We start from the raw sequence: 922,746 nt of genomic DNA, 5'->3' as shown, positions 1-922,746 counted from the left end.
GGTGCGGCGGATTTCCTCGTCACGGCCAATCACGGGGTCCAGTTTGCCGTCACGGGCCAGGGCCGTGAAATCACGGGTGTATTTCTTCAGGGCCTCGAAGTTGCTCTCAGCGGAGGCTGAATCCACCTTGCGCCCCTTGCGCATTTTGGTGATGGCCGCTTCAAGCGCCTGTGGCGTAGCGTTGCCTTCGCGCAATGCCTGGCCTGCAGGGGTCTGGGACGCAGCCAGTGCAACCAGCAGCTGATCCTGCGCCACGTAGCTGTCACCAGCCTTCTTGGCCATGGCTTCAGCTGCATCAAGCACGCGGATGAAATCAGGTGTGGCCTGGGGCTGGCCACTGCCAGCGCCCTGCACCTTCGGCAGCTTGGCCAGGGCCTCGTCATTCAGGCGCACCACAACTTCCGGGTGGCCGCCGGCAGCTTTGATCAACGCGGTGGCCGCGCCCTGCTCATCATCCAACATGGCTTTGAGCAACGCCATGGGGGTCAGTTGCTGGTTGTGGTCGCGCAGGGCGATGGTCTGGGCCGCCTGGATGAACCCCTGGCAGCGTTCAGTAAACTTCTGGATGTCCATGATTTCCCTTCCTGCCCTTTGGGGCGTGCCGGCCAAACAGTGGTGCTGGCTGTTTCCTCATTTCCAGAGGAAAGCAAACCTGCACGCCTGTCACGTTCTTTCGACACTATTTGGCATTATGAGGCCTAATTTCAAGTGTTTAGGCCGCTTCCTGATTTGTTGGGCGCTTCCCAAACATCTCTCCAAGCAGAGTTGGTCCTGCCAATCCCTCCTCAGGGCGCGATCAGGCCTCCCCTACCTGCGCGGTGAGGGCAGCGGCATCTAACCCCGCCATGGCCAGGGCGCTGGACCATTTGCGCCCTTGGTTGGGACTGAAGACCAGCTCTTCAGTGGCAGGGATCACATACCAGGCATTGCCATGGAGGATCTCCTCCTCCAGCTGGCCAGGTTCCCAGGCAGCATGGCCCAGGAACATCACCGCTTTGCGGGGGCCATTGCCATTGGCAAGGTCACGCAGGATGTCCAGGTTAGCGCTCAATTCCGCCACAGGCGCCAACGCTTCCCCCAGCGCTGGGGAAGCAGTGGGGCCAGCTGAAGAAGATGGATTTGAAGGTGAGCCTTCCTCTGGCCCCACAGCAGGCAGGCTGATGGTGCCACCCCGTGCGCCAGGCGCCCAGCCAGGGCTGTGAAGCACAAAGCCCTGGCCAAGCTCGACCGGCCCCCCCGCTCCCATAAGGAATGGCGTCAAAGGTGGGTTGGGGGTGATGTCGAGCTGCTTCAGCAGTTCTGGCGCAGTCGGGTGGTGAAGGGGCCTGTTGACCACCAGCCCCATGGCGCCTGCCTCTGGGGCGTGCAGACACATGTAGATTATGGTTTGGGCAAAAGGCGTTTCAGCCAAGACAGGACTGGCAACTAACAAGCGCCCTTGCAGGTTTCCCAGGGAAGGGGCAGGCGAAAGCAGTGATGAGGGTATGCTGAGCTTTTCCATTGCCTTTGAGATGGCAACAGCCCCACCCCTATGACAAGGGTAGGGCTGCGCTTTTCTTCATGATGCTACCCTAAGTGCCCTGGCCTAGGCTGCAACCAAGGCCAGGATCCTGAACCAGCGCTCAGGAACGCCCACGGAAGGGGCTGCCACCAAAGGAGCGGCGCGGGCCACGGTTGTCACGCTTGCCAAAGCGCCCACCACCCTGGCCGCCAAAGGGGCGGCGCGCGCCACCATCCTTGGGGGCGGTGGCGGGGGTAATGGCAGGAACGTCTGCATCCTGGTTGGCTGCACGGGCCGCATCGAAGCGGTCTGCCTTGTCAGCGGCGATTTGGAACAAGGTGTGGTCAGGCGCAATGCGGATGCTGCCGATATCACGCTTCTGCAATCCGCCAACACGGCACAACATGGGCAAAAGCCATTTGGGGTCGGCGCGACCTTCACGGCCTACCGCCAAACGGTACCAGCGGCCATCCTTCATGCCACGTTCCTGGCCGCGCCCACTGTCAGCTGGAACAGCCTTCACATCCTCAGGGGTGGGCAGGCGGGAGGCATAAAGCTTCGCCAGGGCCTCAGCCAATTGCAAAGCGCTGTAACGCCCAGCAAGCTCTGCCGCCAGGGGGGAGGGCGCTGGAGCAGGCTTAGCAGCTGGCGAAGCCTTCACAGGTGTGGTGGCTTCAGAGCCGGCCGCAGCAGCTGGCGCTTCATCAGCAGTCGGGCTGGCGTCAGTGGCTGCGGGCTCACTCTCAGCAGCGGCCTCAACGGCAGGCGCTTCAAGGGTGGCGTCAGCAGCTGGAGCACTTTCCTGCGCACCGTCCGCTTCAGGGGCAGTGCCTGCAGCATCCTCTAGCGTGGTCTCTGCAGGGGCTGGGGAAGCGGCCTCAGCAGCTGCCACCTCCAAGCGCGCTGTCTCGTCCTCAACCTCAGCCTTGGGTGCGTTCAGTTCCTTGAACAGCTCGCTTTCCAGAAGGTGAATGGCATCTTGGGCGGCGATTTCAGCTGGGCTTGGCACATTCGTCCAAGCTGCCTTGATGTGCGCTTGGGCAAGCAGGCGCTCAGCGCGGCGGCGCTGGTTGAAGGGCACCAGAAGGGCGCAGACGCCCTTGCGGCCAGCACGCCCCGTGCGGCCAGAACGGTGGAGGAGGGCCTCAGTGGAGGTCGGCAGGCTGGCATGGACCACCAACCCCAGCGAGGGGATGTCAATGCCGCGCGCCGCCACATCCGTGGCCACGCAAACGCGCGCCGCACCACTGCGCAGACTGGCCAAGGCACGGCTGCGCTCGCTCTGGCTCATTTCGCCAGAGATGGCGACTGAAGAGAAGCCGCGCTCCTGAAGGGCCTGCTGGGTCTCCGTCACCAAGGCACGCGTGTTGCAGAACACAATGGCCGTGGGAGCGTCATAATAGCGCAGCACGTTGACCAATGCCGCTGTCAGGTCATGGGGTGGCATGACAACGGCGCTGTAGGTGATGTCAGCGTGTTGGGGGCCTGAGGAAGCGATGTCGATGCGCTCAGCATCTTTTTGGAATTGGCGCGCCAATTGGGCGATGCCGCGTGAAACCGTGGCGGAAAACAGAAGCGTGCGGCGTTCGGCAGGGCAGGCGTTGAGGATGCGCTCCAGCTCCTCACGGAAGCCCATATCCAGCATTTCGTCAGCTTCATCAAGCACAACGACCTTAACGCGGGACAGGTCAAGCTGGCCACGCTCTATGTGGTCGCAAAGGCGCCCAGGGGTGCCGGCCACAATGTGCGCACCCCGCTGCAGGGTGCGTGCCTCGCGGCGGGCGTCCGTGCCACCAATGCACAGGGCGACCACAGCGCCTGCCTCAGCATAGAGCCATTCGAGCTCAACCTTGATTTGCTGAGCAAGCTCACGCGTGGGGGCAATCACCAGGACGCTTGGCGCGCCTGGTGCAGGAAGGCGGCTGTCTTCAACGCCTTCAAGAAGGGTAGCGGCGGCAGCCAGGCCGAAGGCCACGGTCTTGCCAGAGCCCGTGCGGGCGGAAACCAGCAGGTCCTTGCCCTCAAGGCCAGGCTTGAGGACAGCCTGCTGGACGGCTGTGGGTTCATTGTAACCCTTGGCCGTCAAGGCGCGGGTCAGAACGGGATAGGTATCAGGAAACGGCATGTCGGATTCGACTTTCGGCTCTTGGAAGGGCCGTTATTCGGGTGTCTCAACATGACGAACGGCCTTAATTAGTGAATGGCCTTTCTACCTTTCCCAGCCGTCAAAATCCAGAAAAAACCACTGTTAGGGCACTTTACCCCCTCAACAGCGTGGCGCGCGCCCGATAATGGCATGGACCCTGTCCTGCCAGCCAGGCAGATCCTCAGGGGGGTTGACCTCGCCTTTATCAATGTCAACCAGGCCAGCTTGCGCCATGGCCCCCTTGGTCAAGGCTACACGGCCAGCAGGTTCCAGGGCCTGCCAAATGGCCACCGCCTTCTGGGGGAAAAAACGGTCCGTAAACGTCACGATGAACGGCGCGCCTGGCTTGAGGACACGCTGCACTTCCTCCATGACCTCAACTGGCTTGGTCAGGTAAGGCAGGCCATTGCACAGCAGGACGCCATCCTGGCTGTCATCATCGAAAGGCAGTTTCCAATTCGTGTTCAGGTCCTGCGTGAAACCTTCATCAAGGGCCTGATTTCGCTTCAACAGCTCCGGGCAAGCATCCAACCCACTGAAACGCTGGAAGCTGGCATCCTCTGGCAAGTGACTGTCAGCGCCGCACATCAGGTCAAGCGTGTTACCGCCGCATGGCATGGAGGTGCGGTAAAGGGCCGTGATGGCCGTGCGCGCACCCAAGTCCAGCAACTGCGCTGGATCGTGGCTTGCGAAGAAGGCGCTGTCAGGTTCAGCGCTGGCTTGGGTGAAGGCCTTGGCAGGCAAGTTGAGCTGGCCGCCAGGCTGGGAGGTGCCGTCATCAGCGGTGGGTGGGGCTGATGCTGACCCCGTGGTGGCAGTGTTCTTTTCCATAGCGCTGACCTCCTTGGTGGCATGGGCGCGGTTCAGGGGTGAACCAACATGAAGATTTCATTCACGTGTGGCAGCCTTTATAACGCGCTTATGCCCCAAGTCTTCCCAATGTCATCCCAACCACCCCTGGCATTCACCAAAATGCACGGCCTTGGCAATGATTTCGTTATCATTGACCTGCGCCAGTCCTCTGTTCCACCTCAAGGGGGCAGGCTGCCCCCCCACCTCATCAAGGCCTTAGGCGACCGCCATCAAGGCGTGGGGTGCGACCAGCTGGTGATGCTTAACCACCCCACCCTTGAGGGCGCCGATGTTCTGGTGCGCTTTTACAACCCTGATGGGTCAGAGGCAGGTGCCTGCGGTAACGCTTCACGCTGCGTGGCCAAAATGGAATGTGCACGCCTGGGGCGCGATGCCGTCACATTGCAAACGGCCCGTGGCCTGCTGCCAGCGCGCAGGTTGGAGGGCGGTTTGGTGGAAGTGGCCATGGGCAGGCCTTTGCTGGCTGGCAGTGACGTGCCCTTGGCACCTGACAAGCAGGGACAGGCCACCGACTTCATGACGGTAGAAGCACTGGGCCAACAGCTGGAAGGGGGGGCGTGCTCCATGGGCAATCCCCATTTCACCGTTTTCAGCCCGCTCAACCTTGATGAAGGGCAGCTTGCGGCGTTGGGGGCAGCCCTTGAACACCATCCCCTGTTTCCAGAGCGCGCCAATATTGGCTTTGCCAAGGTCATTGGCCCCCATCGCCTGCAGCTGAAAGTGTGGGAGCGCGGAACCGGCTTCACACCCGCCTGCGGCTCTGGCGCCTGCGCTGCTGCTGTCAACGCCATCAGGCGCGGGGTTGTGGCACGCGACCAGCCCTGCGAAGTGGCCATGGAGCACGGCGCGTTGTTGGTTGACTGGCCTTCAGACAGCGCGCCCGTGCTGATGACAGGGCCAGCTGTGACGGTGTTCGAAGGGGTGCTTTCCCCAGCCGGGCTTGCCCAACAGACAGGCGCTGCGAAGGGGCGCAGCCACCATGACTGAAAGGACTGAAAGTCCCATCCCCCCCACCCTCTCAGAGGGGACAGATGGGTCCATTTCACTCATTACCTTTGGCTGCAGGCTCAATGCCCATGAAAGCGATGCCATGGCGCATTATGCCAGCCAAGCGCAGCGCCAAAAGGGGGATGAGGTCCAGGGCAAGCAAACTATCATCGTCAATACCTGCGCCGTGACAGGCGAAGCCGAACGCCAAGCGCGCCAGGCCGTGCGGCGCGCCCACCGGGAACACCCGCAGGCGCGCATCATCATCACCGGCTGCGCTTCCGAACGCGACAAGCAGCGTTGGATGGCCATGGCAGGTGTGGACCAGGTACTGGACAACGCCACCAAGGCCACCCCTGCAGCATGGGGCTTGGCGGAAAGCGCCACAACAGACGCCCCTCCTTCGCGCTACACCCGCGCGTTGCTGCAAATCCAGCAAGGTTGCGACCATGACTGCACGTTCTGCGTCATACCGCAGGGGCGTGGGCGTGCGCATTCCATCACCCCAGATGTCATCCTGCGCCGCGCCCGTGCCCTGACAGAAGCTGGGCACGAGGAAATCGTCCTCACTGGGGTGGACATCGCCTCCTGGAAGGGGGGTGAAGGAGGGCAAGCTATAACAGGGCTGGGCAGCCTGTGCCGCCACCTCCTTGATGCTGTTCCTGCTATCAAGCGGCTGCGCCTCTCCTCCCTTGACCCTGCGCTGCTGCAATCGTCACGTCTGGCCATGGCTGGGGCGCCCCAACAGGTGGATGGAGCGCTGTGGGACCTCATCGCTGGTGAAGAGCGCTTCATGCCGCACCTCCACCTTTCCCTGCAGGCGGGCAGCGACCTCATCCTCAAACGCATGAAGCGCCGCCACTTGGTGGAGGATGCTCTCGCCCTTGTGAACCGCGCCCGCGCGCTACGCCCCGGCATGGGGTTTGGTGCTGACCTCATTGCGGGCTTCCCAACGGAAACAGAGGAACTGTTCGCCGAAACGCTGGCCTTCGTGCAGGAAAGCCAGCTGCCGTTCCTGCATGTGTTCCCTTACAGCCCACGCCCTGGCACAGCGGCGGCGCGCATCCAGCCCCTACCGCGCAACGTGCGCCAGGAACGCGCTGCACGGCTGCGCCAAGCGGGCGCTGCAAACCGCGCTGTTTTTCTGGCCAATTTGGTGGGCCAAACCTGCCCGGTGCTGATGGAAACCCCCACCACAGGCCACACGCCTGAATTCGCGCCCATTGCAGTGCCCGCCACAACACAGCTGCAGCCAGGACAGACAATCATGTTGCACGTCACGTCCAGCGATGGTGAGAAACTCCAAGGCGCACCCGCTTAATACAAAACAAGGGCTCCACCCCGCCCAGGCCCTTGGCAGGGCAGGGGGAGGGGCACATGTTTCAAAGCACACTTCATTTTCATTCCACCACGATGCAGGGCCATGGCAGGATTTTTCTCACGTCTTAAAAAAGGGCTTTCACGCTCCAACGCACGCATCAACGCCGTTTTCTCCAAACGCATCCTTGATGAAGAAACATTGGAGGAGCTGGAGGATGAGCTGATCGCCGCCGACCTGGGGCCAGCCCTGGCTGAGCGTGTCGTGGGCAGCTTGCGCGACAAAAGCTTCGGCAAACAGGTAAGTGGCCCTGAAATCCGCGAAGCTTTGAGCGCCGAAATCGCTAAGGTATTAGCGCCTGTGGCAGTGCCCTTCACCCCAGACCCAAGCAAAAAGCCCCATGTGGTGCTGGTTGTGGGGGTCAATGGCGTGGGCAAAACCACCACCATTGGCAAATTGGCCCACCAATATCAGGGGGAGGGCAAAAAGGTTGTCCTGGTGGCTGGCGATACTTTTCGCGCCGCTGCAGTGGAACAGCTGCAAATCTGGGGCCACCGTGCCGGCGTGCCCGTCATTGCTGGCAAACAGAACGCAGACGCAGCCGGGCTTGCTTATGATGGCCTCAAGAAAGCCACTGAGGAAGGCGCGGACATCGTCCTGATCGACACGGCTGGGCGTTTGCACAATAAAAACGCCTTGATGGAGGAACTGGCGAAGATCGTTCGCGTCATCAAGAAGTTTGATCCAACGGCGCCCCACAGCACATTGCTGGTGCTAGACGCCACCACTGGCCAGAACGCGCTGGAACAGGTGCGGGTTTTCCAGGAATTGGTGCAGGTGACTGGCTTAGCCGTGACCAAACTGGATGGCTCGGCACGCGGCGGTATTGTGGTGGCGCTGGCAGAGCGCTTCAAATTGCCCGTCCACATGGTGGGTGTGGGGGAGCAGGCTGAGGACCTTCGCCCCTTCGCCCCCCTCGACTACGCTCGTGGCCTGGTGGGTGAGGAAGCTGGGGAGAAAGAAGCAACCAGCTAAACCTACCTTCCCAGTCCCCAAGCGGCCCCAGCTGGTGTCCACCAGCAGCGTTGGGGAAGGCTTTGGGGTTTGGGGTTCAGCCTTCGAAGGGATCGTGCATCAGGATGGTGTCATCGCGTTCTGGGCTGGTGGAAAGCAGCGTCACCGGAGCGCCTGTCAATTCCTCAATGCGGCGCACATACTTGATGGCCTGGGCTGGGAGTTCTGCCCAGGAACGGGCGCCAGCCGTGTTTTCCTTCCAGCCTGGCATGAACTCCAAAATGGGCTTCACCCGCGCCTGCGCCCCAGGGGCGGAGGGGAAGGCGTCAATGCGCTTGCCGTCAAGCTCATAACCTGTGCAGATGGCCACTTCATCAAAGCCGTCCAGCACATCCAGCTTGGTGAGAGCAAGGCCGTTCACCCCGCCAACCCGCACAGCGCGGCGCGCCAAAACAGCGTCAAACCACCCACAACGGCGCGGGCGCCCCGTCACGGTGCCGAACTCGTGGCCACGTTCACCCAAGCGGCGGCCAGTCTCATCTGAAAGTTCGGTGGGGAAAGGGCCAGCGCCCACGCGCGTGACGTAAGCCTTGGCAATGCCTAGAACAAACCCTGTGCTGCGTGGGCCCATGCCGCTGCCCGTGCCAGCCTGCGCCGCCACCGTGTTGGAGCTTGTGACGAACGGATAGGTGCCGTGGTCAACATCAAGCATCACGGCCTGCGCCCCCTCAAACAGGATACGCCTGCCCTGGCGCGCTACAGCGTCCAGCCTGTCCCAGGCATGGCAGGCATAAGGCAGGACCTTGGGGGCGACTTCATTGAGGTGACTCAACACCTCCTCACGGGTGAAGGTTTTCTGCCCCAAGGAAGCCAACAAGGGATTGTGGTGGCGCAGAAGCTCATCCACTTTCCATTCAAGCGTCTCTGGCTCACGCAGGTCGCACAAGCGGATGGCGCGGCGGCCCACCTTATCCTCATAGGCTGGGCCAATGCCACGGCCAGTGGTGCCAATCTGGTGTTCACCACGCGCAGCTTCCCGTGCGCGGTCAAGCGCACCATGCAGCGGCAGGATGAGGGGAACGGTGTCTGCCACCCAGAGGTTTTCAGGCGTGACGTTGAGGCCCTGCTGCCCAACACGTTCAATTTCAGCCAGAAGGGCTGTTGGATCGACTACAACGCCATTGCCAATGACGCCTGTTTTGCCGCTCACCACCCCTGAAGGTAGCAGGGAGAGCTTGTAGACCTTGCCATCCACAACCAAGGTGTGGCCTGCATTGTGCCCCCCTTGGAAACGCACCACCACATCAGCGCGGCTGGCCAGCCAGTCCACAATCTTGCCTTTACCCTCATCACCCCATTGGGTGCCAATCACCGTCACATTGGCCATTCCAGCCTCCTTCTCACCTTGCCTACAGGGTGGCTTCCAAGGGCACTTGGCACCTTGAACCCAGCCATTCCAAGCCAACAGCCCAGCCGGGCTGGTCGGCTCTAAACCTTACACGTCAAAAACAGGGCCCAGCCCGTGGGAGCCTACTTCAAACAGCCTGAACAGCTTTGCCCTCCATCCAGGCATTTTTGCAGCGGTGCCGCGCTGCAAGCGCTTTCACCCCCTCCTGGGTGGCAGGCCAGGGAGCGTGGGGGGCGATGGTGACGTAACCCTGCCCGTGCAGGGTGTGCAGCGCGCCGTCATCGAGGGTGTCAGGCACTAGGCAACGTGGCGCCTTCTCCTGCGGGCGTGCTGCGCGCAAAAGGGCCTGGGGCCGCAAGGTCAGGCCGCAAGCTGGCTCCTGTCCAGCCATATAGCGCCCACCCAAGCCCAGCTCCTCATGGGAACGGCGGGAATAAACGGCCATGCAAAGCCCTGTGTGGTAACGCCAGCCCCTGCACTCGATGGGGTCTATGGTCAGGGAAAGGCCAGGAACACGCGCCATGATGGCACGGGCAGAAGCAACCAGCCGCTCCACATCAGCACGCAGCCCTGAAGGTACGTCCAGTTTCGTCAAAGCCGCTAGCGCGTGGTTGGCGGGGCCGCTGGCTTCAGCCAAGCCCACAAGCAAGGCGCTGTCAGCACCACCATGCTTGGCGATGGCAGCGCTGTCGCGGCGTTCCAGCGCTTCCGCCAAGGCGGGGCGGCGCTCTGGCGGGCAGACTTCCAAAATGCGCCAAACAAGCGTTGGCATGGAAATGTCAAAGGATACCTCGCTCAAATCAATGCCAACGCGTTCCAAAGCAGCCACGCTGACAGCCACCACCTCCGCATCGGCAGCGGGGCTGTCTGGACCGATGAGTTCCAAGCCTGCCTGCAGCATCTGGCGTGCGCTGTCACGCCCTTGGCTGCCAATCACCACGCATTCACCACTGTAGGAAAGGCGCAGGGGGCGGGCGCGTTCACCAAGACGCACTTGGCTCATGCGGGCAATTTGCGTGGTCATGTCTGGGCGCAGCGCCATCATGCGGTGCGATGTTGGATCCATGATCCTGAACGCCTGTTCAGAAAGGGCCGCACCCCCTGCCGACAACAGCGATTCCTCAAATTCAAGCAAGGGCGGGCGCACGCGCTCATAACCATAAGCGGCCAAAACATCCATGATGGAACGCAGGCCCCGTGCCTCAGCGGTGGCTTCACCAGGCAGCAGGTCAAAGAAACCGGCTGGGAGGAGGGCGGGATTGTTTTCAGAGGATTTCATGATGAAGCGTCCTGACTGTTCTGCCCATGGCGAAGGGTGGCTGCTACTTCAGCAAAAGCCCAATCCAACCACGGCAGAAGCGCCTCGATGTCGGGCTGGTCCACTGTAGCACCACACCAAATCCGCAACCCCGGGGGTGAATCACGGTGGGCTGCCACGTCGTAACCAGCTTTTTCAGTTGCCAAAAGGGCTGTCATAGCCTTGATGGCCTTGGTTTGGGCCTCTTTGCAAAGGTCCTTGAACCACGGCGCCGTCACCTCTAGGCAGACTGAGGTACAGGAGCGTTCCTGTGGGTTCTTGACCAGGAACTCCACCCAATCACGCTGCGCCACCCAATCTTGAATGGTTTTGAAATTATTTTGAACGCGCTGTTTAAGCGCACGCAAGCCACCGATGGCTTCAGCCCATTTCAACCCGTCAAGCGCATCTTCCACGCACAGCATGGAAGGGGTGTTGATGGTGTCCCCTTTGAAGATAGCTTCATTAAGCTGAGCAGGTCGGCCTGGGGTGGGGTTGGCAGCAGGCTTGGTCAAACGAAAGATTTTGGGCAGGGGACGCGGCGCCCCTTCCTCCAGGCGCGCCACAGCACGCGGGCTGAGGGCCACCATGCCATGGGCGGCCTCCCCCCCCAACGCCTTTTGCCACGACCACGTCACAGCATCGAGCCGCTCCCAAGGTAAATCCATGGCAAAAGCCGCTGACGTGGCATCGCACAGAACCAGGCCATCATGGCGGGGCGGCACAGAGTCAAGCCCAGGCAGGCACACACCAGACGTGGTGCCGTTCCATGTCAGCACAACGTCACGCGACCAATCGATGGCGGCAAGGTTGGGGAGTTGGCCTTGGGGGGCGGAGAAAACGCGCACATCCTCAAGGGCAAGCTCATTTTCAAGATCTTTGGCCCACGTGGCTGAGAAGGTCTCAAACGCTAGGACGTCAACACCATGGCCAGCCTGCCCGCCCAAACTCCAGAGGAGGAGCTCCACAGCGCCTGTGTCGGAAGCGGGCACGATGCCCACCTTCCAGCCTTCTGGCACGCCAAGCAGCTTGGCAGAGCGGTCTATCACCTCGCCCAACCGGGCGCGGCCTTCCTGGGAACGGTGCGAACGGCCCAACAAAGCATTTTGAAGCGCTTCGAGGGACCATCCAGGCCGCTTGGCACAAGGCCCTGAAGAAAACCAAGGACGGGCGGGGCGATGGACAGGTTTAGTGATGCCTTGGGCAGTCATGGGGCAGGTAGCCTCAATGCGGGCACCTTTGAAAAAAGATGCCCACAGCTTCATGGCCAAGGGCGCCAGCTGCTGCAGGCACAGTGGCGCCCCTTTGGGCAAGGTTTAAGGAAACGGCGTTACTGGTTGTTCTCAGCCGATTTGAGCTTGGCCAGGTCAGCGTCAACCTCACCCTTGAGCTTAGCGATGAAGCCCTGGAGCTTCACCAGGCCGTCAGCCACGGCTTTTTCCAAAGGACCTTTGCGCAGGGCGGCCTCAGCCATTTCAAGCTTGTTGATAGCAGCGTCCAGCACTTCGCTTTCAGTCTCATACCAGGCAGCACGGTCTGCGCCGATGGCGTGGCTCTTTTCCATCGCCTTGTTGCGGAGATGGTTGAAGTTTTTGGAAAGGGTGGAGAGCTGGTCCTGCATGTGGCGCAGGTGTTTCTCATCAAAATTGATGTTGTCGGTGGCCGTCATCGTCTGTCCTCAGCGGTGGGGCGTCTTGGATGAGGCCCCGTTGGCGCCCGCCACCCAACCAGCGTTTTGGCGGCGGCTTGCACTGTTGCAATGGACGGGACTTTAGGCAGAGGCTGGCGGGGCGTCAAGAAACAGCTTTGCGCAAACCTGCGCCCTGCATCACGCTTTGTGTTAATGGTGCGAGCGGGGGGACTTGAACCCCCATGGAGTTGCCTCCGGCGGATTTTGAGTCCGCTGCGTCTACCATTCCGCCACGCTCGCTACGCAGTGATGGGGCATAGCGCACCCTTTTCAAGACGGCAAGAGCCGTTTTCAGATCATCTTAGAGTTTTCAAGGCCAGCCATCAGCATGATGTTACGGCAAGCCGCGCCAGATGCACCCTTGCCGAGGTTGTCCAAGCGCGCCGTCAACACTACACCCTTGGCCTCTGGCACGCTGTGCACGGCAAGCTCCATGTCATCACGCCCAGCCAGGCCTTCAGCCACCATGGTGGGCTGAGGCTGATCCAGAACATGCACGCCATGGGTGGTGAATTGGTTGTAGAAACGTGCCAGGGCATCGCGGACTTCAGCGCCACCTAGGCCTGGCGCCAACTGTACCCCCTGGTGAAGGGGAATGGAGACGACCATGCCTTGTGGGAAATGCCCCACTGAGGGCACGAATAGGGGCGGGTGCGCCAAACCTGCGCGAAGGCTGATTTCCGGCAGGTGTTTGTGCGCTTTGCCCAAAGCGTAAAGCATGAAGGCTGGCCCCCCTTCACGGGCGTGGCTTTCCATCATTTTGCGCCCACCACCGCTGTAACCTGAAACGGCGTTGATACTGAGGGGGGCGTCCGCTTTGACCAGCCCCTGGCTGACCAGGGGGTGCAGAAGGGCGATGGCGCCTGTGGCGTAACAGCCAGGGTTGGCCACCCTGCGCGCCTGCGCAATCAGCTTTTCCTGCCCAGGCGCCAGCTCAGGGAAGCCATAGACCCAGCCAGGCTGGGTGCGATGGGCGGTGCTGGCGTCCAGCACTTTGGTAGCGTGGCTCGTGTGCTCGAGCTCATCAGCCAAGGCAACGGCCTCACGGGCGGCGTCATCAGGCAAGCAAAGTACAGTAATATCAGCTTCTGCCATCAAGGCTTGTCGCGCCGCCGGTTCCTTGCGCTTGGCAGGGTCAATGGCCAGAAGGCGCAGCCGCCCCGCCTGCTCCAGCGGCGCCAGGCGCTTGCGAATGCCCAGCCCAGTGGTACCTGCCTCACCATCAATGAAGATCTTGGGGGCTTGAGCCGTCATGGGCAATCCTGTTGGTTGGGGTGGGGAAGTGTGAAGGGGGGCTGGTTGCCCCAGGCCTTTTCAGTCCAGAGGACGAAGGCTTTCATATACCACCATTTCCGTGCCATTGCGCAGGAAGCGTTCACACTCCACCATGCCAATGGCCCCCAGTACAACACGCGAAGCGATGTTGTCTTCGCGCGCCACCGCCACAACGCGCTCTATGTCGGGCTTATCTAGTGTGTAACACAGGGCAGCGCTGGCAGCTTCCCTGGCCACCCCCCGCCCTGACGCCCATGGGAACAGCGCCATGCGCAACGCAAGACCCCTATCATCAGGGCGTTCATGAACGCCCGTCATGCCCAGGAAGCGCCCTTGTTCCCTTATGGCGAACAACCCCACACCACGCTTGCCCCAGAAAGCAACGTCAGCGGCCATTTCAGCTTCAGCCTGGGCGCGGTTGCGCACGCCCCCCAACATCCCCCCAAAAGCGCCGCCATCAGCTTTCAGGCGCGCCATGGGCTCCATGTCCTGCCAACCGAGGGGGGAGAGGATAAGGCGCGCCGTGTGCAGGTAAAAGCTCACAGAACGTCACTCCCGCCCAAGCCAACGGCGTGTTTCAGGGGCGCTTTGGAATCAGCGGCTCACAGGGCGGTACTTGATGCGCCCAGGCTCCGTGGCGTCTGGCCCCAGGCGGCGGCGCTTGTCGGCTTCATAAGCTTCGAAGTTGCCTTCAAACCACTCAACGTGACTGTCGCCCTCAAAAGCCAGGATATGGGTGGCCAAACGGTCCAGGAACCAGCGGTCATGGGTGATGACCACGGCGCAGCCAGCGAACTTCTCCAGTGCCTCCTCAAGGGCGCGCAGGGTGTCCACGTCCAGGTCGTTGGTCGGTTCGTCCAAGAGGATGACGTTGTTGTCCTCCTTGAGCATCTTGGCAAGGTGGACACGGTTGCGCTCACCGCCGGAAAGGACCCCAACGCGCTTCTGCTGATCAGACCCCTTGAAGTTGAACGCCCCCACATAGGCGCGTGAAGGCACAGCGCGCTTGCCAAGGTAGATGACGTCCGTGCCGCCTGAGATCTCTTCCCAGACGGTTTTGTTGTCATCAAGCTCATGGCGGGACTGGTCAACGTAACCGAGCTTGACGGTCTCGCCAATGCGCAGCTCGCCGCCATCGGGCTTCTCAAGGCCTGTGATCATCTTGAAGAGCGTGGATTTGCCAGCGCCATTGGCCCCGATGACCCCGACAATGCCACCTGGCGGCAGTTTGAAATCAAGGCCGTCAATCAATTGGCGCTCACCAAAACCTTTGGAGAGCCCCTCGGCCTCAATCACCGTAGTGCCCAGGCGTGGGCCTGGGGTGATGACGATTTCAGCTGTGCCTGACGTGTCGTTCTGGCCTTCAGCCAGCATTTCCTCATAGCGCTGAATGCGGGCCTTGCTTTTGGCTTGGCGCGCCTTGGGGGAACTGGCCATCCACTGCTGCTCCGCCGCCAGGGAGCGTTGACGGGCGCTCTCCTCCTTCTCCTCCTGGGCAAGGCGCTTGCGCTTCTGCTCCAGCCAGGAGGAGTAGTTGCCCTCAAACGGTAGGCCACGACCGCGTTCGATTTCCAGGATCCAGTTGGTGACATTATCCAGGAAGTAACGGTCATGGGTGATGACCATGACCGTGCCTGGGTAATCACGCAGGGTTTTCTCCAGCCAGGCCACGCTTTCCGCGTCCAGGTGGTTGGTGGGCTCATCCAGCAGGAGGAGGTCTGGTTTCTCCAGCAAAAGGCGGCACAAGGCCACGCGGCGCTTCTCCCCGCCTGACAGGTGGGTGACGGGGCTGTCAGCAGGGGGGCAGCGCAAGGCGTCCAAGGCGATGTCAAGCTTGCGGTCCAGCTCCCATCCATCGCCAGCGTCTATCTTTTCCTGCAGTTCGGCCTGTTCAGCCAGCAGGGCGGTCATTTCATCGTCATCCATGGGTTCAGCGAACTTCATGGAGATCTCATTGAAGCGATCAACTGCCTTCTTGAGGTCACCAAAACCTTGCGCCACATTCTCCCCCACGGTCAGGTTGGGGTCGAGCTGAGGCTCCTGCTCCAGGTAGCCAATGCGCGCGCCTTCAGCAGCCCATGCCTCCCCGCCGAACTCCTTGTCCTTGCCTGCCATGATCTTAAGCAAGGTGGACTTGCCAGCGCCATTGACGCCAAGAACGCCAATCTTAGCGCCTGGCATGAAGGAAAGGGTAATGCCTTTGAAGACCTCACGCCCGCCCTGGTAGGACTTGGTGAGGTCTTTCATGACATAGACGTACTGTGTGGCGGCCATGGACAACTTCCGGTTGGGGCCGCGCTGGCTGAAGCGGCCGGTGTGATTCTGGCCCGGCTGCGTGGCGCATGTCTGCCGGCGCCCAGGAACGTAGGGTGGCAAGGCCAAGCCCTGCCTGTGTTTTCTGAAATGAAGGCCCTGCGCCCGGCAGGACTCGAACCCGCAACCAAGCCGTTATGAGCGGCCAGCTCTAACCAATTGAGCTACAGGCGCGCAGGGCTGCTGTGCACATGGCCTGAAGAGCGGAATTTTTCAACCCCCGCATAGCCAATTTCCTGCCAAGCGCCATTCAGCCCTCCACATGGACGCCCGTGCGGCGGTAATGTTATGGCATGCCAGGCCCCCAGCCGGATTGGCTGGTGGAGGCCATTTTTGCAACCCCACTGACGGATGCACCCCACCATGGACGTGACCAAACTCTCCCCCGGCAAGAACGTGCCTGAAGACATCAATGTCGTGATTGAGATCCCCCAGGGCTCACCAGTTAAATACGAGCTGGACAAGAAAAGCGGCGCCCTTTTCGTTGACCGTTTCCTGTTCACCCCCATGGCTTACCCGGCAGCCTATGGCTTCATGCCCAACACGCTGGCCGCTGATGGCGACCCGCTTGACGTCCTAGTGCTGACGCCAGACGCTGTGGTGCCAGGCTGCGTGATTCGCGCACGCCCCATCGGCATGTTGAAAATGTCCGATGAAGGCGGCGAGGACGAGAAGGTCATCTGCGTACCAGTCGACAAGATTCACCCACTTTTCCACAATGTGCAGTCCATCGATGACCTGCCGGCCATCACCCGTGACCAAATCAAGCACTTCTTTGAACACTACAAAGACCTGGAGCCCGGCAAATGGGTGAAGGTCAACGGCTGGGCCAGCAAAGCTGACGCTGAAAAAGCCATTATGGCTTCCCTGGAGGCTGCCAAGAAGGAACAGGGCGCAGCTAGCCACTGACCCCAAGAAGGCCACGGCCGGGCGAGCTGGGGCCAAACTCAAAGCCTGTGCTGAAATTCAGCCCAGGGCCTTGGCCACGTCCTGCCTCAAAACAGGCAGGACCTCCTCAGCGAACCACGGGTTGCGCTTGAGCCACGCATTGTTGCGCCATGAGGGGTGCGGCAGCACAAAACGCCGCACGCCGTGGGGGCCTTCAAGGTAGTCCCGCCATGAAGCCACCACCTCATTGACGCCACGCTTGGCCACCGCTGGCCCCAAATGCCAGCGCTGAGCATGGCCGCCCAGAATGACCATCAGCTTGAGGTGGGGCATTTGGGCGAAGATCCGCTCGCGCCATACTGTGCATTCCACCCTGGGGGGCAGGTCGCTTTTGCTAGCGCTGTAGCCTGGGAAGCAAAAACCCATGGGCACTAGTGCCACACGGGCTGGATCGTAAAACGTTGCTTCATCCATGTTGAGCCATGAACGCAGCCGCATCCCCGAAGGGTCTGTGAAGGGGCGCCCACTGTGATGGACACGCAGCCCAGGGGCCTGACCAACAATGCAAATGCTGGCGCTTGGCGAAGCCTGCAGGACAGGCCGCGGTGCATGGGGCAGTGGCTTGCCGTTGCGTGGGCATTCCACGCAAAGTCGGCACTGCTTTATGGCCTTCAGCAAATCCTGGAACGCTTCAGGGGCGGGCGCCACCTGACTTGTTAACAGGGTGTGAGAAGCGGCCACGATCATGATCCCCCTTGAAAACCTCTGCTCCAGGCCTTTACTACCCCAAAGCGCCAGCGCCCTTAATCAGCGCCTTTTACGCGTGCAGGGCTGTTGGCTGCCCCAGCAGAACGTCACGCAACACCACAGCCTCATTATGGGTTGTGTCACGGGCACCGTAAACCAACGTCACTGGGCCTTCCAGGGCCATGGCGCGCACATGGCGCAAGGCCTCGCGCTGCTCTGGCCCTTCCAGCTCCTGGCGGTAGCGTTCCACGAAGCCAGGCCACAGGGCCCTGTCATGGTGGAACCATTCGCGCAACGCGGTACTGGGGGCGAGAGCCTTTAGCCATCCCCCGGTCAGATCGGCCTTTTCCTTGCTGATGCCACGTGGCCATAGCCTATCCACCAGAACACGCTTGCCGTCAGCGGGGCTGGCTGCTTCGTAAGCGCGTTTGAGCATCACCCTTGCAGGGGGAAGGGGCGCTTCCCCCGCGCCAGTCTGCGCTCTGGCCTTAGCGTTAAAGCTCATAGGATTTGGCCCCTGTCCCTTTCAGCCCACCGCCCTGCACGATGACGTAATCAGGGTCAATTGGGCGCCCTTCCAGGAAATCCTGCAGGATTTCAAGCGTGCCTGCCGCATAGCGCGCCTGGGCGGAAAGGGTAGTGCCTGAAATGTGAGGCGTCATCCCGTTAAAAGGCATGGTACGCCAGGGATGGTCCATGGGGGCTGGTTCCGGGTACCAGACATCGCCAGCATAGGCGGCGACATGGCCAGATTTCTGCGCGCGTTCCAAGGCAGCCATGTCCACCAGTTCCCCCCTCGCGCAATTGACGATGTAAGTGCCTTTCTTCATCAGGCTGAAGGTCCGGTCATTAAGCATGTTGCGGGTTTCTGGGTAAAGCGGCACCTGAAGGTTGACGATGTCCACAGCCGCCACAAGCGATTCAACCGTTGGATGGTAGGTCAAGCCCAGTTCACGCTCCACCTCGGGGGCCAAGCGATGGCGCTGCATGTAATGCAGCACGCAGCCAAAGGCCTTCATGCGCTTGAGGATGGCCAGCCCTATGCGCCCAGCACCAATCGTGCCAAACGCCATCCCTTCTATGTCATAGCCGCGCGCAACGCAGTCAGCGATGTTCCACACGCCATTACGCGCCAGGGCATGGGCAGGCAGGTAGTTGCGCACCAGGGACAGGGCCATCATCACGGCATGTTCAGCCACGCTGATGGAATTGGAACCTGTCACCTCCGCCACTGTGACGCCAAGCTTGGCGGCAGCGGCCAGGTCCACATTGTCCGAGCCCACGCCAGCAGTCAGGGCCAGCTTGAGGTTCTTCGCCTTTTTGAGGCGTTCTTCCGTCAGGTAGGCTGGCCAGAATGGCTGTGAGATAACCACGTCAGCGTCAGGCAAGTGCTGCTCGAACAGCGAATCGGGGCTGTCCTTGTCACTGGTGACGTAAAGTTCATGGCCATTCGCCTCCAGCCATGGGCGCAATCCCAGCTCCCCTGAAACGCAGCCGACCAGCTCCCCAGGCGTGAACCCAAGGGGGGGTTGAGGATGGGGGGCTGGATGGCCATCCTCATAAACCTTGATGTCAGGGATGCTGTCACGGATGTAGGGTGGTGGGTAGCCAGCCTGGGGGTCAGGATAGAGAATGCAGAGGATCTTGGCCATAAACTGGGCTCCATCACACGTAATTGCAGCCGGACTGGCTGAACTAATTGTAAGGAAGCATACACGAAGCCAGGGGCGGGTAAGCAACCCAAGGCTCTTCGGGGGCAACCTCTAAGCGTTGCCGCCATGGCCAAGGTTCTGGGCACCAATAAAAAACCGCTTTCCCAATAAAGCGGGAAAGCGGCCCTGCAAATTATGATTTTCTTGAACCGGCCTGGAGCGGGCGAAGGGATTCGAACCCTCGACCCCAACCTTGGCAAGGTTGTGCTCTACCCCTGAGCTACGCCCGCATTCCTTGGCCGGTGGCGACTATATGCCTGACTTTGCTGGGCGGTGCAAGTGAAAAATTCACCACTCCTAATCTTTCTTCCTGAAGCCCACTCTCCTTAAAGCGCGCCGCCCTGCCTTCATCTGATGGCTGGGACCTTCATGGTAACTTCCTTCCTTGTGTTGGCGCTACGTCATACCAATCTTGAACGGACAGGAAGGTTTTCCCCTTAATTCATTCCGCACTTTTGACATCAAGCAAAGGCAGGCTCATGGCTCTTTCACCCAAAACAGGCGCAGCGCTTCCTCCCATGCCAGGCTCTGACGGCGCAGGGCTTTCCCTTGGCCAGCAGCCCACAGGTACTGCCCCCAAGGCCTCAACAACAAACAGCCATGAGCCGCCTATCAAAACCACCAACGAGGCCTCCTTCGTCAAGGACGTTATCGAGGCCAGCGTCCACACGCCCATCATCGTTGACTTCCGCGACCCTGCCCAGCCGGCAAGCCTGGAAGTTGGCCAACAGCTTGAAACCATCATCAAGCCAGCTGGGGGGCGCATCCGCTTGGTGAGTGTGGATCTGGCTGCCAACAAGGCCCTTGCCAACGATTTGCGCCAAATGGGCCTACCCCTTCACGCGCTGCCTTTGGTGGGCGCTTTCTGGCAAGGGCGCATGGTGGACCTGCTGCGCGGCAAGCAAACGCCTAGGGCGTTGCGTAGCTTTGTGGAAGCCATCCTCAAAGCCAGTGGTCAAACCATGCCAGCTGCTGAAACCATCAAAAGCGCCAGCAAGGCCCTTGATGAAGGCAAACCTGCTGAAGCCGCCTCCCTAGCCAGCCAAATCCTGGAGGAAGAGCCCGACAACGCCCAGGCATGGGGACTGCTGGTGCGCGCCCTCTTGGCGCTGGATGATGTTGAAAGCGCTGAGGAAGCCCTGACCCAAGTGCCTGAAGCCCAGGCTGGCGCGGAGCCGGTCAAAAGCGCCGCCAAAGCCTTGGCGCTGCACAAAGAGAGTGCCCAAGCAGCCAGCGACCTTGAAGGCATTGAAAGCCTGGCCGCCCAGAAACCGGATGATTTTGAACTGCACTTAAAACTGGCCAGCGCCCTCAATGGGGCAGGAGAACGTGAGAAGGCGGCTGATACCCTTCTGGCCTTGATTAAAAAAGGCCCTGCTGAACAAGCCGCTACCGCCAAAGCCGAGCTGCTGCGCTTTTTTGAAGGTTGGGGCATGACTGACCCTGCCACCATGGCAGCACGGCAGAAACTTTCAGCCCTGTTATTCGCTTGAAACCAGGTTCTATGGCGCTTCGCAAGTGCCATTCCAGGAAGGAAACCCCATGACTGCCCTTCATGACAGTTCCACCATGGCCCCCACCAGTGAGCAGGGCACAGCCCATGTCCTGCCCCCTGATGAGCGGTTGCTGAAATTGCTCGTGTGCCCTGTAACAGGAGGGCCAGTGCATTTTGACGCTGATTTTGACAATGGCAGCGACAGCCAAGGCAACCCCCTGCCGCGCGGTGCCATCATTAGTCCCCAGGCGCGCTTGGCTTTCCGGGTGGAAGAGACCATCCCCATCATGCTGGCTGATGAAGCACGCCCTTTCTAATCGTACTGCACAGAGCTGCCACACAAGGCAGATTGTCTGCGTTTGGTGAGGGTGGGACGGGTGATGGTTCCTTAGGGGCTTTCAGGGGTGCTGCGCACGCCACCATGGGGCCCGTAGCTGACTTGGGCCTCAGGTGTTGGGGGTGCCACATCCTCACCATTGACGCGCATGGCCGGGCCAGTGCTGGCGCCATTTTCAAGCCCTGTCGGGGCCCTAGGGCCCTGTTGGGGCACAGCATCACCTATTGGCCTGTTGAGGCCAGCTGGCCCAGGGGTTTTCAGGGCTGGAACTGTCATGCCGTTCATCTGGAAATGCGTGGCTGGGTAAGGCACCACCAAATCAGCCTTGGGGAGGGATGGCTTGGCCATGTTGCTGAGGGCCTGCATGCCACTGCAGCCCCCCAGCACCACAAGCCCCCCTACCCCCAACAGCACCAAGGCTGGGCGGCATGCTTGCTGAAGCAGTGAAGAATCCTGCATGGTCGGACGCCCTGTAGATTGGAAAGGGAAAGGACAGTTCATGGTCGCCATGCTATCACCCCTTTATCGCCCCACGTCCAGAGCGACCTGCGCAGGGGCGCCAGCAACTCCGCACAGGGGAAAACCCCTCAAGCCTGACCAAAGGGGCAGCTCATGTTCAAGGGCACCGTGAAAACCCGGCAGGGGCGCCTTCAGGCCTGGACAGATAGCCTGCTTCAGGATCATGCAGTGTTCCGCCTGTTTTGGCATAACCTTGCCGAGGTCATACCTGGCAAGGTCTGGCGTTCCAACCATCCTACACCAGGGCGGTTACGGCGTTGGCGGCAGCATTATGGCTTTCAAAGTGTCATCAATTTGCGTGGCCAACGCCAATGCGGATCAGATGTCTTGGGGCGGGATGCGGCAAAGCAAATGGGGTTGCCTTACCATGACATGGCTTTTGAAAGCCGCAACGCTCCCCACAAGGACCGCATTTTGCGCTTCCATGCCCTTTACCTGCGCCTGAAGCAGGAAGGGGCCTTCCCCCTACTGCTTCATTGCAAATCAGGGGCGGACCGCGCTGCCCTGGGCAGTGGCCTGGTCATTTTGTTTGAAGGGGGCAGCCCAGCACAGGCTTTGGCGCAGCTGCACTGGAAGCACCTTCATTTCAAAAGCTCACGCACAGGCATATTGGACAGTTTCTTCAAACTGTACGCCCAGGAGGCCGCCCAACATGCTGATTTCATGAGCTGGCTTCAGGGAGCTTATGACGAACAGCGCCTCCGTGACCTGCACCAGGCGGGTGCTTTGCGCATCTGAGCTTAGGTTTCAGGTGTGCCCGCCATGCTGCAGGCGTGGCCAAGGCCATAGCGCCACCAGGCACGCCAGCAATGCCAGGGCCAATGGCAAAAGCCGCCCACCCCAGCTGAATAGGGTTGGTGACAGCGGTTGGGGAATGGCCTTCACCATGACACCGTCATGGCCCCAAGGCAGCCAACCCACCAGCGCTCCTGTGGCACTGTAAAGCGCTGAAGGACCACGGTTGTTGGCGAACGCCACCGCCAACCCCTCCTCCACAGCGCGCATGCGCCCCGTGGCAAGGTGCTGGCGCGGGCCGGCACTGTTGCCGTACCAGGCATCATTGGAAATGGTCAGAAGCCAATCAGGCCTGTGCCCAGGTTCAGTGACGGAACCAGAGAATATGACCTCATAGCAAACCATGGGACCAAGCTTGCCTGCCTCAGGCAGGTTCCATGTTTGCAGGCCTGGCCCCGGCGTCAACACAGCAGGCGTCAGGTTGAAGGGTATGATCCAAGGCTGGTATTCACCAAAAGGCACCAGGCGGCTTTTGTCATAAAGGGCTTCAAGCGTCCCGCCTTGCCCCACGGCCTCCAGGCTGTTGAACCAATGCCCTTTGTCATCGCGCCGCAGTGATCCAGCCAGCACAGGGTGACCCATGGCTGCTTGGCTCATGAGGGAGCGGGCCTCAGGCTCCTCATCAAGCAGGCCTGGGAACGCTGATTCAGGCCAAACCACCACCAGATTACCGCCCCTGCCACCCTGGTGAGGGCCCGGCACAGCCACTCCTTGCTGAACACCCTGGCGCGTCAAGTCCAGGTAGCGCTCAAACTGGCGCGCACGCTCCAATTGGCGCGCTGAACGATTGAGGACCTCTTCCTCAGGCACATCGCCTTGAACCAGCACAAGGTGGGGCTGGACCACTGCCAAGCTGACCGTGTGGCTACAGCGCCACCACCCCCAGCCAACCCACAGCAGCGCCAGCGCCAGCAACGCAAGGCGCCAACGCCATCCACACCAAAACAGCAAAGCGAACGCCACCAGCATGAAGGTCAGCCCATCCACCCCCACAAGGCTGGCAGGCTGAATCAGGATGGTACCCACCCTGCCTGGCACTTCAAAAGCGCTGCCCAGGGGATTCCAAGGGAAACCACTAAAAATGAATGTGCGCGCCATATCCTGCAGGGTCCAGCCAGCTGCGAAAAGCAGCGCTGAACGCCAAGGGGGACACGGGGCGTCACCACGCTGCTGGCTTTCCCAGGCTGGCCAACGGGCCATGATGGCAGGCACAGCTACCAGGGGAGCAATCAGCACAGCCACCCCTGGGCTTGCAAAAGGCAGCACCCACCAGAAATCATGAAGACGCGTCATGATGGCGTTGGTCAACCAGTACAAACTGGTTGTGTAGAACCCCATGCCAAAGCAAAAGCCAAACCAGCCTGCTTGACGCCAGCTAGGTGCCTGGCAAGCGGCCCGCCACAATAAGGGCAACATCAAAAAGGCCACTGGCCATAAGCACAAAGGAGGCATGGCCAAGGCCAACACGGCGCCGCACAGAACCATGCGCCATGACGTGGCCCCCAGACCATTGTTTTTCAGCAGCCAGCTGAAAGCACCAAACCATGGGTTGGAACGGCCAAGGCCAGCCATGCCCAGCGGTGGTTCAGTCAAGGGCGTCGCGCAAGCGGCGCTCGTAATGGCGGTAGTATTTATCTGCTAGTAATTCGCTTTTCACCAGCACAGCAACATCTGTGGTGTTAAACTGTTCATCAACCACGGCACCGTCACCAATGTAACCACCTAAACGCAAATAACCTTTGATGAGCGGCGGCAAACCTGCCAGGCAACGCCGGCGGTCCAGCTGGGCTGGGTTGGAGCGCTGCATGGAAACGTAACGGTCAGGCTGGGCACGCACACGCAAAGCAGGGGGTGCCAAGTGATTGTGGTAAAGCCAGGTCAGCTCGTCATTAAGGGCGTCAGGATTGGTTCCAGGCAAGCTGGCGCAACCAAACAGCACATCAATACGGTGCAGGAAGATGTAGGAGGCAATGCCGCGCCACAGCAGCTGCATGGCTGTGCGCCCCCTGTAAGGCAACGCTACGCATGAACGGCCCACCTCCAGCAGGTGACCTGGAAAATCCGTCAAGCAGGAAATGTCGTATTCAGCTGCTGAATAAAATCCACCTGCCCGTTGGGCCGCCTCAGAACGAAGCAGCCTGTAAGTGCCGACCACGCGTTCAGGGCCTTGGCGGTCGTAATCGATGACCAGCAAATGGTCTGCGAAGGTGTCGTAAGCATCCACATCACGGCGGGTGCGCTTGGCAAGGGCGGTGGGGTGAGCGCCCATTTCCTCAAAAAACACTTTGTAGCGCAACGCCTGGGCAGCATCGCGCTCCTCCTCATTGAGGGCGAGGCGGACGCCTAAAGAACCACCACGCAATTCTTGGAACCCCCCTTCCCGGTTGAGGGACAGGGTAGCCAGGGTCTCCATTTGGCGGCGCGCTTCAGCGCTGCTGCGGTTGCCCTGTTCATCATCATCCAGAAAGGCCCCTTCAGAGGCGCCCAAAGGCTTGTTAACGGCGTCCGTCACGCTGCTCTCCCGTTAGGGTGGACTGTCCAACCCCACTTTTACTGGCGCGGCGGCCAAACAGCTCAATTTCATAGGATGTCAGCTCATAGCCCAGACGCGCTGCCAGGGCCCGCAGCAAACGCGCAGGCTCATCATCCTCGAACTCCACCACTTCGCCAGTGTCAATGTCAATGAGGTGGTCATGGTGGCCATGTTCGCGCACCTCGTAGCGGGCGCGCCCACCACCAAAATCCCGGCGCTCCAGAATACCTTTTTCTTCCAGGAGGCGCACAGTGCGGTACACTGTAGCCACAGAAATGCGGCCATCCAGCGCCAAAGCGCGCCTGTGAAGTTCCTCAACATCTGGGTGATCGTCAGCGTCTGATAGGACACGGGCAATGATCCGGCGTTGGCCGGTCATCTTAAGGCCCTTTTCCATGCAAAGCCGCGCAATGGGCGAATCCCCTGGCGCGCCTGCCTTGCCGCTTTGGGAACTGGGACGTGAATTGCCAGGGCCTGGGCCCGTCATGTTCGCACTCGACACCATCTGCTAGGGCCTAGCCCATCCCTGCAATCCTGTCCAACCCTGACCTACCAGCAACGACAGCAGGCCCCAAGCACAGGCGCCGCCAGCCCCCAGGCAACCTTGCTGGCGCTCAGTCAGCGCTGGGCTGGTCCTTGTCCTTGCGGCGCCCCAGGCCAATGCGGCGTGCCAGCGAGGAACGGTGCGTGGCGTAGTTGGGCGCCACCATAGGATATTCAGGCGGCAGACCCCAGCGTTCCCGGTATTGCTGGGGGGTCATGTTGTAAGCCGTTTTAAGGTGGCGGCGCAGCAGCTTGAGCTTTTTGCCGTCCTCCAAGCAAATGATATAATCAGGGAACACGGATTTGCGCGGTGGAACAGCTGGCACCGGCTTTTCCTCAGGCGCTGTGGGCGCCTGGTCCACATTGGCCAGGGCGCTATACACTGTGCGAACGAGTTCAGCCAGGTTAGAGCCTTCAATATCATGACGTCCCACATAGGCTGTCACAATGCGGGCAGTTAGCTCACGGAGGTCAATGGAAGCTTCAGGAGCATTTGGCATAAACGTTTTCCTTTTAAGTCCTTAACAAAACAATAAATAATGTTTGCAATAAACATCAAGATTGAAAATGGACCTTTGCAAGTTTTTTCTGCTTCTCGCTCTCTTCAACCAGCATGGGGATGGAGGGGCAGGTAATGTCCTTTATCCCTCAATTCTCCAAACCCGTTGACTAAAAGCTTCACTTATGCCCCATACCCCCACCCTTTCTCAGCCGTGCCGCACTGTCGATGTGCGCGCGCTTTATTGCCCCATGACGAGTGTCCATGTTCGCGCCCAGCTAGATGCCATGGCTGTGGGAACCGTGCTGGCTGTGTTGGTGCGTGACACTGTGACAGCTGGCAATGTCAGCGCCATGGTGCGCTTGTTGCGCCATGAACTGTTGCCCAGCGCTGATCCATGCCGCCTTCTGGTGCGTAAATGTTAGACTCCGGCCCCTTCAAGTTCCTGGTTGGCAAGCCATGAGGAGCGCATCCCGGCCCTGTCCGTAATAGCCAGGGCGCAGCGCCACTTCCCGAAAGCCCATATGGTGGTAGAGGGTTTTAGCTGGCAGATTGTCCGCCTCCACTTCTAGCAGGATCCTCTCGCGCCGGCGCATGGGCTCTTTCAAGGCATGGGCAAGCAGTTTGCCGCCATGGCCCCGACTGCGCCAGGCAGGCACGATGCCCAGCGTCAGGATTTCGCATTCCCCTGGTTCTGAACCAAAACCTGGCTGGCTGCGTACCAAGCACAAGCCGATTGGTTCCCCCTCCCTTGCAGGGCCGGGTACCAATCCCACCCATCCTTGAGTGCCTGGAAGGGCAAGCTGGCCTTTGAAAAATGCGGCGCTCCAAGCTTCCTTGGGGGGGAAGCACGCCTGGTGGAGTGCTTCCAGAATAGCGACATGGGCTGGGTTGGCTGATTGAAAATCCATTGCCTTGGGCTGCTTTGGTAACATTTTAACATTTGCCCTGGTCAGGCATGGGGCTGGGGGCGCAACCCCGCTGCTGGCAGCTTGGCTTCTGGTGCGTCAACATAAAATGGTTCTAAAGGTGCAAAGCTGCCTGCTGAAGCAGCTAAAAAGGCCCCTGCCAACAGGATAGCTTTGGGGCTTGGCGTTTGGCAGGGCAACGCCATTGGACCTTTCCCCCCCTGAAGTGCTGCACGCACCCTCAAGGCAGTTAGCAATTCTGGTAACGCTGTTGGCCCCGCAACGGCATCGCCAGCCACAAAGCCAGCCAATTTGCCCCCTTTAGTTGGGGTTCCTTCAATAGATTGATCCTTTAAGGCGAGAGCATAGGCTTTGCCCACAGCTGGCACCACGAACACCCTGCCCCGCCGTGCATGGCACAGGACATCCACCCCTTGGTCAACAGCGCGCCCATAACCTTGAAGCGCCACATCACAGCGCACAGCGTCTGCCAGGGGGACGGGCCAAACAGGGCACATCCAACCAGCGCCCAAACCAGCGGCCAAAGCCATGCTGGCCCGCAATCCCGTAAAGGATCCAGGGCCAGTCACCACCACCACGCGTTCAGGCGCTGGGCTGGCCACCTGGCCCTGCATCCAGCCAGCCTGTTCCATCATGGCGCGCAGCAAAGGGGCCCAGGCACTGGCAGCGGCAGGACCAGAAACCACATTTTGAAGGCCAGAATGCGTCCCCTCCATCAACGCTATGGTGCTTGGCGCCCCCAGACGCACCCCAGCCCCATTCAGAACGATGGAGCGCCCGCTGACCAGCAAGCTTTCAAGGTCAACAGGCCTTTTCATAAACATAGGCACGCCTCCTCAAAAAGTAGGCGTGGCAGCCGGGGACCCGGCCCACTTGAGGTATCTTCTGAAGGCCACCCCATGGCGATGAGGAAATTGGCTTGCCACCCTTGCTCCCGCAAAAACATGTCCTCCACCAAAGGGGCGTCAAAACCAGACAGAGGCAAAGTGGCCAAGCCCAGCGCCCGGGCCGCCATCAGCATGTAAGCCCCCTGGAGGGTGCTGTTGCGGAAAGCGGTTTCCTCACTCAGCCCCACATCAGAGGCAAACCAGTCACGCAAAGGTTGTTGCGGGTTAAGCTTGGGCAAGTGGTCGAAAAACAAGGGATCTTGCCCAACCACCACCATAAGGGGTGCTTGCGCCACCTTGTCCCTGTTGCCAGGAGAGAGGGCTTCCAGCATGCGTTGGCGAGCTGAAGCGCTGGTGATGAAAGCAAAGCGCGCTGGCGCGCAATTGCCTGAAGTCGGCCCAAGGCGCGCCAGGTCATAAAGCCGCCTGATGGTGCCAGCCTCCACTGGCTTAGAGGAAAAGCCACTGGCTGTGCGGTGAGCGGTGAAGAGGCTCGTCAGGTCTGCTGCATTCTGGCGTTCACGCTGCCCGGCTGCCCCCCCACCCCCAGCGCCACTCTGGGGGGGGCTGGCCAGGTGGGCCAGGCCCGGAATGGCGCTGAGATTGCCCTTTTCGGCTTCCCCAGGGAGGGCTAGCGTGGAAGAATGCTCATTATCGTGTTGGCTGACTGGAGTTTGTTCATACGTCATGACTGATTGTCGCCTTCCTCCACTGCCACCACAGTGCTGATGGTGGGCAGGTGCTGTTTCAAAATCCGCTCCACACCGCCCTTCAGTGTCAATTGGGCAGAGGGGCAATCCGTGCAGGCGCCCATCAAGGTCAAGTAAACGGTGCCTTGGTCATACCCCCTGAAGGCGACATCGCCACCATCGCGCGCCACCATAGGGCGCACATGGTGGGCCAAAACCAGTTCAAGGGCCGCCACCAAAGCCTTGTCGCTGGGATTAAGGGGCCTGACCAAAGGCAGCACAGGGCCACTGGTCAAAGCTGGCTGACCTGTAGCGAAGAAATCAGTCATCACTGTCATGACAAAGGGCAGCACATCATCCCACGCGGTTGTGGGGCTTTTGGTCACAGCCACCAGGTCCGCACCCAGGAATACCCGCTGCACCCCTGGAACACTGAACAGTTCCACCGCTAAGGGGGAGCGACCTTCAGCGGAACCGGGATGGACGAAATCAGCGCTTCCAGAAAGCGCCACCCTGACGCCTGGCCTGAATTTCAGGCTTTCTGGATTGGGTGTCTCCTCCACCTCAATCAGCATGTGTTCCCTCCCGCGTCAGGTCATGGAATGTGGCAGGGTTCAACCAGCCCTATAAGCGTCCCCGCTTCAGGGCGAACCCCAGAGCAAAACAACACCTGCCAACATGCCAACAACAACTCCACTGCCAAACCGCAGCCAGTTAAACCGCACAGCCCTATAACTAGAGCCAGCGCCAGAGCCGCTCCCCATGCTCAGGAGCGTTTTTCCAGATGGCCATCGAGAAGAGCGTTCATTTCCTGCCATTCACGCTTACTCAGACCTGAGCTTTCCTGGCACACTTCTTCCCCAGCCAGGGCAGCGCGCAACACTTTGAGCATGGTGGCTGAGAAGGTGCGCGCGCCCAGGCGGTATTCTTCAAAAGCGGCGGCTGTTAGCGGCACCCAAGCTTTAAGGATGTCCATCATGGCTTCAGCGTAGACGCGGATCTCCCTCTGGGCATGGGGGTCGGCCCGTAAACGCAGGAAATGCATGAAGTTATGCAGGTTCACCTTCCAGTACCATTGCGTGTACATTCCCAACGTCAGGTTGATGCGCGCCAGCTCACGCGCAACGCCCAATCCTTCCGGGTCCAGCATGGTTTCGTAATCGCCATAGCAGGAGGCAGCGTCACGGCGTAGGATCTCCTGAACGCGCAAAGCCGTTTCCAGGGAAACCGGTTCCTGGGCGCGCCCCTGATGGTTCTGGCGGCTTTGGGGTGCGATGTCGCCCACGTCTGGAACGTAGAATTCCTTATCTAGGATGGAGTAGCGCGCTGAATATTCATTCACACTGGCTGTCCGGTGGCGAATCCACTGCCGTGCCACGAAAATGGGCAATTTGACGTGCAGTTTAATGTCGCACATCTCAAAAGGGGATGAATGGTGGTGCCGCATAAGGTAGCGAATCAGCCCTGCATCCTCTGACACACGCTTAGTGCCTGTGCCATAGGAAACCCTGGCTGCCTGCACAATAGCGCTGTCATCGCCCATGTAATCCACAACGCGCACAAAGCCGTGATCCAAACGCGCCATAGGGGTGTAGAGCAACTCCTCCATGGCAGCGACTGTAGGGCGCCTGGTGCGGTGCCAAATCCCACGCCTTTGCTCAATATCTGCACGCTGTTCTGCCGTCAGAACCATGGCGCCTCTCCAGGTTAATCGTTTTCCTATTGTTCCGGCCTTTCTAGCCGGAAGGCCGCACAGCCTCCAAGGCTTGGATGGGCCACAGCCACAGAAAGAATCCTGACTGTTGAATGTTCCTTGGAAAAGCTTGCATTCAGAATGGGGAAATGTTATAAGATTTGTGTTGGCTCTAGCTAACTATGACAATAAACGATGGATGGAATAAGTGTAGCGGACCCGGGGGCAGTACCCGGCGCCTCCACCAATACCAAAGCGGCCTTTAAAAGGTTTGGCTTTCCATGGGGGCGAAACAGGCTCGACGCGCACGGTAAAGATTCATTTTTTGTTCGGCATTGTACCGCCGTTATCGGGCTAAATCGATAAGTGCCAATGATAACTCTGAGGTGCTCGCTGTCGCTGCGTAAGCGATAAGCGCGGTTTGGGAAGGCACCGGGCAACAGAAGCCTTCCCACCTTGTTTTTATTAAATTCGTTTGTTTTATAGGGTGCGTTTGCACCATGGGCTGAAACGCTCATCCTGCTTGGGATGGGCGCTTTTTTTGCCCTTCTTGAACCTCAACCTTGGTGCGGCCGCTCCTGTTTGAGGCGGTTGCGTAGCCAAATATTGCTGAATACGGCCACCACCAGGCACAACCCCCCAAAGCCCACAAGCAGTTGCTGCCCCAAAGGTGTGAAACCAGCCAGCATAGTCAGCCCAGGCAAACAGACCAGCGCCATGCCCAAGCAAAAATCAGCGCCTGCTAACACAAGCAATTGGACCGCACGGGGCCCTTTACCCAAAAAACCATAAAAGGCCGCCACCATGGCCAGAATGATGAACAACGCCCCCATAATGTACAGCGCTGTGGAAACAATTGGTGCCAGCATGGGACCTCAAAACATATTGATGGGGATGACCAAGCACTTTCCACTGGCACCCTTGGGGCTGGTTAGCAACCCCACATTTGATTGTCACAACAATGCCAATCCTCTGGCAGCCCCATAAATATGGTAAAGGCTGCTTGCTGGCATAAAGGCCGCTGGCTGCTCCAGGCGGTCTATCCAACCCCCCTTGAGCTTATCTGGCAAAAACGCTGCGCGCACAGCCCTGGCCTGGTAGCTGTAGGTGTCCTTCAAGGGAAACGCCACAGGGAAGGGATCCTCCGCCAGCACCGTCCCTAGCAAGCGCAGTTTTTCCGTTTGTGGCCACAGCCGTTGCCCCGCTTCCATGACGGCCCCAGTGGGCGTGACGGCATCTGGCAGAAAGTGGGCTTGTTCAAGCCAAGGCAGCGCCAGTCTCTTAGCACTCACCAAGGCTTGGTGCCTCAGAGTGCTTTCCCCACCTCCGCCCCTGACAGGGTTCAGGCGCAGCCATTTAAGAAGAAGCCACGCCCACTCCACCTGATGGCCCGGCTCCACGCGCCAGGATATGGATGGCCGCCAAGGGCTGTTGAAGTTGCACCCCACAAAGTCTTCAGGCAGCACCAGCCACCCTGTGTTCCGGGCTTGGTTAGATGTTCCATGGGAAGAGACGTTTCGCACCATCTGATCTAGGCATTTAGCCACGATGCGTCCTGCCCAATGGGTGAAGAACCTGCTCCCTGTTACACTAGGAGATTCCCAACTCTCCTGGCAGGCAAGAAGGGCTTCCAGAAAATGCATCAGCGGGTTCTGGGGCTGTGGGCGTAGCGCGGCGGCTGTGGCACCCCTTCCTGGGGGAGGGGCCAGAAAAAGCTGGTTTATGTCCTCCACAAGGGTTTGAGCCTGCAGCCGCAACGCTTCCTGCAAGCTGCCTTGGCTGACGCGCCCTGCCATGGCATGGGCGTAGAGGATGAAGGCATGGGCGTAGAAATCGCGCCTGCCATCAAACGCCCCTTGGCGCTGGCCGGCCACGGTTCGGGAAAAAATCCAACCCCGTTGGCCATCAGGCGCGTGATAAAGCGCGCGGACACGCCCAAATGCTGCCAACGCTTGCTTGGCCACAGCAGGGGGCATGAGGCCATCCAACACGGCATGGCAATAGGTGGCGATTTGGCGTGCCTGCACCATCAGCCGCCTTGGCGCCTGCTCATCAGGCTGTCCATTTTGAAACAGGCGCTCATGGTAGAGCCCGTTCACAGGGTCCCAACCAGCGCCATGCCAAAGGGGCAGGGCCTTCTCAAGCAGCCACTGGCGCCAGAAGGCCCCTTCAGCCAGCAGGCTGCTCAGGCCTGAGGCCTTGCCCTCCATGGCCCCTCAACCTTGGGTTGAGCCAGCACGGCTGGCCAGGTTGGATGTGGACTGACCAGGCAGAACGGGCACGCGCACCACTAAGCCCCCCTGGCTTTTCACGAAATCCGCCCCAACGATGTCCTCTTCACGGTAGTCGTCACCCTTCACGAGGACATCAGGCTTCAAGGCTCTGATAAGGCCTTCCGGCGTGTCCTCGCCAAACACCACCACCATGTCCACGCCACGCATGGCTGCCAGCATAGCGGCGCGCGCCTTCTCATCCTGGATGGGCCTCCCCTTCCCTTTGAGCCGCGCCACGGAATCATTGCTGTTCAAACCCACCACCAACCTGTCACCCACAGTGGCAGCTTCTGCAAGCAGCTTGAGGTGGCCTGGGTGGAGCAAGTCAAAGCAACCATTGGTGAACACGATGCGCTCCCCCGCCTGACGCCACAGGGCCAGACGGTGGCGGGCGCGCTCATCCAGGCCATGGCAGATGACAGGCCCCAGGGCTGGGACGCGCCCCATGCCCACCCGCTGCCCCTGGCTGAAAGCGGCCATGATCTCCGCCAAGGAAACGCTAGCGGTGCCAAGCTTACCCACCACCAGGCCGGCTGCGATGTTGGCCAGCTGCATGGCGTCATCCATAGCCAACCCCCCTGAAAGAAAAGCCGCCATGGAGGCAATGACAGTATCACCAGCGCCTGAGACGTCGTAAACCTCTGAAGGGACGCTGTGGGCATGGCGCAACGTGCCGTCACGCCGCCACAGGCTCATGCCGGCGCCTGAGCGGGTCAGAAGTACATCACCACCAAATTGCAGGGAGGCCTGAAGGGCGGCTTCAGCGATGTCGCTGTCGCTTTCAAGCGAATCCATTCCTACAGCCTGCCTTAACTCAGCCTGGTTGGGGGTAAGGAGGGCAGCGCCCGCATAGGCTGAAAGGTTGGCGCGCTTCGGGTCAGCAATCACAGGCACACGGGCCTGCTGGGCCTCCTTCATGACCAGCGCCAGGATGTCATCGCCCAACACACCCTTAGCGTAGTCAGAGCACACGATGACGTCAGCCCCACGCAACGCTTGGCGCACGGCTTCATGAAGGGCTGAGGAGCGGGGCGCACCAAAAGGCGGTGGCGGGTTTTCCTCATCGATGCGCACAATTTGCTGGCGCCCTGCCAAAACGCGGGTTTTGACCACCGTACGGTAGCTACCCTCCACCACCAGGCCTGCGCACGACACCGTGCCAGGCAAACGGGCGCCAGCAAGCAGCGCTGCCAACTGCCGCCCAGGTGTGTCATCGCCCACCAGGCCCACCAATCTGACTTGGCACCCCAGGGCAGCGGCGTTCAAAGCCACATTGGCCGCCCCACCTGGGCGCGCCCGCTCGCGCCCTTCAGAAAGCACTGGAACGGGGGCCTCTGGCGAAAGCCTGTTGACCTCACCTTCCAGGTAACGGTCCAAGATTACATCGCCTACAACGGCAATAGTGCCAAAGCGCATGTGACGAAGGGCGGCAGGCAGGGACAGAGTGTTCATCGTCTCACCTTAAGAATAATGGCCCTGCCCTAGGTGGTGGGGGAAGGCAGCCATGTGCCCAGGGCTTTAACATGCCTCTGCAGCGGCCTCCACCCAACAATGGCACCTTTGGAGGGGGGTAGGAATCGCCCCAACCCCTTGCCATTCCAGCTGGAGGAGGGCAGACCAAGGGGAGCAGCTGTGCTCGCGCACGCTCATTCCCTGCCGCCTGACCAGGTTGGCAAGGTGTTTCGGCAGCATACCCCTGGACCGAGCGGACAGAACCAATGAGTGACGACCCCAACCAGCCAGACAACCCTGCAGGCGACATGCCACAACAGCCAGAAAGCCTCCTGCCTTATGAAAGCTGGCTGGCAGAGGCCTACCGTGGCGTCATGATCAAGGCGCTTGAGCATGTGCAGAGAGAGGGCCTGCCTGGTGAACACCATTTTTACCTGACCTTCCGCACCCAGGCGCCAGGCTGCACCGTGCCGCCCTTTCTGAAGGCGCGCTACCCTGATGACGTCACCATTGTTTTGCAGCACCAGTTTAGCAACCTGAACGTTGATCCATTCAAGAAAACGGTTTCCGTCCAGCTGACATTCGGTGGTGCGCCTGCCACACTCACCATCCCCTTCAGCGCCATCACGCAGTTCAGCGACCCTGCCATTGGCCTGGTGCTGCAGTTTCCCCAGCCCACGGCAGCTGAGCCATCCAGTTCAAACACCACGGAAGCTGAAATCAAAACCGCTGACTTCAACCGTGCTGAAAAGCAGCCTGGCCAAACCCCAATAACCCCCGCTGACACGACCCCAGAACAACCAGGCCCTGCGGCAGCGGAGGTCGTCAGCCTCGATGCGTTCCGCCGCAAACCTGACAGCAGCCAGAGCTGACCGGGGCCCTATCCTTAACTGTGGCTAGGCTGAGGCAGGCATGTTCCAACGCCCCTGCCACCAAAGCGGGTTTTGTGCTAGGGCAAGGCAGCATTCATTACGCAAACTGATGGCGGACTCCCCCCCTGAAGGACGCCATCAACGCTTGAAAGACCCGACCCTGCTTGCCTGCTTGACCTTTCCCGCACCACCTTGCCCTGGTCGGGTGCCTGACTGCGCCCCCATGGCCTGGCTTCCACACCAGGACACCTTGAAGCCTGCGCCATGAAAAACACCCAGCCAAACCCGCGCCAATGCAGCCCCAAAGGGCAGGCCATTAAGCAATGGGGATTGCTGCTGCTGCTCTCAGCGGCATTGGTTGGCGTGTTCGCGCTGCTTCACTTGGCGGCCGGGTTCATGCTTGGCCCCATGATCGCAGCCATTTACATGGCCCTTCACGGTAAGCCCATGCATGTTGGCCGAACATGGTTTGCCGGCGCGCAAGCCGTTTTGGGCGCCCTTGTCGTTAGCAGCCTGAGCTGGCCTCTTTTCAAAGGGATCCTGGACCATGGCGCGCTCATGGGCTTCACGGTGCTTTCAGTTATCGTGGTGAGCTTTGGCACAGGGGCGCTTCTGGCCTGGCTGGGCATTATGCCTGGCACGACAGCCCTATGGGGCGCATCACCAGGGGGGGCGTCCACCATGGTGATGATATGCGGCGCTTTTGGCGCTGACCCACGCCTGGCGGCGTTCATGCTTTATTTTAGGGTCATTCTGGTCGCCGTTAGTACGTCTCTAGTGGCGTGGTGGGTAACAGGGGGGCTGAAGTCACCACCCCTCCCCCCCATGCACATGGAAGCGCTGTGGCCCACGCTTGCCCTGGTAATTGGCTGCACGTTCATCGGCACCAGAATGAAATTCCCAGCCGCCACTCTGTTCCTGACCATGGTGGTGGGTGGCTTTGGTCAGCTAACCGGGCTTTTCCACATTTGCCCGCCGCAATGGCTGCGCGTGCCTGCCTACCTCATCATCGGCTGGTGTATTGGGCTGCGTTTCAACCGCGCTGTTCTAGGCCACGCTCTGCGCGCCCTGCCAGCCATCATGATGTCAGCTGCCATCACCGTGGGGGCTTGCGCCTTACTGGCGTGGCCCGTTGCCAAATTGGCCCACATCGACCTCCTCAGCGCTTACTTGGCCACAAGCCCAGGGGGGCTGGACACCATCATTATCATCAGCGCCACTGTGCCTGTGGCACTCCCCTTCATCATCTCCATGCAAACAGCGCGTATGGTGGCCGTCATTGTTCTGGGCCCCCTCATCGCCAAACCATTGGGCACTTGGCTGGAGCGCCACGGCCGGCGCCTACATGTCCAGCCCATTTCCGGCCAGGAAAACTAAAAACCCCTCACCATGGTGGCGAGGGGCAGGCTTGGTTACCTTAAAGCTGCCCTAGCCAGCAAGGCCAAGGCTGGGCTGACATTTACCCAATCACCAATTGTTGGAAAGCAGCCAGAACTCCTCTGATGTCATGGTGATTTCTTTGCTGGGGCTTTGGGCGGCGGCATTGGCCAAGGCTCCAATGCGCTCAATCATGATGGTTTTGCGCTGGTGGGTCTCGTTCTTCTCGCCTGTGTGGGCAGCCAGGGTGGTGAGGGCTGACTTGGCGGCGGCGGCAACGCGTTCCGCATTGAGGCTGGCATAAGCCATGGTGGTTCTCCTTCAAGGGCTGGTCGGCGCGCCTTGATGAGGCGTCACCATCTTCCCTTGTTGTAGGCCCATGGCCTGCAGCCGGCAAGCAACCGTGCCAAAAGCCCACGCCCCCTTGGTGAGGCGAATAGGTCAGCGCAACCGCGTTTTTCCACTGCCTATGGCTGGCCGTGGGGGCTTCCACCGTCCTATAGTGCCAGCAGCCTGGCGCCAGCCCGACCAACCGTTGCCCAGGCTGCCCAGATAGGTAGAAACAATGAGTCACACCGCCATGGCAGGACAGCAGCCCCGTTCAGATTCAATCAGGCCTTCCCCTGCCCCGGCCGTGACGTCCCTGCCCTGCCTGCTGGCCTTGGCGCTGCTAGCAGCCCTGATGGGCCTTGGCGGGTGCAGCAGTAATTATGACGGTGGCCAGCCCCTGCTGGATGAACAGGCCCAGTATCAAGCCCGGGCCCACCATTACTATGCGGCCCCTGGTTCCTCATCAGACCCGTGGGGTCCTTACATCAGGGAGGCCTCCCAGCGCTTTGACGTGCCTGAAGCCTGGATCCGCGCTGTTATCCACCAGGAATCAGGCGGCCATGTTTTTGACCGCAACGGCAATTTCATCACCTCCGCGCCAGGCGCTATGGGGCTGATGCAGCTCATGCCGCCCTCTTATGAGGAGCTGCGCAACGAATACAACCTGGGTGACGATGCCTACGACCCCCATGACAACATCATGGCAGGCACAGCCTACATCAGGCAGATGTACGACATCTACGGCTCACCTGGGTTTTTGGCGGCCTACAATGACGGCCCTGGCAATGTTGACCGCTACCTGCGCAACAACAAGCCGCTACCACGCGAAACCAGGCGTTACGTGGCCATCATCGGGCGCCAGATCGCTGGTATATCCCCCGTTCACGTCTCTGACGCCGACTTGAAGGTGGCGCGCCATGATGGCCGGGCCAGGACGGGGTCCGACAATGACAGCGACAGCTCCTATGCCGCCTATGACGGCCCAACCCCCAGCACAAGCAGTTCGGCTGCGGCCGTGCGGGCTGCTTGGGCCGCGCGCGAACAAGGGGGGGGCGCAGCCCCCGCCTACAGTTCCACTTATGCTGACAACAGCGCTTACAATGATTCCTACAACGGTGGTTCCAGCAGTGGCGCCTACACGCCAACGCCCACCTACACGCCACCAACCTATGGCCACAGGGCATTCAGGCAGCCCCTTTACAGGCATGCCGTCACCACCCGTGCAACCCGCATTGGCCACCAAACGGTGCGCATGCCGGCAACAGCTTGGAAGCCGCCACCCCAGAAAACCGCCAGTGGCAATTGGAGCGTGCAGGTGGGCAGCTACCTCAAGCGCGCCCAGGCCCAGCAGGCTGTGGCTGGCGCGCGCAGGTACGGTGTACCAGGCCAGGCCTCCATCACCAGCGTCCGCGTGAAGGGCAAAACCTACTGGCGTGCCAGGATTGGGGGCCTTTCAGGCCAGCAGGCGGCGCGCAGCTGCCGGCAGATGGCAGGGCACCAAACCTGCCTGGCCGTGCCGCCATCAGCCCATTTCTAAGTGTCAGCAGTTCGGCAGGACAACACCATGACCACGGAAGCCCCCAGCACCCTTCAAAAGCCTGGTCACAATGTTGGCACGGCCCGCCCCCTCAACCTTACTGGCGATGTCACCAGCACGGCGCTTTACGGGCCAGCAGGCGGCGGGGTCAGCACCAATCAGGGTGATTGCTACCGCTACACCCTCAAACGCGTTTGGGACCCCAAAAAGCCCCTCCTGATGTGGTTGATGATGAACCCTTCCGTAGCCACGGAAGATGGTGATGACCGCACTGTCGCCAAATGCCAGCGCTACGCGCGCCAATGGGGTTATGGCGGCATTTTGGTGGGCAATTCATGCGCTTACCGCTGCACAGACCAAAAACGCCTGCTTGAGACGCCAGACCCCGTAGGCCCTGAGAACCACCACCATTTATTGGAGATGGCCAAACAGGCCGACAAAGTTATTCTGGCTTACGGCACCCCCAAAGCCCCTGAACTTCACAGCCACGGCCCCCAAGCCGCTGCGATGCTAGCGCGGAATGGCGTGGCGCTTCACGCCCTTGAGGTCAGCAAGAATGGGCGCCCCAAGCACCCGCTTTACCTTTCATCCAAGCTCACCCCCAAGCCTTACCAGCTGCCCTGAACGTTCCATACCATAACCATGGGGGTGCGCCTGGCGCCAAGCCCAGGCCGTGCGCACGATATCATCAAGCGCTGCCTGGCCTGTGTGGAGCGGGCGCCAACCCGTTGCGGCCTGCAGGCGCCTGGCGTCCGCCACCAGGGAAGGGGGATCGCCAGCGCGGCGGGGCGCCCGTTCCCAGGGAACCTCACGCCCCGTCACACGTTTGATGGTGCTCAGGACTTGCAGGTTGCTGAACCCATGGCCAGACCCCACATGGCATGTCAGCGAGCGCTCTTCCAAGAAATCCAGAGCGGCCAGGTGCGCTGCGGCCAAATCATTAACGTGAATGTAATCGCGCACGCAGCTACCATCTGGCGTTGGGTAGTCCAAACCATGGAGGCGCAGCCTCCTACCACCCATCACGGCCTCAAGTGCGCGAGGGATAAGGTGGGTTTCAGGGCGATGGTCCTCGCCAGCGCGCCCCTGGCGGTCAGCGCCAGCAGCATTGAAATAGCGTAGAATGGCATGGCGCATACCATGCAAGCGCTCTGCCCATTTCAGGCTGCGCTCAATGAAGAGCTTACTTTCGCCGTAAGGGGAGTGGGGGGCTGGGGTGGCGCCCTCCCCTACCACGCCCCCAGGGAACAAAGCTGCGGTTGAAGACAGCACAAAGCGTTTTACCCCCACTTCTGCGCACGCTTCCAGCAGGTTGAGGGCCATGAGGCCATTGGCCCGCAGGTAGTGGTAAGGGCGCTTCATGGAAGTGCCAACCTCTGACAGGCCTGCGAAATGCAGCACAGCATCCCAAGGGCCTGTGGCCAGAACAGTGCGCGTGGCGGCAAGATCTTGTAGGTCGGCACGGTGGAATGCTGCCTGGGCTGGCACAGCCCTAAGGTGGCCTGTGCTCAAATCATCCAGCACCGTGACGTCATGACCAGCATCCAGCAGCGCCAGCACAGTGTGACTGCCGACATAGCCCGCCCCCCCTGTCACTAGGCATCTCATGGCGTTTTCCCCTGCTGCGCCTTTACCGACTTGCTGGCGCACCTTAGCATGACCGCAACCGCCCCCTGCAGGGGCATGGCAGACCAGCGGCCTGCCCACGCAATCCCAGCCAACAACCCCAGGAACCATCATGACAGCGACTTCACCCCACCTATACCGTTCACTTGGTGCCAGCGCGCTTGAGGTTTCCACCCTTTGCCTGGGCAGCATGATGTTTGGCGGCCCCTGTGATGAGGCCACAGCGCTGCGCATCATGGATGATGCCCATGCCCGTGGCTTCAACTTCCTCGACACAGCGGACGTTTACCAGCAAGGCCGCACAGAGGAGGTGGTTGGCAAAGGCATTGCCAAGCACCGCGATGACTGGATCGTGGCGACCAAGTTCGGCTTCAGCGGCGCTTCCATGGGTTTTGCTGGCGCCCAGCGCCCCAACAGGGAAGGGCAGTCACGCAAATGGATCCTGCAGACTTTTGAACGCTCCTTGAAGCGCATGGCCACTGATTACGTGGACATCCTGTATTTCCACCGCGCCCTGCCAGGCGTGACCTTGGAGGAGGGGCTGCGCACGGTGAATGACCTGATGGCGCAAGGCAAAGTCCTTTACTATGGCCTGTCCAATTTTAGGGGGTGGGAAATCGCTGATGTCGTCCGCCTGGCTGACCGCATGAACATGACGCGCCCCATCGTCAGCCAGCCACTTTACAACATCACAGACCGTACAGCTGAACAGGAGATCCTGCCAGCTGGCGCCCATTACGGCCTTGGCGCGGTTCCCTACAGCCCCTTGGCGCGTGGCGTGTTGACTGGCAAATACGCCCCCAACCAGCAACCGGCACCAGGAAGCCGTGCTGGGCGCGCTGACAAACGCATGATGGAAACGGAATGGCGCGCTGAATCACTTGAATTGGCCCAGAAAATCAAAGCCCACGCTGAAAGCCGTGGCACAACAGCCGTTGGGTTTGCGCTGGCCTGGATCCTGGCCAACCCTGCCGTTTCATCCGTGTTGGCTGGTCCGCGCACCTTTGAGCAGTGGCAGGGTTACCAGGCTGGTTTGGATTACACCATCACCCCTGATGACGAGGTCTTCATCAACAGCCTGGTCTCACCTGGGCACAGTTCACGCCCAGGTTACAGCGACCCTGGCTACCCTGTGCGCGGGCGCGCCATGACTATAGCCCGCCCCCTCTGAAGACTGGGCTTCATCAAGGTTTGGCAGGGGTGGTTTGGGCCCCTTTGCCGCCAATGACGGACGTGTTGGCTGGCACTGTGAAGTCCAGCCCGCTTTTCCTGACCAAGGCAGCTAAGGTGGCCTCAGCGCTGCCATGGCTGATTTTCTGGCTTTGTTCCTGGTAAGCGACCTGCAAGGCGCCATCCATCAAGGGCTGCAGGCGCGCCTGAGATGTGTGGGTACGGCGTGCCCACCCTGCCAAGGCGACGTTGTCGCACATGGCTTCGTAAACATATTCCTGCTTAGAACCACCATAAAGCGCGCCGCACTGGTGCTTTTCCCAAGCCAGGAGGCTGTTGGGCACAATGGCGGGGTTGCTGGGGTAGGTGACGGGGGTCTGGGCGACAGCCTGCTCCATGGCCAGCTGGAAAGTCAGTTGCGCTTGGAGCGGCGTGCGCTGCCCCTTCTGGACAGCTGCGCCTTGCGCGGTGTTGGCTGCCGTCACGGTCTGGATGGCTTGGCTGCTCATCCCGCCTTTGGATGCCCAAGCGGCAAAAGCGCTGTTCTGGCAGCTGGCCAGGGCTTCAGCGTGGTGTGGGGTGCTGTAGCGGTCTGCGCAGTCATTCATAGCTTGGCGCGTGCTGAAAACCGGGTCCGCCTGATCGGGCGGAGCGCTTTGGGGCATCATGGTGTAGGCTTCAATCATGGGGCAGAATGGCAGCAGAACGGCACAGCCAAGCGGATGGTTGCTCATGAAGTCACCCGCTTGGCGTGAATTCTGCGTTCCAGCCTGCCCACAAGCCCCCAAACCGAAGAGAAGGGTCAGTGCCAAGGCGCCCGCCGCACCCATGTCACTGGTTGAACGCTTGCTTTCCACCCCTTTTCGCCAGGCCATCGTGCATCCCCTCTTCATTCCATGGTGCTGAAAAAGCTGCCCGTTCCTTACACCCCAGGAACGCTTATGGAAACTCAATGCCATGGCCAGCCAACAAAATGACCATGCCTTCCACCCTGTGGCGGGCTGGGACGACACCTATTGGGAAGCCCTGAGCATCACGCACGATGCCTTGGTCGCTGACATAGCCCAAGTGGCTGTGACGGTAGCTCATAACGCGCCCTGTCGCGTCCATGGTAGCGAGGACGTAGCGCTCAGGGTCGGTCACACGTCCATCCGGCCAGAGATGGCCCAGATACTGCCCTTCACGGCCAGCAATGGTCCCGTCAGGCCTGATGCGGGCTATCATCATGTCATGGGCGTTGAGCACCCACCCTTGCTCCGTCACATGCGCTAAATGGGCGTCAGGCCGTTCAGGCAAAGTGGCTGTAGGGGCAGGCGCCATCACAGTACCTGTCTCCTGGCCCAATCCCCCCGATGCTGTCTGGGCCAAGGCTTGTGGTGGCAAAGCCAGCCCTAGCAACAGCGCCACCAGCCCCCTGCCTTTTAAAAAGCCACTTTTCATGCGTGTTTTCCATCCAATCAGGCCAAACTGTTCTACAACATAACGGTTGCAACGCTGCGGTAATGGACATGCCATGACACACACACCATCCCCCCCCATGCCCGATTCAGGCAAGACCTCCTCAAGCGCTCTTTACCAAACCCCTGCCTGGTCGCAGGCGCCCAATGGCCAACCAGCCACCACGCTTGAGCAGGACAGGCGCTTTCAGCGCCTTGTGAAGAAACTTCTGCTTCAACTCTGCCCAAGCGTTGAGCGAACACGTTCTTTCCTGGCACGGCTTGAAGCCAAAATGGAAGACCGTGCCTCCCCCCTGAATGAGCAGGACAAACAGGCAGCCCTCCTCATGCGCTTGGTACGCCATAGCAGCCACCGCTTGACAGCCACCGCTGCTGTGACAGCGGCACTTGGCGCTGTGCCAGCGCTGGGGACGTGGTGGGTGGCTACGGGTGGTTCAGTAAGTGACTTTATTTTGGGGTTGCGCACAGAGCTGACGTTGGCTTTGGGCATGGCCATTTTAAAAGCGCCCGGAAAAACCGATGAACAGCTGCGCGATGCAGCCGTAAGCGCGGTGCTGGCCCACCTGCATGAGGGCAACGGCCTTCTTGGCGTAGGCATGCGGGCCTTCAGTCAGTTTTTTGACCAACATGATGAACGTCAAGCCCTTACCGCCCCTGATGACGGCGCACTATCAACAAGCCTCCCCGCCCTCCAACCAAGCCATGGTGATGTGGCTGAGACGTTGCCAGGGATAGAACACCATCCCTTACACAAAATGGCTGATTTCGCAGGAACAGGGCTGCAGCTCTGGCGCCAGTTCCGCCAAGTGGGCCAGAAACTGAGCAAGCTCCGCGGCATCGCCAAAGCGGCCCCAGAACTGAAAAAAGCCCTTCCACATACCTTCAAGGGGCGCATGAAACGGGCTTTGCCTTTGGGGCTTGGGGTTGCTTGCACAGTGGTCAGCGCCCATGGGGAAGCCAGGCGTACAGCACAGGCCCTGCACAGCCACGTTGAAGCCGCCCTCAAGGCGCAACCAGACTTGGCTGCACCCCCAACCCCTTGAGCGATCAGGGAAGGGGCAAGGGCTGGCTCAACATTACTATTAAGGAACGGCCAGCCCCTGCCGCCTTCAGTGTGGCAGGGTGGCTGGAACGCCCTTGGCGCGGATGGCTTTGCGGTGCTCCACAATCTGCTTTTCAAAAGCTGGCGTCATTTTGCTACGAAAAGGGTCAAAGGCTGGCAGCGCCAAAGCGGCGCGCCAGTCATCAGAAGCGGCAATCTTGAGCTGCTCTGGTGAAAGGGCAGGCTCCTGGAGCTCATAACGGCTGCCATCGGTGCGCTGGCCGCGCAAATACTCCAGAAGCAAGGCCAACATGTAGGCCACGCGGTTGGTTTCGGTTTTGCCAGCAAGTGCGTTCAGCACGGTTTCCGTCCAGAACACCTGCGCCTTGGAGGTGGCGTCTGACGCGATGCGTGCCAGGCTGTCCATCATGGCCTTGTTGGAGAAACGTTCCAAAATGGTGTTCATGTAATCAACCAGGTTGACACCTGGTGGCGCCTTCAGCGTGGGCAGCACGTCACATTCCTGGACAGCCTTGACGAACGCCAGCAACGCCTTCTGGCGCATGGCCTCGTCAACGTAGGTCAGCCCCATCAGCATACCTGCAGTGGCCAGCATTAGGTGGCTTTCATTGAGAACACGGATTTTGGCATGTTCAAAAGCAGGCACGTCATCAGAGAACTGCGCGCCTACAGCCGCAAAGTCAGGGCGCCCCGCCGCAAAACGGTCCTCAACCACCCATTGGGTGAAAGCTTCCGTCAAAACAGGCTGGCGATCCTCAAGGCCACTGGCCTTGTTGAGGGCCGCTGCGCGTTCTGCGGTCACTGTCGGCGCGATACGGTCAACCATGGCGTTAGGGAACGTCACATGGCTTTCCATCCAATCTGCCAGGCCAGCATCACGGGCGCGGGCGTAACTTGTGAAGGCGGTGTGGGAAACCTTGCCATTCTGGCGCAAATTGTCACAGGACATGATGGTAAGGCCACCAAGGCCCTTGGCGCGCCGGCGCGCTAAGCCCTCCACAACATAGCCAAACACGGTTTCAGGTTCGGTCGGATGGGCCAGGTCGCGCGCCACAGCGGGGTTATCCAGCTTGAAGCGGCCTGAAGCTTCATCGATGTTGTAGCCACCTTCTGTGATGGTGAGGGAGACGATCTTGGTCTCCGGCGCAGCCAGCAAGTCCAGAATGTGTTCACGCTGGGCGCCTGGGGCAGCGTGGATGTAATCAACCATGGGGCCCATGGCGCGCACGCTGCGGGCTTCGTCAGGGGCGATGGCCGTCAGGGAGTATAGGCCTTGCTGGGCAGCGAAATCCGTAGCCTTCTTACGTCCAGAGGCACTGTCGCGCAGGCCGACCCCAACAATGCCCCAAGCATCATGGCCACCCTTGTTCAGCAACGCGTCCACGTAGTGGGCCAAATGTGCCCTAAAAAAATTGCCAACCCCAAAATGAACAATGCCAGGGCGCACCTGGGCGCGGTCATAAGCAGGGGCGGCGACGCCAGAGGGTAGGTGGTCCAATTGGGCGTTGTTGAAGGTGGTCATGGGGACTCTCCAGGGGATCTGGTATTGTTTACAGCGTGTGGCGGCAACAGGGCTGCCTCCCAAGGGGGCGCTGTGGCAGGCTAAAGGCCCTGGCCACAGCGCACAGCAGCCCAAACTACCCCGTCAGTGGGCGCAGCCGCAGCCTTCGCCGCACTGACCTTCACCCTCTTTCTGGGGTGCTTGTTCGGCGCCCTGGGCGGCACGCGCCTTCTGGGCAGCTTCCGCTGAGCCATGGGTCAGGATGTCACGGGTGGCATGAACGAAGGGTTCCAGTGCCTCACGCGGGGCGCCCCCCATGGATTGGGCCAGCGCAAACCCCATAAGGGCAAAATGCGCGCCAATGCCTTTTTGTTGGTCATCAAGGCCTTGCCCAGCTTCGTTGACCATCCTGCCGATGTTCTGGGCGAGGAATTCAGGGGTCAAGGATTGGGGGGCACCATGATCATGGTCGCCGCAACCGCCCTGGCCATCGCAGCCTGGCTTGCCATGGTTCTCGCAACCGCAGCCCTCATGGCCCTCAGGCTTATCGTGGTTTTCAGCAGGGCCCTGGGCGCCGGCTGGCTCATGCTCGTGGTGGGTGGCTTTGTGGTGGTCGCCATGATGATGGTGATTGGTCATGATGATAAACTTTCTAGATGCGTGATGATGGTTCAAAACAGGCCAGCAGGTTTCAGGCTGCAGAGCAAGAACCGTCCTTGATATGGTCCTGCATCGCAGGCTTGTAAGGGGCGGGGTGGGAAAGCGCTCAGGAAGCTGCTTAAGGTGGGGTGACTGTCCCCCATTTCCCGCCATTCTCCAGCAGGTGAAGCTGTGAACACCCCCCCCACCAGCCCACACACCTCTATCCCCACCAATGCCCAGCAGGATAATGGCCTGCGCGTGGGGTGGGATGGCTGGCACTGGGGATTTGATGAAGCAACAGATCAACCTGTGCGCTTTGCAAGCAAATCCGCTTTGCAAGCGTGGATCGCCACAGCCCCCAAGGGGCGGCGCTGGCGTATGCGCAGCGCCACAGCGCGTGATTGGCGCCACAACAACCCTGGACGCACCATTGCCGCAGGAGATGCAGGAGAGGAGGCCGCCCACCCCTCCCCATGGCCTTGAGGTACCAAAGGAGGCGGTCAAGGGCCATGCAGGTGGCACTGCACTGGCCAGACTACGAACACGTCCCTGGACCTATTTATGCCTCAGCTGGCCTTGGTGGTTTCATGGGCTTTCTGTTCAGCCATGATCTTCTTGAGGAGCGGCACAAACTGGTCCAGGTGCGAAATGCGCAGCAGGCCTGGCCATTCAGGCGCTGGCTCATCAAGGGGGCGCAGAAGGACGCAGGCCATGCCGGCTTTGCGGGCAGCCTCAGCGCCTGGGTCTGAATCCTCCAGCACAATGCAGTTTTCAGGCTTCACGCCTTCGTTGGCAGCTGCGTGCAGGTAAACATCAGGGCGCGGCTTAGGCACGTTGAGGTCACGGGCGGAATGGATGGCGTCAGCTGGAATGATTTCATCAAGACCTGTGCTGGAGAATTTGGCTTCCATTTCCTCCCCTGAGGAATTGGACCCAACAGCGATGGGCAAGCCTAGGTTCTTGACGTCCTGAAGCATTTTCTCAGCGCCATCGATGGTTTCGGCTTCTGTTTTCATCATGGTGGCAATGCGCTTCTGCATCATTAGCCCCCAATCAGCTGGCAGTTTCTTGCCTGTGTGTTCAGCGATGCGTTCGCCGATCTTCGCTAGCTCACCGCCAGAGAAAATGCGCGCCGCCTCCTCATCGCTCAATGGCCAGCCATATTTGCGCGCTTCCTCTGCCATCAAGGCATTGGAGAGGTGCTCGCCCCCAACCAGGACGCCATCACAGTCAAAAATAACCATTTTCAGCGCACCATCTGGGCTGACGGCTGTCGGGGCGTTGGTGGGGATGGGGAAATTCTTGTGGGTCATTGAAGATCCTCACTCGTTGTTCAAGGGTCAAAACGCTCAAGGCAAGGTGCTGGCTCAAAAGCCGTTTCACGCCAGCCTGCAGGCGGAACCAACGCACCCAAATCCAATAAATTCCAGCATGCCACACCCTGCGGCAAGGGGGGGCTCGTCAAGCATAGCCTGGGGGCTTGGGCATCATTGTGGCAGCTGTGGCGGACGCCCAGCCGCTGTGCTGGGTCCGGTTCCTGCCAAGTGGCAGGCAAGCCAGATCTTGCAACCAACATCACCTGGTAGGTTAGTCAATGTTGGGCCAAAAGCACCTTGTGGTTGTTTGTTCACCATAAAAGACTGGCCTTGGATTTTCAAATCACAGCCTTTTCCAGTCCGTGCTTCACGTTGCCCCCCAAGGTTGGCATGGAGGGCTCATGCGCCCTCAGCCAGCGGTAGCTTGGCGGATGGCAGCTGCCATGGCTTCCAACCACGCCTGGTGCATCATCACCATAGCATTAGGGTGCGTGTTGGCCAGCTCCACAGCGGCGCGGCCAATCTGGGTTTCCTGGGTGAGGATGCTCAGCCGCCCGCCCTCCAAGTTCTGCATGAGCCATATATGGTGAACCTCGAAGCGCTCTGGCGTGTTCTCTTCGCCGCGCCAGCTGTGCCATGCCAAGCGCGCAGGGCGCGTTGGATCACTTGGCAGGGGTGGCACGCATTCAAGAATCCGGTTGTGCATGGGGTAGGCCTTGCCCCCAACCTTAACGGTAAAGTCAAAGCACACCCCCTCTGTCAGCAAGGGCCCGTCATTGCGCCAGAAAGCGATGGCGGAAAGACTTGGGAAGTAGCCAGGCCAGCGTTCAGGCGTAGCCAGCCAAGGCCAAGCCTGGTCAGCCGTCATGGTTTTCATGACGATCTCATTGGAGGCAAAATTGTCGGCAAAACCTGGGACAAAGCCAGCAGGCCAGTAGATTCTGGGCATGATAGGTTCCTTGTAAAGCTGTGGTGGGGCCATTCAAAACGACAGGCGAAATGAACAGCTGCGGCACTTTGCAGTCCAGCTTCAAGGCAGCCAGGAAAACAGCCATTCCCAGAAACTTGGCTTGAGGGAATCGGCGCAGCGATCGTACTGGGTTTTGTAACGTTGGGCACGGCTGCCCACTTTGCTGGCCACACGCCCCAGCCACGGTTTGCCCTGGTAAGTGCCGCGCCTGTACCCACCCCAGCCTTCATGGTAGGCCAGATACTGGTTGCGGGCATCAGCCAAAGGAACCCCAGCCAAGCGGTGGGTGCGCGTCATGTACCAATCCATAAAATCGAGAGCATCAGCATAGTTTGTGCGGTCGCCATCGTGACCTATGGAGCGTTGGTAATCATGCCAAACGCCATTCTCTGCCTGGGCATAGCCATAAGCACTGGTAATGTGGCCCCAGGGGATGATCCACAAAATGTACGTGCGGCGGGTCTGGATGTCGCTGTGGAAGCCTGATTCCTGGTACATCATGGCCATGGGCACAGTGTTGGGCACATGCCATTTCTCTTGGGCCTTCATGGCGGCAAAATACCAAGAGCGCTTCTCCCGGTAGATGGAGCAGATGTCATTGGGATTTTGCGGCGGGGCTGTGGCGCATCCCACCAAGCCCACGCTAAAAGCCCCCAACACCACATTGATGGTGAAGCGCCTGAAATCAAGGCAAGGGACATGTGGCTTGAGGGCAGGTGCTTTCATGAAAAGGGACTATCACCGTGAACGCTTGCCTACGCAAGCCAGGATAGGCCCAGCCAGGCCTTTGAAGGGTCAAGCAGACACTTATGACCACACGCCCCCACCAAGCGCAGGCCTTCTGGGTTCAGGGGGCAGCTTGTCAGTCCAAAGCAGTCTCTGCCCGCTTGCTGCCATGAACCGCCTTTACCAACATCCAGCTTGAGGGCCCTTAACAACCAATTGGAGAACACCATGTGTTGCCATCCCAACAAGGCTTCCTCACGTGCAGGGGGGGCGCGGCGTAGAAACCGCCTTGTTCACATCGCTTGGGGACAGGGTGCGGTGCTGCTGGGCATGGTACTGGCAGGCTGCGAAACGGCGCCCCCGACAGCCCCCATTGTGCCGCCAACGCCAGTGGGCAGCGCAGTGCCAGCCTACCAGCAGCCCAACCCCAGTTTAATGGCTGCCTCAGCGCAGGCAGCGCAGAACAACAAGGCGTTGGGGCTACCAGCGCCACCACCACTGCCAACCTTCACTAACCGTCCCCAAAAAGCCAGTACCACATCGACCTCAACTACGACCAAGCAAGATGATTCTGGCAGCAGTGACGGCTGGGGCGTGTTCTCCCTGCTGGCCGATGGGCTGGAAGGCTTGGGAGATGTCGGGAGTTTTGGGGGTTACTACGGTGGTTGGGGCTGGGGCGGTCCTGGCTGGGGATGGGATTATGGCCCAGGCTGGGGGTGGGGACCAGGCTGGGGTGGCGGCTGGGGCTACCCAGGTTTCTGGTGAAGGGGCAGGCCTGAACAGGCCTCAAGCATAGCCACCCCCGCACCGCCCTAGTCAGGGCGGCCAGCCCTGAGAATCAGAAGGGCTTAAGGGTTAGAAGGGGATCTCGTCATCCAGGTCTTGGTCAGCCTGGGCATGGCCTGCATCCCAGCCCTGGTTGCCGCCTTGGGCCTGTGGCCGGCTTTGGCTTTGACCACCAAAGGAAGAACCCTGGGCGCGTGGCTTCTGGTAGCCACCACCCTGGCTGGCCTGGCCTGCGCCATAGCCACCACCGCTCTGACTGTCCCCATCGCGGTTGTTGTCTAGAATCTGCAAATCCCCGCGGAAGCGGTCAATCACCACCTCAGTGGTGTATTTGTCCTGGCCGCTCTGATCAGTCCATTTGCGGGTGCGCAACTCGCCTTCAACGTAAACTTTGCGGCCTTTGCGCAGGAAACGTTCAGCCACATCAGCCAGACGCTCGTTGAAAAGCACAACACGGTGCCATTCCGTGCGTTCCTGGCGTTCGCCCGTGTTGCGGTCATTCCAGCTTTGCGATGTGGCCAGGCGCAGATTGGCAATCTTGCTGCCACTCTGGGTATTGCGGATCTCAGGGTCCGCCCCCAGATTCCCAACCAGGATTACTTTGTTGACTGAACCGGCCATGCGCCTGTCACCTCACTTTGCTGTTTGGGCCAAGCACGCTTGAAGCGCACCAGGTGCCATGTTTGCCGCCCCTGGCCACCATGGGGCTTGCCAGGGGTGGGGTTATTTTAACCTGTACAACCGCCCAGAGCCACCATTTCCAGCCATTTTCCAGCTTAAAGCCCAGATTAAAGCGTCTCAACCAGGATTGACCATGACGACACAGCCCACCCCGGCCGCTGCCATCCAGCAGCCTGAAGGCCCCGCCATCACTGTGCGGGGGGCGCGCACGCACAACCTTAAAAACATTGACATTACCATTCCCCGCCATGCCTTGACGGTCATGACGGGCCTTTCAGGCAGTGGCAAGTCCAGCCTGGCTTTCGACACCATCTATGCTGAAGGCCAGCGGCGTTACGTGGAAAGCCTTTCAGCCTACGCCAGGCAATTTCTGGAGCTGATGGGCAAACCTGACGTTGACAGCATTGAGGGCCTTTCGCCCGCCATATCGATCGAGCAGAAAACAACCAGCAAAAACCCGCGTTCCACAGTGGGCACTGTTACGGAGATCCATGATTACATGCGCTTGCTCTGGGCGCGGGCGGGCACACCTTATTCGCCCGCCACAGGCCTGCCGATCGAAGCGCAGAGCATCAGTCAAATGGTGGACAGGGTCATGGCGTTGCCTGAAGGCACGCGGCTGCTGCTACTGGCGCCCATCGTGCGCGACCGCAAAGGCGACCAGGCCAAGGAACTGGCCGAACTGACCAGGCGCGGTTTCACGCGCGTGCGCGTTGACGGCACCCTTTATGAACTTTCAGAGGTGCCCAAACTCAACAGGCGCACGCGCCACACAGTTGAGGCCGTGGTCGACCGCGTCATCGTCAAGCCTGGTTTGGAGAACCGCCTGGCTGACAGCTTCGAGACTGCCCTTGGCCTGTCAGATGGCCTGGCCAGCGTGGAGGAGGTGCAGCGCCCCCAGGACCAAGAGGGCGCGAAGGGTGGGGAGACGCTCTCCATCGCTTTCTCATCGCGTTGGTCATGCCCGGTTTCAGGCTTCATGATTGAGAACCTGGAACCACGCCTGTTTTCCTTCAACGCCCCCACAGGTGCATGCCCCACCTGCGATGGGCTTGGCAGCGAAATGCACTTTGACGCAGCCCTGGTGGTGCCTGATGAAAGCTTGACGCTGCGCCAAGGCGCCATCGCACCATGGCTGAATGAGAAGGACCCACTTTTCGAACAGACCTTAGCTGGGCTGGCGCGCCATTGTGGTGAGGACATCGACACCCCGTGGTCGGCGTTGAAGCCTTCAACGCGCGCTTTCCTGCTTGAGGGAAGCGGTGATGAGGTGGTGCCCATCACATACCAGGATGGTGGGCGCGTTCACACCTTGGAAAAGCCCTTTGACGGCGTCTTGGCTTTTCTGGAACGGCGCCTGCGGCAGTCATCAAACCCTTTGATGCGCGAACGCCTGATGCGCTACCAATCCCCCCAGCCCTGCCGCGTGTGCCATGGCGCACGCCTACGTCCAGAGGCTCTGTGCGTCAAGATTGATGGTACCGACATCGCCCAGGCCTCCGCCATGACCATTCAAGAGGCCTTGGCGTGGTTCCAGAAGGTGGGGAAAAGCCTGCCCCCCCAAAAGGCTGAGATCGCCAGCCGCATTCTGCGTGAAATCACCGAGCGCCTGCACTTCCTCGACCGCGTTGGGCTGGACTACCTGACGCTGGGCCGGGGGGCCGGCACCCTTTCGGGGGGGGAGGCGCAGCGCATTCGCCTGGCTTCCCAGATTGGCTCTGGCCTGACTGGCGTCCTCTACGTTCTGGACGAACCTTCCATCGGGCTGCACCAGCGCGACAATGAGCGCCTTCTAGCCATGCTGCGGCGCCTACGCGACCTGGGCAATTCCGTTGTGGTGGTAGAGCATGACGAAGACGCCATCAGAGCTGCTGACTGGCTTGTCGATATGGGGCCAGGCGCAGGCCGTCTGGGTGGAGAGGTGATGGCCTCTGGCACGCCAACGCATGTGGCGGGGGTGGAAGGGAGCGTCACCGGGCAGTGGCTGGCTGGCAAAACCGGCATCGCTGTCCCAGCCAAACGCCGGCGTGCCAAAAAATTTCTGACGCTGCACAAGGCCAGCGGGCACAATTTAAAGAACGTGAACGTGAAAATCCCCCTTGGCACCTTCACGGCCGTGACGGGCGTTTCAGGCAGTGGCAAATCCAGCCTCATCATCGACACGCTCTACAAAAGCCTTTCGCGCCAAATGAACAGCAGTGGGCTTGTGCCACTGCCCCATGGCCGCATTGAGGGGGTGGAGCACATCGACAAGATCATTGAGATCGACCAATCCCCCATCGGCCGCACGCCGCGTTCCAACCCCGCCACCTACACCGACCTTTTCGCACCTGTGCGCGACTGGTTCGCTGGCCTGCCTGAAGCCAAGGTGCGGGGCTACAAACCGGGGCGCTTCTCCTTCAACGTCAAAGGTGGGCGCTGCGAAGCCTGCGAAGGTGACGGGGTGCTCAAAATTGAGATGCACTTCCTGCCCGATGTCTTCGTGACATGCGACACGTGCAAAGGGGCGCGTTACAACCGCGAGACCCTTGAAGTGCGCTACCGTGGCAAGTCCATCGCCGATGTACTGGCCATGACCATTGATGAGGCCGTGGAGTTCTTTGCCCCCGTGCCACGCATCGCTGAGAAGCTCGCTGTGCTGCAGCAGGTGGGGCTTGGCTATGTTTCTCTGGGCCAAAGCGCCACCACCCTTTCAGGGGGGGAGGCGCAGCGCATCAAGCTAGCCAAGGAACTTTCCCGCCGCGCCACCGGTAACACGCTCTACATCCTTGATGAACCCACAACAGGGCTCCACACGGAGGATGTCCGCAAGCTGCTTGAAGTCCTCCACACCTTGGTGGAGCAAGGCAACACCGTTTTGGTGATTGAGCACAATCTCGACCTCATCAAGACCGCTGACCATATCATTGACGTTGGGCCTGAAGGGGGCGCTGGGGGAGGTACCATCGTGGCCAGCGGTACCCCTGAAGACATTGCTACCAACGTGGATAGCCACACAGGGCGCTTTTTGGCCCCCATGCTGACCAAGGCCCAAGGGGGGGCCTTGTCCAAGAAAACCGACAAAAGGAAAGCAGCCCCCAAGGCCAAGGGCCGCGCAAAGGCGGGCGGTTGATGCAGGGCTGGTTGTGGCTTTTTCTGGCCATCGCCCTTGAGGGCACAGGCACATCCTGCCTGAAGAACGCCAATGGCTTCCAAAAACCCCTGTGGGGGCTGCTTGCGCTTGGGCTTATGGGGGGATCGTTTTTCTGCTTCTCGCGCGTGTTGACCATGCTGCCCATGGGGGTGGCCTATGCTGTGTGGTGCGGTGTTGGCATCGTCATCACGGCAACGGCTGGCCTAGTGTTGTTTCACCAGAACCTCCCTTGGCCCAACTGGTGCGGCATTGGCCTCATCCTGGCAGGGTGTGTTCTAGCTTCCCTCCCCTCCAGCCCCTGAAAGGCCTTAGGCGGCGGCGTTGTAAACGCTGGCTGCGTGAATCATGCGCAGCACAGTACCTTCATCAACAGCGCGGGCGAAGTAATACCCCTGCACTTCCGTGCAACCCAGTGAGACCAGCGTTTCAAGCTGTTCGCGTGTCTCCACCCCTTCTGCCGTCACTGCCACGCCTAAATCAATGGCGATGCCAATGGCTGCGCGCACGATGATGGCCGCTTTGCTTTCATAAAGCATGTCGGAGACGAACGACTTGTCGAGCTTGATTTTGGTGAAAGGGAAATTGTGCAGGTAACTCAGGCATGAATAGCCTTTGCCAAAATCATCCAGCGCAATGCCGATGCCTTGTTCACGTAGCTGGCTCAAGCGGCTGACCATGATGCTGGAATTAGCCATGAAAATGGTCTCAGTTACTTCTGCCTGGAGTCTGTGGGGGGGCAGGCCAGTTTCCTTGAGGATCCTCATCCACTCTTCACTAAAGCCCTCTGCCGTCAGTTGATTGACGGAAAGATTGACTGACAGTTCCAGCGGCAAGGGCCATTGGGCTGCAAAAGCGCTGGCGCGCCTGAGGACTTGCATGCCCAGAATGTTGATGAGGCCGCCTTCCTCCGCCAGCCGGATAATCTCCTCAGCCGGGATGGGGCCAACCTGGGGGTGGGTCCATGCAATCAGGGCCTCAAAGCCACGCAGGGCCTGTGTCTGGGCGTCAAAGAAGGGCTGGTAATTAATCTGGAGCGTTTCTTGCGCTAAGGCGATCCCCAAGTCACGCATCAGGATGCGTTCACGCTCAGCCAGGTCCTTCAAGGCCGCTTGGTAGAAACTGTAGGTCCCCCCACCGTGCTGCTTTGAATCGTAAAGGGCCAGGTCGCTGGCCTCGAGCATCTTCTCTATGCCTTCACCTGGCTGGTCGCCACCCATGACGATGCCAACGCTCAGCCCCACAGGGCACGAGATGCCACCAGCCACTGTGAGAGGCGCCCCAGAAACAGCAGCGATGAGCTGCCGTGCGAGCAACGCGGCTTCCTTAGGGTTGGTGTCATGCGCCAGAATCACGAACTCATCCCCGCCAAGGCGGTAAAGGTCGTGGCCAGCTGCGGCATGGTGCAGCAGGTTGGCCACCGTTTCCAGCATTTGGTCACCTGCGGCATGGCCATGACGGTCATTGACCTGCTTAAAGCCATCCAGATCTAGGCTGAAAAGGGCGAAAGGCCTGCTGTCACGCACGGCAGAGACAAGGAACAGGGCCATGTCATCAAAAAAGGCCGTCCGGTTAGGCAGTCTAGTCAAAGGGTCATGGGTGGCGCGGAAACGGATGTCCTGCTGGGTTTTGCAATCAGACGTCACGTCCATGCCAAGGCCGCGGTAGCCCTTGAAAAAGTGGTTTTCCACCACAGGGCGCCCGCTGATGGCCCAAAAGCGTTCCCCCTTGCCATCATGGCGCTGACCATGCACCACCAAGTCCCGAAAGAAGATCCGCTTGTCGATGCAGCCAGCCAGGCGTTCAAAAGCGCGCTTCTGCTGGCTGTCGCCCTTGAACTGCTTGCCGCGCAAAGCAACAGGCGGCCGCACTGTCACACCAGGCTGGGGGCGCAAGGGGATGCTGCGCTCCAGGCCAAGGCTTTCGCCCAGGACATCCAGGAAATGCTGCCCCTGCAACGTGCGCGCAGGCCGCCCCAGGGAACGCGCCAACCCATGCCCCACCGTTTGAAGGCGTCCTTCAGCGTCCGTAGTCCACAGCCAACTACCATCCGGATCATTGTTGGTGAGCAGAAGGGAGAGGACATGTTCACGTTCAGCCAGGTCATCGCGGTTGGCCAACATGGCAATGAACAGTACCCGCAATGTGATGGCCGCTAGGAGGACAAACATCGTCCCCAACAAAATGGCCAGGAAGCAAGCGCAATAAAACAGGTTGTAATTGGCCTCGCGCCAGACCTTCAGCACCACTGCCAAGCTCATAACGCTCAACACGCCGATGTAGAGGCATGATGTGTAGGCGCCTGGCAGGAGGAACAACCCAGACCCCAGCAGAACCAACAACCCCACGCAGGCCAAAGCCTGGCTTTGAGGGGCCAGGAGGGGGAAAAGCACTGTCGCCACCCCTCCCCAATAGGCTGCCAACCCCATACCGATGATGGTGAACGCCCAACTCAACACCAAGTGGTTGAAACGCCTGGAATTAAGGGGGCCGTAAACCAGTGCCGCCATCAGGAGAAGGAGCCCCGCACCCAGATTCAAGCATCCCATCCCGATGCGCGCTGATACTTTCCAAAGGCAATCAGCACTGAGGATCATCAACGCCCCTTGCAGCGCCAGGAAAAGGGGCAGCATGATTTGAATGGCGATGCGCCTTCCCTTACGGGTTACCACCCCCTCCGCACCCTGGTGGTAGGCTGCGTGAATGACCTGGGCAATGCTGCGCAGGAGCGCCCCCAAGCCACGCTCATTCCCCTGGGCGTTGAGTTCAGCAAAGCGCTGAACACTGAACGGCAATGAAATGTGTTTAGGCATGGAGGGCTCAGCATTCCTCAGAAGCAGGAAGAATTCAGGTTACTCCCTCTGTGGTTGGGTTGACAGCTTCCCAACGGCTTATCACCGCCCCTCGTCAAGGGCTGCTTAGCGCGCGCAGCATGTGCGGCACCGTCAGCAAAGCTGGCAGCACCACTTCCGCACCCTTAAGGTGTTGGGGGCTGGGGGTTGGGAACCAGACATCGTAAGGCACGGCCAAATGGTGCTGCCCTTCCAGCCATGCCGTCAGTACTGGGTCATGACGGGTCCAGTCCGCATGCATCAAAACAGCATGGTGTTGGACCAAAGCTTCTTGAACCGCGGCACTGTCAAGCACCAGGTGCTCATTGAGAAGGCATGTCACGCACCAGGCAGCGCCTACATCCAGCAAAACAGGGCGCCCTTGCTGGCGCAGCTGTTCCAAGGTCTGGGGCGTGAAGGCCATGCGTTCAACCCCTTTGCCACCTTGGGCAGGGGTAACTGTTGTGCCAACACTGGTTTGGCGCCACCCCACCACCAGACACCCCACCCACAAGGTCAGTGCAGCACAGCGCAGCACCTTGGCCCGTCCCAAGCCATGCCCAGGTCCAGCCATGGCTTGCCAGCGCCCCAAGTCCCACAGCCAAGCGCCCAAGGCCATGGCAACGGCCCCACCAGCGCCAACCAGTACAAACCCCGCCCCAACTTGGCAGGTACCCACCCACAGCAACCACACGCAGCTCCCTAGCAAGGGCCAGCACAAACAGGTGCGCAGCACATTCATCCAGCTGCCAGGGCGGGGCATGAAGCGCGTCAAAACGGGGCAGAACGCCAGCAGCAAAAAAGGGAAAGCCAAGCCTACCCCCATCACAGCGAACAGCAACACCCCTCCCAGGCCGCCCAACGCTAAAGCCGCCCCCAAGGCAATGCCCAGGAACGGCGCTGTGCACGGTGTGGCAGCGGCGACCGTCACCACACCCCCAAGCATGTCACGCCCCCAAGCGGCCACACTACCCCAGAACCCTGTTCCCCCTGGCGGGGCTGCAGGTTGGCCCTTGAAGTGAAAACCAGGCCCCACTTGCCAAAAGCCTGCCAAGTCCAACGCCATAAGCAGGAACAGCCAGCCCAGCGCCAGCACAAAGAACGGCGACTGGAACTGTACCCCCCAGCCCCAATGCCGCCCCAGAGCACGCCCTAATGTAATGACCAGCCCCAAAGCTGTGACAGCACCCACCACCCCAGCCGCATAAGCCAGCCCTTCACGCTGGCTGTTCCAACGCCTGGCCCTGTGTTCCAGGCCAGCGCTTGTTTGCTGGCGCAGCAACGCCATGGCTTTCAAGGCCAGGACAGGGAACACGCACGGCATGAAATTGAGCACCACTCCACCCAGAAAAGCCGCAGCCAACAGCAGGCCCCAGCTTTGCCGTCCTTTCCGCACCGCGCTGTAGTGCGCCACAGACCCAAGAGGGGGCTGGGTGGCTTGGCTGGTTGCAAGCCCCGTCCCCAACCCTGCGCCAGGGCGCGCCACTACGCTGTAACCATGCCCCCCCACCAAAAGAAGCCCTGACAAGGATTCTATGCCCAGCGCATTTTCCCCCGTACCCTTAACGCCTGCTGACGTTGGCCCAGGCGTTTGCCAGCTGGGCTGCGCTTTAAGGTGAAGTTCCAAAGCTTGACCATGCCAATGGGCATCCTGCGCTGAGGAAGCCTCGACCAAGCCAGCCTCATCGGGCAGGAAACGCACCTCTGCCAGAGGCACATTCCGTAGAACCTGGGGGGAAAGGCCCGTCAGGCGCAGCACAGCGCCCCCCTTAGCGGGCTGCAGCGTGGCGTGGCCATGAAACTGCTGGGGCAGCTTGGCGCGCGCATCCTCAAAAACCGCCTTTGCCGCCCCCACGGCCGCAACGTCTTGGGGCAACGTCATGGTGAGGTGCGCTGATTGGGGCTTGCAGATGTCTTTGCAAGCCAACCAATGCGCTGTGGTGGCTAGGGTGACAGGCCCCTTCTGGCCCCGCTTTAGCGCCACATTAACTGCCCGCATGAGGAGGACGTCCCCCTCAAGCACATGCACCGTCAAAGTTTCAGGCGGTGCGCCTTCCGTGGTGACGCGCGGCACAGGCCATTGAATGGGGGCGCTTTCCACATTCGCTTGGTCACTGGTGAGTTCGTAGGAAGGGGGCTCGCCTGAATCGCCGCCATTGCGCCAATAGCCATGCCACCCTTCAGGAAAGACCAGGCGCAACCCCACAAGCCAACGTTGCTGGCCTGGATTGGCTTCGGATGGTCGCGCTCCCCCAGCAGGCACAGCCAGCAACGTGGCGTTGACAGGCCCTGGGGCTGCCAAAACACTACCACTAACCATCCCCAGAACTACCCAAAACAAGGGCACGAGCCCAAGCCAAACCCACTTCCCACAAAAGGCTGCCCGTTCCGGCCAAGACCATTTCACGCTAAAGGGTTTGTTCATGATGTTTCCTTTTGCCCCTTCAGGCCCTGAATCAGTTGATTCTGCAGCCCACCTCATCCAGCTAGCTTTGACACCTGTGTTCATGCTTTCTGGCATTGGCACACTCATCAACATTTTCAACACCCGCCTGGCACGTGTTTCAGACCATCTGGAGGATGTGAACAAACGCCTGGCCAGCCCGCCAGACGCAGCAAACCCTGAATTGGCTGCCTATTACTCGCATTCAAGACTTGAAGCCTCACAGCGCAGGCTGCGCAGGCGCATGTTCGTTCTCGACATCGCTATTATTTTCAACGGCCTCGGTGGGGCCTTCACCTGTGGTGCGGCCCTCGCACTTTTCTTAGGCACATTGCGCCCATCCACAACATCGTTTTGGATGCTGGTGCTGTTTGGCAGCGCTTTAGCGTGCACTGTCCTGGCATTGCTGGCCTTCCTGGCTGACACCATCTTGGGTTGGCATGGCTCTGGCAAAGATGGCAAGGCCTCGCTGCTCATCAGCTTGAAGATGCATTCCCCCAAGGCCGCCAAACCCGCAGGCGCTGCTGGGGGGGCCACCCGTCCTGAAGGGGAGGCGGGGGACGCGCCTGACCGGCCTGAAGGTAGCGAGCCCGCAGCAAGCATCCCTGGCCAGGATTGAGGGTACAGCCCCCTTAAGTTAAGCTTAGGGGGCTGGTTGGATGGCTGGCCAAGCTTGCATGATATGGGCGCGCTCCCCCACGGGCAGGCTGACATAGCCAAGCTGGCGCGCGAGGGGGGCACCATGGTCAAAGCCCCACTGGAAAAACCGCTTGACCCCTTGCGCATGCTGGGCAACGCGTGGGTCGGTGGCCACAAGGCCGTAAGTCACCCCCATTAAGGGCCAGCTTTGCGCTCCCCCCACATTGATGAGGTCAACCTCGTTCGTGCCGTCAGTGCCATGGGCCTTGAAATCTGCTGCAGCGACAGCACTGTCAAATGTCTGCAGTGACGGGGCCACATACTGCCCCGCTGCGTTCAAAAGCTGCGCTGTGGGCAGGTGGTTGAGGTTGGCATAGGCATATTCAACATAGCCCAGGCTGTAATCGACCATCTTGACCAGCGCCGCCATGCCATCATTACCACGCGCTCCACAGCCCCCCGCCCACGCCACAAGCGTGCCAGCGCCGCGGCTTTGGCGCCATGCCCGGGAAACACGCGAAAGGTACGTTGTGAACACCCATGTGGTGCCAGATCCATCAGCGCGGTGCACAGCGCCAATGGAACGGTCAGGCAGGGCCATGCCAGGGTTCAGGGCCTGCAGGCGCTTGTCGTTCCAACGCGTGATGGTGCCAGCGTAAATGTCAGCTAACACAGGGCCATCCAGTTTCAACGCGCCAGGTTTCACCCCTGGGATGTTGTACACCACCGCCAAACCACTGATGACGGAGGGGAATTGGTAAAGTCTGGCGGCCTTGAGCGCCCCTAGGCCCAAGGGCTTGTCAGAGGCGCCGAAATTGATGGTGCGTCTGCGCATTTGGTCAACGCCCGCCCCAGAGCCAACAGACTGGTAATTAACACGCACGTGCGCCCCAGCGGCGGCAGGCACGCTCCAACCCAGGTAAACAGGCGCGGCAAAGCTGGAACCGGCCCCTGTGATGGCGGCAGGCGCCTGCCCTGCTGCCAGGGCAGGCCCCGCCACAGCCAGACTGGCACCCCACAGCGCCAGCACAGCTGCCCCTATTTTTTCAATAGCTGAGCGGCAGGGGGAAGGGGAGGCAGATAGCATCACGTCTCAATTCCACTCGATGGCTGCACGGTCTGCTCAGGCCACGCCTGGTGCCCATTCCAGCAAGCGCCCAGCCTGAAACCCCAACGTTACCACCCCCCTTCTACACAGGGAAGGCAAGGCGCAGGCCACTGTTGCCTTCCTGAAACACTGCAGCTGGCCATCACGAAAACAGGCGATTTCAACCATGACCGCACGCGGCTGAAAAGCTAGCTTCATGCCCAGCGCCACCCAAGCGCGCCACTGCAGCAGGACAAGGGCAGCCTTCATGACTACCCCACCGCCATGTTGTTCTGGTTCCCAGCCAGACTGGTATTCTTCCCCTCACCGCCCATGCAAGCTGGCGCCGCTTGGCGCCTTGGGTCGCGCTAGGCTCAGTTGGGGCTTGCTCCCCTTGGCGCTGTGCGTCGTTGCCCCCCAGCCAGCCTGGGCCAACGACCCCATCGCCGCCATGGAACGGCAGATTAAGGCCATGCAGGAGCAGCTCCACGCTATGAAGGCCCGCCAAGCGGCAGAGAACGCCCGCGTCCGTGCGGAGCTCAAAGCCCAGCGCGAGCTTTTCGAAGCTGACCCTTACGTCCCCCGCACACGCGCGCTCTCCCCCCACATGGCGCGCATGATGGGCGTGGCGCCAACAGGGGGCGCGCCCCCACAGGATTTGTTCGGGCTGCGCTACCAGCGCGCCACCAGCCCAGGCTATGGCCCTGGCAAACCAACCACACTGGCAGAACAGTGGAACCACCTCCTGCCTTCACGCAGTGCCTCCACCCCTTATGGTTTGGTGGATGCCACGCCACCAGCTCACCCCGACCTCTACCAGCCCCTCAGGCGGGGGCAGCTGCAAATTGGCGGCATCCGCATTACGCTTGGCGGCTATTTGGAAGCGGCAGGGTTCTGGCGCAGCCGCACCATGGGCTCTGACATCTCCAGCGCTTGGCAGAACATCCCCTGGGCCAATCAGCCCGCCTACCATATGTCCTCCTTCAACCAGAGTGAGCGCCAAAGCCGCGTAAGTGTGCTGGTTGAAGGCATGCTGACGAAGAAGATCGAGGCTGACGGCTATTTCGAAACTGATTTCCAGGCTGCAGGCTCCAGCTCCAATTCTCGCCAGTCCAGTTCCTACGTCAACCGCGTTCGCCAGATCTATGGCGAACTCAAAGACCATGAAGACGGCCTCTACCTGCTTGGCGGCCAGGCCTGGTCGCTGCTGACCATGTTCAACAAGGGCATGTTCGCGCGTGACGAGCAGGCGCCAGTGGTCATTGAAGCCAACTACCTGCCTGGCTTCATGTGGACGCGCGCGCCTCAAATCCGCCTTCTCAAAACATTTGGTGCTGAGGAACGCTATGGCCTCGCCTTCTCAGTGGAAAACCCAAGTGCTATTCCTGCTGATTCAGCCCAGCACCCCGCTTCCATGAACATTACTGACCGCGTATCAGGGACGGGCATCAACAACCCCAGCACATGGTACGCTACAGACCCCGCCCCCGACCTGGTGGCCAAGGCGGCAGCCGACCCTGGTTGGGGCCATTACGAGCTGACAGGCGTCATGCGGTTCATGCGCGACCGCACCAGCCACCAAGGGGGTGGTTCCAACCACACCATTATCGCTGGCGGGGGTGGTGGAGGGATGATCCTGCCCCTCATGCCTGAGCGTAAATTCTACATTCAGCTTTCAGGCATGGTGGGGCGCGGCATTGGGCGCTATGGCAGTGCCCAGCTGCCTGATTACACCTGGAACAGGGCTGGTGGTCCCTTGGCCTTGCCTGAGGCCTCAGCACTGGTTGGGATTTATGGCTCCCCCCTCAAGAACCTGATGTTCTATGGCTACGCTGGCGCAGAGCGCGTCCTATCGCGGGAAGGTTGGGAAAGTGGCGGCAACCCTTACGGTTACGGCAACCGCGCCTACAGCATGGGGGGATGCATGGTGGAGCTGGGCAAGAACTGCATGGCCGGGGCCAATGTCCACCAGGTTTCACAGGCAACCGGCGGGTGGTGGTGGTCAGCTGCCCATGGCGATTACGGCAAGCTTTTGGTGGGGGCGCAATATTCCCACACATGGGTCAACGCCTTCTCAGGCCGGGGGGGGAAGCCACGCACGGATGAAAACATGGTTTTCTTCTCTCTGCGCTACATGCCATTCAACTAACAGCCGTCTGTCATGTAAAGGATGGGAGGTAAGGGCCACTTACCCCCTGCCCAACTGGAGCCTGCCCATGCCACCATTGCCCCCCGTACCCCCACACCCCCTTGAGGTCATCATGGTAGGGGCAGGCTATGTAGGGCTGGTTTCGGGCGCCGCCATGGCGCGGCTTGGGGCCACGGTGACGGTGGTTGAAAGCAATCCAGGGCGCCTGACTGCTTTGCGTTCAGGTACCATACCCCTTCATGAGCCTGGGTTGGGGGAACTAGTGGCGTCTGAACGTGCAGCCAACCGGCTGCATTTCGCTGCCAACCTGGCTGAAACGGCCTTGTCTGCACCCGCTGGCACCTTTAAAGCGCCCAGACTGGTGTTCCTGGCTGTGGGTACGCCAGAAAACACCAAGCCAGGCCAGCAAGGTGCAGCTGACCTATCGGCTGTGCAGGCAGCCCTTGATGAGCTGGCCAGCCTCCTGCCACCCAACCCCTCTTTGACGATCCTGGCCACCAAATCCACCGTGCCAGTTGGTACAGGCGCAGCCCTAGCCAGGCGTTTCCAGGCACTGCGCCCTGATGCGCCCCTTGTTGTTACATCCAATCCAGAATTCCTGGCTGAGGGCCAGGCGGTGCACAATTTCCTCAACCCCGACCGCATCCTTGTAGGGCTGCCAGGGGGGGACACCCCCCCAAGCTACGTCCAGGCGGCGCGCCAAGCTTACAGCCAGCTTTACGCGCCCTTGGTGATAAAGGGCGTGCCGCTTCTGTTCACAAAGCGCGAAAGCGCCGAACTGGCCAAATACGCCGCCAACGCCTTTTTGGCGGTCAAAATCGCCTTCATGGGTGAAATCGCTGATTTTTGCGAGCACTCAGGCGCTTCCGTGGATGAAGTCGCCCATGCCATGGGGTTGGATCCACGCATCGGGCCAGAATTCCTGGAGGCAGGGCCAGGCTATGGCGGTTCCTGCCTGCCTAAGGATGTGCCAGCCCTTGTGGCCAGCGCAGCCCAAAGCAACATCACCCTTACCGTGCCCCAAGCTGCCCACCTGGCCAACAAAGCCCGCAAAGCGGGGCTGGGGGGGCGCATGGCGCGTGTCATGCACTTGGCTGGCAAACGCATTGCCCTGCTGGGGCTGGCGTTCAAGGCAGGTACAGATGACGTGCGCGCAAGCCCTGCCTTGGACTTGGCCACAGACCTGCTCAGCCAGGGGGCCAGCCTAGCCTTGCATGACCCGGAGGCGCTGGCCAATGCCCGTGCCGCCATGCAGGCCCTGGACCTGCCCCCTCAACAGAGCGAACGCCTGCACTGGGCCCCCACCCTCGAAGCGGCGCTGACTGGGGCTGACGCCGCCGTCCTTCTGGCAGCCTGGCCGTGCTACAAGGACATTGCGCCCGACCACATGGCCCAGCTCATGAAAGGGCGCCACCTGTTCGACTTCAGGCGTGCTTGGCAGCCCCAACCCTTGCGGGCGGCTGGTTTCACGCTCCATGCTGTTGGCATGGCTGAAGAAACCATTCCGTCCCACTGCGATTCCGAATTATAAAGGCCTGTCGCCCCAGTGCCCTGAACCACGGAAACCCCCCTGTGAAACCAGCCCCTTTTCCAAGGCCAGCAGCCCCCCCCTTGAAGAGACACCTGTTTGGGGTGGTGGCTTTGCTGTCATGGGCAGCGATGGTCACCTGGCCAACAGATGGCCGCGCTGCCGACAAACACCGCCTGGGCGCAGGCACCCACCTCTCCGCCGAGGCGCTCGACATCACAGCGCCGTGCACCCAAGTGCGCATTAAAGTGGATGCCGCCTTGGGGCCTGGGGGGCAGAATGCCATCACAGCTGACGACATCCATGGGGCGGGCGCGCTTTACAGCCTAGTGGTGGTGGGAGACGCCACCAGGCTTGACGTCTCAGTGCCAGCTTGCGCACCTGACAACCGCCTGGTGCTGCGCATTGGCCCCAGCGTGACACTAAGCTTGCATGAAAGCCCCCATGGCATGGTCACGGTCACAGGGCCTCTGTCCTCCCTTGAGGGCCGGTTCGACACCTCCTCTTTTAACGTGGCGCGCACTGCTGCCATGGAAGTGGTCATGGGGGGACAGGGCACAGGTCATGTGGGGGAATTGGGGCGCGCTGCACAAATCGACCTCACAGGCCAAGCTCAGCTGGACATCAGCCACACCCAGGCGGCCGTGGTTTCAGCGCAGGTGGGGCAGAATGCCACTCTCAACATCGGTTCAGGCCACATTGGCGCTTTGACGTTAAACGCCACTGGCCATGCGCAGGCCAGCGTGGCAGCCCAAAGCGGCACTGCCAATGCCCAGGCCCATGACCAAGCCACTGTGCGGCTGGGCCCTTCAGGCAACCTCACCAGTTCTGGCGACAGGCCCATCCTGCCTTGGCAGCCCCCCCAACCGGCAATACCTGCTGCCAACGCCTCGCAGCCGCAGCAAGCGCAAACCCTCCCTAAACCCACAGCACCACAACCACCCCTTGCCCAGGGCCAGCCTACAGGACAACAGCTTGTACCAACCAACCCTGCGCCAACCCCCACCACCTTGACTGACAAGGCCCAAAGCGCGCCCGCCCCCGGCAAGGCTGGCCAGAATGCTGGCCAGGATGGCGCGCAAGCAGCCCCTGCCCAGCCAATTACAACCGCTGTGCCCCCTGCGCCCCACAAAACTCCTTCCCCAATGCCTGCTCCTGGAATATCTGCAGATAGACCCCAAACTGCACCTGCGCAGCCTGAAGCATCAGCGGCCCCCTCCACACCAACCGCCAGCCAGCCCCAACTACCCCCCACAGCACCTTGAAAACGCCCTGCCCCTTTCATTGCCAAGCGCCATCAGGCACTATGGGGGCCTATCAAACCCAGCGCTTGGCCGGGTGAGCACAGACCGGGGTGAGCATGTCCCATCATTCAGTCCTTGCAGCCCCCTTCCTCTTCATGGGCCGCGTTGTTCTGGGCGTTATGCGCCAGGTGGGCTCTGTCACGCTGTTTGCCCTCAAAGGGCTGGCGGGGATCTTCACCCGCCCCGTCTACCCCATGCTTTACTGGCGGGCCTTCATCAATATGGGGTTCCTGTCATTGCCAGTGGTGGCGCTGACGGCTGTGTTCGCAGGGGGCGTCATCGCGCTGCAATCCTACACAGGTTTTGCGCAGTACCATGCCCAAAGCGCCATCGCCCATATCGTCCTGCTGGCCATCACGCGTGAGCTTGGGCCGGTTCTGGCCGGGCTCATGATCGCTGGGCGCGTTGGCGCGGCCCTTTCCGCCCAGCTGGGCACCATGCGCGTCACCAACCAGATAGACGCGCTCTACACGCTTTCTACCAACCCCATTAAATTCCTCGTCACGCCGCGGCTTTACGCAGCTTTGGCCGCTGTGCCGCTCCTGGTCATTGTGGCTGACATCCTCGGCGTGTTCGGCGGCTTTGGCGTGTGCGTGGCCAAGCTGGGCTTCACGCCTGAGAACTACATCAAAGCCACCTGGGCTGCCTTGAAGTGGAAGGACATCTCCGTTGGCCTGACCAAGGCTGCGGTGTTTGGGTTCCTCATCGCGCTGCTGGGGTGCTATTTCGGCTACAACAGCAAGGGCGGGGCAGAGGGCGTGGGCAGGGCTGCCACGGCAACGGTGGTCACCGCCTCTATCCTCATCCTGGTGTTTGACTACCTCCTGACCGACCTTTTCTTCGCCAGCTGACCAGGGAACCAAACCGTGCCAGCCACCACCGCTACCCAGCCAGCGCCAGACTACCTCCCTCACACTGCCGATGGCGTGCCGATCCGCATCCGCATTCGCGGGCTGAAGAAATCATTTGGCAAGCATGTTGTCCTCAATGGCGTGGACCTTGATGTTCCCGATGGCGCGTCCCTCGTCATCCTCGGAGGATCAGGCACAGGCAAATCCGTTCTGCTGCGCTGCATCCTTGGCCTCATCCTGCCTGATGAAGGCACCATTGAGATTGATGGCGAGAATGTCCTCACCGCCACCCCTGAACGCCGGAGCGAAATCCTCAAGAAAATCGGCATGTTGTTTCAAAACGCGGCGCTTTTCGATTCAATGAGCGTTCTAGACAACGTCTTGTTCGGCCTGCGCGCCAAAGCGCCTGAAACCTGGAATCAACCCCACCAGCAGCAAACAGCTGAAGCCACCAATCTCCTAGCCCAGGTAGGGCTGGGGGCTGCTGTGGGGGGGTTAATGCCAGCTGAGCTTTCAGGGGGCATGCAGAAGCGCGTTGGGTTGGCGCGTTCCATCGCAGGCCGCCCCCCCATCCAGTTCTTTGATGAGCCAACCACGGGCCTCGACCCCATCATGAGTGCCGTCATTAACCGCTTGATTGTTGATTGCGTGAAAAGGCTGGGGGCCACCGCTATCACCATCACCCATGACATGACGTCCGCCCAGACCATCGGCACCATCGCGGCCATGCTTTATGAAGGCAAAATCATTTGGCATGGCAAAGCCAGCGACCTGATGCATTCTGGCAATGCAGTGGTGAACCAATTCGTGCATGGCTGGTTGGAAGGCCCCATCAAAATCGCTTACCCCCTTCCTGAAGCCAGCCAGCAAGCTGGCTGAGAGCAAAGCGCCCTGTCCCTGGTTTGAAGAGGTTGGCAGGGCCATATAGTCCTTATGGCGAAAAAACCGACAACACGTTTCATCTGCAGCAACTGCCAGGCCATATCACTCAAATGGGCTGGGCGTTGCGAAACTTGCGGTGACTGGAACACCCTTACAGAGCATGTCAGCCAGGCCAGCCCACGCAAAACCGCCTCTGTGCTGCCAGGCTCAGCCCACAGCCACAAAGGCCGCCTGGCCACGACAAGGCTTGATGGCGCCACCAAACCCCCGCCACGCGTCAACACGGGCCTTGATGAGCTCAACCGCGTTCTGGGCAGTGGTTTGGTGCCTGGCTCGGCGGTGTTGGTGGGGGGTGACCCCGGCATTGGCAAATCCACCCTCATGCTGCAAACGACCTGCGCCCTGGCCCAGGCTGGCCATGACGTCCTCTACGTCTCAGGTGAGGAGGCGATAGACCAGATCCGCCTACGCGCCCAGCGCCTTGATCTGACCAAGAACAAGAAAGCCCTCGACAAGCTGGAACTGGCTGCCTCCATCAATGTGGCTGACATCGTGGCAACGCTGGAGGAACGCGTTCAATCAGCCGCTGTGGCCAGCCAGCCAGAGGGGGTGGAGGCCCCAGCCGTGCCAGCTGTGGTCGTGATCGATTCCATCCAAACCATGTGGCTTGATGGGGTGGACAGCGCGCCTGGCTCCGTCAGCCAAGTGCGCGCCTGCGCTTTTGAACTCATTCGCCTTGCCAAGACCCTGGGCTTCGCGCTGGTGTTGATTGGCCACGTCACCAAGGAGGGGGCTTTGGCGGGGCCACGCGTCCTCGAGCACATGGTGGATGCTGTGCTTTATTTTGAAGGCGACCGCGGCCACCAGTTCCGTATTTTGCGCGCAGCTAAAAACCGCTTTGGCGCCACAGACGAGATTGGCGTTTTCGCCATGACCGACACAGGGCTTGAGGAAGTCCCTAACCCGTCTGCCCTGTTCCTGGCTGAAAGGCGCGGTAATGTCGCTGGTTCGGCTGTGTTCGCCGGGCTGGAGGGGACGCGCCCTGTCCTGCTTGAAATCCAGGTCCTCCTGGCACCCAAAGCTGGTGACGGCAGCGCGCGGCGCTCTGTGCTGGGGTGGGAGGGGTCGCGCCTCAACATGGTTTTGGCGGTGCTTGAAAGCCGCTGCGGACTGAAGCTTTCCAACATGGACGTCTACCTCAATGTCACTGGCGGGCTGCGCATCAGTGAAACCGCAGCAGACCTGGCTGTGGCGGCGGCCTTGATTTCAGCAGCGACAGGCCGCCCCACCGCCCCGTCAGAGGCGTATTTCGGCGAAATCGGCCTTTCAGGGGAAATACGCCCCGTTCCCCAAACAGGGCTGCGCTTGAAGGAAATCGCCAAGCTTGGCTTCAGCCGCGCGCGTTTGCCGCGCCAGCTCAACAGCGCTAGCGGTAAAGCCAAACCACCCGCCACATTAACGGTGGAGGACATTGGCCATTTGAGCGACCTGGTGGCCCGCTTCGCCCCTGAAGGGGAGGGGGGCTGAATAACTAGCCCACCCAACCGTCTTTGGGCCCTCCCCGGGCCTATGGTACTTAGCCCTGCCTCACAAATTGCTTAAACCGGAATGGTCATGACCACCCCCACCACGCCTCAGGCAGCCTGTGAAGACGCCCTCTACCCTGGTTTGCCGCCAGGGCCGCGCATGGCCGCCATGGCAGCGCTGCTGTTGGCCGTCACGCTTTCCGTGCTGGACTACGCCATTGCCAATGTGGCGCTGCCTGCCATCGCCCAGGACATGCACGCGACTGACGCCCAGTCGGTCTGGGTGGTGAATGCCTACCAGCTCGCCAACCTTTCCTGCCTGCTGCCTTGCGCGTTGGTTGGGGCGCGCATCGGGTTCAAGCGCATGTCCCAGCTGGGGCTGGTGGTTTTCCTCATCGCGGCTTCATTCTGCGCGCTTTCCCACTCCATGGCTGAGCTAGCCTGGTGGCGTACCATGCAAGGGGTGGGCGGTGCCTGCATCATGAGCGTCAACATGGCTTTGGTGCGTTTTATCTACCCCGGCGCCATCGTTGGGCGGGGCATCGCCATGATTTCAGTGGCCACCAGCGTTGGCGCCATGGCTGGCCCATCGCTGGGTGCTTTGATCCTGACATTCCTACCGTGGCCATGGCTGTTCTGGTTCAACCTGCCAGTCGGCTTGGTGGCGCTGCTGTTGAGCTGGCGTTTCCTGCCCCACATCCCCCTGCGCCCCCAGCACCAATCCATTGTTCTTGGGCTGGGACTGACGGTGGCGGCCTTCGCCACGCTGGGCATAGCGCTGGACGGGCTTGTGCGGGCGGAATGGCCCATGGCGCTGGGCTTTGGCGTGGCGGCACTGGCTTGCTGGCGTGGACTTGTATGGTGGCAGCGGCGCAAGCGGTTCTTCATTATGCCATTCGACCTCCTGGGCAAGCGCGCCTTCCTGGTGCCCTGCCTTGTGGGCTTCTTGGCCTTTGTGGCTTCCAACCTCTACATCGTGGCCATGCCCTTCACCTTAGTGAATGTGTTCCACCGTTCAGCAGGGATGGTGGGGCTTCTGGTTTCGCCTTGGGCGGGCGGTTCAGCCGTGATGGCCCTGCTGGTGCGCAAATACACAGACAGCATTCAACCCAGGCGCCTGACCACCATGGGTCTTGTGGTGGTGGTCGGAGGCCTACTGGGGCTGGCTTTGCTGCCGCCCACGGCCACCAACTGGGCCATCGTGCTGCCCACTTTTTGCGCTGGGCTGGGCTTTGGGGTCATTCAGGCCTCCAACAACCGCACCATCATGGTAGCTGCCCCCCCTGGCAAGGAAGGTGAGGCCAGCGGCATGATCTCCGTTTGCCGCCTTGGTGGGCAGACCATGGGCGCCCTCCTGGTGGCTGGCGTGTTCACGCTGCTGCCGCAGCCCTTGGCGGCTGGGCAAGCCTGCCTGTACAGCGCCAGCTTTATGGGGGCGGTGGCCACGTTGCTGTGCCTCAGCAACAGGGTGCGCCCCAGCCTGGCCTGATGCTAGACTGCACTCCAACCACTTGACCGTTCAACCTACCCACTCCACAGGAGCACACCATGACCGCCAACGCATCTGGCAAGGTTCAAGACAGGAAAGTCATTGAGTTCCTTAATGCGCAGCTCACCAATGAGCTGACTGTCATCAACCAGTTCTTCCTTCATTCACGCACGCTTGACCATTGGGGCGTCACCCTTCTGGGCAAAAAGGAATATGAAGAATCCATTGAGGAGATGCGCCACGCTGACTGGCTCACCAAGCGCATTCTGTTCCTGGGGGGCTTGCCCAACCTGCAGCGCCTCAACCCGCTGATGATTGGCGAAAGCGTTCAGGAGATCCTTGAATGCGACCTCAAAGCCGAAGTCAGCGCTTGCCAGTGCTTGCGTGATGGCATCGCTTACTGCGAAAGCGTGCGCGACTACGTCTCACGCGACTTGATGAACAAAATCCTGGTTGCAGAAGAAGCGCACCAGGATTTCATCGATTCACAGCTTGACCTCATCAGCCGCATTGGCATCCAGAACTACATCCAGCTCAATGCTGGCCCCGCCACTGAAGCGTAAACAACCCCCACAGTCCTGAAGGCCTTGGCCCAACGGTGCTGGAACATGAAAAGGGGGTGCTTGGGCACCCCCTTTGCTTTTCAAGTAGCCCTGTGTGCGGGGCTTTGAGCGTTTTCGCGCGCTTTGAGCAACTTGCAGATATGGCTGGCGCAGCGTCCGCACTGGGCGCTGCACTGGCTATGGGCGTAAACCTGCGTGGGGCGACTGGCACCAGCTTTGATGGCTGATTTCACATCGCGTTCAGACAAAGCGTTGCAGGAACAAACAATCATGACGGTCAACCTGTTTGAGGGGACTTGCGCCTTGAACGTGGCGTTTCCCTCTGAGAATGAATGTGATAATCATTCGCATTTAACACAGTCCTTCGTCAAGGAAAAAGGAAAATCAGAACGCGGTTGTCGCCGTCACCTGCCATAGCCGTGGTAGCCCCGCCATGGCTGTGGAAGCAGCCTTGGGTGCGCCAGCTGTACCAGCAGGGTAGATGGAGGCCCAGTAACGCTGATTGGTAACGTTATTAACGCCAAAACGCACCGTCACGGGGTGGTGCGCGACCATCTCCATGTGCCGCACGCCTAGATCCAACGTATAGTAACCAGGAGCAAAGCTTGTGTTGGTGACATTGGCAGCCCTTGTGCCAACATAATGGAAATCTGCGTTGAGCGCCGTCACGCCAGGCAAGGAAAAACCTTTTCCCAAGGCGACCGTGGGCAACGTGTAATCAAGCAGAACATTAGCTGTGACGGGGGGCACCCCCACCACCCCTTTGTGGGAGGTTAGAGGGCTGGCAGTTTTGAGAAGCTGGGCATCAAGCCATGTCACACCTGCCATGATGGCCAGGCGTTTGGTCAAGTGGCCAGTGGCCATGAACTCAACGCCATAGTTGCGCTGCATGCCGAAATTGCCAAACACGCCTGTGGCGGGATCCAGGAAGGCATAAGGCCTGTTCATCCTGAAAGCTGCTGCTGAAAGCAGCAGGTCTTTGTTTACCTGCCATTTGGCACCGACTTCATATTCCTCCGAACGGACAGCGCGCTGTGTCTGGCCCACATTGACTGAGCCTGACGGCGCCAAAGCCCCTGGCTGGATGGACCGCCCCCAGGTGAAATAAGTGGTGACGGTCGGCAACGGCTTGTAAAGGGCTGCCACCGTGGGGGTAAAGGCGGCGCCATGGGTGTCATGGCCATTGGGGGCGCCGCTTTTCTGCCAATTATGTACGGAAAGCCAACTCCACCCCATCATGCCCATAATGGACACACCATGGCCAAGGTGGAGCGTATCGCCAGCAATCAAGGCCTGCACGCTTTGATTGGATGAACGCCACCTGCCCCCTTTGCGGGGCTGAGGGCCGTCCACACGGCGTGGATCATTGAGGGAAGCGGGCCCCAAGTCGTATTTCTGGGCATGGGTGGGGTCATAAAGCGTGATGTTGTAGCCCGTGCTGCCCAGCACCAGGTCATGCCGCACAAAGCCTGTCCGCGCCTTGCCATTGAGCCAGGCGAAGTTGCTCCACACCTTAGCGTCATCCATGGCGGTGGAGGCAGCGACGACCTGGTTGTAATCACCACGATTGTTAAGAAGCGTATTGGTGACCGTGAACGTGTTGCGCGCGGCATTTTGGTAAAGCCCACCCAGGCGCACTTGCCAGTCTTTGTTGAAGCGGTGCTCCAGTCGCGCAAGCCCTGTGCTGGTTGACGTTGTGTAGCCACCCTGTTTCTGACCATAGCCGGCACGCGCTGTGTCAGGGGCTTTGCGCGGCAGGGCGATGCCTGGTTTAAGGGCAAAAGTACCAGGCAGCCCCCAAGCGCCTGTGCTGTATTGCGAACCATCCAGGTGAAGCACTGTCTGCTCATCAAGGTGGATGTCAAAATCACCACTGACGAGGTTACGCCGCATGCGGGAGCCATGGCTGTAACTGGCGCCGTTTTGGTTCAACAAATTGAGGCGCCCTGCAAACGGCCCCCATCGCTGGGAAGAATCCAGGCTTTCAAGGGGGGCGCCGCGCCCGTCAGCGCCAACGTTCAAGGTGGTGCTGTTGCCTTGCAAAGGGCGCTTGGTGATGTAGTCAAACGTGCCAGAAGGGTTCTGAGGACCGTAGAGAGCACCAGCCAGGCCGTTGAGGACATCAACGCGGTCCATCTGTTCAGCTGGGTAAGGCATGGTGCCAAGGGCATTCAAGCCATCCATGCGGGTGTTGGCGACAATGTCCCCTTCAAAACCGCGTGTCTGGGGGCGGCTCAGGCCAGGGTCGCCACGTTCCTCCAGCTGGACGGAAGGCAGGTATTTGGCGGTATCGGTAATGGCGCGCAGCTGTTCGTTCAACAAGACATCACGCCGTACCTCCCCCACGGAAAAGGGCGTGTCCAACACTTTGACGTCCCCCAAAGGGCCCAAAGAAATGGTGCGGGCTTCATAATGGGGGCTCATGCCTGGTGGCAGGCGCCTGCCCACAACGCGCAGCTTTTCTGCGCCTTTGCTGGTGGTAGCGGTGGTGGTGGCAACAGGTGCAGCCTGCGCGCTTGCGCACGGCCATAACAGCGCAGCTCCGCCAACACAGAGCGCCCCCAAACACAACAAGCTGTAGGGACACACCCACCCCCAAAGTGGGGGACACACCAAGGGGCGGGGGACCTGGCCCCCCTCCTTTTCGGGTGCCCAAGGCGCTGCTGGGGGGTTGGGGGGGCTGATCGAAAGGTGACTAGGCATGGAAAACGCTCAATCCAACTCGTAATGATGAGCCGTGGTTGAACGCAGGTGGCGAAGGCCCACCTTGCAAAAGCGTTACGCTATATGCAACTGATTCTCATTAACAAAATAAAGCGTTGTCAACAGATGTGGCCTCAGCGCCACAATGGAGGCAGGCCACCACACCCTTTGGATGCCCCCTTTAGAAGCTCAATGGGGGGCGTGCGCCAAGGCTAGCTGGGCTGCAAAAAGCAGGAAGACCACGCCTGTCAGGATGTCGAACCAGCGCACCACCACAGGGCGTGCCAGCAAACGCCCCAGTGGCAGCCCAACGGCCGCCAACAAGCCAAACCAGGCTGCCGCAATGGCCACCTGAACACAGGTCAGCACCATCATGCTGTGCGCTACAGGCGCATGGGCTGGAACGAACTGCGGAAACAAGGTCAACACAACCAGGCCGAAACCAGGGTTGAGAAGGTTGGACATGAACCCAACACGCCAGGAGCGCCACAGGCCTGCGGCAGGCTGGCGCCCTTTCCCAGGGGGGGTGACACCGCCCAGCAGGTCGCCAGGTTGTGCCAAGGCGCGGCAAGACTTGCCAATCAACTGCAGCCCCAGCCACACCAGGTAAAGCGCCCCGGCCACTTTAAGGATGTTGAAAGCAAGAGGGGAGGCAGCCACCAGGGCGGTGAAGCCAAAAGCCGCAGCCAACCCCCAGACCAGAACGCCACAGCAAATACCACCAACAACGCCCATGGCAGCACGCCCGCCTTCCGCTGTGGCAGTGCGGATGACCAGGACAGTATCCAGGCCAGGTGCCATCATGAGGAGCCCAGCGGTGAAGGTGAAGGCGATGAGGTTGATCAGTTGGTCATGCACCGCGCCTATGTGGCCCAAGGCCCCTTTAAAGGCAACTCCGCTCAAAGCAATTCTGCGCCAAGGCCTTGGGGTGGCCAATCATGCTTCCCCCACTTTCCATTCATTCGTTCAGGGGGTGCAGCGCATGTTGGCCCCTGGTCAAATCGCGCAGCCAAACGCTGAGGTTATCCAAGGCGCTGTCAGGCACAGCCAGGATGAAATCAGCGCCGTCAGCGCCATAATCACACTGCAGCGCATCCACACCCTGGCTGCCCAGATGGGCCTGTACCTGCGCCAAATGGGTGAAAGGGCAATGAAACCGGCAAGGGGTGCGCGCGATGAGCGGCACTTTCGGGGCTTCATGAAGGCAGGCAGAGGCCGTGCCGCCATAAGCGCGCACCAATCCACCTGCCCCCAGCTTCACACCACCAAACCAGCGCGCCACCAGAACGCACACGCCATCCATGCACTGCCCCTCTATGGCGGCCAGGATGGGCCTGCCCGCTGTGCCGCCAGGCTCGCCAGCGTCATGGGTGCGGAAAACGTCCCCAGCCTTGAACGCCCAGCAATTGTGGCTGGCATCAGGCACCGCATGGGCCTTGATGAAGGCCAGGGCCTCCTCAGCATCCCTGATGGGGGCGGCGTAAGCGCGAAAAACACTGTTCTTGATGACGCGCTCATGCTCCACCGCCCCAGCCAGGGACCATGTTTGCACAGCGCTTTCAAGGTTGCTTGCCTTGGCCAACTCAGCCCCTCTTTGTCGGCGGGGTTTGGCGTGGCGACACAGAATTGGGGGAAAACGTGCTGGTCATCATGAAAGCCCAACATAGCAGAGCAACCGTGCCCTTGCAGGAGTAGGCAAAACGCTTTCTTCAGGCTAAGCAGAATTATGCTTTCAGCCCTGACCGACCGCATCAACGCTTTTTCCGCCAAGCACGCCAAGCTTGTCCTGGCCCTGGCTGCCCTCCTGATCGTGCTGTCATGCGTTGTCAGCGCCCACCGGTTGGGCATCATAACCGACACAGACAAGCTCTTTGCCGAAGACCTGCCCTGGCGCCAGGAATCGATGAAGATCGAGCGCCTCTTTCCAGGCCAGAAGGACAGCCTGGTTGCGGTCATCAGCGGCGACATCCCCGAAGAGCGCATTGAAGCGGCACGCCAGCTCACCGCCGTCCTCTCCCATGAGCCAAAATACTTCCTCAGCGCCACGGCGCCTGGAGACAATCCCTTCTACAACACCCACGGACTGCTGTTCCTGGAGCCAAAGCAGCTTGACGACCTGCTGAACTCCATCATCGCAGCGCAGCCCTTCCTGGGGACCATGGCAGCTAACCCCTCAGCGGTCGGGCTGTTCCAGACCTTTGACCTCATCGCCCTGGGCCTCAGCCAGAACCAGCCTATACCAAGCGGCTTCACCCCCGCACTTGAAGGCTTCGCCAAAGCCCTGGACGCTGACGTCAGCGGCCATCCGCAGCCTTTGTCATGGCAAAATCTCTTAGCTGGCAACCTGGCCAAAATGGGAGGTGACTACAGCTTTGTCCTGACGCACCCGCGCCAGAACTTCGCTTCGCTGGAACCTTCTGAAGATGCCGTCAAAGCCATGCGGGCAGCTTTCAACAACCTTCCCCTAGCCAAGGCGGGCGCCGTTCACTGCCTTATTACAGGTGATGACAAGCTCAATGACGAGGAGCTCTCCACCGTTGCGGACGGCATGGGGGTGGGGCTTGCGCTCTCCTTCGCGCTTGTCGCGCTGTGGCTTAGCCTGGCGGTGCGCTCCTGGCGCATCGTGGTGGCCATCCTGGGCACGCTGCTGTGCGGCTTGGTCCTTACCACTGGTTTCGCAGCCTTGCTTGTGGGCACGCTGAACTTGATCTCCATCGCGTTTGCCATCCTGTTCGTGGGCATTGCGGTGGACTTCGCCATTCAATACTCAGTGCGTTTCCGCAGCCAGGATGAACCGAACGGCCAGCCGTTGGCCACATTGCCTGCCCTCATCAGCACAGGGCGTGAATGCAGCATCCAAATCCTGGTGGCAGCGTTGGCGACCGCTGCAGGCTTCATGGCCTTCATCCCCACCAGCTTTGTTGGCGTGGCCCAGCTGGGCAAGATCGCTGGCGGTGGCATGCTGATCGCCTTTGCCTGCACGTTGACCGTACTGCCTGCGTTGCTGATGGTGCTGCGCGCCAAGCCCGCTTATGAAGGGCGCGGTTTTGAGCAGCTGGCCCCGGTGGATGGTTTCCTGCGCCGCCACCGCTGGCCTGTCCTGGGGGTGTTCGGCCTGCTTGCTGTCTTGGCACTGGCGCTTTCACCCAGGCTGGAATTCGATTCAGACCCCCTCCATACCAAAAATCCCCACACGGAGGGGATGGAGGCGCTCAAGCTCCTTGAGCAGAACCCCATCACGACGCCTTACTTCGCATCAGCCTTGGCGCCTGATTACGCAACGGCCCAAAAATGGGCTGCCGCCTTCAGTAAGCTGCCCAGCGTTGACAACGTCATGTGGCTTGGCGCCCTGGTGCCTGACAACCAACAGCACAAGTTGGAAGCCATTTCAGATGCTGCTGACCTTGTGCTGCCCACCTTGGCGCCCAGCGCTACCACCGCTGCCCCCACCGCGGCGGAAATCAGGGCTGCGGCCACCAAAGCAGCCAAGGCCTTGGGCGCCATCCCCCCCCAGAAGCTGGGCAAGCCACTGGAGGACATCCTCCATGACCTGGACAAGCTGGAGAAGGCGCCTGACAACGTGCTTCTTGGCACCAGCCATGCCCTGACCGTCTACCTGCCTGACGAGCTAGCTCAGCTTCGTGACGTCCTCACGCCCAAACCCATCACACTTAGCAACATCCCTGCCGATGTCAGGCGTGATTACGTGGCACCTGATGGGGAATACCTCATCAACATCTACCCCAAGGGCGACATGACGAACCCCAAGGTGCTGCACAATTTCGTAAAGCAGCTTGAAACCGTGACGCCCGTCATCAGTGGGCCAGCGATGGAAATCGCCGGGGCTGCTCAGACCATCACCCACGCTTTCGCGGTGGCTGCCGCCTGCGCCATTATCGCCATCGCTATCATCCTGTTCGCCGTTCTGCGCCATTTCAAGGAAATGATGCTTGTTATGGCAACCTTGCTGCTTTCAGCTTTGTTGACGCTGCTGATTGTGGTTGTGGTGCCGCTGCCTTTGAACTTCGCCAATATCATCGCGCTGCCGCTGCTTTTGGGCGTTGGTGTTTCCTTCAACGTCTACTTCGTTATGAACTGGGCTGTGGGGGCCAAGGACCCGCTAACCTCCCCCACAGCGCGGGCTGTGATGTTCTCAGCCCTCACCACGGCTTCAGCTTTTGGCACCCTGGCCTTTTCAGCCCACCCAGGCACAGCCAGCATGGGTATGCTGCTGCTGATCTCGCTGGGGTGCACTTTGCTGTGCACGTTCCTGTTCCTGCCAGCCCTGCTGCCAAGCACCCCCCCTGCCCATTTCCTGCGCAGCCAAGCTGGCAAGAAAACGGGCTGAGGCCAGGCCCCTTCTTCAAAACTGACCGCTTGCACAGAAAAACCCCAGCCCTTCAAAAGGCTGGGGTTTTCTCAAGGCAGTGCTAATATAAAACGCCAAAGCCTGCAGGTGACTGCAGGATTGGTGTCTTCTCAGCTTTTGTAGGCGACCTGCACAGGGCCCTTCATTTTCAGCGTCATGGGGCGGCCCCTGCGGTCAAGGGAACGGCCGGCTGGCACGCGGATCCACTGCTCTGAAACGCAGTACTCCTCAACGCCAGTTTTCTCCTTGCCATTGAAAATGATCTCAATGCCGCGGCTCAGCGCCTGTTCATTGAAATGGGGGCTGTCTGGCCAAATACACATGCGGTCTGGCGGTGTGTCGCCAGCTGTGTTCCCAGCGGGCTGGGTGGCGGTTTTGGTCTGCTCTGTCATGGCTTACTCCTGCAAAGCCGCCCCACGCCTGCATAAGCTTGGCTGGGGCGTCTCTAAAACGATGCTGTGGAGAAGGGCTTAACGAATCTCAAAAAGCGCTTCAACTTCCACAGGAGCGTTCAAAGGCAGGCTGGCCACGCCAACGGTGGAACGCGTGTGCTGGCCATGGGGGGCGAACACGGCAGCCGCCAGGTCTGAAGCGCCGTTCATAACAGTGGCCTGTTCTGTGAAATCAGGGGTGGAGGCAATGAATCCCCCCAAACGCACCACCTGCTTGACGCGGCTCCAGTCATTGTCGAGGTAGTTTTGAAGCTGCGCCAGAATGTTGATGAAGCAGGCGCGCGCCGCCGCCACACCAGCATGGGTGGAAACCTCGTCACCAAGCTTGCCGGTCAGCAGAAGCTTGCCATCAACCAAAGGCAGTTGGCCAGAAACATACAGCATGGAACCAGCCTGCAGCACAGGCACGTAATTGGCCACAGGCGCTGCGGCGGCTGGCAGAGTGATCTCAAGGCGTTCAAGGCGGTTTTCAACAGTGTCCATGGTCAGGTCCTTAAGGTGGGTGTGGAAACAAACAACACGTCATCAGGCATGGAGGCTGGGGGGCCTCCACCCCATGCACCACAGCTGACTTTAGAACGCCTAGCTTGAAACAGAACCAGCTATGAGGGAACACCTACCTTGCGTTTCAGGGGACGGGGCTTAAAAGATGCAGCTTCAAAACATCTTCATTGGGGTCACGTGCTTTGAAAATCCTGTCTGCAACCGCCCTCGCCCTCATGGGTACTTTCCTGGCCAGCCAGCCAGCCAGCCCATGCCCAACTGGCTGCTTTGCAGAGAATTGGCCTTGATGCCCGTGGCGGTGACTGGGCCGCTTTGCACCATGTGACTGATGATGGACTTTCCAAGGATGTGTGCATAGCAGCCGACCCAATAGGAGGGCTTTCATTGAGGGCTGATTCAGATGTTCTGGAAATCCGCGCCATAGATCGCTCGTGGCACCTCCACCCTGGTGTCAGAGGCAACATGAAAATCAGCATTGGCTCTTACGAGCATGTTTTTCCCATGCAGTACGGTGATAAGCACATGTTGGCAGCCGCGGTGCCAGCTGAAAGCATGAAAGACCTGTTGGAGGCCATGGGAAAGGGCCAGAAAGCCGTTCTGACCTTCATGGGCAAGAACACCCAGAAAACCGTGTCCCTCAAAGACACTCAAAAGGTTCTGAACGCTTTCCGAAACTGTGTGGAAAGCAGTGGCATGGCCAACCTTGGCTCAGCCCCTGATAGCAATTCACCTTTCTGAACTAAGGCGGTTTGCGCCCACAACAAGTACACCCTTCTTAAAGGGTAGCTACTCAAAGCGCAGGCCAAAGGGGTCGCCAACGAGGTTTGAGGAGGCTTGTTGCTAGGCCCTAGCACCTCAAGCAGCCCTGTTCCAAAGTCACTGTTCTGACCAACAGCAAGGAACAGGACCATGAACCAGGTTTTCATCATTGGCGCGGCAGGTGGTGTAGGCCGCAGGCTAGTTGGCAAGCTCACCGCTCAAGGTGATGGCGTTGTGGCCCTCCACCGCCAAGCTGAACAAGCTCCCTTGCTACGTCAAGCAGGCGCCAAGCCCCTTTTAGGCGACATCACGCACTTAAGCGCGCCAGAACTGGCAACCCTCATGAAAGGCTGCCAAACCGTGGTGTTCAGCGCTGGGGCTGGTGGCAAGGGCGGTACAGAACGCACCAGCGCAGTGGACGGCCAAGGCCTGGAAAAGGCCGTGGCGGCGGCGCAGCTGGCAGGGGTGGGGCGTTTCCTGTTGGTCTCGGTCTTCCCGGAGGCCTGGCGTGACAGGCCCCGCCATGAGGAATTCGAGCATTACATGCGCGTGAAGAAGCTAGCAGACGTCTGCCTGGCTGAAAGCCCGCTGGACTGGGTCATCCTGCGCCCTGGGACGTTGACGGATGAACCGGCCAAAGGGGTGCGCCTTGGTCTGGCGCTGCCTTATGGCACGGTCAGCCGGGATGGCGTTGCAGGGGTTCTGGCCGCCCTGGTCGCCCAACCCAGGGTGTCACAGCGCATTCTGGAAGTGACTGACGGCACCCTAACCCCTTGGCAAGCCGTCATGCATTGCCTGGAAAACGCCACTTAACCGCCTGGCTAGGCTTGCAGGCCAGGGCTTTGTGAAGCGCCAAAACAAAAAGCGCCCTGGCAGAACCAGCGCGCTTGAAGAACATGGTGGAGCTGAGGGGAATCGAACCCCTGACCTCATCATTGCGAACGATGCGCTCTACCAACTGAGCTACAGCCCCATGAACGGCTTTCATAGAACACAGCCACCCCATGCACGTCAAGCAGGCAGGGTCTTTTTCCAGACCTGGCGCCTGCCCGACCAGCTCTGCTTAAAGCTGCGGTCGGTTGGGGCGCACATGGTCCGCCACCTGTCCTCCAAAGGCCATCCTATTGACTTTGCTAAGGCCTAAAGGCCTGTTTCAGCTTTGCCCCCATTTGATGAGGATGCCTGTGAGCTTTCTTGCGCTTTACATTCAGCTGCTGCCGATCATTCTCGACATCCTGCAGGTCTACGCCTGGATCGTCATCCTATACTGCCTGCTTTCCATGGCCATTGGCTACCAGGTGCTGGGGCCGCTGACACGGCTGGGCATTGCCCTTTACAATGTTCTGGGTTGGCTGGTTGAACCAGCCCTGCGCCCGATCCAGGCCTTGCTGCCCAATACGGGAGCGTTTGATTTTTCCCCCGTCATCCTGCTTCTAGTGGTGGACATGGTCATTCCATGGCTGTTGCGCGTGGGGCTTCAAGCCCTCTACGCCAGCTGAGGCAACTTTCAAGGGCCTTCAGAAGTCATCATAACCCATGCGTGCAATGCATAATGACCATGCCTCACACGCATGTATGACTTCCCTTTCCTTCCTGATTGAAAGCCTTGGCGAACTGACCACATCCAGTGTTCACTGAGGCTTAACCAACAATGCAGAAAAGCGCTGGAAACAGTAAGGGGCAATTACCATTGCACCATAATTCCCCCTGAACGGCAAGGGCCTTTACAGGCTTCCCACCAGCAAGCCCTAGCGCCCGCCAAGCCCCCTCGACACCCACCCCATACTGGCCTACTCCCCACCGAAGCCACTTCGGTGCCTGACCCGCTGCTATCTTCATCTTCAAGGTTTGCAAGTAGATGCCCGGCAAAACTGCTCCCAACGCACCCAGCACCACCCCCGCCCCCTCCCAGGAGGCGGTGAACAAAGTGTTCGACATGATTCAGGAAAATGGCGTCGAGTACGTTGACCTGCGTTTCACAGACCCCAAGGGCAAGTGGCACCACACCACCCAGACGGTCTCCACCTTCGGCCCTGAGGCCTTTGAAGATGGCTTCATGTTTGATGGCTCCTCCATCCCTGGCTGGCGCCCCATCAACAAGTCAGACATGGTCCTGATGCCAGACCCCACAACGGCCGTCATGGACCCTTTCGCCGCCCGCCCGCAGCTGATCGTCACCTGCGACATCGTTGATCCTGAGACGGGCAGCCTCTACAGCCGCGATCCGCGCGCTGTGGCCAAAAAGGCCCAGGATTACCTGAAAAGCTCTGGCATTGGCGATGAAGCCTTCTTCGGGCCTGAGGCAGAGTTCTTCATTTTCGACAATGTGCGCTATGGCGTTGGCGAAAACTACAGCATCTACCGCCTCGACAGCGTTGAGGGGCCAGATGCGGGTCTGAAGGAATTCGCTGAAGGCAATATGGGCCACCGCCCTGGCCAGAAGGGAGGCTATTTCCCTGTTGCCCCTGTGGACAGCGAAACCGACCTGCGTGCTGAAATGCTCAGCACCATGGCTGAAATGGGCCTGCCGGTGGAAAAGCACCACCATGAGGTGGCGCGCAGCCAGCATGAGTTGGGCATCAAGTTCGGCGGCCTGGTCCAGGCAGCGGACTTCATCCAAATCTACAAATACTGCGTCCAGAACGTTGCCCATTCCTATGGGAAAACAGCAACCTTCATGCCTAAGCCCATTTTGGGGGACAATGGCTCAGGTATGCATGTGCACCAGTCCATCTGGAAAAACGGCAAGCCGCTTTTCGCAGGCGACAAATACGCTGGCCTCTCCCAGGAGGCCCTCTGGTACATTGGCGGCATCATCAAACATGCCAAAGCGCTGAACGCCTTCACCAACCCTTCCACCAACTCTTACAAACGCCTTGTACCAGGTTTTGAAGCGCCCGTTCTGCTGGCCTACTCAGCCGCTAACCGTTCCGCTTCCTGCCGTATCCCCTATGGCAAAAGCCCCAAGGCAAAGCGTGTGGAAGTGCGCTTCCCTGACTGCACAGCCAACCCTTACCTGGCTTTCACAGCCATGCTGATGGCTGGCCTGGACGGCATCCGCAACAAGATTGATCCAGGCCCCGCTATGGATGAGGACCTTTACGAGCTTCCCAAGGATCAGCTTGCCAAAATCCCAACCGTGTGCGGTTCCCTACGCGAAGCCCTGACAGCGCTTGAAGCCGACCATGACTTCCTTCTGGCTGGGGATGTCTTCACCAAGGACCAGATTGAAAGCTACGCCAACCTGAAATGGCAGGACGTGCAGCGTTTCGAGCAAGCCCCCCACCCGGTCGAGTTTGAAATGTACTATTCCGTCTAAGCCCTGAATGGCGGGCCTCAACCACCCGCCAACTTAGGCGCCTGACACACAGCAAAAAGGCCCTTCCCGCCCTATGGCTGGAAGGGCCTTTGCTTTATGGAGCGCTGGTCAAACGCGTGATGGCCTCGTCATAAAGCTTAATCAGGCTGGCACGAGGGAGGCCAAACGCATGATCTCCACCTTGGCCTTCATAGCTTCAAGCGTTTTCAGCAGGGCCTGGAAATGCGGGGAGGCCTCATGGGCCTTCAGGCCAGCCTCGTCACGCCAGGCCTCGCTGGCCACAAAGCGCTCCGGGTCACCCATGTCTTGCCCAAAATCATAAAACAGGCACGCCGGCTCACGGCGGGAGGCCAGCACGCAGGTTTGGAAAGCCTTTGTGGCTTCCCCCAAGCTGTCCCCTGGCACGGTGACAATGGCGACGATGTTGATTTGGCTGGCTGCACTCATGAATTAACGCTTTCAGTCTGGCCGCTCCAAGGCGGCATGGCACAAGGGCCCCTATAATGGCGCCCTTTGCGGAAGTCATCAGCCCTGTGATGTGACCACGGCCGGGTCAACATGGGTGGTGTTGGCTTCCGCCGGGAAGGAACCAGTTTCCACTTCATGCCTGTAAGCTTCAAGGGCTGCCTGCGTTACCGACCCCACATCAGCGTAGCATTTGGCATGTTTGAACGGCTTGGTGCCGTACACGCCCAACAGGTCATGCCATACCTGAACCTGCCCATCACACCCAGAGCCGGCACCAATGCCTATAGTCACAGGGCTGAAACGGCGGGTGACCTCCTGGGCGACCTCAGCTGGTATGCATTCCAACAATAAACCAAAAGCGCCTGCAGCTTCATGGGCGCGCGCATCCGCCATCAAGGCCTTGATGCCAGCTTCATCGCGCGCTTGAACACGCAGCCCCATCTGATGCTGCGATTGCGGGCGCAAGCCGATGTGGGCCATGACGGGAATGCCGTTGTCAGTCAACCGCCGGACAAGCGGGGCCATTTCAGCGCCACCTTCCATCTTGATGGCCTGCGCACCGCCTTCAGCCATAAGCCTGTGGGCGTTTCTCAACCCCTCCTCCATGTTGGCGTAGGCCATGAAGGGCAGGTCGGCGATGACCATAGCGCGCCCAGCACCACGCGCCACCATGCGGGTGTGGTAGACCATTTCATCCACCGTAACAGGCAAAGTGCTGTCATGGCCCTGCACCACCATGCCTACTGAATCCCCAACCAGCACCAGTGGCAAACCTGCACGGTCTGCCAGCACAGCTGAAGGATAATCGTAGGTGGTCACCATGGTGATTTTACGCCCTTCAGCTTTCATTTTGCGCAAAGCTGCCAAGGTCGTTCGCTTGGGCGTTTCAAGGTAGCTGCTCATGATTTGGCCTTCTTCTTGCTTTTGTGGGCTTTGGTGCCAGCTTTTGAAGCCTTCCCTCTCTCCTTTTTACTGCCTTTGGATTCAGTCCCTGCCCCTTCTGGCTGCAGCACGATCAGGGCTTGGGATGGGGGCAGGGGCTGCGTTCCTTGCTTGGTTTGGCGTGCCAGGACAGAACGCAGCGCAGCGCCTGTGTGCTCCTGCAGGCTGTGTTCATCCCTGCGCCGGGCGGCATTCATCTTAATGCCGCCAGACTGGTTCTCCACCATGAAGTCACGCACGAAGGTGCCGTCCTGAATGGCGTCCAGCACTTCCCCCATGCGTTTCTTCACATTGGCGCCAACCACTTTGGGACCTTTGCTAATGGCCCCATACTCTGCCGTGTTGGAAATGGACCGGCTGACATGGCCCAAGCCCCCCTTGTAAAGCAGGTCCACAACCAGCTTCAGCTCATGAACACATTCAAGGTAGGCAATCTCAGGCGCGTAACCCCGCTCAACCAAGGTTTCAAAACCTGCTTTGACAAGCTCCATCATGCCGCCGCACAAAACCGCCTGCTCGCCGAAAAGGTCTGTCTCCATCTCCTCGCCAAAGCTGGTGGCCAGCATCCCAGCACGCCCGCAGCCCAAGGCAGCCCCATAAGCGTAGGCCAGTTCCCAGGCCTGCCCGCTGGCATCCTGGGCAACGCCAGCCAGACCCAGAACACCGGAACCTTTCTGGTATTCAGCCCGCACCGCCCAACCAGCCCCCTTGGGTGCCAGCAGGAACACGTCCAGGTCAGCACGCGGCCTGACCAGCCCTGCATGAACGGAAAGGCCATGCGCGAACCCCAACGCCGCCCCTTTCCTCAAATGGGGTTCCAAGGTCTTGTAAAGCGCGCCGTGGCCTTCATCAGGGGTGAGGATGAACAGAACGTCTGCCCATGCGGCAGCCTCCTCAGGGGTCATGACCGTAAAGCCTGCCTCCGCTGCTTGCTGGCGCGCTGGGGACTGGGGGCGGGCAGCCACCACCAAATCGCGCACGCCACTGTCACGCAGGTTGGCTGCATGGGCACGGCCTTGGTTGCCATAGCCCACCACTGCCACGCGGCGCCCTTGAATCAATCCAACGTCACAATCGCGGTCGTAACGTACATCCATGTTCATCGCTCCTCATCACGGCGGGGGCGAGGGAACCCCATGCCGCTGTGTGACTTCACCCTCAAGCCTTAACGCGCACTGGGTGGAAGTCCACTTCAAAACCCCGCTCATTTGCTCCTCACCGCACCATGAAGGGACTTTAACCCTTACGGTAACGTTTCCATGTCATATAAACAGACCGTCACAAAGCGTGAGACCATGACACAGCCCCACCCCACCCCCACCAAACCCCGCAAGCATAGACGCATCAGGCGCCGGCGCCGCGGCAAGGTGCTGTTCTGCACCGCCATGGTGCTGGCTTGCCTCCTGTGGTGCGCCATGGGCCTCGTTACCTTGTTTGACCTGACCTTCAACGGTGTGCCGCAATTCGTCAGCGCGCGCCCCTTGCTGGCCACGTTCATGGTTGGGGCACTTCTCACCAACTCCATCACCTACATCATTATTGTCCGCACTCTGTTGCGCTCGATCAAACAACCTGAACTCTATTCAGGACGTAAAGCAGCGGTGATGCTTGTGGTGGCACTGCTTTACGGTCTTTCAGCGCTGCCTGGCGAACGCATCCTGGGCTTGACGACCCTTTATCTGCTTAATGCTGGACCATTCGACACAACCATCTACGTGGGCAACTGCCTGTTCGCCTTGGCGTTCATGGCCATCATGGTTTCACCAGCCTTGTTGCTGGGACGTTTGTTCCGGGAAATTTTCAGGCGCCCGCCCACGCCGCGCGTTCAGCGTTTCAAGCCACTTTCAAAGCGCATCCCCAGGCGCGCCTGAAGGAAATCCGCCACTTGGCGCCATACACCCTCCATCTCTGCTGATGGGGCATGGGGGTTCTCAAAACGCGCCTGCAGGACCAGACGGTCGCTCACCGCCCCTAAGGGATGGTGTCTGAACCACGTGGCCTGGCGCTTTGTGTAGCGCACGGTCGCCCTAGTTGCCGCATCAGCTGCCTCCTCAAGGGTCATGGCGCCAGCCAGCACGGCACGCAGCTCCGGCACGCCGTGGGCCCGCAGCAATGGCAACTCATCCTCCAAGCGCCCTGCAGCAGCCAGCTCGTTTTCAAGCGCCCGCACCTCCTCCAACGCGCCATGGCGCACCATGGCGCCAAAACGCTTCCTGATGGCCGCGCGCAACGCATCACGGGGTGGGTCAAGCAAAATAAAAATATAGCGCGCTCTAAAGGCGCGGCTTTCCGCTTCGCGCCACCACCAGGCCAGCCCATGGCCTGTACTGCGCCAAACCTCCCATGCCCTGATGACGCGCTGCGGGTCCTGGGGGCGCAGCCTCAAGGCTGTTTCAGGGTCTGCCAAACTCAGTTTGGCATGAAGCCCGCCACTGCCCAGCTGCTTGCAGAGGGTGCGGGCTTCAGCGCGGGCTTCAGCGGTCGGGGAGGGCACGTCAGCCAGGCCATGGGCCAGGGCATTGAGGTACATCCCCGTTCCCCCACACAACACAGGCAACTGCTCTTGGCTGCGTGCAGCGCTTATCTCCCCCACGGCTAGCGCACACCAACCAGCCACTGTGCCTTTGCGCCAAGGCGGCAAAATGCCATAAAGCCGGTGTGGCACTGCTGCAGCCTCCAGAGCATCCGGTCTGGCCGTCAGCACACGTAGCCCCCTGTAAAGCTGCATGGCATCAGCATTGATGACGCAGCCCCCAAAGGCCTGCGCCAGGCGCATGGCCAGGGCAGACTTGCCGGAGCAGGTGGGACCCGCCACAACGAGAAGCGGCTCAGAAGCTTTCGCCCCTGCCGCTTCTGCCTTATCAACCGGAACGGAACCGAGGCTCTTCAGCATGTCTTTACCCAGCATCCTTACGCTCGTTGCCAACCGCCGCGACAACACCCTGTCCAAAGAAGCCATTGAACTTGGGCGCGACATCGTCAAGGGCGCAGCCCCCGTCACCCTCTCTGAGGGCGAGGCCGTTGAGATCCCCTTCACCACCAAGGACCGTGTTGCCGCTGTTGAAGCAGCGCGCAAAGCCCTGGGCACTGAGCAATACCGCGTTGACACCATCGTGACGGGCACAGAGTGGCGCCGCAAAATGGTCCTCATCAGCGACATGGACAGCACCACCGTTGATGGCGAAACCATGGACGATCTCGCCAAGCTCAACGGCACTGGCGAAAAATGCGCTGAAATCACCCATGAAGCCATGAACGGCAAAATGGATTTCGCCCAGAGCATCCGCGCCCGCGCCATGCTCCTGCGCGGCCTGACGGTGCAGGACCTGGAAAAAACCCTTCAAGGTTTCAAGCTCGCAGACGACATCGAAGAGCTTGTGCGCACCATGAACGCCAACCATGCCCTGACCGCGCTGGTTTCAGGCGGCTTCACTTGGTTCACCAGTCGCATTGCCAAAGTTGTGGGCTTTGACTTCAACTATGGCAACTTCCTTGAAATCAAAGATGGTGTCGTCACAGGCAAGCTGCTTGGACCGATCCTGGGTCCGCTTCAGAAGCGCGAGCACCTCATTGACCTGTGCAAGCGCCGTGGTGTGACCATCAAGGACTCCATCACCACCGGCGATGGCGCCAATGACATTCCCATGCTGACGGCCGCTGGGCTTGGCGTTGCCTACCATGCCAAACCTTCCGTGCGCAAAAAGGTCCATGAGCAAGTGAATTTCTGCGGCATGCGCGCCCTTCTGTTCGCCCAGGGCTACCACGCCAGCCAGATCATCAAATAAGCTCCCCAGCGCTGCATCCTGGTTAAGGGCAGCGCGGAACTCCTCCAAAGCCACCCATGCCGCGCCCTGGCTCGATACCTAGGGCGCGGTTTTGTGTTTTTCGGGCTACCCCCTTCAGGGGTTGAGGTGGCGCCCCAACCGCAACAAGGCTGCGCGCAAGCGCCCTTCAGCCATCTGTTCCACTTCCAGGCCAGCCTGCCCACCCAAGCGCCTGACAGCTGGCTCCGGACGCAGATGGGGTCTAGGGCGGGCGAACTGCCCCGCTTCCTGCCTAATGCGCATCCGCTGAATCCCTTCACCCCCATGCCAACCGCAACTCAAATTAATGCGCTTGATGAGCTGGGGTGCACCATATTGAATGTCCATCATCACTTCAGGCGCGCAGCCCACAATCAGGTCACCATCGCGGTACTGGCGCGGTGCGCTGTAACGCGCCAAGTATGGGCCCATGATGGATGGCCACTCCACCATGAGCCTGATCAGCACGTTAGGCCTTTTGTGACAGGCCGTTTTACCCAGGCGCGTCACCAACAAGCCAATGTGCAAAGTCGTAAAGGCCCTTCCCTGCTCCTCCCCGCCAGTTTTCCCACTTCCGCGTTGAGGCTGCTTCCTCGGTTTTTTTTCCGCTTGCGCCCAACGCGTTTTGGCTTTCTGTCTGGGTGCCATGACACTCTCCCTCCCTTCCGCCCAAGCTTTGTTGAACTGGTATGGGCGCCACCGCCGTTCCATGCCGTGGCGGGCTTATGGGCAACTCATGGCCCCTTACCATGTCCATGTCAGCGAAATCATGCTGCAGCAAACCACCGTGGCGACAGTGCGGCCTTATTATGGGCGCTTCCTGGAACGTTTCCCAACTGTCACGGCGTTGGCTGAGGCGCCATTGGACGCTGTGCTGAAAAACTGGGAAGGCCTTGGCTATTACCGCCGCGCCCGTGGGTTGCACAAGGCTGCGCAGGCGGTCTTGGCCCATGGCGGCTACCCCACCACCGTGGCAGGGCTGGCCCAACTGCCAGGCATTGGAGCCTATACGTCACGCGCCATTGCCAGTCTGGCTTTTGGCGTGCCCACCATCCCGGTGGATGGCAATGTGGAGCGCATCATGGCGCGCCTTTACGCTGTCTCCACCCCCCTGCCTGCCGCCCGGCGGGAATTGGCGTCCTTGGCAGCTCGTTTTGAGCAGGACAAGACCGTTCAAGCCCACCCCTCTGATTTCACCCAAGCCTTGTTTGACCTGGGTGCCACCCTGTGCACACCGCGCCAGCCAGCCTGCGCTCTCTGCCCCTGGCGTGACGCCTGCCACGCGCGCCAGGAAGGGGTGGCTGAAATGCTCCCCAAGCGCACGCCTCCCAAAGCTCGGCCTGTACGCTACGGCATGGCTTTTCTGGTGGAAAATGGCCAAGGCTACGTTTTGATGCGCCGGCGACCTGAAAAAGGCATTTTAGGTGGTTTCCATGAACTGCCTTCAAGCGCGTGGGTGGAGGCCTGTCCAAACCTTGAACAGGCGCTGCCCCAGGCTGGGCTGGAGCAACTAGCCCTGCAACCTTGGCAGCTGGCGGGGCAGATTAAGCATGTATTCACCCACCTGGAACTGCACCTTACCATCCAGAAGCTCCCTGGCCCCCTTCTGGAAAGGTCACTGCCACCCCAAGCAGGGCTGGCCTGGACAGCGCCTGGGGAAGTCCCTTGCTCCACGCTGCTGCGCAAATGCCTCAAGCTGGCAAGCTCTTCATGAAGCTAGCCAGCAGGCTGCTGCCCACGCTCAGCGGCGCGCTGGGGCTTTGCTGTTGGCTTGGCACACTTTGTGGGTCACGTTGCTGAACTTACCCACCAAATAAGCCTCCACCTCCTGGATGGCGCCAATCACGCGCATGGCTTCATCACCCTGCGTGCCCCATGTGCAGGCTGGGCCAGACATGGGGCCGTAATGCACACGCAGCTCCTGGCCCTGGCGTTCCGTGTTGGCAGCAACCAACGGCGCTTTGGCAGGCGTGAACAAGCCCGCCCCACCCTTGCGGACCTCCTCAGCGGCCTGCGCAAGGCTGGCAGGCTTGGCCGGCAGCAGCCCTGCCCAATCCTTGACCAGCACAACCTCATAGTCTGGCTCCCCCTTGGTGGTGCCAGCTTTAGGCAGCGCCACAATCAGCCAGTGCCCAAACTCAGCAGCCTTGGCTGAAGCGACAGGGAAAAACACAGCGAAGGCGCCATCTTCGCATTCAAAAGGGCGGACGGTCGACATGGTGCAATCTCCTTGAAATCCAACTTCATGCTGGCGCAGTCCAAGCCTAAACCTGCCATGGACATCGCCTGCACGGTGCAGTCTAGCCCCTCACAAGAGGGGCCGCACCAGGGTGGCGGCTGCCATGCGTGCAGCAATGCGCGCGCGTATGGGCAGATGGCCACCAGTGTGGGTGGACGCCTGGGCAAAAACAGTCCAGGTTCCGGCAAGGTTCATCCATGGAGGATCTCATGACATTCACAGTTGGCGAGTATCTTGCCGAACGCCTGGTCCAGATCGGGCTTAAAGACCATTTCGCCGTTGCTGGCGACTACAACCTCGTTCTTCTCGACCAGCTGCTGAAGAACAAGCACTGGAACCAGATCTACGACTGCAACGAGCTGAACTGCGGCTTCGCTGCCGAAGGCTACGCCCGCTCCCATGGCGCTGCCATGTGCGTGGTGACCTACAGCGTTGGCGCCATTTCCGCCATGAACTCTGCCCTTGGCGGCAGCTATGCTGAGCACCTGCCAGTTCTGCTGGTTTCTGGCTGCCCCAACAGCAACGATTATGGCACAGGCCACATCCTGCACCACACGATCGGCACCACCGAGTACGCCTATCAGCAGGAAATGTGCAAGCAGATCTGCGTTGCGACCGAATCCATCACGCAGCCTTTCGAGGCGCCTGAGAAGATCGACCGCGTCATCCGTGAGATGATGCTGCACCAGCGCCCTGCCTACCTCGAAATTTCCTGCAACGTGTCAGGCCTCGAGTGCGATCGCCCCGGCCCGCTGAGCGAGCTGCTGCCTGAGCTGGTCACCGACCGCAAATCCCTGGACGCCGCCGTTGAAGCCGCTGCCAAGTTCATTGGCAAATCCGACAACGTCGTGATGCTGGTTGGCTCCAAGGTCCGCCCTGCTAAAGCTGAGAAAGCCACCGTTGAGCTGGCCGACAAGCTGGGCTGCGCCGTGACCATCATGGCCGCTGCCAAGAGCTGCTTCCCTGAGCAGCACAGTGGTTTCCGCGGCGCTTATTGGGGCATCGTCTCCACCGGTGACGCTGAGAAGCTGGTTGAAGACGCCAATAAGAGCGGCGTTCTGATCCAGGTCGGTCCGAACTGGAACGATTACGCCACCGTTGGCTGGCATGCCTGGCCCCGTGGCAAGAACGTCCTTCTGATTCAGCCTAACCGCGTGCAGGTCGATGGCCGCAACTATGGCGGCTTCACCATGAAGGAGTTCCTGAAGGAACTGGCCAAGAAGGTTTCTGCCGCTCCCAAAAGCGCCCAGGGCACCAAGGCCCCCGTTCTGGACATCAAGGCGTCTGCGCCAGCTGACAAGCTGACCTGCGATGAGATGACGCGCCAGATCAACAACCTTCTGACGCCCACCACGACGCTGTTTGCTGAGACCGGTGACTCCTGGTTCAACGCCCTGCGCATGAACATGCCAAACGGCTGCCGCGTTGAGACCGAAATGCAGTGGGGCCACATTGGCTGGTCTATCCCCTCTGGCTTCGGTTCTGCCATTGGTGCGCGCGACCGCCAGCACCTCATCATGTGCGGTGACGGCTCCTTCCAGCTCACCTGCCAGGAAGTGGGCCAGATGGTCCGCTACCAGCTGCCGGTCATCATCTTCCTGATCGACAACCACGGCTACGGCATTGAGATCGCCATTCATGACGGTCCCTACAACTACATCCAGAACTGGAACTACGCTGCCCTGATGCCCGCCTTCAACGGCGAGACAGGTCACGGTCTGGGTCTGATGGCCAAAACCGCTGGCGAGCTTGAGGACGCCATCAAGAAGGGCCTTGCCAACCGCAAGGGCCCGACCTTGATCCAGTGCGTCATCGCGCAGGACGACTGCACGAAGGACCTGCTGACGTGGGGCAAGGAAGTCGCTTCCACCAATGCACGTCCTCCCGTCATCAACGACTTTAAGTAAGTCGCTGACGGTCAGGCGCCTTTGCTAAGCCCCTGTTCCCCCCTGGCCACCATGGCCAGTTGGGTGGGGAGGGCACAAGTCAAAGGCGCTTAAAGCCAGAATGATACCAGCACCTTGCTGGTACTTATTCCAGGCACGCAGGGCATATATGTGCCCTGCATCAGGGGGAATGCTTGATAAAGCCTTTCCCCCGCCCAAAATCACTTTCAGACAATCTAGTCATGATGTTCTGCAGCTTTTGCGGGTGCAGGCGTCACTAGGGAGAAAATCATGAAAGCTGTTGTTTGCGCACCTGGCAAAACCATTGCCATTGAAGACGTCACCCTGCGCCCCCTGCGCCCTACTGAAGCGCTGGTGAAGGTTGAATGCTGCGGCGTTTGCCATACCGACCTGCACGTGGCCGCTGGTGATTTCGGCGACCACACTGGCCGCATCCTGGGCCATGAAGGCGTTGGCCGCATCACCAAACTTGGTTCAGACGCCACTTCCATGGGCCCGCAGCCTGCCAAAATTGGCGACCGCGTTTCCATTGCCTGGTTCTACGAAGGCTGCGGCCGTTGCGAATACTGCACCACGGGCCGTGAGACCCTGTGCCGTTACGTCTTGAACGCTGGCTTCACCGTCAATGGCGCCATGGCCCAGGAATGCATCGTTGTTCCCAGCTATGCCGTTCCTGTGCCTGAGGGCCTTGATTCAGCCACCGCCAGCTCCATCACGTGCGCTGGCGTGACAACCTACAAGGCTGTCAAGGTTTCCAAGATCAAGCCTGGCGAGTGGATTGTCATCTTCGGTGTTGGCGGTCTGGGCAACCTGGCGCTGCAGTGGGCCAAGAACGTGTTCAACGCGAAGGTCATCGCTGTTGACGCCAACCCTGCCGCCCTGGATTTCGCCAAGGAGCTGGGCGCTGAAGTAGTGATCAACCCCATCCATGAAGATGTGGTGAAGATCATCCGCGAGCACACCGGTGGCAACAAGCCCCTCGAAAATGGCACCATCCCTGGTGGCGCCTGGGCTGCTGTGGTGACCGCCACTGCCAAGGCCGCCTTCAACGCCGCTGTTGACTGCGTGCGTGCTGGTGGTGTCGTTGTAGCCGTTGGCCTGCCGCCAGACAAAATGGACCTGTCCATCCCCCGCCTGGTTCTGGATGGCATTGAAGTCATCGGTTCGCTGGTTGGTACCCGTCAGGACCTGCGTGAGTCTTTCCAGTTCGCTGCTGAAGGCAAAGTGAAGTGCAAAACTGAGCTTCGCCCCCTGGAAGACGTCAAGAAGATCTTTAAGGAAATGGAAGAAGGCAAAATCCGTGGCCGCATGGTCATTGATTTCTCCAAATCCTAAGCTCTTCAAGCTGAGCTGACCACTTGGTTTGAATAAAACCTTGGGTCATGAAAGCTGGTTGAGGGGTATACCCCCTCAGTCTGACTAGGAAAGCCCGGTTCGCAAGAGCCGGGCTTTCCTTATGGGGTCACAGCCTCCATGCTTCATGAAACCACCAGGGACACATTCTATTGCTAGCCCTGACTAGCCCTCCCAACACTGCCTGAGAACCATTTTTGATGAGACTAGCTAGCTATCACCGTACTGAAACCAGCTCTCCCCACGCCCCTGCCGTGCTTTTGCTCCATGGTGTTTTGGGGCGGGGACGCAATATGGGGCAGCTTCAACGTGCTTTGGCGCCCCATTGCCGAACGTGGGCGTTGGATCTGCGTTCCCACGGTGAAAGTCCCGCTGGCCCTTTAAGCTACCAAGCCATGGCCACTGATGTGCTGGAGACCATGGACAGCCTTGGATTGAACCAGGCTTACATCATTGGCCATTCCATGGGCGGCAAAACAGCTATGGCCATCGCCCTGACGGCCCCAGAGCGCGTTCAAGGCCTGGTTGTGGGCGACATTGCCCCCCTGCCTATCAGCAATGGCCATGCAGCCTTGGCCCAAACCTTAGCGCAAAGCCCCCTGCCCCCTTTGGCAGACCACAAAGCGGTGCAAGATTATTTTAAAAGCTTTACTAATTCAGAAGCTTTGGTGGCGTTGTTGGGGCAGAATGTGCGCCCTGACCGAACGGGCAAGCCAGCGCAATGGCAATGCAGCATCACGGATATCGCCGCAGGATTTAAGAATGTGGAAGATTGGCCTGCCCAACTGACCATCCCCCATGTGAAGCCTTACGAAGGCCCCACCTTGTTTGTGCGCGGTGCGCACTCAAACTACATTGATGGCGCTGGCGTTCAGGCCCTTAAAGACCTTTTTCCCCAAGCCCATCTTGAAACCATCCCCCAGGCAGGCCATTGGCTGCATGTTGAACAGCCCGACCTTTTCCAAAAAATTGTGTTGAACTTCCTCGCCTCCCAAAGCCCGCACCCCTAACAGCACCAGTCCGGTTTTCCACCCCATAAAAATACAGCCAGTCCTTTGGAGGCTGGCTGTGTTGGGGAAAGTGAAAGGTCAGCGCTTGGTCGCGAACGTTCAGGCTTTGGGTTTCTGCCCTTGTTCAGCCAGGGCCTTCAAACGCGCTGCCATGCTCAAACCATGGGCATCCAGCCCTTCTTCACGCGCCAAGGTTACGCCAGCTGGCCCAACGGCTTTCAGCCCTTCACCATCTGTCTCAATGGAGGTGGTGCGCTTGAGGAAATCATGCACTGCAAGCCCTGAGGAGAAACGGGCGGTACGGCTGGTGGGCAGCACATGGTTGGGACCACCCACATAATCCCCTACAGCTTCCGGACAAAAACGGCCCATGAAAATGGCTCCAGCATGGCGGATCGCCTGGGCGAACTGGCGTGGTTCATCCAGCATCACCTCCAGGTGCTCTGGCGCGAATTCATTGGCCACTTCAGCGGCTTCATCCCAATTGCGTACCACTACGATGACGCCATGGTCACGCCAACTTTTTTCAGCGATGGCACGGCGTGTGAGGGTTTCAAGCTCCCGCTCAACTGCTTTTTCCACTTGGTGGGCAAAATCCACGTCATTCGTGATGAGAACGGCCTGGGCCTGCTCGTCATGTTCTGCCTGGGCAAGCAGGTCAATGGCCACCAAGCGTGGATCATTGTTGGCATCAGCCACTACAACCACCTCAGAGGGGCCCGCCACGCTATCGATGCCCACATGACCGAAAACCTGGCGCTTGGCTTCCGCCACATAGGCGTTGCCTGGGCCAACGATGCGGTCAACTGGCTTCATGCTCTCCGTGCCGTATGCCATGGCCCCCACAGCCTGGGCCCCACCCACGCGGTAGACTTCATCCACACCGCACAGAAGGGCTGCGGCCATCACCAACGGGTTAAGCTGCCCACCAGGAGTTGGAACGCACATGGCCAAGCGCTTGACCCCAGCCACCCGCGCAGGAAGAGCGTTCATGAGGACAGAGGTGGGATAGGCCGCCTTGCCCCCTGGCACGTACAACCCTACAGCATCAAGCGGGATCCAGCGCATACCCAGGCGTAAGCCAGCCGCATCAGTGTAATCGATATCTTCAGGCAGCTGCGCTTCATGGAAAGCCGTGATGCGGGCAGCAGCTAAACGCAGGGCGTCCATGGTGGCGGGCGCTACGAGGGAAGCGGCCTTTTCCATTTCAGCACGGCTAACGCGAAGCTGGACCGGGGTGATGTCCATATGGTCAAAGCGGTTGGTGTAGGCGCACAGCGCTTCATCACCACGCTTGCGCACATCCTGCAGGATGTCGCGCACTGGCCCAGCCACGCTTTGGGTGTCTGAACCGCGCTGGGCCATAACGGCAGCCAGCTGCTGGTCAAAATCAGGGTTGGTGGTCTGAAGGAACTTCATGAGGTTTTCCAGTCCATTCAATGCCAGCCTGCCTGATGGAGGGTGGCCAGCTACAGCTTAAGGTCAGAGGCCGCCCTGGAGCGCCTCCCGAAAACGGTTAATCAAGTCACGCACCGCTTCAGGGTGCGTTTTCATGGCCACGCGGTTGACGACCAGCCTACTGCTGATGGGGGCGATGTCTTCCATTTCCACCAGCCCATTGGCGCGCAATGTGGCGCCTGTGTCCACCAGGTCAACGATCACATCGGCCATGTTCAGCACAGGGGCCAGTTCCATGGCGCCGTGCAGATGTAGGATTTCCGCGTTGATGGAACGCGCGGCGTAAAAGCGCCTGGCGGTTGCGGGGTATTTGGTGGCCACACGCAACCTTGAGAGTGAAGCCAGCTCCTCAGGGTCGCGGCTTTCAAGGCGCGCCACCGCCAAGCGGCAGCCCCCTATCCCAAGGTCCAGTGGGGCGCAGATGTCAGGGTAGTCAAACTCGCTAAGGACATCAGAGCCGCAAACGCCCAAGGCGGCACCGCCATAAGCCACAAATGTCGCCACATCGAACGAGCGCACGCGCACAATGTCCAGCCCTGGATCTGACGTTTTGAACCGCAAGTGGCGGCTGCTTTCGCTGATGCAGTCCTCAGGAAGGTTTAGGCCTGTGCGGGCCAAAACAGGGCGTAATGCTTTAAGGATGCGCCCCTTGGGAAGCGCCAGCACCATGGGGATGGGGGGGGGAGTCTGGTTCGTCACAGCGACCTCTTATCACGTCTGGCGCTCTTCATCAGCGCCCTTATCAGCAACCCTGACCTGGCCTTTCAGGATGGCAGCCCTGTGGCAGCCGCCCCTGAAGCGAAACTGTTGACCAATGCAGCCACATCAGGACGGCGGCCAACGGCCTGACGCGCCGCCACCAGGATGGCCTGGGCCTTGGCGATGGCGTGGTCGAGGTCATCATTGACGATGACGTGGCCGAACTCCCGCCAATGGGAGATCTCCGCCAAGGCTTTGCCCATGCGCTTTTCTATGGTGGCCATGCTGTCAGTATTGCGCCCCACCAGGCGGCGCCTCAGCTCCTCCAGGGAGGGGGGGAGGATGAACACGGAAACGACATCCCCAGGAAGGGCTTTGCTGACATGCCTGAAGCCTTGCCAATCAATGTCCAGAATGACGTCATGGCCTTCTGACAGGGCTTTCAAAACAGGCGCGCGCGGCGTGCCATAGCCATTGCCAAACACAGTGGCCCATTCCAGCAGTTCACCATCAGCGGCCATTTTCTCAAAGGTCGCCATGTCCCTGAAAAAATAGTCCCTGCCCTCTACCTCCCCTGGGCGCGGCTTGCGTGTCGTGACAGAAACGGAGGTGAAGATGTCCGCTGGATCCTTGGCGCGCAGGGCAGCGGCAATGGTGGATTTGCCAGCGCCTGAAGGGGCGGAAATCACATAAACCACACCACGGCGCGTCAACGACCTTGCCGCCTCAACATGCCCCCCCTCAGATGATCCCCCTTGGGTGGGGTGGAGGGAAAGGGTGGTGAGAGGCGCGGCAAAGGCTGTTGGCGTCATGGTAGGGGACTTTCAAGCAGGGGCTCAGTCGTGGTCAGGGTTTGACGGTCCGCATGAAGGAGACCGATTCAGCGCAGGCCGCTGCAGCCTCGCGACCTTTGTTGTGCACGTCATCCTGGGAGCGAACCAGCGCCTGGTCCTCGTCATAAACAGTCAGAATGCCAAATGAAACCGGTGTTTCAGCGGCAAGCTGCGCTTGCATGATGCCAAGCGTGGCCCCAAGGGAGATGAACTCGAAATGGGCCGTTTCCCCCTTGATGACACAACCAAGGCAAATAATGCCTTCATGGCGCCCCACCCTGATGAGGCGCTTAGCCATGAGGGGCATTTCAAAAGCGCCAGGCGCTTCATAGATATCCACGTGCTCAGCGCTGATGCCATGTTCAGCTAACCAGGCCAAGGCGCCATCACGCAGGCCTGACGTCACGCCCTCATTGAAGCGGCTGACGATGATGGCCATGCGCGGCGGTGGGGTCAGGGCTAGGCCTGTGGCGGCTGAATTGAGATGAATGCTCATGGTGCTTTTCCTTCTCCTTCGGCAGGGGAGTGTGAGGGGGGAGGAGCCGCAACCGCGCCCCCCGGCGCAGGCGCTTTCAGCAAGTGGCCCATCCGTACACGTTTCGTTTCAAGATAGCGACCATTGTAAGGACCCGCCCCAACTTGCAGGGGCTCTAAACCCGCAACAGTCATGCCTGCGTCCTCCAGCCCCTGGGCTTTACCAGGGTTGTTGGTCATCAAGCGCACTTGGTGTACGCCGAGCCCTTTCAACATGGTGGCCGCCACATGCCATTGGCGCCCATCCACAGGCAGGCCAAGGGCCACGTTGGCCTCCACAGTGTCCAATCCCTTGTCCTGGAGGCCATAAGCGCAGATTTTGTTGAACAGCCCAACGCCGCGTCCTTCATGGCCACGCATGTAAAGCAGAATGCCGCGCCCCTCTTCCCTGATGCGCGCCAACGCCGCCTGAAGCTGGGGGCCGCAGTCGCAACGTTTTGAGCCCAGTGCGTCACCTGTCACGCATTCTGAATGAACGCGTATCAAAGGGGCAGCCCCCTGGCCGCTGACATCGCCCAAAACCAGCGCCAGGTGCTCCTGACCTTTGCTGTCGCGGTAGGCATGTACGCGCATATCGTCATTGCACAGCGCTGTGGGAAGCTTGGCCTGCGCCCAGGCGCCCATAGCTGGCGCAGGTCCTGCGCTGGCAGGGGTGGCTTCTTTTTGGGATTGGGGGGTTGGGGCCAAAGGCTGCAGCCCATGAACCGCTATCCAGGAGCGTAGTTCCGCTATGGAAATCATGGGCAAGTTATGGGTGGCGGCAAAGTCTTCCAAAGCAGCGCCCCGCAGCATTTCACCATCAGGGCCCATGACTTCGACTATAGCTGCTGAAGGCTCCAAACCTGCGAGCTTCATCAAGTCCAGCGACCCTTCCGTGTGGCCTTGGCGTTGCAGAACGCCCCCAGGGGCTGCCCGCAAAGGGAAGATGTGCCCTGGGGAGACGAAATCCCCCCGCTGACTTTGGCTGCTGCCCACCAGTTTGATGGTATGCGCGCGGTCCGAAGCTGAAATGCCTGTGGTCACGCCATGGGCCGCCTCTACTGAGACCGTGAAGGCCGTGCCGCGTGGATCCTGGTTGTTCTGCACCATGGGCGCCAAGCCCAGCCTGTCCACATGGTCTGGCGTCAAGCATAGGCAAATCAGGCCGCAACCTTCACGCGCCATGAAAGTCAGGGCCTTTGGGGTGGCGAATTGCGCTGCCAAAACGAGATCGCCCTCATTCTCACGGTCCACATCATCTGTCATCAGGACCATGCGCCCTTGCCGCACGGCCTCCACAGCTTTGCGCAGGCGTTCAGGGACCACAGCCTGCTTATGCACGGCGGTCATGATTGCCCCCCTTCGCTACTCACCATGCTGGCTGGATGGCTTGGGGCCGCGCCACCTTGGCCAAAGCGCATCATGTTTTCAGCGTATTTGGCCAGGACATCAACCTCCACGTTGATTTTGTCCCCTACCTTCATCGTGCCCAACGCTGTGTGGGCCCATGTGTGGGGAATTATGGCCAGACCAATGGTGAACATGGCTTCTCCCCCTTGCTCTGTGGCGTCCGGCGTGTCGCTGAGGGTGTTGACGGTCAAGCTGACGCCATCAAGAGCAACGGAGCCCTTCTCCACCACATAGCGCCGCAGCCCCCACGGCACCGCCACCTGCAGGCGCCATGAATCACCTTCCTTCCGCACCGCTTCCAAGCGCCCGCAGCCATCCACATGACCTTGCACCATGTGACCGGAGAGCCTGGTTTGAAGGGCCACAGCGCGTTCCAGGTTGACCTTCCCCCCTTTTTGCAAGCGCCCCAAGGCTGTGCGTTGCAGCGTTTCGCCGCTGACATGGAAGCGCACTGGATCGTCTGAATTGGCTGGTTGGTTTTCCACCGTCAGGCACACGCCATTAACGGCGATGCTGTCACCGGCTTTCACGGTGTTTTTCTGGAAAGAGGCCTGCAACACCAACCCCATGCCATGGGGGGAGAGGCGCGCATCAAGCACTGTGCCCACCTGTTCTATAATTCCTGAAAACATGATTCAGTCCTGTCCTGCCTGGTTATGAAGGTATGAAGGTGAGAAGAGGGCAAGGCGTGCTGCGACCAAGGCAGCAGGCCCTTGTCCATAGCGTGTGCCATGGGCAGCGTTGACTTTGGCCGTCACGCGTTCTGCCAAACCTTGGGGCGCTGGGGTCTGCTCCACACTCAGCCAATCATCCCAGGCGTTTTCCCGTTTCAGCATGGCTAAAAGGGCTGGTCCGCCTTCAACAAGGGCATGATTGGCATGGTGCTTGGCCAAAATGGCCTGCATTTCAGCCACGCTGGTGCAGCGTTCCACCACAAAGCCCTCAGCCTGGCGTGCTTGCCGCCAATGCTCCGGAAGGCGGCCTTGGCGGTCAAAAACCAGCAAGGGCCGATTGGGCCTCGGGGAAACATCATCAACATGGCGCACCGTGAAGGTAGGATTGTCAGCCAGCACAGTGCCAATGCCAGTCACCACTGCATCCGTGGTGCGGCGCAGAACGTGGGCTAATTTCAGGGCTTCAGGCGATGTGAAGGTTTTCTGCCCAGGCGGGGGCAGCATACTGCCTTGGGCGTTCAAGGCCTGCTTAACAGTGAGCCACGCCTTGCCCGTGCGCTGCCGGTGGCAAAAAGGGGCAGCCAGCGCCCGGCAGGCGGCAGCTTCCCTTTCAAAATCTGGCATGGCGCCGAGGAAATGAACCGCCACCCCTCCATCACGCAGCTTGAGAGCGCCACCGCTGGCCTGAGCGTTGGGGTCAGCCTGCCCTAACCAAAGGTCTTTAAGGTGCAGTGACGCGAGCAAGTCAGCGCAAGGCGGCGTGCGCCCAAAGTGCGCGCAAGGCTCCAGGGTGACAAAGGCACTGTGGACGCGTTCCAGAACATGGCGCGCCCGCGCTTGCTGCACCGCCATGACCTCCGCATGGGGGGCGCCTGCTTTTTTATGGGCACCCACGGCCAGGACGGTGCCGTCCTCATCAAAAAGCGCACAGCCAACAGCAGGGTTGGGCGAAACAGCCCCCATGTGCAGACAAGCAGCATCCAGGGCTTTGGTAATGCCAGTCCGCAAAGCCTGTTCAGGCAGTTTGTCAGGAAAGATTTTTCTAGAAGTCACACATTCATCCTTTCCTGCCCGCCCACCAATCTGGAGAGGTTGGTGGGGAGCAGCTCAGGATGACTTTCACAAGGACGTCATGCAGCACCAGCACCATTCGCCACCTACGCGCAAAGCCACACCCAAAGCTCGGCAACGTGCCAAGCGTTCAAAGCGGGCCTGCCCGCGCAGCGGAAACAGAACTAGCCTGCGTTCTCTCACATCCGGACTGTGACCGTCGGCTCCGGATTTGCACCGGTATCTGCTTGACCCCACCGCTTTGTGAGCAGCAGGCGCTCGCGGGCTTCGCAACAGGAATATCTTGCCCCTTGTTTAAGGGTAGCCAGTTATTCAAGCAGCGTTACCGCCGGTGGGGAATTCCACCCCGCCCCGAGAACGTCATCATTACAACGCCCTAAATTATGGGCAAGAAAACGGCCTTTTACAAGCACCAAAGGCGCAACCACTCTACCCCCGCCCTAACCTGAACGCTGGCCATAAAAAAGCCTTCCCGCCCTCTGGTGACCAGAGTTTGGGAAGGCTTTGGCCCCACCCCGCAGCAAGGGTAGGGCAAGGCGCCCCAGAACCTGGGAACGCCCGCTTATCGTGAAGCTTGGGCTTACTGGCCGAACAAGGCGCCAGCGGCGTTCTTCAAGCCCTGAACGTCCTGCTTGGTCTGGTTCTTCAAGTTCTGCACAGCCTGCTGGGTCTGCTGCACGGCCTGGGCGCGCTGAGCCTGCTGCGCTTGAAGCTGCGCCTGCTGGGCCTGCAGCTTGGCCTGCTGCTGCTGCAGGGGCTGGGTCAGGTTATTCATTTTCTGCTGCAGGGCGTTCTGGACCTTAGCTTTTTCCTCAGCCGGCAGGTTCTGAACCTTCTGCTGCATGTCGGTCAGCTTGGCTTTCTGGTCATCATAACGCTTCTGAAGGCGTTCAATGTGCTTCTGCATACGCTCACGAGCACGGCCCTGAAGGTTCTGCAGTTTGTTCTGCTCTTCAGTGAGGCGGTTCTGCATGGCAGCCTGGCGCTGGGTCAAACGATTAAGCGTGTTGGTCATGTTGTTGAGGGCCTGCGTGCCAGGCAGGGGCTGCACCTGCGCCATGGCGGCTGGGGCGACAGACGTGGCAAAAGTGGCGCCGAAAAGAGCAGTGGCAATAAGACGTGCAGCTTTCATGGTAAGCTCCTGTTAGCTGGATCCACCCTTGCGTCCTGCCCTTCCAAGCCTGCTTTTCAGGCCTGCCAAAGGGCAGCATGCTGCCTGTGGCGGGGTGTTGAAGTTGTTACCCTATTTCCCAATCATGATGAAATCATGACAAAAACATCTAAAAAATGAAAAAATTGTTTTGATGAAAACCAGTTAAGCTCCCTGCGGCAGCAGTCATCATTTAGCCACTTTTGGTTTTTCCAGCTTTTTACATGCATTAATTCTTCCATCTGCCCTGAGCCAGCGAGCACGAACGTTGAGTTGAGCCCGAGTGCATCAGACTTTTACTGGTGGCCGGTGGCCAGTTCCATCAACTGGCGTGGCTGCAGAAACGTGACCCGGCACGCCCCCTGCAAACTAATAAGCCCTTCTTGCCTGAAAGCGCTGAAGGTGCGGCTGACCGTCTCCACCGTCAGGCCTAGATAATCTGCAATATCTGTGCGCGGCATCCACAAAGTCACCATCAGCCCAGCCAAATTGTCCACTGGGCGCATGGACCATTCCCTCACAGGGTGCATGGGCGAGGGGCAGGTCCTGTCCTGGGCATGAAGGCATTCAAGCAAGAAGGTGCTCACACGTTCACGTGCCGTCTTGCGTCCCAAAAGCACCAGCCTGTCCTGACTGTGCGCCAATTCACGACAGGCCTCCTGCCGCAGGCGCCGCGCCAGGAGAGGAATAGCCTGCGCAAGGCATTCCATGTCACCACGTCCCAAACGGCAAAGGCTAACTGGCCCCAGGGCTTCAGCGTTGAAATTGTAGTTTTCGCCAGCAGACAGACCTATGAAATCCCCGGCCCCCAGCAAAGCCGTGATTTGGCGGCGCCCATCTGGCAGCGACCGGTAAAGCTTCACACGGCCACTAGCCACAACATGGTAGTGCCGTGCTTTTTCTGAAGCTTCAATGAAGCATTGACCTGCTGCAACCTGAACATGCTCCGTAATATGGTGTGCCTCTTGAAGAAGCCTGGTCTGCCCAACCGCTTGCTGACTGGGCAACTCCGTAAGGTTGGCCTGCCTCTGCAAACCATGCCACAGGCACCGCAGGCGCCCAGCGCAACAATCAAACCCCACCTTCCCCAAACATGGCGTGGGGGGCTGGCCTTGGTCAGGTGAAGGCAAAGGGGGTGGGGGCTCTTCTAAAGATGGTGCCACTGTCGCCATGGGCTTTCCAAAAATCAGACATAGCAAGGGCTGTGACAAGGCCGCTTGAATGCCCCTATGTCCTGAAGAAGTGCTTGGCCTAGATGCCCCAGGGAACAGAATGTTGCGTTCCTGCCCAAGCAACTGATGCAGCCCTGCAACAGTCATGCCGCAGAGCAACCTCGCCCGCTCATAAAGCAATGGTTAATTGACTTATATCAAGGCTGGCGCCAGGCGCTCTCTGGTTGGATAGCGTCATTGATTTCAATTCATCTTGCCACTGTCTGCCGCCTCTGTCACTGCCCTTAGAAGGCTGGCAGTTCAAAGCGGCTTTTCCCCGCGATGCAGTGGCGGTGCCGATTGCAGGAATGCCCCATGTCCGTCACCCCTACCCGCCGCGCTGCCAAAGGCGCCACGCTTGGCCTGCTTTCCATGGCTGCCACTGCCGCCCTAGCCCTGCCAGCCATGGCAGCCGCTGCCCCTGTCACTACTGTGGCAACTACCAGCACTGGTGTGGCCCCCATGCCCAAAGGCATGCAGGCAGCCCCTGACGTCAACGTCAATGTGGCGGCCCCCGCTGATGACGACAGCGGCTGCGGTTTGTGGAAAACTTGCAAGAACACCCGCATTGGCTTTGGCGCGGGCGACATCGTTTTGGGCCTTTCAGCCATTGGTGTCATCACCAACAACACCTCCAGCGGCGTAACCATCAACGGCGTCAATGGCGGTGCTATGCTGGGCGGCAAGGGGGCGGCCCTCAACGGCAAGGGTACTAACTACATCCCTGGCACCAAGGGCGCCTACAGCAATGGCACGCACGGTAAGCACAGCTCGCTCACCAGCACTGACAACGCCATGCCTGAGATGACAATCCGTTATTTCATCACGGACAACATCTCCCTGGAGGCCATCGCCTCCATGGTGCACCTGCACTACTATGCGCATAACACGGCAGCCAGCACCCTCAACGCTGTCACCCACAACCAGCAATGGAACAAGCTGGATGTGGGCCACACTTGGGTGCTGCCCCCAACGCTGACAGCCGCCTGGCATTTCCGCCCTCACAAGCGTTTCAACCCTTATGTGGGCGTGGGCTTCATGCTGGCTTTCTTCCCCGACAACAGCCCTGGCAAGAACGACCAGGCCACTTTGGCTAAGCTGGGCGTGGGTGGGCACAACCGCCAGCTGTTCCAACGCTTGAAGATTCAAACCACCCCTGCTGTGGCGTTTGACTTCGGCTTTGACTACCAGGTGTTGGGCAATTGGTTCTGGAATTTTGACGTCAAGCAGGCCTTGATGCACACAAGCGTCTTCCTGAACCACAAACACGCCCAGCTGACCAACGGCCAGGTTCACGCCCACTCCTCCATCAACCCCACCATCCTGGGCACGGGCATCGCCTACCGTTTCTAAATGCCACGGCTTGGAAAACAGGCGGCTTGACGGGGCCGCCACCCTTCTTTAGCCCTTGAACTTTCGCCACCGACCGCCTTCACGCGCCAGCCGCCAGGCTTTGCCCGCTTGTCAACACAGGCAACCTGGTTTTTCTGCCCGCATGAAACTGACGGTAACGACTGACGAAGTTCCTTGCATGATCCTTCCTTGCCCCCCTCTGCGCGCTTTTCATCCAGTTCAGGCTGCTTCACCCTTGAATCAGCAGGACGAGGCGCCCCATGCTTGAAGCGGAGAACAGGCCCCCCCTATTGGGCGCCATGCTGGCACGCCACCCATGTTTGAAATGGCTTGGTATTGCTTTGCTGGCTTTGCTGGTCCTTGGGGGGCTGTGGTATTACCGCACCCGCCCCATGGTTGCGTCCACCCAAGCCCCCATGGCCGTTGTGGGCAAGGACGGCGCCATCCACGTGCGCCGGGGCAGCACGCTGGCCAAAGCCCTTAAAATCGTTCCTGTGCCTGTTTTGAAGTTGCCGCGCCATGTGGTGCTACCAGCGCAAATGATGGCCGACCCCGCCTTGGCGGTCAGGGTTTTTCCCCCTGTCACGGGGCAGGTGGCGGCGCTTTACGTTCAGCCAGGCGCGCGGGTCAAGAAGGGCGCCCCCTTGCTGGCCATCATCTCCGGTGATTATGCCCAGGCGCGTTCTGAATGGCTCAAGGCGCGCTCAGCGTTAGCGGTGGCGCAGAAGAACAGCCTGCGCGCTGCTGAGGTGGCGCGCATCGGCGGTGCTTCCCTCAAGGAAGCCCAGCAGGCCCGCGACACCATGCTGCAAGCCCAGGCAGAGGAGGAACGCGCCGCCTCCCACGTGCGGGCGCTCAATGCTGGCGGGATCCTCACCAGCAACGGGCTTTACGTCATCACCGCGCCTGATGACGGCTACGTGACTGACATCACCGTGGGGCAGGGGCAGAACATCACGGACCTAACCGTGCCGGCCATGACGGTGGTGGGGCTGAAGGATGTATGGCTTTCAGCTGCAGCCGCCCAGGATGACATCGGGCTGTTCCGCCCAGGCATGACGCTGGCAGCCACTTTAGATGGCGAGACGTGCGCTGGCCCCACCATGGGCCGCGATCCCGTCATGCGTGACAACACAGGCCGTATGAACCTCTACATCAAATGCCCCAACCCCCATGAGACCTTCTACCCTGGCGCTTACGTCAACGCTGACCTCAGCGTGCCAGAACGGCCAGCCGTCATGCTTCCCAAAAGCGCTTTGCTCATGAACAACGACCAGGTGATGACGTATGTGGAGACGTCCCCTTACGTGTTCGTTCGCCGCCCCCTCAACATCATTTACGGCGAAGGCAATCTGGTGCGGGTCAAAGCTGGTGTGAGGAAAGGCGAGCGGGTTGTTTCAGTGGGAGGCATTCTGCTCAATGACTATTAAGGGGAACAGCACCAAGGTGGTGCCATGATCGCGCGCTTCATAGCGCTGTGCTTCCGTCACTGGCGCTTGGTCATGGGCTTCACAGCTGTGCTGTTCATGGCTGGGGCCTGGGCTTGGATGGGGCTGCCTGTGGAGGCGTACCCAGATTTAGGCCCTGTCAGCGTCAGCATCACAACGCAAATCCCTGGTGAAGCCGCTGAGGAAATGGAGCAGCAGGTCACCGTTCCGGTGGAGCGCGCCCTGGCTGCCGTGCCTGATGTGGTTGAAAGCCGCTCCAGCAGTACGTTCGGGCTATCGCTCATCACGCTGGTGTTCAAGGACGGCACGAACGTGTTCTTCGCGCGCCAGCAGGTCCTGTCACAGTTGGCAACGCTTGACCTGCCAGATGGCATCCACCCTGAACTTGGGCCGATATCAGGCCCCAGCGGGGAGATCTACCGTTACACGATTGCAAGCGATGTCCAGAACCTCATGCAGCTTTCCGACCTCAACCAGTGGGTTGTTATCCCGCGGCTGCAGCGGGTGGCTGGCATCGTCAGCGTGGACAATTTCGGGGGGCTGACGAAAGAGTACCAGCTAACCCTCAACCCCTCCATGCTGACAGCTTATGGCATTTCCCTCGAAACGGTCATGGGGGCCATCAAGAACGCCAACACGGACGCTGGCGGCGGGCGCGTCAGCAGGGGGGAGCAATCCTACATCATCAGGGGGGCTGGCAAGATCAACTCCCTGCAAGACATGGCCAACATCGTTGTGGGCCAGCAGAACGGCAACCCCGTTTTCCTCAGTGACTTGGGCACCATATCCTTCGGCCACCAGGTGCGTGAAGGCATTGTGGGCAAAAACAGCAATCCGGACACGGTTGAGGGCATCGTGACCATGCTGCGCGGCGCCAACCCTTCTGTGGTGCTCAAAGGCCTTCATGACGCTGTTGACGAACTGCAAGAACGCCTGAAGCCTTTCCATGCGCGCATCGTCCCCTACATTGACCGTGACCAGCTGGTGCACGCCACGGTGGACAAAGTGGGGGAGACCATGACGGCAGGCGTTATCCTGGTCATGGTCATCCTGACGTTTTTCCTAGGCTCCTGGCGCTGCGCAGCCGTCACGGCGCTGACCATCCCCTTCGCGCTTTCTATCGCCTTCGTTCTCATGCGGCTGTTGGGGATGCCCGCCAACCTGTTCAGCCTTGGCGCCATTGACTTCGGCGTCATTGTTGATGGCGCCATCGTGGTGGCTGAGGTCATCCTGCGCCTGCGCGAGGAGCAGCCTGAAGGCGTCCTCAGCGCTGAGCATGTCCTCAACGCCACCCAGAAGGCCGGCAAGGCCATTTTCACCGCAACATGCATCATCATCATCGCCTATAGCCCCCTCTTCGCTTTCGAAAGCATTGAGGGCAAGCTGCTGCGCCCCATGGCCTGGACGGTCTCCTTCGCGCTGTTCGGGGCGTTGCTGTGCGCGCTGGCCGTCACGCCGGCCCTGACTTACGCGGCTGTCAGGAAGCCATGCCATATATGGGACAATCCCCTCATCACTGCTTTGCAGAAAGGCTATGAAAAGCTCCTTGCGCGCCTGATAGCCCACCCTTGGCCGGTCTATGGGGGCAGCCTTGCCGCCCTGGCTGCTGTGGTTATCATCGGTTCGCACACAGGCAAGGAGTTCATGCCGGACATCGATGAAGGCGCCCTGTGGCTGCAAATCGAGATGCCGTCAGGCATCGCGCTTGAACAGGCGCAGAACATGGCCAACACCATCAGGCGCACCATCACGTCCTTTCCGGAGGTCACTTACGCCCTTTCCCAGCTGGGGCGCTCTGACGAAGGGACGGACCCCTGGACGCCATCCCACGTTGAGATGCCCGTGGGGCTGCACGATTACAGCGAATGGCCCGCAGGGGAGAGCAAAGAGATGCTTGTGGCCCGCATGCATGAGAAGCTGGCGCAGATCCCTGGCATCACCTTTGAAATCACCCAGCCCATCCGCGACTCCATCGATGATATGATGGCTGGCGCCCACAGCCCCCTGGTGCTGCGCCTCTACGGCGATGACTTCACTGGCCTGCGTAAGGTTGGCCAGCAGATCGTCAATGCCCTTTGGAAAGTGCCTGGCTGCACGGAAGCCAACATTTACCAAGAGCCGCGCATACCCCAGATCAAAATTACCCCCGACCGGCGCAAAGCGGCACGCTACGGCCTTGACATCAGCACTATTTCAGACGTCATCACCTATGCGGTGGGTGGCGGCCCCATCACCCAGATCTATGACGGCAACCGCATTTACAACGCCACTTTGCGCCTGCCTGAAGAAGACCGTGCCAATTTGGTGCGTTTGCGCGCCTTCCCCATCCTGACTGCGCCTGACCGGGCCATTCCCCTGGGACGCGTGGCTGATGTGCGCCTGGGCATGGGCGAAAGCGTCATCGCCCATGAGAATGGGGAGCGCCAAATCACCATTCAAGTGGCCAGTTCAACGCCCATGTCCCAGTTCGTGGAGGCGGCACGCGCTGAAATCGCCAAGGAAGTCCACTACAACCCCAAAACCTACCACCTTGAGTGGGCAGGCACTTTCCAACAGGAGGAACACGCCCAAAAAACCCTCGTCATGGCGTTAGCGGTAGTTTTTGCCGTGATGTTCGGCATGCTTTGGATGGAGTTCCGGTCAGCGGCCAATGCGTTGCTCATCCTGGGGTGCGTGCCCTTGGCGGCGCTGGGTGGCCTCATAGCCCTCCATTTCCGTGCTGAGACCCTCAACATCGCCACTGTGGTGGGGTTTGTCGCCCTTTTTGGGGTGGCCATCCAAAACGGCATCATCATGCTTTCCAGCATTGGCAAGCACCGTTTGGCGGGGCATGCGCTGGAACGCGCCACTTTGCTAGGGGCCACTGAGCGCCTTAGACCTGTGCTGACCACCGCCACCGTGGCCACGGTAGGCATGCTGCCGGCTGCCATGGCAACAGGCATTGGCACCAATGTGCAGCGGGGCCTGGCTACTGTGGTGGTAGGGGGATTGGGTATTGCAACCCTCCTCACCCTGTTCATCCTGCCTGTCCTTTCATGCCATCTGGACAATTGGCTGGAAAAACGTGCACAGCGCAAAGGCCCGCCACACCATGACCCCATGGGAGGAGGGGAGGCTGACCAGCTCCCCACGCCTGCCTCTGGAAATGAGGTTTAACGAGGTTTGATGAAAACCGTTCAGAGCCCCCTGCCCCCAGCCAAATCCCTGAAGACACCCGCTTCAACAAGCGCGCGCCGTTCCCTGGCCCTCGCCATTCTGTGCGCGGGGCTTGGAGGGTGCATGCTTGGCCCTGACGACAAACCGCCACCCCTGCCCAAGGGGTCTGCTTACGCTGCCCATCTTCAAAAAACCATTCCAGGCTTGAAGGTGGCTGAAACCAACGCCCCCCCAGGCACCCCCCAAGCCCAGGCTGAAGCTGCCAACAGCGTTTTGCGCGTGCAGCGCCTAGTGGAGGAAATGGACATTCCAGGGCGCTGGTGGGAAATGTACCGCTGCCCCAAGCTCAACCAGCTTGTGAGCGAGGCGCTGGTCAACTCCCCCAACCTCAGGGCCATGCAGCACAGCCTGCAGCAGGCCTGGGAACAGCGGCGCGTTGAGGGGGCGTCCCTCTACCCCACCATCAGCGGGCAGTTCATCCCCACCTGGAACCAGGTGTCACATGCCTACTCCAACGTGCCCATGCAGAACTATTGGGTTTACGGCATGCATACCCTGCAAACCCAGGTTGGTTACGTGCCCGACCTTTGGGGCGGGGCGACCTCAGCCATTGTGGAAGCGGCAGCGCAAGCTGACGTGCAGCGCTTCCAGGTGGAAGCCACAGCCATGACCTTGATCACCAATGTGGTCAATGCGGCTTTCAATGATGGTTCGCTGCGTGCCCAGGTCGCGACACAAAACCAGCTCATCCATGAGGCTGACGCTATTTTGACCATCATGGATGGCCAGCAGATGCTGGGTGATGTGGCCCAGACGACCGTTTACTTGCAGCATGACGTCGTTGCCACTCAGAAGGCTGCCCTGGCCCCCCTTAAAAAGCAGTTTGAACAGAACCGTGACCAAATGGCCCTTCTGGCAGGCCAGCCGCCCAACGCGCCCATGCCTGAATTCCAGATGTCCGATTTCACGCTGCCAGCCAAGCTGCCCCTTTCACTGCCAGCACGCCTGCTGGAGCAGCGCCCTGACGTCCAGGCAGCACGGGCGCAAATTACAGCTGCAGCAGCCCAGGTGGGGGTGGCCATTGCCCAGCGCCTTCCCAACCTGCAGCTTTCAGCCTCCCCTGGCTATGCGGCTGAATCCTTGCACAAGTTTTTCACGCCAAGCATGGGACAGTTCGCGCTGATGTCCACCATTACGCAGCCTTTGTTCCAGGGTGGTAGCCTCATCCATGCCCAGCGCGCTGCCAAGCAGCAGTTCCTGCAATCACTTGAATACTACAAGCACGCCACTTTGACGGGCCTCAATGATGTCGCCCAAACCCTGCACGCGCTCAACAATGACAGCGAGGGGGTGTTGGCCACCTATGAACAGCTGGACAACGCACGCCATTCACTGGCCCTGGTGGAACGCCAGCACAGGCTGGGCGACAACAGCCAGATAGATGTTCTGGCTGTGCGCTTTCTGGTCACCCAGAAGGAATTGGCCATGGAGCAGGCCAGCTTGCAGCGCTTCTCTGATTCAGTGGCTTTGATCCAGGCGCTTGGCGGGGGGTGGTGGAACCGCAACGACCTGGGCCTTAACCCTGAAGACGTCAAAACGCGCTCATCATCCCTTCTGCCTTGGTGAGGGCAGCGCTGACCAACACCTTGATAGGAATACTTGGAACCCCTTGTGAAACGCCCTGTGGAAAACTGTGGATGAAAAGCCACTTCCCCAGTCCTGTTTCAGGGAATGATTGAGGGGGCCAATCCTAGACATAAATTCAAAAAGGGCGCTTTACGGCCATTTTTGGGGCGATTTTCCGCGCGCGCCTTAAAGCGGCGCCTTCACCAAACTTTAAAACAGGGCTGTGGATAACTCTGTGGATAACTTTCAGCCAACCACAGGCCAGGCGTTGCGTCACGCAAGTTCCCCACAGCTTTTCAGGGGCGGGTATTGTCCTCAAACCCCTTGGGAAACGTCAACGCTTTCATCATGCCAGGATTTCCAACCAGCACCCTCATCATCAGCACTGCCAGGCTGAACAGGTGAAAGGTGCCAGGGGTCGGCATTGGCCAAGCGCACGTTGATTTCCATGCCCATGGAGGCCCGCAATCCCCTGAACAAAGCGCCATGGGCCACAATCAAGGGCACGTCGTCATTATGGCCAGGCCCCACCTGGTGGGCACGGTTGAGCGCCGCGGTGGAACGGGCCTGCAATTCATGAAAACCCTCTCCCTCAGGGGGCACGTAACCGTCCTCAATCCACTGCTTGTACCAATCTTGAAGCTCTTTGCCTTCAAGGGTGCCGAAGCAGACTTCCAGAAAACCATCATCTGTGGTGATGGGCAACGCTGGCCCGCCAGCCTTCAACACGGCATCCCGCACAGCTTCCGCTGTTTCACGGGCACGCGATAAAGGCGAGGAGACAATGTGCGTGAACGGCCGCTGGCCATTAGCAAACAAAGCCGCTAAACGCGCCCCAGCTTCACGGGCCTGTTCACGTCCACGCTCATTAAGGGGGATGTCCGTCCTGCCCTGGGCAAGGTGGCGCACATTCCAAGCCGTTTCACCATGGCGCACATACCAAAAAGGCCGCCTGACCAGCGCAGGGATGGCTGGCTTGGCTTGAGCGGGGGTGGATGTCGTGCTTGGGGGCATCATGGGCTGGCCTGTTGTGCTTGAGGGTCAAGGTCTGGTGTTTTTCAGGAATCACTCAAACAGGGCTGAGACCGAGCTTTCGTCAGCCACAGCTCTAATAGCCCTTGAAAGTAGGTTGGCTGTGCTGATGCGCCTGATGTTGGGCGCTGCCGCCTGGGAGGGGGTTTCAGGGATGCTATCTGTCAAGGTCAGCATGGCAATGGGGCTGTTGGTCACCTTCTCCACCGCGTTGCCGGTCATGACGCCATGGGTGACGTAAGCCTCCACACTGGCAGCGCCACGGTTCATCAAAGCCTGCGCAGCATTGCAGAGGGAACCGCCACTGTCGATGATGTCATCAACCAGGATGCAGTGGCGGCCCTTGACTTCGCCAATGACGTTCATGACTTCAGACACGCCAGCGCGTTCACGGCGCTTGTCGATGATGGCCAGGTCAGCATGTACACGTCCCGCTAATTGGCGGGCACGCACAACGCCGCCTACATCTGGCGAGACGATCATGAATTCCTTGCCTTTCATGCGTTCGGTGATGTCACGCGCGAAAAGCGGCGCCGCGTAAAGGTTGTCTGTGGGAATGTCAAAAAAGCCCTGAATCTGCATGGCATGCAGATCCATCGTGAGGACCCGGCTAGCACCGGCCTCCGTCAGGAGGTTGGCCACAAGTTTGGCGCTGATGGGGGTGCGGGGGCCCGATTTGCGGTCCTGCCGGGCATAGCCGAAGTAGGGGATGACTGCAGTGATGCGGCGTGCTGAACCGCGCCTCAGCGCGTCCAGCGTGACCAGAAGCTCCATGAGGTTGTCATTGGTGGGGGTGCAGGTGCTTTGCACAACGAACATGTCCTGGCCACGGACATTTTCTTGGATCTCCACAAAAACCTCACCATCAGCAAAACGCCTGATGGAGGCCTTGCACAAAGCCATGCCGAGCTCATGCCCCACAGCTTCAGCAAGGGGAATGTTACTGTTGCCCGCAACGATTTTCATGACTTGATGGCTCCTCACATCCACTTCAGCGCGGCAGCGCCTGCTTGGTGGGCGCCTTTCTAACAGGCATGCCCTGGCCTGTCATGGTGAGTGTTCACATGGCTGCCCCGGCCCTGGCTCAGTCGGGCCATGCTGAGACAGCCTGCAGGGGCAGCAAAGCACTATGACCAGCCCTTGGCCCCTGTTTTCCGATTAATGGTCCCAATCCTCTGAAAGCGCCCCGAGCGATGCCACAGGGGGCGTCGTGACGCGCACTGGTGGCGCTGGCGCCACAGCTGCCCTGCGCACTGGCGGTCGGGGGGAAGGCGCCACTTCCGGCAAGGGGTTTTCGGCGCTTGGCTCCTCCTCAGAAGGGGTGGGAGGCTGAACGGGCTGGGCAGCAAGCGCAGCTTGGCTTTGGGTGGGCTGCACGGTAACCGCGGCTGGCGCCTGGGGGGCCACAGGTTGAGGCATGACTTGTGGCGGGGTTGGCAAAGGCAATGGTTCCGCCCTCACAGGGGCTGGATTGGGCACCGCCACCGACTGGGTCACAGTCTGGAATCGGGGCTGACTGGGTTGGCTGGACTGCGCTTGCACTACTGGGGGAGCTGGCCTTAGTGACTGGGAAACACTTTGCTGGGAAACATTTAGGGTGACATTCTGATTGTCCCTTTCATGAATGTCTTCCTCCACTTCCTCGCGTGCTGTCTCAGGGACGCTTGGATGACCAACTGAATGGCCAACAGGCTGCCATTGGGGGGATGGGGTTGGCTGGGCAGGGATGGTTTCTGCAGCGCGCAGGACTGTTTGAGGCTCTGATGCCTGCAAGGAGGCGCTTGAAGGTGGGGTGGCCTGTGGCGCCTCCACAGGTGTCTGCACAGGCGCAGACACGGGCAAAGGTGTTTCGGCCCTTGGCGCTTCCACAGGCGCTGGCGTGGCAGCAATGGTTTGGGGTGGCGCAACCACTGCCGCTGCAGGTGCTGGCACCTTATTCTGGGTCTCTTCGGGGGGAGGTACAGGCGCAGTGGCTTCCAGGGCGGGGCGTTCAACCGTTTGGGCAGGGGCGGGCTCATCATGCTGGGTGATGTGGACAGGCACAGCAGGCCTTGTGCGGTCACGCCCTGAATAGTTGGAGATGATGGTCTTGACCGCCCCGACGGCTTCACTCGTGAACACAGGTGCCAACCCAGCCCATGTGCCTTTGAGGGCCTCAGCGGGTTCATCGTGGATCTCAGTGGCAGCCCCAGCCTCCTGGCCTGAAATCGTCTGAACATGCCACTGAACGATCACCTGATCCTGGGCGGGGCGGCCAGCCTTGGACGCCAGAGGAGCAAGCGTCACCTTGGCATGGAGCATGTAGTCAGCGTCTTCAGGGTCGCTTTGCAGCTTGTTCTGCTTGTCGTTGAATGACTTGCGGAAAGAGTTTGCCAGCGCCTTGTCACCCTTGCCTGGCGCACCTTCCACGCCAGCAAACCAAATGCGCGCCGCCCTATGCATGAGACTGTGGGGGTCGTCAACCATCCGTGTGGTCTGCAGCGCTGTCAAGCGGTCCGCAACGGCAGGGGCCATGTAGGCCGCCGCCTCCTTCAAAGCCTGTTGGGTGTTCGGGGTGGCGGCACGCCATGTGTCGGCAGCTATGTCAGGCGCTGTCCCTTCCCCCAGTACCTCACCTGTTGGTCCAATGAGCGTCCATTGCGGTTTCATGGCCCCTGCTGGGCTTTTGGGGTCTTTGGTGGCGTCCAGGCGCAGCCACCAGTCGTGAGTGCCTGGTTGGTGGGCGGAAGCGGGCAGTGACTGCGCCTCCAGAGCCGCCACCATGTCCTTCTCCCAGGCCAGGCCCGCTGCTTTGCTGGGGGCGTGCCAGGGGGCTGGCACGGCAAGCTGCGCCTGCTGGACCTGCAGCGCTGGCGTGGTGGCCTGGCAGCCAGCCAGCCACAGCAAGGCGCCCACGGCACAGCCCATCCGGGCCTTGGTGGTGAAGGGGCCCCCAAATGCAGCCAAGGCGCGTTTTGAAACCATTTGACGCTTTGGTTTTGAAAAGCGTGGCTGGACCATGGCGGCTCTCCCGTCTAAGGCCTGGCAACAGGCGGGATTGTACAAGGGCATAAAGATGGCTGGGCTGCGCCATGCGGGCGGGTGCTGGCCTGCCAGGCTGCCCTCCCCAGGTCTTCCCACACGCTTATGGGAAGGATCAGTTACGCACAAGGATGTAATTTATCGTCACGTCAAGGTCAAAATGGTTGCCGGCCATGGTGTCTGGCACTGGCGGCAATTTGGCGCCGTTGAACATGCCTGTCGTGGCGTCATCAAGCGCATGGGCGCCGGATCCATCAACAAGCCGCACACTGCTGACGCGCCCGGTGCGGTCTATGACCACATGCACTGAAACGGGTCCCTCCTCACCATTTTCGGCCGCGTCCTCAGGGTAAAACATGTGGGCTCGAATCCAGCGGTCTATCTCAGCACCATAATCGGACGTCACCCCTTTCACGCGGCTGCTTGAACGGTAAGGCGCGTTGATGGCCCCATTCAGGCTGAGGGGGCCCAGTGACATGTCTATGGGACCACCACCCCACCGCCTGCGCCTGCCGGGCCTGCGCCCTGGGCTTTGGGTGGGCGTGTTGAAAGTGTACTCTTGGGGGTGGGCAAAAGCCCTGCGGACACGCTCATCGGCCTTCGATTGCCGCCTGTGCTTGGGGGCGGCCCTGCGCGTGGCCACTTTACCCGCGCGGTCTTCAGGCACGGTGGGGGCTTCCTCCCGCACGGGGCTGCGCCGGCCAGCAGGCGCTGTAGCAGCGGGCGGGGGGCTGCCAGCGTCTTCCTGACCATCCACGCGTGGGCCGGTTTCGCTATGGCGCACGGGGGGGGTGTCAAACACCATTTCCACTTGGGGCTGGTCCACCCCTTTAGGGGTGCCGTGAATGGTGGGCTGCTGCAGAAGCATCACCACCAAGGCCCCTAGCTGCACCCCAAGCGACAAGCACCATGGCAGCATGAGGCCAGGGAAATCATCTTCAGGGCGCAGAAGGGAATGGCGCGTTTCGCTTTCGCGCCCAAAGGTGTCGCCAGCCAGCGCCTGTTCATAAGCGCCCAGCGGCCTGCGCCGCATGGGGGAAATGCCCGCCGCATTGGTCCCAGCCCCTTCAGGGCGGGTTTGAGGCGGTGTCAGTGAAAAAAAAGGATCTTTCACGACGGCCATTCGCTCATGGGGCCTCACTGTCACACCTGAGGGCAGGGGGCGGAAACGGAATGCGGGAACGCGGAAACAGGGCAACTGAACTTTGGGAAAACAATGGCCAAGGCGACCATGGCCGTGCAAGGCCCATGCCAGGAAAGCATAGGTGAATGGTGCGGCTTTTTGAACCATGCTTGCCCAGGTTCGGGCAAGGCGCTTTCGAAGGCGCCAGTCCCACCACCCCCAGCTTGCCATGCAGGGCTTGTCATGGCTTGGTGAAGGGTCATTGACCAGCCACTCTTGACGCCTGCAGTCCCTGGTCGCATTTTGCCAACGTTTGGCCCCTGCCCAAGGTGACCGCACTCGGCTCGAGGCCGCTTACATGTCCAAGCACGCTGCGGTCATGGCCAAAAGCACACAGCCTGCCCAGTTTCCCCCGCTTCACAGCCCTAGTCCAGCCAGCACCCCATCAGGAGCATCCATGCCCAAAGAAGACCTCATTGAATTCACCGGCACTGTTATCGAACTGCTTCCCAATGCCATGTTCAAAGTCAAACTGGACAACGACCATGTCATCCTAGGCCACACAAGTGGCAAAATGCGCAAGAACCGCATCCGCGTTCTGGCAGGTGACCGCGTGAATGTTGAGATGACACCGTACGATCTTTCCAAGGGGCGCATCACATTCCGCTTCAAGTAAAAGATCCTTTGCCCCCCCTGACGGACGCTGCGCGCAGCACGCCCCCGGGCGTAGTGCGGCCGCAGCTGGTGCTTGCCTCCGCCTCCCCCCGGAGGCTGGCGCTGCTGCGGCAGATTGGCCTGGTGCCTGACCACGTTCAGCCAGCCAATGTGGATGAGCGCCCCTTGCCAGGCGAACTGCCCCGCAACCTGGCCACACGCCTGGCCACCAGCAAAGCCCTGGCCAGCGCTGGCCAATTCGCCCAGGCGCACCCAGACGTCCCAGCGGCCATTCTGGGCAGTGACACGGTGGTGGCCTGCGGGCGGCGCATTCTGGGCAAAGCCGCTGATGAAGAGGAGGCCCGCCAAAGCCTGGAACTGCTTTCAGGACGGCGTCACAAAGTGATCACGGCTGTTCATCTAAAACCCGTCAACTGGCCAGGCGCCAAAGCTTCCACGCGCACAGTGGCGACCCACGTCACTTTTGCCCGCTTCAGCAAACAGCAGCTGGAGGCGCTCCTTAAGCAAGGGGACTGGCGCGACAAGGCAGGGGCCTATGCCCTCCAGGGGGCGGCAGCGGCCTTCATCAAGGATGTGGGTGGCAGTCCCTCTGGCGTGATTGGTCTCCCCTTGTTTGAAACCGCACAGTTACTGCGCGGGCTGCCTTTCGGCCATTTGCCTGGTTCCCCCCCAAGCTGGCTTTGAAGCGCCATGCTTCAACCTGGAACGCTTCATGTCCACGCGAGCCCAGGGGAGCTTAGGGCCCTTCTGACAAATCCTGCAGGCGTGGTGACTGAAACAGCACTTTGGCGTCCAGCCAGCCCTGAACGCTGGGGGGAAGTCCACGATGTGCGCCTTGTCAAACTGGTCCCTGAATGGGGTGGGGGCTTCGTACGGCTGGTTGACGGGGCGGAAGGCTTCCTGACACTACCGCGCAGTGCGCTCAGGCCAAACACCCCGTCCCTGACTGAAGGCCAATGCATCAGGGCAGAAATCATCCGCAGTCCCCAACAGGGCAAAGGGCTGCGCCTCAAACCACAGGGGGGCAAAGCCGGAGCCACCACGGCCGTGCAGCCAGCTCTGGTCAGCAAACCACCCAACCCCATTGCCGCTTTGGCGCTCCATGCCCCTCAAGCCCCCCTTCGCATTGACGCAGCCTGGGCTGGCGCGCTGTTGCGGGAGCAGCTTCCCAGCACGGCCCTCCCCCCTGGACGCCTGGCCCTGGTTGGCGATGCGTTCGGCGCCGAGGGCAGGCAGTTTTGGCAGAACCTCCTCAGCCCCACCATCCAGGTGGGCCCCTTGACAGCGCACATAACCCTTACCCCGGCCCTATTGGCCGTTGACCTGGATGGGCCCAAGCCAGATTTCAACAGCAACCGTGAGGCGTTCGCCCCTTTGCTGCGCCAACTGCGGCTACGCCACCTGGCAGGCGTCATCATGGTGGATCCAGCTGGGCTGCCTTTGCGCAAACGTTTTGCCTTGGCGCCTTTCCTTCAATCCTTGGTGCTTGAGGAGAACGCCATCACCTTGGGGCCAGAGCGCTTCACGGGTCTGTCAGTCACCAAAGGTGGATTGATTGAGCTGGCGCGCACGCGCACGCAAACTCCCCTCCAGGAATTGGCAGCCACAGACCATGGGCAGGCCCTTGCCATTCTGGACCACATCCTGCGCGCCAACCTTCCTGGCAACGTGCTGATTTTGGCCGCGCCCCTTCATGATGCCCTGCTGAAAGACCAGGCAGCCTTGGAGACCTTCCACCGCCAGCGTGCTCCAGAATGGTCGGCCAAACCCTTGACGCTGCAGCGCTCTGAAAGCCTGGCCCAGGGGGGGGGCCCGACCTGGCAACTTGGTGACGGATGACGACCACACCGTTTACACCATCACCCAACCGCTTAAGTTTGAAGAGAGCGAAGGCAACCAACCATGAAATGCCCCATCTGCAAGAAAACCGTGGAAGCTCCAACCTACCGCCCCTTCTGTTCGCGCCACTGCGCTGACGTGGATCTGGAGCGCTGGCTTGGCGATGGCTACAGCCTGCCTGACGTCCCCATGACCAACCTTCTGCTGGAGCAGGCTGAGCACCAAGCGCGCCAAAAACGCGCCGCACCAAGGGGGAGCTGTGCACCACCCCGTGGGCCCTTGCCTGGGGAATGACGCTTTGCAGGCAAAAACTTCTCCAACGGCCCTTGCAGTGCCTCCAGCCTTGGTTTACATCGTTGTTCCAACACAGGCGCAAGCCTTTGTTCCCGGTGCCTGAGTAGCTCAGTTGGTAGAGCATGCGACTGAAAATCGCAGTGTCGGTGGTTCGATCCCGCCCTCAGGCACCACGTCAACGCCATTGCTCAAAACCCTGCCCCCTCAAGGGAGCAGGGTTTTTTCATGGTGGCTCCAGCAACCTGCCCTTATCTGTGGTCTGCCAGCACCACGGCTTCAAAGCGGCTGTCTGGATTGCTGGAGGGGAAAGGCATCACAGCCAGCCCCACATGTGCAGGCCCAGCATTCACTGTCGTGGCCAAATCCGCATTGACCGTGATGGGGGCCTGGATTTTGATGTCGTCATGATCTTCAGAGACAGGGCGGCCGTTGAATCCCGTCACCAAGCTGCCATTGAGCAGGATATTGATTTTCTGCCCTGAAGGGGTGGTGTCGCCTTCACGGCTCCAGCTCATGTGGAGGATGGATTCAGCATGGCCTGTGCGTGTGCGCACATCATCACCCTGCACGGTAGCGGCCATGATGTAAGGGCTGCGGCTCACGTCCTGCACAGGCTGGGGAACACCCTTGAGATTGGAAGTGTGAAAGGCATGGACCATGTAAGCCCGTACATCATGGCTAGATGCCCATGAGGACACCGTCTGGTCACCGTTCAGGAGGCCACGCCCTTCGCTGTGCAAGGCACTGACAGCATAAGCTAATTTATCTGGGCTACCTTTAAGAACGAACATCACACCACGCGCAGGGTAAACCCCCTGGGGCTGGGTTGGGGTTGGTACCGGCAAGGCCGCGGCAGGCGCTGTGCTGGCCGCAGTGGCGGCACCCCCTGAAAGGTCCTCCATTTCCTGGTCCAGGCTGGGCGCAGGCTTGGGCAGCGCCAAGGGGCGGTTGGCACGGATGGCTTCCAGGGCCAGGCTGCGCAAATGGGGGTCATGGGTTGTTGCCGCCTCAAGCTGCGCCACAAGGGCTGCCGTGTGCTGGGCGTTGTCATCAGGGCCGTTTGCGGCCCAGGCCTGAGGGGTGGCCACCACAGCCACCATGAGGGCGCTGACGCCCATCCGCCAAGCTGGGACTTTCAAAAGGTCCCTTCCAACTGGAAGAAACGCAAAGGCGCACAACTTCATGATTATCTTCCTCCTCCAGCCCCTGCAGTAATGCGGAAGCCCTGCTCAGCCCCAATCACATAAATGGCCTACCTGGTGACAACCATAAGCCTTCTCCACCCCTTGGCCAAACCAGCCAAGGTCCCAGGGCAGGGGCAAGGACTTTGACCTGTGGCTTTTGGCTGAACGCACAGCAGCCATCGTCCCACAGCCACAGGACCCTGTTGCAGCTTCACCCACAAGCATGCAGGCTTCCCAAAGCGAGCTGGAGAGCTCCAGCAAAAAGCCATGCTCCCTTATTCCACCAACACGCCTGAGGATAACCACCATGCCCCCTTCCTCCCAACAGCATGACCACACCGTGACGTTCCCCAACGGCGCCACAGTGCCTGCGCTTGGCATGGGCACATGGGCCATGGGGGATGCGCCAGCCAAGCGCCCCCAGGAAATCGCCGCCCTGCGCTATGGGTTGGAGCACGGCCTGCACGTCATCGACACAGCAGAGATGTACGGCAATGGCCGTTCAGAAACCCTGGTGGGGGAGGCCATCGCGCCCTTTGCGCGTGACCGGGTGTTCCTGGTCAGCAAAGTCCTGCCATCCCACGCAGCCCATGACGATGTGTTGAAGGCTTGCCGCCAATCCCTGGCGCGCCTGGGCACAGACCACCTTGACCTATACCTGCTCCATTGGCGTTCATCAGTGCCTTTGGCGGAGACGGTGGGCGCTTTTGAAGCCTTGATGGCTGATGGGCTTATCCGTTCATGGGGGGTTTCCAACTTTGATGTGGACGACATGGAGGAGCTGGCAGCCGTTCCAGGGGCCCAAGCAGCTAATGGCGTCCAGGCCAACCAGATCCTCTACGCGCTGGAATACCGCGGCACGGAGTGGGACCTGCTTGAGGCAGACCGTGCGCAAGGCGTGGTGACCATGGCCTATTCCCCCCTTGGCCAAGCCAAGAGGATCCTCACCAGCCCCGCCCTTAAAGCCATTGCTGCCAAGCACCACACCAGTTTAGGCCCAGCAACCCCAGCCCAGATCGCCTTGGCATGGGTGCTGCGCCAGCCAGGCGTTCTGGCCATCCCCAAGGCAGGCACTGTGGCGCATGAGCGCGAAAACATCGCAGCCCTTGAAATCACCTTGTCGGCAGCCGACCTGCTAGCGCTGGACAGGGCATTCCCCCCGCCCCTGCGTAAAAGGCCCTTGGCCTGCATTTAAGGCCCAGGACAGATAAGGCCCAGAACAGAAGGCGCAACCCCTTCAGCCACGATTGGCGGCCATGGTGGGGCGCAGGGGCCAGACACGCGCCTCATGCACAGTCACCTGCGCGTTCTCCGCCCGAAGCTCCAACCCATTAAGTGGATTGGCAGGAAACACCAGTGCTGTTCCAACGCACATCCCTCTTTGGGCGTAGACCTCCAGGGTGCTTGCATCCAGAATAATGCGCAGCTCAACGCGCTCCAGACCGGCCGGCAGCGCCTCAGAAAATTGCCCTGTGAAAAAAGGCTGGCTGTAGCCGCGCAAGCCACTGCGGTCCAGCCACAGCTGGTTTGTCTGGAGGTCAACCCCCACCGTCAACTCCTCCCCCGGCATGGTGGCTGTTCCTCGGTTGACAAAGGCGATGACGAAGCGCCCTGGCTGGCTGCCCGGCCCTTGCTCCAAACGCACAGTCACTTCAATTTCCACAGCCAGGTTAGCGGGAAGGGGGGTGTGGGCGCGCTCCATGGGCCCCAACCTGTGCGCACGAAAGGGCAGCGGTGCCTCACGCAGCCTCTCAAGCTGCCAAGGCTGCTGCACCAAGCGCAGCCACCCCTCCCCATCACGCCGCAAGCGCATTTCACGGGGCAGTGTCATAGCGCCGCGCCAGCCCTGCGTTGGCAGTTCGTTGCAATACTGCCAGTTGCTCAGCCAGGCTAGGTAAACGGCCGCACCGCCAGGCACGTCATTGCTTGGCATGTCATTGTAGGTCTGCATGGCGTAGCAGTCCTTGGCGAAGTCCAGCAGTCCCAAAAGGGTGTTTTCAGGCGTGAAGCGCTCACCGTCAAAATCACCCACAAAATACTGCGTGCCACTTCCCCCCAGCGGCGCGCCGGGGTTGATGGAAACAAACAGCACCCAACGCGTCTGGCTTTCTCCGGGCGTGCCTTCCCCCGCCACAGGCAGCTCCACCAGGCAAGGGCATTCATAATCGACCCCTCTCAGCCCGGCGGGGCCAAAATCGCTAAGATGGCGCCAATGCAGCAGATCGGCTGAACCGTAAAAGGAGACTTTGCGTGCACGCGCTTGCACCAAGGCCATAACCCATTTTTGGCTGGCCTCATGCCAGAATACTTTGGGGTCGCGGTAGGAATCGGAAGCAATATCCAACACCGGATCGCCTGGCCAATCCAGGTATGTAGTGCCTTGATTGGGGCTCCATGCCACGAATTGGGTCTGGCTGTGGGGCCTGGAACGGGTGTAGATGGCCACAAGGCCCCCTTCACCATCCTGGCTTGCCTTATTCTGGGCGAACGCGCTGGCAGCGCCTGGCCCGCTGATGGCGGCAATGGCTGCTTTAAGGTCTGCTGCCTCCTGGTGGGCAAGGGGAAGTTGTGGGAACAGGCCTGAACGGTTGTGGCGGTCAAGCACCACAGATCCACTAAAAGCCTGGCCTGCTTCGCTTACACTGATGGCCACAGGCTGGTCATGCCAATTGTAGAGGTCAGGGCTAGTGGCATGGCCCCAATGCACATAGCCAGCATGAGTGCCATGGGGGTTGTATTGGTAATAAAGGTGAAACACCTTGCCATCCCAAATCAGGCCGTTGGGATCGTTCATGAAGCCATGCGGCGGGGTGAAATGGATGGCGGGGCGGTAAGAAGCCAGGGCAACAGGCCTTGGGCGCCCTGCCTGCGCGGCGTCTGCGCCAGGCCGCGCTGAAGAGGTATTTGCTGGTGTTGATGCCATGAGCGTTCCCCTGGTCGTGACAAAAGCAGCCACACCGCTTGATAGCAAGCCAATAGCCTGGCGCCGCCCCAAGCAGGCCATGGGGCCACATGGCGGGCTGAGCCGTTGTTTGGACATATCGCTGCTTCCCCCGGACGGTGCTGGACCAGCATGGCCCATACGCCCCTCAAACTGAAACCCCATCCCCAGCCAACGAACGCACCTTGGAAAGCCATGAAACGTCCTGACCCCTTTCTCAGCGCCTTAATCGGCGCCGTTCTTTTGGCAACTTTCCTGCCATGCCCCCACGCCTACCAAGGGGCGCTCAATCACCTGACGTCACTGCTGATTATGTTCATGTTCTTTTTCCAAGGCGCCAAGCTGCAGCGCAGCGCCCTTTGGGAAAGCCTGCGCGACTGGAAGGTGCAAGGGTGTGCCCTGCTAGCCACCTTTGTGGTGTTCCCCCTCATTGGGGTGGCACTTTACGGTCTGTGCCATGTGGCTGGGATGCTGCCTTACCTTACCCCCAAGCTTTGGACAGGCCTTCTGTTTGTGTGCTGCCTGCCCTCCACCGTGCAGTCCTCCATCGCGCTGACATCGATTGCGCGCGGCAATGTCCCGGCCGCCATTTGCGCCGCCACGGTTTCCAACATCGTGGGCATTTTCGCCACCCCCCTCCTGGTAGCGTTGCTGCTGCCAGCAGGTGCGCAAGCCGGCGGCAGTGCTGGCGGGCTGCAAACCATCATCGATATCGCCCGTGAACTGCTGCTGCCTTTTGTAGCGGGGCAGGCCGTTCAGCCCTGGTTGGGGCCAATCGTGCGCAAGCACAAGATCCTGCTGAAATTCACCGACCAAGGCTCCATCATCGTCATGGTCTATGCAGCCTTCAGCACCGCCGTTCTAGAGGGGCTCTGGCACCGTGTGCCCTGGCAAGACTTCGTTTTGGTAGCGTTGTTTTGCACGGTTTTGCTGGCCATCATGTTGACCCTGACAGACCTAGCTGGCCGCGCCATGGGGCTGCCACGCGGCGACATCATCGCTCTGCAGTTCTGCGGCTCCAAAAAATCCCTCTCCACGGGTATTCCCATGGCCAGCGTGATTTTCCCCCATGGCGCAGGCGTGGTGGAGCTGCCTTTGCTAATCTACCATCAAATTCAGCTTTATGTTGGCGCCACGCTAGCACGCCATTACGCACGCAAACTGGCCAGGAAAGAAGGCGCCCAGGCCAAACCCCAACCATGACAACCAAGCCCCGCAACGCCATAATGAACTGATGACGTCATTCCGTTTCATCCATGCTGCTGACATCCATCTTGATAGTCCACTGCGGGGTCTGGCCCGCCATGATGGGCTGCCGGCCGAGGCCATGCGCCTTGCTACGCGCCAGGCTTTGGCCAAACTTGTGGATAGCGCCATCAAGCATCAGGTGGCCTTCATGGTGCTGGCTGGCGACCTTTACGATGGCCATTGGAAGGACCTTTCAACAGCCCTTTTCATGAGCGACCAGCTGCGCAGGCTTTCTGAGCGCGGCATCAGCGCCTTCATCGCCCATGGCAACCATGACGCAGGGTCTGTCATCAACCACCGCTTGCCCAGCATCAAGAATGTTCACCGTTTTCCAGCAGACAAGCCCGCCACCTTCACCCTAGATAGCCTGCGCGTGGCCTTGCATGGCCAGAGCTTCAAGGAACGCCACGTCACTGACAACCTGGCAGCCCATTACCCGCCAGCCCAACTGGGGTGGTTGAACATAGGCGTTCTGCACACCGCCATGGTGGGGCGGGAAAACGGCCATGAACCTTACGCCCCTTGCACCCTCAGTGACCTTGCAAGCCATGGTTACGACTATTGGGCGCTGGGCCATGTCCACAAAGCCCAAATCGTCAACCATCCTGACCCATGGGTAGTTTACGCTGGCGTCCTCCAGGGGCGCCACGCACGCGAAACAGGCGATGAGTGGACAGGCGGCAATGGTGGTTGGCTTGTCAGCGTGGAAAGTGGCCAAATCAGCGCTTGTGAGCGCCTTTATTGCGATGTGCTGCGTTGGCGTTCGCTTGAATGTGACTTAACAGGCTGTGCCTCTATGGAAGAGCTCTATGAGCGCGCCACCATAGCGCTGGAAAGCGTCCTCTCTAAAGCCCAGGGGCGCCATGTGGTTGCACGCCTGAACTTCACAGGGACTACCACCCTGCACAACCAGCTGCACGCTGACCAGGATTGGCAGCAGGAGCTGCGCTTGCAGGCCAGGCAATGCAGCTATGAGGGGCAATGGCTGGCACTTGAGAAAATCACCCTTCACACGCACCTGCCCTCCTCCAACACAGCAAAAGCCCTTCAGCCAGGGCTGGCTATGGCCCTTGGGCGCCTTGCCCAAGACCCAGGCCAGCTGGAACAATGTTGGGAACTGCTGCGTCCTTTGAGCAAAAAATTGCAAAGCGCTGGTGACGCCATACCCCAGCTGGCAGGGCTACCCACTGGCACGCCTGGGGAAATGGACACCATCATGCTGGAGGGAGATTTCAAGCGCCTCGTTCATGAAGCCACTGAGGAACTTCTGGCGCAGTTGGCCATGGCAGGGGGAACTGCTGAGACATGACGCGCCTGCGCCTTCAATCGCTCGATTTGCTGCGTTATGGGCATTTTGAGAACCGCACCCTGGAATTTCACCAGCATTTAGGGAGAAATGGCCAAAAACGCGACTTCCAAGTCATCTACGGCCCAAATGAAGCTGGTAAATCCACCACCAGGCGCGCCCTTGAAGAATGGATGTTTGGTTTCAATCATCACATTGATGAACGCGCCACGTTCAATTTCGAGGCCGGGCAATTGCGGGTGGGCGCGCATGCCGCCTTGAACGGTGGCGCTGCGCTGGGCTCTATCAGGCGGCGTTCCAACAGGGCCACCCTCTACCAACCAGACGATGCCACCCAACAGGATGAAGGCTTCCTCCTTCAAGCCTTAAACGGACTGGACCGTGAACACTACCGTCAAATATGGTCACTGACGGGGCGCCGTTTGCGCGCGGGAGGGGAGCTTCTGGCCAAGCTGGCTGACCATGGCACGGGGCAGCTTCTGGCCATGCGCTTGGGTGGATTGGATGTCCCTGGAATTCTGGAAAGCATTAACCGTAAACGCCTAGCCCTTTGGAAAGAGCGGGGTCAGAACCAACCCATCGCCCAGCATCTCAAAGACTTGGCCATAGTCAAGAAAGAAGTCAGGCAATTACTGCTGAGCGAGGAAAAGCTCGCTAGCGCTGAGGAGGCGGTCGCCACGACAGAAGAGCGCCGCGAAGCCTTACAAGCGCAGCAGCGTGACTTGGCCTCCAAACGCCAAGCCTTTCAAGAGCGCTTGACCCTGTACCCTAAAGCGCTGGCATGCCGTGCAGCGCAGCAAAAAGTCCGTTCACTGCCCGTTCCCCTGTTGACGGCAGAACAGGTTGGCACACTCAACACCCACCTTCAGCATTGGGACTCAATGCGCCAAAAGGAAACGGAAGCGCTGGAGAACCTGCAAAAGCAGCAATTGCTTTGCAACGCTTTGCCAGCTGTGGATAACGTGGTTGAAAGCGCCCCCCTCCTGCAAGACCTGTTGCGTGAAGCCAAATCAGCCCCTGCCGAGCAAGAGGGCCTGGAGGCTTTGCAACAGGAGGCCGCCGGGCTAGAGCACCGCCAAGCCATTGTGGCACGGCAGCTGGGTTTGGCTCCCCCTTTTCCCTTGCCTAATCCTGATGCTTTTGAAGGGCTGGAAGGGCAGGCGCAGGCCATTGTGGACAATCAGCGCAACATGGCGCGCCTGGAAACCATGCTGGACAACCCTGGAGTGGTTCAAGCTACCGTTCAGCCCCAGTCTGAACCAACAAGCCAGGAGGAACTGTTGCAGCAGAAAGCCTTGGCGGAGCAATGGCTTTCTAAGGCGGATAGTTTAAGTGAGGATCTTCAACAAGCAACCTTGGCTGAACTCAACCAACAGTGGGAAAGCCTGAAACGGAAATTGGCGCCACTGCCCTTGGGGCCTTTGAGCAACGCGGCTTCCCTCAGAGCATCACTTCAATCACTGACCCTGCCTGGGGCTGATGAATGCGAAATGCTCCGCACCCAACAGCGCCAACAACACGCTGACCTAGCACGCGCCCAGGAAAGCCTGCAGCAAACCCAGCACCAACTGGAACAGCTGCACCATGAACAGCAAGCTGTGTTGCAAGGGGCAGTGCCCATTACGCCTGAACGCATTGCTAAGGCCCGCACAGCGCGCAACCAAATCTTGGCCCGCTTCCTCCACCAGCCCAGCGCGGCCACGGCAGCTGACCTCATGCAGGCTGTGAATAACTGTGACAGCTTGGTGGACGGCGCTTTAATGCAGAACCAGCACCAAGGCCAACTTCAGGACCTTTCACGCCGCATCAAGCAAAGTGAGTTGGCACGCCGTCAAGCGCAGGAAAAATTGACCCTGCTGCAAAAGAGTATGCAGCATTACCAAAACCAATGGGCGGAGAGACTGCAGGAAGGGGGCTTAGGTGCATGGGCCAATGTTTCCAACAGCCTGGAACAAATACCTGCTTGGCGTTTGGCGCTTCAGGAAGCGCTGACTTTCTTAGCCAATGTGATTGAATGGCAGCATGTGCTTGAGCAAGGGCAGGCTTTTTTGGTTCACTTGGGCGCTTCCTCTGTGGCCCCCGTGCCGCTGGAAGCCACCCCACCCTTGCTGGCCATGCGCAGTGCTGTCGCAGCGCGCACCCACGCAGTGGCAAACGCGCTTGAACACAAGCGCGAACTGGCTTTAGAACAACGCACCCAACGCCAACTGAACCAGCAACATAGAAAAGAATGGTCGGTCAGCAAAAGCCTTGGGCACCAGCTGAACCAGGCCTGGCTGAAATCTTGCGCCCAACGTGGCCTGCCTGCCCAGATGCAGGCGCAGGATTATCAATCATGGCTTAACCTGGCACGCCTTACCACAGCCTTAGAACGCAATAAAGAAGCCCAGAAAGCTAAGCGGAAACGCTTGAACCACTTTCACGCCCTGCGCCAAGACATGCTGAAACAGTATCAAGCCGCTGATTTGGCCACGTTGCAGCAACGCCTGGAAAAAGCCCAGGACCAAAGCCGCGACCGCCATGCCGCGCTGGGAGCTTTGGAAAACCTCCGTGGCCTTCATGGCCTTCACGTTCAGAAAAGCCAACAAGCAGCCAACATGTTGCGCCAAGCCCTGAAGCCCTTGGCTGCAACCTTGCCAGACGCACCGCAATGGACTGAACACCAACTGCGCGCAGCCCTTGCTGACAGCAGCCTTCATCACCAAGCCCAATCATTACGTGAGGGGGCCTACCGCGAACTTGCAGCTGCCTGTCCACCTTCATGGTCATGCCCCCAAGCAGACAGCCAGGCGTTCCTATCATGGCTTGATGACATTCTGGCGCAACCAGCTGACGTGCTGACTGTTGAACAAGCCAACCTTGATGAAGACATCCGCGCCCTCAACATCCCTTTAGAAGAAGCGAGACGCGCTGTTTGGGAAAGCCAGCAAAAACTCAAAGAACTACGCCAAGCGCCAGGCACTGCTGAGCTTGAGCAGAAACGCGTGAACCTGCAGGCCCTCCTTGTGGAGGAGACAAGGGAATGGGCCAAACTCACCGTGCAGCACCATTTGCTGCAGGAACTAATGCGCCAGGAACGTGAAGCCAGCCATCGGCCCTTCCTGGATTCGGCTTCACATTATTTTGCACAATTGACCAAACAAGGTGGAAAAAGCAGCTACACCCATGTGGAAATGGATGAAGTGGCAGGCAGCCTCAAAGCCTGTCCTGGCCAGGGGCGCCCAGTGGCCATCGACCATCTCAGCACAGGCACACGCGACCAGCTTTTCCTGGCGCTGCGGCTGGCTGACCTCAAAGTGAATCACATTGACAAAGGCCAGGCACTGCCTTTTGTGGCTGATGACCTTTTTGTACAGTTTGACGCTGAAAGAACCCAAGCCGCCTTTGAGGTGCTGGCAGCGTTCTCCAGCCAAACGCAAGTGCTGCTGTTCACCCACCACCAACCGCCCTGTGACGTGGAAGCGCTGGGTGGGAACCTCATCACACTTTGAACACAGATTGTCCAAACACACTGCCTGACAAGCGAACACCCTGCCTGTGGCCAGGCAGGGTGGTGCAGAAGGCATGTTGGGAATGAAAGGTGGGAAGCTTTACAGCATCCCCACGTCACCATCCATCATGGCTGTGGCGTCAGTAGCGGCCTCAGCCTCTTCCTCCGTCACAGCGGCGTTTTCAGCCACTTCATTCTGGAAGGCGCTTTCGGCGTCTTTCTGGTCAACCGCTTTTTGGGTGGCGTCTGGCTGGGGGGTGGTGTTTTTGGGCTGGGTGGTCATGGCTTTATCCTCTGGCGTGAAGGTTGAGGCACGGTTAAACCGGCCCCCTAGGGCACAAGCTTACACCTAAGCACGCTTGCTGACACAGCGCTTGCGAAGCAGTGCTGCTTTTAGTTCCAGCCACTGCCACCGCTGAAACGGCGTTCATATTGAAACAACCCCATTAAGGCCTGCTTGATGGAACTGGCTGAAGGGCGGTAACCCAAGGGCCGTGATAACGAACGCGTTACTGCGCTTTGCTCCCACCCTGAACCTGGGCGCGCAGGCCAGTAGCTGCGGCCTTTGCGCTGCCATTCCACCATGACGCTGATCCCCTCAGCCGGGAACAGCGAGCGGCTTATGCCTGTGCCATGAATGCGTACGCTTGAACGCCCATTCTGGCGGAACTGCTTAGGGTCTGGTCGGGGCAGGTCGGGCATTTCTATCAGGATGGGCATCCAACGGCGGCGGTTGCTGTCCTCCACCCAAAAAAGGCGGCAGGCCACAGGGGCGCCCTGGGCCAGTTTCATGCCTTTATCGGCAATGATGGTCAGGACCTCACCATAGGCGCCACGCGCTTCTAGGTGGGGTGTGGAACGGCGCTGGCGCTCTTCAGCCTCAGCGGCTGCGCCAGCCTGCAACACCATGGAAGCCAGGCCTGTGTTTTGCGTTGCATGGGCAGGCGTACCACCGCTATCGGCGCCTGGTATCTTGGCATTTTCAACAGCTTTGGAAGGGGTGCCCCCAGCAGCTTTTGCTGCAGCTTTTTGGGAAGCCGCCAGCAGCGCTTCCGCCATGGACAAGCCGGCCATCTCGTCATTCTCCCTGCAGGTCATGGGAATGACACACCACATTCCCTGGCGTTGGTTATACACACCAAAGAACAGGTAACCCAAACCAGCTTTGCAAAAACGCCATGGCAACCTAAAGGCTGCCATGGCGTTTCCATTGCTGACAGGCAAAAGGCCTTATGCCTGCTGCCTGGATCGCTTAACTGCTTTGATTACTGGGCAGTGGCCTGGGCAGCTTCATTCAGTTTGTTGTGAACGGCCCTTTTGGCGTTGTGCCAATGGCGTGCAGCACCTTTGCGGGCCTTGTGCCAATCCTTGCGCATGTGGCGGCGCATGGCATGGCCACGCTTTTTCAGGTCGTTTTTAGCGTCAGCAGCGGCGTCCTTGGTTTTGTCGGCTGCGTTGCTGGCTTCTTCCTTGGCGTCAGCGGCAGCTGCTTTGGTCTTGTCAGAGGCCTTGCTGGCTTCGTCCTTGGCATCCGCCGTCCACTCATGGGCCTTTTCAGACACTTTCTTGGTGGTGGCATCATAACCATCTGAAATGGCGTTGGCGCTGTTGGTAACCATTTTGCCCGTTTCGTGGGCAGCATTGTTCACAGCCCCCACAGCGCTGTCCACCACGCTTGGGGAAGCGTCATCAGCTTGGGCAGCCAGGGGGGCGCCAACCAGCACAGCACCGGCCATCAGGCCCAGGGCCATGTGGCGGCCAGCACGACTGAAAAAAGAAACTGTCTTATCCATGGAATACATCCTTCACCCTGAATATTAGGGGATGTGAATGAATGCTGCATCTATTGCGGATGCGCCAACCATGCAAGGATCATGGCCAGCACTTGTTAGGGCACAGAAAAAGCGAAAAAGAAACTCCCCGCGCCCGAAACGCCATCACCCTGCTGTGTTTTTTCCTGCAGTGTTATCAATTCCCTGAGCCAAAAGCGCCGTTAACAAACGCGCGAAACCGGCAGGATCAGGCAAAGGATCACCCTCCTGGACGTAAGCCAGGTCAAGCAGGGCCTTAGCGTAGTCATCCACATCTGCGCCACTTTCCACCTTTTTGGCCAAAGCCTGGATGAGGGGATGGCGTGGATTGATTTCCAAAACAGGGCTTGTGGCATGAACATTTTGGCCTGAACGGCGCAACAGGCGCTGCATGGCCAAATCAGGTGTGCCTTCATGGTTCAACACCACAGCGCTGTCAGTCAAACGGTCTGTGTCGCGAATGGCGCTGACCTTCCCACACAGTGCTTTGGTGAGAGCTGGCAGCAACTTGCCTAGGGGGGCGGCATCGCCGGTTGGCTTAGGGGCTTCGAATCTCTCCAAATCAGCATGGGCGTGGGCAATGCTGCGGAAGGGCTTGCTATCGTAACTGCCCATGCGCTCTGGCCAGAAGCTGTCCACAGGGTCAGTCAGTAGCAGGACCTCCACACCGCGCGCCTTGAATCCTTCCAGCTGAGGGCTGGCGCGCAAAGCGTCCTGGTTGTCGCCCACCAGGTAATAGATGGCATCCTGCCCTGACTTCATGCGCTGAACGTAGCCAGCAAGCGTTGTCCACCCCTCAAGCCCTTCAGATGTGCTGTGGGTGGAGCGGAACAAGGCAAATTCAGCGATGTCAGCACGGTGGAGGGCATCTTCCCAAAGCCCTTCCTTGATGACCAGGCCGAAATTTTCCCAGAATTCCAGCCATGCCTCTGCACCCTCATTCTTGCCGCCATTTGCCAGGGCATTGCGGCCAAGTTTTTTAAGCTCGTTGACCACACGGCGGGTCACAGCTTTGCGGATGCGCGCCAGAACAGGGGTGGCCTGCAACATTTCACGTGAAACGTTCAAGGGCAGGTCGTCTGTGTCCACCACGCCCTGCACAAAGCGCAGCCAAGCAGGCAACAGCTGGGCATCCGCTGTGATGAACATGCGCCGCACGTAAAGCTGGCTCTGGCTTTCGCGGCTCTGGCGGTCCAGGAAGTCAAACGGGCGCATGCTGGGCAGGAACAGCAGCGCTGTGAAGGCCGTTGTGCCTTCCGCCTGCCAATGGAGTATGTCGTAGGGGGTGTCGAACTGCTTTGAGATGTGACGGTAGAACTCGGCGTATTCCTCAGGCGTGACATCCTCTTTAGGGCGGGCCCAAAGGGCTGTCCCCTCATTAAGGGGGCGTGTCTGGCGCTTGCCGTCCACATCCTCCACCAGTTCCACCGGCCATGAAATGTGATCAGCCCATTTCTTAACGATGTCGCCCACACGGGCAGGATTGAGGAAGTCGGTGGCGTCAGCCTTCATGTGCAAGGTAATGGTGGTACCTGGCTGGCTGCGCTTAGCTGGCGCTATGCTGTAAGTGCCTTTACCGTCAGATGTCCAGGAGAAGGCCTGCTCAGAACCAGTGCGGCGCGACACAACCTCTACCCGGTCAGCCACCATGAAAGCAGCGTAGAACCCGACACCAAACTGCCCGACAAGGTTGGGGCTGTCTGCCGTGGCATTCCCCTTTTGATCATCAGCAAGCTTGGCGCTGAAGGCGCGCGTGCCTGAACGAGCTATGGTGCCAAGGTGGCTGGCTAGTTCTTCAGCACTCATGCCTAGGCCATCATCGGCGATGGTCAGCGTTTTGGCTTTTTCATCAGGGGTCAAGGTGATGGCGGCCTTGGCAGGCAGCGCCAAGGCTTTGTCGGTCAAGCTTTCGAAACGGCGCTTGTCCATGGCGTCTGCAGCATTGGCCACCAGCTCACGCAGGAAAATCTCGCGGTCTGAGTACAGCGAATGCACTACAAGGTCGAGCAGCCGCCCAACCTCGGCTGAAAACGCATGGGTGCCCTTGGTGGCTGCTTGCGTGCTGGTTTCAGCGCCAGGGGCTGGGGCGTTGTCCTGTGCCATGACTGTCTCTCTTGCTATAGTTGTAGACTTTAAAACTGGAAAATCCGCCGCACAGCCAAAGCCACTGACCAGCTTTGGCGCTTTGTGGGCAACACATTCATCCTGAGTGCGAATATTGGAAGCCCAGAACCCTTTTTCAACAAAGCCAGCCGTCACATCAGCTTCCCCAAGCTCCACACCTCCTTCAAAGGCGCTCTCACCAGTGGTGACGGGCAGCCTTCTGCTGGGCAGTGCGGCACTGGCGGTGCTGTGCGCCAGCGTACCCATGTTGGCGGCCCCTTATCATGCCGCCATGGGATGGATGGTGCCTTGGCACGCAGGTGGCTTACCCCCCCATGACGTCCAATGGTGGATCACGTCAGGCCTGTTAGGGCTGTTTTTTGTCCTCATGGCGCTGGAAATCCGTTCAGAGGCACAGCCAGGGGGCACATTGGCAAGCAAGCGCGCCGCGTTTTTGCCCTTGGTGGGAGCGCTGGGCGGCATGGTGGTGCCTGGGGGGATGGCATGGTGCCTAGGGGCTTTCTGGCCAGGATCCCCAGGAACGGCTGGCTGGGCTGTGCCCACAGCCACAGATGCCGCCTTCACAGTGCCTGTCCTGGCCCTCTGTACTTACAGGGCACCAACTGGCGCGCGTTTCTCCCTGCCTTTGGGGTTGCGGTCGTTCATTATGGCGCTGGCTGTTTTTGATGATTTGGGGGCCATTATCGAAATCGCCCTTTTCTACGGCCACCACCCAAGCTTGCCTTGGTTGGGCGCATCCTTAGTGCTCATAACGCTTATGGTCGTTCTGGGACGTTGGGGCAGCGCCCTGCCCCCTAAGGGAAGCACAGCCATAGCTGCCCTGTGTTGGGCTTTAAGTGGGCTTCTCTGGCTCTTATTGGAAAAAAGCGGCGTTGAACCAACCATGGCCGGTGTGGCGCTTGGTTTCTGCTTGCCCTGGGGCAATGCCATCCGCGCTGAACGCTGGCTCAGGCCTGTGTGCCTTCTTTTGGTAGTGCCTCTGTTTGCGCTCGCCAGCACAGCCATCGACATGGGGCAGTTGCGCTTGCCTTGGCTTTGCAGCGCCCCGTTCCTGGGGGCTGCTTTGGGGCTTTGGCTTGGCAAACCTTTGGGGATCACAGGCGCTGTCAGCTTGGCGCGCCTGTTCATGGGCCGTGGGGGGGATTGGCCCCGCGCCTTGCAGGGCTGGTGGCTGTGGGGCGGGGCCATGGTGTGCGGCATTGGCTTCACCATGAGTTTGCTGGTCGCTACCCTTGCCTACCACGGCACCAACCTGGAAGCGGCACGCTGTGGCATCTTGGTGGGTTCCCTCCTTTCAGGGGGCATTGGCTTTAGGGTGCTGAAGCATGGCTTGCGCGTCAGTGCCCACACCCCACTTCACAAGGACACCCTGTGAAACCACAAGTCAGAACCAGGTGCGCAACCCAAAAGTGAAGCGCAGGTTTTTGCCAAGGCCTGTGTCAATGCGCCGTGCTTTGCCGTAATGGCGGCGCAACCATGCCGCATGGCCAACGGGCCCTTCATAGGTCACGCCAATGTAAGGGGCGAACTTGCGCCAGAATTCATAGCGCAGCCGCAAGCCACCATCGATGTCTGACAGGCCGCGCCCATAACCACGTTTGATGTTGTCCTGGCTGTAGAAGTTCAATTCCACCTCAGGCTGCAGGAACAACCTTTTGGTTATGAGGATGTCATAGGAAGCTTCAAGCCGTGCTGCCACGCCAGTGGCATTGAAATAGCCCGTTGCCTGCAACTCGAATTCGTAGAGCGAAAGCCCCTGGACGCCAACAGCGCCCCAAATGTCAGCAGGGCCTGAATCCAGGTCAGCGCGGATACCTGTCTGAAAATCCCAGTAAGGGCTGATGGCACGGCTGTAGAGAAACTGCTGAATGCCGCCATCAACCACGCCCTTGGCCCAGGTCCCTTCAGACTTGACCATAAATTTGTTGATGTCGGTGCCGTACCACATCTGCCCTTCCCAGCGGAAATCAGTGTTGCGGCCCGGCAGGTAACGCCCTTCCAGCTGCTCCAGCAAAGCGTGGAACCACCGTCCCCTGTCTAGAACGGGCTGAACGCCATCAATCAAGGGGATGGGTGCCTTGGCATCAGCAGCACGGTGGACAACACGCGGTGGCTTGCGTGGCGTCCATGCCCGCAGTAAGCGGCGCTGCCTTTGCAGGGCAGGGCCGTGCAAAGGTGGTGCAGGCATAATGGGCCAGCCAGCCATGGCTTCCTGGTTTTGCTGACGCATTTGCGCCATGGACAAAGCATGGGCCTTCATGTGCGCTGTGACGTAATGGTGGGGTGGCTTTAACGTGGCTTCAACCACGCTTGCTGCAGCTTTCGCTGCTCCAGCCTTGGCAGCTTGCGGGGCAGGCTGCGCACTGGCTAGGGGTGCCATGGCCAAGCTTCCACCCAGAAACCAGGCCAGTCCACGCTTGGACTGGCTGGCCTTCCCACGCCCCGCCCACAAGGATTTGAAAACGCCAGCCGGTGCCCTGGGGCCTGGCATCCCTTCCAGGGAGGGCGTGAAGGGCTGCCTTTTGAATTCAGCTTGGCTCACTCACTTCACCTCAATGGCGCGGAACATGCCCATCAAGCCCCTGTAAATCAGCTGGCACTGCAAAGCCCACAGACCTGGATTGTCCGCCTGCACCACAAAGCGCGCTACGGCGCCTGGCTGCACAATGATGGTATGTTTGAGGGGCCGGTAAGGTCCTTGGCCATTTTCCAGCTGCATCCAAAGCCCGTGTAAATGCAAAGGTTGTTCCATGATGGTGTCGTTAATGACCTTGAAGCGCACCACCTCACCTTGTTTGAGCTTGATTGGCCCTGAATCAGAAAATTTCCTGCTGTTAAAGCCCCAAATATAGCGTTCCAAATTGCCCGTAAGGTGCAGCACGATTTCACGCGTGGGGGGCTTTTGACCTGGAGCGGGGAAGCGTGCCTTCAGCATGGTGTAGTTGAGGATGCGCCGCTCTGGAACGTGGCGCAGCCCATCACCAGGATCGTCTGTGCGGTCAGTAGGGTGGGGGGCGACATACTGGTTGTCAGCGTTGAGGGGTGGGGGGCCTGGGTCGTCTATTTCCGCCAACGCGCTGTCATCCACGGGGGGCAGGGGGGCACGTTCCCCAGGGGGTAGGCGGCCCAAATCCACCAAAGTGCGGGTTGGGCGCTCATCAAGAGGTGGCACAGGCGCACGCCACGTGGCCCGTGGGGTCAAGGAGCCGATGGCGTAGCCTGAACGGTCCTCAGGTTGGATGAAAACAGGGTAGGGGCGCTCCTCAGGGGGGGTGACGTCCACCACGTAGGTTTCCCCAGGGGCAATGCGAAACTCATCCACCGTCACAGGTTGAATGGGGCGCCCGTCCGCCTCAATCAAGGTCATGGCGCAACCTGGAATGCGTACATCGAAAAGCGACATGCCACCTGCATTGACGAAATGCAGGCGCACACGTTCCCCTTTACTGAAGATCCCCGTCCAGCCATCAGCGCCAGCTTTGCTGCCATGGGCGATGCCATTGATGATATAGCTATAGACTTCCCCCGTGACGTCTGCGATGTCCGTTGCCGTCATCCGCAGGCGCGACCACAGCAAACGCGACTGAAGGGCGTTCCAAAATCCGCCCTCAGTTTTGATTTCTTCAGGGATGGTGGTGAAGCTGCGTTGGTCAAAATCGTAGTAATCATCATACATCTTGACGTTGGAGATCAGCTCACGCGGGATGACGTCTGTCCAGCCAGAAAGGACCAGCACGTAATCACGCTGGGCCTTGGGGTAGGGGGAGGGCCCCTTGGGATCAACGATAATGGGCCCATACATGCCGCGCGCCATCTCAGCGCCGGTTTGGCTGTGGTACCAATACGTGCCTGCTTGAGGAACCTTGAAATGGTAAGTGAAGCTCTCCCCTGGCTTAATACCGGCAAAGCTCAATCCAGGTGTGCCATCCTGGTTGCTGGGAATGTCCTGCAGGCCGTGCCAGTGGATGGAGGTTGGCATGGGCATGTCGTCATGGCAGTTCACGGTGATGGTGACATCATCCCCCTCCCGCCACCGCAACAAGGGTGCTGGCATACGCCCATTGATAAGCAACGCAACGCGGGTCTTGCCATCCAGGGTGAATTTCTGCGCGGTCACGTCAAGAACAGTGGGGCTGCGATAAGGCATGGTGAGGTCGTAGCGGGTGGCGTCAGGCAGGTAGGGGCCTTTGATGCCTCCCGTGCGCAGCAAATGGCGGCCATGCCCTGTTACTTTGAAGCCTGAGGCGCCTAAGCTTGCGCGGCGTTGGCCATGGCTCATCCTATGGCTACCTGTATCAGTGGCGCCCTGGGCTGGTGTAGTGGCCAGCACGGCCCCACACACCACAAGGGTGGCGGCAACCGCCCGCCACAGTACGCTGGAAGGGGTAGGATTCTTCAGAGCGCTGACGAACGCCAACGGCTGAAGGCCCGTTTCAAGCATACGCCCTTCAATCACGTTGCCTCCTTTCCAAGTCTTTCCGCCCCTGCCCTGTTTTAAAGGGGGCCTGCATGATGACAACGTCAGCCCCGCCAGCAAAGGCGGAGGGAAACGTCATCATGGCCGCAGCACCGTCAGCAAGACATAATGTAGCTGTTCCCGTGGTGTGGGTGGCCGCATTTAAGCTTTGGGTGGCCACAGCGCCTGCTTCATGATGATGGAACACGCTGCCAACGGCCAAGTGGCGCGCTTCAGCGCTTGTGGCCAGCAAAGCCTGGTTCAATGATCGCCCACCATCTCTTTCATGGCCTTTTGCGGCTAAACGCCAAGCAAGCACCTGCTGGTTGCCGCAATTGCCCAAAGCGCGCGCTGTGACTTCAGCCCCTGCGATGCGTCCAGCCCCCAAGCTGTGGCGGGGCAGCTGGGCGGTGAAACGCCATACGTCAAAAGGCTGGGCGGCTGTGGGGGGGGAACGGCTTTCCAAACGCACCAAGGGCCGGTGCTCCTGGGGGAGCAAGGCATCCATGGCATGGGCCACTGTGCCAGCAGGCGCAAAGAGGGCAGCACTGGCTGCTGGCGTGTCCAGCATCAGGGGGGGGATGATGTCCATGTGGATGTGGGGCTGCGCTGAAGGGGCAAGCGTGAGAGAGCCCCCCCCAGGCCTAAAGCCTGGCACGGACCCACCACGTTCACGGGTGGGCAGGTGCCTGACATGGGCAAGTCCTATGGAGAACACATAGCGCGCATCCTCAATCCAGCCAAAATGCCCAAAGGGCACCATGGCGCGTGTTCCACGCCCTGCAGGCAGGCACACGTCACGGTGAAGGGTGCGGCTGGGCTGCTCATCACTCTCAGCAGGGGCTACAACGGTGCCACCTGCCAAATGAAGGGGCGCTGGTTCACCATCATCGTCTGTTTCAGCCACCCGGGCATCCTGCACCGTCAAGGTAACATGCGCTGGCACAGCATCACCTTGGCAAGCCGGGAGGGAAGGGCCCATGGTGGTGATGTCAAAGGCGATGCGGCTTGGACGCGTGTCCTGCGCGCGTTGTTCAGTGAAAACCAGGGCTGGCTGCCCTGGTGGCAACAAGCCACTGTCCAGCAAGGGGCGCACGCGCCAAACCGGCACCAAGCCATGGCCAATGTCATGTGATATGACGACATCATAAAGATGGGAGGTTGGTTTGGGTGCTGGGGCCGCGCCCACGCACCCTGCCAACGGCACCAGCCACACAGCCAAAATCGTGCTGCGCCAAAGCCCCGCCCAAACTTTTCGCTTAGGCGGGGGGCCGTTCCGGTAGGCAACGTGTTGTTGTCGAGGCTTCGTCTTCAGAATCAGCGCGGGCACTGGGCGTTGGGCTGAACGCGCGCCTGGCTGCCAGCACCGATCAATTGGGCGTTGAGGCCAACCTGCCAGTTGCAAGGCTTGCCCACTTCTGTAACGAACTGCACAGGTCCGCTGCCAATGCGGTAACCAATGGTGGTGCCTGGCACTGTGGCGGTGCCGCCAGCAATTTCATGCCCAGCCAACGCGCCAAGCGCAGCGCCACCCAGGCCGCCACCCAAGCCCCCAGCCCAGCCGCCAAAAGCCGTGCCCAGGCCAGCACCCAAAGCGCCCAGCCCCAGCGAGCTGGCTTCCGTGGCGGTGGTTTGATTGGAGCCATTGGGCAAGCGCACCCGCACAGCCTGCACAGATGTGATGGTCACCACCGCGCCAGATTGCGGCGTGTTGAGCTGGCCTGCGTTATACGTATTGGGGGCATAGGGGGCGGCTGGGTCAGCACAGGCATTCAATGTGGCCAGCACACCCAACGCGCCAACGGCAGCGCCAAATTTCTTGAGGCCATTGCGAACTGAGGGGAAAGTACGTTTTGAAAAGGTCATCACATCGCCTTTGCAACAAGACAGTGGGAAAAGGGCGGTGCGCGCATTGCTGCCTGGCACCAATCCAGGGGTGGAAGCCTGATCGTTGGTTCAGGTGACATGGACCAGAAATCAGAGCTGACATCCATAGCCTGACAGATGATAGCCATGAAGTCATTCTTGGGAAACAGATGGACCCTTCCATTCCTGCACCCTTCCCTCACTTAGGAAAGGCAGTTGTGGTTTTGGTGCCATAGACAAGACCTTGCGCCGCCAACATAAGGACAACCACCCTATGGCGATCACCCTGCACCATGAGGGGGATTTTCCTGGATTGTTGCCTTATGCTGCCCCAGCCATGCGCTTTGTCATCCCCTTAGTTTAAGGTGAAACTATGCCCAAAGACTTCAGGCCAGAAACGGCCACCATGGGCTTCACTGTGCCGGCGGCGGCTTTGCTGACCATGGCAACCGTCTATGAACAGGTGGCCCCACCAAGGCCCCAGCGCACGGCTAATGAGCTTTTGCCCTTCCTGCTGGAGCCTGCGCGGAGTGGCCGGGGGCGGCGCGTTTCCCACACAACTAGCCAAGGAGCTAGCCATGGCTGCCTGGTGGCGACATGCCGTGGCCTGACGCTGGCTGCCCACCGTCCAGGCGCCCCTAGTGGCACAGACCACAAGCACGCCATGAAAGTCACTGTGCAGGCACATGAAGCACCCCAGCCCCCTGGCACTAGCACCAAGCTGCAGCACCACAAACACCCTGCGGCCTGGTCACCAGTCTTGCTAGGCATTCGGCGCGCTGCCCTTGTAATGCTGGAAAACCTGCCCCCCTCTGAAATGGTAACGTTGCGTTTCAATGTTGAAGACAGAAGCCCCCCTCCCAGGGAAGGTGACATCGACTGGCGCCCCCTTTGGGGAATGCGCAGCGCTGTGGCCCTGACCTTTGAAGGTTTCGCTTTTCCTGCTGGCGTGGTCCGCCCTGCGGACAGCCGGCCTATGGCCACCCCTTACGTCTCCCTCACCACCCAGTGGCGCAGCACGCTTCTGGCCAGGGGCAGCTACGGCAACCCCCACCAATGTGGCTTGATGAATGCTGACCTGCTAGGGCGCATGGCTTTGGCGGCGTGGCGACACGGCAATGCCGTACTCAGCTATGCTGCGGCGCCTGGCCGCCAAAATGACAAGGCGCTTGTACCTTCCACCATGATCACGTTCCGCCCTACCACCCCCCAGCTTTATGGATTGCATGGCTACGTCATGGGGCGGCGCAACACTTCCCAAGGCCTGACATGGGATGGGCAACCTTGACCATGACACCCTCCACCACCCCACCACGCCCTGACAGAACGCGCTTCCTGCAAGGCTCCATCATGCGCCATGTCTGCATCATGGCGGGCACAGGGGCCGTGGGGCTCATGGCTGTTTTCGGCGTCGACCTGCTGAACTACTTCTACATTTCCCATCTCAACCAACCAGCCCTCACAGCGGCCATCGCTTTCGCCACCTCCCTCTCCTATGTGCAGAACTCCGTGGCGCTGGGGCTCTCCATTGGCCTTGGAGCAGCAACGGGGCGCCTCATAGGGGCGCGCAAATTCACCAAGGCCCGCAACCAGGCCTCCGCCTTCCTTGTGCTCATGGTGACCATCACATTGACGCTGGGTGTCACCACAGCTTTGTGCGCCCATTGGCTCCTCAGCCTTTTGGGGGCACGTGGGGAGGCGCTTCACCAGGCCACGAGCTTTTTGCATGTTACCTCCCCAGCGCTACCGCTGATTTGCCTGGGCATGACTCTCTCATCCCTGTTGCGCGCTGTTGGGGCGGCAGGGCGCGCCATGCGTGTGACGCTGACGGGGGCGGCTGTCACCATCATCCTTGATCCAGTGCTGATTTTCGGCCTCCACCTGGGTTTGGAGGGGGCAGCCGTCAGCACCGTCCTGGCACGTGCGGCCATCGTCAGCAGTGGCTTCCTCAATTTACGGGGTTACGATCTGCTGGCGTGGCCACGGCGGCAGCTCATCATGCCAGCGGCGCAAGCTGTGGGACGCATAGCGTTGCCTGCCATCGCTACCAACCTGGCAACCCCTGTGGGGGGGTTGTTCGTGACGCGCGCCATGGCGCGTTTCGGCCTTGATGCCGTTTCAGGCCTGGCTGTTATTGACCGCATGATGCCTGTGGCTTTTTCGTTCGTGTTCGCCCTCACAGGCTCCGTTGGCCCCATCATCTCTCAAAATCTGGGTGCTGAGCAGCATGGCCGCATCAAGGACGCTTTCCTGTGCGCGCTCATGCTCATGGGTCTTTGCGTTGGTGTGGCGTGGGTGTTTTTCTTCACCATGCAAAACCTTATCCTGCACTTGTTCCATGTGCAGGGTATCGGCGTCATGCTGGTGCGGATGTTCTGTGACTGGGTAGTGGCGAGCTATTTCTTCGTGGGGCTTTTGTTCGTTTCCAACACAGCCTTCAACAACCTTGACTGCCCGCTTTACTCAACAGGGTTCAATTGGGGGCGCGCCACCCTGGGCACCATCCCCTTCGTGATGGTGGGCGCCCATTACGGGCCTGCTGGCGTGTTGACGGGCCAGGCTTTGGGCGCGGTGATGAGTGGCAGCTTGGCCATGATGGCTGCCCTTGGGGTCATCAGGAAATTAACCAGCACTGACCTTCAAAGCAGCGAACGGTAGAATTCGCTTTCACGCTGCATGGAATCGGCCACAACCCAAGGGGTGCGGAAGCCATGCCCCTCACCAGGGTAGACATGCATCGGGCCTGAACCTAAGGCTTTGCGCATGGTTTCAGTCTGCGCCAAGGGCACAACCTGGTCAGCGTCACCATGCAGGAACAGAACAGGCGCCTTGATGCGTTCAGGCCAGGAGAGGGGCGAACGGGCCTGGTAAAGCGCCCGTCCCGCTGGCCAAGGGGCCACAAGGCCATCCAGGTAGCGTGCCTCAAAACGGTGTGTGTCCTGGGCGAGGGCGCTCATATCCGTCACGCCGTAAAGGGACGTTCCGCCCTTAAAAAGGTTGGAGCGCGCCAACGCTGCCAGCACAGTCAAGCCACCAGCGCTGCTGCCCCTGATGAACAAACCATCTGCCGCAGCTAAGCCTTGCGTCACGCACCAGCGCGCAGCTTGAATGCAGTCCTCAACATCCAATTCCCCCCAACGGCCCTCAAGGGCTTGGTGGTAAGCGCGCCCAAAACCTGTCGATCCCCTGTAATTGACATCCAGCACAGCAAAACCACGGCATGTCCACCATTGCACTTTGGGGGAGAAGGCCCCGCTTGCCTGGGCGGTTGGGCCACCATGCACCCGCACAACCATGGGCGGGGTTGCGCCATGGTCACGCGCCTTCACGCAATGGGGTCCTGTGGCGGGTGGCCAGTAAAGGGCCCCGATGAAACTGCCCTGCCCATCTGGAACACGTAGCCAACGCGGCGTAGCGACATCATCAGCCGTCAAACCTGCTGGCAGTTCCCCAGCAGTGGCTAGGATGTGTGGCGCAGCTAAGGGCCCTCTAAGCAATGTGACTGGCTGATTGGTGCCCTCATTCAGCCAAGCCCATTGGGCCTGACGCTGCCCAGCGGCGCCGGCCAGCAATGTGGGGGCTTGGGCAGGCGTGAAGCCAGGCGCCTCCAGGGGGCGCCAAACTTTACCAGCTTCTAAAAGCCAGCAAGAGGGCTGGCCTTCATTGAGAACACGCGCCACCACATTGCCGCGCCCCAAAGGCAGGTAGGAAACATAGCCCAGCACCCATGGCGGCATACCAACCTCGCCAGGGGCTGCTGGCAGTGACCTTTGCTGCCACAGGCCTTCCTGAATGTGATGGCATTCGGGGGTCCAATACCCACAACGGTCACTGAGAACGTAAAGAGTGTTCTCATCTGGCGCGAAGCGGGGTTCAATCAAGCTGTGGCGCTGACGGTGGCCCCCTTCCTGCCCATCATCAAGGATTGTTTTCTCCCCAGCACCAGGGCCGCAAAGCGCCATGGCGCACAGGCGTGTCGCCGTCCAGGGCATGTTGGGGGCGTCCCATTCCACCCACGCCAGCCATTGGCCATCATAGGAAAGGGTAGGGGTTAAATGGAAATCGGCCCCGCCTTGGTGTGTTGGCTTAGTGCGTTGGACAAGGCGTCCCTTACCTGGCCCTTCCAAAGAGATTTCAACCAGTGATGAATCATCAGCCAAACGTGCATGGGGGTGGGGGGTTTCCATCACGCAGAACAGGCGTTTGGCATCTGGCGCCAAGCAAATTCCACCAAAACGCCCCTGGGCGGCCATGGCTGCTTCAAGAAGGGGAGTGGGGGCCGGCAGATCCTTATCTGCGCCTGCAGCAATGTGCAGGGCAAAAAGCCCCCCTTGGCGGCGGTCTGCGAAAACCACAGTGATGATGGCTGAGGCTGCATCATTATTCTGCAAAGTGGTTCTATTGACCGCTGGGACCACCTGCACGTCCCACCCAGCACCACCATAATGTAGGCTGCCTCCCACATCGTGTTCAGGTGGGGTCAGGGCTCTGATGGCCCCTGATGGGCTTTGCGCCATCACGCAGCCATTTTGGCCAGGGTTCTTCTGATGCCAAAACACCCACTCCCCCCGCGAGCGGACTTCACTAAGCTGCTTCTGGGGGGCGGTCAAATAAGCGCCATCCACCCAAGGGGTGGCAGCTTTGTGAGGCTTGTTGGTGAAGGATGCTGGGGGAATGAGGGGCATGGACAAGGCACCGTCGTGCTTCACGTGAAATCAATTGCCGCCAGCAGCCACTTTGGCTGAACTGGAAAAATGAATGGTTCAAATATGCCCAACAAGGGTTAATCTGGCACCCTGCCCGGGCGAGGCGCCATGTGATGCCCGGTTGCCGGCAGGGGGAACCATGCACCCATTCAGCTTCATTCATCACCTTATAGACCAGCTGTTTGTGTGGCTGGAACATCTGCCGCCCCTTGACGCTTATTTGATGATTGGCGTCATCGTCACTTTAGAGAGCATGGGCCTGCCCTTGCCTGCCGAAAGCTTGCTGGTGGTCAGTGCCCTTTACGCTGCCCAGACCCACCACCTGCATATTGAATGGATTGTGTTGGCTGCCACACTGGGCGCCATGACCGGTGACAATATCGGTTACCTCATCGGGCATTTTTGGGGCCACTCCCTGCTGGAACGCCATGGGCACAAAGTTGGCATCACCGACAAGCGCCTTTTGTTGGGCAAGTACCTCGCCAAGCGCTATGGAGGCTGGGCTGTTCTGTGCGGGCGTTTTGTGGCCTTGCTGCGCATTTTTATCGCCCTCCTGGCTGGGGCGTCCCACATGCCGTGGCATGATTTCCTTTTCTTCAACGCAGCTGGGGCGGTTCTGTGGGCTTGCGTGTATGGTTTTGGTAGCTATGGCCTTGGACAGGAAATCACAGCGATATCAGGGCCTGCTGGCGTAGTTCTGGCTGTTTTAGCAGTTTTGCTATTCATCACAGGCATTGTGGCGTTGCGCCGCCATGAGCAGCACTTCATGGCTTTGGCTGAGGCGGACGCGCAGAAAACCCTTAAAGTGCGCCAGCAGAGGCAATCACGTAAACGCACCAAGGCCTGATGGCCTTCAAGCTGCCCCTCTTGTGAGGGAGCGCTTAGAGAGAGAGTGATGGCCGCACCACAATCATAATGACCAGGACCATCATAAGGATGGTCGGTACTTCATTGATGATGCGGTAAAAACGTTCCTGATGATAATTGCGCTGCTGGGCGAAACCACGCTGCCACACTCCGCAGGCCAGCTGAAACACCACAAGGCCAACCACACAGGCCAACTTGATCCACCACCAAGGGGCAGACCAGTCAATAACACCTGGCACTGAAGCCATCAGAGCCCCTGTGATGATGGTCACAACCATGGCTGGGCGCATGATTTGGCGCAGAAGGCGCCGTTCCATCAAGCAGAAGCGAATATATTCAGCACTGCCAGGAACGGCCTGGGTGTTGTAGACAAACAGCCGCGGCAAATAGAAAATGCCAGCCATCCAGGAAATAAACGCCATGACGTGGAAAGCCAGGATCCACTGCACCCAAGGCGCCAGAAAATCCATGTGGTACCTCCTAGCAAGCTAATCAGGCGCTCAGGCTGCGCACAGCTTCAACCAATTCAGCTACATGCTCCACTGGGGTGAACTGAGAGACGCCATGACCCAGGTTGAAGACATGGGACCGCCCGCGCAATGTTTCAGCCAAAGCCTGGGCAGCCTTCACCATGGGCGCGCCGCCATTGAGAAGCAATTGTGGATCAAGGTTGCCCTGCACCCCTTGGTGAGGGCTGAGCAAGGGCAGGATTTTCAAGGGGTCTGTGCTGGTGTCCAGGCTGACGGTATCCACACCCGTGTTTTGGGCGTATTCGCCTGTCATCACCCCCCCAAGCCGCGGAAAGCCAATGACAGGCACAGTGGGGTGACGCTGCTTCAACAAGGCACGGATGCGGCGGGTTGGTTCTATAACCCAACGCCTGAAATCATTAGGCGGTAAAATGCCAGCCCATGAATCAAATAGCATGACCGCCTGGGCGCCAGCGTTGATCTGCTCTGAGAGCATGTCAGCGGTTGCATTTATCAGCATTTCTATCAGCTGCGCATAAAGGTCAGGGCGCTTGATCATCATGCGCCTGACAGCAGCGAAATCACGCGATCCCCCCCCTTCGATCATGTAGCAACTAACCGTAAAGGGAGCGCCAGCAAAACCAAGCAGCGTAGTGGTGGTGGTGGCCAATTCACGCGCCAATCGCGTGATGGCCTCCCGTACGGGGGCTGTGCGCTCAGCCACGCGTGCTGGGTCAAGGGCCCTGAAATCCTCCTCATGGCGTAGAGGCGGCAAGACTGGTCCACGCCCTTCCTCAAAATGAAGATCCTGCCCCAAAGCCCAAGGTAGGATGAGGATGTCTGAAAACAGGATGGCTCCATCCATGCCGTAGCGCTTGATGGGTTGGAGCGTTAGCTCCACAGCCATATCAGGGGTGAGGCAGCGCGTCATGAAATCGGCTTTTGCCCTGATGGCCTTGAATTCTGGCAAGTAACGCCCTGCTTGGCGCATCAGCCACAGGGGTGGTGGCCAATGGGCTTTTCCCTGCAGCGTGGCCAGAAGTTTTTTGTTAGCTGGATCTGCACAGGGGGGGGAGGGCGCCTTCATGAACAAACCTTGGGAAAAACTGTGGGGAAGCCTGTTTGTCAGAAACAGGCTTGGGGTCATGGCCACTGAAGCGCTTTCACAACGATCCCCTCCTAACCCAATTACCGTGGCCCTGCCAAGCGAGGGGAAAACGTCGCTCAACCAAATCTAAAAAGATTCTATTTTTTTATAGTAGTAGGGAGGCGCTCAGCCTGTGGATAACTTTTGCCATTGAAAAGTTATCCACAGAGTTATCCACAGAAAGGACATAATTTAAACGGCGGTTAAAAGCCATTTTTGCAATGTTATCCACATTATCCACAGACCGATGAAAAGTTATCCACAGCCTGTGGATAACTCTGTGGATAACTTGCCGAGTTATCCACAGGCGCCTGAATGGGAAAAAGTTATCCACAGAGTTATCCACAGCAAAAACGGAGTTATCCACAGGATAGGGTGAGTTATCCACAGGGTTATCCACAGGCTGAGCTCTCTTTGAGGGGTAAAAATATTTTTCAAACCGCCTGAATCACAGGGTGTGTCAGGTGCTGTAGGGCGAGTCGGAAATGAGTGAACCGAATCGATTCGGTCTGGGATGGTGAGGGTGGGTAAAACTGCGTTTCAGCTGTTCGTGCTCTCTATCTCTAATGGGCGTTATCAGTCGTGTTGGCACAGTTCGTTCTAAAAAGCAGATTCAAGGTATAACGATGGCATCAGATAAGGCGAGCGAAGCTCAGACTGAAGTTTTCCTAACAATGAACATTCCCCTGGTCCTGGCCAGTGGTTCTGCTGCACGCCGCATGATCCTGCGCCGGGCAGGTGTGCCTTTCCAGCTTTGTAGGGTGGAGGTGGATGAAGAGACCTTGCGCCAGCGTTACGCTGCTAACGGCATGACTGTGTCCCAGATGGCTACTGCTTTGGCTGAAGCAAAAGCACGTGCTGCCCTTGCCAGCCTTCAGGAGGGGGCCAGCCAAACGGGGCGCGCTCTGGGCAGCTGCATCATCTTAGGGGCTGATCAGATTTTGGAAGCGAACGGGCGCATCTATAATAAGCCAGCTACCCTTGGTGAAGCGCGCCAACAGCTTGCCGCTTTGCGGGGGCAGATCCAGCATCTGCGCACAGCTATGGTTTGCTTGCACTATGAGCAAGCCTCAACTGACCATGGTGGCGTAACCCAGCTGTGGCATCATGTGGACTCCCCCCGTCTGCACATGCGCTCTTTCTCTGATGAGGTGCTTGAACGTTACCTGGCCGTTGAAGGCCAGGAGCTGCTTTACTGTGTTGGTGCTTGCAAAGTGGAAGGGGTGGGGCAGCAGCTTTTCAGTTCCATTGAAGGCAACCAGGACAGCATTATGGGATTGCCCCTGCTGCCCTTGCTGGAGCATTTGCGGGCGACAAAGGCACTGCCTTCATAAGGAATTGCCGTGAGGGGTTAAAATGCGGGCTCTGTGTCAGGTTTGCCTGCTTTAATGGGGGTTCTTTCACTTTGGGGTAGGGCCTGACCTTATTTTAGTGGCAGCAGGTTGCTTGGAAGTTGCGGTCAAATTTGAACAAAACGCTTTTTCCCCCTTGGCAGGGCCTGAAAAGCATTCTATAGGATTGCTCACACCTCGCGGGCTAGCAAAGTTCGCAGGGTGTCGGTGGGGCCATAGCTCAGTTGGTAGAGCGCTTGAGTGGCACTCAAGAGGTCGTCGGTTCGATCCCGATTGGCTCCACCAGTTTTATAGAATATTTAAGCGGCAAAGCTTAGGCTTTGCCGTTTTTTTGTTTTAAACTGGGCTTTTGGAAATCCCAGTGGATCTTGGATAACAGCAACCATGGATAAGGGCAGTCTGGTGGTGAAGTCTGCTTCATGTGTGGTGATAGCCAATCCAGCCTCAGGGCATTTTAACCGCTATCGGCTTGAGCGCCTCTTGAGTGCTTGCCGGCGCCAAGGGCTTTCAGTGCAGTTGCGCTTGACTGAAAAGCCAGGCCATGGGGCCCAGCTGGCTTTGGAAGCCGCCCAACGGCATGTGACTGTTATTATTGCTGCTGGTGGTGATGGCACCATGGCTGAGGTCGCTTCAGGCATCATGGCCTGTTCAGCAGTACAGCGGCCTATCATGGCCTTATTCCCCATGGGTACAGTCAATTTGCTCGTGCGTGAATGGGGCTTGCCCAGCCATGCGGAAGCTTGTGCTGCGCGCGTAGCTGGCGCCCTGCGTTCGGGGAACGTGGGCCGGATCTATCCTGGGTGGTTGCATAGGGTGGGCAGCCCCCCGCAACTGTTTTTGCAAATGCTAGGGGCGGGTTTTGATGGCGCTGTGGTGCAGGGTGTCAATCCTTGGCTTAAACAGTGGGTAGGGCGTGGCGCTTATGGCTGGGCAATCATGAAAACAGGTCTGCGCCTGGCCTGGTGTGGGTTGAAAGGGCGTTTTAGCAAGGCGCACCGCGCAGCACCGTTGATCGTTACCCTTGACCCAGGCACAGCAGGTGCCAAAACGCTCTCAGCTGTGGCTGTGATTGTGGCGCGTGGGAAGCTTTACGCGGGGCCATGGCCCTTGGTGCCCACAGGGCATGTTGACCATGCCGCCAAGGCGCACCCGTGCTTCAGCGTCATCACGCTGCACAGCCAAAGCTTGAATGTGTTCCTGAGCGCCGGCTTGGCCTTAGTGCAGGGGCGTTTTCCGCAATGGGTGATGCGGCCTGAAACGCCAGTTTCTCTAACCACGGCCACAGAGGTCGCCCTGACACCGCTACCGTCAGCAAAGCCTTTTCAAACAGCTTTACAAGCAGATGGTGATGGGGCCGGCCATGCCCCTTGCAAGATCACGGGCTGTAGCCCTGGTCCTAGGAGCTGCATTGCCCAGGCACAAGATTCTGGGCAGCGAAATGATTATCTGCGCATCGTGATTTGAAATCATGTCAGGCCAGCACAGTGCAGCGCTGCATTTTGCGCTGCTCAATGGTGTGATATTATAACGTGGCGCAACTGGGATTGATAACAAGCATCCCGTGGCCTTGAATTGCCCTAAGCGGCGGGAGCTTCAGACGTGACGTTGACTGCACAGATTTTGCCCAGGGCCGCTTCCCCTCATGACAAGGCGAGGGGTGGAAAAACCCTGGCTTTTTTAAGGAAAGCTGTTGCCAACGTCATGGGGTTTGGGCTTGGCGTGGTGGTGTTGGGCGTGGGAGGTCCAGCCCAGGCTGAAGTTATTCCAGCCCAGGCCACACCACCAAGCCCCCAATATGCCACACGCAACATCGCTTGTGTGGAGCGTGTCTGGTGCACGGTGGCCCAGGCGGTCGGGGGGGAGATGGTGGCCAGTACGGCCTTGATTCAAACGCCCGGCATCGACCCCCATGATTTCCGTGCAAGCCCCATGCAGGCACGTGAGATAGCCCAGGCTGACACTGTCCTCCTCAATGGCGCGGGCATGGATGATTGGGCCTTGCCCATGACGCATCACGGCCAGGGGGTATTTGTCGCAGCCACGCTGGGGGGGTGGCGCCGTGGCCAGGATCCCCATCTGTTCTTCGACCCTGAAACGGTAGCCAGGGTGGCCAAGGCCTTTGCTGGTTGGCTGGAGGCGCAGCTGCCAGCACGCCGCCAACAGATTGCAGGCCAGCTGGATGATTTCCTTCACCAGGTTGATGAAGCCAAGGAAGGCGTAGAGAAACTGCGCAAGCGTTTCCGTGGCGCGCCTGTGGCTGAAATCGAACCTGTCGCCCAGCGCCTTCTTGATGGCGCAGGCCTGGTGACTGTTGACCGGCCATGGGCCATGGGCATCATGACAGGTAGCGGGGTGACGCCACGTGAAACAGCAGCCTTGATGAACGCCATCAACCACCGCCGCATCAGGTTGCTGGTCAACAACCCCGCAGATAGTTCCGCCCAGACTGTCGCTGTGGCAGCACGGGCCCGCGCCATGGCCATCCCTTTGGTGGTCATTGGGGAAAACCCGCCTGCTGGCGTGGGTTGGGGGGAATGGCTTGAGGTGACGACGGCTTCGCTGGACCAGGCTTTGCGTGATTCAGCTGAGCTCCGGAGCCTTGACCTGCAGATTCCAGACACAGACACAGGGATGGGCCACCATTGAAAAGGTGCCTTAAACCATGGTGGTGAAGCCCTCTCCAGGGGTGGTTCTGGCTGACCAAAGCGCCTGCCCACCTGCTTTTCAACTGCAGGATGTGACGTTGCGCGTGGGGCGCAAAACTGTTCTGGACAATGTCAGCTACAGCCTGAGCGCCCATGGGGCCCTTTTGTTGCGTGGGCCTAATGGGGCTGGGAAATCAACCTTGATGAAGGCCTTGGTGGGGCTTCTGCAGCCGGCGCAGGGCAGTGTCAGGGTTTTGGGGCGTACGCCTGACCAGGCACGGGGCCATGTTGGTTACATGGTACAGAAAGCGGAGGCGGGAGCGCCCATGCTGCCAGCGCTTTCACATGTGGCAGCCACCATTGGGGGGCAATTCTGGGGCTTGGCGTGGCCGGGGCGGCGCAAACGTGCAGCCTTAGCGTTGCTTGGCCTCACAGGGGCGCAAAGCATGGCAGGGGTGGCCACAGGTTATTTATCAGGAGGGGAGATGCAGCGCGTGGCTTTGGCATCAGCTTTGAGTGGCGCCCCCCGCCTGCTGCTGCTGGACGAGCCCCTGGCGGCCCTTGACCCCCAGGCGCGCCATGAAATCCTGAGCCTTCTCAAGCGCCTGCGTGAAAAGCTGGGCTTCGCTTTGGTGATGACCGCCCATGAATCCCTGCAGGCCAGCTCCCTTGGCCCTGACACGCGCGAGGCATGGCTGTGCGGAGGGCGCTTGAGCTCAGAACCGCTTGGTGAGGGGGGATAAGCCATGGGCATGTTTGATTACGACTTCATGCGTTTGGCTTTTGCAGGCACAACCCTGGTGGCGTTGATGGCAGGTCCTGTTGGATGGTTTCTGTTGCTCAGGCGGCAGGCCTTTGCCGCCCATGCTCTGCCCCATGCAGGGTTCGCTGGGGCAGGGGCCGCCGTCTGGTTGGGGTGCGCCCCTTTGCTGGGCATGGTCAGCGCCACTGTGCTGGCCGGTTTGGCCATGGCTTGTGAAAGCCCTGAACCGCACAACCCTTTTGCTCCCATCAGGCGTGACGCCATGACGGGGCTAGTGCTGACGGCGTCACTGGGCATTGGCCTTTGGTGCCTGCACAGGGCCAATGGCATGGCCTCCCAAGCCACCAACTTGCTTTTTGGCGATGTTCTTGGGCTGACTCTGGGCAGTTTGGAACTTCTAGCAGGGGTGCTGGTAGCCAGCTTCGCCTTGATGGGCTTCCTGTGGCGCCCGCTGCTGTTCGCCTCCATCAGCCCTGTTCAGGCAGCTGCCCGTGGGGTGCCGATGCGGTTGGTGGGTTTGCTGTTCATGCTTGCAGCCAGTTTGACGGCCGCTGCCTCCTCCGTGGTGGCAGGGGCTTTGCTTTCATTCAGTCTCATGATAGGGCCCGCTGCAGCAGCGCTACGCTTGCAGTTGGCCCCTGTGCCTGGCGTGCTGTTTGCCACTATGAGCGCGTTGCTGCTTTCCTGGGGTGGCTTGGCCTTGTCTTGGCAAGATGATGCGCCAGTGGCTTTTTGGATTGCGCTGGGGGCTGTGGGGCTTTACGCCGGGTCGTGCCTCTTCATGCGGTTGACCAGCCATAAGCGCGGTGTGGCGGTGCGCGGTGAAGCGCCATGAATGTTGTTTGCCCCTGCTGGCGCTCGAAGGCGCCCTTGAAATGGGTGGCTGGAATTGGCGCTGGCAGGAGGCATGGTTTATGTCAGAACCCGCCTGGGGCCAGGGCCGCGCGCCACCTGGGCACTTCTCCGACTGTGAAGGCCATGGCCGCATGATTCAAACCCCCAGCCCAGTTGAACACGACCCCCAGGCCAGTTTTCTGGATGGGCCTGGCTTGCCTTCAGGTGTCACGCGTTTTTGGCTTGTGCGTCATGGTGTGGTGACGGCGCAAGCGCGCCAAACCATGTATGGCAGTTTGGATGTGCCGTTGTGCCAGGACAGCTTGCGTGACCATGAACCCGCGTTCAGGGATTTGGCGCAACGCGTGCCAGAAGGCGCCCTCTGGTTTTCTTCCCCCCTTCAACGGGCCCATTTGACGGCCAGGGCCATCATGAAACACCGTCCTGGCGCGGAGGCGGACAAGGAACCTGCTCTCGTGCCAGGCGTGATTGAGCAATCCATCGGGGCGTGGAACGGTCTGCCCCATGAAGACTTCGCTGAGGCCATCAAGGGCCGCAGCACCCACCCTTTTTGGGGTTTGGGACCTCTGGAACGTCCACCAGGTGGCGAAAGTATGGCAGACGTGGAACAGAGGGTGGGGCTGGCGTTGTCAGAACTGGCTGATGCCCACCCAGGGCGTGACATGGTGGTTGTCAGCCATGGCGGGGCCATTCGCATGGCGCTGGCCTTTGCGCTTGGAATTGGCACTGAGCCAGCGTTGCGCTTCACCATCCAAAACCTCTCCATCTCCATTGTGGAACGCATTGGGGGGCAATGGCGTGTGGTGGGGGTGAACATCATGCCCGCTTTTGAAGTCCCCCAATGGGCCAACCTGGCCATGCAGGCTGAAACCGTGGCAGCCCAGGGGCCAGCTGCTGAATGAAGGGACTTTTGTCAGACAGCCTATTCAAGGTCATTTTTCGCAACACGGCTTTCCTGGCTTCAGGGAAGCTTATAGCGGGCGTGGCTGGCTGGGGCATGCTGCTGTGCGAAACCCACGGCCTGTCTTCAGGGGCATTTGGCGTTTTAATCCTGATAACCTCTTACATTGAGGTGTTCAGGGCCCTGGGACGTTTCCAGGGCTGGCAGATTATCCTGCACTACGCTGCCATACCTTGGAAGAACGGCGACCGCCGCAGCGTTGTGGACACCATACGCTTCGCCATTGGCCTTGACCTGGTCTCAGGCCTGGCCACCATGGTGGTGGCCATGGCAGTGGTCATGCTGTTTGGCAATCTTCTGGGGGTGCGGCCTGAACACCGCTCCCTTGTCATGCTGTGCTGCACATTGCTGCCAGGATTGTGCGGGTCAAGCAATGTGGGCATTCTGCGCCTGTTTGACCGTGTGGGCATCATGGCGCGCCAAAACGCTATTTGCGCCCTTCTGCGCCTGGCCACTGCTTTTATCGCCTGGTGCCTGGATGGCAACATCGTCACCTTTGTGCTGGCTTGGTACGCAGGGCGCCTTCTGGGGCAGCTTTACTGCGCTTGGCAAGGGTGGCGTGTACTCAAAAGCTTCAACATGCAGGAGGCTTTCAGCTTTACCTGGCCTTGGAAATACGCCCATATGCCAGCCAACATCTGGAGCTTCGCTTGGATGGCCAGCCTCAATGTGCTTCTGTTCTCCTCCTGGAAGCCATTGAGCAACCTTTTGGTTGGCAGCATGTTTGGCAATGTTCTGGCTGGCGACTACGCTTTGGCCTTGAAGGTGACGGACGCCGTGGCCAGCCCAGCCAAGCTGCTGGAGAAGAATTATTACCCAGAGATCGTCAAGCTGGACCCGCGCACCTTGCGGCCTTGGAAGTTCACTATGCGCTTCTGCCTGCTTTCAGGTTTGCTGGCGCTGGTTGGCATGGGAGTGGTGTATGGTTTTGGGCCATGGCTGATTAGGCTTTTTGGTCACCATTACGGTTTGAGCGCCCAATTGCTGGTGTGGATGGCGCCTGCCATTTTCTTCTGTTCCCTGCCAGGGCCGCTGGACGGGATCCTCTACACCTCTGGCCGCGAGAAGGCCTTGATGATGATTGAGGCAAGCGGCGTGGTGAGCTATCTGGCGCTGCTTTATGGCCTTAGTCAGTTTTGGGGGACCTTTGGCATTGGCCTCGCTTACACCTTGGGCCGTGCCTTGACGGCCTTGTTGATGGTGGCGCTGGCGCTGATGGTATTCTGGAACCGGCGTAACATCATCCTGCCCCATGAACGGCGCAAAAGCTGAAATCCCTCTGGTTGCTTAGGGGGAGGGTGGGTTGATAAGTGGCTTCAGCCCTGGGCGCAAGCGCCAGATGATGAGGTCGTAAAGGTCTGTGGCGCTGAGGTGCGCATGAGAGCGTGAGCGAGGATGGGCGTAAACGCGCACATAGTCGCGCTTGACTGTGTCCAGGAACAGCTTGTCGGCAGCGCCCATGGTGGGGCGTGCGTCCGCATTGCCCACTTTGCTTTTGTCCACCAGATATTGGGGGCGCAGGGCCAGGATACGGGCGAGCTCCTGGAGGGTGTCACGGGGGAGAGCGCCTTGCTCCTCCTCGTCAGCAAGGTGGTTGGGGAAAGGCAGGTTGGTGACATGGCAGCGCGCGGCCTGTGGTGTTGCCTCCAGTACAAGGCCTTGGCTGAGATACTGGAACACGCAGCCAGCTGGGTTGGAGAGGGCCGTCTGCATGGCCTGCCAATCCCCCATTGTGCGGTCGCGCGCCAAAGTGCCCACAGTGTACTCCCCCCAGAGAGTGGTCACGGCCAGCCCAACCAGCAGAAGCGCTTTGCCAGCCTTGGCGCGCCAAAGCGGCGCCCACAGAACAGCGAAAGGCGCCATCAACGGCAAAGCGTAATAGCTTTGTATGCCAGGCACGATGATGACGGCGAGCAGGGCTATCAGCGCCCAACCACTGATGAACAGCCAGGGACCCCTCTCAGCACCCCTGAAGCGCAGACCCAGCAACCAACCCAAAGGCCACGCCAAAGCCAAGACTCCTCCTGCACAAGTCAGTTTGAGCTGTTGGCGGAGCTCCGGTTGGCCATGGCGCAAGAAGAGGGAGTCGACATTAGCGAACCACCAGTCATGGCCATGGCCGCTTGCGGCATAAGCCAGCGCCACAGCCAAAGTGGGCAGGAACGCCAGCCCAGCCCACAGAAGGCCGCAGCCACACCATGGCAGCAGCTTGAGCAGCAGCCTGCGCCAAAGCGGCGCAGTGGCTGGAAGGACCCTGGCGCGCCAAGCTAATGCCAGGAGGATTAATCCCAGGTAACAGCCCTCAAACACGGTTGTTGGCTTGAACTGCATAGCCAGCCCCACCAAGGCCATGGCGCACGCTCCATGCCCCAGCAACGTGGAAGGCTTGAGATCCCCCTTGCCTCTCCCCAGCACTAGGGCAGCGACCATCCAAACGGCCCAGACCATCAGGAGGTTGTAGAAAACCGGCGTCTCAATCCCGTAGCCGCGGCGCAGGTTGAGGCAAGCTACGTAAAGGAACGCGGCAACCCACGCGCCTGTTGCAGGTGCTATGGTCCTGGCCAGGCGGACAATCCCAAGGCCCGTGCCCCACACAGCCAGAACGGCGGCACAATGTGCAGCCCAAAAGCGCCAAGGGCCAAATTGGTCAAACAAGCCGTAGAAGGCGAACATCCCCCAAGGCTTCCTGTCCCAGACATCAGCGTAGATGACGTCCCCAGCCCAAAGGCGCCCGCCTGCGTAGAGGTAGAAATTGTCGTCATTGTCGACCAAGGGGTTGCCCAGCAGCGCCCAGCGCAGAGCAACCACCCACAAAAGCAGAACCACACCCCACAACCAGGGGGGCAGCCCTCGTTGAAAACGGCTTGGGACGCTTTGGGGCAAGGGAGCTTTCATGGGGAACCTATGGGGCCAACTGGAAGGGGAGGCCTGGTTCATAACATGGCTTTTGGTAACTAAGGCAGGTGGAGGCAGACAGTCCTGCCCTTCAAGGGCATGGTTTGAAGCCTTCATGGTTCAGGCGGGTTGATGAGTGGTTTCAGCCCTGGGCGCAAGCGCCAGATGATGAGGTCGTAAAGGTCTGTGGCGCTGAGGTGCGCATGAGAGCGTGAGCGAGGATGGGCGTAAACGCGCACATAGTCGCGCTTGACTGTATCCAGGAACAGCTTGTCGGCAGCGCCCATGGTGGGCCGTTCATGGCTGTCCCCCAGTTCGCTGGAAGCCACCAGATATTGGGGGCGCAGGGCCAGGATACGGGCGAGCTCCTGGAGGGTGTCACGGGGGAGAGCGCCTTGCTCCTCCTCGTCAGCAAGGTGGTTGGGGAAAGGCAGGTTGGTGACATGGCAGCGCGCGGCCTGTGGTGTTGCCTCCAGCACAAGACCTTGGCTGAGATACTGGAACACGCAGCCAGCTGGGTTGGAGAGGGCCGTCTGCATGGCCTGCCAATCCCCCATTGTGCGGTTGCGCGCTATGTGGAGGACGTCCTTCTCACCCCCCAGGACAGCCAGAACCAGAAAAGCCATGAAGCAGAGACGCCCCAAGGATTTTCGCCAAAGCGGCGCCCACAGAACAGCGAAAGGCGCCATCAACGGCAAAGCGTAATAGTTCAAGGCACCAGGCACGATGATGACGGCGAGCAGGGCTATCAGCGCCCAACCACTGATGAACAGCCAGGGACCCCTCTCAGCACCCCTGAAGCGCAGACCCAGCAACCAACCCAAAGGCCACGCCAAAGCCAGAAGGGCTGCTATGACCGCCAATTTCACATCATGGTGGCTATCAAGGACCTTGTGGCGCAAGAAGAGGGAGTCGACATTAGCGAACCACCAGTCATGGCCATGGCCGCTTGCGGCATAAGCCAGCGCCACAGCCAAAGTGGGCAGGAACGCCAGCCCAGCCCACAGAAGGCCGCAGCCACACCATGGCAGCAGCTTGAGCAGCAGCCTGCGCCAAAGCGGCGCAGTGGCTGGAAGGACCCTGGCGCGCCAAGCCAATGCCAGGAGAATTAATCCCAGGTAACAGCCCTCAAACACGGTTGTTGGCTTGAACTGCATAGCCAGCCCCACCAAGGCCATGGCGCACGCTCCATGCCCCAGCAACGTGGAAGGCTTGAGATCCCCCTTGCCTCTCCCCAGCACTAGGGCAGCGACCATCCAAACGGCCCAGACCATCAGGAGGTTGTAGAAAACCGGCGTCTCAATCCCGTAGCCGCGGCGCAGGTTGAGGCAAGCTACGTAAAGGAACGCGGCAACCCACGCGCCTGTTGCAGGCGCTATGGTCCTGGCCAGGCGAACAATCCCAAGGCCTGTGCCCCACACAGCCAGAACGGCGGCACAATGTGCAGCCCAAAAGCGCCAAGGGCCAAATTGGTCAAACAAGCCGTAAAAGGCGAACATCCCCCAAGGCTTCCTATCCCAGACATCAGCGTAGATGACGTCCCCAGCCCAAAGGCGCCCGCCTGCATAAAGGTAGAAGTTGTCGTCATTGTCGACCAAGGGGTTGCCCAGCAGCGCCCAGCGCAGAGCAACCACCCACAAAAGCAGAACCACACCCCACAACCAGGGGGGGCAACGCGCATTTGTAAGGAGAAATGCCAAGCGTTTTGCCAGGGTGGATCTTTGTTTTGAATGCATTGTGAAAGTCATCAGGTTTTTTGTTCTGCACTGCAAGGGCAGAAAGCCGCTTTTGCCCTCCGACATCGTTTTCATGTAAAAAGTTTTATGGGTTAACTTGCGGCAGTCAGAAAGAACGTCATGTAATCAAATTTTATAGATAAATTAATTTAGACATTTTATGTAAGAGTGAACATTAAAAGTAGGTTTGGTTCATGGTTGACTTGGACTTGTTGAATAGGAAAAACAAACACGTTCACAGTCAATTGTCTGAGGCAACCTACCCAACCTGCGCCATGGTGGTAGGGCTGCTGTTAGCGGCTTTGCTGGCCCAGGTTGGTGCTTATGGCAACCCTTTCCCTTTTATTGACCAGCAATTCTACCTTTACGGTGGGGGGCAAATCCTCCAAGGAAGCGTGCCTTATGTAGATTTCTGGGACCGCAAGCCTGTTGGGTTGTTCCTGTTTTATGGTTTGATTCGCCTGACAGGCAGTTGGCGCTTTTGGGTGCTGCCTTTAGTGGCAGCGCTTTCCTTGTGGGTGGGTGCCTGGGGCCTTACTCTAACAGCTTATCGCCTCCGCCCCTCACCTAGCGCCATGGTGGCAGGGTTGCTGTTCATTGAGGCCTCAGCCAGCAGCATCATGAAAATTGGTGGCCAGGCGGAGAATTTTTATCTTCCCTTGGTTATTTGGGCCATGGCGCTGCCTTTGAGCAGCTGGCAGCGTATAGCGATCAACTTGAAGAGCCTTTTCCTGGTTGGCTGTGCCAGCATGGCGCTTTTCGGTTTTGCCTTGCAAATCAAGCCTTCCTGCGTTCTGGAAGGGATTCTGCTGGGACTGGCGTTGCTCATTATGCTGACCAAGCAAGCCCTCCCCACAATGTCCAAAGTGAAGGCGCTGTTTTTCTGTGGGGCTGTTTGGGTGGCCTTGGCGGCTGCCCCCACCATGGCTGTGGCGTTTTGGTATTGGCTGCATGGTTTTGGACCAGAATGGCTTTACGCGAACCTGGGCAATTTGCAGTACAGGGACCCTTCTGCCCAGTACCACCATGTTCTGCATTTTCTGGAGAATATCGCCACCGCAACGATGTTCTACATGCCCGTGCTTGTATACACGCTTTGGCAGTGGCCCAGACTGAAACGCCAAAAAGCGCAAATCCTGTTCATTCTCCTGTGGGGGTTGGTGGCGTTTGGAATGGGGGTGAAACTGCGCAGTGGCTATGGTTCAACCCATTATTTGCTGCCTGCTGTTCCAGCCCTGGCGCTGCTGGCGGTTTACTGGGCTGGGGAGGGTGGATGGCGCAAAGCCATCCCTTGGCTGCTTGGGGCTGGCTTCCTGCCTGGCCTGTTGTGGGCCAATTTCTTCGTGTCGCCGTTTTCGCTCCATGGCCAGCGCGACAGGGTGTTCTATCATTACAGCCAACTAATTCTGCGCCAGCAGCCTGGGTGCCTGCTGGGCCTTGGGGGGGAATGGATGATGCAGGACTTGTCAGCTGCCACGGCCAGTTGCCATGTCACTAAGTTCACGTTTCCAGATCATTTGCTGGATCCACAGGAATGGCGCGCTTTAGGGGTAGGGCAGCAACAGGAAGTCATGCGTTCCTTGGCGTTGCGCCCGCTTTATGTGGTGTACCAACTGCACCCCACAGCAGAATCCTGCCAAACAAACCCTTCCTGCCGTTACACCAGGGGGCGGCAGGTTTTTTGGCGCCACACCCCTTACCGGGACTTGGAAACCCAGATCCAAAAGGTGCTTGCGCAGGATTATGTGCCTGTCATCATCAATCCAGAGATTTACGATGACCCCCCTTTCACCTTGTACAAGCTCAAACCAGGGCTTTTGCCGCACATCGTTCCCAAGGGCTTTTCGCCAAGCCCCTCAAACACGGTGGCTGTTCCTTGGTTGAGAATCCCTAGTCCCTCAACGCCATGAAGTGAATCACAGCTGGCTTGGTGTTCTTAGGGATGGAAATGCCAAGCAACTTGGCTACAGCAAGATTTGGTGCCCATTCAAGGCGTTTAAATGCTTTTTCAGGGATGATCCGTGAGGTTCTCATAATCATCGGCCTGCTCCATGCGCCATATGCGGTCATGTTCCCTGTCACGCTCGATAGCTTTGGGGTCAACTTCATAACCCATTATTTTGGATAGAAGGTATTTGTTCATATTGGTGGAATAGAAACCATTTTGTTGACGCAGTTTTTCAGCTTCTTGGCACCACTGGCGTGATTGTGGGCCGTAAATGACAACAGGGGCCCAATATTGTTGATGGCCATACAGCATGGCATGGGCATGAAGCTTGAGGTCCTCGCCATGGTCAGAACTGTAAAATAGGACATAGTCATCTCCCCACGCCTTGTGGGCAGCCTGGTTGATCCTCTCCAGCAAGGCATCTGTGTGGTGGAGTGAGCGTTCGTAGTCTGTAGCATGAGGCAACGCCACACGGTCTGCGGCTTGGTAACGGTGGGCATAGGGGAAGTGGGAACCTTCCAAGTGGAACACGTAAAGCTGTGCATGCCCAGACCATTGCCCCTGTAGGTGCAGGTAGGGGGCTAACAAGGTGTCATCATCAAAGGTGGATGTGTCCACCTTGCCGAAATCCTGCCTGGTTGCTGGGTGCTGCACATTGGCCAGAACATGGTCGGGATCGTGGTAAAGGTTGTCACCCAAGTCAAAAAGCACATCAGCATGGTTGGCCACGTAACCAATCATGCCGCTATAGACCCCTGTTTCCTGCTGAACGGTCAAAAAGGCTGTTTTCATCCCCTGATTGTGGGCGAGTTCCACCAAATTGCGTTTTTCCATGACATTTGCCTGCATGTCAGGGCGCCAGAAGGACAGTGAAGGTAAAACAGCCCAACGCGTGGCTGGCGCGACAGCATGGGTGTTGCTGACAAGGCATGCCTGGCCGTGGCTGATGTCAGCGCTCAGCGCTGGTGTGGTTGGTACAGTCCAGCCATACGCCCCCATGCGGTCACGCATGGCACTTTCACCAATGACGATGATGAGGTGATGAACAGGCAGGACGCTATGGCCAGTGATTTCCTCTGGTATGGCGTGGTGGCCGAGTGGCGCGGAATTACGCCCTGGATCCAAAGTCATGAGGGCAACGCCCAGACCATCCCCCAAGGGGTTTGCTAGGAGGTCGTGCACAGCGCGACCGAATTTCCAATAGGTGTCTGGTTCGTTCAGGCTGTGGCATGGTGGCTGGGGGATGCCGTTCAAAGCCACGCATACATGCCCAGAACTCCAGGAGCGTCTTAAGCGTGGCAGCCAGTCATTGTCCGTGCTGGTGCCTTGGACTAGGAGACTGACGCCCAAAGCGCTTAGTAACAATCCAACCACCACCAGCGACCAAGAGCGCGCCAGCCTGCGCCTGCCAAGCCACGCCAAGGCACCCATAATGGTGAAGGCCCCAACCAGCCACCACCTGTAATGGTGGGCTTCGCCGCTGCCAGCGATGGCCTCCAAAACTGGGTAGTCAATGACGCCTGTCAAATGAATGATGTAGAGGTCCACCAAGGCCAGTGAAAACCATAACTCAAGCCCTAGAAGACCAAACAACCCCCCCACCCCCGCCAGGATCGCCGTTGGCGCGGCAACCAGTAGCCAGCTTGCCAAGAGGGGGCAGGCCCCTTGGGGTGGGAACTGTTCATGCAGCATGACCCACAGCCATAAGCCACCCATGGCGATTTCCAGCCAAAGCAGGATGCGCCACGGTGGGGGAACTTGCTTGGAGTGCGCCCCGTGATTGGATGGTTCTGAAGGTTTTTGCAAAGACATGGTGTAGATGTGGCCGTGCTACCCAACAATATGTGGCCTTGTTGGCGCTTAGGGATGGGTGTGCGGTTGCAGGCCAGATTTCAAACGCCAGATGATGACGTTATAGCGGTCTTTAAGCCTGTGGCCATAAGCGAATTCATAATCGCGATTGATGACATCAAGAAGGTGCCTGTCTTGGGGCATGATGGGTTGATTGTCTGCACCCATTTCCGTGAAATCGTCCGTTACGATGTAGCGTGGGTGTTGGGAAAGCACCCTCACAACCTCCCTGTATTCATTGGGCGTAACGCCTAAGGCGCCTTGTTCGCGGGGCAATCCCAAATGCGCTGGAAAGGGCCAGCGCGTTAGCTGGCAATTGGCAGCGGTCGGGGTGGCATCCAGCAGGATGGGATTGGCGTCATATTCGAACACGCATCCTTCAGGCTGCGAAAGGACTTTCACCATGGCGTCATAATCATGGCGGTTGGCAAAGCGGTCCTGGCGGATCACCTTGGCTTCCCCAGCCACGGTCATGTAAATGCCCAGCACGGCGACACTCAGGGTGGTGATGCGATTGTCAAAAAGCACTGGCAGCAAAACACAGAAAGGCAGCAAAAGGGGCAGGTTGTAGTGGTTGTAGAACCCTCCCACCACCACCACAGCCACCACAGCCGCCAAAGCCCAGCCAGAGATGAGCGCAAACCGGGATTTTTGAATAGCGGTGAAACGGATGTGGAATGCCCATGCCAAAGGCCAGACCGCCGCCATGATCAATACCAGGCGCAGGAAGCGCTTCAGGTTGTGGGGCTCGAGTTCAGCGTGGCGTTGAAAAATGGATTCCACATTAGCAAACCACCATTCATGCCCATGCCCTGAAAGAGCGTAGCCCCCGATGATAAGCAAAGTGGGCATCAAGGCGCAGAGTACCCAAATGACGCTGTCTGACAAAAGGGTGCGCCATTTCAAATGGTTGTGCAGTCCCAGAAGGATGAAACCAAGCCCCAGATAAACCCCTTCAAAGACCACAGTTGGCTTCAGTGTCAGGGCCAACCCCACCAAGCCCATGCTGGCCATGCCCATTTGGCGCAGCTTTCCCTTGGTGGCGGGGGCGTCTGGCCATTGCCTCACTAAAAGCCAGAATGCCAACGCCATGAGGAAATTGTAGTAAACAGGCGCCTGGCCCCCGTAACCCACATACATGTTGAGGGCCGCCACATAGAGGAAGCCGCCAAAAGCCGCCCCCCAAACATGTTTTGTCAACGACTGGGCCATGTTCTTGATGAGGAGCGCCGTTCCCCAAACTGCCATGACAGCGCCAAGCTGATAGGCCCAGAAACGCCAGCTGCCAAACAAATGGAAAAAGGCGTAGAGAGCGAAAAGCCCAAAGGGTTTTCTGTCCCAGACGCTCACATAAGGCAGGTGCCCTTTAAGCAGCTGCCCGCCGATATACAGGTAGAAATCCTCATCATTGTAAATGAGGGGGTTGCCCAATAGCCGCCAACGCAACGCCACTGTCCAGAGCAGAAGCAAGGCCGGTATAAGCCAGTGAGCTTGCTTGAAACCGTTTTGGGGAAAATGTCCAACTTTCCCTGAAATGCTTTGCCACTGCTGGGAAAGCTGGTTTTTAAGCGGCGCATTTTCCATGTCGGGCTATTGTTTTTTCTGTTGCAGGCGTTTGAAAAGCAAAAGGCTGAGCTGAACTAGGGCTTCTAGGAACACGCGCGGCCCAAGCTTGCTTTCCCCATGAAGGCGGTTGCGGAAAACCAGCGGCACTTCCACCAGCTGCGTGCTGCGTGGTACGCGCGCCAGGATGTCCACCAAAACCTTGAACCCACGCCCGCGCAGCGCTGTTGCCGCTTGTTCAGCCAAGGGGCGCCTGATGGCGAAGAAGCCGCTCATGGGGTCGGATGTCTTCACGTTCAGGACGATGACGGTCATTTTCGTGCCCAGCGCTGAAAGCGCCTGGCGCAAGCCATTGGAAAGCCCTGCTGCTGAGCCACCCTTCACGTAGCGGCTGGCCACCACGGCGTCAGCGCCGTTCTCCAGCCTCTCCAGCATGGTGGGCAACAAAGCCTCGTCATGCTGCCCATCGCCGTCCATCACAGCCACGTAGGGTGCAGAGGAGGAAAGGAAGCCCTCCATCACAGCAGAGGAGAGGCCGCGCCTGCCTATGCGCTTGATGACCCGCAGCTGCCGGTTGGTGGCTGCTATGGCACGCGCCACTTCAGCTGTGCCATCAGGGGAGTTGTCATCAACGATGATCATCTCCCACGCTTGTCCTTGCCCAGCCTTGTTGAAGGCGGCCTCCACACCCTGAACCAACGCTGGCACATTGGCGGCCTCGTTGTACACAGGCACAACCAGGCTCAGGCGTGGCATGGGTGCAGTCATCAAGGCAAACCAATCAGCTTGGGGTTCAGGCGTGAGGGCTGGCATCTACCCTCTTTGCCCCATTCTAGCCTAAAAGATGACTGTGTAACAATCTGAAGGGCCACCTGATGGCGTTGCCACCAGCTTGATAGCGCGTCAGCCTTGGCGTGTGGCCTTCAAGAAGGTGCAGATGGTGCTGGCGCCGCGTTCAGAAGCACCCAGCAGGGGCCATGGCCCGAATGTCTCCTGAAGCATCTCTTCCTGCTGTGCTTTGTAAAGGTGGTGGCGCGCAGGCGCTGCGTTGATGGCGTCCATGATGGCGTCTGGGTCCTCAACCACGTCCCCCAGCGTCCAGTTGCGGAAATAAGGGTTGTCGCGCCAGGGAAGGCGGTTGAGGTTGAGGAAAACGCAGGGCTTTGGCGTGTGTAGGAACTCATAAAACTGGCTGCTGACATCCCCCACATATATGTCAGCCTGGGCGGCGTTGGTCATGTCCAGGGCGGCCACGCTGCCCGTGTCCACATGGACATGATCGGAGGCTAGCTTTTGGAAGCGGCGTTTCAATAACCCCCAGCTTTCATCAAACATTTTGACGTGGGGTGCGATCAGCAGTTCTTGCCCATCCCGCCGTGTGGCCATGAAGGCGCTGTGAAGTGCTTTGAGGGCCCTTGGCCAAGCGCTGAGCTTCTTTTTGTAATGGGGGTTGTAGAGGATGTTCTGGGGAGCCCTCGCGCGTGCTGGCGTTTTGAGCTGGGCATTTTGAAGGTGGGGGCCGGCCAGGTCGAATTTGGGCAGCCCAATGTCCTTGATTTGCCCAGCTTTGCAGATTCCTTCACGCAAGAAATAGTTCACTGTTTTGGGCCCACTGACTAAGGCCAGGTCAAAGTGCTTCAACAAATGCTCATCGCCCACCCGGCGTTCGCCACTGCCATGGGTCAAGTAGATGAGCTTGGGATGGCGAAGACCAGCCTGGCGCAACAGGGCTGCAGGATATTCCGTCGTCACAATGGCGTCATAAGGCTCCAGGGTGCTGACATTGGCCCGCAGGATGGCTTCACGCTGCTTGTCTAGCAGGCGTGTGGCCTCCAGCAGGCGTGCGGCCATGGGGCGGCGCAGGGGGGCGCGGGGCAGTTCAGGCTGGCGCAGCTTCGCCCTAATACGCTGGATATGAGGCAAGCAGGCATCGAAATTGACAAATTCCGTCACCGTGCAATCCGCCCGGGCTGCCAGCGCGCTGGCCAATGGGGCGAGGTGGTAGCAATGGTAGGGTTCAGCAATGTAGAGCACCGCGATGCGCCAAGGCTTGGCGGGGCGGCTGAATGACTGGGTAGTGTCACTTTTCATGGGGCCAGTTTCTCCTTCAAGCGCGCAACCTGTTCTGCAAAGCTTGAAGCACGTTTTGGGCGTGTTTTTGGAAAGCTTCAGGTCCGAACTGGCTGAGGGTGTTTTTCTGGGCAATCAGGGCCATGTCGCGCAGCGCGCTTTGGTTGGCCATGGCATGAGCCAGAATGGCGGCGATGGACTGTGCAGGGTTGGCAGGGTCAATCACGAAGCCACAGCGCCCTCCATCAAGGCTTTCCCTCATTTGGCCGAAAGGCGTTGCAGCGCAGGGCACGCCAGCTGCCATAGCTTCATGAAGCGCCAGGCACATGCCCTCATAGCGTGAAGGCTGCAGGTAAAGGTGCAGGCTTTCCAGGAAAGAGGGCACGTCATCGCTGAAGCCAGGCAGAGTAACGTTGCTTTCCAAACCATGCTGGCGCACGAGGGCCTCAAGTTTGGCGCGTTCAGGACCTTCCCCCAGGATGGTCAGGTGCACTTGCTGGGCTGCCTGGGGGTTCTGGCGCTTGAACAAGGCCAGGCCTTCAATCAGGGCTGGGTAGTTCTTGACCTCGTGAAGGCGTCCTGAACTGCCAATGTGAAAACGCCCAACACCATCCCACTGCAAAGGGGGGGTAGATGGGGGCTGGGCCTGGTAAAGGGGCCATTGGGCAACGCGGTCAGCGTCCAGGGGCCCTTCATCGCGCATGAAGCGCGCAACATCTGGGGAGTCAGCCACCCACAGGGTGGAGAAGTTCCTCATTCGCCGTGTGTGGGGGCGCAGACTGGCGCTGTGCTTCCAACTGACCACGGGAATGTTCAACAATTTGCCCACCAATTGCCCTGCCGCCGTGGCGCGGCTCAGCGATGTCCAGATGACGTCTGGCCGCTTATGCAACATCAGCCGGGCAAAGGCCCAGACGCTGGCATGGAAAGGGGGGCGGGCGTCATGCAGCAATTGCCAGCGAATGCCCGCCTTGTCCAAACGTGGGATGGTTGCGCCATTGCTGCGATTGCAGGCCACCAGCTGCACGTCATGACCCTCGGCTTCAAGCGCCTTGACGATGGCGGGCAGGGCGAATTCGGCGCCACCATCTTCAAAGGTGGAAATAAGGTAGCTGATTTTCATGATGGAGAAACCTTCTGCCAGCAGGCGCTTGGGAAACCCCGCTGTTTCTCCAGGCTTTCCGTGCAAGGGATGTTAAAACACTGTGAATGGATGCAACCAGCCCTGTTGTTCTGGTATGGCTGGGCCTGACGCGATGGTGCGCTGCCTGCCATTGTGCCCTTGGTTGGTTGCAGCACCCCTATCTTAAAGATGAGTTTCCATGCCCGTTGCCCCCCCATCCGTCAAACTTGATTGGCCGCGTTTCAAAAAAGCCATTTTGGACAAGCTTAATGGCTACATTTTGATTGACGATGAACCCCACCCCGATGCTGTCTTGCCAGACAATGTCATGCCACGCTGCACGGCGGCGGAGATCCAGGCTGGCTATGCGTTGTGCTGGCAACTGCTTGACCGTGGCGCGGACATGAAGGCCTTCAGGCGGCTGGTGTGGCGTATAGCGCGCCAAGGGAGCGCCACACCAGAAGATCAGCTTGCCTTCAAGGATGTACGCGGCCGCTGCAAACATTTGCGTTTTGGCTTCGTCAATTTCGACAGGCGCCACATATACCCTGTGTTGCTGCAAAGCGCCATTGTGCTCATGGGGAACATGCAGGATGCCTTCAAGAATGGGCGCCGTTACACCACCCTTTATTACGGTTTGTGGCTGTTGCTGACTACATCGCCGCTTTTTTGGTGGTTGGCCAAGCTTGAACTGCGCCACTTCAGGCCAGACACCCCAGAGGGGGTTTTGGCATGGCAGCGCAAGGAAAATGACAATCTGGCCCAAGCCACCCAATCAGCCTTGAAAGGCAACGGCATGAGTGCGCATGCGTTCCACTGCATGCGCAAGGTCATCAGCCGCCGCACGTCATTCAACGACACGTTGCGCGTCATCAGGCCCAGTACATGGTTGGATGACCTGGCCAAATCCCTGGCCACTATGAACGGCATGATGGGTGAATTGCATGATGTGCTTATAGAGCGTGCCATGGATGGACAGCAGGATTACCGGCACGACCAATTCATGCCCCCCAAGGCAATTTTGGAAAGCCTGGGCGATTTTGTGAACCAAGCCCGTGGGAGCGGAAACGTCCCACCTGATAAACACGTACCACCCCTGGCCATGCCAGAAGGGGAGCGGCGTTAAGGTTTGGGCTTGATGGCTTTCTGAATCATGGCCAGCACGTTTTGGGCGCGTTTTTGGAAAGCTTCAGGTCCGAACTGGCTGAGGGTGTTTTTCTGGGCAATCAGGGCCATGTCGCGCAGCGCGCTTTGGTTGGCCATGGCATGAGCCAGAATGGCGGCGATGGACTGTGCAGGGTTGGCAGGGTCAATCACGAAGCCACAGCGCCCTCCATCAAGGCTTTCCCTCATTTGGCCGAAAGGCGTTGCAGCGCAGGGCACGCCAGCTGCCATAGCTTCATGAAGCGCCAGGCACATGCCCTCATAGCGTGAAGGCTGCAGGTAAAGGTGCAGGCTTTCCAGGAAAGAGGGCACGTCATCGCTGAAGCCAGGCAGAGTAACGTTGCTTTCCAAACCATGCTGGCGCACGAGGGCCTCAAGTTTGGCGCGTTCAGGACCTTCCCCCAGGATGGTCAGGTGCACTTGCTGGGCTGCCTGGGGGTTCTGGCGCTTGAACAAGGCCAGGCCTTCAATCAGGGCTGGGTAGTTCTTGACCTCGTGAAGGCGTCCTGAACTGCCAATGTGAAAACGCCCAACACCATCCCACTGCAAAGGGGGCACTGCTGAAGTTTGCGCTTTGTAGATGGGCCATTCAACAACCCGTTTTGCAGGCACTTTGCCTTCATCACGCATGTAATGCGCCACGACAGAGGAATCAGCGACCCACAATTTGGAAAGGCCGGTCATGATGCGCGTGTAGCTGCGCAAGCTGGTGCTGTTCTGCCAGCTGACCACAGGGATTTTCAGAAGCCAGCCAGCTATCTGGGCTATGGCTGTGGCGCGGCTCAATGATGTCCAGATGACGTCTGGCCTGTCTTGTGAAAGCAACTTGAGGCAGTTCCAAAGCGTTGTGAAAAAATAGAAGGGCACTGGAACGTTGTCTTGATTGAGCAGGCGCCAAACTATGCCAGCCCGTTTGAGGTTAGGCATAGCTCGCCCGTCACTGGGCTGGCATGCCACCAGCCGCACCTCGTTCCCCTCTGCTTCAAGGGCTTTGATGATGGCGGGGACCGGGCTTTGGGCCCCGCCGCCCTTCAAGGTGGAGATGATGTAGGTGATCTTCATGGAGTGCGTGCCTCAATTGCGTTTGTGGCACGCTACATCCAAAGGCAAAGGGCTTGAAACGGAAAAATTCAAAGCTTTTTGATGAGGCCGCGCGCCATCAATGCCTCCAGAGCGGCTTTGCGCACTTCAGAGAGGGGCTTGCGGGCATCCAGAACCACCCGTGCCGCCCCCCTGAACCGCAGCTGCGGCATGATAGCTGCCTTGGTGCGTAAGGCTTCAAGGTCATGGTCTGGCTTGCGGGCCACGGCGCGTTCAGCGTCCACATCCAGGAAAATGACCAGATCAGGCTTGAAGGACGTCATGTAGCCGTACCAAGCGCGCTCCAAGGCTGCCAATCCCCGGACAAAAGGGTTGCGGCTATAGCCAGCTGAAAGCCCTGGCCCATCGCAATGGCCTGGAACTTCCTGCTGGGGGTAACGGTCTGTGATGACGAAATCGCCTTTCTCAACCTGCTGCCGTACTTTCAGAAAGCGCTTGAAGCGCAACAGTGAAAAGGCGAACACTACCAAGGCAGTGGGAAAACCAGGGATTTTGGCGCCTTTTGTGCGTGCTTTCTTAGCTCGTGTGGCGATGCGTTTTTCAAGGAACCCACCCACGCCAGGCAAAGCCGCTATTTTCCGCCCCAGGTCGCCAGAACCTTGGCCAAGGTAGCCATAGCGTACAGGATGTCTGACTGGCACCAACCCCCCACCTTCCTGGGAGGGGTGGTTAAGGATCTGAATGAGCTGACGACTGAGGGTGGATTTGCCTGAGCCATCACACCCCACCAAGGCCACCAAGACCCCGCGCCGCCCTGTGGTGCTGGAAGCCGTCAGGGGTGCAGCGACCATGGTTTGTTCAGCTTCAGCAGCATGGGGTTGGAGGGCATGTGGTGAAGGGGCGGTTTGGGAGGGGCTAAAGGTCAAGGGTGACGGTTCCTGCAAGGCGCTGCCGGGGAAAGGCCATAGCTGGCAAGGGCTGCATCAAGCACTTTAAGTGCGCTTGCCTGTACTGATTCTAAAGGAAGGGTTCCATCTATAGCCACAATGGGGACGCTACCACCCCCCAGGGCCGCAGGGCGTTGCAATTTGATGTGCGGCAAGTCTGCAATTTTACACGCCAGACGTTCGCCGTCATGGTCTGGTTTGCGGGCCAAGGCTGTTTCCAAGTCAATATCTAGCCTGATGATGATGTCAGGCGGCGTGTTGAGCATGAATTTGTAAAGGTGTTCCTCAAACCGTTTCAGGCTACGCAACGCTAAGTTGTCGCCTGTGAATTTGGGGAAGGTCGGCCCATCCATGGGGCCAGGGCGGTTTAGTTGCGGGAAGCGGTCCGTGATGATGCATTCCCCCTTTGCAAGGTGCGTTTTCATTTTGGAAAAACGCGCGAAACGCCTCAGCAGCAATCCCAAAGTCACGAGAAGAACAGATGCAGAGGCCGTAGCACCCTTTTTGCGCTTAGCACGTTCAGTATGGGATTTCTTTTTAATCAAAGGCCCCAGAATAGGCCACGCCATGACTTGCCGCCCAAGATTGCCCCCTTGCTTACCCAAATGGCACAGGGCGGTGGGGTAGCGTTGCGCAGCCTGTTCATAAAGCCACTCAGTCAAGGTGGATTTACCAGAACCGTCACAACCGATCACGGCAATGATGGGGGCTTTGCGGCCTGGCAAAGGGCGTAGGGAAAAAACCTGCCCCTTGTCAGCCCCTGTTGTGGGGGGCTTTGTCTGATGGGGGGAATCTAGGGTGGGATTAGGAGCAGTCATAGGAACACTATTGTGAATAACCAGCTGGATTAAGGCTGAGAATACTACCTGCCGGACAGGCAAACTGCAAAACCTCCCACCCAGATGCTTTTTAAGGGGCGATGTTTCTGTAAGCTGCGCACTGCTGAGTACAGATGATTTTTGTTTGTCTTCATAAGGAGCGCAAAAAAATAGCCTTCACACAACCGATGAAAGCACCAGGTTGAGCGAAGGCCAAAATAAGGAACCGGCATGAAATGGTGGGCACACAAGGGCTCGAACCTTGGACCCGCTGATTAAGAGTCAGCTGCTCTACCAACTGAGCTATGTGCCCACTTCCGTTGCCGGTGAGCATGTTCATAGCAGCCCTTCCAACGACCTGCAAGCCCCCAGCCCTGTTTTTGCAGTCTGTTTCAAGTTGTGGGGGAATGTGGATTGGCCAGCAGCGTTTCAAGCTTTTCAAGCATGGTGGCGAGGTTTTGTGGGGTATCGGCTTGCAGCGCTAGTGAAGCCGTTGTGCCGTTGGCGCTGCAACGCAATTGTGCTTGGCCGCCTAAGTGTCGGGAGAAACGTTTGCTTGTTTCCTGAAGGCGCTGTTGAGGCCATGGCGTGCTCCTGGATGATTTGCCAGCCATATCCCCTTTAAGGCTGCCCATTTGGCTGGCGCGGGCCAAGGCTTCAGTTTGGCGGACATTCAGCCCGTGGCTGACAACGCGTTCTAAGCCCTTAAGCGGATCAGCATGGCCCAGCAGGGCACGACCGTGGCCTGCGGTAATCGCTCCACACCGCAAAGCTTCCAGCACGGGGGCGGGCAGGTTGAGGAGCCTTGTCATATTCACCACATGCGAACGCGACTTACCGATGGCCTCTGCCAAGCGTTCGGGCCCCACAGTGCAGCTTGCCATCAGGCGTTGGAGGGCCTCGGCCTCCTCCAGTGGGTTGAGGTCAGCGCGCTGTAGGTTTTCCACCAAAGCCGCTGCCAAGGCCTCTTGCTCACTCAAGGTGACAATGTGGACTGGCACGCTTTCAAGCTTGGCGCGGCACGCCGCACGCCAACGCCGCTCACCAGCAACAATGTGGTAATGCCCTGGTTTTTTTGGATTGGTCCTGACCAAAAGGGGCTGCAGGACGCCTTGGCGCGCCACGCTGGCCGTCAGTTCTGCCAGGTCGTCTTCAGCCATGGTTTGTCGTGGTTGGTAGGGCCCAGGCTCCAGGCGTGCGCAGGGCACTGTCGGTGTCGCAGGGAGGGGGGGGGATTCCAGCGCAGCTGAACCTGCTGGCGCCATAGTCGCTGGAGGGGTGCTTTGCGGGGGCTGCTGCACCCTTTCCCCCAAAAGGGCGGCCAATCCCCGCCCCAGCCCACGGCCTTTGCGTGCTGTGCCTGTGGTCATGCGAGGGCGCTTTCAGGCTGGGCGTGGTGTGGTTCAGTTCCTGGCGCCCCTTGATTCAACCGTTCCAGTAGTTCTGCCGCAAGGGCCTGGTAAGCCAACGCGCCCGCGGAGCGTGAATCATAATCCATGACGGAACGACCGTGGCTCTGCGCTTCTGGTATGCGGACGTTGCGCGGCACCTGCGTGGTGTAGACCAGGCTGCCGAAATGCGCGCGCGCATCCTCCGCCACTTGGGTGGAAAGGTTGTTGCGGCGGTCGAACATCGTCAGCACGATGCCCTCAATCTGCAGGGCGGGATTGAAGTTCTGCTGCACGCGCGCCACTGTCTCCGCCAGCTGGGCCACCCCTTCAAGGGCAAAGAATTCGCACTGCAGCGGCACCAGGACCTTGTTGGCCGCCACCAGGGCATTGAGGGGCAGCAGCCCCAGCCCTGGGGGGCAGTCAATCAAGATGATGTCATAAGCGCCACTAACGCGCCCAAGCGCCCCTTTGAGGCGGCTGGTGCGTTCGGGGTCGGCCATCATTTCAAGCTCGGCGCCAGCCAGATCGGGGCTGGCTGGCATAACGTCAAGCCCAGCGATGGCCGATGGCAGGATCCGGGCGCGTTCCCCTGCGGCCTGGTCGCCCGTCAACGCCATATAGGTGCCATCGCCACGCTGGTCGTAACCAATGCCAAGCCCTGTGGAGGCATTGCCCTGGGGGTCCAGGTCAACCAGCAGCACCTTGCAGGCCGCCTCCCGCCCCGCAGGGCGCGCCAAACCGGCAGCTAGGTTAAGGCTGGTGGTGGTTTTGCCCACCCCACCTTTTTGGTTCACCACGGCGATGATGGCTGTTGGCAGCGGTTTGGGGCGGTTCATGCTGTTGGTGCTGCTGGGCGTGGCCATGGATGTTCCCTGCGCTTTCCGTCTCGGACAAGGGTGATTGGGGCGCCCCAGAGCCTGTTTTTGACCAAGAGTGGCGTTCAGAGCGGATGGGGAGCGCTGATTTCAACAATGTAGCCGTCACTGGCGCTGTCGTCACGCGCCCTTTCAGCCGTGGTGGCGGCAGGTAGTAGTGGCTGAAGAAGGTTGGCATCCATCGCCCAGATTTTGCGGGCCTCTGCCAGTTCATCTGGCGCGCGCCGCCCCTTGATGAACAAGCAGCGCCCACCTGGCGCCAGAAGAGGGGCTGCCAATTCAAGCAGGCGTGGCAAAGGGGCCAGAGCGCGTGCCGTCACCACAGGGGCAGGTGCCACGATGCCATGGGCGGCTTTTTCAATGCGTTCATTGACGACCTGAACATGGGGTAGTTCACAAACACGTGCCGCCTCGCGCAGGAAAGCCGCTTTGCGTTGGTCAGCTTCCACAAGCGTGACGTCGCCACCTGTCATGACGGCTGTCATGATGCCTGGGAAACCACCGCCGGAACCAAGGTCAACCACACGTTCGCCAGCGGGGATCAAGTGGGCAAGGCGCAATGAATCACCGATATGCCTTGTCCACAGCTGGGGCAGGTCACGCGGGCTGATGAGGTTGATGCGGCTGTTCCATTTGGTCAGCAACGCTGCGAACGCTTCCAGTTGGGCATTCTGCCTGCTGGTCAGTGAAGGTAGGAGGGCTGGGTCTGTCATGACTGTTGTCCAGATGGTGTGGGGGAAGGGGGCGTTTGCTTGCGCACATGGGCCAGAAGCGCCGTGAGGGCCGCAGGTGTCACGCCTTGGATGCGTGAGGCAGCACCCAGGGTGGTGGGGCGCACCCGTTCCAGGCGTTCGCGCATTTCCATGCTCAGCCCACCCACGGTGCCGTAATCAAGGTTGGCTGGCAGTTTCAAAGAATTGTCCGCCGCCAGGGCCCTGATGTCGCGTTCCTGCCGCTGCAGGTAGCCATCGTAGCGTGCTTCGCAGGCAATGTGAGCCTGCACGCGCGCTGGCAAAGCCAGGAACCAGGGCGCCAGTGCCGCAATCGCTCCCTTGTCTGCCCCCATGGCGATGGCGCGCACCAAGCTGCGCCGCTTGCCATCGCGCGAGGCCTCAAGCCCCTGTGCGGCCAGTTGCCCAGCCGTGAAGGTCTCTTCCTGGGCACGTTTCATGGCACCTTCCAGGCAAGCTTTATAGTCTAGAAAAGCTGCCTGCCGTTCAGGCCCAACACATCCTGCCGCCATGGCCAGTGGGGTCAAGCGCAGGTCAGCGTTGTCAGCGCGCAGGAGCAACCTGTGCTCCGCCCGTGACGTGAACATGCGGTAAGGTTCCTCCACACCCTGCAATGTCAGGTCATCAACCATTACGCCCAAATAGGCCTGGTGGCGCCCAAGTGTGACGGGTTCCCGCCCTAGGGCTGCGAGGGCCGCGTTCAGCCCAGCCAGCAGCCCCTGCGCTGCCGCCTCCTCATAACCTGTGGTGCCGTTGATTTGGCCTGCCAGGTAAAGGCCGGACACAGCCTTGGTGGCTAAGGTGGGGCCAAGGGCGCGTGGGTCGATGAAATCATATTCAACCGCGTAGCCTGGCTGGAGGATGCGTGCCCCCTCCAGCCCTGGCAAGCTGCGGATCATGGCCAGCTGCACATCAGCTGGCAGCGATGTGCTGATGCCGTTGGGGTAGACGACGTTGCCGCCAGCTGTGCCAGGCAACCCCTCCGGCTCAAGGAAGACTTGGTGGCTGTCACGGTCAGGGAAGCGCACCACTTTATCTTCAATGGAAGGGCAGTAGCGTGGCCCACGTCCACTGATGGCACCACCATAAAGCGCTGAACGCTCCAAATTGGCACGGATGATGGCGTGGGTGGCAGCTGTGGTGTGGGTGATGCGGCAAACCACCTGCGGCTGCTGGGGCGGTGGGCTGAGGGGGCTGAAGGTGATTGGTTCATCATCGCCAGGGTCGGGCTGCAAGCTTTCCCACTGAATGCTGTCCAGCGCCAGGCGCGCTGGCGTTCCTGTTTTGAGGCGCCCAAGCGTGAAGCCCAACCCCTCAAGCGCCGCTGAAAGGCTTTGGGCGGCTGGCGCACCAAGCCGCCCTCCCTGCCAGCTTTCATGGCCTGTGTGCAACGTGCCGCGCAGGAACGTTCCCGTTGTGATCACAACCTGTTCTGCCCGGAAGGGCAGCAAATCCTCGGCCCCCTTGCCAGGCCTGACGGTGACGCCCCGCACCTTGGGGTGTTTGCCAGCTTCCCTATCAACTAAAAGACCTTCGACTGAGCCTTCAAGCAAATCCAGGCCAGGTTGGCTTTTCAACATGGCCTGAATGGCCTGTTTGTAGAGTTGCCTGTCCATTTGGGCCCGCGGCCCATGAACAGCCGGCCCTTTGGAACGATTGAGAAGCTTGAAGTGGATCCCAGCCTGGTCGGCGGCACGGCCCATCAATCCATCGAAGGCGTCCACCTCCCGCACGAGGTGGCCTTTGCCAATGCCGCCGATAGCTGGGTTGCAGGACATCTCCCCCAGGGCCGCAAGGCTGTGGGTGACAAGCAGCGTGCGCGCGCCCGCACGTGCCGCCACTGCCGCCGCCTCCACCCCTGCATGGCCACCCCCCACCACGATCACGTCATGGGTTGGCGGCAACGCTGGCTCTGCGCCAATGCCCCCCTGGGAAGAGGCCCCTGCTGTGCCCTGCATCATGGCTATTTTGGTGCGCTCAGTGTTCATGACAGGGGAATAGCGTCATGGCCCATCACTTGCCAATGCAGAAACTGCTGAAGACGCTGTCCAGCACATCCTCAACACCCACGCGCCCTGTCACACGCCCGATGGCCTCCATACCCATACGCAATTCCTCAGCGCGCAGTTCAGGCAAAGGGGCGCTAGCCGCCTGGAGAAGGTGGGTTTTGGCAGCTTGGATGCCAGCTTGGTGGCGGGCGCGCGTTAGCAACGCGGAAGCCTGGTGCTGCGCCCCTAAGGCACGCACGCGCTGGGCCAAGCATTGTTTAAGGCCCTCCAGGCCGCCAGGTGTTACAGTGCTGATGGACAGGGCGTGTGGAGGGGGTGGGGGAGCAGCAGGCCTTAAATCGCTTTTACTCATCACCATGATAGTGCGCTCTGGTGGGAAGTGATTGTCTCCATCCTCCGCGGCCTCTACCTGGCTGCCCTTGTGCTGGGCAGCTTGGGGCGGCACCAAGCGCAGGACAAGGTCTGCCCCTTCCAAGGCGTGTTTGGCGCGTTTCACCCCCTCAGCCTCCACCATGTCAGTGGTGGTGCGCAGGCCTGCGGTGTCAGTCAAGCGCACCTTCATGCCCTCAATGACGATGTCAGCATGGAGGAGGTCGCGCGTGGTACCAGGCACGGCCGTCACTATGGCTGTGTCATCGCCTGTGAGGGCATTGAGGAGGCTGGATTTGCCCGCGTTGGGGGGGCCTGCCAACACAACATGTAACCCTTCCCTGGTCAGGCGCCCCAAGGGATTGCTGAGATGGGCATCCATTTCGCTCGCCAGGGCGTGCAGGGCCTGTTGGAGGCGTTGCTCCGTTTCAGGGGGCAGTTCCTCATCAGCGAAGTCAATCAAGGCCTCCTGGCTGGCCAGAAGGCTTTTGATCTGTTCAGTCCAACGTTCGTAGAGCTGCCCCAGCACGCCCTCTTTTTGGCGCAGGGCCTGCTGGCGCTGACTTTCGGTCTCTGCTGCTACCAAGTCAGCGATGGCTTCAGCCTGCAATATGTCCATGCGCCCCGCCATGACGGCACGGCGTGTGAACTCCCCTGCCTCTGCTTGGCGTGCGCCCAAACCTTCCAGTGCCTCCGCCACACGGGCCATGATGGCGGGACTGGCATGGAGGTGCAGTTCGAAGCTGTCTTCACCTGTGTAGGAGCGTGGGCTGGGAAACCACAGCACCAAGGCCTCATCAAGTAGTTCCCCCCGCCAACGCACCGAACGCAGGCTGGCCATGCGCGCTGGGGGAAGTGCGCCGCATAAATGGCGCAGCATGTCGCCGCACCCTTGGCCACTGACCCGCAGCACCGCAATGGCGCCTGCCACAGGCCCTGTCGCTAAGGCGTAGATCACGCCATCACCTTCAGTTGTGGTAGCGGCGGCAGGTTGCTGCGTGGTGGGTAGGGGCATGGTGTTTTAAACAGCCTGTTAGGGGACCTGGCCAGGCTGGGACATTGTCCAGCAGCTGGGATGATGTGAAATTGGTTGCCAAGGTTGAATGCCCTTAACATGACATTGGAAGTTAAAACCATGCCCCAGCTTTCCTGCCACACCCCTGTGGGTGACCTGACCTTGAGCGAGGAGGAGGGTGCCCTGGTGGCCGTTGATGAAGGCTGGGGGCGTGACCAAACGCCAACCCCCCTGCTTTTAAAGGCCTGTCAGGCCCTTGAGGATTATTTTGACGGCAAGGCGGTCGATCTATCTGCCTTCCCCATCAAGCCACCTTACGGAACAGCTTACCAAAAAAAGGTGTGGGACGTTGTTCGTTCCATCCCCCATGGGCAGACCCGTACCTACGGGCAGGTTGCTGCCCGTGCCGGCGGCAGCGCGCAAAGCGTGGGGCAAGCCATGGGTGCTAACCCGTTGCTGATGTTCGTGCCCTGCCACCGCGTTGTGGGCGCGCGCGGCGTTGGGGGTTACCGCGCTTTTGAGGGTGAGCGCACCAAGGCTTGGTTGATAGCGCTGGAGGGGGATTGAGCGCCGCAGCCAAGATTTGGACTGGGGTTATCATCACAGTTTAAACACAATTCACTATTGCGGTGCGGGGCGCTGGGCGGCATTCTGACAGGGCATAACCTTAACACATGCTGCCCCCGGCTGCCCCGTAGCGCCCATGGCATGGCCTTGCCAGACTTGAAATTCCCGTCCCAGACAGCCTTGCGGCCATCATGGTGACGTATCAAGCCCGAGGGGCGCACAGCCGGGCAGCGACAGCCGGAGTGTCCCCGTGCCATCTGCTTTCTGGCGCATCAAACCGCCCCAGCCAGCCGCCACGCAAAGTGGCATCAACCGTGTCCTTGGCCCATGGCAGCTCATTGCCCTTGGCATCGGCGTATCCTTGGGGTTTGGTCTTTTTGCCGTCACTGGCATTGCGGCTGGGCAGTATGCGGGGCCTGCTGTGGGGCTCAGTTTTCTGTTTGCAGCCATCGTGGCTGCCTTCGTTGCCCTGTCTTACGCTGAACTGGCAAGCATGTTCCCCAATGCCGCTGGCAGCGCTTATTCCTATGCCTATGCTGGCCTGGGTGAAGGCATCGCCTGGGGCATTGGGTGGTGCCTGTTCCTGGCCTATTTGGTGACGCTGGGCGCCATCGCGGGCAGTTGGGCAAGTTACTTGGCCAGTTTCCTAGCTGAATGGCACGTTTACCTGGACCCGCGCCTGGTGGCTTCCACAGGCACGCCAGTCCACATGGCTGATGGCACCACGGCCAAGGCCTTCATGAGTGTTCCAGCTGTTGTGGCCATTTTCGCCATGGTGGGCCTCTTGATGGGGGGTGTGCAGGAATCAAGCCGCATCAACAGCATCATCGTGCTTCTGAAAGTGGCTGTGGTGACCATTTTCATTTTGGCCTGCCTGCCCCACGGCCAGCTGGCCAACTACCACCCCTTCTTGCCAGCCAACACGGGTGCGTGGGGGCATTATGGCTGGTCTGGCGTCATCAGCGGCGCTTCGCTGGTTTTCGCAGCTTATCTGGGGTTTGACCTAGTCTCATCAGCAGCGCGTGACACGCGCAACCCCAAGAAAAACCTTCCTTTGGGCATTTTAGGCACCCTTGGCATCTGCACCCTGCTTTACGTCCTGTTCTCATTCGTTCTGGTGGGGGTGGTGAACTTCCACAACCTGGCCCATGACGCAAGCCCGGCTGCCACCGCTATGGACGCCATCCACATGCCCATCGTGGCGCAGGTGGTCAAAGGGGGCATTCTCATTGGCTTTTTCGCTGGCATTTACGGCATCCTTTTTGGGATGAGCCGCTCCATCATGACCATGGCTGAAGATGGCCTCCTGCCCCCCATTTTCGCCCGCACTAACGCCAAGGGAGTGCCTGTCGCGGCTGTGCTGACCCTGGCCAGTTTGGCTTCCATTCTGGCCGCCTTCTTTTCAGTCGGAGCTTTGGGCAACATGGTGTCGCTTGGCACGCTTCTGGCCTTTATGGTGGTGAGCGTGGCCGTGATCGTACTGCGTTACCGTAGGCCAACAGTCGAGCGCCCCTTCAAGGTGGCAGGCGGTGCGTGGCTCATCCCCATGCTGGCGCTGATTTCATGTAGCGTTGTTCTGGTGGGTATGGATGGCGCCACCTGGTTGCGTTTCGGCATTGGATTGGCCATCGGCGGGGCGATCTACGTCTTCTATGGCCAGCATCACAGCAAGTTGGTCAAGGAGAACAAGCCCATCCCCACCATGCCTCTTTGAAGGGCTGTGGGTTGAATGAGGGCGCGCCAGTGGGGCTTCACAAGTCTGTCCGGCCCTTTCTTTTCCATGATTGTTTGATTTGTGGGGCGCTCCATGACGAACTCAAATGAAAAGTCTCTTAGTGCCAAAGCTGATCATGCTGCCCCCCCTGGGGGGCTGAAGGGGCTTGCAGCCGTCAAGGCGCAGTGTGATGCCTTGGAGGAAGCTGCGCCAGCCATGGCAGGCGGATTTCACGCCATGGTTTTGGCCACCCATGCGGACAAGGCGCTTGATGGGCGCACGCGTTCACTCATCGCCTTGGCTGTGGCGGCAAGTTTGGGGCAAGAGGATGTCATGGCCATTCATGCTGAAGAAGCCCGCAAAGCTGGCGTGAGCGTTGATGAAGTGGCAGCGGCCGTGAGCTTGTCTGTTAGCGTGAAGGCGGGAGTTGCTTTCACCCAAGCGGCGCAGGTCTTGGCAGCTTATAGCAAGGGTGGTTGAAGCGGGCCGCGTTGCAGGCGGGCATAAGGCGTGGCTGGGGGTTTTGGTGTTCAGGCGCCAGCGCTAGGTGGCCAGAAAGCGCCACAAAGATAGCCCAGCGCCAAGGCTGTGATGAACAAACCGCACAGCAAGTCCAACATGATGAAAAAAGATGTCGCCCCTAGCCCAAGCAATAATCCCAGCAGGCAGACAGCCAGCAGGGCCACGCTGCACAGCGCCAAGCCGTTGCGCGTGCGCAGGATGAGGATGTCCATGGTGGCGTTCTGGGCCTTGACCAACCCCATTGGTCCTGGTTTGCGCCGCACAGGCCAGGTCAGCCCCCATGCCACCAGGCCTGTCGCGCACAAAACTAGCGCGGCCGCCGTCATCCACACCACAAATGTTATGGTGACGCCACCGATGTTGAGGTTCTGCATGGAATAGAAGCTGGGCAGATCTGCCCAGAATTCCCCCAGAAGTGTGTGTTCAGCCATGAAATTCCCATCCCTGTTACGGCAAGGTGGCGCAGGGCTTGGCGGCCCGCACCCTGCAAGGCCTGGAAAGAGCGCCCTCCTGGTAACATGGCGCCCAACCATGAAATGCATGACGTGGTGGCGCCCAGCCCCTTAAGGTGGAAAAAGGCACTTCATGCCAAACCCCAGCAAAAAGCAAGGACACCCACACTATGCCACACCCGTTTGCTTTCATTGCCGTCAAGCCTGGACTTTACGTCAACCCCATATCCATCGTCAGCATGGGCACATTCGCCCTTCCCGCAGGCACCACCCCTGATGTCCAGCAAGAGATGGTCGCAGGTGTGGAGGTTATCACTCCAGAAGGGCATTTCCGCATTTCAGGTGTTCCAACAGCCCAAAAAGCGCTTGATGCTGTTCTGGAAGGGCTGAAGAAAGCCGGCCTTAAATTGTTGCAGTTCAAAGACATCAATGGTTTTTCACAGCTTTACGTGAACCCAGCCCACCTGGTGGCCATCACGGCCTACCCAGGACAGAATGGGCTTGATGGGCAAACAGAAGCCTATTTGATGGGCCAGCGCCTGGGACCAGATCTGGATACCAACGTGATGGCCCAGGTGCAGGCGCAGCTCAAAGCTGGGGGCGATTTCGTGCAGTTGCCCTTGGCTGACCACGGCCACAGGCAGAATGGCACTGTCTTGGTGCGGCGCACAGCTGTTCTCTCCTTGGAGGCAGCCCACCACCCAGGCGAAACTATCCTGGGGTTGGCGCGTTGCGTGCCATTGTGGCATGGGCTGCATGTCAGCCAGCCCTTGGCTGAGGTCGTAAAGGCCTTCAGCAACCAGGCCTGACACAGCAACTGAACCGCCAGCCAAGGAGGAAGGACGTGCAACCTTCCCCGCCAAACCCATGGCGGGGTGGCCCTCCTTCCGCTTCCGTGCAGCTTTCAACCACCAACCCTGGTGGTAGAAAGCTGGGATGGGTGAAGGTGCTTGAACCCAGGTTCCTCAGGTGTTCATGGCGTCAAAGAAATCCTGGTTGGACTTGCTGTAGCGCAGCTTGTCGATAAGGAAGTCCATGGCGTCATTAGTGCCCATGGGCGCCAGGATGCGGCGCAGAACCCACATCTTGGAAAGCTCGTTGCGGTCAACCAGCATTTCCTCTTTGCGGGTGCCTGACTTGGCGATGTCAATGGCTGGGAAGGTGCGCTTGTCAGCCAGTTTGCGGTCCAGGATGAGCTCAGAATTGCCTGTGCCCTTGAACTCCTCGAAAATGACCTCGTCCATGCGTGAGCCTGTGTCGATCAAGGCTGTGGCGATGATGGTCAGGGAGCCGCCTTCCTCCACATTGCGCGCAGCACCAAAGAAACGCTTGGGCCGCTGGAGGGCATTGGCGTCCACGCCGCCTGTCAGCACTTTGCCTGAAGACGGCACAACCGTGTTGTAGGCACGCGCCAGGCGGGTGATGGAATCCAGTAGGATGACGACATCCTTGCCGTGCTCCACCAAGCGCTTGGCCTTTTCAAGCACCATTTCCGTGACCTGCACATGGCGTGTGGCTGGCTCATCAAAGGTGGAGGAAACCACCTCCCCCCGCACTGTGCGCGCCATGTCCGTCACTTCCTCAGGACGTTCGTCAATCAGAAGCACAATCAGGTAGACGTCAGGATTGTTGGCCGTGATGGAGGAGGCGATGCTTTGCAGCATCACGGTTTTGCCAGTGCGCGGCGGCGCCACGATGAGGGCGCGCTGCCCCATGCCTATGGGGGAGACCAGGTCGATCACGCGTGGGGTGAAGTCGCGGGTGTCTTTCTTGCTTTTGCCTTTAGCGCGCACGTTGGGGGCAGGGGGTGCCTCCTCAGTGGCGTTTTCCACTTCCATTTTCAGGCGGCGTTCTGGGTAGAGGGGGGTCAGGTTGTCGAAATTAACGCGTGAACGTGCTGCCTCAGGGGGCTGGAAATTAATAGCATTGGCCTTGAGGAGCGAGAAATAGCGTTCCCCCTCACCTGGTGCCTGGATCTCCCCCTCAACGGTGTCCCCAGGGCGCAGGCCAAGTTTGCGAACCTGCTGGGGGGACACGTAGATGTCATCAGGGCCTGGAAGGTAGTTGGCTTCCGGGCTGCGCAGGAACCCAAAACCATCTGGAAGGATTTCCAGCGTCCCCACGCCATAAACGGGCTGGCCACGCTCAGCCAGCGTTTTGAGAACCGCAAACATGATGTCTTGCTTGCGCAGAGCGGAGGCGTTCTCAATGCCGAGTTCCTCAGCACAGGAAAGCAAGTCCGCTGGGGATTTCTTCTTCAGTTCAGCTAGATGCATGGAAGTTACGCGCCTTGGTAAGCCCCGGACGGGGCATGGCAATGGAAATCAACGTGCACGGCCTGCGGGGAGATGGCCTGGTGAAGGCTTGCTAGGCAGGCCTGGCCGCGGGTGCCTCCAAAAGGTGCCCAGTCTGGCGGATTTCATGACCATAGTGTGGGGCTGGAACACAGCTGGAACACAAATACATGCGAAGCCAGAAATTGTTTCCCACACTCACATTTCAGCGCCCGTGTTGGCAAAACCGACATGGCGTGAAAATGTCCTTGCCACCCTAATGGGCAGGCTGGCCAGGTTAGGAAATGAAAAGGTGACCAAGAAACGAAGGGCGCACCCAGGATGGAGGCGGCCAAAGGCCCTGCCTACAGCCGCAAAACAGCTGTGCTGGGCGTCCTTAGGGATTACGGAACAGCAGAAGGCGTGTCAAGCAAGCCCATCAAAGCCGTGATCGTGGCTAAGGGGCACCAGCCTTGTGGGCGCCTACACCAGTAGGAGCGCGCTGGCAGTTGGGTTATGGTGGATTAACGCATGGCAATGGCGCCCAACCAGCCACATTGGCTGACTTTTGGAAGGGGTTAGGCATTGTTCCCCGCAGCTGAGGATGAACGGAAAAGCGATGAGTGTGGAAATCAAGGTTCCGGTTTTGGGAGAAAGCCTGAATGTGGCCACAGTGGCGCAGTGGTTGCGCAAGCCGGGGGACTGGGTGGAGCGTGGCGAGACCGTGTTGGAGATTGAAACCGACAAGGTCAGCATGGATGTGAGCGCCCCTGCTAGCGGCCGTTTGGGGCCTGAACACGTGCCAGCTGGAACGGAAGTACCCGAAGGGGCAGTGCTGGGCTCTGTGGTCACGGTTGATGATGGCGCTGAACCCCCCCCTGCCCAAGCCGGTGCTGATGAAGGGGCTGCGCGCGAGCAAGCCCCCCCTGTGGCGGCAGAGGGGGCTGAGGCCGAAAGCCCTGCTTCCACCTCTCAATCCCCCTCTGACCAGGACAACCCGTTGGCTGCTGTGGACATGTTGGTCCATAGCGCGCGTGCTGCCGTGCGTGAGGTTCAGGAAGCTTATGGCCAGAAGGAGGCTGGAAGCGACCAAGGGGAGGAAAGTCCAGCTGGCGTGCGCATGGTCTTTCAGGATCAGCCTGTGGCAAACCAGGCTTCGCAGCCCATGCAGTCTACACAGCCCACGCAACCTTCTGGCCGGGCGCCTGGGGCGCCGACCTCAGCCTCCGCCCCCCCAATCACGCCGCTGGCTGGAGGCGAGCGCCGCCGCCCTATGAGCCGCCTACGGCAAACCATTGCCAGTAATTTGAAGCAGGCCCAAAACACAGCCGCCATTTTGACCACCTTCAATGAGGTTGACATGGGCGCTGTGAAGGAACTGCGAACGAAATACAAGGAGAAGTTTGAGAAGAGGCATGATGTCCGCTTGGGCTTCATGTCCTTCTTCGCCCGTGCGGTCACCGTGGCTTTGGAGGAGTTCCCTGCCCTCAATGCGCGCATTGATGAAAAAGGAACCAATGGCCAAGGGCCAGAAATCGTTGAAAACGCGCACGTTAACCTGGGCATTGCTGTTGGCACGCCCCGTGGCCTGGTCGTGCCTGTCATCCGCCAAGCGGAAAAAATGGATTTTGCCCAATTGGAAAAAGCCGTGGGGCTTTACGGCCGCAAAGCCAAGGACAACGCCTTGGCTTTGTCAGACCTGACAGGCGGCACGTTCACCATCACCAATGGTGGTGTGTTTGGTTCGCTGCTTTCCACCCCTATCCTCAATGCCCCGCAATCAGGCGTTCTGGGCATGCACAGCATTCAGGAACGCCCTGTGGCACGTAATGGCCAGGTCGTGATCAGGCCCATGATGTATGTGGCGCTTTCCTATGACCACCGCTTGGTTGATGGCCGGGAGGCCGTCAGTTTCCTGGTGCGCGTTAAGGAGATGATTGAGGATCCCGCGCGCCTCCTCCTGGGTTTGTGAGGGTGGTCGTCAGGGGAAAGTTGTATGCTCCCCTGACGCTAGGATGGGTGTGAGGGATGGCGTGATAGCACCCCATTGAAAACGCCGCTTCCTGCACGGTGGCGGGAAGCGGCGTTTTCAGAAAGGGCCGATCGTCAAGCTTGCCTGCCCAAACAAGGCAGGCAAGTTGCCATAGGCTCTTACTTGCCTTCTGGCCAGTTGGCGGGTAGGTGGCCACCATTCTGGGCCAGGGCAGCATAAACCTGCTTGATGAGCCAGGTGTTCATGGCTGCGGTGTCTTCAGTGCTGCCAGTGTAGCCCAGCTCTTTAGCCAGCTCACGGCGCGCCTCAAGAGAGCTGTCCATGCCCAGCAGGGTCAGCAGATCCACGATGGAGGTGGCGTAGTTGAGCTTCTCGCCCTTTTCCGCAGCCATTTTGGCCAGCACGGCAGCCACGTCAACGCTCTGGGGCGCTGTGGCGGCACCAGCAGCCGGCGCCTTGGTGGCATCCTGGCCAGCAGGGCCCTTGGCGGGTGTGGCAGCTTCAGCATGACCGAAGATTTTGCCCATGATGTTGGAAAGAATACCCATGTCACATCCTCCTTGAGGGTTGGTGCTTCCATGACGTTAGCACAGTTAAGGCAGCCACAAAGTATTTTATGGTGTGCTGGCGTACATTTCCTGTTTTTCATTTTTACTGCAGCTACTGTGGCCTGCGCCGCAACACTGCAAGAAACGTTGAAGAATGGGTAAGGGAAAAGGAAAGGGGCTGGGCCATCGCCCAACCCCTTGCTCCTGATTTGAACGCTGCACAAAGGATGACCTGGCCCGCTTAGCAAGGGTGCCAAGGTTGCCTAAGGCTTCGTTGTGCTGCCACTACCAGGCCCGGCCTAGGAATGACCTGCGCCTTTGTGAAGGCACCAGAAACCCCAGGCCAGTTTGCAGGCCAACTTGCTAACAAGCGTCCCTTAGTAACGGTATTCCTCATGTTTGAAGGGGCCGTTAACGGGAACGCCGATATAATCAGCCTGTTTTTGGCTCAATTTGGAAAGTTTGGCGCCCACCTTGTCAAGGTGAAGGGCGGCCACCTTCTCATCCAGCTTCTTGGGCAAGGTGTAGACTTTGTTCTCATACTGCCCAGGCTGGGCGTTCCAAAGCTCGATCTGCGCCAGGGTCTGGTTGGTGAAGGAAGCTGACATCACGAAGGAGGGATGGCCCGTGGCGTTGCCAAGGTTAACCAGGCGCCCTTCTGACAGCAGGATGATGCGGCGCCCTGGTGCCAGCTCGACCTCATCCACCTGAGGCTTGATGTTCGTCCAAGGGAAATCCTTCAGGCGCGCCACTTGGATTTCACTGTCGAAGTGGCCGATGTTGCACACGATGGCGCGGTCGCGCATGGCCTTCACGTGCTCAAGGGTGATGATGTCTTCATTGCCAGTGCATGTCACGAAGATGTCACCACGTGGGGCGGCCTCCTCCATGGTAACGACCTCGTAACCTTCCATGGCTGCCTGCAAGGCGCAGATGGGGTCGATTTCCGTCACTAGAACGCGGCAGCCGGCGTTGCGCAGGCTGGCGGCGGATCCTTTGCCCACATCGCCATAGCCAGCCACCACGGCAACCTTGCCAGCCATCATGACGTCCGTGCCACGGCGGATGGCATCCACCAAGCTTTCACGGCAGCCATAGAGGTTGTCAAATTTGGATTTGGTTACGCTGTCATTGACATTGATGGCTGGGACTTTGAGCTCGCCTTTGCGCGCCATTTCCCAAAGGCGGTGCACGCCTGTTGTGGTCTCTTCTGAAAGACCGCGTACATTTTTGAGCAGCTCTGGGTATTTTTCGTGCATCAGCAGCGTGAGGTCGCCGCCATCATCCAGGATCATGTTGGGCACCCAGCCATCAGGGCCATGAATGGATTTTTCAATGCAATCCCAGAACTCTTCCTCATTGAGGCCCTTCCAGGCGAACACGGGGATGCCAGCTGCCGCGATGGCTGCCGCCGCCTGGTCCTGGGTGGAGAAAATGTTGCAGGACGCCCAACGCACCTCTGCCCCCAAAGCCACCAGCGTCTCAATCAAGACAGCGGTTTGAATGGTCATGTGGAGGCAGCCAGCAATGCGCGCCCCTTTGAGGGGCTGCTTGTCGGCATATTCACGGCGCAGGGCCATCAGGCCAGGCATTTCGCCTTCAGCGATGTCAATTTCTTTGCGACCCCAGTCTGCCAGGCCGATGTCGCGGACCTTGTAGTCGTGCTGCGTGTTGTCGTGGTGATCGTGTTTGTGACTCATGGGATTTCCTGCAAAATTTCCTGGGGTTCAAGGACAACCAACCTGTGAAGCGCCGCCCCCACCCAGCCAGGAAAACGGCCCAGGTGGTTGGTGGGGAACTGGTTATGGTTGGGATAGCTTATGGCCTGCTGCCCCCGCAAGTTTCGGGCCCGCACGCCTCTCCATCCCATAAGGAACGTTTCTGCAATGACATGCCGTTGCAGTGTGGTAGCTGGACTGTTAGATTTCCGTTTGAAAAACTGGGGACTTACAGCTTGCTCCGGCTTAGGCGCCGTCCCCCATGCTGGATTAGCGACTGTGTAAGCACGCTTGACGCCTGCAATTCGGTGCAGCGCTGAGGGTGCAAGGCATGGTGCAAGCTTGGCACCATGTGGAACGCCTTGCTGGCCCCTAGCTGGCTTGTGCCTGCAAACCAACAATCCCATTCTATGCCACCTGCAAGGCCGGAGGCCAACTCCCGTGAGCGCATCTGCCGACCCTGCCACAGCGCGTTCAGTGCCAAAAACCCCCCTTAAAACCTCACGCGGCGCTGCCATGGCCCCTGGCCAGGCCACAGCGGCTGGGCTGAAGGCGCTCCATCCAGCCGTGGCAGCCAGTGCTGATGCTGTCCAGGGGTTGCTGTGGGCTATCAGGGCCACGCATGAAGGGGACATCGTCCCCCTCACCCCTGACGAGGTGCGGATGGTTCTGGCCCACCCTTCAGAGCCCAAGGTGATTGAGGGCATCCTCAACAAGGCTTCTTGGATGTGGCTGCACTTCAATGCGGTCAATCCCATGGCGCGCTCTGTGCTGGCGGACCTGCCAGGCTTCCCTGAGGAAGCCGGCGAAGCCTTGACGGAAACGGAATACAATGTCGACCTCGATACAGCCGATGAAGTGGTTTGGGGGTCGCTGCCTGCTTTCGGTGAAGGCATGGTTGAGGATGACCAGGAGATCTGCGCCTGGCATTTTGCCATGCGTGAGCGCCTCCTTCTGACGTCACGCCGTTTGCCAGTGCCCCTTCTGGGCATTGTCTACAGGGCCCTGAACCGCAACAACATTCCCCGGGACGCCGCAGGTGTGGTGGACCTGGCTTTGCGTGACTTCACAGTTGCCGTGCGCAAGCAGTTGGCCAGCCTGGATGACCAGCTGGACGCCGCTGAGGATGGCCTGCTGGTGACAACCCGCAGCCCTGACCTGGGGCACCTTGGCTCCATCGTTGGCAAGGTGCGCCGCCGCGCCACGGAACTGCGGCGTGTGGTCGTCCCCATTGACCGCGCCCTGCATGAGGAAGACTTGGACATGCCTGAATGGGCTGATGACGAGCTTCTGGACCCAGGCAGGCAACAGGTGCACGCGGTGCTTGATGATTTGTTCGCGCTGCAGGACCGGGCGCGTTCGCTGCAGGATGAGCTCAGCGCTAACCAGGGGGAGGAAACCAACCGCCGCCTTTATATCGTTTCCGTTGCCACCACCCTTATGCTGCCGGCCACGTTCGTGACCGGTTTCTTCGGCATGAACACAGGTGGCATGTTCTTGTCTCAAGGGGCCTGGGGCACGGTGGATGCTGGGCTCATCTGCTGCATTATTATGGCCATTACCTTCCTGTTCATGAAATATGCCCGCCTGCTTTGAGACCGGCGCGTGCAGGGTTTGGGCTTGGCTTTGACGTGTTTTCAGAGCTCCTGCGTGGGGCTGGGAGCGTCAGCGTGAATGCCGCCCAAGCCAGCTGGCCCTTGGACGCTTGCTGATTGGGGGCGCTTGACCAGCAGCTCCCGGCAGAAGACCAGTGCGCTCAGCCCCAGGATGACCGCTGAGGCGATGATGACGCCTTGGCAGCCAAAATGATCCAGCATGTCACCACCGATGAAAGCACCACTCAGGATGGCGCCTTGAATGCAGGCGTTCATCAACCCTCCTGCCGCTTCTGGCGCATCAGCGATGTCATCAGCCACCCATAGGCTGGCTGTGATGGGAATGATGCTTTGCACCAGGCCCCAAAACAGCATGAGGATAGTGGCACTCCCCACATGGCGCCCGGCTGCCAGAAATAGAAGTGTGATCAATGCTAAGACGGCTGGCAGGATGGTGCGTGTGGCGTAAAGCGACCAGGCGCGCACCATTCTGTTGGCCAGCGCCGCCCCGAAGAACGCTGAAACCCCCAGCGCGAAGAAAGCGATGGAGATGTCGTCAGGCGTGGCTTTGGCCATGGTGCTCAAAAGGGGGCGCCAATAGGTAAAAATCTCGAATATGCCGCAAAATGCCAGCACAAATCCGCCAATGCCCCACAGCACCACGGGGCGCCGCAGAATGGCCGTGATGGAAGTGGCGGCTGAACGCTTCACAGGCGGCAGCGCTGGCACAGCCATGCCCAGCCACACGGTTGCAGCGACTAAGGGCAGCGCAAAAAGGGCGAACACGGCCCGCCATCCAATAATACCCCCTAGGAAGGACGCCATGGCGGGCAGCAGGGAAACAGCAAAAGCATTGCCTGTGTAAATGAAGGAAAGAGCCCGCCCCACCTCATCGCGCGGGAACATCCGCATGACCAGTGAGGTAGCCAAGCTCCAGAAAGCCCCCACAGAAAGCCCCAAAAGTGCGCGTGACCCCATGATGAGGTAAAGGTCGTTGGCCACAGCCCCCACACCCAAGGAGAGCACCAGCAACAGCGCCAATGTCACTAAAAGCCGGCGCATGTTCATCATGCCGGCGAACAGAGGTGCCCCCAGCGATGCCAGGATGGCGAATATGGATGAAACGCTGACAGATTGCCCACATGTTCCAGGGCTAATGTGCAGCGAAGCCGCCATGGGTGTTAGCAAGGGAATGGGCAGAAATTCAGCCCCCACCATCAAGCCTGCGGTCAAGGACAAGGCCAGAATGGCTGAGAGGTTCTTCATGGCGGGGCCTCGTCATGGCTGGACGTTAAAGGCGACTGCCCAGCGAGGGTGATAAGGGTGGACTTGGAACGTGGGCACGGCATGGCGGCTGCCTGTCTGGCTTCGTCAGTCATGCACCGTGTTGGGCATTGTGTCCAAAGGAGCCAGCCTTGTCACCAACTTGGTGGTCAAAGGGTGCAAAGGCGTAAGGGATCTGGTCAAGGTTGGGGGGGCGCTGCTGGCGCCCCAGCCTGGTTGGCGGGCGCCAAGGTGATGAGGGAAAGCTGAAGCCAACGTCCTTTGGAGTAGTTGAGCCCCCGCACATGCCCCATGATGTGGGGCTTCCAGGTGCCCTCGGACGTGCTGGTTGTTAAAGCGTGTAGGAAAGCAAGCATGTCCTTTTCCCCTACAAGCGCAACCCGGCATTCTGGCCTGGCGGCCAATTCATAGGCAGCATGGGTGGGGGTAGTCAGCACGGTGTCGGGGCCAGTCAGGAACACCAGGCTGGGCTCATGGTCTGTGGCGGATATCAATTGGATGTGCTGACAGCGCGCTGAAGCGCCCTGGGCGGAAATTGAAGTTGTTCTCTCATGCTGTGCCAATATAGCTGCCACATGACCTGAGATGTTGAGGTTGGAAAGCAACGGTACAACAGCCATGAAGAACCCTGCTTCCATGATCAAGGCGCAGCCCACAACGCATTCAAGGGCTTGCGTAGCTCTATGACGGGTGAGGAAAAGGACCCCAAGCCCCAGGAGGGGCACAGCGCCGGCATAAGCCAGAGTCTCCCGCACGGAGATCACATGTTCGAAATAGGCTAGCGCCACCCCGCCCAGGCAGCAGAAAGCAATCCCCAGTCCTATCCAAAGAACGGTGTAGGATTTAAACAGGAAGTGAACCACAGCTGTGACCACAGGGTGCTTTGTGATGGGCAGTCGCTGCCAACCTTGCAGGGCGCAGCCTGCCGTCAGCAAGGCAAGGGCTGGGTAAAGCGGCAAAGCGTAATGGGGCAGCTTGGTGACGAGAAGCTCAAAGCACAGCCAGTAAGGCACTACCCAGCACAACAGGTAGCGCACCCAACCCACCCTGCGCTCGCGCCAGAGGAAAGGCACCCCACGTACCAAAAACCAAGCGCCAGGCCAAAAGCACAGTGAAAACAGCAACACATAGTAACCAGGCGGAAAGCCATGGCTTTCCTGGCTGTGGGTGATTTTTCCCAAAAGATTGTGGCCGATAGCATTGGTGAAGAATCCACCATGGTGCTGGCACAGCATGGCAACGCACCATGGCGCGCAGGGGGTCAGCATAACAACCCACCCCCAGCTGGGGCGCAGCGCCCGCCATAAAGTGAAACTGCGTGTGCTGGCGCACCAGGCCAGAACAGGCACAAGGGTGGCGAGCCACACCAACGGCCCCTTGACCATCATCCCGCACCCAAGGGCAAACCAAAACCCACACGCTTCCCACCGGGTCGCTGATTGGATGGGGCGTGCTCCCCCAGCCCGTTCCCCTGCTGGGTGACTTTCCCCCAAAACACCAGAGCGCGCCAAAATCCCCACCACGATGGCCTGGGCGCAGAGAATAGCCATGAGCAAAACGCTGTCTGGCGTGGCCATGCGCCATTCAAGGGCGAAAAGTGGGGCAGCCATAAGAGTGAACGCAGCCAGCACGCCACCAAAGCGCCCAAAAAACAGTGCTCCCATCCAGCCTGTCAAAGCAATGGAAAAGCAGCCTGCCAACAAGGAAGGTAAACGGTAAGGCCACGGTTGGCGCACAACGTCATCACCGCCGAGGGCCCTGCTTAAGCGTGTACTGGCTGCTTCAAGCCAGTACAGTCCAGCAGGTTGTTGGTGACGTTCCGTGTTGAGGTAATGGATGTCCACGAAGTCTTCAGTAAGCAGCATTTGCTCTGAAGCTTCCATGTAGCGCGCTTCGTCACGGTCCAACGGTGGCAAAACGGCCCTTCCAGGCAAGCCAGCCAGAAAGGCGGCAAGGAACAGCAGCAAGAACCACCGCACGCCGAGATGTTGAGGGGAATGGCTCTGCTGCATCGTCAATTTCAAGACTGCTTGCCAAGGGGAGGAGGGCGTTTTGTGCCTGGAGGCTGCTGGTTCTTGTGTAATTGCAGGAGTTGGCGCAGCAACGAAGGGGCAAAAGCGCCCGGCACACGCAAACGCCGCTGCAGCCACCATACCCCAGCTAAATCTGCCACCCCCACTTTGGCCCGGCCCAGGTTGGTGTATTTGGAAAACCCATGCAGGCGTGGCCTGTGACGCCCTTCAATACAACCCACATGCGCACCATGGCTTTTGGCGAGGGCGGGTAGGAAACGGTGCTGCCCCTCGAATTGAGGAAACATCAGGAACAATTGACGCGGGAAAAGCTTCAAAGGCGCTGCGGTGTCAGGGCAGTCGTCCTGAAGTAATGACTGGCGCAGCTTGTTGGCCAAACGGCTGGCCAGCAGGCGCCATAACCCATCGCGGCGTTTGGTACGCACCGCCACCACCAGAGGAAGCTGCCCTTGGGCCATCATGGCTGTTGCTTTGGCCCAAAGGGCAGGAATGGCAGATGGGTCATCCTGGCCATCACCATCAAGGGTGATGATCCAAGGGGTGCGAGCCGTTTTGATAGCCGTGTGCAGCGCTGCTGATTTACCCAGGCATTTTTCATGACGCAGAACCGTCATGAGGGCGCCAGTGGCTTGGGTGAAGTGGGCAGCGGCATCGTGAAGGCGCGCCAAGGTGTCGTCAGTGCTGCCGTCATCTACCGCCACAATGTTGAAGGCCAGCGGGTTTGCGGCAGTGTAGCGTTTGGCCAATTCAGCGCAGACAGGACCCACATTGGCGCTTTCATCATGACAAGGCATGACGATGGTCAGCAAAGGTGACTGTGGTGGCGTGCGCTTAGTCATGGCCTAAGGTGGTGTGATTGTTGCAGGGAAAAATGCCCAAAGATTGAAAAGGCCGGCGGAATGCGCCGGCCCCTTGCCTGTACTGTAGACTGAATGCAAAGGATGTTTAACCCCCATCAGTCCTACCCACCATACCGTGGTGGGCAGCGGTGTTTTGTCAGGCTGCGTGCTGATCAGCTGCCGTGGTGCCATTGGCGGCGTCACGGTTGGCTTGGTTGTTGTCCTGAAGGGCGCTTTTCAAGTTCCCCAGGCTGTGCTCAATGAGCTGGTCACGCAAGGCTGGCTGGCTGGAAAGCTGTTCCGCCACAAGGCCGCGCGTTGCCTCAAAAGCGATCTTCATGGCCTGATCACGAATTTCCTTGAGGGCTGCTTGCTCAGCAGCCTGAATGCGGTCCTGGGCCATTTGCTCATGAAGCTTGGTGGCTTGGGCTGCTTCCTTGGCCGCACTGGCACGCAGGGCTTCAGCGTCAGCTTTAGAGGCCTCAATCAAGTGGGCGGCGTCATCCTTAGCTTTTTCGCGCTCGCGGGTGGCGTCTTCAAGCATTTGCTCTGCTTCGCGCCGCAAACGTGTGGCTTCATCAAGGTTGGCCCTGATGCCATCAGCGCGCGCATCCAGCGCCTTAGCCACGGCAGCCCAGATCTTGGGGCCAAGCAGAATGCAGAAGATAACGAACGCCAGCGCCACCCAGGCGTGCGGATCATGAATGAGTTCTGAAAACATAGTCGGTCCTTCCCAACATCCCTTCAGCCTTGATGCTGAATCAAACCTGCCTGGCCAGGGCGCCAGACAAGAACAAATTCAGCTAGGCCCCACCCCACAACCCAGTAATGGGAAGTGTGGGGTGGCGTTGTGCTGATTTCAGTGCTGGGCCTGGGCCACAGCTTTCTGAATGTCCTCAGGGTTGGCTGAACCAATGAGGCGCTTCGTCATGGCTGCTGCCGCTTCAGAAGCGATCTGCCCAACATGGCTGAGCGCCGCCTGGCGGCTGGCATCAATGTTCTTCTCAGCATCCTTGATGTGCCCTTCAAGGCGGGCGTTGGTCTCAGCGGCCTGGCGGCGCGAGTCTTCCAAGGCCTGCTCACGGATTTGCTGAATGTGAGAACGCGCTTTGAGGGCTGCCTCTTCCTGGGCGGCCTTCAAATCGTCATGGGCCGCGTCAGCGTCATCCTTGGCCTTGTGGGCAAGCTTGAGATCGCTCTCAATGCGCTCGTCACGGCTTTTGAGGATGTGCGCCATGCGCGGCAGGATGAGGTAAGCCGCGATGAGGTAGAAAATGAAGAATACAATGGCACCCCAGAAGACCTGGCCCCAGATGAGGGGGTTACCAAGTTCGAACTGCGGCATGCCTTCCGCCACCGCCTGACCCGGCAAGGCCAAGGCTGTCGCAGCGGACAGAACAAAACGGGGCGAAAGGCGCATGGTTCTGATCCTCAGCCGAAGAGGATGAGGAAGGCCATCAGCAGGGCGAAGAGGCCCGTGGCTTCTGACAGGGCGAAGCCCAGCATGCCAATGCCGAAGACGTGTGAGCGTGAGGCAGGGTTGCGGGCGATGGAGGAAACCAGGGCGGCGAACACGCTGCCGATGCCAACACCAGCGCCGGCTACGCCGATGGCTGCAAGACCGGCACCAATTTCACGAGCTGACTGAAGATCCATGGTCATGTTCTTTCTCTTTGTAAGCCAGGTCTGGCCTTGTCAGGCCAACTGGCATTCGGGAGGGATTGAAAGCACGCGTCAGTACAAGCATGCAGCGGGAGCACGCTTAATCAATGGGTGGCGCAGGCTTCCTGGATGTACATGCAGGTGAGGATCGCAAACACATAAGCCTGCAAAGCGCCCACGAGCAATTCAAGGCCGAACAGCAGGACGTTGACCACGATGGGGAAAACACCCAGCACGACGCCAATCGCGCCCAAGCCAGCCAGCATGAGGGTGAAGCTTGCAAACACCGTCATGAGGACGTGCCCCGCCACCATGTTGGCAAACAAACGGATGGAGAGGCTGATGGGGCGTGAGAGGTAAGAGAGGATTTCGATGGGGATCAGGAGCGGGGCCAGCGCTTTGGGGGCGCCTTCAGGCATGAAGTGCTTGAAATACCCGATGCCCTGATAATACAGCGCCGTCAGCAAGGCGATGAAGAACACCGCCAGCGCCATGGCAACCGTAATCACGATGTGGCTGGTGAATGTGTAGGAGAAAGGCAGCAGGCCTAGGTAATTGCCCACGAGAATGAAGAAGAACAGCGCGAACACAAAGGGGAAGAAGGCAGTGCCTTTTGGCCCAATTGTGCTGATGGCCAGTTCCCGCACGAACTCGTAGCCCATTTCTGCCGCTGCCTGCAGCCTTCCTGGCACCACAGAACCTGAACGCATCCCCATGAAGAAGAAAGCGCAAATGATGATGACCGAAACCACCATGTAAAGGACGGATTGCGGCATGCGCAGAACCTCGCCCACATGGCCGAGGACCGGGTGAAGTTCAAATTGCCCTAGGGCATCAATCTTTCCGCTGGCCACGCTTGCCACTCCCGTTTCTGTCATCTGCGCCCTCCTCCCTTGGAGGGGCACTCACGATCCGCCAGACATTCATCATGCCGGCACCAAAACCCAACAGGGTGAAGGCTATCAGGAACGCAGGCTTGGTGCCTGCAAACCAGTCCAGCCCATACCCAATGCCGGCGCCTGTCAGGATCCCACCAAGGAGATCACTGGCCACGCGCATCGCCATTCCAAAACCATTGCTGGAATGGTGGTTCTTTTCGGCACGTGCAGGTTCAGGAGGTTTGTGCCGCCGCTCCGCAGCGGCAAGCCTGGCTTCGAATGAGAGACTGTTTGGGTCTTTCCCGCTCTCGGCCATCTGTGCCTCCGGACCCCGCGTTCGGAACGTGACAAGCAATGCACCAGTCGCGTTCCCGACGTTGCTAGTTAGGGCCGCTCGTTTGGCTGTGTCAACGAAACCGCCCCCTGCGCCGCGCATGGCTGCGCCGCGTCCACCGGCAAGGACGTTGCGGCATGCAGGTGGGCGGTTTTTGCACTGAACCGCTGGCGTGGTAGATGTGGTTTGTGCTGGCCTGTGCTGATAGGGCGCCAACAGCTGGCGTTTGAAGCAGCCGGTTCAGTGACACCCCACACCCCAACTTGCACAAGACAGCCACACCGGCAGTCGTCAGGTGGGCCAGCGAGGAGACGGAAGCGGGATGGGCAGTGCAGCCACGACAGAAGCGGGCAAAAGGGACAGTCGCCACCAACTTGAAGCCGAAGCCAACGCAGCTATAGCGGCCAGCCCCTATTACAGCACCATGCAGCGTGAAACGCGCCTGGAACTGCTGGCTGGCCTGGTCGTGGCGGGGTTGCTGGTGGTGATGATGGTGCTTGCTGTTGCAGGGCGCCAGCATAAACATAGTGATGGCTACCCGCTTAACGCCACCTTCAGCAGTGTTGATGGATTGGACATTGGCTCAGATGTCGACTTGGCGGGCATTGTGGTGGGGCACGTCACGAAGATGAGCATCGACCCACGCACCTACCAGGCCCAGGTCACGTTCACTGTGGCTCCGGATGTGAAGCTCCCTGTGGACAGTGCTGCCCTCATTACCTCCACCTCCCTTCTAGGCAGCAAATACATTGCCCTCTCCCCTGGTGGTGCCGATGCCATGCTAAAGCCTGGTGCCATGATCGCCCAAACCCAAGGCGCCATCAGCCTTGAGCAACTGCTGAGCAAGTTCATTTTCTCCCTCACAAGTTCCCTTTCTTCAGAGGAGGCGGCTTTGAAGAAAGCTCTGGCGCCCTCCTGCGGCAAGCAGGCACAGCCCCAGGATGGCCAACACCCAGCCCAGGCACAGGTTCCATGAAGGGCCCTTGGCTTGACAAGGAGGGCAACGCGCTGAGCTGTGCTGAAAAAGTGCGCGTTCTGACTGAAAATGAAGCTGAACTTGCCGGCATGTTGCGTGAATACTGGGAAGATGCCTTGACGCTGGATGTTGGGGAAGATTTCATGCGCCGCCGCTTGCAAGCTTTAGTGGCGGAATGCACAGGTGACCCCAACCGGCAGGCTGGGGAGAACTCAACATGAGCACCCTCAGCTTTGGTCCCATGCTGCCCCACATTAAAGGGAGACTGACAATGCCTTTTCACAAGGGCATGGCCCTGCCAACTGGCCCTTTTCCTCCCAAAGCTTTGTGTCTGGGGCTGGCACTCTCAGGGCTGGCCTTTTCCTTACTGGCCGTAGGGCCTGTTTGGGCTGAGGACGGGGCATTGCCACCACCCACGCCTCTTCTGGGTGAGGGGGCGCCAGAGGGGAACGCAGCAACTGCGCCTGAGCGAACCGGCCCCGCCCCCTCAGCGCGGCCCCATGGGCGCGTCTATGGTGTCGCCCCCCCCTCAACCTACCCCGCTGACACGTGGCAAGGCCGAACGGTTGCCTTGGTCCGTGTTCTCGACAGGCTTGATTCAAGCACTCATGTTCTGCAAATTCCGGTCGGCAGCGATGCGCAGTTCCGCACATTGACCCTACATGTGGCTGCCTGCCTGGAACGTCCACCGACACTGCCAGCTGACAACGCTGTGCGCCTCCACCTTGAGGAGACTGCCCTTGATGCCGCTACGGCCCAGAAAAGCCCCCCCGTTGGTGGCAAGGAGGCCAGCGAGACCCCTGCGCGCATCACCCCACCTTATGATGGCTGGATGTTCAGCGCTGAACCCGCTGTGGGCCTTTATGGCAGCCCCCTTTACGCTGTGCGCCTGATTACCTGCCAGGGTGGCGCTGTGGCGCCACGCCTTGCACCTTTGGCCCCCGCTGAGGCCCCGCGCCTGAGTGCCATGGGCCGTGGCGGTTATTCAGGTGGTGCTGGAGGTGAGGGAGGCGCACGTGGTGCCCAGGATGACGATGGCGCCACATCGCTCCTGCCTGAAAATACTCCGCCAGATGCAGCGGCAACACCTATGGCTCCACCCGTGCCGGTTTCTCCAGCCATCACCCAGCCTGATACCTCAGCGCCCCTTTCCTTGACGCCTTGATAGGCTAACAGCAGCCCTGTGAGCGCTGCTGTTAACAAGCTTTAACGCCTAACTGCCCGGGGAGCTGGTAGGGTTTTAGCCCTCAACCATTCGAGCCTGGCGACAGCTTGCAGTCTGCTAAGGCACCCCAACGTCAAGGAAATGTGACGCGTGACCAAGGACCATCCCCTTCTCTCATCACTTCAAAACTTGGGCAGCTGGCGCCTGTGCGGTTTCCTGGCTTTGATGGCAGCCATATTCGCATTGGGTTTTGCCTGGTACGCTGAACATATTCTGAATTTGGTACCTTGTGAGCTGTGCTTGCTAGCACGCTGGCCCTGGCGCGCGGTTCTGGTTTTGGGTGGGCTGGCGTGGCTGGGTCCAGCTTTCACAGCGCGTTTAATGTGGTTTCTCATGTTGCTGTGCTTGACAGTGGGGCTGGGCATAGGGGTGACGCATTTCGGTGTTGAGCATGGCTGGTGGGAGAGCCCCTTCGCCGCCTGCCATGGTGGCCTTTTAAGCCAGGGCGCTGACTTTACCCAATGGTTCAACAGCCCCTTGCAAGCCGTCAAACCCTGCGACCGGCCTGATTATGTCTGGGGGCTGCCGCTGTCACTTACAACGCTTTCATTGCTTTATAATGCTGGCGTTCTGATGGTGTTGCTGCTTTTGCCTTGCTGGCTGCAGCGTGAGGAAATCCTTTGATTCCCTCAATTAAGTACGTTGGTTACGTATAGCTTTGACCAGTCGCGGGCGCTCCAGATAAGCTGATTAGGTGCCAGACGCCCTGAAAGGGCGTGTGGGCATTGACCTGCTTCTTTGCCTGAACTGGCCCGCACCAGCCCTCCAACGCAGGATAGCCTTGATGACAGACCAGGCCCTCCAAGCTACGCGCCCTTTGCCTTCTACGCACGATGGGGCAGGTACGCCTGCAAACGTGGATCCCGCCTTCAGGTGCCTTTACAGCCAAGGTTTTGCCAGGGTGGTGGCCAGTAGTCCCCCTGTGGTGCTTAGCGATCCTGAGGCCAACGCCGCAACGGCTCTTAAGGTCATGAAGCAAGCCCATGCAGATGGTGCTGCTGCTGTGATTTTCCCTGAATTGGGGCTGACTGGCTACAGCTTGGATGATCTTCATCTGCAGGCTGACCTGGGTGGGCGCGTGGAGAAGGCGCTTGCGCACTTGCTTGAAGGCAGCCAAAACTTGATGAGCGTTGGTATTGTTGGTCTTCCTGTGCGTTGGCGGCAAGGGCTTTACAATGCCGCAGCTGTTTTCCACCGTGGCAAATTGCTAGGGGTGGTGCCGAAAACGCACTTGCCACGCTATGGTGAGTTCTACGAGACCAGGCATTTTCTGTCAGGCGCTGGAACGGCTGGTACTATTAAGCTGGCTGGTCAGGAGGCGCCTTTTGGCACTGACCTGATTTTCCGTGCTTCTGACGTGCCTAATCTGGTACTCGGTGTGGAGCTTTGCGAGGATCTGTGGGCGCTCCAGCCCCCTTCAACTGAGCTGGCGTTGGCTGGGGCGACCGTTATAGGCAACCTCTCGGCCTCCCCTGTGACGGTGGGGCGCAGCGCCACACGGGCTGCCCTCTGCGCTTCGCAGTCGCACCGCATTCAGGCTGCTTATGTCTACGCTTCAGCTGGGGCGGGGGAATCCACCACCGATTTGGCTTGGGACGGACAGACGTCCATTCATGAACGCGGTGCCCTCCTTGCCATGGGGCCGCGCTTTAATCCCCAAGGGGGCTTGGCTGTGGCGGATGTGGACCTGGCTGCCATCGCCCAGGAGCGGCTGCGACAAGGCTACCACACCCCCAGCCACCAGGTGCGCGCTGATGGGCAGCCCCGTTGGCGCGAGGTGACGTTTGCGCTTGCGCCAGGCACCAAGGACCGTGGCTTGCTGCGCGATGTGCCACGCTTCCCCTGGTATGAGGACATGACGGGGCGTGGCGGTGATGAGATCGCCATGGTGCAACGTGCAGATGGCACCGACGCTGGCCGTGCGGAGGCCACAGCCGCTTTTGGTATTATTGACCGTGCTTGCCGGGAAATATTTGACATTCAAAGCCAAGCCCTGGCCCATAGGCTGCGTTCAGCACAGGCCAAAAGCATGGTGCTGGGCGTTTCAGGCGGTTTGGACAGCGCCTTGGCGTTAGCGGTCGCTTGTGAAGCGGCCGATCTGTTGGGGTGGGAGCGCAGCCAGGTCATCGCGCGTTCCATGCCAGGGTTTGGCACGGGTGCAGAAAGCCGCAGCTGGGCTGATGCCTTGATGGCAGGCTGGGGTGTGCAGGGCGACGTGCTGGATATTAGGCCAGCTGCAAAGGCCATGCTGGAAACCCTGGGCCACCCTTACGGACGTGGCGAGGCTGTTCATGACGTGACGTTTGAAAATGTGCAGGCAGGTTTGCGAACGGATTTCCTGTTTCGCCTGGCCAACCAGGAAAAGGGCCTGGTGGTAGGCACTGGCGACATGTCAGAGTTGGCGCTTGGTTGGTGCACTTATGGCGTTGGTGACCAAATGGCCCATTACAATGTGAATGCCGGCCTACCCAAAACAGTGGTGCAGCGCATGGTGGCCTGGCTGGGGCGGCCTTCGGCGCATCATCAAGCAAGCGTTGAGGTGCAGGCTGCCATGGCCGCCATCAGCGAGGCGGAGATCTCCCCAGAGCTGATCCCAGGCACAGATGCTGGCAGCCAAAGCACGGAAGCGGCCATAGGGCCTTACATGCTGCAGGATTTTACACTTCACCAGGTGCTGGCCCATGGCTTTGGCCCCAGGCGCATCGCTTTCATGGCGGAAAAGGCCTGGAGCGCAGGCCCCCATGGCCAGGCGAGCAGCTGGCCAGTGGATTGGCCCCAGGCCCGGCAGGGTTTTTATGAACTGCCGGCGCTGCTGGCATGGCTGCGTGTTTTTGGGCAGCGTTTCATGGCGTCATCACAGTTCAAACGTTCTGCCATGCCGAATGGCCCCAAGGTGATGGGTGCTGGCGCCTTGTCGCCGCGTGGCAATTGGCGCGCCCCTAGTGATGGCAACGCCGCCCTGTGGCAGCGCGAATTGGATAGCATCACCTCTGGCCAAGCGGGCTGCTGAGGCTAGCCTAGCCTCCTTCACCAAAGGGCGCGCGCAGCCTGTAGGTCCCCAGCCAGCTTGGCTGCACGGCGTTTGCTGCGCCGCTCCCTGAACTCCTCCTGCAAGGCTGGCGTGACGCGCACGACGTGAAGGTCATATTGCGTGCGCGAACAGCCAACATACATCAGGCGGCGGCGGTCACGGCCCAAATCGGCTATGTTGTAGCTGTCCACAAAAACATGAGGGATGGAACGGCCCTGGGCGCTGTGAATAGTTTGAGAGAACGGCGATTTGAGGTTGGCCAACTGTTTGAGACGGTTAACCTCGTCACGCAGTTCCTCATAAGCTTCCATGCGCTTTTCACTGAACAGGCGGCTGCATTCCTGGTACATTTCCTCAAGCAAGTCCAGAAAGCGCTCCTGCTCCTCAGGCGCCACGCATTTAATGACGCCAGACACTTTCATGTCGATGTTGTAAACCTCAAGCTTCCAAATCTCAGTGGTGAAATTGCGCGTGATTGCCCGCTGTTCATGGCCGATGATCTGGCGAACCTGCAGGATGTTGCCGCGGTGGCCCAAATGGGGATTGCCGTTCTGGCCTGGGATGTGCCGCCCCAGACGCAAAAACTCCCCAACGCAATAGACGGCATCGCCGTAAAGGGCATGGTGGGCCAACCGCTTGACGCGTTCCACAGCGAGGTTGGTGAAGGCAAGGTAGGTGCTTTCCCAGGGGGTGGGTGAATTTTTAAGGTGGATGAGGAAGGATTCAATCATCTCATCGCGCGATTCATGAACAATGATTTGCGAAACGTCACCAAACTCATTGACGGCGCGCACGGTTTTCTGAGGGTAGACCAGCTTGCGGCGCAGTTCCTCACACAGCTTCAGCACAGGGCCTGAATTGCGCATTTGCTCAGTTAGGGTGATGGTTTCCATACCATGGAAAAAATGTGCTGAAGCACGTTTCATGACAGGCAGAAGCTGGTTGGCGTCCCCTAAATAGACAACGGGGATATCTTTGGAGGCTTTGGAGATCTCCCCAAGTTCATATTCGCCAATCATGGAGACTTCATCAACGAACACAATGCCCACACCCTCCACCGTGCGGAAGGCGCCCTTGGGAAAGTGGTCGCGCCCCGTCACCTTGTCGGCTTGGGGCCCTGACCCCAGGAAGGCAGAGACGGTGCGCAGCTCAACAGGGGGGTTCTGCCCTTCTAGCCACGCTGTGGGCAAACGCAAGGTGAACTGCAACTTGGCGATATGGGTGGGGCACAGGATGAGGATGCGTCCCTTACGGCGCTTTTTGCGCATCAGCATGGCAATGGCTGTGCAGGCTGTGAAACTTTTGCCTGTGCCTGCTGGGCCGTTGAGGTAAAACTGGCCCTTTTTCATGTGCAGAATGTGCTCAACAGCCTCTTTTTGAAGGGTGTTGAGACTTTTATAGGCATCCGCTGAAATAGGGTTGGGCTTGCCACGCAGATGAATGGGGGGTGGTAAGGGGCCATCGCCCTCATTCAGCATGGCTTCTGAGGGGTCATCCCCAACGTTGGGCCTATCTTCCAGCAGAGCATTAGATGTCGGCGCCCCTTCACGTTCTAGAAGGTCCGTCTGGTCATGGTGGTGGCGTTCATGGTCTGCTGTCATGGCGCTGTCCTCTCAAAGCTGGTGAGTGAGGGCGCCTTGTTAGGGGGCCATTTGCCAAACCCACCTGGGAGGGCTGATTGCCGCTCCATCAGGCCGCCTTACCAGAAACGCTTTGTGGTTGACGCGTTTCTGGGCCAAGAACCACCCTAGCACGATAAGACTTGCCAATCAGCCCTGCAGCGCAGGGCTGGTCAAGGACCATTGCAGGCTGCTTGGCAGCACTGCCAAGGCCCGCAAAAAGCAATTGATTTTAGAAAATGAAATGGCTGGGGCGGGAGGATTCGAACCTCCGCATGGCGGAATCAAAATCCGCTGCCTTACCGCTTGGCTACGCCCCAAAGCGCTTCTGCTTTCTAGCCTGCAGACAGCGCAAGGTAAAGTACTTTATTTGTAAGACGTGAAAACCCTGGCGTGCCTTCGACCCCATGAAGGCACCCTAGCAAAAGCGCCTTCAAAGGTCTGGGGGCAGCTCATCTGGCCAGCTATCGTCACCATCCTGGCCTTTAGGGCTGCTGGCTGCGCCACCAGTGATGATGAGGTGGTCAGGAACGCCTGGCTCAGCAGGCTCGGCAATTGGCTGTGCGGCCTTCAGGAATCCCCTGCGCTCTAGGCGCTCTAGGCCCTCGTCCAGCGTTTTCATGGTTTGGGCCATGTCAGGCCCCTTATCACGTTCCCACGTGCGCAACGTCATCATCCAAGCCATACCAAGGGCCTGCAGGCGCACCAAGCCAAGGAGGCCACGCCTGTCTAATCCAGCGCGGTCAGCCAACCAACGCAGGCTGCCCAGGCCGGAAACCAGGCCTGTTATCGCCAGGGCCGGGTCCAGAGGGGTTACCCGCAGCGCCGCCACAACACCTGGGCGGTAATCCTGGAAAACGTCCAGGCGTGCCATGAGCTGCTCAAACAGTTTCTCACGTACAGTGCCTGAAGCGGGGTTGGAAAGGGCGCGGCTGTCTGCCATGGCTTCAAGCCAGCCCATCAGCACTGGTTTGAAGGGGCACAACACCCGTGCCTGCGCTAAGGGAATGGCTGCCTGTTCAGCGGCCTGCACTAAGGTGAAGCCATGCCAACCCCGCTCCCCAGCCAAGGCCATAGCTGACTGCAGCAAGCGTTTTTCCTGGGGGGTGGGTGTCGTGGCATTTGCTTGTGAAGCCATGGTGATGTCCTGGGGTGGCGAATGTTAAGGGGGTGCAGTTCACAAAGGAGCTTGGAGGGGGTTGCAGCTCACTGGCTGAGCTCATCAGCGCGGTGCGCGGCAGCCTCCGTGGCGCGCTCGACTGTGGCTGGCCAGGCATCTGGCGCCATAAATACTTTGAGCGCAGCTTCAGTAGTGCCGCCTGGGCTGGTGACATTGCGGCGCAGCTGTTCAGCGCTCAAAGGGTCCTCATGCAGCATCTCGCCAGCGCCATAAACCGTGTTGCGCGCCAGCAGCTTGGCTGTTTCCGCATTCAGCCCCAAATGTTGGCCAGCTTTCTCAAGCAGTTCCGCCAACAGGAACACATAAGCTGGACCAGAGCCAGAGATGGCCGTGACGGCAGCCAGGTCGTTTTCATGCGGCACCTCCACCACGGCGCCAACGGCCTTCATAAGCTGGGCAGCCAAGGCGGCACGCGCAGGCGGCACGTCAGGGGCGCTGTAAAGGCCTGTAGTGCCAGCGCCGATGGCAGCTGGGGTGTTGGGCATGGCGCGTACCACCGCCATCCCACCTGAAGCCTTGGCCAAATTGGCGCAGCTGCGCCCTGCGGCAACGGAAAGGAGGGTAGCGTGGCTGAGGCCACGGCCTAACCGTTCATGGAGTGCTTCCAGGAAAGCGTCAGCACCTTTGGGTTTGACGGCCAGAACAACCATGTCTGGCCTGAAATCCTCTGGGATGTCCGCAAGGGTGCGCCACACTGTCACAGGGGCGCCTGCCGGGGGCTGGTAATGCCTGTCTAGAACATAAAGGCGCAGGGGCAGTTTTGACTTGAGCCAGCCATGAAGCAGCGCTGAACCCATATGGCCACAGCCAGCCAGCAGAATGGTGTTGGGGGAAGATGTCATGATGGCAGCGCGACCTTTCAGGGGCAGGCAAGTCGTGGTGGCAAGCTACGGGAAACAGGGCCAGGGTTGGCGCTCCGTTTTCAGAGCCCGGCTGTTTCAGTCGCGGAAAGGGCGCTCACCTGGTCGGAGAGGCTCTGCACCTGTTTTTCCAACTGGGCCACGCGGGCGGTCAGCTCCTCTTCTGAACGGCGGCAGCGAGCGGCCATCTCAGCTAAAGCGTCAAACTCATCGCGGCGCACCAAATCAAGTCGGTTGACGATTTCCTCAAGGCGACCTTTGCCCAGTGATTCCAATTCCTCCTTGGCACCTTGGAAGGCGGAAAGGGCTGTGCCGGCCAAGCCGGTGATGTCATCAAAAAGGCGTGGACGTTCTGCCATGGTGGATCTCCTTAACATAAAGTTGGGATAGTGGGTTTGGTCTGGCCGGCGTTCAGGGGTGGCGCTTTGGTAGGACGTTATTGTTGCCAAGCTGACGTGACCGCAAGGTGACATGAAGATGTAGCTGTAGTGAATAACAGATTTTGCCCCTGTCATGTTTACAGAGTTAGGCAATCCGTTTCACATGCCAGCCAGGAACTGTGGGGAGCGCGAAAATAAGCGATGCAAGGGCCATGATACTGATTACTGGTGGTGCTGGATTCATCGGCTCCTGCCTGCAGGAGAGGTTGTTTGCGCAAAACCGCCAAACCATTGTTGCTGACTGGCTTGGTGGCGGGGCATCCAGCGCTTTGAGCACAGGACAGGCGCAGCCTGGGCGCTGGCGCAACCTCGCTGCCCACCCCCCCCTGGAGGTGGTGGCGCCTGAAGCTCTCTCAACATGGCTGGAGCGCGCCCCGGCTTTGCGTGCTGTTGTGCACTTGGGCGCCATCAGCGAGACCACGGCCAAGGATGGCGACCTGGTGTGGCGCACCAATGTGGCGCTGCCCCAGCAGCTTTGGCGGTGGTGCGCGCGAGCACGCGTGCCGTTCATCTACGCTTCCTCCGCAGCCACCTATGGCAGTGCTGTTAATGACTTTAGGGATGGTTTGGAGGGTTTGGAACGGCTGCGCCCCACGAGCCTTTATGGATGGAGCAAGCAGGCGTTTGACCTGTGGGTGTGCCAAGCCCTGGAAAGGGGCCATCCCTCCCCCCCTCAGTGGGCTGGCCTGAAGTTTTTCAATGTCTATGGCCCCAATGAATACCACAAGGGCGCCATGATGTCGGTCATCAAGGTCAAGTATGATGAGCTTGCAGCGGGCCGCCCCCTGACACTTTTCAAGTCTGACGACCCCAGCGTGGCCGATGGCCAGCAGAAGCGTGACTTCATTTGGGTGGGAGACTGCGTTGACGTGGTGCTGTGGCTGCTACGGAATCCCCACGTCTGCGGGCTTTTCAACTGCGGCACTGGCCAGGCGCGCAGTTACAGTGATCTGGCACGCGCCGTTTGCCAGGCAGCAGATAGGCCAGAGGCCATCACCTACGTTCCCATGCCACAGCGGCTGCAGGGGCAGTACCAATACTACACCCAGGCTAACATGGATGCGTTGCGGGAAGCTGGTTATCAGGCCCCCTTCACCCCACTTGAGGAGGGGGTGCGGCGTTATGTGCAATCCTACCTTATGCAGGCAGGGCCTGCTGGGCCGCGCACACTTTGAGCCCTAGTTTAAGCCCTGCCGCGTTGGGGCGCCTTGGGCCGCATGTTTTGAAATCTGCCCAGACTGCAGGCAAACAGGTGGTTCACGCCACCACAGCAAGGAACTGGGCATGAGCGCACCGTTGGTTTTCCCACACTTTAATCCCGTGGCCTTCACGCTCGGCCCGCTCAGCGTGCGCTGGTACGCACTGGCTTATATCACCGCTTTCTTAATAGCGCTGCCTTTGGCCAAGTGGCTTTGCAGCTTGAAGCCGCGCGTAGCCACTTCGGCGGAAGTGGATGATTTCATGCTTTACGCCGTGCTGGGCGTACTGCTGGGGGGGCGCTTGGGCTATGTGCTGTTTTACAGGCCTGATTTTTACTTCACCCACCCCCTGGCCATTCTGGAGACCTGGAAAGGCGGCATGTCCTTCCATGGCGGGGCATTGGGTGTGGTGCTGGCGCTGGCGCTATTTTGTTGGCGGCGCAAATTGTCTTTCCTGGCTTTCTCTGACCGCATTGTCGTGGTGGTGCCCATTGGATTGTTCCTGGGGCGGTGCGCCAATTTCATTAATGGTGAGCTTTGGGGGCGGGTGGCGGCGCCAGGTTGGCCTGGCGCGATGATTTTCCCTCAGGCAGGCCCTCTGCCCCGTTATCCTTCAGAACTTTACGAAGCCTGTGCTGAAGGCCTTCTGCTGTTTGCCCTGCTGTTCAGTGCCGTGCTGCGCCCAGCCTTACGCGCCAGGCCAGGGCTGATTTCAGGTCTGTTTCTGCTGGGTTACGCTGTGGCGCGTGCTGGGTGCGAGTTCTTCAGGCAGCCTGATGCCAACATTGGCTTCCTGGCAGGACACGCCACGATGGGCCAATTGTTGTGCATCCCCATGGCGCTTGCTGGGTTAGGGCTGATTGTGCATGCCCTCCGCAGGCCGCCAGTCCTGGCTGAGGCCGTGGGAGCTGGCGCCACGCCACGTTTGCTTGATTCCCCAGCAGAGCAAAGCCTAGAACCTCAAGGGAAGGTTGATTGATCATGGACACCACCCCTCACCTTGATCCCCTGCAAGATGACACCTGGAAAGCGCAGGGGCTGTGGCATGGTTTCTTCAATCGCTTTGGGGGCGTGTCGCACAGTCCTTATGAAAGCCTCAACACAGGCCTTCTGACTGATGACGCAGCCAGCAATGTCGCAACCAACAGGGGGCGGGTAGCCAGTTGGCTGGGTGTCACGCCTGAGCACCTCCTAGGGGCGGAGCAAGTTCATGGGGCGCGTGTGCTCACAGTGCGGGGCGCCTTAGCCACGGAAAGTTGGAGGGAAACGGTGGCCAAGGAAAAAGCGGATGCCTTGGTGAGCGATGACCCAGCCTTTGTGTTGTCAGTGGTGACGGCTGATTGCGTTCCTGTCCTCCTGGCCACAGAGGGTGGTGCTGTGGTGGGCGCTGCCCATGCTGGTTGGCGGGGCGCTGTGGGAGGTGTTCTGGAGAATACAGTGGCCGCCATGGTGGATCTTGGCGCTGTGCCAGCCACTGTGCAGGCTGTTGTAGGGCCTGCCATCGGCCCTGCCAGCTATGAAACGGGCGCTGACATGCGCAGCGCTGTGCTGGATGGCACCCCAGGGGTGGCTCAGCAGGCGGCGGCTCACCTTTTCACCCCTGCCGTACGGTCAGGGCACTTCATGTTCAATTTGCCAGCCTATGTTGCGTTACGGCTGCGCCTGGCTGGCGTGGACGCTGTGCGGGTCATGGCGGTGGACACGGTGCGTGATGGGCGCTTTTTCAGTTACCGCCGCACCCACCTAACAGGTGGCGGCCCAACGGGGCGTCAACTTTCAGCTATTCGTGCGCGACCAGCCTAAAGGGGGCTGGATTGTAATTGGGCTTAAAATCAGCTAGGGCAGGCAACCAGCCAGGCACCCCTGGAGGCTTGGCTGGCCCAGATTATTGAGAGCGCTCACTAATCATTCAGGCTATTCGATTATTTAAGGAGCCCCATTGTGGCAAAAATGACATCCCTTGAAGTCTCTGGACGCGCAGATGCAGGTAAGGGGGCAGCGCGCGCCACGAGGCGCGCCGGCCAAGTGCCGGGCGTGGTTTACGGTGGCAAGCAGGCCCCTACGCTGGTGCAGCTTGACCCACGCCAGATCATGAAGGAACTGCACCGTGGCGGCTGGCAGTCACGCGTCTATAACTTTGATGTGGACGGCACCCCAGTACATGCCTTGATCCGCGCTATTCAGTTCCACCCGGTTTCAGATGCGCCCATCTCCATTGATTTCCTGCGCTTGGTGCCTGGCCATAAAATCACTGTGCCGGTCAGCGTGGTCTTCAAGGGTGAGGAGGAGAGCCCTGGTATCAAGCGTGGTGGCGTCCTGAACATCGCCCGCCACAATGTTGACGTCCAAACGGACGTTGAGCATCTGCCAGAGCACTTCGTTGCTGATTTGAGCAAGCTCGACATCAACGACAATATCCGTTGGGAAGACCTGGAGGGCACGGCCAACGTGGTGCCGCTGGTCCACGAGGAGAACTTCGTGGTGGCTTCCATCTCCGCACCGCAGGTGGAGGCTGAACCTGAAGAGGAGAGCGCTGCCTCTGAGGTGGAGACCGCCAACCCCGCTCCTGAGCCTGAGAAGAAATAACTCAGCAGGGGGAAACCAACCTGGGGTGCCGCACAGGGTGCGCTGTGGCGTGCTGGTAGGCTTGAACGGTGCCCTGCCGCTGCCATGCGTGCCACCACGCTAGGTGCGGCGCCCCACCAAGGCGCAGCTTGAAGGGGGCATGGTGGCATGGGCATGAAATTGTGGGTGGGACTGGGCAACCCTGGTTCTGCTATGCGTGGCAACCGCCACAATATCGGTTTCATGGCTGTGGATGCTATTCAGGCGTTGGAGCCTTCCTTCACACCCTGGCGTGCGCGCTTCAGGGGGCTGGCCAGTGAAGGCCGTTTTGGGGGGGTGCGCATTCTCCTTCTCAAACCTGCAACTTACATGAACCTTTCAGGTGAAAGTGTTCAGCAAGGGGCTGCCTTTTACAAAATCCCCGTGGAGGACATCACGGTCTTCCATGATGAGCTTGACCTTGATTTTGGCCGCATGAAGGTCAAAACAGGCGGTGGCGCCGCAGGCCATAATGGCTTGCGTTCCATGGATAAAATGCTAGGCGTGCAGAATTATCAACGTGTCCGCATGGGCATTGGCCACCCTGGTGCGCGTGAACGCGTGACTGGCCATGTGCTGGGGGATTTTAACAGCGCTGAGCGTCCCCCATTGGAAGCATGGCTGGACGCTGTTGCGCGTGCCGCACCACTTTTGGCCGCAGGCGATGGCAGTGCTTTCATGAGCAAGGTGAGCTTGCTGCGCAGCTGATGGGCCTGCCAAGGGCATGGTCCTTGTTGTTGACACATCTATTATATTTGAGATCAGGACAGGAGCAGGCAGGCAATGGGATTCAACAATGGCATCGTTGGTCTGCCCAATGTGGGCAAGTCCACCCTGTTCAACGCCTTGACGCAGACTGCAGCTGCGCAGGCGGCCAATTACCCCTTCTGCACCATCGAGCCCAACACAGGCCGTGTGGCTGTGCCCGACCAGCGTTTGGATGTTTTGGCCAAAGCGGGCAAATCGCAGAAAATCGTTCCCACTAGCCTGGAGTTTGTCGACATCGCAGGCCTGGTGCGCGGCGCTTCCAAGGGGGAAGGGTTAGGCAACCAATTCCTGGCCAACATCCGTGAGGTGGATGCCATCATCCACGTTCTGCGTTGCTTTGAGGACGATGACGTCACCCATGTGGAGGGCGGCGTTGATCCTGTGCGTGATGCTGACATTATCGAGACGGAGCTCATGCTGTCTGACTTGGAGAGCCTGGAGCGGCGCATGGCTGGCTGGGAGAAACGCGCCCGTGGTGGTGACCGCGACTCAAAGGCGAGCCTTGAGCTCGCTGCCCCCTTAGTGGAGGCGCTGCGCGCTGGCAAGCCTGCCCGCACTGCTGTCCAGCCTGGGCAGGAGGAGGCCGTGGCCCGGCTGCAGCTCCTGACCACTAAGCCAGTGCTTTATGTGTGCAATGTTGACGAGGAATCAGCAGCCACTGGCAATGCCCATTCAGAGGCTGTGCGCAAGAAGGCCGCTGCCGAGGGCGCCGGCGTGGTTGTGGTCTCCGCTGCCATTGAGGCGGAGGTGAGCCAACTTCCCGAAGGGGAAAGGGCCGAGTTCCTGGAGGGGCTGGGCCTGGCTGACAGTGGCCTGGACCGTGTCATCAAGGCTGGCTACGACCTGCTGGGGCTGCGCACCTACTTTACAGTGGGCCCCAAGGAGACCCGCGCCTGGACCATCACGGCTGGCACCAAGGCTCCCCAGGCGGCCGCTGTGATTCACAATGATTTCGAGCGTGGCTTCATTGCTTGCGAGACGGTTGCTTACGATGATTACGTCACCCACGGGGGGGAGGCAGGAGCGCGTGAGCAAGGGCGTTTGCGCATTGAGGGCAAGGAATATGTGGTTCAGGATGGCGATGTCCTTCTGTTCCGTTTCAATGTGTGAAGGTCATAAGCTGATAAAGTGAGGGAGTAGGGAATGGCTGCGATGACGCATGAGGAAGCCACCCGCATTGTGCAGGCCATGGGTGAGAAGGCGCGCCATGGCGCAGATGCCTTGGCTGGCAGCACTGACGGTGCACGCGCTGGTGCCATCCGTGCCATGGCTGGTGCCATCCGCCGCCATGGTCCGGCGCTGTTGGCAGCCAATGACCGTGACTTGACAAACCTCCCTGCGGATTACAGCCCTGCTTTCCGCGATCGCCTGACCATGACCCCTGAACGCCTGGAGGGTGTCGCTGCGGGGCTGGAGCGCATCGCAGACCTTCCAGACCCTGTGGGGCGTGTGCTGGAGGCTTGGAAACAGCCCAATGGGTTGTCGTTCAAGCGTGTTTCAGCCCCCATAGGCGTTGTGGGCATGATTTATGAAAGCCGCCCCAATGTGGGGCCTGAAGCAGCAGCCCTTTGCCTGCGTGCTGGCAATGCCGTTCTGCTGCGTGGTGGCAGCGACAGCCACCATACGGCACGCGCCTTCCACGAAGCCATGGTAGAGGGGCTGAAGGAAGCGGGGCTGAGCGCTGACATGGTTCAGGTCATGCCCACAACAGACCGCGCTTTGGTGGGGGCGTTACTGCAAGCTTCCGGATTGGTGGATTTAATCATCCCGCGGGGCGGCAAAAAGCTGGTGGAACGTGTCCTGCAGGAGGCACGCGTGCCTGTTCTCGCCCACGCCGAAGGGTTGTGCCACACTTATGTGCACAAGGACGCTGACCATGACATGGCGCGTTCAGTGCTTCTCAATGCCAAAATGCGCAGGCCTGGGATTTGCGGTGCCACTGAAACGCTCTTGATTGATGAAGCCATCGCGCCTGCGCTGCTGCCGCTGCTGGTGGCTGACCTTGAAAAAGCCGGCTGCACCTTCAAGGCTGATGAAAAGGCGCGCGACTTAGTGCCCACCCTGCCAGCTGCTAGGGAGGGTGACTTTGCAACTGAATGGCTTGGCCCTGTGCTGTCAGTGCGTGTGGTTGGCGGCCTTGATGAAGCCCTGGACCACATTCACCGTTATGGCAGTGGCCACACGGAAGCCATCATCACGGAAAATGAGCGGGCGGCAGAAAAATTCATCAATGGCACCAACAGTGCTGTTGTGATGGTTAATGCCTCCACCCAGTTCTGCGATGGGGGGGAATTTGGATTTGGGGCTGAGATTGGCATTGCCACAGGCAAGATCCACGCCCGCGGCCCTGTGGGCGCTGAACAGTTGACCTGCTACCGTTACGAGGTGCGCGGCAGCGGCCAGGTGCGTGGCTGAAACCTACCCTGGCAAGGCAGCCCTGGCCATGCCGGCCTTGGCGTTAGGTGGCAGTGGGCGCGCTCAGCGCATAGGCTTGTTGGGGGGGTCCTTCAACCCTGCCCATGGGGGCCATGTTCAACTGGCCCATGAGGCCTTGAAGGCTTTGCGCCTTGATGAAGTATGGCTGATGGTTTCCCCAGGGAACCCCCTCAAGGTGGGCCATGGTGACATGGCCCCTTTCAAGCAGCGTCTGGCTTGGGCGCAGGAAGTGGCTTCACCCCCGCGCATCCGCGCTACAGACATAGAATGGAAGCTTGGCGTACGCCACACCATCCGCACGTTGAAGCGTCTGAAGAAACTTTACCCCCGAACGCAGTTCATCTGGTTGATGGGCGCAGATGGGCTGGCCAATTTCCATAAATGGAAGAGTTGGCGCCAAATTGCTGACACTGTTCCTATTGCTGTGTTCAACCGCCCTGGCGCTGATCGGCGTGCGCTGCAAGGGCGTGCAGCTACAGCGCTGCGGCACCGCCGTTGCCAGCCAGCTTCCTTAGCCATGCAGCCAAGGCAAGAAAAGCCAGGCTGGACATTTATTTCCATGCAGCCCAACCCTATATCAGCCACAGCATTGCGCAGGCGGCAACAGCCAGAGTAAGGCCCTTGGTCTGCGCCTTCATTGGAGAATTGACCATTTCGACATCAAGCATGACAGCCCTGAACACTTTTCCCACCCCCCATCCTGAAGACACCTGGCAGGGTTCAAACAAAGCAGAGCAAGCTGTTGAACGGCGCCTTGACGTCATCCTGTCCACCCTTGATGGTGCCAAAGCTGACAACATCGCCATTATTGATTTGCGTGGCCGCGCAAGCTTCGCTGAAACCATGGTGATCGCCACGGCCCTTTCAGGGCGCCATATGGGGGCTTTGGCACGCCATCTGGAACGGGCCCTGAAGGAGGAATGCGCCCTGAGCGCTTCAGCTGAAGGAAGCGACAGCAGTGATTGGACATTGCTGGACACTGGCGACATCGTCATTCACCTTTTCAGTCCTGAAGGGCGGACCACCTATGGGCTGGAGCGCATGTGGAACAGCGCGCTTGACGTGGCGGATGCTGAGGAAGTGGTCATTCCTAAAGCTGGGCGCTGACCATGCGTTTGCTTGCTGTGGGCAAAATGCGCCGTGGTCCTGAACAGGAACTGTTTGAGCGCTACAGAACGCGGCTCTCCCCCAAGTTGACTGTGACTGAACTTCCCCAGGGCAGGGGCAGTGCTGGTGAAATCAAGCGCCGCGAAGGTGAAGCCCTGCTGGCAGCCTGCCCTGATGACGCCTTGCTGGTGGCGTTGGACATGGGTGGCCCTGTGCGCAGCAGCGAAAAGCTGGCCGTGGATTTGGAGCGCTGGCGCGCTTCTGGGCGGCCTTTATGTTTTGCTATTGGCGGGGCGGAGGGCTTTGACCAGCCAGTTTTAAGCCGTGCTGATGCGGTCTTGACCTTGGGGCCTTTGACATGGCCACACATGTTGGTGCGTATTTTATTGGCAGAACAGATCTACAGGGCGCAGGCTATTGCCACAGGCCACCCTTACCACCGCAGTGGGCGGCCTGGTTAAAGGCACTCTCCCTGGCCTGGATTCCAAACCTTAGGGGTCTAGGGTGTTGCTGTCGTCAACCAGGCTGTTGTCTGTTTGGGCTGCGTTACTGTGCCAGGCTGTGTTGGCAGTCGGGTGGTAGCGGACAGGCGTGCGGTCATGGCCGTGCTTGCCGCTGCGCAGTGTGTCCAAGTACGCTGCCCTGGCGCGCCAATAGGCAGCGATATTCTGCCGCCGTGCCTTGTAAGGGTTGACCAGGGCTGTGTTTGTTGTGGAGATGGGCATGGCCGTCTGGTGCGCAGCTGGGGTGTAAGGGGCTGCTGTGGAGCCAGTGGCGAAGCGTTCGTAAATGAAGCCGTGTGTGGGGTAGACACTGCCCAGTCTGGCGCTGTTGCCGTTAAGCGCCACACGGACAGCCGTCCAGTCATTGTTGGGGGAGACGTCAACCACACGCACATTGTGCGCAATGCCAGGGGAGGCCCAATGGGCCTGGTCAATCAGAATGGTGCGGTCGTCAAGTTGGCTGCGTACAACAGCCACATGGCCAAGGGGGATGCGCGCTGTTGGGCGGAAGGCCAGAACGGCACCAGGTTCTGGGGTTTGCCCACGCTCATAACGGCCAGCGGCCCGTGGCCACCAGTCACGCGCGTTGCCATGAATTTGGAAAGAAGTGGCCTGGTGAACATAGGCCACACATTGAATGACATGGTGCCAACGGTGTGGGCGCCCCCAGTGAACAAGGCTGTTGCTGCTGTGCCAGCGCCAAACATGGTGGTGGGCATGGGCTGTGCCACGGTGGTGACGCCCATGGGAGGAGGCCTGGGCCGCTGGCGCGTTGAGAAGCCCCAAAAGCCCAAGCCCCCCTAAGGCGCTTGCCAGGGCGGTTTTCCTCATTTTTTGCCTGCGGGTTTTTTTGATTGTGATTTTCACCCTGGATCTTCTTTTTTGATTTTTCACGACAACTCCCTGCAGGCAGCTGATGCTTGTGCTTGGCAAGCATGGGGCATTTTGCGGCTTTTGGTAAGGGCGCGTCAATGTTTTCCGTCAAAAAGCTGCCCAAAGGGCCATTGCGGCATTAATGGCCGGTGGGGTGGAGCATGTCACCCCAAAGCCTTCTCCCACAACGTGCCCCATCTGCCCCGCCACAACGCCCCTTGCGGCTTTATCCTTGCCCAGAAGGGAAAATGCCCCTTAGCCTGCCTTCCAGATAAACCGGGCAGGCCCCACTTGACGCTTTGTTGGAGACGACCATGACAGGCCAAACCACGACCCCTCCCCCCCTGGACATGCGCATCATGCCAGTGACGCCTTTGCGCCAGAACTGTACCATCATCAGCGATCATACGGGTGATGCTGTTATTGTTGATCCTGGTGGTGATGTCCCAGCCCTTTTAAAGGCTTTGGAGGGGCTGCGGGTGAAGGCCATCCTCCTTACCCACGGCCATATGGACCATGCTGGCGGTGCACGCGCGTTGGCTGCGGCGTTGGCTAAGCGTCAGGGTGGTCCCGTCCCCATTCTTGGCCCCCTGAAGGCTGAAGCTCCCCTGCTGGCCAGCGTGGAACAGCAGGCGGCAAGTTGTGGCCTTGAGGACATGGAGAATGTTGCCCCAGACCGTTACCTGACAGATGGTGAAACCCTGAATCTGCTAGCTCACCCGCTGCATGTGCACCATGTGCCAGGCCACACCCCAGGCCATGTCGTGCTGCATGATGCCCATGGGCGGAAAGTCATCACAGGTGACACCCTCTTCAAAGGCACAGTGGGGCGGAGTGACTTTGCTTATGGTGATGGTAGGCAATTGTTGCAGGCCATCCGCGACAAACTCTTCACGCTGCCTGATGAGACAATGGTGCTACCAGGCCATGGCATGCCCAGCACCATTGGCTATGAAAAGCGTCACAATCCGTTTTTCAGCCGCCCACAGGGCCACTGATGGCCACCACAGTTCCCAAATTTTGGCTTTATGTAAGGTGGGATTACCCAGCAGGAGGGATGAAATGAGCGTTATGCGAACAGCTATGGCCTTAGGGGTAGGCTTGATAGCCATGGGACTGTTGGGGCAGGGGCCAGCGCTGGCGGCAGGCGCTGCTGCCAGCGCTGGCCATATGGTTTCCAGCGGTGTGCCTGATGGGCAGGATGATTCAGCTGTGCCGTCCACTGTGCCTTCCATGACTGACACAGGCCCTGCCGATGACACCATCACGGCAGCTCAGCCCGTCCTGCCCATGGCACCGCTTACCATCACAAGTTCAGCCCCTGCCAACCGCCACGGCAGGACGGCGGCTCAGATGCACCATTTCAAGGTGGAGCTGGCCTTGACAGAGCGCCAGCAGGAAGTGGGGGAAATGTGGCGCCGCTCCATCCCCCCTCAGGGTGGTATGCTGTTTATTTGGAAAAAACCCCAGCACACCGCCATGTGGATGCGCAACACCCTTGTGCCGTTGGACATCCTGTTCATCGGCCGCGACCGCCGCATCAAGGGCATTGAGGAAAAAGCCGTCCCGATGAGCCAGGCCATCATCTCTAACCCAGGCGAATCCATGGCTGTGCTGGAACTGCCAGCGGGGACGGCAGCGCGCGCCAACCTGCGCGTGGGGGACCTGGTTGATTGCAACGCTTTGCCGCCAGCCCAAAACCCCGTGCCAGCTGGCATGGAGCTTTCAGGGCAATAATCAGTCCTCCCGTGGGCTGGCTGGGCCCAGTCTGCAAAATTCAGCTTGTGAAAAGGACTTCATGAAGGCGGCTGGCTTCCTGCGCCACCACTTTGGGTGTGATGGCTTCATAGGCAGGAATGTCCATAAGGACGCGGCACGAACCAAACTGCTCAATCAAAGTGCGGTTCTCCTGGCGCTCACGCTCTTCCCCAGGGCCATTCATGATGACGCCAGCTACCTCAAGGCCTTTTTGGCGCAACGCCGTGAGGCTGAGAAGCGTGTGGTTGAGTGTGCCAAGGCTGGCCCGCGCCACAAGCAGAACCGGCAAGCGCAGCCGTCCCATCCAGTCCAGCATGGTGATGCCTGAACACAGCGGTACCATCAGGCCGCCTGCGCCCTCCACCACCACAGGGGCAAGGCGATGCAACTGACGCACCTCTTGATTGACCATCATCAGGGCTTCCTGGGTGATGGGTGGCTGCGCGTCAGACGCGCCAGAGGGCGTGCGTTGCTCCGCCGCCATGGGGCACAAGGGGGCCTGGTGGCGCCAGCGCGGCACAACGACTTGTTGGCTGTCCAGGCTGGCCAAGCTTTGCACGGTTGGGGTGTCGCCCTCCTCCAAGGCCAGGCCTGTTTGAAAAACCTTCCAATAGCGTACCTGGCTATAGTGGCGCAGCCAACAACGCGCCAACAAAGCGCTGATGAATGTTTTGCCCACCCCTGTGTCCGTGCCTGTGACAAACCAGGCTGGAAAAGGGGTTGAGGTTTCAAGTGGGGTCATTGTGATGGGGTCCTTACATGGCTTGGGGTGTGGCGTGGCTAGGGCGCTTTCCTGAACACGCCTAGGGCCAACTGATGGGTGATGGTGCAGGTAGTGCGGTCAAACATGGCCAAGGCACGTTTAAGGCTGGCTGGGCTGGCTGGGCTGTGATGTCCTGCCGGAACATGGGCCCCTAAGGCACGCAGGCTTTTGAGGAAGTCCAGGCCGCTGGTGAACTGCTCCTTGAAGGTCATGGGGCACCAGACCCCTTCACCACCTAGGGGCCAACTGCCCTGCAAGGCTGCAAGCGTGGGGTAAGGGGCAACGCCACAGGGCGTGCCTGACAGACGGCAGGCTTGGCGCCATTCATCGAACGTCCCTTCAACCAACATGCTGAAAGCCATGACGCCGCCCGGGGCCAGAAGCCCTGCCAGGACTTCAAGGCTTCCTGGCCAATCTTCGAACCACTGCCCACATAAATTGGCGGCTATCAGGTTCCATTGCGTGGCCTCAACAGGCAGGGGAGGTGAAGCGCGGTGGGCTAGGGCTTTGGGGGTTTGGGGGTTTTCCCCATCCATGACGGCATACACCATGTCCAAGTCAACGGGCGCTTGGTGGGCAAAGCGCTGGCGCGTGCGTGCCAGCATGGCTGGCGCTAGGTCAGTGCAGGCCATAAGAGGGTGCCCCGCCCTGGGCAAGCGCAGGAGGTGTTCCGTGAACAGGCCCGTGCCGCAGCCCAGCTCTAGCACCGCTCCTTCAAGCTTGGCGCCCATGGCTGCCAGTTGTTGGGCCAGTTCATGGCCTGCGAAACGCTGGGCGCGCGCGTGCTTGTCATAGCTGGCCGCTTGGCTGAAAGCGTGGCTGATATGGCTCTTGCGTTGCGACTGGGCAGTTGAATGAAGGGAAGCGCTGTTCATGACGCCTGGTCGCGCCAATTCATGATGGCCTGCACAATGAAGCGCGCGCAAAGTTGGGGATGGGTCAGTGGCAGCAAATGGCCACCGTCCTCAAAGCGTTCCTCTGGCGTGCCAAGGCCAGCCAAGCTGTGGGCGGGGGGCAAAGGGTCTTGGGCACCTGTCAGCACAGCCAGGCGCCGCGCCTGAACCCATGGCGCCAATGCGGGGCGCCTGTCCTCTTCAAGGAGCATGGTCAGACCATGCGCCAGCTCAGATTGGGAAGGGTGGGGGACTGCTGGAGAGGTAGGATCCTGCACGCTGGCGCGGAAATCACGCACAGTAATTGCTGGGTCGCGTTGCAGTGCCTTGGCCATGCGCTGCAGCACGCGCTGCTTGAAGCCTTGGGGGAAGTCCCCTCCCTCCACAAAACGCGCGAAGCTGTTGATGGCCACCAAACCGAGGCAGGATTGGCTAAAAACTGGTGAAGGCTTGCTGAGAAGGTCCATGAGACCAGCAGAATGGCCAATGGCCACGCAAGGATTCCTGGCTGCACGCTTTTGCGCCAGCGCTGCAACATATGGAATCAGCAGCAGCTTGCGGCCATCAGGCAAAGCTGGTGGCAGGCATTGGAAAGTCCGTTGCCAAAAAAGGGGGGTGTAACTCCAGCCCTGGTGGAAAAACAGGGTGAGGGTGGTTTGCTGGTCAGCCATGGCGGCCTTGCCTCCCTGTTGGGCGACAGTGCATTCTTAAAACCGTACAGAGCTTTTCCAGGTCTTTATCCTCCAATGCTGCATTGAGGGAAAGGCGCAGGCGAGCCTGCCCTTGGGGCACAGTTGGTGGGCGGATGGCCACTGTGAAAAAGCCGTGGTCGCGCAGAAGCACTGCCATCTCCAACGCTTGTTCAGCACTGCCAGCCATAACAGGCACGATGTGCGTGCTGGAGGCGCCTGTTTCAAAGCCAGCACTGTGCAGTTGCTGGCGCAGCAGTTCCGCATTGCGGCCCAAGGCGGCCCGTGCCTGGGCCAGTTTTGCAGTCGGCAGCAGGTCAAGGGCGCCCTCAAGCGCGCCCAGCGCCGCTGGTGGGGGGGCTGTACTGTAAACATAGCCTGAAGCGCTGTTGACCAGCCATTCACGTAAGGCCTTGCTGCCAGTGATGAAGGCCCCAGCCCCGCCAAGGGCTTTGCTGGCCGTGCTTAAGGTAATGTCGACCTTGACGGGCGCGTTTGTGGTTTTCACCCCCCCCTCAAGCGCGCTGGCGCAGGTCAGCCCAGTGCCATTTGGCCCCAAAACACCTGTCGCGTGGGCTTCATCCACCAGTAGCAACGCTCCCCAACGGTCAGCCAAGGCACGCAGGGCGTGCAGTGGGGCACGGTCACCATCCATGGAGAACACGCTTTCGGTCGCGATGATTTTCAATCCCCCCCGTTCCCCAGCTGGCAGGCTGGCTTGGTGGTGTTCCAGAAGGGTTGCCAAATGGGCCACATCATTATGGCGGAAGCGCTTTTGCCGCACCCCTGCTGCAGCGCACCCATGGTGAAGACTGGCATGGTTGAGGCGGTCGTTGAACACCGCCAAGCCTTGGCCCGTTTGCAGCCGCGAAAGTTGGTCTAACGCTGGCAACAGGCAAGCATTGGCTTGCCAGCCACTGTTGAATAGCAGCGCTCCCTCTGCCTGCTTGAGATGGGCCAGGCGTTGCTCAAGGCGTGCCGCACCCTCATGCCAGCCACATACAAGGGGGGAAGCTCCAGCCCCAGCCCCCCAGCGTTCCAGCCACTGTTGGGCTGTTTGGCGGACATGGGGGTGGAAGGACAAAGCAAGGTAATCGTTAGAGGCAAGGTCGACCAGCCATGGGCCGTTTTGGTCAGAGGCTGGCCTGCACCGGCCTGGGCGGCGCTGCCAGGCCATGGTTTGGCGTTGGAGGTTGGCCGCTTTTCGTCTTGCCAAAGCGTCTGCCACCATGGCGTCAAGGGTGGCCCCCTTCACGGCGCCCCACCAGAGAGCACGTTCCAGACGGCATTGGTGAGCGTTCGCAACTCCTCATCGCCAATTGTGAAAGCGGGGGTAAGGGCAATGACGTTGCGGAAGGGGCGCAGCCACACGCCCTCAGCAATGAAAGCCTGACGCAGCTTGTCCGTGCTGGTCCGGGCCAGCCATGTTTCATTCAGCTCCACCACGCCAATGGCGCCCAATGTGCGCACGTCACGCACGTTTTCAAGGCTGCGGCAGCGTTCAAGCTGCTGGGCCATGGCGGCGCCCACAGCACGCGCCTGCTCTAGGCGCGGCTGGTCCTCAAACAGGTCCAGGGAGGCGTTGGCAGCGGCGCAGGCCAGCGGATTGCCCATGAAGGTTGGACCGTGCATCAAGGCTTTTTCAGGGTCATCGCCCAAAAAGCCCTCAAACACGCTATCGCGCGCCAAAGCGGCCCCAAGCCCAATGGCGCCGCCCGTCAGGGCTTTGGAAAGGGCCATGATGTCGGGCACGATGGCGGCCTGTTCGCAAGCGAAGAAGGTGCCTGTGCGCCCAAAGCCTGTGAATACCTCATCAGCGATCAGAAGGACGCCATGGCTGTCGCAAAGGCGGCGCAGGTGCCGCAGCACTTCGGGGTGGTGGAACACCATGCCGCCTGCGCCTTGCACTAAGGGCTCCACCACCATAGCGGCGATGTCGTGGCCTTGGTTATCAAGAATGGCTTCAAGGCGCTCCAGCGAAGCCTGGTCAACAGGCAGGGGCGCCATGACCTGCTGCTGCAGCATGTTGGAGAACAGGTGGTGCATGCCTTCCGTGGGGTCGCACAGGGCCATCATGCCCATGGTGTCGCCATGGTAGGCGCCTTCAAAGAACAGAACTTTGTGGCGGCGCTTCTGGGTGTCACCATCAGAACGGTTGATGTGGTACTGCAAAGCCATTTTTACGGCTGCTTCCATGGCGACTGAACCTGAATCACACAGGAAAACCCTATTGAGGTCCCCTGGTGCCAAGGCAGCTAGGCGCGCGGCCAGGCGCTGAGCCTGAGTGTGGACAAGGCCACCCATCATGATGTGAGGCATCGCCAAGGCCTGCTCAGCAAGGGCTTTGGTGATGTGGGGATGGCTGCTGCCGTGGCTGGCTGTCCACCAGCTGGCCACACCGTCCACCAGTTGGCGCCCATCTTGAAGTGTGATGAGCGAACCTTGGGCAGAGGCCACGGCCATGGGAGCTGGCGCGGTGTGCATTTGGCTGTAGGGCAGCCAGAGATGTCGCTCTGCTTGGGCTGCATTGAACGGGGTGGAGGCTTGAAAAGGCATGGAACGTTTTTCAACCATTTTCCCCGCCAGCCGCAAGCCTGGGCTTGAAAGGCGCAGCTTTGCGCCTGTGGCCTTGATGCACCTTTTGAGTATGGAATGGTCCTGGACTTAAAAGCTGTAGGGCGGCAGGCTTGTTAAAGGCCCCCAGCGCACGCTAAGGCTCACTGAACGGCCCGATGCCCACCTGGAAACACGGGATGCTGCCTTATGGCCACTGCCACTCCATCCACCCCGCCACCCAAACGTTCCGCCTTAACGTCAGGCCCTGGTCTGGCTGGCTGGATTGAAAATGGCTTCAGGGGGGGCGTTACAAGCTGTGCTTTGCTGGTGGCGGCGCTTCTGGGCGCGCTGGCCCTCATGCTGGCCATGGGGGGTTGGAACGCCTTCAGAACATTCGGCCCCGCCTTTTTGGTTGATGGCGCCTGGGATCCTGTCGCAGGCCATTATGGTGCCTTGGCGCCCCTTCTTGGCACTGTGCTTAGCAGTGTTCTGGCCTTGCTCATTGCTGTTCCGTTGGCTTTCGGCACAGCCTTTTGGCTGACCACTATAGCCCCCCGGCGCCTCAGTAAACCCATCGCCATGGCTGTGCAGCTTTTGGCGGCGGTGCCGTCTATTATTTTCGGCATGTGGGGCTTTTTCATGATTGTGCCCTTCATGGCGCGCCATGTGCAGCCATGGTTGGACATCCACTTAGCCCATGTGCCGCTGTTAGGGGCGTTGACGGGTGGTGCAGCCTTTGGCCTGGGGCTGATGACAACAGCCCTTGTCCTGGCCTTGATGGTGGCACCCTTCGTCACGGCCGTGATGTGCGATGTGTTCAACGCCGTCCCCCCCATGATGGTTGAAAGCGCCTATGGCCTTGGCGCCACGCGTTGGGAAGTCATCCGGTTTATTATCCTGCCTTGGTGCCGCAACGGGTTGATTGGCGCCTTGGTGTTGGGCATGGGGCGTGCCTTGGGTGAAACCATTGCGGTGACCTTCGTCATTGGCAATGTCACGGCTGTGGGTTGGTCGCTTTTTGCGCCGCGCAGCACGGCGGCGTCCCTCATTGCATTGCAATTCCCTGAAAGCCCAGCAGGTTCGCTGGGCCTTTCAGCGCTTTTGGCGCTGGGCTTCATCCTCATGGCGCTGTCCTGTGGCAGCCTGGTGATGGCGCGGCTGCTGACTAAGGAGGCAAAGTGATGACCGCCAGCGCGCCCCAATCTGCCCCACCCCCTGCTGGAACTGAAGCAGCCCTTGTGCGCCAGGAATTGCTGACCCCTTCAGACCGCTGGCAGCCTGGCGGCCGGGCAGCGTGGCGGCGCTTCAAAAACAGGTTAGCCACCTTTTTAGCGACCATGGCGGCGGTGGTTCTGGTGCTGGTTTTGGCCTCCATTCTATGGACTTTGTTCATCAAAGGCTTGCCTGGCCTCAGTGTGGCGGTTTTCCTGCGCCCCATGGCGCCCCCAGGCGTAGTGGGGGGGCTTGGCAACGCTATTTTGGGAAGCGTCATCCAAACGGCCCTCGCTATGGCCATTGCCACGCCCATAGGCTTGGGGTGTGGCGTCTACCTGGCTGAATACGCCCTGCCCCACAGGCCTTTCACCAAGGTGGCGCGCTTTGCCGCTGACTTGCTGATGAGTGTGCCATCGATTTTGGCTGGGTTGTTTGTATACCAACTTTGCGTGGTGCCTTTTGGCCATTTTTCAGGGTGGGCCGGGGCGCTGGCGTTGGCGGTGTTGGCTATCCCCCTGGTGGTACGCACCACAGAGGACATGCTGGGCCTTGTGCCCAAAGCCATGATGGAGGCAGGCGCCGCCTTAGGCGCGCCACGGTGGATCGTCATCACGCGTTTGTGCATGCGCGCAGCGCGGGAAGGGATTGCCACAGGGCTTCTGCTGGCTTTGGCGCGCACAGGGGGGGAGACGGCGCCCCTTTTGTTCACAGCGTTGGGCAACCAGGATTGGTCGCTTGACCCTTCGCGCCCCATGGCCAGCTTGCCCTTGGCGATCTACCAATATGCCGGCGCCGCCTACGCTGATTGGGTGGGGCTGGCCTGGACAGGCGCTTTGTTGGTGACGTTGGCTGTGCTGGGCATCAACATTGCCACGCGCGCCTTCATGCGCAAAAGCTGAAAAGCGGGCACGCCACCAGCCCCATGCAGGAGCAGCCAGAGATCATGAAGCAGGACAACACCATGGCCCCCCACCAGGCAAAGCCCGCTGCGTTGAGCGCGCGCCAGCTTAATTTCTATTACGGTGATTTCCATGCCTTGCATGACATTACGATTGATTATCCTGACCGCACGGTGACGGCCATGATCGGCCCTTCAGGCTGCGGCAAATCAACGCTGCTGCGCGTCTTCAACCGCATTTATGAGCTTTACCCCAACCAGCGCGCCACGGGGGAGGTGTTCTTTGACGGTCTGAACATTCTGGAAAGCGACATCAACCTGGATGTGCTGCGGGCACGCATCGGCATGGTGTTTCAGAAACCCACCCCCTTCCCCATGTCGATCTACGACAACATCGCCTTTGGCGTGCGCCTGCATGAAAAAGTCAGCAAAGCTGACATGGACGAACGCGTTGAAAACGTTCTGACCAAGGTTGCCTTGTGGAATGAGGTACGCGACCGCCTCAAGGCGCCTGCCACGGGCCTTTCAGGAGGGCAGCAGCAGCGCTTGTGCATTGCCCGCTCCATCGCCACCCAGCCTGAGGTGTTGCTGCTGGATGAGCCGACCTCAGCGCTTGACCCTATCTCCACAGCCCGCATTGAAGAGCTTCTCGATGAGCTCAAGCATGATTACACGATCGCCATCGTGACCCATTCCATGCAACAGGCCGCCCGCTGTGCGGACAGGGTGGCGTTTTTTTACATGGGGCGCCTTGTGGAAGTGGATACAGCAGACAAGATCTTCACCAACCCTAAGCAACGCCAAACCCAGGATTACATCACTGGCCGCTTTGGTTGAGGCGCGCCCCCAGGGCGCCAGCAACCACCAAGCCTTCCCAACAGGAGAGCCATCCCATGGCTGACAACACCCACACCGTGACCAGTTTTGAGACTGAGTTGCACAAACTGCGTGCCATGATGGCTGAGATGGGCGAGATTACCCAGCAGCAGGTGACCCTAGCCCTTGATGCCATCACGGAGCATGAGCCAGAGGCAGCCCAGAAAGCCATCACCCTTGATCCGCGCGTTGATGCACTGGAGCGTGACGTGGAGGCCCTGGCCATCAGGATGCTGGCTTTGCGTAGCCCCATGGGCGCTGACCTGCGTGAAATCGTGGCGGCCTTGAAAATCACGGGCGACCTTGAGCGTATAGGTGATTACGCCGCCTCCATCGCCAAGCGCGCCGCCATTGTTTCAGAGGAGAGCGGCAACATTCCCCTTGGGGGGTTGCGCAACATGGGGCGCCTGGTGATTGAGAACATCGCCTTGATGGTCAAAGCGCTGGTGGGCCAGAACCCCACCCTGGCGCTTGAGGTCTGGCATGCCGACCGTGCGATTGACGAACAGTACACAACGCTTTTCCGTGAGCTTGTGACTTACATGATGGAGGATGCCCGCAATATCCGCCCCTGCACGGAGCTGCTTTTCGTGGCGCGCAACCTTGAACGCATCGGCGACCATGCCACTAACATCGCAGAGCGTGTTTTCTATGCTGTGACGGGGGAAAACATGCCAGCTTCACGCCCTAAAGGCCGGAAGGTGACCACGGCTTCCATCACGGGGGAAGTCCTGGCAGCCCACCAGGACGGGCAGAGCGCGAAGGCCGATGACGCGGAAGGAGAACAGCCACCTGCCCCTCGTCCTTCCGCACCCTAAAGGGCCCGCTCAGCTAGGTGCCTGCCCTTGTTTAGGGGCAGGGCTGGTGGTCGCGCTGCCAGGCATTTTAGGCTTGTGAATATGGTGGTGGGGTGATTTTACGGCTTTGGGGGGCAGTGTGGTGAAGGTGCCTTCATCATCGTCATCCTCCTCCTCTTCAGTCTCATCATCGTCATCATCACTAAAATGATTGAGGATTTTCCAACCAACCCAGAAAATCACGGCCAGCAGCGGAATGGCGCAGATGGTGAAGGTTCCGGCGGGGAAATCAAACGCCATCATGCCAAGCACCAGGACCAGGAAAGCCAATGTTAAGTAACCTGAATAAGGCGCCCAGGGCATGGCGAAGCCCGTGGGGGGAATGTGGCCTTTCTTGATTTCATGGTGCAAGCGCAGCTGGCACAGGATGATGCAGGCCCATGTGCCCAAAATGCCCAGTGAGGATAGGCTGAGGACAATTTCAAACACTTGGGAGGGGATGAAATAATTTAACACCACGCCAATCACGTAAATGGCTAGCGTGGCCAAAATGGCCACATAAGGCACCGCGTTGCGGTTCAGCCGCGCGAAAGCGTGGGGGGCGGAACCCCCAATGGCCAGGGCCCGCAAAACGCGCCCTGTTGAATAAAGACCTGAATTCAGGCTGGAGAGGGCGGCCGTCAGCACAACGAAGTTCATGACGCTGTCAGCGTAAGGCACCCCCAACTTGCCAAAGAACGTGACAAATGGGCTGGTGCCAGCCTGGTAAGCAGACCATGGCAGCACCAGCACCAGCAGGATGATCGACCCGACATAGAAGAACAGGATGCGCCACACGACGGAGTTGACCGCACGCGGCACCACTTCTTGCGGGTTTTCACATTCACCTGCAGCGATGCCGATAAGCTCAGTGGCGGCGTAAGCGAACACTACGCCTTGCAGCAGCCACAGGGCTGGCCCCACGCCATGGGGGAAAAAACCCCCGTAATCAGCGATCATGTGCAGGCCTGGCGCGTGCCCGTCAATGTGGTGGCCTGATCCGAAAATCCAGCTCGCCACCCCCAAGAAAGTGACAATGGCCAGTACCTTGATAAGTGCCAGCCAAAACTCGATTTCGCCAAAATAGCGCACGCCAGCCATATTGATGGCACCCACCAGCACCATGGCCCCCAGTGCCAAGGCCCATTGGGGAATATCGATGAAGGCAGGCCAAAAATGGATGTAGAGCGCCACAGCCGTGATGTCGACAATGCCCGTCATGGCCCAGTTAAGGAAGAACAGCCACCCCACGGTGTAAGCTGCCCCCTCCCCTAGGAATTCACGCGCATAGGTCACAAAGCTGCCGCTGCTGGGGCGGTACATGACAAGCTGCCCCATGGCGCGCAGGATCATAAACGCTGCCAACCCGCACAGGGCGTAGATGATAGCCAGCGAAGGCCCCGCTTGCTGCAAGCGTGACGCACTGGCCAGGAAAAGTCCTGTGCCAATGGCACCGCCAATCGCAATCATTTGGACATGGCGCGGCGAAAGGCCTTTGTGGTAGCCCTCAGCAGTTTTGCGATGTTTGCCCTTAGTTGGGGGCGGGCTTTCAGCGTCCAGCGCTTCAACCAAGGGGCCCTCGTAAAGGGGGACGGAGGATTGAACTGGCGGTGCGCCTGCCTGAGGGGGGGAGCTGGCCACGCCAGCATTGTCCGTTTCAGCAGGCATTTTGCCAGTCATATTGGCGCCACTCCTTGGTTTGAAGCATCATAAGCGCCACACGCCTCATTGGATATGGGTGTGACAAGCATTGTTTAACTAAATCGCATTTCATGTCAATGTTAGGTTAATTCTACAATAAAACATAACATGAAAAGCCCTGATTGCAAATGCAAATGATTTTTCTAATATTGAATTAATTTTCATAAGTTATTTTTAGGTAAAAATCAAAACTCCTCCAATCATGAATAACCTCATGGAGAAGAACATTCATGGATTAAGTATCATTTAAGAAGCCATCATTATACATGGTGGTATGATGGCGGTATGAAAGACCATTTGCAGATGAAGCCCTCATGAAATTGTTTCAACCTCCTCTCAAGGCCATGTGCCTGTGAAGTGGTTGACGGGTGTGTGAAAAAACGCTTTGGTGCCAAATCATGCTGACCGGGTGGTCACCTTCCTGCCAGAACATCTCCAGGTCTTACCTAAGGCCTACAAGCAAGCGTGAGAGGCAAGGTGGTTGCCGTCCGGCGAAAGTTCTGTTAGGTGAGTTTTGACTCATTCAATCCTGCTGAACTTTCCCAGTGGTTTTTTGAGGTTCCCCGGCCACAGGCCCCTGATTGTGGATTGTCAGGCCCTCCTACGCGCCAGTCTGCATCTTCCCCCATTACGTTGAAGTGAGCGCCCCTGAATGAGTTTCAGGCTATCCCGCCAACCTGTCCGCCCCTTTTTTCACCCTGACGTGGCGTTCAAGCTGGGCAATAGTCACGTCCCCTGGGGGCGCTGTGTGGTAGCGCTGCTGCTTTTGGCAGGGGTGGGGGGCTGCAAGCGCCATGGCGGGGCGGCTATCCCGCCGCAACCAGTTATGGTCAGTGTTGTCCAGCAGCAAGCTGTTCCTGTGGACATCGCTTTGCCTGGCCGCACAGATGCCTATGAACAGGCCATGATCCGCCCCCAGGTCAGCGGTGTGGTAACGGCCATGACGTTCCAACAGGGTGGGGATGTTCACAAGGGCCAGCAACTTTACCAGATTTACCCAGTTCCCTATCAAGCTGCCCTTAAAGAGGCGCAGGGCCAGCTGATCAAGGCACAGGCCGCCGCCCGCCAGGCGGATTTACTTTTGGCACGCTACGGGCGGCTTTTGGGGCCGCACGCCGTCAGCACGCAAGAATATGACAATGCCCTGGCCAGCGCGCGTGAAGCCCACGGTGCCTTGGAGGCAGCGCAGGGCCAGGTGACGTCAGCGCAGGTGAACCTTAATTACAGCCACGTCAGCTCCCCCATTGATGGGCGCATTGGCCGCACCATCTACACGGTTGGCACCTTGGTGACGGCAGGTCAGCAGGATGCCATCGCGGTGGTGACGCGTCTTGACCCCATCTATGTTGATGTGAACCTGCCCGCTGACGAGATGCTACGCCTGCGCGCTGATTGGGCGTCAGGCAAGTTGGAACGCAAGAATGGCGGCGCTGCCGTGCGCCTGCAGTTTGGCAATGGCCTGCCTTATGACCAGGTTGGCACGGTGGCGCTTTCTGAAGTGACCGTCAGCCCTGGCACGGGCACCCAAGTGGTGCGTGCCGTCATGCCTAACCCGCAGAAGCTCCTGCTGCCTGGCATGTATGTGGTGGCGCACATGCGTGAAGGTGTGAATGCCCACGCCCTCCTAGTGCCGCAGGTGGCGGTGGAGCGGACACCGAAGGGCGATGCTTACGTCATGGTGGCCACGCCAGACACCACCAAGGAAGGCCAGCTCCACCACAGGGGCAAAGTGGCCATGCAGATGGTAAAGCTGGGCAACGCCATAGGTGACAGCTGGGTGGTGGAAGCCGGGCTGCAGCCAGGTGACCTTGTGGTGACGGAAGGACTGCAGAAAATCCAGCCTGGTAAAGCTGTGACCATTATGCCCCACCCTGTGGCCAAGCCAGCCGTGCCGCCAGCGGCGCCAGTGCCAGCCAACCAGTCTGTGCAGGCGCCCAACCCCACCCCTGACCTGGGCGCCCACCACGCCCACACGCACGCTAAGGCGCCAGCACGCAAACACATTCAGAAAAGCGCTGGTAGAAAGCCGTGAACATTTCGCGTTTTTTCATCGACAGGCCCGTCCTGGCCTGGGTCATTGGCATTATCATCATGCTTGTTGGGCTGGTGGCTGTGTTCCGGCTGCCCATTGCGCAGTACCCAGCCATTGCGCCGCCCATGATCTCCATTACGGTGACGGATCCTGGCGCTTCTGCCGAGACTGTGGACAACACCGTGGTGCGGCCCATCCTGCAGCAGATGTTCGGGCTTGACCACTTGGAGTACCTGTCGGCCTCCTCCTACGGCGCCGGCAATATGGAAATCGACCTGACGTTCGAACAGGGCACCAATCCCGACATCGCCCAGATGCAGGTGCAAAACAAGCTGCAGCTTGCCCAGCCCTTCCTGCCGCCTGAAGTGACGGCGCAAGGGGTGAGCGTGACCAAGGCCGTCAAGAACTTCATGATGGTTATCGCCTTCATCTCCACTGATGGGAGTATGAGCGGCGCTGACGTAGGCGATTATGTGGCCTCCGAGGTGGTGGACCCGGTCGCGCGCGTCACCGGTGTGGGCGACCATCAGCTGTTTGGTTCTGAATACGCTATGCGGGTATGGATGAACCCAGGCAAGCTGTTCAGCTATGGCCTGACGGTGGCTGATGTTCAGCAGGCTATTCAGAACCAGAACATCCAAGTGGCCTCTGGCGAGCTTGGAGGCCTGCCGGCACGCAAGAACATCGCCTTTGACGCCAATATCATAGGCCCAACCCGCCTGACGGATGTGGAGGAGTTCAAGAACATCCTCCTTAAGGTGCAGCCTGACGGCAGCCAGGTGCGGATGCGCGACATTGGCGAAGTTGGCCTGGGCGCTCAGAACTACAACCTGACGTCAACCTACAACAACCAGCCTGCCGCCGAGATCGCGCTCAAGCTCGCCCCAGGCGCCAACCAGCTCAAAACGGAGGCAGCGGTGCGCGCCCAGTTGGCGCAACTCAAACCCTTCTTCCCGCCTGGCCTGGCCATCCGCTACCCCCTCGACACTGAGCCCTTCATCACCCACTCCATTGAAGAGGTGGTGGAGACCCTCATCATCGCCATCCTGCTGGTGTTCCTGGTGATGCTGGTGTTCCTGCAGAACTTGCGCGCCACCCTCATCCCCGCCATTGCAGTGCCGGTGGTGCTGCTGGGCACGTTCGGCATCCTGGCTGCGCTTGGTTACTCCATCAATACGCTGACCATGCTGGCCATGGTCCTGGCCGTTGGCCTGCTGGTGGATGACGCCATCGTGGTGGTGGAGAACGTCGAGCGCGTCATGGTGGAGGACGGCCTGCCGCCCCTAGAGGCCACACGGCGCTCCATGGATGAGATCACGGGCGCTTTGGTGGGCATCGTGCTGGTGCTGACGGCCGTGTTCCTGCCCATGGCGGCTTTCCAAGGCTCAACGGGCGTTATCTACAGGCAGTTCTCCATCACCATTGTCGCTGCCATGTGGCTTTCAGTGCTGGTGGCCCTGGTGTTGACGCCAGCACTTTGCGGCACGCTCCTCAAGCCAGGCGCGCAGGAATCGAAACTGTGGGTCGCGCGCAAGTTCGATGAGGGTTTCGAACGCCTCACCCAAGGCTACGTGAATGGCGTCAAGCTGCTGATTAACCACCGCCGCATCAGCATGGTAATCTACGCCGTGCTGACGTCCCTGACCGTGTGGCTGTTCTTCCAATTGCCAGGCGGCTTCCTGCCTGATGAGGACCAGGGCCTCATCTTTGGCCAGGTCTCCTTGCGGCCAGGCGCCACAGAGGCGCAGACCGCTGCCGTCAACCGCAGGGTGACGGCTTACATCCTCAAGCATTATGGCAAGTGGGTTGAATCGGTCTGCTCCATGAATGGCTTCAGCTTCGCTGGCCAGGGGCAGAGCCAAGGCGCCTTCTTCATTCGTTTGACGCCATGGGACAAGCGCCCTGGGCAGAAACACACCTCCATGGCCATCGCTAATGAGTTGATGGCGCATTTTTGGCAGGATCCGGAAGCGCAGATCTACGCCATCAATCCGCCAGCGGTGCTTGAGCTGGGCAATGCCACTGGCTTTGACCTGGAGCTGGAGAACCGCTCCAACATGAGCCACGAGGACTTCCTGAAGGCGCGCAACATGTTGATCTATGCGGCAGCCCAGGTGCCGGCGCTGCAGGCTGTCCGCCCACTAGGCATGGAGGACGCGCCCCAGTACAAGCTCCTCATCAACAGGGCGCAGGCCAATGCGCAGGGCGTTGATAACGCCCAGATCAACAGCACCATCAATGGTGCGTTCGGTTCCATTTACGTCAACCAGTTCCTACGCGCTGGCCGCGTGAAGCAAGTCTACATCCAAGGTGGCGAGGCTTCGCGTATGCTGCCTCAGGATTTGGGGCAGTGGTACCTGCGCAACCTCAGCGGGGACATGGTGCCTTTCAACACCTTCGCGCGTGGCAACTGGATTGTGGGCCCACAGAAGGTGGAGAACTACAATGGCTACGCCTCCTTCGAAATTCAGGGCCAGCCTGCGCCAGGCGTGAGCTCAGGCACGGCTATGGCCATCATGAAGCGCCTCCTGGCCCAGATGCCGCACGGCATTGGCTACCAGTGGACGGGCCTCTCCTATGAGGAGGTGGCCTCCAGCGGGTCCATTGGGCCACTTTACATGCTCTCAGCCATCGTCATTTTGCTGTGTCTTGCTGGCCTTTACGAAAACTGGGCCATTCCTTTCGCGGTCATTCTGGTGCTGCCGCTTGGCGTTGTCGGCGCCATTTTGGCGACCTTACTGCGCGGCTACGCCAACGATGTCTATTTCCAGGTCGGGCTGCTGACCACGGTGGGGCTGTCCGTCAAGAACGCCATTCTCATTGTGGAGTTCGCCCAGGCTTTCTATGAACAAGGCGACACGTTGGAGGTAGCCGTTCTGAAAGCCGCCCACCAGCGCCTGCGCCCCATTTTGATGACGTCCATCGCTTTTGTTCTGGGTGTGTTGCCGTTGGCTGTGGCCACGGGTGCTGGCTCCGCCGCCCGCCGTGCCATTGGCACATGCGTGACGGGCGGCATGTTGTCGGCCACCTCACTGGCCATTTACTTCATCCCTGTCTTCTATGTGGTCGTGCTGCGCTTGTTTAAAGTCAAACGCCTTGCAGACGTGCGCGCTGCCCAGCAGGCGGAGCTTGATAAGGCCTTGGCCGCTGACAAGGCATCCAAGGCAAACCCCAACCCCGGGAGCGCAGCATGAACCGTTTTCGCACCATCAGGGGAAGGCGTTTGCCACGCCCAGGCGCCACTCACCAAGGCTTTTCGGGAAAAGGCCAGAGGCTCGCCCTGTTGCTGGCTGCTTTCACGGTGGCGCCATGGGGGCTTGCTGGATGTGACATGGCGCCTGATTACAAGCGTCCCGCGCCAGCTGTGCCCATGGTCTGGCCTGAGGACAGCGGCGTGAAGGGGGACGCCAAAACAGCCGCTCAGCAGGCGGCCCATCCTCACCCTATTGCCGCCAACCTGGGGTGGGAGGATTTCTTCAAGGACCCGCGCCTGCAAAAGCTCATTGAGCTGACGCTCCACAACAACCGCAGCTTGGCCGCCCAGATGCAGGCCGTGACGAGCGCGCGCGGACAGTACCGGGTGCAGAACGCCGCCCTGTTGCCACTTATCAGCGTAGGGGCCAACGCTGAATACATGGACCCTTCCAACACGGCTGGTTTCTCCTTTGCGCCTGGCAGCGACAAGGCCCAGAATGGCCGCCAGGCCATCCCCCTCCTGCATTATTACCAGGAATCCATTGGCTTCTCGAGCTATGAGGTGGACGTCTGGGGGCGCATCCGCAACCTCTCCGCCTATCAGCGTGAACAGGCCCTGAGCCAGCTGGAGAACCTCCGCACGCTGTGGCTCACCACTGTTTCGGAGTTGGCCAGCGATTACATCCGCTGGTTGATGGACCGGGAACAACTCAAGCTTTCCAGAGCCACAGCCGCCAGCACACTTGAAACCCTTAAGCTGACCAAAGCACGCTTTGACCAGGGGCAGGAGAACAATCTGGCCCTTTCAGAGGCCGCCAGCTCCTATGAGGAGGCAGCCGCTAGCGTGCCAAGTTTGGAAAGCGCCGTTGCGCAGGATGAGCACGCCATCCAGCTCATCGTAGGCATGCCGTTGCCCAAGGATTTGCCGCCACCGCTGCCTTATGGCCAGCAAATCACAGACAGCGATCTGCCAGCTGGCTTCCCATCAGACCTTCTGGTGCAGCGCCCAGACATCAGGGCTGCTGAGCATACCTTGATGGGCGCCAACGCCATGGTGGGGGCGGCGCGCGCCGCCTTTTTCCCCAAATTCACCCTGACGGCCAATGAGGGCACCTCATCGTTGAAATTCCACCAGCTGTTCACCAACATGGCAGAGACCTGGGGCATTTCCCCTGGCGTGAACATCCCGTTGCTGACATGGGGCGTGAATGAGGGCAATCTTGAAAGCGCCAAGGCTGAAAAGCGCCAAGCCATCGCCAATTACCAGAAAGCGGTTCAGACGGCTTTCAGGGAGGTTTCAGACAGCTTAACCTCCCGTGGGGCTTACAAGCGTGAGGAAGCGCGGGTAGAAGCCATGGCCGGTCACACTGATGACGCTTACAAGCTTTCCGTTATGCGTTACAAAGCGGGCATTGACAGTTTCCTGCCCACTTTGGTCAATCAGCGCAGCGCCTTCCAGTCCAGGGAATATGTGATCTACATCAAGGGGGCGCGACTGCAGAACAGCATCACGCTTTACCGCGCCCTTGGAGGCGGCTGGACGAAGAAGTCCCTGCCTTGGGAACCGCAGCCGCCTGCTGATAGTGCCCCCAAGCAGAGCAGGGTGGAGCAAAACCAGCCTTCTGCCGCCCTGCCTGATAAAGTATCAGGTAGTGAGATGCCTGGCAGCCTGCACCAGGCAGCACGCCAATCACGCCACCTGCCATCCCCAACACCCTGAAGCGGCGTGGCAGGCTGCTACCTTGGCCTGCCTTGGCTGCTATCACCATTCCCACCCGAAGCAGACATGAGGATGTGCTTTCATGACCACCCGGATGAAACTGTTTTCCGCCCTTGCGGCTGTCATGGCCATGACAGCGCTTGCCCCTGCGGCCCAGGCTGATTCACTGTTTGCGGATCCTTCCAAAGGCCCAACCCTGAACCAGCTGTACAAGCATTCCAAGCTGCCGCACCATTATGTGGATTTCAGCATGTTCCACTATGTGCCGCGTGGGGACCGCATCACTGTTCAGCCAGAGCGCGACCGCCTGGTGTTCAATAAGAAAACGGGCGAGCCTGATGGTTATGCTGAACGCCGCGGCGATGCCGTGATTTATTACAACCCTGCTGGCAAGGCCATTCGCGTCCAACGCTTGACGCCAGAGGAAATGGACCGCCTGACCTCTGGTCAGTGAAAGGGACCAGCTCTTTTAACGCAGCGCTGACACTGGGCCCATGGTGGGTGATGTCCCTTCAAGGGGCAGTGTCCCTGGGCGCTTCATGCCACAGCGCCCAGCCATAGGCGGCCATGGCCACATAGGCCAAATGCAGGGCAGCCGTGACGTAAAGCCCGCGCAGCACGAAAAGGCCAGCGTCAAAACAGTCGATCACAGCCCAAAGGATCCAACTGGCACGGTAACGCCGCGCTGTCCAAAGTTGTGCCAAAAGGGCAGCGGCTGAAAGGCTGCCATCCATCCAGGGGTTGGGGTCGTTGGTCCAATTCTGCAGTGACCAAGCCCACAGCAACCCCACAGCTAGGGCGACCAGTGCCATGGGCATGGCCCCGCGCCATGAAAAACGTGCTGGCGCGCACAGCCTCATCCAGCCAGCTTCGCCGTAGCTGGCTTCAGCGCCGCTTTCAACCAAGGGGGCGTTGGCGCCCAATCCTTGCTCCACACGTGCCCCAACGCCAGTTACGGGTGTTGTTTTCATGGCTTGCCGCACACGCCTGGCCTCCAGGGCCCAGGCCCACCAGCCATAAAGCGTGGCCACCACGTAAACCACGTGGCGCAGAGCATCACCGTAAAGCCGCGCTTTGAGGAAAACGCAGCCGTAAAGAACAGTGGCCAATAGCGAAACCGGCCATGCCCATGAGGAACGCCAGGCCAGCCCCATCACGCTTGCCGCAGCCAGGACAGCGGCTGTGTCCTCCAGGGGGTTGAGGGTCCACACATGGTGCAGCAGCGTGAAGCTAATGGGGTGAAGGAATGAAAACATACTGCTCAACGCTTTTGTGAGGGGGTTAGGGGGCAGTGCCGGGCTGCGGCTGCGTGGCGTTCGGCGCTTTGCTGGAGTGTGCTGAGGAAACGCTGCCCTTCTTCTGCCAGGAACCATTGCATGTGCCCCACAAGGTAACCTTCAAGGGCGATGTCAGCGCTGGCGCCATCCTGCAGCAGGCGCCTGTAATAGTCATCTTCAGAAAGGGCGAAGGGCACATGGCACAAGGGAAGCCAGCTGGCGCACCGCTTGAGGGCAGCGCTGAAACCCGTGCTGGCATAACCTGCCAGGAAAGCGTCAAGCAGGGCTTGGCTGAAGGGGGCAGGGCCGCCAGGATTCAGCCACGCAATGGCGCTGCGCTCCAAAGCGACCGCCAGATCAAACGCTGCTGAGGTGGCGTCACTCATGCCAAAATCGAACACCTCCTCAATCTTGTCTGCATCATCTTGGCGCCAGGTCAGGTTGACCCCGTGCCAATCACCATGGCCCCAGAGAAAAACCTCTTGGCTGGGCGCTTGGCGCAGGCGTTGGTGAAAATGGTGCAGCAGCCCTGGCAGATCCCCAGCCAGAAGGGCCCTTTGTTCAGGCAAGCCGCGCTGTGCCATGGCAGCCAAGAAGCGGTTTGCGCCGTCAGCACCCTCCAGCGGGGCCATGCCAGACAACAACAGCGCTTCCTGGGACCGCGGTTGGGGGGGCGTACGCCATGTGGCGCTGGCACGGTGAAGCCTGCCAAGGAGGGCACCAGCCGCGTACGCTTGGGCCTGGTTGTGCCATGATTGGCCCCAGGTGACGTCATGGCGATAAGTGTCGCGCCCTTTCAGGCCAGGGAAAAGCTCATAAATCTGTGGGGCGCCCTGCTGGCTGGGCAAGCTGATGAAGCTCTGCCCCTGGGGCGTTTTCAAGGGTTGGATAACTGGCAACCCCTGACTGTGAAGGTGGTGGATGAAATCATGTTCTTTTTGCTGGGCGCCAGCAGTGCGCAGGCGCCCGTCATGGCGCTTAATGAACAGCTCCTCCCCATGGGGCAGGGTCACTAAAGCTGCGGCTGAATAAGGCCTGATGCTGGTCTCAAGAATGCGTGGTTGTCGGTGGTGGGCGTGCCCATGGCTTGCTAGAACCGCCTTGATTTCCGCTTGCGTCAGGGCAGGCCAATCTGAATGCTGAATAGTTTCATCCACCCCCATGGGTATAGCGGGGCATGGCTTATCCTGGCTTGGTGGGGGGCTGGTTGCCATAACGCGCTCTCAGGAAAGGGATTTCAACGTGGGTGGCGGTTCAGAAGGCGGTCTGCACCGTGCCCATGGCAGTGAAGCCGCCGTCAACATAGTATTTGGGCGCGTGCCCTTTCACCAAAACGCCATTGGTGGCACGCGCGCTGTGCGCGTTGAGCTGAGGGCTGCCCACCCCTGAGAGGTAGTTCTGGTTGGACAGGTTGATGATGTTGAGCATGATGGTGGGGCGCTTCAGCCCACTGTCACGGAACAGCTTCACGTCATCGAAGCGGTAACCCAGGCTGAGGTCGGCTGTGGCGTAACCTGGCATGTGCTGGTCGTTCAGGAAGGTGGAATATTGCCGCCCAACGTAACGCGCCGTGATCATGCCAAACAGGTGTCCGTCATCATAGCGCAGCCCCAACGCGCCGATGAAGTGGGGGCTACGGATGGCGGACTTGCCCTTTGTCGGCAGCCATGCGGTGCATTTGCCGCCCGCATAGGCAGCGCACATGTTGTTGTCTGTGGTGGCGTTCAGATACTCAGCTGAGGCAAAGGGGCTCAAATGGTGCCAAGGCTTGGTGCCGATCTCGAAGTCAAGCCCGCGTGAGGTCTGCCCGCCAGCATTCATGCTGGTGGCGATGGTGGAGGCTGCGTTCTCATAGGTGGTGATTTGGCGGTTGGTGAAGTTGTAGTTGAAGAACGTCAGCGAGCCCGCCAGCCATTCGCCATCATGGCGGTAACCGATGGCTTCAGAAATAGAGTACTCAGGCTTCATGCCATGGCTGCTGTCAGCATTGTAGTAAGCGGTGACGGCAGGAAGGCGGAAATTCGTGGTGGCGTTGAGGAAGATCTGGTCGTGCTTGGTGATTTTCCACCGCATCCCAAAACGCGGCAAAGGTTCGCTGACGCTTTGGCCAACATGATAGGGGTAGCCAGCCCCCGCTTGGGAGGGGCTGCCGTCCGTCCCTTGGCGCGTCATCATCACTTCCTTGAAGCCAGCATCAATCAGCAGCCTGTTGCCCAGCAGCGAGAGATGGTCGCCAATGAAAATGGCGTTGGTCTGGGTGATGGTGTGGTAGTTCGCCCCTAAAATGACCTGGCCCATGTCGTCACGCATGTGGTGGTGGTTGTTCAGGCTCCAGGGATTAGGAGTGCGGCCTTGGCTGTCCACAGCAGTGTAGGGCATTTTCTCGCTGTCATCGACGTAGTCGTACCAGTAACCGATGAAGGCGTCGTTGTGGCCGCCTTGGAAACGGTTTTGGTAATGGGCGCTGGTGGTGACGCCAGAACGCCATGTTTTCTGCGTCCAGTCCTCCCGCACGACAGGGCTTTGATGGGGGCCTGATGGCAGGCCGGCGTCTTCAAGGGTGTCAGCACTGGGCCAGTTGCCCATGGCGCCCTGGGCATAAGGTTTTATGTCAAGCGAAAAGCCACTGCCCAACTCAACATGAGCTGGCGCCCCCAAATAGAGCGTTTGCTCGGGGTCACGCCACAGCTTCCAGTACTGGGCGCCTTTCTCTGGGTTGGCAGCATCGTAATGGCGTGCCAGCTCGCCTGAATGGATGCCATCCTCCCGCCAGCCGGCAAGGGTGGTTTTGGGCAGGTAGGCTGTATCAGTCTTGTTCCACGACCCTAGGAAGGAGACCCGCGACTGCCCCCATTCCTTCAGGAATTTGAAATCAACATGCTGGCGGCTGTTGGTGCCGGGGCCGCGCCAATTGTCTGAATGCGTGTTGGAGTAGGAAACGAACCCCCTAATGCCTGTTGAGCCAATCTCGCCAGTTTCCAGGCGGATGAAGCCACGGCTGCCGTTCCAGGACCCATAGGAGAAGGAGGCCATCCCCCCCCGTTTAAAGGAAGGGTCAAGGTAGGTCATGCTCATCAGCCCGCCAGCTGAATCCACAACAGGGCTGTCCAGGTCGCTGGCGCCTTGCTGAATAGCCACCTGGGCGTAGTTCTCAGCGTCAGCGAACTGGTCTGGGGTGCCACCGTAGTTGGCAGCATCCCCCATAGGTATGCCTTCAAGGACATAGCCGATCTCATCACCACCAAGGCCATGGATAGATATCGTGGTCTGGGGCGACATGCCGTAAGGGTCTGAACTGGCCACATTGGCCCCTGGCAGGTTCTGCACCAGTTGGAAGGCGTTGGCAGTGGGCGCCTGGATGGAAATGTAAGGCTGGCCGACAGCTGATTTTTCCTGAACGCCATTCTGTGGGGCTAGCAAGCCACCGCCAATGATGTTCCGCAGTAGGTGGGAACGGGTGACGATCGTCTCAGCCCCGCCCTGTTGCTGCACAGCATGGGATTTGGCTGCAGGGGCAGCTTTCGCAGCGCGGATGGTGGCTAAGGTGACGCCTGCCATGATAGCCAAGGGAACCACAAGCACCAACGATGGGCGTGGCCTTGAAGATGGGGAACGCTGGAGTGGCGGCAAGAATCTTCTCTCCCTGGGCGAGTGAAAAGATCCGGTTGCAAAGCGAAAAATTCAGGTGCCTGGCGTCATGGCGGCAAAGGCTGGGCCATGGGCGATCATTCCTGTCCCTTCGCCGGTATGAGCCGGATCAGGTTCAAAGGGTTTCGGCGCCATGCCGTCTCAGCCCCGTTTTTGGGACGCCCCTGGGAACGGCTTTTTATAATGTTTGCCTCCTGGGGGCGGCAAGCGGCACGGGGGCAAAATAAAGCCCAGAACATCCATCAATCTTGCCTTGTTGCCTAAAAACCCTGCTACAAAGGAATCATGACACAGCCCACCACACAGAAAGCGCACCGCAGTCCCTTCCCAGCCTGGGCTAAGGCGCCAGCAACCGCACCGGTCATTGTCGCCCCCAGCCTTTTAGCTGCGGATTTCGCCAATTTGCAATCTGAGCTGGCCAGCATTGAAACAGCCCCTTGGGTGCATTTGGACGTCATGGATGGCCGGTTTGTGCCGAACATCTCCTTCGGGATGCCTGTCATCAAAGCGCTGCGCCCTCACAGCAAGGCCTTTTTCGATGCCCATCTGATGGTGGAGGATGCTGATCCCCACCTCAAGGCTGTGGCTGATGCCGGCGCTGATCAAATCACGGTTCATGTTGAAGGCAATTGGCACCTCAACCGCACGCTTCAGGTCATTAAGGAATTGGGCTGCCGTGCTGGTGTGGCCTTGTGCCCAGCCACCCCTGTGGAAGCGTTGAGCGAAATCATGGGCATGGTGGACAGCATTCTGGTCATGACCGTGAACCCAGGCTTTGGTGGGCAGAAGTTCATGCCGGCCCAACTGCCTAAGATTCGCCGCATCGCCCGCATGGCGGCCCAGCAAAAGGCGGCTGATGGCCATGAGGTAATCGTGGGGGTTGATGGTGGCGTCAATCCAGCAACCACAGCCTTGGTGACGGACGCTGGCGCACGCATGTTGGTGGCGGGTTCAGCCGTTTTTGGCCACCCTGACCGCGCAGCGGCCATCAACGCCCTTGAGGGGGCGGCGATGCCGCCTGTGCTGGACTGAAGGACAACCCCGCCCTGTGCCTATAATCAAAGGATGGCGTTGGTTGAAGCTGGCTGTGGCCCGCATGCCGCGTGGCTGGAAAGGGGGTGCGCCCCATTACATTTACCAGGACATCATCACAGGTGATGCTGAGCGTGGCGCGCGCTTGGTGATGGGCAAAGCCGCCACAAGCCTTGGCCTGTACAAGCTGCCCAGGTTGGATGGCCTCCAACCTTGGCGCGAACAAGCCCCAGAGGCCATCAAGCCCTGGTTGTACAGTTTCGAGTGGTTGCGGGACTTGCGCGCCCTGGGCAACAATGATGCCCGCCTGTTGGCGCGCCGCTTGATGGAATGCTGGCTGAAGGAACCGCCAGCGGACCCCTTGGCCAGTGAACCCACCATCATGGGGCAGCGTTTGGCCAATTGGCATGGCCATTATGAGTTCTGCTTGGGTAGTGGCGCGCGTGGTCTGCAAGTGCAGGCTGGTGAAGCCATGGTGCGTGATGGGCGCATGTTGGCTGCCATGGTTCCTTTGCCGCCCCGTGGTTGGGAAGGCCTAGCCGTGCTGCGCGGCTTGCTGGCCGCCTTTATGGTACGTCCAGACCACCAGGGCTTCCTGGCACGTTTTGAACGTTACCTGCCTGCTGAGATGAAACGGGTTTTCTTGCCGGATGGCACAGTGGCTGAACGCAGCCCGGAAGCCCAATTCAGCGCCTTGGTTGAGTTAGCATCCATACTGGCCATGTATGGCGCCATGGGAACGTACCCGCCCCCGGGCGTGCGGGAGAATTTAGCGCGTGCCACGCCTGTGCTGCGTTCGCTATGCCATGGCGATGGCGGGTTAGCGTGTTTCAATGGCAGTAGTGAAGGCAACAGGAACAGCCTTGCCACGCTGTTCGAACGCATCGAACGCACCAGGCTGCTGGCCCCCAACCTGCCTGATGGGCGTTTTGTGCGTGTGGTGGCTGGGGGGGCGCTGCTGTTGGTAGATGCGGGCGTGCCCCCTAAACACGGCTTTGACCGCCGCGCCCATGCAGGTACGCTCTCTTTCGAATTTTCCTGGCAATCACAGCGTTTGCTTGTGAATTGCGGCAGTTTTGCTGATCCGGCTTGGCGAGAAGCATTGCGTGCCAGCGCAGCACACAACATGATTCTGGTCGGTGGCGAGTCATCCTGTGATTTCGCCAAGAATGGCACGATTGCACGCCGTCCCCACCATGTGCGCCTGGAAAAGTTCATGTCTGGGGGGGAACACCATTTGGAAATGGAACAGGATGGCTACCGCGCATCCCATGGCGCTTTATGGAAGCGCGCCCTGACCTTGGATGAGGCCGGCCACAATTTGCGCGGCTTTGAAATCATTGAAGGTGAACGCCCCCAGAATGTGGAAGTGCGTTTTCACGTCCACCCTGACGTCAGGGTCATCCAAGAGGAGGAGGAGGTCATCCTCAAGGCATCAGGCAGCATATGGCGTTTCAGCCAGCAAGGTGGCCGCTTGAAGGTGGAGGGGGATGTTTATTGCGGCCGCATGCAGCCAGAGCGTTCAAGGCAAATTGTGCTTGTGCTGCCCAAGGAACGCGGCAGCGCCAGTGGCAATGGTTGCATCCAAACAGTGAGTTGGCACCTGGAATGGTTGCCAGGCTGACCTGGCACTTTTGACCTTAGCCCGCTATCAAGCTTTTGAAAGCACCTCACGCACCTCACTGTGCCAATTGAACGCTGATGTGCTTCTTCTTGCCAATGGATAGGCGCAGTTCTGGCTTGCCGCCATGGGGTGGTGGGGCGAAGTCCGCTTGGCTGATGGGTTGATTCTCATCCTTGATAGGCGCGCCATTGATGCGCGCGCCACCCCCCCTGATGAGTCTGCGGGCCTCCCCCCCCGTTTTGGCTTGCCCAGTTTCAACCAACAACTTGAAGGCAGGCACCCCTTCACCAGCGATTGCGGCATTTTTCAGCACCACAGTTGGCAAGGGCGCTTCCTGGCCAGCGCCTGCAAACACACCCTCAGCGGCACGTTGGGCCTCCTCCGCAGCGGCCCTGCCATGGCAGATAGCCGTGGCTTCCGTGGCTAAGATGGCTTTGGCCTCATTGATGGCTACGCCTTCCAAGGCGCCAAGGCGTTCGCATTCCTCAACAGGCAGGTCAGTGAACATTTTGAGGAAGCGTCCCACATCAGCGTCTTCCGTGTTGCGCCAGAACTGCCAGTAATCGAACACAGGCAACTTTTCAGCCCGCACCCAACGCGCCCCTTGAGCTGATTTGCCCATTTTGGCGCCAGAGGCCGTGGTGACCAGTGGGGTCGTCAAACCAAACAGCTTGGCCCCATCAGTGCGGCGGGCCAGTTCAATGCCCGAAACGATGTTGCCCCATTGGTCAGAGCCACCCATTTGCAGCACGGCGCCATGGCGGCGGTGCAGTTCACGGAAATCATAGGCCTGCAAAATGGAGTAGTTGAATTCCAGGAACGTCAATCCCTGCTCACGTTCCAGGCGCTGCTTGACGCTTTCAAATGACAACATGCGACTGATGGAAAAATGCGCGCCCACATCCTGCAGAAGGTCAAGCCAGGAGAGTTTCCCAAGCCAGTCAGCGTTATTGGCTAAAAGGGGGGCGTTCTTGCCTTCCTCAACCTCAAAGTTCAGGAACTGGCGCAGTGACGCTTGAATGCCCGCCAGGTTGCGGGCGATGGTTTCCTCCTTCATGAGGCTGCGTGCCTCATCACGGAAGGAAGGGTCGCCAATGCGTGCCGTTCCTCCCCCCGCCAAAGCTATGGGACGGTGTCCATGACGTTGCAGCAGGCGCAGCATCATGATGGAAAGGGCATTGCCCACATGAAGGGAATCCGCTGTGGGGTCAAACCCCACATAGGCTGTCACAGGCCCTTCCATCATGCGTTGATCGAGCGCCGCCAGATCCGTGCATTGGAACATCATGCCGCGTGCCTGCGCTTCACGCAGGAAGGGGCTTTGGGGCCTGTAGTCAGTCATGGGCTAAGTCACCGAAAGGGATTGGAGGGGAAGGTGGCTTGAAGCCAAGCCTTGCTGGAACAGTTGTCAATCATGCTCCAGGGGGAGGAAATCAGCCTGCTTGGTGTTTACATGGTCTGTGATGGCGTCTGAGATGGCACGCACCTGACGACTGAAAATATGGTCTGCCGCGTCAAAAACACGGTAATCCACCGTGACGTTGCGCTGCGTGTTCAGTTTCTCCACCAGGCGGCGGATGCTGGGCTCTGGCGCAAGCTGGTCACGGCCGCCTGCGATCATTAGCCCGCCGCATGGGCACGGGGCCAGGAAACCGAAATCGTAATCATCAGCTGGGGGCGCAACGCTGATCCAGCCCTTCACCTCAGGGCGGCGCATCAAAAGCTGCATGCCGACAAAAGCGCCGAAGGAATAGCCCGCAATCCAGATCTCGCTGGAATGGGGGTTGATCTCCTGAAGCCAATCGAGGGCATAAGCGGCATCCGATATTTCTCCAATGCCGCCGTCATAGCGCCCTTCTGAACGACCCACCCCCCGTGAATTGTAACGAAGAACTGAAAAGCCCATGTCCTGGAATGTGCGCGCCATGGTAAAGGTGACACGGTTTTTTAGGCTGCCGCCATGAAGGGGGTGGGGGTGCAGGACAAGGGCCAGGGGCGCATTGCGTTTGGTGGATTGGTGGTAAACCCCTTCCAGTTGCCCTACAGGCCCGATGAACATTTCCTCATGACGGCCCGGTCTCATATCTGCCATAGATGACTCATTCCATTTAGCGTTGGGCTGGCGGCGCCGGCAGCAGGCATGGACGGTGGCATGCTGTGCTGAAAGCCGGCGTCAGGCAGGCCGTAAGGCATGGCTGTTGGGCAACCAGGCACCATCGGTTTCAAGCCTAAGCCTGACAGGCCGCATTTCCTGCTCTGTGAGCGTGGAAATTAAATATCGCACTTGTCCTATATCGGTTCTGCCTTGGGAATAGCTACTAAAATCGGCTTTCACAATGCAGATTATCCCAGCATCCAGTCAGAACCAGGGCCCTGGCCAGTAGCAGGGGGCGGGATGGTTCAACCTTCCGCCCCCCTCCTGTCAGAACGTGTAGAAAACAGCTGCCTGGGGGCTGATGTTGGCTGACATGTTGTGCCCCATCACAGGCAAGTCAACGCCCATGATGGCGCCCCAGGCTGGCGTCCAGTTGTATTCAATGGCGGGCGCCACACGGAACTGCGTGCCCCAGGGTGTGTGGCGTGAATGGATGTGCTGACCGTGGTAATTGGCAAAGCCCGCTGCAATCCCCGCCGCGCGGCTGGTGTAATGGCCTGTGTAGCGGGTGCCAGCACTCCAAACATGGTAAAGGTCAAGCGCCAACAGCCATTCACGGGTCAACCCACCTTCCCAAGAGACACCTTCATTGCCGAAAGCCGCGGCATGGCCTGTCCCTTCAAAGCCATTCTGGGTTCCATAGACCGACATGCCCTTGACGGAGGTGCTAGTGAAGGGTTCACGCGCCATGGCCCAGCCACGGATGCGCTGCATGTGGTTGAAGAAGGGGAACACCAGCTGCGTTTCAACGCCGAAGCGCGCAATCCAGGCGCCAGTGCCCACCCCTTCCTGGGAATTGTGGAGCTTTTGGTACTTGCCCACAGGGGCGTTCGCACCGATGGAGATCGTCAATGAGGGCGAGTAATGCTCCCCAATGCGGTACTTGAACTCCATCGGCAAGTCATTGATGCGCAGCCCAGAGGAATGATGGGTGCCGTTGCCCCAGCTGTAGCTGTAGGTGGGCAGCATGTAGAAGGTCAGGTGATTGGTGATGGAGTATTCAGACAGCGTGAACTGTGAGAACCCATTGGGGCCGCCTTTGCCTTTTTTGGTCACGCGCTTGCCGGTATCGGCAAACTGCCCCAAAGGCACCGTGCCTGAGAAGTAAGGCTCAAACCCCCACAACCCTGGCGCAGGCAACGCTGGGGAAGGGGACGCCAAGGAGCCTGTGTACCATTGTTCAGGTTCAGCAGGCGGTGGCGCAGCTGGCGTTTGGCGGGCCGGCACCAGCGTGGCACCCTTTTCCGGGGCAGCCGTGCCATGGTGGCCTAAGCGGATAACAGGGCCTGTGTTGGCCGTTCGGCCAGCGCCCGCAACCACATGGCTTGTGGTAGCTTGGGGCAGCACCGTGGCTGTGGTGCCGGCAGCTGCAGGAAGAATGCCGCTTGCATTGGCAGGGGTTGGAATGCCATAGAGGCCCCCCAACCCTGTGCCCGTCAAACAGGCCAGGAGGGTAGGTAAGCGGTTCCTGACCTTGCGGGCTTTGAGGGCGCTCAAGGTGGAAAGTGTTGCGCTTGCGGAACGGAGTGGGCGGAAAGTCGTTGAGGGCGTCTTCATGATGTGGGCTGCAACTCAAACTGGGCTGTGGAAGCGGAAACGGGGCGCATGAAGGCACCTGGCATGAGCTTGCACATCATGAGGCGCTGACAGGCTTGTGAAGCGGCCTGAAATAGTTGAAAGCGCCTGCCAGCTTGAAGTTGCAGGTACGCAAAATGCCATGCCACCACAATCAGTGCGTACAGAACAGTTACAATGCGAATGGCGAGGGCAATTCGGTGAGACTGAGCTGTGCGGGTCATGGCGGTCATGGTCGGTCATCCTGCATGGCTGCTGTGAGCAACCAGGCCATGCCGCGTGCGCAGCCTAGTTGCTTACAAATAGTTACTAATGAAAACCTTACAGAGCTGCCTTGCATCGGGCCACCCTGATTCAGCTGTGCAAAGGGCACTTCTGGGTATGGCTGATACTTGAGCCATGTTTGTGTTGCATGGCTGCATCATCCACTACTCTGTACGCTGAGGACAGCGTCAGTCCAATCGGGCTTGTGATTGGCCAAGCGGTGGTCTGTGGTGCATTTTGTGGAATGCACAGGAAACAGCCCCCCTGACCAGTGGACTGTGCCCAGCTTTTCCTCCATCACGGGGTCGCAATGATGAGCATGTCTGAAGCTTGCGCAGGCGATGAACTTTATTTTGACGCCAATGCCAGTGAACCCCTGCGCCCTGAAGCGCACCAAGCAGCCTTGGAAGGTTTGGCGCTGACCGGCAACCCTTCATCTGTCCATAGCCAAGGGCGGCAGGCCAGGCAGGCGCTTGATAAAGCGCGCCGCCAAGTAGCTGAGCTTTTCCAGCGCCCTGAGGATGCTTGCATTTTCACGTCTGGCGCTACGGAAGCCAATGCCGCCGCTATTTATGGCTTCAGGGAATTGGCACGCCTTGAGGGGCGCAGTGACCACGTGCTTGTGGGCGCCACTGAGCATCAGGCCGTGCGCCAGGCCGCGCCTGATGCTGATTTGGTGCCGGTTGGGCCTGATGGCCGCCATGACCTGGCGGCGCTGGAGAATCTGTTGGTTGGGGAAAACGGCAGCCCTCCAGCTTTGCTGTGCGTCATGGCAGCCAATAATGAGACTGGCGTGGTGTCTGACCTTCCAGCCATCGCTGCCCTGTGCGTGCGCTGCCAAGTGCCCCTCCACGTTGATGCCGCCCAAGCTGCTGGGCGCATGAAACTGCCCCTTGCCGCTTTGGAGAACGCCAGCCTGGCCCTTTCAGGCCACAAGGCTGGTGGCTTGGCTGGTGCTGGGGCGCTGCTTCTGCCAGCGGCCATGGCCTCCTCCCCCTTCCCCCCCTTCATGAAAGGGGGCGGGCAGGAACAGGGGCGGCGTGGTGGCACTCCTCCCTTGGTGGCAATCATGGCCATGGCCGCCGCCCTTGAAGCTGCCTCCCAACAGGATTGGCAGAAGGTGCGCACGCTGCGCCAAACCATGGCCAAGGCCATGCGCCGGGTTGGGGCCATCATCCAGGGCCCTGCGCAGGGTGGTGAGGGCACCATGCTGCCTAACACCCTTTCCGTCACGGTGCCGGGGCTTTCAGCGCAGGCCCAGCTCATGGCGCTTGACCTGGCTGGCATTTGCGTTTCCTCAGGGTCAGCTTGTTCTAGTGGGAAAGTTGGCAGTTCCCCAGTGTTGGCTGCTATGGGCCTTGGTCCTGCCGCACGCCAGACCCTGCGCATTTCATTGCCTTGGAATGTGCAGCCCAAGCAGGTGGAACGCTTCATGGAAGTCTGGCACGCCATGGTGGCGCGCCATCAAAGCCAGCAGGCCCCAAGGTGCCAGCCATGACTGCACCCCACGAACCATCCCTCCCTGCTGTGGCTGAGCCTGAACAGCCCTCTGGGGGCATTTACCTGGATTACATGGCCACAACCCCTTGTGACCCTGCTGTGGTAGAAGCCATGCTGCCGTGGTTTGGGGCTGGTTTTGGCAATGCTTCAAGCCAGCATGAATGGGGGCGCCAAGCGCGTGACGCTGTTGAAGGCGCCCGTGCTGAGGTGGCGGCCCTGATTGGCGCTGAACCACGTGAAATCATTTTCACCTCTGGCGCCACAGAGGCTAACAACCTGGCCATCAAAGGGGGGGCGCGCTACCGCCTCCATAAGGAGGGCGGTGCCCACCCCTTGGCGGTGGTGACGCAAGCCACCGAGCATAAATGCGTTTTGGAATCAGTACGTTCCCTGGGGGCGGAAGGTTTCACCACGTGCCAAGTTGGGGTGGACCTTAAAGGTTTGGTGCTGGAGGGTGAATTCGCCAAAGCCCTTGCTGGGGAAGCGCGCCCAGCGGTGGTTTCCATCATGGCAGCCAACAATGAAACTGGCGTGCTGCAAAACATCAAGGCGCTGTCAGCGCAAGCGCGCGACCAGGGGGCCTTGTTCCACAGTGATTTGGCTCAGGCTGCTGGCAAAGTGGACATCCCCCTTGAAAGCCTCGACCTCGCCTCCCTCTCCGCCCACAAGCTCTATGGTCCCAAAGGTATTGGGGCCCTTTATGTGCGCCGCAGGCCGCGTGCACGCCTGGAAGGGCTATTCTCAGGCGGGGGGCAGGAGCGGGGCCTGCGTTCTGGAACGCTGCCTGTGCCGCTCATTGTCGGTTTTGGCGTTGCGGCGCGCCTCATGCTGGAACGCAAGCGCGCTGAAAGCCAGCGCCTGGCCTGCTTGCGCCAGCAGTTGTGGGATGGGCTCTCAGCCTTGTGGCCCGGTCTGCGCTGGACAGGCCATGGCGCGCCCATGCTGCCCCAGGTGTTGAATGCTTGCTTGCCTGCCCAGGTGTTGGGGGGGCACAGCACTGAAGCGCTGCTGGCCACCGTGCCCTTGGTTGGCGCTTCCACTGGTTCAGCTTGCCAGGCAGGCTCTGGGGCGCCATCTTACGTGCTTTGCGCCATGGGCCTCACGCCTGGTGACGCCCAGCGGAGCTTGCGCCTGTCGGTGGGACGCTTTACGCGGGAGGCAGAGATTGACCAGGCTGTCGGCTTGCTGGCACAGGGTGCGGCACAGCTCAGGGCCGCCTCATCGCCCCCGACAGCACAACAGGAGTAATGTTATGCCCCGGATGACTTTCGTTGAGCCAGATGGCACCCGTCATGAAGTGGATGCCAAAAAGGGCCTTTCCGTTCTGGAAATCGCCCAGGAACATGACATTGACCTGGAAGGTGCCTGTGAAGGCTCGCTTGCCTGTGCCACGTGCCATGTGATCGTTGATCCTGAATGGGCAGACCGCATTCCAGGCGCGACTGAGGACGAGGAAGACATGCTTGACCTGGCCTTTGACCTTCAGCCCACCTCCCGGCTGGGATGTCAAATCATCATGAACGATGATTTGGACGGCCTTGTGGTGCAGATTCCCAAGCAGGCCTAAGGCTGGACCACCAATCATAGGGGAAACTGAGAGAGTGCGTATTTTGGCCGCCATGTCAGGTGGGGTGGACAGTTCCGTTGCCGCTGTCATGCTCAAGCGCCAAGGCCATGAGGTCATTGGCGCCACCTTGCAGCTTTATGACCACCGCGGCCCCGCCAAGGCTGGGTCATGTTGTGCTGGACGCGACATCAGGGATGCGCGCCAAGTGGCTGAGAGCGCCGGTTTCCCCCACTACGTGATTGACGCTGAAGACCGCTTCAAGCAAAGCGTCATGGAAAGCTTTGCTGACGCCTACGCGCGCGGCGAAACCCCTGTGCCGTGCGTGGCTTGTAACCAAGGAGTCAAGTTCACTGACCTTTTGGGCCTGGCGCGTGAATTGGGCTGTGACGCCATGGCGACTGGCCATTATGTGCGCCGCCTTGAAGGGCCTTCAGGGCCGGAACTGCACAGGCCGCGCGACCAGGGACGTGACCAGTCGTGGTTTCTGTTCGCCACAACGCGTGACCAGCTGGATTACCTGCGTTTCCCTTTGGGCGACATGACATCCAAGGATGAGGTACGCGCCCTGGCAGCAGCTTATGGCCTGGAAATCGCCGCTAAGCCAGACAGCCAAGACATCTGCTTTGTAACGGATGGTTCCTATGCTGGGCTGGTAGAGGCCATGCGGCCTGAGATCGCTGGCCCAGGCGATATTGTGGACGGTGCGGGCCATGTTCTTGGGCGCCATGAAGGCATAGCCCGCTACACGGTGGGTCAAAGCAAGCGCCTGGGCAACTTGCACACTCAAACGGGGCAGCGCCAAGTAGTGACGCGCATTGACGGCGCCACGCGCCGCATTATCGTGGCCCCGCGTGACGAGGCCCGTTCAGGCAGTGCCCACGTGCGCCTGCGCGGCATGAACTGGCTTTTGGACGTGCCAAGCGAAGGGTTGCGCTGCACGGTGCAGCTGCGGGCGCGTGAGGAACCGCGTACGGCCTTGGTCAAACCATCTTGGCGTGGCCCAGATGAAGCAGACGTGCTGCTGGATGCACCGGCTTTCGCAGCACCTGGCCAGGCCTGCGTGTTTTATGAAGGCAGCCGAATCCTTGGTGGCGGCTTCATCATGGCCTAAAACCGCTCAGCCTTGGCTGGGCTGGCTAGGGGTGGGGGTTCATATCACTTATCGTCCACACTGTTTCTCCCTATGGTTCTAATAGGTAAAACCATTTAAAGATCGGTTCGTCCGCGCCAGCGCCAGGGCATGGTTTTCATCCCTGTTGGTCCAGTGCCAGGCAGCCATCAGGCACGTGGGCACGCAGCCGTTTAGCCAGTTCAAGGAACAACTTGTGGCGTGGGTCTGTTGGGCGCCAGGCCAAACAGATGAGGCGGTGGGCTTCGCTTTCATCAAGGCGGCGCACCCGTACAAGGTCAGCGAAGTCGGTTCTGTTGCGCAAAGCCAAGGCTGGGATAAGTGAGAACCCCTCCCCCACGCCGATCATGTGCCATAGCATTTCCAGGCTGGGGGCAAGGCGTTGGGGGTGGCGGCGCACCCCTGGGCACAGGGAAAGGGCCTGGTCACGCAGGCAATGGCCCTTTTCCAGCAATAAAAGGTCGGCACGATTAAAATCGGCCAGCTTGATTTCCGCTTTGGTGGCCAGTTCATGGTTGGCTGGGAAAACACCCCAAAAAGGCTCTGTAAACAGGGGCTCTGTGTGCAGGCCGTTCAGCCCTGGAACTTTGACCAGCACACCCATGTCCAGCTCACCCTGGCGCAGGGCGGCAGCTAGGGTGGGGGTGATGCATTCTTCCAAACGAAGTTTCAGCCCTGGCCAGCGCCCACGCAAAAGCGGCAGCAGGTCTGGTAGGTAGTAAGGCCCCAAAGTAGGGATGAGGCCCAGATGGAGCGTGCCGGTCAGTTCAGCGCGGTCATGGTGGGCTGCCTCCAGAAAAGCGCGCGCCGTTGCCAATAATTCACGGGCGTGGCGCAGGATGTGTTCGCTTTCAGGGGTGGGGGTGACGGTGCGCCTGGATCGTTCGAACAGCTTGACGCCAAGCACGTTTTCCAACTTGCGCACCTGTTCGGAAAGGCCAGCTTGGCTCACACCGCACCGTTCAGCAGCGCGGGAGAAATTGCGCAAATCGTCAACAGCGACAGCATATTCAACATCGCGCAACGAAAGGCCTGAAAGAGGAACATAGGACATGCTGGAACGATAATCCCTCAAGAGATGCCCTGCAAAACCTGCCCATCCCCTCATGACCATGGCGTGCAGCCTGGAAAGGGCGGCAATGCTGCCTAAAAGGATATCTTTGTTTCAAAGTCGAAACAAACTGGCTTTGTGGCGCTTTTTGCAGGCCTCCAAGCGTTGCCTACCCCCGCCAAGCCGTGATTGTGCTTGACGCTGGCACGGCCCTGGGTCTCTGATGGTGTCAGAAGTTCAGCGCACCCGGCCGCAATGCGGCGCATGCGACTGAACAATGGTTCAACCGTCACTTCAAACGCGAAAGGACATTTCCCATGCCGAAAATCGGTTCAACAATCAAACCGTTCCTAGCCCATGCCTACGACCCCAAAAAGGACGCCTTCATTGAGGTCTCTGAAAAGGATCTGATTGGCCCCAAGAAATGGTCTGTGATTTTCTTCTACCCTGCCGACTTCACCTTCGTGTGCCCGACAGAGCTTGAAGACCTGGCTGAGAACTACGCCGCTTTTGAGAAACTGGGCGTGCAGATCTACTCCGTCTCCACTGACAAGGAGTTCAGCCACAAGGCCTGGCACGACACGTCAGACGCCATCCGCAAGGTGCAGTTCCCCATGCTGGGCGACCCTGCCGGCGTTCTGGCCACCAATTTCGATGTCCTGATGGACAGCCCCAAGGGCGACACCTTCTGGGCTGACCGCGGCACCTTCCTGATCGATCCTGAAGGCCGCATTCAGTATGTCGAAATCACCTCCCCAGGTGTGGGCCGCAGCGCCAAGGAGCTGCTGGGTAAAATCGAGGCCGCGCAGTATGTCGCCAGCCACCCTGGCGAAGTCTGCCCCGCCCATTGGAAGGAAGGCGGCAAGGTGCTGACCCCCGGCATCAACCTGGTTGGCAAAATCTGAGGCCACGGTTCTTCCTGAACCAGGTTGAAAGCCACCCCAACCACACCGCTCTTGGTTCAAGGGCGCTGTGTGGCGGGCTGGTTGAGGGCGCAGCGCGAACATGTCGCGTTGCGCCTTTTTCATGCGCGCTCCGTGGCCTGCAGGCGCGCTTGCGTGAACACGGCAACATAATCTCATCATAGCTTTTGGAGGACAGGACATGGACGTTAACCAGTCCCTCACACCAGAGCTGCGCGAGCAGCTCAAAGCCCTCATCAACCAGTATGTCAAAGATCAGGTGGTGCTTGTCGCCACCCTTGACGACAGCGACAACGCCAAGGCGATGAAGGACTTCCTGACTGATGTCGGCAGCCTTTCTCCCAAGGTCACTTTTGACGCCAGCGCCCAGGGCGATAGCGCTTTCAAGCCTTCTTTCAGCATTGTGCGCCCCGGCACGGACATCAAGCTTACCTTCGCTGGCATTCCCTTGGGCCATGAGTTCGATTCATTTGTTCTGGCGCTGCTGTGGGTTGGTGGTCATCCCCCCAAGGTCGACCCGGCCTTGGTGGCGCAGATCGAGGGCCTTGCAGGGCCTTACAAATTTGAAGTCGTCTACTCCCTGACCTGCAACAACTGTCCTGAGGTGGTGCAGGCCATCAACGCCATGGCGGTCATCAACCCCAAGGCCGTCAGCTCCATCAATATTGATGGCGCCTTCTTCCCAGCACTGGTCAAGAAGTACGATATTCGCTCCGTGCCGCAAGTGTTGCTTGATGGCAAGCTGTTCAGCGTGGGCCGGCAGGAGATGAGCGACATCCTCGCCAAGCTGGACTCAGCAGGCAGCGCCAAAGCAGCCAAGGCAGAGGCTGCGCGCATCGATGCTGAAGCCCCCTTTGACGTGTTGATTGTCGGCATGGGGCCCGCTGGCTGTTCGGCTGCTGTCTACGCTGCCCGCAAGGGCCTGCGCACAGCGCTGGTGGGGGAGCTTTTTGGCGGGCAGGTGCTGGACACTGGCGAGATCGACAACCTCATCCCCATCCCCAAAATTCAGGGCAGTGGCCTGGCTGCTCAACTGAAGCAGGATGTGGAGCTCTACCCTGTCCATGTCATGGCTAACCAGCGCGCGGCGCAGCTGGTGCCTGGTGGAAAGCCAGGCGCCCTCCACGCCGTGAAGCTGGAAAGCGGCGCAACGGTCAAGGCGCGCACTGTTATCGCCGCCACGGGCGCACGCTGGCGCAAGCTGGGCTGCAAGGGGGAGGAAACCTACCTGACCCATGGCGTGGCCTATTGCCCCCATTGTGATGGCCCCTTCTTTAAAGGGCGCCCTGTGGCGGTGGCTGGTGGCGGTAACAGCGGTGTGGAGGCGGCCATCGACCTGGCTAACATCTGTTCCCACGTCACGCTGCTGCAGCGCGGTCCTGAACTGAAGGCAGACCAGGTTCTCCAGGATGCGCTGTATAAACTGCCCAACGTCAAAGTCCTGACCAACGCCACCCCTGAGGAAGTCAAGGGCGATGGCACCAACATGACAGGCCTTGACTGGACTGACCGCACAGATGGCAGCGTTAAGCACCTCGATGTGGATGCGCTGTTCGTTCAGATTGGCCTTCTGCCCAACAGCGCTTGGGTCAAGGATGCGGTTGAGCTGAACAAAATGGGTGAGATCGTCATCAATGAATGTGGCGCTACATCCATTCCTGGGGTGTTTGGCGCAGGCGATGTGGCCAGCACGCCTTACAAGCAGATCATCATCTCCATGGGCAGTGGCGCCACAGCGGCGCTGGCCGCCTTTGACTACATGATCCGCACCCCAACGCCCTGAAGGGGCAAGCGCCCGTTGCACAGGCGCGTGCCGTGCCATGGGGTGTGGTCAGCCCCATGGCCGCAGGGCAGGCAGCTGCGCATGGTGCAGAAGCAGTACCCCCGTGCCCGCCGCCAACTCGCGGGCGCTGCGCGTGTAACGGGCGTTGCTGGCCACAACGGCCATTTGAGCTTGATGGAATTGGCGCGCCGCCACCACTTCCTGAACGGCCTTGTTGCCCACAGGCTTGCTGTAAAGCTTGCATTGCACCACCAGCTTCACCCCGTTGCAGCTGGCAATGACATCTGCCCCCTGGTCCCCCGAAAGGGGGGTCATTTCCACCTGCCAACCTTCATGGGCCAGCAGGGCGGCGCAGTAATCCTCATAGGCCAAAGGATCCATGTCTGGGCTGTAGGTAAGCAGGGGCTGTTGGGGGGAAGGGTTGGCAAGGGCGCCTTTCTGGAAGGCACGGCTGGCCCTTTTCAAGGTTTGTGCGCTCCAGGCCCATGCGCGCGGCTGCCATTCAGCCAGGCCAGCCGAACATAGGGCCTCCCTGATTTGGTAGCTGAGGTCAGCCAGCGCGTCCTGGCTCAGGAAGTCATGGTGTTGGCGTGCCTGCCCAGCACGCGCTGCCACCCAGCGCTGCCCACAGGCGCGTGCCGTGCGCCGCGCCTGCCAAAACCGCCGCGCACGTTGGCCATAGCGCCACCCCAGCCAGCCTGGCGGAACCAGTAAGGGCAGGTCTGGAGGCAACGCAGCCAAATGAGGCCATGTGCCGTGCAGCAAAAAAGACGGCAATAAAAACATGGGGGAATAGGGGCACCCAAAGCTGGCAACGCCAAGCCCACAGCACATCGGCTGCATGAAGCCATGAGGGTTGGCAGATTTTGGGGAATGGCCAAGGGAAGACGCTGGTGCCGGCGCTCGGAATTGAACCGAGGGCCTACTGATTACGAATCAGTTGCTCTACCCCTGAGCTACGCCGGCAATCACGCTGCACAGCCATATAGCCCAGCCACCGCCACAGGGCAACTGTTTGGGCGCCCCTCTTTTGAAAAGTGTTGGGCAGGGGGCAAGGGCGCGGCTTAGGCTGTGTGGGGGCATGGTGGCAGTGCTGCGCAGCTGGGCAGACGCAAGCAGCTGTTGACCCCCCGCCTGACTGCGGGCATGAACAGACCATGCTGCGTTGGTTGGCCTCTTTTCTTGCGAAAATACCTTTTTTTCGCAGCCATCACTTTCACACGGGACTGTGGAGCCTGGGCCATCACCGCTGTGTGGACAACCCGCACCATAGCAGTGAACTGCGCATCGTTACAGGTATTATGGAATGCAGGACATGTGGGCTTTTCCAGCGCCTGCCTGCTGTGCTCCCAGGAGAGGTTGCCGAATGCTGCCGCTGCGGTAGCCAGCTGGAACGCCGCCGCCGCACCGCCACCTTGGGGGGGCCTTGGGCTTTCTGCATTGCAGCGCTGGCTTTTTATGGGGCCCTGCTGGTCAGCAGCGTCATGATGCTAAATGTGTACGGCCATGTGAACGTCATTGTGATGATGAGCGGCCCCCATCAGCTGGTCAGCCAGGGCATGGGCATCATCGCTGTTCTGGTGGCGCTGACCAGCGTCATCCTGCCAGGCGTTGTCCTGTTGATGATGTGTGCCATCCTTTACGGGGCGGGCAAGGACGACCTGCCAACATGGTGCCGTCCTCTTTTGGCTTGGTATGAACGACTGCGGCCTTGGTCCATGGTGGAGGTCTACGTCATTGGCCTGTTGGTGGCCTACACCAAGCTGATTGACCTTGCGTTGGTCATCCTGCTGCCAGGCACCTTCCTGTTAGGCGCACTGATGCTTTCCATGGCAGCGCTTGATTCCACCTTCGATGCCGAAATGATCTGGGAACACCGTTCGGTCCGCGCTGAGAAGGGCCACCCCCCTTATGATGGCGCCACCAACCCTATGCCTCCGCCACGCCACATGCTCTCCTGCGGCACATGTGAGCTGGTGCTCCTAGCCCCCCATGCTATTCCCAACACAGCGGACATGGGCGACTGTCCACGCTGCGGGCAAATTCTGCACAGGCGCAAACCCAATGCGGTCCAAGGGGCCATCTGCTTCCTCATTGCGGCCTTCGTGTTCTACATCCCTGCCAACTGTCTGCCCGTCATGACCTATGCACGGTTGGGGAAGGGTTACCCCAATACCATCATAGGGGGCGTCCATGAACTGTGGCAGGCAGACCTCTGGGTGCTGGCGCTCATTGTCCTTTTCGCTTCCATCACCCTGCCTGTGCTCAAGATTGTTTCACTGGCCTTGATGCTCTATTGTGAGCTCACCCGCCGCGCTTGGCATCTCATTGGGCTGTCTAAACTTTATCACATCGTCATGCTGATTGGCCGTTGGTCAATGATTGACGTATTCATGATTTCAATACTTGTGGCGGTGGTCCGGTTCTCGTTTTTTGCCCATGTCACCGCGGATCCGGGCATTGTTTTCTTCGCGATGGTGGTTGTGCTGACAATTTTTGCTGCTGATATGTACGATCCGCGCGGCGTATGGGACGCTGCCGGCCGCAACGAGCGCCATCCAGGTTTCCTGCCCCATCAGCACAGGCACCCTTTGAAGCGCCGCCACAGGGGCCATGGTTGCCCGAAAGGTCCACCTGTTGTCACAACCACCCCTGAACCCCTCGCTAGTTTAGGGGCGGAGGGTCAGCCGTGAAGGGGGTGGAACAGTTCGACATGCAGCCAGAGCCGCCCTCACAGGCCACGCCAGCCAACACCGCCCAGGGGGAGGCCGTGGCTTACGTGCGCCCAACGCGCTTTTCCATCCTCTGGATCATCCCCGTGGTTGCCATCCTGATTTCAGGTTGGCTGGCATGGCGGCATTTCACCACGCAGGGGCCGCTTGTCACCATTGATTTCGACACAGCCGATGGCATCGTCCCTGGTCAGACGCAGGTCAAGAATAAGGCCGTGACGCTGGGTATCGTCAAGGATGTGACGCTCAGCCCTGATATGAGCCACGTGATCGTAGCAGTGCAGATGAACGAGGCTAGCGCGCCTTACATGACCAACCACGCTCGTTTCTGGGTGGTGCGCGCCACCATCAACGGTGCTTCCATCACTGGCCTCAGCACGTTGCTCAGCGGTGCTTACATCGCGTTTGACCCTGGCGTACCTGATGGCGTTTATACTACCCATTTCAAAGGGCTGGAAAACCCGCCTGGCATTCGTTCAGACCAGCCAGGCGCCACCTATTGGCTGGTGACGCCCAACCTGGATTCACTGGGGCCAGGGGCGCCTGTGTTTTACCGCGACCTGCCCGTGGGCGAAGTTCTGGGCTACACCCTGCCCCCAGGTGGGGTGGGGCCAGTCCTGCTGCAGATTTTCGTCAAAGCCCCGTACGACCGTTACCTGCGGACAGACAGCAAGTTCTGGAATGTCTCTGGGCTAAGCGTCAATTTCAGCCCCACAGGGTTGCGCGTGCGCCTGCAGTCGCTCCAAGCCCTGTTCTCAGGTGGCGTGGCTTTTGGCCAGCCGCCCCAATTGGTGGGGGACCACATGCCCCCAGCCCTGCCTGACACGGTGTTCAGGCTCTATGGCAATGAGGTGGAGGCCGACAACACCTATTACCATGAGCGTCTCCATGTGGCGACATACCTCAACAGCTCTGTGGCTGGGCTGGGGCGTGGTAGCAAAGTGGTGATGTTTGGGGTGCAGGTGGGCATCGTGACGGGCGTTCGCCTTGAACTGGCCAACCCACACCATCCGCCCCGCGTGCGTGTGGACATGGTGCTGGAACCGGGGCGCATTGCTGGCACGGCGCCCAACCAAACCCAGCGCCAAGGCTACCAGGCCCTTTCTGGTTTCGTGTCTGACGGCATGCGGGCCTCTGTTGGCAGTTCCAGCTTCCTGATGGGTGCAGCGGAAATCGACTTGCTCTACACCCCCAACACCAAGCCAGCCGCCCTGACATGGGAAGGCAACATCGCCATCCTCCCCAGCGAAGCTGGTGGCCTTAGCGGCGCCATGCAATCGCTGAGCGTCATCGCCAATAAAATAGCCGCCATGCCCCTGACTCAGGTTGGCGACCACCTGAACGACCTGCTTGTCCACAGTGACCAGCGGGTGCGCAGCCCGCAGCTCACCCAGGCCATGGTGGCGCTGCGTGAATCGCTGCAGTCGCTCAACAGCCTGCTGACGCACACTGACCAGAACCTGCCTGCCTTGATGAACAACCTGAAAGGCACTTTGTACAATGCCCGCCTGCTTCTGGCTTCCTATGGCGGCAACACTGATTTCCACCGTGACCTCCAGGCTCTTGTCGTGCAGCTGACCCAGCTGGCGCGGTCAGCCCACTTTGCCACTCAGTACCTGGACTACCACCCGTCAGCGCTGCTCACAGGGCGTCAGCATTAAAGGTGTCCTTGGGCTAACCTTTGGCTTCAACGCCCACCGCAACAGGGAGAATCACCATGAAACCCATCCAACAAAACGTGAACGGCCTTTTGGCAGCCGGTGCGCTGGGTTTTCTGGGGCTGGTGGGGGGGTGTTCAAGCGCCAGCCCCACTTTTTACCAGCTCACCCCCCTCAACCCGCCCACCGTGCCTGCAGTGGCACCTGAACAGGCGGTGGAAGTTCACAACACCATCCTTGCCCCTTCGCTGGAGCGGGACGTCATGGTGATGTCACTTGCTTTCCCCCAGGTGCACGTGGATGAAAGCGCCGCTTGGAGCGCGCCCCCTGGCATTTTGGTGACAGACACTATGGCTGCCGACCTTCAGCGCACGTTCCCGCGCGCTGTGGTCTTCACCCAGAACGCCGCTGTGGCGGTTCCACCCCAAGCTTTTGTTGATCTCACCCTCACGCGTTTTGACCGTAACGCAGCTGGCCAGGCCATTATAGAAGGGGTGCTTTCCGTCAAGCGTGCTGGTTGGGGGGCTGAGCCCACATGCGCCAGCACCATTGACTGGCTTTCCCCAGCAGCCATCCCCAACACGCCAGGAGATTTGGCCGCCGCTTTGAGTGTGGGCGTGGAAGCTGTCAGCCAACGTGCCGCTTTGATGCTGGAAACTCTTGACCAATGCCCCACGCCAGCCGACCCCTTGGCCATGCCAGTAACCACCCCCCCTAAGGTCAACGCTTATTAAACCGCTTTTGCCTTCCCAGGCCCCAGGGGATAGCGCTTCTTTTCCTCCTTGGGGGGAAGTGGTGCCTTGCCTGCGCTTCTCAAGCCATGATGGTGTCTTGTTGCCCATGGCTGAAGAAAAAGAGCGGGCGATTGCTGGTGAAGTGCCCATCAGCATTGTTTACAATGGTGTTCACCCTTATGCGGTCATGATGGCCACACCCGCTGACTTGGCTGATTATGCCGTTGGCTTCACCTGTGCTGAGGGCATAGCCCAGGACGAGCATGACATTGTGGGGTGTTCATGGCAGGTGGAAAGCCCACCCACCCAAAGGGAAGCGCAAGGGGTGCGGTTGGATGTGCAACTTGCGCCAGAAGCATTCAGCAGGCTGCTTCAGCGCCAGCAGGGCAGGGCCTTGGTGGGTGGATCTGCTTGTGGGGTTTGCGGTCAGGAAGACAGCAGCTTCATGACGTGTCCAGTTGAAAGGTCTGTTCTCCCGCCCACTCAGCGCCCTTCGCCAAACGCCTTGCTGAAAGCGGTTGAAGGGCTGCGTGAGCATCAACCCTTCAACAAGCGGCTGCGTATGCTTCATGCTGCTGCCTGGGCTGACCCGGCTGGCAATATCCTGTTGGCGCGTGAGGACATAGGCCGTCACAATGCCCTGGACAAATTGGTTGGGGCGCTTAGGCGCTCAGGATACGATCGTGGCCAAGGGTTCGTGGTGTTGAGCAGCCGTTGTTCGTTTGAAATGGCGCAAAAAGCGGTTTTGGCTGGCATGAGGGTGTTGGTGGCTGTCTCAGCACCCAGCAGGCAGGCAGTCGCCCTTGCACGGCAAGGGGGGTTGGCGCTTGCCAGCTGCCAACGGGGGGTGTTGGATGTATTCACCCATCCAGGTTACTTGGCACTACCCAACGAAAGGGCCCAAGTTCCGGGCTTGAGGTGAGATTGAAGGATGCCTTCATGACAGGACAAGTTTTTGAATTTGAACATGGCTATGCCCATGATTTGCGCGGCATGCCCATGGCAGTGCGGGAAAAGCTGGACCGAACAGGGATTCGCGCCAGCCGCAAGCAATGGCAGGCGCTCCCTTTGCCAGAACGCCAAGCTCTCTTGGAAATGCCTTGCGCCACCCATGCTGAAAGCCAGCTGTGGCGTGGTAAACTTGTTGAGTTGCTGAAGGCGTTTTCTGATGTTCCGGTGGAGGAGACGACACCTGTGGATCCAACCTTATGGGTGATGCCACATCATTGCCCATCTGAAATCGCTGCTCAATGCGCCCTTAAAAAGGTGCCTGTCCCAAGCCAAGCCCAATGGGGCACTCTGACCCCCTTGCAGCGTTTTAGTCTTCTTAAGCTTTCACGCTCAGAACGTCAAAACAGGGATTTTCTACCCGCCATGAAGGAATTCGGTCTGGCTTGAACGCAAGATTTCAAGATTTGTTATGGAAAAGCCGCCTTCCCCTTGGGTAAAGGCGGCTTCTCCAATTGCGTCAGCATCCCTCACAAGGGTCCAAGCTTGGGAAACCAAACCTTGCTTCAGGAAAGTTTCTCAACCTGGGTGTATTCAAGTTCTACGGGGGTGGCACGGCCAAAAATGGAAACGCTTACTTTCAAGCGCTGATGTTCAGCATCCACATCCTCAACACTGCCATTGAAGGAAGTGAAGGGCCCATCAGAAACGCGCACTTGCTCCCCAATGACGAAAGTGAGACTGGAGCGGGGCGTTTCCAGGCCTTCCTGGGCCTGCTTGAGAATGCGCTGGGCTTCAGCGCTGGTAATGGGGACAGGGCGGTTCTTGGCGCCCAGGAAACCCGTGACCTTGGGGGTGTCCATGACCAAGTGCCATGCCTGGTCCGTCATTTCCATTTTCGCCAGCACATAGCCTGGGAAGAATTTCTGCTCTGTGCTGACGGGGCGCCCACCACGGCGTGGCTCCATCACTTCCTGCACAGGGACCAGGATTTCCTCAAACGCATCGCTGAGGCCCTTCTTCTCCGCCTGGGTGCGGATGTGCTCAGCGATTTTCTTTTCAAAACCGGAATAGACGTGAATGACGTACCAGCGTTTGGCCATGAGATGGATCAGCCTCCGATGCCGAAGAGGGCGCGGATGCCAAGTCCGATGACTTCATCCACGCCTAAGAAGAACAAACAGGTGAGCGTCACCATGGCCAACACAGCAAGTGTGGTGCGAAACGTCATCTGGGGAGTGGGCCAGGTGATGCGCTTCAGTTCCTCCATCACACCAACAAGATAGCCGCGCAGGCTGAATCGGTGGCTTGGTGTTGTAGCGCCGTTGCTGGTGGTTTCCTGTGCCGTGGCCATAACAGCTTCCCCATCCTGGGTTGGCCCTGGTGGCCTGCCCGCTTCTGTCAAAGATTGGTTGTATGGTCCCATGAACGAAAACCGGCGCTACGTCCATGCGCAGCGCCGGTCTGAGTCATGGCAGGGGCGGAGGGTCTCGAACCCGCAACCTCCGGTTTTGGAGACCGGCGCTCTAGCCAATTGAGCTACGCCCCTAGTGACAGCCTCCATGGCCTGCTCCCTATGCTAGTAAAGGCAAAGACAGGTGCCCATAGGCGGACTGTTGGGGAAAGATAAAGTCTTTTTGACACCATAAGTCAAGCCTGTTTGTGGGCTAAGCCAGGGTTTTACAAGTTTGGCGTTACGTGTTGCCCTGGTCCAGGGCGCCCAAGGCACGGTTGGGCCATGGTCAGAAGAAATTTGGAGCAGGGGACGGCATTGAAACGACTTGTTGGACTTGTCACTGCGACCGGCAACAGTTACAAACCAGTCTTGTACTGAGGCGGGCGTAGCATAGTGGTAATGCAGTAGCCTTCCAAGCTTCTGAGGAGGGTTCGATTCCCTTCGCCCGCTCCAGCGCTTGTCACACAATTTAGCTTTGGCTCAGCTTTGGCCTCCGGTCACCTCACAGCCGTTGGGTGGCGCATGTGCTTTGGGTGGCGTCTTCGGATGCCTTCAAAAAGCACCGTGCCACACATGTTGGTGTTTTGGCAGCAGGAGATCGCGCACTTGGTGCCACTTAGGAGTACTGCCCAGGGCTTGCTTCCTGCCCTCTCCTGCCTGTTGCTGTCTATCTATGAAACCCTTGGAAACTCAAACTACGCTGTCCTCCCAGGGCTGGCCCATCAGGCTGGCGCATGTTGCCTGTAGGCAATGAGTAATTAAGCAATTGCGCCTGTGCTGACCAGGGCTGCCCTAAGGCACGTTTAACGCCAGCAACCGCAGTGTTACCGTAATGCGTAGTGTTCGTGCAGTACGTACCACTTCTTCCCCCACTCTAACTTCATAAAGCTGTGGTGCGAGGGTTCATCCTTGCAAACACTTCATGGCAGACCGTTACGCTGGCAGTCCATCCACACATGGCAGCCCGGCGCTGGATTTATTGCCGCTTTTCCGGCGCCCATGGTAGGGGTTGGAACCGAGCGCTGGCAGGGCCGGGCGTCTTTCCGATACTGAACTGCTGATTCAGCGGTGGCTTGTTCCTTTTCCAAACATGGACTGGGCACAGGCCGCGCACTGAATTGGGGCTAGCTTGGAAAGCTGAGCCGGTCCGGGTGCGGAGAGGCTGGCCTGGCTGGCTTCTGGCCTCGAAACCATGAGACGGAACATGCCCGTGACCTTAGCACAGGAACAGCAAATCAGGGCGCCGGGGGAACTGGCGCAGCGTTATGCCCGGGCCTTTTGCGACTATCTGCCGGCAAAGGGCGACAACAGTGAAACCATGCAGCAGGTCCGGGCCCTGCGTGACGCCATCCAGGGTGACCCTGCCTTCCAGGCATGGCTCAATGATCCGCGCCTCAATGACGACAGCGCACGGCGCATTGCTGAAGAGCTTGCCAACGCTCTTCACCTTGACGACGCCTTGCTGCGGCTCATTGGGGTTGTGGGGGAAAATGGCCGTCTGCCCGAATTAGGGGAGATCCTGGAGGCTGTGCTACTGCTTGACGCCAAGCGCCGTGGCATCGTGCCTGTCGAGGTGGCCACAGCCACCCCGTTGACTGACCACCAGCGCCAGCAGATCCAAAACACGCTTACAGACGCCGGGTACCAGCACATTGTCATGACGGAACGCCAGGATTCATCCCTTATCGGCGGGATGACGGTGCGTGTGGGTTCCGTTTTGTTTGATTCATCAATTGCCGGGCGTCTGACACGCCTGCAGAACGCCATGAAGGGAGCCGCGTGATGGTGGACATCCGTCCCGCCGAGATTTCGGACATTCTCAAGAAGCAGATCGCGAGCTTCGATCAGCCGGAAACCGTTTCTGAAACGGGCACCGTGCTGTCCATTGGCGATGGCATCGCCCGCGTTTACGGCCTCGATAACGTGATGGCTGGTGAGCTGGTTGAGTTCGAACGCACAGGTGAGCGCGGCATGGCGTTGAACCTGGAGCCTGACAGTGTGGGCGTTGTGGTGTTCGGCACTGGCAACGACATCAGCGAAGGCGACACCGTCACCCGCACGCGCAAAATCGTGCAGGTGCCAGTTGGCAAGGAACTACTTGGCCGTGTTGTGGACGCGCTGGGCAACCCCATTGACGGCCGTGGCCCCATTAACGCCACTGAGCACCGCGATGCGGAAGTCATGGCGCCAGGCATCATGGCGCGCCAGTCTGTTTCCCAGCCCATGCAGACGGGCATCAAGGCCATTGACGCCCTGGTGCCAATCGGGCGTGGCCAGCGTGAGCTGCTGATTGGTGACCGCCAGACCGGCAAGACCACCATCCTGGTGGATTCCATGCTGGCCCAGAAGGAAGCCAACGCCAAAGCCGGCGATGACAAGGACAAGATGTTCTGCATCTATGTGGCTGTGGGGCAGAAACGCTCCACTGTGGCCAACCTTGTGCGCACGCTGACTGAAAACGGCGCCATGGACTATTCCATCGTTGTGGCCGCTACTGCGTCTGACTCCGCCTCCATGCAGTACCTGGCGCCTTACTCCGCCAGCTCCATGGGCGAGTATTTCCGCGACAACGGCATGAACGCCCTCATCTGCTACGATGACCTCTCCAAGCAGGCGGTGGCTTACCGCCAGATGTCCCTGCTGCTGCGCCGCCCACCAGGGCGTGAAGCTTACCCAGGGGATGTGTTCTACCTCCACTCCCGCCTGCTGGAACGCGCTGCGCGCCTTTCCAAGGAACTGGGTGGCGGCACCATGACGGCCCTGCCCGTTATTGAGACCCAGGCTGGCGACATCTCGGCCTACATCCCCACCAACGTGATCTCCATCACGGACGGTCAGATCTTCCTGGAAACGGACCTGTTCTACAAAGGCGTGCGCCCTGCTGTGAACGTGGGCTTTTCCGTTTCCCGCGTGGGCTCTGCCGCTCAGACCAAAATGATGAAGCAGGTCGCTGGTAAAATGAAGCTTGACTTGGCGCAGTACCGCGAAATGGCGGCTTTTGCGCAGTTCGCTTCTGACCTGGACCCGGCCACCAAGCGCTTGCTTGACCGTGGTGCGCGCATGGTGGAGCTGTTGAAGCAGCCTGCGCACACCCCGCTTTCCGTTGAAGAGCAGGTGGTCATCCTTTATGCCGGCACGCGTGGTTTCGTGGACAATGTCCCCGTCAACCAGGTGGTCTCCTATGAGAATGCCTTGATTGCCTCACTGCGCCATGGTGACGCGAAGGACATCATGGATTCCCTGAAAACAGAGCAGAAGCTCACGCCTGAAACCGAAGAGAAGCTCAAGGCTTTTCTTGACGGGTTCGGTCGGCGCTTCCAGGGCTGAGGACTGAACCATGGCTTCATTGAAGGAACTGCGCGGTCGCATTACTAGTGTTAAATCCACTGGCAAGATCACGAACGCGATGAAAATGGTGGCGGCCTCCAAGCTGCGCCATGCCCAGACCAAAACCGAAGCCGCCCAGCCTTACGCCCAGACCATGCGCACCATGATGGGCGAGCTGGCCAACGGCATGGCGGGGGCAGACCCTGCCACCCTGCCACGCTTGCTGGTGGGCACTGGCAATGACAATGTGCACCTGCTTATTGTCATCACCTCAGACCGTGGTCTGGTGGGCGGGTTCAATGCCAACCTCATGCGTATGGTGCATGCCCATGTGAATGCGCTGACCGCTGCTGGCAAAACCGTTAAGTTCGTGCCGGTTGGCCGCAAGGGCGCTGCTGTGTTCGAGCGTGAATTCCCAGGTGCTGTCGTCAAAACCTACGATAGCAGCGGCGGCAAGGAAGGCATCACGTTCGACCTGGCCAAGCGCATTGCGCACCATGTTACGGACATGCTGAACAAAGGCGAGATTGACGCGGCCACGCTCTTCTCAAGCCAGTTCGTCAACGCCATGACGCAGACGCCCACTGAAACCCCCCTAGTCCCCTTGCCGCGCGCTGAGAACGACAACCGCAACAGCGCGGCATCAGGCAATGAGGGCGAAGGCGAAAGCTTTTACGACTTCGAGCCGGGCGAACAGGAGCTGCTGTCGGAACTGCTGCCGCGCAACCTGGAGGTGCAGATTTACTCTGCCCTTCTCGACAGCGCTGCCGGCGAGCAGGGCGCGCGCATGACCGCCATGGACAACGCCAGCCGCAACGCCAACAAGTTCATTGACGACCTGTCGCTGACTTACAACCGCACCCGTCAGGCCAACATCACCAGGGAGCTGATCGAAATCATTTCGGGCGCCCAGGTCGTGGGTAGCTGAGCATCAGGACTGGAGAGAATAACGATGTCACAGACAACAGAAGCACCCGCCGCCGACAAGACGGCCAATATCGGTCACGTCACCCAGGTGCGCGGCCCTGTTGTGGACGTGCAGTTTGAAGGCAAGCTGCCCCACATCAACAACGCCCTTAAGGTCAAGAATGGCGACCAGGAACTGACCCTGGAGGTTGCCCAGGAAATCGGTGAACGCCAGGTGCGCTGCATCGCCATGGAAACCACTGACGGCCTGGTGCGCGGTGGCGAGGTCATCGACACGGGCCGTGAAATCATGGCCCCTGTCGGCCCTGGCACGCTTGGGCGCATCCTCAACGTCATTGGACAGCCTGTCGACCAGATGGGCCCGGTCAAGACGGACACCTACATGCCCATCCACCGTGAGGCCCCCTCCTTTGAGGAGCAGGCAGCCGCCACGGAGATCCTGGTGACGGGCATTAAGGTTATCGACCTTCTCTGCCCGTACCTCAAAGGTGGTAAGACGGGCCTGTTCGGTGGCGCTGGCGTGGGCAAGACCGTCATCATTCAGGAGCTCATCAACAACATCGCCAAGGCTCATGGCGGCGTTTCCGTGTTCGCAGGCGTTGGCGAGCGCACCCGTGAAGGCAACGACCTTTACCACGAAATGCAGGAAGCTGGCGTCATCAAGATCAACGGCGACAGCACGGAAGGTTCCAAAGTCGCGCTGGTCTATGGCCAGATGAACGAGCCGCCAGGTGCGCGCTTCCGCGTGGCGCTCACCGGGTTGACGGTGGCGGAATATTTCCGTGACGCTGAAGGCCAGGACGTGCTGTTCTTCGTGGATAACATCTTCCGCTTCTCCCAGGCTGGTTCCGAAGTGTCCGCCCTGCTGGGCCGTATTCCCTCCGCTGTGGGTTACCAGCCCACCCTGGCTAGTGAGATGGGCGCCCTTCAGGAGCGCATCACCTCTACCAAAAAGGGCTCCATCACATCAGTGCAGGCCGTTTATGTCCCTGCTGATGACCTTACCGACCCGGCGCCTGCCGCGACCTTCGCCCACTTGGATGCCACGACCGTGCTGAACCGCTCTATTGCAGAATTGGGCATCTACCCGGCCGTGGATCCGCTGGACTCCACCTCACGCTCGCTGACGCCAGCTATCGTGGGTGAGGAGCACTACCAGGTGGCACGCCAGGTGCAGAGCATCCTGCAGAACTACAAGGATTTGCAGGACATCATCGCTATTCTCGGCATGGATGAGCTGTCAGACGAAGACAAGCAAATCGTTGCCCGCGCCCGCCGCATTCAGCGCTTCCTCTCCCAGCCCTTCGCTGTGGCTGAGGTGTTCACCGGTATGCCTGGCAAGCTGGTCCCTGTGAAGGACACGGTGCGTTCCTTCAAGGCTCTGCTTTCAGGCGAATATGACGATCTGCCTGAGAATGCCTTCTACATGGTTGGCGACATTGACGAAGCCATCGCCAAAGCCAAGAAAATGAAAGAGGAGGGCTGAGCTCATGGCCCTGCGCGCTGAGATTGTCAGCCCGGAGAAACGCTGTGTCAGCCGTGAGGCGGACATGGTGGTTGTCCCGGGCAGTGAAGGGGACATCGCCGCGATGCCCGGCATGGCGCCAGTCATGCTTTATCTGCGCGGGGGTGTAATTGACATCTATGAAGGCGACAAGATCGTTGACCGCTTTTTTGTGAGCGGCGGTTTTGTGGACATGGCGCCTGACCATTGCATCATCTTGGCTGATTCAGTGCGCAAGCTTGAAGAGCTTGACGCTGATGACGCCCAGAAGCGCCTTGATAATCTTGAACTGGCCTGGAGCCAGCTAGGCCCTGACGCCGCCCCTGTGGAGCGCAACGACCTGACCCACCAGATCCAAGTTGCCCAGGCGGAGATTGACACGGCCCGCACGCTTAACGCGCACTGAAGTCCTTTGGTCTTTCCCAACCGGTTTTGGGCGGGGAAGGCCAGTTTGAGGGCTTTGGGTTGTGGTGATGTGTTTGAGAATGACAAAAGGCCTTGCCCCTGGGGGCAAGGCCTTTTGTCATTCTGCAATGATCTTGCAATGGTCGTGTTGCAAGAAATGTATGGTACCTGATCCCTGCAGGCCTAGCCGCTGAACGGCGCCTTTGCCAGGCCAAGCTGGGTTGGTTGGTGAAAGGTCAGGCTGCCTCATCAAACAGTTTGGTGGAAAGGTAACGCTCTGCGAAAGAGGGGATGATGGCCACCAAGGTCTTGCCAGCCCATTCAGGCTTACGGGCTACCTCCATGGCGGCGTAAAGGGCTGCACCCCCTGAAATACCTATGGGAATGCCTTCAGTGCGGGCGCTCATCCTGGCGGTTGCAAGAGCCTCCTGTTCGGAGACCGTCATCACCTCGTCAACGTAATCAAGGTCCAGCGTGTCTGGCTTGAAACCCGCACCCAGGCCCTGGATGCCGTGTGGGCCTGGGGCATCCCCATGCAGGACAGCGCTTTCGCGTGGCTCAATGCCAATGATTTTGATGTTGGGGTTGTGTTTCTTCAATCCACGGCCAATGCCCGTTAAGGTGCCACCTGTGCCAATGCCCCCAATGACGCCATCAACCGTGCCGTGGGTGTCCACCCAGATTTCCTGGGCTGTGGTGGCTTCATGAATGGCAGGGTTGGCTTGATTGACGAATTGTCCAGCGCTCCAGGCGCCTGGGGTTTGGCTGACGATTTCATCAGCTTTGGCAATAGCGCCAGCCATGCCTTTAGCAGCTGGGGTCAGCACCAGCTTGGCCCCCATAAGGGCCATCATTTTGCGCCGTTCAATGGAGGCGCTTTCAGGCATGACCACAATAACAGGGTAACCCATGGCCACACCAGCGAATGTCAAGCCAATGCCCGTGTTGCCTGACGTTGGCTCCACAATGGTGGTTTTGCCTGGGGTGATAAGGCCCTTGGCTTCAGCATCCTTGAGCATGGCCACGCCAATACGGTCCTTGACAGACGCCAACGGGTTGAAAAATTCCAGTTTCAGCAGCAAGCGCGCTTTCAGGCCCTCTTTCTTGGAAAGGTGTGGCACGGCCACCAATGGTGTGCCGCCAACCGTTTCCAGAATGGAATCGTAAACCCGCCCGCGTGGTTTGGCGAAGGTGGCACTGGCAGGTTGGGGGGAGGCCGTGTTGGTGGATGGGGATGAAGGGGTCATGGCAGCTCTCCTGGCTGGATGAAGCGGGATTGAAAAACGGTGGCTTGAGAAACAGGGGTTCATCTCATAATACGTGAATCAATCGTGGGATGTGGCCATCCCCCGCTGTCGCGTGCATAATAGGAACGCCAACTTGGCGTTCACGTCAACATTCATTGCTCGTTATTGATGGGATCTGGCAGCTATGCTCATAAAAAATGAACGCGTGCTCACGGCGCTGGCCATCATGCTTGACATCGCTTTCCATGGTGGGCGTGAGGGGGTAGTCAGTGGTTCCGACATTGCTGCGCGTGGGGGACTGCAACGGCGCGGCATAGAACCCATTCTGCAAAGCCTGGCCCGCTGTGGCTTGCTTTCAAGTGTGCGTGGTCCCAGGGGTGGTTACCGCCTAGCGCGTTCAGCCAGGCTCATCACCCTTGAGAACATCGCTGACTGCGTCAGCACCCAAACGCCGTTGAGCAGGCCACGCCAAGACAGCTTGTTCCAGGTGGTTATGGTGCCTGTGTGGGAGGGACTGAATGACAGCGTGAAGAAGCTCCTAGCCACCACCACATTGGATGACATGGTGATCAAGGCGCGCAAAGCTGGCCTCAAGCCAGCCACGGAGGAACCCATAGCCTTTGTGATCTGACCGTTGGCCGTGAAGGGGTTAACCTCAGTTTTTGGGCAGTTCCGCTGATGTGGGCGAAGGGGGGGCTGAACGTGCCAGCCTGCGCACCTTGGCTTCACTGACGGTATGGCCATGGTTGCCCCAGCTTTTTCTGATGTAGGTCAACACAGCGGCGATCTCCTCATAGCTCAGCCGTTCACCATAAGCGGGCATGGCAAAGCCTGAGGGGCTCTCTGGCAGTTGTTGGGTGGCAGCGCCTGACTGCACGATGTGGACAAGGGAAATGGGGTTGCGTGAGAGCACCACGGGGTTACCGGCTAAAGGCGGGAACACGCTCATGCCGTCTGTTGTGAAGCCGCGCCCATCCGTGCCATGGCAAGCGGCGCAGCGGTCCTGGTAAATCTGGGCGCCTTTGCTGGTCAGGCGCCCTTGCTGGACCGCTATCAGCGCCTGGGGGTCATAGTGCCATGGCTTGTGGTGGTGGGCGGCAGGCAGTGTTTTCAGGAAAACCGCCATGGCCTTCAGATCTTCAGGGTGGATGGCATGGGTGCTGTGGGTGATGACGGGCGTCATGCTGCCAAAAGCGGCCCCTGGCGCGGCGCGTCCAGTGCGCAGGAACGTCACGATGTCATCAACGCTCCAGCGCCCCAGACCAGTGCGGTTGCCGCCGCGCAAGGAGGGGGCCAGCCAGCCATCAATGACCTGTCCCCCTGAGAGGTAACTGTCCCCCCCCTGGGGGGTCAGCGCCTTTTCCGCCAGAAACAAGCTGCGTGGCGTGTGGCAGGCGCCACAATGGCCAGGGCCTTCCACAAGATAGGCGCCGCGTTTGAGCTGGGGCGTTCCCATGCCGGCTGCCGTGGCGCGTGCTGCCTGGCGGGGGGTCGGCGCGAACAGCCAGCGCCATATGGTCAAGGGCCAGCGCATGGAAAGCGGCCATGGCAGCGTGTTGGCAGGCGTGGCCTGCGCCACAGGCTTCACGCCGTCATGGAAATAAACATAAAGCGCATGGATGTCGTGGTCTGTCATCCGCGCGTAGGAGGGGTAGGGCATGGCGGGGTAGAGCGTGACCCCATTGGGCAGGATGCCCTCACGCACGGCACGGGCGAAGTCACGCTCGTTGTAAGTGCCGATTCCGTAGCGTGGGTCAGGCGTTATGTTGGGGGCATAGATGGTGCCTATGGGCAGGGGGAATCCTACCCCGCCGCTGTAAGGGGCATGGCCTGCCAAGGTGTGACACGCTGAGCAGTCGCTGGCGGTGGCAACATAGGCCCCTTCCGCCACCAGGGCTTCATGGTTTGGCTGGACTTGGCGTGTGGTTGGGGGTGGTGGCGGAGTTTTGCGGTTTTGCGCCTGCGCAGGCCCCGCAAGCGCTGCTACCAGGGCTGGCAACATCCACAATGACTGCCCCAATTTAATGGTGCGGAGCTTTTCCATGCGCGCCTTCATGAGGAAACGCCCCTACCGCACAGGGGGCGTGGATTTTTGAGGTAGTCCGTCACGATGTGGTGGGCGCTCCAGTAAGCCAGCGCCGCGACAAGGCCAGTGGGGTTGTAGCCCATGCCTTGCGGAAAGGCGTTTGAACCCACCACGAAAACATTGGGCACATCCCAACACTGCAGGTAACGGTTGAGGGCGCTTGTGCGTGGGTCTGTTCCCATGACGGCGCCACCCGCCAAATGGGTGGTCTTGTACTGGGTGACGTCAAATGGTTCCCCTGGTTTGAGGGAGCCCACCTCAACACGCACTGCGCCCATGGCTTCGGCGATGCGTGGGATGTGGCTGGTGACGAAGCGGTTCATGCGGATGTCGTTGTCATGCCATGTGAAGGTCATGCGCATCAAAGGCTGGCCCCAGTCGTTTTTCCAGGTGGGGTCAAGGTCCAGCCAAACATCGCGGTAAGCCATGTTGCTGCCATGGGCATCCATGCCAATGGAGTGGCGGTAGGTCTCAAGCGCTTGGTGTTTGAAGTCACTTCCCCAACGGGGCTGCCCATGGCCGCCAGCGCCCGTCATGGCCTCTATGGGTTTGAGGCCTGATTGATTGACCCAAATGGGGCTGCCACCGATGAAGCCAAGCGGGCCATGGTCGAAATTGGTGCAATTGAAGTCGTCAATCGCAACACCGCCGCCGCCTGCGCCGATGAACTGGTTGGTGTGCTGGTCTGGCCGCAGCCACACGCGTGAGGACGTAATGGTTTGGTAAACGAAGTTGCGCCCAACAACACCTGTGTTGCGCACAGGGTCATAAGGTTGGCCAATGCCTGAAAGCAGCATGAGGTGGACGTTGCTCAGCTGGAACCCGGCCAAGATGACCATGCCTGCCTCTGTGCGCTGATGGGTGCCTGTCTCCCCGTCATACCATTCAACGGCCTTGGCTTCCTTCAAGCCTTGGCCAGCTGGAGAGCGAGCCAAATCCACCTTCAGGACATGGGCGTCCGTGCGCAGGGTGAAGTTCTTTTTTCCCCAAAGGGCAGGCCAAATGCAGATGTTGGGGGAGGCCTTGGAGTAGAGGAAGCAATCATAGCCACTGCAATAGCCACAGAAGTTGCATGGCCCCAGCTGGCAGCCATAGCTGTTGGTGTACGGTCTGGAGGCATTGGCCGCTGGGATAACATAAGGGTGGTAGCCACAGGCGGCTGCACCTTTGCGGAACAGGGCGGCTGAATAGACTTCCCGCAGGGGGGGAAGGGGGAAAGGCTTGGAACGGTCTGGCGCGAAAGGGTCGCCATTGCCTGCACGCTTGCCGCGCACTGTCCAGGCTTCACCTGAAGCGCCGAACACATATTCAGCTTGGTTGAAAAAGGGCTCCAGCTCATCATAGGTGACGCCGTAATCCTGCAGGTTCATGTCCTTAGGGATGAATTTGCGGCCATAGCGCTCAATGATGGCGCTGCGCAGGCGCAGGTCATCTGGCATGGCACGGAACATGCAACCAGCCCAGTGCAACCCGCCCCCGCCAAGGCCTGTTCCAGGCAGGAACGCTCCCAATTGCCTGTAAGGCAACGCCTGCTGGTGGGGGGTGTTACGGATGGTGACGGTCTGGGGGGCCAGGTTTTCAAAAAGGCGCTTGCGCACATTGGCGCGCAGTTCATCAATTGAATAGGGGTAGGCCCCGTCAATGGCTGTTTTACGCATGGGGCCCCGTTCAAGCACCACAACGGACAGGCCAGCCCTGTGCAACTGATGCGCCATGATGGAACCTGCCCATCCACTGCCTACAATGACCACGTCCGCTTTGCGCGGCATGGCGGCAAGGGGCTGGTTATCTTCAGGAAGGGGCAGGCTCATGGGGTGTTCCCCGGGTTGTCAGCGTCATATTCCTCAAGGTCTGATGTGAGGACGGGCATGTCGATCACCATGGTTCCCTCATGTAGGCCGTGAACATGCTGGTAAGGCGGAATAGCGACAGGACCGAAGGGGTAGGGGGCGCCATTTTGGTTGACCCAAAGCATGAAATCAGCTCGCGCTCCTGGGAAGCCGCACATTTTCCACCCTGCCATGTGGCGGTTACCGCCATAGAGGGGGTCAGCGAAAGCGCCTTCAAGGGTATTGCCGCGCACAAGTTCGAAAAAGACCTTGCCAGGTACGCCATCCAACATGAGTGCCCCTGCTTCAAGGAGAGTGATGACGGCGTCCTGACGTTCTGGGGGCAGGCGCGCAAAAACCACCCCTTCTTGGGCAAGGCAATGCCTGTCAAGCGCACCGCAGGCCAGCCGGTAAAGCTGGCGTGGCGTCCAGGGAAGCTGGTAGCCCAGCTGGGGCGGACCTGAAACGAAGGGACCTTTCATGTACCAGCGCGCCGCAAACCCCCAGGGGGAGAAGAGCTGGCCATCGATGAAGGGCCCAACGCCAAGTTGCTTGGCGCCGGGTCCATCAGCGTTTTCAGGAAAAATACGTTCGGCCATGGCTTCAACCAAAGCCAGTTCTGCTGGAATGAAGTAGCGCGGCACGTAGGGCGCTGCTTTCACAGGGGCCAAGCTGTTGGGCATGGATTGGCCATCGGCTGCCATGCGTTCATCGGCCCAATGTGCAAGGCGCCAGGTCACCTCGCCGCCAGCCAGGGCCGCCGCCAGGCCAACGCCTGTTGTCACAGCTGCCCCAAGCAGGCTGAAGCTGCGCCTGTTAAGCGCGCTTTCCTGTTCAGCAGGCGCGCCACTATCACCACGCCCAGCTTCTTCAAGAGAATCCCCAAGCGCGTCTACCCTCTGAGCTGCCTGGGATGGGGCTCCATCAGACACTGCATTGGGATCGTGGGGTGGTGTTGGGGATGGGCGCTGTGATGAAGCCATGACCATCTACCCTAACCTCAGCTGGCCCCTGCACGCCAGCTTGCGCTGCCATGCAAGGCACTGGGGGTTGTCAGTGCGTTTTTTTGTCAACAGGGTTGGGGGCGTCTTGGCTAGCTTTGTTGGCTGTGCCTGTCACGGTGTTGCGGTCGAAACGGTATTTGGTGTTGCAGAAGCCGCAATCCATGGTGATGACCCCATTGTCGGCCATTTCGTCAAGTTCCTGGGCTTCAAAGCGTTCCAGCATCAATTTCAGGCGTTCACGCGAGCAACGGCAGGCGAAGGAGAGAGGCCGTGGCTGACCGTCCGCCACCCCCAATGTGCCAAACAGCCTGTGGAGGATTTGACTGCTGCTTAAGGCATCATCAAACATCTCCCCCTGCTTGAGAGAGCGTGCGAAAGTGACGGCCGTTTCCCAGCCATCTTGGGCGCGCGCTTGCAGCTCATCTGATGAGAGGGCGTCAGTTGGCGTTGTGGTGCCTGGCGCCGCTTGGTGCGCTTCAAGGGGGGTGCGCTCCATGAAAAGGCCAGCCCCCTGCCAGCCGTGGCCTTCGTCATGGCATTGGTAAAGCTGGATGCAGCAGGGATGCTGTTCGCTGCTGGAAAAGTAGCCTTCAGCCATGGCAGCCAGGCTTTCGCCTTTCAGTTCCACAATGCCTTGGTGGCGTTCCGTGTCGGGGCCCTGGTCGATGGTGAAGGCCAGGTAGCCTTTGCCCAGCAATTCATTGGCTTTATCGGAGAGGGGGGTTGGGTTGGCCTGCCACGCTTCATCCATGCGCGCTGTGAAGCGCATGCCCCCTTCAGAGGTGCAGTCAGCCACCAACAGTGACACAGGCCCATCCCCCTTGACTTGTAGGGAAAAGGAACCAGCGAATTTCAGCGTACTGGCCATGCCGGCCACCAGCGCCAGGGCCTCCGCCCCCAAGCCCAGGACAGGTGCAGGCAGATTGTGGCGCCCCAGAATAGCCTGGGCTAATGGCCCCAGCCGCACGACGCGCCCCCGGGCAGGCGCTGCTGCCAAATGGAATGGCAGCACACCGTCCGCAACGGTCAAGTCGATGGTTTCATCAGCGTGGGCACCGTGATGATGGGTGCTGCAGGCAGGGTCGTGATGGGCCATGGCTGTGTTTTCCTTGAAAAGTTTATCAGGCGTTGTCTGAAGCTGGGCTGAAGGCAGGAAATGCCCTGGCAGCCCGCAGGCTGGGTGCGTTTGACCTCAGGGCTGCTGCTCAAGGCACCAGAGCAAAAGTCCCTTTTGACTGTGGAGGCGGTTTTCAGCCTCGTCAAACACAACACTGGCGGGGCTGTCGAAGACCTCTTGCGTGACTTCTTCACCAGCATGGGCAGGCAAGCAGTGCATGAACAGCGCACCTGGGGCCGCCAGCGCCATGAGGTCACTGTTGACCTGGTAGGGGGAGAGGGCCTTGATGCGTTCATCGCGATTTTCATCACCCATACTGACCCATGTGTCGGTGATGACGGCATCAGCGCCTTTCACCGCTTCGCGCGGGTCGTGGGTGGTGGTCACATCGCCCCCATGGGCGCGCGCCCAGGCCAGGGCTGCTGGTGAGGGTTCATGGCTAGCTGGCGTGGCCAAGCGCAGCTTGAAGCCCAGCAGGGCTGCCATTTCAATGAGGGACGTGGCGACATTGTTGCCATCCCCCACCCAAGCGAGGGTTTTGCCTTCGATGGGACCGCGGTGCTCCTCAAACGTCATGACGTCAGCCAGAATCTGGATGGGGTGTGAAACGGGTGTCAGGCCATTGATGACGGGCACTTCGCTCCAGCGGGCCAGTTCGCGCAAGTCTTCATCCTTGACGGTGCGCAGGACCAGAACATCCAGGAAACGTGACAGGACGCGCGCTGTGTCAGCGATGCTCTCCCCGCGCCCTAATTGCATGTCGCCGGGCGCCAGAACGGAGACGGCACCCCCAAGCTGCTTCATCCCAACTTCGAAGGAGACGCGCGTGCGTGTGGAAGGCTGGGCCATCATCAGGCCCAGCGTGCGCCCAGCCAGCGGTGTGTTGGGGTGGAGTGGCTTCCTGCGGCCTTCTTGGAGCTTCTTGACGTGGGCTGCACGAGCCAGGATGTCGCGCACGTCAGCTTTGGTCAGGTCCTTGAGGTCCAGGAAATGGCGCGGAGGGGTCTTGGCGCCAGCGGTGGCCGCTTTCTGGGAGGGGGCGGAAGCAGCATGGACGGGACGGGAAACGGGGGCGGTTTTGGTCATGCAGGAATGCTCCTGTTGAATCAGGCGTTCTGGGGTTGGGTGGCTGTGGCCATGTGCCTCTCAAGCACGTTTGCGGCCTGGGCCAAGCGTCTGGTGGCTTCGCGGCAGTCCTCCTCCGTCACGATGAGGGGGGGGACAAGGCGCAGGACGTTGTTGCCGGCACCCACCGCCAAAAGCCCTTCATCCATGACGGCCTTCAGCACCTCGGCAACGGGCGGGATGCATTTCAAGCCACGCATCAAGCCTTGGCCGCGCACCTCTGTGAAGACCTGGGGATGGCTTGCCACCAGTTTCTCCAGCATGGCGCCAAAAGCCGTGCCCACCTTAGTAATGCGTTCAAGCTCGCCAGGGGCCAGAATGGTTTCCAGCACGGCACTGCCAGCGCGGCAGGCCATGGGGTTGCCGCCAAAGGTGTTGCCATGGGTGCCGGGGGTCAGGTGGCGCGCCAATGCCTGGCGCGCCAGAACAGCCCCCACAGGGAACCCTCCACCCAGCCCTTTGGCGCAGCTGAGGATGTCTGGCTTGATGCCGGCATGTTCATGGGCGAACAGCTTGCCAGTGCGCCCAATGCCAGTCTGCACTTCGTCTATGCCCAGGTAAATCCCGTTTTCATCACAAAGTTGGCGTAACCCTTGCAGGAAAGCCGTGGTGGCTGGGGTGATGCCGCTTTCCCCCTGGATGGGTTCCAACAGGATGCCTGCCGTCTGGGGGGTGATGGCGCCCTTGACGGCCTCCAGGTCATTGAACGGCACATGGATGAAGCCTGCAACGGGTTCGCCGAAGCCTTCCTGGTAATGGGGGTTGCCTGTGGCCGTGATCATGCCAAGGGTGCGGCCATGGAAAGCCCCTTTGAAGCAGATGATGTCAGTGCGTTCTGGGTGGCCTTCACAATATTGGGCGCGGCGCATGACTTTCACCAGCCCTTCATTAGCCTCAGCGCCTGAATTGCAGAACAGGACGGCATCGGCAAAGGAATTATCTGTGAGGGTTTTGGCCAGCGCTTCCCCTTCCGGAATGCGGTAGAGGTTGGAGACATGCATGACACGCTCCATCTGGTCCTGAAGTGCTTTTTTCAAGGCTGGGTGGCCATGGCCAAGGCTGGCAACAGCCACGCCTGCTCCGAAATCAAGGTATCGTCGCCCTTCTTCAGTGATGAGCCAAGCTCGCTCGCCCCGCGCGAATGCGAGGTCAAAACGGTTGTAATTGGGCATCAGCTTTGAAGACATGTCCTGGAAAGACCTTGTAGTCCCGCATGAGCTGGCGTTGGCGGTTGTGGTTGGCAACGCACTAGCGGGGGGAATGAAAAAGTGGCGCCCCATGGCCCGCTTAGGGCAGGGCCTTTAAGGGAACCACCAGGGGAGGTTCTGACGCGCTCTTCACCAAGGGACCTGTCCATTGCAGGGGGCTTGGCTGGGCAAATCAGGAGGTGAGTTTGCGTTAAGGCGCACTTTGCCGTCAAATATTCATTTGTAAGTCAGCGTTGAGCGTTCAAGCCGTGCCTCGTCTGGGCTGCCAAGGTAAGGTGGTGCCAAAGTTAGGTGCGGACAGTGGCAGGTTTCAAACCATGACGGCACCTTTAAGGCCAGAAAACTCTCCCCTCCCTCCAGTTGGTGGGAAAACGCCAACCAACGGCTCTGAGGGAATCCGTGGGAAATCCCAACTGGAGCGCGGCGAGAGACCCCAGCCAAGACGGACCAAAATTCCCCGCGTACCTGATGAGAATCGCCTGCGTGAGCAGGCTTTGCGCCATGTGGAACGTTTCGCCGCCACCCGCGCCAGCTTGGAGGGGATGCTGGAGCGTTACCTGGCACGCTGGGCAGTGCGTGCTACCCGTGCTGGCATGGAAGCGGACCTGGCCCAAGCCCATGCAGCCCGTCTAGCGCCCTTGGCCGCCACTGTGGCTGAAAGCCTGGAAAAAGCCGGTGTGGTGGATGACGCAGCCTTTTCACGCTCCAGGGCGCGCAGCCTGACGCGCTCTGGCCGTTCGCGCTTGGCGGTGAAAGCGCACCTCAAAGGGCGGGGCGTCAGCACGGAAACTATGGAAAACGCCTTGGAGGAAAGCCTGGGTGAAGTCGCAGGGCCAGGCCAGCAAAGCGAACTGGCCGCGGCATTGGTTTTGGCGCGCAAGCGCAAACTGGGCCCTTTCGCGCTGCGTGCACCCCCCGAGATGGAGGGAGAGGGGGCTGAGGACCCTGAGGAGGGCCTGGTGGATGACGGCCAGCCAGCGCATTTGAAAGCCTTGAAAGAGCAGCGGCGCGTCACGGGGGTGTTTGCGCGTGCAGGCTTTGCCATGGATGTCGCCCAACGAGTACTGGACATGGATTTGGAAGAGGCAGAAGAGCGTATCCTGCAATTTCGTTCTGGAACTTTCTCATGACAGTGCAATCATGGCGTTTCTGCGCTGGGGCTTTGGGCAAAGGTGCCATGGCCTTGAAGACCCAACTGGCGCGGTTCGTTGGTGTGGGTTGCGCCAGCGCCCTACTGGCCTTGGGTGGTTGTGCAGGCAGCACAGGTGGCTATGCTAACAATATGCAGTGCGCGCCTTATGTGCGCGCCCGCACAGGGGTTGACCTGCACGGCGCTGCTGCCAGCTGGTGGTGGCAGGCCCGGGGGCGCTACCAGCGCACAAACCGCCCTGTGCCCGGTTCCATCCTGGTGCTGCGCTCAAGCCCTTCCATGCCTTATGGTCATGTAGCCCTGGTGCGGTCGGTGGAAGGGCGCACCCTGTATATTGACCACGCCCACTGGGAACCTGGCCGCATTGACATCAATGTGCCGGTGGCTGACGTTTCCCCCCACCATGACTGGTCGCGCGTCAGGGTCTGGTGGGCCCCTTCAGGGCGCATGGGGCGGCGTAGCAACCCTGTCGCTGGTTTTATTGTGCCTTGAACGGCCCAGATGTAAATCAAGGGTGACTTGTGAAAACTGGCTGTTCTGCTTTTGCAGGGGTTGCATGGAACGCCTGAGCTTGTCACATGGTCAAATGCGTTTGAACGGAGGCCCCATGCCATGGGAAGTTTGAGTCCCAGCCATTTGATCATTCTGGCTGTCATTGTTCTGGTGCTTTTCGGCACAGGCAAAATCAGTGGTTTCATGGGTGAGTTTGCCAAGGGCATCAAGTCATTTAAGAAAACCATGGCTGAGGTGGAGGAACCCACCACCCAGGCTGGCCAGGGAAACCAAGTGCCACCTGTCGGGCCAGTTAGTACCCAGGTCCCGCCTGCCCAACTTCACCCTGGTCAAACAGCGGAAAACCGCCCCCAGGAAGTTGACGCCCGCATGAGCGACCCCACACACCCACCCGCGGCCTAAACGGCTTTAAGGTTGCCTACCCCATGAGACAACCATCCAGGCCGTTTTTTGCCACAGGCAGGGGGTGAGCGCGTGTCTCCTGATAAAACATGTGACTCTGCCCCGGCCATCATGGCGGCAGTGCCCGCTCCTGCTGTGCAGGTGCATGACCTGGTTGTGGACCAGCACGGCAACCTGGTGCGGCCTGTGCCCGAGGCCGCGCAAGGGTGCGCAGTGGCGCTGGGCAACTTTGATGGTGTCCACAAAGGTCATGCGCATTTGCTCCACGCGCTGGCCCATGCGGCGCCACGCCGGAAATTAGGCGTGGTGACCTTTGATCCCCACCCCCGTTCGCACTTCAGGCCACAGGACGCGCCTTTCAGGCTGAGCGGGCCTGCTGTTCAAAACAGGTTGCTGGGGGCGTTGGGAGTTCACCATGTGTTTCGGTTCCGCTTTGACACTGCCTTGGCGCGCTGCAGCCCTGATTGGTTTGTGAATAGGTTGCTGCTGCAGGGGTTGGCGGTTGGCCATGTGGCGTGCGGGGCAGATTTCGCTTTTGGCCACCGCAGGGCTGGCACTGTGGGGGAACTTACAGACCTCCTCAGCGCTTCAGGCGTGGGGCTGTGTGTGCCGCCTGCCCTGATGGAAGGGGGGGCGCCTGTGTCTTCAAGCCGTATCAGGCGCCTTTTGCAGGAAGGCTACCCAGACCGTGCAGCGGTCATGCTGGGCAGGCCCTGGCTGATTGAAGGCATGGTTGTCCACGGTGACCAGCGTGGGCGCACGTTGGGTTTCCCAACAGCTAATGTGCCTTTGGGGCTGCATGTGGAGCCAGCACGTGGTGTTTACGTAGCAAGAGTCCGGTTGATGGACGGCCGCACCCTGGGGGGGGTGGCCAATGTGGGCAGCCGTCCCACCGTTGCGCGTGATGGCGAAAGCCGCCTTGAGGTTCATTTGTTCGACTTTGATGAGGACATTTACGGCCAAGCCTTGGAGGTGGAGCTGCTCGCCTTGCTGCGCTCTGAGCGGCGCTTTGCCTCCCTGGAGGCTTTGAAAGCCCAAATCACCCAGGACGCTGGGGCAGCGCGCGCCTGGCTGGCCTCCCATCCCGCACCAACCGCGTTGCCCTTGGGGCAGGCTTGACCAGATGGCCCCAACCTTCCCATATGAAGGGTGATTCTATGTTAAGGAAAGGCGGTCGCCGCCCATGACCTCATCCAAGTCCACTGCCAGCAGCCCCGACAAGGACCGTTACCGCGAAACGGTTTTCCTGCCGCGCACCTCTTTTCCCATGCGGGGCAATCTGCCCAAGCGCGAGCCGGAAATTTTGGCTTCCTGGGAGGCCATGGCACTGGATGAGAAGATTGCCCAGCAAGGGCGGAGCCGCAAAAGCCGCTTTACCCTCCATGATGGCCCCCCCTACGCCAATGGCCACATCCATATCGGTCATGCCTTGAACAAGGTCTTAAAGGACGTCATCAACCGGGCCCAACGCATGAGTGGCCATGAGGTACGCTACCAGCCAGGATGGGACTGCCATGGCCTGCCTATCGAATGGAAGGTTGAAGAAGAGTACCGCAAAAAGGGCAAGGACAAGGATGCTGTCCCTGTCCTGCAGTTCCGTGACGAATGCCGCCAATATGCTTGGCACTGGCTTGAAGTGCAGAAAGAAGGCTTCAAGCGCCTTGGTGTACAGGCTGAATGGCAGAACCGTTACGCCACGGCCGATTTCTCCAGCGAGGCGGCCATTGTTGAGGAAATCGGCAAGTTCCTGATGAATGGGCGGCTTTACCGCGGCCTGCGCCCTGTTATGTGGAGCCCGGTTGAGAAAACCGCCTTGGCGGAGGCGGAGATTGAGTATCACGACGTTACCTCAACCACCATTCATGTCGCTTTCCCTAATGTGAAGGATAGCACCAACGGTAAGTTGGAGGGCGTGTCGGCGGTCATTTGGACCACCACCCCTTGGACCATGCCAGCCAACCGCGCCATCGCAGCGGGGCCTGATATTGACTACGTGGTGGTTGAAGCCACTGCCACCACAGAGGGTGCGCAGGTGAAGCCAGGCATGCGTTTGCTCGTTGCTGCTGCGCGCCTAGACGATTTCCTCAAGGCTACGGGCATTTCAGCCCACAAGGAGCTGAGCCGCCTGAAAGGCGCTGAGCTGGAGGGGAGCGTTTTCGCCCACCCCTGGCGCGGACGCGGCTACGATCATGATGTACCTGTGCTGTTGGGAGACTGGGTCACAACGGACGCAGGCACAGGATTGGTGCATATGGCGCCAGCCCATGGCCAGGATGACTTCACCCTTTGCACAGCCCACGGCATTAAGGTTGATGAACTGGTTGAGGATGGCGGCACGTACGCCTCTTGGGTCCCAGAACTGGCTGGGGTGCATATTTTCAAGGCTACAGCCCCTGTCCGCGCCATGCTTGAGGAGGCCCGGGAGGACGCTTGGAACCAGCCTGCCAAGGCGCGCCGCGCTGCAGGCCTTTTGGCGGCCAGCGACATCACGCATTCCTACCCGCATTCTTGGCGCTCCCGCAAACCGGTAATTTTCAGGGCAACGCCCCAATGGTTCATTTCATTGGACGCCCCTGCTGAAGGCCCTGATGGCGATGGCACCCAGTTGCGTGAACGTGCTTTGGAAGGCTTGGCGAAGGTGGATTTCGTGCCAGCTGCTGGCCGCACGCGCTTGACCACCATGGTGGCGCAGCGCCCTGACTGGTGCGTATCGCGCCAGCGCGTGTGGGGTGTGCCCATTGCTGTGTTCGTTGAAAAGCGCACTGGCGAGGTCTTGCGTGACAGCGCAGTGATGGAGCGCATCGTGAAGGCTTTCCGCGAAAAGGGCGCTGATGCCTGGTACCAGGCCGATCCAGCCGTTTTTCTGGGACCTGGGCGCGACCCAGCTGATTATGAGCAAGTCTTTGATGTAGTGGACGTCTGGTTTGAGAGCGGCTGTACCCACCGCTTCGTCCTGCACCAGCCTGGCATGAACTTTCCGGCCGACCTTTACGCTGAAGGCTCAGACCAACATCGCGGCTGGTTCCAGTCTTCTTTGCTGGAAAGCGTGGGGGCAGGGGAAGGGGTGCCTTATAAGGCCATCATCACCCATGGCTTTGTGTTGGATGGGGAAGGGCGGAAAATGTCCAAGTCCCTGGGCAACGTCATCGCCCCCTCTGAGGTGGCCGACAGCTTGGGCGCTGACGTGTTGCGCCTTTGGGTGATGAATTCCGATGTCAATGATGATTTGCGCATCAGCAAGGACATTCTGCGCCAGCAGGGGGAGCTCTACCGCCGTTTGCGCAACACCCTGCGCTGGACCCTCGGTGCCCTTGATGGCTTCACAGCTGGGGAAAGGGTGGTCTATGACGCCCTTCCCCCGTTGGAGAAGTACATCCTCCACCGTTTGGCGGAGCTGCACCAGGTTGTGGCAGAAGCGATCAAAACCCACCGCTGGAGCGGCGTCTATCCCTTGGTTCACGCCTTCTGCAACAATGACCTCTCAGCGTTCTACTTCGACGTCCGCAAAGACGCCATCTACTGTGACGCCTCCAACAATCACAAGCGGCGCAGCGCGCGCACGGTGCTGGACATCCTCCACCGCGCTTTGTGCACATGGCTTGCACCTGTTTTGGTCTTCACTGCTGAGGAAGCCTGGCAAGCACGCTTTGGCCATGAGGAAAGCGTGCACATGCAACGTCTTTTCCAGCCAGAGGCAGCTTGGCTGCAGCCAGAGATTGGCAAGCGTTGGGACAAGCTGCGTGCCGCGCGCCGCCGCGTGACCACCGCCCTTGAAGGTGCGCGCCGCGAAGGGTTGGTGCGTTCCTCCCTGGAAGCCTCCGTGACGGTTCCCCTGACGGAGGAGGAACGCCAAGCTGGCCAGGATATTGACTGGGCTGATTTCTGCATTGCCTCTGCCGTGTTGCCCTTGGCAGGCGGCGAAGCCCCAGCAGAACCGGTGGTCAGCGTGGCGGAAGGCAGCAAATGTGAACGCTGCTGGCGCAATTTGCCTGATGTTGGCCAGCACAGCGCTCATCCTGGGTTGTGCCTGCGCTGTGTGGACGTGATGACCAGCCAGGAGAGCACCCCTGCCTGACGCCGCAACCTCCACACCCAATGCACCTACGCCCGTAACGCCTGGTTGGGCTGAGCGTTATGGCCATGGCGCTGCCCTGATTTTGGCAGTGCTGGTTTTCATTCTGGACCAAGCATCCAAATGGTGGGTACTGAATGGCCTGGAACTAGCCCACAAACCCCGTGGCAGCGTGGCTGTGATGCCCACCGTGAATTTCACGCTGGTGTGGAATCATGCCGTGACGTTCGGCATGTTTGGTGGCCATGCGCCTGAGTTGTTCATGGTGGTGTCGCTTTTGGCATGTCTTGTTTTATTGGTGCTGCTGTGGCGCAGCCGCAGCGTGCTGGTGTCGCTGGCCTGTGGGGCCATCATGGGGGGTGCCTTGGGCAATGTGGTGGACCGTTGGCGCTATGGGGCGGTGGAGGATTTCATTCATTTTCACGTTGGCCACTGGTCATGGTATGTGTTCAATGTGGCTGACGCCTTCATCGTTGGTGGTGTGGGTGTTTGGATTCTGGCTTCGCTCCTGGCGGAGAGGCAACATCGTGCCTGAATGTGAACAACACTTGGAACAAGGTGAGCAACAGGTGGCCGACAGCATGACACCAACAGGCGCTCCGACCCGCCCTGCCTCCAAAGGTTTGACACGTCCTTTGGCCGGTGCCTTGGCGCTTTTTATGGGTGCGTGGAGCCTCGCAGGCTGTTCAGGTGAGGATGCGATGCGTGCTTTCGGCATCAAGCGCACTTTGCCTGACGAATACACAGTATTAACGCGCGCCCCCCTCGCCATGCCCCCATCCGAAAAGCTGGTGCTGCCTGGCGCCGCCAACGCCAACCGCCCCGATGAAAGTCCACGTGTGCAAGCGCTGCAGACGCTGGCACCGGAAACGGCCCTCCACACCGAGACAGGCGAGGGCAGCAAAGGCCAAAGTGAACTGGTCCTGCAAGCCCAGCATAACGCCAAAGCGCCCCACAACGCTGAATTGGGCGATGCCGACAAGGGCTTTGTGGACAGCCTGATGTTTTGGCAAGGCGGTGGTGCCGGCGATGTGGTGGACAGCAAGGCTGAGAATGCACGCATCAAGCGCGACTCAGCCTTGGGGCGCTCCTTCAGTGAAGGTGCCACCCCCACAACGCGCAAACACTGAAAGCCCCTTGTGAGCAGCCGCAGCCTGCCTGCCATTCGTCCTGTTTTGAAGCGCCTTTCTGGGCAAATCATTAACCGCATTGCCGCTGGGGAGGTGGTGGAACGGCCTGCGGCTGCTCTTAAGGAGTTGGTGGAAAACGCCCTTGATGCTGGGGCCCTGCGCATTGAGGCCAACCTGGTCGGCGGCGGTTGCGACATGGTGGAGGTCACTGATGACGGCGTGGGTATGACCGCGCGTGACCTCACCTTGGCAGTGGAGCGCCATTGCACCTCCAAATTGCCTTTCTCTGAACAGGGGCAGGCTGGCCTGGATGGTATGAAGCCAGTGTTGGCTACACGTCAGCACCATGAAGCTTCCCTCACCCATATCACGACATTGGGCTTTAGAGGGGAGGCATTGCCATCCATAGGTGCTGTGGCCCGCTTGACAATCACTTCCCGTGTGGGGGGGGAGGGGGAAATGGCATGGCGCCTCCTGGTGGAGGGGGGGGCGGTTCAGGCCCCCCAGCCTGCTTCAGGTCCCCAAGGCACACGTGTTGTTGTGCGTGACCTGTTCTATGCCACCCCAGCGCGCCGCAAGTTTCTGAAAAGCGCCCGTGTTGAGGCACGCCAAAGTGAAGCCGTGTTCAGGCGGCTGGCTGTCAGTGCTCCTGATTGCGCTTTCACATTACGCCTGGAAGGGCGAACCGTGCTGGAGGTGCCCGCGCAGAACGCTGCCCAGCGCGCTGCAGCTGTTCTGGGCCTGAATGCAGAGAAACTGCTACACTGCAAACGCGCCCAGGGCGCTATGCAGCTTGAAGGCTGGCTTGCCCCACCTGAGTTGGCACGGACGTCAAGCGCAGGGCAGTTCTTCCTCGTCAACAACAGGCCTGTCATGGATCCTGTGTTGAAAACCGCTGTGCGGCTGGCGTACCGCCCATACCTTGAAAAAGGCCAATTCCCGTCCCTGGTGCTTCATTTACAGCTGCCTTTGGAACAGGTGGACGTTAATGTTCACCCCGCCAAGACGGAGCTGCGCTTTGCTGATGAGGCAGCTGTGCGCAGCTTCGTCATTAATGCTTTGGAAGGGCTCTTGGGCCGTTATGCCACGGCCGCATCAGAGGAAGGCCAATTAGGTGGCCAGCGCGCTGACCAGAGGCAAAAGCCCCGTCAGCGTGCCCGTACGCCCGCTGCACATGCATCTTCTCAAGCAGTCTCTCCCCTGCGGGGTTCAGTTTCGTTCAGGCAACTTCAGGAGAGCTTGCAGGCTTTTCAAAATCCGCGCGCTGCGCCAGCTGGGGAGGAGCCACGCCCTGAAGGGATGCACCAGCAGGTGCCTGGACCAGCAGATGCTTTGCCGGACCTGTTGATGGACCCCCCTGCTTTTCCAGAAGGCGTGGAAGCCCCCCAAGCCCCCTTTGGCCCTATTGGAAGCCAAGAACCCCTTATAGTGGGTGTGCAGGCCAAGCACGTTGTCCCCGGTGCGCTGGGGATTCCCGTCATGCAGCTTCATGAAGCTTACATCCTGAGCATGGCACCCTCTGGTGATTTGATACTGACTGACCAGATGGCTGCCTGTGAACGCTTGGCCCATGAAGGCCTCCTGCCGGTGGATTGTCTGGTTCCGGAAGGCTTGCAAGGCCGTCAAGCCCTCACTACAGCTCAAATGGAGGCCTTGCTGCGTGCTGTGGAGGAAGTGCCCAATACGCGTTTGGGACAAGGTGATTCCCCACTTTGGGTGCTGTTGGATACCAGTGCTTTGGAACGTTTTTTCACAAGCGCACCCTCAGTGGCGCACCTTTGAGGGATGGTCAGGCCAATCAGGATATGCTTCCCATGCGCGGCAGATCCGCTACGCCACAGGCCCTGTTTGATTGCGTGACAAGTTTGTAAAAGGCAGTTTAAGCGCCGTTCATGAAGGACGGAGCCCATGACCAGCGAAACCACACAGACCATCCAAGCAGCCCAGCCTCTTTCCCCTCAAAATCTAATCAGCAAACTGAGATCTATAGTGGGGCATGGCCATGTCCTCACCGATCCGGAAGCCACATGGCGTTACAGGCGTGGTTACCGCTATGGTGAGGGCGCCGCCAACGCTGTGGTGCGGCCGACCAGCCTTGTGCAGCTATGGCGTGTTGCTAAGGCCTGTGCGGAAGCTGGCTGCGCGGTAATCATGCAGGCTTCCAATACGGGCCTGACGGGTGGTTCCACGCCAGATGGCGATGATTACGGCCGCCCGCTGGTCATCATCAGCACACGTGAACTTAAAGGCATTCACCTGATAGGTGATGGGCGCCAAGCAGTCTGCTTGCCAGGTGCTGACTTGTATGAGCTGGAAAAGCAGCTGCGTGCCATCGGGCGCGAACCTCATTCAGTGATTGGCTCTTCCTGCATTGGGGCCTCCGTTTTGGGGGGGATCAGTAACAATTCTGGTGGTGCCTTGGTGCACCGTGGACCAGCCTACACTGAAATGGCCCTTTTTGGCCGCGTGAACGCGCAAGGCCAGCTGGAGCTGGTTAACCATTTGGGCATCAGCCTGCCTGGGGAGCCTGAAGCCATCCTGCGCGCTGTGGAAAAGGGCCAGTTTGACCCCCAATCCATTGATTGGAACGCTGGTGCCGGTCATGACACGCGCTACATTGAACGTGTGCGCGATGTTGATGCCGAAACCCCAGCGCGCTTCAATGCCCTGTCCAGCGAATGGCATGAGGCAGCAGGGTGCGCTGGCAAGCTTGTGGTGTTTGCTGTGCGGGTTGACACCTTCCCCGCTGAGAAGGGCAGCCAGGTTTTTTATGTGGGGTGCAACTCTGTTGAAGCCCTTGAGGAAGCCCGGCGTGGCCTCCTCACCCAGTTCTCAGATATCCCCATTGCAGGGGAGTATATGAGCCAGGACATTTTCCGCCTCACAGACCGCTATGGCCGTGACACTATGGCCATTATCAAGTACCTGGGCACAGGCTTCCTGCCGAGCATGTTCGCCCTTAAGGCGCGCGTTGACGCCTTCGCGCGGGATAGTTCATGGCTGCCCACCAACCTTACCGATAGGATCATGCAGGTTGTGGCAACATTGTTGCCGTCGCAGCTGCCCAAGCGGCTTAGGGCGTTCGCTGCCCCTTACAAACATCATCTGGTTCTCAGGTTGCCAGGCGCCATGGCGGCGGAGGCAGGGCCGTGGCTGAAACGTTTCTTCGCCGACCCAGCCCATGAAGGCGCTGTTCTGGCCTGCAGTGAGGAGGAAGGCAAGCAGGCGTTCCTGTTTCGCTTTGCTGCTGCTGGCACTGCGTCACGCTATGCTGCGCTTTATCCCAATAAGGTTGGGGGCCTTCTGACGCTTGACGTGGCCTTACGCCGCAATGAGCGCAACTGGGAAGACCGTGTCCCGCCGGAAGCAGCGGACAAAATGTTTCATAAACTCTATTTCGGCCATTTCATGTGCCACGTCATGCATCAGGTCTATGTGCTGAAGAAAGGCGTTGATGACCATGCCCTGCAGGAGGTGTTGCTGAAAGGCATGGATGAACGTGGCGCTCGCTACCCGGCCGAACACAATTTTGGGCACCACTACCATGCCCCTGATGATTTGGTGGCGCATTACAAGGACTTGGACCCCTGCAACCAGATGAACCCTGGCATTGGGCAGGCGACCAAAAAGCCCCATTGGCGCGGTTGAGTCGCGGCTTTTAGCCTGGGATGGTTAGGGAATCAGCATTTGCTGGTTCCCTTTTCAGCTTAGGGCATTTTCACCAAACTGGCGCAATGGACACGGTGCCGCCTTTGCTCTGGGCTGCTTGGCTTTGGGTGACACTGTCGATGAACAGCCAGATCTGCCGCATAACAGGGGCTGGTGCGCTGATGAGGATGGTGTGGGTTTCCCATGATGCTGCCACGCGGCCTGGCTTACGGTCAGGACCACTATTGAGCTTGATGATGTCGACAACTCCTGAGACCAGCTTGTCCCAGGTTTTTTTGGAATCACTTTCGCTACTGCCAGGGTAGAAACGGAACACAATGTCGTCGTTGGTGCTCAAAGCGGCTACTTCACGCCAGTAATCATGGGGATTGACCAGGATGGGGTGCATATGGCGGGTCCCATCAGGTGGCGGCGGCGCAGGCTGGGCTTCGATTGGGTAGGGAACCATCAAAAAGGCTGACAGGGTCAGCCCTGACAGGGCACGTGGAAACAAGGCTGAAAACGTCATTGGAGGCCTTCGTTTTGGTGACGGCAAAAAGGAATGGTGGAGAGTGTGCTCAATGGCTCGCTCCCATTAGGAAGCATAGATTATTTCAAAAGCGCTGGTGGGGAAACTTGGCGTACAGTCTATGGAACCATGGAGAAATCTATGGTTTCCAACGGCATTGTGCCTTAATGGTTCCAAAGGATGGTGCCCAGTTCTGGTTCCATCAACATGAAACCATTTTTGAAAGAGTCCCCATGGCCATTTTGACCGAAGCTGAACGTATGGCACTGCCAAACAGCGCCTTTGCCCTTGAAGCGCGCCGCGCCTTTCCCATCATGGACAAAGACCACGCTGAAGCCGCTTTGATGGATGCCCCCCTCTCGCTGCGCGCAGGTCACATCACCCCAGCCCAGAAAGAGTATATTGACGCCTGTGCCCATGAAGTGCTTCGCACAGGCAAGCCTCTGGCGGAACTGCGTGCAGAGGGATGGAAACCCACCCAGGACTCCGCTGCCTGAGGCACCCAAGCAGTTTCTCATTTGAGGTGACGATCTGCGTGGTGCCCTTAAGGGTTGAGAAACTACCCCACCCCTTTCACACAGCACGCCGCACGCCAGCGTCACCTCGTCAGGACCTTTTTAGCGTACAGCGTACAGCCCAGCCATGCTTGCCTCACCGAGCAAGGTACCGATCAACTGGTTGATCTGGTAGTAGCGATCAGTCGCGGCATTGGCGAAGAGCAGGATGTCATGGTCTTTCATGGGGATTTGACGGGCCAGGAAGTACTGTTCTGGGTCAAGCAAGTTCAATTCGTAGACAACCGGCCAACCTTTGCCATAACGGCTTGGTTCAAGACCCAGTTTATGGGCAACGATCGAATCTTCATAACGCAGGAGGTAAACGGCCTCTGGGTCAGCCATTTGTGCCGAAGGGCCGCCAACGCGCGCAAGGGCCCCGGCCAAAGTCAGGTTGGCTGTGCCAAACTTGATTTCATTGCGCGCCTGGCTTTGACCAACAGCGCCAAAGGCGGTGTAGGTGCGGGGCTGGTAGATGACACGCAAGCGGTCACCTGGATCGGCCCGGATGTCCTCTTCCGGCCTGTTTTCAAGGGTACTGAGATCCGTCATGCCCACATGGCCGTGACGGACCAGTTCAATTTCTGTGTCACTGGGCGGGTAGGAGGCGCCGCCGGCGATGGCGACCAGGTCTGACAGGCGTTCATCTGCCAAGCTTAACACCACACGGCCTGGCTTCTTGACTTCGCCTGAGACGATCACGGTGTTGCCAATGTCATTGGCAATGCGCACCATGACTTGCGGGTCCTGTGATTTGCCCCACAAATGGTTTTGGATGAGGTGAGCAACCTGAATAGGTGTCATGCCAGCCACATGCAACGTGCCCACATAGGGCACCATGATAGTCCCATTGCCTTCAACCTGCGTGGGGGGCAGCTTTTGTGTTGAAATACGCGGTGGTGCGGTGGCCACTGGAGTGCTGGAAGCGCCACTACCCCCACCTCCCACACCACGGTCGCTACTGGAAAACAAGCCATTGCCAAGTTCAAATATGGTGATGTCCAAGACGTCACCAGGGCCGATGTGGTCATTTTGGCCATAGCGCCTGGTGGTCTTGTCTAGGCTCGACAGCGTGGGTGGCACCTCCGCGCTGAGGATGTCAGCGATGTCGGGCGTCATGGCAAGGAGCTTGTAGTTTATCCCCTCGCGGTTCTGCTTGGAGCGTGCTCCGTGGCGGACCATGTATTGTGTTGGGGCAGCTTGTGGAACCCAGTTGCAGGCGCCACTGCCCAGGAAAGCGCAGCCTAGCATGAATGTGCCCAGTCTGCGCCAGAATGGACGGCCCTTCATCGCCGCTTCGTGCATTGGGGGCAATGAAGCCTTTCCATGGCAAGGCCTGCTGAGAAGCACAGAAGGACGTTCAGACATCTGCAATGGACCATATGCTCCATGAAGGGGGTGACTGCCGCTGTCCAGTGGAAAGGCCAGGCAAGGCACTGGCAGGGACATACCGTTATGACATGGTGTGCACTTCGGTCAAGGTCATGCCGCATTCAGACATTAACCAGGGCAGTTGGGATGTTTGTTGCCAAAAGCTGGAACTGTGTAATACATCCCTGAAAATGTGTCAGAATGGTTGTGGCGTGCCAGGTTTCCTGGCGTAGCTTCTGATGCCAGGACATGGCAACGGTCCAACTTGCTAATCTGGGTGGGACATTTGGAAGGACGAGCGCAGATGTCATTGTTTGGTCCCAAGTTGAGTCGTCACGCCCCACCAGTTCAGATTTTCCAGGCCCGTTGGCTTGAACGGCTGACTTACATGTCCTTCCGGGTGTGGATCGTGTTTTGGGGGCTGATGATGGTTGGCACCTGGACGTTCTGCTTAGTGACAGTGCCTTTCCTGCCTCTGTTGGGATGGGCTTTGGTGGGCATGGGGGCGTGGCTCGTCACTGAATATGTGTGCCATCGTTGGCCGTTTCATTTTAAGACGGAAATCCCTGCCTTGAAACGAATGGTTTACATCATCCATGGCAACCATCATGTCCAGCCGCGTCATCCCTTGCGCACCTTGATGCCTTTGGTGGTTAGCATTCCCTTTGGTCTGGGTGTGGCGGGTGTGTGTGCCTGGATTGGCGGCGAAGCGGGCAAAGGGATGTTCGCTGGTTTTCTCTCTGGTTATTTCATGTATGACGCGGTGCATTATGGCACGCACAATTGGCCCATGGAAAAAGGCTGGGCTGCCTTCCTGCGACGTCACCATGCCGTGCACCACTATGCCGAGCAGAACACGAACTTCCACATATCCTTTCCCGTGATGGATTACCTGCTTGGCAGTGATTTCACCCGTTGGCGCAAGCGCCAGCACAAGCTGGAGAAAAGCGCTGCCCAAACGCCAAACCGTTTGGCGCAGTCAGGTTCTGGACTACCAAGCCCCTGAAGAAAATGACTTCCGCACCACATTCCACCAAACCATTACCAATGCAGTGGCGTGTGGGTATGGACTGCCGCAATCATCATCCCCTTGTCCAAAAGGACGGCACAGGGATTGCCACCTACACAAGGTTGCTTGCGGCAGATAATGAGCGTTTGGGCCTGGGGACGTGTTGGCTGGCTGAAAGGCCCCCGCTGTCCTGGGGCATGAATTGGACTCAGCACTGTAAAGCCAGCCTGACCGCAAAGGCGCTCATGGATGGGCAAGGCTGCGTGCCACATCGCTTTTACAGCCATGCCATAAGGCAATTCCGGCGCACGGGACGCTTGACGGAGGTTTCCTCTGGCCAAGCGAACCCTTTTGACTTCATGCACTGGACATGCCCTGTCCCTGTTTTCTGGGCAGGTGGGCCCAACATCATGACAGTTCATGATTTGATCCCCTTGTTGCAGCCGGAGCTTGTTGGCCATAAGCCAAATGAGCTTCAGCGCATCCTGGAAGCCCACCTAAAAGCCGGCACGTGCTTTGTCACGGTCAGTGAGGCAGTCAAGAAGGACATGCTTGCGGCTTTTCCCAGTTTGCAGGAAGGGGACCTGAAGGTTTGGCAGCCTCCCTTCCCTCTTTCAGCAGCGGATGAAGAGGCCCGCAAGAAAGCCCCCTCACCTTTTCCAGGGGGGGGATTTGTGTTCTGTGGCAGCATGACGCCACGCAAAAACCTGTCCAGACTCATTGAAGCTCATGGCCGCTCTGGAACAGAGCGCATCCTGCATCTGGTGGGTCCAGATGGTTGGAAGGCCGCTGAGGCGCTCAAGGCATGGGCCAATCATCCCCACCCGGAACGTGTGAAGCGCCATTCTTGGCTGTCGCGTGGGCAGTTGCTGCGTGCAGTTGAAGAAGCTTGCGCCTTGGTTTTTCCCAGCTTGGCTGAGGGGTACGGCTACCCCATAGTGGAGGCCATGGCTTTGGGAACACCTGTTGTGACAAGCAGCCATCATGCCTGCTCGGAAACCGCTGGTGATGGGGCGCTTTTGGTGAGGGCGCACTCTGTTCCAGACTTGACCCAAGCCTTGGTGGCGTTGGAAGCCCAGCCGTTATTGCGCGCTGAGCTGACAGAGCGGGGGCGAAGGCGGGCCCTGAAGCTTCAGGACGTTTCAAGGTGGCAGGAAAAAGCTTACTTGGAATGGTTGCACGGCTTGAGAGCCAGCCACGCTTCATGAAGATAATCTTGAAAACAGTTCATGTGGAACCATGGAAGTGACGACACCACCTTGAAAGGCCCTGAAGACATGCAGAATAATTGTTTGAAAGGTGTGCGCGTAGGCGTGGACGGCTTTAACATGGCCCTTCCTCATGGCACTGGTGTGGCGCGTTATGGGCGCACCTTGGCAAGGCGCTTGAATGAGCTTGGAGCGCAGGTCGATCTGCTGTTTGGGCTTGGGATTGGCTGGAAAGACCCAGAAGATCTGCGTGAGACATTGTTCCTGAATGCCATGGCAGAGGAGATCCCCCTGCAAAAGGCGCGGTTTCCACAGCCTGCGTGGTTTAGTGAGACGGGAAGGCATTTAAGGGGACATGTTCCCTGCCCCATAGCGCTGGGCGAACGTACCGATATCCGGGCGCTTGAACATCGCCTGCCGCCTTTTGACCGCATCTGGAATGTACCGAATCTCTATAGGGCCGCCAGCGGCTTTTTCAGGACCACGGGACGTTTTCTGAAAGTCAAGAACCCCTTGGGGGTGGATGTCATGCATTGGACATACCCTGTTCCAATGCGTTTGGACGGCGCACGGAACATTTACACACTTCATGACACTGTGCCGTTGACATTGCCTCACACCACCCAGGACAACAAACGTTATTACCGGAAACTGCTGGCTATGGTTTGCAAGAAGGCAGATGCCTTGTTGACGGTTTCAGAATCCTCCCGAAAAGCGGTCCTAGACTTTGAACCTGCCTCAGCCCCTAAACTGCACAACCTGGGGCAGAGCGTTGAGCGAGAGGAGGCCAATTATGGTGATGGTGCCTTTCACGAACCAGTTTTCCAGGGAAGCGTTTTCCCCTCTTTGGAAAGAAAGGGGTATTTTCTCTATTATGGAGCTTTGGAACCCAAAAAGAACATAGGGCGCATGGTGGAGGCCTACCTGAAGGCAGATGGGGCCATGCCCCTAGTCTTGGTGTGTGGCCGCGCTTGGAAAGAACAGGGGGAGACCGCACTTCTCCAACAAGGGGTGGAGACAGGACGCATCAAAATAATGGATTACCTTTCTGAACGACACTTGGCTGCACTCCTCGAAGGAGCGCGGGCATTCCTTTTCCCTTCCTTGGCGGAAGGCTTTGGATTGCCTGTTCTTGAAGCCATGCAGGCAGGTGTGCCTGTCATGACGTCATGTGAAGGGGCCTTGGCGGAAATAGGGGGTAAAGCCGTTTTGGGCGTGAATCCCTATCATGTCGATGAAATGGCGGCGGCGATTGGCAAACTTGAGCGGAGCGGGGAGCTTTGCGCAGAATTGACTAAGAAAGGCCTTGTGCAGGCAAAGTCTTTCTCCCCACAGCATTACCGTGGAAAATTAGTTGATTTCTACAAGGCACTTGGAGTGGTGGGGTGAATGGCTCAAGCAACATCAAGCATGGCAAGGGCCTGCCAATTGTATAATATGTTGTGGCAACGGGACAGGCAGGAGCAACATTGCCCATGAGCATGCATTCAGATCAGCCGGAAGACCATCAGCACTCTTCTCAGCAGGCTGAACAGAATCTGCCGTCGGAGCAGCATGAGCCTGCACAGGCCGAACACCATCATGAGGTTGCCCAAGAGGCGTCCCCTGAACAGCATGAGCCTGAGCAGGCTGAACACCATCATGAGGTTGCCCAAGAGGCGCCCCCTGAACAGCATGAGCCTGCACAGGCCGAACACCATCATGAGGTTGCCCAAGAGGCCCCCCCTGAACAGCATGAGCCTGAGCAGGCTGAACACCACCATGAGGTTGCCCAAGAGGCCCCCCCTGAACAGCATGAGCCTGAGCAGGCTGAACACCATCATGAGGCTGCCCAAGAGGCGCCCCCTGAACAGCATGAGCCTGAGCAGGCTGAACACCATCATGAGGCTGCCCAAGAGGCGCCCCCTGAACAGCATGAGCCTGCACAGGCCGAACACCATCATGAGGTTGCCCAAGAGGCGCCCCCTGAACAGCATGAGCCTGCACAGGCCGAACACCATCATGAGGTTGCCCAAGAGGCCCCCCCTGAACAGCATGAGCCTGAGCAGGCTGAACACCACCATGAGGTTGCCCAAGAGGCCCCCCCTGAACAGCATGAGCCTGAGCAGGCTGAACACCACCATGAGGTTGCCCAAGAGGCGCCCCCTGAACAGCATGAGCCTGCACAGGCCGAACACCATCATGAGGTTGCCCAAGAGGCGCCCCCTGAACAGCATGAGCCTGCACAGGCCGAACACCATCATGAGGTTGCCCAAGAGGCGCCCCCTGAACAGCATGAGCCTGAGCAGGCTGAACACCATCATGAGGCTGCCCAAGAGGCGCCCCCTGAACAGCATGAGCCTGAGCAGGCTGAACACCATCATGAGGCTGCCCAAGAGGCGCCCCCTGAACAGCATGAGCCTGCACAGGCCGAACACCATCATGAGGTTGCCCAAGAGGCGCCCCCTGAACAGCATGAGCCTCCACAAGCTGCAACCTTGTATGAAAATTATTTGGCGTCAGAGCAAAATATTAGTCACACAGAAGCTCCTTCATTGGGGTCTCATGAGGGTTTGATGAATCAAGTGGCTTATGGTGAAGCCAATAAGGGCTTCTTCTCCAGGTTGATGGAGAAAATTTGGAAATACATTGAAAACATGACTGTTAAACAGTGGATGTTTTTTCTGATAGTGATTTTCCCAACCACGGTTGTAGCTATTTATTTATGGTGTTTCGCCTCACCTCAATATATTTCAGAGACCCATTTCTTGGTGCGCGGCAAATCGACTTCATCAATGCCCGCAGGGTTGGGGTCTCTTATAGAGGGCAGTAGTGGTGCCTCTGAAGACACCTATGCTGTGGAAGACTTCATGATGTCGCGTGATGCAGCACAGATGTTGTTGAAGACACCTGAATTGCACAACATGTTCAGCCATTCCTACATTGATGAATTTGCGCGCTTTCCATCCATATTCACGCGAAAGGATTTTGAGAGCTTTTACAAATACTACAAAAGGCATGTGAAAGCTGAGATTGACGAGGAAGACAGCATTTCTCATCTGACAGTGAGGGCATTCTCCCCTCATGATGCCCAGGAGATCTCAAAATGGCTGGTTAAGGGGGCGGAAAAGCTTGTCAATGACATGAACGAGCGACAAAGACAGAATCTCATTGCAGCCAGTCAACGTGAGATCAATGAAACGCGCAAGGAACTTCACGATGTGGAGTTAAACTTGGCACGTTACCGGCATAGCAATGAAATCATTGATCCATTGAAGCAATCCACCCCGATGGTTTCTACAGCCTACTCATTTGAAGTGACATTGAGCATGCTGCGGGCCGATTTGGTTCAATTAATGCGCACTTCACCTCACAGTCCCCTCATTCAGGTCTATAAGCAACGTATTGCCTCTTTGCAGGCGCAGGTTAACCAGGCTGAGGCGCATGTTGTGGGGCGGGATCCCAAATCAATGATTCCGAAAATCACAGCCTATGATGAATTGCTGGTTGATCAGAAGATTGTTCAGAAGAAACTATCCACAGAGACTGCAGCTTTAGAGATGGCCAAACAACAGGCTGACAAAGAAAGGCTGTACATCACCATAATCACTCAGCCCAGCCTGCCAGACTATCCCGTCTATCCCAAGGACACCATTATCTTGATTATTACCTTGGTCACCACATTAGGTGTGTATGTGACGGGTAGCCTCTTGGTTGCTGGAGCACGTGAACATGCCCTCCAGTAAAGTGACGCCTGAAACATATCATATGCTTCATAGGCGCAGTGCGGCCCGACATGTTAACCCCACGCTTTTACGCGCTTTCAACACTCAGTTAAGGGTCATTCATGCGCTTCTCATGCGTGAGATTCATACGCGCTATGGCCGTGAGAACATTGGTTTTCTATGGGTTATTGGGGAGCCCATTCTATTTTGTGCTGGGGTAGCCATTGTTTGGACGGCCATAAGACCCTCTCATGAACATGGCTTGAAAATGACTGCCATGGTAGTGACAGGTTATGTGCCATTGACTATGTGGCGTCACAGTTCAGGGCGTGCGGTGAAAGCATTTGAAGTAAATTCGACACTACTATATCATCAATTGGTGACACCCTTAGACATTATTGTGGCACGTGCTGTTCTGGAAATAATAGGCACCATACTGGCAGGCGTACTGGTAGTGACTGGAGCAGTGATGCTGGGTTACATGGAATGGCCTGTTGATTGGGGTTTGGTCCTAGCTGGATTAGGATTCACTTGTTATTTCTGTTTTGCCTTTGCAATACTGTTAGCGCCCTTAACAGAGCGTTCAGAATTCCTTGAAAAGGCCATGTCAATCACAATGTATTTGTCGCTTCCTTTGACCGGGGCATTTATCATGACAGACTGGTTGCCATCACGTTATCAATGGATTCTTGAGGCATCCCCCTTGGCCGACTCTATAGAAATGATACGGCAGGGGGTGTTTGGATTAAAGGTGGTGCCACATTATTCAGTGCCCTACATGCTGGCGTCCTGTACTATTATGTTGATGGTTGGAATGTATTTAAGTATGCATTCACGTAAATATATTGAAATGTGAACACAGTCATGAATGAAGATCAAGGCATCATTAAGGTAGAAGAACTTAGTAAATATTATCATGTCGGTAAAGAGAAACGTCTTATCTTGGATAAAGTGAACCTTGCTATCGCACCCGGTGACAAGGTGGGTTTGCTGGGGCGTAACGGTGCCGGCAAATCAACATTTGTCAAATTGTTGGGAGGGGCTGAGCTACCTACAGGAGGCACCATCAAGCGTGGCATGACCGTTTCTTGGCCATTAGGTTTCGGGGGCGCTTTTCAAGGCAGTCTCTCAGGTCATGATAATTTGCGTTTTATTTGCCGTGTTTATGATATTGATTACCATGAAACCTTGGATTATGTGCAGGATTTTGCTCAGTTGGGGCGCCAGTTCTACGATCCAGTCAAAACCTATTCTTCAGGCATGCAGGCTCGGTTAGGGTTTGCCCTTTCCTTAGCGATTGAATTTGACTGTTACCTTACTGATGAGGTTTTCATGGTGGGTGATGCGCGTTTTGGGGAGCGTTGCCGTGAGGAACTCTTTGGTAAACGTGCCAATCGCACTTTGGTGATTGTTTCACACGATATGGATTTTATGCGCAAATACTGCACCAGAGGTGTCATCGTCCATGACCGCAAACTACATGAATACCCTACAGTCGATGCTGCCATTGATCGCTACTATCAACTGTAGGGTTCAACATTCATTGGCTTAAGGCCTTTAACACATTGGCCAATAGCTGCTCAGCTTTTTGGGCGGAATCTGATTCAATGTAAATGCGCAGTTCCGGTGCATTGCCAGAGGGGCGAAGATGAACTACGTCCCCAGAACTGAAGGTCATTCTGTGACCATCCAGTTCATTTGTGTCGACAAGGGCTCCGCATTGAGCGGTCAAGCCCATTTTCTCCAAATGACCAGCAGGTTCAGCGCGCAGGGCTTGTATCAGGCCCAAGCTTTCCTCGCGAGGTTTGTTTTGAATGCGGTCGCTGACCGTGACCCGCTGACACGCTTTTTTGAAGTAGGCGCTTAGTGGCAGCTTGTTTTCATGGGCCGCCATCAAACCACACAGCAACGGTAGCACGGCATCACGCGTGGGAAGCGGCGCGAGGCTCCCATCCCTGGTGGGGTGGGGGAGGGCCTCAGCCGTCAGGAAACCACCATTGGCTTCATATCCCACCACGGGCCCTTGCCCCGCTTTGGTAAGCTCTGTCATGGCTTCAATGACAAAGGGGGAGCCAATGCGCGTGCGCCGTGTCTGTAGCCCTTGCTGGCGTGCCATTTCCTCCAGGCCTGTGTTGCTACTGATGGGCGTCACTACCGCACCAGCCCCCAGCCACCCTGCGCTCACCAGACCCAGGACATCACCACGGATCCAGTTACCTTGTTCATCAGCCAGTAAAGGGCGGTCTGAATCACCATCTGTGGTCACAATGGCATCAAGGCCATGTTCAGTTGCCCATTGGCGCGCTAAAGTCACATCCTCTGGACGCACAGCTTCCGTGTCCACAGGGATGAAACGCTCTGAACGGCCTAGGGGCATGACCTGCGCCCCCAGACGTTCCAAAACAACCTTCAACACGTCTCGCCCCACAGCGCTGTGCTGATAAACTCCAATGTGAAGGCCTTTTAGAGCGCTTGACCCAAAGAAATCTTCATAACGTTGGACATACTGCCTCAGCAATTCAGGTTGCAGCTGTGAGCAAGCCTGATCTGGCAAAGGTATGGCGTGGTCTTGAGCAAGCATGCCTTGACCGTCAAAGAGGCCGTCAGGGAGGGTGACGTCCTCTTCACGCATGGCGATTTCATCAGGTTTCAGGAATTCCCCTTGCGCACGGTTGAACTTCAAGCCATTGCGGTCATCAGGAATGTGACTGCCAGTCACCATGATGGAAGCCATGGCACGACTGTAACTATGGTGGCAAAGGGCAGGAGTGGGCACGAAACCGGCGCACACAGGTTTACCACCCATATATTCAACGGCTGCCATGCAGGCGCGCATCATGCGTGGACTGCTGGGACGCAGATCACCTGCAATGGTTATGGGTTGACCAGGCTTGAACTCACCCTGGCGTTCCAAATGCTGCAGGAAGCCCACCGTGTAGGCAAAACACACTTCATCCGTCATTGCCGCGACCAGGCCGCGTGCACCGCTGGTGCCAAATTTGACCCCAGAACGATTCATCCATTCAGAGATTTTCATGTGCTGCCCAGCCTTTTTGCCAAAGAAAGTGACATGCCCTGCCAGATTGGCCTGGCAAGGCGCCGATGCGAAAGAGAATCACTTGTGGCGCGCGTAGTCATCCTCAAAGCGCACAATGTCGTCTTCGCCCAGATAGGAGCCAGACTGCACCTCCACAAGAACGAGGGGGATGACGCCTGGGTTTTCCAGGCGATGAACCTCACCCAGTGGCAAATAGACACTTTCGTTCTCAGTTAGCTGCAGGCGCTCGTCACCACGGGTGACGATGGCTGTGCCACTGACCACCACCCAGTGCTCCGCCCGGTGGTGATGTTTTTGCAAAGAAAGTTTCTTGCCAGGGTCGACCTTGATGGACTTGACCTGGTAGCGGTCACCTAGGGCGATGGTCTCATAACTGCCCCAAGGGCGGGCAACATGCTTGTGGTTGATGACCTCAGGGCGTTGCAGGCCTTGAAGCTTGCTGACCAGGGGCTTGATGTCCTGCGCGCGTTTGCGGGACGTAACCAGTACTGCATCACGGGTGGTCACCACCACGACGTCCTCAAGGCCCACGACCGTGGTCAGCATGCCTTCTGAACGCACATAACAGTCGTGGGCGTCATGTAGGACAACATCACCGCGCACAGCGTTGCCATTTTCATCCTGTGGGGTGGCTTCGTGCACAGCTGACCAGCTGCCCACATCTGACCATGTGAAGCTGGCCGGCACCACAACCGCCTTGCTGGTGCGTTCAGCAACAGCATAGTCAATGGATATTTTGGGGGCTTTGGCGAAATCCTTGGGGTCAAGGCGAATGAAGTCCAGATCGGCCTGGGAATCCTTGAGGGCCTCACGGGCGGCCTTGAGCACTTTAGGCTCATGGGCCTGGAATTCATCAATCCATGTTTTGGCCTGGGCAATGAAAATGCCGGCGTTCCAGTCATAGCGGCCGGATTTCAGGAAGGCCTCAGCCTGGGTCTGGTCGGGTTTCTCCGTGAAGCGGCTCACTTGGAAGGCGCCTTTGATCACATCCCCCTGGGCGTTTTCAAAAGGCTTGCCACGTTCGATGTAGCCATAACCGGTTTCCGCCTTGGTGGGCTTCATGCCGAATGTGGCAATGGCGCCAGCCTGTGCGGCCTCACAGGCAGCTTGGAAGGCCCTGTCCCATTCAGGACCGGTTTCCATCAGTGCGTCTGCAGGGCTCACCCAAAGCAAGGCGTCAGGTGCCTTCTTGCTGGCCCACACAGCCGCTGCGGCGATGGCTGGCGCTGAATCGCGCCCCTCAGGCTCAAGCATGATGGCTGAGGGCTTGATCCCAATGGCGCGCAGCTGTTCAGCCACGATGAAACGCTGCTCAGCGTTGCAGATGACCAAGGGTGCCAACACTTTGGGCCCGGTAACGCGCAGCACAGTTTCCTGGAACATGGAGTTCTTAGAAAGCAGGGGCGCGAATTGCTTGGGCGCGTTCTTGCGCGACAGCGGCCAAAGCCTTGTCCCGCTTCCCCCACACAGAATGACGGGCAAAATGGATGCTGAGGAGGATGCTGCTGTCATGGGAACATTTCTTGTGGAGCTGGGCCATGGGAAGCAAAGCAGCCAGTGCTTTGCGCTGGAGCCTGGACTATGCCCCAAATGGATCAAACCGTAAAGTTCACTGCGCAGCTTCGCTTGCTCGCGCTGTGGTGGTGCGCAGCAAAGCCTCCAAAATGACCTTATGCAAAGCGGCTGGGGTGAGGGTCACGTTTTGTTTGGATACAGTTTGGTCTGGGTGAGCATCATTGGATGGTGGATAGCGCTTGATGAGCCATGGCGTGGTGCGCGTGGCTGGGGAGCGCCCAGGCGCGCACTCTTTGAATGCGGGACGGTGGTCGCCAAAAAACACTAACATGCCACTGTGGCCCCGCAGAGCTTGAGCTTCCAAGGCTTGGTCCAGTTCCCCCAGAAGGTCGTCACTGTGGCGGACGTGCATCAGCCAGGCGTCCAGGGCGGTGGCTGCGCCTGCACGGCCTGCTTGCCAGGGGCCGTGATTCTCCATGGTGACGGCATGAATGTAGAGGCGTCCCGCCGCTGGGTTGTAACCTTCAAGGCGCCGCATGATGTCTAGGCCCAACGCTTTGTCACTGACGTAAGGCCCACAGGACTTGGCCCCCTGGAAGGCCTTTGGCCCCACCAAGCCGTTGAAGCCGGCTTTGGGCATGAGATGGTCACGGTTGTAGAAACGCAGGTCATGGGGATGGATGAACAGCCGTTGACGATAGTAGCGCGCCAGACGGTTGGGCAGGGCACAGGCGATGTCTTCAGCAGCCGTCATGTAAGGGTCAAAGGCGCGGTGCGCCAACTGGCTGTCTGCCAGGCCAAACAGCACCCCATGTTCAGTGCGCATGGTGTAAGCCCCGAAACCGCTGGGCACCAGATCGCCCCACCATGTACTGGGTTCTGAACGGATCCTGTTGAGGGCAGGCAGTGGAACGGGGGTTTGGGGAAGCCCGGTGAAGATTTGGTCCGGCTCAGCCCACGATTCACCTTGAACGATCAGCAGGAGGTCAGGCAGCGCTTCCTGCCCCAGGGACAGGTTGAGTGGGTCTGGGGTGCTGGCAGGCCTTGGCTCCATCCAACGCAGGCTGTGGCCCAGAAGGGTGGCCAGCATGCCATGGCGCTGGACATGGGCCGTCACCACTTGAGGTGGGGTGTGCCGCGTGAAGTCATTGCGCCCCATGATGGTGGTGTGGCGCAGACAACCCCAGAGGATCCCAAATCCCACCACCATTTCACAGGCGCCCACGAAGCGTGGTGTCAGCGCCGTTGTTGATTGCCAGATGATGAAGCCCACCAATCCAATGATGACGAGGAACGCGGCGCCGAACAGGGGCCTTGGGACAGCGTCCAGGTAAAAGGCCGGATGTTTGATGATGTTGGTGATGAGAATGAAGTCCGTGAATTCAAGTGGTTCACGCAGGACCCCTTCCTTCACGCGTGAGGCGATGGCCAGGGCGCCCATCAGCACCACAACGCACACTGTTGAAAACAGCCATGTGCCCGTCACAAGCTCAAAAAGCCCCAACAGGCCCAGCCAGGCTAGTTCCCCCAGCCACCAGCCCTTGCTGTCTAAAGGGTGAGTCAGGCCGCGTTTCATGGCGCCTGAAAGGGCGAGGTAATCCACTGCCCGGCATGAAAGTAGCGTGAGGAGGGTTGCGAAGCCGGCCTTGGCAAACATGCTCCCCAGGCCGGGGTTCACCGGCAGGTCAGGAATGTTCACGGCTGGATGGCCTGAAGCTTGCTGAGGGCCTCCATAATGCTTTCCCGCCAACTGCGTGGTTGCCAGTCCGTGGTGGAAAGGCGCTTCCTCTGTGCCTGCCAAAGCGGGCCACAACGGCAATAGTCCTCAACCAACATGCGCCAGCGCATCCCGTCCAAGCTGTCCACGTAATCTGGCAGGGCCCCTGCGATCTCATGAAACACGGGCAGGTCTGAGCAGATGACAGGCACCTTTAAGGCAAGGGCCTCCACTAAAGGCAGTCCGAAACCTTCGTCAAAGGATGGGAAAAGCAAGCCTCGCGCCTTGCTCAACAGCATCAGCAAGGCTTCATCCACCATGTTGTTATGCTCCACCACCAAGCCTTGCAGATCACGACAACGTTCGAGCAGGTCCAGGATGTTTTCGTTCTCCCACCCCCGCTTTCCAACCACATGCAGAATGGGCAGGCGTGCGCGCGCCGCGGGATCTGTGACGCAGTCCTGGGCCATGGCACGCCAGAAATGCAGCAGAAGCAAATGGTTCTTGCGGGGTTCAATGGTACCGATGACCACGAATTCCGCCCGTTCGGACAGAGGGGGGGTAGAAGAAGGTTGTGGCAGGGTGGTGGGAATGTCGACGCCATGCAGAACAGGAATGATGGGCGGTGTTGCTTGATGGGCGGGGTGGCGTTGATAGTGGATCTTTAAGCGGTCCGCCACATGTTGCGCTGGCGTCAGGATGGCGTGTGAAAGCGCCTGCACTGTGTTCAGGCGTTGCCTGTGCCGCTTTTCCTGAACTGGCCGTGCGTATTCAGGGTAATCCAGCGGGATGAGGTCGTGCACCATGGGCACGAAACGGGCTTGGAAATGATTCATGATGCGCCTGATGGCGCGCGGCCTGTGCAAATGGTGGTGGGAAAGCAGCAGGTACAGTGGCCTTTGCCCAGTTTGCTGCGCCTGATGGCGCATACGTGTTCCAAGGCGCCACCAGGCCAAGTTGGGTTTAAGGAGGCCAAGCGTCATGGAACTTGCCAGGTGGCGCGCTTTCCTGGTGTGTGCCCTCCCCTGAAGCCACGTGTCGCAAAGGGCCCCGACCAACGCAGCCACAGCGGGACGTTGAAGGACATTGACTGTGCCCATGGGGTGCATGGCCACGAAAACGCTGTCAGGCCGTGTCAGGCACAGGCGCGCGTAGGCCAGTTCGACACGGTCTATGCCTGTGGGAACGGAAGCGCCAGCGCGGTTCAACAAACGTGAAATGTCCAGGATAAGGGGGGCTGCACCGAAGCTTGGAGCTGCTTGAGGCATGAGTGAGGAGAAAGCCATCAGTCAGTCGCGTCAGTGGGCTGGGGCAGAAGCAGTTCCGGCTCATCCATCTGTTCAGGGGCCGTCATGCGCGCTATGGCACTGCGGCAAAGCTTCTGGAGGCCTTCATCTGAGAAGAACCCCCCTGAGATCAAGGCGCGTTGAATCAGCACCCGCTTGAAAGCCGCCCAGGTCTGGGGATCTGGCTTGGGTGGGTTGCGCCAGAACCCGTCCAACGCCCCTTGGTGGGTGATATCCTTGATGGCGTAGACTGCACGTCCCATGGCATGGACGGGGATCCCCCTATGCAATGCCAATGTGCCCACGGTGCTGTTGACCGTCACGACGCCTTCAGCGCCTGTGACCAAGCGTTCGATGTCGCCAATGCCCATGAAATGGACGCGCCCTTCAACATGATGCTGGCGCGCCACGTCTTGAATGATGTTTTCCCAGTTGCGCAAGCCGTTATCAAGAGGGTGCTCCTTGATGACCAAATGCATGTGGGTGGGAGCGTAGGAGGCAAAGGAACGAATGACCTGTTCAATGGCGGGTGTCATGCCCGTGAAGCCTGAATGGAGCCTAATTTGGGCATCGGCATCCAATTGCAGGGGGAAGAGCATGTAAGGCATGCCAGCACTCAGGTGGTCGAAAACCTTTTCGCTTTGCTGTTGCACTTTCTTGCGCCGTGAGAGACGCCTGAGCCATCCCACACCCTCCTGTAGGGGATGCCAGGGCCTGTAATCCTTCCAGCCTGGATAAAGGGGGCGTGTGACAAGGTCGGCCGTGTTGTAGGCGACCCCTTCCAAGGCGCGGCGCAGGAAGGAGGATGGAACCCTGTGATGGGCACGCCGCGGTGGCAGTTTGGCTGCTTCCTGGAGATACCACGCCGGGTCGCGGGGCAAGGAGGAATTGGCATTGACGCCGTGGTTCTCGAGTGTCACCCAATCTGGACGGATGTAACCTTCCTCAAACACATGGACACGCACCCCCATCTGCTTGCACAGCTTGACCGCAATGCGATGCAGGGGGCGGCAATCGCCAAAAAGCACCACGTCTGTGATATGATGGCGCTTAATGATTTGACGGCAATGGAAGCGCCAGCGTTTTTCATTACCGCGATATTCTATGTTGCCCCCCAGGCGCCAGAACAGCCAGTCCCCCCCATTGAAATTAACCTTCCAAACACAATGTCCCGCTTTGCGGAGGGCGCTGCCCAAGCTTTGGAAGAACGGCCCCTGCAACCCCTGCAACAACAAGAAACGCCGTGGCGGGGCTTGGTGTGCATTGAATGTCAAAGGTTCCTGGGGCATGGATCACTCGCAGTAATGTAAGGGCCACTTGTGCCGTCAGGCCCTGTTCTAGCAGGCTGGTGGGCCAAGGGTGAAAAAACTGCTTTCATGAACGCCACGTCAGGGGCAAATGGCTGGGGAAGGCAGGATGGGGTGCGGTGAAATTGTGAAATCAATTCACGCCTGACTTACATTGACGTCCCCTTGAGCAGTTTGCGCAGGAACATGGTGGCTTTGCCTTGCCAATGGCGCACATGCTCCACCCATCCAGGTTTCCCTAACCCTTCCTTGAAACGGTCAAGCAATGTTTCAGGGGGACAAGGCAAATTTGTGGCTGGGTCAATGTAGCGTGGGTACAGGATAAGTGTGGCTGCCACGAGGCCATCCAAGGTAAGGCGCCTGTTGCGGCGGCTGATGGGCGGGGCCAGGTCGTCCGTCAAACCCCAGCCGCTGTAGAAGGGCTGTCCATACGTCACGACCTTCTTGTGGCGCAAAAGGGCTTCAAAACCTGCCAATGACGTCAGCACGTGAACTTCGTCAGCATGGTTGATGGCTTCCAGGATGGATGAATGTGAGGAGATTTCGTCAACGCACCGTGCTAGTACAGCGGCAGGCACATGACCTTGCCTGTGGCCTGCCGTTACATCGGGGTGAGGGCGGTAGATGATGCGGCTGTTGGGATTGGCAGCTCTGACCGCTTCCAGCAAAGCTGCGTTGCTTTTGATTTTGCCCCCACCCTTGAGGACTGAAAGGTCGTCACCAACCTGGCCTGGCACCAAGATGATGGGTTTTGGGGGATTGTTGGCAGGCTTTGCGCCTAGCCGCGCCAGCCCATTCTGAGCGATTGTCCGACCGTATTTGGAAATGCCTTCAGCAACGAGGCGCTGGCGCAACAAGGCTGCCCGCTTAAGAAGTTGTGGCGGGAGGGGGGCGTTCTCAAGCATTTCTTCTAAATCGCTGGGGCCTGAAGGGTCGAAGTAAATGCCTTGACGGTCCACAATGATGGAACAAGGTGGCGCAAAGCCGCTTCCCAGTCCTTGTGAGCGGATGAAGCCATCCTCAACACGGGCTGGGGTTGGACAGTTTTCAGGGCATTGAATGTTGATGCGGCTTGCCCAACCAGCCCACCAAGCTTTAGGGGGCGTGGAAGGCGTGCGGGAACGCTCCAACAGGCGCAGCGCCTTGCGCCAATTTGTTTTCCCAGGCCCCAAAACCGGCACAGGGAGCAGGGAGACACCAGGTTGAAAAGCAGCTTTGGCCTTTTTGCCAATCATGGGGGCCTGGGGGAAGAAGGCCTTGATGCGTTGGCGTTTCCACCAAGCGATGCCAGCCACGACAGACAAATCTTGATTGCCCCGCAACAAGCTGGCCCATTCAGCCAATTGCTGAAGGTGATCATCCAGTGAGCATGGCTGGCCATTCCAAGGGGAGCGATAAAGGTGGCCATGGTGCAACCAATCGACCACATTGGCCGCTTTCAAAGGCTTGAATTGCTCTGAAGTGCCATCAAGCCACCATACAGGCACCCCCGCCACGAGAGCCGCCACGGCTTGGTCACGCTGATTGGGTGAATCCAAGTTCTGCACAGCCAACGCGGCAGGTAGGCAGGCGCCTTCAAAAAGCCTGGGCGTGGCCGCGACAGCCCGCCATTTGTAACCAAGGCCACCGTCATTGGGGGAGGGACCATCTGGTTCTGTGGATAGCAGCTCCGCTTTGCAGGAAAGCAGGGTCTCACGGGGACAAGCAGGGTCAAGTAGAAACCATGCCGTTTTCGCATTCGTTTGAGGGAAGGGGGGTGAAGACTGGCTTTCCAGGAACATGGGCTTGCGTGGCGCAAGCCAGAATGCCCCGCCCACAGCGGTTTCCCGTAAGCACGCCAGGACATGTGTGGTCAATGCTTGGTCCGCTTGCCCTTGCCAATGGCTTAAAGGCTGCAGGGGGGTCACCATAGTTCTTAGAATGGGTGCAGGTTGAGAGGCAGTTTGCCTGAACCAGCCTTTTGGCTGGGAGGCCCTAAAAGGTGGTGGGCAAAGGTAAGGCCTGTCGGATGTCCAGAATGACGCCTGGTCTGGCTTGTTTGCCAAGGGGGGCTGCTGTGACGTCATGCCAAAGCCCTCTGTATGCTCTCCTGGGGTGTGCATGGGGTGTTTCATGTCATGATCATGCCCTGCAAGCCGGAATGGCTGGTAAAAATTATGTCTTAAGGAATAATTAACCGTTTATTCTATGCTGTTCGTTTACTTTATGCTTTAACGGAAAAAGCCATTATGGTGCAGTGCTGTTTCATGAGGGCTAGAGGCGTTCGAACACGCACCTTTGGGATCAAACAAGCACGGGGCAGCCTTTGTCCAAGCTGCCAGCAGCTGCAAGTGGACTAATTCTGTACAGGAAGGAGCCAAGCATGGCCAAGAACAACACTGCTATCCTGGCGCTGGGCGCTGTTGGATTGTTTGCGGCGCTGGCAACAGTGCACGCCCAGGCTGCAGACAGCGCACCCGTTGCGGGGCCTGCCAGCTATTCGGCCACCATCACTGACCAGACCAAGAATGCCGTTCCCATGTTCTTGCCAACAGAAGTGGCCGTCATTCCAGATGCCACTGGGGCTGGTTTCATCCGTGCCAACCGCCAGAAGCTTTATGTCAAGGAAGCTGCCCTGCGCCCAACCCCAAAAGGTGAGGAGGTCAGCCTGACCCCAGGTCAGCTCAACGTTACTGAATCGGCCTTGTTTCACATCGGCACGGGCAAGAACGGCGATTGCCCTGCAGGCAATGTGACCGCGGTCATCAATGGCGACCTTCTGAGCCTGGCTGATGTCGGTACGGGCAAGACCGTTCATCAGGTCCCCACCATGACCAGCGGTTCGCAGGTTCAAACATGCTTGGTGCCGGATGCTAAAGGTCATGCCTCAGCTACGGTGGTCACAGGTCCCGCTGGAACCCAGCACACTCTCCTGATCCAGGTTGATCGCGTGGTGCCGCGTTTTCACGATGGCCGCGCTGACCTTTCTGCTGCGATGGTCAACAATGTCACTTATGGTGGTCTGCCTGGCTTTGTGCTGCAAATGCAGGCTGCCCAGGCCCAGGCGCGTGCCCAGGCTGCCCAGCAAGCTGCTGGCAAGGCTGCTTCCAAGGCGCCGGGCAAGGGGGCTTCTGCCCATCACGGCAAAGGCAAGCACTGAATTTCAGCGTTGCCGCAATTGCGTTGACGCAGCTTCCCCAGGGCCCAAGGGTACTAAAAGCCAGTTGGCCCTGGGGTACTGACCACTGACAGGATCAAAGAACATGGATTACCGTTATATTGTGGCATTGTCCCTTCAAGAACTTGAAAGCCAGGTCACGCCACTTCTGAATGTTGGTTATGAGCTTGATGGTGGTGCCCAGCTCGAACCATTGGGGGCTGTCAACGAGCGCGGTGAGCTGCCTGTTCGCTTCACTCAAGCCCTTGTGAAAAAGTCAGCGTGACCTGCAGGTGATGTGCTGACCAGGCGCTGCATCATGCAGAACAATGCGGAAACCGCCCTGGCTTTGTGTTGGGGCGGTTTTTTTAAGCGCGTGCCACATCTTCAATGAAAAAGGCAACGCTTTTGCGTTCTTGCCAATCGTCCCGCTGGAGGGTGCCAGCGACATGCAGCAAGGGGCGCGAACTGTCTTCCAGCAAGGGGGTGAAGGCCTTGTCACCTGCCCTGAACGCCAAGGCTTTCAGTGTTGCCGTGCCGCTTTCATCCTCAAAGGTCAGCATCAACGTGTTGCTGTCTTTGCCAATGCGCTTCACATAGCGGCAGCGCACATTCTCCAGTACCAGAACGGGTTGAGGGTTGCCGGGACCAAAAGGGGCCAGGGCTTCCAGTTCCAGGGCCAGGTTTCTGTTGGCGCCATGCAGGCTGAGGCATCCATCCACATAAAGGGGTGGGCGGGCGGGAAGTTGGCAGGCGGCGGCCAGCTCCTCATCAAGCAATTTGTGGAAGCCTTCCACCTGTGCGGGGCCCAAGGCAAAGCCCGCGGCCATGGCATGGCCGCCACCGCCAAGAATGGCCCCAGCGGCGCTGGCCTTGAGGATGGCAGCGCCAATGTCGAGCCCATCGATAGAACGCGCTGACCCTTTGATGATCTCTTCCCCACCTTCCCCTACGACAAGGCCACCCACCAGGGTGGGGCGGTTGAAACGTTCCTTCAAGCGTCCTGCCACGATGCCAACCACACCGGGGTGCCAATCACGGCCATGAACGAACAGAGCGGCATGGCCTGCCGCCATCTGCTCTTCCCCTTGCCGCATGGCCTCTTCCAAGATGGCTTGCTCCACCTGGCGGCGTTTGACGTTCACACTGTTGAGTTCGGCGGCAATGGCGCTTGCCTCCCCCTCATCATCAGAAAGCAGTAGCTTCAAACCCAGTCCAGCATTGCCTATGCGGCCGCCAGCGTTGATGCGCGGCCCCAATGCAAAGCCGCAAGCCATGGCGCTGGTGCTTTCACGCACGCCAGCCACTGTGCTGAGGGCGCGCAGCCCCACCCGTTCACCACGCCCCAGCACCGCAATGCCCTGCTTGACCAGGGCGCGGTTGAAACCGCGCAAGGGCATCACATCGCAGATCGTGGCCAGCGCTACGACATCCAACAAGTTAATGAGATTGGGTTCAGCACGTTCGCCAAGCTTGAACCAACCGCGCTGGCGCAACGTCCGCACAAGCGCCACCATGGCCAGGAAAGCGACCGTGGTGGCGCACACATGGCCAAGCCCAGAAGGGCAGTCCTGCCGGTTGGGGTTGACGGTGATGGCTAGAGGAAGCTTTTGAACGCCTTTTTCATCCAGGGCGGGTTTGTGGTGATCAAGAACGATGATGTCAGGGGCGTGCTCATCACCGCTGATGGGGTCAAGGACATCCATGGCTGCAATGCCGCAGTCCACGCACAGCACAAGCCCAGCGCCTTGGGCGCCAAGGGCGCGGATGGCAGGTTCATTGGGGCCGTAACCTTCCTTCATGCGGTCTGGAATATGGCTGTGGACCTTAACCCCCAAAGCACGCAACGTGCTGACCAGAAGGGCGCTACCACAGGCGCCGTCCACATCGTAATCACCAAAAACCCCAATGACCTCCCCAGCCATAACGGCGTCAGCCAGACGTTCAGCCGCCCTGTTCATGTCAGCCAACAGGGAAGGGTCGGGCATGGAGTCCTTCAGGCGGGGTGCAAGGTGCGCCTTGATGGTTTGGCTGTTGAGCCCACGTTCAGCCAAAAGCCGCGCCGTGATGAGGGACAGGTCATGCTGTTCGGCCATGGTGGTGACAGACAGAGCCTCAGGGTGCCCAAGGCCCAGAGCGGGGCCAGCCAGAAGGGGGCTGCGCCAGCGCCACTGTCGTTCCGTGCTGCTGCAGTTGATGCCCAGCACTGGTGTTTGGTCAACCGTCATGATGGTTCCACCTTCATGACCATGGGCGTTTCATGGATGCAGGGCAGCATGGCCATGCGTTGGGCAGCCTGCGCCACGGCTTCGGCATTGGCTGGGTGGGTGACCAGCGCCATGTGAACATGGTTGGGCAACGCCGCCTCATGCTGGATGACCTGATGAACGGACACCCCATGGTCACGCAGAATGCTGGCGACATCCGCCATCACGCCTGGGCGGTCGTCCACCTCGCACCGCATGTAGAAACGGCTGGTGACGTTTTCAGCGCCTGCCGCCTTCCCCTCCCCAAGCACGTCTCGCCCACTGGCTGGCTGGCTGTGAACACCCCAAAGGGGGAAGGCATGGGTACGGCTAGGCCAGTTGCGGGCTAGCGCTGCAATGTCGGAGGCAACAGCGGAAGCCGTGGGCCCAGCGCCGGCGCCCTGCCCAGTGATGACCAGGGGGCCAGCGAAATGTGCTTCAGCGGTAACTGCATTGTACACGCCATTCACAGTTGCCAAGGCCGAATCCTCTGGCACTAGGCAAGGCTGAACCCATGCTTCAGGGGGCGTGGAGGCCCCAAGACCACGCCGGGCCATACCCAGCAAGCGCACACGGTATCCCAATGTGGCCGCAAAGCGCAGGTCCTCAGTGGTGACATGGCGGATCCCTGTGACAGGGATGGAGGTGAAATCAAGGGGTTGGAAAGCCAAACCGGCCAGGATGGCCAGCTTGTGGGCCGTGTCCACGCCGTCAATGTCTGTGGAGGGGTCAGCCTCCGCATAGCCCTTGGCCTGGGCTTCATCAAGGACATCAGCAAAGCTGCGGCCGGTGTTGGCCATTTCTGTCAAGATGTAATTGCAGGTGCCGTTGAGGATGCCCCCAACGCACAGGACTTCATCAGCTGAACAGGTGTCGCGCACCAGGCGCACAGCAGGCAGGGCACCCCCCACGGCTGCTTCATAAAGCACAGGCGCTTGGTATTGCTGTGAAAGGGCGGCCAGTTCATGGCCATGGCGCGCGATCAGGGCTTTGTTGGCGGTTACAACCGGCTTGCCAAGGCGTAGGGCGTTTTCAACAACGGCGCGCGCTGGCCCATCGCTGCCACCGATGAGTTCAACAACGATGTCCACTTCAGGGTCGCGTGCCAGTGCCACCGGGTCATCATGCCACGTCACGCCTTCAAGGGAGACGCCACGGTCGCGCCCACGCGAGCGGGCGCTGACGGCCTGGACGACAACATCGCGCCCACAGTGGCGTGACAGATTGCCTTCACAGCGCTCCAACAAGGCCAGGAGGCCCGCGCCCACAGTGCCTAATCCAGCCACCCCCAGGCGCAGGGGGGGGAGGGCGCTGGAAGGGGAATGGTCTGGCGTGGTTTCTTCAACAGGTGCGGTGTGATCGGCTTGGGTCATGGACTAACTGTAGAACGTCACCCTACAGCCAAGGTCAAGCCCAGAATGCCTAACCGCACTTTAAGGCTGGGCTTGAGGGCTGGCGCGCTCAGGCAATTGTTTCATGCCAGGCACTTCTGGGCGCGCTTTGAGGGCTGGACTGGGCATTTCCGCCCCCATGGCGGGGTTGCACCACACGCGTGCGCCATCACCAATGGCTTGGGCTGCCAACAGCACTTCACTGGCCGGCACGCCCATGTCGACCAATTTGTTGCCGATCAGGCGTGCGCGCAGAAGGCCAAGGGTCATCTCACGCTCTTGCTGTTCAGGGCGCAGGCTGGTGTCAGCTTCCATGGTGGCGCCATAGCCCGTCACGACCAGGCGGCACCCCCGTTGGCGTTCGCCGCGCTGGCCTGCTGGGGTGCGTGGGTCCGCCATGGGGTTATCCGCCTGCCAAGTACCCACCAAGGCGCTGAAAGTTTTGGCTTGCTCTCCGTTGAGCTGGTCCGTTTCAGATATGAAACGCACCAGAAGGCCATGGGGATTGGCTGTGTCAAAATCAGGCCGCACAGGTGTCACGATGGCGGGGACAGTGAATTCAGGCAGGCTTTGGGGCAGGGGCGGCGGGGCGCCGATCTGCGGTATTTCCCGTGGCAGCGCTGTAGCTAGGGTCAAGGGTTGGTAACGCACCACAGGCGGCACTGGTTGGGCCAAGGGCGGCATGGCTTTGCCATTGACCCGTTCAGGCGCACTGAAGGCAGCCGCTGTGGCGGCGTTGGTCATGGTGGGTTCGCTGTCCACCGTTTCCTCATGGGCGTTCTGGTCAGCAGGGGGGGCGTTGTCCTGCTTTTTGGGCTGCGTGGGCAATGGCCCTGATGCAGCCACCAGTTCATGGGCGTAATTGCGTTCAGCAATCAGTTTTTGGGTCAGTGCTACGCGTGCTTCAGGCGATGGGAAGCGGGGCACGTAAGTGGGTGTGCGCGCAATATCTGGGAAGGGTTTGCCCAATCCTGGCGGTGGCGGACGCAATGTCGCTAAGGGGCCGCCGTCAATTTGATGGATGGTGTCCACCATGGTTTCGACAGGGCCACGGTTTTGGCACCCTGCCAGCCCTGCGGCCAGGACGCAGGCCCAGGCGGCAGTGGGCAGGCAGGCTAAACGCCAGAGGGGGCGTGACATGGTGGGTTGTCTCCATCTCTGGCGAAAGGGGGTGCGAAGCCTGGCTAACGCCTGCTCGCTGCGGGGCCCCTGCAAAAGCGCATGGGAAGAGCCATCTTAACGATGGTGGGGTGTGGATGGCAATTTGCCAGGACCATTTCCCTTTGGGGAGATGCGCCGGTGGCGCCCTTCGTGATATGAACCGTTCATTACATATTTGTGTTTTTTCTGTGCCTTGCCCCCAGGCACCTTTCAAGAGCAGGATGGCAGCCATGACGATCACCCGCAATCACCGACTGGAAGATGACCCCAAGGGTGAAGACGAGGCCCCATCAGCCCTGCCTTCACCAGAAACGGAAAAACGTCTTTTTGAGCAGCGCAAAGTGCTGGTCTTCGGTGGCGTGAATGATCGTATGGCACGTGAAGTGACAGGGCGCCTCCTGGCGTTGTCAAGCGTTTCAGATAAGCCCATTGAAGTGTACGTCAATTCACCTGGCGGTCATGTGGAGAGTGGCGACACCATTCATGACATGATCCGCTTTGTGGATGCCCGCAGCCCTGTGACGGTTATTGGCACGGGTTGGGTGGCGTCTGCAGGGGCGTTGATTTTCGCTGCCGGCCATCCAGACCGCCGTGTTTGCCTGCCCAACACGCGCTTCCTCCTGCACCAGCCTATGGGTGGTGTGCGTGGCCCTGCGACTGACATCGACATTGAAGCGCGTGAGATCATCAAGATGCGCGAACGTCTCAACCGGATTTTCGCGCGTGAAACGGGTCAGCCTTATGAAAAGGTGGCCCGTGACACAGACCGTAACTACTGGATGTCCGCTGATGAGGCGAAGGCCTACGGCCTGGTGAGCCGCATCATTGAGCGGGCTTCAGACCTGGGCTGACCTGGCGTTGGCCATGGGGCTGCCTGCCGCCATGGCTAGGGCAAGGGCGCGTGCCCCCTTGTTTGAGTTCCACAGACTGAAGACGAGAAGGAGCGCCTGAATGAGCGCGGCGAAGCTGAAGACCAGTGACGGCAGCACCGTCCCCCCCCAGCCCGGTTATGACCATCGTGATGAGGCCGCCAGCAAGGCGCGCCTGGAACGGCTCTATTCACACCTGCCTGACGCGCCGTCATCACGCACGCTTGAAGAAGTGGACTTCCAGGCGCGCCATTGGACGAGCCCCCACCAAGGCCATTTGGAGATCGGTTCCCCCGAGCATAAAAAAGCTGTGGCTGACATGTTCAGGGAGACCTTCAACCCTTACAAGCCATCGGTCATTGACTGGCCAACGCTTGATGAAGCGGCCCGCAAGCGTCTGACCTCGCTGCCCATCTGGGACATTGCCGTTCATACAGAAGGGCGCGCGCGCCTGCGCATGGCTGCCTACGCTGAAATGCTCGCTGATGAGGAATTGCGTGACGCCATTGCCCGCAATGCGTGGGAGGAGAACCGCCACAAGGAGGTCCTATCACGCTTGGTGGACCATTATGGCATCAAGCTGGGGATTGAGCCCCCCTACGAAATGCCCAAAGACCCTGAATGGACCTACCTCGTCACGGGCTTCTCTGAGTGCTGGGACAGCTTCTTTGGCTTTGGCCTGTTTAAAATGGCTGCTGATTCAGGGCTTTTCCCAGAAGTTTTGGTGGAAACGTTCGAGCCTGTCATGCAGGAAGAGGCACGCCACATCATCCTGTTCGCTAACTGGATTGCATACCACCGCAAGCACCTGCCCTTGCTGGAGCGCGTCAAGTTTGAGGCCCGTTGCATCGCTGTCCTGGGTTACCTGTTCTATGAACGCCTGACCTTGATGAAGACCTTTGATGAAGACGGCAATGAGCACACAGAGGACTTTAATTTCGCGGTCAAGGGCGCTGAATCCGTCACTAACAAGCCCATTGACTTCGTTTACCTGATGGAACTTTGCTTGATGGAGAATGAGCGCCGCTTCGCTGGCTATGACCGCCGTTTGCTGCGGCCCCAGCTTGCGCCGTTCTGCGCCAAGGTCGCTGTGGGCGCGGTGAAAATGTGGCGCAAGCTGCGTGGCCCGGCCAAAAGGGAAGTGGCCGATGAACAGCGCGACCACCGCTTGGCCCAGCATTGATGGGCCGCCCCTGAAGGGGCTGCCTTTTGAGGTCCCGTTGAGCAATTGAACAAAGGCCTGGTCCCTTTCACAGGGGCCAGGCCTTTTATTCAGAGAACCTTGCGCGCTTACAGGCTGTCAGGGCTGCGCACTTAGCGCGCCTTGTCAGTCTTCAGGTTCCTCATTGGTTTCAGCAGTGGCGTCATCATCGCGTTCACCAACCATCAGCGCATCAGCCAAGCCAGCGTCAGCACGGATCTTGGCTTCAATGACATTGGTGATTTCAGGATGTTCTGCCAAGAAGTTCTTGGCGTTTTCACGGCCCTGACCAATCCGGGTGGAGTCATAGGAGAACCACGAACCTGATTTTTCCACAACGCCTGCTTTGACACCAAGGTCAAGGATCTCACCCATCTTGCTGATGCCCTTGCCGTACATCAGGTCAAATTCAACCTGACGGAAGGGAGGGGCCATCTTGTTCTTGACCACCTTGATGCGGGTTTGGTTGCCCACAACCTCATCCTTGTCCTTGATGGCCCCAATGCGGCGTATGTCCAAACGCACAGAGGCGTAGAACTTCAAGGCGTTGCCGCCTGTAGTCGTTTCAGGGTTGCCGAACATCACGCCAATTTTCATGCGGATCTGGTTAAGGAAGATCACCATGGTATTGGAACGTGAAACAGTGCCGGTCAGCTTGCGCAGCGCTTGGCTCATCAAGCGTGCGTGCAGGCCTACGTGGCTGTCGCCCATGTCGCCTTCCAGCTCAGCACGCGGCACCAGGGCAGCCACTGAATCAACCACCAGCACATCCACAGCGCCAGACCGTACGAGGGTGTCGGCGATTTCAAGCGCTTGCTCACCGCCATCTGGCTGGCTGATGAGGAGGCTGTCCACATCCACCCCAAGCTTGCGGGCATAGATGGGGTCAAGGGCGTGTTCGGCATCAATGAAAGCGACCGTGCCACCCTTTTTCTGCGCTTCAGCGAGCACATGCAGGGCAAGGGTGGTTTTGCCGGAACTTTCAGGGCCGTAGATTTCAACAATGCGTCCGCGTGGCAGGCCGCCAATGCCCAAGGCAATGTCCAGCCCCAGCGACCCAGTGGAGATAACGTCAGTAGTTTCCTTGGGACGTTCACCCAGGCGCATCACGCTGCCTTTACCAAAAGCGCGGTCGATTTGGCTTAAGGCAGCTTCAAGGGCACGGGATTTGTCAGTGTTTTTGTCAATGGCCAAATGTTGGATCCTTTGTGCATGGCCCCTGGGGTAGTCATGGCCACCTGGCGGGGCAGGTTGGAGGGGGCGCGCCTTCCCAAAAAAGGGGCGCTCAGCCTTGTTCAAGATGTTGTGGATGTTTCAGGGCCACTTCCCAGGAAGGTGCCAATGAAAGCAGAGGAGAAGTCGTGGCGGGCCCTTCAGGGCGCCTTGGCCACACCATGTTGCCTGGGGGGAAGGGGCATTTTGCAGGCCTTCCCGGACATGCTGGCAATGCTGTGTGGAAGGCTTAGAAAAGGCCAATTCCAGTAGCTGTAAAATAGCACACCACCACCGCTAAAGCTACAAAACTGTAGTAGTTCAGGGCTATGCCAGGGTGTTTTTTCAGGTGGTTCCTGAAGGCAAGAACAGCAGCATAACGTTCCTCTGCTGTGGCGCCACGGTGGAGGCGGAACATCTGTTGCGTTTTCTCAAAACCAGCCAGCAATTGCGCGCACAGCAACCCATAGCCCACAGCCAGCAACAAGTGGGCAGCATGGGGCTGGATGCCGGGTTCCACGTGGTGGGGGTACAGGTCCCACACGGCCCTGAAAGCTGCAAAACAGCTGAAGGCCGCAAGGCCGGCAAACACGAAGGCGCCTTGGCGTGCACGTGCAGGTCCCCCTTCGATCAAGCTGCTGGGGCGGATGCCCGATTCACGGCACCAAGTTAGGAGAACGCGTCCAAGCCGCAGCGCCAAGGTTGCATAGACAAAAACCAGGCAAGCCCAAATCAAAGACATGTTAATCACGGCCTCCACAGCGTTTGGGGAATTTCTGCGCATCAGTATCAACGCAAACGGCGCTTGGGGGAAGCGGGCCCCATCCCACGTCAACGGGCTTGCCCGGTAGCTTGGGGCGCCTAGAATTTCATGGTTTTGGCAGATTACTGCGCAACGGTTTCCGTCACAGGGTGCGCCAGGAGCTGGTCCTCTGAACCCAGGCCAGGATGGCGCCTGTCCAGGTGGGCATGGGCGCCTGCTGTGCTGGCCAGGCCATGGCCACGGGGGTCAGCCAGGCCTGTGCAGAGATTTTGGGGGTTCTGAGAGCAAGTGATGGCATTAAGGCGCGCCGCCCCACCTTTTTGGAACACCATGTCTGGCATCTGCCCAGCAGCCATGCGGCTGGCTGCGTCAGCCACAGCTTGGGCTGCGTCATTCTGCCCAGAGGCCGCCAAGGCACCCATGAGGCGTCCTTGGCGGTCATGGATAATGGCGCTTGCAAGCAGCGGCATGGGGTAAAGGCGTGGGCTGGCGCCCAGGACCACGCCAGTGCTGCCAGCCATGCGGCCTGTGCCAAACAGGTTGTTTTCACTTAAGGCACAGGAAACAGCCATGCCTTTGCGGTCCGTGACCACAAAGGAGGTGGAGGCCGGCAGCGCTGGCAAGGATGTGGGCGACACGCTGCCATCTGTCAGGAAGGCCTGGGCGGCTGGCAGGCCATGCTGGCGGGATTGGGCCCAAGCGGCAGCTGCGCTTTGGGCCGGCACATGGCGCATAAAGCTCATCGCTGCAGCAAGGCCGCCATAGTTGGGCGTGCCGCTGAAGGACACATGGGCATTGCCCACCCCCGCTTCCAAGGCGCCTTCGGTATGGGCTAAGGCGTGGCGCATATCGTCACGCGTCAGGCCTGCGCCAGCGTTGTTGGCCTGGTTGACGTAAACTTCAGACAAGGCGCCGTTGTAGAGGTCTCCCACCCCTGTCAGCGCTAAGCGTGAAAGGAACGCCCCCAACCGTGGCTGCAACAGTTCGTCACCCACCGTCAGCACTACATTGCCATGTTTGGTGAAGACGGAACGCGCCTGCTCATCAGCCAGGAAAGAGAGCGCTACCCGCTGCAGGTCATCAGACAAAGCCTGGCTCATGGTGGTTCCATGGGTGGCAAGCTGAATGGCCGGGGCCAGCAAGTCGTTGAAATCAACCGTGCCAAAGTTGTTCTGCAGCAGGTAAAGCCCCCTTATGGTCATCGGGGTCATGGCGGGGCGTTCCCCATGGCCTTGAAAAGGTGCTGCCATAGGGTTTTCCAACCCCGTGAACGTCACCGTCTGTCCCAGCTGCCCAGGTCGCGCGACCAGGCACACGCCACCGCCACCATAGGAAGCCCGTGAGGGAAGGGTGACGCCAAGGGCAAGCCCTGTGGCGGCGGCGGCGTCAGCGGCATTGCCGCCACGCGCCAGCACATCGCGCCCAACAAGGGCCGCCTGGGGTTCATCAGCCACCACGCTGCCACCACCAGCGCCAGCCACAGTGCCGCTGTTGGGCCCTGTTGGGCCAAACAAATGGTAGCGGGCCGATTGGATGGCCGAACACCCAGCCACAGCAGCCAAGGCAGCGCCTATGAGCGCGCCCCGCCCTGCAAACTGAGCTGCGCGCGCCTGAAGGCGCCCCATGACTGCTTTGGTGAATACCATGATGCGTGTTTCCGGCCTGGCTGTTCTGTTTCGTCCTGTCTAGCCTGCTTTGGGCGCTGGCTGAAGCCCGCAGCCCAAGTCGCCCTTCATGAAGGCCATGTCCCCATGACCAGTGGGGGCTCTGCTTGGGGCCATGCAGGAAGCCTAGCAGGAAATAGAGGCTGGCCCCTTCTGGCGCACTGACTTAATCTCCCCCCATGACCAAGCACTTCAATCCTTTGTATCTCCTGGGACAGGCCTCTGCCCACGCGCCCAGAAAAAGCTGGAAATTCCTGGCGGGCGCCATGCTGCCGCTACTGTGGTTCAGCCTGTGGTCCCCCGCCCCAGCAGCCTTGGCTGCTGGCGATGATGGCGCCGCTGCCCTTCAAGCCGCTGACAAGGTCTTCACCCCAGCGCAGCGCAGCGCCATTGTGGCTATTGTGCGCCAGGCGCTTAAACAGGACCCTTCCATCCTGACGGATGCTTTCTCCTCCATGCGGGCAGCCGTGGCGCAGGACGAAGCCCAGCGCGTGCGCAAAGCGTTGAAGGCCAATTGGCATAAAATCGCCCAGGCGCCTGAATGGGCCAGCCAAGGCCCCCATGCGGGGCGCCCAGTCATTGTGGCGTTCATTGACCCGCGTTGCGGGTTCTGCCGCCGCGAAACCCCCGTGGTGCAAAGCTGGCTGAAAAGCCATCCCCATGTGCGTTACATGGAACGCATCATCCCCATTCTGGGTGCAGGCAGCCTGCAAGGCGCGCGCGCCATTTACGCCGCTGGCCTGCAAGGGCGGTACGCGCCCATGCGCGATCGCGTGGTCATGAGCTCCACCACCCCAAACCAGGCGCAGCTGGACGCCATGGCCCAAAGCCTAGGGTTGGACATGGGCCGTTTCCACACGGACATGCAGGGCCATGAGGTGACGAAGCTCATCACAAGCAATTTGGAGGCCGCCCAGCTTCTGGGCATTGATGGCACCCCCACATTCGTCATTGGGCGCAGCCAACTGGTGCCTGGCGCGGTTGATGCTGACCGGCTGAGTGCCTTGGCCAGCCAGGCCGCCCATGAGGATGACGATTGAGCGTGGGCAAGCCACAAACGCCCTGGGTTGGCGCGGGGGATGCTAGGTTGCCTGCTTTGATGGGCATACTCAACCTCACCCCTGATTCATTTTCAGATGGTGGGCGTTTCCAGCAATGTGACGATGCCGTGGCCCATGCGCGCTCCATGATGGCGCAGGGGGCGGCGCTGGTCGATGTTGGCGCTGAATCGACACGCCCAGGCCACAAACCCATCCCCGCAGGGGAGGAATGGTCCAGGATGGCTGATGTGCTTTCCCTGCTGGCAAGGGAAGGGATCCCTTTTTCGGTGGACACCACTAAGGCGGCGGTGGCCCGTCAGGCCCTTGTGGCTGGGGCGTGCATGGTGAATGACGTTAGCGGCCTGCAGGATGTGCGCTTGGCCAGTTTGGCTGCTGAGCACGGTGCATGGCTTGTTTTGACGCACACAGGCCCTGGTGCCCTTGGCGGAACGTCCTTTTGGGAAGATGGCCTTCTTGATAGCGCGCTGGAGAAGGCCCTGCAGGCCGGCATGAAGATGGGGCGCATCATGGTTGACCCTGGCATAGGCTTTGGCAAAGACCAGTCCCAGAACATTAAGGCGCTGGCCAGCTTGGACGGTTTGGTAGCGCGCCTGGGGCTGCCTTTGCTGCTTGGCGTGTCGCGTAAAAGCGTTTTGGGCCACATTACAGGTCAGGGGGTGGAAGGGCGCGTGGCTGCCTCTATCAGCGCTGCTTTGGCGGCCGTGAGCCGTTGTGGCGCTGGCTGTGCCATGGTGCGTGTTCACGATGTGGCACCCCACCGCGACGCCTTGGCGGTGTGGGGTGCGCTCAGCAATGCCCAGGGGGGAAGGTCGCCATGATTGTGCAGCCACCAGCCACCATCCATGTGGACAATTTGCAGCTTTACGGGCGCCATGGCGTCATGGAAGCGGAGAACCGCCTTGGGCAGCGCTTCGTGGTTTCCCTGCAGGCGGAGGTGGACGTGACGGCCGCCGTTACGGGGGATGATTACAACTACGCGGTTTGCTATGGCCAGTTGTGTGACATCGCCCGTGAGGTCACTGAAGGCCCCCACCTGGCCTTGGTGGAGACACTGGCCGCGCGCATCGGGGAGCGGGTTTTGGCGCGCTGCCCCCTGGTGCGGCGCATTGTTGTGCGCGTTGATAAGCCAGGCGCCCCTGTGGCCATGGCGTTTGAAAATGTGGGCGTGACACTGGCCCGCAGCCGTGAGGTGCCTGTGGGCTTTGGGCTTGGGGCCAATCTGGCCAACCCTGCTGACACCCTGCGCGTGGCTTTGGAACGGTTGGGGCTGGAAGATGGCGTTGTGGTTGACAAGGCCTCCAGCCTGTACCAGTCAGCGCCATGGGGGGTGGTGGACCAGCCGCCCTTTGTGAATGCTGTGGCGTTGGGGCGCACTACATTGCCCCCCCATGACCTTCTGCGCCTGTGCAAGGCTTTGGAACGTGAGGGGGGGCGTGTGCCTGGGCGCCGCTGGGGGGAGCGGGTGCTGGATGTGGACCTGCTGTTCTATGGCCAGACAACACATCGTGATGCAGTGCTGACCCTGCCTCACCCGCGCTTCCATGAGCGGGCGTTTGTGTTGGTGCCCTTAGCTGAAGTGGCGCCAGAGCTGGAAATCGCTGGCAAGACGGTAGCCCAGCATGTGCAAGCGCTGCCACGCACCCCTGGTGACGTGACCCTTTTGGAGCCCGTGACAACGTGAAGGAAGCGGAACGCATGACCATTGCGAATGCGAACACTGGGAAGGAGGGGTTCTTGAACCTGCCAGACAACGCTGAGGAACGCATAGCAGGCCATGTGCGCGGCATTTTGGAGGCCTTGGGCGAGGACCCTGGGCGTGAAGGGCTTCTGGAAACGCCCCAGCGCGCGGCCCGCATGTTCCTGGATGTGTTCAGTGGCCTGTATGAGGACCCCGCGCGCCATTTGGAGAAGCAGTTCTCCTCAGATGGTCACAGCGGGTTGGTGATTGTACGCGACATCCCTTTCCGCTCCACGTGCGAACATCATTTGCTGCCTGTGGTGGGGAAGGCTGATGTGGCCTACCTGCCAGATGGTGGCCGCTTGACGGGCCTTTCAAAGCTAGCGCGTGTGGTGGAGGGTTACGCGCGCCGCCCCCAACTGCAGGAACGCTTGACAGACCAGGTGGCGGAAGCCATTTGGCGTGTTTTGCATCCCAAGGCCGTTTTGGTGGTCATGCGGGCGGAACATATGTGCATGACGGTGCGTGGTGTGAAGGCGCCTGGCGCTGAAACCGTGACGTCCCGCGCCATGGGGCAATGGGCAGATGACGCTGCCGCCCGGGCTGAGGTCATGGCCTTGATGCGCGCAGGCTGAAACGCGCCCCACCAGCCCTGTTCACAGGCGCAGGGCAACGCCCCAAAGTCCCAAGGCCACCAAAGTGAAGGGGGGCAGCCCCCATGCCAAGGCCAGCAAGACACGACCCCATGCTGTGGCTGTTGCCTTGCTGCGGCTGGCATGGAGCATCAGCCCGCTCAACACAGCACCATAAACGCCCAGCCCAGCCAGTGTGGCCAAGGCACGCAGCCAAGGCCCCGCCCAGCGCAATTCATGGATGGCCCGCACCAGGAGGCTGGGTTGGCTGCAGCTGTGGCCTGCATGCAGGCGCAGGTGGTCATCAATATAAGCACGGTCAGGACAAAAAGCGGCTTGGTCTGCATGGTAAAGGCGTAGTTCGCCACCAGGCGCGCCTTCCATCGGGACAAGCATGGCGAAGCCAGCACCGTGCTTGCCCCACAAAGCCTTGCTTTGCACTACTATAGCGCTAAGGGGCTGGGCCTCCCCCACTTGGCGTGCCACCACGTGGGTGGCAGGGGGGGGTGGTTGCCTTGGGAACAGTGGCGCAAGCGCCAAAACGGCCAGCCATGTCCCCCCAAAAGCCAGGATGAACACGGTTGCGGCCTGGAAAGCCCCCCCACCTGTGTGAAGGTCGAACCAGCCACCCCTGGTCAAGGGCCAGGGACGTTGGGTTGCGATGGCGCGCAGGCGTTTGAAAAAACGCTTCACTTCCTTGCCTAGGCGCGATCGTTCCATCCACAGGCCTGTGAGAAGGCAGGTCAACAAACTGATACCTGCCAAGCAAACCACAACCTTGCCAGCCCAGCCCAACAAGAGGGTTTCATGAAATGTGCTGAATAAGCTGCCATTGAGCGCTGGAAGATCTGCTGTGCTTGATGGCGGCAGGGGGCTACCCGTAGCACCATCAAGTGCAGGCCCTTGGAACTGCCAACCATCAAAATGCCAAAGGCGGAATGTGGGGTCAGGTCCCACGGGGAAGCGCAGGAACCAAATGGCGCCGTTTTCTGTCGCGCCTTGCCTGGCCTGGGTTGTAAGCAACGCCCCCATGCTATTGAGGCCAGCTGTTGTTGCGGAATGTGCTGCGCTTGCCTGGGGGGTGAGCCACCAGGTTATCTCTGGGGCCAACAGGGCCAAGACGCCGCTCCACACAACCAGGAGCATGAACAGGGCTGACCCGTAACCCAGCCAACGGTGGAGGCGGCGCATCATGAAACATCCAGGGAAGTTAAGGTGGGCAAGGTTCGGTGGCAAAGCGCGACAGGGCGCAGAAACGATAGGGGCGCCACAGGGCCAGCTGTTAAAGAGCCAGAACCATTTTAGGTGTGCCACACCAATGTGAACCGTGCCCCAATGCTTGGGAAGCTAGGCAGGCGCAGCCCAGGTCCTGTGGCCTTGTGGCCGCACTGTGACTAACGAATGGTTGAAAACATAAAACTGATATTGCGAATTACTCGCATTATCAATATGCAGAGTGTCAAGGCCAGCCCAACAATCATGCCAGGGCACAGGGCCTGTCATCATGACCGCCGTTCACAGAGTGCCCCATGACTTCATCTGGCCGTACAATGCCCCCTTCCATCCTTAAACCCATTAAGCGCATGTTGCTTCTGGGCTGTTGCTGGACCGCTGTGCTGGCGGGGTCGGTTCAGGCTGCCCCCAGCCAGGGTGTTGAGGTAAAAAAAGTTCACGCCCCCGTGCCAGCTCCTAACGCAGCTGCGGCCAAGCCTGAAACCATCCAGATCAGGGCCAGCCGGCGCGAGCGTGTGGAAGTCAGCATGGGGGGGCAGGTTGGTGTGTTGGGGCGCAAGAAGGGGCTGGACGTTCCCTTCAGCCTGCACAGCTACAATGCGAGCCTCATCACCAACCAGCAGTCCCAGACCTTGGCGCAAGTGCTGGAGAACGACCCATCCGTGCGCACCACCCAGGGCGGGGGCAATTTCGCGGACATGTTCATGATCCGTGGTCTGCCTGTGGTCAATGATGACGTCGCCATTGGCGGTCTTTACGGCATTGCCCCGCGCGAGCTGGTCTCACCGCAGATTTTCGACAGCGTCCAAGTGTTGAATGGCCCCACGGCCTTCCTCAACGGCATGGCGCCTGCTGGCTCAGTGGGGGGCACCATCGATTTGGAATACAAGCACGCTGGCAACAAGCCGTTCCTGCGGTTGACGGGCGATTACACCAGTGGGGCCATGGGGGGTGGCAACATCGACATGGGGCGCCGCTTTGGTGACGACAAACAGCTTGGCATGCGCCTGAACGTGGCTGGCATGGATGGTCAGACCGCCATCGACCATGAGCGCAGGCGCAACACGGTGCTGGGCTTTGACACGGATTGGCGCAGCAGTGACGGCGCAACGCGTGCCTCCCTCAATATGGACTATGAAAACCAGGAAATCGACTGGGGGCGCCCTCAGGCGATCATCTCCCTCGATGGCAAGGGCAGGGCTGCAACCTCCGTCCCCCATCCGGTGAAGCCAGCTCACAATTATGGCCAGCGTTGGTCCTATATGAACATGGCCTACATGTTCGGCATGGCCTCTCTGGAGCATGACTTCAACGACCATGTCACCGTCTACGGCAAGTTTGGCGGCATGAACGGTGATGAATCAGGCCAGTACGGCACGTTCTCCGTCCTCAATGGCGCTACGGGAGCTGGCACGGTTAATTCCATGTACGTGCCGTTCACATCCAACAACCAAAGCACCGTTGTGGGCACGCGGGTGCGTTTTGATACACCCTTCATCCACCATGAGGTCAACGCTGGCGGCCAGGGATTGTGGGAAACCCAGTACACCGCCTATTCCATGGCGCTGGGCAACAACCCCCGCAACAACCTCTATCACACGGCCCAGACAGCGCGCCCTGCAGCCAACTTCACAGGCGGCAACACCAACAACCCCGGCCTGAACAACACAGAGCGTCTGTTCAGCCTGTTCTTCTCCGACACCATGAAGTTCTGGCACAACCGCTTTGAGCTGACGGGCGGCTTCCGCTACCAGAACGTCCAGCAGCGCAACTACAATTATGGCACCAGCGCCGACAAGGCGGTGAGCGGCGAGCGCATCACCCCCATTGTGACGCTGGTCTACCACGCCACCAAGCAGGCGTCGTTCTACTTCAACCGCGTTCAGGGCCTCTCGCCTGGGTTGGTGGCGCCTGTGACCTACAACAACATGCAGGTGACCAACCACGGCAAGGTCTTCAACCCTTACGAAACCACACAATATGAGATTGGTGGCAAATACCAGTGGCGTGGCCTGAGCGCCTCCTTGGCGTTCTTTCAGCTTTCCCAGGCCAATTCACTGGTGCGCGCCGCCGCTTACGACCATGCTGGCGTCCCCGCCGCCTACACCTACACCATGGACGGCATGCAGCGTAACCGTGGCATTGAGTTCGCGTTGAACGGCACCATCGTCAAAGGGCTGCGCTTCAATGGTGGCACCACCATCCTGCAGGCCAAGCAGGTGCACAGCCAGTACAACACAGGGCGGCTGGCATTCGGCATCCCTGGCTACATGATTAATGGCCACCTGGAATGGGACATCCCCTGGGTGAAGGGGCTGACCGTCATGGGGCAGGTCAACCGCACAGGCCATGAATGGGCCGACAACGCCAACACGGCCAAGGTCCATGGCTGGACAACAGCCGATATTGGCGCGCGTTACACATTCGTGGCGGCGAAAAGGCCGTTCACGGCACGCTTTGGCATCGATAACATCAACAATGCGGGCTATTGGTCAGTGAACCCGAAATTCGCCGGCTACCTGACTGAAGGCGCGCCCCGCACGTTCAAATTCTCCATTTCATGCGATTTGTGAAATTGTGGATGGGAGGGAGGCGTTCCGTCAAAGGCCCGTTCAACTTACTTGAACCCCACCAGCTGCCTGAAAAGGAAATCCATCATGCTTGTCCACTGCGTCCTGTTCCAAATCAAGGAAAGCGCCAGCCCTGAGGCCATCAAGACCTTGGGAGAGGCTTTCCTGGGCATGAAGGCCCACATCCCGGCCATTCGTTCCGTAGCTTGGTATGCCAACACAGGTCCTGCAGCACGTAGCCAGGGCTTTAACCACATGCTGCGCGTCACTTTTGATGGCCAGGAAGAGCTTGCGCTCTACGCGACCCACCCCCACCATGTTAGCACCTGCCAGGAGTACCTTTTCCCACTCCTGGCCAAGAACCCGCAGGAGTCAGTGGTAATTTTTGATCATTCCGGCGACTGAGCAACCCTTTGGAGCGCCCCTGCCCACCATAACTTGGGCCTGGACAAAGGATGGCCAGGGCTTGGCCAGGCCCATGGGTCAGAAGATCTCCACCATGGTCTTGCAGCCCAGCAAAGCTGCGTTGCGCAAATTGCCCTGGCCATTGGGCCTGATGAAATACTCAAACAAGGGCTGAATAATGAAGCCCCGCGCGGCATGAACAGCGTAGTTGACCTCCAGCACGCTGGCGTGGCGCTGCATGCCGGTCGCGTGGTTGGGCAGGAAGCCATAGGGGGCCCTGTGGCGCCCTTGCAGCATCAGCGCCTCCGTCCGTTGGACGCCGCGGGCCATGCGCTCATAGGTGAACGCAATGCCGAAAGTGTCAAAGGGACGCCCAGCAAACATCCCACGGTCAATGAGGGCAGCGTAGGTTTCCCAGTTGCGCAGCGCCACGTCACCCTCATTGTAGAGGAACCCTGACATCAGGATGAGACCGCGTTTCTGGCTGTGGTCATGGCTGACCAACTGTTGGTCCATCATGAACCAGGCGCTGTAGGTGTTTTTGCGCATAAGGGGCCTGGCACCCGTCAGGGCGTAGGGCCTGCCCGTAGCGCTGAGGCAGTTATCTGGCGTTGGAGCGTGCATCCAAACCGCGCCAACTTTGTAATGGCCTGGCAGCTCATCGTTGAAGATGGGCTCCCAGCCAGCCTCAAAAGGGACGCGCGCCCCATGGATGGTGGCGCCATTGTACTTGAAGCCCGTTCGGTGCTGGGCATCGCCGTAAATGCCTTCCTCAGCGGCATAGGCACCTGTTTGAAGGTAGATAAAGCGCTGGGGGCGCCCGCGGATGCGCCCGCCCCACACAGCCCCTGGGTAACCGCTGACATAGGGGTTGTCTGTGGCGGCTTTGGGCCTGCCGCACATGCTGCCATTCTGGAAGTTGCAGAAAAGCGGGCTGCTTTCAAAGTTGGCCATTTCGCCAAGCCGCCCCACCGCCACGCTTAGGCGCCCGCCAAACAGCGTCTCCTCACCATAGGCGGTGACAAGGTGCACAACCACATTGCCACCACCACCATAGTCTTCTGAAGCGTGGTTTAGCCAATCCCCAAACATGCGGTTGGCGGTGGTGCCATAACGCCCCACCGTGATGACATGAGTTGCGAAACCCTGCGCCCCCGCTATTTGTTCCCAGTTGACATCAAGCGACATGGCAGTTTGCCCAGCGTTACTGGAACCTTGCTTGTACTCGGCAAAGCCTTTGGTGGGCTTGGTGATGGCCCCTGCGAATTCATTGGTGTTGGAAAGCAGGTAGTTCACCCCGCGTTTGCGCAGCCATGACAAAACTCCAAACCCATCTGGGAACACAGCCTGGGGGGTGATGAAGGGGGGCACCGTGATGGTGTCGTCATGTTTGGGGGGCAGTGGGGTGGCAACGCGGATTTCAGGCTGCGCTTCCAGGTAGTTGTCCATGACCTGGGCCTGCGCTGTGCTAAGGGACAGGCCCAGGCTGGCCATGGCCATTGTAGTGGTGGCCAGGGCGGCCCTGATTGTGCAGCGCCAGCCACCAGGGTGCAGGCTGGCCCAGCCCAGGCGCGCTTTTCCAGCACACAGGGCAGCTGTGTTCTTGGTCATGATGGGACCCCAGACAGAATGCAGTCTTGTTAATAACGATTAATTATCGTTTTAAGGGTCGCAATGACTTTCCTTAGTGGGGTCCATTTAAAGTATGACATTACCAAAACGCAACAAGTTGCCCCAGGGCGTGGATAATCCACGCCGCGGGAGCGTTGTTGCCATTAGGGCTTTTAAAAGTGCAGGCCGTCCTGCCTTCAGTGGCCTTAACCCCGCCCCGCCATGCGGCGCAGGACGAAGGGCAGAATGCCATCTTGGGCCAGGTAGGCTGCCTCGGCGTTAGTTTCCACACACACAGAGAGGGGTGTTTTGACCACTTTCCCCTGGGGGCTGGTGAAAATGGCCTCCGCCACGCAGCCTGGCGCCAAGATTTCTGGGAAGGTGAGTGTCACGCTTTCATCCCCCTTCAGGCCCAGTGTTTGGCGCGTCACTTCTTCTGGGAAGGTCAGGGGGATGACGGCCATCCCCACCAGGTTGGCACGGTGAATGCGCTCGAAATCCTCAGCGATCACGGCGCGCACCCCCAACATGCGCGTTCCCTTGGCCGCCCAGTCACGTGATGAGCCCATGCCGTATTGGCGCCCAGCCACGATGACGGTGGGCGTGCCTTCACGCTGGTAACGTTCGGCGACATCAAAAATGCTGCCTTGCTCACCGCTGGGCCAGTGGCGCGTCTGGCCGCCTTCAACGCCTAGCACAAGCTCGTTGCGCAGCCGGATGTTGGCGAAGGTGCCGCGCGCCATCACCTGGTCATTGCCGCGCCGCGCGCCATAGGAATTGAAGTCGCCAGGCGCCACGCCGTGGCGTTCCAGCCAGCGTGCGGCAGGGGAGTGGGCAGCAATCGCCCCAGCTGGCGAGATATGGTCTGTGGTGATGTTGTCGCCGAACATCGCCAGGATGCGCCCTTCCAGCTTGTGTGGCGTGCCAGGTGGTGTGGCTGCGTTGGCCAGCCATGGCGGGTTGTGAATGTAGGTGGAGCCTTGGGGCCAGTCATAAGTAGCGCTTGGTGCAGCTGGTTTGAGCGCCTGCCACTGCGCGGGGCCTTCCTCCACATGGGCGTAGCCTTCAGCGAAGGCTTCAGGGGTGACGGTGGCTGCCACGACCGCCTGCACCTCTTCCATAGTGGGCCAGATATCGCGGAGGAACACCCCTTCCCCATCGCTGCTTTTGCCCAATGGCTGGGTGGTGAGGTCAAGACCCATATGGCCAGCTAACGCATAGGCCACTACCAAGGGGGGGCTCATGATGTAGTTGGCCTTGGTCCAGGGGGAAACGCGGCCTTCGAAATTGCGGTTGCCTGAAAGGACGCCAGCCACCACCAGGTTGGCGTTTTCAATGTGCGCAGCGATGGCTGGCGCCAAGGGGCCGGAATTGCCAATGCAGCTTGTGCAGCCATAGCCCACCGTTTCAAAACCCAGCGCGTCCAGGTCGGTGTCCAGCCCTGCGCGTTTTAGGTAATTGGTGACGGCGCGGCTGCCAGGGGCAAGGGAGGTCTTGACCCAGGGTTTGGGTTTCAACCCTTTTGCCCGTGCGTTGCGCGCTAACAGGCCAGCAGCGACCATCACCGATGGGTTAGAGGTATTGGTGCAGGACGTGATGGCGGCCAGAACGATGTCCCCCTGCCCTGGCAGCACCTTGGCCGGGTTTGCTTGTGTGGCCTGGCGTGCCTTGATGAGGTCGGCTGCAGCCACTCCAAATCCAGCCAGGCAGCTTTCCAGGCTGGCTGGCACGGCAGCAAGGTCATGGCGGTCAGAGGGGTTCTTGGGCCCTGCAGCTGTGGGGCGCACCTGGCCCAGATCCAGCTTCACCACTTGGGTGAACACAGGTTCCTGGTTGGGGTCGCGCCACATTCCCTGTGCGCGCAGGTAATTTTCCGTACGCTTGATGTGGTCTTCAGGGCGTCCTGTTTGGCGCAGATAGGCCACTGTGTGGCTATCTGGCGGGAAATAGCCGCATGTGGCGCCATATTCAGGCGCCATGTTGGCGATGGTGGCGCGGTCTGCCAATGGCAGCTGGTCAAGGGCTGGGCCGAAGAACTCCACAAAGCGCCCAACCACCCCCACTTTGCGCAGCATCTGGGTCAGGTGCAGCACCAGGTCAGTGGCTGTGGTGCCAGCAGGCAGTGCCCCTTCCAGGCGCACGCCCACAACATCTGGCACGCGCATGGCAATGGCTTCGCCCAAAGCGGCGGCTTCGGCCTCAATACCGCCAACGCCCCACCCCAGAACGCCAAGGCCGTTGATCATGGTGGTGTGGCTGTCCGTGCCAAATACCGTGTCGGGGAACAGCTGGCCGTCACGCTCAACCACCAGCGGTGCAAGATGTTCCAGGTTGACCTGGTGGCAAATGCCATTGCCAGGCGGCACCACTTTGAAGTTCCCGAACGCCTCCGCCCCCCAGCGCAGGAAGCCGTAACGTTCAGCGTTGCGGGCGAATTCGCGGGTCACGTTCTGGGCCAAGGCATCAGGCCGGCCTGCTACGTCAACCGCCACGGAATGGTCAATCACCAAGTCAATGGGCACCAGCGGATTAACCTGGTCTGGATCGCCCCCCAGTGCCTTCATGCCATCGCGCATGGCGGCCAAATCCACAATCGCTGGCACACCGGTGAAGTCCTGCATCAGAATGCGGGCGGGGCGGAAGGGCACTTCCGCGGTGGAATGACGTTCCAGCGCCCAATCTATGACAGCGCGCGCCGCCTGCCAGTCGCCTTGGCGCAGGACGTTCTCCAGAACGATTTTCAGGCTGATGGGCAGGCGTTCAGCCAATTTGCCAGTCGTGCCAGCCGCCTTGAAGGCCATGGGCAGTGAAGCCACGCGCCACTGCCCCATGGTGGCCACAGCCAGCGGGGAGGGAGCTTTGTTTGGTGTTGCCTGGCAAGAAGATGGGGTGTGGGCGTTTGTCATGACTGGACTCCTGTTCTGGGGGCGCTGGGGGGCACATCGCGCCGCGCTGGGCCTGTATAGATTTGGCGTGGCCTGGCGATGCCGGCGCCGCTCTCCACCATCTCCTTCCACTGCGCCACCCAGCCTGCGGTGCGCGCAACGGCGAAGAACACCGTGAACATGGAGGAGGGGATGCCCATGGCGCGCAGAATGATGCCTGAATAGAAATCAACATTGGGGTAGAGCTTGCGATTGACGAAATAGTCGTCCTCCAGCGCGATGCGCTCCAGCTCCATGGCCAGCGCTAGGTGGGGGTCGTTCCTGGCGCCAAGCTCGTCTAGGACTTCATGGCAAATGGCGCGCATCAAGGCTGCGCGTGGGTCCTTACTACGGTAGATGCGGTGCCCGAAGCCCATCAGGCGCGTTGGGTCCGCCCGGTCGCGCACACGCGCCATGTAGGCTGGTATCCTCTCAACGGTGCCGATCTCATCCAGCATGTCCAAAACGGCTTCATTGGCGCCGCCATGGGCTGGGCCCCACAGTGCCGCCACCCCAGCCGCCACGCAGGCGAAGGGGTTGACGCCGCTTGAGCCAGCCATGCGCACAGTGGATGTGGAGACGTTCTGCCCATGGTCGATGTGAAGCGTCATGATGCGGTCGAACGCTCGCACCAGGACCGGGTTGGGCTTCCACTCCCGTCCTGGCATGGAGAACAGCATGTGCAGCATGTTGCCGGCATAGGGCAGCTCAGCGCTGGGGTAGATCAAGGGCAGTCCACGCCCGTAACGGTAGGCCCAGGCGGCCAGGGTAGGCATTTTAGCGATGAGCTGCAGCGCGCGCAGGTCGCGTTCCTCAGCGGTCACGCGGTGGCGCTGGTCAGCCGTCTGGTCACCATGGAAACTGGAAAGGGCGGCCAATGTACCGCACAGCATGGCCATGGGGTGTGAATCACGCCTGAAGCCATTGAAGAAATTCCGCACCTGCTCATGCAGGAAGGCCTCGCGGGACAGGTCACTGTTGAAGCGGTCCAGTGTGGCGGCGTCAGGCAATTCGCCATGAAGCAGCAGCCATGCCACCTCAGGGTAGGTTTTATGCTGGCACAGCTGCTCAACCGGGTAGCCCCTGTGCAGCAATTCGCCACGTTCACCATCGATGTAGGTCAGGGCGCTTTCGCAGGAGGCTGTGCTGCCAAAGCCGGGGTCAAAGGAGACCAAGCCGCTCTGCCGGTGGAGGGTGCGCATGTCGATGCCTTGAGGGGGCAGCGTGCCGCTGCGCCCTGGAAGGCGCACAGCCATTCCACCTGGGGTGGAGCGCAGCTGCCACTCCAGTGTTTTTTGGGGGAAGTCAGCCATGGCGCTCTCCGTCAGATTGATGACGGGCCTTGAGGAGAACGTAAAACACCCTCGCGGTCAAGCAGTGTTGACGGCAACAGTCTCCACCATGCCAGCCGCTTGAAAACGCCCCTTGACGGCCTCTCCCCACCAGGCTTGAAATGGTGGCCCTGGAAGAGCGCGCCAGGCGGCGCGTTCGGGTTCAGCCCACCAGGAGAAGCGCCATGACGCCCACTGCCGCCCCGCATAATTCGAACGTCACCGGGAAAATTCCCGCCACCCTCATCCCTGGTGACGGCATCGGCCCTGAAATCACCGCTGCCACCACACATGTGCTGGACAAGCTGGGCGCCCCCTTCGCCTGGGATGTTCAGCAGGCCGGCATGGCAGGCTTGAAAGCTGAGGGCGCACCTGTCCCTGACAGCACGATGGCCAGCATCAAGCGCACGGGCCTTGCCCTCAAAGGCCCCCTGACAACACCAAGCGGCGGGGGCTTTCGTTCAGTCAACGTCACGCTACGCCAGGCCTTCGACCTTTACGCCAATGTGCGCCCAGCCCGCACCCTAGTGCCGGGGCGTTATGAGGAGGTGGACATTGTCCTCATTCGCGAGAATGTGGAGGGGTTTTACGCAGCCCGTGAATATTTCCTGCCACAGGGCGGCGGTGATGGCGCCCATGGCGCGGCGGAGGCCGAAGGCATGGCCGTGACGGCCGGCTACGTCACGCGCGCTGAATGCCGCCGTATTGTGCGCCACGCTTTTGAATACGCCCTGGCCCATGGTCGCAAAAAGGTAACGCTGGTTCACAAGGCCAACATCCTCAAACTCATGGGGAAGGTGTTCTTGGAGGAAGGCCACAAAGTGGCTGCTGATTACGCCGGGCGCGTGGCCTGTGATGAACGCATTGTGGATGCCTGCGCCATGCAGCTTTGCCTCGATCCCAGTCAGTTTGACGTTATCGTGACCACTAACCTGTTTGGCGACATCCTCTCAGATCAGATTTCTGGCCTCATTGGTGGTCTGGGCATGGCACCAGGAGCCAATATCGGTGAAAAACAGGCCATTTTTGAAGCAGTTCACGGCTCCGCGCCAGACCTGGCCGGGCGCGGCGTGGCCAACCCCGTGGCGCTGATGCTGGCTGCCGGGCTGATGCTTGACCATGTTGGCGAGCACGCACGCGCCAACAGCCTGCGCCAGGCCCTGGACAGCACTTTGAAAGCGGGCGTGAAAACGCCAGACCTTGGCGGCACCGCCACCACGGAGGCCTTCGCCAAGGCCGTTGCAGAACGCCTCTGAAAATGGCCTCCTCCTGAAGTTGGCGTGGGTGGGGGCATGGTGGGGCACACCTGCCATCCCTCATGGCTTCTTGCTAGGAGCGTTCCCATGGCTGACCATGGCCCACCAACCTGTGAAGCGTAAGGGGAGCAAGCCATGACACCTGATTCCAACCAGCTGGAAAGTCGCCAGGCAGCTGCCGCGCGTAAGCTGGCCGCCATGCCCCTTGATGGCGTCCTCAGCGTGGCCTTGGCAGCCCTTGACCCAGCCATAGGCACCTGGATGGTCAATGGCGCCGCCATGACGGAAGCTGCCGCATGGCAGGGCAAACTGGCCCAACTGCTGCAACCCCATGCCATCACCGCCACTCCAAGCGCCATGCACTTGGTGCAGGGCACGTTGTCCGCCTTGCCGCCAGACAGCGTGTTCGCCGTTCTGGTTGAAGCCATCAACCATGCCGCAATGAACCAAGGCCCCATAGCCCAGGAAGGGCAGGAAAAGCGGGAATTGGCAGAGAAAGCCACCGCAATCCTGCGCTCCTGCCAAGGCGCCATGGATGTGGTGAATGCCTCCTGCGCCTGTGATGATGAATACTTGCCTGACGATAAATCATGATGGTCAGCCCCTTAAGGCTTTTGCTTTTTTGAATGAATCCATCCCCGCATGTGCGGGGGAGACCCGGCTCTCCTGGTCATTGATGAGGCCTGGACGGGTTCATCCCCGCGTGTGCGGGGGAGACAGGGTGGCAAGGTTCTTTTTGATTACCTTGCACTGGTTCATCCCCGCGTGTGCGGGGGAGACACGGCGCCCGATGCGGCGCTTGTTGAGTGAGGAGGTTCATCCCCGCGTGTGCGGGGGAGACGCGTCATAGTAGGGCGTCTGGATGTCGTTGCCGGGTTCATCCCCGCGTGTGCGGGGGAGACGAGACGTGCCCTAGCCCGGTGCCACGCTGTGATGAGGTTTCCAGAAACCTCACTCATGGTGGGCAGGCACAAAAGTGGGCAGTGGCTTATTGGCCTGCAGTCGCTTAGCTAACGCCATACCCAAGCAATGCCGTTCCGTGTCCAAGCCAGGCCAGCCAGCTTGCTGGGCTTGTTCCTCAGTCAAAGAAACTGGGATGGTGTCCATCTCCGCCAACAGCTCAGCCTGTTGCTGGGTTTTCTCAATGAGCTGGTTTAGCTCAGTCAGAACGCCATGGGGTGGTTTCACCCCTTTCCACAACCATTGTGCCAACGTTTTGGGAGAGACCTCCAGATAAATGCTGGCCGTTTCACGGGATAGCCCAGCGGCTTTCAACAGGCATCCAAACGCGTTGGGAACCTTCTCACTCATAATGAAGTTCCAAACCTGTAGCCAATGACCAGGCCGAACACGCCCGCCATGACTGCCAAAACCCAAAATAGCCACCAATAAAGCGGATTGTTAAGAATTCTTGAGACGATCGTTTCCATTTCACTGTCTTCCAAAGCAAGAACCTGGGGGCTGGCTTTTCAACCAACACCCACCTGCTTAACGATCAAACCAGCTTAACAGAATGACGAGATTTGTCCCCGCGTGTGCGGGGGAGACCACAGCCATGGCTTTCACGCGGGCTTCACCCAGGGTTCATCCCCGCGTGTGCGGGGGAGACGTAGTAACACCAAAATGGGAGTAAAGAATCTCCGGTTCATCCCCGCGTGTGCGGGGGAGACTCATTAATGGCCTGATCCTCACTAAGAACGTGCGGTTCATCCCCGCGTGTGCGGGGGAGACCGAACGCTATCTCTTATGAGACGTATAAGCTCAGGTTCATCCCCGCGTGTGCGGGGGAGACGGGTGGCGCATCGTCACGCCGGGGACGGTGGCAGGTTCATCCCCGCGTGTGCGGGGGAGACTTGCGATTTCCTGCGCGCTGGCGTGGGAAATGAGGTTCATCCCCGCGTGTGCGGGGAAGACACCGCCAGGGTGAAGGCTTCTGGACGCAGATGCGGTTCATCCCCGCGTGTGCGGGGGAGACGCTAGGAAGGGCTCTACCAGCCGATCGCCTATGGGTTCATCCCCGCGTGTGCGGGGGAGACCCGGCGCAGGTTAAAGAGTGCCGGCGTTCAAAGGGTTCATCCCCGCGTGTGCGGGGGAGACATATCGAAGCCGGCAACATACGTCACGCTCTCAGGTTCATCCCCGCGTGTGCGGGGGAGACGGAATCATGCCGATGAGGCGCCGCACAGAGGGAGGTTCATCCCCGCGTGTGCGGGGGAGACATGCCTTTCATGCGGCATTGCCATTCATCCTGAGGTTCATCCCCGCGTGTGCGGGGGAGACCAAGGGCTTGATGATTACTCCCTGCCAGTCGAGGGTTCATCCCCGCGTGTGCGGGGGAGACTCCGCTGCCCAGGCGTCACGCGCCTTTTTTGTCGGTTCATCCCCGCGTGTGCGGGGGAGACGATGCTGTGAAATGTGTAGCTTCCCCAGCTTCAGGTTCATCCCCGCGTGTGCGGGGGAGACGCTTGATCGCGCAGGTTAACCAGGGCGGCCGCAGGTTCATCCCCGCGTGTGCGGGGGAGACATCGCCACCTTTTCCCTGAGGCCTCTACGATGAGGTTCATCCCCGCGTGTGCGGGGGAGACCTTACCCTTAGGCCCCATCAGCAGCAGCGTGACGGTTCATCCCCGCGTGTGCGGGGGAGACAACTCCTGGGCTTCATCGTCACTTTTAAAGTCAGGTTCATCCCCGCGTGTGCGGGGGAGACGCAGAAATCAGGCTTAGCCATTCAACAGCTGATGGTTCATCCCCGCGTGTGCGGGGGAGACTTATTTAAGCAAAAATGCTCAAAATGTGTTGCAGGTTCATCCCCGCGTGTGCGGGGGAGACCGATTCAGGAACGTTTTCTCGAACAGTGGTTCAGGTTCATCCCCGCGTGTGCGGGGGAGACACCGTAAAGGTTGATGACGTTGTTGGGTTTGAGGGTTCATCCCCGCGTGTGCGGGGGAGACCGTAGGGCATTCTTTTGAAGCTCAGTGACGTAAGGTTCATCCCCGCGTGTGCGGGGGAGACTGCGGACCCCACCCGACAATCCAGATGGAGGCGGGTTCATCCCCGCGTGTGCGGGGGAGACTTTTAGGCTTGCGCAGGTCAGGGATTTCAGTGAGGTTCATCCCCGCGTGTGCGGGGGAGACTAGACCCTTCACTAAAAAAAAGGCAGCGCCGCGGGTTCATCCCCGCGTGTGCGGGGGAGACCGCGGGACAAAACTGGTGATCCAGGCGTTCAAGGGTTCATCCCCGCGTGTGCGGGGGAGACGCCAAAGCCCGGCGGCACCGTCATAGTGGCGGAGGTTCATCCCCGCGTGTGCGGGGGAGACGAGCTGGCTCAAAACGTTCAGGTAACTTTGAAGGGTTCATCCCCGCGTGTGCGGGGGAGACGTGCACAAGCGAGCCGCCAAGATAGCGCGCGAGGGTTCATCCCCGCGTGTGCGGGGGAGACGAAAAATCTTTTCAAGACAGTCAATGAAGCTAAGGTTCATCCCCGCGTGTGCGGGGGAGACTCTTGCATTTATAGGATCTGTTCTTCATTATCAAGGGTTTGTTGAACAGCCTCTTCCTGAGAGGGAGAAGGTGGCCCACCAGCTATCGGAGTGGCGGTTTCCTGCATTATGCGGCGCACCAGGAGAACGCCATCAGCGTCAATGATGTCTTTTGGCGCTTCCCCCAAAAGGGCCATGCCCACCCCACCTGACAAATTTTTATCAGGCCACACCATGGTCAGGCTGCCATTGCCCAAGGCCCACCACCATTCAGTCAGAACCTTCCAAGTGCGTTCACGCACAGCCACAGACATGCGTGGGGACACGTAAACGCCAGCGGCGACCTCCAACATAATGGAGGTGAGAAACCCACGGTAACGGCTCTCCACATTGCTGGTCACGACAATGGTCATGGGCATGGCGGTTTGCCTATTTGCTGCATGTCAGAGGCTGTTTCCTTGTCGAACAGCGCTTTGATGCGCTTGATCATGTCTGGGATGACCTTGTGCGCGCTCAAGGCGCGCCCTGTTTCCCGCCGTGCCAGTCGTTCCACGGTGCCCTGGCCTTTCATGGCCTCTTTGGCAGCGCGGAAAGCGCAGGGGACGGTGATTTCCGCACGGAAAAGGTCAGCTATGTCCAAAGCGAAGGAATGCCCGGAATCCTCATGGATGAAGCCTAGCTGTGGAATGGTGGCTGTGGCGTAGACGGCTATGAGGGCGGCTGCCTCCACAGCGCTGGCGGCATGGTTAATGGCCTGGTTGGGCATGTCAGCGCCTTCTGGGTTGGCGCGGTCGTAACGGCGCCCTTTCCATTTGATGCCAATGCGGTCCGCAATGATTTTGTAGCTTTCGCGCACATGGGCGCCTTCAATGCCGCGCAGGGCCGCAATATCCCGGTAAGGCAGTTTTTTGCCCATGCGCCACGCATACATTTGGCGTGCCACCGCGTTGCGCTGTTTAAGGTCTGCCCAGGCGGTGGTTTGGGCGCGGGCAAGAGCGGATTGGTCGCTCATCAAAGGGGGGGCGGTGTAGCAGCGCACGCCGTCCATGCCAACAGCGGCCAAGGCCGTGTTGGCACGGGCCAGAAGGCGCAGCGCATCGTGCGTTACTGAACTGCCAGGGCCCAGCAATATGATGGAGATGCCTTGTATGGGAACGTCATACTCACCAGGTGGCATGGGCCCTTCCAAGCCCTGGCCTTGCAGAAAGGCCAAGGTGCCGTCACGGGCGCTTAAGGTGCCGCGTTCCAGGTAAAGCAGGCCTGCGCGTTCATTGTGGGGAACGCGGGATGTGGCAAGCCCCAAGCGACCTTTGAGCATGGCATGTCCTTGATTAACAGGTGCTGGCGTTTTTCAGGGTGTGCCGCGGTCTGCCGGGCGCAACAAGACCATGCCATAGCCATAGGCCTTATGTCGTCCCAACCCATGGCGCAGGAGATTGGCGAAAGCGTCGGCATCCTGCACGGTCAATGTTCCCTGGAAGGTGGCTTCAGGCCCTGTGATGGTCTTGTGATTGCGGTTGGCCCTGCTGGTGGCGAAGTGGGCCAGGCGGAAACTGTCCAGCGTGGCGATGGGCTTGCCTGAGGAGGAGAGGCGCTCACGCAGCCAGTCCTCATAAATTTGGGCCCGTTCTGGGGGGGACGCTTCTGGCTGTGCTGCTGCTGTGTGGCAGGCCATGACGAAGGCGTCCTGCTCCTTAGTTTTGCCGTCACTGGTCAGGCGGCGCGTGGGGCGGGTCAGGATGTCATAACCCAAACGCGTGCCGGCCTTGATGGCGGGCATGGTTTTGGAACGCATCTTATTGAGGGGCAGGGCGTGGTCCATGTCAGGCGTCATATGCAGGGCAGCTGAGGCGCGTAGGGCATCAGCGTTTTCAGCGCTGTAACCATAAAGCCCCCATTGGCCGACCTTGGGGGTGAAGAGCCTGAATGGCTGGATGGCGCCTTTGCCGAAACTGGCCGAGAGAAGCTTGTGAAGCATCATGCCATAATCGAGGTCAGAAGACTCCCCCCTTGCTGTCTGTCGCAAGCCCCACATAATCAAGTCCTGGGCGTTGATGGGGATATGAATGAGGTGAAGGGGGCTAGTCATGGTCACGGGCTTTCCAAAGGGGGCAACTGAACGTTGGCTTCAACCACCACTTGCCGTTCACCGCCATGGAAGCCACCAATCCAGTTGCGTTCATCTGTGATGGACTTGGTTCGCAATGCTTCGTCTGATTCATTGGCGGGACGCTGCAGAGTGATGGTGGAAGGTGGGGGGTCCATGGTTCTGGCGCGGCGTGTGGCCAGGGTGAGGAGGGCTTCACGCATTGAAGTCCCCTCCACGTAGCGGTTCTGCGGCGTGACTGCCAAAAGGGGGGCTGAAGGCAGGCAAGGCTTGCGGCCCAGTGAGAGGGGGCGGGCCGGCTTGAGCAAAGCCTGTTCGAAATCACCCAGCGTGGGCGCGCCGTGGCCTGTTGGTTGGGAAGCCACAAGCACGTTCATGTCCACGTCAGCCAGGTAGTGACGGTAGCGGATATGGGTAGCTGGCTTTTTTTCGCCATCGCGCCCCTCAGGTGCGCCAAAGCTTGTCCAGCCTTGGTTAAGCCAGTGTTCGCCAGGCTCATTAAGGCGAAGGGTTTGGAAGTCTGGCAAGCGTTCGGGTGCTGGGCCCCAGTGGAAGGAACCAAGGAGAAGGCTTTTTTGAAGGGCGTCCAGACGTGTTTTCTCCGTGCGGTCATAACCCAATGCATTGGCCAGCAGCCCCGTGACCATGGACAGGGCAGGGAAAAGCGCTGTGTTGCCATAGTTGTCCACCATGACATCACCAAAGCTGGCCAAGGGCGCTTGGAAATGCAGGGCGAGAAAGCGCATCAGCCGTGACCCACCACCAAGGATTTGGCCCAGTCCGCCACAGCTGGCATGGAAGCGCGTTCAGCGTTGTTGAACTGTGTTTCCTTGTTCAGGTTCATGAAGCGGCGTTTTTCGCCAGTGGCGTAGTTTTCATCGAACTTCTGAAGTTCAGCAGCCAAAGCCTTTTCGGCGGCCTTGAAATCTGGCTGGGTGGCGCGGCGGAAGGCGCCAGCCAGGCTGCGGGGCTGGCGGTCGCCTGCTTCCACCATAACAGTGCTGGCATAGCCAAATGGCGCTGTGGAGCCGAGTTTGGCGCCTGGGCTGACCTCAGCGATGCTGTGAATGAGGCGGCGCACGACCTCCCCGGCCAATTCGCGGTCTTCAGGCGCCAGCTCAGCCTGCTCTGTAGGTTTTTTGCCCGTCAGGTTGGCGATGAGGCCCCGGACGTCCACCACCACATAGCCATAGAAAAGCCCACTGGTGAGCTCTGTTTCATTAATGTGACCTGCGCCAGTGTCATCATCCGCCATTAAGTCATCGACCACTGTGAAATAATCGCATTCATCCTGGGCAGCGTGGGTGGTGAAGGCATGGGCCACGTAAATGGGGGCATCGATGTTGGCTGCAGGATCTGACGTGACCATGCGGCCAAAAAGCGCACCAGCCAGACCAGCTGGGGCAGTGGTGTTTTCACGCAGGGTGGCAAGGTTTTTCTTGATATCCTTGCACCAGGCTTCAGCGCGTTTGCTGGCGCCCTTGGCGTCTTCCCCTTCCGCCAAGGCGGCGCGGGCGATTTTGGCGAAGTTGTCGGTCAAATATTCCACCTCAGGCACGCCTAGAAGAAGGGGTTGGCGGCTGGTTTTGGTGGTGCCTTTTTCACCATAAATGGCCTTTTGGAAAGCGTCCTCCACAGCATTGAGGATCGCCTGCTCACGCTCCCCTTTAAACTCATTATTCAGAGGGGCACGCATTCGCTGCTTCACAAATTCTCGGGAACGCAGGGAATGGGGCAGGGCGTCAATGGAACGCAGGCTCAGCAGGCCTTCATGCATGCGCCAGTGGCGCTTGAGGCACTGTGATGAGATGCGTGTGCGGACGGCGTCACCATAAGGCAAGCGTTTGGCCCAGCCGCTGTCATCACGGTTAAGCAAGGCCCCTGTATAATTGTGAAGGGTGTGAATCTGCAGGAAGCGAGGAATAGCGTTCATAATGGAATCCTTTGGGTAGAGGCATTGAAGGAAATGAAGTGGGTGTTCACGGTTAAGATGAGGCTTTTTCTATCTGTTCTAAGGTGTAGTAGTAGGATTCAGCTAGCTTTTCACTAGCCTTTTGATCAGGATTGAGGATGAACAACCCCAATTCAACAAGATTGAATTTTTGGTCTTGGCTGATAAGAGGCAGGAGGCGCAACATCATTTCAGCGCGTTTGCCATAAGGCGCGCTGAGCAAGCGGCTCATGCGTAAGTTACTGACTTTTCCCAAAGCCATGGCCTTGCCCAAGGGAATTTCGGATGGGTGTTGGGTGAATTTCGCTGGCGCTGCCCCTGGCTGGCCTTTGGGACGGAGGGATGCCAAAGCCTGCAGTGCCAAAGCCCAGGCATGTTTGCGGAAGGCCGCAGAGCCTTCTGGGTAGCGCGCCTCTTCATCCTTGTTGAGGCGCACAAGGCCTAAATCATACTTGACCCAAAGCTTCCAGAATTCAGGCACATGCCGCCCAGCGTTGCCACCCCGGCGGAGCTGGGCAAGGGGGCCTGGCATCATGCGGGGCAAATCATGAGTGATCAGTTCCTTCAAGCGCTTTTCCTTCAAGCACTCTTTCATGTTCATGGTCGGGGGCTGGGCGGCAGGGGAAGGCGTGTTTTCAGTCATGACTGCTGGTCCAGTGTTGCAGGGGCTGGTTGTTCAGATGGTGTGGCCTTGTTCCACCCCCAATGTTGGCGCAGCTCTTTAGAAGCACTGAACTGGCCATCCTCGCTGTAAATCAAATATTTTCGATAAGCATTTATGGCCGCGACTCGCCCTTTGGGACGCTGGAGATAGGGGCATGGAATGGTTTTCATGGCCTTTTCCAACAACTTATCTCCGTAATCGACCATTTTGACCAGCCATTCATGATAAAGTGTTTCAGCATCTTTTTTGTTTTCCACATCTAATTTTTCCATATAATCATTCAGCATGTTGAAGAATAATTCATCAACGTGGTGATCAAGTTCTTTACGGTAAGGGGTATAATTCTTCTTTTGATGGCCTTTATTTGTATCTTTTTTATCATCGTTTTTATTTTTACCGTCAGATTCTCTATTATTGGAGGTTTTTCCACCTTTTGCCCACAAAGCGCAGGCACGGGCCAAGGCTTTGTCGATTTGGCTGATATCCTCAAGTTGTTTTTGAGCTTGTGTGGCTAAATATTTTCTCTGAACTTCAGCTCCTTGAAGACGCCTGGTGAAATGGGGGCCAAATGGCACAACAATTTCATGGTAGCCTTTTGTTTTGCCTTCGCTGCGGGCCAGCACAGCTGCCCTCATGAGAAGGACTTGGTTAGTTTCACCAGCAGCTCTCAAGGATGGTGGCAACTTCCATGACGAACCAGACTTCGTTTTAATGCCAAATAGGATTTCACACAGTTTACCCCGAGTGAATCCTTGGCTGGTGGCACTGAAAGCTTTTGGACCTTCTGTGGTGATTTCCAAAGGGGCCCAGAAATCACCTGTGTTGCCCTTAAGGTCCTTGGCATTGGCAATGCGTGGTTTGTCAGCCGTTGCTTCCAGGGCTTCCCAAGCGCCCGTGGCTGTGGTGACCAGGCGCACCCGACGGCACACCTCCAGAAACCACAGGTCAAGCGCAGACAGCGAAAGCCCGCTTTGGGCACCGCCATCCCATGGCAGCAACCACAGGAGGGCCTTGCCTTTTTCTGGCTCTGGATAATGCATGGCGTATTGTTGCTGCAGTTCCGGACGGCGGCGCAGCATGGCTTTCATGTCCCGTCTGATGTGGCCCCCCACATGGGCGCCCAAGGGGTGCAGGCTGAAAAAGGGGCGTGAGGAGAACCCGCCATTCATGCGGGCGATGCCTTGGTGGCCACGGCCTGTGTAGCCATTCATGGTTTGGAAGTTGATGAGGGCGAACAGCCAGTCATCAGGTTGGGCCTGCCGCACGACATTGCGTTTGAGGTCCACATTCTTGGCTGTGACCAACAGGTCCATTTCATCAGGGGTAGGGAAAACAGACATCCCTTTGCCGTCTGGGGACAACTTCCCAGGAGAAGGGGGTTGCAGGAAAGCCGGTTTGGTGTGGTCCCCAACAACCAGGCACCAAGGTGCGTCCCCCCATTCAGCTGCCTGTTCAGGGCCTCTTTCACTGGCCACGAGTTGACGCAGAAGCGTAACCCAGCCCTCTGGCTGTTCTGGAGGGGCCTTTTGGCCAGAGCGCAGCAAAGCCAACGCGCCCAACTGGGCCAGGAACATGTGCCATGCTGGCGCCTGATGGCGGCGCAAAGCTGGGAATGAGGCGACCTCATCACGCATGAGGGCAGCCAGGACCCCTGGCAATGACAAGGACTGGAGCGAGCCATCCAGCTTGTGGGTGCGGATCAAGGGATCCGTGAGGAGGTTACCAAGCGCAAGGTCTGGTGGTGTTTCCGTGGTCATGAGATCAAGCCTCCTGGTGGCTGGTCATGTGCACCCCAGTGCGGTCATAAATGATGTGCCAACCGTGCAAGTTAAAGTGCAGTTGCTTCTCCTGTCCAGTGCCTGTTGAGACCTCCTCAGCATCCACGTTCTGGTCTGGCCAAGCGCCTTCATCATCTTCTTGGTTGGAGAAAATCTTCCTGGCCATGTGCTGGGGGATGGTCAGGCTGTGGACGGCATTGCCCAAAGGTCCCGGCACTGGTCGGGAAAAGGTGACAGTCAGGCTGTTCAATCCCAGGCGGGTGCGGAAATGGCCATCCATGAGGGGGCCGGCAGTCTGGCCATAAGGCTTGGCACGCTCCACGCAGGCAGACTGTCCTGCCAGGCCTTCAGCCATTTGCTTGCCTTCAAGCAAATGGGAGCGGTCATTCCAGTCTGGGCCTTGTGCCTGGGCCAAGGCTTTTTGAAGGGCCTGCAAAGTTTCCGGGTCTGTACCGCGTTCCACCAGCATCCTGTTGTCCTGGGGGATGGTCCAGAGGGGTTTTTCCTGAATCAGCCTCCTGGTGGCCTCAAGCATGCGCAGATCACGGTAGACGCCACCTGACTCCGTCAGGCCCAGGCCATAGGCAAGCATGGTGGTGTCTTTAGGGATAATTTCTCCTGGTGAAAGTACAAGGCAGCGTGCCTGTTGGGCCGCTTCGGGGCGCCTGCGCTGGTGGCGGTGCAGGCGCCCCAGGCGCTGCAGAAGGACATCCACAGGGCATAGGTCGGTTATGAGCAGGTCTGCGTCAATATCCAGACTCTGCTCCAGCGTTTGGGTGCCCATGACGATGCAGCCTTGGCTGAGCTGTGGCACGTGCTTGCCCAAAAGGCCCTCCACCGCGCCATCAAGGCTTTTGCGGTCCTCTGGGCTGAAGCGGCTGTGATGGAGGGTGTGGACGCCGTTCACCTCCAGTGTAGGCACAGTATTTTTAGGGTCTTGTGCCTCCAAAGCCTCAAAAGTGGCTTGGGCCGCTGAGACCGTGTTGCGGATGATGAGGACCCGCAACCCTTGGCGCGCGCCCTCCAGCGCCATGGCGGCCACAGCGTCAGGTTGCTTGATGATGTCGCTGAGCTGGAGCGTGACCTGCTTGGGTGGTTGGCGTTCTGAAGCCTTGAAAGCCACGTGGCGCTCGTGGCCTTGGCTGTCCAGGGTGGTCAGGCAAGGGTAGGGCACGCCTTCACGCTCCTGCGCCGTGGTGGCTGGGCTGGTGCCCAGCCATTCAGCACGGGCGGCAGCGCCAAGCGTGGCGGACATCAGCAGGGCATGGCCGCCGCGCTTGACATGGGCCTGCACTAAGCGCCGCCCAATTTCAGTCATGTAGACGTCTGAGGCATGGACTTCATCCACCACCAGCAAGGAACGCGCCAAGGCGCTGGCACGCATATGCGACCATTTCACGTGCATGGCGCCCATCATGGCCTGGTCGATGGTACCGACAGCCAAAGGATAGGCCAGGAAATGGCGTGCGTTTTCCGCCGCCCAGCGCTCTTCATGGTTGGGTGGGTCATCATCCCACCGTACCTCGAACCCTGGCAGGTGTTCGCTGACCTCATGCTGCCCAAAGCGCACATAGCCAGGGACGGCCAGGATGGTGTCCTTGCGAAAAAGTCTCTTGCAAGCTTCCTGCACCCTTCTGTGCAGGCTGGAGGCAGCGGCGCGCGTGGGGATGGCGAAATAAAGGCCATCCACTTTCCCCTCCGCAAAAAGCCTCATGAAAAGCATCAGGGCCGCTTCGGTTTTGCCTGAACCGGTCTCTGATTCAAGCACGGCCACGCGCTCAGTCACCTGGGCGGTCAGCTGCTGCATGTCGGAAGCCGCGGCATGGCCGGGCCAGCCAAAAAGCGCGGCCTCTTCCATAGGAGCGGAAGGGGGAAGGCGCCAGGGGCTAACATCCAGCCCCAACTTCACCAAAGCCTGGCGGGCGCGCTTGCGGCTGTCCGCCAGGGCAGCCACTGGTTCAAGGTTTGTCCTTTTGACGGGGAAGTCAGCTTCGCGTGAACCAACCTGGTCTGCCAAGCTGGTGAGGCCATTCAGATGGTGCTGCAGTTCCGTGCTGTAAGGCAGGGGAGGGCAGGTTGGCTCAAACGCTTCCGGGAAAGCCTGATGAAGCTGGTCAAAGAGCTGGTTAAAGGCTTCGCCTGGGCTGTAGCTGCTGTAGGGATGGTGGTCTTGGTGGTTAGAGCGCACGCTGCCACGTTCACCTACATTGCAGTAACCATGGTGGTTAATGACGGCTAGCAGAAGACTGTCTATAGAATCAGGACCTTCATCTTCAAAGGTTGTTTTGTCACACCAATCATACAGAATCTTGGTTAGACAGGGATGTTCTAGATAAAACCCAGTTTCTGGGGCGCCTGAGAGCATTTCCCAACCTTGTCGTACATGGCCTGTAGGGGCTGGCATAGCTGGGGCAGGAGGGAAAATCTTGAACTGGAAGCCACTGTTGACTTTGCCGATGTCATGGAGGGCCACCAGGAAAGCCAGACGGCTTATCTGGCCGTCAGTCAAGGGGGTTCCGGCCGCCCCCTCCAGCAGGCAGCGTTGCGTCGGCAACTGCATGAGTTCCAGGAAAACCGCAGCCACATCAAGCATGTGGCGGTGAAGGGGCAGGAATACGTCTCTGCCATCCCCCATCCATTGCCGTTCCTTGCCAGCAGTGTTGCCCTCACCAACCAGGCGGCCAAACTTGCCCCAAGGTAGATATAGGCTAGGGTCAAAAGGATGTGGCGGTATAGTAGTCATGAGTGGGCAGACCTTTGGTAAATTTCAAGCATATAGTGAACATATAAATATGAATTCTTGAAAATGTTCCTATAATTGGACCATATACCTGATACTTATTTCACTCTTCCCTCAACCCTTATAAGATTTCAACAGGCGGGGACATTGACGGCCAGGCCGCCTTGGGCGGTCTCTTTGTAGCGGTCGTTCATGTCGCGCCCCGTTTCGGCCATGGTTTTGGTGACGTGGTCCAGGGAGACATGGTGCGCCCCATTGCCTAGCATGGCCAGCGAGGCCGCATTAACGGCCTTTACAGCGCCAAAGGCGTTGCGTTCCACGCAGGGGATCTGCACCAGGCCCGCCACAGGGTCGCAGGTCAAGCCCAGATGGTGCTCCATGGCGATCTCAGCAGCGTTTTCCACCTGTTCAGGCGTGGCGCCCAGCACTGCCGCTAACCCGGCCGCCGCCATGGAGGAGGCCACACCAACTTCCCCCTGGCAGCCCACCTCAGCGCCGGAGATGGAGGCATTGAGCTTGAACAGCCCGCCAATGGCCGCTGCCGTCAGCAGGAATTTGCGCTGCCCCTTTTCGCTCCATTCAGGGCAAAACTGGCGGTAGTAGCGCAGAACAGCTGGGATGACGCCAGCCGCCCCGTTGGTGGGAGCGGTGACGATGCGCCCACCGCTGGCGTTTTCCTCGCTCACGGCCATGGCGTAGAGGTTGAGCCAGTCCATCACCCCATGGGAGGGGGCGCCTTCAAGGTGCGGGCCAGAGCGCGCCTTGAGCTTCTCGTGAAGGGCAGGGGCGCGGCGCTGCAGCTTGAGCGCGCCAGGAAGTGTGCCTGTAGTGGTCAGGCCACGTTCAATGGCGGCCAGCATGGTTTGGGCGATGAGGTCCAGCTGCGCGATGACGTCTTGCGCAGGGCGCAGGCTGGCCTCATTGGCGAACACAACCCCTGCGATGTCTAGCCCCGTTTGGCGGCACCGCGCCAGGAGAGTGCTGCCTGAGGTGAAGTCATAAGGCATCGCTGGCAAATCGTAGCTGGCGTTTTCTGCGCTGGTTTCAGGGGTGATGAACCCGCCCCCCACAGAGCAGTAGCGTTCCTTGAGCAACATCTGCCCTGCACTGTCATAAGCGCAGAATTGCAACGTGTTGGGGTGCACTGGCGGCACCGTGTCACGGTCGAGGATAATGTCTTGGGCTGGGTCAAAGGCCAGCATCGCGCCAGCGCCTGATGCCCTGTTGAGGGGCAGGCGGTGGTGGATGAAGGCTTCCTCCTCATGGAATTTCACTTCCTCTGGGGTAACGGTGTCTGGTTCCAGGCCGGCCAGACCAAGCACTACGGCGCGGGTGGTGCCATGGCCCACAGCCGTCCAAGCCAGGGAGCCGTAGAGGGTAACCTCAATACGTGCAGGCAAGCAGGGCAGTTCAGCTACGCTGTTGCGGAAGCGCTGCGCGGCTCGCATGGGCCCCACTGTGTGGGATGATGAAGGCCCAATGCCGATTTTCAGGAGGTCGAACAGGCTAATCATGGTGGGTTCCCCGCCTCAAAGTCCTGTGCACCGCTTTTCTTGGGGAGCACAACCACCCATAGCACAGTTTGCCGCCCTGGCCAGGGCGAAGGTTCAAAGGCAGTTGAGGACGATGTCAGCATAGGTGGCGCTGGCAGCCGTGCAGTAGGTAGGGCTGTAACCGGTGGACCGCCCAACGCCCCAGTCCTCCAAGCGTTGAGCGCGGTTGACCTGGGCTGTTTTCCACAGCGCGGCAAAGCGTTTGTCCTCTTGGTGGGCCGTCAGCTTACCGTCATCTTCCAACTGGCCTGCCTTGCTGTTCCAAGTGAAAAGGGGCTGCAGGTCGCTGTAGGCATAACCGTTGAGGACAGCGCGTTCCCCAAAGGCCTTGTTGTGGCAGGCATTGCGCAAAACAGCGCTGTGGTTCTGCATATAAGCATCGTCACAGATTTTGATGGCGCTTGCGAAACGGGCATTGGCAGCCTGCTTTTCTTGGCCTTTCAGCTGGCCTGTGGAGGAGGTCTGCGTGACGGAGCTGGGGTCGATCGGCACAGCGCACCCTGCGGTGATCCCACACAGCACCAGGGTGAGGGCAAAGGAGGTGCGCTGCGTCATCAACCAAGTCATCATGGTGTTTCCCTCGTAAGGCACGCCCAGCTGTGGGCTGTGCTCAGAAAGCCTGTGGGCGCGGCCCTTCAGGCGGTGCTGTCATCAGCGCGGTGCCACCATGGCAGGGGGCCTTCCCCCTCAACCGCTGGACATACTGGCAAGTAAGCTGAAGGGTCACCTCCCACCAGGCGGACTGCATTGGTGGGTGTTTCGCGGATTTCAAGCGCTGTCAGGCGCAGGACGTCGCCTTGCGCGTGGAGGAAAGCGTTCATCTTAGCCATGAGGAGGGCGGCCAGAAGTTCCGTTGTAGGGTCACCTGGCGTCACGACAAGGCGCCCCAGCCTGGAAGGCTCATGGGTGCGGAACCAATCCAGAAGGGGGTCATCGCGCCCAATCTGGAAGGAATGGTCCATGCGCTCATCAATGAAGCGGTGCCAACGCCCCTTGGCCTCCGCAAAAGGCAGAAGCATGTTGGCGTGCCCATCCAACCGCCCACTGCCCCCAGCCCCATCCCAGCTGGGGTGGCCTAGCCCAGCTGCCAAGCTGACGGTGACGTGCTCATTATGGCCATGGGGGATGGCGCACCGGTCTGAGGTGCCGGCGATGAGCCTGTGCCCCATGGAAAAGCGCCTGGTGAACAGTAACTCAGCCTGGGGGGCAGCGGGTGCGCTACGGCCTTGGTTCAGGGCAGTGGTGCCAAAAGAAGGGGCGCCTGGTGCGGCGTTCATGACTTGCTGGCCTGGTAACGGTGCCAGCCTTCAGCGCGCAGTTCACAGGCAGGACAATGCCCACAGCCATAACCCCAGTCATGCTCGCTGCCTTCGCCCCGGTCGCCGTGGTAGCAGGAGTGGCTGTCACGGCGGATGGTCTCCACCAAGGCAGGGCCGCCGATGAGTTCAGCCAGCTTCCAGGTGCGCGCCTTATCCAGCCACATCAGAGGAGCTTGCAGCACAAAGCGCTGGTCCATGCCGATGTTCAGCGCAACCTGCATGGCCTTGATGGCGTCATCCCGGCAATCGGGATAGCCAGAATAATCCGTCTCGCATACGCCTGTGATGATGGTGCGCGCATTGCGCCTGAAGGCCAAAGCAGCTGCGAATGTCAGGAAAATGAGGTTGCGCCCTGGCACAAACGTATTGGGCAGGCCGTTTTTGCCAAGCTTGATTTCAGCATCGCGTGTCAGGGCAGTTTCAGAGAGTTTGCCTAGCGCTGGCAGGTCGATCACGTGGTCATCACCAAGGCGTTCTGCCCCGCGGGGCACCAGGTCGGCGATTTGGCGGCGCAGCGTGGCGCGGCAGTCCATTTCAACGGCGTGGCGTTGGCCATAGGAAAAACCCACCGTTTCCACATGCTGGAACGCTGATAGGGCCCAGGCCAAGCATGTGGCTGAGTCCTGTCCACCAGAGAACAGCACCAGCGCCGCCCCGCCAGGCAGGGAAAAGGACCCGCTGAGGGGAGCAAGCTGACGGGAAGTGTGGGGGACCGGGAAATCCTGGTGGTTTGTCATGGTATGCCTATCAGCTTGTGGGTTTGCAGACTGAGACGCCACTGAGGGTGGGTCTGGCAGTAGCGTACTGCCGCCTGCACATTTTCAGCACTCCGCAGGGGGGGCTGTCCAGCTTCGGCTGAAGGCGCGGGGATGTCGAGGGGCTGCAGCCAAAAATGCTTGAAAGGCAGCGTGGTGAAAAGTTCAGGGCTAGCGTCTGTCTGGGGGTAGATGAACTTCAGTTCGTCACCGCTGGCCTGCACCAGGGGGGCGCGCCCTTTGGGGCTGATGCACAGCCAATCTATCCCCAAAGGCGCTTTGAGGGTGCCATTGCTTTCCACCCCTACTTCAAAATCCAGCTGCTTCAAGGCTTGGATCAGAGGCTGGTCAAGCTGCAGCAAGGGCTCGCCCCCCGTGAACACGACATAAGGGCGCACCAAGGGGCTGCAGGAGGCATGGCCTTGGTCGCCCGTTCCTGCCTGCCATGCCTGGAGGATGGACTGGGCCAGGTCAGCTGCCTTGTGGAAACGCCCACCGCCAGGACCATCCGTGCCAATGAAGTCAGTGTCGCAGAAGCGGCACAGCGCATGGGCACGGTCCCCTTCGCGGCCGTTCCAAAGGTTGCAACCCGCAAAACGGCAAAACACCGCAGCGCGGCCTGTGTGGAAGCCTTCGCCCTGCAGTGTTGGAAATATTTCTTTGACTGAATAAACCACCGCGTGTTCCATAAGGCTTATGAGGCCACTATAGCCATGAAACGCCGTTAAGGCTGCTTTCATGAAAGTAAAGTGGCGGGAGTGACGGGGCTCGAACCCGCGACCTCCGGCGTGACAGGCCGGCGCTCTAACCAACTGAGCTACACCCCCAAGCCCTGGTGACTATCCATCCAGCACTGTCAGTGCCGCAAGGCGTCTTTCCCGGTGGGGTGGCGATTATCTAGCAGGGCTTTTCAGGGAACGCAACAGGGAAAATGCACCTGGGCGCTGAAAAGCTGTTCCTGCTTGAGTGAAGGTAGGGCGCCTTCAGCGCTGGAAGGTTGCGCGTAGCCCCCAGTGCCAAGGTGTGCTGTTGCCAAGGGGCACTGTCTGCACGTCACCCAAACCAGCTGCCTGCAGCCATGCCATGGCTTGGCGCGCTGTTGGCCTGATGGCCATGGTAGGGCCACGCGGGGTGGTGATGTCGCTGCGCCAATGCATGACGGAGACCGTCCCTTGCGGGCGCAGCAGGCGCCGCGCTTCCGCCAGGAGGCGCTCAGGGTGTTCCACATGAAGGAGGTTGTATATCATGACATGCGCCATGCTGCCCCTGGCGCATGGGCTGGGTGCTTCAAGCAAGTCTGCCTGCAGGCATGTCAGGTGCTCCCCAAGGCCGTGTGCGTTGGCTTGGACACGCAGTCCTTCCACCAGGTGTTCCTCATAGTCCATTGCGACTAAATGCCCCCCCTTAGCCCGCAGAAGCCGCGCCAGGGGCAGGCTGAAGGTGCCGTAGCCACAACCGAATTCAGCAATGCCGCTTGAGAGGGCTTCAGCTGGCACCATTTTACACACGACCTCTGGCGCTTGGAAAAACCGTTCCCATTGCGCTGCTGGCGGCATGGCGCTGTCACGTCCCTTCATGGCTTCATCCTTGATTCTGATTTTAATGCTAGACGCAGGCTTCCATGGTCTTAAATTCCCAAGAAGGGGCGTTCAAATACTGTTTGGCACTTCATCTCATGTTACCATGGCCAAAACGCCATGATGGAGGGATGCCTGGATGATTGCCATGATTGAAGGTGCCTTGGCAGCGGACGCCCTCAACACAGCAGCTTTGAGCGGCACCGCGCCTGAAGCGTGGGAAGGCACAGCTGAGCGCCCCTCCCCCTTGATGCGCATCCTGGTGGGGTTGGCCGCGTTTGTCGTGGTTGCGGGAACGGCTTTTCTGCTGGTTCAGCTTTAACATTCAGCTGGGACGTTCAGCCAGGCTCTATGTGGGCGCCAGCGCGCTGCAGGGCAGCCAGGGCTGCGGTGGCGCCTGCCTTGTCCAGGCCAGCGCAGAAATTGGGCAGCACGCGCACCACAAACCCGGCTTTGAGGGCGTCCAGGACAGTGGCTTTGACGCAGACCTCAAGCGCCACCCCAGTCACGTCCAAGGCCTTGATGCCCGCTGAGCGCAGCTTGGCTGCCAAACCTGAAGGCTGGCGGCCGTTATCGCTAAAGGCGGAAGGGCTGTCGCAATCCTGCATCGTTCCTTTGCGCTGGATGATGACAGGCACCCCCCCTGCCCCTGGCAGCGCCAAGGCTTGCAAAGGGGAGGCCAGCTTGGCGCCAGCCGTCCCTGCTACGCAATGGGCTGGCCATGGCCCCCCTTGGTCCTGGAAGGAGGCATGGTTGGCTGGGTGCCAATCCTGGGTGAAGACCAGGGCATCGTAATGCTGGTTAAAAGCAGGCTGCCTGATGTGCTCAGCCAGGCGTTCCGCCAGGGTTGCTGTGTGTTGGGTTGGGAGGGCCAATGTCCCGCCAGGCAGGAAGTCGCGCTGCATGTCCACAACCAGGAAGGCTTTTCCTGTGGGCTTGCGGCAGGTGGACTGTGAGGAAGGGCTGGCCATGGATTGCTGGCGCTTTTCAAAGGTTGGGTACTGGTACCAAGGGAGGGCCTTTAAGTCCCTAGCCCGCTTTGGGGGGCGTTGAAAGGTTATGCTTGTCAGAACCACAAGTATATTTTGTTGGCACAGCGTGATGATTTGGCGCTAACCTTCCTTCATGGCTGGTGGCGTGAATGGTTCTGCCTGTCATCTGTGACAGCGCCGCACCCAACATGAAGGTTGAGGCACCAGCATGTGACATGGGCAGTTACCTGGCCCGACCGAAGGCGCGGCACGTGTGTTGCAGCGCCGCTATGGAAGGAAACGTTTCATGAGCCGTCTTGAGAAGGCCAAGGGCCTTGCCCTTTCCTTGATGATGTCGTCAGCGCTGGCGCTGCCAGCCTTCACAGCCCCTGTGCAGGCGGCTGGCGCCCCGGACGTTGTGGTCAACCCTGACAACCGCCAGCCCCCGGAGCTGACCCAGGACACTGGCCGCGGCGTGGCTGACAACCAGAACACCAAGACCGCTGGCCAGAATGGCCCCGACCTGCTTGAGGACTACCACTTCCTTGAGAAGTTCGGTCATTTTGACCGTGAGCGCATCCCCCAGCGCGTTGTCCACGCGCGCGGCGTTGGCGTTCAGGGCGAATTTGAGGCCACGACTGATTTCAGCCAGTACTCCATGGCTTCCCTTTTCAAGCCCGGCAAGAAGACACCCATCGTGATGCGCTTCTCAACCGTGCTGAACCGCGATGGCTCCCCTGAGTGGATCCGCGACCCGCGCGGCTGGGCCATTAAGTTCAAGACCGACACCGGCAACTGGGACATCGTTGGCATTGACTTCCCGGTGTTCTTCATCCGTGACGCCATGAAGTTCCCCGACCTGATCCATTCCCAGTCGGTTGACCCAGTCAGCGGCATCCAGGACCTGGTGGGGCGTTGGGACTTCTTCTCCAACATGCCTGAGAACGCCCACGCGCTGACGTGGCTCTACTCCATGCGTTTTGGCGTGCCGAAGTCACTGCGCCAGATCGATGGCTACGGCGTGCACGCCTACCGCACCATGACGAAGGACGGTAAGCAGTACTTCGTGAAGTTCCAGTTCAAGTCCCGCCAAGGTGTTGAGGGCCTCTCCCGCGACCAAATCGCCAAAACGGATTGGAACTACGCCACCAAGGACCTCTACGGCGCCATCTACAAGGGCGATTACCCCAAATGGGACCTCTACGCCTACGTCATGACGCCTGAGGAAGCCAAAGCCCTTCCCTATGATGCCTTCGATGACACTAAGGACTGGATCGATGACAAGGGGCACAAGCTGGGCCATGAGGTGAAGCTTGGCACATTGACCTTGAACAAGGTCCCCGACAACTTCTTCGAATGGACTGAGGAAGCCGCTTACGGCCCCGGCACCATGATCCCGGGCATCTACCCTTCCCCAGACAAGATGCTGCAGGGGCGCCTGTTCTCCTACCCGGACACGCAGCGCTACCGCCTGGGCGCCAACTACCAGGAACTGCCTGTCAACCGCCCACTTGTGGCTGTTCATAATGACCAGCAAGACGGCATGATGCAGTTCATGCCCCAGAAAGGCCATGCCAATTACCAGCCCACCAGCTACTGGAGCGACCCTTGGGCCGTGAAAGATGAGGTGAAGCCCGGCAATGGCGTGATTGAGCCTTCCGCCCCGGCAGGCTCCAAGCTGGCGGCGGCCACTTACCCCGTTGGCGGCATGGCGCGCGCTGAGCGCATCTCCCCCGCTGACGACTTCTCCCAGGCAGGCATTTTGTGGCGCTCCTTCAGCCCTACGGAGAAAAGCCAGGAGATCGCCAACCTTGTGGCCGACATGCAGGGTAACAACATCCACAAGCCAGCGCGCGTTACGCTGGTGCGCTGCGCAGCTTACTTCTACAAAGCTGACCCGGAGTTCGGCACGCGCTTGGCCAAAGGGCTGAATATTCCCATGGCTGACGTCATGGCTGTGGTCAACAGCCTTCCCAAAGGACTGTGAGCACCAGAGCCGTTCACAGCTGAACGGCCCAATCGGCACAGGGGCTGGGCGTTGAATGCGCCCTAGCCCCCAGCATATTCCAAGCGGGCTGCAGGCAGGGAACAGACCCCAACCTTGCAGCCCGTTTTTCATGCCAAACAGTCTTCAATGCAAGGGCCTGGAGACCCCACCTGAACCAGGCCATGCAACCTGGGAAAAACAGAACCATGGATCTAGTGGGGAAAAGGCGGGTTTTTCATGGCAGATGCGGCAAACACCCCTCAGGCGGCACAGCACGGCCGCCTAAGCACAACCTGGAACAGGTGGACGGCTGCTTTCACATTGGCTGTGGTGTTGGTGGCAGGCATTGCAGCCTGCGTTTATGGTTTGGCTTGGCAGCATCACCAGGGCGCTAACCACCCCCACAAGCTGAGCGCGGCTGAAGTTCAGCGCAAGCTGGACATGATGTTTTCGCGCGCTGACAAAGGGCCGCCCCCCAAGGTCCCAGCCCTAGCCCGGCTGGGCGTCAGCGAGGAACGCCTGGAAACCATTTGGCTGGACGCAGCACGCGCTGGCGACCAGGACATCATCACAGGGCTCCTTAAACGTGGCATGGCGCCCAATGTAGCCAATGGGCGCGGCCACACGGCCCTCATCCTGGCTACCTACTATGACCACCTCGCCACGGTGAAGGCGCTGGTCAGCCATGGCGCCAGTCCCTGCCAAGAGGATAGGAAGGGCAACACGGCCTTGATGGGTGCTGCCTTCAGGGGCAATGAGGCCATCCTGCGCTACCTGGCCGCGCAGGGTTGTGATGTGAACCACCGCAACCACGCAGGTCAGACGGCCCTGATGATGGCGGCACTTTTTGGCCGCGCCAAAGCGGCCAAGGCGCTCCTTGCTTTGGGTGCTGAACGTTCTTTGAAGGACCAGGCCAGCCAGGACGCCCTTTCACTGGCGCGGCTGCAGGGCAACGGTGCCATGGTGGAGTTGCTCAGCGTCCCCTGAGGTTGCCTTGGCGCAGGGCAGCACCCCATGGTTGGGAATAAATGGGTCAAGGATGAATGGGCATGTGGGCCACAGGCACGCCCCCAGGGCCAGCTACCAACACGTAAACCTCATTGCCACGCGCTGGAATCCACACCACATGGTTTTTGAGCCACGCTGTGCCCAGAAGCATGTCTGGCTCATCCAAAGCCAAGGGGGCCACCGTCAACACTGGGGTGGGGGTGTCCTGCCCAGCGATGTCCAGGTTGTGGAAACGGTGCCAATGCCAATCATTGGCCTTGGTGCCCAGCCCTTTACTGCGCCCACCTGGGTCACGCGCCAGGGTGGCGTCATTGACGCCAAGGCGGTGGGCGAAGCGTGTTGACAGCACTAGCGAGCGCGCCCCTGAATCAATTAGCGCCAGCCCTGATTGCCCATCAAGGGTAAACGGCACCATGATGCGGTCGCCGCTGCGCCGTGCTGGCAAATGGCGCCATATCCCCTGCCATGGTGGTGGCACGGGGCAGAGCAAGGATTGGCTGCGCACATCCCAGATCGTCAGGCTGTGGCCGGGCAGGTCCATTTCAATGTCATGGCGCCCCAGGACGTCCATGCCCAGCAGCCCCATGACGGGGGGTTGCGCCGGTGGCAAGCTGGAAAGCACGCCAATAGGCATAGTGACGTTGTCCAACGCCCATTCATCCCTTCCCTGCGCCAAGCGCAGGCTGCCAATGTGCGCTAAGGGGGCCAGGTGACTGCGCCCGTCACTTCCCTGGATAATCACCCCATCATCATGGCCGTCTGAAACCAAATGCAGGGGCACAAGGGCCTGGGGGGTGAGAAGGCTCCCCTCAGAACCTGTATCAACAACCATGCCCATGGGTACGTCATTGAGTTGGGCATTCACCACGGGAATGCCTTCATGCAGTTCCAAGGGAACACGCACCAGGTTGTGCAGGCGGCAAGCCTGTGCCGCGTGGGCGTTGGGTGGCATGGCAGGGAAGCTGGGGGCTGCTTTGGCTGGGAGGGGTGTGAAGGTGCCAGCCAGGACGAGTGCTGCAGCAAGGATAGGGGCGCGCATGTGAAACCTGTTGCCGATGTGCATGGTGACCTTTCCCAGCTTAGCTGAAATGGCGTTGGGAAACTGCCCTTGATTGAAAGTTCCGCCCGTAAAGGCCCAGGCGGTGGTACAAAGGGCCCACAGCCCCTTTGTGAAAAGGAGACCTCCATCATGACTGCCCCTTCCGCCAGCCGTGCGGCTGTCCTGGTGCCACGCCCCTTCCCAGGCCCTTTGGATTACAGTGTGCAGGGCCAGGCGCCAGCACCAGGCACATTGGTACATGTGCCGCTTGGGCGCGGCAAAGGGCGGGAAGTGGTGGGATGTGTTTGGGACACCCCCCAAGAACGCTCCTCAACCCTGGCGGCCACTGCCATGGGGGGAGCGGTGGCAGCAGCGCGGTTGAAGCCCCTGGGCAGCCCCTTGCCTGGTGTGCCGCCCTTGCCAGCCACACTGCGCCGTTTTGTGGATTGGGTGGCTGATTACACCATGAGCCCCCCAGGCATGGTGCTGGCCATGGCAGTTCGCGCCCCTGTGCAGACACCGCCGCGCCAGCCAGTGCCAGGTTGGCGCCCAGTTGCCCCTGAAAAGCCCCCAGGGCTTACAGGGGCGGCGGCCACCCCAACGCGTTTGCGCGTATGGGCTGCGGCTGGCCAAGGCACAGCGAAAACCGTTCCAGAACTGGCAAGCGCTGCCCAGTGCGGCGTAGCCGTTGTGCGCGGCATGATCAACAAAGGTTGGCTGGTTCAGGCAGAACACTCTGGGGCGGTGAACCCTACCCCCCAGCCAGACTACGAGCGCCCCACGCTTTCAGATGACCAACGCAAAGCGGCTTCCCTTTTGGTTAGTCAGGTGGACAAGGCGGTTTTTTCCACCACCCTTTTGGAAGGCGTGACGGGGTCAGGCAAAACGGAGGTGTACTTTGAAGCCGTTGAGCAGGCGTTGCGCATGGGGCGCCAAGTGCTGGTCCTGTTGCCGGAGATCGCGTTGACAGCCCAGTGGGGAAGCCGTTTTGAAAAACGCTTTGGATGTGCGCCCCTGATTTGGCATTCGGCTTTGGGGGGGCGGGCGCGCACCGATGTGTGGATGGCCTGCGCCACAGGACAGGCCCGTGTGGTTGTGGGGGCGCGTTCAGCCCTTTTCCTGCCTTTTGCTGATTTGGGCCTTGTTGTGGTGGATGAGGAGCACGAAGCCACCTACAAGCAGGAGGAAGGGGTGCTTTACCATGGGCGAGACATGGCGGTGGTGCGGGCCAGGTTGGCGGGCGCGCCCTGCATTCTGGCTTCAGCCACGCCCTCCTTGGAAACGCGCGCCAATGTGGAGAAGGGCCGCTATGGCCATGTCCTGCTGCCAAGGCGCCATGGTGGCGCCCTCATGCCAGCGGTCAAGCTCATCAACCTGACCAAGAATTTGCCTGCGCCTGGTCAATGGCTCTCACAACCCTTGCGCGATGCCGTCAGCCAGACTTTGGACAGGGGGGAGCAGGCCCTGCTGTTCCTGAATCGCCGCGGTTATGCGCCCCTAACGCTGTGCCGCCACTGTGGTTACCAGTTTGAATGCCCCCATTGCTCCGCCTGGATGGTGGAGCACAAAAGCCACCAGCGCCTGACATGCCACCATTGTGAACACAGCGAACCTGCACCAGCGTTCTGCCCGCAATGCGGTGAAAGCGACATGTTGGCGGCCATTGGGCCAGGGGTGGAGCGCATTCATGAGGAGGCACGCAGGCTCTGGCCCCATGCTGAACTCCTGTGCCTGGCCTCAGACGAGATGAAAAGCCCTGAAAGCCTGCGCCAAGCCATTGAACGCGTGGCTTCAGGCCAGACTAACCTCATCATTGGAACGCAGTTGGTGGCCAAGGGGTGGCATTTCCCCCACCTTACCACGGTGGGGGTTGTGGATGCCGATTTGGGGCTGAATGGAGCTGACTTGCGTGCTGGTGAGCGCACCATGCAGCTTTTGCAGCAGGTGGCTGGGCGCGCTGGGCGCGCTGAACGCCCTGGCACGGTTTGGCTGCAAAGTTGGGATGTGCGCCACCCCCTCATGCAGGCCATGGCGCATGATGATATGGCAGGCTTCCTGGAAGCTGAGAAAGCAGCCCGTGCGCCAGGTTTCTGGCCACCTTTTGGGCGTTTGGCAGCCTTGGTCGTCAGCGCCCCCATAGCAGAGCAAGCTGAGGAAATGGCCCAACTTGTGGCTTCAGTCGGGCCCCATGGGGTGCCAGGCGTACAAATCCTGGGCCCAGCCCCTGCCCCCATGGCGTTCCTGCGTGGCCGCCACCGCCAGCGATTGCTGCTGAAAACGCAGCGCTCTGTGGCCTTACAGCCCTTGCTGCGTCAATGGCTGGCGAAAGTGGCCGAAGTGGAAAAGGAGCACAGCGCAGGGCGCCAGGCCAAGTCACTTTCCTGGCAGGGGGATGTTCGCCTGACAGTAGACATCGACCCCGTCTCCTTCATGTGAACCGTGACCAAAGGCCGCAATGGGGAATGTTCAGGAGGCGCATTCAGGCAAGCCGTGGCTAGGCTGCACGGCTATTAATCAGCGTGGCGGCCCACAACGGTGCGAGCAAGGCCCACCAAACCCACCAGCCCAACTACAGCCAGCAAACCATCGCGGGCAGCGGGGCGGGTGCGTTTGGGGCCGATGACGCTCAACAAGGCCAAGGCGACAAAGCTGCCGTCAGCCACGCGCCGCAAGGTGCGGAATTTCCGGCGGGACGAACGGACCATCTCCTGCAAGGGCGGCTTCAGCAAACTGGCTTCAAGGCGCGGTGAGGCAGAGGGTTTTGAGGTGCGGGAAAACAGCTTGCACATGCAGACATCAACCTTCTTCAACAATCAGCGCCCTTCAGGTGTCAGGGCTGCGTCCATCAACAGCGCACAGCATAACAGGCCTTAGAACGCCGCGGAATTCCGGCATGGCTGCCGGTAGAAAGAAATTACAATTTGATTGGGGCCTGAACGTGGCGCCCCCGCCGCAACCTGGCGCCACCATTAGGCCCTGCGGGCTGTAGGGCCCCTCATGCGCTGCCACAGCAGGGTGCGAAACCACCCCCAGGCCTTGGCGGGTGCACCAATCATCTGGTCGCGCTGGTTTCTGGGCTAACTTTCTAGGCCAACTTCAAAGAGGCTGGCCGATGTTCTCAGCTTTGAATTTTTTAAGCACGTCCTTGTCCAGCTCCATGGCGGGCGCGCGGCGCTGCATTTCCTGAAGCGCTCCCATGGCAGCAGTCCCTTCATGCAATTGGGTTTCCAGCTGGCTTAACAGCAGCCAGGACAGAACGTCATCAGGGTCTTTGGCCAGCGCTTGGCGCAAATCCTCGCGCGCGCCCATTGGGTCATTGAGGGCCATGCGCAGTTGGGCACGTTCACGCCGCAACACGGTGCAATCCTGCAATGCCAAGGCTTGGGCCAAAATGGCCTCAGCCATTTGCATGCTGCCCTTGGCGGCCAGCTGGCTGGCCTGGTCAAGCATCAGGGCGCTTTCAGGGGTGAGGGCGCCCATGCGCTGTGCCTCAGCGCGCTGGAAAGCCTCAGCAGCCGCTTGGTGAGTGGTGGCGTTTTTCAAGGCTTGTTCAGCAGCGGCCAGGGCAGGCAGGGGGCGTTTGTGTTCTGGCGCTTTAAGCGCTGCACCGCCTGCAGAGTGATGGCGTGTAGGCACAGCAGGGTTTTTGGAAGGGGACTGGGCCCAGGCAGTGCTTGCCACAAACACGCAAAGCCCTGCCAGCAAGGCTGGCAAGGCGCGCAGCGCAACCAAGCAGGCGGCGTTCAAAACCACCCGGTTTGGTTGTGTGATCAGCCCTGGCGGGCTTTCATGCGGGGGTTTTTCTTGTTGATGACGTAAACGCGGCCACGGCGCTTCACAACGCGGCAGTTCTTGTCACGGATTTTGGCGGTCTTGAGACTATTGCGGATTTTCATGGCGTCATGGGCTCCAAGGTGCGAGGCCCGGCGGATGAAAAGCGGACCCTTCTCGCATGTGAATGCACCACCAGACATGGCACAGCCACAGGACCAGCCCAAGCTGGCACTGTGCAGGCTGGCAATGCTTGGTTAGGCACATTGCGTGCTGTCATTGCCTTGGCCATTACCCTCTCCGGCCTGGGCACGTCAAGGGGTTAGGTGGTGTGAAGCTGTTTGTGATTGCATTTACACGGGCCTGCACGTTACTGAATGGGCAGCTTTTCCAGCCAGCCAGGCATTGCCAGAATTCCCTGGCACAGCCAGGGAGGAACACCATGGCGCCATTAGAGAGCAGCACCTTCAGCCGCCTGTTTCGCAGGGCCACGGCTGGCTTGATCATCAGTGGGTTGCTGGGCGTGGCCATAGGGATGGTCGTGCCTGCCCAAGCTGATCCGACAGAAGAGTACGCCATTAAGCAGGATGCTTTTGACGCGCACAGGAAAGCCAGGGTGTTCACCAGCGTCAACCAGGTATTGGCGGTGCTGCGCGCCCAGCCTGCTTCTGCCAGCCAACGCTGCCTTGAGAGCATCAAACAAATGCATGAGGCCCGCCACCAGGCTGCTGAGATAGCGGAAGATCCTCATTCAGGCCACACCGAACTGGCGCAGGACGTAGCTGATTCAGCCACAGAGGACGCCCTGGCCATTTGCGGCGCTGATGCCCACGCTGCCTGCCCAGGCAGCGCTGGCAATCCTGCTTTGGTCGCTGCTTGCGCTTCTTTGCCGCCCACACCGCCGCCCCCTGCAGAGGATGGCATGGAGTATTGAGGCGTTAAGGTTTGCAGCGCTGGTTGAAGAGGCAAAGCTGGCAAGTGGTGCTATGCCATGGCTTTCCCTTATGTTTTTCAGGCCCTCCTTCTTGGACTTTAGTTGAATTGAAGTAACATTTTTGTGACTTGGGGCTGGTTTTGTGCGTTCTTGCGCGCTTTTGGCCAGCTGCCTAGCTTTTCTCCAGCGCCCTGAACCCAGCAGGCGTAGGAGGAGAACAAGCCAATGCCAAGTGAACATGCAAAAATGACCATTCCTCCCTTCATGGAGGTTGTCGCCGCCCGTCCAAACGATTTCGCCTGGCAACGCCAAGCCGTCCCCAAACCCCAAGGCAGGGAGCTTCTGGTGGCGGTCAAGGCTGTTTCGGTCAACCCAGTTGACGTCAAAATCCGCAGCACCTTGCAGCCTGGCGAAGAACGCGTCCTAGGTTGGGACGCTTCTGGCGTGGTGGTAGCTACCGGGCCAGAGGTGAAGGATTTTGCGCCAGGCGATGAGGTGTATTACGCAGGTGCCCTGCAGAACCCCGGCACTGACGCCCCCTACCAGTTGGTTGATGAACGCCTGGTGGCGCTCAAGCCAACCACACTTGACTGGGCGCAGGCAGCAGCGCTTCCCCTGACGTCACTGACTGCCTGGGAAATGCTGTTCAAGCGTTTTCAAATTCCCCAGAAAGCAGATGACACCCAAAGCCAGCTAGGAAAAGGGGCAGATGGCCCTGTCTTGCTGGTCATTGGCGGCGCTGGCGGCGTGGGGTCCATGGCCATTCAGTTAGCCAAGGCCTTGACCAATGCGCGCGTGGTGGCCACGGCCTCCCGGCCTGCAAGCCGCGCCTGGGCAGAGGCCATGGGGGCTGACCATGTCATCGACCACACCCATCCCCTCAAGCCGCAGTTGGATGGTCTGTCACTGCCAGCGCCCACTTATGTGTTCTCCACCTCTCACACAGCTGAATACCTGCCGCAGATTGTTGGTCTCATCCAACCGGAGGGACAGATAGGGCTTATTGACGATCCCAAGGCGCTTGACGTGGTCTCCCTCAAACGCAAGAGCCTGGCACTTCATTGGGAATGGATGTTCACCCCTGCCTATTACCACCTGCCCAGCATGGCGCGCCAAGGCAAGATCTTGGCGCAAGTGGCCCAGCTGGTGGACCAGGGGAAGGTGCGCACCACTTTGAATGACCTTCTGGGACCGTTGGACCCAGGAAGCCTTGCCCAGGCCCACACCATGCTGGAGAGCGGGCGCACAGTGGGCAAGATCGTTCTGGAGGGTTTTGCAAATCCCTGACCAACACGGTGCCACTGGCAGATGGGGGCCAATTTTCTGGCCGCTTATTGGGTTTGGAGCTGAACCAAACCTTGCCTGCCCACAGCCCAGATGGCAAAGGCCTGCACAAGGGCGCTTTCCTCCAGGCGCTTGTAACGCCCTGAGGAACCGCCATGGCCTGCCTCCATGTTGATGCGGCACAGGAAGGGTCCCCCTTGGCCCGTGTCGCGCAGGCGCGCGATCCACTTAGCTGGTTCCCAGTAAGTGACGCGCGGGTCCGAAAGCCCACCCATGGCCAGGATGGGTGGGTAAGGCTGGGAGGTGATGTTATCGTAAGGCGAATAGCTGGCGATGAGGTCGTAATCCTCAGCATTGGTCAGCGGATTGCCCCATTCAGGCCATTCAGGCGGCGTCAGTGGCAGGCTGGCGTCAGACATGGTGTTGAGCACGTCCACAAAGGGCACTTGGGCGGCGATGCCGGCAAAAAGACCTGGCGCCATGTTGGCGACCGCCCCCATGAGCATGCCCCCTGCCGAACCACCCTGCGCCACGATGCGCTTTGGCGCCGTGTAGTCTTCAGCGACAAGGTGGTTGGCAGCGGCAATGAAGTCCCGGAAGGTGTTGGGCTTGTTTTTGCCGCGCCCTTCCAGAAACCAGTTCCAACCTTTTTCAGAGCCACCCCGCACATGGGCCACAGCATAAATCCACCCCCTGTCCACCAGGCTTAAGGCTGTGGTGGAGAAGCTGGCCTCCATGGGGATGCCATAAGAGCCATAACCATAAAGCAGCAAAGGTGCTGTGGCGTCCAGCGCCTGGCCACGCTTCATCAACACGGTAATAGGTACCAGCGCGCCATCGTCAGAACGCGCATGCAAGCGCTTGGTCACGTAATCTTCGGGGTTGTGGCCTGAAGGCACAGCGCGCACCTTGCGCAGGGCGTCCTCACCTGTGGTGGGGTTGTGGTCATACCAATGGGGTGGGGTCGTTGGGCTTTGGTAGATGTAGCGCAGCTCAGGCTCCCCTTCGGCAGGCTGCCATTCCAAGAAGCCCAGAAGCGATAGCGAGGAGGCCTCCTCGCGCGGCTTGATGGCGCGCGCAGCCATGCGCATGGTTGCAGGCGTGGTTTGGAGTGCCTTGGTGCGGCTGATGACCTGGATCGTCTCCAGCCCATCGTGACGTTCGCTCCAAGCCAGCCAGTTCTGGCAGGCGCTGGCGCCCAGTATGTAACGACCAGCCTGGTGTGGCAGGAATGGTTCCCAGGCTGCCCGCCCTTGGCGCAGCGTTTCTGGATTGTCCTCCACCTGCATGAGCTGGAAATCAACCGCCCGTTCACCTTCAGCGCCTTGGGCCAGGTGATTGGTGGTGATGATGAACCGGTCCCCCCAATGGGTGAGGCTGTAGCGCTCACCAGCCTTGACGGGGGCAAAGGGGATGGGCGCTGCCGTGGGCTGGCTGGCCGGGATGAGTAACGTTTCGTTGGTGTCATGGTCGCCGCGCGTGACCATGATCCAGTCGCGTGACAGGCTGACCCCCAGTTCCAGGAAATAGCCAGGATTGGTTTCCTTGAAAACCAGCACCGGCTTGGCGCTGCCATCCTGAAGGGGCCTGCGCCAAATCGCACTGGGCCTGCCATGGTCGTCACGGTGCACCCAGAACAGCCATTGGCTGTCTGGGGAGATGACGAAACTGCCTGTGGTGTTTTCAGCAACGCCAGCCATGAGGGCGCCTGTGGTGAGGTCACGCACGTGGATGCGGTAAACTTCTGACCCTTGCGTGTCTTCTGAAAAGGCCAGGAAGGCATGGTCAGGGCTGTGCGCCACCCCGCCCAGGCTATAGAAGGGCTGGTTGGCCGCACGTGACGGCACGTCCAGAAGCACCTCTAGCCCGACAGCCCCTTTAAGGGTGGTCTCTGTGCCGGCTGGCTGGCCGCGTTTGGCGCGGGTGAACTGCGGGTATTGTTCACCCTCCTGGTAGCGGCGCCCATAAAGCCACGGCCCATCAGGCACGGGCACTGAGCTGTCCGTTGCTGGTAAGCGCGCCTTCATTTCCTCAAAAAGGGTTTTCTGCAGTTCTTCAGTGGCTTGGAGGGTGGCTGCAGCATAGGCGTTTTCACATTCCAGGTGCTGCCTGATGTCAGGGCGCAGCAAGGTTGGGTCGCGCAGGATTTCCTGCCAGCGCTCATCCTTCATCCAGCCATAGGGGTCGGTGCGTGTTCGGCCCAGCTGTTCATGGGTGACTGGCCTCTGGGGCGCGTGGGGGGCCTTTGGCACAGGTGCTTGGGGCGGTTGGGTCGTGTTAGATGTCGTCATGGACAATCATGTGGTGCCACGCCAAGGGGCCGTCAACATTTGTGACACTTCAGAGGGTGGTGTGGTTGGTCAGCACGTAAAGTCACGCCTTTAGCTGTGGCGTTGCAGGACCAGCAAGGCGCCAACACCGACAACGGCAACGCCCACGGCCATGGCGGCTATGGCATTGAAGAAGGCAAGCGCCACCCCACCCCCAAAAAGCAAAGCCAGTGTGGGCAACGTCCTGGCTATGTTCTGGATAGTTGTAGGGCCTGCTGAGAAGTTAGCTGGTGGCGCGTTTTCAAGGTGAGCCGACAAGCCCCCAGCTCCACCAAAGGGAGCGCTTCTCGGGGCTGGCTGCTGGTAAGCGGTTTGGGGCTGCCAGCCGCTTGGGGTGTGCTCCTGCTGGGTAGGGGCGTAAGGGCGGTTGGTGGGGTTTGGCGTCATGGCTTGGTGCCAAGGGGGGGCCGTGTTGGTTTGTGGTTTTGGCTGCATGGCTGCCCCTGTTGTGAATTGATTGCGTTTTTGCGGGCCTGGCGGGGCATTGGATGTTTGGCGAGCGTTGCGCCAAGGGCTTGTTGGGGTGCCAGGGGCGGGTATTGTCATGGCAGACGGCGTTGTTGGGGCCTGTTGTCCTCCCCCTGCCTTGAGAAGGGGTTTCTGGAGGGCGGCCATTACTTCATGGCGTACTGCGGTGGGGTCGTCCTGCCAGTGTTGGGGGATGGCCAGCAGCACGCACCCCAATGCCCGGGTGACAGCGCTTTGTCGGGCCTGTGCATCCTCAAATGCTGTCGTTCGAGATGTTGTGGGTGCCTGTACTCCCCCTTCAAGCTCCAAGGCGAGGCGCGGTTTGCGGTCTGGCCCCAGTAAAGCGAAATCCACGCGCCTGCTGCGCCCCTCCTGGTCACGGAAGCCATATTGGGGCTGCACATCCTCAGGGTTGAGGCCAGGAATGCCAGCCAGGATGGTGGCGGCAAAGCGTTCCAGCCCCCCTTCTGGGCGTGCCATCAAAGGGCGGTTGGTTTCAAGCCAGTTGCGCCAGTGGGGTGGCAAGGCCTGGATGAGGCCCTCAAGGTCTTGGTGCGTTTCAGGTGGAACGGCCTGGTTCATGGTCTGGCACTATTGCTTGTCAAAACGGGGTTGGCAATCCAGCAGCCCCGTTGGGAAGTGACTTGGGGCGGTCATACAGAAAATGCCGCAGTTTTTCAGTGATGGTACCTGGAAGGGGCAAATCATGGGTGCGCCCTTGCCCATCGCGCCAAGCACGCACAGGGGTGATGCCAAGCGCATTGACCAGCCACAGGCCACGCGCCTGGGCCAACGTGGCTTCGGTGCAGCTTCCCTCAACCACGAGTCCCCTTTGCAGAAGCCTGGCCCGGCTGGTGCCTGGCAACGCCCCATCATGCAGCGGTGGTGTGGTCAGGCGTTCACCCATCAATGCCACCAAATTGGCTGCGGTGGCTTCAGCTAGCTGGCCATGGTGATTAGCCATCAAAGCATCGTCACAGCCTGCCTGGTGGGCTTCCAGGCGTGCCACCACCGCTGGCAACGCAGAAAGGCTTTTGACCTGTGCCAGAATGGAATCCGCATCGCGGCGCTGCCTGGCCACCATGATGGTTGCGGGGGCGCGCAGTCCAGGCTTGGCAGACGGTGCGCCCACGCTATGGCTTGCTGTGATAAGGAGGGTTGGCTGGCACCGTTCAGGGGATGGCGGAACCAGGCCACGGGCAGCTGGTCCACGTGTCCATGTCAGCCTGAGGGAGCCTTCTAGCACTTGGTTGGCTGCCCTTGTGGCGTTGAGGGCGGCCATAAAGCGCCCTGCAGGCAAAGCTGGCATGTTCAGCAGCCCACAGCCTTGGCGCATGCGTTCTTCATGAAGCGCTGCCCAATCCATATGCCCTTGGTGGACGCGTACGGTTTCAAACAGCCCATCGCCTAAAAGCAGCCCCCTGTCAGCAGGGTTGAGGGCAAGCGTGTTAAGGGGGCGCAGACCATCACCAAACCACGCCATGGCAGGAACAGAAGCAGAGGCAGGCTTGAGGGAGGTCATGATGGCGCGTTGCTTGCACTCGTGAAGGGGGCAGCTTTGAGCAGCGCCTCCTGCCATTCATGCTCAGCTTGGGAAGGCCAGGTGATGCCGCCGCCTGCACCAAAGCTCAGCTGCCCCTTACCCTCCCCCCGGCCTGTGAAGGCAACGCTGCGGATGATCACCATACTGTCCATGGCGCCTGTTGCGCTGTCCATCCAAAACAGGGTGCCGCAATAGGCGCCACGGCTTTCAGGCTCCAATGCGTCAATGATTTCCAAGGCCCTGCGCTTAGGGGCACCTGTCACTGAGCCTGGTGGGGTGGTCATTTGCAGGATATCGAACCCATCCAATCCCGCTTTCAAGCGCGCCCTCACAGCAGAGACCAGGTGGTGGACCCTCTCAAAGCTTTCAACCTGCAGAAGCTCTGGTACGCTGACGCTCCCTGCTTCAGCCACAATGCCCAGGTCGTGGCGCATTAGGTCAGTGATCATCAGGTTTTCAGCGCGTTCCTTTGGGTCTTGGGCCAGAGCTGCTTTCAGCTGGGCGTCAGTGGTCACTTGGGCGCTGCGGGGAGCGGTGCCTTTAATAGGGCGCGTCTCCAGCCAGCCATGGCGGTCAAGGGCAATGAAGCGTTCCACGCTGGAAGCGAGCAGGGCGAATTCCGCCCCACGCCCCTTGGCGCCGTTAAGGCTATTGGCGGTTGGGGGGCTGGAGGGCAAATGGTAGAAGGCCCCAAAGGGCGCTTGCACGCGTGTTCGCTGTGATTGGTAAAGCGCCGCCAGGTTTCTGGCTTCAAAAGGGGCATGCCATTGCATGGTGTAATTGGCTTGGAAAACATCGCCGGCAGCGATGTGAGCGCGCAGGCGTTCCACACGCGCGCACCATTGGGGGGCGTCCAGGGCTGAGCGCCAGTATGGCTGTGGTGCCGGGCTTAGGGGTGGCTGCCTGCAAGCTTCCAGTGGCGGTGGAGCGCCCACTTGCCAGGCACGCCTGGCGTGGCGGTCGAAAAGGTAGAAGTCATGCACCAATAACGCTGAAAGGGGTGGGGCTGGCGTCAAACGATGGCGGCTGTTGACCCCTTGAAGGGCCAAAGCACCTTCATAGCTCAGCATACCCACCAAGCCACCACCAAACCCCCATCCGCACTGCGCGACCTCCGCCGGCACTGCTGCAGACCGTGCCCCTTTAAAGGTCCGCAAAGCTTCAAGCCCTTCAGCCATCCAGCGCCGCCTAGCGTCTGCTGGGGCAGTGCGCAGGTAACGTGGCCCTGGCCATTCCCAACGGAAGGAGGACGAAGGGCGCGGGCAGTAAAGTGACCAGCGCGCGCGTTCGGTGAGGGGGCCTGCACTGTCCAGCCACAGCTGACCTGCCTTGAGGGGCACAGTGACCTCTGAACCTTCAAAAGGCCAAGGGACTTCACGCCACTTCCCCTGTGGGGCGGTGATAGGACGGCCACAAGGCGCTGGTGGTGGGGAAGGGGGCAATTTTCGCGGCTTTTCTGGCAAGAACAAGGGGTTTGGGTTATGATGGCCGACATTAATTCAGAGTACCTGCAGCATTGGCAACAGCGAGGCATCCGTGAGCGGCGGCGAGCATGACGACAATAACCATGATGATGGCCAGAACAGCGCGGCAAGCGCCACCGGTTCCCTTCCCCAGGCGGCAGGCCACACGGCTGGCGCTAGCGCCATCGCTGTGATGGACGCACCACCCCCCGCCCCGCCTGCAAGCGGCCCAGGCGCTGGTTGGAGCGACATTGAGCCCATTAACATCTCCGCAGAGATGCGCTCCTCCTACCTGGCCTATGCGATGTCTGTTATCGTATCGCGTGCCTTGCCTGATGTGCGCGATGGCCTCAAGCCTGTTCACCGGCGCATCCTCTACGCCATGCGCGAAAGTGGCTTTACAGCCGACAAGCCTTACCGAAAAGCGGCGCGCGCTGTGGGTGACGTGATGGGTAAATACCATCCCCACGGCGACAGCTCCATTTACGATGCCCTTGTCCGCATGGCGCAAAACTGGTCCATGCGCGTCATGCTGGTGGATGGTCAGGGCAATTTCGGTTCCATCGATGGCGACAGCCCAGCCGCCATGCGCTACACGGAAGCCCGCCTGGCCAAGGCTTCCTCCTGGCTGCTTGACGACATCGACCGCGAGACAGTCCCTTTCCAACCCAACTATGATGAAAGCGAGATGGAGCCTGAAGTGCTCCCAGCCGCTTTCCCCAACCTGCTGGTCAATGGCTCAGCAGGCATCGCTGTGGGCATGGCGACCAACATCCCTCCCCACAACCCCGCTGAGGTGATTGATGCCACGCTGGCCTTGTTGGAGGACCCCGACATCACCCTTGAAGGGCTGATGGAATATTTGCCAGCCCCTGACTTCCCCACAGGGGGTCTTATCATGGGGCGTTCTGGGGTTAAGCAGGCTTATGAAACGGGGCGTGGCTCCATCCCCGTTCGCGCGCGTGCCCATATTGAGGAGATCCGCAAGGACCGCCAGGCCATTATCATCACCGAAGTCCCCTACCAGGTGAACAAGGCCAGCTTGCTGGAGAAGATCGCTGACCTGGTGCGTGCCAAGGACATTGAGGGCATCGCCGACATCCGTGATGAAAGCGACCGCACAGGCATGCGCGCCGTCATTGAGCTTAAGCGTGACGCCACCCCTGATGTGGTTCTGAACCAGCTTTACCGCTTCACGCAGATGCAGACGACCTTCCCTGTTAACATGGTGGCGTTGGAGGAGGGGCGCCCCCGCGTCATGGGACTGCGTGACGTTCTGGAGGCCTTCTTGCGCTTCCGCGAGGAAGTCATCCTCAACCGTTCGCGCTACGAGCTGCGGCGCGCGCGTGAACGCGCCCACCTTTTGGTAGGCTTTGTCCTGGCAGTCGCGAACATTGACGCCGTCATCGCCCTCATCAGGGCAGAGCCTGACAGCGCCTCAGCGCGCGCCGCCCTCATGGCGCGCGACTTCCCGGCAGCTGACGTGGAGCCCCTGCTGGCCCTCATCCACCATGAAGGCAACAAGGTGGAGGGGGGGCGCGTCCGCCTGACGGAGGCGCAGGCACGTGGTATCCTGGAGCTGCGCCTACAGCGCCTCACTGGCATGGAGCGTGAGCGCATCCAAAGCGAGTTGGCAGAGGTGGCTGAGCGCATCAAGGCCTTGCTTGAGGTGATCTCCTCGCGTCCCAGGCGCCTTGAGGTCTTGCGTGACGAACTCCATGCCGTGCGCGCCGCCATGGCCACCCCCCGCCTGACGGAGATCTCAGCCAGCCTGGGCAATGAGACCGATGAAAGCCTGATTGAACCTGATCAGATGGTAGTGACCATCACCCGCGATGGCTTTATTAAGCGCACGTCCCTAGCCACCTTCAGGGCACAGAACAGGGGCGGGCGCGGGCGCACGGCGGCTGGCCGGCGTGGTGATGATGTCGTGGTGCGCAGCTTCAACGCCCATACCCACCAATGGGTGCTGTTCTTCACCTCTGGCGGCAAGGCCTACCGCATGAAGGTCTGGCACTTGCCAGAAGCGGCGCCCACCTCCAAGGGACGTGCCCTGGTCAACATGCTGCCTGATGTGGGTGATGATACCATCACGGCGGTGCTGCCCCTGCCACAGGATGAAGGTGAATGGGACGACCTCCACTTGGTGTTCGCCACGGCCAGCGGCCATGTGCGGCGCAACCGCCTGGCAGATTTCTCCAACATTCGCGCCAATGGTCTCATCGCCATGAAGCTGGAGGACGGTGACCACCTGATCGGCGTTGAAACATGCCGCGTGGGGCAGGACGTGTTCTTGGCCACCCGCAATGCCCGCGCCATTCGCTTCCAAATTACGGACCAGGCGGTGCGTGTGTTCGCTGGGCGCAATGGCAAAGGGGTGCGTGGTATTAAGCTCTTGGACGATGATAAGGTGGTGTCGCTGTGCGTACTTGAGCATGTGGAAGCCACCCCTGAGGAGCGTGCTTCCTATCTGCGCTTGGCTAACCAGCTTGGCATCAACGGGCGTAGCACAGCTGACAACGCCCTGGCTGAGGAGAGCGACGACGCAGGCCTTGATGAAGGCAGCGCCGCTGAAGCTGATGGCGATGACGTTCTGGCTGCTGGCTTGGAGGGTTCCCCCCTTGACGAGGAGCGTTTCGAGGCCCTGCGCGCTGCCGAGCAAACCCTGCTGACCGTGACGGACGCAGGCTTCGGGCGCCGTGCCTCAGGCTATGCCTATGGTTTGAAGAACCGCGCTGGCAAGGGGCTGATTAACATGAAGTTCAATTCCAGGCGCGGCCGTGAGGTCGTGGGCACGCTGAAGGTGGAAAGTGGGGCTGACGTCATGATGGTGACGGACACAGGGCGCCTCATCAGGTTGCCTGTGGACCAGGTGCGGGTGATGTCACGCACTGCTGGTGGTGTGACTTTGTTCCGGGTGGAGCCTGACGAACACATCATTAGCGTGTTCCTGGTGGCTAATGATGATGACGCTGAAGCGGCGCTTGAGGAAGTGGATGCCGAAATCATCGAGACCGTTGACGCGACTGCCTTCACTGATAACGAAAATGGGCAGGGGGAAGCGGAGCCATCTTGAAAACACCTTCAGCACGTGTTGGGCCGGGTCCTGCCCGCAACCCGCGCACTGCGTTCTACCCTGGCACGTTTGATCCCTTGACGTTCGGTCATTTGGACATCATCGCGCGTGCCGCCGCCTTGTTTGAGAGGCTGGTGGTGGGGGTTGCGGTCAACAACGCTAAGCAGCCACTGCTCACTTTGGCGGAACGCTTGGCCATGATGGAGGAGGAAACAAGGGGCTTGCCTCATGCCGACCGCATAGAGGTGGTGGGGTTCAGTGGTCTTTTGGTGGATGCAGTGCACCAGCATGGCGCTGGAACGGTTGTGCGTGGGCTGCGCTCTTCAGGGGATTTTGATTATGAATCCCAGCTGTCAGGTGCTTTGAAGCGTCTGGACCCCCACATGGAAACCGTTTTCCTGCTGGCAAGTGAAACACACCGCAGCACAGCCAGCCGCATTGTAAAGGAAATTGCACGTTTGGGGGGGGACATAGCCCCCTTCGTGCCAGCAGGTGTGCAGGCGCGTGTCTTGTTGAAACTGCGCCAAGCCCCAATATCTCCATAAAGCCACGTGGCTCATCGGCGCGATTGCGCTGCAAACCAAACCACACAGCGCCAACACACTGTGCTGAAGAAAGGAACATTCCATGACTGCTCATGAAAACCTCGTTCTCGAACTCAAAGACGGCAAGAAGGTCGTCATCGCTCTGCGCCCTGATTTGGCCCCTAAGGCTGTGGAACGCCTGACCACGTTGGCCAAGGAGGGGTTTTATGATGGTGTGCCTTTCCACCGCGTGATTGATGGTTTCATGGCCCAGGGTGGCGATCCCACTGGCACGGGCATGGGCGGCAGCAAGCTGCCTGACCTGCCTGCTGAATTCTCTAAAACCGAGAAGTTCGAGCGTGGCACCCTGGGTATGGCGCGCGCCCAGAACCCCAACAGCGCCAACAGTCAGTTCTTCATCATGTTCGACAAATGCCCTTCCCTGGATGGCCAGTACACCATTGCTGGCAAAGTGGTTGAGGGCATGGATGCCGTGGATGGCATTAAACGCGGCAAAGGCATGTCTGGCATGGTTGAAGGGCCTGACAAGATCGTCAAGGCCTATGTGGAGCCAGCCGCGGCCTGAAACGCCTGCTCTGGCACCAGCTCTGGCAAATGACCTTGCAGCGTAAAGGATACAGCCCTGATGCTGGTTTTACAGGGTTGGCACGTTTGCGCGGCAGCTTTTGAGGTCCGATTGTCCGATTGAACTCTAAGGCTGCAGCGCCGCCCCTATGGCGTCCCTACAGGGGTGCTGTTAAAAAATGGCGCCGCACCCTTGACCAGTCGCTATGGGACTTGATAGGAACACAGCCACGCATGGCGCTGACAAGCGTGCCATCATGAACCGGTAGCTCAGCTGGTAGAGCATTCGACTTTTAATCGAATGGCCGTGGGTTCGAATCCCACCCGGTTCACCACTCATTTTAAGAAATGGCAGTCAACTGCCAAATAAGCCCAGGGTGTTTTACTCCCCTGGGTTTTTTCATGCTGGTTCTAGGACGTGCAGTGTGGATTGTGCCGTACGTCCACGCTCAGTGCCATGGTTTCTGCCTCAGACAGCGACACGCCAGATCTTCTGGTACCCTGAATAGAGGACCTCAGCATTGATGGCATTGAGGAACTCATTGACAATCAGGCCTTTGCCCCCTGGACCAAGGGGGGGAACATTGAAGTCGTCAATGCACAGCAAGGTCCCAGGCCCAATGAGGCGCCGTGCAGCCATGACTTCCATGGCGTGGTGCATGGCGCTGGGCATGGGGTTGGAAGCGACGAGGTCGAATGAATCCAGATAAAGGAGTGCGGCCGGCTTCTGCGCGTTGGCACTCAAGGCGTTGAGGGCGGCTACAGAATCATTCAGGATTGTGCTGGTTGTGCTGCTGCAGGCGCGGCGCGCGCTGTTGATGGAAAGCTCATTGATGTCAATGGTCATGACATGGCCACGCTTTTCGCGGGCATACCAATCAAATTGGAACGTGCTCTGCCCATCGCCTTCCCAATTTCCTGGAACGCGCAAACAGCCAGTTTCAATGATTAACGGGTTGTCCTGCTGGTCAAGCATTTTGTACATGGCGGCGAAACCATCTGCCCGTTTGCCCAGTAGAGGGCGCAGGTAAGTGTTGTAGCCTGTATGGAAATCACATTTTTCCGCTTCAGGTGGCAAGCCAACATATTTGTAATCAGCTTCGGTCACACCTTGTATGGGCCGAGTGTCAGTGAGGATGGTTTTCGCCAGAACCTCGACAGGCGTGTTGGTGGCGATGTCGCGGGCAACTGCTTCCACAGCGCCAGGGTCTGTTGCCAACCGTTCAAGGCTGGCCTGACCTTCACCATCGGTGAGGCGGTCCAACAGGGACAGAAGGAGTTTAACTTTCTGATGGGGGGTGGTTTTTTTGGGGGTGGCCGCTGCAGGGGGGGTGGTCATGGTGGGCCTCCAGGATTTAAGTCAAATTTCCACGTAATTCCAATGGACCCCACCTGTTATGTCAAGTTGAAGGTGATTTAATTTTGAAGGTGATTTTAATTATTAGTGCCAAGGACCGCGCCATGGCACTAACGGTTGGGCGCTTTCTACAGCGTTCAGGGCTTGAGCAGGACCTTGCCATTGCGCCCGGCCTTAGCATTAGCTTCCAAAGCCTGGGTGATATGGCTGAAACTGTATACGCCTGCCACAGGCATTTTCAGCTGGCCTGACTGCAGCAACCCAACGATCTCCCCCACTAGGCGCGCTTTGTCAGCAGCTGGCAGTGAGCGGGCCTCTTTATTGGCCCAGAAACCGCGCACCGTGATAGCGCGGAAAATCAGGTCTGCAGGCGAGACTACTACAGCCTGCCCCCCTTGCGACCCAAAAGAGACGAGCTCGCCCCCCTCACGCAGCAGGGACGTCATCTCCACATCAAGCGGCCCCCCAATGCCATCCACAGCAGCAGCGGCATGGTTGCCGCCCATCAGCTTGGCTGCCTGCTGCGTCCAATCTGTCTGAGCTGTGGAGATATTCCCTGCTGTGATGCCTGCAGCCACCATTTCATCAAGAGCTTTGGGGCTGCGCACCAGGTTGATGGTGTGGATGCCGCGCCCTTTGGCCATGATAGCCAATGCTTTGCCTACAGCGCCATTGGCGGCGTTGTGGATGAGCCAGTCACCGGCTTTGAGGTGGAGCGAATCAAGCAGCATTAGTGCGCTCATGGGCATGATGAGCATCTGAGAAGCTGTTTCATCATCAATCCCCTCAGGCACGGGCACCACCAGGTCTGCAGGGGCTGCGAAATACTGCGCCCATGTGCCCAGGGCCCGTGCACAGGCCACGCGCTGCCCCACCGCCAAGCCTTTTACGTTAGCGCCAACGGCTGCAATGGTGCCGACTGCTTCATCGCCATCCACTGCTGGTAGGGGTGGCCGGATACCATAAAGGCCGCGGGCGATCCACAGATGGTGATTGTGGATCGGGGCCATGATGGTCTTCACCAGAACCTGGTCAGGGCCGATGGTGGGCGTTGGCATAGTGCCGGGGTGGAGGACATCCTCAGGTTCGCCAAACTTATCCAGCACGACGGCATTCATGGTGGTGGGGATGGCGGAAGCTGTTTGAGTCATGGTGCTGCAACCTTTGCGTTGTGGTTCAAGGAGGGTGGCCGGGGTGCTTCTTCAGGCCTGAGCCGCTTCCAGGATCAGCTCAGCGATGGCGTCAGGGTGGGTGGCCATCGGTGCATGGCTTGTGGGCAATTCCAAAATGCGCCGTGCTTTAACGCGCTCGGCGAATTCACGTTGCTGCGCTGGCAAAATCATGCGGTCCTGGGTGGAGAGCTGGTACCAGCTGGGTTTGTTCTCCCAAGCCGCTGCTGTGGTGCGGTCTTGAAGCAAGCCGGCAAGGGGGGCTTTCTGCGTTACCGCCATGATGTGCGCCTTCTCCTCTGGCACGTCTTGGCAGAAGAACGCATGAAACTTGCTTGGCTCAATCCACAGATAGCCGAACTTGTCCTTGCTGACGGCAGCCAAGCCAGGCGCTGGGGCAGCTTTGCACAGATCATCAGCGCACTGGCCTTTCGCAGGTGCCCAGGCGGAGATGTAGACAAGCGCCTTGACATTCGGCAGGTCGCCCATTTCCGTGATGACCTCACCGCCATAGGAATGGCCGACCAAAACCACAGGCTCTTCGATGGTCTCCACCAGCTTGCGGGTGCGCTCGGCGTCGTCTGGTAGGGACGTCAAGGGGTTTTCCACAGCGCGGACCTTATGGTGGCCTCGTTTGCCCAAGGCCGCGATGACTTCTCCCCAATGGGCAGCATCCCCCCAAAGCCCATGGATGAGGACGATGGTTGGCCTGTCTGCGGGGGATGTTTGGGGCGTGTGCGTTGTCATGGTGCAATCCTTTGGTACGGGGTTGGTGGAAGGTTGCCTGTCTGCGCCGCCCTTTGTTCAGGCAAGCCGCGCCGAGCCATGGCAGGCACAGCTAGTGAGCAGTCTATGGATGGTAGGTATGGCGTGCGCAGACCTCGATCCACGTGATGGAGGGGAATTCAACCGCCACGCCTCCACCTATTTCCCAGTTTAGGAAGCGCGCCATTGCTGCCCTGAAGCAAGCTTATGGGTTTTGGACCAAACGTTCCAGAATTATTTTCACGGCGCCAGAATGGCCAGTGATACCACCACCGCTTCCCGCAGTACGGGCAGGGCCATGCCTGTGCGCCGCATAACTTGAACACCCTGGTAAAGCACCAGCAACGCTTGGGCGAGGGAGCGCGCAGGCGCAGCTTGGTTGATGGTGTGGTTTGCCTGGCCACGCTCCAAAGCTGCTGTCAGCTTGTCCTCCAAGCCTTTGCGGTCGCGCTCCAGCATGGAACGCATAACGTCATCATGGGGGGCCAGTGCGGCAGACTCTGTGCAACTTAGGCACTGGGCGGACGTGGCCTGGGGTGGTTCCAGTAATGCTTGGAAAAAATCCTTTACCCCTTGGCGGACGTCAGGGGTGCCATCCAGGAAATGGGCAAGCCTGGACAGGCGGGCTTGGCGGTTGGCTTCAAAAGCGCGCATGAAAAGCTGCCGCTTGCTGCCAAAGCAGCTGTAGAAGCTGCTGCGGCTCAACTGCGTGGCCGTCAGCAGTTCAGCCAGGGAGGTCGCCTTGAACCCTTTGGCTTTGAACACGTCCAACGCCTTGAGCAGGACGTCATTTTCATCGAAGGTGCGTGGTCTGGCCAAGGAACATGCCTGTGCAAAGTGAACAGAAACAGACCTTGTCCCTATCATGGATCGCCCAAGCTCAGCCAAGGGCGTCCAATGGTTGGGCCTTCCCCTGCGTTTACGCCTGCTTGCCTGGAAGGGATACAGCATGGAAAACCCGTTCTACACCCCCCCCTCCCTATGGTGGTACCTATCCTCCTGGACATGGCATGGTTTGGGCTATGGTTTTCAAAGTCTTTTTCAGCCGCACCCTTACCTCATGGCGTTTGGGGGCATCGTAGGGTCGCTGATGCTGGCCTTGGGTCTGGGCTGCATGGCGTGGCTTTACTTCCTGCCTTTTTGCGTTGGGCATTGGCGCTGCAGCACACGCCAAAGGTGGTTGTTTGGCCTCAACCTAGCACTGGGGTGGACAGGTGCTGGGTGGGTTTGCCTGCTGGTATGGGCCAGCCTCCTGCCCCGCAAACCAGCCCCCCTCACGCCGCCACCCCTTGCCGGGGGTGGCGAGTCGTTCAGCACTTCAACAAAGGCTGGAATGCCGCATTGAGGTGGCTACGGTAACGGGTGAAGTCATTTTCAATGTGGGGGTCCTTCATCACGTCATTGGCCATGAAGGTGGGCAATGGCGCCAGCCCCAGGAACTGGTTGGCCTTGTGGAAGGGGAAATAGACGCCGTCCACCCCTTTGCCTTCAAAAAAATCAGCTGGATCGGTGAAAGCCTGGACAGGAGCATTCCAAGTGACGGAAAGCATGTAATGCTTACCCTGCAAAAGGCCCCCTGAACCGTAGTGCTTGCTGGGGTCGCTGCGGGTGCGGCCATCATTGGCGTAGACCTTGCCGTGGCCTGCGGTGAACACCTCATCCATGTATTTCTTCACTGTCCAAGGCACGCCCATCCACCAGGCTGGCGCCTGCCAAATTAACGCCGCGGCCTGCAGGATACGCTCCACTTCCCGCTCCAGGTCGTAATCTGTACCAATGCGGGTAATGACAGGCTGGAATCCCATGTCCTGCAGCGTTTCGGCCGCCAGATCGGCCAGGGCATGATTGAGCCTGCCTTTGGAATGGGCGAAATCGCGCCCGCCATCCAGGATGAGAACGGATTGGGTCATGAATTTTTCCTTAAAATGCGCTAGCTCAAAGCGAGCCCTGCCCAAGCCCTGCGGAGGGGGCGGGCGCCTGACGTATGAACAGGCTTGAACTTAGAACATGAACTTAAAACAGGGCTAGGAAAACGCATAATGAAAGAGCTTGACGTGAATCAGGCGTGGGATGTCCTCCATGCCAACCCAGATTCCATCTTGGTAGATGTGCGCACGCCAGGGGAATGGGCCACTACAGGCGTGGCTGACCTGGCAGGCCTTGGGGGCGCACCCCAACGCCTGGTGTGCTTGCCGTGGCCTATGGGCGCTGCCACTGAACGTGACCTGCAAAGCTTCATCAACGCTTTGGAAAAGGCCGTGCCCAAAGAGGTGCCTGTGCCTGTGCTGTTCCTGTGTCGCAGCGGTGTGCGCAGCGCTGCAGCAGCACAGCTGGCGCGCCAGGCGGGCTATGGGGAAGCCATCAATGTCAGGGGTGGGTTTGTTAATCCCCATGCGCCCCAGCAAGGGTGGGCTGCACAGGGCCTGCCCACCCAGCCTGCTAGGGGCTGAGCGCCCAACCAGCGTTCAGACGGGCAGAAGCTCGTTGAAGTAAGGCTCCGCAATGCGTTGAAGGTGTGCATCAAGGCTCTTGGCGAAGTGATGGTAGGCCTCGGCATTGCTGGTGCCGGGGATGCGCCATGGCTTCACAGGGCCAGGCCAATGGTAGATGCCCACCTGTTTGCGTTCCTCTTCGCGTTCCTTGCGCCAATCTTCGGGAAGCTCGCGGAAATAGCCTTCCCAACGTGAACCAGTGACAAAGTTCCAGCGTTCCCCCAGCAAATGGGTGCTGTCTTTGAAAACGGCGTTGAGGATGTCCTGGTCAGGGCAGTAGCGCGGTGCGTCAACCAGCTTGAAGCAGGCTTCAATCTCCTCAGGGGTGATTTTGCTGGGGCGCAGGAACAACGTGCCTGAATTGAAGTAACGGTCAGGGTCGTCCAACCCAATAACCTGGCGCTTGTAGTCTTCAAGGCTGAGGGCAAGCAGGTCGTCAGGGCCAGCATCCATGAGCTCACGCATGTGGGCGCCATGCAGCCGGTCGATTTTGGAGATGCCGTCACGCACCGCAGCCAGTTTTTTGTCAGCAGGCACTTCCTCGACCATGTCAAACACATCGCGCATGGCGACCATATCTGAATCCAGATACAACACGCCATCGTGGTCGCTGAACAGCTCTGGGATCATCAAACGGTAGAACATGGCCCGCGACAGGTGGCGGGTGGTGAACATCTCCATGGTGGCCATGCGTTCACGCACATCGATGAACTCTATGGTAGAACGCCCTTGGTTGAACAGCAGGCGCCCCACCCGCATGACTTCCTCAGGCAAGCCTTCATGGAGGACCTTGAAGGACACGAAGCGCTGCGGCGCCACCGTGTCCATCACAGACTGCATGACAATGTAGGCAGGGCGCGCGTAGCGCCTGTCAAACCCCATGACAATGGGACAATCCTGTATAGCCAACGGTTGGGCCCTTCTTCACTGCAAGATCGCGGTAGTCACAAAGCCTTGGCGGCGTGGCTGCAACGCGCGGTTTTCCCATGGGGCCACGCGGCACCACGTTCATAGGGGCGTTGACTAAAGCAAGGCTGGGGCAAAAATGGGGCCATGGCCTGGGAAAAGGCTGGTGCTTTTCACAGCCCAGCCCCGCACCCAAGCCATGGCTGGGCATGGTGCTTCACTGTTGGTCTTAAGCGCCTTTTCAGTGGTCGTGGTGGCCATGAGGGCCGCATTCGCAGCCTGAATGGCGCCCCTGGGCAGCTTTGGCAGAGGAGCCAACGCCTGAGACTTTGGGGGAATTGTCCATGTCAGCCAGAACGGTCTTGGCGAACTGGGCCACCGCTGCTGGGCTTGCGCCTGCTGCAGCCTGCGCCAGCCCAAAGCCGGCCACCATGAAGCGCAGCGCGTTCATGCGGTCTTCTTCAGTGAAAAGGGGGTCATTGTCGCCATCCTTCTCAAAACCAATCTCACGGCGCTTTTTCAACAATCCTTCCAATTGGTGGATCATGTCATGGGGGGTGAGGATGAGGGCGGCATCAGCAGGTTGGTCGTGATCGTGACTCTCCTCGGCCGTGACTGGCTGGTCAGCTTGGTTATCCTGGACATCCTGGCTATCAGGAGCCTGGTCGTGGCTGTGGCCATGGCGGCGAATGCTGCTGCAGGCGCAACCTGTACTCGGCATGGTTGCAGCTTCACGTTCATGGCAGGCACAGCTGCAGCCACATTCACAGCGCCCTTCCTTGGTGGTGGCGTGCCAATCGCCCTTGCAGTCGCACACGGGGCAGTTGGCCCGGAAAACAGGTTCTGTGGTGGCATGGTTGGTGTGCATGGTCTCTCCTGGCATGGGACGGAATGAAAATGAACCGGAGCGTGGCAAAACCTGGGCGCTCGCCTGGCTGGGATGAACATGGTGCTGCCATGTTCATGCTGAAAGATGGTGCGGGCCATAAAGATCAGGGCCTGCATGAGTTCACCGCATCACTCCCTTGCCGCCAAACCGCCTTGCGGCGTCAGCCGGAGGGGGGGATGGTGTGGGCTTGCCCAAGCCTCCAGGCAGGCGTGGGGAACCTGACGGCCATGCCTCACTTCAATTGCTTCAAGGACCAGCCATGACTGAAACCAATCCCACAGCAACGGCGCCAACCAAGCCCGCTTCAGCGAAGCCGGCCATCCTGCCCAGCGTTGATGAAGTGATGAGCAACTTCGCAGCTCCCTTCGCGGACATGCTGGTCAACCGCAAGGCGCTTTGCCATTCAAGCCACATCAATTTCCCCAAGCTGCTTTCTTTCCCTGCCCGGATGCGCGTTCTCATCTACGATTACCTGGAAGCCAGCCGCACGGGGTTCGAATCCCAGGAAGCAGCCACATTCAGGGCGTTGAAAATGCTGGGTGACGCCTATGCCTGCGAGGCCAGCCATCCTGACATTCGCGAACATGCTGACGAAATCTACCTCATGGCGCGCGCCGCCCTGCTGGTACAGCGCCAAATGGTGAACATGGTGCGTAGCGACAGCGTTTGTTTTGGCGCTGCGCTGTGCCTGGCCATGATGACCATGCTGCCTGGGGAGGCCGCCTGGCTGGCCAAAAGTGACTTTGCCTCTGCCGCCCGCGCGGCTTTGGGCGAATCTACCATCCTTTGAGGGTGATGGCTTTTTGTAGGCTCCAGACCTTGTGCGTGTTGGGTCATAGCCTGTCCTTAGGTTAAGGCGTTAAGATGCATGCTTCCCAGTTCAAGGGCGCTTCGGAGCGCTTGCGGAAGGATGAAGTATGGCAAGGCAGAAAGCGTTCAGTAACGTCAAGTGGGGTGGGGCACTTCCTCAGCAAGGGGGCACAGTGCAGACTTCCCCAGGCCGGAGCCTGCTTCATGGCTGCGCCAACCGCTTGCGTGATGAATTCACGCTGCACCTGCGCGACCGGGTGCGTGGCGCCATCAAGATCTGTGCTGGCACAGCCACAACACTGACTTTCTCGCTGGGCGCGCCCCAGGTGAAGGCTGGTGGAAACCATAGTGGCAAGGAATGGCCGGCTGCGGCCAGCCTGGGCAAACGTTTGGCGGGCAAACGCCCCGCGCACCGCAAGGGCGCCCGCCAACCAGGGCAGGCTGGTGAAGGTGGTGGCCGCACGCATGCTGCCACCCATCCACACAAGCATTCCCATGGGGTGTATGGCGGCACTGAAAGCTTGAAAATCGGTGCATCCAGGCGCGTCAGCGGTGATGCCGTGGTTGTGGGTCACCGGTTGCTTGAAGCCCAGGTGCCTGGCACCAACCCCTTGAAGGCCCTGGGCCTGTTGCCAGGGGTGGAGTTCCAGTCAGACGATCCGCTGGGGCTGGATGTCTATTCCAACCAGCTTTACATGCATGGTTTCACCCAAAGCGAAATCGGCATGACACTGGATGGCCTGCCTTTGGGTGAGCCTGGGTTCCGCACTTACAATGGCCTTGCTCCCAGTGAGGCCATCTCAGCTGAAAACGTGGACCGCCTTGATGTCACTCGGGGCGCTGGCGATGAGAAGGCCGCCAGCACAAGCAATCTGGGAGGCACCATCAATTATGTTGGCTCTGCCCCCCAAAACCGCAGGGGCGACCGGCTGGAGCAGGTGTTCGGCAGCAATGCGCTTTTCCACACCTTCACGCGTTTTGATTCAGGAAAACTGAATGAAAGCGGCACCAAGTTCTATGTCTCCTACATGCGCAACGACACTGACAAATGGAAAGGCGGTGGTGGCCAGTTCATGCAGCAGGTCAATGCGCGTCTTGTTCAGCCCTTGACGTCAGAAAGCAGGTTCACGGCCTTTTTCGACTGGGATGAAATGGCTTTCACCAACTACCAGGATTACACTCCCACCTGGATGGGGCGTTTTGGGCGCAGGCTGGACAACTATTTTCACACCGGCCATGGCTGGCGCAAAGCTTATGAAAGCGCCATGGGGCATTTCCCTGCCAACATGGCCGGCCTACCTGACGCCAAGGATGCCGCCTATTACGACAGTACTGCCAGCAACCAGAACCTGTTCGGGGGTGGGCAGTTTGACATCAAGGTGGCAGACCGCACGTTCTGGAAAAGCAGTTTCTACGGTCACAGCCAAAACGGGCGTGGCACTTATTCAAACCCTTATGCCTGTGGCGCCGGCACCGCTGCCGGCGCAGCCACATGTGCGCCAGGCACAAGCACCCTCATCCAGCAAGATGGTTCAGGTGGCCTGAACAACGGGCGTATTTTCGAGCAGGTGCGCCACCCCTCCACAGAACGTTTTGGCGGCCTCACCTCTGTTGATGGCTATCTGGGCCACCATCACCTTGAAGGAGGAGTGTGGTACGAGTACAGCGTCTATGATTCCTACGCTTACGCTTACCAGCAACCCAACAGCCCTGAAGGGCGGCCCCTCAACCCATTTGGCACCCTTCACGGCACACCACGTGAAACCTTGTGGGGGGAGAACTACACCACCAACACCGTCACCGCCCATGTATCTGATACCTGGCGCCCGCAATGGGTGAGGGGGTTGGCACTGCACGGTGGTTTTAAGTCAATGTGGGTGAACAGCCGCATAGGGGATGCCACCAATGGCACAAGGCGCTTTCCTGCCACTTTGGCCAACCATGTCAGTTTGACGTCGGCCTACGCTTTCCTGCCGCATTTTTCAGGTGACTATCATTTTCTGCGAAACCATGAAGTCTGGTTTGACGCTTCTGAAAACGCCCATGCCTACAGCTTGTGCGGCTTCAATTCATGCGCTTCCCCCCTGGCGGTCACCCAACAGGCCTTCAACAATGTGCGTGGCAGTTTGAAACCTGAAACGGACTGGACCTACAGCCTGGGCTACCGCTACAGCCACCCTGCTGCCCAGCTGGACCTTTATCTGTACCGCACCAATTTCCGCAACCGCCTGCAGCAAATCACCACAGGAACGGGCGGTGGCAACATGCTGAACCAGGCAGGCGCTGTGGTGAGGAACATGGGGGGCGTCACCATGAATGGCGTTGACGCGGCCCTGACCCTCAAGCCCTTTGCCTTGTGGGCCCCTGATTCACCCTTGGCAACGCTGGCTCTCTTCAATTCCGTCAGCGGCAACCATGCCACCTATGACCGGGACATGTCCTCTGGCGGCGTGGTTTACCACACCCGCGGCAAGCAGGTGGTGGCTTATCCAGAGTTCATGTACAAAGCGCGCTTGTCCTGGAGCAACGGTGGTTTTTCCGCCTGGGTGGATGGCCAATATTATAGTCGGCGCAGCTATGATTATGTGGGTGACTATAAAATCCCCGCTTACTGGATAAGTGACCTTGGTATTTCCTACACCATGGATGACGTGTTCATCAGCCCATCGGTGCCTTTTGGGGCACGGAAGCTGATTTTCTCCTTCAATGTCTACAACCTCAACAATGCTCGCTATGCCTCCACCATGGGGCAGAATGGCTTCACCATGGATAATCGTGGCGGGGCGGCAGCCATGAACCAGTCCATTCTATTGGGTGCGCCACGGCAGTTCTTTGGTTCAGTCCGTGCGCAATTCTGACCTGGCCAGTAGGGCGGCGCCTTTGACGTGACCAGCCTTCCCAAGGGCGCTTCACAACGCGCCCATGATTTCGCCAAAGTGGTGCAGTCTGGTCTGGGCTGCGCCAGCCCCACTGTGGTGCGCCTGGAAGGCACTATGCCTTGCTGGATTAACAGCTTTTGGACCGCTACCCAGCGCCAGGGACACGCCTTGCATGAAGTGCCCTATCGGGCGTGTTTCAAGCCAGAACTTCCTGCTTTTCTCATCAAGCATCTGACCAAGCCAGGGGAAGTTGTTTTTGACCCGTTCATGGGACGTGGCACGGTGCCGTTGGAAGCGTTGCTGCAGAAGCGCCAAGCAGCTGGCAATGACATCAATCCCCTTTCCATTGCATTGCTGCAGCCACGTTTGGCGCCCCCCGCTTTAGGGCAAATCCAGGAAGCGCTGACTAGCATTCCCTGGGAAGGGCCGCTTGGGCGTGGGCGCCTTCAAGGGCATGTCGCTGAAAAGGACCTTCTGGCTTTCTACCACCCAGGCACATTGCGGCAGCTCAAAATCCTGCGCCGCTGGTTGAATGATCCTGTGGAAGGTCAGCCACGCCATGGGGTGGACAACACAGCTAGGTGGATCAGGATGGTGGCGCTGGCGCGGCTTTCTGGCCATTCCAGCGGCTATTTCTCTGCCCCCTCCATGCCGCCCAATCAGGCTGTGTCAGCAGCGCGCCAGCGTGCCTTAAACGAACGCAGGGGGGCGGGTCCACCTGAACGTCCTGTGGCAGCCATCATCACCAAAAAAAGCCGCTCCCTTTTGCGTGATGGGCCACCACCTTTGGTGGGGGATGGCGTTGTGCCGCTGTTCACCAGACCTGCGTGGTCTGTGCCAGCCATGGCCACAGGCAGTGTTGACCTGGTTGTGACCTCTCCCCCCTTCCTGGATGTGGTCCATTACGGTCAGGCCAACTGGCTGCGTTGCTGGTTTGCAGGCTTCAACAGTAAAGCAGTGCAGGTTTCAGTCTGGCCAAACCCCATGAAGTGGCAGGCCATGGCTCATGACGTCTTGGTGGAGATGGCGCGTTTGCTCAGGCCAGGGGGTTTCCTGGCCTTTGAGGTGGGCAAGGTGCGCAAGGGAACTGTGGATTTAGCGCAGTTGGTTTGGGAAACCGCTCAGAACCTGCCTTACAGGCGCCTTGGTTGCCTTGTTCATGAACAGGGCTTCACCAAGACGGCCCATTGCTGGGGTGTGGACAACAACCAAGGTGGCACAAATGGCAACCGCATTGTGCTTTTCGAACGTTTGTGAAAAGGCGTCCTGAAGCCGTTGTCAGTGGCGCAGTTTCTTGACGGCCCAGTTGCCGCCCCACTGGATGAGGCATACCATCACCACCAACACAGCCACCACCCACAGCATGACCACGGTGTTGAAGCGCTGATAGCCGTAACGGATGGCCAAGTCCCCCAGCCCGCCAGCCCCAATGGCGCCAGCCATGGCACTGGCCCCCACCATGGTGATGAGGGTGACCGTCAACCCACTGATGAGGCCCGGCATGGCCTCAGGGATCAGAACCTGCCTGATAATGGTCATGCGGGTGCCACCAATCGCCCGCACTGCGTCCACCAAGCCTGGATCGACTTCAGCCAGGGCCAACTCAGCGATGCGCGCATAGTAAGGCACGGCAGCGATGGTCAAAGGCACGATGGCCGCAGCTGTGCCCAGTGACGTCCCCGCGATGAAACGTGTGATGGGGATGAGCAGCACCAGCAGGATGATGAACGGCACAGCGCGCACGGCATCAATCACAAGGCCAAGCGCACGGGGGATGACGGCTGGAACATGCCAAAGCTTTGCAGGGCCAAGCGTTCCAACCAAAAAAAGCGCCATCGGTCCGCCCAGCAGTACCGCCAGTGCTGTGGAGGCGAAAACCATTTCCAAGGTCTGGAGCGTGCCTGACCAGATGAGTTTGATAATCAGAGGGGACATAGCCAACCCACCACATCGCAGCATTGGGTCTGGCCTTCAAGCCAGACAGTGGCCTCAGCGGCGCGTTCGCCAGAGAGGGAAATGATCATGTCGCAGGCAGGTTCATCGCCAATGGCGCTGACACCACCTTGCAGCAGGCTTGCCGCCACGTTGAAGCGTTGCTCCAGCATGGCCATTACAGGTTGGGTGGCGGCGGGGCCAGCTTGGAACAGGCGCAGGACAGGCAGCCGCCCGGGGCCTGGGCCTTCAGCAAGGCGCCTGCGCAGCGCTTCAGGCAATTGGGGTTGGATCTCCGCCAATAAAGGAGTGAGGGCTGGGTTGTCGCTTCCCTTGCGGATGAACTGCGCCAGCGTTCCATCCACCACCAGCCGCCCCTTATCGAGCACCAGGATGCGTTCAGCAAAGCGTTTCACCACATCCATCTCATGGGTGATGAGCACAATGGTGAGGCCAAGCTCGCGGTTGATGTTGCCCAGAAGCTGCAGGATGGAGGCTGTCGCCTCCGGGTCGAGGGCGGAGGTGGCCTCATCAGAGAGAAGCAGGTCTGGCCCAGCAGCCAGGGCGCGCGCAATGCCAATGCGCTGCTTTTGGCCGCCAGAAAGCTGGGCTGGGTACTTACCGCCCAGGCCATCCATACCCACAAGTTCCAGCAGTTGGCCAACACGGTCCTTGATGCGTGTGCGTGACCAGCCAGCAATCTGCAAAGGCAAAGCGATGTTGGCAGCGGCAGTGCGCGCGCTCAACAGGTTGAAATGCTGGAACACCAGCCCAATGCGCCGGCGCACCCCAACAAGCTTGGATTCAGGCAGCGCCGTGATGTCCACGCTATTAAGGGTGATTTCTCCCGCAGCGGGTTTCTCCAGCGCGCAGAGGCAACGCAATAGGGTGGACTTGCCAGCACCTGAACGCCCAATCAGCCCAACGACTTCCCCACGCGCAATACTGAAGGTGATGTTGTCAAGCGCTGGCTGGTCGCCGAACCAATGCGAAACATGGCGCACGTCAAGCAAAGGGGCCCCAGGTGGGGGGAGTTCGCCAGCCTCAAAACGTTCCAAAGCGCTGGCGGCCTGGGTTCGGGCAGCCTTGGCGGTGGTGGATGCGCTCATGGCTGCCCCTTGTCCCCCCCAGCTTTGAAGGCAGGCACAGCCGCGCCATGGTAATCCTTGGTGATTTCAGCTGCTACATCTGGTTGGTGGAAAGAAGCCACAAGGGTTTTCACCCATGGCTTGCCAGCGTCATCAGCGTTGACAGCGATAAAGTCCACATAAGGGTTGTGGTCCAGGCCTTCCACGGCAATGCGCTGGTGCTGAACATCAACACCGCCTTTGATGGCCCAGTTGGTGTTGATGACGGCAGCATCAACATCCTTAACAGCACGCCCCGTCAAGCCAGCATCAAGTTCCCGCACGGATAGGTTTTTGGGGTTGTCGGTGATGTCAAGCGCCGTTGGGAACAGCCCAGCGCCTTTGGAGACTTTGATGAGGCCTTCATGCTCAAGCACCAGTAGGGCGCGGCCTTCATTGGAGGGATCGTTGGGGACGGCCACCGTAGCGCCCTCAGGCAGTCCCTGCAGTGATGCATGGCGTGTGGAGTAGATCCCCATGGGCTCGAAATGCGTGTCCCCAACGCGCACAATGTGGTAGCCGCGCGCTTTGATTTGGGCATCCAGGTAAGGTTGGTGCTGGAAGGCGTTGGCGTTGATGTCGTGCTCCGCCAAAGCCTGGTTAGGCACGGTGTAGTCAGAGAACGTCACAAGTTTGATGGTCAAGTTGTGAGGCTTAGCGTTGGCCTGGACCACGCGCCAGACGTCCTCATCCTCCCCCGCCATGATGCCAACCTTAATGGTGGTGGGCTGGGCCAGGGTGGGAATGGGCGTGGCTGCCACAGGGCTGGTGGCTTGGCCAGACGTCTGCTCAGCCCGGGCTGGCTGCGCTGGATTGTCAGCTGCTTGTGCATGACCTGCCATGAGGGCGCAACCCACCCAGAAAGCCGTGGCGGCGCAATACCATGAACCAGGTCGCTGAAAGCGGCGCATGAGGGTTACCCTTTTTGTGATTGTTGGTGACAAAGTGGGTGTGCCAGGCAGTTCCAACCGAAGTGTGGCTGCTGCCTGGTGGGGATGCTCAGCCATGGGTGAAGGCTGGCTGGGCTGCGCCGTGGTAAACCTTGGTGATTTCGGCCGCCACATCCGGCTGGTGGAAAGCAGCCACAAGGGTCTTCACCCATGGCTTACCAGCGTCATCAGCGTTGACGGCGATGAAGTTCACATAAGGGCTTCCCTGGGCGTTTTCGAGGGCGATGCGCTGGTGCTGAACGTCAACACCACCTTTGATGGCCCAGTTGCCGTTGATGACGGCAGCGTCAACGTCCTTCAAGGAGCGGCTGGTCAGGCTGGCATCCAGTTCCTGAACGGTGACATTCTTGGGGTTGTCGGTGATGTCGAGCGCCGTTGGGAACAGCCCAGCGCTTTTGGAGACTTTCAAAACCCCTTCATGCTCAAGCATCAACAGCGAGCGACCCTCGTTGGAAGGGTCGTTGGGCACAGCGATGTGGGCATTCTTGGGCAGATCCTTGAGGGCCTTGACCTTGATTGAATAAATGCCGATCGGCTCCAGCTGGGTATCCCCAACACGCACGATGTGGTAGCCGCGCGCCTTGATTTGGGCATCCAGGTAAGGCTGGTTCTGGAAGGCGTTGGCGTTGATGTCGTGCTCCTCCAAAGCCTGATTGGGGGTGGTGTAATCGGAGAACGTCACAAGCTCAATGTTGAGGTTGTGAGGCTTGGCGTTGGCTTGGACAACGCGCCAGACGTCCTCGTCCTCCCCCGCCATGACGCCAACCTTGATGGTGGTTGGCTGGGCCAGGGTCGGAATGGGTGTGGGGCTGGCGGGCGCTACAGTGGCAGGCCCCAAGGATTTTCCCATGCTTTGGGCGCCCCCTGGGGCGGCACAGGCAGGACGCATCATCATGGCGCATGCCGTCAGGCCAAGGGTGGCTGCGGAAAAGGCGCTCAAGAGGCGATGACGCGATAGGCGAAGCATGGGGTTACCTGTGATTTATGGAATGCAAAAGGGACGGCTAGCTTCTAGGCTGGCCTTCCCTTCACTCTAGGGGCGACATTGCATCAGCGCAACGGCGCCCCCACAGGAAGGCTGCACTGTGTAGCGTGTTTGCACCATGGCCCCTGGTACCCGGGCTGTGTGGCAGCAGTTTTATAGTCCTAGTTTTGGTCAGAGGTGATGAAACTGTCGTGCAGCCGTTCACCATGCTGGGTGGCGTCAAGCCCAGCTTGCTCCTCAGCCTCACTGACGCGGAGCGGTGTCACGCAGGACACGGCTTTGAGGACAAGCCACGTCATCACGGCTGACCATACCACAACAGCGCCACAGCCCACAGCTTGGCGCCCAACCTGCAGCAGGCTGCCTGTGATGCCTGGGCCATCTGCTGTGGCTGTCATGACGGGGGAAGCGAAGATGCCTGTCAGCAGTCCCCCCACCAAACCACCCATGCCATGGATGCCAAAGGCGTCAAGGGTGTCGTCATAGTTCAGGCGGTGCTTGAGTTCCATTACGCACCAGTGGCAGACCGCAGCGGAAACCGCGCCAATCACAAGCGCTGCCCAAGGCAGAACGAAGCCAGCCGCCGGCGTGATGCCCACTAGGCCCGACAGGGCGCCTGAAATAATGCCCGTGATGGAATGATGGCTGCTGCGCCGCCTTTCAAGCAGCAACCAGGTGAACGCCCCCATGGCAGCACTGATTTGGGTGGTGAGCATGGCCATGGCTGCATGGCCGTTGGAACCCAGGGCGGAGCCGCCATTGAAGCCAAACCACCCCACCCACAGCAACGCTGCCCCCATGACTGCGTAGGAAAGGTCCCAAACAGGCGCTTGGGCGGAAATCAGGGGTTGGTCATCCAAGTTGGCTTGGTTGGGCTTGGAGGGCAGCATGGGTTTCCAGCTTTGCCTTGGGCCGATGACCATGGCTGCGACAAGGCCAGCCACACCTGCGTTGATGTGCACCACGCTGCCGCCAGCGAAATCCAATGTGCCAAGCCGTGCCAGCCAGCCAGATGGCCACCAGGCCCAATGCGCTACGGGCGCATAGACCACAACGGACCACAGGGCGCCAAACAGGCACAGCGCTTTGAAACGGATGCGCCCAGCCAGCGCCCCACCCAATATGGCGGGCGCGATGATGGCGAAGCTCATTTGGAACATGGCGTAGACGCCTTCAGGAATGCGCAGGGGCACTGGCCAAGGCGTGCCGATGCCCAGCGTGAAGGCACTGTCCTCGCCATGGGCGAAGCCATCAGCAATGTGCTGAAGGCCGAAATTGTGCAACGTGCCAACCCATGGCCCCGTGCCTGAAAAGGCCAGGCTATAGCCAACCAGCATCCACATAAGTGACACCAGGCAGCAGATGGCGAAAGGTTGCACCAAGGTTGAGAGCACGTTTTTGCGTTGTACCAAGCCGCTGTAAAGCAGCCCGATGCCAGGGATGGTCATGAGAATGATAAGGGCGCTGCTGACCAGCATCCAGGCGGTGTCGCCTGTGTCCAAAGGGCGCCAGGTGGCGGGTAGTGCTGGGGGCATGCTGTATCCGTTCAGCGTCTGTTGGTAAGGATCGCTCACGGAAGGCCAGTGTGCATGATGGCCCAGCCCAGGGAAAGTCCCTGGTGTGAAGGATGGGCAAGCAGCGCAGCCCCTTGTCAGACCACAGATGGAATGCCCATGAATAACCCCTGCCCCCCCGCTCCCCCTTTGTCTGGTTCTGATCAAGCGCCGGAGGGCCAAAGCGTTCAGGACAAGCTGGCTTCTTTCCATGTTGCCATGATTTCACTGGGGGGGATCATTGGCGCTGGGCTGTTTGTGGGCACGTCAGCCACGATTTCCTCAGCTGGGCCTGCGGTGCTGCTTTCCTATGGGGGCGCTGGGCTGGCGATTGCGCTGGTGATGCGCCTGTTAGGCGACCTGGCTATCCATGCGCGTGGGCGCGGTTCCTTCATCAGCCACACGCGCCATTGGCTGGGGCCGCGGGCAGCCTTCACCGTAGGGTGGAGCTACGCTTTGCTGTGGGCTATTACGGCTGGCGCGCAGGCGGTGGCGGGCGGCTTGCTGCTGGAGGTTCTCTGTGGGCTGGCGCCCTTGTGGGGGGCCGTGGCCTTCATTGCTGTGGCTTGGGGGCTCAACCGCCTTTCCCTGCGCCATTATGGCCGTTCAGAGACGTTCCTTTCACTGCTTAAATTAGGCTTTTTAGGCTTCTTCATGGTTTTGGGGCTGGGGTGGTTGTTCAGCCGCCCCCATCCCCTGCAGCTGGCCTGGCACAATCTTGCTGGCCATGGGGGCATCATGCCGTTGGGCGGTTGGGCTGTTGTGGCCGTCATCCCCATGATTGTGCAAAGTTTCAGTGGGTGCGAAATCGCCATCATCGCTGCAGGTGACAGTGAAAAACCCATGCGCAGCATTGCCCGCACGGTGGAAGCGCTGCCTTGGCGGGTGTTGTTTTTCTATGCTGGATCTGTCGCGGTGATTGTCACGTTACTGCCCTGGCAGGCAGTGCGCCCTGGGACGTCTCCTTTCCTGACTGTTATGAACATGATCAATCTGCCAGGGGCATCCATGGCGGCTGTCGTGGTGACGTTGGTGGCTGTGATGTCCTGCCTCAACTCATCAGTTTATGTGGTGTCGCGCACATTGCGTGAATTGGCAGCCAGTTCCCTGGCGCCTGAACGGCTGTGCCGGGCAAGGCGCCCTGGTGATCTACCAACAGGCGCGCTGAACCTGACCACCCTTCTGGAAATGGCTGTTGTGGCCACGGGAGTGGAAAGCCCTGCCCATGTTTACCCCCTTTTGTTGGGTGCTTCAGGGGGAATCATCGTGTTTGTTTATTTCATGGTGGCGCTGGCGGCTTGGCGGCTTGCACGCAACCTGTTCAGCCGTGTGGCGTCTGGGTTGTGCGTTATGCTGTTTCCCATATTGGCGCTAATGCTAGGGCTGTTGCCCCAAAGCCGCCAGGACACAGCCCTTTCCCTGGGGGTCGTGTTGGTGGTGGGGTTTTGCGCATGGTGGTTTGCGCCCCAGCAAAAAAAGTGAAGGTAGCGCCCATGAAAAAACCCCCGCCCGCAAAGGGTGGGGGTTTTTAGGCCAAAACCAGCTTGCCTGGGAACCAGGCAGGCCAGTTTTAAAAAGGGTGCGTCAGCCGCGCAGTTCCTCAGGAAGTTCCTCAGGCGCTGGCGCTGCGACAGGCACAACGCGCGCCATGATGATGGCTGCCACCAAGTAGCAGCACAGGAAAAGCACAGGCACCCAGAAAATCACGCTTTCAAGATCGTAGAACATGATTTTCAGTCCTCCCGTGTGAAGGCTGGGTCAGAGGCCAGCATACCGCGGCGGCCGGCCTCCACCTGGGTGTCGAACAGGATGGCGCCAGCGCCAGCCACCAGGCAGCACAGCGGCGTGCCCAGAAGCCAGATGAGGTACCATTTACCTAGCGTGCCCGTGATCATGGAAACCAGCAGGGCCGTGACAACCATGAGGGCCAGTAGGCACAGCTTGATGAACTGGGCGATGGGATGGTGGTTTGTGGCCACGTTTTTGCTCCTTTGTCTCGCGTCCAGAAGGTTCAGTAACCGCCAGAGAGGCTGCCGTTGCCGGAACCGTCTTCACCCGTGACTGGCTGCACCTTGCCGCGCATAACCCAGAAGGACCAGCCCGTGTAGGCGAAGACCACTGGCAAAGTGATGGCGGCTGCGATCAGCATGCCAATGAGGCCATATTCGGAACCAGTGGCGTTCCACAGCGTCAGGCTCTGGTTGGGGTTGGTGAAGGAAGGCATCAGGAAGGGGAACATCGCTGTGCCCACAGTGCCGATCACGCCAAACCAGGTCAAAACGCCGCACCACCAGCCCAGGCCAGGCTTGTTAGCCATCATGAACAGTGACGTCAGCACCATGCCCAGAATGCCCACAGCGGGAATGGCCCACAGGATGGGGTTGGCATGGAAGTGCTCAAGGAGGGCACCCATGCGCATCACCGCTTCCTGGCCGTGCAGCAAGGGGTTGGCTGGCATGTCGGGGGTGACCTTGGTGGCCACGAAGCCCTTGATGTGACCAACCCAGAAACCACCCAGCACAAACAGGACGGCGGCGATCAGGCCAGCTGGCACGCCAAATTTGCGGGCGCGGGCGTAGATGGGGTCAACGGTGTCCACCATGAGGATGGCAGCACCCCCCTGGATGGCCAACGCAACGGAGATCAGCCCACACAGGATGGCGAAGGGGTTGAGCAGGTAGGACAGGAAGCATTCGTCCTGCACGTACTGCCCAGTCCAGGTGAAGTGGTAACCCACGCCTTCCATGACGTTGCCGAAGGCGGCGCCGAAGACGAACATGGGCAGGAAGCCAGAGATGAACAGCGTCCAATCCCAGATAGTGCGCCAGCGGGCGCTGTTGACCTGGTCGCGGTAGCCAAAGCCAAGCGGACGCAGGATCATGGAGAACAGCAGCAGGATCATCACAACGTAGAATACGGAGAATGACGTGCCGTAAAGGGTGGGGAAGGCTGCGAACACAGCGCCGCCACCCAGGATGAACCAGGTTTGGTTGCCTTCCCAGTGGGGGTCGATGGCGCGCAGGATCGTGCCGCGTTCATCGCCTGTGCGGCCAATGAAGTTGAGCAGAATGCCAACGCCCATGTCCATGCCGACCATCAGGCCGATCGAGGCCATGAGGACGCCAAGCAGCACCCACCAGATCAGCTTGAGGATAACGTAGGTGGTCATTGCTTAGCGGACTCCCTGTTTGGCGCTCAGCCCGAAGACGTCCAGCGGGCTGGCATTGTTGCCATGGCCTGCCAGGTTCTCAGCAACGGGGCCTGTGCGCGCAACGCGGAACATCAGGTACAGCTCGACGATGAAGAACGCTGTGTACATCAGCGCAAAACCCGTCAGAGAGAAGGCCATGTAGGCCACGGAGTGGTTGGAGGCCGCCAGGAAGGTGGGGAGGTTCTCCCACACGGACCAGGGCTGGCGCCCAGCCTCAGCCACGATCCAGCCAAACAGGATGGCGATGATCGGGGTTGGGATGGAGTAGACGCAGAGCTTCAGGAACAGCGGGTGCTTCATCAAGTCACGCTTGAGGCTGAACAGGGCCGCGAACGCGAAGAAGAGCAGGAAGTAGAAGCCCAGGCCAACCATGATGCGGAACGCCCAGAAAGTCACCCATACATTAGGCAGGATGTCTGGCTGGGTGGCTTTGACCACAGCATCGATGTTGGTGTCGTTGATGGCCTGCAGGTTCTGCTCAGGAGCGTTCTTGATGGCCAGGAAGCCATAGCCAAGGTCGTTGGCATGGTCCTTGAACAGGCGCAGGTCCTCAGGGGACTGGGTCTGGGTGTAGCGCTGCAGGGCGGCGACAGCGTTGATGCCGTTGCGGATGCGCGGAGCTGCGGCTTCCTCATACTCCTTCATGCCGGTGATGGGCGTGTTGAAGCTGTGCGTCACCAGGGGGGTCAGCACATAGGGAATGCCGATTTCAAGGTAGTTGCGCTGTTCGGCATCGTCAGGCCAAGCAAAAAGCAGCCATGGTTCCTGCGGCGGGTGGGTGGTCGTCCAGATGCCTTCCATGGCGTCAACCTTCACAGGCTGGCGGTGGAAGTCGATTTCGCCCAGGGCGTCACCCAGGGTGATGACGCACACGATGCTCAAGATGCCAAAAAGCGTGGCCATGCGGAAAGAGCGCAGGGCAAGCTCCAGGTGGCGGCGGCGCAGGATGTAGAAAGCGCTGATGCCAATGACCAGCATGGAAGCGGCCACGTAGCCTGCCACAGAGGTGTGGACGAACTTGGCCTGGGCGTCCTCGCTGAAGATCAGCGCCACGGCGTCCTGCAGCTGCAGGCGCATGGTGGCGACGTCAAAAGCGCCACCCTGGGGGTCCTGCATGGCGCCGTTGGCGATGAGGATCCATAGGGCAGAAAGGTTGGAGCCCAGGGCGACCAGCCACGTCACGGCAAGGTGGGCGCCCTTTGAAAGGCGGTCCCAGCCAAAGAACATGAGGCCAACGAAGGTCGCTTCCATGAAGAAGGCCAAAAGCCCCTCAATGGCGAGGGGCGTACCGAACATGTCGCCGAAGAAGTGGGAGTACAGCGACCAGTTGGTGCCGAACTCGAACTCCATGGTGATGCCTGTGGCCACACCAAGGGCAAAGTTAATGCCGAAGATGGTACCCCAGAACTGGGTGATTTCCTTGTAGATTCTGCGACCGGTGATGACGTAGACCGTCTCGATCGCAGCCAGGAAGAATGTTAGCCCCAACGTCAGTGGGACAAACATGAAGTGGTAGAGTGCCGTCAGCGCGAACTGGAAGCGCGACAGATCCACAACTTGCGGGTTGATGAGATCCACGAAATGAAAACTCCTGTCGGTTCAGGAAGGGCGCGGCTGCCGCGCCAGCAGTGTCAGATACGGCCTTGCAGGGGGCCGGGTGCCGGCAGGCCGACCCCGAAAGTGCGCGCCACCGTCCTGGGGCCAGACATTTGCTACTGAGGTGATGGGGATCCTCCAGGCCGTGCCTGCCAAAGCAGGGACGGGCAGGGGTGTTTCACCACACGACAAAGCAAACGCTGACATCCTGTTGAGACGGCAAACGCGGCACAGCGCCCAACACAGGCCAGCTTGCTGCTGGTGCTGTGCGATTGGAACGCCAGGGCCGTATTGCACCCTGAACATTACATCATCGTTACGCCACATTCATGCGTGGAGCTTCAAATTTGCTTGAAAGGCATTGTTTTACAGGCGCAACATGGCATCTAGGCCACAGTCACTGGAGCTGTGCGCCCTGTGTGCGGGCCTGGGGAGCAGCTAAACCAGCACAGAGCTATTCACAACAGCAACGTGTGTGGTCCCGTTCCATAAAACCCGAGCCTTATTTCCCCAGTTGGGCTGGCGAATGCAAGCGCCCTTTAGATGACTTTTTGTTCATCAAGCTAGTTTAGCCAATCAAATAAGGCGGGATTCTTACGTTTTCTGGGGGACCAAAGCACCATTTTTCAAGCGCAGAACGCGGTTCATGAAACGCAGTGGCTCAGCCCGGTGGGTGATGCACAGAACGCTGGCTTCAGGCAGGGCTGACAGCATGGCGCCAATCAGCTCCTCCCCAGCCTGGGGGGGCAGGCTTTCGGTTGGCTCGTCAAGGATCATCACCTTGGGTTTGCGCAGCAGAACCTGGGCAGCGGCAAAACGTCTAATCTGACCGCCTGAAAGGCTTTGGCCGTGGTCGCCGCAAGGGGTGTCGAGGCCTTCTGCCATGGCGCGCACCTCAGCAGCCAGCCCAACGGTTTCAAGGGCGCCCCACATGGCCTCCTCAGTGGCGCCTGGCGCTGCTAGGTGGAGGTTGCGGCGCAATGTTCCCTGGAAAAGGTGGGGGTGCTGAAGCATTACCCCAACACTTCCAGAGAGTTCCTCTGTCGTCAGGTCGCTAAGGGGGGTGCCGCCAAAGCTGATGCTGCCTGAATCAGGGTCCAGGAAGCGCACGGCCAACCTGATGAGCGTCGTTTTGCCAGCCCCTGAAGGCCCTGTGATGGCCATGCGCTCCCCCTCTGCCAAATGAAGGGTGGCGCCTTGCAGCACGTCATGGCCATTGAAACGCATGGTGACGTCCGCCATGGCAAGGTCATAGCGTTTCGGCAAGGGGGCTTTGGCCACTTCATCCACTGGCACAGGCAGGTTGTAGAGGGCCGCGGCGCGTTGGGCGGCCTGGTTGTAGCGGGCCTGTGCCACGCGGGCGTCAACCAGGGGCTGCACCACCTCAAAGCCCGTCAGCGCACCAAGGCCTAGCATGGGAATTTCAGGCCCGCTGAGAAGCCCGGCTAAGTGAGCCTTTGACGCAGCAGCCAGTACCAGCAGAACAGTGCCCATGACGATCGGGGTGAGAAGGTGGCGCAGCATCAGCGCACGCTTACCTTGCTGGGCGCTGACTTTGTTGAGGCTGCGTTGCGTTTGGGCCGCTTCAGCTAGTTTGCGCTCTGCTGCACCACAGAAAATGATGTCTGCCATGCCTTGGAGGTCTTCAAGGAGGTCAGCGCGTAGTTTTTCAGTGTGCCGCACCTCCTCAGCGATCAGGCGGCTGCAGGCACGCCCCGCCGCCACTGGCAGCATCAACCCGCCCAATGTCAGGCCCACAGCCATCCACCCGGCGGCATGGCCGCAGAACAGCGCAGCCACCCCCACCATGACTAACGAACACAGAACAGCCGTGGAGCACGGCAGCAAAACATCAAGAGGGTACTGGCCAATGGTTTCAGTGTCTTTGACGAAGCGGGAGAGCACATCGCCAGAGCGGGCACGCAGCATGAGCGGAACGGAGCGTGGCACCAGGCGTGCAAAGCTCCAGGTGCGCAGATCGCCTGTGTTCCGAAGCGCCGCGTCATGGGTGACGAGGCGTTCCAGGTAGCGTGTGACGATGCGTCCAAGCGCGAAAAAGCGCACACCGCAGGCGGGGGGGAAGATGTTAAAGGCGGCATGGGCGGCTGCGCCCCCCCAGCCGGCCACGGCCGCAGCCGCCAGGAACCAACCTGAGAGGAACAGCAGTCCAAAAGTGAACAATGAGGAGACAGAAGCCAGCACCAGCCCCCCCACCAGGATCCAGCGGATTCTGTAGAGGAAAGGCTTGCTGGAGAAAGACGCTTTGGCGGTGGGTGCGTTCATGACATTTCTCCCGCTGTGGCGACTTCAGAAACGGTGCCGTTTTCCAGGTGCACGATAGGGCCTGCAATGGCCATCACGTCAGAACGGTGTGAAATGGCAATAGTCACGCGCCCTGGAATGGCTTGCTGCATGGCCTTCACCACCTGTTGGGCTGAGGCCCGGTCAAGGTCGGCTGTTGGTTCGTCAAAAAGCAGCACAGCTGGGTTGCGCAGTAGCGCGCGCGCCAGGGCAAGGCGCCTGATTTGCCCAGCGGAAAGCGGCGCGCCGCGTTCACCAAGCACATAATCCAGTCCCCCTGGCAAAGCGTTGATGAAGGATGTGGCACCAGCCAGGCGCACTGCTTCCTCCAACTGGGGTGTTGTGGCGTCTGGGTTGGCCAAGCGCAGGTTCTCAGCCACGCTGGCAGCCAGCAGGAAAGGCTGTTGGGGCACCCAGCCGATGGATAGCTGCGCTGGGCTGAGGATGGCCCCTGTTACAGACGTTGCGCCGACAGTGCCCTCACGAGGGACCATCATACCCAAAAGAAGCCGTACGAGGGTGGTCTTGCCAGAGCCAGAAGGCCCTGTGATGACGCTCAGCTGGCCTGCTGGAAAAAGGGCGGATGCATCTGCCAGGACGTCAGGCTGGGTGCCGGGGGCGCCGTAGGCAACGCTGACGTGGCGCACAAAAACGTTCTTCAGGCTGCCTGGGCCCGCCAAGGGCTGGCCGTTGGGAGCGGTGGCGCTGTCATCAGCGCTGCTGGTCACGCGCAGTTCTGGCATGGCCATGATGCGCATGAGGGGTTCAAAGGCGCTTTCAGCGTTTTGGCGCGCATGGTAACTGGCCGAAAACGCCCTAAGGGGGGCGAAGAACTCTGGCGCCAGCAACAGCACAAAAAAGGCCGGTTCAAAGGTCATGTGCGCATTGAGCAGGCGCGTGCCGCAAAAAACCGCCACCATGGCGATGGCTAATGAGGAGAAGAACTCCAAGACAGCTGTTGTCAGAAAGGCGATGCGCATCACCCCCATGGTGCTTTGGCGGTGGGCTTCCGAAAGCTGCCCCATCAGCCGTACCCCTTGGGCGGCTTCCCCAAACAACCGCAAGGTGGTCAAACCTTGAAGCATGTCCAGGAAAGCCGAACCCAATAGCAGGAGTTCACGCCATTTGCGGCGCATCACAGCTTGGGCGCCGTAGCCAACCAGCGCCATGAACAAAGGCACCAAGGGCCCTGTGACCGCCAGGACGATGAAGCTGGTGGTGTCCACATGGAATACAACAGCCAAAATAAGCAACGGTAGCACCGTCATGGCTGCAGCACGGGGAATGTAGCGTGCGAAATAGGGCCCTAGCGCCTCCACCCCTTCAGAAAGGGCAGTGGCCAGAGCCCCACTGTCCTCACGCGCCAAAGCCACGGGGCCAGCGCGGAACAAGTGCCCCAGCAGTTCCAGGCGCAGGCTGCCCGTGATTTTGAGGGCGGCTTTGTCCGCCATGGCGTCTGCAGCGCATTGAACCAGTGCACGTGCGCAGGCAGCTACCATCAGAAGAAAAGCCAAGCGTGTCTCAAGGGCAAAGCCGTGGTGGCTGAACGCCAGATCATTAATGAGGCGCGCAAGCCACGCCATCTGCACCACTAGAATAACCGCCCCCACGCTGCCCAGGACCACTGCCATGGCAAGCTGGGTGCGCGCACGCTTGCTCAAGGCACTTAGGGCACGGCGCAGGCGGCGTGACGTGTTCTCCGTGGGGGAAGGCTGGGCTGCGGACGCTGTCTGGTCAGGGTTGGCAGGTGGCGCCGAAGCGTTCATGGATTCTCCCTCTGCAAGGGCACGTTTGAGTTATGGCCAGCGGGATATGGCCATGGGAACGCCCCCTGCTGGGGCATTTGTGAGACAGCCAAAGTGGCTGTTTTTTAATACAGTGTCCGTAGCCTTACCAACAAGGCAAGGCCATTCCAACTTTTATAAAGCTTGTGGTGGTGGGGTGGGTTCTGCTTATGCTGCCCCTACAAGCCCAAATCACTGGGCCCATTCAGGGAGTGAAAGATGCTGCGCATTCTTATTGCCGTGTTTATCCCGTGGTTGACGTTCTTCACCATTGGCCGTCCCATTGCTGGCATCATTTGCCTGATTTTGCAGTGCACCGTGATCGGCTGGCTGCCTGCAACCATCTGGGCGCTGTTCGCACTGCGCAACTATGATGCCCTCTAAGGCTGGGCAGCGCTTGGTGGGTGGTTTAAGGCCACTTGCGCGTTGAGCGGCTTTTCCAAGGGAAAACAACTAAGGCTCTGTCAATATGACAGAGCCTTATGTTTTGCTGGCTTGCGCTTTCTGCCAGGATGAAACCCCCAGAGTGGTGCCCCCAGACAGTATTTCCCGACAGTGTTAAAGGAACCGCCATGCCCACAGAAGAGCTCTACCCCAGTGCCCTAACAGGGGCTGTTCTGGTGCAGCAGGATGGTGGGCCGCTTTATGGCTGGGCCTACCACCGGGTGCGTTATCTGGAAAAATTGGCCAGCGAGGCCGCCGAACGCGTCCATTACACAGGCAAGGCACGCCGCGTGTTCCTGGTTTACTGGCTGCGCCATGCCGCCACGGAAGCTTTCCAGAAAGCCGTTTGCTACCAAATTGCGGCCGTCAGCGTGGTGGTTGTGGCTTTGGGCAGTGCGCTGCTGGCTGATGTCACGTTGATGGCTGCGCACAACAGGAACGGCACTTATTCATCAGCGTTTCATGCTGATGATGCTGAAGTCATCATGGCTGTGGCCCTGGCGCTGATGGCGGCAGGTAGCAGTTTCTGCCTTTATCGCCAGCGGTTGCTGCGCATTGTGGCGCACGTCCTAGGGGCGGAGGCAGCTTTGCTTGAAGCCCAGAATCACCTGACCCCTCCCAAAAACAGTGTGGGGACTTCCCCTGACCACCCCTTTGAAGCGACCCCCTCTGTCGAGTTGTAGTGCGGGAAGTGTGGTTGGCCACCAGCCATGGAAACCCAGTTGGAGAAAACACCAGCTATGACACACCCTTTAGTGATTTATGCCCTGGCAGCTTTGGGGGAGATGGTTGGTTGCTATGGTTTCTGGCTTTGTTGGCGCGAAGGGCAGCCAGCCTGGCTATTGCTGCCAGCTATGGCGAGCCTTGGCTTGTTCGCGTGGCTGCTGACCAAGGTACCTGTTGACGAAGCAGGGCGTGCCTTTGCTGCCTATGGTGGGATTTACATCCTCATGGCTCTGTTCTGGATGTGGCTTGTGGACGGCGTGCACCCAGACAAATGGGATTGCTGTGGTGCGTTGCTGTGCTTGGCAGGGGCTGCAACCATCATTCTAGCGCCCCACCAACCTTGAAGGCATAATGTGTTAAGGGCGCTTGCCCAGCCCCCTTTGTTTGAAGCCTCATAACAAAAAGGCGCCAAGCGGTTTACCGCCAGACGCCGCTTCGATTTGGGCAGCAGCCCTGGTCAGCCCCAGCTCAAGGGGAAGGGGCTGAAATCCAGAAGGCCAAAATCAGGTGTAATACACCACAGCCACAGGCTGACCGTCTTTCTGCTCAGAAAGGACGGTCACGACGTTGGCTTTGCCAGCGCCGGCAGCGGAGCCAGCCTTGGGGAAGTAGGTGATTTCCTCATCCGTGATGAGGGCGGGCTTGCCGTTGACGCTGGTGAGAACGGACTGACCGTTCACTTCTTCAACCGTCACCTGCTCGCCAACCTTGGGGAATGTGTTGACAGGGCCTTTAACCAGAACGCGTGCCATGAGGGACCTCCTAATGAGTTTCTGGGGCGTGTTTTACCAGATAAATTCCCATTTCAAAGGCGTGCCAGCAATGCGCCCAGCGTAGGGGAGTAATAAGGCGCGCTTAACCGCCGTTTTTGGTGGGCTGAGGTTCTTGTTGTGCAGCAGGGGGAGCTGACTGGGATGGTGTGGTCACCGCGGCTTTGGCGGCTGGGTGAGTTGGCTGGGTGTCTGCAGCGCCTGACAAGGCAATGACGGCAGTCAGCAGCACAATGAGCGCTGTCAGCGCCATGCTTAAAAAGCCTGTGATGAAATAAAACGCCACGCAAATGGTTTCAGGCCAGCTCATGGGCTGGTAAGGGGCCATGCGGTCGCGTGGGGGCAGCACCTCCAGCATCATCAAGGCCAAGGGGCCAAGCAGAACGCACAGAATTGCCCACCCCAGGGGATGGCGCCCTTTGCGGCGGGCGGCGTCATAACCTGCCCAGCCTGTGAAAAGCAGGCACGCCATGATGAAAACCACACCAAGCAGGCAGGTCGTGACCGAGACCCCTTGGAGTGCAGCCATAGGTGAAGTGGTGGTTGTCATGAGCGCTCTCCTGCAGCGGCACGCCAGATGAAAGGTCCTGGGGTGCAGTTGAATGGTTTTGGAACCGTTTCAAGTTTAACCCGTTCACATCGGGTTGGGCAGGGGCCACGCGCCAGTTGGTGGCACTGTTAGGCTCATACTGCAGGCATGAAAAAGGCTTGCCCAACATGCTGCTGCAAGCTGGGCAAGCCTTGGTGAAGGGTGGCGCCGGCGATGAAGTGGCGCCTGGTTGGTCAAGCTAGCTTGGGGCCGGCTGTGCCTGGATTCACAGGTTTGGAAGGGTCAGTGCCTGTGGTGGGGGCAGAAGGGTCGATCTGCTTGCGGGGGGCGCCCTTTTCGTAAGAATCCTCCATGACTTCAAAATACTTCTCCAGGCCCGGGACATCCAAGGTGCGCGTGGGGAAGGGGAAGTCGATGCCACGTTCAGCAAACACCTTGAGCATGCGCTTGTTGAACTGGCGCTGAACGGGCCAGCGCCCTGTGGGGATGGTGGGCAGCGTGCCGCGCACCGTCACAGAGGAATCGTTGAGTGAATCAACACCCCAAAGCTGGAAGTCGTCAATGATGAGCGGGCCGTACTCAGGATCGGCCCGCATGGAGGCCGTGATGTCAAACAAGGCCTTAATGACGTTGTCGATGTTGGAGTCATAAGCCACCTCAGCGATGATGATGGCCCGGCCGAACTGACGGTTGTAATTGATGGTCTGGTTAAGGGAGCTGAAGGGGAAGATGTTCATCGACCCGTCATTGCCACGCACATGAACAGTGCGGAGGGACAGCTTCTCCACAATGCCGTATGTGCCATTCAAGGTCACGGCGTCCCCCACGGTCAGGGCATTCTCAAGCAGCAGGAATATGCCGCTGATGAAATCCTGAACCAGCTTCTGAGTGCCAAAGCCAAGCGCCACGCCGAAGATGGAGGCGCCAGCCAGCAGGGGCCCTGTGTTGACCCCCAATTCAGATAGCACGGTCAAGCCAATGATGATGGAAAGACCAACCATCAGGATGATGCGCATCAAGGGCTGCAGCGTGCGCAGGCGGGCAATGCGCACTTTGTCCTGAGTGCTGTCATCGTTTTCCAGCTTTTTGATCTGGCGTTCCATCAGGATGTTGGCCACTTCCCAAATGGCCACGCCCACCAGGATGGCAATGCCAACGCTCAACGCGCTGGAGGCGAGCTCAGCGCCGAAGCTGTGGGCGCCAATCAGCGATTTCAACGGTACGCCCCATGCCACCGCCAGCACCAATATGGTGGCCACCACCAGCACGGCGTTCAGGACGCGTTGGATGTAAGGGGTGTAATAGGCCAGACGCTCACGGGCTTTGGCTGTCATGTGGACGGAGGTGGAAAGGCGCGTCAGCAGGCGTTCCATGCCTGTGAACAGCAGGATGCTGAGCACGCGCATGGCAATCAGTGCTACGCAGGTGCTGAAGAACATGTACAGCATGAGCTGGTAGCCGCCCTGGATGTCCATGGCCCACACCAGCCACAGCCCAAAGTCGAAGAACAGTGCAGCCACCCACCAGATGCGCGCCACGATATGCATGACGGTCGCCATATGGGGGGTGTGCCTGGCCACTTTCTCGCAAGCATGGCGCACCAGGCCACGGCTACCGAAAATCATGAAGGCCACCAGGATGTGCAAGCTCAACACGATAAGCTTCGTGAGGGATTGCTCCACCGTGGCGGGCACAGTGCAGGCTTCCAGCACCACCAATGTGCTGATGCCCCAACTGGCCACATTACCCAGGCGCTTCAGCCACCTGAAGAAGAAGTCCGCTGTGCTGTCACTGCAGGGGATGAGGCGCATCCAGGGTTTGCCAGGCGCCAGGCACAGGCGCAGCAGCGCCACCCAAACGCCAAATGTCACGCTGGCCATCCAGGTGATGGACCAAACGGCACGAATGGTGGCTTTGTCAGGCGTTGGGTCAAAGGTCAGCAGCAGGAAAGCCACCAACGGAAACGCCATGAGCGTGAGGAGGTCTAGCCCCAAACAGCCTAGCCCATAAGGCACGCGCTTGAGGATATTGACCATGCGCAGCAAGGCCGTTTCCCAATTCTGCGCCTCAGCGGCGGCAGAGGCCATGCTGGCCTTGATTTGGGCCTGGGCTGCTTGCTTCTCAGCGTTTTGGGCGACCGTTGTGGCTTCACCAGCCTGCTGCTGCGCCGTCTGGGCGCTGGCTGTGCTTTGTGAATCAGGCGAGGCCGTTTGGGCAGACTGCCCCTTGCCAGATGCAACGTCATGGCTAGTGGCTGAGACGGTCTGGTCAACGCTTTGGTTGATGCTCTGGGCTACATTGGGCGCTAGTGGTTCGTCTTCAGAGATGTTGTATTGGGAGACCGCAGCCCGCAGCAGTGGCTCCTGGGGGGCATGGGCCTGGGCACTTTCCGTGGCCTTGTCTTCTGTCGCGACTTCCTGGTGAGCCTGCGCTTGGGCGGCCTGTTGCGCCTGGGCTTGGGAAGCCTGTGGGGATTGGGGGGCCTCCTGGGTGATGTCACCAGGGCTGTCACCAGCTGTGGCCGCAGCGGTGGGGATGGCTTGGCTGTCATCCTTGGTAGCGGTGCTGCTGGCCTGTGAGGCCACAGCTGCCGTCACGGAGGCCGTCTGCTGCGCCTGGGCTGCTTCAGCCTGGGCGGCTTCGGCTTGGCGGGCGGCATCCTTGGCGGCTGCATGGGCGCGCCGCTCAGCGCTTTCCTGGCGTTGCTGCAGGTGGAGAGCCGCTTCCTCAATTTTAAGGCGCGGCTTGCGCAACAGCCAACTCAATCCCCAGGCAAGGCCCAAACCACCTACAATGACGATGAGAACGCGCAGAACAATGCGCAGGATTTCGTTTTGAAGGGCTGGTGTGTGCCACAAGTGACGGAACCAAGGCCCTAGGGCGGAGAAATTGGCCACGCCCTGCGTCAAAACCACGCTTTGGCGTTCCAGGACCGCCCCAAAACGGGAGGCATGACCTTGAAGTTGGTCCAGCAGGCCTGACTCATCCTTGGTTTGCTGGACCTTTTGGACAGCAGCCAGGTTTTTCAGTGTGGTGACCAGTTCCTGGCGCTTGCCAGGATTGTCCAGCACAGACAGCAATTGTTGGGCCTGCGCTGGCGCCAAGGCCGCTGAGGCTGCCTTGTTAGCATCAGGGGCATTGTCATTGGCGCTGGCGTCATGGGCGGCAATGGCTTTGGGAGCAGGTTGGGCCGTGTTGGCGCCATGGCGTTGGTGAACGGTGGTGCTGGGTGCTGCCTCACCAGCGTGTGCGGTGGTGGCCAGCGGGAACAGACCCAATGCCAAAGCCAGCAGGGTTGCTTGAACAACACGTGCCATGCGCCCTTCCAGGCGCACTGGTGGTGCGTCTGTGGGCAGCGGCAGTTTGAGAGAGGGGGGTGTGCCGTTCATGGAAAGTCCTGCTGGCTGTGGGCGGGTGGAAATCGTTGAAGCGGTTCTTGAGAATGAAAGCGGCTTTAAAAGGGCAGAGCGGAAGAAAGCCGTTACTAAGGCACCGTTTTGAGCACTGCCTTGGTTGCTAATACGGTGCCAGGGTGCCCCTTTGAAAGGAAGCACCCTTTAGATTTGAAACCAGCCTTTAATGGGCGGGAAGGGTATGCAAAGTTAGGCGCCACATCTGGGCCAGGTCATGCACCGCCCCAGGGCCTTTGACTTGACCAAGGGCCTGCTGAGCTTCATGGCTGCGCCCAATGTCAGCTAGGACAAGGCCATAAGCCAGTTGGTTTTCAGGGGTGGGCATTGCCGCCACCCGTGCCTTCATGGTGGCGAGGGCAGCCCCCTGTTGGGCTGGCGCCGCTGCCAGCACAGCTTCCCCAGCCGCCAGGACAGGGTTTTGGTCAGGCACCGCCTGCCCAAGCCTGCGTTTGAGGAAAGCGTTAAAACGCGCAGCATCTGGTAAAGGTTGGATGTGGCGGGCATTTGCCGCATTTTCCAGGCGCAGAGCTGCCGCTGGCAGGCCCAGTTGAATGGCTTGCTCCTCTAGGTCGCGCACCGCTGCTGGCTGGCTGACCAAGCCTGCAGCGAAACGCAGCTTTTGCAAAGCGTATTGCCCGTAAGGCGAAAGGTCGCTGTTATGCTCCAACCCAGCAAGCGCGGCCTGCCAATAAGCGGGGCGATGGTAAGCTTCAGCCAGCACGACCCAGCTGGCTTGCTGGCCAGCATGGTTGTTCATTTGCCCATAAGCGGCGGCGCGCATTTGAAGCAGGTTTTCAGGCAGCCCCCCTAAACCGCCTGGGGTAGTTTTGGCCAGTTGGTCTGTAGCCATGACGACCCCAGCCCAGTGGTGGGGAACGTAATAGCTCTGTACCAAAAGCGAAGAGATGGTTTTGCGCTGCCCAGCGCTACCAGCCTGCGCCAGGCCTGGTATGTTGAAATAGCGTTCGCCCAGCGCAGCGGCTGTGGGCCAATCATGGGCGCGGTAGGCCATCACCACGGCATCCTGCAAAGCGCGCGCCCGTTCAGTGGCAGGCAAGGCTGGGTCAGCCGCCAAGGCCTCCGCGGTGCGGGCGCTGGCATGGACATTGCCTGAGCGCATGGCGATGGCAGCCCCCATCCGCACGATGGTGGCGCGGTCATCCTTGGTTTGGTTGGGAGCGTGGCTGGCATGGGCCACAGCGTTCATGGCCTCCTGAAAGTGGCCTGCTTTGAGTTCCGCCTGCGCCGCCAGCAAATCCTTGCTGACATCAGGTGAAAGGGTAGCGCCAGAAGCCAGCCGCGCACCCTGCGCAGCGGCAGCCTCTGCACCCCATGCCGCACTATGGGGCGCCATGGCAGCCAGCCCTGCGCCCATGGCCAAGGCAACCGTCCAGTTGGTTGTGGAAAATTTCATGGTGCGTTCCCTGTCATTGGCCGTTTTTGGCGTTATCTGGCATGAATTGCTCCAGCCCAATAATGCCAATGCGGTTCACCCCCAGCCTCTGAGCGTCTGCTAGGACATGGGCCACAGTTTTGTAGCCAGCTAAGCGGTCTGGCTGCAGGTGGAGCTCCACCGGGTCTGCTGTGCCTTGGGTGGCCGCCGCTTCCCGCAGCCGCGCCACAAGCTGGGCTTCATCAGGGACTGCCTCCCCATTCCAGGTGATGGCGTCATCATAGCCAATGGCGACTGTGGCTACAGCAGGGGGGTGGATGGGTGGTGGCGGGTTGCCTTGGGGTAGATCCAGCCCCACGGATTCGGTTTTCAAAGGAATGGTGATGATCAGCATGATCAGCAATACCAGCATCACGTCAATCAGGGGCGTGGTGTTGATGTCTACAATGCCTTCATCATCATCCGTGCTCTGACTGCCCAGCGGCGCGGCCATGGCGTGTCTCCCAATTCAGGCTGATGGCAGACCCTTGCAAGAAAGGGCCTGGATGTTGCGTTCAGCAAGGTCAGCGGGGCTTCTCAGTGATGAAATCCACGTGGCTCAACCCTGCTTGCTGGCAGGCAGCCACAATGGCCCCAATGGAGGTGTACTTGGCGTCCTTGTCGCCCCTAATCTGAACCTGTGGCTGCGGCTTCTGCCTGGCCAGGTCCTCTAGGTGCTCCAGAAGGTCAGCCCTGTTCTCCACAGGTTGGGTGTTCCACCACATGCGCCCATCCGCCGTGACGGCCAGAACCAGCGTGCCCGGCTTGGTCTTGGTGGGCTGGTCGAGGTCGACAGGCAGCTTCACCTTCACAGAATGGGTGGCGACTGGAATAGTGATGAGGAAGATAATCAGCAGCACCAACATCACATCCACCAGGGGCGTAATGTTGATGGCCGATATCATGTCACTGTCGTTCTCGCCGCCGCCAGTTGTGATGGCCATGGTTCACACCCTGTCATTGGTGGTTGCGGTGGTTGGGTAGGCGGCGTCTTTCCTATTCTCGGCTTCAAGCTGCTCAGCGCCCTGATCGTCAGCGCGGCGGGCCTGGGCTACAACGCCATGGCGGATGCCGCCAATCAGGACGGATTGGATGTCAGCGGCGAAGTTGCGGACCAAGTCCATGCACCCCTTGTTGCGCCGCACCAGCAGGTTGTAGCCCAGCACCGCCGGCACGGCGGTGGCCAGCCCGATGGCCGTCATGATGAGTGATTCACCCACTGGGCCAGCCACTTTGTCGATGGAGGCCTGACCAGCAATGCCGATGGCCGTCAGGGCATGGTAAATACCCCACACCGTGCCAAACAGACCTATGAAAGGCGATGTGGAACCGACCGTCCCCAAAAAGGCCAACCCGCTGGAAAGCCGCCCTTGGATGGTATCGACAGCGCGCTGAATGGAAAGGCTCGTCCAGGTGGGCAGGTCAATGGTGTTGAGCATGGAGCCTTCATGGTGCTCCGCCGCCACGATGCCGGTTTCAGCGATGTAGCGGAATGGCGAATCAGCTGAGAGCGAGCGCGTGCCAGCCTGGATGGACGGCTGCTCCCAGAAGGAGCGCGTGACGACACGCGCAGCCTTGAAAAGGCGTGATTGCTCCAGGAACTTCAACGCGATGATGATCCAGGACCCTGCTGACATAATGGCCATGATAATCAGCACGGAACGAGCGATGATGTCGCCATTGTGCCAAAGGGCCGCCAGGCCATAAGGATTGGCTGTTGTGGTGGCGGCTGGAGCCTGGCCATGGGGCGCCAGTGGGGTGACGGGCACGCTTTGGGCAGGGGAAGCCGGCGCTGCAGCGCTGGTGGGCGCAGCTGGCGGTGGGGCTACGGGGGCAGCAGGGCTTGTGGGAACGGCCGCAGCACCTGGCGGTGGGGTGACGCCACTCATCACCATGCCAGGGATGTTCTGGGCTGCGGCTTGCGCATGGGCTGCTGGCGCCATCGGCAGGAGGGCCAGCGTGGAGAGGGCAGCCGCCATCACCAGCGCGCTGCTGCTGGCAAGGGTGCGTTTGAGCCAGCCGCCCGCGCGGGCTGGTGCGGCGAAGAATGAGGCTGGGCTGGCGTGGTGAGGTTCTGTCACGGCGCTGTTTCCTGGTTTGTGGTCAGGCCAATGGCCTGGAAATGTGAAGCGGTTCAAGCGTGGGTGGATGAAACGGGCACAGTTTTGATGGCCGTGGCTGAGGGCTGCTGGCTGCCCATCATGGCACCGCCCATCATGCCAGACTGCATCATGCCGTGTGGGCAGGTCAGGGTTTGCAGGTGGGATGAAAGGTCAGTGCGCATGGTTGGTACTTCCTTGGCTTGGATGGCCGCAGCCATCAGTTCAGTCATCGTTCATCAGTCATCAAGGGTGTAATCAAGGTGCAGCACGTGGTTGTGCTCCACCACAGGCTGCCCGTTGGATATGGCTGGCTGGTAGCGCACACCGGAATGCTCCAGGAATTCCATGGCGCTGTCAGCGAAGTCACGCCCCCCCTTCACGCTCAGGATGCGGCAGTGCATGGGCTTGCCCGTGGCACTGATGTCGCAGGAGGCGGTCACGGTGCCCTCGCGGTTCTCCTCCTGGGCCTCATCAGGGTAATCAGGGCGCACATTGTTGATGGGCACGGCACCAGCGGAGTGGTCGCCGGCAGCGCCGCCGGGCGTGCCGGATGCGCTGTTGCTGTGCTTGCCTGCGCTGTCTGAGGAGGATGAGGCCGAGGCCGCTTTGCTCACCGTTTTGGCCTTGGGTTTCAGCTTGGTCTGCGTTTTGACCTTGGGCGGCTTTTCATGGCTGACATGCTGAATGGCCCGCGGCGGTGGCGGTGGCGCAATCTTGGGCGGCGGCACGAAAGGTGCTGCTGGGGGTTCCACCATGGCTGGTGGCGGCGGCGGTGGCGCTGCCTGCTTCGTGGCAGGGGCCTGCTGGATGATGCGCGTTTCAATGGGGGGGTGGGCAGGTTCGATGGTTTCGACCTCCCGCTCCCCCAAACCAAGGATCACGATCACCAGCGCCAACGCCGCCACAGCCACGGCAATGACGTAGTCAACGGGCTTGCGCTGCTGTATGGCGAGATAGCTGCTGTGCATGTAAGGGCTCTCTCCCCGCTTCAACTGCTGCGCCCCGCTACCCTAAGGGGAAGGGGGCGCAACAGCCCAGTCGGCGTTGCGGACAAACCGGCCTGATGTCAGGCCGTGGGGTGGGAAGGGTTGCCAAACGCCCCACATGAACCCTTCAACCACCTTTAAAGAGATGGGTTGAACGGGCTTTGTACAGCGTTGGGAAAAGCTTCCTGCCCCTGAACAACAAGATTGCCCCAACCTTCCCCCATACTGTCAAGCCACTATCATTGTGATGGCTTGCATAACGCTTGTGCAATGAAATGGATTAACTGAATTAACTGATAGCTACTTCTGCACGTACAGCTTGGCCAAGGTTAGCTTAATCTAATATGGGCAAAAGCGTTGCCATCCTTGAAACCCCACGTTTCGAAGGGTCGAACCATGAGGGGGGCTTTGGTCGTCTCAAGGCTTTTACTGTGCTTGAGCGGAGGCTTCAGAGCGCGTGGCGGAGACGCGCTGCGCCAGGGAGGCGCCCATGAAGTCGTCCAGGTCGCCATCCAGAACGGCGCCAGGGTTGGTTTTCTCCACATTGGTGCGGAGGTCCTTGACCAGCTGGTAAGGCGCCAGCACGTAGGAACGGATCTGGTGGCCCCAGCCGATGTCCGTTTTGCTGGCTTCCAGGGCCGCTGATTCAGCTTCGCGCTTCTGGAGCTCAGCTTCGTAGAGGCGGGCGCGCAGCATTTCCATGGCCGTTGCGCGGTTGCGGTGCTGGGAGCGGTCAGTCTGGCAGGAAACCACAATGCCTGTCGGCTCATGGGTGATGCGGATGGCTGAATCAGTTTTGTTGATGTGCTGACCGCCAGCCCCAGAGGCGCGGTAAGTGTCAACGCGCAGGTCGGCTGGATTGATCTCGATCTCAATAGAATCGTCAATCACGGGGTAGACCCAGACGCTGGCAAAGGAAGTCTGGCGCCGCGCCGCCGCGTCAAAGGGGGAGATGCGCACAAGCCGGTGCACGCCTGCCTCCGTTTTCAGCCAGCCATAGGCGTTGGGGCCGGTGACCTGGATAGTGGCTGACTTCAGGCCCGCCTGCTCGCCAGCGCTGTTTTCCATCATCGCCACTTTGTAGCCATGCTGTTCAGCCCAGCGGGTGTACATGCGCAGGAGCATTTCCGCCCAGTCCTGGGCTTCCGTGCCACCAGCGCCCGCGTTGACCTCCAGGTAGCAGTCGTTGCTGTCCGCCTCCCCTGAAAGCAGGCTTTCCAGTTCACGCTTGGCGGCATCTGCCTGAAGTTCCTGCAGGGTGGCCATGCAGTCCGCCATGGTGTCGGCGTCCTGCTCCATCTCGGCCAGTTCCACCAGTTCAAGCGTGTCCTTCAGGGTGGTTTCAATGTGCTGGACGCCTTCAATCTTGTTGGCCAGCATGGAGCGTTCACGGGTGATTTTCTGGGCCCGCTCGCTGTCGTTCCACAAATCGGGATCTTCTGAAAGGGCTGTCAACTCCGCCAGGCGCGTTGTCGCCACATCCCAGTCCAAATGGCGCCTAAGCAGGGCAAGGGACTGGTCGATGCTTTGGGCGAGGGCTTCTGTCTCGGCGGACATGAACGGTCAACTCCCTGAAGGGGTGGAAGGCGTGGGCAAAGCCAGTCCATGGCGGCACTGGTGTGGCGGGCACCCCAGCGGATTGCCAGCTGGCGCTGGAAAGCTGTCCCTTGATACTGCCTTGGCCGCCCCCTGTCACCCATGGTGGGTGACAAAGGATGAAAACACAGGGCTAGTTGCCAGAGGCAGCGGCCCCAAGCGTGGCTGTGGGCTCCTTAGTAAAGGCCGCCCACACCAATGTTGGCGTCTTGCTCTTCCTCTGGCGCTGTGGTGGAGCGGCTTTCAGGGATGGAGGTTGGATAAGGGCTGTTGGCGCCAGCGTCATTGGGGGCCAGGCTTGGGAAGTTCGGCGCGCCCTCCGCGCTGGCTGAGGTGGAGGGGGCGTCATCCATGTCTTCCTCAGAGCCAGGGACAAGCTGCCCACCCTCGCCAGCTTCGATGGCCACCTTCTCATGCGGCACAGCCAGGGAGCCGCTGGCGCCTGGGTACTGGTCGTCCAGGAAGGCGTCCACAGCCGGGATGCGCCCTGTGTCGTAATGAAACAGGTGCACTCCTTCAGGTTGGGCGAAGTCAAGCGGGCGGCGTTCCGCCAAGGCGGCCTTCATGATGGTGTTCCAGATGGGCCCCGCCACGCGGCCGCCAGTCTCGCGCTTGCCAAGGGAGCGCGGCGTGTCATAGCCCACCCAGACAACCGTGACGATTTCAGGCGAGTAGCCGGCGAACCAAGCATCGCGGTAATCCTGGCTGGTGCCTGTTTTGCCGCCGATGGGCTGGTTGATGCCGGCGCCTGCGATGCGCCCCGTTCCATGGACGATAACGTCCTTCATCATAGTGGCGATTTGGTAGGCGGCCTGGGGGCTAGCCAGCTGGGGTGTGGTGTTTTCCAGCGTGGGCAGGCCTTCCATGTTGTCCTGCGTGGTGGGAGCTTGGCCAAGGACGATGGGGGTGGCGCGGGAGATGATGCTGCCGTCAGGCCCTTCGATGTAGTCAACAAGGCTGGGGGTGATGCGGTGGCCGCCATTGGCCATGGCGGCGTAGGCCGCGGCCTCTTTGAGGACGGTCGTTTCCACCGCGCCCAGGGCAGCTGGCAGATAAGGGGGCATGTTGTTGACCATGCCTGAACGCTCGGCGATGTCGATGACCTTCTTCATGCCAAGGTGCGCCGCCAGGCGGATGGTCACCAGGTTGCGGCTTTCGCGCAGGGCGTCATGCAGTGTGGTGGGGCCCCAGTTGTTGTGTTCGTAGTTCTGGGGGTGCCAATCGCCGAAGGAAATGGGGCCATCCTGGAACTTCTGGGAGGGGGAGATGCCCTCGTCCATGGCCTCTAGGTAGATCAGCGGCTTGAAGGAGGAGCCAGGCTGGCGCAGCGCCTGGGTAACGCGGTTGAACTGGCTTGCCCTGAAGGACCAGCCACCCGTCATGGCCAGGACGCGCCCCGTGCGTGCCTCCATCACAACGGCAGCGCCCTCCACCTGGGGAAGTTGCTGCAGGGCAGCTTCGCCATCCTTCTGGGGCTCAATCATCACCAGGTCGCCAGGGCGCAGGGGATGGAAGCGCGCCCAGTGGGCATCGCCAGGGCGCAGCAGCCCTGTGCGGGGGGCGCCATCCTCCAGCCAGCCCACGCGGGCGGGGCGGTGGGGGCCGGCAGGGCTGGTGATGACGGCGGCCAGGCGCCATTCATCAGGCATGGTGACAGGCGTGTGGGCGGCGGCGTAGCGCTTGTCGGCCAGCATTTCCGGCCAGGCCTCAGCGTTGTCTAGCTGCCCCAGACTGCCGCGCCAGGCATTGTTGCTGCGGTCATACTGCACAAGGCCTTGGCGCAGGGCGCGCGTGACAATGTGCTGCAGGGCCGGCTCCATGCTGGTGTGGACGTCCAGGCCCCCTTGCAGGGCGTTGGCTGCACCGAAATGCTCAATCAAGTCGCGGCGGACATCCTCGGAGAACCACTCTGAATCAGGCAGCGGGCCCCTGCGGGCGCCATGGCCGGTGGTGGGCAGTGGCTCCGCCTTGGCGGCTTCCGCCTGCGCTGGGGTAATAGCGCCCGTCTCCTCCATGCGGTCAATCACCCAGTCGCGGCGCTCCTTGGCGGCTTCAGGGTGGTAGAAGGGGTTGTAGTGCGCTGGCGATTTGGGCATGGCGGCCAGCATGGCGGCCTCAGCCACGTCCAGCTGGTCCAGGGGCTTGTTGAAGTAGCCCAGCGCCGCCGCCTGGACACCGTAGGTGCCGTTGCCCAAGTAGATGCCGTCCAGGTAGATCTCCAAGATGCGGTTCTTGGGCAGCGCCTGCTCAATGCGCAGCGCCAGCAGGGCCTCCTTGGCTTTGCGCGCCAAGCTTAGAGAGTTGTCGTTGAGCAGCATCCCCTTGGCCACTTGCTGCGTGATGGTGGAGGCGCCAAGCGGGCGCTTGCCGTGGCGGTTAGCGAGGTCCGTCAGGCCAGCGCGCATGATGGCCACGGGGTCGATGCCATGGTGGGTGTAGAAATGCTGATCCTCAGCCGCGATGAATGCGTTGCGCACCAGGGGCGGGATGGCCGCTATGGGCACGTAGATGCGCCGTTCCTTGGCCAGTTCCGCCATGAGCACGTCATTGTTGGCGTAAACCCGGCTGACGGTGGGGGGGTGGTAATGCTGCAGGGTGGTGACGTCAGGCAGTGTGGCCTCCAGACCCTCATAACCCACCCAGCCAGCCAAAGCGGCGGCGCCCGTCCCCAGCACGCCCAGGCTCAGCACGGTGGCCAGCGCTAGGCGCACGCGGCGGGCGCGCGGGCTGGTGCCGGGGGGGTGGTCTGGCCTGCGTGGTGCTGGTGCTGACATTCCTGGGCCCGTCTGACTGTGGAAACATTAGTGTGGGACACGCCCCTTGGCGCGGCCACGGCAACTCAGGGGCACAGCCACCAAGGCAGCCCCCACCTGCGCAAGGGCTGTAAGAATACCATTGCCCACCTGCCCGGCGCAATGCGGCTTGGCAAGGGCTAAAATAAGCGAAGCCTTAGGGGGAACAGGGTAAGGGCAGTGTAAAAGCTGAAACAAATGTTAGGGTGGGCTGTGCCATAGTGCCCATGTAGGGCGCGCCCAGGCGCTACCACGATGACTGAGGACGAACCATGATCCAGAACGCTTCCGCCCCTGCCTTCCAGCGCCCTTCAGGCCGTGCCGCCAACGCGCAGCGCCCTGTGGCCATCAAAACAGGCGTGGCGCACCATGCTGAAGGGTCAGCGCTCATCACAGTGGGGGGCACGCAGGTCCTGTGCGTGGCCTCGCTGGAGGAGAGCGTGCCAGGCTGGCTGCGCGGACAGGGCCAGGGCTGGGTGACGGCCGAGTACGGCATGTTGCCGCGTGCCACCCACACCCGTGGCCGGCGTGAGGCCGCACGGGGCAAGCAGTCTGGCCGCACACAGGAAATCCAGCGCTTGATTGGGCGTTCCCTGCGCGCAGTGGTTGATTTGAAGGCGCTTGGCGAATGCTCCGTCACGGTGGATTGTGACGTTCTAAACGCTGATGGCGGCACGCGTTGCGCCTCTATCACGGGGGCGTGGGTGGCCTTGGCGCTGGCGCTGGCCAAGGTGGGGCGCCAGGATGCGTTGCGCGGCCAGGTCGCGGCCATCTCCTGTGGGTTGCTGGGCGAGGGAGCGCAAGCCACGGCTATTCTGGACCTGGACTACCAGGAGGACAGCGCAGCTGAGGCGGACTGTAACTTCATCCTGACCGCCGATGGCGGCATTGTGGAGATCCAGGCCACGGCGGAGGGCGCGCCCTTTAGCGAGGAGCAGTTCAGCGATCTTAAGGCCTTAGCGCGTTCCGGCATGGCGAAACTTTTTGAGGCCCAGCGCCAGGCTGTGGCGGCAGGCAAGGATGGGCAGTGCACGGATATGGGGCACATTTTATGAGCACCGGGACCGTGAAGCACGCCAGCGCCAACCAGCCCGCAAGGCGCCTGCCCTTTGGCGCTGAAGTGGTGATGGCCACTCACAATAAGGGCAAGCTTGGGGAGTTCCAGGCTTTGTTGGCGCCTGCTGGCATTAAGCTGCGCTCCGCAGCTGCGCTGAACCTGCCAGAGCCTGAGGAGACCGGCGCCACCTTCGCCCAGAATGCGGCCATCAAGGCCCTGGCGGCCGCCAAGGCCTCTGGCCTGCCAGCGCTGGCTGACGATTCAGGGCTGTGCGTTGAGGCCCTTGATGGTGCGCCTGGCATTTATTCAGCCCGTTGGTGCGGCCCTGAACGTGACGCCACGCGAGCCATGGCGCGCGTTCATGATGAAATGGCCGCGAAAGTGGCTGCTGGCGCCAAGCCTGATGACCGCGCCACCTTCAAGGTCGCCCTGTGCCTGGCCTGGCCTGACGGCACGGTGCGCCATGTGGAGGGTGCTTGCCCTGGGCGCCTGTGCTGGCCGCCGCGCGGTGACGGTGGCCATGGTTATGATCCCATGTTTATCCCTTTGCATGAACCCGCCAGGGGGGCCAGCAATGCCGCGGGCCTGACCTTTGCCGAGATGCCCGCTGAGGGGAAGAACGCCTTCAGCCACCGTGCCCGCGCTGTGGCAGCGTTTTTGCGTGCGTGCGTGGCAACGGAAAGCGGAGAAGGGGGCTGAGGCCACCTCCGCAACGCTTCAGGCTGGGCCGGGTAGCACGGCCAGAAGCATGGTGAAGGCCTTATCGCGCCATGTGGTGTTGCCAGGGTTGGCGTGCTGGTGGCTTATCACGATGTCAGCCAGGGCCATGAAGGCAGCATCGAAAAAGGCGGCTTCATCAGCGCTGGGCTTCTGGCCTTCCCTGGTTGCGCCCAGGGTGATGAATTCCGGGAAAAGGTTGTCCACCGTTTGGCGTGTGCTGTCGGTCAAGCGATTGGAGGCGGCGATCTGCCGCATGGCGCTGGAGGCATGAAGGTTGCCCAACCCCCAGGCTATGTAGTCATCCCAGGCTTGGCGCAGGTTCTGGCGCGCCCCCTGGCCTGGGCGGCTGGTGATGTGGGCGCGTGCCTCCCCTGCTAAATGTACGTAGAGCGCGTTCAGCAAGTCGTCCTTGGTGGGGAAGTAACGAAACAGCGTGCCTTCAGCCACGCCTGCTTTGCGGGCGATGGTGCTGGTGGATGCGGTGACGCCCTGTTGGGCCACTACTTCCACGGCCTGGGTCAGGATGGTGGTGGCTTTCTGGGGGTCGCGTGGGCGCGCCATGGCTTGTTCCCTGCCTTTTTGCCTTCGCTTTGAACCAGAAAGCCTTATAGCCAATTGGCCACCAAGGCCCAAACCGCCAGCGTAGCGCGGGGTTTGGGCTTGTTGAAGGGTTCAGAACAACTTCTCCACTGTTTCCACCAAGGAGGCCCCCAGGGAAAGGTGCTGGTTGAAGAAGCTGGCCAGTTCCTTGACTGCGTCACTGATGCAAGGCTCCTTCCAGTACAGATCCACATGGGTGACCCCTGGCATGACCGTGATGGCGCGTTCTTTGCTGGCGGCCTTGTCAAGCAAGGTGAAGCCATCACGGTAAGAACCGATGAGGCCGGGCACGCCCCCAACGATGATGTGCAGGGGCTGGGTCAGCAAATGATCCGCCAGGTGGAAGGCGTCCCAGCCATAGGCGGAGCGCGTCGAGATCAGCAGGAGCTTGTTGGGGGAGCCAGCAGCCATGTGGGGTGGCTGGCGGTAATAGGCGCTGGCCTGAACCCAGTCGATGTCTCCCATGCCCTGCTCCTTGGCTGCCTCAACGGAGGGGGGGACGATGGGGACGATGTCTTGGGCGCGGGGTTGGCCGCCGTTCTGGGCTATGGCTGTGTTGTCGACAGCGATCTTGTCCAACATCGTCAGGGCCCAGCTTGGCGTCAAATTGCCTTCGCGCAGAACGCGGCCAAGGTTGGCGCCTGAAACCGTGCCCACGGCCTTGATGCGGCGTTCCGTTAAGGCAGCGTTGGCCACGTAGCCACCGCTGGCGCAAATGCCCAGTGCGCCCAGGCGGTCGGCGGCTACGTAAGGCAGCATTTCCAGGTAGTCGATGGCATAGGTGAAGTCAGCCACGCGGAAGAACGGGATTTCCTGGTGGCGGGGTTCACCTTGGCTTAGGCCTTGGAAAAGCGGGTCCCAAGTGAGGGTGACGTAGCCTGCCGCCAGCTTGGCAGCGTAAAGGCCCCCAGACTGTTCCTTGCAGGCGCCCATGGGGCCACCGATGACCAGGGCCGGGTAAGAGCCCATCTCCTCAAAGTTGGGCGGCAGGTAAAGGTTTGCTGCGGTCATCAAGCCGTTGAAATTGGGGTAGGTGACCGCTTTGCGCGTGACGCCAGCTGGCAGTGGATCAGTGTTGGTGGTTGGGGGAGGATTGAAGCTGGCTTGGGGAGTGGAAGAGGTCATGAAGGGAACTTTCATAAAGGGACATCACTTAAAGTGAGTTCTAACTCATTTAATTAATGTCTTCCTTTTTGCAAAGCTTTTTCAGCCAAACTTGTTCTGGCTTTGTCACCCTATGGCGCATGGCAAGCCATGAAAAAGGTTTTAACGTGAAAAAATGCTGACAGACCTGGGATGGGCTTGAGGGGGCGGGCGCTTTCGTCCATGCCTGGACAAAGAGGTGACCAATTGGTCTTGGGGCTGTTCAAAACGCCCCCAGCCTAAAGCGCCCACCACCGGTTTATGGGGTGGGGAAACCCGAATGAAACACTGTGATACATGGCTGGCAGCGGGGGGGCTCTGAAACTGGGCAAGCACAAGCAGTTGAACGGGGTCTCCTTGGCTGAATGCAAGGTTGGGGCGCTATGAAAAAGTGCGGGTGCGGCAAAGGGCTGAAGGCGGCTTTGCGGCCCTGCCTCTGCGTTCTGCCTTATGTGGGCGTGGCGTTGCTGGGCCTGGCCTGCGTCCCCCCAGCGCTGGCCCAGTCCGCAGCTGTTGGCAGCGTGCTTAGTGGTTACCCAGCTGCACCCCGTGTCAGCGCTGATAAAACGCCAGACGCCTCCCCCCTTTGGAGTGCGGTCAGGCATGACATCAAAACCCCCCATGCCGTTGGCAGCCATGTGGGCCCAGATGTGCTGCGCTTGAGTGGCCATGATGTTGATGGCCACAAGGGTCCTGTCCCCCTTTTAGGTGGCCCTGGTGGTGAAAAGCCTTTGCCGGATGCCCATTGGGGGGTGGGGGCTTTGCCTGAGAACATGCCCGCGACCGCAGCGCGCCCCCACAATGCCGAGCACGGCGTGGCGGAAGTTGAGGAAGAGGAGGAGCAAGAGGAGGCCGAAGCCGACATCGCCCGCGACCGCGCCATGGAAAAGCGCGAAATCGCTGAGGAGGAGGCAGCCGCCAAGGCGGAGCGCCTGAAAGCGCAGGCAGCGGCGGCCCAGCCTGCCAAGGACGAAACGGAGGTGATGTTCGTCCATCCCCACAAGCGCTCAGCCATGCCCCCCGTGATGCCGGAACTGCCCCCTTCGGAACGGCCAGCTGAGGTGGAGCTTTACCCGCTGACGGGCATGTCTGGGCAGCCCATGCAGGTGACGGAGGAACAGAACAGGCGTTCCCCCAACCGCCACCAAGGCAATTGGGGAGCGTTCAATTTCGGCGATGGGGAGTTCGCGGGTTTTGGCCCTGTGGGTACTTATGGCGTTTCCCCTTGGGCTGAGGACTGGTCGCGCCTGTGCAACCCCAAAAATCGCAAGGACCTTCTCGACCCTTTGAAATATGTTGACCTTGGCTTGGGGGGGCAATGCAACAGCTGGGTGACATTTTCAGGTGAGTCGCGCCTGAACAACTGGTACCAAAGCCAACCCTTACTGGGCCATGTGGGCCACCAGGGGGCAGGGCAGTTTTATGTGCGCAACCTGTTGGGGGCGGACTTCCATTTTGGGCCACATTTCAGGGTGTTTGGGCAGCTCTCCAACGCTGACGCCGGTGGTTGGAATTATTACGGCTACAGCGCGGCGTACCGCCAAACGCTGGATGTGCAGCAGCTGTTTGCTGAAATAAAATGGAACATGCTTGGCGCCAAAACAGGCCTGATGCTAGGGCGGCAGCAGTTTTTGGATGCGCCGTCCTGGCTGCTTTACGAAGGTGTCTATCCTGGCATTCCGCAATCATGGAATGGTGGGCGCTATTACATGATGTGGAACAGTTTTAGGCTGGATTTTTACGACTTCATCAAAACGAAGCTCAACCCCAACAGCCGCAACCATGTTTTTGGGGGCGCCTTTGACCCCAAGCTCGACCTTTACGGCATTACGGGTGGCTGGGCATTGCCGCGCATGTTGCCCAAGACCCAAAACATACGCTCTTTCCTGTATTTATACTGGTTGGGCTTCCATTATGACGGCACCTGGGCCAAGGCTCAGGGCAGCGGCGCCGGGGAGCAGATGCGCCAGAACCTGGCCCTGCGCTGGTACACCTCCGCCAAGGAGTGGGAACTGGACATGGGTGCTGTGATGCAGCGTGGCTCCTACAAGGGGGAGAACGGCCAGCGGCGCCCCGTCCATGCTTACGGCGCGCGCATCATGGCTGATTGGCGCCCAGCCTGGGCCCCTTGGCACAGCTTTGTCGGTGGTGCCGCTGAGCTCTATTCAGGTGGGCGCCAGCGCCGCAATGGCGCGGTGACTGATTTTGAGGCGCCCTTTTCTCCCTCTGGTACATTGATTGACGCAGGCGGCAATTTCGGCCGCTCCAACATGTATTACCTCGCCCCTTTGTTGAGCACGGTGCCAACCTCCTGGATATCGCTGCGCGCCCGCCTGCCCTTCATGTGGCGCCAGCACAAGAGCGGCGGCTTGGTGAGTGCGTTTGGGCCTTACGCCCTGCCAGCCGATCCCATTTTGCTACACAAGGCAGGGCGCTACATTGGCTTTGACCCCCAGCTGGAGGCTGACATCCAGCTGGGCCAGCATGTTAAGTTTCTGATATTTGGTGGTGACGTCCGCATGAGCAAAGGCATGCGGCGCGCCGGTTTTCATGATGACGCTTGGCTTTATTCAACGCTGGATTTCCGTTTTTGATAGACCATGCGCAACTGGCTGGGGCTTTGGCGGCAACAGCCCAGGCCATGCTTAAGCAAAGCCTGCTGGAGGGTGCGTGGCCAGGGGCGCCGGTTGTGCTGGCCGATTACAGCGCCTTGTCCCATTCCCTGGACCTGGAAGGATTGCAACCCTTGCTGGACGTTTTGCTGAAGGGGCTTGCTCCAGACAGGCCATTGGTTTTGCTCGGCAGGCGTGGTGGTGGGGCATGGTGTCAAGCTCTGCTTGAAACCGTGGCCATCCTTGCAAACCATGCCCAAGGGGCGCGTGGCCGTTTGATGGGGGGCCAGTTGGTGGGTTCCGCTGAAGAGGAGCTGTGGCAAAAGGACAGCGTGCATCTGGGTTGGGTAGCGCTGAGCGTGGCTGAGGCAGCGCGCGCGGAGTTTTTCCTCACCAAGCGCGCCGGGGAGCTGGCGCCAGGGGGGCGGTTGCTGATGACGTGGCCTGCGAAGGCGCCACCAATCGCCCCACCTGTCCCCCCTGCATTGCGGTTGGTGGAGTATTTCGGCACAGGGGGCTGCATAGTAGCACTTTACGTTAAGGAACCCTTTACTGGTTAGGTGTGCCAGCGGTAGGGGGCGTTCCAGGAGGCAGCAAAAAGTGCAGTGCCACCACCATGACATCGCCGCGTGTGGCTGACGTAACGGGATGGCTGAGGGCACGGGCACTGCGCCGCGTGTCTGGTGTGGCGATAAACCATTTGGTCTGGCCAGGTGCCACGCAAAGCGTGTTCTGGCTGGAGGGCTCATCAAGTGCAATGCCGCCTTGGGCCACATGCACTGAATGGGCACGGTCTGTGTGGGCAACGCTGTCCACGATGCGCATGGCTGTAGCGGCGTCTGAATCAATCAGGGAACGGTAATCGCCGCTGACAGTGAACAGGCGCCCTGGCGCTGGGCAGGCAGGCAGGGGGGCACTGCCATGGCGTGCTCCAGGGCGAACGATGAGGTCATAGGCCGTCATGCGTTGGTTCATGGGGGTGTTGGCGACATTCTGGTACGTGGCGTAGCTGCGTAGAGGGTCGCCAAGCGTCCCCCCCATGCCTTGCAGGAAAAGGATATTGGGTGGCCAGGGGGTGTGATGTTGGATGTTGGCCAAGGTGTCATTGGTAGCTGGCGCGGAGGCTTGCCCCCATTCCATCAAGTGAAAAGCCTTTTTCAGTTCTAGAAGCTGCACAGGCTGGCCGTCCTGGCGTGCCAGGACGTTGTGCAGGTGTGTCCGGGCCTGCGCGGTGGGCAGAATGGCCCGCCAAACCTCAGCGCGCATGGTGACTGGGGATTCAGCAGGTGTGACTGAGGGTCCCCCACCATCTACAGCCTGTGCTGCGCGGGGTAAAAACGCCAAGCCTAGCAGGGCTGCCATTCTCAGCCCTGTGGACAGGGCAAAACGTCTCCCAGAGAGAGGCAGTGCGGGTCTGGGCTGGGCAAGCATGGTGGTTCCTCCAGCAAAGGCGTTCCTTCAAGCCAGGAAAAGGCCAGGGCAACGCGGAAGCGTGACCATAAAACCAGGCCATACTGGCCCTGGGAAGCAAGGTCAGGAAAGAGTGGTGTTTTTTCAGGGATTTAGGGCCTTCGCAGCTGTTTGAAGGTGGTGTTGGCAGCGTATCTGTTCAATTTTGTAACGTTATATTATAACGTAACGAAACCTGTGGCCCGCTGGCATGAGAACAGACCATGAAACGCCCCCCATATCTCCATCACTTATCCAGCCATGTCTGTTCAACACGGTTTGGGGCCCATCATGACTTGGGGAAAAGCAGCTGCAGGCGCATCTCAGGCAAAGCGGCTTGCCAAGAGGGCATGGCCAGGGTGCGGCGCCTGGTGGTGGGCACGGCGACAGGGTGTTTGGTAGGTTGCCTTTGCCACACCCCAGCCCAAGCCAGCGCCCAAGGGGTGGTTCAGCGTGGGGAAAACCCCTTGCCCTCAGGCCAGAACCATTTCCATGATGCCAAAGCGAAATCTGCCCCCAAGGAAGCGGCACGGGCAGAGCACATCATCATCAAGACGGGGCGTTTGCAGGCCCGCCAACCAGTGCAGATGGACGGCGCCACCAAAACGTTTTTCTCCCCCACCGCGTTAGCAGCCATCCCTGGCGGGGCCAATGCCAGCGTCAGCACCGTGTTGCTTCAGGCGCCAGGTGTGGTGCAGGACAGTTTCGGGCAACTGCACATTCGTGGCGACCATGGCAATGTGCAGTACCGCATCAATGGTGTGGCGTTGCCAGATGGTGTCAGCATGTTCAGCCAGGCGTTGACGACCCGTTTCGCCCACAGCCTGAGCCTGACAGATGGCGCCCTGCCTGCCCAATATGGCTTCAGGCAAGCTGGCGTGATTGAAATTGACACCCGCACAGGTGCCAAGGACCCTGGCTATGGCGTCAGCCTTTATGGTGGTGCACGCGATTACCTGCAGCCTGCGGCCGTGATGGGGCAGAAAGCTGGCAAATGGGACCTGTTCCTGACGGCTGATGCCGTGCACAACAGGGTGGGCATCGAAAATCCTACCCCTAGCTTCAATGCTGTTCACGACCTCACCAACCAGTACCATGTGTTGGGGCGGCTGGCTTACCACTTGCGCCCTCAAACGGAATTCTCCTTCACAGGTGGCGTGGCCAACAGCTGGTTTCAGCTGCCCAATAACCCCTCACAGCAGCACCAATTTGAAACCCCCGCTTGGCAAGGCCATGCAGCCAGTGCCCCCGCCAGCATGGCCCTGCGCGAACACCAGGCTGAACTAGGTGATTTCGGCATGGTCAGCTGGAAGGAAAGCCGGGAGGACGTGCAGGCCACCACCTCAGCTGTGGTGCGCTATAGCAGCCTGAACTATTCGCCTGATTGGGTAGGTGACTTGATTTACAACGGCGTGGCGCAGCAAGCCAGGCGTGCCGTGTTCAGCGCTGGGATGCAGAATGACACCACATGGCACGCTGCTCCAGGCCACACGGTGCGGCTGGGTTTCCAGGCCTATGGGGAACGGGGAATGACGAAAACAAATTCCCAGGTTTTCCCTGAAATGGGGGGCGCCTTTGGTCGCACCCCTGTCACCATCAGGCAGGAGGCTGGCAAAACAGGTGCTTACGGTGGGTTTTACGGCCAGGATGAATGGCGCGCCAACCAACGCGTAACACTGACTTACGGCTTCCGCTTTGATGGTGTGGACGAATACGCCTACGCCACCCAGTTCAGCCCGCGCTTTGCCTTGGTGTGGCGCCCGTGGAAGGGGGGGCACATGCACTTGTCCTATGCGCGCTACTTCACCCCACCCGTGCTGGAGGAAGTGACACCAGGCAACCCGGCCGCCTTCAACCACACCTCAGGCGCCATGCCTGGCCAGGGCAATAGCCCTGTGAAGGCGGAACGCAGCCATTACGTGGATGGTGGTTGGACGCAGACCTTGACCAAGGGCTGGACCATGACGGTGGATGGCTACTTCAAGCGCGCCCACAACATGCTTGATGACGGCCAGTTTGGCGCTCCCATCATTCTGACGGCCTTCAACTACCGCAAGGGCTTCAGCTATGGTGCGGAACTTTCAACCAATTTCACCCCGCCAGCACTGCCAGGGCTGAACCTTTACGGCAACATGGGCTGGAACCACGCCATGGGTAAGGACATCGACTCCAGCCAATGGAGCTTCGCGCCCGATGACCTGGCCTACATCAAGCACCATTGGGTGCACCTGGACCATGAACAACGCTGGACGGCTTCTGCTGGGGGGTCTTACCGCTTCATGCGCCAAAGCACCCATCCGTTCCAGCTTTCAGCCACTATGGTTTATGGCTCTGGCCTGCGGCGGGACTGGGGCGCCATTCCCAATGGCGGCCACGTGCCCCAGTACGCCACTTTCAATCTGGGGTTGGTGCAGGATGTCCTATTCAGCAAAGCCGACATCGGCCAAGGGCTGGGGGAACGCAAAGTTCAGTTCAGGCTGGATGTGATCAACCTTTTTGACAAGACCTACAGGCTGCGTGACGGTTCAGGTATCGGTGTCGGCGCGCCGCAGTATGGCTTGCGCCGCACCATCCTGGGGGGGATCTCCGTGCGGTTGTGAAACCAACTTTCCCACCGTGGTCGCCTACTGGCGCTGTGGCCAGTGCTGACCATGGACGCTTGAACAGTCGCGCTGGCCTTAACAGGTCCTGCACCACGCTTTTGGGCAAGTAGGGGGTGAAATTGCTGAAATGCAGTCTTAGCATGGTCAGGTATGCCACCTCACGTTGGAAAGCCTTTGCCCGTGCCCACCACAGATGCCCAAGATGATTACAACCAGGCCATGGACCATGTGGAAGGGCGTTTTGGTGAACCTGACCTGGCTACGGCAGCAACCCTCATGGCCAAAGCGGCTGCCAAAGGCTATGCCCAGGCCCAGTACCAGCTTGGTGTGTGGCATGACCACGGCATTGGCGTGCCGCAAAACGACAGCCAGGCGCGCCATTGGTACGAGCAGGCGGCCCTGCAAGGGGATGCCGCAGCCCAGTGCAACCTGGGGGTGATCCATGCCCTTGGGCAAGGGGTGCCGCAAGATGATGCCAAGGCGGCTTTCTGGTACGAGAAGGCCGCCCTGCAAGGTGACCCCCAGGGTGAGTACAATTTAGGCTACATTTATCAATACAGCGACACGGTGCCGCAGGATTTGGCCAAGGCCCACCATTGGTACAGCAAAGCCGCAGCCCAGGAGGAGCCTGATGCCTTGTGGCGCCTGGGGGAGATGCACATGCAGGGTGAAGGTGCGCCCCGCGACCCCCAGAAAGCGGCAGATTATTTCCGCCGCGCTGCAGCCCTGGGCCAGCGTGACGGGCAGTTCTACCTGGGCCATGATTACCTGACAGGCCATTTGGTGGAGGCCGACAAGGCCAAGGCGCGCTTCTGGCTTGAAAAAGCCGCCCAGCAAGAGGAGGGACGCGCCCAATACCATCTGGGCCTTTTATTGCTGCCAGCCCAACCATTTAGGCCATGCGCTTTTGAACGCACAGTGGCTGGGGTGGCGCCCCTGCCAGAAACGGCCCCCACCGCCGCTTTGCTGGAGGCAATTCACTGGTTGAAAGCGGCAGCGGCGCAAGGTCACGTGCCTGCCCAAAACAAGCTCCGCCAGCTACGCAGCATGCGCCACAGCGCCAATGACAACTATCCTTCAGGAAAGGGGTTGGAGAGGGAAAGCGAATGAGAAGGCCCCAGCGCGCTTGAGCTTGAGCTGGGGCGCCCCCAACATCATTCGTCAGGGCCGTCATAATCGCTAAAGCGGGTGAACTCGCCCTCGAACTTGAGCTTGATGGTGCCTGTGGGGCCATGGCGCTGCTTTTCCAGGATGAGGTCGGCCTGGTTGTGGACAAGTTCCATTTTGCGCTGCCACTCCTGCAGAGCATCAATGTATTTGCCGTTGTCTTCGAAATTGTTCTCTTTGGGTTGGCGCTGCTGGAGGTAATATTCATCGCGGTAGACGAACATCACAGCGTCAGCGTCTTGCTCAATGGAACCTGACTCGCGCAGGTCGGAAAGCATGGGGCGTTTGTCTTCGCGTGATTCAACCTGGCGGGAAAGCTGGGAAAGGGCGATGACGGGCACTTCCATCTCCTTGGCCAGCGCTTTGAGGCCCTGGGTGATCATGGAGATTTCCAGAACGCGGTTGTCGCTGCGCCCGCTGCCAGCCTTCATGAGCTGCAGATAGTCCACAACCACCAATGCCAGGCCCTTGGTGCGCTTTAGGCGGCGGCAGCGCGTGCGCATGGCCGCCATGGTGATGGCCGGCGTGTCGTCAATGTAAAGAGGCAAGCGCTGCAGCTCCCGCGAGACCCTGATGAAACGGTCAAATTCACGCGTGCCAACATCACCACGCCTGATGCGCTCCCCAGAGACCTCTGACTGCTCGGAGAGGATGCGGGTGGCCAATTGGGAGGCGGACATTTCCAGCGAGAAGATCGCCACCATGCCCTTGGGGTTGATGCGCCTGCCTTGGCGTTCTGATTCCTCCTCCGCTTCCCGCATCAGCGATTGGGCTGCAGAAAAGGCGATTTTGGTGGCTAAGGCTGTTTTGCCCATGGCAGGGCGCCCCGCCAGGATGAGAAGGTCTGAAGGGTGAAGGCCGCCAGTTTTGAGGTCGAAATCGCGCAACCCTGAGGACAGGCCCACAATGTCGCTTGTGCGCTTGAAAGCCAGTTCAGCCACTTCCAGAGCATCGGCAAGGGCGTTCTCAAAGGAGGTGAAGCCGCTGGCTTGTTGGTTGCGGTCAGAGGCCAGGTCGAATAGCTTTTGCTCAGCGGTCTCAATCTGGTTGGACCCGTTGAAGTCGCTGTCGGAACTGTAAGCGTCATTGACGACTGTCTCGCCAATTTCAATCAGCTGCCGGCGAACCCAGCAATCATGGATGACGATGCCGTACTCGCGGGCGTTGATGATGCCTACCATGGATTTCATCAAAGTCTTGAGGTAATCCAGCCCACCGACATTCTCCAGCACGTTGCTGTGTTCCAACTCCCCTTTGAGGGTGATGGCGTTGGCCAGGCCGCTTTTGGCGATGCGCCCGCCAATGATTTGGAAAAGCTGCTGGTGGGTGATGTCAGCGAAATGGTGCGGCTCCAGGAAGTCAGCCACATGCTCATAAGCGCGGTTGTTGGTCAGGATAGCACCCAGAAGCGCTTTTTCCGCATCCAGGTTGGCTGGCGGGCTGCGCAGCAGGAGTGCCTGCCCTGGGGCTTCTTCAGCGTGGGCTGTGGCCTGGTCAGTGGTGGTGGGGATGGTTGGCTCAGACATGTAAGGGGCACTTCTGCAGGCAGGGTCGGAAGGAAGGCGCACATCAACGTAAATTAAATGGAGATCGTGGAGGAGGGTGCAAAGCGCCCTTGGTTAAAGGGGAATGTACCCAAACGCAAAGCCATGGTGGCGTGCCGCCTAGGCGCTGATTCCATTGCGGCGGCCCACAACACAGGCCCTTGCAAGTCCCAATCCTCTCGTCAGGATCAGGTCACTTGGTCAGGCAGGCTGGGCGTCCAAGCGCAGGGCGATGGCAGCCAGGTAAAGGCTTCCACACAACACCACTAGCCCAGGTTGGCCAGATTGGGCCTGCGCGCGGATGTTCTTCAGCGCTTGGCGTATAGTGGGCGCCTGGCTGATAGTGGGCGGCGCTGCCGTGCCCGCCATGCTGGCCCAGGCCTTTTGGGCGGCGTCCACAATGGCTTCTGGCGCTTGGGCTTGGTGCTGCCCAGGTTCTGCCACAGCCTGCAGGGTGTTGGCCAAAGGCAGCAAGGGCTTGAAATAACCGCTGGCATCCTTAGTGTTTTTCAGCCCGCACACCAAGTGCACAGCCATGCCAGGCTGCCCTTCCTGCCGCAGGAGGGCGGCTAAGGCTTGCGCACCACCTTCATTGTGAGCCCCATCAACCATCAAGCGCCAGCCTTCAGGCAGGATGTGCGCAAGGCTGCCCTTCAGGATTTGGCCACGCGCAGGCCATTGGGCTTTGCCAAGCCCCCTCCAGCCTTGGGGCGTCACCCTGACCCCTGCTGCGCGCAACGCTGCTACGGCCACAGTGGCGTTCTGCACTTGGTGCGTTCCCTGCAGCGCTGGCTGGGGCAGTGAAAGCTTGAACCATTCAGCTTGTCCAGCGGTGGGGATGACTGCTGGCAAAGCCAGGCGGTCTTGGTACAACATGTGCCCTGCCTGCAGGATGGCTTTGAAATCCACCCCTTCGCGCCAAAGGCTGGTCCCCGCCTGGCGCGCAGCCTGGGCGATGGCCTGTGCTGCAGCCGGGCTTTGGGCAGCGCTAACAACAGGCACGCCCTTCCTAATGATGCCGGCCTTCTCAGCAGCGATCTGCGCAACGCTGTTCCCCAGAAAGTCCTGGTGGTCCAGGCTGATAGGCGTGATGACGCTGGCACGAACATCCCTGAGGAGGTTGGTGGCGTCCAGCCGTCCCCCCAGCCCCACTTCTACCAGGCACAGATCAGCTGGGTGACGGGCGAAAAGCATAAAGCCCGCAGCCGTCAGCAATTCAAACGGGGTCACGGGGGAACCTTTGCTGGCCTCCATGATTTCTGTCAGCGTAGCGTCCAGCTCCTTCTCGCCCACTTCATGGTTGCCCACCACAAAACGCTCCGTCAGGCGCAGCAAATGGGGGCTGGTCATGACATGGCAACGCAGGCCAGAACCCTCCACCATGGCGCGCATGAACGCTGTGGTGCTGCCTTTGCCATTGGTGCCAGCAACATGGATGGCCGGCGGCATGGCACGTTCAGGGTGGCCCAGTCGTGCCAAAAGGCTTTTCAGCCTCTCCAAGCCCAGGTCGATCACCTGGTGGTGGGAACGCCCTGCGCGTTCAAGAAGCTGGGTTGCCAAGGGGGAGCACCCCGGTTCGGAGGCAGGCGGCTGGTGGGGCGCCTTCATGCGCGTTTTTTCCGCTCCACCCGTGTTTGCTTACCTTTAGGTGATTTTGTGGCGTTGTCGTTGATGTCATGGCGCTGCGCAGTTGGTGTTGCCTCAGACGCAGGGCTGAGCATCCCAATAAGCTTGGCCAGCAGTCCTGGCAGTTGGGCGCGGGAAGCGATGGTGTCCACCATGCCATGTTCAAGCAGGTATTCACTGCGCTGGAAGCCTTCTGGCAGTTCTTCGCGCACGGTGTCTTTGATGACGCGCGGCCCGGCAAAAGCAATCAGGGCATTGGGCTCGGCGATGTGGATATCGCCCAGCATGGCGAAAGAAGCCGAAACACCCCCTGTGGTGGGGTTGGTCAACACAACGATGTAAGGCACGCCCGCCTCACGCAGCATCTGCACCCCAATGGTGGTGCGGGGCATTTGCATCAAGCTCACCACCCCTTCCTGCATGCGCGCCCCACCAGAAGCGCTGAACAAGACCAAGGGCGCCTTTTTGGTGATGGCAAGGCGGCAGGCAGCCAGGAAGCCTTCCCCCAGCGCTGCCCCCATGGTGCCCGCCATGAACTCAAACGCCATCACCGCTACCACGGCCTCCTGGCCGCCGATGGTCCCTGTGGCCACCGTCAGGGCCTCTTCAAGGCCGCTTTTGGCGCGTGCGGCTTTGAGGCGGTCAGGGTATTTCTTTGAATCACGGAAGGTTAGCGGGTCATGGGGCATTTCTGGCAGCGCTGCCACATCAAACGGGCCATTGTCGAAGGTCCATTTCAGCCTTTCCATGGCAAGGGCGCGCCCATGGTGGCCACAATGGGGGCAAACCTTGAGGTTGCGCTCAAAATCACGGACCAGCATCATCTGTGAACAGGAATCACAGTTGGTCCACAGGTTTTCAGGCACCTCTCGCTGCAGCAGGCCGCGCAGCTTGGGACGAACATATTTGGTTAGCCAGCTCATGAGATAACTCCTGTTCTGCTGCGTGGCGGCATAAGGCCATGAAGGCATGGCATTATAGAGGTTAAGGTGGCGTGCACAGGGTGCCTTCCTGCTTGTTGGTTCAAAGCAGCGCCGGCCTGGAAACATGACTTGAAGGGAGACGGTTTTAGCGCCCTTGCCTGCCCATGGCCAGCTTCCAGACTACACTGGCCCAGCCTGGAGCAGACAACAGCAGCCCAGCATGGGCCTGAAGGACCACTGCTGGTGGGTTGTCGATAGGCACTAAAACTCTTTGCAGTTCTGAAACAAGTGACTATGGTTGAAGTCCCTTGGTGGGTTGACTGGTAGCCAAGCAGGCGCGCAAGCGCTGCGCAGGTTCATTACCAGGCACCTGCCAGGCATGGCCATTTCCCGGCCCCTTCACCCTTACGGCTGTAAGTGCCTGTGCGTGCCCGCACTGCCCCAGAGGGGCTGCAACAATTGGCCAGCGCACAGTGCATGGCCGCAGCGGAGCCATCATGACAGATACGACAGAGAACAAGAAACTACCCCCGCAGTTCCCTGCCCAGTTTGAATCCATTGTTGACATCTTTCCGCCGCAGTACATCAAGCCGAGCTGGTTCATTGCCTCTGGCGCGTTGATGGTGGTGCTGGGCATTCTGGCCTGGGTCACCTCTTTTTGGCTGACGATGGGCAGCGTCATGATTCTGGGCGCGTTCATGCTTGTGGGCGGTGCCGTCCAACTCGTCCAAGGCTTTGGCCATGGTGGGCGTGGCATGCCGCGTTGGCTTAATGTGCTCACAGGCGCGTTGATCGCCATTGCAGGCGGGCTGATGTGCTGGCACCCCGTCCTGGGCGCTGACGTGGTGACGGCCTTCATCGCAGCCTTGTTGATTTTCGGCGGTTTGATGCGCTTTTGGTACGCTTTCAGCGTGCGTGGCATCCCAGGTTGGTGGTGGGGGCTGGTCAGCGGCCTCATCACTTTGGCCTTGGGTGTAGTGCTGTGGGCGTGGATGCCAACAGCTAGCCTGATTTTCATCGGCACGTTGATTTCAGTTGAACTGCTGTTCAGCGGCATTTCGGCCATTTTCCTGGGCTTGAACCTGCGCACCACCATGGAACAGTTCCAGGCCTATGCGCAGACGCACAACACTTCTGCCGCCGCGCCTAAAGCCCCAACCCCCAACGCCGCGCCAGGCAAGCCCAACGCTTCCTGACGCAGCTTAACACTGGTTGGTGGGCTGTGCCCTGGCTGGCTTTAAGCCACGGCGCACTCCCATCAAGTGCTTAAGGCGTGTTTAAGCAAGGCCCCCTCTACCGCAAAGTAGAGTGGGGCCTTTTTATAGCTCCTTTTTTGTAACTTGCTTGTAACTTGCAACGGGTGCTTCAGGCTTTGTTTGTGGTCGCGCGCACAGCCTGCGCCATGGCACGCACTGGCGCCAAGGCTGCCTCCACCGTGGCGGCTGTGGCGTTGCCGCGCTCGTCAAGTGTTGCGGCCATGGCCTTAATAAGGGCTGAAGCCGTGACTGCGCCATCGCTGAGGGTAGCAGCCGTGGCTGCTTGTTCTGGGGTGGCGATGCCAAACCCCGTCACCACAGGCAAGGGCGCGTTTTGGCGGATGCGCCTCATGGCCTGCGCAAGGTCGTCAGCGCTGGCGGCTGTAGTGCCTGTCACACCCTTGATGCTGACATAGTACAAGAACCCTGATGCCCCTTGGAGGATGGTTTCAAGCCGTTCTGGTGTTGTGGTTGGCGTGGCCAGGCGAATTAAGTCAAGGCCATGGGCACGGGCATGGGGCAGCACGAAGGGCGCTTCCTCAGGGGGCAGGTCAACCAGCAGCAGGCCATCAACGCCAGCTTGGGCTGCTTCCTGGCAGAAACGCTCCACCCCATAGCGGTCAACGGGGTTGAGGTAACCCATCATGACCACGGGCGTCTCCTGGTCGTGCTGGCGGAAATCACGCACCATGGCCAGCACCCCTGCCAGTGTGGCGCCGGCTTTCAAGGCACGCTTGGCGGCAGCCTGGATGGTGGGGCCGTCAGCGGCGGGGTCTGAAAAGGGCACGCCGACCTCAATGATGTCAGCGCCAGCTTCAGGCATAGCCTTCATCAAGGCCAGCGAGGTGGCGCGGTCTGGATCAAAAGCTTCCACATAAGGGATGAGGGCCCCGCGCCCCTCAGCCCGCAATTGGGCGAAGCGCTTGGCAAGGCGGGTGGGGCGGTGTGCTGTGCTTGGGGAATGAGCGTTCATGATGGCAGCCTTCAAAGCTTCACGCCAAGGCGTGCGGCAACTGTGGGCACGTCCTTGTCGCCCCGGCCAGAGATGTTGACAATGATGGTGGCCCCTTCAGGCAAGGTGGCAGCCAGTTTGAGGGCGTAAGCCAAGCCATGGGCGCTTTCCAGAGCTGGGATGATGCCTTCAAGGCGGGTTAGTTTCTGAAAGGCGTCAAGGGCTTCATCATCAGTGGCGGCAACGTAGTTTACCCGCCCCTTGTCGCGCAGCCATGAATGTTCGGGACCAATGCCTGGGTAATCCAACCCAGCGCTAATGGAGTGCGTGTCAGTGATTTGCCCGTCATCATCCTGTAGAAGGTAAGTGCGGTTGCCGTGAAGCACCCCTGGCGCACCGCGTTCAAGCGAAGCGGCGGTTCGGCCGGAATCAAGCCCCAGCCCTGCTGCCTCCACACCGTAAATGGCCACTGTTTGGTCATCAAGGAAGGGGTGGAACAGCCCCATGGCATTGGACCCACCGCCAATGGCCGCCACAATGGCGTCAGGCAGGCGACCTGTTTGCTGCTGAATTTGGTGGCGCGCCTCATGCCCCAGCACTGATTGGAAGTCACGCACCATGGCTGGGTAAGGGTGGGGGCCCGCTACGGTGCCCACCAGGAAATAGGTGTCATCTACATGTTCCACCCAGTCGCGCATGGCCTCGTTCATAGCGTCCTTCAATTGGCCGCCGCCAGCGGTCACCGCCTCCACCTCAGCGCCCAGGAGATGCATTCTGAATACGTTGGGTTTTTGGCGCTCAACATCAGTTTTGCCCATGAAGATTTTGCATGCCATGCCAAAAAGCGCGCAAACCGTGGCGGTGGCCACGCCATGCTGGCCAGCACCTGTTTCAGCCACGATGCGTTTCTTGCCCATGCGGCGCGCCAACAGGATCTGCCCCATGACGTTGTTGAGCTTGTGTGAACCTGTGTGGTTGAGGTCCTCACGCTTGAGGTAAAGGCTGGCCCCTTTGCCAGTGGGCGCCTGGTGGCGGATGGTCTCCGTCAAGCGGTCCGCACGCCACAGGGGGCTTGGCCTGCCCACATAGTTACGCAGGTGGCGGCGCAGTTCCGCATGGAAGGCCGGGTCGCGCCGCGCCTCAAGCCAGGCTTGTTCCAGATCCAGCATCAGCGGCATCAAGGTTTCAGCCACAAAGCGGCCGCCATAAGGGCCAAAATGGCCTTGGGCGTCAGGGCCGGCCCGCAGGCTGCCTGGGGCAAGGACATCCCCCCAAAAAGACACATGCTCCCCTTCACCATTATGATTATGGGGGTGGTTTGTGGGCAACGGGCCAGAAGGGAAAGGGTCTTGCACTTCTGAAGGGGGCAAAGGTTTTGTGGCGTTCATCAGTGGTGGGCCTTTTCATCAGGCGTGAGAGGAATGGAGAAGTCGCGCGTCAAGGCGCGTTCAATCAAGGCCGCCTGTTCGCTGGCGTGACGGCTGGCTAGGCCTGTGGCGGGGGAGGCACTGGCGCGACGCCCCACTAAGCGTGGCCGCAGTTGCTGGCCAGCATTTTTGAGGGAATGCTCATAGCGCCGGTCTACATAACGCCACGCCCCGCCGTTGCGTGGCTCCTCCTGGCACCAAAGGGCCGTTTCAAGTTTGGGGAAGCGTACCAACTCCGCTACCAGGGCATGGTGGGGGAAGGGGTAGAACTGTTCCAACCGCACCAGGGCGACATCGTTCAGGCCCAGTTCAGCCCTGCGGGCAGCTAGGTCGTAATAGACTTTGCCAGCGCACAGAATTAGGCGGCGCACCTTGCCCCTGGCGTCCTGCTGGCCTACCCCCTGGAAAAGGGGATCGGGTAAAATGGGTTGAAAACGCGTCTGCGGCCCCATTTCAGCCAGCAGGGAGCGTGCCTCAGGCCGGCGCAGCAGTGATTTGGGCGTGAAGATAACAGCGGGTTTTTTGCAGCGCCGCGCGATTTGTCGCCGCAGCAGGTGAAAGTAGTTAGCCGGGGTTGAAGGCATGCAAACGCGCATGTTGTTGTCTGCGCACAAAGCCAGGAATCGCTCAGGCCTGGCTGAGGAGTGCTCAGGCCCAGCCCCTTCCAAGCCATGCGGCAGAAGCAAGGTCAGGCTGGATGTGCGCAGCCATTTGGTCTCCCCAGAGGCCACGAACTGGTCAATCATTACTTGGGCGCCATTGGCGAAATCGCCAAATTGGGCCTCCCACATCACAAGGGCTTCAGGGTTGCCCAGCGAATAGCCATATTCAAAACCCATGACGCCATATTCAGAAAGGGGGGAATTCCACACCTCCACCTTGCCTTGGCGGCGGCTCAGCAAGTCAAGTGGGGTAACTTTGTGGCCATCGCGCTGGTCTGTCAGCACAGCGTGGCGCTGGCTGAAGGTGCCGCGGCCTGAATCCTGCCCTGAAAGACGTACCCTGTGGCCATCCAGCGCGATCGTGCCCAGGGCCAGTGTTTCAGCTGTGGCCCAGTCCACAGTACCTTCAGGGGCTTCCAAAGCTTGGCGGCGCGCTTTGAATTGACGTTCAATGCGGGGGTGGAGGGCAAACCCAGCGGGCACTTCCGTGCTACCAAGGCCCACTTCACGCAGGCGCGCCAAGGGGACGCCCGTCATGGGCTGGACACGCTCAGGACTGTCTTGGAGGCGCGTGGGGTCAAGGGGGGAAGCGTCAAGCCAATCTGTGCCGTCTGGTTGGTAAGTGTCAGCCTGGGCAAAAGCTTCCTCAAGCGCCTGGTCATCAGCACGGCGCAAGGCTTCCGCCTGGCCTGGTTCAATCAGGCCGCGCTTTTCTAGGTCCTCAGCGAAGCGGGCGCGCACCCCTGGATAGGCATTGATGGCCTCCACCATGCGGGGCTGGGTGAAGGCTGGCTCGTCAGTCTCATTGTGGCCATGCAAACGGTAGCAGAACAGGTTGATGACAATGTCGCGCCCAAAAGCTTGGCGCCACTCGTGGGCTAGGCTGGCAGCGCGCGCCACCGCTTCGGGGGCGGCGCCGTTCACATGCAGCACGGGGGCCTGCACAGTGCGTGCCACATCCGTGTTCCAGACGCCTGAATGCTGGTCTGTGGGATCTGTGGTGAAGGAAACTTGGTTGTTGAGGACGATGTGAACCGTGCCCCCCGTGCCGTAGCCACGCAGCCGGGAAAGCTGCAAGGTCTCGTAAACCACCCCCTGGCCAGCAAAGGCGCCGTCCCCATGCACAAGGACGCCCAGATGTTTGTTGCGCGCTTCGTCATGGGTGCGGTCCTGGTCAGCGCGCACACGCCCCATCACGACAGGATCCACGGCCTCCAGGTGGGAAGGGTTGGGCAGCAGCGCCAGGCGCATCTCATGGCTGGCCGCTTTGCCGTCTGCGCCTGGGGTGCGCACAGTGGCGGCGCAGCCCAGGTGGTATTTCACATCCCCTGCCGTATCGATTTCATCAGGACCGAATGCCTTGCCGGCGAATTCGCTGAAAATGGCCTCTGCTGGCTTGTGCAGGATATTGACCATCACATTAAGACGCCCCCTGTGGGACATGCCAAAGGACATGCTGTCCACACCATCGCGGCCAGCCTCGTCAACCAAGGTCTGCAGTGCCACCACGAGGCTTTCGCCCCCTTCCAGCCCAAAGCGGCGGGCGCCGGTGTAGCGTTGCTGGCAGAAGGCCTCAAAGATTTCAGCCTTGGTCAGCAGGGCCAGGATACGCCTAGGGTCTAGCCCTGGAGCAGAGCCAGTGTGCCGGGGCTGGCCCTCAAAACGGTCCTGCCACCATTGGCGTTCACGTGCGTCTTGCAGGTGCATGTATTCGACTGCCAGGGTGCCCGCGTAAAGCTGTTCAAGGCGCTGGGCCTCAGCCTGGTGGTGGGCTGGGGCGTTGCTTGGGGGGAAAAGCCCGGGCACATCAGGCCGTTCGCGCAGGCCAAGCGGGTCGAGGGTGGCGCGCAAATGGCCCCGCTGGCGCCAAGCCTCACGCAGGACGCCAAGGGCTTCATCGCGCCCATCATCCCCATGGGCAAGCTGCTGGGAAGGGTTCAGAAGCGGTGTTGGGCCCGCGTTGAGGGTGCTGAACAAACTGGCCAGCTCTGGGGCCACGCTTTCCGGTTTTTCCAGCCATGCCGACCATTTTTCCTCCAGCCAGGCGCCATTGCTGGCGCCGAGGGCTTCTAGGGCTGGGAAAAGTAGGTGGTCAGTTCGGTCGGAAGTCATGGAGGCTCTGCTTCATGTCGAATGGTGGAGAGGATGCTAGGCCTGTTCAGGCCAACCCAACAGCACCAGCCCAACGGCCAAGGCGCTTCTGGGCTGGTATATCCTTGGGAATCATAGCATGCCCTGGGGGGTTGGGGCAGGCATGGCTGACCGTCTTTGCTGAAATGGCCAGTTGGACTTCGTTACTTTGGTCAGGGTTGGGGGCAATCCTTTGTTAAGGACGCCCCATTAGAGCTATGATAAGCAGTCCTGGGGGTGAAATTCCCTTCATAATTGATTTGGCCCCACTACCAGTTCTTGTGGGCCGTGGCGGCCTCAGGCAGCATGGGCGCCATTTGCAGGCCATTGCCATGTCCTGCCCGCGTGGGAGGACCGCCATGACGAGCTTTCAGCAAGCACTATCAACACCAGGCAGGGCTGGTGAAGCCGCCCTTACCCCCCATTTCGCAGCAGTGCGCCAGGCGCACATCATGGCCTTGCCCACTCCCCACCTGGTCGTGCCTGATTTCTTGAGCCCCGAGCAGGTATTGGTGATCAATCGGGAAATGCCAACTATACCGGCGGGCGGCTCCTACCCTCCAGGCGCCCTTAAGCTGACCCCAACGTTGGAGCGCTTCCTGCAGGTACTTGAAGGGCCTGAGCTCAAGGCCATCATCGGTGATAAATTTGGCCTGGACGTGCACCAGGCCCCCACCATGCTGACCTTGCGCGGCCACACACGCCCCCAGGATGGGCGCATTCACCGTGACAGCCCCTGCAAGCGGGTGACCATCCTGCTTTACCTTAACCCACCTGAGCGCGAGTTCATGGATTCCAAAGGGTGCCTGCGCTTCCTCAATGGGGAGGGGGACATGGACAATTACGCCCGCGAGATTCTGCCAACTGGCGGTACGCTGGTGGTTTTTCCCAATGGCCCAGACAGCTGGCATGGTCATTTGCCCCATGTCGGCCCACGCCTTTCCATTCAGCTCAACTATATGACAGGCGACATCAAGGCGCGTTACGAAATTTTTCGCCATCATCTCTCAGCTGTGTGGAAACGCTTTAAGCGCTGAAACCAGCCAGGGTTTTTGAAGGCACTCTTTTTGAAGGGTGAATGGCGGATTTAAAGAAATGTCCTTGGCGCCTTGCTTGGCTTGGGTTGGTGGGGCATGGTTCATAACCTGTTCACAAAGGCCGCATGTCTTGAGCCGCCAAGCCATTCGCGGCGTTTTTGCGCCACATTGCCCTGTGCTGCCTGGCAACTTCCAAAGTGTGGCAAGGGCAGGTAGACAGGGCGGCGGCCGCCACGCATCAGAGCAGTGTAGAAAACGGGGCTCGGTACCATGGGATACAAAGTAGCTGTTGTGGGCGCCACAGGTGCCGTTGGGCGTGAGATGTTGCGGATTCTAGCAGAGCGGGACTTCCCGGCATCTGAAGTTATCCCGCTGGCCAGCGCGCGCTCAGCAGGGCGTGAGGTCTCCTTTGGGGACAAGAAGGTCCTGAAGGTCCAGAATCTGGAGACTTTCGATTTCAAAGGCTGTGACCTGGGGCTGTTCTCCCCAGGGGCGAGCGTTTCAAAAATCTATGCCCCCAAGGCTGCCGCCGCACGCTGCGTGGTTGTGGACAACACGTCTTACTTCCGCATGGAGCCAGGCATTCCCCTGGTAGTGCCTGAAGTCAACGGCGCTGCGGTGGAAAAGGCCCATCGCGGCATCATCGCCAACCCCAACTGTTCCACAGCGCAACTCGTCCTTGCGCTCAAGCCTTTGCACGACCTTTACGGCATTAAGCGTGTAGTGGTTTCCACCTATCAGGCTGTTTCAGGCGCTGGCAAAGACGCCATGGACGAGCTGTTCAACCAGACCAAGGGCAGTTTCGTTCATGACGCCCCTTTGGTGGAACAGTTCACCAAGCAGATCGCCTTCAACGTCATTCCCCACATTGACCGCTTCATGGAGGACGGCTCCACCAAGGAGGAATGGAAAATGGCGGTTGAAACGCGCAAGATCCTCGATCCTGACATCAAGGTCCTGGCCACGTGCGTGCGCGTACCTGTGTTCATCGGCCATTCAGAGGCTGTCAGCGTGGAGTGCGCACGCCCCGTCAGCGTGGAGGCCGCGCGTGAAGCGCTGCGCAACGCGCCAGGCGTAGTGGTGCAGGACAAGCACGAGGACGGCGGCTACGTGACCCCCCTGGAATGCGTGGGGGAGGATCCAACCTATATTTCCCGCCTGCGCCGTGACCCAACGGTTGAGAACGGGCTGGCTTTCTGGTGCGTGTCAGACAATCTGCGCAAAGGTGCGGCCCTCAATGCCGTTCAAATCGCTGAGGAGTTGGTAGCGCGCCAATTGCTGGGGGCTGGCTCATCGCTTTGGAAGCCGCGTGAACGCGCCCTTGAGCCTGAATGACCATAGGAACCCCTCTTGCCCTGCCTGAGGGGTTGAAGGGCATGGGCGACCGAACGGGCGTCCTCCTTATGGCTTTGGGCACGCCAGAGGGCACCGATTACCGCTCTGTGCGCTCTTTCCTCAGCGAGTTCCTCTCAGACCAGCGAGTGGTGGAGCTGACGCCATGGCTCTGGAAGCCCCTTCTGGAAGGGGTAGTGCTGCTTAGCAGGCCTTTCCGCAGTGGCGCGCTTTACAAGCGCATATGGGATGAGGGGGAGAATGATTCCCCCTTGCGCGTGATTACGCGCCGCCAAGCAGCGGCCCTGGGCAAGCGCCTGGCCCGTGATGACGTGCCAGTGGCCTGGGCCATGCGTTATGGCCGGCCTTCCATTGCAGAGGCAGTGGAGAGGCTGGTGGCGCAAGGTTGCGGGCGTATCATTGCGCTGCCCTTGTTCCCACAATATTCAGCCACCACCAATGCCACAGCCAATGACGCCCTTTTTAGGGTGTTGATGAAGGAACGCCGCCAGCCAGCGGTGATGACGCTGCCTTCCTTCCCCACCAACCCCGCCTACATTCAAGCCTTGGCAGGGCGTGTGCGCGAAAGCCTGGCTACTTTGGCCTGGCAGCCCCAATTGCTGGTGGCCTCTTTTCACGGTTTGCCTCTTTCCTACGTGGAAAAGGGCGATCCATACCCGCTTGAATGCGCCGCCACGGTGAAGGCGCTGGCAGCAGCCTTGGGTTGGCCTGAAAACAAGGTTCCGCTGACTTATCAATCCCGTTTTGGCTTCAATGCCTGGTTGCAACCGTCAACGGTTGATGTCGTCACAGCTTTGCCAGGGCGTGGCATCAAACGCATTGCGGTGACGACGCCAGGCTTCATGGCTGATTGCATAGAAACCCTTGATGAGATCGGCCGTGACCTTAAGCAGCGCTTCTTGGCTGCGGGTGGGGAGGATTTTGTGGCGGTGCCATGCCTTAATGAATCTCCAGGGGGCATAGCCACTTTGGAAAGTGTGGTGCGGCAGGCTTTGCAAGGTTACCCTGCCCTACAACCTTAGAAGCGTGGCCTGTGGTGCCGCTGCAGCTATGGTCTTGCCGTATAAAAAAGCCCTGACTTATTCAGCCAGGGCTTGCAAATAATGGCATCGCTGGTCGGAGCGAGAGGATTCGAACCTCCGGCCCCTGCGTCCCGAACACAGTGCTCTACCAGGCTGAGCTACGCTCCGACGCGGTGCAGGCCCGTTGATACGCGCCAGCCCTTGGCAAAGCAAGGGGAAAAGTGCCGTTGCCTTGATTTTCCCCCGCTCAACCTGGCGGCCCTCAAACTGCTTTGATGGCCTTGACCAGTTCGGGAACGATTTCAAAAGCGTCCCCCACGATGCCGTAATCAGCGACTTGGAAAATGGGTGCGTCAGGGTCAGCGTTGATGGCAACGATGGTCTTGCTGTCCTTCATGCCAGCCAAATGCTGAACAGCGCCTGAAATCGCCACAGCCACGTAAAGCTCTGGCGCCACGATTTTGCCAGTTTGCCCCACCTGAATCTCATTAGGGGCGAAGTCAGCGTCAACAGCGGCACGGGAGGCGCCAATGGCCGCATTCAGTTCATCAGCCAAGGGGGCCAGAAGGGCCTTGAAACGCTCAGCGTCTTTCAAGCCCTTGCCGCCAGCCACCACCACGCGCGCCGCCTCCAGGTCTGGCCGCTCAGATGTGGTGATGTCCACACTTTCCAGGCGTGCCTGAGGGGTGTGGGGGGGCTGGTGCTGATGGGTAGTGGCGTTGCCACTGCCCGCTGCTTCTGAGGTTTCAAAGGAGCCTGGCCGAATAGTAAGATAGTGGACAGGGTTTTTGGAACGCACGGTCATGAGGGCGCTGCCAGCGTAAACAGGCCTGGTGAAGGTGTCCGCCCCCTCAATGGCTACCACTTCCGTTACAGGTTGGCTGTCTGCCAGGCCTGCAGCGCGTGGAATGACATTCTTGCCAACAGCATTGGCGGCAGCCACCACATGGCTTGCGCCATGCTGTTTGGCCACGTCTACCAGGATGGGGGCTGCGGCCTCAGCTGTGGGGTGGCCATCCACCACATGGAGGTTGCGCACGCCAGCAAGTTTGGCTGCTGCGGGAGCAGCTTTGGCGTGGCCTTTGTCTTGCTGCCCCTCAAATAGGACAGCATCCACTTCCCCAGGGGTGCCGGCCGCCACGGCCAGCTTCTGGGCGGCAGCCAAAGCTGAAAGGCTGGAAGGACGCACAGTGCCGTGGTCGTTTTCAAGCAGAACGAGAATGGACATCAGATGACTTTTGCCTCCTTAAGGGCCTGGACCAGTTCCTGGGGGGAGTGGTAGCGGCGCCCAGCCTGGCGTGCTGGGGGCTCACTGACCTTGATGGTTTCAAGGCGCCGGTCAGCCCCAATGCCCAGATCAGCCATGGGGATGGTCTGAATGGGTTTTTTGCGGGCTTTCATGATGTTGGGTAGTGTTGCAAAGCGTGGCTCGTTCAAGCGCAGGTCAGCTGTGATGACGGCTGGCAGGGAAAGTCCCATGGTTTCAGTGCCGCCATCGATTTCGCGCTTGACCCATATTTCGCCATCCTTAATGCCCAGGGCACTGGCGAACGTAGCTTGGGGCCAGCCCAGCTTGGCAGCCAGGAGGGGGCCTGTGGCGCCCATGTCGTCATCTGAAGCCTGCTTGCCCATGATGACCAGACCCATGCCATCACGCTTGACCAGGGCAGCCAGGCCTTTAGCTACGGTGAGGGGCTCTGGGGGGGGCGCGTCCTCCGGCATGGCAACCAGGATGGCGTCTGTCGCGCCCATGGCCAAAGCCGTGCGCAGGACGTCAACGGCTTTCGGCGGTCCCATGGTCACAGCGACCACTTCTGTGGCGCTGCCGCTTTCCTTCAGGCGCAGTGCCGCTTCCAGGGCCACTTCATCAAAAGGGTTCATGGCGTGTTTGAGGCCAGCTGTCTCCAGCTTGGTGCCATCGGCTGCCACACGCGGCTTGATGTTGTGGTCAACCACCCTTTTGACGGGCACAAGTATCTTGATGGGTTGGCTCATGAAATCACCACTGATGAAGCTTGGGTGGGGCGGCGCCAGCCATTGCGTGGCAAGCGTTCCGCAAGGCTGACAGGGCCTGGGGGAGGTTTATAGCACGCCCTGGCAGGTTGGTTCACATGCCTGGCGGATAGGACGGGCCAGAGCCGCCTTCTGGCACTGTCCAATGGATGTTGAGCGTGGGGTCCTTGATGGCGCAGCTTTTGCATTGCAGACAGTTGGAGGCGTTGATGCGCAGGAACGCCTTGCCGGTGGCGTCCTTGTCCTCCTCATAGACTGCTGCGGGGCAGTAGCGGGTTTCAGGCGCCTGGTATTGGTTGAGGTTGACTTCGCGCCACAAGGCTGGGTTGCGCATCACCAGGTGACTTGGTTGGCCTTCGTCATGGTTGATGTTGGCCAGCTGCAGGGAGGATAGCTTGTCGAATGTCAACAGGCCGTCTGGCGCGGGATAGGTGATGGGGCGTGCGTCAGCGGCATGGCGCAACCGGTCGCAGTCCGGCTGGTGGTGGTGCAGTGTCCAGGGGGTGTGGCCACGCAGAAGCGTGCCATCCAGCCCAGCGTAAAGGGCACCGCCCCACAGGCCCCATTTGTGGAAGGCAGGGCGGATGTTGCGGGCGCGGTGCAGTTCACCCCACAGCCAGGATTGCTCCAGCCTGGGCTGGTAGCTTGTGGCTTCAGGCGCGTTCTGGGTCAGGGCCTCCACCACGGCTTCAGCTGCGACCATGCCAGACTTCATGGCGGTGTGCGTGCCCTTGATTTTGGGCATATTGAGGAAACCAGCGCTGTCGCCAGCCAACACCCCTCCCGGGAAGGTAAGGCGGGGCAAGCACTGTAGCCCCCCTTCCGTGAGGGCGCGCGCACCATAGGCCAGGCGTTTGCCGCCTTTGAGGTGCTTGCTGAAGGCTGGGTGTTTCTTAGTGCGCTGCATCTCCTCAAAAGGGGAGAGGTAAGGGTTGCGGTAATCAAGCCCCGTCACGAAACCGTAAGCCACCAGGTTCCGACCAAAATGGTAGAGGAAGGCGCCCCCGTAGGTTTGGCTGTCAAGCGGCCAGCCAAAGCTGTGCTGCACAAAGCCTGGGCGGTGCTGGGCTGCAGGCACCTCCCACAGTTCCTTGATGCCAAGGCCGTAGGTTTGGGGGTCAATGCCTTTGCGCAGGAAAAAGCGACTCATGGCCTCCTCGGAAAGGGAGCCATGGGCGCCCTCGGCCAGGATGACCTGCTTGGCTTCAAGGGTGACCCCAGGCTGAAACTGGGGCCCAGGGCTGCCATCCGCCTGCCGCCCCATGTCCCCTGTGGTGACGCCCACCACGCGCGGGTGGGCGCTTTCATTGTGCTCAATCACCAAATGCGCCCCGCCAAAGCCAGGGAAAACATCCACCCCCAGCGCTTCAGCCTGCTCACCCAGCCAACGGCACACATCGCCAAGGGAGACGATGTAATTGCCACGGTTGTCCATGTCCGGCATGGCCCAATGCAGGGCAGGAATGGGAAAGGCCCGCTTGGCAGTCAGGAACAGAAGGGATTCTTCATTGACCTTCGTTTCAAGGGGGGCGCCCAGTTCGCGCCAAGCAGGCAGAAGCTCATCAAGGGCGCGGGTCTCAATAACAGCGCCAGAGACCACTTGCCCCCCAATCTCAGCAGCTTTTTCAATCAAGCACACGGAAAGGCCTGGTTGCAGTTGCTTCAGTCTGATGGCGGCGGCAAGGCCTGCAGGACCGCCCCCAGCCACGACCACGTCAAACTGCATACGTTCACGCTCTACACCTTCTGGCAAGGGGCGGAGGGCCGGAGCATGAACTTGCTGTGGTGAAGGCTGGGGGGTGGGGGCTATCATGGCAGCTCTCCTTCTAGGCCTGACTGGTAGGTAGTTTGCGCTTAACTTGCGCGCCCTCCCATGGCATGGGGATGAATTTTCCGGAAGGAATCAGACCTTGGCGCGCATGAAGGTCCAATAAAAGGGTTGCCGCCCAGCCGCGCGGGCCTTGGCCTCATAACGGGTGGGGGACCAGCCTTCAGGGCGCTCTGGGCCCTCGGAACGGCTGGTCAAGGTGAAGAGGGCCTGGCTTTCAAGGAGCGCCATCACCTCATCCACCCATTGCTGGTAGACGGGGTGGTCGCTGGCAATGCGGAACATGCTGCCTGGCTTGAGGAGCCTAGCTAGGCGTTTGAGGTTGTCTGGATGGATGAAGCGCCGCTTGGCATGGCGCGCCTTGGGCCATGGATCGGGGAACATAAGGTAAGCGCGGTCAAGGCACTGGGCAGGCAGTTCATCCAGCAGGGCGCGTGCGTCATCAGGCCACAGGCGCAGGTTGGGGGGTGGTGGGCTGGTTTCCTCTTGCCCTTCAGGCACAAGCGCTGAAAGCAAGGAGCAAATGCCATTCTCAAACACTTCACTGGCGATGTAGCCAGCGTCTGGATGGAGGGCCGCCTGGGCACGCGCATGTTCCCCACCCCCAAAACCGATTTCCAGGTAAAGCTCCCTTGGTGTTTGGCCAGCGCTGCCTTTCATGCCCGCCAATGGGTGGGCAGGGTCTGCCAAGCGCATGCGGGGGAGGGCGCGTTCCATCAGAACAGCTTGGCGTGCGCGTAAGGGGTGGCTGCGGTGGCGCCCGTAAAGGCGTTCCGGCTGGGCCTTGGTGCCTTGCGCCTGTTGGGCGATGGTGGATGACGTCTGCTCTGGAGCCTGATTGGTGGCGGCAAGGTCAGTCATGGCGTCTTCCAGAAGGGGGTGGTGGGGCAGTGTAAATCACGCCCCCTCCATAAGGGCCTTGCCCATCCCAGGCAAGACCCAGCCCCTTAGGTACCGGCTGGCGTAAGCAACCTTTACCTTAGGGAGCTTCAGCGCCCCATGGCTGAACGCAACACCGGTGCCAGGTCGGTGTTTTCCCATGTGAAGTCGTCACGGCCCTTATCAGGGGTGCGGCCAAAATGACCATAAGCGGCCGTGCGGGCATAGATGGGACGGTTCAGGCGCAGGTGCTTGCGGATGCCGCGCGGGGAAAGGTCCATGCTTTCATTGAGGATCTTAGCCAGGCGCTCCTCGTTCACGTCCTTGCCCGTACCGTCAAGGTCCACATAGATGGACAGCGGGCGGGAGACGCCAATGGCATAGGAAAGCTGAATAGTGCAGCGGTCTGCCAGGCCTGCGGCCACAACGTTCTTGGCTAGGTAGCGGGCGGCATAGGCAGCTGAGCGGTCAACCTTCGTGGGGTCTTTGCCAGAGAAGGCCCCACCACCATGGGGGGCTGCGCCGCCATAGGTGTCCACAATGATTTTCCGCCCCGTGAGGCCGGCATCACCATCTGGCCCACCGATAACGAAATTGCCCGTGGGGTTCACGTAGAAGCTTTCCTCAGGGCACATCCAGCCTTCAGGCAAGGTCTCGGTGACGGCTTTGCGTACCATGTCACGAATGGCGGACTGGCTCATGCCTTCATCATGCTGGGTGGAAACCACAACAGAGGTGGCGCCCACAGGCTTGCCGTCCACGTAGCGCAGCGTGACCTGGCTTTTGGCGTCAGGCTGAAGGCCACGGCCGCGTTCGTCACCATTGTGGCGCCAATCATGCAGGCGTTCCAGGATGCCATGGGAGTAATGGATGGGGGCTGGCATCATGCTGTCGGTTTCGCGTGTGGCGTAACCAAACATGATGCCCTGATCGCCAGCGCCCTCGTCTTTGTCGCCTGCGCTGTCAACGCCTTGGGCAATGTCGGCGCTTTGGGCATGGAGGTGGTTGGCGATGTCGGCCTTGCGCCAGGAGAACCCCTCCTGGTCGTAGCCAATGTCCTTGATAGCCTCGCGGGCGCGGTCAATCAGGGTTGCTGCAACATGGTCGGGGCCGCGTACTTCCCCTGCCAGGACCACCCGGTTGGTGGTGACAAGGGTTTCGCAGGCCACGCGGGCTTCAGGGTCAGCTTCAAGGTAGGCATCAAGAACCGTGTCGGAAATGCGGTCTGCCACCTTATCAGGGTGGCCTTCCGAAACGGATTCGGACGTGAAAAGGAAATCGCCGTGATTACGCACTCAGGGACCTCTCAGGGAATGAGTGATGGGGGGACCGCAACCCTTTGTCAGCCGCAACCTTGCTGCGGTGGGCAGCCTAGGCGGCGGAAACGGCAGGCGGACACACGCCAGTCCGGGGCAGGCTGGGCCGTCTGGATGTCAGGCAGCGAAGCAGGTTGGGCGACCAAGGCCGCCAGCTGAACGCTGGCTGGGCCGGGCAGCTGCGTGTAGAAGCTGCGCTGGAATGGTGCGGAGGGGTTAGCCCCCGCAGGCGCCATGGAAACCAAAATGCTCCGTGCGGTTGGTTTGAACCTTCCGCATGAAGGAATTACGCATCAAGGTCAAGGGTTAAGCCAAAGCACGATTTGGCGCCGTGATAGGTGAAACGCATTCAAGATTAGCCTTGCTCTCCAGAATGTTGGGCCACCCTTGTCCCTGAAAGGGCGCCAAAGTGCCTTCCAGGCGGACATGACCTGGAGGCGCGTTTAAGGAGGCCAGTTTCAAGGCACCTCATAGGCATGGCGCACATGACAAAGCTTTTACTTGGTGGGGAGGCTGATCACCACTTTAGCCCCAAAGCGTCTGCCATGCCGTAAAGTCCTGAAGCGCGGCCTGGCGCCCCTAGCCAGCGTGCTGCCAGAAGGGCGCCGCGAGCGAAGACGCGCCTGTCCAACGCACGGTGCGAGAGGGTGATTTCCTCATCATCGCCCAGGAAACGCAAATCATGCAGTCCCACCACCGCCCCGCCCCGCATGGAGGCGAAGCCAATGGCCCCTTTGTGATCTGTGCGCGGGCTGTTCTGGTCAATTCGCTTGGCCTGTTCGAAATCCACCCCGCGCCCCTCAGCCACGGCGTGGCCAATAGCCAAAGCTGTACCCGAAGGGGCGTCCTTTTTATGGCGGTGGTGAATTTCCATGATTTCAGCGTCATAGTCCTCAGCAGGCAAAGTAGCGCCAAGCTGCCTGGCCAAGGTGAGGAGCGCTGTCAGCGCTGGGGAGAAATTGGCTGCCACCAAAACAGGCAGCCCCTGGGCAGCTGATTGGAGGGCCGCCTGCTCCTGGCCGCCCAGGCCGGTGGTGCCCAGAACCCAACTGACCTTATGGCCAGCTTGGCGCACAGCCATCAAGGCCTCTGCCAGGGGGATGGTTTGGGCATGATGGCTGACATCAACCAGAACATCGCAAGACTGGGCCAGGTCATGAGGGTTGTTGGTCAGCAACGTGCCTTCAGGCACCAGGCCTTTGGCCTGTTCAGGGTGGCGCGTCAGCCCCCCAGCCAAGGTGAAGCCTGAATGGGGTTTGAGGGCTTCCTGCGCGATCAGGTGGCCAAGGCGCCCCGTAATGCCAGCGATGCCAAGGCGAAGGGGGGCGGGTTTGGTTGCTGTGGTGGTCATGACGTGTTCCTGCACTCACGTAAAGGGGTTGGCATGAAAGGGGCTGGCGGGAAGGGTGGCGTAATCAGTCCTCAGCTTCAGGGGTGCCAAACCAGCGCTGCAGCAAGCTGGGCTTTTCCTTAGCTGGGGCGTCAGCTCCACCGCTTTCAGTGGCGCTTTGGGAAGCGGCGCCCTCCTCAGCGGCAGCAGCTGGGTTTTCCAGTTCCCTGAACGCTTCTAAGAGTTCACGCTGCTTTGCTGTGAGGTCACGTGGGACGTCCACCTGAACATGAACAATCAGGTCACCGCGCGCGCCACCACTCAGGGCAGGCATGCCTTTGCCGCGCAGGCGCAGTAAGGCGCCATTGCCAGTACCTGCTGGCACCTGCAAGCGCCCTTTGGTGCCTTCAATCAACGTGACGTCCGTCTCCCCCCCCAGGGCAGCCAACGTCATGGCGATGCGCTCATGGCAGTGCAAGTCCTGCCCCTGGCGCTGGAAACGGGCGTCTTCCTCCACACCGACAATGATGTAAAGGTCACCAGCTGGGTGGCCATCCTGGCCCGCTTCCCCTTGGCCCGCCAAGCGCATGCGGGTGCCGTTCTCCACGCCAGGGGGGATGTCTACGGAAAGGGTTTTCTCAGCTTCGGCAACGCCCGTGCCATCGCAATGGGTGCAAGGGTGCTTCACCACATGGCCAGCCCCATGGCATTCAGGGCAAGCGCGCTGCATGATGAAAAAGCCCTGCTGGGCCCGAACGGCGCCGCGCCCACGGCATGTGGGGCAGGTTTCGCGGCGCTCCCCCTTAACGGAGGAACCGCTACCTTCACAAACACTGCATTCCTGGCGCAGGTAGAGGGGAACGTTCTTAGTGGTGCCGCTGAAGGCCTCTTCCAATGTGATGTTCACGTTAACTTGAACATCAGCGCCTTTGGTGGCGCGCTGGCGCGCTTTGGGCCCAGCGCCACCCATGCCGCCTGCAGCGCCGAACATCTGTTCAAACAAATCCCCCAATCCAGCGGCGCCACCCATACCGCCAAAGGGGTTGCCACCGCCAAAAGGATTACCCCCGCCGAACGGGTTGCCACCGGAACCGCCATTCTGGAAGGCCTCTGGGCCGTAATGGTCATAGGCAGCCCGTTTCTGATCGTCCTTGAGGACTTCATAAGCTTCATTGATTTCACGGAACTTGCGTTCAGCCTCGGGGTTGTCGGGGTTGCGGTCCGGATGCCAGCGCAGGGCCTGGCGCCGGAAGGCCTTCTTGATCTCGGCCCCGCTTGCCGTCCGGGAAACTTCAAGAATCTGGTAATAATCAATGCGGGTTGCCATGGCGTTCAGGCTCGTCCTTGTGCTGGTGAACGGAAGGGGGCTGGATGATCATGATCTGATCTGTGGGTTGTAGATGGGGTCATGGGGGATGATGTGCAACGCATGGATTTTGGAAAGCGCCTGGGGCCATTGGCCATTCAGCGCGCTTGATAAAACCGCGCGCATGAAAAAGGCGCTGTGCCAGCAACCACTCAGGGTGCTGGCGCAGCGCCTCCCTCACAGGGGCTAGTGCCCCCACCAAACAAGGGGGAGCACCAGCAAGCGAAGAACTTATTTCTTCTGCTCGTCGTCAGGGAGCTCCTCGAACTCCGCATCGACCACGTCCGCTTTTTCCTCAGCCTTGGCTTCGGCTTCAGCTTTGGGACCCTCAGCCTGGGCAACCTTGGTCATCGCGGCCTGCAGGAGGCCAGCGGCCTTCTTGATGGCTTCGATGTCCTCACCGCCCTTGGCGGCCTCGGCTTCCTCAATGGCTTTCTCGGCCTCAGCCTTCACATCAGCGGCAACTTTGTCGCCACCTTCCTCCAGGGCCTTGCGGGTCTGGTGGATGAGGGAATCGGCGATGTTGCGCTGCTCGATCAGCTCACGGCGCTTCTTGTCCTGCTCAGCGTTGGCTTCGGCGTCCTTGATCATCTTGTCGATGTCAACGTCCGTCAAGCCAGACTGCGCCTGGATGGTGATCTTCTGCTCCTTGCCGGTCTTCTTGTCTTTGGCAGAAACATTGACGATGCCGTTGGCGTCAACGTCAAAGGTCACTTCAATCTGCGGCGTGCCACGCGGCGCGGGCGGAATGTCGTTGAGGTTGAACTCGCCAAGCAGCTTGTTGTCGGCAGCCAGTTCACGCTCGCCCTGGTAGACCTTGATGGTCACGGCAGGCTGGTTGTCCTCAGCAGTGGAGAAGGTCTGGCTCTTCTGCGTTGGGATGGTGGTGTTGCGGTCAATGAGGCGCGTCATCACGCCACCCAGGGTCTCAATGCCCAGCGAAAGCGGCGTGACGTCCAGCAGCAGGACGTCCTTGACGTCACCTTTCAGGATGGCACCCTGAATGGCGGCACCAATGGCAACGACTTCATCAGGGTTAACGTTGCGCTCAGGGTTCTTGCCGAAGAACTCCTTCACCGTCTCAATGATGAGGGGCATACGAGTCTGGCCACCGACCAAAATCACGCCCTTGATGTCCTTGACCGTCAGGTCGGCGTCTTCAAGCGCTTTCTTGCAGGGGCCCAGGGTCTTCTTGGCAAGTGGCTCGCACAGGGCGTCCAGCTTAGCGCGGGTCAGGGTGATGACCAGGTGTTTAGGACCTGTGGCGTCAGCGGTGATGAAGGGCAGGTTGATCTCGGTCTCCATGGCGGAAGAGAGCTCGATCTTGGCCTTCTCGGCGGCTTCCATCAGGCGCTGCATGGCCATTTTGTCGCCGCTCAGGTCGATGCCCTCTTTCTCCTTGAAGGTCTCGATGAGCCACTTGACCACAGCCATGTCGAAGTCAACGCCACCCAGGAAGGTGTCACCGTTGGTGGACATCACCTCGATGGTGCCATCGGCCACATCCAGGATGGAGACGTCAAAGGTGCCGCCACCAAGGTCGTAGACCACGACGTGGCCAGCGTTCTGCTTCTCCAGGCCGTAGGCCAGGGCGGCGGAAGTCGGCTCGTTGATGATGCGCTTGACGTCAAGGCCGGCAATCTTGCCAGCGTCACGGGTGGCTTGGCGCTGGGCATCGTTGAAGTAGGCCGGGCAGGTGATGACGGCTTCCTTGACTTCATGGCCAAGGTAGGCTTCAGCATCCTCCTTGAGTTTTTTCAGCACATAGGCGGAAATCTGCGCTGGGGAGTACTCCTTGCCCTCAACCTCAACCCAGGCGTCACCGTTGGGGCCTGAGATGATTTTATAGGGCACCAGCTTCATGTCTTCCTGCACTTCAGGGTCGCTGAACTTGCGGCCAACAAGGCGCTTGACGAAGAAAATGGTGTTGAGGGGGTTAGTCACGGCCTGGCGCTTGGCGGCCTGGCCAACCAGGATGCCGTTTTTGGTGAAGCCCACAACGGAAGGGGTTGTGGCTTGACCTTCAGCGTTGGGAATGACTTTTGTTTTGTCGCCTTCCTGCACCGCAACGCAAGAGTTGGTAGTGCCGAGGTCGATGCCAATGATTTTGCTCATGTGCTTCGTCGATCCTTGAATTAAGGGTGGATGGACACGCCTGGTTGCCCGCCCTGCTTCAGGCAGAGCGCCCTGGCAGGGCGTGCCTTTGGCCGTCACCGGCCTTCCTGCACTGGATTTGGGGAGGGTCAAAAGGGTTTCAAGGCCTCAAGATACGATTTCACGCGCTTTTGAAAGGCTATTTTGAAACCTTTTCGTGAGAGGTTTGCTGGCAGGGGCAGTTGCCTTGCCAATGAACTTTATGAACTTTCTAAGGATGTTTTGGGTCTTGGAGGGAAATTCCCTATTCTGCACGCTGGCGTGCCTGCTGGGTGGCGCGGAGAGTTTATTGTTGGCAGGGCGTGAGGAGCGGTGCATTGGACAGTTGGCTAGGCAATGCACGGCGCAAATGGGGCTGGGAGCTTAAGTGCCGCCTTGCACCCAAATGGTTTGAGCCCTTGGAAAGGCTGTGGAAAGGTGCCAACGCCCTGGCAAGGCGCAGCCTGGCCATAGGGCTGGCGTTGGTTTTGGGCAACGGTGGCTGCCTGGGGCTGGGGCCAGGGCGGCTTGAAAGCGACCAGCTTGGTTACTCCAAGGCGCTTGGGCAATCGCTCAAACGTGAGATGCTGCTCAACATCGTGCGTCTGCGTTATGCAGACCCACCCACGTTTCTGGACACCACCCAGGTCATTTCAGGCTACAACCTATCGCGCAGCGTTTCAGGGGGTGCTTATGGCTACCCGCTGGGGGCGGCCGCCACCTATTTGTTCGGTCAGGGTAGCGCCACCCTTTCTGAAAGCCCGACCATTACCTACCAGCCCCTGACGGGCCAACAATATGCAGAGAACATCGTCCGCCCCATCAGCCCGGCCATGGTGCTTCCCCTGTCGCTGGGCAGTATGCCCATGGACATGCTTCTGCGCCTTACAGCGCAATCCATTGACGGCATGTCCAATGTACGCAGCCCCCTAGCGGGGCCGTTTGGGGGGGCTAATGTGCGCTTCTTCCTGCTTTTGCATGATTTGCGCCAACTCCAGATCGGTGGCGCCTTGACCATTCGCATCAGTTCGGAAACCACCAGCCCGCCTGCGGCTCCAACCGCTAAGCCAGCCAATCCAGCAGCTGGCAATGGCCATGGCCCATCACGGGCTTGGATGGTGCTGGTGCCCACCACCGACAGTGCCTTGAAGAAGACGCAAGCTGAGGTGCGTTCCCTCCTCCATCTTTCCCCTGACGCCCAGGTGGCGGAGGTGATCTACGGCCCTTACCCTGAAAAGCCAGGTCAGGTCGCCATCCTCACGCGGTCCATGCTAGCCATCCTCACTCAGCTTGCCTATGGCATTGAAGTACCTGCGGAAGCGGTGAAATCTGGTAAGACAATGCCCACGATCGCCCAGATAGAGCTGGGCAACCGGCCTGACGTCATCATTCATTCAGGCTCAAGCGCCCCAGCAGATGCCTATGCCGCAGTGGAATACAAGGGCTACTGGTACTGGATCAGCGATGATGATTTCAAAAGCAAGGAAGCGTTCACCATGGTGCAGGTTCTGACAGCGCTGGCCGCTACAACACGCGGCACAGGGGCCATTGTCACCATTCCGGTGGGCGGTTGAAGGACAGGGAGAAGTAACATGCAGCCCGTATCGCCGCGTTCAGGCGCCACGCCTCCACCCCCTTCAGCCATAGCCATGTTGAAGCCCTTGGCCGAGCCCTTGAATGTGCTGCAGCTCCTGCCTGACCTCAGCCATGGCGGCGCACAAGAAGGAGCGGTGGAGATGGCGTCAGCCCTCAGCACCGCTGGCGCCCACGCCCTTGTCGCCTCCAAAGGGGGGCCATTGTTGAATAGGCTGCGCCTTGGCGGGGGGGAGCATATTCCGTTGGATTTGGGCAAAAGCGCCTCCCCCTTGGCCTATTGGCGGGCGGTGCGGGCGGTGCGGCGCCTCATTAGGCGCAACAAAGTGAAGCTTGTGCATGCGCGCTCGCGCTGGCCAAGTTGGGTTGCGGCCGCGGCCTGCAAAGCGGAGAAGGTGCCCTTAGTCACCACCTGGCATGGGCTGCACCAGGTGCGTGCGACCAATGGCGGATTGTTCAAGCGGTTCTACAATTCTGGGCTGGTTCATGCAGACCGTATCATCACGGTTTCCAAACACATGCAGGCCATGATTGAGAAAGCCCACCCTGACGCCACCGAGCGCCTGCGCTTGATCCCGCGTGGGGCAGGATCGCGTTTTGACCCTGTCCTTGTGACGGGCAACCGGGTGCAGGCCTTGCTGGATGCCTGGTCACTGCCACCTGACGTGCCCGTCATCTTGGCACCAGGACGCCTGACCCCCTGGAAAGGCCAACATGTCCTCATGGCTGCCTTGGCTGACCTGGTGCGGCGCCACCCTGAGCCCTGGTACTGTGTTCTGGCTGGGCCTGAGACGGATCCAGCCTACGCTAAGCGCCTCTACGCCATGGCCGGCAAGCTGGACAAGGAGCTTTTCAGCAAAGGCACCCCCCAGCAGGGCAAGACCCTGACCTTGACCGACAGGCTGCGCTTTGTTGGAGCCTGTGATGACATGCCAGCAGCCTATGTCCTCTCCACCTTGGTGGTGGCGCCAAGCCTCAGCCCGGAGCCTTTCGGACGCGTGGCGGTGGAGGCCCAGTTCATGGAGCGTATGGTTGTGGCCAGCAACCATGGTGGCTTCATCGAAACCATCCTCAATGGCGAAACAGGACTCCTTGTGCCCCCTGGCGATGAGAAGGCCTTGGCTGACGCTATCAGCCTCATTTTGGAAGAGGTACAGGAGGAGGGCGGCTTGGTGGCGAGCCTTTCCCCACCCGCACCGGGGGAGCGCCCCAGCGCTTTGGTAGAAGCTGGGCAGTTGGCGCGCCACCATGCCCAGGAGCATTTCAGCACTGTACGCATGCAGATGCAGACCTTGACGGTGTATGACGAACTCTTGGGAACCCATCTGGCCCAACGTTTCGTCAAGGCGCTGGAAAATGACCTTGATGCTGGCGGCACATGGAAAATCACTTGAAAAACAGCTTGGGCAAGGCCATCAGATCAACCCCTTGCCATTGGATGACCGCCCATGACTGACACTACCTCCCAGGCAGCCCCACCTGCCCGCCCCCATCGCACCCCCAAGGCCCTGGAGCGGGAGGCAGAACGCACGCGCCGCCAGGCTGAAGCCCTGCGCGCCAATTTGCTACGCCGCAAAGCGCAGGCCCGCGCCCAGGCTGCCCTGGAAAAGCCCACCCCCATGCCAAGCGGCCAAACCGCTCCTTCTGGCCATCCTTCATGAAGGGGGATGGTAAAGGGGCTGCGAGCACCTCCCCAGCACCCAACGCTGAAGCTGTGGGGCCAACCACACGCTCCAAGGGGCTCTGGAACAGGCTAGCCCACCTTATCCCCACCCCCCAGGAAGGGGCATTAGCGGTGGTTACCATGTTCTGGGGTGGCACCTACTATGTGTTGCACCTGGCGATGGAATCCTGTGGACCCTGTTTTTTTGTGGCTGTACGTTTCCTGATCGCGGCTTTTTTCGTTTTCTTGATGACAGGTGTCAGCTGCATTCGCGGCATGCGTAAAAGTGAGGTCATTCACGGCAGCTTGATTGGGCTGGCTCTGGCGGCAGGGTATATGCTCCAAAGCACGGGGCTTGAGACGATACCCTCAAGCCGTTCCGCTTTTTTGACGGCGCTTTACGTACCCTTGGTGCCGTTATTGCAATGGCTTGTGCAGAAAAAGGCCCCCAGCCTGATGAGCTGGGTGGGCATCGCCTTTGCCTTCACGGGGTTGGTGCTGCTGGCTGGTCCGCAGAAAAGCGGCCTGCACTTTTCCACAGGTGATGTCTACACGCTGGTTGGCACCATTGCCTTCGCGTTTGAGATCCTGCTCATCAGTATGTTTGCCCTTGGTGCCAACCCGCGCCGGCTGACTATCGTTCAGCTGTTGTCTGGGGCCTTAGTGGCTGCGGTGGCCATGGTGTTCAGCGGGGAGAAACTCCCTTCCTTCCACGCGCCTTGGGTTTGGTGCGCCATCGCCATGGGACTTCTCAGCGCTGTGGTGCAGTTGGTGATGAGCTGGGCGCAGAAGTCAGTTTCCGCCACGCGCGCCACCATGATTTATTCCACCGAGCCCATCTGGGGTGGGCTGATTGGGCGCCTCATGGGGGAACCGCTGGGGCCCATGACTATAGTGGGGGCAGGGTGCATCGTGACAGGCGTGTTCTTTTCAGAACTGCGCCCGAACTGGCCCCATCTGCGCCGCACCCTGCGCGGCGCTGCCATGCGGCGCTGGCCTTACCGCAGCGCTGCCCAAGCTGCGGCAGCGCCTTTGCTTGCGCCTAATAGCAGCAAGGGAGAATCCCATTGAGTCAGCTGGGACTGAGCCAGGGCAGTGCGCTTTCAGGCGAACACCCCCAACCCATCAAGCTTGCGGATGAAGGAGCGATTTTAACGCTCAATAACCATCATGCCCGTGAATTGTCATGGCTGGATGGGGAGGGGCTCCGTGCTTTGTTGGGTCTAAGCTGGTGGGCGCGCCAAATCAGGGGTCAAGGTCCCGGCAGGCCCTTGCTGGCTTTTGCATGGGCCATGGACCAGGACGCTTTATACGACAATCCCAATTTCAGGTGGTTCAAGCGACGCTGGTGCTGGCGGCGTTTCATCTATCTTGATCGCATCTGCGTGGCTGATGCCGCACAGGGGCGGGGATTGGGCAGGGAGCTTTACCGCGATTTGTGGAAAGCCATGGCGACTGCAGTCCAAAACCGACTTGTGTGCGAGGTCAACCATCAGCCGCCCAACCCCGCCTCAGACGCTTTCCATGCCGCTTTAGGGTTCAGGCCTGTGGGACGTGGTACCCTTCATGGGGGTGCCAAAACAGTCACCTACCTCCTGAAGGATGGCGGGACTATGTGAGGGTTGCTGGGGATGCCTTACGGGGGGTGTCCTGTGATGTTGTCCTGAAAAAGAGGGGAGGCTGCAGGCTGCCCATCCAAGTGCCATTGGGCTATAAGTTCCACCCCACCCCTGAACCAACTGCCTCAGAACCGGCCAAGACAAGGACTGACCATGAGCATCATGCCTGACACCTGGATCCGTGAAATGGCGCTTACGGAGCGCATGATCGAACCTTTCACGGAAGCGCAGAAGCGCGAGGGCGTGATTTCCTACGGCTTGTCCTCCTATGGCTATGATGCGCGCGTTGCTGACGAGTTCCGCATTTTTACGGATGTGGACAGCGCCATCGTGGACCCGAAGCACTTCAGCCCACACAGCTTCGTGACGCGCCGCGGCGACATCACCATACCCCCTAACAGTTTCGCGCTGGCCCACACGGTGGAACGTTTCCGCATTCCCCGTGACGTCCTGGTGGTGTGTCTGGGCAAATCGACTTACGCCCGTTGCGGCATCATCGTTAACGTCACCCCTTTGGAGCCTGAATGGGAAGGGCAGGTGACGATAGAGATCAGCAACACCACCCCCTTGCCAGCACGCATCTACGCCAATGAGGGCATCTGCCAGTTCCTGTTTTTCAAGGGCGCCAGCCCTTGTGAGGTGAGCTATGCTGACCGCGCTGGCAAATACATGCACCAGAGCGGTGTGGTGACCCCACGACTTTAAAACATGGCTTTGAACAAACCACGCCAAAGGTGGAAAGGGCAGCTGGGTTGACGGGCAGGCCATGAAGCCGCCTTGATGCTGCCCTAGACAGCAATCAAGACATGGCCAGCCTGGGGCGCGCCCTGGTTGGCAACCACCACAGGCCTTCAACGCAGGCAAGGGAAAGCAGTCATGGATCAGTTCATCATCCAAGGTGGCTCTGTACTGGATGGCACCATCCGCATCAGCGGCGCCAAGAATTCCGGCCTCAAGCTCATGGTGGCTGGGCTGCTGGGTAAAGGCCCGCTGGAACTTTCCAATGTGCCAGAGATCGCTGACATCAAAACCATGGCAGAGCTTCTGCGCCACTTGGGCATGAACGTAGTGGAGGACGCGCCGGGCCAGCTGGCCATCTCAGGCACGCCCAGCTCCGTGGACGCTCCTTATGACATTGTGCGCAAAATGCGTGCCTCTATCCTGGTTTTGGGGCCGCTTTTGGCCCGCATGGGCAAGGCGCGCGTTTCACTGCCTGGCGGCTGCGCCATTGGCACGCGCCCTGTGGACCTGCACCTGAAGGGGTTTGAGGCCATGGGGGCCACCATCACGCTTGATGGCGGCTACATCCAGGCGGAGGCCCCCAAGGGTGGTTTGAAAGGGGCCGTCATCAACCTGCCCTTCGCCAGCGTAGGTGCTACCGAAAACCTCGTGATGGCCGCGACCCTGGCCCAAGGCACCACCAAGATCGTCAACGCTGCCCGCGAGCCAGAGATCATTGACCTCTGCAATTGCCTCAATGCTATGGGGGCCAAGGTTTCAGGTGGTGGCACAGGGACTATCACGGTTGAAGGGGTCAAGGCCCTTCATGGGGCCCGCTACGCTGTGATGGCCGACCGCATTGAATGCGGCACTTACGCCTGCGCGGCTGCCATCACAGGTGGTGATGTTTTCCTGGAAAAAGGCCAGGCAGCTGACATGGGGGCCGTTATTGACGCTTTGCGCGCAACGGGGGCGCGCGTAGATGTGGAGGAAAACGGCTTCCGTGTGCGCGGTCCGGCAGCAGGGCGCCTGCAGGGCACAGACCTGATGACAGAACCTTACCCTGGTTTCCCCACAGACATGCAGGCCCAGTTCATGGCCATGCTTGCTGTGGCTGAGGGGGCCTCCATGATGACAGAGACCATTTTCGAGAACCGCTTCATGCATGTGCCTGAACTCAACCGCATGGGCGCCAACATCAATGTCCAGGGCCGCTCAGCCATCATCAGGGGGGTGCCGAAGCTTTCAGGGGCCAGCGTCATGGCAACGGATCTGCGGGCCTCGTTCTCCCTCATCTTAGCTGGGTTGGTGGCGGAAGGTGAAACCATCCTGAGCCGCGTCTACCATCTTGACCGTGGTTACGAAGGGGTGGAGCGCAAACTGGCAGGCGCTGGCGCGGCCATCAAGCGGACCAAGGGCCACGGCTGACGGCCCCCTGGCAACAGGGATGGTGTGGCTGAGGAAAGGCCATTGTGGGCACTTTTAGTCACCCAACCCTCCGCCACCGCTATAGCTTGGGGGCGCTAGGCTTGCTTGCCCCCATGCGATTGCAGCGCCCAGGAAAAGGAATGCGCCCCCCAGCAGAAGGGGGCTTGAAGGCTGGTCAAGTTTGAGAATTACGCCACCCAACATGCCCCCTCCCATGATGGAGAATTGAATCAACGCCACCATGAGGGCCCCACCCGTCTCAGCGTCATCAAGTGCAGAACGCGCCAACCAGCCAGACCAGCAAACCGGCATGGCAGCGTTGAAGGCCCCCCAAGCACAAAGCAGCACCAGAACCGCTGGCACGGCTTGGCCCCAGAAAGCCAGTGCCATGGTCAGCATGGCAAGCCCTCCTGGCACCAGCCACAACAGCCCTTGCAGATGGCGTGCCCCCCAACGCCCCGCCAGGCTTGTGCCCACAAAGGCAGCACAGCCCAACGCCAGGAAAGCCAGTGACAAACCTTGCCCAGTCAAATGGGTGACGTTTTCCAGAAAGGGCCTGAAATAGGTGAAGGCACAGAAAGCACCTGTGAAATCCACCATGAGCGCTAGCAATCCCACCATAAAGCCAGGCTTCGCCAGCAACGCGCGCAAACTGTCCCAGCCTGGTTTGGCTTGGGGGGTTAAAGGTGGCAACGCCTTGGCCTGCCACAAAAGGGCATAGGCTGCCAAAGGTACCAAGGCCCAGAACACGCTGCGCCAGCCCAGCTTCATGCCCAGCCAGTTCCCCACCGCTGGCGCTAACGCCACGGCAACGGCATTGCCCATGTACAAGGTGGCCAAGGCGGCCGGGACTTGTGGTGGTGCTGCCAAGCGTATCACCACAGATGTCGACAAAGCCCAAAAGCCACCAATCACCATCCCCAGCAAAGCACGTGAAACCATCAGCATGGCGAAATGGTCAGCCATGGCCATCAACGCCAATGAAAGCGTCAAGCATAAGGTCAAGCCCAGAAGCATGGTGCGCCTGTCCAGGCGCGGCAAAACCATGGTGAGCGTCAGACTGGCGACAACGGCAAAAAGCCCTGAAATGGAGATGGCCTGCCCCACCATGGCATCTGTAGCGTGAAGGGAATGCGCCAAAGGTGTCAGCAAGCTGGCTGGCATGAATTCAGCCGTAATCAGCAGAAAAACGCAAAACGCCAAAGCCCTGATCGCCGAGGGCTTGTGCAGGGTGGTGGGTGTGGTTTGGGTCATGCCCAAGTGAGTAGCGAACAGTTCACCCAAAGCACCAGGACAGGCGCCCTCATGAGGTTTGTGAGCGCTTTTCATTAATGGCGCCCAGGGCATTTGGCACCTTGGCGTTTTGTGTTTTCCAAGCCTTTATAGGCTAGGGGCGCTGCCAGCGTTCCTATAGGTTCCCCCGTGCCAAAAATTGGTGTGAAGCCCCATGCGTGATGATTATCCCCTGCCCCTGGAAAGCCTGAGCGTGTTTCACGCTGTTGTGAAAGCAGGCGGGTTTGCAGGGGCGGCACGCCAGCTGGGCATCAGCCCATCCGCTGTCAGCCACCGCATGCGTAAGCTGGAACAACGCCTTGGGATGCGTTTGCTGAACCGTTCCACACGCAGTGTACGCCCCACTGCTGTGGGGGAAGGTTTGTGGGAAGCCCTTCAAACGGGTTTCCAGCACATTGAAGGCGCTTTGGCAGAGGCCCATGCGCTGCAGGAGCGAGTGGCAGGGACAGTGCGCCTCAACGTGGCGCCAGACGTGGCGCAGTTCTTGCTTTGGCCGCGGTTGCAACCCCTGTTGGCGCAGCATGAGGGGCTGATTGTGGAATTTGTGGCCAGTTCAGCCTTTGACGACATCGTAGCACAAAATTGCGATGCCGGTGTGCGCTTGGGGGAAGCTTTGGGGCCAGACATGGTGGCGGTGGCCATCAGTGGCCCCCAACGTATGCTACCTGTTGCCAGCCCTGCATGGGTAGCGCGCCATGGCTGCCCTCAAACCCCTGCCGCTCTGCACCCCCATCATTGCTTGGGGCAGCGTTTTAACAGCGGCCAGCTTTACGCATGGGAGTTTGAGCGCGCAGGCAAGCTGTTCCGGCTGCTGCCAGATGGCCCCGTGAAAGCCAATGACGCCTCCCTGTTGGTGCAGGCAGCTTTAGCGGGCGCTGGGGTGGCTTTTGTTTTTGAAGGCTTAGCACAGCCCTGGCTGCGCTCAGGCAAGTTGGTTGCTTTGCTGGAGGAATGGTGCGCGCCTTTTGAAGGGTTTTATCTTTGGTACCCCAGCAGGCGCCATCACAGGGCCGCTTTCAAGGCTGTTCTGGCGGCGTTGCGCGTCATGGCTTGAAGGGCGCGCCCCGTTCAAAACAGGCCAGTTCAAATAGGAATGTGATTTGAAATCCTTTGCTTGACTCACTGTTCAGCTGGAATTAACGTGAGCTTAATACAAGACCATTTTAGTTCTGTTTTGGAGGCACATCATGGCTACAGTTGGTTACGCCACCGTCAACCCCTACACGGGTGAGACCCTCAAAACCTTCCGCGATGCCAGCGGGCACGATGTTCAGGATATGCTGGCCGCTGGCCACCAGGCCTGGCTTGGCTGGCGCACCACCCCTGTGGAACAGCGTGCCGCCCTCATGGGGCGTGTGGCCCAGGTGCTGCGTGCCAACGCTGAGCGCTACGCAGCGCTTATCACGCTTGAAATGGGCAAGCTGATTGGGGAGGCTAAAGCGGAAATTGCTCTTTCAGCCGACATTTTCGATTACTACGCCCAGAACACTGCCAAGCTTCTGGCGCCAGAGCCACTGCCCACTAAGGACGCCAGCACAGGCAAGGCTGAACTGCACTTTGAGCCTCTGGGCATTGTGTTTGCTGTGGAACCTTGGAACTTCCCCTTCTACCAGGTGGCGCGCGTTGTGGCGCCGCAGCTGGCCGCTGGCAATGGTGTTCTCCTCAAACATGCCCAATATGTGCCCCAGTGCGCTGAGGCCTGGGTGGGTATCATGAAGGAAGCAGGCGTGCCTGACGCCTTGTTCCAGAACATTTTCCTGCGCCGCCACCATGTGGAGGAAGTCATTCACGACAGCCGGATTTGTGGCGTTGCCCTGACAGGGGGCGAGCGTGCCGGCGCCGCCATTGGCGCCATGGCCGGGGCCGCTTTGAAAAAATGCACCATGGAGCTTGGCGGTTCAGACCCCTTCATCGTGCTGGATGACGCTGATGTGGAGAAAGCAGCCCAATGGGCCGCTTACGGCCGTCACTGGAATGCTGGCCAGGTGTGTGTTTCCGCTAAGCGCATGATCGTGGTGGAAAGCGTTTATGACCGCTTCCTGGAGCTGTACAAGCAGAATGTCAGCAAGTTCGTGGCTGGCGACCCCATGAACCCGGCCACCACCCTGGCCCCTATGGTGAGCCAACGCGCTGCCGACCATCTGAAAGATCAGGTGGACGAGGCCAAGCTCCATGGCGCCAAGGTGGAATCACTGGGCGTGAATGTGCCTGAGAAGGGTGCCTTTTTCGCGCCTCTCCTCATGACGGGGCTTGAGGACAATGAGGTTCGCCATTGGGAGTTCTTCGGTCCGGTGACGCAGCTTTTCAAAGCCAAGGATGAAGCTGACGCCGTCCGCATCGCCAATGATTCCCCTTATGGTCTTGGGGGGTGCGTGTTCACCCAGGACGTGCAGCGTGGGCGCGCTGTGGCGGCCCAGGTGGCCACGGGCATGATGTTCATCAACCACCCCACCATGGTGCGGGCTGACCTGCCCTTTGGCGGCATCAAGAACTCTGGTTTTGGGCGTGAGCTCATCGGGTTGGGTTTAAAGGAGTTCGTCAACCACAAGCTGGTGGACGTGGTCGACATCAACGCGCCTTTCTGAGTTGAAGCGCTTTTCAGCGCAAGCCGCGCGCTTCCTGGTTTGTTGAGGGACGAACCATGAGAAAGCCCACCTAGGGTGAACCCCAGGTGGGCTTTTCTTGTTAGGCCTGGGGCCCCATGAAGGTTTCAAGCTTCCTTGATGGCTGCCATCAGGGCTGGAACGCTTTTCATGACGGTGAACAGTTTGGCTGTATCGTCAGCGAAGCCTTGTTCTGTCATGGCCTTGAAAGCGCTGAGGAGAGGGGTGGCCCAGCCTGCCGTGTCCAACAGCCAGATGGGTTTGGCGCATTGGTGCAGCTGCCGGTTGACGAGGACCTCAGCAAATTCGTCAAGTGTGCCCATGCCGCCTGGCAAAACAACATAAGCGTCAGGCAGGGTGAAAAGCTCCGCTTTGCGGCTTGGCATGTCCTCAGTCACCGTTAGGTCAGTTACGTCCTCATGCATGCCTTCAGTATGGGTGAGGAATTCTGGGATAACGCCTTTGACGTGGCCGCCCCCCTCCAGGACAGCGCTGGCCACAACGCCCATCAGACCCATTTTCCCGCCACCATAGATCAAGGTCAGGCCAGCTTGCCCCAGCGCTGTGCCAAGCTCTTGGGCGGCTTCGGCATAGGCTGGGTTGTTGCCCCGGCGCGAACCGCAGAAAACGGCGATGCTTTTGATATCCATGGGTTGTTCTCCTCTCATGGCCCTCCAGCCAGGGCAATGGCTGGTCAGACCCAAAATAACGAAAGCTGGCCCCTTGCGGGAAGCCAGCTTTGATGAAGGGTTTGCAGCGCCAGGGCCCCAGGGGCTAGACGCCGCCAACCAGCTTTAGATGACGGGGGCGCTTTCTTTGCCTGAAAGTTTCAGGAACACCTTCATCAGCACAATGCCTAGGAAGCAGATGAACGCGCCAAGGGCGAAGAGGCAGATCCAACCCAGTTCCTGGTTGCCCAGGAGACGGCCGAAAATGTCTTTGACGGAACCCAGGCTTGGTCCTGTGACGAAAATGGTGGCGTCTGTGAAGATGGAATAGGCAGCCAGCAGAATGCCGCTGTACTCAGGACCTGCGGTTTTCACAGCCATGGTGCCCAGTGATGGGAACAGCAGGGAGAAGCCAGCGCCCATCAAGGCGGCACCCAGGATGACCACGTAAGGCGCACCAGCGATGCCGTGAAGGTTCATGTAAGCGGAAACCAGGAAGGTCAAGGCCGCCAGCCCTTCCGTCAACAAGGAGAGCACAGCCACAGGCATCCCGCCGCGGCGATCGATCTCGTCAGACCAGATCATTCGCACAGCGATGAAGATGATGGCGAACGCTCCCATGCTCCAGCCATAGACGGAAGACCATTTGTTGGAATCCAGGTAAGGCGCCAGGAAGCCAATGATGGTGCCGAAACCCACTGAACCAGCCGCCAGACCTGTGCCGAAGGGGAAGACCTTGCGCAGCGCCTTGAAGAAGGACATGGGCGCGCCTTTGCGTGGCAAGGGCGGAATGGCCTTGTAGACAGGGATAGGAAGGATGAGAGCGGTAAGCCCACCCACAGCCAGAAGGGTGGAAAGCACGCCAACCGGGCACAGCCCAACCATGCCGTGGCCAAGGGCCATGTTGGCCAGCGCCTTGCCCAGCATGGCGCCTAGCGTCATGCCGCCGTAGGAGGTGACGCCGTTCCAGGAAATGGCCACGGAAGTGTGCTTGGGCCCAACGCGGCGCATGTTCCAAGTGGTGACGGAAGTAGCGGTCCAGCTTTCGGCCCAACCGATGAACAAGCGTGAGAGCCACGCGACACCCAGCGCGATTTGGCACCAGAAACCATGGGTGTGGTGGCCGTCAGGGGCGATGCCAAACAGCACGTGCTCGCGCGTGGTGGGGTCGATCACGCCATGGAACTGTGCGATGAGGGCCGCCAGGATCATGAGCAACCCTGCGATGGTGCAAGCGAACATGCCCCATTTCAGAATGGGCTTGGGGCCGTGTTTATCAACAAGCTGACCCGCCACAAGGCGGGTGCTGAGCGTGCCAAGGTACTGCAGCGTGATGGTGGTACCTACCATGGCCGTGTCATAGCCCAGCGTTTCCCCCACGAAGAGGGCGCCGATGACAGCGTTTGGCAGGCCGATCACGAAATAGACCAGCAGGTTGAACATCACGACCGGCAACACCGTCCTGGTCGGTGAGACTGGTTTGGTTTCTTCTGACACGTCCGTCCCCATTTAGTTTATGAAAAAAGTGGGCAAGCAAGTGGCCGCGCCTTAACGTGTCGTGGCGCGACAGTCGGTAAGCTGGGCGCCACAATAAGCCAGCGCCCCCCAGACGTCACGGGGGGAGGGGGTGCCAGGCGTGCAAGTGGCGTTATGGCTGCCATGCAAATGTGAGCTTTCTGCCATGTTCACACCCTTTTGGACTACGGCTCAGGCAGAGCGCAGCCAGATTGCTTTCAGGGCTGGTTACTGGAAAAATGCTGGGGATTGGCCCGCAACCCCTCACATCAGGCCACAGGCTGCGACATAGGCCCTGAGCAAAGGCTACAAGGACCACCATCTAAGGCAGGGGAACCATCATGACTGCGGAAAAAGGGCCGGCCACCAACGCTGAGGCTCCCTCTGACGCGCCCTCCAGCATGGCGCGTGAAGAAAACATCCAACGTCTGGATGCTATTAGGGACGCTGCGACCTGGGCTGCCACCTCAGCACCTGATGCCCTGGGTGCTGCACCGGACCCAGCAGACATCCTCCGTGACTTGGATGAGGCAGGCGCTCCCCTAGGCCCAGAGGAGGGCAGCCGTCCCTGGCCTGTGTGGTTCCCGCTGCTGTTGGGCACGCTAACGGCAGTCGGCCCCATTTCCACGGATATTTATCTGCCTGCCTTGCCAGAAATGGAAAGTGAGCTTGGTGCGGCTGCAGGCAGCGGCAGCTTGACCATGACGGCCTGGGTGGTGGGCATTGCGGCAGGTCAGTTAGTCGCGGGACCTCTTGCAGATCGCTTCGGGCGCCGGCTGCCGCTTGTGCTGGGCACGTTGGGCTATGCCGGGGCCTCCGCTGGGTGTGCGCTAGCCACCTCCATGCCGCTGTTGTGTAGTTGGCGCGCTGTGGCAGCCCTCATGGCGGCGGCCTCCCTGGTGGTGCCCAACGCTGTTGTGCGCGACATGTCATCAGGCAACGCAGCTGCACGTTTCATGTCGCGTTTGGTGATGGTGCAGGGGGTGGTGCCCATATTGGCTCCAGCCCTAGGTGGACTTGCCCTCAACTGGGTGAGCTGGCGCAGCATTTTCTGGGCCATGGCCGCCTATGGCGTTGTGGGCGCTTTGCTTGTGCTGGCATTCTTGCCAGAAACCTTAGCGCCAGAGAGCCGCGCGCAGAACGCTTTGCAAGAAGGTGGATTGCTGCGCCGCTACAGCGCCATTCTGCGGGATCCGACATTTCGTTGGGACGGCCTTGTGTGGATGATTGAAGGCTGGGTGACCTTTGCCTACCTCACCACGGCCCCATCCTTGTTCGAACGTGTGTTTCACCTCTCCCCCTTTGCTTATGGCAGCATGTTCGGTCTGTATGCCTGCTGCATCATTGGCAATTCCCAGCTTAACGGCTGGTTGGTGGGAAAGGTTGAAAGCCCGGTTCTGCTCAAATGGTCGCTCAGGGCCAGTTTACTGGGGGCGCTTGTTCTGCTGGGTGTGGCTGTGGCCTCCTGGTTGGATGCTGGGCCTAGTGGGCAGCTCAAGGGTTACTGGCTGTGGCCCCTCATTGTGGCGCTTCTGCTGACCATGATGCCCATGGGAGGCGTCATGCCCAATGCAGCAGCGGGGGCCTTGGGGGGGCAGGGCAAGCGCGCTGGGACGGCTTCGGCTTTGGCGGGCACAGGGCAGTATGTGATGGGCATGGTGGCCAGCGCCCTGTGCGCCCTCATGCCCATTGGCACGGCGCTGCCCATGGCGGCGCTGCTTTTGGCGCCCATGGTGGCCATGACGGTTTGCGCGGCCTGCAGTCCGCGCAGACGCGCAGCTTGAGGCGAGGCCTGGGGCTCATCCTGCTGGCAGGGTTTGCGGCCAGCCCAGCCAACGGCTAGGGATGGTGTGAGCAAACCAGGAGCACCCATGTTCAATCCTCCAGCCCCCATTGACCTTAAGCGCTACATTCGTGAAGTGCCGGATTTCCCCAAACCCGGCATTCTTTTCTATGACATCTCCTCGCTTTTGGGGGATGCCGATGGCTGGGCTGTGGCGCTGGAGCGCCTTTCCCGCGCGACCATGGCCTGCGCGCCAGAGCTGTTGGCAGGGGTGGAAAGCCGTGGATTCCTGCTTTCGGCGCCTTTGGCAGGGCGCTTGGGACTAGGGTTCACCATGTTGCGCAAACCAGGCAAGCTGCCGGGGGAGACCATTTCCCTCAGCTATGGCTTGGAATACGGCACAGATGCCCTCCACTTGCAAAAAGGCGCTGTCAAGCCTGGCCAACGCGTGGTGGTGCTCGATGACCTCTTGGCCACGGGCGGCACGCTTGAGGCCTCCATCAAGCTTCTGGGCCAAGCAGGGGCGAAGGTGGTGGGCGCTGTTGTGATGATAGAGCTTGAAGGCTTGGGTGGACGCGCCAGGATCGAGGGACTGGGCATCCCCCTCACCAGCCTCGTCACCTACCAGGAAGCCTGACCTGACTGCCGTCATGTCATCGCCCAAACGCCCTTCAGTACCTGTTGAGGATGTACTTCCCCCCCTGTTGAAGGCGCTTGAAGCGGGGCCATCAGCGGTTTTGGCAGCCCCACCTGGCGCAGGAAAAACCACACGCGTGCCCCTTGCCCTGCTTGAGGCAGCGCCAGCGTGGTTGGGCCGGGGGAAAATCATCCTGGTGGAACCGCGCCGCGTGGCCGTGCGTGGCGCGGCAGCCCATATGGCGCACTTGTTAGGCCAGCCTGTGGGGCAGCTGGTGGGTTACGCCACGCGCACCGACCGCAAGCTTTCAGCCGCCACCCGCATTGAAGTCCTAACGGATGGGCTGTTCCTGCGCCGCCTGCTAGCAGACCCTTTCCTGCCAGGGGTGGGATGCGTCCTGTTTGATGAGGTGCACGAGCGTGGCACAGATGCTGACAGCGCTCTTGCTTTCTGTTTGGAGGCCCGCAGCCTTCTGCGGCCGGAACTGCGCCTTGTCGCCATGTCCGCCACGCTGGACGCCAAGGCTTTCTGCCAGGCCCTCTCAACGCCGCAACAGTCTGCCCCTTTGATTGAGAGTGCTGGGCGCAGCCATCCCGTCACGGTTCAGCACGGTCCTGAAATGGCCCTTGTGGCAGGTGCACCCCCTTTGGGACGTGGCGCGCGCAGCCGTGCCAACGCCCCTGGGGCTGGGGGCCGCATGGAGGACGCCGCCGCTAGCGCTGTCAAAAGGCTGTGGGACAAGGTGGAAGGTTCCATCCTGGTGTTCCTGCCAGGCGTAGGCGAAATCAGGCGCACCATGGCTTTATTGCCCAACATGCCTGTTTACCCGCTTTACGGTGAACAGCGCCCAGAAGACCAGGCCCTTGCTTTGTTGGGGCCTGAAGGCAAAGCTGGCAAACGCGTTGTGCTGGCCACCACCATTGCGGAAAGTTCCGTGACGGTGGACGGCGTTGAGGCTGTGGTGGATTGCGGCTTCCGCCGCACCCCTGAGCGCGACCAGGCATCAGGGCTGCCTGTGTTGAAAACGCGCCGCATATCACGCGCCAGTGCCCAGCAGCGTGCAGGCCGCGCTGGGCGCCAACGCCCTGGCCTGGCTGTGCGCCTGTGGCCGGAAGCCCAGCAGCGCGCTCTTGTGCCTGACACCCCCCCTGACATCTTGGAAGCCGACCTGACGGCCCTCGCCCTCATGATGGCCTCTTGGGAGGAAACAATGGGCACGGCCAGCAGTGCATTGCCTTTCATCACCCCCCCACCAGAAGGGGCGCTTGCGGCTGCACGCAGCCTTTTGGTCCAGATTGGCGCGCTGGAGCTGGCTTCAGCACCTTTGGGTGATGGGGCGGACCCTGATGAAGGCGCGCCAACCCACCGCATTACGGCGCTGGGCAAGCGCATGGCGGATCTTGGCACCCATCCGCGTCTGGCCGCCATGATGTTGGCCGCTGATGATGAGGCGGGCCGTGTGTTGGCGTGCGCCTTAGCTGCCGTGATTGAGGAAGGCGACCCCCTGCGCCGCCGCCAGCGTGAGCGCACCCCCAATCCAGGCGCCTCATTGCTGGAACGCCTGGCGTTGCTGGGGCCAGCAGGGGGGGCTGTGGCAGCGCGCTACATGTTGCCGCGCCATGTGGTGCCGTTGCTGGAGAAGGCCTGGCTGCGCTTGCTGGGCCGTTTAGGGTTAGAGGGCGCCCCCAATGCCCGCGCCAAGCTTGCTCAAGCCATGAAGCGCCCAGGCTTGGCAGGTCAGTTGGTGGCGGCTGGTTTTCCAGAACGGCTGGCGCAGCGCACAGGTGGTGGGCAGGAGGGCCGCTACCGCTTGGCAGGTGGCGGGGCAGCCCATCTGGAAGGGCGCGATGGGCTAGCGCGCGATAACTTCCTAGCCGTGGCCACACTTCACGCTGGGCGCAGCGTCACCATCACCATGGCAGCGCCTTTGGCGCGTGCGGAGGGGCAGCCAAAGCCGGCAAAGCCCCCTTTCGGCCCCACGGTGCAAAACCTGGAAGATCTGGCCCAGCCAAAGCGCCTCCCCGCAAGCCTTACCAAAAACCCAGCCGACAAAACCGCTGGGGACGCCGCCCTGATCCTGCCTGAAAACCTGCGCCCTCATGTATTGACTGAACGCCAGCGCAGTTTCGATGGCGTCTCTGGCCGTGTGGTGGTGCGCGTGAAACAGCGCTTTGGCTCCCTTGTTCTGCATGAGGGGCTGGCTGACTGCACGGCAGAGGACACCATGGCAGCTTTGCTGGAAATGGTGGCCAAAGACCTGGGGCGTCTGGGCTGGAATGAGGCTGCACGGGCTTTTCAAGCCAGGATGGTTTACGCGGCTTCTCAGGAAGGGGGCACAAAGGGCACGCCTAAGCTAGATGCTACTTGGCCTGACGTCAGTGACGCAGCCTTGAAAAACCTTTTCGCCCTTGCTGCCAGCCATGTGACCCAGCCTGAAAACCTCCAGCCAGGCAGCCCTGCCCAGGCCGTGTTGATTTGGGTTGGGGGTGCCACCAGCCTGGCTGCGCTGGCGGAACGGGACGTGACTACCCTTCTGGCAGCTTTACTTGGGCGGGAAGGGAGGCAGATGCTGGACAAACACTATCCAGCGCGTCTGCCCCTCAACGGGCGCAGCGTGGCTGTAGATTACGCCGCCGTTCACCATGCTGGGCGCGTGCGGATTTCAGCGCGTGCCCAGGATTTCTATGGTGTGACCTCTTTGCCACGTATTGGTGGCCAAAATGTGCAGGCTGAACTGCTCTCCCCAGCGGGCCGTCCCATAGCACTAACAGATGATTTAGCCAGTTTCTGGCTGGCGGGATGGCATGATGCGCGCCGTGACATGCGCAGCCGTTACCCCAAGCACATGTGGCCTGAAAACCCTTCCAAATCCTTTTGAAGGGCGTTCCACCCCCCTGGTGGGGGCGTGCAGCGTTGGGGGCTGTGCTAAACTGCCTGCTTTGAATCAAGCGTTGCCAGTATTTTGCCGCAAAAATGCAGGCTGCTCGCAACCGCTAGGGACCGGGAGGGTATCAATGACTAACAACGTTGACAGAACCTTCCCAGGGGCTGCTGGGGAGGATAGGCCCCCTCAGCCAAAGCAACAGGCTGAAGGCCAAGGCCCGGTCCCTGGTGCCCCCCTGCCCCCCCACGCCATGCACGCAGGGCTAGAGGGGGTGTTCCGGGCTGGTGAACCATTGGGTGCCCAGCCAGCCTATGGCTTGGAGGAGGATGAGGACTACACGCCTACCTTCCTGGAGCAGCACAGTTTCATCGCCCATGGTGTGCTGCCCGCTTTCTGGGGGCTTGTGGGTGCTGGCCTCATCCTGGGGGCCTATTTGTGGTTGACACGCCCCATGATCGTGCCTGTGGGGCCTGATGGGCAGCCTGTGGCGGCAGCACATCACAGGCCACTTCTGGAACGCTTCAGGCGCCCCATCCCCGTTTCGCCAGCCCTGGTCCTGCCGCAGAATGCCCCAAGCTTGGCTGGGCGTTTGCTGGCTGCTGACGTCAAACATCCCATTCTGGTCGACCTCCCCTCATTTTCCCCCCTTGTCAGGTTGGTGATTCCGGCGGTGGTCAATATTTCAGTCGGTGATGGCGATGCTGTTACTGATGATGACGAGGCTGGTGATGAGAGCAATGACGATGATGCCAGCGCTGATGAGGAAGCTCCCCCCGCTCACACAGCCCCGCTGCGTAGCCACCACCGCGAAAAACACAAGCGTGCCACCCCCCCGCCCCCTCACCATGCGCGCAAGAGCACCAAGCCCCGCAGTGAAGCACATGCCAAGCCCAAGGCCCCCACCAAGCCTGCGCCCAAGGCAAACCACCCCCATGCCGCGCACCCCCATGAGCGTAGCCATGATCGCACCCCGCCAGCTAAGACCCCTGCCAAGAAAGTGGGCAAAAGGCCGACCCAACATGTGCCGCCCAAGGCCAAGCGGCGCGGTGCCCACGGCCTTCTGCAGCCAGCGGCCTTGGTGCCTGGGGAAAATGACGGCAGCAGCGCTGGGTCAGGCTTCATCATCGACCCGTCAGGCATTGTGGTGACCAATCTGCATGTGATTGGCCATTCACCCACTGTCACTGTGTCGTTGTCTGATGGGCGTATCCTCAAAGCGCATTCCATAGGGGATGACCCCATGACGGACATCGCCGTGCTGAAAGTGGACAGTTCAGAACCGCTGCCTTCCGTGCCATGGGGCGACAGCAACCATGTGGACATTGGTGATTGGATCCTGGTAGCCGGCAATCCTTTTGGCTTCGGCTCTTCAGTGACGGCGGGCATTATTTCTGCCATTGGGCGTGACCTGGGCATTGGCCCCTTGGACAACTTCATGCAGATTGATGCCCCCATCAACCCTGGCAATTCTGGTGGGCCGGCCTTCAACCTTCGTGGGGAAGTGGTGGCTATGAACGCCGCCATCGCTAGCCCTTCTGATGGTTCCGTGGGGATTGGTTTCGGCATCCCTTCAGCCATTGTGGCCGTGGTGGTGGATGAAATCGTCCGCACAGGCCATGTGCGCCATGGTTGGGCTGGCATCATCCTTGATGAGACCACAACGCCCATTTTGGTGGCGGATGTGGAGAAGAACGGCCCTGCCTGGAAAGCGGGCGTGCGGACCAACGACCGCCTATTGGCGGTTGGCGGGGTGAAGGTGACCAGTGCCCGGACTATTTTCCGCTCCATCGCCACTGCGCGTCCGGGCGACCGTATCACCTTCACCGTCAAGCGCGCTGATGGCACCCACACCTACCCAGTGGTGCTGGGGCCCCATCCCCCCATGCGCTACGGCATGGCTGACGGCGCCAATTAAGTTCCTTGTCGAGGTGGAGACAAAGGGACTGTTTTGGCCGCTTGGGGATATTAGGGTTATGAATTCATCATGACCGCCATAAAGTCTTCCTCCCATCAAGTGCCTTCCAAAGTTTTGAAAAACCGTTTCAAGGCGTATTGGCCTGAAATCACCCTGGTGCTTGTCACCATGATGTGGGGGGGCACCTATTCCATCATCCAGGCAGGCTTGGATGGTTTGCGCGGAACAATTGGCGGACCTTTATTCTTTGTGGGGGCGCGTTTCATCTTGGCGGCCCTGCTGACTTTGGCCCTATTCTGGAACAGGCTGCGCCGTCCAAACCGCCTGGAGCTTCTAGGGGGGGTGTTGGCTGGGTTGGCCGGCAGCCTGGGGCAGGATTTCCAGACTGTTGGCCTTGAGACTATCACGGCCAGTCAATCAGCTTTCTTGACAGCCCTTTATGTGCCCCTGGTGCCGGTGGTGGAATGGCTGTTGATGCGCAAGACGCCGCGTCCTGCTGTATGGGTAGGGCTGGGGCTGGCTTTTGCTGGGCTGGTCGTTTTGACAGGCCAGGGGGCAGCCTTGGTCGGTGGTGGCGCTGTCCACCTCAGCACGGGTGATGTCCTCACCCTGCTTTCAGCCGTGGCTGTGGCGTTTGAAATCGTCATTATCGGCATGGTGGCGGGGGGTGGTGTCAACACGTTCAATGTCACAGTGGTTCAGCTGTTCACCTGTGGGGTGGCAGCCTTGTGCGCCATGCCCCTTAATCATGAGCACTGGCCAGGGCTTTCCTATGAATGGCTGGCGCCAGCTATGGGGCTGGCCATAGCCAGCACCGCCATTCAGTTCGCCATGAACTGGGCGCAAAAATACGTGACCCCTTCCCGCGCGGCGGTGATTTACGCAGGTGAACCTGTGTGGGGTGGTGTGTTTGGACGTGTTTCTGGTGACCACACAGGTTGGCGCGCTGTGTGGGGCGCTCTGTTGATCGTGGCGGGGGTCATGGCCAGTGAATGGAATTTCAGTAGAACGCTTGAAAAAAGCTTGAACCTAAAAAACAAGCTGGTTCAACGTAAAAATCCCACTGCCAACAACATGGCGGATGGGGAGAAAAGTGTTTCTGACCAGGCCCCCTCCATTGCCCCGCACCGAGACGGGGCTGGCTCAGGCCCCTGAAGCTGTGCCTACAGCCCAGGGGCGCCTGGTTGATAGGTCAGTGCGCTGGGGCTGGCCCAGCTGTATCAGCACCAGGGTGCTCCATTGGTCCTGGCCCATGCGGACCATGGTGGTGTTCACCCATCAGGATGGCACGCACCCGCACCGTCACTTCAACCGTTTGCTCTGAAGGGCTGGTTTGGGGGGCAGGGGCTGCATTGGCGCGTGCGGCCATCATCATCATGGGGCGTGCGAAAACCGGTGGCATGGGGCCTGGACCAACACGTACGCTCTCCAGCTTGAACAGGTGCAGGCCAAGCATGCGCGCATCTGATTCAGCAGTGGGCCGCACTTTGGTCAGGGCCTGCTCACGCGCCTGGTCCTCAAGTTTCTCACGCGCGCTGTCTGTCAGTGACCAATTCATGTCGTCAATGCCCAACCCCTGCTTCTGCAGTTTTTCAGCCAGGCCCAGCAAAGCGTGTGAATCATTGCCGGTCAGGGACATGCTTTGGTTGGCCACCCAGCGGCTTGTCTGGGATTTGTCAGGGGTTTGGTCCGAAAGGGTGTAGTTTTCTGCCAGCGCTGTGATGCCCTTATGGCCGCCAGCAGTCTGCATGGCTGTTTCCATTTGCTTGTTCAGGGCTGTTTGGGCGTCAGCTGGTGTGGGGGCGCTTTGCTGCGCTGTGAGCCTGATGGTCAGGCGCGTTGGCATGGCCTTGGCGTGACCTGTGGTCGTGTAGCTCAGCGTAGTGCCGGGTGGCGGCATCATATGGTGCATCATCATGGGGCACGGCGGGGGGGATGGGGGCAAATGGTCAGCAGGTCCCCCTTCATGGGCGTGAGCGGTGGTGAAGCTGGCAGCCAGAACCATGCCAAGCCCCAGTGCGGTGCCAGCCCCCAGAACCTGACCAAGGAACCTGGAGGGTGACAGGGCGTTTTTGTGTGAAGAAGCCATGGGTTTTATTTTCCCGTGCGTGAATTTGTTCATGGTTCATGGATGCTGGCCTTTTGTGGCAAGACCATGATTATTTATGGCAACACCGTGATATTTTAAAATTGGTGATGATTTCCTTATGGGCCTGTCATCCCTCAATGATCCCCAGGTGCCTGCAAAGGCAGGACAAGGGTAGCGCGCAGTCCTGGCAGGGCAGGCAGCGTGGCTGGGCTAGGGTCAGTGCGGGTGTTCTCAAGGGGATGGTCCATGGTGCCATGCTGGCCACTGGCCAGCCTGATTTCACCATGGTGCAGCCCTGCAATGGCGTGCACCAGACTAAGCCCCAGGCCGGATCCAGGGGTGCTGCGCGCTGCTTCCGCCCTGAAAAAGCGCGCTGTGGCCCGTGCCATGTCTGCAGGAAGCATGCCTGGTCCAGCATCCGTCACGGTAATTTCAAGCGCTTGGCGCGGGCCATCAGCGCGCGCGTGAACCCCAGTTGGGCCAGGGGGCTGGCGCACCAGGCGTGCTGACAAGGTGATGGTGCCATGGGGGGGCGAAAATTTGATGGCATTATCGAGGAGGTTGGCCACAGCTTGGCTAACCATGTGTTGGTCGCACACGATGTCTGGTAGTTCAGGCACGTAAAGAAGCAATTTCAGGCCCGCATCCTCCGTGACGGCCTCATAAAGCTCTGCCAATGACCGCAGAAGCTGTGTGGGGTTGGCTGGCGCGAAAGCTTGGCGGCGCGCCCCAGCCTCAATTTGGGCAATGCGCAGCAGGGCATCGAAAATAGCTGTTATGTGGTCGCAGTCAGCCACAGCTTCCTCAATAGCGGCGTGCAATTCCTGCGTGGTTTTGGCATGAAGCGCCGCATCCTCCAAACGGGTGCGCGCCCTGGTAATGGGGGTGCGCAAATCATGGGCAATGGCGTTTGAGACTTGCCGCACGCCCCTCATCAGCTTGTCGATGCGCGTCAGCATCCGGTTGACGGTCACAGCCACCAAGTCCGTTTCACTGCCGTTCAGGGGGATGCGGCGTGACAAGTCCCCTTCAGCGATGGCAGCAGTGGTGCGCGCCACAGCAGTGACCATGTGCCGGAACAAAGTCTGCACGATCAGTGCCCCGCCCAGCGCCAGAAGAACGACCATGAGCAAGCACCATAGGAAGGCCTGCGTCATGACTTTGCGCATCATGGGCAGCGCTTTGACGTCACGCCCCACCAAAAGCCGCTGCCCGTCTGGCAAAGCCCATGAATGCACCATCACAGGCATTTCCCCGCCGCCATGGCGTAGGCTCAATTGATAGAAACGCTTGGTCCCTGCCACCTGCACAGGCCAGCGGTCTATGTTGCCACCTTCAGCCTGCCCTTGGGGTGAGATGAGCAGGTAAATGGCATCGCCGCCGATGTCCTGCTCGATGCGCAGGCGCAAGGCATGGCTTAACCCACCACTGCCAGCTGTGGCCCAGCGTGCCAGCAGGTCTGAGGCATCGTGGGTGATGGCATGTTCAATATGGTCGTTGAGGAGCCGTGCCGTGTTCCACCATGTGAAAGACAGGAACATAATGGCCGAGACCACGAACACACCACCATAAACCATGGCGAAGGTCAGCCCCACAGATCGGACCGGCCAGTGTTGGTGCAGGTGCCGGCTGAGGCGCTGCATCACAGGGCGCAGGCGCCCCTTGCTGCGGTGGGGCGCTTTGCCTGCCTGTGCAGGGGGCATGGGCCTTTCCTGGCTCAGGACCCTTCGTCCAGGTCAGAGCGTAGAATGTAGCCAGCGTTGCGCACCGTGTGGATGAGGGGGCGTTCAAAAGGCTTGTCCACTTTTTGGCGCAGTCGGGAAACATGAACGTCAATCACATTGGTCTGTGGGTCGAAATGGTAGTCCCAGACTTTTTCAAGCAGCATGGTGCGGGTAACGACCTGCCCAGCATGACGGGCCAGGAATTCCAGCAAACGGAATTCACGGGGCTGCACAAGAATACGTTTGCCATCACGCCGCACCTCACGGGCCAGCAGGTCCAGTGAAAGGGTGCCAACTTCTATGTTGGTGCGGGGGGCGTTCTCAGGGCTGCTGCGCCGCCCCAGTGCCTCCACCCGCGCCAGCAACTCCGAAAAGGCGAAAGGCTTGGTTACATAATCGTCTGAACCCGCCTTGAGGCCTGCCACACGTTCATCCACGTCCGCTAAAGCGGAAAGGACCAGAACGGGCGTGTGGTTATCCTGGGCACGCAAGGTCTCAAGGATGTTCAGCCCATCAATGCCACCAGGCAACATACGGTCCAGGATGATAACGTCATAGGCTTCTGATACCGCCAGGAACAGGCCATCTTTGCCGTTGGCGGCCTCATCGGCAACGTGGCCTGATTCACGCAGACCCTTCAAGATGAAGTTACGGACGGTGGGGTCATCTTCAACAATGAGCAGTCGCATGGGGATTCCTGGGTTGCGGGGCACTGCACGGTGCAGGCGCACCTGTGGCGCGCATCTGGCAGCGCGCCAACCATCATCAGGGGCGGGGCGGGCTGCAGGGTTCGTTTAGGCCTGTTTAGCATGTTATGACAGGGAGGGCATGGGGTAATGGCACGTGGCTGCCTTACCTTCAGCGCCGCTAGCGCCATGCCATGCCAGCTTGCCTGCCGCCCATGTTTGTGCCTTTTGTGGAGAAGCGCCCATGCCCCAGAACGCCCCCACCCCCCTGGCCAATGACCTTACAAAGGGGGGAAGCCCCAACCATCAGCTGCCCCAGCTGTCCTCCTTGACATTGGGGACCATGACCTTTGGGGAGCAAACCTCCCCTGAAGACGCCTTCAACCAAATGGATGCGGCCCTCAAGCATGGTGTGACCATGTTTGACACGGCGGAGCTGTACGCTATCCCCCCCAGGGCTGAAACCTATGGCCTGAGCGAGAAGATCATCGGCCAATGGTTGAAGGAGCGTGGGCGCAACACTGGAGCTGGCCGGGAGGAAATCCTGATCGCCAGCAAAGTCGTGGGGCGCAGCACCAATGATTGGTACAGACCCGCCTCTTTCCACCGCGCCAGCGGCACGGCGCGCCTGGACAAGGCCAACATCACTTACGCGCTTGAAAACAGTCTCAAGCGGTTGGGCACGGATTACATCGACCTCTACCAACTGCATTGGCCTGACAGGGCCGTGCAGATGTTCGGCGCAGGTGGCACAACATTCCAACCTCCTGCGGCCCAGCCTGATGAGGTCCCCTTGGCTGAAACCATCGCCGCCTTAGAAGAACTGGTGCAGGCGGGCAAAATCAAGGCCTGGGGGCTCTCCAATGAAACCCCTTGGGGCGTGATGTCGGCCGTGCAGGTGGCCAAGCACCAAGGCGCGCTGGCGCCAGCCACCATTCAGAACGCTTACAGCCTTCTCAACCGCACTTATGAAATGGGCCTGGCGGAAATCACCATGCGTGAGGGGGTGGGGCTGTTAGCCTACTCACCTTTGGCGCAAGGGTATTTGACGGGCAAGTATCTTGATGGTGCCCGGCCAGAGGGGGCGCGCACCACCCGTTTCAACAGGGGCCAGCGTTATGAGAAGCCAGGTACGGATGAGGCCATCAAGGCTTACGTGACCTTGGCTAAGGAAGCTGGGCTGGATGTAGTTCAAATGGCGCTGGCTTTTGTCATGCGCCAACCATTTGTGCGCTCCACCATCTTGGGGGCGCGCAACCTGGCCCAGCTGGAGGTGGAGCTGGGCGCTTTAAACGTGACGTTGAAGCCTGATGTGGTGAAGGCCATCAACGCTATTCACCAGCGCCACCAAAACCCAGCACCCTGAAGCGTTGCCGGGACCTTACAGTTAGCCCTTCCACCCTGGCCGTCCTACCAAGGGGCGGTCTTACCAAGGATGACGTGATGAAACTGCCTGCCTTGTTCAAACGCACCAAAAAAGAGGCGCCCCCCACCAAACCTCAAGTCCAGCTGCAATGCCGCATTTCAAAAGAGAAAGGGCAGTTTTACATTGTGGCCGAACCAACTGGCCCCCAGGCAGCCCAGCTACGGGCGCAGCTCCTTCAGGAAGGTTTGCCTGCCGATTCATGGCGCCTTAAGCAAGGGCCGTACAAAACTGCGCGTGACGCTCAGTCTGAAGAGGCGCGTAAAGCTTTGTCCAAAGCTCTTGAGGATAAAAGGATGGCCATGATCAAAGCCATTTTTAAATCCCGTTACCAGGCGCGTAAAAAAAAGGTCATGGATAAGCTGTGCTTTTGGCGCCGCTGGACAAAAGGTCCCAAAAGTGAGGAAGGCCAACCCAAATGACCTTAGGTCATTAAAAGGGGTATTCAGGTCTTGGCAGGTGGCTTCCGCCTTGGTAGGCACGCCAGCATTCCCCCAATAAGCGCTGCCATGAGGGCACACCACCCCAACCCCCACCAGGCCACGACATGCGCGGTGGTGCGGTGGGGGTTGGCACTCCAGCGCAGGAACGCTGTTACATCAGCAGCTTTTTGGTTGGCTTCAGCAGGGGACAGCCCTGCAAAGGGCGCCTTCATGTGGAAATGGCGGTGGTGGGTCATGGCGATGGGATTGTAAAAATTGCCTGGCACCATGGAAACGCCCCGCGGCGCTGGGCGGTAATCCGTCAGCATGGCTTGGATGTAGTACCAGCCACCCTTGATGGTGGCTGCAATGTTGGAAAGGTCTGGGGGGGCATCGCCCCAGTTGGCGGCGCGCGCCGCAGCCCCATCAGGGTAAGGGGATGTAATGGAGCCATCCATGTTTTGGTGGCGTGCTTTGGCCATGGCTTCCACCTGGGGTGCTAGGCTGGGTGCCAAGCGCGCCAAGTCACTGTAATGCAGCGCCTCCATGCCGTGGCAGGCGCTGCAAGTCTGCACGAACACACCAGCGCCTTTCTGGGTGGCGCCCACAAGCTGTGGCGGGGCAGCCAAGGTTGCTGTTGGAAAGGTTGACGCCAGCATGGCGGCCAGAATGAGCAGCAAGGGCTTGGAAGGCTGAAATAGGGCAGGATGCATGGCTGTGGTCTCTTTCAGCATAGCTTGGGGGTCTGCTGCCCCGCGTCACAACGTTTGTCCAACCAAGCGCACAAAGGCACCACCAGGCAGGGAACGGCAAACCACACCACCAGCGCTACGCGTGAAAGCGCCAGCCCCAAGGCGCTGGGAACCTGTTCACCTGCTACAGCCAACACCAGGAAGGCTACTGCGAAGGCCCCCCAGCCCAGGCGGCGCACCAAGCGTGTTGGCGTGGTTGGGCAGCTGCCATCGAGGAATGGCAGTGCAAACAACACCAGGATAGAGCCGGCAGCCACAGTGAGGCCGCCTAATTCAGAAGGGATGGCGCGCAACATGGCAAACCAAGGTGCAAGGTACCATTCTGGTGCAATGTGTTCAGGCGTTTTCAGTGCATTGGCAGGCAACAGGTTTTCTGATTTGTAAACCAACATTGGCAGCAGGCAGGCCAGCACCACCCCGCACGCCACGGTGACTGTACAGGCCAGAAGGTCGCGCAGGGCATAGCGGGGCCAGAAAGGCTCTTTACGGAGGTCAGGGTGCCGCCCTTCAAGGGTAGGGTTGCTTGAACCCACGCCATGCAACGCCACGACATGCACCATGGTGAGGCCACACAGCACAAACCCCATGACAACGTGGAGAAGGTAGAAGCGGCGCAGCGCCACTGCACCCAGGCCATTGGGGGCATTGTCATGGCCAAGCAGCCAGCCAGCCAGCACCTGCCCCACGCCAGGCAGGGAACGCACAGCGCTGGTGATGACCTCCGCCCCCCAATAGGACATCTGCCCCCATGGCAGGACGTAGCCAGCAAAGGCTGTCAGCATGAAGGCCAGCATCATCACCAGCCCTGACCACCAGACAAGCTCGCGCGGGGCGCGGTAGCTGCCATAAAACAGGCCGCGCAGCATATGCAGGTAAAGCAGTGCGAACAACAGACTGGCCCCTGCGGCGTGGCTGTTGCGCACAAGCCACCCCCAGGGGACGTGACGGTTGACGTCCTGAACGCTGCTAAAAGCACCCACTAGGGCTGGATTGTAGTTGGCCGCCAGGAAAAGGCCACTGACCACCATCAGGCCAACCAGCATCATCAGGCAAGCACCCAATGTCCACCACCAGTTGACGGCAGGCATGGGGTAATCACGCATATGGCGCCATGCCGTCCCCAAAAAAGGTAGGCGCTGGTTCAGCCATTGGGTAAAGGCGTGGCCCACTTGCCGTCCCAGGCGCCTGCAGAAATCCTCCTCCCCCTTCAGCTCGGCCTGGGCACGTTCCCAAACATCCAGTTGCTTTGTCTGGTCAGGTGGGTTGGAAGGCATGGGCGGCTTTTCCGTCATGAGGGTAAGAATAAGAGGCAGGCACGCCCTTCACATCCGTTCAATGCTGGCCATAGTGAAGGCAGGATCAGCGGCACTGCGGCCCAGGCGCAGCATCGTAGGCGCCAGAAGCGTTGCTGGTGGCACAGGCAGATTGTAGGCAGCAGGGACATTTTTGAGCACACGCCCCGCACCATCAAACCATGAGCCATGGCAGCCGCAGAAAAAACCCCCTGCTGGTGGATCATTCTCAAGATTACGAAAACGTGTGACGCAGCCAAGGTGAGTGCAGATGCCAACATACACCCCATAGTCAGGCACAAGGGAACGCCAAGGGTTGCGGCAATCGGCAGGCTGCTGCCTGCTGCGGGAGGTTGGGTCACGCAGTTGGGCAAGCAGAGTTGGTTGCGTCAGGGCCTTGATTTGCTCCTTGGTGCGGTGGGTCACCGCAACAGGCAAATTGCCCCATGTCAATTGGCGATGGCTGCCTGGAGCAAGGTTGGACAGGTCGATGTCCAAAGGTTCAAAAGTGGTTTGGCGTCCCTTAGCGCTGTGGGGGCCATTGAGCGAGTCAAGAAAGGGCCATGACGCGGCGCACAGTCCAGCGCACCCCACCACCCCTGCAGCTGTGCCCAGAACGCGCCGCCGGCCATAATGCCCGTCAGTAGGGTTGTCCTGATGGTATGGAGGGCTGTCGCTGTCCGTCATGGTGACGTGGCCCCTTTAGCCTTGGCTTTGATGGAGGAGAGGAGAGACGCCCCGATGATGAGGGCACTCATGGTGCCTGTGATGATGTCGGGCACCTCCAAACGGGTGCTGACCATCATGATGGCCGCCAGGACGGTAATGGCCCAGAAGGCCCCATGCTCCAGGTAGGGGAAGTTCTCCAGCACGCCGCGTTCCACAAGCATGAGAGTGAGAGCGCGGATGACCATGGCACCCATGCCAAGGCCAAGAGCAATAATGAGCAGATTGTTGGAAAGCGCGAAGGCGCCAATCACACCATCAAAACTGAAGGAGGCGTCCAGCACCTCCAGGTAGAGGAACAGCCCCAGCCCCTTGCGCCATCCACCACGTGCAGGGCTTTTGCCTTGGGCGCTTTCAGGTTCCGCAGCGCCAAGGAGGTGATTGACGCCTTCCACCATGCCCCACAGCACAATGCCCCAGCAGCCGGCGCTCAGGAAAACGCTGCTTCCAGAGGGTGGCAGCAGGCTTTTGACTATAAGCAGAAGCAGCAGGGTAGTGATGGCGCTGATGCACGGTACCCCTCCCGCCAAGCGTGCTGGCCGTTCAAGCCAGCCCAGCCAATGCAGGTGTTTCCCAGGATGGAAAAAGAAGTTCAGCCCCACCATCATGAGGAAAGCACCGCCAAACCCCATGATGCCATCATGCGCAGAAGCCAGGATGGTCCCGTAGCGGGCTGGGTCATGCAACGCCAGCATGAGGGCATGGCGCATGGAGACATGCCCTGCAACAGCCACGATGGCCAGCGGGAACACCAACCTCATGCCAAAGACGGCAACCAACATGCCAAGCGTCATGAACGCGTCCTGCCAAGGGCGCGTCATGCGGCGCAGCACTGTGGCGTTGGCCACCGCATTGTCAAAGGAAAGCGACACCTCCAGCACACCTAAAAGCGCGCAACTGGCCAACGCGGAAAGGGTTGCCTGAACATGGGCGGCGTGCCCGCCACTCGCTTCCTGCCAACCCACCCAACCAGCCGCAGCCAGCGCCAAGACGCACACTGCGATGCTGCTGCCGAAGATCTTCAGCCAAGAGGAAGGTTGGGGCTTGGTTGGGGCATCAGTCATGCGTTCGTTCAAGGCGCGGTCATCCAGCAGGTTGGGTGATGGGAGCAATGGTCAGGTCGAGAAGCCCTTTGAGGTCTTCAGGACTGACAGCCACCAAAAGACCTTGCGCGCCAGCATTGATCCAGATGCGTGGTTGTTTGAGGGCGCTTTCGTCAAGCACAACCGGAAATGGCTCCTGCGAGCCCAAGGGTGTTGTCCCCCCCTGGACATAGCCTGTGCGCTCATGCGCTTCCCCAGGCTGCATCATTTTGGCGTTCTTGCCTCCCATGGCAGCAGCGATGGCCTTGAAATCGGCCCTGTCATCAACAGGGATGAGGGCAAAAAAGGGCCTTTTGCGGTCAATCTTGCCAGCCAACGTCTTGAACACAGCTTCACGCGGTTCCCCAATGGCTGTGGCGGCCTGTTCGCCGATGTGGCCTTTTTCAGGAGCGTACGCATAAGAGCGCACCTCATGGGGAATGCCACTGGCTTCCAGGAAGCGTGTGGCAGCGGTGGGGGCCTGTGGTGCAGTTGGGGTGGCAGTCATGGCACTTTCTATCCTGTTGTGGGAAGCAATGGCAGGCAGCGCTGCTGGTTAACCGTCCATGGGATGGGGTGGGCCGTCAAGGATGATCTGGTAAAGCGCCAGGTCAAGCCACCGTCCGAACTTGAAACCGACCTGAGGCAGCGTTCCCACCAGGCGGAAACCCATTTTGTCATGAAGGGCACAACTGCCGACATTGCCTGCATCGATGGCGGCCATCATGACATGCACTTGGCGCTTGCGTGCGGCGGCCAGCAGGTTTTCCATTAAAATGCGCCCAAAGCCATGGCCCCGGTAACCATCACGCACATAGATGCTGTGTTCGACCGTGTATTTGTAAGCCCGTTCATGCCTGTAAGGGCCCCAACTGGCGAAACCCAGCAAAAGCCCGTCAGCGTCTTCCAGGCCAATGACGGGAACGCTGTTTTTGGCGCGCTGGGCAAACCACTCCTTTACCTCCGCAGGGGAAAGGGGGGCGTATTCATAGACAGAGGTGCTGTGCAGAATGGCGTGGTTGATGATATCCGCCACCGCCTGACCGTGCTTCTCAAAAGTGCACGCTACCAGGCGGGTGCCGAAAACGGGCCAGTCCGCATGGCCTGGGTCGCGGCGCAGGCGCTTGACCAATTCATCATTGGGTGCATGTTTGCGGAAGCTCAAATGAAGGATTTCAGGCAGGGTGCGCCGCTTGCGGTGACGAGGAACCTTGTCTGGCTCAAACACATTGCCGGAGACGGATTCAGAGATGTTCTCAGAAACCGTCTTCTGGGCCTCTTCAGGCTCTTCAGCTTCGGGCTCTTCCAGGGTCACCTCTTGGGCTGGTTCAGCCAGGGCTGAGGGCGCTGAGGGTGCTTTCTGGGGTGGGGTTGGGGGGGCAGCATGGTCCGCGGCGCGCAGCCGCTGAGCGAAAGCCAGCGCGCCAGTGGCAGGCGCCGCTTCTGCCAAGGTTGTTGCAGTGCCTGTTTTGGGGGACTTGGCAACAGTTGGTGAAACGGAGTTGGCGTCTGTCATGACCGCTCCTTCAAGGGGCAGTGCCACACGGCACAAACTACGGAACAGGACCTTGGCCAAACACTGGGACGCATTGGTTCAACAGGGCCTGGGAAAGTCTACTCCAGCTTTCCTGGTATAAAGCACTATGCTGCTGACGTCATGACCTCTCTGCAGTGTTGGGGCTGGCCTGGAAAGACTGGGGACATCCCCAGAGTTTGCCCCTTTGCCGTGTTCTCCCACTTTACAGTGGCTTTTTTAAACAGGCAGCGCATAGGGGTTAACGGTGGCGCGGGTGAATCCTTCACGTCCCACGGCGTCATCCAGCATGAGGGAAGCGAAGTCAGAGGCAACTGGTTCTAGGTCAGGGGCACGGTCCAACCTGAACACTTTTACGTATGTTTGGCATTGGCCACAGCTTTCCACCTCCATGGGGGCTTCGCGGTCATCCACAGACCAGTAATCCATGCTTTGCCCATCGCCACATTGGGTGCAGACAGAGCGCACGCGGTGCCAGCGGGTTTCGCACAAGGCGCAATGCTGGTAGCGCAGCCCTTCGCGCTTGCCCCCCATGAGAAGCGAACCCGTGGGCAGCCCGCCACAGGCGGGGCACGCCACGGAAGGGGTCTTGGTGCGGGCTTCGCGCGCGTTCTCATCCGCCAGCAGGCGCTGCGCCCCTTGCGCCCAGGCCAGGGAGAGGGCCGCCCAGAGAGGGGCGGAAACCGCGCCATCGACAGAGAGGAAGTCCCCAGCAAGCAGGCTGGCCGCCTGTTGGGAAAGCGCTGCCCTGTCAGCAGCCAGGTCATGCAGGCGCTGAGCGTGCTCTGGGGTCAGAAGGGGGGACACATCCATGACAAGGCGCTTGAAAAGCACCTGCCAGAAGGTGGCCGCTGCCAATTCCGCCGCATTAGGCATGCGTTCCATGTTCAGCCAAGCCTGCATGGTGGCCATGGCTCCAGCCGGCAAGGGTGCTGTTTGAAGCAGGTTGCGCTGCGCTGCCGTCAAAACAGCCAGGAAGCCCAGATAGGGCCCCCCGTTAGTTTCGCCAGCCTCCAACGCCAGTTTCTTGAATTGCGCCAGACGGCGTTCATAGAGGGTCCCCAATTGGGGTGAGAGGATGCCTTCGATAGGGGGCACGGCATCCATGGTGGCTGTGTCTGGTTGGTCATTGGGCAAGGTGGCTGGGGCACGGCGCTTGGCGGCGCCTACATGCTCCTTCTGGCCTTGCAGGCGCTTGATCTGCACCTCCTTGAGGGCCTGGCGGTTAGCGGTATCTTCCTGGGGCGCTGCGGCGCCGTTTGGCTGGGCACGGTTGGTCTGCTTGGGGTCGTTGGTGGGTTGGGATGTCATGGCAGCTCTAAACAGGATGTTGGAAACGGAGGACTGGTGCAGAAACCCCGCACGCCAGGGCAGGGTGCGGGGCTGGTTGGGCGCTGTGGGGGCAGGGGGCCTCAGTGCTTGTCGATGGTTTTCAGCGAGGCTTCAGGATGGGTGAGGGGATGGCTGCTTGGCGGTACGCCTTCAGGGCGCAGGACGTCTTTGTGCTTGATGCGCGCCGTTACTTCGTCAGCCTCGTCACGCATGACTTCCTCAAACCAGCGGTCATGGTGAACACGGGCCCAACGGCGCGTGACCCACCCCGTGACCATGCCAGTGATGGAGCCTTTGACCCAGAAACCGAAGTAGATGTGCCCCATGACCAGCAGAATGATGATGGTTGCCGCCATGGAATGGACGAGGACAGCAATCTGGACCACGCTTTGGGGGAACAGGTTGGCGAAGTATTTGCGCCAAATGACCAACCCACTGAGAAGCAGGACCCAGATAAGGGACATCAAGCACCAGAAGAGCAGTTTCTGGCCAGCATTGTACTTGCCGATGTGCAGATCGACATTATGCTTGTTTTCAAGAATGGGGATGATGTTCTTGAACCAAAGCACATCATATTTGTTGGGTATGTTGTGATGGACGAACTTCATGAACATGAACATGAGGCAGCAGAAAGCCGCGATGCCCATGAAGGGGTGAAGGGTCCGCGCCAGCTGGCCTGGGCCAAGCAAATGCCCCATCCAGTCCAGGCTGGGGAAGTAGAATGACAAACCGCTGAACACGGCCAGGCCGAAAACGCACACATTGAGCCAGTGAAGCGCACGCCCTGTCCAATCACAGCGCAGGATGACTTTCTTGTCGGTGTCAGGCATCGTCATGGTCATTTCCCCCCTTTGCCGTGGTCGTGGTCATCGTCTTGGGAATGGCGTTCAGCCTGCTGGGCTTTGGCAGCGTCCTCATTGGCGACATCCTGCCAATGGTCAAGGACGCGTTCCTCCCAGGCGTCGTCAGCTTCATCCACCACGCCTTCCTCACGCTTGAGCTTGTCTTCAGTTTCCGTGGCGATGGGCGCTGCGTGGGCGTCCGTGTTGGGGCCAACGGCCAGGTAATGGGCGCCAAAGGCTGCTATGGTGCCCAGGAAGCCCAGTGCGCCAAGCGGGCGCAGCCAGTCTTTCCAACCCAGCACAACAGGGCTGATGGTGGGGTTCTTGGGCAAGCCATGGTAAATTTCAGGCTGGTCCGCATGTTGGAGGACGTAAACCACATGCGTCCCCCCCACCCCTGGCGGATTGTAGACGCCAGCATTGGGGAAGCCACGTGCTTTGAGGCCCGCTACGCGTTCCTCAGCCAGATTCAGCATGTCTTGGCGCTGACCAAATGAAATGGCGCCTGTAGTGCAGGTTTTGGCGCAGGCAGGTTCCTGCCCAACCGCCACGCGGTCAGAACAGAGGGTGCATTTGTAGGAATGGTTGTCCTTCTCGCTCACATGCGGGATTTTGAACGGACAGCCAATCATGCAATAGCCGCAGCCAATGCAGTGTTCTGATTCAAAATCAACGATGCCGTTGGCGAACTGCACAATAGCGCCTGGGGAGGGGCAGGCCTTCAAGCAGCCTGGCTCCTCGCAGTGCATGCAGCCATCCTTGCGCATGAGCCACTCAAGCTTGCCGTTTTCATCGACATGCTCATCAAAGCGGATGACGGTCCACGTCTCAGCCGAAAGGTCAAACGGGTCATTGTAGGTGCCGTCATTGACGCCAACCTTGTCACGGAGGTTGTTCCATTCGTCACAGGCGCTCTGGCAGGCTTTGCAGCCCGTGCAGATGGAAACGTCAATGAGCTTGGTGACGCGCTCCTCAAAATGGCGCGCATCTGGACCTGGGGTCAGGGAATTGGTTGCCGAAATGCGGATAACGTCTTGGGATTGCAGCGTCATCTCACACGCCCTCCTTTTTGGCCAGGGCTGCGTTGCCAGGGCCTGATTTCTCAATGTTGACCAGGAACGCCTTGAATTCAGGCGTTTGGGTGTTAGCGTCACCCACCGCTGGCGTCAGGGTGTTGCTGAGGAAGCCAGGCTTAGTGGCGCCGATGAAGCCCCAGTTGGAAGGCACGCCAATTTGGTAAAGGGCCTTGCCCATGACGTTGAGCTTGCCCATGCGTTTGGTCACCACGGCGATGCCCTTGATGTACCCGCGGTGGGAAGTGACCTTCACTTGGTCGCCAGGCGCGATGCCCAGGCTCTTGGCGAGCTCCTCGCTCACCTCAATGAATTGCTGCGGCTGGAGGATGGCGTTGATGCGCGCATGTTTCGTCCAGGTGCGGAACAACTCAGTGATGGAGTAGGTGGTCGCCACATAGGGGAAGTCCTTCGGGCTGCCCATGCGGGCCTTGGCCTGCTCATAGAGACGAACGGCCGGGTCATGCATGGTCTTGGTGGGGTAGGGCAGCTTCTCCAATGGGGTTTCCATGGGCTCGTAATGCTCAGGGAAGGGGCCATCCACCAATGATTTGCACGTGAACAGCCTGCCCACGCCCTCAGCCAGGTCAATGAAGGGTCCAGGGGCGTTGGGGCCAGGGGGCTGGTTGACGGGGTAATCGGCCGCATCAGCGCCTGTCCATTTCTCGCCATCCCAGAAAATGTATTGCTTGCGGGGGTCCCAAGCCTTGCCCATGGGGTCGGCGCAGGCACGGTTGTAGAGGACGCGGCAATTGTCCGGCCACGCCCACGCCCAACCTGGGGTGCAGCCCCAGCCTGTGTCAGCGTTGTCGCGGCGCGCCATTTGGTTGCCGGCTTCCGTCCAGGAGCCAGCGAACACCCAGTTGAAGGAACTGGTGCTGCCGTCAGCGCGGAAATGCAGCGAATCCGGCAAAAGCTGCCCACGCTTGAGGAGGAGGTTGCCGTGGGCGTCTCTAATGTCCTCCAAAGCGTAGCCGTTGTTTTCCTTGGCCACTTCCTCAGGCGTGGGCTCCAGCGGGTCCTGGTAGTTCCACTGCATGTTGAGGACGGAAGCCGCCCCGGGCCCCCCTTCCTTGCGGTAGAGCGCGCGCAGTTCATGGAGAATGCGCGAGAGGATCTTCATGTCTCCCCAGGCCTCGCCAGGGGCGTCCGCGCCTTTCCAGTGCCACTGCAGCCAGCGGGCTGAATTCACGATGGAGCCATACTCCTCAGCGAAGCAGGTGGTGGGCAGGCGGAACACCTCTGTTTTGATGTCCGCTGTCGGCACGTCGTTGTATTCGCCCGTGTGCTTCCAGAAGTTCGCCGTCTCCGTGTTGAGCGGGTCGAGGGTGACGAGGAATTTGAGCTTGGAAAGCGCGCGCGTGGTCTCGTTTTTGTCGGGGGAGGAGCCAAGAGGGTTGAAGCCTTGGGCGATGTAGCCGTTCAGCTTGCCTTCGCCCATCATGTTCATCACGGCCAGCAGGTCGTAGGACTGGTCCCATTTCGGCAGCCAGTCATAGCCCCAGTTGTTAGATTTCTGGGCCTTGTCGCCCCACAGCGTTTTCATCAGGGAGACGAAGTAGGCTGGGAAGTTCTGCCACAGATCCACCTGGAAGGGCATTTCAGGCTCAAGCGTGTGCTCGGTCAGGTAGCTCTGCAGGTCCTGCTGGTGGTCTGGGGGCAGGTTCATGTAGCCAGGCAGGCGCAGCGAGAGCAGCCCCAAATCCGTGAAGCCCTGGATGTTGGAATGCCCGCGCAGAGCATTCACCCCGCCGCCAGGCATACCCATGTTGCCCAGCAGCAGCTGGATCATGGCGCAGCCGCGAATGATCTGCGTGCCGTTGGTGTGGTGGGTGAAGCCCAGCGCGTAAAGCCATGTCATGGTCTTGTCAGGGGCAGAGCAGCTGGCGATGGCCTCGCACACCGTCAGGAAGTCCTTCTTGGGTGTGCCGCAGATCTCGGAGACTACATCGGGGGTGAAGCGTTCCACATGCTTTTTCAGCAGGTTGATAACGCAGCGCGGATTCTGGAACGTCTCGTCACGCAGGGCGTAGCCGTGCTTGTCCAAAACATAGTTCCAGGAGGTTTTGTCGTAGGTGTCCTGCCAGTATTTGCCAGGCCCCTGCCAGCCGCTGAATAGCCCTTCAGAGAATTCGTAGTCTGGCCGCACAATGAAGGAGGCGTTGGTGTAGTCGCGCACATAATCATGCTGGATTTTGTCGTGGTCCAGCAAGTAGCGCATAATTCCCAGCAGGAAGGCGCCGTCAGAGCCTGCGCGGATGGGGGCGTAGAAGTCTGCCACAGCCGCTGTGCGGTTGAAGCGCGGATCCACCACAACGATGGGAGCCTTGTTGCGCAGGCGCGCCTGCACAGCCCATTTAAAGCCAACCGGGTGGGCTTCAGCGGCATTGCCGCCATACACCAGCACCATGTCGGCATTGCGGATGTCCACCCAGTTGTTGGACATGGAACCGCGCCCGAAGGTGGAACCAAGCGCTGCCACAGTGGGGCCGTGGCAGGTTCGCGCCTGGTTGTCGAAACACAGCATGGAGAGGGCGCGCGCGAACTTCCAGGTGATGGTGCCTGTTTCGCTGGAGGCAGCGGAGGAGCCCAACATGCCCGTGGTCAGCCAGCGGTTGACCAGCTGGCCCTTTTCGTTGCGCTCAACGAAGTTCTTGTCGCGGTCGTCCTTGAGCAGGCGTGCAATGCGCTTGCAGGCTTTGTCCCACGTGATGTCCTGCCATTCCGTAGCGCCAGGGGCGCGGTAAGCTGGCTTGGTGATGCGGGTTTTACTGTGGATGAAGTCAATCAGCCCAGCGCCTTTGGGGCAAAGGGAGCCACGGTTGACGGGGTGGTCAGGGTCGCCTTCGATATGGAAAATGGACGCCTTGGCGTTGATAGCACCATCGCCCATGCCATACATCAGCAGGCCGCAGCCAACTGAGCAGTAGCAGCAGTTATTGCGTGTCTGCTTGGCGCGCAGAAGCTTGTACTGGCGGGTTTCAAGGGCATGGGCGAAAGGCGGCGTGAACCCCATTGCCACTGCTCCAGCGCCTGCCACGCATGTTCCGGTGCCACGGAGAAATTGCCTGCGCCCAAGTTTCATGGATCTGTCCTGCATGATGGAGCCTCAAACGCCACGCCCACGCGGGGCTGGCCCTTGAAGCCCGGAACCTCAACGAATGGTGGTGCCTGCGCGCCACGACACTTTTCCGCACTGCAGCCCACCTTGCCTTATTTTGACATGGAAAACTTTAGAAACAGTTGCGAGAAAATAATGATGTTTTGATGTCTATACCCCTTTTCAGTTTTGGTGAAGGGGAAACCTTACCAATCTTCTCCTCTTTGGCAGGGATCTGCCTTCCTTTTCCCTGTGCGGGAAAAGGGTGCTGTGGACAGTTCAACGAGGGCTGAAGTCATTTTGGCATGATAACCAGAACCATTTTCCAAGATGTGGAAAAGCAGGGCCCACCTAGCTGAAATGAAGGAGATAGAGAGACCCCCGGTAGGAGGGGGTGCCTAGGGTGCTCGCATGTTTTAGTGTTTTCAGGGGCCGTGGGCCAAGCCTGGCTTGCCCCCGACCAAAGGGGTGAGCAATCATGGCTGCCACATTACAGCTTTGTCATTTATAGGGGGCGATAAGGGCGCCTTTAACAAGCTCGGTCTGCTTCCCCTGAACACCTCTGGCGCGTTACACAGGCCCTCTTCCCTCTAATAATGCTATAATGCTTCATTTCAGCTTTCAGGAACGTTTCCATGTCTGACCAAACCCGTTTTGACGATCTGTTTGACACCACCCTCCTGAACGGTCGTGGCGAACCGACCAAGGCGCAGGCGCGTTTCATCGCGCGTGACAAACAAAGTCCAGCCGTGACTTTCAGTGTTGGTGGCAAAGCCATTGTGGAAAACCTGCCCTTGGAGCAGCTTCAGCCTACCATCAGCTATGGCGATGGTATGAAAAGCCTGTCCCTTGGGCAGGGCGCTGAGGATTTCCCCTGGGCCATCACCTCTGATGAAGCGGCCCACATTGTGGACCGTGCGCGCAAAATCGAAAAACGCGCCCACTAATCACCTTTCCAAAAGCCAGCAAGCTAGAGGGCCATGGTTCAAAGAACGGTTTACCGTGCCGCCATGTTTGATGACGGTGAGCGTGACCTGGGGGTGGCAGGTTTTCTGGTCAGGCCAGTGGTGCTGTCTTTTGAATGGCAGGGCTGGCAAAGCCCTGAAGAGAAACGCGCCAATGTCGCTGCCCTTCACAAAGTTGCACGTGAGCAAGGCATAGAACGCATTCTGGAGATCTCCACCAAAAGCCCTGACCCCCTCGGTGCTGTTTTAAGCCCATTCAATCTGCGTTGCTGGGTGGAAAGCGCCATGGGCCTTTTGGAAACCAGCTTTGAAAGCCTCTGGAATGGTAGCAAGCTTTATGAAGGCAAGGGGCCTTTTGGCACTGGGCCCTTCCCTGAGCTTTACCAAATGGCGCCTTGGGAATCCTTGAAGGATCAGCGCAACAGCGCACGCGTGAACGGCTTGCCTTGTGGTGTGGAAGTGGAAGGCCGCCGCTACCCTGTAGTGGCAGGTTATGATTACCTTTACTGCCTAGTGGCAGCGCCAGCTTTGACAGGGCCACAATGGCGTGCGTTGGAAAGCTGCCAAGGATTCACGGAAATAACCTTGGCCCCTGAAGCTTCCCTGACCTGCCAAGCAGGCACAGTGGCGCTTATGCTGGCTTTGCACAGGCGTGGGTTGCTCAGCACAGCTTTGGAGAGCTTTGAGCGTTTCGTCACGGTTGTGACGGCCCATGAACCAACCCGTTATCTGCCCCAAACGCGCCTTTCAGGGGTGGCACACCATTTGGACAGCGTGGTGGGAAAGGCCAAAGGCGCTGAAAGTCAACCTGACCTGTTTAGCTTCAGCTGAAAGGGCGTTGGGGACAGTTGTTCAGGATCCTAAGGGCCATGGTGAGGTAGCCGCATCCATTGCAACACTACCACAACAACACTTAACAGGAGGGCGATGGAACTCAACACAGAGGTGGTTTGCGGGCTGATGAAAGTTTGTAGCGCCCTCTGGAACCAACTGTCTTGTTCTTGTTTCATAAGGTGCATTTTCCCTGTCAGAAATGGAAAATGAAGTTTAATTGGTAATAGGTCGTGTCATGGGCCCCCGCTTTGTGAAGGCTGTGGATTGTCTTGAAACGGGCCGCTTACTGGCTCCAAGTTAGATAAGGGCAGATTATGGCCGTGGCGGCAAGTTGGGGCGCCAAGCCCACAAAGCTTGCTCCGTAATGCCGTGGCAAAGTGTAAGGCCCTGAGAGCAGATAAGAATAAAGGCGTCATGGCTGCTGTAACGCCAGTACAGGGGCAGGCGCATCTGTACTATCAAACGTCCTTTGAGGAACGTTGCTTCAACATAAGAGGTGATGTCCACAAGGTGGCTGCCCGTTAGAGAGGTCGTGGGGTCAATGTAGTAGGTGTTGGGCTCATAAGGCACAATGTAAGTACCCACGGCACCATTTGTGCTGCGGTCATTGCCTCCTGAGTAGGCATCCACTTGAAGCCCGAACAAAGGGGCATGTTCTTCCAGGGTTTTACCCAACCCCCGCCAACATGTAACCAACATAAAACACATTCACCACGCCCACCACGCCCAAGGCGTTCGCTTGCCCCGGCCAATTGGGGAGTACCACGCTGAGATTGGCGCCTGAGAGGCGGTTGCGGTAATTTTCAGTGCCGCGGAAAAAGCTTTTGCCAGGATGGCTGTCTTGGGGCTGGACGGAATCCCAGCCATCTACCCGTACCCGTTCCAAGACAGGGGCACCCCAGGCGTTTCACGCGTGCCCAGCATGTAATCAGGCGCATCCGTGAAGTGTTGCCACCCAAACAGGAAACCCCCTTGTCCCTATGAAGGCCGGGGCCTGCCCAGCCACTTCCAAGAAGGCTTACTAGACATCCAGCTTCTTGCGCCAAGTCGGCCTATAACCAAAAGGGCGCCAGCCCCCAGTATCTGCATTGATCAGTTGGCCAAAAAACCGCCCATGCTTCCCAAGGTGCACGTCAGCCCCTAAAAGGTTGCGGGCCGTGAAACGACCAGCATTCTTGAGATGATAGCCCCTAAGAATGGGGTGGGAATCATACCAGTTACGCACGCGGCTCTGGCCAGAGAGACTTAGCCAGGCTGTTCCGTCATCATTTAACGGCACTCCCTTGAACCAGCCAGAACGGGGGCGGAGGGAACCGGCAGCTGTGCCAAAAGCTCAGCTGTGCCCAAGCCCGGTTCAGAACATGCGCTGGTGGGAATCCATCACCAGTGGTGTTGTAAACAATGTGGGTTCCAAACAAAACCCCACCCCTGAATTCACAGGGGCGGGGTTCACAGCTTCAATGCAGCAAAGCTTAAGCAGTGCTGCCTGGAAGCATGCTTAGTTCAGCCTCAGGCCTTCTTGCAGGCGCAGTCCGGACCGCAACCGCACTCAGGGCCGCAATGGCCTGAAGAGCATTTGCAGGAAGGGCCGCACTTGCAGGAAGGGCCGCAGCCGCATTTTGAATCAGCCATGATGATCTCCTTTACATATGGTTTCTCACGGGTGTGAGGGCCATGCAGAATGGCTGACACTGAATGTGGGGTCTGTAGCCGCTACAGGGTCAAGACATTTTTGAAAGATAATCTGTCATGATGACGTCACACCGTTAGGGGGCCATTCTGTTATCCTGAACCCAGTGCCCAACATTGGTCCTGTTGTGACCCAGTACTTTTGAAGGCGTGAGCAGGTGCCCTTGTCCCAGGGAGGGGAAAATGACCAATCAACCTGAAAACCACACCAGCCCATCCTTAAGCCCTTTGATTGGACCAGGCCCTTACAGCATTGGGCAAGTGGCTAAAAGCACTGGCATCGCCGTGGAAACAGTGCGCTATTATGAGCGCATCGGTCTTCTGCCAGCACCGCCGCGCGGTGGTGGGAACTACAGGCGTTATGGCATGGGCCATGTGGAACGCCTGCAGTTCATCAGGCGTGCGCGGGCCTTGGGATTTGCCCTTGAAGACATCAAGACATTGCTAGGGCTGGCCAAACTTGAACCGCGCAAAAAGGGGGCCAATCAGCCTTTAGCTAGCCCTTCACTCGATAAAGAGGTGGAGAGGGCCGATGTGCACAAATTGGCTAAAAAGCACCTGCAAGAAGTTGAGGACAAATTGGCCCAACTCCAGCGACTGCGCACTGCGTTACGAAAATTGATTGCCGCTTGCCCCCACGGGGAAGTAAGCGGTTGTGGGATTATTGATGGCCTCACAGGTGTTGCAACAAAGAAACAGGAAAACACATCTGCATCTTGAATGCCAAATTTAATCTGAGGTTTAAGATTAGCCGGCAGGGAAATTAAATTAGTTTTCTTGAGTGGTAGGTTGGGTTGCAAATGAAGGGTTAAAATATTTCTTGGAGCGAACCCTTAAGGAGAGATTTTTTCCAACGCAACGCCAGTTATCCAGCTGAAATCCTGTTTGCGCAACCGGAAAAGAAAAACTCATCACCTGAAAAATAAGAACTATTTTAGAGAGTGGTATGTTGTTAATTGAAGGTGATTTTTTCTTTCCATTCAGAAAGAATACCAATTTCATTGATTGAAACTGCGCCTTGAGACAAGTGCTAAAAAACACCATCCAGCACGCAGAATGTGCGCTCAACAAACACATAAGAAGGTATAATCTGCCATCATTTTATTTATGAATGACGCCCTAGCTTTCCGCCGCACCCTTGCCCAGCGCTTGTCTTATTTGCGCCAGCGCGCAAGCCAGAGTGCAGGTCAACGCATCACCCAAGAGGAAGTGGGGGCAGCTTGTGGTGTGTCACGCGCCCATTTGGCTGGTGTGGAAACAGCCCGCACTTCCATCAGCTTGGAATCAGCAGCGCGTTTGGCGCATTTTTATGGTGTCACCCTTGACTACTTGATGGGTCGCGAACCCCACCCACCATTGGTTCACATTCAGGGATTGGGACGGGGGGATTTCACATTTGGGCGTGCCAGCTTTCCCCCCCCCAGTAGGGCGGGGGAGGTTTTCACCCAAATGCCTCCATCGCACGACAATGTCCTCAATGACAGTCAACAGCCCCTGTTCAAGGCTGGACACGAAGCTGACAACTTCAAAGACCCTTTCCCCCTCAACACTGATGAGGTGAGGCTGGTGCGGGTGTGGCGCCGTTTGGCCGCAGGGGACAAAGCTAAGCTGATGCCCGTGATGGTGAAAATGGCGGAGGCGCAAGACCGCTCCACTGAACCAGGCCAAGGTCTTGCCAAGCGTTGGCCCACCAATTCAGGTGATGGTGACACTTATTGAGGCTTCATGGGACACTGCCTACAGGCCAACGCAAGGCTTGCATCAGAGGTCCATTCGTGGCTGCCTGGCCTGTGTTGTAAAGCAATCCTCATGAACAAGGATTTTAGTCATGTCCCCTTTTATCACTGTGGATGGCCATGAGGCCCTTGTGCGTTGGAATCCATCAGAAAAACTGTTTGTAGGACGATTTTTGGAGGGTGAACATGCTGGCCTGATGTTCCGCGCGCCCCGCACAGACCAGGTGGAGGCCGCCGCCAAGGCTGCCTTAGCCAGCGCCAAAGGTGGGCAATCTAACCAGGCTTAATCAAGCAAGGTTGCTAGGCATAGCCAAATGCCCCTTCAGGCTTGTAGTGCAGTGCCCACCCAACCTGATTGCGCCGCTTGGGGTCATGTGAAGGAACAACCGCCCTGAACGGCCAAGTTTTTGGCCTTGTGTGGCCTCATAGTGATTTGCAGGCACTAAGCCATGTTGGAATCGGAAAGCGGCAACGCAGCCATTGCCGCTGCCGCAAACAGGGTCTTCCACAACCCCGCAGGATGGCGCGAAGGAACGCACTTCCACATTGGCAGAGTTGCTCCCATGGTTGGCGAACACGGAAACGCCCGTCAATCCAAGCTGTTGGGCAAAAAGCTGCATACGCTGGAAATCAGGCTGCATGTTGAGAAGGGCGGCCACGTCTGCCACTTGTGCCACAGCCCAAACGGCGCCCACATCCAAACGTGCTGGCAAGGGATTGGGCAGGATAGGAGCGCCCAGAATGGCTTCCAGTTCCATCCTTTCATGAGAGGTAAGCGTGGTGGATGAGGGGCGTGGCAGTTCAAGCGTGTAAATCTGGCTGTCAACGGGCCCTTCAACCGTGATGTTGATGAGGCCTTGCTGGCATTCTTGAATGATTTTCCCAGATTCGGGCTTGATGAGGCCAGCCTCTACAAGGGCGTGGGCTGTGCCTAATGTGGGGTGACCTGCGAAAGGCAGCTCAGAACGGGGTGTGAAGATACGAAGACGATAATCCGCCTGCTCATGGCGTGGTGGCAGCACAAAGGTCGTCTCTGAAAGATTGGTCCAGCGGGCCATGGCCTGCATGGTGGTGTCCGTCAGTCCAGCAGCGTCCAAGACCACGCCTACAGGATTGCCTTGGAACGGAAGCGCTGAAAAGGCATCCACGACAGTGTAAGGTTTCATGGCAGGCTCACCTAGGCGGCATAACATTAAAAAGCCCCGCCAGAAGTGCTACTGTGGTAGCAGTTCAACAGCGGGGCTTTTGAAGGCGCCTTATAAAAATGGCAGTTTCCTGCCATAAAATGATGGCGTCCCGTACGGGAGTCGAACCCGTGTTGCCGCCGTGAAAGGGCGGCGTCCTAGGCCTCTAGACGAACGGGACGTGAGGCGTGATGGGTAGATAGCTGGCAGCGGGGGTGGCGTCAACCCACAAAAAGCCTTAGCGCTTCAAAAAGACGGCAATTAATCCAAAACACATGGCTTACCGTTATGATGACAGGAGAAAACCGGGCCCCTTCAAAACGTTTCCTGGGGACGGGAGGCCTTCTCTTCAATGCCGCTGGTTCCTTCGCGCCGGGCAAGTTCCGCCCAGATGTCAGAGGGGTTGAGCCCTGCGTCCACCCACATCACCACCAAGTGGTACAGGACGTCTGCGCTCTCACTGATGAAAGCTTCACGGTTGCCTTTGACTGCCTCTATCACGCACTCAACGGCTTCTTCGCCAAATTTTTGGGCGATTTTGTCGCGCCCCCGCGCCATGAGGCGCGCTGAATGGCTAAGGGAGGGGGAAGCGCCCTTGCGGCTCATCACCGTTGCATGCAAGCGTTCCAAAACATGCTGGACTGTAGGGGTTTCGGCCATGGGATGGTCTCCTTGATTGATGAGGGTCCTGAAGTCAGCTTTCTGGCTCAGCGTCCCAAGCGAACAGGCAGGTGGGCTTGGGCTAGGCGCTGCTTGACGTCTGCGATCTTGAATTGCCCAAAGTGGAACACGCTGGCTGCCAGCAGGCCTGTAGCACCTGCCAAAGCCCCTTCCACAAAATGTTCCAGCGCCCCCACCCCACCTGATGCCACCACAGGCACACTGACACGGTCGCAGATGGTGGATAGCAATTCCAAGTCAAAGCCTGCCTTGGTGCCGTCCCTGTCCATGCTGGTGAGGAGGATTTCACCAGCGCCGCGCGCAGCCATGTCAGCAGCCCATTCAACTGCGTCACGCCCTGTGTTTTCCCGGCCCCCTTTGGCATAAACGTCCCAGCCACGTCCATCAACGCGCTTGCGGGCGTCAATGGCCACGACAACGCACTGGCTGCCAAATTTGCCTGCCGCTTGGTTGATGAGGTCAGGATTGCGCAAGGCGGCTGAATTGACACTGCATTTGTCAGCACCACGCAGCAGAAGGGTTTTCATGTCCTCAGGGGTGTTGATGCCACCGCCCACCGTGAAGGGAAGGTTTACGGCCGCTGCTGTGCGGCTGACCACATCCAACATGGTACGCCGCCCCTCGTGGCTGGCTGAAATGTCTAGGAAAGTCAGTTCGTCAGCGCCTGCCTGGTCATAAAGGCGCGCTTGCTCAACCGGGTCGCCGGCATCGCGCAAGGAAACGAAGTTCACGCCCTTCACCACGCGACCCTCTTTGACATCAAGACAAGGAATGACGCGAAGCTTCAGCATGGCGTCCCCACTTTGCTAGGGCCTTGAAGCACGCTCATGGCCTCAGCCAGAGTGACGCGCCCGTCATACAGGGCGCGGCCAACAATGACGCCTTCAATGCCGCCAGACCGATGGTGGCGGTAAGCTTTGACTTTTGCCGCTGTGCGCCTGAGGTCCAAAAGGTCATGCGCGTTGCCCACCCCACCTGAGGCGATAATGGGCACATCCAAAGCCTCAGCTAGGGCGGCTGTCTCCTTCAAGGCCAGACCTTCCAACATGCCGTCACGGCTGATTTCAGTGAAAATAATGGCTGCTACACCGGCATCCTGCATTTTAAGGGCCAGGTCGAGAACAGGCAGGGTGGAGACATCAGCCCAACCTTCTGTGGCCACATAGCCGTTCTTGGCGTCAATGCCTGCCACAATGCGGCCAGGCCAGCGTTTGGCCGCTTCCTTGACGAGTTCTGGATTCTTGACGGCAGCCGAGCCCAGAATCGCCCGGTGCACGCCTGCGTTCAGCCAGCTTTCGATGGCTTCAAGCGAACGCAGGCCACCGCCCAGCTCCACTTTCATGGGCTGGGGGCCCTGTGCCACTGCCTGCAGAATGGCTTGCACAGCTTTGACATTGGCCGACTGGCCTTTAAAGGCGCCATCTAGGTCGACAACGTGCAGCCAGTCGCACCCAGCCTGCTTGAAGGTGGTGGCCTGCGCGGCAGGATCCGGGTTGTAGCGTGTAGCGTCATCCATCATGCCTTGGCGCAGGCGCACGCATTCCCCCCCCTTGAGGTCAATGGCGGGGTACAGCGTCAGGGGTGGATGGTTCATGAAGGATGTGGGGGTGGGCATGAAGGAGGCTCAACCATGGAGTGGGGGAACCAGCCACAACGCCCTGCGGGCTGACGCAGCCAGGTAACATGTTTGAAGACAACGTGCCTTCAGTAGCGGAGTGGCAGCCAAAGCGCCAGCAGGGCAGGGGAAGCGTCTGCATTGTGGTTTTTGAAGGCCCCGCACACCGGCCGGCCTCTTTGCACCACCATTAGGTCATGGGGGTCAAAAAGGGCCAGATGATCTTGAGGCCATAATAAAGGAAAACCAGCCCCGCCACGCGTTCCAACCACATGGCCACACGGGGGCTTTCAATGAAGCGCCCTAGCGTGCTTGACATCATGACCAACAGCGCCAGCCACACAAAGCATATGCCAGCGTTGATGGCCGTCAGCGTGCCGTAGAATGACAGTCTTCCCAGGAAGCTGGCCTTGGCTGGGATGAACTGCGGGAAAAACGTCATCACAAACAGTCCAACCTGTGGATTGAGCAGGTCAGTCGTCAATCCAGCGGCAAAACCTGCCCTAAAACAATCCCGCCCTTTGATGAGTGTGATGTCAGCCCCCTGGCTGGGGCGGCGAAAGGTTTTCCAGATTGTTGAAATTCCAAGCCAGCTCAAATAAAGCGCGCCTGCCCATTCCAAACCAACATAAAGCGGCTTGCAATTGTCCAGCAGGATGGTCAGCCCCAACGCTGCAATGACACCCCACAGCAGCAGCCCCGTGCAAATGCCGCTGACAGCCCCAAAACCCGCTTTGCGCCCGGAAAAGGACATTTTCAGCGTCAAGGCTGTGTCCATGCCTGGCGACAAAGTGAAGGAGATAATGCTGAGTGTGAAATCCAGGAGGGAGGAAGCCATCGTCACGCCATCATGCCAAGGTTCGGCAAGCAGAAAGAAATCGCGACAGGCTCGTCCTGCCCCTGCAGCCCTTCCACATAACTTTGCCAGCCCAAGACGTCAAAAAGGCTGTTTGGCGTTCAGGGCGCCATCCGTTAGGAAGGGGCCTGTCACTTTCGCTTTCATCCAAGCCCTGTCAGGAACATATCAATGGCTGAACCGCACTGCCCGCAATGCAACTGTGAATACCCGTACCCTGACGGGGCGCTGATGGTGTGCCCAGAATGCGCCCATGAATGGAACCCTGACGCCCCAGCGGCTGGGGAGACCGACCATGACGTGATCCGTGATGCCAATGGCAACCCCCTGGCAGATGGGGACACTGTGGTTTTGGTCAAGGACTTAAAGGTCAAAGGTTCCTCTCAAAGCATCAAGGGGGGCACCAAAGTCAAGAATATCCGCCTGGGTGGTGAGGCGGCTGGTCATGATATTTCCTGCAAAATACCGGGTTTTGGCGCCATGGAACTGAAGGCGGAGTTCGTGCGCAAAGCCACCTGACGTGGTGGAGGCTGTGTGGTGGCGCCCCACAACGCAGAGCTTTACCCCCCTCAAGGGCACCATGAATGGCGTGAAGGGGTTCACCTGACAGCCCAGCAACAAGGGGATGATCCATTATGAGGCTGACGCTGCACACGGATTATGGCTTCAGATTACTCGTTTATTTGGGCATTCATGATGGCCGGCTTGTGTCAGCGCGTGAAGTGGCTGAGGCTTACGGCATCCCTCACAACCACCTGACCAAGATTATTCCAGTTCTGGTCGCTGGCGGCTTCATGGAAAGCGTACGGGGCCGTGGTGGTGGGCTGCGTCTGGCGCAGAAACCTGAAGCCATCAATATGGGTCTGGTCGGCCGTGCCCTGCAGGTTAATGCTGGGTTGTTGCCATGCTTGAAATGCACTGTGCGGCTGGAGGCTAAAAAGCAGTTTTGCCCCTTGGCGGGGCCTTGTGCATTGGCCCATATGCTTGATGAAGCCACTGAAGCTTTCATGGCGGTGTTGGGCAGGCGCACTTTGGCAGACATGATGGGGCGTGCGGAGCACCGTATTTTGAAACCAGCCCTGGGCGCGTCATGATATCTGGCCTTGATGTTTTGATATCAAGGCCAGGGTTGTTTCATTAATATTTGGTTAACATGCAGTTGGCTGATTGCAATTCAGCCCCATAATGCTCATCCCAAGGGAATGTCACACAAGCGTTGTGAAATCCTGGACTGGCTGGACGTCACTGTGTCAGCAAAATGGTCAGGTTGGTTGCGTTCTGGAGGGGTTGTTGAAGGTGCTGCTGCATTGCCGTTATGAAACCACCTTTGATTAAACGTTGGTTCAGCAAGCCTTCTTTAGAAACCAGTTCGGCCTTACCCCCTCTTGAAGAGGAGGGACTGTCTGAACCTCCTCTTCCCAAAAAGGGGGAGGGTTTTGGACAATCGGTGCCTGTGGCTGGCCATATGGAAGAAACGCAGCAGCTTTGGGAAGCAGCCCCCAGCCAAAGGGAGGCGGCAACAGGGCTTCCTACCCCTCAAGACATGCGTCAAAAGGAGTTGGTGACGGACCGACTGGGTGCGTTAAGGCCCAGGCATTCAAGACAACCAACTTGGAAAGGCACCGCCACCCTTTCCAGGAGGGATAGTACGGAAACGATCCTGGAAGCGCCACCAGTCTTCGTGGCCATGGGGTTTGCTACCGATAATGTCGTCAAAGCTACAATGCGTCTTTGCCGATTGCTGGACGCGCTGCAGGAGCCTGGTTCCTGGTCGCTAGATTGCGAGCGACAATTGCGAGATGGACTTTTCCTAGTCCCTGCGGAGGTTGCCCTCCCTGGCCAGGAAGGGTTGCGCCTGACCCAAATGACACGGGCAGTTTTGCGCGCCCGCGCCGAGTTGCTGGTCAAGCGTTTCCGGCAGGTGGGGCAGGGCATTCAAAACCATGAGATAGTCCCTACACGCCTGGGTGTCGTGCAGAAGCTGTTCCACCAGGACAGGGCGCAACTGCATCACCACACCTTACCACAACGCCTTGCTTGGGCGGAGCTGGCCATGATGGCGCGTTGCCTGGGCCTTTCCCTAGATAGTGCCATGGTCTGGGAAGGCTCGGCACAACCCCTGTTCCCGGGGGGGATTCACAGTCAGGCAATTCCCGTGTCCTCTGCTTATATGGTGGATGCGATTTTGCGCCTGAAAAGCGTGATCATGTCGGCCTTGGACCAAGTGACGGCACAACATCGCCCAGAGGCACCTCAGGAGGATCCAGGTCGCGCGTCAAGGGCTTTCAAGGTTGTGCTGGGCAATCGGGGGGGGATTCAGAACGGGGAGAAAAAGTCCTGCCCACCAAGTTGGTTGCTTGTGAAGCAAGGTGGCGGCGCCTCTGTTCTGCCAGCTGAAGCCACTTTGGATGTCTACGTCCGTGCAGGTGGTGGAGGACGTTCGACATGTTTTTACGGGGGCAGCATCTGCTTAGACAGGTTCCTGTCTTTACCAGCCCACCCGGGGACTTTGCGCAAACCTACCACTATGGAACAGCGTTCCCACGATTACATCCCATGGCATGGTTACAGCTCCCTCGCTGACATTCAGAATTTGCTGGCCGCAGTCATTGTGGCGCTGCCTAATGGCAGACGCCCCACCAACCTAGCCTCCATCAGGTTGGGGCAGTGGTTACAATTGCCAGCGCTTGAGAGGGGCGCGACCTCTTGAGAAGAGGATTAGAGTAAGAAGACTTTCCCAGCTAGTAAGCTTTTTGGATATAGGTCCTGGAGAGGATGGCTAAGGGTTGCGAACCGCACCACGGTTTCGCCACCTGCGAGCGATTCGCATTCGCATTATTAGCGTGAGTCTGAAATCCTCGCAAGCGCCTTGCGGAACAGGGCCATCTTGTTTCTCAGCCCTTGAGGGGAGTTTATTTGCATGGGATAGGGGCTAACCCCCGTGTTGATAAGGCCTTGTGCAGGAGGATCGGCGACTCACCCCTGCCGTGGCTGACCATTTTCGCTCGGTGAGGGAGCCGCCAGGGCTAATGATGGCATGAAATCACCCAGCCAGCACCAAATCTTTTAAGGCACCTTGCCAAATGGTAGGTGCGAATCGTTTCTTAAACATAGGTGCAGCCCCTATAGGCTGTAGGCAAAAGCGAACGTTAAGCGTTGCCTTGGTGTCATGAGGACAAAAAGTTCGCGATGCCGCCGTCCTTTCAGGGTTGAGGTGATGAGGATACATGAATCCTGACGCGCTGCATTGGCTGGGCTTAGCATTTTTCATCCTTGGGCATGGTCTGCTGGGGTGGGCTGGTTGGCTTGCCGCCCAACGCAAAGGGCGCCACAGCTGGGGGTGGGCCTTGGTATGCGGTGTGTTTGCGCCATCGTTGCTGCTTTTGGAGCTACTGCCCCCACGCCCAGGATCTCAGAGGGTAGAAGAACGCCAGATCAGCCCATACCACCCCCATATTAGCATGACGTGGGTGGAAATCATGGCCATGGTTGTGTTGGCCATGTCGCTGACGTTCACTTTCAAGCATTGGCAGGCAATCCTGTATAGTTGACGTTCAAGCGCCCTTGATGACCAGGAGCTACCCATGACGACCCCAAGTCCCACCACCATTCCCCACAGCCAAACCGTTCCAGCCCCTGTTCAAGAGCCCGCCAACCTTAAGGGGGGAGCGTTGAAGAGGATGCTCAACAGTTATTACTACAGCCCTTATTCCTTTGAAGGGCGGACCCGCTGTGCCTGGTATTGGCTGCCGGTCTTAGTGATGGTGGCCTTGGCGTTGCCAGTGAATATTCTGCTGAACATCCCTGCAACGCTTGCCCAGCTTCATCAGCAATCCATCTCATGGCTGAATTGCGCCAACATGGTGTTCTCCACCGTTCTGGACTTGGCCCTTTTGCCAGCAACGCTGGCGTTCAGCGCAAGGCGCCTGCATGACGTTGGCTGGAGCGGCTGGTGGCAATTGCTTTGGCTGGTACCGGTTTTTGGCTGGGTGGCGTGCCTGGTGCTACTTTTCTGGCCTAGCATGGCAGGGCCCAATCGCTTTGGCCCCCAACCCACCATGGAGTGCGGCACTGTTGTCCCCCCTGGTGAATCTGGCTTGCCTTGGTCATGCACAGCTTGGCCCCAGCCAGAGAAGGCGTGGTTCACTGGTTGGGAACTGGTGGGCTTGATTGTGCTGCCTGTGATTTTCGGCTGGAACGCCTTTATCAAACCCGCCAACCATGCTGGCGCTATGCGGCTTTACGTTTTCAGCCTGATTTTGAGCAACCTTTCCACCATCATGACGGCCTTGATCTATCTGGGGCGCCTTTCCAGCTGAAGGGCGCTCAAGCCTTGGGCTGCAGCACCACTTTGGCCAAGGCCTGGGGCATCATGCCTACAGCCTGCAATAGGTTTTGGGCCAGTTGGCGCTGAGGCCCCTCTTCATCTTCCGCCTGCGCAGTTAGCAAACGCATGAGGTTGCGCAATGTTGGGGCTTCTTGGCCACCTGCACCGTGACGCAGCTTCAGCAGCAAAGCTGGCAGTTCACGGCGCGCCAGCTGGGCGGCCTCAGTCTTGGGGGCAGGCAGGAGTTTCTCCACCCACGCGACAACGGTCTTAACAGGCGCCCAAGCCAGAAGGGCATTGGTCACGCTGCCCCCAATTTGCGTTTCCATGGCTGCGTTTTCCGCAGCGCTGGCCTGGTTCGCGGCCTTGGCTGTGGAGGTTGCTTGCAAGCCATCGTAGAAACGCTTGGTGGCGCCACGCCCAACCCGCACCAAACGCCCTGATTTCACCCCATCGCCAAGCGCAATGGAGGTGTTGGAGGGGTTGAAGCCGTTTTCAAGGCCATTGGCGGCCAGGCCGATTTCGGGGCGACTCATGCCACGCTTGCCAGCGCTCTTGATGATGTCCGCTATGATGTCCGCCCGCTGTTGGCGCGTCATCAAGGGTTCTGAACGGTCTGAACTCCAGTCCAAATCATCGCCCAAACGGTCGCGGCCATCAGCAGGGGGTGGGGGGCGCCGTTCCACATCAGGGCTGTAGAGCGCTGAAGGGGGCAGGGGGCCACGAGCTTCCATGGCATGGGAACGCTGGTTTGGTGAAAAGGTCATGCTGTCATCCAGTTCTGGGGCCAGGAAGAGGGTCGGTTGGCCAATGCGCAGGCCATGCCTAACAACCTAGCGCAATTGCTTGTGGGGTGAAGCCATGAAGGCCTCTGGGCACCCGCCAGCCCGTAAAGTTACCGATAGGGAGCAAAGCTTCTGAAATGGTTGGGCATCCTGGGAAAGTGCGCTAGCTTCTTACGTGGTCAGAACGTTTCAGTCAGCCTTGGTCACAGGCTATTCAGCATGGGGAAAGCAGACATGACACATGCGACAACAGAGACCATTCTTCTGGGTGGCGGGTGCTTTTGGTGCATGGAGGCCGTTTTCAAGGGGTTGCGTGGCATCAAGGCCGTTCTTCCTGGCTACGCTGGTGGCCACACCCCCCATCCCACCTATGAGGAGGTCTGCACCAACACCACAGGCCATGCTGAAGTGATAGAGGTCGTGTTTGACCCTGCTGAAATGCCTTTGCGTGACTTGCTGGCGATTTACTTCACCACCCACAACCCCACTGAAATCAACAGGCAGGGCAATGACGTTGGTGAACAGTACCGTTCAGTGGTTTACGGCACCCCCCAGCAGCTGGCTGTGGCGGAAAAGGTGCGCCAGGCCATTGATGAAAGCAACATCTGGGGCAAGCCAGTGGTCACAGCCCTGGAACCGCGCCCTACATTCTGGCCCGCTGAGGAACAGCACCAGGATTACTTCGCGCGCAACCCCGACAAAGCCTATTGCCAAGCCGTGATCGCCCCCAAGGTGGCCAAGGCGCGCCAGCTTTACCGCGCCCGTTACAGCCAGGACCAGCCTTCATGAAGCTGCTGCTGGTTGTTGGCGTTCCAGCGCTGGCTTTCCTGTTCCTGCTGTTCATTGGCCTTTGGATGGCTGTGCGGGCTGGCTGGAGCTTGATGGATTGGGTGACGGAACACCGCAGCGCCGTGATGGGCGTGGCCCTTCTGTGCCTGGTTGTGACCTTGCTGCCATGGATGTGGCAGGACCTGTCGCGCTTTGTCTCTGAGACCAAGCAGGCGGTTCTGGTCCAGTACAACAGGCTTGAAGACCGCGCTTTGTATGCCAGTTGGCAGCAGCGTTATCAAAACCAGCATTCAAGGCAGGACAACCCGGTGAAACCTGTGCAACCTGCGGTGGTGGGTGTTCAGGCACCTGAAAGCGGGCGCTTGTGAAAGCTGTTATGGCATTGTTGAAGGCGCCGTTCATCCTGGCGAAGCTGCTGCTGACGAAATTCCTCCTGCCGTTGTTGCTGTGGGGCGTTCTGGTGGGGGTGGTCATGTGGGCCACTGGGCGTGTGGCTTCCTGGTTTGGGCGCCATGTCCTGCCGTGGATGCTGCTGGCGGGGTTGGTTTTCGGCACTGCCTTTGGGGTCTTTCTCTATCATAGGCTGCATTACCCCGTGGGCCCGGCGGAGCCCACCTATGACCAGCGCCAGCAGGAGGCTCACCAGGAAGAGCTGCTGCGCCAACATTTGTCAGCAACCCCGCCCACCCCAGGCACTGCCAACCCGCCCTGAAGAATTATCTTTCCTAACCCCTCAAAAAGGCACGGTGACGCCCGCTTCCCTCATGCCCCAGTAAACCGCCATGGCAGCGCGGGCATCGTGGAGGGCATTGTGGGCCGGACCAAGGTCGTCAAAGCTCAGGTTGGTGAAATGCGCCAAGGCTTCAGCCAGTTTGGGCGCTTTGTAACCACCCCCCCAGCGCCTGGCTGGAAACGGCAGGCGCATCACGGGGGTGGCGGCCTGCATGGTGCAGAAAAACCGCAGGCCGCGTTCATGCATGCCATCAGCCACAGCCTGGCTCCATCCAGCGGCTTCGCCGTGGCGATGGATCATGGTGCGGATGATGTGACGGTCAAAACGCACATTGTGCCCCACGATGACGTCAGCGCGCTTGGCCAATGCAATGAACCGTCCCAGAGCCTCTGCCGCGGGCACGCCCACACGGCGCGCCTTGGCAGTGGTGATGCCGTGGATGGCCGCCACGCGTGGGGGGATGTGCCAGCCATCTGGCGCGATGATGACGTCAAGCGCCTCCACCTCCCGCCCTTCCTGGTTGCAGAGGACAGCGCCAATCTGCACGCAATGGGGCTGTCTTTCATGCCAGGCGGGCAGGCGTTTCAGGGGCAGGCCGGTGGTTTCAGTGTCAAAGCACAGAATCAAGGGCTCGTGCGCTTCCGGGGACTGGACCATGGGCAACCTCATGATTGTATCACACCACCCTGCCGGGGCACGGTTTGTTGGCGCTTGGTCAGGCGCCGTAAGCTTCCAGCAGCGTGGCGGCAGCCAGTTCCCCCAGCTTTTCAGCGGCAAGGGGGCTGTCACCCGTCAGCAAGTGGCGGTCACGGTGAACGCGCCCCAGCTTGGGACTGGGCAGCACCTTGAGGCCTGCCTGCGCCAAGGCGTCCCCGGCCAGCCAACGCATGGGGGCTGGCAGGTAGCCGATCTCAGGCAGGATGCCGTTGTCGATGGCATCAGGGAAAACGCATGTCTCATAACCTTTGAACGGGTTGGGGGCCAATCCCTGGATCATCTCAGGGTTGGCGAAGTTCAAAGCTGGCGCCAAAACGGGACTCTCCTCAGGCGTTTGGGCCACAGCGGCTGAAAGCAGGCTGCCAGGGCCATGGCACAGGGTCACCACAAAGCGGTCGCGCTTCAGGGCCTCCACCATCAAGGTGCCCACATCGCGTGAAAGTGGCAGGTCGTTGAGGGCACCATGGCCACCAGGCACGAACAGGGCAGCGTAAGAGCCCTTCTCAAGCCCGCCATCACGGACGACCTTGCGCAGGTCCAGGGGGTTTTCGAAACGCGCCTTCAAGTGGTCGTAAGCGCCTTTCACCACGGGGTCCTGCTCTGGGAAGGCCCAATTCTCAAACTTCACGTGGTCGCCTGAAACCGTGGCCACATCAACGTCAAAGCCAGCGGCCAGGAAGTGCGCGATCGGCAGCAGCGTCTCCACAGGGTGGTTGCCGGTGGAGAAATAACGCCCCTGCGTCACAGGCAGGTAGCGTTCCTGGGTGCCGATCATCAGCACTTTCAGGGGGCCTTTGTAAGGGTTGCTGTAATGGGGCTGCGCAGCACCCGTGGTGGGAGCGGTGAACTCGCTTAGTGAAAAAGGCGAGGGGAAGAAGGCATCACGTTCAGCGCGGTCAGGAACGGGCGCTTTGGAAAGGGTGTTCGCGTCACTCATGGTGTGGGCCTTTCAAGGGGGAACTCTTCAAGGGGAAGTGTGGGAGGGGTTCAGGGGGTTTCACCGTTCTGCTGGGCATCCATGTCACGCGCCATGGCTGCCACACGCTCTTTCTGGCGGGCTGTCTCCCGCTCAGCGAAAGCGCGGGCCAGTGCCTGGCTGGCCATGGGGGAACGCGCCATTTCACGGGCTGGGTAGGGTCCCACGCGCAATCCATCAGCCACCAGGAAGAACTTGCCCCCCTCCTGCTGGATGTGGGCGTTCACCTTGATGCGCGGCTGGGCCGCCTGCCCTTGCTGGGCTGCCGCTTGGGCAGCGGCCATGGCGTTCTGCATGGCCTGGCTGGGGGCGTGGGGGCTGGCGTTGCCTGGCAATTCTGGCAGGGGGGGTGTCGTGGGTTCAACCATGGTGGTTCCTTCACATCTTGGTGCGCGTTTGGTCTTGGCACTGACAAGTCCGCAGAAGGGACTTTCTGGGCCGCTGCAGCGCATCGCTTCTTTGAACATAAGGGCCAGCAGGGTTTTTTCCAGGTCTGACGGCAGGCGTGCAGGATTCGTGGCGCATAAGCAGTGTCTCAGCAGTGCCTCCAGGCGGCCAGGGATTTGAAGGGTGGAGGTTTCAAGGGTCGTTGGGGCGTGCCTTCAAAAACAAGAAAGTTCTGGCGCAGTCTGCAATCCCTATGCTAGACATGATATACGGCCAGAACGTGCAGGAATATTTTTGCGCGACGGCCGCCAGAAAGTAGAAGAAAATGAATACAGGAACCGTCAAGTGGTTCAACCCGACCAAGGGTTATGGTTTCATCGCGCCGGACGCCGGTGGGGATGACGCGTTTGTCCACATCTCAGCTGTGGAACGCTCTGGCCTGGGCTCACTGAACGAAGGCCAGAAGGTCTCCTATGACCTGGAGAACAACCGCGGCAAGACCTCTGCCGTCAACCTCAAGGCCCTGTGAGGTCCCTTGTCGTTGCCTGAAAGCTGAGCTTTCAGGGGTTGGCTTTATCATGGAGCCCCTGCGGCTGCATTGAAAAGCCTTGGAACCCGCCACCCTTCCTAGTCAAGGGGGCGGGTTTTTTTGCGCCCAGTCCATGGCTGCCCCAAAGGGCAACCATGGATGTTCAAAGGTGCATCACATTTTGAGGGCAGCCAATTGGGCTTTCCAGTGCGCTTGGTGTTGCCGCGCCATTTCCTGGGCACGTGCTTCCCCATAATGATGCAGGAAATCACGCTGCGCAGCGGGGCTGCTGGCTTCCTTGGCGCTTTTGTAAGGACCTGTGCGCAGCTGCGCCAAAACGGGCGGCGCGTTTTGGGCCGTGGCCCCACCAGGTGTGAGGAAGAACAAGCCTTGTTCCTCTATCACGCTCAGATCCAGGGCGATCTCTTCAGAATTCATGCCGTCCTCCCACCATTTAGTGGCCTGGCTGCGCTTTTCAGCAAAAGCGCTTGGCCTTTGGGCAGGCTACGTCATTGTCCAGCGCCTTGCCTAGGGAATTGTGAGTGTCACCAACCAGCGCACCTTCAGCGCACACCCTGTCAGCAGCTACAGCCGCCTTAACAAAGAGGTTAACGAAGCTCCTTCCACAGCGCTGGGAAGGGGAAGGCGTTAACCATTAATATTTTAAACTGTATTGGTTTTGCATTTTAACTGCCTGCCCTCATCACGTTTCCCAACAACAGGTGGTTTTGAGCGATTCCAAGCTTATCCCTGGCTTAACGCCGTGCAGCAGGGCATTGGCAAGTCCCAGCCGTGAACGTTTTACTTAAGAAAAACGTGGATTTTACCTGCTGGAATAGGGCGGTTTTTACTTGATTGCCTGCCAAACTCTCAAAATTTTCCTGTGTGTTCCAGAACACGGTCATGAAATTCTCAGGCTTGTTGGTTAACAAATCCTTGCGGTGGCGAGGGTTCGTTAACTATATAAAGGTTAACAAATTCATAAACGTTAGTCTGTCTGGAAAACCCATCATGCTTCCTTCAGCCACCCCAAGCCCCCGCACTTTCATCCGCAAGCTTGCGCTGCTGGGCATGACGGCCCTTGTGGCTGTGCCAACTTATGGCAAGGCGCAAGCCCTTGATGATAGTTCAGACTTGCAAGACAAATTACGTGACGCTTACGGCAAGGGGCAGTCTTACACCCGCCCCAACCGTGCCACGCGCCGCGCTTTGGAGGCACGCGCCCGCCACGCCCAAAGGCCTGGTGGCCTCCTTGCCCTTAGGAACAGCGCCACCTTGGATACGGCCAGCGCTGATTACCCAGCTGTGCCTAAGCTTGGCGTGATGAACTTGAATGCGGAGCCAAGCGGCCTCCTCACCCTGGCAGCCGCGCCTGGCACAGTGGGCGCTGGCAATGTGGGGGCGCTGGCCAACCCTGAAACATGGAATGGCTATAACGGCGCTTGGAATACCACCACTAACCTGGCTGGTGGTTCACACCCATGGAACAACAGCAATGGCAATGGTCAGAACTGGAACCCAGGTGGTGACGCTGTTTTTCAGGGCGCCAAATACCAATGGGCCAACCCAGCTAAAGCCGTTGACGTCCTAACCAGCAACTACACGGCAGATAACCCCTACGATCCTTACGATAACAACGGCACCACCACCTACACCGTCACGCCGTTCAACGTTAACTCGCTGACCTTTGACGACCAGTCAGGTGACAAGACCACGGCCTATGAGCTGGACAATGGCTACATCCAGCCCAGCGGCAGCACCTTCAATGTGAACGTTACCACCTCTGGCCCTGGTCAGGCCCTGATTTGGACCAGCCTCAACAGCCCTGACGGTACGGCTGGCGCTGGTGGCAACAACTCTGTTGAACTCGTTAAGCAAGGCGGTGGCACGCTTCTTCTTGGCGGGCTGAACAGCTTCCCTGGCGGGATTGACATCCAGGGTGGCACCCTGGTGGCTGACGTCATCGGCCTGGGTGGCGCCAGCGCCAGTTACAGCGGTGGGCAAAACACACCGTTCATCACCATCGAGAACGGTGCCCACCTTGTCCTGGACCAGCAGATCTACAAGGGCGAAGGCACTTTTGGTGGTCAGACGTCCACCCAGGGGGCCGCGCGCCCTGCCCAGAACATCGAGGCCCTTTCAAGCATCATCCAGGGTGCTGGCGACGTCACCATGCAGGACGCTGGAAAGGTGGTGTTGACGGCCGCCAACACCTATACAGGCGCCACGCACATCAATGGCGGTACGCTGAGCCTCAGCGGCGCTGGTTCCATCGCGTCCTCAAGCGTTGTTGATGTCACCGCCTTGGGTAAAGGTAGTGCCATTGCCAATAGCACTACCTCTGGTCATTGGGATTACAACTGGAAACAAGCCGACCCTAGCCATCCTGCCACTCCACCTAATAATCCCAATAATCCCAATGATCCTAATGACAATGACCCCAATGATGCGGGAAGCTCCGCCATTGATGACAGCAAGCCTGTTTTCGATATCAGCACTGCCAAATCCTGGCAGGACAGCGCTGGCCTTTACAGCCAGGGCGCCGAGATCAAGGGCCTGACCGGCAATGGCGGCGCTGTGCTGCTTGGCAACAACACCCTGCTGATTGATGATGGCGTTGCAAGCAAGAACTTCGCCAATGGCACCATCACAGGCAACACAGGTGCCACGGCTGGCTTCAACGGCGCCACCATTTTGGTCAGCGGCGGCAACCAGAACGCCGTCACTTTCAGCAATGACCAGATCTCAATCGACAACCTGGCCGCTGGCGGCTCCCATGGTGGCGGCACCATCAACCTCAATGGCGGCAGCGTGTTCACAACGCTGCAGAACGTCAATCTGGGCGTTGGCGGCACCAGCGCCACCTCTGGCGGCACCATCACGCTCTCCGGCCACAACGCCACTCAAGCGGCGGCGCAGTTCACAAAAAACACTTTCGACCTCAACACAGCCCACCTCACCATGGGTGGCGCTGGCAATAACACCCTGAACGTCAACCAGGGCGCGCAGATGCAGGTCTGGTCCGGCGGTGACGGCAGCGCTGCCCACCCCCGTACCTATGACGGCACCATGATGGGCGGTTCTGGCAACAACGTCATCAATGTCGATGGCACTGGCACCCTCTTCAACACCATCGGGCTGCAGCTGGGCAACGCTGCCACCACGGGCACGGAGACGTTCAACGTCACCAATGGCGCCCATGCTGTGGCCCAAGGCAATGGTGCCAATGCCGGCACCGTCATGGGCGGTTCCGGCAACAACGTCATCAATGTCGATGGCACTGGCACCCTCTTCAACACCATCGGGCTGCAGCTGGGCAACGCCACTACTGCCACCACCGGCACGGAGACGTTCAACGTCACCAATGGCGCCCATGTGGTGGACCAGGGCGATGGCAGCACACAGCCCCAGCCAGGCATCACCAGCGGCACGAATGCTGCGTCCGTCATCAATGTCACCGGCGTGGGCAGCGAGCTTGACGCTAACCAGGGCATCTTCAACGGCGTCAACGCCAGCAGCACCATCAACGTGGCTGACCAGGGCACGCTGGTTGACAGCGGCCTGAACCTGACGCCAGGCCAGGGCAGCGCCATTAACCTCTCCAATGGCGGCACCATCACCCTCAATGCTGCCAACATTCAGAACGCCAGTGGCAGCAACGCCACGTCAGCGCTGAATGTTGATGGCAGCAAGGCCAATGGCGTTATCAACCTCAACCGTGCCAGCATTCATGACACGGTCATTAATGTCCTTGGCAATGGCCAGCAGGGCAGCGGCCTGACCTTGAATGACGGCGCGTCCTCATCCTATGCCCACCCCTCTGACGCCGTCTACAGCACCATCCAGGACAGCGCGAAGGGCCCAGGTGGCCTGACGAAGACAGGCGCCGGCACCATCGTGATGTATGGCGCCAACACTTACACGGGCGGCACCGTCATCCAGGACGGCACTTTGGTGACGGGCCACACCACCAATGGCGTCATTGACGCCCTGGGCACAGGGGTCGTCAACCTTGGCGCCAGCGGCCAGCTGTCCTTTGGTGGCTGGGCTGCCGGCACATTCAACAACCTTATCACTGGCGCTGGGTCAGTCAGGAGCAACTGGGGCCAAAGCGGCACCACCACCCTGACCAACACCAACACCTACACGGGTGGCACCCAGATTGACGCTGGCTCCACTTTGGTGGCTGCTGACCAAGGCGCCAATGGCACCGTCAATGCTCTGGGTACTGGCAAGGTGACGAACAACGGCACGCTGAACATCAACATGGGTGCTAGCGCCCCAGCTGCCGTGACGTTCAACAACCAGTTAGCTGGCACAGGCACCCTGAACAAGCAGGGCACGGACACCGTCACGCTGACAGGTGATGACAGCGCCTTTACAGGCCAGGCGAACGTGAACGCCGGCACCATGCTTGTGAACACCACCCTGGGTGGGGCTGCCAACGTGGCCCAAAACGCGTCATTGGGTGGTGTAGGCACCATCAAGGGCAACGTGAACGTTGCTTCTAGTGGCACGCTGTTTGCTGGTGACTACGCCAAGGGGCAGACGGGCACGCTGAACATCGGCGGCGACCTGAACCTGGCGGGTAACTCCAACGCGAACTTCCTGGAGCCGACAAACGCCTCAACAGGTGACCTTGTGAAGGTCGCAGGCACGCTGACGCTTGACGGCGCCCTCAACATGGCGCCCACGGCGGCTGGCACAACATTTGGTGTTGGCGTCTACCATTTGTTCACGGACGGCAAGCTTGGTGATGTGAGCGAGCAGGCGCGCGAACTGGCTGGCCTGACACAGTATTTGGCAGCGGGCGACCACGCTTCGTTGCAGACGGCGATCAACGGCCAGGTGAACGTTGTCATTTACAACACGTCACGTGATGGCCTGTACTGGAATGGTGGTGACGCCAACAACGGCAACCAGCAGATCGTTGGTGGCAATGGCACGTGGAACGCTGCGACGGCCAACCGCAACTGGACGGACATCAACGGCAACGCGCAGGCGAACTGGGACAACAGCGGCGTTGACGCGCACTTTGTGGCTAATGGCGGCACAGTTCAGGTTGACGACAGCCAGGGCGCTGTTTTGGTCAAGGGTCTGGACTTTGACAACAGCCAGAACGGCCAAGGTGCGATCCAGCCCGGCACGGGCAATTACACCCTTCAGGGTGACGCGCTGACCATCGCTGGCCCGACTTTGGCAGTGAATGTCGCTGGCGCCAACAACCAGGCCACCATCGCCTCCACCTTGCAAGCTGGCGCTGCCAATGCGGGCGCAGGCCTGACCAAAACGGGCGCGGGCACCCTCACGCTGACGGGTGCCAACAGCTACACAGGCGCCACTGACATCCAGCAGGGCACCATGGCGCTTGGCTGGGATGGTGCGTCCGCTGTCAATGGCACGGTGAATGGCCAGCAGAACCATGGCGGCTCCGTGGGCGGTTCCGCTGTGACGGTTGAAAAAGGCGCCACGTTCGACGTTTCAGGCCTAGGCAAAACGGGCACCGATTCCCAAGGTAACCCCATGGCGGGTGGCATCACGTTCTCCACCGTCACGCCTGAGAGCCATGGCGCGCGTGTCATGGGCCTTTCTGGCGCAGGCCAGGTGGTGCTGGGCGATGCTGGCCTGATGGTGGCTGGCAACAGCACCTTTAACGGCACCATGACCGGTTCTGGCCAATCCACTCTGATGGTCGGGCAGGAGAGCATCACGGCAGGCACCCCCTTGCCCAACGCCACCACCTTCACTCTTTCCGGCGCTACTGTCAGCGCTGGCACGATTGAAGTTGGCGCTGCCAACGGTGCCACGCTGACCATCAACAATGGCAGCCAGGTTAATGCCACGGCCGCTTACCCAGCCCTCCGCATTGCTGAAAACGCCGCCGCAGGCGACAGCGGCACCGTGAATGTGGATAGCGCCGGCACAACCCTGAACGCGAATGGCATCACGCTGGGTGGATTGGGCGGCCAGGCTGCTGGCACAGGCACGGCGGCGTTGAATGTGACGGGCGGCGCCCATGTGGATTCAGGCACGGCTGGCTTCATGTCTGGCTATACGGCGCCTGCCACCATCACCGTTTCGGGCGCTGGCAGTCAACTTTCAGCTGAGGGCGGCTCCTATAACGGCATCTCCTCTTCCAGCACCCTTAACGTGGTTGATGGCGGCGTGCTGAACCTGGCGGGTGGCGGTCTGGTTCAGGCCAATGGTCAGGGTGCCAGCGGCATCTTGAACCTGGGCAATGGTGGCACCATCAATTTAGGCGCTGGCAGCACCATCAAAGATGGCGCCGGCACCACGGCGCTGAACGTTGACGGCAGCAAGGCCAACGGCCTGGTCAATTTCGCTGACGGCACGGCCTCGGTGGCTGAAAAGAACATCAATGTGGCGGGCAGTGGCCAGCAGGGCAGCGGCCTGACACTGAACATTGACGATGCCAGCAAAGGCGCCGCTCTGGTCAGCGGCAACATCAACGACGCCACAGGCAAAAGCGGCGGCCTGACGAAGACGGGCGCTGGCACCGTTACCCTCTCAGGTGCCAACAACTACAGCGGCGGCACGCTGGTGCAGGGTGGGCAGCTTAACGGCAATGCCGCGACCAGCTTCGGCACTGGCGCCATCAATGTGGCCCAAGGCGCCGCCTTGGACTACAACGATGCTGGCAGCGATAACCAGCGTTCTGGCAACGTCATTTCCGGCGCTGGCCAGCTGAACATGAATGGCGCTGGCGACGTCACCCTGCTGAACGCCAACCATTACACTGGCGGCACTAACGTCAACGCCGGCACGCTGACAGGCAACGCTGGTGGCAGCTTTGGCACAGGCGCCATTCAGGTGGCGCAGGACGCCACACTGGCCTTCAATGACACTGAGAACGACACGGCCGCTGCCGGCAATGTCATCTCAGGCGCAGGCCGGGTGAATATGATCGGCACCGGTGACGTCACCATGAATGCCGTGAACAGCTATACTGGTGGCACAGACATTGAACGCGGCACCTTGACGGGCACCACCCAGAGCTTCGGCACAGGCGCCATCGCTGACGCTGGCACCTTGGTGTTGAACCAGGGCACTGACGCGACCTTCGCCAATCAGCTGACAGGCAACGGCACGTTCGACAAGGACGGCGCTGGCACAGTGACCATCGCGCGTGACGACAGCGGCTTTGCAGGCCAGACCAACATCAACCAGGGCGCCATGCTGGTGAATGGCACGCTTGGCGGCAACGCGCAGGTCAATCAGGGCGGCAGCTTGGGCGGCGGCACAGACAGCACCCCTGGCACGCTCGCAGGCAACGTAAACGTTGCTGCTGGTGGCACGCTGTTTGCTGGCGACTACCCCAACAAGCAGACAGGCACGCTGAACATCGGCGGCAACCTGAACCTGGCGCAAGGTTCCACAGCCAGCTTCAGGGAAAGCACACAGGGTGCATTTGGCGGCGCAGGCAATGACCTTGTGAACGTCAAAGGCGCCTTGACGCTGGACAGCGGGATCAACTTCGCCACTCCAAGTGACACCGTCCTTGCTGATGGCGTTTACCACTTAATGACGTACGCCAATGGCGAGTTGAAGGATGTCAGCGAGACGGCCCGGGAACTGAACATCATCCAGGGCACGTTGGCTGCGGGCGACCACGCTTCGTTGCAAACGGCGATTGATGGCCAGGTGAACGTTGTTGTCTACAACACGTCACGCGATGGCCTGTACTGGAACGGCGGCGACACCAACAACGGCAACCAGAAGATCGTTGGTGGCAACGGCACGTGGAACGCTGCGACAGCCAACCGCAATTGGACGGATATCAACGGCAACGCGCAGGCCAATTGGGACAACAGCGGCGTTGACGCGCACTTTGTGGCCCAGGGCGGCACAGTCCAGGTGGACGACAGCCAGGGCGCCGTCCTGGTCAAGGGCCTGGACTTCGACAACAGCCAGAACGGCCAGGGCGCGATCCAGCCAGGCACGGGCGACTACACCATTCAGGGTGACGCGCTGACCATTGCTGGCAACAAGCTGACAGCCACAGTTGAGGACGCCAGCAACAAGGCCACGGTGGCATCCATCATCAAGGACGGCAGCACTGGCCCAGGCACGCTGGACAAGGAGGGTGCAGGCCGCTTGGTCCTCTCTGGCGCTAACACCTACACAGGTGGCACCAAGGTTGGCGCAGGCATTCTGCAAGGCACCACCAGCACTTTCGGCAAAGGCGCTGTCTACATCAACCAAGATGCCAATCTTGACCTCAACCAGGATTTTGACGGCACCTTCACCAACACGCTGACAGGCAATCCGCTGAGCCAGGGCAATGGCGACACCAACGGCACCTTCACCAAGGACGGCACAGGTACCGTCACCCTGCCAGGCAGTGCTGACCGCCTTAACGATGCCGGGTTTGATGGCCAAACCAACGTCAATGGCGGCACATTGCTGGTCAATGGCGTCCTTGGCGGCAACCTGACCGTCAACCAGGGCGGCACGCTGGGCGGTGGCACCGACCAGCCCAATGCCTCTGGCATTGTCAACGGCAATGTCCTGGTCAACCAGGGCGGCACCATCAACCCTGGTCAGGACCGCAACCATTCAGGCGTTCTGGCCATTGGTGGCAACCTGACCTTGAATTCAGGTTCTGGCGCCCAGTTCACGGAAAGCGACAAGGACGTTTGGGCTGGCCCAGGCAATGACCTGATTTACGTGACGGGCAATCTGAACGTGAACGGCCCTGTCAGTGTGACAGTGCTGCCTGGCACCACTGGTACAGCGCTTAACCCAACCAACAAGTTCGTTGATGGCGTTCTCCACCTGATTGATTACCAGGGCACCGCCACTGGTCTTTCTGGCCTCAACCTGGCCAGCTTGACCCAATACTTGGCTGACCCCACCAATGATGTCGCTCAATTGCAGACCGCCATTGCGGGCCAGGTCAATGTCGTCATTTACGACAAGAACGGCCTCTACTGGAATGGTGGCGACACCCAGAACGGCAACAACCAGCTTGATGGCAGCAATGGTTACACAGGCGGCCCTGTGCAGGCTGGCCAGGATTTCACCTGGTCTGCCAGCGGCCAGGACTCCAACTGGACCAACCCCACCGGCTCAGCTAATTCCAGCTGGACGAACAGCGGCGCAGCCACAGCCTATTTCGAAGGGCTGGGTGGTGTCGTCAACATTGATGACAGCAAGGGCCAGGTTGCAGTCAAAGGCTTGCACTTCGCCAACGTCCTGAACAGCTCGGACAGCCCAACCTACACCTTGCAGGGTGATGCCCTGCAGGCTGGTGGCGCCACCTTGGATGTCTCGGTGGTCAATGACGGCCAACCGGCCGTGGGGATGCCGCTGAACAGCGCCCTCATCAAAAGCCAGATCCTGGATGCCACGGGCCTCCACACCAAACTTGCCAAAGATGGCGAAGGCATCCTGGAGCTGAGTGGTAACAACACTTACAGCGGCGGCACGGATGTGGCTGGCGGCGCGCTGGTCCTGGACAATGTGCTTTCCGCCGGCACAGGCGACATCCTCCTGCGTCCGGGCCAAAACGACACAGACCCTGTCACCCACCCCGTGACGCTGAAATTCAACACGGACGCCACGGGCACATGGGGCCAGACGACGCGTGACGGTCAGGCGGTCAACCAAATCATCTCTGGCGGCGGTAGCGTTGAAATCGCCTCCACAGACCTGACCTTGAACAGCACTAACACTTATAGCGGTGGCACCACCATTGATGGTGGCGCCATGGTGACGGCGGCAGACCAGGGCGCCAACAGCACCGTCAATGCCTTTGGCACAGGCGCCATCCAGGACAATGGCGGCACGCTGAACCTGAACCTGGCCAGCAACGCGGCCTTTGCCAACACCCTTTCAGGCACAGGCGTACTCAATAAGCAAAATGCTGACACCATCACGCTGACAGCTGACGACAGCGGCTTCACAGGCCAGACCAATGTTGACCAAGGCACGCTTCTGGTGAACGGCGCGCTTGGCGGCAACGCCCAGGTCAATCAGGGCGGCAGCTTGGGCGGCGGCACAGACAGCACCCCTGGCACGCTCGCAGGTAACGTGAACGTTGCTGCTGGTGGCACGCTGTTTGCTGGCGACTACCCCAGCAAGCAGACAGGCACGCTGAACATCGGCGGCAATCTGAACCTTGCGCAGGGTTCCACAGCCAGCTTCATGGAAAGCACACAGGGTGCATTTGGCGGCGCAGGCAATGACCTTGTGAACGTCAAGGGCGCCTTGACGCTGGACAGCGGGATCAACTTCGCCACCCCAAGTGGCACCGTTCTTGCTGATGGCGTTTACCACTTAATGACGTACGCCAATGGCGAGTTGAAGGATGTCAGCGAGACGGCCCGGGAACTGAACATCATCCAGGGCACGTTGGCTGCGGGCGACCACGCATCGTTGCAAACGGCGATTGATGGCCAGGTGAACGTGGTCATCTACAACACGTCACGTGATGGCCTGTACTGGAACGGCGGCGACGCCAACAACGGCAACCAGAAGATCGTTGGTGGCAACGGCACGTGGAACGCGGCAACGGCCAACCGCAACTGGACGGACAGGACAGGCAACGCGCAGGCGAACTGGGACAACAGTGGCGTCAACGCCATCTTCACCGCCCAGGGCGGCACGGTTCAGGTTGACGACAGCCAGGGCGCTGTTCTGGTCAAAGGTCTGGACTTCGACAGCACCCTCTCTAAAGCAGACAGCGCTGTGCTGCCTTCTTCTGGCAGCTACACCATCACAGGTGACGCGCTGACCATTGCAGGCAACAAGCTGACAGCCACGGTTGAGGACGCCAGCAACAAGGCCACAGTGGCCTCCATCATCAAGGACGGCACCCAGGACGGCAAAGCCGTGGCTGGCACGCTGGACAAGGAGGGTGCAGGCCGCCTGGTCCTCTCTGGCGCCAACAGCTACACAGGCGGCACGACCATCAACCAAGGCACGCTTGAAGGCACAACGGCCAACTTCGGCACAGGTGCTGTCAACGTGGCTCAGGCTGGCACGCTTGACCTCAACCAAGGCAGCGACGCGACCTTCGGCAACCAGCTGACAGGCAACGGCACGTTCGACAAGGACGGCGCTGGCACAGTGACCATCGCGCGTGACGACAGCGGCTTTGCCGGCCAGACCAACATCAACCAGGGCGCCATGCTGGTGAACGGCGCGCTTGGCGGCAACGCCCAGGTCAACCAGGGCGCAAGCCTTGGCGGCACGGGCACGCTTGGCGGCAATGTGAACGTTGCTGCTGGTGGCACGCTGTTTGCTGGCGACTACGCCAAGGGGCAGACAGGCACGCTGAACATCGGCGGCGACCTGAACCTGGCGGGTAATTCCAACGCGAACTTCCTGGAAAGCACGCCAAGCCAGCAGGGCGACCTTGTGAAGGTTGCAGGCACGCTGACGCTTGACGGCGCGCTCAACATGGTGCCCACGGCAGCTGGCACAACGTTTGACGTTGGCGTCTATCATTTGTTTACGGACGGCAAGCTTGGCGATGTGAGCGAGCAGGCGCGCGGTCTTGCCAGCCTGACGCAGTACCTGAACACGGCAGACGGCGAGCGCGCGTCCTTGCAGACGAACAAGGCGGGCCAGGTGAACGTTGTGGTGTACAACACCCACCATGACGGCCTGAGGGACGGCCTGTACTGGGACGGCACGGCTGCGCAGACGGGCGATGGCTTCATCAGGGGCGGCAACGGCACGTGGAACGCTGCAACCACCAACCGCAACTGGACGGACAGGACAGGCAACGCGCAGGCCAACTGGGATAACAGTGGCGTCAACGCCATCTTCACCGCCCAGGGCGCGCACGGTTCAGGTGGACGACAGCCAGGGCGCTGTCCTGGTCAAAGGTCTGGACTTCGACAGCACCCTCTCTAAAGCAGACAGCGCTGTGCTGCCTTCTTCTGGCAGCTACACCATCACAGGTGACGCGCTGACCATTGCAGGCAACAAGCTGACAGCCACAGTTGAGGACGCCAGCAACAAGGCCACAGTGGCCTCCATCATCAAGGACGGCACCCAGGACGGCAAAGCCGTGGCTGGCACGCTGGACAAGGAGGGTGCAGGCCGCCTGGTCCTCTCTGGCGCCAACAGCTACACGGGTGGCACGACCATCAACCAAGGCACGCTTGAAGGCACAACGGCCAACTTCGGCACAGGTGCTGTCAACGTGGCTCAGGCTGGCACGCTTGACCTCAACCAAGGCAGCGACGCGACCTTCGGCAACCAGCTGACGGGCAACGGCACGTTCGACAAGGACGGCGCTGGCCACAGTGACCAATCGCGCGTGACGACAGCGGCTTTGCAGGCCAGACCAACATCAACCAGGGCGCCATGCTGGTGAACGGCGCGCTTGGCGGCAACGCCCAGGTCAACCAGGGCGCAAGCCTTGGCGGCACGGGCACGCTTGGCGGCAATGTGAACGTTGCTGCTGGTGGCACGCTGTTTGCTGGCGACTACGCCAAGGGGCAGACAGGCACGCTGAACATCAGCGGCAACCTGAACCTGGCGGGTAATTCCAACGCGAACTTCCTGGAGGCGGCGGACGCCTCAACAGGGGACCTTGTGAAGGTCGCAGGCACGCTGACGCTTGACGGCGCGCTCAACATGGTGCCCACGGCAGCTGGCACAACGTTTGACGTTGGCGTCTACCATTTGTTCACGGACGGCAAGCTTGGCGATGTGAGCGAGCAGGCGCGCGGTCTTGCCAGCCTGACGCAGTACCTGAACACGGCTGACGGCGAGCGCGCGTCCTTGCAGACGAACAAGGCGGGCCAGGTGAACGTTGTGGTGTACAACACCCACCATGACGGCCTGAGGGACGGCCTGTACTGGGACGGCACGGCTGCGCAGACGGGCGATGGCTTCATCAGGGGCGGCAACGGCACGTGGAACGCTGCAACCACCAACCGCAACTGGACGGACAGGACAGGCAACGCGCAGGCCAACTGGGACAACAGTGGCGTCAACGCCATCTTCACCGCCCAGGGCGGCACGGTTCAGGTTGACGACAGCCAGGGCGCTGTCCTGGTCAAAGGTCTGGACTTCGACAGCACCCTCTCTAAAGCAGACAGCGCTGTGCTGCCTTCTTCTGGCAGCTACACCATCACAGGTGACGCGCTGACCATTGCAGGCAACAAGCTGACAGCCACGGTTGAGGACGCCAGCAACAAGGCCACAGTGGCCTCCATCATCAAGGACGGCACCCAGGACGGCAAAGCCGTGGCTGGCACGCTGGACAAGGAGGGTGCAGGCCGCCTGGTCCTTTCTGGCGCCAACAGCTACACGGGTGGCACGACCATCAACCAAGGCACGCTTGAAGGCACAACGGCCAACTTCGGCACAGGTGCTGTCAACGTGGCTCAGGCTGGCACGCTTGACCTCAACCAAGGCAGCGACGCGACCTTCGGCAACCAGCTGACGGGCAACGGCACGTTCGACAAGGACGGCGCTGGCACAGTGACCATCGCGCGTGACGACAGCGGCTTTGCAGGCCAGACCAACATCAACCAGGGCGCCATGCTGGTGAACGGCGCGCTTGGCGGCAACGCCCAGGTCAACCAGGGCGCAAGCCTTGGCGGCACGGGCACGCTTGGCGGCAATGTGAACGTTGCTGCTGGTGGCACGCTGTTTGCTGGCGACTACGCCAAGGGGCAGACAGGCACGCTGAACATCGGCGGCGACCTGAACCTGGCGGGTAATTCCAACGCGAACTTCCTGGAGGCGGCGGACGCCTCAACAGGGGACCTTGTGAAGGTCGCAGGCACGCTGACGCTTGACGGCGCGCTCAACATGATGCCCACGGCAGCTGGCACAACGTTTGACGTTGGCGTCTACCATTTGTTCACGGACGGCAAGCTTGGCGATGTGAGCGAGCAGGCGCGCGGTCTTGCCAGCCTGACGCAGTACCTGAACACGGCTGACGGCGAGCGCGCGTCCTTGCAGACGAACAAGGCGGGCCAGGTGAACGTTGTGGTGTACAACACCCACCATGACGGCCTGAGGGACGGCCTGTACTGGGACGGCACGGCTGCGCAGACGGGCGATGGCTTCATCAGGGGTGGCAACGGCACGTGGAACGCTGCAACGGCCAACCGCAACTGGACGGACAGGACAGGCAACGCGCAGGCCAACTGGGACAACAGTGGCGTCAACGCCATCTTCACCGCCCAGGGCGGCACGGTTCAGGTTGACGACAGCCAGGGCGCTGTCCTGGTCAAAGGTCTGGACTTCGACAGCACCCTCTCTAAAGCAGACAGCGCTGTGCTGCCTTCTTCTGGCAGCTACACCATCACAGGTGACGCGCTGACCATTGCAGGCAACAAGCTGACAGCCACGGTTGAGGACGCCAGCAACAAGGCCACAGTGGCCTCCATCATCAAGGACGGCACCCAGGACGGCAAAGCCGTGGCTGGCACGCTGGACAAGGAGGGTGCAGGCCGCCTGGTCCTTTCTGGCGCCAACAGCTACACGGGTGGCACGACCATCAACCAAGGCACGCTTGAAGGCACAACGGCCAACTTCGGCACAGGTGCTGTCAACGTGGCTCAGGCTGGCACGCTTGACCTCAACCAAGGCAGCGACGCGACCTTCGGCAACCAGCTGACGGGCAACGGCACGTTCGACAAGGACGGCGCTGGCACAGTGACCATCGCGCGTGACGACAGCGGCTTTGCAGGCCAGACCAACGTCAACCAGGGCGCCATGCTGGTGAACGGCGCGCTTGGCGGCAACGCCCAGGTCAACCAGGGCGCAAGCCTTGGCGGCACGGGCACGCTTGGCGGCAATGTGAACGTTGCTGCTGGTGGCACGCTGTTTGCTGGCGACTACGCCAAGGGGCAGACAGGCACGCTGAACATCAGCGGCAACCTGAACCTGGCGGGTAATTCCAACGCGAACTTCCTGGAGGCGGCGGACGCCTCAACAGGGGACCTTGTGAAGGTCGCAGGCACGCTGACGCTTGACGGCGCGCTCAACATGGTGCCCACGGCAGCTGGCACAACGTTTGACGTTGGCGTCTACCATTTGTTCACGGACGGCAAGCTTGGCGATGTGAGCGAGCAGGCGCGCGGTCTTGCCAGCCTGACGCAGTACCTGAACACGGCTGACGGCGAGCGCGCGTCCTTGCAGACGAACAAGGCGGGCCAGGTGAACGTTGTGGTGTACAACACCCACCATGACGGCCTGAGGGACGGCCTGTACTGGGACGGCACGGCTGCGCAAACGGGCGATGGCTTCATCAGGGGCGGCAACGGCACGTGGAACGCTGCAACCACCAACCGCAACTGGACGGACAGGACAGGCAACGCGCAGGCCAACTGGGACAACAGTGGCGTCAACGCCATCTTCACCGCCCAGGGCGGCACGGTTCAGGTGGACGACAGCCAGGGCGCTGTCCTGGTCAAAGGTCTGGACTTCGACAGCACCCTCTCTAAAGCAGACAGCGCTGTGCTGCCTTCTTCTGGCAGCTACACCATCACAGGTGACGCGCTGACCATTGCAGGCAACAAGCTGACAGCCACAGTTGAGGACGCCAGCAACAAGGCCACAGTGGCCTCCATCATCAAGGACGGCACCCAGGACGGCAAAGCCGTGGCTGGCACGCTGGACAAGGAGGGTGCAGGCCGCCTGGTCCTTTCTGGCGCCAACAGCTACACGGGTGGCACGACCATCAACCAAGGCACGCTTGAAGGCACAACGGCCAACTTCGGCACAGGTGCCATCAACGTGGCTCAGGCTGGCACGCTTGACCTCAACCAAGGCAGCGATGCGACCTTCGGCAACCAGCTGACGGGCAACGGCACGTTCGACAAGGACGGCGCTGGCACAGTGACCATCGCGCGTGACGACAGCGGCTTTGCAGGCCAGACCAACATCAACCAGGGCGCCATGCTGGTGAACGGCGCGCTTGGCGGCAACGCCCAGGTCAACCAGGGCGCAAGCCTTGGCGGCACGGGCACGCTTGGCGGCAATGTGAACGTTGCTGCTGGTGGCACGCTGTTTGCTGGCGACTACGCCAAGGGGCAGACAGGCACGCTGAACATCGGCGGCGACCTGAACCTGGCGGGTAATTCCAACGCGAACTTCCTGGAAAGCACGCCAAGCCAGCAGGGCGACCTTGTGAAGGTTGCAGGCACGCTGACGCTTGACGGCGCGCTCAACATGGTGCCCACGGCAGCTGGCACAACGTTTGACGTTGGCGTCTACCATTTGTTCACGGACGGCAAGCTTGGCGATGTGAGCGAGCAGGCGCGCGGTCTTGCCAGCCTGACGCAATACCTGAACACGGCAGACGGCGAGCGTGCGTCCTTGCAGACGAACAAGGCGGGCCAGGTGAACGTTGTGGTGTACAACACCCACCATGACGGCCTGAGGGACGGCCTGTACTGGGACGGCACGGCTGCGCAGACGGGCGATGGTTTCATCAGGGGCGGCAACGGCACGTGGAACGCGGCAACGGCCAACCGCAACTGGACGGACAGGACAGGCAACGCGCAGGCGAACTGGGACAACAGTGGCGTCAACGCCATCTTCACCGCCCAGGGCGGCACGGTTCAGGTTGACGACAGCCAGGGCGCTGTTCTGGTCAAAGGTCTGGACTTCGACAGCACCCTCTCTAAAGCAGACAGCGCTGTGCTGCCTTCTTCTGGCAGCTACACCATCACAGGTGACGCGCTGACCATTGCAGGCAACAAGCTGACAGCCACGGTTGAGGACGCCAGCAACAAGGCCACAGTGGCCTCCATCATCAAGGACGGCAAAGCCGTGGCTGGCACGCTGGACAAGGAGGGTGCAGGCCGCCTGGTCCTCTCTGGCGCCAACAGCTACACAGGCGGCACGACCATCAACCAAGGCACGCTTGAAGGCACAACGGCCAACTTCGGCACAGGTGCTGTCAACGTGGCTCAGGCTGGCACGCTTGACCTCAACCAAGGCAGCGACGCGACCTTCGGCAACCAGCTGACAGGCAACGGCACGTTCGACAAGGACGGCGCTGGCACAGTGACCATCGCGCGTGACGACAGCGGCTTTGCCGGCCAGACCAACATCAACCAGGGCGCCATGCTGGTGAACGGCGCGCTTGGCGGCAACGCCCAGGTCAACCAGGGCGCAAGCCTTGGCGGCACGGGCACGCTTGGCGGCAATGTGAACGTTGCTGCTGGTGGCACGCTGTTTGCTGGCGACTACGCCAAGGGGCAGACAGGCACGCTGAACATCGGCGGCGACCTGAACCTTGCGCAGGGCTCCACAACCCAGTTCATTGAAAGCAGCCAAACCGCAGGCGCTGCCGGCAATGACCTAATCAATGTGGCTGGCAAACTTGACCTGCACGGCACCATTGACCTCACCCCAGGCAAAAGCGGGCCCGCCATCGTCAATGGCAAGTTCACCGATGGCGTCTACCATCTGTTCACCTATGGCAAAGGCCTTGATGACAGCGGCGCCGCCTTGAACATGGCCGACCTGCTGCCCTACCTGAACAGTTACGACAGCGCTTCATTGCAGACAGCTGTGAACGGCCAGATCAACGTCGTCATTTATGACAAGAACGGCCTGTTCTGGAACGGTGCTGGCAACCCCAACGGCAACGGCACTCTTGTGGGCGGCGACGGCACCTGGAACGCCAGCAGCAACCGCAACTGGACCAACCATGACGCCAATGCTGTGGCCAATTGGAACAACCAGGGCGCTGAGGCCATCTTCATGGCCCATGGCGGCACGGTCACGGTCGACAACAAGACTGATGGGCAAGTGTTCGTGAAGTCCATGGACTTTGGCAACTTGGCCAAGGACGGCTTCTACACCATCCAGGGCGGTGACCTGAAGCTCTCTGAAAGCACCTTCACGGTGGCTGTGGATGGCGCTGACAATCACGCCACCATCGCTAACAACCTGATCCAGACTGCCGCGAACACCATCCTTGACAAGGAGGGTGCAGGCCGCCTGGTCCTTTCTGGCGCCAACAGCTACACGGGTGGCACGACCATCAACCAAGGCACGCTTGAAGGCACAACGGCCAACTTCGGCACAGGTGCTGTCAACGTGGCTCAGGCTGGCACGCTTGACCTCAACCAAGGCAGCGACGCGACCTTCGGCAACCAGCTGACGGGCAACGGCACGTTCGACAAGGACGGCGCTGGCACAGTGACCATCGCGCGTGACGACAGCGGCTTTGCAGGCCAGACCAACGTCAACCAGGGCGCCATGCTGGTGAACGGCGCGCTTGGCGGCAACGCCCAGGTCAACCAGGGCGCAAGCCTTGGCGGCACGGGCACGCTTGGCGGCAATGTGAACGTTGCTGCTGGTGGCACGCTGTTTGCTGGCGACTACGCCAAGGGGCAGACAGGCACGCTGAACATCAGCGGCAACCTGAACCTGGCGGGTAATTCCAACGCGAACTTCCTGGAGGCGGCGGACGCCTCAACAGGGGACCTTGTGAAGGTCGCAGGCACGCTGACGCTTGACGGCGCGCTCAACATGGTGCCCACGGCAGCTGGCACAACGTTTGACGTTGGCGTCTACCATTTGTTCACGGACGGCAAGCTTGGCGATGTGAGCGAGCAGGCGCGCGGTCTTGCCAGCCTGACGCAGTACCTGAACACGGCTGACGGCGAGCGCGCGTCCTTGCAGACGAACAAGGCGGGCCAGGTGAACGTTGTGGTGTACAACACCCACCATGACGGCCTGAGGGACGGCCTGTACTGGGACGGCACGGCTGCGCAAACGGGCGATGGCTTCATCAGGGGCGGCAACGGCACGTGGAACGCTGCAACCACCAACCGCAACTGGACGGACAGGACAGGCAACGCGCAGGCCAACTGGGACAACAGTGGCGTCAACGCCATCTTCACCGCCCAGGGCGGCACGGTTCAGGTGGACGACAGCCAGGGCGCTGTCCTGGTCAAAGGTCTGGACTTCGACAGCACCCTCTCTAAAGCAGACAGCGCTGTGCTGCCTTCTTCTGGCAGCTACACCATCACAGGTGACGCGCTGACCATTGCAGGCAACAAGCTGACAGCCACAGTTGAGGACGCCAGCAACAAGGCCACAGTGGCCTCCATCATCAAGGACGGCACCCAGGACGGCAAAGCCGTGGCTGGCACGCTGGACAAGGAGGGTGCAGGCCGCCTGGTCCTTTCTGGCGCCAACAGCTACACGGGTGGCACGACCATCAACCAAGGCACGCTTGAAGGCACAACGGCCAACTTCGGCACAGGTGCCATCAACGTGGCTCAGGCTGGCACGCTTGACCTCAACCAAGGCAGCGATGCGACCTTCGGCAACCAGCTGACGGGCAACGGCACGTTCGACAAGGACGGCGCTGGCACAGTGACCATCGCGCGTGACGACAGCGGCTTTGCAGGCCAGACCAACATCAACCAGGGCGCCATGCTGGTGAACGGCGCGCTTGGCGGCAACGCCCAGGTCAACCAGGGCGCAAGCCTTGGCGGCACGGGCACGCTTGGCGGCAATGTGAACGTTGCTGCTGGTGGCACGCTGTTTGCTGGCGACTACGCCAAGGGGCAGACAGGCACGCTGAACATCGGCGGCGACCTGAACCTGGCGGGTAATTCCAACGCGAACTTCCTGGAAAGCACGCCAAGCCAGCAGGGCGACCTTGTGAAGGTTGCAGGCACGCTGACGCTTGACGGCGCGCTCAACATGGTGCCCACGGCAGCTGGCACAACGTTTGACGTTGGCGTCTACCATTTGTTCACGGACGGCAAGCTTGGCGATGTGAGCGAGCAGGCGCGCGGTCTTGCCAGCCTGACGCAATACCTGAACACGGCAGACGGCGAGCGTGCGTCCTTGCAGACGAACAAGGCGGGCCAGGTGAACGTTGTGGTGTACAACACCCACCATGACGGCCTGAGGGACGGCCTGTACTGGGACGGCACGGCTGCGCAGACGGGCGATGGTTTCATCAGGGGCGGCAACGGCACGTGGAACGCGGCAACGGCCAACCGCAACTGGACGGACAGGACAGGCAACGCGCAGGCGAACTGGGACAACAGTGGCGTCAACGCCATCTTCACCGCCCAGGGCGGCACGGTTCAGGTTGACGACAGCCAGGGCGCTGTTCTGGTCAAAGGTCTGGACTTCGACAGCACCCTCTCTAAAGCAGACAGCGCTGTGCTGCCTTCTTCTGGCAGCTACACCATCACAGGTGACGCGCTGACCATTGCAGGCAACAAGCTGACAGCCACGGTTGAGGACGCCAGCAACAAGGCCACAGTGGCCTCCATCATCAAGGACGGCAAAGCCGTGGCTGGCACGCTGGACAAGGAGGGTGCAGGCCGCCTGGTCCTTTCTGGCGCCAACAGCTACACGGGTGGCACGACCATCAACCAAGGCACGCTTGAAGGCACAACGGCCAACTTCGGCACAGGTGCTGTCAACGTGGCTCAGGCTGGCACGCTTGACCTCAACCAAGGCAGCGACGCGACCTTCGGCAACCAGCTGACAGGCAACGGCACGTTCGACAAGGACGGCGCTGGCACAGTGACCATCGCGCGTGACGACAGCGGCTTTGCCGGCCAGACCAACATCAACCAGGGCGCCATGCTGGTGAACGGCGCGCTTGGCGGCAACGCCCAGGTCAACCAGGGCGCAAGCCTTGGCGGCACGGGCACGCTTGGCGGCAATGTGAACGTTGCTGCTGGTGGCACGCTGTTTGCTGGCGACTACGCCAAGGGGCAGACAGGCACGCTGAACATCGGCGGCGACCTGAACCTTGCGCAGGGCTCCACAACCCAGTTCATTGAAAGCAGCCAAACCGCAGGCGCTGCCGGCAATGACCTAATCAATGTGGCTGGCAAACTTGACCTGCACGGCACCATTGACCTCACCCCAGGCAAAAGCGGGCCCGCCATCGTCAATGGCAAGTTCACCGATGGCGTCTACCATCTGTTCACCTATGGCAAAGGCCTTGATGACAGCGGCGCCGCCTTGAACATGGCCGACCTGCTGCCCTACCTGAACAGTTACGACAGCGCTTCATTGCAGACAGCTGTGAACGGCCAGATCAACGTCGTCATTTATGACAAGAACGGCCTGTTCTGGAACGGTGCTGGCAACCCCAACGGCAACGGCACTCTTGTGGGCGGCGACGGCACCTGGAACGCCAGCAGCAACCGCAACTGGACCAACCATGACGCCAATGCTGTGGCCAATTGGAACAACCAGGGCGCTGAGGCCATCTTCATGGCCCATGGCGGCACGGTCACGGTCGACAACAAGACTGATGGGCAAGTGTTCGTGAAGTCCATGGACTTTGGCAACTTGGCCAAGGACGGCTTCTACACCATCCAGGGCGGTGACCTGAAGCTCTCTGAAAGCACCTTCACGGTGGCTGTGGATGGCGCTGACAATCACGCCACCATCGCTAACAACCTGATCCAGACTGCCGCGAACACCATCCTTGACAAGGAGGGTGCAGGCCGCCTGGTCCTCTCTGGCGCCAACAGCTACACGGGTGGCACGACCATCAACCAAGGCACGCTTGAAGGCACAACGGCCAACTTCGGCACAGGTGCTGTCAACGTGGCTCAGGCTGGCACGCTTGACCTCAACCAAGGCAGCGACGCGACCTTCGGCAACCAGCTGACGGGCAACGGCACGTTCGACAAGGACGGCGCTGGCACAGTGACCATCGCGCGTGACGACAGCGGCTTTGCAGGCCAGACCAACATCAACCAGGGCGCCATGCTGGTGAACGGCGCGCTTGGCGGCAACGCCCAGGTCAACCAGGGCGCAAGCCTTGGCGGCACGGGCACGCTTGGCGGCAATGTGAACGTTGCTGCTGGTGGCACGCTGTTTGCTGGCGACTACGCCAAGGGGCAGACAGGCACGCTGAACATCAGCGGCAACCTGAACCTGGCGGGTAATTCCAACGCGAACTTCCTGGAGGCGGCGGACGCCTCAACAGGGGACCTTGTGAAGGTCGCAGGCACGCTGACGCTTGACGGCGCGCTCAACATGGTGCCCACGGCAGCTGGCACAACGTTTGACGTTGGCGTCTACCATTTGTTCACGGACGGCAAGCTTGGCGATGTGAGCGAGCAGGCGCGCGGTCTTGCCAGCCTGACGCAGTACCTGAACACGGCTGACGGCGAGCGCGCGTCCTTGCAGACGAACAAGGCGGGCCAGGTGAACGTTGTGGTGTACAACACCCACCATGACGGCCTGAGGGACGGCCTGTACTGGGACGGCACGGCTGCGCAGACGGGCGATGGCTTCATCAGGGGCGGCAACGGCACATGGAACGCTGCAACCACCAACCGCAACTGGACGGACAGGACAGGCAACGCGCAGGCCAACTGGGACAACAGTGGCGTCAACGCCATCTTCACCGCCCAGGGCGGCACGGTTCAGGTTGACGACAGCCAGGGCGCTGTCCTGGTCAAAGGTCTGGACTTCGACAGCACCCTCTCTAAAGCAGACAGCGCTGTGCTGCCTTCTTCTGGCAGCTACACCATCACAGGTGACGCGCTGACCATTGCAGGCAACAAGCTGACAGCCACGGTTGAGGACGCCAGCAACAAGGCCACAGTGGCCTCCATCATCAAGGACGGCACCCAGGACGGCAAAGCCGTGGCTGGCACGCTGGACAAGGAGGGTGCAGGCCGCCTGGTCCTCTCTGGCGCCAACAGCTACACAGGCGGCACGACCATCAACCAAGGCACGCTTGAAGGCACAACGGCCAACTTCGGCACAGGTGCTGTCAACGTGGCTCAGGCTGGCACGCTTGACCTCAACCAAGGCAGCGACGCGACCTTCGGCAACCAGCTGACAGGCAACGGCACGTTCGACAAGGACGGCGCTGGCACAGTGACCATCGCGCGTGACGACAGCGGCTTTGCCGGCCAGACCAACATCAACCAGGGCGCCATGCTGGTGAACGGCGCGCTTGGCGGCAACGCCCAGGTCAACCAGGGCGCAAGCCTTGGCGGCACGGGCACGCTTGGCGGCAATGTGAACGTTGCTGCTGGTGGCACGCTGTTTGCTGGCGACTACGCCAAGGGGCAGACAGGCACGCTGAACATCGGCGGCGACCTGAACCTGGCGGGTAATTCCAACGCGAACTTCCTGGAGGCGGCGGACGCCTCAACAGGGGACCTTGTGAAGGTCGCAGGCACGCTGACGCTTGACGGCGCGCTCAACATGATGCCCACGGCAGCTGGCACAACGTTTGACGTTGGCGTCTACCATTTGTTCACGGACGGCAAGCTTGGCGATGTGAGCGAGCAGGCGCGCGGTCTTGCCAGCCTGACGCAGTACCTGAACACGGCTGACGGCGAGCGCGCGTCCTTGCAGACGAACAAGGCGGGCCAGGTGAACGTTGTGGTGTACAACACCCACCATGACGGCCTGAGGGACGGCCTGTACTGGGACGGCACGGCTGCGCAGACGGGCGATGGCTTCATCAGGGGTGGCAACGGCACGTGGAACGCTGCAACGGCCAACCGCAACTGGACGGACAGGACAGGCAACGCGCAGGCGAACTGGGACAACAGTGGCGTCAACGCCATCTTCACCGCCCAGGGCGGCACGGTTCAGGTGGACGACAGCCAGGGCGCTGTTCTGGTCAAAGGTCTGGACTTCGACAGCACCCTCTCTAAAGCAGACAGCGCTGTGCTGCCTTCTTCTGGCAGCTACACCATCACAGGTGACGCGCTGACCATTGCAGGCAACAAGCTGACAGCCACGGTTGAGGACGCCAGCAACAAGGCCACAGTGGCCTCCATCATCAAGGACGGCACCCAGGACGGCAAAGCCGTGGCTGGCACGCTGGACAAGGAGGGTGCAGGCCGCCTGGTCCTTTCTGGCGCCAACAGCTACACGGGCGGCACGACCATCAACCAAGGCACGCTTGAAGGCACAACGGCCAACTTCGGCACAGGTGCTGTCAACGTGGCTCAGGCTGGCACGCTTGACCTCAACCAAGGCAGCGACGCGACCTTCGGCAACCAGCTGACGGGCAACGGCACGTTCGACAAGGACGGCGCTGGCACAGTGACCATCGCGCGTGACGACAGCGGCTTTGCAGGCCAGACCAACATCAACCAGGGCGCCATGCTGGTGAACGGCGCGCTTGGGGGCAACGCCCAGGTCAACCAGGGCGCAAGCCTTGGCGGCACGGGCACGCTTGGCGGCAATGTGAACGTTGCTGCTGGTGGCACGCTGTTTGCTGGCAACTACGCCAAGGGGCAGACAGGCACGCTGAACATCGGCGGCGACCTGAACCTGGCGGGTAATTCCAACGCGAACTTCCTGGAGGCGGCGGACGCCTCAACAGGGGACCTTGTGAAGGTCGCAGGCACGCTGACGCTTGACGGCGCGCTCAACATGATGCCCACGGCAGCTGGCACAACGTTTGACGTTGGCGTCTACCATTTGTTCACGGACGGCAAGCTTGGCGATGTGAGCGAGCAGGCGCGCGGTCTTGCCAGCCTGACGCAGTACCTGAACACGGCTGACGGCGAGCGCGCGTCCTTGCAGACGAACAAGGCGGGCCAGGTGAACGTTGTGGTGTACAACACCCACCATGACGGCCTGAGGGACGGCCTGTACTGGGACGGCACGGCTGCGCAGACGGGCGATGGCTTCATCAGGGGTGGCAACGGCACGTGGAACGCTGCAACGGCCAACCGCAACTGGACGGACAGGACAGGCAACGCGCAGGCGAACTGGGACAACAGTGGCGTCAACGCCATCTTCACCGCCCAGGGCGGCACGGTTCAGGTGGACGACAGCCAGGGCGCTGTTCTGGTCAAAGGTCTGGACTTCGACAGCACCCTCTCTAAAGCAGACAGCGCTGTGCTGCCTTCTTCTGGCAGCTACACCATCACAGGTGACGCGCTGACCATTGCAGGCAACAAGCTGACAGCCACGGTTGAGGACGCCAGCAACAAGGCCACAGTGGCCTCCATCATCCAAGACGGCACCCAGGACGGCAAAGCCGTGGCTGGCACGCTGGACAAGGAGGGCGCAGGCCGCCTGGTCCTCTCTGGCGCCAACAGTTACACGGGCGGCACGACCATCAACCAAGGCACGCTTGAAGGCACAACGGCCAACTTCGGCACAGGTGCTATCAACGTGGCTCAGGCTGGCACGCTTGACCTCAACCAAGGCAGCGACGCGACCTTCGGCAACCAGCTGACGGGCAACGGCACGTTCGACAAGGACGGCGCTGGCACAGTGACCATCGCGCGTGACGACAGCGGCTTTGCAGGCCAGACCAACATCAACCAGGGCGCCATGCTGGTGAACGGCGCGCTTGGCGGCAACGCCCAGGTCAACCAGGGCGCAAGCCTTGGCGGCACGGGCACGCTTGGCGGCAATGTGAACGTTGCTGCTGGTGGCACGCTGTTTGCTGGCAACTACGCCAAGGGGCAGACAGGCACGCTGAACATCGGCGGCGACCTGAACCTTGCGCAGGGCTCCACAACCCAGTTCATTGAAAGCAGCCAAACCGCAGGCGCTGCCGGCAATGACCTAATCAATGTGGCTGGCAAACTTGACCTGCACGGCACCATTGACCTCACCCCAGGCAAAAGCGGGCCTGCCATCGTCAATGGCAAGTTCACCGATGGCGTCTACCATCTGTTCACCTATGGCAAAGGCCTTGATGACAGCGGCGCCGCCTTGAACATGGCCGACCTGCTGCCCTACCTGAACAGTTACGACAGCGCTTCATTGCAGACAGCTGTGAACGGCCAGATCAACGTCGTCATTTATGACAAGAACGGCCTGTTCTGGAACGGTGCTGGCAACCCCAACGGCAACGGCACTCTTGTGGGCGGCGACGGCACCTGGAACGCCAGCAGCAACCGCAACTGGACCAACCATGACGCCAATGCTGTGGCCAATTGGAACAACCAGGGCGCTGAGGCCATCTTCATGGCCCATGGCGGCACGGTCACGGTCGACAACAAGACTGATGGGCAAGTGTTCGTGAAGTCCATGGACTTTGGCAACTTGGCCAAGGACGGCTTCTACACCATCCAGGGCGGTGACCTGAAGCTCTCTGAAAGCACCTTCACGGTGGCTGTGGATGGCGCTGACAATCACGCCACCATCGCTAACAACCTGATCCAGACTGCCGCCAACACCATCCTGGATAAGGAGGGTGCAGGCCGCTTGGTCCTCTCTGGCGCCAACAGCTACACGGGCGGCACCATCATTCAAGATGGCACCTTGGAACTGACCAACCTGAAGGGGGCTGGCACAGCTTATGTGAGGGATGATGCGCATTTGGTGCTGAGTGCGGATGGCACATTTGCCAATAGCATCTCTGGTACAGGTGACCTCACGGCCAATGGCAATGTGGTGCTGGCTGACGCCAATACGTACACTGGCGGCACTATCATCAATCAAGCTGGCAAGCTGACAGGCACTGCGCAAAGCTTTGGTTCAGGCAACATTGCTGACAATGGCACATTGGTTTTGAACCAAAACCATGACGCATCCTTCAAAAACCAAATCACTGGTGCAGGCACGCTGGACAAGGAGGGTGCAGGCCGCCTGGTCCTCTCTGGCGCCAACAGCTACACGGGTGGCACGACCATCAACCAAGGCACGCTTGAAGGCACAACGGCCAACTTCGGCACAGGTGCTGTCAACGTGGCTCAGGCTGGCACGCTTGACCTCAACCAAGGCAGCGACGCGACCTTCGGCAACCAGCTGACGGGCAACGGCACGTTCGACAAGGACGGCGCTGGCACAGTGACCATCGCGCGTGACGACAGCGGCTTTGCAGGCCAGACCAACATCAACCAGGGCGCCATGCTGGTGAACGGCGCGCTTGGCGGCAACGCCCAGGTCAACCAGGGCGCAAGCCTTGGCGGCACGGGCACGCTTGGCGGCAATGTGAACGTTGCTGCTGGTGGCACGCTGTTTGCTGGCGACTACGCCAAGGGGCAGACAGGCACGCTGAACATCAGCGGCAACCTGAACCTGGCGGGTAATTCCAACGCGAACTTCCTGGAGGCGGCGGACGCCTCAACAGGGGACCTTGTGAAGGTCGCAGGCACGCTGACGCTTGACGGCGCGCTCAACATGGTGCCCACGGCAGCTGGCACAACGTTTGACGTTGGCGTCTACCATTTGTTCACGGACGGCAAGCTTGGCGATGTGAGCGAGCAGGCGCGCGGTCTTGCCAGCCTGACGCAGTACCTGAACACGGCTGACGGCGAGCGCGCGTCCTTGCAGACGAACAAGGCGGGCCAGGTGAACGTTGTGGTGTACAACACCCACCATGACGGCCTGAGGGACGGCCTGTACTGGGACGGCACGGCTGCGCAAACGGGCGATGGTTTCATCAGGGGTGGCAACGGCACGTGGAACGCTGCAACGGCCAACCGCAACTGGACGGACAGGACAGGTAACGCGCAGGCGAACTGGGACAACAGTGGTGTCAACGCCATCTTCACCGCCCAGGGCGGCACGGTTCAGGTAGACGACAGCCAGGGCGCTGTTCTGGTCAAAGGTCTGGACTTCGACAGCACCCTCTCTAAAGCAGACAGCGCTGTGCTGCCTTCTTCTGGCAGCTACACCATCACAGGTGACGCGCTGACCATTGCAGGCAACAAGCTGACAGCCACGGTTGAGGACGCCAGCAACAAGGCCACAGTGGCCTCCATCATCAAGGACGGCACCCAGGACGGCAAAGCCGTGGCTGGCACGCTGGACAAGGAGGGTGCAGGCCGCTTGGTCCTCTCTGGCGCCAACACCTACACAGGTGGCACGACCATCAACCAAGGCACGCTTGAAGGCACAACGGCCAACTTCGGCACAGGTGCCATCAACGTGGCTCAGGCTGGCACGCTTGACCTCAACCAAGGCAGCGACGCGACCTTCGGCAACCAGCTGACAGGCAACGGCACGTTCGACAAGGACGGCGCTGGCACAGTGACCATCGCGCGTGACGACAGCGGCTTTGCAGGCCAGACCAACATCAACCAGGGCGCCATGCTGGTGAACGGCGCGCTTGGCGGCAACGCCCAGGTCAACCAGGGCGCCATGCTGGCTGGTGGCAGCTATGCCCCCAATGGTGCCGGCCATGTCCTGGGTAATGTGACGGTGGCTTCTGGTGGCTTGATTGCAGCGGGTCAGAAAAGTGACCCCCTTGGGACAAGCAGCGACAGGAACAGCACTGGCGTGTTGAGCGTTGGTGGCAACCTGAACCTGCAGCAGGGTGCCCAGATGGCCTTCACGGAAAGCGATCGGGCCAACCCGTTTGACCCCAAGGCGCTTCCTGGCAATGACCTGTTGAAGGTTGCAGGCAACCTGAATGTCCAAGGTGTGACCAAGGTAAATGTGCTGCCAGGGTCTGATGGTACAGCAGTGGTGCCTGACAAGTTCAAGTTTGTTGAAGGTGTCGTGCACCTTGTGGACTATGCAGGCAGCGCTGTGGGCCTCAACAATCTGCAGCTTGCAGACATGACGGGCTATTTGGCCAATCCGACCACCGACATGGTGCAGATCCAGACTGCCATCAAAAACCAGGTGAACGTTGTCATTTATGACAAGAACGGCCTGTTCTGGAATGGTGGTGATGCCAATAACGGCAATGGCACCCTCATGGGCAGCAACGGCTTCACAGGCCAAGGCACGGCTGCCGCCGGCACGAACTACAGCTGGACAGCCAGCCTTAATGACAGGAACTGGACAGATGTGAACGGCAATGCCCGTTCCAACTGGACCAACGCTGGCGCCGATGCCTATTTTGAGGCCTTGGGCGGTGTGGTGAATGTGAATGACAGCAAAGGCCAGGTGGTGGTGAAGAAACTGATCTTCGCCAACCAGGCCCAAGGCCCTGGCTACGTTCTGCAAGGCGACGCTTTGCAGGCGGCCACAGGCACGCTGGACGTCAGCGTGATGAATGATGGTCAGCCAGCCGCTGGCATGCCGTTGAACACAGCCACCATCAATAACAGCATCATTGACGCCGTTGGGCAGCACACGCAGATGGTCAAGGACGGCAAGGGCGTTCTTGTCCTGGGTGGTGACAACAGCTACAGCGGCGGCACTGACATTCAGGACGGCACGCTGGAGCTGACCAACCTCAACGGTGCCGGCCAACAGGCTGTGCGTGATGACAGCCACCTGGTTTTGGCCAGCAATGGCAACTTCACCAACACTGTTACGGGTGGGGGCGATTTGGCAACGGCGGGTGACGTCACGTTGGGGCAGAACAACAGCTTCACAGGGGGCACCACCGTTCAGTCAGGCACGTTGACAGGCGGTGTGGGCAGCTTTGGCACAGGCACCATCGCCATTGACCAGAACGCAGGCTTGGACCTGAACCAGAACACAGATGGCACTTTGGCCAATGTGATCTCCGGCCAGGGGACCATGGCCAAAAACGGCAGTGGCGCTGTGCGCCTGACCGGTGACGACAGCAAGTTCACTGGCCAGACACAGGTGGATGCCGGCGCGTTGTTGGTGGACAATGCCCTGGGTGGCAATGTCCAAGTGAACCAGGGTGCCACATTGGGCGGTGGTTCCAGCGGCAGCGCAGGGGTGATCGGCGGCAATGTAACGGTGGCTTCTGGGGGCGTCCTCTCGCCAGGCGATAGCGCTGGCCAGGCTGGCACGCTGGTTATTAACGGCAACTTGAATTTGGCGCAGGGGTCCATCCAGAAATGGGATCTGAGCAATGTGGGTGAAGGTGGCCTGAACGATCTGGTTAAGGTTGGCGGCAATCTGGCGCTCGCCGGCACCCTTGAGATCAACCAGGTTGCCTCTGATGTTCAGGAGCTGGGCACGGGTGTCTACCGCATCTATGACTACGGCGGTACGCTGACCAACAATGGTGAAAGCCTGCTGGTGCCCAACGGCACTGTTGCCACGCTTCAAACCTCCATTGACCACCAGGTGAACGTGGTTATTGGCGGCGGCCCCAACAGTGTGAACTTCTGGGACGGCACCAGTATGAAAGGCGATGGCGTCATCCATGGTGGTGATGGCGTTTGGCGTCAAATGAGCGGCCTGACAAACTGGACGCATGCCGACGGCCAAGACAACTACGCTTGGGACAATGGCACTGCCGTGTTTGAAGGCCAGGCAGGCACCGTGAAGGTTGATGACCAGGGTGGCAAGGCCAACGTGGTGTTCACAGGGTTGGATTTCGCCAACAATGATGGCCGGATTTCCCGCATTACGGGTGATGCGCTTTCCATGGGCACAGCCAACACCACCATTCGCGTGGGTGATGGCACCAAGCAGGGTGCGGCCATCACAGCTGAGGTCGATTCAGTGTTGAGTGATGGTGACTTCTCCAAAACGCATGGCGGGAAGGGCAGCACACTGGTCAAAACAGATGCTGGCACCCTCATCCTGCATGGTGACAATGCCTATAGTGGCGGAACGGTCGTGAAGGGTGGCATCCTGCAAGGCCACACTACCAGCTTTGGCTCTGGCGCCATCGCTGTGGACGCTGGCACCGCTTTGGCCTTTGATGACGCTGGCCAAGCCATGCAGAAAGCGGGCAACACCATCAGCGGTGACGGCGCGTTGGCCATGGTTGGAACAGGCAATGTAACCCTGAATGGACAGAACAGCTACACAGGGGGCACAATCATCCAATCGGGCACCTTGACGGGCACGACGCAAAGCTTTGGCTCTGGCGCTGTGGCGGACAATGGAACTTTGGCGCTGAACCAGGGCACGGACGGCACGTTCGCTAACCAGGTGTCTGGCACAGGCACCTTGGTGAAGATGGGCGCTGGCACCATCACGCTGGCTGACCAGAATGCCTACCAGGGTGGCACGCACATTGCAGCCGGCACCTTGACGGGCACAGGCTGGAGCTTTGGCTCTGGCGCCATCGCTGTGGACGGTGGGGCGGTTGTCGCCTTCAACCAGAACGACACACGCCGCATGGGCGCGGGCAACACCATCACTGGCGCTGGCTCCCTCACTAAATCTGGAAACGGCGAGCTGATCCTGGCCAACGGCAACACCTACGCTGGTGGCACCACCATTAATGGTGGCACGTTGACAGGCAGCACGACCAGCTTTGGCGCTGATGGCTCCAATGTGGCCATAGCTGCCAAGGACGGCCTGCTGAACATTGACCAGCGCTACCAGGATGGCTTCAATGGTACGGCCAATTTCAACCACCAGGTCAGTGGCGCTGGTGGGGCGGTTGTGAATGCTGGCGCTGGCACCGTGGTGTTTGGTCCGCACAACACTTACGCTGGAGGCACCACCATCAATGGCGGCACGTTGGCAGGGTCTGTGAGCAGCTTTGGGTCCGGCGCCGTTCTTGACAATGCGCGCCTTGAGCTGACGCAGGACGCTGACGGCGCCTTCGGGAACCAGATCACTGGGATCGGCAGCCTGCTGAAGCAGGGCACCGGCACCATCACGCTGGGCGACAGCAACAGCTATGCTGGCGGCACAGACATCGAGCGCGGCACATTGGCTGGCACCACCACCAGTTTCGGATCTGGCGCCGTTCTCGACAATGCCGTCCTGGTGTTGAACCAAAGCGCCAACAACACCCAGGGCGCCGCGGATGGCACGTTCAGCAACTTCATCATGGGCGCTGGCAAGCTGGTGAAGGACGGCGCCCAAACCATCACCTTGGGTGATCGAAACACTTACACAGGTGGGACGGACATCAAGGCGGGTGGCCTCACAGGCAGCACGGCCAGCTTCGGCACTGGCCTGATAAATGTGGATAAGGGCGCTGCCCTGACCCTGGACCAGGAGGACCAGGCCGGCCTGTTTGCCAACACGCTTTCAGGAGAGGGCCAGTTCAACAAGACTGGCGCCGCTTTGGTAGCTTATGCTGGCGATGGTTCAGCCTTTGCAGGTCACACTGACGTGCAGGCTGGCGAACTGGATGTGATGGGCAACCTGGGGCAGTCAGCCATCACGGTTGAGCAAGGCGCCACCCTGTCCGGCATGGGCACTGTGGGCGGCGGTGACATCTTCGGCACCTTGGCCCCAGGCCAGAGCCCGGCTGGGCTTGGCTATGGCACCATGAAGCTGAATGGCGACACCGTCATGGAGGAAGGCTCCACCCTGGCAGCCAACGTCACGGCTTACCCACAGGCCAGCATGGCTGAAGTTAAGGGTGCTTTCACCATCAAGGACGGCTCCACCCTGGCTGTCACCGCCAGCAAGGAAGCCTCCCTGGCAGTCGGGCAGGCCTATGAGATCGTCCATGCCACCCAGGGCGTGAACGGCACTTTTGCCAGCTATGACCAGACGGGCCTGATCGCCAGCCACGATTTGTTGGAGACGGCAGGGCCGCACTACACCGCCAATGACGTGCAGATCACCCTGAACTACAACGGCAACAGTTTCGCCACGGATGCCAACACGCGCGATAGGAAGGCTTCAGGTCATGGTCTGGATGGGCTTTACCATGCAGGCCGGGGTGCTTCGCTGACCAACCTGGTGGCGGGCCTGTCCAACGACCAGCGCATGCATGCCCTGGATGCATTGGACGGTGAGATCATGGCGGACAGCCGCACTGCCATGGTCAATGACGCCTTCTACCTGCGTGACACGGTCATCAACCGCCTGGATTGCGCAACTTCCGACCTGCGCCGCCAGGCCATGGGCGAGAAAGGCAAGGAGTCAGGCTATTGCGATGTCGACCCCAACCGCCGCTTGACGGTCTGGGGCACGGTCTACGGTTCACGCGGGCAGCAGAGTGGCCATGGTGGCTACGACATCGCCACCCACATGAGCGACAGCTCCGTTGGTTGGATTGGTGGCGCTGATGCGCTGATTGGTGACAGCGCCAAGGGTGACCAGCAGTGGCGCATCGGTGGCATGCTGGCCTATGGGCGCAACATGTTCAGCAACAAGGGTGGGCGCAATTCCTACGGTACTTCCAACAATGTCTCCATCGGCGCCTATGCTGGCACGGGCTTCAAGGTGGGTGGCATCAACAAGGATGCCATCATCACCCTGAAGCTGGGCGCCACATACAGCTGGGACGTTATTCACACGCACCGCAGCATCCGCTTCACGGGCTTCAGCCAGCATACCTCCGGTGGGCAGCTGGGTGGCACAGGGCAGGTCTTTGCTGAAAGTGGCTACAAGTTCATGGCTTACGCTGGCCACCACGCTGTTGAGCTGGAGCCATTCGTGCGCATGACGTACCTGAACTACCAGTCAGGCAACTTCAGGGAGCGCGGTTCCATCGCTGCCCTGCAGGGTCATGGGCGTGACAGTTCCATGGGCTTCTCAACCTTCGGGTTCAAGGCTGCTACCAATTTCCGTGCGCTGGGCATTGACTTCACGCCGCATATGACAGCGGCCTACCGCTATGCCTTTGGTAAGGTGAACTCCACCCTGCATGAGCGCTTCCGGGCGGCTGGCGGCGGGGCTGGTTGGGACATGAGCGTGATCGGCACGCCCGTTTCTACCAACACGGCCTTGCTGGAGACTGGCATCGCAGCCCACTTGACCAACCGCATTGACTTGGATGTCAATTACATTGGGCAGTACGGCAACCACATGATCACCTCTGGTGGCACCGGCTCCCTCAAAATTCACTTCTAAAGGAGGCAAAACGGGTGACGCTCCCAAAAGCGTTACCCACCATGATGACGCAGACAGAAAAAGCCCCCCTCCAATTGGGAGAGGGGCTTTTCTGTGCGCATAACGTACTTAAAGGCCCCTTCAGAGGAGCTGGCTTTGCATCATTTTTTGGACAGCCACGCAAATAACGGCAGTGCTGCCCCCTCATCAGGCGCTACCGCTTGGCCGGAGGTCTACCTCATCGGACAGGTTACTTAGAAACCCTGCCGTACACATAGTCGATAAGGGGGGAGCCATTTGAGAGATTGAGAGTCTCAATGAAGGCTGGGCCGGCCATTCGGGGAGGCAAAGCCATGGAAGGCCGTTGGCAGAATGTCGGAAAGCAGAGTCAGGTTAGGAATGTTGGTCAGGACCTGGCGGCGATCTGGTGACTTTGGCAGGTTGAAGTCAGCATAAGGATCAAAGAGGTAATCGCCCTGCCACCGGCCCCAACCGCTGGCACTGTTCTGCAATTGGCCGACACGCTCTAGATTAAAGCTATAGGCGCCGCAATCCATGTGCTGGACAACATCGCCGTTGATGTTCTGGCAAACGTCCGTGCGCATGGATTTGCAGTTGTAGCTAAAGCCACAGACCACATTGAAAGGAACCGGCAAGGAAGGGAAGTGGCAGTGGTCAGCCCTCGGTTTTGAGGGTGCCTTTCTTCCTGGCCTGCCAGGTGGCGATGGCGTCCATCAGAGGTGGGTTGAGGCAGTCATAGGTGGGAAGGCCAAGCGCTTGCAGCTGTTTCCTGATGGCGCCCATGTCATCGGGGGCAGCCAGGCCGCCTTCAATGACGGAGGAAACGAAGGCGGCAAAGCGCGGCTCTTCCCAACCTTGGTCATCGGAGAGGCCAACATGGATGAAATCCAGTCCGTAGAAGGGGTGGTCATGGGTTTCAATGCGGCCGAACATGTAGGCGCCGCATTCACGGCAGGCATGGCGGCGGATGGTCGCCTTCTCATCAACGACATGGAGCTTGTCGGCATGGGCTGTGACAGCGTCATTGTCGCGCGGCACAACGCCAACAATGGAAAACAAGGCGCCTTCAGGCTTCCAGCACTTGGTGCAACCACAGGCATGGTTGTGGGCCACATTGCCTTTGACCTGCACTTCCACCTTATCGTGGGGGCAGAGGCATTTCAGCGTGCTCCCTTGAAAGCCGGCCTGGCCTTTGCGCACGCCGTGGTTGATGAGAGGGTTGAGATTGAACGTCATGGTGTTGTCTCCCTTGGGGCTTGGGTATGGTTCACTTGGGTATGGTTCAATTGTTCAGCGTGGTGACGTATGTGCTCGGCAATGAAGGATTGTACGAACCAGTAGGAGTGGTCGTAACCCTCATGGCGCCGCAATTTGAGCGCCTGGCCGGCCTTGCGCGCCGCGTTTTCCAGGGCATCTGGGTGCAGCTGGCTTTTCAGAAATGGGTCGTCCAGCCCCTGGTCCACCAGGAAGCCGCCAGGGAACTCATGGCCAGAAGCCAAGAGGCGGCAAGGGTCGTAAGCATCCCACAGATGGCTGTCGCCACCAAAGTAAAGCTGGGTTGCCTTCTCCCCCCAAGGCACGGCTGAGGGGTTACAGATGGGTGCGAACATCGAAGCTGACTGGTAAAGGCCAGGTTCGCGCAGCGCCAACGCCAACGCGCCCATACCCCCCATGGAGTGGCCCATGACGCCACGCCGCGCGCCATCCAGGGGGAAGGCGTTTTCCACAGTGGTGGGAAGTTCGCTGCGCACGAAATCCCACATCCGGTAACGTGCCTGCCATGGCGCCGCTGTCGCGTTGACGTAGTAGCCAGCGCCCGGCCCAATGTCCCATTCATCCGTAATGGTCGGCACGCCAGCGCCACGCGGCGAGGTGTCAGAGCACACCAGTGCTAGCCCATGCTGGGCGGCGTGGCGCACAGCGTTGGCTTTGATGAGAAAGGTCTCCTCTGTGCAGGTTAGGCCTGCCAGAACGTAGATAACCGGCACGTTCCGCCCCGCTAACGCCTGCTTAGGCAGGAAAAGCGAAAACGCTGCCTCCCCCCCCAAGGTTTGTGAAGTGAAGGTGGCGCGCCGCACCTCACCGCCACAGCATTTGTGGTATTCCTTGGTGGTGATGGCTGGCACCGGCTTCACAGCGAATAATCCACAACGGTGCGAATGCCTTCGCCACGCTTCATCATTTCGAAGGCCTCGTTGATCTCAGAAAGTGGAATGCGCGCCGTGATGAGGCTATCCACATCAATTTGGCCATTCATGTACATGTCAACGATCTTCGGGGTGTCCGTGCGACCGCGCGCATGGCCAAAGGCCGTGCCAATCCAACGGCGCCCCGTGATGAGCTGGAAGGGGCGCACACCGATTTTCTCGCCAGCGGCTGCCACCCCGATGACGCACGCCAGGCCCCAGCCACGGTGGGCGGTTTCAAGCATACAGTCCATCAATTGGGTGTTGCCTGTGCATTCAAAAGTGTAGTCGGCGCCCCAGCCGCCGCACATCTTGATGAGGTGGTCGCGCAGCGCATCCAGGTTGCCATTGTCGATCTCCTTCGGGTTGACGAAGTCCGTCATGCCGAAGCGGCGCGCCATCTCAGCTTTGGCTGGGTTGATATCAACGCCAATGATTTTGCGCGCCCCCATCATGCGGCAACCCTGGATGACGTTGAGACCAACGCCACCAAGCCCCGTGACGACAACGGTGGAGTTCGGTTCCACCTTGGCACCCCACATGGCCGAGCCAACACCCGTGGTTACGCCGCAGCCCACATAGCAAACTGAGGAGAATGGGGCGTCATCGTTGATTTTAGCCACGGCGATTTCAGGCACCACCGTGTAGTTGGCGAAGGTGGAGCAACCCATATAGGTGAAAACGGGCTTGCCCTTGTAGGAAAAGCGCGTTGTGCCGTCTGGCATCAGCCCTTCGCCCTGCGTTTTGCGGATGGCGATGCACAAATTGGTTTTGCCTGAGAGGCACATCACACACTGGCGGCATTCAGGGATGTACACCGGAATAACATGGTCGCCGGGCTTAACGCTGGTCACGCCTTCGCCAACCTGCCTGACGATGCCGGCCCCCTCATGACCCAGGATGACGGGGAACTTCCCCTCAGGGTCCTTGCCAGAAAGGGTATAAGCATCCGTGTGGCAGATGCCTGTTGAGAATATCTCGATCAGCACTTCGCCGGGGTGGGGTTCCTCCAGCTGGACAGTGTCGACAATCAAGGGCTTTCCAGGTTCAAGGGCTATGGCTGCCCGTACGTCCATCACCATTAATGCGGCCTCCTTACGGATTTTGGTTCCCCCGGCCCTGTGCACTGCTTGCAGAGCTGGGGCTTGCTATCAAGCTGGACCCATCATGCGCCAGTGCGGCTTGAACGATAAGGCCGATCGCAACAATTCACTGTTGCCGCATAGGACAGCGGAAAGGCCACAAACCATGGTTGTCCCAGGTTACATCGGCATAATGGGGCGTTTCCGGGTGCAACGGGGAACCGTCATCTAAGGGATGAATGCAACATGGGTGGCCTGCAAAATCGCTGGGACGGCATTGAGGAGACAGCGGTTGTGGCCGAGACCGGGTTATTCGCAGTCGCGGCACGCCAGCTGCACGTCTTCACCTCCTAGTATCAGCCGGGCGGTGGGGCGATTGGAGAAAAAGCTACAAATCCGGCTCTTTCACCGCACCTCGCGCCATTTTTCCATCACCCACAAAGACACAGCGCTTTTGAACCAATTTGCCAGGCTTGTTCAGGAATGCGACAACGTCATGGCTCGCAAGTTCATGCTCACGCCTTTCAGGGGGCTGGTGCGCATCACGGCCCCTACAGGCTTGGGCGATCATTGCGTGGTGCTATCCTTGTAGGCTTTGGCATTGTTCAGATGCCGGTTTTCTGGGTGGAGGGCGCTTTGGAGGAGGGCAGGCTGGTGCGTGTCCTCGACCATTGCGCACCCCAGCCGGAGCTTGTTTGGATTGTGCGGCCGCCCCATACCCCCAGCCCTTGTGTGCGTGGTGTGATTGAATTGCTGCGCACGGAATTGGTCCAACGGTTGAAGGCTGAAGAGGGACTGCCTAATTGACAGGCGCTCTTGGTCCCATAATGGGCATCCGAAGCTGGCAGGGCCGCACGTCAAGCGGCTGGCCGTTAGAAAATGGTGAAATGCTCCAGCCCGTCAGGATCGGAGGGCTGAGCGTTGTTGCCTGGCTGACTGATGCTAACTTGCGGCAGGGGCGCAGTCTGCGCTGGTGGGGGTGCGGCCTTGGCAGTGGCATGGTGGTCAGCGCTACCAGCATCAGGGAAGGCTGTTGTAGCCAGCAAGCTTTGCCACGTGGCCTGTGGGTTCTGCTCCAGCACCGCCAGCAGGTTGAGGAATGACGTCACGGTGTTGCGTGGCGTGCGGAAATACGCTTCCCCCACCCGTTCTGAACAATGCTGCAAGAAGGCCTCTAGGGCTTCATCTGGTAGGGGAAGCTTGGTTTCATCACCGCAGGCCCAAAGCAGGCGCAGTCTTTCAAGCAACACGTGCAGCTCAGCGGGCGTCAAGCTAGGCAGATGCATGACGGGGCCGCTCAGATCCACCAGACCATCACGGGCGAAGTTGTTCTCCGCCAAACGTGACCGCAACGCTTCATAGGAATAGAGGCCCCGGCGTGGGTCTAGCAGGAATTCAGGCGTGCCCCCAAAATAGAAGCCCAGGTGCGGGGCATTACCTTGCAGCGTGTCGTTGATGATGCGCAGAAGCTGTTCATAGTTGGATTTGCGCGCTTGGCTGTGGATGATCTGGTGCAGGTTGACCATTTCATCCAGCATGATGACGGTACCTGCATAACCGGCCAGGCGCACCAGGCGCGCCATGGCTTTGAGGTGGTCGTAAACGGTGTCGTCATCAACAATGGAACGCACCCCCAGTTCCTGCCGCGCTTCTGAACGCAGGGGGTATTCAGCACGCAGCCAGCGCAGGCAGGCAGTCTTGAGGGCCTCATCACCCTGCTCAAGCGCTTCATCGTAGCGGGTGATAACAGTAGCGAAATCAAAACCCGCCACCCCTTCGAGAACGCTCTCAAGTTTGGCCCTGATGACATCGGAAGCTGGCTTGCCATCGGCCAGGGCCTCCTTGCGGGCCAGCGTCAGGAAGCGTTCAATGACGGCGGCCAACGCGCCGCCATCTGGCTTGGTGCGCGTTGCCATGGAAGCTACAAGGTCAGCGCACAGCAGACGTGCTACCCCCTTGCCGCGCGCAGCATGGAGGCGGCGCTCAGGCGAAAGGTCGGCCTTCATAACCACCATACCTTTCTCAGCAGCGATGGCGCGGGCCAAGCCTAGGAAAAAGGTTTTACCTGAACCGTAATCACCAATGATGAAACGGGCAGCGGCGCCACCATCTGCGATGCGCTCAACATCCTTGATGACTTCAGCCACCTCGCGCGCACGTCCTACTTGGACGTGGCGTATGCCACTACCAGGGGTGACGCCAGCACGTAGGGCCTGCAAAGTGGCGTCACGTTCACGCTGGCGGATTTTGGGAGCCTGGGTGGTGGGGGGTGCTGCAATCATGAAGGTACGCTTCCCTGCTGGCGCATGGGGCCTGGATGGCCATGGTCAGTTTGTTGGCAGGTGGATGTCGGGGTTGAGTTCGTAACAGCCTGGCAAGGTAGCATGTTCTTCAAGCAAGGCCATGCCGTGCTTGTCCCACGCCCATTCATTGATGGTCTCCAGCGCGCCGTCAGCTAGCAACCCCCATGTGGAGGCTAATTGGGCCAGGGCCTCAGAGGGCCAAAGCGACTTCTCCAGAAGCCCCATGGCCATGGCGGCATGAGGGCCGTCTAGCCCTTCCAACACTGCGGGAACCCGTTCCCCTTTCCCGCTGGCTGCCCCCACTTCAAGCAAGGTGTTGGGTGGGTTGTCCACTCCTTCCGTAAAAACCCCTTCCAACATGGCAGTGGCACGGGCAGTCTCCTGCCGAATGGCTGTTAGCTGTTCTGCGCTGCTTTTAATGTGGCTTGGCGTAGGCAAGGGGCAAGCTCCATCAGGAGCGGGCAGGGGCACAGCTTTCCCTGACAAGGAGGAGGGTGGGCAAGAGCGTTGCGGCCCTTCCATGGTGATGGTGATGGGTTTGGGGGCGCCAGCACTTTGGTTGCAGCTCAATTCATGAAGGCGCGACCACATAACGGTTTGGGGAACACCCAAACGTTCATGAAGCGCTTCAAGTTTGCGCAAAACCGTTGGGGAAAGACTCTCCCCTGGGGTGCTTGCAAACAATGCCGCTTGCAAGGCCGCCTCACTGAGTGCGGTGGCGTCAAGAGGAGGCGCCTCAAGGCAGGTTTTCAGCAGCTTTGGCCATGAAGGTGGGTGAGTCTGCCACCAGGCCAGCCAAGCCTTGAAGGCGGCTGGGGGCAACGGGGGGCTAAAATGTGCCAGAATAGCCTGGGTCTTGGTGATTTCTAGGTTGGTCGGCAATCCCTGCTGGGGGTGGAAAAATCCCCACGTCATCAACCCAGCCCGCAGAAGGGGCGAAAGGGGGATTGGGCCATCTGCGCCCTGGTACAGGTAGACTATCTCAGCCCCCTTCAAAGGCGCAGGGTGCTCATGGAAGTCAGGTACCATCAACAGACCGTGTTTCAAAAGGGTGGTTTCCAAGCGTTGGCGGTGGCGCTTGGCGAAGCGCTGGCCCGATGCGCCCTCCCCTTTGCCTTGGTCTCTTGTGCTCAAGACATGGCGCCCTAGTTCAGCCAGGGGCAGGGAAAGGGGTTCAACACAAGGCGCCATAGTTTTTTGGCGCACGTTCTGCAGCCATTCCAAGGGAACCCTGCCGATTTCTTGGCGCAGCTCTGGGGAAATGCACCCTGTCAAAAGGTTGAGAAGTTCAAGGCTGGCGCCTGTGGCCAGCGCGCCACCTTTGGTGTGGGGGCGCAGGGAGCGCACGACAGGGTGGAGGGGTGCAAGCGCCCGTTCGCCCCATTGCAAAAGTACAGTCCAATCTGCAGGGGGGGACATGGTAGCCCCAGCTTTGTGAGGAGTGAGGGTAAGCAACAGCCCGCGCGTTGCGCCTTTGTAAAGGATATCCCGCCCTCTCTGGTCATGGCCAGGCAGTGCGGGAAGACGATGAAGCTTGCCTGCCTCAGAGGCGAAAACCTGTTCAAAGCTATTTCTGAACAGCTGGCTTGGTAGGCTGTTTTGCGCGCCCAGCACCCAAAGCTTTTGCCTGAAGCTGGGGTGGGCATGAAGGGCTTCCAAGGCTTCCTCCACATTCAAAGCCATCCCAGCGCCCGGCAGTCCATCTGGCGCACGCGCAAGGGCACTTTCCAATGGCAATGAGGAACTTGGTCCAAGAACAGCTTGCGGCCCCCTGCTGTAAGCGACAACTCCAAGCAAAGCGTTGGCGTAGCGCATGAAGGCGCCATGGCTGCCATAAAGGGCTTGGAGGCGCCGCACCTCAGCGCACAGCGCTTGGCATTCGGCCAAGGAGGGCGTACCCAGCAGAAGGCGCCGCTCCAAGCCACAGAAAAACAGGAAAACATGCCCAATGTCAGCTTTAGGGTCACTGCGCCCACCAGCCAGCCAATCCAGCCAAGCGCCGCGTTGGTAGGGGGTAAGCTGGCGCCAGTCAGGCCAATAGCCCACAGGTGGGGGAGGGGTTCCCTCTGGCTTTTGTGTTTGCGCCGGCGGTGCGATGGGCAAGGCTGTGTTAATCACGGCAGCCGCATGGGGTGTGGATGCACTGACGGTATGGGCAATGTGCACCATGCCGCCAGCTAGGTGCCGCCCAGCAATGCTGACCTCCTCCCCAGCTCCGAACCAGACGGGATAAGGGTTAGAAAGAACCTTGGGCCCGTTCATGTGCCTGTGCCTGGAACAGGCGCCATGGCTTGAACGTGCCTAGCCATGGCAGGAGGCAAGGGAGCCACAGCCAGTAAAGATTTTTCCAGACTTGGCAAGGTCAGTTCCAGGCTGCGCGCGTGAAGCATCATACCGCCCTGCAGTGTGGGCTGCGCCCTTGCCTGCCCTTTTTCCCAAGTGCCAAGCACCCCTTGGATCCCATACACCCCATCCCCTTTGATGGGGCACCCCAAGGTCAGGCACGCTAAGCGCGCTTGGTGGGTGCGCCCCGTGTGCAGTTCAAGCTGCAACAAGGCAGTGTGACTGGAATGGTCATAGCCCATCAGGCGCCATGACGTGCGGGCCTCCAAGGCACCTTCATCGTGGGGCTGGCAAGGGGCCATCCACCAGTGCCGTCCAAGCGCCACACGCTTGATAGCATGGTTCAAAACACCTTCTGGACCCTCTGGAATGCCATCGGTCACTGCCCAGTATGTTTTACTAACCTGGCTTCCACTGGAGTGGACTGTGGTGCGCGCGAAGGCTTGCTGCGCAGCCAAAAGGGCGGTTTTGCGTTTGGCAATCAGCAGGCAGCCTGAGGTGTCGCTGTCCAATCTGTGGGCCAACCAAGGGCCACCACGTTTCTGGGGGGAGAGGCGTTCCTCCACGCTATCACTGGTGGTGCGCCCTGGGTGGGCAGCCAGGCCTGGCGGCTTGTTGATGATGGCGAACTGCCTGTCCTCCACCAGAATTGGCAATGCCTGGCCTGGTTTGAAAAGGCTGGGGCCTAGCGCGGGGGCGGGGCGCTGTTCAGTTGTCATTTGGCAGCCTGCGGATCTCGCGTTTGCCAACATGGTCAGCTGGCCCAATGACGCCCTGCTTTTCCAGCTGACTGACCAAGCTGGCCGCTTGATTGTAGCCAATGCCCAGGCGACGCTGAATGTAACTGGTGGAGGCGCGCCCTTCCTGGCGTACCACCTCGATGGCGCGTGCCAACAGGTCTTGTTGGTCCCTGTCAGGGGGAGTGGCCGCAGGCGGCTGGCTTTCCTGCCCCTCTTCAGGGGTGGATGACACGTCAGCATTGTAAAGGGGCTGACCCTTAGCACGCAGGTCATTGATGACGCGCTCCACCTCCTCATTGGCGATGAAGGGCGCATGGATGCGAACGGGTGGTGTGCCATGGCGCATGAACAGCATGTCACCACGCCCCAAAAGCTGCTCTGCACCTTGGTCACCCAGGATGGCGCGGCTGTCAAACTTATTGTTGACCTGGAAACTGATGCGGGTGGGGAAGTTGTCCTTGATGGCGTTGGTGATCACGTCAATGTTGGGGCGCTGGGTTGCCATGATGAGGTGAATGCCAGAGGTGCGGGCCTTCTGAGCCAAGCGCTGCAGGCATTCCTCCATCTCATGGCTGGCTGATGCCATTAGGTCAGCCAACTCGTCAATGACGATGACGATGTAGGGCAGGTGCTCAAGCGGCAGGCGCTGCTCCTCGAAGGTGGGGCGGCCTGTCTCAGGGTCGAAGCCTGTCTGAACACGGCGCGTGGGGTTCTCGCCGCTGGCACGCAGGTTTTTAATGCGCGCATTGTAGCCTGCGATGCTGCGCACCTGGTGGTCTGCCATCAGGCGGTAGCGCCTGTCCATCTCATGGACTGCCCATTTCAGGGCGTTGACGGCTTTGGCGGTTTCAGAAAGCACCGGCGTCATCAAATGGGGAATGCCGTCATAGGTGGAAAGTTCGTAAAGCTTCGGATCAATCATGATGAAACGGCATTCTTCAGGGCTAAGCCTGAACAGAAGGCTGAGAATCATGGTGGTAAGGCCAACGGTTTTACCGCTGCTGGTCCTACCAGCCAGCAGCAGATGTGGCATACGCGCCAAGTCGGCGTAAACGGGCTGCCCTGTGGCGTCCACCCCCAGCGCTAGCTTGAGGGCAGCCTTAGCGCGGCCAGGCCCATGGCAGGCGGCCTGCCATTCAGCCGTTTGCAAAAGAGGCCGGAAAGGCACTGTTTCACGCGTGGCGTTAGGTACCTCAATGTTGATGGTGTTGCTGCCAGGCACTGCGGCCATGCGCACACTCAACACATCGAGCGAATGCGCCAGGTCATCAGCAAGGTTGATGACGCGGGCAGAGCGGACCCCTGGCGCAAGGTCCAACGTGTAAAGTGTCACCACAGGTCCCGTCTTGAAGCCTGTGATGCGTCCCCGTACGCCGTAATCCCCAAGCACTTTTTCCAGCAGGTGCGCATTGCTTTCTAATTCCTGCTCAGACATGGGTGCGCTTTGGCGCGGCTGGGGAGGGTTGAGCAACTTTAAGCTTGGTGGGGCCCATTCACCCGGTTGGGCTTTGATAGTGGGGAAAACGGGTTGAGCCGTTTTAGTGGCAAAAGGCGCACTGACGCTGGCCTGGGGGGAAAGCGTGTTGGTGCGGCTAGTTTCAGCTTGGCCCGTGACTGCGCCCTCACGGTTAGGCTGCGCCTGTTGGTTAGGGGGCCTTTCAGGCCCGTTATGGTCATAAAGTGCGGAGGAGTGACCATCCTGCCTGCTGGCGTGATCACTGGTGGGGGGTGGGGCCTCCTGCGTGCCCAACCTGACCAGGTTCAGGAAACGATTTTTCAATGTAGGAATGGCATGGTTGGCCCCAGCCACTCCTGGCGCTTCCTTGGAGGCACCCTTGTGAGGGGGAATCTGTGTTGGTGCCTGGCCAGCAGGGTCATTGTCTTCGGGAAGGAAAGGCGTGAGGGTTTCAGGGGTGTGGTAGTCTTCCTCATCCCAATAAGGGTTAAAGTTGTTGGGGGCCGTGGACGGGGGCAGTGGTGCGACAGGGCGCGTGGCGCGTGGCCCTGTGCGTTGAATAGCTGCTAAACGCCGGGCATAGGGATTGTCGTGGATTTCCTCCAGCGTCTTGTCGTTCTGCTGGGCTGAAGGCTGGGGGGCGGGGGGCTGGTGGCGCGGTGGCAATACCCAAAGTTCATCCTGGCCTGGTTCAGTCAAGGCTTGGCCTGGAAAAGGGCGTCCCAGCCTGAAGTAACGCGCATAGCCAGACCGGAAGCTGAAATCGCCCCGTGGCGCCCAATCCTTCTCCAGTGCGGCTTTTTGGCCGCGCAAACGCCGCCAAAGCCGCGCTGGCCATGTGCGCGCGTAGTATAGAAAATGCCAAAAACCTGCCCGCTCCTGGTCAGAAAGACCTAAGGTCAGCTGTCCCAAAAGCAGAATGGCCATCACTGCCACCCCACCCCAAAGCAAAGCTGCCAGCGCTGAACACACATGGGGCCAGCCCGGCATCATGGGCAGAAGATATTCACATGTGCTGTCAAGCAGACTGGACGCCATGCGCTGCCCTGCAGCCCCCCCCAGGCCTGATTCAGCAGGCCAGGCCACATTCATTTGGGGCAGCACTGTCACCACCAAACCGAAGCCCAGCGCCACAACTGGCGCCAACAGCGCCATAGCCAGCAATCGCACAACAGGCCATGCCAAACTGCCCCGCCTGATGAGTTGCCAACCCCAAGCGATGAGGGCCACAAAAACCACCCACGCTCCTAGCCCCAGCCACTGGTAAAGGTTGTCGGCCACCGTGGCGCCCAACGAACCACATAGATTGCTGGCCTTAGCGCCATTGGCCGTGTTGAAGGAAGGGTCTTGTGGGTTGTAGGACCATAGGCATAATCCAAGCCCTATGGCCATGAGAACCAGAATGAAACCTGCCACACGTAAAGTGAGGGCGCTGAACAACCGCACAACCAGGGGTTTGCGCTTGAGCAGGCGACCATCACCCAAAGGCAGGGCCATAGGGGCTGGGGGGGCCATTTTCTGGAAAGCATGAACAGGCGCTGCTAGCGCTGGGCGTTGGGCCGGGGTGGTAGGGGTGTTTTGGAGGCTAGGGGGGTCAACCCAATGTTCCCCTTCAGTGTGGCCTGAAGAGGGTTCCAGGATTTCAGGCGTTGCGCCAGCAGGTGGCTGGGCTGGAGTGCCATGGGTTCCAAAGCTCTGCTGGACCCGTTTTTTTAAGCGGGTAAAGGCATTACCGCCCTCCCCACCATTTTGGGGTTGGCTGGCAGGGCGTTGCCCTAAACTAGATGGTGATGTGTGTTCAGCATGGTCGACTGGTTCAGCCAAAACCCCCTCCCCCCCTGAACCCAGCTATGCCCTGGGTGATGTTGATTATCAGCTGTCGCCTGCCATCAGACCTGTTTGGATGGATTCATCATTATGGCCTGATAGGACAAGGGGAAAGGGATTTTTACGTTTGCCCCGCAGAAGCTTCAGGAGGGGGCAGGGGGTCATGGCGCCAAATCGTCAGCAGCGCAGCACCAAAAGCACGCTGCAACAGTGGCGTGATGCCAGAAGGAAGCGCTGGCGGCGGTGGCACAATCAGGCGGCCATTCTTGTCCCGTTTGAGAGGGGGGCGTTCTGCACCTGGTACACTGTCTGATGCTGGGACTGGTGTAGGCGGAAGGTTTTCTGTCTCAGCCACAATCAAGGCGCCCGGCGCCAGCCAGCCTTGGCGCGCAAGGCCTTTGAGGGCCCTGGGTACAAGCCCCTTCAGGTAAGGGGGATCAAGCAGAACAAGGGTAGCTGGCTTGGTTGTGCAGCGTGGGGGGCGTGTGGCGTCAATGCGCAGCAAGCGTGCCCGTTCACCAAGGTCTAAGGCATGGCTGTTTGCTTTCAAGGCTGAAAAGGCCGCTGGGGCTTGATCCATGAACGTGGCATGATCTGCCCCGCGTGAGAGGGCCTCTATGCCGAGCGCGCCTGTGCCAGCAAAGCCATCCAGCACAATGGCCCCTTCAAGGCCATCACCTGTTGCCCATGGCGACCAGGGGGCGTGCTCCAACATGTTGAAAAGCGCTTCCCTGGTACGCTGGGCAGTGGGGCGCGTTCCATTAGGGGGGGCGGCTAGTTTACGCCCCCCATAAAGGCCACCCACGAGTTTGAGGGCAGCCATCAGCGGCGCCGCGTTTTTGGGGTAGGGCGCCGGGCCGTTTTGTGTGCTTTGTTGGTGCCTGGCACACGTGTTCCACCAGCAGCCTGCCCAGCACTGCCTAACGTGCCTGCCTGGTGGGTGCGGTTTTTGTGCTTCATGGCCTCCTTCAAACCAGGAAGGTGTTTACCAACAGCGTCAGCAATCACTTTGCCAGGCACTTCCTCCAATTCTGATGGCCTGAGCGCACCTAAGCGGAAAGGCCCATAAGATAGCCTGACAAGACGGTTGACTTGCAGCCCCAGTGAAGCCAGGACTTTGCGGATCTCACGGTTTTTGCCCTCATGCAGCGTGACGATCAGCCAACTATTGCCTGAACGGCCTGAAAAGGCGCGTGGAATGGGCTGGCGTGGCTTGTTCTGGTTATTGTCGCTTGCCGCCCCAGTGCGTTCCTGGCGGTTCAGGTCCTGGTTGGTTTCAAGGCGGGCTTCTATGGGGCCGTAGCGCACACCGTCCACCACACAGCCCTTGGCCAGGCTTTCAAGCTTTCTGGGGTCGACATAACCGTAAACCCGCACCCTGTAGCGGCGCGGCCAATGGCGTGAGGGCATTTCCAGGGCGCGTGCCAATTCACCATCATTGGTCAGCAGCAGTAACCCTTCTGAATTGAGGTCAAGCCGCCCTACACTGATGACGCGCGGCAAGCCAGGGGGCAGGTTTTCAAAAACGGTGGGGCGGTTTTCAGGGTCATGGTGGGTGGTGACCAACCCGGCAGGCTTAGCATAGCGCCAAAGTCGTGGCCGGTCAGGTGCTGCCACGGCCTTGCCATCCACACTCATGCGGTCATCAGGGCCGACCAAGGTTGCTGGATGGGTGACAGGCTGCCCATTGAGGTGAACACGCCCTTCCTCAACCATGCGTTCTGCCTCCCGCCGGGAGGCGACACCAGCGCGCGCCAAAGCCTTGGCTATGCGTTCGCCATGAGTGGGCGGTTCAGCGCGTTCATGGGTCCCGGCCATGCCAAGGTTGTTGCCTTTAACAGGGGGGGTGCCCTGCGGGGGGGTATTTTCCCCCATTTGGCTGGCGGTCTCATTAGGGGTGGCGTGTTCACTCATGGCGCTGAGGATGCGTCATCTCCAGGTTGGAGGGCAAGTTTTTTCAAAGCCTCCAAGCTTCATGAACAGCCGTGAGGCGCTTGCCAGCGCTGCAGCCCATGTTGAACCTTTCAAGCCAACCTTCGTGGCAGGCAAAGTGGCAGCACCAGCAGAGCGCCCTCAAACCCGCAGATTGGTGGCTGAAACGCGGCCATTGCGGCCCGTTTCCAAGTCGTATTCAACGCTTTGATTGTCTGAAAGGGTGCTCAGGCCAGCTTTCTCCACGGCGGTGATGTGCACAAACACATCCTCTGATTTGTCACGTGGCTGAATGAAGCCGTAGCCTTTCTCCGGATTGAACCATTTAACTGTGCCGATGGGCATGGCAACCTCATTGCTGTGTTGTGTGCCTGCCTCGCGCAGAAGCTGTGACACCTCATAGGCAGGCATTAGCAGCATCATAGGCCATGAGGTCTTTGGGGCGTCAAGTCAGCGTGCCCCAACCTTGGGAGAGGCGCTTGGGGCGTGGCCGGAAAAGGGTTTTCTAGTTATCATGCATGATTGTTAGTTCGTATTGACCCCGCAATGCCTTATTGAGATACAGCAGATTCTCCCCTCCTAGAAATTGTTTAGATTAGCGAGCCCCTTTAAACTATGACCTCCCTTGCCCATGGCAGCCTACGTAACGGCCTGCCACCAGAACCCCTTGATGCCTCTTCAACTGAACCGGACTACCCTTCAGACACGACTAGCCCCCTTTCCCAAGATCATGTGGATGAGGCGGCGGAGCTGGCTGAATGGGCAGAGATCAGCAAAGCGCCTGGGCGCTCCGTCATCATGGTTGACGCCGGATACCTCTACGCAGTTGCCGCCACGTGGCTTTCTCCTGAGGGTAACGGCAGCTGGGCGCCCACCCGGCGTGACATTGAACTCAATGACAAGCTGACCATCGAACGCTTAAAAGCGCGCGTTACCAGCATGTTCCCTTGCAAGGAGCTGTTTCGTATTTGTTGGTATGATGCCTCGCCTATCTACGGCAACATCGTTCTGCCTGACCACACGCGCTTGGCTGAAACGGATCTGGTCAAGTTGCGCTTGGGGCGTTTGGCTCCTGATGGGCGACAGAAAGGCGTTGACGTCCTTTTGGCGCTCGACATGTCACGTCATGCCCGTGACAAGGCGGTAACTGACATTTTCCTGCTTTCAGGTGATGAGGACTTGCTGGAGGCCGTGCGCGAAGCGCAAATTAATGGGGCGCGTGTGCACCTCATCGGTCTGGTTAACGCTGGGCGCTACCAATCCGTCAGCACGCGCATGAAACGCGAATGCGACACTTACAGGGACATGAGCGCCTTAGGCATGGTGCGTTCCAATCAGAGCTGGCAGCCAAGCCAGGAAGCAGGATCAGTGCAAGCCCCTGCAGATGAGGAAGGCAACGCCCCAGCGGAACCTCCCCCCCAAAAGCCCTTGGATGCCGTGAAAGACACTTCCAGCACCCAAGAGGGGGAGTGTGGCCAATCACCACAGCAAAACCATGAAGCTGCGCCGGAGGCAGGCAAGGATGTCACTGAGGGCAGTGATCTTGAAACAGAGAATACATCCCTTCAAACCCTACAAGGCAAGTCCTGTCCCACGCCAGAACAATTGGTGGCTTGGCGGCGGGAAGTCGAAAAACGCCGTTTTGATCATGCCCAGCGCCCTTCAGCGGCAGCCATGCAGATTGCTGACGCCATCACAAGCCGCGCCCATGAGCTGACGGCCCACCGCGCCATAGAGGAACTGTCGCGTTCCCTCTCCCAGGAAGAGCTTTATGAGGTGCGTTCCCTGGCGCCCCCCTCCGTGCCAGGGCGTGTTGATGGGCGCTTGCTGCGCCATGTCAGCAATTGCCTCAAGGTTGACTACCTCTCAGACAACGACAAACGTTGGGTGCGTGATGAATTTCGCTTTGTCACAGGTTAAAGGTGGGCCGTCCTCCATGGGAATGGATGGCTTCACAGGGATTGCTTAACGCAAACGGGGCCTTCCCACGGCAATGCTGGGAAGGTTACTTTTGTAAGGATCAATTCTTGTGAGGAACCATTGCCGTGAGTGTTTCAGCAGCCACTGCCCTTGTTACCGCCTTCATGCTTTTGGGGCCTGGAGGTCAGTCCGTCAATAAACAGACTCAGTCCTCCCCCACCTTACAGACATTCCCTTTTTACCCTGACCTGACCTCATGCAACTCTGTGCGTGATGCTGAGAATTCGCGCCTGAATTTCCGTTGGAACCTGCTGCCTTCCCTTCATGGTGAACAATACTGGACATGCCGGCAGGTTCAGATCCCGCAGGGGTTTCTGGACCAGGAGCTTGGCGTGCGCCACAGCATTCCCACCACCCCCTGAGGAGGGCTGGAATGGGGGGCAGCACCGATTTGGGTTTCAGCGCCGCCCCTTGTGCTGGGCCAGCACAGCCAGGAAGTGCCGGCAGGCTAGGTCAGCTTCAAGGGGGCTTTGGCGGGTGGCCAGCTCCAAGTCATGGGCATGTTTGTGCAGGCCAAGCAATGCCTTGTGGGGCCAGCGGCTCAGAGCTTTGGCGTAAAGGGGTTGTTGCTTGAAGAAAACCGGGGGCTTGATTTGCTTGAGGGCCTCCATGGGGGTGCAACCCCTGCCCGGCGTTTGGCCAGGGGCTGGCAGGCCTTCCATCAGCTGCGCCGCTTCCAATAGGCGTTCAATCAGGCGGTAAAGGGCCCAAGTGACCTTGGCTGCAGGTGCCCCTTCATGCAAGGCACGGTCAAGCAGGCGGTCAGCCTGCTGGGGGTCGCCTGCGAAGCCATGCAGGAGCGCTTGTTCCACGGACCCTTCAGCGCTGTCACCAATGGCTGCGCGCACATCGTCAAGGCTAAGCGTCTGACCTGGACTGCCTAGCAAAGATAACTTCTCCACCTCAGAACGCACAAGGGCGCGGTTAGCAGCCAAATGCTCTGCAAGCCATTTAAGCGCCGCACTACTCAGCCGCGGCGGCGCGCCGTGGCTTGCCTGGGTCAGCACGGTTTGGATGGTACGTTCCAAATCACGCCCTGTCTCAGGGTAGCAGCCAATGGAGGCTACATCAGTGGGTTTGCGTGCCCAGTTGCGCAATGTGGAACGTGTGCTCAAAGCGCCCGCTTCCAGCACGATGAGCGTGTCCGTTGGTTGGGCTAAGGCTGCTTTGAGGTGCGGTAAAAGGGCATCTCCCGCATCACGCACCAGGATGGCGCGCCGTCCCCCACCCAATGTCATGGCGGCGCTTTCCTCAGGAAGGCGTGCATGCTCCTCAACGGAAAGCGTGATAAAACGAAACGGGTCTGTGCCTTCCGCCACTTGTGTGGCGGCAGCCCTGGCACGCTCGGCAATCAGGCCCGCGTCATCACCATGGAAAAGCATGGTGCGCCATTGGCCGGGGTTTTGCAGGGCCGGGGGAATGTCGCGCCCCTTGATCTCACTCATAGTGGGTCATTCCAGCTGAGGTCAGGGCTGCCTGCTGGCTTTGCCTGCAGGGCCATGGTGAGCGTGCCTACGGCTGGTCACGGCTCGATGCCTTCCTCAACAGGGCCTGGCTGGGGCCCCACGCCATAGCCTGGCGCCGAGGAAGGGCCGCCAGCAGGCAAATGGTTGCCCGTGAAAATGTCGCTCTGGTTGAAGCCATTACCATTGCTGCGACCCGTTGCCGCGGCGGGGAAGCCATCAATACCCAAATCCTGCTCATTAGCGTTGGGGTTGCCTGGCGTACCTTCAACATTGATGTACGTGCCAGGCTTCATCGTGGTACGTGGCCCTGGCGCCAAGTGGGAACGGAAATAGACCGCCACCTGTTGGTTGATAGCCGCTGCAAGGTTCTGGGCCACACGGTTGGCAGCTGTCTCTGAGTTCAGCGTTTCAGCGAACACCTGGTCAAGGGTGGGGTTGAAGCCATCCAGCGTGGTGGCGTTGCCTTCAGCCAGGAAGCGCGGGTTGGCGCCCACTGTGTAAAGTTTCCAATCAGCCCAACCCATCATTCTCATGCGGCCTGAGGTGTTGTCCTGGTGAATGTCGAGCGTCTCATAAGTGACACCGCCTGTGGCATAAAGGGTGTAAGCATCTGTGACAGCAGGTTTGTCCCCCCCCATGCTTTGCTGGAGGGCTGCGCGCATCACCTGACCGAAATGCTCACCAATGTTGGCCACGTAGATCTTGCTCATCTCCTGCTGGACTGTGGATGGCTGGCCGTTGGATGTTACAGCGGCCTGGCCGTACAGCGGCTTGAAACCGCAACCACTCAGTCCTATCGCCATGGCGCAAAGGGCACCCCCCAAAGCCAGCGCCAACCCGCTGCACCGCAAAGCAGGCAAAGGGTGGGCAGAGTGGTTGGTGGTTGGTCCCTGGCGCATGGCGTGTCTCAGCCCTTGATCACGAAATTAATGATGCGCCCAGGAACATAGATTTCCTTGACGATATTTTTACCCTCAAGGGCGCGGGCCACGTTGGGTTCAGCCTGGGCTGCGGCCAGCGCTTCCTCTTTGCTGGCGTTTTTGGCCACAGTGACGGTGCCGCGCACCTTGCCCATAACCTGCACCCCTATGGTGGCTGTGTCGTCAGTCAACAGGGCTTGCTCAGCAACCGGCCAGGGGCGCTGGGCCACCATGGCACTGCCTGGCTCCAGCAAAGCCATCATGTCCTCAGCTAAATGGGGCACAATGGGTGCTGCCAACTGCGCCAGGGCTATTGCGGCCTCCCGCAGCGCTGCCACCAAGGCTGGGTCAGTTGATTTTTTACTGGCTTGCTTAAGACCCTGGGCCATCGCCCCTGAAAGTTCATGCAAGCGGGCAACGGCCACATTGGGGGCAAAGTTTGTGAACGCCTCCGTCACAGCAGCAATGGTTTTGTGGGTGGCCCGCCGCAGCGCCTTGGCCGCAGCGTTATTCTGGGGCCCCTGGTTGTCCTCCTTGGGGGTGGGAAAGGCGGCTACGCTCTCCACCATGCGGTAGAGGCGCTGCATGAAACGCCCTGCTGCTGCAGCGCCTGCCGCCGTCCATTCCATGTCGCGGTCAGGGGGACTGTCTGAGAGCACAAACCAGCGCGCCGTGTCCGCGCCAAAACGGGTGATGATGTCCTCAGGCGAAACAGTGTTGCGCTTGGATTTGGACATTTTCTCCGAGCGCCCCACCTGAACAGACTTGCCGTTGTCGCGCCGCACTACAGTGCCGCCGCGGTTCTCGACTTCCTCAGGGTAAAGCCACTGCTGACCGTTGGGGGCGCTTTCATCGCGGTAGCTTTCATGCGTCACCATGCCCTGTGTAAACAGGTTGGTGAAAGGTTCGGCAAAACCCACATGCCCTGTCTTTTGCAAAGCGCGCGTGAAGAAGCGCGCGTAAAGCAAGTGCAGGATGGCGTGCTCCACACCACCGATGTATTGGTCAACCGGCATCCAAGCATCTGTGAGGGCACGGTCGATGGGGGCGTCCGCATGGGGGGTCACAAAGCGCGCCGGATACCAGGAGCTGTCCACAAACGTGTCGAACGTGTCTGTCTCACGTTGGGCAGGCTTGCCACACTGGGGGCAGGGAACGTGTTTCCAGGTTGGGTGGTGGTCCAAGGGGTTGCCTGGGCGGTCAAAGGTCACATCTTCGGGCAGCACGACCGGCAGCTGGCCTTCTGGCACGGGCACCACCCCACAGCTGGCGCAGTGGATAACGGGAATAGGGCAGCCCCAGTAACGCTGGCGGGAAACGCCCCAGTCGCGCAAGCGCCAATTGACCTGCCCTTCGCCAACGCCCAGTTCCTCTAAACGCTTGATTGCCAAGGGTGCTGCTTCATCACATTTCATGCCATTCCACGGGCCAGAATGGCGCAGCCTGGCTGCATGGTCTGTTACAGGCCCAACAGGCTGCCAAGTTCCCACATCCTCATCCTCTGGCACCAGCACGGAGGGGATGGGCAGGTTGTATTTGGTAGCGAAGTCCCAATCCCGCTGGTCACCAGATGGGCAGCCGAACAAAGCACCTGTGCCATAATCAGCCAGGACAAAATTAGCCAGCCAAACAGGGATCTTCTGGTCAGGGTTAAAGGGGTGGCTGACGAAAAGCCCCGTGTTAAAGCCTTTCTTCTCAGCAGTGGCCAAAGCCTCCTCAGAGGTGCCACTGGCGCGGCATTCAGCTTGGAAAGCAGCGACTGCAGGATTTTCCTGGGCCAATTTGCAGGCAATGTCGTGCTCTGGCGAAAGGGCGATGAAACTCATGCCGTAAAGGGTTTCAGGGCGCGTGGTGTAAACTTCAATGCCCTGGCCCTGGAACGGACCCTCACTGTCAACCACCACCCTAAAGCGCGCCCCTGATGAACGGCCCAACCAACGTTCCTGCATGGTGCGCACGCGCTCTGGCCAGCCAGGGAGGTTGTCGAGGCCATCAAGCAGGTCCTGAGCAAAGGCGGTGATTTTCAAGAACCACTGTGAAAGAGTCTTTTTCTCCACCACAGCGCCTGAACGCCAGCCACGACCATTCACCACTTGTTCATTGGCCAGGACGGTATTGTCCACAGGGTCCCAGTTCACCTGGCTGTCGCGGCGTTCCACCAGGCCTGCTTTCAACAAATCCAGGAACAGCTTTTGCTGGCTGCCGTAATAGTCGGCATCACAGGTGGCGACTTCGCGCTCCCAATCCAAGGAGAAGCCCAGGCGCTGCAGGGTGGCACGCATGGCGGCGATATTGGCGCGCGTCCATTCACCTGGGTGGACGCCACGTTCGCGCGCCGCATTTTCAGCAGGCAGCCCAAAGGCGTCCCAGCCCATGGGGTGCATGACCTCATGGCCCAGAGCACGCCTGAAGCGCGCCACGGCATCCCCTAAAGCGTAGTTGCGCACATGGCCCATGTGGAGCTGCCCAGAAGGGTACGGCCACATTTCCAGAACATAATACTTGCCCTTCTTGTCGCCTGAAGCGGGCGCAGGCTGGTCAGGGGCGGCAAAAAGGCGCGCCTGGTCCCACTGGGCCTGCCAGAAAGGTTCACGGCTTTTAAAATCAAAAGCTACGCTTTCAGCGGGTGTTTCTGGTGTGGAAGCGGAAGGGGTGTTCTGGGTCATGATAAGCACTTCAGGCAGAGGGGAAACCTGGGGACAGGGCAAGGAAGAGGTGGCTGGCTTCAGCGGCGCTTGTTCTCTGTGCGTAGCTGGCGGGCACGTTCCAGAATACGGGTGGCGATGTCTGATGTGGTCGCTGGGGCCACCGGGGTGTCTTCCCATTCACCGTAAGTGGCAGGACCGTCTGGTTTGTCAGGGTTGAGGGGGGTAACGGTGCGCGTTTGCCTAAAAACGGCCAGGCGCAGCGCATCTGAACGCAGGCGCTTGTCCATGATGTAGCAGGCGATCTTGAAACGCTCATCGCGTGAGCCAGGTGGCTGGTACCAATCTGTGAGGATGACCCCCCCCTGCGCATCAGCAGATGAAAGCGGCATGAAGGACAATGTGTCTATGGAAGCTCGCCACAGGAAGGCGTTCACTCCTCCATCGAGTTCATCCGTGCCACCTTGGGCGTTGCGGTCTGTGCCCAAAAGGTGGTTGTGCGGGACGGCCAGTGTGCTGGGGTTGCGCGGGCTGCTGCAAGCCGCCAGCATTGTCATTGCCAGCAGGCCCAGCACAACGTGGCCATACAGGCGGCGCGGTTTCACGCTCCCCATCATGTTCTCCCAAAGGTTGTGGCAGCTGCCGTGCCCAGCATCATGCCCTTGCTTGGTGCCAGCCTTGCTCTGTGGCGGCTGACACTGCTTGGCCAGGGTGTTTGTTCCACCCATACCCTCCAAAGGCAGGAAAATCCACCACCCCACATTGCAGGGAAGGCTTGCCATTGATGGTGGTGTGGGGATAAGTAAAGCCTGTGTGTCCGCGTAGCTCAGCAGGATAGAGCACAGGATTCCTGAACGGCCCGCCCAGCTGCTTGGCTGGTGCGGTCAAATTGGGCGCCGGGGTTGAAAAGCCCCTGGTGGATTCGCTCAAAGTCGGGGAAAGCTCTGGCAGTTCGCCTCCACGGATGGAACTGGCCGTGCCAATCCCGAGCCAAGCCCAGCCTGGCCCTGGCCAAGTTGGGAAGGTGTAGAGACTGTACGGGCGAGGCCCCCCCTTTGCATGGCTTGTTAAAAGCGGCAAAGCGGGCCAAGAGACAGTCCAGCCCACGAACGCCAGTTGTGGTGCGCACTGCGTGCCCTGGCGGCGGCGAAAGCCGAAGCGGGAAGAATCCTGGGGCCGAGGGTTCGAATCCCCCCGCGGACACCATGCAATTTAAAGATTGGCAGTTATCTGCCAAATAAGCCCAGGGTGTTTTACTCCCCTGGGTTTTGTTTTACTCATTGGCAGCTGGGAAGTTTGAAGGTGTGCACGTGTCCACTGTGGAATGCCAGAACCACCAAGGTTTTGAGGATTTCAAACCAAGTCAGCTACCTGTTTTCACGCCTGCCCTGATTGCAGGGGTGCCTGTCTATACCCTGGGCAACTGCAATGGACTGGTGGCTCCACTCATAACGCCATCTATCTCCATCCAGCCTCCCGCTACAAAGGGAATTCCTGGCAGCCTGGAGAAGCCAACCAGAGGGTCTGGCCAGTTGGCGGAAGGCCTTTAAAACCTCCAAGAGGATTTTGGAGGGGTAGCGCGTTGTCGGGTTTGTCGGGGCGTATTATCCACAAAATGGATGCAGAAGAGTATCAGCAGGGAGCTGGTGGCCCCGGTAGCAGCCGAGGCCTAACACATGATGAAAGGGCCATCACATGATAAACAATCTTAACACAGAGCGCGAAATCCAGCACATGGTGAGAATGAAGCGCTATACGTTCTGGTTTGTTATTGGCACTCTTTTGGGTGCAGTAACTGCGATATCAAATCTCATCCTGACCATCTATCATCATTAAAGCGGGGGAAGTCCTGGTGAAAACCGGCGCTACCAGTCATGAATGTTCTTTCGACCTTGGCCAATGCGTGCCTTGAACACGTTTTTATGCACCCCGCAAGGACGCTTGTTTTCTACGCGGTTTTCTTCGGAATGGCAGTGGCCCTGATATATGGCCTTAAGCACGCCTGAGCAGTGGGCCGGCCCAAACGCCTTTAGGCCGGCCCTGCAGTAGCTGCCCACGGAGGCACAGTGCTGCAGAAGGCTTTTTACCTGATGTGCGTCTTAGGCGGCAATAATAAGCGATAGCATAGGCAGAGGCGTGCTGAAAAAGCTGGTTCAGCTTTGAGATTGCCTTGTGAAAAGCCAGCCAATCCCTATCAACCTTGGAAGTAATGGTGAAGGCGCTCCACAAGGGTGGTCACAAAAGGCTTTGATCCCCATCTTAAATGGAGGCTGCTGAATGGTTTGGCCGCCAGAACATGTGAGGAATGAAGTCCATGAAAATGGTTTTCAAGTTCCCTGAAGATTTAATGAGGGCACTTAAAGAGGGGGAAATCGAGGTTGATGATGTCATCACAGCCACGTTGACGCCCGTCTTGGATCAACTGCGTCCTCCCCGCTATAGGCGCCAGCTTTACTATGCACGGGCAGCCACGTGGGGTTGGCCGCTGCCGCAGGATGCGGAGGTCACGGCGTTAGGGGAGTTTCCCTTTAACGACTTTGGTGAAGAGGAGCCGCCAGAGGAACAGGACGACTGACCCTCTGTCCCCTAGGCCATGTGTAATGGGGTAACCATGGACCGCCCCTTAAGGGTGCTTGTTTGCCATGGTGCTGCCATCATCATGGGATGAAATGTTGGCTTACGTGTTTATTGTAACTAATATTTAGTTATTAAAAGTAATGGTAAAATTAAAGTTTGACCCTGGAAATAAAATTCTATAAGGTTAAAGGGTAAATAACCAATTGAATGGAGTTGGGGCGCAACGGCGCTCTAATGGTTTGGAAGCTCCATAAACAACCAAGAAGCTTCACAGGCAGTCGGTATACTTGCTGCACGATGAAGCCAGAAAAGGAAGTAACGATCATGGCAATCAGTCATGCTATTCAACAAGGGCGCGTTGTTTGCGTCTATGGCCAGGATGGCCGCAAAACAGGTGAGTTTTTTCTGGGCAATCATGAACAGGACGGCTTGATGAGCTTTGATGAGCAAGCGGTATCTGTGCGTCGTGGTGCTTTCATCTGCACCTATAACGCCCTTGGGCTGCCAACAGGCTATCAACCCGCTTAAGCGCCTCCACAGCGCTTAACGTTGCAAGGCCATTTCCCACGGGAAGTGGCCTTTTTTTATGGCTGCTTTAAGCAACAGCGCAGGAGGAGGTTTTATGCCTCTTCCTCAGGGTTTTCTTTACTGGAGCGGCGCAGTTTTTTTTGTGCCAGGCGTGCCTGGCCTACACTTTTCCAATGGGATTTCTTTTGAGGCTGATTAGCAATTTCAATTAATGCCCCTAGAAGTTCAGAAGTCTCCCAAATAGGGTGGCCTGTTTTGTCGTCAAGCAGTCCAGCCAATACAAGCAATTCAGCGCATTCCGTGATGCCTTGTTCACGTTGGCGCCGTTCAGCGCGTGCTTTGGCATTAACGATTTTCGCAGCTTTGGTGGCAGCGCGCACAGCGCGGTCGGCTGCTTTTTCAGCACGCAGAAGGGTGTCAAAAGTCTTCTGTTGCTGTGGGGTGCGATTAGCAATGCCAGCGAGGCTAAGCAGCATGTCTTGCTGGCGCGAACGTTTTTTGAGGCTGGCCAGATGGGCCAAAAGTTTCTTCGCTTGCTCTGCTGCTGGGGGCGGGCCGCGCCTTTTGGGTTTGTTGGCGGTAGTAAAATTAATGGTTGAGGTCACAGGGGCAAATTCCCACACAAAAATAATTGAAGATAGAATGAATTTTGTGAATTGATTTAAGCCTTTTTGCTTAACATCGTCAATGAGGTTGTTAAATAGGCTAAGTTAGCAAATAGGTTTCTGAATCATGCATAGGAAAAGTGTGTTTTGAATAATCAATCAGTGACAGGAAATGGGTTTTTAATTCGATGTCTTGGTGTGCTGTGAATGATGGTTTACAATGTCCTTGACGCTTTGGGAGGTTTTCCTGCTGGTGTTTGAAAACCATGGCGCCTTGCAAGGATCCACGTGATTATGTTTACCAACACGTTCTTTTCCCGTCCCCTGGTCTATATAGCCTTCATGGCTGTGGCTATCGTGCCTGGTTTGGCCCATGCTGCCCCCCAGGCTGCAACCAAGCAAATGGTTATTGGCCCTGATGGCCAAACCGCACCTGGGCCCTTGGGGTGGCGCGTTGGCATTGTGGATCACACCACAGCCTCTCTGCCGATGTTCACCCCTTCTGAAGGAGCCATCATTCCAGACCAGGATGGTATGGGCTTCATCCAAGCTGACCATCAGCGCCTTTATGTGAAGGAAGCACGCGTCAGCCAAACAGCACAAGGCGAACGTGTGAAGTTCAACACAGGCAGCATCCGTGTTGAGGACACAGCGGTTTTCCACATTGGCACAGGCAAGGATGGTGATTGCGCCCCTGGCAGCCTCACAGCGCTGATCAGTGGTCAATTGCTGGATCTGGTCACGGTGGGCAGTGGGAAAACTGCCCACCAAAAGCCCCTTGTCAATGCCGCCACCAACACCATGACATGCTTGACGCCCAATGGGGCCGGCAAGGCCGTGGCCACTGTCACGGTGGGGCCCAAAGGCAAGGAGCATGTCCTGACCATCACGGCGACCCGCATTGTGCCGAAGTTCACTGATGGCCGCGCTGACCTTTCTGCCGCTGTGGTGGATACGGAAATCAATGGTGGCGTGCCAGGCTTCATCATCAAGGCGCAGATGAAAGCAGCAGAGCAACGCGAAGCCTTAGAAAAACAGGCGGAGCAGGCGGAGCAAGATCTTTTAAAGCCCCCAGCCCCCTCTGACGCCAAATCAGGTCAGTAACAGTCAAGCCGCGTTCAGGCGTGGGGTGTAATCTGGGACGCCTGCAGCCATACAGCAAAAGGGCTGCAGGACCTACCAACAATGACGCTCATCAGGGGTAGGGATGCCAAGCAGCATTCAGCGCAGCAAAACCATTCCACCTGCAGTCACGGGAACGCTGGGGACGTTGCCAGGCCCATCCAGCACCGTTGATGCGGACATGGCAGCAGAAATTCCCACCGCTCCCGCCGTGGCCGAACCTTCCCCCCCGCGAAGCAGCCAGGCGGGCGTTGCTGGAACCCATGCCGAAGTTCGGATCAACCAACCTGCACAAAGCGTAACCAGCCCCCCCCTCAGCTGGTGGGGGCAAGTTGACCACAACCTCGCCTCATGGGCGCGGTTGACTTACAGGGCCTTTATTCTGGTGGTGTATGGTTTAGTCATGGCCATCATCATTGGGGCTGCCTGCCCAGGCTGGGGCGCACGATTCTGTTGGGGATGTGTGGCGGTAGCTGCCCTTTTCATCATGGCACCAGTTCATGTAAGCGTTTGTGGGCTAACCACCCCTTGGGCCAATGCTGACTCAGCCTGGGGCAAGCTCAAACCACCTGGCCAGCCTTCCTCCCAACGTTAGAAATTCAGTTCAAGGTTGTGATGGCAGGGCTGGGAACAGCCTGAAACCAACAACTTGTTCAATGGCCTGCACGCTGACACGACGGCACTGGAAAGTGTGCTCGTTGTGGCAAACCGCCCCCATGGCTTGCCCAGTTGAAGGCGCGTAAACCACTTTCCAGAAAGAGGACGGCACCTCCAGCTGGTCCTGGCCTATGACCCCCACTCTCTTATGCCAAGCTGGCCCGGTGATAACGTAAACCACACCGTCCTTTTGCGCTAAATGGCGCGTCTGTTCTTCAAGTTGAAGCCATGGCCCACTGTTCATGGTGCCGTCTTGGGGGACGATATTGCTGTAGGCGAAGCTTTCCCAGCGGCTTTCAGGGTCGGGCATGTCGCTGGAAGGGGTCAGGTGCCCAGCACTCCAACCTGACCGGCGGTAATCATCAGCACCAACGCGTTGGGCGCTGGGCAGCCGGTTGTCCTCATGGAAGCTTGCCCTGCCATGGAGGGCCTCGGCAGCTTTGACCTGGGCCCGGTTAAGACGTTCAGCTGACCACAGCGGCTCCTTGCGGGATGAGTCATAACCTACCGCATAATCACGATTGCAGAGTACCTCTCCGGCTGTTGGGGCCTTGCCTCCTTCAAACAGTTGGGCACATTCCTTTGGGTTACCCACAGGGCCTTGCATAGTCATTCCCTGGCTGGAAATGACGCTGTGGTGGTGCGCATGGCGATGGTGTGGCGTAGCGCGGAACGTCATCCACAGTACAAAAAGCACAAGACCGATCAACATGACTGGGCCTAGTGCCGGCCAGCGCTGCAGAGCCCGGTTCAGAAGCGGGGCGCCACAGCGCCTCATAAAGGCCCGGACAAAGGGGTTCACAGCGTAGCTTTCAAGGCACTATGGGTGAGATCGCGGCTGAAGCACAGACCATGCACCCAAGGTCCATGGGGGCGACCGCCCAAGCGGCCATAATATGGATGGCTCCCCCAATGCTGGAAACCACAACGCAAAAGTAATTTGCGGCCGAATAAGCGGCTTTCCAGTATCTCCGCATTGAGAACCTGTGCGCCGGCCCGTTTGGCTGTGCGGGCCGCTGCCTCCACCAAGGCAGTGCCTCGGCCCTGGTTGCGAGCATAGGGGGCAACAAACAAATTGCAAAGCAAAGCACGGGGGGCAATCAGGTTGCTTGTGCCCATGGGCAAACCCAGGATGGCAGCGCCACAAAGCTGGTTGTTGTCATCGTGCACGACCAGGAGTTGGCGTGTGGGCGCCAAGCATACACCATCAAACCAATGTTCGATGATGTCACGCGCAGGCGGAACATACCATTCCAGTGCGCCCCCTTCCAGAATGGCCGCTAAGGCCGCTTCTGCCAGCTCATGGCGTTCGCCGTCATTGAGGCGCTCACGTTTTTGAACTTGAAATGTTTGATGGCCAACACCGTAAATGTGCTCCTTGCGGTTGTTGGTGTGACCAACATTGCCGGCAAAATTTTCAGCAACCATTTTAACAGCCATGGCACGATCTCCAAACCAGCAAAGGCGACACACTCTGAATCTGGCCGCCCCTTTTCATCAGCTGTGCATCCCTGGCTTCCAGCGCAAGAAATTGCCCAGAAAACGCAAGCCCACATCTTGGCTTTTTTCCACATGGAACTGGGTGCCCGCCCGGCACCCCTCAGCCACAATGGCAGGGATAGGCAAGCCATAATCAGCGCTGGCCAAGCATTGAGCAGCCTCTGCCCCCATCAAGGCGTAACTATGGACAAAATAACCGTGCCAACCATCCTCCAACCCATCAAGAAGGGGATGGGCATGGTGGCGTTGATTGAAGTAGAGGTTGTTCCAGCCTATGTGGGGTAGACGTAATCCTGCCGCCTCAACACCATCCATACGTTTCACGTGGCCTTTCACCCAACCCAGGCCTTTGTGCTGACCGTGTTCAGTGCCTGATTCCGCCATCAGCTGCATGCCAACGCATATGCCTAGAAAAGGGGTACCTTTGCCACCAAGGGCGCGTTCAGCCGTGACCCCTTCCAGAATAGGGCGCAGGCCGGTTTTCTCCAGCCCTTTCATGCAATCGCCAAAGGCGCCCTGACCTGGTAGGATCAACCTGTCGGCGCTGGCCACGTGTTCTGGATCGCGTGAAATGTCCACTGTGGCCTTTAGGCCTGCTTGTTGGGCCGCACGGCGGACCGCTTGGGCAGCAGAAGCCAGATTGCCGCCATCATAATCTATGACGACGACACGCATGTTCACAGAACGCCTTTTGTTGAAGGTACCACGCCATCTTGGCGGGGGTCGGGGGCCACAGCCATGCGCAATGCGCGGGCGAATGACTTGAACACGGCTTCAGCGATGTGGTGGCCATTGTGGCCAGCCTTAAGGTTGATGTGGGCTGTGACGCGCGCGCTCATGACAAAGGCGCGGAAAAATTCCTCCACCATCTCAGTGGACATACGCCCGACATATTCGCGCTCAAAACGCACGTTCCAGGCAATGAAGGGACGGCCAGAAACATCAATGACGGTTTCACACAGCGCTTCATCCAGCGGCACAAGGGCAGATCCGAAGCGTTCAATACCGGCTTTGTCGCCAATGGCTTCGTAGAAGGCCTCCCCCAAAGCGATGCCGACATCCTCAATGGTGTGGTGGTCATCCACATGCAGGTCACCGCTGACGACGATGGACAGGTCAAGGCCACCATGGCGCCCCAGGGCTGCAAGCATATGGTCGAAGAAGCCAATACCGGTGTCAGCGCGCACCTGGCCGGCACCATCGAGGTCAATTTGCACGAAAATACCTGTTTCCCCAGTTTTGCGGGTTAACTTGGCTGTGCGTCCGCCGGGTTGGCCGTGGTTTTCAGCAGAGCGTTTGGCCCTGCCTTTGGGGGAGGGGCCATGACTGTGGGACGCCTGGGGCTGGGGACGGCGCATGGGGCGTTCCCCCTGGCGGATGGGGGGACGTCGGCTGGAAGCGGCAGAGGGCTGCTGTGTGGTCATGGCCGGCCTTATAGCAGCGCGTTGAGTTGGGGGAAAGCTCTGAGAGGCCATCAACATAAGCGTGCACGAACAGTCATGGCAGAACAACGTTTTGGAAGCTTTGCAGGCCCCGCCTGATGGTTTAGGGGTGAAGGAATGGTTTTAGGGGCTGGGCATCTCGTAAGCTGATGTCCTCCCTAGAGGTAGCTCTTGGCCGGCGGCACGGGTTGAGCTGAAAGTTTTCGGAGAGGATTTTATGGTTCAGGTTACCAGTTTGCGCGTGCTGGACAATGCTGGCAAACAGCGCCGGGTTTACCTCAATGTGGATCAAATCGCTGCGGTTTACGCTGGCCCTCATGACACGACTATTGTTGAAATGGCCCATCCGCTTCACCTCAATGGGCTAGACAAACCCAGCCAAACGTTGACCATCGGTTGCCCTATCAGTGATGTGATCTACAAGGTATTCAACAAAGTGGCGCGCGAGGACAGCGCGCCTGTCCCCGCGCTGATCACACCCAAGGCAGCGACTAGCCCTGTCATCGACCATGGCTATGACGCCAGCCCCAAGCACCCGCGTGCAAGCGAACTGGGCTGAGCGCCCACCCCAAGGGTTTTTCAAAACACTGAGCTGATGGCCACTTGTGGCTGGAGGTCAGCTGAGATGTTGTGGCCCACAACAGGTATGATAACGCCGGCTACAACGCCCCAGTTCTCATTGAAGTTATATTCAACTTCAGGCCCAACATTGAAGCTGCCTGACCAGGGGTCGTGGCTTTTCTGGTGTTGGCCATCCTGCCAACCTGCCGTGGTGCCGCCCTGTGCCCAAGTGTGGTAGAGTTCCAGCGCTAGCACCCATTGTTTGGTCAGGCCCAGTTCAGCCCCCACGCCTTCATCGCCGTAGAAGCCGCCATGGGCGTGGCCTTTGAAGCCTGGGGTGGTTCCATAGGTGGTGTTGCCCCCCAAGCGGGCGCTCGTGATGGGCTGCCAGGCCTGGGCCCAAATCTGAAAATTAAGCGCATGGCCCCAAACAGGGAAGGCTAGCTGGCTTTCAAGGCCATAGTGGAGCGCCCACATTCCCGTTCCCACCATGTTGTAGGGCTTGTTGCGCCCCTTGTAATGGCCTGTAGGGGCAATGGCGCCCAAATAGGCCGTCACGGACGGGGCGTAATCTGGCGTGAGGCGATATTCCAAATCAAAGGGCAGGTCTTCGAACTCCACTGAGGACGTACCTTGATGCGCCCCCCACGTGTAGGTCCATGTTGGGTAGATGGCGACAGTGAAGCGGTCAGTGACAGCGTAGTTGATGAACCAGTATTGGGTCATGTTCGTGCTGTGTGGGTTGTCGCGGCTGCTGGGAGTCATTTGGCCTTGGGGACCAAAATCGCCACGCGGGCTGGTGAACATCATGTAGGGTTCCACGACCAGCTCCCCCTCCTCATCCAGGGCGGGGTAAGGGGCGTACAAGGTGCCTGTGGAGAATTGCTCTGGCACGTCCATGCCAGCACCAAAAAATGCCCCCAACCTATCCAGCCAGCTTGTGGGCTGGGTAGGATTGGCTGCATCCGTTGGCGCCTGGGCGCCTGTCAGGCCAGTTTTAATAATGGGCGCCTGAGCAGCTTTGCTGGGCGTGGTGGTCGCAGCGCCTGATTTGGTGGCGCCGTCAAGATTATTCATGGCCTTTTGCAGGTCATTGCCCAATAACGTGGGTCCGAGACTGGGCGGACGATGATTGGGGTAGGCTTCTGGCGCGCCTGCCTGCGCCTTTGCATTCGTTGGCGCTGCCAACAGCGTCAAGCCTGTTAACAATCCCAAGCCCCCCCCATAAAGGGGGCAGCCCGGAAACCACTTCTCAAACAGACCTGCCATGGCAAGAACCTTATGTTTTTGTCCTGGCCTTTTCGGGGCCGGACAGGGGTGAACCTCACAGAGAATTTCTGGTTGGAAAAAGGAAAGAGGCCGCTTTTAAAGCCCCCTCCCAGCAAGCGCAAGCCATGCTGGCGCAAAGGGGCGTAGTCACAGCAAGGCTTAATCAGACCTTCAAGTGTGACAACGCCAATGCCAACGCGAACCCTATTAAGGCCACGGCGCACAGACCATCAATCAAGCGTGTGTAAAGTGGCCTGGCCAAGAGTTTCGCCAAAGGCGCCGTCACCACCACCAAGCTTCCGAAAACCATGGCTGCGACCATCATCTGCAGGGCTGTCAGCAAAGCTGTGCAGGCGCGCACGTTCACCCCTGGGGGCATGAATTGGGGAAACAAAGTTATGGTCACAAGCCCCACAAAAGGGTTGGTGAGGTTGGCCAACACCCCTGTGCGCCAGCCTCCAGCAAAGCGCTGGAAGCTTGCCCGATTCTGGGGAGGAGCCGTTGAGCTTCCTTGAAGGAGAGCGCCTTCAGCAGTGGTGGTCCGTGCTATGAAACAGCCCCAGAGCATTCGCAGGCCCAACCAACCCAGATAAAGCGCACCAAGTGCTTTTAACAGCGTGAAGGCACGTGGCGCCCAGGCCATCAACGCCCCGAGGCCCAGCATGGCGGCTGTTCCCCAAACAGCCCAAGAGGTCATAATGCCACCCACCACACCCAGTCCCAAAAGGCGCCCACCACGCAAGCTGGAACGCATCACAAGCAAAGCATCAGGGCCAGGCGAAAGAGTGAGCAGAACTGACGTTGTCACATAGGCAGTCAGCAAAGTGGACAGTGATGCAGGGGTGGGCACGGCGCGGACCTTTCTGAAACCAGGGCTGGATAGGAAGCATGGGCAGCAAGCACCACCATGAATCATGGGGGAACCTTGCTGGGGCGTGGGGAAGGGAAGCGCTAGAACGCTGTTGCGCAAGGATTTGAAGGACCTTTGAAGGCCCTTTCTCACAAAACCGTATAGTGAAGGATATTGCATGCGCTCCAAACTGCACGCCATACAGGAAAGATGAGCGAACCCCGTGCCAATCCACCCTCCCCTCCAGTAACCAGCCTCAAAGGGGCAGACCATGTGCTGGCCCCCCTTTTGGACCGTTTCTCCACAGCTGAGCTGACCGAACCAGCCCCCCAAGGCGCTGTGCTCGAGGCAGTGCTGACCACTGCGTTGCGTGCGCCTGACCATGGCCACCTTCAACCTTGGCGCTTGGTGGTGGTTCAGGGGGGCGAACGCGCTGAACTGGCAGCGGCCAGTGACGCGGCCATTGCCCGCACCATGGCTGGGGCGCCTGCTTCCAAACGCCAGAAATGGCGTGAGCGCCTCCTCAAGGCGCCTATGGTGCTTGCCTTGGGGTGGGCCCCTCAGGAAGGGCGCATCCCTGAAGATGAGCAACTGCTGAGCGTTGGCGCTGGCGCCATGAACCTCCTCAACGCTTTATTCATGACGGGTTATGGCGGACAGTGGGTGAGCGGCCCCTGGTGCCAGGATGCTGGGCTTTGCCGGGCCTTAAACGTGCCAGCGCTGGTTGGGCTCATGCTGGTTGGCACCCCAACAGTGGAAGCGCGCCAGCGTGGACTGCGCAAGCTGCGCACTGCGCCAAAAGACTTCATTCAATATGGATTGAATCCAGCCATCCCTAACAAGACGACCCAAACCAGCAAGGGGGTTCCAGCATGAGCCATCATTCACATCACAGCCAGCAGCCCACTCAAGCTTCTGCCCCTCCATTTGCCCTGAATGCCCAGGATGGCCTGAACCTGCCTGACCAGGATGTCGTGGTGGTTGGTGGTGGGCCAGCCGGGCTGGCTGCCGCATTGGCTTTCGCACGGGACGGCTGGCGTGTGTGCCTGGTGGAAAAGCGCAGTGAAGCAGCCCTGGCCAACCCGCAGTTTGACGGGCGTGAAATCGCCATGACCCACCACACGCGGGCTTGGCTTGAGGCCATGGGGGTGTGGGGGCGCATAGATCCCGCTGCGATCTGCCCTCTGAATACTGCCCGCGTGGAAAGCGGTTCAGCCACGGACATGCCATTGCTGTTCGAAGCCACAGACGCCAGGATGAACGGCACAGGCAATGCCGGCATCCCAGCTGCCCCAGGGGAAGGCGCTGCGCCTTTGGGTTGGCTTGTGGCCAACCACCTCATACGCAAAGCCCTGTGGGAGGCGGTGCAATCGCACCCTGCTATCCACGTGCGCGCTGGTTGCGCTGTGGCAGGCCTTGAGCAAGGCCGGCAAGAGGCCCGCCTGAACTTGGATGACGGCAAAGCTGTGCGGGCGCGCCTTGTAGTGGGAGCTGATGGCCGCTTTTCCCATTTGCGTGATTTGGCAGGCATTGGCAGCATCGTTCATGATTTCCACACTTCCATTCTGGTGTGCCGTATGCGCCATGAAGCCCCGCATGACCACACAGCGCTGCAATGGTTTGATGAAAGCCAAACCATTGCCCTGCTGCCTGTGGCTGATGACACCCGCACGCGCCAAGGCGCAGGGCATGTCACCTCCCTGGTGCTGACCTTGCCCCCTGATGAGATCGCGCGCCTTGAAGTCGCCACCCCTGAGGCCTTCGCAGCTGAGATAACGGAGCGCACCAGGGGACGCCTTGGTCCTTTGAAACTGGACAGCGGGCGCATCTCCTACCCGCTGAAGGCCGTCTATGCTCACCGCTTCCATGCGGGGCGCGTGGCTTTGGTGGGTGATGCCGCTGTTGGCATGCACCCCATAACCGCCCATGGGTTCAACTATGGCATTAGGGCAGTGGAGATGCTGGCTGAAAGCGCGCTTGACGGTGCAGGAGACCCTGGCGCGGCAGCAGGGCTGGCAGCATTCGGGCGGCGCCTGCGCCGCGCTACAGTGCCCTTGTTCGCTGGCACCAATGCTATTGCCACATTCTACACGCGTGATGATGGGCCATTCCCCCTGCTGCGCAAAATGGGTTTGCGCGTGGCCCAGCACCTGACCCCTTTCAAAAAGCATGTGACACGCATGTTGATGGATCCTGCTTGAACATAGGCGCCTCAAACCAAGCGCGGGGCTTAAGCGGCCACATTTGGGGGCGCCATGCTGGGCAGGAGCTGGCGTGCCATGGCTGGCAGCAGGTCAGGCGTGATCTGGTCGTGGATGGCGCTTTCCTCCAGCAAGGCAGGGGGCAGGGCATGGTCGAACTTGTCATGTGCCTTGTCCTGAATGTGGGCCACCATGGTGGCTGGCCCGGGTAGTTTAGACTGGGCGAAGTCCTCCAATACTGGCCCAAGGGCTGCGCGTTGGCTGGAAGGCAGGCTCAACGGCAACCCCATGGGCACAACATCAAGACCTCTGGCCAACAAGGCTAGCATGAGGGTCCTTTGGGCACGCTCCCCAGCCCAGGGGAAAATCAGCACCTCATCATCATGTTGAATCACGCTGCGGTGGCGCAGCCCCAGACCATCAAAAGCTTTGCGCCCTTCGGCCAAGAACTGGCGCGCCTTGTCATCGAGCCACACAGGGTAGTCCAAGGAGAGGTAAAGCCGCAGCATTTCCCTGATAATGCCTGTGTGGGGCCCCAAGGGGGCGCTGCTGAATTGGGGTGGGTGGCCACCCATCGCCCTTTTGACCGTTATGTGGTGCCGTTCCCTGTTGACATGCACCAGGCGCCAACGCTGCCCTGCCAAAATGAGTAATTGTTCGGTGGCCACAACATTGCTTTGCGGAATCGTGCCCAGCAACTGCCCTCCGGCCTCGCTCACTTGGTATTCTTCTGGCGTAGTGAAAACGCTGTAGGCCTCGCGCCCCTCCAGCAGTTTCTCACCAGCGCGCCCTGGCAGAAGAAGGCCGTCAGGCGCTTGCTCGATGAATGGTGCTTTGGGGTTGGCCATGGAGCGCAGCAGTGCCTTGAAGGTTTCCACATCCACGTGGGGGAACAGCTTCCCTGTCTCGAAAACATTCCACAAGGCTTTGGGCTTCATGCCGCCATGCTGCTTGATCAGCGCTATGGTTTGGTGAAGCATGGTGGAAAGGTGCAGGCGTTCGCCCTCAGCAGGTTCATTCCAGCCGCGCAGCATCAAGCTGGCCATGGCAATGGTCTGGATGGTGCGCGGCCTAAGGGCGTCAAGGGGATGGGTGTGAGGGGTCAGCTCAGCTTCTTCGCAATAAAGGCGCATGACGGGTTCCTGCCCCCGCCGCCCCGAACGGCCCAGGCGCTAGCGCATGCTTGCAACGCGGTGCCCTGGCCCCAGCTGCGCCACGGCGTCCAGCGCGCCGATGTCCACCCCCAGTTCAAGGGTCGTTGTGCAAACCAGCGAGGCAGGCTGTGTGGCTGTTTTCATGTGGCGTTCAGCCTCTTCGCGCCAGCTGCGGGCCAGGCTGCCATGGTGGGCCATGAAGGGGTCGGGAACGTTCTGGGCTGTGGCCAGCTCATGCAGCTTGACAGTGGTTTCCTCCACCTCTCCACGGGAGGAAGCGAAAATCAGGTTGTGGCCATGGCGGTGGGTCTCAAACAAATCAGCCATCAGGGAACCTGGCCCCTGGGGGCTGCCCATGGCATTGCCGGCTATGGCATTCAAAGCATGTTCAGGGTGGTCGCGCTGGCCTTGGGCGCGTTCAAACCCGCGCAGCTGCAATGCCAGCCTCACAGGGCCACTCCCCCCTTCAAGCAGTGCCACTTGGGCTGGTTGGGTGGGCCGCAGGAAGGCCTGCCCTTGTTCAGGGCTGCCCAACGTGGCTGAAAGGCCAATGCGCTGAGCTGGGGCAAAGGGGGTAGCGTGGCCGTGCGCCCCGTGAGCCTGGCATTGGGCCATATCAACGCGGTGAAGTAGGCTTTGCAGCTGCTTGCCACGCACAGTGTCCATGAAGCTGTGCATCTCATCAATGATGACAGTGCGCAGCGCGCCAAAAAGGAAGGGGGCTTTGCCCCCATGGTTCATCAGCAGGGCTTCAAGGGATTCAGGGGTAATGAGGACAACCCCTTCCGGCTTTTGCCTGCGTTCGCGCTTGCGGGCAGCTGAGGTTTCGCCATGCCAAGCCACAAAAGGCATGTCGATGGCTGCGCAAAGGCTTTCCAACCGCGGCGCCTGGTCATTGATGAGGGCCCGCATGGGGCTGACGTAAAGCAGGCTGAAGCCCGGCTGGGTGGGGGGTGCGAAAGCCAGGTTGGAAAGGGCCGGCAGAAGGGCAGCTTCCGTTTTGCCGCCAGCGGTGGGGGCGCTCAGGATGACGTCACCAGGCGTGGTCAGGTGGCTTTCACGGGAAGGGGAGGGGGGGGGTGCCAGGGTCGTGATGGCCTGGCTCTGCACAGGGCGCAGGCTGCGCCAACCTTGCTGGTGCACCCAGCGTTGCAGGGCTGGGTGGAGAAGGTCAAAGGATTCCAGGGGGTTAGCTTGGGCAGCTACGCTTGCTGTGGTGGCATCCGTCATAGGGCCACTATGGTGTGCCTTGGTGACCAGCGTCCAGGCCTGTTCAGGTCGTTGTAAGGACCAAAAACGTTCCCAAGGCGTGGCCTTGGCTTCCTAAGTGCAATCTTAGTTGGCAGCCATGATTGAATGCAAAGCCCGCAGCTGTTGGCAAGGGAAGGTCAACATGCTGAACTCAACCAGCTTCACGTGCAGTTTCGGGCTGCCCAGGCTTGGAGAGGGCGCGGTTGATGTTGCCATTGAATTCAAGTGACCTCAAATCCATCCTGCCATCGCGCCGGGCCAACATGTGGTACTTGGAATATTGCAAGGTGCTGGTCAATGGTGGGCGCGTTGAATATGTGGAAGCCAAAGGCAGCAAAAGCCTTTACTGGAACATTCCTATAGCCAACACCGCCGTGCTGCTTCTGGGGTGCGGCACGTCCATCACGCAGGCTGCCATGCGCATGTTGGCCCAAGCTGGCGTTGTGGTGGGCTTCACAGGGGGCCAGGGCACGCCTTTGTTTGCGGGGACAAGTGGCCCTGCTGGCGAACTCGCCCCTTTAAAGTCAAGCGAGCCAGAAGACCCTGACGTTGACCCGTGGCTGACCTGGCTGGAGCCACAGCATGAATACAGGCCCACTGAATACATGCAGCATTGGATGGCGCTTTGGCTCGATCCAACCAAACGCCTGGAAGCTGGCAAAGTTTTCCAGAAAGTGCGCCTGAAACGGGTGTGGGAGGCCTGGAACCGCCTGGCTGCGGCGGAAAAGGAGCATTTCCAACCTGAATGGGAACGACTGGCGCACCTGCTTTCACAAGCAACTGAAGATTACAGCCGTGCTGGCACAGTCAATGACGTGTTGACGGCGGAAGGCCGCGCTACCAGGGCGCTTTACGGCGTGGCTGCCAAAGCTGTGGGCAGGGGGGCTTTTCAGCGCGCCAAGCGGGGCACAGGGCAGGATGACGCCAACCGCTTCCTGGACACGGGCAATTACCTTGCCTATGGGCTGGGCGCCACGGTGGCCTGGACGCTGGGGTTGCCTTTCGCCTTGGCTGTCATTCATGGCAAAACCAGGCGTGGCGCCTTGGTGTTTGACATTGCAGATTTGGTCAAGGATGCCCATGTGTTGCCGCAGGCCTTTCTGTGCAGCGCCCTAGGGCTGAACCGCAAGGCTTTCAGGGAACGTTGCATCAAGGGTTTTGTGGGCTCCAAAGCGCTGGGCTTCATGTTCGACATCGTCAAGGATGTGGCCTTGGGCAGGCCTGTGGCCTATCTGGGCATAACCCCAGCCGAAGCCATGCCCTGGCTGGATTTGTGATGATCCCCTCTGCAGCGTAGGCAATTTAGAAAGGGGCAGTTCTGGTTGGGGCTCCCTATATCGCCGCCTTTTAGCCCGAAGGCTTACTGCGTTTGCCCTTCGGGCTGCACTCCGACACTTCGGGCTTTCACAGGCCTTTGGCCTTAGACGGCGGCTCTGCCGCACAGGCAGATCAATTTGAAGGCAAAGCATAGGGGGCAGTGATGCAGGTCCTACTGGTTTCGGAATGCGAGAAGAAAGCCAAAGCTGAAACCAGGAGGATCGTGGACCAGTTCGCCTGCCGGACAGGTGGAAACACCTGGCTTGCCTCCATGACAGAGGAAGGTCTGCAGACCCTCCATGCCATGCTCAAGCGCACAGCGCGCCGGAACACGGCCGTGGCTTGCCACCGCCTAGGTGGGCCGGCAGGCATGGAGCTTTTGTGGATTGTGGGCAACCGTGAACGCTTTGACGGCTTGACGGGGACTGTTCCCACCAACAGCACCCAGAGGCTCATCATGGCTGAAGGGGAGAATGACGATCCCAACGCGCCCCTTGTACAAGCCTTGGCGCGCCTGGCGGCGCTTCTGCATGATTTGGGCAAAACTGCCCAGGCATTCCAGAGGAAATTGCGGTCAGGGAAAATAGAGAAAGCCTGCTACCGCCATGAATGGGCCACCGTCTGGATGCTGCGCAACCTGGTGCGCAACAGCCAGCAAGGCGATGGGCCCCCTTCAGACGTGGCGTGGCTTGAAAGGCTGGCTAAGGGTGCGGGCACCAAAGCGGCCCATTGGCTGGATGAGCCCCCCTCCACCGACAGTGAAGCCATGAGGCAGTATCTTCTAAAAGACTTGCCGCCTGTGGCGCGTGCTGTGGCGTGGCTGGTCCTGACCCATCACCGTATGGTGGCGCCCCCGCGCAGCGAATCCACGAATAAATCCGCCGCAACATTGATCGACCTGGAGCAGCCATGGCGTTTCCTCAAGGCCACATGGAATGACGCGGTTCCTCCTGGCAGCGTAACAGACTTCAAGCGCTATTGGTCTTTCCCCACGGTGGGTGCTGTGGTGGGGGATAAGCGTTGGCAGGGCGCCCTAGCGCGGCGCGCTGGTGCCTTGTTGGCGCTGTGCGCGTCCTGGAATCCCGGAAAGGCCCATGAAATGTGCATGGATGTTTCCATCCTGCACTGCGCCAGGCTGTGCTTGATGCTAGCTGACCACTATTTTTCGTCCAAGCAGGCCTTCACGCTGCCTAGCAGTCCCTTGGCGGCGATTGACTTGAAAAAGACCCCTTTTGCCAACACGGCCAAGCGCCCTTCCACAGGCCAGATGGAGCTGCACCAGACTTTAGTGGAACATTTGCTGGGGGTGGAGAAGCAGGCCTCTTCCCTCAGCAGGGCTTTGCCAGGGCTTGGCAGCGTTCTGGAGGGGTTGGGCGATTGCGCGCCCCTCAAGAAAATGGTCAACAAGAACGAAAGCGCTTTGCAACCTTACCGCTGGCAGAACAAAGCCGTTGAGGAGGCGCAGGCCCTTTACAGCCAGCACAACCCTGGGCAGGCGGGGGCTTTTGTTATTAACATGGCCAGCACTGGCTGCGGGAAAACGCTGGCCAATGGCAAAATCGCCTATGCCCTTAATGGCTCTGGCGAAGGGTCGGGCCCAGGGCTGCGCTTGACGGTGGCGCTGGGGCTGCGCGTGTTGACGCGCCAAACTGGCGCCGCCCTTCAAAAGCACCTGGGCTTGGCGCCTTCCAAAGCCAGCAGCGGCGATGGGCAGGTGGCCGTTTACGCTGGTGGTGGCACCAGCGCTGCCATCGCTGACTGGCTGCAAAACAGAGCTGAGGAAAGCGGGTCTGAATCAACAGCTGAGGTGTTGCTGGACCCGGAGGGGGACGTCAGCGCCCCCCTGGGCAGCAGCGGTGATGAGGCCTGGCGGCTTGATGAACTGCTGCGCCACCCTGTGCTGCGCGCCCTGGCCAAGCACCATGAAGGCAAGCAGCCCAGCCAGAAGCGCGACCTCAAGGCTTTGGAAATGGTGCGGGTGCCTGTGCTGGCCTGCACGGTGGACCACATGGTGCCTGTGGCTGACTGCACCCGTGGGCCTGGGGGCCTGGCCCCCATGCTGCGTTTGATGAGCAGCGACCTGGTTCTGGATGAGCTGGATGATTACGGTTTGGCCGACATGCCGGCCTTGATGCGCCTGGTGTGGTGGGCTGGGGTTCTGGGCAGCCGGGTGGTCCTGTCAACCGCCACCCTGCCTGGCACCATGGCGGCCGGCATGTTTGAGGCCTGGCACCATGGCCGGGCCGTGTGGTGGCAAAACCATGCTGGCGCAGAAGGCGCGCCCATGCCCGCCGTGCCGTGCCTGTGGGTGGATGAGTTCAACAGCCAAACAGAGCTTTGCGCTGATGAGGAAGGGTTCCGGCAAGCTCATGGCGCTTTTGTGAAAAAGCGCCGCGTTGCGTTGAAGAATATAGCTTCGGAAGCCCCCAAGCAGCGGGGGGAGATCATGGCGTTGGGTGCCCTTAAGCCCCCTGATTATGGCCGCCAGGAGCTTGGGCAGGATTTCTGGGATGAGATCGCCTTGGCCGTGCGTGACAAAGCCTTGGAAATGGGCAGGCGCCACCATGAAAAAGCACTGGGGGGCAGGACCATTTCCTTAGGCTTGGTCCGCATGGCCAATGTGGAGCCCCTTATTGAGGTGGCGCGCGCTTTGGAAAGACTGGGCAGCGGCCGCGAAGACACGCACATTCATTTGTGCGTCTACCATGCTCGCTTCCCCTTGATTTGCCGCCAAGCTATTGAACATGGCCTTGACCAGGTTTTCGACCGGCATGCCAAGACCCCACCTTTGGCGGAAAGGCCCTTGCTGGCTGGGGCCATGAACACCCCGAAAGCCAAAGCAGCCAAGCACCATGTGTTTGTGGTGCTGGCCAGCCCCGTCTGCGAAGTGGGGCGGGATTGGGACGCTGATTGGGCCATTGCTGAGCCCAGCTCCATGCGCTCCATCATTCAGTTGGCGGGGCGTGTGCGGCGCCACCGCGGCGTGGAGGTCAGCATTAAGTCCCTCCACCCCAACATCGCTTTGTGGAACTGGAATGTGCGGGGGTTGGAAAACGAAGCTGAAGCCTACTGCAAGCCAGGCTATGAAGGCACCCCCAACGCCACCACTAACCCCAACCATCTGGCCAGCCATGAATTGTCCGCCATCACCCAACCTGATGAATGGCAGACCATCACATCGCTTCCACGCTTGGCAGGGCATTTGAAACAAGAGGTGAAAAAAGCTGATGGCCAGTTGGACATATGGCCGCAGGAAAAAATCAACACTTACCAAAGCCTGACCCAGCTGGAACTGGGCGCCACGGCGCAGGCCATGCTGCCATGGCAAATGCGTGAAGCGTTTTCAGAAGCGGCCCAGCAAGCACCCATCAAATCATCATTTCGCACTTACGCCCCCTTGTGCTGGCTTTATGGAAGCAGCGCCTTGACGGCCATTCTGCCCCAAAGCCAGCCTTTCCGTGAATCAAGCCCTGAAGACGAAGACACATTCTGCTTTCAGCTGAATGATGACGAACAGCCAATTCTCCACCAAGTGTTGGACCAGCGCAGCGGGCAGGCTGGGGAGATGGGCTATGCGTGCAAAGCCTTCCCCACCCAGGAGTGTGGGGCTGGGATCAGCCCCTGGAACAGGCCTGACATGGTGGAATTGGTGCAGGCTTGGGTTGGTGAGCATGGTGACATGGCAGCGGCCTTCCCCACCCAAACCCAGCTCACCGCCCCCCGCCACCGGGCAGGAAACCTATGGCGTTACAGTGATTGGCTGGGTTTGAGCGTGAAAGAGGGGTAACAGGGTTAATTATTAATGGATGACAGTGTGAAAAATGGTGCCCTTAAAAGACTTAAGGTATTCTCTGCAAAAAGGTGGACACATTATCTGGGCGCGCTTACCGTTTTAAGTTGAAACGGCGTTAGCCTAGAAAAAAGCTTGATAAGCCCTTTTAAATAGAAAGGATGATGGTCATTTCACTATGTCACTCCCCACCTGTTCGACAAAAACAGAATGGAAGGAAGGCCACTGATCATGAGTGACGTGCCATCCACTGTGCCTCAAACACGCCAAGGCTTTTTTGAGCAAGCTATCAACGCGTTTCTGCAAAAAGAACGTGAGAAGAAGCCCAAAGCCCCGCCTGGCAAATTCAACAAAGCTCCTTGGCTGGCTGCTGCCGCCCGCCAAGCGCCGCACTTGACCATGGCCACCCATTTGCCCAAAGCCACACACACTGATTCCAAGGCCACCCCTTTGGTAATGGCCAGTGTGACTGAGGGCAGCAGGCCTGAAATCGGCACCCATTCACTGCGCACAAGTGATGTGATGGATGCAGCGGGTGCCACTGCCTTGCCTGTCTGGAACTTCCTCAACACCCCTGTGGAAGGGCTGGAGCCCCTCAAGCCTTATTGGCATTACCTCAGGGCTGGAGATGCGGACGCCATAGCCGCTTTGAGCCCTGACGCCAGCAAAGCCCTGGCTTACGCCCAAGCTTTCAAAAGCGTGGTCACGGGCCAGGGGGAAGGGCGCATTTTCCGTTCAGATGCCATGGCCAAGCAGCTTTTCTGGCCTGTGGCGCCTCAGGAAGGGCAACTTGACGTGTGTGACGACAGCCACTTCATCCTGCTTCAGCCCCTCCATTCATCCTTGGTGGCGCAAGCTGTTGATGACGCCTGGCAGGCTATGCGTTTCAGCGCAGAAAACGTAGAGGCGCGCAAAGCCCGAAAAGAGGGCAAAGCCTCCGATTATAAAGAGCGCTTCTTCCCTGACGAAGCCATCAGGGTAGTGGGGTCTAGGGAGAAGCCCCAAAATGTGTCGTCGCTCAATTCCAAGCGCCGTGCCCGTGGTGTGATGCTGTCATGCGCCCCCACTGATTTGGGCCAGCGGTATGATCGCCACGCCATCAATCCCAAGTATCATTCAACAGTCATCGACCGCCTCATGATGCGAGAAGCTGTGCGCCAACCGCTGATGCAGCTTGTCCAGCATTATACCAACAACCCCCAGAACAACATGGACTTCCGCAATAAGTGGGATGCATTGGTTGACGCTATCGGTTCAGCTTTTTTGGCGGAAGCCGCAACTTTGCGTTCAAGCTTGAAACCAGGCTGGTCTGCGGACAAGAACTGTGCCCTCAACAAAGAGGAGGAGCTCTGGCTGGACCCTGGTCGTTGTCAGTTTGATGAGGGATTTAAGAAAAACTACGACCAAGGGGGTTGGATGGATGTCATTGCCAGCCGTTTTTCCCGTGCTCTGACCGACAGTTTGAAAACAGTGTTCATCCGCGCCGAAAGACTAGACCTGGCAAGTTCCATGGACAGCGCTGTTTATAATGTTTTGGCGCGCACATTGTTGCTTGAGGGCACTTGGCCTACTCCTTTGCGCCGCAAAAGCGTGGAGGACCGCGCTGCTGACAGGGCCATGTACGAAGAAAATCGCCGCCAACATCAGGATGATGCCGCCACACCTTCTGCCAAGCAGGGGGTGACACCATGACAGGCGCGCAGGATTTCACACACTATATCATGCTGCCGCATATCAGGGTGGAGGCTGCCCAGGCTTTCGCTGCGCCGCAATTGCATGGCTTCCCAGCCATGACGGCCTTCACGGGGTTGAAAACGGCTTTGGAACGGCGCTGCCGCACACCAGACAGGCCATTGCGTTTTCATGCAGTGGGGGTAGTGGCCCATGATGTTGAGGAGCTGGCTACGCGCGGCGAGTTCCACCAAACGCGCAATCCTATCCTGAAAAATCGTGAAACAAGGCCTTTCCAGCCAGAGGGGCGGCTGAACATGACGGTGACGTTGCTTTTCGCTGTTTCAGCCCCTGATTACTGGCTGCATGAAGACAGGCCTGAGCTGCCCCAGCAAGTGCATGGCATGCTTTCCACCATGCGTGTGGCTGGTGGCACAGTGGTGCCTGAACTGCACCCTGACCCTACGCGTTTTCCCCTCAAGCCCGTTTTGATGCGCAAAGCGGATTTCGAAGATAGCTGGAACAAATCCACAACCGCAGACCTTTTGGCCTTGCCAGAGGAAGCGCCACCTCCCCCTCTCTCAGAAGACGGGAAGGGTGAAAAGCCTAAGGCCAAAACAGCCCAAAAGCCCCCTTCCCAGCGTAGAGTCCCCCCCCTTAAGCGGATGTTGATGCCAGGCGCCACTTTGCTGGAGGAGCCGGGGTTGTTGGGGCAGCGTTTGGAGGAATTGCGCCAAGAAGACCCCCAGGCAACGCCTTTTGACGCTTGGCTTTCATTAGGCATGGTCACCCAGCATTCAGAAAAGGATGAAGCTGGCAAAGTGCAATGGGTGTCAGACCGCAAAGGTTTGGGTGGCGTAGTGCCCATTGCTGTGGGCTATGGCGCCATTGGACCATGCCATCCTGCTGGAACGGTGGCTGACGCACGCAATGCCAGCGTGCCGTTCCAAGCTGTGGAGAGCCTCTACAGCATAGGGCGCTGGAAATGGCCCTGTGCCCTTACTGATCCCATCCACTTGCTGTGGGCAGAGCATACAGAGCCTGAACGCGGTGTTTACCGGGTGGGCATGGTGAGCCCTGCCCCCGTTGATGAAGGAACGGAGGAGGCCACGTCCCAACCTGAGATTGTTTCAGGGCAGCCCCAAGAAGCCACTGATTGAAAGTCTTTTTCAACCCTTCATCCCGTCACTAACCACCAGGCGCTTTCCAGCGCCTAACAAACAAGGATAACCATCATGGCCAAATCACCTTTCTTGCCTTCAGTCCTCGCTTTTGAACGCAAGCTCGCCCCTTCAGATGCCCTGTTTCTGCAAGGGGAATGGTCCAAGCGCCAAGAGCCCTTCACCAGGCCAGTGGTTCTGAATGAGAAATCAGTGCGCGGCACGATCTCCAACCGTGACACGAAAGAAGAGGATTGCGCTAAGCCCAACCTGCAAACAGTCGACAATGCAGCCCTGGACCCAGAATGCGACACGCTGAAGGTGGTGTTCACACTGCGCGTCCTGCCAGGCCTCGCCACCCCATCTGCCTGCAACAGCTTGCCTTACGCTAAGAAACTGCAGGAAGCTGTGCAGCAATGCCTGAAGCAAAAGGAATTGGATGAGGTCGGTCGCCGCTACGCCGCCAACCTGGCCAATGGGCGTTTCCTGTGGCGCAACCGTCTGGGCGCACAGGAGGTTGCCGTGAAGGTCACCGTGCTGGGCCAGGACGGTAAGCCTGTTCAAAGCTGGGACTTCAATGCCCTTGACCAATCTTTGAAGGCCTTCCCCGCCAAAGGCACTGATCCGAAGGTCGATGAACTTGGCAGTGCCATCACCAAGGCCCTGGCAGGCGGTCAGGCACTCCTGCTGCAGGTGGAGGCCTGGGTGTGCCTGGGCGCTGGCCAGGACGTCTTCCCATCTCAAGAGCTCATTTTGAAAGCGGACTCTAGTAAAGAGAAAAAGGAAGAAAAGAAAAAGGGGGGAAAAAGCCGCGTTCTCTACCAGGTTGCTTACCAGGGTGGTCACGCCGCTGGCATGCACAGCCAGAAACTGGGCAACGCCATCCGCACCATCGACACCTGGTACCCCCATGCTGAGGAAAACGGCAACCGCCCCATCGCTGTGGAGCCTTACGGCGCTGTGACGGTGCAGGGCCACGCCTGGCGCGCCCCCAAAGACGGCAAGCGTGATTTCTACAACCTGATCGACAACTGGATGGAGAAGGACAAGGTGCCAGAGGAAACAGACCGCCAGTTCGTGATGGCTGTCCTCATCCGTGGCGGCGTGTTCGGGGGGAAAGAATGAGCAATCCTTCCCCAAAGGATAATAAGGGTGGGCGGCAGGCGCTGACGCATTACGCTGACGTGCGCTTGCTGGACGACCCAGAAGAGATGATGTGCTCTGTAGTCATGGGCATTTTGATGGAGCGGCTTCATTTTGCGCTCCTCAACACGCCTCATTCTGGCGGTGAGGGAAGCTTGGCAGGCCACGTGGGGGTGAGCTTCCCGCGCTATCAAGGCGCCAGCGCTGGCGCTCCCATGGGGCTGGGGGATGTTTTGCGCCTTCATGGCGATGCTCCAAGCTTGCAGGCGTTGCTGCGCAGCTCAGAATGGGATTCTGTTCTGCGTGATTACACAGCTGTGAAAGACCCCCAGGAAGTGCCGCCTGACGCTGCCCAATGCAGGGTGCAGCGTGTCCAGGGCATGACCATGGCCAAGCTGCGGCGCAAGCGCCAGCATCAAAGGGCCAAGTTCGGCCTTTCAGAAGAGCAGGCGCGCATTCAATGCCCAGACAGCATGGCACAGCCACAGCACAAGCCAGCCGTTCATGCTGCATGTGAAACAAACGGCGCCTTACGCCAAGCCCACGCCGGGGTGTTTCAGCGCTTACGGCCTTGGCGAGCGTGGCCAGCATGGTGAGGAAGCACCAACAGTACCCTGGTTCTGATGAGGGGCTGCGGTGGTGACACCCCCCTCAAGGGTTGGGTTTGAAGGGCAGGTTCTCCATCAGCGCTTCCTGGTAAGCGGCCTGCTCTGTGGGGGGCATGAAAAGGCGGCTTTCCAGCACAAGGCCAGAAACCCCCACCGCGAACAGGGCCAGCCGTTGGCCCTGTTCAGAAAAGGCTGCGCTTTTCTGGGCAGGCGCGCCTGGCCCCCCAGAAGCGCGCTGCGCCACTTTCAAGGCGTTTTTCCATGAGCGCATGAAATCCTTGACCAGCAGGCCCTGGTTCTTCCCCAAGGAGGCGGCCTTGGTTTTGCCTGACGCGACATCCATCACCACCCCCATGCCTTTGTCCAGCTGGGCCAGCTTTTGCTTGGACAAGGCGGGGTGGGCGCTGTGCGCGTAAACGGCGCTGGTCATGGCGTAGATAAGGGCTGCCTGCATAATGGCAGGCAATTTCGAAAAATGGGGGTTCTCCCTAGCCAAATATGAAGGCAGGCCAGCCACGGCTGTTTTATCGGCACGGGCCTTGTCGCCCAGCTTTTTTTCAACCTCCGCGCTCAAGGGGGCGACAACCGCCATGAAGGAGACGGTGTGGTTGGGGGCGAGCGCTCCAGTAGGGGTGGTCACAGGCCCGTGATGGGGCATGGGCAAAGAGATGTCTGCCAAGCACGGTGCCGGCAGCGCTGACAAAAGCGCGCATGTGGTGGCCACAAGGAGTGTGGCCGAGCGCCTGTGCTTGGGATTTGAGGTGCGAACGTCATTCATAAGCTTTGTTTTACGCTTAGGAACCATGGCTGTGGAAGGCATTGTGACCATGAATGACCATGCAGGGGCACAACCTTGCTTTACCGAAACGGCTTTTCAGGCTTTACCTTGAAGCCTGACAGGCTTTTGAAAAGCCCCTCCCTCCCCCTTTGCATGGTTTCCAACCTGCGCCAAGGGATGCCCCCAAGTTCAAGACGGTGTTTTCCTATTCATGACGGTCAGCCAGCCCTTTCTCGCCCTGCTTCCCAGCCTGTTGTCTTTTGGGGTGGCATCCATGATTCCCGTGATGTCGCCTGGGCTGGATACCGTCATGGTTATACGCCTGGCCACCATGGAAAGCTGGCGCAGCGCGCTTGGTGCGGTGCTTGGCATCTGCACCACCATGGCGCTGTGGGGGTTGGCAGCGGCCCTGGGGTTAAGCGCCCTGCTGGCGGCAAGCCCTAAGGCCCTTTTGGTTGTGAAGTGGGTGGGGGCCCTTTACCTGGCCTGGCTGGGCATCAAGTTGGTTCTTCACCCGCGCAGCACGATGGGCCTGCAAGGGGACGCCACCGCGGCGGGGCGCACCATGCCTAAGGCCCATGGCGGCTTCATGGCTAGCTATGTGGTGGGTTTTGTAACCAACCTTCTTAACCCGCAGGTGGGGTTGTTCATCATGATGTTCCTGCCGCAGTTCATTCCATCAGGCGCGCCCGTCACATTGGCCACCTTGGCGCTAACAGCGGTTCTGGTTTTCAATGCTGGCTGGTGGAACGTGCTGTTGATTGGGGCCAGCGTGCCCTTAGTCAGGATGTTGACGCGCCCTGCCTTTGTGCGTTGCTTTGACCGGCTGATGGGGGCCTTATTCCTGTTCTTTGCCGTCAAGCTCAGCTTGTCTTGAACAACCCCTTTCAAGCGTGAGGTGTGATGGCTGACGGGCCACCGTCAGCTGTGCTAGAGAAAAACGTGCCCTGGGCAGGAGAAGAACCATTACTCACCCCCCACACAGTTTGGCAGGCAGCGTCTCTGCAGCCCCCCCTTCTGAAGCGGCGTTATGCGAAGGCCCTACACAGAGGCAGAAGCTGTTCAAGGTTGGGTTGGGGTTTGTGGTCAGTGGCGTGTTCCTGGCTTTGCTGCTGCACCACATGGACATGAAGCGCATGCTGCGCACCATGGGCAGCGAGCATTGGCACGACATGGCACTGGCTGCTTTGTGCATGGTTGCTTCGCTCAGCATCAGGGCGGGACGCTGGCACAGCATGCTGAAGCCCTTTGCCCCGACACTGCCCCTGCTTAAATGCGCGGAAAGCTTTTTCATTGGCATGGGCGCCAATGTCGTGCTGCCGTTCCGTTTAGGTGATGTGCTGCGCGGCACCGTCATGGCAAGCAGGTTGAAGGTGAAGGCTGTGGCCTGCATGACCACAGTCATCCTTGAAAAACTCCTCGACTTGCTTGTGGTGCTGTTGATTGGCGGCCTGGCCTTGATGCTGCTGCCCAAGGAAAGTCACGCTAAGCTGTTTGATGCCAGTGGGTTCCTGATTGCCGGTGGCGCTCTGGGCGTGATGGGCTTTCTGTGCTTTGCGCGCTTTTTCCGCCGCCCTGTCATGGCGGCATTGAGCTGGGCCAGCCAACGTTGGCTTCAGGACAGGTCATCGGGAAATGGTGCAGGCCTGCTGACCCAACTGGAAGGGCGGCTGGTGGCAGCGGCGGTTCACGTGTTTGACGCGCTGGACGCTGTAGGCCAGCCTATCCGCTTCATGAAATTACTGGTGTTGACGGTGCTTTCATGGGGTTTTGAAGCTATGGCGTTCTGGCTAGTGGCCATTGGTATGCCAGCGCTCCAGAATGCCACCGCAGCTTGGCTAGCCATGCCTGTGGCGGCTTTGTCCACAGCGTTGCCAGGCACGCCTGGATCCATTGGTACGTTGGATTTCTTCGTTGAGAAGGTGATGTTCGTTCTCGACAATTCACGCAACGCGTCAACCGCTTACGCATTCCTTGTTCACGCCACCATTCTAGCTGTGCCACTGGCGCTAGCGCTGGCAGGAATTTTCCATGCTTCACTGCGCCATGAACATTTGCCGCCCATCAAGGTGCATCAAGATATGGCCATCATGGGTAGGGACGCCCTTCAGATGGGTGATGAAGATCCCAACAAGCCTGATTGAGTATCCCTGGCCCTTTCAGGGCGGTTGGGGCCACAGGCAAGGCATATTGTCGCCGTTAAAGGCCTTAAGAGATGGTCAGATGATTAGATAGTCAGCGCACGAAAACGATCTGCATGTCAGGGTAATCCCCTTCTTCCTGGTTTTCTGCCCTGAAACCGGAGCCATGGATTTCCAGCCATGAATCAAGGGCTGTACGGTCCAGGGGCGGGTACATGTCGGTCTGACCTTGGCCATGGGGCAGGAAGGCGCCAGGCCATTCCGCTGCTGCAAGCTGTTGCGGGGTCAGCTTAGGGAAGAAATAGGCCACAGCCCGTACTGGGATCATGAACCGCCTTGCGCCGGTGGTGCTGGCGCGGGCAAGTTCGTTAGCAATGTCAGTGCGGCCTGATTCGACCTCGTGGGGTGAAAGTGCTTTAGGCATGAAGAATCTCCACATCTCGGGCTGGATGCTGAGGGCCAGCAGGACCAGAGCCCTTCGCGTTCGTGATCATAGCAGCACCAGGGCTTCGCAGCCATCTGATGGCCCCTTGGGCACAGGTGCCTGAACGGTGCTGGAAACCATGAAAAGGAAACAGTGTGGCCATACTTGTTGATGTGACTGAAGTCTGGGTGGTGGAGGTGTTCATGGCCGGAACCTGTGAACTCCAAAGCCGCTGGCTGGTAAGTGCGCGTTTTGTTGACAATGGTTCAGGTGAGGGGGAAGCAGAAGTGCGCGCCGTGGCAGCCGTTCTGCGGCAGGTTTACCTGGCCAGCCAACAGGGGGCTGGCAGCAGTTTGCCAGATACACTGGAAGTCACCAGCATGAAGCCAATGGTGTACGGCGTTGTCCAGGGGCGTGCAGCCATACCCAAGGAAGATTTCTGGAACGCCCTCACCAAGGATAGGCCAGACTGCATGCAAGTCTATCCTTGAAAGCCATTAAGCCATTACAAAGCAGCAGTGCTTGAAAAACACCCGCACACCCGGCACAACCATGGCACGTGTGTTAGGGTTCCTCCATTATGGATGACCTGATTGGTAAGTGGTCCTGGTTATGTGCCGCTAGCGCAATGGGCAACAGTTTTATGGTGAAAAGGTAATGATGACGCAGTCAACCACCCTAAAAGCTCTGTTTGCCAGTTCCTTTTTCCTGTGCGCCGGTCTGGGCCTTGCAGGCTGTGCTGGTTCTGCAGGGCCTGATCCTGACAACCATTGGGATGTGGCCATCAAGGCTTATGTGGTTCCCCATGTGGGGCGTCAAAATTATGACACCATACCTGACATCATCGAAACCGCCCTCAACACCCAGGCTGCTTCGGCTGCATTGCCCACAGGGCCTTCAACAGCAGCTGCCAGCAGTGCAGTGGTTACGCCTGCTCCAGCAGTTGGTCAAAACACGCCCCAGGCCGTACTGGCGCAGCGTCTGGAGGCGCAGAATGCCTTGGCACGCCAGAACCGCACTTACAAAGCACCTGTGACAGGGCGTGTTGTGGACATCTTGCTGTTGCCAGATGTCCCCCATGACACGGCTGAACGCATTGTGGCAGGCACTGCAGACGTGAAACTGATTGTGCTCAAGCGCATGGCATTGCTGAATGCCCCTGTGTGGCACCGCGTTAAGGGGGTGCACATGGACAGCACCCAGGATGGCGTGATGGATGTCAGCACCAAGGGGTGCAGTTACCGCATGACGTCACGGGATTGGAAGCCAGGCATGATGACGCGCACATTCCTCATCGATGGGCCCGTACAAGGGGTGTGCGCTTTAGATGCGCCCGTCAAAATGGTGATCAGCTCCCAGCCAGAGCCAGCCACCCCCACAACGGCTGTGGGTTCTAACTGATAGGTGCTTTTGCTTGCGGTGCAGGGTGAATTTCCCAATTTTAAGGCGTTGCCATGAAATAAGGCTTGCAGGGCAGGCATGATTGGCCTACACAAAGGCCACGGCTTGCAAGCCTGCCTCGTCCCATTCGTCTAGAGGCCTAGGACGCCGCCCTCTCACGGCGGCAACAGGGGTTCGAATCCCCTATGGGACGCCATTTATTTCAAGAAATGGCAGTTAATTGCCGAATTAACCCAGGGTGTTTTACTCCCCTGGGTTTTATTTTATTCAATGGCATCCGGCTGTTTTAAAGCCGTGGGAGTCCGCTGAGGATTACTAACGGCGCCCAGGCTTTGAGGGTTTCAGAACAAAACAGCAGCCTGTTTTACTAACGGCCCCTGTTGTTTTACTCCTGCTGTGACTGTGGACTACCTGCCTGTTCCTGGGCTTTGGCGATGTGTTGGCAGGTGCGTTCAAACTAATCGGGCTCAACCTCGACACGCGCAAAGGGCAGCCTAACCCTAACGCCGGTCACCCCTGTGCTACCGTTTCCCATATAAAAACTCAAAAACTAATGGCTCAAAAACGGGCAGATTTGGGCTTGGCTCACGATAAAGCTGCAGCAGCTCAGAGAGAACGGCAACTGGCTTGGCTGTCTGGTGGTGTTTGCGCTCAGCGTGAGCGCTGACTGCCAAGCTTCCATCCCTTCCTAAGTCCAATGGGGCCAGCATGGGTTAAAGGGATAACCCTACATGGTTCAATTAACATCAGACCATGGGATTTAAGCATGACAGGGCCTTTTTCGGTAACTCTTGACACATCCATTCTTCAAAGCGCTCCCGATGGCACAGCTGACGCGCCGGGTTTCGCTTTTGCCCAAGCAACCAACACTGGCCTTTACCGCAATCAGGATGGCAATGCTGTTTTGACCACCCAAGGGCAGGATGTCCTGGTTCTGGATCCTGAAGGTCTGGACTTCGACCTCAAGGATGCCCCGCTGCTGCCATCGCCGTTATCACTTGGGCAGGCATTGAGTGGTGTTGACGTCACCCCTCAGATGTTTGACGCAGAGAACGCGATTGCCAACCACAAACCTTGTGACGCCGCTATTGAGCGTGCATTGGCTTATTTGGCCAGAACAGGCGGGGGCATTCTCAAGTTCCCGCGTGGCTTTTATTATTTGGACAAAAGCATCAACATCACCACGTCCAACATTTGGCTGGTTGGTGTGGGGCATGGCAGCACCGTCCTGAATTTTCAAGCCAGCAGTAATGCCATGAATGGTGTTCGTTTCACCGTCAACAGTGAAGGTCAAACCCAATACAGGGGTGGTTGCCTGGATATGGCGCTTGTGTGTAAAGGCACGGCGCAGGCAAGTGACGCCGGCACATTTGGGCTGTGCACTGATGCCACGGACGATCTTCTATTCAGGTGCCTTACCATTTCAGGCTTTGCCAATGGCGTTGGCATTATGAACACGGCCAACACGGTGCGGGTGCAGGACATCGACGTTTCAGACGTGGCCAATGATGCTTTCTATGTCAACAGCCCCACATCCCAGTACCTTGTGGGTTGCACAGGGTACCAGAATTTCACTCCCACAGGCGCTGGCTTCCACATTCAGCGCACGGGCGGCTTCATGATGACAGATTGTGTCTCAGGTGGTTATATCTCTGGATGCCTCATCGACCCACCTGAAGGGGCGACAGTGCAGGATGGTCAGATCTTGAACTGCAATTTCGATGACAGCCAGAGTGTCAACATCAATGTAGACACCACCCATGGTGGCTATGCTATTAATTTGGATTTTACCAATGCGCGCACAGGCTGGAGCGGAAAATACGGCGTAGCCATTAATGGCGCCAACACAACGGGCGTGAAATTCCTGGGCGGTTCCGCCAGCCGCTGTCTGCAGCATGGCGTGCTCATTGAAGGGGGCAACAACATTGAGTTCCATGGTTTCCACAGCCGTGGCAATGGTGCTGAAAACCCTGGCCTTTATGATGGCTTTGCCCTTACAGGGGGGGAGAGTATCGTGATCGTAGGAGGCATGGCCGGCCCCTACGCGCCCCGCAACAGCTCAGAGACCTATGGTCTTTCGCAGCAATATGGCTTGGTGGCGTCATCCACCTTCACAGGTGCGTTGCGCGTTGTAGGAACCAATTTGCAGGGCAATCTGGCAGGCCCTGTACTGCTGGATGCTCCCCAGGCAGACATCAGCTTTACCCAGTGCATTGGTTACACCCCGGCCCATTGAGGGTGACAGCCACGCTGTTCTGCCTTTCTCTGGGGTTGGCCCTTCTATTCAGCTTTTGGCGGAGCTGGCTAGTTGTTCAGGCATTTCAACGTCAATCTCAAGCGTGGAGCAGTCCTGCTTGCGGTCAAGCTTGATATGGACCATGTCCTGCTGCACTGGGACATGACGTGAAAGAACGGCCATGATTTCAGTGCGGAGCTTTTCAATCAACTGGTTGTCGCCGCCATGGCCGCCCCGGCGCTCATCAACCAGAAGGATTTTCAGCCTGTCACGCGCAACACGGGCGGAAGGGGCTGCTGGACGTTTGCCCAAAAGGCGGTTGAACAAGTTCATCAGACCCTCTTTCTGAACAGAAAATCAAGGAAACCGCGCTTCTCTGTTGGCACGGTCAAGGGAATGTCTTTGCCTTCCAGACGCTGCGCTGCCTCAAGATAGGCTTTAGCGGCAGCGCTTTGGTTCGTGTTGGCCGACAAGGTGACAGGGCGGCCAATGTTGGAGGCGTTCAGCACATCCTGACTTTCAGGGATGATGCCGATGATGGGCACATTCAATACCTCCAGAACATCCTCCACATTCAGCATTTCCTGCTTGGCGGCCCTGGCTGGATCATAGCGGGTGATCAGCAGGTGCTTTTTGATGCTGCCGCCGCCTTCCGCCACTGCGGTGCGGCTGTCTAGTAACCCGATGATGCGGTCGGAATCGCGCACGGAGCTGACCTCAGGATTGGTGACGATGACCGCCTCATCAGCATGGTACATAGCCAGCTGCGCCCCACGCTCAATCCCAGCGGGACTGTCGCACAGAACCCAGTCAAAGCGTTTGCGCAGCTCATCCATGACCTTGGCCACGCCTTCCGCTGTCAAGGCGTCCTTATCGCGGGTTTGGGAAGCTGCCAAGATGGAGAGGTTGGGCCGTTCCTTGTCCTTGATGAGGGCCTGGGCAAGGTTGGCATCACCATTGATGACATTGATGAGGTCAAACACCACCCGGCGTTCCGCCCCCATGATGAGGTCCAGGTTGCGCAGCCCGACATCAAAGTCCACCAACGCCACATTGGCCCCACCACGTGCAAGCGCTGCCCCCAAGGCCGCAGTGGAAGTGGTTTTGCCCACACCGCCTTTGCCAGATGTCACGACAATAACTTTTGCCATCAGGGGCTGTTCCTCTTTAATCCGCTTGTGGCCATTGAAACCTGGTTAGGTTTTGTGCGCCGGGTTAGCGCACGAAGGTGCCGTTTCCGGTAGAAAACGATTCGTGCGCGGTGTTTGTGTGCCCAGCTTACAGATTTTGACGCGAAATCCTACGCCCCAGCCTGCGTTTATGGCATTTTGGCGGCGTTTTTTAGAAGAAAAATACAAATAACCGCTCTGCTGTGCGACCAGCCCCGGTACCATCAAAGGCGCTTTGCTTGTGAGGTCCTGCATGGCAGCACCCTTCGCTTGGGCCAGTCTTGGCACGGTCAGCTGTTAGCAAAAGGCAGAATGTTGAGGCGTTCCCCATCAAGGGTGACGCGTGCTGGCTGGCCATGGAGGGCATCTGGGATTTCCTCTGCCACCATGTAGTAGCCATTGATAGCGAGAAGCTCTGGTTCAAAGCGCGTGGTGTAGATTTGCGCCGTGCTGTCGCCCGCTATGCCTGCAATGGCACGGCCACGCAGGGCGCCGTAGACGTGGATTGACCCCCCAGCCATGACTTCAGCCCCTGAGGAGACCGCGCCCAGGATGACGATGTTGCCTTCAGGGTTTTCCACACTCTGCCCGGAGCGCACAGGCCGGTCGATGAGCATGGTGCGTAGCGCTGGCGGTGGTCCCGCTTCGGTGGCTTGCTGGTCGCCTGCGCCATGGGCTGGTGGTTTTTCACCATCAGGCAGGGCAATGGGGCCGCGTGCCTGCCCCCCTTTAAGGAAAGGTGGCCAATCCCAATTTTGAAGGGCCGGCCATGATGGGTCGGCCTTCTCAATAGCGATGATGTTGAGGCCACGCTGGCGCAAATCAGTCTGCAGGGTGTCCAAGCCTTCGCTTTGGGCATCTAGCAGGGAGAGGTCAAGCACGATGGGGCGCCCCTCAAACACTTTGGGGGAGGCTTCGAATTGTTTGTCGAGCGCTTCTAGCCAAAGCTTGAGAGGTGCTTCCGGCGTCAGAATGAAGGACATGTAAGTGCGCCCACGCGCCCGCACGCGCAAGCTTGGCTTAGGGGGCATGTCTTCTGGGCGCGGCGCAATGGGGTTGCCTGGCGTGGCGGGCATGGGTCACCTGTCAGATTCGCTGAAAGAAAACGGGCTGGTTGGCCCGCACGACAGACCTGGCTACAATCTCGGAAGAGGGGGCGCAGGACTTCTGAAAGGTCGCCCTTCCAGGGCGATCGGCCATTTTCTAGCACGATGGGAGCAGGAAAGTCATTTCCTGTGGTCGCCAACACCGTTCCAGCCAGTTTACAGGGGCGAGCACGGGCCATTCAGGCCTCTTTCATCTGTCAAAGGTACTGGCCTGACCCTATTCTGAACTTTATGGCTGCTGCATTAATCGCGTATTCTCATCGGCACCTCCCACCTGACAGGCAGAACCATGCGCACCCTTCATCATGTGCCCCACCACCCTCCAAGCCGTCTTGTTCGTTTGGCGTTGGCTGAAAAGCGCTTGCCTGTGGAGCTGCGCTCGGTGCCCATTTGGGAGCGGCCGGAGGATTTCCTCATCCTTAATCCAGCTGGGGAAGTGCCTGTCCTGCGTGACCGTGAGCCCTTGGCCAATGAAGCCCATCTGGCAGGCGCTCCTGGTGCCCAACCACCCAAGTTGCTGACGCTTTGCGGTGCCTCCGTCATTGTGGAGTACCTGGAGGAGGCCTATCCGCAGATCAACCTCATGGGGCGCACTTTGGCCCAGAAAGCTGAGACGCGCCGTTTGGTGGATTGGTTCATGCGCCTTTTCGATCGTGACGTGACAAGTGCCTTGGTCGGGGAGAAGATCGACAAACGCCTTTCACGCCAAAGCGTTGATTCAACTGCCATCAGGCGTGGTTACAAAAACCTGAAGTTCCACCTGGATTATTTGGGATGGCTTGCGGAGACGCGTTCATGGTTGGGCGGTCATGACCTCAGCTTGGCTGATTTCGCGGCAGCAGCGCAGATCTCCACCCTTGATTATTTGGGGGAGATCAACTGGCACCAGGTGCCAGCAGTGCGTGATTGGTACAGCCGCATTAAGTCGCGCCCCTGCTTTAGGGGGTTGCTGAGTGACCGGGTGCCAGGGCGGCAGCCGCCAGCCCATTATGCGGACCTGGATTTCTGATGGCTCCCAACAATCCTTTGCCTTGTGGGGCCCTGGTGATTGGCGCAGGCGCTGCTGGCATGATGGCCGCAGCACGCGCAGCCCAAGGCGGGGGGAAGGTCATCCTGCTTGACCACGAGCGTGAAGCAGGCCGCAAGATTCTCATCTCTGGTGGGGGGAATTGCAATGTCACCAATATCCATGCTGATGGGCGCCCAACCCTCCATGGTGTGGAGCGCTACGTGTCGCGCAACCCACGTTTTGCCCGCTCAGCGCTGAGCGTCTTCACCCCCCAGGACATGTTAGATTGGTTGAAAACTCACTCCATCACCACGGTGGAGAAGGAGGCAGGGCAGTATTTCTGCCAAGGCACCACGGAGAGTGGCGCCAAGCTGCTGCGTGACGCCTTGCTGCACCAATGCCACCAATCCGGTGTTCAAGTCAGGCTGGGCTGCACGTTGATGGCCTTGGAGAAAAAGCAGGGTTTATGGAGCGCTTGCTGGCGTGACAACGCCACAGGACAGGTTTTTGAAAGTGTGGCGCCCCATGTGGTGTTGGCCACAGGTGGCAAGGCCATCCCCAAATTGGGCGCTACTGGCCTGGCCCTGGAAATGGCAGCGCGTTTAGGACTTGAAGTGGTATCACCCGCGCCGGCTTTGGTACCGCTCGTTCTGCCTCCTGAAGCGCAGGGGACCACCAGTTCCTTAGCGGGTGTCTCCCTTGAGGTGTGCACGTCTCTGCCCAAGGGTTCAGTGGCGGCCGGAGTCAAGAAGGCGCCCACCTTCAAAGCTGGTATGGTGTTCACTCATAAGGGTCTTTCTGGACCGGCTGTGCTGCAGATCTCCAGCTATATGGCCACGCCCCAAAGTGCAGTCTTGGTTGATTTGCTGCCTAATGATGGCACGGTGGAGCAAACGCGCCAGCGTTTGGAAAATATTGTAGCGGCGCGCCCCAAAGCCAGTGCCTTGGCCTTGATGGAAGGTTTGCCACGCCGTTTGGGGCAAGCGCTGGTTCAGGAACTGTTTGATGACCGCCCCCTTGCAGCCCAGCCCCGCACAGCTTTGCTGGCACTGGTGGAGCGTTTACGCCGCTGGGTAGTGCAACCTTCTGGCACGGAAGGCTACACAAAAGCCGAAGTCATGCGGGGTGGTGTGGCCACATCCGAACTCAATCAACGCACAATGGAAGTGAAAACACACTCAGGGCTTTACATTATTGGTGAGGCAGTTGACGTGACAGGCTGGCTGGGTGGTTACAATTTCCAATGGGCGTGGGCCAGCGGCCACGCGGCAGGCAGCGCTGTGGCAAGTGCCCTGGCAAAGGCGCGTGACCCAATGGCCCCCATGTGAGTGACCACAAGCTGCGTTTCCCCCTGATGGAGGAAGCCCTGCGCTGGGCTGGCAAAGCACGCGCCCAGGGGGAGGTGCCTGTCGGCGCTGTGTTGAGTGACACACGCGGGCGCATTTTGGCGGCAGCTCACAATCAGGTGGAAGGGCCAGGCCAATGCGCTGCAGGCCATGCTGAAATGCTGGCCATGGCTGAGGGTGCGCGGCGCTTGGGGCAAAGCCGCCTGGTTGGCTGCACCTTGACCGTCACCTTAGAGCCATGCGCCATGTGTGCGGCCGCCATAGGGCATTTTCGCATTCAGAAGTTAGTTTTTGGGGCGTATGACTCCAAAGGGGGCGCTGTCACGCATGGTCCGCGGCTTTATGCGCGTGGGGGGAGCTTGCACAGACCCGGTGAAATCATAGGGGGCGTGCAGGAAAGGCGCTGTGGTGCGTTAATGCGTGATTTTTTCCAACAGGTGCGTTCTTCCCCCACCTCAGGGTAGGGGCGCTGTGGGGAGGACCGGTTGGGGAAAAGGATTGGCGCGCAAGGGGCTGGGGGTGACCTGTCGTGGCACAGGTGAGCCAGGCCAGCTGGCCGGCAGAGCTGTTGCTTGCCCCAGGCCCCGTTCCCGCCCAGCCAGCTGTACGGTGACATGACCTGTGCCGTATTGCCGCAGCGCCCCCGTGATCATGTCCACACCCAGGCCAAAAGGCCCCCCAGCCACCAGGTTGCCCCACACCCAGGGGTTGAGCCTGCTGTCCTGCTGAACATAGCTGTAATCATAGCGGCTTGCGTCCGCCCCTGTTTTCAGGCAGCCGATCATGATGCGCCGGTCAGAACGCTTGACCTTGATCGTGCCAGGCGTGGCGGCGATGACCCCAACACGCACGCCATCTTGGTAAACGGCGCAGGTGCTGCCAGGTGGGCTGGTGTTGATGTGCAGGGTTTGCATTTGGCCCGTCATCACTGTGGAACATCCTCCCAGGAAAAAGAGGTATGCCAACAGGGGGGTAAAACCATAGCCAGGGATAGGGAAACGCGTCATGTACAGACCAGCAAGCAACAAGGGGACACCAACAAGTTAGTTCAAACTAGCTTTGTTGGATTTTGAAAACGAGTTTTTGTTGAAAGTCTTTGGTCCGGAGGCATGGTTATGAAGACCTTCTCAAAGGTTGCTGAGGTTGCCCAGGCAAAGTCCTGCTGGCCTGGGGCCATCAAAGGGGCCGGGTTGGCCTTCCTGTGGTTTGGGATGGGAGGAGGATGGGATCAAGCCAGCGCCCAAGCGCAGACCCAAGCCCAGCCACCCCATTTCACGGTGGAAAGGGTTGGTGCTTGGCAGTGCGAGAAACTCAGGCTCCCCCTAGTCCCACCAGAGAACGGGTCGTTGCTCAGTTTTCCCTGCACGTTGGGAAAGGCGCCATCAGAATCATCGCCCACAGTGACCTTGAGCGCCTTCAGGGGCGCTGTGACGGTGACCATCAGCGAAATTCTGGCAACTAAGCCAGAAGGGCCAACAACACCGCCAGCGCAGGTGAAGCTTGCAGGCATGACTTTTAATGCCACGAACGGCCACAGTTCCCTGCGCCCTTTGCGCGCCAAGGCTGGACCACCCCCTTGGATGCTTGTCAGCCAGGCAACAGTGCCTGCTGGCCACGGGGGATCCTTCCTCAAAGCGCTGGCCCACGCCACCACGTTGGAGCTGGCTAATGGGTCCTCTAGGGTGATAAGCCCTGTGAAGGATGGCCAAGCTGTGGCCACTTTCCTGACCAGCCACCAGGGGGAGAAATACTTCCTCCCCTGATGGGCGCAGCGCTTTGCCAGGTTGGGTTGTTAGTTCTGGCGTGGTGGGTTGTCCATAGGGCCAAGGGGTTCGCCACCCAGAATGTGGATATGGAAATGTGGCACGACCTGACCAGCATCCTTGCCTGTGTTGGCCACCATGCGCCAGCCATTTTCAGCCAGGCCCAGTTCACGCGCCACGTGGTCAACAGCTTTCCAGAAGCCAAGCTGTTCATTAGCGGGGGCGTTCTCGATGAAGTCATGGTAGTTCACATAGGCCCCACGCGGCACAACAAGGACATGGACCTTGGCCACAGGTGCAATGTCACGGAACGCCATGACATACTGGTTCCCGTAAACCCACTCAAACGGCATTTCACCTCGCAAAATGCGCGCGAAAACATTGTTTTTGTCATAAGGGGGAACAACGACTTTGGGCAGTGGTTGTGATGTTGGCATTCTGATACCTCACTTTAATGCACGATGGATGAAGGCGCGCCCTTTCAGGGGTGCCTTTAAAAATCGCTAACAAAGGGACAATAGCCCTTTGGCCTTGAGCCATCACGCCCCGAAACCATATGGGGGGTTAACAATTTGTGAGGCAGGGTTGCCAACCACGCAGATGGGCATCTCCCAATCAACAGGGGCCAGCAAGGACCCGGGCCCAAAGTAGCTCAAGGGGCTTTTTGCTCAAGGTGTGATGGGGGCTGGGCCGACCAGCGAATATTGCACCTTGAAGAAGCTTTCCCAGCTTTTCAGCAATGTCTCAATCAGAACGCAGGCTGCCAGGATGTCCGTCAAGGTGCGCCTGACCAAGGGCTGGGTTTCTACCTCCAAGGCGTTTTGGGCAGCTTTTGTGGCTGCGACTGCGCGTTCCTCAGCGTGCAGCAGCGCTGCCTCACGCTGGGGCCTGGTCCTGAAGCGCCCCAATGCTGCCAAGGCCCGCAGCAAGGATTTGCAGCGCGCCACAACAGCTGGCGGCAGGGCAGGGGTTATAGGTTGAAGGGCTGATTTGAGGCGCATCACGTTCATGCCCAATGTCAGGGCAGCCAAAGTGCCGTTGAGGATGTCAGCCTGCAGCTGCAGGGGGACGTAAGTTCCCTGGGCATGGAGGCGGTTGGCGATGCGCGCGAACCTGTCCATGCCATGCATGATCCATACCCGTTCTGCATGCTGCAGCGCCCGCCGCCTGGCCAGGCGGCTTGACCAGGCGATGGGTGAAGCCATGGGTGCTGAGGCCAGGTGCACCACATCCAGAATGATGTGGCGCAAGGCACGCTTGAGCACAACGCGCGTGTCAAAAGGCCAGATGATGTGAAACGCCATGAAGCTCATCAAAGCTGACGCGATCAAGGCTGACGCCATGTTGAAGTACTGCAGCTCATTGGTCAGCATTTGGTTGTTAGGACTGTAGACCAAAGTCAGCATGAAGCCATAGGCCGCGGCAGCGTCAGCGGTGGCGGGGTTGGCGCGGGCCAGGCCGCCAAGCACCATCATGCTGCCCAGCGCCAGGGCGTAGGCTTCGTAAACGCTCGTCATGGGCAGCAGAACGAACACCAGCAGCCAACCGGCAAGCGTGGCGCAAATAGTGCCTTTAACAAAACTGAATGAACCAGCGCGCGCATCGTCCCTGGGCGCGAAGAGGCAGCTAATCACGGAAACCATGGTCACCAGGCGCATGCCCATGCTCCAGGAGGTGACCTCGTAAATGAGGGCTGAAGCCAGCACGACCAGGAAGGCGCGCACGCCATTCGATAGCGCTTGGACAGGGTCGCGCCACAAGGCATGCTTGAAACGGAACTTGTCTTGTTCAGGCACATGGGGGCGGGCGTGCTCAATGGCGGAGAACTCGGCAATAGCCAGTTCCAGGTCGCCCAGCATGTCGGCAAGGCCAGTGCGGATGACGCGTGCCTCTGGTGTTTCGTCAGAGGTCAGGTGGTCTTGGGCGCAGAGGGAGCGCACTTGGCGGATGTCAGCTAGCAGCGGGGCCACATCCCCGTGGAGCAAATCCATCTTGGCTTCCGCCAACAATTGCTGAAGAGCCGCCGTAATGGGGTGGTCAGGCAGAGTGCCGCGACCCAAAGCCCGCAGGCGCAAAGCCAACCCAAAGCAGCGCGTCAGGATCATCATCACCGCAGCCAGCATGGCACGGGCGTGGTCGATGGCATGAGTGTAGGGGCCCATTTCAAGCCCGGCGAACTCCAGCCGGCGCCCCAGCGTGATGACGGCGCCAATTTCACGCTCCATGGCATCTTCCGTGCCAGGCTGGTTGATCATCACATCTCTGATGATGAGGTTCAGCCCTGAAAGGATGTTCTGGAGGTTTTTGGTGGTGGCGCGCAGAGCCTGGCTTGCGCGGTCAATGGAGAACACGGAGCCCAGTATCGCTTCGCACACAATGCCCAGCACAACATAGGTGGCGCGGCCACAGGCGAAGGAGAACACGTGGTTGGCATTGGGTGCGGCATCAAGCGCGATGATGGCGCAGGTGTAGCCCGACAGGCTCCAGGCGTAAGCGCGGAAATTGCTGCTGAGGGTGGACATGCCAGCGCAGATGCCAGCCCACCCAGCCAAGGTGGGGAAGAACAGCCAAGGCGCCTGGGGCAGCAAGGCGGTGAAGGTCAGCGCCATGGTGGTGCCCAGGGCAGTTCCCATCAAACGCCAGCGCGCTTTGGAGACTGTCTCCCCGCGTGATGGCGCAGCCACAGCCCACACGGTGATGCAGGTCCAGCCAGGGCTGTCGAGCTCCATATACATGGCCAGCCCCAACGCCAGCAGGGCTGCCGCTGTGGTGCGGACGGCAAAAAGCACATTGGGCCATGAAGGCGCCAAAAGCCACGCCCATGGTTTGAAGCAAGCCTGCAGGGCCTCCAACATTTTTTTCAGGGCACTGTGCGTGGTGGGCGCGTTCAGGTGCGTTGTAAACGCCATGGCTGCCTGCAGTCCCCCATCATCAAGCGTTCTGGCTTTGTTGGGCATTCATGGGGATGAACATGGGAATTTTTCTAGAACGTATGTGACTATCCCCCCCACAAGCCCTGCAACCATGCGGGGTGTGGCATGCCTGCTCTGGGGATGGGCAGCGGTGCCGATGGGGTTTGTTGCTCAGGGCGCTCAGTGCTTAGGGGTGGGCACAGTCAAAAGAACGTTGGAAACGTTGCCGCGGGGTAAGGCATACACGCCCTGTAATGGCCTGGCGTTACACCAAAGCAGTCACGGAAATGCCGCCCCAGGTGACTTTGATCAGCAAAGCCGCAGGCAGCCGCTACAGCAGCGGGTTTGTGCCCTGCCCGCAGCAGGGCGCGAGCCTTGTTGAGGCGCACCAGAAGTTCAAAACGTTGGGGGGGCAGGCCATGAAGGCGCCTGAATTTGCGTGACCAGCCCTCACGGCTCATGCCAGCGTGGCGGGCGGCTTCCGTGACGTTGAGGGCTTGCAGGGACCGCCCACCCCAAAGGCGCGCAGCGTCTAGGGGGCCAACCAGCCCTTCCTGCACGATGGTTTGGATAAGGTCAGTCGCAATGCCTTCCTGGTGCGCTGCCTGGGCTGGGCGGGCGATGAAAAAGGACATGCAAATCAACGCCGGCCCTGATGAAGCATCCCCTGCTTGCTCAAGCCCTGCAAAGGGTGGGGGGGCGCCCTGAAAGGGGAAGTGGGCTGGCGCATGGTGCGGCAACAGTTCAGCGGTTTGGGGGGAAAGGGTGCGGTGGGGCACGCCAGCGGGGATCAACAGGCGCTCACCAGCCCGGAGGAGGCAGGTTTCGGGGCCATTCTCCCCCAAAAGGCGGAATTGGATCGCCCCCTTGAGGACAATAGTGACTTGGTCCTCATCATGGAAATGGGCTGGCAATGCCGGTGGGGCGCCCTGGAAACGGTTGACGTCATGCACAAGGGCATTGCCATGCTTGACGTCCCTAAGGCGAAGCGTTGGGCCAGGGCGCCAGAACGTCCATTCAGTGGCAAAAGGGGGGGTAGCCATGGTTAAAGGGCACTTATGGTGCCAAGCAAGGGCTGTGGCAGGCCCTTAGGTTTGGGCAGCGGTGGCGCTGGAACGGGCGCCTTCCTGGGAGGGGTAGGCAAGCCAAGGCTCAAACATAGCCTGAACGCGCGCCATAAGTGGCGCCACCGCGCTGGCACTGCACAGATTAGCCGCGACCTGTTCATCAAGCCATTGGTGGATGGCCTGTTCCGCCACCGCCCAGGTGGTGCGCTGCGCCACCAGGTCCTGCAGCAGCCGCAGGGCGCGTTCGCGCTCAGGGGGGTTGTGGGCGAAGCCACCCACCTGATCGGTCTCACCAAAGCAGCCTGGGATCATGCTCAGTGATATGTCGTCAAGTTGGTGGTTATGAACGGGCACAGGTTTTGAAACAGTCATGGCAGGCTCCTTTCAAAGCGACCTCATAGTAGGTAGGCCCTCCCCTTAACAGGTCATGGCGGCGAACCCAAAGCCAGCCATGGTACCAAGGTTGTGCAGATTTTCTTGGAGTGGTGAACAGGCCCCTTCAGCGGCCTCAACTATGCTTAAGGGCCTGCAGCAGGTAGGGCAGATAAATAAGAACCATGCTGACACAGCCTAACAAGCCGATGACCAGCAATGTGCTGTTGCGCGCCGCTTTCATGCGCCGCGCCTCCTCAGCGGCCAAATGGCTTGAATCAGGCTGGGGGGGAGTGGGTTTGGAATCAGGGGCCATCAATCATTCTCGTGTTCAAAGGGCGGCGTGTGGGGCAGGACACTCCAACGCGCAAGCTTTGCCCCCCATTTTCAGTGGGTTTTCATGTAAACCAGCATCGCAATGGCGATGGCGCTGCCAATCAACCCACCAGCGGTGATGACAATGCCGAGAAGGCGCCAGCTGGGCAGCCCTGCTGGCGTTGGGATAGGGGCATCTTCTGGGGGCGGAGTATGTGCAGGGTCGCTCATGGAAAACCTGTGGTGCGTGGGGCGGAGGCGCCATCATGGCATGGTCGCGCCCCCTTTCACAGCTATTCACGGGCTTGGCAGAAAAAGCTATTCTTGGCCAGGCCACCGTCCACAGCCTTTTGATGAAAGTCGTGCAGTCGCCATGGTAGATGAAAGCCCCCGTTCTGTGTTGCCCCCTGGGTTGGAAAACGACCCTAAGGCCATCGCCGCTGCCCTGGAGGAGGGGCGTGCTGGCATGGAAGCACACAAGCAGCCCTTCTGGTTCATTCGCCATGGGGAGACGGAAGCCAATGTGGAAGGCCTTGCCCTGGGGCGGGCTGACATTCCCCTCACAGCGCACGGGCAGGCTCAGGCCACAGCGTGTGGGCAAGCGTGCGCTGCGCTTTTCAAGGATGCCAAAGACGCTGCTACCTGGCCATTCAACCATATTGTCTGCTCCCCCATGATGCGTGCTTGGCAAACAGCCTGGAACATTGTCCAAGCCATTAAGGCTGCAGGGGGGCCTGAACTGCCCATCCGTTACGATCCAGACCTGACGGAAGTCAATTTTGGCCCCATGGAAGGCAAAAGCCTTTCAGATAATAATTGGTTTGAGGCATGGGCCAACGGGGCGCCCCTGAAAAATGGTGAAAGCCGCGACCTTCTGGCATTGCGTGCGCTGCGCGGCCTTTCCATGGCGGCCTGTGAAGGCAAAGGGTCCTTTTTGCTGGTGGGCCATGGCGCCTGGTTCCGCGCTTTGCGTTTCGGGCTAGGGATGGCTCCTGGGCAAGCTGTTGGCGCGCCCGTTCCTAATGCCACGCCCATCCATATGGAGCCAACGCCCCAGGGATGGCGTGAAAAGGTCATGAAGGCCCCTGGCGTGGTGGGTGCCCATGACTGAGCGCGCCCAGCCTGAACAGGATCTTTCAGTATCCATGCCCACTGGCTCCATGCCCGCTGGCGTGGCGGCGCTCAAAGCCATGTTTGATGAGGCCCTTTTCCAGGCCTGCACCACAGGCCATGATAATTTGCGCTTCACCCTTGCAGATGGCTCCACGCACACGTTCCCGTTGATTTTCAAGAACGGCAACACCCTTGTGGGTGTTGAGGAAAAACCTTCTGAATTGACGCTTTATGAAGCCGAACCCCAGGAAGATGACCCAGACGATGATGGTGGGGACACAGCAGGCCCCGATGTGAAGCTGCTTAAAGTAGTGGCGGGGCCGTGGACTGCTGGCGAGGTGCGGAGCATCAGCGTTTTCTGAGGTTGCACCTGGTCAAAGCGTTAAGCCACCTAGTTGCTTCAGAGGCATTCCTTCATTTTCAGGTCTGCCCAGCGTTCCCCCCTCTTGTTTTCAACCAGGGGGACACACCATTTAAAAAGCGGCCGAAGAGTTTTTAGGCTCTTCCAACGCTTTTCAGGAGAAATAGCATGTTGCGTTTCCTCACATTGGTTTTTGGTATTGTGGCGACTGTTATGGGTGGTTACGGCATTTACCGTTACAGCCGCGGGGGCCGCAAAGCCCTTGATCATGACATCAACGAAGCTTCCGACAAAGTGAAGGCCGGCGTTGAGCACGCACGTGAAAATGCCCATCAGCTCAACAGCAAGGTGGAGTCTGCTGCTTCTGACATGGCAGCCAAAGTCAAGGCCTAACCGTCACCCCTTTTGGGCAGCGGCAAAGGCGCTCACGGAACTGTTGGTTCCATGGGCGCCTTTGTTGCGTCAGGAGGAAAAAGCTGGCGCCCACCAGGCGGTTGAAATGAACAGCAGGAAAAGCACCAAGGCGGTTAACGCCAGTATTTTGGTGTCACGCTTCATGTAAGGCTGCACCACAGCCTGTGGTTGGCTTTTCGCCTGGGGGTCAGGTGGGGTGGTGTTGTTTGCTTGTGGCATGGTCACGGTGTGGGGCCCTGTTGTGGCAGCAGTGGTTGTGAAGCAGCCCGTGCCACGCTGGCTGCTTGGCGTGCTGGGGCAGGCACGGTGGCCAAAAAGGTGGCCGTGTTGCGGATGGCAAGGCTGGTCCAACCCACTAGGCCAGCCTGGCCGATAGGTGCTGTGGGGTGTTGGCGGCAGTAAAGCCGTGCTGCTGTTAAAAGAGGCGCCGTGCTGTTAAGGCTTTTGCCCAGGCAGGGCAATTGATAGGCCCCTTGCAAGCTGTGGCACATGTTCTCAAGGCCGCTGACCTCCCCCAGAAGCCAGGATTCAACTTCAAAATCATGATTGGTGCCAGGCTGGGCGCCCCAGCTGGCACAGCTCTGCTGGCCCACACCATAATAGACGGCAATCTGACCAAGCAGTTGGGCAACGCTTTCAGCCCCTGTGACGCTGGGCAGGGGGGAAGCAATGGTTTGGCTGTCGGCCGGGGGGACTGCCATAGCAGCATGGCCAGCGCAACAAAGTGCTGCCAAGGCTGCCAAGCAGCCCCGTGCACACTTCCCGGCAAAAGTTCGGGCGAAGGGTTGATGGGGTGCTTTCATGGTTGAACCCCTTGTTGGCCTGTGGGGCGCTGGGTTTGTGGCGCAGGTAATGGTTGGTGGCGTGCCAATGCAGCCCATGTCGTGGCGGCGGCAAAACCAATTCTCGCTTGGGGTTGGCGCAAGCAAAGGGCGTGGGCCATGGTGACAACCAGCCCCGTGTTGGCTAGGCGCGATCCCAAACAGGGAGGCGATGTCATGCCATGCACCAAACGGCAGATGTTTTCCTGGCCTGTAACCTCACCCACCACCCAGGCTTCATAGAACTGATTCAGCGCTGGTTGGGCAGCCACCTTGTTCCAAGCGGCGCAGGACTGGTCCCCTGCGCCATAATAAGTACTAACGCCAGCCATAGGGTTGGCAGCTGCTTGGGGGGGCAAGTGGGGCTTTTGGGCACACCCCACCAACATAGCAGCCACTAGGGGAGTAAATTTCCACAAAGCTTTCCGCACACGGCTGGGACGGGCAGCAAAATGACGTGGGTTGGGGGGCATGGCCTAAAACACTCTAAACACTCTGTTTCTGTTGCGCTTCCATATTAAAGGGACAAGGCAAAAAGAAACACCCTATCATCTTGCAGCGCATCAACGCATGATGTGGGCTGACTGCCTAACCCTGCCATGAGGGCAGGACCCTTAAGGAGGAGGAAGAGCATGAGCTCACATCACAACCACAACATCAAAGACAAATCAGCAGAAGTCGGTCCAGAGGCCCTGGTGCAGCTGGAGCGCATCGCTGATGCGACTGAGGAAACCGCTGTCAACTCCAACCGCGTTGTTGGGTTTGCCCGTGGCATCGCCTGCATGGTGGGTATTATGCTGACCATGTCACTGCTTTGCTGCCTTAAGCGTTGCTGCAAAAAACGTTGCAAAAAAGGTTCTTGCGACAAGTAACCCTGCTGCTTCAAGGGTGTGCAAGGCGCTTTTCAAGCGCTGCCTGGGCCGTTTCAGCTTCATCCATAGTGTGCTGAGCGGCCTTTGCCATATCTACAGAGCTGTTGCGGCGCCCTTCATCAAGGCGTTGCAGGGCTTGTCCCATTTCACCAGGATTGGATGACGGCAGCGCCGCCTGCGCGGTCACCGTGCCGTGCCGTGCTTGGGCACGTTGGGCTAACACCTGCCAATAGGGCTTGAACACTTGCCAGTTAGCCCGGTCAACGGTGCCTAACACCATGCAGGTGCGTTCAGTCTGCACCACTAACGGCACTTCATGAAGGGCAAGCCCCTTACCCGCAACCAAACCCGCCCCAGGGCGGCATCGAATAGGGTTTAAATCAAGGTGGCTTCCGTCTGTTAGCCATAACAACAGGGGGGCCGTTTGGCACAAGCCAGAATAGTGCAGGCGCGTTCCATCAGGGCTAGTTTCCAGCAACAAACTAGACTTCGTCCCCGTTAAGGGGGAATGGCCTTCATAAACCATGGCTGGTGAAAGATCTGCAGCTTTTGGTGTGAGTGTATCAGCCACATAACGCCAGGCGCCTTGGTTGTAGGTCACATGTTGGCAACGGGCGCGTAATGCTGCCATGACGGCATCACCATGACCGTGCAAAATCAAAGGTTTGCGGGCATAGACTGCTTCACCATCAGGGGGTAACGCACCTTGAACTTCCCCCAATAATCCTGGTTGGTGGGGATTGGTGGCTTTGGAGGGGGCAGGGGTTTTATCCTGGACGCCTGGCAAGAAAAGCCTGGTGCTTAACTCGTTATTGATTTGGGCCGGTTGCGCCCAGGCTGGATTGCCGCAAAAAGAAAATAACCCAACGGCCCAGATTAGAAACCCTTTTGAGAGCAGGTGATTGGAAGCATAGGCGCTCATAAAGAGATCACCTGCAGATGCTCTTGGGGCAGCTATAAAACAAGGGGTCGATCATAAAGTCAGTCATAAAACCGCCTGCCCAATAAAGGAAGGACGGCCAAGCAGAACAGACATAATAAAACTGGTTTGGAGCGGGCGAAGGGATTCGAACCCTCGACCCCAACCTTGGCAAGGTTGTGCTCTACCCCTGAGCTACGCCCGCATCTTCAAAGCCAGTGCTGCAAACTATGCCATAACATCCATCGGCCCTGCAAGTACCAAGTCGACCTTCCAAGGGCCAAAACGAACATGACGGGCAGGTAAGGCATGTTCTATGGGGGCTTTCCTGGGATTCATGCTTTGCGATGGTAGAGGCACTGCGCACTAAAATTCACTTAAACAGAAAGCATGATTAAAGGCATAGTCAAATGTTGCTTAAATGGGCACCCTTAAAGTCATGGTAAAGTAACTGCACCTGCTCAACGCGGCCAGTGAAGCGTCCCTTCACACGCAGCCTGATTTCAACGTCCCTCAAATCATCCAAAACGTAAAAGGGTAGTTCAATCGCGCAGGTAATTTCCTTGTCCTGCTGAAGGTTAGAATGGCTTTTGAGGGCAAGAAGATTTTGCCCTTTGTTGAAGGCAATATCCAGATTTAGTTCAGCTAAAGGACTGAAACAGCCTCGCAATGACACTTTTACACAATAGGCGCCCTTTCCAAGGGGCATATAAGGACCAGTCATCATGTAGTGGTCTTCCCAAGAAGACTTTTCAAAAGGTGGGTATTTATCCGTGATGTCCATGACCGCTGACGGATTGGAGGTAATGAATTGATGAGCTTTAGATGTAAAGTGTGTGATCTGCGGTTTAAGGCCAAGGCTGTAAAGGGAAGAATTATCCAATAGTAAGTCCTGAATAACCAACAATTTCTCTGTCATGGTCCAGGTTGGAATGGCAACTATGGGCATGATTTTGAATATATTCACTGCCTAATAAAATCTTTTCAAGAACTTCATGGTAGGTTTTTAAATAGCCCAAAACATTCACGTTAAAACCCAGCAAAAATTCAGTGATGATGGAACGCAATAGGCCAAACGCTTGAAGTAGATGGCAAACCAATGATCAAAATAAGAAATGAATTGCACACTAACACCTGGCAATCCTGCAATATTCTCGCCCTGCAAAACATCTAATTTGTCATAGCAAGAGACAAACACTGTGACATGAGTTGGCGGAGGAAAGGGGCTTTTGCTCAAGAGAGACTTCAAATTGAAGAACTTCTGGAGTGCTTTAGGTAGCGTTTCATGGGAATGCAAAGAGCGCATGTCACCAATGGATCGGCATAGAGTAGGGTCCAGCATAGTCTGGGGTGAAAAGCCACTACTTCAGAGCCTTTAATTAAGTAGTCATAAATTATGGTTGAATAACCACCCATGTTTTCGCCCATACCCGGGACTTTTTTGTACGGTTTGAAAATATTTTTAAGTTAGTTTAGATTATAACGAAAGTTATTTCTAGATCATTAGATTTTTAAGGCACCAATGGTTATTAAGATCCTTTAAAAGGACACTTAAAAAATCATTATTTTGAAGCAATCCTTCCATATCAAATTTATTATTTTTAGAACCATTGTCATTAAAACCACTAAAAACAATAATTAGATGATCTGTTTTAAGAAGATTAGTTTTAACCCAGGGTAAAATTTCATTTTTAGATTTAGCTTTAATCCATTTCATCGTTAATTTCCGAATGTTAGAAAATAAGAAATTTTGAATAAAATGTTTATTTTCTTAGCGTTTAAAGACACCTTCGTTAAAGATCAATACGTTAAGAAATAATTTTCATTAGCTTGATTTTCCGCCTAATTTACTTGATGTTTTAATGATCCTCAAAAGGTTTTTGAGGTATTTTTCTGAACCAGGAGGCTTAACCTCATGCTGAATTTGATGAATGTCTACCAAAATGTGTTTGACAAAAAACACGGCGAAAAAATCCCTGGTCCCCATGGTGCCGCAGGTTGGCGCACCATGAATGGCGTTGACGCCAATATTCGCAAGCGCCTTAACGCTTATGTCATGGAAAACGCTGGTACACCCCTTGATGAATCCCAGGCCAGCCGGATTGCCGGTGCCTATGTGGAGTTTTGCCTGCACACTTGGGGTGAACAGGGCACTGGCGATGAAGCGGCCAATTTCCAGACCTATGTGCAGGATGCGCTAAAGAACTGATTTTCCCGCTACAGTACGGTCCCTGACCGTAGCTTGTGGAAACTCAAAACCCCAGTCCTGACAAGGATCTGGGGTTTTCTACATTTTTCACAATGTAAGGTTTGGTTTGATGGTGAAGGTACCTAGGCAAATTCTTGGTGGTGGAAACCAATGGCCTTTCAGGAGAACACTTTTGCCTCAACCTTCAAGGACAGCGCAGCGCCTTTTTACAGGGCATTGCCAATGTCATTGCCAAAGGCCCCAGCACCAGCAGCCCCTGCGCCGCCTTCAGCCTGAATAGCGCTAGCATCACCTTCAACGGGTGCTGGTACAACACTCATATCGTCAGCCATGTAGGCTTTGTTGTTTTCAATGTCAGCGCCATGAGCCTTGGCTTCAGCTTCACGCTTGGCGCGCTCCTCATGGCGTTCTTGGTCACGCTTTTCATCGTGGGCTTTGCGTTCTGCCTCGTGCTGGGCTTTGCGGGCGGCTTCATTTTTGGCCAGGACAGCGTTTTCCCCGCCTTCAAAAAACTGTTTAACGCCCTGTGCAGCGTCCTTGGCTACGTCTTCAATTTTTTTCTCAATGCCCATGGTGCCAATTCCTTTTGTCATGTCAGTGGCGGTAAGTTTAAAGGGCAGCTGGGGCCCATACCAGCACAGCCCCCGCAGCCCTGCCCCGCTTTTACCCTTAAGTCTTCAATCTGTTGCGGGTTCGCCAGCTGGGCCGCAAGGTAGCCCATTCATTGTGGGGTAGTCTGTATAACCTAGAGATTGCTCCTCCCGCGGTAGGAATTCGCCGTACCAGGTTTTCTTGTCGCTTTCAGCCACATTAGCAGTCTGGCCTTGGGCCAATTTTTCAAAACGCTTGACCAGGTCTGGGTTGGCTATGAAGGGACGCCCGAACGATATGGCGTCAGCTTTTCCGGTGCCCACCACCTGTTCAGCTTTTTGAAAATCGTAATTGCCATTCAAGACCAAAGGATTGGTGAAGACCTTACGGATTTCAGGGGACAATGGCGCCTGCTGGGGACCTGGCGCATTGGGGTCTGCATGGGGGTTGAATTCCTTCACGCCAAGCCAAGCCACCCCCAATTGCTGCAGCATGGCCGCCACGGGCACGAAAAGAGCCTTGGGATTGCTATCCACACAGCCCAGGATTTCACCATTGGGGGAAATACGCACCCCTGTGCGGCCTGCCCCAACCGCCCCTATGACAGCTACGCAGACTTCGCGCAGCAGGCGCATGCGGTTTTCAACAGAACCACCGTAAGCGTCGGTGCGGTGGTTGGTTGAATCACGCAGGAACTGGTCGAGGAGATAACCATTAGCGGCGTGAACCTGCACCCCGTCAAAACCAGCTTTGATGGCGTTTTGGGCGGCTTGGGCGAACTGCGCCACTAAAGCAGGGATTTCATCCAGACGCAGGGCGCGGGCCATGGGGTATGGTTCCTTACCTTCCCATGTGTGGCCCAGCCCTGGAGCTTGGGTCGCGCTGGCGCTAACAGGCTGCGTGCCGCCATTCATGGTAGGGAACACAATGCGCCCCCCGTGCCATAGCTGGGCAACGATCTTGCCACCGGCAGCATGAACGGCATCCGTCACAAGGCGCCACCCCTTGATTTGCGCCTGTTCCCAAATGCCAGGTGCGTTGAGGAAGCCACTGCCTTGCTGGCATATGGCCATTGATTCAGCGATGATCAGCCCAGCATCAGCGCGTTGCGCATAGTACTGGGCCATGAGGGGGGTTGGCACCCCATCAGGCGTGGAGCGCAGCCGGGTTAGCGGTGCCATGAACACGCGGTTTTTGCAGGGAATGGCCCCAAGTTGCAGTTGGTCAAAAAGTGTGGTCATGGCGGTTTTCCTGGCTTGGGTGGAATGGAAGGTGAAACACGTGCGTGATGTGATGATAGACCAGACCACCAGCTTGCCCAGGGGCGGTAGGGCCCTTTTTGCTGGGTACGTCATTTTAACTAACGCCAAGCGGGCTTGTGGCGTACTGGCCGGTTTGTGCTTCGTCATGTTGGCAAGCTGCGAAACCCCCTTGGAGGACCGCGCCTGGGACGTGACGATGTTCGTTCGTCAGGAGGACGGCAGCGACATTCGGATCCTCAAGCGTCATGACGTCACCATGGAAGCCGCCCTCAACGTGGCAGCGTGGTGGGCATGGCCTGCGCGCCAGAAAGCAGCCGGCAGGCTTCAGCCACCATCACCGCCCAGCACATGGCCCCCGCCTGAGGAACGCTCCCACCAGCCTAAAGGTTGCCTCCAGGAGCGCACAGGCCATGATTGGCAGTTGGGCACGGTTCCTATTTGCCGCCCCGTTACCATTGCTGTACGGGAAAACGGTCATTTAGTGGCACAGCTTCAAGGCCCTTTGTCAAACAGCCAGTTGTTGGTGACTATGGCTGACCTTCATGGGCATTTGGTAGCATCGTGCCGTTACCACTTGAATTTTGAATGGGGCTGCCCTGGCTATGGACGCACGCCTGGGGATGTGGCGTGGTGTTGGCAGCGTGATGAAGCCTTGCCTGCTGGTTGCGCTGGCAGCGTGCCTGAGAAGGAACTGATCAAAGGGGTGACGGCAGCTTCCCTGCCTGCACGGGATGATTTTGCCGAACAGGGTAAGGAGTGAGGGCGTTTGGCAGGAAAACCTTGTTTTAGGCGTGGTTTTTTGGTGGTGTCGCAGGCATTGCCGCGTACAGTTATTTCATACTGGACTGTTCAGAATGCTTCAGAATGTCCTTCAAAAAGCGTTGGTGCGTTTCCCCGGGCCATTGCTGGCTGTGACCATGCTGGCTGGCTTCTGCCCGGGCCTGGTACAGCCAGCCCATGCCTTGCCTAATCCAGGCCTGCTTGCAGCGGCACGCCACGACATGCAGTCGGCATGGGCGGAGGGGGGGCTGGCTGCAGCCAGCACGGCGCTGCGCCAATGCTACAACGATGCGGCCTGGGCCAGTGTCTCCGCCTATGATCCGCGCACAGGCCCGGAAATCCCCACTGCTTACCGGCACATCCGCAACAGCTTGCACTTGAAAACATGCCTGGCCATGGATTTGGCCTTGGTCGCGCTTGATGAAAGCTGGCGCCGCCAAGGCCTGCAATCAGGGCAGGGGCCACGCGCCCCCATGACGCCCTTCCTTGACCCCAGCCGCAGCCTGGCGCGGCAACTGGTCTACGGCATGGCCGTTTTCCCGCACTCTAGTGATTTCTCGCGCTTTGTGGAAGGGACGGCTGACTCTCTGCGCCAAGGCTTTGACGTCACCCATTTGGGGGAGGCGCAGCCAACCAACGGCCCGCAAGATGTTGAAGGGGAGGTTTCAGCAGCTGCGCCTGATTATGACCATGTCAATGGCGTGGCACGCGTGCTGCACCTCCTGGGCACTAAGGCAGAGCAGCTTGAAATGGAAAGTGGCCTTCAAAAAGGCTTGGTGGGTCTGGGCATTGCGATAGCCACATTGGTGCCTGCTGCCCTGGCGTTGTGGCTGTACTTCCTGCCCACATGGTTGGCTGGTGTGGTGCGGGCGCGCCATGGATTGGTCATTTTCCTGGTCAACCTCCTTCTGGGCTGGACGGGTCTTGGCTGGCTAGCCGCCCTCTGGATGGATTGGCGCTTCAAGGCACCTCCCCTCCAGGCTGGTGCTGTCCAGCCCGTTTACAGGCGCATGAAATGGTGAATGCGGACGGACCCCTCAGGCCCCCATGGTTTTGAGCTTGCCCCTGAAATCATCAAGGCTGCCGTAGCCTTTTTCTTTCATGATGGCCCGCAGTTCCTCTGAAAGGCGCTTGAAGACGCCTGGCCCTTCACGCCACAGTTCCGTTCCCACCTGCACCGCATCGGCACCACACAAGACGTGCTCAAACACATCCTGCCCTGTGCGGATACCACCTGTGCCGATAATCTTGATATCTGGGTGCAGGCGCAAGCGCATGGCACGCACATTAGCAAGGGCTGTTGGCTTGACCAGCTCACCGCCAATCCCACCGAAGCCGCCCTTGGGCTTGATGAGGACAGTTTCGGTTTCCGCATCGATGGCCAGGCCATTGCCAATGCTGTTAATCATGTTGACGTAGGCAATGGGGAAGCGGCCAACGGCCTCAGCGATGCCATCAAACTGGAAGAAATCAAAATAGGGCGGCAGCTTCAGCCCCAATGGCTTGGTGAAGTGGCTGAACACTTCCGTCAAAGTAGCCACCACAGCTTCAAAATCATAACCTAGCTGGGCTTTGCCGACCACATTGGGGCATGACAGGTTAAGTTCTGTTAGCCCTGTGAAGGGGCTTTGCTGAATGTCTTTCAGCATGGCCAGGTTATCCTCAATGGACAGGCCTGAAACAGAAAGGATGACGGGTTTGTGCTGGGCTGTTTCCGCGGCGACTTCAGCAGGCAGGTCTTGACCAGCCAGGGCTTGGCGCTGCGTGGCGTAGGCCAGGTAGTAACCCAGACCGCGGTTGGGCAGTCCCATGGAATTGATGCTGCCCAGAGGCAGGAGCTCCTGGCGGGGGGTGGGGTTGCCAGGTCGCGCTACAGGGGTGGCACTTTTGGTGGTTACCCCCCCCGCTTCAGAAGCGAGGACGGCATTGAGTTCTTGGGTGGTTTCGCAGCTGACGCCAGCAGCATTCGTCATGAGGTTGGGGAAGGCAATGCCTGCGATTTCAGTTGCCAGTGAGATGGTGTCCGTCATGACTGATTGTTCCAATTGGTTGTATCGCGGTGAATTAGTACGCCAAAAAGCCGTGGTCTGCTGGTGGGGCGATGCTGACTTCACCCCTCCCATAACAGACACCTGGCAGGGCGCCCAGGGCTGCTTGCTCAGACATGCGCCATCGGGGGCTTAAGGGGAGGTCAGCACGGCGTGGGCGCGGTACGTAATGGCGTCTGGTGGTGGGTCGTCATCAATAGGCACGACCTTGTAAGCGCCATTCTGGTAGCCGTACTGGGCTGGTGGCGGCCAGCTGGTAGGTGGGTAGGGCACGGGTTCATGGGCGATTTGCGCTCTCTGCCCAGGGGTCAGTTCAAGCGGCACCAGGTTGATGTGGATGTGCGTACGGTAAGCGTTGCGCGAAGGCAGCAAGAAATCCACCAAAAGAGCAGGGGGCGCCCAATCAAGCCACATCCAATCATCCAGGTGTGGTTCCACCTTTGCCGCGGTCAAGGCGTAAAGGGGGCTGACGCAGGCCACCACAATGGGTTTGTCACTGCGCCACAATATGCTGCGCGCTGGTGCGTGCGGCAGCCACGCTACCATGGCGCCCTGCCGGTACAGGGCGCAGTTGGCTGCTGTGGGGGTTGCACTGATATCCAGCGTATCTGTGGGACCATCGATGATGGCTGCACACCCACTACTGAGCAACACTAGACCTGACCACCAGGGGCGACAATAACGCAGGCAAACGCGGAGGAAAGGTGGGCAGGGGGTAACACGCATTGTTCAAAAACCGCCACACTATGAAAAAGGGCTATTAGGGACCAGGACAAGCAGACCCACATCATGGCATGATGGCGCTCAGATTGTGCAGGCTCAAGCCCAGCATCGCCAAGCACGGACATGGAGATGATCATGACGGACCACCCCACCCCCCTGGCGCTGCTCAGGAATGGACAAGGGCAAGCTTTCCTGCAGGTCACTTCACCCCCAGGCGCGGTCAAACCTTTGGCGGTGCGCCTTTCGGCCAGCGATGTGCAGGCTTTGCTGCAAAATGATGACAACACGGTTGCTGGCACAGCCCCTTTGCCAGATGGAGCCTGCGGCAAGGTGCAGGTGGAATACCGCCATGGTTACCTTAAGTTGTGGGTGCAGAGCGCGCTTCAAAGGGGCGTTTTGGAAGATTACGCCGTGCGTTTCCCTGTCAGCCGCGCTGCCCTGGATGAAACACTGCGCAAGCTCAACTTAATGGGGCAAAACTGATCTGGCACGCCACAAGCCATCAGCCCCACGGTGGCGAAGCTGCCATCCTTTGGGTGGACCGACTGCCAGGGCCCATCCAGTGGCTGAGGCGGCCCATGGCCTGAATCAGGCGCCAACGCCCCTGCTCCACCAGGGCGGCACTCAGCACGCCTGACATGAAGCAGCCACTGTCCAAACTCAGGCGCCAACCTTGCAGGCCAACCTGCTTGGTTATGCTGTGGCCATGAACCACAACCCAGTGTTCCCCCATGGCATAAGGCCCTTGATGTTTCAAAAAAGCATTCCTGATGGTGGTGCAGGCTGGTTTGAGCGCGGCTTGACTTGGTCCAGGCTGGCTGTGGCCACTCTGGAAAGCTTGCAGGGCGCTTTGAAGGGGTGTTGGGTCAGTTGGATCAACACCAGCATGGGCAAAATGCATGGTTCCCCATTCCCATGCAGGGTGCGTGTGGGTCAAAAGGGCTTGCCACGCTGAAGGTGGAAGACGCTGCGCAGCGGCCGCGCGCAGCTTGGCTGCCTCCAGGGGGTGGAGGGCACGCTGACCCACAGCATGGGCTAAGTTGGGCGGCAGTAGCCAACGCCCACCATGCTGGGCCCAGTTTTCCAACACACTGTCATTACCAGCCAACCAAGCCAGCATGGTGGTTTCATGGTTGCCCAGCAGCCATTGCCCTTTCCCTGCCTGGTGGCGGTTTTTCCAAGCTATTTCGAGGGTCGTCAGCGCTAAGGCAAGAGCACTGTCATCACCCCTGTCCACTAAATCCCCCAATATGACGAGTGTCGCATCAGGGCAGGCCATGTTGAACCACCCTAAAAGGGCGTCAAGCTGCAAGGCCATGCCGTGGACATCCCCAATGGCCATGACGGGGCCTGGAACGTGAAGGGGAGCGGCCATCCAAGGGCTGGCACGCACATGCACAGGGAAACTGTGGGAAGCTAAACTGACCAGACGGCAGTGCGCTTGCTGGGCATCGTGCTGAAGCTGCCTGAAATACGGCCCTTCCGGGCCTGACATGGTTTGTTGGGCCTGGGCCCACCCCAGCAACTGGTTTTCCAAGGCTCCAGGGACTGGTTGACCAGGACAGTCAAAAAAGCCTTCTGGTAGGACGCTGCAAGCTGCCTGGTCGCTGTTCATGGCTGGAAGGGTGGGGAGAACTGTTCCGCCATCGACTGTGGCCTGTTTGAAAGATTGAGGGTCACCCACCGCAGCAGAAGGCGGCGTATTTCATCAGCTTGGCCATCGCCATAGCCATGAGGTCCTCTGGGATCGCAGGGGGAAAAGCCTTTTTGCGCCCCAAGGAGGGTGCTGGTTTTGAGCTGAACCAAATGCACATGGCTTGAAAGCGTGTTGAGCTGCAGCAAAAGTGCAGAGGCACCCGCTGGGGGTGTGACGGGGCAATGGTCAGCCTGGTTGCTGACAATCAGCACAGGCCTGTCAGCGGCTGGCCAACCGTAATGGCCTTGGGGCTGGGGCAGGCTTGGCAAGTGGGCTAGGACTGTTTCTAGGCTTTCATGGGAACGGTGGGGGCGTGCGCTGTTTCTGGTCACAGGTTCCAACAAGGCTATGCCTGCCAAAGGAGCGCTGGAACTTGGGGGCGTGACCCCATGTGAACGCAGCCAGCCTTGCATGACCAAAGCATTCACAGCAGCCACTGTACCTTGGCTTTCACCAAGGGCGAAAACAGGTGCGTGGCATTGCGCCTTCAAAGCAGCCGCCTGCTTCAGAACCTGCATGCCGTAATCATGGCTGGCACGGTGGTTGCGCAGGCTGTGGCTGGCTGGCATGGCTACCACTGCCATGTGGTGCGCTTGGAACCAGCTTGCCTCACGCAGGATGAAATCCTGCTTTGGGCCTGGTTTCACAACCCCCATGCCCCCTGGCAACATCAGCAGCACAGCTTGAGGGCTGGCTGGAGCACAAGCCTCATGTTCCCCAGGCGTAGGCAGGCCCGCTGCCGCAGCAAAAATTGGTGCTGCCACTATCCCTACCCCTAAAAGCCCCCCCACAGCACAACGTAGAGCTTCCAGGAGTTTTTGCAGGGACTTGGCCGTCAAAGGGGCTTGCCGTCCGGGCCCAGCTTGACGGGCCCTGGCTCCAACAAGGAGCGGAAGCGCCGTGTCGCTTCAGCCTGTTGGGCCTGAGTAGGTTGGGCCACCACCTGCTGGCTGGGTGAGGTGGTGCCTTGGCCAGGTGTCTTCTTGTCGTGGCAGGCCCCCAAGCAGGCCAGCACAAACACCCCGGCAGCTGCCAAGGGCAGGCAGCCTTTAGTCAGCAGGTTCATCACTTGCCTGTTGGGTTGGTGGAGGCGCTTTTAGGGGCTGATGCTTGGCCTTTTTCGCGCGCTGCTAAGGCCTGGGCTTCCTTGGCAGCGGCGTCACGTTTTTGCACCAAAGGCCAGAGGACGGTCTCAATCGTGCCAGACGCCCGCGCAATGGCCGCTTCAGGCGTCAAGCTAACGGGAACAGGGCCCAGGTAACAGCTGATGTCACCAGCATGAACGCAAAGGGCGAAAGGCGTGTGGCGGTCGTTGATTTGTACCTGCACGTCATGGGGGGCCAGGCCAGCTTTAGCGATGATGTGGGCTGCAGCCTCCGCCTGCCTGTCCAAACGCAGGATCTCCGTTGCAGCACGGTCTGCAGCGATGTCCAGGTAAGGGGCAACAGCCATGTTGCGCGCCGCAATGGCATCGCAGATGTCAGGGGAGATGTCCTGCGAGCCGATGGCGGAAGGGAAGATCTCCGCAACGGAGCTGTCAGGGTGGTCATGGGCGAAGCGCAGGAAATCGTCCAGGGTCATGATGCCAAGAATCAGCCGCAACCCATGTTCAGGGGTCATGCGTGCTTCAGCTGTCGCATTGGAGACATCGTCACCCAAAGCAAGCGCAATGCGCCGCGCATGTTTGATGGCTGGCATGGCATCGCCCCGGAAACGCCCGAAGGTGCGGTCAAACAGCCCATTGATGACGGAGGAGGCATAGTCGGCGCAGCGTGCGTCTGGGTAGAGGGAGGCGAGCAGGCGCGAAGCGCGGCAAACGCGGGTCTCAAAGCCAATCAGCTTGAAAATGGGATCGGCGGCGCCATCACCTTCTGTGGTGGCTGAACCTTCATCGGTGAGTGAGGTGTCGGTGGCATCCGCCATGGTGGTTCCCTCCAAGGAAATGGCTGCGCCAGAAAGGGTGCGCCCCCTGGCAAGATGTTTGTGCGGCCTTGTTTACTGCCGTCCAGCATAGCGCAGCGAATAGGGGAGGAGAAGGCGACCGCCCCACCTCTATGCACAGGTGCACTGAAAAGGTTTGACAAAGTGGTGCAATTTGCCATTGTACCTTTAGCAGCCCATGCGCGCCACTAGTTGCGTTTGCCAGGTCTAGGCTTCCCCCATCTCAAGGCAAAGCCTGGAAAACAAACAAGTGGATGCTGGGTTGTATTCTCCTCTCCATCGACCCCTCGGAAGGGATCATCATGCGTAACATCCTTCGCTTTTCCGCCGTTGCCCTGTCTGCTGCCGCTCTGACGCTGGCCCCTGCTGCTTTCGCTCAGGAAGCGGCCCCGGCTGCCACCGCCCCGGTTGCTGCGCCTGCCCCTGCCGCTCCTGATGCAGCTGCCCCAAGTGCTGACCAGGCTGCCCCTGCTGCTGACGCCTCCTCAGAGGGTGCCGCACCTGCCCACAAGCACTGCAAGCACCACCGCAAGCATGCCAACAAGCACCACCGTAAGCACCACCACCACAAGAAGGCCGCTGCTGAACAGGCCGCCCCTGCTGACGCTGGCGCCGACCAGGCTGCCCCTGCCCAGAACTGAGGTTCAGGCCACAGGCGGTTTTAGCTGCCCTAAACACTTCAGTTGAAGTGTGGGTAGCTTAATGAAAAAGGCTTTCCTTCGGGGGAAAGCCTTTTTTCATGACGTGTTGAGCTAGCGCCCAACATCGTTGTTAACTGAATGCCCCTCCAGGGCCCTTTAGGGCTTTACGGTGTAGCGGAGGTGGCAAAGGGATCTGTGGCGCTGTTGACGGGCGTTGGCTGCAGTGCGCCTGTTTGAACGCAGCGCTTCATGGTAGCCAAAGCAGGGGAGAGGCCATCCTGGGGTATAAGCCATTTTTTAGCGCCGATGGTTTCAGTCATCTGCACAGAGGGGTTGTTGGAATCATCCTGCCCCAATTTGGCTAGTAGGTCCCAGAGCGCTTTGTGAGGATCGTTGAAATCCAGATTGACCAATGTATCGCTGTGCAATTGCATCAAGGTCAAGCTGACGGGAGCCGTATTAAGGTCTGCTGAATTATCCTTGGCAGGATCTGCTAGGCTGAAAGTCGCTTTCCCTGTCAGGGGAAGCTGATTGGTTTTCATATGCCAATCTGGATTCTGCTCCATGACTAGTCCCAAAACCAAGGTGGGGCCACTCCCTGCACTGATCATCAGCGGCACTGCACCCATAACCAGGGACAGGGCAGGGGCTGTTTTGTCGACATGCCCGTTTGAAAGAGCTGGCAACGTGGCAGACATAGCACAAACAGGCACAGCGTTCAGCCCTGGCATGGGCAATGGCATGGAGGTTAGCTTTTCTAGGTTGATCTGGGCGCTCACCACCGACCAGGCACCATGAACCTGCCCCTCCACCTTACCAGGGGTGCTGTCACCCATCAGGCTTTGCAAAGCGCTTGGGGCCGCTTCAGCTTTTGTAAAAGGGCAGAGCAGACCCGCCATGCTTAAAAGGGCGACCACGCCTGGGCGCACCCAGCGGCGTTTGTTTGGCTGAGCAGCGCGCTGGGCTGTGATGGGGTGCAGGCTTGGCATAGCGTGTCCCTTCTTTAGGTTTGGGCGGTTGGGTTGGGGCTTTTGTCAGCTTCAGCCAGCTTGGCCGTCACTTCTTCTGCAGCTTTTGGGTTAGCGGCAGCCAGAAGGTCACGGATTTCGCTCAGCAAGACTTCCTCTGTGCTGGGCTTGGGGGCTTCCTCAGGTTTGGCGGCCTGGTTGTTCATGATGCGTCCAATGATACGCATGAGCCAGAAAATGAAGAAGGCGATGATGAGGAACTGAATCAGCGCATTCAGGAAAAGGCCAATATTGAGCGTGATGGCGCCAGCTGCCTTTTCTGCCGCCAATGTGGGCAGACGCGGCCCTTTGAGCACGACATACAGGTTGGAGAAATCAATCCCCCCAGTCAGCACAGCGATGACGGGTGTGAGCAGGTTGGTGACTACAGAGTTGACAATGGCGGTGAAGGCCGCGCCCACCACCATACCAACGGCCATGTCCATGACATTGCCGCGCATAATAAATTTGCGGAAATCCCCCACCCAGCCAGGCATGTGGACCTGCTGCAAGCGCTTCTGGAGGTCATGGGCGTCATGCTCGATGGTCTGGGTGGCATCCTTAGGATGATTATTCATGGGCATTCCTCAAGTGAACGTGAAGGGTCAGCCAACAGCATTATGACTGCATGGGCAAATAAATGGCGGGGCGTGTTTGAAGCTGTTAGTGCACATGGCACCGCCTGAGGGAGTGGGCATTAAACTGTCCCTTTGGGGCCTTGGCGCCAATGGCGCACCAGCCGCCACAACAGGAAGCCTGCCATAACCACCACAATAATGGTCAGGATAACCCCAGTTTTCATGATCCACATCAGTAAATGTGATGAAAACAATGTTATGTCCTGCCCCATATGGGTCAATGTGTTGGCTGTGCCATTGGCTAGGCGCGCTAATAGCCAGAGCCCCAGATAGGCCCCCACCAGTACCAGCGCTACAATGCGTCCAAATGGTCCTGAAAGGTGGCGCCACACCCACAATGCCAAGGCGGCAACAACCGCCAGTCCAATCAATGGCCCCAGTGTCATGATGGTTTCTCCTCTGTAACAAAATCATATGATACGTAAGGGGGCACATGTTCAAGATTTGCCCTTGGGGCCTGGGGTCATGTCCAGCGTGAAGCCAGTGATGGACAAGGGCGCCATGCGCCCTGAAAGGTTGTGGGGCTTGACAGGTTGTTCCAAGGTGACTTGGTGGTTGTTATCAAAACGCCGCAGAAACGCTGCCATGGTTAATACGCTTCTGGGGTGCTAGGCTCTTAATAGAGTTCCCTTAAAATGAAAGGGTTCGTTTTTGTCTTTTACAACCTGTTTGATCGTCATGGCGGGCGGCGCTTTGGGAACGCTTGCGCGTTTTCTCGTCTCAGTGCTGACGGCTCCCTTGGACCGCCACTTGCCCTTGGGCACCATTGGAATCAACATCAGCGGCTGTTTCATCATTGGCATGGTTGGTGCGCTGGCCATGGCCAATACAGGTGGCAGTGGACGTTGGGCCCTTTCAGACCAGGCGCGCCTGTTCATTATGGTAGGGTTCTGTGGTGGTTACACCACCTTCTCCAGCCTCACCCTTCAAACGTTGGAACTGTTCAAGCATGGCGCGCTTGGCCGTGGGCTCATCAACCTCTTGGGCAGCGTTGTTCTGTGCATGTTGGCCGTGGCCTTGGGGGATCTTTGTGGGCAGCGCCTTAGTGCCGCCCTGCAGCCCCAGGAAGCCGAAGCCACATTGCAACAGGCGCAATGGCAGGCCCAACAACAGCGCACCACATCCCCTGGCCCTGTGTTGACGGGGCACCATATGCCCCACCCTGCCCACAAGGCGCCTCTACCCCAGGAGGGAGGTAAGCCATGAAAGCACAACCAGCCAGCCACCAGGCCAATGTCTGGGATGATTTGATAACGGAATTCCAAAGCCGCCTTGAAGCCCTCAAAACGGGCCCTGGCAAAGGTGAGCTGCCAGCATCCTGGCTGCCTGGCACAAATGGCCCCAAAGTGGCGGCAGACGCAGCTTCCCTGCGCACGGTGGTGCAGACCATGGATGAAGCCATCATTGGCCTGGCTAATTGGCGTGACCAGCGTTTGGATATGGAAGGCCTCTGACGCCTGTTTTTTGAACGGTTGGTTAAGTTTTCATTAATAAAATTCTCCCTCATCTCTGGCAGCGTAACTAGGAATGTGTTATCTGCTAGTTTCAGAGAATGACCTGCCTGTTGGCAAACAACGGGCATTCAACACCTGATGGGGATTGTGGTTATGGATTATCGTTTTCTGGTCACCGGTTCCAATACTGAGCTTGAAGCCAAAGTCAGCGAATTGCTGAAGGAAGGTTATGAGGTTGTCGGCCCAGGTCAGCTGGTGGTGCTGACCACAGCCCCTGACAACCAGAGCCAGGTTCATGTGCGTTTCACGCAGACGCTGATCAAGAAAGAGGCTTGATCCCTCCCAGCGCCTAGGCGCTGTGAACAGGAAGGCCAAGGCCCTGAACCAAAAGGTTCAGGGCTTTTTTGTGATTGGCGCACTGTGCCTTTAATCTTTGCCTGGTCAGCACCTGATCAACTGCCCCACTTGCCAATGGCCCCACAAGCCTGTGCAGCTAAAAACGCCCGACACCTTTCAAAAAAGCAGTTGGCACACCATTTCCTCAAGAAGGTTGTTGGCTTGCCTCCCTCCTCTCGGTTCAGGAGCACGTCATGCGGCCTGATTGAAGCCAGAATTGGGTTTTAAATTCCCCAGATCAAGAAGGCCGTTCTCACATCAGGTGGTTTCGGTTGCCATAACATGCAGGAGCGCACATGACGCAGATTGGCTGCCCTGGTTCCCCTTCCAGGCTTCCTCATCTTATTACCACCATTTCAGCGCGCAGACTCTTGATGCTGGCTGGCGCCGCCATGGTGGCCGCGCCTTGGAGCGCGTTGGCTGAACCAGCCACCAGCATTGCAAGCGCCCCTGCCACGGTCCGTGCCCCCCAGTCTGTGGTGGCTCCAGCCAATGTCAAAGCTCATTGCAATTGCTTGCCTGATTTTGTGAATATCGCCAAGGCAGCGCGCCCAGCGGTTGTCAGCCTCTCCGTCCACATGAAGGCGGACAGTGACACTATGGCTGGTGAGATGGGGCCCGAAAACCCCATGGGCGGCATGGGCATGTCGCCCTTCATGTTTCCTTTCCCCCCCTTTCCAGGCTTTCCCATGGGGCCCATGCAGGGCGAGCCTGCCCACCAAACCATAGAAGCCCGTGGTTCTGGCTTCCTGGTTTCACCTGATGGTTACATCGTCACCAACAACCATGTTGTGAACGGCGCAGAGCGCATCACGGTGAAATTGGCTGATGGCTCCATCCTGCCAGGCACGCTGGTGGGCCATGACGACAAAACCGATCTGGCGCTTGTCCGCATCCACGCTGGTCATGCCCTGCCATGGCTGGAGCTGGGCGATTCAGATGACGTGCAGCCAGGGCAGTGGGTGGCAGCCATTGGCAACCCCTTGGGTTTTGGCGGCACCATCACGGCTGGCATCGTCTCCGCCTTGGGGCGTGACCTCCATTTGGGGCGCTACAATGATTTCATCCAGGTGGATGCCCCCATTAACCAGGGCAACTCTGGTGGCCCTCTTATTACGTTGAATGGCAAGGTAGCTGGCGTCAACGCGCTGATCGTCTCCTCCAATGGTGGTGGGTCGATTGGGCTGGGTTTTGCTATCCCCTCCAACACAGTGCGCACGGTGGTGGAGCAGCTCAAACGCACTGGCCATGTGGTGCGCGGCTATTTGGGTGTGGCAACGCAGCCAGTATCTGGGGCCATCGCACAGGCACTGGGCATGCCACTGGCCCCAGGCGCGATGCCTAAGGGGGCCTTGATCAGCATGGTGGTGCCTTCAAGCCCTGCTGCCAAGGCGGGGCTGAAAAGTGGTGACCTTATCCTCAGCATCAACAACCACATGGTGCAGTCCCCCCACGATTTGACTGTGAAGGTTACAGCCCTGAAGCCAGGCAGCAAAGCCATGCTCAGTGTGTGGCGTGCCGGCACCCACCGCGATGTGGCCTTTGAGGTGGGTCTGCCCCCCAACAACCATGTGGACACTGAAGGTTCAGGTAAAATGAAGGTTGGGGGCCAGGGCAAGCTGGGCTTCGGCTTGGCGCCCCTTTCGGCCCTTAACAGGCAGCAACTGGGGCTGAACTCATCAATCAATGGCGCTGTCGTGGCTGAGGTGGCACCGAACAGCCCGGCCCAACATGCTGGCATCCAGGCTGGCGATGTCATCATCAGCGTGGGGGAAACCCCAACTCCAACCCTGGCGGCTGTGGTGGAAGGCATCCAGAAAGCCCTGGCGCGCCACCAACCAGCCTTGCTGCAGATTGTCCGCGACCATGAAACGCTCTTTGTCGCCGTTTCACCCAGCAGCGTTCAGGAAGATGACCCTGAAAGTGGCCCCTAATTGCTGAACGGGCCAGGCCTTGCCAGCAGGCAGGCCTGGTTGCAGGCATTTAGGTGCTCCACAGGGCCAGGGCTGGCGCAGTTGTTTAGAAACCGCCCCAGCCCATGTGGCGTGCACACCCCCTGAAAGCCGTCATGGCTTGCGCAGCGCCATTAAGCGGCACGGAACTACTTTCTGAGAGGGGCTGAGCGCTTTCAGACTGCATGGTGATGTGTATAGTCGCCACAGGCGCCTGCGACAGGGCCTTGAGAAGCGCAGGCGCCCCATTGGCAGCTGGCTGGGCCACCACAATATGGTCATCGCCGACTTTGGCAGGCCAGCTCTGGCTATAGGGGCCAGCCTGCACTGTCAGTGTGCCTGTGGGTGCTTTCTCCTCCCCCTCATCCTTTCCATGAAGGGGGGGCAGCAAAGCCCAGTTGCCGTTGGCCACCCTCACCTCCAAATGGCGGTGGTCAAATTGCAGCATCAAGGTGGTGCTCGCCAGGCTGGGATCTGCTGAGCCAGCCATGCACATCAACAACGCCCTTTCATGAGGGGGTTTGTTAGGCGTGCTCTTATCTAAAAGGCGGAAGGTCATCCAGTGGCCTTGCTGGGCCTCTAGCACAGTTTGCAGATGGGGCACCTGCAAAGGCATGATTTCCCCTGCGGCATGGGCTGGCTGGAGCACAGCAGGCACTAGAAAAGCTAACAGCAGGAGCAGGGGTCCTCCTGGCACCTTTGATGGTCCATCAATCTGGCTGGACAGGTGGGGCATCGTCAAAAGTCACCGTCAAAAGCATTGAGCAAAGCCTGGACGTCTTGGGGTCGCGTGTAAAAGCTGGTGACGAAACGCACCATGATGTCATCTTGGCCTTGGCGCTGGGGACTTTGAATAAAAGGCGGCACGGGGAAGCGATAGAAGCTGAACCCCTGTTCAGCCAGCTTGTTGGCAAGCTGCGTTGGCATAACAACGAATAGCTCGTCACTTTCAGTAGCGAAAGGCAGCTTCAAGCCACGTTCAGTGGAGCGCTTGTCCAACCCTGCGCGCAATTGGCGTGCCATTTGGTTGGCATGGGCGCCATTGGCCAGCCAACGGGGCATGGCTGTGTGCCCATCCTCCAGCAGGGCCAGCAACTGAGCAGACAGGTAGCGCCCTTTAGACCACAAATGCCCAGAACGCTTCACCTGCCTGCGCATGGAGGCGACAGCGCGTTCAACCTGGCTGTGGGCTGGGCTTTGGGGGTTGAGGAAAAACACGATGGCTTCCGCCGCCATGGCGCCAGCCTTGGTGCCGCCAAACACCAGAACGTCCACCCCTGCCCCCCATGTGGCTTCCGCCAAGGTGGTGGCAGGGTGGCGCGTTTTCAGATGGGCCAGGGCGTTGCCCAAACGCGCGCCGTCCAGATGAACGGCCAAGTCACCTTCATGCGCTGTTGCGCAAAGCGCCTGCAGCTGCGTTGGGGTGTAGACAGTGCCCCATTCCGTTGCTTGCGTTAGGGAAAGCGCCTGGTAGGGAGGGGCCAGAACGCCTTTGGCTTTGTTATGCTCCATGGCCGTTTTCAAAGCGGCTGGGTCCATGCGGCCATCATGGGACGGGAGGGGATAGATTTTGCTCCCCCCTGTGAAAAATTCAGGCGCCCCCCCCTCGTCATTATCAATGTGGGCTGCCCCGTCACACACCACGCTGCCCCAGGGCTGAACCAGGCTGGCCAGGCTCAAGGCATTGGCTGCCGTTCCAGTGGTGGCTGTGAACACGGCCACATCGATGCCAAAAGCTTGGCGGAACTTTTCCTCAAGCGCGCTCCCCAACGGATCAAGACCATAGGGGGTGGCATTGCCTTGGTTGGCTGCCACCATGGCTGCCATGACGGCTTCGTCCACAGGGGCAACGTTATCGCTTGTGAAATCTTTGCGGACTGTCCCTTCAGCGTAGAGGGTGTCGGGGGTGGGTTTGGTCGCCAGTGCCGCTGCCATGATGGTGTCCTGATGCGCTGTCAAAGTTTTGAAATTGTGAAAATAATCTAAAAAGCGTTATGAACTGGGGAAATCCCCAATGCTCCAGAGTGCCGCATCATGACTGACCGCACCCCTATCATGCCATCACCAGCCCCTGCCGGCAATTCGTCGGGGGCTTCAAGGGTGCCTGGCCATGAGGATTCCCAGCCCTCTTTCATTATCCCCCAGTCTGAAGGCGCTGCCTTGATTGATGGCAAAAGCTATGGCCAGGCCTTGCAAGCGCGCGTCAAAGGGGCTGTGGCGGCCATGAAGCAAGCAGGGCAGGGGGTACCTGGCCTGGCTGTTATTCTTGTGGGCAATGATCCGGCTTCAGAGGTCTATGTGCGCCACAAGGAAGCCGCCACAATCGCTGCTGGCATGACTTCCTGGAAGCATGTTTTGGAGGCGGACACCCCTGAGGAGGATCTGTACGCCCTTATCGAACGACTGAACGCTGATCCAGTGGTCAATGGCATTCTACTGCAGTTGCCCCTGCCGCCCCACATGGACCCTTTGCGTTTGCTGGGCGCCATCGCCCCTGAAAAGGACGTTGACGGGCTGGGCGCCCTTAATGCAGGGCGCTTGGCTGTGGCGCAGCGTGAAAACCAAAACCCTGAAGGGATTGTGCCGTGCACGCCTTTGGGCTGCCTCTATCTCATCAAGGCGGCGCAGGCTCACCTGACTGGCCATGAAAGCTTGACGGGCCTTCACGCGGTCATGGTGGGCGCCTCCCCCCTGGTGGGGCGTCCCATGGCACAGCTTTTGATGCAGCAGGGCTGCACGGTGACGTTGGTGCAGAAGACCTCACGCCATGTTCCTGAACTGTGCCGCCAGGCAGATATTCTGGTGGTGGCCACAGGGGTTCCACGCCTGGTCAAAGGTGATTGGGTGAAGGAAGGGGCCATTGTGATTGATGTCGGCATCAATCGCGTTCAGCGCACGGAGGCGGAGATGGCCAACGCGCGTGCTGAACAAGGGGAAAAGGCCAAGCCAACCCATTTGGTGGGAGATGTGGACATGGCTGGCGCCCGTCTGCGCGCTGGGGCCATCACCCCAGTGCCTGGCGGGGTTGGCCCTATGACCATAGCCTGCCTGCTGTCCAACACCCTTGAAGCCACCGCTTGGCAAAAGGGCTTGCGCGAAAACATGCAGGGGAGCTTCGGCGCCTGAAGCAACAGGACCTCACCATAGCTGAGCGTGGCAGTTGGCAAGCCTTGGGGCAATGGTTCCTGGCGAAGCTCAACGCTTTTCTGCTGCCCCCCTCACAGCAACAGACAGAACGCAAGCAAGCCCTTGAGGATATGTGGCATGGCGCTACCACATTACTGCGCTTGGCGCTGGACAATGCGCCTGCAGCAGGCTGGCGTGGGTGCTTTGACCTCCAGGCGGACCTTGGCACGGGTAGCCCAGCAGCTTTGGTGCAGCTCACTGCGCCTGGCGGTTCAACAGTGGGGGCATGGCTGCAAGGCGGGTTGACCTTGTGTCCAGAAAGCAACCCAGGCCTTGGTCCTCCCCCTGTGCGTGGTCCCTTTGACCCTGGGCCGCAAGGATGGCCTTGGCTTGCTTTGGTTGAAACAGCCATGGTGGGGGAACCTGCCCTCATCATGGACGGCCATGGAACGCTTTGGCGTCCCTATGCGCTTGATGGCACAGCCCAGACCTATGGCTGGGAAAGTCTCACCCCTTGCGCCTGCAAGCGCCGCCCTGGTTTTGAGCCATTGCGCTTCATTCTGGCCCCACCTCTTGAACATGCCTCAAGCCAGGCCGTGTGGCAGGCGCTGCCGTTGTCCTCCCAGGCCAAGCCTTTAGATGCGCACGGGGTAGCTGAGACCCTGTGGAGCCAACTCACCCAAACCGCTTTGAGCAAGGTCCAGCCATCAGCTTCCCCGGCTGGGGCGTGATGAAGCGCCAATGCCATCAAGGATTGCCAAGGTGGAAGCATCAAGGGTGATGTCAGCTGCGGCCAGGTTTTGCCTAAGATGCGCAAGGGAGGAGGTACCAGGAATCAGCAAAATGTTGGGAGAACGCTGCAACAGCCACGCCAAGGCCAGTTGATGGGGCGTGTGGCCCAATTTCTGTGCCAAAGCGCTCAAAGCGTCTGATTGGATGGGCGTGAAGCCACCTAGTGGGAAAAAGGGGACGTACGGCACCTGGCGTTCGGCCAGTTCATCAATCAAGCGGTCATCAGCGTGCTGAACAAGGTTGTAGTGGTTCTGCACACAAGCAATGGGCATAATGGTGAAACCTTCCCTGACTTGGTCATGGGTGACGTTGCTCAGCCCAACATGCTTGACCAAGCCGCGCTGCACCAGTTGCGCCAAAGCTTCCAACTGGGGCCGCAAGGAACCAGGCGCTGGTTGGAACATGTCAAACATCGCGCGCAGGTTGACGACCTCAAGCACATCCAGGCCAAGATTGCGCAGGTTGTCTTCTACAGCTGCCGTAATTTCCCCAGGGCTTTGGGCAGGTAGCCAGGCGCCTTTTGCGTCCCGCCGGGCACCCACTTTGGTGACCAAGGTCAAATCAGCGGGATAAGGCGCAAGGGCTTCCCGGATGATGTCATTGACGATGTGCGGTCCATAGAAATCGCTAGTGTCGATGTGGTTGACACCAAGCTCCAAGGCTTCACGCAGCACTTCTACGCATTGGGCGCGGTTGGCTGGGGGACCGAAGACGCCTGGGCCTGCAAGCTGCATCGCCCCGTAGCCCATGCGGTTTACCTCATGGCCTGCCAAGAAATAAGTTTTGCTGAAAGTCATGGAATTGGCCTTTATAAGATTATCAAGAAAATTTTAGAACCCCATGATAACAAACAAAAATCATTGTGAATACGTGATTCCCTAAGTGTGGGGGCAGGCAAAGCGGGGCTTGCCAGGGCAGCGCTGCTGTGCAATTGGTGCAAAACCTTGAAATGACCGATTGGTCACCATCCAGACGGTTTCCCGCCCATCACCAGAGCAGGATGCGCAATGCCCACCCATTCCACTGATGACAATCAGAGCGCTGCGCCAGCGCCTTCATCCCCCTCCACTTCTCCAGAAGCTATGATGGAGCCTGAGAAGAAGGAGAAGATGAGCCCCACGGCCAAGAAGATCGCCATTGCCATCCTGATGGTGCTGGTCGTGCTGGGCATTGGCATGTGGATGTTCCTCCACCGCAACGAGGTGGACACAGACGATGCCTACACCACGGGCCGCAAGGTTGGCATTGCGCCCCATGTGGCAGGTTACGTCAGCAACCTCCTAGTCAATGACAATGAATTCGTTCACAAGGGTCAATTGCTGGTCACGATTGATGGGCGTGATTACCTTGCCAACTTGAAACAGTCTGAAGCTTCTGTTGTGCAGGCCCAGGCTGACTTGAAAGCCTACAAGCTTGGCCTGTTGGTGGCTTCAAAGAACTTCCCAGGCCAGCTTGAGGTCGCCCAAGGTGAATTGGGCCAAGCCAAGGCCAGGCTTTTCAAGGCGCGGACCGATTACGGCCGCCAGCACCGCGTCATGCGTGCGGCCACCTCCCAGGCTGACATCGACACGGCGCGCGCCGAACTGCAGGCTGCCGAGGCGGCTGTGATGGAAGCGCAGGGCCATGTGATGCAGGCCTTGCCCGTTAAGGCCAACATCGCCAGCGCTGACGCCCACATTTCCCAGGCGGACGCCAACATGAAGGCAGCGCAGGCTGCTTTAGAGCACGCACGCTTGAATGTAGAATGGATGGCAGTGCGCGCCCCTTGGGATGGTTGGGTTTCCCAACGCGCCGTGGAGCGTGGCGATTACGTGTCGGTGGGCCAGACGATGTTCTCCATCGTGCCGCGCGACATCTGGATCGTGGCCAACTTCAAGGAAACCCAATTGAAGAACATGCGCCCTGGTCAGCTGGTCGACCTACATGTGGACGCTTACCCGCAACTGCACCTGCGTGGCCATGTCAATTCCCTGCAGATGGGTTCTGGTGAAGCCTTCAGCGCTTTTCCGCCTGAAAACGCCACTGGCAACTTCGTGAAGATTGTCCAGCGTATTCCTGTCAAGATCCTCATTGATTGTGGCATGCGCAAGGACATCCCCTTGGCGATTGGCCTTTCAGTGGAGCCTGTGGTGGATGTCAGCACCCATCCAAGTGACGTTAATGCCCTATGCAAAGCTGAAGGCGGCCTGAATGGCTCAGGGATGCCTTTCCACTCTGTCGCGCAGGATGACCAGGATGCCATGCTGATGGCCAATGGCGGCCAGGCTCCTGTTGGCGCCCAGCCCGTCACCACGGCGCCAGTGAACATGCCTGCGTCCGGCCGCACTGCCAAACAGGCCGCCAGGGGTATGCAGCCTTGAGCACAGCCATTACCCATGACGACCCAGGGGGCAACCCTGAGAGGAGCCCCGGCACGGAAGCCGAGCGTGCCGCCTGGAAGCCCAAATATAACCCTTGGCTAGTGGCCATTGTGGTCACCATGGCCGCTTTCATGGAGGTGCTTGACACCACGATTGTCAACGTGGCGTTGCCGCACATCGCCGGCGCCCTGGGCTGCTCCTACGATGATGCCACCTGGGCCCTGACTTCCTACCTTGTGGCCAACGGCATTGTGCTGACCATTTCTGGATGGCTTTCGCGCACATTCGGGCGCAAGCGCTACTTCATGATCTGCATCAGCATGTTCACCTTGACATCCTTCTGCTGTGGGCTTTCACAAAGCCTGGGCATGCTAGTGATCTTTAGGTTGCTGCAGGGATTCTTTGGCGGCGGCCTGCAGCCATGCCAGCAATCCATCATCCTGGACATCTTCCCACCGGACAAGCGCGGCGCAGCCTTTGGTCTGTCAGCCATCGCCACCATTGTGGGGCCTGTGCTTGGCCCTCTTCTGGGTGGGTGGCTGACGGACAATTACTCCTGGCACTGGGTGTTTTTCGTCAACGTGCCTTTTGGCATCATCACAACGGCCCTGGTGGCTGGCATTCTGGAGGACCCGCCTTGGGAGAAAGCCCGCAAGAGCCGCATTGACGTCATTGGCATCAGCTTGATTTCATTGGGGCTGGGCTGTGTGGAGATCATGGCCGACCGTGGCGAAGATGACGACTGGTTTAGTTCTGGCTTCATCATCACCATGGCCCTCATCGGCTTCTCCTGCACCATTGCGGCCATCATCTGGCTTCTCAAGTCCAAGAACCCGCTTCTCCGCCTTTCTGTGCTCAAGGACAGGAACTTTGCCGTCGGCACGGTTCTGGTGGGAGCGATGGGCATGATCCTCTACGCAGGTGCTGTTATCGTGCCGCAGTTCGCCCAGCAGGTGCAGGGTTACACGGCAACGCTGGCTGGCATGCTCCTAGCGCCTGGGGGCGTGGTCATCATCTGCCTCATCCCTTTTGTGGGGAAACTGATGGGCAAGGTGGAGTTGCGCTACATCATCGCGTTTGGCTTCATGTTCATGGCCACGTCGCTGTTCTACTCGTCACAGCTTTACACTGGCACAAGCTTTGGCTGGCTGGTCAAATGCCGCCTGCTGCAGTCCGCGCCCTTGGCCTTTTTGTTCGTGCCCATTTCTACGCTGGCGTTCATGACCCTGCCTGATGAACTGAACGCTGATGGTTCGGCCCTGTTCGCCATGGTGCGCAACTACCTGGGCAGCCAGGCCATCTCCTATTCAGGTGCTGGCCTGACGGAGGCCCGCCAGCTCCACCAGGATCAGTTGGGCACGGCCACGGCCCCATGGCGCGTGGCCATGCGGCAATACATCCAGGATGTGGACAAGGTGGCGCAGTGGCATGGTTTCGCACCCCTGCGGGCCAAATCCTACGCTGTGGCCCATATGTACCAGGACTTCCAGGTGCAGGTTTCCATGCTGGCTTACAATGAGGTGTTCCAGATCTTGGGCATGCTGGCCCTCAGCGTGGTGCCCCTCTGTTTCCTTGCCAGTCCTGGCCCGCGCAGTGGTGGGCCAGCCAAAGGAGGGCACTGAACATGGCCTCCACCAATAAATATGGCCGGCCCTTTCCAAACCTGGTGCTCCCTGTAGGGCCAGCGGTCAAACCCCCATGCGCCGCGTTTTCTGACCTGAAGGGCTCAGGGAGCGTGGATGCGCATGAAGCTGCGGGCGGTCAGCTGGGCGATCGCTTGAATGGCTTGGGGGCTGTCATCAACAGGCAGCATGAAGCGCTTGCGTTGGATAATGCGGGTTTGGCACATCATGCAGAACTGCTCAGCGGCCAGGTAAGGGTCTTCAATAGCCAGCAGTTCGGGGCTCAGGGCCATGCGCGCTTCAAACCAGCGCGCCAGCCCTCCCAGGGTGCGCGCATAGGCGTAACGCCAGAAAGTGTCAGCCAAGTGGGGGAAATGTTCAGCCTCCCCCACGATGATGCGGTAAAGCCCCAGCGCGATGGCGTCACTCAACATGGTGATGAGCATCAGGGCCGCTTCCTCAAGGGCCGCCTGCAGGGGGACGTCGTTGGTGCGGGGCAGGCTTTCAATGGCATCGAGCTTGGTGCGGCAAGTGTCTTCAAAGAAGGCCGTGAACAGCTCAGCCTTGCTGACGAAGTGGTTATAGAGCGCCCCTTTGGAAACGCCGGCCTCGCGCGCGATGACCGACATCGAAGCCCCTTCGTAGCCAAGCCTCAGGAAGACTTTGCCAGCCCCTTTGATGATTTGGGCTCGCCGTTTCTGGCAGGCAGGGCTGAGCGGCAACGCGGTGGGGGAAATGCTGTCATGAAGGGTGGAAGGGTTTTGGAAATGAGCGGAAACAGCATCAGCGGGTACAGGCATCAGTTAAGTCATCCAACAAGGATCAGCGGTGGGGGCCGGGACAAGCCGCCAGGCGCCGGAACGGCAGGGGAAACGCATAGTGACCGAACAGTTCGGTCAGGACAAGCGCCCAGGCGGCAACCAGCTGCCAAGGCGGCCGTGGCCCTGCTGATGGCTGGCACCTTGTCAGGTTGCATGGTTGGGCCGCATTACCACCAACCCAACCCAGCCGCCCCAGCCAGTTACAAGGGCGCAGGGCAGCCCAACACCCCAGCCCCTTTGAGTGAAGTGGTTGAACAGCCCTTTGACGATGCTTGGTGGAACTCTTTCCGCGATCCGGAACTGACCAAGCTGGAACGTGACCTCTCCACCCAGAACCTGGATTTGCAGCAGGCAACGGCCAACCTTGGCTCCTCACGCGCTGAGATGATGATCGCTGGTGCTGAACGCTTCCCCATGATGGGCATTCAGGGCCAGTACCGCCTCACTCAGCCCTCAAGCCGGCAGCTGCAGGAAATCCTGCACCGCATCGGCAAAAGCTCGCCTGGCCCCTTTGGTAGCATGGTTGGGCAATCCTCCAAAGATGCTGAGATTCCACTCCTCAACGCTTGGAACTACGGTGTTGACGCCAATTACGAGGTTGACCTTTGGGGGCGCGTGGCACGGCAATACGAGGCTGCCAAGGCCATTGCGGATGCTTCCGCCTGGCATCGGCGGACAGTCCTGATTGCCTCCCAGGCTGATTTGGCGCGCGATTACCTACATCTGCGCGGTGATCAGAAGCGCGCCGCTATCCTGGCCGCCACTCATGGCACAGTGGAGGGGTTGGTGAACCTCACCACCAATCGTTACCGCACAGGGTTGGTTTCTGAGGTGGATGTGGAAGCCATGCAAGCGCGCCTTCATGAGGTGGAAGTCGCCCAGCACGGCTTGACCCAGGCCATCAGCCAGGAACAGAACGCCATTGCTATGCTGCTTGGCAAGGAGCCCCACGCCTTGGACATGGAGCTTGGCATCAGCCCCATTCCAGCTGTGCCGCCCCAGGTTCCCATTGGTCTGCCATCAGAGTTGGCGCACCGCCGTCCTGACATCCGTGAGGCTGAAGCCATATTGCGCCAGACAGTGGCTGAGACAGGGCAGGCCACAGCTGATTTCTATCCAAAATTCACCATTGATGCGAATTTTGGCATGTCCACCCTATCCTTCAAGGATTTAGCCATGTGGAGTGCACGCACATGGAATGTCGGGCCTGCCATCACCATTCCCATTTTCCAGGGTGGACGTCTGTGGGGGCAGCTGCGCCTGAAAAAGGAACAACAGAAAGAGGCTGCGGTCACTTACCGCAAAACCGTCCTGAAGGCTTGGCATGAAGTGGACAATGCTTTGGTGGCCTACCGCGAAGGGCAGTTCCGCAAAATCGGGCTTGAGGGAACTGCCCGTGACAACAAGCGCCGCCTAACCTTGGCCACCAGTCAATACCGTTCTGGCCTGGCCACTTACCTTGATGTTCTCAGTGCGCAGACGGACCTGCAAAATGCCCAGATGGCCACAGCGCAATCTGACGCGGACCTAGCTGATGGCATGGCCAAGCTTTACAATGCCCTGGGTGGTGGTTGGAAAGACGTGTTGCCCGATAAAGGCAAGGACGTGAAACTGGCCAACGCTGTGGAGGAGGAAGCCGTCAACCAAACCGCCAATGGTGTTGAGAACAGCTACAAGACCCGCCCTGCCGCGCAGCAGGGTGGTGGTGGCGATAGCCTCCATTTTCCTGGCGTGGTCAGCCCCCCCATCGCTCCAGCTGCTGCGGTGGATGCCTTGGTGCCCACACCAGCCCCGCACTGAAAAATAAGGGCCCCATCCGTGCGGGTCCTACTAAGCTCAGTAGGCCACAGGTGGCTTAAGCGCACGCCATGCCCATGCCCTCTGTTTTTTGAGGGCGCTAAGGGTGGGGTTGTTCAGAGTGACCAAAAGAAAAGCGACCTTCCCACAAAGGGGAGGCCGCTTTTCAGCTTCCACCCCACCCTACAGAGTGGAATGGGGGATTCCGGTCAAGAAATTACTTTTTGGCGGGGGCGGCAGGGGCCACAGGCGCAGCGCTGGCTGGTGCAGCCTTGGAAGGCGCGTTGGCTGGCAGCATGCTGGTAACAAAGTTCTCAGACACGAAAACCAAGGCGTTCAAAGCGTCATTCAGAGCGGCTTTTTCCGCGGCAGGCTGGTTGGCTTTGGCGAACTGCAGGGCGCGGGTCACGTCACCTTCAGTGGGGGCCAGCGGCGCCAGCGCGATGATGAAGTCCAGGTCGGAACCGACAACCTCAAGGGTTTTTTGGGCTTCATCCGCCTGGCCGGCGCGCAGCTGGGTGTTAGCCTTGGCGATGGCGGCTTTCTTTTCAGGGGCCAGTTCCTCACTGGCGATGAATTCACCGCCAACGGGGATCCAAGTCTGGGCGCTGGCTTTCTGGTTGGCCTGCTCCACAGCGGTTTTGGTGCCTGGGTGCAGGTCAGTCTCAGCGGCCATGAACTTGGTTTCGGCGCGACCAGCGGAATTCAGGTCAGAAGCGACCTTTTCCAGGATGCGGATGGTGCCGGCCGTGTCGTTGGCGCCCAGAACCTGCTGCGCTTTGAGGATGCCCAGAAGAGCCGCCTGGCCGTCAACGGACAAATGACGGAAAGACACGCGCGCCTCGTGGCGTTCCCAAGCGTGCTCAATAGCTTTGATGGGGTGGGCCAGTTTAGACTGGTGGGCGCTGGCAGGCTGGGCGGCAGGAGCATCTGCTGCCACGGCTGGCAGGGCAGCCAGTGTAGTCCCGGCGAGCAGGGCCGGAAGCGCCAAGAAGCGGAGAGATTTGGTCAAAGACATGAACTGTCCCTCTGGTGGTGATGGTTCCGGCTCTCCCTGGTTTCCCCACAGGTCGCACCTGTGTGGAAGCCAGGCCAGATGAGCCTGGGGATGTGACGGCCTGTGGCCGCACTAGCTGGCCAGCTGTGCTGGCGGCGTTCATTCTGGCCCAAAAACTGCTCCCTTCCTAGAAGAAAAGCGTTTTGACCTGATTTAAAGGCTTTGCGCACCATGGGGGGCAAGTATTGTCCCACCCTGCGCAAAGGGGTGAAAAGCAAGGCCTGGGCAAAGCTGGACTAAGCCTTGCGAGGGGCGAAGTTTCCTGGCTACAGCGCACCCATGGCACTTCCCAAACAGCCCGTGCGTTCTTGGGGGCGCTGTTTCTACCCCTCAGCCCTGTGTGTCACTGAATCATGCATTGATCATGCGTTGCTGGTTGGTCACAGCGCTGCTACCAAATTTGTGATTGGGGCACCTTCAAGGGGAAATGTTGTTCATATCGCCAGCGAAAGCTTTTCGACCAGTTCTTAAATGCTGTCTTATGGAACCTGTCCTGTGCCGTTTCCACCTCAGCTTGCTCAGAAAGGACATTTCACGCGGGAACGGCCATCTGCATTAGACAAGGAACCGCCGCCGTCATGACGACGTTCATCCCTGCACCCGCCGCCTTCAGGATCAGACAGCTTCTGCAGAAGGGCGCCATGCCCATCATGGTGGCGCCAGCGCTTCTGGGCGCTGTCTGGGCCGTGATGCCATACTCTGCACAGGCGGAAGCCTTTAATGAGGCCTATACAGTCAGCACCACCATTGTGCCCACGCCTGTGGTGGCCGGCAGTCAGCCCCAGCCCACCGTGATCAAGGTTGATGTCGGGCCTGACTTCAAGAACCGCCACAAAACCGTTTCCGTTTCAGTGGGTAACGGCCCTTACAAGGTCAGCGCCTACACGCTCAAGCTGCGCCTGGTCATGGGGCCAGACGACAGCAGTGAGGATGGCACTGTGGAATACCAGTTGAGCGCTGACATCAACCATACCACTGGCACTGGCTTCAACACCATTCACACGCGCGCCAATGGGGATGTGCGTCTTGACCACGGCTATGGTGAAGCGCCATTACCGCTGAACAAGTACTTCTCTGGTAAAGTGGTTGTCCGCATGGATGATGAGGAAGGCTTCTGAAGCGTCCCGGGTTCTTTGCTGGGGGAGGCAGGTGGAGGGACTGCTGCGCGGTTTCCAGTCCGCCCCAGATGTTGGGTGTTTGGGGCCAGCCCATGCTATGAGTGAGAACTGTTATGGCAAATGACATCAGGCAGGCCCCCAGCGTGGCCCCCTCCCCCCAAGGCACCCCAAATGCGGTTAAAGTACTGCTGGTGGAAGATGACGAAACCCTGGCCCATGAGATCCAGGTGGCCTTGGCTGAGGCTGGCTATCAGGTCCTGTGGGCGGCGGATGGCCCAACGGCGCTTGAAATGGCATTGGGGCCTGAAGCGCCCTTCAGCGTTATGATTATGGACAGGATGCTGCCAGGGCTGGATGGCCTCAGTGTGCTCGCGCAGTTACGGGCGCGTGACGTACAAACACCTGTCCTGGTGCTTTCGGCCCTTTCAGCTGTGGATGACCGCATCAATGGCCTTCATGCAGGGGGTGATGACTACCTCACTAAGCCCTTTGCCATGGGGGAGCTTTCCGCCAGGCTAGCGGCCCTTCTACGCCGCCCGGTAGAAACGCGGCAGTCAAGGCTGCGGGTGGGGCCCTTGGAAATGGACCTGATTGAACGCACCGTCAGCCGTGATGGGCGTGAAATCGAACTGCTGCCCCGGGAATTCAAGCTTCTGGAATATATGATGCGCCGCCCAGGCGCTGTGCTGACGCGCACTATGTTCCTGGAGGATGTGTGGCATTACCGTTTCGTGCCACAGACTAATCTCGTTGACGTCCATATTGGCAAGCTGCGCCGCAAAGTGGATGGCGCAGGCGAAGACCCCATGATTGAATCCATCAGAGGGGCAGGATTTCGCCTTAACATCCCTGAGGCGCCACCTGCACCCGCTGCCCATGACGGTTCAGCCGTAGCCGGCAACGGCGCGTGAAGGGGTGAAGGCTATTGCCTGCCGTGGCCCCTCCAGCCCAGCCCCCTGACGCTAGCCATGCCCCACTGCCAGCCAGGCTGAAGCGGCGCCCAGCGCCATGGGCGCTTTTCAGGGCATCGGCCTTCAGGCTCATGCTGGGGTTGGCGTTGGTCATCTGCCTTGGCATGTGCGCGCAGATCCTGCTCCTCTACACGCACATGAACACGTTTGAGCGCAACCGCGATATCCACCTTCTGCGGGCCTCCGCGGATGTCCTTGAACATGAATCGCCCTCCAGCTTGGAAGTCTCCCTCCAGGAGCGCGACACCAACGAACTCCGCATTATTCTTAATGGGGCGGGCTTGTTTGATGCTCACCGGGTGCGCATCCATGGTGACATCAGGCATTGGCCGCGTGGGCTTGACGCGCGCCCTGGTATGCAGCGCCTTTCCGTCAACCTGCCTGATGGCACGCGCACTTTCATGCGCTTTCTGGTTGATGAGGTGCCGGGGCCTTACGGCACCAAGCGCTTCCTGGTGCTGGAGCGTTCCGGCCATACCATGGCCGCTGAACTGCAAGCCATGCTGCGGCAGTCAGCCTTGTTTTCCATCGGTCCTGTGGTGGCCTTTGCTTTGCTAGGGGCGCTTTTCCTCAGTCACCGCGCTTTGGGGCGGGTTGCCGCGATCCACCAAGCTGTTGATGAGGTAATGGAAGGTGATCTGGGCGTGCGCCTGCCTGTGCGCCCCGGCACAGCCACCCCCAAGGACGACATAGACGCTTTGGCGATGTCCGTTAATTTCATGTTGGACCGTTTGGAGCAACTGGTGGGGGAGATCCGTGACGTCACCAACAATATCGCCCATGATTTGCGCACACCCCTTGCCCGTGCCCGTGCCCGTTTGGAACGTCTGACCAGGCTCGCCACCAGCCTGCCCCCCTTGCAGCGCAACCATGTGGAGGAAGCGGTCGCTGCCAGCACGGGGGACCTGGAACACTGCTTCCGCATCATCACGGCCATTCTGCGCATTGGAGAGATAGAAAGCGCCCAGCGCCATGCGGGTTTCGCCGTCATGGATTTGGTGGCCATGTTGCGTGATATCGCTGACTTTTATGAAGTCGCGGCGGAGGAACGTCACCAACATTTGATTTTGCACCTGCCTTCGTCACCTGTAGAAATTTACGGTGATGAAGGACTGTTGAGTGAGGTCGTTGCCAACCTTCTCGATAACGCCATGAAGTTCACCCCCAGGGGGGGTACCATCATCCTTGAAGCTGGCAATGGCGCCATAGGGCCATGGTTCTCCGTCACCGACACAGGGCCTGGCATCCCTGTTGAGGAACGTAAGAATGTTCTGGGGCGTTTCTACAGGGCTGACAAAAGCCGCCACGTCCCAGGCTCTGGCCTGGGATTAAGCCTGGTAGCGGCCATTGCAGGGCTGCATGGTGCGCGCATTGACATTATGGATGGCGCCCCCACCACCTGCACAGAGCAGGTAGGAGGGAAAACAGGACCCAAAACGGATAGAACTGCTGGCCCCCTGCACTGCAACCCTGTGGCGCCAGCCCCTTTGCCCTATGGGGCGCGCTTCAAGATCATTTTCCCCAAAACGCAGGAATGAACCCTCTACAAACGCCATCTCAGCCTGGGCAAGCTAGCACTTGAAGCGCCGTGCGGCTTGCTGCCACAACCCCACCACGATTGGCCGGTAAGCTGGCGCCATGCCAGTCTGCACGCCACTGAAACCTGCTGCCCCCACCTTATGCCATACCCGTGGGATAACGGGCACCACCCATCTGGAGAGGGTTTTCCGGGGCAACACGCTGGAAATACCATGTTGCTTTACGCCCCATCAGCTTCCTGTTTCCTGCTTTGAGAGACGCCCATGAACGCCATTGTCATCACAGCGCTCAAGCGTCCTTACACTTTTGTGGTTCTTTCCATCCTGATCGTCATTTTCGGGGTGCGGTCGATTTTCAGCACCCCGACTGACGTGTTCCCCGCTATCCGTATTCCTGTGGTGGCGGCGGTGTGGAGCTACACTGGCTTGATGCCTGAAGAGGTGGCTGGGCGCATCGTCTATTATTATGAGCGCACGCTCACGGCCACCGTGGCCAACATCGAGCATATCGAAAGCAATTCTTATTACGGGCGCGGCATCGTTCGCATTTTTTTCCAACCCGGAACAGACCCTGCGGTAGCGCAAACGCAGATCACCTCGGTTTCGCAGACCGTCATCAAGCAGCTGCCAACAGGGGCAACGCCCCCTCTCATCCTCGCCATGGACGCCTCTTCAGTGCCTGTCCTGACCATTCAGGTGAACAACCCGAACATGTCAGGATCTGAAATTTACAACATGGCCTCCAACCTCATCAGGCCACAGCTGGTCTCAGTGCCTGGTACGGCCATCGCCGCCCCTTATGGCGGCCTGGCTGCTGATATCATGGTGGACCTGGATCCCGTCAAACTGTTGGCGCACCGGCTTTCACCTGTTGATGTGGCCAATGCCCTCAACCAGCAGAACATCGTTCTGCCTGGTGGGGACCAAAGGGTGGGCAAGCTCGATCTGTTGGTGAAGACCAACTCGGCCCCGCTCGACATCGCCAAGTTTAACAAAATGCCCATCAAACAAGTGGGCAATTCCGTCATCTACATGCGCGATGTTGCCTGGGTGCACAAAGGTGGCCCCCCCCAGATGAACGCCGTTCTGGTGCGGGGCCAGCAAGCAGTGATGATCGTGGTTATGAAGTCTGGCAACGCCTCCACGCTGGAGGTGGTCGCTGGCATCAAGAAGCTGCTGCCTCAAGTCCGCACCACTTTGCCTGAAGGCACGGAGATGCGCATCCTGACGGATGCCTCAGGCTTCGTGAAAGAGTCCGTCACGGACGTCATGCGTGAAATGCTCATGGCGGCCCTCCTGACCAGCTTGACGGTCCTCCTGTTTTTGGGATCGTGGCGCTTCACTTTAATTGTGGCCACTTCCATTCCTTTGGCCATCCTTTCAGCACTCATCTGCTTGTCACTGGCGGGGCAGAGCATCAACGTCATGACGTTGGGCGGCTTGGCTTTGGCTGTGGGCATTCTGGTGGATGACGCCACCGTGATGATTGAGAACATCGACCATCACCTGCACATGCAGAAATCCATTGAAGACGCCATTATTGACGCCGCCAACCAAATTGTGGTGCCGACTTTCGTCTCCACAACCTGCATCTGCATTGTGTGGCTGCCCTTATTTGAGCTGACTGGTGTCTCTGGCTGGCTATTCATGCCCCTTGCCGAGGCCATCGTGTTTGCCATGGCCGCCAGTTTCATTCTTTCGCGCACCTTGGTGCCAACCATGGCCATGTACCTGCTCAATGGCCAGAAAAAGGCGGAGGAACGCGCAGCCGCACGTGAGGCCCAAGGCCTGCCCTCAGGCCCAGGGCCAGTGGGGGCGATGCTGGTGGGTTTCCAGGAAGGGTTTGAACGTTTGTTCACCGTTTTCCGTGAAGGCTATGGGCGTGTGCTTGGGCTGCTTGTGCACCACCGCAAAGCGTTCATCACCGTTTTCATGGGCATGAGCCTAGCAAGCTTAGGGTTGCTTTTGTTCGTGGGGGAGGACTTCTTCCCTGAAATCAAGTCTGACACCCTTCAGCTCCACATGCGTGCGCCCCAAGGCTATCGGTTGGAGCAGGCCGGCCTCATCAGCGGCCTGGTGGAGAAGAGGATCCGCCAAACCCTGCCAGGCCAGGTGGAGACGGTGGTCACCAACTGCGGTCTGCCTACAAGCCAGATCAACCAGGCCATGATCCCCTCCCCTACTACAGGGCCACAGGACTGCGACCTGACGGTGCAGCTCAAGGACCCTGAAAGCCCAACCAACCTCTACCGGCAGCAATTGCGCACGGAACTGACCCAAGCCTTCCCAGGCACGATTTTCACGTTCCAGCCTGCGGATCTTACAGCCAAGATCCTCAACTTTGGTTTGCCAGCACCCATTGATGTGCAGATCGTAGGGCGCAACCTGGAAGCTAACTACAGCTTTGCCGTCCACCTCGTTCACAGGCTCAAGAAAATCACCGGCATTGCGGATGTGGTCATTCAGGAGCCGATGAACCAACCCATGATGACCATCCACGCCCGCCGTTCCTACGCCATGGGGGCCGGACTGACGGAGCGCGACATCGCCTGGAACGCCCTTGTGGCGCTTTCGGGTTCTGGGCAAGTGGGGCAGACTTATTATCTCAACCGCATGGGCACGTCGCAGCTCATTGACGTCCAGGTGCCTGCTAACTACCTCCAGACACTCAATGAGCTGGAGCTGATGCCCGTGGACAAGGGCAATGGCAACCCCACCAACGCCAACCCGCAGATCCTGGGCGCCTTGGCCGACCTCATTCCCGGTGGAACGGCTGGGGAGGTCTCGCATTACAACATCATGCCTGTTTTCAACATCTACGCCAGCCCAGAGAAGCTTGACCTGGGCAGCGTGGCCAGCGCCGTTGACAAGCTGGTGGCGCAGGAACGCAAAAACCTGCCCCATGGCAGCACCATGGTGGTGCGTGGCCAGGCGGTGACCATGTTCTCCGCTTACAGTCAGCTCATCAGTGGTCTGGCCCTTTCCATTGTGCTGGTTTACCTCATCATCGTGGTGAATTTTCAGAGCTGGCTTGACCCCTTCGTCATCATCATGGCCCTGCCAGGGGCCTTGGCTGGAATCGCCTGGGCGCTGTTCCTCACCCACACTCCCCTTTCCGTGCCAGCCCTCACAGGGGCCATCATGTGCATGGGCACGGCAACGGCCAACTCTATCTTGGTGGTGGCCATGGCACGTGAACGCATGGATGCGCACGCCAACCCCCTCAAAGCTGCTGTGGAGGCTGGCTATGAACGCATCCGCCCCGTTTTGATGACGGCCCTGGCCATGATGGTGGGCATGATCCCCATGGCAACCAGCAACTCCGCCAACGCACCTTTAGGCAAAGCAGTGATTGGTGGTTTGCTTTGCGCCACTATTGCCACGCTGCTTTTCGTGCCTTGCGTGTTCGCACTGGTCACCCCTGACGGCAATAAGGGGGGCAAAGCTTCAAAACAGGGCGCGTCAACGCCTTCAGGGCCTGGTGGCCCAACAGACGAACCAACCGGCAGGGAGCATCTGGCATGAGCACACAGGACAACCAGCTTCCGGAAGGCGCTGCGCCAGCAACCCAGAAGTCTGACACTCCCCCCACCAAAGGGCTCCTGGGGCGTTACCTGCGCTTGCGCAAAAGCGCGCCACTGCTTTTTGTCGGAGTTACGGTGGGGTTGGCCATGGCTGGCCTGGCAGCGTGGGGCATTACGCAACGCTTGGTGCATTATGGCCTCCTCACCAAGGAGACGCACCAAAACGCCATAACGCCCGTTGTGCTGATCTCACCCCACAAAGGCCCCGCTACCCGTTCAGTTGACCTGCCAGCCAACCTGGCTGCCTGGTATGAAGCCCCCATCTACGCCCAGGTCTCTGGCTATGTAAAAGCCTGGTACACTGATTATGGCGCACGCGTGAAAAAGGGAGAGGTGCTAGCCCTCATCAGCACGCCAAGCCTTGACGCCCAGTTCGCGGCAGCCAAAGCGCACTATGACGTTGTACTGGCCCGTTACCACCTCGCCCTCATCACGGCGGCACGCTGGAACGCGCTCAAAGGCACCCAGGCTGTCTCCCGGCAGGAGGTGGACGTCCAGGCGGCCAACGCAGCAGCGGAGAAGGCCTCACTCGAAGCTGCCTCCCATGAAGTGGAGCGTTTCCAGGCGCTTGAGAACTTCAAGAGAATCGTGGCCCCTTTTGACGGCATCGTGACGGCGCGCTTTGTCAATATCGGCGATTACGTCAGTGACAATGGCGGCAGCCTCAACACCCATGGTGGAAGCGGTGCCCTGTTCTCTGTGGCAGACATCAGCAAAATGCGCGTCTTCGTTTCCGTCCCCCAGGATTACGCGGCTGCCATCAGCCCTCAAATCAGTGCGGAGCTCACAGTGCCTCAATACCCTGGGCGGAAGTTCCACGCCAACTTCCTGGCCACGGCACGCGCTTTCAATGCAGCTACACGCACTGTCACCACCGAGCTTTGGCTGGAAAACAAGGATGACGCCCTCTGGCCCAATTCCTATGCGACTGCCCACATCGTGGCGCCTTCAGACCCGAACATCCTGTTGCTTCCAACCAGCAGCCTCATTTTTAGAGGCTATGGCATGCAGGTAGCCATGGTCAAAAACAATCGTGCCGTCATCCATAATGTAACGGTCGGCACTGATCTAGGGTTGGAAAGTCAAATCATCACGGGCTTGAAGCCAGGTGACAAAGTCATTGCCAACCCTGTGGCGGACCTTCTAGACGGCGACAAAGTGCGCCTGGTCAAACCAACTCGTGGCTACAACGCCCCAGCAGTCCTTCCCAAGCCAGTGCCCATGCCAGCCGCCCCAGCCACTGATCCCGCTGCGGAGCTGCGGCGCCTGGCAGCTGAACCAACCAGCATGACAGAAGCTTTGCCAGACAAGCCACCACCCTCCCAGGCCACCAAGGGTGCAACCGCTCCTAGCTCTGCCCCCTCATCAGCCAAGCAAAAAGGTGGGCTACCTTCACCTGCAAGCACCAAAGCCAAAGCCGCTCAAACCACTAAGGGTGGCGCCACCAAGGGAGGGCGCCATGCTGCGGCTCCCGTCCTGCCCCACCAAAAAGGCCTTGTGCCCAGCCCGACTGAATCGCTTAAGGCAGAAGGGTTGAGCGGGGCCGGCAAGCCAGGTCATGGTGCGGCGCAAGTCAAGCCAAGCCCGTCAGCGCCATGATGGTCAAAAGGCACCTTCACCGCTTGCGGCACGCGGCGACTTTGGTTCTCATTCCCCTTGTGGTGTTGGGAGGGTGTGACATGGCCCCAACGTACAAGGGAGCGCCTAAACTCACTTTCCCAGATGTCTGGAGCGACAGTACCCATGGCGCTGTGCGCTGGCCTCGCAATATGGGCAAGGCCATCCCAGCTGACGCTTTGCCGCGCGGCCCGTGGTGGACGGTTTTCAATGATCCTTTGCTCAACCGCATGGAAGAGAAACTGGCCACCAGCAATCCAGACCTTCAGGCAGCCGCTGAAGCCTTCCTGCAGTCACGTGACGTCGCACGCGAAAGCGAGGCCCTGCTTTACCCTCAGTCAGCAGGTTCCGCCTGGGCCAGCTACAACAAGGGTTCGTTGGGACGGCTGTATTTCAGCCGCCGCAGCCACAGCTTGGAATATGAATCCAACCAGGGCTACCAAGGCGCAGCCACTTGGGAGCCTGACTTCTGGGATTCTATCCGCAATACAACCCGCATGGAGAAGAACCAAGCCCAAGCCACGGCAGCTGACTATGCCAATGCGCGCCTCAGCCTTCAGTCTGAGTTGGCGCGGCAGTATATCCTCCTGCGTGGTCTTGATGCGCAGGATGCCGTTTACCGCGATTCCATCCGTTACTTCAGCGCCGCTGTAGACATCACCCGTATGCGGCAAGGCGGGGCCATCGGCGCTGGGCTTGACGTCTCCCGTGCTGAAGACCAGCTCTACAGCGCGCAAGGGGCGCTCAGCCACCTGAAGGCCCAGCGCGCCGTGACGGAACACGCCATTGCCGTGCTCCTCAACACCACGCCAGCGGCATTCCACATCAAACCGATGCCTGGCTTCACCATCCGCATCAAGGAAGTGCCCATAGAACCGGGCCTGCCTTCCACTTTGTTGGAGCGCCGCCCAGACATCGCGGCCTCAGAACGCCAGCTGGCAGGCGCGGTGGCCAGCATCGGCGTGGCGCGGGCGGCCTTTTACCCCCACATCACCCTCAGTGCCTCTGGCGGTTTCCAGAATGGGGGTTTCGATTTAGCCCAAATGGCCATGGCGATGTGGCGCGTGGCCATCCAAGCGGCTGAGCGTGTCTACACGGGTGGGTTGCGACGGGCTGCGCTGCAACGTTCATGGTCATCCTACCGCCAGAGCTTTGACGAATACCGCGCCACCGTCCTGGAAGCCTTCAAGGAGGTGGAGGACAACCTCAGCCGCACCAAGCTTTACGCGCGTGAACGCCGCCAGCTCCACCGCGCTGTGGAGGCGGCCTTGCGCACCCAGTCCATGACCATGGCACTCTACACAGGTGGCCTCTCCAACTACCTGGATGCCCTGGTGGCACAGCAGGATGCTCTCAAGGCGCGCTTGAACGAGGTCTCCGCTCAAACGGAGCAGCTGCAATCCACTGTCAGTCTCATCAGGGCGCTTGGTGGTGGTTGGCGCGCTTCAGACATGCCAACCATCGCGCAGATCGATCCGGTGGGACCTTTGCAATATGAAGGCCTCCATTACGCGCTCTCTGTAGGCGGCGTCCCCAATGGGGTGCACTTCAAGGGGCTGGCGCCACCAAAGGTGGACAGCAACCTTGCCTCCCCCCTGCCAGTGCAGGCCCCGTTGCCCAGTTCTTCCGCAGCGCAGGGCAGCGAAAAATCTGGGAATGATGAAGGCGGTTCCAGACTGCCTGCGGATGGCCCTGTGCGCTGGTGGTAGGGAGGGGCCGGGTTGAATCACCCTATCCCAACCTTGACGGAAGCTGGCGAAGGCTCTAGGCTGGGAATTTCCAGAAACGCGGGAGGTGTCCTAGCCATAGCTTGGCAGGCTGGGCACCGTTCGAACCGCGGTTCGGGATGACGCAACCCAAGCCAGTCAAAGGGGAGTTTCCCGGATATGGCCAAAAAAATCGTTGGCTACATCAAGCTGCAGATCCCGGCCGGTAAGGCCAACCCGTCACCGCCTGTGGGCCCGGCCCTGGGTCAGCGCGGGCTGAACATCATGCAGTTCTGCAAAGAGTTCAATGCCAAAACCCAAGGCATGGAACCCGGTATGCCCATTCCAGTGGTCATCACCGCCTATGCGGACCGCACGTTCAGCTTCATCACCAAGACCCCGCCTAACACTTACTTCCTTCTGAAAGCCGCCAAAATCAACAAAGGCAGCCAGACAGTTGGCAAGTCTGCCTCCGTGGGCAAGGTGACGCGCGCGCAGCTGCGCGAGATCGCCGCCACCAAGCTCAAGGACATGAACGCCAATGACATCGATGGCGCCGTGCGTATGCTCGCCGGTTCCGCGAAGTCCATGGGCATTGACGTGACGGGAGCCTGACGCCATGGCCAAGAATAAGCGCATCAATGCGGCCCGCGCCGCTGTTAACCCAGCTGAAACCTACAGCCTTGAAGAAGCCGTGAAGCTGGTCAAGGACAATGCCACAGCCAAGTTTGACGAAACCGTTGAACTGGCCATCAATCTGGGCATTGACCCCCGCCATGCTGACCAGATGGTGCGTGGCATGGTTTCCCTGCCGCACGGTACGGGTAAGACCATGCGCGTTGGCGTGTTCGCCCGTGGACCGAAGGCTGAGGAAGCCAAGGCCGCTGGTGCTGACGTGGTTGGCGCCGAAGACCTGGCTGAAGCTGTGCAGGAAGGCAAGATCGATTTCGATCGCTGTATCGCTACTCCTGACATGATGGGCCTGGTGGGGCGCCTGGGCAAAATCCTAGGCCCACGTGGCCTGATGCCTAACCCCCGCCTGGGCACCGTCACCATGAATGTTGGTGATGCCGTCAAGGCCGCCAAGTCTGGGCAGGTTGAATACCGCGCCGAGAAGTCAGGCATCGTTCACGCAGCTGTTGGCAAGGCCTCTTTTGAGCCCACCAAACTGGCTGAGAACGTCAATGCCCTCATGGGTGCTGTGCAGAAGGCCCGTCCATCAGGCGCCAAGGGCACTTACATGAAAAAGGCTGCCCTCTCCTCCACCATGGGGCCTGGCGTGGCTGTGGATGTCAGCGGCTTCAACGGCTGAGCTGACTTTGGGATGGTTTCGTGCCATCCCATCTTGCTTTTTGCCAGGCTTCAGGTAAAAGGCCAGCTAACTGCCCCTGCGCCTGTGCCTGGTCAGGCCTGCGCAGGGTTGGGGAAGGGCGACTTTCCCCGCAAGGTTCGCTGCATCTTTTGTGTTTTTGCTTAAAAACCAGTTGATGCAGCCTTGGTTTTCATACTCTGCCTTGGTGGAGGTCATGAAGCCAAACCTGTCCAAGACCGCACGCGGTTGTTGCCCCTTGTCGCCAAGGGGTGCGCCATAATCCAGCTAGGGCAACCTTACTGGGCGGGCGCCAGACGGGCCAGGCCCTCATGGCACGGTTTCCTCGCTGAAACCTGCGTGGGCGGCTCCCGGACTGCACTGACAAGGACAGGCGAGCGGAGGGAGGGCTGCACAGCCAGCACCCCTCCATGGGTCAACAGGCCTAGTCATGAAGGTGCCCTTGCTGAGGGGGCGCTGTTGACAGGCCGTGAAGGAGACAGGTTTTGGACCGCAAGGAAAAAAGCGCCTTTGTCAACTTCCTCGCTGACGTGTTTGGTTCAACCGGCATCGTTCTGGTCACCCGCAATCTGGGTTTGACCGTTGATGACGTGACCAAGCTGCGCCGCCAGGTGCGCGAAGCGGGTGCAAGTTACAAGGTCGCCAAAAACCGGCTGGCCACCCGTGCTCTGGCAGGTACCCAATTCGAAGGCATTTCCCCACTGCTGACAGGCCCCACTGCCCTTGCTTGGGCTGAGGAACCTGTGGCCGTGGCCAAAGTGCTGGTCGAGTTCGCCAAGACAAACGACAAGCTTGAGCTGCTGGGTGGCAGCCTTGGTTCCGTGGCGTTGGACGTCAACGGTGTCAAGGCTCTTGCCGAGCTGCCTTCGCTGGACGAGCTTCGCGCCAAGTTGGTGGGTATGGTTTCCACACCCGCCCAGCGCATCGCATCCGTCACGCAGGCCCCTGCTGGCCAGCTTGCCCGTGTCTTCGGCGCCTATGCCAAAGCCGGCGAAGCCGCCTGAACATCTGTTCACGTTCAGCCATTCCCAGGGCGCACGCTTTTGGAAATGGCTTGAACAACACGCATTACGCGCTGCAGTTTTTCAAGGGTGACCCTACGCGCTGCAGCGTTCAACACTGAGGATATCATCATGGCCGATCTGGCTAAACTGGTTGACGAACTCTCCGCCCTGACCGTTCTGGAAGCTGCTGAGCTCTCCAAGATGCTTGAAGAGAAATGGGGCGTTTCCGCTGCCGCTCCTGTGGCTGTTGCCGCTGCTGCCCCCGGTGCTGGTGGCGCTGCCGCTGAGGAAAAGACCGAATTTGACGTTGTTCTGGCCAAGGCTGGCGACAAGAAAATCAACGTCATTAAGGAAGTCCGTGGCATCACCGGCCTGGGCCTGAAGGAAGCCAAGGACCTGGTTGAAGGCGCTCCCAAGACCCTGAAGGAAGGCGTCTCCAAGGACGAGGCCGAGAAGATGAAGAAGGCCCTCGAAGCCGCTGGCGCGACTGTCGAGATCAAATAAGCCTTTCCAGGCTTAAGTGGCTTTCCCCTTTGTGAGGAAAGCCCCATGGGGGTCAGGGCATCAGCCTTGGCCCCCATTGTTTTGAGCAATGATTAAGCACATTAAAACAACGTGGAAACAGGCTTCCTCACCAAGACCTGTTTTGTGCTTTGGGGAGGGACACCCTTGGTGACTAACAAACTCCCTTATAGAGGAAATACATCGCTTTGGGTCTTGGCGGTACTTATGGGGTTCTCCCATGGGTTGCCTTGTGCCATTGCGCAACCATGCCCTCTTTCGCCTGTGAAGGTGCGTTGGGGCTTTTCACCGGAAGGCAGCGCGCGCCAATTGCTTTTGGCAACTCTGGGACAAGCCCGGCACTCCATAAAGATGATGGCTTATTCCTTTCGGGCGCCTGACATCGCAAACGCTTTAGTAGCTGCGCGCCAGCGTGGCGTGAACGTGCAGGTGGCCATGGATTATGGCGCAGTAAGGCGTGATGGGCGGCAGCGCCATATGGTGTGTTTTCTGCAACGCCATGGCGTGAAGGTCCGTATTGACCATAGCCCAGGCTGGGAAAAGCAACATGACAAATTGACGCTCACAGACGACAACACGGTGGTGACAGGTTCTATGAACTTCACCCCCTCTTCTGAAAAGCATAAAAGCGAAAACATCGTGGCCATTCAGGGCAATGCAGCTTTAATGAACGCCATGGAAGCTCATTTTCAAAACCGCTGGGCCTTGTCTCAGCCTTATGGGCAGCTTTTCCCCCACCAGCCCTGCCAAGGCGGGGACTGAGCCAAGGCTTGTTCAAGCAAAATTTTTGTTCAAGGTGGTTCAAAGCCCCGTTGAAAATCCGCACTGTGCGCATCTCAGGTCTTGAATAAGGCGAAGATCGACCTTATGTTGGTGGTTCTTGGTGCACCGGGCGCATGGGTGCACTCAGTCTGAAAAAGAATTAAGTAATCAGACACCGCTGGGTTTGCCCAGGCGGTGCGGTGCCAGCCATCCTGGCCTGCTTCTTTTCTGCCTGTCGCGCCATTCTGGCCTGGCGGCTTGAAGCTGGCCGGGAGGGCTGGCTTTTAGGCAGGATAGAATGAGCAGCGCAATCACAAAATCTTTCACTGGGCAGAAGCGCATCCGCAAAAGCTTCGGGCGTATTCCCGAAGTCGCCCCGATGCCCAACCTCATTGACGTTCAGCGTTCCTCTTACGAAGGTTTCCTCCAGGCCAACATCAAGCCTGACGAGCGCGCCCCTGCTGGTTTGCAGGAAGTGTTCAACTCCGTGTTCCCAATCCACGATTTCGCGGGCAAGGGGCGTTTGGACTTCCAGCGTTATGAGTTTGAGGAACCTAAATACGACGTTGAGGAATGCATCCAGCGTGGCTTGACCTACGCTGCGCCCCTGAAAGTCATTTTGCGCCTCACCACTTGGGACATTGACGAGGATACAGGCACCCGTTCCATCCGCGATTTGAAGGAACAGCCCGTCTACATGGGGGACATCCCCCTGATGACGGAGCATGGCACCTTCATCATCAATGGCACTGAGCGCGTCATCGTTTCGCAGATGCACCGCAGCCCTGGCGTTTTCTTCGACCATGACCATGGCAAAACGCACTCCAGCGGTAAGTACCTCTATTCTGCGCGCGTTATCCCTTACCGTGGCTCTTGGCTGGACTTTGAGTTCGATGCCAAGGACGTCCTCTATGTCCGTATCGACCGCAAGCGCAAGCTGCCAGCCACCACGCTGCTTTACGCGTTGGAGGGGGCGAAGTCACTTGCTGCGCGTAAAGCCAAGGAAGCTGAAGGGGGCGATGTTGAGGCCCTCGGCGTGCAGGGGATGGACCAGGAGGAAATCCTCTCTCAATTCTATGAAACGGTGTCCTTCACCCGTAAGGACGCCAATACTGAAAACTGGGCGCGCCCCTTCGATCCAGACTCCTTTAAGGGTCAGAAGCTGCTTTCAGACCTGGTGGACGCTGAAACCGGCGAGGTTGTGGCTGCAGCTGACACTAAGCTGACGGCGCGCAAGCTGCGTCAAATTGCTGAAAACACCAAGACGGTAGAGGCAGGGCGTCTGGACCTGGTCGGGCGTTTTGCTGCGCGCGACCTGGTCAACACCCAGACTGGCGAAATCTGGCTGGAAGCTGGTGATGAAATCACCGATGAAGCTCTCACCACCCTTGAGGAAGCTGGCGTCACCTCAATCCCCACTTTGGGGATTGACGCCCAGCATGGCCCATGGATTCGCAACACGCTGGCTGCAGACAAGAACCGCAGCCGCGATGAGGCCTTGATCGACATCTACCGCATCATGCGCCCAGGTGAACCACCCACCCCCGAAACCGCTGAAGCCATGTTGAACGGCCTGTTCTTCGATCCAGACCGTTACGACCTTTCAGCCGTGGGTCGTGTGAAGATGAACATGCGCCTGGACGAGCAGGTGCCTGACACCGTGCACACCCTGCGCAAGGAGGACATCCTCAAAACGGTCAAGGTGCTGTGCGACCTCAAGGACGGCCGTGGCCAGGTCGATGACATCGACAACCTCGGCAATCGCCGTGTCCGCTCCGTGGGCGAACTCATGGAGAACCAGTACCGCATTGGCTTGCTGCGCATGGAACGCGCCATCCGTGAGCGCATGGGTGCAGTCGATATCGACACCGTCATGCCGCACGACCTCATCAACGCCAAGCCAGCGGCCGCTGCTGTGCGCGAGTTCTTCGGCTCCTCCCAGCTCAGCCAATTCATGGACCAGACTAACCCCCTGTCAGAGGTGACCCACAAGCGCCGCCTCTCAGCGCTTGGTCCAGGTGGCTTGACGCGTGAGCGTGCTGGTTTTGAGGTGCGTGACGTCCACCCTACGCATTATGGCCGCATCTGTCCTATTGAGACCCCAGAAGGCCCCAATATCGGCCTCATCAACTCACTGGCCACTTACGCCAAGGTCAACAAATACGGCTTTATTGAGACCCCTTACCGCCTGGTCCAGGACGGCCAGCTGCAGCCGGATTGGAAGTACCTCTCCGCTATGGAGGAGGAGAAGCTGGTTGTTGCCCAGGCTGACGCGCGCCTGGAAAACGGCGACAAGCTTGCTGACGAACTGATTTCTGTGCGCCAGCAGGGTGATTTCCGCCTGGTTCCGCCCGAACAGGTTACAGCATGCGACGTCTCGCCGCGCCAGCTGGTCTCCGTGGCTGCGGCCTGCATCCCCTTCCTTGAGAATGACGATGCCAACCGCGCCCTCATGGGCTCCAACATGCAGCGTCAGGCCGTGCCGCTTATCAGCTCTGACGCGCCCTTGGTCGGCACGGGCATGGAAGCGGCGGTGGCGCATGATTCTGGCGCCACCATCATCGCCAAGCGCGCTGGCGTTGTCGATCAGCTCGATGGCGCCCGCATCGTTGTCCGCGCCACTGATGAGAACGGCGCCACGGAAGGTGTGGACATCTACCGTCTGCGCAAATATATGCGCTCCAACCAGTCCACCTGCCTCAACCAGAAACCTTTGGTGAAGGTTGGGGACCGCGTTGCCGCGGGTGACATCATCGCTGATGGCCCCGCCACGGAACTGGGCGAGCTGGCGCTTGGCCGCAATGTTCTGGTCGCCTTCATGCCCTGGAACGGCTACAACTTTGAGGACTCCATCCTCATTTCAGAGCGCATCGCCAAAGACGACGTCTTCACCTCCATCCATCTGGAGGAATTCGAAGTCATGGCCCGCGACACCAAGCTGGGCCAGGAGGAAATCACCCGTGACATTCCCAATGTCGGCGAGGAGGCCCTGCGCAACCTCGATGAGGCCGGCATCGTCTATGTGGGCGCGGAGGTCAATCCAGGCGACATCCTGGTGGGCAAGGTGACCCCCAAGGGCGAAAGCCCCATGACCCCTGAGGAGAAGTTGCTGCGCGCCATCTTTGGCGAGAAGGCCTCTGACGTGCGCGACACCTCCTTGAAGCTGCCGCCAGGCACCAGTGGCACCATTGTGGATGTGCGCGTGTTCTCGCGCCGTGGCGTTGACAAGGACGAGCGCGCCATGGCCATTGAGCGTGACGGCATCGCCCATTTCGCCCGTGACCGTGACGATGAGCGCCTCATCCAGGAGCGCAGCTTCCACAACCGCCTCAAGGAACGCCTGGTCGGCCAGGAGGCTGCCGCTGGCTTCAAGGGCATCAAGGCTGGCACCGTCATCACGCCTGAGATCCTTGAACAGTTCCCCAAGGCCACTTGGCGCAACATCACCGTCACTGACCCTGTGGCCACCGCCGCCCTTGAGGCCGCCTGCCGTGAGTTCGATGAAGCCGTGACGCGCATTGACGCGCGCTTCAATGACAAGGTGGAGAAGCTGCAGCGTGGTGACGACCTGCCCCCAGGCGTGATGAAGATGGTTAAGGTCTTCGTCGCTGTGAAGCGTAAGCTCCAGCCTGGCGACAAAATGGCTGGCCGCCATGGCAACAAGGGTGTGGTGTCACGCGTCTTGCCTGTGGAGGACATGCCCTTCCTTGAGAATGGCCAACCCATGGACATCGTCCTGAACCCACTGGGCGTGCCGTCGCGCATGAACATCGGTCAGATCCTTGAAACCCACCTTGGCTGGGCCTGTGCCAACATTGGCCAAAGCATCGGGGAGCTGGTGGACGAGTATCAGCGCACAGGCGAGAAGCGCCAGGAATTGCTGGACCGCTTGAAGGATGTTTACGGCGAACGCGTGTTCAATGAAGACATCGCCACCCTCAGCAACGACCAGCTGGTGGAGTTGGCCAACAACCTGCGCAAAGGCGTGCCCATCGCCACGCCCGTGTTTGACGGCGCCTCCATCCCTGACATCGAAGAAATGCTGGAAAAGGCAGGGGTCGATAAATCTGGCCAGTCACAACTGATTGACGGCCGCACGGGCGAGCCTTTCGAGCGTAAGACCACCGTTGGCTACATCTACATGCTGAAGCTGCACCACCTTGTGGACGACAAGATCCATGCCCGTTCCATTGGGCCTTACTCCCTCGTCACCCAGCAGCCTTTGGGCGGCAAGGCGCAGTTTGGTGGTCAGCGTTTTGGTGAGATGGAAGTCTGGGCGCTGGAAGCTTACGGTGCTGCCTACACGCTGCAGGAAATGCTGACGGTGAAGTCTGATGACGTTTCAGGCCGCACCAAAGTCTATGAAGCCATCGTGCGTGAGCAGGACGACTTCGAGGCTGGCATCCCTGAAAGCTTCAATGTTCTGGTCAAGGAGCTTAAGTCCCTTGGCCTCAATGTGGAGCTTGAACAAGGGGGCGCTTCCTGAAGGCGCCATCACAACGGCCCCCACCTGTGAGGTGACAAAGGGCCTTGCCATCACCATGTCTTATCCATGACAGGACAATGACAGCGTGATTGGAAAGGCCGCATCGTGACAGCCACGCGCCCCAAGGCGCTGGGGTCACATGGAAAAGCAGCCCAGGCCCTGAGGGGCCTTGGGCGCTGCGGAAACAGAGGCGTATGAGCGAACTTACGAAAATCCTTGGCCAGACCGGCCAAGTTGGCAATTTTGACCGCATCCGGATCCAGCTTGCTTCAAGCGACCAGATCCGTTCCTGGTCCTTCGGTGAAGTCAAGAAACCCGAAACCATTAACTACCGCACCTTCAAGCCAGAGCGTGACGGCCTGTTCTGCGCGCGCATTTTTGGTCCCGTGAAGGATTACGAATGCCTTTGCGGCAAGTATAAACGCATGAAGTTCCGTGGCATCGTCTGCGAGAAATGCGGCGTTGAAGTCACCTTGGCCAAAGTGCGCCGCGAACGCATGGGCCATATCGACTTGGCCAGTCCGGTTGCCCACATCTGGTTCCTGAAGTCGCTGCCCTCACGTATTGCTACGATGCTTGACTTGCCGCTCAAGGATGTGGAGCCAGTCCTTTATTTTGAGAAGTTCCTGGTTCTCGACAAGGGCATCGCTGACGCTGACATCGAATCCTTCAAGGTGGCCAAGAAGCGCGACCAGTACCTGCTTGATGAGGTGCGCGCTGAGGAGATCCTTGAGGAATACCCTGATGCTGGCATCGAGATCGGCATTGGGGCAGAGGCCATCAAGAAGGCCCTGGCCAGCTATGACTGGGGTGTGCCCAACGCTGAGGAACGCGAAATCAGCGCTGCCGCGCGCGCCAAGGGCGAGCCAGATCCCTTCGATTACGATGTTGAGATCCTCGACGCTGATTCAGAGAAGACCATCCTGCGCAAGAAACTGCGCAAGGCCACCTCTGAAGCAGCCCGCAAGAAGTTGGTCAAGCGCCTCAAGATGGTTGAGGCCTTCGTTGAAAGTGGCTCCAAGCCAGAGTGGATGATCATGGACGTGGTGCCGGTCATCCCGCCTGAGCTGCGTCCATTGGTGCCGCTTGACGGCGGGCGTTTCGCCACATCTGACCTCAACGACCTTTACCGCCGCGTCATCAACCGCAACAACCGCCTCAAGCGCTTGATGGAGCTGCGCGCGCCTGACATCATCGTGCGCAATGAAAAGCGTATGCTGCAGGAAGCTGTCGACGCTCTCTTTGACAATGGCCGCCGTGGGCGCGCCATCACAGGCGCTAACAAGCGCCCCCTGAAATCCCTTTCAGACATGCTGAAAGGCAAGCAGGGGCGTTTCCGTCAGAACCTGCTTGGCAAGCGCGTTGACTATTCAGGCCGTTCCGTCATCACCGTGGGGCCGGAGCTGAAGCTGCATCAGTGTGGCTTGCCTAAGAAGATGGCGTTGGAACTGTTCAAGCCCTTCATCTATTCAAAGCTTGAGAAATATGGCCACGCCACCACCATTAAGGCTGCCAAGCGCATGGTGGAGAAGGAGCGCCCAGAGGTTTGGGACATCCTGGAAGAGGTCATCCGCGAGCATCCCGTGATGCTGAACCGTGCCCCTACCCTGCACAGGCTTGGCATCCAGGCGTTTGAGCCTGTCTTGATTGAAGGCAAAGCCATTCAGCTTCACCCATTGGTGTGCACTGCCTTCAATGCGGACTTTGACGGTGACCAGATGGCCGTCCATGTGCCCCTTTCGCTGGAAGCCCAGCTTGAGGCACGCGTGCTGATGATGTCCACCAACAACGTCCTTAGCCCTGCTAACGGCAAGCCCATCATCGTGCCTTCTCAGGACATCGTGCTGGGTCTCTATTACCTCAGCCTGCAGACGCCTGAATATGACGCCACGCCAGACGCCCCAGAAGTGAGCGCTGACGGCAAGGTCGTCAAGCCTGGTCCGCGCGCCTTCGGTTCCATTGCTGAAATCGAGGCCGCTTTGGCTGCAGGCACCTTGAAGGTGCATGATAAAATCCGCTTCCGCCTGGAACGCCTGGACGCTGATGGCAAAATGGAACGCCAAACCGTCATCACCTCCCCAGGTCGTGCCATGGTGGCGCAGATTCTGCCGCAGAATGCTGCCATCCCCTTCAGCCTGGTTAACCAGCAGCTGACCAAGAAAGCCATTTCCTCCATCATTGACGCTGTCTACCGTCATTGTGGGCAGAAGGAAGCGGTCATCTTCTGCGATCAGCTCATGGCGCTTGGCTTCAAAAACGCCGCTGTCGCCGGCATCTCCTTCGGCAAGGACGACATGATCGTTCCAGCTGAGAAGGCTACCTTGGTTGAACACACCGCCAACGAGGTGCGCGAGTTCGAGCAGCAGTACCAGGAAGGCCTCATCACCGCTGGTGAGCGCTACAACAAGGTTGTGGACGCCTGGTCACGCTGCACGGATGAAGTGCAGGCCGCCATGCTCAAGGAGCTTTCCAAGCAGACCATTGGCAAGCCCACCAATGCCGTGTGGATGATGGCCCACTCCGGCGCCCGTGGGTCGCCCGCCCAGATGAAGCAGCTGGCTGGCATGCGTGGCCTGATGGTGAAGCCTTCTGGCGAGATCATCGAGCAGCCCATTATCGCCAACTTCAAAGAGGGCCTCTCCGTCCTCGATTACTTCACCTCCAGCCATGGCGCCCGTAAAGGCCTGGCTGACACGGCCCTCAAGACCGCCAACTCCGGTTATCTGACGCGCCGTTTGGTCGACGTTGCCCAGGACTGCATCATCACAGCTCTTGACTGCGGAACGGAAAATGGCCTCACAGTCCGCGCCGTCACTGACAGTGGTGAGGTTGTCGCCTCCCTGGGTGAGCGCATTCTGGGCCGCACATTGTCCAAACCCATCAACAAGCCTGGCACGGATGAAGTCCTCCTCCCCGCCAACCATCTCGTGACGGAAGCAGATGTGGAGGTTCTGGAGGAAGCGGGGGTGGAAAGCGCTGACATCCGCTCTGTCCTGACATGTGAAAGCAAGGTTGGCATTTGCGCCGCTTGCTATGGCCGTGACCTGGCGCGTGGTACGCCTGTCAACATTGGCGAGGCCGTGGGCGTCATTGCCGCTCAGTCTATTGGCGAGCCTGGCACGCAGCTGACTATGCGCACCTTCCACATTGGCGGCACTGCTACCAAGGGGGCGGAGCAGTCCATGGTGGAGGCCATGCGTGACGGCACCATCACCATCAAGAACCGCAATGTGGTGGTGAACTCAGCCAACGTGCCTGTGGTCATGTCACGCAACTGCGAGATCATCCTCTCTGACGAGAATGGCGTGGAGCGTGGCCGCTACCGTGTGCCTTATGGTGCTCGCCTCATGGTCAATGATGGGCAGAAGGTTGAGCGCGGCCAGAAAATGGCTGAATGGGACCCCTACACCCTGCCCATCATCACGGAGCAGTCCGGCAAGGTGGAATACCAGGACCTCATTGAAGGTGTGACCTTGGCTGAGAAGATGGATGAAGTCACAGGCCTGACGTCACGCATCATCATTGACAACAAAGGTGTTGCTAAGGGCGTTGACCTGCGTCCCCGCCTGCAGCTCCAGGGCCCAGATGGCAAGCTCGTTCATCTCGCCAATGGCAATGAAGCCCGCTACTTCCTTTCCCCTGATTCTATCCTTTCGGTGGATAATGGGGCGGAAGTTCATGCTGGTGACGTATTGGCGCGCATTCCGCGTGAAGGTGGCAAAACACGCGACATCACTGGTGGTCTGCCACGTGTGGCTGAGCTGTTTGAAGCGCGCCGTCCCAAGGACCATGCCATCATCGCTGAAGGGCCTGGGCGCATCGAGTTTGGCAAGGACTACAAGGCAAAACGCTGCATCATCGTCAAAAATGACGAAACAGGCGAACAGACGGATTACCTTATCCCGAAAGGTAAGCACATCTCCGTTCAGGAGGGGGATTACGTCCAAAAAGGCGATCCGTTGGTCGATGGGCCGCGTGTTCCCCATGACATCCTTAAAGTCATGGGCGTGGAAGCCCTCTCCGACTACCTCGTCAACGAGATCCAGGATGTTTACCGCCTGCAGGGCGTGAAGATTAACGACAAGCACATTGAAGTGATCGTTCGCCAGATGCTGCAGAAAGTTGAGGTTCTGGAACCAGGTGATTCCACTTGGCTCATCGGCGAGACCGTTGATCGTGTGGAGTTCGAGGGTGTCAACAGGGAGCTGGAGGCTGCAGGGCGTACAATGGCTAAGGCCATGCCTATCCTGCAGGGCATTACCAAGGCTTCCTTGCAAACTCAGTCCTTCATCTCAGCTGCTTCCTTCCAGGAAACCACACGTGTCCTTACGGAAGCTGCGAGCTCTGGCAAGGTCGATACCCTGGGTGGGTTGAAGGAGAATGTCATTGTCGGGCGCCTCATTCCAGCCGGCACTGGTGGGGCCATGCGCCGTCTGCAGCAAATTGCTGACGCAGACTCACACCCTGCTGTGGAAAACGCCCACACCAAGGTGATTGACGCTGTCTCTACAGAAAACTGACAACGCACAGTGCCCAGCTGGCACGCACTAAATAGACTGTGCTAGCTGGCAAAATGCCTCTCTGCAGCAAAGCCGTGCCCCTTTCACAAGGGGCGCGGTTTTGTGTTTTGATGGATTGAAGGCATAGACCGGACATTCCACCCCTGGCATTGCCAAGGAAACTACCTTATAAAGAGGCATTCAGCCTGGTGCGTGCGGAAAACCCAGTCTCCCAGTGGGTGACACGGCACACCCCCTGGAAAGCGCCTGCTCCTTAACGGTTTGTCAAAACAACCCGGCGCAGGCCCTTGACTTGCCACCCTGCCACCCGTAGGGTGCGCGCCCTAGGCAGTTCCGGCTCCCTTTGGCCCCGGAACGGCCCCAGGATTTTCGAATTGTCTTCGGTGTCATGCCACCCCTTGGGGTGTGGCAGTGAGGCCGGAGGTTTTGCGCTACCTTCCAGAAGGAGAGCCCGCTTCTGGAAGGCTTGGGGCTTTGACTGCGACAGGCACGCCTGGCCCAGTCGTTTTGGCTAACAATACGGACGGGATTGGGCTCCCGGCCACTAGTGGACTAAGGATTGGGAAGGGCGCATGCCGACCATCAACCAGTTGATCGCAAAAGGCCGTAAGCCGGCTGCGAAGCGGAACAAAGTTCCCGCGCTTCAGGAATGCCCGCAGAAGCGTGGCGTTTGCACACGCGTCTACACCGTTACTCCAAAGAAGCCGAACTCTGCCCTTCGCAAGGTTGCCAAGGTGCGCCTGACCAACGGGTTCGAGGTCGTGAGTTATATCCCCGGTGAAGGGCACAACCTGCAGGAGCACAGCGTGGTCCTTATCCGTGGCGGTCGCGTCAAGGATCTTCCGGGCGTGCGCTATCACATCCTGCGCGGTGTCCTTGATACCCAGGGCATTGCCAAGCGTCGTCAGCGCCGTTCGCTTTACGGCGCCAAGCGTCCGAAATAAGGAGTTAACGACCTATGAGTCGCCGTCATCGCGCTGTAAAGCGTGAAATCCTTCCTGATCCGAAATTCGGGGACATCGTCATCACGCGTTTCATGAACGCGCTCATGTATGATGGCAAGAAGTCCACTGCCGAACGCATCGTTTATGGCGCTTTGGATGTCCTGCGTCAGCGCAGTGGCCCTAATGCTGACCCTGTGACGATGTTCCACGCGGCCCTTGACAACGTGAAGCCCGCCGTTGAGGTGCGTTCACGCCGTGTTGGTGGCGCGACCTACCAGGTTCCCGTTGAAGTGCGCGCTGAGCGCCGGCAGGCGTTGGCCATTCGTTGGCTGATCGATGCTTCCCGCAAGCGCGGCGAGAACACGATGCAGGATCGCCTTTCTAATGAGCTGATGGACGCGATCAACAATCGTGGCGCAGCCGTCAAGAAACGCGAAGACACGCATCGTATGGCAGAAGCCAACAAGGCATTCAGCCACTACCGCTGGTGACCACTACCAGCTATTGAAAGTGGAGCCTCCCTTCCCCGCCCTGTTTCAGGGCGGTAAGGGGAGGTTCCCGGTTTGATCTCTGGCCCTTTGGGTCAGGGTTTTGGAGAGAACGATGGCAAAAGCTAAGTTTGAGCGGAATAAGCCGCATTGCAATATCGGCACCATCGGTCACGTCGACCATGGCAAGACGTCCCTGACCGCGGCGATCACCAAGACGCTGGCCGAGGCTGGTGGCGCCGAGTTCAGTGCTTACGACATGATCGACAAGGCCCCTGAAGAGCGCGCCCGTGGCATCACGATTTCAACGGCCCACGTTGAATATGAGACCCCGAAGCGTCACTACGCCCACGTCGACTGCCCCGGCCACGCCGACTACGTCAAGAACATGATCACCGGTGCGGCCCAGATGGACGGCGCCATCCTGGTGGTGTCCGCTGCTGACGGCCCCATGCCCCAGACGCGTGAGCACATCCTGCTTGCCCGTCAGGTCGGTGTGCCGGCTCTGGTGGTCTTCTTGAATAAGGTTGACCAGGTGGACGATCCTGAGCTGCTGGAACTGGTGGAAATGGAAGTTCGTGAGCTTCTGTCTTCCTACGAGTTCCCTGGCGATGAGATCCCCATCATCAAAGGTTCTGCTCTGGCCGTTCTGGAAGATGGCGACGCTGCCATTGGCAAGGACCGTGTCAAGGACCTGATGGATGCTGTTGATTCCTACATCCCCCAGCCCGAGCGCCCGATTGACCGTCCTTTCCTGATGCCAATCGAGGACGTGTTCTCCATCTCTGGTCGTGGCACTGTGGTGACGGGCCGTGTGGAACGTGGTGCCGTTAACGTCTCTGATGAAGTTGAGATCGTTGGCATCCGTCCCACCACCAAGACCACTGTCACAGGTGTGGAAATGTTCCGCAAGCTGCTTGACCGCGGCGAAGCTGGTGACAACATTGGCGCCCTGCTGCGTGGCACCAAGCGTGAAGATGTTGAGCGTGGCCAGGTGCTGGCCAAGCCTGGCTCCATCACGCCCCACACCAAGTTCAAGGCCGAGGCCTACATCCTGACGAAAGACGAAGGTGGCCGTCACACGCCATTCTTCACCAACTATCGTCCGCAGTTCTATTTCCGCACCACAGACGTCACTGGCGTTGTGCACCTGCCTGAAGGCACGGAAATGGTTATGCCTGGTGACAACGTCGCCATGGATGTCGAACTGATCGCCCCTATCGCCATGGATGAAGGCCTGCGCTTCGCTATTCGCGAAGGTGGTCGCACTGTTGGCGCAGGTGTGGTGTCTTCCATCACTGCCTGATCACGTCTCTAGCTGTTGACGTGCAGCCCCGGCCGGAGCAATCCGGCCGGGGTTGCGTTACGGCTCCGCCGGCTGCCGGATGCTCCCCGGCTGTCTAACCTGGATGAAACGAACACCAATGGAAGATCAGAACATCCGCATACGCCTCAAAGCGTATGATCACCGCGTGCTGGACAACAGCACCCGTGAGATTGTTAACACTGCCAAACGAACCGGTGCCCGCGTGCGTGGCCCGATTCCCCTGCCAACCCACATTGCCCGTTTCACGGTTAACCGTTCCCCCCACGTGGACAAGAAGAGCCGCGAACAGTTCGAGATGCGCACTCACCGCCGCCTCCTCGACATCGTGGAACCGACTCCGCAGACCGTGGATGCCCTCATGAAGCTCGACCTCGCCGCTGGCGTTGACGTTGAGATTAAACTGTAAGGCCCAGACGATGCGCACCGGATTGATTGCAAAAAAACTGGGTATGTCCCGGATTTTTAAGGACGATGGCACCCATGTGCCTGTAACCGTCCTGATCCTCGAGGATCTTGAAGTGGTGGCTCAGCGCACCACGGAGAAGGACGGCTACACAGCCCTTCAGCTTGGTTTTGGCGCTGCCAAGGACAAGCACCTCTCCAAACCTAACCGCAGCCGCTTTGCCAAACTCGGCGTGGCTCCTAAGCGCAAGCTTGTGGAATTCCGCGTTTCAGAGGATGCCCTCCTCCCAGCTGGCACGCAGCTTTCAGTGGCCCACTTTGTTGCAGGCCAGAAAGTGGACGTGACCGGCCAGAGCAAGGGCAAGGGCTTTGCAGGCGCCATGAAGCGCCACAACTTCGGGGGCCTCGAGGCTTCCCATGGCGTGTCCATCAGCCACCGTTCACACGGTTCGACAGGCCAGCGCCAAGACCCTGGCAAGGTGTTCAAGGGTAAGAAGATGGCCGGTCACATGGGCGATGAGCGCGTGACAACCCAGAACCTTGAGATCGCAGCCGTTGACCCCGAACGCAACCTCATCATGGTGCGCGGTGCCGTCCCAGGTGCCAAAAACGGTTACGTTCTCGTGCGTGATGCAATCAAGAAGGCCCGCCACGCGGATGCACCCTATCCGACCGCATCCCAGGCCCCTGCCAATGGTGGAGCCGCCGAGTGACCAACATGGAACATGAAGTCAAAACTCTCGACAATGGCACTGCTGGCTCGGTGAGCCTCGCAGAAGACATTTTCGGTATTCTCCCCCGCCGCGACATCATGGCGCGTGTGGTGAACTGGCAGCTGGCTAAGCGTCGTGCTGGCACACATGCCACCAAAGGCATGGGCGCTGTTTCTGGCACTACTAAGAAGCCTTACCGCCAGAAAGGCACAGGTTCGGCCCGCCAGGGCTCACTGCGTGCCCCCCAGTTCCGTACTGGTGGCGTTGCTCATGGCCCAGTGAGCCGCTCACACGCTTTCAAGCTGCCTAAGAAAGTGCGTCGTCTCGGTTTGAAGTCAGCACTTTCTCAGAAGGCTGCTGATGGCAAACTGGTCGTGCTGGACCGGGCTGAAGGGGTGCAGAAAACCAAGGAAGCCGCCACACGCCTGCAGGCGCTGGGGCTGCTGAAATCTGCTCTGATCATTGATCAGGCTGTGGATACCTCCTTTGGTCGCGCCATCGCCAACCTGCCGCGCATTGATGCCCTTCCCACAATGGGTGCCAATGTCTACGACATTCTCAACCATGACTTCCTGGTGGTCACGCAGGCCGCCTTGGAAGGTCTGAAGGAGCGTCTGGCATGACCACCATTCCAGTCAGAAACGCCAAAAAAGCTGCCGCTTCGCTGTCACAGGCGCGTCTTTTCGATGTTCTGCGCAACCCGCTGATCACTGAAAAAGCCACCAACGCCACGGAACAGAACCGCATAGTGTTTCGTGTGGCCGGCGATGCGACTAAGCCGCAGATCAAAACAGCGGTGGAAAAAATCTTCAACGTGAGCGTCAAAAGCGTCCGTACCCTTAATCAGAAGGGTAAGGTCAAGCGCGTCAAAGGTCGTCCTGGGCGTCGTTCTGACGTCAAGAAGGCCTATGTCGAGCTCGCTCCTGGTCAGGCAATTGACCTGACCGCCAAGATCGACTGACGGCGGGACCCATCAAATGGCACTGAAACATTTTAATCCGACGACGCCCAGCAACCGTGGCACCGTCCTCATCGACCGCTCCGGTCTGTGGAAAGGCAAGCCGGTCAAGACGCTGACCGAAGGCAAGCACTCCACGGGTGGCCGCAACAACTATGGTCGTACCACGGTGCGTTTCCGTGGCGGCGGGCACAAGCGCACTTACCGTTTTGTGGACTTCAAACGCCGTAAGTTTGATGTTCCGGGCACTGTGGAACGTATTGAGTACGATCCTAATCGCACGGCCTTCATCGCCCTTGTTCGCTATGAAGACGGTGAATTGGCCTACATCATTGCCCCTCAGCGTGTGAAAGCTGGCGATAACATTATGGCCGGTCATCAGGTTGATGTCCGCCCTGGCAATGCGATGCCCTTGGGTTCCATGCCTGTTGGTACCATCGTCCACAACATTGAGCTGAAGCAGGGTGCTGGGGGCAAGCTGGCCCGTTCTGCTGGCTCTTACGCGCAGCTCGTTGGCAAGGACGCTGGCTATGCTCAGCTCAAGTTGCAGTCAGGGGAGCTGCGCCGTGTCCGCGGTGAATGTATGGCGACTGTTGGGGCCGTTTCTAACCCTGACAACATGAACCAGCACCTCGGCAAAGCTGGCCGTAATCGCTGGCTGGGCCGTCGTCCCCACAACCGTGGCGTGGTCATGAACCCAGTTGACCATCCACATGGTGGTGGTGAAGGCCGCACTTCAGGTGGTCGTAACCCTGTGACGCCGTGGGGTGTCCCCACCAAGGGTTACAAGACTCGCACCAACAAGCGCACGGACAACCTGATTATCCGTCGTCGCAAAACTGGCAAATAAGGGGGCATAGACAAGATGGCACGTTCCGTCTGGAAAGGCCCGTTCGTCGACGGGTATCTCTTTGGTAAAGCTGAGAAGGCCCGTGCTTCGGGCCGTAACGAGGTGATCAAAATTTGGTCACGCCGTTCAACAATTCTTCCGCAGTTCGTTGGTTTGACGTTCGGCGTCCACAATGGTCGCAAGTTCCTGCCTGTGCAGGTTTCTGAGCAAATGGTCGGTCACAAGTTCGGTGAGTTCGCACCCACCCGCACTTACACCGGCCATGGTGGCGACAAGAAAGCAAAACGGGGCTAATCATGAGCAAACCCAAAACCCCCCGTGCCCTATCTGATTCGGAAGCGCAGGCTATTGCCCGCAACATCCGTATCAGCCCGCGCAAACTCAACCTGGTGGCCGGCATGATCCGCAACCAGCCTGTTGACAAGGCTCTGGGTGCCCTCACATTCTCACGCCGACGCATTGCGCAGTTGGTCAAGAAGACCCTTGAAAGCGCCATCGCTAACGCTGAGAACAACCATAACCTTGATGTGGACACGCTCATTGTGCGCAATGCCGAAGTCGGCAAAGCGATTGTCATGAAGCGTTTTCACGCTCGTGCACGTGGCCGTTCCGCGCGCATTGAGAAATTTTTCAGTCACCTGAAAATCGTTGTGGCCGTTCCTGGCGCCGATGAAGCTCCCAAGGCTAAGAAGCTGCCCGGTCAAGGCAAGGCCAAAGGCCGCAAACTCCAGAACCAGAAGAAGGCTGCCTGACGATGGGACACAAGGTTAATCCGATTGGGCTGCGCCTGGGCGTCAACCGCACCTGGGACAGTCGTTGGTTCGCTGGTGATGACTATGGTCGTCTGCTTCATGAAGATCTGAAGCTGCGCAAATTCCTCCAGAAACGTCTCCGTGGCGCTGGCGTCTCACGCATCGTCATTGAGCGTCCTGCTAAAAAGCCGCGCATCACCATTTATGCTGCGCGCCCTGGCGTTATCATCGGCAAGAAGGGCCAGGACATCGATGCGCTGCGCAAGCAGCTCAGCCGCATGGCTGGCACGGATGTGGCCCTCAACATCGTTGAGATCCGCAAGCCTGAAATCGATGCCACCTTGGTCGCAGACAACATTGCACAGCAGCTGGAGCGCCGTGTGGCTTTCCGCCGTGCGATGAAGCGCTCTATTCAGTCTGCTATGCGTCTTGGCGCCCAGGGTATCCGCATCACATGCGGTGGCCGTCTTGGTGGTGCTGAGATTGCGCGTGTTGAGCAGTATCGTGAAGGGCGCGTTCCCCTTCACACCCTGCGTGCCGATATCGATTATGGCACCGCTACTGCGCACACGACCTATGGTTCATGCGGCGTCAAGGTTTGGATCTTCAAAGGTGAGATCCTCGCCCATGATCCTCTGGCCCAGGACCGTCGTGCTGCTGAGCAGGCTCCCCAGCGCTGAGGGACGGTGTCCTTTCGCCGTCAGGCGATTGATGTGAGGATAGAAAAAGATGCTTTCACCGAAACGGACAAAGTTTCGCAAAGCCCATAAAGGCCGCATTCATGGCCTGGCCAAAAGTGGCACGCAGCTGAATTTCGGCGCCTATGGGCTTAAGGCCTTGGAGCCGGAGCGTGTCACCGCACGCCAGATTGAGGCTTCTCGTCGTGCCATCACCCGCGCCATGAAACGTGCAGGCCGTGTGTGGATCCGTATTTTTCCGGATCTGCCCGTCTCGACAAAACCTGCTGAAGTGCGTATGGGTTCCGGCAAAGGCGCTCCCGAATATTGGGCCGCCCGCGTCAAACCAGGCCGTATCCTGTTTGAGATCGAGGGGGTGCCCCTTGATGTCGCCCGCACGGCTCTGGCCCTTGGTGCTGCCAAGCTGCCCATCAAGACGCGCTTCATTCAGCGCATCGGAGAGTGACCATGGCTGAAGCCTACAAAATCGCTGACCTGCGTGCCAAAAGCCCTGATGAGCTTAAGGCTCTCCTGGTTCAGCTCAAGCGTGACCAGATCAACCAGCGTTTTGCTGTTGCCACTGGCCAGTCTGAGCAGACCAGTCCCATTAAGCAGACCCGCCGTGCTGTAGCGCGCATTAAGACCCTGCTTAATGAAATGAAATTGAAGGCCGAGGCCAAAGCCTCCGCCAAGTCCTGAGAGGAGACGGACGATGCCCAGGCGCGTCCTGACGGGACGTGTGACCAGCGACAAGATGGACAAGACCGTTACGGTTCTTGTCAATCGCCGCGTCATGCACCCGCTTTATAAGAAGTTCATCCGCCGCTCTAAAAAATATGCGGCGCATGATGAAGCCAATGCCTGCAAGATTGGCGATGTGGTGCGTATCGAAGAATGCGCCCCCATTTCCCGTCGCAAAACATGGACGGTCGTGAACCAGAATGGTGCAGACGTCCGCGGAGCCGCTCAGGCTCCCGCAAAAGCGTAAGGGAGGCGACAGATGATCCAACCCGAGACCAATCTTGACGTGGCGGACAATTCCGGCGCGCGCAAGGTGCAGTGCATCAAGGTACTGGGCGGCTCAAAGCGGAAGAGTGCCTCGGTCGGCGACATCATCGTCGTGTCCGTCAAAGAGGCCATTCCCCGCGGCAAGGTGAAAAAAGGCGACGTCCATCAGGCTGTCGTTGTTCGCACCGCCTACCCTGTGAAGCGCGCTGACGGTTCCGTCATTCGTTTTGACCGCAATGCGGCTGTGCTGATCAACAAGCAGCAGGAGCCGATCGGCACCCGTATCTTCGGGCCGGTCGTGCGTGAGCTGCGTGCACGCAAGTTCATGAAAATCATTTCGCTTGCGCCGGAGGTGCTGTAATGGCTGCCCGTATCAGGAAAGGTGACCAGGTCATGGTCACCACAGGCCGCTCACGTGGCGTCCGTGGCGAAGTGCTGTCAGTTGCCCCCAAAACGGGTAAGGCTGTTGTGCGTGGCGCCAATGTCGTGAAACGTCATTCCAAGCCGGACCGTTTTGGGCAAGGTGGCGGCATCATTGAAAAAGAGATGCCGATTGACCTGTCCAACCTGGCGCTGATCGATCCCAAGACCGACAAGGTCACCAAGGTGAGCTTTCGCATTCTTGAGGGTGGCCGCAAGGTGCGTGTCGCGCGCAAATCTGGCGAAGTGATCGGCTGAGGAGCGAGCAATGAGCGAGAAACAGACCCCCCGTCTTCAGCGGGAGTATCAGGACGTTCTGCGTGGCAAGCTGAAAGAGCAGTTCGGCTACACCAATCCGATGCAGATTCCCCGCCTTGAGAAAATCGTTCTCAACATGGGTGTGGGCGAAGCGGTTGGCGATCAGAAAGTGCTGGATGCCGCTGTGCGTGACATGGCCCTCATCACCGGTCAGAAGCCTGTCAAAACAGTGGCCCGTAAAGCCATTGCTGGCTTCAAAATTCGTGAAGGCCTGCCTATTGGCTGCAAGGTGACGTTGCGTCGTGAGCGCATGTTTGAATTCCTTGATCGCCTGATCACCATTGCTATGCCGCGCATCCGCGATTTTCGCGGCCTGCCCCCCAATAAGGGCTTTGATGGCCACGGCAATTTCGCGCTTGGCCTTAAAGAGCAGATCGTTTTCCCAGAAATCGATTACGACAAGGTTGATGCCGTCAGGGGCATGGACGTGATTTTCGTCACTTCTGCCAAATCTGACAAAGAAGCGAAGGCGCTGCTCAAGGCCTTTAATCTGCCGATCGCCGCCTGATTCCAGGCGCAGGTCAGAGATGCGAGCAGGTGGGAGGGGTTTTCAAAAGCCCTTCCTGCCGTTAAGAAACCCTGTATGGAAAACCGCTGGGATGGGCCTGGCAGGTTCCGGGAGAATGTCCAATATGGCAAAGCTTTCTGCGGTGACGCGCAACAACCGTCGTGCGGCTATGGCCAAGCGCGACAAAACCAAGCGCACCGCCCTGAAAAACATCATCAACGATCGCAACCTTCCTATCGAAGAGCGTTTTGAAGCCACCATTAAGCTGGCTGCCATGCCGCGCAATGGTTCTGAGACGCGTGTTCGTCTGCGCTGCCGCCTCACTGGCCGTCCGCGCGCTAATTATCGCAAATTCGGTCTGAGCCGTATCGCCCTGCGTGAACTGGCCTCTACAGGTCAGATTCCCGGCATGGTCAAAGCGAGCTGGTAAGAGGGTTCCAATATGTCCATGTCCGACCCGCTGGGTGATATGCTCACCCGCATCCGTAATGCTCAGCGTGCCCGCCATGCCACCTGCACGGCGCCCGCTTCCAAGCTGCGCGGCAACGTTCTTGAAGCATTGAAGCGCGAAGGCTACATCCGTGGTTATGAGCGTGAAGAAATCCGCAAGGGTATCGCCCAGTTCAGCATTGAGCTGAAATATTCTGAAGGTGAGCCCGTCATTCGCGAACTCCAGCGCGTTTCAAAGCCTGGTCGCCGCGTCTATTCCGGCATCAAGGACTTGCCACGCATCTATGGTGGGCTGGGTGTTTCCATCCTTTCCACGCCGCGCGGTGTCTTGTCAGACACCGAGGCACGCGCTGCCAATGTTGGCGGCGAAGTTCTCTGCCGCGTTTTCTAAGGGGAGAATGTATGTCACGCGTTGGTAAACATCCTGTCACGCTTCCTGATGGCGTCAAAGCTACCCTCGATAATGGTGTTTGCACCATCAAGGGCAAGCGTGGCGAACTAAGCCTTCCTTTGACAGAAGCTGTTTCCGTCGAGATTGAAGGCAATGAGATCACTGTGACGCCAGTCAAGACTCGCCAGGGTCTTAACACCGCCATGTGGGGCACCACCCGTGCCCTCATTGCCAACATGGTCACAGGTGTGACTGAAGGCTTCACTAAAGGTCTTGAAATTCAGGGCACTGGTTTCCGCGCTGCTGTGCAGGGCAAAAACCTAGTTATGAACCTGGGTTTCTCTCATGATGTCGTCTATCCAATTCCGGAAGGCATCAAGATCACCACCCCTAAGCCCACCAGCATTGTGGTTGAGGGCAACGACAAGCAGCACGTCGGCCAAGTGGCGCTCGACCTTCGCAATTTCCGTAAGCCTGAGCCTTATAAAGGTAAAGGCGTGCGTTATGAAAACGAAGTTCTGCTGCGCAAGGAAGGTAAGAAGAAGTAATGGCTACGTCCCATGCATTGCGGGCGCGCCGTCAGCAGCGCCTGCGTTACCAGTTGCGCCGCAAGGGCGCTGGCCGTCCGCGCCTGTCGGTTTTCCGCTCCAACAAAAACATTCACGTCCAGGTGATCGACGATGCGGCTGGCCATACCTTGGCTGCAGCCTCCACCCTGGAAAAAGAGCTGCGCAACGCTGGCAAGTTTGGGGGCAATATTGATGCTGCCGCTGCCATCGGGCGCTTGATTGCAGAGCGTGCCAAGGCCGCTGGCATCAACGAGGTCGTGTTTGACCGTGGCCCTTACCTGTACCATGGCCGCGTGAAAGCGCTGGCTGATGCCGCCCGTGAAGGCGGGCTTTCGTTCTAAGGAGATCGCACATGGCACGTGATGCACGAGACAGCCGGGGCGGTCGTGACCGCAACCGTGAAGAGGGTGATGAGTTCATTGACAAACTCGTCACCATTAACCGTGTTGCCAAGGTGGTTAAGGGTGGACGTCGTTTTGCCTTTGCAGCTTTGGTAGTGGTTGGTGACCAGAAAGGCCGTGTAGGCTATGGCGCTGGCAAGGCCCGCGAGGTGCCTGAAGCCATTCGCAAAGCTACAGAGCGCGCCCGCAAGACCATGATCCGCGTTCCCCTTAAGGAGGGCCGCACCCTTCATCACGATGCCCAGGGCCATTTTGGCGCTGGCAAAGTGGTGGTGCGTGCTGCTGATGCTGGTACAGGCATCATCGCGGGTGGCCCTATGCGTGCCGTTTTTGAGAGCCTGGGCGTAAGTGATGTGGTGACCAAAAGCCTTGGTACCCGCAACCCACACAATATGATCAAGGCAACCTTTGACGCCTTGTCACGTGCCGCCAGCCCCCGCCAGGTGGCTGCGCGCCGTGGCAAGAAGCCTTCAGAGCTTTTTGGGCGTCGTGAAACCACGGAGGGGCAGAATGTCTGAAGGCAAGACCCTGCGCGTCAAGCAGATCGCTTCCGTGATTGGCCGCAAGCCGGGCCAGGCTGAAACTGTGCGGGGCCTCGGCCTGCGCGGCATTGGTTCGGTTCGCGTCCTTGAAGATACTCCTGCGGTGCGCGGCATGATCCGCAAGGTGGCGCACCTCGTGAAGGTGGAGGACTGAATGAAACTCAATGCGCTGCGCGATAATGAAGGCGCGCACACCCGCCGCAAACGCCTGGGCCGTGGCATCGGCTCTGGCAAGGGCAAGACATCTGGCAAAGGCGTGAAGGGCCAGAAAGCCCGTGAGGGCGTTGCCCTGAATGGTTTTGAGGGTGGTCAGCTTCCCCTTTACCGCCGTATGCCGAAACGTGGCTTTGTCAATATCTTCCGCAAGCATTACGCCATCGCCAACCTGGGTCGTGTTGCCCAAGCGGTTGAAGAGGGTAAATTGCCTGCGGATGCCCCTGTGACCTATGATAGCTTGCGTAAGGCTGGGGTTATTGGCCGCGGCAATGTCGAAGGCGTTCGTCTTCTGGGCAAAGGTGAGCTGAACAAGCCCCTGCGCTTTGAAGTTGCAGGCGTTTCCAAAGGCGCCAAAGATGCTGTGGAGAAGGCTGGCGGCACGGTCGTCATTCTTGAAGTGGCTGAAGAGGCTGAGGCCGCCTGAGCATTGCAGGGGTGACCTAGTTGTCGCTTGGCGATGCAGTTACAGACAGCGTCTCCGCACCCGGTGCGGTGACGCTGTTTGCGTGAAAGGACGGGGAATGAATGACCACAGCTGTTCAAAAAATCTCTGACAGCCTGAACTTCAAGGCGTTTGCCAAAGCGACTGAACTTCAGAAGCGGATATGGTTCACCCTCGCTGCCTTGGTCGTTTACCGTTTAGGCACCTACATTCCCGTGCCTGGCATTGATTCAGCGGTTCTGGGACAGATTGTGTCCCAAAACCAAGGTGGCATCTTGGGCATGTTCAACATGTTCACAGGTGGTGCCTTAGGGCGCATGACGGTGTTTGCCCTGAACATCATGCCGTACATCAGCGCTTCCATCATCGTTCAACTGCTTTCCACTGCTTTGCCAGCCCTGGAGGCCTTGAAGAAGGATGGTGAGAGTGGCCGGCAGAAGCTCAACCAGTACACAAGGTACCTAACCGTCGCCATTGCGGTAGTGCAGGCCTATGGGTTCGCTATGGGACTTGGGCATTTGCGTACGGCTGCTGGCCTGAGCGCCGTGATTGATCCAGGTCCCATGTTCTTGGTTTCATACATCACCGTTTTGGTGACAGGCACCATGTTCCTGATGTGGATTGGCGAGCAGATCACTAGCCGTGGTATTGGCAACGGAATCTCACTGATCATCTTCGCGGGGATTGTGGCCAACCTGCCCTCAGCCATGGCGACCCTTTTCGAGTTGTCGCGCACAGGGGCGCTTTCGCCCTTGTTTGTCATGCTGTTCTTGGCCGGGGCGCTTGGCGTGGTGGGCTTTATTGTATTTATGGAGCTGGCCCAGCGCCGCGTGACCATCCAATACCCCAAACGCATGGTGGGAACGCGGGTTTATGGGGGCGACACCACGCATCTGCCCCTCAAAGTCAACACAGCGGGCGTCATTCCGCCCATTTTCGCTTCATCTGTGTTGTTGATCCCGGCCACGCTGTCGGGGTTCACGCACAGCACGACAGGCGTCATGGGCAAGGTGGGCCAGTGGTTGTCCCAAGGCCAGCCGCTATACATGATCCTTTATGCCGTCATGATTGTGTTTTTCTCGTACTTCTATGCGGCCGTTACCTTCAATCCGGATGAAACAGCTGAGAATTTGCGCAAGCAGGGCGGATTCATTCCAGGCGTGCGCCCAGGCAGCGCCACAGCCCATTATCTTGACCGCATTCTGTCGCGCCTGACGGGCATCAGCGCGCTTTACATGGTGGCGGTATGCTTGCTGCCACAATTCCTGATCAACCGTTACCATGTGCCGTTCTATTTTGGTGGGACCAGCCTAATCATCATCGTGTCAGTGACGATTGACACAGTGACGCAAATTAAATCCCATCTGGTGGGCCACCAGTACCAGGGGTTGATCAACCGCCAGCGTGGCAGGGGCGGGCGGGCGCGCACCACCGCCACACGGCGCCGAATCACAGGGGGAAAACCATGAACATCATTCTTTTGGGGCCACCGGGCGCCGGCAAGGGAACCCAAGCCAAGCTGCTGGAGCAGGAAAGGGGCTTGAAGCAGATCTCTACAGGGGACATGCTTCGGGCCGAAGTTAAAATGGATTCTCCGTTAGGGCGGGAGGTCAAGGCCCTTATGGAAGGGGGGCATTACGTCCCTGACCACATCATGATTGCCCTTATCGCCAAGCGCATTGGGGAGCCAGACTGCAAAAAAGGCTTCATTCTGGATGGTTTCCCACGCACAGAAGCGCAGGCGGCTGAACTTGACACGATGCTGGCTGATCGTGGCTTGAGCATCAGTGCAGTTATATTGCTTGATGTCGATGAGGAGGCCTTGATCAAGCGTTTGGGCAGTCGGCGTGGTGAGGATGGGTCGCGGCGCGCTGACGATGAGCCTGAGGTGGTCAAAAAGCGTTTGGCCACCTACAAGAAGCAGACAGCCCCCATCCTGCCTTATTACGAAAAGGAAGGGCGCTTGAAGCGAGTGGATGGCATGAAGCCCGTTGATGTGGTGGCAAGCCATATCGCTGCTATTCTGAACCAGCCAGGGCTGCAAAAGCCCCACGCTTGAGCAGGCAGGCAAGAACGGCAAGGTTCCCCTGGAGCTTTGGTGAAAAAACATGTTAAGCTAAGCCATGATGGTATTGCATTAACGTTCTTCACCAAAAAATGGCCCGTTCGGTTTGACTTATGAGCCGCTGCGGTATATCTGGCCTCTCCACGGAGAAGCCATCCATTGTGGCGGCAGGGAACAGGTCACCTGGCAATGGCTGGGTGGCAAGCGTCCTTCATGGGCGCAAGGAAATTGCCGGTTTTCTGGTGATTTTCGGACTATAAAACAGGAAGAGGCGCGCCCGTATAACTGGTTGCGTCCATGGGAGAGACAACGTGGCACGTATTGCCGGCGTAAACATTCCGACCAACAAACGCGTGGTCGTGGGCCTCACTTATGTCTATGGCATTGGCCCTGCAAGCGCGGAAGCCATTTGCGAAGCGCTTGAAATTCCAGCCCCCACCCGCGTCAACGAGCTTTCTGACGCGCAGGTGAGCGCCATTCGCGAACGCATTGACGCTGACTACAACGTTGAAGGTGACCTGCGCCGTGAGACGGCTATGAACATCAAGCGCTTGATGGATCTGGGCTGCTACCGTGGCCTGCGCCACCGTCGTGGCTTGCCCGTTCATGGCCAGCGCACCCACACTAACGCCCGTACCCGCAAGGGTAAGGCCGTGGCGATTGCCGGCAAGAAGAAAGCCACCCGCTAAAACCGCAGTCTGGCATGGGTTGCTTTGGCAGCCCTGGCCAGATTTGCCTTTTTGGTGCAGGAAATGTTCGCCGGTTTAACAGAAGCCGGCTTCACAGCGAATCAGGGAACGACATATTACCATGGCCAAGGCAGCCACACCCCGCGTCCGCCGGAAGGAACGCAAAAACATCATTTCGGGCGTTGCACACGTCCTTTCCACCTTTAACAACACCATGATCACTATTTCCGATGCACAGGGAAATGCCATTTCATGGTCTTCCTCCGGCGCGCAGGGCTTCAAGGGGTCACGCAAGTCCACCCCTTATGCTGCCCAGGTGGCCGCTGAGGATGCTGGCCGTAAGGCCCGTGAGCACGGCATGGAAACCCTTGAGATTGAGGTTTCCGGGCCCGGTTCAGGGCGTGAGAGCGCGCTGCGCGCTCTTCAGGCTGTGGGTTTTACCATCACGTCCATCCGTGACGTGACCCCAGTCCCCCACAATGGTTGCCGTCCGCGTAAACGCCGCCGCGTCTGAGGCGTCTGCCCGTTCGCAGGCGAGCATCACGGCAGCGGATGCACTCCTGTAAGTTTCCTGTTTTCTCTGCCGTCACCGAAATCCGGCCCGCCACACCTGGTGGGCCGGGCACCCCCGTTTCACGGTGGGTTTCGTAGTTTGAAAGGCTATGACCTTGGCTCTCCAGAAAAACTGGCAGTCCCTCATTAGGCCCGAGAAGCTTGCGGTTGAACCTGGCTCCAACCCTGCCCAGAAAGCAACGGTTGTGGCAGAACCCCTTGAGCGTGGTTTTGGTCTGACCCTGGGCAATGCCCTGCGCCGTGTTTTGCTGTCATCATTACAAGGGGCAGCTGTTACCGCCATTCAGATTGATGGCGTTCTTCACGAGTTCCAGGCTGTTTCAGGTGTGCGTGAGGATGTGACTGACATTGTCCTCAACGTTAAGCAACTGGCTTTGCGCATGCATGGCGAAGGCCCCAAGCGCATGTCCCTCAGCGCTACTGGGCCTGGGGAAGTGAAAGCTTCTCAGATTCAAACTGGCCCTGACATCGAGATCATGAATCCTGACCTTGTCATCTGCACTTTGGATGATGACGTCAAATTCAACATGGAATTCATCGTTGACGCTGGCAAGGGCTATGTGCCTGCCGCTGAGAACCGCCCAGAAGAGGCGCCCATTGGCTTGATTCCAGTGGATGCGATCTACTCTCCCGTCAAGCGCGTTTCCTACAAGGTGGAGCCAACGCGTGTTGGACAGGTGACCAACTACGACAAGCTCCTCCTCAATGTGGAGACCAATGGGGTCATCGCCCCAGAGGATGCTGTGGCTGTGGCCGCGCGTATTCTTCAAGACCAGCTGCAGCTGTTCATCAACTTTGATGAGCCACGCCAGGTGCAGCATGAGGAGCCGCAGGACGACCTGCCCTTCAGCCGTCATTTGCTGCGCAAGGTGGATGAGCTTGAGCTTTCCGTCCGTAGCGCTAACTGCTTGAAAAACGACAACATTGTCTACATTGGCGACTTGGTTCAGAAGACTGAGCAGGAAATGCTGCGCACACCGAACTTCGGTCGCAAGTCGTTGAACGAGATCAAAGAAGTGCTGACAGGTATGGGTCTTTCCCTGGGCATGAATGTGCCAGAGTGGCCGCCTGAGAGCATTGAGGACCTCACACGTCGTCTCGATGAGAATTTCTGAGACATTCCTTTAAATCAAGGTAGCCCTGTATATAGGGCCACCAAGCACCACCAGGGGATCATCACATGCGTCACGGACTGAGCGGACGTAAACTCAACGTCACTTCCTCCCACCGCAAAGCCATGTTCCGCAACATGGCCACTGCCCTCATGAAACATGAGCAGATCACCACAACGCTTCCAAAGGCCAAAGAACTGCGCCGCGTGGCGGAGAAGCTCATTACCTTGGGCAAGCAGGGTGACCTGCATTCACGCCGCCTGGCAGTTGCGCGCTTGCAGGACAAAGGGGCTGTTGAGAAGCTCTTCTCCGTGCTGGGCCCACGCTATGCCAAGCGTAACGGTGGTTACACCCGTGTGTTGAAAGCAGGTATGCGTTATGGTGATAACGCTGATATGGCTGTGATTGAACTGGTGGAGCGTGATGTGACCGCCAAGGGCAAGAACAGTGGCGCTCCCCAAAAGGAAGAAGCCAAAGCAGCCTGAGGCGCTTTCTGGACTTTAAGCCTGGGTGACCGGTTGAGGAGGGAGGTTCCTGAAAAGGAACCTCCTTCTCTTTATTTGCGTCTGCTATGACTATGCCATAGTCTATTCATAGGTCATCACACCTACTCACATAGAAAGGTTCTCCCATGAGCTGCCAGTGTCCGATCAAACAAGTTGCGCGTGAAATGATCATTTCCCGTCCGTGGTTGTGGGCGATTGTTGCGTTTGCAGGTGGCCTGTTGCTGGGTCGCTGCAAATGCTGCCACAAAAACTGACTTCACATTTCAAAAGTTTGTGTGAAAGCCACCTTTGCCTTAAGCAGAGGTGGTTTTTGAGTTTTTAAGCGTTGGCATTTTGCACGGGCGTAACATCAAGTGTGCCAGCTGGTAAAGGTCGCAGCTGTTGAGGCGCCAAGTTACCGTTCAGCCAATTTTGCCATTGCCCCCGTCCCACCAGGGCGATTTGGCGCTTGTGATAAGGTTTTACATCGGGACCAGGTTCCACAGTGACCATCGAAAAGGCCTTCACTACCCCTGTGGCTGAGAGATGTGTTTGGTCGAGGGCAGGCAATGTTTCTAAACGCCCCGCTAATTGATCCTTTTTGACCGCACGCCATGCACCTGCAATGCAGAACACACCTCCGTCATCACCTCCATAGCGTTTGTGCAAGAGCTCCAAAGCGCGCGCTGACAATGTGAAGAGCCATTTGTTTTTTACCTTGGGTGTTTTGGCTGACTCTCCAGAAGGGGCGGTGAATTCGTAGAAGCCATTGGCTGGGATGAGGCAACGCCCTTGAGAAGCCCCCAGGAACGTTGGTTTGGGTTGTTGGGGAAAGCCTTCAGAACGTACGTTGAAAACAGTGCGCCCTGTGCTGCTTCGCCATCCCCACCGCATGGGGGTGAGGATGGCCTGGTTAGGTTGGGCCAGTGGCAGAACCACAGGGGCGTTTTCACCGATGCGGATATTGTTGCGAGGTTGAAGGTTGGTGGCATTGGTTCTCAATTGAATGCCAGCTTCCTCAAAAGCCTGTTCAATGTCGTCAATGGAGGCCGTTAAACGATAGTCATTGCACATAAGGGCATTATACCATTTTCCCACGCTCTGAGCGTCATGATGGATGAGGCAACGCCCTAGGGATTATTCCCCTTAGAATCACTGTGCGTGCCTGCCTTATAAAACTTTGCGCCACCAGCAACTTGGAATGGGGTTGATTATAGGGCGACAGGATTGGAGAGAGGCCTGACCACAGTCCTGGGGAAACGTTTTGATGCCTCAAGGCTCTATGTGGGCAGGTTTGCCATCAGGATTCAACACGCCATTGGTGTTGGGCAGGATGGGGGCTGGCACCAAGGGGTTGTCAGGCAAAAGCGCCCCTGTGCTGGGAAGGTCCTTGCGCGACCATCCGCCACCCAGGTCAGTGATGAGCTTGAGCTCCGCCTGGTAACGTTGATTCTGTACCCCAAGGGCATTCTGCGCGTAGGAAAGCGCAGCCTGCTGCGCACTGATAACCGTGGTGTAGATTTGGGTGCCCGCCATGTATTCATTCATGGCCACCCGCACCGCCTGGTTGGCTGTGGTGAGGGCGTCATTCACCTTCTCTTTCTGCTCCCCCAGGTAACGCAGGTTGGAGAGCTGGTCTTCTGTATCCTGAAGGGCGCTCAAAACGGTTTGGCGGTAATTGGCCACGGCATCATCATAATCGGCCACGGCGCTTCTGACGGCGGCAGCGCGTGAACCGCCCTCGAAAATGGTCTCCGTTGCGCCAGCACCCAGGCTCCAAGTCAACATGCCGATGTCGAAAAGTGACATCAGGGGATTGCCAGCATAGCCATAATTGGCCGTCAGGGTGATTTGCGGGTAGAAGGCGCCAATTTCATAACCGATCTCTGCATTCATGGAGGCCATGTTGCGTTCAGCCTGGGCGATGTCAGGGCGGCGCTCCAACAAAGTAGAGGGAAGGGCCACAGGGGGTGGCGGCAATGTGTTGGGCAATGGGTCATGGGGGAGGTGAAGCCAGGCTGGCGGCTTGCCCACCAGAACGGCGATAGCGTGTTCATACTGGGCGCGCGCCACATGGGCATTGGCGTAGCTGGCCTGGGTGGACTGGTACTGGTACTGCGCCTGAAGCACGCTTGCAGGGTCTGTGACGCCTGCCTTCATTTGGTTTTCAAGGATGTGCAGATTTTCTGCATAGAGCTTCACATTGCGCCCGTAGAGGTCAATCAAGCTGTCCTGGTAGCGCATGGAAAAGTAGTCCTCCGCCAGCTGAAGCTCATAGGAAAGCTTCATGTTGGCGACCAACGCGGCGTCAGCCTGGGTGCTGCGTATCTGTTCCTGGATCTGCCGCCGCACTGTGCCCCACACGTCCACTGTCCAGCTGGCTGTTGGCATGGTTGTCCAGGAATTATGGGGCGGGGGGTTGTGATTGCCGCCAGCACCGTAATAGCCGGTTGAACCACCTGTGGCGCTGTTGGTTGAACCTGTGCCGTGCATGGTGCGGCCAAAGCTGAACTTGCCGTTCAAAGTGGGGTAGAGCTGGGCTGCCACGGAATCAATCATGGCGGCGGCCTTGCGGTACTGAGCTTCGTATTCCTTCAAGCTTTGGTTGGAGGTGGCCACCATTCCCTCCAACTGGTTGAGTTGGGGGTCACGGAAAATCGTCCACCAGTCCCCTTTGGGGAATTGGGCCATGTCGGGTGCTGCCTTCACCCAGCCTGGGGGCATTTTGCCAGCTTTGAAGGGTGATTCGCCAAAGCGGGCAGAAATGATGGGTTTGGGAGGGTGGTAGCTTGGCCCAACCATGCAACCAGCCAACCCAATCAGACCTGCAATGGCAAGAATGGCGGCGCTTTGGGAAGCGGTCACTTTACTCATGGCGTGGCTCCTTGGGGGGTTGGGTTGCGGCCTTCAAAACGGCAGAGGCAGAGATAAACGGCAGGGGTAGTGTACAAGGTCAAAAGCTGGCTCAACCCAAGCCCCCCTAGAATGGCCAGACCAAGGGGGCGGCGCATCTCAGCGCCATAGCCACTGGAAAGAAGCAGGGGCACCGCCCCGAGGGCCGCTGCGGCTGTCGTCATGATGATGGGTCTGAAGCGCAGATGGCTTGCCTGCGTGATGGCAGCGTAAGGGCTGGCGCCACCGCGGCGCGCCAGGATGGCGAAGTCGATCAACATGATGGCGTTTTTCTTCACGATGCCAATCAGCAGGATAATGCCAATCAGGGTCAGCAGGGAAAAGGCCTGCCCACAGAGGAAAACAGCCAGCAAGGCCCCCACCCCAGCCGATGGCAGGGTGGAGAGGATGGTCAGTGGCTGCAGGAAGCTTTCATAGAGAATGCCCAGCACAATGTAGACAGCCACAACGGCTGCCAAGATAAGCAAAGGTTCCCGCGAGGCCGTTTGCTGAAGCTGGGCCGCTGATCCAGCCCAGGCTCCCTGGATGTCGTGAGGCATGCCGATGGTGGCCATGCATGTGTCAACCGCTGCCACGGCCTGGCTCATGGCGGTGCCAGGGGCCAGGTTGAAGGACAACGTTACAGCCACGGACTGCCCTTGGTGGTTCACCGCCAGGGGGGTGTTTTGAAGGACAAGGGGGCCTGTCTGCATAAGCGGCACCATGGTTTCACGCGCGGTGGTCACAGCTGCACCATTGGAGGAGGTCTTGCCGCCAGCCAGGGCGTTGGCTTGGCTGTTGAGGTAGGAAAGGGTGCTTTGGTTGATGACTGACGAGGAGCTGTCCGCTTTACGCACGCGGATGTTGTTGGAGGCGGTGGCGCCTGCTGAAGTGCCGCCTGAAGCGCTGACCCACACCTCTTTGAGGAAGGAGGCGTTCTGCCAATAGCGGGGGGAGGCCTCCATGATGACGCGGTATTGGTTGAGGGGACGGTAAATGACAGAAGCCGTGCGCTGGCTGAAAGCGTCGTTGAGGACGTTGCTGATGAGCTGGGGGGTGATTTGATAGCGTGCCTCAAGGTCACGATTGATGTTGAGGGTGATGCCGCGCCCGTCCTGCTCCAGGTCTGAGTTGACGTCGCGCAGCCCTGGCAGTTTCGAGAGCGCCTTCACCAGGCGCGGCGTCCATTCATAGAGTTCCTCCGCGTTAGGGCCCTGCAGGGCGTATTGCACGGCGCCGTCCGTGGAGCGTGCGCCGCCGCCAATCATGGAGGGAACGTGCAAGCGCAGGCTTAGTCCCGCTTGGCCTTGGAACATGGCGTTGAGGTGGTCGATGATGCGCGCCAATGATTCAGTGCGCTTTTCCAGTGGCACCAATGTGACGAACAGATTAACGGCGTTGGATGAACGCCCCCCAAGACCACCGATGACGCTGACCACATTGGGGTTCTGCTTAATGCGGATTTCGGCTGCGCGCGCCATGACCTGCAGCGCATGGAAAGAGACTGTCTCATCAGCCACCAGCCGCCCCATGACCATGCCGTTGTCCTCCTGGGGGAATAGCTCCTTAGGCACGATCATGAACAGGAAACCCGCCAGGACAAGCGTGGCTGGTAAGGTGGCGACCAGCCAGCCCTTGTGGCGCAGAGCGGCTGCCAGGGAGCGGCTATAGGCATGGGTGAGCCTGTCTTGCCAAAGGGCCATCCGGGCCCCCGCCCTGTCCCACCAGCGCCGCAGCGCGCTTGGCGTTGGCCCTTCCCCAGGTTTTGGCATGGGGCGCAGGAATGTGGCGCACAGCATGGGGGTGAGGGTAAGCGACAGCAGCATGGAGACGCAGAGCGAAATAACCAGCGTCATGGCGAATTCATGGAAGAACTGCCCTGCAATGCCGTCCATCAGCAAAATGGGCAGGAACACCACGATGAGCGACAGCGTGATGGAGCAGACGGTGAAGGCGACTTCCCCTGCCCCCTCGATGGCTGCCTGCTGAGGGGGGTGGCCGTTCTCCAGAAAGCGGGTGATGTTCTCCAGCACAACGATGGCATCATCCACCACAAAACCCGTTGCGATGGTCAGCGCCATGAGTGAAAGGGTGTCGAGCTGGTAGCCCAGGACGTCCATCGCGCCGAAGGCAGAGACGATGGAGACGGGCACCACAATGGCCGGCACAATGACGGTGGTGAGGTTGTGCAGGAACAGCAGCACCACCAGCACCACCAGCACAATGGCCAGGATGAGGGTGAACTCCGTGTCCGTCAGGGCGGCGCGGACAGAGCGCGACATGTCCAGCACAACGTTCATGTTGACGTCTGGCGGCAGATCTTGGCGCAGCTGGGGAAGGCGTTCGCGCAGGCGGTCTGTGGTGGCGATGAGGTTGGCGCCAGCTTGTGAGAACACGATGCAGATGATGTCAGGGTCACCATTGACGTAGCCTGCCTGGCGCAGGTCCTCCGGCCCGTTGACGACCTTGGCTACCTCGCTGAGGCGCACAGGCCTGTTCTGGCGGTAGGCGATGACGATGTCGCGGTAGTCAAGCGGCGTCAGAGCCTGGTCGTTGGTTTCCAGGATGAAGCGTTCCAACCCCTGGTCGATGAAGCCTTTAGGGGTGTGGGCATTGGTGGAGGCAAGCGCTGCGCGGACGTCCTCAAACCCGATGCCGTAGCTGAACAGGCGCAGCGGGTTCATCTCCACGCGCACAGCAGGCAGGGAGCTGCCGTGGAGGTCCACCATGCCAACACCTTCAACCGAAGCAAGGTCTGGCATGACGATGTTAGAAGCCAGGTCGTAGAGGAACGGTGGCGTGCGGCGTTTGGAGGTCAGCGTCAGGATTTGGACGGGGGGGCCGTTCGAATTGGCCTTGTGGTAAGTGGGATTGGTTTTGAGGCTTGTGGGCAAATCCTGGCGGGAGGCCATGATGGCAGCCTGGACGTCACGCGCGGCACCGTTGATGTCACGGTTCAGGTCAAACTGAAGCATGATGCGCGTCTGGTTGACGGTGGAGGTGGAGGTGATCTCCCGCAAGCCTGCAATCATGCCCAAATGCCGTTCAAGCGGGGCGGCAACAGTGGAGGCGATCTCCGAAGGCGAGCCACCTGGCTGGGTAGCCTGCACCATGATGACGGGGAAATCGACATTAGGCAGGTCGGCCACAGGCAGTTCGTAGAAGCCCAGCAAGCCGCACAGGAACAGCGCCACCGTCATCAGAGTGGTGCCGATAGGCCGTTCAACAAAGAAACGGACGATGTTCAAAGCGTTTTTCCTGGCGTGGGATGGGCAGCGGCCCCCTGGCCCTGGTGAGAGGGGGTGGGCTTGAGGCCAAGGGCTTTGCGGGCGGCGCGCAGGAAGCGTTCCATGTAAAGGTAGACCACAGGGGTGGTGAATAATGTCAGCACCTGGCTGAACATCAGCCCGCAGATAATGGCCACGCCCAAAGGCTTGCGCAGGGCGGAACCAGCTCCACTGCCAATCATCAAAGGCACGGCCCCGAACAGCGCTGCAAGCGTTGTCATCAGGATGGGCCTGAAGCGCAGCAAGGCCGCCTGGGTGATGGACTGCAGGGGGCTCATGCCTTCTTCACGCTCCGCTTGGAGGGCGAAGTCGATCATCATGATGGCGTTCTTCTTCACAATGCCAATTAGCAGGACGATCCCAATGATGCCCATAACGTCGAGGGGCATGTCGAAGGCCTCCAGCCCCAGAAGGGCGCCAATGCCTGCTGACGGCAGGGTGGAGAGGATAGTGATGGGGTGGACGTAGCTCTCATAGAGAATGCCCAGCACCAGGTAGACAGCCACCAAGGCGATCACGACCAGGGCAAGTTCATGGCCCAGCGAGGTCTGGAAGGCCGCTGCCGTCCCTTGAAAGGACATATGGAAGTTCTGGGGCAGGTGGATGTTGCTCTGCACAGTCGTCACGGCTTTGATGGCTTCCCCCAGCGAATGCCCCGCCGCCACGGAGAAGGAGAGCAGCGTGGCGGGAAACTGGGCGTAGTGCGAAATCATCAGCGCGCTGGGTTGCCTGATGAGGGCCGCCACCTGCGTGAGCGGCACCAAGCCTGATGTGGGTTGGCGCGCGTCCCCCGTGCTGCTTTGGCCAGCATTGCCCGTAATGCCTGGCAGGTAGAGCTGGTAGAGGTCATCAAGGGAGCGCTGCAGGTGGGGAGCGGCTTCCAGAATGACGCGGTACTGGTTGGACTGGGTGTAGATGGTTGAGACCTGGCGCTGGCCGTAACCGTCATAAAGCAGGTTATCCAGCGTCTGGGGCGTGATGGAGTAGCGCGCCGCCGTTTGCCGGTCGAGCTTGAGCAGGACGGACTGCCCCCCAGGCGCCAGGTCAGATGTCGCAGCCCCAATGGCAGGCTGGGCCTGGAGAGCCTGCACGAAGCGTGGCGCCCATTGGGTGAAGGCCTTTTGATCTGGGCTTTCCACCACCAGCTGGTAGGGCTCAGCTGAAACAGTGGAGTTGAGCGAAATGTCTTGAACGGGCTGCACATGCAGTGTTGCCCCGGGCACGTCCTTGGCGCATTGGCGCAGGCGCGCCAGGATGGCAGGCAGGCTGCTGGTACGGTGGGCGCGGTCTTTGAGGCTAATTTGAAAACGGCCTGTGTTGATGGTCATGTTCTGACCATCAACCCCAATGAAGGAGGAAAGGGAGGCCACGTCTGGATCCTGGAGGATGGCCCGCCCGATGGCTTCCTGGCGTTTGGCCATGCCCTGGAAGGATATGGTCTCAGGCAGGACGCTGATGCCCTGGACAAGGCCCGTGTCCTGGGTAGGGAAAAAGCCCTTGGGAATCTCCCAAGCCAGGAAACCCGTCAACGCGATGCTTGAAAGCATCACGGCCATGGTCAGAGGCTGGTGGCGCAGAACGACTTCAAGGGAACGTTTGTACCAGGCCAACGTGGCGCCCAGGATGGCGCCATCCTCATTCATGAAGCGCCACCAAAGGCGTTTCAGGTGTGCACGCAGACCTGGTGCTTTGGCTGGCATGGAGGTGCTGTGGGCAGGCTTGAGGATGCGCGCGCACATCATGGGCACCAGCGTGAGGGAAACCAAGGCCGAAATCACAATGGTGATGGCCAGCACCATGGCGAACTCATGGAACAGCCTGCCCATGACGTCACTCATGAAAAGCAGGGGGATCAGCACGGCGATGAGCGAAACCGTCAGGGAGATGATAGTGAAGCCGATTTCAGCTGAACCTTTGAGGGCGGCGGCGAAAGGCTCCATCCCATCGCCAATCAGGCGGGCGATGTTCTCAATTACCACGATGGCGTCATCAACCACGAAGCCGGCCGCGATGGTCAGCGCCATCAAGGACAAATTGTCCATGGAGTAGCCAAGCAAATCCATGACCCCCAGCGTGCCAATCAGCGAAAGGGGCACGGAAAGCGTGGGGATGATGGTGGCAGGCACATTGCGCAGGAACAGGAAGATGACGGCTACCACCAGGAAAACCGCCAGGGCGAGGTCGATCTCCACATCTTCCACAGAAGCGCGGATGGTCACCGTGCGGTCAGCCAGGGGGACGATGTCAATGCCAGGGGGCAGTTCCGTGCGCAGGCGCGGCAGCATGGCTTTGACGTTGTCGGCCACGTCAATCACGTTGGCGCCAGGCTGCTTCTGAATGGACAGAACAAGGCCAGGCTGGCCGTTAGCCCAGGCGGCCAGTTCCGTGTTTTCAGGGCCGTAGGTGACGCTGCCAACGTCCTTGAGGCGCACAGGGCCGTTATTCTGGTAGGCGATGATTTGGTTGGCCAGCATGTCGGGGGAAGTAATCTGCCCCTCCATACGTAGCGTGGTGGCGTATTGGGGCCCGTCAAACGTGCCTGTGGGGGAGTTGACGTTGACTGTGCTGATAATGGTGCGCACGGTGTCAAGCGCAATGCCGTAAGAGGTCAGCTTGGGCACGTTGATCTTGACGCGCAGTGCTTTGCGGTGTCCCCCCTGCAAACTGACGAGGCCAACCCCCGGTATTTCAGAAAGCTTCTGCTGCAGGCGCGTGTTGACGTAATCGGAAACGTCCGTCAGCGGCATCACCTTCGATGTTAGCCCCAGCGTGACCACAGGCGCATCAGCAGGGTTGACCTTGGCGTAGACAGGCGGGGTCGGCAGGTCGCTTGGCAGCAGGGAATTGGCGTTGTTGATGGCCGCCTGCACCTCTTGCTCCGCCACATCCATGGCCATGTTCATGGCAAAGCGTAGCGTGATGACGGAAGCGCCCCCTGAAGACTGGCTCATCATGGCGTCCAGCCCCGGCATCTGCCCAAGCTGCGTCTCAAGGGGGGCGGTGACGGAGGTGCCCATCACGTCCGGGCTGGCGCCTGGGTAGAATGTGGAAACCACAATGGTGGGGTATTCCACATTGGGAAGCGCTGCCACAGGCAGGAAATACCCGCCCAGAAGACCAGATAGCAGCAACGCCACCATCAACAAAATGGTGGCCACGGGGCGTTCAATGAACAGGCGGGAAGGGTTGAAGCCGCTCATGATGTCAAACCAACCTTCTCAGGTTCTTCAATGCCCATGCCCCTTGTGGTGGAGCGGGGGGGAAGGGGGCGCTGGGGCCTTGGCGCTGGTCGGCTGGTTTTGCACATGTTTATCGACAAGCTTCTGCGCAATGGAAAGTGCCGTGGGGGCGATGGTCACCTTAGCCCCTGAACGCAGGTGGTTGATGCCGTCCGTCACCACGCGCGCGCCAGCGTCAATGCCCTTGGTGATGACTGTTTGGCTGTCATTGCTGTAGCCCGTGGCGACGTCAACGGCCTTCACGTGGCCATCAGGTTGCACCACCCACAGGAAAGGCCCGTCAGGCCCCGCTTGGACAGCGATAGTGGGCACAGCCAGAACATGGTGCAGCGTCTTAACCCGCAGGTGGGCGTTGACGAACTCATTGGGAAACAAGACTTCTGGCTTATTAGGGAAAATGCCGCGCATACGGACAGTGCCTGTCGCCGTGTCTATCTGGCTGTCGAGGGCGTTTGTGGTCCCATCAGCGATTTTGCGGCTTTCATCAGCGCTCCAGGCCTCCACGGGCAATGTGGCTTGGTGGCTGATTTCCTGCCAAACGTCAGGCAGGCCATTTTGGGCCAAGGTGAAAATCACCGACATGGGCTGCATTTGGGTGATGATGGCCACGCCGTTGCTCTGCCCAACGGTGACGTAATTGCCCTTGTCCAGCACGCGAATGCCAATGCGCCCGTCAGCTGGGGCGGTGATGTGGCAGTACATGATGTTAAGCTTGGCATTGTAGACGTTGGCTTCATCAGCCGCTACCTGCCCTTGGAGCTGCTGGACGGTGTAGGCCTGGTCACGCGCCAGCATGTCTGAGGTGGAGTGCTCGCGCAGCAGGCGCTGGTAGCGCTGGTTATCGACCTGGGCCTTCACCAGCTGGGCCTTGTCAGCAGCCAGCTGGCCTTCCGCCTGGTGCAATGTGGCCTCATAGGGGCGGGTGTCGATCAGCTCCAGCAGGTCGCCTTTATGAACGCGCTGCCCCTCATGGTAGTAAACCTCCATGATGTAACCGTTGACGCGTGGCGTCACCGTGACATTGTCCACAGGAACGACCGTGCCAAGCAACTTGTAAATCACCGGCATGTCCACCCAGCTTGCCGTGGCCACCGCCACGGGCGCAGGCTGCGTTGGGGTGTGATGGTGGGTTTTGTGGGGAAGCAAGCGCCACACCACCAAGGCGCCCAACAACACAGCCCCCCCTAGCAACAGGCGGCGCCGCCAAGGGCCATGTGATTTGGCGCCCTGGCCGCCATGGAGGGCGCTAGGAGGTGGGGAGTCTTGGCCCAAATCAGGCGCGTTCTGTCCAGGCGGGGTTGGGGACGGGCCTTGGGGGGCGCCATGGGTGGTGGTGTCGGCTGGCGCCAGCATGCCTGTCATAGAAGCTTAGCCCTGTTGCTTGGGTGGTGAAGGGTGACCGTTTGGTCATGACCATGATGCAGAACTGGCATCCATAATGCAAAATCATGGCTGAACCATGTTGGACCCTCCCTTGCGGGCTGTGGTTAGGCCGTGCTTATAACTCCCCCCTTGCAGTGGGGCTGGGGCGGGCTCATATCTGGAACATGGACTGTGCACCAGGAATGGAACACCCCTTCCCACCTTTGGGCACAGCCGCTGAAACTCAGGAGATGAAAAACATGACCGATACTGTTGCTGCTGCCAAAGGCATGGGCAAGGAAGTGGCCGGTGCGGCCAAAAAGGAATTGGGCAAAATGACAGGCGACCACACCTTGGCCGCCAAGGGCCAGTTCGAGGAATTCGCTGGCCACGCTCAGCGTGATTTCGCTGATCTTTACGATCCTGACGAAACCCGCATGGAAGCCACGACCACGTTCATCCAGGAACGCCCCTTTGTTTCCCTGGGCATTGCAGCGTTCATCGGCTTCATCATCGGGCGCTTGCTCCTGCGCCGCCGGGGCTGATTAAGCTGCCTTAATTAAGGCTCAGTTTGAAGGGCTGGGGGCGTTGGCCTTCAGCCCTGCCTGCATGGGGGTGGAACAGCCCCCACAATGATTTAAAAACAATTATACAATAAATGGTTCACATGGTTTCACTTCATGGGCGATCCAGGCACCTGGATTCTCTGAAGTGCTGGCACATTTAAGGGGAGGATGGTGGTTGAGCGCTGTTGAATGGTTTTATGAAAAGAACGGTCAGCCAGCAGGCCCTGTCACGCGCACAGACCTCATCAAGCTTATTTTGTTGCGCCGCATTGGGCCGCAAACACTGGTTTGGCACCCTGAATTCGGCAATGAGTGGCGCCCGGCAGCCTTGGCAGGTCTGATTGGCGCAGGCCCCCTTACAGAAAGCCAGACAGAGCGCGCTGAACAGCGCGCAGGCACTGCCAAATCTGGCTTGAACAGCCTGCCAGGGGTGAAGGGGTTGTCCACCCTAGGGTTAAAAAAGCCTGACGCTACCCCCCTGAACACCCTTTCAGGTAAAGTGGTCCGGGATGTGCCAAGCACATGGGCATGGGTGTTGATGGCCTTGATGGCCCTTGTCACCGTGATCAACCTCCATGATCTGGTTCATGTTTACAGCACGTTGCAGTATGAGCCGTCCTTAGTGTCGCTGCTCATTGGTTTCCTGCTGTTTGTCATCAGGATTGTAGCTGTGCAGCAGGACCGCATGGTGCTGGCGCAACAGGGGGTGAGGCCACCTTCATTGTGGTGGTTTCTGTTTTTGCCAGGGTATTTCTGGGTGCGTGCTAAAGCGCTTGGTGGTCGGGGGCAAGGTTTTTTCTGGGGCTGCGTTGGGTTTTACGCGGTGTATGGTGTGATGGCTTGGCTGTGGGTCTACTCCATTCTGCCCAACCTTGGTGCCAAGGGGGAATCCCAGCAAGAGCAGCAGACCATTTCAGGCCCAGCACCACATTCTGAAAGCCACTGGCCAGCTTTATTGGTCAATCCCTTCAACCACACTCAGGTTGAAAAGGCGCCAAAAGCACAGCTAATGCCTTCAAAACCAGCGCTCCAGCACGAAACTGCTCCAGATGACAAACTTATTGAGCTTTAACCATAAGCGGTTTTAAAACGTTCAACAAAAACCCCCTGCCAGATGCTGGCAGGGGGTTTTACTTACTGAAGTCCACAAGAGTGGTTGGTGCACCTGCTAAGGGGAGCACCTAACCCTCGAACTTCAGGTCAGTTGGCCAGGCTGGCGGTAGGGCTACGGTCCTGAACAACGGCAACGATGGTCTGGTAGAAGTTATGGAACTTCACAGGCTGCGGGATCAGCACAGCGGAACCCTGGCCATCAGCAGGCACGCAGATGGCGGCATCCGGGAAGCTGACACCAGAGAATTTATCCACCGCGCCATCAGGGATGGTGGTGTTGTTGGCTTCCACAGCAGCTGGGAACAGGCCCGTTTTCATGTAGACGCCACCCACCACGACAGGCAGGTTCGGGGCGGGGCAGGCTGGGTTCATGGTCAGGCCAGGCACAGCGGTGAAAGACAGCGTCAGGCCGCTGACGGTGTGGTGCTTGCCCTGAACCAGAACGCTGATGGGCATCTGGTGGCCGATATAGGCTGTCAGGTCACGTGTGCCGTCATAGCGCACAGTGCCGGCCTTTTTCAGCAGCGCCTTCATGGAGACGTTGTCGCGGTTCTGCGTGCTGTTCACCAGCTTAGCGATGTTCTTGGCCAGCGCTGGGGTGTTGGAACGCACAGCATACAGGGCCACGCTCAGGGTGGCGGTGGTCACGCCGTCAGCCACTGCCAGGGAAGCATTGTTAAGCTGGTTGGTGGTGAGGTTGGACATAAGGCCAGGCGCCATGTTGGCCGTGGTGGCCTGGGCATGGGCGCACAGCGGAACAGCCGCCAAAGAAAAGGCGGAGAGGGAGGCGGCTGCCATGCGTGCCAGCTTGCGGGTGATTTCCATGGTGACTTCCTTGCTGCGAAGCAGTTGACGCCCGTGGCGCCAGGTGGCTCCAAAATGAGCGTGAGGGAGACAGAACATTCCCTTTATAAAACAATCCAGTCTCAAAAGACATCATAGCCTGATGAGCGCGGCGCACAAACAGGCATTTCAAGCCCCCTTCCAGCCCATGGGTTAGGGGTGGCACGTTCTTAGCTTGCTTTCAGTGCGAAGGGTGCTTCACTTAAGAGTTATGGTGACAAATTCCCCCTCCCACCGGAACCAGAAAAAGACCCCTAAAGCGGGCCCTGATTTAGCTTGTGAACGGGCAGCTGCCGCTACAAGCCTTGAAGGCGCCCTGATTGTTGGTCTTGATGAAGCAGGCCGCGGGCCTTTGGCTGGGCCTGTGGTGGCAGGCGCTGTGGCTGTGGCGCCCGCTTTGTTGCGGGGCCACGCCCTGCCACCTGCAAAGGCAGCGTTGTGGGAAGGGATTCTGGCGCTGGTCAATGATTCCAAACGCATGAGCGCCCCCAAGCGTGAACACGCCTGCGCCCTGCTGCGGGAGGGCGCGCGGCAAAAGCTGCTTTGGTTTGGTGTGGGTGCAGCCAGTGTGGCTGAAATCGGCAGCCTCAACATTGCCCAGGCCAGCTACAAGGCCATGGGGCGTGCTTTGGCGGCCTTGCTGCGCCAGGCACATGGTGGCTTGGCTGGGGGGAATGAACCGATTTTGGGAGCCTTGTTAGTAGATGGCCTGGTGGCACCCTCCTTTGCAGGCCACGAACAGGTACCTGTCACCGCCTTCAAAGGGGGGGATGGGCGCTGCATCACTATCGCTGCGGCTTCCATCCTGGCCAAGGTAACCCGTGACCGGGCCATGGCCAAGTTGGCCCGCCTGCCCCATTGCGCACCTTATGGGTGGGCACGCAACGCTGCCTACCCCACCAAGGAACATTTGGCAGCCTTGGCGCAATGGGGTGCCACCGCGCACCACCGCCCCACCTTTGCGCCTGTGCGTGCTGCCCTTGCTAGCCAGCATTCCAGGCCTGCCAAAGGGGTACAGCCACTGTGATCCCCACCTCCTTGGAGCCCAGCGCCCTGGAGGTGGACGTGGTGCTGACAGGCAACTGCCTGGAACTCATGAAAGCCCTGCCTGACAGCTGTGTGGACTGCGTGTTTGCAGACCCCCCATACAATCTGCAATTGCGCGGGCAACTGCACCGCCCTGATGAAACCTTGGTCCAGGGTGTGCATGACGATTGGGACTGCTTTGAAGGCTTTGCTGCCTATGACGCTTTCTGTGCCGCCTGGCTGGCGGAGGCGCGGCGTGTTCTCCACCCTGAAGGCACGATGTGGGTCATGGGGTCCTACCACAATGTGTTCCGGGTGGGCACGTTGATGCAGGATTTAGGTTTCTGGCTTCTCAACGACATTGTGTGGCGCAAAACCAACCCTATGCCCAATTTCAGGGGGCGGCGTTTCACCAATGCCCATGAGACGCTCATTTGGGCTGCGCGTCAGGCTGGCAGCCCTTACCGTTTTAATTACCAAGCCATGAAATCGCTTAATGAGGGGCTTCAAATGCGTTCAGACTGGTTCCTGCCCCTGTGCACGGGTAAGGAACGTTTGCGCCAAGGGGATGGAGGGCGGCTTCACCCCACGCAAAAGCCTGAAAGCCTGCTGCAACGAGTTTTGTTGGCTTCCACCCTGCCTGGGGACATTGTTCTGGACCCCTTTGGCGGCACAGGCACCACAGCTGCTGCCGCCAAGCGCATGCGGCGGCATTACATCTTGATGGAACGCAACCCCACCTATGCTAAGGCCGCCAGGCAACGCCTGGAAACAGTGCAGCCTTGGCAGGCTGGGATTTTGAATGTCACCCCTGAACGGCGCCAGCAACCGCGTGTAGCGTTCAGCCATTTTGTGGAGGGGGGACAGGTGCCACCAGGCACCATGCTGCAGGACGCCACCGGGCGCCACCAGGCCATGGTCACAGCGGATGGTTCCCTAGTGGCCCAAGCAACAGGCCAGCGCGGCTCCATTCATCAGCTGGGGCGGGCGCTCTCAGGCCAGGCCAGCTGCAATGGCTGGACATTCTGGCGTCATGAAGTGGCAGGCCAATGGCAGGAGCTGGACACATTGCGCCAGCGCCCAAGCCCTTTGGCGCAAACACCTAAGCCAGAAAGCTGAATTGAGCCGGCCCATTCCAATTCATTTAGCCTAACTTGAAAAAAGCCTTGAGCTTGCCCAAGCAGTCTAAAGCCGTGTCCAAACGGTCCTTGAAGGTGGCGGAAGCTTGGTGAGGGGACAACACAGTATTTTGGAGCATCAGGAAAGCAGGGTTGATGGCAGGTTCATGGTCAAACACGTCAAGCCCAGCCCCTGCCAGCCTGCCCCCTGCCAGGGCAGCGATCAACGCCTGCTCATCAACCAGGGCGCCGCGAGCGATGTTGATAAGGACACCCTGTTCCCCCAGCGCCTCCAGCACTGCACCATTGACGATGCCCCTTGTGGCTGCGGTGGCTGGCATGGCCAACACCAGCACATCCGCCCATTGGGCCAGTTCCAGCAACGTGGCCATGAAAGGGTGGGGGCTTTGGGGAACCTGGTGGCGCTGCCAATAAGCGATGGTCATCTCAGCAGCGGCGGCGCGGCGGGCAATGGCCTGGCCGATATGGCCAAATCCTGCCAAGCCCATTTTGCACCCGCTGAGGCTGGAACCCAGTGGCGGCAACCCTTTGGCCGCCCAATCACCTGAGCGCACCCATTGGTTGTTGAAGACCACCCGGCGTTTGACGGCCAACAGAAGCGCCATGGCCATGTCAGCGACATCATGGGTGATGATGGGCGCGCCTGCCTCCGTCATGACGGCGATGCCGCGCTTATGCGCTTGGGCCATGTCAACTAAATCTGTGCCAACGCCATCCACCGCAATGGCTTGGAGGGCAGGCAAAGCCGCCATGACAGGCCCAGGAAGACCCGGCACAAAGCCAGTGGCCACCGCCTTGATGCCTGGCCCAATCTGCGCGAGCGCCGCCTGGTTGAGGTCGGCCATTTTTTCAAAACGGTGGACAGCAAAAAACTGCCTGAAGGCCTCAACGGCTTTTTCAGGCCAAACAGTGCCTAACAGAAGGAGGCCGGGCTGGCCCTGGGGGTTGGGTATTGGGGTTGTCATGGTCTCTCCCTAGCCCTGGCGGAGGGCGTGATAGGCTTGATGGCATCAGACTTGACGGGACAAGTCATGAAATCCTGACATCAGTGCTTGAAGCCCAGGAACCCGACATCGGGCTGGGGGGTGTCGGTTTCTACAAGGCGTTGACGGCGCTGCTTGGCAAGGGCGGCCATTTCCCGCTGGTGTGCGCGTTCCTCAGCCAGGCGCTGGGCCATGCTCTCGCGCCGTTCCGTGTGGGTGGGGATGAGGTGGTGTTGTTTAGGCGCCGTCAGCACCAGGCGGCCCTCTGGGTCATAGGTGCGCAGCGACAAAAGCAGGAACATGATGTCGTTGCGACCCAAATCAATAGCCATGTCCAGCGGGGTTTGGTCGACCTCGTTTTTAGCTGTCAGGTCAGCGCCACGGCCAACGGCCTCTTTGGCAGCTTGAAGGGCGCCTTTGTTGATGGCGTCAAAAAGGGCTTCAGTCGGGCCAACGTCCATGCGGGCGTGGCTGCTGTCCCCCCCTGCGGCTGCGCCTGGCAAAGCAGAAGGTGGCGCTGCGCTTTTGGCGTCCTTGCGCGCTTCGGCACGTTGCTGGGCTTCGGCTGCATCCTCTTCAGCCTCTGCCTGTTGCCGGCTGCTTTGGGCGTGGACTGGGGTGCTCAAGCCGCCAACCAGAATAAACGCCCCCACTCCCAGCATGGACAGAAGCCCCAAACTCAAAGCAACCCCTTTGAAACCCTGGTGGCGCCGTGAAACGCTGGGGGTGGGTTGAGCCTGCGCTGCAAAGCTTGCTGTTGGCAAAGCGCAGGCTGGGTGGCGGACAGCACGCATCATGAAGGGGTTTCCTGCTGCAGGGGTGGGCATGGTTCCATGTTACTCTGAAGCACGCCGCCATCCCACCCCCAACAGCCCTGCCATCAGCGCCAGCACGGCCCATAGCGGCAAAAGGGCATGCCAGCTGAACTGCCCAGGCAGCATGGCCATACGTCCCCCCACTGGGATGCCCCCTTTGGCGCTACCCTCCAGGAGGGTGGCCTTTCCTGCCCCCCACACGATATGGCCACCCGTTTTGGCAACGAGGGGGCCCAGCACGCCCGCAGTGCTGTGAAGGTCACGGTTTTCCGCCTGATCTTGGCTGGGCAGCCAGGCCGTGGCCGACAAGCCATCAAGCTTCAAGCACCACAGTTCCTCTGGCTCAGTATTGGCAGGGAGCGTCAGCTGACCTGAAAGCACGGTGGCCTGTTCCTGGCCTGCTGGTGGCTGCAGCACAAGGGTGAGATGTTGCCCCTCAGGGCCGTTCACCTGGACTGTAGCCCTTGCTGCTGGCTTCTCCAGCACACGTGTGGCGGCAAGCACCACCTTACCACCAGCGCCGCGCGTCATGGTGGCGGTCAGGCGGTTTTCCTCCAGGGACGGTTCCTTCATCAGCCAGTGGGCCAAACGGTCCAGCAATTGCATTTGGGGTCCTGAACGATCAAGGGGGCGCGACCACAGCCAGCTTTGCCCTGACATCATCATGGCGACCCGACCTTTACCAGCCTGGCCGATGATGAGGGCAGGCTGAGTTGTTCTAGAGTCCCCCTCGCTTGGGGTGGTTGGGAGGTTGCTTTGGGGACGTGCCTCCAGCAGAACCTCACCAGTGGTTTGTAGGGGGCGCATCATGCGGTACCAAGGCCCCCATTGCCCTGCCCCTCCAAGAGCGCTGGTAATGGGGTGGTGGCGCCCGCGTTCAGTGGGCACAATGCTGTACGGCCCCACTTGGGGGGATGGCATGGGTACACCTGGCGCAGGCAGAAGCCGGGCTGGCAACACGCTGGCCAAGGGGGTTTCCTCCAGCGCGCCGCCCTCCAGCTGTTCCGGCCCTGTGGTGACCAGCAACGCACCGCCCCCTTTCACATAATCAGCCATGTTCTGCATATAGGCGTCTGGCAACAGGCCCTGAGTGGCGAAGCGGTCCAGAATGACCAGGTCGAAGCTGCGCAGCTTGTCCTTGAACAGGGTTTTGGTGGGAAAGGGAATCAGCGCTAGTTCTGAAGGCAGGGCGTCATCTTCCATTTCAGGGGCGCGCAGAATGGTGAAATGCACCAAGTCAACTGTAGAGTCGGATTTCAGCAAGCGCCGCCACACGCGCGTTGACTGCTGGGGCGAGCCTGAAACTAACACAACACGCAGGCGGTTGCGCACAGCGACAAGTTTGATGACCCGGTGATTATTGGCGCTCGACACTTCTCCAGGTCGTGGGGAAACGCTGATTTCAACGGGGGTCGTGCCTGCTTTGAGGCCCCCAGGGCCCAAAGGCAACGTTATAGTGGTGGGTTCGCCAGTGCGGCTGTGGGCAACTTCCCTCACGGTGCCGTCTGCCATGCGCAACCGCCAGGTCACAGGTGCACTGGTAGTTGCACCATGATCATCAGCGCGCGCCGTCAATGTGGCCTTCTCACCTGCCACCACATAGGGAGGAAGGCCTGTCAGAGTCAGGCTACGGTCTGTCTCTCCCTTCTGCCCTGCCACAATCAGCGATAGGGGGGCAGCAGGGCTGGTGGCCAAGGACAGGGCGCTTTGGGGGGTAGCGTCCGTTGCTTGGCCATCGCTCACGATGACACTGGCAGCCAAATCTGGCCAGCGTTGAACTTGCGCTAACGCAGGCAGCAGCTTGGTGCTCGGCCCTTCAGCGCCGAATGGCACCACACGCACCGTGACGTCAGCCAAGCTACGTGCACTGGCTTGCAGGCTGGCGACCGCTTTGCGCGCTTGCTGGCGGCGCTGCCCCAGCGCCATGGAGGGTGACTGATCCACGAGAACCGCCACAGTCCGCGGGCGCACCCCTTTGAGGGGGGTGCTGATGCCAGGTCCAGCCAGCCAAAGCAGCCCCACCCCCAGGGCCAAAGCCACCGGAAGGGTGCCGCGCTGGCGTTGCACCAACCCAAGCAGCGCCAGGCTGGCTGCACAGGCGCCAAGGGTGCCAATCACCCACCAAGGCATGGAGGGATGCCACACCAAATGGGGCAGCGGGTGGGGCATTACCGTGAAGATGGCCTTGGAGGCTTCATGCCCCCCTGAAAGGAGGTTGGTCATGGCGTATCCTCGCTTTCCCCATCATTCTCATTATCAAGGCCAGGCGCCTGGCCTGTGGAGCCTGGGCTACCGTCTTTGGCCCCCCCCTGACCAGGGAGTTGCTGCAGAAGCTTGGGGTAGCGTCTCTGGTCATCCTTGTAGGTGCCTGTCAAAGCGTAGATCACCAGGTTCAACCCAAAATGCTGCGCTTGGCGGCGCTGGTCCTCCCCCCCTGGTTCCACCGCCATGATGGGGTTGCCCTGCTTGTCCATGGCCCAGGCGCGCGCCCAATCACCGTTGCCAATCAGGATGGGGGTGACTTGTTCGCCCTCGCTATCCTCATCGCCGCCATCAGTGCCTTGGTTGAGGGTTGGCTGGTTCTCTGTGCCCTTGGGAGTGCCCAGATGCCCTGTTGCCTGCGCCCCCACACCGAGCACAGGCTGGGCAGGGGCGCGGCCAGGGTAGCCGTGAAGGATATAGAAGGTGTGGGCGACAGTGGCCTGGTCCGTTAAGGGCAGCAGAGTGGGCAGGGTCACCCCCTCCAGCGCCCTGTTTTGGGCATGTTCAGCGCTGGTAGCGCTGGTAGCGGCATTAGTTAGCGTGCCAGCGCCCATGCGGTCCACCAGCACCATGCCTCCACGCTGCATGTAAAGGCTGATTTTTTGGGCGCGCGCCCCGTCAGCATGGGCATTGGGCAGGATGGGCCAGTAAATCAAAGGGTAGAAACCCAGATCGTCACGGTTGAGGTCAAGTTTGATGGGCGCTCCCAAATGGGGGTTGCTGCGTTGGTTGACGTAATCAGTCAGGCTTTTCATGCCGGCGGCGATCTGATCATCTGTTTCCTGGTCGCCAGTGGGCAACCACGCCAAACGGGTTTCAAGGGTGTTGTGCCAATCGCTTTCAGCGCTTTGGGCCGGAGTGGGCGCCCCCTTTTGCCCTGCGCCAAGGGCTGGTCCTGCCCAAGCGTGGCTGGCTGCCCCCAAACCACTGGCCAGCATGAGGACAGAAAGCCCAGCTTTGCCCGTGAGGCGTTTCCACCAAGCTCTCTTGAGGCTTTGTGCCAGCAAAATGGCTTGTGCCAGCATCAACAGCCCAAGACCGCAGGTCATCAAAATGGGGCCGAGGGCATGGGGGGTAATTGGCCCCACAGGCCTGGCCAAGATCCCTAAAGGTTTTTCAACAGCCAGGGCTGCGCGGTCTGGCGTCAGCATAGGGGCAAGGTTAAGGGCACGCATGAAACCGCCAGGGCGCCCATAAAGCCCTGCTGGGTGGAGCGCGCTGACGGGTATGGGGCTTGCATGATCATCGTCAGGCAGGGGTAGAACGTCAGGCCCTGCTATCGTCAAGCTGCCTTGTGGCGTGAGCACCCGCCAGGGCGGCAATCCTGTCTGGTTCCCCTCACCAGCACCACCTGTGGAAGGCTGGGTCACAAGGCCATTTTGGGCAGGGTGGTTGGGGCTGTGCGCGTCAGCGCGCTGGGCCAGACGTTCAAGCATGGCTGGCCATAGGCCCGCCAAAGGAAGTGTTGTCCAATTGGCCAGGGGGGCTGTGTGGAAGAACACAACTTCCCCCTTTCCTTCCCGGCGGGCCGTGACCAAGGGCGTGCCGTCCTCAAGGCTGGCCCAGACATGGTCGTTCAGCGTTGCTGTGGGGCGTGCCAGGATCTGGCGTTCTACTGTAACGTCTTGGGGAACAGCCAAACCAGCGAAAGGTCCCTGGGCAGGAAAGGAGGCCAAATGGGGTGGTTTGGTAAGTGAAAGCGGACCGCCAAGCTGACGTGTTCCCCCCAGCAGGGGCACAGAAAGGGTTTCATCAAGGGAGGGTGAGTTATCAATCCCTGGGTTTTCAGAGCTGGTACCATCATCACGGCTGTCAAGGCTGGAGCGTCCTGCCACCGGCCCTGCAAAGCGCACTAAAGTCCCCCCTTGCCTGACCCAGGCCATAAGGCCTGCCTTGGCGCGCTGTTCATCAGGTTCTGAAGGGTGGCTGGAGAGGGCGGGCAGTGTGCCGTCTGGCGCATAGACCAGGCTGATGGCGCGCAAAGCTGGTGGCACTGGGCTGCTGGGATTGGGACTTTCAAGTTGGTGCAGGGTAAGGGTGGCCAGAGATTGGCCATGCAGGGCGCTGCCTTGCTGCAAGAACCAGCCTGCCCCCGTCAGCGCTTGAGCATCATGAGGGCCCATCAGCACCGCCGCTGTGCTGCGGCCATGAACGGCAGTAGCCAACAAGTGCCAGGCGGCAGGCCCTGGCAAGGCTGCGGCACTGCCAGCGCGTGCTGATGTTGGAGGGTTCAAAGCAAACGCCCCCACTGCTCCATCAAGGGCTCCATCAAGGGGGACAGTCATGGCTGTTGCCGCTTTGCCTGCTGGCAGCTTCCAGCTTGCTAACATGCTGAAGTTATCAGAACGCTGGGATGGCGTTGGGGTATTCAGCCCATAAGCGCTGAGGGCTAAAGGGGCAGGCGTGGCGCAGTTCTGGGCGAAAAGAACCTTGGCCTGCCAGGCTACGCCAGCTTGCGCAGAGGGTTGGCTTCGCGCATTGGGGGGGCGCATGTCCAGCCACACGGGCAGGCAGGGGTCCCATCGCATGTCCCTCCGTTGGCGCGCAGGCTTCAAGGCAGCTTCCAAAGCGGCTTCGCCACCTTGGTTGATGCCGTCTGAAAGCACCCACACATCCGCACCTGCAAGGGCTTGGCGGAGCTGTTCATTGTCGCGCAGCTGCTTGGCCGTGGATTGGCGGTCAACAGGCCAAGGGCGGGGTGTCAGGCTAGCTAGCGCGCTGGCCAGAGCATCACGCAGGTCAGCGTCCGCCTGATTGGGGGCGCCCAGCATGAAGGGCGCTTTCATGCGGCCATCTGGCTGGGGGGCTGTGGTCAGGATGGCCAGCGTTGTGTTGGCCCCTTCAGATCTCTGAGCAAGCCATTGCTGCCCTAGGGTGGTGGCACTGTCGAGGCGTTGGGCCCAATTGGGAAGGCTGGCCCAGCCATTGTCAATCAACATGACCATGTTGCGCCCGCCCCCAGCCAGGGCTGCTGCCATGGCGGCACTTGAGGGAGGCCGCCATTCAGGACCAGCCAACCCTAGAACCACGCAGCCTAAAGCAGCGCAGCGCAAAGCGAGCAGCCACCAGGGTGTTTTAGCGTTGGTGCTGTTTGTGCGCTTCAGCTGGTGCAACAGGCGCACGCTTGGAAAAACCTGCTTGCGTGGCGCTGGGGGTGTCAGGCGGCTCAACCACCAGGTGGCAGGCAACAAAGCCAAACCCCCCAGCAAAGCTGGATGAGCCCATGCCAAACCACCCCCCGTGCTTAAAAGAGTTGTCGCCCCCATCAACTAACCTTCCCTTTTCCCTGTTGGCCCAGCCACGCCTGCACCTTTAAAAGAGCTGGCAACAGGGGAAGAGCCGTGGATTGAATAACAAATTGAACCCCAGCCGCTTTGGCCTGGGCAGCCTGGTCCGCTAAATGGCGCTTCATCAATGCCTGGTAAGCGGCCGCTTCCTGCTCCACGGAAGGCAGCAGAAGGCTTTCTTCTCCAGCCTGCCCTTCCTCCAAGGAAAGCATCCTGGTTGTGCCTTGCCAGGGTAAGGCGCGCTCGGCAGGGTCGAGAACGCATAGGAAAGTGACTTTCCCTGGGGCGCGCTGCGCTTGCTGGAGCAGCTGAGCAAAGGCTTGGTCGCCTATCATGAAATCGCTGACCAGAAGGCGTGCCCCCTGCCCTGCCCAAAAAGCGGCGTTAGGCTGGTTGGCTTGGCTGTTGCTTGGTGGCGTGGCCTGCCTCAAATCCTGGCCAAGGCGTTCCAGAAGCCTGGGCGGGGCGCTGCCTGTACCACCAAGCCATAGCCCACTCCCCCCTTTGACGCGTTCGCCGGCACGCAGGGCGGCACTCCCCAAGACTAAGGCGCCCTTCAAGGCCACGGTGGATTTAAGGGGCAGTGTTTCAGCGCTGCGCCAGTTCATGGAGGGGGAACAGTCCACCCACAGCTGAAGGCGGCTGGTGTTCTCCGCCTCACGTTGACGTACGACAAAAGCCCCCTGCCCTGACATGCCCCCAGCCAAGCGCGCTGATTGGCGCCAATCAATGTTCTGGGCGGGTTCTCCCGCCTGGTACGGGCGGAATTGCCAGAAAGCCTCACCATCCCCCTTTTGCCGTTTGCCATGGGGCCCAGCGGTCAGCTGTTTTGAGAGCTGCTCAGCTTCCAGCAAAAGAAGGGGCAGCGCGATGGGCTCTTCCGTGGCATGGGGGGGTGTTACCCCCTGGGGGGCAGATACCCCCTTGGATGGTCTGAACCAATGGCGTAGCCAGCTGCCTGCTTTGCTGGCCAAGCCAGAGGGCGCCTTTCCAGGTGAGGGATGGTGAGGGAATGTCATGATGGCAGGCCAGGCCCCGTTTTAGCTTTAGCGGTCAGGGAGCGCTGCCGCCACAGCGCTGATCAGTTTTTCGGGGGTCTGGCCTGCTGCACTCGCCTGGAAATCCAGCCCAAGCCTGTGGGCCAGAACAGGAATGGCCAAGCTTTTCACATCTTCCACAGAGGGTGAGAGGCGCCCATTCAACAGCGCGCGCGCTTTGACGCCGCGCAACAAGGCCTGGCTGGCGCGTGGGCCAGGGCCATAGAGAACGTTTTCACGCACGATTGGGGTAGCGGTTTCATCCTCAGGCCGCAGTGAACGCACCAGGGAGAGGATAGCGTCCAAAACGCGTTCGCTCACTGGCAGGCGCGCTACCACATCCTGTGCTGCAAGCACCTCCTGGGCGGTGAAAAGGGGTTGTGGCTGGGGCATTGGTCCTGTGCCGGTCGCCAGCAGCATGTTGCGCTCCGCTTGGCGGGGCGGGGCTGCCAAAGCCACGCGCAGCATGAAACGGTCCAGCTGCGCTTCTGGCAGGGGATAGGTCCCCTCCTGGTCAGCTGGATTCTGGGTTGCCATCACGTGGAAAGGGCGCGGCAGCGGCCAGCTGTGGCCCGCCTGGGTGACGCTACCCTCCCCCATGGCTTCCAAAAGGGCTGCCTGGGTACGGGGGCTGGCGCGGTTGATTTCGTCAGCTAAGACCAGCTGCGCGAACACGGGTCCTTTCTCAAAACGGAAATGCCGCTTGCCGTCTGCCCCTTCCTCCATGATTTCCGCCCCTGTGATGTCAGAGGGCATGAGGTCCGGTGTGAACTGAATGCGTGCACCTTCAAGCCCCAAAGCTGCCGCCATGGAACGCGCTAGAAGGGTTTTGCCAAGGCCAGGCGCCCCGACCAGCAGGACATGGCCACCACCCAAAATGGCCGTTAGAACATCATCAATGACGTTCTCCTGGCCAAGCAGGATATGACCAAGCCCCGTGCGCAACGCTTGGAGGCGGCTGGTTAAACCATCAGCCTGCGCCAGAAGGTCAGGGCTGCCATTGTCGCCATAGGCATTGTTCTGGTGGGGGGATGCTGCGGATGTCATGAAGGCTTCTCTGTCAAAGGGCACTGGAAGGAATAAATAATTGAACGTAAGGGATTTAAGTAAAGGGCCAGGAACGGGGGCGTTGAGGCCACAAAGCTTGAGACAAGGCATGAGGGGCCCCTGAAGGCACGGTATATGAACCCAGGGCACATCGCTGCATTTTCACCCTAGCACGGCTGCAGTCCTCTCTTCTATTCTGCTGCCATGAATTCTGGCGCGTCCCCAGCACACCCACAGGCCATTGTGGCGCCCACTACAGTGGACGCCACGTTGTTGCCCCCTGCCATGGCTGATGCGTGGCAGGCCATGGGCAAAATCCTGCCAGAAGGGCGCATGGCAGGTGGCTGTGTACGTGACCTGCTTTTGGGGCGTGCTGTGCACGATTTGGACATTGCCGTGCCCCTCCCCCCTGAAGTCGTCATGGCGCGCGCCGCCAAAGGGGAGATGCGCACAGTGCCCACAGGCCTTGACCATGGCACGGTGACGGTGCTGGTCACCACAGCCAGCGGCACTGTCCCGGTGGAGGTCACCACCTTGCGCCGCGATGTGGAAACCGATGGTCGCCACGCCGTTGTAGCCTGGACAGATGATTGGCGCGAAGACGCAGCGCGGCGCGATTTCACCATCAATGCGCTTTACGCTGACTATGAAGGCCAGGTGAGCGATTATTTTGGTGGTCTGGAGGATTTGCGGGCTGGGCGCGTGCGTTTTGTGGGGGTGGCCAAGACCCGCATCCAGGAAGACGCGTTGCGGATGATGCGGTTTTTCCGCTTCACTGCCCGCTATGGTCAGCAGGTGGACCAGGAGGGGCTCGAGGTCATCAGGGAGCTTGCACCGTTGGCCAGCACCCTTTCAGCGGAACGCGTAGCTGCTGAGCTTCTGCGCCTATTGGCTGGGCCTGAACGCAACCTGCAGACCATTCTGGAGCACATGGTAAGCACGGGGATTTTGGACAGTTGGCTGGGCCAGCAGCGCCCCCAGGCAGTGCCAGGCACATTGGGTGGGGCCCTCAACAAAGCGCTTGAGGTCCCTGGCTTAGGCGCGCATGAGAGCGGCCCAACCCTCCTGCGTTTGGCAGCCTTCGCCCCTGATGGTCAGGCTGGGGCACAGTTGAAACTTTCGCGCAAGGCGCAGAACTTCCTGCAAGCCCTCCAGGTCCCGTTGCCACAGGCGCAGAGTACGGCCGTGGTGCGTCCTGCCTTGGCTGAGCGGGGCCTGGCCGCTGTGGTGGGGCGTGCTGTGCTGGAGCAATGGCCGCTGGTAGCGCTGGAAGCCCTGGCTGTGGAGCCTGTGCCAACTTTTACCCTGACAGGGCGCGATGGCCTGGCCCATGGCCTGGCAGCTGGCCCTGAGCTAGGGCAGGCCTTGAAAGCGTGCAGGCAGTGGTGGCTTAACCATGATTGCCAACCCAGCATGGAAGCTTGCAGGGCATGGTTGGCTGAACAGGCTGGCGCAGGCCGTTTCAGCACATTCAGCACCATGGCCTAACGCCAACGCCCCTTGGTTCAGCGCTTGCTTGTGACAAATCCCACCCCCCCTGCCACCACCATGACGCTTGCATGGCGCATTTTCCGTGAGGAAGTGACGCCCCATTCGTGTCTGTTGGGGGCCATGGTGCTGCTGACTATGCTGATGGGCAGCCTGACGGCGGCTTACCCTGTAGTCATCAAGAAGGCCATTGACATGTTCACCGCCCACGACAGGCGCATTCTCTACCAGGTGCCGTTGCTGGTCATGGGGGTGACAGGCGCCAAGGCGCTTGCGCAGTACGGGCAGAATGTCGCTGTTCAGACCATGGTCATGAAGGTGATGAGAAACCTGCAGAAACGCATGTTCGCCCACACTTTAGCCGCTGACGTAGCGTGGCTGGAACGTGAGGCGCCAGCGCAGTGGAGCGCGCGTTTCACATCAGATGCCCTGGCCATCAGGGAAGCGCTGACCCGTTCAGTCAACGCGTTGGGTGACGTCATCACCTTGGCTGGCCTTGTCGTGGCCATGGTGTGGATGGACTGGGAGCTGAGCCTGGCCGCCATTGTGCTGTACCCCCTCGCTTCTGTCCCGGTGCAGCGCCTGGGGCGTGCGGTGCGGCGTAGCGCTTCCGGCGCGCAGGAGCAGATGGGCCAGACAGCAGCCCTTCTGACGGAGAGCTTCGCCCTAGCGCGGCAAGTGCGCACCTATGGTCTGGAGGCCCACGAGGAAGCCAGGGCTGGCAGGGCTTTCGCCAGGCTCCATGACACGTTCCTGCGCATTGCGTGCAACCGCGCCAGGCTGGACCCTATGTTGGAGGTCATCGGTGGCGCGGCCATCGCTTTTGTGCTGGGTTTCGCAGGCTGGCGGGCGGCCACAGGCGGGGCGACACTGGGGGGATTTACGGCGTTTGTAGCGGCCTTGTTTGCCTCATCGCGCCCTTTGCGGTCTTTGGGGTCGCTCAACACGGCTTTGCAGGAAGGAATGGGGGGCATGGCGCGCGTGTTCGCTGTTATTGATGAGCCACCCGCCATCCGCCAGCACCCTGGCGCCAAGGCCCTGCCGCCTGGGCAGGGTACGTTGCGTTTCGAGCATGTATGTCACAGCTATGATGATGGCCGCAGTGCGCTGGAGGATGTCAGTTTTGAAATCCCAGCAGGCACCATGGTGGCTTTCGCAGGGCCTTCCGGCGCTGGCAAATCCACCTTGCTTTCCCTGGTCCCGCGCCTTCACGACCCCTCATCAGGGCGCATCATGCTGGATGGCACTGACATCAGCACAGTGAATCTGCCGTCACTGCGGGCATCCATGGCTTATGTGTGCCAGGAAACGGCGCTTTTCGACATGAGCGTGCGTGACAACATCCTTTTGGGGCGCCCAACAGCCACTTTAAGTGAATTCAAAGCTGCCTGCGCAGCAGCGGCGATTGATTTCCTGGATGACCTGCCAGGTGGGGCTGATTTCCGTGTGGGGCCTGATGGCCAGCGCCTTTCAGGGGGGCAGGCCCAGCGTGTGGCCTTGGCGCGCGCCCTTGTCAGGCAGCCACGCCTGCTGCTGCTGGATGAGGCGACTTCAGCCCTTGACGCTGCTACGGAAGCGCGCGTTCTGGCGGCCATCACTGCGATGCGCGCCGGCAGGACAACCCTTTTGGTGGCGCACCGCCACGCCGCCATCAAGGCAGCGCAGCGCGTTATCCACCTGGAGCAAGGCAAGGTGGTGGAGCCTTCTTGAAAGCCCGCCCGCCAGGCACGAGGATGGTAATCGCAGGGGAACGTCCCTCACCCTTGGCTGGCAGCAACCCAGGCCTTGGCTTTTTCAGCCCATTGGCGTGCCTCAGCATCGCTGGCGTGCGCCGCCCCTTCAAACACCTGCACCAACTGGGGAATGATTTGGCTGTAAAGCTCCTTCTTGAAGCCCAAATCATAGGCCCCTGAAAGGACGTCAGCTGGCTTCACCCAGCGCCAGGCGCTGAATTCAGGCGGGGTCTGCAAAGTGAGGTTGATAGCACTGTCCTGCCCTGTGAAGCCGAACACGAACCATTTCTGCTCCTGGCCACGGTAGCGTCCCCCCAGTGCCTGCCCTACCAGGTTGGCTGGCAGGTCATAGCGCACCCACTCAGGCAGGCTGCCCAGCAGGACGGCGTCATTAGTGCCGGTTTCCTCGCCCATTTCACGCCAGGCTGCTTCAAGGGGGGTTTCGTCCTCGTCAATGCCACCTTGGGGGAATTGCCATACATTGCCGGCAAGGTCGGTGCGCTTGGCCAGGAAAAGCTCCCCACAATGATTGAAAAGGGCAATGCCGGCATTACGCCTGTAGGGTAGGGTGCTTGGGTCCGTCATGGGGGCCATGGTGTGTCTCCTTAAGGTTTGGCTACTGCTAGCCTGGAACCGAAACAGGGCCTTGGAAAGGCTCTCTATTCATTAAGGTCATTAAGGCACTGCGTGCTGAGCTGGCGCTGGCTTGGCTGGAACTTTGGCTGGAGCAGCTTTGCTGGCAGGAACCCCTTCTTTGTGGGGCGTGAGGGTGGCAGACGTCACCTCCACACGTGGTTCAGGGGTGTTGGTTTCAGCATGAAGCAGGTGGAGGGCCTGCTGAAGCTGGAAATCTGTTTTGGGGTTGGTGGGGTCATAAGCCGGCCAGCCTTTTGGCGGCTCTTTGGGGATGGTCCGTGCCGCTGGCGGCAAGGTGGCTACTTCCGCAGCGGCTTTTTTGCTGCCGACATTGCTCAGCACATGGGCGAGGTCCGATTCATGGTAGGTGTAGAATGAATCGTCATCAGCGCTTTCAGCCACAGGGATGTCTGGCGTGATGCCGTGGCCTTGGATGGATTGCCCAGAAGGCGTGTAGTAGCGCGCTGTCGTGAGGCGCAACGCGCCCTGGTCGGCAATGGGGATGATGGTTTGCACAGAGCCTTTGCCAAAGGTGCGCTGCCCCATGATGAGGCCCCGGTGGTGGTCCTTGATAGCGCCAGCCAGAATCTCGCTGGCGGAGGCGGAGCCAGCGTTGGTCAGCACCACAATGGGCAGCCCATGGGTGATGTCGCGCCCTTTGGCTTCCCAATGCTGGTTGTTTTCAGGGTGGCGCCCCCGGATAGAGACAATCTCCCCCTGCTTGATGAAGTCGCGGCACACGGCAATGACCTGGTCCAGTTTCCCGCCGGGGTCGGAGCGCACGTCAAGGACAAGGCCTATAATGTGCACATGTTTTTTCTGGGCGTCTTCCTGCAGTTTTTCCCAGGCTTTGCGTACTTCCTTGGCCACATGGTCGCCAAATTCACTGATGCGTATATAGGCCACCGGCCCGTAAAGGGCAGCGCGCACCACCTGAACGTGGATGATTTGGCGCGTGAGGGTGACAGTGCGCGTTTTGCCTGTTTTGGGGTCAAGCAACGTCAAAGTCACTTTGGTGCCAGGCTTGCCGCGCATTTTCTTCACGGCCTGGTCGACATTCATGTCAGCCACGGATTTGCCGTCCACATCTAGGATGACTTCCCCTGGTTTCAATCCAGCTTTGGCAGCAGGTGTGCCGTCAATGGGGGAGACGATGCGCAGATGCTTAGCATCTGACTGGATCTGCAGTCCCAGGCCGCCGAACTGACCGCCCATCTCGTCCTGCATCTCCTTGAATTGCTCAGGCGACATATAGGCTGAATGCGGGTCAAGGTCCCCCACCATGCCATTGAGCGCATTGTTGATGAGCTTCTTGTATGTCATGGGCTGCACATACTCAGCGCGCACAATGTCCATGACGGTTCCAAACAGCGTTAGCAGGCGGACAGTTTCAGCGTTGTTGGCGTCTGAACCTTTGCCTTGCTGGTCGTCATCCTCCCCCTCCCCAGAAGCGGCTGGGGGTACAGTGGCCTGCCCCACTGGCTTCTTGGTTGGGGCGGCAGGCAAAGCCTGCGCAGGGGCTGGGGGCGTTGGGGTGGCTTCATCCAGGGCCAGCAGGAAGCGCCCTTGGTTGGCGGGGGGCTGCGCCCATGCCTGGCTGGCCAGGGCGAATCCCAGAACGCCGCAGAGGCCAAATCCGGCCAGGCGCACTCTGGCAAGACGAGACAGGGAGGGGCGGGAACATGTCATTGCCAGGTTTCATCCTTGCGTTGGCGCCAAGAAAAAGCCGCACTGAAGCAGAAGGGCGGCAACGCCGCTCAGAATAGCACTGCCACACCATGCTGCGCCAAGGGGGTGGGCCCTATTTTGCCAAGGGTAGTTGGGCAGGTGGCCTGTTCGCGCCACACGCGCCAGCAGACATCCCCTGCTTTCAGCGCAAGGCCGGTGGGCACTGGGTGGGCACTGAATGACAACAAAGACAGCTGAAAATCCAGCGCAGGACTGTATGCTGTCCGTCTGCAATCACGTCCTGCCATAGCCTTGGTGACACAGGCTGGAGCGCCATGGCCAACCGCCAGACATCCCCGCCCACAGGCCCTGAACAGCCCCAAGCGCCTTTGGGAGGGGTGAAGGTTCCAGGGCGGCCGCCTTTGCCTTGGTGGCGGCTGTACCGGCCTGCCCTGCCGCCTGGGTTCTTGTTTACGCTGCGCACCACAGTGGCGTGCCTGCTGGCCCTTGGCCTAGCACTGCCTATGGAACTGGACAGTCCCGCCTGGGCCCCGCTGACAGCCTGGGTGGTGGCCCAGGACACATCAGGCCGCAGCCTTTCCAAAGCTTATTGGCGCACTTTGGGCACTTTGGCAGGCTTGACGGCTGCGCTGACGCTAGCTGCCATTTTCCCGCAGGGGTTCTGGCTGTTCTACCTGGGGCTTGGCGGCTGGGTCATTGTGTGTGTGACGTTGGCTGGGCTGGAGGTGAGCTTCCGCTCTTATGGCTGGGCCTTGGCGGGCTTCACCTGCGTCATCATCACCATGTCAGCTGCGCCAAACGCCGGCAACGTGTTTAACATTGCAGTGGCGCGGACCAGCTACATCCTGTTGGGCATCGGGTGTGAAATGGCTGTGGAAGCCGTGTTTTCAGGCGATCCTGTCCTCAAGGCCCATAAACGGCTGGCTGCGGGGCTGCAAAGGGCAACCACAAGCGTGTGCAGCGTTCTGCGCCAATTGGCTGAAGGGGTGGACAGCCCTGACAGTATTGGTGCCGCCACCACCCTGGCCGAACAGGAAATAGCCCGCATGCTGGTCTTCCAGGAGGATTTGGAGTTCATCGCCATAGAGCTGGGGCCTGATGGGCGCGCCATGGCCGAACGGGCCCAGCTGGCGTTGGGCGCGCTTGCAGCCGCCCTTTCCCATTTGCTAGGGGCCAGCATCATCAGGAACGCCACCCCCCATGATAACGCCGCGCACAAGGCATTCCTAGCTGAGCTGGACGCTTTCACAAACCGTTATGAACAGACCATGCACGTTTGGTCGGCGCAGCCGCCCCCTAAAGCAGCGCGCGCCAAAAATGGCCTGCCAGCAAGCCAGGCCGTGGCGGCGGATTTGGCGCCGTTGTTGCAGAAACTGGATGGGCTTCGTGGGGTCAGTCAGGGCCTGGCCCGCGAAGCCCCCCTCAGCGCGCCAGAGAAATTGCATTTGTTCACTTTGGCTGAGGTCCTGGACGACCTGGCCATTGCAGCCCATGAAATGGCCGGGCCAAGCCTTGCGCTGCCTGTTCCCCACCCGTGGTGCGACCGGCAGCTGGCGCTCCTGGGGGGGGTGAGGAGTGCCCTGTGCATTGTCGTAACGGGGTTCATCGCTGAGGTCACGGCTTGGTCTGAAGGCATGTCCTTCATCGCTTATGCCACTGTGGTGTGCTGCGTCTATAGTCCGCGCGCCAATGCTGAAGGCGCCGCCATGGGTTGGTTAAAGGGCACGCTGTGCGCTGCTGCCATGGCCTGGTTTCTGGTAACGGTGATGATCCCCACCATCAAGACCTACGAACCCCTGGCGCTGGTGTTCGGCCTTGCCTTGATGACAGCCTGCAAAGCCCGCGCCACGCCAAGCACCATGTATGCCGGCATTATTTACGGCTTTATGCTGTTTTTGATGAGTGGCCTCAGCAACCATCACGACATGGATGAGCTGAGCTACTACAACCGGGCGCTATGCATGTGCCTTTCCGCCACAACCGCTGTGCTGATGTTCAAGCTGTTCTTCCCCTTTAACCTGGGGAAGCTGGCTTTCAGGGCGCGCCGCTCACTGCTTCATGACCTTGCGGGGCTTTGGCAGGAATTCCGCACGCAAACGGGGCGGGGGCGCGCCCCCCTGCGGCAAGTCAACCATCCGGTGTGCCTGCGCACGGGCCCTCATTCCTATGAATGGATCAACCATTCCCTGGCGCGTTTTGCGCAAATCGCCACGCGCGGCCCTGTTGAAGGTGACCCTTTGGTGCGGAAATGGTTGGCAGGGCTTTTGGGCACCCTTTCATTGGGGCTGAACGTCATCCGCTGCGAACGCTTCATCCATGAAGGCGGTTTCCCGCAGCTGTTGCGCCAACAGTTCCAAAGCTGCCTTGATCTGCTCATGCCGCGCGCTGCCCATTTCCCCTCAGCCCTCCCCAAGGCAAGGGAGGGGGAGATCCGTGAGCGGTTTGAGACAGCCCTGAGCGCACTTGACAGCAACGTGCGCCAATTCACAGCCACCAGCCAAGCCCCCTTGCTAAACCAGAAACTGACTGAAGCCCTGTTCTGCCTGTTGCTGATTGCCGCTTTGGAGGAACGCTACTGCGACTTCCTCAACCCCAGCCAAGCTATGGCCACAGAAGCGCCTGGACCTGGCTGAGGTCATGGCTGGGGCCGGCCGCCACGTTCCAGCCAAGGGGCAGGGTTGATGGGGCTGTCGCCATGGCGCAACTGCACAAACAGGGTGGTGCGCCCTTCCCCCATGGCGCCGATGGACTCACCGCGCACTGTGGGGTCGTTTTTGTCAGCGCTTATGGTGCCCAGCCCTGCCAGCACAAAATGCATGGATTGGCCACAGTCTAGAATGATGGTGTTGCCGTAGAAGTTGAAGGGCGCTGCGAACACCACCTTGCCAGCGCAAGGCGCCAGCACGAGGCTGTTGCGGGGTGTGACATAGCTTATGCCTTGGGACGGTCCGTCAGGTGTGGCGCTATGCCATGTGCTGCGCAAACGCCCATGAACAGGCACAAGCGCGCTTCCAGGGCGCAATCCATGGCCTGGGTTGGGCATTGTGTCGGCGTGCGCTGGGGGAGTGGTATGGGGGATGGCTTGGCGGGGAGCTGTACGGGACGTCTTGGCTGAGGGGGCAGCATGCGCCGCTTTGCTTGGTGGGTTTGGCGCTGGTGGGGGTGATTTGGGTTTGGGTGCAGCAGTTGGTGGGGGCGCAGCAAGGGCCTGTTTGAGTGCCCTTGCACCCTGTTGGGCTGCATGCTGGGTTTGGGCCAGCTTCCCTTTGAGCTGGGCTTGGCGCCCTTCCAGCGCGCTGAGGTCTATTTCCTGCTGCGCTTTGCGGGTTTGGAGGTCGTTGAGGCGTTTGGTGGCCACTTTGACCAAAGGCCCCAAAAGCGTGTTGTGCTTGTTGTTGAGCAGCGCTGCCAACATGGAGCTGCGCTGGCGTTGGGCTTGTGAAAGATTTTGCTCTGTAGTGGCCAGGCGCCCCTTTAACGCGGCGATGTCGCGTTGGCAAGTTGCCAAACTGGTGCGAACGGCCCGTTGTTGTTGGTTGGCTGTCTGCACCATGGCGCGCGCCGCCGCCACAGCGCTGCCATGGTTGGGGAGGCGAGGGCGCGCCTGAGCCGCATTCCAGGCAGCCACCCCCTGCAGCTCAAAGACAGCCGCTGCAATGGCCAGGCGCCAAAAGGGCGCCCCAACAGGAAAAAGCCGGAAACGCAATCAGCGCCTCCGGCCGCGCACGGGGAAGGCGCGCCCGCCTCGTGGGGATGGCGGGGGTGTCAGCCCCCACCCTGCTGTCACTGTCCGTGCCAGCTTCAGTCTTCCTTGACGATCAGGGAATGACCGGTCATCTGCGCTGGCTGCTTCAGCCCCATGATTTGCAGCATGGTTGGGGCGATGTCGCAAAGCGCGCCGTTCTCCAGCTTGAACTGGAAGCCAGGCTTCCAGTCAGCCACCAGGAAAGGCACCGGGTTGGTGGTGTGGGCCGTCTGGGGTTTGCCGGTCTTGGGGTTTTTCATCACCTCGCAGTTGCCGTGGTCCGCCGTCAGCAGGAACACGCCATTCTGCTTCTTGATGGCTTCAATGATTTTGCCCAAGCCATTGTCCACAGCTTCACAGGCTTTGATGGCGGCGTCCAGGCGGCCTGAATGGCCAACCATGTCCGGGTTAGCGAAATTCAGGACGATCATGTCGTACTTGCCGGAATTGATGGCCTTGACGGCATCGTCCGCCAGCTCAGGCTCGCTCATCTCAGGCTGCAGGTCATAGGTCGCGACCTTGGGGGAGGCCACAAGCATGCGGTCCTCGCCTGGGAACTTCTTCTCCTGGCCACCATTGAAGAAGTAGGTGACGTGGGGGTACTTCTCCGTCTCGGCCATGCGGATCTGCTTGAGGCCGTTCTCAGAGACGATCTGACCCAGTGTCTCCGTCAAGATTTCTGGTGGGAACAGGACCTGGACATAGCTGGAGAGCGTGTCTGAGTAAGCGGTCATGGTCGCGACAGCAGCCCATTTGATGGGGTTGCCAGGACCACGGTCGAAGCCGTCGAAGTTAGGCAGGACCAGCGCATCCATGATCTGGCGGATGCGGTCAGCGCGGAAGTTGGCTGACAGCAGGCCGTCACCATCCTTCATGCCCTTGTAGCCATCGATAACGGCGGGGATGACGAACTCGTCACCACGGCTATCTTTCTTGTACTGGTCTTCCAGCACAGCGATGGGGTTGGGGAAGTGCGGGCCTTCACCATAACGGATGGCGTCGAAGGCAAGCTTCTCACGGTCCCAGCGGTTGTCACGGTCCATGCCGTAGTAACGGCCGCCAACAGTGCCGATGGTCACGCCCTTGGGTAGTTCGGCCATGACTTCCTTGAAGTACTCAATGCCTGATTCAGGGGCAACGTCGCGCCCATCGCTGAACAGGTGCAGCACAACGGGGATGCCAGCGGCAGCCACAGTCTTGGCCAGCGCCACGATGTGTTCCTGGTAGGAGTGCACGCCACCTTTGGAGCACAGCCCAAGGAGCTGGCACGTGCCGCCAGACTTTTTCAGCGCGTCAATGAAGCCGACCAGGACAGGGTTTTGGGCGATGGAGCCATCCTGGCACGCTTTGGTGATGCGCGGCAGGTCCTGCAGGACAACGCGGCCACCGCCGATGTTCATGTGGCCGACCTCGGAGTTGCCGATCTGGCCGGCGGGCAGCCCCACGGCTTCGCCGCTGGCTTCCAGGAGGCTGTGCGGGAATTCGTTCCACAGCTTGTTGAACACGGGCATGTGGGCCATGCGCACAGCGTTGTCGGCGCTGTCGTCACGGTAACCGAAGCCATCAAGGATGGTCAGCATCACAGGGCGCTGTTTGGGCTGGGACATGTGTCACTCCTTCAACAAAAGCGCCCACTGTGGGCGCTGTGGTCTTGCCAGCCCTCCACAGGGGGAGGGCTTTCAACGTGCCATGGTGCCACCGGCAGAGCGTTAGCAGGGTGGCTGGCATGTGGACGCGTCGCCCCACATATCGGGCCAGGGGCTGCAGATGTAAACGGCCCAGCAGGGCGCGTGTGCCTTGTGGCAGGCACATTCATGGCAGGGAAGCGCGCGGCGCATGGGTTAGGATGCCTGCGGCCCCTCCCAGCCTTAGATGTTTAGAAAGAAACGCACTCAATTTCGCTGATGGCGGTGTAGAGGCGTTTCTCAGGGGCATCCTTGGGCACGACCAAAAGGTTGTCACCCTTGATGGAAAGGGTTTCATGGTGGCGGCACAGCACGGAATGGTAGCCGTTGCGGCGCCACAAATTCATGCGGGGGGACTGGCTGGCCTCAAATTCAGTGAGGATGGTCTTGAAATCGTCCAATGTCATTGTGCGGCTCTCTTAAAAAGATGGTTGGGCAGGCAGGTGCCTGCAGGGCATAGTGAACGTCCTGTTTCAAAAATGGGAGTGGTTTGACGACACCACAAGGGCTGACCAATCGGTTATCACTCTGTTAAAGTGCCGGCATGAACAACCGCTCCCCAGCAAGCGCCCCCAGCCCCTCCCTCAAAACGGCCTCTGACCCTTTTATGGCTGCCGCCAGGCGCGCTGTGTTGGAGGGCGCCACAGAGCCACCCTTCTCAAGCCCCCTCAACCAGGAGGGGCGCGCTGGCCTTTACAGCTGCGCTGGCTGTGGCGCGCCCCTTTATAAAAGCAGCGCCAAGTTCCCCACTAGCTGTGGCTGGCCTGGCTTCACCCAGGGCACTGAAGGCGCCATTGCCACACGGGCTGACCACAGCCACAACATGACCCGCACAGAAATCCACTGCGCGCGTTGCGGGGGGCATTTAGGCCATGTTTTTGACGATGGCCCCACCGCCCAGGAGCACCCCGAAGGCACAACCATGCGCCATTGCGTCAATGGCCTAGCCTTGGATTTCACGCCTTCAGGGGCCTGAATGTGACTTAAAGATTACTTTTTCTTTAATCGGCTGTTATGAAGCGTTGCGCATGGCCCCCATGCCCAATCCAATTCCCCCGCCTCTTTAATTGTGAGAAGTGTTTCACCCTTTGATGGATTCAAGCGCCATGGTTCACCCCTATGCAGATGCAGAAGTCCACGGCAGCAGCGCTGTTGACATTGCCAGCCTGATTGCGGGCGTTGAACAGGACGTAGAGGCCATATCGGCCTTGTTGCCGCGTTACGGACGCTTGATTCCGCGCTACACCAGCTACCCCCCCGCCACGCGCTTCAATGCCCAGGTGAATGCTGCCAAGGAAGCTGAGTGGCTGCGTGCCCTGCCTGGGGGGGAGGCACTTTCACTTTATTTTCACGTGCCGTTCTGTGACGAGCTTTGCAGTTTTTGTGCTTGTAACACTGCTGTGGTGCGCCGTGTTGAAAGCCGGCTGGCTTATGGTGAACTGCTTCTCGATGAGGTTGACCGCGTTCATGGCCTGACGGGGGCTGAACACCCCATCACCCACCTCCATTGGGGGGGTGGCACGCCAACCAGCCTGCCCATGGCGGCCATGCGGCGCGTCATGGAACGTATCCGCGAACGTTTCCCCCTGGCTGATGACGCTGAAATTTCCATTGAGCTGGACCCCCGCCACTTACCTGAGGACGTGCCGCCCCAGCTTCATGAAATGGGCTTTAACCGCGTCAGTTTCGGCGTGCAGGATTTGGAAGAGGACGTGCAGGAAGCCTGTGGCCGCAGGCAGACGGAGGAATTGACGGCTGAATGCATTAGGGCGGTCCGCGCTGCCGGCATTCAGGCTATCAACATAGACCTTATCTATGGCCTGCCCCGCCAAACGGCTGAAAGCGTTGCGCGCACAGCAGCACGCGTTGCTGCTTGGCAGCCGGAGCGCTTGGCGGTGTTTGGCTATGCCCACGTGCCCTGGAAACAGAAGCGCCAACGCTTGATTGATGAAAGCACCCTGCCCCAGGTGCGTGAACGCCTGGTGCAGCGCCAAACCATTGACGCTGTCTTGAAGCGGGACGGTTACCAGGTGGTGGGGCTGGACCATTACGTCCTGCCCAGCGACAGCATGGCTGAAGCTGTGCGCCAGGGTACGCTGCGCCGCAATTTCCAGGGCTACACCGTGGACAAGGCCAAGGTTCTGGTTGGCATGGGGGCTTCAGCCATTTCATCCTACCCCCAGGGTTTGACGCAGAACGCCCCTTCAGCGGCCATGTACAAAAACGCCATGAAAGCGCGCCCGCAAAGCCGGCCCGTCCTGCACGGTTTGGAGCGTGTGGGCGATGACAGCGTGCGCGCGCGCGTCATCGACAAGCTGATGTGCCTGCTGGAGGTTGATTTGGATGAAGAGGCCCCAGGCCACGCCTTTCCAGAACTGGACAGGCAGATTGGGCAGTATGTGGATGACGGCCTGCTGGTGCTGGGCCCGGGCAGCCAGGGGGGGGGGAACCGCCACTTGAAGGTGACGGAGCTGGGGCGGGCCTTCGTGCGCAACATCGCATCGCTTTTTGATGAATACTTGCCAGCCCCAGGCAGTGCGCCAGCCCATTCAAGCGCGCTCTGACAAGGCAAGGAAGTGATAATTGGTCAGTCTGTCTCTGTTGCTTCAGCAAGTGTCGCACATCTTGTCTGTGGCGGTGCCAATCTTCTCTCCCATAGGCATGTTCATCCTGGCAGTGATGCAATGGCGGCAGACGCGTTCACAGGCGACAGCCTGCAAAGAAACTACTGAACGCCAACAGGCGTTCACAAAACAACAGACCGAGACGCAAATCTCGGAACGGAACATGAAATTGTTTCAATTGCGCTGGGATGTTTGGAAGCGTTACCGGGAAAACATCCAGGCTCTAACGCTTGGGGCCAGCCCATTCCTGAGTTCAGGGTCCATTCTTCAAAATATATAGAATGGGTATTTCCCAATCTTATTGATGAGGATTGGAAGAAAATATCATTAATAATCAATGAAATAGTAGGTGACTACGGATTTACACATAGGCATGGTGTATCCTCCAATAAAGGGAGTACACCTCAACTTAAAGAACCTATGGTGGAGGATAGCGAAATATCAAAAGTCGTCAGTTCCACGAAGATGGAAACTGAGGAGGCCACCAAACAAATGGAGGAGAACCTTTTGAAGGTTCTTGACGTGGTGGCCTCTCAAATCAAACCCTTGATGATGTTTAGTTGAAGGTCATTTGTACGTGACCTTGAGGATTTCGTAAGTGCGGTCGCCGCCAGGAGCTGGGACGGAGACGGTGTCGCCAACTTCCTTGCCAATCAAGGCTTTGGCCAAGGGCGCACCAACGGAAAGGCGGCCTGTTTTGATGTCGGCCTCCTGCTCCCCAACGATTTGCCAGGTCTTTTCCTTGTCGGTCTCCTCATCCACCAGCGTGACGAAGGCTGAGAACTGAACGCGGTCACCTGAAAGGGTGCTGGGATCGATGACCTCTGCTGTGGAAATCAGGGCCTCCAGTTCCAAAACGCGCCCTTCGATGAAGGACTGCTTCTCACGGGCTGCGGAATATTCAGCGTTCTCTGAAAGGTCGCCATGGGCGCGTGCCTCAGCAATGGCGCGGATGACGGCGGGGCGCTCCTCCGTTTTCAGGCGGCGCAACTCATCTTCAAGATGTTTGAGGCCCTGGGCGGTCATGGGTGTTTTCTGCATGGCGTGACTCCTCAAAAACCTTGAATGGAGGGACGGAAGCCGTGCCCATAGCAAGGCAGGGCTTCAAAAGACCATAAGCACCTTGCCACCGCCCCTTTGGTAAAGGGCAGTGGCAAAACGCCATGGTTTTGGATGAATGCTGCAAGCCTAACCGATGTGGGGCCGCCCGCGCAAGAACGCTAGCCACCCCAGGCTGTAGACCCCCTCAGTGGCCTGTGCCCCTGAAGGGTTCAGGGAAGTAGCTTTGAAGCGGGGCGACTTCAGGCGTGCCGTCCCGCAGCACAGCGATGCCATAGGCTGCGGCGCGCGCGCCAGCGATGGTGGTGTAGTGTGGGATGCCCATGGTCAGGGCAGTGCGGCGTATGTCGTAACTGTCATGCGCGCTCTGGCCACTGGTGGAGGTGTTGATGACCAGCTGCACATCGCCATCGCGCATGGCGTCCACGCAATGGGGGCGTCCTTCCAGGACTTTGTTGGCGGGGATGACCTTCAACCCTTCTTTTTCCAGGTGTCGCGCCGTGCCTTGCGTTGCCATCAACTTGAAGCCCATGTCGGCCAGCTTGCGCGCCACAGCGGTGATGGCCTTTTTGTCGCTGTCACGCACGGAAATGAACACAGTGCCCGCTTTGGGCAGTTCCACCCCGGCAGCCAGCTGGGACTTAGCGAAGGCCATGTCGAATTGGGGTGCCAAGCCCATGACCTCCCCTGTGGAGCGCATCTCAGGGCCCAGGATGGTGTCCGTGCCTGGGAAGCGGTTGAAGGGGAACACGGCTTCCTTCACCGCTACGTGGGGGCGTGAGGGGCGCCCCTCCAGCGCGAAGTCGGCAAGCTTGGCGCCGGCCATCACGCGGGCGCCTACCTGCGCCACAGGCACCCCTGTGGCCTTGGAGACAAAAGGCACCGTGCGGGAGGCGCGCGGGTTAACCTCTAGGACGAACACCTCCCCATCCTTGATGGCGAACTGCACGTTCATAAGGCCTTTGATGCCGAGCTCCCGCGCCATGGCGGCGGTCTGGGACTTCAGTTCCGCCACCAGCGCGGGAGAGAGGGTGTAAGGCGGCAGGGAACAGGCGGAATCACCTGAGTGGATGCCGGCCTCCTCAATATGCTCCATCACGCCAGCCACGTAGACGTCCCCATGATCACCATCAGCCACGCAGTCAACGTCAGCTTCAATGGCGTCATTCAAGTAATGGTCAAGCAGCACGGGGCCTGCGGACACCTCATCGCCAGCGGCCCGCAGGACGGTGTCCAGGTAACGGGTGAGGCCAGCGCGGTCATGGACGATCTCCATGGCGCGGCCACCCAGCACGTAGGAGGGGCGGGCGACAACGGGGTAGCCAACCTCCTCTGCCTTCTCCAAGGTCTCTTCAGGGGTGCGGGCAATGGCGTTGCGCGGTTGGCGCAGCCCCAGTTTCTTGAGCATGGCCTGGAAGCGCTCGCGGTCCTCAGCGCGGTCGATGGCATCCACAGGGGTGCCGAGGATGGGGATGCCCGCCTCTTCCAGAGCTTTGGAGAGCTTCAAGGGGGTTTGGCCGCCATATTGCACAATGCAGCCCAGAACGGTGCCGTTTTGCTGTTCCTTGCGGATGAGGGCGATAACGTCCTCAGCTGTCAAGGGTTCAAAATAGAGCCTATCTGAAGTGTCGTAGTCTGTGGAGACGGTCTCAGGGTTGCAGTTGACCATGATGGTCTCAATCCCAGCATCGCGCAGGGCATAGGCTGCGTGGACGCAGCAATAGTCGAACTCAATGCCCTGGCCGATGCGGTTGGGACCGCCCCCCAGGATGACGACCTTCCGGCGGGCTGTGGGCTCGGCCTCGCAATGGGGTTCGTTCAGGCCACCTTCATAGGTGGCGTAGAAATAGTCTGTGTGGGTGGCGAACTCGGCAGCGCAGGTGTCAATGCGGCGATAGACCGGGTGGACGTGCATTTCCTCGCGCAAGGTGGCGATGGTGCTTGGCGTCTGGTTGGTGAGTTCGGCGATGCGCGCATCAGAAAAGCCCATGGCCTTCACAGCGCGCAGCTCCGTTGGGTTCTGGGGAACGCCCTCGCTAGCGAGCTTGCCCTCAGCGCGCACGATCTGTTCCAGCTGGCGCAGGAACCACATGTCGAAATGGCAAGCGCGCTGGATCTCATCAAGCGGCAGGCCAGCGCGAATGGCCTGCGCCACCATGAGGATGCGCCCTGGGCGTGGCTCCGTCAGGGCGGCGCGGTAAGCGTCATGGGAACCATCCCCAGGCGCTTCCACCGGGTCCAGCCCATTGAGGCCAGTCTCCATGGAGCGCAGGCCCTTCTGGAGCGATTCAGCTAGGGTGCGCCCCACAGCCATGGCCTCCCCAACCGACTTCATGGAGGTAGAGAGGAGGGCAGGGGTGTTGGGGAACTTTTCAAACGTGAAGCGCGGGATCTTAGTCACCACGTAATCGATGCTGGGCTCGAAGCTGGCGGGGGTGACACCTGTGATGTCGTTGCTGAGCTCATCAAGCGTGTAGCCTACGGCCAGCTTGGCCGCCACAGCCGCGATGGGAAACCCCGTGGCCTTGGAGGCCAGCGCGCTTGAGCGCGAGACGCGGGGGTTCATCTCAATGACGACCATGCGCCCATCTTTGGGGTTAACGCCGAACTGAACGTTAGATCCGCCCGTTTCCACCCCGATGGCGCGCAAGCATGCGATGGAGGCATCGCGCATGCGCTGGTACTCTTTGTCCGTCAAAGTCAGGGCCGGGGCCACGGTGATGGAATCACCCGTGTGGATGCCCATGGGGTCAATGTTTTCAATGGAGCAGACGATGATGCAGTTGTCGGCTTTATCGCGCACCACCTCCATTTCGTACTCTTTCCAGCCGATGATGGATTCCTCCACCAGGACCTCAGTGGTGGGGGAGGCGTCAAGCCCGCCCGTGACGATGCGCTCAAACTCCTCCCGGTTGTAGGCGATGCCGCCGCCAGAACCACCCATGGTGAAGGAAGGCCTGATAATGGCTGGCAGGCCTGTCTCTTCCAAGGCGGCACGGGCCTCCTCCAGGCTGTGGGCGATGACTGAGCGCGGGCTTTCAATGCCGCACTTGTCCATGGTTTCACGGAACTTCAGGCGGTCCTCGGCGCGGTCGATGACATCGGCGCGCGCGCCGATTAGCTCCACATTGTGCTTTTTGAGGAAACCGGACTTGTCCAGCGCCATGGCAGCGTTGAGCGCCGTCTGCCCGCCCATAGTGGGCAGGACGGCATCAGGCTTTTCCTTCAAGATGATGCGCTCGACAAACTCAGGCGTGATGGGCTCCACATATGTGGCGTCAGCAAGCTCTGGGTCCGTCATGATGGTGGCGGGGTTGGAGTTCAGCAGGATGACCCTATAGCCCTCTTCCTTCAGGGCTTTGCAGGCCTGGGCGCCTGAATAGTCGAACTCGCAGGCCTGACCGATGACGATGGGGCCTGCGCCGATGATGAGAACGGACTTGATGTCGGTGCGTTTAGGCATGGTGTGTCCTCCCCCCTTTAGGTGTTCGGGCTGGTTTGGGTGTTGGCGCGCGCTGCACGTGCTGCGTCAATGTTGGCCACAAAGCGCTGGAACAAGTGCTGGCTGTCTGTCGGCCCGGGGCTGGCCTCAGGGTGGTACTGAACGGAGAACGCCTTGTGACGGGGGGAGGCGATGCCTTCATTGGTGCCGTCAAACAGACTGCGGTGAGTCACCACCACATCTGCAGGCAAGCTGGCCTCATCCACAGCGAAACCATGGTTTTGACTGGTGATCTCCACCCGGCCGGTCGCCAGGTCCTTCACGGGTTGGTTGGCCCCATGATGGCCGCGGGCCATTTTCGTGGTCTTGCCACCGAGCGCATGGGCCAGCAGCTGGTGGCCCAGGCAGATGCCAAACAAGGGTATGGCGCTTTCAAGCAGCTTCTTCAGCACGGGCACCACCTTCACCCCTGTGGCGGCAGGGTCCCCAGGCCCATTGGAGAGGAACACACCTTCTGGCGCCTGTGCCATGATGTCTTCAAAGCTGGCTGTCCCTGGCAGGACCTGCACCGCGCAGCCCGCGCTGACCAGGGAACGCAGGATGTTGTCCTTGGCGCCGAAATCCAGCGCGACAACGCGGCGCGGCGTGCCTGTGGGGGCTTTGGGCATGATGAACCCCTCCCAGCGCCCCTTGTCCCAGCTTCGCGCCGGCCTGGCCGCTTGGCTGCCCAAATCGGCCCCTTCCAGCCCTTCCCAAAGCCGCACCCGCTCAAGGGCGCTTTTCACGTCCACCTGACCTTCAGCTGGGTAGGCGATGACGGCGGACTGTGGCCCGTGGTCGCGCAGCAGGCGGGTGATGAAACGCGTGTCCAACCCAGCGATGCCTGGCTTGCCCTGCCGTGTAAGCCAAGCGCGCAGGTCACCTTCAGCGCCACCTTCGTTGCGCCAGGAGGATGGCTCTGTGACCATGTCCTTCACCACCATGCCAGCGGCCAGCATATGGCTGGCTTCATGGTCTTCAGCATTGGTGCCTGTGTTGCCAATGTGGGGGAAGGTGAAGGTGATGATCTGCCCTGTGAAGGAAGGGTCGGTCAGCGTTTCCTGGTAACCGCTCATGGCTGTGCAGAAGCAGAGCTCCGCTACTTGGCCACCTTCAGCAGGGGTGTAGGCGCCAAAGCCCCGACCCCATAGGACGGTACCATCAGCCAAAATGAGGGCTGCGGTCGCCCCAGCAGGTTGGTGCAGGTTAGCGCGCAAGTGGTTGGGGGTGGTGCGTTGGGTCATGCGGTCCTTCCCATGGTGGGTGGAGGGAGCAGGTGGTGTGGCGGCGCGCTGAGCCTGAAGCGGCTTGGGGCGCAGCGTGGTGGATTTCTGTCGTGGCGCAAGAGCAGTCAACATTGCCATGTTCACCCCAGGGAAGCTTAGGAAAAGGGGCCAATGCTTGGCGGGGATGGCACCTGACTGGCGCCATTTGCGCACGGCTTCTGAACCAACGCCGGCAAGCCTGGCCACATGAGCCGCACCACCAGCGGCCGTGATAATGCTGTCCACATCCTGCATAGGTGGGTTCTCTGGCTCCATTGGTGTGTTGTCAGACACTGCCTGTTGGGAAGAGATGGGAATTTTTTTCCCACACTGTCAAGGCCACAATGCTATGACTTAGACGCGCCCTGGGAAAAAAGTTCCCATGAAGGGTTGGGCCGTCAAAGTTGGAGCCCACCATGGCCCGTGCTAGGCAGCCTGACCCACTAGGTGTGGGAGAATATTAGGGAGAAGAATCCATGGACATTCGCCAGCAAGTGATGGCTGACCTCAAAACAGCCATGAAAGCCAAGGACATGGCGCAGGTCGCACGCCTGCGCGCCATCACTGCCAAGCTCAAGGACCTGGATGTGGCCGCCCGCGCCGGTTCTGGGGACGTCACGGAAAGCGACGTAATGGGCGCGCTGCGCTCCATGATCAAGTCGCGCACTGAATCAGCAGCCCTCTACCGCCAGGGTGGGCGCCCCGAACTGGCTGAGAAGGAGGAAGGCGAAATCGCCGTGATTGAATCCTATTTGCCTCAAGGCCCTTCTGATGCTGATCTTGAAGCAGCCGTTGCTGAGGCTGTCACGAGCACGGGTGCCACCTCCATGAAGGACATGGGCAAAGTCATGGGCGTTTTGAAAGGCCGTTTTGGCCCTGCTTTGGACGCTGCCCGCGCAGCCCCTATGGTCAAAGCCAAGCTGGGCTGAGGAGTCAGGCTGACGCCTTCCCCGCCTTTTGACCTTGGCAGAGGTGGGGCCAAAGTGTGCTTAAGGGGGCGGGGCAACCAGGCCGCCTAAGCCACTGTTCCCAAATCCTGAGAGCGTGAAAGGAGGGCACCATGGCCATTGACCACACTTTCCTTGATGCCCTGCGCGCCCGCACTAGCTTGGTGCAGCTGATTGGCAAGCGCCACAAGCTGGTGCGCTCATCGCAGCATTGGAAAACATGCTGTCCTTTCCACGGGGAGAAAACCCCCTCCTTTTATGTTTATGACGACCATTACCATTGCTTCTCCTGCCAGGAGCATGGCGATGCCATAAGCTGGCTCATCAAAGCGGAAGGCCATGGTTTCAGGGATGCGGTGGAGATCCTGGCCTCCATGGCAGGCCTTGAAATCCCCCAGGAAAGCCCGGAGGCAGCCAGGCGCGCCGCCCAAAAAAAGGAGAAGGCCCGTGCTTTGGGCAGCGTCACTGAGCGCGTCCAGGCCCAGTGGCGTTTGAACCTTCACCAGCCTGAAGGGGCGCAGGCGCGTACCTACCTGCACAAGCGCGGCATTGACGCGCGCACGGAGGAACGCTTTGGCTTGGGTTGGTCTGGCAATGGGCGCAGCTTGCTGGCTAGGCTGAACCACGCTGCGCCTGGTTCTGTGCCACTGAAGCCCGAACAGCTGGCGGAGGCTGGGCTGCTGCGCCCAGATGCCCAGGGCAGGCCTGGTCGGGAGCTGTTCTTCAACCGCCTTACCTTCCCTATCCATGACGTGCGCGGCCGCCTGGTCTCCTTTGGGGGGCGTGTGTTGGGCGATGGGCAGCCCAAATACCTCAATGGTCCTGAAACGCCCCTGTTCGCTAAGCGGCGCACGCTTTTCAACATTCATCGTGCCCGTGAGGCCGTGCGCGGTGGCCAGCCCTTAATCGTGGCTGAAGGCTACATGGACGTGATCGCTTTTGACCAAGGGGGCTTTGAAGGGGCTGTGGCCCCTTTGGGCACCGCCGTGACGGAAGAGCAGATAGCGCTGCTATGGCGCACAGCGCCTACCTTCATAGTGTGCTTTGATGGTGACAAGGCAGGCCAGAAAGCGCAATTGCGCGTGGCTGAACTGGCCTTGGCCAAGCTCCAGGTGGGGCATGGGGTGCGTTTCTGCACGCTTTCTGGGGGTGATGACCCTGATTCACTGCTGCGTAGCCATGGCCCGGCCGCCTTGGCAGCCTTGATTGACAGCGCGCAACCTTTGGCTGAAGCCACCTTTAGCTTGCTGCTGGGCACGTTGCGCGATGAAGGGCCCGATGAGCGGGGACGCCTGCGCCGCGCCTTGACTGACCTCGCCGCCACCATCCCTGACAAGGCCTTGGGGGGGGAGTACCGCAGCACATTCCTTGATCTGTTCTTCAAGCGCTTCAGAAGCCAGCGCGCCAGCGCGCCTGCGCAACACGCTTTCCAAAGGCGTCCTGGCCCATGGCCAAAGCGGGGCGAGCGTCTGGGAACGCCCCCTTTGCAGGGGCTTGACCTGGCCGGGTGCGCTTTGAGGAAAAATCCCTCCCCAAGCGGTGGCAAAGGCCGGCTGGCGTTGCTGCTGGTGCTGGCCATCAGGCGCCCGACATTGCTTCACCATGTGGCCACTGACCTCAGCCGCCTTCCCATGGATGATGACCTGACGCCGCTGCAGGCTGGCCTGTTGGACTGGTGGGTGGTGTATGCGGCTAACATTGCCCAAGGGCGCGCCAGCCTGACTGACAACAAGGATTGCGTCAGCGCCCTTGAAGAGGAAGGGCTAGGAGCGGTCCTTAAGAAAGCGGAGGAATGGGCAGGCCAAAGCGCCCACCTCTCCCGCGCGTTGGTGGAACAGGAAAAGGAAGGGCGGACCTCTGAAGATGGCATGATCGCCATCACCCCCCTTCAAACCTGGCTTCATCTTTACGCCCTGGTGAACGCCCAGAACTTTGAACGCGAGGTGGAGGCAGAGCTCAATGCGCTTGACCTTTCCACATTAGCTGAGTTCCCGCCCGCTCTGCAGGCGCGGTTGGACATATTGGGGCGGCTGCGCGATGGGGGCTTGGGGGAGGAGGTCAACCTGGCCCTTTAAACGCTCGACCGCGTTTTGCTAGTGAGAATCGTTGTAAAATCTTCAGGAAAGCTCGCCCTTTCCCTTGCCTTGTCTGGTGGTGGCAGGGCAAACAGGCACATTCTTACTGGCCAATCCCCTTGTCATGACTTGACTTGAAGAGGGCACTTGCCCATCTGCACCATGACATAGCAGCCGATTTAAGGCTGAATGGGGATTTTTGCGTTGACGGAGACAGGCATGGCAACGAAATCAGATTCTGCGGCCGATCAAGCGACGTCGGGTGACGATGCCCCCCTCGACGTGCGCTCGGCGGCAGTCAAGAACCTGATTGCCAAAGGCAAGGCCAGCGGCCACATCACCTTTGACGCCCTCAACGCTGTCCTGCCGCAGGACAAGATGACCTCCGAGCAGATTGAGGATGTCATGGCTGCTCTTAACGATATGGGCATCCAGGTGGTTGAGGATGACGACAACAGTGATGACGACCCCAGCCCCAATGCTGACGATGATACCGATGAAACCGAAACCACGCGCCGCAGCACCCGCAAAAGCGCAGATGAGGAACCGCAGGGCGGCAATGTGGATGCTGAGGCCGCAAGCCGCACTGATGACCCCGTGCGCATGTACCTGCGTGAAATGGGCGCAGTGGAGCTTCTCTCGCGTGAGGGTGAGATCGCCATCGCCAAGCGCATTGAGGCTGGCCGCAATGAAATGATTGAAGGGCTGTGCCGCAGCCCCCTGACCTTCAACGCCATCCAAAGCTGGTATGAACAGCTTAAGCGTGACGAAATCCTCCTGCGTGAATTGGTGGACCTAGAGGCCATGAATACGCCAGACGTTCCAGAGAACGGTGAGGACGTCCCTGAATCCTCTGAAGAGGAGTCTGACGACGATGCGGATGATGAGGCCGATGGGGACGCTGGCAGCTCCCCCACCATCCCCCTTTCAGCGCTTGAGGAGAAACTGCGCCCTGAGATTATGGAGCGTTTCGAGGTTTTCGCCCCCCTTCATGGGAAGTTGACTGAACTCCAGAACCGCCGTCTGGCCTTCATGGGTAAGGGTGAGGATGTGCCTGAAGCGATCGAGACGGAATACGAGGCCACGCGGGCCACCATCATCAAGCTTGTTAGCAGCCTGTCGCTGCACAACAACAAGATTGACGAGCTGGTAAGCGGCATGGACAGCTCCATCAAGAAGCTCAACGCTGTTGAGGGAAAATTGCTGCGCTTGGCTGAAAGCTGCAAAATCAGCCGTGAGGACTTCCTGGGTTATTACCGTGACCACGAACTGGACCCCGACTGGGTGGAGGCCGCGCGCGCCTTGCCCAAGGGCTGGAAAACCCTCACTGGTCCTAAGAACATTGAAAAGCTGGAAGCCTTGCGCAGCGAAGTCGGCGCCCTTTCAGCTGAAGCCGGCCTGCCTGTTGGCGAGTTCAGGCAGGTTTACCAAACCATTTCGCAAGGCAAGCGTGACGCCACCCGCGCCAAGAAGGAGATGATCGAGGCCAATTTGCGCCTGGTGATTTCCATCGCCAAGAAATACACCAACCGTGGCTTGCAGTTCCTGGATCTGATCCAGGAAGGCAATATTGGTTTGATGAAGGCGGTGGACAAGTTCGAGTACCGCCGTGGTTACAAGTTCTCTACATATGCCACATGGTGGATCAGGCAGGCCATCACGCGTTCCATCGCTGACCAGGCCAAGACCATCCGCATTCCTGTGCACATGATTGAGACCATCAACAAGCTGGTCCGCACGTCACGCCAGATGCTGCATGAGATCGGCCGTGAGCCGCAGCCAGAGGAATTGGCTGAGAAGCTCGGCATGCCGCTTGAGAAAGTGCGCAAGGTCCTCAAAATCGCTAAGGAGCCGATTTCCCTCGAAACCCCTATAGGTGATGAGGAAGACAGTCACCTGGGCGACTTTATCGAAGACAAAGCTGCTGTCATCCCGCTGGATGCCGCCATCCAAACCAACCTGCGCGAAGCCACAACGCGTGTCCTCGCTTCCCTCACCCCGCGTGAGGAACGCGTTCTGCGCATGCGCTTTGGCATTGGCATGAACACTGACCACACCCTTGAGGAAGTGGGCCAGCAGTTCAACGTTACGCGTGAGCGCATCAGGCAGATTGAGGCCAAAGCCTTGCGCAAGCTCAAGCACCCCTCCCGGTCACGCAAGTTGCGCTCCTTCCTGGATGACTGAAGCGGGCCTGCCGCAAGGCGCTTAGTGGGAGTCTGCTAAGGCTGTTGCCTGAAAACCCTTCCCGCATGATAGTGGGGAGGGTTTTTTATGCACTGCTTGTGGGCTTGTGGCTTGTAGGCCATCTAGCTGGGTGGGGTGGTTGCCCGCCACAGCACAGTTTTCTGGGCTTCTTTTAGTATCCAAAAGCCTTGGCACCCAGCCACAGCGCCACAGCTTGAAGCGCGATGCCAGCCAGCAAACCCATTTTGCGTCCCGTGTTCGCGCCCCCAGCAATCAGCAGGATAGAAACCAGTTCAGCTAGGGTGCACGCCCCGATGGCCAAGCACAAATTGAGGCCATGCAGCCCAGAAGCCGTTGTTTGAGGGGCCGCAGCTGGAAGCCCTGCAGCCCATACCAAGCGTGGCGCACCTGAAAATACCACAGCCATTAGGGACAACAGACCACGACCCATACTATGGGGAGGGTTATTCAAGAGGCTGGCTGGGGATTTCATGAAAGATTTCCTTTAGGGGCACTGTGATGGGGGCTGCGCTAACGTCGCGGCCCCTGTAAGCATGGCTGAGCTTAACGCTAGGATCACCGTTTGCGGGACCAGCAAGCTTACAGCGCTAAGCGCAGCCCACACCAGCATGAAACATATGGACATTCCAGTAAGGGGGCTTCTAGAATTAGCCAGCCCTGGGCTAGGGGCGCTGCTCCAGCCTGCTGAGAACAAGGGAACTGACCTTGATGGACAACAGCCCCTCCCTTTCGCCGCAAGAGGCAGACCGGCTTTACAGCACTGTCGCGCGCTTGATGACCCGGGAACACTGGGACACGCATTTCCGCGATGACATCGCTGCTATCCTGCGCCTGAAAAAAGAGCGCAACGCGGTTATTTTGGCGCACAATTACCAAACGCCAGAAATCTTCCACTGCATTTCAGACATCCAGGGGGACAGCCTGGCCCTGGCGCGCAAAGCGCAGGGATTGGAGGCTGACGTCATCCTAATGGCCGGGGTGCATTTCATGGCTGAAACCGTAAAGTTGCTCAACCCAGACAAAACGGTCTTGATTTCAGACCCCAAGGCCGGGTGTTCGCTTGCAGAAAGCATCACGGCGGAGAATGTGCGCGCCCTTAAGGCCCAGCACCCAGGCGTGCCTGTGGTGACGTACGTTAACAGCAGCGCAGAGGTCAAAGCTGAAACGGACATCTGCTGCACTTCAGGCAATGCCAAGCGCGTGATGAAACATGCTGCTGAACAAGCGGGCACAGACAGCGTCATCATGATTCCAGATGAATTCCTAGCTGCTAACATCAGCAAGGAAACGGGCATCAAAGCCATTACCTGGCCTGGCCATTGTGAAGTGCACGAGCAGTTCACCCCGCGCCAAATCAAGCAATACCGCGTCATGCATCCTGGCGTGGTGGTGGTGGCCCACCCAGAATGCCCCCCACCTGTGATTGAGGCCGCCGATTTCTCCGGCTCCACAGCTGACATGATCAACTTCATCGCGCAGGAAAAACCTGAGAAAGCGCTTCTGGTAACGGAATGCTCCATGAGCGACAATTTGGCCCAGCTCAACCCAGGCACAGAGTTTGTGCGGCCCTGCAATCTGTGCCCCCACATGAAGCGCATCACCCTCAAGGGCATCCGTCATGCGCTTGAAACTATGCAAACGCCCGTGACCATCCCGCCGCACCTGGCGGAGAAGGCCCGTGCCTCTGTTGAACGCATGCTGGCTGTTTGAAGCCCCATGGCTTCTCCCCCTGCTATGGCTGGATTGGATGGTCTTGCGGGTTTGCCCGTGATCGTGGGTGCTGGCGTGGCTGGCCTCAGCACGGCGCTTCATTTGAAGGGGCCTTGCGTCCTAATCAATAACGCCCCCCTGGGTATGGGGGGGTCAAGCGCTTTGGCCCAGGGGGGGCTTTCAGCGGCCGTGGGACCGGGGGATAGCCCAGCCCAACATGCCCAGGACACTTTGGCTGCGGGCGCTGGACTGTGTGATGAAGCCGTTGTGCGCCGCATGACGACTGCTGGCCCTGAAGCTGTGCGCCAATTACTGGCATGGGGGGTGCCTTTCGCCCGTGATGACAAGGGCGCCCTCGCTCTGCATTTGGAAGCAGCGCATAGCCGCCCCCGTGTGCTTTTTGCAGGCGGTGACGCCTCAGGGCGCTTGATGACGCAAGCCCTGGTGCGTCAAGCCTTAGCAAAACCAAGCATCCACGTTCTCGCGCCAGCGCAGGCGCAACGCATCATCACGCAGCATGGCCATGTGGCAGGTCTTGAAATCGCTTTACCTGAAGGCACCTTCATCCTGCCTACAGCGCACATCATCATGGCAACAGGCGGCCTTGGCGGCCTTTACAATGCCACCACCGTGCCAGAAGGTCAGAAGGGCGGTGGCCTTGCCTTGGCTGCACGGGCGGGGGCCGCTTTTGCTGACATGGAATTCACCCAATTCCACCCTACTGTCCTGGACACGGGCACCCCTGGCCAGCGTCCCTTGGTTAGTGAGGCTGTGCGCGGCGCTGGCGCCAAACTGATTGATGAGACAGGCCAGCGCTTTACAGAGGAACTGGCGCCGCGCGATGTCGTCTCCCGCGCTTTGGCTCAGCACCTTGCTGCAGGCCACAGGGTTTTTCTGGATGCGCGGCGCTTGCCTGGGGGGCGTTTCTCAGAGCTTTTCCCCACCATCTTCGCACGCTGCTTGGAGCATGGCGTCAATCCAGAGCAAGACCCCATCCCTGTGCGCCCAGCCATGCATTACCACATGGGGGGCATTATGGTGGATGGCGCTTGCCGCAGCACCGTGCCTGGGCTTTACGCTGTGGGGGAAGCTGCCTGCACAGGGCTTCACGGTGCTAACCGCTTGGCAAGCAATTCCTTGCTGGAAGCCTTCGTCACAGGGGCCTGGGCTGCAGGGGACATCAACCAGCACCCCTTGGCAGCCCAATCACCTGGCCAGGGCACTCCTCACGCCGCCTCCACTCCTTCAGTGCCTCTTCAACAGCCCCTCCAAAAACCGTTGCCAGACGTGGGGGCCTTGATGTGGCAGTATGCTGGCATTAACCGCAACCAGGAAGGGCTCTCAGCCCTCCTTGACAAGCTCCGTCCGCTGACACCCCATGATGATGCCGCATTGATGGGGTGTTTTGTCGCAGAAGCAGCCTTAAGGCGTTGTGAGAGCCGGGGCGCCCATGCGCGCTCAGATTACCCAACTTGCCGCCCCCCTTCGGAAATGCCCCGTCAAAGCTTGATCCTTGGCGATGTCCTGGCCTGACCCCATCAGGAGTGCACCCTGCAATGACCCCCAAACCTCTTTCTTCAACCCTCAACCTTCCCCCCTTTCTCTGGCGGCAAGCTGTCCAAGCGGCCTTGTCGGAAGATCTGGGAACGGCTGGTGACCTCACCAGCCAAGCAGTGGTGCCGGCTGCAACCCAGGTCACGGCTTCCTTCGTGGCGCGCGAAAAGGGGGTGGTAGCTGGTTTGCCTGGGGCACGCATGACCTTTGAAGCCCTGGGCGACCCCACCTTGGGGAAGGTTGTGTTTGAAGCCCGCATGCAGGATGGCGCCACCATCAAGCCTGGCGATGTCCTGGCCACAGTCACAGGGCCTGCCCATGTCATCCTGGCTGGGGAACGCACGGCTCTCAATATCCTCACCCACCTCAGCGGCATTGCAACGCGCACAGCCGAATTGGTCGCGCAGGTCCGCAATGCGGGGCCAGGGGGGAAGACGCCAGCCATCTGCGCCACGCGCAAAACCTTGCCTGGCCTCAAGGCCCTGCAGAAACACGCCGTCAGACTGGGCGGGGGGGGCAGCCACCGCTACCGTCTCGATGACGCCATCATGATCAAGGACAATCACCTCGCCCTTTCTGGCGGTGTGGAAAAAGCTCTGGCCGCCGCACGTGCCCACGCTGGCCATCTCACCAAGATTGAGCTTGAGGTGGACACCTTGGAACAGCTTTCCCAAGCGCTGGACCATGCAGCCCGCCAGCAGGCAGAAGAGCAACGCCCAGCTGGCGCTGACGTGTATCTGCTGGACAACATGGGTCCTGAAACCCTGCGCAAAGCTGTGGCCATGATTCATCAAAAAGCCCCCCATGCCCTGGCGGAGGCTTCAGGTGGGATTAAGCCTGGCCAAGTGCGCGCTGTGGCCGAAACAGGGGTGGATGTCATATCCTTAGGCGCGCTCACCCATTCCGTCACGGGGCTCGACATTGGGCTCGACATCATCAGCGCCTGACAGTCAGGCGGCCTTGCCATGCAAGCCCTGAAAGGCTATGGAACGCTTTCCCTGCCGTGCAGGCCGTCACAGGCAACCCTGCGCGGCTATACCTGTCCCCCTTGCGCTTGATGAAAGCCCAGGCTGCAGGGCTAGGTTGACCTTATCCGAAGGGAGCACACATGCCTCTGTACGAAACCGTGCTGATTGCGCGGAATGACGTTTCCCCTTCACAGGTGGAAGCGCTGGTTGAGAACATCGGCACGCTGCTTGGCGAATTCGATGGTTCTATCAAGAAAAAAGAGTTCTGGGGCCTCCGCACCCTGGCTTACCGCATCAAGAAAAACCGTAAGGGCCACTATGTCCTTCTGGGTATTGATGCGCCAAGCAAAGCCATGGATGAAATGCGCCGCCAGCTGGGCCTCAATGAGGATGTCCTGCGCGTGATGAGCTTGCGCGTGGATGAGATTGACGAAGCCCCCAGCGCCATGATGGCCCGCCGCGATGAGCGTGGCGGCCGTGGTGAACGTGGTGGCCGCGGCGAGCGCGGTGGCCAGGGCGGCAGTGGCGGACGTTTCGCTTCTGGCCGTGGTGGCCGCAGTGGTGGTTTTGGTGGTGGTGAGCGCCGCGAGAACCGTGATGGCGCCCCACGCCAGGCTGCCCAGGAAGAGGAGTGATCACCAATGGCTGACACAGAAAACAACCAGGGCGTCAACCCTGCTGAACGCCGCCTTGCTGTTGGTGCGCGCCGCCCGTTTTATCGTCGCCGCAAGTCTTGCCCTTTTTCTGGCCCTAACGCGCCGAAAATCGATTATAAGGACGTGCGCCTTCTGAGCCGCTTCCTTTCTGAGCGCGGCAAAATCGTGCCGAGCCGCATCACGGCCGTTTCGGCTAAGAAGCAGCGTGAGCTGGCCATCGCCATCAAGCGTGCCCGCTTGCTCGCCCTTCTGCCGTTCGTCGTCAACTAAGGGAGGCTTGGTCATGGCTTTGACTGAACTCATTCTCCTTCAGCGCGTTGAGCATCTTGGCCAAATGGGCGACATCGTCCATGTCAAGCCAGGTTTTGCGCGCAATTTCCTTCTGCCTAAGGGTATGGCGCTTCGTGCCACTAAAAATGCCCGCGCCCGCTTTGAACAGCAGCGCGCCCAGCTTGAAGCGCAGAACATCCAGCGCCGCGAAGAGGCTGAACGCCTTGCCGAGCGCATGGCTGACCTGGCTGTGGTGCTGATCCGTCAGGCTGGTGACAGTGGTGCACTTTATGGCTCCGTCACAGCCCGTGACATCGCCCAGGCCGTCACTAAGGCGGGTTTGACCGTGGCGCGCCAGCAGGTTCGTCTGCCAGCGCCCATCAAGAACCTTGGCATCACTGAAGCGCAGGTGTCTCTGCACCCTGAAGTGGTCATTCCCGTTCAGGTCAATGTGGCCCGTTCTGAGGAAGAGGCCGAGCGCCAGGCGCGTGGTGAAGCTGTTGTGCCTGACCAGGACCAGGATGACATCTTGGGTGAACTGCACGCTGAAGCCGCTGCAGAAGAAGCAGCCCAGGAAGCTGCCCCTGAAGGTGACGTCGTCATTCTGGCGACTGAAACCATCAATGGTGATGGCTGATTTGCCCTGAAGCCTGGCATGGCCAGGCTTCATTTTGATGGCTCCGCTTCCTGAAAGCGGCTCCTGTCCAAAACACCCTGCTGGCCTTTGGCTGGCAGGGTGTTTTGCTGTGTGGTCACTCTGGGATGGGATTGAAGGAATTCTGTTTTTACGCTGTGGTTTAGGGATTTAACAAGCTAAGAGCGTTTTTATGTGGTTTCCACGACAAGGAGCGGTTGCGTTCATGCCCTTGTGAGAGGATGATGGCACGCCCATCAGCCCCGCCCAGACTGATGACGCCTGAAAGTACGCCTGATTTAAGGGGCAGGAGAGATGTGATGAACGAAACCTACCATGTTGTCACAGTGGCCATAGAGGACCTCACCCGGGATCAATGCGTTTCAGAGGCCTTCAATGTTTTGGCTGACAAAGTGCGCTGGTGGGGCGGCAGGGGGCTCTTCCCCTTGGGGGCGCCTCAGTTTGTGAAGTTGGGCAATGGCACCACCCATCATGTTTTTCAGGCCCTTGCAGCTGTGCCTGGCAGCGCTGCCTATTTAGAGGGCGGTGAAAAGACTGCGGCCACTGCCCCCCACGTGCAGGCGCCTGCACTTACCCAGCCAGCTGCTGCCCCAGCCTCTGTTGAACCTCAGCCCAAGCCCCTCACACCAGCCCAGGCGGCAGCTCAAGCTGCCAATGCTTAAAGGGCATTTCCCCTATTTCACTGCCAGGCACCCCAGGACAGGACTGAAGTCATGGTCAATGTTATGAATACTGTTTTTGAACACATTCTCAAACGTCTTGTTCAGGAAGGTAGCCTTAGGGTGGTATTCGCTGATGGCACTGAACGTCTTTACATTGGTCCTGAAGAGTCCCCCAATCCAGCCAAACGCCTGAAGGCCGCCGTGCGCTTCCGCACTGAGGAGGCGCAGAAGGCCATGTTGTTCAATCCTGGCCTCGCATTTGGTGAACGTTACATGAGTGGTGAGATCATCCCCTTGCCCACCCATGAAGGACAAAGTGAAAGTGACGCCTTGGCGGAGCTTTTGAAGCTCCTGATGCTGAATGTGGAAAATCGCAACCTGGTCAATGAACAAATCATGGGAACGGCGCGGCGCATCAAATTCGCGTTCAAAACGTTGGGTTTGGCACCGTCACTGTACAACAATCCCCGTAAAGCACGCCGCAATGTGGCCCACCACTATGATTTGGATGCGCGCCTGTACCGTTTATTCCTTGACCAGGACATGCAGTACAGCTGTGGTTACTTCCCGCGCGGCGATGAAAATTTGGAAGAGGCGCAAAAAGCCAAGAAACACCACATCGCTGCCAAGCTTCGCCTGACCAAGCCCGGCTTGCGCGTGCTGGATATTGGCTGTGGTTGGGGTGGGCTTGCGTTGTCATTGGCGCGCGATTACGGCGCGCATGTCACGGGAATCACCCTATCTACAGAGCAGCTGGCCATCGCGCGCCAGCGTGCGCGCCAGGAAGGGCTGGAGCACCTGGTTGATTTCCGCCTGATGGATTACCGCAATGCCAAGGGGCCTTTTGACCGCGTAGTGTCTGTTGGCATGTTGGAACATGTTGGTAAAGGTGAATACATCACGTTCTTTAGCGCCATCAAGAAACTGTTGAAGGACGATGGCGTGGCGTTGATCCATTCCATTGGCCGCAAAGGCGGTCCTGGAACCACCAATCCTTGGATTGAACGCTACATTTTCCCAGGAGGCTATAGCCCAGCTGTCAGCGAGGCTATTGGCGCTGTGGAGCAATCTGGCCTTTGGGTGGCTGATTGTGAGATTCTGCGTCTGCATTACGCCAAAACCCTTCATCATTGGCGGCAGCGCTTTGAAGACCATGTTGATGAGGTGCGCGCCCTTTATGATGAACGCTTCGTCCGAATGTTCCGTTTCTACCTTACAGCGTCAGAGATGGCCTTCAGGGTGCAAGACCACATGAATTTCCAGCTTCAGCTTGCCCCCACCCTGGAGGCGGTGCCCTTGACGCGCGATTATATGATGAACAGCAGGGCTATGGCTGATGAAGCGACAGCCAGCCTAGTTTCAAAAGCTGCTTCTGGTGTGGAGCGTTCCTGACTCTGCGCGTTCCCAGCTTATTATCAAACAATGAAAGTAAGTAACCATGACCCCCAAACGCCCAACCCACTCCAAGTCAGGTAAGGCCACCCAAGCCACTTTAGACAAGGCTTTGGCGCAACTGACCCAATCAGCAGGGCTGGTGGCTGAACTGGAGAAGGACTTGGTGGAGAAGGCCAAAGCCCTTTCCCTGCCACGCCCTGACGCGCGCAACGTTTTGCAAAACCACACCATGACGGAAGCCACCATCGCTAATGAATTGGGCCAGTTGCGCGCCAATATGCAGTTCTACCGGCAACATCTGGAGCGGGAACGCCAACGCCTTGAGGAACGTGCCCGTTACCAAGATCATAACCGCGGCCAGGCTTGAGGAGCCTTGAAAACAGTTTGTTTTCTGTAGGCCCTCACAAGGGTTGTTGGCAGAAGCGTTGAAGTGCTTTAGGCCAGGAAGCCATAGTGAGGCCCTTTTCAAGTGGAGTGGCCTTTCCCACCTAGTTTCTGGCTAACCTGGAGTTTGGTTGATGATCTATGCGCGGCGCCTGTTTACTGCTTTTGTTTGGGGTGCTGCCATCATGACACTTTCCGGGTGTGGCCCCAAAGGCCCCACGGAAAAGGAAGTGCGCCGCGCCATGCTGATGATGGTGCAGAATCAGAATCATCAAAGCCGAGCCCTCAATGGCCAACACATCAGCGCAGCTGATTTGCGCCAAGCGGAGGATGACTTCCTGCATGGCCGCCTGACCAAACTGAATCGGGATCAACTCACACTGCGTAAATGCCGCACAGACCCAGAGCTGCGCGGTGTGTTCCTGTGCAAAGTGCGCTTCACCAGCCCCACCACAGGCAGCCAGCCCACACGTTTGAAGCTGAAAATGGAAAAAACCACCCATGGCTGGAATATCGTCAGCATCAATGGGAAAACCCTTTGAGGGGCTTAAGGGATTTAGGGGGCTTAAGGCACTTTGGGCAGATTTGACAGCTTCTTCAAAGCGATTTTGCCAAGAAGCAGCCGATACGCCCAACGGCGCGCATGTTTCTGGCGGCTTGAAAGGATGATAGCGCGGCAAGCAGCTTTGCAAGCTGGTTTGAATTGGTCGGCATGGCTTAAAGCACGTGCCAGAAACGCATGGGCTACAGGATTGTTGGGCTCCTCATGGGTGACTTGCCTCAACAAAGAAATGGCCAGAGACCCTTTTTGCGCAAAAACCAGCAGCTTGCCCGCTTCCAAGCGCTGGTCTTGCAAAGAGGTGATGAGTTCGGAAAGTTCCCTTGCTGCCGCGAGCCGCTGAGTCTGTTCACCCTTCCCGACATTCTCATTCATCCGCAAAAGCAATAGCTTTAGTTGATGGATATCACTCCACCAAACTGGGCTCATGGCACGAGCTTTCTCACGCATGAGAAGTTCCCAGTTTTCACGTTTCTTCAAGAGATTGGCTTCAGCAAGGCCCTGGAAATAACTGGGTGATTGCCGGCGCTTTTGGAAAGCCAGTTTTTCAAAGGCGGCTGCATCGAATTGATTGCGAGCAAACTCCTTTATCGAAGCACCCAGTAACTTCATCTCAGCTAGGAAACTGGCTGTGCTATGGCAAACATAGGGCAGCTTGACCTTAACAAACGTGTGGGCCCTGCCCAGCTTACGAATGAACCCCTGGTCCTCCTCCCATTGCGGGTCATAAAACACATAAGCGCGGCGTGGAGTGGGTAGGCATGCCAGAACATTATGGTCAGGATGGTGTGGGGATATGGCTATGGCACATGCGTTGAGTGCTGCTGCATAGCGCAAGGCCCCGTACCCACCCATGCTGTAACCGTAAGTATAGATTCGCTTACGGGAAGACAAGGTTCCTTGCAAAACTGAAAGTAACTGGGGGAAGTCTGGCTCTTGAAACCATGTATTATGCCGTGAATTGATGAACACGGCATCTATATTTGATTTTTCAAAAAATTCTTGGCCCCAGCCCAATTCTTGCAAAAACATATCGTCTGTCAGGGGATGTTGCCACATGTGGTTGAAAACCACGAAAACCGGTTTGATGTCTTCCTCAGGCGCGCTGAGGGCGTTTTCTCCATGGAAAATCGACCAAGCCCGCAAATGTTCGCTGTGGTAAATGTTCTGACGCTTAGTCATGGTCTGTGCGCAGCCTTCTAACGTTTGGTGGCTTCAAGGGCGGCTAGCCTGGCGAACTCCGCCACGGTGAGGGTTTCAGCACGGCGGTTGCCCTCAATGCCGGCTTCCTCAAGAAGGGTTATGCCCCCCAGTGACTTTAAGCTGGAACGCAACATTTTGCGGCGCTGCCCAAAAGCTGCCGCCGTTACCCGTTCCATGGCCTTGAATAGCTGTGGCGAAGGCTGCTGCACGTGGGGCACCAGCACTGCGACAGCCGAATTTACCTTGGGGGGCGGGGTGAACGCCCCTGGCGGCAATTCCATGCCGATGTGGCAATCAGCGCACCACTGTGAAAGCACAGCAAGGCGCCCATAATGGCTGGTGCCTGGGGCCGCGCAAATGCGCTCCGCCACTTCTGCTTGAAACATCAGGACAAGGCGTTCCCATTCCCCCGCCTGCCGCAGCCAGTTGATGAGCATAGGCGTGCCCACATTGTAGGGCAAGTTGGCGATAATTTGCCGTGGCGCTGGCACCAGAGCGGCCGCATTGACGGCAAGGGCATCCTGTTTGACGATATTAAGCCGCCCTGGATAGTGCGCTGCGAGTTCATCCAGAATGGGCCAGGCGCGTTCGTCAATCTCCACAGCGGTGACGGTGGCAGCGTCACTTTCAAGCAGCGCCCTGGTCAAGCCCCCTGGCCCAGGGCCAATCTCCACCACATGTCTGCCCTTCAAAGGTGCCCCCAGCCCTGCGATGCGGTGGCACACTGAAGGGTCGAGCAGAAAGTGCTGCCCCAATGACTTCTTGGCCAGAAGCCCATGGGTCTTCAACGTTTCCCCCAAAGGAGGCAGCATTGTAGGGGTGGAAGAGGATGTCATGATAATTTCCTGGGCAAAGCTGGCATAGACGCCATCAAGAGTGACTTCTGTGATGAGCCCTTGGGGAAGCACCCCTACCATGGGCAGAAGTGTTGGGCGTTTTGGCCTGCCCTTGGGAGGCTAGACGCTGCCCCGCCTTGCGCACTGTGATGACGGCGCGGCGTTCCAAACTGCGTTGAAGCTGCTGGGCGGCTTGTTCAATGCGTTCAGACATCATTTGGTCAGCCACCTGCCCTGGGCTTTGTTGGGCCAGGTTGCGCTGCTCGCGTGAGCAAACCATTAACACCACAATGCCGCTGGGCGACACCATGGGTCTGGTGGCACGGTTAAGGGGAAGTTTGCCCAAAATGGCCTTGATGGCGGGCTGGAGCTGACTTTCCACCTGCAGGCCTGGGTTGCTGGGACGCACAGTGCCTTGTTGGGCGTTGACGGTTTCCATGGTTTTGCAGTCATGGGCTGTTTGCATCAAATGTATGGCACCCTGCAAGGCATCGCGTTGCTTCGCGGTGGGCATTTGGGGATTGAGGGGTTCAGTGAAGGGGAAGAAGACCTGACGCAAGTTCAGCACAGTGGCCATTTGCTTGCCCACCGTGCGGCGCTGGTGAACAGTGGCGATAACGAAACCGCCTGGAACACGAATGGGATTTGATATGGCTTGGTCAGGCATTTGGCGGATCACATCCACCACCTCAGGATCCAGCCTGTCCTCTTCCACCCAACCAAGGGAGCCACCCTCCAAAGCGCTGGGGTCTTGGGAAAACTGGGCTGCCACCAGGGGGAAGGGGGCGCCTTTGCGCAGTTCGGCGATGATGGTTTCAGTGAAGGTGCGCTCTGGCTGGTCATGCAAAGCGTCCAAAACGGGAATAAAGACCTCACTCATAAAATACTGGGCCTTGCCAGCGTCTTTCTGCAGGCCCTTCTCACGCTGGGCGATCTGCTGGGGAGTAACACGTGAGGCAGGGCCAAGGTTCATGCGCAGAACCTGCATCCAGCCAATCTGCACACGCAGCTGGTCCACAAGCGTGGTGAGGGACATGCCATCCTCAGCCAGCTTGTTGCGCAGCATGTTGGGGGACATGCCGTTGCGTTGCTCAATTCCAGCGATGGCATCAGAGATTTCTCGCGGGGACACCAGCACCTGCCGCTGCAGCATTTCCTGCATTTTGAGGCGCTCATCAATCATTTGGTGAACGATCTGGCCCCGCATACGGCGGAACACCTGGTCTGTCACAGGTAGCCCGGTGGAGAGGACGAACAGACGCGCACGGTCATCAACATCACGCGCTGTAATGATCTGCCCATTGACGATAGCAATAATCTGGTCGTCTGAACTGGCTGCCTTCATGCCGCCTGACTGGTCATCGTCACCCAAGGTCACAGTGCCGCTGTGGGGGCGCTGACGGTGGGTCATGCCTTGGGGTGGGGCTGCCTGTGTACTGGGCGCGGGGGCTGCTTGCGCCCAGGCAGGGACCGGCAGAAGGGATCCTGCACCCATGAAGGCTGTGCAAGCCAGCGCAGCGCGCAGCGCGCTGCATGAAGCCCCATGGCGGAAACGGCGGGTAAAGGATGAGAGCATGGGTTATCCGTTGGTTCCGTACACGCCAAGGGTCTTGAAGTAGAAGTTGAACAGCACGGTGGAATAACGCCGCTGCCCACCAATGTAGGTGTATTGCTTCATGTAGGCGATATCCATGCCATAACAGTCATTATTATAGCCGAATTCGCCACCGTTGGAAACGAACTGGTGGGTTGAGAAGCTGCGGCGGGTATAGGCGGAAATGTGCCAGACATCCCATTTGGCTGAAAAGCCACCCGTGATTTCGCTCACCCGTGTGGTGTAGGGCTGGTTCAGGTAATCGGAACGCCTGAAATCACGGTAATAGTAATAAAAGGGGGTGACAGGCTCATAAACATACCCACCCATCAGGCGGAAGGCTGGCACACCAATGTTGAGGATGGCTTCGCCGTAGTTGAAATGACCACCTTTGACTCCAGAACTCGTCTGCTGGCCATTGAGGTTATAGTTCTTTTCCCCCCAGGGGGAGTAGCGTGCGCGCCCCACGAAGTCGACATAGCGGCTGGGGTGGAACGCGATGCGCCCCACAGGGTCTGAAAGATGGTGGCTGAGGCCAGAAAAGGGCAGGTAGCCTTTTTGGCGGTGTGCCTGGAAGCTTTCACCAACAAGCAAGTCAATGGATTTGCCGCGCCAGGTCCAGTTCTCATGGTAGCCCACATTGGCGCGCAGGCCGCCGTCAAGCCGGTCTGAGCCCAGCCAGCGGTTGAGGGAGAACAGGGTTGAATCAGTAAACTCATAGCCGAAGCTGTCTTCGTTCGGCATGGCGTGGCGGCCTGTGTAATTCAGGTTAGGTGCCGCGATGAGCTGGAGGATAGGCTCAATCACCTTACTGCCGCGCCCATGATCGAAGGTACGGAAGAAGGGCCAATTCATTTTCAAGGCCAGGGTGGGTTCCACCTGGCCAGCAAAATGCTTGTTGCCCGTGTTGTTGTAGTAAAGAGGGAATTTACCCAAAGACGAATAGTGCCAGATCATGGAATCCAGGCGCCCCGTCAAAAGCCATTTCTGGCCAAGCACATTGGTGAAGGGCCTGTCCCACTGCAGGCGTAGCTCACCACGTTGGTCACGCAGGCCGCGTGTGCGGTAGACGTCAAAGTCTGTGGTATGGACTGTCCAGTAACCGCCAAGGGGGTCAACCTGTGACGTGAAATCATAGGTGAAGCGTGGCAGCGCATAGGGCAGGTCCTTGTTGCGAATGACGCCGTTGTTCAAGCTTTGGCTGATTTGCCCATCGAAGCGCAAGTAGGATCCTTCACCGAACCCCTCAATGGCTGCGGTGGATTGCAAAGTGTCCCAGCCATAGCCCGGCACACGGTAGTTGCGCATATAGTCAGCTGAGCTGGCGTAGTTGATGTTGAAGTTGGCACGCCAGTTCTTGTCAATGCTGAACGCCCCATTGCCGAAGAAGTACATCTGGGCGCCAGGCTTGATGCGTTTAGCCGTGTAGCCGAATTCGTTCGTATAGGGGTGCGAAGTGTGCGTGTCGTCAGCCACGGCTGTGTTGATGTTGATGTAGCCGAAATTGAAGCGCTTGCGGTAAAGCGCGCTGAGTTCAGGCCCCGTTTTGGAAGCGACCAGGGGGGTAATCAGCAAGTCTGACGAATCGTCAATGACCCAGTAGTAAGGCAGGGTGAAGTAAGTGCCCAGGTAACGGTCATGGGGGTTGACGTTGAAATTCATGAAGCCTGAATGGCGCTTCACGGTAGGGTCCGCCACAGAGAAGTAAGGCAGGTACAAAACAGGGAAGCCCAGCAGTTTCAGCCAGGCATTGGAGAATTCGATGGTTTCGTCTTCATGGTCCTGGGTGGCTGTCTCAGCCTGGATTTCCCAGAAAGGAGGGTGGCGGTGGCCACGGGTACAGGTAGGACAGGCTGTGTAGACGGCATGGCCAAAGCTGTTCAGCTTGCCCATGTCGCGCCGCATGCCAGCTGCGGCAAGCTTGATGTTGTCCTGCATACGGATGTAAATGCCCGCCCCGATGCCATCAGCTGTGCCATGGGCCAGCTGCAGGCGTTTGGCGTAAAGGGTGGTGCCGTCATTCTGCAGCAGCGCCACATGGCCCAACGCCGTTAGTTCCCCGGCAGCGCGGTCATAATAGATCTTGTCAGCGCGCAGGGCCTGGTCGCCCTGCCAAACGCGCACATTGCCTTCCCATACGATCATGCCTGAACGGTCGGCATATTCATGATCGGCAAGATAGGTCAGGGGGTCGCTGCTGGTGCCATGGACTGTGCTAAAATGATTTTCCCCCGTGATGGCCTGGGCGGGCCCAACGGGCACGCCAAGGGCCACCAAGCCCCCCGCGCCCAGCAAGCCAGCTGCCACCAATGCCCGCCATGCAGAAAAACGTGGCAGTGGCCTGTGGCAGGTACTGCATGTCTTGGGCATGGCCTGGTGGGCTGGTTGGGAATGGGCGGGGCGCATTATTTCTCCTCCCGGTGAATCAGCATGGCAGCGCCCAGGCACAAGCCAGCCACCACAGGCGCCCAGGCAGCGAGCGCAGGCGGTACTGCCCCAATGCGGCCCAGTTGTTCAGCGGTGCGGGCACAGGCGAAAAACGCAAATCCAGCCAGCACGCCCTGTATAATAAGATGGCCATGGCCGCTCCTGCGTTCAGGCGCCATAGAGAATCCAGCCGCCATCAAGGCCATGGCTGCACATAGGGTAGGCAATGCCAACCACCCTTGCCAGCGCAAACGATAAGCTGCAACAGGAAATCCCATGGCGTGCAAATGCCTTGCCGTAGTAGGCAATGCCCAGAAGGAGACGCTTTCCGCATTTGTGGCGATAGCGCCCTTCATCGCTTCAGGCCCATAAGGGGTATGAAGGCTGAAAGGGCCTGTGGCTGTACCGCCATGCCCAGTCTGGTAAAGCTTGCCTGAGTTGAAATGCCAGCCCCCCTTGTCCAGCAAGCCAGCGCCTGTTTCCACGCGTGCCTTGAAAACCCTTTTCCCTGCCACCTTCAGCAAGGTGGCGTTCCCTGCCTGCACTGTCTCAGGGCCAAAGACAACGTGGCGCAAATGCAGGAAAATAACAGTGTCTGGCGCGCCAGAGGGTTGGCGCAGCCAAAGCTCTTCCAGGGGATGTTGGCCCAGACCATGCTGTTTCCCCGCCCAAGAAGCGTTAAGATGATCGGCATGGCGGTACATCACAGAAGAAAGTGGTGAAAACAGGGCTGTGGTCAGCAACCCCATCAAAATGGCGCAGCCAACAGGCACAGCTAGGAACTGCCAAGGGCTGAGGCCGGCTGCGCGGGCTGCCACCAATTCCGAGCGGCGCTCCAAACGGTGGAGGCAAGCCATGCCTCCCAAAAGAATACCGAAGGGGAGAACATAGGTAAAATAGAAGGGCGCGTGAAGCCCTGCAAGCGTCATGGCTTTCAAGGCGGCTTGATGAATATGGCCTGAAAGCCGCCTGAGCTGGTCAAGTCCTTCAAACAGGTCCAGCAATCCCGTTAGCAAAATACAGGCCAACGCGCTGCACAGCATGAAGGAGCGACCCACATACCACCCCAAGTGCCAACTCATGCGTGCACTGTGGGAAGAGGGAGAGGAGATGCTCAAATCGGTTTGCCTGCTTTGCCCAGCATCGCCAGGCACAGCAGCCCAGGCATAAGGGCTGTCAACACCATGGCGCTGCCTCCTGTCCATGTTGGATGGCTTGCCAAGTGGCTTTCAAAAGCAAGGTTGGCCATGGTGAGGGAAGCAGCTACCACGCCACCAAACAACACGCTCATTTTCAAGGCACGGCCGCGCCTGGGCCGTTTCAACACGCATAAAAGGGCCAGCATGGCATCTGAAAAAGCCAGCAGGGGGGCGCTAACCCTATGCCAGAATTCCGCCACCAAGCGCCCTTGGGGGGACTTTTGGTGGGCACCCTCCCCAACTTTCCTCATAAGGTTCATGGAAAGGGGCTGGGGGCTGTGGCGCAGTTCAGCCAGCAAGGACAGCATGGTGTATTCAGCTGGCTCTATGCTGCGTTCGCGCATGGGAACAGCCAGGGCCAAGGCATGGTGGGCAAAACCCAGTTCGCTAGCCCTGCCCGTTTGGGGGTCAACGCTTTGGCGCACGCCATCATAAAGCATGATCTGGGGCTGGCCATTTGGACCAGTGGTCAGGCGCGCGTGCCTGGCTAGCAACGTCACAAGCTGGTTGGGGTTGCGGCCATCATCCAGCATTACGTCATTGAAGCCACCATTTTCATGGCCCTGCACCATGAGGGAAAGCTGGGGCGCCAGGCGCATGAACGCCCCTTCCTCCACCATGAAGGCACCGAGCCGGCTTTTGACGCGCTCTTGCTCCTGGTGGAAAACATGCCAGCCTGCAGGTGCTCCCGCCAAAGTCAGAACGTAGCAAGTCGCGGTGACCAGCCCAGCCAAGGCCAAGGCGGGGCGGGCCAATTGCAAAGGGGATACCCCACCACTGCCCAGGATGGTGAGTTCCCGGTCACCTTCAGCCCGCAGCCATGTTCCAGCCACTGCTAGGTAAAGGGCCAGTGGCATGATAACCACACAAAACCCAGGCATCATGGCTATGACGATCATGAGGAAATCCCCCAGCGAAAAGCCATGGCGTAGCAGAGGGGGCAAGAAACGCAGGGACTGCGTCAGCCCAACCAGGCCACAGGCCCCACCAGTCAAGGCCAGGAAAGCCCACAGGGCATTTTTGAACATGCACCGTTCCCACAAGGCGCTGCCAGCCTGGCGGGGATGAAGCTGTTGCGGGAAGGGGGGTGGGGCCATGGGATGACCTTACCAAGGCCAGCCCTGGTCGCAAATGCCTTGATGGCGTACCAATATGGTGCTGGCTATCCCTTTCAGGGCGCATTCAGGCAAGCTGCCAGGTGGGCTAGCGCTTGGCGGGGCAGTTCAGCGGCTGGTTGGCGTGGTGCCCCGCGGGGCTGCGGCGCGCCGGAGGCGGTCTGCCAACACTAGGCCAAGGCCGGTTTTATCAGGGTCAAGCACATTGAGGGCAGGGGCACGCATGAGGCCACACCCTAAGCGGCGCCCTTCAACATCCAGCCAGCGCAGCCCGGCATAAAGCCTGGAGCAGGCCTGGGCGCGGTCAGCCTTGGGGGAGAGGTTCCACCAGGGCCTCCCCTGTTGGTCAACCCCTTGCAGGCCAGCGTGAACGCCAAGGCCATCAGGCTCATCAGGGCCAAAAAGCAGTAATGCCTCCAACGTGCCTTGAAGGTTGACCTGCCCCCCCAAAACCACAGGCAAGGTGGGGGCGTAATGTGACGTAAGCTGGCCTGGCGCTGTCAGGGTGCCTTTATCGCTTGCGCTAGCTGCTGGGGCAGGGTGTGCCAATCCACCATAAGTCGCGCAGGCTTCCTCCAAGTCAGCAGGGGTGATGAAGCCTGGGCGCAATAAAAGGGGGTGGTCGCCTGACAGGTCGATGATGGTGCTTTCCACCCCCACAGGGGCTGGCCCGCCATCCACAATGGCCGCAAGGCGCCCTTGCAGTTCAGCTTGCACATCCTGGGCGCAAAGGGGACTGATGCGCCCGGACCGGTTGGCTGATGGCGCCGCGATGGGCCTGCCGACCAAAGCCAGCAGTTGGCGCGTGGCGGGGGGAGCTGGCACACGCACGGCAATGGTGGGCAACCCAGCTGAGGCGCGTTGGCAAATATTTGACTGGGGGTGGCGTGGCACCACCATGGTCAGTGGCCCTGGCCAGAACTGCCTGGCCAGTTGTTCAGCTAGGCGGCGCAGGGGAAAATGGTCCCTGGCTTCTGCCAGCGCAGCCGTAGCATGGGGAAAGTGGCTGATGAGCGGATTGTGAGAAGGGCGCCCTTTGGCGGTGTAGATCCCAGCGCACGCTTGGTCAGATGTGGCATCTGCCCCAAGGCCGTAAACGGTTTCAGTGGGGATGGCCACAAGCTGCCCCGCTTGCAAAAGGGCTGCAGCCACGTGCAGGGAGGCGTTGTCGGTTTGGAGAAGCCTGGTCTGCTGCGACATAGTGCCGCTAGCCTGGTCAAGGCTCACCATCCCTTGCCCATACAGCAGAAATGATGGTTCAAGCGCCCGGCTTTGCCGTAGCGCAGTGGCTCTCCTGAGCGGTCAACCAATTGGCCGCCCGCTGCCTCCACAATGGCTTGGGGCGCTGCTGTGTCCCATTCCATGGTGGGGCCCAGGCGCGGGAAGAAATCAGCGCTGCCTTCAGCAACGCGCACCATTTTCTCCGCAGAACCCATGCGCTTGACGGAATGGACATGCCGCCCTTGGAGCCAACGCAGCATCTGGGGATCCGTGAAGCCAGAAGTGCGCCTGTACCGTGAAGCCAGCATGCGCACGCCGTCAGGGGGTGTGGTGCGCGCCACGATGGGAGTGGCGCTGGCCAGTAACCTTAAACCCTCCTGCACTGTGCCAGCGCCGGTCTGGTCGAAGGGGAGGGTGCGCTCATGGATTTTCCAGGCCCCCAGGCCTTTGCCGCCAGCGTAAACTTCCCCACTTGCTGGCAGCACCACAGCACCAAGGAGGGCCTGGTCACCTTCAACCAGACCGATGTTGACGGCGAAATGGTCCCGCCCTTCCGTGAAGCCACGTGTGCCGTCCAGCGGGTCGACCAACCAATAGCGCTGGCCTGTTTCCATGTGGACCCCAGCTGCGCTTTCCTCTTCAGCGATGGCGGCGATGTCAGGCCGGTAAGCGCGCAGTTTCTGCAGGATGTAACGCTCAGAAGCGTTGTCGGCCTCCGTGACGGGAGAGGTGTCAGCCTTGATGGTGGTGGTGAAGCCCCTGGCCCTGATGGTGCGGATGACCTCAGCGGCCCCTCTGGCAACGCTGGTGGCCATGGCAAGCAAAGCCACGTCCTCTGGCATGTGGCCCGTTTGAAGGGCGGCCCTAAAAAGCGCCTTGAGCTGCTCTGGCGAAGAGGGTTCTGCTGTGCGGGTCATTGCATCCCTGGGCTGGCGTCATGGTGGGATTTGGCACCATCATAAACCTAACCAGGCCTAAAAGATAGCTGTGGGCGCCTTAGGGGAGTTGGGTGGGCAGGCTTGTGGCCTGGCCCCGCCATGGGCATCAGGCCAGCAGTGGTGCTATGCTGGCCTCATTCCCAGCGCCACTGTGCTGGCAAAGCAAAGTCTTGGGCAGGAACAGCGCTTGCCAGCCCCTGACTGCAACACCGAAAACCTTATGCAAGCAAGGAATGACGCCTTTATGCCCTCAACACCCTACACCCCCAACGCCCCCACTGTGGAACTCAAGGAGCCAGCGCTTAAGCTGACCATCGCTCCGTTGGACAAGGGACAAAGCCCTGATGGCGCTGTGGCCCTCTTGTGCGCTGGCGATGGTTTCAGCGCTGAACCTTTGTTCAAGCAACTTGACCAGCGCTGCCAAGGCGCCTTGTCGCGCGCAGCGATACTTGAAGGTTTTGGCGGCTGGCAGGGAACGTGCGTGCGCTTGCTGGCCCCTGCCGAAGGGCTGGCCACAGTGGTGTTGGTGGGCGCAGCCCCCAAGGCTGCCTCTGGCTTGACGGCCCCCCAAGCCATGACGCAGGCTGGGGCTGCAGCTGCGCGCGCCTTGGCTGGGGTGGCGCGCCCTGCAACGGACGATGGTAAGCCTGCTATACAGGCCACGCTTCTGGTGCCGGCCTCCCTCAGCAGTTTGGCGGCAGAGGCAGCAGAAGGAGCCTTTTTAGCTTCCTGGCGCTTTGACCGTTACAAAACCGGCGCCCAACAAGCCAAGGTTGAGAAAAACCGCCTCCATAAGCTGACGGTAGCCCTGGCAGACCAGGCAGCCCTTGGGGATGTGGAGAAAAGCTGGTCTGCGCGGGAAGCGGCCGCCCTTGGCACATGCCTTGCGCGCGATTTCGTCAGCGAGCCTTCCAATGTCCTCACCCCCGCTGTTTATGCAGGCCGCATCAAAGCACTGGAAACGCTGGGCCTTGATGTTGAACTGCTTGATGTTGAGAAAATGGCTGAGCTGGGCTTCGGCGCCCTGCTTGGTGTGGCGCAGGGCAGCGTCAACAAGCCATGGACCGTGATTGTGCGTTGGAATGGCGCTGCCGCTGTCGATGAAGCCCCCGTGGTGTTCGTGGGCAAGGGGGTCACTTTTGATTCAGGCGGCATCTCCATCAAGCCTTCTGCTGGCATGGACGAGATGAAAGCCGATATGGGCGGCTCTGCCGCTGTGATTGGCACCCTGGCCGCTTTGGCGCGCCGCAAGGCGCCTGTGAACGCCATTGGCATCGTGGGGCTTGTGGAGAACATGCCAGGTGGTGAGGCCCAGCGCCCTGGCGACATCGTGAAAGCCTGTGATGGCCAGACCATTGAAGTACTGAACACAGACGCTGAAGGCCGTCTTGTCCTGGCGGATCTGCTGGCTTACAGCCACAAGACGTTCCAACCACGCCTGATGGTGGACCTGGCCACGTTGACAGGCGCCATTGTCGTGGCCTTGGGCACGGATTACGCTGGTCTGTTCTCCACAAGCCAGGCCTTGTCTGACGGGCTGGCTGGTGCAGGTGCTGCTGTGGAGGAAAAGCTCTGGCCGATGCCTCTGGGCGCTGGTTACGCGCGCGACCTTGAATCACCCATCGCCGATATGAAAAACATTGGAACGCGCGCTGGCTCCTCCTGCCTGGCAGCTGAGTTCCTGCGCAAGTTTGTAGGTAACACCCCCTGGGCGCACCTGGACATTGCTGGCGTGGCCTGGGTGGGTAAACCCACCCCTATTGGCCCCAAAGGCGCCACAGGTTTTGGCGTGCGTCTGTTGGACCGTTTCGTGTCTGGACTGGACAAGCTGGACCTGAAGGGCGGCCAGCAAGCTTGAGCACAGAGGCCAATCAACCTAAAGCACCCCATGGGGTCGTGCCGGGGCAAGTGGATTACTACCGCCTGTCCCAGCCTTTGGCTGAAGCGCTGGGCAGCTTGCTGGGCCGGACGCTGGAACAGGGTGAAAGGGCCGTGGTGCGCTGCCCTGACCAGGAAAGCGTGCGCGCCCTGGACAAGGCGCTTTGGCGCCTGCCCAACCCCTTGTGGCTGCCGCACGGCATGAAGTCCGACCCTGATCTCCAACCCATATGGCTGACAGCCAGTCAGGATGTGCCTAATGGGGCGCGCTACCTGTTCCGCATCAATGGGGCTGGTTTTGGTACAGCTGTGGAGGGGCCCAGCTTCGCCAGGGTTTTTGACCTGTTTGATGAAGCTGAAAGCAACGTTGCCCAGGCGCGCACGCGCTGGAAAGCGGACAGGGCGCTGGGATGCGCCATGAATTTCTGGAGCCAGGAAAAAGGGCGCTGGGTCAAAAGCGCCAGCCGCCCCCCAGCACCCTGACCTAGGGCGGGCTGAAATGAAGGCTTCAGGGCGCTTTGTCAGCCAGGGGATCTGGGTTAGGCACGCTGTGGGCGCTTTCAGCCGCGCGCCGCAGGCGCCAATAGGAAGCACGGGAAAAGGGCAGCATGGCCATGTAGATGACCCCTGCTGCAGCCAACGCACCCCAAGGCTCCGTCACCAGCAAAGCGATGTAAAGGCCCGTTCCCACCATCATGGGCAGGACGGCCTTGGCAGGCAGGCGGAAATTCTTGAATGACCACACCGGTAATGTGGAGACCAGGAGCGCTGCCGTGGCCATTAAGCAAAAAACCGCCAAATAAGGCGATTTGGCAAAACGCAGCAGTCCGGCCATGTGGTTGGCCTGCGCCTCCAGCCCCACGAATATGGGGAACAAGGCCAGGCCGGCACCGGCTGGCGCTGGCACGCCTTGGAAGAAATGGGCCGCGTATTTGGGCTGCTCGTCATCATCAAGGGCAGCATTGAAACGTGCCAGGCGCAAGGCCATGCACACGCTGAACATCATGCAGGGCACCAGCGAGAAATGCATGGTGGCCGGCAATGACCACAAGGTGAGCAGGAAAGAAGGAGCGATGCCAAAACACATGAAATCGGAGAGGCTATCGAACTCTGCCCCGAAACGACTTGTTCCCTTAAGCAGTCGCGCCAGGCGCCCATCGAGGCCATCCATGCAGGCGGCGAACACCAAGGCGCCACAGCCATAGCCAAATTGCCCTCGCAGCCCAAACCGCATGGAAGCCAGCCCCCCGCACAACCCAATGAGGGTCACCAGGTTGGGCACCATGCGGTTGAATGAAAGGCTGCGGTTGCGCCGCCTGTGCCTGCGTTTAGGGTGTGCCGTTGCCGCCTTGGGCGTGTCGCTTTCTGTGGAGGAGGGCACCACAGGCTGATTAGAAGAAACCACGTTCAAGCCTTGTGATGCTGTGTGACGGCTGATGGTTGCGCATGAATCACGGTCAGAGAGTGGCGATGATGGTTTCGCCACCGATCATGGTTTGCCCCACTTCCACAATGGGCTTCACGCCCAGTGGCAGATAGACATCTGTCCGTGAGCCAAAACGGATGAGGCCAAAAATCTGCCCCGCCCGCAACCACTGCCCAGGCTGGACCTCACAAACGATGCGGCGTGCAACCAGCCCAGCGATCTGCACCACCCCGACTTCGCGCCCATCTTCCATGCGCAGCGTGATGCCATTGCGCTCATTGTGCTCTGAAGCCTTGTCGAGGCTGGCATTGAGGAACTTGCCCTTGGTGTAGGCCACCGTCACCACCTCGCCTGAAACAGGGGCGCGGTTGATGTGGACGTCCATCACGGAAAGGAACGTGGCCACACGCCAGCGTGGCGCCTGGCCCAGATTGAGTTCAGGGGGTGGCACCACTTCCTCCACTGAGGTGACGTGCCCATCCGCCGCTGAAACCACAGCTTTATCCGTCAAGGCCACATCAGGCGTGACGCGTTCAGGGTTGCGGAAGAAATAGGCCGCAAAACCAGCGAAAGCCAAAGCGCCATCACCAGCCAGGCGCACAGCGCGGTTGCCGCTGAAACGTGTAAGCGCCCACAGGCCGGCACCAGGGAGAACAAAGCGCCAACCCTCTGGGTGAGGGGGGGCGCTGACCATTTTCAGGGACTGTAGAAGTGACATGGGGCCACGTTGACTGTTCAGGCCCAACGGGTCAAGTCATAAGGGGGGGCGCAAAGGGCGCATATGGTCTCACAGGCCACCTATCCTGCGGGGGCACGCAAACAGCATGGGAGTAAGTTAGCTCTTTCCGCTAAGCCCCGCCTGTGGAAACTGACGAGGACAAGCACATCATGGGCCTGAAACCATTCTTGCAGCCAATCCCCCTTTTGAATGACAACTACGCTTGGCTGGCTGGCACCGTCCAGCCTGATGGGCAGGCTGAGTTGGTGTTGTTTGACCCAGGCGAGGGGGCGCCCGTGGATAGTGTGATGCGCCAGCACCCAAAGTGGCATTTGGTGGGCCTGTTCATTACGCACCGTCATGGCGACCACATGGGGGGTGCCCTGCAGGTGGCTGACCAAGCTCATGTGCCCCTTTACGGCCCAGAAGATGCGCTAGGCCTTCTTGAAGTTAAAGGTGCCAAGGCTCAAGGCCAAGCACCCCTTTGCCATGTTCTGGAGGATGGCCAGAAACTTTCCCTGGCTGGCATGACGGTGGAGGCCATCAGCACGCCTGGCCACTTGAACCAGCATCTTTGTTACCTCGTGCGTTGGCCAGCGGCAATGAAGGCAGCGCCTGCCCTCATCAGTGGGGACACGCTGTTCAGCGGTGGGTGTGGGCGCGTGTTTGAAGGCACGCCTGCGCGCTTGTTCCACAGCATAAAACGGTTAAAAGCCCTGCCAGACGATGTGTTGCTGTGCCCAGCCCATGAATACACCGCAGCCAACTTGGCGTTCGTGCAGCGTCAGATGGCTTCCCATCCAGGGTTAACAGCCAATCTGGATAGCAGGGCTGTTGTTAAACGGGTGGACCAGGTCAAGGCTTTGCGTGCTGTGGGCCAACCCAGTGTGCCTGTGGCACTTGGGGTGGAAAAGGCCACCAACCCCTTTTTGAGCGCCCCAGATGAAGCCACCTTCACCCAGCTTCGCCATGTCAAGGACATTTCCTGAAGGCCACACCGCGGTCACGACCAGTGGCTGCCTGTTGCTCAAAGGCCATATAACGTCTGACAGGCTCCAGGCAGGCCTTCAGCATGGGCAGGTCATCCTGTTTAGCGCACAGGGCGGGAGCGGTGCCTTCAAGGGCTGCAATGAAATCAGGTAGAGCCTGTGGATTCTGCAAGCGGCAGCTTTGCAGGGCGCGCACGAAATGCAGGTGAGGGAACAAGGCTGGCAAACCCAACGTCATGGAAAAGTTCATGGCCAGAAAAATGCGTGGCAGTTTGTTGGTGGCAAACCAATCCATCAAGGAGCTGGTGTTGCCCACCACATCGGCCTCTTTCTGAATTTCTGGCGTGGCGGTGTGATGGGCAACCACCATTATACCGGGGTGCGCCTCCCGGCATTGCCTGATTTCCCATGGCGTAAAGGGCATGGGGTGGCTGACGGTGGGCGCCCTGTGCACTTTCAGGCCTGTGGTGGTTTGAATGTGGTGGGCCAGGAAGCTATCGCCCAGGAAATTGATGTCATTCACCCCCTGTTCATGGGCCAGTGTGGCGGCCGCCAAGGCGCCGCTAAAGCCAGAACAACAGGCGTGCGCCAGGCTGTGGGCCTGCAGAGAACTGTCAAAATGGGCCAGCAATGGCAAGTTGGGTCTACTGGTGAGCAAGGCGCCGGCCTGCAGGTGGCTGGGGTGGCTGCCAGGATTGCAATCGCGCCCATGGGGTAGGGAGATGATGCGCTGTCCTTTGCCCCTGGCGTGGGCAATCAGTTTTGCCATTTGGCAGACAGGCTTGGGAGCGGCCAACATGATGATGGATGCCGTTGAAACCATGATAGCCTGCAGGAGCATGGCAGCTGGGGCAATATAATCGCAGGAGGCGCATTCCTGAGGGAACAGGCTGTCTGGTGTGGCAAACAGCACAGCATGGCGTGATTGCTTCAAGTGGCTGAAATGGTGTTGCTGTTCGCGAGCCAGCTGATGAAGGGGTCTGGATGGGTTCGCAGTGAAGCTAGAAGGACGTTTCATGGAGGGTGCCCCCAACCCTATTGAAGGTGAGAATGGTCTGGATTCATGCCATGGGGCAGCTTGTTGGCAGAGAATGTGGAGGCATGATCAAATCCATCCTGTAAAGCCTGCCACCAGGATGAGGCGGGGCGCTCAATGTAAGTCACACAAACTTTCCAGGCTACCCATGGAAATGCCTTGCCTGCGCTTCATTGCCTTCAAGGCGTAGTGCTACGTTGCAGGAGTGGTGCCAGCCATTGCGCTGCCTGACTGGTTGCCGCATTAGAGTGCGCCTCTCCACCCAAACCCATGAAGGAGCGTGGATCAGGAAGGTGCAGGCTGTTGAGCAAAGGCCCATCCATATTGATGCTGAACGTCAAAGGGGGCATGTCGTGACCGCGGATGTCCTTGGCCGCCATGTCAAGCACATGGCGCAGGAACACCTTCACACTCTCAGGCAACCCTGCTGAATCGTTTTCAAGAAGCCAATTAGCCCATGGCCACCAATGGCTGAGGTTCAGCCCCAGCCGCCCTGTCCAACCTGTGTGTTTCTGGGGATTGTCTGGATCTGGCATACTCCAGCCCAGTTCCCCCCCTATGGTGATGACAGTTTTCCCCACAAGGCGCCGCGCCAGGCTTTGATGGCTGGCTGGTGGGGCTGGAATCTGGAAGGACAGGCACTGCACCAAGGCATGCCATTGCTGACCAGCCAGGGGGCTTGGGTAGGGGGCCCCATGCGCCCCAGCCACCCAAAGCCGCGCTTGCAAACGCAGGTGCTTGAAAGGCTGCACCATGGCGGGCAGGCTTTGCCCCATCAGCCTGACTTTGTCTGCCTGCATGTTCAGGATGATGTCCAAACCACCATCAGGCCGGTGGTGTGGCACCAACTGCCCACTCACGTTGAGGAGGCGCAGCGTCAGGGGCATGGTTGGGCTGCCGCCTTCAGGTGCTTTGGCCGCGCTGCTGTCCAGCATCATGCCTGGCACAATGATGGTTAGTGCAGGCGCTGACACCATCAAGGTGGCGTCAACAGCCCCGTGCGCGCTTGACTGTGTGAACGCACTGCTAGGGGCACGTGCAGCCAGCATGAGGTCCTGGGCGCGGACAATCAGGGCAATGTCAGAAAGGCGCATACTTTGGCGGGCCCGTTGAGCCTGGATGGAAGGGGCCGGCTGACCGCTGCCAGAATCAGGCTGGTGGGGTCGGGGCGCTTCCACCGTCACCAAGCTGTCACCTGGCAAACTTAAGGGGGGCGTGCCACCAACCCAAGCTCCCCAAAGCCACTGCGCCCAATCACCGCCCAGTGTAGCATGGGCAGCGCGCACTTCAGTCACCAATTCATGGTGGCGTGTGGGCAAACTCCAATGGGGGGCAGTCCAGGTCACTCCTGCCCCCCAAGGCCAACCGCCAATGCTTTGGCTGGTGCAATCAGGCTTGATGGTTTCTAAGGCTGGATTTTCAAGCATCGAACGCGCAATGCGACAAGCGGCGCTGTCCAGGGACAATAACCCTGCCAACAACAGACCCAGCCCAAGCAGCCGCCTGCTTCCTGATTTCTGGGTGCGCTTGGGGGGTTGCTCACCCTTGTTGGGTGGTTTTGCGTTGGGGGAGATCATGGCCTGTCAGGGGCAATCCTGGGCAAAGCTTTGTGATTGACGCCACTGCTGGCTTCAAGCTTGCTCCAAGCTGCCTGGGTGGCTTCCAACACGGCGCGGCTTTTAAGGCCCTCCACCGCTAGAGGCGTCCCCACCACCACATGGAGGGGAACAGCATGTTTGCGCCAGGGGGAACGGGGCCAGCTCAGGCCAGAATCAGTAATGGCCGGCATGACAGCTGGAGGGCGGCCTTGGCTGGCCGCCTGCCGCACTAAGGCTGCCGCGCCAGCTTGCAGGGGGACATGCTCTCCTGGCTGGGTGCGCGTCCCCTGCGGAAACAGAATGACCTGTCGCCCCTCTGACTGGGCTTTGAGAACGGCCTCCATCATGGTTTTGAGGGCAGCCGCCCCCCCCTTGCGGTCGATGGGGATCATGCCAGCCAGGATCAGCATGGGACCAACCAAGGGGATGCGCGTCAACTCCTGCTTAATGACATAGGCTGGGCGCGGCACCAGGTTCATCCAGATGAAACCGTCAAAAAAGGACTGATGCTGCGCCAGGATCAGCATGGGTTTGCCACCCCTGATGTTCTCCTGAAGGTGGGCTTGGCCTGTCACTTTTACGGGAACATGGCAAAGGTGCTCAAAACCCCAAAGGACAGCTCGTGCCCAGCGCTGCGCATAGCGCAGGGCCAACGCTTGGTTGCGGGTTGCGCGGATGGGCAGGGCGGCCAATCCCATGGCGAGTGTCAGAAGGAGGAAATAAAGATTGAACAGCGTGCCCCGCGCCAGGCCACCTTTCAAAGGCACAGCCTGGGGTGCACAAGGCGCCTGGGCATCTGACGTTGAGGCTGGCAGGGGGCAGGCGCTGTTCATAAATGAAGATTTCCTTTGGTGGGGCAGGGGCCTGGTTCTTGAACGCTAGGGCAGCGAGTGGCCCATTTTTCAGACAACCCTAACACCTTGTCCAAGCTGTTTGGAGACGAACCATCCCACCAGCACAGACATAGGCCTGCACAACAGGGTTGGCCGCTTCATCAATGGCCCAGCAACATGCGCAACGTTTCAGGCATCCGCGTGGGAACAGGCGCCCAGGACTGTGTCCAGGGCCTGATGAGGGCTGCAAGGTACTTGATGTATTCAGTGGCCATCAGGCGCATTTTGCGGGTTGTGCTGGCATGGCTGTAAAACTGTTCTGGCTGCACGGGCCAGGGCGTCACCAGAAGGTCAGGAGCAGCCCGGTTCAGTTCCAGGCAGGCCCGTGCCATGTGGTAACCAGCCGTCACCAAAACCACATGGTCAACATGGTTTTCAACAGCCCAGCGGGCGGTTTCACCAGCGTTGCTGTAAGTACTGTCAGCCTGGCGGCCCAAGGTCAGGCGGCTGCGAGCCTGCTCTGGCAGCGACTGGTGGGCCATGCGTTCCAAGCTATCCAGAGTGGCGCCGGGTCCAACCCCAGAAATCAGCCAAGGTCGTTCAGGGTGTTGACTGGCCAGGTCCATGGCAGCATGGATGCGTCCCTTGCCGCCCGTCAGCACCACAAGGGCGCCATCAGGCGGCCAGGCCGTGGCAGGTTGCTGGACAGCTTGCCAGACAAACAACACAAAACCAGCTGCCCCCAGAACCAACAAGGCCGCCCAGGCCGCCAAAAGTGTTTTCAACGCCCCGTGCGCCAAGCGTTTTAAAAAGGCCAAAGGCGCGTTCACAGCTTGGGTTTCCGGCCTGGGGGGGAAAGCTCCCCTTGCCAGTTGGGCAGGCTGAACGGACGCTTGATGGCCTGGTAGGCCCCCAGGGCTGCCATCATGGCCAGACCGGCAAGCGCCAAAGCGGTTTCCGTGGTGACGCTCCCAGGCCCTGAAAGCTGACCAGCAAGTTGCGTGGCCACGGGCTGGCCAGCTGTCATGGTGGTGCCACCATAAAGCAGCAGGCTGGCGGTTGCCGCTCCAGCCAGCCCTGACAGGGCAACCCCACTTCCCTTAGTTAAAGCACTGCGCCAGGCCATGGCCGTGCTGCGCCCACCATTGAGAAGGTGCAAGCGGGCACGCTCACTAAGTAAAGCAGCCCCCCTTTTTGGATACGGCAGAAGAGGCACCAAAACAGCGCCGTAAGCACAACCCAACCCAAGAAGCGCCAAAGCCGTGCCTAGCCACGACGTGCGTGAAAGGCCACGCTGAAGTTTTGTTGGCACCCCTTCGCCATGAGGGGGCTGGGGGGCTTCTGGCACTTGGCAGAGCGCTTCTGGCAAGTGGTGGGCCAGTTGACTGCAAAACTGCACCTGCAGGTTGTGAAGGGCAGCACCGCGCAGGGTATTTGGCCAACGCAGTTGCATGGCCACTGGCAGTGGTCCTTGCCAGTCAAGGTGCCATGCTGCCACCAAAGCCTGCATTTTTTCAGCGCTGACGGCGGTGAGCTGTGGTTGGGCCTGTCGCGGCGGGAAGTCTTTGACCGTCCCCTCAACAGCATGGGCCAATTGGGCGCTGTCATGGGCTGGCGCGCCTTCAGGCGGCAAAAGCACGGTCAGGGGATTGTCAGACTGGGCCGGTGTCTGATTGGACCCGCCCTCCGTCAGGGCTGCAGCATCGAGTGAGAGTTGGGCTAGCCCAAGGCCAGCTGTGCACGCGAACATCCCCAACCACACCGTCAGCATGGTTGGCACGGCCTGACGTGTGAAGGCGCCTGTTAAGGCTTGGGTGATTCTGCTCATGGTTCCTTGCCTGCCAGGAGTCTATCCTGGATTGTGCCTTAATGGCCGTAAAGGCGTGGTTCGCTGCGTGGCCCGCCAGCCGGAGGTTGAGGGGGTGGTGGCACTGTAGTTGGCCTAAGCTCAGGGGGGATGTCAGAACGCCCCCCTTCTCTGGGTTGCCACGCTTCCTCCATGGTGTGGCCTTCCATATGGGGCAGGTTCACGACCCTGTCCCCTTCCTGGACCAGCTGTGCGGCCTGTTCGGGGCGTGCGGCCAAAACAATGGTGGCCCCCTTGGCGCCATGGCGTTGCAATTGGTCGAGCATTCTCTCCGTAAACCATGGGGCCACATCCCACAGTGCAGCATCCACCAAGAACAATGAGGGACGCCCAGCCAGTGCGCAGGCAGCGGCTAGGCGCATGCGCTCCCCCCAGGAGAGCAAAGCCGCGGGTTTCTCCGCACTCGCCAGAAGGCCAGCGAATTCCAGTCCCATCCGTGCCCCCTCCGCTTGTTGAGCAAGGCCTTGGCGGTCCTCGGGGCGGCATGAACGTCGTATTGCCTCCCTCATCACTTGAACGGTGCTGTGTCCTGATGCCTGGTGGGTGGGTGGACATTCAGCCACATAGCCTGTGTGGCGGCGCAGGGGAGCGAGGATTTTTTCCGCCCCCATCACCCCTTGGTAGGCGGCAGGGCCTTCAGGCAGAAGCAGGGTGCAGCCCGGCGCCACTTGCCGCATGAGGGCAAGCGTTTCCAAAAGAACTGTTTTCCCAGCACCTGAAATGCCTTCAATCCAATTGAATTGGCCTGGGTACAGGCTGAGGTCCAGCATCTGAATTCCCCCTGGCAGCAACGCGGGGCTGACGGGAAACAGCCCCCCCGTCAGGCGGAGCGTGACAGGCAGCGGTTGAGCGCCAGGAGAATGTCCATGCTGCATCAGCGGCGGCAAAGCCAGGCGCATAGCGTGGCGCAGGCAGCAGCCACGGCCATCAGCAGCAGACCATCAAAAATCAGCCCACCTGGCGTGAAAACATGGCCCCCCAGTTCCAGTTGCATGGGAATGGTTCCAGCCAAATGGTCCACAAATTCATGGGGTGGCGCGCCCGTTTCAGCAACGCCTGCCACGGCGCCGCTTTTGGAGACGGCCCCTGCCACTGTCTGAACCAGGCGTGGCGCCAATTTCCACGCCACACCTGCAATCAGCAGGAACGGCGCCAGCAGTTCAGTGACTTGCAGGACAAAAGCCGCCATGAAGTAAGCCGCTGCCCACCCCAGGGAACCGCCCAGTGTGGTTGGAACGGTATTTCCCTGCTGGTAGAACTGCCCGCGACCATGACCATAAAGGGGGGCAGCGCTGCCAACCGTTGGCCTGGGGGCAGAGGGGGTGGGGGAGAGTTGGCCCAAAGGGGCACGGCTTTCAAAAAGCCCATCCGCGTCAGGGGCCTGTGGCGGGCGGGACTGGGCGGAATGGTTCATGATAGATACCTGCAAATTGCGCGCGGCTTTCAAAGCGCATGGAAAGGACCATGCAGCAAAGCCTGGAACAGGGGTGATGGGGCAAAGTTAACCCTTTGCCATGCTTAGACACAACATGGAACGGCGATGGCTTGCCACCACCAAGCGTAGCAGGGCTTGGCAAGCCCTGAAAGCTGGAACATCATTTGTTCATGACTGACCATGCTTCCCCGACTACGCACCCATCTTCCCTGCCCTCTTCTGCTGGGGGTGCATCAGCGCAATCACTTCCCCCATGGGTGGTGTTGCCGCAGGAGGAAACAGCAGCAGAGGCCATCACAGCCATTGGTGATGAGTTGGCGCTGTTTGATGATTGGATGCAGCGTTACCAATACATTATAGAGTTAGGGCGCACACTCCCAGCCTTACCGGAAACGTTCCGCAATGACGCCCACCGGGTACCAGGCTGCCAAAGCCAGGTGTGGTTGGAGATTGTGGAACAGGATGGCGCCTTTTTCATCGGCGGCGCATCAGATGCTGCCATCGTGCAAGGCCTGGTCGCTTTACTGCTGCGGGTTTATTCAGGCCGCAGCGCAGCGGAGATTGAGGCGACCAAGCCTGATTTCCTCAACAGGCTTGGCCTGGTCCAGGCTCTTTCATCCAACAGGGGTAATGGGGTCCTGGCCATGGCTGAGGTTATCAGGACACGTGTTGGGCACGCTCTAAATTAAGCGCTGGCGCTAATGATTTAGCGCTTTGCCGCCCCCCCCTGTCTTGAAGGGTGGGGCTACAAGCCATGGTACAAGTTTCAGTGCTTAGTGCTTGGAACCAGCCGGCAGGGCTGGGGCCAAATTGGTTGGCGCTTGTGTGACGTGTGCAGGCGGGGCAGTGGGGGCCTGCAGGGGAGTGACCTGGGTCTTGGCAGGCTCTGGCGCCACTTCAAGGGTCTGGCCACCGACTTGGGGTGCTTCAGCTTCAGATGGCACTGTGGAGGGCTGCCCCTGCTCCAGCACGGCTTTAGTGGGGATGCGCAAATGCGGCGGCATAGCGGGCGGATGGGCGCCAGGCTGCATCAAGGCAAAGCCCATAACAGCCAACGCTAAGGACGAACTGGCCAGCAAAATGCCCAAGGCCACCCAATTGGCCTGAAGATGTCGTGAGAGCGGCGGCAAGCACAGCAACAGCCCCACGAGAATGCCCAAGGCCAGGACGGGGCTGGAGGCAATGCCCATCAAACCACCCAGACCCCCGATGACCCCCAGGGTTACAAGTAGCCACAAACCATAAAAAGGCAGGCTGGCTGGGCTTCGTGTGGCCGTCATCAACCCACAGAGGATAAGGCCCGCCCCCAGGATGAACCCAGGCAGCATCGAAGTAAGGCCCTGGTGGAGCAGTTCACAGCCAATCAGGGCCAGACCGCCCAGGATGAGAAGAACGCCCACTGTGCGTGGCCAGGCGGTGCGGGCTTTGGAGGGGGTGGATGAAACCATGTTGTATCCTGGTTGTGCTGTGGTGCCGTTAGGGGGTTTGCCTTGGCTTGAACCATAGCTGGCCTGGCAAAGCAAAAACAGGTTTTTAGTGCCTTCAGGCTTGGGCGCAAGGGAGGCAGAGACAGGGACGTGCTCTTCCTTAAAACCATGGTGGGGCTTGCGCGGTGCAAGCCATGGCTTTAAAGGGTGGCCACGTCCACATGTTTGGCCAAGACGCGCGACCAGGCCACGATCCGGGCTGCCCGGCCGCGTCCCCAAACTTAAGTGTTCGCCCAGCACTGCACGCCAAAGCTGGCTTACAGTGTTGGGTGGAAGAAGCAATCGGAGAGCGAAATGCCCAAGGTAAAAACGAAGTCTTCTGTCAAGAAGCGCTTCAAGATCACCGCCACCGGCAAGGTGATGAGCGGTCCTGGCAACAAGCGCCATGGCCTTATTAACCGTCCGCAGAAAATGAAGCGCACCAACCGCGGTCCGCAGACCATGACTGAAATGGATGCCAAGACCATCAAGCAGTGGGCCCCTTACGGCCTGCGTGGCAAGCGCTAAGGAGAACGGACCATGGCACGTGTCAAACGCGGCGTAACCTCTCACGCCCGCCACAAGAAAATCCTCAAGATGGCCAAGGGCTATCGCGGCCGTTCCTCCACGAACTACCGCATTGCCCTTGAGCGCGTTGAAAAGGCCCTTCAGTACGCTTACCGCGACCGCCGCACCAAAAAGCGCGATTTCCGCGCGCTTTGGATCCAGCGCATTAACGCCGCCGTCCGCGAACAGGGCCTGAGCTACAGCCGCTTCATTAACGGCCTGGTCAAGGCTGGCATTGAGATCGACCGCAAGGTTCTGGCTTCCCTGGCGTTCGACCAGCCTGAGGCTTTCAACGCCATCGTCAAGCAGGCCCAGGCCGCCCTGGCTGGCTGAACCTTCCTGACGAAGACCGGTTGACGGGGGCTGTCCAGACTTTGCAAGAAGTCGGGCAGCCTTTTTGTCGTGTAAGCCGTGAAAATGGCATGCATAAGGGCCCCCGCTGGACTTGTTGTAGGCCCCTGGTCCCTTCGCCTGCGGGATTATGTCCTAGCCTGCACGGTTGATCATGAAATGAGGCCCCGTCAAAAGGGGCTGTTGGCGCATTGGCCTACGGGTTAATGCCAAGGAGAGCGCACCCATGGCCGGAAGCGGCACTGCCAGTTCCCATGTCCCTGAAGGGGCAACCCAACCCCTCCCCCCCCAAGAAGCCCAACTGCGCGATGCGTTGCTGGCTGAAATAAGCGCTGCCACCACCCAGGAGGCCTGGGAGAGCGTGCGCGTGGGCATTTTTGGCAAATCTGGCCGCTTCCGCGCCCTTCAGCAGGGCCTTGGCAAACTTCCCCCTGAGGAACGCCGTGACCGTGGCCAAGTGTTGAATGGGCTGAAGAAGACCCTTGAAGGCGCTTTGGAAAGCCGCAGGCAGGAATTGGCCCGCCAGGCCTTGGCTCAGCGCCTGGAGCGTGAACGTGAAGACATAAGCGTTCCTGTGGAGCTTCCACCCCCAGGGCGCATTCACCCCATCAACCAAGCCATTGCTGAAATCGTGAGCCTGTTCGCCGTCCAGGGCTTTGACGTGGCTGAAGGGCCTGACATTGAAAGCCAGTGGCATAATTTCGCTGCCTTGAATACACCTGACCACCACCCCGCCCGCACAGAGCAGGACACTTTCTACCTGCCTGGCGGCAAAGGGGAGGTTGAGGGCGAGGAACGCCTTGTTCTGCGCACCCAGACATCAGGGGTGCAGATTCGCACCATGTTGGACGGGCAGCCTCCTTTGCGCATCATCGCGCCCGGGCGCACCTACCGCGCTGACCATGACGCTACCCATTCGCCCATGTTCCACCAGTGCGAAGGCCTGATGATCGACCGCAAGGGAACGCTGACGCTGGCCCACCTCAAAGGCGTTCTGACTGATTTCCTGCGCCGCTATTTCGGCCAGCCTGATTTGCCGGTGCGTTTCCGCGCCTCCTATTTTCCCTTCACAGTGCCTTCTATGGAAATCGACATTGGCTGGTCAAAGCAAAAAGGCACCATTGGCGCAGGTGAAGATTGGCTGGAGGTGCTGGGGGCGGGCATGGTGCAGCCACGCGTCCTGGCTAATTGCGGCCTTGACCCAGCTGTGTGGCAGGGATTTGCTTTCGGCATGGGGGTGGAACGCTTGGCCATGCTGAAAAACGGCATTGCGGACTTGCGTGCCTTTTACGACAGCGACCTGCGCTGGCTGCGCCATTATGGTGCCGCACCTATGGACAGCGGGTTGGCAAGCGCTTTGGTGGAAGGAGCCTGAAACATGAAATTTCCCCTTTCCTGGCTTTACGCCCATTTGGGCCCTGACGCTTCAGGCCATGTGCCGGAACTGCCTGCCATCACAGCAGCCCTGGACCGCATCGGCCTGGAGGTGGAGGGCGTCTCCTCCCCAGCTGACGACCTCAAGGGGTTCCGCATTGGGCACATCCTTTCAGCTGAACCCCACCCAGACGCTGACCGCCTGCAGGTCTGCCAAGTGGATGTGGGCGAGGGAGCGCCCGTCCAAGTGGTGTGTGGGGCGCCCAATGCACGTCCTGGCCTCAAAGTGATTTTCGCCCCCCCTGGCACGTATGTCCCTGGGGCGGACATCACCATCAAGGCAGGGGCCATCCGTGGCCAGAAATCAGGGGGCATGATGTGTTCCCTGCGTGAGCTGGGGCTGGGCACTGCCCATGACGGCATCGCTGAGCTACCAGCGCAGGCTCCCACAGGGGCAGACTATGCCACATGGGCGGAGCTGGACGACCCTGTTCTGGATATTGCCATCACACCAGACCGCGGTGACGCCCTAGGCGTGCGTGGGGTGGCGCGTGACCTTGCCGCTGCAGGCTGTGGCCAGCTGCGCCCTCTGCCTGAGGCCGAGCCGCAGGCCAGCACCCCCTTCACGCCTGATGATCACGCGCCACTGACATGGGTGAAGAACCATGATGGCGTCTTGGTGGCGGCAGGGCGCGTGGTGCGCGGCGTCAAAAACGGCCCCAGCCCTGAATGGCTCAAAAAGCGCCTTCAGGCGGCAGGCATTCAGCCCAAGAACGCCCTTGTGGACGTAACCAACTATATCATGCTGGCTTTCAATAGGCCGCTGCATGTGTTTGACGCGGCTAAAGTCACGGGCAGTACGCTTGAACTGCGCGCTGCCCAGGCTGGGGAGGTCTTCACAGCGCTTGATGGCGTGGAACGCCACCTTAAGGGTGGTGAGGTGGTCATTGCTGATGGGGCAGGCGTGCAGTCGCTGGCGGGCATCATGGGAGGTGCGACCACAGGGGTTGATGAGGGCACAACGGATGTTTTCATTGAATCAGCTGTGTTCGACCCTGTGGCTGTGGCGCTAGCTGGGCGCCTACACAGCCTTGAGAGTGATGCGCGCTACCGATTTGAGCGTGCCATCGACCCCGCCTCTGCCCTTGAGGGGCTGGAGGCGGCGACTGCCCTCATCACGCAGCTAAGTGGTGGCGCCCCTGGTAAAGTGGTGACGGTTGGGAAGGTTGCGCCACCAACACGCACCGCCACCATGCACTTTGTTGCCCTGGAGGAGCTGGGGGGTGTCGCCCTTACCCCTGATGAGGTCGTCAGCGCGCTTGAGAGGCTGGGGTTCAACGTGCTGGAGCGTGATGGGCAGGCCGTCAAGGTGGCTGTGCCCTCATGGCGCCCCCACATCGCGCCAGGCGTGACAGTCAGCAACCCTTTGGCGCAGGCACCAAGCCTGCCTGAAGAAGCGCGCCAGCAGGCTGCTTCCTCAGTGGAGGGGGTTGAGGCTGAAGCGCAGCTGGTGGCAGAGGTTCTGCGCCTGAGGGGCTTAGACGACATCGCCCCCAAACCCCTCCCGCCACTGCCTGCTGACCGCACCCCCAAGGTGCCAGCGGCCTTTGCCCGTGATGGGCGCTTGCGACAAGCCATGGCTGGGCGGGGCATGGTGGAGGCCATCAGCTTCTCCTTCACCTCCAGTGGGGATGCTGAATTGTTTGGTGGCCCTGTCCATTCAGGGCACAGATTGCTCAACCCCATCGCCAGCGATTTGGATGTGCTGCGTCCCACCCCATTGCCCAACCTGTTGCGCGCGCTCAGCCGCAACCTGGCGCGCAGCTTGGGCAAGGAGGGAGACGCCGCTTTGTTTGAAGTTGGGCCAGCCTTCACTGCGCAGGGGGTTAGCACCACGCTTGCAGGCGTGCGCGGCGGCAGCACGGCGCGCTGCCCTGGGCAACGTGCCCGCGCCTTTGGTTGGCGCGACAGCAAAGCTGACCTGATGGCAGCCCTGGCAGCGCTTGGCATTGATGAGGGTACCCTCACCATTGTGCCGCTTCACATCATGCCTGAAGGGGAGCGCCCCCCTCATTACCACCCTGGCCGCTCTGGCCAGGTGCGGCGTGGCCCCAAGCAAGTTCTGGGTACTTTTGGGGAACTTCATCCCACCACCGCTAAGGCCTTGGGTCTGGACGGCAAGGGGATGGAGGCCACCTTGGCTTTGTTTGAACTGGACGCCGAAGCGGCCCAGCCCGCCAAGGCCACGGGCAAAAAGCGCAAAAGCAAGCAACCTTCCCCCCCGCCCCTTTCCCCCTTCCAGCCTGTGCGGCGTGATTTTGCCTTCATCACTCCAGCCACAGTTCCCGTCCAGGACATTTTGGCCGCTGCCCGCAAAGCTTTGCGCGCCTTGCCTGTGAAGGGCGTTAAAGGCACTGCGCGTCTGTTTGACCTTTTTGAAGGCGCAGGCCTTGGCGCGGGCGAACGCTCCACAGGCATTGAAGTTATTCTGGTGCCGGAGCGTGAAACGCTGCAGGATGAGGCTATTGAGCTCATGGCCAACCATGTGGAACAAGTGGTGGCCCAAAGCACGGGTGCCACATTGCGCCGCTGAGGCACAGCCAGCAGCAAGGGAGCAGCGAGGGTCCTATGAAAGCCGAACCCCACATGGCGCCTGTTCAAGGCAGCCTGCCCCTGCGCCACAGGGGGCGTGTTGTGTGGATCCTGGCAGGGGAAGCCAGCGGGGACGCCATTGGCGCCCGCTTGATGCTGGCTTTGCACAAGCGCGACCCAACTTTGGTTTTCGCTGGCGTGGGTGGCAGCCGTATGGAAGCGCTGGGGCTGTGCAGCCTTTTCCCCATGACGGACCTCTCCGTCATGGGGCTGGCGGAGGTTCTGCCGCAATTGCGCAAGCTTTCACAGCGCATGCTTGAGGCTGAACATGACATCGCCCTGCGCCACCCGGACGTTGTGGTGACCATCGACAGCCCCGGCTTTTCCCTGCGCTTGCTGGACCGCATCGCGCCCCTTGGTGTGCGGCGCGTCCATTATGTCGCTCCCCAGTTCTGGGCCTGGCAGGAAAGGCGCCTGCGCCAGTACAGGGAGGTCTGGGACAGGCTTCTGTGCCTGTTCCCTTTTGAGAAGAAATGGTTTGAAAAGCGCCAGGTCAGTGATGTGCGCTTCACAGGTCACCCCGTTTTGGAGGCGGGCATCAAGCAGGGTAATGCGGAGCGTTTCCGCAGGAAGCACCGTTTTAACCCAAACGCGCCTGTCGTCATCATGATGGCTGGCAGCCGAAAGGGGGAGATTAAGCGCCTCCTCCCCCTGTTCAGGCTGGCTTCGCTGCGCATTAGGGACAAGGTACCTGATGTACGCATTGTGCTGCCCGTGACCCCAGAACAAGCCCATTTCGTGCGCAGGATGGTGCGTGAATGGCAGGTGGAGCCTGCCGTCATCACAGGATCCGCTGAAAAGCACGACGCTTTCGCGGCCGCCTCATGCGCGTTGACGAAATCAGGCACCTCCACCCTTGAGCTGGCGTTGGCAGGGGTGCCGATGGTGGTGGCTTACAGGGTCAACCCCCTGTCAGCGCTGTTTGCGCGTCACCTCATCAAGGTTCCCTTTGTGGCGATGATCAACATCATGGCGCGCCGCACGGTGGTGCCTGAACTCCTCCAGGGGCAGTGCACGCCTGAAAACCTGGCCAACAACGCCCTGCGCCTCATGATGGACCCAGCCGCTGCCCAAGCCCAGCGTGACGGCTACGCCGAAGTGCTAACCCAGTTGGAGGCCCCAGGAAATATGACACCCGCTGACGCTGCAGCTGACCAGATCCTCAACATCATGGACACCCCCTTGCGCCAACTGCGCCCTGATCTGAAACTGCCACCTGAAAATAGCCCTGAACGCACAGGGAATTTGGTCAGCGACCAAGTGCCTGATGACGGCACTGTGTCAGACCCCCCTTCCCCCCATCCATGACCACGCCCGTACTTGACCTCAATGTGTTGGTCAGGGCCATGTGGGAATTGGGTGGGAATGGGCAACTGTTCGACATCATGCGGAAAGTGTGCGAACGCTTCCCCGGGAGACAAAACCCAAATGGTCTTCTTAGTGAAAGCCTCAAGCGCAAAGTGGGCAGCTTTGTGCGCTGGCGGATTTACACGTTAAGCCTGGACAGCAACCAAGGCGTTGCTGATGTTTTCACAAGGCTGCGCCGTGGGCGCTGGGGATTTTCACCAGCCCTTTTGGAAACCTACCCCATCCTGGGCGAAAAACCCCATGAAGCTTTGGTCGAACGTTTACCCAGCGTTGAGGCTTTGAACCAATTCACAGCCAAAATGAAAGCCCTCCACGCCCTTGACCGGCGCTTTGAGAAGGAGCGCGAATGGATTGAGGTGGAAGAGCAGGACACCATCCTTGAAGAAAAGGCGCCCCCTTCCCCTCTGGTGCAGGACAATTTCACGCATTCTTTGGACCATGCCCAGCCCTTGTTCATGGATGATGCGTTGTTTCAAGGGCTTCTGGAGCAGTTGTCGGGGCGCAAGAACCTGCTTTTGAAAGGGGAGCCAGGGGTAGGCAAAACCTTTCTAGCGCGCCGCCTGGCCCAAGCCATGGCAGAGGTACGGTTTGGCACAGAAATAAACTCAGCTTCCAGCGGCGTGGCCAGCCGGGTCCACAGCGTTCAGTTCCATCAAAACTACGATTACGCTGACTTCATGGAAGGCTTCAGTCCAGGCCAGGATGGCAAGCTGCAGTTGCAACAAGGATTGCTGCGGCGCGTCTGCGACCAGGCTATGGCCGATTCCAGCCATGCCCATGTGTTGATTGTGGATGAATTCAACAGGGGTAACGTGGCTGCCATCCTGGGGGAAGGGCTGTCCCTCCTGGAGGCCAGCAAACGTGGTCCAGACCATGCCCTCAAACTAGCTAGGAGTGGTGATGCGTTCTGGCTGCCCCCCAACCTCTACATCATCGCCACTATGAACACAGCTGACCGCACGTTGGCGCCTCTTGATTACGCCTTGAAGCGGCGTTTCGCCCTATGGGATGTGAAGCCGGCCTTCAGCCATCCCGCTTTCTTGGCGTTCCTAACCACAGCCATGAAGGTGCCTACCACCTTGGCTGAAGCCATAGTCACCACGATGGAAGCCCTGAACGTGCGTTTGTTGCAGGACATGGGCAAGCAAGGGTTCCAGGGCAGCCCTGCACACCAGGTTGGCCATAGCTTTTTCATGCCGTCCAGCCCACCGGAGCAACCCGCCCAGTGGTGCCGGGGCGTTGTGGAAGGCGACATCGTGCCCCTTCTCCATGATTACGCCTTGGAAGGCTTCAGCGATGCCTTGCCAGCTTGGCTGGCCCTTTTGGCACCTTTGCGCACGGTGGATGGACCATCCCTCCCATGACTGCCACCATCCCCCCTGGTCAGGAGCAAGTCAGCGTGCCTGTGCGCAACCTGGTCATGATGCTTCTGTACCAACTTCAGGATGGCAATTTGCTCCAGAGGCTTGGCCTTGCCCTTCAAGGGGCTGAGGAAAACGCCCAAAGAGGGGAGGAAGTGTTGGCAGCCTTTTTTGTGGCTGTCATGAAACGCCTTCTGCAAAAGGGTTTGGCGCCCCGTTACCAGCGCCACAAACAAATTGGCGCCATGGTGCGTGGCACATTGGATGTGGCCGCTTACGCACGCCAACCTGACAAGGGCCGTTCCGTGCCCAGCCGTTTTGACGCTTTGGTCAGCAACAGTCCCGCACAGCAGCTGCTTGGCGCCATGCTGGAACAGGTGGCCACCATGCCAAGGCTTCACGGTCTGGCGGCTGCGCAGGCAGCAACTCCTTTGTGGCGCACCATGCTGGCGCAAGGCCTGGAGGGGGGGCAACGCAACATCACCAATTTGGGGCATGCTTTCGCAGCTTTGCCACCCCATCAAAAACCCCAGGATGGGCTGGAACGCTTGGCGTTTGAGGTGGCGTTCATCATGGCCATGGGCCTGGTGCCCAGTGGGCACGGTGGCACACGCCTTTTCCTGGCTTTGGAGAAGGGGCGCCTGCACGATGTCTATGAGAAATTCCTGCTGGCTTATTTCAAACGCCACCATGGAAGCGCGTTAGAAGTCCGCGCCCGCCACATCCCCTGGAGCTTGCAAGGCACCCCTGAAGCCACCCAATGGCTGCCACGCATGCAGACGGACATGGTGCTGGCTGATCACCGCACAGGGCGCGTGCTGATTGTGGACGCCAAGTTCTATACGCGCATCGCCACCTATTATCACGGTGTTGCTAAACTGCGCAGCGCCCATCTTTACCAGGTCAACGCCTACCGCCAGCAATGGCTGCAGAAACACCCCACCAAAGCTGGGGACGTCTCCACAGCGCTGCTTTACGCCCAACCCTCAAATCACCCTTCCCTGAGACTGCGCTACAGTTACCCTGAAGGGGGTAAGCTTCACGTCAACACCGTAAACTTGGACGCGCCTTGGGGGGCCGTCACGTGTTCCCTGGACGCTTTCGTAGCTGACTGGCTGGAAAATGCTTGAAGTGGTGCGGCGGGGTACCTGACCTCAGCGCAGGAAACCCACCAGTCCCTCAGCACGGTCCGTTATGGGGTCGGTGATGGTGCGCGCTTGTTCAGCGCCTTGGCGCAATACGGCGCGCACGTGCCCCTCATCCTGCAGCAGGCGGCTGGTTTCAGCGCTGATGGGGGCTAGCTTCGCCACCAAGAGATCAGCCAAGGCCTTTTTGAAATCACCAAATCCCTTGCCAGCGAACGCCGCCAGCACGTTGTCTGGCGTACTGTCAGCAACAGCAGCGTAAATCCCCACCAGGTTGCGCGCCTCTGGCCGGTCAGCCAGTCCGGCTGGCTCAGCGGGGAGGGGCTCTGGGTCAGTTTTGGCGCGGCGGATTTTCTGCGCGATTTCATCAGCGCTGTCTGTTAGCAGGATGCGGCTTTGCGCTGAAGGATCGGATTTTGACATTTTCTTGCCCCCGTCACGCAAACTCATCACGCGTGCTGCCTGGGGGGGGATGAGGGCCTCCACTGGTTTGAAGAACTCTACCCCCATGTCATGGTTGAACTTCTGGGCTATGTCGTTGGTCAGTTCAATATGTTGGCGCTGGTCGTCCCCCACTGGCACCAGAGTGGCGCCTGTCGCCAGGATGTCAGCAGCCATCAAGGCTGGGTAGATGTAAAGCCCCGCCGAATGGTTCTCGCGGTTTTTGCCAGCTTTGTCCTTGAACTGCGTCATCCGGTTGAGCCAGCCCAGGCGCACAACGCAGTCAAAAAGCCACCCCATGCGCGCATGGGCGCTCACGGCGGACTGCACATAAAGGCGCCCTGGCTCAATGCCGCTGGCCAGCAGGCAGGCAGCGCTTTCCAACGTGTTGCGGCGCAGTGCGGCCGGTGTCCATGGCATGGTGATGGCGTGCATGTCCACCAGGCAGAACAGGCATTCATGGCTGGCCTGAAGGGCGCCCCAGTTGCGCAGCGCGCCAAGCCAATTGCCCAAATGGGGAATGCCTGTGGGCTGGATGCCTGAGAAAACGCGCGCTGGCTCTGTCATGGTGGGGCCTTGTTCGTGGGAGTGGGAAAAACCGGCATGGCAGCTGGGCTGGAAAGCCCCCTGCCACGCCAAGGGTCACTGTTGCTGGTTGTTGCCGTCATCCACACCCAGGAGCTGAATCTTGAAGATCAGCGGGCTGTTGGGTGGGATCACGCCCAGGGCGCGGTCGCCATAGCCTAGCTTGGGGGGCACATAAAGCTCCCAGATGTCGCCGACATGCATCATGGGCAGCGCCTGCATCCAGCCTTCAATCACGCCATCAAGGGGCATTTCCATGTAGGCGGCGCCTGTATGCATTTCAGAGCTGTCGAAAATGGCACCGTCAGGCAGGCGCCCTTCGTAGATGATCATCATCATGGAGCCCTTGCGGGGGCTTGGGGCGTCCTTGGGGCCTGACTTAATGACTTTGTAAGCCAAACCATCCTTGAGGACATGGACACCTGGCTGCTTGGCGACAGAGGCCATGAACTGGGCTGGCGTCTGTTCGGGCTGGTCGTCACCACCGCCACAGGCCACCAGGCCAAGCCCCATGGAGGCGCAAAGGGCGACAGGCGCCAGCAGGCGCCCCATTCGTGCAAAACGGTTCATGATGGTTCACTCCTTGAATCATGCAGTGGCTTCCCTGCAAGCCTCCTGTGCACACCCAGGCACGGGGCTGGGGTCTAGCCTCAGCCAGCAGGATGAAAAGCTTGGCCAGACCATACGCTCCAGCAGGCCCAAAGGCGAACGGCCAAACCCAAGAAACAGCGTTTCCAGGCCTGTGGAACGGCCCACCATCCTTTATTATGGTAGCCCAGATTGCTTAGAGGGCGCCGCCACGCCGCCCTTTCATGGCGCCAAGGCGCAGGCGCAGCGCATTGAGGCGGATGAAGCCTTGGGCATCCTTGTGGTCATAGGCGCCACCATCCTCCTCAAACGTCACAACGCGTGAATCATAAAGGCTGTCTGGGCTTTCGCGGCCAATGCAGATCACATTGCCCTTGTAGAGCTTCAAGCGCACACGGCCATTGACGGAGTGCTGGCTAGCGTCAATCAAGGCCTGCATCATGTGGCGCTCTGGGGAGAACCAAAGCCCGTTGTAGATCACCTCAGCATAGCGCGGCATGATGCTGTCCTTGAGGTGGGCCGCCTCACGGTCGAGGGTGATTGTCTCTATAGCGCGGTGGGCGGCCAGCAAGATGGTTCCACCTGGCGTTTCATAGATGCCGCGTGACTTCATGCCCACAAAGCGGTTTTCCACCATGTCCAGGCGCCCAATGCCGTTGGCACGACCCAGCGCGTTGAGCTTGGTCAGCAAAGCAGCGGGGGAGAGAGCCTCGCCATTGATGGCCACAGGATCGCCGTGGCGGAAATCAATGGTGATTTCCGTGGCCACGTCTGGCGCGGCCTCTGGCGAAAGGGTGCGCTGGAACACGATCTCGTCAGGACCATGGGCTGGGTCCTCAAGGATTTTGCCCTCAGAGGAAGAATGCAGCAGGTTGGCATCCACAGAGAAGGGGGCTTCGCCACGCTTGTCACGGGTGATGGGGATCTGGTGGCGCTCAGCGAATTCAAGAAGCTTGGTGCGGGAGGTCAACTCCCATTCGCGCCAAGGAGCGATGACACGGATATCTGGCTTGAGGGCGTAATAGGCCAGTTCAAAGCGCACCTGGTCATTGCCTTTACCAGTCGCGCCATGGGCGACGGCATCTGCGCCGACAGCTTCGGCGATTTCGATTTGGCGTTGGGAGATGAGGGGGCGGGCAATGGAGGTGCCCAGCAGGTACTGCCCTTCGTAAAGGGCATTAGCGCGGAACATGGGGAACACAAAGTCCTTGACGAACTTCTCCCGCAGGTCCTCGACAAAGATCTCCCGCACGCCCATGGCCTCAGCCTTGGCGCGGGCTGGCCCCAGCTCCTCCCCCTGGCCAAGGTCAGCGGTGAAGGTCACGACTTCACATCCGTAGCGTTCCTGAAGCCATCGCAGGATCACGGAGGTGTCCAGCCCGCCTGAGTAAGCAAGGACGACTTTTTTGGGATTTTTGCCCATCCCGTGGGCGTGGCCTGCGTGGCTCATGGTGAACGCTGCTTTTCCTCTGCCAGGGATGGCCGCCATTCGCAGCCTTCCACATGAACAAAGGGGGTTTTTACCATTCCCAGCTCAAAGCTGCCACCCCTCACCAAGCACCATCATGACCAAGGGCGCCATGGCTGGGTGTTGGCCTCCACCAAATTGGCCAGTTCCGCAAGCGCTTCAGGATGCTGGGCTGCATAAAGGTTGCGGGCCTGTGGCGTGCTCAGGTCGCGCTGCGCTGCTGCGACAATGGCTGCGCGCGGCAGGAAGTAAAGGTTCCACTTGTGGAGGGAACTTGTCACATCCACCCAGGAGGGATGGCCGGTTTTCAAGGCACTGTCGAGCGTGATGCGGTTGCTATCGTGGGCGTAGTTCTTCACAACTTGTTCAGAGTTGAGGAAAAACCCCAGAACCCCAGCTGCGGTTGGCTCCTCCCGCACCACCAGGAAATAGTGGCCCAAGGTGCTCTCACGCCTGCCAGGTTGCCCCCATTCATAGCCTGGCTGGCACTTGACCAACCCGCCGCCAACCTTGCGCGCCACCTCTGGCAGCAGGAAAGGCACATGCCCCAGGAGGGGTTCGCTCCAGCCCCAGCCAGCCATCACCAGTTCCCCGCCGAAGGGGCGTTTTCCACCACTGGAATGCTGTTGCCCCCTGAAGGGTCGGAGGCTTTTTCAGAGGCGCGCCTGCGTTCTGAAGCGGTTTTGAGCTGCCCGCAAGCTGCCAGGATGTCGCGCCCGCGCGGCTGGCGCACAGGGGAGGAGTAGCCAGCGTTCATCACGATCTGGGCGAAGCTGTTGACGCGTTCGCGCGTGGAGGGCTGGAAATCAGAGCCAGGCCAAGGGTTGAAGGGGATGAGGTTGACCTTCGCTGGCAGCCCTTTGAGCAGCCGTACAAGCTCACGAGCGTCAGCATCTGAATCATTGACGCCGCGCAGCATCACATACTCAAACGTGATGCGGCGTGAGTTGGAAGCCGCCGGGTAGCGCCTGCAGGCATCCAGAAGGGCTTTAATGGGGTATTGCTTGTTAATGGGCACGAGGCGGTCGCGCAGCTCATCTGTGACAGCATGGAGGGAAATGGCCAAGTTGACGCCAAGCTCATCACCGCAGCGTTCCATCATGGGCACCAGGCCTGAGGTGGAAAGAGTGATGCGCCGGCGTGACAGGGCAATCCCTTCGCCATCCATGGCGATTTTCATGGCCTTGGCCACATTAGGATAGTTGTAAAGCGGTTCCCCCATGCCCATCAGCACAATGGTGGAGAGCAGGCGTGGGGTTTCGCCACGGGGGCTGGGCCATTCATGGTAGCTGTCGCGCGCAGCCATGAACTGCCCAATGATTTCAGCCGCCCCCAAATTACGTACAAGTTTCTGGGTGCCAGTGTGGCAGAAAGCGCATGAAAGCGTGCAGCCCACTTGGCTTGAAATGCAGACGCACCCCCTGTCCTCGCGTTGGTCAGGAATGTAGACGGTTTCTGCTTCCTGACCATCTTGGAAGCGGAACAGGAATTTGCGCGTGCCGTCCTTTGAGGTCTGCTCGTCCACAACGCCTGGCCGGCCCACAGTGAAGTAATCATCCAGCTTCTGCTGCAGGGGTTTGGAAAGCGTGGACATGGCGCTGAAGTCGCGCACGCCCTGGTTGTAGATCCAGTGCCACAGCTGCTTGGCGCGGAAGGGCTTCTCCCCAATGTCTTCCAGTGCCTGGGTCATTTCGGCACGTGACATGCCGACCAGTTCACGCCGCCCATCGTCTGTCACGGGTTGGGGGGGTGCGAAGGGTGCTGACTTGGCCTCAATGCGGGCACGCGCCTGTTCTTCTTGCTGGGCCAGGTCAGCAGAGAGAGGTTGAGCGGAGAGAAAAGGCTTGTTGTTCGTCATGGCTTTGTCGCGCAATCCAGTTGGGCTTGGGTGTTGGTCATGCCGTCAAAGCGGGGCTTGGGGTGCGGCGTTTTTGCGGCCAGCTAGCAGGAACTCCCTGTTGCCCTCTGGCCCAGTGATGGGGCTAGCCTCCACCCCCAGCACTGTCCACCCATCAAGCTCAGCCAGCCATTGGCAGGCCTCATCGCAGACGCGCTGGTGGACGGCAGGGTCGCGCACAACACCCTTAGCGCCTATATCAGCGCGGCCAGCCTCAAATTGAGGCTTGATGAGGCCAATGGCCCAGCCCCCTGGTCGCACCAAATTTAAGGCGGGGGTGAAAACGGTCTTGAGGCTGATGAAGCTGGCATCGCACACAGCAATGTCCACCCCTGACTGGCCGTTGGGCAAAAGGGCTTCAGGCCCCAAATCGGCTAAGGTGAGGTTGCGGGCATTGAGCTTTTCGCGCACGGTCACGCGGGGGTCGGCGCGGATTTTCCAAGCCAGCTGGCCATGTCCCACATCCACAGCCAGGACATGGCGCGCCCCTGCATGCAGCAGGACATCCGTGAAGCCCCCTGTGGAAGCACCAATGTCGAGGGCGGTCCTGCCTTCTGCCGAAAGGCCGAAATGGGCCATGCCGTGGGCCAGCTTCATCCCTCCGCGCGACACCCAGGGATGTTCCTGCCCCTTAACGCTCAGGGGGGTGTCCTCTGCCAAGGGTTCGCCGGCTTTGGAAAGCTTGCGCTCTTCATGGGCGCCTGCATAGACATGCCCAGCCATGATGAGGGCTTGCGCCTTGGCGCGGCTTTCCACCAGGCCACGTTCAAGCAACAGGATGTCAGCGCGTTTGCGCGGTGCCTTGGCCATGTTGTTCAGGCCTTGCCGCCACCAAGGGCCTTGCGGGCTGTCTGCGCAATGTGGGGGGCTGTTAGGCCAGCTTGTTCATATTGGGCGGCTGGAGTGTTGTGTTCAATCCAGGCATCTGGAAGGTTCATGGGACGGAAGCGAACCTGGTCCAGCCCACCAGTGCTGGCCAGGCGCTGCAGGACTTGGCTGCTGAAGCCGCCAGCGGCCCCTTCCTCCAAGGTGATGAGGACGTCGTTCTCCGAGGCCAGGCGGTCGATCAGAGCCTGGTCTATGGGTTTGGCGAAGCGGGCGTCAGCCACGGTGACGGCCACCCCTTCTGCCTCCAGAAGCTCAGCAGCTTTGAGAGCCTCGGCTAAGCGCGTGCCGAGCGAAAGCAGCGCCACACGCTGCTTGCCCTGGGGTTTTTGGGGGGTGTGTACAATCCGGCCACGGCCAATTTCAAGCACTTCCCCCTTGGCTGGCAGGGGCGTGCCCACCCCAGCGCCCCGTGGGTAGCGAACGGCTGTGGGGCCGCTGTCATGAGCGTAGGCGGTGGCCACCATGTGGGCCAGCTCTGCTTCATCGGCAGGGGCCATGACCGTCATGTTGGGCAAGCAGCAGAGGTAGTTGAGATCAAAAGAACCAGCATGGGTGGCGCCGTCAGCACCCACCATGCCCGCTCGATCCACCATGAAGCGCACAGGCAGGTTTTGAAGCGCCACATCGTGCATGACCTGGTCAAAGGCGCGCTGCAGGAAGGTGGAGTAGATGGCGCAGAAGGGTTTCATGCCTTCACACGCCATGCCAGCAGAGAAGGTCACCGCATGTTGTTCAGCAATGCCGACATCAAACACCCTGTCAGGGAAGCGGTCCGCCATGGGCTGCAGGCCAGTGCTTTTGGGCATGGCCGCCGTCACAGCCACAACGCACGGGTCCTCCTGGGCCAGACGCTCCAGCTCGCGAGCGAACACGTCTGTGTAGGTGGGTACTGGGGAGACAGTTTTCTTTTGAATGCCCGTGGCGATGTCGAACTTGGCCACGGCATGGTACTTATCTGCCGCGCGTTCGGCTGGGTCATAGCCATGGCCTTTGCGCGTGACCACGTGTAGCAGCACAGGGCCGCGCTCGTCCTGGGTTTTGAGGTTGCGCAGGATGGGCACAAGCTGGTTGAGGTCGTGGCCGTCAACGGGCCCGATGTAGTAAAAGCCCATCTCCTCAAAAAACGTCCCACCCGTTAGCATGCCGCGTGCGTATTCCTCAGCCTTCTTGGCGGTGCGGTGCAATTGGGAGGGGAGCTTGCTGGCCAGGTTGCCAGCCAGGTCACGCAGCGTCATGAAGCGGCGTGATGACATGAGGCGCGAAAGGTAGTTCGACATCGCCCCGACAGGGGGGGCGATGGACATCTCATTATCGTTGAGGATGACGATGAGGCGTTCCGCCCCCTCTTTAAGGCCACCTGCGTTGTTGAGGGCCTCATAAGCCATGCCAGCGGAGATGGAACCATCCCCGATAACAGCCACCACATTGCGCGCTGGCTCGTGCCTGTCCTGCTTAGTGCGCAGCTTGTTAGCTACAGCCATACCCAGCCCAGCTGATATGGAGGTGGATGAATGGCCCGCCCCAAAGGGGTCGTAGGGGCTTTCAGCGCGCTGGGTAAAGCCGGACAAGCCGCCAGGCTGGCGCAAAGTGCGGATGCCGTCGCGCCGCCCTGTCAAGATTTTGTGAGGGTAGGCCTGATGGCTAACATCCCAAATGAGCCTGTCCTGGGGGGTGTCGAAAACCGCATGGAGCGCCACAGTCAATTCAATGACCCCAAGGGAGGCGCCAAGATGCCCACCCGTGCTTGAAACGGCATCCACCGTCTCAGAGCGCAGCTCGTCAGCCAGTGTCTGCAGCTGGTCAATGGAGAAGTTCTTCAGGTCAGCTGGCAGGGCGACACGGTCTAGCAGGTTGTAGCGCCCACGCGTTGGCGCGCGCAGCCCGGGCACGGCTGGGGTGGCTTTAGCTCCCCCCAGTGTGACGGCTGGCGCCACAAGGGGTTGGCCCTGGGCGCTGTGGCTGGAGGTGGTTTGGGCGGCGTCTTGGCGCGCCCCTGGCGCCAATGGCGTTGCAGGCTGGGATGTTTTTGAAGGCACGGCTCAGTTCCTGCGTTCAACGAAATAATCGGCCAAGGTGCGCAGTGTATCAGCTTCAGGGCCAAACACGGCAAGCGCTTTCTTGGCGCGGTCGCTGTAATCACGCGCTGCTGAGGCTGCCCCCTCGATGCCCAATAGGGCCACATAGTTGGATTTGTCGGCGTTTTCATCCTTACCAGCGGTTTTCCCCAGCACCTCTGTGCTGGCTGTGCTGTCAAGGACGTCATCAGCGATTTGAAAAGCCGTGCCCATGTCAGCGCCATAAGCGCGCAAGGCTGCGCGTTTGGGGTCGTTTTCGGGCAGACCTGCCAAAATGGCCCCTGCTTCAGCAGCGTAACGGATAAGGGCGCCGGTTTTGAGGGCATGCAGGCGCGTCACCTGCGGCAGGCTGAGGGCCTTACCCTCCCCTTCAATGTCAATGACCTGACCCCCTACCATGCCAGCTGCGCCAGAGGCCTGGGCCAAAGCCAGCGCCAACGCGGCGCGCACATCGGCAGGGAGGTCCATGGCCGGGTCCAGGATGACACTGAAAGCTTCCGTCTGCAGGGCGTCCCCTGCCAGGATGGCCATGGCTTCCCCGAATTTCTTGTGTGTGGAAGGCTGCCCGCGGCGCAGGTCGTCATCGTCCATGGCAGGCAAGTCATCATGGACCAATGAATAAGCATGGAGGAATTCTACGGAAGCTGCAGCCCGCAACGCAGACTGGCGCGGTGCGCCAAGCAACCCAGCCCCTTCCAGCACCAGGAAGCCACGCAAGCGCTTGCCGCCACCCAAGGCGGCGTAGCGCATGGCCTCAATCAACACGGCTTCTTCCCCCTGGACAGGAGTTAGAAGCGTGCTGATGGTTTCCTCAATCGCTCCACAGGAGGCCACAAGCGCTTCTTTGAGGGGGCGTGGACGCCAGGCCTCCGCCCCTGCTGGGGCATGATGGGGCGCAGCTGCCTGACGTTCGCTGGGGGAAGTTCCGTGGGCCATCAGTGGTTATCATCTCCCATGCGTGTGCGTGAAAATCGGTGAAGGAAACTTAAGGAAAAGGGGCAGGTCTGTGAACACCTGCATTAAATCATGCAGCGCCACTCTGCCACACCTTGTGTGAAACAAGGGTAGGAAATGCACAGGAATTGCCTAGAAAGGAATTCCATCGTCAAGGTCTTGAGAGGTGCCTTGCAGCGCCTGGGGTCCTTCAGGGCTTGCGGGGGGTGTGGAAGGCTTATCTTGGCGCTGGCCTGTGGCCAATTCTGCTGTGATGTCACGCAGGGTGGGCGCTTGGCCAGTGCCATCTTGCTGGATGGCCTGCACTTTCATCTCCGCTTCATTGAGTTTGCGTTCGCAGTGCTGGCGCAACAAGGCCCCACGCTGATAAGCGCTGATGGAATCAGCCAGCGTGCCACGCCCCGCCTCCAAGCTGTGCACGATGTGCTCCAGCTCAGCGAGGGCATCCTCAAAGCTGAGGTCATCCAGCGCTGGTTTGGCAGGGGGTGACGGCACGTTGTCAGGCATGGGAACTCCCGCACAAGGTGGTGGGGTGCAAAACACGTGCCACAAGGCAAGGCTTGCTGGAATCTATTGGGGCTACAAGCCATAGCAGCTTCACGGCCCAACACGCCAGTGCATTGGGCTGTGAAATGGAGCGCATGATGTCAGCAGGCACACCCCAACTCCTGACGATTCTTCAAGGCCCCCCCTTGGTGAGGCGCAGCAACCATTCAACGCCACGTTCACCAAGGGGGGAGGGAGGATGGAGGATTTCCAGTCTATGGCCCTGGCTTGTTGCCCATGCCTGTATGTCCCGGGGGGCGGCTTTGTCTGTGCCGCGCACGATCAAGGCAGCACCCTTTGGCAGAGCGCGCAAAGCGCGGCTGGCCATTAACAATGGCTGGGGGCAATGGAGGTGGCGTGCATCCACGCAAGGCAGACTGTGCAGGTTCGCTGTTGCTGTCATGATTTTGTAAAGCCTAGCCAGGCTGGCGGGATCCACCCGTCCCTCCACCGTTCCAAGGAGCTGCTGCGCATCCCGCCCCTAAAGCTGGAGAGCGTGCCGGTTTTGCCATTCATTGATGCTGGAAAGACACGCAACCTGGCCCTCAATCCATTTTGAGGGCCGCTAAGAAGGCGCTTTGCGGAATCTCCACCTTACCGAACTGGCGCATGCGTTTTTTGCCGGCTTTCTGCTTTTCCAGAAGCTTGCGCTTGCGGGAGATGTCACCACCATAGCATTTCGCTGTCACGTCCTTGGAAAGCGCGCCGATGGTCTCGCGCGCAATTACTTTGGAACCGATGGCCGCTTGAATGGCGATCTTGAACAGCTGGCGGGGGATGAGGTCCTTCAGGCGCGCGCAAATGGCACGCCCGCGCATGTCCGCAGCAGAACGGTGGGCGATGAAGGAGAGGGCGTCAACGGGCTCATGGTTGACCAGGATGGAGATGCGCACAAGGTCGCTCTCCTCATAGTCATCCATCTGGTAATCGAAGGAAGCATAGCCGCGCGTGGCTGACTTGAGCTTGTCATAGAAGTCAAACACCACCTCATTGAGGGGGAGCTTGTAAACAGCCATGGCGCGGTTGCCGACATAGGTCAGGTCAAGCTGAACGCCGCGGCGTTCGCTGCACAGGGCCAGGACATTGCCCAGGTATTCGTCCTGCACCATGATGGAGGCCTTGATCCATGGTTCCTCAATGCGTTCAATCAAGGAGGTGTCCGGCATGTCAGCTGGGTTGTGCAGCAGTTCCATAGTGCCGTCTGTTTTGAACACGCGGTAGACAACGGAAGGTGCTGTCGCGATGAGGTCGAGGTTGAACTCGCGTGACAGGCGCTCCTGGATGATTTCCAGGTGAAGCAGCCCCAGGAAGCCACAACGGAAGCCAAAGCCCAGCGCTGCGGAGGTTTCAGCCTCGAAATGAAATGAGGCATCGTTGAGCTGCAGCTTGCCTAGGCTTTCGCGCAGTTTTTCGAAATCGTCAGCGTCAATGGGGAACAGCCCGCACCACACCACGGGCACAGAGGGCTTGAAGCCTGGCAGGGGGGCTGGGGCTGGGCGGTTGTCCAGCGTGATGGTGTCGCCCACCTTGCAGTCTGCCACCGTCTTAATGGCGGCGTTGATGTAGCCAATCTCCCCTGGGCCGAGGCTTTCAACCGGCGTCATCTTAGGGCTGAACACCCCAAGCTGGTCCACATGGTAGGTGGCGCCTGTTTCCATCATGCGGATTTTGTCGCCTTTGCGCAGGCTGCCTTCTTTGATGCGCACCAGGATGATGACGCCCAGGTAAGCGTCATACCAGCTGTCCACCAGCAGGGCCTGCAAAGGGGCTGCAGCATCGCCCTGCGGCGGTGGCAGGCGTTTGACCAACGCCTCCAGGACGCCTTCGATATTGATACCCGTTTTGGCGCTGATTTCCACAGCGTCTTCTGGGTCGCTGGCTGGAATGCCGATGACCTCTTCAATCTGGGCGCGGGTTTTCTCTGGCTCAGCGGCGGGTAGATCAACTTTGTTGAGGACAGGGACGATCTCATGGTTGGCGTCAATGGCTTGGTAGACATTAGCCAAGGTCTGCGCCTCCACCCCTTGTGAAGCGTCTACAACCAGCAGGGAGCCTTCACATGCAGCAAGCGAACGACTGACCTCATAGGCGAAGTCCACATGGCCAGGCGTGTCCATGAGGTTTAAAATGTAGGTTTTGCCATCCTTGGCAGGATAGGTCAGGCGCACGGTCTGCGCCTTGATGGTGATGCCACGCTCTTGCTCAAGCTCCATGGAGTCAAGGACTTGGCTTTTCATCTCACGTTTGGTGAGGGCGCCGCAAAGCTCAATCAGGCGGTCGGCCAAGGTCGATTTGCCATGATCGATGTGCGCGATGATGGAGAAGTTGCGAATCAGCGAAAGGGGTGTCTCACTCATGGAGCCTCAATACGGGATTTTTGCGTCACTGTCAGCTGGGGGACGTCAAGTGGTTGAACGCTTTCCAGGCCTGTTGGGGGCGTTAGTGTTGAGCTGATGATTCAAAGCCAGGCAGCATGGCAGGCTGGGCCGCTTGTTCAGGAGGTGCGGCAGGCGCCGTGGAGGATGGGGAAATTCTTGGCATTTGCGCTGGAGGGGCTGCAGGCTTGGCTGGGGCGTCCTCTAGTGTGAAGACCGATTCACTCTCAGCTTGCTTTAGCGGAGGCTTAGGGGGGATGGATGGCGCTGGCGTAGTGGGCACAGCAGCATTTGGTTTAGTGGGAGCTGGCGCTGGTTTGGCTGCTGCAGATGCAGATGTTTGTTGGCCCTCTGGTGGTGGGGTGCTTTGGTCAGCTTTAGGCGGTGGCGCGCTGGCCTGGAGCGTTGCACCATCAGCTATGCTGGAAGGGGCAGGGGCTGGGTTGCTTTGCTGGGGGTTCACCAATTTGGGGTTTTTGAGGGCTGCTTCAGCCAGGACAGCGCTTGCGTGCTCACGCGCGCGCTTGAGGCTAGCGGGGTCATCGAAGCCCGGAATGACCTTGACTTGCGCGCCGGGGTTTTGGGTCAAAACAATGTCAACGCGGTCAGCAGGTGCCTTGTCCTGTGCCATGGGCCTGCCAAGGGCCATGGGATAGATGCGTGTGGTCTGCACCCCAGACTGGATGAGGATTGAACGCACCGTCAAATCACGCCCCAAGGCGATGCGGCGCGGCATGGAGGCTTCCGTGCCAGGCAGTGTGGCGTAGCCGCGCAGGACGATGCGTCGCCCAGGCTGGGCTGCCACGGCCTGGCCTAGAAGCTTGATGGCGGTGATGCTTTCCTGGTTCAGCAAAGCGCTGCTGGGCGCGAAGGTCACCCGCAGCCCTGGAGCGCTTGATGGGGGGTTTTCCTCTCGCTCAGCCAGTTCAGCAGGGGTGGGAAGGGGGTCCTTGACGCTTTTGCGCTCTGGCGGGGCTGGTCGGGCAGGCAGGAATGTGACTGCACTGCCAGCTGTGGGCACAGCTGGGATGGCGTCTGGCATGACGGGGGGATGGGTTGGCACCACCACGAAAGGCGGCGCCAGCACTTTGGGCATGGGGGGACGTGGTGGAATGCCCGTCACGGTTGTGTAGCCATGACCACGTTGATGGCTTGATGTGTGCGGCGCGCGGCTCAGCATGGTTTGGGCGTCTGGTGCCCTGTTATTGCGCCGCTCGCTGGCGCGGCGCTCAGCCACATGGTTGATAGGGTGCCAGCCATGTGGGGGGGTGGCGGGTTTTTCGTTGCTAGGGGCAGTGTGGGGCAGGGCAGAGAGGTTCATGGTCACTTGTGCCCAAGCAGGCCCCCTACCCCCCACCAGCACCGCAACAGCCAGCGTTGCTGCTGTGAACGGTGAAAGCAGGATGGCATTGGTGTGCTTGCTGGTCATGAACTGTCATCCCGCTTTAGCTGGTGGGTGGGGCCAGTTATTTTTGGGCGGCAGGCACCAGTGACTGCGCCACCAAGTCACGCAGAGCTGGCTGGAAGTGCGGGTTGCCGGCGATCACGTTGACGTCGCCGTCAAGGGCGCCCAAGTCATCGCCGCTTTCATCAGTGGCGTAACCGCCTGCTTCACGCACCATCAGCAGGCCAGCGGCGCAGTCCCAAGGCTTCAACCCCAGTTCCCAGAAACCGTCAAAGCGGCCTGCTGCTACCCAAGCCAAGTCGAGAGCTGCTGCGCCAAAACGGCGGATGCCAGCCACTTTGGGCATCAGCGCGCCCAGCGTGCGCCCAAAAACCTGCATGGTCGCTTCGGGGGTTTTGGCAAAGGGAATGCCCGTGCCAAACAACGCTTCAGAAAGCTTGCGGCGGTTGGAGACGCGGATGCGGCGTTCATTGTTGAGGAACGCGCCCTGCCCCTTTTCGCACCAGAACATCTCGTCATTGACGGGGTTGTAAATCAACCCAGAGACGATCTCAGTAGTGTTGTTCACTTTGTCGCGGCGCTGCAGGGCAATGGAAATAGCCCAGTGGGGAATGCCGTGCAGGAAGTTGGTGGTACCGTCCAGCGGATCGACAATCCAGCGCCAGTCCCAGTTCTCGCCACCGTCACGGCCGCTTTCCTCCATGAGGAAGGCATAGCCCTGGCGCGCCCTGGCCAGTTCGCCATGAATGATTTTTTCCGCGTTGCGGTCAGCCTGGGAAACAAAATCCCCAGGACCCTTGATGCTGACCTGAAGTTGTTCCACTTCAGCGAAATCACGCAGGAGGCCTTTGGCGGCCTTGCGCGCTGCGGCCTGCATGACGGCCATGTGGGGGGAGAGGCGCATGACGTGATGATCCTAAGTAGAGCGTGTTGGGGCAGGGGAAAGTTTGGCTGGTATGATGGGGCCTGGGGTCACAGGGCTTTGCAGTACCATACCCCATGCCCCCTGAATGGTCAGGCTTTATTTGGCGCGCTCAACATAGGAGGCGTCGTCAGTGCGCACCACAACGCGTTCGCCGGCTTCAATGAAGGGGGGCACCATGGTCTTGACGCCGTTTTCAAGCTTGGCGGGCTTGTAGGAGGAGCTGGCCGTCTGGCCTTTCACCACTGGGTCGGCCTCAACGATCTCCAGCGTGACGTGGGGTGGCAGGGTCACGGCCACCGGGTCGCCATCAACCAGCTTCACGGACAATTCCATGTTGTCCTGCAGGAAAGGCAGCTGTTCGCCCAGCATATCGGCTGGTAGCATGGTCTGCTCGAAGGTCTCAGGGTCCATCAGGACGATGTTGTCGCCATCGGTGTAGGAATAGGTGTAGTCTTTGTCTTCCGTCACCAGGCGCTCAACGGTGTCGGCGGTGCGCCAGCGCTCGTTGGTTTTGTTGCCTGTGCTGAGGTCGCGCATTTCAACCTGGATGAAGGCACCCCCTTTGCCTGGGGTCAGAATCTGCTGCTTAAGCACGGTCCAGCGGCGGCCATTGTGCTCAATGACCTGGCCTGCGCGGATGAGGTTGGCTTGCTGCTTCATGGAATTTCAGTCCTTGCGGGTTTGGTGCTGAATGGGGCGGTGGGCGCCGCTTCTGAGGGCTCCCTTGTCACGCCCTGCCACAATGTCTGCACAGGCCAGCAAGGGCCATGTGCCTACTGCACCAGGGCGAAAGGACCGCTCATCGGGCTTGATGAGCCACATCTTCATGTCTGAAGGGGACTTCTAGCCTGACCACGGCCCAACGGGCAAGGCCGCCACAGCCACGCGGCCCCGCTATGGAGGCTTAGTATGGGCCGCCTTCAACCAGGTAATCCTCCCACATCATCTGGTCGAGCGCGGCTTTGCTCATGGGCAGGCGGATGCCATCCACCTTACCCTGGGCATTGGTGCAGGTGATGTGGTTTGGGCTGGCCGTCCAGTGCACGCAATTGGCATCACCAGCCATGTACCAGTGGCCATCAGCGAAAATGGGCGTGGCGTAGTAATCCCCACCACAGGCCGCTAACAAAAGTCCAACCATGGCGAGGACAGCGGCACGGTTGAAGGGATGGCGCCCCAGCCAGGACTTGGGTGGCGTGGGCAAGAAGGTGGGATGGGCTGCGGAGTTTATCAACGCTGGAAGCTCCTTGTCGATCCGTCTGGCGCCTTGACCATGCCTGGGAAGTTGCCATGGGGGATGGCCTGGAGGTGGTCGGCGTCCAAGGGCACTTTGCCGTAACCACCCGGGATGTCCAGCGTGTAGGTGGGCATGGCGGTGCCACTGATGGTACCGCGCAGCGCTTCCAGTAGGGCGCGCCCTTCTTCAACAGGGACATGAAAATGGGCCGTTCCTGGCGCCGCATCCAAATGGTGCAGGTAGTAAGGCTTGATGCGTGCGCGCAGCAGGGCGCGCAGCAAACCGCCAAGCCCTTCAACGCTGTCATTGACGCCGCGCAGCAGAACGCTTTGCGCCAGCACGGGCACCCCCACCCTCATGAGGGCCCTGACGGCCTGCACAGCTTGGCTGGTCAGTTCTTTAGCGTGGTTGATGTGTGCCACCACCCAAAGCGGCTTAGCGCTGGCACCCAGCACCTCAAGCAAGGCTTGGTCCAGTTTTTCTGGGGCGGCGGTCAGCATTCGGGTGTGGATGCGCACTACCTCCACATGCGCCATGGCGTCAAGGCGCTTGAAGATGGCGCTAAGGCGGCGCGGTGAAAGCATGAAAGGGTCCCCACCACTGAGGATCACTTCGCGGATTTCAGGGTGCGCCGCTACCCAGTCCAGCGCCGCCTCCACCTGGTGGGGGGGTAGCATAGGCGCTTGGCCTGGCCCAACATGGGCGCGCCTGAAACAGAAGCGGCAGTAAAGGGGGCAAACTAGTACTGGCTTGAACAGAACCCTGTCAGGGTAGCGCCTGATGAGTCCTGCCATGACCTCATGGGCTTGGTCGCCAATGGGGTCCTCTACCTCATGGGGGGCTGTTGAAAGCTCCTCCGCTTGGGGGACGACCTGGCGCGCGATGGGGTCATCAGGGTTCCCTGGCTCAATCAAGGCCGCCAGCACGGGTGGCACGGCAACGGCATAGCGCGCTTCCACATGCTCCAGTGCCGTGCGCTCAGTGGCGGGCGCCAAGCCAGCTTCAATCAGGGCCTTGGCGCTGCGGAGGGTGTGCTGGGGTGAAGGGGGCGGGGCTGCTTTCATGGCGTGGGTGTAATAAAGAGCGGTGCATGGTTCAACATCACCCCTCCTCCACGCCTCCCTTGCCCCATGCCTTGCGCGCCTTGGCTGAGAAGGCGCCCTTCCTCAAACGGCGCACCATGATGGCAGCGGGAGTGAGGGCCTTCTTCACCGCCCGCGGCCTGCTTGAAGTGCAGACGCCAGCCCTGGTGCCCGTGCCAGGGGAAGAAGTTCACCTGCGTTGCATGGCCGTGCAGGTTGAAAAGCCTGAAGGCGGTGTGGAGAGGCACTTCCTCCACACCAGCCCAGAATTTGCCATGAAGCGCCTATTGGCAGCGCTGTGCGGCACGGCAGGTATAGACAGGGAGGGACCTGTTCAGGGCCTGTTTCAATTAGCGCGCGTGTGGCGCAACGGTGAGGAAAGCGCCACCCACAGCCCTGAATTCACCATGCTGGAATGGTACAGGCCCTATTTCACGTTGCCTGAGTTGATGGCGGAGACAGAAGGGCTTCTGCGTGCCCTCCTGCCGCCCCGTGTTAAGCGTGGCGGGCACAGCATAGATCTGGCGGGGCCTTTTGAGAGACTGACGGTGGAGGATGCCTTCCTGCGCCATGTGGGCTGCAGCGTGCTGGCGACCTTGCGGGAGACGGCGCCAGGCAATTGGGAAGGGGATGTGGAAGCCTTGGCCCAAGCGGCTGGCACAAAGCGGCGCGGCCATGCCGATGGGTGGCAGGAGAGCTGGGAGGACTTGTTCTTTCGTTTGATGATGGAACATGTGGAGCCACATCTTGGCGTTGCGCGCCCAACGTTCTTGACTGACTGGCCAGCCCCCCAAGCTGCCCTAGCGCGCCGCCGCGCTGATAATGGGCGCGTGGCACTGCGTTTTGAGCTTTACGCAGGGGGGTTGGAACTAGCTAACGCGTTTGATGAACTTACTGATGGGGTTGAGCAACGGCAACGCTTCCAGCGCGACCGCGCCCAGCGGCTGCACCTTCACCCTGACCAGGATTGGGCGCTTGATGAAGCGTTCCTTGAGGCTGTTCCCCACATGCCGCCAACCTGTGGCATCGCCCTGGGGTTCGATCGGCTGGTCATGTTGGCCACGGGGGCAGGGCGCATTCAGGACGTGCAGTTTTAAACAGCGCTGAGCAAGCGCAATGCTTAGGCGGCGCTTCCTCAAAGGTTGCCCTGACTGGGGTGGTGGCCAGACAGGTGCCGGGATGGTAACTCTTGAAACGCCCGCAATCGTCACCCTACCTGCCCAAGTGCGCAGCCTTCCCACCCATCAGTTCAGTCCCAGGCCCATGCCTGGCTTTGGTCCCACCTGATTTTCAATCGGATGACTTCCATGGAAAAACCCTTTCTGTCCCGCCGCGCTGGTGTTGGCCTGGCGCTTGCGTTGCTGGCTTCAGCCTGTGCTGCGCCCGCCTTGCAAAATGCCCAGGTGCTCAACAGCATGGTGGGGCAAAGCGAGCTGAAGTTGATTGAAACTTTTGGCGTGCCCAATTCAAGCTACCAAGTGGGGGGGCACACCTTCCTTGCCTATAGCGCCACCATCACCGACTACACGTCTGATGGTCCTGGCTGGGGCTGGGGTTGGGGTGGTGGTCCATGGGGCTATTGGGATGGTCCTGGTTGGGGGTGGAGCGGCGGTTACGCCACCACCTACAGCTGCAGCACCACGTTTGACATCACTAACAACATCGTCATTAGCTGGAAAATGCGCGGCAATGGCTGCTGATATGAAAACCCCTGTCCAGGCCCTGCTGCGGGGGGGCTCAAGCACTTAAGCGGCCTGGACCACGCCTGGACCACTGAGGATCTTCAGGGGTGCTACGCACCTTCCCCTGCCAGATGGTGGGCTGAACCCTCCAGTACTGCAGCGCCCAGGGCATCGATCGCTGCGCTATCGAGTGTGCCGTCATCAGTCACAGGCAGGGGGAAAGCCACGAAGTCAGCCCCAGCCATGGCCGCTTGGCGCGCCATGTCTGGCCAGCTTTCGGGTGTGCCGCCGCATTCAGCCACAGCTGGCAGCTCAGCCATGGCGTTCCAAAGCGTGAAGAACGCCACTTCAGTGGCTTGGAACGAAACATAATCAGCACCGGCCTCACCAGCTTGCATGGCCTCATCAAGGCTGGCGCAGCAACAACCGGTTTGAGGGGCATCATGACCGGTGAAGCGTGGCAAGGCCTGCCACGCCCCCAGGCTGCTGGCGTGAAGTCCGTCCAAGCGCTGCTGGCCAGCGCTCTTGGCGTTCAGTGGCAGGGAGCGCGCCCGTTCAGGGGGCAGTGGCATGGCCATCAAGGCAGTGCCGCTTTCATGGCAAAGCGTGATAAGGGCGTTAAGAAAAGGTGGGAAGGGCGCTTTGGCCACAGGCAAACGCAGGGCTGCCACATCATCGCGCTTCAAAAGCGCTGGCAGTTGGTCAAGGAGCTTCTGCCGCGCCGCAGGCTGTTCAAGCAGCGCTTCGGTGATGATGGGGTAAAGCTTGGTCATGTTCATGCTGTTGTGATGGGCCATGGGGGCCCCTTTACCACGCATGGCCTAGCCAGAACATGTTTTTGCGTCCAGAGGGGGCCTTACCTCACGGTGGATTCACGGGACGTAACGTAGCGCTCCACTCTAAGCGTTGGCGGGGGGCAGGGCAGAATGCGGTCAGCCCATGGCTCTGCCAATTTGGCACGCAGGTTGCGGCATATGGCATAATCACTCGCAGGACCGCGCTCTGGCTGCAGGGCCTGGAGGGCGAAAGCAGGTGAATCAGCGCAATCAAGTGCCCAGAAAAACCTGTGGCGCCGGGCCGCCCCATTCATGCTGAACAGTTCCCCAGCCAATTCCTGCAGGGCCTGCCACCAAGGCACCCCCAGTGCCCGGCCAGCGCCTGGCGGTGAAACCAGTAGGATGGTTGCGGGAGGTGAGTTTTCCAAAAAAGCTGCCAAGGCCGCCAGTTGGGCAGCGTTTTCCAGCATCAGGGCGGATTCTGGGAAGGCAAGTTGGGGTGCAGTGGTGTTTTTAAGCGGTTTTTCTGGCATGGTGGCTGCCATCATAGCCTTTCCCTGCCAAGGCTGCAGACTTCCAAGCCATGGCCTGGGTTGTGACGCTACAGGACGTTCTATTTGAAGTGTTCTTTTCGAACGTTTTGACTGCAATCTATCCCTCAGCTGAGGGAACATCCTTTATATAGGGATCGTGGAAAAGGCCATCAGGAGGATGTCATGACAGACAAAAGCCCACAGACCGCAGCAGCCCCTTCCGTTTCATCACCTTCCCTTTCATCAACTGACGGCGCAAGCGCGGCCCCTGCAGCTAATAATGCCTTGGGCGAAGGATTGGCGCGCGCTGAAAAGGCCATGCAAGGCTTGGCTGAATCGTTCCGGCAGCGCGAAGCCCTCCTGCAGACTGAGCGCACAGCCCTTGAAGGGGCTCTTCAGGCCCTTGGGCAGCGCCTGGGTGAGGTTGAAGGCCAGCTGCGCACTTTGCTGGCTGACACCGCCCCTGATGCCAAAACCCCTGAAAGCGCCAGCGGAAGCGAAGGCTGACCGTGGCCCAGCTCAGAATAACCATTGGCACATCAACCTTTCCTGTGGCTTGCAGCGATGGTGATGAGAAACGCGTGCGCGAGCTGGCAGACGAAGTTGAGAAAAAGCTGGACATGGTGCGCCAGCACCTTGCCCCCACCAGCGAAAGCCACGCCCTTTTCCTGACTGCGCTGTTGATGGCCGATGAAAAGGACGATGCCCGCGCAGCTTTTGAAAAACGCCTGGCCAGCCATGGTGATGACGTCCAAAACCGTTTCGCGCAGGAACGCACCCAGGCCAAGCGCCTTGAGGCGCAGGCTGTAGCGCGCTTGAACCATTTGGAACGCGCCCTAACGGAGCTGGCTGCCAGCATGGTCCTGCCTGGCCAGGAGCCTGCGCCAGGGGAAAGCCAGCCTGGGCGCCCTTACGAACCGCCTGCAGGGGCGCCGTCCACGGAACCTTCAGCTGCGCCCAAATTGCTGTCCAAGCCACAAACCGCAGCCCCCAAAGCTGCGCAAGAAGCTGCCCCCACGGCAGGTGCCACGGCTTCGAACGCAAAACCCACTGCTGGCCCCCAGCCCCAGTCCTGAAACCAAAGGACTTGCAGAGGGGGCCTGAATGGTGCCATGTAAGGACCAAGGCGGGGCTGCCCGGTGCGTCAGGCTACGAAACCCCCGGGCCGTAAGCACATCCCAGGGAGCTGGCTCTGTCGTGACTTTGGTCATGTTATCCGGCACCCACCTGACTAGTCAGGTCTGGGAGGTTCACACGCCAACGGCCAGGGCGGCCCCGCTTTTCTGATTGAATGATGTCATCACCACCTCCCATAGCCATTATGCGGGCACAGCCCCACCTCCTGGGTGGGAAGGTGCCCCCGCACGCTGTGGAAGGGGAGAAGAGGCGTTTGCGCGCTTTGTGTGGCAAAGCCCGCACTGTGCCCCTGCCAAGCCAGAACAACGCTCTCTGCGACCGCCTGGCCCAGCATCTATGGATGCATGGCCGCCAACATAGACACGACAAGGGGCGTGCCTTGGTGGTGGGGGCTGTGTGGCCCCTTCCTGGTGAGGTGGATTTGCGGCCCCTTTGCAGGCGCCTGGCTGGTTACGGAAGGCTCTTCAACGTGGCCTTAGCTGAAACCACACCAGCTGGCACGGCATTGCGTTTCAGGCGTTGGCAGCCAGGAAGCGCCATGGTGCAAGGCCGTTATGGCACGTGCCACCCCAAAGGGATTGTTCAGCGTCCTGATGTCCTGCTCGTGCCTTTGGTGGCCTGGGATGAACATGGTGGGCGGTTGGGTTATGGTGGTGGTTATTATGACCGCACCTTGGCAGGGCTTTTTCCGCCAGGGCAGCCTGTACAGGCGCTGGGGTTCGCCTTGGAAAGCCAAAAAGTCCCCCACGTGCCGATGGGCCCTCATGATGTGTCCTTGCCCTTCATCGCCACAGAAATGGCCCTTCACGCCACGGCCGCTGCTTTTTGATGGGCACGCAGCCCCAGTTGCATCCCCTTGTCAGGTGGCCGTCATGGTGCGCCTGCCCTTTTGTTAGGCTTGTGGCATGAAAATACTTTTTTTGGGTGACATTGTGGGGCGCAGTGGCCGTGACGCTGTTTGCCAAAACATGAAGCGCTGGCGCCAAGAACTCCAGCTAGACCTGGTCGTGGCCAATGGGGAGAACGCCGCCCATGGCTTTGGGCTGACGCGCGCCATCGCAACGGAACTGTTTCAAAGCGGCGTTGATGTCGTGACGCTGGGCAACCACGCATGGGATCAAAGCGAGATGGTCAGCGCCATCGGCGCTTTCCCGCACCTCATCAGGCCTTTGAACTATCCGCCAGGAACGCCTGGCCACGGTGCAGTGGTGGTTGAAGTCAAACCAGGCTGCAAAGCGCTTGTCCTCAACCTTATGGGGCGGATCTTCATGGATCCGCTTGATGATCCTTTCCGCGCTGTGGCGGAATTGCTGAGTAAACACCGCCTAGGCACCACAGTTCAAGCGATCGTGGTCGACATCCATGCGGAGGCCACGTCAGAGAAAATGGGCCTGGCCACCTTGTTGGATGGCCACGTTTCCCTGGTGGTGGGCACCCACACCCATGTGCCCACAGCCGATTGGCGCATTCTGCCTGGGGGCACAGCCTATCAGACGGACGCCGGCATGTGCGGCGCTTATGACAGTATCATTGGCATGGACAAGACCATTGCCCTTGAACGTTTCACCAACAAGGTCAAGCGCACGCGCCACCAGCCTGCCCCTGGCCCTGCGACTGTATGTGGCCTTTATGTGGAGGTGGACGACCGCACAGGCCGGGCCACCCAAGTGGCACCGTTCAGGCAAGGTGGGTTCTTGAGCCAGGCCTGGCCAGCTTCCAATGTTTGAAGGAAGCGTTTGGTGGTGGGGCGTTCAACGCAGCTTTTCCCACAAGGGCGCCAAGGCTGGGTGGCGTGCTAGGCGGCCCATGATGTCATCGCTGCTGGCAAATGGTCCAGGCTGGCGCCCGGAGCGCAGGAGATAGTTCCAGTCCAGCTCATGGGCATGGCAGCTAAAGTGTTCCTTGAAAATTTGTTTGGGGGAGCGCGCTGTGCCGGTTAAGGCAGGAAAAGGCCCCACAACGCCAGAGGGGCCTCCAACAGCCAGGATGTCCCATAAAGTGCGTTCAAAACAGGGTTGGGAAACCACCATGTGGTGATGGTGGTCATCAGCCACCTGGCGCAAAGCGCGCACCACGGCAGGCTGGTCAGCGTCCATCATCAGCAGGACATGGTCATAGGTCTCAGGCTTCGATTTAGCTAGGGCATGGCGCATCCTCTCAGCGCCGCCTGCTTGAACCAGGCTCAAATTGCACCGTTTCGCGCGCAGGGTTGGGCGGAGGGCCTCAAGGAAATGCTGTTCGGCCACCCCCTCCACAACCGCCAGGAGGGATGAATGGTGGCTGCGCGCTTTGCGCCGCGCCAGGGTGAGGGCTTTGCGCGCCGCTGCTTCCTCTTTGGCCTTGCGTCCTATGGCTCCTCCTGCTGTGATGGATGAGGTCATAGGATTGTGGCACAAGCCTGGGCAGGCGGACATGGCGCCCGCCAGTCCAAGCCCCCATCATGGTTTGGGCAAAGCAGTAGGGAACAGTGTGAAGTGGCTTCTTCCTTCATGGCGGCGCTGGCCTCCCCCGCAGGGCTTTTCACCATCAAGGCCGCCTTTTCAGGCCTGCTGATTGCTGGTGCAGCTACTGTGGCGCAACGCTGGCCTGGCTTGGGGGCGCTGGTGGTGTCACTGCCGCTGCTTTCCATCATGACGATGGTTTGGCTGTGGTGCGAAAAGCCAGACCGCGCCCTAATGAGCGCCCACAGCACAGCGACATTCTGGTATGTGTTGCCAAGCCTGCCCATGTTCCTGCTCCTGCCATGGTTGCTGGGGCATGGTTGGTCCTTTTGGCTGGCCTTGGCGGTGGGGTGCGCGCTGACTTTTACCCTTTACAGCCTCACCGTGGTTGTGGGGCGGCACTGGGGGTTGCCTTTGTAAGCGTTGCCCCTGGTAGCCAAACCATGGGAAAACACGCCATCACTATCAGTGTGAAGTTTTACGAAGTGAACTTTTCACATCAAAGCGCTGCCCCACTGTCAAGAATGGGAAACTGGAAGTACTGCCATGGACGATTTCACCCCACCCGCGCCCAAGCCTGGGCTGCGCCCAGCGCCCATGGGCGGCTTTGTGGCCAACAGGGCGCCTGCGCCAGCCCCCACCCAGCGCCCCGCTTTGCCTGACACCATCATAACCCTGAACCCTGGGGAACGCGCTGCGTTGCGCGCTGCCATCATGGGCAATGGCGGCGTGCAAAGGGTGTTCTGGGGGTTTGCCTCCCGTGTTGACAATGGGGGGCGCATGCGCCTGACAGATGAGGAAGTGCAGTGGCTGCGCCGCCAGCTGGCGCCCCTGCCAGAAGGTGCCACCCCCACACCAACACGCCAGAAGCTTGAGGTCATTTTCGCGCGCACCTTGTACGAGCTGGACCAATCCAACGCCAAACATGGCCTTTCGGGGGCGCCAACGGCAGGAGAGCCCTCATGACAACCCCAACCCCTGTTCTGCCCCAGGTTCTGGAAGCCATCACCCGCCGCCGCGCGGTGCATGACTTCACCCCCAACGACCCTGTCCCTGATGATGTTCTGAAAGCTGTCATGGAAGCCACGCGCTTGGCACCAACGGCCTACAACATTCAGAATTACCGTTTCGTGCTGGTGCGTGACCAAAAGCGCAAAGAGGCTTTGCGCGCCCTTTCCTTCAACCAGCCGCCTGTTAGCGAAAGCTCAGTTGTTGTAGTGGTCTGCGCTGCAGATGACGCCTGGCGGCAAAACCCGGAGCGCTATTTCAAGGGGATGCCCGCAGCGCGTGCGGAAAGCTACATCCAGGACATGATGCCAGCCTACTTCGCTCAGCCCAATATGCCCCATGATGAAGGCATCCGCTCAGGAGCGCTGGGCGCGATGGCCTTGATGCTGGCTGCCCAGGCTTATGGCCTGCAGTCACTGCCCATGACGGGCATTGACTTCGCCGCTGTGGGGCAGTTCGTGAAGCTGCCGCCCAACCACCAGGTGGTGATGTTGGTGGCGCTGGGCCACCAGATGGCAGCACCTGGGCCGCGGTTGGCATTGCTGCCTTATGATGAGGTGGTGCTGGAGGAAGCTTTCCCAGGGGCTGGCTGAAAGCCTGCCCAGGCGCTGCCAGGACAAGGCTTTGTGCTGGGTTGTGGCTGTAGGGCTTGCGGAGGGGGCGTGGGGCGCTTATAATCGCACCATCCAAGTCCCCTTTTATTGAGGGGACAGGCCAGCTGCGGGAAAAGCCCTGTCAGGGATGACCTTCCACATATTGGCCACCGCCTGGGTCAACCATTCCCTGTTGCCTTGGCGGTTGCGCGCCTTTTTCAGAGGGTGCGCCACAGTTGGGAAGAGACCTGATACAATGACAACATTTGCTGAACTTGGCCTGTCTGCGCCCCTCCTCCAAGCCCTTCATGAAGAGGGCTACGAAAAGCCCACCCCCATTCAGGCTGGCGCCATTCCCCCCCTGCTGGAAGGACGCGACCTTTTGGGCCTGGCGCAGACGGGCACAGGCAAAACGGCTGCGTTCGCGCTGCCTATCCTCGATTACCTGGCCACCCATCCAGGCCAGCCCAAGCCACGCGGGGCGCGGGTGCTGGTGCTGGCCCCCACGCGTGAGCTTGCTGCCCAGATTGACGCAAGCTTCGCTGCCTATGGTCGCCACATGAAGTTCAGCCATGCGGTGGTGTTTGGCGGTGTTGGTCAAGGCCGCCAAGTGGAGGCCATGAAGCGTGGCGTTGACGTTCTGGTAGCAGCGCCTGGGCGCTTGCTTGACCTGGCAGGCCAAGGCTTCATCGATCTTTCCACGCCGGAGATTGTCGTGCTGGATGAAGCGGACCGTATGCTCGACATGGGCTTCATCCATGACATCCGCAAAATCGTTGCCCGCCTGCCTGAAAACCGCCGCACTTTGCTTTTTTCAGCCACCATGCCTGACACCATCAGGGAGCTGGCCCATTCCCTGCTGAAGGACCCAGCCACCGTTCAGGTCACACCAGAGGCCAGCACCGTTGACCGCATTGACCAGAAGGTCCTGTTTGTTGACGCGCCTGAAAAAAAGGATGCCCTCCTGCGCTTGATTAAGGATGAGGCCGAAGGGGGCGTTGAACGTGCTGTTGTCTTCACCCTGATGAAGCACGAGGCCAACAAGATCGCTGAATTCCTGGAAAAGCACGGCATCCCGGCTGCCGCTATCCACGGCAACAAATCCCAGGGCGCGCGTGAACGCGCCATGAACGGCTTCCGTGATGGAACGGTGAAGGTCCTGGTGGCAACTGACATCGCAGCCCGCGGCATTGATGTTGATGGCGTCAGCCATGTTTTCAATTACGACCTGCCCAATGTGCCTGAATCCTACGTCCACCGCATTGGTCGCACAGCCCGCGCTGGGCGTGAGGGGGTAGCTGTCTCCCTCTGTGATGCGGAGCAGCGCGCTTGGCTGCGCGAGATTGAAAAGCGCATCGGCAAGCCTGTCCCGGTTGAGCTTGACCACCCCCACCATTCGGAAGCGGCGCGCACCTCCACCTTGCCGCCCCCTGTGCTTGGTGGTGGCCGGCGTGGCGGCGGTGGCAGGGGTCGTGCTGGTGGCCGCCCCTCCGGCGCGCGCCCTGCGGGCCGTTCCGGTGGTAGCAGGCGCCCTGCCAGGGGCCGTTGATCACTCTTTGTGAACAGCCTTTGGCCAGGGAAGGGCGCAGGGCCTTGACACTAACCTGACACGGGCCAGTCTGGTGGGGTCAATAAAGGGATAATGGATATGGCGGCAGCAAAACCATCTTTCCAGCAAGTGCTGAGCTGGGGCGCAGGCCCCATGGCGTTGGATGTATTCCTGGACCCCACATGCCCGTTCTGCGCGCGCACCGTGCCCAAGCTCATGCCGTTGCTTCAAGCCATGGGGGAAAGGCGGCTGACATTGCGCCTGTTCCTTTACGACCAGCCCTGGCACTTGTGGTCTGGCCCTTTGATTCGGTGCATCCTGGGTGCCGCCTTGGTTGGTGGCCCTGCCCAGGGTCTGGCTGTTCTGGAGGCCATTACAGCCCACCGGGACGACTTCACCTGCACACAGGCCCTCCATGCTGAAGGCCCCGCCATGGACATGACGCCGCGCCAGGTGGTGCGGAAAGTGTCCGCTCTTACCGGGCTGGACTTGGCGGAGCCTTATGGGCTTGAGGCCGTCACTACCCTTTTCCGCCAGCAGACCCGCTATGGGCGCCAGAATGGCGTGTGGATGACCCCGACTTTCATGGTCAATGGGTTGGTGCAGCCTTCCCTTGAAAGTGGCCAAAGCGTTGAAGCGTGGGTGGGGGCCCTTAGCGCCCTTGGCTAACGCTCCCCTTCAGTAACTCAGTGACAAGGTACCTGCGCGCTTGTGGCACCCCCTCAAGCGCGTTTTTTGGCAGGGCGCGGCAAATGCCAAAGGTACCATGAAGCCACTGTGCGGTGGGGCGCCCAATTTTGCCCCACTGCGCGCAGGGCGGCGGGCGTTGGTGCCTGCGGCAGGTTTTTGAGCAGGCGGTAGCCTTCCCGCACCCCGTAATCATCCACAGGCAGGATATCCATCCGGCCCAGGCCGAATATCAGCACTATCTCAGCGCTCCAGCGTCCAATGCCTTTGAGGGTGGTCAAGCATGCCACCAGTTCCTCATCAGCCATGGTGCGAGCTGCGGCGCTGGAAGGTACCAACCCATCCAACGCCCCTTGGGCGATGGCCTGCAGCGTGGCCGCTTTGCGCGCTGAAAAGCCACAGGCGCGCAAGCTTTCAACAGGCATGGTCAGAAGCTTGGCAGGGGTGGGGAAGGTTCCACCAGCACACGCCACAAGGCGTTTGAGAATGGCATCGCCTGCTTTGGGGGTCAGCTGCTGGTAAGCGACTGCGCGCGCCAGGGCCTCATGCGGTTCACGCCCTGCGGGGGGGCGATGGGTGCAGGGCCCAACGGTTTTGATGGCCTTGGCCCAATCGCTGTCCAATCCTTGCAAGAAATGTGTGGCCGTTCTGTGCATGTTCCTGCTGGGCTAGCGGGGGCAAGGCTAGGGGCGCTGACCCCCGTAGTTCATCAAGAGTGGAAAGTGACGCTGTCTTTAAGCGGTGCACGGCCAATCTTGTAAACGCTGTTGGCAGGGGCTGTCATGTCTGGATAGCCGAAGGACACCCCGAAAAGCATTTTGCTGTTTTCATCAATGCCCAGAACCTTGCGGATGGTGCCAGCGTAGAACCCCAGATAAGTCTGTGGGCACCCACCCAGGCCATGGGCTGCCAGCGAAAGCAGGAAGGTTTGGCCGTACATGCCAAGGTCACCTGCTATGCGGACGTCATCGCCCACCTGTGGCATGAACAGTAGCGCCACGTGGGGGGCGCCAAAAAAGGTGTAGTTGCGCCACATGACGTCACGCCGCGCGGCCTTGTCCTCACGCGGGATGCCAAGGGCTTTGTAGTACTCCGCCCCCTGGTGCTGGGCGCGCGCCTCGTAAAGGGCTGGGTAATCCGTGCGCGCGAAGGTGAAGTCAGGCGTGCGGTGCCCAATCTTCTCCTCAGCTTGGATGGCGGCGCTCAGCTCATCACGGGCTTTACCGGAAACGATGTGCATCTGCCAAGGTTGCGTGTTGCATTGTGAAGGGGTGTGCTGGGCGTCTTCAAGCACAGAACGCAGAACATCATCAGGCACAGGGTCAGGCTTGAAAGCGCGCAGGGCGCGCCGCTTGCGCACCAGTTCATGGAAAGGCGCTTCCAGGGGATTGGTGGTGTGGTGCGGTGTGGTCATGGACAACCTCCAGTTCCAGAAACTGGCCCCAACCCGGCCAGGCTGGCGCCACGGGCGCTGCCCGCCCACACAGCCAGCCACCTTCTGGCTATGGCTGCAAGAAGGCACAATTTCATCACCACGTTACAAATTCCCCCTTTCAAACTGCCAAAAATGCGCTTTGTCCTCTTTTTAGCCGCCCCTCAAGGGGCTTCGGGGAATGGCGCCTTCACTGCTTAGTACGTGGCCAGGAACGGGTAATTTGGGGTGGGCGCGCCAAGTAGGCAACGCTGGCAAAGCCACTCCAGACGTGGACAAGGCGGCTGAAGGGGAACAGGACGAACAGCGTCATGCCGCACATCATGTGCAGACGGTAAATCAAGGGCACGCCAACCATGAAACCTGCGGCAGGGTGCAGTGTCACGATGGCTTGCGCCCAGTCGGCGAGCTGCATCATCAAATGTCCGTCAGCGTGGTGCCATGAGAAGGGGATAGTGGTCAGGCCCAGGCACAGCGTCATGAACAGCCATCCCAGGATGATGAAATCCATCCAACGTGACGTACACCTGATGCGCGGATCCATAAGGCGGCGGTGAATGAGCAGCGCCAAGCCAACTAAGGCCATTGTACCCATCACACCGCCCAGCCCCATGGCCAGCAATTGCTTGCAATGGGCGGAAAGCCCCAAGGATTGGTAAAGCCAATGGGGTGTCAGCAACCCCACACCATGGCCAGCGAACAGACCAAGCACCCCCACATGGAACAAATTGCTGCCCAACCGCAGGCTGCGCGGCCTGAGGAGCTGTGACGAATCGGCCTTCCAGCTGTAAGGGGCGTGGTGGTGGCGCAGGAAACTGCCCAGGAGGAACACAGTGAGGGCCACATAGGGGTAAACCCCAAAACAGATCCAGTTCAGCATAGCGTTGCGTTTTCCCTGTTGGCTTTCCCGTTTTCCCCATGGGGAGCGTTGGCAGGTCTGCCATGATGGCGGACATGGGGGTGGTGGGGCTGCTGGCCCTTGGGGTTGCAAGGCGCTTTGTTGAAGGTCACTGGATCTTCTTCCCATTCCCTGTCCAGGCGGGCGCGGTCAGCCTGCCCCAAAGGGTTTTCTGGTGGGGCGGTTGGGGCTGCCACAGGGGCTGCGCCTGCCATTTCCAGCAACAGTGAGCACGGCCGCCACCATGGGCTGCCACATTGGACCAGGTTCTGGGCGATGTCGCGCACTAGGTGCGCTACCTCAGCTAGCAGAGGTTGGGCCTCAGCCACTGGGCAGCGCGACAGGTACTCCAGGAAAGCCGGCAGGTAATCGGGCAGTTCCCCATTAACCATGCCAAGACCGGCAGCATTGTACATCGCCAACAGATCCACCATGGCCTGCCCACGTTCCCGTGATTGGCCGTGCACATGTTCAAACAAATGCAGCGAAGTGCTGCGCCTGCATTCGAAAACGCTGACATGGGCTGCTTCCAGCGTCAGCAAATCAGCGTGGCCCAGCCAAGCCAAGAACGGGCTGATGTCCGTTTGGAAAGGGCCTACCGCTGCCAGGATAACCTCCAGACCGCTAAGATTGGCCAGCAAGACCTCATCTGGGTAATGCAGGAGAAGGGCGAGAGCCTTCAAAGCCCGCTGGTCCAAGTGGATGGTGGTCATAGGGCGCGCCCTCCCCTGGGTGTGTTAGGGCCGCTTTGACGTGGTTTGCCGAAAAGGCCTGAACCACCGCCACTTTCAAGGCCGCCAGGGCCGCAATTGAAGGCGAAGCCAGAGGCCCCCTTCATGTGGAAGGCCCTGCCAGCGTATTCACGGTGGGTTGTGGGCACCACAAACCTGTCCTCGTAGCGCGCAATGGCTAGGCAATCATACATGGCAAGCGCTGTGGAGGCCGTCAGCCCAGCTTCCGCCAGAACGTGGATGGCCCGCTTTGACGCCGCATCATCAGGGTGGGCCTCTGGTCCAGCGCTTCCCAGCTCTTGGGGGTTTTGGGTGCGGGCGCGCATGAAATGGCGCATGGCCAGCATTTTGCCAAGCGCCGCCCGCACGGGCGCTACATCGCCAGCTGTCAGGAGGTTGGCCAGGTAGCGCATGGGTATGCGCAGGGCGTCTAGGTCAGGCAGGACACCAGCCATGGGTAGGTCGCCTGCCTCTGCTGCTTTGCTGATGGGGGAGAGGGGGGGCACGTACCAGACCATGGGCAAGGTGCGGTACTCTGGATGAAGGGGGAAGGCGATCTGCCAATCAACGGCCATTTTATAAATGGGGGAACGGCAGGCTGCCTCCACCCATTCAGCTGGGATGCCAGCCTGCAGGGCTGCAGCCTGCACCGCAGGGTCATGGGGGTTGAGGAACATGTCCAGTTGCGCCTGGTGGAGGCGCTTGGGGTCCGCGACCACGGCGGCTTCGCCAATGCGGTCGGCATCGTACAGCATCACGCCAAGGTAGCGAATGCGCCCCACGCAGGTTTCAGCGCACAGCGTTGGCACGCCACCTTCAAGGCGCGGGTAGCAGAAAAGGCATTTCTCTGATTTGCCGCTTTTCCAGTTGAAGTAGACTTTTTTGTACGGGCAGGCTGAAACGCACAGGCGCCAGCCCCGGCACTTGTCCTGGTCTATTAGGACGATGCCGTCCTCCACTCGCTTGTAGCCAGCACCTGCCGGGCAGGCCGCCACGCAGGCTGGGTTGAGGCAATGTTCACACAGGCGCGGCAGGTAGGCCATGAAGGTCTCTTCAAACTGGCCATAGATCTTTTTCTGCACGCCTTCGAAATTGTGGTCGTTTGAACGCTGGCTGAAAGGGCCGCCCAGCATATCCTCCCAGTTGGGGCCGGACTTGACGGCCATCGCCCCGCCCGTCACCAGGGAATGCGGGCGCCCCACAGGCGGCGCTTTGGAAAGCGGGGCTTGCTGGAGGTGGCCATAATCGAAGGTGAAGGGATCATAGTAGTCGTCCAGCCCCGGTAGGTTAGGGTTGGCGAACAGCTTGGAGAGCAGCCGGGCGCGGTTGCCCATGGCCAAGCGTAGGCGCCCTGCCTTGTCGCGCCGCCAGCCACCTTTCCAGCGCCCCTGGTCTTCCCAGTTGGTGGGGTAGCCAGTGCCTGGCCTGGTCTCGACATTGTTGAACCAGGCGTATTCAAGTCCAGCACGTGACGTCCAGACGTTTTTGCAGCTCACCGCGCAGGTGTGGCAGCCCAGGCATTTATCTAGATTCAGCACCATGCCGATTTGCGCGCGCACTTTCATGCTTTTGTCTCCTGCCTTTCCTGGGGGCCTTCAAGCCAATCCACCTGCGCCATTTTGCGCACGGTCACGAATTCGTCACGGTTGCTGCCAACGGTGCCGTAGTAGTTGAAGCCGTAGCTCAGCTGCGCGTAACCGCCGATCATGTGGACGGGGTTGGGCACAACGCGCGTGACGGAGTTGTGCAGGCCGCGGCGTTTGTTGGCTTCCGCGCCCGGCACGTTCAGGGTTTTTTCCTGGGCGTGGTACATCATGCTCATGCCTTCAGGCACGCGCTGGCTGACGACGGCGCGCGCAGCCAGGGCGCCGTTGCTGTTGAAGGCCTCAATCCAGTCGTTGTCAGCCACGCCGAGGCGGGTAGCGTCCTTTTCAGACAACCACACGGTGGGACCGCCACGGCTCAGCGTCAGCATCAGCAGGTTGTCGCCATAGCTTGAGTGGATGCCCCATTTCTGGTGGGGGGTGATGAAGTTCAGCACCAGCTCAGGGTGGCCGTTGGGGGCAACGGGGCGCCCCTGGCCATGGCTGCCCAGGTTCAAGGGCGGGCGCCATGTGCAGAATCCAACGCCAAAGGCGCGCATCCATTCATGGTCCTGGTAGAACTGCTGGCGCCCTGTCAAGGTACGCCAGGGCACCCCTTCATGAACATTGGTGTAGCTGGCGCAATAGGTGGTGCGCGCTGATTCAATGCCGCTCCAAGTGGGGCTTGTGATGACGCGGCGTGGCTGGGTCTGCAGGTCGCCATGGGTCATGCGTTCATCAGCGCGGCCCTGGGCCAGGCGCGCCAGGTCCCCGCCCGTTTTGCGCGACAGGGCCTGCCAGGCGCGCACAGCCACAGCCCCATTGGTTTCAGGGGCCAGGCTCAAAATGACCTCGGCAGCGTCCAGGTCGGTTTCAATGCGTGCGCGCGCCGATCCGGTGGCACTGTCAGTGGTGCCATTGAACGCCTTCAGGCGCTCGATCTCAGGCCATGTGGGCCAGGAAATGCCTTTGGTGCCATTGCCACGCTCCGCCAGGAGGGGGCCAAGGGAGGTGAACCGCTCATAAGTGCGGGGGTAGTCGCGTGCCACCACTGTGAAGTTGGGCATGGTGCGCCCTGGCAAGGGAGCGCACTCCCCCTTCCTCCAGTCCAGGGGACCGTCAGGCTGGGCAAGCTCCCCCGCTGTGTCATGCAGGATGGGGGTGCCGACAACGTCCTCCTCCTGCCCAAGCCAGCCTGGGCACAGCTCGGAGAAGCGTTTGGCCAGGCCTTTGAAAATGTCCCAGTCGCTGCGTGCTTCCCAAGCTGGCTCCACAGCTACGGTGAAGGGATGGATGAAAGGGTGCATGTCCGTGGTGTTGAGGTCGTTCTTTTCATAGAACGTGGCTGTCGGCAGGACGATGTCTGAGTAAAGGCATGTGCTGGACATGCGGAAATCCAGCGTGACAAGCAGGTCAAGCTTGCCCTCTGGCGCTTGGGGGCGCCACACCACTTCCTCTGGCTTGGGGGCGCCGGTGGTGCCGATGTCCCCTCTCATCAGGCCGTTGCGGGTGCCTAGCAGGTGCTTGAGGAAATACTCATGCCCCTTGCCTGAAGCACCCAGGAGGTTGGAACGCCACACGAACATATTGCGGGGGAAGCTCTCTGGGCTGTCTGGGTCCTCACTAGCGAAGCGCAGTTCCCCTGATTGAAGGCGCGAGACCACGTAATCACTAACCTCCATGCCCGTTTGCCGCGCCTGGGCTGCCACGTGCAAAGGGTTGGCGTTGAGCTGGGGCACGGAGGGCAGCCAGCCCATGCGTTCAGCGCGCACATTGAAGTCGATCATGCTGCCTGTGAAGCGGCTGCGGTCCGCAAGGGGGGAGAGGAGGTCAGATGGCGACACTGTCTCATAGCGCCATTGGTCAGTGTGGGCGTAGAAAAAGGAGGTGGCGTTCATTTGCCGGGCGGGGCGGTTCCAGTCCGTAGCAAACGCCAAAGGCTGCCACCCAGCCTGCGGGCGCAGCTTTTCCTGCCCTACGTAATGGGCCCACCCCCCACCAGGCTGGCCCACGCAGCCACACAGGAGGAGCATGGCGATGATCGCCCTGTAGCTCATGTCCATGTGGTACCAGTGGTTCAAGCCGGCACCCATGATGACCATGGAACGGCCCTTTGTGGCCGCAGCGTTAGCTGCGAACTCCCGCGCTATGCGGATGACCTGCGCGCGTGGCACGCCGGTTATGGCCTCCTGCCAGGCAGGGGTGTTAGGGGTGGTGGCGTCATCATAGGACGCAGCCCCATCCCCATAGCCTCTGTCGATGCCGTATTGGGCGGCGTTCAGGTCAAAAACGGTGGCCACGTAAGCTTCACCCGTGGTGGTTTGCACGCGTTTGACCGGCACAAAGCGCCGCAGAATGCGGCGAATGCCCTGCCCGCTGCCTTTTTGCTGGGGGGATGGGCCCTGTCTACCACCGCCCTGGTTCTCGTCAGCGCCACCTTCGCCGCTTTCAAAGCAGGGGAACAGCACCTCAAGTAGGTCGTCACGGGTGTTTTCCAAACTCAGCAGCGGGTGCAGTTCCTGGCCGCCTGATGTTTCAGGTCGCAGGCTCCATTTGCCTTGGTCGGGGCCAGGCTGACCATTCTCCTCCTGCCCCCAGCGGAACCCGGCGGACCCTTGGGGAATGGCCAGGTCCCCTGTGGCCTCATCCACTACAAGCGTTTTCCACTGGGGGTTATTGCCCTCCCCACCAGCGCCTGGCAGGTCGGCTGCGCGCAGGAAGCGCCCAGGCACCCAGGCGCCATCCTTGGCCTCCAGCAGTACAAGCTGGGGCATGTCTGTGAAGCGGCGGCAATAGTCGGTGAAGTAAGGGTCCTGCCTCTGGATGTGGAACTCATTGAGGATGACGTGGCCCATGGCCAGTGCCAGCGCCGCATCCGTGCCTTGACGGGGGTGGAGCCATTCATCGCCGAACTTCGTCACCTCAGCATAGTCAGGGGTCACGGCAACGACTTTGGTGCCGCGGTAGCGTGCTTCCGCCATGAAGTGGGCGTCTGGGGTGCGTGTCTGGGGTACGTTGGATCCCCAGAGAATGAGATAGCCTGAAGCGTACCAATCAGCTGATTCGGAGACGTCCGTCTGTTCCCCCCACACCTGGGGGCTGGCTGGGGGAAGGTCGCAGTACCAGTCATAGAAGCTCAGTGCAGCCCCCCCAATCAGGGAAAGGTAGCGCGTGCCAGCGGCGTAGCTGACCATGGACATGGCGGGGATGGGGGAGAACCCCACGATGCGGTCGGGGCCATGGGTGCGGGCTGTGTGGATGTTGGCTGCAGCGATGATGTCGTTGGCCTCCTCCCAGCTGATGCGTACCAGGCCACCAAGGCCCCGTTCACGCTGGTAAGACCGCACCAGTTCCCTGTCCGCCATCATGGCCTGCCAAGCCGCCACGGGCGGCAGTGCCTTGCGGTGCTGGCGCCACGCACGCACTAGTGAGGCGCGCGCTAGGGGATGCTTAATGCGGTTGGGGCCGTACATGTACCAGGAATAGGAGGCACCGCGGGGGCAGCCGCGCGGCTCATGGTCTGGCAGGCCAGGGCGGTTGCGGGGGTAGTCCGTCTGCTGGGTTTCCCACGTGACGATGCCGTTTTTGACGTAGATCTTCCAGGAACACGACCCTGTGCAGTTCACCCCGTGGGTGGAGCGCACCACACGGTCATGCTGCCAGCGGCTGCGGTAGGCGTCCTCCCAGCCGCGCGGCTGCGTGTCCGTGCTGCCCCACCCGCGGGAGAAGGTCTGGCGCGCTGGGGTGAGGAACCGCAGCTGGTCAATAAAATCAGTCATGGGGGTGCCTTTGTCCAATGCCCAGCCAGCTCAGCAAGGGGTGGTGGTGGCGCTGCGCTGGTAGAAAAACCAAGTGATGACCATGCAAGCGCCATAAAGCGCGATAAGGCCAGCGAAGGCAGGGGCTGCGCTGTGGGCGTGGGCCAGCGAGAAACTGAACCCCTGGGGCAGCAGGAAACCGCCATAAGCCCCAATGGCCCCTGTGAAGCCCAGAACGGTGGCGCCTTCCCTGGTGCCTTCGATGAGGGCGGCTTTGCGCCCTTCCTCCCCATTGGGGGCTTTGTTGAGGCAGGCGCGCAGGAAAACCACCGGCATCATTTGCGAGCAAGCGCCATTGCCAATGCCTGAAGCAGTGAACAGCAGCATGAACATGGCGAAAAACCCCGCAAAGCTGCCCCCGTGCCCAGCATGGGGCATGAAATGCAGCACGCCCCCAATCGCCACGGCCATGGCGGCAAAGCTGCCTATAAGCACCCGGGAGCCTTTGAGGCGGTCAGCAAGCCACCCCCCAGCCACCCGCCAAAGCGACCCCAGCAAAGGCCCAAGAAAAGCGTACTTCACAGCGTTCACCGTGGGGAACTGCGTGTGCGTCAGCAATGGGAAAACAGCTGAAAAACCAATGAAGGACCCAAAAACCCCCAAATAAAGCAAGCACAGCACCCATGTGTGCAAACGCTTGAACACCACAAGCTGCTGGGTGAAGGACGCCCTGATGCTTGCGATGTCGTTCATGCAAAACCACGCCAGCACTGTGCAGGCCAGCAGGGGCGCAACCCAGATGAAGCCAGCGTTCTGCAGCCACACTGGCTGGACACCACGGGCTGTGTCCATGGCTTCAGGCGCGCCCCCCAATACCCCGAACAACGCGAAGCTGATGACGATGGGCACAATGAACTGCACAGCTGAAACGCCCAGGTTGCCAATGCCAGCGTTCAACCCCAAGGCGGAGCCTTTTTCAGCGCGCGGGTAGAACAAGCTGACATTAGCCATGCTGGAGGAAAAATTGGCCCCCCCCAGGCCGCACAGGACAGCCAGGGCCAGGAACAGGCCATAAGGGGTATGGGGATTGGTGACAGCCCAACCCGTACCTAGGGCCGGCACCAGCAGAAGCGCCGTTGAAAACGCCGTCCAGCGCCGCCCCCCCACAATGGGCACCATGAAGGAATAGACAATGCGCAGCGTGGCACCTGAGAGGCTGGGCGCCGCCACCAGCCAGAACAACTGCTGCATGGTGAAGTGGAAACCAACTTCAGGCAGGTAGACGACCAGGACGCTCCATATCATCCAAACAGCGAACGCCAGAAACAGGCACAGGACGGAAACCACCAGGTTGCGCCTGGCGACCTGGTGCCCTTCGCGGTGCCAAAAATCGGCATTTTCTGGCAACCATGTGCCCAAGACTTTTCCCACCGCCCCCTCCACTACAGCTGACAGGCCCCCGCCATGGGGCCAAAGCCAGGTGGGTCCAGTCGGAACGGGGAAAATAGGTGCAGTGAACTTACCCCCTGATGGGGCGTGCCATAACCAAAGTTAACCATAACCACTGGTTAATTTTATTTCACAGATTGGGGCTGATTCATTGACGAACGTTCATCATTACAGAGCGTTACTTTAGAAGACTAGCTGGCGGCAACAACAGCTGTGCTTCCATCCTGCCCTTTGGAAAAGCGCATGGGTGCACTTTGAATCACGCCACCACGGCCACGGTCCTTGATAAGCGCCTGCAACGCTGGCAGCCTGCTGCCTGCTGGTGCGCCGTGGCCCTGCTGGCGTTTGCTCCGGCAGGGGGCCAGGCAAAGGCTGCCCCCTCCACTGTTCATTCGGCCCCCGTTCAAGTAGTCCCACCTACGGCTAATTGGTTTGTTCAAGGCCACAACACAGGTTTTGGAAGCCCAACCCGTTACGGCATCCCGGCAGGCGCCCCTTTACCCAAAGGGAGCAAGGGGGTGGGACGAACCCTGAACCACATCAACATCACTTCAGGGGGCGCCATTTGGATTGGCTTCCACGGTGAGAGCCGCGTGCGCAACTGGTTTAATTCCCGCCCGATGCTGAACGCCTTTGGCGGCGGTGGCCACGACCCAGACGGCTTCTGGGTGCCTGGCAAAGGAGGCGCGCCCGGCCATTACACATCACCAGGGCAAGGTCCTGTGGCCAAAAGCCATAATGACGCGGGGCGTTTCTATGTACGCAACCTGCTGTCTGCCGATTTGCACTTGGGCCAGCATGTGCGCGTGTTTGGGCAGCTCATCAATGCGGACGCTGGCGGCTGGCGCCCTTATTTTTATAGCCCCATCTGGAACAAGGACCTGGACGTCCAGCAAGCTTTTGTAGAGCTGGCCGGCAGGGCGCCTGATTGGATCGGTGGCCATGGTGGCTTCATTTTCGGGCGCCAACAGTTCAGTGATGGGCCTGAATACCTGATTGGCACGCGTGAGGTGCCAACAGTGCCCCAATCCTGGAACGGCTTCAGGCTGTACCATTTCTGGCGGCAAGTGCGTGTGGACGCCTGGGACTTCGTTGCCACCAATGACATGCACAAAGGCAACAGCTTCTTCAAAGACACGGAGATGTACAATAATCGTCTTTACGGTTTCAACACCACCATCGCCCTGCCAAGCCGCAAAGGGCTGGGCTTCCTGGAGCTTTTCTACCTTGGCTTCACCATGAATGGCGGTGGCCTTGACGGGAACTCCTCAGCAGCCACATGGATGAACCCGCGCCTGGGCAGCCAGCGCATTCCCGGTTCCACAGCGCGCAACGATTTCGGCTTCCGTTGGCACGGCACTTATGGAGGCCTGCTTTACTCGGTTGGCGGCATTTACCAGACAGGTACTTTCCATGAAACGCACAAAAGCCCAGCGCAGTTGAACGGCATGATGGGCTATGGCCCTGGGGGTTGGAATAGGCGGGGCTTTGACAATGGCTATGTGTCCGCTGTGGCAGGCAGGCGGCGCGCTGTGGAGGCTTTTTCAGTGAACACAACGCTGGCTTGGCGCTTCACAGGCAAGATGGCCTCCACCCTAGGGGTGCAGGCGGACATCTATTCTGGCGGAGGCGGCAACAGGCGCCAGGGCACCATCAACACTTACATCGCGCCCAATATTTCACTTGGGCCCAACCCGATGTACCTGGATCCCACAGCCTCTCTCAATGGCGCCAACCTCATCGGGGTGCAGCCCTTCTACCGCTTCAACGCCATTCCAGGGCGATTGAGCTTCAAAATCGCCGGTTCCGTTTTTTGGCGTTACAGCACCCATGATGGCCTCTACGCTTATTTGATGAGCGGCCTTCACACCCTAAGGCCATGGCATGGGCACTATATGGGGTTTGTACCCCGTGTGGAGGCGACAGCCACCCTGTGCCCCAACGTCACCTGGAATGGCTTCCTGGCCCGCTGGATGACGGGTCACCAGCTCAGCCGTCATGGCGGGGCTTCCTCTACCACAGCGGCGCAATCCAATTTTTTCTTCCATTTCTAAGCCACCACTGGCCTGGGGTTGAGATAGCAGTGGCCAACCAGCCTGAACTGCCTTAAAGATTCACCCTGATGCAGAGCGCCTGCGGCCCCCCTCCGTGGAAGGTGACCCAGGCGGATTGCCTGAACGTGAACAACCCAGCAACAGGGACAACCACCATGCCGCACCGCCAAATGTCCAACGAGGATTACCGCAAATACTTCAAGCTGCGTACAGACCGTGGCGACGTGTTCTCCGTGCGTGCCGTTGACGCCAAGCAGGACAACAAGCATGCCCGCGAGGAAGGCTTTGAGGTTATCTGCAAAGAGCTTCCCAACGACAATGTCCTGGTCAAGACCCCTCATGAAGCTGTGGCCATCTCATGGGCTAACATGGCCAATGAAGTACTGCACATGATGGAGAAGGACGGCGTGCGCGAGGACAAGATCCCCGTCAGCCATTTTGAGATGATGGCCAAGGCCCATGAAATCCATGGCCTGGATGCCAATATCGGCCAGCATGTGGCGCCGAAGGTCATTGAGCAGGTGGCGCATTTCTACAAGAAGCTCCAGGAAGCCGGCAAACGCTGATAATTGCAGGCCGTGGTGCTGGCTTTGGCCTCACGCCCCGGCAGCAAACAGCTTGTGAATGGCTGTGAATAACTGTGCCCCGGTTACCCTCCCCAAGGGTGGCCGGGTTTTTTTCATGCCCTACCCCCAGTAGGTGGGGTGGTTGGGTCACGCCCCAGCCCGTGGCATCATAGCGCCACAAGGCTGCCAGGCTTGAAGGTGGCCGAACCAAGATGGGCGTTGAGTGACGTCCTTTGCTGCCATTCATTGTGCGGGGTTTGTCAGCCATGTTTCACGAACAAGCCGTTCTGCGCGCTTTCAGATCTGTTGAAAACAAGGCCCGCGCCAGTAGCGCTGGACAGTGGCTGGGCCATTTCTTGCAGCCCTTGTGGCGCCGCGTTCTGGCTGGGTGCTTGGCTGTGGTGTTGCTTGGGTGGGGTGGCTTTGCGCTCTACCAGTCTGGCCTCCACTTTTACTGGCAGCGCCATGTTGAGGGCATAGAGCCTGGCGATGTGCTGATCCTGCATTTTGACAGTCCAGTCCAGTTCACGCGCCTCATCACGGCGGGGCCCCACAAGGGCGCCACCATGGTGCAGACGCTTTATCCCGCCACGGACATGGAGGGCCACAGCATGAGCGGCCATTTGGTTCTGGATGTGAAGCGCATAACCCTTAACCCCACCCACCCGGCTGACCTGGCCACCATGACGATCCAAACCACCATGAATGAAGGGCGCGACATCAACGCTGAAGTGTTCCCCAGCCTGGATTACAACGACCAGCTCATCAATGGCCCTGGCGGCATTTACATCCTGACGCCAGCCAGCCTGCGCCAGCGCGGTTTCGATTTCGTCAAAACACTGCCGCGCTCCCTGGTGGAGGAAGGCATCAATGACAGCGACAACAGCAACAACATGGACCCTACCCAGCGCGAGAAAATGCGCGAAGCCCAGCAAGAGAGCGACCACATGCGCGAAGAGCGCCTGGAGGCCGCTCGTGCGCAGCTCCAGCACAAAGTGGCCCCACCGCTCATGGCGGCACGGCGCAAAAACGCCACCCAGCAAAGCGCGCGCAAAACCAAACCTGGGCGCGTGCCCACCCAAAACCATCCACCAATTTCCCTGCCCCAGCGCACAGCACCCTGAGCGCGCCTGTGGCCTGCAGGCTGGCTTCTGCTATGAGGGGCAGCACACCATCACACATCTGTCGCGGAAGTAGGATTTGACGATGCCCCCCAAGCACATGCCCACCATCCTAACCACGTGGTTCCCCAACCGCACCCAACTGGCCCTGGCTCTCCTCATGGGTGGCAGCGCCTTTGGGCTGGCTGGCTGCATGGCAGACGTCCCAGCACCAGAGGACGTTGCCCCCACCCCTGTTTCAGACAGCGCCTACGCTTCAGAAAGCTGCGCCCAGCTGGCCCACACCGCCCTGACAACCGGTGACGCCTTAGCCAAGGAAACAGCCAAGCAGCGCCAGGCCTATAATCTATCCATTTGGGGCCCTGGCTCCTTGAGCGACAGCTATTCCATGGCTGAACTCAGCGGTAATGACGTGCGTGAGGCCCTCGCCCGCACCAAGGGGGAGATGGACGCCATCAACCGCGTTCTGGCCAGCAAACACTGCCCTGGTTCCTGAACAAAGGCGGGGTGGGGCTGATGAAAGAACGTTAACATGAGCATGTGGTTGCTTTACGCACTGCTTTCCATGGTGTGCGCTGGTTGCGTGTCCGTCATCGCCAAAATGGGGCTGGTTGGCGTCACCGCCAATGTGGGCTTGACGGTCAGAACGCTTTTCGTAGCCTTTTTCGTTCTGCTGTTCGCTGCCCTGGTGGTCCCATGGCGTGACTTCGCGCAGCTGCGTGGGCCCAACTGGCTGTGGCTTGGCGTTTCAGGCTTTGCCACGGCCCTTTCATGGCTGTTCTACTACAAGGCCCTCAAATTAGGGGACGTCGCCAATGTCGCCTTGATTGACAAAGGCAGCGTGGTGGTGGCCATGGTGCTGGCCGCCCTGTTCCTGGGGGAAGCCATCACGCCACGCATGGGTTTGGGGTGCCTCATCATCGTCATGGGGCTTCTGGTGATTGCATGGAAATAAAACCACTCTGCCTTGGTTTGGTCCTGCTGGTTATGGGTGTTCAGGCCAGCCACGCTTCAGCACGCACAGTGACCCCTCATGGCAGTTATCATGCCAAGGCCAAGGCCGCTTGTGCCAGCGCCAGCTCAGTGATGGTGGCGGGGGACGTCCAGGCCAACCTGGCTGCTGTGGCTGAAGGGCGGCTGCCCTGGGGGGCTGTGTGGCTTGAAAGTTCCACGCCCCGTGTTAGTGCCATGGCCACAGGACCGCTTTACTATCTGCGCTTGCCTAAAGGCGCGTTGGCGGTTCAGCCCGCCTGCCTACTGGTGCTGCACACCGCCCAGGCCACAGCGTGTGCTGTGGGGCAGGCCAACATGGTTCTGGTGCGTTTTCCAGACCGCGCCAAGGTGGTCCGCCTAGCCATGCCTTAAGGGTTGAAGGGCTTTTCCCTGTTGCTCACCAAACCTCCTACGGGAGGTTTTTTCACCCTTACACCTTGAGGTGTCTTTACATGTAAGAACCGATAATCGACATTACCAGAAGTCATGATTTCCCCTTAAATCCGCAGCGCAGCGCGGTTTTTGGTAACAAACGCTTTAAGCCCCAAAAGACTTTTTCAAGCCTTTCCAACCCTCAGCCAATCAGGGACCATCGCTATGAACACTGCCGCCCCACCACCTGACGGCATGGATGAAGACGCCAACCTGCCTGTCCCCACCCCTGACCACGCTCAGGAGGGGAACAGTGCTACCCTGGTGGAGGCCACCTCCACAGAGCTAGTGGCCACTGGGCAAGGCACTGCCGGCACAGCCCAACTAACAGTCACGGAGCGGGAGTGGCTGGATGCTTTCGCGCGCGCAGCCCTCGCCCCAGCCACACTGCGTGCCTATGAAAGCGATGCGCGCAGCTTTGCGCGCTGGTGCCGCAGGCGCAACCAGGAAGTGGCCCAAGCCAGCGCTGAACAAATCGCCGCTTGGCTGGCCGCCATGGCGCGCGATGGCCTGCGCGCCAGCACCATCAGCCGGGCGCGTGCAGGCGTGGCCTATGCTTACCGCGCCATGGGCCGCACAGACCCCAACCCCGCCCGCCATGAAGATGTGGACAGGATCCTGGCTGGCATCCGGCGTGAACTGGGCACCAGGCCAGAACGCCACGCTGCCATCCTGGCGGAGGACCTTGCAGCCATGGTTGCCTGCTGCCCCACGGAAACACTGCGCGGCAAGCGTGACGCCGCCATGCTGGCCATTGGCTTTATGGGGGCTTTCAGGCGTTCTGAACTGGTGGCCCTGGTTGTGGAGGATATCCTTTGGCGCACAGGTGGCGTGGTTCTGGCCATCAGGCGCAGCAAAACCGATAAAGTGGGCGCTGGCCAATCTGTTGGCATTCCTGATGGCCTTCATTTGAAGGCGCCACGCTTGCTCAAGGCTTGGCTGCGTGCGGCGCGCATCAAATCGGGGCCTGTTTTCCGTTCCATAGACCGCTGGGGCCATCTTTCAGAACGCCCTATGAATGGGCGCTCCGTGGCCAATATGGTGAAGAAGTACGCTGTGGAAGCGGGGCTGGATGCCGACATGGTCTCTGGCCACAGCCTGCGCGCCGGCTTCATCACTACAGCGGCCATGGCTGGTGTCAGCGCGCTGAAGATCGCTGACACGTCACGCCATAAAAGCCTTGATGTTCTGATGGGCTATGTACGCCAAGCCGACTTGCTGAAGGACAACCCCGGTTCAAGCTTCGCTTGATGGGTTTGGCCAATGGATGCTCTGGGCAGTGCCAATAATGTTGCGCTTGTGCAACAGGGTTGTTTTTCCGTTCAGTACACTGGCAACTACCCCTTGCCAGGCTCAGCACGCTGTGGCGGGATGGTGGAACCACGCCACAGTATGCTTGCCCACCACGGCTGGCTGCCCTGACAAAAGGACGTTCCCATGGCCCGCGCGCCTTTCAAGCCCGTTCTGCCACACCAGACTGAACAGCGCGCCGCCATGACCATGCCAGGCGTGATGATGCGAATGTGTTGCCCCGCTGCTTGAGGCAGCACAGCACTTCCTCCCTTCCTTAAAATCTGGCCATAAGGCCCCTTAGCCCCTTTGGGGGCTAGCACCACCAGGCGTTGCCTGTTTTGGTGGGGGCGAACCATGCGCCATGACGGCTGCCGCTTAACCACTAAGTGCTGCAGGCCTTTTCCGAACATGCTTCCAAAGCGTGGTAGGAAAAATGCGCCCTGCTGCCTGGGGTAAGGCCGGCTGCCTTGGGCACCGCATCATGAAACAGTTTCCACGCCATGGCTTCAGGCCATCCCGCCGCAACCACACCACGGCCCGTTACCTATCCAGCACGGCGCTGGCGCCAGCCTTGGGCACTGTGCTGCTCATCAGCTGCGCTGTGCCGGCGCCAGCCTTTGCACGCGCCAAAGGCATAACGGCACCACCCAAAGGTGCTAACCTTGTTTCCAATAACAGGAAAGCACACAGCCGGCGCCCCACCGCGCGCCTGCATGGCAGCAACCATACCTCTGCCCACAGGCGTCCCAGGCCCCATGACGTGAAAGGCAGCTTGGAGGCCCTCCATATCGGTGGGCGTCACAAGGCGCTCACTGGTTCTGAAAATGTCATCAACCGCAAAGTGCTTGATGATTTCGTCACAGGCACTAACCCTTTGCAGGCCCTTGCCCTCACCACGCCTGGCACTAATTTCACCAGTGCTGATGGGTTTGGCATGGACACGGCCTCAGACACATTTTATCTGCGCGGTTTCAACCTCACCCAACTTGGCGTGACGCTTGATGGCATCCCCATGGGCAACCAGATGTTCGCCAATGTGGGTGGTGCCTCCGTCAACCAGCTGGCCATCCAGGAGGACATCGCCTCCTTGGCTGTCAGCCAGGGCGCCGGGGCGCTGGACACACCGTCTGCCCAAACGCTGGGCGGTGTGCTGACCTATAAAACGGTGGACCCCACCAATAAATTCAAGGCTGACATCAGCCAGCAATTTGCCAGTTTCAGCGGCTACCGCACGTTCATCCGCCTTAATTCAGGTGTTTTGAATGACACGGGCACCAAGTTCTACGCTGCCTTCAACCGCACAGACCAGAACCTTTGGGCAGGCTATGGCTACCAAAAGGAATATGTGGGCAATTTCAAGCTCGTCCAACCCGTGGCTGATGTTGGCAAGCTGACCTTCAACTTCGACTACTCAGATTTTGATCAGTACAACGCGCTTGAAATGACCAACAACATGGAACATGTCCTTGGCTACAAGGGCAGCTATTTCAAGCCAAACTACCGCAAGGCCGTCAATTGGGCCAATTGCGTGGCCTTCAACCCCTCCTGCTCTGGCGCTGCTGTGGGCGCCCCTGGGCTGAGTGGCGATGAAGTCAGTGATGAAGCCTACCAAAGTGGCCAAATCCAGCGTGCCTACCTGACTGGCCTGAAGGGGGAGTTCCAGCTGGCCCCCAATGTGCGTTCCACCACACTGGGTTACGGCCAGGTGGCCAATGCTTGGTATGGCGGCACCATGCCTGGCTTTGTGACGCCAGCGCAGTTCCCCATGGCTGAATTCCGCCAGCACCCGGACATGAGGCGCATTGGCTTCACCCAGAATTTCGACATCCAGGCAGGCAAGCGCAACGCCATCAAAACGGGCCTCTGGTACCAGAACGACTTCATGGAAACCTACAACGACCTGCAGGCGGACACCCCCTCAGGCCCGCTTTCCATGATGCACCATTTGCACAAAAGCAATGACCAACACTGGGCGAAGGACATGACCAACACCAACACGTTCCAGTTCTACCTGCAGGACACCTTCACCATCACCAAGGGCATGACGTTCCTGGCGGGTTTCCGCTCCCTCACCCAAACCACAACGGGTGGCACCAAATGGGACCATTCAGCCCAGCTGGCGCGCCAGGGCTGGCAGCTGCCCTACAGCCACGCGGCCAATGGCAGCTTGACGGCTGCTGCGGCCTTTCTGCCGCATTTCAGCTACAACTACCATTTCCTCAAAAACCATGAACTTTACGCTGACATCGCTGAGAACATGAGGGCCTATGATTACAACGTGCAGTTTGGCAGCAGCACGCCGTGGTCTGGCCTTGGTTCGCGCAGCATCAGCGGTCAGAAGGTGTTTGAGCAGAACAAGAAGTCCCTCAAGCCGGAGCGCACTTGGACCTACCTTGTGGGTTACCGCTACACATCGCCCGTTCTGAATGCGGCTGTGGATTATTACCACGTTGATTACCAGAACAGGCTTGGCCCCATCACGTCTGGATCCATCACCAACCCGGTTAGCTCCTACCAGAACCTGGGCAAGGAAACCATGAATGGCGTTGACCTCATCGGCACCATCCATCCCTTGCGCCTGTTTGACGTGGACAGCGACACATGGGGCGATGTCGCCCTGACCAACAGTTTCAGCTACAACAATGCCACTTACCAGAACAGCCACCTGCCGCTGGCCACAGGGGCGGTGAACATCAAAGGCAAGCAGCAGGTCTACTACCCCAAGTTCATGTACAAAATGAACCTGCATTACAGGTGGCACAGGCTTTCAGCCAACTTCAACACTACCTACAGCAGCGCACGCAACCTCACCTACACCAACGACGTCAAAACGCCTGGCTTCTGGAGTTCTGAACTCACCGGGGCCTATGATTTCGGGCGCGTTGGCTTTGTGAACAACTTCCAGGCGCGCTTTGGCGTCACCAACCTGTTTGGGCAGCATTACGCTGGCGGCATCCATGGCGCTGCTGCCATCAGGGGGGATGACAACCCGGTCCTCTTCATGGCGGCACCGCGGGAGTTCTTCGGCACTGTTGCAGCCCAGTTCTAAAACGCCAGAGCTTTTAAAACTAAGCCCCTGTTTACAGGGGCTTTAGCCAGGATGATTAAGGGTTGATGCGCAGCTTATCCCAAAGCTGCCCATCCTGAACAAGCATAGAGATAAGCTTTTCCTTAATGCTTGCATCCATTAACGTTGCGGTGCTCATTTTCTGGTAACTTTCACCAGATTTTCTTAAATCCATAAGGGCTTGGGTTAAGCTTTTTTGCAGGTCAAGGGATTGCATAAAGCTATCTCGGCTATTGTGCAGGGCTTGGTCACGCAAAGTCGCATTCTGCATCATTGCTTTGGTAGCCTCCTGGATGAACCCTAATTGGTGTTCATTGCTGCATTCAGTGCCATAAAGTTGGTTAAGCTGCTGCAAAATCACCTCAAGGGATTTTTTATCAGCCTCATGCTGGCCACCAAGGCCAGCTTCACGCAGGCCACTTAACCCTTCACCTTGGCTTGGCTGCAAAATAAGCGCCTGCTTGCCACGGCTTTTAATATGAAGGTGCGTAAGCTCCAGTTCTGAAAGGTCAAGCACCTCCTGGTCGCGCTCAAATTTTAATAAGGGCGGCAAAAAGCGCGCTAAAAGAGCAAGCTTTTCATAGGATGTATCTTGGTAATTCCAAAGCTGGCTTAAAAAATTATAAGCACGGTAATAAGTGCCCAAATTCCTCCTAAAATCTTCAAGCTGCTTGATAACAGTCCGCTGGCGGTCTGCAGCAGCGCTATTGTCCTGCCCTGCTAAAGCATAAGCGTTTAAAGCTTGCTGCGCTTGGCGGTGCGCCTGCAGTAACGGATCCACAAGGGGGCGCAGGACTTTATCCACATTTTTGGGGGTAACATTGGGCTTATAGATCACTTTAACAAAATCATCTAATTGTTGATCATTAAAATAACCGCTGCTTTCCAACTTATGGGCCAGTTCCATAACCATTTCTGGTTTGCTAGGCTCAGCAAGTTCTGCATGCTCAAAATAAGTTTGGAATGCTTCCAAAATGGTTTCAGGTTTGTTGGTAAAGTCCACAACATAAGTTTGTTCTTTAGTGCCATAAGGCCCGCTATAACAACGGTTAAGGCGCGACAGCGTTTGCACAGCTTGAATACCAGAAAGGGGGCGGTCCACATACATGCTGCATAGCAATGGTTCATCAAAACCAGTTTGGAACTTATTCGCCACCACCAAAATGCGGTTACAGCCTTTACCAAAAGCTTCCCTAATATCTTGCCCTTGCAGTTCCTGCTGGTTAAGGGCGGCTTCTGTTAAAGGTTCAGCAATGCCGTGGGTGGGGGAATGCACTTCCCCTGAAAACGCACCCAGCACAGCTAGCGGGCCTTGGCCGCCCTGGCCATTATCCACCATCAGTTGGCGTGCTTTGGCTTCCTTACGCAGGGCTAACGTCCACAAAACAGCTTCTGGGCGGGAGCGTGTCACCACCATAGCCCGTGCTTGGCCGCTTAACAGGTTTTGAACCACCGTTGTGTAGTGATCTAAAATAATTTGCGCTTTGGTTTCAATCGTTTTGGGGTTTAAGCGCACCCAATTCAACATGGAATGGGTTGCTTTGCTGCTATCAACTTCGCGTTGGCCAGCATCATCCTCACTAAGGGCTAATTTAAAAGCCTGCCCATAAGACACCCAATTGTCCAAAACATTTAAAATAAAGCCTTCCTCAATAGCTTGGCGCATAGGGTAAATGTGGAACGGTGCTGGTTTGTTATCCTCGCTCACAGGCTGGGTGGGGTTTGGCTTCGTGCCAAAAAGTTCAAGCGTTTTGGCTTTTGGTGTGGCTGTAAACGCTAAATAGGAAATACCAGGGGCCTGGGCAGCACGTTGGCTCATATCCTGGCTGAGGATATCAGTTAAAATATCCTCCTCACTATCATCTGGTGTGATGATTTCATCGCCAACACGCGGGCCTGAAAGGACCTTTTTAAGTTGCTGCGCTGCTTGGCCTGTTTGGGATGAATGGGCTTCATCAGCGATAACAGCAAAGCGCTGCCCGTGCTGAGTACTGAGTTCAGCAAGTTTTTTAAGAACAAACGGGAATGTTTGAATCGTGCAAACAATAATGTTCTTTTTTTGCGTTAAAGCCTGGGCGAGTTCTTCACTTTTAGAACCACCAGCACCACTGACCGTAGCGACCATGCCGCGCACGCTTTCAAAATCGCTAATTTCATCAGCCAGCTGTCCATCAAGCACTTTGCGGTCTGAAACCACAACAACGCTATCAAACAGCTTTTGGTTTTGGTCATTGTGCAAATCAGCAAGCGCATGGGCCACCCATGCAATGGATTTGGTTTTACCACTGCCAGCTGAATGCTGAATAAGGTAGCGCTGCCCTGCGCCCTTTTGGCGCACATCCTCTACAACAGAACGCACCGCCATAAGCTGGTGGTAACGCGGGAAGATCCAACCCTTAATCACACCTTTGTTGGTTTTGGCAGGTTTAAGGAAACGGTCAAGAATTTCTAATAACGAATCTGGCGTTAAAACCTGCTGCCACAAATAAGCTGTGCCGTAGCCATCCTTTGGGGCTGGGTTGCCAGCACCACCTTGATTGCCTTGGTTAAAAGGCAAAAACACGCTTTGCGCACCATTAAGCGCTGTGCACATGGCCACTTCTGATTGGCTCACAGCAAAATGCACCACTGCACCCCCAGGCACGCTCAGCAATGGTTCTGCAGGGCGGCGCGGCGCTTTGGGTAGCCTATCTTGGCGGTATTGGCTGATAGCCTGCTGGGCGCTTTGGGTGAAATCTGATTTCAGCTCCATAGTAACAACAGGCACGCCATTAAGGCACAAAACAACATCAATACTGTTTTGGCTTTTTTGCCCTGCTAAGGGCTGCTGGTAATAAACTTGGCGCAACACACGCAGTTTATTAGCGTGGTAAAGTTTTAATAAGTCGGCGTTCAAGCTCAGTGCAGGCTTAAATTGGCATAGCTTAAGGGGGCGTGGCAGGCCAATAATCCTTACCCCCTTATGCAAAACATCTGAAACACCATAGTGGTCAAGCGCTTTGCGCACATGGGCACCCAGAACTCGGACTGCTTCTGCTTCGTTGTTCTCCAATCCCTTCATGGTTTTAAAGTGCTGCCATAAATCGGGTTGGCTTTCCTGCACCCAAGCGGCCAAATCTGCTGGATAAAGGGCTAAAGCAGCATCATAGCCCTGGCTGTTGCTGCCTTGATTGGTTAAGGGGGCCTCATAAAGCCAGCCCTCTTGGGCGAGGTCACGGCAGAGGGCATCTTCAAAATGCACTTCTTGGTGAAAATCTGTTGGCATGGCCTGCGTCCTTATCCACTCAACCTAGAGAAGCTTAGCGCTTTTTCAGCGTGAAGGGGTGCTTGAATCCGTACTCAAAGAGGGTTGAGGGGCCAAATTACGCACATCGATTTTGCCCGTAACAGCAGCGGAAATCAGTGCAGACCGCTTTTCTTTTAAAAGCGCGATGGCCTCTTGGGCAGCTTGTTTAAGCTCATCAATTTTCCCACATTCTTCATCCAAATAGGCCGCAATCGCCTTTTGTTCGGAGAGGGGAGGAAGAGGAGCTAACTGGCTACTTAACCCAAGCCAATCTATACGTGGCATTTTAGCTCCAAAACAAAGCCCATTGACTTGCTGTATGAAATCCTTAGTTAGGATAAAGAAATTAAGATATTTATTAAATAGTTTTGCCTCTTTGCATCGTATAACGATGAAATCCCCTATAGCCTCACCATTAAAACTAGCAATCCAAGATTTAGCTAGGTAGGGCCTTAATTTGCCAAACAAAATATCTCCCTTAATGAAATTTATTCCATTACCTTCAAATTCACTTTCTGTAGGTATATATCTACCTGTCCAGCCTTCAATGTTTTCAAGACCAATTTTTATTTCATCAACTGATGAACTCTTCAAACTAATTTGATTAACTAATTTTTTTAATGGTTTTACTTCCCAATGTGCGGGGATGGGGCCGATCCAGGGATGGCCAGAGGGTTTAAGAAGGGCAGCAGGGTTAAGGCCCTTGGTTACAGTATGGCTGATAAGGGCAGAGCGCTTTTCATCCAGCAGCGCCAGCAGCTCTTCCTGGGCCTTCACCGCTTCATCGATTTTCCCACATTCCACATCCAACCACCCCGCAATCGCCCTTTGCTCTGAAAGGGGAGGAAAAATTATAATAGCATTTTCAATTTTGTTTCGGTTAAGTAATAATGCACCATATATATTTGGCCTGGCATTATGAATTAAATATTCCGGCAGTGCATAATATGCCCATTCAATAGAAAAATTTGAGCCCGGCCTAAAACTTGCTATAGCTTCATTAGTATAGAGGGGAATTTTAGCAATGCTTACTAATCCGACACTGAGCTTAAAGGAAAAAAGCAATGAACCTTCCACACAAGGTTTCATGCCAAACTTCTTAATCGCTTGAAGAGTTATTTTTGTTTTTGCCTCAGAAATATATTTAGATTTAAGGTCAGAGATGTTAGCCCAGTTATAATCTCCACCATCATAGTAATCATCTTTACCACTGCTAGGTGTTTTACCTACAGTGAAAAATAATTCTTTTTTTGCTTTGCTTACAGCCCATCCTTCAGGAATAGCGCCAATCCAATCAGCGTTTTGGGGCAAGCCTGATGGTTTGTAAGCAGGGTAAGGCTTTAAGATCGAGTGGTGAGGGGTTTTAGGGTTGTTGCTCATGATGCCATCCCTCCCAAAAGCGCTGTAATGCGGGCTGTAACAGCCTGCAAATCAGCATCAATGTCCTTCAAGCTGCGTGGTGGTTCATAAACATAGAAGTAACGGTTAAAAGGGATCTCATAACCCACTTTGGTTTTGCTTTCGTCAATCCAAGCGTCAGGGGCATGGGGGTTTACCTCGCGTTCAAACCAGGTTTGAATATCCTCATTTAAAGGGATGGTTTCCGTATCACGCAAAGCACTATCGGCCAGGGGCTTACCCTTAGCTTTACCCCTTGTGCCCGTTTGCACAGTGCCATCTTCATTATAAAGCGGGCGTTCTACAGTTATTTGCCTAAAACCAAAGGCCTTATTCGGCACGATAACGGAAAGGGGGGCGAGCTTAACGCTGCCACCTTCGAGGGCTTGGGGTGGTTCTGTGCCCTCTGGCACAATCTGCATGGTTTCCTGACCAGTACTATCCACCAAGGTAGCGCGTTGGGCTGGTTTGGCCTGGTTATAAAGCGCCACCAATTCCCCCACCTGTTCTGGGGTGATTTCGCGGCGTTTAAAACCCAAGCTTTTGCGCATTTTGCGCCAGAAGCTTGAACCATCAATTAATTGCACACAGCCTCGGCGTTCAACAGGTTTGTGGTTGGTTAGCACCCAAACATAAGTTGCAATGTTTGTGTTAAAGAACATCTCCGTTGGTAAGGCGATAATGGCCTCCACCAAATCCTGTTCAAGAACATAACGGCGAATTTCAGATGAACTTGAACCTGCACCACCTGTAAAAAGCGGTGAACCGTCTAAAACAATACCAATGCGGCTGCCGCCATCGCTAACTGGCTTCATTTTAGCAACTTGGGTCAGTAGGAAGAGCAAGCTTCCATCAGAAATAGGTGGCAACCCTGGGCCAAAGCGCCCATCATAGCCTTTGTTTTTATGTTCATCCTCAATCGCTTTACGGGCGCTTTTCCAGTCCACACCATAGGGCGGGTTAGAAAGCATATAGTTAAAGCGCTGGCCTGTTAGTTTGTCATCTGAAAGGGTATTGCCAAGGTGGATATGCTCCACATTTTGGCCTTTAATCAGCATATCAGCACGGCAAATAGCGTAAGATTCTGGGTTTAATTCCTGCCCAAAAACATTCACACTGGCTGTAGGATTAATAGACTTCAAATAATCTTCAGCTACAGAAAGCATGCCGCCTGTGCCGCAGGCTGGATCGTAAATGGAACGGATAGGGGCCTTGGTTTGGGCCAGCACTGTGCGGTCTTCAGCAAAGATGAGTTCAACCAGTAATTGGATCACTTCACGTGGAGTAAAGTGCTCTCCAGCTGTTTCATTAGATGTTTCAGAAAAGCGCCTGATGAGTTCCTCAAAAATGCTGCCCATTTGGTGGTTATCCACACGTTCTGGGCTGAGGTCGAAACTAGCAAAAAGGGTAACAACATTATGCAGGATATTAGCTTGCGCTAGCGCACTGATAATGGAAGCAAACTTAAAGTGGTCGAAAATATCGCGTGCTTCAGGCGTAAAAGCAGCAACATAAGCGTTAAGGTTGGCTTCTAAATCGTGCGGTGCGCCAGCAATTTTAGTTAAATCAAGCGGTGATGTATTGGCAAAAGCTTGGTTGGCGGTGTTTTTAAGAACATCAATAGAGGGCTGGCCTTGCCAAAGCGGGTCCTGGGCTTCCTTTAAAACAGCTTCCTTAGTGGGGGCTAAAACTTGGTCTAAGCGCCGCAGAATGGTAAAGGGCAGAATAACCGTGCCATATTGGTGTTGCTTAAAATGGCCGCGCAAAGGGGCTTCCTTAGCCACGCGCCATATCATGGAGGAAAGTTCGGTAAATTGCGCGCTGCGTTCGTCTGGCTGGTTTTCTGGCGTTGAGGATGGCGTAACGTCAGAAGCAGTCATGGTGGCCTAAACCTTTAACACACGCTTAAAAAGGGTGGTTGTTTTATAAAGGGCGCTGGCATGCTTGGCCAGCCTTAAGCCAGATTTTGGATATATTTTTAAAGCTTATCAAGTACCAGCCGTAAGGGCTCTAAGAAGCCCTTAATATTAGGAAGCTTAGCTAAAGCTGATGGCGGAGAGGGTGGGATTCGAACCCACGGTGGGCTATTAACCCACGCCGGTTTTCAAGACCGGTGCCTTAAACCGCTCGGCCACCTCTCCTTAGACACATGCCAGGCATATGACGTGTGCGCGCTCAGCGTGGGTTGAGGGATAATCCAGCTTGGCTGCATCGTCAAGCGTTTCCAGCCCTTGACCGCACATGCAGTTGGGGACTTGGCATGGCTTGGGGTTGTTAACGCTGGTTGACCTTGAAGGCTGCGCGGGATACACCCTGGGCGTAGTCAGTTACGGAAACGTCACTCCGCGAGGGTTCGCGCAGTGGCGCTTTTGAGCATGGAGCCGGAGACAGAATTTGTTCGAGCAGCTTTCAGGACGGATGGCGCGTGTTTTTGAGGGTCTTGCCGGTGGCGACAAGCTGACGGCCGATGACGTCTCTGAAGCGATGCGCGAAGTCAAGATTGCCATGCTTGAGGCTGACGTGGCGCTGCCCGTTGTGCGTACCTTCGTTAAAAAGGTGCGTGAGAACGCGGTAGGTGTTGAGGTTGTGGAAGGCACTACCCCAGGCCAAGCCGTTGCTAAGCTTGTCAATGAAGCTTTGATTGATTCGCTTGGTGGTTCTGGCGCTGTGCCGCTGGAACTGGGCCAGGCCAAACCTGCCGCCATCCTTCTGGTTGGTTTGCAGGGGGCTGGCAAAACCACCAGCGCTGGCAAGCTGGCCCTGCGCTTGGCGCGCGATGGTAAAAAAGTCTTGCTGGCTGGGCTGGACGTGCAGCGCCCAGCCGCCCAGCTGCAGCTGGCCACATTGGCCAAGCAGGCTGGCGAACGTAGCCAGTACAGGGTGGAGTCACTGCCCATCGTGATTGGCCAGGGGCCTGTGGATATTGCCAAGCGCGCTATGGAGGCAGGCAAAGAGGGCGGCTTTGACGCCGTCATCCTTGACACCGCAGGGCGCCTTTCCATTGATGAGGCCCTGATGGATGAAGTCCGCCAGGTGCGTGACGCTGTGAACCCGGTGGAGACCATCCTGGTGGTGGACGCCATGACGGGGCAGGACGCCGTAAACACCGCAACCGCCTTCCGTGACGCTGTTGGCATCACAGGTGTGGTGGCCAGCCGCATGGATGGCGATGCCAGGGGTGGCGCCGTTCTTTCCATGAAGGCCGTCACGGGTGCGCCCATTAAGTTCATGGGCATGGGGGAGAAGCTGGACGCCCTCCAGACCTTCCACCCAGAGCGCGTGGCAGGGCGCATTCTGGGGTTGGGTGACATCGCCGGCCTGGTGGAGAAGGCGGCTGAGAACCTCGACCATGAGGAGGGGGAGCGCGTTGCCAAGAAAATGATGGAGGGCCGCTTTGACCTGGATGACTACGTCTCCCAGCTCAAGCAGCTTGACAGGCTGGGTTCCATCACCGGTTTGTTGGGCATGATCCCTGGCATGGGGAAGATTAAGGAAAAGCTTGCAGGGCGGGATTTGGACACCTCCGTGTTCACGCGCCACAAGGCCATGATCTCCTCCATGACCAAGCAGGAACGGCGCAACCCCTCCATCATCAAAACCTCACGCAAGAAGCGCATTGCCGCTGGTTCTGGCGCCAGCGTGGCTGAGGTGACCAAGCTGCTGAAGCAGTTTGACGACATGTCCACCATGATGAAGCGCATCAACAAGATGGGGCTTGCCGGCATGATGAATGCCCTTGGTGGCCAGGGCGGGATGGGCGAGATGCTCAAGAAGTTTGGCGGGGGTGTGCCCCCCACGCTGGGCTGACCGCACAGAGTTTTGCACAACACAGGCAAAAAACAGACAGTAACCAGGCCTGGCAACAGGCCACCAGGAGTGATTGAGAGACCATGAGCGTCAAGATCCGTCTCGCCCGTGCGGGCGCCAAGAAACGCCCCTACTACCACATCGTTATTGCTGACATCCGCAGCCCGCGTGATGGCCGCTTCATTGAGCGCGTTGGTGCTTACAACCCCATGCTGCCTTCAGACCACGCCGACCGCGTGAAGCTGGTTGAGGAGCGCATTCAGTTCTGGCTGGGTCGTGGCGCCCAGCCGACCGACCGCGTGGCGCGCTTCCTGGGCAAGGCCGGCATGATCCCGATGCCGAAATGGAACGAGCAGCCCAAGAAGGCTGCCCCCAAGAAGAAGGCGCAGGAGCGCCTGGCTGCTGAGGCCGAGGCCGCCAAGGCCGCTGAGGAAGCCAAAGCCGCCGCTGCAGAGAAAGCTGCCGCCGAGAAGGCCGCTGCTGAGGCTGCCCCTAAGGAAGAGCCCGCTGCTGAGGCCCCTGCTGAGGAAGCCAAGGCTTCCTGATTACTTGCCAGGGGGCGCTGCCTAAACGGTGGTTGGCCCCTTGGCAAAGCTCGGCCCCCTGCGCCAGCCCTTTGTGAAAGTGCCACCATGACATCCACCCCCCGCCCAGCAGGAACGGCCCCAAGCCAGGACGTGATGGTGGCCACCATTGGCAAGCCCCATGGTGTGCGTGGCTTGGTCAGGCTCTACCCCAACACGGAAACGCCAGAGGCCCTTGAGGACCTCTCCCCCCTTCACGATAGTGACGGGCGCGCGTGGAATGTTGAATGGGTTGGTGATGGCATTGCGCGCTTGCGCGATGGTCAGGGGCAGCCTTTGCAAGGGCGCGAGGCAGCCCAGGCCATGGGGCGGCGTGAGCTGTTTGTGCCGCGCGCCCGTTTGCCAGAGCCAGAAGAGGGCGATTTCTACATCGTTGACCTGGTTGGCATGGAAGCCTTCACCCCAGGGGGGGAAAAGCTGGGGCGCGTGGCGGCTGTGCACGATTATGGGGCTGGCGCCAGCTTGGAGTTGGCTGATGGCACTTTAGTGCCCTTCAACAAAGCGTGCGTGCCTGACGTTGATCTGCAGGCCAAGCGCCTTACCATCGTGCTGCCTGATGAGGTGGAGGTGCGTGGTGATTTACACCCCCCAGCGGAAGAAGCACCCCAAGGCACTGCTGAAAGCAGCCCTGCGTGAGCTGGCAAGCTGACATCCTGACCCTGTTTCCTGAGATGTTCCCAGGCCCTTTGGGGTTTTCCCTGGCTGGGCGCGCTTTGGAGCGGGGGCAATGGCAGTGCCGCGCCCATGATTTGCGCCCCTTCGGCCTTGGTGCGCACCGCACGCTTGATGATGCGCCCTTTGGCGGCGGCGCTGGCATGGTCATGCGGCCTGATGTGCTTGATGCCGCTCTGGCCAGTTTGGAACGTGGTGGCAGGCCGCTGATTTACCCTACGCCGCGTGGGCGTCGCGCCAGCCAGCGCGATGTGGAGCGCTTTGCCGCTGGGCCTGGCCTGGTGGTTTTGTGTGGGCGCTTTGAAGGTGTGGACCAGCGCGTTTTGGATAAGCACACAGTCACGGAGCTTTGCATGGGCGATTTCGTGATGTCGGGGGGGGAGATCCCAGCGCTGGCCCTGCTGGATGGCTGCGTGCGCTTGCTGCCTGGCGTGATGGGGTCAGCCCAGAGCGCTGGGGAGGAAAGCTTCGGCGATTCAGGGTTGCTGGAATACCCGCACTATACCCGCCCAGCTTGCTGGGAGGGACGGGACGTTCCCCCCGTGCTGCTTTCAGGCAACCACAAGGCCATTGCCGCTTGGCGCCTGCAGCAGGCGCAGGCCACGACCAAAGCGCGCAGGCCTGATTTGCTGCCAGCCACCCAAGGGCAGGGGGAGCGGGGAAATAATTCCTGAAACGCCACCAGCTTAGGGAAAAGCTGGCCAAAACCGTGCCCATGGCCTTGGGGGCCGTGCGCGGGATTTGCGTTTGAGATGATTTTGAGGTCTAAGGCCGACCACAGCAAGGCGGCTTACAACGGAGTATAAGTCATGAATGTTCTTCAGCAGTTTGAGGCGCGCGAGATGCAGCGCCTTCTTGAGAAACGCCCTGTGCCGGATTTCGCCCCTGGCGACACCGTGAAGGTTGGCGTGCGCGTGGTTGAAGGCACGCGTGAGCGTGTGCAGAATTTTGAGGGCGTTGTGATTGCCCGTAAAAATGACGGCCTGGGCAGCAGCTTCACCGTGCGCAAGATTTCCAACGGTGAAGGCGTGGAGCGTGTGTTCCCGCTTTATGGCCCTGTGCTGGCCAGCATTGACGTGGTGCGCCACGGCAAGGTGCGCCGTGCGAAGCTTTATTACCTGCGCGAGCGTTCAGGCAAGTCTGCCCGCATTGCCGAGCGTCCCCGTGACCAGGTGAAAAAAGGCCAGAAGAGCGCTGCCGGCGCCGCTGCCCGCTAACCAGGCCTTACCAAGCAATCAGGCCCTCCCGCCCACCATGGGGTGAGGAGGCCTGGCCAGGGGCGGGGCTTGCCCTGCTTTTAGCAACCCCCTGGCCCGCCGCCCTCTGCTTCAAGTCCGCCCTTGTTCGTGCTGAACGCTGGGCGGCATGCCGGCCTCCCCCTGCGCAAGCGTGCCTAAGCTGCAGTGCCTGCGCAGGCGCCCTGGCTTTTGGGGTGATTATGACCCAAAGCCCTAGGCTGTTGGCTTCAATTATTTGCTTGCGCTCTGACAGGGGAGCAGGGCTGCGGGAGTGACCGACCGTGTGCCCAGCAGTGCCTTCTTCTGCCTCCTCCGCCCCTAAGCTTTCTGAACCCACTCCAGCCAGCGCAGTGCCTTTTGCGGCTGCTGAGCGCATGGGGCGCATTCAGCCCAGCCAAACCATCGCCATGAGTCAAAAAGCCCGCGCCCTGCAAAGCGCTGGAGCTGACGTCATCAGCCTTTCCGCTGGCGAGCCGGACTTTCCCACCCCACGCCATGTATGTGACGCCGCCATTGAGGCCATCCGCGCTGGCGACACTAAATACACTGACATTGCCGGCACGCGTTCAACCCGTGCTGTTCTTGCGCAGTGGTTGAAAAACCTGCGCGGGCTTGATTATGGCCTTGATGAAATCATCATCTGCACAGGTGGCAAGCAGGTCATCTACAATGCTATGACCGCCACGCTCAATGCTGGTGACGAGGTCATCATCCCAGCGCCAGCCTGGGTTTCCTACCCTGACATCGCTTTGCTGAGCGGCGGCAAGCCTGTTGTGGTGCCCTGTGCCCCCTCCACAGGCTACAAGCTGACCCCCCAGGCGCTTGAGGCCACTGTAACGCCGCGTTCCAAATGGCTTGTCCTCAACTCCCCCAGCAACCCCACGGGCGCTGTCTACAGCGCTGGGGAGCTGCGCGCCTTGGCGGATGTGCTAGCGCGCCACCCACAGCTTTGGATCATGAGCGATGATATCTACGGCCAGCTGGCCTATGGGCCGCAGTGGCGCACAGGCCCCCAAGGGCAGGCGCTGGCGCCCAACATCCTGCAGGTGGCGCCTGAACTGAAAAACCGCACCCTGATTGTTGACGGCGCCAGTAAGGCCTATGCCATGACGGGCTGGCGCATGGGCTTTGGCGCAGGCCCCCAGGCGCTTATCAAAGCCATGGTTAAACTGCAGGGGCAGAGCACATCCAACAGCTGCTCCATTGCGCAGGCTGCAGCCAAGGCCGCTTTTGAAGGGCCGCAAAACTGCGTGGCTGACATGGCCGCTGCTTACGAGAAACGCCGTGACCTGGTGGTGGCCAGCCTGGAAGGCGTGCCTGGCCTTGCGTGCCTCCTGCCTGAGGGCGCGTTCTACGTCTTCCTCTCCGTTGGGGGGATGCTGGGCCAGAAAAGCTCCCAGGGGCGCCCTTTGAACACAGACCATGACGTAGCCGAAGCCCTGCTGGAGGAGGCAGGCGTGGCCACCGTTCCCGGCAGCGCCTTTATGGCGCCTGGCCACATCCGCCTGTCTTACGCCACCTCTGACGAGAACCTCCGCCAAGCCTGCGCGCGCATCAAAGCCTTCTGCCAAGCCGCCCAGCCGATGAAGGCCTGAAAGGAAGCCCGCTGCTATGAGCACAGCCCCCAAAGCCCAAAGCCCTTTCAAGCCTGCGCGCCGCATTGCGTCCCTGCCTGTGCCAGCCACCATCGCCATGGCTGAGCGCGTGCGTCAGCTGCGCGCAGAAGGGCGTGACGTGATTTCACTGGCTATTGGCCAGCCTGACTTCCCTTCCCCCGCTGTGGCCCTTGAAGGTGCCGTGCGCGAGGTGCGGGAAGGCCACACAGGCTACCCCCCCCTGGCAGGGCAGAAGCCATTGCGCGAAGCTGTCCAGGCCAAGTTCAGGCGCGACAATGGGTTGGATTTCCCCCTTGCGCACATCATGGTAGCCAATGGCGGCAAGCAGCTGATTTTCAATGCCTTCATGGCCAGTGTGGAGGATGGTGATGAAATCGTGGTGCCAGCGCCTTACTGGGTCAGCTACCCGCTGATTGCCGGCATGTTTGGCGGCAAGGCTGTGGAGGTTCCCTGCTATGAGGCCGATGGCTTCCGCCCCCGCGCAGAGGCCCTGCGCGCAGCCATGAATGAGCGCACGAAATGGCTTGTCCTCAACTTCCCCAACAATCCTACAGGCGCCATTCTGGAGCGTTCAGACCTTGAAGCCATCGCTGCAGTGCTGCGCGACTTCCCCAACGTCATGGTGATGAGTGACGAGATTTACGAGCACCTCACCTTTGATGGGCGCAAGCCAGTGTCCCTGCTCAACGTGGCGCCAGACCTCGCTGGGCGCGTTCTGATTGTGAATGGGGTGAGCAAGGCCTACGCCATGACAGGCTGGCGCGTTGGGTTTGCTGCTGGCCCTGAACCGCTCATCAAGGCCATGATCCGTGCCCAGGGCAATGCGACTTCAGGCATTTGCACCTTGGCGCAAGGGGGCGCGCAAGCGGCGCTGCAGAGTCCCATGGAGGGTGTGGAGCGCATGCGGGCCGTTTACCAGGAACGGCGCGACAAAGTGGTGCCGCGCCTGCGCGCCATGAAGGGGCTGAGCTGCGCCATGCCTGAGGGAGCTTTTTACGCCTTCCCAGGCATGAAGGCCCTGAAAGGCCATTTGACAGCAGGCGGGCGTACCATTGACAGTGACGTGGCCTTCACAGAAGCGTTGCTGGAGGAAGCGCACCTGGCCACCGTGCCTGGCAGCGCTTTTGGGCAGGCAGACCATTTCAGGCTTTCCTTCGCCGCTTCTGACAAGGAGTTGGAGGAAGCCTGCGCACGGCTGGAGCGTTTCACAGCCAGCCTGCGCCCAGCCAGCCTGCGCCCAGCCAGCCACCAAATGCCGCGGTGACCAAGGCACCCAACCTTCCCCCTAGCCCATCAGCCCTACCCAAGTCTGGAAGTGTGGCGGGGACAGTGGGGCGCACTGTGGGCCTTACAACCTTAACGTTGCTGTTTATGGTGTTGGCCCACGGCTGGGGGCCCGTCCAGCAGGCCGTCCTGTGGTTTGTTCAGCGCCCCTGGTGGTGGGGGGTGGAGAATTTGTTGGGCGCTCAAAGTGCCAGTGCACGTGAACAGGTGCTGTTTTACGCTGTGGTGGGGGTGTGTTTCATCAGCGCGTTTCTTGTGCAGGAAGCTGTGTGGGCCTTGGTGCGCTTGAGCAGACGCTCTATGAAGCGCCCATGAAAGATATGAACCAGCAGCCTTGCAAGCTTTAGGAAGGACGGCGCTTTGGAAGGGCCAACGCCAGCATTCCCCAGCCAGCGATCAGCAATTGGCCGCCCAAGGGGGCCAAGCGTGCCGGCACGGGCTTTTTCAAGGCCCGCAGCGCAACGGTGCCTGAAAAAAGGGCTGTGCCCGTGGCAAGGCTGACCGCCGCTGCCTTGGCCATGCGGGGCTTAAGCGCAGGGCTTGCCGCACCCAGCGCGCACAGGGCTGCGGCATGGACCAGGCACAGGCGCGCTGAACGGCCCAGCATGGTGCGGCCATCAACAGGGGGGCGGTCGTTTTCCATCCCCTTCAGCAAAGAGGGCTGCGCCAAGGCGCTGTCTGGCAAATGGGCCCCCATGGCCGCTAAAGCCACACCAACGCCGCCCATGATGGCGCCAGCCCTGAAGCAAGCCCTGATGGTAGGGCAGTTCTCTAAGGTGGAAGGTTGTTGGGTGGTGGGGTTGGCAGGGTTTGACGAGGTCATGATGAATGCTCCAAGTGTAGGGACCGTTAGGGGGACACCATGAAGGCATTTTGCGTGACGTTGAAACCCCTTGGGATCATGTTGGCTGTGCTGCCTATGGTGGCTGGCTGCAATGCGCCGCCAGCGCCGCCGCCGCCACCTTTGCCTGATGAGCCCCCCCGCACTTTGCCTTGGAGCAATTTAGAGGTGCCCTTGGCCAACATGCCACCCAGTGCCCAGTCCAAAGGGTAAAACCTGAAAAATCCGTCATAAACTGGGCAGGGCGGCTACTTGGTGGTGACAGTTCAGTTTGAAAACGTTAAGGTGCTGGGACTGTTCCCTAAGGTGGTCCAGAAATTTTGGTAATGAGTTTGGCCCTGTGCTGTGGGCGAAACCCCATGGCCGCCATGACTGAAAACGCCAAGGACGTTTTTGGTGGCGTGGCCTTAACCTGCCCATGCCCCGCACAGGCGGCACCTTGTACACTATTGGGTGCAGACCATGATGAGGAAGATCCTGTTCCAACAGGCCAATGCCCCGACAGTAATGGACAGAAACAGCGACTAATGGCGGACGACACGCACATTTCAGAAGAATCCATGCGCCTTGCGCTGGCCAAATTGGGCATGGGGCGTAAAGACGGGCCAACCCCGCCAGATGCCCAACCAAGCCCAGCACGCATTTTCGCGCGCACACAGGCGCGGCCTCAAGCAGCCAGGCCTAGCAAATTTGCAGGCAAGGTTGGCGCGCAGCCTGTGGGTGCTCAAGCTGATGCCCAGCGGCGCCTGGGTGCTTCCAGGCCCAGTGTAGGGCGCAGGCGTTTTGCCGCTGAAGGCACCGTCGTGGTGGAACATCAGGCCTTGGGCCCCACACGGGCTGAACAGCGCCGTGAGCGCCAGCAAGGCAAAAGCCATGCCGGGCCACGCGTCACAGTTCTGCACACGCCTGATGAAAACACCCCTGAGGGTGACATGCAGCGCCTGCGCGCTGGACTGGCTGCTGCAGAAAGGCGCGCCCACGATGCTGAAGCGGAACTGGTCTTGCTGCGCCAACGTTTGCGCAGTGTGGAGACCAATGAAGGCACCTTGCGTTTGAAGCTTCAGGAAACTGAAGAGCGCACCAACCAGCTCACCCAGGACCTTATTACAGTGCGCCTGGCACTTGAAAAAGCCCGGGCTGCCGCCACCCCCAAGGTTGCAGCGGAAGGTCCTGTGGGGGAAGATGAAAGCGCCCCCTCGTCTAAGCGAACCCGTGGCAGGCCACGCAAAGCCCCCCTTCCCCGACCTGCCAGCCAAAGCCCTGAACCCGTGCAGTGGTGGAAAGATTGAAAAGGGTTTGGGAGACCTAGCAAGGGTGGCAGTTGTGGCATCATGAAGGGTGAAGCTGCCACACGCTCCCTTGGCGCGCTTAAAATCGTTCACGTCAGCGATTTTTTCTTTGGCCTTAAATCCAATGCCCCTTGCCAGTTCAGGGTGGGGGGAAAAATATCCAATGGGTTGGTGCGTTTGGGGCACCATGTCATCAACGTCCCTTACAAGGATGTGGCGCGTGCTGGGTCTTTCCTGGGCAGCCGCCCTTTGGGGCGCAGGGCACTTGAACGCGCTTTGGTTGATTTTGTGGTGGACGCCGCACCAGATGTCCTGTTGCTGGGCCATGGTTACATGGTCACCCCTGAAGCCCTTCTGGCTATCAAGCGGCGCTGTCCAGGGCTTAAAATGGCGCAGTGGAATGTGGATGCCCTCTATGTTCCAGAAAACGCCCACAACCTGCGCCAACGCCACCAAGTGGTGGATGCAACCTTCACCAGCACGGCGCCCACCTGCGCGCGCGCTGTGCTGCAGGCGCCCTTTGGGGGCACGGTGGGGTGGCTTCCCAACCCGGTTGACCTTTCAGTGGAACGTGGGCGTGCTTGGCGCGATTGGCAAAGCCATGATCCAGCTCAAGCCCATGTGTTTTACGGCTGTGGCAATGCCAGCCGCCCCAAGCGCTTGATAGCGGGCCAATGGTGGAACATGGACGATTTCACACGCTACCTTGAAAGCAAAGTCCGTGCGCTGCTGCCCAACACAGTGCCTGTGCGTTTTGCTTATGCTGGGTTGCGGGGTAAGCCTTATGGCACAGGTGCAGGCTATGCGGCCCAGCTGGGGCGCGCAGCTATGGGCCTTAACATCAGTGGACGCCCTGATTGGCCGCTTTACAGTTCAGACCGCTTGGCACACTTAGCTGGCCATGGCCAGTTTGTGCTGGTTGAGCGCCAAACTGGGCTGGAGCGGTTCTTCACAGCAGAGGAAATGGGTTTTTTCAGCACCCTTGATGGTCTGGCTAGCCTGGTGGCAGCCAATGTGCTGGATGAAACCGGCTGGCGCCGCCGTGCCCAAGCGGGTTTTGAGCGTTACAGCCAGCTTTTCAATGAGCGGCGCGTGGCCCATGCCCTGCTGGCGCGCCTTTACGGCCTGGATGGCCCAGCAAGTGAAAACGACCAGGCGGAAATGGATTGGTGGGACATGCCCCGTTCCTGACTCCCAATGGCCATGGCCAGGACCACGAGCGCCCTTTCACTGCCCCGGGGAAGGTTCAGTGGTGCGCTCGTAATGGGCAGGATCCAGGTGTTGGCGGTTGTAGTCCAGCTCAGGCCCCGTTAACTGAAAGCCAGTCTCAATGACGTAAGTGCTGACATGCGGGTTACCCCCTGTGGGCACGTCAATGAAGTGAAGGGGGGTTTTGAAGACTTCCGTCTGCCCTTCAGCAGGGATGGGCGCGCGTTCATAGAAGATCTTCTTGCCCAGGATGGTGCCGTTTTTCACCACAGCCACAAACCAAGGTATGCGCAGGGCCACTCGGTCATCCTGGCCTGGTTCCGGCACAGCGGCGCCACCTTCGATTTGCGTGGTCAGCCCAATGCGGACACGCGTCATAGGCCGCCTGAAGCGATCTGGCTTGGCGTTGGCGCAATCACCCGTCACGCTGATGATGTGCTGCTGGGTTTCCACATGGCCAATGTCCAGCCCCCTGCCATCATAGCGAATGCGATCGCCGGCCAGGGTGGGTACATCCACAACGGGGCAGGCAGGCGCATGTTCCATGGTGGTTTCCCCGCTAGGATCCAGGCAACCGCTCAGCCCCAACCCCGCGCTGACCATGGCAGCCACCAAGAGGGCATTCATGAAGGGTTTTCTCCACGACGTGCTGGCAGGGGGGCGTGAAGGCATCATGGCGTCCAATGGTTCCAGCGGTGAAGGGGCAGCCTTGCTTTTGTGGAGAGGCTGGTCCTGTGGCGTTGCGGTTAATGGTGAAACTATAAAGCAAAGGCCAAGGAAAAAGTCCAAATTTTGTACAGCCTTGGGGAGGTGTGCCTTGCAGGGGGCGAAAGCCTGCCTGGCCGCCCTTTGGCAGCAGCCCACAGTTAGGGGTGGCTTGGTTGGTGGCAATTATGTGTAGTTAGGTATGTTGCCGCTGCTGCCCCTCACTCCCTATAAGCGAGCAGCAGCCCTGTTGGGACAGCAGCGGGGCAAGCAGTTAGGAGCCCCAGTTCAGCAGGGGCATTTTCGGCGGGAGAAAGCATGTCTGAAGCGTCCACACCAACCCAGGCCCCAGTGGGGGGCACCATGGCGGCTGATCAATCCGCAAAGCCGGCATTGCGCCTTCTGCTGGCAGGGCCAAGGGGATTCTGCGCCGGCGTGGATCGGGCGATTCGCGTTGTCGAGGAAGCCTTGCGCCGCTTCGGCGCGCCTGTCTATGTCCGCCATGAGATCGTCCATAACCGCACCGTTGTGGAGGCGCTGGAGGCCAAGGGGGCCATCTTCGTTGAGGAGCTTGATGAGGTCCCCGAAAACGCCCATGTGATTTTCTCCGCTCATGGCGTGCCTAAATCAGTGCCTGTGGAGGCGCAGCGCCGCAACCTGCTTTATGTGGATGCCACCTGTCCTCTGGTCTCCAAAGTCCACCGCGAGGCTGAGCGCCACTTCGCAGGGGGTGGTCCAGAGCAGCGCCACATCTTGATGATTGGCCACACAGGCCACCCAGAGGTTGTGGGCACCATGGGCCAGCTGCCACCAGGCGCTGTGACGCTCATCAATGATGCTGAGGAGGCGCGCACCGTCCAGCCCAGGGACCCGAAGCGCCTTGCCTTCATCACCCAAACCACCCTTTCGGTTGATGACACGGCGGAGATCGTCGACATTCTGCGCAAGCGTTTCCCCCATATTGAGGGGCCACGGCGTGAGGACATCTGCTACGCTACCACAAACCGCCAGAGCGCCCTCAAGGAAGTGGCCCATGAGTGCGATTTGGTCATTGTTTTCGGCGCGCCCAACTCCTCCAACTCCCAGCGTTTACGCGAAGTGGCGGAGCGTTCTGGGGCACGCAAGGCCATTCTGCTGCAGAAGCCTGCAGACATGGACTGGTCATTGCTGAAAGGCGTCAAAACACTGGGCATCACGGCAGGCGCCTCTGCCCCTGAGGCTCTGGTGCAGGAAATGATCGCTGAACTGCGCCAGCGCTACAACCTGGAGACGGAGGAGCGCATCTCCAAGGAAGAGCATATCAGCTTCTTCCTGCCGCCCCCCCTTTCACGCAAGGACAACAAAGACGCTAAGGATGCCAAGGCAGGCTGAGCCTTTACGGCACCGCTTTGAGTAACCCTGAACGGGATGGAAAGCTGGCCTGCCATGGGCCAGCTTTTTGCCTTGAGCAACGCGCCAGTCAGGGTAACCATTTAGAGTGCGTGAAGAAGGAGAGAAAATGGCTGTCTACACCCCTGTGAGCACATCCCAGGCAGGTTTGTTCTTGGCTGGTTATGATGTTGGTGGTCTTGCCAGCATTCAACCCATCGCTGAGGGAGTGGAAAACAGCAATTTCCTTCTAAACCTCCACCCAACCCCCATCAGGGATGCCGGGACTGGAAAGGAGGCGGGGCGGCTTATCCTCACCTTGTTTGAAAAGCGGGTACGCACAGATGAACTGCCTTGGTTCGTTGGGCTGATGCGCCATCTGGCCCAGGCTGGAATGGCGGTGCCTGCCCCTGTGCCCAACAAGGCTGGACAGTGCTTGGGCAGGCTTCAGGGCAGACCCGCGCTCCTTACTCGTTTTCTGCGTGGCCGTTCATTGGGGGCCGGAGCCATCACTCCCCAGGCTTGTCATGAACTGGGTGCCGCCATGGCGCGCCTTCATGTGGCAGGGCAAAGCTACACCCCAGAGCGTGCCAATGCCTTGGGACCAGGCAGTTGGCAGGGACTCCTCGCGCGTTGCCATGAAATGGCCCACCACCAGCCCACTGGTTCAGAAAGCCAGGCGGTAGCTGCCCTGGCCCATTTGGCCGGACAGGCGTTGCCAGGACTCCTTGTCCAGTGGCCAGGCGCTGCCAGTTGCCCACGTGGCCAAGTACACGCTGACTTGTTCCCTGACAACGTGTTTTTTACCGAAGGCGCTGAAGGCAGTTCCCGCTTGGCTGGCATGATTGACTTCTATTTCGCTTGCACGGACCTGCTGGCTTGGGACATTGCCATTGCCCTGAACGCATGGTGCTTTGATGAGCCAGAGGGGGCTGTGTCTGTAGGGGGGCGTGCTTTATTCAATAAAGACCATGCTCAGGCGTTGCTTGCAGGCTACCAGGCTGTCAGGCCGTTGGTGGCTGGTGAAGTGGCAGCCTTGCCTGTCCTGTGCCAGGGGGCTGCCATGCGCTTTCTCCTCACCCGCCTGCATGATTGGCTGGCCACCCCCCCCGGTGCCTTGGTGACGCGCAAAAGCCCGTGGGTTTATGGTGAACGTCTGCAGGCTTTCCAGCGCGCTGACGTGGTGGCGGTCCTGAGGGTTTTGGGGAAAAGGTCATGATCGTGCAGGCACCTGTGCCGGGAAGGGATGAAGTGGCCATCTGGACAGATGGCGGCTGCCGCCCCAACCCAGGCCCAGGGGGGTGGGGGGCCCTGTTGCGCTGCCGTGGCCATGAACGTTCCCTCAAAGGGGGGGAGGGAGCCACCACCAACAATCGAATGGAGCTGATGGCGGCGTGCGTGGCGCTTGAGGTCCTCAAATGGCCTTGCAATGTGCGTCTTTCCACAGATAGCACCTATGTGCGCAACGGCATCACCAAATGGGTGGCCGCCTGGCAACGCAACAACTGGCGCACGGCCGCCAAGCAGCCTGTGGCCAACAAGGACCTTTGGGAAAGATTGGTGGATGCGGCCAACCGTCATGACGTAAGCTGGCATTGGGTGAAGGGTCATTCCGGCGTTGCTGAGAACGAACATGTGGACGCTTTGGCAACGCAAGGGCGTGAAGAGGTGGAGCGCGCTTTGAAGGCCTCAAGCGGGGGAAGTTGAGGAAATGTTCGGAAAAATGAAAAAAAGCGTTTCAGGGGGCTTTACGGCGTCCGGCAGCTTCGGTAGATAAGTCCTCGTTGTTCCCGAATAGCTCAGTTGGTAGAGCAAGCGACTGTTAATCGCTGGGTCGTAGGTTCGAGTCCTACTTCGGGAGCCACTCTTTTTCTGAACAATTTGAACAAGCGCCTGGCTAACGGGCAGCGTCATGAAGCGGCGTTTTCGTTCCACTGCCCTCTGGGCGTGTGCGACCGGAGCGCCGCTTTTCCATGTCCAGCCCCAACACTGTTTCTTCTGCCCCCGCTCATGCGCCAGAAGCATCAGCGCCTGATTATGCCACCATCACCTGGGATCAACTTCACCGTGATGCGCGCACCCTGGCTGCCACCCTCATGCGGGAATGCAGCCAAAACGGGGCCATCAAAGGTTTGGTAGCGATTTCACGCGGCGGCTTAATCCCTGCGGCCATTGTGGCGCGTGAAACAGGCAGCCGCTTGGTGGAGACAGTTTGCATCGCCAGCTATGAGGGCGAGGAAGGCACCCAGGGCGAACCCAACCTGCTGAAGGCCCCCGTTGCGGCTGGCGATGGGGAGGGTTTTGTGGTGATTGACGACTTGGTGGATTCAGGGGTGACTGCCAAGGAAGTGCGTGCTCTGCTGCCCAAAGCGGTTTTCGCATGCCTTTACGCCAAACCCAAAGGCCAGCCCCAAACGGATTACTACGTCACCCCCATCGCGCAGAAAACATGGGTGCTGTTCCCTTGGGACACAGCGCCGATGTTTGTGGCGCCGCTTGCGCATAAATCGTGAATGAGACGTCCTTCAAGCCCTGACAAGCAAGGTCCGTTGGCCTTTTTATGCTGTGTTTGAATGATTTTCGCACTAAGGCCATTGCGCGGCGACCATGCTATCGGCTATGGTCCGCAGCACGGTCGGGGCGTAGCGCAGCCTGGTAGCGCATCTGCTTTGGGAGCAGAGGGCCGGAGGTTCGAATCCTCTCGCCCCGACCATTTAAGCTTTTGGGCGCCCTTAGCTCAGTTGGATAGAGCAACGGCCTTCTAAGCCGTGGGTCGCTGGTTCGAATCCAGCAGGGCGCATGAAACCCCAGCCCTGCTGCCCCTGCTTTATGATGCTTTCAAAGCCGCCGCCCTCTGGGTAGGCGGCTTTTGATTTGACCGTCCCCCATCTGGCACGCCGTGAGGGCTGCTTAACGCCTGCCCGCCTGTGAAAACAGGGCAAGGTAAAGCGCGCCAAACCAGCCTACAATGGTGAATCCCGTTACTACATTCAACAACAGGACCAAGGCCCGTTTGGGCAGTTTGCGTGCATAGGCTATGGCGCTTGGCAAAAGGTAGACAAACAGTCCAAACACTCCCAACAGCAGGAATTGCAGGAACGTCAGCTCCCGCCCCCACAGCATGATGGGCTTGTGGGGGCTTTTAGCAGCCAGGTCAGCCTGGGCGCTTCCCAGGATTTCGTTGCGTGCCTCAGTGGTGGTTGCGTTTTTGCTTTCTGCAGTCTCTGCTGCCGGCGCGTCCGTGTTCGTGTGGGCCGATGTGACGGCACCACCTCCAGCCGCCACAGCTGTTGGGGGCGTGGCTGGCAGGGGTGCTTCAAGCACGCTGGCAGCAGCCGTCACCATACTGCGCAAAGGGGGGCGTTCCTGGTCAGCAACCGCCACCTGCGGCAGGTGGGCCGCTTCCTGTTGAGTAATGTAGCCTTGCTTGACCAAGAACGCTGCCAACCCCTGGGGGAAGGGCAGAAGCTTGTTCTGTTCCGCTGTGCAATGGGTTTGCTCAGTCGGGGGGACGTCAAGCATACAACGTGACATGCCAAAGCCATCGCCTTTGGGGTCCTCATAGCGCAGCATGACCTGCCAAGCTTCCTCCAAACGCCCTAAATTGGCCGCTGTGGCTACAAACCAGGCCAGGTAGCCATCAGGTTCATCAACAGGGGGGCTGTGGCGTGCCCAAGCATTGGTGCGGCGGGCATCTGCCTGCAGCCACGCCCTGTAAGCAGGCTGGCGTGTAACCGTACTGAGCCCTTTCTGCGGGTCCCAACTCATGAGGACGGCGGGAGCGAATGAACTGGCAAAACTGGCGAAGCTGTAGAAAAAAGCTTCGTCATCCAGAACGAAGGCCCGCATAAGGGCCTTAGAATTGGCCCCCGCCGTTCCAAAAAGGCCCTTGTTCTGGTTCGCCTGGGCTGGGTTGTACGGTACTGGCTGGATGATGGGGGGCGGTCCACCCTCCTGCATGGGCAGGTTCCAGCTGCGCCAATGTCCAGCGCTATCACGCCCATAAAGGCTGGTGACCTCACAGCAATGCGCCCCCCCCGTGAAGCCTGAAACCAGCAATTGAGGCATGGCTGTGTGGCCAGGCGCCATGTTGATGAAGCTGGCTTCCATGCCCATGCTGGGGTCAACATCGGACCCTTCGTCAGCCAGGCCATCTGGGTTTCCGCTGCTGCCCAGGCTGAAGCGCATGGTGCTGCTGTTTGTCAGCTGCCTGTGGGGTGCTTTGCCCCCTTCAGGCACTGCTGCAACAGGTACGTTCCATGTTTTGGCCAGCAAGGTGATGTCAGGCGTTTTGCAGCGCGCCGCTTCAGCAGGACTAGCGGAAGGCGGTGGATGGGAGCATGGGATGAAACTGATGAGGGCACGTAGGCTCTCCACCCCTGCCGCCACGTGAAGCGCTAAGGGTTTGGGGTGCGCAGGCCCACTGGCGCTGGCCAAAGGCGGCACTACATAGTCCCCAGGGCCCAGCGGCGTTGCTGCTTCAGGTACAGGGGGTGGCAGTGGCGCTGCAAAGGTTGGTGCAGTTGTGGCGCCACACAGCGCAACAGTGCCCAGAAGCGCCGCACTGGCCTGCGCAAAGGGGGGGCGTTTGGTTTTTCTTTGCTTCATAGGGCCTCCACAGCCGCTGGAACGGGCACTGGCGTGCTGGCTGATGCCATTCTGCCCTTAGGCAGGGGGGGGTTCAACGGTTTTTAGGCTTGGCGGTAGTGGGGGGCGCTTTTTCGCCCTGCAGGGGTGCTGCCTGTGAGGGGGCCTTGCCCAAGGCTTTGTGCTGCGCTTCCCTGATGCGGCGTGGCGCAGGGGGGCCTGGTGGTGGGGCGATGCGCGTCACCAAAAGCTGGTTAATGCGGAATCCGTCCACGTCAACTACCTCAAAGCGGAAGGAGCCGACCTCCACCTTATCTGCTTTGCGGGCTGTACGGCGCAGGTTCTTGACGATGAACCCAGCGATGGTGTCGAAGTCTTCCCCTTCACCACACAGCGTGACGCCCAACTCGCGCTCAACGTCACCAACGGGGGCTGCGCCGTCAATCAACCATGAGTCGCCGTCACGCTGGACGATCGCCTGCTCTTCAAACGGGTTGGCAAGCCCGTCCATCAAGGCGCCCATGATGTCCTTGTAGGTAATCAGCCCCACCACCAGGCCATATTCGCTGACGATGAGGGCAAATCCAGCGCCATGCGCGTCAAACTGGGCTAACGTCTCCCAAAGGTTGAGAGTGTCAGGCAGCGACAGCACATCGCGGCGCATGTGGTAAATCTGATTGCGCGAGGTGGGGACAGTCTCTGTGAGGACGGACGGTTCCTCCACCACAGCCACCAGAACATCCTCAGCGCGGATGGAGCCGATGACGTGATCAAGGTCGCCATCGCACAGCGGGTAGCGTGAATAAGGCTTGGCGCGCACCTTGTTGCGTTGGCTTTCCAGGCTTTCCGTGACGTCGAGATAGACGATCTCGTCACGGGGCGTCATGGCTGACCCCACAGAACGGTTCTGCAGCGCCATGACGTTTTCAATCATTTTGTGTTCCTGCTTCAGCAGGGCGCCAGACTTGGTGCCGGCGTCAAGGACGTCACGCAAGTCTTCAGGGGTTATGGGTTCAATAGTGGGTGTAGCGGGGATGCGTAGCAAGCGCAGCAGCACATCTGAAAGGTAGGAGAAAACCAACACGAAAGGGTAAAGTACCTTCAAAGCCGCCGCAGGGAACCAGGAGACGGAGAGCGCCACTTTGTCAGGCGCGTTCATGGCAATACGCTTGGGCAGCAGGTCAGCGAAAATAACGAACAGGCCCGTCACCAGAATAAAGGCCAGGATGCCGCCAGCGTTTTCGGCACTGGTGGGGGAGAGGCCGCACCAATGCAGAAAATGAGCGAATGGTTCCGTGAAAAGAGATTCTGAAACCAACCCCCCCAGAACCCCAACCGCGTTGAGGCAGATTTGAAACGTAGTGATGACCTGGCCGCTGTTGGCACGCAGCTTGAGGAAATCCTGAGCCTGCTTGCTGCCCTCCTTGGCCAGGGTGCGCATGCGGGTTTCATGGGCGGCCGCAAAGGAGATCTCCGAAAGGGCAATCAGGATGGAAACGCCAATCAGCGCCGCCATGGCCAGAAGCCCTGAAATGAACAGCACGTTTGGCTCAGCCCAGAACCCCCCTTCCTGTGTCGCCTGGGTTGCAGCCTGCGCCGCCATAAGGGCAGGCGCGGCAGGCGTGGTGGCGACAGCCGCTGTGACGGCGGCAGGGACGGCAACGGAAAGGGGGGCACTCATAGTATTAAGGGGGCTTTCGGCAAGGGGGCACGGTGGGGCGCACGGCAGTGGCTGGGCAAGCGCCCCTCAAGGCCCGTCTGGCACGGGCAGTTCCGGTGCTGCCGGCAAGTTGGCCAGGCTGCGCCAGCCTTGCTCATCCAGCACTTTGACGCCTAGCTGCTGGGCCTTGGTGGCTTTGGAACCTGGCTTGGCACCAGCTACCAGCAGGGTGGTCTTGCGTGAGACGGCATCAGTAACGGAAGCCCCCAGCCGTTCTGCCATGGCTTTGGCTTCCTGCCTTGAAAGGGTGGTGAGCGTTCCCGTGAACACGATCACCTCCCCCGAAAGGGGCAGTGCCAAGGTGGTTGGGACTGTGCTGTCGTCAGGCTGGATGTCCAGCTCACTAGCTAGGGCGGTTAGGGTGGCGCGGTTGCGCTCATCGCTGAAATAATTTGCCAGGTCATTGGCTGTGGCAGGGCCAATGCCGTTGATCTCCGTCAGATTCTCCATGGCAGTGCCAGGTTCCTGGGCGTTTTCCATGGCCTGCATCCAGGCCTGCGCCGTTCCATAATGTCGTGCCAGGAGCATGGCAGTGCGGCTGCCCACGCGCCTAATGCCAAGGGCGTAGATGAAACGCGCCAAGGTTGGCTTACGTGCTTTGTCAATGGCGCCCAGCAGGTTGGCCACGGATTGCTCCCCCCAGCCTTCCAAGCTTTCAAGCTTGGTTTTGTGGGAGGCCAGGCGGAAAATGTCGGCTGGCCCAGCCACCAGCCCCAAACGCCAGAACTGCTCCAGGGTGCGCGCACCCATGCCGTCAATGTCCAGCCCCTGGCGGGAGACGAAATGCCGCAGCCTTTCCAGACGCTGGGCTGGGCAGGAAAGGCCAGCTGGGCAGCGCACCACGGCTTCCCCCACCAAGCGTTCCACGACAGTGCCACAAGCAGGGCATGTGTCAGGCAGGCGGTAAGGCACAGCCAGCCCCCCTGCCATGAGGGCGGCCGCCTGCTGGCTACCCCTCCCCAGGCGTCTGGCAAGGCGTGGCGCCACTAATCCCGCGCCGCGGTGGCCAGCACGGCGCTGCAGCCAACGGGCGCGCGCGCCAGGGCGCACCCTGGCCAGCTGGCTGGCAGTGGGGATATGCAGCACACGGCGCTTCAACCCAGGCTTCAAGGTGGTGTGGTCAGCAAGGTTGCGCTGCGCCACCCCTAGCACCTGGGGAATGACGTCACCAGCGCGCTGAACCTGCACCAGGTCGCCTGGACGCACACCAAGGCGCCTGGCCTCGCTTTCATTGTGCAATGTGGCGCGCCCCACCAAAACACCCCCCACATTCACAGGCTGCAGTTCAGCCACGGGGGTAAGGGCTCCTGTACGCCCCACCTGAACCGTGATGGATTGAAGCTTGGTCAAGGCCTTTTCAGCCGGGAACTTCCATGCCGTGGCCCAACGTGGCGCACGCCCCGCAAAGCCCAGCCTTTCCTGCAAAGCTACTGAATCAATCTTGAAGACGATGCCGTCAATGTCATGGTCCAGGCTGGAGCGCACGCTTTCAAGCCCTGTGACGAAGCTGGGCACCTCATGGGCGCTGGCCAGCTTTTTCGAATGGGGGTTGACCGCAAACCCCCAGCGTTTGAGGGTGGCAAGCCATTCACTGTGCGTGCCAGCCACCGGAGCGCTGCTGTAGCCCATGGCGTAAGCGTAAAGGGCAAGGGGGCGGTTGGCGGTCACAGCTGGGTCAAGCTGGCGCAGGGAGCCAGCTGCGGCATTACGTGGATTGGCGAAAAGGCCCTCCCCCCGTTCAGCGCGTTGCTGGTTCAAAGCGATGAAATCATGCTTGCGCATGAAGACTTCACCGCGGATTTCAATCAATTCAGGCGGAACCTCACCAGGCCCCGTTAACAAGTGGGGGGGGACAATGCCAGCGGCGCGCAAATTGGCTGTGACATCCTCCCCCTCTGCGCCATTACCGCGGGTGGCGCCTTTCGTGAACACGCCTTTTTCATAAGTTAGGCTGATGGAAAGGCCATCGATTTTGGGTTCAGCCACCAAGGGCAGCGCCATGGCGCCTTCACGCGGCATTTTAAGGAAATCAGCGGCGCGGTTGAGGAAACGAGCGAATTCATCTGCGTTGAACACATTGTCAAGCGAAAGCATGGGAACGCGGTGGGAAATGGTGCCAAAGCCTTCTGAAGGCGCCGCGCCGACTTTCTGCGCAACACCCCCTGCCTGGCGCAATGTGGGGTGGGCTTGCTCCAGCGCTACCAGGTCGCGGCGGGCCTGGTCATAGACAGCATCACTGACCAGGGGCGCGTCATGGCGGTGGTAGGCTTCATCCCACAAGGCCACTTGGCGCTGCAGTTCAGCATGGCGCTGGCGCGCTTCCTCAATTGCTGGCGGGGTTGGCAAGGTTGGGGCTTTCATGAAGGGCGCTGTTCCATCAAGCTGTCGGCAGCAGCCCGTGCCGCGTCCGTGATTTCGCTTCCAGCCAGCATACGGGCGATTTCCTCCCGCCGTTCCTGGGGCGGCAGGGCCATGGCATGGGTGTGCGTGCGCGCACCCCCTGCCGTTTGGCCAATGCGTTTCTCAATGCGAATGTGGTGGTCAGCTAACGCTGCGATCTGGGGGCTGTGGGTGATGGCGAACACCTGCAGGTCACGCGCGATGCGGTGCAGCCTGCTGCCAATGGCGGAGGCCGTGGCACCACCTACCCCTGAATCCACTTCATCAAATATCAACGTAGCGAGGGGGCTTGAATGGGCCAACACCACCTTCAACGCCAGCATGAGGCGCGACAATTCACCACCAGAGGCCACACGCCCCAGGGGTTGGGGCTTCTGGCCAGGGTTGGCAGCGATAAGGAAGCCAGCCGTCTCCAGCCCACGCTCTGAGACTTGCCCCTCCTCCAGGCTGGTGAGGCCAGCGCTGAATATAGCGCGCCCCAGCTTGAGGGGGGCCAGTTCAGCCATGACGGCTTTTTCAAGCCTGGCTGCTGCTTTACCGCGTGCTTTACTGAGGGTGCGGGCAGCTTCCATTAAGGCATCACGGGCGGCCTTGGCCTGGCCTTCAAGTTCAATCAGGCCGGCATTGCCCCTATCGAGCGCTTCCAGACGTACTTTGAGGGTGGCTAGGAAAGAGGGCAGCTCTACAACGGGGATGTTGTGCTTGCGTGCTTCTGCGCGGAGGGTGAACAGGCGCCCTTCCGTCTCCTCCAAGGCGCGGGTGTCCACCAAGCTTTCGGCTTCCAGGCGTGAAAGGCTGGCTTCAGCATCGCTTAGGGCAAGTTCAGCGCGTTCAAGGGCTTCCATAGCTTCCTGCAGCAAAGCTTGGTGCTGGCGCTCCTCCTCCAGCATGGTGTGGTCTTCTGGGGTGGTTGGCGTTTCAAATGCTGGGGAGCTTTCATCACTTGGTCCTGGTGGGGGTGCCAGGACGTCGCCAGGGGGGACCAGACGGTAGAGGGCGCGTGTGGCCGCGCGCACCGCTGCTGCAGGCACATTGCTGCGCCGCCCAGAAGGCGCCAGTTCAGCCAGGGCTGCCGCCACAGCTTCAGCACGGCGTTCCTCCGCCTGCAGGTGGACGCGCCTGGCTGCCAGGGCGTCCTCCTCACCTTCCACAGGAGCAAGGGTTTCCAGGTCAGTCACGGTGTCACGCAGCCATTCCTCCTCGCGCGCAGCCTCCTCAAGGGCGCTGCGGGCTTGGTTAAGTGCTTTGAGGGCCTTGCGGTGGCTGTGCCAGCGTGTGCTCACCAAAGCGTTTTCCTTGGAAAGCTGGCCAAAGGCATCCAGCACATCAAGGTGGCCTGCTGGGTCGGCAAGGCCCATTTGCTCATGTTGGCCTTGGATTTCCACCAGCAATTTGCCGAGCTGCTTCAACGCCGTAATGCCAATGGGCTGCTCCCCTGCCCAGGCCCGTGAACGCCCTTCAGCTGAAACCGTCCTGCGCAGGACAAGGGGCTCCCCACGGGGTGGGGGGATGAGGCCAAGCTCGCTCAGCACAGCCAAAGCTGGGTGGTCTGCCGGCACGTCAAAAAGCGCTGTGACGGAACATTGCTTGGCCCCTTCGCGCACAATGCTGCCTTGCGCACGCTCCCCCAGCGCCAGGCCAAGGCTGTCCAGCAAAATGGATTTGCCAGCGCCCGTTTCGCCCGTCAGCACAGTCAACCCTGCCCCAAAAGACAAATCGAGTTTTTCAATCAGCACGACATCGCGAATGGAAAGCTGGGTCAGCATGGCACGTTGTTTTGCGTCATTGGGACCTCTGTGGCGAGCGGGGCAGCTGGGCGTTTGGGCAGCCGGTGGCTCAGCGCATCCAGCCTGCCGCCTAACATGGAGGGCCCATCATAATGCAGGTGCCCTGACAGGGAAGCGCCTCGGACCTGAAACCTTGTTGCCTGTGGCAGGAATTCCGCACCCACCCGCCAGCAACGCTGGCCTGGTCAGAACATCTTGTCCCAAACATCACCCAGAAAATTGCCAACAGACCCCATGACACCACCAGCGCCATCAGGTTTGCGGGGCAGGACGTCAAGATCATCGTCAATATCGCCAGGCGGTGGTGGGGCTGGGGGGTTGGGAACATCCACAATGTTAGGCGCATGCAACGGCACGGAGGGAGCGTAATCGGGCGCTTCCACCATGCCATCAGGCCCGATGGCCTCTGGCGTGCCGCTGCCATACCAGCTGCCCGCCAAGGGGCGCTGTGCCTGGGAAGGCCTGGAGGGGGCATAGCCTTCCGGCCCAGTGGGGCGGTATGGCCTGGAAGGGCCGCCACGGCGCGAGGGCCTGCCCCAGGTGCCGCTGGCTGCCGTACGCCCGTGCGTGGCCTGCCCAACTGGTACAGAAGGTGTGAAACGCTCCGCTGGTGGCGGGGGCAGTGGTACAGCCTTGGGGGGCACCCAGGTTTCGATGTCGTAGGAACGGTCGTCACGTGCTGGGGGTGGCTTGGGCAGCACAGGGCTGGCGGGGGCCAAATTGGCGGGGTGGGATCCTTTGTTAGGTGCGGGGGTGGAAGGCGCCCCCTGATTCTTGGTGTTGGCGGAAGCGCCATGCGCGCCCGCTGTGGAGGGGGTGCTACGCCCCTGCTCTTGGGCCCCTTTGGGGCCGGGGTGGGCTGTTTGGTGGTTGGGGTTGGTGTAAGGGCTGTTGCCCTGGCCGCTGGTCCCCTCAGCTGTGCCGTTCTTGTTGGGCTGGTAGATGCGTGGGGTCAGCAAATGGTGCCATTTAAGCTTGTTGTAAGCAAAGCGGTACCATTTGCTGTCTGGGTAGTTGTAGCCCAGCACGGCGGCGTCCGTGCGAGCCTCATCCACCAGGCCTAAATCAAGGCTAACCTCCACCAGGCGCTCAAGCGCCTCTGGAACGTGGTTGGTGCTTTGGTAATCCTGGATGACGCGCTGGTAACGGCCCATGGCCCCCTGGTAATCGCGCTGTTCTTCGTAGAAGCGCCCCACCATCATTTCCTTGCCGGCCAAATGGTCGCGGCAAAGGTCGATTTTCAAGCGCGCGTCACGTGCGTAGGCGGTTTGCGGGAAGCGGGCCACCACCTCCTGCAAAGCATCCATGGCCTCCACAGTGGAAAGCTGATCGCGTGAGACGATGCCGATTTGCTCATAGTAGCAGAGCGCACGCAAATAGTAGGCGTAGGCAGCGTCTGGGCTAGTGGGGTGCAGCTGCAGGAACCGCTCCAGCTGCTGCACGGAAAGAGCGTATTCATCCTGCAGGTAGTAAGCGTAGCCTTCCATCAGCTCAGCGCTGCCAGTGTAGCCTGAATAAGGGTAGCTTTGCTGCAGGAGCTCAAATTCAGCTGAAGCTAGCTTGTAGCGCCCTGTCCTCAAAGCATCGAGGCCATCATTGTAAAGCGTCTCCGCATCAGCGGAGCGTGGTAACTCTTTGGAGACGTCCTCATCATTGCAGCCGCCAAGGGCTAGGGCCGCTAGCAACCCCATGCCCCCAAGCAAAGCAAAAGTGCCGAGGCGCGCGCCCCCCCGGCAGGCTGGAACCTGGTCGTGGTGGGGCTGAAAAGGGGCGGTAAGGGGGCGCTGTCGAGCCATAATGGCCTTATATCATGGGGATTGGTGGGAACCAGTGCTGCTGGGCGAATTCAATGCCTTTTCAGCGCCATAAAATCGTTTCACCTTGTTTGTCACATTTTCGTACATGTTGGCCACATGGGGGCCTGTTGGGCCAAGGCCTGCACCAAGGCGCCGTTAAGGCGGTGACCACTGCAGAAACCTTCAAAACGCCCGCGGACGGCGTTTCCTGTGGTGTAGAGGTCACCAAGGAGGTCAAGGAGTTTGTGGTGAACGAATTCTTGTCCCCCCCACCGCACCCCACCTGGGTTGATGACAGTGCCGCTGCTTTCATCGGCCACCAGGGCGTGGGCCAGGGAGCCCCCTAAGGCGCGGCCTGATGATTGCAGCGCCACAATGGCGCCCCGTTCCACAAAAGTGCGGCTGGCGGCCATGGTTTTGGGCTGCGTGGGTGGGGTGCCAAGGAGTGGTTCGCTTGCGCTGCGCTGGCCAAGGACAAGGAAAGCCCTTTGGCGCCCAATGGCCTCATGGGGGAAATCAATGGTCAGGCTGAGGGAGAGCACACCCTCCTGCCCTGGCAAGGGAGGGTGGGCTTCCAGCCATGCTTGCCCATGGGCAGCTTCCACACGGATTTTAGATGTAGGGCGGGTCAAGCAACGCTTGCTGGGCTGTTTGACCAGACCAGCCGTTTGCAGCATTTGCACCCACAGCCAAGCGCCACCATCCAAGATGGGGATCTCTGGCCCCTCAACAGTGATGTTCACATTGTCCAGCCCAACCAAATGGCAGGCTGCCAGCAGGTGTTCAAGCGTGCCCACACCTTCAACACCCGCGCCTTTCCCCGGGGCCACAGCTTGGGTTGCCATGAAGCCACCACGGCATGTTTTGGGGGAGAGTCTGAAAAACCGTTTAGGACTGGCGGGGGGAACGTGTTCAAGCCACAGCCCTGAATCCACTGGCATTGGCTGGAGGGTGACGCAAACTGCCGCACCACTGTGCAGCCCAACCCCCCAGCCTTGCACAGCATGGCTGAGGGTGTGCTGCCAACTGGACTTAAAGGCGTTCAGGGGCGGCGCAGATACGTGGGGATGGAAAGGTCCTCTTCTGAAGGATTGGGGGCCTCTGGCTGGGGGGTTGGGCCTAGGGACTGCTGGGAAGAAGGGCTTGGCTGATGCTGACCGTAGCCTTGATCCTGCTGAGGTGGCTGATTGTTGGGCTGGTAAGCGCCTTGGGAACTTTGGAAAGCCTGCGAGCGCCGCGCAGGCTCAGAATGGCCCTGCTGGGAGGGATGGTTGTAAGGGGATCCTTGTGCTCCCTGCCCTTGCTGTTGGGGGTAAGGCTGCTGACTGGCCTGGCGGTTCTGGGGCGCTTCCTCTCCAAAGCCTAGAATACGCTTAAACCAACCAGATTTCTTGGGGCTGTTGCCTGCTGGGGCCTGAGAACGCCCGTAGTTGGAGGGATTACCCTGATTAAGGGGCTGTACCCTGGGCTGGCTTGGGGAGGGCTGGTGCGTTGCCCCACCTTGCCATTCCGCCCTACCAGGCTGCTGGTGGGGATCATGGGCTGGGACCTGGCGCTGGTGCTCCAGGGGGTGGCCGGATGGCTGGCCCACAGAAGCTTCAGCTACACCGCGTCCAGGGGGAACGTCCTCAGCCTTGGGGGTGGGGTGGGCCCCTTCACCATCAGCCTGTTCAGCAGGCTGCGCCTCGTTTTCCGCGCTGTCACCCTGGGCTGGAGCATTGACGCCATCACGCTCCGCCATGTCTTGGGGCAGGTCGGCTTCATCAGAAGGCAGATGGGGCTTGATGATGAAAGGTTCATCACTGTCGCCTTCCGCTTTGCGGCTGGGGGAAAGCCCTGTGGCCGTGACAGAGACTTCAATGTGGCCATTGAGGTTTGGATCTTCCATCAAGCCACTGATGACCTCGGCGTCAGCGTCCGCCTCTTCAGTGATGCGGGCTAAGATGGCTTCATATTCATGCAAAGTCAGGTCAGTCCCGCCTGTGATGTTGACCAGGAGGGAGCGGGCGCCACGCACAGTGTCCATTTCCAACAAGGGGTTGGAGATGGCGCGTTCAGCAGCCACAAGCGCCCTGTCCTCATGGCCTTCCTCAGCAGTGACGACCCCTGTGCCAATCATGGCGCGCCCCATATCACCCAGCACGCTGCGCACGTCTGAGAAATCCAGGTTGATGCGGGCAGGCTTCACCATGAGGTCCGTCAGGCCACGCACCCCCCTGTAGAGGACGTCATTGGACATTTTCAAAGCGTCCGTCAGGGTGGTGCTTTGAGTGGCGCAGTTGAAGAGGTTCTGGTTGGGCACCACGATGAGGGTGTCAACGTATTTCTCAAGCTCAGCAATGCCTGCTTCAGCAGCGCGAGTGCGCTTGCGCCCCTCAGCGTTGAAGGGCAGTGACACCACCCCCACTGTCAACGCACCGCTTTCACGGGCGATGCGTGCAATCACCGGCGCTGCGCCTGTACCGGTGCCACCACCCATACCAGCAGTGATGAACACAAGGTCGGCTTGGTCGAAATAGCCCTTGATTTCGTCCTCGACCTCTTCAGCGGCTTTGCGGCCGGTCTCAGGGCGGGCGCCAGCACCCAACCCCCGCGTAATCTGGGGGCCAAGCTGAATGCGTTTGTCAGTCAGGGCGCGCGAAAGCTGCTGGGCGTCCGTGTTGGCAGCGATGAACTCCACATTCGCCAAATCGGTTGAAATCATGTTGTCCACAGCGTTGCCACCGCCACCGCCAACACCAATGACGACAATGCGGGGCAGGTTGGCGACATCAGCAGGGGGGCTGGCGGGGGTAAGCTTGATGGACATGGCATATGGCTCCAATGGAGAAGCTTGGAAAAACTGGGCGTAATGTAAAACAGTGAAAAAGGGGTAAAAAAATGTCGCTAAACTGTGAAAACTTCAAAAAAGGATTATAGGGGCCCCCTGAAGCGTTCCACAAGACGCTGCAGGAAGTTGGATGATTTTTCCCGTGAATCCCCCTGGCCATATTGGGTGGACGCTCCACACCCCCATGCCAACAAACCGGCGGCCGTGCTGAAAATAGCTGAGAGGGGCGCCCCTTCAGGAAGGTTATGGATGGAGCGCGGACGCCCTGTCCGCACACGGCGGTTGAACAGGCGCGCTGCTAACAAGGCTGCCCCATCCATGAGGGAGCCACCGCCCGTCAACACGATGTTGCTGCGCGCAGCCTCCCCCAGGCCAGCGCCGTCAAGGTGGCTGCGGGCCAGTTCAAGGGTTTCCTCCAAGCGGGGGCTGATGGTAGCAGCTAGGGCTGCTGGCGAAAGGCGGCTTTGGAGCCGCCCAGGCGCTGGTGGCAGCACGATGCCAGGTCCGCCAGCCTCAGCTCCAGGTGCTACGCTGCCATGGTAGGTTTTAAGCCACTCAGCAACGTCAAGCGGCAAGGAGAAACGCGTGGCGATATCACGGGTGATGTTGTAGCCGCCCAGCTTGACCTGGGCTGTGTGCACAACGCGGTTGCGGTGGAAAACAGCCAGTGACGTAGTGCCAGCCCCCATGTCCACCACGGTGACGCCACGCTCGCGTTCCTCAGCTGAGAGCACGGAAAGGCCAGAGGCCAGCGGGCTGACGACAAGCCCCTTGGGCATGAGTTCGGCACGGTGGAGGATGTCGCCCAAGGTGGCCAGGGCGCCAGCGCTGCTGTCCACTGTCAGGAACCAGCCCCTGATGTGGTTGCAGCGCTGCCCCAAGGGGTTCTTGATGCCGTCCATGCCATCCAGCTCAAAGAACAGGGGCAAGCACTGGGCAGCGTAGCGCCCTTCCCCCTGGAGGCGGGCACGGGCCTGCAGCATGAGGGCGCGCAGGTCGGCTGGCGTGACCTCCCGGCCGCTCAGCCAGGCCTCGGCCCCAAGGCGCATGCTGCGCGGCTCCCCAGCGGAGAGGTTGACGTAAAGCGACGAGATGCGCCGGCCCGCGCGGCGTTCAGCGTCCCCAACAGCACGGCGAATGACGGTCTCAGCACGGCCAGTGTCCACAACATTGCCGCAGCTGATACCTTCGGAACGCTGCCAACCCCACCCTGAGACCGTCAAGGTGCCATCTTCACGGGGGTGGCCAATCAGGCAGGTGATGTTGATGGAGCCGATGTCAAGCACAGTGCAGGGCCCTGGCTGCCACAGGAAGGGGGTGACCTCGTCCGTGGGGACCATCAGGCCTGGCCTGTCTGGATTGAGCAGCTTGGCCTGGTCCAAGGCTTCCTGCCCCGTCAAGGCGGGGAGGGTGTTTTCAAGCCCTGCGTCCTGCTGGCCCAGGAAAGGCAGCAAACGGTTCAACAGGCTTGGTGCTCTGGCGCTCATTGTGGGGCCTCCCCTGTGGCAGGTGGTGCGGGATGGTGGGGTTTTTCCTGCTTGTGGGCCATTTTGGCCTGGTTGGGTTGGGCGCTGGCCCTGGCGCTTGGCTTGGGGTCACGGTGGGAGGATGGCTTGGACCTGGATGCTGGGTTCGCCCCGGGTACAGGGGCTGTGGCTTCCGCTGGGTCGATGGCCTGGGCGGCTGTTTGGGGCGGCAGGCCCAGCACCATGCGGTCTGGCAGGCGCATGTCCACCCGCTTGAGAGGACGGTCCAACAGCGCCATGCGCTTTTGGTAGAGTTCCAGCCTGGCCATGGCAGCATCCTCATGGCCTTCAGGCAGCATGACGACCGTGCCTGAGCGCAGCTCCAGGTTCCAGCGGCGCTGGCCAACGCGCACCAGGGCGCGCACATGCTGGTTGATGGTGGGATGGGCTGCTAGGACCTGCACAATGTGGCCTGCATCGTCATTGGCTCCAGCCCCCACCAGCAGGGGCAAGGGCACACTGGGGCCTGCCGGGCCATTGTCGCCCAAGGTGCGCGGCGTGAGGTCATGAAGGTGCAGGGCGTGGAGGTCGCGCTCGGAAATCAACGCGCCATCCTCGTTGATGTAGCGGTAATGGTGCTTGAACTGCCACAGCGCCACAGGGTGGTGTTCCGTGACCGTTACAATGATGGTGCCGGGGAGGTGGCGTTCCACCACCGTGTGGGCCACGAAAGGCAGCCCATCAATGCAATGACGCGCTTCCTCCACGGAGAAGGCCAGCATGTCCGCCCCCTCATGGGTGTGTAGGCACCCCATGATGGCAGGCAAGGGGGTAATGGCCTGCCCCCGCACCACAATGCGCTTGACGGGTATGGGGCTGTAGGATCCTAAACCATGGTTGAGGTTATGGCCAGCCAACGCATGGTGGTGCCAGCCTCGCAGCGCCACATGATGAATAAACAGCCCAAGCACAGCCAGAACAGCCAACAGGACGCCACTTAGCACGAAGGCGCGGCGTTGCTGCTGGATGCGCCACCACAGCAGGTTCAGCCGGCTGGGCCTCAAATGGTCATGCGCCCGGCTAGTGCTGGTGGTTGGTGGTTGCTGGCCCTGCTGGTTCATGGCGCGTGTTGCTCACTCACGTTCAATCAGGCGAAAGGGGGGAGGGGGCTGGGGGGTGCGCCTGCCTCTTCCCCCGCCGTGCCTTTGGGCTGCGCAGGCGCCTGCTTGATGATGGGGGGGCGCCTGATGGCGTCCAGCACCAGCCATTCGCACAGATGGGGGTAATCCATGCCCAGCTTGGCTGCCTGTTCTGGCAGAAGGGATGTGGGGGTCATGCCAGGCTGGGTGTTGATTTCCAGGATGAACAGTTCACCTGTGCGCTCATCAAGGCGGAAATCAACCCTGCTGGCCCCTTCGCAGCCCAAGGCCTCATGGGCGCGGCGTGCGATGTCCAGGGCTTTCTGGGTTGTGCTTTCGGGAAGGTCGGCAGGCAGGATGTGGCGCGAACCGCCCGTGCTGTATTTGGCTTCGAAATCATAGAAGCTGGAGGTGGGGGTGATGATCTCCGTCACCAGCAGGGGCTTGCCGTCCACTACCCCCACAGTGAGTTCCCGCCCAGGAATGAAGGCCTCCACCAGCATGGTGGGCCCGTGGGTCCATTCATGCGCGATGCGTTCATGGGCTGTGCTGGCGCCTTCGTCAGCTTCACGCACGATGTGCACCCCAACAGAGGAACCCTCAGCCAAAGGCTTGACCACATAAGGCATGGCCATGGGGGCTTTGGCAGCAAGCTGTTGGGGCGTCATCACCTGCCCTGGCGCCACAGGCAGGCCTGCAGCCTCCAGGATGGCCCGCGTGGCGGCTTTATCCATGGCCAGGGCTGAAGCCCGCACGCCTGAATGCGAGCAGGGGATGCCCATCCAGGCCAGGACGCCCTGAATGGTGCCATCTTCCCCCCCAGGGCCATGAAGGATGTTGAGCGCCGCATCAGGGTTGAGGGCTTGGAGGTCGTTGACGGTCCAGGCCAGGTCAGGCCCAACGTCAATCAGCGCCGCGTCATGGCCCAGGCTTTTGAGGGCCTCCACACAGGCTTTGGCCCCTGTGAGGCTGATAGGGCGTTCTGAGGAGATGCCACCACCTAGCACGGCGACCCGCAAAGGAGGGGTGGTGGCGGTGGGCGCGTTGTCTGGGGAGGGTCCGGTAGGTGCGTTCATGGGGTTTCTCCTGGAAGGCGGCCAAGGCGTTTGATTTCCCAGTGCAGTTCAACGCCTGTTTGGTCAAGCACGCGCCGGCGCACCTCATCACCAAGCGTTTCAAGCTCTGTCGCGGTTGCTGTGCCTTCATTGATCATGAAGTTGCAATGTTTTTCACTAATGCGCGCCCCGCCTACCGCCAGGCCGCGGCAGCCTGCGGCATCCACAAGCTGCCAAGCGCTGCGCCCGCCTGAGGTTGCCGGGGGCGGGTTGCGGAACGTGGAACCACCCGTGCGCGCCCGCACTGGCTGGCTGGCTGTGCGCGATGACTTGATACGCTCCAGCTCAGCTGCGTCCTGGGCGCCACCACCTGGGCGCCCTTTGAGGCGCGCGCGCACCACCACAGCGCCTGGTGGCAGTTCAGCATGGCGGTAACCCATGTTGAGGGCCTTAGCTGGCAGGCGTTCAAGCGCGCCATCCACTGTGACGATGTCCACCCAGTCCAGGACTTGTGCCATGTCCCCGCCATAAGCGCCGGCATTCATGGCGCAAGCGCCACCAATGCTGCCTGGAATACCACTGAGGAAAGCTAACCCACCCAGGTCCGCCGCCACTGCTTGGCGTGCCACGTTGGCATCGAGTGCGGCAGCGCCCGCTAATAGGCCATCACCATCAACAGCCACCTGCCCAAAGGCGCCACCCAGGCGCACCGTCACGCCCTCCACACCGCCATCACGGATGATGACATTGGAGCCAGCCCCAAGCACCGTTAGCGCCACTGGCGCCCTGCCAGAGGCACGCTGCTGCTGGTTGTGCCCCTCCAGTGCTTTCATGAAGCAGGCCAGGTCAGTGCTGTCGGCTGGCGTGAAAAGCCAGTCAGCCCTACCACCTGTGCCGAACCAAGTACGTTGGCCCAAAGGCGCGTTCTGAACAAGGCGCCCGCGCAAAGGCGGGCACGGGAAGGGGAAGTCAGCGTTGGTCATGATGCAGCCCGCCCAGCGCTTTTCTGGCCGCGCTCAGCCAGCTGGCCTGGCAGGGCGCGCGCCCAATGGGTAATGGAACCTGCCCCCAGGCAGACGACATAGTCCCCCTCCCCCACCAAGGGAGCGATGATGTCAGCCAGGACCTCTGGGGAGGGGAGCTCCACCACGTCGCGGTGGCCAGCGGCCCGCAAGCCCTCCGCCAAGCGGTGGCGGTCATAGCCTGGTACGGGCTTTTCGCCAGCAGCGTAAACATCAGCCACGACAACGGTGTCGGCGTCGTTGAAGGCGGTGGAGAAATCATCGAACAAGTCACGCAGGCGCGTGTAGCGGTGCGGCTGGACAACAGCTACCAGGCGCTTGGCGCCAGCTTGGCGCGCCGCTTGCAGAACCGCCTTGATCTCCACTGGGTGGTGGCCGTAATCGTCAATCACCTGGCAGCCGTTCCAGGTGCCGGTGCGCGTGAAGCGCCGCTGCACCCCCCCAAAGCCAGCCAGCCCCCTGATGGTGGCCTCCGGTTCGATGTTCATTTGGGTGGCCACGCTGATAGCCGCCAAGGCGTTAAGCACATTGTGCTTGCCAAACATAGGCAGCGTGAACGGGCCAATGGTGGTTTCAGTGCCTTTGACGCGGTCCTTGACCAAGCAGGAGAAGCGCGCGCCATGACTGCCCGTCACCAAATCGATGGGTTGGATGTCGGCCTGGGGGCTGAAGCCATAGGTGATCAGGCGGTGCTCTGAAAGGTGGGGCAGCATTTTCTGCACGCGCGGGTGGTCAATGCACAAAACGGCGCAGCCATAGAAGGGCACGTTGGAGATGAACTTGCGGTACCCTTCCTCCATGCCCTCCTCGCTGCCCCAGTGCTCAAGGTGCTCTGGGTCCATGTTGGTGACCACGGCTATCACGGCTGGCAAGCGCAGGAAGGAGCCATCGCTTTCGTCAGCCTCAGCCACCATCCAGTTGCCGCGCCCCATGCGGGCGTTGGTGCCGTAGGCTTCGATGATGCCGCCATTGATGACGGTTGGGTCCAGGTTGGCTTCCTCAAGAATGCAGGCCACAAGGCTGGTGGTGGTGGTTTTGCCGTGCGTGCCCCCAATAGCCACCGACCAGCGCAACCGCATGAGTTCGGCCAGCATCTCAGCGCGGCGCACAACCGGCACTAGGCGGTGGCGGGCCTCACGCACTTCGGGGTTGTCGGCCTTCACCGCTGAAGACACCACGACAACGGCAGCATCCCCCAAGTGGGCTGCGTCATGGCCCACATGCACCTTAATGCCCAGCTTGCGCAGGCGCTGGACATTGGCGCTGTCGCTCATATCGGAGCCTTGGACATTGTAGCCCAGCATGTGCAGCACCTCGGCGATGCCGCTCATGCCGATCCCCCCAATACCAATAAAATGAATGGTGCCGACATTGAGGGGATTAGCGCGCATTTTACAAGGCTCCAGCAAGGAGGTGGTTCAGGGGCAAAGCGCAGGCCAGTGCAGCGAAAGAGGATAAGGGCCGGCCTGCTACTTCAAAGTGGGGAAAGCATAGTTCAGCTTCGTTCCGCCGCAAGGGCCAAATCAGCTAGGCGGCGTGCCGCGTGGGGTTTGGCGAAGCTGTGGGCGCGCCTGGCCGCCTCTGCCAGCGTGTCTGGCTGGCTGAGAAGCCCCTCAAGCGTTTTGGCCAGGTGGTCTGGCGTCATTTCACGCTGGGGCATCATCCAGCCTGCCCCCACCGCCATCATGGCTTTGGCATTGGCTGTCTGCTCGTCAGAGGCAGCGACAGGCAACGGCACCATGAGGGAAGGCCGCCCCGCCAAAGCCAGCTCAGCCACAGAAGACCCCCCAGCGCGCCCCACCACCAGGTGGGCCTGGCGCAGTTGGCCAGGGACGTCATGGATGAAGGGGTGCAACTCCGCCTTGATGCCAGCTTTAGCATAGACTTCCCGCGCCTTGGGCTGGGCGTCAGGTGCTATTTGCTGAACCACCCGCAGGCGCGCACGCAGGGCAGGCGGCAGCTTGGCCAGGGCCAGGGGCACAGTCTCCGTTAGGGCCTTCGCGCCTAGTGAGCCCCCCCACACCAGCAGGTTGAGTGGACCATCAGGCGTGGGCGCCACGTAAGGCACATCCAGCAAGGCCTCAATGGCGGGGCGCACAGGCATGCCGGTTTCAACCACGTGGGCGTCCACCGGCAGGCCAGCCACCTCTGGAAAAGAGGTGGCACCAAGCTGCGCAAAGCGTGCCAGCATTCTGTTGGCTTTGCCAAGGACGGCGTTGGCTTCATGGATGATGACGGGCGGTCGCCAGAACGGGGGCAGCAGCTGGGTGGAAAGCAGGGGAGGGACGGAAGGGTAGCCGCCAAAGCCCACACAGCATATGGGCTGGAGCCTGCGCACGATGGCACGCGCCTGAAGCGTTGCTTTTAGCAAGCTTGTAACGCCACGCACTTTGCCAAGCACCCCTTTGCCTGCCACGCCGTGCGAACCGAGGACCAGCACCCCTCCCTTGGGGCGCCTAAAGGGGCTGTTGGGCCGCACGACAGCGCGCTGGTCCGTTACCAGGATGGTGTCATGGCCTTGGGCCTGGAGGTGGTCGGCCACTGCCTCAGCAGGGAACAGGTGCCCCCCTGTCCCCCCTGCTGCCAGTAGAACAGGCTTGTGCAGCTTGCGCTCCAACAAGGCCCCAAGCGTAGTGGCAATGCTGGAAGCCGCTGTGGGGGGCACTGCGGCATTGGCTTGCGGGGCGCTGCCAGGTTGGGCTGTTGACTGGGCGGGGACCTGGGAAGGGGTGGCGGTCACAGGGCGTATTCTCCGGAAGCAGGCCCAGGGTTGGACGTGCTGGCACTGGCTAGGAACGTAACGTTACAGCCTGCGCGGCGGCAAGGACAGCAATTCATTATGGAGGGGTGGGTTGATGGGCCAGGCCTCATCATCATGGGGCCCAAAATCATCATCAAGGCTGTGATCCTGGGGGCGTTTGCGCGTCAGCGACAGCATCATGCCAAAAGCGAGCGCGATCGCCATGGCTGAACTGCCACCGTAGGAGAGGAAAGGCAGCGTCATGCCCTTTGTGGGGATGAGGTGAAGGGTAGAGCCCATATTGATAAAGGCCTGAAGGCCAATGCCCGCCATCAGCCCTGTGGTGGCCAGAATGATGAAAGGATCGCGTACGCCGATGAGCTTCAGCAACGTCCTGATGACCAGAACGGCAAAAAGCCCAATGATGATCAAGCACAGCCACAGGCCGTACTCCTCCCCAGCAACGGCGAAGACGAAGTCGGCGTGGGCGTCAGGCAGGAAGTTCTTCACCGTTCCCTCCCCTGGGCCTGTGCCCCAAAATCCGCCATGGGCGAAAGCGCGCAGGCTGGTGTCGATCTGGTAGTGGTCACCCTTATCAGGGTGGAGAAAACGCATGACGCGCGAATGCACATGGGGGAAAAGGGTGAAGGCCAGCACGAACGCCCCCACCATCATGGCCACTACGGTGCCTGTCAGCCACCAGGCCAGGCCATCGATGAAAAGCTGAATGGCGAAGACCATGGTCACCACGGAAAGCATGCCGATGTCAGGTTGCATTTGAAGTAGCATGAGGATGATGCCAAAAAGCCCGCACGCCAGAAGGGTCCCAGGGAAGGGTGCGGCTAGGGGGCGCAGTATTTGGCGCCCCAGCCTGGCTGGCAGGCTTTGGTGGCCTAAGCGCTGCGCCACAGCAGTGTAGAGGCGCTCTGCCAGGCCCCTGCGCCAGCCGGCCAGGAACCACCCACCCCCACCAGGGGCCACGGCAAAACGCATGGTCAGCAACCTGGCCGCCACCACAGCAAAGCATGGCTTGAGGAACTCTGAAGGCTGCAACGACATAACAGGCAGGGCGATCCAGCGCTTGGCGCCCTTGATGTCCATGCCCGAATGAAGCGTCATGGCCGTCAAAACCAGCATGAGCGCCCCCATACCAAAGGCCAGCACCAGAACGCGCTTGACCGAGAGCATGGAAAGCCCCAGCACAATCAGCAACGCCACAACCAGAAAGGCGCACTGCTTGGTGATGAACATGAAATTGCTAGCGCCGATGCGGTGCGCCACAGCTGGTGTCGCTGCCAGCACCAGAATGTAGCCTACACCCAGAAGCACAAAAATGCAGCCCAGGCTGAAATGGTCCAGGCTGCGCCACCAGCGCCCCGTAAGGGAACGGTCATTGCGGTCTGGCAGCATGCTCAACGCCCTCCGCCCTTTGCTGTGCTTTGGTGGGGTTTGTTCCGCCCTTGTTGGCGAGCGGTGGTTTCACCCACAATCTGGCCAAAGCGCTCCCCTCTGTGAACGTAGCTTCTAAACTGGTCGAAGCTGGCAGTGGCTGGTGAAAGCAACACAACCCCACCGCCTTCCGCCAGGGCCTGGGCCGTGGCCAGGGGCACAGCGCGTTCCAGGGTTCCGCACTGGGTGTGAGGCACGCCCGCCTTTTCCAGCGTTTGGGCGAACAAGGGGGCGTCCCGCCCAATCAGGAACGCGTGCCCAACATGCCCCATGAGGGGGAGCAGCGCTTCTATGCCCCCCGCCTTGGCCATGCCGCCAGCAATCCACATCACGCGTGGGAAAGCTTTGAGGGCATGGGCGGTGGCTTCAGCGTTGGTGCCTTTGCTGTCATCAACAAAGCGGACGTTGGCAGGGCCGTGGGGGCCTTCCCCCACAAAGTCTTTGATAAGCTTGAGGCGGTGCGCAAGCCCCGTGAACCCCCGCACACCCTTGGCCTGGTCTTGGGGCTTTACCCCCAGGAAACCCGCCGCTTGCTGTGCTGCCCAGATGTTCTGGGCGTTGTGCAGGCCTGGCAGCATCGGTGCCTCCCCCGGCAAAGGGGGGTGGAGGGTAGGTGCGCTCAGGAAACGCGGTGGCTGCCCCTCCTGCCCCAGCCGTTCCGCCAGCCTGGCTACCCAGGGGGCTTCAGGTGCGTTTTCGCCTGCCAAGACAAGGCCCGTTCTGTCCATATTGTCCACGACATGGAACTTGGCTGCTTCATAGCCTGCCATGTCGCCATGACGGTCTAGGTGGTCTGGCGTCAGGTTGAGCATGATGGCCACGTCTGCCTTGAAGCTTTCCAGGCGCTCCAGCATGTAGGATGACATCTCAATGACGTAGACGCCCTTGTCTGGCAGCAATGGCAAAGCCAGCGCCGCCGGCCCAAGGTTGCCCCCCGCCGCCACCGGCAAGCCGCCTTCAGCCAAAAGGTGGGCAGCCAGCGCTGTGGTGGTGGATTTGCCGTTCGTGCCCGTCACAGCCACAAAGCGCGCTTTGGAACCAGCAGCGCGCACAGCGCGGTACAGCATTTCAGCGTCAGAGAGCAGGGGCACCCCTAGCTTGCGGGCCAAAAGGGCTGTTTTGTGGGGGGCGGGCAAGTGGTGGGGAATGCCGGGCGACATGATGAGCGCGCCGCAGCCAGCTAGTTCCCCCTCAGCCAGCGGGGCCACGCGTAAATGCGGGTGTGCTGGCAGAGCCTGGGCCGCTTTTTCAGACCTGCCCTGGGCTTCCCCTTCCTCAAGTGAATCATCCCACGCCACCACTTCAGCCCCCATGGCCAGAAGGGCAGCGGCGCTGGCGCGGCCATTGGCCCCCAGCCCCAAGACAGCGAAGCGCTGCCCAGCCAGGAGGTTTTCAGGGAAAGCCCCTGTGGCAAGGGCTGGGTGTTCAGCGGTCATGGTGGCTCTCAGCGCAGCTTGAGTGTGGCCAGGCCGCAAAGGCCCAGCACAAAGGAGATAATCCAGAAGCGGATGACGATCTTGGGTTCAGACCAACCCAGCTTTTCGAAATGGTGATGCAGCGGCGCCATCAAGAAAACGCGCTTGCCTGTGCGCTTGAACCACATGACCTGAATGATGACGGAGAGCGTCTCCACCACAAAAAGGCCCCCCACAAGGCACAGGACGAGCTCATGCTTGACGGCCACAGCCACAGAACCCAACGCTGCCCCCAACGCCAGGGACCCTGTATCGCCCATGAATACCTGGGCAGGGGGGGCGTTGTACCAGAGAAAACCCAAGCACGCCCCAATGAGGGCCGCCAGGAACACCGCCAGTTCGCCTGTGCCGGGAACATGGTGCAGCTGCAGGTAGTCAGCGAAAACATGGTTGCCCACCATGTAGGTGATGAGCGCAAACACCATGGAGGTAATGATGACGGGAACGGTGGCCAGGCCGTCAAGGCCATCCGTCAGGTTCACAGCATTGCCAAAACCCGTGATGATGACGCTGCCCCACAGCGGGAACAGAACGCCTAGCGGTAAAAGGAGGCTTTTGGCGAAGGGAAAGGCGATGGCGCTAGCGATTTCAGGTGGCGTGATATGCTGCATCCACCAGCAGGCCGTAATGGAGAGCGCGAACTCCGCCCCCAAGCGTGTTTTCTTAGAAAGCCCAGCGCTGCTGCGTTGCGCTAGCTTAGCGTAATCGTCCATGAAGCCAACAGCGCCAAAGCCCAAAGTCGTCAGCAGGCAGGCCCAAACGAACCCATCCCCCCAGTCACCCCACAGCACTGTTGCCACTGTGAGCGCTGCCAAGATGATGATGCCGCCCATGGTGGGGGTGCCTGCTTTTTCTGTCAGGTGGCGTTCAGGCCCCACCGCCCTGATGGGCTGGCCATCGCGCTGAATGCGCTTGAGCACTCTGATGACGGCAGGGCCGATGGCCAGCGCCACCACCAGCGCTGTGAGGCAGGCGCAGCCAGCGCGGAACGTGATGTAGTGCATCAGGTTGATCAGGCCGCCGTGACCAACATCTTGGTTATCGAACAGGTAATAGAACATCAGGTGTGGGCTTTCTGCTTGGCTGGGTGGTCAGGAGATGGCGGGCTCTTTAACCTGGTGGCGGCAAAGAGGCCAGGAGGGCTGCCAGCGTGGCGGTGAACTGGTCCATGCGTGAACCATTGCTGCCTTTGACCAGAACAATGTCATGGGGCTGCAGGATTGGGGCTGCGCTGTGGGCCAGTTCCTGCGGGGTCTCAGCCCACCCCCCCTGGAGTTCAGGGGGGAGAGCATCATAAAGGTGCCGCATACCGGGACCGCAGCAGAAGGCCAACACCCCTGCCCCCTGCACAGCACTGGCGAGGCCCTTGTGCTCCGCTGCGCTGAAAACGCCCAGTTCGCGGATGTCGCCAAGGGCCGCCACGGCACGGCCGGCACCCCCATTCTCATCAACACGCAGCCGCAGCGCGCTCAGGGCTGCGCGCACGCTGGGGCCAGAGGCGTTGTAGCTTTCGTCAATCACGCTCACCCCTGAGGGTAGCGCTACCACGGCACCACGCCCACGGCCTGGGTTGAATGTGGATAGCGCCCTCAAAGCGCTATCTAAAACCGCCCCTGCCAGCCCAAGCCCCAGCAGTGCACACCCCACCAAGGCGGCGTCTTCTAGAAGGTGGCGGCCAGGCGTGTTCACAGCCAACCCAGGCAGATCTGCGTGCCAGCTTGGCGCATTCAACGTGCCATGGCTGCCTGTGGCGCTTTCCACCAAATGTGACAGCACCACATTATGGGTTGGGCGCAGGCCATCGGGCGCTGTGGCTTTACCCGCCACCAGCCCTATGCTGGCCACACCTTTTGGCACCGCAGCCAGAAGCACATCAGCGCAGGGCGTTTCCAGAGGGAAGATTGCAGCCTTCGGCCCAGGGCGGCTGGTGTCAAGCGTTTGGAAAAGCGCTGCTTTTTCTTCAGCGATGGCCTTCTGGCTGCCCATGTTGCCGAGATGAGCCGTGCCGATATTGGTGATGATAGCCACGTCAGGCTTAACCATAGCAGCCAGGGGGAAAACTTCCCCTGGGTGGTTCATGCCGATCTCACACACTGCGTAACGGGCGGTTGGGGGCATGTTGGCCAGTGTCAGCGGCACGCCTAGGTGGTTGTTGAAGGAGGCTTTAGCCGCATGGACCCCCCCAGGACCCGCGCCGGTTGCCTGGGCTGCCCCTTCCAGCGCAAGGGCCATCATGGTTTTGACGGTGGTTTTGCCAACGCTGCCTGTCACGGCCACCATCTGCCCCTGGAAACGCGCCCTAGCATAACGCCCCAGGTCCTCAAGCGCTTTGAAAGTGTCACCCACCAGTAAAAGGCGCGCTCGTTCCGCTGCCGTCAGGGGGGTGCCATCAGCCTGGATGGTGTCAGCGTTGTCAGCCACAATGCAGCAAGCGCCGTTTTCAAGGGCTTTCCTGATGAAGCGGTGACCATCAGTCGCCCCCCTCAAAGCCACAAAAAGGGCGCCAACCTCCCCAGGGGTTGGCTGGCTGATGGTGCGACTGTCAATGGCAACGCAGCCAGCCGCCGCCTGTTCAGGACTAGCCTGGAAGGCGCCAGGTTGCCATTGCCCCCCCACAGCCTGAGCCAATTCCCCAGCGCGCCATAAGGGCTGCAGATTGGCAGGCACGGCAGTGGTGGAGGCCTTCATGGCTGTTCTCCTGTTGGATTGGCGGGAGGGGCGTTGCTTTGGAGGGCCTGCGCGTGGGCCAGCGCCGCTGTGAGGGCGCGGTCGTCAAAAGGGTGCACTTCGTCACCAATGATTTGGCCCTTCTCGTGGCCTTTGCCGGCCACAAGCAGCACATCCCCAGGGCCAAGCCCCGCCACAGCTTGTTGTAGGGCCTGGGCGCGGCCGGCCACTTCATGAATGAGTTTGCTTTGGTGCTGAGCGGCCCGTTCAGCCAGCGCCCCTTCAAGCACAGCTTGGCGGATGGCTGCAGGATCCTCATGGCGTGGGTTGTCATCGGTGATGATGACGCCATCAGCCCCACGCACAGCCGCAGCGCCCATCAAGGGCCGCTTGCCACGGTCACGGTCGCCGCCAGCACCCAGCACAACCCAAAGCCGCCCACCAGGGGCTACGTGGGGCCGCAAACTGTCCAGGACTTTTTCAAGGGCGTCAGGGGTGTGGGCATAATCAACATAAAGGGCAGCTGGGCTAGCACCAGCGCCCTGAGGCAGCATGGCGCAGCATTCGCAGCGCCCCGGCACCCCTTTGAGGTGCTCCAAATGCCCAACCAGGCGCTTGACGGTGCCCTCCCCAGTCCCTGCTGGCGCGCACAGCGCCAAGGCCAGCAAGGCGTTGTCCAGCTGGAAACGTCCTGGCACCGGGAAAAGGAAGGGGGGCAGCGCCTTACCTTGCCACGCCAGCTGGACGCGCTGGCCGCCTGGTTCAGGCATGGCCTCCAGCACTTCCAGCCAGGGGCGTTCCCCCCCCTTGGAACGTTCCCCCACCAGGCGCCAATGCAGCCCCCGGCTTTGTGCGGTAGCGCGCAGGCGCTCAAGCCACGCCCCTTCGAGCGCGGTGACGGCGGCTGCCACAGCCCCTGGTGGGAGGAGTGTGTCGAAAAGGCGCATTTTGGCCGTGCCGTAATCCGCCATCGTACCATGGTAATCCAAGTGGTCACGGGTGAGGTTGGTAAACCCAGCCCCCTTCAGGGGTACGCCATCCAGACGGCGTTGCGCCAACCCATGGGAGGAGGCCTCCACCACAACATGGTTGACGCCGGCCTGAGCCAAATCGTGCAGGGCACTTGCCATGGAAACGGCGTCTGGCGTGGTCAGGGCAGGTGGCGCTGGCAGTGCTACGTCACTAACCAAACCCAAGGTGCCAATGCTGGCTGCAGTCAAACCCTCCCGTTTCCAAAGCTGGCGCAGGAAGTCAGCTGTGCTGGTTTTGCCATTGGTGCCCGTCACCGCCACCACGCAGTCAGGGGCCGGCCCTTGGTGGCGCCGCGCTAGCTCCTCTGCCATGAGGGCAAGCCAGCGTGCTGGGTCAGGGCAGCTGTGGAGGGGCGCGTCAGGGTGCGTGGCCTTGAAAGCTTCAACACTGGCTGGGTCTGCCACCACCAAGCGCGCACCTGCTGCAAGCGCCTGGGGGATGAAAGCGCTGCCATTATGGTGGGCGCCCGGCAATGCCACAAAAACGCCGCCAGGAGTGACTGTACGGCTGTCTGCCGTCACGGCAGGGAGGCGTTCAAGGACTTCAGGCGCCAGGGCAGGGGTCAAAGGGGGCAGGGCAGGTTTCATGGTCGGTGGGCCTCAGTGGTGCAACAAGGGGTAGGGCGCGCTGGGTCTGACATGTCCAGGCCAGCGGCGGCTTTTTATCCTGGGCCCCTCATGGCGTCTTCCTGCTGCCTTTGGCGCCCTCCTTGGTGGGGTGGCGCTTGGGGTGCCCACCTCTATTGAGCCACGCCAGGCCAGGATCGTTGCCTGGCCCTAAGGGGCGCGTGCCCCGCGGCGGGGTAGGGTCAAGCGGCAGGCTCAGCTTGGCGTCCAGCTGGGCAGCGTGTTCAGGGGTTTCAGGCAACATGCCCAGCATAGGGGCCACACGCCTGACCATTTGGGAGAACAGCGGCGCTGCAATCCACCCCGCTGTGGTGTAGCCATGGGTGGCCGCTGTGCCATGGGGGGCGTCTAGCATGACGTAAAGCGCGTAGCGCGGTGCATTCATGGGGAACATACCCGTAAAAGCGGTGATGTTGACATGCTTTAGGTAGCGCCCATTAGCGCCGATTTTCTCGGCGGTGCCTGTTTTGCCTCCCACCAGGTAGCCCACGCTTTCCCCCCTGCGCCCCGTGCCATGGGTCACGTCCAACCGCAGGATGCGGCGCAGCATATCAGATGTGGAGGGCTGCATGACGCGTGGTCCTTCAGGCACGGTGTTGTCATCAGGCAGGGTGTCGTGGGCCAGCAGCGTTGGCTTGACCAGGATGCCACCATTGCCTGCTGCCGCCAGGCCCCGCACGATGGCCAAAGGGCTGAGGGCAACACCATGGCCAAAGCCAATCGTCATGGTGGAGACGGCACTCCACCGTGCTGGGCTAGGGGCAATAGGGTGGGCTGCGCCTGGCAATTCTACCGGCACTTTATCGAGGAAACCCAGCGTGCGCAGCCAGGCCTGCTGGCGTTCTGGCCCCACGTCAAGGGCAATGTGCGCCGCTGCCGGGTTGGAGGAATGCGCCAAAACGCTGGGCAGCGCCAGGTAAGGGGCAAAATGGTCTGTTTTAAGGTCAGAGATCTTGAACCGCCCCACATGGATGGGAATGGTGCAGAACCTGTCCCAAATGTGCACAACACCACTGTCCAGCGCCATGGCTGCTGTTTGTAGCTTGAAGGTGGATCCAGGCTCGTAAAGACCTGTGATGACGCGGTTGAAGCGCTTGTCATGGTCAGCGCCAACGAAGGCGCCCAAATGCCCGAAATCGTTAGCATCGTAATCAGGCAGGCTGACCATGGCGATCAGCTCGCCAGTGCGTACATCCATCAAAACGGCGGCAGCGCCGATGGCCTGGAAGTTGTCCATGGTGGCTGCCAACTCGTCACGCATGACGCTTTGGATGCGCGCATCAATGGAAAGGCGCAGCGGGGTGGGGTCTGAGGTCAGGCGCTGGTCAAAATACTTCTCCACCCCAGCGATGCCGTGGCTGTCCACATCCACCCCACCCATGACATGGGAGGCCGTTTTGCCCAAGGGATAGTGGCGCTGCTCGCCTTCCTCAAAATAGAGGCCAGGCACGCCAAGGTCATTGATGGCCTTTTCCTGCGCTAGGGAGATGTTGCGCGCCAAGTAGGCAAAACGTTTTTTTGTGTCGCGCAAATGGCGCTGCAGGTCAGGCAGGCGCGTGCTGTCAGGCAGGATGGCATGGACGCGCCTGGCGACGTCATCAGCATCAGCGGCAGCGTCAATCTCCTGGGGGTTGGCGTAAAGCTGTGCCACAGGCAACGAAAGGGCCAAGGCCTGGCCGTTGCGGTCCGTGATGGTGGCGCGGTGCACATGGGGCATGGTGAGGACATCACTCAGTGCCCCTGTTGGGTCGCTGTGCGGAATGGCCGGCACTTGCTGGCGCAACTGGTTGGGTTGGGGTGCCAAAGGGTGGCCAACCGTTGCCATGAACGCCTTGGTGGCCAAGGCCAGGTAAAGCACGCCAAAACCGCAACACACAAACAGAAGGCGTGTGTGGGCACGCTGCAGCCATTGGGACAGCTGCACCCCGGCAAAAAGGGTGGCGCTGTTGGGTGGCGGCGCGCCCGTGCCCTGGAAAGGGGCTGGTTGGTAAGGATCAGGCCCAGCCCATGGCGGTAAAGGGGTAGGGGGGTGAGGAGGGCGCTCTGTCATGAGGGGTGGCTGGTCCTGAAGGCAGGGTGCACTTAATCAGCCAGGGGAACAGGGGCTGGCAGGGGCTGGTTATGGTGGGGCTGCCATGAAACCGTGTTGAGCGCTGGCGCAGGTGCCGCGGGGATGTGCCTTGAGGCATGGGGACGCTCCACACTGTGGCTGGGATTTGCTGAAAGCGAACCTACAGCGTTGGCCAGGCTTGGTGTGGCGCGCTGGTGGACCACCTTATGGGGCATGGCCATGATATGCTGAACATGCTGGCTGCCCATGCGTGCCTGCTCCAGCTTCCCTACAGCATGGTGGGGAGCTGTGAAGAGGTCATGGCGCGCAGGACGCACGGCGTGCTGCACAGCGGGGCGCAAACTCAGGCTGCTGGGGGCGCGCGCTGCGACTTCATGCAGGGCGGGCCTTGTGTGGTGGTGAATGGGCGCTGGAGTGGCGGCAGCCATGAGCGGATGGTGGTGAGGGAGCACAGCCGCTACTAAAGTGGGCTTGGGCTGGGTGGCGGTGGCATTCTCAAGCGGCAATTCGGGTTCAGGAGCATGTACAGGGACCATGGCATGGGGCAGCGCATGGTCTGCAGTCTGAACGGGTGCTTCCACCCCAACAGGGGCAACGGAAGCAGTGGGACCAGCTACAGCGACTATCTGTGCCCGCTCAGGCTGGTGAAGGGCTGGGGGCAGCATGGCCGCCACACGGTCAAGGCGAACAAACTGCCTGGGGTTCAGTTCATGCAAGCCTGGCAACACTTGCTTGGAGAGCGCGTCAAGGCGGTCTGGCTGGTTAAGCAACGCCCACTGCGCACGCAGCAGGGCTGTGTGTTCTTGAACCTGGTGGGTTTCATGGATGGTCTGCGCGACGGTGCGTTCCAAGTTCTGGGTGTCTTGCTTCTTGAGGTACAGAACAAGCCCAATCACCGCCGCCAGTGTTGCTGCCCCTATGGTGAGACGGTTGCTCATGACCGTTCCCCCTTCTTCCCTTGTACCGTGCTGCTGCGCCGCTCCAGGCAGCGCAGGCGCGCGCTACGCGAACGCGGATTAAGTGTGGTTTCATCATTTGAAGGCAGAACAGGCTTGCTGTGCGCAGGCTTGAACGGCGCTTCACCTTGGTTTTGCACAGCTTGTGGCGGCGCATGGCGGTTAGTGCGCGCCACCCGCCCTGAAAGGGCTGCGAACGCCTTCTTGACCAGCCTGTCCTCAAGGGAGTGGAAGCTCACCACTACCAGCCGCCCCCCTGGGGCAAGCATGGTCGGTGCATCTTGGAGGGCGCGCTCTAGCTCTCCCAGCTCATCGTTGACGGCAATGCGCAACCCCTGGAAGGAGCGCGTGGCGGGGTCAAAGCCTGCACGCTCACGCGGGACAGCGCTGCGGATGATGTCAGCCAAGCGCGCTGTGGTCGTTATGGGTGCTGTGGAGCGGGCCTCCACCAAAGCGCGCGCCACCCGGCGTGAGCGTTTCTCCTCTCCATAATGGTAGAGGATGTCAGCCAACCGTTCCTCGCTGGCCGTATTGACGATGTCAGAAGCTGTGGGACCGGTTTCCCCCATCCTCATGTCAAGGGGTCCATCTTGGCGGAAGGAGAACCCCCGCTCAGCCTGGTCTATCTGGAAAGAGGACACCCCAAGATCCAGCACGATGCCATCAAAGGGGCCGTAAGCGCCGGCCAGCTCCTTCATGGCGCTGAAGCTGCCCTGGTGCAGGTGCAACTGGCCTGGAAAGCCAGCCTCCTCCCGTTGCTTGGCCAAAACCTGGCCCCGGCTGATGGCGCCAGGGTCGCGGTCTATAGCGTGCACGTCAGCCCCTTGGGCGCCTTGGGTGGCTGCATCTAGAATGGCTGTGCTGTAACCACCACCCCCAAAAGTGGCGTCCAAGTAACGGCCACCAGGGCGCGGCTGTAAAGCCGCTACCACTTCAGGCAGCATGACAGGGAAGTGGCCTTGGGCAGCCTGGGCACGTGCCAGCCAGGGCTGGGCCTTTTCTGCAGGGTTGGCTGGAGCGCCAACCAAAGGCCTGCTGGGCAGAAGGGCTGCGGCATTATCCATGTGGGGGGCCCTCCTGCTGGGTGTTGGGCGGTAAAGATCCACCAGGCTTACTTCCGTTGCAGGCAAGCTGCACGCACAGAAAAAAGTGTGCCTGGAACAATAGTCAATTTTGTGGAACGCACAGGGCGTTCGTTGAAATTGGCTCTTTACCGGCCATAACAGCCTGGAGGGGAAACGTCAAAGCAAAGCTGGCAATTTTATGATTTTCTTGTCAAGCCCCCTTGCAGACATGGTGCGCAAGGGCAATCTGTTTCGGAAATGAAATAAAACACCGCTTGATACTTGCCAGAAGTGGCGTGCAGAACAAAGGCCAGACAGCCTGTAAGCCGGGTTCTGTCCTACCCCCAAAGGGGTGGGGCGACCATTCATCTGGGACGGTTCTCACAAACCGCCTCACGCGACCAACCCGAACAGCGAAGCGAAAGAGCTTCTGGCTTTGTGGGCCTGCCGTTCCTATTCGGTCTTGCTCCCGGTGGGGTTTACCATGACCAGCCTTGTTGCCAGGGCTGCGGTGCGCTCTTACCGCGCCGTTTCACCCTTGTCGGCCTATGGGCCTGGCGCAGCTTTTGAAGGCGTGCGGCAAGCAGGCAGACGGTCTCGTTTCTGTGGCACTGTCCCTGGGGTCACCCCCGCCGGCTGTTAGCCGGCACCGTTCTTCCGTGGAGCCCGGACTTTCCTCTGCAGTGGTGACTGCAGCGGTCGCCCGGCTATCTGGCCGCGCCAAAATGGCATTTTACAAGGTTTAAAGTCAAGGAAAATGCCTTCACCTTGGTTGGACTTTTAGGGGAGCAGGGGGGTGAACTGGCCAGGATGGCCTGCATCAGTGAAGATCAACCTGCCAAGGCGGTTGACGCGCAAGCGGAACAGCATCTCCGCCCCTGGCTGGCCTGGGCAGTCATGGCCATGGCGCCCCATGATTTCAAACACGGTGTCATTGGCCAGTTCTTGGTTGCGCGCCCCAACCGTATTGATGAGGGGCACCAGGCAATGGGCTGGCAATGTTGTGAGGTGGTGGCGCCGCGCCACAAGACGCAGATGGTTGGTCAGGGCCGTGTTGTCAAACCAACTGGCCTGCTTGAAGGTCAGCCTGTCTTGGACTTCATCAAGCAGCCCTGTGCGTGACCCCACCACCAAGATGAGGGCCACTGGCAACATCATGGCCAAGCGGATGAGCAGATGCCGCTTGAAGGAACGCCCCCTCAGCGGGCGTTTGGTGCGGCCCCCTTGGCCGGCAGCCTGGGCGCTAGGGGTGGTTGGCTTCGTGGTCATGGCTGCAGGACCGGCAGCCCAGGGCCAGCGCCGCCAGCTGGGTAAGTGACCATGGGGGGGGTGTTTTCAGCCGCCCAGCATTGCAGGACTGGCTCTATCCAGGCCCAGGCCGCCTCCACCTCATCACGCCGCACGAACAGGGCTGGGTCGCCATGGGCTGCATCCAGAAGGAGCTTTTCGTAGGAATCAGCAATGCGGTCGCTGTGGGGCGCGCGGTAAGGGGCAGACAGCACAAGCTGCATTAAGGTGGCAGTGCCTGTTGCGCCGTGGGGGGCTTCTGGGTTGCGCACCTGTAGCGACAAGCTGATGCCCTCATCAGGCTGCAAGCGCAGGATGAGCCTGTCAGGCGCTGGCGCCACAGCCTGGCCAGGGGTAGCAGCGTTTTTGAACAGGCTGTTGCAGTCTGGGCGGAAGGTCAGGATGATTTCGCTGCATTTCTCATGAGCGCGCTTGAGGGTGCGCAGATAGAAAGGCACATTGCGCCAGCGTGGTGTGTCCACATAAGCGCCCATGATGGCGCATGTTTCTGTTTGGCTTGGGTGGCCTAACTCCTCCACATAGCCTGGAACAGCTTTGCCATCGACCGTACCAGGACCATACTGGCCACGCACGGTGTGGGCTGCGACCTGTCGGCACAGCTCCTCACCCTCCCCCCAGGGCCGCAGCGCCTTAAGGGCGGCAACCTTAGCATCGCGCACAGCGTTGCCTTCAAGTGACGTGGGCTGGTCCATGGCCACCAGTGCCAGAATCTGCAATAGGTGGTTTTGCAGCATGTCGCGGGCAGCGCCTGTTGAATCATAATAGTCAGCGCGTTCCTCCACGCCAACCGTCTCAGCGGCCGTGATTTCCACAGAGGCGATGAACTGGCTTGACCAAACGCTGGCGATCATAGGGTTGGCGAAACGCAGCGCCAGGATGTTCTGCACTGTTTCCTTGCCGAGGTAATGGTCAATGCGGAATATCTGGTTTTCCGTGAAATGTGTTCCCACACCGTTATTGATGCGGGCTGCCGATTCAGCGTTTGTCCCAATGGGTTTTTCAAGCACAACGCGTGACTGAGGGGTGATGAGGCCAGCTTTGGAAAGGTTGGCCGCCATCGTCTCATAAAGGCGCGGCGCTGTGGAGAAGTAGAACAGCCGGCTGCGCTGGGGGTGTTGATTGAGGAATGCTGCCAGCGCCTCCCAATCAGCGCCATACTGGGCGGCGTTGATGGGTTGGTAGGAAATCAGGTTGATGAAGTCCTCCAAAACGCTGCTGTCGGCGGCCGCTTCAGGCGCGAAACGCCACAAGGCCTTGCGCACGCTGTGGCGGTAATCGTCCAGGCTAACATCCTGCAGGGCAGCACCCCTTATGCGCGTTTGGGGGGATATTTGCCCGCGCTTGAACTGCCTGAGCAAAGCAGGAAGAAGCTTGCGGTGCGCCAGATCGCCTGTGGCGCCAAACAGCACAACATCCACCGGTGCAATGGCTGTGGATGGCCCATTCCCTGCTGGGGTGGGGTGATTTCCTCCAGAGGGAGTGGTGGTGGGTGGTGCGTTCATGGGGCTTCTCCAGCAGGTCTTGGGGCAGTTTATCTGTCCACGCCATGCGTGACCATGGGCCTGTGGGCGAAGGGGGGATAAGCCTGCATAATCATGCGTCAAGCGGTCTTTTCATGGTGGCGCCCCTGCCCAACCCTGCGCTGAAAAGTTATGTAAGGTGCCAGCGCCACCCAAGCCATGGTTTAAGGGCGGCCAATTACAGAGCGAACATGAATGATTGGGAGATGGACAAGCCATGATGGATGTCGGCATGGGTGGTGACGCCCCCCAGGGCACAGCAACGAGTAAAGCCGCCACAGGCCCCGCAGCAACGGGGGGGATTGCCGCTGACCGCCTTCGCTCCCTCATTGAACGCGTTGAGCGCTTGGAGGAGGAGCGCAAAGCGCTCAGCGATGACATCAAGGATATTTTCGCTGAAGCCAAGTCAGCTGGTTTTGACGTCAAGGTGATGAAGCAGCTCATCCGTATGCGCAAGCAGGAGCCGGCGGAGATTGAGGAGCAGGAAACCCTCCTCGACCTTTACCGGCGCGCCCTTGGCATGTGAGGGCGCAAAGCCCCAGCACAACAGTCCCATCCCCTGCTTGGCCGCACAGTTGGGCAGAGGGCCTGAGGGGGAACGGGGTCAGCTGTCCAGAATAATGCTGTTGTGATCCATCAAAGCATTGCGCCCATGATAGCCCAGGAGGCTGTCCATTTCCTCCAGCCGGTGGCCCATCAGGATTTGGGCATCCTTGGAACTGTATTCAGCTACCCCACGGCCAATGGCTTTGCCATGGTGGTTGAGAAGCGCCACCACATCACCACGCTTGAAATGCCCCCCCACAGAACGCACCCCAATGGGCAGCAGGGAGGCCCCTTCCCTAATGGCGGCAAGAGCGCCCTCATCCAACGTCAGGCTACCCTCAGGCGATAGCACACCCGCAATCCAGCGCTTGCGCGCTGTGCCAGCATGGATGTCAGGCAAGAAGCGTGTGCAGCGTTCCCCGTCTTCCAGCCTTTGGAGAGGGTGGGGGGCGCGGCCGTCAGCGATGATCATCTCCGTGCCTGCCCGGGTAGCGATGCGCGCTGCCAAAAGCTTAGTGTGCATACCCCCCGTGGAGAAGCCAGGCGGGGGTGCGCCGCCCATATCCATAATGCGCTCATCCAGGCGCGCCACCACGGGGATATGGGCAGCATCCTCATGGGTGCGGGGGTCGGCAGTGAACAAACCTTCAATGTCTGAAAACAGCACCAGGGTGCTGGCGCTGGCCATTTGAGCCACGCGTGCGCCAAGGCGGTCATTGTCGCCAAAGCGCTGCTCTGTAACGCTGAGGGCGTCATTTTCATTGATGACAGGCACGGCGCCCATGGCCAAGGTGGCCTCAAGGGCGCTGCGCGCGTTGAGGTGCCGGCGGCGGTTCTCCGTGTCGCCAGGCGTTAACAGGAATTGCGCTGCCACCAGCCCATGCTGGCCCAGGGCCTCCTGCCAGGCACGGTAAAGGCCAATCTGCCCAATGGCTGCCAAAGCCTGTTTTTCAGCCAAGGTAGGGCGGCCATCCAGCAGGCCCATTTGGCGGCGTGCTAAGGCAATGGCCCCTGAGGAAACGATGACGGTTTCAGTGCCGCGCGCCCGCAGGGCTTTGATGTCGGCGCAAACACTGTTGAGCCAATCATGGCGGATGGCGCGCGTCTGCCCGTCCACCATCAGGGCGCTGCCCAGCTTAATGACGATGCGCTGCCCCGCGCGCCAGCCCTCAACTGCGCTTTGTGATTGGCTTGCGGGCCCTTGTTGGTCGGTGGTCACTGTTGGGCGGCCTCACCATCATGGGGTTCGTCAAGCTGCACATGGGGGCGGGGATCAGCCAAAAGCTCTTCAGCTTCCTCCACCTCCAGGGGGAGGTGCTTGGCACGTTCCGCTTCCACCATCTGCCCCAATAAGGAAAGCAGTTCAGGCAGGCCTTCACGGCTGACGCCAGAAAGCAGGTGGACTTTCTGGCCTGAAGCCTCTTCAAGGGCTTTTTGGCGTTCCTGCGCTTCTTCAGGTGTCAGGCTGTCGCATTTGTTGAGGACAAGCACTTCCCCCTTAGCGGCCAGGGCTGGGTCGTAGGCTTGAAGTTCGCGGCGGATGGTGCGCCAGTTCTCCACGCAGTTTTCGTCAGTGCCATCTACCAGGTGGAGGAGGGCAGCGCAGCGCTCCACATGGCCCAGGAAGCGGTCCCCAAGCCCTGTGCCTTCACTGGCGCCTTCAATCAAGCCTGGGATGTCAGCCACCACAAATTCAGCGCCATGGTCAGGCTGCACCACACCAAGTTGGGGGTGGAGGGTGGTGAAGGGGTAGTCGGCGATTTTAGGGCGCGCATTGGAAACAACGGAAAGGAACGTGGATTTGCCCGCATTGGGCAGTCCCACCAAGCCAATGTCAGCAATGAGCTTGAGGCGCAGCCAAAGCCAGCGCTCCTCGCCAGGGTGGCCTTTGTCAGCCCGGCGCGGTGCCCTGTTGGTGCTGGTCTTGAAACGCGCATTGCCAAAGCCGCCATCACCGCCCCGGCACAGGCGAATGGTTTTGCCAGGCTTGTCCAGGTCGGCAATCAGGGTGGTGCGATCTTCCTCAAGAAGTTGGGTGCCCACGGGCACTTCAATAACAACGTCCTCCGCCCCACGACCTGTGCGGTCTGAACCTGCGCCGTTGCCACCTTTGCGCGCCTTGAAATGCTGGGTGTAGCGGAAATCAATCAAGGTGTTGAGGCCAGGCATGGCTTTGAAAAACACATGGCCGCCGCGCCCACCGTCACCGCCATCGGGGCCGCCGAATTCAATATACTTCTCACGCCTGAAGGCCACGACACCATCGCCGCCATCACCGGATTTCACAAAAATTTTGGCTTGGTCAAGAAACTTCATTGTAACGCTCCGACGCCCTTGTTCCGGCTGGGGACGGGCGTTTGTGTTAATTAGGTGGGGCGATCCAACCGGGCCATGCAGCTGAGAAGCAGCCTTAACATGGTTTACCAGGCACGAACACGCCTTCATAAGGGGCCGAACACGGCCCTGCCCTTTATTAGGGGGAATAGGTGCCGCCGCACCAAAGCAAAACCGGCCCCATCTTGGCACAAGGCCAAAACAAGGGGCCGGTTGGGCAGGCAAAGCGTTGTTCCAACACCAATGGTGTTGAAGGCCTTGCCTTGAGAAGGCCAGACATTACGTCTGGCTGCAGTCAGTGGAACCTGGAACCACAACAAAGACCCAGGTTCAGCTTGGCTTGGAATTAGGCAGCCAGATCGACAGAGACGTGCATGCGGCCACGAGGGCCCTGGTGGAACACAACCTGGCCATCGCCAAGGGCGAACAGGGTGTGGTCGCGGCCCATGCCGACGTTCTCGCCAGGGTAGTACTTGGTGCCACGCTGACGGATGATGATGTTGCCCGCGATGACGCTCTGCCCGCCAGACTTCTTGACGCCCAGACGGCGGCCTTCAGAATCGCGACCGTTGTTGCTGGAACCGCCTGCTTTTTTATGTGCCATGATAATTCTCCAACTTGAGCTTCCGTTGCCCTGCCTGGCAGGGCTTTGCATTGATCAGAAGCTGATAACGCTGCCTGGGATGGCTCAGGCGGCGCTGATTTCCTTGACGCGCAGCACCGTCACGGGCTGGCGGTGACCATTCTTGCGGCGGCTGTTCTGGCGGCGGCGCTTCTTGAAGATGATGACCTTGGGCAGGCGGTCCTGCGCAATGACCTCGGCCACCACATTGGCGCCAGCCACTGTGGGGGCGCCAACTTTCACGCCCTGATCGCCACCAACCATCAGCACATCGCTGAAAGTGTGGGTGCCACCACTCTCAAGGCCATCGAGCTTCTCAACCTTGAGGACATCACCGGGCTCAACGCGGTACTGTTTGCCGCCTGTGCGGATAACTGCGAACATCTTCAATCCTTTCCCGGCCTGTCAGCGCAGGCATGGTGCCCAACTTCAGACCGCTTTTTATCATTGCCCATATTTGCCCTGCAGCCATGATGGCCAAAGGGCTTAGAATGGGGAAACGACTTTTAACCCGCCCTCAAGAATTTTGCAAGCTAGGAAAAAAGATGCCCCGCCTTCTTCCCACGCTTTTGCTCTTCATGGGGCAGGGCGAACAGGGCAAAAATGAGTGCCGATCAGAGGTGACTCATTCCCCTAGTGGCAGAGCGGCAAAGCCTTCCTTCTTAACAACCGCCACAACATCCACTGCGCGTTCATAACCTTGTGCTGCTGATTTTTTCCACCATGCCAAGGCCTTGGCCTCGTTTTTCGGCACGCCCCTTCCCTCAGCATAGAGGCTGCCCAAATTGAACTGGGCATCTGGGGTGCCTTGCTCAGCTGCTTTTTCATACCAATAGGCTGCTTGGACCGCATCGGGTTTCATGCCTTGGCCCCGGTCATACATAACAGCCAAGTTGAACTGGGCATCCATGTCGCCTTGCTCAGCTGCTTTTTGGTACCAGTAAGCCGCCTTGGCGTCGTCCTGTGCTGTGCCTGCGCCCTGGTCATAAGCGCACCCCAAAGCGTATTGGGCATCCATATTACCCTGTTCAGCTGCTTTCTGGTACCAGCGCACCGCCTCGGCTTTATCTTCGGATACCTCAAGGCCTGTATCGTAAGCGTGGCCTAGCCTGTATTCAGCAGCAGGATAATTCTGCGCTGCTGCTTTGCGGTACCAAGCCACAGCCATGGCGCTGTCTTCGGGCATTCCTTGACCTATTTCACATAAAACACCCAACATATATTGGGCTTCAGCATTGCCTTGCTTAGCTGCTTTATCAAACCAAGAGGCAGCTTCAGGATAGCTTTGCTGCACTCCATTCCCATAGCAATAAAGCTGTGCCAACTCTGATTGGGCATCTGCACTGCCGTGCTCAGCCGCTTTGCGCAGCCAATAAGCGGCCTTGGGGTAATCAGGCGCCACACCTTGTTGGCCTTCGTATAAAATCCCTAGAAGAAGCTGAGCCTGAAGCTGACCTTGTTCACCCGCTTTATCAAGCCAGTGAAGGGCCTTCTCTTTGTTTTGCGGAACATAATTGCCCTTCAGGTAGAAAATACCCAGTTGTTCTTGGGCTGAAGCATTGCCATCTTGAGCGAGTTTTTGCACCCAGACTGCATACTGCTCCATTTTTTCCACAGCTGGTTTGTAATGCTGCGCAGCAGCCAGACCATACCAATGGAGAGACCGTTCCAAGTCCTCTTTGTCCTGCGCCAAGGTGCCTAAGCAATATTGGGCGCCAGCATCCCCTTGGGCAGCAGCTTCTTCAAACCACTGGGCAGCTTTGGCGTTGTCCTGTGCTACGCCTTGCCCTTCAAGGTAGCGAATGCCCATGTTGTATTGGGCTATAACATGACCCCCTGCTGCAGCTTTACCCCACCAATAAAAAGCTTTGTCCTTGTCGACAGGGACGGTTTGGCCTCGGTAATAGCGGATGCCCAGATTGTACTGGGCAGAGGGCACCCCCCCTTCAGCAGCCTTAGCAAACCAGTGCGTGGCCTTTTCCTGATCGGGGGGAAGCCCCATACCGTTCTGGTAAAGCAGGGCTAAATTATATTGCGCTGAGGGCAAGCCTTTGTCAGCCGCCTTCTGCCACCATTGCCTGGCCTGGACATAATCCTGCTTTTCCCCCTGGCCATCAGCATAGCATGAACCAAGGTTGAACTCGGCCTCTCTGTTGCCTTGTTCGGCTGCTTTGCGCAGCCATTGCGCACCCAAGGTGGCATCTTGAGGGACATTCTGGCCTATCACATAACAGTAGCCAATCCAGCCTTGGGCAGTGGGGTCTCCTTCCTTGGCCTTGTTTAGCCACCAGGCCATGTTATCGGTAGGGTGGCGGTCTGCGTTCACGGTAGGCTCGCTCTTTTTCGCAAAGGAGCTGGCTTTGGTAGAAGGCTGGTCTTGGTGGTTGGGTTGTTCTGGTTTGGCCATGTTGCGCTCCATTTTCCAGAGGGCGCCCAGCCCCCGTGTAAGCAAGATGATCTGGGCATGGGCAGGCGCTGGACAAGTGCCCCAGCACCCCATCATGGCCGCACTAAGCCAGGCAGTCCTGAACAGGATTGGGAAAAGGGCAGGGATATTCAAGAAACTGGCCATTTAAAGGCTTTATAGCACAGCTGGCATGGCTTGGGTGGCCTGGCTGCGCAGCCAATGCCCGTTTAACACCCTGCACGCGCATGGAGGCCACCAGCGTGGACATACATAAAAAGGGACGGAAAACCGCCCTTGAAAATGTCTATCAATGTTTATTGTGGCGGAGAGAGTGTCCGCCTAACCACCAATCCCTAACATATCAGCAAGCCCCATAAAGGCGCAGTTCTTAGCCCCATTTGAAGAAAAGCTTTTACCACCCCTTGCCAAGCTTCCCCACAGAAGCCCATAGAATTGTGTGGAGCGTTGAGAGGGAAGCGGAAGCATATGGGACGCAGACAGCTGGCACGGCTGACAGATGTTCAGGTGAGGAAGGCACCAGCTGGCAAACATGCTGATGGGGGCAACCTGTATTTGCTGGTTTCCCCAACCCTCAGCCGTTCTTGGGTGTTCCGTTACCGCAGTCCCCTTATGCAAGGGGCAGATGGTTATGGGCGCCTGCGTCATATGGGGCTGGGGGCCTATCCTGTGGTGAGCCTTATGGAAGCACGCCATTTAGCAGCCCAGGCCAGGCGTGAACTGCATGAAGGCCGTGATCCCCTCTTAGAAAGAACGCGGCGTCAGAAGGCAGCCAAGCTGGCCAACTGCCTAACCTTGGAGGAAGTGGCGGAAACCTTCATCACCCAGCAGGCCGGGCGCTGGTCAGATAGGCGCGGCGCCAGCACATGGCGACAATCCTTGGCCATGCATGTCTATCCCACGTTAGGCAGCAAGGCCGTGGCGACCATCACCAGGGAAGAAGTAGCCAAGTGCTTGCTGCCTGTGTGGGAGAACACCCATGAAACGGCATCGCGCATTCGTGCGCGGTTGGAAGCCATTTTCCGTTACGCCATCGGCAATAACCTGCGCACGGATCCTAACCCGGCCCAATGGAAAGGCATGCTTGAGTTCGACTTGCCGGCCCCTGCCAAGGTGAAGCGTGTGAAGCACTTTCATGCGCTGCCCTTAGGGGCCATGCCCGCTTTCATGAAAGCTTTGGAGGAAGCGGAAGGCATGGGGGCCTTGGTGGTGCGCTTCATTGCGTTGACCTGTGTGCGCAGTGGTGAAGCAAGGCGCGCGCGTTGGGAGGAAATAGACCTTGAGGCCAAGGTTTGGACGATCCCCCCAGAACGCATGAAAGTGAAGAATGGCCAACCGCACCGTGTGCCCCTGTCAACGCCTGCCGTGGCCTTGCTGGAGATGCTTTGGCGTTTTTCAGACAAGAAAGGGTTGGTTTTTCCTAGTGTGACTGGGCGCGCCCTTTCTGATGTAGCAGCCAGCAAAGCAGCCAAGGCAGCTGCTGGGGATGAACGGGCCACAGTGCATGGTTTGCGTTCCACATTCCGCGATTGGGCCACTGAAACAGGTAAAGACTGGCAAGCTTCTGAAATGTGCTTGGCCCATAATGTGCGTTCAGCAGTAGAGGCCGCTTACAGCCGTACAGATCAGTTAGAAAAGCGCCGCACCATACTTGAAGAATGGGGCAATATTATTTGTCCAATAGAAAAGGATGCCTTTTTAGTGCAGCATAATTTTGAGTTTGGGGGAATTTAGCATGTATTTTTCAACAGGTATTAGAGAGGGGGATTTTGGTAAAACCAGAACCGTTGTGAAATAAACCCACATGTTATTTCATTTTGAGATAAACAACGTAAGAAAATCTTACAGGATGAGGATGTATCGCTATGCAACACCTATTTGCACATTTTTGAGCATTTATGCTCACTTTCGCTACATACTCTGCATGTTCCAGAATTTTTCTCGTTCTAGTGGCTGAGTGAGCCTTGGTGATTAAAGCCCATGGGGTTATGATTTCCACGTTGCCCCAAGAGGCAGCAGACCCTTTCTAAGGAACCCAAATGAATCCCAGCAAACCCGATTACCTGAGCGTCAAAAGCGTGCGTGAGCGCTATGGCGTTCCTGCCACTTCGCTTTATCGCCTCATCAATGCTGGCAGAGTGGAAGCCGTGAAGATTGGCCGCACCACACGCATTTCAGTGGCTTCACTGGAGGCCCTCTTTAAGTGTGCACCACGTGTTGCACCGTATCAGCCAGAGAATGCTTCCATGAATTCCATGTAAAAGAAGCCGCTGCCAGAACGATCCAGCAGCGGCTTAACTATTCCCTGTTCAGTTAATCTAGTCTGCAAACTTGGGATAACTGAATAAGGGCAACCACACATCTTGTTGAAAGCAATTAACGGTCACCCCGTTAACTGTTCAGGAGATATGCTTGTTCTTAAGTACCATAACCCTTCAGAAACGCACCAGATGCGAGGCCAACACCATCATCAACTGCTCAGGTGAGAGAAGGGACCATTATCCCTTTGTGCACAGCGGTTTTTCACTTGGGTGGAAAGCCTACAAATTTTTTCATATCATCTGTGCGGGAGTGAACCCATGAAGGTGCAGCGCCAAGAGGTGCTGGCCGCCTTCAGGGCCAACCCCCTTCCTTTGCTTGAACGCTACGCACCTGGCGGACGGGTGCGGGGGCAAGAATACGTGGCCTGTACGCCATGGCGCCAAGACCGCAATCCGTCCTTGAGCTTCAACCTTTTGAAAGGGGTTGGGGCAGATTTCGCAGGAGACTGGCGTGGGGATGCCTTGTCCTTGGCCATGCGGGCCACAGGCTACCCTTATCCCCAAATCCTTGAAGAACTGGGACAGCTTTACGGCGGGGGCGTTCCTGCCCCTTTTGCACGTCAAACCCAGCCTCGGCCCTCCCCTGTCCAGCCAGCCGTTAAGGCAGCTTTTCAGCCTGTTTGGCCCGCTTGGACTGAGCCGCAGCGCCCACATAGCATCCGTTTAAGGGGCAGAGATGGCATGTGGCACCTCACCAAGGTGGAACGTTTTCACCTCTACAGGGATGCAGACAGCCATCCCCTTTATGCCACTCTGTGTGCCCGACACCCTGACGGCCGCAAGGAGTTCCGGTGGATGTGCTTTGGGCGCCTGAAATCAGGTGAGGCACCGCGTTGGCACTACAAAGCGCCCCCAGAACCACGCCCCCTTTATGGCCTTCATGAATTGGCCCTGCGCCCTAGTGCGCCCGTTCTGGTGGTGGAGGGAGAGCAAACGGCCGAAACCCTGCATCTGGATCCAGACTTCCCCTATGTGGCCGTCACCAGTCCTGGTGGTGCTGCCAATCCCCATAAGGCTGATTGGTCACCTTTGATGGGGTGCAACGTCACCATCTGGCCTGACAACGACCCACCAGGCTTGGATTACGCTGAGCGCGTCAAATGCCTGTGCTGGAAGGCAGGTGCGCTGAGTGTGGCCGTAGTGAACGTGGAGGGGCTGCCTACTAAGTGGGATTTGGCAGACAGCCTGAGCGCTCCAGAGTTCCAGAAGGGCTTGGAGGTGACCCCATGAGCTTCAAAGATGAGGAAGTGCAGCGGCGCTTGGCAGAAGCCCAGTCCAAAGCGGAGGTGATCAGCCTTGCCCAAGTCCGTAAGCGGGAGGAAAGGCCTTCACGCTTGCAGGCCGTTCTGGAAGACAGCCAAGCGCACCCAGTCACCAAGCTGGCGGCTTACATGCGTGACGCTCCAGAACTCCAAGGGCTGTTTGCTTATAACGACCTGACAAGACAGTTTGTTCTAACGCGGCCCTTGCCCGGTTTGCTGGCTGATGATGCGCCCACGGAAGCTACATTCCCTCAGCCATGGACAGTCCATCAGGTGCGGCTACTCACCCTGTATTTGCGCCAAAAAGGCTTGCGGCCAGGCCATCCAGATGATGTGCGGGCCTTGATGACCCAGGAAGCGCAAGCGCACTCCTTCAACCCAGTGCAGGACTATTTGAACAGCCTTCAATGGGATGGCCAGTCACGTCTGGAGCATATGTTTGAACATGTGCTGGGCCTGAAAAATCCTGCAGGAATGCCAGCAGAGAGCAGGGGAGAATCCCCTATCCCCCTCCACTACTTTGCTGAGATTGGAAGGCGTTTCATGGTGGCTGCCGTGGCGCGCGCTTTTGCCACGTTGGACAAGCCTTATAAATTCGACTGGATGCCTGTGCTGTCAGGTGGGCAGGGGATAGGCAAAAGCCGCTTTGGCAAAATCTTGTTTGGCCAATGGCTGCGTGAAGACCTGCCAGCAAATATGTCTGACAAAGATGCCATGAATGCCCTTCAAGGCTGTTGGGGTGTGGAACTGGCAGAACTTTCATCGCTTAAAAGATCAAGCCAGGAATCGGCTAAGTCTCTGCTTTCCCGTGAAGTTGATTCGTTCCGCGCTCCCTACGGCAGCCATACGGAAGATTACCCAAGGCGTGTTTCGTTTTTGGGAACCACCAATTTAGATTTCTATCTGACAGACTCAACAGGCAACAGGCGTTTTCTGCCCATCCCCTGCACGCAGCCCCTGAACCTGGAATGGCTCATAGCCAATAAGGATCAACTGTGGGCCGAAGCCATGACGCTGTGGAGGACAAATCCAGCGTTCCCAACATGGATACCGGACAGCCTCAAAGAAATAATTGCTGAGCTGCACAAGCGTTACACAACCTCCGATCCCCTGGAAACCAAAGTGGCGCAAATCCTGGGGGAAGCCGACCAGCAAACAGGCCTTAGTGAGTTCCGTGCCTCCACCACATGGGCGGGCCGGCATGACTTCCCAGGCGCCCTATTACTTGAGGCTTTGGGGCTGCCCTTGAGCAGACGTCATGAAATGCGCCTGGGGCCTATTTTGAAGGGCTTGGGGTACGAAAATAGTCAGCGCCGAATAGGCAGCAGGACAACCAGAACATGGCTGCATAAAAACCGGTCAGCACCCTAACTGCCACCGTTCAGCCGCAAGCCGTTTAACCCTCTCTGAGAGCTTCAGAGGGGGTTTTTAATGAGTTGAAATCCGCCCCTTGGAGCTTGGCAAGAAATCCCTTCTTGTAGGTGATGGTTAGGCGGACCCAAATTGTGTCAAAAATATGGTAAGCAAAAAAACCTAGAAGGTTTCTAAAAAGGTTGTGACGGTTGTGACAAGGGGTAGTAGTACCCTTTAAGCCCTAGAGCGACTGCGGTTTAATCGTGTCACAACCTCCCCAAAAAGGTTGTGACAGGTTGTGACAGGTTGTGACAAAAAAGGGGCCTTTGTCACAACCTCTACCGTATAGGTTGTGACACGATTTAATGGCGGTTTCCTGCGGGCTTAAGAGGGGTTGGAGAGGGTTTGTCACAACCGTCACAACCTTTTTGGGGAACTACCCTATTTTTTTGAAAAGGTGTCTTTCTGATTGTGTGGAGCGTCTCTTTGGTGGCCTTTTATAGGGGCCTCCACGCCCAGTTCATTCATGGCCTGATTGACTGGGCGAAACCCGCGGAACCACAGGCGTAGGCCAGCAGCATTTTCCCACTTGCTGGCTGCGCTTAGTGTGTGTAATTTTTGTGTATGAAAAGCGCTGACCTTATCCGCGAGATGCAGCAAGCGGGCTGGATGCTGGTGCGTGTGAGGGGTTCTCACCATGTGTTCCGTCATCCAGCCAAGCCTGGCAGCGTGATAGTCCCCCATCCCAAAAAGGATTTGGGCAAAGGACTGGTTAAGGCCATCCGCAAACAAGCAGGCCTTTGAAGGAGGGGAAATGCGTTATCCCGTCATGATTGAAGCTGGCACAGACGACACGGCCTTTGGTGCGGTGGTGCCAGATCTGCCCGGCTGCTTCTCTGCTGGTGACACCCTGGACGAGGCTTTGAGCAATGTTGAGGAGGCAGCCCAGCTGTGGGTGGAAACGGCTTTGGATGCAGGCGAAGAGGTGCCTGCCCCAAGCACCTTGGCCGCCCACCAGAAAGCTTATCCAGGGTGGTTAGTGGGCTTTGTCACACTTGACCCAGCGTTGCTGGACAACCGCATAGAGCGTGTGAACATTTCCCTGCCGCGCCGCGTTCTGGGGCGGTTGGATGCCCTGGCCGCTGCCCGCCATCAAAGCCGCTCAGCCACCATTGCCGCCTTGGCCCTGCAAGCGGATGCTGGCACGGCTGGCAGGGTGTGAAGGACTAGCCAAAAGCCCGCCAGCCCTAAGGGCGCTTAATAAAATATTGTGAAATATTCCCCTCAGGCGGCTTCCTTGAAAAGCGCTGAAATGGGTGGGGGCCAGTGGGGTTGGCCCCATCAACTTGAAAAAATATCCCTAAATATCAGTTTGCCTGGCGCCAGCCTGCGGGCATCAGCTGTGAAGGGGGCTGGCGCTGCGTGCACAACCGCCCTTGCTTAGGCCACGCTACTTTAAGATCCCCTTGAGAACAGTGGGGCTGAACTAGCCCTTATCCCAGCTTGGGGAGCACACGGGCCAAGGCTTGGTGGGCACAGTGTGAGGAGCGCTTAAAGCCATTCCGCACTAAACCGCCATTATTTAAGAATAAGTGGCGGAGAGAGTGGGATTCGAACCCACGGTACCCAAAAGGGCACAACGGTTTTCGAGACCGTCCCATTCGACCACTCTGGCATCTCTCCGCAAGGTGGGGCGGGTGGGCTCAACCATGCCGCCTGCCACTTCCCTGGCGTTATGGCACCGTTGGCGGACAAGGGCAAGGTGGTCGCTTACGTGGGGCTGATGGCGGCATGGCCACCAGCAGGGCTGGTTTTCAGCGCGGTACCCTCCCCCTTGAAAGGCCGTGTGGGATTGAGGAAGTTCGGGCAGTGCTTGAGGTTGTGGGCAATAACCATGAGGTAAGCGATGGCCCTCGTCAGCTCCAAGCGTGAAACGGTGTCGTGGTCTGAGGTGTCCAGTTCGCGCAGGCGGCGTATGGCGCTGTCCGTGGTTTGGGCAGCTTGCATGTAATGCTTGGCTGGGAACTCCACATAATGCAGCACTAAAATAATGGGGCGGCGCGCGCTTTCAGGCAGGTAGTCGCGGTCCATGAGGCCACGCAGCTTAATGACAGCCATGCCCATGGTCAGCGTGCCGAGCGTGCCTTCGATGAATTGCTCGATCCTGTCGTCAGGGGTGGAGCCAGCGTGGCGCAAAATGCAGGAGAAACGGTCCATGCAGTTGCCCACCCAGCGCGCGATGGAAGGGTTGGCAGCGGGGTTGGCCAGTTGGCGCAATTCACGCAGCATGGCGCGGCGCAGCCTGAAGCGCTCCTGGGCGGCGTTGAAGGGCAGGATGGTACGGTAGACGATCACCGTCATCAAGCTGGCCAGGCCAATGCCCAGATTGATGTTGAAATACTGCATTTCCTGCATGACGTGGTGGTTCTGAAGCCCCAACATGGTGGGGAAAAGGAGTGAGTAAGCCGCACCTGCCGGCCTGGTGGCAGGGTTGGCCTTGGCCAGGCCGCCCACCATCATGCCCCCCACCAAGATGACGATGAGGGGTTCGTACACATCCACCATCGGCATGAAGATGAACACCAGGAACCAGGCAGCCGTAATGGCACCAATGGTGCCTTTAAGCCACCCCAACGTGGCGTTGGCGGGGTTTTCGTTGATGGAGTTGAGGCCGCAGATGAGCGAGGCAATGCCAATGCATTTCAGCCCCTGGGGCCACGCTGTGACCTCATAAACCAGGCCCGTCAGCAAGATGATGCTGCCTGAGCGCAAACCGTTGTTAAGCGCCAGCCGTGGATCACGGTGTGTGATAGGCTGGAAGCGGAAATGGTCCCCCCTGATGATGTGCGTGCTGGCGTTGTATTCGATAATGGCACGCTCAAGGTCGCTCAACAGTTCGCCTAAAGCCACGAACATGACGCGTTCATCAAGGGCGGAGGCCACGATGTCCGCTTTATCCTTAGCGGTGAGATGGGCGACATGGTGCGCTGAAAGTTCATCTGGGGCGGCTCCCCCATGGCTGGTTAGGCGGTGGGGGGCGGCGTATTGGCGGCAGATGTCGCGCAGGTGCTGGAGTTCGGCCAGTAATTCCGGAATGAGGGCCGGATCAGGCAGGCATTCTGGCAGCGTTTTGAGGAAGGAGAGGATCTCTTCAATTAAGGTGTGGCAGTCTGGGTTCTGCACCAGTTCCTCAAGCTGGTTAACCAGGCCGAAGCCGCGCGCCAGAAGAACGGAGATGGCAGCCAACGCCGCCCTGGCGTGGTCAGCTTCGTGGCCGTGGGGGCCCATTTCCACTTCAGTGAATTCAATGTCGTTGTTAATGCGCAGCATGGTGCCAAACTGCATACGCGCTGTGGCTTGGGCGTTAGTGCCTTTGGTCAGGATCTGGCCAAGGGTGGTGGCGGTCATGTCCAGCGCTTTTTGCAAAAGCTGGCGCAGCCTGATGCGTGCTTGGCGCATCTGGTTGGGCGAGAACACGAAGGCCACGGAAGCTTCGCAAATCACCCCGATAATGATGTAGGACCCGCGTGACATGGCGATCATGAACACGTGGTTGGCATCAGGGGCAGCACCAGTCCCGATGACGGAACAGGTGTAGCCAGCCAGCACGCAGCCATAGGCCCTGAAATTGCTAATGAAGGTGGCCATAAAGGAGCAAATGCCCAGCCACACCGCGATGGCTGGAAAATACATCCAGGATGCCTGGGGTATGGCGGCCATGATGGCGATTCCAGCGCAGCACCCCACAAGGGTCCCCACAATGCGCCACTTGGCCTTGGAAAGGGACTCACCGCGGGAGATCTGGGCAACGGACCATACCGTCAGCGGTGCCCATGAAGGGTCGTCAAGCTCCATCCACAATGAGAAGCCCAGTGCTAAGCAAGCTGCCAAAGATGTACGCAAGGCGAAGAAGAAAGCACTAGGCGTAGGGGCGTACAACCAGGAAAGATAAGCTTCCCCCTTTGGCTGGGGGATGGCGCGTGGTGTTCCTGCGTCAGGTGGGGGTTTGTCACCACCTGTAGGGCCACCAGCTGGGCCTGAAGGTGCATTGGACTGGTTGGTGGCGGGGCTTGCCTCATCAAGCAGCTGTTCTAAATCCACTGGTTCAGAGGGCACAGGGTCAGGGCGGCCTAAGCCCGCTGGGTTGGAGTCCAGAGGGGTTTGGTCATCCACAGAAGGTGGTTTGGCTGTTGGGTCTGGAGGGGCAGCCGCTGCTGGATTGGATGTGTTAGGGGTGGCGTCATTCCGCCCGCCTTCTTGCGTGGCCGGGGCAGCGCTGTGGTGGGAGGCACTTGAACCGGCAGAAGAAGGCGGGGTGGATGTCATCAAGCAGATTTCAGCTACAGGTTTGCAGACTGCTCACGCAACCCAAGGTTGAAGGGCGCACCAGCAGGGAAATGCACCTTGGGGCGCACAAGCCAGCATGGCTTGGCAGCAGGCAACATGTCCGCTTCAAGTGCAACCTATAGCGCTTTTTGGCCAGCATGACGAGAGGAGGGCGCGTGGTGTGAAAAGGATGTGGCGTGATGAAAAACGCTTTTCAAGACTACCGACCAGCGCCATGAACAGGTTTCAGAGGGGTTACGACAGCGTTTTATGAAATTAAGGGAAAATTAAGGCAGCCTTCAATGAACATAGATTAAAAACAAAATTTTAATTCAAGTTGAGAATCCATGAGAAGCGCTGCGTAACTTATTAAAGTGATTTTCATTGTTTTACATTCTACCCACTCCTTCAAACGACTAGTATACTTCCACCTTAATCCGTTACCAAAAGGTAAACGGCCCTTTTCCATGTAAGGTACTTTATGTCGATCGAACCTGCCACCAACAAGGCACACCTGTTGAGCCTCACAACGGATATTATTGTAGCGCGCCTATCAAGCACTTATGTGGCGCCTGATAATCTGGCGCAGCTTATCCGCGATGTTTACGCAGCCCTGGCCGTCCCTGGTTCCCCAACTCAATCACAAGCCCCCACAACCCAACCTGTGCCTGCTGTGCCTGTGCGCAAGTCCGTTTACCCTGATTACATTGTTTGCTTGGAAGACGGCAAAAAACTTAAAATGCTCAAGCGGCACCTTAAAAGCACTTACGGCATGACACCTGAGCAATACAGGGAAAAATGGGGCCTGCCTGTCGATTACCCCTTGGTTGCCCCTAATTACGCCAAGCGCCGCTCTGCCTTGGCGCGTGAGATTGGCCTCGGCCGCACCATTGGAAGCACCGTCACAGGGGGCAAGCGCGCCAGCCGTACGCCTGAAGCCAAGGGGGATGATGGTACCACCGCCAGCGCTTGACCTGCTGTCCCCATCTTGAGGGTATTCTGAAACCAAAAGGGGGAGGCACTTTGAAAGTGCTTCCCCCTTACTTTGTTGCTTGCTTTAAATCCTGCCCCAAAGCCAACCCTGTGCGGGGTTGGTTATTGGTAAGCTGGTAGGATGTCTGAAGCTGAGGCGCTGTTTTCAGTATCCTCCTGGCGGCGTGGGTTCAGTTCGGCCAATAGGAAATCACGGAAAACGGAAATGCGCTTGGATGTGCGCAATTCCTCTGGATAAACAAAGTAAGCATCCACCTGGGGGCATTCGAGCTCAGGCAGGATGCGCACCAGGTTGTCACGGTGCTCCACAGCGTAAAGAGGCAGCGTGCCAATCCCATTGCCAGAGGCCACAGCTGACGTCATGGCAGCCACATTGTTAACGATCAAAGGGGTGCGGCAAGGCTTGGAATCGCAGCGGTCGCCCGTTTTTTCCTGCGTGTGCTCAACGAGGCGCTCAAACAGCCAATTGATGTGCTGCAGGGGCAGTGTGGAACCGCCAAAAGCCACCATGGTGTGCTTGTCCATGTCGTCCAGGCTGGTAGGGGTGCCGTTTTTCTGCAGGTAACCTTCGCTAGCATAAATGGGCACGCGGAAACTGGCCAAATGGCGCTGAATTAGGTCAGGCTGGGTGGGAGGGTGCATCCTGATGGCGACATCGGCCTCACGCATACTGAGGTCGAGGTCGGCGTCTTCCAGAAGGAGCTCCACCTCAACATCAGGGTAGGCCTCCAGGAAATGGTGCAGGCGTGGCACCAACCATTCCAGGCCGAAATCACTGGTGGTGGTTACCTTGATGGTGCCAGCGGCACGCTCTCGGTTCTCGCTCAGGAAAGCCTGCGTCATGGCCAATTTGGAGAAGACCTCCCGTGCTGTGCGGTGCAGCACCTCCCCCTGTTCAGTCAGGATGAGACCACGGGCGTGGCGGTGGAAAAGCGGCACGCCCAGCACTTCTTCAAGCGCTGAGATCTGGCGGGACACTGCCGATTGGCTAAGGTTCAGCTTATCCCCAGCATGGGTGAATGAACCGGCCTCTGCGACGGTGTGGAAAATGCGCAGCTTGTCCCAATCCATTTTGGAGTTGGCGTACATGCTGTCAGGCCCACCTGTGCGCGCTTTGCTCATATGCTGTTGCCTCATCATGGCTGGTGGCAGGTAGGGCGGACAATCCCCTAGATGGGGCTGCCCCGTCAAGCGCAATGCCTGCGCCGCCCTGGGAGGGAAAGCTTAACATTTTCCAACCGTGCTGTAGAGGGCAGAAAACCGCCCCTCTTGCAGAAAAACCCTGCAACGCCCGTTAAGGGTATCGCCCCCACCAAGCCCCTTCCAGGAAAGGTGGCCGCTTTCAGGGGCGCTCCTCCAGCCAACGTTCCGCAGCCAAAGCGGCCGCACAGCCTGTGCCAGCTGCCGTCACCGCCTGGCGCCAGCTTCTGTCCTGAACGTCGCCTGCCGCAAACACGCCAGCAACGCTGGTTTCAGGGGTGCCTGGCTTGGTTTCAATGTAACCATCGCGGTCGCAGCGTAGCTGGTCACGGAAGGGGCCTGAATTGGGTTGGTGCCCAATGGCTACGAAAACGCCGTCCACAGCCAGTACCTCCTTGTGGGCTGGGTTGCGCGGGTCTTTCAAAACCACGCTGGTGACGACCTCTGGCGCCCCTTTGACAACGGCTTTACCCACGATCTCCTCAACCTCCCGGTACCAATGGGGGATGATTTTGTCATTTTTGTTGAGCCGGTCGACTAACACCTTTTCAGCCTTCAGCCCCTCACGGCGGTGAATGAGGTGCACCTTGGCGGCATGGCGGGTGAGGTAGAGGGCCTCTTCCACAGCTGTGTTGCCACCGCCGACAACGGCCACTTCCCTGTTTTTGAAAAAGAACCCGTCACAGGTGGCACAGGCGGAAACGCCATGGCCTTTGAACTTCGCCTCCGAATCAAGGCCCAGCCAACGGGCGCTGGCCCCTGTGGCGATGATGACGGTGCGGGCGCGGTACTGCGCGCCTGAATCACCTTCTAAATGGAAATAGCCGTCCTTGTCGGGGCCATCTTTCAAGGCGCAATGCGTGATAATGTCCTGTTCCATGCGTGTGCCTGAACGTTCAGCCTGTTCACGCATCTGCTCCATCAGCCAAGGCCCCGAGACAGGCTTGGCAAAGCCTGGGTAGTTCTCAACCTCATCTGTGATGGTCAGTTGGCCGCCTGGCTGCATACCCGCCACCAGAAGGGGCTTGCGTTCAGCGCGCGCTGCGTAAATGGCAGCTGTGTAGCCTGCAGGCCCTGAACCAATGATTAGGACATCTGTATGGTGTGTTGGCGCTTTGGCCATAGTGGCTGGAGGTTGCCTGCGATGGTCGGACACATTCTCAGATTGAGTCATGGCATGTTCCTGTGGGGTGAAAAGTTGACGATGCTCTGCCCGGTAAAGTCCCACAAGGAAAACACCTGCAAAAGCCCCCCTTGGCAAAGGGCGCTGTGGGTGGGCCTGGCTGGCCTAACGGCGCTGCGGCTGGTTGTGGCTGCCACATTGCCCCTGGTGCCTGATGAAGCTTACTACGCGCTTTGGGCCACGTTGCCTTTACAGGGCGGCTACTATGACCATCCTTTCATGGTGGCGCTTTGGATGAAGGGCGGCATGACTTTGTTAGGGCCACAGCCGCTTGGTGTGCGCTTGGCTGGTCCCTTGGGCGCTTGGCTGGCCAGCTGGGCCTTGGCGCGGGCAGTGGGGCTTTCCCTGCCTAGCTGCGCGCCAGGCCAAAGGGCTAAGGCGGCTTTCTGGGTGGTGATGAGCCTGAACGCCACCCCTGGATTTAGTTTAGCCATGCTGGTGATGACGCCAGACGTACCCCTCATGGTCATGACATGCCTGGGGCTTTGGGCATTGATGGGCGCTTGGGCAGACCCTGGCCGGCTTTGGCGGTGGGGGCTGGCGGGTTTTATGGGGGGATTGGCTTTTGATAGTAAATACACTGCTGCCCTGCCCTGGGGGGGCGCTCTGGCCAATTTGCTTTGGCAAGCGTGGCGGCACCTAACAAAGCGCCCCCCAAACAGCTTGCAGGATGTGAAGGTCCGACCTGCCCCAAAAGGACATGTGGCTGCGCCTCAAAGCGCCCTGCCAGCCTTGGCCAGCGCGGGTGTGATGGCGGCAGCTGCGTTGCTGGCCGCAGAGCCTGTTCTGCTATGGAACGCACGCCATGGTGGTGTAGGGCTGGTCAAGCAGTTTGGCCGTTTGGGCACAGCTGGGTGGGGTTGGCACTATGAGGTGGAGTTCATGGCAGGCCAGCTTGCCTTGGCAACCCCTTTGCTGGTGCTGTGCTGGTGGCGGGGCTTTAGTGTGGCACAGCGCCATGCGCAGGGTAAAGCTGGCTTCCAAGCCATGATGTGGCTGGTCCTGCCTGGCCTGGCGCTGTTCACATTCCAGGCCTTGCACAGCCGCGTTCAACCTAACTGGCCCTTGCTGCTTTACCCCATGCTGGCATGGGGCGCTGGGTGGTTGGCCCTTTGGGGAAGTGCCTTTTGGCAGCGGCTCATGGGTTGGGGTGTGGGTTTGGGGCTGTTGGGCACAGTGGGTATCATGGCGTTGGCTTGGTGGCCCTTGCCAGCCTCCTGGCATGTTTCAGCCCACTGGAATGTGGTGGCACGCCAAAGTGCTGGTTGGGATGGTTTGCTGCTGAACGTGCGCCCTGTTCAGCGTTGTGACCTGGTCGTGGCTGATTATGCCCTTGCTGCCCGCCTGGCCTGGAGCGCACGCAGCCTGGGCGTGGGCGGGCCTTTTTACAGCACGGACCAACGCTGGAAATGGCTTGCTGGGGCCAAAGCGGTCATCAACGCCCCTTCCATGGTGCAAAGCTTACATGAATGGCGCCCTGGCAAGGAACCTGCCCCTGGCCAGCCGAACTGGCCCCAAGGGGCTGTTCTGGTTCCACGCCCTTATAAAGAGGGGTTTGGCCAGGGGGAGGGGAGCACCGAGCCTAAACCTGCTGTGCGCTTCTACGTCCTCTCCCCCTGTCAGCCCTTTGCCCAGGCTTTTGGGGCAGGGCAACGTCTCTGGCGCTTGCCAGACTGAAATGCGCCCTTTGTGGGCAATCCATAAAAAAACCGTTCCCACCTTTAAAGGTCAGCTTGACGCCAACCTTGGGTGGAAACGGTTTTAGGTGCGTCTGGCGGGGACAAACACCCCCTCCCGTTCGGCAGACAGCAGCAAAGCCGGAAACTCAGTCCAGCCCTGAAAGGAAAAGCAGCTTAGAAGCCTTCACGCTCAAGACGCTTGCGCTCCATCTTGCGGGCGCGGCGCACGGCTTCAGCGCCTTCGCGGGCGCGCTTCTCTGAGGGCTTCTCAAAGTGGCGGCGCAGCTTCATCTCGCGGAAAACGCCTTCGCGCTGCAGTTTCTTTTTGAGGGCTTTCAGGGCCTGGTCGACATTGTTGTCACGAACGAGAACTTGCACGGTGTCATCATCTCCTCGGGGTCATGCATGAAGTCCAACAAACCACTTACCCCTGATAGGGGGATAAATGCTGGACCGCTGGTGCCCTATCACACCAGCCACCCCACCACAAGGGTTGGCGGGGGTGCAGGGCGCCCGTTACCGCATGGTGTTGCCTGTGCCACCACCGCCATAACCCTGCATGGGGCCATTGCCCAAACCGCCACCAAGGCCTGCGCCATTCATGCCGCCCATGCCCCCCATGCCGCCAAACGTGCTGCCAAGGCTGTTCATGGGGTTGTACTTGCCAACATTGCCCAGAAGCTCCGCCAGGATAGAAACATTGGTGCCAGGCGTTGGCGTGACGTCACCCACCATGGAGACATGGATGGCGTTTTTCTTACCAAGCACCCGCGTGCGCTGCAAAACGCCATCACCGTTGAAGTCAAGCACCACCACCTGCTGCTTATCGACTTCTGGGAAGCTGGCCGGCACCAGGTTTTTGGTCAGGGAGACGTAAATCCAAGTGTTGTCGTTGAACGTGGCGTGAACCGTGGGGGAGCCCAGAAGCTTCTCAGCCTCTTTCTTAGTGGTTTCCCCTGGGTGAAGCTGCTTGATGTCGCTCAGCTCCAACAAAGCGCCACGGGGCACTTCGGGGGCATCGAAAATGGTCGTAATGCCGCAACCTGAAAAAAGGGGGGCAGCCATGATCATACCAACCGCCACAAGTGGCGCTATGCGGCCGTGCCTGGCTTGTGCTGGCAGGCTGGCTGGTTTGCTACGGCCCTGGCACCAAAGGGCACCAGTGGCCTGAACCAAGCTGATAAGGGTGGTGACGCCAGTCAGGGCATTATCCTCTTGTCTCAAGGCGCCACCGTGGCGCTGGGCAGTCAGCGAACCTGTGCGGAAGGGGTGCGCTATCAATCAGCGTGCAGGCTCCACTCTGCCAGGCGTTGGGGCCAAGTGGGCTGGCCTGCAGCCATGGGCGCCATGTCAGCCGTTGCTGGCGGTGCTGTCAAGACAGGGGCACGCCCAACCTGGTCTGGCATGTTGTACAGCTACTTGTACAGCTGCGGCCTGCAGCCATAGGCACTTACCCTTAAAGCGCTGCCTGGCGGACTGCCCTGGCGGCTCGGAAAATGCATGGCCGCCCTTGTCAGAAGTGGGGTCGGGGCACCATCTCACCACTTCCTGCCGTCCAGGGTTAGGGCATCCTTGATAAGCATCGGGTGGAAGTCACGTTTGCGAGCTGCCCTCATGCTTGATTTGTCATGGACCAGCCACCACAACCATAACTAACCACCCACTGAGGATTTACCATCATGCCTAGCCCTACCCAACCAGAGCACCCCAGCCGCGGCGCCACAGGCAGTGGTTTGGCGACACGGTTGCCCCTTTCACGCATTGGCAAGGGCATGAAGGTGGTCATCGCCACCACAGCCGAGGAACGCCAAGACCTTGCCAAACGGTTCAGCTTGCTGAGCTTGAGCGCCCTTAAAGGTGATTTTGATGTGCGGCCTGACCCTTCCCGGCCTGGTGCCTGGGTGGCTGAAGGCCATATTGATGCCGTTCTGGAGCAGCCTTGCGTGATCACGGGCGCGGCTGTGCGCCAGGACGTGAGCGAGGACTTCCCCCTGCGTTTCATTCCTGAAGAGGAAATGGAACCTGACGAGGCGGTGGACATTGAAACGCTGCTTGCCAGTGAACGGGATGATGTCCCTTACACGGGCCATACGCTTGAGCTGGGGAAGGCCTTGGCTGAGCAGCTGGCGCTGTGTTTAGACCCGTACCCGCGTGCTGCGGGGGCTGGCATGGAGAACCATGTGGACCTCACCCCCCCTGATGAAGGCACTGAGGGGGCGGGAGAGGTGAAACGGCCCAACCCCTTTGCGGCCTTGGCAGCCCTCAAGAAGGATGGGGGCCCTGGGGAAGGCACCTGACGGTCCCCTGATCATGGTCCAGGGGGCCTGAGACAAAGCGTGGGTGAGAAAGCCGTGCAGGGGCGGAAAGGATGTGGTAGAAGCTACCCCGCTGCCCTGGAGGGGCCTACACAGCAAGTTTCCTGCGGACGCTTGCCTCTTGGCTGAAGGTGGCGCTGCAGCCACCTAGGGTGGCCGTGCCTTGAAGGCGCGTAGTCTTCTGGCTTCTGGCCAGTGGTTACCGGGATGGGCCTGGCGGTTGTTCTATTTGTTGGAACGGTTGGGGCCAGGTTAGCAAGGTGTCGTTCAAGCGGTCATTCCCTGGCCAGGCAACAGGGCGGGAGGGCTTGCGGCCTTGCGTCTCAACCTGGTATCTGCTAGGGCAGCCGGCCTGAATGCCCGTTGCGGCATCAGCCTTCCTAAACCGGTTTCCGTCATGCTTGGCAGGCGGCGCCTGTGCGAGGCTGAAAGCGCGCACCAGGCACCTGACAGGCCCATGCCGGCTTTGGCCGCGCGCATTGATTGATTGAGAGTAGAGTCATGGCAGTACCTAAAAGAAAAACCAGCCCGTCCCGTCGTGGCATGCGCCGCAGCCACCAGGCCCTGCGCGTTGAAGCCCATGGCGAATGCGGCAATTGTGGTGAACTGAAGCGCGTTCACCATGTCTGCAGCCACTGTGGTCATTATGATGGCCGTGAGGTCATCAGCGCTGAAGGCAAGGGCCTTAAGCACACGGTCCGCGCCTGAGCCGCACCTTGCATGGCGCGGCTTTGGGGGCAATGGTTCTGCAGAGGTGAGCGCCGGCCAAGGGGCCGGGAAGCGTTAAAAGCGTTTATGTTGATGGGGGCATGATGACGGAGAAGGATTCGAGGGCCAGGACGCCCGTTTCTGGCGCGAAGGCCTCTGCTCCTGGTCAGCCCTTCACCCTGGCCGTGGATGCCATGGGGGGTGACCGTGCGCCATCCATTGTGCTGGATGGGCTCGACATCACCGCAGACCGCCACCCTGAAGCGCGCATCCTTCTGGTGGGTGATGAAGCCCAACTGAAAAAGGCTTTGCGTGACCACCCCAAGGCAGCCCGCATTTGCAGCGTCCGCCATGCGGATGCCTCTATCCCCATGGAAATGAAACCCACAGCCGCCCTGCGCGTGCGGGGATCCTCCATGCGGGGCGTGATGGAAGCCGTTGCCAAGGGTGAAGCCCATGGCGCCGTTTCCGCAGGCAATTCCGGCGCTATGCTGGCGCTGGCCAAAATCATCGTTGGCGCCCTTGAAGGCATTTCCCGCCCTGCCCTTGTGGCTGTGGAGCCTTCAGCGCGTGGTGATGTAGTAATGCTGGACCTAGGCGCCAACATTGCTTGTGACGCCCGCAACTTGGTTGAGTTTGCCGTCATGGGGGAAGCCTTCGCGCAGGCGGCCTTGGGTCTTCAAGCGCCCACCATTGGTTTGCTCAACGTGGGCGATGAGGACCTTAAGGGCGATGAGCGACTACGCCAAGCCGCTGCGCAATTGCGGCAATCCGTTCTGGCGCCCCGTTTCAAAGGCTTTGTGGAAGGCCATGACATCACCGCAGGCAAAACGGACGTGGTGGTAACGGACGGCTTCACGGGCAATGTCGCCCTCAAAACAGGTGAAGGCGCCTTGAAGCTGGCTTTTGGGCTTGTGCGGTCCGTTTTTAAAACCAACCTCATCACACGTCTGGCCTATTTGCTGGTGCGCCCCGGCTTTGACCGCATGCGTGAATGGATTGACCCACGCCGTTACAATGGGGCTGTGCTTATTGGCCTCAATGGCGTTGTGGTGAAGTCTCATGGCGGCGCTGATGGGGAGGCCTTCGCTGCCGCCATGGATGTGGCGGTGGATGCCGTTCAGAACGGCCTTAATGATAAAATCAGGCACAGGCTTGACCAGCTTGGCGTGGGCCAGGGTGACGACACCCCCCAGAATGGCCGGAGCTGAAGCCATGAATGCCGCACACACGCCCGCACGCCCCCGCGCCCGGCTGACGGGGGTGGGGGGCGCGCTGCCCAAACGCATCGTCACTAATGCTGAACTCTCTGAACGCCTGGATACTTCAGACGAATGGATAAGCGCCCGCACGGGCATCAAGCAACGCCATGTCGTCAGTGAGGGGGAGAACGCCGTTTCCCTCTCTACGGCGGCAGCGCGCATTGCCTTGGAACGCGCTGGGGTGGGCAGTGCGAATGTGGACGCGGTGATTGTCGCCACCTCCACGCCAGACCAGGTGTTCCCCTCTGTTGCAGTGCGTGTCCAGGCGGAGCTGGGCATGGCCCAGGGATTTGGATTTGATGTCAGTGCCGCGTGCTCTGGCTTCATCTATGCCCTTTCCACAGCCAACGCCTTTATTCAAAGTGGCCAAAGCAAGCGTGTGCTGGTTATTGGGGTTGATGTTTTCTCACGCCTGCTGGATTGGGAAGACCGCTCCACCTGCGTCCTGTTTGGCGATGGCGCCGGTGCCGTGTTGCTGGAAGCTGGCGCTAAGGAAGGTGAAGGGGTGCTGTCCACCCACCTTCATGCTGATGGGCGCCATGGGGACTTACTTTACGTTGATGGCGCTGTGGGCAACCCAGGCATTGGCAGCAAAACTGTAGTCAAAATGCAGGGCCGTGAAGTGTTCCGCCACGCCATCACCCACCTGGCCTCAGCGGTGGATGAGGCCCTCGCTGCTAATGGGCTTCACAGCAGCGACATTCAGTGGATGGTACCCCATCAGGCCAATTTGCGCATTATAGACGGCATGGCCAAAAAGCTGGGCCTGGGTTCTGAACGCGTTGTAGTCACGGTGGACAGGCACGCCAACACTTCTGCAGCCTCTGTGCCGTTGGCCCTTTATGAAGCCACCAAGGATGGACGCATCGCTAAAGGCGACCTTGTGCTGATGGAAGCGCTGGGAGGCGGCCTCACCTGGGGTTCCGCTCTGGTCAGGCTTTAAAGGCACCAAGGCTGGGCCTTTCAAGGATTGAGGGCGCGCCTCCAGGGCGATAGCATAAGCCAACGTGCATCATGCCCCCTGGAGAAGTTCACATGAGTTTGACCCTCACCCCCCAGCAAGCCTCTTCTGACCTCACCCTGACCTTGGACGAAGTGGCCACGCGGCTTGACGTGCCGGCAGCTGATTTGCGGCAATGGCGCGACAGCCCTTTGGGGGCTGCTTTCCCTGGGTTGGACATGGGCGATGGCACAGCCCTTTATGATGAGGGCGATGAGGCAGCCATCAAGCGCATTGCTGACCTAAAACAGCAGAACCAATCCACCATGGATATTATGATGACGTTGCAACGTGAAGGGCGCTTGCCCGCTTCAGCGGTTTCAGCTGCGGATGGTGAAGTGCCAGCGGGGCAATCTGAGAGGTTCACAAACCCTGCTGGTGAAAAAGGGCTGGATGCCGTTGAGGAGGCCGTAGAAGCCACAGGGTCTATGCCAAGCTCAGCTGCGCCACCGTCTGAGGTGCCTGAAGCTGTGCCAGGCAGCACGTTCCAAGAGCGCCTGGTAGCCGCCCACCAGGCACGTATGCGTGAACGCACCATGGGGCAGACCTTGGAAGGGCAGCTTCAACAGGCCTTGGCAGACATCAACGAGGAAAACACGCGTCTGCAACAAGTGCTTTCTGAGCGTCACAGCCAACATGAAGCTGCCCTGGCCTCCTTGGAAGCGCAGTTGGAGACGCTGCGCGACCAAGGGGAGCGTGACCGGCGCGAAGCAGATGGCGCGCAGGCACGCTTAAGCAGCCTGGAGGAGAGCCTGGCGGAAGCGCGCCAGGAGGCAGAGGCCCTGCGCGCGCAGCTCAGCGAAAATGACCAGGCCAAGGAAGCCATCCTTGCCAACCAAGCACGCCTGGTGGAAACCAACAGTCAGCTGCGTTCAGGCCTGGAAGCTGTGCTGGGTGAGATCGCCAGCTTGCGCGCTGTGCTGGCTAGCTGAAGGGCTGGTCCAGGCGGGTTTTTTACGTTTTAAACCCTTGGAAAGGTGATGCTGAGGGAAAATGGCTTCAAAGGCGATTTTCCCATTGCACCTGAAAAGCCATGCTGCTAGATAAGCCTCACCGCAGCACGTCGGGCAGTAGCGCAGCCTGGTAGCGCATCAGTCTGGGGGACTGGAGGCCGTGGGTTCGAATCCCGCCTGCCCGACCATTCTGCGGTCTCTATCTTACTTACTTAGCCGGCTACCCTGTTTTTGGCAGGGTGGCCGGTTTTTTTGTGCTTAATTTAACTCTGTCCAGCTTGGCAGTTGGGCCAAGCTCAAACAAAATGCTTGGGGAAGAAGCTTTTGGCCCCTTCCCCGGGTTCTATCTTCAGGTTGGTGTAACAGGCTTGGCACTTTCCTTGGTGGCAGGCTTTTTCAAAACGCTGAGGGGCAGGGGCGGTTTGACAGGTGCCTTTGGTGGTTGGGGCTGCTTGCCAAGGCCGTCTGGGCGGGCGTCCGTCCAGCGTAGCCACAGCAAATGCAGCACCGCCATGATGGCCGGCCCTAAGAACAGCCCCAGCAGGCCCCATGTCTCTGCCCCCCCCAGGATGCCCAGCAGCACCCAGAGGAAAGGCACTTTGGTGGTGCCGCCAATCAGCACAGGCCTGACGAAATGGTCAGCCAGGAACAGAATCACACCTCCGAACAGCCACGTTGCCACAGCTGCCACAAGGTGCCCCTTGGCCTGGATGAGGATGCACACAATGGTCATGGCTACCCAGCCAGCCATGGGCACCATGGCCGCCAAGGCCGTGCCCAATGCCAGTAAAAGAGGCTGAGGCGCGCCAGAGACGATGTACGCCACGCCTAAAATAGCCCCCTCCCCCAGGCCAACCAGCACCAGCCCCGCTAGCGTGCCATGGATGGAACTGATGATTTGCCGTGCCATGGTCTTCCCCTGCGGTCCAAACAACCTGTGGGAGCCACGCAAGCAGCGACTGATGATGGCGTCACCATCTTTAAGGGTGAAGAACAATGTCAAAAGGGAGAAAACGAAAACAACACAGCGGTGAATGACCTCTGAACCCACTTGGCGGGTCATCCTGAAGCCATGGCCCACATTCACAGTCTGGAGCAGCTGCGACAGTTTATCGGGGTGGGCAAGGTAGGTCTGCCACCAGCGCGTGGCCGCACTGGCGCCGAAAGGCAGCTTCCCTAGCCAGCTTGGCATGGGCAGGCCACTCAGCTTGACGCTTTTAAGCCAGGCGACGCCACTTTGTATCTCGTCAATCAGCTTGTAGCCCAAGAACGTGAGGGGAACGAGAAACACCAGCGTCAGCACGATGGTGAACATGATGGGCAGCCACAGATGTTGCCCAAAGCGCCGCTCCGCCATGGCGTAAAGCGGCCACAAGCACACAGCGAAAATCCCCCCCCACAGCAGGGCTGGGATGAAGCTGCGCAACGCGTAAATGCCAGCTAGGATGAAAAAAAGCGCCAGGCAGGCCCGTGCCTTGTTCTGGAAGGCGCTTCCCTCCTGGCAGGGGGGTGTTGTCGGGCGGCGCCTGGTGCGCCTGAGGAGACGTCTCATGAGGGCCCTCCAGAAGCCTGTTTAGTTTCAGTGCCAGGCGCCATGCCAGCGAGGGCAGCGCGCAAGGCCTCCCCCCCTTCAGCAGAGAACAGGCCTTGCCTGATGAAAAGGTCAATCAGTACAAGATTGACGTTAAACTTGAAGTCATCAGTGTCACGCACACGGTCAAAAACCTCTGACAAAGGCATGAGTTCGAACCGCTCCACCTCATGGTCAACAGGCTGTGGAATGAAATCCCCTGGCAGCACAAGGTCATAGCAATGGATTTCATCACGCCTGAGGCCTTCAGGGCGGTTAAGCTGATAGTGCAGAACGGCACTTGGGCGCACTTGCCTGGCCAGCTCCGGGGGTAGGCCCGCTTCCTCGCCAGCTTCTTTGACCATGGTCTGCAAAGGGCTGAAGCCAGCCCCCACTCCCCCTGCGGCCAGATGGTCCAGTAAGCCTGGGTCAAGGCGCTTGGTGCGGCTGCGCGTGCCCACCCACAGCTGCATTCCCCCAGGCCCCTTGACCAATCCATTGAGGTGGGCCCCACGTGCCCTGGTGCCCAGCAAAGGCACCAGGCCACGCTCTACTTCGCCGCACAGATTGCCTGCCTCATTGAAGACGTCAAACCATTCGCCAAAGCGTGGCCCAGCCTCCACATCCAGCAACGCCATGCAGAGATCGCGCAGCGCTTGGGCGCCTTCAGCAAGGCCCATCCCCTCTGCCAATACAACAGCGCCCCCAGCCTTGATAGCGTTGGGGGGCAGGCAATTTTTGAGGTGCTCTTCAAGGCGCCCGTCCAAGGAGCCAATGCGCGCATCAGCCGTCATGGACCCTATGTAAAGCGGGCGGCGTGGCGCCAAACCAGGGGGGGTATAGTGCACACGTTCAATGTGGCGCCAAAAAGGGCGGATCTCCTCAGCCACAGGGCCAAGGGTGGAGAGGTCGGTCATGAAGGCAGGTCTTTCAAGCAAGCTGGATGGGAAGACACCCTGCCATAAGGTGGGCTGCACTTCCTGGCGTGACATGCGCGCAATAGGCCCAGCCCCAGCGGCGCTAAGAGCTTTATGCAACGGGCATAGCAACCCCTATTCAGGCGTTCAGGGGCGTTTTGTCAAAACCAACGCTCCAGGTTGGAGAAAGCAACAAGGCCCGTAACCAGCATGGTGGTTCATTTAGCGTGCCATAGCGCTGAATGGTGGTTGGCTTGCGTGCAGTTGCGGCCAGACCAGGCCAGGGCGCTTGCTCTTGTGACGGGGGGCTTTATCGTGACGGCATGAAATCATCATCTGCGCCAACCACCCCGGCAGACCCCGTTAACGTCCACGTTGATGGTGCCTTGCTGCCATGGCGCCCTTTCCTAGCCCAACTAATGCCCACACCCCGTTGGGCCGTTTGGCTGCGCTTGGCCAGCGCCGCTGCCCTTCTGGCCCTGGAAGGTGCAGCCAGCGTGGCCACGCCCTGGTTCTTCGCAGCCATGGTTGACAAGCTGGGCGCTTACAAAGGGCTACCCCCCCTTGGGGCCCATGGCACGTCCACAAATTTGGCCCTGCACCTCAGTGCCGCCATGGCGGCGCTTTTGTTCCAGTTTGGACTGATGCGTTTCTTGGGCGGCGTGGCTGGCCCCGTACGTGACATGGTCGCTGCCCCCTTACGCGCTGCCCTACGTGAACGCGCAGGCAACATGGCTTTGGCCCATCTGCAACGCTTGGGGGCACGCTACCACGCCAGCCGGCAAACCGGCGCCCTTGTGCGCACGGTGGAACGTGGCGTGGACGCCATCGGCACCCTTCTGGACCTAGCCCTTTCCAATGTCCTGCCCAACATCATCACTTTGCTTCTGACTTTCAGCGTCATCCTGCATGTGTTCAGCCCTTCCTATTTGGCGGCCCTGGTGGCCACGGCGGTGCTGTATGGCCTGGTCAGCCGCGTTTTTACAAAGCTGCGCCTGAAAGCGCGGCGCCTGCGCAACCAGCGCGACAATGCCGTTAGCCACCATTTGGTGGATTGCCTGATGAATGCTGAGACCGTGCGCAGTTTCGGCGCTGAAGACCATGAGCAGGCGCGCCATGGGACTTACAGGGGTGACTTGCGCCAGGCGGAAACACGCTTGCAGCTGCTTGTCAGTGCCTCCCAGGGATGCCGCGCCGCTGTCATCGCGCTCAGCTCCGTGCTACTTTTGGGCCTGGCCTGGCGCGATATCGCGCTGGGGCGCATTGGGGTTGCGCAGTTCGTCTTGGTGGGCACTTACCTGCGCAGCGTCTACAGCGCTGTGGGGGTGCTCAACTATGTCAGCGTGGGCTGGCTGAACGCCCTTGTGGACTTGGAGCGCTACAGGGCCCTTTTGGCGCAGGGGCCTGAAATCATCTTCCCCACCCTTCCTGCCCCTGCCACAACGGCGGCCCTGGCGGGCCATGCTGGCCCTGAAATCCGCTTCGAGCATGTCAGCTTCGCCTATGAAAAGGGGCAGGACGTCCTTGAAGACGTGAGCTTCACCATACCAGCTGGTGTGAAGGCGGCCTTGGTAGGGGAAAGCGGTTCAGGTAAATCCACCATCGCCTGCCTTCTATGCCGCGACTATGACCCTACGGCCGGGCACATCTATATCAATGGGCGTGACATCACGACCCTCACTTTGGGGGAGCTGCGCAACCTTACAGGGGTCGTCAGTCAGGACTGCACCTTGTTTGACGCCACCATGGGCGACAACATCGCTTACGGGCGCCTGGGTAGCACAGCAGCCGAAGTGGCCCAGGCAGCTGAGGAAGCGGCCCTGGGCCCCCTTTTGGCGCGCCTGCCCTTGGGGCTGGAAACGGTGGTGGGCGAACGCGGCGTGAAGCTCTCAGGGGGGGAGCGCCAGCGGCTGGCTGTCGCGCGCGTTCTGTTGCGCCGCCCCCGCCTGCTGATTTTGGATGAAGCCACAAGCGCGCTTGACAGCCACACTGAAGCTGCCATCCAAAAGCGCCTTGACGATTTGGTGCCTTGGGGGGGTGAGGGGCAGCCAGGCGCCAGCCATAACCACCCCACCACAGTGGTGGTCGCCCACAGGCTCAGCACCATAGCCAATGCCTCCCTGGTGCTGGTCATGGACAAGGGGCGCCTTGTGGAGGCAGGCAGTCACAGGGCCCTCCTGGCGCGCCCAGGGTTTTACCACGATCTCTGGGCACGCCAGAACCACGGTCCTAAAGCAGGGTTGGTGAAGGGGGATGAGTGAATCAGCCCAAAAAGGGCGGTTGGCTGCCCCTCCTGACCCCTGAAAAGCGATGCGCCCCTAACCATGGGGGTTGACGGAAGCGGCATCCTCCTACATAAGGCCGCCTTAATCATTGAAATGCGCTGGGCCACATCAAGTCATGCTCAAGCGCCTCAGCACCGAGGAAGTTCTATGTCTCGCCGTTGCCAGGTCACGGGCAAAGGAGTGTTGACGGGCAACAACGTCAGCCATGCCAACAACCGTTCACGCCGCCGTTTTCTCCCCAACCTGCAGGAGGCCAGCCTGCTCTCAGAAATCCTGAGCGCCCCTATCCGCATGAGGGTCTCCACCCAGGGCCTCCGCACCATTGAGCACAATGGCGGTTTGGACGCGTTCTTGCTGGGCACCCCCAACCGCAAGCTGACGCCAGAGGCGCTGGTCATCAAGCGCCGCCTGCAGCGCGCCCAGGCCAAAAGGCAGGCTGCCTGATTGCTCCCATGGCCCTGGCTGAAGCCTTCCTAACGCAGACCCTCTGAGAGGTGCTGTTTTAAGGCGCCCTAGCTAGGACCATGGCCTAGAGCCCTTCATGCCTATGTTGTGTCGCACGTTTTTAGTGGTTCCAGCCCTCCCCAGCAGGGTTGGGGCCGCAGCGTTATTCAGCCCTTTGGGGGTTGGGCCACACCAAGCTATGCACAGGGCCTGCTGGCCGCGCTTCATGCCTAAGCGCCCCTTCATTTCCGCCCGCGCCTGAGAAGGCTCAGGAACCAGGCGGGCCTCACAGCATTTCCCACCGGAGAAACCCGTGTCTGACGCAAGCCTTGACGGCGCGAAATCCGCGCTTTCGAAAATCCGCAACATCGGCATCACCGCCCACATCGATGCCGGCAAGACCACCACGACTGAGCGCATCCTGTACTATACGGGCGTTTCGCACAAAATCGGCGAAGTGCACGATGGCGCCACCACCACAGACTACATGGCCCAGGAGCGTGAGCGCGGCATCACCATCACCTCCGCTGCCGTGACGTGCGAGTGGGACGGCCACCAGATCAACATCATCGACACCCCAGGCCACATCGACTTCAACATCGAGGTGAACCGCTCCCTGCGCGTGCTTGATGGCGCCATCTTCATTATTGAAGGCGTTGCTGGCGTTCAGCCCCAGTCAGAGACCAACTGGCGCCTGGCTGACCGCTACAATGTGCCGCGCATCATCTTCATCAACAAGCTTGACCGCACCGGCGCCAACTTCAAGCGTGCTTTCGACACCTTGAAAGAAAAGCTGGACATCGTTGCCCTGCCCCTGCAGCTTCCTATCGGTGCTGAGGATAACTTCCAGGGCGTTGTCGACTTGGTCGAGATGCGTTCCATCATCTGGGAAGGCGGCGATCTGGGCGCCAAGTTCCACTATGGCGACATCCCCGCTGACATGAAGGAAGCGGCTGAGGAAGCCCGTCAGACCCTCCTCGACACTGCCTTGGCCGTTGATGACGCCGCCATGGAGGAATATTTCGAGAAGGGTGAGGTCAGCACCGACACCCTCAAGCGCTGCATCAAAAAAGGCACCATCAGCGGTGAGTTCCGCCCTGTTCTGTGCGGCACCGCCTTCAAGAACAAAGGTGTGCAGCCCTTGCTAGACGCTGTGCGCGACTACCTCCCCGCCCCTGACGAGGTGGAGGGCATCCGCATTGCGCCGCCTGAGGATGAGGAGGTTGACGAGGACTTCCTGCCGATCGTGCCTGTCGACCCAGAAGGCAAATTCGCTGGCCTGGCCTTCAAGATCATCGCTGACAAGTACGGCACACTGACCTTTGTGCGCGTTTACCGCGGCGTGCTCAACACGGGTGACACCGTGTTGAACACCACCAACGGCACCAAGGAGCGCATTGGCCGCATCTTCAAGATGCACGCTGACAAGCGCCAGGAGGTGAAGTCCGTCCACGCTGGTGACATCGCGGCCTTCGTTGGCCTCAAAGACACCAAGACAGGCGACACCCTGGCTGACCCGGCCGATCCCGTCGTGCTGGAACGCATGCAGTTCCCTGTGCCGGTGATTGACATCTCCGTTGAGCCCAAAACCAAGGATGCGATGGAGAAAATGACCATCGCCCTTCAGAAGCTCACCGCTGAGGATCCTTCCCTGCACCTGCGCACTGACCAGGAGACCGGCCAGACCATCCTTTCAGGTATGGGCGAGCTTCACCTGGACATCATCGTGGACCGCCTGCGCCGTGAATATGGCGTTGATGCAGAAGTTGGCGCCCCCCAGGTGGCCTACCGCGAGACCATCACCCAGCCCCACACGGAGACCTACACCCACAAGAAGCAGTCTGGTGGTTCAGGTCAGTTCGCTGAAGTCACGATCGAGTTCGCCCCTTCCGAGAACAAGGACGAGATCGTGTTCGAGAACAAGATCGTTGGCGGCGCCGTTCCCAAGGAGTACATCCCTGCTGTGGACAAGGGCATCCGCGCCCAATCTACAACGGGTGTCCTGGCTGGCTTTGAGACCGTTGACTTCAAGTTCACGCTGCTGGACGGCAAGTACCATGACGTCGACTCCTCAGCGCTGGCCTTTGAAATCGCCGCCAAAGCCTGCTTCCGCGAAGGCATGAAGAAAGCTGGGCCCGTTATTCTGGAGCCTGTGATGGAGGTGGAGGTCACCACTCCGCAGGATCACGTTGGTGACGTTGTTGGCGACCTCAACCGCCGCCGCGGCATTATCCAGAACCAGGAGAGCGCCGGTTCCACCGCCATCATCCACGCCCAGGTGCCGCTGAAGGAGATGTTTGGCTACATTTCCCACCTGCGTTCCGCTACGAAGGGCCGTGCCAGCTTCACGATGCAGTTCCATCACTATGAGGCTGTGCCGCGCAATGTGGCTGATGAGATCATCGCCGCGCGCGGCTGATGACACCTCTTCAGGGCGCTTGGCTGGCAAAACCAGCCAGGTTGTGACCTGAAATCCAGCCCTGAAAGCCCAAAAGGGCCCTGCCAGCACTGTTTGGCAGGGCCTTTTTGCTGCCTGGCTTGACAGCCCCCTTAACATGGGGCAGTCAAAGGCCCCGGTGATGGATTGCCACCAGTGGCCCTGCCTTGCAGCGTGCCCAAACCGCCTTCAGCCCACCATGTAAACAGCATGGGATTGCTGAAAAGGCTGATGATTCCTGCCTGCAACCATTTGCCAGCCTAGCCCTAGCGCTGACTGCTGCAAGAGGCGGATCATCTATGCCCATATCTTTCCCTACCCTTCCTGCCCTTTCCTCCTCCGCGCCAGCAACGCTGCCAGCGCTGCGCTTCAAGCGGGCCATGCTGTGGGGACTGTTCCTCACGCCTATGGCGGTGATTGTGGGCAGTGCCTGCGCCTGGTTCCTATGGGCGCTCAACACTGTCACGCTGGCGCGCTTTGCCCATCCTTGGCTTCTGTTCCTGCTGCCATTGGGGGGGGTGCTATGCGCCTTGGCCTATCAGCGTTGGGGTGGGAGGGCGGCTGGGGGCAACAACCTCATCCTTGATGAAATCCGCCAGCCTGAACAAGGTGTACCTTTGGTGATGGCACCCCTAGCTTTCATCACCACGGTCGTCAGTCAACTTTTGGGGGCCTCCGTTGGGCGGGAAGGCAGCGCTGTGCAGATGGGCGGTGGCGTGGCAGGCTTTTTCGGCAGGCTTTTCAAGCTTGACCCACGCCAGACCACCATCATGCTTTATGCAGGCGTGGCGGCTGGCTTTGGGTCCGTTTTCGGCACCCCTGTGGCAGGTGCCCTGTTCGCGCTGGAAGTCCCAGCACTGGGGCAGGCCTTTTATGTGGCCCTGCTGCCAGCCCTTTACAGCGCTGTGGTGGCCGACTGGGTGTGCAGGGCTTGGGAACCCGTGCTGCATGTTTCCCACACCACGTACCTGATGACGTTTGGCGTCACCCACCAGGCAGGCAACACCCAGTTCCAGGCCAGCTTACCTTTGCTGCTCAAGGTGGTGGTGGCCGCTGTGGCTTTTGGCCTGGCTGGATGGCTGTTTTCTGAAGGGTTGCGGCGCTTTGGTTCCCTTATGGGCAGGTTGTGCAAGCGCGCTTGGTTGCGCCCTGCCTGGGGCGGGTTGGGCACCATCGCGCTTACGCTGCTTCTGGGCACACCAAATTATCTGGGCCTTGGCGTAGTTTCCCCCCAGCCTGGTGGGGCTTCTATTGTGGATTTCTTCACCAACAGCCATTACCCCTGGAGCTGGCTGCTGAAGATCATTTTCACCGTTCTGGCCTTGGGCAGTGGCTACAAGGGGGGGGAGGTCACCCCCCTGTTCTTCATAGGCTCTGGCTTGGGCAATGCGTTGGCGCCGTTGCTGGACGCCCCCACAGACCTGCTGGCTAGCGTGGGGTTCATGGCTGTGTTCGCGGCTGCCTCCAACACCCCTTTGGCCTGCACCATCATGGCTGTGGAGCTGTTTGGCAGCGGCAACCTGGTTTACGATGCCGTTGGCTGCGTGGTGGCCTATCTGGTTTCAGGGCACACAGGTATTTATTTGGCGCAACGGGTGGACGTGCCCAAATTCTGGCATGCTGCCCCCAACGCCCTGCGCCCTGGGGAGCGCCTGCGTGATTATCTGAACCGTTCCAGCCAAGGCTGACAAGCACCTTTGCGTTGCATGGTGGCCACAAAACGTCTTTCTGGCTTTCCAGCTAAGCGGCCTGCATGGCATAGCAGCCCCATGGCCGCACCCCATGCCCCTGAAACGAACCCGCCACCTTCCCCAGAGCCCCCTAGCCCAACACAAACTAGCGCTGCCGCCCACCAAGCCAGCAGCATGGCCGTCACCACATGGTTGCGTTGGATTGGCGCTGGTCTGAGCAATGACCTGAAGCGTTCCCGCCACCTTGTATCGCGCTTTGCGGGTTGGGCGCTGGTGCTGGCCCCCCTGGCTGTGGCCACAGGGGTGCTGGGGGCCTTGTTCCTGCAAACACTGAAGTGCGTCACCCTGTGGCGTTTCCACCATGGCTGGATCCTGTGGGGGCTTCCTGTGGCTGGCGTGGCTGTGGCCCTGGCCTACCGCTTTGTGACGGGGCTGTTCCAGCAGCGCGGCCGCACGGGCGCCCCTGCCCCCTTTAAGGCTTTTGGTGATGGCGCGCCCCTGGTGATGGTGCCTATGGCTTTTGGGGCCGCCACGATCAGTCACCTTTTTGGGGCATCAGTCGGCCGTGAGGGAACAGCGCTGCAAATGGCCGGTGGCTTGGCTGATGGCCTGGCGCGGCTGTGCCGCATGGATGCCAGGCGCCGTAAGCTCATCATCCTTTCTGGTGTTTCCGCAGGGTTTGGGGCGGTTTTCGGCACGCCTGTGGCAGGCACCCTGTTTGGGCTTGAGGTGACGGCCTTGGGGGAGATGGGCTATGGCGCCTTGCTTCCCTGCGCCTTCACGGCCCTGGTGGCAGACCAGACGTGCCGTGTTACCAGCGCTTACATCGGTTTTGAACGCCTAGACGGCCATATGAGCTTCCAGCCCTTTTACAGTGGTCATTGGGCTTTCACGGGGCCGGACCCGTGGCTGATGGCCAAGGTAGGCGTGGCGGGGTTGGCCTTTGGCGTGGTCAGCCGTCTTTACGCTGGTGGTATCAGGCAGGCGCGTGCGCTTTCAGCACGCCTGTGCGCTGTACAGTGGCTGCGCCCAGCTTTGGGTGGGGTGGCCACGCTGGCGCTGGTATGGCTGTGCGGCAGTGATGATTTTCTGGGGTTGGGTATTGTGGCGCCCCAGCCCCATGGCGCCAGCGTGGTGAATTTCTTTGGCCAGCACCACTACGCCTGGGCCTGGGCGTGGAAGCTGCTGTTTACCCTGGTGGCGCTTGGTTGTGGCTTCAGGGGAGGTGAGGTCACACCCATGTTCTTTATCGGGGCTGGGTTGGGCAATGCCTTGGCACCCTGGCTGGGCGCCCCCACGCCGCTCCTGGCGGCGGCTGGGTTTGCGGCCGTTTTCGCTGGCGCTGCCAACACTCCTCTGACCTGCACTGTGATGGCGGCTGAGATTTTCGGCTCCGCCAACCTGGCCTATTACGCCATGGCCTGTATCATCGCCTATGCTGTTTCAGGCCATGATGGGCTTTATGGCTTCCAACGCGTGATGACGCCCAAATATTGGTATGAGGAATTCGCCGCCGGCCTAACGGTGGAGGAGCTGCGCGCACGCCAGCAGCGCGCCCACCATGGCCTGGCCCGCTACGGCAAAGCTTTGCTGCGCCACAACAAGGGGCGCTGGATAAGGTTCTGACCCTACCCTAGCCCATCCTTGTTGTGCGGCTTGCGCCCTCAGCCAAAGGCGTGGTTGGCATGTTGGATGGCGATGCCCACCTCCCGCAGAAGTTCAAAGCAACGCCGCAAAGGCCTGAACAGCTGCTCATGCTCACGCGCAAAACCTTGGGCGGCGGCGCTACCGCCTTCCTCCCCAAAATCAAGATCGGCGATGCTCGGGGCCTCAATGGGGAACAGGTCATCCAGCAGCGTCAAGGCGCGTGGCACGTCAAGGCACATGATGAGCGTGCTAATGGCGTCACGCGTCAAGGTGCCGCGCGGCCCAAAATAGGGGATGCGCGTTGAGAGCAGCCAGATGCGCTCCAGAAGGGCAAAGCGGATGGCATGAAGGAGTTTTTCCTCCCCTGCCATGCCCTCGGCCTCTGGCCAGATGTCTTTGAGGGCGATGTTCTCACGCTGCAAGCTGCGGAACATGGGCGGCAGGCTTTTCCAGAACTGCAGTCCTTCCAACGTGTGCGCAATGGCCAGAAAGGCGCGCTGGCGCTCCCCCTCCTTGGCGCGGCCTGCCCTGTCCAGCCAATTGCCAGGGTCAAGCCTGCGCAATGTGCCGCGCAGCACCTCAATGTCTGAGTGGCGGCAGGCCTGGCGGGCAAAGTCCATCATCTGCCTGAAGCGTGGTGATTCACGGCGCAGTTTCTCAAAGATTTCCGGGTGACGCTGCGCTGCCCCGCCCAAACCATGCAGGAGAGTCGCCCACCAACCCAGCTGCATGAGGATGGCGTTATTGGGAATCGCCCTGATCTGGCTGGGGTGGGTGATACGCGTGACGGTGGCGCTGTCTGTTTGGCGCGCTGCAGGGCGCGATCCTGTTTTGTCGATCAAGGCGGGGCCAAAGGCACTGAGCAGGGCTGTGTAGCCTGGGTCGTCCACTAGTTCCGCCATTTTGATGGCGATGGTGGAGAAGAAGTCCACACCGAAATCAGGCCGTTCATAAAGGGGGTCTGGCTGGTGGGGGGCATGGCCGCTCTCAAGCCCTTTCAGGCTTTCGGCTGCGAATTCAGCCATGGTGGCGATGGTGGATGCCGCCAGTTCAGGGGCGCCGAACAAGGTATAGCCATCTCCTCCCTGGAAGGCGGTCTCAACGCGCGCTGGCATACGGGCCTTGGCCAGGGCCTGGCGCGTGTGGGCGGGGGAGAAGTAGTTCAGCCGCTGCCGCATGGAATAGGGGTGAGCGCCCCGGCCAATGCTTTCACCGTGGGTGTCGAACATCAGGAGGGTGACATCCTCCAGACCATGTTCTTTAAGCAGCGCCAGGGCGCGCAGGCGCAGGCGCTCAATCAAAGTGCCTGCCGCAAGCTGGCCGATATAACGCCCTGAATCAGAATAGCCGAACTGCAGCGAAAGGCGCCCATTGGCTCGCAGGTAATCGCGCCAATGCTTGGAGCGGAAAGCCTCCTCCAAGATGGTTTCGCCATTTTCCAAGGCGTATTCAGTCTCAAACAACGGGGAGATGTCCAGTTGGCGCGGTTTGATGCCAAAGCAGCGCGCCAGCCACAAAGCGGCCAGAAGGGTATAGCCACTTTCCGTTTCAGCAATGAGGAAGCGGATGGGCGCGCCACTGTCGATGTGCTTGAGGATCTGCGCCATGGTCATCATCAGGCGTGCTGCCGCGCTGGGTTCAATCAGCAAAGCGCCGAAATCCACTGGCAGGTGTTCCTGCTTGTCCATGGCCTCGTCAATACGGGCAATCAGCACGCGGCGCTGCGCCTGCAGGGCCGGGTCGTCCGTCAAGCCCAGGCGCGTGCGCACCACATTGTAGATTTGCGCAGCGTTGAGGCGGGTGTGAATCTGCGCCAGCCCCAGGCCATGGGCGAAAAAACCCGCCCGCTGCACCTCAAGCGCCAGCGCACCCTCTGTGTCGCCGCGCGCTAAGAGGTCAGCACGGGCTGACTTGAACAAGGGGTCGAGGGAGGATGCATCCAGCAACGCGTCTTCACGCAGTTCTATCAGGCGGCGGGCAAAGCGGGCCACCACCTCTGGCTCAGGCTTGCGACCGCCATTGTTGGGAGGGCAGGCAGCGCGCTGCACCTCTGTCGCGGCTAGGGCGGTGGCCACGCGCAAGGTGAGGGGAGCACCCTCCATACCGCTAAGGGCGCCCAGGTTGCGCAAAAGGCGCCGCAATTGGGCGATTTTCATATCCAGGCGGATGCGGATGGTATCCCACCAGCCGATGTCATTGCGCCCGTCTGTGTCAAACCCCACCCAACTGGCCATTAGCACTGGTGCTGGGGCCAATTCAGCGTCAGGCCAACGCTTGCGCGCTTCCGTGATGATGTGACTTGCCAAGGCGTCTAGGGCGTCACGCCCCCTGCTGATGGCGGCTAGGGCTAGGGCCAGTTCCTCAGGCAGGGTGGGGGGGTGGGCGCGGCGGTGCGTTGGAAGGTGGGGTACCTCCGTTTCCGGGTGGGCTGCCTTGCGTGCCAGAAGATCGTAAACCTGGTCTGACAGGGCAAAGGTGGGGTGGGCTGTGAACACACCTGCAATCAAGGGAGTGGCGAGGGCAGCCGGGTTGGGGGCAGCTGCCACAATGGCCTTGGCGGCTTCAGCCAGGCGGTGCTCTGGTTGCTGGTCCGTACCATCCCCAAGACCAACGTAGCGGCGCAAGGCGCTGGCGCGTTCTTCAAAGTTCTGGTCACGCAAAGCGCGCACCATGGCCTCCAGCTTGTCCATGCCGCCTGGAACTGTGCTTTTTTCCCGCAGCTCTATAATAATGTCGTCAAAGGCATCAGGTGCGGCGCGGTAGTCAGCATTCAACACTGAGGCATAATCCCCCGCTGACCGAAGGGGCGCTGAAGGAATGTCAGTCATGGTGGCTAAACTTTCACAGTCGAAGTCATGGGGCACGGTGGCGGTCCTGCCAGAAGGTTGGCCCGTGCCAGCCAGCCTTTGGTGGACGGCCCTTTGGGCAGGGGAATCTAAGAATGGTTGAGGAAGAATGTTCCATGAACCCTGCCCAAAGGCAACCAGCGCGCCAAGCAGAAGGGCAAGCAGGGACTGCACCCCCCCCAGGGGCCGCAATAGGCGCTGAAGACAACGGTACCTCCCAAGCTATGCAAGGCGCCCACCCTGCTAGTCCTGCTGCAGGGGGAGATGGCGTGCTTTCAACCGCCCCCCTTGCCAGCGACTCTTCTGGCAGCCCTGCGCCCTTGGCCCGGCCTGAACAGGACTTGAAGGCCCCAAGTGGCTTTCTGAAGCTTTCAGCCCGCGCTGATGCTGACAAGGCGCCACACATCACACCAGAAGCCCCCAAGGCAGGCGCCACCACCCCTGGCGGGGCGGAGCTGGCTGATCAACGCCAGCACCAGCACGAATCCCATAAAAAACGCCGCCGTGGCGCAGCCCTGGCCACAGGGCTTCTCATCACCATGGCGGGGCTGGCCACCACAGCCGCCCTGCCAGTGTGGGTCAGGTGGTGGGGGCACCCTTGGTGGCTGGACATGATTAGGGCTGGTACGCAAGCGGGCGTTGTGGGTGGCCTTGCTGACTGGTTCGCGGTCACCGCCCTGTTCAGGCACCCCATGGGGCTGCCCATTCCCCACACGGCTATCCTGCCAGCGCGCAAAAAGCAGATCGGCGAAGGGCTTGGGCGCTTCGTGGCAGAGCAATTCTTCACAGACGCAGACGTCAGCCGCGTTTTGGCCAAGGTGGATTTTGCCCGCCTTCTGGCGCGCGCCCTCAGCACGCCTGAAACTGCCCAGGCCCTCAACCAGCGCCTGCGTGGCGCCATTCCTGGCGTCTTGGCCAAGCTTAATGGGGAGGAGGGGGCGCGCACGGTCAGCAATGTGATGGAAGGGCTGCTGCAGGGCGCCGACCTCACCCCAGCTGTGGTGCGCGGCTTGAAGGCCATGGTGGCGGGCGATGTCCACCAGGAGGTCTTCTCCTTTTTCCTGGCGCAGTTCCGCGACCTTGTGATGACGCGTGAAACGGAGCTGCGGGACTTCGTTGCCAAGCGCGTGCGCGAACAGGGTGGGCGCCTGGTGGGGTGGGCTTTGGGCAGCGCTGTAGCTGACCAGGTCCTGGGTGCGCTCAAAATGGAGCTTGAGCGCGTGGACCCTATGGATTCGGACCTGCGCCATGGCTTCACCCGTTGGATTAGGGGCAAGGTGGATAGCATGGAGGCGGAGCCAGAACGGGCCGATGCCATGATGAAAGCTGTGCGCGGTTTTGTAGGCCATGACAGCTTGCGTGAATGGGGGGGTGAACTGTGGAAGCGCCTGCAAAGCCGTGCGGTGGCTGATTCTGGGCGTGATGATGGTTGGACTGCCCAGGTGTTTGACAGTTTCATTAAGCAGTTCGCTGAGACGCTCGACACTAACCGCGCTGTGGATGAAGGCATTAACAGCGCTGTGCGCCAAGGTTTGCTGCGCATGTTGCCTGCAGCGCGCGCGGAAATCGCTCGCTTTATCCCCCAAGTGGTGGAGCGCTGGGATGGGCCTGGCCTTTCAGAACGCCTGGAAAGGGGGGTGGGGCAGGACCTTGCCTTTATCCGCATCAACGGCACAGTGGTGGGACTTTTGGCTGGTGCCTTGCTGGAGGGCGTTTTCATGCTGTGCTTTGGCAGTTGAGGGCTGCGGGTGGAAGATGCGCACCTTGGCCGCTCTACGCAGGGCCTGACAAAATGGGCGTCTTTTCATGAAATGAGGCTTGACGACGCAAGGGGGTTGGAGGCACTTAAAAGGACTGCTTGGGTCTTGTATCTTTGGACAGGGCCATGCGTCACGCCTGGGCGCAGGTGCAAACAACCAAGGACGCTGGTGCGCCAAAGCGCCGCTAGCTGACGAACAGGGAATCTGGCCTTTTGCTGAGACTGTCCAAACTTGCTGATTACGCTGCCGCCATCCTGGTGCGGTTGGGCCGTCATGGTGAATTGGTCGCCGCTGGCGTCTTAGCCGCTGAAACAGGCATGCCTGAGCCAACAGTCGCCAAGCTGCTCAAAATACTGGCTGGCGCTGGCCTGGTGGTTTCGCTGCGCGGCGCACGCGGTGGCTACCGCATTGCCCGCCCCCTTGAAGACATCAGCGTTGCTGCGCTCATAGAGGCCATTGACGGTCCCATCGCCGTGGTGGCCTGCTGTGATGGCGCCCTCTGCGCGCGCGGCCTCACCTGCGGCATGTACGGGCGCTGGGACGTTGTCAACAATACCATCAGGCAAAGCCTGAGCCGCATCACCTTGGCTGACATGGCCACTGGAGAGCCAGCCAACCCACCCCAGCTTGCAACACCACCCACACCAGGGGAGAGCCTTTCATGACCAGGAAACCAGCGCAGGGCGATTCAGGGCCTTCAGGCCAGGATGTTGAATCCCTGGTGGGGGATGGCGGCTACAAATGGGGTTTTGAGACTGACATCCCCATGGACATCGCCCCCAAAGGCCTCAACGAGGGGATCATTCGCTTTATCTCAGCGCGCAAAGGGGAGCCTGAATGGATGCTGAACTGGCGCCTGAAGGCCTACCAGACATGGCTTGGCATGAAGGAACCGCACTGGGCGCACCTTAATATCCCCCCCATTGATTTCCAGGACGCCCACTACTTCGCCCAACCCAAAAAGGCAGGGACAGGGCCAAAATCCCTTGACGAAGTCGACCCGGAACTGCTGCGCACCTATGAGAAGCTCGGCATCCCCCTTCATGAGCGCGAGATCCTCGCTGGCGTGGAAGGAGCAGCGGAACGCCAAGCGGCGGAGAAAGCTGCCAGCCTGGGCGGGAAGGGGGGACAAGGCGCTAGCGAAGGCAGCGCAGCCCCGCAGCGCAAAGTGGCTGTGGACGCCGTGTTTGACAGCGTCTCAGTCGCCACCACCTTCCGCAAGGAGCTGGAGAGGGCAGGGGTAATTTTCTGCCCCATGTCAGAGGCCATTATCAAATACCCTGACCTCATCAAGAAATACATGGGCAGCGTTGTGCCTGTGGGGGATAACTTCTTCTCCGCCCTCAACGCGGCTGTGTTTACGGACGGCACGTTCGTCTACGTGCCTGAGGGGGTGCGCTGCCCCATGGAGCTCTCCACCTATTTCCGCATCAACGCCCGCAATACGGGGCAGTTTGAGCGCACGCTCATTATTTGCTGCGACCGCGCCTCCGTCTCCTACTTGGAAGGGTGCACGGCGCCGCAGCGTGATGAGAACCAGCTCCACGCAGCCGTGGTGGAGCTGGTCGCCATGGAGGACGCCAGCATCAAGTACTCCACTGTGCAGAACTGGTACCCAGGCGATGCTGAAGGGCGTGGTGGTGTCTACAATTTCGTGACCAAGCGTGGCCTGTGCAAAGGCGCGCGCGCGCGCATCTCCTGGACGCAGGTGGAGACGGGCTCCGCCATCACTTGGAAGTACCCCTCCTGCATCCTGGCAGGCGAGGGGGCAGTGGGGGAGTTCTACTCCGTTGCGGTGACCAACAACCACCAGCAGGCCGACACAGGCACCAAGATGATCCACCTGGCCCCCAACACGCGCTCCACCATCATCGCCAAGACCATTTCCGCAGGCCATTCTGACAGTACCTACAGGGGCTTGGTGAAAATGATGCCGCGCGCGCGGCGGGCACGTAACTTCACCCAGTGCGACAGCCTGCTTATCGGGGGGGAATGCGGCGCGCACACGGCCCCCTACATCGAAAGTCGCTCCATGACGGGCCACATCGAGCATGAGGCCACAACATCCAAAATTTCAGATGACCAGCTTTTCTACTGCCGCTCACGCGGGTTTTCAGAGGAGGAGGCTGTGGGGATGCTCGTTAACGGTTTTTGCCGTGACGTCCTCCATGAACTGCCTATGGAATTCGCCGTTGAAGCGCAGAAACTCCTTCAAGTCAGTTTGGAGGGCAGCGTAGGCTGAGCCAGAGCCCCGACCTGCCTTTGACTTCCCGCCGCTGATTGGCCGCAGCACCCCCTGCCCACGCTTTCAGGATCACAGCCATGACCACCCATAAGCCTGCTGAAACCAGCCGCCCTCTCCTGGCCGTCCATGACCTTCACGCCCGCATTGAGGCGGACGGCGCGCACAAGGACATCCTCAAAGGGCTTTCCCTTGAAGTCCCCGCTGGCGAGGTCCACGCCATCATGGGGCCTAATGGCTGCGGCAAGTCCACACTCTCCAACGTTTTGGCTGGCCAGCCCCGCTATGAGGTCACCTCAGGCCAGGCTGCTCTGCGGGGCGAGGACCTGCTGGCCATGCCCCCTGAGGAACGCGCCGCCAAAGGGGTTTTTCTGGCCTTTCAAAACCCGGTGGAGCTGCCTGGCGTTAACAATGCCACCTTCCTGCGCACTGCAGTCAACGCCGTGCGCCGCGCCAGGGGGGAGGGGGAGCTTGCCCCGGTGGCGTTCCTTAAGGCTGCGCGGGCGGAGATGAAGGCGCTTTCCTTCCCTGAGGACATGCTCAAGCGGGCGGTCAATGTGGGCTTCTCTGGCGGTGAGAAAAAACGCAATGACATCCTGCAAATGAAAATGCTCAACCCCTCCTTAGCCATTCTTGATGAAATGGACAGTGGACTGGACATCGATGCCCTGCGCATTGTGGCGCAAGGCGTCAACGCGTTGCGCGGGCCTGGCTTCTCCGCCCTCATTATCACCCATCACCAGAAACTGCTTGATTATATCGTGCCTGACCGCGTCCACGTCATGGCGGGGGGGCGCATCATCCATTCTGGTGGGCCTGAGGTTTCCCGGCAGCTTGAGCGTGAAGGCTACAGCCACTTCCTGGAGAAGCACGCTGAGGAGCAGCGCTCATGAGCGGCCCCACAGCTGAAACCACAACGCAGCCCAAGGGTGGCTTGGAAGGCGCTATGCCTGCCATGGCGGCTTTTAGGGCGCGCGCAGGCCAGGCAGCCCCCCTGCTGGGGGAGGCCTTGCCCACACGCAAACAGGAAGCCTGGCACTACACGTCACTGCTGCCTGTGGCGCAGGTGCCGTGGCAGCAGGCGCCTGCCCTGAGCCTGGAAGCTGCCAGCGCGCTCCTTGGGTCCATCACCCTGCCGCCTGGGCTGGCTGGGCAGGTTGTTCTGGCCAATGGTCACTTGGTGGAGGACCTTACCAAATTGCCGGCCGGCGTCACCCTGGAAGTGAGGGCTGCGGACACCAGCCTGAACCAGGGCTTTGAAGGCACTGAAGGCCCTAAAGGTGCGCCCGCCGCTTTGCAGGATGGCAGCGCCTTTACCGACAACCTCAACAAGGCCCTGTGCGGCCAGGTGCTGCGCCTGCGCGTTGCCAAAGGTATGGAAGTTGGAACGCTGGCGCTGGTCATGCTTCATGAAGCTTGCGGCAGCGCGCCCCTCTCCACCCATGAGCGCCTGGAGCTTCATTTGGAGGAGGGCTCTACCCTTCGCTTGGTAGAGGTCCAGCAAAGCCAGGGAATATGCCTGGCCAACCCTTGCCTCCACCTGGATGTAGCTTCCCATGCCCGACTTGATTACGCGCGCCTGCACAGGGAGGGTGAAGGGGGCTTCCACCTGGCCCATTTGAGCGCTGAACTTCACAGCCACGCCACCCTTCACGCTATTGCCATCACTAGGGGTGCCGCCTTGGCACGCTTGGAAAGCGTGGTCAGGCTTGGGGGGCCACATGCCTTTGTGCATCTTGATGGCGTTCAGGTCTTGGAGGGGGGGCGTTTTGCCGACTTCACCTCTGACATCCGCCACCAAAGCCCAGACTGCCGTTCGCGCCAGCTTGTGCGCACTGTGGCTGATGACCAAGGTCATGGCGTGTTCCAAGGGCGGGTGTATGTTGCCCGTGGGGCTGACGGCACAGATGGCGCGCAGATGAACCAGGCCTTGCTGATGTCTGAAAAAGCATGGGTGGACAGCAAGCCAGCGCTTGAAATCTATGCGGATGATGTATCCTGCAGCCATGGCGCCGCCATAGGCGCGCTTGATGAAGACCAACTGTTCTACCTCAGGGCACGTGGCATTCCAGAGCCAAAGGCCCGCGCCATGCTGGTGCGCGCCTTCCTGGAGGACGCCTTAGAGGGCACAGCGGACGAAACGCTGCGCAACTGGCTGCAGGAGAGCTGCTTCCCATGACTGCTGAACCAACTGCTGAAACCAACTTCACCGCCCCTGACGCCGCCTTGGCTGGGCAGAAAGTGCCCTTGCCTGGCCACCACGGCCATGAGGGGCGCCCTTACGACCCTGCCAAGGTGGAGGGGGTGCGCGCCCAGTTCCCCATCCTGCAGGAGAAGGTCAACGGCCAGCCCTTGGTCTTTCTGGACAGCGCCGCCTCCGCCCAGAAGCCAGACATGGTCATCGATGCCATGGGAGAGGCTGCGCGCCATTGCTACGCCAACATCCACCGTGGCCTGCACAGCATGAGCGAACGCACCACAGCCGCTTACGAAGGGGTGCGGCGCGATGTTGCGCGTTTCATCAACGCGCCTGACGCGCGCTCAGTGGTGTTCACTGCCAACAGCACCGCCGCCATGAACCTGTTGGCCCACAGCTATGGCGCCACCATGGCGCCGGGGCAAGCCATCTTGATTTCAGAGCTGGAGCACCACGCCAACATCGTGCCTTGGCAGATGCTGCGTGACCGCACTGGCCTGGAGCTGCGTGTCTGCCCCATCACCCCTGAAGGCGACCTGGACCTGGACGCTTACAGGAAACTGCTGGCTGACGGGCGCGTTGATTTGGTCAGCATCACCCACATGTCCAACGTGCTGGGCACCGTCACCCCTGTGGGGGTCTTAGCTACTATGGCCCATGAGGCCGGCGCGCGCATCCATATTGACGCGTCACAATCCATTGTCCACCAACCACTGGACGTCCAGGCATTGGATGTGGACTTCATGTCCTTTACAGGCCACAAGCTCTATGGCCCCACAGGGGTGGGCGTTCTGTGGGGGCGGTACGACCTCATGCAGGCGCTCCCGCCCTTCATGGGGGGTGGTGACATGATCCGCTCCGTTAGTTTTGAGCGCAGCACATGGGCTGACACCCCCCACCGTTTTGAGGCCGGCACAGGCCCCATCCTGGAGGTCATCGGGTTGGGTGCCGCCATTCGCTTTGTGGAATCCATCGGCATGGACTGGATCCACCAGCATGACCAGGCCTTGGTGCGCCACGCCCAGAACGTCCTTGGCAACCTGAAGGGCGTCCAGCTGCTGGGCCAGCCCAAGGAACGTGGTGGTGTTGTGTCCTTCACCATGGAAGGGGCGCATCCCCACGACCTGGCCGTTCTGCTGGACCAGCAAGGCATCGCCATCCGGGCCGGCCAGCACTGCGCTGAGCCACTGGTGCATAAATTGGGGCTGCAGGGCACGGCGCGGGCAAGCTTTGGCGCCTACACCACCCCTGCTGAAATTGACGCCCTTGGACGTGGCCTTGAACGCGCCCATGATTTGCTGAATTGAAAGGCCCCACCATGACAGACCCTACACCGCTTGGCCCATCATCCACCCCTGGGAATGGTGGCAACCCCCCTTCACCAGAACCAGTGGTACCCACCAGCCAAGCTGAAGATGCACCTTCCCAAACCGTGGAAGCAGCCGCCCCTAACGGGCCAGCCACTGTGCCTGAAGGGGCCATGGCAGACACAGAGGCCGAGGGCGCGGCGGCTAATCTTGAAAACCCTTCTGCCACCCCACCCCAAACCGTAGTCACTGAGGAAGCCACAACCCCGGCAGGGCAGGTGTTTGACGCTTTCAAAGGGGACGTTCAGGCAGCCCAAGCAGCCCAGCTGGAAGGTGAGCCACCGCTTGATGAGGTGATCGCTGCCATTTCAACGGTTTACGATCCGGAAATCCCCGTCAACATTTACGAATTGGGGCTGATTTACACCATCGACCTGCATGATGATGGTTCTGTGGGGATCGACATGTCCCTCACCACCCCCAACTGCCCCAGCGCGCAAGATCTGCCCATGATGGTGCGCTATGCTGTCCTGTCCGTGCCAGCGGTCAAGAAATGCGAAGTGCGCGTTGTGTGGGAGCCACCATGGGACATGAGCCGCATGAGTGATGACGCCCGCTTGGCGCTGAATATTTTTTGACGAACATTTTCTAAATCACCACGCCCCTGGGCGTTTCCCCACCCAGGGCGCAGGGCCCGTCAGGTGGGAGCAATGGGTTCAGACTGCTTGGCTGCCTTCTTCAAGCGCTTGGGGTCACGGGTCAGCACCACGACCGTCTCCACCTCTGGCGACCAGAGGAACTGGTCAACCACCGTCCATTGCAGCACAGCAAAGCCAGCGCGGCGCAGAACGGCCAAATCCTTGGCCATGCTCTCAGGCGAACAGCTGACATAAACAACATCTTGAACAGAGGAGGCGGCCAAAGGCTGCATTTGGGGCCCTGCGCCAGCACGCGGCGGGTCCAGCACCACAACGCGCGCTTTGTCCAAGTCATTTTTCTGCAAAGGCTGGCGCACCAGGTCACGTTGCTGCGTGGTGATGCGCAACCCCTTGGTGGCACTGCGCAAAGCGGCTTCAGCAGGGCCGTGCCCTTCCATAGCCACAACCTGGCCTACTTCTGAAAGGGGGCCAGTCAGGGTGCCGCAGCCAGCGTAAAGCTCAAAAATGCGGTCTTTGCGGTTCAACTTAGGTAAGCCAACCAGAACAGCGTCAGCCAAGGCCTTCTCCGCCTCCACTGTGGCCTGCATGAAGGCCGCCGCTGGCGGGGAGACCTTCAAAGGACCAAAACTGTGGAACACAGGCCTGCGCAGCACTAGGGTCTCCACAGCTTTGTGGGGGGCGGGGCGCCAGCTGATGCGCGCTATATCATGCTGCACGGCAAAGTCAGCCAGCTTGGCGCGGTCTGGCGCGCTAGGTTCCGTTGCCAGTTCCAGAGTGATGTCAGGCCCGCTGTCCAGAAGATTGATGGCAACACCCCCTTGCTTGGTCAAGGCGCCCAACGTGGCCAGCACTTCCTCAAGGGGGTTGAAAAGGGCGGCGATCTCAGGCCTGGGCAAGAGGCAATCGTCTGCTACGTCAATGGGGTTGCCGCGGCGTGCATGTAGCCCCAGCAGAACGCCCCCTTGAACGCGCTCCACAGCCAAATCCATGCGGCGGCGGCTGTGGGGCTGCACCTGGAAAGTCCCCGGCTGGGGCAGGTTTTCAAAACCAGCCTGGCGCAAGGCCCCTTCCACCCGGCCGCACTTCTGTTCCAGGTTGGCAGCAAGGGGTCTGTCCTGCAGAGCGCAACCTCCGCAGCGGCCAAAATGAGGGCACGGCGCAGCAATGGCGTGGGTGGTCGTGGCTGTGGTCATGCGGCGCCTTCAGGAAAATGAATGGAAGCGGGGCGGGTGTGAAACACGCATGAAGGCAGGTTCACAGCTGCCAAACCCAGGCTGCTCCACCTCCCGTTCAGGAACGGAGGGCAGTAGGCCGTTTTTGAGCAACGGGTAATGGCCTGCCTCAGTGGATTGGGCTGTACCCTCATCACGGCGGCGGCTGTGGCGGCCCTTGCCTTCATGCTGGTGGCTTTCGTGGTCGCTGTGCTTTGGCAAAGGTTCTGCACGGCGTTCAGCCATGCGGGGGGCGATGGCTTCACGCAAGCTGTCAGGCAAAGAGTCTGTGTCTTCAACCACACTTTCCAGCACCACATCCTGCGTTTCAGGCGTGGGCTGGGCTGGAGAAGCAGAGGTTGGGCGTCCTTCACGCTGCTTGGTGCGTTCACTGCGCTTTTCCTGGCCCCTGCGCCCATGGGTGGAAGGCTGGCGCGTGGTCGGGGCGGGTTCCACCTCCTGGCTCTGAAGGGGGGGAGCGCCCAGTTCCTGCGCCTTGGTGGCGGCGCTGGCATCTGGGGTGAGGCCATCGAGCGACACCTGGTCCAGCTTGTGGCCGGTCAGCTCCTCAATCGCCTCCAGCTGGGGGCGTTCATCCTCCGTCAACAAGCTGATGGCGTGGCCTTCCTGCCCAGCGCGCCCTGTGCGCCCCACACGGTGAACATAGTCTTCAGGCGCCCTTGGCAGGTCATAATTGATGACGCAGGACAGGCTATCGATATCGATGCCGCGCGCTGCCACATCCGTGCAGACAAGCACTTTTAGCTCCCCTTGGCGGAAACGCTCAAGCGTTTCAAAGCGCATGGATTGGTCAAGGCCGCCGTGGAGGTGCCCCACCTTGGCGCCATAGCGCGCAAGCTCCGCCTGAACATCGTCAACGTCCCGCTTGCGGTTGCAGAACACAATGGTATTGCCATCCCCTTCGCAATAAAGCAGACGCCGCAGGGCAGGGCCTTTCATGCCATCAGCCACAAGGCAGGCCTCTTCCGTAATGGTGCTGGCCACGGAAGCGGGCGGCGCGATGCTGATCTCCACAGGGGTTTTGAGGAAACGGTCTGCGATGGCGCGCATCTCAGGTGCCATCGTGGCGGAGAAGAAAGCTGTCTGCACATGGGCTGGCACAAGCTGGCGGATGCGCTCGATGTCAGGCATGAAACCCATGTCCAACATGCGGTCGGCTTCATCTATCACCAGGAATTCCAGCCCGTTCAGCAGCAGGGCGCCACGCTCAAACAGGTCCAGCAAGCGCCCAGGGGTGGCGATGAGGATGTCAGCGCCGCGGCGCAGGCGCTCGCGCTGCTCATTCATAGAGGTGCCGCCGATAAGCAGTGCAGAGCTCAACCCGCTGCCTTGGCTGTAACGCTCCAGGTTCTCAGCCACTTGGAGGGCCAGTTCACGCGTGGGCTCCAGGATGAGGGCACGCGGCATACGCGCTTTGCCAGGGCGCCCCGTCAGCTTCTGGATGAGTGGCAGCGTGAAGGAAGCTGTTTTGCCTGTACCTGTCTGGGCAATGCCCAGGACGTCCCGCCCCTGCAGCAAAGGGGGGATAGCCTGCGCCTGGATGGGTGTTGGCGCCACGTAACCCATGGCTTGGACTGCACCTGAAATGGCCTGGTTCAGTCCCAGGGCAGCAAAGCCGCCCTCTTGGCTGGCTGGGTAGGTGGGCTCTGTCAGCCCTTCAGGTGCAACCTCGTTGGAAGTCACGTCAATAATGGTTTCAGCGGTGGTTGCGCCTTCCCCCTGGGGGGCTGGTTCCACATAGCTTTCCTCCACCTGCACGCCGCCGGGAATGGGCTCGGCCTCCATATGCCAATGAGGGCTGTTGCCCGCTTCCTGCACGTTTTCCGACGTGGGGCGGTCATGGTGGCCCTGAGTGTCAATAGGGGTGACCTCAGAAGGCTTGGCGGATGCCTCCACCTCCGTGCTGGCAGCTTCCACAGGATTTGCCTCAGGTGTGCTTGCCCCCTCATCCGCCTGGGGCTGGGCACTTTCAGGGGCAGGCGCCTCCTCAACAGCTTTTTTGCGCGTTGTGCGGCGCGTGGTGGTTTTGGTTTTGGCTGCTTTGGTGGCGGTGCTGGCTGCGCTTTTGGCGCGGGTGGCACGCTTGCGCGTAGGCTTAGCGGGTGCCTCCGTGCTGGCAGACTCAACCGGGGCTTCTTCAGGAGTACTTGCCCCCTCACCAGCCTGGGGCT

At 59.5% G+C, this 922,746-nt stretch carries 794 protein-coding genes, 23 tRNA genes, 3 other RNA genes, 7 pseudogenes, 2 CRISPR repeat arrays and 3 riboswitches (2 of these 832 cut by a window edge); of the genes and pseudogenes, 393 read left to right on the top strand and 434 right to left on the bottom strand.

Going from position 1 to position 922,746, the window contains the following annotated elements; genetic code table 11:
- From clpB to E3E12_RS04935, 4 genes are all read right to left on the bottom strand, one after another.
- Positions 1-573, bottom strand: partial view of an ATP-dependent chaperone ClpB gene (gene clpB, locus E3E12_RS04955; protein WP_141443337.1) — the 5' portion only. The gene continues 2,025 nt to the left of window position 1, outside the view; the window shows 573 of its 2,598 coding nt (coding positions 1-573); it begins with the start codon at positions 571-573; its stop codon lies off the left edge, out of view.
- A gap of 223 nt (positions 574-796) precedes the next feature.
- Positions 797-1,501, bottom strand: a complete 705-nt coding sequence (locus E3E12_RS04950; protein WP_141443336.1) for a YqgE/AlgH family protein — start codon at positions 1,499-1,501, stop codon at positions 797-799.
- 121 nt (positions 1,502-1,622) lie between these two features.
- Positions 1,623-3,626, bottom strand: a complete 2,004-nt coding sequence (locus E3E12_RS08965; RefSeq protein ID WP_206338637.1) for a DEAD/DEAH box helicase — start codon at positions 3,624-3,626, stop codon at positions 1,623-1,625.
- Between the two features lie 141 nt (positions 3,627-3,767).
- Entirely contained in the window at positions 3,768-4,478 is a 711-nt protein-coding gene (locus tag E3E12_RS04935) for a class I SAM-dependent methyltransferase (protein WP_141443335.1), read from the bottom strand.
- Between the two features lie 108 nt (positions 4,479-4,586).
- On the opposite strand from E3E12_RS04935, the gene dapF reads away from it, so the two are divergent.
- From dapF to ftsY, 3 genes are all read left to right on the top strand, one after another.
- The gene (gene dapF / locus E3E12_RS04930) at positions 4,587-5,507 is read left to right on the top strand and encodes a diaminopimelate epimerase (RefSeq protein ID WP_141444092.1); all 921 of its coding nucleotides are present in this window, start codon (positions 4,587-4,589) and stop codon (positions 5,505-5,507) included.
- Positions 5,500-6,828, top strand: a complete 1,329-nt coding sequence (locus E3E12_RS04925; protein WP_141443334.1) for a MiaB/RimO family radical SAM methylthiotransferase — start codon at positions 5,500-5,502, stop codon at positions 6,826-6,828. The genes dapF and E3E12_RS04925 overlap by 8 nt, the downstream gene beginning before the upstream one ends.
- 102 nt (positions 6,829-6,930) lie before the next feature.
- Positions 6,931-7,860 (top strand): signal recognition particle-docking protein FtsY, encoded by a 930-nt coding sequence (gene ftsY / locus E3E12_RS04920; protein WP_141443333.1) that lies wholly within the window; start codon positions 6,931-6,933, stop codon positions 7,858-7,860.
- Between the two features lie 76 nt (positions 7,861-7,936).
- Here the strand turns inward: ftsY and E3E12_RS04915 are convergent, their stop codons facing one another.
- From E3E12_RS04915 to E3E12_RS04875, 9 genes are all read right to left on the bottom strand, one after another.
- Positions 7,937-9,226 (bottom strand): adenylosuccinate synthase, encoded by a 1,290-nt coding sequence (locus E3E12_RS04915; RefSeq protein ID WP_141443332.1) that lies wholly within the window; start codon positions 9,224-9,226, stop codon positions 7,937-7,939.
- Positions 9,227-9,374: 148 nt separating this feature from the next.
- Positions 9,375-10,526: an ATP phosphoribosyltransferase regulatory subunit gene (locus E3E12_RS04910; protein ID WP_141443331.1), complete on the bottom strand. Its 1,152-nt coding sequence runs from the start codon at positions 10,524-10,526 to the stop codon at positions 9,375-9,377.
- Positions 10,523-11,755, bottom strand: coding sequence for a phosphoserine transaminase (locus tag E3E12_RS04905; RefSeq protein WP_141443330.1), 1,233 nt, complete (start codon positions 11,753-11,755; stop codon positions 10,523-10,525). Before E3E12_RS04905 ends, E3E12_RS04910 begins: the two co-directional genes overlap by 4 nt.
- Before the next feature lie 119 nt (positions 11,756-11,874).
- Entirely contained in the window at positions 11,875-12,213 is a 339-nt protein-coding gene (locus E3E12_RS04900) for a hypothetical protein (RefSeq protein WP_141443329.1), read from the bottom strand.
- Positions 12,214-12,388: 175 nt separating this feature from the next.
- Positions 12,389-12,474: transfer RNA gene (locus E3E12_RS04895), tRNA-Leu, on the bottom strand.
- Between the two features lie 51 nt (positions 12,475-12,525).
- Positions 12,526-13,488: an N-acetyl-gamma-glutamyl-phosphate reductase gene (gene argC, locus E3E12_RS04890; RefSeq protein WP_141443328.1), complete on the bottom strand. Its 963-nt coding sequence runs from the start codon at positions 13,486-13,488 to the stop codon at positions 12,526-12,528.
- A 60-nt stretch (positions 13,489-13,548) separates the two neighbouring features.
- Positions 13,549-14,052 (bottom strand): GNAT family N-acetyltransferase, encoded by a 504-nt coding sequence (locus E3E12_RS04885; RefSeq protein WP_141443327.1) that lies wholly within the window; start codon positions 14,050-14,052, stop codon positions 13,549-13,551.
- 51 nt (positions 14,053-14,103) lie between these two features.
- Positions 14,104-15,783, bottom strand: coding sequence for an energy-dependent translational throttle protein EttA (ettA, locus tag E3E12_RS04880; protein ID WP_141443326.1), 1,680 nt, complete (start codon positions 15,781-15,783; stop codon positions 14,104-14,106).
- 139 nt (positions 15,784-15,922) lie between these two features.
- Positions 15,923-15,996 (bottom strand) — tRNA-Ile (locus E3E12_RS04875).
- Positions 15,997-16,185: 189 nt separating this feature from the next.
- Here E3E12_RS04875 and ppa point away from each other — a divergent pair.
- Complete coding sequence (gene ppa / locus E3E12_RS04870; protein ID WP_141443325.1) at positions 16,186-16,731, top strand: inorganic diphosphatase; 546 nt, start codon at positions 16,186-16,188, stop codon at positions 16,729-16,731.
- 57 nt (positions 16,732-16,788) lie between these two features.
- On the opposite strand, the gene E3E12_RS04865 is transcribed toward ppa, so the two are convergent.
- The 4 genes from E3E12_RS04865 to E3E12_RS04850 all read right to left on the bottom strand — a co-directional run bounded on the left by E3E12_RS04865 (position 16,789) and on the right by E3E12_RS04850 (position 19,399).
- Entirely contained in the window at positions 16,789-17,451 is a 663-nt protein-coding gene (locus E3E12_RS04865) for a uracil-DNA glycosylase family protein (protein WP_240810434.1), read from the bottom strand.
- Positions 17,452-17,527: 76 nt separating this feature from the next.
- A complete protein-coding gene (locus tag E3E12_RS04860; RefSeq protein WP_240810605.1) occupies positions 17,528-17,893 on the bottom strand; it encodes a DUF488 domain-containing protein in 366 nt (121 codons plus the stop codon).
- 58 nt (positions 17,894-17,951) lie between these two features.
- Positions 17,952-19,109 (bottom strand): NAD-dependent formate dehydrogenase, encoded by a 1,158-nt coding sequence (locus tag E3E12_RS04855; RefSeq protein WP_141443322.1) that lies wholly within the window; start codon positions 19,107-19,109, stop codon positions 17,952-17,954.
- Between the two features lie 215 nt (positions 19,110-19,324).
- Positions 19,325-19,399 (bottom strand) — tRNA-Gly (locus E3E12_RS04850).
- Between the two features lie 249 nt (positions 19,400-19,648).
- Between E3E12_RS04850 and E3E12_RS04845 the strand changes: the two genes are divergently transcribed.
- Together E3E12_RS04845 and E3E12_RS04840 are read left to right on the top strand one after the other, a co-directional pair.
- The gene (locus E3E12_RS04845) at positions 19,649-20,662 is read left to right on the top strand and encodes a tetratricopeptide repeat protein (RefSeq protein ID WP_141443321.1); all 1,014 of its coding nucleotides are present in this window, start codon (positions 19,649-19,651) and stop codon (positions 20,660-20,662) included.
- Between the two features lie 49 nt (positions 20,663-20,711).
- Positions 20,712-20,981 carry a Trm112 family protein gene (locus tag E3E12_RS04840; protein ID WP_408869921.1) on the top strand — a complete coding sequence of 90 codons (270 nt, stop codon included), beginning with the start codon at positions 20,712-20,714 and terminating at the stop codon, positions 20,979-20,981.
- A gap of 71 nt (positions 20,982-21,052) precedes the next feature.
- On the opposite strand, the gene E3E12_RS04835 is transcribed toward E3E12_RS04840, so the two are convergent.
- Positions 21,053-21,511, bottom strand: a complete 459-nt coding sequence (locus E3E12_RS04835; RefSeq protein ID WP_141443320.1) for a hypothetical protein — start codon at positions 21,509-21,511, stop codon at positions 21,053-21,055.
- 102 nt (positions 21,512-21,613) lie between these two features.
- Here E3E12_RS04835 and E3E12_RS04830 point away from each other — a divergent pair, with 102 nt between their 5' ends.
- The gene (locus E3E12_RS04830; protein ID WP_141443319.1) at positions 21,614-22,258 is read left to right on the top strand and encodes a protein-tyrosine phosphatase family protein; all 645 of its coding nucleotides are present in this window, start codon (positions 21,614-21,616) and stop codon (positions 22,256-22,258) included.
- Between the two features lie 9 nt (positions 22,259-22,267).
- On the opposite strand, the gene lnt is transcribed toward E3E12_RS04830, so the two are convergent.
- The 4 genes from lnt to E3E12_RS04810 all read right to left on the bottom strand — a co-directional run bounded on the left by lnt (position 22,268) and on the right by E3E12_RS04810 (position 25,891).
- Positions 22,268-23,800 carry an apolipoprotein N-acyltransferase gene (lnt, locus tag E3E12_RS04825; protein WP_141444090.1) on the bottom strand — a complete coding sequence of 511 codons (1,533 nt, stop codon included), beginning with the start codon at positions 23,798-23,800 and terminating at the stop codon, positions 22,268-22,270.
- A 100-nt stretch (positions 23,801-23,900) separates the two neighbouring features.
- Positions 23,901-24,728: a GNAT family N-acetyltransferase gene (locus E3E12_RS04820; RefSeq protein ID WP_141444089.1), complete on the bottom strand. Its 828-nt coding sequence runs from the start codon at positions 24,726-24,728 to the stop codon at positions 23,901-23,903.
- Positions 24,729-24,810: 82 nt separating this feature from the next.
- The gene (locus tag E3E12_RS04815; RefSeq protein WP_240810604.1) at positions 24,811-25,245 is read right to left on the bottom strand and encodes a Fur family transcriptional regulator; all 435 of its coding nucleotides are present in this window, start codon (positions 25,243-25,245) and stop codon (positions 24,811-24,813) included.
- Between the two features lie 217 nt (positions 25,246-25,462).
- Positions 25,463-25,891, bottom strand: coding sequence for a MucR family transcriptional regulator (locus E3E12_RS04810; protein ID WP_141443317.1), 429 nt, complete (start codon positions 25,889-25,891; stop codon positions 25,463-25,465).
- Between the two features lie 184 nt (positions 25,892-26,075).
- Here E3E12_RS04810 and E3E12_RS04805 point away from each other — a divergent pair, with 184 nt between their 5' ends.
- Positions 26,076-26,315 (top strand): sulfurtransferase TusA family protein, encoded by a 240-nt coding sequence (locus E3E12_RS04805; protein WP_141443316.1) that lies wholly within the window; start codon positions 26,076-26,078, stop codon positions 26,313-26,315.
- A gap of 12 nt (positions 26,316-26,327) precedes the next feature.
- Here the strand turns inward: E3E12_RS04805 and E3E12_RS04800 are convergent, their stop codons facing one another.
- From E3E12_RS04800 to thyX, 5 genes are all read right to left on the bottom strand, one after another.
- Positions 26,328-26,801, bottom strand: coding sequence for a GNAT family N-acetyltransferase (locus tag E3E12_RS04800; RefSeq protein WP_168194393.1), 474 nt, complete (start codon positions 26,799-26,801; stop codon positions 26,328-26,330).
- 41 nt (positions 26,802-26,842) lie between these two features.
- On the bottom strand, positions 26,843-27,637 hold the full coding sequence (locus E3E12_RS04795) for a tRNA threonylcarbamoyladenosine biosynthesis protein TsaB (RefSeq protein ID WP_168194392.1): 795 nt from the start codon (positions 27,635-27,637) through the stop codon (positions 26,843-26,845).
- The gene (locus E3E12_RS04790; protein WP_408869935.1) at positions 27,634-28,281 is read right to left on the bottom strand and encodes a malonic semialdehyde reductase; all 648 of its coding nucleotides are present in this window, start codon (positions 28,279-28,281) and stop codon (positions 27,634-27,636) included. The genes E3E12_RS04795 and E3E12_RS04790 overlap by 4 nt, the downstream gene beginning before the upstream one ends.
- A 110-nt stretch (positions 28,282-28,391) precedes the next feature.
- On the bottom strand, positions 28,392-28,970 hold the full coding sequence (locus tag E3E12_RS04785) for a NifU family protein (RefSeq protein ID WP_141443312.1): 579 nt from the start codon (positions 28,968-28,970) through the stop codon (positions 28,392-28,394).
- Positions 28,971-29,161: 191 nt separating this feature from the next.
- Positions 29,162-30,088 (bottom strand): FAD-dependent thymidylate synthase, encoded by a 927-nt coding sequence (thyX, locus tag E3E12_RS04780; RefSeq protein WP_141443311.1) that lies wholly within the window; start codon positions 30,086-30,088, stop codon positions 29,162-29,164.
- Between the two features lie 126 nt (positions 30,089-30,214).
- Between thyX and ssrA the strand changes: the two genes are divergently transcribed.
- Positions 30,215-30,542, top strand: a transfer-messenger RNA (tmRNA) gene (gene ssrA / locus E3E12_RS04775).
- 103 nt (positions 30,543-30,645) lie between these two features.
- On the opposite strand, the gene E3E12_RS04770 is transcribed toward ssrA, so the two are convergent.
- The 3 genes from E3E12_RS04770 to rfaE2 form a co-directional block, all read right to left on the bottom strand.
- Positions 30,646-30,957: a hypothetical protein gene (locus E3E12_RS04770; protein WP_141443310.1), complete on the bottom strand. Its 312-nt coding sequence runs from the start codon at positions 30,955-30,957 to the stop codon at positions 30,646-30,648.
- 84 nt (positions 30,958-31,041) lie between these two features.
- Entirely contained in the window at positions 31,042-32,298 is a 1,257-nt protein-coding gene (locus tag E3E12_RS04765; protein ID WP_141443309.1) for an AGE family epimerase/isomerase, read from the bottom strand.
- A 6-nt stretch (positions 32,299-32,304) separates the two neighbouring features.
- Entirely contained in the window at positions 32,305-33,813 is a 1,509-nt protein-coding gene (rfaE2, locus tag E3E12_RS04760; RefSeq protein ID WP_206338636.1) for a D-glycero-beta-D-manno-heptose 1-phosphate adenylyltransferase, read from the bottom strand.
- Positions 33,814-34,079: 266 nt separating this feature from the next.
- Here rfaE2 and E3E12_RS04755 point away from each other — a divergent pair, with 266 nt between their 5' ends.
- A complete protein-coding gene (locus E3E12_RS04755; protein ID WP_141443308.1) occupies positions 34,080-34,685 on the top strand; it encodes an SspB family protein in 606 nt (201 codons plus the stop codon).
- Positions 34,686-34,949: 264 nt separating this feature from the next.
- On the top strand, positions 34,950-36,062 hold the full coding sequence (locus E3E12_RS04750; protein WP_141443307.1) for an AbrB family transcriptional regulator: 1,113 nt from the start codon (positions 34,950-34,952) through the stop codon (positions 36,060-36,062).
- A gap of 90 nt (positions 36,063-36,152) precedes the next feature.
- Here the strand turns inward: E3E12_RS04750 and E3E12_RS04745 are convergent, their stop codons facing one another.
- Positions 36,153-36,371, bottom strand: a complete 219-nt coding sequence (locus E3E12_RS04745; protein ID WP_141443306.1) for a hypothetical protein — start codon at positions 36,369-36,371, stop codon at positions 36,153-36,155.
- A gap of 256 nt (positions 36,372-36,627) precedes the next feature.
- On the opposite strand from E3E12_RS04745, the gene E3E12_RS04740 reads away from it, so the two are divergent.
- Together E3E12_RS04740 and E3E12_RS04735 are read left to right on the top strand one after the other, a co-directional pair.
- Complete coding sequence (locus E3E12_RS04740) at positions 36,628-37,929, top strand: lytic transglycosylase domain-containing protein (RefSeq protein WP_141443305.1); 1,302 nt, start codon at positions 36,628-36,630, stop codon at positions 37,927-37,929.
- A gap of 27 nt (positions 37,930-37,956) precedes the next feature.
- Complete coding sequence (locus tag E3E12_RS04735) at positions 37,957-38,553, top strand: DUF1643 domain-containing protein (protein WP_141443304.1); 597 nt, start codon at positions 37,957-37,959, stop codon at positions 38,551-38,553.
- Here E3E12_RS04735 and galE read toward each other — a convergent pair.
- Entirely contained in the window at positions 38,515-39,537 is a 1,023-nt protein-coding gene (gene galE / locus E3E12_RS04730) for a UDP-glucose 4-epimerase GalE (RefSeq protein WP_141444087.1), read from the bottom strand. The two genes, E3E12_RS04735 and galE, sit on opposite strands and share 39 nt — an antisense overlap.
- 130 nt (positions 39,538-39,667) lie before the next feature.
- Between galE and E3E12_RS04725 the strand changes: the two genes are divergently transcribed.
- A complete protein-coding gene (locus tag E3E12_RS04725) occupies positions 39,668-40,726 on the top strand; it encodes an aldo/keto reductase (RefSeq protein WP_141443303.1) in 1,059 nt (352 codons plus the stop codon).
- Between the two features lie 13 nt (positions 40,727-40,739).
- Here the strand turns inward: E3E12_RS04725 and E3E12_RS04720 are convergent, their stop codons facing one another.
- Both E3E12_RS04720 and E3E12_RS04715 read right to left on the bottom strand, forming a co-directional pair.
- On the bottom strand, positions 40,740-41,600 hold the full coding sequence (locus tag E3E12_RS04720; protein ID WP_149498262.1) for a hypothetical protein: 861 nt from the start codon (positions 41,598-41,600) through the stop codon (positions 40,740-40,742).
- A 64-nt stretch (positions 41,601-41,664) separates the two neighbouring features.
- Positions 41,665-42,165 (bottom strand): 5-fold beta-flower protein, encoded by a 501-nt coding sequence (locus tag E3E12_RS04715; protein WP_149498260.1) that lies wholly within the window; start codon positions 42,163-42,165, stop codon positions 41,665-41,667.
- A gap of 73 nt (positions 42,166-42,238) precedes the next feature.
- On the opposite strand from E3E12_RS04715, the gene E3E12_RS04710 reads away from it, so the two are divergent.
- The gene (locus E3E12_RS04710; RefSeq protein WP_141443300.1) at positions 42,239-43,225 is read left to right on the top strand and encodes a hypothetical protein; all 987 of its coding nucleotides are present in this window, start codon (positions 42,239-42,241) and stop codon (positions 43,223-43,225) included.
- Between the two features lie 66 nt (positions 43,226-43,291).
- On the opposite strand, the gene E3E12_RS04705 is transcribed toward E3E12_RS04710, so the two are convergent.
- Together E3E12_RS04705 and E3E12_RS04700 are read right to left on the bottom strand one after the other, a co-directional pair.
- Positions 43,292-44,767, bottom strand: coding sequence for a mannitol dehydrogenase family protein (locus E3E12_RS04705; RefSeq protein WP_141443299.1), 1,476 nt, complete (start codon positions 44,765-44,767; stop codon positions 43,292-43,294).
- Between the two features lie 123 nt (positions 44,768-44,890).
- Positions 44,891-45,385, bottom strand: coding sequence for a hypothetical protein (locus E3E12_RS04700; RefSeq protein ID WP_141443298.1), 495 nt, complete (start codon positions 45,383-45,385; stop codon positions 44,891-44,893).
- Between the two features lie 192 nt (positions 45,386-45,577).
- Here E3E12_RS04700 and E3E12_RS04695 point away from each other — a divergent pair, with 192 nt between their 5' ends.
- Positions 45,578-45,871 carry a hypothetical protein gene (locus tag E3E12_RS04695; RefSeq protein WP_141443297.1) on the top strand — a complete coding sequence of 98 codons (294 nt, stop codon included), beginning with the start codon at positions 45,578-45,580 and terminating at the stop codon, positions 45,869-45,871.
- A gap of 83 nt (positions 45,872-45,954) precedes the next feature.
- On the opposite strand, the gene E3E12_RS04690 is transcribed toward E3E12_RS04695, so the two are convergent.
- The 3 genes from E3E12_RS04690 to E3E12_RS04680 all read right to left on the bottom strand — a co-directional run bounded on the left by E3E12_RS04690 (position 45,955) and on the right by E3E12_RS04680 (position 48,400).
- Complete coding sequence (locus E3E12_RS04690; protein WP_141444086.1) at positions 45,955-46,632, bottom strand: HAD family hydrolase; 678 nt, start codon at positions 46,630-46,632, stop codon at positions 45,955-45,957.
- Between the two features lie 481 nt (positions 46,633-47,113).
- Positions 47,114-47,653 carry an SRPBCC family protein gene (locus tag E3E12_RS04685; protein ID WP_141443296.1) on the bottom strand — a complete coding sequence of 180 codons (540 nt, stop codon included), beginning with the start codon at positions 47,651-47,653 and terminating at the stop codon, positions 47,114-47,116.
- Between the two features lie 81 nt (positions 47,654-47,734).
- On the bottom strand, positions 47,735-48,400 hold the full coding sequence (locus tag E3E12_RS04680; RefSeq protein ID WP_206338635.1) for a transglycosylase SLT domain-containing protein: 666 nt from the start codon (positions 48,398-48,400) through the stop codon (positions 47,735-47,737).
- 228 nt (positions 48,401-48,628) lie between these two features.
- Here E3E12_RS04680 and E3E12_RS04675 point away from each other — a divergent pair, with 228 nt between their 5' ends.
- Positions 48,629-49,165 carry a hypothetical protein gene (locus tag E3E12_RS04675; protein ID WP_141443295.1) on the top strand — a complete coding sequence of 179 codons (537 nt, stop codon included), beginning with the start codon at positions 48,629-48,631 and terminating at the stop codon, positions 49,163-49,165.
- Between the two features lie 90 nt (positions 49,166-49,255).
- Here the strand turns inward: E3E12_RS04675 and ssb are convergent, their stop codons facing one another.
- Positions 49,256-49,807 carry a single-stranded DNA-binding protein gene (gene ssb / locus E3E12_RS04670; RefSeq protein WP_141443294.1) on the bottom strand — a complete coding sequence of 184 codons (552 nt, stop codon included), beginning with the start codon at positions 49,805-49,807 and terminating at the stop codon, positions 49,256-49,258.
- Between the two features lie 193 nt (positions 49,808-50,000).
- Between ssb and uvrA the strand changes: the two genes are divergently transcribed.
- Together uvrA and E3E12_RS04660 are read left to right on the top strand one after the other, a co-directional pair.
- Positions 50,001-52,979, top strand: coding sequence for an excinuclease ABC subunit UvrA (gene uvrA, locus E3E12_RS04665; RefSeq protein ID WP_141443293.1), 2,979 nt, complete (start codon positions 50,001-50,003; stop codon positions 52,977-52,979).
- Entirely contained in the window at positions 52,979-53,302 is a 324-nt protein-coding gene (locus E3E12_RS04660; RefSeq protein WP_141443292.1) for a DMT family transporter, read from the top strand. The genes uvrA and E3E12_RS04660 overlap by 1 nt, the downstream gene beginning before the upstream one ends.
- A 6-nt stretch (positions 53,303-53,308) precedes the next feature.
- On the opposite strand, the gene E3E12_RS04655 is transcribed toward E3E12_RS04660, so the two are convergent.
- Positions 53,309-55,810, bottom strand: a complete 2,502-nt coding sequence (locus E3E12_RS04655) for a putative bifunctional diguanylate cyclase/phosphodiesterase (RefSeq protein WP_141443291.1) — start codon at positions 55,808-55,810, stop codon at positions 53,309-53,311.
- Between the two features lie 94 nt (positions 55,811-55,904).
- Positions 55,905-58,253: a protein-disulfide reductase DsbD family protein gene (locus E3E12_RS04650; RefSeq protein WP_168194391.1), complete on the bottom strand. Its 2,349-nt coding sequence runs from the start codon at positions 58,251-58,253 to the stop codon at positions 55,905-55,907.
- Between E3E12_RS04650 and E3E12_RS04645 the strand changes: the two genes are divergently transcribed.
- Complete coding sequence (locus tag E3E12_RS04645; RefSeq protein ID WP_350337574.1) at positions 58,252-58,890, top strand: DUF2721 domain-containing protein; 639 nt, start codon at positions 58,252-58,254, stop codon at positions 58,888-58,890. The genes E3E12_RS04650 and E3E12_RS04645 overlap by 2 nt on opposite strands.
- A 24-nt stretch (positions 58,891-58,914) precedes the next feature.
- Here the strand turns inward: E3E12_RS04645 and pstS are convergent, their stop codons facing one another.
- A complete protein-coding gene (gene pstS / locus E3E12_RS04640) occupies positions 58,915-59,997 on the bottom strand; it encodes a phosphate ABC transporter substrate-binding protein PstS (RefSeq protein ID WP_141444083.1) in 1,083 nt (360 codons plus the stop codon).
- 394 nt (positions 59,998-60,391) lie between these two features.
- On the opposite strand from pstS, the gene E3E12_RS08875 reads away from it, so the two are divergent.
- From E3E12_RS08875 to bfr, 8 genes are all read left to right on the top strand, one after another.
- Complete coding sequence (locus tag E3E12_RS08875) at positions 60,392-62,146, top strand: hypothetical protein (protein WP_168194390.1); 1,755 nt, start codon at positions 60,392-60,394, stop codon at positions 62,144-62,146.
- A 67-nt stretch (positions 62,147-62,213) separates the two neighbouring features.
- Positions 62,214-63,677 carry a UDP-glucose dehydrogenase family protein gene (locus tag E3E12_RS04630; RefSeq protein ID WP_168194389.1) on the top strand — a complete coding sequence of 488 codons (1,464 nt, stop codon included), beginning with the start codon at positions 62,214-62,216 and terminating at the stop codon, positions 63,675-63,677.
- Between the two features lie 80 nt (positions 63,678-63,757).
- On the top strand, positions 63,758-64,939 hold the full coding sequence (locus E3E12_RS04625) for a hypothetical protein (RefSeq protein WP_141443288.1): 1,182 nt from the start codon (positions 63,758-63,760) through the stop codon (positions 64,937-64,939).
- 95 nt (positions 64,940-65,034) lie between these two features.
- The gene (locus E3E12_RS04620; protein WP_141443287.1) at positions 65,035-65,829 is read left to right on the top strand and encodes an MlaE family ABC transporter permease; all 795 of its coding nucleotides are present in this window, start codon (positions 65,035-65,037) and stop codon (positions 65,827-65,829) included.
- Between the two features lie 75 nt (positions 65,830-65,904).
- A complete protein-coding gene (locus E3E12_RS04615) occupies positions 65,905-66,708 on the top strand; it encodes an ABC transporter ATP-binding protein (protein WP_141444081.1) in 804 nt (267 codons plus the stop codon).
- A 54-nt stretch (positions 66,709-66,762) separates the two neighbouring features.
- Positions 66,763-68,238 carry a DNA repair protein RadA gene (gene radA, locus E3E12_RS04610; RefSeq protein WP_141443286.1) on the top strand — a complete coding sequence of 492 codons (1,476 nt, stop codon included), beginning with the start codon at positions 66,763-66,765 and terminating at the stop codon, positions 68,236-68,238.
- 87 nt (positions 68,239-68,325) lie between these two features.
- Positions 68,326-69,726 (top strand): MFS transporter, encoded by a 1,401-nt coding sequence (locus E3E12_RS04605; protein ID WP_168194388.1) that lies wholly within the window; start codon positions 68,326-68,328, stop codon positions 69,724-69,726.
- Between the two features lie 59 nt (positions 69,727-69,785).
- Positions 69,786-70,289: a bacterioferritin gene (gene bfr, locus E3E12_RS04600; RefSeq protein WP_141443284.1), complete on the top strand. Its 504-nt coding sequence runs from the start codon at positions 69,786-69,788 to the stop codon at positions 70,287-70,289.
- 80 nt (positions 70,290-70,369) lie between these two features.
- Here the strand turns inward: bfr and E3E12_RS09135 are convergent, their stop codons facing one another.
- The 4 genes from E3E12_RS09135 to E3E12_RS04580 all read right to left on the bottom strand — a co-directional run bounded on the left by E3E12_RS09135 (position 70,370) and on the right by E3E12_RS04580 (position 74,574).
- Entirely contained in the window at positions 70,370-70,561 is a 192-nt protein-coding gene (locus tag E3E12_RS09135; RefSeq protein WP_141443283.1) for a (2Fe-2S)-binding protein, read from the bottom strand.
- A 112-nt stretch (positions 70,562-70,673) separates the two neighbouring features.
- Positions 70,674-72,713 carry a TonB-dependent receptor gene (locus tag E3E12_RS04590; RefSeq protein WP_168194387.1) on the bottom strand — a complete coding sequence of 680 codons (2,040 nt, stop codon included), beginning with the start codon at positions 72,711-72,713 and terminating at the stop codon, positions 70,674-70,676.
- A gap of 468 nt (positions 72,714-73,181) precedes the next feature.
- Positions 73,182-73,850 carry a LysE family translocator gene (locus E3E12_RS04585; protein WP_206338634.1) on the bottom strand — a complete coding sequence of 223 codons (669 nt, stop codon included), beginning with the start codon at positions 73,848-73,850 and terminating at the stop codon, positions 73,182-73,184.
- A 100-nt stretch (positions 73,851-73,950) separates the two neighbouring features.
- Positions 73,951-74,574: an IMPACT family protein gene (locus tag E3E12_RS04580; RefSeq protein WP_408869920.1), complete on the bottom strand. Its 624-nt coding sequence runs from the start codon at positions 74,572-74,574 to the stop codon at positions 73,951-73,953.
- Between the two features lie 144 nt (positions 74,575-74,718).
- On the opposite strand from E3E12_RS04580, the gene E3E12_RS04575 reads away from it, so the two are divergent.
- On the top strand, positions 74,719-77,340 hold the full coding sequence (locus E3E12_RS04575; RefSeq protein ID WP_141443281.1) for an MMPL family transporter: 2,622 nt from the start codon (positions 74,719-74,721) through the stop codon (positions 77,338-77,340).
- A gap of 131 nt (positions 77,341-77,471) precedes the next feature.
- Here the strand turns inward: E3E12_RS04575 and E3E12_RS04570 are convergent, their stop codons facing one another.
- A complete protein-coding gene (locus E3E12_RS04570; RefSeq protein WP_141443280.1) occupies positions 77,472-77,753 on the bottom strand; it encodes a DUF3297 family protein in 282 nt (93 codons plus the stop codon).
- A 78-nt stretch (positions 77,754-77,831) separates the two neighbouring features.
- The gene (locus tag E3E12_RS04565) at positions 77,832-78,296 is read right to left on the bottom strand and encodes a RidA family protein (protein ID WP_141443279.1); all 465 of its coding nucleotides are present in this window, start codon (positions 78,294-78,296) and stop codon (positions 77,832-77,834) included.
- Between the two features lie 288 nt (positions 78,297-78,584).
- Here E3E12_RS04565 and E3E12_RS04560 point away from each other — a divergent pair, with 288 nt between their 5' ends.
- Positions 78,585-79,055 carry a hypothetical protein gene (locus E3E12_RS04560; RefSeq protein WP_141443278.1) on the top strand — a complete coding sequence of 157 codons (471 nt, stop codon included), beginning with the start codon at positions 78,585-78,587 and terminating at the stop codon, positions 79,053-79,055.
- 171 nt (positions 79,056-79,226) lie between these two features.
- The gene (locus tag E3E12_RS04555) at positions 79,227-79,889 is read left to right on the top strand and encodes an SDR family oxidoreductase (RefSeq protein WP_141443277.1); all 663 of its coding nucleotides are present in this window, start codon (positions 79,227-79,229) and stop codon (positions 79,887-79,889) included.
- 84 nt (positions 79,890-79,973) lie between these two features.
- Here E3E12_RS04555 and E3E12_RS04550 read toward each other — a convergent pair.
- Positions 79,974-80,049, bottom strand: a tRNA-Ala gene (locus E3E12_RS04550).
- A 211-nt stretch (positions 80,050-80,260) separates the two neighbouring features.
- Between E3E12_RS04550 and E3E12_RS04545 the strand changes: the two genes are divergently transcribed.
- Together E3E12_RS04545 and glnA are read left to right on the top strand one after the other, a co-directional pair.
- Positions 80,261-80,575: a YggT family protein gene (locus E3E12_RS04545; protein ID WP_168194386.1), complete on the top strand. Its 315-nt coding sequence runs from the start codon at positions 80,261-80,263 to the stop codon at positions 80,573-80,575.
- Positions 80,576-80,934: 359 nt separating this feature from the next.
- Complete coding sequence (glnA, locus tag E3E12_RS04540; RefSeq protein WP_408869919.1) at positions 80,935-82,395, top strand: type I glutamate--ammonia ligase; 1,461 nt, start codon at positions 80,935-80,937, stop codon at positions 82,393-82,395.
- A 141-nt stretch (positions 82,396-82,536) separates the two neighbouring features.
- On the opposite strand, the gene E3E12_RS04535 is transcribed toward glnA, so the two are convergent.
- The 3 genes and pseudogenes from E3E12_RS04535 to ilvC form a co-directional block, all read right to left on the bottom strand.
- Entirely contained in the window at positions 82,537-82,842 is a 306-nt protein-coding gene (locus tag E3E12_RS04535) for a putative quinol monooxygenase (protein ID WP_141443275.1), read from the bottom strand.
- Positions 82,843-82,920: 78 nt separating this feature from the next.
- Positions 82,921-83,766, bottom strand: coding sequence for a 3-methyl-2-oxobutanoate hydroxymethyltransferase (gene panB / locus E3E12_RS04530; RefSeq protein ID WP_141443274.1), 846 nt, complete (start codon positions 83,764-83,766; stop codon positions 82,921-82,923).
- 161 nt (positions 83,767-83,927) lie between these two features.
- A pseudogene (gene ilvC / locus E3E12_RS04525) lies at positions 83,928-84,902 on the bottom strand (ketol-acid reductoisomerase); the annotation flags it as partial.
- 162 nt (positions 84,903-85,064) lie between these two features.
- Between ilvC and E3E12_RS04520 the strand changes: the two are divergent.
- The gene (locus E3E12_RS04520; RefSeq protein WP_141443272.1) at positions 85,065-85,676 is read left to right on the top strand and encodes a hypothetical protein; all 612 of its coding nucleotides are present in this window, start codon (positions 85,065-85,067) and stop codon (positions 85,674-85,676) included.
- On the opposite strand, the gene miaA is transcribed toward E3E12_RS04520, so the two are convergent.
- Entirely contained in the window at positions 85,631-86,698 is a 1,068-nt protein-coding gene (gene miaA / locus E3E12_RS04515; protein WP_141443271.1) for a tRNA (adenosine(37)-N6)-dimethylallyltransferase MiaA, read from the bottom strand. The genes E3E12_RS04520 and miaA overlap by 46 nt on opposite strands.
- Here miaA and serB point away from each other — a divergent pair.
- Positions 86,697-87,590, top strand: coding sequence for a phosphoserine phosphatase SerB (gene serB, locus E3E12_RS04510; protein ID WP_141443270.1), 894 nt, complete (start codon positions 86,697-86,699; stop codon positions 87,588-87,590). The genes miaA and serB overlap by 2 nt on opposite strands.
- A 114-nt stretch (positions 87,591-87,704) precedes the next feature.
- On the opposite strand, the gene E3E12_RS09100 is transcribed toward serB, so the two are convergent.
- Entirely contained in the window at positions 87,705-88,256 is a 552-nt protein-coding gene (locus tag E3E12_RS09100; RefSeq protein WP_168194385.1) for a DUF721 domain-containing protein, read from the bottom strand.
- Here E3E12_RS09100 and E3E12_RS04500 point away from each other — a divergent pair.
- Positions 88,255-89,322, top strand: coding sequence for an A/G-specific adenine glycosylase (locus E3E12_RS04500; RefSeq protein WP_141443268.1), 1,068 nt, complete (start codon positions 88,255-88,257; stop codon positions 89,320-89,322). The genes E3E12_RS09100 and E3E12_RS04500 overlap by 2 nt on opposite strands.
- 27 nt (positions 89,323-89,349) lie before the next feature.
- On the opposite strand, the gene E3E12_RS04495 is transcribed toward E3E12_RS04500, so the two are convergent.
- A complete protein-coding gene (locus E3E12_RS04495) occupies positions 89,350-89,826 on the bottom strand; it encodes a hypothetical protein (RefSeq protein ID WP_141443267.1) in 477 nt (158 codons plus the stop codon).
- Positions 89,827-90,056: 230 nt separating this feature from the next.
- On the opposite strand from E3E12_RS04495, the gene E3E12_RS04490 reads away from it, so the two are divergent.
- From E3E12_RS04490 to E3E12_RS04480, 3 genes are all read left to right on the top strand, one after another.
- Positions 90,057-91,754: an alpha-keto acid decarboxylase family protein gene (locus E3E12_RS04490; RefSeq protein ID WP_141443266.1), complete on the top strand. Its 1,698-nt coding sequence runs from the start codon at positions 90,057-90,059 to the stop codon at positions 91,752-91,754.
- A gap of 270 nt (positions 91,755-92,024) precedes the next feature.
- Entirely contained in the window at positions 92,025-93,089 is a 1,065-nt protein-coding gene (adhP, locus tag E3E12_RS04485) for an alcohol dehydrogenase AdhP (RefSeq protein WP_141443265.1), read from the top strand.
- A 218-nt stretch (positions 93,090-93,307) separates the two neighbouring features.
- Entirely contained in the window at positions 93,308-94,117 is an 810-nt protein-coding gene (locus E3E12_RS04480) for an alpha/beta fold hydrolase (RefSeq protein ID WP_141443264.1), read from the top strand.
- A 99-nt stretch (positions 94,118-94,216) separates the two neighbouring features.
- Here the strand turns inward: E3E12_RS04480 and hisD are convergent, their stop codons facing one another.
- The 9 genes from hisD to E3E12_RS04435 form a co-directional block, all read right to left on the bottom strand.
- Positions 94,217-95,536: a histidinol dehydrogenase gene (gene hisD, locus E3E12_RS04475; RefSeq protein WP_141443263.1), complete on the bottom strand. Its 1,320-nt coding sequence runs from the start codon at positions 95,534-95,536 to the stop codon at positions 94,217-94,219.
- A gap of 63 nt (positions 95,537-95,599) precedes the next feature.
- Positions 95,600-96,244 (bottom strand): ATP phosphoribosyltransferase, encoded by a 645-nt coding sequence (hisG, locus tag E3E12_RS04470; protein ID WP_141444077.1) that lies wholly within the window; start codon positions 96,242-96,244, stop codon positions 95,600-95,602.
- Between the two features lie 95 nt (positions 96,245-96,339).
- On the bottom strand, positions 96,340-97,086 hold the full coding sequence (gene gmk / locus E3E12_RS04465; protein ID WP_141443262.1) for a guanylate kinase: 747 nt from the start codon (positions 97,084-97,086) through the stop codon (positions 96,340-96,342).
- Positions 97,087-97,120: 34 nt separating this feature from the next.
- Entirely contained in the window at positions 97,121-97,603 is a 483-nt protein-coding gene (gene ribH / locus E3E12_RS04460; protein WP_141443261.1) for a 6,7-dimethyl-8-ribityllumazine synthase, read from the bottom strand.
- Complete coding sequence (gene ribB / locus E3E12_RS04455) at positions 97,600-98,970, bottom strand: 3,4-dihydroxy-2-butanone-4-phosphate synthase (RefSeq protein ID WP_141443260.1); 1,371 nt, start codon at positions 98,968-98,970, stop codon at positions 97,600-97,602. Before ribB ends, ribH begins: the two co-directional genes overlap by 4 nt.
- Positions 98,967-99,662, bottom strand: coding sequence for a riboflavin synthase (locus E3E12_RS04450; RefSeq protein WP_141443259.1), 696 nt, complete (start codon positions 99,660-99,662; stop codon positions 98,967-98,969). Before E3E12_RS04450 ends, ribB begins: the two co-directional genes overlap by 4 nt.
- A gap of 3 nt (positions 99,663-99,665) precedes the next feature.
- Positions 99,666-100,757: a bifunctional diaminohydroxyphosphoribosylaminopyrimidine deaminase/5-amino-6-(5-phosphoribosylamino)uracil reductase RibD gene (ribD, locus tag E3E12_RS04445; protein ID WP_141443258.1), complete on the bottom strand. Its 1,092-nt coding sequence runs from the start codon at positions 100,755-100,757 to the stop codon at positions 99,666-99,668.
- A gap of 187 nt (positions 100,758-100,944) precedes the next feature.
- Positions 100,945-101,138, bottom strand: a riboswitch (FMN riboswitch).
- A 217-nt stretch (positions 101,139-101,355) separates the two neighbouring features.
- Positions 101,356-101,907: a hypothetical protein gene (locus tag E3E12_RS04440; RefSeq protein ID WP_141443257.1), complete on the bottom strand. Its 552-nt coding sequence runs from the start codon at positions 101,905-101,907 to the stop codon at positions 101,356-101,358.
- A 314-nt stretch (positions 101,908-102,221) separates the two neighbouring features.
- Positions 102,222-103,097, bottom strand: coding sequence for a Crp/Fnr family transcriptional regulator (locus tag E3E12_RS04435; protein ID WP_141443256.1), 876 nt, complete (start codon positions 103,095-103,097; stop codon positions 102,222-102,224).
- A gap of 354 nt (positions 103,098-103,451) precedes the next feature.
- Here E3E12_RS04435 and E3E12_RS04430 point away from each other — a divergent pair, with 354 nt between their 5' ends.
- The 4 genes from E3E12_RS04430 (at position 103,452) to E3E12_RS04415 (ending at position 110,719) form a co-directional block, all read left to right on the top strand.
- The gene (locus tag E3E12_RS04430) at positions 103,452-104,489 is read left to right on the top strand and encodes an OmpW/AlkL family protein (protein ID WP_240810433.1); all 1,038 of its coding nucleotides are present in this window, start codon (positions 103,452-103,454) and stop codon (positions 104,487-104,489) included.
- A gap of 260 nt (positions 104,490-104,749) precedes the next feature.
- A complete protein-coding gene (locus E3E12_RS04425) occupies positions 104,750-105,919 on the top strand; it encodes an efflux RND transporter periplasmic adaptor subunit (RefSeq protein WP_141443255.1) in 1,170 nt (389 codons plus the stop codon).
- Positions 105,920-105,943: 24 nt separating this feature from the next.
- Positions 105,944-109,093 carry an efflux RND transporter permease subunit gene (locus E3E12_RS04420; protein WP_141443254.1) on the top strand — a complete coding sequence of 1,050 codons (3,150 nt, stop codon included), beginning with the start codon at positions 105,944-105,946 and terminating at the stop codon, positions 109,091-109,093.
- Positions 109,094-109,216: 123 nt separating this feature from the next.
- On the top strand, positions 109,217-110,719 hold the full coding sequence (locus E3E12_RS04415; protein ID WP_168194384.1) for an efflux transporter outer membrane subunit: 1,503 nt from the start codon (positions 109,217-109,219) through the stop codon (positions 110,717-110,719).
- Positions 110,720-111,034: 315 nt separating this feature from the next.
- Here E3E12_RS04415 and E3E12_RS04410 read toward each other — a convergent pair whose 3' ends face one another.
- The 4 genes from E3E12_RS04410 to E3E12_RS04395 all read right to left on the bottom strand — a co-directional run bounded on the left by E3E12_RS04410 (position 111,035) and on the right by E3E12_RS04395 (position 115,886).
- The gene (locus E3E12_RS04410) at positions 111,035-111,688 is read right to left on the bottom strand and encodes a histidine phosphatase family protein (protein ID WP_141444075.1); all 654 of its coding nucleotides are present in this window, start codon (positions 111,686-111,688) and stop codon (positions 111,035-111,037) included.
- Between the two features lie 96 nt (positions 111,689-111,784).
- The gene (locus tag E3E12_RS04405; protein WP_141443252.1) at positions 111,785-112,717 is read right to left on the bottom strand and encodes a ribose-phosphate pyrophosphokinase; all 933 of its coding nucleotides are present in this window, start codon (positions 112,715-112,717) and stop codon (positions 111,785-111,787) included.
- A 192-nt stretch (positions 112,718-112,909) separates the two neighbouring features.
- Positions 112,910-114,697, bottom strand: a complete 1,788-nt coding sequence (locus E3E12_RS04400; RefSeq protein WP_141443251.1) for a hypothetical protein — start codon at positions 114,695-114,697, stop codon at positions 112,910-112,912.
- Between the two features lie 190 nt (positions 114,698-114,887).
- Positions 114,888-115,886, bottom strand: a complete 999-nt coding sequence (locus E3E12_RS04395; protein ID WP_240810432.1) for an energy transducer TonB — start codon at positions 115,884-115,886, stop codon at positions 114,888-114,890.
- Positions 115,887-116,352: 466 nt separating this feature from the next.
- Here E3E12_RS04395 and infA point away from each other — a divergent pair, with 466 nt between their 5' ends.
- The 5 genes from infA to E3E12_RS04370 all read left to right on the top strand — a co-directional run bounded on the left by infA (position 116,353) and on the right by E3E12_RS04370 (position 118,876).
- Positions 116,353-116,571, top strand: a complete 219-nt coding sequence (gene infA, locus E3E12_RS04390) for a translation initiation factor IF-1 (RefSeq protein ID WP_141443249.1) — start codon at positions 116,353-116,355, stop codon at positions 116,569-116,571.
- 17 nt (positions 116,572-116,588) lie between these two features.
- Complete coding sequence (locus E3E12_RS04385; protein WP_240810601.1) at positions 116,589-117,254, top strand: Maf family protein; 666 nt, start codon at positions 116,589-116,591, stop codon at positions 117,252-117,254.
- An 84-nt stretch (positions 117,255-117,338) separates the two neighbouring features.
- A complete protein-coding gene (locus tag E3E12_RS04380; protein ID WP_141443247.1) occupies positions 117,339-118,409 on the top strand; it encodes a hypothetical protein in 1,071 nt (356 codons plus the stop codon).
- Between the two features lie 63 nt (positions 118,410-118,472).
- Positions 118,473-118,703 (top strand): DNA gyrase inhibitor YacG, encoded by a 231-nt coding sequence (locus tag E3E12_RS04375; protein WP_141443246.1) that lies wholly within the window; start codon positions 118,473-118,475, stop codon positions 118,701-118,703.
- Positions 118,704-118,800: 97 nt separating this feature from the next.
- Positions 118,801-118,876: transfer RNA gene (locus E3E12_RS04370), tRNA-Phe, on the top strand.
- A 75-nt stretch (positions 118,877-118,951) separates the two neighbouring features.
- Here the strand turns inward: E3E12_RS04370 and E3E12_RS04365 are convergent.
- Positions 118,952-119,842, bottom strand: coding sequence for a hypothetical protein (locus E3E12_RS04365; RefSeq protein ID WP_149498258.1), 891 nt, complete (start codon positions 119,840-119,842; stop codon positions 118,952-118,954).
- A 352-nt stretch (positions 119,843-120,194) separates the two neighbouring features.
- Between E3E12_RS04365 and E3E12_RS04360 the strand changes: the two genes are divergently transcribed.
- Complete coding sequence (locus E3E12_RS04360) at positions 120,195-121,082, top strand: aldo/keto reductase (RefSeq protein WP_240810431.1); 888 nt, start codon at positions 120,195-120,197, stop codon at positions 121,080-121,082.
- A 42-nt stretch (positions 121,083-121,124) separates the two neighbouring features.
- On the opposite strand, the gene E3E12_RS04355 is transcribed toward E3E12_RS04360, so the two are convergent.
- Positions 121,125-122,810: a glycoside hydrolase family 32 protein gene (locus tag E3E12_RS04355; protein WP_240810578.1), complete on the bottom strand. Its 1,686-nt coding sequence runs from the start codon at positions 122,808-122,810 to the stop codon at positions 121,125-121,127.
- Positions 122,811-123,023: 213 nt separating this feature from the next.
- Here E3E12_RS04355 and E3E12_RS04350 point away from each other — a divergent pair, with 213 nt between their 5' ends.
- The 3 genes from E3E12_RS04350 to E3E12_RS04340 are packed head-to-tail and all read left to right on the top strand — an operon-like array spanning position 123,024 to position 128,873.
- Complete coding sequence (locus E3E12_RS04350) at positions 123,024-124,031, top strand: bile acid:sodium symporter family protein (protein ID WP_141443244.1); 1,008 nt, start codon at positions 123,024-123,026, stop codon at positions 124,029-124,031.
- Between the two features lie 31 nt (positions 124,032-124,062).
- Positions 124,063-125,385, top strand: coding sequence for a metallophosphoesterase family protein (locus E3E12_RS04345; protein WP_141443243.1), 1,323 nt, complete (start codon positions 124,063-124,065; stop codon positions 125,383-125,385).
- Positions 125,382-128,873 (top strand): AAA family ATPase, encoded by a 3,492-nt coding sequence (locus E3E12_RS04340; protein WP_141443242.1) that lies wholly within the window; start codon positions 125,382-125,384, stop codon positions 128,871-128,873. Before E3E12_RS04345 ends, E3E12_RS04340 begins: the two co-directional genes overlap by 4 nt.
- 99 nt (positions 128,874-128,972) lie before the next feature.
- Here E3E12_RS04340 and E3E12_RS04335 read toward each other — a convergent pair whose 3' ends face one another.
- From E3E12_RS04335 to htpG, 4 genes are all read right to left on the bottom strand, one after another.
- Positions 128,973-129,155: a hypothetical protein gene (locus tag E3E12_RS04335; RefSeq protein WP_141443241.1), complete on the bottom strand. Its 183-nt coding sequence runs from the start codon at positions 129,153-129,155 to the stop codon at positions 128,973-128,975.
- Between the two features lie 110 nt (positions 129,156-129,265).
- Positions 129,266-129,970, bottom strand: coding sequence for a hypothetical protein (locus E3E12_RS04330; RefSeq protein WP_141443240.1), 705 nt, complete (start codon positions 129,968-129,970; stop codon positions 129,266-129,268).
- 167 nt (positions 129,971-130,137) lie between these two features.
- Positions 130,138-130,665 carry a hypothetical protein gene (locus tag E3E12_RS04325; protein WP_141443239.1) on the bottom strand — a complete coding sequence of 176 codons (528 nt, stop codon included), beginning with the start codon at positions 130,663-130,665 and terminating at the stop codon, positions 130,138-130,140.
- 144 nt (positions 130,666-130,809) lie between these two features.
- Positions 130,810-132,786 (bottom strand): molecular chaperone HtpG, encoded by a 1,977-nt coding sequence (gene htpG, locus E3E12_RS04320; protein ID WP_141443238.1) that lies wholly within the window; start codon positions 132,784-132,786, stop codon positions 130,810-130,812.
- Between the two features lie 205 nt (positions 132,787-132,991).
- Between htpG and E3E12_RS04315 the strand changes: the two genes are divergently transcribed.
- A complete protein-coding gene (locus E3E12_RS04315; RefSeq protein ID WP_168194383.1) occupies positions 132,992-134,182 on the top strand; it encodes a Na+/H+ antiporter NhaA in 1,191 nt (396 codons plus the stop codon).
- A 9-nt stretch (positions 134,183-134,191) separates the two neighbouring features.
- Here E3E12_RS04315 and E3E12_RS04310 read toward each other — a convergent pair whose 3' ends face one another.
- The 4 genes from E3E12_RS04310 to E3E12_RS04295 all read right to left on the bottom strand — a co-directional run bounded on the left by E3E12_RS04310 (position 134,192) and on the right by E3E12_RS04295 (position 139,129).
- On the bottom strand, positions 134,192-135,187 hold the full coding sequence (locus E3E12_RS04310) for a copper resistance protein B (RefSeq protein WP_141443236.1): 996 nt from the start codon (positions 135,185-135,187) through the stop codon (positions 134,192-134,194).
- A gap of 162 nt (positions 135,188-135,349) precedes the next feature.
- A complete protein-coding gene (locus tag E3E12_RS04305) occupies positions 135,350-137,263 on the bottom strand; it encodes a multicopper oxidase family protein (RefSeq protein WP_141443235.1) in 1,914 nt (637 codons plus the stop codon).
- The gene (locus tag E3E12_RS04300) at positions 137,256-138,452 is read right to left on the bottom strand and encodes a hypothetical protein (RefSeq protein WP_141443234.1); all 1,197 of its coding nucleotides are present in this window, start codon (positions 138,450-138,452) and stop codon (positions 137,256-137,258) included. The genes E3E12_RS04305 and E3E12_RS04300 overlap by 8 nt, the downstream gene beginning before the upstream one ends.
- A gap of 128 nt (positions 138,453-138,580) precedes the next feature.
- Complete coding sequence (locus tag E3E12_RS04295) at positions 138,581-139,129, bottom strand: hypothetical protein (protein WP_141443233.1); 549 nt, start codon at positions 139,127-139,129, stop codon at positions 138,581-138,583.
- 373 nt (positions 139,130-139,502) lie between these two features.
- On the opposite strand from E3E12_RS04295, the gene E3E12_RS04290 reads away from it, so the two are divergent.
- Entirely contained in the window at positions 139,503-140,417 is a 915-nt protein-coding gene (locus tag E3E12_RS04290; protein WP_141443232.1) for a hypothetical protein, read from the top strand.
- A gap of 2 nt (positions 140,418-140,419) precedes the next feature.
- Positions 140,420-141,787 (top strand): MATE family efflux transporter, encoded by a 1,368-nt coding sequence (locus tag E3E12_RS04285; protein WP_240810600.1) that lies wholly within the window; start codon positions 140,420-140,422, stop codon positions 141,785-141,787.
- Here the strand turns inward: E3E12_RS04285 and E3E12_RS04280 are convergent.
- Positions 141,769-143,838 carry a S9 family peptidase gene (locus E3E12_RS04280; RefSeq protein WP_141443231.1) on the bottom strand — a complete coding sequence of 690 codons (2,070 nt, stop codon included), beginning with the start codon at positions 143,836-143,838 and terminating at the stop codon, positions 141,769-141,771. The two genes, E3E12_RS04285 and E3E12_RS04280, sit on opposite strands and share 19 nt — an antisense overlap.
- A gap of 136 nt (positions 143,839-143,974) precedes the next feature.
- Between E3E12_RS04280 and E3E12_RS04275 the strand changes: the two genes are divergently transcribed.
- Positions 143,975-144,682 carry a DedA family protein gene (locus tag E3E12_RS04275; protein ID WP_206338669.1) on the top strand — a complete coding sequence of 236 codons (708 nt, stop codon included), beginning with the start codon at positions 143,975-143,977 and terminating at the stop codon, positions 144,680-144,682.
- A gap of 34 nt (positions 144,683-144,716) precedes the next feature.
- Here E3E12_RS04275 and hemJ read toward each other — a convergent pair whose 3' ends face one another.
- Together hemJ and hemE are read right to left on the bottom strand one after the other, a co-directional pair.
- Positions 144,717-145,172 carry a protoporphyrinogen oxidase HemJ gene (gene hemJ / locus E3E12_RS04270; protein WP_141443230.1) on the bottom strand — a complete coding sequence of 152 codons (456 nt, stop codon included), beginning with the start codon at positions 145,170-145,172 and terminating at the stop codon, positions 144,717-144,719.
- Between the two features lie 22 nt (positions 145,173-145,194).
- Complete coding sequence (hemE, locus tag E3E12_RS04265) at positions 145,195-146,259, bottom strand: uroporphyrinogen decarboxylase (protein ID WP_141443229.1); 1,065 nt, start codon at positions 146,257-146,259, stop codon at positions 145,195-145,197.
- A gap of 734 nt (positions 146,260-146,993) precedes the next feature.
- Here hemE and E3E12_RS04260 point away from each other — a divergent pair.
- From E3E12_RS04260 to E3E12_RS04225, 8 genes are all read left to right on the top strand, one after another.
- Positions 146,994-147,653: a Maf family protein gene (locus tag E3E12_RS04260; protein WP_240810577.1), complete on the top strand. Its 660-nt coding sequence runs from the start codon at positions 146,994-146,996 to the stop codon at positions 147,651-147,653.
- Between the two features lie 227 nt (positions 147,654-147,880).
- Positions 147,881-147,956: transfer RNA gene (locus E3E12_RS04255), tRNA-Ala, on the top strand.
- Between the two features lie 99 nt (positions 147,957-148,055).
- The gene (locus tag E3E12_RS04250) at positions 148,056-149,135 is read left to right on the top strand and encodes a diacylglycerol/lipid kinase family protein (protein WP_141443227.1); all 1,080 of its coding nucleotides are present in this window, start codon (positions 148,056-148,058) and stop codon (positions 149,133-149,135) included.
- A 237-nt stretch (positions 149,136-149,372) separates the two neighbouring features.
- The gene (locus E3E12_RS04245; RefSeq protein WP_141443226.1) at positions 149,373-150,317 is read left to right on the top strand and encodes a metal ABC transporter solute-binding protein, Zn/Mn family; all 945 of its coding nucleotides are present in this window, start codon (positions 149,373-149,375) and stop codon (positions 150,315-150,317) included.
- 16 nt (positions 150,318-150,333) lie between these two features.
- Entirely contained in the window at positions 150,334-151,059 is a 726-nt protein-coding gene (locus E3E12_RS04240; RefSeq protein WP_141443225.1) for a metal ABC transporter ATP-binding protein, read from the top strand.
- A gap of 3 nt (positions 151,060-151,062) precedes the next feature.
- On the top strand, positions 151,063-151,914 hold the full coding sequence (locus E3E12_RS04235) for a metal ABC transporter permease (RefSeq protein WP_350337584.1): 852 nt from the start codon (positions 151,063-151,065) through the stop codon (positions 151,912-151,914).
- A gap of 79 nt (positions 151,915-151,993) precedes the next feature.
- A complete protein-coding gene (locus E3E12_RS04230; protein ID WP_350337583.1) occupies positions 151,994-152,836 on the top strand; it encodes a histidine phosphatase family protein in 843 nt (280 codons plus the stop codon).
- Complete coding sequence (locus E3E12_RS04225; RefSeq protein ID WP_141443224.1) at positions 152,833-154,167, top strand: lipopolysaccharide biosynthesis protein; 1,335 nt, start codon at positions 152,833-152,835, stop codon at positions 154,165-154,167. The genes E3E12_RS04230 and E3E12_RS04225 overlap by 4 nt, the downstream gene beginning before the upstream one ends.
- Before the next feature lie 15 nt (positions 154,168-154,182).
- Here E3E12_RS04225 and E3E12_RS04220 read toward each other — a convergent pair whose 3' ends face one another.
- Entirely contained in the window at positions 154,183-155,721 is a 1,539-nt protein-coding gene (locus E3E12_RS04220) for a hypothetical protein (protein ID WP_141443223.1), read from the bottom strand.
- Positions 155,722-155,903: 182 nt separating this feature from the next.
- A complete protein-coding gene (locus E3E12_RS04215; protein WP_141443222.1) occupies positions 155,904-157,442 on the bottom strand; it encodes a hypothetical protein in 1,539 nt (512 codons plus the stop codon).
- A gap of 278 nt (positions 157,443-157,720) precedes the next feature.
- Here E3E12_RS04215 and E3E12_RS04210 point away from each other — a divergent pair, with 278 nt between their 5' ends.
- A complete protein-coding gene (locus tag E3E12_RS04210) occupies positions 157,721-159,436 on the top strand; it encodes a hypothetical protein (protein WP_149498256.1) in 1,716 nt (571 codons plus the stop codon).
- A 98-nt stretch (positions 159,437-159,534) separates the two neighbouring features.
- Here the strand turns inward: E3E12_RS04210 and E3E12_RS04205 are convergent, their stop codons facing one another.
- The 5 genes from E3E12_RS04205 to E3E12_RS04185 form a co-directional block, all read right to left on the bottom strand.
- Positions 159,535-161,286 (bottom strand): sulfatase-like hydrolase/transferase, encoded by a 1,752-nt coding sequence (locus tag E3E12_RS04205; RefSeq protein ID WP_141443220.1) that lies wholly within the window; start codon positions 161,284-161,286, stop codon positions 159,535-159,537.
- Between the two features lie 48 nt (positions 161,287-161,334).
- Positions 161,335-162,795, bottom strand: a complete 1,461-nt coding sequence (locus E3E12_RS04200; protein ID WP_141443219.1) for a hypothetical protein — start codon at positions 162,793-162,795, stop codon at positions 161,335-161,337.
- A gap of 120 nt (positions 162,796-162,915) precedes the next feature.
- Positions 162,916-163,701, bottom strand: a complete 786-nt coding sequence (locus tag E3E12_RS04195; protein ID WP_240810576.1) for a polyprenol monophosphomannose synthase — start codon at positions 163,699-163,701, stop codon at positions 162,916-162,918.
- Positions 163,702-163,791: 90 nt separating this feature from the next.
- The gene (locus tag E3E12_RS04190) at positions 163,792-164,979 is read right to left on the bottom strand and encodes a hypothetical protein (RefSeq protein ID WP_141443218.1); all 1,188 of its coding nucleotides are present in this window, start codon (positions 164,977-164,979) and stop codon (positions 163,792-163,794) included.
- Positions 164,980-164,995: 16 nt separating this feature from the next.
- On the bottom strand, positions 164,996-166,081 hold the full coding sequence (locus E3E12_RS04185) for a glycosyltransferase (protein WP_141443217.1): 1,086 nt from the start codon (positions 166,079-166,081) through the stop codon (positions 164,996-164,998).
- Positions 166,082-166,280: 199 nt separating this feature from the next.
- Between E3E12_RS04185 and E3E12_RS04180 the strand changes: the two genes are divergently transcribed.
- On the top strand, positions 166,281-167,207 hold the full coding sequence (locus tag E3E12_RS04180) for a hypothetical protein (RefSeq protein ID WP_141443216.1): 927 nt from the start codon (positions 166,281-166,283) through the stop codon (positions 167,205-167,207).
- Here the strand turns inward: E3E12_RS04180 and E3E12_RS04175 are convergent.
- The 9 genes from E3E12_RS04175 to mnmE all read right to left on the bottom strand — a co-directional run bounded on the left by E3E12_RS04175 (position 167,204) and on the right by mnmE (position 176,441).
- The gene (locus E3E12_RS04175) at positions 167,204-168,307 is read right to left on the bottom strand and encodes a glycosyltransferase (RefSeq protein ID WP_141443215.1); all 1,104 of its coding nucleotides are present in this window, start codon (positions 168,305-168,307) and stop codon (positions 167,204-167,206) included. The two genes, E3E12_RS04180 and E3E12_RS04175, sit on opposite strands and share 4 nt — an antisense overlap.
- Before the next feature lie 68 nt (positions 168,308-168,375).
- Complete coding sequence (locus E3E12_RS04170; protein ID WP_149498254.1) at positions 168,376-169,212, bottom strand: nucleoside/nucleotide kinase family protein; 837 nt, start codon at positions 169,210-169,212, stop codon at positions 168,376-168,378.
- The gene (locus E3E12_RS04165) at positions 169,209-170,051 is read right to left on the bottom strand and encodes a nucleoside/nucleotide kinase family protein (RefSeq protein ID WP_141443213.1); all 843 of its coding nucleotides are present in this window, start codon (positions 170,049-170,051) and stop codon (positions 169,209-169,211) included. The genes E3E12_RS04170 and E3E12_RS04165 overlap by 4 nt, the downstream gene beginning before the upstream one ends.
- Before the next feature lie 237 nt (positions 170,052-170,288).
- Positions 170,289-170,364, bottom strand: a tRNA-Lys gene (locus E3E12_RS04160).
- Positions 170,365-170,443: 79 nt separating this feature from the next.
- The gene (locus E3E12_RS04155) at positions 170,444-171,421 is read right to left on the bottom strand and encodes a ParB/RepB/Spo0J family partition protein (protein WP_240810575.1); all 978 of its coding nucleotides are present in this window, start codon (positions 171,419-171,421) and stop codon (positions 170,444-170,446) included.
- Positions 171,418-172,305 (bottom strand): ParA family protein, encoded by an 888-nt coding sequence (locus tag E3E12_RS04150; protein ID WP_141443212.1) that lies wholly within the window; start codon positions 172,303-172,305, stop codon positions 171,418-171,420. Before E3E12_RS04150 ends, E3E12_RS04155 begins: the two co-directional genes overlap by 4 nt.
- Before the next feature lie 77 nt (positions 172,306-172,382).
- On the bottom strand, positions 172,383-173,030 hold the full coding sequence (gene rsmG / locus E3E12_RS04145; protein WP_141443211.1) for a 16S rRNA (guanine(527)-N(7))-methyltransferase RsmG: 648 nt from the start codon (positions 173,028-173,030) through the stop codon (positions 172,383-172,385).
- The gene (gene mnmG, locus E3E12_RS04140) at positions 173,027-174,952 is read right to left on the bottom strand and encodes a tRNA uridine-5-carboxymethylaminomethyl(34) synthesis enzyme MnmG (protein WP_240810599.1); all 1,926 of its coding nucleotides are present in this window, start codon (positions 174,950-174,952) and stop codon (positions 173,027-173,029) included. The genes rsmG and mnmG overlap by 4 nt, the downstream gene beginning before the upstream one ends.
- Positions 174,953-175,061: 109 nt before the next feature.
- The gene (gene mnmE, locus E3E12_RS04135) at positions 175,062-176,441 is read right to left on the bottom strand and encodes a tRNA uridine-5-carboxymethylaminomethyl(34) synthesis GTPase MnmE (RefSeq protein ID WP_141443210.1); all 1,380 of its coding nucleotides are present in this window, start codon (positions 176,439-176,441) and stop codon (positions 175,062-175,064) included.
- Between the two features lie 120 nt (positions 176,442-176,561).
- On the opposite strand from mnmE, the gene E3E12_RS04130 reads away from it, so the two are divergent.
- The 3 genes from E3E12_RS04130 to E3E12_RS04120 all read left to right on the top strand — a co-directional run bounded on the left by E3E12_RS04130 (position 176,562) and on the right by E3E12_RS04120 (position 179,202).
- Positions 176,562-177,008 carry a methylated-DNA--[protein]-cysteine S-methyltransferase gene (locus E3E12_RS04130; protein ID WP_141444065.1) on the top strand — a complete coding sequence of 149 codons (447 nt, stop codon included), beginning with the start codon at positions 176,562-176,564 and terminating at the stop codon, positions 177,006-177,008.
- Between the two features lie 250 nt (positions 177,009-177,258).
- Entirely contained in the window at positions 177,259-178,722 is a 1,464-nt protein-coding gene (locus E3E12_RS04125) for an APC family permease (protein ID WP_141443209.1), read from the top strand.
- A gap of 93 nt (positions 178,723-178,815) precedes the next feature.
- Positions 178,816-179,202: a carboxymuconolactone decarboxylase family protein gene (locus E3E12_RS04120; protein ID WP_141443208.1), complete on the top strand. Its 387-nt coding sequence runs from the start codon at positions 178,816-178,818 to the stop codon at positions 179,200-179,202.
- 50 nt (positions 179,203-179,252) lie between these two features.
- Here the strand turns inward: E3E12_RS04120 and E3E12_RS04115 are convergent, their stop codons facing one another.
- The gene (locus tag E3E12_RS04115) at positions 179,253-179,675 is read right to left on the bottom strand and encodes a hypothetical protein (RefSeq protein ID WP_141443207.1); all 423 of its coding nucleotides are present in this window, start codon (positions 179,673-179,675) and stop codon (positions 179,253-179,255) included.
- Positions 179,676-179,866: 191 nt separating this feature from the next.
- On the opposite strand from E3E12_RS04115, the gene E3E12_RS04110 reads away from it, so the two are divergent.
- Entirely contained in the window at positions 179,867-180,505 is a 639-nt protein-coding gene (locus tag E3E12_RS04110) for a hypothetical protein (RefSeq protein WP_141443206.1), read from the top strand.
- 156 nt (positions 180,506-180,661) lie between these two features.
- Here the strand turns inward: E3E12_RS04110 and rho are convergent, their stop codons facing one another.
- Positions 180,662-181,972, bottom strand: coding sequence for a transcription termination factor Rho (gene rho, locus E3E12_RS04105; protein ID WP_141443205.1), 1,311 nt, complete (start codon positions 181,970-181,972; stop codon positions 180,662-180,664).
- Between the two features lie 616 nt (positions 181,973-182,588).
- On the opposite strand from rho, the gene odhB reads away from it, so the two are divergent.
- Positions 182,589-183,941 (top strand): 2-oxoglutarate dehydrogenase complex dihydrolipoyllysine-residue succinyltransferase, encoded by a 1,353-nt coding sequence (odhB, locus tag E3E12_RS04100; protein ID WP_141444064.1) that lies wholly within the window; start codon positions 182,589-182,591, stop codon positions 183,939-183,941.
- 179 nt (positions 183,942-184,120) lie between these two features.
- On the opposite strand, the gene E3E12_RS04095 is transcribed toward odhB, so the two are convergent.
- Positions 184,121-184,510, bottom strand: coding sequence for a DUF3597 domain-containing protein (locus E3E12_RS04095; RefSeq protein ID WP_141443204.1), 390 nt, complete (start codon positions 184,508-184,510; stop codon positions 184,121-184,123).
- Between the two features lie 377 nt (positions 184,511-184,887).
- Positions 184,888-186,210, bottom strand: a complete 1,323-nt coding sequence (gene ahcY / locus E3E12_RS04090; RefSeq protein ID WP_141443203.1) for an adenosylhomocysteinase — start codon at positions 186,208-186,210, stop codon at positions 184,888-184,890.
- Positions 186,211-186,669: 459 nt separating this feature from the next.
- Between ahcY and E3E12_RS04085 the strand changes: the two genes are divergently transcribed.
- Complete coding sequence (locus tag E3E12_RS04085; RefSeq protein WP_240810574.1) at positions 186,670-187,824, top strand: CorA family divalent cation transporter; 1,155 nt, start codon at positions 186,670-186,672, stop codon at positions 187,822-187,824.
- 41 nt (positions 187,825-187,865) lie between these two features.
- Here E3E12_RS04085 and E3E12_RS04080 read toward each other — a convergent pair whose 3' ends face one another.
- The 8 genes from E3E12_RS04080 to E3E12_RS09130 form a co-directional block, all read right to left on the bottom strand.
- Complete coding sequence (locus tag E3E12_RS04080) at positions 187,866-189,089, bottom strand: MFS transporter (RefSeq protein WP_141443202.1); 1,224 nt, start codon at positions 189,087-189,089, stop codon at positions 187,866-187,868.
- Between the two features lie 197 nt (positions 189,090-189,286).
- Positions 189,287-191,131 carry an ArnT family glycosyltransferase gene (locus E3E12_RS04075; protein WP_141443201.1) on the bottom strand — a complete coding sequence of 615 codons (1,845 nt, stop codon included), beginning with the start codon at positions 191,129-191,131 and terminating at the stop codon, positions 189,287-189,289.
- Positions 191,128-191,979, bottom strand: a complete 852-nt coding sequence (locus tag E3E12_RS04070; RefSeq protein WP_141443200.1) for a glycosyltransferase family 2 protein — start codon at positions 191,977-191,979, stop codon at positions 191,128-191,130. Before E3E12_RS04070 ends, E3E12_RS04075 begins: the two co-directional genes overlap by 4 nt.
- Positions 191,980-192,136: 157 nt before the next feature.
- Entirely contained in the window at positions 192,137-192,700 is a 564-nt protein-coding gene (locus E3E12_RS04065) for a F0F1 ATP synthase subunit B family protein (protein ID WP_141443199.1), read from the bottom strand.
- A 138-nt stretch (positions 192,701-192,838) separates the two neighbouring features.
- Positions 192,839-193,399, bottom strand: coding sequence for a F0F1 ATP synthase subunit B family protein (locus tag E3E12_RS04060; RefSeq protein ID WP_141443198.1), 561 nt, complete (start codon positions 193,397-193,399; stop codon positions 192,839-192,841).
- A gap of 11 nt (positions 193,400-193,410) precedes the next feature.
- On the bottom strand, positions 193,411-193,635 hold the full coding sequence (locus tag E3E12_RS04055) for a F0F1 ATP synthase subunit C (RefSeq protein WP_141444062.1): 225 nt from the start codon (positions 193,633-193,635) through the stop codon (positions 193,411-193,413).
- A gap of 110 nt (positions 193,636-193,745) precedes the next feature.
- Positions 193,746-194,519, bottom strand: a complete 774-nt coding sequence (locus E3E12_RS04050) for a F0F1 ATP synthase subunit A (protein ID WP_141443197.1) — start codon at positions 194,517-194,519, stop codon at positions 193,746-193,748.
- Positions 194,476-194,700 carry an AtpZ/AtpI family protein gene (locus tag E3E12_RS09130; RefSeq protein WP_350337586.1) on the bottom strand — a complete coding sequence of 75 codons (225 nt, stop codon included), beginning with the start codon at positions 194,698-194,700 and terminating at the stop codon, positions 194,476-194,478. Before E3E12_RS09130 ends, E3E12_RS04050 begins: the two co-directional genes overlap by 44 nt.
- Before the next feature lie 577 nt (positions 194,701-195,277).
- On the opposite strand from E3E12_RS09130, the gene mlaD reads away from it, so the two are divergent.
- From mlaD to E3E12_RS04020, 5 genes are all read left to right on the top strand, one after another.
- The gene (gene mlaD / locus E3E12_RS04040; protein ID WP_141444061.1) at positions 195,278-195,829 is read left to right on the top strand and encodes an outer membrane lipid asymmetry maintenance protein MlaD; all 552 of its coding nucleotides are present in this window, start codon (positions 195,278-195,280) and stop codon (positions 195,827-195,829) included.
- On the top strand, positions 195,826-196,050 hold the full coding sequence (locus tag E3E12_RS04035; protein WP_141443195.1) for a hypothetical protein: 225 nt from the start codon (positions 195,826-195,828) through the stop codon (positions 196,048-196,050). The genes mlaD and E3E12_RS04035 overlap by 4 nt, the downstream gene beginning before the upstream one ends.
- The gene (locus E3E12_RS04030) at positions 196,047-196,994 is read left to right on the top strand and encodes a DUF2155 domain-containing protein (protein WP_141443194.1); all 948 of its coding nucleotides are present in this window, start codon (positions 196,047-196,049) and stop codon (positions 196,992-196,994) included. The genes E3E12_RS04035 and E3E12_RS04030 overlap by 4 nt, the downstream gene beginning before the upstream one ends.
- A gap of 150 nt (positions 196,995-197,144) precedes the next feature.
- A complete protein-coding gene (locus tag E3E12_RS04025; RefSeq protein WP_141443193.1) occupies positions 197,145-197,678 on the top strand; it encodes a disulfide bond formation protein B in 534 nt (177 codons plus the stop codon).
- Between the two features lie 160 nt (positions 197,679-197,838).
- The gene (locus E3E12_RS04020; RefSeq protein ID WP_141443192.1) at positions 197,839-200,064 is read left to right on the top strand and encodes an NAD(+) synthase; all 2,226 of its coding nucleotides are present in this window, start codon (positions 197,839-197,841) and stop codon (positions 200,062-200,064) included.
- Between the two features lie 17 nt (positions 200,065-200,081).
- Here E3E12_RS04020 and E3E12_RS04015 read toward each other — a convergent pair whose 3' ends face one another.
- The 5 genes from E3E12_RS04015 to E3E12_RS03995 all read right to left on the bottom strand — a co-directional run bounded on the left by E3E12_RS04015 (position 200,082) and on the right by E3E12_RS03995 (position 204,103).
- Positions 200,082-201,686 carry an AAA family ATPase gene (locus tag E3E12_RS04015; RefSeq protein WP_141443191.1) on the bottom strand — a complete coding sequence of 535 codons (1,605 nt, stop codon included), beginning with the start codon at positions 201,684-201,686 and terminating at the stop codon, positions 200,082-200,084.
- 263 nt (positions 201,687-201,949) lie between these two features.
- Positions 201,950-202,024: transfer RNA gene (locus tag E3E12_RS04010), tRNA-Gln, on the bottom strand.
- A gap of 113 nt (positions 202,025-202,137) precedes the next feature.
- On the bottom strand, positions 202,138-202,842 hold the full coding sequence (locus E3E12_RS04005) for a TetR family transcriptional regulator (RefSeq protein ID WP_141443190.1): 705 nt from the start codon (positions 202,840-202,842) through the stop codon (positions 202,138-202,140).
- 68 nt (positions 202,843-202,910) lie between these two features.
- On the bottom strand, positions 202,911-203,726 hold the full coding sequence (proC, locus tag E3E12_RS04000; RefSeq protein WP_141443189.1) for a pyrroline-5-carboxylate reductase: 816 nt from the start codon (positions 203,724-203,726) through the stop codon (positions 202,911-202,913).
- Between the two features lie 80 nt (positions 203,727-203,806).
- A complete protein-coding gene (locus tag E3E12_RS03995; RefSeq protein WP_141443188.1) occupies positions 203,807-204,103 on the bottom strand; it encodes an accessory factor UbiK family protein in 297 nt (98 codons plus the stop codon).
- A gap of 233 nt (positions 204,104-204,336) precedes the next feature.
- On the opposite strand from E3E12_RS03995, the gene rfaD reads away from it, so the two are divergent.
- The 10 genes from rfaD (at position 204,337) to E3E12_RS03945 (ending at position 212,759) form a co-directional block, all read left to right on the top strand.
- Positions 204,337-205,359 (top strand): ADP-glyceromanno-heptose 6-epimerase, encoded by a 1,023-nt coding sequence (rfaD, locus tag E3E12_RS03990; protein ID WP_141443186.1) that lies wholly within the window; start codon positions 204,337-204,339, stop codon positions 205,357-205,359.
- A gap of 109 nt (positions 205,360-205,468) precedes the next feature.
- Positions 205,469-206,362, top strand: a complete 894-nt coding sequence (gene lgt, locus E3E12_RS03985) for a prolipoprotein diacylglyceryl transferase (protein ID WP_141443184.1) — start codon at positions 205,469-205,471, stop codon at positions 206,360-206,362.
- 2 nt (positions 206,363-206,364) lie between these two features.
- Entirely contained in the window at positions 206,365-207,186 is an 822-nt protein-coding gene (pgeF, locus tag E3E12_RS03980; protein WP_141443182.1) for a peptidoglycan editing factor PgeF, read from the top strand.
- Between the two features lie 138 nt (positions 207,187-207,324).
- Complete coding sequence (locus tag E3E12_RS03975) at positions 207,325-207,969, top strand: 50S ribosomal protein L25/general stress protein Ctc (protein ID WP_141443180.1); 645 nt, start codon at positions 207,325-207,327, stop codon at positions 207,967-207,969.
- 153 nt (positions 207,970-208,122) lie between these two features.
- A complete protein-coding gene (gene pth, locus E3E12_RS03970; protein ID WP_141443178.1) occupies positions 208,123-208,695 on the top strand; it encodes an aminoacyl-tRNA hydrolase in 573 nt (190 codons plus the stop codon).
- Between the two features lie 75 nt (positions 208,696-208,770).
- Positions 208,771-209,865 (top strand): redox-regulated ATPase YchF, encoded by a 1,095-nt coding sequence (gene ychF / locus E3E12_RS03965; RefSeq protein ID WP_141443176.1) that lies wholly within the window; start codon positions 208,771-208,773, stop codon positions 209,863-209,865.
- A gap of 33 nt (positions 209,866-209,898) precedes the next feature.
- Positions 209,899-211,170 carry a glutamate-5-semialdehyde dehydrogenase gene (locus tag E3E12_RS03960; protein ID WP_408869933.1) on the top strand — a complete coding sequence of 424 codons (1,272 nt, stop codon included), beginning with the start codon at positions 209,899-209,901 and terminating at the stop codon, positions 211,168-211,170.
- A complete protein-coding gene (locus E3E12_RS03955; protein ID WP_240810573.1) occupies positions 211,163-211,807 on the top strand; it encodes a nicotinate-nucleotide adenylyltransferase in 645 nt (214 codons plus the stop codon). The genes E3E12_RS03960 and E3E12_RS03955 overlap by 8 nt, the downstream gene beginning before the upstream one ends.
- A 29-nt stretch (positions 211,808-211,836) precedes the next feature.
- Positions 211,837-212,298: a ribosome silencing factor gene (gene rsfS / locus E3E12_RS03950; protein WP_206338668.1), complete on the top strand. Its 462-nt coding sequence runs from the start codon at positions 211,837-211,839 to the stop codon at positions 212,296-212,298.
- Positions 212,299-212,300: 2 nt separating this feature from the next.
- Positions 212,301-212,759, top strand: coding sequence for a 23S rRNA (pseudouridine(1915)-N(3))-methyltransferase RlmH (locus tag E3E12_RS03945; protein WP_141443172.1), 459 nt, complete (start codon positions 212,301-212,303; stop codon positions 212,757-212,759).
- 30 nt (positions 212,760-212,789) lie between these two features.
- Here the strand turns inward: E3E12_RS03945 and E3E12_RS03940 are convergent, their stop codons facing one another.
- Entirely contained in the window at positions 212,790-213,632 is an 843-nt protein-coding gene (locus tag E3E12_RS03940) for a CHAP domain-containing protein (RefSeq protein ID WP_141443170.1), read from the bottom strand.
- 356 nt (positions 213,633-213,988) lie between these two features.
- Here E3E12_RS03940 and E3E12_RS03935 point away from each other — a divergent pair, with 356 nt between their 5' ends.
- Both E3E12_RS03935 and E3E12_RS03930 read left to right on the top strand, forming a co-directional pair.
- Positions 213,989-214,672: an MBL fold metallo-hydrolase gene (locus E3E12_RS03935; protein ID WP_168194380.1), complete on the top strand. Its 684-nt coding sequence runs from the start codon at positions 213,989-213,991 to the stop codon at positions 214,670-214,672.
- A gap of 64 nt (positions 214,673-214,736) precedes the next feature.
- Positions 214,737-215,411 carry a DUF192 domain-containing protein gene (locus tag E3E12_RS03930; RefSeq protein ID WP_240810572.1) on the top strand — a complete coding sequence of 225 codons (675 nt, stop codon included), beginning with the start codon at positions 214,737-214,739 and terminating at the stop codon, positions 215,409-215,411.
- Between the two features lie 40 nt (positions 215,412-215,451).
- Here E3E12_RS03930 and bioD read toward each other — a convergent pair whose 3' ends face one another.
- From bioD to E3E12_RS03905, 5 genes are read right to left on the bottom strand one after another with little or no spacing between them, the layout of a single operon-like run.
- Positions 215,452-216,174, bottom strand: coding sequence for a dethiobiotin synthase (gene bioD, locus E3E12_RS03925; protein WP_141443169.1), 723 nt, complete (start codon positions 216,172-216,174; stop codon positions 215,452-215,454).
- A gap of 38 nt (positions 216,175-216,212) precedes the next feature.
- On the bottom strand, positions 216,213-217,070 hold the full coding sequence (locus E3E12_RS03920; protein ID WP_141443167.1) for a methyltransferase domain-containing protein: 858 nt from the start codon (positions 217,068-217,070) through the stop codon (positions 216,213-216,215).
- The gene (locus E3E12_RS03915) at positions 217,067-217,759 is read right to left on the bottom strand and encodes an alpha/beta hydrolase (protein ID WP_141443166.1); all 693 of its coding nucleotides are present in this window, start codon (positions 217,757-217,759) and stop codon (positions 217,067-217,069) included. Before E3E12_RS03915 ends, E3E12_RS03920 begins: the two co-directional genes overlap by 4 nt.
- On the bottom strand, positions 217,752-219,032 hold the full coding sequence (locus E3E12_RS03910) for an aminotransferase class I/II-fold pyridoxal phosphate-dependent enzyme (RefSeq protein ID WP_240810571.1): 1,281 nt from the start codon (positions 219,030-219,032) through the stop codon (positions 217,752-217,754). The genes E3E12_RS03915 and E3E12_RS03910 overlap by 8 nt, the downstream gene beginning before the upstream one ends.
- Positions 219,029-220,333, bottom strand: coding sequence for an adenosylmethionine--8-amino-7-oxononanoate transaminase (locus tag E3E12_RS03905; protein WP_240810570.1), 1,305 nt, complete (start codon positions 220,331-220,333; stop codon positions 219,029-219,031). The genes E3E12_RS03910 and E3E12_RS03905 overlap by 4 nt, the downstream gene beginning before the upstream one ends.
- A 207-nt stretch (positions 220,334-220,540) precedes the next feature.
- Here E3E12_RS03905 and pstC point away from each other — a divergent pair, with 207 nt between their 5' ends.
- Genes pstC through phoU form a run of 4 tightly spaced genes read left to right on the top strand, consistent with a single transcriptional unit; the run spans position 220,541 to position 224,140 of the window.
- Positions 220,541-221,515, top strand: a complete 975-nt coding sequence (pstC, locus tag E3E12_RS03900) for a phosphate ABC transporter permease subunit PstC (RefSeq protein WP_141443163.1) — start codon at positions 220,541-220,543, stop codon at positions 221,513-221,515.
- On the top strand, positions 221,515-222,447 hold the full coding sequence (pstA, locus tag E3E12_RS03895) for a phosphate ABC transporter permease PstA (protein WP_141443161.1): 933 nt from the start codon (positions 221,515-221,517) through the stop codon (positions 222,445-222,447). Before pstC ends, pstA begins: the two co-directional genes overlap by 1 nt.
- Positions 222,448-222,491: 44 nt before the next feature.
- Positions 222,492-223,283 carry a phosphate ABC transporter ATP-binding protein PstB gene (pstB, locus tag E3E12_RS03890; protein WP_206338667.1) on the top strand — a complete coding sequence of 264 codons (792 nt, stop codon included), beginning with the start codon at positions 222,492-222,494 and terminating at the stop codon, positions 223,281-223,283.
- Between the two features lie 56 nt (positions 223,284-223,339).
- Positions 223,340-224,140, top strand: coding sequence for a phosphate signaling complex protein PhoU (gene phoU, locus E3E12_RS03885; protein WP_141443159.1), 801 nt, complete (start codon positions 223,340-223,342; stop codon positions 224,138-224,140).
- Between the two features lie 9 nt (positions 224,141-224,149).
- Here the strand turns inward: phoU and E3E12_RS03880 are convergent, their stop codons facing one another.
- Positions 224,150-225,838, bottom strand: coding sequence for an amino acid permease (locus tag E3E12_RS03880; protein WP_240810569.1), 1,689 nt, complete (start codon positions 225,836-225,838; stop codon positions 224,150-224,152).
- A 673-nt stretch (positions 225,839-226,511) separates the two neighbouring features.
- Between E3E12_RS03880 and E3E12_RS03875 the strand changes: the two genes are divergently transcribed.
- The 4 genes from E3E12_RS03875 (at position 226,512) to E3E12_RS03860 (ending at position 233,260) form a co-directional block, all read left to right on the top strand.
- Entirely contained in the window at positions 226,512-227,891 is a 1,380-nt protein-coding gene (locus E3E12_RS03875; RefSeq protein ID WP_141443158.1) for an efflux RND transporter periplasmic adaptor subunit, read from the top strand.
- Entirely contained in the window at positions 227,888-231,085 is a 3,198-nt protein-coding gene (locus tag E3E12_RS03870; RefSeq protein ID WP_141443156.1) for an efflux RND transporter permease subunit, read from the top strand. Before E3E12_RS03875 ends, E3E12_RS03870 begins: the two co-directional genes overlap by 4 nt.
- The gene (locus tag E3E12_RS03865) at positions 231,082-232,806 is read left to right on the top strand and encodes an efflux transporter outer membrane subunit (protein ID WP_141443155.1); all 1,725 of its coding nucleotides are present in this window, start codon (positions 231,082-231,084) and stop codon (positions 232,804-232,806) included. The genes E3E12_RS03870 and E3E12_RS03865 overlap by 4 nt, the downstream gene beginning before the upstream one ends.
- An 82-nt stretch (positions 232,807-232,888) precedes the next feature.
- Positions 232,889-233,260 carry a hypothetical protein gene (locus E3E12_RS03860; RefSeq protein ID WP_141443153.1) on the top strand — a complete coding sequence of 124 codons (372 nt, stop codon included), beginning with the start codon at positions 232,889-232,891 and terminating at the stop codon, positions 233,258-233,260.
- 58 nt (positions 233,261-233,318) lie between these two features.
- On the opposite strand, the gene E3E12_RS03855 is transcribed toward E3E12_RS03860, so the two are convergent.
- Genes E3E12_RS03855 through E3E12_RS03845 form a run of 3 tightly spaced genes read right to left on the bottom strand, consistent with a single transcriptional unit; the run spans position 233,319 to position 237,641 of the window.
- Positions 233,319-234,062: a nicotinamide mononucleotide transporter family protein gene (locus E3E12_RS03855; protein ID WP_168194379.1), complete on the bottom strand. Its 744-nt coding sequence runs from the start codon at positions 234,060-234,062 to the stop codon at positions 233,319-233,321.
- 5 nt (positions 234,063-234,067) lie between these two features.
- Positions 234,068-235,297: a phosphotransferase enzyme family protein gene (locus E3E12_RS03850; protein ID WP_141443149.1), complete on the bottom strand. Its 1,230-nt coding sequence runs from the start codon at positions 235,295-235,297 to the stop codon at positions 234,068-234,070.
- Between the two features lie 40 nt (positions 235,298-235,337).
- Positions 235,338-237,641: a TonB-dependent receptor gene (locus tag E3E12_RS03845; RefSeq protein WP_141443147.1), complete on the bottom strand. Its 2,304-nt coding sequence runs from the start codon at positions 237,639-237,641 to the stop codon at positions 235,338-235,340.
- A 158-nt stretch (positions 237,642-237,799) separates the two neighbouring features.
- Positions 237,800-237,907, bottom strand: a riboswitch (TPP riboswitch).
- 109 nt (positions 237,908-238,016) lie between these two features.
- On the opposite strand from E3E12_RS03845, the gene rpe reads away from it, so the two are divergent.
- Entirely contained in the window at positions 238,017-238,763 is a 747-nt protein-coding gene (rpe, locus tag E3E12_RS03840) for a ribulose-phosphate 3-epimerase (RefSeq protein ID WP_141443145.1), read from the top strand.
- 43 nt (positions 238,764-238,806) lie between these two features.
- A complete protein-coding gene (locus tag E3E12_RS03835; RefSeq protein ID WP_149498251.1) occupies positions 238,807-240,387 on the top strand; it encodes a heparinase II/III family protein in 1,581 nt (526 codons plus the stop codon).
- 55 nt (positions 240,388-240,442) lie between these two features.
- Here the strand turns inward: E3E12_RS03835 and tyrS are convergent, their stop codons facing one another.
- The 3 genes from tyrS to E3E12_RS03820 form a co-directional block, all read right to left on the bottom strand.
- Positions 240,443-241,729 (bottom strand): tyrosine--tRNA ligase, encoded by a 1,287-nt coding sequence (tyrS, locus tag E3E12_RS03830; RefSeq protein ID WP_141443141.1) that lies wholly within the window; start codon positions 241,727-241,729, stop codon positions 240,443-240,445.
- A gap of 66 nt (positions 241,730-241,795) precedes the next feature.
- Entirely contained in the window at positions 241,796-242,470 is a 675-nt protein-coding gene (locus tag E3E12_RS03825; RefSeq protein WP_240810598.1) for an alpha/beta hydrolase, read from the bottom strand.
- 339 nt (positions 242,471-242,809) lie between these two features.
- Entirely contained in the window at positions 242,810-244,099 is a 1,290-nt protein-coding gene (locus E3E12_RS03820; RefSeq protein WP_141443139.1) for a hypothetical protein, read from the bottom strand.
- Between the two features lie 601 nt (positions 244,100-244,700).
- Here E3E12_RS03820 and E3E12_RS03815 point away from each other — a divergent pair.
- The 4 genes from E3E12_RS03815 to mnmA are packed head-to-tail and all read left to right on the top strand — an operon-like array spanning position 244,701 to position 248,559.
- Positions 244,701-245,879 carry a cysteine desulfurase family protein gene (locus tag E3E12_RS03815; protein WP_141443138.1) on the top strand — a complete coding sequence of 393 codons (1,179 nt, stop codon included), beginning with the start codon at positions 244,701-244,703 and terminating at the stop codon, positions 245,877-245,879.
- A complete protein-coding gene (locus tag E3E12_RS03810; RefSeq protein ID WP_141443137.1) occupies positions 245,876-247,129 on the top strand; it encodes a cysteine desulfurase family protein in 1,254 nt (417 codons plus the stop codon). The genes E3E12_RS03815 and E3E12_RS03810 overlap by 4 nt, the downstream gene beginning before the upstream one ends.
- A 4-nt stretch (positions 247,130-247,133) precedes the next feature.
- Positions 247,134-247,448 (top strand): ferredoxin family 2Fe-2S iron-sulfur cluster binding protein, encoded by a 315-nt coding sequence (locus E3E12_RS03805; RefSeq protein ID WP_141443135.1) that lies wholly within the window; start codon positions 247,134-247,136, stop codon positions 247,446-247,448.
- Positions 247,449-247,482: 34 nt separating this feature from the next.
- On the top strand, positions 247,483-248,559 hold the full coding sequence (gene mnmA, locus E3E12_RS03800; protein ID WP_141443133.1) for a tRNA 2-thiouridine(34) synthase MnmA: 1,077 nt from the start codon (positions 247,483-247,485) through the stop codon (positions 248,557-248,559).
- 136 nt (positions 248,560-248,695) lie between these two features.
- On the opposite strand, the gene E3E12_RS03795 is transcribed toward mnmA, so the two are convergent.
- A complete protein-coding gene (locus tag E3E12_RS03795) occupies positions 248,696-249,631 on the bottom strand; it encodes a hydrogen peroxide-inducible genes activator (protein WP_141443131.1) in 936 nt (311 codons plus the stop codon).
- A gap of 314 nt (positions 249,632-249,945) precedes the next feature.
- On the opposite strand from E3E12_RS03795, the gene E3E12_RS03790 reads away from it, so the two are divergent.
- On the top strand, positions 249,946-250,533 hold the full coding sequence (locus E3E12_RS03790) for a redoxin domain-containing protein (RefSeq protein ID WP_141443130.1): 588 nt from the start codon (positions 249,946-249,948) through the stop codon (positions 250,531-250,533).
- A gap of 199 nt (positions 250,534-250,732) precedes the next feature.
- The gene (ahpF, locus tag E3E12_RS03785) at positions 250,733-252,334 is read left to right on the top strand and encodes an alkyl hydroperoxide reductase subunit F (protein ID WP_141443128.1); all 1,602 of its coding nucleotides are present in this window, start codon (positions 250,733-250,735) and stop codon (positions 252,332-252,334) included.
- Between the two features lie 48 nt (positions 252,335-252,382).
- Here the strand turns inward: ahpF and E3E12_RS08960 are convergent, their stop codons facing one another.
- Positions 252,383-253,075: a restriction endonuclease gene (locus tag E3E12_RS08960; protein WP_240810568.1), complete on the bottom strand. Its 693-nt coding sequence runs from the start codon at positions 253,073-253,075 to the stop codon at positions 252,383-252,385.
- 150 nt (positions 253,076-253,225) lie between these two features.
- A tRNA-Thr gene (locus E3E12_RS03775) sits at positions 253,226-253,300 on the bottom strand.
- Between the two features lie 287 nt (positions 253,301-253,587).
- Here E3E12_RS03775 and E3E12_RS03770 point away from each other — a divergent pair.
- The 5 genes from E3E12_RS03770 to E3E12_RS03750 all read left to right on the top strand — a co-directional run bounded on the left by E3E12_RS03770 (position 253,588) and on the right by E3E12_RS03750 (position 258,856).
- Positions 253,588-255,027, top strand: coding sequence for a paraquat-inducible protein A (locus E3E12_RS03770; protein WP_240810567.1), 1,440 nt, complete (start codon positions 253,588-253,590; stop codon positions 255,025-255,027).
- A 20-nt stretch (positions 255,028-255,047) separates the two neighbouring features.
- Positions 255,048-256,727 (top strand): PqiB family protein, encoded by a 1,680-nt coding sequence (locus E3E12_RS03765; RefSeq protein ID WP_141444052.1) that lies wholly within the window; start codon positions 255,048-255,050, stop codon positions 256,725-256,727.
- A 56-nt stretch (positions 256,728-256,783) separates the two neighbouring features.
- Positions 256,784-257,458 (top strand): PqiC family protein, encoded by a 675-nt coding sequence (locus E3E12_RS03760; protein WP_141443123.1) that lies wholly within the window; start codon positions 256,784-256,786, stop codon positions 257,456-257,458.
- Between the two features lie 106 nt (positions 257,459-257,564).
- Entirely contained in the window at positions 257,565-258,380 is an 816-nt protein-coding gene (gene fdhD / locus E3E12_RS03755; RefSeq protein WP_141443121.1) for a formate dehydrogenase accessory sulfurtransferase FdhD, read from the top strand.
- A 17-nt stretch (positions 258,381-258,397) separates the two neighbouring features.
- A complete protein-coding gene (locus E3E12_RS03750) occupies positions 258,398-258,856 on the top strand; it encodes a nitrate reductase associated protein (RefSeq protein ID WP_141443119.1) in 459 nt (152 codons plus the stop codon).
- A 116-nt stretch (positions 258,857-258,972) separates the two neighbouring features.
- On the opposite strand, the gene nusG is transcribed toward E3E12_RS03750, so the two are convergent.
- The 3 genes from nusG to E3E12_RS03735 all read right to left on the bottom strand — a co-directional run bounded on the left by nusG (position 258,973) and on the right by E3E12_RS03735 (position 259,955).
- Positions 258,973-259,509 carry a transcription termination/antitermination protein NusG gene (gene nusG, locus E3E12_RS03745; RefSeq protein ID WP_141443117.1) on the bottom strand — a complete coding sequence of 179 codons (537 nt, stop codon included), beginning with the start codon at positions 259,507-259,509 and terminating at the stop codon, positions 258,973-258,975.
- Between the two features lie 8 nt (positions 259,510-259,517).
- Complete coding sequence (gene secE / locus E3E12_RS03740; RefSeq protein WP_141443115.1) at positions 259,518-259,760, bottom strand: preprotein translocase subunit SecE; 243 nt, start codon at positions 259,758-259,760, stop codon at positions 259,518-259,520.
- A gap of 118 nt (positions 259,761-259,878) precedes the next feature.
- A tRNA-Trp gene (locus E3E12_RS03735) sits at positions 259,879-259,955 on the bottom strand.
- Positions 259,956-260,241: 286 nt separating this feature from the next.
- Here E3E12_RS03735 and E3E12_RS03730 point away from each other — a divergent pair.
- From E3E12_RS03730 to atpC, 6 genes are all read left to right on the top strand, one after another.
- Positions 260,242-260,315: transfer RNA gene (locus E3E12_RS03730), tRNA-Gly, on the top strand.
- 739 nt (positions 260,316-261,054) lie between these two features.
- Positions 261,055-261,645 carry an ATP synthase F1 subunit delta gene (gene atpH / locus E3E12_RS03725; RefSeq protein WP_240810566.1) on the top strand — a complete coding sequence of 197 codons (591 nt, stop codon included), beginning with the start codon at positions 261,055-261,057 and terminating at the stop codon, positions 261,643-261,645.
- Between the two features lie 2 nt (positions 261,646-261,647).
- Positions 261,648-263,189, top strand: coding sequence for a F0F1 ATP synthase subunit alpha (atpA, locus tag E3E12_RS03720; protein ID WP_141444050.1), 1,542 nt, complete (start codon positions 261,648-261,650; stop codon positions 263,187-263,189).
- 10 nt (positions 263,190-263,199) lie between these two features.
- On the top strand, positions 263,200-264,117 hold the full coding sequence (locus E3E12_RS03715; RefSeq protein ID WP_141443114.1) for a F0F1 ATP synthase subunit gamma: 918 nt from the start codon (positions 263,200-263,202) through the stop codon (positions 264,115-264,117).
- 24 nt (positions 264,118-264,141) lie between these two features.
- Complete coding sequence (atpD, locus tag E3E12_RS03710) at positions 264,142-265,602, top strand: F0F1 ATP synthase subunit beta (protein ID WP_141443112.1); 1,461 nt, start codon at positions 264,142-264,144, stop codon at positions 265,600-265,602.
- Between the two features lie 4 nt (positions 265,603-265,606).
- Complete coding sequence (atpC, locus tag E3E12_RS03705) at positions 265,607-266,026, top strand: ATP synthase F1 subunit epsilon (RefSeq protein WP_141443111.1); 420 nt, start codon at positions 265,607-265,609, stop codon at positions 266,024-266,026.
- A gap of 235 nt (positions 266,027-266,261) precedes the next feature.
- Here the strand turns inward: atpC and cysK are convergent, their stop codons facing one another.
- Entirely contained in the window at positions 266,262-267,272 is a 1,011-nt protein-coding gene (gene cysK, locus E3E12_RS03700; protein WP_141443109.1) for a cysteine synthase A, read from the bottom strand.
- A gap of 184 nt (positions 267,273-267,456) precedes the next feature.
- On the opposite strand from cysK, the gene E3E12_RS03695 reads away from it, so the two are divergent.
- Positions 267,457-267,903 carry an RrF2 family transcriptional regulator gene (locus tag E3E12_RS03695; protein WP_141443108.1) on the top strand — a complete coding sequence of 149 codons (447 nt, stop codon included), beginning with the start codon at positions 267,457-267,459 and terminating at the stop codon, positions 267,901-267,903.
- 24 nt (positions 267,904-267,927) lie between these two features.
- Here the strand turns inward: E3E12_RS03695 and E3E12_RS03690 are convergent, their stop codons facing one another.
- The 6 genes from E3E12_RS03690 to E3E12_RS03665 all read right to left on the bottom strand — a co-directional run bounded on the left by E3E12_RS03690 (position 267,928) and on the right by E3E12_RS03665 (position 275,620).
- A complete protein-coding gene (locus E3E12_RS03690; protein ID WP_240810565.1) occupies positions 267,928-269,328 on the bottom strand; it encodes a c-type cytochrome in 1,401 nt (466 codons plus the stop codon).
- Entirely contained in the window at positions 269,325-271,169 is a 1,845-nt protein-coding gene (locus E3E12_RS03685; RefSeq protein WP_408869932.1) for a GMC family oxidoreductase, read from the bottom strand. Before E3E12_RS03685 ends, E3E12_RS03690 begins: the two co-directional genes overlap by 4 nt.
- The gene (locus E3E12_RS03680) at positions 271,166-272,170 is read right to left on the bottom strand and encodes a gluconate 2-dehydrogenase subunit 3 family protein (protein ID WP_240810564.1); all 1,005 of its coding nucleotides are present in this window, start codon (positions 272,168-272,170) and stop codon (positions 271,166-271,168) included. Before E3E12_RS03680 ends, E3E12_RS03685 begins: the two co-directional genes overlap by 4 nt.
- 70 nt (positions 272,171-272,240) lie before the next feature.
- A complete protein-coding gene (gene hslO / locus E3E12_RS03675; protein ID WP_141443106.1) occupies positions 272,241-273,287 on the bottom strand; it encodes an Hsp33 family molecular chaperone HslO in 1,047 nt (348 codons plus the stop codon).
- A gap of 96 nt (positions 273,288-273,383) precedes the next feature.
- The gene (gene argF, locus E3E12_RS03670) at positions 273,384-274,394 is read right to left on the bottom strand and encodes an ornithine carbamoyltransferase (RefSeq protein WP_141443104.1); all 1,011 of its coding nucleotides are present in this window, start codon (positions 274,392-274,394) and stop codon (positions 273,384-273,386) included.
- A 20-nt stretch (positions 274,395-274,414) separates the two neighbouring features.
- Complete coding sequence (locus E3E12_RS03665) at positions 274,415-275,620, bottom strand: aspartate aminotransferase family protein (protein WP_141443102.1); 1,206 nt, start codon at positions 275,618-275,620, stop codon at positions 274,415-274,417.
- 338 nt (positions 275,621-275,958) lie between these two features.
- Here E3E12_RS03665 and E3E12_RS03660 point away from each other — a divergent pair, with 338 nt between their 5' ends.
- The 9 genes from E3E12_RS03660 to dld all read left to right on the top strand — a co-directional run bounded on the left by E3E12_RS03660 (position 275,959) and on the right by dld (position 286,556).
- Positions 275,959-276,771 carry a regulatory protein RecX gene (locus tag E3E12_RS03660; protein WP_141443100.1) on the top strand — a complete coding sequence of 271 codons (813 nt, stop codon included), beginning with the start codon at positions 275,959-275,961 and terminating at the stop codon, positions 276,769-276,771.
- A gap of 47 nt (positions 276,772-276,818) precedes the next feature.
- Positions 276,819-277,283 (top strand): CHAP domain-containing protein, encoded by a 465-nt coding sequence (locus E3E12_RS03655; protein WP_141444046.1) that lies wholly within the window; start codon positions 276,819-276,821, stop codon positions 277,281-277,283.
- A 120-nt stretch (positions 277,284-277,403) separates the two neighbouring features.
- Complete coding sequence (gene tatA / locus E3E12_RS03650) at positions 277,404-277,706, top strand: twin-arginine translocase TatA/TatE family subunit (protein WP_141443098.1); 303 nt, start codon at positions 277,404-277,406, stop codon at positions 277,704-277,706.
- A 72-nt stretch (positions 277,707-277,778) separates the two neighbouring features.
- Positions 277,779-278,825 carry a riboflavin biosynthesis protein RibF gene (gene ribF, locus E3E12_RS03645; RefSeq protein ID WP_240810562.1) on the top strand — a complete coding sequence of 349 codons (1,047 nt, stop codon included), beginning with the start codon at positions 277,779-277,781 and terminating at the stop codon, positions 278,823-278,825.
- A 64-nt stretch (positions 278,826-278,889) separates the two neighbouring features.
- Positions 278,890-281,781, top strand: coding sequence for an isoleucine--tRNA ligase (gene ileS / locus E3E12_RS03640; protein ID WP_141443095.1), 2,892 nt, complete (start codon positions 278,890-278,892; stop codon positions 281,779-281,781).
- Positions 281,782-281,869: 88 nt separating this feature from the next.
- Positions 281,870-282,313 (top strand): signal peptidase II, encoded by a 444-nt coding sequence (gene lspA, locus E3E12_RS03635; RefSeq protein ID WP_350337585.1) that lies wholly within the window; start codon positions 281,870-281,872, stop codon positions 282,311-282,313.
- A 124-nt stretch (positions 282,314-282,437) separates the two neighbouring features.
- Entirely contained in the window at positions 282,438-282,908 is a 471-nt protein-coding gene (locus E3E12_RS03630; protein ID WP_240810561.1) for a DUF3035 domain-containing protein, read from the top strand.
- A gap of 9 nt (positions 282,909-282,917) precedes the next feature.
- Positions 282,918-284,690 (top strand): DNA mismatch repair endonuclease MutL, encoded by a 1,773-nt coding sequence (gene mutL, locus E3E12_RS03625; RefSeq protein WP_141443092.1) that lies wholly within the window; start codon positions 282,918-282,920, stop codon positions 284,688-284,690.
- 126 nt (positions 284,691-284,816) lie between these two features.
- On the top strand, positions 284,817-286,556 hold the full coding sequence (dld, locus tag E3E12_RS03620; RefSeq protein WP_141443090.1) for a D-lactate dehydrogenase: 1,740 nt from the start codon (positions 284,817-284,819) through the stop codon (positions 286,554-286,556).
- Positions 286,557-286,626: 70 nt separating this feature from the next.
- On the opposite strand, the gene E3E12_RS03615 is transcribed toward dld, so the two are convergent.
- Positions 286,627-287,025 (bottom strand): hypothetical protein, encoded by a 399-nt coding sequence (locus E3E12_RS03615; RefSeq protein WP_141443088.1) that lies wholly within the window; start codon positions 287,023-287,025, stop codon positions 286,627-286,629.
- 293 nt (positions 287,026-287,318) lie between these two features.
- Here E3E12_RS03615 and E3E12_RS03610 point away from each other — a divergent pair, with 293 nt between their 5' ends.
- Entirely contained in the window at positions 287,319-287,582 is a 264-nt protein-coding gene (locus tag E3E12_RS03610; protein WP_141443086.1) for a hypothetical protein, read from the top strand.
- Positions 287,583-287,702: 120 nt separating this feature from the next.
- Here E3E12_RS03610 and E3E12_RS03605 read toward each other — a convergent pair whose 3' ends face one another.
- On the bottom strand, positions 287,703-288,821 hold the full coding sequence (locus tag E3E12_RS03605) for a polysaccharide biosynthesis/export family protein (protein ID WP_240810560.1): 1,119 nt from the start codon (positions 288,819-288,821) through the stop codon (positions 287,703-287,705).
- 493 nt (positions 288,822-289,314) lie between these two features.
- Here E3E12_RS03605 and E3E12_RS03600 point away from each other — a divergent pair, with 493 nt between their 5' ends.
- From E3E12_RS03600 to E3E12_RS03590, 3 genes are all read left to right on the top strand, one after another.
- Complete coding sequence (locus E3E12_RS03600) at positions 289,315-290,016, top strand: sterol desaturase family protein (RefSeq protein ID WP_141443085.1); 702 nt, start codon at positions 289,315-289,317, stop codon at positions 290,014-290,016.
- 413 nt (positions 290,017-290,429) lie between these two features.
- On the top strand, positions 290,430-291,227 hold the full coding sequence (locus E3E12_RS03595; RefSeq protein ID WP_168194378.1) for a glycosyltransferase: 798 nt from the start codon (positions 290,430-290,432) through the stop codon (positions 291,225-291,227).
- Between the two features lie 21 nt (positions 291,228-291,248).
- A complete protein-coding gene (locus E3E12_RS03590; protein WP_141443082.1) occupies positions 291,249-292,616 on the top strand; it encodes a glycosyltransferase family 4 protein in 1,368 nt (455 codons plus the stop codon).
- 98 nt (positions 292,617-292,714) lie between these two features.
- On the opposite strand, the gene E3E12_RS03585 is transcribed toward E3E12_RS03590, so the two are convergent.
- Positions 292,715-293,662, bottom strand: a complete 948-nt coding sequence (locus tag E3E12_RS03585) for a hypothetical protein (protein WP_141443080.1) — start codon at positions 293,660-293,662, stop codon at positions 292,715-292,717.
- A gap of 120 nt (positions 293,663-293,782) precedes the next feature.
- Here E3E12_RS03585 and E3E12_RS03580 point away from each other — a divergent pair, with 120 nt between their 5' ends.
- The 3 genes from E3E12_RS03580 to E3E12_RS03570 are packed head-to-tail and all read left to right on the top strand — an operon-like array spanning position 293,783 to position 296,461.
- A complete protein-coding gene (locus E3E12_RS03580) occupies positions 293,783-294,952 on the top strand; it encodes a capsule biosynthesis protein (RefSeq protein ID WP_149498249.1) in 1,170 nt (389 codons plus the stop codon).
- On the top strand, positions 294,939-295,787 hold the full coding sequence (locus tag E3E12_RS03575) for an ABC transporter permease (RefSeq protein ID WP_350337582.1): 849 nt from the start codon (positions 294,939-294,941) through the stop codon (positions 295,785-295,787). Before E3E12_RS03580 ends, E3E12_RS03575 begins: the two co-directional genes overlap by 14 nt.
- Positions 295,788-295,795: 8 nt before the next feature.
- The gene (locus tag E3E12_RS03570; protein ID WP_206338665.1) at positions 295,796-296,461 is read left to right on the top strand and encodes an ABC transporter ATP-binding protein; all 666 of its coding nucleotides are present in this window, start codon (positions 295,796-295,798) and stop codon (positions 296,459-296,461) included.
- Between the two features lie 10 nt (positions 296,462-296,471).
- Here the strand turns inward: E3E12_RS03570 and E3E12_RS03565 are convergent, their stop codons facing one another.
- The 6 genes from E3E12_RS03565 to E3E12_RS03540 form a co-directional block, all read right to left on the bottom strand.
- Positions 296,472-297,968 carry a phosphomannomutase gene (locus E3E12_RS03565; protein WP_141443077.1) on the bottom strand — a complete coding sequence of 499 codons (1,497 nt, stop codon included), beginning with the start codon at positions 297,966-297,968 and terminating at the stop codon, positions 296,472-296,474.
- A 78-nt stretch (positions 297,969-298,046) separates the two neighbouring features.
- Complete coding sequence (locus tag E3E12_RS03560; RefSeq protein ID WP_141443076.1) at positions 298,047-299,501, bottom strand: mannose-1-phosphate guanylyltransferase/mannose-6-phosphate isomerase; 1,455 nt, start codon at positions 299,499-299,501, stop codon at positions 298,047-298,049.
- A gap of 97 nt (positions 299,502-299,598) precedes the next feature.
- Positions 299,599-301,203, bottom strand: coding sequence for a sulfatase-like hydrolase/transferase (locus E3E12_RS03555; protein ID WP_141443075.1), 1,605 nt, complete (start codon positions 301,201-301,203; stop codon positions 299,599-299,601).
- Positions 301,200-302,489: a glycosyltransferase gene (locus E3E12_RS03550; RefSeq protein ID WP_168194377.1), complete on the bottom strand. Its 1,290-nt coding sequence runs from the start codon at positions 302,487-302,489 to the stop codon at positions 301,200-301,202. Before E3E12_RS03550 ends, E3E12_RS03555 begins: the two co-directional genes overlap by 4 nt.
- Positions 302,490-302,506: 17 nt before the next feature.
- Positions 302,507-303,781, bottom strand: a complete 1,275-nt coding sequence (locus tag E3E12_RS03545) for a capsule biosynthesis protein (protein WP_240810558.1) — start codon at positions 303,779-303,781, stop codon at positions 302,507-302,509.
- A gap of 182 nt (positions 303,782-303,963) precedes the next feature.
- Positions 303,964-305,670, bottom strand: a complete 1,707-nt coding sequence (locus E3E12_RS03540; protein WP_168194376.1) for a capsular polysaccharide export protein, LipB/KpsS family — start codon at positions 305,668-305,670, stop codon at positions 303,964-303,966.
- Positions 305,671-306,176: 506 nt separating this feature from the next.
- Here E3E12_RS03540 and E3E12_RS03535 point away from each other — a divergent pair.
- Together E3E12_RS03535 and E3E12_RS03530 are read left to right on the top strand one after the other, a co-directional pair.
- The gene (locus E3E12_RS03535) at positions 306,177-306,953 is read left to right on the top strand and encodes a hypothetical protein (protein ID WP_141443071.1); all 777 of its coding nucleotides are present in this window, start codon (positions 306,177-306,179) and stop codon (positions 306,951-306,953) included.
- 103 nt (positions 306,954-307,056) lie between these two features.
- Entirely contained in the window at positions 307,057-307,236 is a 180-nt protein-coding gene (locus tag E3E12_RS03530) for a DUF1737 domain-containing protein (RefSeq protein ID WP_141443070.1), read from the top strand.
- Positions 307,237-307,318: 82 nt separating this feature from the next.
- Here E3E12_RS03530 and recJ read toward each other — a convergent pair whose 3' ends face one another.
- Genes recJ through E3E12_RS03515 form a run of 3 tightly spaced genes read right to left on the bottom strand, consistent with a single transcriptional unit; the run spans position 307,319 to position 311,727 of the window.
- Entirely contained in the window at positions 307,319-309,178 is a 1,860-nt protein-coding gene (gene recJ, locus E3E12_RS03525) for a single-stranded-DNA-specific exonuclease RecJ (protein WP_141443069.1), read from the bottom strand.
- Positions 309,175-310,569 (bottom strand): homoserine dehydrogenase, encoded by a 1,395-nt coding sequence (locus E3E12_RS03520; RefSeq protein WP_141443068.1) that lies wholly within the window; start codon positions 310,567-310,569, stop codon positions 309,175-309,177. Before E3E12_RS03520 ends, recJ begins: the two co-directional genes overlap by 4 nt.
- 60 nt (positions 310,570-310,629) lie before the next feature.
- Positions 310,630-311,727 carry a hypothetical protein gene (locus E3E12_RS03515; protein ID WP_141443067.1) on the bottom strand — a complete coding sequence of 366 codons (1,098 nt, stop codon included), beginning with the start codon at positions 311,725-311,727 and terminating at the stop codon, positions 310,630-310,632.
- A gap of 251 nt (positions 311,728-311,978) precedes the next feature.
- Here E3E12_RS03515 and E3E12_RS03510 point away from each other — a divergent pair, with 251 nt between their 5' ends.
- Together E3E12_RS03510 and E3E12_RS03505 are read left to right on the top strand one after the other, a co-directional pair.
- Positions 311,979-312,599, top strand: a complete 621-nt coding sequence (locus tag E3E12_RS03510; protein WP_240810557.1) for an ATP-dependent Clp protease proteolytic subunit — start codon at positions 311,979-311,981, stop codon at positions 312,597-312,599.
- Between the two features lie 100 nt (positions 312,600-312,699).
- Complete coding sequence (locus tag E3E12_RS03505; protein ID WP_240810556.1) at positions 312,700-313,800, top strand: ferritin-like domain-containing protein; 1,101 nt, start codon at positions 312,700-312,702, stop codon at positions 313,798-313,800.
- Between the two features lie 144 nt (positions 313,801-313,944).
- Here the strand turns inward: E3E12_RS03505 and recA are convergent, their stop codons facing one another.
- The 3 genes from recA to E3E12_RS03490 all read right to left on the bottom strand — a co-directional run bounded on the left by recA (position 313,945) and on the right by E3E12_RS03490 (position 317,439).
- Positions 313,945-315,012: a recombinase RecA gene (gene recA, locus E3E12_RS03500; RefSeq protein ID WP_286206909.1), complete on the bottom strand. Its 1,068-nt coding sequence runs from the start codon at positions 315,010-315,012 to the stop codon at positions 313,945-313,947.
- Between the two features lie 268 nt (positions 315,013-315,280).
- Positions 315,281-315,772, bottom strand: a complete 492-nt coding sequence (locus E3E12_RS03495) for a hypothetical protein (protein WP_141443065.1) — start codon at positions 315,770-315,772, stop codon at positions 315,281-315,283.
- A gap of 143 nt (positions 315,773-315,915) precedes the next feature.
- Positions 315,916-317,439 (bottom strand): gamma-glutamyltransferase, encoded by a 1,524-nt coding sequence (locus E3E12_RS03490; RefSeq protein WP_240810555.1) that lies wholly within the window; start codon positions 317,437-317,439, stop codon positions 315,916-315,918.
- Between the two features lie 284 nt (positions 317,440-317,723).
- Here E3E12_RS03490 and E3E12_RS03485 point away from each other — a divergent pair, with 284 nt between their 5' ends.
- The 4 genes from E3E12_RS03485 to folE are packed head-to-tail and all read left to right on the top strand — an operon-like array spanning position 317,724 to position 320,831.
- Positions 317,724-318,497, top strand: a complete 774-nt coding sequence (locus E3E12_RS03485) for a DsbA family protein (protein WP_168194375.1) — start codon at positions 317,724-317,726, stop codon at positions 318,495-318,497.
- Positions 318,498-318,556: 59 nt separating this feature from the next.
- Complete coding sequence (gene folP, locus E3E12_RS03480; protein WP_141443063.1) at positions 318,557-319,336, top strand: dihydropteroate synthase; 780 nt, start codon at positions 318,557-318,559, stop codon at positions 319,334-319,336.
- Positions 319,333-320,199 (top strand): 2-amino-4-hydroxy-6-hydroxymethyldihydropteridine diphosphokinase, encoded by an 867-nt coding sequence (gene folK / locus E3E12_RS03475; protein WP_141443062.1) that lies wholly within the window; start codon positions 319,333-319,335, stop codon positions 320,197-320,199. Before folP ends, folK begins: the two co-directional genes overlap by 4 nt.
- A 14-nt stretch (positions 320,200-320,213) precedes the next feature.
- Complete coding sequence (gene folE / locus E3E12_RS03470) at positions 320,214-320,831, top strand: GTP cyclohydrolase I FolE (RefSeq protein WP_141443061.1); 618 nt, start codon at positions 320,214-320,216, stop codon at positions 320,829-320,831.
- A 21-nt stretch (positions 320,832-320,852) separates the two neighbouring features.
- On the opposite strand, the gene E3E12_RS03465 is transcribed toward folE, so the two are convergent.
- The gene (locus tag E3E12_RS03465) at positions 320,853-322,022 is read right to left on the bottom strand and encodes a PepSY-associated TM helix domain-containing protein (RefSeq protein ID WP_141443060.1); all 1,170 of its coding nucleotides are present in this window, start codon (positions 322,020-322,022) and stop codon (positions 320,853-320,855) included.
- Positions 322,023-322,357: 335 nt separating this feature from the next.
- Here E3E12_RS03465 and E3E12_RS03460 point away from each other — a divergent pair, with 335 nt between their 5' ends.
- Together E3E12_RS03460 and E3E12_RS03455 are read left to right on the top strand one after the other, a co-directional pair.
- Positions 322,358-324,634 carry a TonB-dependent receptor gene (locus E3E12_RS03460; RefSeq protein ID WP_141443059.1) on the top strand — a complete coding sequence of 759 codons (2,277 nt, stop codon included), beginning with the start codon at positions 322,358-322,360 and terminating at the stop codon, positions 324,632-324,634.
- A gap of 84 nt (positions 324,635-324,718) precedes the next feature.
- Positions 324,719-325,036 (top strand): Dabb family protein, encoded by a 318-nt coding sequence (locus E3E12_RS03455; RefSeq protein ID WP_141443058.1) that lies wholly within the window; start codon positions 324,719-324,721, stop codon positions 325,034-325,036.
- A gap of 78 nt (positions 325,037-325,114) precedes the next feature.
- On the opposite strand, the gene E3E12_RS03450 is transcribed toward E3E12_RS03455, so the two are convergent.
- The 3 genes from E3E12_RS03450 to E3E12_RS03440 all read right to left on the bottom strand — a co-directional run bounded on the left by E3E12_RS03450 (position 325,115) and on the right by E3E12_RS03440 (position 330,884).
- Positions 325,115-326,647: a carbohydrate porin gene (locus E3E12_RS03450; RefSeq protein ID WP_141443057.1), complete on the bottom strand. Its 1,533-nt coding sequence runs from the start codon at positions 326,645-326,647 to the stop codon at positions 325,115-325,117.
- A 206-nt stretch (positions 326,648-326,853) separates the two neighbouring features.
- Complete coding sequence (gene acnA, locus E3E12_RS03445) at positions 326,854-329,478, bottom strand: aconitate hydratase AcnA (protein WP_141444038.1); 2,625 nt, start codon at positions 329,476-329,478, stop codon at positions 326,854-326,856.
- Positions 329,479-329,549: 71 nt separating this feature from the next.
- The gene (locus E3E12_RS03440) at positions 329,550-330,884 is read right to left on the bottom strand and encodes a citrate synthase (RefSeq protein ID WP_141443056.1); all 1,335 of its coding nucleotides are present in this window, start codon (positions 330,882-330,884) and stop codon (positions 329,550-329,552) included.
- Between the two features lie 203 nt (positions 330,885-331,087).
- Between E3E12_RS03440 and E3E12_RS03435 the strand changes: the two genes are divergently transcribed.
- Positions 331,088-332,158 (top strand): isocitrate/isopropylmalate dehydrogenase family protein, encoded by a 1,071-nt coding sequence (locus E3E12_RS03435; RefSeq protein WP_141443055.1) that lies wholly within the window; start codon positions 331,088-331,090, stop codon positions 332,156-332,158.
- Between the two features lie 135 nt (positions 332,159-332,293).
- Positions 332,294-332,752: a hypothetical protein gene (locus E3E12_RS03430; RefSeq protein ID WP_141443054.1), complete on the top strand. Its 459-nt coding sequence runs from the start codon at positions 332,294-332,296 to the stop codon at positions 332,750-332,752.
- A gap of 35 nt (positions 332,753-332,787) precedes the next feature.
- Positions 332,788-333,060: direct repeats of the CRISPR family, unit length 28 nt; unit sequence GGTTCATCCCCGCGTGTGCGGGGGAGAC.
- A 49-nt stretch (positions 333,061-333,109) separates the two neighbouring features.
- Here E3E12_RS03430 and E3E12_RS03425 read toward each other — a convergent pair.
- The 16 genes from E3E12_RS03425 to E3E12_RS03350 all read right to left on the bottom strand — a co-directional run bounded on the left by E3E12_RS03425 (position 333,110) and on the right by E3E12_RS03350 (position 350,081).
- On the bottom strand, positions 333,110-333,469 hold the full coding sequence (locus E3E12_RS03425; protein WP_141443053.1) for a hypothetical protein: 360 nt from the start codon (positions 333,467-333,469) through the stop codon (positions 333,110-333,112).
- A gap of 208 nt (positions 333,470-333,677) precedes the next feature.
- Positions 333,678-335,658: direct repeats of the CRISPR family, unit length 28 nt; unit sequence GGTTCATCCCCGCGTGTGCGGGGGAGAC.
- Between the two features lie 8 nt (positions 335,659-335,666).
- Positions 335,667-336,056 (bottom strand): type I-E CRISPR-associated endoribonuclease Cas2e, encoded by a 390-nt coding sequence (gene cas2e / locus E3E12_RS03420; RefSeq protein WP_141443052.1) that lies wholly within the window; start codon positions 336,054-336,056, stop codon positions 335,667-335,669.
- On the bottom strand, positions 336,047-336,955 hold the full coding sequence (gene cas1e, locus E3E12_RS03415) for a type I-E CRISPR-associated endonuclease Cas1e (RefSeq protein ID WP_141443051.1): 909 nt from the start codon (positions 336,953-336,955) through the stop codon (positions 336,047-336,049). Before cas1e ends, cas2e begins: the two co-directional genes overlap by 10 nt.
- 33 nt (positions 336,956-336,988) lie before the next feature.
- The gene (locus E3E12_RS03410; protein ID WP_141443050.1) at positions 336,989-337,726 is read right to left on the bottom strand and encodes a type I-E CRISPR-associated protein Cas6/Cse3/CasE; all 738 of its coding nucleotides are present in this window, start codon (positions 337,724-337,726) and stop codon (positions 336,989-336,991) included.
- A gap of 2 nt (positions 337,727-337,728) precedes the next feature.
- On the bottom strand, positions 337,729-338,490 hold the full coding sequence (cas5e, locus tag E3E12_RS03405) for a type I-E CRISPR-associated protein Cas5/CasD (RefSeq protein ID WP_141443049.1): 762 nt from the start codon (positions 338,488-338,490) through the stop codon (positions 337,729-337,731).
- On the bottom strand, positions 338,490-339,677 hold the full coding sequence (cas7e, locus tag E3E12_RS03400; protein ID WP_141443048.1) for a type I-E CRISPR-associated protein Cas7/Cse4/CasC: 1,188 nt from the start codon (positions 339,675-339,677) through the stop codon (positions 338,490-338,492). Before cas7e ends, cas5e begins: the two co-directional genes overlap by 1 nt.
- A 52-nt stretch (positions 339,678-339,729) precedes the next feature.
- A complete protein-coding gene (locus E3E12_RS03395) occupies positions 339,730-340,338 on the bottom strand; it encodes a hypothetical protein (RefSeq protein ID WP_141443047.1) in 609 nt (202 codons plus the stop codon).
- Positions 340,335-341,447 (bottom strand): hypothetical protein, encoded by a 1,113-nt coding sequence (locus E3E12_RS03390; protein ID WP_149498246.1) that lies wholly within the window; start codon positions 341,445-341,447, stop codon positions 340,335-340,337. The genes E3E12_RS03395 and E3E12_RS03390 overlap by 4 nt, the downstream gene beginning before the upstream one ends.
- Positions 341,448-342,120: 673 nt before the next feature.
- Positions 342,121-344,772 carry a CRISPR-associated helicase Cas3' gene (gene cas3 / locus E3E12_RS03385; RefSeq protein WP_168194374.1) on the bottom strand — a complete coding sequence of 884 codons (2,652 nt, stop codon included), beginning with the start codon at positions 344,770-344,772 and terminating at the stop codon, positions 342,121-342,123.
- 236 nt (positions 344,773-345,008) lie between these two features.
- Positions 345,009-346,391, bottom strand: a complete 1,383-nt coding sequence (locus E3E12_RS03380) for an L-serine ammonia-lyase (protein ID WP_141443044.1) — start codon at positions 346,389-346,391, stop codon at positions 345,009-345,011.
- Positions 346,392-346,484: 93 nt separating this feature from the next.
- Positions 346,485-347,000: a hypothetical protein gene (locus tag E3E12_RS03375; RefSeq protein ID WP_141443043.1), complete on the bottom strand. Its 516-nt coding sequence runs from the start codon at positions 346,998-347,000 to the stop codon at positions 346,485-346,487.
- Positions 347,001-347,065: 65 nt separating this feature from the next.
- Entirely contained in the window at positions 347,066-347,707 is a 642-nt protein-coding gene (locus E3E12_RS03370; protein WP_141443042.1) for a 6-pyruvoyl trahydropterin synthase family protein, read from the bottom strand.
- The gene (queC, locus tag E3E12_RS03365; protein ID WP_141443041.1) at positions 347,704-348,486 is read right to left on the bottom strand and encodes a 7-cyano-7-deazaguanine synthase QueC; all 783 of its coding nucleotides are present in this window, start codon (positions 348,484-348,486) and stop codon (positions 347,704-347,706) included. The genes E3E12_RS03370 and queC overlap by 4 nt, the downstream gene beginning before the upstream one ends.
- On the bottom strand, positions 348,483-349,181 hold the full coding sequence (queE, locus tag E3E12_RS03360; protein WP_168194373.1) for a 7-carboxy-7-deazaguanine synthase: 699 nt from the start codon (positions 349,179-349,181) through the stop codon (positions 348,483-348,485). The genes queC and queE overlap by 4 nt, the downstream gene beginning before the upstream one ends.
- Before the next feature lie 73 nt (positions 349,182-349,254).
- Positions 349,255-349,331 (bottom strand) — tRNA-Asp (locus E3E12_RS03355).
- Between the two features lie 156 nt (positions 349,332-349,487).
- A complete protein-coding gene (locus tag E3E12_RS03350) occupies positions 349,488-350,081 on the bottom strand; it encodes a class I SAM-dependent methyltransferase (RefSeq protein WP_141443039.1) in 594 nt (197 codons plus the stop codon).
- Between the two features lie 139 nt (positions 350,082-350,220).
- On the opposite strand from E3E12_RS03350, the gene E3E12_RS03345 reads away from it, so the two are divergent.
- Positions 350,221-350,403, top strand: a complete 183-nt coding sequence (locus E3E12_RS03345; protein WP_149498244.1) for a hypothetical protein — start codon at positions 350,221-350,223, stop codon at positions 350,401-350,403.
- Between the two features lie 16 nt (positions 350,404-350,419).
- Here E3E12_RS03345 and E3E12_RS03340 read toward each other — a convergent pair whose 3' ends face one another.
- A complete protein-coding gene (locus E3E12_RS03340; RefSeq protein WP_141443038.1) occupies positions 350,420-351,052 on the bottom strand; it encodes an isochorismatase family protein in 633 nt (210 codons plus the stop codon).
- 307 nt (positions 351,053-351,359) lie between these two features.
- Between E3E12_RS03340 and E3E12_RS03335 the strand changes: the two genes are divergently transcribed.
- Together E3E12_RS03335 and E3E12_RS03330 are read left to right on the top strand one after the other, a co-directional pair.
- Positions 351,360-353,039 (top strand): catalase, encoded by a 1,680-nt coding sequence (locus E3E12_RS03335; protein ID WP_206338664.1) that lies wholly within the window; start codon positions 351,360-351,362, stop codon positions 353,037-353,039.
- Positions 353,040-353,276: 237 nt separating this feature from the next.
- The gene (locus tag E3E12_RS03330; RefSeq protein ID WP_141443037.1) at positions 353,277-354,026 is read left to right on the top strand and encodes an ankyrin repeat domain-containing protein; all 750 of its coding nucleotides are present in this window, start codon (positions 353,277-353,279) and stop codon (positions 354,024-354,026) included.
- 46 nt (positions 354,027-354,072) lie between these two features.
- Here the strand turns inward: E3E12_RS03330 and E3E12_RS03325 are convergent, their stop codons facing one another.
- The gene (locus E3E12_RS03325; RefSeq protein ID WP_168194372.1) at positions 354,073-355,086 is read right to left on the bottom strand and encodes an aspartyl protease family protein; all 1,014 of its coding nucleotides are present in this window, start codon (positions 355,084-355,086) and stop codon (positions 354,073-354,075) included.
- A 150-nt stretch (positions 355,087-355,236) separates the two neighbouring features.
- Here E3E12_RS03325 and E3E12_RS03320 point away from each other — a divergent pair, with 150 nt between their 5' ends.
- Positions 355,237-357,522 carry a primosomal protein N' gene (locus E3E12_RS03320; RefSeq protein WP_141443035.1) on the top strand — a complete coding sequence of 762 codons (2,286 nt, stop codon included), beginning with the start codon at positions 355,237-355,239 and terminating at the stop codon, positions 357,520-357,522.
- 74 nt (positions 357,523-357,596) lie between these two features.
- On the opposite strand, the gene E3E12_RS03315 is transcribed toward E3E12_RS03320, so the two are convergent.
- From E3E12_RS03315 to ykgO, 3 genes are all read right to left on the bottom strand, one after another.
- Entirely contained in the window at positions 357,597-357,875 is a 279-nt protein-coding gene (locus tag E3E12_RS03315; RefSeq protein ID WP_149498243.1) for a hypothetical protein, read from the bottom strand.
- 307 nt (positions 357,876-358,182) lie between these two features.
- Complete coding sequence (locus E3E12_RS03310) at positions 358,183-358,818, bottom strand: tetratricopeptide repeat protein (protein WP_141443033.1); 636 nt, start codon at positions 358,816-358,818, stop codon at positions 358,183-358,185.
- 38 nt (positions 358,819-358,856) lie between these two features.
- Positions 358,857-358,982 carry a type B 50S ribosomal protein L36 gene (gene ykgO, locus E3E12_RS03305; RefSeq protein ID WP_141443032.1) on the bottom strand — a complete coding sequence of 42 codons (126 nt, stop codon included), beginning with the start codon at positions 358,980-358,982 and terminating at the stop codon, positions 358,857-358,859.
- Positions 358,983-359,299: 317 nt separating this feature from the next.
- Between ykgO and E3E12_RS03300 the strand changes: the two genes are divergently transcribed.
- Positions 359,300-359,791, top strand: a complete 492-nt coding sequence (locus E3E12_RS03300; RefSeq protein ID WP_141443031.1) for a hypothetical protein — start codon at positions 359,300-359,302, stop codon at positions 359,789-359,791.
- 246 nt (positions 359,792-360,037) lie between these two features.
- The gene (locus tag E3E12_RS03295; protein ID WP_168194370.1) at positions 360,038-361,078 is read left to right on the top strand and encodes a zinc-binding alcohol dehydrogenase family protein; all 1,041 of its coding nucleotides are present in this window, start codon (positions 360,038-360,040) and stop codon (positions 361,076-361,078) included.
- A gap of 44 nt (positions 361,079-361,122) precedes the next feature.
- On the opposite strand, the gene E3E12_RS03290 is transcribed toward E3E12_RS03295, so the two are convergent.
- The 4 genes from E3E12_RS03290 to E3E12_RS03275 form a co-directional block, all read right to left on the bottom strand.
- A complete protein-coding gene (locus E3E12_RS03290) occupies positions 361,123-363,366 on the bottom strand; it encodes a S9 family peptidase (RefSeq protein WP_141443029.1) in 2,244 nt (747 codons plus the stop codon).
- A gap of 90 nt (positions 363,367-363,456) precedes the next feature.
- A complete protein-coding gene (locus E3E12_RS03285) occupies positions 363,457-364,455 on the bottom strand; it encodes a hypothetical protein (protein WP_141443028.1) in 999 nt (332 codons plus the stop codon).
- A 19-nt stretch (positions 364,456-364,474) separates the two neighbouring features.
- The gene (locus tag E3E12_RS03280; protein ID WP_168194369.1) at positions 364,475-365,395 is read right to left on the bottom strand and encodes an aminotransferase class IV; all 921 of its coding nucleotides are present in this window, start codon (positions 365,393-365,395) and stop codon (positions 364,475-364,477) included.
- Positions 365,392-366,858, bottom strand: a complete 1,467-nt coding sequence (locus tag E3E12_RS03275; protein ID WP_141443026.1) for an anthranilate synthase component I family protein — start codon at positions 366,856-366,858, stop codon at positions 365,392-365,394. Before E3E12_RS03275 ends, E3E12_RS03280 begins: the two co-directional genes overlap by 4 nt.
- A gap of 214 nt (positions 366,859-367,072) precedes the next feature.
- On the opposite strand from E3E12_RS03275, the gene gyrA reads away from it, so the two are divergent.
- The 4 genes from gyrA (at position 367,073) to E3E12_RS03255 (ending at position 371,399) form a co-directional block, all read left to right on the top strand.
- Positions 367,073-369,955, top strand: a complete 2,883-nt coding sequence (gene gyrA, locus E3E12_RS03270; RefSeq protein ID WP_141444036.1) for a DNA gyrase subunit A — start codon at positions 367,073-367,075, stop codon at positions 369,953-369,955.
- Positions 369,952-370,500, top strand: a complete 549-nt coding sequence (coaD, locus tag E3E12_RS03265; protein WP_141443025.1) for a pantetheine-phosphate adenylyltransferase — start codon at positions 369,952-369,954, stop codon at positions 370,498-370,500. Before gyrA ends, coaD begins: the two co-directional genes overlap by 4 nt.
- Before the next feature lie 82 nt (positions 370,501-370,582).
- On the top strand, positions 370,583-371,065 hold the full coding sequence (locus tag E3E12_RS03260) for a peptidylprolyl isomerase (RefSeq protein WP_141443024.1): 483 nt from the start codon (positions 370,583-370,585) through the stop codon (positions 371,063-371,065).
- A gap of 258 nt (positions 371,066-371,323) precedes the next feature.
- Positions 371,324-371,399, top strand: a tRNA-Lys gene (locus E3E12_RS03255).
- 134 nt (positions 371,400-371,533) lie between these two features.
- Here E3E12_RS03255 and E3E12_RS03250 read toward each other — a convergent pair.
- The 4 genes from E3E12_RS03250 to E3E12_RS03235 all read right to left on the bottom strand — a co-directional run bounded on the left by E3E12_RS03250 (position 371,534) and on the right by E3E12_RS03235 (position 375,174).
- On the bottom strand, positions 371,534-372,403 hold the full coding sequence (locus tag E3E12_RS03250) for a class I SAM-dependent methyltransferase (protein ID WP_141443023.1): 870 nt from the start codon (positions 372,401-372,403) through the stop codon (positions 371,534-371,536).
- A 155-nt stretch (positions 372,404-372,558) separates the two neighbouring features.
- The gene (locus tag E3E12_RS03245; RefSeq protein ID WP_206338663.1) at positions 372,559-373,572 is read right to left on the bottom strand and encodes an alcohol dehydrogenase catalytic domain-containing protein; all 1,014 of its coding nucleotides are present in this window, start codon (positions 373,570-373,572) and stop codon (positions 372,559-372,561) included.
- Between the two features lie 51 nt (positions 373,573-373,623).
- Entirely contained in the window at positions 373,624-374,337 is a 714-nt protein-coding gene (locus E3E12_RS03240; RefSeq protein WP_141443022.1) for an alpha/beta fold hydrolase, read from the bottom strand.
- A gap of 258 nt (positions 374,338-374,595) precedes the next feature.
- The gene (locus E3E12_RS03235; protein WP_168194368.1) at positions 374,596-375,174 is read right to left on the bottom strand and encodes a TetR/AcrR family transcriptional regulator; all 579 of its coding nucleotides are present in this window, start codon (positions 375,172-375,174) and stop codon (positions 374,596-374,598) included.
- 46 nt (positions 375,175-375,220) lie between these two features.
- Between E3E12_RS03235 and E3E12_RS09125 the strand changes: the two genes are divergently transcribed.
- Complete coding sequence (locus E3E12_RS09125; protein WP_141443020.1) at positions 375,221-375,700, top strand: superinfection immunity protein; 480 nt, start codon at positions 375,221-375,223, stop codon at positions 375,698-375,700.
- Here the strand turns inward: E3E12_RS09125 and E3E12_RS03225 are convergent.
- A complete protein-coding gene (locus E3E12_RS03225) occupies positions 375,666-376,265 on the bottom strand; it encodes an NAD(P)H-dependent oxidoreductase (RefSeq protein ID WP_141443019.1) in 600 nt (199 codons plus the stop codon). The two genes, E3E12_RS09125 and E3E12_RS03225, sit on opposite strands and share 35 nt — an antisense overlap.
- 129 nt (positions 376,266-376,394) lie before the next feature.
- On the opposite strand from E3E12_RS03225, the gene E3E12_RS03220 reads away from it, so the two are divergent.
- A complete protein-coding gene (locus E3E12_RS03220) occupies positions 376,395-376,805 on the top strand; it encodes a rhodanese-like domain-containing protein (protein WP_141443018.1) in 411 nt (136 codons plus the stop codon).
- A gap of 15 nt (positions 376,806-376,820) precedes the next feature.
- Here E3E12_RS03220 and E3E12_RS03215 read toward each other — a convergent pair whose 3' ends face one another.
- The gene (locus E3E12_RS03215; RefSeq protein ID WP_141443017.1) at positions 376,821-377,729 is read right to left on the bottom strand and encodes a glycosyltransferase family 8 protein; all 909 of its coding nucleotides are present in this window, start codon (positions 377,727-377,729) and stop codon (positions 376,821-376,823) included.
- Between the two features lie 265 nt (positions 377,730-377,994).
- Positions 377,995-378,621: a hypothetical protein gene (locus E3E12_RS03210; RefSeq protein WP_141443016.1), complete on the bottom strand. Its 627-nt coding sequence runs from the start codon at positions 378,619-378,621 to the stop codon at positions 377,995-377,997.
- 280 nt (positions 378,622-378,901) lie between these two features.
- Between E3E12_RS03210 and E3E12_RS03205 the strand changes: the two genes are divergently transcribed.
- From E3E12_RS03205 to E3E12_RS03195, 3 genes are all read left to right on the top strand, one after another.
- On the top strand, positions 378,902-379,432 hold the full coding sequence (locus tag E3E12_RS03205) for a hypothetical protein (RefSeq protein WP_141443015.1): 531 nt from the start codon (positions 378,902-378,904) through the stop codon (positions 379,430-379,432).
- Positions 379,433-379,559: 127 nt separating this feature from the next.
- The gene (locus E3E12_RS03200) at positions 379,560-382,310 is read left to right on the top strand and encodes a TonB-dependent receptor (RefSeq protein WP_141443014.1); all 2,751 of its coding nucleotides are present in this window, start codon (positions 379,560-379,562) and stop codon (positions 382,308-382,310) included.
- 27 nt (positions 382,311-382,337) lie between these two features.
- A complete protein-coding gene (locus E3E12_RS03195) occupies positions 382,338-383,588 on the top strand; it encodes a DNA methyltransferase (RefSeq protein ID WP_141443013.1) in 1,251 nt (416 codons plus the stop codon).
- Positions 383,589-383,609: 21 nt separating this feature from the next.
- Here E3E12_RS03195 and E3E12_RS03190 read toward each other — a convergent pair whose 3' ends face one another.
- From E3E12_RS03190 to E3E12_RS03170, 5 genes are all read right to left on the bottom strand, one after another.
- Positions 383,610-384,266, bottom strand: coding sequence for a methionine ABC transporter permease (locus tag E3E12_RS03190; RefSeq protein ID WP_141443012.1), 657 nt, complete (start codon positions 384,264-384,266; stop codon positions 383,610-383,612).
- The gene (locus E3E12_RS03185; protein ID WP_141443011.1) at positions 384,254-385,372 is read right to left on the bottom strand and encodes a methionine ABC transporter ATP-binding protein; all 1,119 of its coding nucleotides are present in this window, start codon (positions 385,370-385,372) and stop codon (positions 384,254-384,256) included. Before E3E12_RS03185 ends, E3E12_RS03190 begins: the two co-directional genes overlap by 13 nt.
- Positions 385,369-386,232 carry a MetQ/NlpA family ABC transporter substrate-binding protein gene (locus E3E12_RS03180; protein WP_141444034.1) on the bottom strand — a complete coding sequence of 288 codons (864 nt, stop codon included), beginning with the start codon at positions 386,230-386,232 and terminating at the stop codon, positions 385,369-385,371. The genes E3E12_RS03185 and E3E12_RS03180 overlap by 4 nt, the downstream gene beginning before the upstream one ends.
- Positions 386,233-386,389: 157 nt before the next feature.
- Positions 386,390-387,307 carry a MetQ/NlpA family ABC transporter substrate-binding protein gene (locus tag E3E12_RS03175; protein ID WP_206338662.1) on the bottom strand — a complete coding sequence of 306 codons (918 nt, stop codon included), beginning with the start codon at positions 387,305-387,307 and terminating at the stop codon, positions 386,390-386,392.
- A 179-nt stretch (positions 387,308-387,486) separates the two neighbouring features.
- Positions 387,487-388,899 carry an ammonium transporter gene (locus E3E12_RS03170; RefSeq protein WP_240810554.1) on the bottom strand — a complete coding sequence of 471 codons (1,413 nt, stop codon included), beginning with the start codon at positions 388,897-388,899 and terminating at the stop codon, positions 387,487-387,489.
- A 99-nt stretch (positions 388,900-388,998) separates the two neighbouring features.
- Here E3E12_RS03170 and E3E12_RS03165 point away from each other — a divergent pair, with 99 nt between their 5' ends.
- Positions 388,999-390,360, top strand: coding sequence for an amino acid permease (locus tag E3E12_RS03165; protein WP_168194367.1), 1,362 nt, complete (start codon positions 388,999-389,001; stop codon positions 390,358-390,360).
- Between the two features lie 102 nt (positions 390,361-390,462).
- On the opposite strand, the gene E3E12_RS08860 is transcribed toward E3E12_RS03165, so the two are convergent.
- The 6 genes from E3E12_RS08860 to cydD all read right to left on the bottom strand — a co-directional run bounded on the left by E3E12_RS08860 (position 390,463) and on the right by cydD (position 397,752).
- Complete coding sequence (locus E3E12_RS08860) at positions 390,463-390,606, bottom strand: hypothetical protein (protein ID WP_168194366.1); 144 nt, start codon at positions 390,604-390,606, stop codon at positions 390,463-390,465.
- 5 nt (positions 390,607-390,611) lie between these two features.
- Positions 390,612-390,857: a hypothetical protein gene (locus tag E3E12_RS03160; RefSeq protein ID WP_240810553.1), complete on the bottom strand. Its 246-nt coding sequence runs from the start codon at positions 390,855-390,857 to the stop codon at positions 390,612-390,614.
- A 32-nt stretch (positions 390,858-390,889) separates the two neighbouring features.
- Positions 390,890-392,047: a cytochrome d ubiquinol oxidase subunit II gene (gene cydB / locus E3E12_RS03155; protein WP_141443009.1), complete on the bottom strand. Its 1,158-nt coding sequence runs from the start codon at positions 392,045-392,047 to the stop codon at positions 390,890-390,892.
- A gap of 3 nt (positions 392,048-392,050) precedes the next feature.
- Complete coding sequence (locus E3E12_RS03150) at positions 392,051-393,667, bottom strand: cytochrome ubiquinol oxidase subunit I (protein WP_141443008.1); 1,617 nt, start codon at positions 393,665-393,667, stop codon at positions 392,051-392,053.
- A gap of 612 nt (positions 393,668-394,279) precedes the next feature.
- A complete protein-coding gene (gene cydC / locus E3E12_RS03145; RefSeq protein ID WP_141443007.1) occupies positions 394,280-395,968 on the bottom strand; it encodes a thiol reductant ABC exporter subunit CydC in 1,689 nt (562 codons plus the stop codon).
- Positions 395,965-397,752, bottom strand: a complete 1,788-nt coding sequence (gene cydD, locus E3E12_RS03140; RefSeq protein WP_141443006.1) for a thiol reductant ABC exporter subunit CydD — start codon at positions 397,750-397,752, stop codon at positions 395,965-395,967. Before cydD ends, cydC begins: the two co-directional genes overlap by 4 nt.
- A 240-nt stretch (positions 397,753-397,992) precedes the next feature.
- On the opposite strand from cydD, the gene E3E12_RS03135 reads away from it, so the two are divergent.
- The 3 genes from E3E12_RS03135 (at position 397,993) to E3E12_RS03125 (ending at position 399,284) form a co-directional block, all read left to right on the top strand.
- Positions 397,993-398,154 carry a YqaE/Pmp3 family membrane protein gene (locus tag E3E12_RS03135; protein ID WP_141444030.1) on the top strand — a complete coding sequence of 54 codons (162 nt, stop codon included), beginning with the start codon at positions 397,993-397,995 and terminating at the stop codon, positions 398,152-398,154.
- Between the two features lie 188 nt (positions 398,155-398,342).
- Positions 398,343-398,897, top strand: a complete 555-nt coding sequence (locus E3E12_RS03130) for a hypothetical protein (protein ID WP_141443005.1) — start codon at positions 398,343-398,345, stop codon at positions 398,895-398,897.
- 57 nt (positions 398,898-398,954) lie between these two features.
- Positions 398,955-399,284, top strand: coding sequence for a YnfA family protein (locus E3E12_RS03125; protein WP_141443004.1), 330 nt, complete (start codon positions 398,955-398,957; stop codon positions 399,282-399,284).
- Between the two features lie 159 nt (positions 399,285-399,443).
- Here E3E12_RS03125 and E3E12_RS03120 read toward each other — a convergent pair whose 3' ends face one another.
- The 11 genes from E3E12_RS03120 to E3E12_RS03070 all read right to left on the bottom strand — a co-directional run bounded on the left by E3E12_RS03120 (position 399,444) and on the right by E3E12_RS03070 (position 412,563).
- Positions 399,444-399,692 carry a hypothetical protein gene (locus E3E12_RS03120; protein WP_141443003.1) on the bottom strand — a complete coding sequence of 83 codons (249 nt, stop codon included), beginning with the start codon at positions 399,690-399,692 and terminating at the stop codon, positions 399,444-399,446.
- 103 nt (positions 399,693-399,795) lie between these two features.
- Positions 399,796-400,260 carry a hypothetical protein gene (locus tag E3E12_RS03115; RefSeq protein WP_141443002.1) on the bottom strand — a complete coding sequence of 155 codons (465 nt, stop codon included), beginning with the start codon at positions 400,258-400,260 and terminating at the stop codon, positions 399,796-399,798.
- 233 nt (positions 400,261-400,493) lie between these two features.
- Positions 400,494-403,649 (bottom strand): mechanosensitive ion channel family protein, encoded by a 3,156-nt coding sequence (locus E3E12_RS03110; protein ID WP_141443001.1) that lies wholly within the window; start codon positions 403,647-403,649, stop codon positions 400,494-400,496.
- A gap of 187 nt (positions 403,650-403,836) precedes the next feature.
- On the bottom strand, positions 403,837-405,087 hold the full coding sequence (locus E3E12_RS03105) for a hypothetical protein (RefSeq protein WP_141443000.1): 1,251 nt from the start codon (positions 405,085-405,087) through the stop codon (positions 403,837-403,839).
- Positions 405,088-405,100: 13 nt separating this feature from the next.
- A complete protein-coding gene (locus tag E3E12_RS03100; protein ID WP_141442999.1) occupies positions 405,101-405,559 on the bottom strand; it encodes an ExbD/TolR family protein in 459 nt (152 codons plus the stop codon).
- Positions 405,560-405,629: 70 nt separating this feature from the next.
- Entirely contained in the window at positions 405,630-406,049 is a 420-nt protein-coding gene (locus tag E3E12_RS03095; protein ID WP_141442998.1) for an ExbD/TolR family protein, read from the bottom strand.
- 3 nt (positions 406,050-406,052) lie between these two features.
- Complete coding sequence (locus E3E12_RS03090; RefSeq protein ID WP_141444029.1) at positions 406,053-407,084, bottom strand: MotA/TolQ/ExbB proton channel family protein; 1,032 nt, start codon at positions 407,082-407,084, stop codon at positions 406,053-406,055.
- 155 nt (positions 407,085-407,239) lie between these two features.
- Positions 407,240-407,437, bottom strand: a complete 198-nt coding sequence (locus tag E3E12_RS03085) for a hypothetical protein (RefSeq protein WP_141442997.1) — start codon at positions 407,435-407,437, stop codon at positions 407,240-407,242.
- A 6-nt stretch (positions 407,438-407,443) separates the two neighbouring features.
- Positions 407,444-408,175: an energy transducer TonB gene (locus tag E3E12_RS03080; RefSeq protein ID WP_141442996.1), complete on the bottom strand. Its 732-nt coding sequence runs from the start codon at positions 408,173-408,175 to the stop codon at positions 407,444-407,446.
- 444 nt (positions 408,176-408,619) lie between these two features.
- Entirely contained in the window at positions 408,620-409,750 is a 1,131-nt protein-coding gene (prfB, locus tag E3E12_RS03075; protein ID WP_141442995.1) for a peptide chain release factor 2, read from the bottom strand.
- Positions 409,751-409,965: 215 nt separating this feature from the next.
- On the bottom strand, positions 409,966-412,563 hold the full coding sequence (locus tag E3E12_RS03070) for a penicillin-binding protein 1A (protein ID WP_141442994.1): 2,598 nt from the start codon (positions 412,561-412,563) through the stop codon (positions 409,966-409,968).
- Between the two features lie 290 nt (positions 412,564-412,853).
- On the opposite strand from E3E12_RS03070, the gene rph reads away from it, so the two are divergent.
- Positions 412,854-413,636, top strand: coding sequence for a ribonuclease PH (rph, locus tag E3E12_RS03065; RefSeq protein ID WP_141442993.1), 783 nt, complete (start codon positions 412,854-412,856; stop codon positions 413,634-413,636).
- Entirely contained in the window at positions 413,633-414,337 is a 705-nt protein-coding gene (locus E3E12_RS03060) for a non-canonical purine NTP pyrophosphatase (RefSeq protein ID WP_141442992.1), read from the top strand. Before rph ends, E3E12_RS03060 begins: the two co-directional genes overlap by 4 nt.
- An 18-nt stretch (positions 414,338-414,355) precedes the next feature.
- Here the strand turns inward: E3E12_RS03060 and E3E12_RS03055 are convergent, their stop codons facing one another.
- Positions 414,356-414,919, bottom strand: coding sequence for a TetR/AcrR family transcriptional regulator (locus E3E12_RS03055; protein WP_141442991.1), 564 nt, complete (start codon positions 414,917-414,919; stop codon positions 414,356-414,358).
- A gap of 111 nt (positions 414,920-415,030) precedes the next feature.
- Entirely contained in the window at positions 415,031-416,083 is a 1,053-nt protein-coding gene (locus E3E12_RS03050; protein WP_206338661.1) for an alpha/beta hydrolase, read from the bottom strand.
- A gap of 401 nt (positions 416,084-416,484) precedes the next feature.
- Between E3E12_RS03050 and E3E12_RS03045 the strand changes: the two genes are divergently transcribed.
- Positions 416,485-418,695 (top strand): alginate export family protein, encoded by a 2,211-nt coding sequence (locus E3E12_RS03045; RefSeq protein ID WP_168194365.1) that lies wholly within the window; start codon positions 416,485-416,487, stop codon positions 418,693-418,695.
- Positions 418,692-419,273 (top strand): hypothetical protein, encoded by a 582-nt coding sequence (locus E3E12_RS03040; protein WP_141442989.1) that lies wholly within the window; start codon positions 418,692-418,694, stop codon positions 419,271-419,273. Before E3E12_RS03045 ends, E3E12_RS03040 begins: the two co-directional genes overlap by 4 nt.
- Here E3E12_RS03040 and E3E12_RS03035 read toward each other — a convergent pair.
- A complete protein-coding gene (locus E3E12_RS03035; protein ID WP_141442988.1) occupies positions 419,263-419,979 on the bottom strand; it encodes a hypothetical protein in 717 nt (238 codons plus the stop codon). The genes E3E12_RS03040 and E3E12_RS03035 overlap by 11 nt on opposite strands.
- A gap of 479 nt (positions 419,980-420,458) precedes the next feature.
- Between E3E12_RS03035 and E3E12_RS03030 the strand changes: the two genes are divergently transcribed.
- Together E3E12_RS03030 and E3E12_RS03025 are read left to right on the top strand one after the other, a co-directional pair.
- Positions 420,459-422,762 (top strand): TonB-dependent receptor, encoded by a 2,304-nt coding sequence (locus E3E12_RS03030; protein ID WP_149498241.1) that lies wholly within the window; start codon positions 420,459-420,461, stop codon positions 422,760-422,762.
- A gap of 183 nt (positions 422,763-422,945) precedes the next feature.
- Positions 422,946-423,875 carry a tetratricopeptide repeat protein gene (locus E3E12_RS03025; protein ID WP_168194364.1) on the top strand — a complete coding sequence of 310 codons (930 nt, stop codon included), beginning with the start codon at positions 422,946-422,948 and terminating at the stop codon, positions 423,873-423,875.
- 44 nt (positions 423,876-423,919) lie between these two features.
- Here the strand turns inward: E3E12_RS03025 and E3E12_RS03020 are convergent, their stop codons facing one another.
- The 3 genes from E3E12_RS03020 to accD all read right to left on the bottom strand — a co-directional run bounded on the left by E3E12_RS03020 (position 423,920) and on the right by accD (position 428,025).
- Positions 423,920-425,458 (bottom strand): replicative DNA helicase, encoded by a 1,539-nt coding sequence (locus tag E3E12_RS03020; RefSeq protein ID WP_141442985.1) that lies wholly within the window; start codon positions 425,456-425,458, stop codon positions 423,920-423,922.
- Positions 425,459-425,677: 219 nt separating this feature from the next.
- A complete protein-coding gene (locus E3E12_RS03015; RefSeq protein ID WP_141442984.1) occupies positions 425,678-427,084 on the bottom strand; it encodes a bifunctional folylpolyglutamate synthase/dihydrofolate synthase in 1,407 nt (468 codons plus the stop codon).
- Entirely contained in the window at positions 427,081-428,025 is a 945-nt protein-coding gene (gene accD / locus E3E12_RS03010) for an acetyl-CoA carboxylase, carboxyltransferase subunit beta (protein ID WP_141442983.1), read from the bottom strand. Before accD ends, E3E12_RS03015 begins: the two co-directional genes overlap by 4 nt.
- A gap of 497 nt (positions 428,026-428,522) precedes the next feature.
- Here accD and E3E12_RS03005 point away from each other — a divergent pair, with 497 nt between their 5' ends.
- Complete coding sequence (locus E3E12_RS03005; RefSeq protein WP_141442982.1) at positions 428,523-429,221, top strand: HdeD family acid-resistance protein; 699 nt, start codon at positions 428,523-428,525, stop codon at positions 429,219-429,221.
- A gap of 169 nt (positions 429,222-429,390) precedes the next feature.
- Here E3E12_RS03005 and trpA read toward each other — a convergent pair whose 3' ends face one another.
- From trpA to E3E12_RS02990, 3 genes are all read right to left on the bottom strand, one after another.
- Entirely contained in the window at positions 429,391-430,254 is an 864-nt protein-coding gene (gene trpA, locus E3E12_RS03000) for a tryptophan synthase subunit alpha (protein ID WP_141442981.1), read from the bottom strand.
- 11 nt (positions 430,255-430,265) lie between these two features.
- On the bottom strand, positions 430,266-431,480 hold the full coding sequence (gene trpB / locus E3E12_RS02995) for a tryptophan synthase subunit beta (RefSeq protein WP_240810592.1): 1,215 nt from the start codon (positions 431,478-431,480) through the stop codon (positions 430,266-430,268).
- Positions 431,481-431,620: 140 nt separating this feature from the next.
- Positions 431,621-434,434, bottom strand: a complete 2,814-nt coding sequence (locus tag E3E12_RS02990) for a 2-oxoglutarate dehydrogenase E1 component (RefSeq protein ID WP_141442979.1) — start codon at positions 434,432-434,434, stop codon at positions 431,621-431,623.
- A gap of 377 nt (positions 434,435-434,811) precedes the next feature.
- Here E3E12_RS02990 and E3E12_RS02985 point away from each other — a divergent pair, with 377 nt between their 5' ends.
- The 3 genes from E3E12_RS02985 (at position 434,812) to hemH (ending at position 437,864) form a co-directional block, all read left to right on the top strand.
- Complete coding sequence (locus tag E3E12_RS02985; protein WP_141442978.1) at positions 434,812-435,489, top strand: 2OG-Fe(II) oxygenase family protein; 678 nt, start codon at positions 434,812-434,814, stop codon at positions 435,487-435,489.
- Between the two features lie 270 nt (positions 435,490-435,759).
- Positions 435,760-436,824: an aspartate-semialdehyde dehydrogenase gene (locus tag E3E12_RS02980; RefSeq protein ID WP_141442977.1), complete on the top strand. Its 1,065-nt coding sequence runs from the start codon at positions 435,760-435,762 to the stop codon at positions 436,822-436,824.
- A complete protein-coding gene (gene hemH, locus E3E12_RS02975) occupies positions 436,821-437,864 on the top strand; it encodes a ferrochelatase (protein WP_240810552.1) in 1,044 nt (347 codons plus the stop codon). Before E3E12_RS02980 ends, hemH begins: the two co-directional genes overlap by 4 nt.
- Before the next feature lie 91 nt (positions 437,865-437,955).
- Here the strand turns inward: hemH and E3E12_RS02970 are convergent.
- The 10 genes from E3E12_RS02970 to dnaK form a co-directional block, all read right to left on the bottom strand.
- Positions 437,956-438,032, bottom strand: a tRNA-Pro gene (locus E3E12_RS02970).
- A 94-nt stretch (positions 438,033-438,126) separates the two neighbouring features.
- The gene (locus E3E12_RS02965; RefSeq protein WP_141442976.1) at positions 438,127-439,092 is read right to left on the bottom strand and encodes an electron transfer flavoprotein subunit alpha/FixB family protein; all 966 of its coding nucleotides are present in this window, start codon (positions 439,090-439,092) and stop codon (positions 438,127-438,129) included.
- Positions 439,092-439,847: an electron transfer flavoprotein subunit beta/FixA family protein gene (locus tag E3E12_RS02960; RefSeq protein ID WP_141444026.1), complete on the bottom strand. Its 756-nt coding sequence runs from the start codon at positions 439,845-439,847 to the stop codon at positions 439,092-439,094. Before E3E12_RS02960 ends, E3E12_RS02965 begins: the two co-directional genes overlap by 1 nt.
- Before the next feature lie 124 nt (positions 439,848-439,971).
- Positions 439,972-441,603, bottom strand: a complete 1,632-nt coding sequence (locus tag E3E12_RS02955; RefSeq protein ID WP_141444025.1) for an electron transfer flavoprotein-ubiquinone oxidoreductase — start codon at positions 441,601-441,603, stop codon at positions 439,972-439,974.
- Positions 441,604-441,780: 177 nt separating this feature from the next.
- The gene (trmB, locus tag E3E12_RS02950; RefSeq protein ID WP_141442975.1) at positions 441,781-442,566 is read right to left on the bottom strand and encodes a tRNA (guanine(46)-N(7))-methyltransferase TrmB; all 786 of its coding nucleotides are present in this window, start codon (positions 442,564-442,566) and stop codon (positions 441,781-441,783) included.
- Between the two features lie 128 nt (positions 442,567-442,694).
- On the bottom strand, positions 442,695-443,879 hold the full coding sequence (metK, locus tag E3E12_RS02945; RefSeq protein WP_141442974.1) for a methionine adenosyltransferase: 1,185 nt from the start codon (positions 443,877-443,879) through the stop codon (positions 442,695-442,697).
- Between the two features lie 47 nt (positions 443,880-443,926).
- Positions 443,927-444,136 (bottom strand): hypothetical protein, encoded by a 210-nt coding sequence (locus E3E12_RS02940; protein ID WP_141442973.1) that lies wholly within the window; start codon positions 444,134-444,136, stop codon positions 443,927-443,929.
- Positions 444,137-444,417: 281 nt separating this feature from the next.
- On the bottom strand, positions 444,418-445,251 hold the full coding sequence (gene dapB / locus E3E12_RS02935; RefSeq protein ID WP_141442972.1) for a 4-hydroxy-tetrahydrodipicolinate reductase: 834 nt from the start codon (positions 445,249-445,251) through the stop codon (positions 444,418-444,420).
- A gap of 64 nt (positions 445,252-445,315) precedes the next feature.
- The gene (dnaJ, locus tag E3E12_RS02930) at positions 445,316-446,557 is read right to left on the bottom strand and encodes a molecular chaperone DnaJ (RefSeq protein ID WP_141442971.1); all 1,242 of its coding nucleotides are present in this window, start codon (positions 446,555-446,557) and stop codon (positions 445,316-445,318) included.
- 270 nt (positions 446,558-446,827) lie between these two features.
- Positions 446,828-448,711, bottom strand: a complete 1,884-nt coding sequence (dnaK, locus tag E3E12_RS02925; RefSeq protein WP_141442970.1) for a molecular chaperone DnaK — start codon at positions 448,709-448,711, stop codon at positions 446,828-446,830.
- A 602-nt stretch (positions 448,712-449,313) separates the two neighbouring features.
- Between dnaK and E3E12_RS02920 the strand changes: the two genes are divergently transcribed.
- The 7 genes from E3E12_RS02920 (at position 449,314) to murA (ending at position 455,752) form a co-directional block, all read left to right on the top strand.
- The gene (locus E3E12_RS02920) at positions 449,314-450,303 is read left to right on the top strand and encodes a hypothetical protein (protein WP_141444024.1); all 990 of its coding nucleotides are present in this window, start codon (positions 449,314-449,316) and stop codon (positions 450,301-450,303) included.
- 18 nt (positions 450,304-450,321) lie between these two features.
- Positions 450,322-451,716 carry a glycosyltransferase family 4 protein gene (locus E3E12_RS02915; RefSeq protein WP_240810550.1) on the top strand — a complete coding sequence of 465 codons (1,395 nt, stop codon included), beginning with the start codon at positions 450,322-450,324 and terminating at the stop codon, positions 451,714-451,716.
- Between the two features lie 54 nt (positions 451,717-451,770).
- On the top strand, positions 451,771-451,983 hold the full coding sequence (locus E3E12_RS02910) for a hypothetical protein (protein WP_141442969.1): 213 nt from the start codon (positions 451,771-451,773) through the stop codon (positions 451,981-451,983).
- Positions 451,980-453,056, top strand: a complete 1,077-nt coding sequence (locus tag E3E12_RS02905) for a DMT family transporter (protein WP_141442968.1) — start codon at positions 451,980-451,982, stop codon at positions 453,054-453,056. The genes E3E12_RS02910 and E3E12_RS02905 overlap by 4 nt, the downstream gene beginning before the upstream one ends.
- Positions 453,053-453,604, top strand: a complete 552-nt coding sequence (locus E3E12_RS02900) for a GNAT family N-acetyltransferase (RefSeq protein ID WP_206338660.1) — start codon at positions 453,053-453,055, stop codon at positions 453,602-453,604. Before E3E12_RS02905 ends, E3E12_RS02900 begins: the two co-directional genes overlap by 4 nt.
- Positions 453,605-453,757: 153 nt before the next feature.
- The gene (gene dcd, locus E3E12_RS02895; RefSeq protein WP_141442967.1) at positions 453,758-454,309 is read left to right on the top strand and encodes a dCTP deaminase; all 552 of its coding nucleotides are present in this window, start codon (positions 453,758-453,760) and stop codon (positions 454,307-454,309) included.
- Between the two features lie 171 nt (positions 454,310-454,480).
- A complete protein-coding gene (murA, locus tag E3E12_RS02890; protein ID WP_141442966.1) occupies positions 454,481-455,752 on the top strand; it encodes a UDP-N-acetylglucosamine 1-carboxyvinyltransferase in 1,272 nt (423 codons plus the stop codon).
- 54 nt (positions 455,753-455,806) lie between these two features.
- Here murA and E3E12_RS02885 read toward each other — a convergent pair whose 3' ends face one another.
- The gene (locus E3E12_RS02885) at positions 455,807-457,006 is read right to left on the bottom strand and encodes an MFS transporter (RefSeq protein WP_206338659.1); all 1,200 of its coding nucleotides are present in this window, start codon (positions 457,004-457,006) and stop codon (positions 455,807-455,809) included.
- 193 nt (positions 457,007-457,199) lie between these two features.
- Here E3E12_RS02885 and E3E12_RS02880 point away from each other — a divergent pair, with 193 nt between their 5' ends.
- Both E3E12_RS02880 and E3E12_RS02875 read left to right on the top strand, forming a co-directional pair.
- On the top strand, positions 457,200-458,099 hold the full coding sequence (locus E3E12_RS02880) for a LysR family transcriptional regulator (protein ID WP_141442965.1): 900 nt from the start codon (positions 457,200-457,202) through the stop codon (positions 458,097-458,099).
- Positions 458,100-458,232: 133 nt separating this feature from the next.
- Positions 458,233-459,630 carry an NAD-dependent succinate-semialdehyde dehydrogenase gene (locus tag E3E12_RS02875; protein ID WP_141442964.1) on the top strand — a complete coding sequence of 466 codons (1,398 nt, stop codon included), beginning with the start codon at positions 458,233-458,235 and terminating at the stop codon, positions 459,628-459,630.
- Positions 459,631-459,755: 125 nt separating this feature from the next.
- On the opposite strand, the gene E3E12_RS02870 is transcribed toward E3E12_RS02875, so the two are convergent.
- From E3E12_RS02870 to E3E12_RS09090, 3 genes are all read right to left on the bottom strand, one after another.
- Positions 459,756-460,298 (bottom strand): LOG family protein, encoded by a 543-nt coding sequence (locus E3E12_RS02870; RefSeq protein ID WP_141442963.1) that lies wholly within the window; start codon positions 460,296-460,298, stop codon positions 459,756-459,758.
- A gap of 144 nt (positions 460,299-460,442) precedes the next feature.
- Positions 460,443-461,813, bottom strand: coding sequence for an MFS transporter (locus tag E3E12_RS02865; protein WP_168194363.1), 1,371 nt, complete (start codon positions 461,811-461,813; stop codon positions 460,443-460,445).
- 51 nt (positions 461,814-461,864) lie between these two features.
- On the bottom strand, positions 461,865-461,999 hold the full coding sequence (locus tag E3E12_RS09090) for a hypothetical protein (protein ID WP_286206908.1): 135 nt from the start codon (positions 461,997-461,999) through the stop codon (positions 461,865-461,867).
- Positions 462,000-462,172: 173 nt separating this feature from the next.
- Between E3E12_RS09090 and E3E12_RS02860 the strand changes: the two genes are divergently transcribed.
- The 5 genes from E3E12_RS02860 to E3E12_RS02840 all read left to right on the top strand — a co-directional run bounded on the left by E3E12_RS02860 (position 462,173) and on the right by E3E12_RS02840 (position 470,205).
- Positions 462,173-463,615: a multidrug effflux MFS transporter gene (locus E3E12_RS02860; protein WP_240810549.1), complete on the top strand. Its 1,443-nt coding sequence runs from the start codon at positions 462,173-462,175 to the stop codon at positions 463,613-463,615.
- Between the two features lie 87 nt (positions 463,616-463,702).
- Positions 463,703-464,251: an adenine phosphoribosyltransferase gene (locus E3E12_RS02855; RefSeq protein ID WP_141442961.1), complete on the top strand. Its 549-nt coding sequence runs from the start codon at positions 463,703-463,705 to the stop codon at positions 464,249-464,251.
- A gap of 13 nt (positions 464,252-464,264) precedes the next feature.
- Positions 464,265-467,129 carry an ATP-dependent RNA helicase gene (locus tag E3E12_RS02850; RefSeq protein ID WP_141442960.1) on the top strand — a complete coding sequence of 955 codons (2,865 nt, stop codon included), beginning with the start codon at positions 464,265-464,267 and terminating at the stop codon, positions 467,127-467,129.
- Positions 467,130-467,265: 136 nt separating this feature from the next.
- Complete coding sequence (locus tag E3E12_RS02845) at positions 467,266-469,050, top strand: trypsin-like peptidase domain-containing protein (protein ID WP_240810548.1); 1,785 nt, start codon at positions 467,266-467,268, stop codon at positions 469,048-469,050.
- 69 nt (positions 469,051-469,119) lie between these two features.
- Positions 469,120-470,205, top strand: coding sequence for a DMT family transporter (locus tag E3E12_RS02840; protein ID WP_141442959.1), 1,086 nt, complete (start codon positions 469,120-469,122; stop codon positions 470,203-470,205).
- Positions 470,206-470,242: 37 nt separating this feature from the next.
- On the opposite strand, the gene E3E12_RS02835 is transcribed toward E3E12_RS02840, so the two are convergent.
- From E3E12_RS02835 to E3E12_RS02825, 3 genes are all read right to left on the bottom strand, one after another.
- Positions 470,243-471,139 (bottom strand): SIMPL domain-containing protein, encoded by an 897-nt coding sequence (locus tag E3E12_RS02835; protein ID WP_168194362.1) that lies wholly within the window; start codon positions 471,137-471,139, stop codon positions 470,243-470,245.
- 134 nt (positions 471,140-471,273) lie between these two features.
- Positions 471,274-472,842 (bottom strand): sensor histidine kinase, encoded by a 1,569-nt coding sequence (locus tag E3E12_RS02830; RefSeq protein WP_240810547.1) that lies wholly within the window; start codon positions 472,840-472,842, stop codon positions 471,274-471,276.
- Positions 472,843-472,856: 14 nt separating this feature from the next.
- Positions 472,857-473,552, bottom strand: coding sequence for a response regulator transcription factor (locus tag E3E12_RS02825; protein ID WP_141442957.1), 696 nt, complete (start codon positions 473,550-473,552; stop codon positions 472,857-472,859).
- A 241-nt stretch (positions 473,553-473,793) separates the two neighbouring features.
- Here E3E12_RS02825 and E3E12_RS02820 point away from each other — a divergent pair, with 241 nt between their 5' ends.
- Together E3E12_RS02820 and E3E12_RS02815 are read left to right on the top strand one after the other, a co-directional pair.
- A complete protein-coding gene (locus E3E12_RS02820) occupies positions 473,794-474,915 on the top strand; it encodes an aldo/keto reductase (protein ID WP_141442956.1) in 1,122 nt (373 codons plus the stop codon).
- Positions 474,916-474,992: 77 nt separating this feature from the next.
- Positions 474,993-475,394, top strand: a complete 402-nt coding sequence (locus E3E12_RS02815) for a hypothetical protein (RefSeq protein WP_141442955.1) — start codon at positions 474,993-474,995, stop codon at positions 475,392-475,394.
- 23 nt (positions 475,395-475,417) lie between these two features.
- Here the strand turns inward: E3E12_RS02815 and E3E12_RS02810 are convergent, their stop codons facing one another.
- From E3E12_RS02810 to fdnG, 10 genes are all read right to left on the bottom strand, one after another.
- Positions 475,418-476,128: a cytochrome c1 gene (locus tag E3E12_RS02810; RefSeq protein ID WP_141442954.1), complete on the bottom strand. Its 711-nt coding sequence runs from the start codon at positions 476,126-476,128 to the stop codon at positions 475,418-475,420.
- Positions 476,122-477,420: a cytochrome b gene (locus E3E12_RS02805; protein ID WP_141442953.1), complete on the bottom strand. Its 1,299-nt coding sequence runs from the start codon at positions 477,418-477,420 to the stop codon at positions 476,122-476,124. The genes E3E12_RS02810 and E3E12_RS02805 overlap by 7 nt, the downstream gene beginning before the upstream one ends.
- Positions 477,421-477,468: 48 nt before the next feature.
- Complete coding sequence (gene petA / locus E3E12_RS02800) at positions 477,469-478,125, bottom strand: ubiquinol-cytochrome c reductase iron-sulfur subunit (protein ID WP_141442952.1); 657 nt, start codon at positions 478,123-478,125, stop codon at positions 477,469-477,471.
- Positions 478,122-479,228 (bottom strand): DUF475 domain-containing protein, encoded by a 1,107-nt coding sequence (locus E3E12_RS02795; protein WP_141442951.1) that lies wholly within the window; start codon positions 479,226-479,228, stop codon positions 478,122-478,124. The genes petA and E3E12_RS02795 overlap by 4 nt, the downstream gene beginning before the upstream one ends.
- A 19-nt stretch (positions 479,229-479,247) precedes the next feature.
- Positions 479,248-479,754 carry an aminoacyl-tRNA deacylase gene (locus tag E3E12_RS02790; RefSeq protein ID WP_141442950.1) on the bottom strand — a complete coding sequence of 169 codons (507 nt, stop codon included), beginning with the start codon at positions 479,752-479,754 and terminating at the stop codon, positions 479,248-479,250.
- Positions 479,755-479,802: 48 nt separating this feature from the next.
- A complete protein-coding gene (locus tag E3E12_RS02785) occupies positions 479,803-480,762 on the bottom strand; it encodes a GNAT family N-acetyltransferase (RefSeq protein WP_141442949.1) in 960 nt (319 codons plus the stop codon).
- Positions 480,763-480,999: 237 nt separating this feature from the next.
- Positions 481,000-482,091, bottom strand: a complete 1,092-nt coding sequence (gene fdhE / locus E3E12_RS02780; RefSeq protein WP_141442948.1) for a formate dehydrogenase accessory protein FdhE — start codon at positions 482,089-482,091, stop codon at positions 481,000-481,002.
- A gap of 101 nt (positions 482,092-482,192) precedes the next feature.
- On the bottom strand, positions 482,193-482,948 hold the full coding sequence (locus E3E12_RS02775) for a formate dehydrogenase subunit gamma (protein ID WP_206338658.1): 756 nt from the start codon (positions 482,946-482,948) through the stop codon (positions 482,193-482,195).
- A 2-nt stretch (positions 482,949-482,950) separates the two neighbouring features.
- On the bottom strand, positions 482,951-484,006 hold the full coding sequence (fdxH, locus tag E3E12_RS02770) for a formate dehydrogenase subunit beta (protein WP_141442947.1): 1,056 nt from the start codon (positions 484,004-484,006) through the stop codon (positions 482,951-482,953).
- Position 484,007: 1 nt separating this feature from the next.
- Positions 484,008-487,112 carry a formate dehydrogenase-N subunit alpha gene (fdnG, locus tag E3E12_RS02765; RefSeq protein WP_141444016.1) on the bottom strand — a complete coding sequence of 1,035 codons (3,105 nt, stop codon included), beginning with the start codon at positions 487,110-487,112 and terminating at the stop codon, positions 484,008-484,010.
- 650 nt (positions 487,113-487,762) lie between these two features.
- On the opposite strand from fdnG, the gene E3E12_RS02760 reads away from it, so the two are divergent.
- Positions 487,763-488,074 carry a hypothetical protein gene (locus tag E3E12_RS02760; RefSeq protein WP_141442946.1) on the top strand — a complete coding sequence of 104 codons (312 nt, stop codon included), beginning with the start codon at positions 487,763-487,765 and terminating at the stop codon, positions 488,072-488,074.
- A gap of 33 nt (positions 488,075-488,107) precedes the next feature.
- Positions 488,108-488,923: a DarT1-associated NADAR antitoxin family protein gene (locus E3E12_RS02755; RefSeq protein ID WP_141442945.1), complete on the top strand. Its 816-nt coding sequence runs from the start codon at positions 488,108-488,110 to the stop codon at positions 488,921-488,923.
- 315 nt (positions 488,924-489,238) lie between these two features.
- Here the strand turns inward: E3E12_RS02755 and E3E12_RS02750 are convergent, their stop codons facing one another.
- Both E3E12_RS02750 and E3E12_RS02745 read right to left on the bottom strand, forming a co-directional pair.
- Complete coding sequence (locus tag E3E12_RS02750; protein ID WP_149498238.1) at positions 489,239-489,571, bottom strand: hypothetical protein; 333 nt, start codon at positions 489,569-489,571, stop codon at positions 489,239-489,241.
- 22 nt (positions 489,572-489,593) lie between these two features.
- Entirely contained in the window at positions 489,594-489,812 is a 219-nt protein-coding gene (locus E3E12_RS02745) for a hypothetical protein (RefSeq protein ID WP_141442943.1), read from the bottom strand.
- A gap of 986 nt (positions 489,813-490,798) precedes the next feature.
- Here E3E12_RS02745 and E3E12_RS02740 point away from each other — a divergent pair.
- The 3 genes from E3E12_RS02740 to E3E12_RS02730 all read left to right on the top strand — a co-directional run bounded on the left by E3E12_RS02740 (position 490,799) and on the right by E3E12_RS02730 (position 492,638).
- Complete coding sequence (locus E3E12_RS02740) at positions 490,799-491,335, top strand: MerR family transcriptional regulator (RefSeq protein WP_141442942.1); 537 nt, start codon at positions 490,799-490,801, stop codon at positions 491,333-491,335.
- A 387-nt stretch (positions 491,336-491,722) separates the two neighbouring features.
- Positions 491,723-492,334 carry a helix-turn-helix domain-containing protein gene (locus tag E3E12_RS02735; protein WP_141442941.1) on the top strand — a complete coding sequence of 204 codons (612 nt, stop codon included), beginning with the start codon at positions 491,723-491,725 and terminating at the stop codon, positions 492,332-492,334.
- Between the two features lie 109 nt (positions 492,335-492,443).
- The gene (locus E3E12_RS02730; protein WP_141442940.1) at positions 492,444-492,638 is read left to right on the top strand and encodes a hypothetical protein; all 195 of its coding nucleotides are present in this window, start codon (positions 492,444-492,446) and stop codon (positions 492,636-492,638) included.
- Here E3E12_RS02730 and E3E12_RS02725 read toward each other — a convergent pair whose 3' ends face one another.
- The 6 genes and pseudogenes from E3E12_RS02725 to E3E12_RS02700 all read right to left on the bottom strand — a co-directional run bounded on the left by E3E12_RS02725 (position 492,639) and on the right by E3E12_RS02700 (position 496,669).
- Positions 492,639-493,517, bottom strand: a complete 879-nt coding sequence (locus tag E3E12_RS02725; RefSeq protein WP_141442939.1) for a PhzF family phenazine biosynthesis protein — start codon at positions 493,515-493,517, stop codon at positions 492,639-492,641.
- A gap of 123 nt (positions 493,518-493,640) precedes the next feature.
- Positions 493,641-493,716, bottom strand: a tRNA-Glu gene (locus tag E3E12_RS02720).
- Between the two features lie 134 nt (positions 493,717-493,850).
- Complete coding sequence (locus E3E12_RS02715; protein ID WP_141442938.1) at positions 493,851-494,195, bottom strand: phosphoribosyl-ATP diphosphatase; 345 nt, start codon at positions 494,193-494,195, stop codon at positions 493,851-493,853.
- 47 nt (positions 494,196-494,242) lie between these two features.
- Positions 494,243-495,007 carry an imidazole glycerol phosphate synthase subunit HisF gene (hisF, locus tag E3E12_RS02710; protein ID WP_141442937.1) on the bottom strand — a complete coding sequence of 255 codons (765 nt, stop codon included), beginning with the start codon at positions 495,005-495,007 and terminating at the stop codon, positions 494,243-494,245.
- Positions 495,001-495,798 (bottom strand): annotated as a pseudogene (gene hisA / locus E3E12_RS02705) (1-(5-phosphoribosyl)-5-[(5-phosphoribosylamino)methylideneamino]imidazole-4-carboxamide isomerase); the annotation flags it as partial. The gene hisF and the pseudogene hisA, both read right to left, overlap by 7 nt.
- A gap of 223 nt (positions 495,799-496,021) precedes the next feature.
- Positions 496,022-496,669 carry a LysE family translocator gene (locus E3E12_RS02700; protein WP_240810590.1) on the bottom strand — a complete coding sequence of 216 codons (648 nt, stop codon included), beginning with the start codon at positions 496,667-496,669 and terminating at the stop codon, positions 496,022-496,024.
- Between the two features lie 189 nt (positions 496,670-496,858).
- Here E3E12_RS02700 and E3E12_RS02695 point away from each other — a divergent pair, with 189 nt between their 5' ends.
- The 5 genes from E3E12_RS02695 (at position 496,859) to E3E12_RS02675 (ending at position 501,006) form a co-directional block, all read left to right on the top strand.
- Entirely contained in the window at positions 496,859-497,206 is a 348-nt protein-coding gene (locus E3E12_RS02695; protein WP_141442934.1) for a zinc ribbon domain-containing protein YjdM, read from the top strand.
- A 116-nt stretch (positions 497,207-497,322) separates the two neighbouring features.
- Positions 497,323-497,781 carry an RrF2 family transcriptional regulator gene (locus tag E3E12_RS02690; RefSeq protein ID WP_141442933.1) on the top strand — a complete coding sequence of 153 codons (459 nt, stop codon included), beginning with the start codon at positions 497,323-497,325 and terminating at the stop codon, positions 497,779-497,781.
- Positions 497,782-498,152: 371 nt separating this feature from the next.
- Positions 498,153-499,397, top strand: a complete 1,245-nt coding sequence (locus tag E3E12_RS02685; protein WP_149498235.1) for a hypothetical protein — start codon at positions 498,153-498,155, stop codon at positions 499,395-499,397.
- A gap of 517 nt (positions 499,398-499,914) precedes the next feature.
- The gene (locus tag E3E12_RS02680; RefSeq protein ID WP_149498233.1) at positions 499,915-500,238 is read left to right on the top strand and encodes a hypothetical protein; all 324 of its coding nucleotides are present in this window, start codon (positions 499,915-499,917) and stop codon (positions 500,236-500,238) included.
- Positions 500,239-500,271: 33 nt separating this feature from the next.
- Complete coding sequence (locus E3E12_RS02675) at positions 500,272-501,006, top strand: DUF805 domain-containing protein (protein WP_240810546.1); 735 nt, start codon at positions 500,272-500,274, stop codon at positions 501,004-501,006.
- A gap of 7 nt (positions 501,007-501,013) precedes the next feature.
- Here the strand turns inward: E3E12_RS02675 and E3E12_RS02670 are convergent, their stop codons facing one another.
- Complete coding sequence (locus E3E12_RS02670; RefSeq protein WP_141442931.1) at positions 501,014-501,781, bottom strand: hypothetical protein; 768 nt, start codon at positions 501,779-501,781, stop codon at positions 501,014-501,016.
- Between the two features lie 252 nt (positions 501,782-502,033).
- Between E3E12_RS02670 and msrA the strand changes: the two genes are divergently transcribed.
- The 3 genes from msrA to E3E12_RS02655 are packed head-to-tail and all read left to right on the top strand — an operon-like array spanning position 502,034 to position 503,300.
- A complete protein-coding gene (gene msrA, locus E3E12_RS02665; RefSeq protein ID WP_141442930.1) occupies positions 502,034-502,588 on the top strand; it encodes a peptide-methionine (S)-S-oxide reductase MsrA in 555 nt (184 codons plus the stop codon).
- Positions 502,585-502,956: a hypothetical protein gene (locus E3E12_RS02660; RefSeq protein WP_141442929.1), complete on the top strand. Its 372-nt coding sequence runs from the start codon at positions 502,585-502,587 to the stop codon at positions 502,954-502,956. Before msrA ends, E3E12_RS02660 begins: the two co-directional genes overlap by 4 nt.
- An 8-nt stretch (positions 502,957-502,964) precedes the next feature.
- The gene (locus E3E12_RS02655; protein WP_141442928.1) at positions 502,965-503,300 is read left to right on the top strand and encodes a hypothetical protein; all 336 of its coding nucleotides are present in this window, start codon (positions 502,965-502,967) and stop codon (positions 503,298-503,300) included.
- 21 nt (positions 503,301-503,321) lie between these two features.
- On the opposite strand, the gene E3E12_RS02650 is transcribed toward E3E12_RS02655, so the two are convergent.
- From E3E12_RS02650 to E3E12_RS02640, 3 genes are read right to left on the bottom strand one after another with little or no spacing between them, the layout of a single operon-like run.
- A complete protein-coding gene (locus E3E12_RS02650) occupies positions 503,322-503,978 on the bottom strand; it encodes a 3'-5' exonuclease (protein ID WP_168194361.1) in 657 nt (218 codons plus the stop codon).
- A gap of 58 nt (positions 503,979-504,036) precedes the next feature.
- Complete coding sequence (locus tag E3E12_RS02645) at positions 504,037-504,975, bottom strand: DJ-1/PfpI family protein (protein WP_141442926.1); 939 nt, start codon at positions 504,973-504,975, stop codon at positions 504,037-504,039.
- Positions 504,976-505,025: 50 nt separating this feature from the next.
- Positions 505,026-505,382, bottom strand: a complete 357-nt coding sequence (locus E3E12_RS02640) for a hypothetical protein (protein ID WP_141442925.1) — start codon at positions 505,380-505,382, stop codon at positions 505,026-505,028.
- A 344-nt stretch (positions 505,383-505,726) separates the two neighbouring features.
- Between E3E12_RS02640 and E3E12_RS02635 the strand changes: the two genes are divergently transcribed.
- Positions 505,727-505,930: a cold-shock protein gene (locus E3E12_RS02635; protein WP_141442924.1), complete on the top strand. Its 204-nt coding sequence runs from the start codon at positions 505,727-505,729 to the stop codon at positions 505,928-505,930.
- A gap of 174 nt (positions 505,931-506,104) precedes the next feature.
- Here E3E12_RS02635 and E3E12_RS02630 read toward each other — a convergent pair whose 3' ends face one another.
- Complete coding sequence (locus E3E12_RS02630; protein ID WP_141442923.1) at positions 506,105-506,368, bottom strand: hypothetical protein; 264 nt, start codon at positions 506,366-506,368, stop codon at positions 506,105-506,107.
- 573 nt (positions 506,369-506,941) lie between these two features.
- Between E3E12_RS02630 and E3E12_RS09035 the strand changes: the two genes are divergently transcribed.
- From E3E12_RS09035 to E3E12_RS09010, 3 genes are read left to right on the top strand one after another with little or no spacing between them, the layout of a single operon-like run.
- Positions 506,942-517,813, top strand: coding sequence for an autotransporter-associated beta strand repeat-containing protein (locus tag E3E12_RS09035; RefSeq protein WP_286206907.1), 10,872 nt, complete (start codon positions 506,942-506,944; stop codon positions 517,811-517,813).
- Positions 517,752-518,279: an autotransporter-associated beta strand repeat-containing protein gene (locus E3E12_RS09085; RefSeq protein WP_286206906.1), complete on the top strand. Its 528-nt coding sequence runs from the start codon at positions 517,752-517,754 to the stop codon at positions 518,277-518,279. The genes E3E12_RS09035 and E3E12_RS09085 overlap by 62 nt, the downstream gene beginning before the upstream one ends.
- Positions 518,270-539,467, top strand: coding sequence for an autotransporter-associated beta strand repeat-containing protein (locus E3E12_RS09010; protein WP_286206905.1), 21,198 nt, complete (start codon positions 518,270-518,272; stop codon positions 539,465-539,467). Before E3E12_RS09085 ends, E3E12_RS09010 begins: the two co-directional genes overlap by 10 nt.
- A 293-nt stretch (positions 539,468-539,760) precedes the next feature.
- Here the strand turns inward: E3E12_RS09010 and E3E12_RS02510 are convergent, their stop codons facing one another.
- From E3E12_RS02510 to E3E12_RS02495, 4 genes are all read right to left on the bottom strand, one after another.
- Positions 539,761-540,051 carry an MDR/zinc-dependent alcohol dehydrogenase-like family protein gene (locus E3E12_RS02510; RefSeq protein ID WP_141442920.1) on the bottom strand — a complete coding sequence of 97 codons (291 nt, stop codon included), beginning with the start codon at positions 540,049-540,051 and terminating at the stop codon, positions 539,761-539,763.
- Between the two features lie 70 nt (positions 540,052-540,121).
- Complete coding sequence (gfa, locus tag E3E12_RS02505) at positions 540,122-540,703, bottom strand: S-(hydroxymethyl)glutathione synthase (protein WP_141442919.1); 582 nt, start codon at positions 540,701-540,703, stop codon at positions 540,122-540,124.
- Positions 540,700-541,593: an S-formylglutathione hydrolase gene (gene fghA / locus E3E12_RS02500; RefSeq protein WP_141444013.1), complete on the bottom strand. Its 894-nt coding sequence runs from the start codon at positions 541,591-541,593 to the stop codon at positions 540,700-540,702. The genes gfa and fghA overlap by 4 nt, the downstream gene beginning before the upstream one ends.
- Before the next feature lie 5 nt (positions 541,594-541,598).
- Positions 541,599-542,729 (bottom strand): alcohol dehydrogenase catalytic domain-containing protein, encoded by a 1,131-nt coding sequence (locus E3E12_RS02495; RefSeq protein WP_141444012.1) that lies wholly within the window; start codon positions 542,727-542,729, stop codon positions 541,599-541,601.
- A 241-nt stretch (positions 542,730-542,970) separates the two neighbouring features.
- On the opposite strand from E3E12_RS02495, the gene E3E12_RS09120 reads away from it, so the two are divergent.
- Positions 542,971-543,327: a LysR family transcriptional regulator gene (locus E3E12_RS09120; RefSeq protein WP_141442918.1), complete on the top strand. Its 357-nt coding sequence runs from the start codon at positions 542,971-542,973 to the stop codon at positions 543,325-543,327.
- Positions 543,306-543,542: a LysR substrate-binding domain-containing protein gene (locus E3E12_RS02485; RefSeq protein WP_168194359.1), complete on the top strand. Its 237-nt coding sequence runs from the start codon at positions 543,306-543,308 to the stop codon at positions 543,540-543,542. The genes E3E12_RS09120 and E3E12_RS02485 overlap by 22 nt, the downstream gene beginning before the upstream one ends.
- 65 nt (positions 543,543-543,607) lie before the next feature.
- Here the strand turns inward: E3E12_RS02485 and E3E12_RS02480 are convergent, their stop codons facing one another.
- From E3E12_RS02480 to E3E12_RS02450, 7 genes are all read right to left on the bottom strand, one after another.
- Positions 543,608-545,017: an ATP-binding protein gene (locus tag E3E12_RS02480; RefSeq protein ID WP_141442916.1), complete on the bottom strand. Its 1,410-nt coding sequence runs from the start codon at positions 545,015-545,017 to the stop codon at positions 543,608-543,610.
- Positions 545,018-545,062: 45 nt separating this feature from the next.
- Positions 545,063-547,300, bottom strand: a complete 2,238-nt coding sequence (locus tag E3E12_RS02475) for a TerB N-terminal domain-containing protein (RefSeq protein ID WP_141442915.1) — start codon at positions 547,298-547,300, stop codon at positions 545,063-545,065.
- Positions 547,297-548,100: an RluA family pseudouridine synthase gene (locus E3E12_RS02470; protein WP_141442914.1), complete on the bottom strand. Its 804-nt coding sequence runs from the start codon at positions 548,098-548,100 to the stop codon at positions 547,297-547,299. The genes E3E12_RS02475 and E3E12_RS02470 overlap by 4 nt, the downstream gene beginning before the upstream one ends.
- The gene (locus tag E3E12_RS02465; protein ID WP_141442913.1) at positions 548,090-551,401 is read right to left on the bottom strand and encodes a DNA translocase FtsK; all 3,312 of its coding nucleotides are present in this window, start codon (positions 551,399-551,401) and stop codon (positions 548,090-548,092) included. The genes E3E12_RS02470 and E3E12_RS02465 overlap by 11 nt, the downstream gene beginning before the upstream one ends.
- Before the next feature lie 124 nt (positions 551,402-551,525).
- Positions 551,526-552,227 (bottom strand): RsmD family RNA methyltransferase, encoded by a 702-nt coding sequence (locus tag E3E12_RS02460; protein WP_141442912.1) that lies wholly within the window; start codon positions 552,225-552,227, stop codon positions 551,526-551,528.
- Positions 552,227-553,222, bottom strand: a complete 996-nt coding sequence (locus E3E12_RS02455) for a pseudouridine synthase (protein ID WP_141444011.1) — start codon at positions 553,220-553,222, stop codon at positions 552,227-552,229. The genes E3E12_RS02460 and E3E12_RS02455 overlap by 1 nt, the downstream gene beginning before the upstream one ends.
- Before the next feature lie 255 nt (positions 553,223-553,477).
- Positions 553,478-553,681: a cold-shock protein gene (locus E3E12_RS02450; protein ID WP_141442911.1), complete on the bottom strand. Its 204-nt coding sequence runs from the start codon at positions 553,679-553,681 to the stop codon at positions 553,478-553,480.
- A gap of 270 nt (positions 553,682-553,951) precedes the next feature.
- On the opposite strand from E3E12_RS02450, the gene E3E12_RS02445 reads away from it, so the two are divergent.
- On the top strand, positions 553,952-555,256 hold the full coding sequence (locus E3E12_RS02445; RefSeq protein ID WP_141442910.1) for an NYN domain-containing protein: 1,305 nt from the start codon (positions 553,952-553,954) through the stop codon (positions 555,254-555,256).
- A 125-nt stretch (positions 555,257-555,381) separates the two neighbouring features.
- The gene (locus E3E12_RS02440; RefSeq protein ID WP_141442909.1) at positions 555,382-555,678 is read left to right on the top strand and encodes a hypothetical protein; all 297 of its coding nucleotides are present in this window, start codon (positions 555,382-555,384) and stop codon (positions 555,676-555,678) included.
- A gap of 36 nt (positions 555,679-555,714) precedes the next feature.
- Here E3E12_RS02440 and holA read toward each other — a convergent pair whose 3' ends face one another.
- From holA to E3E12_RS02420, 4 genes are all read right to left on the bottom strand, one after another.
- The gene (gene holA / locus E3E12_RS02435) at positions 555,715-556,761 is read right to left on the bottom strand and encodes a DNA polymerase III subunit delta (protein WP_141442908.1); all 1,047 of its coding nucleotides are present in this window, start codon (positions 556,759-556,761) and stop codon (positions 555,715-555,717) included.
- Positions 556,762-556,838: 77 nt separating this feature from the next.
- Positions 556,839-557,681: a hypothetical protein gene (locus tag E3E12_RS02430; protein WP_206338657.1), complete on the bottom strand. Its 843-nt coding sequence runs from the start codon at positions 557,679-557,681 to the stop codon at positions 556,839-556,841.
- Positions 557,682-557,689: 8 nt separating this feature from the next.
- A complete protein-coding gene (leuS, locus tag E3E12_RS02425; RefSeq protein WP_141442907.1) occupies positions 557,690-560,368 on the bottom strand; it encodes a leucine--tRNA ligase in 2,679 nt (892 codons plus the stop codon).
- 59 nt (positions 560,369-560,427) lie between these two features.
- Positions 560,428-560,904, bottom strand: a complete 477-nt coding sequence (locus E3E12_RS02420) for a DUF3576 domain-containing protein (protein ID WP_240810587.1) — start codon at positions 560,902-560,904, stop codon at positions 560,428-560,430.
- Positions 560,905-562,661: 1,757 nt separating this feature from the next.
- Here E3E12_RS02420 and E3E12_RS02410 point away from each other — a divergent pair.
- Both E3E12_RS02410 and E3E12_RS02405 read left to right on the top strand, forming a co-directional pair.
- Complete coding sequence (locus tag E3E12_RS02410) at positions 562,662-562,922, top strand: hypothetical protein (protein ID WP_149498230.1); 261 nt, start codon at positions 562,662-562,664, stop codon at positions 562,920-562,922.
- A gap of 326 nt (positions 562,923-563,248) precedes the next feature.
- Complete coding sequence (locus E3E12_RS02405) at positions 563,249-563,452, top strand: hypothetical protein (RefSeq protein WP_141442904.1); 204 nt, start codon at positions 563,249-563,251, stop codon at positions 563,450-563,452.
- A 92-nt stretch (positions 563,453-563,544) separates the two neighbouring features.
- Here E3E12_RS02405 and E3E12_RS02400 read toward each other — a convergent pair whose 3' ends face one another.
- A complete protein-coding gene (locus E3E12_RS02400; protein WP_141442903.1) occupies positions 563,545-564,057 on the bottom strand; it encodes a conjugal transfer protein TraD in 513 nt (170 codons plus the stop codon).
- A 294-nt stretch (positions 564,058-564,351) separates the two neighbouring features.
- Here E3E12_RS02400 and E3E12_RS02395 point away from each other — a divergent pair, with 294 nt between their 5' ends.
- Positions 564,352-565,161 (top strand): hypothetical protein, encoded by an 810-nt coding sequence (locus tag E3E12_RS02395; protein ID WP_149498228.1) that lies wholly within the window; start codon positions 564,352-564,354, stop codon positions 565,159-565,161.
- 622 nt (positions 565,162-565,783) lie between these two features.
- Here the strand turns inward: E3E12_RS02395 and E3E12_RS02390 are convergent.
- The 4 genes from E3E12_RS02390 to hisB form a co-directional block, all read right to left on the bottom strand.
- The gene (locus tag E3E12_RS02390) at positions 565,784-566,548 is read right to left on the bottom strand and encodes a DNA/RNA non-specific endonuclease (RefSeq protein WP_168194358.1); all 765 of its coding nucleotides are present in this window, start codon (positions 566,546-566,548) and stop codon (positions 565,784-565,786) included.
- Positions 566,549-566,634: 86 nt separating this feature from the next.
- Positions 566,635-567,276 carry a GNAT family N-acetyltransferase gene (locus tag E3E12_RS02385; protein ID WP_141442900.1) on the bottom strand — a complete coding sequence of 214 codons (642 nt, stop codon included), beginning with the start codon at positions 567,274-567,276 and terminating at the stop codon, positions 566,635-566,637.
- Positions 567,277-567,333: 57 nt separating this feature from the next.
- Positions 567,334-568,011 (bottom strand): imidazole glycerol phosphate synthase subunit HisH, encoded by a 678-nt coding sequence (gene hisH, locus E3E12_RS02380; RefSeq protein WP_141442899.1) that lies wholly within the window; start codon positions 568,009-568,011, stop codon positions 567,334-567,336.
- Between the two features lie 2 nt (positions 568,012-568,013).
- Complete coding sequence (gene hisB, locus E3E12_RS02375; RefSeq protein WP_240810545.1) at positions 568,014-568,760, bottom strand: imidazoleglycerol-phosphate dehydratase HisB; 747 nt, start codon at positions 568,758-568,760, stop codon at positions 568,014-568,016.
- A 235-nt stretch (positions 568,761-568,995) separates the two neighbouring features.
- Here hisB and E3E12_RS02370 point away from each other — a divergent pair, with 235 nt between their 5' ends.
- Positions 568,996-569,337 (top strand): hypothetical protein, encoded by a 342-nt coding sequence (locus E3E12_RS02370; protein WP_141442898.1) that lies wholly within the window; start codon positions 568,996-568,998, stop codon positions 569,335-569,337.
- 20 nt (positions 569,338-569,357) lie between these two features.
- Here the strand turns inward: E3E12_RS02370 and E3E12_RS02365 are convergent, their stop codons facing one another.
- Complete coding sequence (locus E3E12_RS02365) at positions 569,358-570,416, bottom strand: hypothetical protein (RefSeq protein WP_141442897.1); 1,059 nt, start codon at positions 570,414-570,416, stop codon at positions 569,358-569,360.
- Between the two features lie 355 nt (positions 570,417-570,771).
- The gene (locus E3E12_RS08780; protein WP_168194357.1) at positions 570,772-571,458 is read right to left on the bottom strand and encodes a LysE family translocator; all 687 of its coding nucleotides are present in this window, start codon (positions 571,456-571,458) and stop codon (positions 570,772-570,774) included.
- 210 nt (positions 571,459-571,668) lie between these two features.
- Between E3E12_RS08780 and E3E12_RS02355 the strand changes: the two genes are divergently transcribed.
- Entirely contained in the window at positions 571,669-572,334 is a 666-nt protein-coding gene (locus E3E12_RS02355; protein WP_141442895.1) for a nitroreductase family protein, read from the top strand.
- The gene (gene ubiM / locus E3E12_RS02350; RefSeq protein WP_141442894.1) at positions 572,331-573,659 is read left to right on the top strand and encodes a 5-demethoxyubiquinol-8 5-hydroxylase UbiM; all 1,329 of its coding nucleotides are present in this window, start codon (positions 572,331-572,333) and stop codon (positions 573,657-573,659) included. Before E3E12_RS02355 ends, ubiM begins: the two co-directional genes overlap by 4 nt.
- Before the next feature lie 29 nt (positions 573,660-573,688).
- Here the strand turns inward: ubiM and E3E12_RS02345 are convergent, their stop codons facing one another.
- The gene (locus tag E3E12_RS02345; RefSeq protein ID WP_141442893.1) at positions 573,689-574,792 is read right to left on the bottom strand and encodes a hypothetical protein; all 1,104 of its coding nucleotides are present in this window, start codon (positions 574,790-574,792) and stop codon (positions 573,689-573,691) included.
- A 39-nt stretch (positions 574,793-574,831) separates the two neighbouring features.
- Positions 574,832-576,043 (bottom strand): DEAD/DEAH box helicase, encoded by a 1,212-nt coding sequence (locus E3E12_RS02340; RefSeq protein WP_141442892.1) that lies wholly within the window; start codon positions 576,041-576,043, stop codon positions 574,832-574,834.
- A 227-nt stretch (positions 576,044-576,270) separates the two neighbouring features.
- On the opposite strand from E3E12_RS02340, the gene cas1f reads away from it, so the two are divergent.
- The 6 genes and pseudogenes from cas1f (at position 576,271) to cas6f (ending at position 585,769) form a co-directional block, all read left to right on the top strand.
- Entirely contained in the window at positions 576,271-577,341 is a 1,071-nt protein-coding gene (cas1f, locus tag E3E12_RS02335) for a type I-F CRISPR-associated endonuclease Cas1f (protein WP_141442891.1), read from the top strand.
- Positions 577,342-577,544: 203 nt separating this feature from the next.
- Positions 577,545-581,168, top strand: coding sequence for a type I-F CRISPR-associated helicase Cas3f (cas3f, locus tag E3E12_RS02330; RefSeq protein ID WP_141442890.1), 3,624 nt, complete (start codon positions 577,545-577,547; stop codon positions 581,166-581,168).
- 234 nt (positions 581,169-581,402) lie between these two features.
- Positions 581,403-582,863 (top strand): type I-F CRISPR-associated protein Csy1, encoded by a 1,461-nt coding sequence (csy1, locus tag E3E12_RS02325; protein WP_168194356.1) that lies wholly within the window; start codon positions 581,403-581,405, stop codon positions 582,861-582,863.
- Positions 582,860-584,002, top strand: a complete 1,143-nt coding sequence (locus tag E3E12_RS02320) for a type I-F CRISPR-associated protein Csy2 (RefSeq protein ID WP_141442888.1) — start codon at positions 582,860-582,862, stop codon at positions 584,000-584,002. Before csy1 ends, E3E12_RS02320 begins: the two co-directional genes overlap by 4 nt.
- Before the next feature lie 75 nt (positions 584,003-584,077).
- Complete coding sequence (gene csy3, locus E3E12_RS02315; protein ID WP_141442887.1) at positions 584,078-585,127, top strand: type I-F CRISPR-associated protein Csy3; 1,050 nt, start codon at positions 584,078-584,080, stop codon at positions 585,125-585,127.
- Positions 585,124-585,769: pseudogene (cas6f, locus tag E3E12_RS02310) on the top strand (type I-F CRISPR-associated endoribonuclease Cas6/Csy4). Before csy3 ends, cas6f begins: the two are co-directional and overlap by 4 nt.
- A 27-nt stretch (positions 585,770-585,796) precedes the next feature.
- Here cas6f and E3E12_RS02305 read toward each other — a convergent pair.
- Entirely contained in the window at positions 585,797-586,531 is a 735-nt protein-coding gene (locus E3E12_RS02305; RefSeq protein ID WP_149498225.1) for a hypothetical protein, read from the bottom strand.
- A gap of 274 nt (positions 586,532-586,805) precedes the next feature.
- Between E3E12_RS02305 and E3E12_RS02300 the strand changes: the two genes are divergently transcribed.
- Entirely contained in the window at positions 586,806-587,408 is a 603-nt protein-coding gene (locus E3E12_RS02300; RefSeq protein ID WP_240810544.1) for a LysE family translocator, read from the top strand.
- 205 nt (positions 587,409-587,613) lie between these two features.
- The gene (locus E3E12_RS02295; RefSeq protein WP_240810586.1) at positions 587,614-588,675 is read left to right on the top strand and encodes a lysylphosphatidylglycerol synthase transmembrane domain-containing protein; all 1,062 of its coding nucleotides are present in this window, start codon (positions 587,614-587,616) and stop codon (positions 588,673-588,675) included.
- 91 nt (positions 588,676-588,766) lie between these two features.
- Here E3E12_RS02295 and E3E12_RS02290 read toward each other — a convergent pair whose 3' ends face one another.
- Entirely contained in the window at positions 588,767-589,096 is a 330-nt protein-coding gene (locus tag E3E12_RS02290) for a hypothetical protein (RefSeq protein ID WP_141442882.1), read from the bottom strand.
- Between the two features lie 155 nt (positions 589,097-589,251).
- Here E3E12_RS02290 and E3E12_RS02285 point away from each other — a divergent pair, with 155 nt between their 5' ends.
- From E3E12_RS02285 to E3E12_RS02270, 4 genes are all read left to right on the top strand, one after another.
- The gene (locus E3E12_RS02285; RefSeq protein WP_141442881.1) at positions 589,252-589,587 is read left to right on the top strand and encodes a hypothetical protein; all 336 of its coding nucleotides are present in this window, start codon (positions 589,252-589,254) and stop codon (positions 589,585-589,587) included.
- 166 nt (positions 589,588-589,753) lie between these two features.
- Entirely contained in the window at positions 589,754-590,497 is a 744-nt protein-coding gene (locus tag E3E12_RS02280) for a hypothetical protein (protein ID WP_141442880.1), read from the top strand.
- Between the two features lie 120 nt (positions 590,498-590,617).
- Positions 590,618-590,693 (top strand) — tRNA-Glu (locus tag E3E12_RS02275).
- 570 nt (positions 590,694-591,263) lie between these two features.
- Complete coding sequence (locus tag E3E12_RS02270; protein ID WP_141442879.1) at positions 591,264-592,733, top strand: hypothetical protein; 1,470 nt, start codon at positions 591,264-591,266, stop codon at positions 592,731-592,733.
- Positions 592,734-592,781: 48 nt separating this feature from the next.
- Here E3E12_RS02270 and minE read toward each other — a convergent pair whose 3' ends face one another.
- From minE to minC, 4 genes are read right to left on the bottom strand one after another with little or no spacing between them, the layout of a single operon-like run.
- Positions 592,782-593,066 carry a cell division topological specificity factor MinE gene (gene minE, locus E3E12_RS02265; RefSeq protein WP_141442878.1) on the bottom strand — a complete coding sequence of 95 codons (285 nt, stop codon included), beginning with the start codon at positions 593,064-593,066 and terminating at the stop codon, positions 592,782-592,784.
- The gene (gene minD / locus E3E12_RS02260) at positions 593,066-593,884 is read right to left on the bottom strand and encodes a septum site-determining protein MinD (RefSeq protein WP_141442877.1); all 819 of its coding nucleotides are present in this window, start codon (positions 593,882-593,884) and stop codon (positions 593,066-593,068) included. Before minD ends, minE begins: the two co-directional genes overlap by 1 nt.
- A 45-nt stretch (positions 593,885-593,929) precedes the next feature.
- Positions 593,930-594,157 carry a hypothetical protein gene (locus tag E3E12_RS02255; protein ID WP_141442876.1) on the bottom strand — a complete coding sequence of 76 codons (228 nt, stop codon included), beginning with the start codon at positions 594,155-594,157 and terminating at the stop codon, positions 593,930-593,932.
- A gap of 35 nt (positions 594,158-594,192) precedes the next feature.
- Positions 594,193-594,978: a septum site-determining protein MinC gene (gene minC / locus E3E12_RS02250; protein WP_240810543.1), complete on the bottom strand. Its 786-nt coding sequence runs from the start codon at positions 594,976-594,978 to the stop codon at positions 594,193-594,195.
- A gap of 319 nt (positions 594,979-595,297) precedes the next feature.
- On the opposite strand from minC, the gene E3E12_RS02245 reads away from it, so the two are divergent.
- The 3 genes from E3E12_RS02245 to E3E12_RS02235 are packed head-to-tail and all read left to right on the top strand — an operon-like array spanning position 595,298 to position 597,827.
- Positions 595,298-596,017: a glutathione S-transferase family protein gene (locus E3E12_RS02245; RefSeq protein ID WP_141442875.1), complete on the top strand. Its 720-nt coding sequence runs from the start codon at positions 595,298-595,300 to the stop codon at positions 596,015-596,017.
- Positions 596,017-597,345: a BaiN/RdsA family NAD(P)/FAD-dependent oxidoreductase gene (locus tag E3E12_RS02240; RefSeq protein ID WP_141442874.1), complete on the top strand. Its 1,329-nt coding sequence runs from the start codon at positions 596,017-596,019 to the stop codon at positions 597,343-597,345. The genes E3E12_RS02245 and E3E12_RS02240 overlap by 1 nt, the downstream gene beginning before the upstream one ends.
- A gap of 26 nt (positions 597,346-597,371) precedes the next feature.
- A complete protein-coding gene (locus E3E12_RS02235) occupies positions 597,372-597,827 on the top strand; it encodes a nucleoside deaminase (RefSeq protein WP_141444006.1) in 456 nt (151 codons plus the stop codon).
- On the opposite strand, the gene E3E12_RS02230 is transcribed toward E3E12_RS02235, so the two are convergent.
- Complete coding sequence (locus E3E12_RS02230; RefSeq protein WP_141442873.1) at positions 597,819-598,289, bottom strand: hypothetical protein; 471 nt, start codon at positions 598,287-598,289, stop codon at positions 597,819-597,821. The two genes, E3E12_RS02235 and E3E12_RS02230, sit on opposite strands and share 9 nt — an antisense overlap.
- Positions 598,290-598,763: 474 nt before the next feature.
- On the opposite strand from E3E12_RS02230, the gene E3E12_RS02225 reads away from it, so the two are divergent.
- The gene (locus E3E12_RS02225) at positions 598,764-599,126 is read left to right on the top strand and encodes a hypothetical protein (protein WP_149498223.1); all 363 of its coding nucleotides are present in this window, start codon (positions 598,764-598,766) and stop codon (positions 599,124-599,126) included.
- Between the two features lie 29 nt (positions 599,127-599,155).
- Here the strand turns inward: E3E12_RS02225 and E3E12_RS02220 are convergent, their stop codons facing one another.
- From E3E12_RS02220 to E3E12_RS08775, 6 genes are all read right to left on the bottom strand, one after another.
- Positions 599,156-599,563 carry an HIT domain-containing protein gene (locus E3E12_RS02220; protein ID WP_141442871.1) on the bottom strand — a complete coding sequence of 136 codons (408 nt, stop codon included), beginning with the start codon at positions 599,561-599,563 and terminating at the stop codon, positions 599,156-599,158.
- Between the two features lie 231 nt (positions 599,564-599,794).
- Positions 599,795-602,083, bottom strand: coding sequence for an FUSC family protein (locus E3E12_RS02215; RefSeq protein ID WP_141442870.1), 2,289 nt, complete (start codon positions 602,081-602,083; stop codon positions 599,795-599,797).
- 158 nt (positions 602,084-602,241) lie between these two features.
- On the bottom strand, positions 602,242-603,081 hold the full coding sequence (locus E3E12_RS02210; protein WP_141442869.1) for a helix-turn-helix domain-containing protein: 840 nt from the start codon (positions 603,079-603,081) through the stop codon (positions 602,242-602,244).
- Positions 603,082-603,126: 45 nt separating this feature from the next.
- Positions 603,127-603,477, bottom strand: a complete 351-nt coding sequence (locus tag E3E12_RS02205) for a hypothetical protein (RefSeq protein WP_141442868.1) — start codon at positions 603,475-603,477, stop codon at positions 603,127-603,129.
- Positions 603,478-603,613: 136 nt separating this feature from the next.
- Positions 603,614-603,793: a hypothetical protein gene (locus E3E12_RS02200; protein ID WP_141442867.1), complete on the bottom strand. Its 180-nt coding sequence runs from the start codon at positions 603,791-603,793 to the stop codon at positions 603,614-603,616.
- 71 nt (positions 603,794-603,864) lie between these two features.
- Entirely contained in the window at positions 603,865-604,023 is a 159-nt protein-coding gene (locus E3E12_RS08775) for a hypothetical protein (RefSeq protein WP_168194354.1), read from the bottom strand.
- 40 nt (positions 604,024-604,063) lie between these two features.
- Between E3E12_RS08775 and E3E12_RS02195 the strand changes: the two genes are divergently transcribed.
- From E3E12_RS02195 to E3E12_RS02185, 3 genes are all read left to right on the top strand, one after another.
- On the top strand, positions 604,064-604,903 hold the full coding sequence (locus E3E12_RS02195; protein ID WP_168194353.1) for a histidine phosphatase family protein: 840 nt from the start codon (positions 604,064-604,066) through the stop codon (positions 604,901-604,903).
- Positions 604,896-605,267, top strand: a complete 372-nt coding sequence (locus tag E3E12_RS02190; RefSeq protein WP_141442865.1) for a hypothetical protein — start codon at positions 604,896-604,898, stop codon at positions 605,265-605,267. Before E3E12_RS02195 ends, E3E12_RS02190 begins: the two co-directional genes overlap by 8 nt.
- A gap of 167 nt (positions 605,268-605,434) precedes the next feature.
- Positions 605,435-605,659: a hypothetical protein gene (locus E3E12_RS02185; RefSeq protein WP_141442864.1), complete on the top strand. Its 225-nt coding sequence runs from the start codon at positions 605,435-605,437 to the stop codon at positions 605,657-605,659.
- 69 nt (positions 605,660-605,728) lie between these two features.
- Here E3E12_RS02185 and E3E12_RS08770 read toward each other — a convergent pair whose 3' ends face one another.
- The 3 genes from E3E12_RS08770 to E3E12_RS02175 all read right to left on the bottom strand — a co-directional run bounded on the left by E3E12_RS08770 (position 605,729) and on the right by E3E12_RS02175 (position 606,974).
- A complete protein-coding gene (locus E3E12_RS08770; protein ID WP_168194352.1) occupies positions 605,729-605,905 on the bottom strand; it encodes a hypothetical protein in 177 nt (58 codons plus the stop codon).
- A complete protein-coding gene (locus E3E12_RS02180; protein ID WP_141442863.1) occupies positions 605,902-606,381 on the bottom strand; it encodes a hypothetical protein in 480 nt (159 codons plus the stop codon). Before E3E12_RS02180 ends, E3E12_RS08770 begins: the two co-directional genes overlap by 4 nt.
- A gap of 98 nt (positions 606,382-606,479) precedes the next feature.
- Positions 606,480-606,974 (bottom strand): hypothetical protein, encoded by a 495-nt coding sequence (locus tag E3E12_RS02175; protein ID WP_141442862.1) that lies wholly within the window; start codon positions 606,972-606,974, stop codon positions 606,480-606,482.
- Between the two features lie 159 nt (positions 606,975-607,133).
- Between E3E12_RS02175 and E3E12_RS02170 the strand changes: the two genes are divergently transcribed.
- Complete coding sequence (locus tag E3E12_RS02170) at positions 607,134-607,373, top strand: hypothetical protein (protein ID WP_141442861.1); 240 nt, start codon at positions 607,134-607,136, stop codon at positions 607,371-607,373.
- Between the two features lie 10 nt (positions 607,374-607,383).
- Here the strand turns inward: E3E12_RS02170 and E3E12_RS02165 are convergent, their stop codons facing one another.
- From E3E12_RS02165 to E3E12_RS02155, 3 genes are all read right to left on the bottom strand, one after another.
- Positions 607,384-608,160, bottom strand: a complete 777-nt coding sequence (locus E3E12_RS02165) for a hypothetical protein (protein WP_141442860.1) — start codon at positions 608,158-608,160, stop codon at positions 607,384-607,386.
- 262 nt (positions 608,161-608,422) lie between these two features.
- A tRNA-Gly gene (locus tag E3E12_RS02160) sits at positions 608,423-608,497 on the bottom strand.
- Between the two features lie 201 nt (positions 608,498-608,698).
- The gene (locus E3E12_RS02155) at positions 608,699-609,241 is read right to left on the bottom strand and encodes a hypothetical protein (protein WP_149498221.1); all 543 of its coding nucleotides are present in this window, start codon (positions 609,239-609,241) and stop codon (positions 608,699-608,701) included.
- Positions 609,242-610,207: 966 nt separating this feature from the next.
- Here E3E12_RS02155 and E3E12_RS02150 point away from each other — a divergent pair.
- Positions 610,208-610,501: a hypothetical protein gene (locus E3E12_RS02150; RefSeq protein WP_141442858.1), complete on the top strand. Its 294-nt coding sequence runs from the start codon at positions 610,208-610,210 to the stop codon at positions 610,499-610,501.
- Between the two features lie 206 nt (positions 610,502-610,707).
- On the opposite strand, the gene E3E12_RS02145 is transcribed toward E3E12_RS02150, so the two are convergent.
- The gene (locus tag E3E12_RS02145; RefSeq protein ID WP_149498219.1) at positions 610,708-611,073 is read right to left on the bottom strand and encodes a hypothetical protein; all 366 of its coding nucleotides are present in this window, start codon (positions 611,071-611,073) and stop codon (positions 610,708-610,710) included.
- Between the two features lie 105 nt (positions 611,074-611,178).
- Positions 611,179-612,333 (bottom strand): alkene reductase, encoded by a 1,155-nt coding sequence (locus E3E12_RS02140; protein WP_141442856.1) that lies wholly within the window; start codon positions 612,331-612,333, stop codon positions 611,179-611,181.
- Between the two features lie 40 nt (positions 612,334-612,373).
- On the opposite strand from E3E12_RS02140, the gene E3E12_RS02135 reads away from it, so the two are divergent.
- Both E3E12_RS02135 and E3E12_RS08935 read left to right on the top strand, forming a co-directional pair.
- The gene (locus E3E12_RS02135) at positions 612,374-613,114 is read left to right on the top strand and encodes a hypothetical protein (RefSeq protein ID WP_149498217.1); all 741 of its coding nucleotides are present in this window, start codon (positions 612,374-612,376) and stop codon (positions 613,112-613,114) included.
- 94 nt (positions 613,115-613,208) lie between these two features.
- Complete coding sequence (locus E3E12_RS08935) at positions 613,209-614,156, top strand: superinfection immunity protein (RefSeq protein WP_206338656.1); 948 nt, start codon at positions 613,209-613,211, stop codon at positions 614,154-614,156.
- Positions 614,157-614,171: 15 nt separating this feature from the next.
- Here the strand turns inward: E3E12_RS08935 and E3E12_RS02125 are convergent, their stop codons facing one another.
- A complete protein-coding gene (locus E3E12_RS02125; protein ID WP_141442854.1) occupies positions 614,172-615,164 on the bottom strand; it encodes a dihydroorotate oxidase in 993 nt (330 codons plus the stop codon).
- Between the two features lie 150 nt (positions 615,165-615,314).
- Complete coding sequence (locus tag E3E12_RS02120; protein WP_141442853.1) at positions 615,315-615,836, bottom strand: hypothetical protein; 522 nt, start codon at positions 615,834-615,836, stop codon at positions 615,315-615,317.
- Positions 615,837-616,040: 204 nt separating this feature from the next.
- On the opposite strand from E3E12_RS02120, the gene E3E12_RS02115 reads away from it, so the two are divergent.
- Positions 616,041-616,388, top strand: a complete 348-nt coding sequence (locus E3E12_RS02115) for a hypothetical protein (RefSeq protein ID WP_141442852.1) — start codon at positions 616,041-616,043, stop codon at positions 616,386-616,388.
- 19 nt (positions 616,389-616,407) lie between these two features.
- Here the strand turns inward: E3E12_RS02115 and E3E12_RS02110 are convergent, their stop codons facing one another.
- The 4 genes from E3E12_RS02110 to E3E12_RS02095 all read right to left on the bottom strand — a co-directional run bounded on the left by E3E12_RS02110 (position 616,408) and on the right by E3E12_RS02095 (position 619,524).
- The gene (locus tag E3E12_RS02110) at positions 616,408-617,400 is read right to left on the bottom strand and encodes a metallophosphoesterase (protein ID WP_168194351.1); all 993 of its coding nucleotides are present in this window, start codon (positions 617,398-617,400) and stop codon (positions 616,408-616,410) included.
- 116 nt (positions 617,401-617,516) lie between these two features.
- Positions 617,517-618,248, bottom strand: coding sequence for an alpha/beta fold hydrolase (locus E3E12_RS02105; RefSeq protein WP_149498215.1), 732 nt, complete (start codon positions 618,246-618,248; stop codon positions 617,517-617,519).
- 188 nt (positions 618,249-618,436) lie between these two features.
- Positions 618,437-618,667: a hypothetical protein gene (locus E3E12_RS02100; RefSeq protein ID WP_141442849.1), complete on the bottom strand. Its 231-nt coding sequence runs from the start codon at positions 618,665-618,667 to the stop codon at positions 618,437-618,439.
- Entirely contained in the window at positions 618,667-619,524 is an 858-nt protein-coding gene (locus E3E12_RS02095) for a hypothetical protein (RefSeq protein WP_141442848.1), read from the bottom strand. The genes E3E12_RS02100 and E3E12_RS02095 overlap by 1 nt, the downstream gene beginning before the upstream one ends.
- Positions 619,525-619,844: 320 nt before the next feature.
- Here E3E12_RS02095 and E3E12_RS02090 point away from each other — a divergent pair, with 320 nt between their 5' ends.
- Entirely contained in the window at positions 619,845-620,183 is a 339-nt protein-coding gene (locus E3E12_RS02090) for a hypothetical protein (protein WP_141442847.1), read from the top strand.
- 164 nt (positions 620,184-620,347) lie between these two features.
- Here E3E12_RS02090 and E3E12_RS02085 read toward each other — a convergent pair whose 3' ends face one another.
- The 4 genes from E3E12_RS02085 to E3E12_RS08765 form a co-directional block, all read right to left on the bottom strand.
- Positions 620,348-621,172 carry a hypothetical protein gene (locus E3E12_RS02085; RefSeq protein WP_149498213.1) on the bottom strand — a complete coding sequence of 275 codons (825 nt, stop codon included), beginning with the start codon at positions 621,170-621,172 and terminating at the stop codon, positions 620,348-620,350.
- 14 nt (positions 621,173-621,186) lie between these two features.
- Positions 621,187-621,687: a large-conductance mechanosensitive channel protein MscL gene (gene mscL, locus E3E12_RS02080; RefSeq protein WP_240810585.1), complete on the bottom strand. Its 501-nt coding sequence runs from the start codon at positions 621,685-621,687 to the stop codon at positions 621,187-621,189.
- Between the two features lie 200 nt (positions 621,688-621,887).
- Entirely contained in the window at positions 621,888-622,214 is a 327-nt protein-coding gene (locus E3E12_RS02075) for a DUF4175 domain-containing protein (RefSeq protein WP_141442844.1), read from the bottom strand.
- A 51-nt stretch (positions 622,215-622,265) separates the two neighbouring features.
- Positions 622,266-622,415 (bottom strand): hypothetical protein, encoded by a 150-nt coding sequence (locus E3E12_RS08765; protein WP_168194350.1) that lies wholly within the window; start codon positions 622,413-622,415, stop codon positions 622,266-622,268.
- A gap of 64 nt (positions 622,416-622,479) precedes the next feature.
- Here E3E12_RS08765 and crcB point away from each other — a divergent pair.
- The 4 genes and pseudogenes from crcB to E3E12_RS02055 all read left to right on the top strand — a co-directional run.
- A pseudogene (gene crcB / locus E3E12_RS02070) lies at positions 622,480-622,920 on the top strand (fluoride efflux transporter CrcB); the annotation flags it as partial.
- A gap of 110 nt (positions 622,921-623,030) precedes the next feature.
- Entirely contained in the window at positions 623,031-623,282 is a 252-nt protein-coding gene (locus tag E3E12_RS02065) for a hypothetical protein (RefSeq protein WP_141442842.1), read from the top strand.
- Between the two features lie 153 nt (positions 623,283-623,435).
- Complete coding sequence (locus tag E3E12_RS02060; RefSeq protein WP_168194349.1) at positions 623,436-623,618, top strand: DUF1737 domain-containing protein; 183 nt, start codon at positions 623,436-623,438, stop codon at positions 623,616-623,618.
- Positions 623,619-623,974: 356 nt separating this feature from the next.
- Positions 623,975-625,612, top strand: a complete 1,638-nt coding sequence (locus E3E12_RS02055; protein ID WP_240810542.1) for a Do family serine endopeptidase — start codon at positions 623,975-623,977, stop codon at positions 625,610-625,612.
- A gap of 85 nt (positions 625,613-625,697) precedes the next feature.
- On the opposite strand, the gene E3E12_RS02050 is transcribed toward E3E12_RS02055, so the two are convergent.
- Together E3E12_RS02050 and E3E12_RS02045 are read right to left on the bottom strand one after the other, a co-directional pair.
- Positions 625,698-626,372 carry a hypothetical protein gene (locus E3E12_RS02050; RefSeq protein WP_141442840.1) on the bottom strand — a complete coding sequence of 225 codons (675 nt, stop codon included), beginning with the start codon at positions 626,370-626,372 and terminating at the stop codon, positions 625,698-625,700.
- Positions 626,369-627,565 (bottom strand): threonine aldolase family protein, encoded by a 1,197-nt coding sequence (locus E3E12_RS02045; protein ID WP_141442839.1) that lies wholly within the window; start codon positions 627,563-627,565, stop codon positions 626,369-626,371. Before E3E12_RS02045 ends, E3E12_RS02050 begins: the two co-directional genes overlap by 4 nt.
- A gap of 99 nt (positions 627,566-627,664) precedes the next feature.
- Between E3E12_RS02045 and E3E12_RS02040 the strand changes: the two genes are divergently transcribed.
- Positions 627,665-628,756 (top strand): bifunctional 5,10-methylenetetrahydrofolate dehydrogenase/5,10-methenyltetrahydrofolate cyclohydrolase, encoded by a 1,092-nt coding sequence (locus E3E12_RS02040; RefSeq protein WP_240810541.1) that lies wholly within the window; start codon positions 627,665-627,667, stop codon positions 628,754-628,756.
- Positions 628,757-628,800: 44 nt separating this feature from the next.
- The gene (locus E3E12_RS02035) at positions 628,801-629,487 is read left to right on the top strand and encodes a hypothetical protein (RefSeq protein ID WP_141442838.1); all 687 of its coding nucleotides are present in this window, start codon (positions 628,801-628,803) and stop codon (positions 629,485-629,487) included.
- Here the strand turns inward: E3E12_RS02035 and E3E12_RS02030 are convergent.
- Entirely contained in the window at positions 629,464-630,345 is an 882-nt protein-coding gene (locus tag E3E12_RS02030) for an oxidoreductase (protein WP_141442837.1), read from the bottom strand. The two genes, E3E12_RS02035 and E3E12_RS02030, sit on opposite strands and share 24 nt — an antisense overlap.
- Positions 630,346-630,657: 312 nt before the next feature.
- On the opposite strand from E3E12_RS02030, the pseudogene E3E12_RS02025 reads away from it, so the two are divergent.
- Positions 630,658-631,686: pseudogene (locus E3E12_RS02025) on the top strand (HlyD family secretion protein); the annotation flags it as partial.
- 323 nt (positions 631,687-632,009) lie between these two features.
- Entirely contained in the window at positions 632,010-633,530 is a 1,521-nt protein-coding gene (locus tag E3E12_RS02020; RefSeq protein ID WP_286206911.1) for a DHA2 family efflux MFS transporter permease subunit, read from the top strand.
- A gap of 104 nt (positions 633,531-633,634) precedes the next feature.
- Here E3E12_RS02020 and E3E12_RS02015 read toward each other — a convergent pair whose 3' ends face one another.
- Positions 633,635-634,330, bottom strand: coding sequence for a TetR/AcrR family transcriptional regulator (locus E3E12_RS02015; protein WP_141442836.1), 696 nt, complete (start codon positions 634,328-634,330; stop codon positions 633,635-633,637).
- Positions 634,331-634,480: 150 nt separating this feature from the next.
- On the opposite strand from E3E12_RS02015, the gene E3E12_RS02010 reads away from it, so the two are divergent.
- Complete coding sequence (locus E3E12_RS02010) at positions 634,481-636,151, top strand: efflux transporter outer membrane subunit (RefSeq protein ID WP_141444000.1); 1,671 nt, start codon at positions 634,481-634,483, stop codon at positions 636,149-636,151.
- A gap of 214 nt (positions 636,152-636,365) precedes the next feature.
- On the opposite strand, the gene E3E12_RS02005 is transcribed toward E3E12_RS02010, so the two are convergent.
- Positions 636,366-637,166 (bottom strand): YfdX family protein, encoded by an 801-nt coding sequence (locus E3E12_RS02005; protein WP_141442835.1) that lies wholly within the window; start codon positions 637,164-637,166, stop codon positions 636,366-636,368.
- Positions 637,167-637,783: 617 nt separating this feature from the next.
- Here E3E12_RS02005 and E3E12_RS02000 point away from each other — a divergent pair.
- The 43 genes from E3E12_RS02000 (at position 637,784) to rplQ (ending at position 677,663) form a co-directional block, all read left to right on the top strand.
- The gene (locus E3E12_RS02000) at positions 637,784-638,323 is read left to right on the top strand and encodes a hypothetical protein (protein WP_141442834.1); all 540 of its coding nucleotides are present in this window, start codon (positions 637,784-637,786) and stop codon (positions 638,321-638,323) included.
- Between the two features lie 113 nt (positions 638,324-638,436).
- Positions 638,437-639,234 (top strand): response regulator transcription factor, encoded by a 798-nt coding sequence (locus E3E12_RS01995; RefSeq protein ID WP_141442833.1) that lies wholly within the window; start codon positions 638,437-638,439, stop codon positions 639,232-639,234.
- 23 nt (positions 639,235-639,257) lie between these two features.
- Positions 639,258-640,832 (top strand): sensor histidine kinase, encoded by a 1,575-nt coding sequence (locus E3E12_RS01990; protein WP_141442832.1) that lies wholly within the window; start codon positions 639,258-639,260, stop codon positions 640,830-640,832.
- Positions 640,833-641,096: 264 nt separating this feature from the next.
- A complete protein-coding gene (locus E3E12_RS01985; protein ID WP_141442831.1) occupies positions 641,097-644,357 on the top strand; it encodes an efflux RND transporter permease subunit in 3,261 nt (1,086 codons plus the stop codon).
- Positions 644,354-646,015: an efflux RND transporter periplasmic adaptor subunit gene (locus tag E3E12_RS01980; RefSeq protein WP_408869931.1), complete on the top strand. Its 1,662-nt coding sequence runs from the start codon at positions 644,354-644,356 to the stop codon at positions 646,013-646,015. The genes E3E12_RS01985 and E3E12_RS01980 overlap by 4 nt, the downstream gene beginning before the upstream one ends.
- Complete coding sequence (locus tag E3E12_RS01975; RefSeq protein ID WP_141443998.1) at positions 646,015-647,742, top strand: efflux transporter outer membrane subunit; 1,728 nt, start codon at positions 646,015-646,017, stop codon at positions 647,740-647,742. The genes E3E12_RS01980 and E3E12_RS01975 overlap by 1 nt, the downstream gene beginning before the upstream one ends.
- Before the next feature lie 177 nt (positions 647,743-647,919).
- On the top strand, positions 647,920-648,354 hold the full coding sequence (gene rplK, locus E3E12_RS01970) for a 50S ribosomal protein L11 (RefSeq protein WP_141442830.1): 435 nt from the start codon (positions 647,920-647,922) through the stop codon (positions 648,352-648,354).
- A gap of 4 nt (positions 648,355-648,358) precedes the next feature.
- Positions 648,359-649,051 (top strand): 50S ribosomal protein L1, encoded by a 693-nt coding sequence (gene rplA, locus E3E12_RS01965; protein ID WP_141442829.1) that lies wholly within the window; start codon positions 648,359-648,361, stop codon positions 649,049-649,051.
- A gap of 503 nt (positions 649,052-649,554) precedes the next feature.
- Complete coding sequence (gene rplJ / locus E3E12_RS01960; protein ID WP_141442828.1) at positions 649,555-650,073, top strand: 50S ribosomal protein L10; 519 nt, start codon at positions 649,555-649,557, stop codon at positions 650,071-650,073.
- 129 nt (positions 650,074-650,202) lie between these two features.
- On the top strand, positions 650,203-650,577 hold the full coding sequence (rplL, locus tag E3E12_RS01955; protein WP_141442827.1) for a 50S ribosomal protein L7/L12: 375 nt from the start codon (positions 650,203-650,205) through the stop codon (positions 650,575-650,577).
- A gap of 225 nt (positions 650,578-650,802) precedes the next feature.
- The gene (locus E3E12_RS01950) at positions 650,803-651,357 is read left to right on the top strand and encodes a phospholipase D family nuclease (RefSeq protein WP_141442826.1); all 555 of its coding nucleotides are present in this window, start codon (positions 650,803-650,805) and stop codon (positions 651,355-651,357) included.
- A 298-nt stretch (positions 651,358-651,655) separates the two neighbouring features.
- A complete protein-coding gene (gene rpoB / locus E3E12_RS01945) occupies positions 651,656-655,843 on the top strand; it encodes a DNA-directed RNA polymerase subunit beta (protein WP_141442825.1) in 4,188 nt (1,395 codons plus the stop codon).
- A 194-nt stretch (positions 655,844-656,037) separates the two neighbouring features.
- On the top strand, positions 656,038-660,363 hold the full coding sequence (rpoC, locus tag E3E12_RS01940; protein WP_141442824.1) for a DNA-directed RNA polymerase subunit beta': 4,326 nt from the start codon (positions 656,038-656,040) through the stop codon (positions 660,361-660,363).
- Between the two features lie 572 nt (positions 660,364-660,935).
- Positions 660,936-661,307 carry a 30S ribosomal protein S12 gene (rpsL, locus tag E3E12_RS01935; protein WP_141442823.1) on the top strand — a complete coding sequence of 124 codons (372 nt, stop codon included), beginning with the start codon at positions 660,936-660,938 and terminating at the stop codon, positions 661,305-661,307.
- A 14-nt stretch (positions 661,308-661,321) separates the two neighbouring features.
- Positions 661,322-661,798 (top strand): 30S ribosomal protein S7, encoded by a 477-nt coding sequence (gene rpsG, locus E3E12_RS01930; RefSeq protein ID WP_141442822.1) that lies wholly within the window; start codon positions 661,322-661,324, stop codon positions 661,796-661,798.
- 112 nt (positions 661,799-661,910) lie between these two features.
- Positions 661,911-663,101, top strand: coding sequence for an elongation factor Tu (gene tuf / locus E3E12_RS01925; RefSeq protein WP_141442821.1), 1,191 nt, complete (start codon positions 661,911-661,913; stop codon positions 663,099-663,101).
- 118 nt (positions 663,102-663,219) lie between these two features.
- Positions 663,220-663,528 carry a 30S ribosomal protein S10 gene (gene rpsJ, locus E3E12_RS01920; protein ID WP_141443997.1) on the top strand — a complete coding sequence of 103 codons (309 nt, stop codon included), beginning with the start codon at positions 663,220-663,222 and terminating at the stop codon, positions 663,526-663,528.
- 10 nt (positions 663,529-663,538) lie between these two features.
- Positions 663,539-664,237, top strand: a complete 699-nt coding sequence (gene rplC / locus E3E12_RS01915) for a 50S ribosomal protein L3 (RefSeq protein ID WP_141442820.1) — start codon at positions 663,539-663,541, stop codon at positions 664,235-664,237.
- A 5-nt stretch (positions 664,238-664,242) separates the two neighbouring features.
- The gene (rplD, locus tag E3E12_RS01910) at positions 664,243-664,860 is read left to right on the top strand and encodes a 50S ribosomal protein L4 (protein WP_141443996.1); all 618 of its coding nucleotides are present in this window, start codon (positions 664,243-664,245) and stop codon (positions 664,858-664,860) included.
- Complete coding sequence (locus E3E12_RS01905; protein WP_141442819.1) at positions 664,857-665,198, top strand: 50S ribosomal protein L23; 342 nt, start codon at positions 664,857-664,859, stop codon at positions 665,196-665,198. The genes rplD and E3E12_RS01905 overlap by 4 nt, the downstream gene beginning before the upstream one ends.
- Before the next feature lie 16 nt (positions 665,199-665,214).
- Positions 665,215-666,045: a 50S ribosomal protein L2 gene (gene rplB, locus E3E12_RS01900; RefSeq protein ID WP_141442818.1), complete on the top strand. Its 831-nt coding sequence runs from the start codon at positions 665,215-665,217 to the stop codon at positions 666,043-666,045.
- Positions 666,046-666,060: 15 nt separating this feature from the next.
- Entirely contained in the window at positions 666,061-666,339 is a 279-nt protein-coding gene (gene rpsS / locus E3E12_RS01895) for a 30S ribosomal protein S19 (protein ID WP_141442817.1), read from the top strand.
- A gap of 2 nt (positions 666,340-666,341) precedes the next feature.
- Positions 666,342-666,797: a 50S ribosomal protein L22 gene (rplV, locus tag E3E12_RS01890; RefSeq protein ID WP_141442816.1), complete on the top strand. Its 456-nt coding sequence runs from the start codon at positions 666,342-666,344 to the stop codon at positions 666,795-666,797.
- Positions 666,798-666,799: 2 nt separating this feature from the next.
- Positions 666,800-667,477 carry a 30S ribosomal protein S3 gene (gene rpsC / locus E3E12_RS01885; RefSeq protein WP_141442815.1) on the top strand — a complete coding sequence of 226 codons (678 nt, stop codon included), beginning with the start codon at positions 666,800-666,802 and terminating at the stop codon, positions 667,475-667,477.
- Between the two features lie 49 nt (positions 667,478-667,526).
- A complete protein-coding gene (rplP, locus tag E3E12_RS01880; RefSeq protein WP_141442814.1) occupies positions 667,527-667,940 on the top strand; it encodes a 50S ribosomal protein L16 in 414 nt (137 codons plus the stop codon).
- Positions 667,941-667,942: 2 nt separating this feature from the next.
- On the top strand, positions 667,943-668,173 hold the full coding sequence (gene rpmC / locus E3E12_RS01875) for a 50S ribosomal protein L29 (RefSeq protein ID WP_141442813.1): 231 nt from the start codon (positions 667,943-667,945) through the stop codon (positions 668,171-668,173).
- Between the two features lie 13 nt (positions 668,174-668,186).
- Positions 668,187-668,462, top strand: coding sequence for a 30S ribosomal protein S17 (rpsQ, locus tag E3E12_RS01870; protein ID WP_141442812.1), 276 nt, complete (start codon positions 668,187-668,189; stop codon positions 668,460-668,462).
- A gap of 12 nt (positions 668,463-668,474) precedes the next feature.
- Positions 668,475-668,843, top strand: a complete 369-nt coding sequence (gene rplN / locus E3E12_RS01865) for a 50S ribosomal protein L14 (RefSeq protein ID WP_141442811.1) — start codon at positions 668,475-668,477, stop codon at positions 668,841-668,843.
- Positions 668,843-669,160, top strand: coding sequence for a 50S ribosomal protein L24 (gene rplX, locus E3E12_RS01860; protein WP_141442810.1), 318 nt, complete (start codon positions 668,843-668,845; stop codon positions 669,158-669,160). Before rplN ends, rplX begins: the two co-directional genes overlap by 1 nt.
- Before the next feature lie 10 nt (positions 669,161-669,170).
- Entirely contained in the window at positions 669,171-669,728 is a 558-nt protein-coding gene (gene rplE, locus E3E12_RS01855) for a 50S ribosomal protein L5 (RefSeq protein ID WP_141442809.1), read from the top strand.
- A 124-nt stretch (positions 669,729-669,852) separates the two neighbouring features.
- Positions 669,853-670,158: a 30S ribosomal protein S14 gene (rpsN, locus tag E3E12_RS01850; protein WP_141442808.1), complete on the top strand. Its 306-nt coding sequence runs from the start codon at positions 669,853-669,855 to the stop codon at positions 670,156-670,158.
- 12 nt (positions 670,159-670,170) lie between these two features.
- Positions 670,171-670,569 carry a 30S ribosomal protein S8 gene (rpsH, locus tag E3E12_RS01845; RefSeq protein ID WP_141442807.1) on the top strand — a complete coding sequence of 133 codons (399 nt, stop codon included), beginning with the start codon at positions 670,171-670,173 and terminating at the stop codon, positions 670,567-670,569.
- Between the two features lie 11 nt (positions 670,570-670,580).
- Positions 670,581-671,117 (top strand): 50S ribosomal protein L6, encoded by a 537-nt coding sequence (gene rplF / locus E3E12_RS01840; protein ID WP_141442806.1) that lies wholly within the window; start codon positions 670,581-670,583, stop codon positions 671,115-671,117.
- Entirely contained in the window at positions 671,117-671,479 is a 363-nt protein-coding gene (rplR, locus tag E3E12_RS01835; RefSeq protein WP_141442805.1) for a 50S ribosomal protein L18, read from the top strand. Before rplF ends, rplR begins: the two co-directional genes overlap by 1 nt.
- A gap of 11 nt (positions 671,480-671,490) precedes the next feature.
- Positions 671,491-672,057 carry a 30S ribosomal protein S5 gene (gene rpsE, locus E3E12_RS01830; RefSeq protein WP_141442804.1) on the top strand — a complete coding sequence of 189 codons (567 nt, stop codon included), beginning with the start codon at positions 671,491-671,493 and terminating at the stop codon, positions 672,055-672,057.
- The gene (gene rpmD, locus E3E12_RS01825; protein WP_141442803.1) at positions 672,050-672,235 is read left to right on the top strand and encodes a 50S ribosomal protein L30; all 186 of its coding nucleotides are present in this window, start codon (positions 672,050-672,052) and stop codon (positions 672,233-672,235) included. Before rpsE ends, rpmD begins: the two co-directional genes overlap by 8 nt.
- Positions 672,236-672,721 (top strand): 50S ribosomal protein L15, encoded by a 486-nt coding sequence (gene rplO, locus E3E12_RS01820; protein WP_141442802.1) that lies wholly within the window; start codon positions 672,236-672,238, stop codon positions 672,719-672,721.
- A gap of 101 nt (positions 672,722-672,822) precedes the next feature.
- Positions 672,823-674,208, top strand: coding sequence for a preprotein translocase subunit SecY (gene secY, locus E3E12_RS01815; RefSeq protein WP_141442801.1), 1,386 nt, complete (start codon positions 672,823-672,825; stop codon positions 674,206-674,208).
- Positions 674,205-674,798, top strand: coding sequence for an adenylate kinase (locus E3E12_RS01810; protein WP_141442800.1), 594 nt, complete (start codon positions 674,205-674,207; stop codon positions 674,796-674,798). Before secY ends, E3E12_RS01810 begins: the two co-directional genes overlap by 4 nt.
- 317 nt (positions 674,799-675,115) lie before the next feature.
- A complete protein-coding gene (rpsM, locus tag E3E12_RS01805; protein ID WP_141442799.1) occupies positions 675,116-675,493 on the top strand; it encodes a 30S ribosomal protein S13 in 378 nt (125 codons plus the stop codon).
- Positions 675,494-675,614: 121 nt separating this feature from the next.
- Positions 675,615-676,007 (top strand): 30S ribosomal protein S11, encoded by a 393-nt coding sequence (rpsK, locus tag E3E12_RS01800; RefSeq protein ID WP_141442798.1) that lies wholly within the window; start codon positions 675,615-675,617, stop codon positions 676,005-676,007.
- A 154-nt stretch (positions 676,008-676,161) separates the two neighbouring features.
- Positions 676,162-677,181: a DNA-directed RNA polymerase subunit alpha gene (locus E3E12_RS01795; protein ID WP_141443995.1), complete on the top strand. Its 1,020-nt coding sequence runs from the start codon at positions 676,162-676,164 to the stop codon at positions 677,179-677,181.
- Positions 677,182-677,246: 65 nt separating this feature from the next.
- A complete protein-coding gene (gene rplQ / locus E3E12_RS01790) occupies positions 677,247-677,663 on the top strand; it encodes a 50S ribosomal protein L17 (RefSeq protein WP_141442797.1) in 417 nt (138 codons plus the stop codon).
- A gap of 339 nt (positions 677,664-678,002) precedes the next feature.
- Here rplQ and E3E12_RS01785 read toward each other — a convergent pair whose 3' ends face one another.
- The 5 genes from E3E12_RS01785 to E3E12_RS01765 all read right to left on the bottom strand — a co-directional run bounded on the left by E3E12_RS01785 (position 678,003) and on the right by E3E12_RS01765 (position 688,434).
- Positions 678,003-678,737 (bottom strand): SOS response-associated peptidase, encoded by a 735-nt coding sequence (locus E3E12_RS01785; protein WP_141442796.1) that lies wholly within the window; start codon positions 678,735-678,737, stop codon positions 678,003-678,005.
- A 198-nt stretch (positions 678,738-678,935) separates the two neighbouring features.
- Positions 678,936-680,537: an efflux transporter outer membrane subunit gene (locus E3E12_RS01780; RefSeq protein WP_141442795.1), complete on the bottom strand. Its 1,602-nt coding sequence runs from the start codon at positions 680,535-680,537 to the stop codon at positions 678,936-678,938.
- Positions 680,534-683,803 carry an efflux RND transporter permease subunit gene (locus E3E12_RS01775; protein WP_141442794.1) on the bottom strand — a complete coding sequence of 1,090 codons (3,270 nt, stop codon included), beginning with the start codon at positions 683,801-683,803 and terminating at the stop codon, positions 680,534-680,536. The genes E3E12_RS01780 and E3E12_RS01775 overlap by 4 nt, the downstream gene beginning before the upstream one ends.
- Positions 683,800-687,042: an efflux RND transporter permease subunit gene (locus E3E12_RS01770; protein WP_141442793.1), complete on the bottom strand. Its 3,243-nt coding sequence runs from the start codon at positions 687,040-687,042 to the stop codon at positions 683,800-683,802. The genes E3E12_RS01775 and E3E12_RS01770 overlap by 4 nt, the downstream gene beginning before the upstream one ends.
- A gap of 27 nt (positions 687,043-687,069) precedes the next feature.
- A complete protein-coding gene (locus tag E3E12_RS01765; RefSeq protein WP_141443994.1) occupies positions 687,070-688,434 on the bottom strand; it encodes an efflux RND transporter periplasmic adaptor subunit in 1,365 nt (454 codons plus the stop codon).
- A gap of 269 nt (positions 688,435-688,703) precedes the next feature.
- Here E3E12_RS01765 and E3E12_RS08760 point away from each other — a divergent pair, with 269 nt between their 5' ends.
- Together E3E12_RS08760 and E3E12_RS01755 are read left to right on the top strand one after the other, a co-directional pair.
- Positions 688,704-688,988, top strand: a complete 285-nt coding sequence (locus E3E12_RS08760) for a CsbD family protein (RefSeq protein ID WP_168194347.1) — start codon at positions 688,704-688,706, stop codon at positions 688,986-688,988.
- Between the two features lie 196 nt (positions 688,989-689,184).
- Positions 689,185-690,081 carry a DUF4339 domain-containing protein gene (locus E3E12_RS01755; protein ID WP_168194346.1) on the top strand — a complete coding sequence of 299 codons (897 nt, stop codon included), beginning with the start codon at positions 689,185-689,187 and terminating at the stop codon, positions 690,079-690,081.
- Between the two features lie 128 nt (positions 690,082-690,209).
- Here E3E12_RS01755 and E3E12_RS01750 read toward each other — a convergent pair whose 3' ends face one another.
- On the bottom strand, positions 690,210-690,947 hold the full coding sequence (locus E3E12_RS01750) for a hypothetical protein (protein WP_141442787.1): 738 nt from the start codon (positions 690,945-690,947) through the stop codon (positions 690,210-690,212).
- A gap of 229 nt (positions 690,948-691,176) precedes the next feature.
- Between E3E12_RS01750 and E3E12_RS01745 the strand changes: the two genes are divergently transcribed.
- Positions 691,177-691,992, top strand: a complete 816-nt coding sequence (locus tag E3E12_RS01745; RefSeq protein WP_141442785.1) for a ribonuclease HII — start codon at positions 691,177-691,179, stop codon at positions 691,990-691,992.
- A 68-nt stretch (positions 691,993-692,060) separates the two neighbouring features.
- Positions 692,061-693,110, top strand: a complete 1,050-nt coding sequence (locus E3E12_RS01740) for a site-specific DNA-methyltransferase (RefSeq protein WP_141443993.1) — start codon at positions 692,061-692,063, stop codon at positions 693,108-693,110.
- Positions 693,111-693,135: 25 nt separating this feature from the next.
- Here E3E12_RS01740 and E3E12_RS01735 read toward each other — a convergent pair whose 3' ends face one another.
- The 6 genes from E3E12_RS01735 to E3E12_RS01710 all read right to left on the bottom strand — a co-directional run bounded on the left by E3E12_RS01735 (position 693,136) and on the right by E3E12_RS01710 (position 702,561).
- Positions 693,136-694,095: a 2-hydroxyacid dehydrogenase gene (locus E3E12_RS01735; protein ID WP_141442783.1), complete on the bottom strand. Its 960-nt coding sequence runs from the start codon at positions 694,093-694,095 to the stop codon at positions 693,136-693,138.
- Between the two features lie 80 nt (positions 694,096-694,175).
- A complete protein-coding gene (locus tag E3E12_RS09000) occupies positions 694,176-694,910 on the bottom strand; it encodes an ankyrin repeat domain-containing protein (protein WP_240810537.1) in 735 nt (244 codons plus the stop codon).
- A gap of 39 nt (positions 694,911-694,949) precedes the next feature.
- Positions 694,950-697,151: a hypothetical protein gene (locus E3E12_RS01725; protein ID WP_141442781.1), complete on the bottom strand. Its 2,202-nt coding sequence runs from the start codon at positions 697,149-697,151 to the stop codon at positions 694,950-694,952.
- Positions 697,148-700,456: a DUF4159 domain-containing protein gene (locus E3E12_RS01720; RefSeq protein ID WP_141442779.1), complete on the bottom strand. Its 3,309-nt coding sequence runs from the start codon at positions 700,454-700,456 to the stop codon at positions 697,148-697,150. The genes E3E12_RS01725 and E3E12_RS01720 overlap by 4 nt, the downstream gene beginning before the upstream one ends.
- Positions 700,456-701,451 (bottom strand): DUF58 domain-containing protein, encoded by a 996-nt coding sequence (locus E3E12_RS01715; protein WP_206338655.1) that lies wholly within the window; start codon positions 701,449-701,451, stop codon positions 700,456-700,458. The genes E3E12_RS01720 and E3E12_RS01715 overlap by 1 nt, the downstream gene beginning before the upstream one ends.
- A gap of 72 nt (positions 701,452-701,523) precedes the next feature.
- On the bottom strand, positions 701,524-702,561 hold the full coding sequence (locus tag E3E12_RS01710; RefSeq protein WP_141442775.1) for an AAA family ATPase: 1,038 nt from the start codon (positions 702,559-702,561) through the stop codon (positions 701,524-701,526).
- A gap of 204 nt (positions 702,562-702,765) precedes the next feature.
- Here E3E12_RS01710 and E3E12_RS01705 point away from each other — a divergent pair, with 204 nt between their 5' ends.
- Positions 702,766-704,049 carry a CCA tRNA nucleotidyltransferase gene (locus E3E12_RS01705; protein ID WP_240810536.1) on the top strand — a complete coding sequence of 428 codons (1,284 nt, stop codon included), beginning with the start codon at positions 702,766-702,768 and terminating at the stop codon, positions 704,047-704,049.
- Between the two features lie 30 nt (positions 704,050-704,079).
- A complete protein-coding gene (locus E3E12_RS01700; RefSeq protein WP_240810535.1) occupies positions 704,080-705,759 on the top strand; it encodes an ABC transporter ATP-binding protein in 1,680 nt (559 codons plus the stop codon).
- Positions 705,760-705,806: 47 nt separating this feature from the next.
- Here the strand turns inward: E3E12_RS01700 and E3E12_RS01695 are convergent, their stop codons facing one another.
- Together E3E12_RS01695 and E3E12_RS01690 are read right to left on the bottom strand one after the other, a co-directional pair.
- Positions 705,807-706,367: an RNA pyrophosphohydrolase gene (locus tag E3E12_RS01695; RefSeq protein WP_141443990.1), complete on the bottom strand. Its 561-nt coding sequence runs from the start codon at positions 706,365-706,367 to the stop codon at positions 705,807-705,809.
- Between the two features lie 90 nt (positions 706,368-706,457).
- A complete protein-coding gene (locus E3E12_RS01690) occupies positions 706,458-708,107 on the bottom strand; it encodes a S41 family peptidase (RefSeq protein WP_240810534.1) in 1,650 nt (549 codons plus the stop codon).
- A gap of 314 nt (positions 708,108-708,421) precedes the next feature.
- Between E3E12_RS01690 and E3E12_RS01685 the strand changes: the two genes are divergently transcribed.
- Complete coding sequence (locus E3E12_RS01685; protein WP_141442773.1) at positions 708,422-710,740, top strand: FUSC family protein; 2,319 nt, start codon at positions 708,422-708,424, stop codon at positions 710,738-710,740.
- 2 nt (positions 710,741-710,742) lie between these two features.
- Here E3E12_RS01685 and E3E12_RS01680 read toward each other — a convergent pair whose 3' ends face one another.
- The 3 genes from E3E12_RS01680 to E3E12_RS01670 form a co-directional block, all read right to left on the bottom strand.
- Positions 710,743-711,813 (bottom strand): murein hydrolase activator EnvC family protein, encoded by a 1,071-nt coding sequence (locus E3E12_RS01680; protein ID WP_141442771.1) that lies wholly within the window; start codon positions 711,811-711,813, stop codon positions 710,743-710,745.
- 95 nt (positions 711,814-711,908) lie between these two features.
- Positions 711,909-713,459 carry a 2,3-bisphosphoglycerate-independent phosphoglycerate mutase gene (gpmI, locus tag E3E12_RS01675; RefSeq protein WP_141442769.1) on the bottom strand — a complete coding sequence of 517 codons (1,551 nt, stop codon included), beginning with the start codon at positions 713,457-713,459 and terminating at the stop codon, positions 711,909-711,911.
- A gap of 269 nt (positions 713,460-713,728) precedes the next feature.
- Complete coding sequence (locus tag E3E12_RS01670; RefSeq protein WP_141442768.1) at positions 713,729-713,944, bottom strand: hypothetical protein; 216 nt, start codon at positions 713,942-713,944, stop codon at positions 713,729-713,731.
- 137 nt (positions 713,945-714,081) lie between these two features.
- Here E3E12_RS01670 and msrB point away from each other — a divergent pair, with 137 nt between their 5' ends.
- The 3 genes from msrB to E3E12_RS01655 all read left to right on the top strand — a co-directional run bounded on the left by msrB (position 714,082) and on the right by E3E12_RS01655 (position 716,725).
- Positions 714,082-714,513, top strand: a complete 432-nt coding sequence (msrB, locus tag E3E12_RS01665; RefSeq protein WP_141442766.1) for a peptide-methionine (R)-S-oxide reductase MsrB — start codon at positions 714,082-714,084, stop codon at positions 714,511-714,513.
- Between the two features lie 130 nt (positions 714,514-714,643).
- Entirely contained in the window at positions 714,644-716,101 is a 1,458-nt protein-coding gene (gene hemN, locus E3E12_RS01660; protein WP_141442765.1) for an oxygen-independent coproporphyrinogen III oxidase, read from the top strand.
- 252 nt (positions 716,102-716,353) lie between these two features.
- Positions 716,354-716,725: a hypothetical protein gene (locus E3E12_RS01655; RefSeq protein WP_141442763.1), complete on the top strand. Its 372-nt coding sequence runs from the start codon at positions 716,354-716,356 to the stop codon at positions 716,723-716,725.
- Positions 716,726-716,728: 3 nt separating this feature from the next.
- Here the strand turns inward: E3E12_RS01655 and greA are convergent, their stop codons facing one another.
- The 3 genes from greA to carA all read right to left on the bottom strand — a co-directional run bounded on the left by greA (position 716,729) and on the right by carA (position 722,242).
- Positions 716,729-717,202, bottom strand: a complete 474-nt coding sequence (gene greA / locus E3E12_RS01650; RefSeq protein WP_141442762.1) for a transcription elongation factor GreA — start codon at positions 717,200-717,202, stop codon at positions 716,729-716,731.
- Positions 717,203-717,407: 205 nt separating this feature from the next.
- Positions 717,408-720,683, bottom strand: coding sequence for a carbamoyl-phosphate synthase large subunit (gene carB / locus E3E12_RS01645; protein WP_141442761.1), 3,276 nt, complete (start codon positions 720,681-720,683; stop codon positions 717,408-717,410).
- A gap of 17 nt (positions 720,684-720,700) precedes the next feature.
- Complete coding sequence (carA, locus tag E3E12_RS01640) at positions 720,701-722,242, bottom strand: glutamine-hydrolyzing carbamoyl-phosphate synthase small subunit (RefSeq protein WP_141442759.1); 1,542 nt, start codon at positions 722,240-722,242, stop codon at positions 720,701-720,703.
- A gap of 200 nt (positions 722,243-722,442) precedes the next feature.
- Here carA and E3E12_RS01635 point away from each other — a divergent pair, with 200 nt between their 5' ends.
- The 3 genes from E3E12_RS01635 (at position 722,443) to rpoD (ending at position 727,172) form a co-directional block, all read left to right on the top strand.
- On the top strand, positions 722,443-722,895 hold the full coding sequence (locus tag E3E12_RS01635; RefSeq protein WP_141442758.1) for a GatB/YqeY domain-containing protein: 453 nt from the start codon (positions 722,443-722,445) through the stop codon (positions 722,893-722,895).
- A gap of 131 nt (positions 722,896-723,026) precedes the next feature.
- Positions 723,027-724,988, top strand: coding sequence for a DNA primase (gene dnaG, locus E3E12_RS01630; protein WP_141442757.1), 1,962 nt, complete (start codon positions 723,027-723,029; stop codon positions 724,986-724,988).
- A 219-nt stretch (positions 724,989-725,207) separates the two neighbouring features.
- Positions 725,208-727,172, top strand: coding sequence for an RNA polymerase sigma factor RpoD (rpoD, locus tag E3E12_RS01625; protein WP_141442755.1), 1,965 nt, complete (start codon positions 725,208-725,210; stop codon positions 727,170-727,172).
- 172 nt (positions 727,173-727,344) lie between these two features.
- Here rpoD and E3E12_RS01620 read toward each other — a convergent pair whose 3' ends face one another.
- Positions 727,345-727,665, bottom strand: a complete 321-nt coding sequence (locus E3E12_RS01620; protein ID WP_141442754.1) for a hypothetical protein — start codon at positions 727,663-727,665, stop codon at positions 727,345-727,347.
- Between the two features lie 236 nt (positions 727,666-727,901).
- Here E3E12_RS01620 and nadA (E3E12_RS01615) point away from each other — a divergent pair, with 236 nt between their 5' ends.
- From nadA (E3E12_RS01615) to E3E12_RS01570, 10 genes are all read left to right on the top strand, one after another.
- Entirely contained in the window at positions 727,902-728,903 is a 1,002-nt protein-coding gene (nadA, locus tag E3E12_RS01615; RefSeq protein ID WP_141442753.1) for a quinolinate synthase NadA, read from the top strand.
- 6 nt (positions 728,904-728,909) lie between these two features.
- Positions 728,910-730,436, top strand: coding sequence for an L-aspartate oxidase (locus E3E12_RS01610; RefSeq protein ID WP_240810533.1), 1,527 nt, complete (start codon positions 728,910-728,912; stop codon positions 730,434-730,436).
- Positions 730,437-730,459: 23 nt separating this feature from the next.
- Entirely contained in the window at positions 730,460-731,404 is a 945-nt protein-coding gene (gene nadC / locus E3E12_RS01605) for a carboxylating nicotinate-nucleotide diphosphorylase (RefSeq protein WP_141442752.1), read from the top strand.
- Positions 731,405-731,565: 161 nt separating this feature from the next.
- Positions 731,566-732,060 carry a 30S ribosomal protein S6 gene (gene rpsF, locus E3E12_RS01600; RefSeq protein WP_141442751.1) on the top strand — a complete coding sequence of 165 codons (495 nt, stop codon included), beginning with the start codon at positions 731,566-731,568 and terminating at the stop codon, positions 732,058-732,060.
- A 6-nt stretch (positions 732,061-732,066) separates the two neighbouring features.
- Entirely contained in the window at positions 732,067-732,351 is a 285-nt protein-coding gene (rpsR, locus tag E3E12_RS01595; protein WP_141442750.1) for a 30S ribosomal protein S18, read from the top strand.
- A 13-nt stretch (positions 732,352-732,364) separates the two neighbouring features.
- Complete coding sequence (gene rplI, locus E3E12_RS01590) at positions 732,365-732,988, top strand: 50S ribosomal protein L9 (protein WP_141442749.1); 624 nt, start codon at positions 732,365-732,367, stop codon at positions 732,986-732,988.
- A gap of 317 nt (positions 732,989-733,305) precedes the next feature.
- On the top strand, positions 733,306-733,668 hold the full coding sequence (locus E3E12_RS01585; RefSeq protein WP_141442748.1) for a hypothetical protein: 363 nt from the start codon (positions 733,306-733,308) through the stop codon (positions 733,666-733,668).
- A 63-nt stretch (positions 733,669-733,731) separates the two neighbouring features.
- Positions 733,732-735,060, top strand: coding sequence for an SAM-dependent methyltransferase (locus tag E3E12_RS01580; protein ID WP_141443987.1), 1,329 nt, complete (start codon positions 733,732-733,734; stop codon positions 735,058-735,060).
- A 46-nt stretch (positions 735,061-735,106) separates the two neighbouring features.
- Positions 735,107-735,430 carry a hypothetical protein gene (locus E3E12_RS01575; protein ID WP_141442747.1) on the top strand — a complete coding sequence of 108 codons (324 nt, stop codon included), beginning with the start codon at positions 735,107-735,109 and terminating at the stop codon, positions 735,428-735,430.
- A gap of 202 nt (positions 735,431-735,632) precedes the next feature.
- The gene (locus E3E12_RS01570; protein ID WP_141442745.1) at positions 735,633-735,989 is read left to right on the top strand and encodes a hypothetical protein; all 357 of its coding nucleotides are present in this window, start codon (positions 735,633-735,635) and stop codon (positions 735,987-735,989) included.
- A 23-nt stretch (positions 735,990-736,012) separates the two neighbouring features.
- Here the strand turns inward: E3E12_RS01570 and E3E12_RS01565 are convergent, their stop codons facing one another.
- From E3E12_RS01565 to E3E12_RS01530, 8 genes are all read right to left on the bottom strand, one after another.
- On the bottom strand, positions 736,013-737,188 hold the full coding sequence (locus tag E3E12_RS01565; protein ID WP_141442744.1) for a tetratricopeptide repeat protein: 1,176 nt from the start codon (positions 737,186-737,188) through the stop codon (positions 736,013-736,015).
- A 17-nt stretch (positions 737,189-737,205) separates the two neighbouring features.
- Positions 737,206-738,045 (bottom strand): 16S rRNA (adenine(1518)-N(6)/adenine(1519)-N(6))-dimethyltransferase RsmA, encoded by an 840-nt coding sequence (rsmA, locus tag E3E12_RS01560; RefSeq protein WP_141442743.1) that lies wholly within the window; start codon positions 738,043-738,045, stop codon positions 737,206-737,208.
- 34 nt (positions 738,046-738,079) lie between these two features.
- Positions 738,080-739,456: a peptidylprolyl isomerase gene (locus tag E3E12_RS01555; protein WP_141442742.1), complete on the bottom strand. Its 1,377-nt coding sequence runs from the start codon at positions 739,454-739,456 to the stop codon at positions 738,080-738,082.
- Between the two features lie 168 nt (positions 739,457-739,624).
- The gene (locus tag E3E12_RS01550) at positions 739,625-741,934 is read right to left on the bottom strand and encodes an LPS-assembly protein LptD (RefSeq protein ID WP_240810532.1); all 2,310 of its coding nucleotides are present in this window, start codon (positions 741,932-741,934) and stop codon (positions 739,625-739,627) included.
- Between the two features lie 110 nt (positions 741,935-742,044).
- Complete coding sequence (locus tag E3E12_RS01545) at positions 742,045-743,271, bottom strand: LptF/LptG family permease (protein ID WP_141442741.1); 1,227 nt, start codon at positions 743,269-743,271, stop codon at positions 742,045-742,047.
- The gene (locus E3E12_RS01540) at positions 743,181-744,362 is read right to left on the bottom strand and encodes an LptF/LptG family permease (RefSeq protein WP_141442740.1); all 1,182 of its coding nucleotides are present in this window, start codon (positions 744,360-744,362) and stop codon (positions 743,181-743,183) included. Before E3E12_RS01540 ends, E3E12_RS01545 begins: the two co-directional genes overlap by 91 nt.
- A 126-nt stretch (positions 744,363-744,488) precedes the next feature.
- A complete protein-coding gene (locus E3E12_RS01535; RefSeq protein WP_408869930.1) occupies positions 744,489-745,610 on the bottom strand; it encodes an L-threonylcarbamoyladenylate synthase in 1,122 nt (373 codons plus the stop codon).
- Positions 745,604-746,443: a 3'(2'),5'-bisphosphate nucleotidase CysQ family protein gene (locus tag E3E12_RS01530; protein WP_141443984.1), complete on the bottom strand. Its 840-nt coding sequence runs from the start codon at positions 746,441-746,443 to the stop codon at positions 745,604-745,606. The genes E3E12_RS01535 and E3E12_RS01530 overlap by 7 nt, the downstream gene beginning before the upstream one ends.
- A 340-nt stretch (positions 746,444-746,783) precedes the next feature.
- Here E3E12_RS01530 and E3E12_RS01525 point away from each other — a divergent pair, with 340 nt between their 5' ends.
- Positions 746,784-748,397: a leucyl aminopeptidase gene (locus E3E12_RS01525; RefSeq protein WP_141442739.1), complete on the top strand. Its 1,614-nt coding sequence runs from the start codon at positions 746,784-746,786 to the stop codon at positions 748,395-748,397.
- Positions 748,394-748,900, top strand: a complete 507-nt coding sequence (locus tag E3E12_RS01520; RefSeq protein WP_240810531.1) for a DNA polymerase III subunit chi — start codon at positions 748,394-748,396, stop codon at positions 748,898-748,900. The genes E3E12_RS01525 and E3E12_RS01520 overlap by 4 nt, the downstream gene beginning before the upstream one ends.
- A gap of 25 nt (positions 748,901-748,925) precedes the next feature.
- On the opposite strand, the gene E3E12_RS01515 is transcribed toward E3E12_RS01520, so the two are convergent.
- Together E3E12_RS01515 and E3E12_RS01510 are read right to left on the bottom strand one after the other, a co-directional pair.
- Positions 748,926-749,822, bottom strand: a complete 897-nt coding sequence (locus tag E3E12_RS01515; protein ID WP_408869929.1) for a CDP-alcohol phosphatidyltransferase family protein — start codon at positions 749,820-749,822, stop codon at positions 748,926-748,928.
- 52 nt (positions 749,823-749,874) lie between these two features.
- A complete protein-coding gene (locus E3E12_RS01510; protein ID WP_286206910.1) occupies positions 749,875-750,582 on the bottom strand; it encodes a phosphatidylserine decarboxylase in 708 nt (235 codons plus the stop codon).
- A gap of 149 nt (positions 750,583-750,731) precedes the next feature.
- Here E3E12_RS01510 and E3E12_RS01505 point away from each other — a divergent pair, with 149 nt between their 5' ends.
- A complete protein-coding gene (locus E3E12_RS01505; RefSeq protein WP_141442737.1) occupies positions 750,732-751,550 on the top strand; it encodes an MBL fold metallo-hydrolase in 819 nt (272 codons plus the stop codon).
- Here the strand turns inward: E3E12_RS01505 and nadA (E3E12_RS01500) are convergent.
- The 7 genes from nadA (E3E12_RS01500) to E3E12_RS01470 form a co-directional block, all read right to left on the bottom strand.
- Positions 751,534-752,484, bottom strand: coding sequence for a quinolinate synthase NadA (gene nadA / locus E3E12_RS01500; protein ID WP_168194344.1), 951 nt, complete (start codon positions 752,482-752,484; stop codon positions 751,534-751,536). The genes E3E12_RS01505 and nadA (E3E12_RS01500) overlap by 17 nt on opposite strands.
- A 281-nt stretch (positions 752,485-752,765) precedes the next feature.
- Positions 752,766-754,163 (bottom strand): hypothetical protein, encoded by a 1,398-nt coding sequence (locus tag E3E12_RS01495; protein ID WP_141442735.1) that lies wholly within the window; start codon positions 754,161-754,163, stop codon positions 752,766-752,768.
- Positions 754,160-755,017, bottom strand: coding sequence for a lysophospholipid acyltransferase family protein (locus E3E12_RS01490; RefSeq protein WP_141442734.1), 858 nt, complete (start codon positions 755,015-755,017; stop codon positions 754,160-754,162). The genes E3E12_RS01495 and E3E12_RS01490 overlap by 4 nt, the downstream gene beginning before the upstream one ends.
- 161 nt (positions 755,018-755,178) lie before the next feature.
- Positions 755,179-755,847: a YdcF family protein gene (locus tag E3E12_RS01485; protein ID WP_141442733.1), complete on the bottom strand. Its 669-nt coding sequence runs from the start codon at positions 755,845-755,847 to the stop codon at positions 755,179-755,181.
- Positions 755,844-756,845, bottom strand: coding sequence for a hypothetical protein (locus E3E12_RS01480; RefSeq protein ID WP_141442732.1), 1,002 nt, complete (start codon positions 756,843-756,845; stop codon positions 755,844-755,846). The genes E3E12_RS01485 and E3E12_RS01480 overlap by 4 nt, the downstream gene beginning before the upstream one ends.
- Before the next feature lie 38 nt (positions 756,846-756,883).
- Positions 756,884-757,759, bottom strand: coding sequence for an ATP-binding cassette domain-containing protein (locus tag E3E12_RS01475; protein ID WP_168194343.1), 876 nt, complete (start codon positions 757,757-757,759; stop codon positions 756,884-756,886).
- Positions 757,759-758,298 (bottom strand): hypothetical protein, encoded by a 540-nt coding sequence (locus E3E12_RS01470; protein ID WP_141442730.1) that lies wholly within the window; start codon positions 758,296-758,298, stop codon positions 757,759-757,761. Before E3E12_RS01470 ends, E3E12_RS01475 begins: the two co-directional genes overlap by 1 nt.
- 191 nt (positions 758,299-758,489) lie before the next feature.
- Between E3E12_RS01470 and E3E12_RS01465 the strand changes: the two genes are divergently transcribed.
- The gene (locus E3E12_RS01465) at positions 758,490-759,008 is read left to right on the top strand and encodes a SufE family protein (protein WP_141442729.1); all 519 of its coding nucleotides are present in this window, start codon (positions 758,490-758,492) and stop codon (positions 759,006-759,008) included.
- A gap of 84 nt (positions 759,009-759,092) precedes the next feature.
- Here E3E12_RS01465 and E3E12_RS01460 read toward each other — a convergent pair whose 3' ends face one another.
- Positions 759,093-759,767, bottom strand: a complete 675-nt coding sequence (locus tag E3E12_RS01460) for a hypothetical protein (protein ID WP_141442728.1) — start codon at positions 759,765-759,767, stop codon at positions 759,093-759,095.
- 333 nt (positions 759,768-760,100) lie between these two features.
- Between E3E12_RS01460 and rpmI the strand changes: the two genes are divergently transcribed.
- From rpmI to E3E12_RS01425, 7 genes are all read left to right on the top strand, one after another.
- Positions 760,101-760,313: a 50S ribosomal protein L35 gene (rpmI, locus tag E3E12_RS01455; protein WP_141442727.1), complete on the top strand. Its 213-nt coding sequence runs from the start codon at positions 760,101-760,103 to the stop codon at positions 760,311-760,313.
- Positions 760,314-760,325: 12 nt separating this feature from the next.
- A complete protein-coding gene (gene rplT, locus E3E12_RS01450; RefSeq protein WP_141442726.1) occupies positions 760,326-760,685 on the top strand; it encodes a 50S ribosomal protein L20 in 360 nt (119 codons plus the stop codon).
- 244 nt (positions 760,686-760,929) lie between these two features.
- Positions 760,930-762,078, top strand: coding sequence for a phenylalanine--tRNA ligase subunit alpha (gene pheS / locus E3E12_RS01445; protein WP_141442725.1), 1,149 nt, complete (start codon positions 760,930-760,932; stop codon positions 762,076-762,078).
- A gap of 3 nt (positions 762,079-762,081) precedes the next feature.
- Complete coding sequence (gene pheT / locus E3E12_RS01440) at positions 762,082-764,670, top strand: phenylalanine--tRNA ligase subunit beta (protein WP_141442724.1); 2,589 nt, start codon at positions 762,082-762,084, stop codon at positions 764,668-764,670.
- A 53-nt stretch (positions 764,671-764,723) separates the two neighbouring features.
- On the top strand, positions 764,724-766,037 hold the full coding sequence (lpxB, locus tag E3E12_RS01435) for a lipid-A-disaccharide synthase (RefSeq protein ID WP_240810583.1): 1,314 nt from the start codon (positions 764,724-764,726) through the stop codon (positions 766,035-766,037).
- Complete coding sequence (locus E3E12_RS01430) at positions 766,034-767,461, top strand: McrB family protein (RefSeq protein WP_141442722.1); 1,428 nt, start codon at positions 766,034-766,036, stop codon at positions 767,459-767,461. The genes lpxB and E3E12_RS01430 overlap by 4 nt, the downstream gene beginning before the upstream one ends.
- Entirely contained in the window at positions 767,458-768,588 is a 1,131-nt protein-coding gene (locus E3E12_RS01425; protein ID WP_141442721.1) for a 5-methylcytosine restriction system specificity protein McrC, read from the top strand. Before E3E12_RS01430 ends, E3E12_RS01425 begins: the two co-directional genes overlap by 4 nt.
- A gap of 24 nt (positions 768,589-768,612) precedes the next feature.
- Here E3E12_RS01425 and trpS read toward each other — a convergent pair whose 3' ends face one another.
- From trpS to E3E12_RS01345, 16 genes are all read right to left on the bottom strand, one after another.
- Positions 768,613-769,611 carry a tryptophan--tRNA ligase gene (gene trpS, locus E3E12_RS01420; RefSeq protein WP_141442720.1) on the bottom strand — a complete coding sequence of 333 codons (999 nt, stop codon included), beginning with the start codon at positions 769,609-769,611 and terminating at the stop codon, positions 768,613-768,615.
- 75 nt (positions 769,612-769,686) lie between these two features.
- A complete protein-coding gene (locus E3E12_RS01415; protein ID WP_141442719.1) occupies positions 769,687-770,199 on the bottom strand; it encodes an FKBP-type peptidyl-prolyl cis-trans isomerase in 513 nt (170 codons plus the stop codon).
- Positions 770,200-770,413: 214 nt separating this feature from the next.
- Positions 770,414-771,640, bottom strand: a complete 1,227-nt coding sequence (locus E3E12_RS01410; protein ID WP_141443981.1) for an argininosuccinate synthase — start codon at positions 771,638-771,640, stop codon at positions 770,414-770,416.
- A gap of 140 nt (positions 771,641-771,780) precedes the next feature.
- Positions 771,781-772,266, bottom strand: coding sequence for a hypothetical protein (locus E3E12_RS01405; protein ID WP_141442718.1), 486 nt, complete (start codon positions 772,264-772,266; stop codon positions 771,781-771,783).
- On the bottom strand, positions 772,266-773,543 hold the full coding sequence (gene rlmN, locus E3E12_RS01400) for a 23S rRNA (adenine(2503)-C(2))-methyltransferase RlmN (RefSeq protein WP_141442717.1): 1,278 nt from the start codon (positions 773,541-773,543) through the stop codon (positions 772,266-772,268). The genes E3E12_RS01405 and rlmN overlap by 1 nt, the downstream gene beginning before the upstream one ends.
- Positions 773,544-773,588: 45 nt before the next feature.
- Entirely contained in the window at positions 773,589-774,392 is an 804-nt protein-coding gene (locus E3E12_RS01395) for a TlyA family RNA methyltransferase (protein WP_141442716.1), read from the bottom strand.
- 5 nt (positions 774,393-774,397) lie between these two features.
- Positions 774,398-776,359, bottom strand: coding sequence for a 1-deoxy-D-xylulose-5-phosphate synthase (dxs, locus tag E3E12_RS01390; protein WP_141443980.1), 1,962 nt, complete (start codon positions 776,357-776,359; stop codon positions 774,398-774,400).
- A gap of 150 nt (positions 776,360-776,509) precedes the next feature.
- A complete protein-coding gene (locus E3E12_RS01385; protein WP_141442715.1) occupies positions 776,510-777,481 on the bottom strand; it encodes a polyprenyl synthetase family protein in 972 nt (323 codons plus the stop codon).
- Positions 777,482-777,631: 150 nt separating this feature from the next.
- A complete protein-coding gene (locus E3E12_RS08995) occupies positions 777,632-778,006 on the bottom strand; it encodes an exodeoxyribonuclease VII small subunit (RefSeq protein ID WP_141442714.1) in 375 nt (124 codons plus the stop codon).
- Between the two features lie 172 nt (positions 778,007-778,178).
- Positions 778,179-778,448, bottom strand: coding sequence for a sulfurtransferase TusA family protein (locus E3E12_RS01375; RefSeq protein WP_141442713.1), 270 nt, complete (start codon positions 778,446-778,448; stop codon positions 778,179-778,181).
- A gap of 142 nt (positions 778,449-778,590) precedes the next feature.
- Positions 778,591-780,402: a translation elongation factor 4 gene (gene lepA, locus E3E12_RS01370; RefSeq protein WP_141442712.1), complete on the bottom strand. Its 1,812-nt coding sequence runs from the start codon at positions 780,400-780,402 to the stop codon at positions 778,591-778,593.
- Positions 780,403-780,484: 82 nt separating this feature from the next.
- The gene (locus E3E12_RS01365; RefSeq protein WP_141442711.1) at positions 780,485-781,849 is read right to left on the bottom strand and encodes an OmpA family protein; all 1,365 of its coding nucleotides are present in this window, start codon (positions 781,847-781,849) and stop codon (positions 780,485-780,487) included.
- Positions 781,850-781,886: 37 nt separating this feature from the next.
- Positions 781,887-782,729 (bottom strand): inositol monophosphatase family protein, encoded by an 843-nt coding sequence (locus E3E12_RS01360; protein ID WP_141442710.1) that lies wholly within the window; start codon positions 782,727-782,729, stop codon positions 781,887-781,889.
- 117 nt (positions 782,730-782,846) lie between these two features.
- Positions 782,847-783,410, bottom strand: a complete 564-nt coding sequence (efp, locus tag E3E12_RS01355) for an elongation factor P (RefSeq protein ID WP_141442709.1) — start codon at positions 783,408-783,410, stop codon at positions 782,847-782,849.
- Positions 783,411-783,654: 244 nt separating this feature from the next.
- Positions 783,655-783,984 (bottom strand): hypothetical protein, encoded by a 330-nt coding sequence (locus E3E12_RS01350; protein ID WP_149498210.1) that lies wholly within the window; start codon positions 783,982-783,984, stop codon positions 783,655-783,657.
- Positions 783,981-785,051, bottom strand: coding sequence for a lysine-2,3-aminomutase-like protein (locus tag E3E12_RS01345; protein WP_141442707.1), 1,071 nt, complete (start codon positions 785,049-785,051; stop codon positions 783,981-783,983). The genes E3E12_RS01350 and E3E12_RS01345 overlap by 4 nt, the downstream gene beginning before the upstream one ends.
- Before the next feature lie 26 nt (positions 785,052-785,077).
- Between E3E12_RS01345 and epmA the strand changes: the two genes are divergently transcribed.
- A complete protein-coding gene (epmA, locus tag E3E12_RS01340; RefSeq protein WP_141442706.1) occupies positions 785,078-786,166 on the top strand; it encodes an EF-P lysine aminoacylase EpmA in 1,089 nt (362 codons plus the stop codon).
- A gap of 210 nt (positions 786,167-786,376) precedes the next feature.
- Positions 786,377-786,769 carry a hypothetical protein gene (locus tag E3E12_RS01335; protein ID WP_141443979.1) on the top strand — a complete coding sequence of 131 codons (393 nt, stop codon included), beginning with the start codon at positions 786,377-786,379 and terminating at the stop codon, positions 786,767-786,769.
- A gap of 92 nt (positions 786,770-786,861) precedes the next feature.
- Here the strand turns inward: E3E12_RS01335 and E3E12_RS01330 are convergent, their stop codons facing one another.
- Together E3E12_RS01330 and E3E12_RS01325 are read right to left on the bottom strand one after the other, a co-directional pair.
- On the bottom strand, positions 786,862-787,548 hold the full coding sequence (locus E3E12_RS01330; protein ID WP_141442705.1) for a beta/alpha barrel domain-containing protein: 687 nt from the start codon (positions 787,546-787,548) through the stop codon (positions 786,862-786,864).
- Between the two features lie 59 nt (positions 787,549-787,607).
- Positions 787,608-788,075, bottom strand: a complete 468-nt coding sequence (locus E3E12_RS01325) for a hypothetical protein (protein WP_141442704.1) — start codon at positions 788,073-788,075, stop codon at positions 787,608-787,610.
- Positions 788,076-788,243: 168 nt separating this feature from the next.
- Between E3E12_RS01325 and E3E12_RS01320 the strand changes: the two genes are divergently transcribed.
- The 5 genes from E3E12_RS01320 to E3E12_RS01300 all read left to right on the top strand — a co-directional run bounded on the left by E3E12_RS01320 (position 788,244) and on the right by E3E12_RS01300 (position 790,924).
- Entirely contained in the window at positions 788,244-788,567 is a 324-nt protein-coding gene (locus E3E12_RS01320) for a hypothetical protein (RefSeq protein WP_141442703.1), read from the top strand.
- Between the two features lie 2 nt (positions 788,568-788,569).
- Positions 788,570-789,136: a cell division protein ZapA gene (locus E3E12_RS01315; RefSeq protein WP_141442702.1), complete on the top strand. Its 567-nt coding sequence runs from the start codon at positions 788,570-788,572 to the stop codon at positions 789,134-789,136.
- A 50-nt stretch (positions 789,137-789,186) separates the two neighbouring features.
- Positions 789,187-789,340: non-coding RNA, 6S RNA (gene ssrS / locus E3E12_RS01310), on the top strand.
- 74 nt (positions 789,341-789,414) lie between these two features.
- Positions 789,415-790,026: a 5-formyltetrahydrofolate cyclo-ligase gene (locus tag E3E12_RS01305; protein WP_168194342.1), complete on the top strand. Its 612-nt coding sequence runs from the start codon at positions 789,415-789,417 to the stop codon at positions 790,024-790,026.
- Positions 790,027-790,102: 76 nt separating this feature from the next.
- On the top strand, positions 790,103-790,924 hold the full coding sequence (locus E3E12_RS01300) for a TIGR00282 family metallophosphoesterase (RefSeq protein WP_141442700.1): 822 nt from the start codon (positions 790,103-790,105) through the stop codon (positions 790,922-790,924).
- A 24-nt stretch (positions 790,925-790,948) separates the two neighbouring features.
- Here the strand turns inward: E3E12_RS01300 and E3E12_RS01295 are convergent, their stop codons facing one another.
- Positions 790,949-791,578 carry an RloB domain-containing protein gene (locus E3E12_RS01295; protein ID WP_141442699.1) on the bottom strand — a complete coding sequence of 210 codons (630 nt, stop codon included), beginning with the start codon at positions 791,576-791,578 and terminating at the stop codon, positions 790,949-790,951.
- A gap of 108 nt (positions 791,579-791,686) precedes the next feature.
- On the opposite strand from E3E12_RS01295, the gene E3E12_RS01290 reads away from it, so the two are divergent.
- The 5 genes from E3E12_RS01290 (at position 791,687) to E3E12_RS01270 (ending at position 795,457) form a co-directional block, all read left to right on the top strand.
- Positions 791,687-792,058, top strand: a complete 372-nt coding sequence (locus E3E12_RS01290) for a DUF3147 family protein (protein WP_141443978.1) — start codon at positions 791,687-791,689, stop codon at positions 792,056-792,058.
- Between the two features lie 126 nt (positions 792,059-792,184).
- Positions 792,185-792,604: a hypothetical protein gene (locus tag E3E12_RS01285; protein WP_141442698.1), complete on the top strand. Its 420-nt coding sequence runs from the start codon at positions 792,185-792,187 to the stop codon at positions 792,602-792,604.
- Entirely contained in the window at positions 792,601-793,239 is a 639-nt protein-coding gene (locus E3E12_RS01280; protein ID WP_141442697.1) for a nitroreductase family protein, read from the top strand. Before E3E12_RS01285 ends, E3E12_RS01280 begins: the two co-directional genes overlap by 4 nt.
- Positions 793,240-793,495: 256 nt before the next feature.
- Positions 793,496-794,788, top strand: a complete 1,293-nt coding sequence (locus tag E3E12_RS01275; RefSeq protein WP_141442696.1) for a DEAD/DEAH box helicase — start codon at positions 793,496-793,498, stop codon at positions 794,786-794,788.
- Between the two features lie 99 nt (positions 794,789-794,887).
- On the top strand, positions 794,888-795,457 hold the full coding sequence (locus tag E3E12_RS01270; RefSeq protein ID WP_168194341.1) for a DsbA family protein: 570 nt from the start codon (positions 794,888-794,890) through the stop codon (positions 795,455-795,457).
- A 53-nt stretch (positions 795,458-795,510) separates the two neighbouring features.
- Here E3E12_RS01270 and E3E12_RS01265 read toward each other — a convergent pair whose 3' ends face one another.
- From E3E12_RS01265 to E3E12_RS01235, 7 genes are all read right to left on the bottom strand, one after another.
- The gene (locus tag E3E12_RS01265; RefSeq protein ID WP_141442694.1) at positions 795,511-796,131 is read right to left on the bottom strand and encodes a DNA-3-methyladenine glycosylase family protein; all 621 of its coding nucleotides are present in this window, start codon (positions 796,129-796,131) and stop codon (positions 795,511-795,513) included.
- 53 nt (positions 796,132-796,184) lie between these two features.
- Entirely contained in the window at positions 796,185-796,889 is a 705-nt protein-coding gene (locus E3E12_RS01260) for a nitroreductase (RefSeq protein WP_141442693.1), read from the bottom strand.
- 208 nt (positions 796,890-797,097) lie between these two features.
- Positions 797,098-797,787 (bottom strand): respiratory nitrate reductase subunit gamma, encoded by a 690-nt coding sequence (gene narI / locus E3E12_RS01255; protein WP_141442692.1) that lies wholly within the window; start codon positions 797,785-797,787, stop codon positions 797,098-797,100.
- Positions 797,781-798,518, bottom strand: coding sequence for a nitrate reductase molybdenum cofactor assembly chaperone (gene narJ, locus E3E12_RS01250; protein WP_141442691.1), 738 nt, complete (start codon positions 798,516-798,518; stop codon positions 797,781-797,783). The genes narI and narJ overlap by 7 nt, the downstream gene beginning before the upstream one ends.
- The gene (gene narH / locus E3E12_RS01245) at positions 798,515-800,101 is read right to left on the bottom strand and encodes a nitrate reductase subunit beta (RefSeq protein WP_141442690.1); all 1,587 of its coding nucleotides are present in this window, start codon (positions 800,099-800,101) and stop codon (positions 798,515-798,517) included. The genes narJ and narH overlap by 4 nt, the downstream gene beginning before the upstream one ends.
- Positions 800,098-803,898, bottom strand: coding sequence for a nitrate reductase subunit alpha (locus E3E12_RS01240; protein ID WP_141442689.1), 3,801 nt, complete (start codon positions 803,896-803,898; stop codon positions 800,098-800,100). Before E3E12_RS01240 ends, narH begins: the two co-directional genes overlap by 4 nt.
- Positions 803,899-803,928: 30 nt before the next feature.
- Entirely contained in the window at positions 803,929-805,296 is a 1,368-nt protein-coding gene (locus E3E12_RS01235; RefSeq protein WP_240810530.1) for an MFS transporter, read from the bottom strand.
- A 548-nt stretch (positions 805,297-805,844) separates the two neighbouring features.
- Here E3E12_RS01235 and E3E12_RS01230 point away from each other — a divergent pair.
- The 8 genes from E3E12_RS01230 to E3E12_RS01195 all read left to right on the top strand — a co-directional run bounded on the left by E3E12_RS01230 (position 805,845) and on the right by E3E12_RS01195 (position 814,834).
- On the top strand, positions 805,845-807,380 hold the full coding sequence (locus E3E12_RS01230) for an alginate export family protein (RefSeq protein ID WP_141442687.1): 1,536 nt from the start codon (positions 805,845-805,847) through the stop codon (positions 807,378-807,380).
- Between the two features lie 125 nt (positions 807,381-807,505).
- Complete coding sequence (locus tag E3E12_RS01225) at positions 807,506-807,946, top strand: hypothetical protein (protein ID WP_141442686.1); 441 nt, start codon at positions 807,506-807,508, stop codon at positions 807,944-807,946.
- A 266-nt stretch (positions 807,947-808,212) separates the two neighbouring features.
- Positions 808,213-809,070 (top strand): hypothetical protein, encoded by an 858-nt coding sequence (locus tag E3E12_RS01220; protein WP_141442685.1) that lies wholly within the window; start codon positions 808,213-808,215, stop codon positions 809,068-809,070.
- Positions 809,071-809,146: 76 nt separating this feature from the next.
- On the top strand, positions 809,147-809,563 hold the full coding sequence (locus tag E3E12_RS01215; protein WP_141442684.1) for a hypothetical protein: 417 nt from the start codon (positions 809,147-809,149) through the stop codon (positions 809,561-809,563).
- Between the two features lie 36 nt (positions 809,564-809,599).
- Complete coding sequence (locus E3E12_RS01210; protein WP_141442683.1) at positions 809,600-810,022, top strand: EamA family transporter; 423 nt, start codon at positions 809,600-809,602, stop codon at positions 810,020-810,022.
- Entirely contained in the window at positions 810,013-810,432 is a 420-nt protein-coding gene (locus E3E12_RS01205; protein WP_141442682.1) for a hypothetical protein, read from the top strand. The genes E3E12_RS01210 and E3E12_RS01205 overlap by 10 nt, the downstream gene beginning before the upstream one ends.
- Before the next feature lie 225 nt (positions 810,433-810,657).
- Complete coding sequence (locus tag E3E12_RS01200) at positions 810,658-811,743, top strand: site-specific integrase (RefSeq protein ID WP_141442681.1); 1,086 nt, start codon at positions 810,658-810,660, stop codon at positions 811,741-811,743.
- Between the two features lie 523 nt (positions 811,744-812,266).
- On the top strand, positions 812,267-814,834 hold the full coding sequence (locus E3E12_RS01195; RefSeq protein ID WP_141442680.1) for a TonB-dependent receptor domain-containing protein: 2,568 nt from the start codon (positions 812,267-812,269) through the stop codon (positions 814,832-814,834).
- Positions 814,835-814,889: 55 nt separating this feature from the next.
- Here E3E12_RS01195 and E3E12_RS01190 read toward each other — a convergent pair whose 3' ends face one another.
- From E3E12_RS01190 to E3E12_RS01175, 4 genes are all read right to left on the bottom strand, one after another.
- Positions 814,890-818,117, bottom strand: a complete 3,228-nt coding sequence (locus tag E3E12_RS01190) for a type I restriction endonuclease subunit R (RefSeq protein WP_141442679.1) — start codon at positions 818,115-818,117, stop codon at positions 814,890-814,892.
- Between the two features lie 45 nt (positions 818,118-818,162).
- Positions 818,163-819,518: a restriction endonuclease subunit S gene (locus E3E12_RS01185; protein WP_141442678.1), complete on the bottom strand. Its 1,356-nt coding sequence runs from the start codon at positions 819,516-819,518 to the stop codon at positions 818,163-818,165.
- Positions 819,515-821,332, bottom strand: coding sequence for a type I restriction-modification system subunit M (locus E3E12_RS01180; protein ID WP_141442677.1), 1,818 nt, complete (start codon positions 821,330-821,332; stop codon positions 819,515-819,517). The genes E3E12_RS01185 and E3E12_RS01180 overlap by 4 nt, the downstream gene beginning before the upstream one ends.
- A 254-nt stretch (positions 821,333-821,586) precedes the next feature.
- A tRNA-Ser gene (locus tag E3E12_RS01175) sits at positions 821,587-821,677 on the bottom strand.
- A 253-nt stretch (positions 821,678-821,930) separates the two neighbouring features.
- Between E3E12_RS01175 and ffh the strand changes: the two genes are divergently transcribed.
- The 7 genes and pseudogenes from ffh to E3E12_RS01140 all read left to right on the top strand — a co-directional run bounded on the left by ffh (position 821,931) and on the right by E3E12_RS01140 (position 828,717).
- On the top strand, positions 821,931-823,343 hold the full coding sequence (gene ffh / locus E3E12_RS01170) for a signal recognition particle protein (protein ID WP_141442676.1): 1,413 nt from the start codon (positions 821,931-821,933) through the stop codon (positions 823,341-823,343).
- An 83-nt stretch (positions 823,344-823,426) separates the two neighbouring features.
- Positions 823,427-823,762: pseudogene (rpsP, locus tag E3E12_RS01165) on the top strand (30S ribosomal protein S16); the annotation flags it as partial.
- A 213-nt stretch (positions 823,763-823,975) separates the two neighbouring features.
- Complete coding sequence (gene rimM / locus E3E12_RS01160) at positions 823,976-824,563, top strand: ribosome maturation factor RimM (protein ID WP_141442674.1); 588 nt, start codon at positions 823,976-823,978, stop codon at positions 824,561-824,563.
- The gene (gene trmD / locus E3E12_RS01155; protein WP_141442673.1) at positions 824,560-825,273 is read left to right on the top strand and encodes a tRNA (guanosine(37)-N1)-methyltransferase TrmD; all 714 of its coding nucleotides are present in this window, start codon (positions 824,560-824,562) and stop codon (positions 825,271-825,273) included. The genes rimM and trmD overlap by 4 nt, the downstream gene beginning before the upstream one ends.
- 135 nt (positions 825,274-825,408) lie before the next feature.
- Positions 825,409-825,816: a 50S ribosomal protein L19 gene (gene rplS / locus E3E12_RS01150; RefSeq protein ID WP_141442672.1), complete on the top strand. Its 408-nt coding sequence runs from the start codon at positions 825,409-825,411 to the stop codon at positions 825,814-825,816.
- 395 nt (positions 825,817-826,211) lie between these two features.
- Complete coding sequence (locus tag E3E12_RS01145) at positions 826,212-827,432, top strand: pyridoxal phosphate-dependent aminotransferase (RefSeq protein WP_141443977.1); 1,221 nt, start codon at positions 826,212-826,214, stop codon at positions 827,430-827,432.
- A gap of 16 nt (positions 827,433-827,448) precedes the next feature.
- Positions 827,449-828,717 carry a pyridoxal phosphate-dependent aminotransferase gene (locus E3E12_RS01140; RefSeq protein ID WP_141442671.1) on the top strand — a complete coding sequence of 423 codons (1,269 nt, stop codon included), beginning with the start codon at positions 827,449-827,451 and terminating at the stop codon, positions 828,715-828,717.
- A gap of 363 nt (positions 828,718-829,080) precedes the next feature.
- On the opposite strand, the gene E3E12_RS01135 is transcribed toward E3E12_RS01140, so the two are convergent.
- Entirely contained in the window at positions 829,081-829,560 is a 480-nt protein-coding gene (locus tag E3E12_RS01135; RefSeq protein ID WP_141442669.1) for a DUF423 domain-containing protein, read from the bottom strand.
- Between the two features lie 39 nt (positions 829,561-829,599).
- On the opposite strand from E3E12_RS01135, the gene E3E12_RS01130 reads away from it, so the two are divergent.
- The 3 genes from E3E12_RS01130 (at position 829,600) to E3E12_RS01120 (ending at position 832,058) form a co-directional block, all read left to right on the top strand.
- A complete protein-coding gene (locus E3E12_RS01130; protein WP_141442668.1) occupies positions 829,600-829,791 on the top strand; it encodes a hypothetical protein in 192 nt (63 codons plus the stop codon).
- Between the two features lie 146 nt (positions 829,792-829,937).
- On the top strand, positions 829,938-830,867 hold the full coding sequence (locus tag E3E12_RS01125) for a hypothetical protein (RefSeq protein WP_141442667.1): 930 nt from the start codon (positions 829,938-829,940) through the stop codon (positions 830,865-830,867).
- Positions 830,868-830,909: 42 nt separating this feature from the next.
- Positions 830,910-832,058, top strand: coding sequence for a glycosyltransferase family protein (locus tag E3E12_RS01120; RefSeq protein WP_141442666.1), 1,149 nt, complete (start codon positions 830,910-830,912; stop codon positions 832,056-832,058).
- A 36-nt stretch (positions 832,059-832,094) separates the two neighbouring features.
- Here E3E12_RS01120 and E3E12_RS01115 read toward each other — a convergent pair whose 3' ends face one another.
- The gene (locus E3E12_RS01115; protein WP_141442665.1) at positions 832,095-832,703 is read right to left on the bottom strand and encodes a hypothetical protein; all 609 of its coding nucleotides are present in this window, start codon (positions 832,701-832,703) and stop codon (positions 832,095-832,097) included.
- A gap of 441 nt (positions 832,704-833,144) precedes the next feature.
- Between E3E12_RS01115 and ispH the strand changes: the two genes are divergently transcribed.
- From ispH to E3E12_RS01080, 7 genes are all read left to right on the top strand, one after another.
- Positions 833,145-834,152, top strand: a complete 1,008-nt coding sequence (gene ispH / locus E3E12_RS01110) for a 4-hydroxy-3-methylbut-2-enyl diphosphate reductase (protein WP_141443976.1) — start codon at positions 833,145-833,147, stop codon at positions 834,150-834,152.
- 127 nt (positions 834,153-834,279) lie between these two features.
- Entirely contained in the window at positions 834,280-835,368 is a 1,089-nt protein-coding gene (locus tag E3E12_RS01105) for a homoserine kinase (protein WP_141442664.1), read from the top strand.
- Positions 835,365-835,856 (top strand): ribonuclease HI, encoded by a 492-nt coding sequence (gene rnhA / locus E3E12_RS01100; protein ID WP_141442663.1) that lies wholly within the window; start codon positions 835,365-835,367, stop codon positions 835,854-835,856. Before E3E12_RS01105 ends, rnhA begins: the two co-directional genes overlap by 4 nt.
- Before the next feature lie 81 nt (positions 835,857-835,937).
- A tRNA-Asn gene (locus E3E12_RS01095) sits at positions 835,938-836,013 on the top strand.
- Between the two features lie 109 nt (positions 836,014-836,122).
- Entirely contained in the window at positions 836,123-836,662 is a 540-nt protein-coding gene (gene gpt, locus E3E12_RS01090) for a xanthine phosphoribosyltransferase (RefSeq protein ID WP_141442662.1), read from the top strand.
- 123 nt (positions 836,663-836,785) lie between these two features.
- Positions 836,786-836,862, top strand: a tRNA-Pro gene (locus E3E12_RS01085).
- A gap of 13 nt (positions 836,863-836,875) precedes the next feature.
- Positions 836,876-836,949 (top strand) — tRNA-Arg (locus E3E12_RS01080).
- A gap of 110 nt (positions 836,950-837,059) precedes the next feature.
- Here the strand turns inward: E3E12_RS01080 and E3E12_RS01075 are convergent.
- The 24 genes and pseudogenes from E3E12_RS01075 to zwf all read right to left on the bottom strand — a co-directional run bounded on the left by E3E12_RS01075 (position 837,060) and on the right by zwf (position 870,841).
- Entirely contained in the window at positions 837,060-838,757 is a 1,698-nt protein-coding gene (locus E3E12_RS01075; protein WP_141442661.1) for a superinfection immunity protein, read from the bottom strand.
- Between the two features lie 73 nt (positions 838,758-838,830).
- Positions 838,831-840,339, bottom strand: coding sequence for a hemolysin family protein (locus E3E12_RS01070; RefSeq protein ID WP_141443975.1), 1,509 nt, complete (start codon positions 840,337-840,339; stop codon positions 838,831-838,833).
- Between the two features lie 144 nt (positions 840,340-840,483).
- Positions 840,484-842,817 (bottom strand): NAD-dependent DNA ligase LigA, encoded by a 2,334-nt coding sequence (ligA, locus tag E3E12_RS01065; protein ID WP_141442660.1) that lies wholly within the window; start codon positions 842,815-842,817, stop codon positions 840,484-840,486.
- The gene (locus E3E12_RS01060; protein ID WP_141442659.1) at positions 842,814-844,622 is read right to left on the bottom strand and encodes a DNA repair protein RecN; all 1,809 of its coding nucleotides are present in this window, start codon (positions 844,620-844,622) and stop codon (positions 842,814-842,816) included. The genes ligA and E3E12_RS01060 overlap by 4 nt, the downstream gene beginning before the upstream one ends.
- Before the next feature lie 953 nt (positions 844,623-845,575).
- Positions 845,576-846,439, bottom strand: a pseudogene (locus tag E3E12_RS01055) (outer membrane protein assembly factor BamD); the annotation flags it as partial.
- A gap of 92 nt (positions 846,440-846,531) precedes the next feature.
- Positions 846,532-847,485: a UDP-3-O-acyl-N-acetylglucosamine deacetylase gene (locus E3E12_RS01050; protein WP_141442658.1), complete on the bottom strand. Its 954-nt coding sequence runs from the start codon at positions 847,483-847,485 to the stop codon at positions 846,532-846,534.
- Positions 847,482-849,248, bottom strand: a complete 1,767-nt coding sequence (gene ftsZ / locus E3E12_RS01045; RefSeq protein ID WP_141442657.1) for a cell division protein FtsZ — start codon at positions 849,246-849,248, stop codon at positions 847,482-847,484. The genes E3E12_RS01050 and ftsZ overlap by 4 nt, the downstream gene beginning before the upstream one ends.
- Positions 849,249-849,352: 104 nt before the next feature.
- Positions 849,353-850,756 carry a cell division protein FtsA gene (gene ftsA / locus E3E12_RS01040; protein ID WP_141442656.1) on the bottom strand — a complete coding sequence of 468 codons (1,404 nt, stop codon included), beginning with the start codon at positions 850,754-850,756 and terminating at the stop codon, positions 849,353-849,355.
- Positions 850,753-851,856, bottom strand: coding sequence for a cell division protein FtsQ/DivIB (locus tag E3E12_RS01035; RefSeq protein ID WP_141442655.1), 1,104 nt, complete (start codon positions 851,854-851,856; stop codon positions 850,753-850,755). Before E3E12_RS01035 ends, ftsA begins: the two co-directional genes overlap by 4 nt.
- Before the next feature lie 26 nt (positions 851,857-851,882).
- Positions 851,883-852,950: a D-alanine--D-alanine ligase gene (locus E3E12_RS01030; RefSeq protein WP_168194339.1), complete on the bottom strand. Its 1,068-nt coding sequence runs from the start codon at positions 852,948-852,950 to the stop codon at positions 851,883-851,885.
- The gene (gene murB / locus E3E12_RS01025) at positions 852,947-853,912 is read right to left on the bottom strand and encodes a UDP-N-acetylmuramate dehydrogenase (RefSeq protein WP_141442654.1); all 966 of its coding nucleotides are present in this window, start codon (positions 853,910-853,912) and stop codon (positions 852,947-852,949) included. Before murB ends, E3E12_RS01030 begins: the two co-directional genes overlap by 4 nt.
- The gene (gene murC / locus E3E12_RS01020; RefSeq protein WP_141442653.1) at positions 853,909-855,342 is read right to left on the bottom strand and encodes a UDP-N-acetylmuramate--L-alanine ligase; all 1,434 of its coding nucleotides are present in this window, start codon (positions 855,340-855,342) and stop codon (positions 853,909-853,911) included. Before murC ends, murB begins: the two co-directional genes overlap by 4 nt.
- A 104-nt stretch (positions 855,343-855,446) precedes the next feature.
- Complete coding sequence (gene murG, locus E3E12_RS01015; RefSeq protein ID WP_240810528.1) at positions 855,447-856,691, bottom strand: undecaprenyldiphospho-muramoylpentapeptide beta-N-acetylglucosaminyltransferase; 1,245 nt, start codon at positions 856,689-856,691, stop codon at positions 855,447-855,449.
- 63 nt (positions 856,692-856,754) lie between these two features.
- On the bottom strand, positions 856,755-858,101 hold the full coding sequence (locus E3E12_RS01010) for an FtsW/RodA/SpoVE family cell cycle protein (RefSeq protein ID WP_141442652.1): 1,347 nt from the start codon (positions 858,099-858,101) through the stop codon (positions 856,755-856,757).
- Between the two features lie 2 nt (positions 858,102-858,103).
- Positions 858,104-859,576, bottom strand: coding sequence for a UDP-N-acetylmuramoyl-L-alanine--D-glutamate ligase (murD, locus tag E3E12_RS01005; protein WP_141442651.1), 1,473 nt, complete (start codon positions 859,574-859,576; stop codon positions 858,104-858,106).
- 8 nt (positions 859,577-859,584) lie between these two features.
- Positions 859,585-860,676, bottom strand: a complete 1,092-nt coding sequence (mraY, locus tag E3E12_RS01000) for a phospho-N-acetylmuramoyl-pentapeptide-transferase (RefSeq protein ID WP_141442650.1) — start codon at positions 860,674-860,676, stop codon at positions 859,585-859,587.
- Positions 860,677-860,725: 49 nt separating this feature from the next.
- A complete protein-coding gene (locus E3E12_RS00995) occupies positions 860,726-862,303 on the bottom strand; it encodes a UDP-N-acetylmuramoyl-tripeptide--D-alanyl-D-alanine ligase (protein WP_141442649.1) in 1,578 nt (525 codons plus the stop codon).
- Entirely contained in the window at positions 862,300-863,901 is a 1,602-nt protein-coding gene (locus E3E12_RS00990) for a UDP-N-acetylmuramoyl-L-alanyl-D-glutamate--2,6-diaminopimelate ligase (RefSeq protein WP_141442648.1), read from the bottom strand. Before E3E12_RS00990 ends, E3E12_RS00995 begins: the two co-directional genes overlap by 4 nt.
- Before the next feature lie 88 nt (positions 863,902-863,989).
- Positions 863,990-865,990 (bottom strand): peptidoglycan D,D-transpeptidase FtsI family protein, encoded by a 2,001-nt coding sequence (locus E3E12_RS00985; protein ID WP_141442647.1) that lies wholly within the window; start codon positions 865,988-865,990, stop codon positions 863,990-863,992.
- A gap of 32 nt (positions 865,991-866,022) precedes the next feature.
- The gene (gene ftsL, locus E3E12_RS00980; protein ID WP_141442646.1) at positions 866,023-866,949 is read right to left on the bottom strand and encodes a cell division protein FtsL; all 927 of its coding nucleotides are present in this window, start codon (positions 866,947-866,949) and stop codon (positions 866,023-866,025) included.
- Complete coding sequence (rsmH, locus tag E3E12_RS00975) at positions 866,946-868,031, bottom strand: 16S rRNA (cytosine(1402)-N(4))-methyltransferase RsmH (RefSeq protein WP_141442645.1); 1,086 nt, start codon at positions 868,029-868,031, stop codon at positions 866,946-866,948. The genes ftsL and rsmH overlap by 4 nt, the downstream gene beginning before the upstream one ends.
- Before the next feature lie 306 nt (positions 868,032-868,337).
- Positions 868,338-868,746: RNase P RNA component class A (gene rnpB, locus E3E12_RS00970), an RNA gene on the bottom strand.
- Positions 868,747-868,811: 65 nt separating this feature from the next.
- On the bottom strand, positions 868,812-869,300 hold the full coding sequence (locus tag E3E12_RS00965) for a hypothetical protein (protein ID WP_240810527.1): 489 nt from the start codon (positions 869,298-869,300) through the stop codon (positions 868,812-868,814).
- Positions 869,297-870,841: a glucose-6-phosphate dehydrogenase gene (gene zwf / locus E3E12_RS00960; RefSeq protein WP_141442644.1), complete on the bottom strand. Its 1,545-nt coding sequence runs from the start codon at positions 870,839-870,841 to the stop codon at positions 869,297-869,299. Before zwf ends, E3E12_RS00965 begins: the two co-directional genes overlap by 4 nt.
- Before the next feature lie 250 nt (positions 870,842-871,091).
- Between zwf and E3E12_RS00955 the strand changes: the two genes are divergently transcribed.
- Positions 871,092-871,385, top strand: coding sequence for a DUF2312 domain-containing protein (locus E3E12_RS00955; protein ID WP_141443971.1), 294 nt, complete (start codon positions 871,092-871,094; stop codon positions 871,383-871,385).
- A 78-nt stretch (positions 871,386-871,463) separates the two neighbouring features.
- On the opposite strand, the gene proB is transcribed toward E3E12_RS00955, so the two are convergent.
- The 5 genes from proB to E3E12_RS00930 form a co-directional block, all read right to left on the bottom strand.
- A complete protein-coding gene (proB, locus tag E3E12_RS00950; RefSeq protein WP_408869928.1) occupies positions 871,464-872,624 on the bottom strand; it encodes a glutamate 5-kinase in 1,161 nt (386 codons plus the stop codon).
- Positions 872,621-873,721: a GTPase ObgE gene (gene obgE / locus E3E12_RS00945; RefSeq protein WP_141442643.1), complete on the bottom strand. Its 1,101-nt coding sequence runs from the start codon at positions 873,719-873,721 to the stop codon at positions 872,621-872,623. The genes proB and obgE overlap by 4 nt, the downstream gene beginning before the upstream one ends.
- A 364-nt stretch (positions 873,722-874,085) precedes the next feature.
- The gene (gene rpmA, locus E3E12_RS00940; RefSeq protein WP_141442642.1) at positions 874,086-874,343 is read right to left on the bottom strand and encodes a 50S ribosomal protein L27; all 258 of its coding nucleotides are present in this window, start codon (positions 874,341-874,343) and stop codon (positions 874,086-874,088) included.
- Between the two features lie 84 nt (positions 874,344-874,427).
- A complete protein-coding gene (gene rplU, locus E3E12_RS00935; RefSeq protein ID WP_141442641.1) occupies positions 874,428-874,745 on the bottom strand; it encodes a 50S ribosomal protein L21 in 318 nt (105 codons plus the stop codon).
- Between the two features lie 241 nt (positions 874,746-874,986).
- Positions 874,987-876,768 (bottom strand): SEL1-like repeat protein, encoded by a 1,782-nt coding sequence (locus E3E12_RS00930; RefSeq protein ID WP_168194338.1) that lies wholly within the window; start codon positions 876,766-876,768, stop codon positions 874,987-874,989.
- A 486-nt stretch (positions 876,769-877,254) separates the two neighbouring features.
- Here E3E12_RS00930 and E3E12_RS00925 point away from each other — a divergent pair, with 486 nt between their 5' ends.
- The 6 genes from E3E12_RS00925 (at position 877,255) to E3E12_RS00900 (ending at position 882,944) form a co-directional block, all read left to right on the top strand.
- Entirely contained in the window at positions 877,255-878,520 is a 1,266-nt protein-coding gene (locus E3E12_RS00925; protein WP_141442639.1) for a tyrosine-type recombinase/integrase, read from the top strand.
- Between the two features lie 305 nt (positions 878,521-878,825).
- On the top strand, positions 878,826-879,047 hold the full coding sequence (locus tag E3E12_RS00920; RefSeq protein ID WP_141442638.1) for a helix-turn-helix domain-containing protein: 222 nt from the start codon (positions 878,826-878,828) through the stop codon (positions 879,045-879,047).
- Positions 879,048-879,788: 741 nt separating this feature from the next.
- A complete protein-coding gene (locus E3E12_RS00915) occupies positions 879,789-880,337 on the top strand; it encodes a hypothetical protein (protein ID WP_141442637.1) in 549 nt (182 codons plus the stop codon).
- Positions 880,334-881,740: a virulence-associated E family protein gene (locus tag E3E12_RS00910; RefSeq protein ID WP_141442636.1), complete on the top strand. Its 1,407-nt coding sequence runs from the start codon at positions 880,334-880,336 to the stop codon at positions 881,738-881,740. The genes E3E12_RS00915 and E3E12_RS00910 overlap by 4 nt, the downstream gene beginning before the upstream one ends.
- Positions 881,741-882,346: 606 nt before the next feature.
- Positions 882,347-882,526 (top strand): type II toxin-antitoxin system HicA family toxin, encoded by a 180-nt coding sequence (locus tag E3E12_RS00905; RefSeq protein ID WP_141442635.1) that lies wholly within the window; start codon positions 882,347-882,349, stop codon positions 882,524-882,526.
- Between the two features lie 10 nt (positions 882,527-882,536).
- Positions 882,537-882,944 carry a type II toxin-antitoxin system HicB family antitoxin gene (locus tag E3E12_RS00900; protein WP_141442634.1) on the top strand — a complete coding sequence of 136 codons (408 nt, stop codon included), beginning with the start codon at positions 882,537-882,539 and terminating at the stop codon, positions 882,942-882,944.
- Between the two features lie 371 nt (positions 882,945-883,315).
- On the opposite strand, the gene E3E12_RS00895 is transcribed toward E3E12_RS00900, so the two are convergent.
- Both E3E12_RS00895 and E3E12_RS00890 read right to left on the bottom strand, forming a co-directional pair.
- Positions 883,316-883,405, bottom strand: a tRNA-Ser gene (locus E3E12_RS00895).
- A gap of 87 nt (positions 883,406-883,492) precedes the next feature.
- Positions 883,493-886,048: an FUSC family protein gene (locus E3E12_RS00890; RefSeq protein ID WP_141442633.1), complete on the bottom strand. Its 2,556-nt coding sequence runs from the start codon at positions 886,046-886,048 to the stop codon at positions 883,493-883,495.
- Between the two features lie 481 nt (positions 886,049-886,529).
- Between E3E12_RS00890 and E3E12_RS00885 the strand changes: the two genes are divergently transcribed.
- Complete coding sequence (locus E3E12_RS00885) at positions 886,530-887,021, top strand: MucR family transcriptional regulator (protein ID WP_141442632.1); 492 nt, start codon at positions 886,530-886,532, stop codon at positions 887,019-887,021.
- Positions 887,022-887,143: 122 nt separating this feature from the next.
- Here E3E12_RS00885 and E3E12_RS00880 read toward each other — a convergent pair whose 3' ends face one another.
- Positions 887,144-888,112 (bottom strand): LysR family transcriptional regulator, encoded by a 969-nt coding sequence (locus tag E3E12_RS00880; protein WP_141443969.1) that lies wholly within the window; start codon positions 888,110-888,112, stop codon positions 887,144-887,146.
- Positions 888,113-888,383: 271 nt separating this feature from the next.
- Positions 888,384-889,364, bottom strand: a complete 981-nt coding sequence (gene trxB / locus E3E12_RS00875) for a thioredoxin-disulfide reductase (RefSeq protein ID WP_141442631.1) — start codon at positions 889,362-889,364, stop codon at positions 888,384-888,386.
- Positions 889,365-889,445: 81 nt separating this feature from the next.
- On the opposite strand from trxB, the gene E3E12_RS00870 reads away from it, so the two are divergent.
- Complete coding sequence (locus tag E3E12_RS00870; protein ID WP_240810579.1) at positions 889,446-891,101, top strand: glycosyltransferase family 39 protein; 1,656 nt, start codon at positions 889,446-889,448, stop codon at positions 891,099-891,101.
- A gap of 176 nt (positions 891,102-891,277) precedes the next feature.
- Here E3E12_RS00870 and rpsU read toward each other — a convergent pair whose 3' ends face one another.
- Both rpsU and E3E12_RS00860 read right to left on the bottom strand, forming a co-directional pair.
- Positions 891,278-891,481: a 30S ribosomal protein S21 gene (gene rpsU / locus E3E12_RS00865; RefSeq protein ID WP_141442629.1), complete on the bottom strand. Its 204-nt coding sequence runs from the start codon at positions 891,479-891,481 to the stop codon at positions 891,278-891,280.
- A 138-nt stretch (positions 891,482-891,619) separates the two neighbouring features.
- Positions 891,620-892,384, bottom strand: coding sequence for an outer membrane protein assembly factor BamE (locus E3E12_RS00860; RefSeq protein ID WP_240810526.1), 765 nt, complete (start codon positions 892,382-892,384; stop codon positions 891,620-891,622).
- 398 nt (positions 892,385-892,782) lie between these two features.
- On the opposite strand from E3E12_RS00860, the gene E3E12_RS00855 reads away from it, so the two are divergent.
- The 7 genes from E3E12_RS00855 to E3E12_RS00830 all read left to right on the top strand — a co-directional run bounded on the left by E3E12_RS00855 (position 892,783) and on the right by E3E12_RS00830 (position 897,529).
- Positions 892,783-893,400, top strand: coding sequence for a DUF177 domain-containing protein (locus tag E3E12_RS00855; RefSeq protein ID WP_141442628.1), 618 nt, complete (start codon positions 892,783-892,785; stop codon positions 893,398-893,400).
- A 334-nt stretch (positions 893,401-893,734) separates the two neighbouring features.
- On the top strand, positions 893,735-893,905 hold the full coding sequence (locus tag E3E12_RS08930; RefSeq protein ID WP_206338653.1) for a hypothetical protein: 171 nt from the start codon (positions 893,735-893,737) through the stop codon (positions 893,903-893,905).
- 14 nt (positions 893,906-893,919) lie between these two features.
- Positions 893,920-894,126 carry a 50S ribosomal protein L32 gene (gene rpmF / locus E3E12_RS00850; RefSeq protein WP_141442627.1) on the top strand — a complete coding sequence of 69 codons (207 nt, stop codon included), beginning with the start codon at positions 893,920-893,922 and terminating at the stop codon, positions 894,124-894,126.
- A gap of 104 nt (positions 894,127-894,230) precedes the next feature.
- The gene (plsX, locus tag E3E12_RS00845) at positions 894,231-895,337 is read left to right on the top strand and encodes a phosphate acyltransferase PlsX (RefSeq protein ID WP_141443967.1); all 1,107 of its coding nucleotides are present in this window, start codon (positions 894,231-894,233) and stop codon (positions 895,335-895,337) included.
- 4 nt (positions 895,338-895,341) lie between these two features.
- The gene (locus tag E3E12_RS00840) at positions 895,342-896,331 is read left to right on the top strand and encodes a beta-ketoacyl-ACP synthase III (protein ID WP_141442626.1); all 990 of its coding nucleotides are present in this window, start codon (positions 895,342-895,344) and stop codon (positions 896,329-896,331) included.
- A 92-nt stretch (positions 896,332-896,423) separates the two neighbouring features.
- On the top strand, positions 896,424-897,320 hold the full coding sequence (locus E3E12_RS00835) for a MerR family transcriptional regulator (protein WP_141442625.1): 897 nt from the start codon (positions 896,424-896,426) through the stop codon (positions 897,318-897,320).
- Positions 897,321-897,452: 132 nt separating this feature from the next.
- A tRNA-Pro gene (locus E3E12_RS00830) sits at positions 897,453-897,529 on the top strand.
- A 161-nt stretch (positions 897,530-897,690) separates the two neighbouring features.
- Here the strand turns inward: E3E12_RS00830 and E3E12_RS00825 are convergent.
- Both E3E12_RS00825 and E3E12_RS00820 read right to left on the bottom strand, forming a co-directional pair.
- Entirely contained in the window at positions 897,691-898,893 is a 1,203-nt protein-coding gene (locus E3E12_RS00825) for an AI-2E family transporter (protein ID WP_141442624.1), read from the bottom strand.
- Entirely contained in the window at positions 898,890-899,828 is a 939-nt protein-coding gene (locus tag E3E12_RS00820) for an NUDIX hydrolase (protein ID WP_141442623.1), read from the bottom strand. Before E3E12_RS00820 ends, E3E12_RS00825 begins: the two co-directional genes overlap by 4 nt.
- A gap of 323 nt (positions 899,829-900,151) precedes the next feature.
- Here E3E12_RS00820 and E3E12_RS00815 point away from each other — a divergent pair, with 323 nt between their 5' ends.
- The 5 genes from E3E12_RS00815 to E3E12_RS00795 all read left to right on the top strand — a co-directional run bounded on the left by E3E12_RS00815 (position 900,152) and on the right by E3E12_RS00795 (position 908,311).
- On the top strand, positions 900,152-902,089 hold the full coding sequence (locus E3E12_RS00815; protein ID WP_168194336.1) for an ATP-binding cassette domain-containing protein: 1,938 nt from the start codon (positions 900,152-900,154) through the stop codon (positions 902,087-902,089).
- 171 nt (positions 902,090-902,260) lie between these two features.
- Complete coding sequence (rpmB, locus tag E3E12_RS00810; protein WP_141442621.1) at positions 902,261-902,557, top strand: 50S ribosomal protein L28; 297 nt, start codon at positions 902,261-902,263, stop codon at positions 902,555-902,557.
- 313 nt (positions 902,558-902,870) lie between these two features.
- Complete coding sequence (gene fusA, locus E3E12_RS00805) at positions 902,871-904,976, top strand: elongation factor G (protein ID WP_141442620.1); 2,106 nt, start codon at positions 902,871-902,873, stop codon at positions 904,974-904,976.
- A 147-nt stretch (positions 904,977-905,123) separates the two neighbouring features.
- Positions 905,124-905,242, top strand: a riboswitch (Fluoride riboswitch).
- A gap of 51 nt (positions 905,243-905,293) precedes the next feature.
- The gene (locus E3E12_RS00800; protein ID WP_141442619.1) at positions 905,294-906,682 is read left to right on the top strand and encodes a voltage-gated chloride channel family protein; all 1,389 of its coding nucleotides are present in this window, start codon (positions 905,294-905,296) and stop codon (positions 906,680-906,682) included.
- An 81-nt stretch (positions 906,683-906,763) separates the two neighbouring features.
- Positions 906,764-908,311 (top strand): chloride channel protein, encoded by a 1,548-nt coding sequence (locus E3E12_RS00795; RefSeq protein ID WP_240810525.1) that lies wholly within the window; start codon positions 906,764-906,766, stop codon positions 908,309-908,311.
- A 38-nt stretch (positions 908,312-908,349) separates the two neighbouring features.
- On the opposite strand, the gene E3E12_RS00790 is transcribed toward E3E12_RS00795, so the two are convergent.
- The gene (locus E3E12_RS00790) at positions 908,350-911,160 is read right to left on the bottom strand and encodes a phosphoenolpyruvate carboxylase (RefSeq protein ID WP_141442618.1); all 2,811 of its coding nucleotides are present in this window, start codon (positions 911,158-911,160) and stop codon (positions 908,350-908,352) included.
- 134 nt (positions 911,161-911,294) lie between these two features.
- On the opposite strand from E3E12_RS00790, the gene E3E12_RS00785 reads away from it, so the two are divergent.
- The 7 genes from E3E12_RS00785 to E3E12_RS00755 all read left to right on the top strand — a co-directional run bounded on the left by E3E12_RS00785 (position 911,295) and on the right by E3E12_RS00755 (position 919,322).
- Complete coding sequence (locus E3E12_RS00785; RefSeq protein WP_240810524.1) at positions 911,295-912,917, top strand: DUF445 domain-containing protein; 1,623 nt, start codon at positions 911,295-911,297, stop codon at positions 912,915-912,917.
- Between the two features lie 233 nt (positions 912,918-913,150).
- Complete coding sequence (locus tag E3E12_RS00780) at positions 913,151-913,603, top strand: SUF system Fe-S cluster assembly regulator (RefSeq protein WP_141442617.1); 453 nt, start codon at positions 913,151-913,153, stop codon at positions 913,601-913,603.
- A complete protein-coding gene (gene sufB, locus E3E12_RS00775) occupies positions 913,600-915,180 on the top strand; it encodes a Fe-S cluster assembly protein SufB (RefSeq protein WP_141442616.1) in 1,581 nt (526 codons plus the stop codon). Before E3E12_RS00780 ends, sufB begins: the two co-directional genes overlap by 4 nt.
- A gap of 80 nt (positions 915,181-915,260) precedes the next feature.
- Positions 915,261-916,073 (top strand): Fe-S cluster assembly ATPase SufC, encoded by an 813-nt coding sequence (gene sufC / locus E3E12_RS00770; protein ID WP_141442615.1) that lies wholly within the window; start codon positions 915,261-915,263, stop codon positions 916,071-916,073.
- A complete protein-coding gene (gene sufD, locus E3E12_RS00765) occupies positions 916,070-917,359 on the top strand; it encodes a Fe-S cluster assembly protein SufD (RefSeq protein ID WP_141442614.1) in 1,290 nt (429 codons plus the stop codon). Before sufC ends, sufD begins: the two co-directional genes overlap by 4 nt.
- 125 nt (positions 917,360-917,484) lie before the next feature.
- Positions 917,485-918,684, top strand: coding sequence for an aminotransferase class V-fold PLP-dependent enzyme (locus tag E3E12_RS00760; RefSeq protein WP_240810644.1), 1,200 nt, complete (start codon positions 917,485-917,487; stop codon positions 918,682-918,684).
- Between the two features lie 173 nt (positions 918,685-918,857).
- A complete protein-coding gene (locus E3E12_RS00755; RefSeq protein WP_141443964.1) occupies positions 918,858-919,322 on the top strand; it encodes a DUF59 domain-containing protein in 465 nt (154 codons plus the stop codon).
- A gap of 59 nt (positions 919,323-919,381) precedes the next feature.
- Here E3E12_RS00755 and E3E12_RS00750 read toward each other — a convergent pair whose 3' ends face one another.
- Together E3E12_RS00750 and E3E12_RS00745 are read right to left on the bottom strand one after the other, a co-directional pair.
- The gene (locus E3E12_RS00750; RefSeq protein WP_141442612.1) at positions 919,382-920,536 is read right to left on the bottom strand and encodes a class I SAM-dependent RNA methyltransferase; all 1,155 of its coding nucleotides are present in this window, start codon (positions 920,534-920,536) and stop codon (positions 919,382-919,384) included.
- Between the two features lie 9 nt (positions 920,537-920,545).
- Positions 920,546-922,746: the 3' portion of a DEAD/DEAH box helicase gene (locus E3E12_RS00745; protein WP_240810523.1), read on the bottom strand. Its footprint extends 454 nt past the window's final position; only the last 2,201 of its 2,655 coding nucleotides appear in the window; its start codon lies off the right edge, out of view; the stop codon is at positions 920,546-920,548.

It is taken from the genome of Formicincola oecophyllae, from assembly GCF_006542395.2.
Classification (GTDB): Bacteria; Pseudomonadota; Alphaproteobacteria; order Acetobacterales; family Acetobacteraceae; genus Formicincola; species Formicincola oecophyllae.
Note: the sequence above shows the minus strand (reverse complement) of the source record. Positions and strands in the feature narration are given on the sequence as shown.

Bases quoted from the DNA above. Each gene is read 5' to 3' on its own strand.
- E3E12_RS04950 (WP_141443336.1), bottom strand. From the start codon at position 1,501: ATGGAAAAGCTCAGCATACCCTCATCACTGCTTTCGCCTGCCCCTTCC.
- E3E12_RS08965 (WP_206338637.1), bottom strand. From the start codon at position 3,626: ATGCCGTTTCCTGATACCTATCCCGTTCTGACCCGCGCCTTGACGGCC.
- E3E12_RS04935 (WP_141443335.1), bottom strand. From the start codon at position 4,478: ATGGAAAAGAACACTGCCACCACGGGGTCAGCATCAGCCCCACCCACC.
- dapF (WP_141444092.1), top strand. From the start codon at position 4,587: ATGTCATCCCAACCACCCCTGGCATTCACCAAAATGCACGGCCTTGGC.
- E3E12_RS04925 (WP_141443334.1), top strand. From the start codon at position 5,500: ATGACTGAAAGGACTGAAAGTCCCATCCCCCCCACCCTCTCAGAGGGG.
- ftsY (WP_141443333.1), top strand. From the start codon at position 6,931: ATGGCAGGATTTTTCTCACGTCTTAAAAAAGGGCTTTCACGCTCCAAC.
- E3E12_RS04915 (WP_141443332.1), bottom strand. From the start codon at position 9,226: ATGGCCAATGTGACGGTGATTGGCACCCAATGGGGTGATGAGGGTAAA.
- E3E12_RS04910 (WP_141443331.1), bottom strand. From the start codon at position 10,526: ATGAAATCCTCTGAAAACAATCCCGCCCTCCTCCCAGCCGGTTTCTTT.
- E3E12_RS04905 (WP_141443330.1), bottom strand. From the start codon at position 11,755: ATGACTGCCCAAGGCATCACTAAACCTGTCCATCGCCCCGCCCGTCCT.
- E3E12_RS04900 (WP_141443329.1), bottom strand. From the start codon at position 12,213: ATGACGGCCACCGACAACATCAATTTTGATGAGAAACACCTGCGCCAC.
- argC (WP_141443328.1), bottom strand. From the start codon at position 13,488: ATGACGGCTCAAGCCCCCAAGATCTTCATTGATGGTGAGGCAGGTACC.
- ettA (WP_141443326.1), bottom strand. From the start codon at position 15,783: ATGGCCGCCACACAGTACGTCTATGTCATGAAAGACCTCACCAAGTCC.
- ppa (WP_141443325.1), top strand. From the start codon at position 16,186: ATGGACGTGACCAAACTCTCCCCCGGCAAGAACGTGCCTGAAGACATC.
- E3E12_RS04860 (WP_240810605.1), bottom strand. From the start codon at position 17,893: ATGCTCAAACGCGCTTACGAAGCAGCCAGCCCCGCTGACGGCAAGCGT.
- E3E12_RS04855 (WP_141443322.1), bottom strand. From the start codon at position 19,109: ATGGCCAAGATCCTCTGCATTCTCTATCCTGACCCCCAGGCTGGCTAC.
- E3E12_RS04845 (WP_141443321.1), top strand. From the start codon at position 19,649: ATGGCTCTTTCACCCAAAACAGGCGCAGCGCTTCCTCCCATGCCAGGC.
- E3E12_RS04840 (WP_408869921.1), top strand. From the start codon at position 20,712: ATGACTGCCCTTCATGACAGTTCCACCATGGCCCCCACCAGTGAGCAG.
- E3E12_RS04835 (WP_141443320.1), bottom strand. From the start codon at position 21,511: ATGGCGACCATGAACTGTCCTTTCCCTTTCCAATCTACAGGGCGTCCG.
- E3E12_RS04830 (WP_141443319.1), top strand. From the start codon at position 21,614: ATGTTCAAGGGCACCGTGAAAACCCGGCAGGGGCGCCTTCAGGCCTGG.
- lnt (WP_141444090.1), bottom strand. From the start codon at position 23,800: ATGGTTCTGTGCGGCGCCGTGTTGGCCTTGGCCATGCCTCCTTTGTGC.
- E3E12_RS04820 (WP_141444089.1), bottom strand. From the start codon at position 24,728: ATGGAGACCCTGGCTACCCTGTCCCTCAACCGGGAAGGGGGGTTCCAA.
- E3E12_RS04815 (WP_240810604.1), bottom strand. From the start codon at position 25,245: ATGGAAAAGGGCCTTAAGATGACCGGCCAACGCCGGATCATTGCCCGT.
- E3E12_RS04810 (WP_141443317.1), bottom strand. From the start codon at position 25,891: ATGCCAAATGCTCCTGAAGCTTCCATTGACCTCCGTGAGCTAACTGCC.
- E3E12_RS04805 (WP_141443316.1), top strand. From the start codon at position 26,076: ATGCCCCATACCCCCACCCTTTCTCAGCCGTGCCGCACTGTCGATGTG.
- E3E12_RS04800 (WP_168194393.1), bottom strand. From the start codon at position 26,801: ATGGATTTTCAATCAGCCAACCCAGCCCATGTCGCTATTCTGGAAGCA.
- E3E12_RS04795 (WP_168194392.1), bottom strand. From the start codon at position 27,637: ATGAAAAGGCCTGTTGACCTTGAAAGCTTGCTGGTCAGCGGGCGCTCC.
- E3E12_RS04785 (WP_141443312.1), bottom strand. From the start codon at position 28,970: ATGCTGATTGAGGTGGAGGAGACACCCAATCCAGAAAGCCTGAAATTC.
- thyX (WP_141443311.1), bottom strand. From the start codon at position 30,088: ATGGTTCTGACGGCAGAACAGCGTGCAGATATTGAGCAAAGGCGTGGG.
- E3E12_RS04770 (WP_141443310.1), bottom strand. From the start codon at position 30,957: ATGCTGGCACCAATTGTTTCCACAGCGCTGTACATTATGGGGGCGTTG.
- E3E12_RS04765 (WP_141443309.1), bottom strand. From the start codon at position 32,298: ATGGAGGGCAAGGCCTCAGGCCTGAGCAGCCTGCTGGCTGAAGGGGCC.
- rfaE2 (WP_206338636.1), bottom strand. From the start codon at position 33,813: ATGAACACTCTGTCCCTGCCTGCCGCCCTTCGTCACATGCGCTTTGGC.
- E3E12_RS04755 (WP_141443308.1), top strand. From the start codon at position 34,080: ATGAGTGACGACCCCAACCAGCCAGACAACCCTGCAGGCGACATGCCA.
- E3E12_RS04750 (WP_141443307.1), top strand. From the start codon at position 34,950: ATGAAAAACACCCAGCCAAACCCGCGCCAATGCAGCCCCAAAGGGCAG.
- E3E12_RS04745 (WP_141443306.1), bottom strand. From the start codon at position 36,371: ATGGCTTATGCCAGCCTCAATGCGGAACGCGTTGCCGCCGCCGCCAAG.
- E3E12_RS04740 (WP_141443305.1), top strand. From the start codon at position 36,628: ATGAGTCACACCGCCATGGCAGGACAGCAGCCCCGTTCAGATTCAATC.
- E3E12_RS04735 (WP_141443304.1), top strand. From the start codon at position 37,957: ATGACCACGGAAGCCCCCAGCACCCTTCAAAAGCCTGGTCACAATGTT.
- galE (WP_141444087.1), bottom strand. From the start codon at position 39,537: ATGAGATGCCTAGTGACAGGGGGGGCGGGCTATGTCGGCAGTCACACT.
- E3E12_RS04725 (WP_141443303.1), top strand. From the start codon at position 39,668: ATGACAGCGACTTCACCCCACCTATACCGTTCACTTGGTGCCAGCGCG.
- E3E12_RS04720 (WP_149498262.1), bottom strand. From the start codon at position 41,600: ATGGCCTGGCGAAAAGGGGTGGAAAGCAAGCGTTCAACCAGTGACATG.
- E3E12_RS04715 (WP_149498260.1), bottom strand. From the start codon at position 42,165: ATGAAAAGTGGCTTTTTAAAAGGCAGGGGGCTGGTGGCGCTGTTGCTA.
- E3E12_RS04710 (WP_141443300.1), top strand. From the start codon at position 42,239: ATGACACACACACCATCCCCCCCCATGCCCGATTCAGGCAAGACCTCC.
- E3E12_RS04705 (WP_141443299.1), bottom strand. From the start codon at position 44,767: ATGACCACCTTCAACAACGCCCAATTGGACCACCTACCCTCTGGCGTC.
- E3E12_RS04700 (WP_141443298.1), bottom strand. From the start codon at position 45,385: ATGACCAATCACCATCATCATGGCGACCACCACAAAGCCACCCACCAC.
- E3E12_RS04690 (WP_141444086.1), bottom strand. From the start codon at position 46,632: ATGGTTATTTTTGACTGTGATGGCGTCCTGGTTGGGGGCGAGCACCTC.
- E3E12_RS04685 (WP_141443296.1), bottom strand. From the start codon at position 47,653: ATGCCCAGAATCTACTGGCCTGCTGGCTTTGTCCCAGGTTTTGCCGAC.
- E3E12_RS04680 (WP_206338635.1), bottom strand. From the start codon at position 48,400: ATGAAAGCACCTGCCCTCAAGCCACATGTCCCTTGCCTTGATTTCAGG.
- E3E12_RS04675 (WP_141443295.1), top strand. From the start codon at position 48,629: ATGTGTTGCCATCCCAACAAGGCTTCCTCACGTGCAGGGGGGGCGCGG.
- ssb (WP_141443294.1), bottom strand. From the start codon at position 49,807: ATGGCCGGTTCAGTCAACAAAGTAATCCTGGTTGGGAATCTGGGGGCG.
- uvrA (WP_141443293.1), top strand. From the start codon at position 50,001: ATGACGACACAGCCCACCCCGGCCGCTGCCATCCAGCAGCCTGAAGGC.
- E3E12_RS04660 (WP_141443292.1), top strand. From the start codon at position 52,979: ATGCAGGGCTGGTTGTGGCTTTTTCTGGCCATCGCCCTTGAGGGCACA.
- E3E12_RS04655 (WP_141443291.1), bottom strand. From the start codon at position 55,810: ATGCCTAAACACATTTCATTGCCGTTCAGTGTTCAGCGCTTTGCTGAA.
- E3E12_RS04645 (WP_350337574.1), top strand. From the start codon at position 58,252: ATGATGTTTCCTTTTGCCCCTTCAGGCCCTGAATCAGTTGATTCTGCA.
- E3E12_RS04650 (WP_168194391.1), bottom strand. From the start codon at position 58,253: ATGAACAAACCCTTTAGCGTGAAATGGTCTTGGCCGGAACGGGCAGCC.
- pstS (WP_141444083.1), bottom strand. From the start codon at position 59,997: ATGCTATCTGCCTCCCCTTCCCCCTGCCGCTCAGCTATTGAAAAAATA.
- E3E12_RS04630 (WP_168194389.1), top strand. From the start codon at position 62,214: ATGCCACCATTGCCCCCCGTACCCCCACACCCCCTTGAGGTCATCATG.
- E3E12_RS04620 (WP_141443287.1), top strand. From the start codon at position 65,035: ATGTCCCATCATTCAGTCCTTGCAGCCCCCTTCCTCTTCATGGGCCGC.
- radA (WP_141443286.1), top strand. From the start codon at position 66,763: ATGGCGAAAAAACCGACAACACGTTTCATCTGCAGCAACTGCCAGGCC.
- E3E12_RS04605 (WP_168194388.1), top strand. From the start codon at position 68,326: ATGACCACCCCCACCACGCCTCAGGCAGCCTGTGAAGACGCCCTCTAC.
- bfr (WP_141443284.1), top strand. From the start codon at position 69,786: ATGACCGCCAACGCATCTGGCAAGGTTCAAGACAGGAAAGTCATTGAG.
- E3E12_RS09135 (WP_141443283.1), bottom strand. From the start codon at position 70,561: ATGATTGTTTGTTCCTGCAACGCTTTGTCTGAACGCGATGTGAAATCA.
- E3E12_RS04590 (WP_168194387.1), bottom strand. From the start codon at position 72,713: ATGAGCCCCCATTATGAAGCCCGCACCATTTCTTTGGGCCCTTTGGGG.
- E3E12_RS04575 (WP_141443281.1), top strand. From the start codon at position 74,719: ATGCTTTCAGCCCTGACCGACCGCATCAACGCTTTTTCCGCCAAGCAC.
- E3E12_RS04570 (WP_141443280.1), bottom strand. From the start codon at position 77,753: ATGACAGAGCAGACCAAAACCGCCACCCAGCCCGCTGGGAACACAGCT.
- E3E12_RS04565 (WP_141443279.1), bottom strand. From the start codon at position 78,296: ATGGACACTGTTGAAAACCGCCTTGAACGCCTTGAGATCACTCTGCCA.
- E3E12_RS04555 (WP_141443277.1), top strand. From the start codon at position 79,227: ATGAACCAGGTTTTCATCATTGGCGCGGCAGGTGGTGTAGGCCGCAGG.
- glnA (WP_408869919.1), top strand. From the start codon at position 80,935: ATGCCCGGCAAAACTGCTCCCAACGCACCCAGCACCACCCCCGCCCCC.
- E3E12_RS04535 (WP_141443275.1), bottom strand. From the start codon at position 82,842: ATGAGTGCAGCCAGCCAAATCAACATCGTCGCCATTGTCACCGTGCCA.
- panB (WP_141443274.1), bottom strand. From the start codon at position 83,766: ATGAGCAGCTACCTTGAAACGCCCAAGCGAACGACCTTGGCAGCTTTG.
- E3E12_RS04520 (WP_141443272.1), top strand. From the start codon at position 85,065: ATGTCATATAAACAGACCGTCACAAAGCGTGAGACCATGACACAGCCC.
- serB (WP_141443270.1), top strand. From the start codon at position 86,697: ATGTCTTTACCCAGCATCCTTACGCTCGTTGCCAACCGCCGCGACAAC.
- miaA (WP_141443271.1), bottom strand. From the start codon at position 86,698: ATGCTGAAGAGCCTCGGTTCCGTTCCGGTTGATAAGGCAGAAGCGGCA.
- E3E12_RS04500 (WP_141443268.1), top strand. From the start codon at position 88,255: ATGACACTCTCCCTCCCTTCCGCCCAAGCTTTGTTGAACTGGTATGGG.
- E3E12_RS09100 (WP_168194385.1), bottom strand. From the start codon at position 88,256: ATGGCACCCAGACAGAAAGCCAAAACGCGTTGGGCGCAAGCGGAAAAA.
- E3E12_RS04495 (WP_141443267.1), bottom strand. From the start codon at position 89,826: ATGTCGACCGTCCGCCCTTTTGAATGCGAAGATGGCGCCTTCGCTGTG.
- E3E12_RS04490 (WP_141443266.1), top strand. From the start codon at position 90,057: ATGACATTCACAGTTGGCGAGTATCTTGCCGAACGCCTGGTCCAGATC.
- adhP (WP_141443265.1), top strand. From the start codon at position 92,025: ATGAAAGCTGTTGTTTGCGCACCTGGCAAAACCATTGCCATTGAAGAC.
- E3E12_RS04480 (WP_141443264.1), top strand. From the start codon at position 93,308: ATGAGACTAGCTAGCTATCACCGTACTGAAACCAGCTCTCCCCACGCC.
- hisD (WP_141443263.1), bottom strand. From the start codon at position 95,536: ATGAAGTTCCTTCAGACCACCAACCCTGATTTTGACCAGCAGCTGGCT.
- hisG (WP_141444077.1), bottom strand. From the start codon at position 96,244: ATGGTGCTGGCGCTTCCCAAGGGGCGCATCCTTAAAGCATTACGCCCT.
- gmk (WP_141443262.1), bottom strand. From the start codon at position 97,086: ATGACGCCAACAGCCTTTGCCGCGCCTCTCACCACCCTTTCCCTCCAC.
- ribH (WP_141443261.1), bottom strand. From the start codon at position 97,603: ATGAGCATTCATCTCAATTCAGCCGCCACAGGCCTAGCCCTGACCCCA.
- ribB (WP_141443260.1), bottom strand. From the start codon at position 98,970: ATGACCGCCGTGCATAAGCAGGCTGTGGTCCCTGAACGCCTGCGCAAA.
- E3E12_RS04450 (WP_141443259.1), bottom strand. From the start codon at position 99,662: ATGTTTTCAGGAATTATAGAACAGGTGGGCACAGTGCTTGATGCGCGC.
- E3E12_RS04440 (WP_141443257.1), bottom strand. From the start codon at position 101,907: ATGAAAGCTGCACGTCTTATTGCCACTGCTCTTTTCGGCGCCACTTTT.
- E3E12_RS04435 (WP_141443256.1), bottom strand. From the start codon at position 103,097: ATGGCGACAGTGGCACCATCTTTAGAAGAGCCCCCACCCCCTTTGCCT.
- E3E12_RS04430 (WP_240810433.1), top strand. From the start codon at position 103,452: ATGTCCGTCACCCCTACCCGCCGCGCTGCCAAAGGCGCCACGCTTGGC.
- E3E12_RS04425 (WP_141443255.1), top strand. From the start codon at position 104,750: ATGCTTGAAGCGGAGAACAGGCCCCCCCTATTGGGCGCCATGCTGGCA.
- E3E12_RS04420 (WP_141443254.1), top strand. From the start codon at position 105,944: ATGATCGCGCGCTTCATAGCGCTGTGCTTCCGTCACTGGCGCTTGGTC.
- E3E12_RS04415 (WP_168194384.1), top strand. From the start codon at position 109,217: ATGCTTGGCCCTGACGACAAACCGCCACCCCTGCCCAAGGGGTCTGCT.
- E3E12_RS04405 (WP_141443252.1), bottom strand. From the start codon at position 112,717: ATGAAAATCGTTGCGGGCAACAGTAACATTCCCCTTGCTGAAGCTGTG.
- infA (WP_141443249.1), top strand. From the start codon at position 116,353: ATGCCCAAAGAAGACCTCATTGAATTCACCGGCACTGTTATCGAACTG.
- E3E12_RS04375 (WP_141443246.1), top strand. From the start codon at position 118,473: ATGAAATGCCCCATCTGCAAGAAAACCGTGGAAGCTCCAACCTACCGC.
- E3E12_RS04360 (WP_240810431.1), top strand. From the start codon at position 120,195: ATGCCCCCTTCCTCCCAACAGCATGACCACACCGTGACGTTCCCCAAC.
- E3E12_RS04355 (WP_240810578.1), bottom strand. From the start codon at position 122,810: ATGGCATCAACACCAGCAAATACCTCTTCAGCGCGGCCTGGCGCAGAC.
- E3E12_RS04350 (WP_141443244.1), top strand. From the start codon at position 123,024: ATGAAACGTCCTGACCCCTTTCTCAGCGCCTTAATCGGCGCCGTTCTT.
- E3E12_RS04345 (WP_141443243.1), top strand. From the start codon at position 124,063: ATGACGTCATTCCGTTTCATCCATGCTGCTGACATCCATCTTGATAGT.
- E3E12_RS04340 (WP_141443242.1), top strand. From the start codon at position 125,382: ATGACGCGCCTGCGCCTTCAATCGCTCGATTTGCTGCGTTATGGGCAT.
- E3E12_RS04335 (WP_141443241.1), bottom strand. From the start codon at position 129,155: ATGACCACCCAGCCCAAAAACACCACCCCCCAGCCAGACGCCACCCAA.
- E3E12_RS04330 (WP_141443240.1), bottom strand. From the start codon at position 129,970: ATGACCTGCAGGGAGAATGACGAGATGGCCGGCTTGTCCATGGCGGAA.
- E3E12_RS04325 (WP_141443239.1), bottom strand. From the start codon at position 130,665: ATGGATAAGACAGTTTCTTTTTTCAGTCGTGCTGGCCGCCACATGGCC.
- htpG (WP_141443238.1), bottom strand. From the start codon at position 132,786: ATGGCACAGGACAACGCCCCAGCCCCTGGCGCTGAAACCAGCACGCAA.
- E3E12_RS04310 (WP_141443236.1), bottom strand. From the start codon at position 135,187: ATGGCACCCCTAGCCAGTGCGCAGCCTGCCCCGCAAGCTGCCAAGGCT.
- E3E12_RS04295 (WP_141443233.1), bottom strand. From the start codon at position 139,129: ATGACCTTTTCAAAACGTACTTTCCCCTCAGTTCGCAATGGCCTCAAG.
- E3E12_RS04290 (WP_141443232.1), top strand. From the start codon at position 139,503: ATGCCCAAAGACTTCAGGCCAGAAACGGCCACCATGGGCTTCACTGTG.
- E3E12_RS04285 (WP_240810600.1), top strand. From the start codon at position 140,420: ATGACACCCTCCACCACCCCACCACGCCCTGACAGAACGCGCTTCCTG.
- E3E12_RS04275 (WP_206338669.1), top strand. From the start codon at position 143,975: ATGCACCCATTCAGCTTCATTCATCACCTTATAGACCAGCTGTTTGTG.
- hemJ (WP_141443230.1), bottom strand. From the start codon at position 145,172: ATGGATTTTCTGGCGCCTTGGGTGCAGTGGATCCTGGCTTTCCACGTC.
- hemE (WP_141443229.1), bottom strand. From the start codon at position 146,259: ATGAAGGCGCCCTCCCCCCCCTGTGCAGATCCAGCTAACAAAAAACTT.
- E3E12_RS04260 (WP_240810577.1), top strand. From the start codon at position 146,994: ATGAACATTCCCCTGGTCCTGGCCAGTGGTTCTGCTGCACGCCGCATG.
- E3E12_RS04250 (WP_141443227.1), top strand. From the start codon at position 148,056: ATGGATAAGGGCAGTCTGGTGGTGAAGTCTGCTTCATGTGTGGTGATA.
- E3E12_RS04245 (WP_141443226.1), top strand. From the start codon at position 149,373: ATGGGGTTTGGGCTTGGCGTGGTGGTGTTGGGCGTGGGAGGTCCAGCC.
- E3E12_RS04240 (WP_141443225.1), top strand. From the start codon at position 150,334: ATGGTGGTGAAGCCCTCTCCAGGGGTGGTTCTGGCTGACCAAAGCGCC.
- E3E12_RS04235 (WP_350337584.1), top strand. From the start codon at position 151,063: ATGGGCATGTTTGATTACGACTTCATGCGTTTGGCTTTTGCAGGCACA.
- E3E12_RS04230 (WP_350337583.1), top strand. From the start codon at position 151,994: ATGTCAGAACCCGCCTGGGGCCAGGGCCGCGCGCCACCTGGGCACTTC.
- E3E12_RS04225 (WP_141443224.1), top strand. From the start codon at position 152,833: ATGAAGGGACTTTTGTCAGACAGCCTATTCAAGGTCATTTTTCGCAAC.
- E3E12_RS04210 (WP_149498256.1), top strand. From the start codon at position 157,721: ATGGTTGACTTGGACTTGTTGAATAGGAAAAACAAACACGTTCACAGT.
- E3E12_RS04205 (WP_141443220.1), bottom strand. From the start codon at position 161,286: ATGTCTTTGCAAAAACCTTCAGAACCATCCAATCACGGGGCGCACTCC.
- E3E12_RS04195 (WP_240810576.1), bottom strand. From the start codon at position 163,701: ATGCCAGCCCTCACGCCTGAACCCCAAGCTGATTGGTTTGCCTTGATG.
- E3E12_RS04190 (WP_141443218.1), bottom strand. From the start codon at position 164,979: ATGAAAAGTGACACTACCCAGTCATTCAGCCGCCCCGCCAAGCCTTGG.
- E3E12_RS04185 (WP_141443217.1), bottom strand. From the start codon at position 166,081: ATGAAAATCAGCTACCTTATTTCCACCTTTGAAGATGGTGGCGCCGAA.
- E3E12_RS04180 (WP_141443216.1), top strand. From the start codon at position 166,281: ATGCCCGTTGCCCCCCCATCCGTCAAACTTGATTGGCCGCGTTTCAAA.
- E3E12_RS04175 (WP_141443215.1), bottom strand. From the start codon at position 168,307: ATGAAGATCACCTACATCATCTCCACCTTGAAGGGCGGCGGGGCCCAA.
- E3E12_RS04165 (WP_141443213.1), bottom strand. From the start codon at position 170,051: ATGACTGCTCCTAATCCCACCCTAGATTCCCCCCATCAGACAAAGCCC.
- E3E12_RS04155 (WP_240810575.1), bottom strand. From the start codon at position 171,421: ATGACCACAGGCACAGCACGCAAAGGCCGTGGGCTGGGGCGGGGATTG.
- E3E12_RS04150 (WP_141443212.1), bottom strand. From the start codon at position 172,305: ATGGCCACGCCCAGCAGCACCAACAGCATGAACCGCCCCAAACCGCTG.
- rsmG (WP_141443211.1), bottom strand. From the start codon at position 173,030: ATGACAGACCCAGCCCTCCTACCTTCACTGACCAGCAGGCAGAATGCC.
- mnmE (WP_141443210.1), bottom strand. From the start codon at position 176,441: ATGCCCCTACCCACCACGCAGCAACCTGCCGCCGCTACCACAACTGAA.
- E3E12_RS04130 (WP_141444065.1), top strand. From the start codon at position 176,562: ATGCCCCAGCTTTCCTGCCACACCCCTGTGGGTGACCTGACCTTGAGC.
- E3E12_RS04120 (WP_141443208.1), top strand. From the start codon at position 178,816: ATGACGAACTCAAATGAAAAGTCTCTTAGTGCCAAAGCTGATCATGCT.
- E3E12_RS04115 (WP_141443207.1), bottom strand. From the start codon at position 179,675: ATGGCTGAACACACACTTCTGGGGGAATTCTGGGCAGATCTGCCCAGC.
- E3E12_RS04110 (WP_141443206.1), top strand. From the start codon at position 179,867: ATGCCACACCCGTTTGCTTTCATTGCCGTCAAGCCTGGACTTTACGTC.
- rho (WP_141443205.1), bottom strand. From the start codon at position 181,972: ATGCATCTAGCTGAACTGAAGAAGAAATCCCCAGCGGACTTGCTTTCC.
- odhB (WP_141444064.1), top strand. From the start codon at position 182,589: ATGAGTGTGGAAATCAAGGTTCCGGTTTTGGGAGAAAGCCTGAATGTG.
- E3E12_RS04095 (WP_141443204.1), bottom strand. From the start codon at position 184,510: ATGGGTATTCTTTCCAACATCATGGGCAAAATCTTCGGTCATGCTGAA.
- ahcY (WP_141443203.1), bottom strand. From the start codon at position 186,210: ATGAGTCACAAACACGATCACCACGACAACACGCAGCACGACTACAAG.
- E3E12_RS04080 (WP_141443202.1), bottom strand. From the start codon at position 189,089: ATGAAGAACCTCTCAGCCATTCTGGCCTTGTCCTTGACCGCAGGCTTG.
- E3E12_RS04070 (WP_141443200.1), bottom strand. From the start codon at position 191,979: ATGACTAAGCGCACGCCACCACAGTCACCTTTGCTGACCATCGTCATG.
- E3E12_RS04065 (WP_141443199.1), bottom strand. From the start codon at position 192,700: ATGTTTTCAGAACTCATTCATGATCCGCACGCCTGGGTGGCGCTGGCG.
- E3E12_RS04060 (WP_141443198.1), bottom strand. From the start codon at position 193,399: ATGCGCCTTTCGCCCCGTTTTGTTCTGTCCGCTGCGACAGCCTTGGCC.
- E3E12_RS04055 (WP_141444062.1), bottom strand. From the start codon at position 193,635: ATGGATCTTCAGTCAGCTCGTGAAATTGGTGCCGGTCTTGCAGCCATC.
- E3E12_RS04050 (WP_141443197.1), bottom strand. From the start codon at position 194,519: ATGACAGAAACGGGAGTGGCAAGCGTGGCCAGCGGAAAGATTGATGCC.
- E3E12_RS09130 (WP_350337586.1), bottom strand. From the start codon at position 194,700: ATGCGCGTGGCCAGTGATCTCCTTGGTGGGATCCTGACAGGCGCCGGC.
- mlaD (WP_141444061.1), top strand. From the start codon at position 195,278: ATGCAGCGTGAAACGCGCCTGGAACTGCTGGCTGGCCTGGTCGTGGCG.
- E3E12_RS04035 (WP_141443195.1), top strand. From the start codon at position 195,826: ATGAAGGGCCCTTGGCTTGACAAGGAGGGCAACGCGCTGAGCTGTGCT.
- E3E12_RS04030 (WP_141443194.1), top strand. From the start codon at position 196,047: ATGAGCACCCTCAGCTTTGGTCCCATGCTGCCCCACATTAAAGGGAGA.
- E3E12_RS04020 (WP_141443192.1), top strand. From the start codon at position 197,839: ATGACAGACCAGGCCCTCCAAGCTACGCGCCCTTTGCCTTCTACGCAC.
- E3E12_RS04015 (WP_141443191.1), bottom strand. From the start codon at position 201,686: ATGACAGCAGACCATGAACGCCACCACCATGACCAGACGGACCTTCTA.
- E3E12_RS04005 (WP_141443190.1), bottom strand. From the start codon at position 202,842: ATGGCTTCACAAGCAAATGCCACGACACCCACCCCCCAGGAAAAACGC.
- proC (WP_141443189.1), bottom strand. From the start codon at position 203,726: ATGACATCTTCCCCCAACACCATTCTGCTGGCTGGCTGTGGCCATATG.
- E3E12_RS03995 (WP_141443188.1), bottom strand. From the start codon at position 204,103: ATGGCAGAACGTCCACGCCTTTTTGATGACATCACCGGCTTGGCCGGC.
- rfaD (WP_141443186.1), top strand. From the start codon at position 204,337: ATGATACTGATTACTGGTGGTGCTGGATTCATCGGCTCCTGCCTGCAG.
- lgt (WP_141443184.1), top strand. From the start codon at position 205,469: ATGAGCGCACCGTTGGTTTTCCCACACTTTAATCCCGTGGCCTTCACG.
- pgeF (WP_141443182.1), top strand. From the start codon at position 206,365: ATGGACACCACCCCTCACCTTGATCCCCTGCAAGATGACACCTGGAAA.
- pth (WP_141443178.1), top strand. From the start codon at position 208,123: ATGAAATTGTGGGTGGGACTGGGCAACCCTGGTTCTGCTATGCGTGGC.
- ychF (WP_141443176.1), top strand. From the start codon at position 208,771: ATGGGATTCAACAATGGCATCGTTGGTCTGCCCAATGTGGGCAAGTCC.
- E3E12_RS03960 (WP_408869933.1), top strand. From the start codon at position 209,899: ATGGCTGCGATGACGCATGAGGAAGCCACCCGCATTGTGCAGGCCATG.
- E3E12_RS03945 (WP_141443172.1), top strand. From the start codon at position 212,301: ATGCGTTTGCTTGCTGTGGGCAAAATGCGCCGTGGTCCTGAACAGGAA.
- E3E12_RS03940 (WP_141443170.1), bottom strand. From the start codon at position 213,632: ATGAGGAAAACCGCCCTGGCAAGCGCCTTAGGGGGGCTTGGGCTTTTG.
- E3E12_RS03935 (WP_168194380.1), top strand. From the start codon at position 213,989: ATGACAGGCCAAACCACGACCCCTCCCCCCCTGGACATGCGCATCATG.
- E3E12_RS03930 (WP_240810572.1), top strand. From the start codon at position 214,737: ATGAGCGTTATGCGAACAGCTATGGCCTTAGGGGTAGGCTTGATAGCC.
- bioD (WP_141443169.1), bottom strand. From the start codon at position 216,174: ATGACCCCACTTGAAACCTCAACCCCTTTTCCAGCCTGGTTTGTCACA.
- E3E12_RS03920 (WP_141443167.1), bottom strand. From the start codon at position 217,070: ATGAACAGCGCTTCCCTTCATTCAACTGCCCAGTCGCAACGCAAGAGC.
- E3E12_RS03915 (WP_141443166.1), bottom strand. From the start codon at position 217,759: ATGGCTGACCAGCAAACCACCCTCACCCTGTTTTTCCACCAGGGCTGG.
- E3E12_RS03905 (WP_240810570.1), bottom strand. From the start codon at position 220,333: ATGCCTTTTCAAGCCTCCACCCCGTTCAATGCAGCCCAAGCAGAGCGA.
- pstC (WP_141443163.1), top strand. From the start codon at position 220,541: ATGGCCACTGCCACTCCATCCACCCCGCCACCCAAACGTTCCGCCTTA.
- pstA (WP_141443161.1), top strand. From the start codon at position 221,515: ATGACCGCCAGCGCGCCCCAATCTGCCCCACCCCCTGCTGGAACTGAA.
- pstB (WP_206338667.1), top strand. From the start codon at position 222,492: ATGAAGCAGGACAACACCATGGCCCCCCACCAGGCAAAGCCCGCTGCG.
- phoU (WP_141443159.1), top strand. From the start codon at position 223,340: ATGGCTGACAACACCCACACCGTGACCAGTTTTGAGACTGAGTTGCAC.
- E3E12_RS03880 (WP_240810569.1), bottom strand. From the start codon at position 225,838: ATGACTGGCAAAATGCCTGCTGAAACGGACAATGCTGGCGTGGCCAGC.
- E3E12_RS03875 (WP_141443158.1), top strand. From the start codon at position 226,512: ATGAGTTTCAGGCTATCCCGCCAACCTGTCCGCCCCTTTTTTCACCCT.
- E3E12_RS03865 (WP_141443155.1), top strand. From the start codon at position 231,082: ATGAACCGTTTTCGCACCATCAGGGGAAGGCGTTTGCCACGCCCAGGC.
- E3E12_RS03860 (WP_141443153.1), top strand. From the start codon at position 232,889: ATGACCACCCGGATGAAACTGTTTTCCGCCCTTGCGGCTGTCATGGCC.
- E3E12_RS03855 (WP_168194379.1), bottom strand. From the start codon at position 234,062: ATGTTTTCATTCCTTCACCCCATTAGCTTCACGCTGCTGCACCATGTG.
- E3E12_RS03850 (WP_141443149.1), bottom strand. From the start codon at position 235,297: ATGGCAACCAGCCCCCCACCAAGCCAGGATAAGCCATGCCCCGCTATA.
- E3E12_RS03845 (WP_141443147.1), bottom strand. From the start codon at position 237,641: ATGGCAGGCGTCACCTTAGCCACCATCCGCGCTGCGAAAGCTGCCCCT.
- rpe (WP_141443145.1), top strand. From the start codon at position 238,017: ATGACACAGCCCACCACACAGAAAGCGCACCGCAGTCCCTTCCCAGCC.
- tyrS (WP_141443141.1), bottom strand. From the start codon at position 241,729: ATGACTGACTACAGGCCCCAAAGCCCCTTCCTGCGTGAAGCGCAGGCA.
- E3E12_RS03825 (WP_240810598.1), bottom strand. From the start codon at position 242,470: ATGAGACCGGGCCGTCATGAGGAAATGTTCATCGGGCCTGTAGGGCAA.
- E3E12_RS03820 (WP_141443139.1), bottom strand. From the start codon at position 244,099: ATGAAGACGCCCTCAACGACTTTCCGCCCACTCCGTTCCGCAAGCGCA.
- E3E12_RS03815 (WP_141443138.1), top strand. From the start codon at position 244,701: ATGTCTGAAGCTTGCGCAGGCGATGAACTTTATTTTGACGCCAATGCC.
- E3E12_RS03810 (WP_141443137.1), top strand. From the start codon at position 245,876: ATGACTGCACCCCACGAACCATCCCTCCCTGCTGTGGCTGAGCCTGAA.
- E3E12_RS03805 (WP_141443135.1), top strand. From the start codon at position 247,134: ATGCCCCGGATGACTTTCGTTGAGCCAGATGGCACCCGTCATGAAGTG.
- E3E12_RS03795 (WP_141443131.1), bottom strand. From the start codon at position 249,631: ATGTCCTATGTTCCTCTTTCAGGCCTTTCGTTGCGCGATGTTGAATAT.
- E3E12_RS03790 (WP_141443130.1), top strand. From the start codon at position 249,946: ATGCCGAAAATCGGTTCAACAATCAAACCGTTCCTAGCCCATGCCTAC.
- ahpF (WP_141443128.1), top strand. From the start codon at position 250,733: ATGGACGTTAACCAGTCCCTCACACCAGAGCTGCGCGAGCAGCTCAAA.
- E3E12_RS03765 (WP_141444052.1), top strand. From the start codon at position 255,048: ATGCAGCCAGAGCCGCCCTCACAGGCCACGCCAGCCAACACCGCCCAG.
- E3E12_RS03760 (WP_141443123.1), top strand. From the start codon at position 256,784: ATGAAACCCATCCAACAAAACGTGAACGGCCTTTTGGCAGCCGGTGCG.
- fdhD (WP_141443121.1), top strand. From the start codon at position 257,565: ATGGCTGAAGAAAAAGAGCGGGCGATTGCTGGTGAAGTGCCCATCAGC.
- E3E12_RS03750 (WP_141443119.1), top strand. From the start codon at position 258,398: ATGACAGGACAAGTTTTTGAATTTGAACATGGCTATGCCCATGATTTG.
- nusG (WP_141443117.1), bottom strand. From the start codon at position 259,509: ATGGCCAAACGCTGGTACGTCATTCACGTCTATTCCGGTTTTGAAAAG.
- secE (WP_141443115.1), bottom strand. From the start codon at position 259,760: ATGGCCACGGCACAGGAAACCACCAGCAACGGCGCTACAACACCAAGC.
- atpH (WP_240810566.1), top strand. From the start codon at position 261,055: ATGAGACGGAACATGCCCGTGACCTTAGCACAGGAACAGCAAATCAGG.
- E3E12_RS03715 (WP_141443114.1), top strand. From the start codon at position 263,200: ATGGCTTCATTGAAGGAACTGCGCGGTCGCATTACTAGTGTTAAATCC.
- atpD (WP_141443112.1), top strand. From the start codon at position 264,142: ATGTCACAGACAACAGAAGCACCCGCCGCCGACAAGACGGCCAATATC.
- atpC (WP_141443111.1), top strand. From the start codon at position 265,607: ATGGCCCTGCGCGCTGAGATTGTCAGCCCGGAGAAACGCTGTGTCAGC.
- cysK (WP_141443109.1), bottom strand. From the start codon at position 267,272: ATGACCCCTTCATCCCCATCCACCAACACGGCCTCCCCCCAACCTGCC.
- E3E12_RS03695 (WP_141443108.1), top strand. From the start codon at position 267,457: ATGCTCATAAAAAATGAACGCGTGCTCACGGCGCTGGCCATCATGCTT.
- E3E12_RS03690 (WP_240810565.1), bottom strand. From the start codon at position 269,328: ATGAAGGCGCGCATGGAAAAGCTCCGCACCATTAAATTGGGGCAGTCA.
- E3E12_RS03685 (WP_408869932.1), bottom strand. From the start codon at position 271,169: ATGAGCCTGCCCCTTCCTGAAGATAACCAGCCCCTTGCCGCCATGCCG.
- E3E12_RS03680 (WP_240810564.1), bottom strand. From the start codon at position 272,170: ATGGCTTCATCACAGCGCCCATCCCCAACACCACCCCACGATCCCAAT.
- hslO (WP_141443106.1), bottom strand. From the start codon at position 273,287: ATGGCCCATCACGACCCTGCCTGCAGCACCCATCATCACGGTGCCCAC.
- argF (WP_141443104.1), bottom strand. From the start codon at position 274,394: ATGACCAAAACCGCCCCCGTTTCCCGTCCCGTCCATGCTGCTTCCGCC.
- E3E12_RS03665 (WP_141443102.1), bottom strand. From the start codon at position 275,620: ATGTCTTCAAAGCTGATGCCCAATTACAACCGTTTTGACCTCGCATTC.
- E3E12_RS03660 (WP_141443100.1), top strand. From the start codon at position 275,959: ATGACGGCACCTTTAAGGCCAGAAAACTCTCCCCTCCCTCCAGTTGGT.
- E3E12_RS03655 (WP_141444046.1), top strand. From the start codon at position 276,819: ATGGCCTTGAAGACCCAACTGGCGCGGTTCGTTGGTGTGGGTTGCGCC.
- tatA (WP_141443098.1), top strand. From the start codon at position 277,404: ATGGGAAGTTTGAGTCCCAGCCATTTGATCATTCTGGCTGTCATTGTT.
- ileS (WP_141443095.1), top strand. From the start codon at position 278,890: ATGACCTCATCCAAGTCCACTGCCAGCAGCCCCGACAAGGACCGTTAC.
- E3E12_RS03630 (WP_240810561.1), top strand. From the start codon at position 282,438: ATGGGTGCGTGGAGCCTCGCAGGCTGTTCAGGTGAGGATGCGATGCGT.
- dld (WP_141443090.1), top strand. From the start codon at position 284,817: ATGACCAGCGAAACCACACAGACCATCCAAGCAGCCCAGCCTCTTTCC.
- E3E12_RS03615 (WP_141443088.1), bottom strand. From the start codon at position 287,025: ATGGTTCCCTACCCAATCGAAGCCCAGCCTGCGCCGCCGCCACCTGAT.
- E3E12_RS03610 (WP_141443086.1), top strand. From the start codon at position 287,319: ATGGCCATTTTGACCGAAGCTGAACGTATGGCACTGCCAAACAGCGCC.
- E3E12_RS03605 (WP_240810560.1), bottom strand. From the start codon at position 288,821: ATGGTCCGCCACGGAGCACGCTCCAAGCAGAACCGCGAGGGGATAAAC.
- E3E12_RS03600 (WP_141443085.1), top strand. From the start codon at position 289,315: ATGTCATTGTTTGGTCCCAAGTTGAGTCGTCACGCCCCACCAGTTCAG.
- E3E12_RS03595 (WP_168194378.1), top strand. From the start codon at position 290,430: ATGACAGTTCATGATTTGATCCCCTTGTTGCAGCCGGAGCTTGTTGGC.
- E3E12_RS03590 (WP_141443082.1), top strand. From the start codon at position 291,249: ATGTGGAACCATGGAAGTGACGACACCACCTTGAAAGGCCCTGAAGAC.
- E3E12_RS03580 (WP_149498249.1), top strand. From the start codon at position 293,783: ATGAATCAAGTGGCTTATGGTGAAGCCAATAAGGGCTTCTTCTCCAGG.
- E3E12_RS03575 (WP_350337582.1), top strand. From the start codon at position 294,939: ATGCCCTCCAGTAAAGTGACGCCTGAAACATATCATATGCTTCATAGG.
- E3E12_RS03570 (WP_206338665.1), top strand. From the start codon at position 295,796: ATGAATGAAGATCAAGGCATCATTAAGGTAGAAGAACTTAGTAAATAT.
- E3E12_RS03565 (WP_141443077.1), bottom strand. From the start codon at position 297,968: ATGAAAATCTCTGAATGGATGAATCGTTCTGGGGTCAAATTTGGCACC.
- E3E12_RS03560 (WP_141443076.1), bottom strand. From the start codon at position 299,501: ATGACAGCAGCATCCTCCTCAGCATCCATTTTGCCCGTCATTCTGTGT.
- E3E12_RS03550 (WP_168194377.1), bottom strand. From the start codon at position 302,489: ATGCCTCAAGCAGCTCCAAGCTTCGGTGCAGCCCCCCTTATCCTGGAC.
- E3E12_RS03535 (WP_141443071.1), top strand. From the start codon at position 306,177: ATGGCCAAGAACAACACTGCTATCCTGGCGCTGGGCGCTGTTGGATTG.
- E3E12_RS03530 (WP_141443070.1), top strand. From the start codon at position 307,057: ATGGATTACCGTTATATTGTGGCATTGTCCCTTCAAGAACTTGAAAGC.
- recJ (WP_141443069.1), bottom strand. From the start codon at position 309,178: ATGACGGTTGACCAAACACCAGTGCTGGGCATCAACTGCAGCAGCACG.
- E3E12_RS03520 (WP_141443068.1), bottom strand. From the start codon at position 310,569: ATGACCCAAGCCGATCACACCGCACCTGTTGAAGAAACCACGCCAGAC.
- E3E12_RS03515 (WP_141443067.1), bottom strand. From the start codon at position 311,727: ATGTCACGCCCCCTCTGGCGTTTAGCCTGCCTGCCCACTGCCGCCTGG.
- E3E12_RS03510 (WP_240810557.1), top strand. From the start codon at position 311,979: ATGACGATCACCCGCAATCACCGACTGGAAGATGACCCCAAGGGTGAA.
- E3E12_RS03505 (WP_240810556.1), top strand. From the start codon at position 312,700: ATGAGCGCGGCGAAGCTGAAGACCAGTGACGGCAGCACCGTCCCCCCC.
- E3E12_RS03495 (WP_141443065.1), bottom strand. From the start codon at position 315,772: ATGTCTTTGATTTGGGCTTGCCTGGTTTTTGTCTATGCAACCTTGGCG.
- E3E12_RS03490 (WP_240810555.1), bottom strand. From the start codon at position 317,439: ATGGTATTCACCAAAGCAGTCATGGGGCGCCTTCAGGCGCGCGCAGCT.
- E3E12_RS03485 (WP_168194375.1), top strand. From the start codon at position 317,724: ATGCTGCCGCTACTGTGGTTCAGCCTGTGGTCCCCCGCCCCAGCAGCC.
- folP (WP_141443063.1), top strand. From the start codon at position 318,557: ATGGGCATACTCAACCTCACCCCTGATTCATTTTCAGATGGTGGGCGT.
- folK (WP_141443062.1), top strand. From the start codon at position 319,333: ATGATTGTGCAGCCACCAGCCACCATCCATGTGGACAATTTGCAGCTT.
- folE (WP_141443061.1), top strand. From the start codon at position 320,214: ATGACCATTGCGAATGCGAACACTGGGAAGGAGGGGTTCTTGAACCTG.
- E3E12_RS03465 (WP_141443060.1), bottom strand. From the start codon at position 322,022: ATGATGCGCCGCCTCCACCGTTGGCTGGGTTACGGGTCAGCCCTGTTC.
- E3E12_RS03460 (WP_141443059.1), top strand. From the start codon at position 322,358: ATGACTTCATCTGGCCGTACAATGCCCCCTTCCATCCTTAAACCCATT.
- E3E12_RS03455 (WP_141443058.1), top strand. From the start codon at position 324,719: ATGCTTGTCCACTGCGTCCTGTTCCAAATCAAGGAAAGCGCCAGCCCT.
- E3E12_RS03450 (WP_141443057.1), bottom strand. From the start codon at position 326,647: ATGACCAAGAACACAGCTGCCCTGTGTGCTGGAAAAGCGCGCCTGGGC.
- acnA (WP_141444038.1), bottom strand. From the start codon at position 329,478: ATGGGGCAGTGGCGCGTGGCTTCACTGCCCATGGCCTTCAAGGCGGCT.
- E3E12_RS03440 (WP_141443056.1), bottom strand. From the start codon at position 330,884: ATGGCTGACTTCCCCCAAAAAACACTGGAGTGGCAGCTGCGCTCCACC.
- E3E12_RS03435 (WP_141443055.1), top strand. From the start codon at position 331,088: ATGACGCCCACTGCCGCCCCGCATAATTCGAACGTCACCGGGAAAATT.
- E3E12_RS03430 (WP_141443054.1), top strand. From the start codon at position 332,294: ATGACACCTGATTCCAACCAGCTGGAAAGTCGCCAGGCAGCTGCCGCG.
- E3E12_RS03425 (WP_141443053.1), bottom strand. From the start codon at position 333,469: ATGAGTGAGAAGGTTCCCAACGCGTTTGGATGCCTGTTGAAAGCCGCT.
- cas2e (WP_141443052.1), bottom strand. From the start codon at position 336,056: ATGCCCATGACCATTGTCGTGACCAGCAATGTGGAGAGCCGTTACCGT.
- cas1e (WP_141443051.1), bottom strand. From the start codon at position 336,955: ATGCTCAAAGGTCGCTTGGGGCTTGCCACATCCCGCGTTCCCCACAAT.
- E3E12_RS03410 (WP_141443050.1), bottom strand. From the start codon at position 337,726: ATGACTAGCCCCCTTCACCTCATTCATATCCCCATCAACGCCCAGGAC.
- cas5e (WP_141443049.1), bottom strand. From the start codon at position 338,490: ATGCGCTTTCTCGCCCTGCATTTCCAAGCGCCCTTGGCCAGCTTTGGT.
- cas7e (WP_141443048.1), bottom strand. From the start codon at position 339,677: ATGAACGCTATTCCTCGCTTCCTGCAGATTCACACCCTTCACAATTAT.
- E3E12_RS03395 (WP_141443047.1), bottom strand. From the start codon at position 340,338: ATGACTGAAAACACGCCTTCCCCTGCCGCCCAGCCCCCGACCATGAAC.
- E3E12_RS03390 (WP_149498246.1), bottom strand. From the start codon at position 341,447: ATGAAAGCCATGCTGCGCCGCCGTCCGGAACTGCAGCAACAATACGCC.
- cas3 (WP_168194374.1), bottom strand. From the start codon at position 344,772: ATGGGGGATGGCAGAGACGTATTCCTGCCCCTTCACCGCCACATGCTT.
- E3E12_RS03380 (WP_141443044.1), bottom strand. From the start codon at position 346,391: ATGATTAGCCTGTTCGACCTCCTGAAAATCGGCATTGGGCCTTCATCA.
- E3E12_RS03375 (WP_141443043.1), bottom strand. From the start codon at position 347,000: ATGATGACTTGGTTGATGACGCAGCGCACCTCCTTTGCCCTCACCCTG.
- E3E12_RS03370 (WP_141443042.1), bottom strand. From the start codon at position 347,707: ATGAACGCCGCACCAGGCGCCCCTTCTTTTGGCACCACTGCCCTGAAC.
- queC (WP_141443041.1), bottom strand. From the start codon at position 348,486: ATGACAAACCACCAGGATTTCCCGGTCCCCCACACTTCCCGTCAGCTT.
- E3E12_RS03350 (WP_141443039.1), bottom strand. From the start codon at position 350,081: ATGAAGGGACGTGACAGCGCCATGCCGCCAGCAGCGCAATGGGAACGG.
- E3E12_RS03345 (WP_149498244.1), top strand. From the start codon at position 350,221: ATGATTGCCATGATTGAAGGTGCCTTGGCAGCGGACGCCCTCAACACA.
- E3E12_RS03340 (WP_141443038.1), bottom strand. From the start codon at position 351,052: ATGGCCAGCCCTTCCTCACAGTCCACCTGCCGCAAGCCCACAGGAAAA.
- E3E12_RS03335 (WP_206338664.1), top strand. From the start codon at position 351,360: ATGAGCCGTCTTGAGAAGGCCAAGGGCCTTGCCCTTTCCTTGATGATG.
- E3E12_RS03330 (WP_141443037.1), top strand. From the start codon at position 353,277: ATGGCAGATGCGGCAAACACCCCTCAGGCGGCACAGCACGGCCGCCTA.
- E3E12_RS03325 (WP_168194372.1), bottom strand. From the start codon at position 355,086: ATGCGCGCCCCTATCCTTGCTGCAGCACTCGTCCTGGCTGGCACCTTC.
- E3E12_RS03320 (WP_141443035.1), top strand. From the start codon at position 355,237: ATGACTGCCCCTTCCGCCAGCCGTGCGGCTGTCCTGGTGCCACGCCCC.
- E3E12_RS03315 (WP_149498243.1), bottom strand. From the start codon at position 357,875: ATGTGCAAGCTGTTTTCCCGCACCTCAAAACCCTCTGCCTCACCGCGC.
- ykgO (WP_141443032.1), bottom strand. From the start codon at position 358,982: ATGAAAATCCGCAATAGTCTCAAGACCGCCAAAATCCGTGACAAGAAC.
- E3E12_RS03300 (WP_141443031.1), top strand. From the start codon at position 359,300: ATGGCGCCATTAGAGAGCAGCACCTTCAGCCGCCTGTTTCGCAGGGCC.
- E3E12_RS03295 (WP_168194370.1), top strand. From the start codon at position 360,038: ATGACCATTCCTCCCTTCATGGAGGTTGTCGCCGCCCGTCCAAACGAT.
- E3E12_RS03290 (WP_141443029.1), bottom strand. From the start codon at position 363,366: ATGACGACATCTAACACGACCCAACCGCCCCAAGCACCTGTGCCAAAG.
- E3E12_RS03285 (WP_141443028.1), bottom strand. From the start codon at position 364,455: ATGAACCAGGCCGTTCCACCTGAAACGCACCAAGACCTTGAGGGCCTC.
- E3E12_RS03280 (WP_168194369.1), bottom strand. From the start codon at position 365,395: ATGACCTCCCTCAAGCCTGCCTCTGCTTCTGTTCCTGCCATGGCGTGG.
- gyrA (WP_141444036.1), top strand. From the start codon at position 367,073: ATGGACGCACCACCCCCCGCCCCGCCTGCAAGCGGCCCAGGCGCTGGT.
- E3E12_RS03260 (WP_141443024.1), top strand. From the start codon at position 370,583: ATGACTGCTCATGAAAACCTCGTTCTCGAACTCAAAGACGGCAAGAAG.
- E3E12_RS03250 (WP_141443023.1), bottom strand. From the start codon at position 372,403: ATGACCACCCCCCCTGCAGCGGCCACCCCCAAAAAAACCACCCCCCAT.
- E3E12_RS03245 (WP_206338663.1), bottom strand. From the start codon at position 373,572: ATGACTCAAACAGCTTCCGCCATCCCCACCACCATGAATGCCGTCGTG.
- E3E12_RS03240 (WP_141443022.1), bottom strand. From the start codon at position 374,337: ATGACAACGCACACGCCCCAAACATCCCCCGCAGACAGGCCAACCATC.
- E3E12_RS09125 (WP_141443020.1), top strand. From the start codon at position 375,221: ATGGATCGCCCAAGCTCAGCCAAGGGCGTCCAATGGTTGGGCCTTCCC.
- E3E12_RS03225 (WP_141443019.1), bottom strand. From the start codon at position 376,265: ATGACCCAATCCGTTCTCATCCTGGATGGCGGGCGCGATTTCGCCCAT.
- E3E12_RS03220 (WP_141443018.1), top strand. From the start codon at position 376,395: ATGAAAGAGCTTGACGTGAATCAGGCGTGGGATGTCCTCCATGCCAAC.
- E3E12_RS03215 (WP_141443017.1), bottom strand. From the start codon at position 377,729: ATGGGGTTTGACAGGCGCTACGCGCGCCCTGCCTACATTGTCATGCAG.
- E3E12_RS03210 (WP_141443016.1), bottom strand. From the start codon at position 378,621: ATGCACACCAACCATGCCACCACAGAACCTGTTTTCCGGGCCAACTGC.
- E3E12_RS03205 (WP_141443015.1), top strand. From the start codon at position 378,902: ATGACTGAAACCAATCCCACAGCAACGGCGCCAACCAAGCCCGCTTCA.
- E3E12_RS03200 (WP_141443014.1), top strand. From the start codon at position 379,560: ATGGCAAGGCAGAAAGCGTTCAGTAACGTCAAGTGGGGTGGGGCACTT.
- E3E12_RS03190 (WP_141443012.1), bottom strand. From the start codon at position 384,266: ATGTCCCCTCTGATTATCAAACTCATCTGGTCAGGCACGCTCCAGACC.
- E3E12_RS03185 (WP_141443011.1), bottom strand. From the start codon at position 385,372: ATGAGCGCATCCACCACCGCCAAGGCTGCCCGAACCCAGGCCGCCAGC.
- E3E12_RS03180 (WP_141444034.1), bottom strand. From the start codon at position 386,232: ATGGCAGGTCATGCACAAGCAGCTGACAATCCAGCGCAGCCAGCCCGG.
- E3E12_RS03175 (WP_206338662.1), bottom strand. From the start codon at position 387,307: ATGCTTCGCCTATCGCGTCATCGCCTCTTGAGCGCCTTTTCCGCAGCC.
- E3E12_RS03165 (WP_168194367.1), top strand. From the start codon at position 388,999: ATGAATAACCCCTGCCCCCCCGCTCCCCCTTTGTCTGGTTCTGATCAA.
- E3E12_RS08860 (WP_168194366.1), bottom strand. From the start codon at position 390,606: ATGTTCTACGATCTTGAAAGCGTGATTTTCTGGGTGCCTGTGCTTTTC.
- cydB (WP_141443009.1), bottom strand. From the start codon at position 392,047: ATGACCACCTACGTTATCCTCAAGCTGATCTGGTGGGTGCTGCTTGGC.
- cydC (WP_141443007.1), bottom strand. From the start codon at position 395,968: ATGAACGCACCCACCGCCAAAGCGTCTTTCTCCAGCAAGCCTTTCCTC.
- cydD (WP_141443006.1), bottom strand. From the start codon at position 397,752: ATGAACGCTTCGGCGCCACCTGCCAACCCTGACCAGACAGCGTCCGCA.
- E3E12_RS03130 (WP_141443005.1), top strand. From the start codon at position 398,343: ATGCCCACAGAAGAGCTCTACCCCAGTGCCCTAACAGGGGCTGTTCTG.
- E3E12_RS03125 (WP_141443004.1), top strand. From the start codon at position 398,955: ATGACACACCCTTTAGTGATTTATGCCCTGGCAGCTTTGGGGGAGATG.
- E3E12_RS03120 (WP_141443003.1), bottom strand. From the start codon at position 399,692: ATGGCACGCGTTCTGGTTAAAGGCCCTGTCAACACATTCCCCAAGGTT.
- E3E12_RS03115 (WP_141443002.1), bottom strand. From the start codon at position 400,260: ATGACAACCACCACTTCACCTATGGCTGCACTCCAAGGGGTCTCGGTC.
- E3E12_RS03110 (WP_141443001.1), bottom strand. From the start codon at position 403,649: ATGAACGGCACACCCCCCTCTCTCAAACTGCCGCTGCCCACAGACGCA.
- E3E12_RS03105 (WP_141443000.1), bottom strand. From the start codon at position 405,087: ATGAAATTTTCCACAACCAACTGGACGGTTGCCTTGGCCATGGGCGCA.
- E3E12_RS03100 (WP_141442999.1), bottom strand. From the start codon at position 405,559: ATGGCCGCGCCGCTGGGCAGTCAGAGCACGGATGATGATGAAGGCATT.
- E3E12_RS03095 (WP_141442998.1), bottom strand. From the start codon at position 406,049: ATGGCCATCACAACTGGCGGCGGCGAGAACGACAGTGACATGATATCG.
- E3E12_RS03090 (WP_141444029.1), bottom strand. From the start codon at position 407,084: ATGGCGGCTGCCCTCTCCACGCTGGCCCTCCTGCCGATGGCGCCAGCA.
- E3E12_RS03085 (WP_141442997.1), bottom strand. From the start codon at position 407,437: ATGACTGAACTGATGGCTGCGGCCATCCAAGCCAAGGAAGTACCAACC.
- E3E12_RS03080 (WP_141442996.1), bottom strand. From the start codon at position 408,175: ATGCACAGCAGCTATCTCGCCATACAGCAGCGCAAGCCCGTTGACTAC.
- prfB (WP_141442995.1), bottom strand. From the start codon at position 409,750: ATGTCCGCCGAGACAGAAGCCCTCGCCCAAAGCATCGACCAGTCCCTT.
- E3E12_RS03070 (WP_141442994.1), bottom strand. From the start codon at position 412,563: ATGTCAGCACCAGCACCACGCAGGCCAGACCACCCCCCCGGCACCAGC.
- rph (WP_141442993.1), top strand. From the start codon at position 412,854: ATGATCCAGAACGCTTCCGCCCCTGCCTTCCAGCGCCCTTCAGGCCGT.
- E3E12_RS03060 (WP_141442992.1), top strand. From the start codon at position 413,633: ATGAGCACCGGGACCGTGAAGCACGCCAGCGCCAACCAGCCCGCAAGG.
- E3E12_RS03055 (WP_141442991.1), bottom strand. From the start codon at position 414,919: ATGGCGCGCCCACGCGACCCCCAGAAAGCCACCACCATCCTGACCCAG.
- E3E12_RS03050 (WP_206338661.1), bottom strand. From the start codon at position 416,083: ATGACCTCTTCCACTCCCCAAGCCAGCTTCAATCCTCCCCCAACCACC.
- E3E12_RS03045 (WP_168194365.1), top strand. From the start codon at position 416,485: ATGAAAAAGTGCGGGTGCGGCAAAGGGCTGAAGGCGGCTTTGCGGCCC.
- E3E12_RS03035 (WP_141442988.1), bottom strand. From the start codon at position 419,979: ATGCGCGCTGAGGTTTGGCGGGCCATTCTGCCCACCGCGCAGGCCCGG.
- E3E12_RS03020 (WP_141442985.1), bottom strand. From the start codon at position 425,458: ATGTCTGAGCCAACCATCCCCACCACCACTGACCAGGCCACAGCCCAC.
- E3E12_RS03015 (WP_141442984.1), bottom strand. From the start codon at position 427,084: ATGAAGGCGCCCCACCAGCCGCCTGCCTCCGAACCGGGGTGCTCCCCC.
- accD (WP_141442983.1), bottom strand. From the start codon at position 428,025: ATGAGCTGGCTAACCAAATATGTTCGTCCCAAGCTGCGCGGCCTGCTG.
- E3E12_RS03005 (WP_141442982.1), top strand. From the start codon at position 428,523: ATGACAGATACGACAGAGAACAAGAAACTACCCCCGCAGTTCCCTGCC.
- trpA (WP_141442981.1), bottom strand. From the start codon at position 430,254: ATGAACGCTCATTCCCCAAGCACAGCACACCGCCCCACCCGCCTTGCC.
- E3E12_RS02990 (WP_141442979.1), bottom strand. From the start codon at position 434,434: ATGACTTCCGACCGAACTGACCACCTACTTTTCCCAGCCCTAGAAGCC.
- E3E12_RS02985 (WP_141442978.1), top strand. From the start codon at position 434,812: ATGACGAGCTTTCAGCAAGCACTATCAACACCAGGCAGGGCTGGTGAA.
- E3E12_RS02980 (WP_141442977.1), top strand. From the start codon at position 435,760: ATGGGATACAAAGTAGCTGTTGTGGGCGCCACAGGTGCCGTTGGGCGT.
- hemH (WP_240810552.1), top strand. From the start codon at position 436,821: ATGACCATAGGAACCCCTCTTGCCCTGCCTGAGGGGTTGAAGGGCATG.
- E3E12_RS02965 (WP_141442976.1), bottom strand. From the start codon at position 439,092: ATGTCCATTCTCGTTCTGCTTGAAAACGACCACGGCACTGTGCGTCCT.
- E3E12_RS02955 (WP_141444025.1), bottom strand. From the start codon at position 441,603: ATGCAGTTTGACGTGGTCGTGGCTGGGGGCGGTCCTGCAGGCCTTGCC.
- trmB (WP_141442975.1), bottom strand. From the start codon at position 442,566: ATGACTGACCTTGCCGCCACCAATCAGGCTCCAGAGCAGACGTCATCC.
- E3E12_RS02940 (WP_141442973.1), bottom strand. From the start codon at position 444,136: ATGGCGCCTGCGGGGGCTAACCCCTCCGCACCATTCCAGCGCAGCTTC.
- dapB (WP_141442972.1), bottom strand. From the start codon at position 445,251: ATGACCACCACAGCAACCAAACCCGCCCCCCTTCGCCTTGGCATCGCT.
- dnaJ (WP_141442971.1), bottom strand. From the start codon at position 446,557: ATGGCAACCCGCATTGATTATTACCAGATTCTTGAAGTTTCCCGGACG.
- dnaK (WP_141442970.1), bottom strand. From the start codon at position 448,711: ATGAGCAAAATCATTGGCATCGACCTCGGCACTACCAACTCTTGCGTT.
- E3E12_RS02920 (WP_141444024.1), top strand. From the start codon at position 449,314: ATGCTGCTCAACATCGTGCGTCTGCGTTATGCAGACCCACCCACGTTT.
- E3E12_RS02915 (WP_240810550.1), top strand. From the start codon at position 450,322: ATGCAGCCCGTATCGCCGCGTTCAGGCGCCACGCCTCCACCCCCTTCA.
- E3E12_RS02910 (WP_141442969.1), top strand. From the start codon at position 451,771: ATGACTGACACTACCTCCCAGGCAGCCCCACCTGCCCGCCCCCATCGC.
- E3E12_RS02905 (WP_141442968.1), top strand. From the start codon at position 451,980: ATGAAGGGGGATGGTAAAGGGGCTGCGAGCACCTCCCCAGCACCCAAC.
- dcd (WP_141442967.1), top strand. From the start codon at position 453,758: ATGAGCATCATGCCTGACACCTGGATCCGTGAAATGGCGCTTACGGAG.
- murA (WP_141442966.1), top strand. From the start codon at position 454,481: ATGGATCAGTTCATCATCCAAGGTGGCTCTGTACTGGATGGCACCATC.
- E3E12_RS02885 (WP_206338659.1), bottom strand. From the start codon at position 457,006: ATGACCCAAACCACACCCACCACCCTGCACAAGCCCTCGGCGATCAGG.
- E3E12_RS02880 (WP_141442965.1), top strand. From the start codon at position 457,200: ATGCGTGATGATTATCCCCTGCCCCTGGAAAGCCTGAGCGTGTTTCAC.
- E3E12_RS02875 (WP_141442964.1), top strand. From the start codon at position 458,233: ATGGCTACAGTTGGTTACGCCACCGTCAACCCCTACACGGGTGAGACC.
- E3E12_RS02870 (WP_141442963.1), bottom strand. From the start codon at position 460,298: ATGGATATCAAAAGCATCGCCGTTTTCTGCGGTTCGCGCCGGGGCAAC.
- E3E12_RS09090 (WP_286206908.1), bottom strand. From the start codon at position 461,999: ATGGCAGAAAGCTCACATTTGCATGGCAGCCATAACGCCACTTGCACG.
- E3E12_RS02860 (WP_240810549.1), top strand. From the start codon at position 462,173: ATGACTGCGGAAAAAGGGCCGGCCACCAACGCTGAGGCTCCCTCTGAC.
- E3E12_RS02855 (WP_141442961.1), top strand. From the start codon at position 463,703: ATGTTCAATCCTCCAGCCCCCATTGACCTTAAGCGCTACATTCGTGAA.
- E3E12_RS02850 (WP_141442960.1), top strand. From the start codon at position 464,265: ATGTCATCGCCCAAACGCCCTTCAGTACCTGTTGAGGATGTACTTCCC.
- E3E12_RS02845 (WP_240810548.1), top strand. From the start codon at position 467,266: ATGACTAACAACGTTGACAGAACCTTCCCAGGGGCTGCTGGGGAGGAT.
- E3E12_RS02840 (WP_141442959.1), top strand. From the start codon at position 469,120: ATGACCGCCATAAAGTCTTCCTCCCATCAAGTGCCTTCCAAAGTTTTG.
- E3E12_RS02835 (WP_168194362.1), bottom strand. From the start codon at position 471,139: ATGGCTTCTTCACACAAAAACGCCCTGTCACCCTCCAGGTTCCTTGGT.
- E3E12_RS02830 (WP_240810547.1), bottom strand. From the start codon at position 472,842: ATGCCCCCTGCACAGGCAGGCAAAGCGCCCCACCGCAGCAAGGGGCGC.
- E3E12_RS02825 (WP_141442957.1), bottom strand. From the start codon at position 473,552: ATGCGACTGCTCATTGTTGAAGATGACCCCACCGTCCGTAACTTCATC.
- E3E12_RS02820 (WP_141442956.1), top strand. From the start codon at position 473,794: ATGCCCCAGAACGCCCCCACCCCCCTGGCCAATGACCTTACAAAGGGG.
- E3E12_RS02815 (WP_141442955.1), top strand. From the start codon at position 474,993: ATGAAACTGCCTGCCTTGTTCAAACGCACCAAAAAAGAGGCGCCCCCC.
- E3E12_RS02810 (WP_141442954.1), bottom strand. From the start codon at position 476,128: ATGCTGAAAGAGACCACAGCCATGCATCCTGCCCTATTTCAGCCTTCC.
- E3E12_RS02805 (WP_141442953.1), bottom strand. From the start codon at position 477,420: ATGCCTTCCAACCCACCTGACCAGACAAAGCAACTGGATGTTTGGGAA.
- petA (WP_141442952.1), bottom strand. From the start codon at position 478,125: ATGACGGACAGCGACAGCCCTCCATACCATCAGGACAACCCTACTGAC.
- E3E12_RS02795 (WP_141442951.1), bottom strand. From the start codon at position 479,228: ATGACTGATGCCCCAACCAAGCCCCAACCTTCCTCTTGGCTGAAGATC.
- E3E12_RS02790 (WP_141442950.1), bottom strand. From the start codon at position 479,754: ATGACTGCCACCCCAACTGCACCACAGGCCCCCACCGCTGCCACACGC.
- E3E12_RS02785 (WP_141442949.1), bottom strand. From the start codon at position 480,762: ATGACAGACGCCAACTCCGTTTCACCAACTGTTGCCAAGTCCCCCAAA.
- fdhE (WP_141442948.1), bottom strand. From the start codon at position 482,091: ATGACATCCCAACCCACCAACGACCCCAAGCAGACCAACCGTGCCCAG.
- E3E12_RS02775 (WP_206338658.1), bottom strand. From the start codon at position 482,948: ATGACGATGCCTGACACCGACAAGAAAGTCATCCTGCGCTGTGATTGG.
- fdxH (WP_141442947.1), bottom strand. From the start codon at position 484,006: ATGACGCTGCAATCCCAAGACGTTATCCGCATTTCGGCAACCAATTCC.
- fdnG (WP_141444016.1), bottom strand. From the start codon at position 487,112: ATGAAACTTGGGCGCAGGCAATTTCTCCGTGGCACCGGAACATGCGTG.
- E3E12_RS02760 (WP_141442946.1), top strand. From the start codon at position 487,763: ATGTCTGACCAAACCCGTTTTGACGATCTGTTTGACACCACCCTCCTG.
- E3E12_RS02755 (WP_141442945.1), top strand. From the start codon at position 488,108: ATGGTTCAAAGAACGGTTTACCGTGCCGCCATGTTTGATGACGGTGAG.
- E3E12_RS02740 (WP_141442942.1), top strand. From the start codon at position 490,799: ATGACCAATCAACCTGAAAACCACACCAGCCCATCCTTAAGCCCTTTG.
- E3E12_RS02735 (WP_141442941.1), top strand. From the start codon at position 491,723: ATGAATGACGCCCTAGCTTTCCGCCGCACCCTTGCCCAGCGCTTGTCT.
- E3E12_RS02730 (WP_141442940.1), top strand. From the start codon at position 492,444: ATGTCCCCTTTTATCACTGTGGATGGCCATGAGGCCCTTGTGCGTTGG.
- E3E12_RS02725 (WP_141442939.1), bottom strand. From the start codon at position 493,517: ATGAAACCTTACACTGTCGTGGATGCCTTTTCAGCGCTTCCGTTCCAA.
- E3E12_RS02715 (WP_141442938.1), bottom strand. From the start codon at position 494,195: ATGGCCGAAACCCCTACAGTCCAGCATGTTTTGGAACGCTTGCATGCA.
- hisF (WP_141442937.1), bottom strand. From the start codon at position 495,007: ATGCTGAAGCTTCGCGTCATTCCTTGTCTTGATGTCAAAGAGGGTCGC.
- E3E12_RS02700 (WP_240810590.1), bottom strand. From the start codon at position 496,669: ATGGCTTCCTCCCTCCTGGATTTCACACTCAGCATTATCTCCTTCACT.
- E3E12_RS02695 (WP_141442934.1), top strand. From the start codon at position 496,859: ATGGCTGAACCGCACTGCCCGCAATGCAACTGTGAATACCCGTACCCT.
- E3E12_RS02690 (WP_141442933.1), top strand. From the start codon at position 497,323: ATGAGGCTGACGCTGCACACGGATTATGGCTTCAGATTACTCGTTTAT.
- E3E12_RS02685 (WP_149498235.1), top strand. From the start codon at position 498,153: ATGGAAGAAACGCAGCAGCTTTGGGAAGCAGCCCCCAGCCAAAGGGAG.
- E3E12_RS02680 (WP_149498233.1), top strand. From the start codon at position 499,915: ATGAATCCTGACGCGCTGCATTGGCTGGGCTTAGCATTTTTCATCCTT.
- E3E12_RS02675 (WP_240810546.1), top strand. From the start codon at position 500,272: ATGACGACCCCAAGTCCCACCACCATTCCCCACAGCCAAACCGTTCCA.
- E3E12_RS02670 (WP_141442931.1), bottom strand. From the start codon at position 501,781: ATGACCTTTTCACCAAACCAGCGTTCCCATGCCATGGAAGCTCGTGGC.
- msrA (WP_141442930.1), top strand. From the start codon at position 502,034: ATGACACATGCGACAACAGAGACCATTCTTCTGGGTGGCGGGTGCTTT.
- E3E12_RS02660 (WP_141442929.1), top strand. From the start codon at position 502,585: ATGAAGCTGCTGCTGGTTGTTGGCGTTCCAGCGCTGGCTTTCCTGTTC.
- E3E12_RS02655 (WP_141442928.1), top strand. From the start codon at position 502,965: ATGGCATTGTTGAAGGCGCCGTTCATCCTGGCGAAGCTGCTGCTGACG.
- E3E12_RS02650 (WP_168194361.1), bottom strand. From the start codon at position 503,978: ATGGTCCAGTCCCCGGAAGCGCACGAGCCCTTGATTCTGTGCTTTGAC.
- E3E12_RS02645 (WP_141442926.1), bottom strand. From the start codon at position 504,975: ATGAGTGACGCGAACACCCTTTCCAAAGCGCCCGTTCCTGACCGCGCT.
- E3E12_RS02640 (WP_141442925.1), bottom strand. From the start codon at position 505,382: ATGGTTGAACCCACGACACCCCCCCTGCCAGAATTGCCAGGCAACGCC.
- E3E12_RS02635 (WP_141442924.1), top strand. From the start codon at position 505,727: ATGAATACAGGAACCGTCAAGTGGTTCAACCCGACCAAGGGTTATGGT.
- E3E12_RS02630 (WP_141442923.1), bottom strand. From the start codon at position 506,368: ATGAATTCTGAAGAGATCGCCCTGGATCTGAGCGTGATAGAGGAACAA.
- E3E12_RS09035 (WP_286206907.1), top strand. From the start codon at position 506,942: ATGCTTCCTTCAGCCACCCCAAGCCCCCGCACTTTCATCCGCAAGCTT.
- E3E12_RS09010 (WP_286206905.1), top strand. From the start codon at position 518,270: ATGCTGGTGAACGGCGCGCTTGGCGGCAACGCCCAGGTCAACCAGGGC.
- E3E12_RS02510 (WP_141442920.1), bottom strand. From the start codon at position 540,051: ATGCGCACGGACGTTTGCCAGAACATCAACGGCGATGTTGTCCAGCAC.
- gfa (WP_141442919.1), bottom strand. From the start codon at position 540,703: ATGACGTTCAATCTCAACCCTCTCATCAACCACGGCGTGCGCAAAGGC.
- E3E12_RS02495 (WP_141444012.1), bottom strand. From the start codon at position 542,729: ATGGACGTACGGGCAGCCATAGCCCTTGAACCTGGAAAGCCCTTGATT.
- E3E12_RS09120 (WP_141442918.1), top strand. From the start codon at position 542,971: ATGAATGCAACATGGGTGGCCTGCAAAATCGCTGGGACGGCATTGAGG.
- E3E12_RS02480 (WP_141442916.1), bottom strand. From the start codon at position 545,017: ATGATTGCAGCACCCCCCACCACCCAGGCTCCCAAAATCCGCCAGCGT.
- E3E12_RS02475 (WP_141442915.1), bottom strand. From the start codon at position 547,300: ATGAACGGGCCCAAGGTTCTTTCTAACCCTTATCCCGTCTGGTTCGGA.
- E3E12_RS02470 (WP_141442914.1), bottom strand. From the start codon at position 548,100: ATGACAACTGAACAGCGCCCCGCCCCCGCGCTAGGCCCCAGCCTTTTC.
- E3E12_RS02460 (WP_141442912.1), bottom strand. From the start codon at position 552,227: ATGGCTGCCCTCAAACTCGTGGGTGGCCTTTATGGGGGGCGTAAACTA.
- E3E12_RS02455 (WP_141444011.1), bottom strand. From the start codon at position 553,222: ATGGCCGGGACCCATGAACGCGCTGAACCGCCCACTCATGGCGAACGC.
- E3E12_RS02450 (WP_141442911.1), bottom strand. From the start codon at position 553,681: ATGCCCATCGGCACAGTTAAATGGTTCAATCCGGAGAAAGGCTACGGC.
- E3E12_RS02445 (WP_141442910.1), top strand. From the start codon at position 553,952: ATGACCTCCCTTGCCCATGGCAGCCTACGTAACGGCCTGCCACCAGAA.
- holA (WP_141442908.1), bottom strand. From the start codon at position 556,761: ATGAGTGAGATCAAGGGGCGCGACATTCCCCCGGCCCTGCAAAACCCC.
- E3E12_RS02430 (WP_206338657.1), bottom strand. From the start codon at position 557,681: ATGCGCCAGGGACCAACCACCAACCACTCTGCCCACCCTTTGCCTGCT.
- leuS (WP_141442907.1), bottom strand. From the start codon at position 560,368: ATGACCCAGAACACCCCTTCCGCTTCCACACCAGAAACACCCGCTGAA.
- E3E12_RS02420 (WP_240810587.1), bottom strand. From the start codon at position 560,904: ATGACAATGCTGGCGGCTTGCAGCAGCCCGCGCAACCCCAGCACACTG.
- E3E12_RS02410 (WP_149498230.1), top strand. From the start codon at position 562,662: ATGAAAATGGTTTTCAAGTTCCCTGAAGATTTAATGAGGGCACTTAAA.
- E3E12_RS02405 (WP_141442904.1), top strand. From the start codon at position 563,249: ATGGCAATCAGTCATGCTATTCAACAAGGGCGCGTTGTTTGCGTCTAT.
- E3E12_RS02395 (WP_149498228.1), top strand. From the start codon at position 564,352: ATGTTTACCAACACGTTCTTTTCCCGTCCCCTGGTCTATATAGCCTTC.
- E3E12_RS02390 (WP_168194358.1), bottom strand. From the start codon at position 566,548: ATGTTGATCGGTCTTGTGCTTTTTGTACTGTGGATGACGTTCCGCGCT.
- E3E12_RS02385 (WP_141442900.1), bottom strand. From the start codon at position 567,276: ATGGCTGTTAAAATGGTTGCTGAAAATTTTGCCGGCAATGTTGGTCAC.
- hisH (WP_141442899.1), bottom strand. From the start codon at position 568,011: ATGCGTGTCGTCGTCATAGATTATGATGGCGGCAATCTGGCTTCTGCT.
- hisB (WP_240810545.1), bottom strand. From the start codon at position 568,760: ATGACCACACAGCAGCCCTCTGCCGCTTCCAGCCGACGTCCCCCCATC.
- E3E12_RS02370 (WP_141442898.1), top strand. From the start codon at position 568,996: ATGGTTCAGGTTACCAGTTTGCGCGTGCTGGACAATGCTGGCAAACAG.
- E3E12_RS02365 (WP_141442897.1), bottom strand. From the start codon at position 570,416: ATGAATAATCTTGACGGCGCCACCAAATCAGGCGCTGCGACCACCACG.
- E3E12_RS02355 (WP_141442895.1), top strand. From the start codon at position 571,669: ATGAGCGAACCCCGTGCCAATCCACCCTCCCCTCCAGTAACCAGCCTC.
- ubiM (WP_141442894.1), top strand. From the start codon at position 572,331: ATGAGCCATCATTCACATCACAGCCAGCAGCCCACTCAAGCTTCTGCC.
- E3E12_RS02345 (WP_141442893.1), bottom strand. From the start codon at position 574,792: ATGCGCCTTTATTGCGAAGAAGCTGAGCTGACCCCTCACACCCATCCC.
- E3E12_RS02340 (WP_141442892.1), bottom strand. From the start codon at position 576,043: ATGACGGATGCCACCACAGCAAGCGTAGCTGCCCAAGCTAACCCCCTG.
- cas1f (WP_141442891.1), top strand. From the start codon at position 576,271: ATGTTGCCATTGAATTCAAGTGACCTCAAATCCATCCTGCCATCGCGC.
- cas3f (WP_141442890.1), top strand. From the start codon at position 577,545: ATGCAGGTCCTACTGGTTTCGGAATGCGAGAAGAAAGCCAAAGCTGAA.
- csy1 (WP_168194356.1), top strand. From the start codon at position 581,403: ATGAGTGACGTGCCATCCACTGTGCCTCAAACACGCCAAGGCTTTTTT.
- E3E12_RS02320 (WP_141442888.1), top strand. From the start codon at position 582,860: ATGACAGGCGCGCAGGATTTCACACACTATATCATGCTGCCGCATATC.
- csy3 (WP_141442887.1), top strand. From the start codon at position 584,078: ATGGCCAAATCACCTTTCTTGCCTTCAGTCCTCGCTTTTGAACGCAAG.
- E3E12_RS02305 (WP_149498225.1), bottom strand. From the start codon at position 586,531: ATGAATGACGTTCGCACCTCAAATCCCAAGCACAGGCGCTCGGCCACA.
- E3E12_RS02300 (WP_240810544.1), top strand. From the start codon at position 586,806: ATGATTCCCGTGATGTCGCCTGGGCTGGATACCGTCATGGTTATACGC.
- E3E12_RS02290 (WP_141442882.1), bottom strand. From the start codon at position 589,096: ATGCCTAAAGCACTTTCACCCCACGAGGTCGAATCAGGCCGCACTGAC.
- E3E12_RS02280 (WP_141442880.1), top strand. From the start codon at position 589,754: ATGATGACGCAGTCAACCACCCTAAAAGCTCTGTTTGCCAGTTCCTTT.
- E3E12_RS02270 (WP_141442879.1), top strand. From the start codon at position 591,264: ATGACAGGGCCTTTTTCGGTAACTCTTGACACATCCATTCTTCAAAGC.
- minE (WP_141442878.1), bottom strand. From the start codon at position 593,066: ATGAACTTGTTCAACCGCCTTTTGGGCAAACGTCCAGCAGCCCCTTCC.
- minD (WP_141442877.1), bottom strand. From the start codon at position 593,884: ATGGCAAAAGTTATTGTCGTGACATCTGGCAAAGGCGGTGTGGGCAAA.
- E3E12_RS02255 (WP_141442876.1), bottom strand. From the start codon at position 594,157: ATGCAGGACCTCACAAGCAAAGCGCCTTTGATGGTACCGGGGCTGGTC.
- minC (WP_240810543.1), bottom strand. From the start codon at position 594,978: ATGCCCGCCACGCCAGGCAACCCCATTGCGCCGCGCCCAGAAGACATG.
- E3E12_RS02245 (WP_141442875.1), top strand. From the start codon at position 595,298: ATGCGCACCCTTCATCATGTGCCCCACCACCCTCCAAGCCGTCTTGTT.
- E3E12_RS02240 (WP_141442874.1), top strand. From the start codon at position 596,017: ATGGCTCCCAACAATCCTTTGCCTTGTGGGGCCCTGGTGATTGGCGCA.
- E3E12_RS02235 (WP_141444006.1), top strand. From the start codon at position 597,372: ATGGAGGAAGCCCTGCGCTGGGCTGGCAAAGCACGCGCCCAGGGGGAG.
- E3E12_RS02230 (WP_141442873.1), bottom strand. From the start codon at position 598,289: ATGACGGGCCAAATGCAAACCCTGCACATCAACACCAGCCCACCTGGC.
- E3E12_RS02220 (WP_141442871.1), bottom strand. From the start codon at position 599,563: ATGCCAACATCACAACCACTGCCCAAAGTCGTTGTTCCCCCTTATGAC.
- E3E12_RS02215 (WP_141442870.1), bottom strand. From the start codon at position 602,083: ATGCCCAACAAAGCCAGAACGCTTGATGATGGGGGACTGCAGGCAGCC.
- E3E12_RS02210 (WP_141442869.1), bottom strand. From the start codon at position 603,081: ATGGCTACCCCCCCTTTTGCCACTGAATGGACGTTCTGGCGCCCTGGC.
- E3E12_RS02205 (WP_141442868.1), bottom strand. From the start codon at position 603,477: ATGACTGTTTCAAAACCTGTGCCCGTTCATAACCACCAACTTGACGAC.
- E3E12_RS02200 (WP_141442867.1), bottom strand. From the start codon at position 603,793: ATGGCCCCTGATTCCAAACCCACTCCCCCCCAGCCTGATTCAAGCCAT.
- E3E12_RS08775 (WP_168194354.1), bottom strand. From the start codon at position 604,023: ATGAGCGACCCTGCACATACTCCGCCCCCAGAAGATGCCCCTATCCCA.
- E3E12_RS02195 (WP_168194353.1), top strand. From the start codon at position 604,064: ATGGTCGCGCCCCCTTTCACAGCTATTCACGGGCTTGGCAGAAAAAGC.
- E3E12_RS02190 (WP_141442865.1), top strand. From the start codon at position 604,896: ATGACTGAGCGCGCCCAGCCTGAACAGGATCTTTCAGTATCCATGCCC.
- E3E12_RS02185 (WP_141442864.1), top strand. From the start codon at position 605,435: ATGTTGCGTTTCCTCACATTGGTTTTTGGTATTGTGGCGACTGTTATG.
- E3E12_RS02180 (WP_141442863.1), bottom strand. From the start codon at position 606,381: ATGGCAGTCCCCCCGGCCGACAGCCAAACCATTGCTTCCCCCCTGCCC.
- E3E12_RS02175 (WP_141442862.1), bottom strand. From the start codon at position 606,974: ATGCCCCCCAACCCACGTCATTTTGCTGCCCGTCCCAGCCGTGTGCGG.
- E3E12_RS02170 (WP_141442861.1), top strand. From the start codon at position 607,134: ATGAGCTCACATCACAACCACAACATCAAAGACAAATCAGCAGAAGTC.
- E3E12_RS02155 (WP_149498221.1), bottom strand. From the start codon at position 609,241: ATGCCCATAGTTGCCATTCCAACCTGGACCATGACAGAGAAATTGTTG.
- E3E12_RS02150 (WP_141442858.1), top strand. From the start codon at position 610,208: ATGCTGAATTTGATGAATGTCTACCAAAATGTGTTTGACAAAAAACAC.
- E3E12_RS02145 (WP_149498219.1), bottom strand. From the start codon at position 611,073: ATGGGCATTGAGAAAAAAATTGAAGACGTAGCCAAGGACGCTGCACAG.
- E3E12_RS02140 (WP_141442856.1), bottom strand. From the start codon at position 612,333: ATGACCACACTTTTTGACCAACTGCAACTTGGGGCCATTCCCTGCAAA.
- E3E12_RS08935 (WP_206338656.1), top strand. From the start codon at position 613,209: ATGCTTCAGAATGTCCTTCAAAAAGCGTTGGTGCGTTTCCCCGGGCCA.
- E3E12_RS02125 (WP_141442854.1), bottom strand. From the start codon at position 615,164: ATGACGGACACCATCTCACTGGCAACTGAAATCGCAGGCATTGCCTTC.
- E3E12_RS02115 (WP_141442852.1), top strand. From the start codon at position 616,041: ATGACGGACCACCCCACCCCCCTGGCGCTGCTCAGGAATGGACAAGGG.
- E3E12_RS02110 (WP_168194351.1), bottom strand. From the start codon at position 617,400: ATGTCAGGCCCGGAAGGGCCGTATTTCAGGCAGCTTCAGCACGATGCC.
- E3E12_RS02100 (WP_141442849.1), bottom strand. From the start codon at position 618,667: ATGAACCTGCTGACTAAAGGCTGCCTGCCCTTGGCAGCTGCCGGGGTG.
- E3E12_RS02095 (WP_141442848.1), bottom strand. From the start codon at position 619,524: ATGGCGGATGCCACCGACACCTCACTCACCGATGAAGGTTCAGCCACC.
- E3E12_RS02090 (WP_141442847.1), top strand. From the start codon at position 619,845: ATGCGTAACATCCTTCGCTTTTCCGCCGTTGCCCTGTCTGCTGCCGCT.
- E3E12_RS02085 (WP_149498213.1), bottom strand. From the start codon at position 621,172: ATGCCAAGCCTGCACCCCATCACAGCCCAGCGCGCTGCTCAGCCAAAC.
- mscL (WP_240810585.1), bottom strand. From the start codon at position 621,687: ATGCCTGGCTGGGTGGGGGATTTCCGCAAATTTATTATGCGCGGCAAT.
- E3E12_RS02075 (WP_141442844.1), bottom strand. From the start codon at position 622,214: ATGACACTGGGGCCATTGATTGGACTGGCGGTTGTTGCCGCCTTGGCA.
- E3E12_RS08765 (WP_168194350.1), bottom strand. From the start codon at position 622,415: ATGGCAGCGTTTCTGCGGCGTTTTGATAACAACCACCAAGTCACCTTG.
- E3E12_RS02065 (WP_141442842.1), top strand. From the start codon at position 623,031: ATGAAAGCACAACCAGCCAGCCACCAGGCCAATGTCTGGGATGATTTG.
- E3E12_RS02060 (WP_168194349.1), top strand. From the start codon at position 623,436: ATGGATTATCGTTTTCTGGTCACCGGTTCCAATACTGAGCTTGAAGCC.
- E3E12_RS02055 (WP_240810542.1), top strand. From the start codon at position 623,975: ATGACGCAGATTGGCTGCCCTGGTTCCCCTTCCAGGCTTCCTCATCTT.
- E3E12_RS02045 (WP_141442839.1), bottom strand. From the start codon at position 627,565: ATGGCAGCGGCACTGGCGACCAAACCCACCCCCGACACCCTCTACGCT.
- E3E12_RS02040 (WP_240810541.1), top strand. From the start codon at position 627,665: ATGACTGACCGCACCCCTATCATGCCATCACCAGCCCCTGCCGGCAAT.
- E3E12_RS02030 (WP_141442837.1), bottom strand. From the start codon at position 630,345: ATGACTTTCAGCAAAACTTATTTCTTGGCAGGCCATGAGGTAAACCGC.
- E3E12_RS02015 (WP_141442836.1), bottom strand. From the start codon at position 634,330: ATGCCTGTACCCGCTGATGCTGTTTCCGCTCATTTCCAAAACCCTTCC.
- E3E12_RS02010 (WP_141444000.1), top strand. From the start codon at position 634,481: ATGGCTGGCACCTTGTCAGGTTGCATGGTTGGGCCGCATTACCACCAA.
- E3E12_RS02005 (WP_141442835.1), bottom strand. From the start codon at position 637,166: ATGTCTTTGACCAAATCTCTCCGCTTCTTGGCGCTTCCGGCCCTGCTC.
- E3E12_RS02000 (WP_141442834.1), top strand. From the start codon at position 637,784: ATGACGACGTTCATCCCTGCACCCGCCGCCTTCAGGATCAGACAGCTT.
- E3E12_RS01995 (WP_141442833.1), top strand. From the start codon at position 638,437: ATGGCAAATGACATCAGGCAGGCCCCCAGCGTGGCCCCCTCCCCCCAA.
- E3E12_RS01985 (WP_141442831.1), top strand. From the start codon at position 641,097: ATGAACGCCATTGTCATCACAGCGCTCAAGCGTCCTTACACTTTTGTG.
- E3E12_RS01980 (WP_408869931.1), top strand. From the start codon at position 644,354: ATGAGCACACAGGACAACCAGCTTCCGGAAGGCGCTGCGCCAGCAACC.
- E3E12_RS01975 (WP_141443998.1), top strand. From the start codon at position 646,015: ATGGTCAAAAGGCACCTTCACCGCTTGCGGCACGCGGCGACTTTGGTT.
- rplK (WP_141442830.1), top strand. From the start codon at position 647,920: ATGGCCAAAAAAATCGTTGGCTACATCAAGCTGCAGATCCCGGCCGGT.
- rplA (WP_141442829.1), top strand. From the start codon at position 648,359: ATGGCCAAGAATAAGCGCATCAATGCGGCCCGCGCCGCTGTTAACCCA.
- rplL (WP_141442827.1), top strand. From the start codon at position 650,203: ATGGCCGATCTGGCTAAACTGGTTGACGAACTCTCCGCCCTGACCGTT.
- E3E12_RS01950 (WP_141442826.1), top strand. From the start codon at position 650,803: ATGGGGTTCTCCCATGGGTTGCCTTGTGCCATTGCGCAACCATGCCCT.
- rpoB (WP_141442825.1), top strand. From the start codon at position 651,656: ATGAGCAGCGCAATCACAAAATCTTTCACTGGGCAGAAGCGCATCCGC.
- rpoC (WP_141442824.1), top strand. From the start codon at position 656,038: ATGAGCGAACTTACGAAAATCCTTGGCCAGACCGGCCAAGTTGGCAAT.
- rpsL (WP_141442823.1), top strand. From the start codon at position 660,936: ATGCCGACCATCAACCAGTTGATCGCAAAAGGCCGTAAGCCGGCTGCG.
- rpsG (WP_141442822.1), top strand. From the start codon at position 661,322: ATGAGTCGCCGTCATCGCGCTGTAAAGCGTGAAATCCTTCCTGATCCG.
- tuf (WP_141442821.1), top strand. From the start codon at position 661,911: ATGGCAAAAGCTAAGTTTGAGCGGAATAAGCCGCATTGCAATATCGGC.
- rpsJ (WP_141443997.1), top strand. From the start codon at position 663,220: ATGGAAGATCAGAACATCCGCATACGCCTCAAAGCGTATGATCACCGC.
- rplC (WP_141442820.1), top strand. From the start codon at position 663,539: ATGCGCACCGGATTGATTGCAAAAAAACTGGGTATGTCCCGGATTTTT.
- rplD (WP_141443996.1), top strand. From the start codon at position 664,243: ATGGAACATGAAGTCAAAACTCTCGACAATGGCACTGCTGGCTCGGTG.
- E3E12_RS01905 (WP_141442819.1), top strand. From the start codon at position 664,857: ATGACCACCATTCCAGTCAGAAACGCCAAAAAAGCTGCCGCTTCGCTG.
- rplB (WP_141442818.1), top strand. From the start codon at position 665,215: ATGGCACTGAAACATTTTAATCCGACGACGCCCAGCAACCGTGGCACC.
- rpsS (WP_141442817.1), top strand. From the start codon at position 666,061: ATGGCACGTTCCGTCTGGAAAGGCCCGTTCGTCGACGGGTATCTCTTT.
- rplV (WP_141442816.1), top strand. From the start codon at position 666,342: ATGAGCAAACCCAAAACCCCCCGTGCCCTATCTGATTCGGAAGCGCAG.
- rpsC (WP_141442815.1), top strand. From the start codon at position 666,800: ATGGGACACAAGGTTAATCCGATTGGGCTGCGCCTGGGCGTCAACCGC.
- rplP (WP_141442814.1), top strand. From the start codon at position 667,527: ATGCTTTCACCGAAACGGACAAAGTTTCGCAAAGCCCATAAAGGCCGC.
- rpmC (WP_141442813.1), top strand. From the start codon at position 667,943: ATGGCTGAAGCCTACAAAATCGCTGACCTGCGTGCCAAAAGCCCTGAT.
- rpsQ (WP_141442812.1), top strand. From the start codon at position 668,187: ATGCCCAGGCGCGTCCTGACGGGACGTGTGACCAGCGACAAGATGGAC.
- rplN (WP_141442811.1), top strand. From the start codon at position 668,475: ATGATCCAACCCGAGACCAATCTTGACGTGGCGGACAATTCCGGCGCG.
- rplX (WP_141442810.1), top strand. From the start codon at position 668,843: ATGGCTGCCCGTATCAGGAAAGGTGACCAGGTCATGGTCACCACAGGC.
- rplE (WP_141442809.1), top strand. From the start codon at position 669,171: ATGAGCGAGAAACAGACCCCCCGTCTTCAGCGGGAGTATCAGGACGTT.
- rpsN (WP_141442808.1), top strand. From the start codon at position 669,853: ATGGCAAAGCTTTCTGCGGTGACGCGCAACAACCGTCGTGCGGCTATG.
- rpsH (WP_141442807.1), top strand. From the start codon at position 670,171: ATGTCCATGTCCGACCCGCTGGGTGATATGCTCACCCGCATCCGTAAT.
- rplF (WP_141442806.1), top strand. From the start codon at position 670,581: ATGTCACGCGTTGGTAAACATCCTGTCACGCTTCCTGATGGCGTCAAA.
- rplR (WP_141442805.1), top strand. From the start codon at position 671,117: ATGGCTACGTCCCATGCATTGCGGGCGCGCCGTCAGCAGCGCCTGCGT.
- rpsE (WP_141442804.1), top strand. From the start codon at position 671,491: ATGGCACGTGATGCACGAGACAGCCGGGGCGGTCGTGACCGCAACCGT.
- rpmD (WP_141442803.1), top strand. From the start codon at position 672,050: ATGTCTGAAGGCAAGACCCTGCGCGTCAAGCAGATCGCTTCCGTGATT.
- rplO (WP_141442802.1), top strand. From the start codon at position 672,236: ATGAAACTCAATGCGCTGCGCGATAATGAAGGCGCGCACACCCGCCGC.
- secY (WP_141442801.1), top strand. From the start codon at position 672,823: ATGACCACAGCTGTTCAAAAAATCTCTGACAGCCTGAACTTCAAGGCG.
- E3E12_RS01810 (WP_141442800.1), top strand. From the start codon at position 674,205: ATGAACATCATTCTTTTGGGGCCACCGGGCGCCGGCAAGGGAACCCAA.
- rpsK (WP_141442798.1), top strand. From the start codon at position 675,615: ATGGCCAAGGCAGCCACACCCCGCGTCCGCCGGAAGGAACGCAAAAAC.
- rplQ (WP_141442797.1), top strand. From the start codon at position 677,247: ATGCGTCACGGACTGAGCGGACGTAAACTCAACGTCACTTCCTCCCAC.
- E3E12_RS01785 (WP_141442796.1), bottom strand. From the start codon at position 678,737: ATGTGCAATGACTATCGTTTAACGGCCTCCATTGACGACATTGAACAG.
- E3E12_RS01780 (WP_141442795.1), bottom strand. From the start codon at position 680,537: ATGAGTAAAGTGACCGCTTCCCAAAGCGCCGCCATTCTTGCCATTGCA.
- E3E12_RS01770 (WP_141442793.1), bottom strand. From the start codon at position 687,042: ATGAGCGGCTTCAACCCTTCCCGCCTGTTCATTGAACGCCCCGTGGCC.
- E3E12_RS01765 (WP_141443994.1), bottom strand. From the start codon at position 688,434: ATGCTGGCGCCAGCCGACACCACCACCCATGGCGCCCCCCAAGGCCCG.
- E3E12_RS08760 (WP_168194347.1), top strand. From the start codon at position 688,704: ATGACCGATACTGTTGCTGCTGCCAAAGGCATGGGCAAGGAAGTGGCC.
- E3E12_RS01750 (WP_141442787.1), bottom strand. From the start codon at position 690,947: ATGGAAATCACCCGCAAGCTGGCACGCATGGCAGCCGCCTCCCTCTCC.
- E3E12_RS01745 (WP_141442785.1), top strand. From the start codon at position 691,177: ATGGTGACAAATTCCCCCTCCCACCGGAACCAGAAAAAGACCCCTAAA.
- E3E12_RS01740 (WP_141443993.1), top strand. From the start codon at position 692,061: ATGAAAGCCCTGCCTGACAGCTGTGTGGACTGCGTGTTTGCAGACCCC.
- E3E12_RS01735 (WP_141442783.1), bottom strand. From the start codon at position 694,095: ATGACAACCCCAATACCCAACCCCCAGGGCCAGCCCGGCCTCCTTCTG.
- E3E12_RS09000 (WP_240810537.1), bottom strand. From the start codon at position 694,910: ATGATGCGTGCTGTCCGCCACCCAGCCTGCGCTTTGCCAACAGCAAGC.
- E3E12_RS01725 (WP_141442781.1), bottom strand. From the start codon at position 697,151: ATGACCAACCTCCTTTCAGGGGGGCATGAAGCCTCCAAGGCCATCTTC.
- E3E12_RS01720 (WP_141442779.1), bottom strand. From the start codon at position 700,456: ATGGGGGCGACAACTCTTTTAAGCACGGGGGGTGGTTTGGCATGGGCT.
- E3E12_RS01710 (WP_141442775.1), bottom strand. From the start codon at position 702,561: ATGACATCCGCAGCATCCCCCCACCAGAACAATGCCTATGGCGACAAT.
- E3E12_RS01705 (WP_240810536.1), top strand. From the start codon at position 702,766: ATGAATTCTGGCGCGTCCCCAGCACACCCACAGGCCATTGTGGCGCCC.
- E3E12_RS01695 (WP_141443990.1), bottom strand. From the start codon at position 706,367: ATGACGGACCCAAGCACCCTACCCTACAGGCGTAATGCCGGCATTGCC.
- E3E12_RS01690 (WP_240810534.1), bottom strand. From the start codon at position 708,107: ATGACATGTTCCCGCCCCTCCCTGTCTCGTCTTGCCAGAGTGCGCCTG.
- E3E12_RS01685 (WP_141442773.1), top strand. From the start codon at position 708,422: ATGGCCAACCGCCAGACATCCCCGCCCACAGGCCCTGAACAGCCCCAA.
- gpmI (WP_141442769.1), bottom strand. From the start codon at position 713,459: ATGTCCCAGCCCAAACAGCGCCCTGTGATGCTGACCATCCTTGATGGC.
- E3E12_RS01670 (WP_141442768.1), bottom strand. From the start codon at position 713,944: ATGACATTGGACGATTTCAAGACCATCCTCACTGAATTTGAGGCCAGC.
- msrB (WP_141442766.1), top strand. From the start codon at position 714,082: ATGAACAACCGCTCCCCAGCAAGCGCCCCCAGCCCCTCCCTCAAAACG.
- hemN (WP_141442765.1), top strand. From the start codon at position 714,644: ATGGTTCACCCCTATGCAGATGCAGAAGTCCACGGCAGCAGCGCTGTT.
- greA (WP_141442762.1), bottom strand. From the start codon at position 717,202: ATGCAGAAAACACCCATGACCGCCCAGGGCCTCAAACATCTTGAAGAT.
- carB (WP_141442761.1), bottom strand. From the start codon at position 720,683: ATGCCTAAACGCACCGACATCAAGTCCGTTCTCATCATCGGCGCAGGC.
- carA (WP_141442759.1), bottom strand. From the start codon at position 722,242: ATGGAGCCAGAGAACCCACCTATGCAGGATGTGGACAGCATTATCACG.
- E3E12_RS01635 (WP_141442758.1), top strand. From the start codon at position 722,443: ATGGACATTCGCCAGCAAGTGATGGCTGACCTCAAAACAGCCATGAAA.
- dnaG (WP_141442757.1), top strand. From the start codon at position 723,027: ATGGCCATTGACCACACTTTCCTTGATGCCCTGCGCGCCCGCACTAGC.
- rpoD (WP_141442755.1), top strand. From the start codon at position 725,208: ATGGCAACGAAATCAGATTCTGCGGCCGATCAAGCGACGTCGGGTGAC.
- E3E12_RS01620 (WP_141442754.1), bottom strand. From the start codon at position 727,665: ATGAAATCCCCAGCCAGCCTCTTGAATAACCCTCCCCATAGTATGGGT.
- nadA (WP_141442753.1), top strand. From the start codon at position 727,902: ATGGACAACAGCCCCTCCCTTTCGCCGCAAGAGGCAGACCGGCTTTAC.
- E3E12_RS01610 (WP_240810533.1), top strand. From the start codon at position 728,910: ATGGCTTCTCCCCCTGCTATGGCTGGATTGGATGGTCTTGCGGGTTTG.
- nadC (WP_141442752.1), top strand. From the start codon at position 730,460: ATGACCCCCAAACCTCTTTCTTCAACCCTCAACCTTCCCCCCTTTCTC.
- rpsF (WP_141442751.1), top strand. From the start codon at position 731,566: ATGCCTCTGTACGAAACCGTGCTGATTGCGCGGAATGACGTTTCCCCT.
- rpsR (WP_141442750.1), top strand. From the start codon at position 732,067: ATGGCTGACACAGAAAACAACCAGGGCGTCAACCCTGCTGAACGCCGC.
- rplI (WP_141442749.1), top strand. From the start codon at position 732,365: ATGGCTTTGACTGAACTCATTCTCCTTCAGCGCGTTGAGCATCTTGGC.
- E3E12_RS01585 (WP_141442748.1), top strand. From the start codon at position 733,306: ATGAACGAAACCTACCATGTTGTCACAGTGGCCATAGAGGACCTCACC.
- E3E12_RS01580 (WP_141443987.1), top strand. From the start codon at position 733,732: ATGAATACTGTTTTTGAACACATTCTCAAACGTCTTGTTCAGGAAGGT.
- E3E12_RS01575 (WP_141442747.1), top strand. From the start codon at position 735,107: ATGACCCCCAAACGCCCAACCCACTCCAAGTCAGGTAAGGCCACCCAA.
- E3E12_RS01570 (WP_141442745.1), top strand. From the start codon at position 735,633: ATGACACTTTCCGGGTGTGGCCCCAAAGGCCCCACGGAAAAGGAAGTG.
- E3E12_RS01565 (WP_141442744.1), bottom strand. From the start codon at position 737,188: ATGACTAAGCGTCAGAACATTTACCACAGCGAACATTTGCGGGCTTGG.
- rsmA (WP_141442743.1), bottom strand. From the start codon at position 738,045: ATGACATCCTCTTCCACCCCTACAATGCTGCCTCCTTTGGGGGAAACG.
- E3E12_RS01555 (WP_141442742.1), bottom strand. From the start codon at position 739,456: ATGACCCACCGTCAGCGCCCCCACAGCGGCACTGTGACCTTGGGTGAC.
- E3E12_RS01545 (WP_141442741.1), bottom strand. From the start codon at position 743,271: ATGGACAGGAGGCAGCGCCATGGTGTTGACAGCCCTTATGCCTGGGCT.
- E3E12_RS01540 (WP_141442740.1), bottom strand. From the start codon at position 744,362: ATGGCCCCACCCCCCTTCCCGCAACAGCTTCATCCCCGCCAGGCTGGC.
- E3E12_RS01535 (WP_408869930.1), bottom strand. From the start codon at position 745,610: ATGGTGAGCCTTGACCAGGCTAGCGGCACTATGTCGCAGCAGACCAGG.
- E3E12_RS01530 (WP_141443984.1), bottom strand. From the start codon at position 746,443: ATGCCAGAGGACGTGGCTTTGCTTGCCATGGCCACCAGCGTTGCCAGA.
- E3E12_RS01525 (WP_141442739.1), top strand. From the start codon at position 746,784: ATGCCCTCAACACCCTACACCCCCAACGCCCCCACTGTGGAACTCAAG.
- E3E12_RS01505 (WP_141442737.1), top strand. From the start codon at position 750,732: ATGGGCCTGAAACCATTCTTGCAGCCAATCCCCCTTTTGAATGACAAC.
- E3E12_RS01495 (WP_141442735.1), bottom strand. From the start codon at position 754,163: ATGATCTCCCCCAACGCAAAACCACCCAACAAGGGTGAGCAACCCCCC.
- E3E12_RS01490 (WP_141442734.1), bottom strand. From the start codon at position 755,017: ATGAACAGCGCCTGCCCCCTGCCAGCCTCAACGTCAGATGCCCAGGCG.
- E3E12_RS01480 (WP_141442732.1), bottom strand. From the start codon at position 756,845: ATGAGCAGAATCACCCAAGCCTTAACAGGCGCCTTCACACGTCAGGCC.
- E3E12_RS01475 (WP_168194343.1), bottom strand. From the start codon at position 757,759: ATGCAGCATGGACATTCTCCTGGCGCTCAACCGCTGCCTGTCACGCTC.
- E3E12_RS01470 (WP_141442730.1), bottom strand. From the start codon at position 758,298: ATGAACCATTCCGCCCAGTCCCGCCCGCCACAGGCCCCTGACGCGGAT.
- E3E12_RS01465 (WP_141442729.1), top strand. From the start codon at position 758,490: ATGACTGACCATGCTTCCCCGACTACGCACCCATCTTCCCTGCCCTCT.
- E3E12_RS01460 (WP_141442728.1), bottom strand. From the start codon at position 759,767: ATGGTTTCATCCACCCCCTCCAAAGCCCGCACCGCCTGGCCACGCACA.
- rpmI (WP_141442727.1), top strand. From the start codon at position 760,101: ATGCCCAAGGTAAAAACGAAGTCTTCTGTCAAGAAGCGCTTCAAGATC.
- rplT (WP_141442726.1), top strand. From the start codon at position 760,326: ATGGCACGTGTCAAACGCGGCGTAACCTCTCACGCCCGCCACAAGAAA.
- pheS (WP_141442725.1), top strand. From the start codon at position 760,930: ATGGCCGGAAGCGGCACTGCCAGTTCCCATGTCCCTGAAGGGGCAACC.
- pheT (WP_141442724.1), top strand. From the start codon at position 762,082: ATGAAATTTCCCCTTTCCTGGCTTTACGCCCATTTGGGCCCTGACGCT.
- lpxB (WP_240810583.1), top strand. From the start codon at position 764,724: ATGGCGCCTGTTCAAGGCAGCCTGCCCCTGCGCCACAGGGGGCGTGTT.
- E3E12_RS01430 (WP_141442722.1), top strand. From the start codon at position 766,034: ATGACCACGCCCGTACTTGACCTCAATGTGTTGGTCAGGGCCATGTGG.
- E3E12_RS01425 (WP_141442721.1), top strand. From the start codon at position 767,458: ATGACTGCCACCATCCCCCCTGGTCAGGAGCAAGTCAGCGTGCCTGTG.
- trpS (WP_141442720.1), bottom strand. From the start codon at position 769,611: ATGACAGAGCCAGCGCGCGTTTTCTCAGGCATCCAGCCCACAGGCATT.
- E3E12_RS01415 (WP_141442719.1), bottom strand. From the start codon at position 770,199: ATGAACCGTTTTGCACGAATGGGGCGCCTGCTGGCGCCTGTCGCCCTT.
- E3E12_RS01410 (WP_141443981.1), bottom strand. From the start codon at position 771,640: ATGGGCAAAAATCCCAAAAAAGTCGTCCTTGCTTACTCAGGCGGGCTG.
- E3E12_RS01405 (WP_141442718.1), bottom strand. From the start codon at position 772,266: ATGGCTGGCTGGGGCTGGAGCGAACCCCTCCTGGGGCATGTGCCTTTC.
- rlmN (WP_141442717.1), bottom strand. From the start codon at position 773,543: ATGACGAACAACAAGCCTTTTCTCTCCGCTCAACCTCTCTCTGCTGAC.
- E3E12_RS01395 (WP_141442716.1), bottom strand. From the start codon at position 774,392: ATGGCCAAGGCACCGCGCAAACGCGCTGACATCCTGTTGCTTGAACGT.
- E3E12_RS01385 (WP_141442715.1), bottom strand. From the start codon at position 777,481: ATGGCCCACGGAACTTCCCCCAGCGAACGTCAGGCAGCTGCGCCCCAT.
- E3E12_RS08995 (WP_141442714.1), bottom strand. From the start codon at position 778,006: ATGCCTGACAACGTGCCGTCACCCCCTGCCAAACCAGCGCTGGATGAC.
- E3E12_RS01375 (WP_141442713.1), bottom strand. From the start codon at position 778,448: ATGACAGCAACAGCGAACCTGCACAGTCTGCCTTGCGTGGATGCACGC.
- lepA (WP_141442712.1), bottom strand. From the start codon at position 780,402: ATGAGTGAGACACCCCTTTCGCTGATTCGCAACTTCTCCATCATCGCG.
- E3E12_RS01365 (WP_141442711.1), bottom strand. From the start codon at position 781,849: ATGACCAGCAAGCACACCAATGCCATCCTGCTTTCACCGTTCACAGCA.
- E3E12_RS01360 (WP_141442710.1), bottom strand. From the start codon at position 782,729: ATGCGCCTCTCCCCCCACATGGCCGTCATGCAGGCCGCAGCGCGCAAG.
- efp (WP_141442709.1), bottom strand. From the start codon at position 783,410: ATGAAGCAGCAAGCCAACCTCATCCGCGCAGGCCAGGTCATTGAGCAC.
- E3E12_RS01345 (WP_141442707.1), bottom strand. From the start codon at position 785,051: ATGAAAGCAGCCCCGCCCCCTTCACCCCAGCACACCCTCCGCAGCGCC.
- epmA (WP_141442706.1), top strand. From the start codon at position 785,078: ATGGTTCAACATCACCCCTCCTCCACGCCTCCCTTGCCCCATGCCTTG.
- E3E12_RS01335 (WP_141443979.1), top strand. From the start codon at position 786,377: ATGGAAAAACCCTTTCTGTCCCGCCGCGCTGGTGTTGGCCTGGCGCTT.
- E3E12_RS01330 (WP_141442705.1), bottom strand. From the start codon at position 787,548: ATGGCCCATCACAACAGCATGAACATGACCAAGCTTTACCCCATCATC.
- E3E12_RS01325 (WP_141442704.1), bottom strand. From the start codon at position 788,075: ATGATGGCAGCCACCATGCCAGAAAAACCGCTTAAAAACACCACTGCA.
- E3E12_RS01320 (WP_141442703.1), top strand. From the start codon at position 788,244: ATGACAGACAAAAGCCCACAGACCGCAGCAGCCCCTTCCGTTTCATCA.
- E3E12_RS01300 (WP_141442700.1), top strand. From the start codon at position 790,103: ATGAAAATACTTTTTTTGGGTGACATTGTGGGGCGCAGTGGCCGTGAC.
- E3E12_RS01295 (WP_141442699.1), bottom strand. From the start codon at position 791,578: ATGACCTCATCCATCACAGCAGGAGGAGCCATAGGACGCAAGGCCAAA.
- E3E12_RS01290 (WP_141443978.1), top strand. From the start codon at position 791,687: ATGGCGGCGCTGGCCTCCCCCGCAGGGCTTTTCACCATCAAGGCCGCC.
- E3E12_RS01285 (WP_141442698.1), top strand. From the start codon at position 792,185: ATGGACGATTTCACCCCACCCGCGCCCAAGCCTGGGCTGCGCCCAGCG.
- E3E12_RS01280 (WP_141442697.1), top strand. From the start codon at position 792,601: ATGACAACCCCAACCCCTGTTCTGCCCCAGGTTCTGGAAGCCATCACC.
- E3E12_RS01275 (WP_141442696.1), top strand. From the start codon at position 793,496: ATGACAACATTTGCTGAACTTGGCCTGTCTGCGCCCCTCCTCCAAGCC.
- E3E12_RS01270 (WP_168194341.1), top strand. From the start codon at position 794,888: ATGGCGGCAGCAAAACCATCTTTCCAGCAAGTGCTGAGCTGGGGCGCA.
- E3E12_RS01265 (WP_141442694.1), bottom strand. From the start codon at position 796,131: ATGCACAGAACGGCCACACATTTCTTGCAAGGATTGGACAGCGATTGG.
- E3E12_RS01260 (WP_141442693.1), bottom strand. From the start codon at position 796,889: ATGACCACACCGCACCACACCACCAATCCCCTGGAAGCGCCTTTCCAT.
- narI (WP_141442692.1), bottom strand. From the start codon at position 797,787: ATGCTGAACTGGATCTGTTTTGGGGTTTACCCCTATGTGGCCCTCACT.
- narJ (WP_141442691.1), bottom strand. From the start codon at position 798,518: ATGACCACCATCCACTTGGACCAGCGGGCTTTGAAGGCTCTCGCCCTT.
- narH (WP_141442690.1), bottom strand. From the start codon at position 800,101: ATGAAAGTGCGCGCGCAAATCGGCATGGTGCTGAATCTAGATAAATGC.
- E3E12_RS01240 (WP_141442689.1), bottom strand. From the start codon at position 803,898: ATGACTGATTTTATTGACCAGCTGCGGTTCCTCACCCCAGCGCGCCAG.
- E3E12_RS01220 (WP_141442685.1), top strand. From the start codon at position 808,213: ATGTTTCACGAACAAGCCGTTCTGCGCGCTTTCAGATCTGTTGAAAAC.
- E3E12_RS01210 (WP_141442683.1), top strand. From the start codon at position 809,600: ATGAGCATGTGGTTGCTTTACGCACTGCTTTCCATGGTGTGCGCTGGT.
- E3E12_RS01205 (WP_141442682.1), top strand. From the start codon at position 810,013: ATGGAAATAAAACCACTCTGCCTTGGTTTGGTCCTGCTGGTTATGGGT.
- E3E12_RS01200 (WP_141442681.1), top strand. From the start codon at position 810,658: ATGAACACTGCCGCCCCACCACCTGACGGCATGGATGAAGACGCCAAC.
- E3E12_RS01195 (WP_141442680.1), top strand. From the start codon at position 812,267: ATGAAACAGTTTCCACGCCATGGCTTCAGGCCATCCCGCCGCAACCAC.
- E3E12_RS01190 (WP_141442679.1), bottom strand. From the start codon at position 818,117: ATGCCAACAGATTTTCACCAAGAAGTGCATTTTGAAGATGCCCTCTGC.
- E3E12_RS01185 (WP_141442678.1), bottom strand. From the start codon at position 819,518: ATGAGCAACAACCCTAAAACCCCTCACCACTCGATCTTAAAGCCTTAC.
- E3E12_RS01180 (WP_141442677.1), bottom strand. From the start codon at position 821,332: ATGATATGGCGCGTGGCTAAGGAAGCCCCTTTGCGCGGCCATTTTAAG.
- rimM (WP_141442674.1), top strand. From the start codon at position 823,976: ATGACATCCACCCCCCGCCCAGCAGGAACGGCCCCAAGCCAGGACGTG.
- rplS (WP_141442672.1), top strand. From the start codon at position 825,409: ATGAATGTTCTTCAGCAGTTTGAGGCGCGCGAGATGCAGCGCCTTCTT.
- E3E12_RS01145 (WP_141443977.1), top strand. From the start codon at position 826,212: ATGGGGCGCATTCAGCCCAGCCAAACCATCGCCATGAGTCAAAAAGCC.
- E3E12_RS01140 (WP_141442671.1), top strand. From the start codon at position 827,449: ATGAGCACAGCCCCCAAAGCCCAAAGCCCTTTCAAGCCTGCGCGCCGC.
- E3E12_RS01135 (WP_141442669.1), bottom strand. From the start codon at position 829,560: ATGACCTCGTCAAACCCTGCCAACCCCACCACCCAACAACCTTCCACC.
- E3E12_RS01130 (WP_141442668.1), top strand. From the start codon at position 829,600: ATGAAGGCATTTTGCGTGACGTTGAAACCCCTTGGGATCATGTTGGCT.
- E3E12_RS01125 (WP_141442667.1), top strand. From the start codon at position 829,938: ATGGCCGCCATGACTGAAAACGCCAAGGACGTTTTTGGTGGCGTGGCC.
- E3E12_RS01120 (WP_141442666.1), top strand. From the start codon at position 830,910: ATGAAGGGTGAAGCTGCCACACGCTCCCTTGGCGCGCTTAAAATCGTT.
- E3E12_RS01115 (WP_141442665.1), bottom strand. From the start codon at position 832,703: ATGAATGCCCTCTTGGTGGCTGCCATGGTCAGCGCGGGGTTGGGGCTG.
- ispH (WP_141443976.1), top strand. From the start codon at position 833,145: ATGGCGGCTGATCAATCCGCAAAGCCGGCATTGCGCCTTCTGCTGGCA.
- E3E12_RS01105 (WP_141442664.1), top strand. From the start codon at position 834,280: ATGGCTGTCTACACCCCTGTGAGCACATCCCAGGCAGGTTTGTTCTTG.
- rnhA (WP_141442663.1), top strand. From the start codon at position 835,365: ATGATCGTGCAGGCACCTGTGCCGGGAAGGGATGAAGTGGCCATCTGG.
- gpt (WP_141442662.1), top strand. From the start codon at position 836,123: ATGTCCAGCCCCAACACTGTTTCTTCTGCCCCCGCTCATGCGCCAGAA.
- E3E12_RS01075 (WP_141442661.1), bottom strand. From the start codon at position 838,757: ATGAAGCAAAGAAAAACCAAACGCCCCCCCTTTGCGCAGGCCAGTGCG.
- E3E12_RS01070 (WP_141443975.1), bottom strand. From the start codon at position 840,339: ATGGCGGCGCAGGCTGCAACCCAGGCGACACAGGAAGGGGGGTTCTGG.
- ligA (WP_141442660.1), bottom strand. From the start codon at position 842,817: ATGAAAGCCCCAACCTTGCCAACCCCGCCAGCAATTGAGGAAGCGCGC.
- E3E12_RS01060 (WP_141442659.1), bottom strand. From the start codon at position 844,622: ATGCTGACCCAGCTTTCCATTCGCGATGTCGTGCTGATTGAAAAACTC.
- ftsZ (WP_141442657.1), bottom strand. From the start codon at position 849,248: ATGTCCATCAAGCTTACCCCCGCCAGCCCCCCTGCTGATGTCGCCAAC.
- ftsA (WP_141442656.1), bottom strand. From the start codon at position 850,756: ATGAGCGCCAGAGCACCAAGCCTGTTGAACCGTTTGCTGCCTTTCCTG.
- E3E12_RS01035 (WP_141442655.1), bottom strand. From the start codon at position 851,856: ATGAACCAGCAGGGCCAGCAACCACCAACCACCAGCACTAGCCGGGCG.
- E3E12_RS01030 (WP_168194339.1), bottom strand. From the start codon at position 852,950: ATGAACGCACCTACCGGACCCTCCCCAGACAACGCGCCCACCGCCACC.
- murB (WP_141442654.1), bottom strand. From the start codon at position 853,912: ATGACCAACGCTGACTTCCCCTTCCCGTGCCCGCCTTTGCGCGGGCGC.
- murC (WP_141442653.1), bottom strand. From the start codon at position 855,342: ATGCGCGCTAATCCCCTCAATGTCGGCACCATTCATTTTATTGGTATT.
- E3E12_RS01010 (WP_141442652.1), bottom strand. From the start codon at position 858,101: ATGCTGCCAGACCGCAATGACCGTTCCCTTACGGGGCGCTGGTGGCGC.
- murD (WP_141442651.1), bottom strand. From the start codon at position 859,576: ATGACCGCTGAACACCCAGCCCTTGCCACAGGGGCTTTCCCTGAAAAC.
- mraY (WP_141442650.1), bottom strand. From the start codon at position 860,676: ATGTTCTATTACCTGTTCGATAACCAAGATGTTGGTCACGGCGGCCTG.
- E3E12_RS00995 (WP_141442649.1), bottom strand. From the start codon at position 862,303: ATGAAGGCCTCCACCACTGCCGTGCCTGCCAATCTGCAGCCCTTATGG.
- E3E12_RS00990 (WP_141442648.1), bottom strand. From the start codon at position 863,901: ATGAAACCTGCCCTGCCCCCTTTGACCCCTGCCCTGGCGCCTGAAGTC.
- E3E12_RS00985 (WP_141442647.1), bottom strand. From the start codon at position 865,990: ATGACAGAGCGCCCTCCTCACCCCCCTACCCCTTTACCGCCATGGGCT.
- ftsL (WP_141442646.1), bottom strand. From the start codon at position 866,949: ATGAGCAACCGTCTCACCATAGGGGCAGCAACACTGGCGGCGGTGATT.
- rsmH (WP_141442645.1), bottom strand. From the start codon at position 868,031: ATGGATAATGCCGCAGCCCTTCTGCCCAGCAGGCCTTTGGTTGGCGCT.
- E3E12_RS00965 (WP_240810527.1), bottom strand. From the start codon at position 869,300: ATGACCACGAAGCCAACCACCCCTAGCGCCCAGGCTGCCGGCCAAGGG.
- zwf (WP_141442644.1), bottom strand. From the start codon at position 870,841: ATGAACGCACCACCCACCACCACTCCCTCTGGAGGAAATCACCCCACC.
- E3E12_RS00955 (WP_141443971.1), top strand. From the start codon at position 871,092: ATGGGTGGTGACGCCCCCCAGGGCACAGCAACGAGTAAAGCCGCCACA.
- obgE (WP_141442643.1), bottom strand. From the start codon at position 873,721: ATGAAGTTTCTTGACCAAGCCAAAATTTTTGTGAAATCCGGTGATGGC.
- rpmA (WP_141442642.1), bottom strand. From the start codon at position 874,343: ATGGCACATAAAAAAGCAGGCGGTTCCAGCAACAACGGTCGCGATTCT.
- rplU (WP_141442641.1), bottom strand. From the start codon at position 874,745: ATGTTCGCAGTTATCCGCACAGGCGGCAAACAGTACCGCGTTGAGCCC.
- E3E12_RS00930 (WP_168194338.1), bottom strand. From the start codon at position 876,768: ATGGCCAAACCAGAACAACCCAACCACCAAGACCAGCCTTCTACCAAA.
- E3E12_RS00925 (WP_141442639.1), top strand. From the start codon at position 877,255: ATGGGACGCAGACAGCTGGCACGGCTGACAGATGTTCAGGTGAGGAAG.
- E3E12_RS00920 (WP_141442638.1), top strand. From the start codon at position 878,826: ATGAATCCCAGCAAACCCGATTACCTGAGCGTCAAAAGCGTGCGTGAG.
- E3E12_RS00915 (WP_141442637.1), top strand. From the start codon at position 879,789: ATGTGGCACCTCACCAAGGTGGAACGTTTTCACCTCTACAGGGATGCA.
- E3E12_RS00910 (WP_141442636.1), top strand. From the start codon at position 880,334: ATGAGCTTCAAAGATGAGGAAGTGCAGCGGCGCTTGGCAGAAGCCCAG.
- E3E12_RS00905 (WP_141442635.1), top strand. From the start codon at position 882,347: ATGAAAAGCGCTGACCTTATCCGCGAGATGCAGCAAGCGGGCTGGATG.
- E3E12_RS00900 (WP_141442634.1), top strand. From the start codon at position 882,537: ATGCGTTATCCCGTCATGATTGAAGCTGGCACAGACGACACGGCCTTT.
- E3E12_RS00890 (WP_141442633.1), bottom strand. From the start codon at position 886,048: ATGACATCCACCCCGCCTTCTTCTGCCGGTTCAAGTGCCTCCCACCAC.
- E3E12_RS00885 (WP_141442632.1), top strand. From the start codon at position 886,530: ATGTCGATCGAACCTGCCACCAACAAGGCACACCTGTTGAGCCTCACA.
- E3E12_RS00880 (WP_141443969.1), bottom strand. From the start codon at position 888,112: ATGGATTGGGACAAGCTGCGCATTTTCCACACCGTCGCAGAGGCCGGT.
- trxB (WP_141442631.1), bottom strand. From the start codon at position 889,364: ATGGCCAAAGCGCCAACACACCATACAGATGTCCTAATCATTGGTTCA.
- E3E12_RS00870 (WP_240810579.1), top strand. From the start codon at position 889,446: ATGCTCTGCCCGGTAAAGTCCCACAAGGAAAACACCTGCAAAAGCCCC.
- E3E12_RS00855 (WP_141442628.1), top strand. From the start codon at position 892,783: ATGCCTAGCCCTACCCAACCAGAGCACCCCAGCCGCGGCGCCACAGGC.
- rpmF (WP_141442627.1), top strand. From the start codon at position 893,920: ATGGCAGTACCTAAAAGAAAAACCAGCCCGTCCCGTCGTGGCATGCGC.
- plsX (WP_141443967.1), top strand. From the start codon at position 894,231: ATGACGGAGAAGGATTCGAGGGCCAGGACGCCCGTTTCTGGCGCGAAG.
- E3E12_RS00840 (WP_141442626.1), top strand. From the start codon at position 895,342: ATGAATGCCGCACACACGCCCGCACGCCCCCGCGCCCGGCTGACGGGG.
- E3E12_RS00835 (WP_141442625.1), top strand. From the start codon at position 896,424: ATGAGTTTGACCCTCACCCCCCAGCAAGCCTCTTCTGACCTCACCCTG.
- E3E12_RS00825 (WP_141442624.1), bottom strand. From the start codon at position 898,893: ATGAGACGTCTCCTCAGGCGCACCAGGCGCCGCCCGACAACACCCCCC.
- E3E12_RS00820 (WP_141442623.1), bottom strand. From the start codon at position 899,828: ATGACCGACCTCTCCACCCTTGGCCCTGTGGCTGAGGAGATCCGCCCT.
- E3E12_RS00815 (WP_168194336.1), top strand. From the start codon at position 900,152: ATGAAATCATCATCTGCGCCAACCACCCCGGCAGACCCCGTTAACGTC.
- rpmB (WP_141442621.1), top strand. From the start codon at position 902,261: ATGTCTCGCCGTTGCCAGGTCACGGGCAAAGGAGTGTTGACGGGCAAC.
- E3E12_RS00800 (WP_141442619.1), top strand. From the start codon at position 905,294: ATGCCCATATCTTTCCCTACCCTTCCTGCCCTTTCCTCCTCCGCGCCA.
- E3E12_RS00795 (WP_240810525.1), top strand. From the start codon at position 906,764: ATGGCCGCACCCCATGCCCCTGAAACGAACCCGCCACCTTCCCCAGAG.
- E3E12_RS00790 (WP_141442618.1), bottom strand. From the start codon at position 911,160: ATGACTGACATTCCTTCAGCGCCCCTTCGGTCAGCGGGGGATTATGCC.
- E3E12_RS00785 (WP_240810524.1), top strand. From the start codon at position 911,295: ATGAACCCTGCCCAAAGGCAACCAGCGCGCCAAGCAGAAGGGCAAGCA.
- sufB (WP_141442616.1), top strand. From the start codon at position 913,600: ATGACCAGGAAACCAGCGCAGGGCGATTCAGGGCCTTCAGGCCAGGAT.
- sufC (WP_141442615.1), top strand. From the start codon at position 915,261: ATGACCACCCATAAGCCTGCTGAAACCAGCCGCCCTCTCCTGGCCGTC.
- sufD (WP_141442614.1), top strand. From the start codon at position 916,070: ATGAGCGGCCCCACAGCTGAAACCACAACGCAGCCCAAGGGTGGCTTG.
- E3E12_RS00755 (WP_141443964.1), top strand. From the start codon at position 918,858: ATGGCAGACACAGAGGCCGAGGGCGCGGCGGCTAATCTTGAAAACCCT.
- E3E12_RS00750 (WP_141442612.1), bottom strand. From the start codon at position 920,536: ATGACCACAGCCACGACCACCCACGCCATTGCTGCGCCGTGCCCTCAT.